Genomic DNA, 922,746 nt, shown 5'->3' with positions numbered 1-922,746 from the left:
GTAACGCCTCGTTCTTTAGGGTGCTTTGCGACAGCTTCTAAATTACTGAGTATGCTTAGTACTGTCGCACCATAGTTTCGCTTGCCATGACGGCTGATTTCCACCAAAGAACGAAGCAACATAGATATCTGTGGCGTCATCAAAACACTGACACGATAAAGCTCTTGCTCTTCCACCAACCAGCCCGTATTGACAAGGCGATGATAAATCCGCAGAGCATAATCATGAATAGTTTTTGGGGACTCAAATGATTCTTTTTGATCATCATGCCACGCAAAAGTGTCTACTTTATGTAGAGTATCTTCTATAGACTCTATAATCGTCGACTTATCTTTTATAGGATCTTCGGCGTGATCATAAAAAACCTCAGCAAGGTCTGTTAGCACTGCTTCTATCAATGCTCTATTTGAACCGCTTAATGCCTGGAATATTTCATCAGGTAGATGTCTAAATAACATTAATTCGGCTCCATGAATCAACTAAATACAACATTTTAAACCTTGCCTAAATGATTAGCGATGACTGCCTGCATGGCTTCTTTTACTAATGAATCATCACCAATAGGTGGTAGCAATTCTATCTGTAAGTCTTCTCGTTGCAGTGCATTTATTTGTGCAGGTACATCATGTCTTAAATGTCGTCCTACAGCTAAAAATAATGGTAGTACAGCTACCATACGCAAGCTCTCTGTAAGTCCAGCAACAATATCTTCTAACGATGGAGATGTTAATTCCATATATGCGAGACTGACATTACCTTCGCCATAAATATGACAAACATCTTGGTACAGTGATTCAAAGGGTTCTTTCCAAAGAGGATCTGGACTTCCATGTGCAAGAAGTATGATGTGATCGTATTCTTTGCGTAGCATTTTGATACCTAATGTTTCTTGAACACCCATTTTAGCCATCCTATGCCAGAAAAAGAAGGTGCATTGTAAAAATACATTACATTCTTCTAACCAAATATTATAAAAAGGTATAACTCATTATTTTACGGAAAGCATTGATCCTATTTCGCTTTTTATGCGTAATAAATATATTAGCCGAAAACATAAGGTACAAAACATGAATATTCTGATATCTGGTGCAACAGGATTTATCGGAACTTCTTTGATAGAAAAATTATTGCAAGCTAATCACGAGATTTACGCTATCACAAGAACAAAGAGCACTAAATTACATTCAAACGTAAAGCAAATAAGTTTAAATGCCATTGCTTCGTTAGATCAAGAGTTTGATGCTTTCATCAATCTTGCGGGTGAAAATATTGCCAGTAAACCTTGGACAAAAAAACGCAAGAAAGAATTGTATGATAGTCGCATAAATTTAACCAACCAAGTTAAGGAAAATCTAAAGTCCCCTCCTAATCTTGTTATATCTATGTCAGCAGTGGGTTTTTATGGGATAGCCCGAGATGAAATTTTCGATGAGTACAGCTTACCTATGCAAGGCTTTGCCCATGAGTTATGTCGAGATTGGGAAACCTCGGCTAATGCATTCTCAACCCCAAATACTCGCGTGATTATATTTAGGTTAGGTGTTGTACTTGGAGTCGGAGGGGCTCTTGATAAAATGCGAATACCTTTTTTGTGTGGACTAGGAGGACCAATTGCGGGTGGACATCAATGGTTTTCATGGATTCACATTAATGATGTTATTCAAGGAATTATGACCGCTATAAATGATGAGTCCCTCATAGGGACTTATAATCTAGTGGCTCCACAACAAATAACACAAAGGCGATTTGCGGAAAACTATGCCTCAATACTAAAGCGACCAGCTTGGATATCTGCACCAAAATTCGTATTTGACATTATTTTTGGTGAGATGGCTTACCTACTCACACATGGAGGGCAAGTCATTCCAGAAAGGTTGAGAAAATATGGGTTTAAATTTGAATTCACTGAGATAAAAGAAGCATTACAAGACATTGAAAGACAATACAAATCTCGCTAACGTTTCTTCTTCAATTCAGGCAAGCCTTTATTATCATTCAGTGTATTGGTGCATTTTGGATAAGTGATACAGCCCCAAAAATAACCGTTTTTACTTTTTTTCGAACCAAGTAGTGACCACAAGCTCTACAAGGATATTTTTTTGTACTCGATGGTACACCACTATCATCCTCTACCGTGACCTTACAATCAGGGTAATTAGAGCACCCCCAAAAGCTATTATCCTTAAACGTCTTTCTCCTTAAGGTACTTTGGCATGCAGGGCACAAATAACGCTTAGCCCTTACTGGTTTTCCAGCCTCATCATTAGCAGTATAATTGCAAACTGGATAAGATTCACACCCCCAAAACGAGCCATTAGAACCCTCTTTGAGTACTAATAAGCTTTCACATTTTGGACAGCGATAGCGTACTTTTGCCGCTGTAATTTGCGCATCACCTTGCTCTAAAAACTCTTGTTCCCAGTTAGAGACAGAATGCGGATTTTTTTTAATGTCTTTTTCTGTCACGAGTCTTACTCTTGGTATGGTCCGTAAGTATTTCTAATCTTTTAAAATGAAATAATTATTATTTAGAATGTTATGACTTATAACAATGATCGCTACCCTCTTCACAGTTTTCGTCTTCAACAAGCTCACGTATTTTTGATGCTCCTTTTCTAGCTTCATCAGCTGTAGCAGCTCCCACCTTTTTCATTCTATCCCATACACCCCCTCCGGTTTCTTGTGCACCATTAGAGACTTTACTGCCTATTTTGGAGGCTTTTACACCAACTTCTGATACCTTTTCAGATACGTTAGAGGTAATTTCTGACGTAACCACTTTAGTTTTTTCCCAAAGTTCAATAGCTCCATTTTTTGCCTTGTCAATAGAGCTTTCATCCGCTTGAACAAATGCAGATGCAAAAATAAGTAAACCTACCATAATCTTAATGTAATTCATGACACAGCCTTAATGTTATTTACTGGAGAGTTTTTTAACCAAACCACCAGCTCTGATATATCATTTAAAGATTCTAATTGCGGATAATTTAATAACACATCCTCAGTTACTTCTTCATGTGTCCAAGTACTATGATATGGAACATGAAGTGCCTGAGCTCCAACATCTAAAACAGGTAAAATATCTGACTTCATAGAATTACCAACCATAAGAAAATTGCTTGCAGATACATTGTGACGTTGAAGAATCTGCTCGTAAGTATTGGCGTTTTTATCACTGACAATTTCAATAACATCAAAATAATCAGCCACACCAGACCGCGCTAATTTACTTTCCTGGTCTAGCAAATCCCCTTTCGTTATAACAAAAAGTTGGAAGTGTCCTTTTAAGCTGGATAGAACGCCTTCAACATTTGGCAGCAACTCAACTGGTGACGACAACATACATTTAGAAAGTTGTATTATTTCGTGTATTTCAGTTCCTGTCACTCGGCCTTCTGTTAGTGTTATGGCGGTTTCTATCATCGAAAGTGTAAAACCTTTAATGCCATATCCGAAGTTTTCTAAGTTCTCAATTTGAACCGTATTTAAATGGGATCGAATATAACTCTCATCATGGTAAGGCATTAACATTCTAATAAACTCATCTTGAGCATGAATGAAGATTTCTTCATTTCGCCAAAGCGTATCGTCTGCATCAAAAGCGATTGCTTTAATATTTGTGCTATTCAGTATCATTCTATGTCCATTGTTTTGTATTTTTTTCAATCAAGTCAAGATAAAGCTCAACTTGATCTGATGAGTCATTCAAAGCAGGAATATAATCAAAAGCAAGACCGCCATTATGCTTAAACTCAGTACCCAGCTCTAAAGTAATTTCTTCCAGTGTCTCAATGCAATCAATTGAAAACGCAGGGCTGATGACATTAACTTTTTTAATCCCCATTGTAGGAAAAGATTTTAATGTCGCATCAGCGTACGGCTTTAACCATTCTTCACGTCCAAATCTAGACTGATAAACATGAGTCCAATCCTGATCTTCTAATTCTAATTCTTCTGCAACTAATCGACTGGTCGCTTCACAACGTCGAGCATAAGGGTCACCATTGGTCACATAACGCTTTGGGATTCCATGATAGGAGAGAACAAGGTGACGACGCTCACCTTGTAACTCCCATTGAGCCCTTACTGAATTAGCTAAAGCCTTTATATACAAAGGATGATCCGCATAATCATGCAGTAAATGTAAAGAAGGCCAATGTGGACACTTTTTCAGTGATTTCATTAATCCATCATAAGCCGCAGCTGTAGTTGTAGCTGAAAACTGCGGGTACATAGGCATAACTATGATGTTTTTAACTCCTTGCTTTCTTAACTTGTTAGCCGCGACTTCGATACTGGGATTTCCGTAGGTCATTGCCAATTCGACAGGAACACTACTCCCAATTTTTTCAGCAAGCTGTGTTTTTACTTTTTCTTTTAACCTTTCACTCAACACTAATAATGGAGAGCCTTCATCCATCCAAACTTGTTGATACACCTTAGCAACCTTTGGAGGCCGTATTGTTAATATAATGAGATTTAAAATGGGTTTCCAAAGTAAAGGGTTCAAATCAACAACACGAGAGTCAGATAAAAACTCTCTTAGAAAACGACGAACTTCGGGTGTTTTCGGTGCGTCAGGCGTGCCTAGGTTAATCATCAAAACACCATAATTACTCGTACTTTTCATGTAATACCTTTTGAATTAATTTTCATATCTATTACTATCTAACAATTTTTTATAGCCTTACCTAATACGTATGCAAATCAAAATTAGATCCACAATCTAACAAGTGCACATGCTAAAAAAAACATAAAACTTACAGATAAAACCTTTTTATCTAGCTCACTCCCTCGGTTTTCAAAAAGCAAAAAAAGAAGAAATGGCTGATAGCTAAGACCAATACAGACGGTAAATGAATTGCCCCAGCAAACCCTATTAATTCTAAATGATCAAATGCTTGAGCTGGATAAATAAAACCAACCATGGCGGCAATAGACGCGAATACAGCGACACCGTCAATTGTTCCCTGCCGTTGAGTTAGGCTCGTTTTATTAATGGCAAACAAATATCCTGCCAACACTCGCCCACAGTTTCCCGAGATTAACGATATGGCACCGATAAGCAAACCAATAGGTAATTGAGCAAACGTGCTTATATTGACGTTAGTGACACCATTAAATTTATTACCATAAATAACATGTAAAATGGCAAAAATAGAAATAATTGAAAATGCAATTTTAAAAATAATAGGACTGGTTAGCGACAGTAGTTGTGCGCCAATAATCGCCCCCATCACAACACCAGGTGTAAAGTTAATTAGACGTTGGAAATCCACAGTACCTTTCTTCATCGACTTTATCCATGTATACAAATGTGTAGGAATAAATGCAGTTAGACAGGTTGCAATGACGGGGAAAACCAATACTTCAAGCGACACACCAAAAATAGGTAGAAAAAAGTACGCGGTAGGAATAGCAATAAGCGCCGGAGCCATCTTTATGATAGCACTTACGGACCCCGTTCCAGCGCCAATAAGTAGTAAAAGTAGAGTTAACTCAATGGGCATAAGAAAAAACTCCTGCGCTTAGCATTTAACAAATTTAGATTAAAAAAGCAGACATACAGTCTGCTTCTATTTATGCCATTAGTTATCTAAGTTTTTAATCACGATAAACAACACTTCGGATTCTTTCCTGAATCAGAGAGGCTAACTTATCTGGCTGAAATTTTGATAGGAAGTCATCACAACCTACTTTTTGTACCATCGCCTTATTAAAACTACCACTTAGAGATGTATGTAAGACAATATAAAGATCTTTTAGCCTTGGGTCTTCACGAACTTCTCGAGTCAAACGATAACCATCCATTTCAGGCATTTCAGCATCAGTTATCATCATAAGAAGCTTCTCAGGAACAATTTCTCCTGCATCAGCCCATTTTTTAAGTTGCTCTAACCCCTTCTTACCATCAGTAGCGGTATGAACAGTGATCCCCATAAAATCTAATGTGGAGCGACATTGAGCCAAACCAACAGACGAATCATCAACAACCAACACTTCTAACCCTTTGGCAAGTGACAATAAATCTTTATCGATAACTTCATCGCTAACAGTACTGTCGTAAGGGGATATTTCTGCTAATACTTTTTCAACATCAATAATTTCAACAATACGCTCATTTAGGCGAGTAATAGCTGTTAAATAATGTAAGCGCCCTGTGCCGTTTGGTGGTGGTAATATCTCGTTCCAATTCATATTTATAATGCGATCTACTTCTCCCACCATAAATCCTTGTACCGTATTGTTATATTCAGTAACGATAAGGTTACATGATTCATTACGGTCAATCGGTCTCAAGCCAATCGATTCGGATAAATCGATAACAGGAATGGTTCTCCCCCTGAAATGCGTGACACCAGCAACAGATGGATGTCTATGTGGCATTAAATTTAAATTAGGAAGCTGAACAACTTCTTGAACTTTAAACACATTTATTGCAAAGGTCTGCATTCCGTTAAGGTGGAACATAAGCAGTTCCAAACGGTTTTCACCAACTAATTTGGTTCTTTGGTCTACAGCTTCCAACATGCTTGCCATATATCACTCCAAATGTTTCGTATTAAGGCGTAAATTGATTATAACCATGATATTGCATTCAGCTAAGTGTTACAGTATTTTTTATGTGAAATTTTTCTATAGGGATAATAAATGAAAAATAAAGATATACTTTTTTGTAGAAAAGATATTGTAAATAGCTCATCGGAAACAATAGCTTATCATTTATTACACCCAAACAGCACGGCAAAGAAACAAGAAGAGTCTTTTCTCAGTTCTTTATTTGTAGATATTGACCTCACTGAATTAATGCAACAAAAAACCATTTTTTTTCAAATCGACATCGGCAAATTATCTACACTTCCCACACGAAGTGAAATCCCTATGGTTATCCTTCTTGATGGGGACACATTATCGGAAACTCACTTCGAAGCATTATCTGAAATGCGTTTACAAGGTTATCAATTAGGCATCATTAACCCATCACCAACTTCTTTCTCTGATTTTTTCTGAGCCTCTTCGAGTACGTTCTTTTTAGCTTAGACTCCTTACCTATAAATGATGTCATTAAACTATGCGCAAATCCTTTGCTTGCCCAAAAAAAATTGTGGGTAAATAAAATAGAACAAGCTGAACAGTTCGAATTACTTAAAGAAACCATTCCTGGTGGATTATTCAGTGGTAACTTCATCAAAAAAATGACTGAAGTAAAGGGTCAGCGCATCATTGCATACAAGTCTATTTTAATTGACTTAATGACGGCTCTTAATAGTCATGAATCATCTCCTCGTGTATTGGCCGATATTATTGAGCGCGATCCAACATTAACCTATCGAATTATAAAGCTAACTCATGTATCTCAATACCATAGTCAATTTAACGTCTCCAACGCCCAACGTGCTGTAGAAATCATAGGAATACGAGACTTGATTAAATGGGTCGGATTAGTAATGTTAAGTAGTGTCTCTGGAAAACCAGCGTGCTTATTTACCATGGCTATTTCACGAGCCTGTTTTTGTGAAAATTTATCAAAAGCTTTATTTCCAAAATCAGAAGGTGGATTTCTGGTTGGACTCTTTTCTTACCTTCCTAGCTTTTTTGATGATGAATTACCTGAATTATTAAAAGATTTACCGCTCGGAAACAACATCACAGGAGCATTGCTTGAATACAGTGGTAGCTTAGGCAGCATTTTAAAAATAGTTGAAAACTATGAAAGTGGCCGCTGGGAAAAAATTCCCTTCGAACAACTTGCGAGTAAAGACATTTCAGAACAATCAATTAAAGACTTCTATGTAGCGAGCTTAAAATCAGCAAAAGAAATGAGCAAATCATGATAGACATAGGCGTTAATATCAATCATAGCTTTCTTCTTGAAGATTTGACAAAAACCTTAGAGGAAATGCGAGAAGCTAGAGTCAATGGTATGGTCTGCATTGCTTCTGATTTAGAAGAAAGCAAACTTGTTCAAAAGCTGGGGCAAAAGCATTCACAGATATGGAACACGCTAGGTTGTCACCCACATCAAGCGAAAACTTGGAGCACAAACAGTAAAGTGGAATTTGCTGAACTTATAAAGGCTGCTAAACCTATTGCTATCGGAGAAACAGGGCTTGATTTCAATCGTAATTACTCAACGCCATCTGAACAACTTTATGCATTTGATGAGCAAATTGAATTAGCCATAGAGTATAACCTTCCCCTTTATTTGCACGAAAGAGACGCTCATCAAGAAATGCTCAATCGACTAAGGCAGCATCCTGACTTGGCAAAAAAATCCGTCATCCATTGCTTTACTGGTAACCAACAAGAGTTAGACAATTATTTAGAACTAGGTTTGTATATAGGGGTTACAGGATGGATCTGCGATGAACGTCGCGGTGCTGATTTACAAGCTTCTGTGCCTCACATTCCATTAGACAAATTGCTTATAGAAACTGATGCACCTTATTTACTACCAAGAAACATCAGACCACGCCCAAAGAAGAACCATCCGAAATACCTACCTTGGGTTGCGATGGAAGTCGCCCGTCTTAAAGGCGTAACACTTGAAGAGCTGATCTTAAATACGAATAAAAATACCGAGTCTCTATTTGGTATCAAAATCACTGAGCAGTAAACGCTTTTTTATTGACTACAACTGCACAACTACAAGAGTGATATTTGCTGTGAAAGAAGGTTTTCCATATTGGTATGAAAGAAAGGAAGGATACTCTCTGCGATAGGTTCAATTTGTTTTTCTATGTAATGTTCATAATCCAAACTCACCAAGTCATCCGTGGTTTCATAAGGAATTACCCCCGCTATTTGATACACATAATAAACTCGCTTACGGCCTTTATCATATTCAAGAGGTTGACCGAGCTCAGCTCGTTTCTGATCGATTATCGCGGCCGCTCTAACATGAGGGGGCTTATTCTTTGTATAAGAAGACAAAGGTCGGCTTAGCTGCTTACTGTAGACTAAAAGTTCGTCGTAATGCCCTGCTCTTAATTTTTCGATGGTATCTTGAATATATGGAATTGGATTTTCGTCATTAAAGATTTTTTCAAATAAAGTTCGTTGAAACTGTCTCGCTAAAGGCGTCCAATCGCTTCTTGCCGCCTCTAATCCCTTAAAAATTAGCGTCCCTTTTGAACGACCTGCATAACGCTTTTTACTGCCTTCTTCTTGTCCACGAATGGTTGGCATAAAGAAACGATCGTATACTTGCTCAAACTCTAATTCCAAACGGGACTCTAACTGAGCATAGTCACCACACCACTTCTGCAAACATTGATTAATTTCAGAACAAAGTTGCTCACCAAATAATTGTGGATCCGCTTGAGAATTATTAAGTGTGACAAACAAAGAATCTGTGTCGCCATAAATAACCTTAGCGCCACGCTCTTCAATCCAAGCTTTGCTTCTTGCTAACAGTTCATGACCACGCATAGTAATGGAACTGGCTAATTCTGCATGATAAAAACGACAAACATTCGAACCTAAAACACCATAAAATGAGTTCATAATGATTTTTATTGCATAGCTCAAGATATTATTATTGGTTCTTTTGGCCTCTTCTCTGGCATGAGCAAGCTCAGAGATGAGATCTGGCAGAATAGCTTTTTCTCTGTCAAAGCTCGCCCCTAAAAAGCCGGGGATAAATCGGTTAGCGCTAGCATTTAATCCTTTTTTTCCTTCGTGTTGAGCAGACACTCGCGCTAATGGATCAATATGAAAGGTGCGAATAATACTCGGATACAGACTTTTAAAATCAAACACCAAGACATTTTTATATAGGCCTGGAATCGATGACATAACAAAGCCGCCAGGACTTGGTACAAAATCTTCATCACGCCAAGCTGGAGCGACAAAACCGGCTTTATGCAGCCGAGGTAAGTAGAGGTTCTCAAAAGAAGCGACGGAGCCTCCGGGTTGTTCCAAAGGAATTCCTGTCAGATCAACACGGGTTTGTTGTAACTCAATTAATTTGAGTTTTTCAAAGATTCTTAGAACCAAATCACAATCTTGCAAGTTATAGGCAACAAAAGCATCTAAATCTTCTTTGTGTAATCGCTCTATTTCTTGCCAACGATCACCGCCATGTAATAGCTTGCCGTCGTCTAAAATTTCTTTGCTGACATTATTTAAGCTATAAGATTCGAAATGATAGCCGCCGACTTTTAATAAAGTGATGCCGTCAAGTGCAACTCGCCCTGGAATACTGGCGAAATATCGCCCCTGATTATCGGATGATCGAATGTTCCAGTTTTCACCATTCACACCAAACGCCGGGCGAATACCCAAAACCTGACAACGTTGATCAATAAACTGCAAATCAAAACCAATCAAATTCCAGCCAATAAAAATATCTGGAGAATGGGTTCTAACGTAGCGCATAAAGGCCAATAACAGACTTTTCTCATCCGAAAACGTTTGAACAATTTCAGTGTTGATGATTTTGTTGGTAACAACAAAAGCAATGCGCTGATCTTTTGCGGTAATACCAATAGACAATAAAGTGTTGGTTGAGACCGAAGTTTCGATATCCAAGGACCACACTTTCCACTCTGGTTGCCAATCACCCGCAATGATTTTTGCTTGCCGATATATTTGATTAGCAGAATCAGGCACACCAATAAATCGAACAGAGCCACGAATGTTGCGCTCCATTAAATAGCGATTATGAGCTTTAATATCTTCTTCAAAAACGGAAAAACCATTGTGCTTAACCAGATTCACCATTTGCTGGTGGATGGTTAAGCTGTGACTTTGAACAATAGTAACGGGGGTATCATCGAAAGATCGAAACTGGGATTCAGTACATTGAACCCCAGCAACGTCATTAGGAAGGCTATCAAGTGGCGCATCAGTAAAAAACACACTTTGCTGTTTGTCGGGTAAAACCTTAACAGTTCCTTCCGGTGTTTTAATAAAGAGGCTCATTTCAATCTGGCCGCCTACTTCACGAGTATGGCGGCTGATAATGTAGCCATGCTTTTCTACAAACATTCAAACAACCCAGTTTAGTGAAAAAGTACCAATTATAACCCACGCAACAAAAGCATAGGCGGCACTTTTAACACAGTCCTGCTGGCAAATATACCAATGGTTGAAATAACACAAACTCCAATTAAGGGACCAAATAACCATAACGACAGATGAAAGCTAGGTTCAGTCTTAAATACAAAGACCTGCAAACCATACAAACAGGCTTCTGCACCTATGGCGGCAATGAGCCCAGAGAAGAACCCAAGTGCGCCAAACTCAACAAACAAAGCCTGTCTAACTAGTGCGCTTTTGGCCCCTAAAACTCTTAGTAACGCACCTTCTTCCAATCTTTCTTCTAGCGTTGATCTCACACTTGCCAACAGCACCAAGGCACCGGCACTAAGGATACAGAGTAACACCAGCTGAATTGCTTCAGACAACTGTCCAATTATCGTTTGTATCTGTTTTAAGATATCTCCCACATTCAAGATAGACACAGTTGGGAATTGCGACATCGCACGATAGAAAGGCTGAGCTGACTCATCGCTAATAAACAAACTACTCACGAAGTTCGCTGGGTAATCTTCTAAAGCGCTTTTAGGTAAAATGAGATAGAAGTTAGGCTGCATAGAACCCCAATCAACCGTACGAACTGACGTAATCGGTAAAGTAACGATATTGCCGCCAATATTGATGGTCAATTCATCACCAAGTGAAAGATTCGCCTCTTTAGCAGCTTCCTGTTCAACGGAAAGACCTTCAGCACTGAAATCACCAGAAATCAATTCATTGCCTTGACCAAGCGTATCAGACCAAGTGAGATTCAGCTCACGCTCAAACAGTTCTGGTTCACCTCTCTCTTCTGGGTAAAGGTCCTGAACAGAATCTTCATTAACTGCTGTGACGCGGCCACGAACCATTGGATACCAGTCTGATTTCTGAATATTCAACTTGGTTGTTTCATCATTGATTTGTTCAATTTGATTTGCTTGTACATTGAACAAGTAATGGTTAGGTGCATCTTCAGGTAGTTGTTGTTGCCAATCGGCAATCAAACTTGATTTGATGCCAATTAAAATTAACGTCAACATGATAATCAGCGTGAACACCAAAAGCTGGAACAAATTAGGTACCAATCTTCGATACAAGGACGCCAATCCTATTTGCCAACCACTAGTTGCGCCTGATGTTAACGACCGCCCTAGTTTGAAAGCCAACCAACCAATACCAGCCACCAATAAACTAATGCCAGCAATAACCACGGTCATAATACTTGGAAGTAAAAAACCATTGGTATAAAGGCACATCAAGCCATACATACCGACAAAACCAATCAAATAGACGAACAAGGTGTTTTGCTCAATCTTTGCGTTTGGTTGCAAAACAGACAATGGTGAAATTTTAATCAATCTCATCATCAATGGTAGACAGAACACCAACATAGAAATAAATCCTGTTGCTGCTCCCAACCACAAACGATCGACAGAAGGTGCTGGCAAGCTAGTTGATACCAAACTAGACAATAAAGACGCAATAATCTCTTGTATTCCCCAACCAATTCCAAGACCAACTACAGCGCCAACAATTAACAGCGCAAACAATTGCTGAGCAAAAATTCGTGTCAATAATTTAGGAGTAGCACCAAGCGTTTTTAAAATCGCCACTTGCATTAGGTGACGCTTTACAAATCGCGCAGAAGCAAGCGCCATGGCAACACCAGACATTACAACCGCTAATGTACCGGCTAACAATAAAAAGGATTCCGCACGCCCTATTGTGTCACCAATACGCTCGCCACGTTGAGCTGGTGTTTGCCAGCGTTGACCATCTTCCAATTGAGGCGTCACCCAAGCTTCGTATTCCGCCAAAGTGTCTCTGTCGCCAGCAAGAAGTAAAGAGTAACGAACCCGACTTCCAGGGATAATTACATTGGTTGCAGCAAGATCCTCAATATTCATCACAGCACGAGGTGAAATCGCAAAAGCGGATGTGCTGGATCCTGGGTCTCTTACTAGATAATTAGAGACGGTTAATTTTGCTTCACCAACTTCCACTTCATCGCCAATGTTTATATTTAATAAGCTAGCTAGTCGTGAGGATACCCAAACCTCACCCTGTCTAGGCGAGTCTGTTGTACTTTTTCCTGTACCAAATAAAGTGTCATCAACAAGGTAAGCGCCTCGAAGAGGATAATTATTACTGACGGCATTTAGCTGAGACAGTTGAAGAGAGTCCTTTGCGAACATCATGGTTGTAAAGGATGTTCTCTCAGCTTGTTCTAATGACAAGCTTTGAGCTTCTAACTTCCAATCGTCTGAAATGAGCTCATCTGAACGAATTAAACGATCAGCCGCCAAAAGGTTCGCCGATTCCTGTTCAAAAGAAAGCTGTAAGCGATCAATAAAAAGCCCAATCGATGTGACTGTGCTCACTGAAATAATAAGCGCCATCAAAAGCGTGATTAAATCTCCGCTTCGAATGTCTCTTAGCATTAAACGAAAGGTAAAACTCATAAGGTTTTTTCCGTAAGCTGACCCGCAGACATGACCAGTTGACGATCACACATTTTCGCAAGCTCATTGTCATGGGTTACCATCACAAGAGTCGTGCCTTGGGATTTGTTTAGATCAAACAGCAGCTTAATAATCAGATTGCCATTTTCTTCATCAAGGTTACCGGTTGGTTCGTCGGCAAACAAAATCTTAGGCTGGGAAGCAAACGCTCGTGCAATAGCAACGCGTTGCTGCTCTCCACCAGATAATTGATTTGGATAATGGGTTAGCCTGTGAGACAAACCGACTTTGTCTAATAAAGCTTCCGCTTTTTTACGTGCGTCTTTATCGCCTTTTAATTCTGCTGGTAACATCACGTTTTCGATGGCTTGCAAACTAGGTAAAAGATGGAAGGATTGAAAAACAAAGCCAACATACTCACCACGGACTAGCGCTCTTTCTTCTTCATTTTGAGTGGAGAAATTATGCTCATAAAGAAAGATATCCCCTGATGTATTTACATCAAGACCGGCCAACAAACCAAGTAGCGTTGATTTACCAGAACCAGAAGAACCAACAATAGCAACAGATTCACTTTCATTGATTTCCATATTAATTCCTTTCAATATGGTTAAATTCCCTGTATTTGACGTAACAGTATGAGTTAAATTACGTACTCTAATCGCGGTGTTCGTAGCCATGCATTTTTACCCTAAAAAGGTTTGATATGTTTTTTAAAAGACCATTACTACTATTATGTACAATAACGATTCTTTTCATGAGTTCATTGGCTTCTGCTTCAACCCTGCTCGTTATGGGTGATAGTCTGAGCGCTGCTTACAATTTAAGACAACAGGATGGATGGGTTAGTTTACTAGAAAATCAACTTTCTGAATCTCATCCTGATATTAAGGTTGTAAATGCCAGTATAAGTGGCGAAACAACACAAGGTGGTCTTTCTCGCTTTAGTGCTCTTTTGACCACTCATAAACCTGAATGGGTCATTCTTGAATTAGGCGCTAATGATGCTTTACGTGGTTACCCATTAAATCAGACCACTTTAAATCTTGAAAAAATGGTTGAACAAGCTCATCAAGCAAACTCAACCGTTTTATTAATTGGTAATCATATTCCACAAAATTACGGTAAACGTTATACAGAAATGTTCTTTAATTTATACAAAGACATCGCGAATAAGTACAATCTGGTTTACTTACCCTTCATGCTTCAAGACGTTGCGTTAAATAAAGACTTGATGCAAGACGATGGTTTTCATCCGAATAAAAAAGGACAACCTGCTGTACTACAAAATATACAGCCATATTTACACGCATTATTAGAAAAGAATAAGGAAGATAAATGAAAGCGGTTTTTTTAGACAGAGGTTCATTCCCTAATAGTATTCGTATTTCCTTACCTGAACAGATTACAGAGGTCATTGAATATCAAAACACCCAGCCAGAACAAGTCACTGATCGTATAAAAGACGCAGATATTGTACTAACCAATAAAGTGATGTTAAGTGCAGAATCCATCAACAGCGCACCGCGGCTGAAACTTGTTCAAGTCATGGCGACAGGCACAAATAATGTTGATGTTGTAGCTTGCCAAAGTCGAAATGTTACAGTGCAAAATGTCACCGGTTATTCTACCGTGAGCGTTCCTGAACATACTTTCTCTATGCTTTTAACATTAAGAAGAAATTTAATGTCTTATGTTTCAGATGTGAAGTCAGGAAAATGGGGAAGCTCGGAATATTTTTGTTTTCTTGATTACCCAATTAAAGACCTTTCCGGTGCCACTATGACCATTATAGGTAGTGGCTCACTGGGGCAGAGAGTCGCGGAACTAGCAAAAGCCTTTGGTATGATTGTTGTTTTTGCTGAACGTAAAGGCGCTCAACACATAAGACCAGGTTACGTAGATTTCGAAGAAGCCTTGAAAATAGCTGATGTTGTGAGCTTACATTGTCCTTTAACAGAAAAAACTAGAAATCTAATAGATACCGCTGAACTTACTATGATGAAAAACAGCAGTCTATTACTAAATATCAGTCGTGGCGGTTTAGTTAATGAGCGCGCATTATTAGAAGCCTTTGAAAATCAAACCATTTCAGGTGCGGCTTTCGATGTAGCAACTCAAGAACCAATGCCACTTAATCACCCATTGCAAACTCTTGCACAGTATCCTAACTTCCTACTAACACCACACATTGCTTGGGCCAGTGATGAAGCAATGCAGAAATTAGCGGACATTGCAGTGCAAAAAATCACAGTATTTGTAGATGCAATAACATGACATTAGAGATTTTATTTCAAGATGAACACCTTGTTGCAGTTAACAAACCCGCAGGTCTGCTTGTTCATAGAACACACCTAGCTAAAGATGAAGAAGACGCTGTTGTTCAGCGATTACGAGATCAAACAGGGAAATGGGTATTTCCTGTTCATAGACTCGACAGAGGAACCTCTGGCGTTTTAGTAATGGCGTTTAGCCCTGATATTGCGAGACAGCTTTCCATTCAGTTTGCGGAATCTCAAACACAAAAAATCTATCATTGTTTAGTACGTGGTTTTTGCGACGGAAGTGGCGTCATTAATTATCCATTAGCTAAGCTTAATGAGCAGAAAGGTCGATCTCGCTTTAAAATTGAAGGCACTGAAAAAGAAGCAGAAACGCATTTCACTTTAAAGGCTCACTATCAACTTCCAGTACCAGTTAGTCGTTATGACAGTATGCGTCTAAGCTGGGTTGAAGTTGCGCCAAAGCAAGGAAGAAAACACCAGATTCGTCGACATTTCAAACATTTATTAAATCCACTAGTTGGCGATTCATGTTATGGTTGCCGTCATATTAACAAAGTAGCAAAAGAAATCTGGCCTGAGGATTTTAGGTTGATGCTTCATGCATCCAGCCTACAATTTAAACACCCAATTACAGAGCAGAAGCTGACTTTAAAAGCTCCCATCAGCGAAAAAATAACTAAAATTCTAGATAAACTAACCCCCTACCGTGTTTAATTTACTTAGCATCATAAGGTCCAACGAAAAACCCAGCAGTCATGAACCATAGTCCCTAAATTAATAGCATCTGTTTGAATCTCTTCTACTTCAAAGCCACATGAAGATAATACCTTCATTGATGCGTTGTTGTGATCAGATACTTGTGCATACACTTCTTGAATTCCACAACCAGCCCAAACCAATAAAATACGTTTAAGTACATATTTGGCAATTCCTTGATTAGTGAAATCTTGTGCAATCCGATAAGATACCTCTAGTGTTCGCGCCTTAGGATCTAAGATCTGACCATTAAAACGACCAATTAACTCTTTATTTGAAGAAAAAACCAAATACTGCAATCTCTGTAACTTTCCTCTGAGCAGATATCTAAAATAGGCTTCCGTCTGCATTTCTAATGTTTGAGCCGATAAAAACTGTGAAAACCAATGCCTATTTCGACACTCAAACCGTATTATCTTCTTAAGATCGTCCTCTGTCGCTTGCCTAATTGCAATAATATTATTCATATCTACGCACCCATTATAAGGTAGTGTATATATCAGCTTAGTTCAGTTGTAGATTAAAGTGTTAATGAGACTATTTTTGATCGGAATAACCTTCACAGAATGATAAAATAAAAACTATTCCAAAGAGTAGAGTTTGTGAGATCACTCAATGAAAAATAGAAATTTAGTTTACTCAACAGATCAAGGACGTCTTTGTCCTAATTGTGAACGGCCTACCTCAGAATGCCAGTGTAAAAATGAACAAATTATTGGTGATGGTAAAGTTCTGATAGGTTTAGAAACAAAAGGGCGCAAAGGCAAAGGAGTTACAATCGTCAAAGGCCTTCCGATTACAGAAGATAAGTTAAAAATTCTTGCCAAAAAACTAAAAGCACAATGCGGTACCGGTGGTTCAGTAAAGGACGGACAAATTGAAATCCAAGGAGACAACCGCCAAAAACTAAAGGATCTACTTGAAAAAGAAGGTTACAAAAGCAAATTTTTTGGTGGTTAATAGCTATTCCAGAATATTCGATTTATTATCATGAACAACAATAAATAAACAGTTTCGCCATGACGTCGAAACAATACCCGATGTAAAGAGTTCATTTCTCTAAATAAAACAAAACTCATAAAACGGCGTCTTAACAATAACAGTGGCAACAGAGGCTCTTTAGATGTTCCAACATAGCGTTAATCAAGCCAATTTACTCATGCGTTCTGCGATTCCATTAATGGAAAAACTTAACATCCCACCGACGCCATATAACTATGGCATTTGGTATGAATACACATCAAATAGAACACCTAAGCTTAATCAAGTTGTAGATCGTACTTTACGTCGCTTTGGCGGGTTGCCTGCATTTGTATCTCAAGAACTGTTCAACGAATTTCTATTACCGCAGGAGTTCCAATATGCCTATTTACAGGGTCCAGTTTTAAGGGAATTAACCGAAAACCTAGAAATGGAAACCTCAACAGTTTCTTCTGAATTACACACCTTTCAAGAAGCGGTACGTAATACAAGAGAAGCCTTGAAAAACGTTACTACCTCTAATCAGCTGGAAAAACTAACTACGCTACTAGAACGAAGAACGTTCAAAACAAACCAAATCATCGAGCATTACAGTAAGTCATTATTGAGCGCACAAGCTGAAATAGTAAAACTTAGAGAAGAGCTGTCAGAGGCCAAGAGAAATTCCGAAATAGACCCTATAACATTACTGGCTAATGAGAAAGGTTTTGAACACACTCTTCTCTCTTTGACACCTCATGCTGAGGATGACCTATCATTGATATTAATTGATATCGATAACTTGAGTGGGATCAATGAAGAATATGGTAATAAAGTCGGTACTTCATTGATTCGATACATTGCTAAGCTGTTATTTAAGCTAATACCTGAAAAAGCTTCGATTGCCCGTATCGACGGAGGTCGCTTTGCAATATTAATGAGTGAAACAGAAATAGCTGAAGCGGTACAGTTCGCTGAGGTATTACGTAATGAAGTAGCCACCCAGAAAATACGCTACAAAAACACTAAGGTACTACTTCAACAAGTCACTGTGTCTATTGGGGTGACTACTTTAATTGGAGATGAGAGCCCAAATGAACTTATTGACAAAGCTCAACATTTTTTACTGTACGCAAAACGCTCAGGAAAAAACCAATGTTGTTCTTCATAGACTTCAACATATTTAGTTCTCAGTTTAAGATATTTACTTACAAGTAAAATTATTTCACGTTTAAGGTCATTAGATGGAAAGTAATAAAACACAAGTAAATCGTACGTTTTTTGAAGTGCGAGATTACGAATGTGATATGCAAGGCATAGTGAACAATGCCATATATCAAAATTATTTAGAACATGCCCGTCACCAATTCATAAAATCTAGAGGTCTAGATTTTGCTGAGATCACTAATCAAGGCATACATCTTGTCTTAATTAAAGCAGAATTAGACTATAAACGTTCATTACAAAGTGGCGATGCCTTTTACATTCAAACCAGTACTGAAAAAACATCTAGGTTAAAACTGGCTTTCCATCAAAGAATCTACCGAGTAGATGACAATCAACTTATTTTAACTGCAAAAATGACAGTAACATCAACAACCAAAGAAGGTCGCCCTATTGTTTTTGAGCAAGCCAGCTTATTACTTGATGGCTAATTAAGATAAACTTTAGGCATAAAAAACCGCTTTAAAAGCGGTTTTTTTATGGTTCATTAGCCAATAACTAATAAACAAAATATGGCGGTGAGCAAGAGATTCGAACTCTTGATGCCTTTCGACATACACGCTTTCCAGGCGTGCTCCTTCGGCCACTCGGACAGCTCACCAATATCTTTTACGTAGTACGTAATTTGTGCCGCGTATTTTAGAGATCAAGACCTCAGATTGCAACTTGTTTTATTAAATAAACCTTAAAAATTAATCTCTTACCCATTCCAAACAGTTTTCCAGATTAACCTCAGGAATTAATGGCTGCTTTTCTTTTGAAGTTCCAACATAAATCAGACCAACAATTTGGTCTGATTCTTCTAAAAACAATAGCTCTTTTGTTTTTGAAGTAAAGCAAGCTGGACCACTACGCCAGATTGCACCATAACCAAGGGCATTCAGACCAAGTAGTACTTGTTGAGCCGCTGCCGATACAGCCATTATCTGTTCTATTTCAGGGACTTTAGGATGCTCTTGTATATGCGCATAAACCAATAAAACTGCCGGCGCACGAAATGCCTTTTTGATAAAAGCTTCTTCTTTATGGTCCGGCATGGAATTCACCTCAGATATAGCGTGATGCCAATAAATTTTCCCCAACCGCGCCCTACCTTCACCCTCATAAATTCGAAAACGCCAAGGCTTTAGCCCGCCATGATCTGCTGCGCGGCTTGCTGCACCAAGAACAGATAGCCATTCATCTTCAGACGGTGCTGGTGCCTTTAATGTTGGTTGAGATACACGATTACGCATAAATGTTATAAATTCTTTACTCATAAAATTTCTTATTCCGTTAACATTAGAGGAAATAGCAGCCTGTATTATGATTTGTTGTATATTAATGCCAATGGATATCATACCTATTACTTTGGGGTCTAGGAGGATTTTATGTCAAAGTGGTTAATCTGGACACTACTTGAGCTCACAACATTACTTTTTGTCGCAAGCTTAGTCTTCATATGGCTATCTCATTCACTTAAGAAAAAAGCTAAAGATGCCAGTGTAACGAAAACAGACTCCATCGAATTAACAAAAGAAGAGCAAGACATTAAAAGCTATAAACGCCTTGCTAACTTTTTAGATAAACAAATCAGCTTTGCTGTCAGTGCTATTCGTCCTGAGCTAGAAAATCAACACGAAACAAATACTATAAAGCTATGGGGAACCATTCTTAGAGCAGAAAGAGCCATTATTCTAAATCAAGCGAGCACAGAACCAACCCCTATTCTTACTCGGTTTCTATCAAGCCTTCTCTATGCCCTATCCGCACCAAAATTACAGATGGCTAATGCTGACGAGTTAAATCAAAGTCTAAAAAAAATGGAAACGGAATTATTTCAAACTGCAGAATTACTGATTGTTAAAGAATCATTAACAAAAAATCAGATCTTATTGAACGAAGATCTACGAGATAGCATAGATAAAGCAAATAGACACCTTGCACAATTAAGAATTAAACAAAAAGAGCAGCAGAGACTAGAACTCGAAGTCAATGAACTAAAAAGTAGAATTAATAACTTAGAAAAAAGCCAAACGGAAAACTCAAACAGTTTTGTACCATTTAAAATGACTCTACCAGATAATCAAAAGTTGAGCCTAGAGCTCCGAAATACATCTTTCAAACAAATTTCTTCATTACATCATTTGTCTGATCGACAAGAGATGGTGATAGACCAACTCAAAAATGAAATAGAAAAAAACTCAAATCACAAGAATCCGCACAATTCAATTGAGACTCAAAAAATTGCCATCGCAAAAATGGAACGAATGGCAGAAGAGACTCAAACTTTAATTATCCAACTTGAAACAGAACTTGAAACATCAAATCTATCTATAACCTCGCTGAAACAAGACATTAGTTTAAAAGACAGTAAATTGGCAGAAATGGAAAAACAGCTATCTGAAAGTAATGAAACGGCAATAGGCAATCTTCATACACTTAATGTAAACAAAAAAGAAACATTAAGCTCTCTACGAGACGGGCTTAGCAGCGCACTAGAAAGTCGATCATCTGAAAGCCTTATAGAGCAAGAAAAAGATACGAAGATGCTGGAGCGTTTACTACAAGAGTCAGAAACCTGCGTAGCTTTATTAGCACAAGAACTAGATACAATAGAAAAAGTAAATCAAGAATTAAAGCAAAAAGTCGAAACATCGATAACACATAAAGACGGAAAGAATTCACATTATTCGAAGTCTTTACAGGTGCAGAGAGAAAGAAACAGAGAACTTGTCCAAATAACCACTAAACTAAAAACAAAAATGCTGGATATGGCTTCCGGTAAAGATTATCAGGAGTTACGAGTTGCTTATAATAAGAAAAGCCTTGAATACGATCGCTTACAATTGGCATCTTCAGATTTGGAAATGAAATATTTAGGGATGCTAAAATAAGCTCCCTAAATATTAAAACACTTAAGGACAATTATATTTTGAAATCCAACATACGCTGCAGAGGAACAAGCGCCTTAACTCTAGTCTCTTCGGCGATATGAATTTCTCCAGATTCATCTCTGAGTGAGTTACGAAGCATCTCTAAACTATTCAAAGCCATCCAAGGACAATGCGCACAACTCCGACAACTTGCCCCTGAGCCTGCAGTAGGAGCCTCAACGAAGCGCTTTTCTGGCGATGCCTGCTTCATTTTATAAAAAATCCCTCTATCTGTTGCAACAATGAAAGTATTGTTTTTCATTGCTTTAGAGGCATTCAACAATTGTGATGTCGAACCAACAACATCAGCAACAGCAATAACAGACTCTGGTGATTCTGGATGCACAAGTACAGCTGCATCAGGATAAATGGCTTTTAAGTCTAAAATCCCTTTTGCTTTAAACTCTTCATGAACAATACAAGCACCATCCCAAAGAATCATATCTGCACCTGTTTCACGCTGGATGTATCCACCTAAATGCTGATCAGGCGCCCAAATGATTTTCTCACCCTGCTCAACCAAATGATTCACAACATCCAATGCAATACTAGATGTAACAACCCAATCCGCACGCGCTTTAACTGCTGCAGATGTGTTTGCATATACAACAACTTTTCGATCAGGATACTGGTCACAGAATGCAGAGAACTCATCTATTGGGCAACCAATATCTAATGAACAGGTTGCTTCTAAAGTAGGCATCAAAATTGTTTTTTCTGGACTTAATATCTTTGCCGTTTCGCCCATAAACTTCACACCAGCGACAACCAAAGTTTTTGCTTCATGGTTTGCTCCAAAGCTCGCCATTTCCAAAGAGTCAGCGATAATTCCGCCCGTTTCTTCAGCAAGCTCTTGAATAGCATCTTCTGTATAGTAGTGAGCCACTAAAACAGCGTTTCTTTGCTTTAGTAATAGCTTGATTTCATCACGAAGTTGTAAATTGTCTACAGGATCTTTATCGAGATTTTTTTCTGCTTCTGAAAGATACATTTGAACAGTATCACGAAGAGCTGCTTTATTAAGAAGTTCGGACATTTCATTACCCCTTAAAAAACTGGGAGTTAAATGAGTGTTTTTGGTGGGTCGTACTGGATTCGAACCAGTGACCAATTGATTAAAAGTCAACTGCTCTACCAACTGAGCTAACGACCCAAAAATCACAAAAGGAATAAAAAAGATGTTGGTGGGTCGTACTGGATTCGAACCAGTGACCAATTGATTAAAAGTCAACTGCTCTACCAACTGAGCTAACGACCCAACGGGTTGCGTATAATACAGAGCCCGTTGAGGAATGCAAGTTATTTAACTTTACTTAAATAACCCGTCGCTAGTTTCGCTGCCTTACTATTAGGAAAACGTCGAATCACATCCTGTAAGTAAGATTTGGCTTTTGCCGTCTCACCTAGTTGGTCACTAACTGTCCCCAACTTATATAGCGCATCTTGTTCTTTGCTATGACCAGGGAATTTCTTAATCACAGTTGAAAAAGCATCCACTGCTTCTCTAGACTTCCCTTGGACCAGCTTAACTTCACCGAGCCAATAATAACCATTACCTGTCAATGTGTTATTTGGATAATCTTGCACAAACTGACTAAATGCCACTTCAGATTCATCAAATTTTCTCTCACGAATCAAGTTATATGCATTGCTATAAGCTTGCTGAGACTGAGCCGATGGCGGTTGTAAAGTCACAGGAGACAAAGGTGGAGCCAATGCATTCGGCACACTATCTTCTTCTTTTATAACAACTGGTGGTTCTTGATTTATCGGCTGTTGTACTTGAGAACTAGTGGGAATAGAAGGCACCGGTTGAGAAAGGGATGAAGACATAAGCAAAGATATACGCTTATCAAGATCGATATAGCGATCTCTTTGGTTCTGCTTCATTATTTTTAATTCGTGTCCCTGCTCTTCTAATTGACCACGGAGGCTTTGAACCTCTTGCTGCAACGTTTCCAATTGAAAAAGCAAGTCCGCAGCAGCACTTGAAGAAAGGCCACCGTTTACTTGTTGAATTTCGGCTGATGCAAGTGGTGCTGTAAAAAACAGCACCACTGCAAAAGAGCGAATCTTCACGTCTTTAAAGATCATTTTTCGTAACGAACTTCAACACGACGGTTTAACTGCCAAGCATTTTCGTCATGACCAAATGCAACTGGAACTTCTTCGCCAAAGCTTACGCTTTCAACTTGAGATGCAGCAACACCTTGAATAGTCAAATAACGGCTAACCGCTTTAGCGCGACGCTCACCTAGTGCAATGTTATATTCGCGAGTACCGCGTTCATCACCATGGCCTTCCAATACAATGCGAGCATCTGGATTAGATACAAGGTATGCAGCATGCTTAGCTAATGCTTCGCGAGACTCTGGACGCACGATTGATTTATCAAAGTCGAAGTAGAAAACAGTTTGTACACCAGCCAAAGAGTCAGTGTCTGCAGTTTCTTCTACTACAGCTGTTTCATCAACAATAACGCTAGTTAAAGCACCATCTTCACCAGCACCGAATGCTTGATCAGAAGAAGCATCTGTAGTTTCGTCAGTAGCTTGTTCTACAGATGTCGCATCTTCAGCAACAGTTGAAGTATCAGTATCTGTTGCTGTTGTACTACAACCTGCAATCCAAGCTGCAGATAAACCGATTACAGCAAATTTACCTAGTTTGTTTACGCTCATTATTCACTCCTAAATGTCTTTATTTGAAATACGGGGACCAAGATGGCTCTCGCACATCACCTTCAGCTGATGGTAACCTATATTTAACAAGTCCATCAACGGATACTACAGCTAAGATGCCCTTTCCTTTATAGGTTGTGGCATACATCACCATGCTTCCATTTGGTGCAATGCTTGGTGACTCGTCTAAGTAAGTTTCTGTGAGAATTTGAACTCGTCCAGTTTTCATATCCTGTAAGGCAACATGATAACTACCATCATTCTTCTGAACCGTCACAAGGTATCGTCCATCTGGAGTCATTCTTGCTCTGGTATTTAGATCACCTTCAAAGGTAACCCTCTCAACACGCTTACTATTTACATCCAATCGATAAATTTGCGGATTACCGCCTCGATCAGACGTGAATACTATTCCTTTACCATCTGGTTCCCAGCTTGGTTCTGTATCAATAGAGTAATGATTTGTCATTCTCTGTAGTTTTTGAGTCGTAATATCTAAAGTATAGATTTCTGGATTATTATCTTTAGACAACACTAATGCTAGTTTTTTACCATCTGGTGACCAAGCAGGCGCTCCATTCAAGCCTCTAAACTGGGCAATTTGCTGACGCTTACCACTTGCCAATTCCTGAATAAAAATACTAGGACGGCGATTCCTAAACATAACGTAAGCAATATTTTTCCCATCACTACTCCACGAAGGCGATAAGATAGGCTCTTTCGATTCTACAACGACTTGAGGTCTATGCCCATCAGCATCAGCAACTTGCAACTTAAATAAAGGCGCTCTTCTATCTCCTTCCGCTGTTACGTATAGAATCCTAGTACTAAAGGCCCCTTTTGTACCTGTTAAAATTTCATATACTTTATCACTAATGTAATGAGCTGCGTCTCTAAAATTACGGGAAGAAACATCAATTGAACTGTGTTTTTGCACTGGTCTTTGACTTAAAACATTTAACAATTCAAAACCAATTCTATATTGATCATTAGCGACTTTTTTAACTGTACCAATAACAACATAATCACTCTTTAAAAGACGCCAATCACGATAAAAAACATCTGATTCTTGCGATGGCATACTTAACATACTAGAGCGAGGTACAGCCTGAAACAAACCACTTCGAGCCAGGTCATCCTCTACTATTTGAGCAATATCTTCTGGTAGAGCTTCAACACCATCATAACCAAAAGGTACCACAGCGATAGGAAGAAGTTGATCAGCACCACTGGTTATTTCAATAACTAATTGAGCACTGGCTGACCCCATAAATAACAAATTGGCAACAAAAATACCCAACCATTTTTTTAACATCATTAATTTCTCAAATCTTGCGGGTTAAAAATCAAATCTACCTGACGAAAATTACGTTCAAAAGTATAAGAATCCACATCAGCCAACTCTTCAATACGCCTTACTTTTTTAACAGCATCAAGCGTTCTTTGATCAAACAAGGCATCACCACTACTTTCGGTGACCTGTACATTCATAACTTCACCATTTGGTAAAAAGTAAATACGCAACTTGGCTTTCATACCGTTTCGAGCACTTGGGGGACGAATCCAAGCCTGAGTAACTCTACTATTAATTAATCCGCTAATAGACTGAACCATCTTCGCTTCTTCCACTGCACGCTGCTCTGCAGCCTCTGCTGCTGCCTTAGCTGCTACTTCAGCTGCTTTTTTCTGTTCAGCTTGTCTAGCCGCTTCTTCTTGCCGCTTTCGTTCTTCTTCCGCTAAACGTTCCGCTTCAGCTTTGCGGGCCTGTTCTTTCTGTTTTTTCTCTTCAGCTGCTTTTTGAGCTTGAAGTTTCTTTTCAGCTTCTTGAGCTAAACGTTTCTTCTCAGCTTCTTGCGCTAAACGCTTTTGCTCAGCTTCTTGTTTCTTTGCTTGCTCTTTTTTTAGAGACTCTTCTGCTGCTTTCTCTTCAGCCTTTTTAGCTTGAGCAAGTTTTCTTCTTTTATCCTCTAATGCTTTTCGCTGAGCCTCTTTTTTCTACTTTGCTCAGCATCTCTTTTCTTTTTCTCCGCTAAAGCGGCCTGTTGCTGCTTTGCCGCTCGCTCTTCGGACTCGCGCTTACCTATTATTGTTTGTGAAATATCAATAACTGTCGCATTTACAATAACAGGTCGTTTAGGTTCTTGTATTTCATTATCACTAAAATCAACAGCAACCAAACCCACCACTATGATTACACCATGCAATCCAAGAGCTAATAATGTCGGTATACTATAATTCTCACTACTTAGCCATTTCATTACTTATTATCCGGCTCAGTAACCAACCCAACATTAGGAACACCAGCCCCTTGTAAAGCGACCATCAAACCAATCACATCACCATAGGAGACATTTTTATCCCCTCTTACTAATACTGACATTTTAGGATTTTGGCTCAATACTTTTCTAACTCGATCCTGCAATTGCCCCAAGGTAATTGACTCTTGCTTGCCGCCGACATCTAAATAAAACTTACCAGACGAATCAACAGATGCAATCATGACGTCACTTTCTGTTTCTTGTATTGGTGCTGCATTTGCATTTGGCAGCTCTACATCAACCCCTTGAGTTAACATGGGTGCGGTTATCATAAAAATAACCAACAACACCAACATTACATCAATGTATGGAACAACGTTAATTTCCGCCATTGGGCGACGTTTATTTCGTCTTCTAGAGCGAGCCACTATTCAGCGCCTCCCTCTCTAACATGCACTTTACGATGTAAAATACTTGTAAATTCATCCGCAAAATTTTCATAGCTAGATCCAAGAGACTCAGCTGTAGAAGAAAAGCGGTTATAAGCAATAACTGCAGGGATCGCCGCAGCCAAGCCTATTGCCGTGGCAATAAGCGCCTCAGCGATACCCGGTGCAACGGTAGCCAATGTGGCTTGCTGCACTTCTGCTAAACCAATAAAAGAATGCATTATTCCCCACACCGTACCAAATAAACCGATATAAGGACTTGTAGACCCCACTGTCGCCAAAAAAGGTAAATGTTGATCCAGTTTTTCTTCTTCTCGATAAAGTGCAACACGCATTGCTCGCTGCACCCCATCCATCACGGCATCGGGCTCAATATTATGATTCTGCCTTAGTCGAGTAAATTCTTTAATCCCTGATGTAAAAATAGTTTCCATACCTTCAGCGATGCGACCATCTTGAGTAAGCTTTCGATAAAGCTGACTTAAATCGATACCAGACCAAAATTGATCTTCAAACGTAGAACTCACTTTCTTGGCTTGCTTTAATATTCTAATTTTTTGGAATATTACAATCCATGAAAATATGGAAGCAGCTAGCAGTGTCAACATAACAAGCTGAACAACAATACTGGCACTGGCGATAAGTCCCCAAATTGACATTATTAACCTCTATTTAAAATCCGAAGGTAACTGGTAATTAAAATGCTCATATGCACGCTTTGTAACCTGACGACCTCTTGGTGTCCTGATTACAAAGCCCTGCTGAATCAAAAATGGCTCAATGACATCTTCGATTGTATCTTTGTCTTCACCTAGTGCAGCAGAAACACTATCCAGACCAACTGGTCTTCCGTCAAACTTTTCTATCATGGTCAATAACATACGTCGATCTAAGTGATCAAAACCCTGACTATCTACACTTAACATATCTAGTGCTCTTTGAGCAACTTTTTGTCCCACAAGTTCCTCACCACTCACCTGAGCAACATCTCTTACTCGACGCAATAATCTGTTTGCGATTCGCGGTGTACCTCGTGAACGTCTGGCCACCTCAAAACAACCAGAGTCATCTAACTTCATCCCCATCTTTCCAGCAGATCGGGCAACAATGGTCGTCAATGAAGCGACATCATAGAATTCTAATCTTTGTACAATACCAAAGCGATCTCGAAGTGGTGACGTCAACAATCCTGCTCTCGTTGTTGCTCCGACAAGAGTAAAGGGTGGGAGTTCAATTTTTATTGACCTCGCAGCAGGCCCTTCGCCAATCATAATATCCAACTGGTAGTCTTCCATTGCTGGGTACAAGACCTCTTCAATGGCTGGACTCAATCTATGTATTTCATCAATAAAGAGGATATCCCCTTCATTCAAATTCGTTAACAATGCAGCCAAATCTCCTGCTCTTTCTAAAACAGGACCTGATGTCGTTTTAACATCAGCCTCCATCTCATTGCCAATAATATTGGCAAGAGTGGTTTTACCTAATCCAGGCGGACCAAATATTAACGTGTGATCCAATGGCTCATTGCGCTGCCTAGCCGCCTGAATAAATATTTCCATTTGCTCTCGAACAACAGGCTGACCTATATACTCAGAAAGCATTTGTGGACGTATTGCCCGATCCACTTGCCTATCATTAACCTTAGGTTCTGCTGAGATAATGCGATCTTGTTCAATCATAGTTTATTACCTCAACATTCCTTTTAACGCAGCCTTGATTACATCCTCACTGCTGGCTCCATCTGTAGGAACACCAGCGATGGCTTTAGCTGCTTCTTGAGGCTTATATCCAAGAGAAATCAATGCCGCTTCAGCTTCTTGCCTAGGATCTGCTTGAACTTGCCTTAATACCGCTGGAGCAGAAAACAAGTCTGTCTTGGCTGCTTGCCCTAGCTTGTCACGCAATTCAATAATAAGTCGTTCTGCAGTTTTCTTCCCTACGCCGGGAATACGAGTCAAGGCAGTCACATCAGAATCTTGTACATTTGAAATAAGCTCCTCAGCGGACATACTCGACAACACAGCCAAGGCCATTTTAGGTCCAATACCATTCACTTTAATCAATACTCGAAACAAAGCACGTTCACTTTTGTCGATAAACCCATAAAGTGTTTGAGAATCTTCTTTTACTAAAAAATGAGTATACAGCGTCACTTTTTCGCCGACTTGAGGCAAATCATAAATCGTCGTCATAGATGCGCTAATTTCATAACCAATACCACTGATATCAACAAGTAATTCAGGTGGTGTTTTTTCAATCAAAGTGCCGACAATTCGCCCGATCACAAAGTCTTCCTTACATCTTGTTCAGTCCAACGCTTCGAAGAACGCCCTGCTCGCTTACCAACACCATACTCCAGGCCACCAGAGGTTCGTGTATTAGCATGACACAAAGCGATAGCCAAAGCATCTGCCGCATCTGCCTGAGGCTTAGACGACAATGCTAACAACAACTGAACCATTGACTGAACTTGCTCTTTATCTGCATTGCCATTACCAACAACCGACTGTTTTACGCGTCGGGCGGCATATTCATGCACGATTAAATCCTGCAAGGATGCCGCAACAATCGCTGCACCTCTTGCTTGACCCAGCTTTAGTGCTGAATTTGCATTTTTAGCTAAAAAAACTTCTTCAATCGCAAATTCATCCGGCTTGTATTCATCCAGCAAAGCGGAAACATTTTGAAATATATGTTTTAACCTGACAGAAAGCGCCTCATCAGGTAATCGAATACAGCCACTATTTACATAAGCGGATTTTCCATTTGAAACATCAATAATACCAAACCCAGTTATTCTTGAGCCTGGATCAATCCCTATCACTCTAGTAGTGGCCATTCTTTTTTGCCTTTTGAAATTATTGTATATTTCAGCAGTCCTTACATAAGTATGCAATGCTAAAGTATAAAAAAGGCCGCTTATTAGCGGCCTTTTACGTTTTTCTTTCGATCTCTTAACATAACATACTGTTTTAAAATAAGTTTAAGAGAAAAACATTATCATTCAACAACAGGTTTTCTAACGCGAATACTTAATTCTTTCAATTGCTTCTCGCTCACTTCACCCGGAGCTTGCGTCAACAAGCACGTCGCACTTTGGGTTTTAGGAAAAGCAATAACATCACGAATAGATTGCGAGCCTGTCATTAACATAACCAAACGATCTAAGCCGAAAGCCAAACCACCGTGTGGTGGCGCACCAAACTTTAGTGCATCCAGTAAGAAGCCAAATTTCTCTTCCTGCTCTTCTTTACTGATATTAAGAAGTTCAAACACTGTTTCTTGCATAGAAGACTGGTGAATACGAATAGATCCACCACCAAGCTCTGTACCATTAAGAACCATGTCGTATGCTTGGGATAATGCAGTCAAAGGGTTCGCTTTGAGATCTTCCGGAGAACATGAAGGAGCAGTAAATGGATGATGAATTGCAGTAATCCCGCCATCACTTGTTTCTTCAAACATTGGGAAATCAACAACCCAAAGAGGCGCCCATTTAGAAGTATAAAGATCTAAATCTTCACCAAGTTTGCAACGTAATGCACCAAGAGCTTCATTTACTACTTTTTCAGAATCAGCACCAAAGAAGATCAAGTCGCCATCTTGCGCTTCAAGACGAGTTAATAACGCTTCACGCACTTCAATTGGCAAGAACTTAACGATTGGAGACTGCAAACCTTCTTCAAGATTAGATTTGTCGTTAACTTTGATATAAGCCAAACCCTTAGCACCATAAATGCCAACAAATTTAGTATATTCGTCAATTTGCTTACGTGTCAAAGCGTTGCCACCAGGCACTTTTAATGCAGCAACACGACCTTTTGGATCCGTTGCTGGACCAGAAAAGACTTTGAAGTCAACATCTGCCATTAAGTCAGAAACAGTAACGATTGTTAATGGAATACGAAGATCTGGTTTATCACTACCATATGTTTCCATCGCCTCAGAATAAGGCATGCGTGGGAATGTACCCAAGTCAACATCCATCAATTCTTTAAACAAACCAACAATCATGTTTTCTGTCATTGCCATGATTTCTTGTTCGCTCATAAAAGACGTTTCAATGTCCACCTGAGTAAACTCTGGCTGACGATCAGCACGCAAATCTTCATCGCGAAAACATTTAGCAATTTGGTAGTAACGATCAAAACCAGACACCATCAACAATTGTTTAAACAATTGCGGTGATTGAGGCAGAGCAAAAAAACTACCTTGCTGTGTACGGCTTGGTACCAAGTAATCACGCGCACCTTCAGGCGTTGCACGAGTCAAAATAGGTGTTTCAATATCTAGGAAGCCATTATCGTCTAAGTAACGACGCAATACAGAGGTCACCTTAGAACGAAAACGCATTTTTGCCTGAACTTCAGGACGACGTAAATCGATAAAACGGTTCTTTAATCGAACATCTTCACCAACATTTTGATGATCGTCCAATTGGAATGGAGGTGTTTGTGCTGCATTCAGAATTTCAAGCTCTGTGCCAAGTACTTCAATTTCACCCGTGTTCATATTCGGATTTACTGTACCTTCTGGACGAGCTCGAACCAAGCCTTTTAGCTTAACAACAAATTCGTTACGAACGCTGTCTGCAAGCGCAAAACTATCTGCACGATCTGGATCAAAAACAACTTGAGTAATACCTTCACGGTCACGGATATCTAAGAAAATAACACCGCCGTGGTCACGACGACGATGAACCCAACCGCATAAGGTAATTTCTTGTGAAATGTTAGAAGCATTTAACTCGCCGCAATAATGGCTGCGCATAATTTCTTTCCTATTACTGTCTCAGTAAGAGAGTGATGTGTTCTTAGAGTGCTTTCTGTTTAACTACATACTTAATATGTATTTTCGCACCAAACAGAGAAGCTGAATATTTTAAGGCAAAGCATTATATGCGAACAGAGACTGACTCTCTAGAGTCTGAGCCAAATTTGTCCCTAACAAGGTTACTACTTTATCCAATAGTGACTATTTTATAGGTCATTTTTTGACCATTTTGACGTAGATCGACTTCATCATCGATCACTTTCCCCATCAATATCTGACCAACAGGACTTGAAGGCGTAATCAAGTAAATCATCTGATCATTAAATTCAACGGTAAGCCCGCCGGCACAAGGAGAGACAAAAAAATATTTTGAAATATAATTTGAGTTCAATAAAGCTAACTCAACCAAACACCACAACCCTATTGAATCATTCTCATCGAATTGGACAAATGGTTTTTTATTAAAAAATAACCAGTCTTTTTCGCACTCTAATACTCGTTGGGACTGCCCGTGTGCTAAATAAGACGCCTCTAAACCAAATGTATCGTATTTGTTTTCAGCAACACTTTCTTCATTCGTCGCTGCATCATGCGCTTGCTTCGCAGCCCATTTAGCCGTTTCGAAACGACGCAATAATGCAGATGTGATTGCATCATGTACTTCTTTCTTATCCATATGCTCATCTATCTTATTTTATATTTAGACATTGTAGAGGTTCAGTTTGATAAAGGAAGCGTCTGGAATAGACATAGGCCGAATAAGGACAAAATGTGTCTTTTCTGACACCAACAAAAACCTTAGTTGACTTAATCAACTGACAACTCTATATTGATAACCATTCTCAAATAAGAGCGAATTAACAGTGAAAGATTCAATAGCGGATTCATTGCACAAACTAATGCACCTTCACCGTAGCCAAATAAAAGGAATTATCGAGACATCTGAAATCACGCTTTCAGTAAGTCACATCCGAGCACTTAAGTGCATAAAGCATATCAATGACTGCAACGCTAGCGACATTGCACATCGACTCTCTCTTGATAAATCACAAATCACTAGAATGTTAAAAGAATTAGTAAACGAAAAACATGTAGAAAAAATTCGAGACCCAAAGAATCACCGCAGTCAATTACTTAGCCTAACCAGTACAGGTGATCAGTTATTAGTAAAAATAACCAAACTAAATACACAGGTTATTGAAAAAATGACAACTGGATTAACAGATAAGCAAATCGAAGATTTCATTCATACTACAGACATAATGGCAAACAACCTTCAACAAGCATCGAAAAAATATGGAGCTTAAAATGAGCAGACCTCAACCTAGAGAATTAACTGTCATCCGAAAAGAGCAAATATCTCCAAATATGCTACGTATTACTTTTGGCGGTGAAAACATAACAACTATTCCTGACAATCAAGAGAGCGGTTATGTAAAGCTAATTTTCCCTAATGGAGACGCTAAACCTTTACTTAGAACCTACACCATTCGCCATCAAAGGTCAGATGAAATAGACATTGATTTCATGCTACATGAAGACAGTGGTATTGCTTGTACATGGGCAAAACAAGCACAACCAAATGATTCTCTTCTTGTCGGTGGTCCTGGACCTAAGAAAATGATCGAAACATCATCGGATTGGAAATTATTAGTTGGTGACATGACAGCACTGCCGGCAATCAGTGTCAACCTAGCTGAATTACCAAATAACACCCAAGGTTATGCGGTCATAGAAGTTATTAGCAAAGCAGATATCCAAAACCTAAAATACCCCAGCGGTATGACATTAAAATGGGTCATCAACCCTCACCCCGGACAAAACTCAAGAGCACTACTCGATCAGATAAAATCTTTAGATTGGCTAGATGGACAAGCTTCAGTTTGGGCCGCTTGTGAATTTAGCAGCATGAAAATTTTACGTAATTTCTTCAAAAAAGAAAAAGCCATACCCAAAGAGTACTTATACATTTCAAGCTATTGGAAATTAGGTAGCAATGAAGACCAGCACAAAGTTGAAAAACGCAACGATGCAGAGCTAGACGTTATTTAAAGTCATCGTAATAAATAATAAAAAAGCACCAAGAGAGTCACTTCATAAGTAACTCTCTTGGAGCTTTTTTAATGGTATAGTTTTATTGGCGGGCTAAACGATCATTCCCTAAGACTAAAGGAGCTGAAGAACGATAAGGATTAATATCCAAACCTCCTCGCCTCACATAACGAGCATAGACAGTTAAACTTTCGGGCTGGCATTGGCGCATAATATCAATGAAAATTCGCTCAACACATTGCTCATGGAAGTCCGTATGCTCTCTAAAAGAAATAATGTACTTAAGTAAATTTTCATGGCTGATTTGCGCCCCCTTGTAGTCAATAAAAACGGATCCCCAATCAGGCTGATTTGTTACAGGACAGTTAGACTTGAGAAGATGACTTACAAGGCGCTCTTCAACAACAAATTCTTCATCAACCTTTAGCAGTTCGGCATTAGGCTGATATTCAGTAATTTCCACATCCAATTCATCAACACAATAATCAGGAGTTAAAACCACTAGAGATGACATTGAGTCCACATCACGAATAATAACTGTGACATTTGCACCTGCCACGTTAGATAAATCCTTTTCAAGAAGAGCTTGCACCTGAATCTCGGACTCATAACGCATTTGATTCAAGGAATTCAAGTAAAGCTTAAGCGACTTAGACTCAATAATATTAGGAGAATCGCAAGGTAGACGAAACTCAGCCAAAGCAACAACCGGCTTTCCTTTCAAATTTAACCATGACAATTCATAAGCATTCCAAACATCCTCCCCATAAAAAGGAAGTCGTTCAGACTCAATATTCATTTCAATCCATTTATCGACTCTTGCTATGGGGTAAAGCAACCCTGAATCGTACTCAGAAACATATTCTGTTTGCTGACCTAAGGGTAAAAAGCCCATCTATACAACCTCAACTTCTAATGCCTCTGCCTTGATTAAGCAAACGTAGGCCGAATGAAAATAACACTACAATAAATACACAGATAATCACCAACGCCCAATAAATATTAATATCAGACACGCCTAAAATACCATAGCGAAAGGCATTAACCATATAAAGAACAGGGTTTAACAAAGAAACGGATTGCCATAAATCAGGCAATAAATCGATGGAGTAAAAAACACCACCTAAATAAGTGAGTGGCGTTAAGATAAACGTAGGTACAATGGATACATCATCAAAACTTCTTGCATAAATCGCATTAACAAAACCACCTAGTGAAAACATCACAGCCGTTAGGAATACAACCAACACAGTTAAAAGTAAGCTAGTTAATGCTAGGTGAGTAAAGAATAGCGATAAAACAGTTACAATAAGGCCAACTAATAATCCTCGCACAACACCACCAAGAACATACCCAATTAAAATAATCCAATTAGGCGTTGGTGATACCAACAATTCCTGAACACTATGCTGAAACTTCGCAGAAAAGAATGATGAAGCTACATTGGAGTATGAATTGGTAATTACTGACATCATAATCAGTCCTGGCACTATGTATTGCATATAACTAAAACCACCCATTTCTCCAATTCGTTCACCTATTAGGTTACCAAATATAGCGAAATACAATGTCATCATGATAGCTGGCGGCAATAACGTTTGTGGCCATATACGAGTAAAACGGCGAATTTCTTTAGTTAAAATGGTATAGAATGCGATCCAAATTTCTGAATTTTTCATCAATTTAACCTTTAATTAATTTAACGAAGAGTTCTTCGAGTCGGTTGGATTTATTACGCATACTGACAACATTGATGGATATTGTGTCTAACGCACGAAAAATAGCATTAACAGACTGCCCCTTAATAACTTCCACTTCGATAGAGCTGCCATCATTAATTTTCATAACCTTATAGCCAGGTAAAGACCAATCATCTGGAAGATTTGAGTCTAAATCTAAAATAAAGGTTTCTTGATTTAGTGTTTTCAACAGAGCTTTCACGCTAGTATTTTCGACAATTTCACCAGCATTTATAATGGCAATATTTCGACACAATTGTTCCGCCTCTTCTAAATAATGGGTTGTGAGTATAATTGTTGTGCCCTGTTCATTTAATGTTTTAATGAACTCCCACATTGAACGACGTAACTCAATATCTACTCCTGCTGTTGGCTCATCCAATATAAGCACTTCAGGCTCATGAATAAGAGCCCTAGCAATCATAAGGCGACGCTTCATTCCTCCAGAAAGCATTCTAGATTGAACATCTCTCTTATCCCAGAGATCTAACTGCTTTAGATATTTTTCTGCGCGCTCCATCGCAACAGTTTTACTAATACCGTAAAATCCAGCCTGCGTAACAACCACATTAAAAACAGTTTCGAATACATTAAAATTAAATTCTTGCGGAACAACACCTAAGTATTTTTTAGCTTTAGCAAAATTTTTATCAATATCCGTACCAAAGATAGAAACAGTCCCTGATGTTTTGTTTACTAAAGAGCACAAAATACCAATAGTTGTAGACTTACCAGCTCCATTTGGCCCAAGCAATGCAAAGAAATCGCCTTTTTTAACTTTTAAGTCGATTCCTTTTAACGCTTCGAAGCCACCTTCGTAACGCTTTTTAAGGTCACTAATTTCGATTGCATATGTCATAATTGAAGTTCTCGTACGGCAGCAGCCGACTTATATTAGTTACTTTTTTTAAATAGGTTTTTTTGTGGAATCACGCACACAGTACATACTTGACGCCTTTGCAGATCTACGCCAACGCATCGCAGAGCATACCCCTTTTAATGAGCCAGATTTGGCTGAAGAAGAACTAGACTTCCTGGAAAAATGGGATGACCTGATAACACGCATACAAAACAATACGCACGATTATTCGTTTGAAGCTCAAGAAATATTGTCACGCTTCATTCGCTGTTATGCCAATTTAGTTCCGCTCATCAAACGTGAATTGTTATGGTTTATTGGTGGAGAATGTTTACATTTTCTGGGTGATGAAGAAATCACTCTCTACCAACAACTTGAAGATCATTTATATGAACTAGACAGCAAAAATCAAAGCTACGAAATATCTAAAGAAATTAATATGTTACGTGGTGTACCGGTTCAAGTACATTAATGGAACAAAAGCGGGCGATACTTCGCCCGCTTTCGCATTTAAGACATTTTCTTAAATACTAGAGTGCCATTAGTTCCACCAAAGCCAAATGAGTTGTTTAGAACAACTTCTATTTTGCGCTTTTGAGGAGTTCCAGGAACATAATTTAAGTCACAACCTTCACTAGGCTCTTCTAAATTGATCGTTGGAGGAGCGACTTGATCTCGAATAGCCAAAATAGAAAAAATAGATTCTACTGCACCAGAAGCCCCCAACAAATGCCCTATCATTGATTTTGTTGAACTCATGGCTACATCCGCTGCATCTTCAGCCATCAAGGATTTTACTGCTTGTGTCTCCGCCAAATCTCCTGCAGGTGTTGATGTTCCATGAGCATTAATATAATCAATATCTCTCGGCTCAAGCTTGGCATCTTTCAACGCTGCACTCATAGCTGAAGCGGCACCTTCGCCCGTTTCTGGTGGAGCAGTCATATGATACGCATCATCGCTCATACCAAAACCTGCAAGCTCAGCGTATATTTTTGCGCCACGTGCAACAGCGTGTTCATATTCTTCCAATACGAGGATACCAGCACCTTCCCCCATGACAAAACCATCTCGGCCTTTATCCCATGGTCGACTAGCTGTTTTAGGGTCATCGTTACGGGTAGACAAAGCCCTAGCAGCACCAAATCCACCAATACCCAAAGGAGTAACGGCCATTTCAGCACCACCGGCAATCATAACATCCGCATCGCCATAAGAAATCATACGGCCAGCCATACCTATATTATGAGTGCCTGTAGTACAAGCAGTAACAATAGAAATATTAGGGCCCTTGAAGCCAAAACGTATAGCAACATGACCGGAAATCATATTAATAATCGCGCCCGGAACAAAAAACGGAGAGATACGCTTCGGACCTGATTCTTTCAATAGCTCTAGATTCTTTTCAATCATTGGTAATCCACCAATCCCAGAACCTATTGCACAACCTACACGCGTCAAATCCGCTGTGTCAGCATTTAAGTCGGCATCTTCAAGCGCTTGTACTGCTGCACCTATACCGTATTGAATAAACAGATCCATTTTACGAGCTTCTTTCACACTCATATATTGAGTTGCATCAAAGTCATTAACTTGAGCCGCAAAACGAGTAGAAAACTGACTGGCATCAAAGTAAGTGATATCAGATACACCACTTTTGCCTTCCAATATATTATCCCACGTATCTTTCACATTATTGCCAAGGGGTGTCACCATTCCCATCCCTGTGACCACAACCCGACGACGAGACATAAGATTCCTCCCACAATTCGCCCAAAACTCTCAAGGCCTATCAATAAGAAAAGCCGCTGTAAAAAAATACAAGCGGCTTTTCGGGAAACTCAGTTAACCAATATCTTACAAGTTAGCGTTGATATAGTCGTTCGCTGCTTGTACGGTAGTGATTTTTTCAGCTTCTTCATCAGGAATTTCAGTATCAAATTCCTCTTCAAGAGCCATTACTAACTCTACTGTGTCTAGGGAATCTGCACCTAGGTCATCGACGAAAGATGCTGAAGCAACAACATCTTCTTCTTTAACACCTAGTTGTTCACAAACGATTTTTTTAACGCGTTCTTCAATGCTACTCATTAGAAGTTCCTACTCTACTCATTAACAGCTCAGTGTGAGCATATTATAATATTCGTTCACCTATAAAAGGCGTGATTCTCAACATGAACCGGAGACGTATTTTCGTCGAATTAAATATAAAATTCAACTCAAATTACGACATATACATGCCACCATTGACATGTAATGTTTCACCGGTGATGTAAGCAGCGCCTTGCGACGCCAAAAATGCGACTGCCGCCGCAATTTCTTCTGGTTGACCAAGACGTGATGAAGGCACTTTTTCGACCAATTTAGCCTTATGCTCTTCAGGAAGTACTTTAGTCATATCCGTTTCAATGAATCCCGGAGCAACACAGTTTACAGTGATACCACGCGATGCAATTTCTGCCGCTAAAGAACGGCTAAAACCTTCCAAGCCAGCTTTTGCTGCAGAGTAATTTGTTTGTCCGCCATTGCCCATAGAACCAACAACAGAACTAATGCTAATCACACGACCGAATTTTGCTTTAGTCATGCCACGTAAGCAAGCCTTCGTCACACGAAAAACGGAAGTTAAGTTAGTATTGATAACTTGATCCCACTCATCTTCTTTCATGCGCATCATAAGATTGTCGCGAGTTATACCTGCATTGTTAACTAAAACTGTTGGCGCACCAACTTCAGCAGTAATTTCTTTTATAACAGCATCTACTGATTCACTAGATGATACATCTAAGACCCAGCCTTTACCATTTGAACCTAAATACTCACTAATACTTTGTGCACCAGATTCACTTGTAGCCGTACCAATAACTGTAGCACCCTGTTCAACCAAAGCAATAGCAATTGCTTTACCAATACCACGAGTAGCTCCAGTTACTAGAGCAATTTTTCCTTCAAGACTCATATTTGTCTCCAACGATCTATTCGAACAATTGTATAAATACTACTTACGCAGATAAAGCTGCCTCAAAACCAGACAAATCACCTAGAGACGATGCTGCTAATCCTTTAACAATTCGTTTATTCAAACCACTTAATACTTTACCTGGACCACACTCTAAAGTGGTCGTTACACCAAGGTCTGCAAGCAACATAATTGATTGAGTCCACAATACTGGCTCACTCAGCTGAGAGACTAAATTGGCTTTAATTACAGAAGGGTCAGAAACCGCCTCAGCTGTAACATTCTGCACAAGTGTACAAGTTGGCATATTAAATACGATAGACTCAAGCTTTTCTGCTAATTTTTTGCCCGCTGGAATCATTAACTCACAATGAGATGGTACGCTAACAGGCAACGGTAAAACGCGCTTAGCTCCAGCTTCTTTTGCATTTGCCATAGCGACCTCTACAGCAGCCACATGACCAGCGATTACAACTTGACCAGGCGAATTGAAATTAACCGCACTAACAATGCCAGGCGCAGCCAAACAAGCAGCAACAACCTTATCATCATCCAATCCAATAACAGCAGCCATCGCACCCTCACCAGCAGGAACTGCTTGCTGCATGTATTCACCTCGCAACTTTACCAAAGCAACAGCGTCTGCAAAAGCAATTACACCAGCACAAACCAATGCAGAATACTCCCCAAGACTATGCCCAGCAACATAAGCTGGCTTTTCACCGCCTTGCTGCTCCCAAAGACGCCACAATGCAACACTAGCTGTTAACAATGCAGGCTGTGTTTTATCTGTTTGGCTTAATTTCTCTGCGTCATTCTGAACAAGGTCCCACAAATCATAACCTAGAACGTCAGATGCTTCTGCGAAAGTTTGCCCGATTATATCGTGCTTCTCTGCTAAATCAGTCAACATACCCAACTGCTGAGAACCTTGACCTGGAAAAACAAAAGCTAATTCAGTGCTCATTTTATCTCCTAACTATGAAGCATCATTACAAAGTCGCGCTTCAATCGCAGCATATAAGTCTGCTCGCGCAATATCAATTCCATATTCAATCGCACCTATCATGGCCGATAAATCAGAACAACCGTGACCTTTTACCAAATTGCCACGCACACCGACTAAACAAGCCCCATGTCTACGTTCAGTTTGGTAAAAAGTCTCAAACAAAGATGATGCACCCTCAAGCCCTTTAAACTGGCTCATCAAGAAAGACAGCAACCCCTCAGAGGCCTTCAAAACCGCATTACCTACCATACCATCACACACAATGACATTTTTCTCACCACTAAATAACTCAGTCCCTTCAGCATAGCCTAGGTATTTAGGCCACTCTTTACTCGATAAAAGGCGATCTGTTTCCTTGATAACCATACTACCTTTTGAGCTTTCCACCCCAACATTTAACAAACCTACTTTTGGCGTCTCCTTGCTTAATGCTTCCACATAAGCAGCACCCAACTCTGCAAACCCAACTAACATAGAAGGCGGACAATGGACATTTGCCCCTAAATCCACCAAACAACGCAAAGGATTAGAATACAGCTCTCGAATTAACGCAGGATATAATTTCGGTCGTATTACTCCCAGTATATGGCGAGCAAGTGCAACCATAGCACCAGTATTACCCAAAGTAACAACCACATCCGACGTCTTTTTGGCCAATGAATTTAGTGATTCATAAAGCGTACTATTACGACGACGAAATAAAGACAACACTATTTCTTCATCTCCATCAATGACATCAGAGCAAGAAACCAGAGACAAACGTTCGTGAGGTACTGGAAGATCCAGACCAGAACTTGGGGAGTAATAAATAGTGATGGCGACATCTGGTAGCCGAGAGAGAACATCGTGTGCACCCTCAAATGCAATGCGGGGACCTAAGTCCCCGCCCATAGCGTCTAAAGCTACCCTGATCATGGGTACCTTAGTTACTCACCTTTAGGGGTGATAACTTGACGACCACGATAAAAGCCATCAGCAGAAATGTGGTGACGACGGTGAAGTTCACCAGTAGTCTTTTCTACAGATAGAGTTGCGCTAGTCAAAGCATCGTGTGAACGACGCTGGCCGCGACGTGAACGAGTAACTTTACTTTTTTGTACTGCCATTTTTGGAGCTCCTAACTTTACTTGACCTTTAATTGGGCCAATATACTAAATGGATTCGGTTTTTCGTCATCCGGTGCGTCATCGGTAGACGATGCATACTTTACAGCTGTTGGGTTGCAACCACTTTCTTCGTGATAGGCTACAATAGGTAAGGCAAGTATAATTTCTTGCTCAACCATATCTGCCAGAATTACTTCACCATCGGTCATGACAACAGGATCGTAACTCGCTGGTAGATTTTTCGCATGGTCTTCGTCATAAACGAACCCCAACGATAAATCTAACGCCAAATCATAGGGAACAGGTCCAAGACAACGTTGACAAACAACTTGTACTTGAGCTGTTAATGATCCAGTAGCAATATATCGCCTATCCTCATCAACTCTAAAGTCTAGATGAATAAAAGCATTACCCTCATCAGAGGCTAATATAGCACTAAGCTCCTCAAATCGATTAAGGGGCACGTACCCTTCAAAAGCCTGCTCATTAAAAGCATATTTTCGAGGGTCAAAATATTTAGGTAATGTGTCATTCAACATGGCGGCAAATAATATTGCCAAGGGCGTTGATTGTCAAAGTCTAAGTGCGGTTAAAGCGTTTTTTTTCACTCTTTTAAGGCATTCAAGGCAAAAAAAAGTAAAATCCTCACCTATTCTCATAAAATGGCTTAAAAAGCATGCAAACAAAACTCATTTTAGGATCTTCATCACCATACCGAAAAGCACTTCTGGAGCGCTTAAACTTATCATTTGAATGTCACTCACCAAATATTGATGAGAGCCCTTTTAAGCAAGAATTAGCAACAGACTTAGTCGAACGCCTAACTATCGCAAAAGCCTTTGCTGTTCATAATGAGCGTCTACAAAACAACAATACACCGAATGCCATCATCATAGCGTCAGATCAGGTTGCCATTCTAGATGATCAAATTTTAGGAAAACCTATAACAGAAGAAAACGCCATACAACAGTTGACTCAATTTAGCGGTAAAAAAGTCTCATTTTTAACCGGACTTTGTGTATTCAATCAACAAAACAACACTTATAAATACAAACTAAACAAATACCATGTGTATTTTCGAAAACTAGAGCATGATGAAATTCAACGCTACGTGACAATTGAGCAACCCCTCGACTGTGCAGGAAGCTTTAAATGTGAAGGGCTTGGTGTATGTCTTTTTGAAAAAATGGAAGGTGATGACCCTAACAGCCTAATAGGCTTACCCTTAATATCTCTTTGCCAGTTATTAAAAGAACAAGGAATAAACCCAATCGGCTAAAGGTATTTACGAAATAAACTTTCTCACTTCCCTTAAAGCCTTCTTTAATAACTTTTGGGAAAAGAGTGATAAATCTTAGTAGGCGATTCCAAATCATCAATCGCCTTCTGAGTAACATCATAGCCGAAATCAATTAACTCCTTAGAACGCCAAAACTCATAGAATCCGGAAATATCTTTTGGAATCGAAATTAATAAATCAGGCGGATAACCAGCAAGCTTGTACTGGGTCAAAGATTCCTGCATTGTTTCAAACATCATATTGATTGTTTGTAATCGCCCCCAACTTTCTGCTGAATATTTAGGCTTTTCCCCATCATCATCTTTGCTAAAAAGGTCTTTCGCAGTTTGCCACCAAGCAGGACCATCATCAGACTCCTTTTCTTTAGGCTCCTTCCCTTTACGCTCTTCCGCTTCTTTCTTCAATAAACCATCAGCAGGACCGTTAAGATCCACAGCAATAATATAATCCGCACCAGCCGATACCGAAGGAATAATAGGTAAAGGATTTAAAATACCACCATCAACATACAACTGTCCGTTCAAGCTTACAGGAGAAATAATAGAAGGTATGGCAGATGAGGCACGCATAGAGTCTATCAAGCTACCACGCTGAAACCAAAACTCCTTTTGATTCAACAAATCCACAGCAACAGAAGTATAATCGATCGGTAAGGACTCAATATCAGGCGTACCAACGATACTTTGGATTTTTTCAAAGAAGCGATCCCCTTTGATATATCCACCATTAAATAAGGACATATCCAACAAGCGAATCACACTCACTTTATCTAAAGACAATGCCCATTCACGATACTCTGACAGCTTACCAGCTGCATACACACCGCCAATAATAGCCCCTATAGAGCACCCTGAAATACTAATAATGTCATAACCACGATCCTCAATTGCCTGGATAACACCAATATGAGAATGACCACGAGCCGCCCCACTACCTAATACAAGAGCAACAGTTTTTTTGGGATTCACGAATACCACCTAAGGACGGACATAAATAAAAGAAATTCGATTCACACCTAAAGATTCACGCCCAAGGTCTGCCAAATTAATAAAACGGACCTTTTCGTTAAGCTGATCACCCAATCCAGCGGATAAACTAGAAATTAATTGATCTCCAGACTCAATAGCATCTAGTGGCCCTGATCTTTGACTAGTAACAAACCCTACAACATGTTGACCTAGTGGTAAGTCTCTTAAAAAGCGTCGAATTCTAGGAAGATCTTGAGCATCCATTTGAGCAACAATTTTAAATTCTGTATCTCGTCCATCGACTGACTTCACTTCATCCAGGCGAACAATAACGTCACCCGCTCCACGACGATTAAGGTAAAGCGTTTGATAGATATCTTGTGCATTTTTCACAACAAGTAAATATTGATTTTGATCTGCGCCATACAACAAATAATCGCTGAAAAAATTATTGGCCCAAGCATTACTACTGCCACAACTACGGCTTTCACACTCAAATAAAACCGTTTGCCCTTGTTTCAGCATTTGCGCACGATAATGCGCATACACATCTGACAACACAGCATTTCTATCAATTTTATAGAGCGATGTAAAATAATCCCCTTTCAATCGAATCACAGATTCAGGTTCCCAACCGCTTCCTGCCTTACGAATTTTACTTAGGGGAATTTCAACCAACTGCTCAGCTTGCGAATTACTTTTTATTAACTGTGCATCTCGATAAGGGGTAATATCCAAAACGCCAGCAAAAGAAACCCCACTAAAAAATGCAAACAGATAGAACACTTTACGAAACTGAACCATAAAACCTCTCGGTCATTCCCTTAAGAATGAATTAACGCATTAGTTTTGATCAATGAATTTCTGTATTTCAGTAGCCACTGAAAAACAAGTATCTGGCTCAAGATGAAAATGATGATTTCCTTCTAGCCACTTCAACTTGATCCAAGGAAACTCTGCAGCACGCTTTTCAACAAGCAAAGTATCGTCCTTATAAATACCATCTTTTGCCATTAGCGCCAGTGTTGGACACTTAATTTCTTTTATAAAAGACTCAATACTCTCTTCATCCATACGAAATGGTGATGGAAAAGTAAGCTTCCCATCATGGCACCAACGCCAAACACCGTCACTACCTTCCTTTGCTCCTCTTTTTACTAGAGGCTCTGAAGCGGCTTTTGAGAGTTTTGTAAAACCGCTCATCCTAGCAAGTACCATGGCTTCTTTTGTTGGATAACTGGTTTCTCTATTTAAACGATGCTTAATCATTTTATTGATTGCTCGTTGTAAGGTAGCCACCCTATTATGCGGGGAACCACTTAATGGCCCCATGTTATCCAAAATAATTAAACCTCTTACCTTATCTGGTGCGATAGCTGCCACTAACATAGCGACAGCTCCTCCCATGCTATGACCAATCAACCAAACACTTTGTTTTGACTGATTTAAAATAGATACCACATCTAGAACATAATCCCATAAATGATAAAAACTACCTGCGGGACGATGCTTAGAATAACCATGACCTGCCAAATCTAAAGCAACGTGAGAAAAATCAAAAAGATGTGAAGATAGATTAGAAAAGCTAGCGGCATTATCAAGCCAACCATGTAAAGACATTACCTTTAATGCAGATGAATCTCTCGATAGCCACTGTAAACCGGCAACTTCCGTATGAGGAAGCTGATAAACAATTTCATTTCCCATATTCGTTCTTTATCTTGTATTTTTTAGTTTAATAACATCTATTGAGATGGAGAAATATGCCAACGGAATTGGCAACAAGCCCCAGCAAAGACCTCACCTTCAATCGAAGCCAGTGTTGCAGTTGTCATTGCAAAGCTTATTGGTAAAGGCTCATCAATCATATAATTAATAAACTGATGTGCAAAAGGCTGATGCGTTACCAATAAAATAGAATCATAAGGTTGCTTACTTAACCAAAGCGCCACATCCGAATTCCGGCCATCTGGCGTAATTAAAGGGCAGTCTTTCACTTCAACAGAAGCATCAAGATTAGTTAAAAAGATGTTAACTGTTTGTTGAGCCCGAACATATGGACTCACAAAAACCACATCAAAGCCTTCATTCTTCAATCGAAATTTCTCTGCAATAGAGACAACTTCTTTCCTACCTAAATCGGTCAATTTACGTAATTCGTCCTGCCCAGAACCATAAGGCTCTGCATTCCCATGACGTAAGATATAAAGGCGCTTAAGCTTCTTCATCCGATTTCACCTGAGGCCACGGTTGAAAGGGAAATGGTTTTTCCTCTTCTTCAAAAGATAAAAAGGCAAAAATTTGTCGAAGAAATAAAGTTACGCTTCCTAGCCAAACCACCAAGGTAACAGGCTCATGCTTTGATCCTAGCTTCATTAAACTAACTAAGATAACGAGAATCCCAAATACAGTAATGGCAACATTCAATACCAACCAATACAACACCATAAAAATCAGACGAAACCAAAAACCTTGATCTGTGTAACCTGGTTTAAACATTATCATTCTCCTCATTTGTCGCGAATTCGACATCCCATTTTTGCTCGCCTGTCATCATTGAACCAATTAATGACTCCAACTTTGCATCATCAAATAATAGCTTAGACAAACCGTCAGCAAGTGGCATATACAAACCATGTTTGTGAGCCTCTTCCACTACCATCTTTAACGTATTCACACCTTCCGCCACTTCACCTATAGCGGTAATTGTTTCCTCTAAATTCTGCCCAGAACCGATAGCAAAACCAACGCGATAATTACGACTTAACGGTGAAGTACAAGTTGCAATTAAATCTCCCATTCCAGCTAAGCCCAAAAAAGTCATTGGATTTGCACCAAAATGCACTGCAAAACGGCTCATCTCTGCCAAACTACGAGTCATAATCATCGACATTGTATTTTCACCCACATTTAGAGCTTTTGCGAGACCACAGACAATCGCATATATATTTTTTAGAGCCCCGGCCAACTCAACACCTGCAGTGTCTTTATTTTCATAAACTCGAAATGTTGGGGATTTAAGGAGTTCAATCACCCTCTGTCGCACTTCATCATCTGAACTTGCAATGACGGATCCTGTCATTTGACCCGCAGCAATTTCTTTTGCCAAATTTGGACCACTCAACACACCAATTTTTTGCGTTGTAGGGTTTCGACGCAAAATATCACTCATAAGTTCAAATCTGTTTGGATTAAACCCTTTAGTTGTACTAATTAAAAATTTATCAGCCGTTAATAATGGTTCAATTCTTTTTACAACCTGCTCAAAAGACTTAGAAGGAATAGATACAAAAATCGTATCACTTTCACGAATCGCTTGTTCTAAATTACTAGTTGCCAATAATTCACGATGCAATGGCGCATTGGGCAAATAACGACTATTCAACCCTGTTAGGTTAATTTCTTCAACTTGCTCTTCGTTTCGCATCCATTGGCTTACTTGATGACCATTATTTGCCATAATATTTGCCAACGCAGTACCGAAACTACCACCACCTAATACACATACAGAATGCTTCATAACAATAAATTCTCTTTTTCCATCAATGTCACCTTAAACCTAATTAAGACGAACAACTAACCTCTAATGACTTACCCCATTCTGGCGCACGTTGAGCAAGTAGACTGGATTCAGGATGCTCATCAAACGGATGACTAAGAACATTCAATAAATGTCTGAAAGGTAAGTAATCTCCCTGTTCTGCTGCAAGTATTGCATCATGGGCCAAATAGTTTCTTAGTATAAATTTCGGATTAACCTGAAGCATAGAGTGACTGGTTTCTTGCCAATCCAGATCATTCGTGACACGCGCCATTTGATACCTTTCAAGCCAATTCAGAAGTAACTCACGATCTATTGCCTCATCAAGTAAAAGGTCAAAGCTGTTTTTTTCAAAATGGCTAAGCAATCTAAAAAACACAGAATAATCCATTTTCTCATTGGCTAGAATTGTGAACAATAAAGGTAATAATGCGTGCATATCTTGAGATGAGTTTAAGCCTAACTTACTCATCATTAGAGTATCATAATGCGCCTGAAGTTCAGTTTCATAACCTTGCAAAATAGCAATCAATTGATCCCTTTCCAAATGTTTGGAAAAACACCGCATCAAACAATTTAAATTCCATAATCCAACCCCAGGCTGCCTAGAAAAAGCATAACGCCCTTCATGATCCGAATGGTTACATACCCAATCTGGCTCATAGTCTTCCATGAAACCATAAGGGCCATAATCGATAGTTTCGCCGGTAAATGAAAAATTATCCGTATTCATAACGCCATGTTGAAAGCCGACTGACTGCCATTTCGCTATCATTCGAGCTGTTCTCTTCACAACTTCCTTGAGCATATTCTCTAATGGGGTATCTGTCGCCAAACAGTCTGGGTAATAATGCTCAAGGCAATAATCAATCAACTCATCAAGCTGCTCTTGTTTACCCTGATAAAAAAAGTATTCGAAATGGCCAAAGCGGATATGCCCTTGAGCAACTCTTAACAACATAGCACCAGCTTCTGGTTGTTCGCGATAAACAGCTTCGCGACTATCGTAAAGTCCTAACGCACGGGATGTAGGAATTGATAACGCAGACATAGCTTCGCTTGCTAGATACTCACGAATACAAGAGCGTAGGACAGCACGACCATCGCCACGACGGGAATAAGGTGTAGGGCCCGCTCCTTTCATATGTAAATCATATAAAAGACCATCTCGACCTCGCACTTCGCCCAACAGCACACCTCGACCATCACCAAGCTGAGGTGAAAACCCGCCAAATTGATGACCTGCATAAACCATGCTTAAAGTATTCGGTAACTTTTCTTCACCACTTAATAAGCGCTTAGTCTGAGGGGATTTAATATTAATAGATAAAAATGTAGCAAGCGATTGATTAAACTCAACCAATCGCTGCTCAAGAAGTGGCTGGACAACTGTTTTTGAAGAAAACATATCGCCCAGCTTTGAAAAGTGATGTTCTAAATTCATCTTATCTCACTTAAAAAGTAAGCGATGTTTATTGAGATATATCAACCATATATTCACAGCGAATACTCTCACCTACGACTCTCTCAATCTCTGGAATCATGAAAGCATCATCTTCACTTGCGAAGCTTACAGATTTGCCCATTTCACCACCACGACCAGTACGACCAATACGGTGTACATAATCTTCAGGGTCTTCAGGTAAGGCGTAATTAACAACCAACTCAACATTATCCACATGAATACCTCGACCAGCAACATCCGTTGCAACGAGAACTTGGATAATACCTTCCTTAAAGTTTTTCAGTGTTTTAACCCGCTTATCCTGGGCAACTTCACCAGACAGAATCGCACAGTTGATATTAGCCTTACGCAAACGCTCATACAGATCACGAGTTTCATCACGTCGATTAGCAAATATAATAGTGCGTTGACCACCATTTTTTTCAATAAGCTGCTTCAATACCGGCCATTTTTGATCCGCCTCAACGGTATAAATCACCTGATCGATATTTTGGTTCGTTGCCTCTTTAGGAACCACTGATACTTCTTTTGGAAAATAAGTCCATTGCTGGGCAAGCGCCTGTACATCTTTTGGGAAAGTTGCACTAAACAACATAGTTTGTCTAACTTCTTTCTGCGGTGTCATACGTATAATGCTTTTTACATCAGGAATAAAGCCCATAGACAACATACGGTCAGCTTCATCTAGAACAAGGCACTCAACCTTGCCCAATTGGACTTTACGGTTTCGCGCAAAGTCCAACAAGCGACCTGGCGTAGCAACCAAAATATCCACGTTCTCGGTTTCTAATGCGATTTTTTGCTTTTCGTAGCTCAAACCACCTACCAAAGAAACAACATTCAAATGGCAATTAGAAGTCAGTTTTTCAGCTTCATCTGCAATCTGTAACGCCAACTCTCGTGTTGGAGCGATAATTAGGCCACGAGCCAAATTGTTAGCGCAGCTTTTCTTCTAATGGATAATCTAAGAAATCACTGATCATAGCGATCAAGAAAGCAGCGGTTTTGCCTGTACCTGTTTGAGCCTGACCAATAATATCGTAACCTTGCAATGTCATTGGCAGAGTTTCTGCTTGAATTTCACTGCAGTATTCAAAGCCCATTTCAGCAATAGATTTGATAACTCGATCTGGAATATTTAAATCATGAAAACGCACTTTTCCTTCAACTTCTGCAACCGGAAAATCTTCTATAGACCAAACACCGGCTTTCGCGTCGCTTTTTACTTTATCTACCTCAACAGCCGTAGACTCTAGATTAGTTTGCGTACTGACTAATTTCTCATCATTATTTCGAGGACGCTTACTTGGGCGACGGGCACGTTTTGGTTTTGTAGTCGTTTCTGATGGCACTTCTTGAATTTGGTTTTCCATATTGGAATCTATACGCTTCTATTATGTTTTTAAGGTTTTATGTGTTTGAAATTAATCAACTGTGCAAAGAGTGTACCTAATTGATAAGGCTTTATCACCCTTTGCTTACGCTTTGTTAAAGCAACTTATTGATATCTATATGGTGGCAAGCTGTTTATTAACTGCGTGCCGTAACGTTTCGTTTTCAATCTCTTATCTAAAATATGTATTTCGCCTGAATCTTTTTCATTTCTCAATAAACGACCAGTCGCCTGAACTAAACGTAAAGAAGCATCTGGTATGGTAATTTCCATGAAAGGATTACCACCACGTTTCTGAATCCACTCAGCCAAGGTTGCCTCAACCGGATCATCAGGCACCGCAAAAGGTATTTTGGCAATATACACACAAGACAAATAATCACCGGGCAAATCAACCCCTTCCGCAAAGCTTGCCAGACCAAATAATAAACTCCCCTTACCGTCATCAATTCTTGACTTGTGAGAATCTAAAATAACTCGTTTAGATTGCTCGCCCTGCATAAGTAAAATTTCTTTTAACTTATCTGAAAGTGACAAAGACACTTCTTCCATTTGTCGACGAGAAGAAAATAAAACTAGGCTACCTTTTTCAATATTCACCAACTTATTCAAGTAGGCAATAATTTCTGCTGTGTGCTGTTCAACTCGATTAGGCTCATACTCCATATCAGGAACAATTAATAAACCATTAGCTTGAAAATCAAAAGGACTCAATACTCGCAAATACTCACTTTCACGAGGCACACCTGAGCGCATATTGAAGCGATGAAATTGGTTTAATGCGGTTAAAGTTGCAGAGGTAACAACAGCACCAAAACATTTATCCCACAACTGTTGCCTTAAGGTGTTTGCAGCAAGAATTGGTGACCCACCAAGCTCTATATCTTGCTCCATCCCTTGCCCAGACAACACCAACCAACGCGCATTCGGCGGATAATTCTGATCATCCACTGTAGAATACAAGCGCCACAAACCAACACACTGCTCCAATCGACCAAGAATCACACCCAAAATAGGTTGCCATGTTTCCGCTGTTTCTGGCGTTACCCCCATACCTTCATTTTGTTTGGTTTTTTTACATTCATCTTGAATACTTTCGATGTTGTTAAATAGTTTCTGATAAGAAGTTTGCAAACTGTAAGCCAGCTGGCGCAGTTCATCAGGGATCAAACCAAATTCAAAACGATGCTGATTATTCTCCTGATCTAAACCCAACCCTTGTATATAAGGTGCTAAGCCTTGCTGCGCGTATTGGATGAAATTCACAATACTCTGTATTTGCTGAGGAATTTTTAACAGTAACTGCCCAGTCAAACTGACGTCGTCTGTTAGTTCTTGTTTTAAATTAACTAGATTTTTTTCGAGCTGACGAAGCCAAGCAATACTTTGTTGCAACCGTACTTCATGTCGAAAATGACCAATAGCCTTATCTGGGAGATGATGGCCCTCATCAAATACATAAATAGTTTCTTTGGGCGCAGATAAAATTGCCCCACCACCAAGTGAAAGATCAGCTAAAACCAAGTCATGGTTTGCAACAATTACATCGGCCACCTCAATCTCTGCTCTTGCTTTAAAGAAAGGACAAGCGGAATAGTTAGCGCAATTACGATTAGTACATTGTTGATGATCAGTCGTTAAACGGCGCCAATCTTGATCACGAATAATTCCAGCCCAATTATCTTTATCGCCATCCCAATCGCCTTTTTCTAATGCCGCATCCATTTCTTGGTACAAGACTGTATTAACATCATCTGATTGCAGATGCTGCTCAAAAAGCCCGGCAAACATATCGTCTATCGCCTGCTCTTCTGCCCCTAAAAAGCCCTCCAGATTATTCAAACACAAATAACGCCCTCTACCTTTAGCGAGAGTGTATTTGAAATTTAATTCTGTATGCTCAAGCAAATCAGGCAACTCTTTATGAAGAATCTGTTCTTGCAATGCAACAGTAGCTGTTGAGATAACCAATTTTAAGCCGCGAGCCTTAGCAATGGGTATTGTCGCTAAGCAATAAGAGAGGGTTTTACCTGTCCCTGTTCCTGCCTCAATGACAGCAACATGCTTTTCATCCAGCCTTTCACCTTCAGAACCTTGTTTAATATTTCCCAATGTACGAGCAATAGCGCCTATCATCTGGCGCTGTCCAGCTCTCGGTTTATGGGACTTCGCATCCAAAGAAGCTCGGTACGCAAGTTGAATTTGTTTTTTTAGTTCGTCTGAAAGCATTTATATTATTGAGATTAGTTAAGAAAGCTGTATATAATAACAGTTACTGTATAAACAACCAGACTCCTTATGATTAAATTAACCAAAAGACAATCTGACGTACTAGAAACCATTCGCGAATTTATTAGTGAAACCGGGTTTCCACCTACTAGAGCAGAAATCGCACGCCGCCTTGGATTCAAATCCCCCAACGCTGCCGAAGAACATTTAAAAGCCCTATGTAAAAAAGGGGCAATAGAAATGCTATCTGGCGCCTCACGAGGCATACGTGTAGTCGATCAAGCATCTAACGATGAGCAAGCAGAAGATCTAGGCTTGCCTATCATTGGAAAGGTAGCTGCAGGCTTTCCTATTTTAGCTCAGGAAAACATCGCCTCTCATGTCAACATACCGCCAAGTATGTTTTCCCCTCAAGCAGATTATTTTCTGTCTGTTTCAGGAACCAGCATGAAAAACATCGGTATTATGGAAGGCGACTTATTGGCCGTTCATAAAACCAGCACTGTCCATAATGGACAAATTGTTGTCGCTCGTATTGGTGACGAAGTCACTGTAAAACGTTTTGAGCAAAAAGGCAGCATTGTTCGACTCATTCCTGAGAACGAAGAGTTCAACGATATTATTGTCGATTTAGAAAGTGAAGATTTTGCAATTGAAGGCCTTTCTGTTGGTGTAATACGACAAGGCCTTTAACGCTAAAAATTGATCTTAAAATCATTAAAAAGGCGAAGCAGATGCTTCGCCTTTTTAATATTTCGACTTTTATTTATTCTGTAAAAAAACAAAGGACTAATGCAAAATTTTAGGTCTAAGCTCTTCTATTTCTTCTGGGTGTTCAAAATCTTCATCAAAGAGAGTTTCTTCTGAATACACAAAATCAATGCCAGCATGAAACATGCATTTTGCCAACTCAAAATAACGATCTTTCAAATAAGATTTAGTATCATCCGAAATATTCAATGTTGCTAATGGCAACGTTTCCTCACCACTCTCACTGACTGGACGTAAAACAATATCGCCGTTATCCAGCTCAACAATTTCTAGGTAGGACTCTTTCATACTCAATACTCTGATGACTCTTCTCTAAAACGCAACACTAACTCAACTAACTTGGCCAAATAGAAACTTACTGAAGCTCCAGCGTCACTCCCTCTGCCAATTAGATTATCACCCTTTTCAATCGCAACCATAGAAGCACGACACTCCAGCTGCACCAAATAAGCTTGATTCAATTGACTACACCAAGAGTTAGGCTGAGATAATAAGTTCGACAATTCACTTAATACTGGAACCACCATTTGCTTATTCTCAGCTTCAATTAAAAGCTTATCCACATCCAACGACCCAGACAAAGAATAAGAAAGGCAAACTTCTTTCAATAAACCATTAAGAGCACTTCTCAGTTGAAAAATAGCCGAGCTCTCTAATCCCACATTCAGCCATTTCTCTTCATCTTCTTGACTCTGTTGAATTAGACGTCTTGCGGTATCTATTTTTTGATTTGTCAGGCTCGCTAAACTAGCGCCACTCATTTTTTTTGCCTTCCTCAATCACCCACTTTGTACCTACATAGTAAGCCTTCCAACCTGTTGGTTTACCTTCTTCTTCCGTCATAACATATTGCTCTTTCGTTTTGCGGCTATAACGAATAACTGTAGGGCGACCCTCAGAATCGGCAACAGGTGCTTTAGCAAAAAAATGATACTTAGGATCAATTTGGTCCATGTAAGGCAGTAGTTCTTTCACCAATGGTGCTCTGGTTTCTCGTTTTCTAGGAAACTGACTGGCAGCCAAAAAGAGCCCTGTCGCACCATCACGCAAAACATAATGATCTTCTACTTTTTGACAAGCAAGATCAGGCATAGGCACAGGGTCCATTTTAGGCGGCGCAGCTTCACCACTCTTCAATAACTTACGAGTATTTTTACATTCCTCGTTTGTACATCCGAAATATTTACCAAATCGACCTGTTTTTAACTGCATCTCTGACGTACATTTGTCACATTCAATAACAGGGCCATCGTAACCTTTGATTTTGAACACCCCCTGTTCGACTTCATAACCTGAACAAGCAGGGTTATTACCACAAACATGAAGTTTACGATGTTCATCCATCAAATAACTATCCATGGCTGAACCACAAATAGTACAACGATGTTTATTGATTAGCGCCTTAGACTCACCTTCTTCATCATCGACAGCGACAGCTTCATCACCGCGAACAAGATTTATTGTCGCCTTACAACGCTCTTTCGGTGGCAAAGCATAACCAGAACAAGACATAAATACGCCAGTGCTGGCCGTACGGATCTGCATAGGACGAGAACACGTTGGACACTCAATATCTGTCGGCGTTGGCTCATTTAGCATCATACCACCTTCAGGCGACTCTGCTTTTGCTAGCACACCACTAAAGTCTTTATAAAACGCATTTAGCGTTTTAATCCAGTCTTTATGACCTTCAGCTATATCGTCTAATTGCTCTTCCATTTGGGCTGTAAAACTAAAATCCATTAAAGAGCTAAAACTATCAACTAGCCGCTCTGTGACAATATCGCCCATTTTTTCAGCATAAAAACGACGATTTTCAACACGAACATATCCACGATCTTGAATCGTTGAAATAATTGACGCGTATGTAGAAGGTCGCCCAATTCCTCGTTTTTCCAACTCTTTCACTAAACTCGCTTCACTAAAACGCGCTATTGGTTTAGTAAAATGTTGTTCAGGCAAGAGTTCTTTTAAATCAAGATATTCACCCTTACCCACATCAGGCAAAATATTGTCTTCGCCTTTTTTAACAACGGTCTGCATTGCTCGAGTGTAACCATCAAAACGCAAGATACGCCCTTTGGCTTTAAACTCATATTCACCACTTGTAACAGTAATCGTTGTTGAAGTGTATTCTGCAGGCGTCATCTGACAAGCCATAAATTGACTACGAATTAAATCGTATAAACGATGCGCATCTTTTTCCATGTTAAGTAAATCATCAACTCGAACCGTAACGTCAGATGGACGAATCGCCTCATGGGCCTCTTGCGCACCTTCCTTACTGCTATACCGAATAGGTTCATCTGGTAAGTAAGCATCACCGTATGTTGAAGAAATATAAGCTCGCAACGCTTCTACCGCATCCACACTCAAATTTGTTGAGTCTGTACGCATGTAAGTAATATAACCACCTTCATACAAACGCTGAGCAAGCATCATAGTTTTCTTAACGCCGTAACCTAAGCGTGTACTTGCTGCCTGCTGAAGTGTTGATGTAATAAAAGGTGCAGAGGGTTTACTACTGGTTGGCTTATCTTCACGACTACTAACTAAATATTTAGCGCCTTTAAGACGACCAACATGCTCATCAGATTGGGCCTGATTAATTGGCCGATATTCTTTATTCTGATATTTAGCGGTTTCGAATTTTATAATTTCTTTAGAAGGCGTTGCCAACATGGCATCCAATTCCCAAAACTCATCAGGAACAAATGCACGAATCTCTTTTTCACGCTCAACAATCAAACGAACTGCGACAGATTGGACTCGACCCGCAGACAAACCGCGAGCTACCTTAGCCCATAGTAAAGGAGACACCATAAAACCAACAACACGATCTAAAAAGCGACGCGCTTGTTGTGCGTTGACTCTATTTAAATCCAATTCGGAAGGTGTTTCGAATGCCGCAGTAATAGCTTTTTTCGTTATTTCGTTAAAAACAACACGCTTATAACGACTATCGTCACCACCAATCGCTTCACGAAGGTGCCATGCAATAGCCTCTCCCTCTCTATCCAAATCGGTTGCGAGATAGATTGTGTCAGCATTTTTTGCTAAACGCTTTAGTTCGTCGACGACTTTTTCTTTACCAGGTAAAATTTCATAATGAGCTTTCCAATTACTTTCTGGATCAACACCCATTCTAGAAATTAGCTGCTTACGAGACTTCTTACTTTTGTATTCAGCCTTCTCTTCCGGGCTCATCTTACGCGTCAATGCTGCTTGCTTAGCGCGCTCCTGAGGCGTAGAGGTGGAAGTTGCACCTGTCGGCAAGTCTCGAATGTGTCCCACACTCGATTTAACAATAAAGTCATTGCCTAGGTATTTATTGATGGTTTTCGCCTTAGCTGGCGATTCCACGATAACCAGTGATTTTCCCATTGAACTGTGTAAGCCTTATATAAAGTAGGTCTGCAAAAATCCACATTGCACGAAGTTTAGTCTGTATGGGCGCTGATATTAAGCAAACACCTTTTATATGACAAGCGATCCCTGTATTGTTTCACATATTAAATCTTGCTGAACTTAGTATTTCTTATTTAACATACTGAATTCATTGCTTAAGGACAATCATGGCTACGCTTCAAATACTAACAATCACATTTTTAATCATCATCGTGATTTTATCTGTTGTTATTGGGTCACGTGCACACCAAAAAGAAAAAGAAATAACAGCACGCCGTGTAAAACAATTACAACTTTCAAATCGAGCAGATCGTGTAGAACAACATATACGCGGTTTAAAAGATATCAATACAGATACAATAGCCACCGACGTCCTATATGACTTCTATCTAGACACACTTCGAGAACTTCTGCAATATTCTGATGATCCTGAAAAAGTTGAAATCCGTATAGCCAAAGCAGAAGAAGGTAGGGATCATGATCCTATACCATTTAATCCAGAGCCTGACACACTTAGCTTTCAAGAGAAAACCAATTATAAAGAACGTCTAACCAAGCTTGCGAAAATGCTATTATATTTACGTCGAAAAGGTCGAATCAGTAGCACTCACTATAAAGAATGTTACGAATATTTGCGCTGGCTAAACTTATGGATTCAATTAAACAGACAAATTGTTCAAGCAAATAAAAATTTCGAAAGTGGTGATTCACGGGTGGCACAAACACTTTATAGCGTCGTATTGTCACATCTAAAGTCGGACAGCATAGAACGCCCAGAAAAAAACACATTAAAAACGTTTATTACCGATAGAATGAAAGAAATATTGTCCCCTACTATTGCCGCCATGAAAGAAAGTGACAATCCAGAAAAGGTATTAAGTGACCTGATTAAAAATATCGAAATACCCGAAGAACACTAATCCAAAAAACCAACACCATCGATAGTGCTAGCCTTCTTTATGGCGCACACTATCGATTTTTATTAATTCAAAAATCAGCTTACTTAACTCTTCCAACATCGCCACATCGCCAGCTTCACTCCAATAAAGAGAAACACTATCCTGTGTAATTTTGACCCCAACCAATAATTCTCTGTACTTTTTTAGTGTTGTTTTGGACTCCTTGGTAAGGTCAAAAAATTCACTCGCCCACCAATCTCCAGCTAAATTATGGTATTTCCATACTTCATAAGGTAATAACAAGACCTTATCAGGCAATGAAGTAAGGGGTTTCAAGCGATAATAGGAATAAGCTGCCACTTTATGACTATTCATTGACTTATCCCACTTGTCAGGAAGGTCAATTGATGTAAGCTGAACAGTAAGACCAAGTTTACGAGCATGCATACGTAAAGCCATACGTTGACGCTCTTTTTTCGGAGGCAAGATCCACAAAGCCGATCCCATTAAAGACAATGTAATAAAAATAACGATTAGAGCAGTCATATTTAATGTTTCTCTCTAGTTTCTAATTTTGAGCTAAAATTAACGAATAAAGTTAAATTCGGAGGTATTCCACCATGTATAACAGAATTCTACTCGCTGTCGATCTAACTGATGAAAGTATAAAGGTGGCTAATAAGGCCGTAACGCTATGCAAATCATCCGGCGCTGAACTTACCATAGTTCACGTCATTGAATCACTTAATTATGCTTATGGCGGAGATGTTCCAATAGACATCACAGATATTCAGACTCAATTGCAAGAAACAGCAAAAGAGCGTATTGCCATTTTAGAAGCTCAACTTGACGTCCCACTTCAAGAAAGCTGCATAACACAAGGCGGAATAGAAAGTGAAATCCACCGAATTGCAGAAGAAAAGAAAGCAGATCTAATCGTTGTAGGAAGCCATTGTCGCCATGGTTTAGCCTTATTACTTGGCTCAACAGCAAATGGCGTACTTCATGGCGCTCCGTGTGATGTCCTTGCTGTAAAAGTAACAAAAGACTAATCGCTTAAGCACACAAGATTTAGATAAAAAAACGCCAGTGCGAACATTTCCGCACTGGCGTTTTTATTAAACGTCTAACCACATGTACCGCTTACATAAAAGCGTTATCTGTAACCGTGTGATCAGTTGAATCTTTTACAGCCGTCAAGCCCGGAACTTTCTCCAGAAGTGTTTTCTCAACACCCTCTTTTAAAGTTAAATCTACAGCACTACAACCCTGACAACCACCACCGAATTTCAACACCGCAACTTGACCATCTATCACTTCCAACAAACTCACTTCACCACCATGGGCAGCTAAGCCTGGGTTGATATCAGAATAAAGAACATAATTAATTTGATCTTCGATCGGACTATCCGCTGTTACTTTGGGCATTTTTGCATTAGGCGCTTTAATAGTTAATTGGCCACCCATTTTTTCAGTAGCATAATCAACAAATGCCTCATCTAAAAAGTTCACTGAGTTCTTTTCAATATACACTTTCAGCTTAGGTAAGTTTAAAATTTCATCAGTCTCATTTACTTCGTCTGGACGGCAATAAGCGAGACAGGTTTCAGCATAAGGAGTACCTGGCTGTTGAATAAAAATCCGCACAGCAATACCTTCCACATCCTGCTTTTCCAATAACGACGAAAGATACTCTTGGGCACCATCAGTAATTGTAATATTCATAATAAGCCTTTCTAAATCTACATGACGATTAATGGCGCTTATATTACAGCAGATAATCAACAATGCCAAAGACCAAGTAAAAAAGTAGGGTATTTTTCCTTTTTCTATCTATCATTCCTACCTCCAACGTTTGAACAATTAATGGAAGCAAATAAGCCTTATTAGAAAAACCGCTAAAGATATAGGTAAATATTCATTTTTAGAATAAAGGATGTTTGCTATTATAAATTTAACTAAATTTATCAACTACGGTTCATTTCTCTATGTATCAATATGACGCCATTGACCAACAGCTTGTTGAAGAGCGTGTCGCACAATTCCGCGACCAAACAAGCCGCTATTTAAACAAAGAATTAAGTGAAGAAGCATTCTTACCTTTACGCCTTCAAAACGGACTATATGTACAACGCTATGCACCAATGTTGCGTATTGCCATTCCATACGGAATGCTCTCTAGCACTCAACTACGAAAACTAGCTGAAATAAGCTGTAGATATGATCGCTCTTATGGTCACTTCAGCACTCGTCAGAACCTACAATTAAACTGGCCAAAACTTGAAGATGTACCAGATATTTTGGCAGAGCTAGCTGAAGTGCAAATGCACGCAGTACAAACAAGCGGTAATTGCATCCGTAATACAACAACAGATCAGTACGCTGGCGTTATTGCTGATGAAGTTGTTGATCCTCGCCCTTATTGTGAACTTATTCGTCAGTGGTCAACCTTCCATCCTGAATTTGCATTTCTACCACGTAAATTCAAAATTGCCGTTAATGCAACTGAATCCGCAGATCGTGCAGCCACACAAGTTCACGATATAGGTCTTCACATTAAAAAGAATAATGATGGCGAAATTGGCTTTAAGGTCATTGTCGGTGGAGGACTTGGCCGTACGCCAATGGTTGGAGTGACAATCAGTGAGTTTATTCCACGTGCGGACATATTGACCTATTTAGACGCCATTATACGCGTTTATAATCAGCACGGTCGTCGTGACAACAAATATAAAGCCCGTATTAAGATACTCGTTAAAGCCCTAGGCATTGAAGAGTTTCGTAGCCGAGTAGATGCTGAATGGATTCACCTTAGAGGCAAAGAAAGCACAGTTCCAATGAGTGAATTCGATCGCCTTGCAGGCTTTTTCTCTGAACCTGCCTATGAAGAATTAACAAACCAACCAGAAAGCTTAATGAACAAACTAGCCAGCAGCGCAGGCTTTGCCCGTTGGTTTGAACGCAACACATTTGAGCATAAAAAACCTGGCTACCGAATTGTCACTCTTACCTTAAAGAAAGCTGGCCAAGCACCTGGTGATGCAACAGCAGAACAGATGCAAAAAGCCGCCGATTTAGCAGACAAATTCAGTTTTGGCGAACTTCGTGTGAGTCATGAACAAAACCTTGTTTTATCTGACGTGCGCCAAGACAAGCTAGAAGAATTATGGGAAGCAGCGAAAGAAGCGGGCTTTGCAACTCCGACTCTTGGCTTACTAACAGACATGATTTGCTGTCCTGGCGGTGACTTTTGCGCACTTGCAAATGCAAAGTCCATCCCTATTGCAGCACAAATACAAGACACTTTTAGTGATCTTGACTACCTTTATGACCTTGGCAACATAGACCTAAACATCTCTGGCTGTATGAACGCTTGTGGTCACCACCATGTTGGCAATATAGGTATTTTAGGGGTCGACAAAAAAGGGGAAGAGTTTTACCAGATATCTATTGGTGGCGCATCGGGCCATGACGCTAGCATAGGTAAAATCCTCGGCCCTTCTTTTGCTCAAGAAGAAATCAGTAACGTTATCCAAAAACTAATGAATGTATACGTCGAAAACCGCTCTGAAGAAGAACGTTTCATTGACACTTATCGCCGCGTTGGCATCACACCATTTAAAGAGGCTGCTTATGCCAAAGCTAATTAAGAACGGCGAAATCACCGAAAACAAATATGTTTGGGTGCAAGATGCTGAGCAAGCAATCACAGAAAACAGCATTATTGCGGCTCAAAAGTGGCTATCTGAAAAAGACTCAATTGGTAAAGTTGCTGGCATTTGGTTAGATGCAGGAGACGGTACAGAATGCCTCCAAGAGATTGACTTAACGCAATTTAAAGTCATTGGCATTCACTTTCCTATATTTGTAGATGGTCGAGGCTTTAGCTACGCCCGTTTATTAAAAGAAAGATTGAATTATCAAGGCGAAATAAGAGCTCTTGGCAACTTCATTCCTGATCAACTGGGGTATTTATTACGTGTTGGATTTAATAGTTTTCAATTCAATGAAGACATTGATTTAAATAAAGCATTAGCCCTACACGCTCCATTTTCTATTGCTTACCAAGGTGATGTTTCGGACCCTAGACCCCTTTTCCTTCGCCGCTAGACAAAACATTTACAATAAAACACCAATAAAAGGCCATTACGATGGCCTTTTTCTATTGCGTATTACCCTCCTCATGACTATCGTAAGAAACAGACTAAAGTGATTGATTGCTAAAGGAACTTAACGTGTCCAAAAAAAGAATTATCGGCCTAATTGCAGGCACATTACTCTCTGTAACCGCACACTCTGCGACAGTTTATGTTTCTGACATTCAGTTTGTTGCCATTCGAGAAGGTTTGGATAACAGTACCAGAGCAGTAGAAAGAGGTATTAAGAGCGGAACCCCACTGGAAGTTATTGAGCAAGGTGATGGCTATACAAAGGTTCGTACCCCAAATGGAAATGAAGGCTGGGTTGCAGACTACTTTCTAAGTGAAGACGCAGTAACTAGAGACCAACTCGATAAACTTCAGACAAATATAGAAAGGCTCACAAAAAGTCGGGCAGATATATCAGAATCATTAACGGCAAGCCAACAAAAGATAAAAGAGCTTAATGAGCTCAATTCATCACTTCAAAATGAAAATAGCACACTGAAACAAAAAATCGTAAGCAACACCGAACTGTCAGAAAAAGCACAAGAAATTGTCGCTCAAAATGAAGACGTAAGTTACCAAATTGAAAGTTTAAAACAACAAGCGAATACAGCAATTACACAAGCAGAGAAACTAAGAGATACGACTGAGCAAAAATGGTTCATGATTGGAGCTGCAACATTATTTGGTGGACTCTTATTAGGCATTTTAATTCCTATGATACGCCGCAAGAAAAATGGCTCAGGATCTTGGTCTTAAACAATCAAATAAAATGACATATTAAAGAGCCTATCTTTGCAATAATATTTCAGAGATAGGCTATTGTAGCTTCTAGTTTAGAAACACCAAGCATCTGTGTTTATTCAATTATTTCGTACCCTTCTCGAAACCACTCACAACTACCCCCTTTCAAACACCTTTTATTTACTCAAAAACAGTACAACAATCCCCATATACATGATTCTTTTCGTTTATTTAAAAGAACTTATTGGGTATTTATAAAATGCTTTCAGTTATGCTCTTCCTTTAATCACATAAAATATAATAGAATAGCGCGAAATACTTGGCTATAAATGAAAAAAGTCTTGTATACTAACGCGCAAATTTCGTCCTCACTTATTTAGAGTAATGTAATGGCTGACTTATCAAAATACAGAAACATCGGTATTTTTGCTCACGTTGACGCGGGTAAAACTACTACTACAGAACGTATCCTTAAACTTACGGGTAGAATACACAAAATTGGTGAAACCCATGAAGGTGAATCCACTACAGACTTCATGGAACAAGAGGCCGAGCGCGGTATTACCATTCAATCTGCTGCGGTTAGTTGTTTTTGGAAAGATCACCGCTTTAACGTTATCGACACACCTGGTCACGTTGACTTCACAGTAGAAGTTTATCGTTCTCTTAAAGTTCTTGATGGTGGTGTTGGTGTATTCTGTGGTTCTGGTGGTGTTGAACCACAATCAGAAACTAACTGGCGCTATGCCAATGAGTCAGAAGTTGCACGTTTGATCTTCGTAAACAAACTAGATCGTCTAGGCGCTAGTTTTTACCGTGTTACTGAGCAAGTAGAAAAAGTATTAGGTGCAGTACCATTAATCATGGTTCTTCCTATCGGTACTGAAGATGAATTCAGCGGTGTTGTAGATCTACTAACTCGTAAAGCTTATGTTTGGGATGATTCTGGCTTACCAGAAAACTACAGCGTTGAAGATATTCCTGCTGACATGGCTGATCAGGTAGAAGAATACCGTGAAAAACTAATTGAAACTGCTGTTGAACAAGACGACGACATCATGATGGCATACATGGATGGTGAAGAGCCTTCTATTGATAACATTAAGATGTGCATCCGCAAAGGTACACGCGATCTTGCTTTCTTCCCAACATATTGTGGTTCTGCCTTTAAAAACAAAGGCATGCAGCTTCTTCTTGATGCTATTGTTGATTATCTACCAAGCCCAACAGATGTTATCCCACAAGATCTGACTGATGAAGAAGGTAATCCAAACGGCGAGAAAGCAATTGTCTCTGCTGACGAACCTTTTAAAGCACTTGCGTTCAAAATCATGGATGACCGTTTCGGCGCTTTGACTTTCGTACGCGTTTACTCTGGTGTTCTTAACAAAGGCGACACAATCCTAAACAGCTTCACAGGCAAAACAGAACGTGTGGGCCGTATGGTTGAAATGCATGCAGATGACCGTAAAGAAATCAGCACAGCACAAGCTGGTGATATCATTGCAATTGTTGGCATGAAAAACGTGCAAACAGGTCATACTCTTTGTGATCCTAAGCACCCTTGCACCCTTGAAGCAATGGTCTTCCCTGAGCCAGTAATTTCTATCTCTGTTACACCAAAAGATAAAGGCGGTAACGAGAAAATGGGGGTTGCGATTGGTAAAATGGTTGCAGAAGACCCTACTTTCCGTGTTGAAACAGACCAAGATTCTGGTGAAACAATCCTTCGCGGCATGGGTGAACTTCACCTAGACATCAAAGTAGATATCTTGAAACGTACTTACGGTGTTGATCTTATCGTTGGCCAACCTCAGGTTGCTTACCGTGAGACAATCACAAAAGAAGTTGAAGATACTTATACGCACAAGAAACAATCTGGTGGTTCTGGTCAATTCGGTAAAATCGATTACCGCATCAAACCAGGTGAGCCAGGTACTGGTTTCGTATTCTCTTCTACAGTTGTTGGTGGTAACGTACCAAAAGAATTCTTCCCAGCTGTAGAGAAAGGCTTTAAGTCTATGATGGACGAAGGTGTTCTAGCTGGCTTCCCAGTATTAGACGTTGAAGTTCAGTTGTTCGACGGTGGTTTCCACGCAGTTGACTCCTCTGCTATTGCCTTTGAAATCGCTGCAAAAGGCGCTTTCCGTCAATCTATCCCGAAAGCCGGTCCTCAATTGATCGAGCCTATCATGAAGGTAGATGTATTTACTCCTGATGACCACGTCGGTGATGTAATCGGTGACCTTAACCGTCGTCGTGGCATGATCAAAGACCAAGAGAAAGGCGTAACTGGTGTTCGTATTAAAGCGGACGTACCTCTTTCTGAAATGTTTGGTTACATCAGTACACTACGTACTATGACATCTGGTCGTGGTCAGTTCTCTATGGAGTTCTCTCACTACCTACCATGTCCTTCTAACGTAGCTGAAACTGTAATTGCAGCAGTGAAAGATAAGAAAGAACAAGAGAAAAAAGATAAATAATATCTAGCTTCTTTTTAAAAGCCCGATACATGAAAGTGTATCGGGCTTTTTTATACTCAAAAATAAGAGCAAAAAAAGAGCGCTAAAAGCGCCCTTTCTATTCATTCGGCATTCTAAAATGGTGCCGAGTACTCTCTAAAGACAGACATTACATCCGACAATACTTCATCAGACAAAGCTAGATCAAAAGCACTCATATCCTCTTTAAGCTGCTCTAAAGAAGTTGCACCAATAATAGTTGAACTAACACCATCAACCTGATCGCACCAAGCTAAGGCCAACTGAGCAGCACTTAAACCATGCTTAGCTGCCACTTCAACATAACCAGAAACAGCCTTATCAACCAAGTCCGTATCACGGAAAAGCCCATTACGTTGCGCAAAACTCCAACGACTACCTTCTGGGCGAGCACCACCAAGATATTTTCCTGTTAATGCACCCGCAGCCAAAGGCGACCAAGGTAAATAAGCGACATCTTCATGGACACAGTTTTCAATCAAATAAGGCCAATCTTTCGCGTGCAACAAACTGAACTCATTCTGTATTGAAGCCACCCTCGGCAAATCATATTTATCACTTAGACGAATATATTCGTTAATACCCCAAGTCGTATCATCAGATAAGCCAAAATGACGGATTTTTCCTGCTTTTAGACATCTCGCAATCCCCTGCAAAATATCAAGCATTTGAGCAGAGTGGGCTTTACTATCTACATCTGAAAAAGAAATATGCCCTGGAAAATGTTTCGCAAAATGAGGAGACGTTCGATTAGGCCAATGAAGTTGATACAAATCAATATAATCAGTCTGTAAACGTTTCAATGAAGCATCTACGGCGGCAACAACCGCATCACCAGTAATAGGTCCGCCATCACGAATGTAATGCAACCCTGGGCCAGCTATTTTTGTTGCCAAAATGATTTCGTCACGTCGAGATGGATTACGAGATAACCAGTCACCAATAATGGCTTCTGTTTTACCATAGGATTCTGGCGTAGGTGGAACCGAATACATTTCAGCAGTATCAAAGAAGTTAATACCGTTCGCTAAAGCATATTCAATTTGAATGTCAGCATCAGCTTGATTATTTTGAGTACCCCATGTCATGGTACCCAAGCAGACTCGAGATACCTCTAAACCTGTTCGGCCAAGTGGCGCATATTTCATCATTCATATCCTTTATATTCGAGTAGCACGGAAAAATGCGCCACAAAATAAACTAAAGGGTCAATGTAATAAAATTTGCGCCATCAAGCTAGTTTTATCAATGAAAACAATAAGGAGCTTGTGATTTTTATCTAATACTCCCTCTCATATATTATTTATTTACCATCAATCAGAGGCTCATAACGCTTATCTGTTAATGTCTTAAGAAATGCCACAATTGCATCCACCCGTTGATCAGGCAAAGCTGGACCAATTTCTAAATTCTCGAAATCAATATTTTCAGCCACTTCGGGTTCAGCCCATGGCTTACCCGTTTCAGGGTTAATAGTACGGGTTGGGTTATTGTATTTATCATAGAACAACACAACCGTCCGTAGGTCTTGAAATACACCGTTGTGCATATAAGGGCCTGTTACTGCGACATTCCTTAAGGAAGGCACTTTAAATTTACCAGCCTGTGATGCATCAGTTATTTCAGGATTATCCAACAAGCCCTTATCAACAAGCCCACCATTATGAGCAGTTAGTGCCGCATTAGCAGGCACCCCAATATTACGATACTCATAATTAGTAAAGGTTTCTTGCTTATAAAATGGAGACGTATTTAACTGATGACAAGCATTACAATTAGTAAACTGTTGAGAGAAAAATAACGTCTTACCCAATTCTTCTTCTGGCGTGAATTTATCTTCACCTCTCAGAACACGATCGTATTTTGAATCAAAAGGCATGAACAAGGCCGTCTTTTCAAAAGTAGCAATTGCATCAGCGATAGCCACATAACCTTTTTCAGGATCATCTAAAATCCCTTCACCATATAAATTATTGAACAATGACTGATATCGCTCATTTTCTTTTACACGGTCAACAACCCCAGCACCGTCTTTAATTGCCATTTCAAGTGGGTTTAAAAAAGGCCCTTGCGCTTGCTCAACCAAACCAGATGAACGTCCATCTAAGAATTGACCACCACGATATTCACCATCAGACATACGATGAAAAGGAGGTGAAAACGCTGCATAACCAGCAGTTGGCGTATTACGCGTGCCAACAGAATGACCGTCACTGCCCAAAGAAACAGCGCCAGAGAAAACATCATCTCTTTTATCAACAAATGCATTCGCAATATCATGGCAAGTTGCGCAAGATTGATTTCGCTCTTTTGATAAGTTTGTATCAAAAAATAACTGGGATCCCAATAACGCCTTAGAGTCAGACATCGGGACAGGAAGTTCTTGTGAAGTCTTACCTACTTTAGGTTGATCTAGAACTTGTTTAGGTTCACTGCATGCAGAAACAAGCAAGGAGACAGCAATTAAACCAAGAGAATAGCGTACCATTGTATTTTAGCCATCAAAAAAATAAGTGAGCGAATAATACACCTATGCCGAATTTGAGTAAAACACCGAAAATCATTCTCACTTACTTAGACACAAAAAAGCGTTGAACAAGACTTATATCAAAAGTCTCGTTTAACGCTTTTATATAACAAATCAATAAAATTTTAAAAAACTGCTCTACTCTTTAACTCTGTTCAGGCAAGGTTACATTTAGCTCTAACACTGAACAATCATCGGTATTATCTAGCTGTATCTGCACATCTTCATTACCGATTTGCACATATTTTCGAATCACATCGATAATTTCTTGCTGCATTTGAGGCAAATAATCTGGCTGATGTCGCTTACTACGTTCATGAGCAACAATAATTTGTAAGCGATCTTTTGCAACAGAAGCAGAGCTTGGCGTATTCTTACTTTTAAAGTAATCAAAAATTCCCACTCTAACCTCCCAACAAACGTTTCATAAAGCCTTTCTTTTGAACTTCTAAGAAACGCAAAGGACACTCTTTACCAAGTAAACGATTAACCGCATCCGTATAAGCCAAACCCGCTTCTGACTCAGTATCAAGAATAACTGGTGTTCCTTGATTTGATGCTTTAAGAACAGCAACAGACTCAGGAATAACACCAATTAAAGGAATAGCCAAAATGTCTTCAACATCAGAAACGCTCAACATTTCACCCAAAGCAACACGTTCTGGATGATAACGGGTCAAAAGCAAGTATTCTTCAATCGGCTCTTTACCTTCTTCTGCACGTTTAGACTTACTCTGTAAAATGCCAAGAATACGATCAGAGTCACGAACAGAAGACACTTCAGGATTTGTTACAACAATCGCAGCATCGGCAAAATACAAGGCCATTTGAGCGCCCTTCTCAATACCAGCTGGCGAATCACAGATAATGTAGTCAAACTCTTTAGATAGCTCTTCCAAGACCTCTTGAACACCCTCCGTCGTTAATGCGTCTTTATCACGAGTCTGGGATGCAGGAAGAATAAACAAATCTTTCGTACGTTTATCTTTAATAAGAGCTTGAGACAAAGTTGCCTCTTTGTTTATCACATTAACAAAGTCATAAACTACACGACGTTCACACCCCATGATTAGGTCGAGATTACGCAAACCTACATCAAAATCGATAATAACGGTTTTATGACCTTTTAACGCAATACCAGTCCCAATAGCAGCACTGGACGTTGTCTTACCGACACCGCCCTTGCCTGAGGTGACTACTATAATTTTTGCCAATGTTATATCCCCCGATAAACTCATACAGAGCGCATCTAAATAATCAAATGAATAATAAATATTAAAGCGGTACGATTTCTAAACTATCGTCAACTAATAGCACTTGCGCGCCGTCTTTCCAAACAATATCTTGAAGTGCGTCGCTCAACATGAAGTTACCAGCAATGGAAACCAATTCCGCTTCCATGCTTTTACAAAAAATTCGTGCTTCCACATCCCCTTTGACACCGGCCAAAGCTCGGCCTCTCAATGTGCCATAAACATGGATATTACCATCGGCTAATACTTCAGCTCCGGCACTAACCTGAGCCAAGATAATCAAATCACCTTCAGCATAAACTTGTTGCCCAGAACGAATCGGCTTAGTAATGACTTTCGTTGCTTGGGGAACCAGACGCTCCTCCACCACTGTTTTGACTACAACATCTGGGCTTGCATCTTCTTTTACCTCAGGAACGACTTGAATCGCTCTCGCTTTACTAGCAGGTAAAAGCGGAATAGTCACCGAAGCTTTCCAGACAGGTAAATTTTCAGGATCACAGCGCCAACCAATCACACCAAGACCTAGCGATCCTACGGACTGAATAAGCGCTTCAAATTCATCTACCGTGATACCACGTTTCATTTTCGAAATATCAATAATAATAGGAGCCTGATTAAAAAAGTGTGGCACCTGGTCAATCTTTTTCTTTAAATGAAAAATAATGTCATCTAACGAAAAAGTCTGAATTTCCAACAAAATCGTCGTAACAACACTTCCTTTTAGTCGGAAGCCTGAGTCTGTCATGTAAACAGTCCTTTTTTAAATACTTTAGTAGTGCTAATCATATAAAAGACAATATATGCCTCGAATTAGCATACAGAAATCTATTCTATCAAGCTGAATGATTAAAGGAAGACATCAAAACACTGTCTTTACACTCCACCGGATACTTGCTCTGCTCTCTTATAGTGCTAAGAATAACGTAAAATGCTCAATAATAAACGAAAGATTAACCTTTTGATTTAATTAATATTTTACAACTTACTTACATACTTGTTCCCACTTTTCTGGGGAAAACTATTGCACCATTAAAACTCGTTCAATAAATCAAGTTTAATCAGATGAATGTACAGCAAATTCAGGCGCTAAACGACTCACCCCTAAACCACTTTGCTTTGTTAGTTTAATTTGAACAGGAATGCGCTCTTTTAATGCACTTATATGACTAATAATCCCAATGGTTTTACCTGACGAATGTAAGTTATCCAAAGCATCAAGGGCAGACTCTAGTGTTTCACTGTCTAATGTACCAAAACCTTCATCCAAAAACAGAGAATCGATGCTTGTTTTATGGGACACCAAATCAGAAAGCGCCAACGCTAACGCCAAACTCACAAGGAAAGATTCTCCACCTGATAAGGTTTTCGTATCACGAGACGCGTTGGCTTGCCAAGTATCCACAACCGCCAATGATAAAGCCTCTTCTTGTCTCATTAATTGATAACGACGATGCAATACATTCAAATGCTGATTCGCTAAATACACCAAATGGTCCAAGGTCAAACTCTGCGCAAAACGACGAAATTTCGCGCCATCCGCCGAGCCAATCAAATGATTCAAACGATCAAGATGAATCAAACCCTCACGCAATGCGTGCAATTCCTCTACAGAGGCTTTTGCCTGTTCTCGACGTTGCTTTTCTTCACGAATTTTCTGCGCAACTTCACCCCAATGTCGATTGAGCAATTGTCGCTGGTTTTCTAATTGCTCAACCAATACCAACAACTCATCAAGAGACACTGTTGTCACGGCTTCATTCACAGGTTTATTATCCATGTGCGATGCTAAAGACTCTTCTGCTTGTTTTAATAAGGCAGTGTGTCGCGTATTCATATCTTTTAATTCATTATACGTCTGCTGCAAAGCCATCAGCTCGTCATGGGACAAACACGCTATTTGCCAAGACGAAACATCTTCAAAACCTTTTTCTTTAAGCAAAAGATGCCAAGCAGATTCTGCCGTTTCTAATTCACCCTTCACTGTTTTCAATGATTTATCGATCGCTTTTAACGTCGCCTCTGACGCCGCTAATTCTTTTTGAACCTGCTCACGCTCTTTTAAAATCGAATCTAATGCTAATCGACTGGTTTCCAGTTTTACCTGAGCTTCAGAGCGATATTGAACTAAAGTTTTTTCACCTAACACTTCAAACAGACTTGAATCAATGCTCGCTAATTCTGTTTTCAGATCAGTTAACTGACGAAGTACTTGCTCTAGTTCGGTGGCACCGTCGTTCACGCGCAATTCTAATGACGCAATTTCATAGCCAAGCTGTTCAACTTGCTGACGCTGCGTATCTAGATTATTTTTTGCCGTTCTCCATGATTGCAAAGAAGCCTGTAAAGCTGAGAGAGACTCACCCAAAGGCGATTCTAGATATTGTTCAGGGACGCCAGTTGTTTTCATTGACGCCATCAAAGATTGAGCGACTCGCTCCCTTTCTTGGGTGATTTTTTGCTGTTCAGCTACTTTGCTATCATAAGTCTGGCGAAGCAAACGACCTTGAGACTCTTGCTGCTGCAATTGCTGCTCTATATTTTGCAGTTGAAGCGTCGCCTTATTAAACTCGTCTTCTAAAACCAAACGCTGTTGGTGTTTTTCCAACACAGCTTTATTGATCTCACAAACGTTACTCCAAGCGTTTTGCACAGCAGTCACAGAAGACATTATTTGTTCTTCATCTAGCGTATTTATCGCACCATCTTTCAAACCCTTTATCAAACTAGGGTCCAAACGATTTAATAAGGCAAGTAACGTGACGTCTAAATCCGCCAACACCGTCATCAATGACTGACGTTGTTCAAGACGCATTTCTTTCTTACTGGCAAGCACTTGTTGGTCCGACTTTAACGCCTGCCCTGATTGCTTCAGAGCCTCAAGATCTGCTTGCAATAATTCAAGTCGCTGTTGATTCTCTAAATTCGTTTCCTGATGCAAAGCATGATTAAAATCGTGTTCATTTGAACCACACAAAGGACAATAATCATCTTCACTCAAATCGTTTCTTAGAGTATTCAACGCCACAATATGGCGTTCTGCGTCCACCAGCTTAGCAAGGTCTGAGCAATGATGGCTTTTCTCTTTGTAGGCTTGTCGTTGTTGTGCAAGCTGCTCTTCTTGCTGAATGACTTTATTTTCCAACTCTTGAATCGTGTCATTCACATTGCCAAGTTCAATTTGCTTCGTTTGATACTGTTGATATTGCTGAACCAGTTCTTGAGCTTTCTGCTGTTGCGAATCCAGCTCACGAACATACTCTTGCCATTCATTCAGTTCACGGCCGGAGGAAAGGCGAAAATAGTCTTCAAGGATACTTTTTACCTGTTGATCCAAACGACCAACAAGATGACTTTGTTGTTCTTTTTGATCTTTACTAGCGGCAAAGGTTTTAAGTGCGGCGTCTAGGTCGTTTTTAGATGTAGCAATATCAGTCGCTAAATTCATTAGAGCTTGATCTTGCGTCTGAATAGAGTCTTGTTGGTATTGCCAGTTCGATAACTGTGCTTCGATTTGCTCAGGGGATTGCCATTCAGATAAACTGGCTTCGCTCTGCTGACAAAGCAATTGACCTTGTTTAAGCCGTGTTTTCAGGGCTTTCAGTTCCTTAAAACTAGATTGGTATTTTTGATCGAGCTCTAGATGTCGCTTATTAACGCCAATCAACTGTTCACTGACACTTTCTCGGCGGGAAACCAAAGGCTGAATGGTATTGGTGATCTCATCATTCAATTTATTCCAAGATTCAGTCTGCTGATCAAATGCAGACTTTGCCACTTGCGTGCGTTTTTCAAGCTCTTCAAAAATGACCGTTTGTTCTGCTTGTTGCTGAAGCGCATCGCTTTTTTCTTGTTCCAGCTCACTTGCACGATGAACCATCTTAGTAAGGGAATCATATTGAGCCTGCAAGCCATTCGCGACTTCAGCCTTACTCAACAAAGCCAATTTAGGCTTGAAACTCTCTAACGATGCAATAGCATCGGCACTTTGTTGTTTCGCCATAACCAATTGTTGCGTCAGCTTAGATTCCGTTTGGTGCCACTCTAAACTTTGTTGATGTTGTTTTAGATTTTTAACCAGTGTCTTATCTTGTTGTTCATACTCTTTTTCTTGCTCAACCAAGGATTGCAATTCATCGTCGCTCAAGAGTTGACGCTGTGTATTAATCGCTTCTAATTGAATGATCTTCGCTCGTTCTGCTTTGTGCTTTTCGAAAACCCATTTAGAAACTTGGCCGTAAACTTCCGTACCAGTGAGTTCTTCCAATAACTCGGCACGGTCATTAGCCGTGGCATTAAGAAAAGCAGAAAAACCACCTTGGGCCAATAACATGGATTTTGTAAAACGAGAAAAATCTAAGCCAGTGATCTCTGCGATCTTATCTATTTTTTCATTGATTTTGCTTGTGATGATGGTGCCGTCTCGCTCACATAACTCACAGGTCATTGGTTGTAATTTACCTTCACTGCTGCCTCGCGCACGACGTTGCCCCCAAAACGCACGATAACCTTTACCTTTTATTTCAAATTCTACTTCCGCAAGACATTCTGCCGTATGGCGTGTCATCAATTCATTTTGACTAGGTGAGATCTTCATCCGTGGCGTTTCATGGTACAAAGCCAAACAGATAGCATCGAGCAAGGTAGATTTACCCGCCCCTGTTGGTCCTACAATGGCAAACACCCCAGCGTCATCAAAAGGCGCCTTGGTAAAATCAATTTCCCATTCACCTTTTAAAGAGTTCAAGTTCTTCAAGCGAAGTTTACAAATTTTCATGCTTGTTCTCCTTCGCTAATGTCTTTATTCTTTTCTTCGCTTTTTTCTTCAATCGTTTTTTCGGTCTTTTTTACGCTGTCTGTTTGATTCATGTCGACATCAACAGAAAGCATTTGCTGAGACGCTTCCATTTCAACCAGGCAAGTATTAAACAGTTGCGTCAATGCGGCCGCTTCTTCTTGCTCTATGTCTAAATTTGTTTGCAAGCTTTTCTCAAACACATCCGTAACGGTTAACTCTGACAAGGTTTGGCGTGATTCAAAAGCGTCGGTCTTTTTCTCTAGAGCGCTTCTTCTCATCACTCTAAGCAATTCAATCGGTTTATCGTCGATCACTTCCATGATGCGCTTATGCACATCGCTCAAATAATCATCCGCAATCACCGTCACTTCCAGCCAAAGCGTTTTACCGTCTTTTAAGCCTTTCACCAAATCCAGCTCAGTAATTTGTTTGATCACCTCTTTCAAATTGCCTTTGAGACTCGCCATAGGCTGAAACATAGGAATTTTCACCAAACGAATCGGCTCGACTTTTTCTTTAAGCAGGTCGCCTTCAAATGGTTTGTTTTCAAACAGGTCGTCTGCAAAAAGGTCATCCATCAAAGGAGATTTTTCTGCCAAAGTGGCTTTTTCTGCCACGGCCTCTTCTTCAAATAAATCCGTGTCAACAATAACTAAGGTTTTCTCTCGTCCTAATTCGTCAAAGCTCAATGGAATCGGCGAGCCGCTGTAGCGAAAGCGACCGTCTTTGGTAATCGCCTGCGCTCGGTGAATATGCCCAAGCGCGAGATAATCAAAGGCAGGAAATACAGACGTTGGTAACGCTTCTAACGTACCAACATAAAGATCACGAACCGATTCACTGACTTGTCCACCCATCGCGGTGAGATGACCAGTGCCAATAATCGGCACAGGTGTTTTTAAGGCTTTGTTCTTTTCACCGGCAACACGATAAACCTGCTGATAAAAATCGCCTATGTGTTGCAATAAACCCATTTTTTTATCTTGTTCAGATTGCCCCGATAAACTCTTCATCACATCTTTCGGTCGAAGATAAGGCACAGCACAAACCCAAGCAGCTATTTCGCCTTGCTTGTTCATCAATGGAATAACATGGGATTCAATATCATCGAGGTTGGCTTGGCTCGACACTTGAGTATCCAGATAGGAAAGTAAACTTTTGGATTCATTAAGCATGCTGACAGAGTCATGATTTCCCGCCACAATTACCAACTGACAGTGACGCGATTTCATGTCCAAGACTAACTGATGGTACATTTCACGGGCATAACTTGGTGGTGAGCCAGTATCGAAAATATCACCAGCAATAATCACCGCATCAATATCTTCTTTGTCCACCAGCGCCAATAACCAATCGATAAACGCCTTATGCTCATCACGGCGGGATTTTCCCATAAAATGCTGACCGAGATGCCAATCAGAAGTATGTAGGATTTTCATCAATGCTCTCCAAAGCGGTATTTGTTATGCAAGCGAACGATCAAACCGTTGAGCCATTCAGGCAATAAAACTAACGAACAAAATGCAATTGTGTGGTTCGGATTCTCAAAGGACGAAGCGCTTGCTCCCAGCCTTTTTCTGACAAGTTTTGACCGTGATAAATAATATGTAATGCCGTTCCCGATTCAGCAACGGCATCTTTAAGAAAAGCAGTAAAGGTATCGTCTTGTAATGGATTACTAATGCTATTTATGGAAGAAAAGCTAAAACATTCAATTTTGTGATTGGAGAAGTCTTGTAACGCATCACGCCAATAAGGTTCAAAAACTCCATTATCAAATGAAGAAACCACCACAATGACACTGTCACTCAAATCCATTTCATAGAGCAAACGACCTTTCCTAACACCAGATAAGGTCTGAACATGCAATGAGTCGTTAATAGCAAGCGCTGTTACTTTTTGCCACTCAGCCTTAGAAAACGCGCCTTGCTGCAGAATCACCTTAAGCGGTGCGCCCGCCTGATTCAAAGCCATGCACTCAACAAAGTGGCTTTTCTGCTCTAATAAGTCGTCAACAAAAACATCTTCTAAGAACACAGACAGAAAAACTCTATCACCAAAGGAATCATCACTTGGACCTAACAGCGTTATTTCGACATTAGACTCATCAATCGAATTCAACGCCATGACAGAAAATACAGCCGAAGCGGCAGGCGTTTGTGTACTTAACGCCATATTAGACGATATCGATGTTTGACAGGACAAAAGGGATTCACAGTTATTCAAATCATAAAGACGACACGCACCACACGCGCCAGCACGGCAACCGTAACGAACATCCGCCCCTTGAGACAATAAAGACGACAGTAAATTGTCTCCGCCATCTACATCGAAGACATTGTCATCCAATTTAACCGTCAATCCTTGATACCCCATCACCCAAACCTAACCATATTATGATCTTGCTATTATGCCACACTCTGATCATCGAGCTGCTTTTAAAACTGCATTAGGATGTTTAAATTCAGGCTATAGATGATTACCATAGAGCAAACTATTCAACACATCTCTATTTAGATTCTATTCACTTTCATCAAGGATTGTACGATGTCTAGCTATAACGAATCCCCAGAAGCAATATCTCAAGCCACTGAAGGCTATGTCATGCAACAAACTATGTTGCGTATTAAAGACCCTGCGGTGTCATTAGAGTTTTATCAAAAAGTATTAGGTATGAAGCTATTAGGCAAATACGACTTCCCAGCGATGCAATTTACGCTTTACTTTTTAGGTTATGAAAAGGAAATACCAGAAGGCGATGATAAAACTAAAACCGAATGGGTTTTCCGTCGTCCAGCCTTGATCGAGTTGACTCATAACTGGGGCAGCGAGAAAGATGAAAACTTTCCAGGCTATCACAGTGGCAATGAAGACCCACGTGGATTTGGACACATAGGCATCAGTGTACCAGACGTGTATGCGGCCAGTGAACGTTTTGCCAAATACGATGTGGAATTTGTCAAAAAGCCAGACGATGGTTCAATGAAAGGATTGGCTTTCATCAAAGACCCAGACGGTTATTGGATTGAGATCCTATCAGCAGAAGGCATTACTGAGATTATACTCTCTCAATAGCACTTACCTAGATAACGAAGAAAATATTTAGAAAAGGGAGCTGTATTATCAGCTCCCTTTTTCATTGGGTGTCGCAGGCCAACTTACGATCAATAAACTCTAATCCGTCTTCGGTGTTGACGCCAATAAAGCCTCTAGCAATCGCCAGAAATCCCCTACGGAATCAATTTCCATACGTTCCGTCGGTGAATGCGCACCTCGAATGTTCGGACCAAAAGACACCATTTCCATACCCGCGTATTTCGCGCCAATGATGCCGCACTCTAATCCTGCGTGAATCACTTTCACATTAGCTTCTTGTCCCATAACCTCTTGATGAACATCAAGGAAATGCTTGAGCAAACCAGCATTTGGATCTGGTCTCCAACCTGGATAACCATTTTCTAAATTCACATCAGCATGAATCAACGAAAAAGCCGATTTCGCCACATAAGCAAGATGTTCAACCGCAGAATCCACCAAAGAACGTACCAGCAAACAAGCGTCAAACACCTTTTCGCCGTCTTTGGAATTCTTAAGGTTAATTACACCAAGGTTACAAGATGTCTCTGTCACACCTTCCAAATCAGCACTCATTCTATGTACACCATGAGGCGCGCAGTAAATAGCATTCAACAAAGCGTCTTTGGCATCGGCTTCTAATTCAGAATCAACTTCTGAGGGAATAAGAGAAACCAGCAACTTAGGTTCAGTACTAACAAATTCAGCCTGAGTACGTCTTTCAAATTCAGTAACAAAGGCAAATAGCTTAGTTTCGTCAGTGGAATCTAGATTAATGGTTGCGCAGGCATCACGAGAAATAGCATTACGCAAAGTGCCGCCAGTAAAACCACTCAGTCCAAAATCACATTCTTCTTTAAGCAGATTCAACAAACGAATCAACAAAACATTCGCGCTCGCACGACCCTTATGGATATCTAAACCAGAATGACCACCACGCAAACCAGAAACAACAATGTCGAAGGCTTTTTTATCACCTGTCACAGGCAACGCCTTGTAGCGTTTTTCTATGTTGATATCCACGCCACCAGCACAACCTATGTACACATCGCCACGATCTTCGGAATCTAAATTCAGTAAGATTTTGCCTTTTAAAATACCTTCTTCTAACTGCAAAGCACCACGTAAGCTGGTTTCTTCTTCTATGGTAAAAAGCGCTTCAATTGGCCCGTGAGCCAAGTCGGTCGATTCCAATACCGCCATCGCCGCCGCGACACCAATGCCATTGTCTGCGCCCAGCGTTGTGCCTGTCGCATGAACCCAACCATCGATAACCTGAGTCACGATTGGGTCTTTGGTGAAATCATGATCCACATCGGCGTCTTTTTGCGCCACCATATCCAAATGGCCTTGCAGGACAACGGTTTCCCTGTCTTCCATGCCTTTCGATGCGGCTTTACGAATCAACAGGTTTCCAGCAGGGTCAACGTAGGTTTCCAACCCTAAAGACGTCGCCCATTGAATAAGATGATCTCTTAGCTGTGCTTCATAATAAGACGGTCTTGGAGTGTTACATAAGGTTTGAAAATGTCGCCAAATTGCACTGGGTTGTAAGGTATTCAATACTTCGTTCATGGAACGCCCTTCAGATCGTTAAAACAATATGAAAACAACAGTAAAGAAGAGCAAGGATTGAGGCAATCGAAATAAAGACAAGGCTGATAGAGAAAACGTATGTGGGAGGTTTAATTCATAACCCTTCCTCTCGTTAGTCAGTTGTAATATACCGGATATTAAACTCTACACTTCAATTCGGTTGCCTATGATTATGAAATTTAATTTTACTTTGAGTCGAATTGCTCTAATCCTTTTTGTAGCTAACATTTGAATTAAGCCGTGCGCCAGTTAAGCCGCCCACCTTTAATGATTTGTTAAGCATTGAAGCAACCCTAGAGCCTAAATTTTCAAAAAACTTACTATCTTCGGAAATTAGCAAAGTAATCACTCCATGACTGATGCTCTCGCCCCGCGGCTTCGGAAAATTGACTTGGATTATCATTTGCACCCATGCTAATTCCTTCGTAAATACCTGCAATGACCCCTCCAATGAAATCACCAAGTTCAGCAATTCGCTCTTTTCGGTACTCATCTACTGTCATCGGTACGTAAGTGAGCGTGGTGCCGAATACATCGTTGAAGTGGCTGGCCAGTTCACTTTGCGTAAGAAGGTTGCCGTGTAGGTTGTATGTTTGTCCGTTGTGTTTATCTTCAGTAAGCATACGGGCGTACGCGTATCCAAGCTCGGGGCGCGTCGTGTACCCGCAGCGGCCACTGCCAGCACAGTTGGCTATGGTTCCAGCTTTCTTGTATGCGTCGATGTACTCTACGTCCGGTTCGATATAGATACCATTGCGCCCGATGGCCCAGTCTAATCCGCTTTCACGAACATCTTGTTCAGTCTGGCGATTGCTTGCGATGATAGGTGAAAACGCGGTTCCCGATTCTGCTCCTTGGACACTGGTATATACGATCTTACGCACACCAGCTGCCTTTGCGGCACGAATGACGTTCCTGTGTTGTTCAATACGTTTATTGGGGGCATCCATGCCGGAAACCAGAAGCACGGAATCAACACCTTGCAATGAGGCAGTGAGGTCATCCGGGGAGTTATAGTCTCCCTTACGTATCTCCACGTTCAAATACTTGGCCTTCGCAGGTGTTCGCGCTAGCCCCACCACTGAATCCATACCGAGTTCTCGCAGAGCCTTGATAATCGCAGCCCCAAGGTGGCCGCTAGCAGCTGTAACAGCAATAGTCATATTAACTCCTCATAGATGATACTCATGTGAAAACGGTCTCCGTTTTTAGCTTTGGACCACACTAAATCGATGTCTAATGCTTTTAGCAAAGGCGCGCGGCATTTTACGCGTCCTGCTGGCTAAACTTGTTAAATTTAATGAAATTAATATAGATATTAACAAAATCTGAAACTGGAAAAACGAGCATGCGCGTTATTCTTTATTTTCATTAAAAAAAATCACGTTCATTCCTAATTAAAGAGTAACAGCGCTTTCTCTTATTCATTGATCTTAGTAGGCTTTTTTATTTCCTGCCAGTACAAACACGCAAAATAAAATCATCTCAAATGTCTAAACGCGCAAGAAATGGTTTGAATGAAGAATAAATTGTTTATGCATACATGTTTAGGTCGGCGAATTCCGAATCAGGGTCAAAGCCCTTTTTAATAAGCTCTTCTGTAATCAGAAGGTTTTGAAGCTAAAAGGGGTTCGACTCTTTGCGTCGAAATAACGTTTTACATGCACAAAAGAATAACCCCATCTGTATAAACGGTACATCATTTACATTTTAAACTGGGCTCTATGTTTCTGGTGACATCAAAGAAGCAAGGCAAACACCAAGAACGAGGTTAAACGATAATATCTTGCGAGAGTATCGAACGGGGGAATTTACTTTGCTCTAATTACTCAAAAACCCAATAACCCAATAACCCAATAACCCATCTGAACTCCCCTAAAATTAAAACAAAAAAAAGCCCAGACAGAATCTGGGCTATTTCGTAAATCGAGTAAATTAATTACTCAAGCATTTACTTACGTTCTTTTAGCGCACCAGCAGAGAAGGTAACGAACTCTTCTGCGCTGGTTGGGTGAACACCCACTGTGGCATCAAAATCGGCTTTCGTTGCCCCTGCTTTTAACGCGATGCCTAAGCCTTGGATGATCTCGCCAGAGTAGTCGCCTACCATGTGAGCACCAATGACTTTTTCATCCGCATTGTTAACCAGCATCTTCATCAATGTTCTTGATGTTGCGCCACTTAACGTATGTTTCATCGCACGGAAGTCTGTTTGATACACACGGAAGTCGATACCGCGAGCTTCTGCTTCTTGTTCAGACAAACCGACTGTACCAATAGCTGGTTGGCTGAATACAGCCGTCGGGATGTTGTCGTAGTCAAAGTCGACTTCTTTTCCATCAAACCAATAATCGATCAACGCCATGGCTTCTTTAATCGCAACAGGCGTTAGCTGAATGTTATCAGTCACATCGCCTAAGGCGAACACGCTGTCGGCTGTGGTTTTGAAATTCTTATCAATTTTCACTGCGCCGTTTTTGCCGAATTCAACGCCAGCTTTATCCAGCTCTAACGAACCAACGTTTGGTACGCGACCTGTAGCATACAAGATCAAACCAAAGCGTTCAGAAGTGCCGTCTTTAAAGTGAACCATGCGTTCGCTTACTTGATCTTCTGGATCAACCAATTCGATGCGATCCACATCGGTATTCAAACGAACATCGATGCCTGATTTTTTGTATTCTTCACTGGCAAAAGCACGGACATCTTCATCAAAGCCACGTAGTAATTGATCACCACGATAAGCAAGCGATGTATCCACACCTAAACCATTTAAAATGCCAGCAAACTCAACGGCAATGTAACCACCGCCGACTACCAAGGCTTTGCCAGGTAACGAGTCTAGGTAGAACATTTCATTAGAGCTAACCACTAAATCACTGCCCTGAAATTCAGGAATGAAAGGTTTTGCTCCCACGGCAATTAAGATACGTTCTGCTGTGTAGGTTTTGCCATTTACCATAACGGTATGAGCATCCACAAAGCTCGCGAAACCAGAAATAACTTCGACGCCTGCATTACCCAGCATGTTGCCGTAAATGCCGTTTAGACGTTCGATTTCTTTGGTTTTGTTGTCTCTTAATACTGACCAATCAAACTTTGTTCCTTCGTTTGTCCAACCAAATCCTGCTGCTTCGCCAAAGCCATGACCATATTCAGAGGCATAGACAAACAATTTTTTGGGTACACAACCAATGTTGACACAGGTGCCACCTAACGCGCTGCCTTCAGCAACCGCCACTTTATACCCTTTAGATGCCGCAACACGGCTAGCACGCACGCCGCCAGAACCTGCACCAATAACAAATAAATCGTACTGATAAGCCATTAAGCTCTCCAATGTATGTTCATTAAAAATTATCCCTTGAGTGTAACAGGGCTTTTTAAAAATGCTAAAAATTATGAATATATTAGCTTGATAAAAAAAACTAACTAATTCTAACGGGTTAAGCGCTTTATGAGTTTGTAACATCTAGGTATGATTAAGGAAATTAAACGTGGAATGATTCTCATGAAGTTTGTATCTTTTAACATTAATGGTTTACGTGCTCGACCACACCAAATAGAAGCATTAGTAGAAAAACACTCACCAGATGTCATTGGCTTACAAGAAATCAAAGTACATGATGACGCATTCCCCCATGAAATTCCTGAATCTGTTGGTTATCATGCTTATTACTACGGTCAGAAATCTCACTATGGTGTGGCTATCTTTAGTAAGCAAGAAGCAACAAAAGTAGAATACGGTTTCCCAGGTGATGATGAAGACACCCAACGTCGTATGATCATTGCCACGTTTGATACGCCACAGGGTCCAGTCAAAGTACTGAATGGCTACTTTCCACAAGGTGAAAGCCGTGACCATGAAACTAAGTTTCCTGCTAAACGTAAGTTTTATGCAGACTTGATGGAATACCTTGCTTCTCATTCTCCTGATGAAAAAATCATTGTCATGGGTGACATTAATATTTCCCCGACGGATCTAGATATCGGTATTGGTGAACCAAATGCAAAACGCTGGTTGAAAACGGGAAAATGCAGCTTTTTACCAGAAGAAAGAGAATGGTTCAAAACCCTTGTAAATTGGGGACTGACAGACACTTATCGCCAGCTTAATCCAGAAAAAAACGATCGCTTCAGTTGGTTTGATTATCGCTCAAAAGGCTTTGACGATACGCCTAAACGTGGACTAAGAATCGATGTTATTATGTCTTCCAACGGTTTGACCCCCTACTTGCAAGATTCGGATGTTGATTACGACTTACGTGCACTAGAGAAGCCGTCAGATCACGCACCAATTTGGACGAGCTTCGGACTGGATTAGCCAAAAATCAAAAAGACGACTAATGGTTAAAAAACGTACAGAGACATGTAGCGACCGCCTTACTTGATGAGGAACACCATTAGTCATGACTACCCCCAGATTTATCCACAGACAATGTGGATGAATTTATTTTGTGCCATAAATACAAGCATAAGCTAGTATTTGACTTGTGAAATAAAGATGAGAAATATCAATGAATGATAAAGCGCTCACTATGGAAGACATGCTAAAACAGTCCTCTCAGGCTGCGACGTTTTTAAAAGCCTTGAGCAATGAAAACCGTCTGATGATTTTATGTTATTTATTAGACAAGGAACTTTCTGTAACCTCATTGAATGAAAAGCTACCGCTAAGTCAGTCTGCTCTCTCTCAACATCTTGCTCTATTGAGAAAAGATGGTTTGGTAACGACAAGACGTGAATCTCAAACCATTTTTTACAGTCTAGGTGATGAACGAGTAAAAACCTTGATTCAAACACTGCATGTATTATTTTGTCCAACGTTATAAGAAATTGTGCCAAATACAGACAAAAAGGCCGCTATTTTCACTTCCAATAGGATTTAAAAACAGCGGCTACTTTGACCTAAATAATGATTAATACCCTTGATCTCTAAGCCTTACAAAACTCGCAAACCTTGGAATTCCACGCTCAGTCAATCCATGATATTTATATATCACAGTTTCACCCACTGAAGGCGGAGTGCGGCGTTCTTCATCAGTAAAACCGCTTCCTATTTTGAAGCGTAAACCAGATGGTGTCTCCACTAACATAGACCCCATCATGCCGTCGTATTTCCCTGCCCCATTTAATATTGCAATAATCTTGGCGTCAGCTTCCAGATAGGGTTTCAGCTTAAGTAAGTTATCTGTTCGACCACTTTCAAATAAAGCTGATTTACGATGCAAAATTAAACCTTCTGCGCCTTTTTTAACGTACTCATCTAACAATTGATGCAGTGCCTGATTATTAGCAACCGTAAATTGTTTAATGGGAATAACATGTGGAAGGTTCATTCCGTTGGCGATCCGAGTGTAACGTCTAAAGCGTTCTTCAAATGGCATGGCTTTTTCTTTGTCTGGTGCATCAAATATCATGTAATGAATTTTCTGCCATTCCCTATCAATCGGTTTGTTTTTTCTTACCGTCGACATGATAAATTCAAAATCATTTCGCTTAGACCAAAGCTCACCATCTAACCAGACATTAGGCCATTTATCTGTAAACCAAGCTGGCGCATGAATCGGGTTGCCTTGACGGGTTATGAGACGCTCTCCCGTCCAAATAGCACGAACACCATCATACTTCTCACTTATTAAATAATCTTCAGCATGGGTATCGTCAGAAAAACTGGTCGCTAGTTGCACATCCACTTGTGCGAAAAGGAATATAGGGAATTGTAATAAGCCGATAAACAGCCATTTTTTAAGATAGGTCATGATTCACTCCTTTGATCATAAAAGTGCTATCCGTAGCACTTAATTACGCTAAACGATTTCAATTAAGGAATCAAATTTAAGAAGTAAATAATAAAATGAATAAGAACTGAAAACCTATAACATTCAGCTTTCTAGTTATTATCTAATCACCTAGGTTCTTTATTTTAAAACCATTAAGGACGATAAACTACTTTATTACGACCAGTCTCTTTGGCCTCATATAGAGCTTCATCAGCCCGCTTCAATAGCGTTTCTTTCTTTTCTCTGCCACCCGTGAAAAAAGTCACACCAATACTCGTAGTTACTGAAATTTCTCGACCTTCATGTATAACTGGCACTTTCTGAATTATATTTCGGAAGCGCTCAAAAGCAGATGAAGCGCTTTCTTCACATATATTAGGAAGAATAATACCAAACTCTTCTCCTCCTAAACGCCCAATAATGTCACCGTCTCCCAGAACCGATACAATTCGCTCAACCACATCAATCAAAACAGCATCACCTGCATCATGACCAAAGGTATCATTCACCACTTTGAACATATCTAGATCAAGGATTGCGCAAGCTAAAGACTTTCCATATTGGCGCGTAGAGGTCATTTCTCGCTCTAACATCGCTTCAAAAGCACGGCGATTCGCTACGCCCGTTAAGTGATCCGTAGTCGCTAATTCTTCAAGAAGAATATTTGATTCAACTAAACGACGTCTCATATTAGCAATACGTTGCATCGCTAGCATCTTGGCAGACAATACCTTCTGGCTAATAGGTTTAATTAGGTAATCATCTCCCCCAACTAAAATACCTTCTTCAACATCCGTTTCTTCAGCACTGGCGCTTAAAAAAATAATAGGCAGCCATTCTTGCTTCTGAACCTCTTGCGCTTTTCGGATCGCCTTAACAGCATCAAAACCATTCATTTTTGGCATCTGAACATCCATCAAGATCAAATCCAGATCTTGAGAGTGCGCCATAAACTGATCTATCGCTTCTTGCCCATTACTGGCTTCAATGACTTGATAATCCAGCTTTTTTAAATATAGCTTTAATAACAAGCGATCAGTGTTGGTATCATCTACGATTAATACTTTCATAGAGTGGCCACTATTCGTTGAAGCTCAACTTTTACATCATGGTACATAGTAATTAATTCACGTAGTTTCGTATTAAGGTCCGGCACCTTCTCTTGCCTGCTTTCTTTTTCAATCTGAGCTGCCATTGCAGATAAAATCACAGCACCAACATTCAAGCTAATTGATTTCATACTATGGGACAGTTGGGATATCGCCTCATAATTAGGCATTTCACTTGTTTCTAACATACCGTTAAGAGAGCCAGTGATTTGATCTGCATCGCCAAAAAATGCATCAACGAGCAATAGAAAATCATCACCCAGCAATGTTCTTAATTCATGAAGAACAGATTCATCAACGATAATGTCAGAATTAGTTTCAAAAGCCGAGCCTTGAGGAGTGGCTATTCTATTTTCCAACTCATCCCCCCATTCGATTCATCGTTTGGTAACCATTTTTCCAACATACTGATGAACTCCCTTTGTGTAAATGGTTTTGGAACAAGACCATCACCACCCGCACGGAAAACTTTTGATAGAGTTTCTTGCTGAATATCAGCAGTCAAAGCCAATATTGGAACCCGTTTGTTATAGCTATTTTTTTCCGCTTGCCTAATACGCCGCATTGCAGAAAGACCATCCATTACTGGCATGTGCAAATCCATAAAAATAAGATCTGGCTGATGCGCTTTCCACATATCAACACCTATAGCACCATTTTCTGCAGCAATAATATCAAACCCCATTTTTGTTAAGATCCCACAAGCCACAGCCATATTGGCTTTCATGTCTTCAACAACTAATACAAGGCCGCGCTTTGATTGTCCCTTAATGTATTCGTATCGAGCATCTTCACTGTCATTAAGTTCAGAATAAGAAATCTGATGTCCCAATAAATTTGAAGAGGTTGCATCAATCAACCCTTTTTTTAAGGCAGAGCCACTCATAGGCTTAGAGATACAGACATTAACACCCGCTGAAGACAATGACTCTTTAGGTAAAAAATCCGCTGACGAGGCCATTAATATGGTTGGCTGATTAATGGAACCACTAATTTCTCGTATTAACTTAGATAACATTAAGCCATCCATCTCTGGCATCATATAATCCAGCAAGACTATATGGTATGGCACGCCATCATTAATCGCCTTCTCTATTCGAGCTAAGCCTTGTAAAGGGTCTGATTCTATATCCGCATAGATATCACAAGATTTTAGCTGATTTCTTAGTATCGTTAGGTTTGTTTCATTGTCATCAATAACGAGGGTTTTCTTACCAATTAATAAAACTTCATCCGTCATTTTTTCAATACTAGAAATAGCGTGACTTTCGGGTAAAGACAATGTTACTGAAAAAGTAGAACCGACGTTGAGCTCACTGGATAACGAAATTTCACCATTCATTAAACCGGTAAGCTGTTTTGTGATTGCAAGACCTAGACCCGTTCCACCAAATCTTCGAGTTGTTGAACTATCAGCCTGTACAAATGCATTAAATAAATAAGGTTGAACGTCATTGGCAATGCCCACACCAGTATCAATAACGCTTATTGTGATAGAGACAAGACCTTGTTGATCAACCACCCCTTTTGTGGATATCAGAACATGCCCAGTAGTAGTAAATTTGATCGCGTTACTAACTAAGTTTGTCAGAATTTGTTTAATGCGGAACACATCGCCAACTAAAAAACGAGGGCAGTCATCTTCGTACTCAATTAATAAATCAATGCCTTTCTCTTCAGCTTTAAGCATCAACAAACGAGCTACATCATAAATGGCTTTTTCTAAATTAAAATCCTCTAATTCAATAGAAAGATGCCCTGCTTCTATTTTAGAAAAATCTAGTATTCCATTAATTAGCTCTAAAAGCCCTTCTCCGGACTCTCTAAGAACACTCAAACTCTGTTGCTGCTCTAAATCTAATCTAGTGCCAGAAAGTAACTCGGCCATTCCAAGTACGCCATTAAGAGGCGTTCTGATTTCATGACTCATAGTGGCAAGGAAATTACTCTTTGCCTTACTCGCTGCAACAGCTTGATCACTGGCTTCTTGCAACACGACTTCGGTCTCTTTACGAGATGTAATGTCCATGTTGACACCAACAACACGAGAAGCACAGCCATCGCTATCAAATATAACGGTGGCATTTGATTTCAAATAACGAATTTGACCATCTTTACGAGTGATCCGAAAGTCGGTGTCTAAATTTTTAGACTGGTTTAACTCATCATTTTCATTTTTGAAATACGCTCCGCCATCATCTAAACGCACAAGTGTATTTTTTAGTCTTTCTCTGTCTTCAAAATGAACGCACTCTTCCCACATTTCATTTGGTAGATGACGCTCATTTTTGGAAAAACCATACAACCGATACATCCACTCATCCCAGTGGAGTGTTTCTGTTTCTATGTCTAACTCCCAAACACCAATGCCCGCAGCCTCCGTTGCAATAGATAAACGAATGTTAGTATCGATCATTTTTTGTTCGGCTTTTAACCGTTCAGTCACATCTCGTATATGACCAATATAACCGCCAAAACTTCCATCAGAATTATGAATCATGCTACCAATAGTTTCGGAATGAAAAATCTTACCTTGGCTATTTTTATAACTGACTCTATAACGATTTAAAATATCTTGGGAGATGCCGCTATAAGCGCTCCCCTTCTCGATATAATCATTTTCTTCTGCATAAAGCATCTGAGTGCTTTTACCTATAACATCACTCAGTTGGTAACCAAACAATTCTGTAAAGGCTGGGTTAATCATTTTGATTTCGCGATTAATTCCAACTAAAACAATCGCTTCAGGTGCATTAATAAACAATGATTCAAACAAGGTTTTTTGTTCGATAAGCTCGATCTCGCCTTGAACTTGCTCTGTTTTGTCTTGAAATGAAATAACAACACCTTCAACATCCCCCATTTCGGAGTGCATAGCAACACAGGTGTATTCACACACAAAAACAGCGCCATCTTTTCTACTAAAATACTCTCCTCGCGCTCGACAATCTTCACCACTAGAGAGGCTTTCTTGAATTGGGTTAGTTTCTAATGAAAATATCCGTCCATCTTTATCTCGATGGGAAAGCAACTCGATCAAATTACGACCAAGTAATTCCTCTGCTGAATACTCTAAAATATGGCAAGCGGCCGAATTAGCAAAAGTAATATTACCTTTTATATCAACACCGAAAATACCTTCATGTACTGCTTCTAAAATTAAACGCTGTTGTTTTGCCGCAACTTTTAGATTCGTTTCGTCTTGGTGCTGAGTCATTTCATTACCAACCCATTGGGATAGTAATTTCATTACCTCATAATCATCATCACCAAAAGATTGAGCTTTAGGATTCGGACTTGAAAAATTCAGCGTCCCCCAACGCTTGCCTCCAACATAAATAACAATGCCAATATAAGCCTCTAGACCAAAGGCTTTATAACAAGGATGTTCTTTAATATCACTGATGGCCGTATGAAAATAAGAAGTTGGTAAGTCGCTCTTAAGCGTATGAGTACAATAGGTACTGCCTAAATCAAATCTTGCACCTGGTAATACTTCACCACCCGGTGTGTGACTGTATTCAACATAATAGTCATCATCTTCAATACGACTAATTAGACCGATAGGTAAAGAGAATTGCTCCACACCAACCTGTAAAATGCTTTGCAATTTCTCATCTAACGACAAGTCAAAATTTGCCGTTACTTCATGAAGCCTTTTTAATGTATTAAGCGTTCGCTTCTGGGACGTAATATCCTGCATATATAAATACAGCCCCGTCACTTCCCCATCTGCTATTCGAGGAACATAAGACGCATCGATAAATCTCAGTTCACCTTCAATACCTTGTCGTAAGGTATATTGAAAATTAACGGCAACACCCGATAAAGCCTTTGCGACATATATTTTAGTCGCGTCACAAATTTCAGTAGGTATGGAATCTTTTACATATTTTCCTGCAATGTCTTTTTTAGATAATGAAAAGCGCTGAGCATAAGCATCATTGATGAATTCGTAACGTAGATCCTGACTAACTAGTGCAATATAAGTCGGAATTTTATTGCTTAGTCTTAAGAGGTCTGTATGACTAACTTTATTTGAACCACTAAAAACAGAGGACGAGTTGCTAGTTGTAGAGGAAACTAGTGCGGAAAACATATCGACAAAAGAAGAAAGGTACTCCTCAACCTCCGCAAGGTCTAGTAGACAGTAGCTGTCACTCAGAAAAATCAAACTTGCTTCAGTCTTAGGTAAAGGCTCAACAATATAACTTGATATGTGTTTTTTTTCTAAAAGCGTAACCAGCTCTGTCGGAGGCGTTTGATCATCAAGACATCGTGTCTCTGGTAATAAAGACAACCGTAAAAATACATCAGACAAGGCTTCTGATGAAATGCCATCAAGTCCACCAGAAAGTAATATGGATCCATCACTGGAAACCAAACCAACACAGGGCATTCCTAAAAGAGATCTTGCCACCTTTAAAGAAGCAACTAAACCTTCCATTTGTTTACCCTTTTTATTAATTTCTTGAAAATGTTGTATACAGAATCCTCTATCAACTCTGATCCAATGTATTAATGCATATAAAACATAACAGAAAACAGAAAATTTACCTTATAAAACACGGATATTTATGGAAGTAATTTATCAACCAAGATGCAATCGTTTGTTTCATTACGACTTGCTTTTACCTTATCAATAATCTTTTGAGCAACCTCTTTTTGACGGGAGCTAATATATTTGGAATCAACTGTTTTTTCTGCCTTCTCAAGATACGAGTTCAGCTTAGGAGTACAGTAATCATCAATCGCCAAAGCGTTTGTAGATGTCATTGCAATAAGACTTGAAAGCAGAGCAGTAGACAGGGAAAGCTTAGAGAACATAAGGTGTACCTAGGTAAAAGTCTAAATGGAAATATATTTTAAAAATTAGACCATAGGCCAACAGAAAGATAAACCTAAAGAGACCTTACTTACTTACTATTCTTCTGGAAGTTTAGAAAAAGGCATATCCCCCTTCTAAAAAACACATAGTGAAGTGACCACTTAAAGTTAAACATAAAAAAGCCAGTATGAACTTCATACTGGCTTTAAGCTTATACCTAGCAATCTAAGCTAGAACTGTAAATATTATTTAAAAACGCGTTTTCGAACATTTTCTAAACGTTTTAGAATAGCATCCAGACGTTCAGGTTTTACCATAAACTCTTGGAAACCTTTCATACCTTCTTGAGCCATACTTGGTTCGGTATCACGATCATAGAACTGAGCTGTACCAGAAGAATTATTTAGCATATCGACACCTTTATTCAAAAAGAAATTATCCGGTGCTTGCGCTTTTTTGTGCGGTGGTATCTGCAATAATGCGGCGTTTACCAAAGTTTGATTATCTGCACGAGCCATAAATTCTAAGAATTTACGTGCATCTTTTTTATTAACTGCCTTTGATGGGATATGAATAGTATCCATAGGTGCATCTTCAGCCATACCCACAGCAGGATCAATTTGTGGGAACTGGAAGAAGCCCATTTTGCCATCTAGCTCTTCAGGGAAGTTAGGCGTAATGAAGTTACCAATCAAATACATCGCCGCTTTGCCGTTGTACATGAATGGTTGCGCTTCCTGCCAAGAATACGAGGCATGATTATCTAGAAAATAATCTTTATCTACCAACTCTTTCCAGTGCTCAAATGTCTTACGTACACGAGCATCAGTATAAGGGATTTTGCCATCCATTAAGTCAATATGAAAATCCAAACCATTTGTACGCATATTCAAGTAATCAAACCAACCTGCTGCAGTCCACAAATACTTAGTACCAATTGCAATTGGAGCAATATCATTCGCTTTTAATTTAGCATTAACAGCTAAAAATTCATCCCATGTTTTAGGTTCAGAAAGACCTAGCTTATCAAAAATGTCTTTTCGATAATAAATCCCCCATTGATAATAGGTATAAGGTAACCCCCATTGTTTATCATCAATAGTCATTGCAGGTGTAGCGGACGGCATGTTTGCCTTAAGACCTTCTTTTTCCCAAATATCACTTACATCTTCAAATAAGCCACGGTCTACAAAGGTTTTCATGCGATTACCAGCATACCAAAATACAACATCTGGTGGGCTTGTAGATAACCAATTACGAATCGCCGTTTTATAACCTTCTTTATCATATAGGTTATATTTAACAGTAATATCGGGGTTCTCACTTTCGAATTTTTGAACAATTTCAGTAAATGCTTTCTTTGGCGCTGGATCAGCTTGATCCGAGTTGATCACCAAGGTTCCAGCATTAGCCATCGATATGGTCGCACTAGCAATAGCGCCAACCAATAATGATTGTAGTTTTTTCATTTAGACAAGTCCTCTTATTATTATTAAATGGAACAGAGTTTCAGTATTAAACAAATAACTCATATAATCAAGAACCGAAACTTAGTTTCAGTTTATTTTTTTATATGATTTCTTTGACCTTTCAATTTTTTCCAAATCGCCACTCCTGCTGTGGATATATTTTTACTACCGACAATCAATTCAGCGTCTTCTGGTTCAAAAGATATTGAGCGTGTACCGTAATTAAAAACAAAAATTACATCACCTCTCTCTCGAACCCGTATTCCATCAGGTAGATAGAGAGTAGATAAACCAGCCTTCTCAGCTAACTTTGCTAAACTGGCTTTTAACAAACTAGTATCTAAACAAGATCCAAGATAAAAATGACGTTCCGAGCCCATCAATACAGGATTGCCAGAATCGTCTTTTAATAAACAAGGCAAATCTGTACTAATTTGTTCATGCCAATATTTTAAATTCCCTTTGCCCCAACGACCAGATACTGCTGGTTGAGTGTGTTCAGGTAAGGCATCTACTCGCTCGACTTTTAAAGGCAATAAAGTGGATAACGGTCCCGGTGCAAGATTTTCAGGGATTTGATAGCTGTCTGTCTTACTTCCTGTTCTTGGGCCGGCTAATAAAATGCCTTTATAAGCATGAAGCCTATTCCCCAAGTCCGGTGAAATATGTGCTTGCGCAGGCAATACGAGCAATTCATACATATCCAATGGTGCATGGCTGGAAATGATGTCTACAGATAAACCTAACTCGCGCATAGCTTCATACATTCGGTAGCACCAGAAAAGATAACGATAGGCACGAGACTGAGGCTGAATATCCAGTGACCAACAGACATCGTAATCAAACATCAAGGCAACCTTTCCTGAACAAGGAAGAGACATCAGTTCATCTTTATCCATCCCCATTGCTGCTGATAACGTGTTAATTTCTTTGGCAACTTGTACGGCTTCTTGTGTGGCTTCAGCCTCCTTGGCATCGGGTCTCAACAAGCCAGCATGCATCTGCTCTTGCCCAAACGGAGCTTGGCGCCAACGAAAATAAGACACCATCTCAGCCCCATGAGAAAAAGCCTCCCAAGTCCACAAACGTACCGCGCCATCAGCTGGCGTCGGATTATGTGGCGCCCAATTCACAGGCCCTGGTTGTTGCTCCATAATCCATAAACGCCCTTTACCACAACCTCGATACAAATCATGGTGAAAAGCACCAAAGTCAGGATGACCGACACGTAAATAGGTCTGTTTTTCTTCGTTTGTATAAATGGATTCTTGATCTAGAAAACCTAATGGATAAGTGTCCCAACTCGCTACGTCTAAATCCTGACCGACTTTGTGGTGGTCAAATGCGGTGAAGAATCCCATATAGTTATGAACCAGATCACGGTCAGCGGAATATTTACGCAAAATATCGACCTGCAGTTTATTGAACGCAACCACTTGATCTGAACAACAGCGTTGGAAATCCAATCGATGAGAAGGGTTCGCTTCTGTCACGGTTAAATTAGGCAGTTCAATTTCGTCAAAGGATCGATAGTCCATGCTCCAAAAAACGTTCCCCCACGCTTTATTTAATGCAGCAACTGTTCCGTATTTATCTGATAGCCAAAGACGAAATGCCGTTAAATCCGTTTCTCCATAGCTTAAAATAGTATCGTGGCAGCCATATTCATTATCCGTTTGCCAAGACACTACCGCAGGATGCTGCCCATAACGTTCTGCCATGATGGTTACAATACGACGACACTCTTCACGATATTCAAGACTGGAGAAAGTGTAATGTCGACGAGATCCAAAACCACGTACACGACCTTGCTCATCTGTTGCCAACATAGAAGGATGACGATCCACCAGCCATTTTGGTGGTGTTGCCGTTGGCGTGCCTAAAATCACTTTCAAACCATGAGCATGAAGAATCTCTAACGACTCATCTAACCACTCCCAATCTAATTGATCTGGCTGCGGTTCTATTGTGCTCCAACTAAACTCACCAATCCGAACGTATTCAATACCAATGCGTTGCATATGTTGTGCATCTTCAACCCACCGATCTTTTGACCAATGCTCAGGGTAATAACAAACACCTAATTTCATCTTTTATGCTCCTGCAAACGATTGACTTGGTGCACCTGACACATCAACGTCAATAGCAACAACATGACCAGCGAGAGGTTGATTCACCAGATCATCTGCATTCGTAGCAACCGACGCAGAAGTGATAAACAAGGTTTTACCGTCTTTCCCACCCAACACACAACTCGTCGGTTTTGAGAAAGGCAATTCAATCGTTTGCAATACCTCACCTTCAGGGCTGTAACGTACAACGCGGGAGCCATTCCAGTGAGCATTCCAAAGGCACCCCTCTAAATCGATACAAGAGCCATCCGGCCCAACGCCTTCTTCAACTTCTAAAAAAGGCGTTTGACTGCGTACATCATAGAATTCAGGATAAGGAAAAGTGTGGATTCTTCGAGCCATAGAATCACCAAAATAAAATCGGCCTCGGATCTCATCCCAAGCCAAGGTATTAGCGATACCAACACCTTCTAGCATAAGCGTTTTCTGCCCATCAGAAGTAATTTTCCAAAGACGACCGGAAGCTGATTTTTCAGCATCGTCCATAGTGCCAACCCAAAGTGTTCCATTTGGGTCACACTTAGCATCGTTACTACGATTACCGACGACATCTGTGTCTAATTCACACAGGTTCTCTAATTCTCCAGTTGTTTTATCTAGATAAGCAACAGAGTCCGCTAACGCCACCAACAAACGGTCACCTTGTGTCGTAAACACGGCAGACACTTTTTGTGGCAAATTCCAATGCTGAGTTATATTTGTATCTTGATGCCAACACCAGACTTGGCAAGCAGGAATATCGACCCAATATAAAGCCTGTTCAGATTGGCTCCAGAACGGCCCTTCTGCTAATTGATGTCGCTGAACGCTTATTTTCTTCATATTTTTTCTCCTAAAGTATTAGAAGAGTTATTTTTATAAGCTTTCCACGCCATCATGAATGCCTGTGCATTCGCTTTGGTTGCTGCTACAGATTGGCCTTTTTTATACAAGGCAGAACCCAAACCAAAGCCACGAGCGCCCACATTTAAATAATCGGCAACATTTTCTGGTGTCACGCCACCCACAGGACACAACCAAGTATCAGCAGGAATAACCGCACCCAATGCTTTCACAACATTAATCGTTGGCAAGGCTTCCGCTGGAAACAACTTCACCGCATCAGCACCAGCATGCAAGGCTGCAAACGCTTCACTGGCGGTAAAAAAACCGGGCATAGCATACAAACCAGCTACTTTAGCGGCTTTTATCAATTCAGGGTCTGTATGAGGACTAACCATCAGGCCAGCTCCTGTCGCAACCAGCTCAGTGAGTTGCGCCATGGTCAAAACAGTTCCAGCGCCAATCAAAGCGTCATCACCAAAGGTTTCTTGTAATAATCGTATGCTGTCAAAAGGTTCTGGCGAGTTCAGTGGCACTTCAATCAAACGAAAACCTGCGTCAATCAAAACGCGAGCATGCTCAACTACTTCATCCTTTTCGACACCACGTAAAATGGCAACCATAGGAAATTCTTGCATTAACAAATCAAAAGAATGCTTCATATTATTTGGCTCCACTAGAAACAGCATCAGAGATAATTTGGCTATTTGCCAAGCGTTTTAAACCACGAATACTGGCGTCATTTGCGGATAGAAACTCAGACTTTAGATCACGAGATGACAGTGCCAATGCATAGCGTTCACTTAACTCTTGGCTGCCTATAATAATGACAGGGCTTTTCGGTATACTTAATGAAGACAAGACATCGTTTACATCGTGACCAATAACCACACCAGAGAGATAATCACGCACTTCATTTGAGGCTAATTCGCCACACACAAAACGACTACGCGCACTGAATAAATGGTGTAATATTCCACCCGCTTGCTTGCTGGCTAATACGCCCTTATTAAAAGCGTCTTCATTAAAAGCATCAGATTTTGGTAACCCTTTCACCAAGCTGGACTCATTGTTTAACTGAGCGAACAACTCTCCAGTAATAGAGGTCGAAAACTGTGACACTGTACCGTCTTTCACTTGAACCCATTTACAATGGGTACCAGGCAAACAGAAAACCGGATTATCGTCACTAGGATGTCGAGCTTCAAGCCAATCAATCGCCCCTAGCAACTGAGTTTCTTCACCACGCATGACATCTTGTAGCCCTGCAACACCCACGCCCTGCAACCCAGGAACAATGGCAATAGGATTAGGCAAAGAAGTTTTTAGCCAATAAAGATGTCTTGATAAATCACCTAACTGAATAGGACATTGCTGATAAGGAACTTCCTCCCAACCACCACGGCTACCCACCATGCCAGCCATATAAATGGGCAAATCAGGTGTTAACCAGTCGCCTAATAAATCGGACAATACCGCTTCAAATTCGCAGGTATCCAGTTCCAACATACCGCGATCATTGTCACGTTGAGCCTGTACTTGACCATTTTTATTAATCAAGAAGGCGCGCAAGTTGGTCGTTCCCCAATCAACAGCAATAAAATTAGCTTGATCCGCCGTAGCGCATAAAACAGAATTCGACGAGTTCATTATAATCGTCCTCCGTCAATAACTAGGCTTTGACCTGAAATCATGCGACTGTCATCAGAACCTAAAAACAAAACCAAATCTGCCACATCTTCTGGTTCAATTTTTTCTTTTAACGCCTGCTGAATCATCAACTCGGCTTCAGCCTCTGGCGTTAACCACAAACGTTTTTGTTTTTCCGTCATAACCCAACCGGGCAATACCGTATTAACACGAATTTTTTGTGGGCCAAGTTCTCGTGCCAAGCCTTTCGTTAAACCTGAAATACCAGCTTTTGCCGTCACATAACCAGGGTAACCTGCCAGCCCTAACATCCATGAGTTAGAACTCATATTGATGATGCTCCCGCCGCCAGCTTCCGCCATGGTGGGGGCAATCGCTTGCGCAGCAAAAAAGTGATGTTTCAAATTTACGGACATACATAAATCAAACTGCTCAGAGGTCATTTCTTGTAAGGTATGACGCTGATCATTTGCCGCATTATTCACCAGAATACGAATTGCACCCCATTCGGATATACGGCTATGGATGGTGTCTTTAAGCGTCTCGATTTGAGTCAAATCAATGAGATCAAAATGCACCTGACAACCTTGCTTATTTAGCGTTTCCATCAAGGTATTACCTGCCACTTGATCAATATCAAAGAAGCTGACTAAACAACCTTGCTGTGCTAATGCTCTGACTAACGCCTCACCAATTCCGGAAGCACCACCACTTACTAATGCATGTCGCCCGACCAAACTGGGATAAACCGTATTATTTTTATTATTTGTCATTTAATGAGACTCCCTACTCACTTTCGAACCACTGCTACCTACAAGGAAGTCCAAATCGGCACCTTGATCGGCCTGCATAACATGATCGATATAGAGTTTTGCGTAACCTCGATGGTATTCACTTTCTTCTGGTTGCCATGCTGCTTTACGACGTGTCATTTCTTCATCTGAAATATGCAAGTGCAAACCACGACCTTCAACATCCAGTGTAATTTCGTCGCCATTCTCTACTAAAGCCAAGGGTCCACCCATTGTCGATTCAGGCGCGACATGTAACACAACCGTACCAAATGCAGTGCCACTCATGCGCGCATCACTAATACGCACCATATCCGTGACACCGTGCTCTAGTAACTTGCTCGGTAGCGCCATATTGCCGACTTCTGGCATGCCGGGATAACCTTTCGGACCACAACCTTTCAACACCAGAATGGAGTCTTTATCAACATCCAGTTCAGCCGTATCAATACGTGCTTTATAATCTTCGATGTTTTCAAAGACGACTGCTTTGCCAGTATGCTGTAGCAATTCAGGGGTTGCTGCACTTGGCTTAATAATCGCGCCCTGTGGTGACAAATTACCGCGTAATACCGCAATACCAGCATTATCGCGTAGTGGTTTATCAAGAGGACGAATGACTTCTTCATTAAAACATTCCGCTCCTTGGGTTATTTCACCAAGACTGGCACCACAGACTGTGTTTGTTGTCATATCAAAAAGATGGCTCAAACGTTGAATCAGAGCAGGGAAACCACCAGCGTAATGGAAGTCCTCCATTAAGAATCGACCTGAAGGCATCAAATCGACTAAACAAGGGATTTTAGCTCCGATACGATCCCAATCGTCTAGGGTTAAATCGACGCCAACACGACCTGCAATCGCCAATAGATGCACCACAGCATTCGTCGAGCCACCAATGGCCGCATTCGCTCGAATGGCATTTTCAAACGCAGATTTGGTTAAAATATCCGAAGGTTTAAGGTCTTCTTTAACCATCTCAACGATACGTCCACCGGTAAGATGTGCCAACGCCTGACGACGTGCATCTACCGCAGGCAAAGTGCCGTTTTCTGGTAATGACATACCCAAGGCTTCAACCAAACAAGACATGGTCGATGCGGTACCCATTGTCATGCAAGTACCACGAGAACGAGACATACCAGATTCCGCACGCATGAACTCGTCTAAACTCATTTTACCGCCACGTACGGCCTCGCTGAACTTCCAAACATCAGTACCGGAACCAATGTCTTTACCACGATATTTACCATTTAACATAGGACCAGATGACACAACAATGGTCGGTAGATCAACCGAACAAGCGCCCATTAATTGAGCGGGTGTAGTTTTGTCGCAACCACCTAACAGCACCACACCATCCATGCCATAAGCACGCATGGATTCTTCCACATCCATGCTCATCAAATTGCGAAAAAGCATCGCTGTCGGTTTCATTTGAGTTTCCCCAAGTGACATAACAGGGAACTCTAATGGCACACCGCCCGCTTCCCACACACCACGTTTTACATACTCCGCCAACTCGCGAAGGTGTGAATTACAAGGGGTCAATTCACTCCAAGAATTACAAATACCAATGATTGGGCGACCATCAAAACTGTGGTCTGGCAGGCCTTGATTTTTCATCCAACTGCGGTGAATAAAACCATCTTTATCTAATTTTCCGTACCATTGTTGACTGCGTAATGGTTTTTTATTTTTATCTTCACTATTACTCATTTAGGTATTCTCCGCCGCGGCTACAGTTTGCTAACTACAGCTTGAACTGTTAATAAAATAAGGGATTCAGGATCTAAGATTGGCAATTGCAAGCCAAACTTACTCAAACTAGCACCATTTAAAATAAGAGGTTTCCCCCACCATTTAGGTAGAGCTTTCATAAGATGGTTAGGAAGCGGACTATGCTCTAACACTTCAATGCGATAGAGCTGGTTTGGTAATAAATCAGGTAAACGTATTGGCAAGGTCTGCGCCTGTTTTGGCATAGTAAGCTGGGTATAAACAGCGACACCTTTTAACTTGTCTTGGCTCAGGGCCCATTGTGTTTGAGCTCGACCATCAGCACTGGGTAAACGCCAATTGTTTCCTTCATGTAACACTTCACGACATGTCTTGTAATGAGACAGCCAACGAGCAATAATTACTTTTTGCTCTGCATTTGCAGTCAATAGATTCCACTCAATACCCAGATGACCTAGCATCGCCGTACCAGATCGAAAAGCCACATCGTGAATTCGGCTGGTAGTGTGACTTTGGTCAGGCCCAATATGCGACCCCATCACTTCTGGTGGAAAAAAATAACTAAAGCCTCTCTGAATACTCTGACGCTCCAATGCGTCATTGCAATCTGAAGCCCAAAAACGTTTGGTGAACTGTAAAATACCAAAATCGACTCGAGCACCGCCCGATGAGCAGCTTTCAATTTCCATATTAGGGAATGCTTGATTTAACTCCCCAAGTAATCGATACAATGCCTCTATTTGAGCATGAGCTTGTGGCGCAATATCGCTACTAGGTTGAGTGTAATCACGGTTCATATCCCACTTCACATAATCAATAGGATAATCATTAAAGAGAGAAAACAAACGCTCACGAATATATTGATAGGCTTCTGGTTTTGCTAAATTCAGCACCAGCTGATTGCGTCCTAAAACAGCTTTGTATTGTGGTAATTGCAACGCCCAATCTGGGTGGGCTCGGAAGAGGTCAGAATCAGGATTCACCATCTCAGGCTCAAACCAAAGACCAAATTCCATTCCTAACCCTTTCACATAATCAATCAAAGGCATCAGACCGTCAGGGTATTTGGCCTGATCGACAAACCAATCCCCTAATGCTGAAGTGTCATCATTACGACCACGAAACCAACCATCATCCAAAATATAACGTTCAACCCCTACGTCAGCCGCTTCTTTGGCCAATGCTTTTAACTGAACAACATCATGATCAAAATAAAATGCTTCCCATGTGTTCAAATGCACAGGACGAGGTTTCATTACCTGTAAACGCTGACGCGCTTCTTGATGAAAATACTGGCTCATCAAATTTAAGCCTGAACTGCTGTGGCTTGCCAAGAATGCAGGCGTTGATACACTCTCACCTTTTGATAAGACAACTTCACCGGGTAAATATAAAGCCTCGGCCTGTAAATAACGATGACCTTCTATGGTGTAATCTGCTTTCAGCCTATGATTACCACTCCAAGCCAGATGTACTCCGATAACCTCACCCAGCTGTTCACCAAAGTCTTTTTCACCCACAATAACGGACGGAAAATTTCCATGAGAGTTTCGTCCACTGCGGTTTTCTTGCAACCAAGTTGATTGCCAATCACTGTGCTCTTGCTGAAACTCCTGACACCATCGTCCATAAAAGCTCAGACGTTCTGTAAAATGGCTCATGACAGGCAAAGTGCAAGCTAAACGCTGAACCATCACATCGCCTTCACCTTGGTTCGTTAGTATTAGCTTTTGCTGCAACACACCAGAAGAGAGCAAACCGATTTCTAAAACTAATGACAAAGCGGCGACCTTATCATCTAAGTAAATAGAAAAGCCTAACGCCTGTTCTTCAACAGCCACCAATGACCAACAAGCAGACCAAACTGGACGATCTGTTGAACTGGCCTCCACTCCAGGCGATTGCAGCCAACCTCTGCCAGCTTCAGGAACCAAACTCATCGTCGCTGGCTGATCTAGCATCGCTTGTGGAATAGCCATTTGTTTAGCTAAATACAAATTTCCAAGTGATGTATTATCAGGTAACGCATCTCCCCAATACACAAGCTCTGGCGCCCCTTCTTGTGGGCATACCACCACCAAGGTTTTACCTTGCTGATCTTGTCGATAAAAGCTCACATGTGATTCATTTTTCATCATCGTTAACCTTTCGTCGCGCCCAGTGTTAGACCTGCAATGAAATGACGTTGCATAGCAAAAAATAGAATAACCGGAGGCAAAGCCGCTACAATCGAACCCGCTGCAATAAGTTGCCAAGACGCCAACCATTGACCTTTCAAAGCACTAATGCCTGCTGTAATTGGACGGACTTCATCACTTTGGACTAATACCAATGCCCAAAAATAGTCATTCCAAATAAAGGTAAAAATCAACACAGACAGAGCAGCTAAAGCAGGACGAACAAGAGGTAATACGATGTACCAGAAAATTTTCAATTCACTCACACCTTCGACTCTTGCTGCTTCAATCAATTCATCAGGTAAACCGATGATAAAATTCCGCATAAACAAGGTACAAAAGCCTGTTTGAAAAGCGATATGGAACAGAATGAGTCCCGAAGCCGTGTCATACAAGCCCATACCAATCGTTAGGTCTCGTACTGGAATCATCAGAATCTGGAAAGGAACGAAATTACCTGCAATAAAGGCAGCGAATAATGCCAAACTTCCGCGAAATTTGAATTTTGCCAATGCATAGCCAGCCAAGGTAGATAAAGCCACAGCACCAAATACAGCAGGTAGCGTAATTAAAATGGAGTTCAATAAGTACCGTAGCATGGGGGTTTCAGTAAACACCAAGGTGTAATTTTCAAACAACATCCATTCAGATGGAATACCCCAATAGTTACCAGCATTAATATCTGCAACGGAGCGAGCCGATGTCATTAAAACTGCAATTAGTGGCAATAACCAAAGGAACAAGGCAACCCAAATGGCAACCCGATAGGTCATATTAAATGGCAAAGATTTTTTTTCTATAGGTGTAGGAAACATTAGGCTTTCTCACTTTTCAGCATGCGCCACAAAAAGTAGGCAATATAAATATCCATAATCACGAACAAAACGGTTGCTATCGCAGCACCATAACCAGCTCGGTAGTTAAAGATAGATTGTTCGTACATGAAATAAGCCAACACACTTGAACTACCAAATGGTCCACCGCTGGTCATGGTTGCTACTAAGTCAAAACTACGTAACGCACCGATAACAGTAACCACAACGGCAATGAAGGTAGCTGGTCGCAACTGCGGGAGAATGACAAATCGGAGCATTTTCCAACCATGCGCACCGTCTAAACGCGCCGCTTCAATTTGGTCGGGACTGAGATTATTTAAACCCGTGAGGTACAAAATCATACAGTAGGCTATTTGTGGCCATAGACCTGCCACTATGATGCCAAATGTCACCCAATTTTCATCAGACAATACGGCGACAGGCTCCATTCCAAACAAGCCAATCGCCTTGTTAAAAAGACCAAAAGAAGGATCATAAAACCAAGAGAAAACTAGACCGACAACCACTTGAGAAAGGACAAAAGGAAAGAAAAACATTGATTTAACTAAACGTATACCCATAACCTTTTGGTTTAGAAAGAGCGCAATGGCCAAACCAATTGGTGGCGCTAGCATAAAGAAAACCATCCAATATAGGTTGTTTTTTAATGCAACCCAGAATTGATAATCATCAAAAAGTTCACGGTAGTTACTAAAACCTATAAAAGTTTTTTCACCGAGACCGTCCCACTCATAAAAGCTCAACCAGATACTTTGAAGAATAGGAAACATCACATAAACAGTAAATAAGACAACTGCAGGGGCGAGAAAAACCACTGGCATCCATTTTTGCTGCTTGCTATGCAAATTTTGCATGGCTCACGTACCTCTTTATTTTTATTATATTAATTAGTTTGGATCGTTAAATTCAGACAACGAATAAAATAATGGAATAAAGTTCCATTTTTTGCAATACTCAATTTAAATTATTATTTTGGCTCGCCACTCCTAACCAAAATAAAGAACCAAACATTAGATAGGAAAAGGATAAAGTCATGACCGACCCAGAAAACAAAAGTGGAGGATCATCATTAGATAAAGCTCTAAGTCTTTTACAACAAGTGTGCATGGCTTCCGTACCTTTGCGATTTGCTGACTTAGTAGAAAAAACGGATTTACCGAAAGCAACCGCCCACCGAACTTTAATGTCATTAATCGAGAAAGGGTTAATACGTTTTGATGAAACAACTCAACTTTATCATCCTGGTTACGGACTCTTAGAATTAGCCCATCAAGCCTGGTCTAAAATAGATGTCAGGGATATAGCTGCAGATCAAATGAAATACCTTTGGAGTGAAACAGGTGAAACCATTCACCTTGCAGTACTGGATCGAGGTGAAGTTATCTATATAGATAAATTAGAAAGTCAAAAGAGCTTACGCCTCTTCTCCGCTGTTGGTAAAAAAGGTCCAGCCTATTGTACTGGTGTCGGTAAAGCCATGATGGCTTTTTTAGATGATGAAGCCCTAGCAAAAGCATTAAAAGAACAATCTTTCTTCAAACACACAAGTACAACTATCACCAATAAAGAAGACATGATTCATGAACTTAATAAAATTCGCGAAAGCCGGATTTCATTAGACTTAGAGGAACATGAAGAAGGAATTCAATGTGCGGCTTCCGTCATTCTAAATCATAGAAACGAACCTATTGCTGCACTAAGCATCACAGCTCCAAAATTTAGAGTAGACGATTCACGCTTTCAACACTTTCAAGCATTAGTCAAAGAGGCTTGTGTGAAAGTATCCACCAGAATGGGGGCCATGGCCTCCGCTTGAGACTAGGAAAAATTATGGCAACAATAAAATTAACAAATGTCATCAAAAAATTTAATGAAATAGAAACAATCCATGGCGTCAATCTAGACCTAGAAGACGGAGAATTTGTTGTTTTTGTTGGCCCATCAGGATGTGGTAAATCAACGCTTCTTAGACTTATTGCAGGATTAGAAGACATCACCGATGGCACGTTAGAGATAAACGGTATCAATATGAATAATGTTGCCCCCGCTGATCGTGGTGTGGCGATGGTATTTCAATCCTATGCTCTTTACCCTCATATGACGGTAGAAGAAAACATGAGCTTTGGTTTACGTATGAATGGTGTTGCTCCTGAACAAATTAAAGAGCAAGTATCTAATGCTGCAAACATATTACAACTCAATGAGCTGCTTGATCGTAAACCTAAGCAACTATCTGGTGGTCAAAGACAAAGGGTGGCAATTGGCCGTGCAATTGTTCGTCAACCTGAAGTGTTTTTATTTGATGAACCACTTTCAAACTTAGATGCTGAATTACGTGTTGATATGCGCATTCAAATCGCAAAATTGCACAATAGATTAAAAGCATCCATGGTGTATGTTACCCATGACCAGGTAGAAGCGATGACATTAGCGGATAAAATCGTTGTTTTACGGGATGGAAGAATAGAACAAGTTGGTTCGCCATTAGAGCTTTATCACAACCCTGCCAATGAATTTGTTGCTGGTTTTATTGGCTCACCAAAAATGAACTTTATCGAAGGTAAAATCATCGATATCGACCATCAAAACTTAGCCGTTATTGAGGTTCATGGAGAACGTATCGAACTTCAACTAAATGGAGAAAGCGTCTCTCAAAATGAGATCGTAAAACTTGGCATTCGCCCTGAACATGTAAAAGAAAACCTTAAAGAAGCGGATATTACACTACCAATAATGATCGATGTTGCAGAGCATTTAGGTGGGCTAACGTATCTTTATGGTCAATTCGAAAACCATACATTAACCATTGAAGTAAGTGGCTCAAACCTAACCCGTCACGGTGAAAATGTTAAAGTCGGTATCAAAAAAGAAGATGTTTACTTATTCAACAAAAATGGCGCAGGCCTAGTGAATCGACCAGTACCTACTCGATAACCCCCAGATTAGGTTAATCATTATAGTTATCAAAAAGCCAGTGCTGGCTCAGCGCTGGCTTTCTCTTTGTTTCAACTACTTCAAAGATTTTATAACAACTGCAAAACCTCCACCTTTCTTACACATATCTCTGATACATTTTGAATAGTTTGCAATTACTATGTAAGTTTAAGATCTATAAAAATAACCAAAATAGGAGTTAGCTATGTTATCAGGAAGCTGTTTGTGCGGCGGTGTACAGTACGAGATACAAAGTGAACTAGGTGATATTATGCAATGTCATTGTCAGAATTGTCGTAAAGCAAACGGCGCGGCTTTTGCTGCGAATGCAGGCGTTCCGACAAAGGCATTCTCTTTGTTAAAAGGCGAAGAACTTATAACAGAATACGAATCAACACCCGGCGTCTTTCGTGTGTTTTGCCAACGATGCGCTTCGCCGCTTTACAGTCGCCGACCTAGCATGCCAGATATCCTTCGTCTAAGAATAGGCACGCTTGATACCAAGCTAGACAAAACACCTGCATTCCATATCTTTGTTGGTTCGAAGGCTGAATGGCACAACATCTGTGACGACATTCCTCAACATGAAGAATTCCCTGTCGCTTAATAGAATAAAGTAAAGATAAATCAGCTCGTAATGTATTCAATAGGTTATGAGCTGTCTTTTTAATGGTTCGATGGACCAACAAAAGTGGTAAATATAGCGGTAACTATAAGAATCGAAACACCAACACACTTCTCAATTAAAATAGACCCTTGAAGCTTTTCCGTATTATTTTTCTCTAATACTAACGGCACAAGATACCATTTATGATAGGTCGCAATAGCTAAAATTACGGCAACTAAAATAAGCTTAATTAATAACCAAAAACCATAATCTGATGAGAACCAACCTTTCCAGCCAGTTAAGGTATAACTCAACCACGCACCACAAAGAATTAATACCAATACCGCATAAGCAGCCAACTGACTAAAATAACTTAATACCTTATTTGAATCCTTTGCCGTCATAGTCTTAGAAGCCAACCATAAAGGGAATAATAATCCCAACCACCAAACAGAGATAAAAATATGGGTGAAGAAGATAATTTGATAGTACCAAGTCTGCCCTACTGAATGCCCTGCAAGGGAAAATGAATACAGCAAACTAGCGATGCTCGCTACGGATATACATAACGAAAAAACAGAGAATGGCCAAGATTTTTCTGTTCGTTCTTTACCTAAGACAGACAAGGCAAAAAGAACAAACGCATAAGCGATCAAATTAACCAACAAAACACTTCCTGCTGGAGACTCCCAATAAATAGCAGCCATATCAGGATCAAACATAGCCAACACACCTTCTTCCATTGTTGCGCCAACAAGAACGAAGAAATACCCAACCGACGCAAAAGCACCAACGATTACACCAGTCAAAACATACAATTTTACCTGACCTAGTAAAGCTGATTGGTGTCGCAACAAATGGAAGGAAAATAAGCCACCAACAACACTTAAAACGCCAAAGTACATCAACCATCGTGCCAGCAGTTGCGCAACTTCCCAATGTGTTAACGCCATAATGCTTCCTTATAATTCAAATAGACAGTCTATTTTGACTGCCTATTCTCTAGCACATCAAATCAATCAATTAGTGCTGCATAAAGCCGTACTTACCTTTAACAGTATGACCATCTTTACCTATAGCTCGCCATTCAACAAAGTAATTATCTGGTCTTAACTTGGGTAGCATAGCTTTAAAAACTTTTGTCTCTGGAGCGTTGCGGTCAAACTTAACTTCCATCTCTTTTCCAGCATAGTTTTCTACTTTTAAGCTTATAACCTTCATAGGTTTTTCGAAATGAAGTTCCACACGTTCAGCTTGTGACATCAACATATCCCCATCCCTTGGATAGGTTTCTGTTATCTTTCCATGAGCAAAAGCATTAACGGAAAAAATCAGAGATGAAGCTAAAAGAGCGCATTTAAACAGTGTCATAAGAACATCCTTTATCTAATATGAAATACGATTTTTTGTTATAACTTCCTATCTCACCTAAAAAAGAAAAAATCTTTTCTGCAAAGAAGCTTAATAAACGAGACGTATTCTATCTTTTTGCTAAAGAAGAGTGCAAGAAAGGGATCATTGCCCAATAAATCATGCGCTTTATTTATGCAAAATACTTTATTACCCCCATCCCTCAAAGAATCTTGTTTTCAAGGGTTTAATAAAAAACGAGAGAACCTTTTGTTCATTTTATTGCCTTAGTATCCACAGGTAAGACATGTCATAATTTATTTTAATAAAAAACATAAGCAACAAGAGAGATAAATTCCTATGAGCAAGCCATACAACGAACTAACCCCGATTGAAGCTGATGTCATTCTACATAAAGGCACAGAACGTCCATTTACAGGTGAATTCACAGACACTATGGAAGGTGGTTTATATGTTTGCCGCCAGTGCGATGCTCCACTTTATACGTCTGAGCATAAATTCGTCTCACATTGTGGTTGGCCAAGCTTTGATGATGAAATAAAAGGTGCAATAAAGCGTGTCCCTGATGCCGACGGTCATCGTATAGAGATTGTTTGTGCCAATTGCGAAGGCCATCTTGGGCATGTTTTTGAAGGGGAAAGACTAACGGAAAATAACATTCGTCACTGTGTTAACTCAATTTCAATGAAGTTTAAAAGCAATGAAATTTAAATGAGCATCTAACGTACTTATTTTATTAATAAGTACGTTAATACTCTTCAAAAAAATGAGCTTAATATTCTGAGTATTAGGAAGTAGGTTTTAAGATATTATTCAGATAAAGATTAAGGTGGCATCTCTACCAGCCGCACCTCGGCACACAAGTCCACCGCTGTGGCTGCTTCCTTCCGGATCTGACCAGATTAACGGTTTATCGTTGCGAGGGGACCAGCAGAGACACCATAAAGGAGGCCTGTGACCTTAGGGCGCAATTATACGCAGAGAAATTGAAATATCAACAAGCTTTTCTTACGTTTTTCAAATACTTAGTTTTTTCCTTATCCACGCCCTTCTCTACAACTCCTTTTTAACGATTCTCTTATTCGCAACGTCAAGCTGAATTTAGAAATAAGCACTTTGCGTTAGCAAGACATACATCATTTGCAGTAACATAGTCTTTATTCAGTGTCCTATTCTTTAGAATTAAGGATGTAAGTAATCATTAAGGTGTGACCAAAGTCGCGATACAAAAAGAAGGCATCAACATGAGTTTAAAAGAGTACGAAAATCTTTCTAAGGGCGACCGTTTAGCTTTGGACACAGTATTGGCTAATTTAAAAACAGACGATTCAGGTTTAATTGCCGCAATTGCTCAACAACATGATACTGGCGAAGTTTTAATGCTTGCTTACATGAATGAGAAATCCATTCGTGAATCTTTAGAAACAGGACAAGTTTGCTATTGGTCTCGTTCCCGCCAGACCTATTGGCGTAAAGGTGAAAGCTCTGGGCACAGACAATCATTAGTTTCTATGTCGTTTGATTGTGATGGTGATTGCATTCTTTTAAAAGTTGACCAGAAAGGCCCTGCTTGCCATACCAATCGTCGTGACTGTTTCTTCTTCACAGTTGATGGAAAAGAGGTCGTGATTAGCTCAGAGCCTTCTATTGAAAAATAAAAAAATAGCGCGCACAAAAACAGTGCAAACTAATTAAATTCATCTATATCTTGACACGATTCCTAGGCTATCTTTAAAGTTATAAATAATAATTATATACATATAATACATAATTATTACTAAGTGATATTTTTCTTTGAGTACTCTACAAAAAGAATGTTTCTTGTCAAAAAACAACAAGCATGAAAGTGTGGCTACAAGCCACCATTCATGAAAAGAACCTACATGTTTTTGGTACAAAAGTTGCTGTAGTTTAAAAGACGAATCAACTCCATTTCACTATACTGGATTTAAGTATGTTTAATTTTTCTGTACGCACAAAAATTCTCTCTCTTATTGCACTTTTTTCAATCGTTATTATTGGCATCAGTGTCAGCTCTGCATTCACTAGTAAATCTGTCTCTTCAGAGTTACAAAACCTCTCTTCTCAAAGCCTTCAACTAATGAAAAACCTAGAAAAAAGCCGTCAACTATTACTTCAACAATCCGTTGAATTTGAGCGAGGTTTCTTTCAGGTATCTATTGCAAAATCTATTGGTGGGTACGGTATAGAGCAAGTTGCTGAATCCGAAGAAAAATTCAAAACCTACACTGGAGAGCTGTTAACCAGTATAGAAAATGTCAAAGACATTTTAGCTACAATGCCAGCAAACAAAGGTTTAGACGGATTACTAGAACAAATTAATGCACTTGAAGAACAACAGGCAATTTTTCTAGAAGCCAGCACAGTAACTTACAGCTGGTGGGTAAAACTTAAAACGATGCAAGCGAACAGATCTCGACGTGCGGCGGATGAGAGTTTAATTGCAGTAAATCAACAGATGGAAGAAATCATCACTTCTATTGATGAATATAATAATAGTGTTGCAGCAAATCAAAACAGTAAATTAGACCAAACAATTTATACTAGCGGCTTTATTGCAACGGCACTTATTTTAGCTGGAATAGTGATCAGTATTCTCATCGTCAATGGCATCTGTGTCCCCTTGATTAAAGCAGTACGCAGAGCTGAAGAAATTGCGTCAGGCCAATTAGTGCAGTCTAAAGTAAGCAGCACTCGTAAAGATGAAATTGGCATGCTTGAAATAGCCATGGACAAACTTGTTATTCAATTAAGCAGCATTTTACATGACGTAGCAAAATCCAGCTCCATGCTCACTAACGCTGCTAATGACTTAAACCGAATAACAGATGAATCATCTAATATGGTAGATCGTCAACAAGAAGAGACGAGTCTAATCTCACATGCTATTCAAGAAATCCAAGGCACAGCGGTGCATGTATCTGAATCGACTGCTGATGCAAGTCAAGCCGCATACAATGCAGAAACAGCAGCGAATGAAGGCTCTGCCATTGTTGTCAAAACAATTAATAGTATTGAAGCGTTAGCTGCTGATATTGCCACATCAGCAGAAACCATTAATGAACTACAATCTAATACAGGTGAAATAAGTAACTTCTTAAATGTCATTCTCAGTATCGCAGACCAAACTAACCTTCTGGCTCTAAATGCTGCGATAGAAGCTGCCCGTGCAGGTGAGCATGGACGAGGATTCTCGGTAGTTGCAGACGAAGTGCGCCATTTAGCTAAAAACACCCAAGATGCGACACAAGAAATTGAAAAAATGATCACCCTATTACAAAACGGCACGAGCTCGGCAGTGAAGGCCATGACATCTAGCCATGAAAGATCAACTGATGCTGTAAACCAAGTTAAACACGAAGAGGAAGCGCTACGAAATATCAATGAATCCGTTTCTAAAATCCGAGATATGAACGACAGAATTTCAGCAACTGCAGAAGAGCAAGCGTCTGTTACTGCAGAAGTAAGTCGAAACATTTCTAACATTACTGATATTACGTCAAAGACAACAAATTCAATTCATAAGATCAGTAACTCTGCTGAACAGTTAGCGGCCCTGGCGACACAACTGTCTGCAAAAATCAGCTACTTCAATGTCTAAAACTGTTAGATAGACCTACAGAAAAAACATTCTTTAAAGTAGAATAAAAAGGGAAGCTGATCAGCTTCCCTTTTTTGTCACTAGGAGAAATACATGTGTCGTTGGATGGCCTATCAAGGTGATTCTGTTTATCTTGAGTCTTTATTGTTCGAGCAAGAACATTCATTAGTTCATCAAAGTTTAAGTGCCAAAAAATCAGAAGTAACAGTAAACGCAGACGGCTTTGGTCTTGGCTGGTATGACGAAAGGGAAGAACCAGGTTTGTATCATGAAATCTTACCTGCTTGGAGCGACTGTAACCTTAAAAGTTTAGCAAGACATATTAAAAGCGGCCTCTTCTTTGCTCATGTAAGAGCATCAACAGGTACAGCAACTAACCGCTCAAACTGCCATCCATTTAGCTATAAAAACTGGCTATTTATGCATAACGGTCAAATCGGCGGCTATGAATCTTTACGCTGGCAATTGGATCGATTAATCCCAGAAGACTTGTATAGTGAACGTCACGGTGCAACGGATTCTGAAGTGATTTTCTTATTGATGATTGCGAACGGGTTAGAAGAGAACCCCGAACTTGCAATATCTACGACTCTGACACAAATTTTGGATCTGATGAAAGAGAAAGACATCACTGAGCCATTACGCTTTACCTCGGTTGTATCTGATGGAAAAGAAATGATCGCGATTCGTTTTTCAAGTGATGATCGTGCGCCAAGCCTTTATTACAAAGAGTTTGATGATCATATTGTGGTTGGCTCTGAACCTTTAGATTTTTCCCATAAAGAATGGAATTTAATTCCAGCTGGTCATATCGCTAAAATTAAAAACCAGACGTATGAAATTGTCCCCTTACCTGAGACATTGAGAATGAGCGCCTAAGTCTTACCAAGAAACCATTAAATAATACTAGGTTCTCTCTCTGAAAGAATAAAGAAGGAAATGGCGCTGACAAGAATAAATTGCCTTTCATCTTAGAATTAACTGTTACATTAAAAAATCAGCATAACCAAGTATTACTATCCTGACCGCTTTAGTTTTTGAGAAAAACCGATTTCGTTTTACTCATCAGCATCTATCACCGATAATTACGCCAAATCATGTGTTTGCAATAATCTAACTTGATAGATTATTGCAAACAACCTGCCCAATCAGTGGACCCCAAATTCAATGGAAATCAAAGTTAATTTTCTCGACAACCTCAGACTTGAAGCCAAGTTTGACGATTTCACCGTCACCGCGGATCAACCGATTCGCTACAAAGGCGACGGTTCGGCGCCAAGTCCATTTGATTATTTTTTAGCGTCATCGGCCTTGTGTGCGGCGTATTTTGTGAAGGTTTATTGCAAAGCCCGTGATATCCCGACAGACAACATCCGTCTTTCGCAAAATAACATTGTCGATCCAGAAGACCGTTACAATCAAATTTTTCAGATTCAAGTGGAGCTTCCAGACGATATTTCAGACAAAGATCGCCAAGGTATTTTACGCTCTATTGATCGTTGTACAGTAAAAAAAATCGTGCAAACAGGCCCAGAATTTAAAATTGAAACCGTTGAAAATCTAGACTCAGACGCCAATGCCATGCTGATGGGGCAATCCGATACATCAAACACTTTTATACTGGGTAAAGATCTACCAGTAGAGCAAACCATTGCCAATATGACTGGCATGTTGGCCGATCTTGGAATGAAAATTGAAATATCATCATGGCGTAACATAGTACCGAACGTCTGGTCTCTGCATATTCGTGACGCAGCCTCGCCAATGTGTTTTACCAATGGTAAAGGCGCATCAAAAGAAAGCGCGTTATGTTCAGCTCTTGGGGAATTTATTGAGCGCTTGAACAATAACTTTTTCTACAATGATCAATTCTTTGGCACCGACATCGCCAACAGTGAGTTTGTCCATTATCCCAATGAAAAATGGTTTGCGTTGACAGAAGATGATGCTTTACCAATCGGTATTTTAGATGACTATTGCTTAGGTATTTATAACCCAGACGATGAATTGTTCGGTTCACATTTAATCGACACCAATTCAGGCAATAAAGAACGTGGTATTTGTACAATCCCTTATACTCGCCAATCCGATGGCGAAACCGTTTATATTCCATCAAATCTGATCGAAAACCTCTTTTTAAGCAATGGCATGAGCGCGGGGAATAACCTACAAGAAGCCCATGTACAGTGTTTGTCAGAAATATTCGAACGCGCTGTGAAACGCGAAATCATCGAAGAAGAAATTGTCTTACCCGATGTGCCAATGCACGTACTGGAAAAATACCCTAGCATTCTTGCTGGCATTAAGGGTTTAGAAGAGCAAGGTTTTCCTATCGTCGTGAAAGATGCGTCCCTCGGTGGCCAATTCCCTGTCATGTGCGTCACCTTAATGAACCCAAAAACCGGCGGCGTATTCGCCTCTTTTGGTGCGCACCCAAGTCTTGAAGTTGCACTAGAACGCAGCCTAACGGAATTACTACAAGGTCGTAGTTTCGAGGGCTTAAACGATGTACCAAAACCAACCTTTAACAGCATGGCGGTTAGCGAACCTGAAAACTTCGTAGAGCATTTCATTGATTCAACAGGTGTTATTTCATGGCGATTCTTTAGTGATAAGCACGACTATGAATTCTGTGAATGGGATTTTTCTGGCACCAGTGAAGAAGAAGCAAACAGCTTATTTGGTATCTTAAAAGACTTAGAAAAAGAAGTGTACGTTGCTGAATTTACGGATTTAGGCGCCTCAGCCTGCCGTATTCTAGTGCCGGACTATTCCGAAATTTACCCAGTTGAAGACCTAGTGTGGGACAACACTAATAAAGCCTTAGATTATCGCGAAGACATCTTGAATCTACACGCTTTAAACGACAAACAACTGGCCATGTTAGTTAGTCGTTTAGAAGAAAGCCAACTCGATAATTACACAGACATCCCGACGCTAATCGGCATTGTGTTTGATGACAATACTGTGTGGGGACAACTCACTATTATGGAACTCAAAATCCTAATTTATTTAGCTCTCGGTGCACACGAAGACGCTTTGGAATTAGTCGCAGAGTTTCTACAGTTCAACGACAACACGGTTCAACGCGGCCTTTTCTATCAAGCCATAAATGCCGTACTAGAAGTCACTTTAGATGAAGAACTAGAACTGGGTGACTTCATTAACAACTTCAACCGTATGTTTGGTAAAGACCTCATGGAAAATGTCGTAGGCTCCGTCACGGGCGATGTACGTTTTTACGGCTTAACCAAAACCAGCATGCAACTTGAAGGCATCGAACCGCACTTACGATTGATAGAAAGCTACAAAAAACTGCATCAAGCTCGTAAAGAAAACGCGGAGAAATAAGAAAAGGGAATTGAAGAAGAAAAATCACGCACCTTTAAACCCAGTAATCACTGAATCTTAAAGGTGCGTGTTTTTTCAATTTCTACCTCTAATAAAAACTCACTAGTTCAGTCATTGCAAACTCTAGTTAAAACCCCTATTGATGGGACAAATGGAAATCAACGATGCGCCCTTTTTTCAAAATATTCTTCGCTGTGGCTGCGTCAAAGCAACTAACTTCTTCCGCCCCTGAATAACTGCAGATAAAACTGTCCCAGTTTGGGCTACTTGCCGTACCTGAGTACGACACTCCACCAGCTTTAGGAACTACTGGACTGGTGCCAATATAACCATAGCTGCTGCTATTCTGCATTTTCAACCACAGAGTTAAACCTGAAGGCAGGCAATCTGTTTCACCGTCATTAGGCGCTGTCCATTTATAATCACCTCGAACCACAGGCTCCCCCATAAAAGCACTAATATCATAGGCCAGCGTCATTGATTCAATTTTACAACTACCCACCTGAAGGTTTTGCTTAGTAATCGTACCTTCACAGTCACATTCAACCTCCTTGCTTTCGCTAATGTTTAAATTAGCTAAAACTTTGCTGCCATTAGTTTCTTTCGGCTGAATTTTAGGTAGGTTAGGTGGTACAGAAACAAGGCTAGCAGAGTCTACCTCCTCTTCAGACGACGTACTTTGTGTTAACAACACTTGTTGTCGTTCAACCAAACGAGTTCGTCGCTCTTGCTCAGTGAATAAGCGCGCATCCGAAATTTTCTGGGCACGTTGCTGCTGCTCCTTCATCATTTCTTGACGTTGCTGAAGATATACTAATCGCTGCTGTTCTTGTTGAACCTGACGCTCAGCTACCAACCGCTGCTGCAACTCTTGTTCAAGCTTTTGCTGGGCCTGAATATGAGCAATCTGTTGCTGTAATTGTTCATTCTGATTATTCATCTGAACACGAGTTTGTGCTAACTCTCGCAAAGCTGGGTCTTTAATTTCATAAGTTCCTTCCATAAGACTTTGGTTCATCTGTGCTAATTGCGAACCGTGACCATCTTCAACCCAGATATCATTGACTGCAGCCCCCATTACATCAATTGTATTTTCGATAGGTATATCTGCTCCAACCGCTATACCGGCAATCGCAACGGTGGAGAATATTTGCCCAAACAAATTACCACCACTGGAGCTGGACTGTGCTCTATAACTATAGGTTCGCCCCCCATATTGCTGTATATACGCTGTGGTTTTGGAGAACTCTTGACGCTTAGCAATATCCAGTGCCGTTTCATCATCCTTATCAACAATATTAGGATCAGCTCCTCCTTGTAAAAGAAGTTTAACCGTGTCGTAATAACCAAGATAAGCAGCGTAATGTAAAGGGTAATCACCTTTATATGTTGGAATGTTTGGATCTGCTCCTGCCGCCAACAACATTTTAATAACATCATCATTTGATTTATTAGCTTTGGCCGTAAGGTAAAGCGCTGTCGAACCGTCATGACTACGAACATTAACATCAGCGCCAGCGGCTAACAGTTGCTTAACAACATCAGAGTGATTTTTCTCTGCAGCAGTAGCTAAAGCGGTCCATCCAGAGTTATCATTTTTCGTATCCAGATCTACACCCGCAGCTATCATGCTTTTGATGACATCAACATGACCTCCGTAACTGGCTAGATAAAATGGCGTGTAACCTATTCCCCCCTCTGATTTGCATCAGCACCTGCAGCCAATAAAATATCCACAACTTTCGTATACCCGTTTTGAGCCGCTATATGAAGTGCCGTTCTAAGTTCGTCTCGGTTTTTTACATTCACTTCAGCACCAAAGGCTAACAACAAAGCCACTTGTTCTGCATTACCCTTGCTAGCCGCCCAATATAAAGCAGTTTGATCATTACTACCTTTCTCATTCGGGTCCGCCCCAAGCAGCAATAGTTTTTCAGAGACTTTCAAATTCTCATTATCAGTAACGGTCATATGAAGAGGAGGAAACATCCCCCCCGTGCCACTTACTTCAGCACCTGCAAGCGCTAACCATTCAATCATTTTAAGTTTTTTATCAGAAAATTCTTCCGCTGTAATTTGTGACATGCTGGAAGGGAACCCATCCAGATCTTCTGGAAAAGACAGAGGAACATCATTAACCCGCACCAACCCATCAACAGCAAAGAAAAGCGCATTGAGATTTTTCAAACGATCACCTTCGCTTAACAAGGTCGCATCAGCCCCCTCGGCTAACAGAAGCTTAACCATATCCGTATTCTTAGCCCTAGCTGCCATCATTAAAGGTGTGTAGCTTTCAGCACGAAGGTTGACATCAGCACCATTAGCCAAAAGCATTTCAGCCAGTTTTAACTTAAAACCTTCAACAGATATATGAAACGGTGTTTTTCCATTTTTGTCAGGGATATTAGGGTCAGCACCTTCACGCAAGAGTAAAGCAACCGCATCAACGCTATCTCCATCCACTGCGGCTCGTAACGCAGTCTTCTTATATTTCAGGTTTAATGCGTCTGGATCAGCACCGGCCTCCAACAAACGCTGTAATACAGCTATATGACCAGAGAGGGCTGCATAATAAAGACTTGTAGCACCGTCCCAGTCTTTAGCATCAACCTCTCGACCTTCGGCTAAATATTGCTCAACAGCTAGATCATCACCATTAGATGCCGCTTTAGTCAATTGCGAAGCCGTTCCAATACAACCCGACAACATGAACAATGGAACAACCATAGCAAGAAACCACAGCGCTGCTTTCTTGGACATAGACACACCTCAACCTTTGATTTTTACTGTGTAGTGAAAAATGATATTTAGGCGCGTTTCCCTACTACTTAAGATGTCTATTGAGGTTACTCTAAATAATCAGTTCAACTATTTATAAGACACATTCAAAAAATCAAAAGTGGAATAAACGAGCGTAGGTTATCTCTTCTTTTTATAAAAAAGTACGACTTGTATTTTTAAAAATCTCAGCATGGAGAATTCTTAACCATAAATATTAGGACTGTTTTTCATTTTTCGCCAATATATACAGAAAAAATATGAAAGAAATTCAAGTAAAACATGCACTTCCCAGCAAGATTAGAAATAAATTGTTTGCGTCTATAGTTTTAGAAGGAAATACAAAATGGATTCATTCTGAGTTTAATTCCTTTAAAAATATTAAATTTGGTGAATATGATGTTTTAAGATAAATGGGCTTCTAATTTACATGAATGAAAACATCAAGCATTTTGCTCTAATAAAACTTGCCGTTCTAAAGGCACAACCTATGAGGAACAATGATGTGAAATCAAAGGATAGCGTTGAGTAAATGGCTTTGGACTTATCTATTATTGAGCATCAAATAAAAAAGGACGCATAAGCGCCCTTCAATAACTATTAACTACAACGATCTACTCGCTAGCGCGATAGGCGTAGGTGGCGTTCAGTCGATATTGAATCCACTCTCCGCCGAGTATTGGTTCATACTTGGCTGGATTTTCTGGCGTAGCACAGGTCGGTACGCATTCCACTTTGGTTTCATAGTCTGGCTCAACAAAAAATGGGAAAGAATAACGATGTACGTCTGTCGTTGATGCACGTACCCGATGAGCCGTAGACACGTATTCGTCGTTCGTCCAATGTTGCATTAAGTCACCAATGTTGACGACAATAGCATTTTCAATTGGTGTCGCATCCACCCATTCGTTGTTACGGTTTTTCACTTGTAAGCCACCAATCTGATCTTGCAGTAATAAAGTGACACAACCATAGTCTGTGTGTGCGCCTGCACCGTTATCATGCTCTACATTTGGACGTGGCGGATAATGGATCATACGCAATACTGTTACATGATTAGTAAAGCCGCTGGTAAAAAAATCATCTTCTAATGATAAGGCTTGAGCCATAGCCGTTAATAGTTTCTGTGCAACAGAAAACGCCTCCACATAATACTCTTGTAAAACTTCAACGGTTTTAGGATCACTTGGATTTTGGTTCGGACCGTACATCTTTGGATATTTAACGGCCAGAGGATGATTCGATGGAAACTCAAGTGCCATATCGAAGGTTTCTTTCCAGTCAGCATGCCCATTTTCATCAAGCTGCTCTTCACCTATGTTGCCATAACCACGGTGATTGACACTGTTTCTAATATCAATGGCATTTTTCACATCTTGAGGCTGTGCAAAGAAACGTTTTGCTTCACGCATTAAAGCGTTCATCAAAGACACTGGAATACTGGTATTCACAAGATAAAAGAAACCAATTTCGCGACACGCTTTATCTAGCATGTGAATTTCTTGTTGGCGAATAGAATCAGTTTCGTGGGTTAACTTTGTAAAATCTATTAAAGGAATAGACACTTTTCTCTCCTAATTGAGTTTATGTTCGTGAAGAAATTTTCACTAATCGCGTGTGTTTTGGATTAAAACGCTTTAACCCGATTTCACAAAAATCAACAAAGATCATTTGTTTGCTACCTTGCTCTTGTCGTACGACAACACCTTGACCAAATTGATCATGACGTACTTTATCACCTGGTTTTAGTTGGTTGGTATTTTCTACTTTCTGTTTAAAAGCCAACTTAGGTGAAGGTGTTGTCGCTGCTAAATAACGCTGAAAAACAGCACCTCTAGCTGTATCAATAGACGTCACTTCGACGCCTGTACTACTTTGCAAATCAAGACGCCAAGCCTCACAAATTCGACGTACCGCATAAGGCTGAGCCTCAAACACAAATCGAGAGAGTGACAAACTTTTAAACCCTTGACTAGGAATGTCACCTTGCTTCAAATAGTTATATTCGTCTGGTGTTGGCGTTTCTAGTAAAACAAGCTTCTTTTTCGCTCGCGTAATTGCCACATAAAACAAGCGTCGCTCTGACGCTAAATCACTGGCAGCTTGTTTATCAATCGCACTTAAGTCTTCATCATAATAAGGGAAACGCCCTTCTTGTAAGCCTGTTAATAAGACCTGATCAAACTCCAACCCTTTTGACTTATGTATCGTCATTAGATGAACCCCGTGACTCACATCCGCCTGACGTTCATTCAGTTTGGCAAGTTGCTCTAGAATCGATTGAGCATCACCGCCAACACCTCGAACATAGGCCATAAAGGCATCACATGTAGCGATTTTTTCTTGTGTCTGAATATCTTTATTACTTGTACTTTCGAAGTAACGGTAAATCCCTAATTTTTCTAAAGTATGAGCTAAACCCTGCGCAGGATCAGTACGGTACATCCCCAAACTACGTAACCAATCAGCACGCTCATATAATTTTTTTGCTCGCCAACCATCCGATGAATCTGCCAATGTTTCAATGATCTGTGGCAACAAGTGTGGTGATTGCTTAGCCTGTTGAATTAATGTCTTACGTTGCGTCATTGATCCACCAAGGCTGGGAATCATCAACAAATATTCAATGTCATCTGGGTGAAAAAAGGATTTAGCGTTTTCCAGTCCACCAGCCATAACCGCCAAATACGCCATCAACATACGAATCTGTCGATTTTCTAATAAAGGCGAATCACCGTGTAATTGATAAGGCACACCTTTGTGCATCAACGCCAATTGTACTGGTACCATATCACTATATAAACGAACTAAAACGGCCGTATCGTTTAGTGCTCGACCTTCATCAACCCAAGCCTTCAACTCTCCTAATAAAGCCTTCCCTGTTTTAGGTGCTCAGCGCAAAAGACACTTTCGTCTGCTCGCCAGCGCCAATTACTAAGGCATCTGCATCGTTTTCACTGATCACGCTTGATGCCATCAAACCAACAGAGTGACCGAAGCGAAAACTCGTACTCAATGGATAAGTTGCAACTTGAGAAAAATCTTCATCAAATTGTGTCGCCATGATGTCAGGGCTTGCGCCTCGCCATTCATAAATACACTGCTGTACATCGCCAACAATCATCCATTGGCACGGCATAGGATAAAGCGACTTCAAAAGCTCATACTGACAAGGATTAATGTCTTGAAACTCATCAATCAGCAGATAACGAAAATCCGGTACCAAGCCTCGAATTTGCATTCTTTCTGGTTCTGCAAGCTCATTAATCAAATCATGAGGGTCGCTTAATAAATCGGCAAAAAAACGACAGTTATTACGCTTTCGAAGTGTTTCTAACTCATCAAATAACGCAGGGAAAAATTGTCGTTCTTTAGACCAACCTAACGCATCGAAAACCACTTTAGCTGGTTTGTCAGACGCTTTTACCTGATCAATAAATAATAAAACGTCTTCCAACCAATCTTTTTCATCTTGCAGCGCGACTTTCTCACCTTTTCGCACTAAGCGCTGTAAAGCTTCACGGAGCATTTTTACTAAACTGAAATCATCCGTTATCAATTTCGCAGGCACTAACCAACCTTGCTGTTCTAATCGCCTACAAAACTTCATACCAAACGCATGAAACGTCATCACGCTAGGCGAACGAAAATGTCCTTTTGCCTTTAACTGCTGACTTAAACGCTCGGTGAATTCCTCCTGAGCGCTTTTGTTAAACATGAAAACACCAATGTGAGAAGGGTCAACACCTTGCGCCAACAGATACTCAATCCGAGAAATCAGTGTAGTGGTTTTACCCGCCCCCGCCACGGCGATGACTTTGGCTGGCGTAACAAGGTCATGATTAACAACCAGTGCTTGCTCATTGGTTAACAAAGCATGGTTTCCTTTTCCATGTGGCTCTGTTTGAGTCTGTGTTTCATCGTGCGTTCGCATCAAAATAATAGAGCCTAGTCTTCAAATAAGTGGCCGCTTTCACGAAAAGCAAGATGCTCTTTGCCTGCGATTTTAGCAATAGATTCACCACACACGACTAAACGTCGCTGTACCCTAGCAAAAAACACGCCATTGGTACGGGCTATTAAAGGGTAACGAGAGGTGTCTACATCATCGTCCATTAAATTAACCACTTCGCCAATTAATTCACCGACTTCAACATCTTCACCTATCGCTTTGTGATAACAAACAATGCCGGCACAAGGTGCTTTTACTAAGTCCATGGCGTCTAATGGAAAATATTCTACTTGGCTGTCATCAATAATAGGTAAATCACCACCTACTACACCACGCAGCACCAAATAAGAAAATAGAGCTTGTGCATCTTGTTGAGCAAACTCATTAGAAATGTCATTCTCGCCGCGCAGCTCAACCGTCAAAGAACGACTTCCCCAGGGAATGAGATCTGTGTATTGGGCTTTTAAATCTCGCCAGACACTGACATTGGTTTCATCAAAAGAAAACGCACCCGTCTCCTCTTCAGACAAACCAACTCTTGCACCAAGCAATGCTAGTAGAGGTTTAAAGTGGGATTCAAACTCTTGTGCCACATAGGCGTGCATACCCGCCTCACCAGAACAGTGCAGATCAATAATTTCGTCCGCGTCCATAGACAAGGCTAACAAGGTTTTTTTCATGCCTTGTAGTTCCGTCGTTTCCGGTAACAAAGTTAATTCATTCTGAATCGCTTTACGAATAAGCAGTAAATTCTCGACGCTATCATCTGTGATATCGTCTTTAATCCGTTTCTCAACTTTCGCCCCTAGTTGAGGCCAATTACGGTTGAAATTTCCTCCACCATCAGAAAAAGCAAAACGCCCTGGTATATAACCATGAAAATTTTGCGCTAAACCTATAGGGTTCGCAACAGGAACGATGACAACTTCGCCTTGAATCAGGTTTGCGTCATCAGCTTCCTTTAGTAATTTAATAAGCGTGTTTAACACTAAAAAACCAGGCCATTCATCCGCATGAAGTCCGGCTTGAAAATAAACTTTAGGACGAGCACCGGCTTCACCAAAGTGATGAGCTTTTAAGATACGTTGAGTACCAGGCGTGGCGCTAGGCAATACGTGAGAATAAATTTGGTAAGACATAACACCTCATGTTTTGGGTTAAACTACTCGCCTTATTTGAGTGTGCGACATGGTACGCTAAATTCGAAAGTTAATAAAAAACTTCTCAGTAATAAAAACTTTGTAATAAATTGAACCTTATCAACGTCTAAGGTTCATAACTTAATATTTTTAGGAGAAACGAATGAGAAAGTCGTTCGCAGCCGTATCTATCACAGCAGCATTAGTGTTAGGCAGCCTACCCGCTCAAGCCTCTTGGCAAGACACATTACAAGAAGCTAAAGGTCAAACTGTTTACTTCAATGCATGGGGCGGTGCTGACAATATCAACGACTACATTCAATGGGCTGCAAATCGTATTAAAGATGAATATGATGTCACTCTTAAACAGGTTAAATTAACAGACACATCTGACGCTGTTAATCGCGTACTTGCTGAAAAAGCCGCAGGCAAAAACAATAATGGTTCAATTGATTTGATTTGGCTTAATGGCGAAAACTTTCGAGCAATGAAAGACAATCAATTATTGTCTAGACCTTTTAGCCAATCTTTACCTAACTACAAAAAATACATTGATGAAAACGCTCGTCAAAGCTTAACACTCGATTTTGGTACACCAGTAGAAGGCATGGAATCCCCTTGGGGCATGGCTCAAGTTATCTTCATGTATGATACTGTCACCTTAGACACACCACCAAAGTCCATGAATGAATTGCTAGCTTACGCAAAAGCCAACCCTGGTCGAATCACTTACCCTGAGCCACCACAATTTCTCAGTTCTACTTTTTTGAAACAGGCTTTGTACGAATTAACACCACATCGCAAAGCACTTTCTCAACCTGTAGACAGTGTCGATTTTGATAAAATAACTGCGCCTTTATGGGCTTATCTTGATCAACTTCATACTGTTGCATGGCGTAACGGTCAAAACTTCCCTTCTAGTGCAGAAGAAATGATGCGCCTATTAGACGACCAAGAAATTGATATCGCTCTTAGCTTCGATATTTCTGCGGCGTCAGTTCAGATTGACAAAGGCAACCTACCAGACACGGTTCGCTCTTATGTGTTTGATCAAGGTACAATTGGTAACACTCACTTCCTCGCCATTCCTTATAACAGTGGCGCCAAAGCTGGTGCGCAAGTTGTAGCAAACTTCATGCTGTCTCCTGAAGCTCAGGTTCGTAAGCAAGAACCGACTGTTTGGGGCGATTTAAGTGTGTTGTCTTATGACAAATTATCCACTGACGAACAAGCTCAGTTTGATAACTTACCTCGTGGCATTGCAACATTAAGTATTGAAGAACTGGGAAAAACACTGCCTGAACCACATAGCAGTTGGGTTGATGCATTGGAAACAGAGTGGCGTCAGCGCTACGCTCAATAGCGATTAAACACCTGTCAAAGCCGTGATTGGCCAGCGCAATTAACTAGGTAGACAATCACGGCATAAGTATTTTTTATCAGAACCGTTTCTGTATACCTGTTGATTCGCTAAAAAATTAAGAAGTAAAATGCCACTAAAACACACACAATGGATTACAGCCTTAATCGCTGCTCTGCTCACATTACCGGTTATCATTGGTTTGATTGGCACCTTGCTTCCTGCGTTTCAATTTTTCCCACCACTTGGCGAATACCAATTTTCTATCACGCCTTGGCAAAATATTTTTGCTCAAGGGGAGTTTTACTCCAGCTTAAAACTTACTCTGATTACAGGTATTGGCGGCCCATTACTGTCACTCTGGTTGGCATTATCTTTATTAGCTTGGGGTTATGAGCGACCTTTCTTTCGTAAAATAGAAGCCTTGCTGTCACCCATCCTTGCGGTTCCTCATGCAGCGATTGCGATTGGCTTGTTATTTTTATTAAGTCCATCAGGTTGGTTAGTTCGTATATTTAGCCCTTGGTTAACCGGTTTTGATCGACCGCCAAATTGGATCACAGTACAAGACCCTTATGGCTTTTCTCTTATTTTTGCTTTGATTATCAAAGAAATGCCCTACTTACTGTTTGTGATGCTGGCAGCAATGAAAAGCATCAAGGCAAGAGAAAACATTCAAGCCTGCCAAGCACTTGGTTACAGCCGATTCACTTTATGGCGAAAAGTCTTAATACCTCAGCTTTACCCAATTATCCGTTTACCGATTTTTATCGTGGTTGCTTTTAGCCTTACGGTTGTAGACTTGGCTTTGGTGATCGGACCAAACACCCCTTCAACCTTAGCGGTAACCTTATACCGCTGGTTCAATGATCCAGATTTATCCATGCGTTTTATGGCAAGCGCAGGAGCCACGTTTTTAATGGTGACCATTGTTCTTGTATTAGGTGGATGGGAAATCGCTCATAGAGCATTCAGCTCCTTCACACGCTGCGAACGAAGTGATGGTAAACGCAAAGGAATCACCGATATTTTATTGGGTGCTGGTGTTGTATTTGGTTTAATTACACTAATCAGTGCTTTTGCGGCCTTGGTTTTATTGCCTATTTGGTCCCTAGCGAAACGTTGGCGCTTCCCTGACGCTTTGCCATCAACATGGACATGGGACAACATTGAACGTGCTACACCATTATTGATAGAACTAACATCCAATACCTTATTGATTGCTTTCTCGGCTACCTTGATCGCCTGTGCGGCTAGTTTATTTATGCTAGAAACTAAGCGCCAAAGTATGGTCAAATCAAATAAAGTATCCCAACAACATACTTTTGATTGGCTGATTTATGTTCCTATCTTACTTCCACAAATTGGCTTTTTATTTGGGTTGCATGTTTTACTCATTTATCTAAATCTAAACGGCAGTATTTGCGCCATCATCGCACTCCATCTTATGTATGTACTGCCTTATGTTTATCTAACATTGAAAGGCCCTTACTTGGCGTACAATGAAAACTATTTATTGCAAGCCAATCGATTAAACAACCGTCCTTGGCGTCATTATTTTGTTATTAAAATAGCCATGCTAAAACCCGCGCTGTTTACTGCTTTCGCTATGGGATTTTCGGTTAGTATCGCCCAGTATTTGCCCACACTTATCGCCGGTGAAGGTCGACACAGCACACTAACAACAGAAGCCATTGCACAAGCCGCATCGGGCGATAGAAAACAAGTTGGCAGTATGGCTTTATTACAGGCTTTCTTTCCTGTCATTGTATTTTGGTTAGCTCAAATCATTCCAACTCGTTGGACAAAATGGCGACTTGCCATGAAGAACTTTTTCAAAAAGGATAAATTGTGCTCAGCGTAAAAAGTTTTACTCTGTCATCTACCGACAAAACACTCATTAAAGACCTAAGCTTTGATATTGCTGACGGCCAAGTTTTATCCATTATGGGCCCGAGCGGTATTGGTAAGTCGAGCTTATTGCATTTTCTAAGTGGCACTCTGTCTCATTCCCTAACGGCGACAGGTGAAGCCTTCCTTAATAATGAGCCACTTCATACCAAGCCGACAGAAGCGCGTAAAGTGGGATTGCTACAACAAATGCCCCTGCTGTTTCCTCACATGAGTATCATTGAAAATCTACTCTTCGCCATTCCCGCTGATGTGACAAAAGAAACACGCCGTAAGCTGATTCGAAACGCCTTAGAGAAACTAGGCATGTCAGACAAAGCCAACGCCCTACCTAAAGAGCTGTCTGGTGGTCAGCAAGCCCGTGTTGCCCTGCTTCGCACCTTACTGGCTAAACCCGATTACCTTTTACTGGATGAGCCTTTTAGTAAACTTGATCCAGCCCTTAGACGTGATGTACGAGCTTTTGTGCTTGAAGAAATCCGTCAGGCTAACATTCCAGCTCTGCTCGTAACACACGATTCAGAAGACGCAAAAGCCATGGCAGGAAAATGTTTAGAAATTGATGGGACAGAATAAAGCAAACTTACCATTGATCATAAGTGGAAAAACGTTTTAGCATTAAAAATAGGGTTAATACTAAAACAAGCAAGGAGCCATGTTCATGCCTGAATTAACCACTGAGTTTGCAATCGCAGAGACCTACCTAAAACAAATGCTAGAGGCCGATGATTCTGGAGATTATGATTTGTATATTAAACATTTTGAATCAAAAGATCTGATTGGTTTCACCAAAGAACGATTCGACCGTGATGTTAAGCAGATGCATGAAAGAAATGGCCTAAATGTCGGCTATGAATATTTTGGCTCGTTAAAGGCGCCACGAGAAGACAGCACAAGTGCGAACGGTCACTACGAGGGCTTCAGATTTATCTGGAAAGGTATTTACGAAAAACGTGAAGCCCTAATCGTAATTGGCATTCATAAAAAAGATGGCATTTGGTATTTAAACAATGCATCGGTTCATTAAGATAAACCACCCCTTAAACATGGATTCAGAGACAATACTTAAAGCGACACTTTAGTTCTCTGATCTATTTTATAAATGGCTTTTTTTACATCATCTACATGCGTCAGGTTAATAATATGACTGGCTCCTTCCAACATAATAACTTCTACCTTCGATGATTTAAAAATTTCAGGCGCTTTGGTCGCACTACCAGGGCGAACCAAGGTGTCATCTGTTCCTTGCAGAATCGTGATAGGCATAGTAATAGCAGCAAACTGGGCTTGTAGATTCTCTAAGCTTGGACGAATAGCCAACACTTCATTATTAGAGTTCATCCACATATTGGGGAGTAAAAAATCCGGCACCCAATCTAGCACATAATTAAACCATCGGGCTTCAGACAGTACAGGATCTAGATCTCCAGCTAAGACAACCACAGCTTTTACATAATTTGGATAATCTACCGCTAACTTAGGGACTAACGAACCACCAAGGGAATGCCCAATCAGGATTATTTTTTGTTGATTATTTGCCTGCCAGATTTCTTCTAAGATAGGCTCAATCAAACGGGACTGATCGTTAAGCGAAACAGGAAATTCACCGTCAGAATAGCTAGATTCACCCCAACCTGGTCGGTCAATTGAATGCATGTGAAAGTCTTTTCTAAGAGCCGAATCCTCAAAGTATCGAGCAAAGGTTCCCCAGCTTCCCGGTGTACCATGCACAAACATAAGACTGGTTTTTTGTTCATCTAGATTTATGTTTGTATTTTTATTGTCTAAATCTGTTTGCTCAAAAGATAAAGGCTGACTGGCAACATAATGAAGCTGGTAATTGTCTTTTTTGATAATGTGAGTCGTAACCAAGCTAGGCGCATTCATCACACGCTCAGTAATAATTTGATTGTTGTCAATTTCATTATTTTTATCCAATTCGCTATCGACAGAACAAGCACTTATAACAAAGACAGCAAAGGCAAGAACGCCTATACGGTAACAGCTAGGTTTAAACGTCATGGAAGTGTTTACTCATTAGATTAAGATCACAAAACAGCGATATGTTTATTAGACGTTAAAGAACTTCAAAAATTACAGTTCACCCTAAAAACGATTCATCTTAAAAACAGCGAACCATTGGCTAATGGCCCACTACTCTTTGAACCAAAAGTTCATATTCAGAAAGCAACACGTCAGATTGATATTGATTCACTGGTGGAGCAGGCGTTTTATTTTCAATCAGTTTTTGAATGAGATCTACGGCGTATTTGGCTTCTTGCTTTGGATTACTCATGTCACTTTGATATAAATATTCATCACCAAATAATTCTGGATAAACTTGGCGATTCGGTAAAACAGGAACACAACCCAGAGCCACAGCTTCTAATACAGCAAGACCTTGAAATTCGTGTAATGCAGTAGATAACACAAGATCTGATGAGCCAAGAAACGCTAAATAATCCGCCCTACTTTCAGCAAAACCAAATTGCCGAATACGGTGAAAAAACTGCATTTTTATCTGCTCAAATTCTCTTGGAATCGAACGAAATTGTTCACCAAGAATGGCAATTTCGTACTCTATCGAACGAGCTTCTAATTCTTCTAAAATAGCTAATAATCGATCCGGCCCTTTGTCGAATTCCCAACGTGCCGACCACACCAGTCTAACCTTGTCATTAGCGGGTTCTTCATTATTGGTTTTTGGCTCAATTACTTCCAATGGAACTGACAATATTTGGGATTTTTCCTCTGTACTGATGAGCCAATCTGGCGATACGTAATCAGGCAGTTTCTTTAATAGCGCCCGAGCACCATCAAAAAAAGAATCTTTATTAAATTGACTGTTGAAGACACATAAATCTGCTGCCAAAGCACTGTATAAGGTGACCATTTGCATTTCAATCAAGCCTTGTTGCTTATCACTGGCTGGATAAGCAAACTGGTTTTCATGGAAATACAGCAACCAAGGAATATTTTGTAAATCAGGACAAAACGCTTTTAAGCCAACACAGTCAGTCATGGATGTCGCAATCACAAGATCATACGGTTTTTCTAAGGCCGCTTTGAATTTAGGATCAAAAGCAAAACTCATCGCATTGCCACGTATTCGCCAGGCAAAATGACGCGCGGGCAAAGACAAATATTCCCAACGGTGCTGACTCAAACCATTCATTAAGGTGTTCGCCCATGCTCTGTGACTGCTTGCTTCATAGGCACTAATTAATAAAATTCGCACAGTTTGCTCTCTTAATTTTTTTATTCATTATTTGTCACTGCCGCATGGGTCGAATATCATGATTGAAAATTACGAATTATTAAGGTATTTCATGATTATTCAACAACACGACGAAGATATTAACACGCCAACAGGCACCATGCGCTGCACTGTTTATCGCCCTCAAGCTGAAGGTCGTTTTCCTTGCCTCTTCTTTTATTCTGAAATATTCCAACAAACGGCCCCTATTGCTCGTTCTGCCGCGATGATGGCGGGCCATGGTTTTGTGGTTATCGTCCCTGAAGTCTTTCATGAGTTGAACCCAATCGGCACCGTATTAGGTTATGACGATGAAGGAAAAGACAAAGGCAACGCGGATAAATTCACCAAGAAACTTGAAGCCCATGACACTGATACCATAGCGATGATTCAGCATTTCGAAAAAGCAGACTATTGCACAGGCCAATTTGGCTCTATGGGGGTTTGTTTAGGCGGACATTTGGCTTATCGTGCAGCGTTGAACCCTCGTATTCAAGGTGCCTTTTGCTTGTACGCAACAGACATTCATTCAAACACGATTCCTTGTAACGAAGGTAATGACTCTTTCACTCGTACAAAAGAGATTCAAGGGGAAGTTGTGATGGTGTGGGGGAAACAAGATCCGCACGTTTCAACCCAAGGTCGTCAGAAAATCTACCAACAATTGATCGACACTGACCGTTCATTCACTTGGCATGAATTCAACGGTCAACATGCTTTTATGCGTGATGAAGGTGATCGTTATGATCCAGCACTGGCTCTAGAATGCTACAGTAAAGCCGTTGCCTTCTTTCTGCGCACACTTCATAAAGCATAGTCTCAGTTTTAACTTAATAGGGTGACGCGAGCTTATTGCTCGCCTCGCCACATTGGTGTCATTGCGCATTCGCCAAGCTCACCTGAAATCCACATTTCACTGTCTTGAATGGTGACGTTAAGTTGCATAGAACGGGTACAAATTTTAGCCAATGCTTGTACTTGCGACTCTGGAAACTGCAGCACACGAAGATTATTAAAACGGCTGGTTTTGCCTTTATTCTGATCCCACCAAATATCGGACTTGTCATTGTAGTTAACCACCACCACATTATGAGCTCGACCACAGGCTTTACGTAAACGTTTTTCATCAGGCTGCCCAAGTTCAACCCAAAGTAACACTTCATCAGAATAGTTCTTTTGCCATAGATCTGGCTCATCTTCTGTACTGATTCCTTTTGTGAAACTAAGTTGCTCGCCACCTTCTTTTTCATCGGCTAACAAAGCAAACGCGGCCAAACGCACCATCATGCGCTCTTCTGTTTCGGAAGGATGTAATGCCAAGGTTAATTCATAGCTTTGGTAATGGTTTCGATCCATATCGGATACTTGTACCGATGCTTTGTAAACAGTTGCTTTAGTCACCATGGGAGTCACTTACTACACTTATTAAATTTAAGAAAAGGACAATAAAATTCGCGATAAATTGTACAGTAAAAAACACCAACTATGTGTCTATGGGCAAACTGTTTTTTTAAGACCTTAACAATTTACCGCTACTTAATAATTCAAACGGATATTTTCATATAACTAATTGACATGACGAAGCAATAGAGGAGGAATCAAGGAGCTTAAAAAGCAAACCTTACACAGTAAAAGGCCAAATCGAACCATTCGATCTGACGTAAACAAATAAAGGAGAAGTACCATGACCACATATACGCTGGATCATTACGCTTCTTCGATGACAACTCGATACACCCGAGCATGCTCATCTATTTGTCTGCGCTCAATGCCTGTGTAAACACACTATTGACCGCGGAATTTACGCGGTCTCCTCCCTTAGAAATCTCGTAAGTTCCGCCTTAATGATTATTTTGGAGAAAACTTATGAGTATCATCGCCCTATTTAATGCCGCTAAAGACTATTTTGAAACACGTCGCACTAACCAAGTATTTCGTCATCTTGACGATCACTATTTGAGAGACCTAGGCTTTCACCGCGACAACGGACGCATTCGTCCATTGGCTGGCAGCCAAGAGATGGAAAAGGAGATAAAAGAGAATATTCAGATGCCGCCCAAAGAACAACCGAGCGACGGATAATATCATCGTCATTTTGTAAGGATATAAAGTGACGGTAAATAATCAGGCCTGTAAAGCCGTAGCGCCTTTCTTTGGTAGACAAAGAAAGGCGCTTTTTTATGCTAGTTGCATTTTAAAACAATTGTTTTTTACCGATAAATTTATGAGTAATTAACCTCGGTCAATTTGGCGAACAACACTAGTTACAACTCCGAATACTTCTAGACTAGACGCCTCTTTTGTCATAACTGGTGTGGTAGTAGCAGAATATGCTTTATTCTTAGGACGTAATAAAACATCAGGATTTAATTTCAGTGTTACAACCGACATTCGTCCCTGCTCACGGGCTATGACAGTATCTCCATGGCGGGCGGTTAAAGATCGATCAACCACCAAAACATCGCCAGAAAAAATATCGCCTTTTTCCATTACATCACTTTTAGCACGAACAAAATCACCTTGTGCTCGAACAAAAAAGGTTGCTGATGGATTGTTAATAAACAAGGTATTCAAGTCCAAAGAAGACTGCTCTGAACCTTCGCTAAGGGAAGCAGAATCTGTGACTTGGGAATAAAAAGGCACTCGAACACTATTCGCCGCAATAAATGCAGCAGATTCGGAGGTACCAAGATAAGAAACGCGCATATAAAATCCTTTACTGTATATCTATACAGTATGCTATAAAACGCATTTTTTGACTAGTAACTTTTCGTAAAGAATTTATCAAATACGACAAAAAATAAGCACAAAAATACACATCACGTATTATTGTCTAATATTCAATCACTAAATATCACCCACAAAGAACATCTTTACAGACATGCAAGCACACTAGCGATACTTACTACTGGAAAATCTTTATACAAGGTAAAACAAACCGATCTATTAACAATTTTTATTGTGACTTAATAACAATTTTTATTGTATTTATAACAGTTTTTATTGTTTGTCAGATACATATAAAGTTGTAATTATCGAACTATGACTATTGCTTATCGAGTTAAAGAAAGAAGGATTAAATTAGGCCTAACTCAAGCTGAGCTAGCAAGACGTGTTGGCATCTCGCAACAGTCCTTACAAAAAATTGAAGACGGAAAGACTCAAAACCCAAGGAAGCTTCTAAATCTTTCCAGGACACTTAATTGCGATCCTGAATGGCTACAATTCGGAACAATTTGTACCATCAGAGAAAACGCCTCAGAGTACCTCAATCACACCATACATCAGAATATTATCAACCAGCGCCCCGTCATCAGAGATACTCGAAATATTGACTTAACTGAAGTTTATAAATTACATAAGCAAAAAGAATATCTGGAAGTTTCATCAGGAACATCAAAGGATGCATTTTGGCTCACTGTATCAGGAGACAGTATGATATCTACTTCAGGTATAAGTATTTCTGAAGGCCATTTAATACTTGTTGAACCTCAACAAACCGTAAAAAATGGTGATATGGTTGTCGTACAACTTAAAACAAACAATGAAATCGCCTTCAAAAAGTTAGTCATAGATGTAAATCTCACTTACCTTACTTCTTTAAACCCTAATTACCGCCCCATCGAGATGACATCTGATTTTTCTATTATAGGAAGAGTTAAAGAAGCAAGAGTTCTATTATAGGGTATTTACAAAAGCTCACTTGCGTACTACCTTTAGCCTTTACATAAAAAAATAATACACATAACTAAAATGTTGACAAAATTAACAATTTAAGTTGTATTTATTGTCTACTAATAACCAAAGGACGGAATTATGCTAGTCATTACTCGACGTACAGGAGAGAAAATTAATATTGGGGATGATACGGAAATCACAATATTGGACATTAAAAGTAACCAAGTACGTATAGGTATACAAGCTCCTGAAGGTGTTAGCGTACATCGTGAAGAAATTTACAATCGCATTAAAGCCGAAGCGGCAGAATTAACGTCAAGTTAGTACACCTCTCGGCGAGACTTGCTAATCAAGAGTAGAACCTTTCCCGCCACACTTATGAATAACAATATTTTGATTAATCAAATGAATGCCAATAAGCCGAATTCGCTTTAATTTAGCAAGCTCGGCTTAATCCCTACTTATATATTTACAGAAGCCATATTAGTTATTACTTCTAAGTAAAATATGCCCTCTAGGATATCTCTTATCCAGCTTTTAAAAAGCCTAACCTCTACCAATATCACTCGTTAAAATTTGCAAAAAAAAAACGGATTAACTTTTATGTAGCAAAATCCGGCTTTAATATATAATTTTATTATTCAATATTTACAGGAGTTTCCAAGTAACCTCTTTTCCTGCAAAAAATGGCACAATAGGCTCACCACTTGGTAACCTAATACTTGTTGGCACTTCCCAAGTTTCTCGCACCAAAGTCACCGTTTCTGTATTACGAGGTAAACCGTAGAAATCAGCACCGTAAAGGCTAGCAAACCCCTCTAGCTTGTCTAACGCGCCTAGTTCATCAAAGACTTGCGTGTACAACTCCAAAGCAGACCAAGCACTGTAACAACCAGCACAACCACAGTCGGACTCCTTACGATGCTTAACATGCGGTGCAGAGTCGGTTCCGAGAAAGAACCTCGATGAACCCGACTTAACCACTGCACGTAATGCCTCTTGGTGAGTACTACGCTTCAAAACTGGTAAACAATAATTATGTGGGCGAATACCGCCATCTAACATGTCATTACGGTTTAATAATAAATGTTGTGGTGTGATCGTTGCAGCAACCCCTTCACGAGCAGCTAATACAAAGTCAGCGGCATCCTTTGTTGTAATATGCTCAAACACGATTTTTAAATTTGGAACACGCTCGACAATTTTCACCATATGCTGATCAATAAATTCTTTTTCACGATCAAAAATATCAACATGTTTCTGTGTTACTTCGCCATGGATCAAAAGAAGCATATCGTTATCAGCTAAAGCTTCAAACACAGGATAAAGAGACTCAAGTGAGTTCACGCCTGAATCAGAATTTGTTGTCGCACCAGCTGGATACATTTTGGCAGCAAGCACACCTGCAGCCTTCGCATCGATAATGTTTTGAACACTGGTTTTATCAGTCAGATAAATCGTCATAATAGGGGTAAAAGTACTACCTGTAGGACGTGCTGCTAAAATTCGTTCTTTATAGCTCAATGCTAACTCGGCAGTTGTCACTGGCGGAACCAAGTTAGGCATCACAACAGCGCGCTCAAAACAACGAGCTGTTGCAGGAACCGTCTCAAGCAACATGTCTTGATCACGAAAATGTAAGTGCCAATCATCTGGCTTGATTATAGTAATTTCGTTCATCATTGGCCTTTTTGGTTTAGAGGGGAAAAAGCAAAATCATATTAACAGAATCTAATAAAAAGTAGCAGAGTAAAACAAGCTCCTAGCCTTCCGAAGCCTAAAACACATAGACATAAAAAAACCGAATTTCTGTTAGAAATCCGGCTCTTTTTAGATCAAAAACTAGCAAAGCAGATTAACTGTCTTTACGTGGTGCTCTTGGGCGACGATCGCCGCGATTATTATCTCCACGACCACCAGCAGAACGCTTACGCTCTCCGCCATTTGATGGACGACGATCACCACCAGAAGGACGCTTACGAGTCGAAGGTGCTGCTGCACGCTTATTCAATTCGTCTGCATTTTCTAGTTTAGCGATATCAGTACGCTGCCCACAAATACGTGTTTTACTTAATTTACCCAACACACCTGCTTCCAAGTTAGTTGGTAAATCAACTGTTGCAAAATCTTCATAAATTTCGATATGACCGATGTAACGGCTTTCGATTTCCGCTTCATTTGCAATCGCGCCAACAATATTTCCAGGTTTAACACCTGCACTGTAACCTACTTGGACAACATAACGCGTCATAGACGTGCTTGGATCATCTTTCAAAGGCATAGCTTCAGCAGTTACTGGACGAACTTTACGTTCGCGTGGAGCACGATCTCCACGATCGCCACGAGAGTTTTCACGCTCATCACGACGCTCTCTGCGTTCTTGGCGAACTTCCATCTCAGATAATAATAATGGTGTTTTACCTTGAGCCATATGAGCCAAAGCCGCTGCCATTTTTAATGGATCAACGTCATTATCTTTCTGATAGCTTTGAACAAGCTCTAGGAAGAAATCAAGATCTTCATTATCCATTGCATCTGTAATACTTTGCTTAAAGCGATTAATACGATGAGCATTAATATCTGAAGCAGTTGGAAGCGTCATACTTTCAATTGGCTGACGTGTTGCACGCTCAATCGCTTGCAACATACGACGCTCACGATGAGCAACAAAAAGAATTGCTGTACCTGAACGACCAGCACGACCAGTACGACCAATACGGTGAACATAAGATTCTGTATCATATGGAATATCGTAGTTAACAACGTGACTTACACGCTCTACATCCAAACCACGCGCCACAACGTCAGTCGCTACGAGAATGTCAATTTGACCCTTCTTAATACGATCAACAGTACGTTCACGTAAATTTTGGCTGATGTCACCATTTAAGGCCTCACAAGCATGACCACGAGCAGTTAACTTTTCAGCTAATTCGACTGTTGCCGCTTTAGTACGAACAAAGATAATCATGCCATCATGTTCGTTCATTTCAAGAATACGAGTCAAAGCGTCTAGTTTATGTAGACCACTTACTGGCCAGTACTTCTGAGTAATGGTCATTGCAGTAGAAGTTTTTGTAACGATTTTAACTTCTTTTGGATTATTCAAATGACGGTTAGCCACTTGACGAATCACATTAGGCATTGTCGCAGAGAACAAAGCAATCTGACGAGTTGGAGGAGTTTGCTCTAGGACCCACTCGACGTCGTCGATGAATCCCATACGTAGCATTTCATCAGCTTCATCAAGAACTAATGCCTTAAGGCCGTCTAGCTTTAATGTTTTACGACGAATATGGTCCATAACACGACCAGGTGTACCAACAACAACTTGAACGCCACGCTTTAGCTGACGAAGTTGAGTGTCATATGACATACCGCCGTAAATTGGTAAAACATGGAAGTCTGGAAGATGGCGAGCATAAGATTGAAATGCTTCAGCGACCTGAATAGCAAGTTCACGAGTTGGAGCCAGAACAAGTAATTGTGTCGTTTTATCTGTAATATCAATGCGAGACAACAAAGGAAGCGCGAACGCTCCCGTCTTACCAGTACCCGTTTGCGCTTGTCCCAAAAGGTCACGACCTTCTAATAAATATGGAATACTTTGCGCTTGGATAGCAGATGGTTGCTCGTAACCTAAGTCAGCAACCGCTTTAAGAACAGGGGCGATTAGACCCAACGAATCAAATGTAGGCTGAGTTTCAGCATCGGACATGTAAATTAGTACCTTTTTTTAAATGAGTATAAGGCCTGTAATCATTTACATGCCTTAATAAAATTCCTTAGAATTCTTCGGACGAAAATCCGATGGCGAAGTATAGGCGAAAAAAGAAAAAAAGCCAGACAGATTAAAAATAAGATTGACTATTAAGTTTCAATTCAGAAAGAAATTAGCGTTTTGAATCATCGCTTTCAGAATCAATCATAACGGCTAACCAGTGCATTTTAGGATTCGCCTCAAAAGCCAACTTCATGATGATAGTAAGAGGTATCGAAAGTAACATTCCCACTGGACCAAAGACCCACCCCCATAACAATAAGGAAAGAAATACCACCAAAGTTGAAAGCCCTAGCCCTTTCCCCATATAACGAGGTTCAATCACATTTCCCACAATAAGGTTAACAACTAAAAAACCCAATGCTGTCAAACCTGCAGAAAGCCCACCTAACTGGACAAATGCCAACAATACAGCAGGAACCGCAGCAATTATCGACCCTATGTTCGGTACAAAATTCAATAGAAAAGCACAAACACCCCATAGTATTGGAAAATCAACACCCAACACCCACATCCAACAGGTAATCAAGACTCCAGTTAAAATACTCACCAAGGTTTTTATTACTAGATAACGATTTACTGATTTAATAAAAGATTCAAATCGTCCCAGTGATTGTGAAGCGTCACTGAATGCTAGAGAGAGTTTCTTAGGTAGCTCAACGGCCTCAAACAAAATAAAAATTACTATCATGACAACCAAAATAAGATTCGTTAACGCACTACCAATTCCTCGCAATGCATTAGCCACCATTTGCATTAATGCTGAGGGATCGACATAGCCTTTTATCTGATCGTAAGATATGTGCAAACCAAAGCTATTAATGATTTCTACAAAACCAGACATTTCATCAGCAAAACGCAATTTATAATTTGGTAATTGACTGGAAAAGCTATCTAAAGAAGCTCCCACCAACAAAGCAACAGAGCTCACCCCTATCAATATTAAAAATACCACTAATATAATAGCCAACCAAGTTGGCACTTTACGTCTACGTAAGCTCGACATAGCGGGCGCGCAAATGATGGCAATAAACACAGATAACATAAAAGGAACGACAATTTGAGACGCAGCTTTTAAGCCGGCAATAATAACTATGAACGCTGCAAAGCCAACGAGCCAATGGGTTCCTTTATGCTGTTCATTCATGTCTTTTCCTTATAATGCTATTGGATAAATACTTTGTGCATAATCAGCTAAATCCTGCAACATGACCTGTTTTGCAGCAGGTAAATCTGGGGTTTGAGCAATCTCATTTAATCGGTCAAAATATTGTTCCATATTGATGGAACCACCACCATCCTTTTCAAGTAAACGAACTTGTCGATATTCTTCCCATTCAATGCGCTGCTGCTCGCTTAATTGATCTGGATAATTACGGCCAATATAACGCATCAACATTTCAGGTAAACGACGATCATCAAATGACATGGCCAATTCAGAGAGCGCTTCAATAGGTGTAGAGCGGATCGTTTCCATCCTCATCTTGTCCTCGCGAGAGAAGAAACCACCAAAGTACAACATAAGATCAGGATCTTTTAATATCGGGCGATCTTCTTGCATAAATACGCTACTAAGTTTTTCAGCCAACCCAGTTTGCGCTTTAATAATGGCAAGATTATGACGGCATTTGGCACCATCCAACTCTAGGCGTTTCACTACATCCGCATCTTTAAGAAAAGTTGCGGGCGCTACCGCTGGTGACTTATTGTAATGGATAACTTTCAATGGTAATCGGTCTAAGCCCCCCAATTCGTCTTGCCGAGTAAAAACTCGATGGCGAATCTCCTCCACGCTCAAATCAACTAACGGTTGCGCATCCGCCATTAAGTCGTAAACGATGACACCATTTTTATTTGTCGGATGTGGTGCAATGGGCACAACAAATGCCGAATAATGCTTAGCTTGTCCAAACATCCCTGAAATATGCAAAAAAGGCTTCAAACGAGCCACATCAATAAATTGTTGCAACTCATGTTTTTGACGCATCTTCAAATAATAGCTAAACAATTTTGGTTGTTTACTGCGTATTAATTTGGCAATTTCAATTGTTCCATACACATCAGATAAAGCGTCATGCGCTTGTTCATGAGCGATATTGTTAGCCTTAGTTAAGGCTTCGAGCTTCATTGAAACCTGACCATCTTCACCTTTTGGCCAAACAATACCCTCTGGACGCATAGCGTACGTCATTCGCACAAGATCAATCATATCCCAACGAGAACAGTTGTTTTGCCATTCACGTGCGTACGGATCAATAAAGTTACGATAAAAACCGTGACGCACAACTTCATCATCGAAACGAATGGTGTTGTAACCCAATGCACAGGTGCCAGGTAAAGATAACTCAGCCTCTACGGCTTGCATAAACTCGGCTTCGCACAGCCCTTCTCTATTGGCATCTTGCGGACTAATACCTGTTAATAAACACGCATCAGGCTGAGGTAAAACGTCTTCAGCCAAACGACAATAGAACATAGTAGGTTCGCCGATAGGATTAAAGTCCAAGTCCGTTCTAATACCTGCAAATTGCATAGGACGATCACGCGCGGGGTCCGTTCCGGTTGTTTCAAAGTCAAACCAAAAAAATGAAGTAGGGCCCGATGAAGTCACAAATAATTCCTGTTAGCCATTAAATAAAAAACGTATTATACGCATCTTGGTGTGTATTTGGCGATGAGAGGAGTTTATCTATGCCAATCCCGGTAAATTGTCCCTGCGGAACAGGAACCCCTTATGAGATGTGTTGCGGCATGTATCATAACAACCCTGGCACTGCACCTACTGCTGAAGTATTAATGCGTTCCCGTTATACCGCTTTTGCCATTGGTGACTTTGATTACATTGCAGCGACTCAGAAAATAAAAGACGAGCCAAAGCAGACCGCTGCGGATATTAAAGACAGCAATGAACATACGAAGTGGATCAAACTAGAAATCGACACAGTTGAAGAAGGCCTAGAAAAAGACAAGCAAGGGGTTGTTGCATTTTCAGCCCACTTTAAAGAAGGCAAGCACATTGGCCGCTTAAGTGAGCGCTCTATATTCAAGAAGACCAAAGGACAGTGGTTTTATATTTCAGGTGAGCATGAAGTACAAAAAAACACACCACTGGTTAACTCTGAAGAGATGAAAATAGGACGTAACGATCCATGCTCATGCGGATCTGGCAAAAAATTTAAAAAATGTTGTGCAGTTAATTAACTGCACAACATTTCTTTCCAATGAAAGAAACCACACATCCCCCCCATTTACCACCCTCATTTTTCAACCCTATTAAACCGACTGATAACTGACATAGCACTTTATCGAATGTATACTAGTCTACATTCAAGACCGACCTCTCACAGAGTGACGCGACCACTTACAAACGGACATATTTTTCAGACGAATCTATTTTTGAGTAATATCTAACCGCAGCACAACGCCTACAACAAACAAAAACTACTGTGATGGACTAAACAATGAATTCAATTACATTAGGACCACTTTCAAAAGCAGAAGGTGAAATCCAAATCCCAGGTTCAAAAAGCCTTTCAAACCGTATCCTTTTACTTGCCACTTTAGCAAAGGGTACTACAAGAATTACTAACCTGCTCGACAGTGATGACATTCGTTACATGTTAGAGAGCCTTACAAAGCTAGGCGTTTCTTACACATTAGAAGATCAAGGAACGACCTGTATTTTAGAAGGTTTAAGCGGCCCAATTCAGGCTAAATTTGGCGATTTATTCCTGGGCAACGCTGGGACAGCAATGCGCCCTCTCACTGCTGCACTTTGTCTAGGCAAAGGTGAGTTTCATCTACACGGTGAACCACGCATGCACGAACGCCCAATTGGCGATCTTGTTGATGCACTACAAAACTTAGGTGTAGACATTACTTACGAAGGTGAAAAAAACTACCCTCCTCTTTGCATTAAGGCAAACGGTCTATCTGGTGGTGAAGTATCCATCAAAGGCAACATCTCAAGCCAATTCTTAACCGCTATTCTAATGAGCGCACCATTAGCCAAAGCAGATCTAACAATCAAAGTGGATGGCGAGTTAGTTTCTAAGCCATACATAGATATCACGCTTCATGCTATGAAACAGTTTGGTGTTGAGGTAGAAAATCAAAATTACCAAGCCTTCGTTGTAAAAGGTCAACAGACCTACCAAAGCCCAGGCGAAATCATGGTGGAAGGCGACGCGTCTTCTGCGTCTTATTTCCTTGCCGCTGCTGCCATTGCTGGTGGAAAAATCAAGGTTCATGGCGTGGGAACAGACAGTGTACAAGGAGACGTTAAGTTTGCCGATGTATTGGCTAAAATGGGTGCGAAGATCACCTACGGCCCGACGTGGATTCAAGCCGAGCACAACGAACTAAATGGCGTAGACTTAGACATGAATCACATCCCAGATGCCGCTATGACGATAGCAACTACCGCCCTTTTCGCCAAAGGCCCAACCACAATTCGTAATATCTATAATTGGCGCGTAAAAGAAACGGATCGTTTATACGCCATGGCTACAGAGCTGAAAAAACTCGGCGCGGATGTCATTGAAGGTGAAGACTTCATCAAGGTAACGCCAGTCGAAAAACTTCAACATGCAGCAATCGATACTTACAATGATCATCGAATTGCCATGTGCTTTTCCTTAGTCGCATTTTCTGACACACCAGTGACGATCAACGATCCAGGTTGTACTTCGAAAACCTTCCCGACCTATTTTGAACTATTCAAAACAGTCTCAAGCTGATTTTTTTTCAAATATTAAAACTAATCGCCTTGCCTCTAGTACCACTAGAGCAAGGCATTTTGACCAAAAAAAGCCCCAACATTTAACGACTGGAGGCAAGACTCTCATTTATAGGCTTACTAAAGTTGATATTACTGCTGTGGCTTATCTACGACTTCTAACTGAGAAATTTGTGCTGGCGTTAACAGTCCATACAATTCTGCACGGTTTTCAGCGTACGCTATGGTTAGATCTGTTGTAAGATCACCGCTTTTTCTGGCCAATACATTTACTTTTTTCAAGTAGTCTTTTGAGCTTGGTGACAGGCTGCTTAATTTCATTTGTGTATTATATAGCTGCTCTTGAATATCACGAATTTCTTCACCGTCTTTTTCAAATAAATCAGACACTTTATCGCGCGTTTTATCATTCAAATTAAGCTCTTGTGTCAGACGATCGACAAGCTGAGCATGGCTTGGCGTTTTCATAGCAGGAACATCAGAAGATGTTTGCGATGTTTTTTCTGCCTGTTTACTGCCAGTTAATACCGCCCCATCATCTGCAAAAGCATTTACTGTAATCCCCGTTATAATAGCCGTACTAAGAGCAAGAACACTAAACATTCCTGCTTTTTTACGATCCAACATAAACACTCCTCTTTTGATTCATTTGCTTTGAATTTGTTTGCTTTCAATGACAATCATTATGTCTTTTTCTATGTCAAACAGTTCTAAAGAGAAAGGAATCAAGGTTAAAGGGTGTCATAAGCCTGTCAGAAAACAGCACTTATTTATGTTGAACTCATAACTTATCAGTATTGATAATTAGCCATGATTCGTTGAAGCCGCTTCTCAGTCAAAACAAATAACATTGCAGATTTATGATCGAATCATTACGGAAACTTTTCAGCAGATATTCATGACTCATTTCAAATTGTTATTAGCTCTGCATTTCCAGTGCCATTTTATAAAGATAGTTTTTCTTCTCACCAGTTAATTTAGCCGCCATTGCAGCAGCCTGCTTAACCGGTAAGTCTTCTAACAATATCGACAAAATACGTCTTACCTCTAGCTCGGTTTCATTACCACTCACTTGAGTAAAACTTAACATCACAACAAACTCACCGCGTAACTGGTTAGCATCTGCATCGAACATAGCCAAAATCTCTGTCGCAGTGCCTGTCAAAAAGGTTTCAAAAGTTTTAGTTACTTCTCGTGCCAGTACAAGCTGAGCATCATCACCATAAACTTTTTGAACATCTGCTATGGAATCATAAACGCGATGAGTAGATTCATAGAAGACAACCGTCCCAGTTTGCTTTTTCCACGATTCAAATAAATCACAACGGCCTTTGGATTTTGCAGGAACAAAACCCGCAAAGAAAAACTGATCGGTGGGCAAACCCGAGGCGCACAAAGCAGAAATTAAGGCACAAGCCCCCGGAATCGGTAGCACTTTATGACCTTTATCTCGTAACGCATGCACCACATGATAACCTGGATCTGAGATTAAAGGAGTACCTGCATCTGATACTAAAGCAACACTTTTGCCTTCATCTAATAAGGTTGCAACATAGTCTACTTTGTCTTTTTCATTATGATCATGAATAGAGAAAAGCCTAGCTTCAATGCCAAAATGATTCAATAAACGGCGGGTATGTCGAGTGTCTTCTGCGGCTATATAATCAACTTCACGTAAAGTTTGCTCAGCCCTTCTACTAAAATCGTCTAAATTACCTATTGGTGTCGCAACTATGTACAGCGACCCTCTCACATCCTCAGAACTATGTGGTACCATGTGACCTCTTTTATTTGTCATTTATATAAGCTTATGAGCCTAATCAATTACCGCATCATATCATTAACTCTTTGTACATTTCTGCTGAGTGCTTGTAATTCCATGAATTTAAATGTGGATCAACCCCAAACCACGGCACAAAACTCAAACAAAGAGGATTCACAAGGAAAAACAGCCCTCGAAAGTATATACCACCCGTATAAAAAACCGACTTTATCTGAGGAAGCTGGAATAGTTTATAAACTTGCTCTTGCTCTTTACGAGCAAGGTGACTATCAACAAGCTATTGATAGGCTAGAAAGTAACGTATTATATTCGTCATCCCCCATTCAATTAGAAGCATATTTACTTGCTGCTCTCGCTGCTTCAAATTTAGATAAAACCAATGAGTCTTTTCTTTATTTAAAAGAAGCAGAACTGCTTTCAGTTGCTCGTCATCCTGACAATCAGAACGCAATTAAAGAAACCAGAGCAACAGTACTTGAGCACTTTGGCAATTGGCCAGAAGTTGTTGATATCCGAATGGATTTGACATACAGCTTGCCACTTGACCAAGGTGAAGAAAATCAGTCAAAACTATGGTTAGCCGTTCAGAACCTAACGCAAAATGAAGAAGATGAGTTTTATCAGCAAAACAGACCACTACTAAATGGCTGGTTAATTATAAGTGATATTTTAAGAGATCAATCTCTCTCTATTGAACAACAATTGATTTCGTTTAAGCGCTGGCAGCAAGAAAACCCAGATCACCCTGCGGCACTTTCACCACCGCAAGATTTCCAAATCATGGCATCTCTTGGGGAAATGGCGCCACAAAAAATTGCGTTAATGTTACCAATGAACGGTAATTTAGGTCGTGCCTCTCAAGCAATCATCGATGGCTTCTTTGCAAATTTTTACAATCAAAAAGAAGCTAGACCACACGTGTACGTTATCAATATTGACGACTATACTGATATCGAAGGCGCCCTCAATGCTGCCAACGAAAAGCAACCAGATATTATTATTGGCCCTCTACAAAAAAATAACGTTGCTCAAATTAGTCACTTAGACCTACCTTACCCTGTTATCGCTTTAAATCAGCTTGATATTAACCAGCATCCTAAAAATCTTTATCACTTCTCACTGAATGCAGAAGATGAAATTCATGAACTAATTAATTTCGCAAAACAAAGAGGTGCCATTAATGCTGCTATCTTAAGCACTCAAGATACATGGGCGTTAAAACAAAGCGACGAATTCCGCGCGGCAGCCGAAAAAGAAAATGTAAACATCACATCAAACCAAGCCTATGCCAACACCCCAAGAGGCAGACAAGATGCGATACAGAAACTACTCTTAGTAAATGAAAGCTATGCTCGTAAAAAGCTAGTTGAACAATGGACTGGGACAAAGGTAGAAAGCATTGCACGATCACGTGAGGATCTTGACTATGTTTATTACATTGGCAAACTAACTGATGCGAAACAAATTCGGCCATTATTAGACTTTTACTTTGCTGAAAAAATCCCAATGCTTGCAAGTAGTACACTTAATGACAGTGCCCCAGAAAAATCAACAAACCCAAGTGATATTGAGCGTATAATTTTTACTGAAATTTCTGCCTTAACACCAAAAAGCAGAACTCTTGATGTCCTATCTAAAAAGCAAAGTTCAAATATTTTACGCCGATTACAAGCACTTGGAGCGGACGCCTATTTACTAGCAAATAAATATCCACTCTTCACCTTACTACCAAATTCACGGATTTCAGCAAACACTGGCATTATCACAATAGATGAAAACGGAATTTTTCATAAAAGACCTGAAATCATGACTTACCGAAAAGGGAATTTGGTATATGCAACAAGTAATCAATTTTTTCAACAAAAGGAAAACACCGAAGAATAGTGGCGAAAAAGCAGAACAAGAGGCAGAAGACTTTCTAGTCAGTCAAGGCCTACACCTAATTGAAAGAAATTTTTTCTGCCGCTTAGGGGAAATTGATTTAATTTTTCTCGATAAAGAAACCTATGTTTTTGTAGAAGTTCGTTTTCGTAAAAATGCTGCACATGGTAGTGCGGCTGAAAGCCTAGGACACTCCAAACTCAAAAAAGTACGAAATAGTGCCGCATTATGGTTACAAAAGAACAACAAACTAAGCAATGCCAGTCGCTTCGATGCGGTACTATTTGATAAAGAAATAGATAAACAACATTTAACTTGGCTTAAAGCAGTATTTTAATCACTATGGATTTTCAAGAAGCAATTTACACACAATTTGCCCAGAGTTTTGAAGCTCAACAACAAGCACTGGAAAGCTTACCTCCTTACATAGAGCATGCAGCTAAAGTCATTTTTTCAAGCATCGCCTCAGGCGGAAAGATAATTTGCATAGGGAACAGCACAGGCTCTCACCTATCTCAATATTTTAGCACTTTAATGCTAGATAAAATGGACAGAGAACGACCAGGCCTTCCAGCAATCAATTTAAGTGGGGATGGCGCTGCGTTATTGGCAATAACCAACAATGACAGCTATCACGATGTATTTTCAAAACAAATTACAGCACTAGGAAATCAAGGTGATATTCTGTTTGTCATTGCCAATCGAGGAAATACATCCTCGATCATTCAAGCTATTCAAGCAGCCCACGAACGCAAAATGAATATTGTTGCTCTAACTAGCCCTGAAGCAAAAAACGTCTCATCTCTAACCTCTCAAGATGATACAGAAATTAAAGTAAACCTTCTTGGTACAGCAAGAGTCCATGAATGCCAAATGACGGTCATTCACACCTTAGTAGATTTACTTGAGCGCCAACTGTTTGGTTACGAGGACTAAAGAAACTTATTTATAAAAAAGAACCCCCAATAATTAGACAACCAATATTTGGGGGGTCTTTTTATATCTAAGTACAGCTTCCCTATTTTACAACTTTAAGTTGAAAGCCTTTTTTAGGTTCTGGCGGCGTTGGTGTCGGTTCGTCAAAAAACTCCTCTTCAGGAAATACAAAACCATCACCATTTTCTTTGGCATATAAAGCGAGCGCCGCTCTCATTGGTACGTAAACCTGCATAGGTTTACCACCAAAGCGCGCCTCAAAAGACACAGCCTCTTGATCCATAATCAAATGACGTACAGCAGACATACTGACGTTTAACACTATTTGCCCATCTTTAACAAATTCAGTAGGAATAACCACATCAGCCTGTTCAGCATCCACTAAAAGATAAGGCGTCATATCATTATCAGCAACCCATGCATATGCTGCATTCAATAAATAAGATCGTTTTGGTAACATTTCATCTCCCACTTAATATTTTGTAAAAAAAAGGAGCCATAAGCTCCTCTTTTGATACTGATAAAAAATAAAGTATTTTCTTCAGTTTAATCTAAACGCATTTCTTGTTCAGCTTCCGAAAGACTTTCTTGGAAAGATTCACGAGAAAACACTAGATCCATATATTTATGTAGAGCCGCTGCTTGCTCTTTAGGAACATCCACACCTAATGCAGGCAAACGCCATAAAATTGGAGCTAAACAGCAATCAACAATAGTGAAGTCATCACTCATAAAGTAAGGTTTTTCCTCAAAAATAGGAGAAACATTAATCAAACCTTCACGAAGTTCTTTTTGCGCTTGAGCAACCGCCTCTTTATCCTTACTCGTTAGAATAAGATCAACTAGTTTTGCCCAGTCACGCTGTATGCGATACATGAACAAACGACTCTCTGCTCGAGCAACTGGATATACTGGCAAAAGTGGTGGATGCGGAAAGCGCTCATCCAAGTACTCCATCATAACATTTGGCTCATAAAGAACTAAGTCACGATCAACCAATGCTGGCAATTCGTTGTATGGATTAACATCTGCCAATTCAGCTGGCTTGTTAAACGGGTCTACATCTATGATGTCCACTGTGACGGCCTTCTCAGCCAATACAATACGAACTCGGTGACTGTAATGATCCTCTCCATCAGAGAAGAACGTCATTGAGGAGCGCTTTGCAATAACACCCATGTCTAACCCCTATATTGAAAACATCAACGCCCTCTATTTATGAGGACAAACTATAATATAACCTTGAAACGATAGAATACTAAACCAGCATTTCAACGCCAAAAATTCTTTCATGGCATAAATATGAATCACCGCACACCTTTTACATAAAAGGCTTCAACTTTGTCCATGGATATATACAACCTATCTATTCAGATCAGACAGGTCACCCAATAAAGCGAGGTAAATCAAAAACAACACCAAAGAAGCCATGAACTTCTAAGAGACCGTTATTCTAACATCATTTTTAAATAATTTTTCTTAGAAAAATCATTTTGTTGCAATGAAAGTAGCAATAAGCTTTATTTCAAGCAAAAAAAACGCTTGGCAAACAAACCAAGCGTTTAATAGTAACTCCAAAACGAATATTAACGTTTAGAGAACTGAGGACGACGACGTGCTTTGCGTAGACCAACTTTCTTACGTTCAACTTCACGAGAATCTCGAGTAACGAAACCTGCAGAACGTAGAGTACGACGTAGAGTCTCATCATATTGCATCAATGCACGTGTGATACCATGACGGATCGCACCAGCTTGACCAGAGATACCACCACCTTTAACAGTGATGTAAACGTCAAATTTTTCAGTAGCATCAACAAGCTCAAGAGGCTGACGAACAACCATCTGAGCTGTTTCACGACCAAAGTACTGAGAAAGTGTACGGTTATTGATAACTAGGTTACCAGAACCTGCTTTAAGGAACACACGAGCGGTAGACGTTTTACGACGACCTGTACCGTAGTATTGAGTAGCTGACATAATGATCTTCCGTATTAAATGTTAAGTTCTTGAGGCTGTTGAGCAGCATGTGGATGCTCGGTACCAGCGTACACTTTCATTTTCTTGTGCATTGCACGGCCCAAAGGACCTTTTGGCAACATACCTTTAACGGCAAGTTCAAGAACACGCTCAGGAGCATGATCAATCAGCTTCTCGAAATTCATAGAGCGCAAGCCGCCTGGATAACCAGTGTGGCGGTAGTATTGTTTCGCAGCTGCTTTGTTACCAGTAACATGAACTTTCTCTGCATTAACAACAACGATGTAATCGCCAGTATCAACGTGAGGAGTATATTCAGCTTTATGCTTACCACGTAAACGGCGAGCAATTTCAGTAGCCAAGCGGCCTAGAGTTTTGCCTTCAGCATCAACCACGAACCAGTCGCGGCGTACTTCAGCAGGTTTAGCTGTAAAAGTTTTCATCAAAAAACCCTTTCAATACGCGTGTTCAATGACACGCTATACCTATTATTATTGGTTTATTAAATATCAGATACTTAATAAACGTGCACTTACCTTTAAAAAGGCGAGCGAAGTATACAACAACACCTAATAAGAAGAAAGCTGAAATACTCTTATGGTCGGTGTTCTAAAGATAAATACTCCTCAGATTGCATTTCAAGTAAACGACTGACAGTTCGATCATATTCAAAGCTGAGTCGCGTTCCTGTATAGATGTCAGGGATAGCCACTTCAGCCGAGAAAATAACTTTCACATGGCGGTCATAAAACTCATCCACCAAGTTGATAAAACGTCGAGCAAGATCATCTCTTGATGAATCCATTTGCGGTAGATTTGAAATAATAACAGTTGAATAGAAACGTGCTATTTCAATGTAATCCACCTGACTCCTTGGACCATCACACAAGGCTTTAATATCAAACCATGCTAAATCCTCACAACTACGAATTAGCGGTATTCCTCGTCCCTCTATCTCGACTACCCCACCTTCAACAATATGAGAAGCATCAGAGATCAAGCTCATAAAGCGCTCATGAAGTTGACTATCTGCAGCCTCACCTAAAGGATAATGATATAGCTTAGCCTGCTTCAATGTTCGCAGCCGATAATCCACACCACCGTCGACATTCATAACCCTAGTATGCTTATTTACAAGAGCAATCGCTGGTAAGAAACGAGCACGCTGCAAACCATTTTTATACAAGCCATCAGGCTCTATATTTGATGTCGCAACTAAGGTTGTTCCATTTTCAAACAAGACTTCCAATAAACCAGCCAATATCATTGCATCTGTAATGTCAGTAACAAAAAATTCATCAAAACACAAAACCTGCGCTTTAGATGAAATTTCTTTACCTACGATTTCCAAAGGATTTTTTACATCATTCAACTTACGCAACTCTTGATGAACCATCTGCATAAATCGATGAAAGTGCAAACGCATTTTTTTATCTGTTGGTAAGCAGTCAAAAAAAGTATCCATCAAATAAGTCTTGCCTCGACCCACTCCCCCCAGAAATACAGTCCTTTTTCCACAGTTGGCGCTTTCTTTTTTCGGAATTTGCTTAAGAACCCACCAGGAGATGAATCCCCTTGATTTGCCACTAAACGGTCAAATAAATCCTGAAGAGCCTCTACCGCTTCCTCTTGAGCTGGATCATAATTAAAATCATCTCTTGTTAAATCTTGCTTATAACGTGTAATCGGTGTCATCGTCGCTCTTTTGCTTGAATAAATGAATTATTCATATTCTAGCAAATTGCACATTAAACAACACCTATCAAGCTATTATCGAAGGCAATGTTTCGGCTATAATGTAATGACTGTTTTTTGGAGAAAGTCATGAACTTAGAAGAATTTAATATCATTATATTTATTACTGGCATCATTGCTGGCTGCATTGTCTCTTATGCTTTTAAACGCTTTAATGCTAAAAAAACAAGCAAACAGACTCACTCCAACTCAAGCTTGGTGACAATGAAGTCACTACAACAAGAGTTAGATAACAAACAGGTTATTATTGACAACCTCTTTTCTGACAGCAACGAGCAACTAGTAATCATTGAAAAACGTATAGAAAATCTAAGAAATCACCTTGCAGATAACTCGAAACTATTAAGTAATGTAGTCATAGAGAAAAGCGCAAATAACGCAGACACAACAGAAACACCTGACACTGTTGCGCCACCAAGGGATTATGCACTTAAAACGAGTGAAGAACCTGGAATGCTAAGCGAAAGCTTTGGTTTAGATAATAAAGATGACACTCTCGAACCAAAGCGCTCAATTTAATCGCTTTAAAATAGAAACAAGTCATCAAATAAAAAATGGACCTGAAGGTCCATTTTTTCTATCTAGCATACTTTATTAGGCAGGATTATCTATATCAATAAACACAGCATCTAAACCATGCCTCTCTGCTAAAAACTTAGCAATCGACTGTGCTCCAAATCGTTCCGTAGCATGATGGCCTGCAGCAATAAAATGAATCCCCAATTCTCGTGCAATATGTATGGTTTGTTCCGACACCTCACCAGTTATAAAAACATCCGCATCCACAGCAACAGCTTGCTCTATATAACCTTGCGCCCCACCAGTACAAAGAGCTACTCGATGAATAACCTTATCATCTACATTTTCAAACAGAATTTCACGTCCAACAACCCGCTCAACCAATCTCTGGAAAGCACTCACTGTCATAGGCTTATTCAATTCACCCACCAAGCCTATCGCTTCTTCAAGTAAAACACCTGACTGCAAACCGCGCCGATTCACTAAGCCAATCCCATTCGCCAAACCAGCATTATTACCAAGAACGGGATGCGCATCCAATGGCAAATGATAGCCATATAAATTAATGTCATTTTTAATAAGTGCTGCAATGCGCCTATATTTCATACCAATAATTTGCGGCGTTTCGTTTTTCCAGAAATAACCATGATGGACAAAAATAGCGTCAGCTTTATATTCTATAGCAGCGTCAATTAACGCCTGACTTGCTGTGACACCTGTCACGACTCGGTTAATTTCTTTTTTTCCTTCCACCTGCAAACCATTGGGCGCATAATCTTTAAAACGATGTGGGCTTAATGTTTGATTAAGCAACAACTCAAATTCACTGCGTAGCAAAACAACTCCTTAACCTTATGAAGCAAAAGACTTACGGAACAACAGTCATTATCTCTATTCTAGCTGGCACTTGTATAGGTTTAGCCACCTTACTTATACAAGAAAAGCAAAAAACGGTAGATTCTGGATACTCAATTCCAGTTAAAATCGCCACCCCCTCAGTTGTTAACATTTACACTCAAGTCAAACAGAAAAAAACCATTAATGGTTCAAATAGCCCAGCACATACCATCAACCTTGGCTCTGGTGTTATCGCAACTAAGGATGGCTTCATTCTAACTAACCATCATGTAATCCAAAACGCCCAAAGTATCGTTATTGCCTTGAATGATGATAGACGCATTGAAGCTGAACTCATAGGATCAGACCCAGCAACAGATCTTGCTGTTTTAAAAATCAACCTTCCCAACTTACCTAATATCAAGCTAGGTGAAAGCAACGGCATTTCCATCGGCGATCGAATTCTTGCTATAGGAAACCCTTTTGGCATAGGACAAACCGTTACAGCCGGTATTATCAGTGCAAAAGGTAGAAATAGCATTGGCCTCAATACTTATGAAAACTTCCTACAAACAGATGCCGCTATTAATCCAGGCAATTCTGGTGGCGCCTTAGTGAATTTAAAAGGTGAATTAATAGGGATTAGCTCGGCGATTTACTCAAGCACCGGTGGCTCACAAGGGATAGGATTTGCAACACCAGTAAATGATGCTATTGCAGTCATGACAGACATCATAAAATATGGAGAAGTAGTACGAGGCTATTTAGGAATGGAGGCACAAAAAATAACGCCATCCTTAGCTGATAATTTATCTTTACCAACAAATCACGGAGTATTAGTGAATGAGGTTACGAAAGAAAGTCCAGCTGAAAAAGCTGGCATAGAAGTTGGTGACATAATACTTACAATCAACAACAACCCTAGTGAAGACCCCTTTCAGATCAAACGTTTAATCACATCACTCAAACCAGGGACCAATATCTCATTGTTAGGAATTCGCGGGCAACAGTCCTATCAAGCGGACATCATTTTAGAAAAACAGCCTGCAATGCAAAGAATTAATTACTAAGGCTGAAGCTCTATTAATTCTTTTAATTGCAATAAACTTTTTCAAAATTATCTCCTGCAATATCATTTGCAAGTAAAGCTAAATAAGGCCCCAATAACCCAGCACTTAGGTTACCCTCAATAATCCAAGTAACTTCTGTCCCACCATCTTTAGATTGTAATGAAATCTCATTATGAACTTGATTCACCCTTGGCTTAGGACGAACATTAAAAAGCACAGATTGATGAGTCAATTCAACTAAAGATAACATGCCCTTTTCTACAGTTTTATCATAAGATAAAACAACTGCATCACCCTCACCCAAAGCTCCGTCAAACGAATCAACCTGACCATTCTGAATAAACATCCAGACAGGTAAATAATCACCTCGAAACATTTTTTGTTGAATCTCGCTTTTAGGAGCATCTATTACAATGCTCCTTTCAACTCGGTAATCTGTAGGTAAGAAAAAACCAACAAGGATCACTGTCAAAATAACAACAGCTAAAATCCGCGTTACTTTTCTTAACTGATAAAGAGCTGCTGGATGAGCGGCATTACTCACAATCAATCACCCTTTAAAAGGCGATATTCTGCTGACATAGCATGAGCCTCAAGGGACTCACCTCGTGCTAAAGGAGATGCTATTTTAGCCAATTCACTCGCCCCTTCAGGAGAACAATAAATTAACGAACTACGCTTTTGAAAGTCATAAACACCAAGAGGTGATGAAAATCGAGCCGTACCAGATGTAGGAAGAACATGATTTGGGCCAGCACAATAATCACCTAATGCTTCAGGTGTGTGTCTCCCCATAAAAATAGCGCCAGCATGGCGTATTTTTTCTGCCCATTTTTCAGGCTCATCAATCGACAATTCAAGATGTTCAGCAGCGACTACATTAGCAATATCCATTGCCTCATCCATATCCTTGACATGAATAAAAGCACCACGCCCTTCTAAAGAAGCCTTAATAATATTTTTACGACTTTGCGTCTCAATTAAGCGCTCCATTGATGATCTAACCTCTTTAATAAAAGCTAAATCAGGAGAGATCAAAATAGATTGAGCATCTTCATCATGCTCTGCCTGGGAAAACAAATCCATTGCGATCCAATCAGGATTCGTTTTGCCATCACAAACAACTAAAATTTCTGAAGGCCCAGCTATCATATCAATACCAACGACACCAAATACCATTTTTTTAGCCGTTGCTACATAAATATTGCCTGGCCCAACTATTTTATCAACTTTAGGAATAGTTTCTGTACCATAAGCTAAAGCGGCGACAGCCTGCGCACCACCTACAGTAAATACACGATCCACACCAGCAATATAAGCAGCAGCAAGGACAATATCATTCACAAAACCATCAGGAGTAGGCACGACCATAATGATTTCGCCAACACCTGCAACCTTAGCTGGCATGGCATTCATTAAAACAGAAGATGGGTAAGCGGCCTTACCACCAGGCACATAAACACCAACGCGATCTAGAGGTGTCACTTTCTGCCCCAGCAAAGTGCCGTTATCTTCTTGATAACTCCAAGAAGGTTGTTTTTGGCGCTCATGATAGTCATAAACTCGTTTGGCAGCAGCCTCTAGACTTGATACCAATTCAGGACTTACTCGCTCTTTGGCAAGCGCAAGCTCCTCTCTAGATATTTCCAACTCGGAAGAGGAAACAACCTGTCGTCGATCAAAATGATTTGTAAACTCAATAACAGCACTATCACCATTTAACCTTACTTGCTCAACAATCTCTGCTACCGATTTTTGCACCGTTGTATCAGATACAGAATCCCATGCTAACAAGGCATTTAACTCAGTACGAAAATCATTAGCACTAGAAGAAAATTCTCGAATATTAAGATTCAACTATTTACCCTCACTTTCTTCAACTGCATGCCGTATCATTTCTAAAATTGGTTCAATTTCGGAGTACTTGGTTTTATATGCGGCTTTATTTACAACCAAACGAGTGCTGATAGGAGCAATCAAGTCTCGAGCTTCAAGCCCGTTTGCTTTTAAAGTATTTCCTGTATCAACAATATCAACAATCAAATCAGCCAACCCCATAATAGGAGCCAACTCCATTGCACCGTACAGTTTAATAACATCAGCTTGAATACCTTGTTCGGCAAAATAAGCCTTCGCAGTTTTAGTAAACTTAGAAGCCACTTTTAAACGTCTAGACGGAAGGCTTTGACCTACAACTCCGGCAGTCATTAAACGACATTTCGCAATTTTAAGATCAAGCAATTCATAAAGATTCTTAGTAGATGCCTCCATCAGAACATCTTTACCTGCAACACCAAAATCAGCAACACCATGCTCAACGTACGTAGGGACATCAGTAGCACGTAAGATAACCAATTTAATATGCTCATGATTCGTATCAAAAATCAGCTTACGACTTTTACTAATATCTTCTACAGGAACAATATTTGCTTTCTCTAAAAGAGGTAAAGTCTCACCAAGAATACGACCTTTTGATAGCGCAATCGTTAACGTCTTACTCATATTAATTTAAAACCCGTGAAATTTTCGCACCTAATGAGCCAAATTTTTCTTCAATACACTCATAACCACGATCAATGTGATAGATACGATCAATTTTCGTATCACCGTCTGCCACTAAAGCAGATAGCACTAAACTTGCTGATGCACGTAAATCTGTCGCCATAACTGGCGCGCCTTTTAGTGTTTTACAACCACGCACAATAGCGGTATTCCCGTTCACTTCAATATCTGCCCCCATACGGAGCATTTCATCGACATGCATAAATCGGTTTTCAAAAATATTCTCTATTACTCGACCAACACCATTTGCAACAGAATTCAGCGCAACAAATTGCGCTTGCATGTCGGTAGGGAAGGCAGGATAAGGTGCTGTACTAATATTCACAGCATTAGGACGTCGACCTTCCATATCTACTTCAATCCAATCTTCACCACAAGTTACTTTAGCACCCGCTTCTTCTAACTTAGCAAGAACAGCTTCAAGTGACTTAACATCAGTATCAATAACTTTTACTTTGCCGCCGGTAATTGCCGCAGCGACCAAAAAAGTACCCGTTTCAATACGGTCAGGCATAACAGGATAAGTAGCGCCATGTAGAGCTTCAACACCCTCAATAACAATAGTATCTGTACCATGACCTGTAATCTTGGCACCCATTGCAATTAAGCACTCAGCAAGATCTACAACTTCAGGTTCCCGAGCTGCATTCTCTAAAATTGTCTCGCCATCAGCTAATGTTGCAGCCATTAGTAGATTCTCAGTACCGGTTACCGTTACCTTATCAAAAAAGATACGAGCACCTTTCAAACGACCATCGACACTAGCAACAATATCACCACCATCTACAGAAATCGTTGCACCCATGGCTTCTAAACCTCGTAAATGCAAATCAACTGGACGACTACCTATTGCACAGCCGCCTGGCAAAGAAACAACAGCTTTACCAAAATGACTCACTAATGGTCCAAGAACCAAAATGGAAGCACGCATTGTTTTAACTAATTCATAAGGCGCTTCACAATTATTAAGTGTTGAGACATCTAACTGCACACTCATTTTTTCGTCAACAACCACACCACACCCCATAGAACCTAAGAGTTCAAGCATGGTTGTAATATCATGCAAATGAGGTAAATTTTTGATTGTAATTAATTCTTTCGTTAACAAAGTGGCTGCCAAAATAGGCAATGCGGCATTTTTCGCACCAGAAGCGCGAACAGTTCCATTTAGCCGAATACCACCAGTAATTAGAAGCTTATCCATATTTTCAATCTCTTAATAATCGCTTTACAGCTTATTTTTTTGTTCTGGTGTATAGGTTTTCATTGTCACGGCATGAATGGCACCGCTTGCAATCGCATCTTGAAGATGTGAATACACTAGTTGCTGCCTCTTAACAGTAGACAGGCCTTCAAACTCACTAGTCACAACAACCACTTGAAAATTACAACCTTCACCCTCTGCAATCACTTCACAATGAGGAATAGAGGATTCTAAAAGTGTTTTAACTTCACCTGCGTTCACAGTCGCTCCAATAGGTAAAAAATTCTTAGTTATCTATATTCTACATTAGTAAAGCCAACTACTTAACACCCTTAAGCCAACTCTTAATAAAAAACTATATGTTTTCCAACATTTTATCGAAGACTGACAGTTCCATAAGGTAAAAAAAACAACAAAACCTGCCTGTAAAAACAAAAAATCCGATTTCATATCATGAAACCGGATTTTTAACATTCTATAAAACAACTTTTAGCAGAGCTAAGACTTTTTAGCTAAAGACTTTTGCCAAGCACCGATAGCAGATTCTATATCGTTTTTATTCTGTTCCATCATAACTGCAAACTGCTTCCGGAACGTCAAGCCAAAATTAATATTATTGATAATAATATTGCTCAACATCCAGATATTTTCTTTCGTATTTTGCATATAAAAAGTGATATTCAATAAACCACCAGACTCCATCTGAAAGTCCACATCAACTTTTGTTTCTTTTCCACGCCCTTGAGGCCCTAAGGGCAACACATTGATGCGATCCGCATCCAGTTCAAGTAAAGAAGTACCATATGTCTTAAGCAAGGTATCTTTCGTCACACTAGCAAAATGCACACGTTGTTCTGGTGATGCACGTCTATAGTATTTACCCATAACTTTTTTAGAAAAATCATCAAAATTAATAATTTTATCTAAAATATTATTAACTCGTTCTTCTAATAACTTAGGATCTTGAGACAACAGCTCTTTATCTTCAACAATTTCAGTACGAAACGCATCAACCATTGAAATAACAGCATCCCTTGCTCCTTCCACCCCCTCTTGGGACCATACAGAACCAGAGCTAAAAATAGCAAAAATCAACAGTAAACTTGATAAAACTTTGAACATTTATTTATTCCTCGGAGTCATCAGACTTAAACAGGAACTGGCTAATAAGATTCTCTAAAACTAGTGCCGATTGCGTATCATAAATTTCATCACCCTCTGTCAGAACGTCATCTTCAGCACCAATTGAAATCCCGAGATACTTCTCCCCCAACAACCCACTCGTCAGAATCGCAACAGAACTATCAACCGGAATATTATCGACATCAGATACAATATTCATTTTTACCAAGCCCATATAAAGCTCTTTATCAAATGAAATTGATTCGACATTACCAACCGCAACACCAGCAATTGTGACTTTAGCACGATTACTTAAACCACCAATATCATCAAACCTAGCAACTATTTGATATGTATCTTTTTTACCTGCAAAGGCAAGACCACTCACCTGAACTGCCAAATACACGAAAGCTAAAACACCCAACACAATAAAACATCCGACAAACAATTCAGTACGTTTATTTCTCATCCTAAAAATCTCCAAACATGGCGGCAGTTAACACGAAGTCTAACGCCAAAATAGCTAACGATCCCAAAACAACAGTACGTGTTGTAGCCTTGCCTATCCCTTCAGAAGTAGGAACACACTCATAACCCTGATACACAGCAATCCAAGTGACAACAACAGCGAAGCACACAGCTTTAATAAAGCCATTAACAATATCCGTATCGAAATAAACCGACTGCTGCATTAAAGACCAAAAAGCGCCATCATGAACACCCAGCCAACCAACAGATACTACAAGACCACCAATAATTCCCGTTGCTGAAAAGATAATACTAAGCAAAGGCAAACAGATGACACCTGCAATAAATCGAGGCGCTATCACTCTACGAAGAGGATCAACACCCATCATTTCAAAACTTGATAACTGTTCAGTTGCTTTCATCAAACCAATTTCTGCAGTCAATGAAGAGCCCGCTCGACCAGCAAACAACAAAGCCGTCACAACTGGAGCCAACTCTCGCAACAAAGAAAGCGCCAACAACTGCCCTACCGCCTCTTCAGATCCAAACTTAGATAAAATACTGTACCCCTGAAGCGCTAACACCATGCCAATAAAAGCACCCGACACTATGATAATAACTAATGAAAGAACGCCAACAGAGTAAAGTTGTTTTATTAATAAATTAATCGATTCATTAAGACGTACAGGAAACCTAAAAACACTTTGCGCCAAAAAAATCCCTGCTCGACCAACAGCCTCTAACCAATCAAGAAGCCATCCCCCCAAAAAACTAATCGCCCTCATATCGCCACCTTATTGGAAAATTCTGCCTCAGGATAATGAAAAGGAACCGGACCATCAGGCTCACCATTTAAGAACTGTTTGACTTGAGGATCATTAGATGCTCGTATTTCTTCCGCTGAACCTTCTGCTATTACCCCCCACCAGCCAAAATACAAACATGATCAGCAATAGACAAGGACTCATCAACATCATGGGACACTAAAACTGACGTAATTTTGGCAGAATCATTAAGTTGGCGAATAAGCTTAACTAAAACCCCTTTAGAAATAGGATCTTGACCAGTAAAAGGTTCATCATACATAACTAAATCAGGATCTAAAGCGATCGCCCGAGCCAAAGCTACACGACGAGCCATGCCTCCAGACAATTCTGCAGGCATTAATTTAGCAGCACCACGCAAACCAACACTCTGTAATTTTTCAGACACGATCCGATGGATTTCATCTCGGCTTAATTTAGTATGCTCCTCCATAGGAAAAGCCACATTTTCCTCTACCGACATATCACTAAACAAGGCCCCGCTCTGAAAGAGCATACCCATCTTCTTTCTAACCTTATAAAGGTCAGAGCGAGATAATTCATGAACATTTTGCCCATCAACTAAAATAGTACCTTGATCCGGCATGAGCTGCGCGGCAATCAATCGTAATAACGTTGTTTTACCTGTACCACTCGGTCCCATAACGGCTGTAATTTTACCACGAGGAATAGTAAGAGAAATGTTTTCATAAATAACATGATCCCCTCTAGAAAAACTCAGATCCTGGACATTTATATAAGCATCTACCACTGATACACCTTTTAATCCTTGTCTAATATCAACAGATACTATCACCGCCCTCTCACAAATAAAATCTCACGCTGGCTAAATTCAACTTGTTTCTTCGATCAAGTCTTGAATTTCAACCTCAAACCTCATTAAATGGTAGCCTCTGTTTTTATGAGTAATTTCAATACCATGTTGCTATTTTCAATCGCCCTAATTTCAGGGTTAATCCTTTTAGTCGTTAGCTCCGATAAATTTATAGAAAACTCAGCTCTAGTAGCCGAAAAGCTCAACGTCAATCCAATGGTTATTGGCATAACACTAGTGGCTCTAGGAACCTCTGCACCAGAAATGGTTGTTTCCGCTATAGCTGCATTTGATAATGCACCAGAAATCGCAGTTGGAAACGTGCTTGGTTCAAATATTGCGAACATCGCCCTCGTTTTGGGCGTCACTTTATTATTCTCAGCTATCCCAATTGCACCTGGATTATCAACAAAGGAAGTTCCTCTTGTTTTAGCTGTCACATTTCTCACCGGCTTTCTACTTTACGACCAGCATCTCACTGTATGGGATGGTGCCATATTAATTATCGCCTTCGTCATTGTGCTAAGTATCTTATTACGAGGCAGTAAAGATTTAAAAAGCCAACTAGAAGAAGAGTTACCTGAAGATGATGGAACATCTATCATAAAGTCTTTAATCATGGCCCTTATTGGCCTTGTAGTACTAATAGGCAGTTCTAAATTATTAGTTTGGGGGGCAATTGGCATTGCAACCAACCTTGGCGTTAGTGAGCTGGTTATTGGCCTAACAATTGTCGCTATTGGCACCAGCCTTCCTGAGTTGGCAGCATCAGTAAGCAGCGTGAGAAAAGGTCACCACGATATTGCAATTGGTAATATTTTAGGCTCTAACATCTTCAACCTCGCTACGGTATTGCCTTTGCCAGCTTTAATTGCTCCAGGTCTAGTTGACGCAAATATCCTTAGCAGGGATTATCCATGGGTACTAGGACTAACTGTAGCGTTGGCTTTAGCTATCTATTTATTTAAGAAAAGTAAAAACAATAGCATACCCAAATGGATAGGTTTACCACTACTAGCCTCTTATGCCATGTATTTATTCATCATTAGTACAAGTAGTTCAATGTAATGTTCAACATTAACAAATTATTTTCATTAAAATCATTTTCGCTTTTTGTCATTGTATTTGCATTGGCTGCCTTTTTGTTTTGGTATGGTTCGAAACCAACACAAAATTTGGTAAAAACAGAATCACTAAAAAGCTCACCGGATTACTTCATTACAAAGGTAACAGTAAAAAGGTTTGATAATGATGGCTTTTTAATAGAAGAAACCAATGCGGATCAGACTCTTCACTACATCAACGAATCGAAGACTTTATTAGAAAAACCTGACACAAAACGCAATTCAAAGTCCGGCAGTTGGAGTGCAAGAGCAGATAAAGGGGTTATTGAAGACGGAAGTAATGATATCCTATTAACAGAAAATGCTAACGCGACAAAAAAGTACCTGACATCTGAAGATATCTCTCTCAGTGCAGATAGCGTTCACTACCTAGATAAAAAACAATCACTAACAAGCAGTGGAAATGCCAAGCTTTTCTCTACTCAAGGAGAAACCTCTGCTGATACAATTACCACTTTTATAAATTCAGAAGAAGTCATCATGACAGGATCTGTACGAGGAAAATATGAAACAGCTTATTAACTTTAGCGCTTTGCTTACCTCAGCTTTAATCGGCCAATATGCTTACGCACTTCCTGATGACACGAATAAACCATTAGAAATTCAAGCTGATGAAGCTTCATTCGACCAAAATACAGGCGAAGCGATTTATAAAGGCAATGTATTCATTAAACAAGGCTCTATTGAGATCGAAGCTCAATATCTAAGAGTCTCAACAGATCAAAGCTCTCGCAAATTCACCAGCCTAGAAGCAAGCGGTTCACCTGCAAAATTCAGCCAACAGGTAGACTGGAGCGGCAACATAGTTATCAGTAAAGGTGATGAAATCCATTATTCAACTAGCGAATCCAAACTTGAAATCATGGGTAACGGCTATTTAAGTCGCATGCAAAACTCTATTGCAGCCGACTACATTCTTTATATGATAGATGATGGTACGTTTAATGCTGAGAAAAAAGACACAGGACGTGTATCTATGACACTACAACCTCAAGCACCTAAGGCAACAAAATAGATGGCCTTACTAGAAGCAAGAAACCTAGCAAAGAGCTATAAAAAGAGACAGGTCGTAAAAGACGTTTCCATATCTGTTGAATCAGGACAAGCTGTTGGCTTACTTGGCCCTAATGGCGCAGGCAAAACGACCTGTTTTTATATGATAGTTGGCATGGTCGCCAACGATGCTGGCGGCATATTTATTGATGGTAATGATATTACTAATAACGCCATGCACACTCGAGCCCAAAAAGGTATTGGCTACTTACCTCAAGAAGCCTCTATCTTTCGCAAAATGTCTGTCGAAGATAACATTTTAGCCATATTAGAAACTCGTAAAAAATTAACAACAGCTGAACAACATTCTAGGCTGGAAGACCTTTTAGAAGAATTTCACATTACTCACATTCGGAAAAACCTAGGTATGGCACTGTCTGGTGGTGAGCGTCGAAGAGTTGAAATTGCAAGAGCTGTTGCAATGAACCCCAAATTTATATTACTGGATGAGCCTTTCGCCGGTGTAGACCCAATTTCTGTAGGTGATATCAAACTGATAATCAAACACCTTCAAGAAAGTGGCATCGGTGTCTTAATTACCGATCATAACGTCCGGGAGACACTCGATATCTGTGATAAGGCCTACATTGTTGGTAACGGCTATATCATTGCGTCAGGAGATGCGGATACGGTCATCAATAATGAACAAGTCAAAAAGGTCTATTTAGGTGACGACTTCCGCTTGTAACCCCTTATCATTACTATAGAAAGGGAGTAGTATGCATAACTTGTTCCAATTCACTCAAACAAGAAGAGTTGCTCTATGAAGCAGTCTTTACAATTAAAACTCGGTCAACAGCTGACCATGACACCACAACTGCAACAAGCCATCCGCTTGCTGCAGCTTTCTACGTTAGATTTAAAACAAGAAATACATGAATTCCTTGAATCAAACCCTCTTCTTGAACTAGATGATGACGAACAACTTCATAATGAAATACCAGCCAGCATTGAATCTAAAAGCACTGACACTGTCCTTGATGCAAGTACCAGTGAAGAAGCTCGCGTAGAGTCTGAATGGACGGAAAACATTCCGGAAGAATTATCCATCGATAGTAACTGGGATGACACGTATCAAAGTTCAGCTGCAGTAAGTGATAACAATAGTTATGAGGGTGATAGTGATTTTGAAAGCCGTAATGCTCCAGCAGAAAGCATCCAAGATCATTTAATCTGGCAATTAAACCTAACTCATATGTCTGATAGAGACATTGAAATCGCCTATGCCATTATTGAATGTGTTCAACCCGATGGCTATCTCAGTATATCAACAGATGAAATTTGGGAATCACTTGGCGTTGAGCTAGAAGACTTAGATATAGAAGAAGTGGTTGCCGTGCAGCATCGATTACAACGTTTTGACCCTGTTGGTGTTTGCTCGATTGATTTACGTGACTCCCTATTAGTGCAACTAGAAGCATTTCAAAATCATCCGCTTTATAAAAGCACTCACAACCTTATTGACCATTATTTACCTTTACTGGGTAACCGCGACTTTGTCCAACTAAGCCGCAAAACAAAACTCAAAGATGAAGCACTAAAAGAAGTTGTTGATTTAATCCAGCAACTTAATCCGCGTCCGGGTTCAGTCATTGATGTAGACGATACAGATTATGTTATCCCAGACGTATCGGTGAAAAAACGCAATGGGACTTGGCAGGTGGAACTAAATAATGACGCACTCCCACCGATTAAAATTAACGAAACCTATTCTGCAATGGCCACAACATCAGCCGCAACAACTGAAGATGTAAGCTATATTAAAACGTCTCTTCAAGAAGCCAAATGGTTTATGAAGAGTTTACAAAGCAGAAATGAGACATTATTAAAAGTAGCCAGTTGCATTGTTAGCAGACAAATTGATTTCTTCGAATTAGGTGAAGAAGCAATGAAACCTATGGTCCTTCATGATGTTGCCGAAGAAGTTGGCATGCATGAATCGACAATATCCAGGGTGACAACACAGAAATATATGCACACCCCTAAAGGTATTTTTGAACTTAAATATTTCTTCTCAAGCCATGTTAATACAGCATCTGGAGGAGAATGTTCTTCTACCGCAATACGAGCTATGATTAAAAAGCTTGTTGCTGATGAGCCTGCGAAAAAACCATTAAGTGATAATAAGCTAGCCACTATATTGGCTGACCAAGGCATACAGGTTGCACGACGAACTGTTGCCAAATATCGTGAGGCGATGAACATCCCTCCTTCCAATGAACGTAAGCGATTGATCTAAACGGATACCATTTTAATATGTCATTAAAATCATTATTAAAAGCTGAGCTAGTTTTAGCAAAGCAAGATATTGTTAGTAAAAAACGCGTTCTAGAAAGCTTGTCTGAAGTAGCATCAAATCGCCTCCATTGCGATAATGAAGCCGTATATGATGCACTATTAGGACGAGAAAAACTTGGCAGCACAGGCATTGGTAATGGTATAGCCATTCCACACTGCCGCCTAGAATCAGCAAACCATACTGCAATTGTGGTTATGTCACTACAAAATCCTATTGATTTTGATTCAATTGACAAAAGAGCTGTTGATCTCATTTTTGCATTAATTGTTCCCCCCCATGAATGTGATGAACATTTAGCAACGCTTGCCCAGATTGCTGAACTTGCCCAATCCCCTCAGGCACTAGATAAATTACGAACTGCTCAAACTAATGAAGATCTATTTAATATATTTGAGTCATTAATATAGGACAAATACATGCAAGAAGTGTCTGTTACAATCATCAATAAATTAGGCTTGCATGCCCGTGCCGCCGGGAAACTTGTAGAAACGACCACTCGCTTCTCTTGCGATATCACCATTGAAAAAGAAGGCCGTAATGTAGATGGAAAAAGCATCATGGCAATGATGATGCTGGCTGCTGGTAAAGGCACGGAAATATTAGTAAAAACAAATGGAGAAGATGAAGAGGAAGCTATTAAAGCTATTATTGAGCTAATTAATAATCGTTTTGGTGAAGACGAGTAAAACCTACATGTCAGAAAAAAACGACTTTAGCCCACCTTCAAACGGTCACCGAATCACTCGAATCCGGTACCACAATGCAGATCCGTTATTTACTTAACGGAGCCTTACCCGCACAAGATGTTGCTAGACTATTAGAGTCCTCCCCACCAAAAGAGCGAAAACTTCTCTGGGAGCTAATAGACACAAAAAACGAAGGCGAAGTCCTACAGTATCTAAGTGAAGATATTGGCGCTCATTTCATGAAAAGCATGGATACTGAGCGACTTATTGCTGTCTCTGAAAATTTTGAGAGTGATGACCTCGCCGATTTACTTCAACACCTTCCAGAAACGATTGTAAAAGAAGTACTTGCGTCAATGACCACGCAGGACAGGATGCGAGTAGAAGCACTATTAAGCTACTCAGAAGATTCTGCCGGCGGCTTGATGAACACGGACACCATCACTATCCGTCCCAACATTACCATAGACATTGTTTTTCGCTACTTACGTAGGCATAACACATTACCAGATATGACAGACAATCTATTGGTTGTCAGTCGTTCCGACCGATTATTAGGAACGCTACCCCTTACAAAATTATTAGTGTCAGATGCTAACGCGACCGTTCGCGACATCATGGAAACAGAGTTTACCGTTATAGAAGCAGAAACCACAGCCAGTGAAGTAGCACAACTATTTGAAAAAATGGATCTTGTCTCAGCTCCTGTAATTGATGGTAAAAGCAAGAAACTATTAGGTCGTATTACTATTGATGATGTGGTGGATGTCATTCGTGATGAAGCTGAACACTCCATGTTAAGTATGGCTGGACTTGATGATGATGAGGATACTTTCTCCCCCATCATGAAAACAACCAAAAGGCGCGCCGTATGGCTTGGTGTTAATCTAATTACAGCCTTCATCGCTTCTTATGTGATTGGCTTATTTCAAAACACCCTTGACCAAGTTGTTGCCCTAGCTATTTTGATGCCTATTGTGGCAAGTATGGGAGGGATTGCCGGATCACAGGTATTAACTCTCGTTATTCGCGGTATTGCCCTAGATCAAATTGGTGCTACCAATACTCGCTGGCTATTAAACAGAGAGCTTATTGTTGGCCTTCTTAATGGTCTATTATGGGCAACAGTTATCGCCGCACTTACTGCACTTTGGTTTGACAACATAAAGATTGCCTATATCATTGCTGCTGCTACGATAATAAATCTGCTATTTGCGGCGACCACTGGTACACTTCTGCCGATTTTCTTAAAAAAAATTGGCGTAGATCCCGCATTGGCTGGCAGCGTAATTTTGACAACAGTGACCGACGTGGTAGGTTTTCTATCTTTTCTCGGCCTCGCTACTATCTTTTTAATATAGGTTCCCATGACAGACTTCGATCAACTTGAAAATGAAGACGAAATCCCTAAAAGCAAAACCCAGATAAAACGTGAAGTAGAAGCGTTACAAGATCTTGGTAAAAAAATGCTTGAACTTAGTAAAAACCAACTCAAAAAAGTCGAAATGTCAGAAACACTTCGCGATGCATTCATTGAAGCTGGCCGCATTAAGAAACATGAAGCTATGAGAAGACATTTGCAATACATTGGCAAAGTCATGAGAACGGAAGATCACGAAGCCATTGCTCAGCGTGTAGCACTATTTGACTCCACATCAGCGGCATACAATAAGTTATTCCATCAATTAGAAGTTAAGCGAGATGCTTTGATTGGTGAAAATAGTAAAGAGGTTTTGTCCCAGTATTTAGATGAAAACCCTGAAATTGAAGAAATTCAACTTCTTAGACAATTAATTCGACTATCTCAAAAAGAAGCATCACAAGAAGGCAGTACAACAACAAATCGCAAGAAACTATTTCGCTTTTTACGTGAAGCAGAAGAAAAACGCTTAGGGCTATAGAGCTTTTAAAGCGACATTAATCTTAATAAAAAGGCTCAGCTTGCTAATTATACAAGCTGAGCCTTTTTATTAAGATCCAAGAGTAAAAGATAAAGCGCCATTCAACACAACAATGATCATTACAGAAAATAACCGTTAACACACTTCCAAACCAAAAAAACTCTCACTATTTGGATTTATCTAACGGCTTGTATTTTATTGGCGTCATCGTTGGACTATCAAAAGAGCCTTCCACTTTATACTGTACACTGGTTACTTTTGACAGCTGGTCACCAATCAGTTTATCAGTTATATAAAGCAAACCCGCAAGCTGTGGAGTTCCCCACAAAAGACCAGCAATCGGCAAAGCTCCCGTGAGAGGAAAGGTTGCAGTTAATGTTTCATCTAGGGTTTCGTCCACTATATTAGCCTTACCAGTTAAAGAAAGTATAGCCGAAGGCGAGTCTATGGTGATAGGTGAAGTTGTTTTTAAAATACCAGCACTTATAGAAAGCTCTCCACTAAAATCATCATAAGTAAGTCCCGGTTGATACATATCAGAAAAATCAAGTGATAGCCTCCTAGTTAAAGCCCCAGCATTAAAAACACCCAAGAACTTCAAAAAAGCAGGTAATTCATCCACTTTACTAAAATTACCGTCTTCAGCAGAAAAACTAATACGTCCATCAATAGATGGCCTATCAAGGAAAAAAGGATGTCCTTTCCAATCAAGAGCCACATCAATTTGATATTTTTTCGAAGATACAAAGGCCTCACTAGAAAACTTACCAGTCAGCTCAGATAAATCAGCCCCCATAGCAGCAATGCGTAAAGTCACATGGGAGTCCTCACCTTGGTCTAACCAAATAAGGCTGCCTTTCAAGTCACCTTTCTTTAATTCAGTAGAAATCGGATCTATACGAACATAATTACCATCTCGAGTAACCTTTAACTGCCAATCACCATAAGGCTGCTCATTAATATATAGCTGATCCGCAGCTAATGTCATATCTGGAATTTGATTAGCTGCAACTGGAGCCGTTGGGACGAGATCTGACAGGGTAATATCCGAATCAGCCTCTGATGAGGCAGTATTCCAACTTAGAAAATTAAAATGAAGATCAGGAATACCACCCTTATCAACAAAAGAGAAATTAACTTCATCCGAACTTACATACAAAGATTTATCTGATGTAGCGTTGTAAGTAATTTTAAAATTATTGAATATATTTTGAGGGTTAACCACAACTTCATCGACAATTAAATCGATTCGATTAAGCCATTCTGGCAACTTAGGCATTTCGACATTCTTTGTAGCATTTAAATCATTAGCGGATAAGTCAGAAAAGACCGCCCACCACTCCTGCACATCAAACCTCTCAAAGCTTCCTGTCAGTAGCAACCCCTTAGATATATTTGAATTTAAGGCTTGATTTCGACCACCATTCAAGGTCATTTCCCCACCTATAAACTCGCCATTTTGAAGAAGAAATCGAGCCATTGATAACTGGTTATAATCCGTATCAATAACAATATCACTTTCATGCTGCATTACTTTAAGGCGTAGCTCTTTCACTTCCTGTGCAGTTTTACCTACAGGCTCAGGTAGATCAACACTGACTCCAAGTAAGTCACTATCAATCGTCAAATCTACCTGACCATCCTGAGTTTGATTAATTAGTAACTTACCATTATAAGCAAGATTCCCAGATATTTTATCTATGATAGACGCAGGTAATTTATGCCAAGCAGCAACTTGAGCAATGTCTGCAGTACCAACAATATCCCCAATAACTGCCAAACCACCATTTGCTTTGTCTACCGAAGATAATTGCAACTGAGAAGTTCCACCTAATGTTTGTATTTCAAAGACTGAATTCGTAATTCCCTTACTTGAACTGTAATTAAAGCGTCCTTTCTTTATGTATGAAGCCAGAGCAATATTATTTATCAATAAATGATTTTCTTGAAAATCCAACCCCAAACGCACTATGGGGTCCTCGCCGTTAGAAAGAGGAATTTCTATGTCAAATTCGCCTGTAATTTTACCTTTAGCCTCCCAGTTTTCAAAAGGTGCAAGAACAGTATCATTTAATGGTGTTTGCCTAAGCACCGAAACAATAGTAGATACTTCACCATTAAGTTGTCCCTGTAAATTTAGCCAATCTGCTGAACCACTATTAACCGGCACTGTAATTAATATGTCATTAACAGGCAAATTCAATAACGAAGCCGAATCAACCGATACCAAAACACCAGAATCATTAAACTCAAACATGCCAGTTACTTTTTGGGCTATGGGCCAATCCTCATGAAAAGCAACATCTAAGTCTTTTGCCATTACACGAACCCGTACATGGGGATCAGCATTTTCAATCAAATCACTTTGAATCAATATATCCGCCACATCAACTTGACCAGATTCTAAAAAAGCATCCTGTATCCAAGATCGTAAATTTTTACCTAGTGCATTATCGGGAATATAAGTTAGTCGATCTGTTATTGGTATATTATTTCCATGTAAGTCTAAAGATATCCAACTAGGCAAATCTTTTCGAATCTCTAACCGAAACCCACCACTCACATCCGCGCCATTGCGTTTAATATGTAAATCTCGCCCTGTTAATAAAAAAACATCCTGCTGTTTACGCCAATCAACATAGCCAGATAAAGACTCTGTAACCCAAGAATCTTTATAAACAGTATCAAATCCAATCTCACTTCCCTTTCCCTTGAAATCAATATAGCCACTGCTATTGGATAAACTGAAGATGGCATTTATGTTATTAGCCTTTGGAATGCCATTGTAAGCATTCACTGAAGCTGCCTCTAAATTACTCAGTAATTGAAACGCCAACTCATTATTTTCGTGCCAAAATTGAAAAGAGCCATTTTTTGCAACGCCACTAGGAGATAGGCCATCTAACAAGATTTTGCCATCAGACTCTTCAGGCAAAAAATAAGACAATATTTGGTGTGTTAATCCAAGATCCACTTCATTAAAATTAACACTTGAACGCTTCGTAACAGATGACCAATCAAACGCTAAATTCGTCTTTGGATAGACATTTCCTGCCTGATCTTTAATCTCTACATCATGTATATCAACATGCAAGTTAGGCTTTTTCTGTGCATAACGCAGCTTTATAGAAGACGAGGTTTCGTATGCTCGACCATCATTAAAAGCAATTTTCATATGAGCAGACTCTGCTCGCACCTCAATTTCTTTGTCTATTAAAGCGTCTAACCATATATCGCCACCCAATTCGATCGTTGATAATGAGTAAGGTAATGATGGGAGCATCTCATGCAAAGGAAGAGAAATAATCGGAGCCTGCACTGACGCTTTAACGCGATAATTACCTAGCAAACGGGCCTCTTCAATGCGAGCGTCCACTTGGAATGGCGCTTCATAGCCATCTAAATAAAGAGCAGACTTTATTAGAGAGCCAAATTCTTTTTGAAATATATAGATATGAGGAATCTGTATTTTATGCTCACCAAATTGAGCACTGTGGATGTCAATATTAGCATCTAAAATAGAAAAATTTCGCTGCGCAGACAAATAATCTAAAACTCGCTCAACCCCTACTTCATTACGAACGGTACGAAGTGGTTTGGCGCCATTAAGACGCCATTGACCATCACTTTCTTCTAAAGCAACATTAGAACCAACGAATCTTATATAGGAAAATTGAGGACTTAAATTAAGAAGGGATTGTATTAGATCAACTCGAACTCGCATCTCATCAATCGAAATGGCTGACTTACCGTTTACTTGTAATTGAAAGCCACCAACAGACACAGTTGGATCAATACCTTCCAAACGGCCATCAATCTGCTCTAACGTAACAGGATATCCCGTTATTTGCTGTAAATTATGTTCTATTTGCGGACGATAATAATCCAAATAAGGAAGTAGCTGCCCAACGCTCACTGCAAAAATTGCAATTAAGCTAGAAAAAACAACACTCCCCCAAAACAAAACGAGGATCATTTTACGCAATAACCAATTCATTTTGAGGCCTAATTGTTGTTAACGAAGAACAACATCATATTGGTCCTGTGTATAAACAGAATCCACTTGAAATCGAATTGTTTTACGAATAAACGCTTCAAGTTCAGCTACACTTGCACTTTCTTCATCAAGAAAACGCTCAACCACAGAGCTCGCAGCCAACACAGTATAGGTTTGAGAGTCATAAGCTCGGTCTGCTCGTAAAATTTCACGGAACACCTCATAACAAACAGTTTCAGGTGTTTTGACTAAACCACTACCACGACATGAACGACATGGTTCACACAAGGTTTGACCAAGGCTTTCACGGGTTCTCTTTCTTGTCATCTCAACCAAACCAAGTTCAGAAACCCCTGTAATCTTTGTCTTAGCGTGATCAACATCTAAGATTTTTTCAAGCATTCTCAAAACTTGACGTTTATGCTCTTCATCCTCCATATCAATGAAGTCGATAATGATAATACCACCAAGATTACGCAACCTAAGTTGACGGCCTATTGCGGTCGCCGCTTCTAAGTTCGTTTTATAAATCGTTTCCTCAAGGTTACGACTACCAACAAATGCCCCCGTATTAACATCAATAGTCGTCATTGATTCCGTTTGCTCAACGACTAAATAACCTCCAGATTTTAACTGCACCTTTCGATCTAGCGCCTTGTGAATTTCGTCTTCCACACTATACAAGTCGAATATAGGTCGCTCACCAGGGTAATACTCAATCCTATTCGTTAACTCCGGAATGAAATCTTCAGCAAAAGAGCGTAACTTTGCATAATTCTCTTTAGAATCTATACGGATTTTTTCTGTCGTCAGCCCAACTAAATCCCTCATTGTGCGCAAGTGCAAAGGCAAATCTTCATAAATAACGGAAGGGGTTTTCGCACTTTTCATACGACGCTTAACAGATTGCCATAGACGAGTTAGAAACTTGATATCAGCAAGAATTTCATCTTCTCCAGCCCTTTCAGCAGCGGTACGTAATATATAACCGCTGTTTTCTTCAGCATCAGTAAGAGCACCAGAGACAAGGGCCTTTAAACGCTCTCTTTCAGTTTCATCTTCAATTCTTTGACTCACACCAACATGCGCCTGATCAGGCATATAAACCAAATAACGAGATGGGATCGATAAGTGTGTCGTTAACCTCGCACCTTTGGTACTGATCGGGTCTTTCGTTACTTGGACGACAAGTGATTGACCTTCACGTAAATAATCTCCTATTTGATCACTTGGGTTAACCGCATCGCGATCAGCAACCTCAGAGACATGAATGAAAGCCGCCCTTTCTAGTCCAATATCAACAAATGCAGCTTGCATACCAGGTAACACTCTAACGACTTTACCTTGATAGATATTACCAACAATCCCTTTTCTACTTGAACGCTCAATGTATACTTCCTGCAACACTCCGTTTTCAACAAGAGCAACACGAATCTCCATAGGAGTGACATTAATGAGTACATCTTCACTCATGGGACATATCCTCTAGTGAATGAATTCCAAATTGCGCTAATAATTGCGCAGTTTCAAACAATGGCAACCCAACTACCGCCGAATATGAACCTGAAATAGATTTTACGAAAACAGAACCAAGCCCTTGAATACCATAAGAACCAGCCTTATCTTGTGGCTCTCCAGTTCCCCAGTATTGCGCAATTTCTACATCTGAAATACTACGAAACAACACGTCACTCACAACGCATTTGGTAGCAACATGCTCATAATTTAAATCACATAAACAAAGAGAAGTAATCACCTGGTGAGAACGGCCAGAAAGAAGCCTCAACATACCTTTAGAGTCTTCAAGTGAGGCAGGTTTTCCTAGAATCTGACCATCAATAACAACACTGGTATCAGAAGCAATAAAAATAGAATCGACACTTACATTTGGTTGCTTTTTGTACTTATCAGCAACCGCTGTCGCTTTTTCAAACGCCATTCGAATGACATAATCTTCAGCCTTTTCCTGATTATAAGGAGTTTCATCAATATCAGCAGGAAAAACATCAAATTTCTTTACCAAAGTACTAAGTAGCTCTTTTCTTCTCGGCGAAGCAGAAGCCAAAACAAGCATAAATTATTCCTAAAGCAGGACTTAACGAATTGCGTACATACGACGAACACTACGTAAAATAATAAAAGACCAAGGCCATAACAGTCCTGTAATAACAGCCGGCATAAAGATCATCAAAGTAGGCTCTGCATAACCAAGATAGTGGTCAACCCAGAAATCTACAAGCTGATTTACACTCACTAGCACACCGACAAAAAAAGCTTGTTGCCAAGGATGATACATTCTTAGTCGTTGATAAAAAACAGCACAAGTATAGGCAATAATTACATAAGTAAGAGAGTGCTGACCAACAATCCCACCTTGTAGCAAATCAACCATCAAACCTAAAAACCAAGCAAAGCCAACACCAACTCTATATGGCAAAGCAATAACCCAATATAGAATAACTAACAAAGCCCATTCAGGACGGAACCAGACAAGCTCTTCAGGAAAAGGAACGGCTTCTAGCATTAAAGCAGTAAGTAAAGTAATAGAAAATACAACTATAGGTTTCATTATCGGTCTGCTTTTGACTTGTCAATTAACATAACGTGTCGACTACGACCTAGCTGAGCTAATGGCACAACATCAACATCAGCATAAGATTTGCCTTGCGTATGCCTAACACTTCGCACTACACCAACCGGATAGCCACTTGGAAAACGGTTATCAAGTCCTGAAGTCGTCAATACATCCCCTTTCTTAATATCAACAGATCGAGGTACACTCATCAACTCCATTACTTTTAGACTTCCTGTTCCTCGCAAAATGCCTCGAAAACCAGTACGAGACAACTGAACAGGAACAAAGTGACTGGCATCTGCGATTAACAACACTCGGCTACTATAAGCGGCAGTTTCAACAACTTGACCTAAAACGCCAGTCGCATCCAAAACTGGTTGACCAACATAAGCCCCAGAAGAAAAACCTTTATCTATCATCAATTTATGGCTGTAAGCATTTTGATCAAAGCCAATCACCTCAGCCATAACAATTTTCTCATCAACACGCTGAGAAGCGTCAAGCAGCTCCCGTAAGCGAACATTCTCAGCTTGTAGAGAGTCGAGTAATTGCTGCCGACTGCGTAGTAACAAAATCTCAGATTGCAAGGCTTGGTTCTCAGCAACCAAGCCTTCTCTGCTAGCAAGGTGTTCACCAGCCCAATACAAGACTTTTTGAGGTGTATTCACCACAATTTGTATAGGCGCTACAAGCAAGGTCAAATATGGCCTTACTTGTGAAAAGGTTGAATACCGAACATCTGCAAAAATCATTGCAACAGAAACAATAACCAGTACAACAAACCGAGTACTGGAAACCTTGCCGCCGAATTGAAGCGATTTATTAATGGTATACCCCTAACCTTTACTCATTATCTGCAGTAAAAAGTTCAGAAGCATGTCTATCCATTAATTCTAATGCCATACCGCCACCACGAGCCACACAAGTAAGAGGGTCATCAGCAATAATTACAGGTAAACCTGTTTCTTCGCTAATTAAACGATCAATCTCACGTAATAAAGCACCGCCACCGGTTAAGACTAAACCAGTTTCACCAATATCTGCTGCGAGTTCTGGTGGAGACTGCTCAAGAACACCTTTGATAGCTTGAACTATTTGAGCCAATGGCTCCTGCAAAGCTTCTAATATTTCCGTGCTACTCAAAACAAATGAACGAGGAATACCTTCAGCTAAATTACGACCGCGAACATCGATTTGTAACTCTTCGCCTGTATGGTAAGCCATACCGATCTCAGTCTTAATACGTTCTGCCGTTGCATCACCAATCAAACTCCCATATTGGCGACGAACATAAGTTGTAATGGCTTCATCAAAGCGGTCACCACCGACACGAATAGATTCAGAAGTCACAATACCATTTAAAGAAATAATCGCGATTTCAGTAGTACCACCACCGATATCGATAACCATTGAACCTGAAGCTTCAGCGACAGGAAGTCCTGCACCAATAGCCGCCGCCATAGGTTCTTCAATGATATACACTTCACGCGCACCAGCACCTAAAGCAGACTCTTTAATTGCACGTCGTTCAACTTGAGTGGATTTGCAAGGTACACAAACCAATACTCGAGGACTTGGCTTTAAAAAACTATTTTCATGTACTTTAGAAATAAAGTACTGCAACATTTTTTCTGTTACGTGAAAATCGGCAATAACACCGTCTTTCATTGGTCTAATCGCCGTAATATTACCCGGAGTACGACCAAGCATACGCTTTGCATCCGAGCCAACCGACGCTACTGTTTTTTGATTTCCATTATGACGAATGGCTACCACAGAAGGCTCATCAAGCACAATTCCGCGGTCGCGAACGTAAATAAGGGTATTTGCCGTCCCTAAGTCAATGGACAAATCACTTGAAAACATTCCCCTGATTTTCTTAAACATGAATTCTTACACCCTGATAATACGATACGAACAGTAACAAAATGTATCAATCACTTGCCCATTGGGCAAGTTGATTCAACGTAAATCTAAAAAAACTTCCTATGTTTTTCATTCTTTGCTGCTTTTTTAGAATATTCTCAAAATAAGTTAGGTTTTTCACGCTGTTAGCTTTATAGGCCGTGAATGAACATATACAATACTAACCATTTCATGACAATCAAAAAATCAGGTGGAACATGTCCATAGACAAACAAGACGTGCAAAAGATTGCACACTTGGCTCGCCTCGCCCTCACAGAGGAAGATGCCGATCAATACCAACACTCTTTATCCAGTGTTTTATCATTAGTCGAGCAAATGCAATCAGTGAACACAGATGGTGTAGAACCACTATCCAATCCACTTGAAATGACGCAGAGACTAAGAGACGACGTAGTAACCGAAGAAAACCGTCGTGACGCCTTCCTAGCGAACGCCCCTCAGACCGAAGCTGGTCTTTTCCTAGTACCGAAAGTGATCGATTAAGAGAGACAGGCATGTTTGAACAAAGTATCTCGACATTAGCGCAACAACTGCGCGACAAAGACATTTCTAGCGTTGAATTAACACGCCATTTTTTAGACCGTATTACAAAACTTGACCCTCAACTAAACAGCTATATTACAGTTACTGAACAATTGGCGCTAAAACAAGCCGCCGCTGCTGACATTTTACTACAAAGCGGAAAAGGCACCAGTTTAACGGGAATCCCAATTGCTCATAAAGATCTTTTCTGCACTGAAGGTACTTTGACAACTTGCGGATCAAAAATGCTCAATAATTTCGTTCCTCCTTATGAATCCACGGTTACGAGTCGTATTCAGCAGGCTGGCGCGGTCATGCTGGGTAAAACCAACATGGACGAATTTGCCATGGGCTCCTCTAATGAGAATAGCTTTTACGGTGCAGTTAAAAACCCTTGGAACCTAAACACAGTTCCAGGTGGATCATCGGGCGGCTCTGCGGCGGCAATTGCCGCTGGGCTTGCTGTTGCAGCAACTGGCACAGATACAGGCGGTTCTATTCGCCAACCCGCCTCTTTCTGCGGAATCACAGGACTAAAGCCGACTTATGGCCGAGTCTCTCGTTTTGGTATGATTGCTTATGCTTCTAGCTTAGATCAGGGCGGCCCAATGGCAAAGAGCGCCGAAGATTGCGCACATTTAATGCAAGCCATGGCTGGCTTTGACGAAAAAGACTCAACGTCATCAGAAACCCAGAATGACGATTATCTTGCGAACATAAACGCTCCTCTTACAGGCTTAAAAATCGGCCTACCAAAAGAATATTTTGGTGATGGCCTAGACTCGAAAGTAGCGGATGTCATTATGGCCGCCGTTAAAGAGTTCGAAAAACTTGGAGCGACAGTAAAAGAGATCTCATTGCCAAACTTGCAACTTAGCATTCCTTCTTATTATGTCATTGCGCCATCTGAAGCATCATCAAATCTATCTCGCTTTGATGGTGTACGATTTGGTCATCGCTGTGACGACCCAAAAGACTTGCTAGATATGTACACGCGCTCTCGTGCCGAAGGCTTTGGTTCTGAAGTACAAAAGCGAATCATGGTCGGAACTTACGCGCTTTCTGAAGGCTACTACGACGCTTATTACCTGAAAGCTCAAAAAATCCGTCGACTAATAAAAGAAGATTTTGTTAAAGCGCTTAGCGAAGTTGACGTGATTATGGGCCCAGTCGCCCCAACAACAGCATTTGACCTTGGCAGCAAGACAAGCGACCCAGTCGCTATGTATTTAGAAGACATCTACACACTATCTGTGAATCTTGCTGGCATTCCAGCCATGTCCGTTCCAGCTGGTTTTGTTGATGGCATGCCTGTTGGTCTTCAAGTAATGGGCGACTATTTTGCCGAAGCCAAGCTACTTAACGTAGCGCATCAGTATCAACAACACACTGACTGGCACCTACAATCACCAACAATGGCAAAAGGAGCATAAACATGAACTGGGAAGTCGTTATTGGTCTTGAGATTCACACTCAACTCACCACAAAATCAAAGTTATTCTCTGGTGCAGCCGTTGGTTTTGGCGCAGAACCAAATACTCAAACTACTTTAGTCGATTTAGGCATGCCAGGCTCTTTACCCGTATTCAATAAAGAAGCATTGAGAATGGCGGTTATGTTTGGTCACGCGATTAATGCAGAAATAGGCATGACATCGGTTTTTGCGCGTAAAAATTATTTTTACCCCGATCTACCAAAAGGCTACCAAACCAGCCAGATGGACCACCCTATCGTTGGCATCGGCCACCTTGATGTCACACTGGAAGACGGAACCACATCTCGAATAGGCATCACTCGCGCTCACCTTGAAGAAGATGCAGGCAAATCTCTACATGAAGACTTTCAAGGCATGACAGGGATAGATCTAAACCGCTCTAGCACACCACTACTTGAAATTGTATCAGAGCCAGACATTCGTTCTGCAAAAGAAGCTGTGGCTTACGTTAAAATGATTCACTCTATCGTGACATATCTTGGCATCTGCGATGGAAACATGGCCGAAGGCTCAATGCGCTGTGATATCAACCTATCATTGCGACCAAAAGGACAAAAAGAATACGGAACTCGTACAGAGATTAAAAACGTCAACTCATTCCGTTTTATTGAAAAAGCAATTTACACCGAGATTGAGCGTCAAGCTGATATTCTAGAAGATGGTGGAAGAATCATTCAGGAAACGCGCCTGTATGATCCAGAGAAAAACGAAACTCGTAGCATGCGCTCTAAAGAAGACGCCAATGACTACCGCTACTTCCCTTGCCCGGATCTACTGCCAATCGTTCTGACGCAAGACTATGTAGACGAGATCAAAGCAAGTCTTCCCGAGCTTCCTAGCCAAAAAGCTGAACGCTTTGAAAGCGAATACAAGTTAAGTGAATATGATGCACATGTCCTTTCCTCTACTCGCCCACTAGCAGACTACTTTGAAAATGCAAATGCTATAGTCAATGACGCAAAATTAACAGCCAATTGGGTAATGGGTGAATTAAGCAAGTTACTCAATCAAGAACAACTAGAAATAGAAAATGCTCCCGTTAACGCCAAAGAATTTGGTCAACTACTTATTCGCATTAAAGACAACACAATTAACGGAAAAACAGCCAAAGATGTTTTTCAAGCAATGTGGGAAGGCGAAGGCTCGGCAGACGATATTATTGAATCTAAAGGTTTAAAACAAGTAACCGATACCGGTGCCATTGAAGCCATGATCCAAACAATATTGGATGCAAACGCAGCACAAGTTGAGCAATACCGCGCAGCAGATGAAGATAAACAGAAAAAAATGATTGGCTTCTTTGTTGGGCAAGTAATGAAAGCGTCTCAGGGTAAAGCAAACCCAGGATTAGTTAATCCAATACTCGCTAAAATGTTAAAGGGTTAGAATTTTTCATTCTAGATATAAGAAACAAAAAATCCGCTAAGCTACTCACAGCTCAGCGGATTTTTTTAAACTAAAACCACCATATTATTAAGAATCTGAAACTATCTGATCTCGTCCTAAACGTTTTGCCTCATAAAGATTGACATCTGCCACTCGAATAGCATCCTCAATAGAGCCTATCGACCGAGAACAGATACCAACACTACAAGTGATAAGTATCTTAGCTTCTGTTAATTCTTTTGCGCGTATTTTGACAAGAAAAGCATTTAACATGTCTTTAAATTCGCGCTCCCCCATATTAGTGACAATACAGAACTCCTCCCCACCGAAGCGACAAGCCAAAACACCTGGAAACGAAGATCTTATTTCTGCACCAATAGCCTCTAGTAGCTGATCACCAACGATATGACCATAAGTATCATTGATACGTTTAAAGCCATCTAGATCTAACATTGCTAACGCTACATTAGGGGAGTGTTTACGAAAAAAACGTTCGCCCTCATCAAATAAATAACGTCTATTTTTTAGCTGAGTCAAAGAGTCGATATTAGCCAAATCTTTTATTGTTTCAAGCATCTCTTGAGCTTCTAAATTATGAATAACTCGACAATGAAACTCTTCATGGTAAAAAGGCTTTTTTAAAAAATCATTTGCTCCAGCCTTAATAAACTTAGCAGATAAGGTGTTATCACCTTCAGCAGAAAGACCAATAATAACTAAATTTTGAAAACGAGAGTTATAACGAAGCATGCGAACCAAATCATAACCATTCACTAAAGGCATATTATGATCAGTAATAAGCATTCGAATTTCAGGGTCCGACTCCAACTTTGCTAATGCCTCTTGACCATCAACAGCCTCAACTACATTAAAACGGTACTGCTCAAGTAATATTTTAATAAAAAGCCGGCTCGTCGAAGAATCCTCTGCAACCAATACTTTTATATCTTGGTTTTTACTAAGGCGCTCAACAACCTTGATAACGTGATTAAAAGAGTAGCGACTATCCTTAGTGATGTAATCCAAAACACCTTTATTTAAAAGGCTAAGCCGCAAGGTATCATCTATACTGCTGGTCAATACGACACAAGGAACCTTATAAGACAGCACAAGATCAACAATTTCACCATTTTCGGCATCAGGCAAGTTTAAATCGACAATAGCTGCAAAATACTTTTCTTTCGCAATTTTTAACTTATCTTCTGCTTCCTGATAACACGCGCACAACACGGGAACAAAAGTCGAATTTTGAGACAGTAAATGCTTGAGAACCTTTAAAACCACTGGGCTGTCTTCAACCACTAATATCTTTCGCTCTATATTCATTAGCAAAACCTTATATTGAAAACAGTATCTTTAACTTTTTATGTGCATTTTTTGATTATCCCCTATGACCCATGATTACGATACTCTAAAATAGTCAGTTGGGATGTTATTTTATAAATAAGTCATACATTAAGCGTAATATTTTATTTATACTCACTGACACTATACAAGGTTGTCAACTATGCAATGCAGACCAAATTGTGGCGCATGCTGCACAGCACCTTCTATTTCATCTCCAATACCTGGGATGCCAAATGGAAAACCAGCTGGAGACCCCTGCATACAACTGCTCAGTGATTTTAGCTGCGCCATATTTGGAGATCCATCTCGACCTAAAGTATGCAAAAACTTTATGCCTGAAGAATATATTTGCGGAAAAAATAAAGAAGAAGCTATAACCATTTTGGCTTTTCTAGAAGATTACACATGCACAACCAATGCAAAAAGCTCATAAACAAGGAACATCCATGATATCGGCGAAGCGATTACTTTTACTACTCTGTGTCAGCTTAACACTTAGCGCCTGCTCCACATCCAACTCGAGCAAACAATTTATTGTTGAACCACCAAGCGAGTCTCAAATAGAAAGCAGCGTAAAAGAGCAAGTTTCACTCACATTAAGCGCTTTCACACCTGTCGCAGGTCAAGCTCTTCCAAATAACAGTGTACTTAGCGCCTATGAAGCACGCGGTTACGACCCGATTTGGATAAAAAATAAAAAACTTAACATGTCGATCTATAAATTAGTCGACATTCTTGAACAATCTTATACCCATGGCTTAAGTCCAATCCATTATCATGCAGAGATTATCAAGGAATATTTAGAGCTTAAAAATCCAACCCCACAACAATTAGCTGAAATGGATGTTATTGCTACTATTGCACTAGCTAGTTATGCCCACGACTTAAGCAATGGTCGCTACGAGCCACAGCTTATCGACCCTAATTGGCAGTTAGATGCACCAAATAACAACTGGCGAGATTTACTCCACCTTGATTCAGCAACAGATATGGTGAACTACCTCCAACTACTAGCACCTCGTAGTCCGCAATATCAAATCCTTCAAAAGTGGTTAGTCTATTACCAAGATTTAGCTAAAAAAGAGAACGACATATTTGTTACTCCTGGCGAACTTTTAAAAGCCGGTGACGAAGGTCCACGAGTTGCACAATTAAGAGCACGTCTTGTTCAACTTGGAGATATTCGCTTCTCTACTCGAAAAATTAACGAAGAGCAATTTGATATTCGTTTAAAAGATGCCCTCAAGCGCTTTCAACGCCGCCACCATTTATCTGCAGATGGTTCAGCTGGCTCACAAACAATAGAAATGCTTAATGTCTCACTCGAGACTAGAGCCAAACAAATAGCCTACAATCTTGAAAGATGGCGCTGGTTACCTAGCGAGCTAGAAGCAAACCGCGTCTGGGTTGATTTAACAAACTACACTGTAGATATGCATTTGAATGGCGAAGTTACTTCAATGAAAGCTATCATAGGCACACCAGAGCGCAAAACACCTGTGTTTAAAGGCCTGATGACCTACATGGTCACCAACCCAACCTGGCGTGTACCTCATCGTATAGCCAGAGAAAATTTATTGCCAAAATTACAAGCCGATCCAAATTACTTGGTCAAACATGGTTACAAAGTTTTTTCTAGCTGGAGCATTGGTGCAAAAGAGCTAGACTCAACGCAAATTAACTGGAAAGCCGTAGACGAAAGCAAAATGCGCTATCGTTTTGAGCAAACACCAGATGAAGGTAATGCACTGGGCCAATATAAATTTATGTTCCCTAACAAGAATGAAATTTATTTGCACGACACACCTGCGAAACACCTATTCAGGCAATCTGATAGAGCCTTCAGTTCGGGCTGCGTACGATTAGAGAACCCTGCGGAATTTGCACAGAAGATAACCAAGGGAAGTAAGCAATTCAATGAAATGAAAAAAACGCTAAAAGAAGATAGTAATTCAGTTATTTCGCTACCAACTTACATACCTGTTTATCTAATCTATTTCACAGCTGTTGCTAATTCAAACGGAATGCCTGAATTCCGTAATGATATTTATGAAAGAGACTCCTTGATGGAAGAAGCTATGGGATACCAACCTTTCAAGGCAAGAGACTCCATTTAGCTAATAACGCCTTTCTATATAAAGTAAAAAGCCCCATAAATCTCAATTTATAGGGCTTTCCATTCTATTTATTCAACTATTTTATGCAAAAATAGAACAAAAAAGCATTCAATAATTGCATTACTTAACCATAATACAAACCGTAATTTCTTCACGATCATGATAAAGGTGCTTAACTTGATAACTATATCCCACACCTGCTTTCTTCAATAAATCATCCATTGTTTGCAAACATAGAGTTACTTCTTGGTAACGTTTCTTCATGGGCAATTTTAAATTAAAGATCGCGCGTCGTGTCCAGCCACTCGCCAACCACTTAGCCATCAACTCAGAAACTTTAATTGGCCGCTCGACCATGTCACACACCAACCAATCTACGGTATAAGGTGGCTCGTATTTAAAGCCATCAGCTTTCTCATGCTCCACCAACCCTGTAGACATCAATTCTTTTTGCATTGGACCATTATCAATAGCAATAACATGGATGCCTTTTTTAACAAACTGATAAGTCCAACCACCTGGAGCCGCCCCCAAATCAACAGCCGTCATACCTTCGATCAAATCTGCTTCAAGCGTTTGCTCCGGAACAAATTGCAAGAAAGCCTCTTCAAGTTTTAAAGTTGATCGACTCGGGCCAGCAGCTGGGAAACGTAAACGGCGAATCCCCATAGGAAACTCACTACGACAAGCCGCATAAGATACTCCTAAATAAGCAGCCTCCCCACTTAACATGAAAACATGATGCCTTACACCAATAGCTTTATTGCGCAATACACCTGATTTCTTCCATCCTTCTTTTAACGGTTTATCAAGCTTTTTAATCAACCCAGACAAAGACTTTGCTTCATTAGTATCTGCCGTTTCAATCCAAATCTCTTCCGCTAAAGGCAAAGCCCTAGCGGCTTCAAGCAAAGACTCTACACGCTCACCTGGCTCTAACTCAATAACATCATTTACGGCAATAATCTGCCGAGCAAAAATAAGGCGATTAAATGTCAATTGCTGAATTAGCAATTCACCCGCATCCGCCTGATCAAAGTTATAAACAATATAACCCGCATCAGGCACTACTGACGCATAACCATAAAAACCTTTATTGCTAGCAACTTCTGATAGCTCTGCCGCACAATCTTTTTCAAAACCTTGACGACAGTATACCAATACATTCTTCATTAAATTTCCTTCCCAGTCCGAGCTAACGGATGCTGAGTTACATTAATTACCTTTTTAAAAGGCCATTTCAATAGCAACTCATCAAAATGAGTAACCACAAAATCAGACAATTCGGATGAAAAACATTCACCTAAAGCCGGAGGACAAAGATATTTTTGCGTCTCTCCACCCCATTCAAACTCTATAGAATAAGCATGCAGATAACCTCTATCAGATATTTCACCACCGTATCTAGCATCACCTAAAATAGGCGCACCTATACTTTTCAGTGCAACTCGTATCTGATGGGTTTTACCAGTTAAAGGCCTAATGATAAAAACCCTATTTTCACCAAAAGAAGCAGAAAAGAACTGGGTCATCGCAAAATTTTCTTTTTCTTGAGTCAGTTTCCACTGACCTCTCCTACTCGGTATCATTCCACCAGATACAGTTCCTTGCTTTTTCTTCGGTTTACGGTTGGATAAAGCCAAATAACGCTTTTCCATAGCATGCGCCTCAAACATTTTTCCAAATAAAGAGGCTGCATGAGCATGACAGGCAACAATCAACAAGCCAGAAGTCATTTTATCCAAACGATGTACAGGAAAAAAAGTATGGTTGGGGTAGGAAATTAATAGAGTCTGCATCACACCAAGCTCTACAGCCTCTGCATGAAAACTCATACCTGCAGGTTTATCAAGAATCCAATAATCATCACAACGAAATAATATCTTGAGCAAACCTACCTCGTTACGAATAAATAAAGGGAAAATGGATTAGCCAACAAGCTTATCCACAGAGAAAGTGGACAACTCATATGTCAATATAAAGAAACAAATATATTTTAATTTTCTAGGTCAGATTGCACAGCGATTCGATTACGCCCACTTCTTTTGGCCAAATATAAACATTTATCCGCTTGAGCCAATATTTCCTCATAACGAGAAATACTTGGTGTAATAGCGGCTAAACCAGCACTAACTGTAACGGGAATCACAATCCCTTGCTCTGTCTCTATAAACATATCTTCAACAGAACTTCTGATCTTCTCCATCACCACTTTTGCCTGCTTTAAATTAGTATCAGGCATAATGACAATAAATTCTTCACCACCATAACGGCCAATTTCATCTTTTGGCCTTATGGCTGAATCCATCATAGTAGAAACTTGTCTCAAGACTAAATCTCCAGCCTCATGACCAAATGTATCATTGATTTTTTTGAAGTGATCTAGATCTACAATACCAAAAACACAAGACTCTCCATTCATTATAGAGTCAGCAAACGTATTAACGGCATCCGCCAAAACCTTACGACGATTAGGCAACCCTGTAAGCTCATCTTTTTCGGCCAAAGTTCGTAAATGTCGATTTACTGCCTTTAAACGACTCATAACTAAGTTAATCATAATGGCAAAATCAAAAGCTACAGATAGAAATACCAAGCTCACCACAATTCTTTGATGTCGATCGGATAGATAAAAGCCTTTTAAGTCTACAAATTCGCAAACTAAAAACAAAACAACCGAACTCACAACAATCAAATATTTAATAGGACGTTGATCAACCCTAAACACAATAACACCATAGGCAATTACACTAACAAGAAGCCAGTGGTAACCACTATCAGCACCAAAGTAGAATAGACTTAAAATAGAAACTGATATAATTTTGATAATTGGCATTAATAATTGAGCACGAGTAAATAGCCCAATATAGTTATAACGCAGCCCTATGAGCCCCAAAATAAATCCCAAGAATAAAATAAGGGTAATAACAGAAAAAAATTGACGAAAAGAAAATATAGAAAGCATCAACAGCGAGCTGGCACAAAACAATAAATAAGAAAAATTCACTACATGCTTTTGATTCAAGTCATTATCGAACTCATCGACAAAACCAAGGTTAAGTGATTTTTCTATTAGATTTTTTATTGAAGAAAACACGACATTCCTAATTAAAATCAAATACATAGCGATGCATTTAATGCAATATGAATTTTTATGAAATATATTTCTTCAGGATTCTACCGAATTCTACTCAATTTTTCTATCAATTCAGACACAGAGAGATCTTTCTTGAAGTAGTAACTAAATAATCCTCAATAGAAGCACACAACCAATTCAACGACAGGCGTACGTTTACATTTAGCGCTCGCTTCAAATAATAGATTTACGCCACTCACTGTAAGCAAACAAATTTGTTCTCACCGTCCCTAGAGACAAGAGCACTCAGTTCTCGTATCCTACGCCCCCTAATAAAGTAAGCAAAGTAATCAAAACTGAAAAATCTATCATGCATTGGCATGGATATTGATTATAACAATTGTATCTTAAATAAAAGATAAAAAAACATTAACTAATCGGTCAATAAAGCATCTTTCGCACCAAAACAGAACAGAACAGATTGGTGAGGAATTAAAATGGTGCAATCCATATTTTATGGAGTATATCCATCATTAAATAGGCGATTATTTCAGTTTAGAACAATAAAAATTAAACTATTTCTACATGACACTTAATTCTAAAAAACAAGGTGCCAAGACATTGAAAAAACACAATCCGATATCGCGCCTTGAGCTTGCGAATATCACCAAGCAATATCCTGGCTGTCTCGCGAATGACAATATCAGCCTCACATTAATGCCTGGAGAAATACACGCACTATTAGGTGAGAATGGCGCCGGTAAAAGTACATTAGTTAAAACAATCTATGGCGTTGTTGCCCCAGACAAAGGCGATATCATTTGGGATGGAAAAGAAGTTAGCATTAAATCTCCATCTATTGCCCGAGATCTTGGTATTGGTATGGTTTTCCAACATTTTTCTTTGTTCGAAACCATGACTGTCAGTCAAAACATTGAGCTTTGCCTCAGTAAAGTGCAGTTAAAAAATATTGGGGATTTAGCGATAAAAATCACTCAATTATCCGAAGAATACGGTTTAAACGTTGATCCAAGTCGATATGTACACTCCCTATCTATTGGCGAGAGACAACGTGTTGAAATCATGCGTTGCCTTGTTCAGTCTGTGAAGCTGCTTATTTTAGATGAGCCAACTTCCGTTTTAACACCGCAAGAAGTCGCAGGACTGTTCAACGTTTTGCGTACACTCTCAAAAGAAGGCTGTAGCATTTTATTTATCAGCCACAAACTCCATGAAGTTACCGAAGTTTGCCATAAAGCAACCATTCTTCGTGGCGGCAAAGTGGTTGACACTTGTGTTCCGAGTGACGAAACCCCCGCCACTATTGCAAAAATGATGGTCGGTGATCTAGCAGATCAAGACGCTGGTTATTCCAAAAAAGAAGGAACCGTTGAAGTTTTTAATGTCAGCGACTTATCTTTACCTTCTAAACAACCTTTTGGTACAGCACTGAAAAATATCAACTTCGACCTAAAGGCTGGCGAAATATTAGGCATTGCAGGTGTTGCAGGTAATGGCCAAGACGAATTAATGGCGATAATAAGCGGTGAAGACGAACGAAATGTTAAAAACTCTCTAACGCTAGGCAAGCTTAAGATTGGACATTTACACGCTGGAGAAAGGCGACAGCTAGGTATGGCCTATGTACCTGAAGAACGACTAGGTCGTGGCGCAGTACCAGATATGAGCTTGACAGAAAACACACTGTTAACTCATAGCACTGGATTCGTTAAAAACGGTTTAGTGCAATGGCAAAGCATCAAGGAATATACCACTGAACTTATCAGTAAATACAAAGTTAAATGCCACGGCGAATTTTCAGAAGCTCAAAGCTTAAGTGGTGGTAATTTACAAAAATTCATCATGGGTCGAGAGATTGGCCAGCACCCAAAAGTATTAATTTGTGCTCACCCAACATGGGGGGTTGATGTAGGGGCTGCGCTTGCTATTCACCAAGCATTACTAGAGCTTCGTGATCAAGGTGCGGCTATTTTACTTATTTCAGAAGACATTGATGAGCTTTTTCTATTAGCCGATCGAATGGCTGCCGTTTGTGATGGGTATTTATCACCATTAGTAAAAACGGAAGAAACTAACATAGATCAAATAGGCCAATGGATGGCTGGCACCTTTATTAACACAGCAGTTCAAGAGGCTCAGGCATGATCCGCATTCAAGCTCGTACAGAGCCAAGTTCTTTAATGAAAGTAGCTTCACCACTACTAGCCATAGTACTGACTTTAATTTTTGGTGCCATTTTATTTTCTGCTATCGGAAAATCTCCCGTACAGGCTCTGCATGTTTTGCTTATTGCTCCATTAGCAGACAGCTACAATATTGGCGAGATGTTCGTAAAAATGGGGCCCCTTCTACTTTGTGCAGTAGGCTTATCGTTATGCTATCGCGCTAACATGTGGAATATAGGTGCTGAAGGTCAGCTTCTAGCCGGCGCATTAGGCGGTTCGGCTATGGCACTTTACTTTATTGATTCAGAATCTGCATTCGCATTGCCAATCACCTTATTGGCCGGTATTGCTTCCGGTATGGTTTGGGCCGCGATTCCAACTTTCTTAAAGTTACGCTACAACTCAAATCTGATCTTAACCACGATTATGTTTAATTATATCGCACTGTATCTTCTTATCTGGTCTGTTCATGGCCCATTAAGAGATCCTGATGGTTATGGTTTCCCAGAGTCCGCACTGTTTTCAGATATAACTCTACTACCAACGCTGTTTGAAGGCAGCCGAATTCATCTTGGCATTCTTTTCGCTATTCTATCCGGTGTCATTGGTTGGTTTATTTTGAGCAAAACACACCTTGGTTTCCAAATACGTGTTTTCGGCGCAGATGAACCTGCCGCAAAGTACGCTGGCTTTAGTAGCAAAAAATTAAGTTGGGTTGTCATGCTGTTCGCTGGCGCTTTAGCTGGTTTAGCAGGGATAAGTGAAACCACAGGCCCAATAGGTCAACTAACTCCCAATATCTCCCCTGGTTATGGTTATTCCGCCATCATTGTTGCCTATCTAGGTAGATTACACCCTATTGGCGCCATTATTGCCGCCGTGTTCATGGCGGTACTTTATATGGGAGGCGATTTAGCTCAAATCGAAATGGGTATTCCGGTTGCTGTTATTAGCATGTTCCAAGGCGTTTTATTGTTCTTCTTACTAGCATGTGATTTTTTTATTAATAATCGCCTCACCTTCACTAACCAAGCAACAAATTAGGAGTTTATTTTGGACGCCGATCTAATAGTACAAATATTGTTTGCCGCCATTAAAACTGGCACCCCCTTACTCTTTATTGCTCTAGGTGAAGTAATCTGTGAGAAATCTGGTGTATTAAACCTTGGTCAAGAAGGCATGATGTTGATGGGTGCGGTAGTTGGCTTCCTTGCTGCATATGGATCAGGGAATATGGGCTTTGGTATTCTTGCGGCCATGGCCATGGGTTCTATTATGAGCCTAATCTTTGCCGCATTAGTTCTTCACATTGGTGCAAACCAAGTGGCAACAGGTCTTGCCTTAACCATCTTTGGTACAGGTTTAAGTGCATTTATTGGTGCTGATTTTGTTGGTCAAACCATTCAAGGCTTCCAACCAATTGCTATTCCACTACTTTCTGATATCCCTTATATCGGTCGTATCATTTTTAGTCATGATATTTTAGTTTACTTCTCCTTTTTCATGACCGCCTTGTTGGTCTATGTGGTCAATAAAACACGAATGGGTTTAACACTAAAAGCAGTTGGTGAAAATCCACATGCCGCTAACGCGATCGGCATAAAGGTATTAAGAGTCCGTTATTTAGCCGTTATGTTTGGTGGAGCAATGGCTGGAACAGCTGGGGCTTATATGTCTTTGGTTTATACACCTATGTGGGTTGAAGGCATGACGGCTGGACGTGGTTGGATTGCACTCGCTCTTGTTGTATTTGCATCATGGCGCGTAGGTCGCATCATGTTGGGCGCTTATCTATTCGGGTTGGCAAGTATTATGCATTTGGTTTTACAAGGTTTAGGTTGGTCTATTTCACCAAACTTATTAGCTATGCTGCCATATGTCGCTACCGTTGTTGTAATGGTTATTATCGGTGCTGATCACTTTAAAGAAAAGCTGCTTGCCCCTCGATCTCTAGGCAAGCCTTTTAATCCAAGAAACATGGCATAACGCCTGCTTTTTTAAAATCACTTCATTATTGAAGAAAAAAGCCTTCGGGCACAAATAGGAGCTAAAAATGAAATTTAAAAGTTTACTAGTTGGTCTAGGACTTTTAGCGGGAGCAAGTGCTGCTCTAGCTGAAGATCCATTAAAAGTTGGATTTGTTTACGTTGGTCCTGTTGGCGATTTAGGCTGGAGCTATGAGCATGATTTAGGGCGTAAAGGCCTAGAAGAATATTTTGGTGATAAAGTAGAAACCACTTTCGTTGAGAATGTTCCTGAAGGTGCTGATGCTGAACGTGTTATTACTCAACTAGCAAAAGCTGGTAACGACTTAATCTTCACTACATCTTTTGGATTCATGAACCCAACCATTAAAGTTGCAAAGCGCTTCCCTAACGTGACTTTTGAACATGCTACAGGCTACAAACGCACTAAGAATGTAGGTACTTATGTACTACGTACTTATGAAGGCCGTTACGTTTCAGGCACAACTGCCGGCATGATGACTAAAACTGATACCATCGGTTACATCGGCTCTTTCCCTATTCCAGAAGTAATTCGTGACATTAACGCGACTTATATGGGCGCAAAAAGCGTTAATCCTAATGTGAAAATGAAAATTGTATGGGTTAACTCTTGGTATGATCCAGGTAAAGAAACTGATGCCGCCAATGCTCTAATGGACCAAGGCGTTGATGTTTTAATCCAACATACAGATAGTCCTGCACCACTTATTGCTGCTGAAAAACGTGGTTTACGTGCAATTGGCCAAGCATCTGACATGAGTAAATTTGCTCCAGAGGCACACATTTTCTCTGTTCGCGATAACTGGGCTCCGTATTACATAAATATCGCTAAAACTGTAATGGAAAAGACGTGGAAGCCAAAAGATTATTGGGGTGGATTTGCTGATGAGATTTTAACCATCGAATCAATTAATCCTAATTTACCACAAGCTGTTAAAACGAAAATTAACGCTACTTTTGCAGCAATTAAATCAGGTGAATTTAAACCATTCACTGGTCCAATCAAAGACAACAAAGGCAATATCGTAGTTCCAGCTAACCATTCGTTGACTGACGTAGAACTTGCTCAAGTCAACTGGTATGTTGAAGGTATTACTGACGAAATTCCTCGTTAATTGTTTGTATACAGCCAGCTCAGCTGGCTGTATATTCCTTTCTGTTTTTCTAAGCTAAACATGTACGTTTTTATATAATCGATTCACATCAAGCGATTTCTAAAAACTAATATAGAGTAAAACACATTTCTTAATTCAAGCTTTTGCAGTTTCCATCACTGCATTAAAGTACTTCATGTAAAATCTACTAAAAAAGGGAAAGTAATGGCTACAACAAAGACCCTGGTCACATTATCAAAGCAAATGCCGAAAACAGAACTTCACTTACATATTGAAGGCACCTTTGAACCAGAGCAAATGTTTGCCATCGCACAGCGTAATAATGTTGAGTTAAAATACAAAACAGTTAATGAACTAAAAGCAGCCTATCAGTTCACACAGCTCCAAGATTTTTTAGACCTCTACTATCAAGGCATGTCAGTACTGTTACATGAAACCGATTTTTATGACCTTACCATGGCCTACCTATCCAAAGTACACAATGAAAACGTGGTTCATGTAGAAATATTCTTTGATCCTCAAGGACATTTATCTCGTGGTGTCCCATTTGAAACCCAAATCACAGGTATTTACAACGCATTACAAGACGCAGAAAAAAAATGGGGAATGACATCTAAACTCATCATGTCTTTCTTACGCCATTTAAGTGAGGAAAGTGCCTTTAAAACATTAGAACAGGCAAAACCTTTTATGAAATGGATTGATGGTGTTGGCCTTGATAGCTCAGAACTTGGTCATCCACCAGAAAAATTCACTAACGTATTTCAGGCCTGCCGTGATTTAGGTTTAAAAATAACGGCTCACGCAGGCGAAGAAGGACCACCAGAATACGTCTGGCAAGCGATTAACATCATAAAGGTAGATCGTATTGATCATGGCAACCGAGCCTTAGAAGACGAAGCCTTAATAGCGGAAATAAAAAAACGTAACCTCACCTTGACTGTCTGCCCTCTTTCAAATTTAAAGCTGTGCGTCGTCACAGATATGAAACAACACCCAATCAGAACCATGCTAGAGCTTGATCTAAACGCCACGGTAAATTCAGATGATCCTGCCTATTTTGGTGGCTATATGAACGACAACTACACCGCTCTAATAGAAAAAACAGGCATCAACAAAGAAGAACTTTTTCAACTGGCTAAAAACGGCATTACTTGCAGCTGGATGAATCAAGCAACGAAAGAAATCCACTTGAAACACTTAGACAATTTATTTCATTAATGACGTCCGTTTTACCCCCTATTTAATAAAAAATATCAAAGAATGGCCCTATCGCCATTCTTTTTTAAATCTATTTTTTTCAATATGCTAAGATCCTTCTTTTTTCTAACTTGAGCTGAACCAATGACCGCAATGACAACTTTTAATGATACTTTCTACCGCCTACCAAGTAATGAACGTTACGACCAAGTTGTTGCAGCTATCAAAAAAGGCCAATCTATATGGGCTCTGGCCGATGCAGAAGGTTGCTTAATCATCAACCTAGGCAGTGACAAAGTATTGCCTGTTTGGCCATCAGAAGACCTTGCCACTGACTGGGGGAAAAAAGACTACGAAGGATTCAATGCATTAGAAATTAGCGCTATTGACTGGCTAGAAAAATGGCTTCCAGGAATGCAAAAAGATGACTTCATGGTGGGTATCGCACCCAATTTAGCAGGAGAATGCATTGTTTCTTCAGCGCAAGAACATGCTGCAGATCTTCTGGCAAAATAAAAACACCAAAACACTCTATTTACTTGCTGCTAGAATACGAATTTTATGGATACAAACGCAATATCAACCCTCACAGAACACGTTATCCTTAAACTAGATCTGCAGCCACAAGGTGCTCTACGTCTGTTTCATGGTCGTGGTAAATGCTTCCCTGGTTTAGAGCACATCACAGTTGATTGGCTAGAAGGACAAGTACTGGTCTCTCTGTTTAAAGAACCTTCTTCAGATGAATTAGATACTTTAAATAAAGAAATCATCAGTTGGACAACGAAAAGTGAATGGACGACCAGCGCGGCTCAGTCTTTATTATTACAACACAGAAGCCGTGACAGAAGCCCAACTGAATGTTTATGGGGAAATTACCAAGAACATCAGATCGTTTCTGAAGAAGGACTACTGTTTCAACTGGATTTAGGAAAAAACCAAAATTCAGGTCTTTTTCTAGACATGCGATATGGACGTCGTTGGATAAAAGAGAATAGCCAAGACAAACGTGTACTGAATCTATTCGCTTACACTTGTGGATTTTCAGTTGCTGCCATTTCAGGTGGAGCCGATTTCGTTGTCAATTTAGACATGGCAAAAGCGGTACTTAGCCGTGGTCGAGAAAACCACAGACTAAACAAACACGACCTCACTAATGTAAAATTTTTTGCCCATGATATTTTTAAATCTTGGGGGAAAATCAAAAAATACGGGGAATATGATCTTATCATCATAGATCCACCCACTTTCCAGCGCGGCAGTTTTGCACTAACAAAAGACTATCAAAAAATATTACGCCGCCTGCCTGAATTGCTTAGTGAGAATGGTCAGGTACTCGCTTGCGTTAATGATCCAACACTACCCGCGCAATTTCTTATTGACGGAATGACGGAAGAAGCTCCTACTTTGGCTTATCAATATCGCCTTGATAACCCACCAGAATTTGAAGATATCGATGTTGAAAGTGGTTTAAAAGCACTCATTTTCAAGAAAATACCGTTAACCGAAAATCCCTAGTTCAAAGACTAAAAACGACCACTGATTTAATTAATAAGGAAAGCATCATGTCTAAAACGACAGTCACCTTTGAATATGAAAAAGAAACAAAAAATAGCGTACGCTACCAAGAAGTACCAGAAGAAGGCAAAGCGCCGATTATGGGAACACTGTATGTTCAAAAGTGGTTTGCAGGGAATTCAAAATCACTTGAAATCACCATAGAAAAAAAGATTAACTAAAGAATCAAAAGCAGCAAAAGATAAATATTCTCTTGCTGCTTTTTGGCTACTTCACTTTCAACATAGCTCGCTTGATAGGAAAAGTAGTACCAACAATCGTGCCTAGAACAATACACACCAAAGCGACAATCAAACCGGTTGTGATCTGTTCTCTAAATAAAGGGACAGCTAAAACACTGGCAGATAAAGGAACCAGTGCCATTAAAGCCCCCATTTTAGTTGCGCCTAAAATATGAACCGCTTTACCATAACAAACAAACTGTACTGCGATGGCCATGACGGCTTGATAGAAAGCCTGTAAGCCAATCATGCCGTAAGAAACATCTTCAAATACCGTTGGAAGTAGCGTTAAGTAGTAAGGTGTAAACACCAAAGTTGTAATGGTGATAACGCCTAATGTTGCGTGCCAAGGTGCGAATTTCCAACGTCTTAGTAGAACTGTAAAAATCCCCCAAAAGAAACAAGCGACCACAAAACTGATATCTCCTAATAAATATGATACATCAGAAAAAATTGTTTCAAGCAGCAAAACAAGAATACCCAAACTGCTAATTCCAATCCCCATCCAAGCAAATCGAGAATGTCTTTCTCCTGCTAGAAAATACGCTAAAACCGCAATCATGATTGGCATCAAACCGGGTAATAACAAAGCACCATGCGTCGCAGGAGCATATTGGAATCCATGAAAGACAGACAATGAGTATGCTAATCCTCCTACACTTCCTAAAACCATCATTCGCCATTTAAAAACAACTTTTCGGTTTATCCAAATAGAGGGCGAAAAAAGTAAAAATGCAGTACCAAACCTTACCATCATCATGTCTGATAAAGACAAAGAAGCCAGTGCGCCAGCACGTGAAATCAAAATAAACCCAGTCCAAATAAGAACTGCAACTAACGCATAAGCATAGCCATACGTCATTTTATTACTATCTTGCTGTATCTGATCATTCATGTTTACTGAGCCTTAATACCAAAGCATTAACAAGTGATATATATCTAATAGATCGACAATATCAGCATATAAAACTATAAATAAATATTATAAATCAAAAATCTACTGAAAAATTAAAAACATACAGAATATTAGTCTTCTCAAAATTTAGAAATAGATCCCGTTTATTTTTCATGCTAGATTCGCACCGTCACAGTGCATTTCAGTATTTAGTTTTTCCGAAATTGAGGTAAAACATACTTAAACTAAAGGCGCTCGTGACGTATAGAAAAACTTAGCTATTAATATAAAAACTAATAAAGCTCATCGAGCTAATTTATTCGAGGACTATCTATGCAAGCATTCATTGATTTCTTAAACGGGATCATTTGGAGCCCTGCTCTAATTTATCTATGCCTAGGAGCAGGCCTATTCTATTCCATCTTGACTCGTTTTGCTCAAGTACGCCATTTCAAAGAAATGTGTTCTTTGCTGTTTAACTCAAATGAGTCTGAAAAAGGAATTTCATCTTTTCAAGCACTCGCTGTTTCTCTGTCTGGTCGTGTGGGCGTTGGTAATATCGCAGGTGTTGCTGCAGCTATTGGTTTTGGTGGTCCTGGTGCCATTTTCTGGATGTGGGTTGTCGCTTTCCTTGGTGCAAGTACTGCTTATGCAGAATCAACTTTAGGACAACTTTACAAAGTAAACGATAACGGACAGTATCGTGGTGGTCCAGCCTATTACTTTGAACGCTGTCTCGGTTCCCGCTGGTTAGGTGTCGTATTTGCTCTAGCATCTATTTTGGCCTGTGGTGTTTTCCTTCCAGGGATACAGGCAAATGCAGTTGGTAATGCGGTTGTACAAATTTTCGGTGAAGGTACTGTTGTTTCTAGTTCATTTGGCGAAGTCAGCTCAACTAAGCTTGTTGCATTAGCTATCATCTTGGTCGTTCTTGCCTTCATCATTTTTGGTGGTATCAAACGCATCGCCAACTTTACCCAAATTGTTGTGCCTTTCATGGCACTCAGCTATATTGTTATGGCTTTGATCGTTGTTTTCCTAAATATGGACAAAGTCCCAGGAATCTTTGGTTTAATCTTTTCTGACGCTTTCACAGCACAAGCAGGCTTCGGCGCAGCCATCGGCTGGGGTGTTAAAAGAGGTGTTTATTCCAATGAAGCAGGACAAGGTACTGGACCCCATGCAGCAGCTGCGGCAGAAGTGCAACACCCTGCACAGCAAGGTTTAGTACAAGCATTTTCTGTTTATGTTGATACCTTGTTCATTTGTACTGCAACAGCTCTGATGATCTTAATTACTCAACAATATAACGTACAAGGTTCATTGGCTGACGGTCAATTCATTGTTCAAAATGTTGATCCGTCAACTATCATTTCTTCACCAGCATTTACGCAAATGGCATTGGCAAGTGTCTTCGGAAGTTCAGGCCCAATCTTTGTTGGTGTTGCGCTTTTCTTCTTTGCCTTCACAACTATTTTAGCTTATTACTACATTGCTGAAACCAACGTGGCCTACTTGCGTAAAGCATTGAAGGTAAATATTTCATTGACCATCGTAAAACTGCTTATCATGTTTATGGTCGCTTATGGCACAGTAAATACTGCTGGCTATATCTGGAATCTAGGTGATGTCGGAGTCGGTCTTATGGCATGGTTGAACATCCTTGGCATTCTCGCTATCTTCTTTATGGCGAAACCAACGATGAAAGCTTTAAAAGATTACGAAGATCAAAAAGCATCAGGTGTAACAGATTACACCTTTAATCCCAAGGCCCTAGGTATTAAAGGCGCAGAGTTCTGGGAAAAACGCTATGAGGAACAACAAGCTAATAAATCAGAAGCTAAATAGTTTTTTGTTCTACCGACTTTTAAGTCTTTTAAAGAAAACCTACATCAAATAAAAAGGAGGGGCAGTTCATGAGAACGGGTTGCCCCTTTTTATTTAACCAGTTTTCCTATTATGTCTCTCAGCAACACCTCTATTTAGCAGTCCCCAAATATCCATCTTATTCATGACGACGATCAGAAGATAACATCGTTCGAATTTGTCCTATTCTCACTAACACAAACTTTTAGACACAATCAGACTTGAACATTAGTCTTACAAAAAACCTAAAGCACTATCAAATAAGTTCAGTTTATAACTTTAAAAAGTCTTAAGTTTTTCAATATAAGCACGTCATACCTCATAGAATCTCTCTTCTTATAAAAAGATTACCTTAAGCCATCTAAACATAAAAAAAGTGGTCAAAAAAGATCTAAAAACAGACGATTTATTTGTATTACTTAAATACAAATTAGGCATTTATTCTTAACAATCTTAATTTTTAATATTAAAAAACAAGAAAATAAAACATAAAACACTGAAAAATAACAATAAAATATACCTTAAGATAATTTAGAACAACAATATGGAATCTTGCATTACTATTATTGTATGATATATTAAATTTACTCTTTATTTGAGTGAAAACGCACCATAAAAGAGCAAAAAAGAAATTTTATCGTTACTGTATAACAAAAATAAATAACAGAGGAATTCTGAATGAAAGCTATCAAACTTGCTTCAATCTTCGCGCTAACAACTGTTGCCGCAGCGGTATCCCCAACCTCTTTCGCCTTCGATATAGTGAAATCTGATGATCTTACTATTAATATGAATGGTGACATTGATCTTTTAATCAAAAACTCTTCAAAGAAAGACGGCTCAGATTCTGACCTTGAAATCGAAACTAATTTTGACGACATAGATTTCGATTTTAAATGGAAGATTGATGATTCGTTAACCTTTATCGCTGCGACTGATTGGACCACGGAGTCTGATGACGATAACGTTGTTTACAATGATCAATCTTGGGCTGGTTTTACATATAATAACTTTATGATGCGTGCGGGCTTTCAAGAAGATGCCATTGACCCATTAGGCATTGATACTTTTGAAATAGAAAGTATTGGTCGTGCTTCTGGTGAACAAGATGGTAGTGGTACTAAGTTCGCCGAATCCATCGTAGTAGGTTATGACCATGATGATTTTAAACTTCTTGCTTCTTATGCCATGGCTTCTGAAGGAAGCTCTTATACTGATGATGATAATGACGCCGTCTATAAAGCCGACAGTGAAGTCGTTGATCGTTTGGCTTTATATGCCAAAACGAAAGTTGGTGATTTCCAGATCGAAGCAGGTATTGGCCAAGAATCAGACATTGATGACACAGCAACGGTTAACTTCTGGCAAGCACAAGTTGAATACTTCACTGGACCTTTCACTCTTGCTGCCCTATATAGCTCAATGAGTGTCGACCAAACAGATTCTTCCGCTACAGACTATGATTCAACAGGTCTTGAGTTTAACGTAAACTATGAAGTTAACGACAAACTTGACGTATATGTAGGTTATGAAACCATTGATAATGGTGTATCAGGTACTGACAACTACGTAGGTATGGGTATTGGTGCTTCATATGCCTTTAGTAAATTGGTCAAGCTATACGTAGAAGCGGGAACAGAAGAAGGCTCTTATGTGTCAGGAAAAAGCACTGGAGCTAAACTTTCTGAGAAAGATTCTCAAGCAGTATCCATGCTTCTAAGTGTTGATTTCTAATCAGACATAATAAATAGAAAGGTATGGCTTATTTAGAAACAGATTCTTTCTAAGTTAACCCCTTTTCTTAAAATGAATATAAGCTAAATAAACTGCCTTTTTATTAAAACCAAAGACCAGCTCAATCGAGTTGGTCTTTTCTTATCAAATACTTGCCATTAAAGTATTTTCTGAAGTCCATCTTAGGGGAAGTGTAAATCTAGTCGATACTTATCTTATACATAATAACTAGTTTTCTTACTCTGTTATTTCAGGACGGGACAATCCCATAAAAAAGGCCAGCTATTGAAACAACTGGCCCTCTCTATTGATATTGTAACTAAACTAGATTTAACGAGATGCCATACCACTCGTTTTAAACGACTCTCGCAGGAAAGCACCAGTATCCGTATAATGTCTCAACAATATTTCTACAGCCAAATCAGCCTTGCGGTTTATCGTAGCATTAAAAATCTCATCATGTTCATGTCGAACATCACGAGAGTTATAATTCGAATTTTTCTCAGCCAAAAAGCGATAACGAATATTTTGATCGTATAAATTATTACAATAGCTTAATAAAATTGGCGACTGACAAGCCTCTAACAAGCACATATGAAACGATTTGTGCATAGGTTCCCAAACATCAAAGTCAACCATACTGGTTCTTGATAAACGATGGTGAAGCAAAACAAGTTTTTCTTCCCAAGCATCATCACCTAGCTCAATACTTTTACGTAAAGCTAGATCTTCTAAGTTACAACGTAGCATAAAGATTTCGTTAAAGTTCTCTGCACTCACTGCAGAAACACGAAATCCTTTCTGATCGATTCTGTCTACCAATTTATTGGATGTCAAAAGACTCAAAGCTTCACGAATAGGAGAAGCACCAGTATCGAAAAGTGGCTTTAATGTTTCTACTTTAAGCCTTTCACCAGGAGAGAACTCTCCTTTGATGATTTTTTGTCTTAACTCCTGATACACCCTATCAATGGCAGTTTTTGTCATTGATTTTGCGCCGTTTTGAATGATGTCTACATCCATAATTATCTCTAATTCTCAAAGTGATTCGGCCTTAGTGAAATCCATAAGATCCCACTCAGGCCGAAAGATTTTATTTACTGTCAGCTGGCCAAATACCCATCTCTTTATATGCTTTAATAGCGCCAGGATGGTATGGAACTACGTTCTTTTGGACCATATTTTCTGGGACATAACGGTTAAATGCACCGAAGGATTTAGCTAAAGCAGCTTTGTTCGATGCCATTGTTTTAACTAATTTATACACTACATCATCTGATACATCCGCACCAGTAATCAAGAAAAAGTCGACTTCTATCATATTGGTTGGATTTTCAACTACACCAGTTAAAGAAGGCGATGGTTTCATACTTACAATACGTGCAGACGGAAGGTTTTTCTCAACTTCTGCTCTTGCTAGCTCATTATCATTTAAACTAATGTAGCGCCACCCATCACTCATTGTCGCCATAGCTTTTTTACCTGCACCTACGTTCATTGGAACCAATGCTGCATCCACACGGTTCTCTTCCAAAGCAGATAAAGCCGTCACAAAGTTTGGCGTAGGTACCTTTCTTGTATCATCAATACTCACAAAACCTGAAGCCAAAGCCGCATTGGAATAAAAATGAAATGTTCGGCCCGAATTATACCCTGATGGAACACGTTTACCTTTTAAATCTTCAATAGTCTTAATATCAGAATTCGTTGGCACTGCAAAAGATGTCTGTGTTGGAATCACCGCACCGACTAAACGTAGGTTTTTGTTAGCTCGCCCTTCAAAGTTCTCCATACCTAAATAAGCAAATGTCGTTTCACCACCATTCGACAAACCAAACGCCAAACGACCTGCATTCAACATAGGAATATAAGTTGAAGAACCTGCATAAGGCGACACTCGATACTGGTCACCTGTTATTTCAACCATGGTTTTAGATAATGCAGCACCCATTGAATAAAACAACGATCCCTGCTGATTTGTACCTATTCCATAGGTTTCCGCCATAGATAAGCCAGAGCATGTCATAGCCAAAGTAGTAGCGCAAATTGCTAATGTTTTTTTCATATCAATCACCTCATTTTATTTATTTTTATGAATTTAGTGTTTATGGGGTTTGCTTTTTCTCATATGCTAACCAGGATAGAAACATCACCCCTAATACGATCGCCATCAACGAAGGTAGATAACCAAGATCAATCAAGGATTGAGGAGCGATTGCCACTATTCCGATCAACACTAATAAGACTCGTGCAGATGTTTTCAACCGCTTGGCAAAATAACCAACCATAGCGACGGAGATAAAATGTACAGCGACGACTATAATTGCAAAGGTCAAAATAATGTCGATAACATCAGCATTCATCAACAAAGCAGGTGTGAAGATAAATAGCAAAGGCACGACATAAGCCAACCAACCTAGCTTCATGGCTTCCATACCAGTTTGCATCGGTTTGTCTTCTGTAATGGTCGCCGCAGCAAAAGCGGCAAGAGCAATTGGAGGCGTTATCATAGACATCATACCAAAGTATAAAATAAACATATGTGCAGCTAACGCAGGGATGCCAGCTTCAACCAATGCAGGGGCAACCAATGCCGCCAATAACACATACACACCTGTTGTTGGCATTCCCATACCCAATACCATGCATACGCACGCCGATATTAATAACAGGATAGTTAAACTATTTTCACCCAACTGCACCAAGGATAAGGTCAGAGCAAAGCCACCAGATGAAATGTTAAGTAAACCAATAACCAGGCCCGCACCCGCCACAATCATGATGAGTTCCATCACGGTATAACCTGTTTCAGGAAAAGACGACACAAGCGATTTAACTGATAATCTATGTCCCTGATAACTGCGCAAAGACCCCAAAACAATCACAGTAATAGAACCATACAAAGCGGCTAATTCTGCAGACGAGTTATGAGCAAACATAGCGTATAAAAGTACTACAAAAGGCAGTATAAAATGCCAACCTTCTACTAATACTTGCTTTACTGATTTCACTTCCACATCACTGGTCGTAATGTTGTCGCGCGCAGCAATTAAATCAACTTGAATAAATACAGAAATGTAGTACAACAAAGCAGGCAACAAAGAAGCGACAACCACTTCGCTGTAAGGAATTTCCAATGTTTGTGCCATTAAAAAGGCAGAAGCCCCCATAATAGGTGGCATCAATTGCCCACCAGTAGAAGCTATCGCTTCAACCGCACCAGCTTGAACCCCGGTGTATCCTGAACGCTTCATTAACGGAATCGTCATAACTCCCGTTGTAACCACATTAGACACAGCACTACCAGAAATAGAACCAAACATAGCGGAGCCAACAATGGAGGTTTTCGCGGCACTACCTCGTCGCTTGCCCATTGAAGCCATTGCTAAGTCAATGAAAAACTCGCCGCAACCTGTTTTTACTAGAAGTTTTCCGAAGAAAATAAAGACAATAACAATCGTTGCGACTACACTAATAGGTGTACCTAATAATGCATTAGGATCGAATGTCAGATACACAGCAATCTCAGTTAATGTATTTTCACTGCCAGTTAAAGGCGATGGAATGTATTGTCCAAACATGCCATATAGAAAAAAGACACCAACTACACTAAGTAAAATCCAGCCAGTTGTACGTCTAATGGTATCTGCAATAATTAAAAGAGAAAGATATGATAAAACTTGCATCTCAGTAGTGAGATAAGGAAAATCCATCTGAAACCGTTGATATTCCAGTCCAATCCAAGCAAAGGTGACAAAAGAAACCAATGCGAAAAAATATTGTAGAGGCTTATTGCCTTTTTTCTGTGTTAAGTATACCAAGGTACATCCAGTACCTAATAAAAGAGATAAGAACTGTGTTCTAGCTACTTCTATTTCGAGCAGCAAGGGCAGCTGTATCGCCCATATAATACTTAATATCGGAATGCAGGCAGCGATTATTTTGGTACATTTCTGCATATTACTGTCTCTCATATTATTGTTGTTTTTTTAACTCTAATGTTTTCTATTTTAAACAAGTTAATTGTGATGCAATGGCACTATTATCACAGTTAGTTACACCTAAACACGTGCCACTGCTCACATTAACCTACTTATGACACTGTAACCTTATTCATCTGCAACGGTATTAACCAAAATACCTAAGCCTTCAACTTCCACTTCACATACATCGCCCGGTTTCATAAATACAGGTGGTGTTCTAGCGTAACCAACACCAGCAGGCGTACCTGTAACAATCACATCGCCTGGCATTAATGTCATGCACTCACTCAAGGTTGCAATTAAGTAGTCGACTGGAAAAACAAGATCTCTTGTATTTGCATCCTGCATCACTCGACCATTTAGGCGAGTTTGTATCTGTACCGCTTTCATACCAAGAGGTAATTCATCACTAGTCACTAATTCTGGACCGAAAGCACCGGTACCATCAAATGTTTTACCAATTGTCCACTGAGAACTCTTACGCTGATAATCACGAATCGTTGCATCGTTAAAAATGGTATATCCTGCAATATAATCGAATGCATCTTCTTTCGTGATATGACGACCTTTTTTACTGATAACGACGGCAACTTCACCTTCATAATCTAATCGATCAGAACAGGTTGGTCTAATGATGTCTTGTTTGTGAGCAATTAATGATTCAGCACCACGGAAGAAAATTTCTGGATAAGTTGGCGTCTCTGCACCACCCTCTGCAGCATGAGCTGCGTAATTTCGACCAATACAAATGATTTTAGGTGGTCGAGCAATAAGAGGAGCAAACTCTATATCTTTATAGGCTTTTCGAGCAGATTGTGGTGCATCTTTGATTTGAGCTTCAATTTTGCTCATTAATTCAGGACCAGCTTGTAATACTTCCAATAGGTCCTGTGGGAGATCAGGTAAAGCAATACTCAAATCAATCACTTCGTCTTGGTTACGCAAGCCAATTTTGCTAACACCGTCTTGAACAAATGAAAGTATTCTCATATCTATTCCTCTATTATCGATTTTTTATATTATTATTTATAAATATAGAGTATTACAAACAAAATGCAAATAAAAACGTTTTTTTAATGCAATTGAATTAATATCGATTTTGCCGTATAAAATTCTTCATCATTTAAAAAGAACCGAGTTCGGAGAAAGACATGTCAGATTACTACGTAAAAAAATTATCAGTGGCCTTAAAGCTAGACGATGCATCTAAAATTCTTGACACGACACTAAAGGTGGGACAGGAAGCGGGAATGCTACCTTTAACCGTGGTTGTACTGGATGCCGGTGGTCACCTATTAGCCATGAAGCGTGAAGATGGCAGTGGTATAATGCGTGTTGATATCGCAACAGGTAAAGCATGGGGCGCACTCGGCATGGGAATTTCTAGTCGTACTATTCGAGACCGCCTAGCAGACCGCCCTTCTTTTCAAGCATCATTAGGCAGCGCTTCACAAGGCCGCTTTGTTCCTGTTCCTGGTGGCGTACTTATTTGTAATGCCAACCAAGAAGTCATTGGTGCTGTTGGAGTAAGTGGCGACGCATCAGACAAAGACGAATACTGTGCGATTACCGCTATCAATCTTTGCCAATTTACGTCTCATCCAGAAACGCCTTCTGAAAGCTGGTCCCAAGCAGGTCTTTAAACAGTTAGACGCTAACAACTAGGTTAGAATAACCAATCACCACCATAGCTTATAAAGCTGTGGTGGTAGCCTTTTTTAAATTATTCAGTCCCCATACTTTCCTACTATTAGCTTTATAGAAAGTGATTTATCCAACCATTCTTTAACTTAAAATAATCCAAATAAAACCAAATCTCCCCCTTTAAAATAATCGATATTTTGTTTTATTTTATAATTTTAGCGATATTATTTGATTTAAACATCTTAAACCGCTACTTTTAGTCTATTGCACTGATTCAAAAACCTTTGATCTCGATGCATTCTAGATAACAAAAATAAAAAGAGAGTATTGCCCTAGCTTCATTTATAAATTGAGTTTCCTATAAAATGGTGAGCCTCAATACAGTACCCAAAGCCTGAAAGGCAATTTGGCTATTGCTATGGTCAATACCTCTATCCAAAAATGTGGAGGGTAAAAATGTCACGCTGGACGAATATTATTGAAGATTTGCTGTCTCGGGTTACTGATATAGGCAACACAATACTCGTTAACTCTAATACCGATTCTGAAACACTGTCCTTGTCAGAAAAATGCAAGGCACTGCTTTCGAATGTGGGTGAAGCAACTGGACTAGCACGCTCCCGAGATATTTTAGAAGACTACAAAAAATTGGATAAAGTAGAGCAACTTGCCTTCTTCCAACAAATCTACGCAGACTGCGGAGTAAATGAAGATTTACTACGCAAAACCGTCAATGAATGGCTGAAACACCCAAACAAAGTTGAAGCAAGATACATTCATTCGATTTCAGAGCCACGCTCCCAAGAACTTATTCGACGACTAAACCTAGCTTATGGTGGTACGCCTGCATTAGTTAAAATGCGCGAAGATCTACTTGAGCACACTAAAACAGACCCAAGTCTTATTGCATTAGATAAGGATTTCCAGCATTTATTCACTTCTTGGTTCAATAACGGTTTCTTACGCTTAGAACGAATCAGCTGGTCAACACCCGCTTCAATTTTAGAAAAAATCATTGCTTATGAGGCGGTCCATGAAATCCAAGGTTGGAACGAATTAAGACTCAGAGTTGCGGCTCATGATCGTCGTTTATATGCATTCTTCCACCCATCACTATCTGATGAGCCACTGATCTTCGTAGAAGTTGCCTTAACCGATGACATGCCAAATAATATTTCTAGCATTTTATCTGGTGAGCGAGAAACCCTCGATCCTCACTTAGCCAGTACGGCTGTTTTTTATTCTATCTCAAATTGTCAAACTGGTTTACGAGGGATTTCTTTTGGTAATTTCCTTATAAAACAAGTGGTTGAAGAACTAAAACGAGAACTCCCTAACTTAAAACGTTTTGTTACCATGTCACCGGTTCCGGGATTACGTCGTTGGATAGACTCAAAACCAAACCTAGAACCAAATATGCAGAAACTCGTAAACGAGTTAATACCAATGAATAGCAAGCCTAATGATGCCTTCATTGAAGAGAGTCAGGGTGTTCTGTACAAACTCGCAGCTCATTATCTACTTGAAGCAAAGCATAAAAAAGGCGGTCCATTCGATCCAGTTTCTAAATTTCATTTAGGTAATGGTGCAAGGCTTGAGCAAATCAATTTATGGGCAGATGAATCGAAACGAGGATTCTCTGGATCTTGGGGCATCATGGTGAATTATGAATATGACCTCAACAGCATCGAAATAAACCATGAACATTTCTTACGTGAAGGCACCATCAGCACTTCACCAACCGTTAAGCGTTTATACACAAACTCATAGTGGAGAAGAACATTGTATCAATCTAATTATTTAGCTAACCAACTTAGCAATGCCTCTGAAAACAATAAACAAAGTTTATTTGCTATTTTACCTGATCATTCAGAAATCACTTATGCGCGCTTATTTGAAAACGCAGAAAAAGTCGCAGCAGCTTTAGTAGAAGCAGGGTTAAAACCAGGTGATCGTGTTGCAGCTCAAGTCGAAAAATCCATTACAACCATTCAGCTTTATTTAGGTTGCGTGATTGCAGGTGGTGTATTTCTACCGCTCAATACAGATTACACACCATCAGAAGTTAAATATTTTCTAGTGGATGCTAGCCCAGCCATTTTCATCTGCGATACAACAAAAGAAACGTCATTAAGAGAAGTTGCAAATAAAGCCAACGTAGGCTGCGTTCTCACCTTATCAACAGATGGCAAGCAAGGTTCCTTTGTAGAATCAATTTCTCGTCAACAAGCAGGCTTCAAAGCCATTGCACGAGCTGCGGATGACCTAGCTGCCATTTTATATACTTCTGGCACAACCGGCCGCTCTAAAGGTGCGATGTTAACTCACAAAGCCTTGGCGTCAAACGCGCAAACCTTGGCGAAAGTCTGGCATTTCACATCCAACGATCGACTGATTCATGCTTTACCGATTTTCCACACTCATGGGCTTTTCGTTGCCATAAACGTCACCTTGAGCGCGGGCTCCTCCATGTACCTTCTACCAAAGTTTGATGCTGAGAAAATTCTAGACCTGTTCTCTGATTCTACTGTTTTGATGGGCGTACCAACTTTTTATGTACGTCTTCTCAAAAACGAGCAATTGAATCAGGACAAGGTTAGCAATATGCGCCTATTTATTTCTGGTTCTGCACCACTACTGAGCGAGACTCACGCCCAATGGCAAGATAAAACGGGACATGCGATTTTAGAACGTTACGGCATGACAGAAACCAACATGAACACATCAAACCCTTATGTAGGTGAACGTCGTCCAGGAACCGTTGGCAGACCACTTCCTGATGTTGAAGTGAAAATCACTGATCCAGATACTGGTGAAACCTTACCGGTTGATGGCATTGGTCACATCCAAGTTCGTGGTCCAAATGTGTTTTCTGGTTACTGGAAAATGCCAGAAAAAACCGCGGAAGAATTAAGCGCTGATGGTTGGTTTTTAACAGGAGACATTGGCGTATTAGATGCTAGCGGTTATTTATCTATTGTAGGCCGATCCAAAGACTTAATTATTTCTGGTGGTTACAACGTTTATCCGAAGGAGGTTGAGTTAGTCATTGATGAAGTATCTAATGTCGTTGAATCCGCTGTAATTGGTGTACCTCATCCAGACTTTGGTGAAGCGGTTGTTGCTGTCGTAATAACTAAAGGCGAAGTAGCGGAAGACGCTATTAAAAACGCAACTAAACAGCAGTTAGCAGGTTACAAACAACCTAAAAAAATCATCTTCTTAGATGAACTGCCAAGAAACACTATGGGGAAAGTACAAAAGCTGGCTCTAAGGGAGCGCTTCAATGATCTTTACCCTAAAAAATAATTGAGCTACGCAAGTAATTGAACCCAAAAACACACATCCTAAGGATGTAAAAACAAATTAGAATGTGTGTTTTTCTCCTCATTTGTCTCTTTTAAGCCATATACAAAGCCTATAAGTAAATTAGCTTAAAGTTCTTTGAGTATGGTTCCCCTCCTACCTACACTTCCGAGAAGGATTAGCGTTGGTCCGTTGATTCTATAAAAATATAATTTACTTTGTATAAAGAGGGTTAATAATGTCATCTGAGCGCTTACTAACGACATGCTTATTCAAGCAAGTAATATCTAATTTACATCACCGTTCCTTACTCCTTTTCACAATAGCTCTCTTAACTGCCTGTAGCTCGACGAATAATCAAAATGACGCGCACACTCATGACGGCACATCTCATAGTCACAGCCATCAAGCCCCAACTCAGACCACATCAACTAACACACAAATCAATCTATCTCTATTCAACCGAAGTGCTATGGTAGAAGACCCTGAAGTAGTTTCTTGTACATTAGAAAATGGAGACAAAGCAAAATGTGCCAAACTCGTTGTAAAATACTTACCTGATAACATATCGATGGGCCCTTTTTGCCCAGATACACTAAGTGACGAAGGTGGTATTTGGAAATGGGACGGGGATGAAGAAGGCCTTTACCGTGTTGATGAAGCCTTTTTACATATGCTAGATGCGCAGGGTTATAGTTTTTATGATGAAGATGGAAAAGTCCACATCACTGACAACGCTACGACGCCACCTGAATATGATCACTCTTGTATTAATGTCGTTGCCGACAAAGAAGTCACTATGACCCTACTTATTCCAACAGAACCGGTTATGGCCGATGAAGTCAGTAATCTAGGCGTCGTTAGTAAAGTAGGTGTTTCTGTTTCTGGCGTGCCGATTTTTTCCGATGCGCCCAGCGTATTACAAACAGGACACATGCCAGTACTTGATACCTGTGCAGGTCATGTTGATCCAGGTGGTTGGTACCACTACCATGGAACAGCAAGTGATATAGACACGGTTTATGATCATGAAGATGTAACAGCCGACTGTGATTTACCTCAAAATTCATCCGCCCTATTTGGCTATGCTTTTGATGGTTTTGGTATTTACGGTAGTACAGATGAGAATGGAAAAACACCAACCGACCTCGATGCTTGTCATGGTCATGTAGGCTATGTTCCAGGAAAGTCAAAAGAGCTTTATCATTACCATGCCTCAAAAAACTTTCCAAATTTGCCAGAATGTTTAGTCGGTGTTGTAGCTAAAAATAATTTTTCTACTACATCAGAAGCAGGTATTGGTGCAGCACAATCGGGTCGAAATGGACCACCAGCTGGCGGTCCTCAAGGTCAATCTAAAGTCGGTCAACAGCAAGATATGCAGGGTCAAAACGGTACACCGCCTGGATTTGATCAAGCAGCAGAAAAACTAGGTATATCAACAGAAGCCCTTCTAAATGCGATGCAAGATGCCGGTGGACCAAGAGCCGATCTTGCAAGTGTAGCTCAAACGTTAGGAATTACTGAAGCTGAATTAAAAGCTGCATTACCTGAGCCACCAAATAGATAATTTTCGAATCTCAACCCAAAACACCCACTTTCAACTTCATGAAAGCGGGTGTTTTTTAAAATAACAAAAATAGCAGCTTCATTGACGACATAGTTCAAACTCTCATAAACGCCTTATTGAAGACATAGGCTCTATCCTCCAAACTGTCTTAAATATTTTATACATTCCCAACAAGAATACGACGGGTATCAACATGGTTTTAAAAATAAACAAGGCCATAAGATTCAAAAAGTTATCCATCGCCAAATTTAGAGAATCAACAAAACCAACAATCTTATTTTTCGCGACATAAGCTAAGTTATTGAAACCATTTTTTATATTTTGAAAAGTACTGATGTTATCATTGTCATACTCTTCTTTAAGGGATTCGTAATCACCTCGATAATTATCTAGTTCATTTCGAAGATCTTCTATATCACCCTCTATCATATATAATTCGTGGCGAAGCCCATTACGTTGTTGCTGCAATCGTTTCAGTTCATCGGAAGGGTTAATCAGATTATTGATCATAGAAGTATTTGCAGATTGCTTTTCAAGACGCTGCTCAACCTCATCTAAATTGGACTCAGTATTCAGTTTATCTTTCTTCAAAGTGTCTAAGTCGATAGAAAGACGCTCTATTTGCTCTTCCTTATGATCCATATCGAGCTTAATTTGCTGTCTAATTTCACTGGTCAAATCTAGGTTTTGATTTAACTGAGAAGAAGAAATAGGAAAGGTATTCAGTGTGTTGTTTTCTTTTTCAATGGATTCATTCAAAAACGCACTGTCGACAAAGCTCGTCGCAATCGCCACCAGCGCAATGGAAAACTTGCATGCCAAGGCAAACACAAACACCTTGTAAGTCAGCACTCGACGTTCTTTGAAAATGTATTTTGTGGCAATAAAGGCCAGCCCAGCAAGCGTGAGGAAAATCTTGAAATGAATCGTTTGCAGTATTTCGACAATAAGCTTTTGAATCAACAAAGAGGAAATGGAATATTTCATAATAGTAGAAAAATCTTCTACCAAATCATTCAAAGGATCAAGCAACTCACCGATCTGAATAGAACCGACAAACGGTGCTTGCAGTGTAATAGTCGACAACACGGAAACCGTCGCATTAAATGCCTTTGCAATCCCAAATGACACCAAAGACGTCGCGATAGAGGAATTAATATATTCCTCTGCATATTGATCAATAAAACCAAACCAACAAATCAGAATCAAAAACATGACCGCTAACATATCTCGATTGCACTTCACGAAATTCATCATCTTCATTGCCTTTAAGAATGGGGACTGCCATTAAACACAGTACCACTGATCAGTGTTTATTTTAAACTTTCGTAATCTATAGCAAAGATTTATTCCATGTTCCTGTACAGCCAACATAAAAAATAACTTATTGTATCGCTTGCTAATGCACAACAACCTCCCATTAATGTTAAAAAATTGTTTTAAAAAGGGAATAGTTACGTTCTCCACGACTATGAAGTCTTCCAATGGCTGCTCTTTTCAGCCTTTTCAGTTCACACCCAAAAATGCTTCGGGATCATTCAATATGATTTTTTGATGATGCGGAATAACTTCTCTCAAAGTTAACCGTTAAAGAATCAGAATCCAGTACCAAACCATCCATACTTTTTCTTAATACGGCTTCCGATACATTATCTGACTGCATAATTTCTAAAGGTGCTGAAAGTGCATATAGGTGAAAAGTATAACTCTTTTCTCCAGGGCCTTTTGAGCAAGGTGGCGTATATTCATTTCTGTTATTGACGACATTATTGCCAAGAGTACCAACGGATTCACCTGCCCCTACTCCAGAAATTTGTGCTGGAATATTATACATCCCCCAATACCAGCGCAGCCCTTCGGGTGCTCTTGGTTTAGGCGTTGCTGTGGTTTGTGGTGGCGAGGATGGATTTTCTGTATGACGAGCCACGTCTGGTTTTGGTTTATGGCTCGGTATATGATCCATAATCACAACCAAAGATTCAGTTCCTTCTGGAATACCACGCCAGCTTAATGGTGGAGAGATTCTTTCTCCGTCACCGGTAAACCGAACCGGTAATGAATCACCGTCAACAAATGCAGAGCTCATGAGTGTAAGAGGTTCGTGATCGTCATGAGCGTTTGCAACGGCGGACACCAGCAATGTTGAAGTTATGGCAATAGCAGCAATAGAGGAGGTTAGTTTCATATTAACGTCCTCCCTGCTTAGCTTCGTATTTTTCGACGGTGTGATTACCCTCTTCGTCAACAAAGTCAAATTGGTATTGTCCGTCTTCATTCCAGCTGTAATTAACCTGATACTGCTTGCCATTCTGTGTATAGGTCAATGAATAGCTGTTTTCCTCTATGTTCTTTAGCTCAGTAATTTCAGCCCCTTTCAATGGACCATAATCACCATGTCGTACAGGATGAGATCTTGGTTGCGGCATGATCTGATCTTCAGGTGCATTGGCAAATGAATCCACTTGAACGACACCTCTTAACCCAGCAATCAAGTACGGCGGATAATCAACCGCATGATATTCGTAAGAACCATCTTCATTAAATCGCCCTAAATACTCGTCGAGTGGCTCTTCTGTTTGTCCATACAAAGGAAAACCATCCAGTGCGTAAGCGATAGGATTACCTTCACCAACGATTTTTTCTAAATGCTCAGGCGCTAAGTGATAATGGTAGTCATCAGCCTTACCGCTATGACCGCCCCATTCATCTAATTCACCAACATCTGCCGCGTATTCTCCACGATTGTTGTACGCATTAAAAATAGGTACGCCATTTATCGCAATGGCAATAGCGCCTCGGTGAAAGTGTTCTTTGGTTAACAATGGAGTCTCAGCCAAAACGGGCTTTAGCGGGATTTGCCAACTGTTGCTGCCAGTATAATCTTGAGGCAATGGAACTTGTTGCTGCCAACTGGTGATGCCTTCCATCATGTTATGTTCTGGCATACCGTTAGATTCAATATTCAGATAAGTAGAATCTTCGCTGGTTTTAACATTCGAGAAATGAGAAAAATGCGAATGCATCTCCTCGTGCGAATGCTGACTTTCATCCAACACATCAGTGCCATGAGCTTGTAGCTCAGCGGAGATAAAACTGGTCATAAAGAGTAAAAAAACAGCGCCGTTTTTTAGAATTGAAGGTTTCATATAGTCTCTCTCAAGATACAGATTTCGAATAATGGATCGGTATGAATTCACCTTACCAATTCGTCGTCTTAGATGAATGACAATCTTGTCATTTAACGAGAGAGTTTGATTTTATGAGGCAGAAGAGAGTCTAGTAGGAAGCCATAGTCGTACAGAAAACACTGTTTCCTCACTCTGCTCAAGAATAAGATCACCACCATGAGCTCTAGCGATTTCTCTCGCTAATCCTAGACCTAAACCACTACCAGAAATGCCCTGCGTATGCTCTGGCTCACCACGGTAAAAACGCTCGAATAGTTGCTGTCGGACTGAATTTGAAATGGGCTGACAATCATTTCGAATCAACACATCAATAGAAGAGTCATTTTGGCTGCCTTGAACTGTGACACCTTTTTCATGAAGGCTATAACGCATCACGTTCACAAGTAAATTATTCAACAACTGCTTTAACAAGGTGAGATCACCGTTGACTATCAAACCTTGTTCGATTGAACAATTTGGCACTAGATCCTCTGACAATAACGCCATATCAGCGGTCAATTCGTCCAATAGCTCGGTCATATCAATGGGTTCAAGATGAAGCGCCATGGAACCCGCATCGGCTTGTGATAGAAGCAATAATTTACGGGTAATTGCCGACAAGTGTCCGACCTCATCAAGAATCGCATTAAGATCCAGTGACGAGGAATTTTCAGCAACAACGGCTTGCTCAAGCTTTCCTGTTAATACGGTAAGCGGTGTTTTCAATTCATGGGCAGCATCCGCGGTGAATCGAGACGTTTGTTGAAAACTGCTTTCGAGTCGATTCAACATGGTGTTGTAGGCATCAATCAGCACTTTGAATTCTTTGTCTTCTTTATCCTCAGATAAACGGTGGCGAAGATCTTTTTGAGTCACCGTGTTCATGGATTTATGTAAGCGATTGATTGGTTTAATCGTGTTAGTCGCGATAAACCAAGCACCAAGTGCACTCAATAATAAAGAAAACGGAATAATGAAAACCAGCGCTGACCATAAGGTGCTTTTTAATTCCGTGGTTGTGGCTGCAACATCCACGGCAATAAAGCTTTCATAGTTAGGAGCTTGAAAAGAACTAATGCGCCATTGTTTTTGTTCATAGTCAAAAGAAGAAAACTGACAAATAGGATGAGATCGGTTTTTACCCGTTATTTCTGATGGGTCTTCTCTCGTCCAATTTAAGGTGGATATGATCGATTGTAAGTCTGTTTTTTCTGACTTAATCGGATCACTTTTTCCATTCGATTTTACAAATAGCATTAATTGGCTGGGAGAATTAATGCGCAACTTATCAACCAAATCATCAATAAGCTTGCCATCTAAAAACTTGCTATCTAAAAACTGACTATCTAAAAGACCGGAGTCCTTTCTAGCAGCTATTTGTTCTAACGGTCTTGGCGTTGGGACGATACGCTTGGCTTCCATACATAATCGCGAATCAAGGTGATCTAATTCTAAGGTCATAATACGTGACCAGCTCAAACTAATGACAACAGCAAGAACAGTGCTCACCGTTAGAATCGATATAGCAAAAATACGAGTACGAAAATACATTCTATAATCTCAGCGTAGGTTCAGCCGATAACCCGTACCGCGAACAGATTCGATAGCCCCAATCATTTCCCCTGCCTTTTCCAATGATGCAATTTTATGGCGAATACGTTTAATGCAAACATCAACAACATTGGTGCAAGGGTCGAAATCATACCCCCAAACATGTTCTAACAATTGTCCACGGGTGAGGGTTTGGTTTGGAGAACGCATCAAATACTCTAACAAGCTGAACTCCCGACTGGTTAATTCGACCGTTTGTCCATGACACTGAAGGCTTCGGTTGATGCAATCGAGTTGCAGAGATCCTGCCTCGATCTTATGTTGTGGTGTGCCGCCATGTCGTCTTAGCAATGCGTAAATGCGAGCCGTCAATTCTTCTACATAAAAAGGTTTGGCTAGGTAATCATCCGCACCCATTTCTAAGCCCTGAACACGATCACCAAGCTCATTACGAGCCGTAAGAAGAATAATAGGTGTTTCAATATCGGCTTGACGAAGTGAACGAAGCACATCCAAACCATCTCGGCCCGGAAGCATGATATCGAGAATAATAACGTCGAAGGTGTTTTTAATTGCTGCGTCGTAGCCTTGATGGCCATTAGTGCAGTGAATGACGCGAATGCTTTTTGCTTGTAGACCTTCACAGATAAAATCTGCGATTTTTTGTTCATCTTCAACAAGCAATATATTCATTCGATTTTATCCTCTAGCAACAAATGAAAGTATGTCACCTGAGTCATTGGATCTGCAACTAATATGACAAATTTGTCATATTAGAAAGGCTCATAAATTTGAGCCTTTCTCGTTGAGATTTTCGAATTAAAAAGACAAAACTTGAAATGGAAAAATATTAAATGATGAACATCATTATTTTTACTGACTTAAACGTAAAATCAGAATCCCGACAAGCGCGGCTACTAACCCTATAATTTCTTGGCGGCTGAACGTTTCTTTTAAAAAAATGCGTGAATACAACAAAATAATTACAATATTCATCGCCGCAATAGCAGAAACCAAGCCTGTAGCTCCAATAGCAAAAGCAGACAATATTGCCATCATGCCAGCCACATTGGTTAAACCCACAAGCATGCCGCAACCGAATGTTTTGAGATTAGACCAATGAGGAACAACATCATTATCATCATGATCCGTGACTCGACGATTCTTCAGCCAACTCATCGCGAACAAGAAACTCCCGAAGCCAAACATTAGCGTTAAGGTCGCGAACATATCGGCATCAAGGCGAGTTGATTGCTTACCAAACAAATCATTCAGTGCAAAACAGATTGCTGCAAGTAACCCCCATTGCAGCGCCTTGCAAATTACTAAACGAAATATCATTTGAATAACGAATAGTATAAAGCCCAACAAAAATAACAATAAAACCAATTAACTGTTGAGTTGTTAGCGTTTCATCCCAGAATAAGAAAGCCAGCAGTACCACAAAAAGAGGTGGCAGCCCTGACAAAACACTAATAAGAGAAGCTTTACCTACAGAAAAGCCCTTGTGTAACGCTGCATTCGCAGCGAAAGAACCAAAGCCCATTGCTAAACCAACGGAAACATCTGTCCATGCATACCACTGTTGATCCAATACCAGCATCGCAATAGAACTAATAACAAAACCAACAAAAAATACCCCGAATAACATTAAGTTTCGATTGATATTTTTTTGCGATGTCCACTGATACATCACCCCCCTCATGCCAAAAAATAGAGTCGCTAATAGCGCATAGATAATCCACATAATTTACTCCTTAAATTATTCTGAAATACTAGTTTCAGCATAAGAAGCTCTCACTAACACCGAGAGCATATTCGTTGGTCAAAAAACAAAACGCTATTGTACATAGTTATTTATAAAATTCTGCCTATTCGACATTTTTTGATACTAAACCAACAACAATAGAAAATTACCAAATAAAAAAAAGTAGTAAAAGACCCGTAATTAGAGGTGTACTAAGAATAAAAACATCCCAGTACAATTGCTTATAAGGAGAGGATTAAATCACGCCATTGCTGACGATAAAGGTTCAATAATGGTTTGATTTGAGCATCGCATATAGTCAAACTGAAACAACTTTTAGACTCTAGATTGTCACAGAAACATCTTAGACAACATAAAACCTGTAGATTAAAGTTCCTTTTTTGCTGTAGTGAAAATCATCTGGGTATGCTAGTTTAAAGGCCGTATGTAATTATATACCCCATGCTAAAAACTATGACAAACCAAGTTCAAATAACTTCCAAATTGCCTTGTGATAAGCTATCACCTTTTATCGAGAGCTTTTGGATGATGAAAAATCCAAGCGATATAGATGAAAAAATTATAACCTTTCCTGATGGCGGAATTGATTTATACTTTTTTCATGATAGTCATATTCCTATTCACATTTCTCTCGTGGGCTTAGAAACACACTCACAAATTAACTTCATGCCAAATAATTCAATACTATGTGGTGTTCGTTTAAAGTTGCTTGCAGCTGAATACTTACTACACGCACCTATCGCTGAATTGATTAACTCCCGAACAGTCCTGAATGATTACGCGGAGCTAAACCAAACTGACATTGTGTGCTTTGAAACATTTTGCGAAAAACTAGAGCAATATTTTTTATCACAACTTTCCGAGAAAATTGATCCTAGAAAACTCAAAATGTCGGAACTTGTCTATAAATCTAAAGGTGTTACGACTGTTACTGAAGTGTCTGAACAAGCTAACTGGAGCAGCAGACAAATCAATCGCTATTTTAATAAATGGTTAGGTTTACCCTTAAAAACCTATTGCGACATTTTACGTTTTTGTAACAGTTTTGAGTCACTCAAAATGGGACTACTCTTTCCTGAAGAAGGGTTCACGGATCAATCTCATTATATAAAATTAATAAAAAAGTACTCGAATCTAACACCAAAGCAATTAGCTCAAGGTAAAAACGACCGATTTATACAATTATCTTCTGACTCTTAGCCTTACCATCTATTTCCTCAGAAAAGTAGCAACATAAAAACTTAGTCGCTTCCAAGAATCGGCTCTATTTCGAATACTTAATCACTAATATACCCAACCCCTATGAATTTAATTGGCATGGTGAAAAAATGAATAAGATAATGATTATCATCATTACTATATTTAGCATTAACAACTGTTTTTCTTTTACTGGAAGCGAACCGTCATTCCCCATCATGATAAAGCATGCTTTTGGTTCAACAGTAATAACAGAAAAACCAAACCGTATTGCTACTGTCGCTTGGGCAAACCATGAAGTCCCATTAGCACTTGGTGTCATTCCTGTTGGTTTTGCTGCCGCTAACTTTGGTGATGACGATGGTGACGGTGTGCTGCCTTGGGTAGCAGCGAGATTAGAAGAACTTGACGCCAAAACTCCGGTTCTGTTCGATGAAGGTGACGGAATAGATTTTGAATCTGTCGCGGCAACTCAACCAGATATTATTTTGGCGGCTTATTCAGATTTAAGCCAATCCGATTACGACACACTTAGCTTAATCGCCCCAGTCATTGCCTATCCAAGTACTCCTTGGTCAACAAGCTGGCGTGAAATGATCCGCATAAATAGCGCAGGTTTGGGCATGATGAAGGAAGGCGATGCGCTTATTGCAGAGATTGAAGCCGATATTAAAAAACGAGTTTCCCAATACCCGGAGCTCGCTAATAAATCAGCTATGTTTATCACTCATTTAGATCCAACCGATTTGAGTGTCATACGCTTTTACAGTGCTAACGATACCCGGGTAAGTTTTTTTGATGACCTAGGCCTTCACTCCCCTGACAGCGTTAAAAAAATTAGCGCGCACGGTAAATATTCTGGTGAAAGCAGTATTGAAAAAATCGACGACTTCAACGACGTTGATATTTTTGTCACCTATGGTGGCAAGCAACTACTCACTCCATTAACGGGCAACCCTTTATTATCGAAAATGCGCGCAATTAAAAATGGTGCTGTTGTGCTGTTAGGCAACAGTCAAATTGCCACCGCAGCTAACCCTACTCCTTTGTCTATCAGCTGGATGCTAGACGATTACCTTGAGGCGCTTGCTGAAGCTGCGCGTAAAACTAAATGATAAAAGTACGTACAATCAAAGGCCCTTTTGCGCTATCTGTACTTTTGTTAATAACAGTGGTCGCTCTGCTCTTCTTATGCTTTTTATCGATAGCGGTAGGAGCTCGAGATGTGGGCTGGCAAGACATTTTTGGTGCGCTACAAAATCAGATAGAAACCATGGGGCAAGCTGCGGTTACCATGCGACTTCCACGTACGGTTTTAGCTGTGCTCGCCGGTAGTGCGCTTGGTTTAGCTGGTGCTATTATGCAAAGTGTAACTCGTAATCCGTTAGCCGACCCAGGTATTTTAGGCATTAATACTGGCGCTGCATTTTCTATCGTGATCGGTTTAGCTTGGTTTGGTATCAATCAATTACAAGACTATATTTGGCTCGCTATTTTGGGTGGCGGCATCACCGCCGTGTTCGTTTATATTCTCAGTTCGCTTGGTCGAGGTGGACCAACGCCTCTTAAATTCGCATTGGCAGGTACTGCAACGTCTATAGCTTTATCTTCCTTTACAGTAGCTGTGTTACTACCAAGAAATGACATAGCAGGCAGCGCACAATCTTGGCAAGTTGGTGGTGTCGGTGGAGCTACCTTTGATAGCATTCAATTCATACTCCCCTTTCTTATTATCGGATTGTTAATCAGTGCGATCCTTGCCAGAAAGCTAAACTCTCTCGTATTAGGAGACGATATTGCTGCAGGTTTAGGTGAAAGTGTTATCTGGACACGAAGCGCATCTTGGCTTTCAGCTGTTTTATTATCTGGCGCAATAACCGCAATTTGTGGCCCTATTGGCTTTATTGGTCTAGTTATTCCTCATTTATGCCGCTTACTTATTGGTGTCGATAATCGCTGGCTTTTCTTATTTTCTGCCTTGGGCGGCGCTTGTTTATTGTTAATGGCCGATATCACTGGCCGCATCATTTCTCGACCAAGTGAATTGCCTGTTGGCGTTATAACCGCGTTCATCGGTGCCCCCTTCTTCATTTGGATTGTACGTTCTCAGCGAGTGAAGGAGCTGTAATGAACCATAAACAAAGCATCTTTAGCCAAATTCAACATGGTCGTAAAAAACGCGCTAAACAATGGACTCGCCTCGTTACATTGCTGTCTATGTTTGTCATTGCTATGTTTTTTCTTACTCTTATGCTTGGCCAATCCTTTACTCCACCGCAAGATGTATTGAATGTGCTACTGGGTGAAAATGTACAAGGTGCGTCTTTTGTCGTCGGTCATTTACGCTTACCGCGTGCGATGATTTCGGTTCTTGTTGGCATCAGCTTTGGAATGGCCGGTGTCGCCTTTCAAGTTATGTTAAGAAATCCATTAGCCAGTCCCGACATTATTGGTGTTAGTTCTGGTGCAACAGCGGCGGCCGTTTTTGCTATTACCGTACTTCATATGGATGGACTCAATGTGATGCTGTTCGCCATTCTCGTCGGTTTATTGGTCGCTCTTTTGGTATATGGCTTATCCTATCGCCAAGGCGTTTCAGGTACGCGATTGATCTTAGTCGGTATCGGTGTTTCCGCCATGATCCAAAGCTTTATCGCCTACCTACTTTCGCAAGCTCAAGCCTGGGACCTGCAAGAAGCCATGCGCTGGTTAACTGGCAGCATCAATTCCGCTCAATCAAAACAAGCACTTCCTTTACTCGCATCTCTATTGATATTTGGTGGCACTTTACTCAGCCGTGCTCGAGACCTCGACACCATGCGTTTAGGAGACGATACAGCTCAAGCTCTAGGAGCGAAAGTCACTACAACACGTATGACAGTCATTATTTGTTCTGTCGGCTTAATTTCTGTGGGTGTCGCTATTACTGGCCCGATTGCCTTTATCGCTTTTTTATCTGGGCCTATCGCCATGCGACTTGTGCAACACAACGGTTCTCTACTGATTCCTGCAGGGCTTATTGGTGCTTGCCTTGTTCTAGGAGGTGACTATATTGGCCAATTTTTGCTTCCTAACCGCTATCCAGTTGGCATTATTACGGGGGCATTAGGCGCGCCTTACCTTATTTATTTAATTATCCGTGTAAATCAAAAAGGAGGCGCTTTATGACGTTGAAACAGCAAATAAATGTCGCTGAACTTTGTTCAGGTTATGGTAATAAAACAATTTTAACAGACATAAATCTAAACATTGCTGCAGGAAAAATCACCACCATTATTGGTGCAAACGCCTGTGGTAAATCTACATTATTACGAACAATGTCACGGCTAATCTCTCCACAACAGGGTCAAGTATTGCTTGATGGAAAATCAATACATCAATATCCAAGTCGTCAACTAGCGCAATCTCTTGGTTTGCTGCCTCAATCACCTATAGCACCAGACGGCATTACTGTTGGTGATTTAGTTAGCCGTGGCCGTCACCCTCACCATAGCTTTTTCTCTCGATGGAGCAGCATAGATGATGACGCCATAGCACAAGCTTTAGAAGTGACTAAAACCTCTGCATTAATTGACCGTGATTTAGATGAATTGTCAGGAGGTCAACGCCAACGAGTTTGGATTGCGATGGCTCTGGCCCAGCAAACTGACATTTTATTATTGGATGAACCCACTACGTTTTTGGACATTGCTCATCAAGTCGAAGTCTTAGATCTGCTGATTGACTTAAACAATACTCGCGGCACGACCATAGTATTGGTATTACATGACCTTAACTTAGCAGCTCGCTATTCTGACAAACTTATTATCATGCAACAGGGTCGAGTTTTTGCCCATGGCCCCCCAAAACAAGTAATAACCGAAGACACCGTACACAGCGTTTTCGGCTTGAATAATCAGATCGTGACGGACCCTGTTTCTGGTTCACCATTAATACTACCTATCGGTCGCCATAAAAGGTTCGAAGCACCTTAATACGACCATAATTTTCCATTTGTATTTTTTTGATAATCATTAGTACTAGCGTTATTAAAAACTAAATTATTTAAAATATATAACCCTTTACTTTCAATACCGTAAACCATTAAGGAAAATAGCATGAAAGAAAAAAGTATTATGACTTTCAAACTAAAGCGTAATCACTGTACTGCCGTGACTTTTTTATGCGGCTCCATCATCACTCCAACTCTGGCTTATGCAGAAACAAACAATAATGAGGAAGTCTTCCGACTCTCTCCTATCATAGTGAACTCACAAACGATAACTGATGACGACTCTGAATCTGTTGTCGCAAAAGAACTATCGGTTGGAGGCAAAGTTGCCACCAACATTCAAGATACACCCGCATTGGTTTCTGTTATTACCGAAAAAGAAATAACTCAACGCCAAGCCAGCACCACAGAAGAAGTTTTAGAATATTCTCCAGGATTGGTAACCGACTACTATGGTACAGATGACCGTAATGATTATTTTCTAATCCGCGGTTTCCAAGCCACCACTTATCGGGATGGCTTAACACTTGGTTCTATGCGCGGCATACGAGAAGATGCCTATGCTTTTGAGCGAGTAGAAGTAATTCGCGGTGCAAACTCTACTCTATTTGGCCCTGCCGACCCCGGTGGCTCCGTGAACTTTGTTAGTAGACAACCTAAATTTGATAAATTTGGTAATGCTTTCATCACTTATGGATCGAATGATCACAAAGAAGTCGGCATTGATGTCGGCGGTATTCTAAACGAAGATGAAACCCTTGCTTATCGAGTTACAGGAAAAGTAAAAGACAGCGACCGAGAATACGATTACTCACAAGATGATTCCGAATTCTTCATAGGTGGACTGACTTGGGAACCAACGGATTACACCAAAGCTACTTTATTAATTGATTATCTGAAAACAGACTCCACTCCAAACGGCGGTGGTTATCCTTCGAATAAGGAATACAGCCGTAATAATTTCTATGGTGAACCAGATTACAATGACTATGATGTAGACCGAACGAATATCACAGCCCAGATGCTCCATGACTTCGACAATGGCTTCAAAGTACAAGGAGGACTTAGATACAGTGATGCAACGGATGAATTTGGGTACATTTATCTTAATGGCGCAATCAGCGATGGTAGTACAGTTCAAAAGCGCAGTTATTATGGTGCTGACACCGAGGCAGAGCAATTTATTGGCAACCTAATCGGTCAATATGATAAGCACTTTGGACGTTTTGATAGCAGCACGTTATTTGGTGTTGAATACCTTAACTCTTCATCTACAGCCGAAACCGTGTATGGAGCAGCAACCACCATTGATGTTGCCAACCCTATCTATAGTGGTGCGCCCAGTAGCCTAACTACTTATAGTCATAAAAAAACTGACTATATAGACAAAGCACTTTTCTTACAGCAAAACATCTCTTTAGACGATCGCTACATTGCCACTTTTGGCATTCGACAAGATGATGTAACGCTGGAAGAAGAGAACTACTTAACAAATACCACAAGCAGCAGTGATTTTTCGGAAATATCTATGCGCGCAGCTCTAACTTATAAGGTCAATAAAGAGTTGTCGACTTACATAAGCCAAGTAGAATCTGTTTCCCCACCTTCTAGTGGCACAAAACTGATACGAGGCGAACAAAATGAAATAGGCGTAAAATACGCACCATCCAATATAAATGCTTTATTCTCTATAGCAATCTATGACTTAGTGAAAAGTAACATGCAAATAGCTGCCAATAATGGTACTGAAATTAGCCGTGAGACGATTGGAGAAACACAAACTCAAGGTATCGACTTTGAAGTAAAAGCAGAATTGACTGACAGCCTGAGCATTACCGGAGGCTATTCCTTTATGAATTCGAAAGTTATCGAGGATGATAATTATGAAGGCAATGAATTTGTAACCGCTCCGAACCATACTGCATCTTTATGGAGTCATTATGTTTTACCTAGACAAGATATGTCTGTTGGCCTTGGCGCGAGATATATAGGTTCTTACTATTTCGATTCAGCCAATACATCAAAAAGTGAAGCCGCCGTGATCTTTGATGCGTCATTCTCCTATGAGCTATCTGAAGCGACAAATGTCTCATTGAATATAAGCAATATTCTTGATGAACAGTATGTAGTAGGAAGCTTTACTACGGACTTCTACAACCCAAGTAGAGATATAACACTTACACTGAACCACAGTTGGTAAAATCAAACAATTGTTTTCAATAAGATGATTTCCCTTTTTGAGTCGGCATGAAAATCATGCTGGCTCTTTTTTATATGCGAGAAAATAATATGGCGACCATCTCCACATTAGAAGAGTTACAGAGCTATTATAAATCCCCCCATCCAGTGATCGAGAATAAAGCCATTCACCAACTAGAAAAGCACACTAAAACATTTATTAGCCATTGCCCTTTTATTATCTTATCTAGCACAGGCCAAAAAGGTTACATTGATGCATCACCACGAGGTGGATCGACTGGGTTTGTTAAAATATTAGATGATCAAAATATTGCTATAGGCGATATACCAGGGAATAACAGAATCGATACATTGCGCAATATCCTACACTCACCAAATGTCGGAGTTTTATTTTTAATTCCTGGTATCAATGAAGTGGTTCGCCTCAGGGGGACAGCTAGTATTCATGATGATGAAGAGTTATTAAATATTTGTTCTGAGTATGGAAAAAAACCAAAACTTGTAATAAAAATAGCTCTTGAAGAAATATTCTTTCATTGTCCAAAATCCATGTTAGTTTCAAAACTTTGGCAACCAGAAAACTTTCAATCACGTGACATACTGCCATCACTCGGAGATATAGTGAAAGATCAACTAGGTTTGTAGAGCGAAACCCTATAATGCCTTCAACTTCGGGATAACAAGACTATTCAAACCTGTTGAGATGACAAACATTTTTAACATATTCAGCCATGGTGATAAAACGCCACCATGGCTGCTTAATGCCTAATTTACATACAGCTAAGAAGATAAATACCCTATGATAAAAAGTAGGTATTTAAGACTGCAAATAAACAACATGCGTTCTGGTATATTCGTATAAACCATGTTTACCGTCTGCTCCGCCTATGCCTGACTTTTTAACGCCTGCATGAAAACCCTGCATTGCTTCGAAGTTATCACGATTGATATAAGTCTCACCAAACTCCAGCTCACGCATCGCCTGCATTGCTTTAGATAAGTCTCGAGTATAAATGGAAGAAGTAAGGCCATATTCACAGTCATTGGCATGGGTGATAGCCTCATCCAAGCTTTCAACAATTTGAATCGGTAAAACAGGGCCAAACGTTTCCTTACGCATGATGTCCATCGTCATATCACACTGACTCAATACCGTCGGTTGAAAGAAATAACCTTTTCCAAGATCAACGACACTTCCACCGCATTCTAATTTAGCACCTTGTTTAAGTGCCGTTTCAACACTCTCCGCTACTTTTTTCAACCCCAGTTCATTAATGATAGGGCCCATAGCTATATCTTTTCCCTTTGATGGATCACCAAAAGAGACTTGTTCCATTTGCTTGGTCATGCGTTTAATAAATTCATCAGCAATACCACTCTGAACGTATACTCGTTCAGCACAATTACAAACCTGACCTGAATTTATAACCCTTGAATCACAAATGGCTTTTACAGCCAAATCTAAATCTGCATCGTCTAACACGATTGCAGGAGCTTTCCCGCCAAGCTCCAGATTCACCTTAGTGATATTTTTAGCTGCGGCTGCCATAATTTTTTCACCAGTAGCGACACTTCCGGTAAAGCTAATCATATCAACATTAGGAGACTCACTAAGTTGAGCGCCAACTTGACCTGTTCCACAAACAAGGTTAAATACGCCTTTAGGCAAGGATGTTTCCGCTAAAAGCTTAGTAAATTCATAACAGTTATTCGGCGTTTCTTCACTCGGCTTAATAACAATAGTATTACCTGTCACCAAAGCGGGGGCCATTTTTCGAGCAATCAAAAAAAATGGGAAGTTCCAAGGCAAAATTCCAGCGACGACTCCAAGAGGCTTACGGAATAGAAATATGCTCTCATTTTCTCTATCACTGGTGATAACTTCGCCTTCAATACGTCGCGCCCATTCAGCCATATAATCCAAATAATCCGCAGTGAAATTGACCTCTACTTCAGCGAGAGGCATAACCTTCCCCTGCTCTTCACAAATAACCTTTGCCAAACGAGGTACATGTTCACGAATTTTAGACGCTATTTCTTTTAAATAGCCTGCTCGTTCAATGGCTGTTTTACGCGACCATAACGACTGCGCAGCCCGAGCGGCATTGATCGCTTTATCAACATCATTTTGTGACGACGCTGGCGAATAAGAAATTAACACTTCCGTAGCAGGATTTCTCACTTCAATATGGTCATCAGTATCGCAAAACTCACCATCGATAAAGTTTTGATAAGTAGGAATATTATTATTTTTCATATCTTCACCTTTTTTGACTTTCAATATTAAAGAGAGTAGTCCTTTCTATTCATGAGCATACTGACCTATATCAAACTGAGAAGAGGCAAACATGGCGTATGGCAGAAACTAATATGCTTGAGCCCAAATTCAAATTCGAAATGCGCCCCTTATCATTTCAAGTGATCAAACACATATGTAAAAACATAACAACTGTCTACCTGAGCTCTAAACCAATACCACATAAAAAGATCCGTAATGATGTGTACTAGGAATAAAAACATCCCAGTACAATTGCTTATAAGGAGAGGATTAAATCACGCCATTGCTGACGATAAAGGTTCAATAATGGTTTGATTTGAGCATCGCATATGGCCAGACTCAGACGACCTTTTAACTTTAAACTTTTATTAGAAAGTAAAGCTGCGCCACCAGATGTTCCTGTCACATCACGAGACGCATAGATTTCATTTTGGCTACGCATACAAGCAAGTAAAGTAAGGAAATTTATGTTGTTACTAAAGGCCCCTTCAACAATCACCGTTTCACTAGTGTCCATTAAGTCGAGACAATAATCTGTCATCAAAGCCACATACACATCAGCCAAAGCTGATTGTTGGGCAGGCGTTAGTTTTATGCCACGATCAATAATACGACCGTCACTATGGGCAAATGGCCCACCCTTAGCAAATGCAGGAATAGCCTGTATGCCATGCTCCAAAATAAAACTGATATCACACAAATTTGCCTTAGTATCGCTACGAAGTTGCTCCCACTCACGTCCACCCATAAAGCGGATTGTTGGTGTAGCACGACCAAGTGCATCCACATTGGCAAGCATATCCTTGTCTTCCCGTAATAAATCTAACTTGCCATTAATGGTAGCTATTACAGTCCAGGTGCCACTTGAGACAACCGTAAGTTTTTCCATAGGTTGTCCAATATACGGTACAAGAGAGGCGTTGGAATCATGTATACCATTAAAAATAGTACAGCTCGCTGGCAAGCCAATTTCTTCAGCTAATTCAGGTAATATCACCCCAAGTTTTGCGCCCGTTTCCATGACCTCAGGAAAAAGATCCGCCCATTTTTGCTGCTCACAAAAGTCAGAAAAGTAACAACTGGTAGGGTTCCAAAGGTCCGTATGACACCCTAGCGAAGTGACTTCCGATGCTTTATTTCCACTGAGTTTAAAGCCCCAATACTGAGGATATAGAAGCAACGAATCAATCTTTGAAAATTCATCTGCAAAACGTTTCTGCTGCCAAAATAATTGCACGCCCAAATTCAATCCTTGAGGTAATTTTGGACTAAAGGATTCCTCAAAATTAGGACGTGTCATATCGTATAGATCATTAAACTCGGATACGCCATCGTACTCATAATCTAAAATAGGCAAAGCCAGTTCATCACCACTCATGCAAGCAATGGTTGCTCCGTGCGTAGTGATGGCAATACTAGTAATAAAATACCCTTGCGCTAAATCAGCTAGGGTATCTTTGATCCAACGCCAAATAGACTTCTCATCTACATGGGGATAAGGCGGAGCATCAATAACAACATTTTTACGTTTAGCAATATGTAATAACGCCCCAGTTTGGCCATCCATCAAACATATTTTAATGTTAGTTTTACCAATATCTAATACTGCTACCACTCGATACTTATCAGGTTGTTGAATATTAAACTGAAATACTTCTTCTAAAGCATCAGCCACAGGCTCAAAGGATGGCGTTTTGGTTTCCATGATGTCCGCCATAAATGCCCACCAGCGCAGCATCACCGGATGATTAGCCAAGGCTTCCGTGTCTAAATCATCTGCATCAAAAGTGGCATAAAGTCGACATTCGGTTTTATTTTTCTCGTTATGGCCGCTCTCGTTTCGATCCAAGTGAATGTAATAATTACGAATCCCTTGCTGTTTAAGATGCTCTGCCAATTCCGGCCATAAATCATTATGGCGTTGTTTATATTCTTCTTCACAACCGTTATGTAAATACATTACCGAGGCGTATCTCATAACACTTTCGCCTTCTTACTTTTATACATGGTAATCAACACAGGTAGACTCACTACAATAATCAGCATAAGTCCGACAATAATAGTCATCACAATGCCTGGAATATTCAACAGCCCCATGCCGAAAGTCACTAACCCCATTAATATTACGGCCAAAACAACACCGCCAATAGTACCGCTCCCACCAAGAATACTGACACCGCCTAATACCACCATGGTGATAATACTTAACTCCCATCCCATGGCGATGCTCGGGCGTGTACTTCCTAAGCGAGAAGTTAACAAGACAGCTGCAACACCAGACATAACGCCAACCAAGGTAAACAGAATCAAACGGTGTTTATCCACCTTGATACCAGAAAAATAAGACGCATCTGGATTATTCCCAATGGCATAGGTGTAACGACCAAACTTGGTACGATGCAATAGCCAGTAAAACATCAAAGCAAAGAAGGTAAAAACTACTAATTCAAAAGAAAATACCCAATACACATAACCTTGGCCAAAAAAGTCAAAGCCGTCTGGATAGTCTCGAACTACTTGATCGCCCAATAGAATATAACTAATGCCACGAAATAGGCTCATCGTGCCTATGGTTACAACTATCGAAGGGATCTTAAAACGCGTCACTAAGAGACCATTCACCAAGCCACAAACAGCACCAACAAAAACACCAACCAAAACCACTATATAAACAGGTGCCCCCATTTGCGCAACCAATCCCATCAAGGTACTAGAAAGCGAGATGATCGCAGCCACGGATATATCAATTTCCTTGGCAATTATCAGCATAGCCATAGGCAAAGCGATTAATGCTTTTTCGGTGAAATTAAAGGTCGCATCTGACAAATTCCAAGGATCTAAAAAGTAAGGCGATAAATAGGAATTCATCACACACACTAATACTACAATCAAAATTAAAAAGGTTTCCCAACGGAAAAATTTCTGTAATTTACTGGTTAACAGCGCATCCGGTGTGGCTGTTTTTTTTATTATTGTATCCATGAAAGCCTCTTAATATGCTTATGCCTGTGCAGAGTCGACAGACTCATCCGGTTTACGAAGAATAATACGAGCTTTGTCTTTATTTGAACTCGCGTTAGCAATGACAGCTACAATAATTACCAACCCTGAAATTGCCATTTGCCAAAAAGGAGAAACGCCGATAATGGGTAAGGCATTATTCACCACACCAATAAATAAAGCTCCAATGACACAACCAACAACAGTCCCTACACCACCGACAATACTGATGCCGCCGATAACACAAGCTGCAACCACTTGAAGCTCAAAACCATTTGCTACATCCACATAAGCCACAGCAAACCGCGAAACCCATAAATAACCACATAAGCCAGCTAATGTACCGGACACTAAAAAAGCGTAGAACTGTACTTTGCCGACGTTGACACCAGAATAAAATGCCGCCATAGGATTACCACCAGCGGAATAAAAATTGCGCCCCCAGACACTAAACTTCATAGCCCAAAAGACAATAATGATTGCGACTATCGCCAGCCAACCAAGCACAGGCATAGATAGTATTTCAAACCGAGGAAGAGCGATAAAAGAGGCACTCATTTGATGGGAGTTAACCCAAGCCCCATCTGAAAGTAAAAAGGTCGCCCCCCGATAAATACTCATAGTGCCAAGAGTGATAACAATAGAAGGCACTTTTAATAACCAAACAAATAACCCATTAATTGCACCTAAAAATGCACCAATCAATAACGACAGTAGAATCAAAAACACCATACTCATCTCAGGAAAATATTGATTCACCATAGCCACCACCATGCCAGTGAAAGCCACGTTAGCTGCAACTGAAAGATCAATGCAACGAGTTAAAATAACCATCATTTGACCCAATGCCAGCATGATCAAGATAGAAGTATCATTGAAAATACTGATACTGTTAGACAAGCTAATAAAGTCAGGATTAATCGTCCCCACACCGAAAAACATTACTAATACAATGAAACTCAACACACCTTCACGGGAGTAAATAAAACGTTTTAACATGAAACCATTCCTCCAGTAGCCAGAGAAACAACTTTTTCTGGCGTCGCTTCAGCACGTGACAACTCTCCTACAATCAAACCTTCATTCATTACTAAAATACGATCAGACATACCAAGAATCTCTGGCAATTCAGACGAAATCATAATCACAGACAAACCGGAATCCACTAACTCAGACATAAATGCATGTACCGCAGATTTAGAACCGATATCAATGCCTTTTGTTGGTTCATCCAAAATGATGACTTTAGGATTGGTCGCCAACCATTTGGCGATAACCACTTTTTGTTGATTACCACCAGATAGGTTCATTACTTTTTCATTCCAACTAGACGCTTTCACTTGTAAACGTTCGCAATATTGACGTGCAAGTACCATTTCACCCTCTTGATCAACTTGCCCATTTTTCGTCAAACGTTCTATTTGTGGCAAACTGACATTTTGGTAAATAGGTAACTCCAATACGATGCCTTGTTTTTGTCGCTCTTCGGGCACATACACAATACCGTTATCAATCGCCTCTTTAGGAGAGCGAATAATGACTTCTTTACCCTCCATCTTTACTGTTCCCGTTACCTGTCTTGAAGTACCGAATAAGGCTTGCATTACTTCGGTTCTACCCGAACCGACCAGACCATAGACGCCTAAAATTTCGCCTTTTTTCAAACTAAAGCAGATATTGGCAAATTCAGTGGTATGACATAAGTCAGTCACTTCCAATAACGTCTCGCCGATTTCAACGTCTTTTTTCGGATAGGTTTCATCAATGCTACGCGCCACCATCATTTCCACTAGCTGCGCTTCGTTCACATCGTTAATAAAACCTTCACCGACATAACGACCATCACGGAACACCGTATAACGATCTGCCAAAGCAAAAATTTCATCGAATTTGTGAGTAATAAATAGAATGGCTTTGTCTTGTTTTTTTAATGTATTAACCAATTCATATAATTCATGAATTTCATGGTGGGATAAAGCTGCCGTTGGTTCATCCAAAATAACCACTTTAGCGTCAACCGACAAAGCACGAGCAATACCAACCATGTGTTTTTGGCCAATACTTAATTCGCGCAATATTTGATTTGGATCCATAGATGCATTAATTGACGATAATATTTCTTGTGAACGTGTCACCATGGTCGGCCAATCAATCGAAAAATATTTAGTCATTGGGTAATTACCCAAAAAAATATTCTCAGCGACTGTCAGGTCATCAAATAAAACCGTTTCCTGATGGATTGCAGTAATCCCTAAAGCATGAGAATCATGTGGAGAATGAAACTGCACAGATTTACCATTAAAAATAATATCGCCACCATCCGGCTGATAAATGCCAGTCATGGTTTTTACCAAGGTGGATTTTCCTGCACCATTTTCACCAATTAGGGCAGTCACTTGGCCGGGATACAGTTGTAGGTCTACACCATCAAGCGCCTTTACACCGGGAAAGACCTTGCTCACCTTTTTTAGGCTGAAAATTGCATTGTTCATAACGGCTGCTCTTATTGTTATTCATTATGAAATTATTGAGTGACAATCTAACCCCACCCTAGCCCTCCCCTTCAAAGACACAAGGGGAGGGAACAAACCAGCTGTTCCCCCCTGTTAAGGGGTAGGCTGGGAGAGAGTTAAATGTCATAACCACCCTAGCCCTGCCCTTCAAAGATCCAAGGGCAGGGAACAAACCAGCTGTTCCTCCCCCTGTTAAGGGGTAGGCTGGGAGAGAGTTATAAATGTTAACTAAAAGATTGAAGAGAATTCATCTACATTAGATGCGTCGTAGATAAAAGGTTTAGCCATCGCGCCGTCACCGTCTTTATCTAACTGCAATGTACCCATGCGCCCCATTGGCACTTCTGTTTTAGTACCTTGTCCTTTAACAAGGTTATACGCCAACATAGTTGCTGAATAACCTAAATCGATAGGATTCCATATTGCAAAGCTATGGATAGCACCACTGTGCACATGACCAGCTAATTCAGAAGGTAAACCCAAACCCGTAACATAAACTTTTCCTGTCAAGCCAAGATCGCTAACCGCTTGAGCCGCAGCCAAAATACCTACTGTAGTTGGCGCTACGATAACATCGAGATCAGGATTATTTTTAATCAATGCAGTTGCTTCTCGAAAGCTTTTATCTGCTAAGTCATCGCCATAAACAGTATCAACTAGCTTCAAGTTTGGAAATTTATTAAGAGATTTTTTCATTTCGCCAATCCAAATATTTTGGTTGGTCGAAGTTGGGGTAGCACTTAAAATCGCAAAAGTACCAGATTTTTTACCTTTGGCTTTAATCGCATCAGCAGCAAGCTGAACATTCATTTCACCAATTAAGCTATTACTAGAAGGGTTTAAATGGATTTGACGTCCTGCTTTACCAACGCCGGAGTCCCAAGAAATGACTTTAATGCCACGTTGTTGTGCTTTTTTCAAAGAAGGCACAAGCGCATCCGCATCATTAGCTGATACAGCAATCGCATCAACACGCTGAGCGATTAAAGAATTAATGATTTCAATCTGCCCTTCTGCTGTGGTTGATGTTGGCCCTGTATAAATGATTTTAACATCACCTAATTCTTTACTGGCTTCCTCTGCACCACGATATGCAGCTTCAAAAAAACCAATACCTAATGCTTTAACTAACAAGGCGACACGAACTTGATCTTCTGCATATGAACTAGAAGCAAACAAAGTTGCAGAAGCTAATACACAGGCTGTGATGAATTTATTCTTCATAATTATCTCCAAGAGCGCGCTCATCATCACACAACAAAGAGTTTGTCGTATCAGAGACGCGGTTTATTGTTTTTGTTTTTCTACAATGATTAAACGACACCCTGCCGATTCAATCACTTCTTTACTCTTGTTATCTATTCCGTCATCAGTGATGACAATATCTATCTGTGATAAAGGGCAGATGATCATACTTGATCGGTTTTGAAACTTTGTACTATCAACCAAAAGCACCCGCTGATCGGCTCGATTTATTAATTTCATTACCGCTTGTACAATCTGTGGATCTGTCTCCATCACACCATGAGAACTCACACCATAAGCACCTATAAAAAGAATATCAGCGTAAGTATGATTGGATATATCATTCGGAAACGGACTCAAAATAATGTTCTGCTCCCGATGAATTTTTCCGCTCGGCACTGTAACGCTGCATTTACTCTTCTTAATCAATTGATCCGCAATAGAGAAGGAGTTAGTTAATACTTGCAGCTTTAAGCCACGCATATATTCCGACATAGCCGATGTTGTCGTGCCGCCGCTGATCATAATTGACATATTGTCCAACAATAGATCTACCGCCGCCTTCGCAATATTCCGCTTCACATCCGTATTAATCGTTTGATTAACCGAATAGGGTCGTCCCAACAAACTCACGTCTGACGGAGGATTGATCGCTTCTGCGCCACCTCTTACTCGACGAAGTTTCTCCTGCTTATCTAAAAAGCTAATATCTCGTCGTACAGTTGCTTCTGAAGCACCTAACACATCAGCTAGATGCGCTACAGTAGCAATAGGACGAGCTTCCACTTCCGATAAGATCACTCTATGCCGTTCAATTTCGTGCATATGATTCATCCTCGATAATCAATATAAGTATTTTTCAATCATTATCAAGCACTATCAGTCAAAATATATCAAAAAAGATAAATAATGCTTGAAAATGATTGATTTTGTTTTAACATGAAATCTATCGATCATTCTAACCCGCTGATTGCGCATAACAAAAATAAAATTGAAGTCTTTAACTCTCTGCTTATGCTTTGTTAAAGACAGACTTTGAGGTTAAACAATGTCTAAGAACAACTCACTACCCAATCTTTGGAACGACATAGAAGCGTCGCGTCTAACTGCTCCAGAATTATTACAATACAGATCGAACCTACTTGGTTCTGATATGCGTGTAACCAATTACGGTGGTGGGAACACCTCTGCAAAACTCGAAATGGATGACCCTCTTACAGGTAAAAAAACATCCGTTTTATGGGTAAAAGGTTCCGGCGGTGATATTGGTTCAATGGGATTAGATGGTTTTTCGACTCTTTATATGGACAAGCTTAATCAGCTCCCCGATTTATACCGTGGCTTAGAACACGAAGATGAAATGGTTGCCTACCTTCCTCACTGTACGTTTAATTTGAACTCACGCGCTGCCAGTATCGATACACCATTACATGCTTATCTTCCTTATAAACATGTTGATCATTTACACCCTGATGCTGTCATTGCGATCGCTGCCAGTAAAAATAGTCAGCAGTTGACTCAAGATATTTTCGGTAACGACATTGGTTGGTTAGCTTGGCGTCGACCTGGTTTTCAGCTTGGTATGGACTTACATAAAATCGCCACTGAGAACCCACACTTAAAAGGTGTGGTATTAGAAAGCCATGGTTTGTTTACCTGGGCCAATGACAACAAAGAATGTTATTTGAATTCAATAAGCATCATCAACAAAGCTCAAACATGGTTAGAAGAAAAAAGTAAAGGCAAGGCTATTTTTGGTGGCGAACGTTTTAATTCATTGCCTGAAGGCAAACGCCAATCGGTGGCTGCTCGCCTTATGCCTTTAGTACGTGGTAAATCCAGTGAAAAACAACGCCAAATTGGCCACTTCAATCAATCGAACGAAGTTCTTCAATTCGTCAATTCAAATGATTTGGACCGGCTTGCCAAACTTGGCACTTCTTGCCCAGACCATTTTTTGCGTACTAAAATTCGTCCGTTTGTGGTTACCTATAATCCAGAAAAAGACAATTTAGATGAAGTTATTGCCTCTTTAGATAAAGATATCGCAGATTATCGTGAAGATTACGCAGGTTATTACAACCGCTGTAAACGCGATAACAGCCCCCCGTTGCGGGATCCTAATCCTGTTATTTACTTGATTCCAGGTGTTGGTATGTTGTCATTTGCCAAAGACAAAGCTACAGCACGTATCGCAGGCGAATTTTATGTTAATGCCATCAATGTAATGCGTGGCGCAGATAGCGTCAGTGAATATGTTGGCTTACCAGAACAAGAAGCCTTCGACATTGAATATTGGTTATTAGAAGAAGCCAAGTTACAACGTATGCCAAAACCTAAGTCCTTAGCTGGTCGTATCGCTTTGGTTACTGGTGCAGCTGGCGGCATTGGTCTTGCCACTGCAAAACGCCTAGCAAAAGAAGGTGCAAACATTGTACTGATGGATATAGATGAAGAAGCTTTGGCTACAGCTCAAACAAATCTAACGAATGAGTTTGGCAAAGATACTGTGTCCAGCATTAAAATGGATGTCACTAATGAAGAGGATGTAATTCGCGCCATTAATCATTGTGCAATGGCTTTTGGTGGCTTGGATATTGTTGTCTCTAACGCCGGAATTGCTTCTTCCGCTCCACTTGAAGAAACCTCTCTTGCTTTGTGGAATAAGAACCAAAGCATTTTATCAACTGGCTATTTCCTTGTTGCACGCGAAGCGTTCGCCTTACTCAAACAGCAAAACATGGGTGGCAACATGGTATTTATCGCCAGTAAAAATGGTCTTGTCGCATCAGCCAATGCTAGCGCGTATTGTGTTGCCAAAGCTGCAGAAATTCAGCTTGCTCGTTGTGTGGCATTAGAAGGTGCACCGCTTGGAATTCGCTCTAACGTAGTCAACCCAGACGCGGTTCTTCGCGGTTCCAAAATCTGGACAGGTAAATGGAAAGAAGAAAGAGCCAGTGCTTACAAACTTTCTACCGATGATTTAGAAGAACACTATCGTCAACGTAGCATGTTGAAATTAAATGTTTTTCCTGAAGATATCGCTGAAGCAATTTATTTCTTTGCGTCAGATGCTTCATCCAAATCGACTGGCAACATTTTAAATGTTGATGCTGGACATGCTCCATCATTTACCCGTTAATGAAATGATAAAGATCATATACAAAAATAATAAAGGATTCGGTCATGACACAATTAATTGATCAAAATTTTCTACAAGAACACAACTCAAAACAAGAATCTGCATTGACGAGTGATTATAATGCCCTAGCCGAGAAGCTTGATCGTTCCGGTTTTGACATTGACTCCATTTTAGCGCAGGCGAAACAATTTGCTGTAGCCGTCCCTTCTTGGGGTGTCGGTACTGGCGGAACTCGCTTTGCTCGTTTTCCGGGGAAAGGCGAACCTCGCAACATTTTCGAGAAACTTGATGATTGTTCTGTGATTCAACAATTATCCCAAGCCACACCTACCGTCTCGCTGCACATTCCTTGGGACAAACCAAAAGATCCAAGCGAGTTACGCCAGTACGCTGAACAGTACGGCCTTCGTTTTGATGCGATGAACTCCAATACCTTTCAAGATCAAATAGGCCAGGAAGAATCGTATAAATTTGGCAGCCTTGCCCACAGCTCAAAAGCGGCACGTGATCAAGCTATTGCTCACAATATTGAAGTGATAGAACTAGGCGAAAAACTAGGCTCTAAAGCACTTACGGTTTGGGTTGGTGATGGTTCGAACTTTCCTGGTCAACAGCATTTTAAAAACAGCTTTACCCATTACTTAGAAAGCATCAAAGAGATATACAACAACCTGCCAGACGATTGGAATATGCTGCTAGAACACAAAATCTTTGAACCAGCCTTTTACTCTACTGTCATTCAAGATTGGGGCAGCAGCTATCTTGCAGCAAAAGAAACGGGCGAGCGTTGTTTATCCCTTGTGGATTTAGGACACCATGCACCGAACGTCAACATTGAGATGATAGTCAGTCGTCTTGCGCAATTTGGCAAACTGGGTGGATTCCATTTCAACGACAGTAAATACGGTGATGACGACCTCGACAGCGGCTCTATTAACCCTTATCAGCTGTTCTTGATCTTCAATGAATTAACGGATATTCGTAGCCAAGATACGACGTACAGTCCATTCTACATGCTGGATCAGTCGCATAATGTTACCGACCCAATTGAGAGTTTGATGTACAGCGCGGCAGAAGTGCAAAGAGCCTTCGTAAAAAGTCTATTAGTGGATCGTGAGGCCTTAACGCACCATCAAAACACAAACGACGCAATGATGGCTCAAGCAACATTAAAACAAGCCTATAACTTGGATATAGAGCCTATTTTACAAATGGCTCGTTTACAAGAAGGTGGAGCAATTTCACCGGTAACCTGTTATCGCGCCAGCCAATATCGTCAAACATGTGACAAAAACAGACCTGCAGATCCAAACAAGACTGGTTCAGGAATTGTTTAGCAATATCATTTCCAACCACTTTTGAGATCTATAACTAGTTAAAATGCTTGACGCTTTCGTAAAGGAATTAGCCTTATAATAGGCTAATTCCTTCTTTTTGATAAAAAGCTCATTGCACTAAAAGTATAAGACCAACGCAAATCTCACACTTTGAAGAGCCTTTTTAAAATCGATTATCTAAATCGTATCAAACCACAACATTGCTGTTGCAAGATCTTCAATAGATGAGCCAACCGCTTTAAATACTGAAATATCATTTTCAGGGTCGTTAAACTGCTTGCGCCCTGCGTGATGACCACGACTCAAACTAAAAAAGTCTCCGATGATATGGTCTGGTGTTATTGCACCACTTTTGATTGGCGAAATAAAATCCCCCGTTTCCGTTAACGCCGCTTCTTTAAAGTCAGCAAATACTTGAGCTTTTTGCATCAATGCATCATCGGCTTCACGCATATTAGGAGTGAAACTGCCAATCAAATCCACATGAGTACCCGGTGTCACCCATTCGCCAAACACCAAAGGCTCTTCGCTCAACGTCGCACAACTGACAATATCAGCCCAAGTCACGGTATTAGGCAAATCGCCCTTACTCACAACGCTGGCTTTAATGTTCATTTCTGTTTGAATTTGTTCAACTAAACGTGCCGCCGAAGTTTCATAAATATCAAAGACTTTAATTTCTTCTATATCACGTACTTCACACATAGCTTGTACAACTTGGCTTGCTACTTTACCAGCGCCAATCATTAATAAGGTTTTAGAATCTGGTCGAGATAAGTACCTTGCGCCTAACGCTGCGGCTGAAGCTGTTCGTCTTGCAGTAATGATGTTTCCATCAAATTGCGCAAGAGGCTGGCCAGTTTTGGCGCAACTAAGAATGTAAATGCTATTCAAACCAGGCAAACCTACCTCACTGTTACTAGGGAAAACACTCACTTGCTTTACCCCTAAATACTCACCTTCTAACCAAGCTGGCATTAAAAGCAATGTAGCATCTTTTTTACCCGGTACGCTCAAGTGATGGTGATGCCTAATTGGGCAATGAATATCTAATTTAAAAGCATCATCAAGTGCTGATATTACTTTTCCGTAAGGCAGACAACCTTCTTTATATTGTACGAAAATATTTTTCACTTTAATTTCCTAAAATTGTTTTTTACTCGTCAATTTTTCTTAAAGACATTCTTAAATCTCAACAATAACCGACACTCTTGGTATAGATAAGAGAATCTGTTGCCGATAGCTTTAAAGCTAGCGTACAACCTTTCAACCTCTCTTCAGCACCTACAAAGTAAACAAAAACAAAAGAATTTCTTACACCTTTCTTGCAAAAACCGTGTTTATCACAAAAAGATCAGGCTTTTCGACAATTTGATTCCCTAGAACTCCCCTACAATCGATATGGTTCGAGTTGAGAAGAAGATTCATTTATGAGGATAGCAACACTATTCATATAACCCAGAGTCCACATAATGGCACTTCATTAAGTAATTAAAGATGCCTTTATCACTCAACAAAAAAGAACCTTATGCCACTGCAGAATTTAACAGAACAGCAATATTGAGTTTCGAATACAAAAACGGCCAGACACTATTTATCGTGCTATGTGGACTTGAGCGCAACTCACCATAGAAGAACTAAAGAATTTGCACATTAACCAATGAATTAAAACAACAATACATTCAAGGACGATATCAATTATCAGCACGGACTTTGCTCTAACTTCAGTGATCCACTGAAATAACAAGAAACAAAGGAACGAACATGAACTCACTTAAAAAAATATTATCAACAACCCTAATCGCTACGGCTGTTATGTCAGCCAGTGTAAACATTAGCGCGGCTGAAAAAGAATGGCGCATGGCAACACCATGGTCAGGTGGCCCTTGGCTAGAACGTGATGCTCAAAACTTTGCTGATCACGTTAAAACAATGAGCAATGGTGATTTTGATATCAAAGTATTTCCAGGTGGAACCTTGGGTAGTGCATTAAAAGTCACTGAAACGGTCAAATCTGGCGTAGCGCAAATAAGCCACAACTATATCAACTACGACTATGGCGTAGACCCTACTGCAGCATTGCTTGCTGGACATTCAAGTGGATTAACTCCAGAAGAGTTTATGTTGTGGATATACCAAGGCGGTGGTCTTGAGCTATACGAACAATTTCGTTTAGAAAAATCCAAAGTTGTTGCCCTACCGTGTTCTGTTTTAGGCACTGAAATTTTCCTTCACTCAAGCAAAAAAGTACAAACCTTTGAAGACTTCCAAGGCTTACGCCTTAGAACATCAGGTGCATGGGCCGAAATCGCTTCTCGTCTAGGTGCATCAACGGTTGTTATGGCCGGCAGTGAAATCTACAGCGCACTTGAACGTGGCGTGATTGATGCTGCGGAATGGGGTAGTCCTGAAATGAACAAACCAACCGGTTTTCATGAAGTTGCCAAGTACGTAATGGTTCCCGGTGTACACCAATCAGGTGGTGTTCTTGAGTGTCAAGTGAACAAACGTCAATGGGATAAATTAACAGATCAAGAGCAAAATATGTTACGTACTGCTGCTAAACTGTCTGTATTTGACTCATGGCTTGCGTCTTCATACGCAGATTTAGCCGCTTATGAAGAGTTAAAAAATGGTAAAAATGAAATCGTTAATTTAGATCCGAGCTTTATCACTAAAGTTCTTGAAGAAACAACAGCATGGGAAGACGAAAATGCTACGAAAAACCCTTGGTTTTCCAAAGTGCTGACTTCTCAACGTCAATTCAAAGCAGAAATGACAAACTGGTCAGAATACCGCCTTACTATTGGTGAATCTGAACTTTAATGAATGAGAGAAGAGGCGATAAACTCGCCTCTTCTCTTCTGTTTTCCTTCTATTCAGATCTGTCTTATCAGGAACACAATGACTCTTATTAAACTATTAGAAATGCCAACACGTTTCTTCGGTAGCATTGCCGCCTTATTAATACTACCGCTGATCGGTGCATTAATTGTCGAAGTATTCAGCCGTCATATTCTGGGCACTCCAACCGTGTGGGCATTTGAAATCAGCTACATGGTTATGGGGACGCTTTTCGTACTTGGAATGGCCAATGCTTTACGCCTTAAACAACATGTAAGCGTCGATCTACTCACCATGAAAATGTCAAACAGAGTAGCGGCAACCATCCGAGCCATCTTTTACATCATGTTATTGCCAATCATTATCTGGCTAACATGGGAACTAGCTTATTATTTTCATGAAGCTTATGAAAGTGGCGAACGTTCCGGACGTTCTGCATGGAACCCTATCGTTTGGCCTATTTACTTTACTTGGTTCTTAGGTTTCTTATTGCTCGTTATGCAACTTGTTGCCGAGCTTCTTAAAGCCATCATTACCATGATCAGTGGAAAAGAGGATGACTTTGCATGAGTGATTTCCTGTCTATTTTTATGTTTCCTGTACTCATCTTATTTATTTTCCTAGGAGTACAAATTGCCTTTGCCATGATACTGACCGCCACTATTTTCGGCTTAATGATGTTTGGTGATGTAACGGCGTATCAACTATTAACAAAAATCGAAGAGACAGCCTCCAATTCCATATTAGCGGCAGTGCCATTATTTATCTTCATGGGCGCCATGTTAGAGAAATCAGGTATAGCAGAACGACTCTTTCATGCTATACATTTATGGACAAAACGCCTTCCTGGTGGAATCGGTGTAGGTACCATTTTACTTGGCGCTATATTCGCAGCATCAAGTGGCGTTGTTGGCGCAACCGAAGCCGTCATTGGTTTGCTTACCATTCCTATCATGCTCAAACACCAATATGACAAACGCTTACTATCCGGTGTGATCTGCGCAAGTGGTTCATTAGGTACAGCGATACCACCGTCTATCACCGTTATTGTATTAGGGCCGGTTGCAGGAATCTCAGTTGGTCAACTATTTAATGGTTTGCTTATTCCCGGTTTATTAATGGCAGCCTTGTTTATTATTTATGTCATTGCTCTGGCGTATTTTAAACCTAACATGGCACCACGCGAACAAGGTGAAGTTGGCGTACCGCTTGCTGAAAGATTAAAAATTACAGCGACGGCTATTTTGCCAGCAGCAGCTCTGATATTTACCGTATTAGGTACCATTTTATTGGGTCTGGCGACACCAACAGAAGCCTCTGCTTGCGGCGCCTTAGGCGCGGTTATTTTGTCTATTTGCTACAAAAGCTGCAAACTTAAAGTATTGTGGGAATCCATGCTACGAACGGTCAACATTACCGCAATGATTCTGCTGATCGTAATGGCTGGTAATATGTTTGCGGGAATATTCTTTGCGACTGGCGGCATGCAAACAGTTCAATCATTACTTACTGGGTCTGGTTTCAGCCCACATACCGTACTTGGTTTGATCTTGTTTATCGCTTTCATCGCAGGCTTCTTACTAGATATGATGTCGGTTGTTTTAATCATTATTCCAGTTGCCATTCCTATTGTGCGCTTACTGGGTTTTGATGACATTTGGTTCTGTGTGGCGTTCTTGGTTGTCTTGCAAACCAGTTACCTAACACCACCATTGGCGCCTTCAATCTTCTATTTAAGAGCGATTTCACCACCAAGCATCACGTTAAAACATATGTACGCCGGTGTTATACCTTTCATCGCCATACAATTACTTGTTTTGTTTGTCATACTCATTTATCCAGAAACAGCGACCTGGCTACCAGAAGTACTTGGCGCTCCAAACTGGTAATTTATCAAGGCATAACCCAGTAACATCATTAATCTGGGTTATGCCATAAATAGACCCAAATACTCCCAAAAACCTTTATCTCAATCTAATAGGAGATAAATTTTATTGACTTAATTAAAGGAAATGTAACACTGTTATCATTTTATGAAATATTAGGTATGAAATGCAGATTAGAAACCTTATCTTGCCGAATGAATGCGACCAGCATAACCACAATCACCATCAGTTAATTATTGCTGTAAAAGGCCATGCACTGTTTGAAATTGATGGCAAAGGTGGTGTCGTGAACAGCCAAACTGGCTGCATAGCTCCTGCTAGTGAGACTCACTACTTTGAAGGTATAGGTGACAACAACCACATCATCATCGATATTCCTAATATGCAACTGAACAGCCGGTTAGAAAATCTGTTCGAGCAACCTCACTACTTCACTATCGATGACAATCTGAAGCTACTTATTTCTTATTTACACAAAGAATCGAATAATTTTAATTTTTTTCCTGAAGCCTTAGATGGCTGTACCCTTGGTTTAATGGCCTCCCTTCATCATAGAATCCTAGGAGACCAACCAAACAATAAAATCCGTTCGAAACTCAATATTAACTCGATTTCCCATTTTATTAACGAGAACCTAGATCAAAAAATATCAGTCACACAACTAGCAGAAATGCACCACGTAAGCTCAGGTCATTTCAGTGAACTCTTCACCAATGAAACGTCTATTACACCTTATCAATTTATCTTAAAAAGGCGTCTAGAAAAGGCTTATGACTTAATTATCACAACCAACAAACCCCTTTCGATCATTGCAGAAGAAACAGGCTTTAGTAACCAAAGTGCCATGACACACTCATTCCAACGTAATTATGGCCACTCACCTAAACACCTACGCAAATAATAGATTCTTCATTGCTGATACGTAAAAAATATCCCTTCTTTGGTTTATCACACAGATAGTTGACCCTTACGGTTTTGAAATTATATACCTCAACGGCTTTAAGACTAACCCAACAGCCTGAGCATTGAATCTAGCGTGGAATTTCTCAAAAAGCAGACAGCTCTCGGGAAAGAGTTACAACTTCCTATAAAAAATCCTACCTAGAGCTTCATCTGAGCAATTTCTGCTTCACCTTAGACACACACCAGCAGAAAAAGTCTCAAAGAGTTTTACAACGACAAGCAAAGAGAAAGTAAAACCTCTTACCTAGGACTCTATTATCATCTCATAAATACAAAAAACTTAAGTTCATTATTTGATGATCAAAGGATCATATTTTTCAGAAGGACTGTAATACACAAATGGTTGCGAGAGCACTTATGAGAACTTATGAGAACTTAAAAGTGAATCGACGACTTGTGGAATTGGTTTTCTTAATCAATGGTGCGGGAGCACTTATCAGAACTTAAAAGTGAACCTACGACTTGTGGAATTGATTTTCTTAATCAATGGTGTGGGAGCACTTATCAGAACTTAAAAGTGAACCTACGAATTGTGGAATTAGTTTTCTTAATCAATGGTGCGGGAGCACTTATCAGAACTTAAAAGTGAACCTACGAATTGTGGAATTGGTTTTCTTAATCAATGGTGTGGGAGCACTTATCAGAACTTAAAAGTGAACCTACGAATTGTGGAATTGGTTTTCTTAATCAATGGTGTGGGAGCACTTATCAGAACTTAAAAGTGAACCTACGAATTGTGGAATTGGTTTTCTTAATCAATGGTGTGGGAACACTTATCAGAACTTAAAAGTGAACCTACGAATTGTGGAATTGGTTTTCTTAATCAATGGTGTGGGAGCACTTATCAGAACTTAAAAGTGAACCTACGAATTGTGGAATTGGTTTTCTTAATCAATGGTGTGGGAGCACTTATCAGAACTTAAAAGTGAACCTACGAATTGTGGAATTGGTTTTCTTAATCAATGGTGTGGGAGCACTTATCAGAACTTAAAAGTGAACCTACGATTCTTTGGATTGTTCTTTTGAAATGGTTGCGGGAGCAGGATTCGAACCTACGACCTTCGGGTTATGAGCCCGACGAGCTACCAGACTGCTCCATCCCGCGACAAGTTAAACTATTGATATAGCTTACTTTTTGATAATGTATTTCTGAATATTCGTATGACCAAATCTAAGATTTGGTTGCGGGAGCCGGATTCGAACCAACGACCTTCGGGTTATGAGCCCGACGAGCTACCAGACTGCTCCATCCCGCGACAAATAAGTTATTGATATAATTAGAAAATTTTAAGTAAGCAACTTATATGAGACTAAGTTGGTTGCGGGAGCAGGATTCGAACCTACGACCTTCGGGTTATGAGCCCGACGAGCTACCAGACTGCTCCATCCCGCGACAAATTTATTTTCTAGGTAATCACTAACAATTTCATTCGATTAGTTGGTTGCGGGAGCACTTTTCTAAACTAAAGTGAACCTATGACCTACCATTTAGAAATTTCTTTAAATGGTAGCGGGAGCACTTATCTTGATTAAAAAGTGAACCTACGACCTTTTTCTTAAATGGTTGCGGGAGCAGGATTCGAACCTACGACCTTCGGGTTATGAGCCCGACGAGCTACCAGACTGCTCCATCCCGCGACTAATCTTCGCTAACTTTCACTATTTAAGTAATAGCAATTGACCCAAAAAAATAACTGAGCCCGTGTTAACGAGGTGCGTATTATAGGCAGATTAAATAAGGAGTCAATACCAGTTAACAAATAACATTAGATAAGTTTTAAGAATCATCTTTTTTACTTATTGTGCATCTATCTATATTAAATTTTCAAAGTACTTGTATCGACCTTTATCAGACTGTAAAAAGATAGCCATCAAATCATTTTAATTAAACTTTATAGGAACCAAGTATGTCAGACAGTATTATCGACATTTTGAAGAAATCTATGATCCCAGAAAAAGAGCAAGCTCTTCCAGGTAGAAACACTCCATTAACCATCTCAGGCATTAGTGTAATTAATAACGAACCTTTTATTCGTACTCGAAATGAGAATGAAGCAGAGGTGATTTTAGGTATGGGATGTTTTTGGGGAGCCGAACGAAAACTATGGAATACGCCAGGTGTAATAGTCACTTCAGTCGGTTATGCTGGCGGCTACACTCCAAATCCTACGTACGAAGAAGTATGCTCTGGCCAAACAGGACATAGCGAAGTGGTTCAAGTTGTTTTTGATACCTCTCTTATTTCATTAGAAGGTGTTTTAAAGGTATTTTGGGAAAATCATGATCCAACACAAGGTATGAAACAAGGTAACGACGTAGGTAGTCAATATCGCTCCGTTATCTATACAAAAAATGATCAAGACCTTACTACAGCAGAAGCCAGTAAAGCCACGTTCCAAAAAGAATTGATTACTGCTGGCCATGGCATGATTACCACAGAAATCGAACCGCTTAATGTATATTACTTCGCAGAAGAATATCACCAACAATACCTACACAAAAATCCAAATGGTTACTGTGGATTAAATGGTACAGGCGTTAGCTGCCCTATTGGCCTTGCTCGTTAACTATTTTATTTTTCAAGAATTTCAGACATAAAAAAGCCGAGCTAGAAATTCCAGCTCGGCTTTTTAATCGGTGCTATTTACTAGCCATCAATATTGATACTGTACTCTTGATCATTGTAGATAACTTTAATGCTATCAAGTGAACTCACAGTACCATCTCCATTTGAATCAAATGATGATGTTTCATCAATGAAATTAGCAACATCGTCTCCTTCATCACCGGCATTTTCTTTGACTTTGACACTACCGTCTTTGACTTCAACATGTTCATTTAAGAACGCCATAATGTCATCTGCATCAGCATCTTTGCTTGGGCTTCCTTCAATTCCAACCAACAAGTCGGTTAGATCGAGAATGTCTTCAGCTGCATTAAAGTCAGTTATAGTATCAATATTAATTTGATCTGTGACTTCATTTAGAATGAAGATATCACTACCGTCCGCTCCAATTAAAATGTCAGATACGTCATCATCTCCACCAAACAGAACATCATCACCCAGATCACCAACAAGAGTATCTAAGCCATCAGTTCCTTCTAAATAACTGTCAGTGACGATAATATCATCTACCCCTGAGTCATCGACTTTATTTGTAACAGTACTTGTTATTTCTAAGTCAGGTAATTCAATTTCACTTAAAATCTTCAAATCATCAATAGATGTCTGACCTGCTGCAATATCAATACTATAATTACCATCGTCATTAGCAGTAAGTAACTCTCCGCCTAAGGTAAGAGAAGCTGTTAATGGTATTCCTGTTAAAGTTAAAATAGAAGATTCGGTACTGTTATCTATACTAACCGAAACATTGTAAGCAAAAGCTTCAGAGTTATAGTTATAACTACTAAAAGCACTTGCATCTCCTTTAACAACACCATCATTCAGCATAATATTTTCGAAATTAGTAATGTTATCTTTGATCCCATCTTTATTATTAGAATAATCATCCATCGTGTAGAAGGCTAAGTAGATAGAATCATTTCCATCTCCTCCATTAACCGTCCCATACAATCTATGATCTACAATCAAAATATCATCATCACTACCAAGATCAATTGCTGCCTCAGCCCAAACTTGACTCTTAACATGAACCAAATCACTACCAGTACCAGTATCAATACTTCCTGATAATTTGCCTTCTATTATGATGGCATCATCACCACTTCCGCCCTCGATATTTCCCGAGACGTTTCCATGTACTAACACAGTATCATCACCAGATTCTAAATATAAATCGCCTCCAGAATTAATATCTACAGCAATCTCAATAGTGTCATCACCACTACCACCATAAACCTCATCATTTAAATCATTAGCAACATATAGAGAATCATCCCCTTCACCTAACTCGACACTTACTCCTGAATTAATGCTGCCGCCAACTGCTAAACGATCATCACCAGAAGATAAATTAATATCTTCATTTACATTACCACTAACCTCTACTGAGTCATCTCCTGCACCGGCATAGACAATTCCTCCGCTATTAGTATTTCCTTTAACAAGAAGGTTATCATCGCCATTACTCGAGCTATCATCGAGATATAACTTAGCGTTTACATTACCAGTGATAACCACATCGTCATTACCATCGCCAGCTGTTCCACTATTATTCAAGTCTCCGTTGACATAATAAGAACGATTACTCCCTTGAGAGTTAGTTGAATCAGTTAACACTTGAGATTCAAAAGTGCTCTCATGGCCTTTCCATACATTAGTATCTATAACATCAATTGCAGATGTTGAAATAGTAACCGTTGGTAAGATTGCTGATGCAGTCACTTCAATGGAAGCCGTAGCGGTATCATAACCACCTTTGCCATCAGTAATGGTGTAATCAAAAGTTGCTGTACCACTAAAGCCTGCTGTCGCAATAAATACCACACTACCTGCACTATTTAAGTAAGCATAACCATTCTGAGCATTACCAACGCTACTGATTGATAGAGTATCTCCATCTGTATCAATATCATTTGCCAATAAAGTATCAGCACTAATAACGATAGATTGCTCATCCGTCGTCGACAAAGGTGAGCCTTTACTGCTACTTAACATACTTGAATCGAGCGTTACATAAGTATCACCGCCATCAGAACTAATGGTTGGCTGGAAGACATAATCACCACCCTGATCCCACCAAACCATATCAATTGAATAATAACCATCTTCAGCAATCGTAAACTCATCATGAGTCGTTGATTTTGGCGACTGATTATAACTAATGGAAGCCACATCCTGACCGTCAACTAAAATCTGATAGCCGTCATCAGCATTCACTTGGAAGTTATAAGTACCTGCTGCCAAGTAGATGTAACCCTGCAGATGAATACCACCATCTGTATTATTACCTGGGTCAGAACTTAATGAATTCGCATCTTCACCAAGGAACGACTGAAGATTTGTTCCATTCGCAACATCATAATTAGAATCAACAGATGAATAATCAATGCTTGTTGCATTAAAGGTCGCTGTAGGATCGTTATTCTCTACAATTTCAAGGAAGTCAGCCAAACTACCAATTTGACTGTCTGTACCATAGTAACTTCCCACAAGCCCAGCAAACGCAGAGTCCAAAGTACTTGAACTATCATCAACGGCAACTGGAGCAGAGTTAGTTCCCACATTAATAGTTAAGTTAGCGCTAGAAGTACTACCATCGTCGTCCTGGATAACATAAGTAAATGTATCAGTAGCACCATCTGGGATCTTGGAAATGCTGGCAGTTGCCTCATACTTGTAACTACCATCGTTGTTTAAAACTAAATTACCGTATTCTCCAACTACAGTGTAAGAATCAGCATCAGAAATTGAAACAACGCCTCCCTCAACACTTGCTCCAACTACGGTTATTTCACCGTCAAGACTTAACTCATCCGCACCCAAACCGTTATCGTCAAGAACATTGCCTGTTGTTGAAGGTAAGCTATAGCCAGAACCCTCAACTACACGGACAACAAGCTCATAACTGGTTGCTGCATTCTCATAGGTATGAATAGAAGTAATAACTTCACCATCAGAATTACCAACTTCTCTAAAGCCTACAACTTGAAGCGTATAAATTTCACCATCTCGCTCAAACGTAACAGATGTATTCTGAACCGTAACAATATCGCGAGACTCTTCAGCGTCATTAGTATTAGTGGTTTCATTATGGTCAAAATTAACCGTTAAGGTAACTGGAGTACTCACACCTGTATGATCCAATACTGCAAAATCAATATTCATTTCAGCAGCAGTAATAGCACCGCCAGCATAGACAGGGTAATTATAGTGAGTAAAGGTACCTATACTAATATCTTCATTTAGGTCAAAACGACCATCAAGATTACTATCATTATCGATAAAGCCGTAACCAGATTGTAGGTCATTATCAACAGCACGCCCCCAACGTAACTGGTCATTAGCTGAATCATTATCAACTCCACCTAAATCAGATGTACCATCAAAAGCAGTAACATTTTCACCGTTTGAATAATTCTTCCAACTCGCTTCAATACCTGAAACTTGAAACTCTTCGTGCTGAACAATGACACTACCCGTATCATTTTTAGCAACAGGCGCAGAGTCTTCCAAATCAACACTAATATCAAAAGATCGGCCATCCTCAAGAGTAATAGTGACAGTATCTGCAACAGTGTCATTACCTTCATGATCAACCACTGGCGAATCATAAATGTATTGCCCATCAACCAAGCTAATTGTTCCGCCTAACTCAGTCTCAATATGAGTAACACCATCTGGGAATGCAAAATCTTCAGGTAAACCAGTCAGAATTTGCGTCTCTCCTTCAGAAGCACTTAATGTAATATTCTGAGACAAGTCAACAGAGTAAGTAGCCGTCGTTGAAGATGTCACCTTATTACCAGCCTCATCTGAAGAAGTCACATTGACATCGAACTCAGTGCCCGCAGCTAAATCACTACCTGCAACTTCAACTGTCCATTTACCATCTGCATCAACAGTTGTTGAATAATCTTTACCATTGATTGTCATAGTAACAACATCATCAACCGAAACATCACCACCACTCGCGGCTCCCGTGACGCTTACTGTGGAATCCGATTCAGATGCATTAATCACGTTATCAGAAGTGATATCATCAACAGTCACTATGCCTTCATCAGCTACTGCATCTATAAAATAGGCTTCAGTAGTGTCTTCATTAAAAGAGTTTCCAGCATCATCTTCACCCGTTACAGTAGCGGTCAATTTATTAAAATAATTACCGCCACTTACTTCAACCAGCTTAGAACCGAGAACATCAATAGAGTATGTGTATTGACCATTTTCATTCAGCATTTCAGAAACAGTACCTGTACCTACAACAACACCATCAACACTCAAAGTAATAGCATCTCCAGGCTTGGCATCATTTGCAACATATCCTGTAATTGAAATGTAATTGCCCTCTGCAGCTTCTTGAGCATTAATAACACTATCAGAAGAAACCTTATCAATATCAATAAAAGCCCCAGCCTTAACATCAACCGTGTGAGTTGAAGATCCTGTGCTATCGACTTTGTTTCCTGCCGCATCGCTTGACTCAACAACCGCGTCGAACGCGGTGTCTTCTGCTAAGTCTGAGCCCGCCACGTCAACAGACCATTCGCCGTTTTCATCAACGGTTGTTGTGTAAGTCTCGCCGTTGATAACCAGTGTCACGACGTCATTTTCCGCGATGTCGCCACCTGTTGCCGAACCAGATACCGCGATTGTCTCGCCGCTTTCTGTTGCGTTGATCACGTCATCTTCTGTGATCGCATTAACCGTGACCGTGCCTGCTGTTGCTGCTGTATCAACCGTGTGAGTTGAAGATCCTGTGCTATCGACTTTGTTTCCTGCCGCATCGCTTGACTCAACAACCGCGTCGAACGCGGTGTCTTCTGCTAAGTCTGAGCCCGCCACGTCAACAGACCATTCGCCGTTTTCATCAACGGTTGTTGTGTAAGTCTCGCCGTTGATAACCAGTGTCACGACGTCATTTTCCGCGATGTCGCCACCTGTTGCCGAACCAGATACCGCGATTGTCTCGCCGCTTTCTGTTGCGTTGATCACGTCATCTTCTGTGATCGCATTAACCGTGACCGTGCCTGCTGTTGCTGCTGTATCAACCGTGTGAGTTGAAGATCCTGTGCTATCGACTTTGTTTCCTGCCGCATCGCTTGACTCAACAACCGCGTCGAACGCGGTGTCTTCTGCTAAGTCTGAGCCCGCCACGTCAACAGACCATTCGCCGTTTTCATCAACGGTTGTTGTGTAAGTCTCGCCGTTGATAACCAGTGTCACGACGTCATTTTCCGCGATGTCGCCACCTGTTGCCGAACCAGATACCGCGATTGTCTCGCCGCTTTCTGTTGCGTTGATCACGTCATCTTCTGTGATCGCATTAACCGTGACCGTGCCTGCTGTTGCTGCTGTATCAACCGTGTGAGTTGAAGATCCTGTGCTATCGACTTTGTTTCCTGCCGCATCGCTTGACTCAACAACCGCGTCGAACGCGGTGTCTTCTGCTAAGTCTGAGCCCGCCACGTCAACAGACCATTCGCCGTTTTCATCAACGGTTGTTGTGTAAGTCTCGCCGTTGATAACCAGTGTCACGACGTCATTTTCCGCGATGTCGCCACCTGTTGCCGAACCAGATACCGCGATTGTCTCGCCGCTTTCTGTTGCGTTGATCACGTCATCTTCTGTGATCGCATTAACCGTGACCGTGCCTGCTGTTGCTGCTGTATCAACCGTGTGAGTTGAAGATCCTGTGCTATCGACTTTGTTTCCTGCCGCATCGCTTGACTCAACAACCGCGTCGAACGCGGTGTCTTCTGCTAAGTCTGAGCCCGCCACGTCAACAGACCATTCGCCGTTTTCATCAACGGTTGTTGTGTAAGTCTCGCCGTTGATAACCAGTGTCACGACGTCATTTTCCGCGATGTCGCCACCTGTTGCCGAACCAGATACCGCGATTGTCTCGCCGCTTTCTGTTGCGTTGATCACGTCATCTTCTGTGATCGCATTAACCGTGACCGTGCCTGCTGTTGCTGCTGTATCAACCGTGTGAGTTGAAGATCCTGTGCTATCGACTTTGTTTCCTGCCGCATCGCTTGACTCAACAACCGCGTCGAACGCGGTGTCTTCTGCTAAGTCTGAGCCCGCCACGTCAACAGACCATTCGCCGTTTTCATCAACGGTTGTTGTGTAAGTCTCGCCGTTGATAACCAGTGTCACGACGTCATTTTCCGCGATGTCGCCACCTGTTGCCGAACCAGATACCGCGATTGTCTCGCCGCTTTCTGTTGCGTTGATCACGTCATCTTCTGTGATCGCATTAACCGTGACCGTGCCTGCTGTTGCTGCTGTATCAACCGTGTGAGTTGAAGATCCTGTGCTATCGACTTTGTTTCCTGCCGCATCGCTTGACTCAACAACCGCGTCGAACGCGGTGTCTTCTGCTAAGTCTGAGCCCGCCACGTCAACAGACCATTCGCCGTTTTCATCAACGGTTGTTGTGTAAGTCTCGCCGTTGATAACCAGTGTCACGACGTCATTTTCCGCGATGTCGCCACCTGTTGCCGAACCAGATACCGCGATTGTCTCGCCGCTTTCTGTTGCGTTGATCACGTCATCTTCTGTGATCGCATTAACCGTGACCGTGCCTGCTGTTGCTGCTGTATCAACCGTGTGAGTTGAAGATCCTGTGCTATCGACTTTGTTTCCTGCCGCATCGCTTGACTCAACAACCGCGTCGAACGCGGTGTCTTCTGCTAAGTCTGAGCCCGCCACGTCAACAGACCATTCGCCGTTTTCATCAACGGTTGTTGTGTAAGTCTCGCCGTTGATAACCAGTGTCACGACGTCATTTTCCGCGATGTCGCCACCTGTTGCCGAACCAGATACCGCGATTGTCTCGCCGCTTTCTGTTGCGTTGATCACGTCATCTTCTGTGATCGCATTAACCGTGACCGTGCCTGCTGTTGCTGCTGTATCAACCGTGTGAGTTGAAGATCCTGTGCTATCGACTTTGTTTCCTGCCGCATCGCTTGACTCAACAACCGCGTCGAACGCGGTGTCTTCTGCTAAGTCTGAGCCCGCCACGTCAACAGACCATTCGCCGTTTTCATCAACGGTTGTTGTGTAAGTCTCGCCGTTGATAACCAGTGTCACGACGTCATTTTCCGCGATGTCGCCACCTGTTGCCGAACCAGATACCGCGATTGTCTCGCCGCTTTCTGTTGCGTTGATCACGTCATCTTCTGTGATCGCATTAACCGTGACCGTGCCTGCTGTTGCTGCTGTATCAACCGTGTGAGTTGAAGATCCTGTGCTATCGACTTTGTTTCCTGCCGCATCGCTTGACTCAACAACCGCGTCGAACGCGGTGTCTTCTGCTAAGTCTGAGCCCGCCACGTCAACAGACCATTCGCCGTTTTCATCAACGGTTGTTGTGTAAGTCTCGCCGTTGATAACCAGTGTCACGACGTCATTTTCCGCGATGTCGCCACCTGTTGCCGAACCAGATACCGCGATTGTCTCGCCGCTTTCTGTTGCGTTGATCACGTCATCTTCTGTGATCGCATTAACCGTGACCGTGCCTGCTGTTGCTGCTGTATCAACCGTGTGAGTTGAAGATCCTGTGCTATCGACTTTGTTTCCTGCCGCATCGCTTGACTCAACAACCGCGTCGAACGCGGTGTCTTCTGCTAAGTCTGAGCCCGCCACGTCAACAGACCATTCGCCGTTTTCATCAACGGTTGTTGTGTAAGTCTCGCCGTTGATAACCAGTGTCACGACGTCATTTTCCGCGATGTCGCCACCTGTTGCCGAACCAGATACCGCGATTGTCTCGCCGCTTTCTGTTGCGTTGATCACGTCATCTTCTGTGATCGCATTAACCGTGACCGTGCCTGCTGTTGCTGCTGTATCAACCGTGTGAGTTGAAGATCCTGTGCTATCGACTTTGTTTCCTGCCGCATCGCTTGACTCAACAACCGCGTCGAACGCGGTGTCTTCTGCTAAGTCTGAGCCCGCCACGTCAACAGACCATTCGCCGTTTTCATCAACGGTTGTTGTGTAAGTCTCGCCGTTGATAACCAGTGTCACGACGTCATTTTCCGCGATGTCGCCACCTGTTGCCGAACCAGATACCGCGATTGTCTCGCCGCTTTCTGTTGCGTTGATCACGTCATCTTCTGTGATCGCATTAACCGTGACCGTGCCTGCTGTTGCTGCTGTATCAACCGTGTGAGTTGAAGATCCTGTGCTATCGACTTTGTTTCCTGCCGCATCGCTTGACTCAACAACCGCGTCGAACGCGGTGTCTTCTGCTAAGTCTGAGCCCGCCACGTCAACAGACCATTCGCCGTTTTCATCAACGGTTGTTGTGTAAGTCTCGCCGTTGATAACCAGTGTCACGACGTCATTTTCCGCGATGTCGCCACCTGTTGCCGAACCAGATACCGCGATTGTCTCGCCGCTTTCTGTTGCGTTGATCACGTCATCTTCTGTGATCGCATTAACCGTGACCGTGCCTGCTGTTGCTGCTGTATCAACCGTGTGAGTTGAAGATCCTGTGCTATCGACTTTGTTTCCTGCCGCATCGCTTGACTCAACAACCGCGTCGAACGCGGTGTCTTCTGCTAAGTCTGAGCCCGCCACGTCAACAGACCATTCGCCGTTTTCATCAACGGTTGTTGTGTAAGTCTCGCCGTTGATAACCAGTGTCACGACGTCATTTTCCGCGATGTCGCCACCTGTTGCCGAACCAGATACCGCGATTGTCTCGCCGCTTTCTGTTGCGTTGATCACGTCATCTTCTGTGATCGCATTAACCGTGACCGTGCCTGCTGTTGCTGCTGTATCAACCGTGTGAGTTGAAGATCCTGTGCTATCGACTTTGTTTCCTGCCGCATCGCTTGACTCAACAACCGCGTCGAACGCGGTGTCTTCTGCTAAGTCTGAGCCCGCCACGTCAACAGACCATTCGCCGTTTTCATCAACGGTTGTTGTGTAAGTCTCGCCGTTGATAACCAGTGTCACGACGTCATTTTCCGCGATGTCGCCACCTGTTGCCGAACCAGATACCGCGATTGTCTCGCCGCTTTCTGTTGCGTTGATCACGTCATCTTCTGTGATCGCATTAACCGTGACCGTGCCTGCTGTTGCTGCTGTATCAACCGTGTGAGTTGAAGATCCTGTGCTATCGACTTTGTTTCCTGCCGCATCGCTTGACTCAACAACCGCGTCGAACGCGGTGTCTTCTGCTAAGTCTGAGCCCGCCACGTCAACAGACCATTCGCCGTTTTCATCAACGGTTGTTGTGTAAGTCTCGCCGTTGATAACCAGTGTCACGACGTCATTTTCCGCGATGTCGCCACCTGTTGCCGAACCAGATACCGCGATTGTCTCGCCGCTTTCTGTTGCGTTGATCACGTCATCTTCTGTGATCGCATTAACCGTGACCGTGCCTGCTGTTGCTGCTGTATCAACCGTGTGAGTTGAAGATCCTGTGCTATCGACTTTGTTTCCTGCCGCATCGCTTGACTCAACAACCGCGTCGAACGCGGTGTCTTCTGCTAAGTCTGAGCCCGCCACGTCAACAGACCATTCGCCGTTTTCATCAACGGTTGTTGTGTAAGTCTCGCCGTTGATAACCAGTGTCACGACGTCATTTTCCGCGATGTCGCCACCTGTTGCCGAACCAGATACCGCGATTGTCTCGCCGCTTTCTGTTGCGTTGATCACGTCATCTTCTGTGATCGCATTAACCGTGACCGTGCCTGCTGTTGCTGCTGTATCAACCGTGTGAGTTGAAGATCCTGTGCTATCGACTTTGTTTCCTGCCGCATCGCTTGACTCAACAACCGCGTCGAACGCGGTGTCTTCTGCTAAGTCTGAGCCCGCCACGTCAACAGACCATTCGCCGTTTTCATCAACGGTTGTTGTGTAAGTCTCGCCGTTGATAACCAGTGTCACGACGTCATTTTCCGCGATGTCGCCACCTGTTGCCGAACCAGATACCGCGATTGTCTCGCCGCTTTCTGTTGCGTTGATCACGTCATCTTCTGTGATCGCATTAACCGTGACCGTGCCTGCTGTTGCTGCTGTATCAACCGTGTGAGTTGAAGATCCTGTGCTATCGACTTTGTTTCCTGCCGCATCGCTTGACTCAACAACCGCGTCGAACGCGGTGTCTTCTGCTAAGTCTGAGCCCGCCACGTCAACAGACCATTCGCCGTTTTCATCAACGGTTGTTGTGTAAGTCTCGCCGTTGATAACCAGTGTCACGACGTCATTTTCCGCGATGTCGCCACCTGTTGCCGAACCAGATACCGCGATTGTCTCGCCGCTTTCTGTTGCGTTGATCACGTCATCTTCTGTGATCGCATTAACCGTGACCGTGCCTGCTGTTGCTGCTGTATCAACCGTGTGAGTTGAAGATCCTGTGCTATCGACTTTGTTTCCTGCCGCATCGCTTGACTCAACAACCGCGTCGAACGCGGTGTCTTCTGCTAAGTCTGAGCCCGCCACGTCAACAGACCATTCGCCGTTTTCATCAACGGTTGTTGTGTAAGTCTCGCCGTTGATAACCAGTGTCACGACGTCATTTTCCGCGATGTCGCCACCTGTTGCCGAACCAGATACCGCGATTGTCTCGCCGCTTTCTGTTGCGTTGATCACGTCATCTTCTGTGATCGCATTAACCGTGACCGTGCCTGCTGTTGCTGCTGTATCAACCGTGTGAGTTGAAGATCCTGTGCTATCGACTTTGTTTCCTGCCGCATCGCTTGACTCAACAACCGCGTCGAACGCGGTGTCTTCTGCTAAGTCTGAGCCCGCCACGTCAACAGACCATTCGCCGTTTTCATCAACGGTTGTTGTGTAAGTCTCGCCGTTGATAACCAGTGTCACGACGTCATTTTCCGCGATGTCGCCACCTGTTGCCGAACCAGATACCGCGATTGTCTCGCCGCTTTCTGTTGCGTTGATCACGTCATCTTCTGTGATCGCATTAACCGTGACCGTGCCTGCTGTTGCTGCTGTATCAACCGTGTGAGTTGAAGATCCTGTGCTATCGACTTTGTTTCCTGCCGCATCGCTTGACTCAACAACCGCGTCGAACGCGGTGTCTTCTGCTAAGTCTGAGCCCGCCACGTCAACAGACCATTCGCCGTTTTCATCAACGGTTGTTGTGTAAGTCTCGCCGTTGATAACCAGTGTCACGACGTCATTTTCCGCGATGTCGCCACCTGTTGCCGAACCAGATACCGCGATTGTCTCGCCGCTTTCTGTTGCGTTGATCACGTCATCTTCTGTGATCGCATTAACCGTGACCGTGCCTGCTGTTGCTGCTGTATCAACCGTGTGAGTTGAAGATCCTGTGCTATCGACTTTGTTTCCTGCCGCATCGCTTGACTCAACAACCGCGTCGAACGCGGTGTCTTCTGCTAAGTCTGAGCCCGCCACGTCAACAGACCATTCGCCGTTTTCATCAACGGTTGTTGTGTAAGTCTCGCCGTTGATAACCAGTGTCACGACGTCATTTTCCGCGATGTCGCCACCTGTTGCCGAACCAGATACCGCGATTGTCTCGCCGCTTTCTGTTGCGTTGATCACGTCATCTTCTGTGATCGCATTAACCGTGACCGTGCCTGCTGTTGCTGCTGTATCAACCGTGTGAGTTGAAGATCCTGTGCTATCGACTTTGTTTCCTGCCGCATCGCTTGACTCAACAACCGCGTCGAACGCGGTGTCTTCTGCTAAGTCTGAGCCCGCCACGTCAACAGACCATTCGCCGTTTTCATCAACGGTTGTTGTGTAAGTCTCGCCGTTGATAACCAGTGTCACGACGTCATTTTCCGCGATGTCGCCACCTGTTGCCGAACCAGATACCGCGATTGTCTCGCCGCTTTCTGTTGCGTTGATCACGTCATCTTCTGTGATCGCATTAACCGTGACCGTGCCTGCTGTTGCTGCTGTATCAACCGTGTGAGTTGAAGATCCTGTGCTATCGACTTTGTTTCCTGCCGCATCGCTTGACTCAACAACCGCGTCGAACGCGGTGTCTTCTGCTAAGTCTGAGCCCGCCACGTCAACAGACCATTCGCCGTTTTCATCAACGGTTGTTGTGTAAGTCTCGCCGTTGATAACCAGTGTCACGACGTCATTTTCCGCGATGTCGCCACCTGTTGCCGAACCAGATACCGCGATTGTCTCGCCGCTTTCTGTTGCGTTGATCACGTCATCTTCTGTGATCGCATTAACCGTGACCGTGCCTGCTGTTGCTGCTGTATCAACCGTGTGAGTTGAAGATCCTGTGCTATCGACTTTGTTTCCTGCCGCATCGCTTGACTCAACAACCGCGTCGAACGCGGTGTCTTCTGCTAAGTCTGAGCCCGCCACGTCAACAGACCATTCGCCGTTTTCATCAACGGTTGTTGTGTAAGTCTCGCCGTTGATAACCAGTGTCACGACGTCATTTTCCGCGATGTCGCCACCTGTTGCCGAACCAGATACCGCGATTGTCTCGCCGCTTTCTGTTGCGTTGATCACGTCATCTTCTGTGATCGCATTAACCGTGACCGTGCCTGCTGTTGCTGCTGTATCAACCGTGTGAGTTGAAGATCCTGTGCTATCGACTTTGTTTCCTGCCGCATCGCTTGACTCAACAACCGCGTCGAACGCGGTGTCTTCTGCTAAGTCTGAGCCCGCCACGTCAACAGACCATTCGCCGTTTTCATCAACGGTTGTTGTGTAAGTCTCGCCGTTGATAACCAGTGTCACGACGTCATTTTCCGCGATGTCGCCACCTGTTGCCGAACCAGATACCGCGATTGTCTCGCCGCTTTCTGTTGCGTTGATCACGTCATCTTCTGTGATCGCATTAACCGTGACCGTGCCTGCTGTTGCTGCTGTATCAACCGTGTGAGTTGAAGATCCTGTGCTATCGACTTTGTTTCCTGCCGCATCGCTTGACTCAACAACCGCGTCGAACGCGGTGTCTTCTGCTAAGTCTGAGCCCGCCACGTCAACAGACCATTCGCCGTTTTCATCAACGGTTGTTGTGTAAGTCTCGCCGTTGATAACCAGTGTCACGACGTCATTTTCCGCGATGTCGCCACCTGTTGCCGAACCAGATACCGCGATTGTCTCGCCGCTTTCTGTTGCGTTGATCACGTCATCTTCTGTGATCGCATTAACCGTGACCGTGCCTGCTGTTGCTGCTGTATCAACCGTGTGAGTTGAAGATCCTGTGCTATCGACTTTGTTTCCTGCCGCATCGCTTGACTCAACAACCGCGTCGAACGCGGTGTCTTCTGCTAAGTCTGAGCCCGCCACGTCAACAGACCATTCGCCGTTTTCATCAACGGTTGTTGTGTAAGTCTCGCCGTTGATAACCAGTGTCACGACGTCATTTTCCGCGATGTCGCCACCTGTTGCCGAACCAGATACCGCGATTGTCTCGCCGCTTTCTGTTGCGTTGATCACGTCATCTTCTGTGATCGCATTAACCGTGACCGTGCCTGCTGTTGCTGCTGTATCAACCGTGTGAGTTGAAGATCCTGTGCTATCGACTTTGTTTCCTGCCGCATCGCTTGACTCAACAACCGCGTCGAACGCGGTGTCTTCTGCTAAGTCTGAGCCCGCCACGTCAACAGACCATTCGCCGTTTTCATCAACGGTTGTTGTGTAAGTCTCGCCGTTGATAACCAGTGTCACGACGTCATTTTCCGCGATGTCGCCACCTGTTGCCGAACCAGATACCGCGATTGTCTCGCCGCTTTCTGTTGCGTTGATCACGTCATCTTCTGTGATCGCATTAACCGTGACCGTGCCTGCTGTTGCTGCTGTATCAACCGTGTGAGTTGAAGATCCTGTGCTATCGACTTTGTTTCCTGCCGCATCGCTTGACTCAACAACCGCGTCGAACGCGGTGTCTTCTGCTAAGTCTGAGCCCGCCACGTCAACAGACCATTCGCCGTTTTCATCAACGGTTGTTGTGTAAGTCTCGCCGTTGATAACCAGTGTCACGACGTCATTTTCCGCGATGTCGCCACCTGTTGCCGAACCAGATACCGCGATTGTCTCGCCGCTTTCTGTTGCGTTGATCACGTCATCTTCTGTGATCGCATTAACCGTGACCGTGCCTGCTGTTGCTGCTGTATCAACCGTGTGAGTTGAAGATCCTGTGCTATCGACTTTGTTTCCTGCCGCATCGCTTGACTCAACAACCGCGTCGAACGCGGTGTCTTCTGCTAAGTCTGAGCCCGCCACGTCAACAGACCATTCGCCGTTTTCATCAACGGTTGTTGTGTAAGTCTCGCCGTTGATAACCAGTGTCACGACGTCATTTTCCGCGATGTCGCCACCTGTTGCCGAACCAGATACCGCGATTGTCTCGCCGCTTTCTGTTGCGTTGATCACGTCATCTTCTGTGATCGCATTAACCGTGACCGTGCCTGCTGTTGCTGCTGTATCAACCGTGTGAGTTGAAGATCCTGTGCTATCGACTTTGTTTCCTGCCGCATCGCTTGACTCAACAACCGCGTCGAACGCGGTGTCTTCTGCTAAGTCTGAGCCCGCCACGTCAACAGACCATTCGCCGTTTTCATCAACGGTTGTTGTGTAAGTCTCGCCGTTGATAACCAGTGTCACGACGTCATTTTCCGCGATGTCGCCACCTGTTGCCGAACCAGATACCGCGATTGTCTCGCCGCTTTCTGTTGCGTTGATCACGTCATCTTCTGTGATCGCATTAACCGTGACCGTGCCTGCTGTTGCTGCTGTATCAACCGTGTGAGTTGAAGATCCTGTGCTATCGACTTTGTTTCCTGCCGCATCGCTTGACTCAACAACCGCGTCGAACGCGGTGTCTTCTGCTAAGTCTGAGCCCGCCACGTCAACAGACCATTCGCCGTTTTCATCAACGGTTGTTGTGTAAGTCTCGCCGTTGATAACCAGTGTCACGACGTCATTTTCCGCGATGTCGCCACCTGTTGCCGAACCAGATACCGCGATTGTCTCGCCGCTTTCTGTTGCGTTGATCACGTCATCTTCTGTGATCGCATTAACCGTGACCGTGCCTGCTGTTGCTGCTGTATCAACCGTGTGAGTTGAAACAGTTGAGGCTGAAAAAGAATTACCTACAACATCTTCACCTATAACACTTACTGTAAAGGATTGATCGGCAGCTAGATCACTACCGGCCACCTCTGAACTCCATGTACCATCTGACAATACTAATGTTGTATACACAGTACCATTGATTGTCATTGTCACTTTATCACCTGTAGACGCGTCGATGCCTACTCTTCCTGACACAGTGACTGTGCCTTCACTTTCCTCAGCATTAATCACATCATCATTAGTAATTGAATTAACTTGAATTGTCGCTCTCGCAACAGTATCGACACGATACCCCTCTGTCGTTTCTGCCGTCCCTTCTTGACCAATGCTATTTACAACAACAACATTTCCTTCAACTTCTTTATTCTCATCAGCCTCTAAATCAGAACCCGCCACGTCAACAGACCAAGTACCGTCTTCGTTCACTTCCGTTGTATAAGTCACGTTATTTATAACTAGGGTAACCACTCCACTATCAAAATCATCACCAGTAACAGAACCAGTTAACGTAACCACCCCTCCTGCTTCATTGCTATTTACTGTTGCATCAGCAGTCACAAAATCAATATCAAGGTTTACAAGCAATGGACTTTGATCAATTGAATGAGTAGATTCAGTTGTTGTCTCGACAGTATTACCAGCACTATCACTAGATAAAACTGTCACATCAAATGATGTATCAGCAGCTAAATCAGTACCGGCGACATCAACACTCCATAAACCATCATCATTCACGACCGTTTCATATAAAACACCATTGATGGTCATAGTCACTTGGTCACCAGGCTTAACATCACCACCTGTTGCCGTGCCATTTACAGTAATATCACCACTAGCCTCTTCTGCATCGATAATGTCATCACCAGAAATATCATCTACAGTGACAACACCTGCTTCAGCTGCTAAATCAACGTCATAAGTTACAGTCGAAGTACTTTCAACAGTATTTCCATCATTATTACTTGAAGTGATAACCACATCGAATGATGTGTCGGCAGCTAAATCAGAACCCTCAACATCAACGGACCAAGTACCATCTGAAGATACTGTTGTACTGTATGTAACATTATTGATAACTAATACGACAGAGTCGCCTGTAGAAATATCACCACCACTTGCACGACCAGACACAGCAACTGTGCCAGAAGCTTCTTCCGCGTTAATAATGCCATCTGCAGTAATAGAATTAACTGTAACAACGCCAGCAACTGCATCGACATTGGAACCCGATTCACTTGTGGTTCTTGTTAATATTGAGGAACTACTAGAACTCTTACCAGTGTCATAGCCATAGGCAGGCAAAGAACTTGTTGTGTTAATCCCAAAGGTTGCACTAACACTTGAATCAGTTCGTTCAATAGAAACATCGACACGATCTTGGGCTGGTGTCTCATCACCTGCGGCTGGAGCTTCTTGAACAAGAGTCGGGTCATTACCCGCTAAAATTGCAGCCTGTAATGCTTCCACTTCACTAGACGAGTCGGCTACTAGATCTTCTGCATCGCCTGTATTGTAAATTTCGTCTGTCATTTCAACGACGGAGTCAGCACCAATAACTACTTCGGTACCATCAATGAAAGTGATCGTTACACTTCCTAATGAACCAGTAATAACGGTTTCGCCAAAAAAGATTGAATCGCCTAAGTTGACCAATCGCTCTTGACCATCAATAGATTGTACTGTCACTGAACCACTAATTTTAGTGATAACGCCAATGGCTGTACCTGATGTTTCAAATGATGTTTGGCTGTCGCTCATGGTGGATCTCCTAGACGTCTTTAAACAAGACGGAATAATTTATTAGTTGTGTATAAAGTAGAGCAATGCAAGCAACATCTCTATTGTACCTTGGTACAGTCATTGTATTTATTTGTTGCTTAAAAACAGTTCCCTTATCTATCAAGGCTTTCCGTGCCTTAATATTGCTATACACAACTCAAATCTTTATAATTTCCGCCACTTCGACTTTGACTTCAGTCATTCACAGATTTCTGCTTCCAATAATCTGTTTCAACAACCTTTGTCAAAGTCTACTCCTGACTCTCTCATCAAGCCTGTATGGGAACGTCATGCATTTGCCATACTCTGGCGCAATAACCACAAGCTTCTTGTAATAAAAAGCGATGGCTTATTTTTCTTATGAATTCAGAAGGTAATAAATGATCGATTCGATAAAACGAGATTGGTTCTCAAACATAAAGGGCGATTCACTCGCTGGCACCGTTGTTGCGCTTGCTTTAATACCTGAAGCAATTGCCTTTTCTATTATTGCGGGCGTAGATCCGAAAGTGGGTTTATACGCATCTTTCTGTATCGCTGTTATCATCTCGTTTGTTGGTGGTCGCCCTGGGATGATTTCTGCAGCAACCGGCGCAATGGCTTTATTGATGGTGACATTGGTAAAGGATCACGGTTTAGAATACTTATTGGCAGCCAGCTTATTAACTGGTGTTATTCAGATTTTTGCTGGCTATTTAAAACTCGGCTCTTTGATGCGATTTGTCTCGAGGTCCGTCGTAACAGGATTCGTCAACGCCTTAGCCATCCTCATATTTATGGCTCAATTACCAGAGTTAACCGATGTCACTTGGCACGTTTACGCAATGACAGCAGCAGGTCTGGGCATAATTTACCTTTTCCCTTTGATTCCTGTTATTGGTAAAGCGCTCCCTTCTCCATTGGTTTGCATTGTTGTGCTCACTATTTTTGCCATGACTTACGGATTAGATATCCGTACCGTTTCAGATATGGGTGAACTTCCAGACACCTTACCAATATTCTTATGGCCTGATGTTCCATTGACACTAGAAACGCTAATAATTATCTTGCCTTATTCTATTGGTCTTGCACTTGTTGGTTTACTAGAGTCAATGATGACAGCAACTATCGTCGACGAGTTTACTGATACAACCAGTGACAAGAATCGTGAGTGCAAAGGTCAAGGCATTGCAAATATAGGATCAAGCTTATTTGGTGGTATGGCAGGTTGTGCCATGATTGGACAGTCTGTTATTAATGTAAAGTCAGGTGGACGCGGTCGTTTATCCACCTTCATTGCAGGCTTACTACTATTAATCATGGTTGTTTTCCTTGACGACCTTATTGGCCAAATTCCAATGGCAGCACTCGTCGCTGTCATGATCATGGTCTCTATCGGTACTTTCTCTTGGGAATCCATTACTAACCTGAAGAAACATCCTCTATCAACTAATATTGTTATGTTAGCGACCGTTTCTATTGTTGTGGCAACTCACAACCTTGCACTTGGTGTATTTGTTGGTGTGCTATTGGCTGCATTATTCTTCGCCAACAAAATCGGCCGCTTCATGGTAGTCACAAATGATAAAGACAAAAATACCGGACACCGCACTTACAAAGTAATCGGACAAGTCTTTTTTGCGTCATCAGATCAATTTAATGCTTCTTTTGATTTTAAAGAAGCGGTTGAAAAGGTTACGATCGATTTATCTGATGCACACTTCTGGGATATTACATCCGTATCTGCTTTAGATAAGGTTGTGATCAAATTCCGTCGTGAAGGTGCTAAAGTTGAAGTAGTAGGATTGAATGAAGCCAGTGCGACAGTTGTTGACAAGTTTGGTGTTCATAATAATCCAGAAGAAGTTGAAAAAGTGATGGGCGGCCATTAACAACTAAGCCGCGATTCACGTTCTCCCTCTTCTTTTTTAATAATGAGATAAGGAGTACAACAATGACAAATATAATCGCCTGTATCGATGGTTCTGCATTATCAGAAAACGTCACCACAGCATCTGTATGGGCGGCCAAACAAATGGCCTGCCCTCTGACATTGCTGCATTCCTTAGAGAAAGAAGCTACTAGAACCGATGAGGACCTATCTGGTTCCATCGGTTTTGGTAGTCGAGAGCATTTATTAGATGAGCTTGTTGCGCTTGACGCCCAACGAGCTAAGTTAGCACTGGAACATGGCAAGTTGGTACTTGAAAACGCCAAAGCATTTGCACTAAAAGCCGGAGCCAAACAAATAGAATTGCTACAACGTCATGGCGACCTTATTGAAACACTTGCTGATCTTGAGGATGAAACTCGTCTTATTGTGATTGGTCGACTTGGTGATAACCATGCGATGAACGCCCATACAATTGGATCACACATAGAGCGAGTTGCACGCACTTCACATAAACCCATTTTAATTAGTGTAGATAAATTCAAAGCGCCTAAAAATTTCATGATCGCCTACGATGGCCGTGAAGCCGCAGACAATGCCATTGCTCGCATTGCCCAAAGTCCACTTCTATTAGGTTTACCTTGCCACTTAGTCATGGCAGGAGACGACTCAAAAGAAAGACGCGCCAAACTAGAAGAAGCTCAAAACATACTTGAAGAAGAAGGGTTTGAAGTCACCTCGGTTATTCAGCCAGGTAAAATCTACCCTGTGCTCACCCAGTATCGCAAAGACCATAATATCGAATTGATGGCAATGGGAGCATATGCCCACTCAAAAGTCCGTCAGTTCTTTGTTGGTAGCAATACAACCAAGATGATTATTGAAAGTGATATCCCTCTTTTGATCCTTCGCTAATTAATCTCTAATTTAAAATGCTACACCAATCATCTCAAAAGACGAGCCCTTAGGATCTCGTCTTTTTTATTGTCTCTCAATCAACAACACCATAACATATGAAAAAACAAATATATGACTTTCCATATATAAATTCCTACTATAAAATCCAATAGACATCAAAATGTATTAAATGGCGACTAACATGGATCCAACTTTCTTTTTTAAAGCACTGGCAGACGATACACGCTTACGTTGTCTTTTATTAATTACACAAACAGAAGAGTTATGCGTTTGCGAACTCATGGCGGCACTTAATGAATCGCAACCTAAAATCTCGCGACATCTTGCTCAATTACGTAAAAACGGCTTGCTTAGCGACAGGCGACAAGGTCAATGGGTGTTTTACAAGCTTAATACAGAGCTTCCAGAGTGGGCACAACAGGTATTAAACACCACTTTACATAGCCAAAAACAATGGCTGCAACAAAATGTTAATCAACTCGAAAATATGGGTAGTCGACCAGAACGACTCACAACTTGCTGCTAATTTTTTGAGAGTAAACACATTCATAACACGGAGACGAATAATGACAATTAAAGTAGGAATCAACGGATTCGGCCGCATGGGTCGACTATCTTTTCGCGCCGCTTTTGATTGGGACGACGTAGAATTTGTCAAAATCAATGATGCTGCTGGCGATGCAGCAACACTTGCTCACTTAGTTAATTTTGACTCTGTTCATGGTCGCTGGCACCACAACGCCACCAGCGACGGTGAAACTATCTTAATTAACGGTCACGAAATCAAATGTACGAAAAATAGAGACATAGCTTCAACCGACTGGTCCCAATGTGACGTGGTCATTGAAGCCACTGGCGTAATGAAAACCAAAGCATTGCTACAAGCGTATCTTGACCAAGGTGTTAAACGTGTTGTCGTGACCGCACCAGTAAAAGAAGACGGTGTGCTGAATGTCGTCATGGGCGTAAACGATAAAGACTACGACCCAAGCCAACACCCAATCGTCACGGCAGCTTCTTGTACCACTAACTGTCTCGCCCCCGTAGTAAAAGTCCTGCACGAATCCATCGGTATAAAACACGGTTCCATGACCACCATTCATGACATAACCAATACACAAACCATTATCGATGCGCCCCACAAAGATTTACGTCGCGCCCGTGCTTGCGGCAGTAGCTTAATCCCAACAACGACTGGTTCTGCGACCGCCATTACACACATTTTCCCAGAGCTAAAAGGCAAACTAAACGGTCACGCGGTTCGCATCCCATTAACCAATGCGTCACTGACCGATTGCGTTTTTGAGATGAACCGCGCCACCACAGAAACAGAAATCAACCAATTACTTAAAACCGCCAGCGAAGGCGAATTAAAAGACATCCTTGGCTACGAAGAACGCCCATTAGTTTCTATCGATTACAAAACCGATCCTCGCTCTAGCATCATCGATGCGCCAAGCACCATGGTCATCAATGGAACACAAGTGAAGCTGTATGTTTGGTATGACAACGAATGGGGTTACGCCAACCGCACCGCAGAACTAATGCGTAAAGTGGGTCGTTTGGATAAATAAGCTCAGATAAAAAACAATTTAAAAACGGTCGCAAGACCGTTTCTTTCCTTCGCCACAACATCAAAGCAGAAGACGAGACTATGCTTTCACAACTATCCCAGAGCGTTCGCCAATATTTGATCGTCACAGGCAACTATTGGTGTTTTACCCTTACCGATGGCGCATTGCGCATGTTGGTTGTTTTGTATTTTTACGAATTAGGTTACGGCGCATTAGACATCGCCCTACTCTTCGTTTTCTATGAAGCCTTTGGCGTGGTAACAAATCTATTTGGCGGTTGGCTGGGCGCACGATGGGGGTTGAACCGAACCATGAACATCGGCCTAGGCATGCAAATTCTCGCCCTCGCTATGTTGTTAGTGCCTTCAACCTGGTTAACCGTGATTTGGGTGATGATCGCACAAGCCTTGTCCGGCATTGCTAAAGACCTCAATAAAATGAGCGCCAAAAGCTCCATCAAAGTTTTAGTACCAAAAGGCGAAAGTGGACAACTGTACCAATGGATCGCCTTACTGACAGGTTCGAAGAACGCTTTAAAAGGCATCGGATTCTTTCTTGGCGGTTTACTGTTAACCACCGTTGGTTTTCATCAAGCGATTCTGATTATGACGCTGGCTCTTGGCTTGGTGTGGGCGTTTAGTCTTTGGCAATTAAAAGAAGATCTTGGTAAATCAAAGAGCAAACCAAAATTCGCTGAAATCTTCTCGAAAAGCAGAGAAATCAATATTCTCTCTGCCGCTCGCATGTTTCTTTTCGGCGCGCGTGATGTGTGGTTTGTGGTCGCACTGCCCGTTTATTTAAGCAGTCAATTTGGTTGGGATCATTGGACGGTTGGCGGTTTTCTCGCACTCTGGGTGATTGGCTATGGCATAGTCCAAAGTCTTGCACCGCATATTACAGGCAAACGCAGTAAACAGATTCCCAGCGCCAATGTCGTCACCTTGTGGGCACTCGCATTAACCGTCTTGCCAGCAGGCATCGCAATCGGTTTGCAGTTATCTTTTTATCCGCAAATTATCCTGTTAGGTGGACTTATTGTGTTTGGCGCTGTTTTCGCAGTTAATTCATCATTACACAGTTACCTTATCGTTCAATTCGCCAGTAAAGAAGGCGTGTCTATGGATGTAGGGTTTTACTATATGGCCAACGCTATGGGACGGTTGATAGGAACTTTATTGTCAGGATGGATTTACCAAGAATATGGATTGATCAGTTGTTTGTGGGTGTCATTTGGGTTCTTATTTCTCACCAGCGCCATTTCACTTTGGCTGCCTAAGCAAATCAAAGAACAACCCTCTTTCTAGTCTAGAATTTATGAGTGGTATGAGAGACAAAAAGACTATAAAAAACCGAACTAGATAACTCATCCTTTGTTTGGTTTTTTATAGTACCGGTAAACACTTTAAGAAATTCCTAAAACAGAGGACCTAAAATAGCACTTCTAAAAAATAAACTATCCATTAATGCTGATACTGTATTCTTGATCATTAAAAACTACCTTAATCATATCTGCAACCGACACTTCGCCACTATTGTCAGAATCAAAATTGGAATCCATACCAAAAGCAACAACAGCAAAACCATTAACTTCTACACTTTGATCCATTACTTTAACATTCGTAGATAAAAACTCAGCGACAGCATCTGTATTTGCACCACTTCCAGGATTATCAGATAAACCGGTCAATGACGCTGTTAAATCTAATCGATCATCTTTTGCATTAAAATCAGTAATTAGATCAAGGGTGCTAGTTTCATTTAGCACAAAAGTGTCTTCACCGGCACCACCTGTCAACGTATCAACACTGTCATCATCAATTCCAATAGTTCCGCCGACTAATATATCGTTGCCAGTGCCACCAATAAGTATGTCAGCACCATCACCACCAATGAGCACATCATTACCTTCTTTCCCATCAAGAGTGTCTTGAGAATTGCCTGTCGCACCTCTCAAATCATCATCCGACGCAGTACCCTCTATGGAACCATCTGTAGTAGAGACACTTTGAATGTTGCTAATGTCAGATATTCTAAAGTCGACAGAAACCGTATCACTTAAATAGGTTACGCCTGTATCTTCGTCTGTGTCTTTAGTAATTAGTTTCTCTTCTGAAGAGGTAACAATGCCATTGGAATCTGCAACATTGATAACAATACTTAACTCACCATTCGCCAACCCAGATACATCTACCGAGTCTTCAAAATAAATCCAATTTCCATCATCATCAATGAAAATACCTGTCGCAATATTTAATACAAGCCCTTTACTATCTGTAATCGTAATAGAAGAAATGGTATTCCCAGATGCCATCCAACCACCAACTAACAAGTTTTCCGCCTCACCTTCAGTAATAATGCCATCGTAGTTTGTGTCAACAAGAAAGACATCTACATCAGCAAGCGCTGTAGTGGAGTCAATAAAGTATGCTTCTGTACTATGAGTTGTAAAGGCGTTTCCTGCCTCATCCAAACCTGAGACGGTAACTGTGATATAAGATGTCGTTTGATTCGAACCAATAAGATCCGCTCCCAGAACAGTAACAGTATATAAATACTTACCATCAAAATTCTGAGTACTTGATACGATACCTTGACCGATATCGATACCATCTAAAGTGACGGTAATTACATCATCAGGACGGGCGTCATTACCTACATATCCTGTAATATCAATATTCTCACCAGCCACGGATTCACTTGCACTTATCGTTGAATCACCAGTAATCTTGTAAACATCAATTTGGCCAAATGCTTTGGTATCTACCGTATGTGTCGAGCTCCCAACAGTCGTGATTGTGTTGCCAGCATCATCACTCGAATTGACCACTGCATTAAATTTTGTGTCTTTCGCTAAATCTGAACCAGCAACATCAACGGCCCAATTACCAAAGGTATCAACAATGCTTGTATAGGTGACGTTATTAATCACCAATGTAACAATATCGTCTTTACTAATATCTCCACCAGTCGCTGTACCAGTTACCCTGATCGTATCCGTGCTTTCTACTAAATTGATAATATCGTCTGGAGTGATGTCATCAATAATAACGATTCCTGCATCGGCAGTTATATCTGCTTCAAAGGCTGTCGCTCTTGTCTCTGTGGAAACATCTCCCGCGGCATCAATAATTTGAGCAGTAATGGTCTCTCCTGGATAAATTTCAAGACTGACTTTAGCAGCAATAATTTGCGTTGTTGACAAAGTATAAGCAGTACCATTAATCATCAAACTATCCGTTGCCGCATCGAAGTCACTTGGTAAACTAATGGTTGCGGTGACTGTATCCTTTGTATCAAGTTCTACAGCGTTATATACACCATCATCATTAACATCACCAGAAATCAAAATAGTCGGAGCCTGAACAGGTAAATCAACAACATAAGGAGACGGTTGAGTTGGCTCAACAATACTGAAGCCCGTCGTGCCAGTACTAGAATCAGCCACAACATGAATATCTGTATCAGCAGCTAAAACCCGACTTGCGTTAGAATTTTTATCAAATACTAAAGTATCTTCTACAGTGGAGTTTAAAGAACTATTACTGGTATTAAAGCCATAAGTTGGCAAAGCCGTATCATTATTACGATCAATCCTCACATCCACCCTATGTTGCTCATCTGAAAACTCATCTCCCGCCGCTGGTGCGTTTTGCAGAGTTGACGGGTCTACTCCATCTAAAATAGCTTGTTGTAACGCTTCGATTGAGATCGTGGATTGAGAAAGTAAAGTATCATCAAAAGAAACAGCCCCTTGAAACAATGTATCCATATTACTTAGGCTATTAATTTCATCGGATAGTTCAACGAAAGAATGAGGCCCAATGATAATCTCTGTTTGATTAATAAAAGTAATAATAAGGCTGTCACCACCCTGCGTAACAACCGTTTCACCAAAAAAAACAGGTGCGTTTAGGTTACTCAAGCGATCTTGACCATCAATAGACTGAAGGATAGCTGAGCCGTTGAGCTTAGTAATATAACCAACTGGAGCGCCTAAAGTGGCAAAATGTGTTTGGCTGTCGCTCATAGTGGTGCTTCCTAAGTAGAGAAAATGTTTTCGATAATGACAAGAGTAAGAGAATGCAGGTAGGAGCTCTATTGTACCTTGGTACAGCTAGTCGTATTGTTTTGTAATGAATGTTAAGTAAGGTTAATAGAATCGAAAAAAACCGGAAAACAAACAGTTATCCGGTTTCATTATTAAAGAGTATAAGACTATAGTGAAGTCTATTTTCTTTGTGTCAGAACCTATATTAAAGCTCTTTTATAAAGCGATTATTAAGACTTTTCAGCAAAGGCTTTTGCTGAAGCAATAAAAGCCTCGACACCTTCTTTCGGCGTCCTAAACGAAGTTACTAAACGCACCACACCTTCCCCCCAACGACCACCGTAAAAAGTGAAACCTTGCGCAGTTAGATGTTCTGCCATGCCTTTTGGAAAAGTACAAAACAACATATTCGCTTGAGCCGGCGTATTGATTTTTACACCCGAAACTTTAGCCAAGCCATCTTGCAACAACATCATCATACTATTGGCTTGCTCGGCATTTTTGCGCCATAAATCATTCGTCAGGTACGCCTTCATTTGAGATGACAACAAACGCATTTTTGAGTGTAAATGCCCACCACGCTTACGACGAAAAGCCAAGTCTTTTGACAAGCCCTTGTTGAATACAACAATTGCCTCTGATGCCATTGTGCCGTTTTTAGTCGCTCCAAAAGATAATATATCAACCCCCACTTTCCAGGTCATTTCAGCTGGTGTACAACCTAAGGAAACCAAAGCATTCGCAAAACGAGCACCATCCATATGAACGGGTAAACCTGCTTCTTTAGCGATATCGGTAATAGTTCGTATTTCTTTTAAACTATAAACACTACCCACTTCCGTAACTTGAGAGATACTAACCGCAGAAGGCTGGCAAGAATGGACATCACCTATTTTTTGATGGGCAAGTTCTTGCAATTTAATTGGATCGATTTTCGCATCTTGCCCATCGACTCCAACCAAACGCGCTCCACCTGTATAAAATTCTGGTGCAGAGCATTCATCATTTAAAATATGACTTTCTGAATGGCACAATACGCTGCCCCAGCTAGGCGTCATTGCGCCAAGACTCAACACATTTGCAGCAGTTCCTGTCGACACCATAAAGACATCAAGGTCACATTCAAACAAAGCAGACAACATTTCTGTGACTTCCGCAGTTACTTCATCATTTCCATAAGGCATTGCGTCACCTTGCGCCGCCTCCATCATTGCTTGAAAAACAGACTCCGATGCGCCTGCTGTATTGTCACTGGTAAAGGTAACCTTCATCCATTCGTCTCCGTCTCTTTGTCATTCATCATTATCTAAAACTATTTAGTAGTAACAAAAAAACGCCAAGTAGGACAGCTCCATCTTGACGTTTTTTATGATCAAATCATTGTTCTCAATATGAAAAACTAAGACTCAACGATTTTAATATGAAAAGCACCGACCTCGGCATCTATCACTTCAACACGGGAACTGGCTTCAATGGGCGCCGTACAAATCAGCTTCCAATTCACACCAGAATAATGATAAGTCACAGCTTTCGTAGGCGAAACAGACTCTTGTAAGATAAATTGATGGCCGACCAAATCGCCTTGTGCTTTTTTAGGGCTAACATCCGCTTGCATGCGTTTCAATGGTTGCCAAAGCAACCCAGCAGCAACAAGTGTAATCACACCTGTACACAAAGACGCGCTCAGTACACTGTCTGGAAGAAGTCCGATATACAACAAAATACTTGTTGTGATAGCAGCGACACCGACAAAAAACAGCACAAAGGTCGAGAAGCCCAACACAACGACTTCAACAACCAGCAAGATCAAACCAATAATAAACAAGCTTTCCGCTAGGTTATTGGTTAACAAATCCATGGCTAGCTCCTTTATTTAGAAGACATTTTCTGAATAATTGTCATCGCTTGAGCAACAACAGACGCCGCGTCTGTACCACCATCAGGTAACAAGACAACGGAAGATTCTTTCGCAATTGCGTGTTTCGCTTCAATCGCTTTCGTCGCAAGATCCAACTGAATGGCTTTTTGCCCTTCATCTGTCGCTGCGGCTTCACCAACTTGACGCAATGATTCTGCTTGAGCGGTAGCCACGGCAACAATCGCCTTTGCTTCACCTTCGGCTCTCAACACTTGTTCTTCTTTATCTGCTTCTGCGGCTAAGACAACAGAGGCTTTTTGACCTTCAGCACGGTTAATCGCTGCTTGACGATCACCTTCTGATTCCAAAATCTGCGCACGTTTCACACGTTCCGCTTTCATTTGAGCTTCCATCGCTTCCATTACAGATTGTGGTGGAATGATGTCTTTGATTTCGTAACGTAGAACCTGAATCCCCCAAGGACCAGCGGCATCATTAATTGACGAAACGATATTAGTATTTAAAAGATCACGCTCTTCGAACGTTTTATCCAACTCCATTTTACCCAACTCAGAACGCATGGTTGTTTGGGCTAGCTGAGTAACAGCAAAAACATAATTGTCTACACCATACGTGGCTTTATATGGGTCAAGTACGCGGAAATACAACACACCATCGACATGCAAAGAAATATTATCTTTCGTGATAGCACTTTGCTCAGGCACATCTACAGCTTGTTCTTTAAGAGAACGATCCGCAGAAATACGGTCGATAAACGGGAAAATAAAGTTCAACCCTGCTTCTTTCGTTGATTGGTACTTACCAAAACGCTCAACCACATATGCCTGATTCTGAGGCACAAACTTAATTGAATTTTTTAGTGCTAGCACAACCAACACTAAAACCAATGTTTGTATGCTTAATAAATAGTGAAGTATTTCTTCCATAAATCTAACCTTTATTCATTTAAAACAATATCAAACTTGTATCTTGCGAAAAAATCGCCAAAAAACACAAGGAAAAGCGATCAACAAATCGCCCTACTAGTAGGCACTTTTTACCATCAAAAGTCACCAAAAAAGCGAAAAGTTAGCAATTCTCAATAGCATTTAATACAACCGTCGCTTGCAAACGGCTTTGACCAAAACGAGACATCTTCTCGAACTCATCCCGAGCAATTGGAACATACTGGCAATCCAATGGGTTTTGCGTGTCATCTTTGACTTCATAGTCTGGATCATGGACCAAAATACAGTGTTCATCGTAGCCCGACATAACCACCCAATGTGGCGCTTTTTTACCGTCCATTCGAAAGGTACTGATCAAAATAATCGCCAACGCACCAGAATCAAAGGCGCTAATCAATTGCTCTAATGGCATAACAGAATAATGCACTGCTATCTTTAATACTTCACACTGTTCAGTAAAACTTTTATGTACCCTAGTAATCACCTCTTTCTTCAATTCATCACGTACACTACCCACAAACAACGGCCCGTCTTCACTTAACCAGACTTGGGCTGACAAGCCGCGTTTCTGAGCCGCCAACGCCAATCCCATCGGATGACAACCACCATGGCCCGATGTCATAAAAATCGTTGTGGCTTCGCGCCAAATTTCCAACTCATCATTGGGTGTGGCTTGATACTCAGGATGCAGCGCCGACAACACCATTTGCAGTGAAGCAGGCCCACAGGTAAAAGGTGTCCCTTGTGCCAACCAAGGCAAAGGTCGAGCCGTTTGTTCGCTGCTCACATGACGCAACGGTTTTTGCATACGAATCGCGTCGGTTTGGTCTTCGTAATACGCATCGTAATGACCAAACTCGCGATAGCCCATTGTGCGATACAAGGCAATGGCGTTTTTATTTACGTCACTGACTTCTAAACGCAGTAAGTTTTTACCTTTTTTAATGGCCTTTTGTTCACACGCTTGGATCAAGGTTTTACCAATGCCCAAGCCTCGGGCTTGTGACGATACAGCAAGGGAATACAAACGCGCCAACCTTGTTCCTTGACGGAGATGTAATAAAGCATAACCTAATAAATCCAGCTCTTCTCCAACGGCAACTAATAATGATGAGCCTGCGCTGCTAATCGCTCGACGAAAACTACGACGACTCAAACGGTCGCCAGAGAATGCGTTTTCTTCCAACGCCAACAGAGCGTTTAAATCCTCTATTGTTGCAGAGCGAATATTCACCAGAGTGGAAGCCATTACTGTGTTATTGGTCGTGCTGTTTGCTGCGTTATTGGTCGTTCTGTTTGTTGTCATTAGATCGCCTCAGAAAAGGGCTAAGAGTCGCTAGAATCGTTCCGTTAAAACATGGAATAAGTCGGAAAAGAACGATGGAAATTTCCGCGCATTCTAGGATCAAAGTTAATAAAAAGATAGCTTAATATTTAATCAAAAATATATTTATTTTTTACGATAAAAACGATTGTTAAAAGAGAAAAACAAGCGCAATATCCGCTTAAATTCAAAGCGCATAAAAACCGCTGAAACGCCCTTCAACAAGGCAATACAGGCAAATCAAATAGATCCTATTGAGAAGGAAAAGCAAAGCCAATGTCACAGACGTACATTGTTGTTGATCAGGCCAAAGATTGGTCCGCGTTTTTACCCAGTGATCGAGTGATCACATTTACACAATATCTAAACTTGGCGACCAAAAGCCAAGGACGAACACGCATTATCAACCTATGTAAAAGCAGCAAATATCTATCTGATGGATATTACTGTTCTCTGTTGGCAGAAAGTCGTGGTCATCACGTTATGCCTTCTGTTCGTGTCTTAAACGACATCAGCAAAAAAGCACTGTACGAAATGCAAGTCGCGCAATTACTGCCAGCTCTTGCGCAAAAACTGGGCACGCCAGAAACACCAACTGAACTGAGCTTCCACTGTGTGTTTGGCAAAAGTACGCAACCAGAGATGAAAGAATTCGCACGTAAAATGTTCGAAGCCTTCGCTTGCCCAGTATTGGAAGTAAAATTGAAATTCCGTAAAACCTGGCAAGTGAGCGATTTGCAAATCACGTCCCATAAAAATTTAAACGACGAAGAAGAAACCTTATTCGCAGAATCGTTAGAAGCCTTCAGTACCAAGGTATGGAACAAAAGCCGTGCCTTGCGTACCGCGAAGTTTGACTTGGCTATGCTGGTAAACCCAGACGAAGACATGCCGCCAAGTGACGCACAAGCGTTGAAAAAATTCGTGCAAGCTGGCAAACAGCTAGGTATCCAAGTCGACATGATTGGGCCAAAAGACATCATGCGTTTGCCAGAATACGATGGTCTTTTCATTCGTGAAACCACCAACATCGACCACCATACTTACCGCTTCGCGAAAAAAGCCGAAGCCGCAGGTTTGGTCGTCATGGACGATCCGCAATCCATCATGCGTTGTACCAACAAGGTGTACTTGGCCGATTTGTTTAACACTCATAAAGTGCCATGCCCAAAAACGCGCATCGTACACAAGGGTGAAAAAGACGTAGAAGAAGCATTAGAAGCCGTCATCAACTACCCAATGGTAGTGAAAATTCCTGACGGCGCGTTTTCAAAAGGCGTGATCAAAGCGGAAAATCGCGCGGCGCTGACAGAAAGTCTAAATACACTATTTAAAAAATCGTCTTTGTTATTGGTGCAAGAATATTTGTACACAGAGTTTGACTGGCGTATTGGCGTGTTAAACAACAAACCTATCTTTGCTTGTCGTTATTACATGGTGAAAAACCACTGGCAGATTTACCAACACAGCGAAACCAAAAGCCAAAGTGGTGGTTTTGATACCTTGCCAACGTTTGAAGTGCCAAGGCGTGTTTTACAGGCCTCGATTGCTGCAACCAAACCGATTGGCGATGGTTTGTATGGGGTTGATGTAAAAGAAATTAATGGCCGTGGTTACGTTATCGAAGTAAACGACAACCCAAGCATCGACCGAGGCGTAGAAGACAAATACCTAGGCGACGAACTCTATATGCACATCATGTCGGAATTCTTGCGTCGCATGCAGATGAAACGCAGCAACACACCAAGCTGATTCGAGTTTTACTAGAAAGAATCAAAACGCAAAAAAGGCGGCTCATTTCAGAGCCGCCTTTTTTATCAATTGCTTTTTCAGTAATGCAAACCTGTTATTTTTTCAGGGACTTAATCGTATTCGCTACCGATTCAGACAAGGCATTAATAAATGTTAGCTCATCTGTTTTATCTCTTAACAAACCGCCAGCGACTTTAAGGTTCATTGCAAACCCACCGCTATAAGTCAGGTTCTTTTTCGAAATCGTTGTTATCTGCTTATCGCCACCTTTGATTTTTATTACATAATCAAAAAACGGATAAGCTAAAGAGTCAGATGGAATTGGCGTTTTATCACCCACAAACCGTCTTTGGTAAGTAATAACAATATCCAATATATCCATAGAAGCGTCTGTTGATAACAAATCAGCCGCCATCAAATTACTCTTAATACTATCAGAAACCAGTGTCTGAATTTCTTTATCGGTATGATACTGAATGTCAGGCGTCACAAATTGCTCGATACTTAATGACACATTATTAATTCTAAACTGCTCTGTCGTCTCAATTGCAGGAATAGCCGTATCAGAAGACGGCGAGCTACTGCAGGCCACAATTCCGGCAAGGAAAAGGCAAGATAGACTCAATTTCAATAGTAATTTTTTCATAGGATTCTCTAGCGATGTTTAAAGTAAATGTATGAAATAGAAGCAAAGAAGAAGCAGTGCACAGTTGGAAAATGCAGCCACACACGCCATCCTTGACTAAGAATCACGATACTACAAACCGTATTTGAAAACAAAAAGTTGAAAACAAAAAGTTTGAAAACAAAAAAGGCGACTCAATGAGTCGCCTTTCTTACTGTAAACAAGATTCAACCTATGAACCGATCAAACCTTGAATTACAAGTTCGAATTACTTCGCAAGTTTAGTAAAGTAATCAAAAACAACTGGTACATCATGTTGACCTAAACCTGCATCAACTGCAGCTTGTAGCCCTTTAGAAGTACCCTCAGCGATTAAAGATTCAGTACCTAAATCTTTAACCATCTCTAAGAAGTAACCTAAATCTTTGTTTGCATTCGCAATAGAGAAACCTAGTTTCTCTTCGCCATCAACAGCATAAGCTTTAGTGAACTGCATGAATGGTGAGTTAGATGGACCAGCTGACATGATGTCGAACAACTGTTGGCCATCAACACCAGCAGCTTTTGCAACAGCAAATGCTTGTGACATTGCAGTAACAGTAGTCATACCCATGAAGTTGTTGATCAACTTAGTTGTGTGACCTGCACCCAATGCACCAAGGTAAAATACGTTCTCGCCTTGCTCATCTAGTACTGGTTTAACTTTATTAAAAGTTTCAAGATCACCAGCCGCCATGATGTTTAATAAACCATCTTTAGCGTGAGCTGGAGTACGACCTAAAGGAGCATCAATCATACCAACACCTTTAGCAGCAAGGTCAGCACCGATTTTGCGAGTAGAAGCCGGGATAGAAGTACCGAAGTCGATTAAAACAGAACCTTCTTTCATACCAGCCATAACGCCGTTGTCACCGTAAACAACAGCTTCAACAACATTTGAAGTCGTAAGAGCAAGCATAACGATGTCGCTTTTTTCAGCTAGTTCTTTACCTGTAGCAGCTTCACTAGCATTACCACGAGCAAGAACTGCTGCAACAGCATCTTTATTAAGATCCATTACATTTACTTGAAAACCACGCGTCTGTAGGTTTTCAACCATGTTGCCGCCCATAAGGCCTAGACCGATAAAACCGATAACTGGCTTTGTCATAACTAACTCCTAGCTAAATTTATTGTGTGTGTAAGTTAATGGTGCGATAAATTAACCTAAATCTTATTGTATTACAATTTAAAAATGTAAAGCCCACATAACCACTTACTAAAAGATAAGTTTTAAAAAAGTACTAAAAAATGCAAGAAATAAGGACATAAAAACAATAAATTGTCAGTACAAAGCAATATGATAGGTGTATCTAGGAAATGATGCTTTATTTAGAGCAATGGAATGGAGTTAAAACAAGAAATATAAAAAGATTTTGTATGATAAAAAAGCAATGAATCTACAAGGAGTTAGAGAATTTAAACGGATACTTTATTAAGTAAAATAAAAGATAAAAATAATGAATAGTAAAAAACTATAGGATTGTTATTTTTAATCAATTTAATGTTTTTTATTTGTTGTACTAATGTAAACACATCACACAATAAACGGGTATAACACCATGAAGAAAATAATTCAAAAACTACAAAAAAAGTATGCACCAAAAGAAGTCCATAGAGGAAAAATTACTGCAGAGGCAATCTGTAATTACAGTAATAACTACTATGGAGATAGAACTTGCAACAAGTAAAACTTGAGCATTAAAAGGATCAGATTCCTTTAGTATTTACTCTATAAGGGCTCTGATCTCTTTGATTCAAGTATCATTATAACTATGTACTTAGTAGTGACTGATCTAATAAGAACCTTCAAGCCATTGTTAAGCCATGGGAAGGTAATAATTTTCTTAGCACATACCAGCGATGGTAAGAAGCAGCTTGATTGAATTCATAAATCGGGTGTTCCGTAATTACGTCACTACTGCTTAGAGTTTGACCTTGAAAACCATCATTCCAATTTTGATAGTCTGGAATACTTTCTTGTATATTCAGTAAGTTTCCATATTGAGCGTTTTTTTCCAGGCATCGATTCTATCTTGAAGCTTACCATGTACTCGTAAAATAGATTTCACTTTAGGTGCAAGTTCAGACCAAGCTATGTAAGCACTAGGGTCAGAAAAATTTAGATGTTGGTCTGCGATGCGTTTAAAGAGGTTATGGATTTTTTCAGAGAATTCTAAAAAAACTTCTGGGCTTTTATGCCATTCCGAATTTTTATTATCTTCATAATCAAAGTGTCGCTCAAAATAAGACTGATCAGGTAAAGTGGTTGCCACATCGGGTAGATTTTCGGCAAATTTGGATTTGATGCTGTCTAATATGTGCTCAAATCCAAAAAGAGCTTTTTTGTTCAAAATATAATCTTTAATTTCTCTGTCTAAATCTTCTTGAAGTTCAAGCGGGCCATTAACTTGTTTATTCTTTTGTGAGCTCACACCAAAGAAGCCATAATGTGCAAAAGTATCACCATAGACATGAGCCATGATACCGATTAAAGGTAAGAAATAAGATTTATCAAATTGTTGGAGATGATTTTCACACATTTCACGAGCAATAGCGCTGTCTTTACGACACACAAGTCTAGCAGCCAACTCCTCCCCTTCATTACCTGGTAAAAAATGAAATGGTACCCACACTTGACGCTGATTGTCTTTATCTATGCCACTTAAATCAGGAGCATGATGAGTAGTTGCAGCGACATCACAGAAAGAAGCGTCGCTAGATTGTTCTGCGTTATCATCAACAAATTGAGTAGCATTAGCAATAACTCTAGCCGCTTCGCGCGTTAGTCCTGCAGAGCGAGCCAAACAATAGGTGCCGTAATAATGCATGTCGATTTGCATAGTGGAACTCCCTCTCAGTTCTATTCAAACAGTAGTTTCTTCCCTTACAACAAATCGACACTACTATGAAGAGGAATAGAAAACCACTAAATTCATATGTACTGCCAAGAAAAAGTTTAACCAATATTAAGTACTTTCTTGTAGCCAATCCTGTATTTTTTTGCTCTGGAATAGAGCCTTTATGCACTAAAACATCATCAATCACCACTGCAGGTGTGCTCATAACACCATAATACATCATGACTTCTGGACTAGTTTCTTTAATAATATTGACTTCAACAGCGAGCATATCGGCGACTAGCTGAATAACTTCAGCGGTTTTCACACATTTAGCACAACCACTGCCCAACACTTTAATTTCTTTCATTTGATCTTCCTTTGCTTTGTGTTTCCGATTATTTCTCAATTTAGTTGATGATGTTTAGAATCCATCCAACGAGCGTAAAAGACGTAAGAAGTAACGCAAAAATAATAACTAATAACTTCCACGTCATGACTTGTTTCAGCAAAATAAACTCAGGAAAACTGGCTGCCACAGTACTCATACAAAAAGCCAATGCTGTTCCTATTGGTAGGCCTTTTGTTATCAAGCTTTCCATAATAGGAATCACACCTGTTGCATTAGAATAAAGCGGAATACCCATCAGAACAGCAAGAGGTACCGACCACCATTGACCACTTCCAAGATTGTTTTCCAACCAAGACACAGGCACATAACCATGAAGAGCCGCCCCTAAACCAACACCAATAAATACCCATTTCCATACTCGACCAAAAATTTCACCAAGTTCTTGTTTTGCAAATTCATGTCGCTCTTTAAAAGAAAGGTGTGGTTGATCATCATCTATCGATACAGAAGGCTTAGCCGATTCATATGCCTTCAGCGCAAAAGGTTTAAGCAACCTCTCGGCATGGATCAAATCTAAAAGTATTCCGCCCACAACCCCAACAGCTATCCCAACTAAAACGTACATCAAAGTAATTTCCCAACCGACTAGGCTGAGCAAAAGTAATATGGCCACTTCATTGATCAATGGTGACGTAAGAAGAAACGACATGGTAATGCCAACAGGAATACCTGCAGAGGTAAAACCAAGAAAAACAGGAATACTTGAACAAGAACAAAACGGCGTAATCGCACCAAACATTGAACCACTTAAATAACCGATAAATTTATTCTTACCAGCTAAGTAGTCACGTACTTTTTCAATATTTAACGACGCTCGAATCAGCGCAATAAAATAAATCATCACGATCAGCAGGAAAAATATTTTAGTGGTGTCTTCGATAAAGAAATGCATCGCATCACCAAGTTTTGAATTTGGTGACAATCCAAACACAACAAACGTCAGCCAACTGGCCAGTTCTGTGAACATCGCAAGCATCTTGTTTCTCTTCTCATTTTAATTTCAAGGATCATGGCGACGCTTCAAAAAGATCTTTTAAAAACCTCTTATAAGAGTAGCCGTTTAAATACGCCTTGAGTCACTTTTACATTACGCCTGTAGACGCGATAAAACCATGAAGATATGGCTAGATATTGATCAAGATCAAGGTGTTGAGGGGGGCAAAAAACACATAATTTCTGAAGTTTTGAATAATTGGGGTCAGAGTAAAATCAAATCGACACTAAGCTCTACACCATCCTTTTTCCTTTCTCGCTTTACTTGTATTTTTCTCTGTCCAGCCAAAATATTTTAAAATTCCTGCCCTGTTAAATGGAAGAGTTTATTTAATTTTACTCTGACCCTAATTATTCTATTTGATCTGGTCAAGAAAACGCTAGAGCCCTTGAAAACACTAGGTTCTTAGGGTGCCTGATGGGATGGACGCTCCAAAGTTGGTATCGGCGTCATAATGCGCCAAACTGAATATGACAAAACAGTTAAAACTAAGGAGCGTCCTATGAATCAGTTTAATACTATCGCTATTGATTTAGCAAAAAATGTTTTTCAGGTATGTGTGGTTTCTCCAGACCGAAAAGTACTTTTGAATAAACAGCTATCTCGCCATAAACTTCCTGAGTTCATCGCTAATCAACCCATTGCTGTGGTGGCGATGGAGGCCTGTTACTCTAGTCATTATTGGGCTAGGCTGTTTTCTCAAATGGGTCATGATGTTCACATCATTCCAGCACAACATGTAAAACCGTTTGTCCGTGGTAATAAAAATGATCGCAACGATGCTTTAGCAATAGCAGAAGCCTCTTGGCGACCCAATTTAAAATGCGTTCCTTTAAAAAGTATTGAGCAGCAAGACATCCAAGCTCTGCATCGTATTAGAGATAAGTTGATTTCTCGGCGTACTAGTATTGTGAATCAAGTTCGTGGGCTATTAAGTGAATATGGCGTCATTATCCCAATGGGATTGGCTCATTTCCAAAAGCATATTGTTATTCTAATAGACCCTGATGAATCACGCTTAACCTCTCGTATGAAGCAACAAATCGCGGAGGCGAAAGAGGAGTATGACAACTTAAGTAGGCGGTGTCTTTCTATTGAAAAAGAACTCAAGCTCTACGTACAAAGTAACCCTTTATGCCAGCGTTTAATGACCTTACCCGGTGTGGGTTTGTTAAATGCCACGGCTCTCTTTGCTTCTATTGGTAATGGCAGTCAATTTAACAACCCAAGAGAACTTTCTGTCTGGTTAGGTGTTACACCTAAGCAATACGCCAGTGGCGAAAGATCAATGCATGTCGGCATCACGAAACGAGGTAATCCGTACTTACGAAAGCAATTAATTCACGGTGCTCGTTCTTTGCTTCATAGAACAAAAGGAAAAACAGACAAGTTATCTGTGTGGATTCAACAGATAGTCGAAAGACGCGGAAAAAACAAAGCGGTTGTTGCCATCGCTAATCGATTAGCAAGGCTCGCATGGATTTTACTACATCGTAATGAAGATTACCGAGTGATTGCAGCGTAAGAAAAGCAATAAATACAACAAGTAATACAGAGAAGTAATACCCAAAGAAATACTCTTCCTTGGTCGATGAAAACATGATGATTAAAGCGGGTTTTCCGCACTTAGCAACAGTCTGTACCGGACAAGGCTCTAGTAAGCCGAGTGCCTGTTTGAGACAGTTAAGTGCGGATCTCATCAGGGCCAGAAAACAAACAATGTTTTCATAATAGGCCGGATATATGTCAGTACGACCTCTTACTTCATGTAGATCTAAAACGGTAAGAAAAGGTTAATAGATAAAGAAAAATCACTTAAATAGAGTGATTCGGTTAACTACGCCTTGACGGCACGGGAGCGTCCATATATGTCCCAGTTAAGCCGTTGACGAAGTGCAGCGTAATTTAGGGAGTGGTGCACTTCGGAGTTGAATTCGCGTGTTATTCCCTTGAATAGCTTTCTTTATACTCTTTCATTGTTAATGAGTAATGTTTTCTGGCTGTAAAACCAAAATGCTTTAGTTTATTTTTAAGAGGTGAAAGGTCTCCATCTTCAAAGGTGGATTTACCTGTAACCGCCAATAAGTCAAGGTTAGGTAGTTGAGTTATTAATTTAGCGGATGGTACTGAAAAAGAGTCTATAATCTTAAGTTCTTTCAGGCTAGAAGCTGTGTAGATTGCATTGCTGTTTAACACATCTTTGCATTTATTAATTTCAAGTCTAGTTAATTTCAACTGCTCAATATAAGTCAAGTCCAATCCCTTTAGCATATATAAATCAAGCTCTTCGATTTGAATATTGCATAAAAATTTAAAATCAATGGATAATGAAGATCGGGCAATCCTTAGTTTTTTTAATTTTTTAAGCGAGTTCCATATATCAATATTAAACAATGCTTTATTTGGTTTAGTGAGTTTTAAGTATTCTAACTCTACTAAATTTTCTAATCCTGTTAATTTACTGGCATTAAATATAAAACACTCTTTAAGTTTTACATTGTTAGATACATCTATTTTGTCTGCTTTTTCGTTATTAATAATAAGTTCTTCTAACTCTGTGAAATATTTCAAGCCGTCATAATTAAATTTAATACTAGAATGTGGATTTATATTTAGTTTTTTAATAGTAAGGTTCTTAAGCATTGCTAGGTCTTGATATAAGTAATCACCATAGTTATAACTTAGTGCTATATTAGAAATACTATATTTTTTAATATATTCAATATCATTTTCAATATCTTTTGAATTCAACCAAAAGTAACCTTCATTGGTAACGGGCATCAATTTATATCGTTCATGGTCTATCATTCTATTCTTTTCCTTTTTCTTTTTCTTCAGCATTTAATTTCTTACCCGGTGAATTTTTTATATTATAATTATTGTCACTAGCAACACCACCACTGCTATCAATACCTATATCTTCAGCTTTATATGCTTCTGCTTTAGTAGGTTTTATATTTTGTTCAATTATAGTGAATGTCCTGTCAGTGTTTGCTTGTTCTAAATTTTTAAGTGACTGATTGCTTCTGACACCATCAACGTCACCAACTCCGTAATATACTTTGCCTTGGTCATCGACAATCGTATATTGCATAGCTGGATTTGGACTATCAACTGAGTTCCCATGTATTTTGTTTGGGTCTGTAATCGTAACGGGACTAACAAGATTTCCTTCATCCGTTACGTGGATTTTCTTATAATCCTCTATATCTGTATCAGTATTAATAGGACAGACATCATAAAAACACAATACTTGAAATCAGTAAAACGGATCAAAGCGCTTACTCAAAAGTCTCTTTTATTGTGTTTGAAGGGAAAATATTACAGATAGGGAGTAAAAGTCTGAGTTAGAAGCACACTGAGCCAAACCACCATTATAGTGACTGCTTTTTGATTGAGTTTTTATAACTGATTAAGCGGTTCGTTGAAGATTTTGTCTTTTGGGTTTTCTTTGCCGATGGTTTCTCTCACAATAATGATCGATTGAATATTCTTGACCAACGACGCTCCCTGTTCTTTTCTCAAACTCAGTGGCGATACAAAGCCAGTTTTCAGAGGAAATATTTAGGCGCTTTAAGATCGGAAGTAATGAAGCATCAATGGAGCCACGTTTGTCTTCTCGTATTATTCGGCCTGTCATATCAACCAGTTCAAGGTAGTCTATCAGTTTGAAAGGCAAACCATTTGGAATGTCTTTTCTTGGGTTACCAACAAAGGGGTATAAGGTTTTCGGTTGATGTTTTCTTTTTGCAGAGGTAACGCGTTTTTTCACGCTGGTAAAATCAGAGTCTTCAGGTGTTTTACTAATGTTCGCTCGCAGTGGGTTTAAATCCACATAGGCCATGCAAGCCATTAACGCCGCTTCATCTAATAATGCTTGAGATTTAAAACGGCCTTCCCAGAAATGACCTGTGCAGTTGTCTTCATTGTTCGCTCTTCGGGCAATGGGCTCGTTTAATTCTTTCATAAACCAACTGATGTCCATCAAGCGATCTCGGTAGGTTTCAGCTGCTGTTTCGGCCAATACCACAGCGTAGCTCGGTAAGTTCTCCCCTCTTGCATATCGTTGAGTGAACATAGTGCCTTTATGGAGTTGATGCCAACGCTGTAGAACTTCTAATGTTGACCACGATTTCGCTTTTTCTGAATCCACGTGTAAAACAACGTGAAGATGATTACTCATTACAGCATAAGCACAAATATCAATAGAAAATAAAGAAGAAAGGAATAACAAGCGCTCTTCTACCCATCCGCGCCGGTGTTCATAACTGTTGCCAGTAATCGCATCCTCACCACACAAAAAAGCCCGCCGAACACAGCGAGCCACACAATGGTAATAAGGAGTATCTTCTAAACTGATTTGCTGTTTTCTTGACCTTGGCATATCCAACCTCTCTTCCTTGAGAAAATATACTGTAATTATATACAGTATATTTAAATATGGTCAAGAAAATGCTAGAGCCATTGAGAACACTAGGTTCTTAGGATGCCTGTCCCAGTTAAGCCAACGTTTTATATTAGAAAAACCAAGAAAAAAACCAAACCTCCCCCTACAATATATGGTAACAAAAACCAAAGATTCATAAGTAACCAACCAATTGAAAACGACGGAAAGTCAAAATTAAATTCGGTATAACCTATATAGTAAAGAGATACTACACATAAAACATATAAACATAAGAATAAGGGTGTTGGTTTAATCTTTTTTTATATTGCATCAGATTTGATTCTTAGGGTGCCTGTCTCAGTAGAGTACAGTGATTTTATAAACAAGAAACGTCTAATGGACGTGTGGACGGGACAAATTTTCATCTTTTGGCAATACAAAATACGCCACAATCAGTGAAGTTATACTACCTAGAAAAGTATATAACAACGACTCGATTACGACTTTATCACTTACAAATCCTTTAGTAAAAATAGCCATCATACAACTCCATAAGAATGCATTTCCGCCGCCTATCGCTGTGACAAGTAAATAACCGTATACTGTTTTGTACAGTTTCATGGATGAGTAGATTAAAGCAGAAATAAGCGCAGGAATACAAAAAAAATAAAACCAAATATAGTTGTAAGTAAAATCAAACCAAATAAAGAAGGTATATCTTTTAAGCTCAATTTAACTAAAATGTTTTTTTCGTAAAAAAACAAAAAAAGCAAATATAAGCCTACAAAAAAACCTCCCAGCCCAGAGCAAGAAGTAAAGCCAACTATAACTTTTTTAAAAGGATAATTATTATTCATGGAGCACAACCTTGCTCAGCGGTATACCCCATTAACTGACAACCAAACTGAACTCTAGATTCATAACTAAGAATATCGATACCACCTGATTGACCTTGTCGTTCACTTCCAAAATAATTCCCAACACCTAATGTGTTATCTGTATTAGTAATATACCCAGAAAGCCATGTAAACAACGGTGCATCGCTTAAATATTGTTCATGTATTGGTTGCAATATTGCCTGCTCGGTTTTCAATTGATTAATATCCCAAGCAACTGGGTCAGATATTGTTTGATTATATAAATTACTAAAATTTTCAAAACCTGAATTCATTAATGCGTCACCCGCTACATCACGCCATTCATTTAAATCTGCCCCTAAAGCTGCAGTATAATTACCAATTTGAAATGTAACATATGACAATGAATCATCAGATATCTTAGGGTGCCTGATGGGATGGACGCTCCAAAGTTGGTATCGGCGTCATAATGCGCCAAACTGAATATGACAAAACAGTTAAAACTAAGGAGCGTCCTATGAATCAGTTTAATACTATCGCTATTGATTTAGCAAAAAATGTTTTTCAGGTATGTGTGGTTTCTCCAGACCGAAAAGTACTTTTGAATAAACAGCTATCTCGCCATAAACTTCCTGAGTTCATCGCTAATCAACCCATTGCTGTGGTGGCGATGGAGGCCTGTTACTCTAGTCATTATTTGGCTAGGCTGTTTTCTCAAATGGGTCATGATGTTCACATCATTCCAGCACAACATGTAAAACCGTTTGTCCGTGGTAATAAAAATGATCGCAACGATGCTTTAGCAATAGCAGAAGCCTCTTGGCGACCCAATTTAAAATGCGTTCCTTTAAAAAGTATTGAGCTGCAAGACATCCAAGCTCTGCATCGTATTAGAGATAAGTTGATTTCTCGGCGTACTAGTATTGTGAATCAAGTTCGTGGGCTATTAAGTGAATATGGCGTCATTATCCCAATGGGATTGGCTCATTTCCAAAAGCATATTGTTATTCTAATAGACCCTGATGAATCACGCTTAACCTCTCGTATGAAGCAACAAATCGCGGAGGCGAAAGAGGAGTATGACAACTTAAGTAGGCGGTGTCTTTCTATTGAAAAAGAACTCAAGCTCTACGTACAAAGTAACCCTTTATGCCAGCGTTTAATGACCTTACCCGGTGTGGGTTTGTTAAATGCCACGGCTCTCTTTGCTTCTATTGGTAATGGCAGTCAATTTAACAACCCAAGAGAACTTTCTGTCTGGTTAGGTGTTACACCTAAGCAATACGCCAGTGGCGAAAGATCAATGCATGTCGGCATCACGAAACGAGGTAACCCGTACTTACGAAAGCAATTAATTCACGGTGCTCGTTCTTTGCTTCATAGAACAAAAGGGAAAACAGACAAGTTATCTGTGTGGATTCAACAGATAGTCGAAAGACGCGGAAAAAACAAAGCGGTTGTTGCCATCGCTAATCGATTAGCAAGGCTCGCATGGATTTTACTACATCGTAATGAAGATTACCGAGTGATTGCAGCGTAAGAAAAGCAATAAATACAACAAGTAATACAGAGAAGTAATACCCAAAGAAATACTCTTTCCTTGGTCGATGAAAACATGATGATTAAAGCGGGTTTTCCGCACTTAGCAACAGTCTGTACCGGACAAGGCTCTAGTAAGCCGAGTGCCTGTTTGAGACAGTTAAGTGCGGATCTCATCAGGGCCAGAAAACAAACAATGTTTTCATAATAGGCCGGATATATGTCAGTACGACCTCTTACTTCATGTAGATCTAAAACGGTAAGAAAAGGTTAATAGATAAAGAAAAATCACTTAAATAGAGTGATTCGGTTAACTACGCCTTGACGGCACGGGAGCGTCCATATATGTCCCAGTTAAATTACGCCTTGACGGCACGGGAGCGTCCATATATGTCCTATTAAATTCAGGGCCAGAGAACACAGAGTGCTCTCATATAGGCCGGATATATGTCAGTACGACCTCTTACTTCATGTAGATCGAAAACGGTAAGAAAGGGTTAATAGAAAAAGAAAAAATCACTTAAATAGAGTGATTCAGTTAACTACGCCTTGACGGCACGGGAGCGTCCATATATGTCCTGTTAAAATTCTATCTAAAACATATTCAGGTGGAATGCGTTGATACAATTTCATATCTACTTTAGGTAAATTTATAATAAATTTTCTTATTGGAAATGGCAATCGTTTGTAAAATAAATAATATGCATCACCTTGCATCATCAGTTTACTGTTTTCTAAAATAGGCTGAACGTCATTCCAATGTGCTACCGTTATATCATTTACTTTAGGTACTACATCTTTTCTTACAATAACAACAATATCAACGGGAGGTATTACAATAGGAATTCCATCTTCCCAAACACACCCCGTAAGCACTTCACCGTCTTTTCGGAAATACATAATAGTAGGAACAAACACATCATCAGTTACATTTTCTTGAAGCGTATCTTTTTGTTTATTCCATAACCAAACCCTTTCTATTTTTTCTGATGGTAAAGTCGGTATTTCTTTATTACTCACAATAGCGGACTGACAAACCAAATCATTAGCACGTAGCCAAGCGCTAATAAATTTATCTGATTGGTAATCACCAAACCCCATTCCATTCATTTGTGGATCATCGACCATTAAATCATAAGTATCTACAAATGCTTTTAATTCAACATCCGCTTCACTGGCAAAGTATGAGGGCTTGAAATAACTAATATTAAACGTGATCGGGTAATATTCAGCTTCTTCATGTTCAGATTGGTGTTGATATATAAAATAAAAAATCACGCCGGTTGTTTTATTTTGATATATTGCCTGCAATTTTTCCCCATCTAGACTCAAGTCATAATGAGGTTTAGTCGCAAAGTATATTTTGAATTGCTCAACGGTTAAATCACCATTTTTAGGTTTCAACAATAAATCGTAACTCATTTTTTTCCTTATAATAAAATCTAAAAATTGGCATTATCCATGCTGAGACCATAATGGCTCACCAACTACCGCTTCGTATTCTTCATCAGGTAATTTGTCCCATTTTAGACTTTCAAGTATATCAGCAACAATAACTTTAACTGACCTATAATTACCTGAACTCGCATAAGATATTTTTGCACTTTCGACTACATCTTTAAAACCTATAAAGTAACTAGAAAATATATCAGATAATGTTATTGCTCCGTCTAGTTTTAATTTAGTGGTTGCTGGTAATTCACTTATAAAATAGACATCAGCTATATTTATACGTTTAAAAATATCATTCACCTCTTCCATTAATAATAAAGCAGTATCAAGCTCTTCTAGCTTAAGATATTTACGATAGAAGCGATTTGTTAATAACATCCATTTTTCATCATTACCTTTCACCGCATATTGCTCTATACAGTCAAAAAACAATTGCATTTCAGCCTTATTACCAATTTGAAACGTTGTAAACGCGCCAGAAAAACCAATCTTTTTCATTTTATACAATACCTTCTAATCATTATCTTTAATGAACTTTATAGAATCGCCATCTATTATTCCATCTGATTTATCTACTATTTTATCAATTATATTTTGTTGTTGAGCCGCCGAAACATTTTGCCCACGTATATCAATAACGACTGTTTGAGTCATATCATCAGGTAAATGAGTATCACGTACTATCGCTTGGTCTGATATATTTTTCACCAAACTACTTTCACCACCAGTACGGCTTAAATCGTAATTTTTAACTTCCACAGAGCAACTGCCATCTAATGAACAGAAGTCTGGAACAACACTACCAGCAGGTCGTCCATCTACTTTTTCTCCATTAATATAAGCTTGCTGAGAATCAAAATCATCACCTAATTGCTCAGCAACATAATCTTCTGAAGCTTTTCCTTTGGCTTGGTTAGTCGCACCTGTAGAGCTTGATTGTGTTTCAATCGGACTAACAAGATTTCCTTCATCCGTAACTTGGATTTGCTCACTTACGCCCGTATCTTTTCTGACAGTAGTAAACGAACCATCCGATAATTCCCGCACCGTGTAATTATCACCTTGCCCGTCTGATAGATTATCCAATTGCTGTTGAACTGATTCACGAGTGACTTTATTTGGAACATCGAAGCCTTCTTCATTTAATACAGGAGTATTGATATCATTATTTGATGTCGGCACATCCGTTCCAGATTTATCTGGCGTTACTTTATCTATGTATTTACCAACTGCGGCTATTGCCCCAAGATAATTAAGTTTTTTAACTGGGTTAATAAAGCCTGCGCCTTCATGCGCTACCGTTTCACTGGTTTTTTCAGCGGCCTCATAATCTTGCCCTTGCATACTAAGCAAGGCAATTTGGTTTTTATAAGTAAGTAGACTTTTTGATGCATTTTCAAATCCATCAATACCTGCAGCTTTCATCACTTCAGCAAATTTTTCTGGATCATCATTCAGTAAAGCGTAGGCTTTTTCAGTACCTTCTTTTATTGCCTCATATGTTTCTTTATCTGTAAAAGTATCTACCGTGTCAAGAGTGTCAGTAACAATGCCACCATAAACACCTGATCCTGTACCAGAAACTGTGCCAGCAGCTAACTCAATTCCTTTTTGAGTTAGCTGCCATACACTTTTTTCAGAGTCGTCAATAGCAACATTATCTGTATAATCGCTATTACTAAATGCTTCATTTAAATATAAATCATGGTCTTCTCGTTGTTCCTCTGTCGAAGTAAAGGCCGCTTGCACTTCTCCGTCTTCGTTTTCAAAAGTTAAGCCCTCTTCACTCGCTGCATTGACTAAATATTCATTCGCCGCTTTATATGCTTCGACTTCTTCTTCAGTATAGGTGTTATAAGCCTCTTCCCAATCCGTATCCGCTTCAAGGGCGGCACCACGCATAAGCTCTTTTTTCGCTTCTTCAGCGGTAATCCCTCTCACTTCTGCGTAAGATTCTGCGGCCGTAAAGTTGATAAAATCAAGCTCAGCATTGTTAACCTGCCTTGCTTTAAGATCACTGTTGTCGATGCTCGCTATGTAAGTTGTACCAGATTGCACTGCACTGCTTGAGCTGTTCGCTGCATTCCAGCTGGTTTGTGTGGTATTTGCTGTGGTGTTTGTAGTACTCACTCCAGCTATACCACTGTAAATATTCATGAGAGATTCAGCCTGATTACCATGACTGCTGGCGATGTCCGTTTGTTCATCTCGTGTTAATGATTCGGTTGCACCCGTTTCCGCTAATCGATGACGAGTTTGCTCATGCACAACGGTCGCAGTAACCTCCGCACTGTCTGTCATGTTGGTTTTGTCTATGTTTACGAGGATGGCTTTACCATCTTCGTAATAAGTACCCGCGACTTCTTTCTTGTTTACTGCTGTTTTATCTTCTGGGACAGTGTCATCATCAATCTTACTGCCATTGTAAGCAGCAACGGTTGTACCGTTTTCCAGTCCTTGTGCTTTGGTAAGCGCATCACTCATAGATTGCATGCCATCAATGCTACCTTCTACACCGCTTTCACCACGAAGTAACGCTTGCGCAGCTTCGTCCGCTGCCCGTTGTTTGACTGCTTCATTTTCAATGGCGTAGTTCTGCACGCCTGTGAAGAAGTTTTCTCCATCTGTTGCCGCTTTAGCGACACTCACCACGAGTGTGCCAGTCTCAACCGCATCGCGCGCAATGTCTTTTAATCCGGCAACACTGGTCAATCGTTGATCCACGGTCACGCTGGCATCCAGCCCACCACGTTCTACGTCTTTGGTGACTTCTTGGCTGGTTGCTACGTCTCGGGTTAGGTCGTCGTATTCTCCTTGGTCGTCGATGGAAGCCCCTCCCACGGTGACGTTACCAAGGCCAATTGTGGCTAGGGTATTTTGTTCCTTCTCGTGCCCATTGAATCCCATATTGTAAGTACGGCTGCTGGTATCCGCTTTCTCTGGCTGAGGCTTACTGTTCGCGGACGTCGGTTCCTCTTCTGTTGATAGCCCACTCGCAGACCAACCAAGGCTAGCGTTATAGCTGGTGTCGATGTCTTGAATATCGGCAACCGTTAAAGTGTCTGTAGTCAATGTGAGATTATCTGTGGTATTACCGTTTTCATCTACTGCGGCAATAGCAGCCCCTGTCAGCGAGGTATTTTTCGCGGTAATGTTAACCGTGCCACCTGTGATGCCACTTTGTTGGTCAACCCAAGCTCGCTCTGATTCTCCTTTACTGAAATCTGCACCAAAACCAGAAACGCCTGATTCTGATGGTTTATCGTTATCACCACTTATGCCAACATTCAATCCAACACTGTTACTGTTGCCGCTTGACGTGTTTTGTAGACTTTCTACTAGAAGCGTGCCTGTGGTGATGTCAACTTCATTGGCGTAAACATTACCGCCACTGATGGTCAGGCTGTCACTGTTGCTGACGATACTGCCTGCACTTAAACCACTGTTGGTGTAAGACATACTTTCGTTTTCGCTGGAACTCTGAGAGGCGTTAACACTGCCTCCAAAGCTACCACTTGTGCTGATATTTGCGCTCGCACCTTCACTGTGGCTTTCTGTGCTCTCTGTATAGGTGTTGGTGCCAGCAATCACATTGATGCTGTCTGCATCCAATGCGAGTTCCCCTGCAGTCGCAATATTTGAACCTTCCACCGTGATTTCATTGTCACTGGTTAGTCGTGTATTCCCGCCCACACTGATGGTGGAACCTTGCCACTCGTTCGCCGTATTGGTTGTTTCGGTCGTATCGACTTGATGGCTCACACTGCCTGAAAGGGTGAACCCAGTTCCTCCTGCTGCGGCCGCGGCCATAGCGGCTTTGCCTGCACTGGTCACCGCCAAGGTAGCATTCACGACGCCAACACCTGCAGCAACTTTATTCACTTCATAAAATTCTAAATCACTTTCCGGAAGCGTGCCGGCTTCTACCTTTTTCTTCGCTTTATCATACGCCTTATTCGCTTCATCTACGGCTTTCTTCGCATCGTCTAAGGCCGCAACCGCCAAGGCCGCATCGGCGTAAGCGTTTCTCACACCAATGCTTAATGTCGTGACATCTGTGGTGTTTACTTGTGTCTTCGTAGTGGTGTTTTGAGCCCCTCCTACTAAAATACTATCAGCCTCTATGCTGGCATCGCCTACTACACTAATGTCACTGGCGATGATCGATACATTTTCGTCTGCATTGATAGAGAGGCTACCCACATCAAAGTTAGCACCTAGTAGCGTAGTCGTATCCACTGTCGTCTTTTGGGTTTGTTCGACGATGGAGACTTCAGCAATGGTGACTTCTCCACCACTGACTCTATCGTCTTCGAAATCACCATGTGCTCCCTTTTTGGTATCTTTCGCGTCTTGATTGTCAGCCAGTTTACCTTCCATTGTAACGTCTGAGTGATTAGAGCCATCGCCTGATGCAACAGTGGTTGTACTGTGTGTTTCCGTCACTGTGGTTCGTTCTTCGGCTGCTTCAATCGTGACATTTTGCGCATTGATCACTGCGCTGTTTTCAACATACACATCCGTACCCACAAAACTCACTGAATCGGCTGCATCAATAACGAGATCATTCGCAACAATTGTCGATGTTTGTTGCGTCATAGCTTCGGTTTCAACAGAATGTGATTCGCCTATTTTGAATTCAGCATTCACACTAAAAACGGAAGCCACAGCAGCAATGCCTTTCACCACGTCTTTTAAGATGCCATTAAAACCGGAAGACGATTCGTTCCATGATTTACTGACCAGCTCTTGCGTGGCGATGACGATGTTGCCAACGACTTCGCCATCGGCGTTCACGTAGTCACCGTTTTCGTTCAGTGTCACATCAGTGCTTTCGCCATTCGTGCCTAATGATAAGAGTTCGGCCGCGGACAGTGTCGCCCCTTCTAAGGTGATGTTTTCACCAGCGTTAACCCCGATGCTGCCACCTGTGCTGACTAAGGCACTTTCAACCGCAGTTTGTGTTACAGATCCTGAGCTTTTGGCCTTAACGGTAAACGTGCCTTCTCTTTCATATTGGTAACTTTCAGACGCTTGGTCTACCGCAGAAAGAAGCTGCACTTCACCGCCCGCGTCCACGGCAATATTGCCCGCTGCGGTGGCTGTTGAACCATAGAAAATGGTGTCATCACCTGAAGAAATGTTAATACCGCCGGCACTGGAAACCAGTTCTGTGCCTACATTGGTAATGTCTTCTGTTGACGTGGTGGTGACTTTTGTCGTGCTGCCGAAGAAACCAGATTTTTTAGACTTTGTTTCTGAATCTGTGGTATTGATCGACGTAGCGGTCGTGAGGAAAATGTCATTTCCCGCCGCTAAATTAATGCCGTTATCACCCGATAATAAAGACCCTTCTGAGAAAATGTCATTGGACGCATTCAACGATAAAGTACCACCTGCGGTTAAGCTGGTTGTCGTCAACGTTTCTGAGTGACTTTGTGTTTTTGTGTAGTTACTTCCGCTGCCGATTTTACTGTAAGAATCAGTGGTGTCGGTGACAGCAAAGAGGTCAATATTGCTTGCAGATAACCCCAAGTTACCTAATGCGTTTATTTGCGCACCTTCGCTGGTGATGGTATCGCCTGCACTTAGGAAGACGTTATCGCCAGATAGAGAAGACACTTGGAAGCTGATGTCGCTATCGCTTTGGAAGTTACCATTAGTACTGCTGTTTTCTATTTCCAACGCTCCAATTATCAGGTCATTACCTGCCGTCAAAGCAAGGTCGCTACTGGCAAAGATGTCTGTACCTGTTAATGCAATATCATTGCCTGCACTGATGAAGACATCACTGCCCGAGATCGTTGCGATATCACCTACTAGCGTTTGTGTTTCTGCGTAGTTTTCACCATCGTATTCAAATACGGTGGTTTGAGTTTCACTGATGAAGTCACCACCTGCCACAATCGACAAGGTTTCCCCTGCCGCTAAACTGCCACTGTTGAATAGATCGCCTGTTGTGGTTAAGGAGGCACTGCCACCCGCGGCAATACTGCCTGTATTGTTCAACGTGTCGCTGCCTATAAAGAGGTTTTCAGTCGCAACTATGTTTCCTGTGTTGGTAAACCCTTCTGTCGTTTCAATGGAAATACTCGATGCCGCGATCAAAGAGCCGTCTTCTCTTAGCTCAAAGTTAGATGCAGACGATAAGTAGACTTTTGGCACTAGAACGTCTTGTGGACCACTTGCTGTCTCAACGGTTTCTGTCACCATCCAAACAATCGGTTCTTGTAGCTCTGCGATTTGCTCCGCGCTTAATTCAATACCAGCACTTAAACCTAAGTCTTCATAAGTATCCGCAGCGTTATCCATTAAGGCCGCGTACATGGATTCAACATCTACTGAATCGGGTAAGGTTAAACTGCCAGTAAAGGCAAGAATTTGTTCACGAACGAGCTGCTGTTCTAAATAACCATCACCTAATCGCGCAACCGTGTTCCCACTGTCATCATTACTGTCGGCAAACAGTTTATCTAATAGGTAATCCGAGGAAATAAAAGAAGCATAATTGGTAAGCAAAGGGTTGGTTTCAATGAGATAACCTTGCTCTGGTGAATCAGATTCATTAAAGAGCGCACCAGATACAAAGTCTTCTAGGATATTTTTGTCAAAAATATCATCTCGACGTGCTGCGACGACATTAAGATCAATGGTATTTACAACGGGTTCAACAGCCAGCATCTCACCGTCATTTTTGCCTGTGGATTCAGTATCGGCTTCACCTGTGGTTTCTGTGTCTGCTTCGCCTGTGGTTTGAGTATCTATCGTACCTGTGGCATTCAAATATTCCGTTGTTACGTTGCTAGCAATAATATCTTCAACATTACCTACATTATTAATTGTACCCGCTCTACCAGTAATATTGCCGTTGGCAGTGAATGTAGAGTCTGCAAGAATAACTTCAGAATTATCGGTATAAGTATAATTCCTAAAGTCTGTCGTATATACCGTTTTCTTACCTCCAGTACAATGTCCAGCTATCTTTCTGACACATTTTCTATAATGGCCATTTAAAGTATCTCTACCTGTATGAATTGTCGTAATATCTGCACCATAAGACACATCATTTTTTTGGGCTGCAACAAATTCTATATTGCCCGCAGCACTGACTGTTGAGTAAATGTTATCAATCATACCAACAAGTGAAACATTTCCACCTGACAATATATAACCTTGCTCACTATTCGTAACTATTGTAGGAACCGTAACTGTTTTTGTATACGTTCTTGTCGCGCTATCATAACCACTTGGGGTGTTGATTTTGACATTTGTATAACTATTCTTTGTAACTACATTTTTAACTTCAAATTCAGTTTTTTGATTCGTTATCTGATCTGCATTAATACTTAGATCACCCACCGTTTCAATGGTCGCTGAACTATTTAAAAGCTCATTTTGGGCTTCTAGGTAACCATTACCCAAACTGTATAAAACACCACCGTCTAAGTTTTCAATACCTCCAGTTGAGTTAATGTCTAGGTAATTTCTTGCGAGGGTTAACGCACTGCTGCCTGTGTTTAGATAATTTCCTGTATCTACATCAAGTTTATAACCTGCTATGCCGCCTTCATTGCTGACAGAGTCCGATTTAATCGTTAAGGTTCCATCTTGAGCCGAAATAACACCATCAGTATTGTTACTAACATTCTGACCGTTAAGAGTGATGCTGTTAACCGATCTAATACGACTGTCTGTATTGATGATGTCTCCAGCTGAGTCAATCGACAAGGTGTCATTCGCTTGGATATTCGCACCGTTGGTATTCGACACATCACCCTGAGTAGTGGTCAGTGTTAAGCCCCCTGAAGACAAGAGTTCACTGTTTACACTACCATTGATAATTTCTTGTGCGGTAATGTTTAAGCCATTACCTAATAGAATACCTTGGTTATCCAGCACACTATTAGTAAGGTGGAGCGTTAGTGAACCTTGCCCTGCATTTACAGTGGAATCCGCTGAATTAACAAAAATGGATGCTGTAATATCTGTATCGGCAGCCGATTCTATGTCACTGACATTGGTTAAAATACCGCCTACGTCTAACATGAGGTTATTACCTGCATGTATCAGAGCTTCATTTGTGTTTTTCAAATTTCCGGTCAGTGCAATATCTAAGTCACCAATGGAATAGAGACTGCTTGTGGCTGTGCTGTTATTTAATTCATTGGCGTCAATCGTGATGCCGTTACCGGCTAACGTACCGCTGTTATCGACGGTACTTGCATCAATAGTGAGCTCTTCTGATTGCGCCAGAACCGTTCCTGAACTGAAGATATTAGTCACAGATAACCAAACACTTTTCAGCGCTTCGATGGTTGAATTTTCATTAGATAGATCCCCACCTACATCCAACGTAACATCTGTTCCAGCGTGAACTAGTGCGCCGTCTGTATTGTTCACATCGCCGGCGATGTTTAGATCAACATTATCCGATGAATAAATTTTTCCGTTTACAGTACTGTTGTTTAATTCATCGGTGTTGATCGTGATGCCGTTACCTGCCAATATTCCTTGGTTGTCGATACTTGTAGAATCAAGAGTCAACTCACCAGTTTGCGCTAAGATAGTTCCAGTTGACGTGAGGTTTTGGCTGTCAATATCAACGTAATTGATTGCTTCAATCGTGGAACCTGTATTGACAACATTACCTTGTGCATCAAGCGTGACATCTGTGTCTGCATGAACTAGTGCAGCGTCTGTATTATTAATATCACCGTCAATGTTGAGAACAAGTTCTTCCGTAGAAAAAATCATTCCATTTTCAGTGCTGTTATTCAGCTGTGTAGCTCTAATACTAAGACCCGAACCAACAAGATAACCTTGATTATCTAGTTTATTAGTTGTAATCGACAGACGGTTGTCTTGAGCTAAGACGGTCCCTGAATTAGTTAGCCTCCCAGAGTTTATCGTCGCAGAATCAATAGCTTCTATCGTTGCATCCGTGTTGGTAATATTACCTAAAACATCAATCGCCAAGGTATTGTCTGAATGTATTAACCCGCTATTAATATTGGTTAAGTTACCTGTCAAAGTTAAGTCTAAAGTATCTGTTGCAAAAACTTGACCATCAACTGTACTGTTATCTAGTGAGGCAGAGTTAATATTAATACGATTAGATGCAATTAACCCTTGGTTTGACAATCTACCTGAGTTAATTAGGATTGAACCATTTTGAGACAAAAGTTCCGCGCTAGTTCGATTCTCCAACGCACTTTGCACATTAACAGACAATGTTTCTGTGGCTACAATACTCGAATTTTCATTCGCATTAATTAACTGATCTGCATTAATATCGATTGTATTACCAAGTACACTACCCTTGTTATCAATATTTGCTCCTGATATCGACACACTGTCCGCACTCACGGTAACATTGTTGACAATATTTCCACTGGTATCCAGCACCATTCTATCGGCCGCTTTAATATCTCCGTTAAAATTGACACCTAAACCTTTTTCAGTACCAATTAAGGTAATACGGTTCGCGTACATACCACCAATAGCGGAAACATCTAAAGCAAAATTGGGAATATCAGAGCTGTTTATAGTAAAGTCAGTTCCAGTAATAGATAGATCATCATGAGCAATGGTGTTTTTGCCTGTAATCACATTAAGATTATTGGCCCATAACTCACTGTTAAATTGAACGCTACGAGCTAGAATATCCACTTGCTCTATATTCGTGGCATTCAGCCCCAAGCCTTCAATGTTAATTTGCCCTTGAGAGACGTCATAACCCTCTATTGCACCGTTATCAAATGCCACCAATCCTGTTGTTAGTGTCCCGCGTGTAGTATTAATAAAACCACAGCCATTACAGGTAATACCGTTTTGGTTAGCAATAATCAATTCTGCCGATTGCCCAGCAATTTCCATGTAACCATTTAACGCACTGGCACTATTACCCATCACTTCGTTTAATATGATGTTAGCGCTATTACCGTTTAGGTTACTGTTACCATCGATGTAACCCGACAACTGAGTGCTCACGATGTCAGTAGAGTTATTAAAAATCAATCCGATTGAATCAACATTCAGTTCATTGTATTGATTACGCGAAACACCGTTGTCACTCGGCGCATTAATATTAACAATAGGGACATTGTTGGCAGCGACATCAAAAGTTGGAGCATAGGCACTGCCGACTGCGGCAGATACACCTTGCGCTAGCAATACACCCGGTGCAGAAAGGTAAGACGCCAACATAATTTGAGCGATATATTTTTGATATTTACGACAAGGCTGTAAAAGAGAAATATTAGAATGATGTGATGCCCAGGGACGTTGCTTTACTCTTGATACACTTTGGCAACCTCGTTCTGAAAAAAGTTGCACAAACTTCATAATCAAACGTAAAAAATCCAACATATTCACCTTTTCCCTAAGAATATCTTATATTTTTAAAACTGAACCGACAGAGTTCCGTTCAATATATAAGAATGGGCTTTTGCATAAGGGCCATATTCTAAAAATGGCTCCGAGACAAAAACATCATAATTCACACCAAGAAGCCTACCTTTAAGACCAAGACTAATCCCCATTAAGGTTTCACCAGAATCATCATCACCATAGACTTGACCGACATCTAAACCTAAATAACTGGTGGCTGAAAATCGCTTAACACTAAAAGGCAACGAAATATCATTCTTTAAACGCCACCCACTTTCTGAGCTTAATGACTCGCCACTAGAAAACCCTCTTACCGTATAGCGCCCACCATTTGAAAACCAATCAAGCGAATAAATAGGCGTTTCAGCATATTGCACAGAAAGTTGACCAAGATAGTTCATCTTGCTACCAAATAATGAAAAGGGCTGATTTATCGATCCACTTAATGAATAGAATCGATAATTAGGCTGAGCCATATCACTAGTTGCACCAGGGTCTGCTTTATCAGAATCAAGCCATACCAACCCTTGATGAACGCTGACCGAAAAATCTAATACTGAACGTTGAATATATTTTCGGTACGATCCCCCAAATTCAAATTCGGTTAAATTACGTCGCTGCACTTCGATTTCCGTACCGTCAATAAAACTGCGCCTTTGCCTTGTTTTAATTGAGCTCGACAGAGACACTTTTGAACTATTGTCTCGTAATAGCACATACTTCAAAGCAAGCTTATTGTCATAACTTGTGCCGGTCAGTTCAAAATTCGTCACGCTACCTATGGTTTCTTGCCGATAATCAGATCCACTGTTCGTAAATTCGAATAACCAATAGCCAAGAGGTAAACTCCATGTAAAAGAACTACTGTTTGACGCCCCTGTTTCCTCTTGCCTCGCCCAAGACAGTGAATACTTCAGGGAATCTTGAACACCTATCACGTTATCCAACACGCCACTTAATGAAAGAGGATATTCACCGGTTTGATCACTTCCACTATCATCAACAGAAAATGTCATCTGCCATGGTTTTTTACTTTGAACCGTTGCTACAAGAATACTTGCATTACTATAACTACCCGGCTCGACTTTAAACTCTACGCTCTGAGATTGCAGTCGACTTAACTGATCAACCGCTTGCTCCATATCCCTAAGATTCAATACGTTTCCGACTTTAAGCGGTAATGCATGTTGCCAAAAGAAACGATAGTCATTGGGTAACTCAATCCTTTCGATAACGCCTTCATGTATTTTAATAACTAAAATACCCGATGCTATATTCTGCTCTGGCAATACCGCTCTGGAGGTCATATAACCTTCAGCTAATAACTTTTGATTAATTAGGCGGACATAGGCTTGGATACTGTCAAATCCAACGCATTCACCAATATACGCCCCCCTTCAGTTTTTGCCCAATCAGATAACAAACCTGTTATTTCAATTTTCTTGATAACAAAACACACAGCCTCTTCAGCAATTCCAGGTAAAGGCTGAACTTCTGGTAACTGTATCGAAGGTGCTGCTAGATTCAGCTTTTGGTTTAAATCATCCTGCACAGCTTTATCTCGTAACCGCCATTCATTTTCGTTTGCAATTGATTCATCTTGAGTCGCCATTAACTCTAGAGAAAAGCATAAAACACTGAGACAAATGATTTTTTGTAGAAACACTCTTATTCCTTGAGTTTTTAAAATCGCGCAGAAAACCTAAGCCTCTCCTTAATCAACTCATAAAGCTTACAATTAATTACGTAAAATTACATAGTTTGATTTTTTTTACAATATTAAATCGTAAAATACTTTTTCAACCACTGTAACTCTCCCTCTCCCTTGTTCTAATTCTGAAGAGCTGTTTTCAAATACAACACTCATTAAACGGATCTTTAAAACGATTACACTAAGAGAAAAGACAAGTAAGTTTGTGAAGAATAAATTTCATTGATGGTAATAAATGACTTACATTTCTGTCGATTATTATGAGAGGAGAGGCATTTTATTGAGAGAACTAATATAGGAGCAAAATATTTTGATCCTATATAGTAAATAGTTAGCATTAAAAACAATAACGCGAAGAAAGGTTTCTTAAGGAATAGATTTGATTTTATTCTGTCCCAATAAAGCAATGTCGGACTAAAGTCCGACTTTGCAGCTGCTTCCTTAAAGGAAAGTTAGTAATCCATGTAGTGGTCATGCTCGATAGGCGGCAATAGTTCAAGCTTGATGGTTTGTGCGCTACTGCTAGTAATGTCCAGCTCTTTCACTGTGTTTGTGCCTTCGATCAATCGTTCGCTCCACAGTTTGATCTTGTCACCTGCTTTCGCTGGTAATGTGATTTGCCCCTTGTCATCAGCTTGTACCGCATAGGTATTATCGGCAACCAAAATGTAACCAATCATAGAATCATGAATGTTACAGCCGAGTACGACGATGCCAGATTTATCAAATTCGATAGGTGGGATTTCGTTGCCATTATAAAGTTTTAATTCGAAGCTCTTTGGCTCTGAAAAGCTATAAACATGGTGACGAATATCGTCGCTGTTCGGAAAAGTAACAGATTGGCCTTTTTGAATGACCAATACGCGCGGTACAAACGATTCATCGATTTGGTCCATGATGGCCAGTTTCTCAGGCGTATCGACCATGCTATTTGGTAATAAGATAACCGCGTCTGTGACAGGTTCATTATCTTGGTCGACAATCGTCAATGTCACGTCTGCCCATGCGCTAGGCACAGCCAAAACCAACAATAGAGTAAATAAGTAACGCATGATCTTTCCTTTTAGATGAATGTTCTTTTAAATAAACGTTTATGAGTTCAGTATTAAAAATTAAAATAGACGACAATAAATACAACCAAACCGAGATAAAGTAACCCTATTTTCTGTAACATTATGAACAACTAAGAAGCTGACTTACTCTTCTTTGCTGATTTCTAGCGCGATTTCCCAATTATGAATAAAGCGCTTTTGTTTGGCATGGTCTCGCCCTACCAATAACTGCTGATCCAATTCAATAACACCTGTTGGCCCCGGTGCATTCACTACATAAGGATCATCAGGATGATTCAAATCGGGCCGAATCGGAAACAATAGCCCCTGATCTTGCATCATTTTTTGTGCGGTATCAGATAACAAGAAATCTATAAAAACACCCGCATCTTCTGCGTTTGGCGCATTTTTCGGAATCAAGGCGGCACGCATTAACATCAAGGTATAATCTTTCGGCAAGATCATTTTTAGTCTATCGTCATCACGGGCTCTTTGTGACGCATAAGAGCCGAGTAAATTGTAACCCAATACCAGTTTTCCACTGGCAACGTCATCGATAATTTCATGAGTACAACAATAGGTTTGTACATCGTGACTACCAAAAGCTTCTAATAACCGTCCCCATGTTGCATCAGCTTGACGAGCGTCTTGGCTTGCCAATAAATAACCCACACCACTTTGACGAATATCATAGGTGCCAATGCGCTTAGTTATATCGTCGCCGTTTTGTCGTATGGTCTGCAATAAAGACTGCCTGTCTTCTGGCAAGCTCCCAGGAAAGTCCTTTTTATTCACCAACATGACGATAGGTTCCAGCGAAAACGCAAACAACTGGTTTCGCCACTTAAAATTGTCCGCCAGACGTTCAGTAAAACTAGATTGATAAGTTTTCGCATAACCGTCATTTACCAGTTTTAAGTGCAAATCCATAGCACTGCTGATGGCCAAACTGGCAGTTGGATGCTCTTGTTGCTCTATTGTTAAAAAATACAAATCAAGGGTGTTGACGTCTCGGTATGCAACTCGTACATCTGGATGAAGTGCTGCGAAGGTATTCAAAATAGGTTCAAACGAAGCTAAATCTAAGGCCGAGTTAATATACAAAACCCGTGGAGCATTCTCATTTCCAAACCACACAGGCTCTTTGGCCCAAAGCTTGGTACAAAACATACTGATCATCAGCACCATTAATAGACTAGATACTTTAGGCCTTAACAAGTTTGATTTAATGAGCTTCATACGGAACCTTCTTGATATTTGAATTTGGCAAAATCCACCTGAAACGTAGTGCCTTTTGGTTCTGTGTCTAAAATAACAATTCGAGCTCCATGATGGTCAACAATATCTTTTACCATGGCAAGCCCAACGCCGCTGCCAGCAATATCGTAACGGCCTCGGTAAAAACGCTCGAAGACACGTTCTTTTTCTAAGTCCGGAATGCCACCACCATAATCAATCACCTTAATACGATAGAAATGCTCAAATTCACTTACTTGTACAATCACTTCTGTAGCATGCTCTATGTCTACACAACTATAACGGACGGCGTTTTCAATGAGGTTCTGCATCATTTGTTGAATCGCAAAACTGTCCCCCAAAATCAAGGTTTGTTTTAAATCACACTCTAACGAAAGATGAACCCCTTGATGTAAGGCGGTTAATGCTTGCTCTCGACATGACGCAGTAATAGGTGCCAATAAATCTATATGCTCTAAACGATGAGTTTGTAATCTGTGGGAAACAACGGCTTGATTAAGTAATAAAGTAACGGTTTGGCTCAAGGCATCACATTGTTTCACGATGTTTTCCAGTGCTTGATACTGTTTTTCTGGAGAGCTTTTTGATTCTCTTTTATTTGAGTCATCTAATTTTTTGCTTGAGCCATCCAAAGAACCTTTGTCGGCAAAAATGTCATCACGGGCGTTTTCAGCTAAAGCCGCGCAAGCTAGCCAATGGAGTACGAAGCTGGTGGGCCGCATCGGCTGTATAATTTTCGAGCTGCTCTAGGTTAGTTTGGAGCCGAACCATAAAATGATTAATGGCGACTTTTAAATGGTGTGTTTCTTTTGGAGTATTGATATCAATTGGCGTTAAATCCCCCATAGCACGCTCCTCTAATGCCCACTCAATACGATGCAATGGACGGAGCACTAGATGACTACCAATGATAATAAGCGTGATAGCAACCAAGGCAATAAATAGTACAACTTGAACCGCTTTTTGTGTAACCGCAGAAGCCATTTCTTCCCGAGAAAGGCGAGTTTGCCCTAATATAATACGCACTGTTTGCGCGGTTTCAGGATCTGTAAGATGACGTTCAACCCAAGCAAAACGAACCATTTCCCCTGAATATTCTTGATTATAAAATTGTACTTGATCTAATACTGGTGGATTTGGTGGAATGCTATTTAAATCTTGATAGCCTGTAATAAAGCCCTTTTCTAAGCTTTCTACTTTATAAAAGACACGATCTTGATCCGCTTGCGCTAAGGTTGCAAAAGCAGACCAAGGGATGTCGATACTCACCTCGTTCCGAATCAAACCAATGTTTTCATCCATTTGTAACAAGGCGCTACGCAATAATCGATCATAGGATAAATCGGCCAATTTCTGACTGTAGTCAAAAATCAGATTCACAGCGAGAAAAGCAATCACACCAATCACCAATGAGCCGGTTAAAATAAAACGAAAACGCAATGATGGGGCTTTTTTTAACGCTTTCTTTTCTTCTTCCTCATTGATGTTGAGCGATTTCTGCCACATAGCCAATTCCTCTCAAAGTACTAATAACTAAATCTCCTTTAATCATTTTTTTGCGTAATCGACCAACATAAAGTTCAATCGCATTAGGACCAGGTGTCTCGTTAAAATTAAACAAATGATCAGTGATTTCGTCTTTGCTTAATACTCGACCAAGATGCCCAAGAAAGATTTCTAGCAAGCGGAATTCTCTGTTAGTAATAGCAGTAAGTTCACCATCAATAAAGACTTGTCGACTGTCTCGATTAACCAAAATATTCCCATGTTCTGTGGTGTTGGCCGCATAGCCTTGCTTGCGGCGCAGTAACGCTCGACAGCGGGCTTCAAGCTCACCAAAATCGAACGGTTTAGTAAGGTAATCGTCTGCACCTTCGTCTAAAAGTCGAATACGATCTTCGATATTATCCCGCGCTGTTAGAATCAAGACAGGCGTATCGTCGTCACGCTGACGAAGTTTTTGCAACAACTGTAATCCAGACAAACCAGGTAAATTCAAATCTAATAGAATCAAATCAACGGGTTGGTATTTAAGTAATTCGTCTGCACTTTTACCATCCGCAATCAAATCCGCGCCGTGCCCCAAACTTGTTAATCGATCACAGATCGCTTGCCCTAAAACCTGAGTATCTTCTACTACCAAAATTCGCATATAAGATCAGCCATATTATGGTTAGAAACCTTCAATCAATAGCACCATTAACTAATGGTGCTATTTAAAGATTTCGATTAATTATTATTTTTAAAAATTAGCTTAACTCTACTATAAACGAAAAAAATTCGAACAGCCTAAACTGTTCGAATCTTATAATTAGATTAATTTAGAAAGCGTTAATCTTCTTTCGTAGCGGCTTTTGATTTAGACATTTTAGCACGTACGATTGGGCCAACAATGATAGGTAATACAAGGCCTAATATTGCAACAGTCCAAAGTCCAATACTCAAACCACTGCTAAACAATGCTGTCCAGTCGCCATCGGAAAGTACGAGAGTGTGACGCAGACTTTTTTCCATTTCTGGCCCAAGCAACATACCTAAAATAATCGGTACTAATGGAATATCCACCTTACGGAAGATGTAACCTAACACTCCAAAACCAACCATGAAGTACAAATCCAAGGCACTATGGCTCACTGAATAAATACCAACGGACGCAATCAAGGTGACCACAGGCATCAAGTATTTAGGTGGAATGCTCAGCAATTTAACAAAGATGCCAACCATTGGGATGTTTAGTAGCAACAAAACAAGGTTACCCACAAACATAGCTGCAATAACGCCCCAAACAAGATCTGCATTTTGTTGGAACAACATAGGCCCAGGAGAAATGTTCAAAGAAATCAACATGGCCAACAGTACAGCCGTTGTTCCACTTCCTGGTACACCCAAGGTTAACATAGGTACTAAAGCACCGGATGCCGCGCCATTGTTCCCAGCTTCTGGAGCTGCAACACCGCGAGAATCACCTTTACCAAAGGTGCCGTCTTTGTCGGATACACGTTTTTCTAATGTGTAGCTAATGAAACTACCCAAAGAAGCGCCTGCGCCCGGAAGAACACCCGCAACAAAGCCTAATACCGCACCGCGAAAAGACGCAGGAAGCACTTTGATGATGTCTTTTGGAGACAGTTTTAGTTTGTTGATTGCTACTTGTTTTAGGCCATCACCAGCGTGACGTTCCAAGAAAAACAACAATTCACTGATCGCGAACAAACCAACAATAGCGATAATGAAATCAACCCCTTCAAACAACTCAAGTGTGTTAAAGGTAAAACGTTGTACACCGGTTGAAATATCAATACCGACACTAGCGATCATTAAACCAATCGCTGCGGCCATTAATGTTTTGAACTGGTTTTTACCTGTTATGCCACCAAGGGTCGCAAACGCAAGAGCGAATAAAGCAAAGTATTCTGCAGGGCCAAACTTCAAAGCGAACTTCGCTAAAATAGGCGCTAAGATAACCAAACCAATCGTCGCAATAAAGCTGCCGATGAAAGAGGCGATTGCGGAAATCGCTAAGGCTTCAGCCGCCTTCCCTTTTAACGCCATAGGATAACCGTCTAAACAGGTCATCATGGCAGGCTCATCACCGGGTATATTCAATAGAATAGAAGAAATACGACCACCATACATGGCACCCGCATAAACAGAGGTTAATAAAATCAATGATGATGTTGGCGATAAACCCAAGCTAAATGCAAGAGGAATCAAAATAGCCACACCGTTTGCAGGGCCAAGACCCGGCAATGCGCCAATCAAGGTACCTAAAATGGCACCAATCACTGCAAACATAATGCTTTCAGGCGTTAATGCAACGGCAAAACCGTTCATTAATAAGCTCATAGTATCCATGTTAAAACTCCAATAGACCTAGAGGCAGTGCTAATTCAAGCACATTATTGAATAGGAAAAAGATGATTACAGAGCTACTCACACCAGTGATTAAACTCTTAGTAATACTTGCTCCCATACGCCAACTTAAAAAACTCACAACCAATGCGGCTGCTGGCATAAAACCAACTGGCTCAATCGCCCACGCAAAAGCAAGCATGGCAAGAACAACAACGCTAAGTTCAATTAGCATGGTCATTGGCGCCCATTTCTCATCTGGATCAGGACGAACAATCATGTAAATAGAACTAATGCCTAAAATGACAGATAGCATAATAGGAAAAGTTTCAGGTCCAACACTTTCGTGTCCACCAAAAGGGACGGGGAACTGGGTTGCTTCCCAGCCGTATGCAACGGCAAGAATCAACATCAGCATGCCAAACACACGATCATTTATACGCATGTCTCTGCTCCATGTAAGTATATCGTAGGGGTGAAAAAGAAAGAAAACAGGAGGGGTTACCCCCTCCAAATAGCGGTTTTAAATTACTTAATCAAACCGATGTCTTGAGAAAGAGTGCGGATTTCTAGTGTTTGATTTTTCACGAATTGAGCGAATTCAGCACCAGATTTGTGGAATGGTATTAGACCGTTTTTAGTCATAACATCTTTCCATTCTTGAGTTTCATACAATTCATCAACAGTATTTACCCACCAGTCGTAAGAGTCTGAACTTGCTTCACCCGGTACATAAAATCCACGCCAGTTAGGTGCGATCGAGTCAATACCCTGCTCCATAGCTGTTGGAATAGAATCAAATGGTGCTGGTAAACGCGTTTCAGAAAGCACAGCGATGACACGTAAATCACCAGAATCCATAAAGCCTTTTACTTCAGAAATATCACCAGTGAACGCATCTACGTGACCACCAACAACTTGAACTAAGGCTTCAGAACCACCGCTGAATGCTAGGTAACGAACTTTCGGCAAGTTTGCGACGTTTGCTTTTTGCGCTGTCATCAATACTTTCAAATGATCCCAACCACCAGAAGCACTACCACCAGCGAATTTAACCGCGCCTGGGTCTTTCTTCAATGCTTCCATCATTTGAGTAAGAGACGTGTATTTTGAGTCTTTACCTACTGCGATGATGCCGTAGTCTGCGCCCAACGTACCAACCCATTTAACTTGGTCTGCATTCATTCCTGGGAACTGGCCTTGAGCAAGGCGAGTTGTTGTCGCTGTACTAGCCGCAACAATTAGGTTGTCATCTTTAGCACGTTTACTGATTGTGTGAGCGAAAGCAACACCACCACCAGCACCGGACATATTCACGGTTTGAACGTTGCCTTTAATATATTCTAGATCTACTAATACTTTACCTACACTACGGCAAGTAAAGTCCCATCCACCACCTGGGTTTGCTGGAGCAATACATTCTGCACTGCGAGCTGGTTCGTAGGCGTAAGCCTGTCCAGCAATAGTTAGCGCCGCGGCACTAGAAATAAGAACGGTCTTTAAAGAAAAGGTATTAAGCATGGTTATCTCCTGCTTGTTATTTTTTTTGTAAGATAATCAGATTACGAAAATGAGGATTCCAGTAATACAAGATTGCATAAACCATAACCCTCAAACCTGTCACCACCCTGTCATGGGGCATTTTTTTCTGACTTAATCATGACAAAGCCTTTTTTTGCACCATTTTGAAGCGAAAAAGTTTATTTATAAACAAAGGGGATAACGGAGCTTAATCATCAGACATGCCTTGTTTTGACAATTTAAATCATGTCATATTGACAACGCATAGACTAAAAATACGAGTACACTCTTACCTCTTACGTTTGCATTCAGGAAAAAATAGAACTATGAAAACAAACCACCAACAAGCCACCTTGGTTGGAAGTATTGCGGTTTTACTTTGGAGCATGCTCGCCCTTTTCACCACACAGGCGAATTTAGTCTCCCCAATGTTATTACTCACTTTGACATTCGCTGTGGCCAGTTTGTTATTCTTTTTCGTATCTGCACTAAAAGGCGAACTAAAACACTCTTGGGAACAAACACCAAAAAGTGCCATCCTTATGGGCGGTTTAGGGTTCTACTTTTATCATTTTTGTTATTTCTATGCCTTTCAACACGCGCCACCCGTTGAAGCCGGATTGATAGCCTATCTGTGGCCTTTATTAATTGTATTAATGGCAGGTATGACAAAAGGAAATTCTCTTTCTTGGACTCATTTAACAGGTGCTGTAATAGCTTTTGTTGGGACTGGTGTCATGTTGCAGTCGAAAGGCTACGCTGGTGATTCGCAAATAAATGAGTCATATAACTGGACAGGTTATGGGGCGGCGTTTGCGTGTGCTCTAATTTGGTCTGGCTATTCCGTAGCAAATCGACGTTATCAATCCGTTCCATCTAGCGCTGTACTTTGGTATTGCCTACTCACTACCTTGCTTGCAGGTATTTCGCACCTTGCACTGGAAGAGCAAAATTTATCTTTTCCTATCACTACATGGATCGCTATTTTTGGATTAGGACTTGGTCCTGTTGGTGTTGCTTTTTTCTGTTGGGATTTTGGCGTAAAGAAAGGCAACTTATCATTGCTTGGTGTTTTGGCTTATACCGCGCCAGCACTTTCCACTGTTTGGCTTGGTTTATTTACCGAGGCTCAATTAACCATAGGACAAATTATTGCTTGCTCTCTGATTACTGCTGGCGCTTTATTTGCCAGCTTAATGCCCAACAAAAAGATGCCCAACGAAAAAATGCCTTCTACTTACTAAGTAGAAGGCATTCTGTCTTAGATATACTTTAAGATGATTTTAGGCGACTTGATACAAGGTACGCGGCACCTTTTGTAAGTAGGATTCCATTTCTGCCATACCGTTAGGTTGATCGACTTTTACACCTAAGTCTCGCATTGTGCTACCAAAGGCATGTAAAGTTCGGAACAAGTTATGTTCACGGCACTGCTCACCCATTTGACCAATACGAACAATCGGCTGACCAAATGAACCTGCAATTTCTACTCGATACACATCAGAAATATGACGACAAATTTGCCCTGCGGTTAAACCTTCAGGAATATTAATGCCAACAACAGAATTTAAGCGAGATTCGGTTGGTATAAAAAGTTCCAACCCCATACCCTCAATACCTGATTGAAGCGCTTTCGAGCAACGTAAATGACGAGCAAAGCGATTTTCTAGAGTTTCATCACACACTAGTTTCAACGCTTCATGTAATGCCATAATGCCAGAAACAGGCGCTGTATAATGATAACCATCTTTATGCCAGAAGTTCTCTGCCAACTGTATATCAAAACACCATTGTGCTGGTGGCTTTTCACGATCTTTTGCTGCTGCCCATGCTTCATTTGAGAATGCCAAAAGCGATACACCTGGGATCGAAGACAAGCCTTTTTGACCGCCTGTAATCACAACGTCTACTTGCCACTCATCCATTTTCAACGGCATGGTACTTAATGTACAAACCGCATCAACCACCACTAAGCAACCGTAAGATTTCGCGATTTTAGTAATCTCTTGCAAACTATGATTGAACACAGTATTAGATGTTTCACCTTGCACCATGGTTAATACTTTAGGACGTGTTTCTTCAATGGCTTTTCGGACTCGCTCTGGATCTGCCGCTTCAAGGACACCCACATGCAATTCATGTACGTCAGCACCAACACGTAGTGCCATTTCAGCCATACGATGGCTAAAAAAACCATTGTTAATACATAAAATTCTTTCACCTGGCTGCATCAAATTTGCTACAGCCATTTCCATCGCTGCCGAGGCAGGACCGGCGACACCAATCACCCATTTAGATTCAGTCTGAAAAACATAACGCGCCATGGCTTTTACTTGACCGATTACTTCGGCCATTACGCTACCAAGATGGTTAATAACAACCGAGTTGGCTTTGGCGACACGTTCAGGAATAGGTACAGGACCCGCTCCCATCATCAACAAAGGTTCGTGAGGAAGGATTTCATCTAAAGTTTTCACCTGGGGACGAGGAATTCCCATTGGCGATGAAGCAGTCATTTTATGCAACCTTATTAGCAAGGACTAAAGAAAAATATCTCAACTATAAAAAACAGTTATCAAGCATTTTACAGTAGAAAATATCGTGTTTTAAATTTTAACGAAATAATATTTTGAAATAGTACAATATCCTTATCAAGAATAAGAGACAGTAAAACGAAAACAGTGCAATAAACCAAAAGCTTTCCTTTTCACCTTAGATCTGACTCGTTTGTCTATTAACATGCAGTATTTTTTACTCTGCGCGATCATAGTAAACTGTGCGATAATGCGCGAAACCACCCTATTCAGGATCTTTTTATGATTACTTGCGGTATCGAAATCAAAGGCAGTGAAGTCATTCTTTGCCTTCTATCGAAAGAAGACGGACTTTTTCAAATAACGGAATGTCGTCAAATACGACATACATTAAGCAACCCGAACGACACAGACAGCGTGCGTAAATTCCAATTTATGCTTAAAAAACTGTTTGAAGACTACAAAGTCAAAAAAGCGGTTATCCGTGAACGCCTAACAAAAGGTAAATTTGCGGGCAGTTCTGTCGGCTTTAAAATCGAAGCGGTTATCCAATTGATCGACACGGTTGAAGTCGTGCTTTTCAACAGCACTAAAATCAAAGACATTCTTCAACACAACCCAATGCCGATTCCGTTCAAAGCCACTGGCTTAAAGGCGTTTCAAGAAGGCGCTTTCACGGTGGCTTATGCTGCTTTGTCTGAACACATAGTTGAAGAATAAACTCTAACTCAACACCAAAACACAGAACAAAAAAAGCGGACTTAGCACATTAGTTAAGCCCGCTTTTTTATATCCCCAAAACAGCCTTATTTATTCGCCTGATCAAACTGCAATTCACACAAACGCTGATAAAGCGGCGATGACATCAACAAAGATTGATGCGTGCCTGTGTCGACAATTCGCCCTTTATCCATCACCACGATTTTATCTGCATGAATCACCGTAGCGAGACGGTGGGCAATGACGATGGTGGTTCGATTGGCCATTAATTCGTTAAGCGCTTCTTGCACATGAAACTCACTTTGCGCATCAAGCGCACTCGTCGCTTCATCAAGTAACAAGACATCAGGGTCTTTTAAAATGGCGCGAGCAATGGCAATCCGTTGTTTCTGACCACCAGACAAGCGCACACCTTGTTCCCCCAAGAAACTCTCATAACCTTGTGGTAATTGTTCGATAAATTCATGTGCGTTAGCGCGTTTGGCCGCGTCGATAATCTCAGCTTGTGACGCAAGTGGTTTACCGTAACCAATGTTATGCATAACGTCACTGCTAAACAGCACAGGATGCTGTGGCACCATGCCCATCACGTCTCGTAATTCAGACAATGGTAACTGCTCAATAGAGACGTCATTCAAAGTAATATGACCTTGTTGCGGATCGTAAAAGCGCTGTAACATTTCAAACATGGTCGTTTTGCCTGCGCCAGACGGGCCAACCAAGGCAACGGTTTGTCCATGCTCTATGGTGAGGTTTATATTTTGCAGAGCCGCCACATCAGGGCGAGAAGGATAATAGAAATCAAGGTTATAAAAGCCAATCGCTACCGTGCCTTGTTTCGACTCTTGTTTCGACTCTTGTTTAGAGAAGTGCTGCGGGTTGCTAGGAGACGTAATCATGCTTTCAATGTCTAACAACTCTAACAAACGTGTGGCTGATCCTGCGGCGCGTTGCAACTCACCGTACACTTCTGCGACAGTTGCCACAGACATAGCGACCATGATGGCGTAAAAAACAAAAGCACCGAGTTCACCGCCCGTCATTTTGCCCTCAATCACATCCATACCACCAACCAACAACATGACGCTAATCGCCGCGAAGGTTAATAAAATCACCGCCGCAAACAAGAACGAACGCTGTTTGATGCGTTTTTTAGCAACATCGAAGGCTTTTTCTACTTCATCACCGAAGGCTTTTTGCTCAAGAATTTCATGGTTATAGCTTTGCACGACTTTTATATTTTGAATCATCTCGCCAGCGTAAGTGCCAATATCGGCAATAGCATCTTGGCTACTAGACGCCAGTTTTCTAACCCTACGACCGAAGATCACCATAGGAATCAAAATAAGCGGAACACACACCACAACAATCATAGAGAGCTTGAAGTTAGTGACAAACAACATCACCAAACCACCAAGCAACATGAAAAACGAGCGCAGGGCCATTGAAAAAGACGAACCAATGATAGATTGCAGCAAAGCGGTATCGGTAGTGAGCCGAGACATCAATTCGCCGCTGCGGTTTTCTTCAAAATAACTTGGGTGCAAATGGATAATTTGATTAAACACAGCGGTTCTAATGTCCGCACTGACCCGCTCACCAATCCATGACATTAGGTAAAATCTAAAAAAAGTACCGAAAGCCAACAGAAATATCATGCCAATCAGCATCAAAATGGTACTGGTGAGTTGATCAACCGAGCCTGAAATAAAGCCACTATCAATCACCATTTTCACACCCTGCCCCAAAGACAGACTAATACCCGCCGTGAACATAAGGAAAAACAGCGCCAAGGCAACCGTGCCTTTATAAGGTTTAATAAAACTAAAAATAGGCAACAAGCTTTGATAAGCGTTTGTCGGTGTTTTGGATTCTGAGGAATGTGGCAAGGAAAGGCCTTTTAGTAAACAGTGCTATAGTAAAAATATCATCTTAGTAGACACTGTATTTCAATTTACAGAAAAAAAGAAAGAATACTTGATATGACAACTAGAACTTAAACAGCAAATCACCAAACCCCCAAATAAATGTTCCCGTCATGAGAAAAATACCTTCGTGCTTCATGGTGGTTTTTTCAATGCTGTTTTTAAAATCATCCTCTAACTCTTCAGCATTCTTTTTCCAAATTTTGACTTTCTTTTCATCAAGGTGCTTATGCTCATGTTTAATATCGGCATATAAATTCGGAGCCTGACGTTTAAGGGTTTTATGGTCATATTGATGCTCATAAAACTCTAAAATCGTGTACAAAATACCAACGATCACAATAAGGGACCCACTTCGTGCAAACCAGTCGATATCATCAAGGAATTCAACGTAAGACAACGCTGCTCCCAAACAAGCAATAAGGACAGCGACACAGTAGGTAATATAAGTATTCATTTAGCCATTTTTTCCTTTCAATAACGACGATGAAGTAGTTAATTTTATTATCTTAATAAATAGTTAAGAATAGTCCCATCACAATAACGAACGAAGTGAGGCAAACCAACTGTTTTATTATCTCTTTAAATTACTACTACTTTAAATTGCCACCATTAGGAGTAGTGAAATGGTTTAAAAACTATCTCATTGACCTGTTAGCTTCCCTTAGATTAAATATTTTCCATAGAGAACGCTTCAAGCGAGGCAAATGTTACTATCGTGCTAGACAAAACCCATACAAAATAACCAGCAACTTTCTCGGTATAAATTTGACGTACCATTTTACGGGAATTCGAGCAATCAAAAGGATATGCAGATCTAATGGATAACTATTACAAAGCTACTTGCTGGACCCTTGCCCATGCTCTGATCTTTTCCTTGTCTGGTATATTTATAAAGATACTCTCCCCTGAAATCGGAGTTTTTGAACAAGTATTCTATCGCGCGGCATTCTCTCTAATTGTTGTTATTCTTATCTATCGACCAGCATTTAGTGAATGCTTTAAAACGAAAGCACTTCCAAGTTTAGTCAGTCGTGGGATTTTTGGCTTTCTCGGCACGAGTAGTATTTTCTATGCGATGTCTGAACTCCCTCTCGCCATTGCTATGGTTTTAACCCTCACAACTCCCGTTTTCGTCATGATACTCGGTCATTTTTCAGTGAATGAAAAAATGAAACCTAGCCAATTAATGCCAGTATTTTTAACCTTAATTGGAATTTCACTCATCTTTGATCTCAATTTTTCAGACGGCATTCAAACCAACATTCCTTTATTCCCCGCTGCGATCGGTCTTCTTGGTAGTTTTTTAACTGCTATTGCATTTCTATCAATGAGGTCTGCATTAAAAAAAGTGGGAGCAAGTATTGTTGTCTTCTGGTTTTCCCTGACCAACCTAGTTGGAGCCAGCGCAATCGTAATAACAGATTTAAAAATGCCAACAGAAGACAACGTCTTCTTTCTAATTATTTTATGCGTATTAGGGCTATTGTCTGATGTCACGAAAACAATGGCCTACAAACATGCTGTCGCTTGGTTTGTAAGTCTATTATCTTTGCTCAGTGTAGCCTTCTCTATCTTCTGGGGATGGTTAGTGTTTGATGAATATATTGTTGTGGTTCAAGTGATAGGAATCTGCATCATGCTCACAGGCATTACCATGACGATCTTAAAGTCCAGAGCAAAACCGGCTTAGTAATGGCTCTGTCCTCGGAGTCTCGATGAGTGATTACGTACCTGATTAATCATCATCCAACAAAGCTTTGAGTCAATTACGGGCTTCGGTAACAGAAATGAATTTAATTGGGGTAAATCTTCACAAGGTGAGTAGAAATCGAAGATTAAGCATAAGTTATCCAACCTTTAAATGAGAATCCAGAGTAAAACTGCTCTGTATTTGTAAATCCAGCTTGATGAAAAAGAGCTTCGTCATTACTAGGTGATAACGCTGGCAATTTCTCCTTCATCTTAAGCACTCCAGCTCTAGTTTGAACTGGGTCAGCTCCATTGTTTATTTGAAAGTCAGCATATCTATGTAACCACTTATCTGCTTCTGACGGCTCAAAGCTATGGTGAACTACAACAAGTGGCGCACCAGCATATAAACGCCTATGAATATCCTCAAGGGTTTTTAACCTGCTCTTAGGATCTAAAAAATGCAGAACTAAAATTGCCGTTGCAGCATCAAATGGTCCCTCAGGTGAATCATCTATATAGCCTTCTGTAAAGCTAACGAAATCAAACTTTTCATTTAGCGTTGCTTTAGCCAGGGCAATCATATCGGCAGACGGGTCGATTGCCGCAAACCGCCAATTAGGGTTCATCTGATGCATGGCTTTTAACTCCAGTCCACCGCCTGCTCCTAAAGCAAGTATATTACCCTGTTTAGGGATAGATTCTGCTAAAAGAACCCCAACCATTTGATGTAAGCTCTCTAGTCCAGGAATTTGATTTTTGACCCGATCATGATAATTTTCAGCATCGAATAAGCTTTTTCCTAACGTCATAGTACTATGTCCTTAGCTTGTTTTTTGGGGCCCCTTATGAGGACATAAACAAGTAGAAAGATAAGAGTAACAACTCCCGCCCACATTGCCTGTTGCCAGCCTTGTATGAAGGATTCTTGAGCTATTCGGTAGATAATCTGGGCTTCAGCGGTATTGGTCAAAGCGTGCGTTGCAGCAATTCCGTGCTGTAATGCTTCGGCTTCTGCAATGGATAACCCATCAAGTTCTTTCGCTGCGGCTATAGAATAGCCAGTTGCAAAGACAGCCCCCAGAAGTGCAACGCCTAGTGAACCTCCCAACTCTCGTGTCACATCGTTTAAGGCCGATGCTACTCCTTGCTTCTCTTTTGGCAACGATAAGGTTATTGCCTCTGTAGCAGGCGTCATAGAAGTCCCCATACCTAACCCCATGAAAATCATTCCCGGTAAAATAGAAAGGTAACCATGAGCTAAAGACACAGAGCTTGCCATCAAGGCAAGACCTGATGCACCCAATATTATGCCAATTACCATTGTCAACCGTATGCCAATCAGCTCAACCCACTTAGGAGCAAGGGCAGATGACAACATCATTAAAATAGCCATAGGCATGAGAGCCACTGTAGCGAGCAGTCCTGACCAACCAAGGACAGACTGAAAAAATGGATACAGTACAATAAAGACGCCTGCTTGAACGCCAAACCAAACCAGAATAGTAAGTGAACCACTTGTTAAACTGCGTTTTGCAAAGAATCTAAAATCCAAAAGTGGATACGGATGACGTAACTCTAATATAACGAAACTAATCCCACCTAAAACGCTCAGGGCTAATCCAATAAGGGTTATAAAATCTAACCATCCTCGCGCTGGCCCTTCATGAAGAAACGTCACCATACCGACGACGGTAATAATAGACGCAACAACACCATAGAAGTCAAAGTGGTGCGCTGAGTTATCTTTACTATTGGGCACTGATCTCTGACCAATCACTGCTGCAAAGATTACAAGTACAATGGGTAAAGCAAATAGCCAGCGCCACCCAATCGTATCCACCAACAAAGCAGACAAAAACATTCCAAAAATACCGCCAGCTCCAGCTACTGCCGTCCATACTCCTATCGCCTTAGACCTTTCTTCATCAGGAAAGGCAGTGGTTATCACTGATAAAGTCACAGGCATAATCATTGCAGCGCCAACACCACAAAAAAACCTTGCCACCAACATATGGGTTGTTGATTCAGAAAATGCAGCCATAAAGTTTGCGATTCCGAAAATCATAAGGCCCGTATAAAGAATGGATTTTCGTCCCCACTTATCCCCTGCCGCACCAAGCGGCAGTAACAATGCCGCAAGCGAAATCGCATAGACATTAATCATCCATAATACTTCACTTTGGGTAGCACCTAGTTCATTCGCTAGCATAGGTTGCGCGACATTAAGTCCTGTTACCGAAGCAATCACCGCCATCAGTGCAATGCATACAGCTAACAGTAATCGTTGACGCTGGTTTTTATCAATCACCGGAGTATTTAGCTTGGTGAGGTGGTGAGTATTCATACTATTCTCCCTTCTAAACCTTTAATGTATCTTTAACTGATACATGAAAAGATATATCAACAGAGAAATTAAGTAAAGTTTGTATATAATAAAAAGCAAACACTATAGTTAGGGTTATTCAATGAACAAAGACACTCGATTTTCAGGCGTTTTACATGTATTACTCCACTTAGAACAAGCAGATGGTCCATTAACCTCGGATCAGTTGTCAAAAACAATGGGGACTAACGCCGCTGTATTTAGGCGAACAATGGCCGGCCTGCGCAATGCTGGTTATGTTCAATCAGGTAAGGGGCATGGAGGGGGTGGGCCTTAAAAAAGCCACTTTCTCAGATTACCCTATTGGATGTATTCGAAGCCCTAGGACATACGAATGTATTTTCTTTCGGACTCAGAAACGAAAAAACAAACTGCAAGGTTGAAGGAGCGGTTAATACAGTCTTATCAGAATCTATGAATTCAGCTCAATCATTACTATTGAAGAGCTTTCAACATGTCACTCTCGACCAAATAGCTGATCTCGTAAAAAAACCTAACACCATTATTGATGCAAACCGGTAAAACCCTTCTCTTCTATATGTTTCAATGAGTATGACCTTTCGCTCACCTTGCGGATGCTATACAGCCACATGTAACAGCTTGTTTCCTCTTTGATTACATTAAACGTTATTCAAACAAAATATCATGGAGGCTATCATAAAGTGGCTATAATGCCGTGGAACATTTCTGCATTCAGCCCGATCATTGATTCTAACTACACATGAAAGATTCTCGCAGGAACAGTGCTTTATATAGAGATTTTCTGAACACCAACTTTATGAGCAAAACCGCCAACCCTGACTTTCGTAATACCAGCTTCGCTGGAATCGATAAATGCTGTGAGCTTCGAAGTACTCCCCATTGCTCGACCCTGCTCAAAAATGAAATCTCCTGAATATCTGTCCGCTAGATTTTTCGTTAAATAACAGGCCAACGCACCATTTGAGCTGCCTGTGGCTGACTCTTCAGAGATACCAAATAATGGAGCAAAATTTCGACAACTCGCTGTTACTTCATCGACAACATCACATAACTCAAAAGCGTGAATTCCCACAACATTGTGCTGTTCACAAAATTCGATAGTGAGCTTTTCATTGACCTGAATGTTATCTAGCGAACCCAAAGGAACAGGAACTATGATATCGGCTAACCCTGTCGAGATAATCTCAATAGGTAACTGAGTTGACCCAAGCGTTGTCGAATCCAATCCAATTAGTTCGGACACACATTCAGCATCTAGCACTTTGCCATACTCAGGTAGCTTCTGCTCCATCACCACCCGACCATCTGACTCAACAGACACCGCGAGCAAGCCAGCTCTGGTTCTCTGGAGATACTTGCCTTCACTAATAATTCCCTCTTGATGCATGACTGAGAAAACAGCCAAGGTTGCATGGCCACAAAAATCCACTTCATCTGTCGTAGTAAAAAAAGACACCTCGAAATCAGCGGTATCATCCAGAGAAACAAATGCAGTTTCAGAAAAGCCGACCGCTTGAGCTATCGACAACTTCTCTTTATTCGATAAGCCATCAGTGTTCAACACAACACCTGCAGGATTGCCGCCAGAACCTTCTTTTGTAAAAGAGTGAACCAGCAATGCTTCGACTGTTTTCAAAGATAATGTCTCCGTTCTGATGATGGGTGATTTTGTGGAAAGAACCACGGGGCTGTCGATTTTGATGCACAAGAATAAAAACACACCAACAAGGAGCACTTTTTCTTTTTCTTTCCCATGATGACCGCTAATCCCTCCCAAATAATACACCGCTGGTTGCAATTATAAGAGATTCTTAGAGTTCCTATCCTGTTAAATATTATCAAACCGAAAAACTAGCAACTAGAAATCTGTCGTCGTTAAAATAGTTTGTAAAACAGGAAGCCATTATTTTGAACCTGTACATTTCAAATATGAGGTCTCGGCCTTTATTTTATCTCTACTCTTCTTTTCAGCTAACGCAAGGACAATATAATAAGTTGACTCTATTAGACCTGAAATTAATGCTATATAAAGAAGCCAAGGGGTGATTTCCCATGATAAATACATTGAAAAAATCAATATACTTTGACTGTAAAATGTTATTTTACCTGTAACATGGTTAATTGAATAAATCCAAATATCTACTGCGATTTTACTAATAAGGAAACGAAGTAAATAACTTAAAGAAAATAAAACAATAAGCAACAGCGAAAAAGCCGCGAATTCAACTCCGAAGTGCACCACTCCCTAAATTACGCTGCACTTCGTAGTTCATCGAACACGACCGCAGGTTGTCTATAGCCAAGGCACTTCCTTGGCCTCAGATTTAGTGACCTTTGTACCTTCGCAACTTCTTCATCTGTCACTGTCCTAAGATCGGTTCCCTTAGGGATATATTGCCTCAGCAGACCGTTAAAATTTTCATTTAAGCCGCGCTCCCAGGAAGCGTAAGGGTTAGCAAAATACACATCGGCCTTCAGTTTTTGAGCAATGCTTTCATGGGCACAAAACTCTGTTCCGTTATCTGCGGTAATCGTATGCACGTGACGACGATAGCGCCACAGCATAGCACCAACCGCTCGACACACATCTTCAGTACTTTTCTTGGGCACTTTACGGATTAAGTACATCTTACTCTTCCGCTCAACCAAGCTAACAATCGCTCCAGTACCTTGCTTGCCTAAAACGGTATCGACTTCCCAGTCACCAAAACGCTGCTTGCTATCCACTATATCAGGGCGTTCTTCGATACCAACTCTATTAGGAATAATGACCCGTTTGGTATGCTTTCCTTTTCGATATCGCCTACCGTTGTGTCGTAAATGCTTGTACAGTTTTCCACCTTGACGCTTGTCTCTTTGCACATAGCCATAAATCCATTCATGACTGACAGGTAAGCCTATTAAATGGCTTACACCTGATATCTGTTCAGGGCTCCATTTTAGCGCTAGACCAAACTCAACATAATCGATGGTTTTCTGTGATATCTGGCTTTTCGCAGCACAGTGTCGTCGATGTTGAGCACGGCGCTGTGCGACATTAGGCTCATAAGTGCCATTGATAGTATGCCGCTTTAACTCTCGACTGATACTGGAATGACTGATGTTAAGTCGCCTGCCAATCTCTCTGTAACTTAAATGTTGGCTCAGATAGGCTTGAATCTGATATCGTTGTCCTTCGATCAACTGCTTATAGCTCATGGTAATACTCTAATTGTTTGGCGACGTTAGAATACCACCTATGGGCAGTTGATCTCTCGTCACCTACTCAACCATGAGTGGTGCACTTATTATCTGAATTTGCGGCATTTAAATTGTCCGGTAAAAAAACGAACAAACCCACCACTCCTGTAATGTAGCTACAGCCGTCTCCTAATATATCCAACTTAGAGCCTAATTCAGATTGTGCATTAAGCTTTCTTGCAAGATATCCATCCAGAAAGTCAGTCACCTGCATTAGAATTAAAGTAATAAAAAACAAATCACGCTGGCCGTTTAAAGCGAGATAAATGCCGGTAGGCATCATCAAGAAACGTAAGCTAGAAACCATATTTGGCAAATGGTTTTGTGTCATACTTTAAATCCCATCATATAAAAAGGAGCAGCAACTGCTGAAGCAAAAATCAGGCTATCAAATCGATCTAAAACACCACCGTGAAATGGTATAAGTCCATTAAAATCTTTCACTTTAGCTTTACGTTTTAAATATGAAGCCAGTAAATCACCTGACAATGCCGCCACAACTAACATTGTGATCATAAAAAAACCAACCAAACTAACATCCATCTGTCGAATAAATAAATATCCTATCACTACACAGAAGTACCCTCCTAGAAACCCTTCCCACGTTTTGTTTGGACTTATACTTTTCGCTATTGAGTTTTTCCCAAATATTTTCCCTAATATTTGACCAAAACCATCTAATGCGAGAACTAAACACAATAATAATGTTCCATCATATAAAGCGCTTATATAACTAAAATATATAAAAAACAGAGATAAAATCAGAAATAAAATGATGGAAAGGTACTTTATACGGTTTGGTAAAGCCAACTTATATATTTCAATTAAACCAAGCAGGCAAATCACTAGACAAATCATAAAGTAGATATTTGAATAAATGGAAATTAAAAACATCAACAATGATATAAAAAGGTAGACTAAATACTTCCCTCGCATTATATCTTTACTGCCTTGTGCTCCTCCCTTACTCAAATACCAAACACAAATACCACCTAACGAAAACAAAAATACAAACGTCATCCACAATCGTTCTTCCATTAAATCTATGCCTTTTTTGATTTTAACCACCAAAACTTAACGTTAGGCAGATTTTTATTGGCTATAAGAACAAAAAAATATCGTTTATTGAACACAATACCTAGTTCATTTAGTTATGCTTGAAAAGCTTATTTTCTACGCTTTAATTTATTTTCTGTATTTAATTTTATTTGGACTTCATAAATACATAAGAAGGATATGAACTAATCCTCTTGCCTCAGCATGAGGATTGAAATCGGTTATTCGAGGCGAGTCCCGAGTGTGAATGGTTGACCTGTTTTCGAAATGCTCAATAAAGAGTACGAGGTTTTAGGCTATACCCTATATAAAAACTCGATACTGAAATGAAATAAGGATATAGGTCTTCATTACTTTTTGCACGGTTTAAAAAATATCAAAATGTATGCCGTCGATTAAGATGGATGTTTTTATTTCCATCTAGGTCAATCAGACTATTTCCTTTGGCTGGTAAATAATGCAGACACCATTTACATGAGTCAGCGCCTAGAAAAATATTTGAAGAAACTGTCATAACATTGAAATTAATAAAAAAGAGTAAGCTATCATTCTTTTGTGACTCATTTGTCAATGGCGGAATAAACCTCGTCCATACCGACAACTCAAATTTATGCTCATATCATCGGCCAGTATTTTGCCGGAACAAATAGCCTTCTTGATCAGGTTTTATAACGTCGTTGAATTTGAGTTATTCATAGGGTTGGTGGCCGCTCTGAAAGCACCCTATTTTGATTCACGGGGTTGTCTATTTTGATGCACCAGAATAAAAACGCACCAATAATGAGCAATTTAGCTTATCTTTTTTCTTCCCATGATGACCAATAACACGCCGCCTAATACACCGCTGGTTGCGATTATTAGGTGTAAAGTCACGGCTTCACTGGCGAAGATAACGCCACCTATTGTGGCGATTATGGGTACTAATAATTGCAGTACAGCGGCTAACGATGCGGTTAATGAAGGCAGTACTGCGTACCAAAGTGCGTAGCCTATTCCCGACATGACGGCACCAGATAAAACAGCGAATAAAATGCCGTCAAAGCTCGCGCCATTTAAGCTGTAAGCGCCGCTAAAATGGATACCAATCAAGACAATTACGAGTATAGGTAAAGTACGAATAAAGTTCGATGTGGTGGCGAATAAAGGTTTAGAAGAGATCTTTCCTCGCCATGTATACAAGCCCCACGCGATACCTGCGAAGGTCATTAAGATGAAACCGATTAATGACGGGGAAGATAAGGTAGGAAGCACCAAATACACAAAACTACCAAAGGCCACCAGTAAGCCTAACCATTCAAGCATTCTAAGCTTCTGTCCTGCCCAAACGGCAAACAGAATCAGCGTTAGCTGAACAGCACCAAAAAGTATCAGGGCGCCGATGCCCGTTTCCAATGTGACATACGCATAGGAAAAGCCGATGGCGTAAATAAACAGCGACAGCGCAGATAACCAACTACCTTCTAACCATACGGTTTTAAATGGGCTTTTTTCTAAAGAAGCCACGCTTTGCTTCATGCTTTGAAAAGTACAAAGTAACGCCAATGTGATAGCGCCACTGAGTAGTCGCCACAGGGTAAAGTTAGCAGGGTCAATTAACCCACCAGCTAACGCTAATCGGCATAAAACAGAGTTGGCAGCGAACGCTAACAAGGCAAGTGTGATTAAAAAAGGTAAACGTAGCGAACTTGTCATCAATTTGTTTAAAAGCTCAATTAAACTTGAGCAGATACCTTAGGTAAGAAAAAAGTCAGTCTCACGCACTGGCACCAGATTTGCAAGCTTAACTCTAACGCAGACCAATAACATTTTGATCTGCCTATATATGGAACCTACATGACGAGTCTTTTAGTATTTTCAGATTTAGATGGTACGTTACTCGACCATCACACATACAGTTTTCAACCTGCGTTGGCGGCATTGCAGTCGCTCAAGACCTTTTCTATTCCTTGCGTCATCAATACCAGTAAGACGTTTAATGAACTTCTATTACTAAGAAAAGCGCTCCAGCATCAAGATCCTTTTATCGTTGAAAATGGCTCTGCCGTTTATATTCCTAAAGATTTAAACCTTATTATTGATGAGCCTTTGGAAGACTGCGGCGACTATTGGCTAAAAGCCTTTGGCCCAAAACGAAAAACCCTCATCGAACTCACAAACGATCAAAAAAACCATTACACCTTTAATCGTTTCAGCGATATGACTTGCCAAGAACTGATGGCTATCACTGGGTTAAATGAAGAAAACGCTACGCTCGCTATGCAAAGAGAATTCACTGAACCTATGGTGTGGACGGATTCGAATATCGCACTTACTGAATTCCGAGAGTACCTTGCTCAGTTTGACATACAGATTCAAAAAGGCGGTCGCTTCTCTCACATGATGGGAAAACATTGTGATAAAGCGAACGCCATGCTTTGGTTAACAGACGTTTACGAAAGCCAAGCAGAGGAGAAAATCACCACCATGGCACTAGGCGATGGGGAAAATGACATTGGTATGTTGAGTAAAGCAGACATTCCAGTGGTGATTCGCTCACCAGTTCATGCACCGCCAGAAGTACCAAATCGAAGCGACGCTTGGTTAACGGATGCTTATGGCCCTGAAGGTTGGGCTCAGGCCATTGATTTAGTACTCAGTAAACAAGGGATTAGTTAAAACATACATTTGAATACTTAAGAAACACAAAATATAAAAAATAATGACACCACTACATTAGGAGAATTTTATGGGTGACTTTCATCAAAACGGTATCATCACCACACTTCATAATTTGGCACATCGCCCACTAGAAGAAATGGAAAAAGAGCTGTGCGAATTCGCTAAAACCCGCCCAATGTCTTTGATTCTTCCTTGTCTGTATTCCGAATTAGAAACAGACGCCATGCCAAATATCCTTAAACATTTACAACAAGTTCCTTATCTATCTGAAATCATTATCGGATTAGACAGAGCAACAGAAGAGCAATACAAACACGCGTTAGAGTTCTTCAGTGTTTTACCACAAAACTACAAGGTACTGTGGAATGACGGCCCGCGTTTAAGAGCCATCGACAGTGTTTTGAAAGGTGAGCATTTGTCACCATCTGATCCGGGTAAAGGTCGAAATGTATGGTTCTGTATGGGTTACAACTTAGCCGCGGGTAAAGCGGAATCCATCGCCATGCATGACTGTGACATTGTTACCTATGATCGCGAACTATTAGCGCGTCTTATTTACCCAGTTGCTAATCCAAACTTTAACTATGAATTCTGTAAGGGTTTCTATGCCCGTGCTGCCAATGGCAAAATGAATGGTCGCGTCAGTCGTTTGTTAGTTACCCCATTGCTTTATTCATTGAAAAAGGTATTTGGTCAGCTCGATTATTTGGATTACCTAGACAGCTACCGTTATCCATTGGCTGGTGAGTTTTCTTTCCGCCGCGATGTTATGACGGACTTACGCATTCCAAGTGATTGGGGCTTAGAAATTGGTGTATTGAGTGAAATGTACCGTAACTATTCAACCAACCGCTTATGTCAGGTGGATATTGCTGACATTTATGACCATAAACACCAAGATCTATCGGCTGATAACGACGATGGTGGTTTGTCTAAAATGTCGATCGACATAACCAAAGCAATTTTCCGAAAACTGGCGACAAACGGAACGATTTTTAATCACGAAACATTCCGTACGATTAAAGCGACCTATTACCGTGTGGCTTTGGATTTTATTGAAACCTACCGTAACGATGCCGAAATCAATGGCCTCAAACTAGACGTTCATTCCGAAGAACAAGCGGTAGAATTATTCGCAAGTAACATTATGAAAGCGGGTGAACAGTATTTAGATAACCCAATGGAAACACCTTTCATTCCTAGCTGGAACCGCGTACAAAGCGCATTTCCAGGTGTGATGACACAGCTATCACAAGCCGTTGAATTGGATATGGCAGAGTTTGGCCCTAAATAAAAAGTCAGGGCGAAATGAATAACGCTATAAAAATCGATAAGCAACGGCCTTTTTCTCATTAAGTTAGATTTAGGCTCGTTGTTTTTTACTCATTAAATAAGAAAGGTAGGTGAATATGGAAAATGTACCTTTGTCGCACCTGGAACAGCGACTCATCGCCCATTTGCAATTGCTTTATCCCAACCTAGATAATGTAGAGCTTGCTAAGAAATGCTTAGCTACCTTTCATTTAGACCCAATGACAGAAGCACCCCGCCCCCATAGAAATATATGGGATCAGTCTGACATTATGTTAATCACCTATGCAGACACGTTACGCAGCAAAAATGATGATGAAGCGCCTTTAGAAACGCTGCATAAGTTTGTTAAAAACAAATTATCCGACTCGATTTCTGCTGTGCATTTACTGCCATTTTTCCCCTACAGTTCGGACGATGGTTTCAGCGTCATGGACTACACCACGGTCAATCCATCTTGTGGTAAATGGGACCATGTCTCTAACTTATCGAAAGACTTTAAAGTCATGGGCGACTTGGTTATTAACCATTGTTCAAGCCGAAGCATGTGGTTTGAAAATTTCAAAGCGGGTGTTGATCCGGGTGCGTCTTTCTTTTATGAAGCGGACCCAAATGCAGATTTAAGTGCTGTTGTTCGCCCTAGAACATCCCCTCTATTACGTGAAGTGCAGACCAAAAATGGTGAAAAACACGTTTGGTGTACCTTTAGTCATGACCAGATAGATTTAAATTTCGAGAACCCTGAAGTACTTTTGGAGTTTCTAAGAATCATCCGTTTGTACCTTGAAAAAGGTATTCGTTGGTTTCGCCTAGACGCTGTCGCTTTCCTTTGGAAAATCCCGGGCACTAGCTCTATTAACTTACCGCAAACCCATGAAATGATCCGTTTATTGCGGCTCATGATTGAACATTACGCGCCAGAATCTGTGATCATTACGGAAACCAATATTCCGAACCAAGAGAACTTAACCTATTTTGGTAACGCCAACGAAGCCCATTTGATTTACAACTTCTCTTTACCACCACTATTAATTAACAGCTTGGTAACAGGCAATTGCAGCCATTTAAAACAATGGCTAATGAGTATGCCGCCAGCTCAACAAGGCACGACTTATTTAAACTTTTTGGCTTCTCACGATGGGATCGGCTTGCGACCTACAGAAGGTTTGCTAACTGAATGGGAACTGGAAACGCTGATTAATACCATGAAGCGTTTTGGCGGTAAGCTTAGCGCTCGTACTACGCCACAAGGCGAGTCTAAACCTTATGAGATAAACATCAGTCTTTGGAACGCCTTGTCTGGTTCGGCTCAACAAGGGCCAGATCAATGGCAGTTTGCTCGTTTCCTATGTGCTACTGGCGTGATGATGGCATTAGAAGGCGTTCCTGCCTTATACATTCACAGCTTATTTGGAACTGAAAACGACATGGAACGTGTAGCGAACACTGGACACTTTCGTTCCATCAATCGCCACATTTGGGATATGGAAGACTTAGATCATGCACTGAATACCAATACGCATCATCAAAAAGTCTTTCAAAGTGTCACTAAACTCACTCAGATTCGCCGAGCACAACCAGCTTTCCATCCAAATGCAACACAATACATTTTGCACATGGGCGAAAATTTATTTGCCTTCTGGCGTCAGAGTTTAGACAGGAGACAAAGTTTATTCGCTGTCTATAATATGACGGATCAACCACAGAGCTTTAATCTTTCGGAGCTGAACTTAATTGCAACAGACGATTGGACGGATCTTGTGTCAGAACAAGTCTATGAAGATCACTTAGGCAAGGTCACTTTAATGCCCTATCAGTTCGTTTGGCTTGCGAATAAGAAAGGTAAAAACAAAACCAGTTAACCTCATCTGAAAACAAAAAAAACGCACTTAGACTCTAAATACTAAGGGCGTTTTTTTATGTACTCTAAAAAGTCATGTTTTATAACAAGGTTAAGCTTCGACTCGCTAAAACTTAATTCAGCTATATCAATGACTGACGGTTTTGGAAAACACATTGATCACCACAACCCCTGCGACGATCAAAGAAATACCAATACAAGCCGCCGCATCCAATTTCTCGTTAGCAAATAAATAACCAAAGATAGAAATCAAAACAACACCTAAACCAGACCAAATTGCGTAAGTTACGCCTGTTGGCATTGAGCGCATAACAATGGTTAACAGGTAAAAAGACACCCCATAACCCAGCACAAGAAGTACACTTGGGCCTAACTTGGTAAAAGAGTCCGACGCTTTCAATGCAGTTGTCGCAATCACTTCAGCTAATATGGCTAAAAATAAAAGAAAATATACCATCTACTCTCTCACTCTTTGGTTTATAAAAGCGCTTTATAAAAGCTTTCAGTCTTTTTCGACATCGACGCTTGGGCCGATGTTATCAAGGTCAGCCTCCTCAAGATCAATATCTTCCGCTAAAAAACCACCGGTTTGATGCGCCCAAAGTGATGCGTAAATACCAGATTGTTTGATCAGCTCTTCATGACTACCCTGTTCTACTATGTGACCTTTATCCAAGACTATCAAACGGTCCATCGCAGCAATCGTAGAAAGACGGTGAGCAATGGCAATAACGGTTTTACCTTGCATTAATTTATACAAACTGTCTTGTATTGCGGCTTCTACTTCAGAATCCAGTGCTGATGTTGCTTCATCCAAAATAAGCAAAGGTGCGTCTTTTAGTAGGACACGGGCAATGGCGATACGTTGACGCTGACCACCTGACAGTTTAATACCTCGTTCGCCGACCATAGCATCGTAACCTGAATTACCAAATGGATCAGTTAAGGTTTGAATAAATTCATGAGCTTCAGCTTTTTTCGCAGCGGCAATCATTTCTTCTTCGGTTGCATCTGGGCGCCCATACAACAAATTTTCCCTAACCGTTCTATGCAATAAAGAGGTGTCTTGCGTCACCATACCGATTTGCGCACGCAATGAGTCTTGTTTAACCGCACTAATATCTTGTCCATCAATACGAATTTGCCCAGATTCAATATCATGAAAACGCATTAACAAGTTCACTATGGTTGATTTACCCGCCCCAGAGCGACCAACTAAACCGACTTTTTCACCTGCCTTGATAGACAACACAAGATTTTCAATAACCTTGGCATTGGTCTTTCCATAGTGGAAATTAACGGTATCGTAATCGATAGTACCTTTCGACACTTTCAATGCTGGAGCATTTGGTTTGTCTTCTATTTCAATCGGTTGAGAAAGGGTTTTCATGCCGTCGTTTACCATACCTATGTTTTCAAACAAGGCACTGACTTCCCACATAATCCACTGGGACATACCGTTTAATCTAAGAGCTAAACTAACCGCAATAGCGATGGCTCCAATACTGATGATACTGTCAGTCCATAGCCAAATAGATAAAGCCGCTATCACAAAGGTCAATACATAATTACAGGTCTGGACACCAACACTTAAGCAGGTTACTAAACGCATTTGCTTATGCACTGTTTGCAAAAAACCGTCCATGCCGTCTTTTGCGTATTCCGCTTCCCGACTGTGATGGGAAAAAAGCTTCACCGTGGAAATGTTGCTGTAACTATCAACAACTCGACCTGTCATGGTTGAACGTGCATCAGCTTGCTCGGCTGATACTTTTTTAAGTTTTGGAACAAAATACATTTGCAACAACACATAACAAACAAGCCAACCCAACATTGGCAACATAAGGCGATAATCCGCGTTCGCGATCAAAACCACCATGGAAATAAAATACACTCCAATGTAAACCAAAACATCCAATAACTTCATAACCGTTTCACGAACAGCCAAAGAAGTTTGCATTATTTTGGTCGAAATACGCCCTGCAAATTCATCCTGAAAAAACGACATACTTTGGCGCAAAATATAATGATGAGACAACCAGCGAATTCGCATTGGGTAGTTGCCCAATAGCGTTTGATGAATAATGGCCGAATGCACAAAAGTCACCAAAGGCATGGCGACAAGAATCATCAAAGACATCCATAGAAGGTGAGAACCTTCTTCTGCAAAAAAAGCATCCGGGTCTTTGTTAATTAGCCAATCAACCAATTGCCCCATAAAACTGAACAATGCGACTTCCAGTATGGCAATCGTTGCGGTTAAAAGAGACATCAGAAAGAGTGGAAGCTCAACACCTTTTGAATAATAACGACAAAACGCAAATAACGTTTTTGGCGCTTGGACGGCTTCAATATCAGGATAAGCTGACACCCACTTTTCAAAAAAACGTAACATAATATTCCTTATTAAACCTTAACGCTGAACTGCAAAAATCGGTAAGAAAATATAACAGCCTGTCGGACTCAATATAAACCCACAATAGACTAAAACAAGAGGCGAAATTGAAACACGTTCTATAATTGAAAACCAGAAAAGATAGGGTCCATAAAATGATCCAGCCTCTTTACTTAGTGTTTGCATAATTTATTCTGCTAATGGAGTTCAAAACTATTATAATTTAAGACTGTTTTACTTTTATTCTAATAAAATCCGACTCACTCTTTTTTAATAAGCGACCATAATGAAGCCTACTTTCTCTATTATTTTAGTTCTCGGACTATTGGCCGGACTCACGCCATTAGCTATTGATGCTTATTTACCCAGCCTTCCTACAATATCCGAAGAACTGAATACAAATACTGATCTAATACAAATGACGGTAAGTATGTATTTATTAGTATTTGCCTTTATGCAAATCCTCTTCGGACCTATTTCCGATGCCTTAGGTCGACGCTCAGTAATTGTTGGTGGTTTAGCCGTTTACGCATTAGGTAGTCTAGTATGCGCATTGGCGCAAAATTATGAAATTCTGCTTATTGGCCGAGCAGTACAAGCTCTTGGTGGTGCAGCCGTTGCGGTATGTGTTCCGGCATTAGTAAAAGACGGTATGTCGGTTAACCAGTTTGCAAAAACCATGTCGATGGTAATGTTAGTGATGGCTATCGCTCCGTTAATCGCACCGATTCTTGGTGGCGCCATTTTAACTATTTGGAGCTGGCATTATATTTTCGTTTTATTAAGTGTCATGGCTATTTTGGCTATGGTGTTATTTCTACGAACCATCCCTGAAACATTACCCATTGAAAAACGTACGCCTTTTTCCTTTGGTAATGCTATTCGTAACTACCATATTCTGCTTAAAAATAAATTAGTAGTGGGTTACCTCGCCGCCTCTGCTTTTTATTTTGGCGGCATGATGAGCTTTATTACTGGCGCATCTTTTGTCTATATTGAGTTCTATGGTGTTGATCCTGCGTATTTTGGTTTTCTAGTGGGAGTAAACGTCGTTGCCATGATGATTGCATCAACGATAAACAGTCGTTATGTAGAAAAACTCGGTACAGAAGTTATGTCAAAATACGCTTTTTACATCCCGCTTACCGCATCATTATGTATGTTGATACTTACCTTTTTTGAAAATCCACCATTAATATTAATCATCATAACGAGCACATTATTTATGGGGCCTATGGGAATTCTAGGCAGTGGATTGATGGCCGGCGCACTTAATCATGCAGGTAACCACAATGGCAGCGTAACAGCCTTGGCAGGAACATCTCGGTTTGCCTTTGGTGCATTAGGCGGCGCAATTGTTAGTATTTTCCATGACGATACTTTTGTGCCTATGCTAACCACTATTGCCACCTGTGGAATCATCGCCTTTATCTGTTTTAAAGTGACGACCTTTTACGTGAACAAAAACGCATTAAAAGAAGCTTAAATCTGATACCAAGACATAGAAAGAATCTGTATAAGTATTTTTATCAAAATTTGGAGTTCCAATGTTAAGTACACAAACACTTATAGAAAAAATCAAACAGTCACCAGAACAAGTTCAATTTAAAGAAGTTATCGACGTCATTGAACGTGAATACGACTTTACACCAACAGCTTTTCTTAATGGCCAGCAGAATAATGCGGTAAACGAAAACAATGGTTCTTGTAAGATTTTTTCCTTTGCCACAATTAACCAATTAACAGAAGCAGAAACCCTGCATTTGTTTGGTGATTTCTATCGTATTGATGTTCTTGAAAATCCTGAAGCAAGCGATCACCAAAACATTCGTCAATTTATTTTGAATGGCTGGTCTGGTGTTTCTTTCAGTTCCCCTGCTTTGGTAGGAAAGCACTAATTCCATAATCTGGAATAGTATAAATACAAGTCGTATAGACATAAAATACAGGCTACAGTCATCTATAAATACTGCAGTCTATCTTTTCAAAACAAGTTAATCCTTCATCTTTCCCAATCGCCCCTTTGGTTAAATGATCTCCAGCGGTTGAATTCACTACGCACAAAGTGCGATAGTGCCAAACACCATAAATATGAGGTAGTTATGGAATTAGTCGCATTTGATCTAGACGGTACTCTACTCAACAAACATCAACGCCTTTCTGAATATACAATAGAGACACTCGAACGTTTAAAATCCGCAGGGATATTTTATACGGTTGCCACTGGCCGAACTCATTTTGCGGCTATGCCTTGTATCCAAGGTCATGACTTTCCTAACTGGCAAATTTTCAAAAACGGTGTGGAATGGTGGCATCCCGAAAGCAGCCAATATCGCCATAGAAGCCTACTATCTCAAAGTCACATTACAGACCTTCTTTCTGCTTTTGAAGAAAATCAGGTGACTCCTTTCATTTTTTGCTTAGAAAACGATGGTTCCCACCGTGTTTTCCACGCACCATTAAATGGGCATATGAGCGACCATATCGCGAACGAATTAGGTAATCATAAACACATGAGCCTTCACCCTTTAGCTGAGCTCTCTCACGATGCCAGAATTACTAATATCAGCGCCATGGGAAACCCTAGTTTGATCGATAACATCATTCAAGAAAGTCATAAGCACGAGCACCTAACTGCATACTCTGGAGGTGGAATTTACAATCCTGATGCCTATTGGTTAGACATACATCATAGCAATGTGTGTAAAGGCTCTGCATTGAAGGAACTAAAGGATGAAATTGGTGCCGAAAGGATGCTAGTGTTTGGGGATGGTGATAATGACCTTTCCATGTTCGGTACGGCTGATGAAGCCTTTGCCATGGAAAACGCTTCAACTCATGTAAAAGAAGCGGCAACCAATGTCATTGGTCATCACGATGAAGATGGTGTCGCAAGGTACTTACGAAAACGATATGACCTTTAATCTATAGTGAAGGGTTGTTTTTTGATCAGCCTCCCCCATTATTAAAAAGGTAACTGATTATTTTCAATAAGCTTAAAGAAAACTTTAAGAAACGCGCCGTTACAAAATGTGACTTTACCCAACAATCATAATAAACCATGATTGTTACAATAATAATTAGTTTGGAGAAACGCCATGTTTGAATTTTTACTGTTCGTAGCTGCTTGTGCGGTTATTGCTTTCTTGGTAGCCAATATCCAGAAACAAGTTAATCAGCCTAAAACAAAGCTGCAGCCTATTAAAATTGAGCGTGAACAAAAACGACGCCTTGCGCCTCGCCAGAAACGCCCTTACTAATACCGCTTTCATTTATTTTCGACGTGACTCTTAATCAATAAGGTCGCTTCTTTCTATTTGCCAGATTGAACTTCTGCTTCAATCTGGCATTTTCAGTTCTACCTTACCCTTTTGCTTTTACTTCCAGTGAATTTAGCTGTTAAGTACTAATGCCATATTCCTTAAGTTTATTCGCTATCGCGCTGTGACTCATTCCAACCGCTTTCGCTAAACGCCGTGTACTCGGAAACTGTGGATACAACTGCATGAGCAATTTCGCTTCCCACTGCTTCATGGTTTCATCCAAGGAACCATTAATCAGCTCAAAGTTTGCCGAATGATCACAATCGACCAAGTGTATGTCATTGGCTTGCCACTCTGTTTTTTTCACAGCTAATAAGGTTTGTAGACAACAGTTTTGTAGCTCTTTCAAGTTTCCCGGCCAAGAATACAAGCTCAACTTAACAAGTGCGCCTTTTGAAATCGAAGGTGTTGGCAATCGATACCGCTCAGATTGTGCTAACACGATTTGCTGAACCAATCCTTCAATGTCTTCTTTTCTTTCTCGCAATGAAGGCATGGACAAAACTAACGTCGCCAAAGAAAAGTAAAGCCCTTTATGTAAGCCTCTACCATCAGATAATACATTTCCGCTGGATAAGGTTTTCGCGTCTAATGAAGAAATGCTAACTAAGCGCACAGATGGATTAAAACTAGAAGCGGAACTTGGCTGGCGACTTAGCCAATTAGCCAAATCCATTTGTACCGATTCCTCTAGGCATTCGATGCCCTCTATAACAAACCAGCCAGACGCTTTATCCAATGCCACAATATCTGCTTGAGTTAGCTCTCTGGCATGACGAATCACAAGTTGAGCGTCTCTGTCTGCTTGGTGTTTATACCAATATTGGAACAAGGCTTCGATAAAATCCCGTTTACCAGTACCAACTTCACCTTGAACAAACAAGGGCATGGTTGCTTCAGCAAAGGCTTTAGCAGCAGTTAAAGTGCGCGCCATAGCTGCACTTTGAATTACGCTTGGTTGAAAGTAGGTTTCTAAATGATTTTCGGCATTCGGCGCTTGCTTCAAACTCGCAGTTTGTCTATCAAGACGTAATTCCGATTTTAAGTAAATCACCGTTCCGGCAGGGTTTTCAACACCATCGTCATCACACACAAAAATAGGTTTCATTTCAAGTAACAAGGCTTTATTACGAACCCTAATGCGTTTGCTGATTCCTTCTTGAGGATTGGCCCATGTTTCTTTAGAAAAGCTAATGCCTTTGATAATCGACGACAAAGGCTTGTGGAGTAAATTCGCGGCAGAAGTATTTAAATCCTCTGCAGCAAGTTCTGTCACCATGGTGATATTACCTTTCAGATCAATTGAAATAACGCCGTCTGGTAAAGCCTCTAATAATGTATAAAGCGAGTTATGCTCACGCTCGAATGGTGTAAACATAACAGTTTTAACATCTTCTACACTATCTAATCGACGAATCTCCGCCAATAAACGCTGTAACTGAGAAAAAGGGATATCTGAAAAACCACAATAAATACAACGCCGCTTCGAATCCACTTCTACTAGGCGCATATCGATTTGATGAGGAATAAACAAATCGAGAATTTCCCGTATCATGCCGATTCGATCTTCACACTGTATTTCTAATCTCATGTTTTTCCCAGACGTTTAACATCAATCATTAAAGGGAGGCTATTTTTCTTTTGAGCCTTTCACTTTTGAGCCTTTCACTTTTGAGCTAAGCAACAATAGGTTTTGCTGCGGAGCAAAGGTTTCGTAAAGAGGCAAAACAGCCGCCCCTAAAACCCCTGCAGTATAGCTGGTTTGAGCAATTCGAATCATGGGTACAGGCAACATGCTGTGGGATTTTAAGGTCAATTCGATATGGTGAATAAGCACCTTTAAAACCGCTTCAGGTAAACGCCCACCAATTAGAATTGCTTCGGGATCATATAAGGCAATCACAGAAGCTAACGCATATTTTACTTCTGCCGAGACTTCTTTTGCCCATATATCAATTAATCTTGCGTATTCATCGCCTAACCATGCCTCCTCTGATTCTGGGAAATCAATCTGATTTACAGCAAAGAAACGTCGTAATGAAGAGAGCGATAAAGCTTCTAGAATCCATTTGCCGTGCTTCCCTGAGGCAGAAGGAATCAAGCCAAAGCTACCGGCCTTGCCATGACCACCGGAATAACATTCGCCATTTGCAACAAAACTACCACCACAAGCGGTACTAACAAAAAGATAAAAAAAGTGACGCTGAGGAGAATCCCCCAATAACAATTCACTGGTAGCAGCCGCAACAGCATCGTTTTGATAGAAGCAGTGCATACCAGTAAAGTCAGCTAACCAAATCTCAAAAGCATCTGACTGCCAATACTCCAATGCCGCTTTTAAAGCATTTAGATCAGCTCTCTGGGTTGAATCTGTTACCAGTGTATCAAGCCAAGAATCCATATAGTCCGGCTTAGCAAACCCAATACCTTGAATCTTATTCCAATCATCTCCCAGTGTATTTTTTACTTCTTCAATTAAGTCTTGAGCAATGCTTTTGGCTAACGCCTCGGAAGGAAAAGAAACAGAGCGTTCTAACAACAAAACACAAGCACCACTAAAATCTAACAGAGCCGCACTAATATGATCCCGATCGACATTAATGCCTAGCCCATAAGCTCCTTTTTTATTGATACTTAACTTGATAGAAGGTTGTCCACGACGACCTTTCACTTTACCAGTGACACAAAGAAGTTGTCGCTCCAGTAATGAAGAAGTAATGACTGAAATTGTCTGAGCACTTAAGCCTGTGGATTCAGCAATGCTCACTCGAGAAATTTCAGGATACTGTCTCACCAGATGAAGAATAATTCGTTCATTGTAGATACGGCTTTGCTCAGAGGTACTGCCTGATGACTTCATATAACCCTACTCTATTTTGGAGTCTGTAAACTAACCACTTGTATTTAATAAATCTAATTGATTTAAAACTATAACCTCATTATCATGAAATGACGATCAAAAAAGTATCAATAAAAATAACGAGGCTTTCTGTATTTAACTTTCTATAGCAACAAAGAAAGTAAAGCCAACAATGAAGGACAAAACATGCCAGCGTTTCAATCACCTGAGTTCCTAAAAAAACACATTCAATCAACAATGAATTTTTATCACCCGCATTGCATCGACCCAGAAGGTGGCTACTTTCAATTTTTCAAAGACAATGGCGATATTTACGACAAGGATACTCGACATCTTGTAAGCAGCACTCGTTTTGTTTTCAATTACGCCAAAGCCTATGAAGCCGAAGGGAATCCTGCTTATTTAGATGCAACTCGACATGGTTTGGAATACTTGCGAACACGTCATCGTCGAGAAAATGGCGGCTACGTTTGGCTACTAAATAAAGACCAAAACCTTGATGAAACTAATCACTGCTATGGATTGGCTTTTGTATTACTCGTTTATGCTACGGCCTACAAAGCTGGTGTAGAAGAAGCTAAGCCTTGGATCAAAGAAACATTTGATTTGATGGAGCAACATTTTTGGGATTCAAATGCCGGCCTATACCAGGATGAAATATCTGGAAACTGGCAACAGATATCCGCATATCGAGGTCAAAATGCTAACATGCACACCTGTGAAGCCCTTCTTGCTGCCTACGATGCGACACAAGAAGATCACTACTTAGAACGTGCAACCTTACTAGCTGAACATATTTGTCTTCGCCAAGCAGAGCTTGCTAATGGCGAGATCTGGGAACACTACACCGAGAACTGGCAAGTTGATTGGGATTACAACAAACACGACCCTAAACATTTATTCCGTCCTTGGGGCTTTCAACCGGGCCATCAAACCGAATGGGCTAAATTATTACTGCTAATTCACCAAAGATCACCACTTGATTGGTTGATTCCAACTGCGAAAAAACTCTTTGATCAAGCTTGGGATAAATCTTGGGACAAGGATAATGGTGGGCTTTGTTATGGCTACGACACAAAAGGTGAAATCTGTGACGGCGACAAATACTTCTGGGTTCAAGCAGAATCTTTTGCCGCTGCAGCCTTATTAGCAGTCATGACTCAAGAAGAACATTACTGGGATAAATATGACGCCCTTTGGCAATACAGCTGGTCACACATGATAGATCATCAATATGGCGCTTGGTTCCGGATTCTTACTCAAGACAATAAAGCATTCGATGACAACAAAAGCCCTGCTGGCAAAACAGACTATCACACCATGGGCGCCTGCTATGAAGTGATAAGCTTACTCACTAAATAACCTTAATCCGTTACAGAATTAGGGGCTGTCATTCTATTCACTGTCAAAATACAGTATGATGCAGCCCCTACGCTAGTGGAAACGGGCCCCTTACTTTATGCAGTTAGACAAAATAGACCTCAATTTACTTCGTTATTTAGACTCCTTACTACGGGAGCAAAATGTTACTCACGCCGCAAACCAGCTCGGTATCACGCAGCCAGCAATGAGCAATGGCCTACGACGTTTACGAGATTTATTTCATGATCCGCTATTAGTAAGAACCAGCGATGGTATGATGCCAACGGCACTTGCGATTCAATTACAGCCACGAGTGCAAAGTATTCTTCAGGCTGTTGATGAAGTCTTACACCTGGGCCAAAGCTTCGAAGCAGAATCTAGCTCTCGTGTATTTCGGATTATGGCAAGTGATTACGCTGAGGCTACACTCATTCCTCCTTTGATGGAGAAACTACAAAACGAAGCACCAAATGTCATTTTAGACGTTATGAACCCAAGTGATGTGAGTTTTCATGACGTAGAAAAAGGCAAGGTTGATTTAGTTATCAACCGCTTTGAAACCCTGCCGCAGTCATTCCACCAAAAGTCTGTTTGGGTCGACCATTTTTCTTGCCTTGTTCCAGCCAATTCCGATCTTGCTAAAAACTTCAATTTAGAAACCTACCTTGCTTCCCCCCATGTTTGGGTCAGTAAAACTGGTTTCGGTGTTGGTGTCGGTATTCAACCAGAAGAAGTTCAAAAATTAGGTTGGGTAGATGGTTCTTTGGCTGATTTAGGCTTCAAACGTAACATTCGTCTGTTTACTCGTAACTATAATGTCGCCATGCGAGCAACCGAACAGTTAGGACTAATTGCAACCCTACCTTCTTTAGCTACACGCTTAATGAAAGACAATGAAAATGTTGTCGTGTTACCTCCACCATTCGATATTCCGCCAGTGGAATTAAAAATGCTGTGGAGTCCCTTATTACAACATGATCCAGGCCATATTTGGCTACGCTCTACCATTGCGGGTTGTGCAAGAACTATTGCTGAAAACAACAACCTGTAATTCATTAAGTCACCAACAAACCACAACCAAATAATCCTCACCAAACGGCGGGGATTTTTTATTACCCCTTTCCCTTAAAAACTATTATTTCTCCCAAAAAAAATAACCCCTAGTAAATAATACTAGGGGTTATCAGCAATTTAAGTCTACTTACACTACATCAAGCAAACCTTCTAATTGATTGACGCTACAAATATAAAAGCAGCAGCATGAAAACCACTTAAGGTAAATCGTCTTCAAACTCTTCTTTCGGTGTTGGCACCAAGTCTTCTCTTTTCACATCCAAAGCAAGCAATAAATTTGCCGCGACGAAGATGGAAGAGTATGTACCAATGACAATACCAACCAGCAGGGCCATAGAGAAATTATGAATGGCTTCCCCACCCGCTACAAACAACACAACCAATACAAACAAAGTTGTTAAAGACGTAATCAATGTACGACCTAAAGTTTGGTTGATAGATTCGTTGATCAAGTCGTAAGGTGTCGTGTCTCGCATAATTCGGAAGTTTTCACGAATACGGTCACATACTACGATCGTATCGTTAAGGGAGTAACCCACAACAGCAAGCAAAGCAGCAAGCACAGTAAGGTCAAACTCAACTTCAAATATGGAGAAGAAGCCTAATGTAATGATTACATCATGGGTCAAAGCGATGACAGAAGCTACAGAGAACTTAAACTGAAAACGCACTGCGACATAAAGCATAACGATAATCAACGCGAGAAGCATACCTAAGCCGCCCTGCTCACGTAGTTCTTCACCAACTTGAGCCCCTACAAATTCAGAACGCTGCAGAGAAACCTGAGCAGCACCGCTGTCTTGTAGTGTCGTAAGCACCTCATCACCTAATGTTGCTGTATAAGAGTTTGCCATACGAACAACGATATCAGTAGGCGAACCGAAACTCTGCACAACAACATCGTCGTAACCACTTTGAGCTAGTAATTCACGGACGTCATCCAGTTTAGGTGCATCTTTATAAGCCACCTCAACTAGAGTACCACCTGTAAAATCTAGACCAAACTGTAAACCCTTTGTTGCCAAAGAACCAATAGATATCAGGATCAGCGCAATCGAAAAAATAGCAACGACTTTACGCAAAGCCATAAATGGAATATTTGTCACTTTCATGGCTTTCTCCTAAATGTACAGTTTCTTGTTTTTACGGCCGCCATACACAAGGTTAACTTGTGCACGAGTCACTACAATCGCCGTAAACATCGAAGTAATAATACCCAGTGACAATGTCACGGCGAAGCCTTTAACTGGCCCTGTACCTACAGCAAACAGAATAACAGCGACCAATAAGGTTGTGATATTGGCATCGAAAATTGTCGTAAAGGCACGGTTAAAGCCAGAATGTATTGCTTGCTGACTCGGCACACCGTTTGCTAATTCCTCCTTTATTCTTGAGAAAATCAACACGTTTGCATCCACCGCCATACCCATGGTCAATACGATACCTGCAATACCTGGCAGAGTAAGTGTTGCTGAAAGCAAAGACATACAAGCCATAAGTAAAATGATATTTAAAGCCAGAGACACATTCGCAAAAAGACCAAATACCTTGTAGTAAAGCAACATAAACAGCATTACGACCAATAGACCGATTTGCGCAGAGCTCACACCCAATTTGATGTTTTCAGCACCCAAGCTCGGACCTATAGTTCGCTCTTCCACAAAGTAGATCGGTGCAGCCAAAGCACCAGCACGAAGTAATAAAGCCAATTCAGAAGATTCACGTGGGCTGTCTAAACCCGTAATACGGAATGAATTACCAAGCGTCGTTTGGATTGTCGCCAATGAGATAATACCTTTCTCACTGTAGCTTCGACGCACCTCTTCCATTTTGCCTTCTTCATTTTCGACAAAGCGGCTACGAGATTTATGCTCAATAAACACAACCCCCATATTACGACCGACCGCAGAACGAGTAACCTTACTCATTTGCTTGCCGCCTTTGGCGTCTAGGCTGATATTAACTTGAGGCTGACCGTTTTCATCAAATGATGAACTCGCGTCAGAAACACTGTCACCAGTGATAATAAGATCACGTTCTAAACGAGCTGTACGACCACTGCCGTCACGGAAAGTTAATGTTTCAACATCCGCACCGTTATCGTCTAAGCCAGCTTCCAAATGGAACTCTAAGTTAGCCGTTGCACCGATAATACGTTTCGCTGCTGCTGTATCTTGTACACCTGGCAACTCAACCACAATCCGATTACTGCCTTGGCGCTGCACCAATGGCTCAGCAACACCTAACTCGTTTACACGATTTCGCAGCGTCGTTAAGTTCTGCTGTAATGCATAAGCTTCGATTTCTTTTGTCGCTGCTTCAGTAAAAGCAACATCCAAGTAAAAGTCACTACCCTCTTGACGAGTGTCGTAGCGATATTCAGGGAAATCATCTTCCAACAAGTTTTCAGCCAAAGACAAATCCGCTTCTTGTAGGAAACGAATAGAAAGCACGCCATCTTCAACAGTCACACTACGGTAACGAATACGATCTGAGCGCAATGCTGCTTTCATCTCGCTTGAAGTCACTTCAAGACGCTGCTTCAGTGCTGCTGGCGTATCAACCTCTAACAAAAAGTGAACACCACCACGTAAATCAAGACCTAATTTTGCAGGTCCTGCGCCTAGAGAAGACAACCAGTCTGGCGTAGTAGGAACTAAATTAAGTGCTGTAACAAAATTCTCACCCAATGCGGCAGCAACAACAGGTTTAGCCGCTAATTGGTCCTCACCGCTATTAAAACGTAAGGTACCGCCAGCAGAGGTAAGCTCTGCTTCTTTTAATTCTATATTTGCTTTTGCGAGCGCGTTTTTAGCTTGTTGTAGCGTTTGCTCGTCAACAACAGTGGTTGTTTTTTGGGCAGATAGTTGTAGAGCTGGATCATCCGGATAAAGGTTTGGGAAGGCATAGAGTAGCCCCAAAGCCAAAACAAGAAGAATTAGCAAATACTTCCACAAGGGGTACTTGTTAAGCATGAAAAATCCTTTACACCTAAAAAATTAAATGGATCGATAAAGAAGAAAAGCGCCAGCTGTTTAGGAACAGAGGCGCTTTTCTAAGAAGGTTAAATTGACTTTAACGTTCCTTTAGGAAGTACTGCAGCAACAGACGCTTTTTGAAATTTCATTTCAACGCCTTCAGCCACTTCAAGTACAACATAGTTATCATCTACTTTAGATACTTTACCTAGTACACCGCCACCTGTTACTACTTCAGTGCCTTTAGCTAGGGAAGCGATCAAGTTTTTATGCTCTTTCGTACGCTTCGCCTGTGGACGCCACATAAGGAAGTAAAAAATAACAACGAAACCTGCAAGAAGTACTAAATTAAAAATACCTCCGTCTGCAGCTGCGCCGCCTTCAGCGTAAGCTGGTGAGATCAATGCGATCATGTGCTAACTCTCCAATGGTTTATGAAACTGTTGCGACCCCTAAATAAAGGGATTCGCTTATTTTTGTTTATTATTCACTCAAAGCAGGCGTTTCTAAGCCACGCTTTGCATAAAACTCATCAACAAAGGCGTCAAATTTACCTTCATCGAGCGCCTTACGCAATCCCGCCATGAGTGTTTGGTAATAACGTAAGTTATGAATGGTATTTAATTGCGCACCAACCATTTCCTGACACTTATCCAAATGATGTAGATAAGACCGAGAAAAGTTTTTACAAGTGTAGCAATCACATTCTTTATCTAAAGGGCCAACATCATGACGATATTGAGAGTTACGAATACGCACAACACCGTCCGATGTGAACAAGTGACCATTACGTGCATTTCGTGTTGGCATAACACAGTCGAACATATCAACGCCGCGACGTACACCCTCCACTAAATCTTCAGGTTTGCCCACACCCATTAAATAACGAGGTCTGTCTTCAGGCATTTTCGGTGTTGTATGATCCAACACCTTCATCATTTCTTCTTTTGGTTCGCCAACAGAGAGACCACCGATTGCGTAACCATCAAAGCCAATATCAACCAAACCTTCTAAAGACTCATCTCGCAGGTTTTCGTACATACTACCTTGAATGATACCAAACAAAGCAGAAGGGTTATCTCCATGCTCATCTTTAGAGCGTTTCGCCCAACGTAAACTTCTACGCATCGATGTCGCGGCTACTTCTGTTGTTGCAGGATGAGGCGTACATTCATCAAAAATCATTACAATATCAGAACCAAGATCTCTTTGAACCTGCATTGAAATTTCTGGGCTCAAAAACACTTTAGAACCATTGATGGGAGAACGAAAGCTTACGCCTTCTTCTGTGATCTTACGCATCTCTCCCAAAGAGAACACTTGAAAGCCACCAGAGTCAGTCAAGATAGGCTTTTTCCATTGGGTAAAGTCATGCAAATCGCCATGAGCTTTAATCACCTCAGTACCTGGACGAAGCCACAAATGAAACGTATTACCCAAAATAATATCCGCACCGATTTCTTCGATGTCTTTGGTCAACATACCCTTCACTGTGCCGTAGGTTCCTACAGGCATAAACGCTGGCGTTTCAACTTTACCTCGTGGAAAGGTCAAGGTTGCACGACGCGCCTTTCCTGATGTCGTGTGAAGTTCAAAATCCATAAAACATTCTGGACGCTTATCAGACATTCGTCTTATTCCTCACTTTGCGGGCCTTTAGCCTGCGCATTTCGTGTAATAAACATGGCATCGCCATAACTAAAAAATCGGTACTTCTGTTCAACTGCAGCTTGGTAAGCTGCCATAACATGGTCGTATCCAGCAAACGCACTAATCAACATAATCAGAGTTGATTCAGGCAGATGAAAGTTTGTCACCAAAGCATCTACTGTTTTAAATTCATAACCTGGATAGATAAAAATACTTGTATCATCCTTCATCGGTGCAATTTCACCACTCTGACTTGCTGATTCAAGACTACGAACACTGGTTGTGCCGACAGCAATAACTCGACCGCCGCGAGCTTTCGTTGCTTTCACTTGATCCACGACGCTCTGTTCTACTTCGACATATTCAGCATGCATAATGTGATCTTTCACATTTTCTACCTTCATTGGCTGAAAGGTTCCCGCGCCAACATGCAATGTAACAAAGGCTGTTTCAACACCTTTTGCCTTTAGCTTTTCTAGTAGCTTATCATCAAAATGCAAACCTGCCGTCGGAGCAGCAACAGCACCTGGTTTTTGATTATAAACTGTTTGGTAACGTTCCTGATCACTTTCTTCATCAGGTCTTTCTATGTAAGGCGGTAAAGGCATGTGACCAACACGCGACAAAACATCCAGCACAGGCTCAGCGAAGACAAGATGGAATAAAGCACCAGAGCGACCAATCATAGTCGCTTCAATTTGCTCTCCCTTGTCTTGTCCTAAAAATAGCTTAGTGTTTTCCTTCGGAGATTTACTGGCACGAACATGAGCCAACGCCTCATTAGTACCAATGACACGCTCTACCAAGATCTCAACTTTACCACCTGATTCTTTCTGACCAAATACACGGGCAGGAATAACTCGAGTGTTGTTAAACACCATCAAATCACCGGGCTGAACCAAGTCCAACACATCAGGAAATTGACGATGGGCAAGCTCACCGCTTGGGCCATCAAGATGCAACAGTCGACTAGCCGTTCTATCTGGCGTTGGATAATTCGCGATTAACGAATCAGGTAAATCAAAGTGATAATCGGAAACGAGCATGAAAAGAAAACTACCTAGAAAAAACGACCCGGCATTTTAGCGAAAATCCACGTAAAAAGGTACTTCCAAGAGGCATCATCTTAAAAAGATAAAAAATAACACCTCCACCCGTTGACTTATCTTTAAATTGCCCTAGAATACGCCTCACCTTTTTCAAGGCCAGTGTGGTGGAATTGGTAGACACGACGGATTCAAAATCCGTTGCCTTCGGGTGTGGCGGTTCGAGTCCGCCTACTGGTACCAACATAAAAAAAGCCCTGATCTGAGATCAGGGCTTTTTTTTCGTTCCTTGAATGACCTTCTTGGACATTACAACAGACCATTAAATCATTTAGGAACACATATGAACCGTCGCAAAAAGATTAAAGACATTCTGACTAAACGTAATAAGCAAGCCACATTGAAAGCAAATCCCAAAAAAGCAAAGCCTAAATATATTTCAAAAGCTGAGCGCGCGAAAATGGAAGCTGATGCCGCAACTGAATCAACAATCGATACAGCACCGTCATCAATAGAAAGCACAGAAGAAAACAAGGCTTAGTTAGCTCTCTAATAACCTAATAAAAAAGCTGAATTAACTCAGCTTACTCCAAACAGCCCATTCATTTCCGCATGGGTCTAGAAAATGAAATCGGCGACCACCAGGAAACTCAAATATTTCCTGCTCTATGGTTCCACCAGCTGATTTAACGTCACTCAAAGTTACTTCCAAATTATCACTGAATAAAACAATCAAAGCGGCGCCTGTCTGTGGTCGTGAACAAAAATTCGCTTGAAAAAAACCACCATCTAAACCGGCATTTTCGAATGCTGTATATTCAGGACCGTAATCTTTAAACCCCCAACCAAATACCCGACTAAAAAATGCCTTATTTAAAGCCAAATCACGGGCTGGTAATTCCACATAATTAATTTTATTGGATGTCATACACTTTTCCCTAACCGACTCTATTTAATAGTTGATGTAACAATTAAGATAACACTAAGTACTATCATAGCTCCGCCAACCCACTGCTGTTTACTGATACTTTCAGCAAAGCGTCGTTTCGAATAATACAAGGCGCCCAATACCTCTAGCTGCCCTAGGGTTTTGACCAAAGCTGGATTCACAAGAGCAAATCCAGTGAACCAAGCAATAGAGCCCAAAGAACTCAACACTCCCACCTTCACACTCAAACCTAAGCTATGACGAAACGGTGCCAGTAAGTCTTTGCTTTTAATAATCTGAATACTGCACAGAATCACAGATTGAAATGCAAACACACACCAAAGCGTTACTCCAGCACTGGTAATAATAGAACCATTTAAAGTATGACTTGCCATGGAAGCACTGACTGATGTGATGGCAAAACATAAACCACTACCCAAGCCAAAAATTAACGATGTATCTTTATGAACCAACTTTAAATTCTTCCACTTTATACTCATAACCAAAGCGCCCAACACACCCAATGCAATCCCCAACCAAGAACCTAAGGTCAACGTATAATGCAGTAAAGGTAAGCCAATTAATGCTGCCAATACCGCTTCCGTTTTTGCCAACAAGGTACCCAAAGCAAAACTGCCAGATTGGAAAACTCTTAGCATCAAATACGTCGCCATTATCTGAGCGATGGTACAGACGCCAACAGCGAGCCAAAACGAACCATCATCAGGCAGTGACACCCAACCAAAGATAAAATAACACACTAATAAATATACGCTCACCAAAGGCAGACCATAAAGTGAACGCGACATAGTGGCATGCAAAAATCCCGCATCACGGGCCAAGGTGTTTTGATACGCCGTTCGAATAGACTGGCAAGCTGCAGCAAACAACGTAATGAAAATCCACATAGTGACTAAATCCTAAAAAGAATTAAAACAAGAAACCGCGTAAGCATGAGACTAAGAGATATATTTGTAAAAGGAATAAATAGCATATTTCAGATTCCTAAAAGGAATTCTTTGAAAGCTCCTTTTATTTATAAACGATTTATTTCACTTTTTTTGACACCTATTTTTTTAAAGTACCATCATGAAAAAAACTTTAAAGAATACCTTTTTTAATCATACAGTTTTAAAGTATCGTTTTATTCGTTTCACTATCGTTGGCGGTGTCGGCTTTCTTATCGATTTATCCTGTATGCTGATGTTTTCTTTATGGCTACCTCACACAGTAGCTAGGGGCTTAGCTTTTTGGTTCGCCGCCACTTCAAATTGGTGGTGGAACCGGCATTTCACATTCATCCACCCCACAAATAATAAAGTAAGCAATAAAAAAGCCGCCATTTTGCAGTGGATGCAATTTCTCGGCAGCTCTATCTTGGCATTTATTCCAAACTGGGGGTGCTATGTTTTATTCTTAACCCTACAACCCTTGATATCCAATCCAACTATTTCTTTACTATGGCCTTATCTCGCTATGATTCCCGGTGTATTAATTGGAATGATAGCGAACTATCTATTAGCCCGCTTCTGGATATTCTCTAATCACACACTAATAAAACCATAATACTTCATTTCACTTTTCATCAGCGTATTCCGCAAAACGTTCAGCGGATTTATCATGCACTTGATCATGACGAGGCCAAGGCCAACCACCAAATTTCGTCACTTGATAGTCATTAAAGGCTTGTTGTAGTTCGGCTTTTGTATTCATCACAAAAGGTCCATGCTGCTCAACGTGCTCACCAATAGGACGACCTTGTAGCATAAGAAAACGAGCCTGTTTACCAAGGTTTTTTATTACTACGCAGGCATCACTTTTTAATACAAAAGCTTCATTGATCGAGCCTTCCACATCATCTAACTCAACCTTTTCACCTTCGAAAAAATAAAGGCTTCGATTCAACCCAGAAACCGCGGCAGGCAATGTCCATTCTCCACTTTCAGGCAGATCGATTATCCAGATTGCCACATGGCTGTCATTCTCAGCAGCCCATGAATTAGGCGGGCAAGGTGCTGCTATCACATCATCCAAAGTCCCTGCCACCACCTTAATAGACACCTCATTACCTTTAGTGTCTAACACTTTAACAATTGGTGTATCCTCATTCCACAACATAGCAAAATGTGGTGGAACCATTTTATTTTTACTAGGAAGGTTCAACCAAACTTGAAAAAGTTCAAGGAAATTATTGCCCTCTTCATTTAGCAAAGGAAACATTTCTGAATGTTGAATCCCCTCTCCTGCGGTCATCCATTGAGTATCACCTTCACCATAGCGACCAGAGGCCCCCATAGAATCCGCATGATCAACCCAACCTTTATTAACAATAGTTACCGTTTCGAAACCACGATGGGGATGCGCAGGAAAGCCCGGAATCTTTTTCCCGTGATACATTCGCCAACCATCCATACCAACAAAATCTTGGCCTAACATACGCCCCACCAAAGATGACGCAGGCCCCATATTGCCATCACCTTTAGGGTATTTATCATTATGAAATGCACAAAATAAGAAAGGATCAAAGGTTGGCCAAAACATATCCAACGGCAGACGTTTTAAAATAGAATCACTCATCACTTTCTCCACAAATCCGTCACTATTGAAATCATCATAGCACTCTCTTATACAATTGATTTATGCTGTTATTGGATCAAACCTATCAACTTTTCCAATAAACACTTCTAGTAAAAACGAGTCTTTTTCTCAGAAAGCGAAAAATGCCTACTAACCAACACCATCAATTTACACAGGAAAAATAATTTTCGATGTACAGCCTTCGTCATCATTATCAAATAGACTAAACTCACAATGATATTTCGCACAGATATCACGAACTATCATCAGCCCTAGACCATAACTTTCGCCACCAGGCTTTCCCTTCAAACCACAACCAGTATCAATAATACTAATTACACCATCTGACATTAGCATAGTCACACAACCTTCATCTGTACAAGCCAAGGCATTTTTAAGTAAATTTCCAATCAAGATATTTAAAGTCGGAATAGGCAATTTAGTAGCAACCAGACCTTCATTGATGATTTTTATTTCTACAGATTTACCCGATAAATACCCCCAATGCATTTGGCGGATATTTTCCAGTTCACTTACTTCAACAGAACGCTGGGGAATGGTCGATAAATCATCTTCGCGGGTTAATGACAATAAGGTGGTGATATAGTCTTCCATTTCCTGACAGGCTTGATTCATACGCAATCGCTGCCTCTCTAAAAAACCTTTCGAGTCGGACTTTCCTATCAATGTCACCGCCCCCTTCATCACCATCAGAGGTGTTCGTAATTCATGACTTGCATAACGATTAAATGCCCGCTCACGCTCAATCAAAGAACGAATCTGATCTTGATAATCATTAAGGCGCTCTACCAACTGATGCACCTCCCTTGTTGTCGCGCCATTTGGTAACTTGATCGCAGAAAGGTTGCTAGGGCTTCTCTCTCCAAGGCTCCTTGAAAGTTCAGACAATGGGTGAGTCAAACGATTTGATATACGCATTACAACCCACAAACTTACCACCAGCAACAACAGAGACAACACCAACTGGGTACTCTGAGTTTCGAACATCTGACTCTCGCTGGTTTCATAAATTTCATCGTAATGGAGTAAATACAGTGTTTTTTCCTCACCGTTTAACATCACAGTAGAGCGCATAGAGAACATTTCTAAACTTGTCTCTGATGCCTCATCCAACTCATAAGGCTTGTCATCTGTCATTCTGGAATTTAGAACAACACCTACTGGTAAATTGTCTTTTCCAACATAAGCCTCAGAAAATGGTGGCACAGCCATATAAGTAAGATCTGTGCCCTCTAGTAAATTAACTGCCGTATTTTTATCTTTTAACATACGGTTTTCAGCGTAAATCATTTCTATATCTTCAATCAGAGACTCAAACATAGAAAAGTGGAACGCAATGATGGCAAACGCAACAATAGAAAAATAAGTAAAGGTCAGCTGCTTAGCCGTTTTAATACGCTTCATTCTTCACCTTCCGCTATCAAGCGGTAGCCAACTTTGGAAACCGTTTTCAAATAAGCATGCTCAAAGGGTCGATCAATCAGGCTGCGTAATTGATAAATATGGCTGCGCAGTACTTTACTGTCTGGCTCTTCATCGCCCCACAAGGCATCACAAATTTCATCTTTGGATACGACATCTGGTGCTTTCTGAATCAGACATTTCAAAATAGTGTATTGGGAAGGGTTTAATGAATAGCGACTGCCTTCCCGTTGCAAAACTCGTGTACTCATATCCAAAGACAAATTACCGTAACTTAAGACACGATTTGCCACACTGCCTTTACGTCGTCTAACTAAAGCTTGTAATCGAGAATCTAGAATCTCTAAATCAAATGGTTTAACCAAATAGTCATCAGCCAAATTCGCAAAACCAGCCAGAATATCGTCCTTAGTATCCCGTGCGGTCAGCATCAATATTGGTGTATCAACCCCAACATCACGCAAAGATTTACACACTGTCAAACCATCCATTTTAGGTAACATCACGTCTAATATAATGGCGTCATAATGCTCGGTCTTAGCCAGTTCATAACCTTGTAGGCCATTGCTCGCATAATCTAAAACGTAATCCTTGATTTCAAAGTAATCAAAGATTATACCGGCAATGTCTTTATGGTCTTCCACTAAGAGTAATTTCATAGTTGTCTCTGCTGCCACTACGTAAAAATCGCCAGCCAAATACTGTCGACTAAGAATAAATAATTCACTCTTTTTAATACGCCATATTGTCCCATAAATACATGAAAAAAAAGTGAATCACCTTTTTGCGACAAACCAACTTTTAAGATGCCTCCATAAACCTTTTCCGCGTTAGGAGAACTCTAACCATGAACGCTATTCCATATAGAAAACATATGCACTCAACAGGTATTCATTCACCAGATATACAACAGGTACATTCAGCAGACGTACAACCTTTGGTCACAGTTATTATTCCATTCTTAAATGAAGCCGATGTTTTGGCTATTTGCCACCAAAGAGTCTGTGAAGCACTCACTAAATTACACCAGCATTGTGAGATTCTTTATATCGACGACGGCAGCCAAGATGACAGCTGGAGTTTAGTTAGCCAATTCAAACATCATTTACATCAGGTTCGCAGCTTACGTTTAAGCAGAAACTTCGGCAAAGAAGCTGCAATGAGCGCAGGAATGAAAGCGGCATCTGGACGCTGCGTTATTTTACTTGATGCTGATTTACAAGATCCGCCTGAGTACATCCCAGAAATGGTAAAAGCTTGGGAAAACGGTGCACAAATTGTCGAAATGCAACGCAGTGAGCGTCATGGTGAAAGTTGGTTAAAACGCGCCACTGCCCATTGTTTTTATCGTTTTATGTCTCAAATAAGCGATCACCCGATTACGGAAAACGTTGGTGACTTTCGCTTGATGGATCAAAAGGTCGTGAAGGTTATTAACACCTTGCCAGAACGAACACGTTTCATGAAAGGCTTACTTGCTTGGCCAGGATTTAAACGCATTATTTTAAAGTTCGACCGCGACCCTCGCCTCGCCGGAAACACAAAATGGAATTACCCAAAACTGATCCACCTAGCACTAGAAGGCATCACTTCGTTTAGTACCAAGCCATTACGTTGGGCGACAATGGCAGGCATGATGACATCTGCAATCGCCTTCATTATGGCCATTATCATTTTAACTAAAACCCTTGTTTGGGGGGATCCTGTTGTTGGCTACCCCTCTACTATTTTGATCATCTTATTCTTGGGAGGAATACAGTTACTCTCTATTGGTGTTCTTGGTGAATACGTTGGCCGCTTATTTATTGAGTCCAAACAACGCCCCTTATATGTACTCATGGAAGAAGCCACGACAAAACCCACCTTTCAGACAACCAAGCCTCTTCGGACAGATACTTTTCAAAATGCATCGTTTTCAATACAGGAATAAAGTAATGCCTAAGACACCTTTTAGACCATCGCTTAACTCGCAACCTTCCGTTAAGTTCCTTCTTTTTATACTAGGTAGCAGCTTGGTTATACGCTTTATATCCTTAGGCTTGTACCCACTAATGGATACCACTGAAGCAAGATACGGCGAAATGGCACGAATCATGTTTGAAACAGGTAACTGGATCACACCTATGTTTGACTATGACGTGCCATTTTGGGGAAAACCACCCATTTTCACTTGGTTAAGTGGGTTAGGTTTTAGTCTTTTGGGTATCAACGAATTTGCAGCACGGGTTCCACACCTTATTGTAGGATTAGCCATTCTTGGCCTTGTTTATGTGTTGGCGCGAGATAAATTTCAATCTAAGCCTATGGGGCTTTTCGCAGCGGCATTACTAGCTTCAACAATTTCTTTCATTTTACTAATTGGTGCAGTCATGACAGATACTGCACTGACTTTTTCTATTACTTTAAGCATGGTTAGCTTTTGGCAAGCCCAGAGACACTTTAAAAGCAATCAAGGTAAATATTGGGGGTATTTGTTCTTTATAGGATTAGCGTTAGGAATGTTATCGAAAGGCCCATTAGCCATAGCTCTGATTGGTATTAGCCTAACTATTTGGCTCATTCCAAATGGTCGCTGGAAGAAACTATGGCACGCGTTACCGTGGGGTTATGGAACTCTACTTTTTATTGTTATTTCAGTACCTTGGTACGCCATTGCTGAATACAAAACACCTGGTTTCTTAGACTACTTTATTGTGGGCGAACACATTAAGCGTTTCATTGTCAGTGGTTGGCAAGGGGACTTATATGGCACAGCTCATGAAAGAGCACGCGGCACTATTTGGATTTATGCCTTTATCGCTATGTTACCTTGGAGCCCGTTATTAATCTGGCAATGGATTCGCTCAATCAAAGAAGGAAAAGATACAGAGGAAAGCGTCGATGGCTTTGGCAGTTTCCTTTTGTTGTGGATGCTTTCACCCATGCTTCTATTTAGTTTTTCAGGAAACATATTAGCCAGCTACGTCATGCCTGCTTTACCTGCAATGGCATTGCTTTTGGTTCATCTTCACAAACAAAGACCATTAGCACAGTGGCTATATAAAGTGGGTGTCATTACGCCATTCCTACTTATTACTTTAGTGTGTACACTGAATTTTAATTGGATTCATCCACGCTCTGAAAACATGATTTTAAACGTTTGGAAACAGCAACCTGAAGCTACAGAAAGCGATTTATTCTATCTGCACAAACGGCCTTTCTCAGGCCAATATTATTCATCTGGTAAAGCCAAACAACGCTCAACAAAATTGGACTCTTGGCTACCCTCACAAACCAAGCCATTTTTCATAGTACAGCCCATTAACAAGCATACAAAATATGAAAACTGGTCATGCATAGAAAGGACACATACCGAAAAAAGCACGCTACTGTATTGCCGTCCTGAATTGAATAGATGAACAACTGAACTAGTCCTCTATTGAAATAATTTCACTTAACCAGTTAATAAAAACACGAACCCTAAGCGAGACCTGCCTGTTTTGTGGATACAAGACAGAAACAGGCATAATGGGAGGAGGAATGTTTGGTAAAACAACCTCCAGCCGCCCTTCTTTTAAGTGATTTTCAATTCGATAACGTGGGACTTGAATTAAACCAAGTCCCGCCAATGCGGCATCTGTATACAAATCAGCACCAGTAACTGAGACTTTATGAGACAACTCAATTTCTACAACGTCACCCTCAACAATAAAATCCAAATGGCTATCCATACCGACTAATGTCGACAAATAAGCCACTACATGGTGTTCTTTGAGTGATTCCAGTGTTGTTGGCTTACCGTACTGTTCAAAATACTCAGGACTGCCAACAGTAACTTGCTCCAACCTTGTAAGCGGTTTAGCGATCAGCGAAGAATCCTGTAAATTACCGGCTCTTAATACGCAATCAACCCCCTCCTTTACCAAATCAATCAAACGATCATCTTCACCTATATGCAAAGAAATATCAGGGTAACGTGCAACAAAATTTTGAATATGAGGCATAACAAAGTGCTTTGCTAATGTACCTTGCAAGTTAACCCTGAGTAACCCTTTCGGTGGTTTGTCTTGAAAGGCGTTATCCGCTTCCTCTAAGTCACTGAGAATATTTAAGCATCGACGGTAATAGGCTTTTCCCTCTTCAGTCATCCTCACCTGACGAGTGGTGCGCTCTAATAAACGTACGCCCAAACGTTTTTCTAATCGTTTAATCAAATTCGAAACCGTCGCTCTGGGAATGTGTAAATCCTCTGAAGCTTGAGAAAAACTGCCACACTGAGCAATACGAACAAACACCTGCATTTCTTGAAAACGATCCATTATCGCTCCAATTATTAATGTAAATGGAATTATTAAATCAAATATACGGCGATTATCTTTCCATTGAAACAATCTAGTCTATCTCTCGTGAACCAAGATAAAAAAATCATCACCCATATTTAGTTACTTAACTCCTAACATCAATAAAACGAGAGAAAACCATGACCACAAAAAATCAAAAAATTGCACTGATTACTGGTGCTTCCCGTGGCATTGGTGCGAGCATTGCTCAATACCTTGCCGACGACGGTTTTGCCGTTGTAATCAATTACGCTTCCAATGATGATGCAGCAAACGCCTTAGTCAGCAAACTGCTTGCTGAAGGCAAAACTGCCATCGCCATAAAAGCGGACGTATCAAAGTCAGACCAAGTAAAAGCGCTTTTTGATGAAATTGAAAAGACACTGGGAAAAATCGATGTTTTGGTAAATAACGCAGGCATATTGCAGACTCAATCACTCGCAGAAACATCAGACGAGCTATACACAAAAAGCTTTGCCATCAATACCCAAGGCGTATTCAACACCTTACGCGAAGCAAGCACTCGCATAAACAATGACGGAAAAATCATTAACCTATCCAGCACAACACTGGCCCTTAATTTACCTGGTTACGCGATTTACAACGGTACCAAAGCCGCCGTTGAAGCTTTCACCAAAGTATTTTCTAAAGAGCTCAGAGGCCGCAAAATTACGGTAAACGCTATTGCTCCGGGCCCTGTTGCAACGGATTTATTTTTGTCTGGAAAAAGTAAAGTGACGATTGAGACATTTGCAAAAATGGCACCACTAGAACGTCTAGGTCAACCACATGACATTGCAAAAATTGCTGCTTTTCTTACTCGTCCCGAAAGCAGTTGGATCAACGGACAAATAATAAGAGCTAATGGCGGCATTGCCTAAATGGTAGCTAGAGCAACGAAAATACGATTTATTGCCAAGCTATTGTCGATAAGTTTAGCCTACTTATTAAGCGCTTGCTCCAAGCCTTATACTCTCGATGCAGCAGGAAAGCCAACCATGCAGCCTTCAGTTACCTATTTATATTTATTGCGTCATACACCCTTTTTTAAACAACTAAACAATACCCAGCTACGCTGGGTAATTGGGCACTCTAAAGAATGGGAAATAGACAAAGGCGGTGTTATTGCCACAAACCAAAGCACACCAGACTACTGGTTGCTTCTTGATGGAAGCTGGCAACTTATTTGCCAACAACAGAATGTTTCAAAAGAAAAAAATCATACAAAGACATGGTTCCACCAAAGTGAAATTCAATTACCTTGTGAACTCGTGGCCGCATCGCCTAGCTTCGTAATGCGCATTCAGCATGATGAAATGCAAATCATGCTAGAAAATGGCTTTCCTTTTGAACTTAGCAAGTGAAAAGGCGTTACCTCAATAAAAAGGGAGTTCCCAATGAATTGGAAGCTCCCTTTTACATCTACTTGACCACTATAAGGATAATACAAAAGTCACATGGTGACAGAGCCATAACTTGGTTCAGAATGAGAGTTGCTTAACGCTTCTTGAGCATGGGGAATGTACATAACCGCTTCATTACTCTCTATAGAGCGTGGTTTCTCAGTCTCCCCTTTCCAAGCAATTTTACGTTCATCACGAGGCGAGACGCCAATGTGCTTTCGATAACAACGACTAAAATGCGGTGTAGAAATAAAGCCACAAGCCATAGATATTTCGACAATCGACATATTAGACTGCTTGAGCAGTTTACGTGCTCTTTCCAATCTTAAACGAAGATAATAACGGGAAGGTGAACAATCTAAATGACGATGAAACATGCGCTCTATTTGTCGACGAGAAACATCAACAAAGGAGGCTAACTCATCCAGCTCAATAGGCTCTTCCAAGTTATTTTCCATTAACTCGATCACATCCACTAACTTTGGGGTACACATACCAACACTATTAAATTGACGCATTGGCATACGTTGTTGATCTGACTCATTACGAATACGATCACAAATAAACATATCGGAAATGGCATTAGATAATCGAGGGCCATGCTGCTTTGTCATCATGTTTAAAAACATGTCCATTGGCGCACTGCCACCTGATGCCGTCATTCGATTTCGATCAATGGAAAATAAGCGGTTATTGCAGTTCACTTTGGGATAGGTTTCTTGCAACGCAGTTAAACACTCCCAATGTACACTACATTGATAACCGTCTAACAAGCCAGCGTAAGCAAGCACATAAGCGCCGGTACAAATACCACCAAGCTGAACCCCTTTACGAGACTGTTTTATGAGCCAAGAAACTTGTTTTGCAGAAAACCCACGGGTGATATCAACACCGCCAGCCACAATAATCAGATCAAAATCTGTATTATCTTGGATCGAATAATCCGGTGTTAAGCTCAATCCATCACTGGCAGTAACCGATTGCCCGTTTTCAGAAATTAAACTCCAACTATAAAGTTCTTCAGCAGACAACTGATTAGCCATGCGCAATGGCTCAATAGAAGAAGCCAAGGCGATCATAGTAAAATGATCGAGCAATAAAAAGCCTACTTTTGTTTTGCCTTTGGCACCAAAAGCGAGAGTTGAGTCTGTCGCCATTTCCATATTAATGTCCTCATATGTGTGCTGCTTACGTCTACCGCCTAGCGATAATTTATGCCTGCTGTTTTGCTTACCATTTTCTATCTATCCGTTAGATATACGAATAAGACAAAGCAAAATACAGACCATTTATTAAGCAACTCTTTCTTATTTTTAAGGAAACTCAAAGTCTTTATGGTATTACTGATTTTTATACACTCAATAAAGCGAACACTAGAGAATAAGCCGATTTGAGTTCGTATTCCGACAATTAAAGCTCAATATCTGGCACATAAAAAACAGAACACCATGCACTAATATAGAACAAGAACGCGCTTTTATTGAACGCTTATTTAATAAAAAACGCATATCCTTATTTCAAACAACCGCAAAGTAAGGCTAGGTATAGTTTAATACTCAATAACGACATCTGATTTCGGCACAGTACAACAAGATAAAACATAACCATCTTCAACGTCTTCATCTGTGATGCCACCATTATGATCCATCTGAGTTTCACCACTTTTCACTAAGACTTTACAAGTACCACAAATTCCCATACCGCAGGCTTTCGGAATCATTAAGTCAAGTTTCGCAGCTGCCGTATGTAAGGTTTCACCAGCGGTAACCTGAACACTCTTACCGCTGCCGGAAAATTCTATACGTAATAAATCGGCTTGGTTAACGGCATCAGCTTCGGCTTGTGCTACTTCTGCTTGCTCAATCGCGTCTTCCACAACACTAACTGGTGTTTCGCCAAAGGACTCTTCATGATAATGGGCCATATCGAAACCTCTTTCTTGAAGAAGTTTTTTTACCGCTTTCATATAAGGCGCAGGTCCACAACAGAAGATCTCACGCTCCATAAAGTCAGGTGATATCATATCCAGCTTGGCTTCATCCAAATAACCTCGATAACCTTGCCAAGGTAAACCGTTTTCCATGCGCTCAACAATTAAATACAAACCAAAATTATCCAAACGAGCTGCCATGTGATCCAGCTCACGAGGATATATCACATCTCGTGGAGAACGAGCACTGTGTATAAAGGTAATGTCGACATCCGCATTAGTATCAAACAACCAACGAGCCATAGACATAACAGGAGTAATACCTACACCACCAGATAACAGAAGCACCTTGTCTGATGGGAAATCAATGCAATTAAAATTCCCTACCGGACCATGAACAGCCAACTCCGAGCCCACGGTCAAATTATCATGCAACCAGTTAGACACTTCACCGCCAGCAACCCTTTTTACCGTAATAGAAAAGCTGTAAGGCACGGAAGGCGAACTCGAAATAGTATAAGAGCGCATTACCTGCTTGTTCTCAATCTCCAACTCTAAAGTGACGAACTGTCCCGGTTTAAAGAAGAACATCACAGGCTGATGCGCCATAAAACAAAAAGTGCGCACATCCCAAGTTTCATGAATCACCTTCACACAACGTACGTTGTGGCGGCCATTCATCCAAGTTTGAGTATTGACGGGTGCCAAGTAGTCAGCATTCACCAAAGGCGTCGAAGAGTCGGTCATAATAAGATCTCATAAATTAAATTAGTTATCGCACCGTTTCGAGCCATTTTGGAGGCAGTTGCTCAATCCGAGTTAACCCTAACCGACAATTTGTTGCTCATGGCAGTCAAGCCTAGACGACACAAGCCGTTGCGAGTCGATTTATGTATCAACTCATGTCGCTAACGGTCATTTATCTCCCTTTTAATTAAGCCAATATAGCCTCGTAATCAAACACGCTGAAAAACAGTCCAATCAATCTTTTTGTCATGAAGGCCCAGAAAGATGAATCAACACGACCTACTTAATGTTCGACATGCTTCACTTGATGAAGCCAAAACAGCCATGTCCGATATGCTGGACAAACGTCCTAGCAATTACTCATTAGACGCACCACTGTATAACGATCCACATATGTTCAGAGTCGACATGGAAGAGGTCTTCCAAAAAGAATGGCTTTTTGTCGGCATGACCAGTGAAATTCCTAAAAAAGGCGATTACATCACGGTTGAAGTGGGGCAAAATCCAGTATTAATTGTGCGTGATGCCGAAGGTAACGTGAATGCATTCCACAATACCTGCTCTCACCGTGGCTCGCTTATTTGCACAGAACACAGAGGCAAGGTCGCTAATCTCGTTTGCCCTTATCACCAGTGGACCTACGATTTAAAAGGCAATTTACTGTTTGCTGGCACAGAAATGAACCAAAATTTTGACAAAGGCCAACACGGTCTAAGACCCGCGTTTTGTAAAACGGCAGGCGGTTTTATCTTTGTCTGTCTTGGCAAAGAAGCACCCGAAGACGGTTTTGGCGAATTTCTAGAAACACTCGAAACTTACATGGAACCCTACGACGTTGAAAATACCAAGCTGGCTGTTGAATCAACCATGTTCGAAAGAGCTAACTGGAAACTGGTATTAGAAAATAATCGCGAATGCTATCACTGCTCTGGCAGTCACCCAGAATTGCTTCACACATTACTAGAATGGGATGACACAGAAGACCCACGGGCGACTCAGGACTTCTTAGACCATTATGCTCAACAATCTGGTCAATGGGACGCAGAAGGCATTCCTCACAAGCTGAAAAGCTTTGGGGAAGTACAACGTAACCGAATCGTGCGCATGCCATTAAAAAAAGACACCAAGGTTATGACAATCGATGGCTCCGCCGCCAGCAATAAAATGCTCGGCCGCATCAAAAATCCAGAGCTTGGCTCAATGCGAATATTGCATCTGCCCAACTCTTGGAACCACATGCAATCCGATCATTTTATCGTCTTTCGTGTGTTACCTGTTTCTGCTCAGGAAACCATAGTTACTACCAAATGGTTTGTTCACAAAGACGCCGTTGAAGGTGTCGATTATGAACCAGAAAATCTTCGCAAAGTCTGGGACGCAACCAATGAACAAGACAAGATACTCGGCGAGCGTAATCAGCTAGGTATCAACTCCATAGGTTACCGTCCCGGTCCTTATTCCGAAACCTATGAGTTTGGTGTCATCAACTTCTTAGATTGGTACTCAAACACCATCAAGAAAAACATGAAGATCACATAAATCACTTCAATATGCGACCGCTCCAAACTTCAAAAAAGCGAACCATGAGGTTCGCTTTTTTTTATCTTTTCTAGCATAGCTTTTAGAAGGGTATTATCATGACCGACATTAAAGACAACTCTCTACTGTCATTCAAATGATTTAATGTGGTGATACGCAAATGATAAAGTTAAAAGGTTTTACCAGTAATATTGTCCATCATGACCGCCAGCAAGGTTACAACGATAATCCAATTCATACACCAATTTATAATTCTGTTCCTTACGGCTATAACAGCACACAAGACTTGATGGATGTATTCCAAGGTAAAGCTTCAGGCCAAAGCTACGCAAGACAGTCAACGCCCACAACAGACAGTCTACAAAACATGATCTCAGGAACAGAACAAGGTATTGGCAGTTTAGTTTTTGCCACAGGTATGGGTGCATTAAGCGCAGTTTTCTTGAGTCTATTGAAGCAAGGCGACCATTTGATTGCGAGCCGGTTCTTGTTTGGCAATTCTTATAGCCTGATGACTACTTTAGAAAACTTTGGCATTGAAGTGACATTAGTCGATGCTACTGATGTGAATAATGTGATTGCGGCCAAACAAGATAATACGCTCATGGTATTTGTAGAAACCATTGCAAATCCTGGCACACAAATCGTTGATTTAGCCGCCATTGGTGATTGGTGTGAGCAGCAAGAATTAGTTTATGTTGTTGATAACACTATGACATCCCCTTATTTATTCCAGCCAATCAGAGTAAAAGCCAGCTTAGTCATGAACAGCTTGTCTAAATATTTTTGTGGTCATGGCACTGTATTAGGTGGCGCTATTACAGAAACAGGATTATACGATTGGACTAACTACCCTAATATTTTCGAAGCCTATCGACAGGGTGATAATCGAAAATGGGCGCTTACGCAGATAAAGAAAAAGCATTACGTGATATGGGTGGTACTCTAAGTTCAGACGGAGCTTACCAAATTGCAGTTGGTGCTGAAACAATGGCATTACGTATGGATCGCTCTTGCGCCAATGCGCTCGCTTTAGCAAAAATGCTGGACGCCCACGATAAAGTAGAAGCTGTATATTATCCCGGTCTGCCTTCTCACCCTCAACATGACAAAGCAAGCAATTGGTTCAAACACTATGGTTCGATTCTTAGTTTTGATCTAAAAGCGGATTACGATTGCGCGGCCTTATTAGATTCCATTGATATTATTATTAATGCTACACACCTAGGTGATAATCGTACCTTGGCGCTTCCAATGGCTGGAACTATTTTTTACGAAATGGGATCAGAAAATAGAGCGAAATCGGGTATCAGTGAAAAAATGATACGCTGCTCTATCGGTATTGAAGATACAGAAGATTTACTAGAAGGCTTTAAACTAGGACTAGACCAGTTATAATTTTTCAATAAAGCCTCTTCAAATAAAAAAGCGAGCCATTTCAAAATGGTTCGCTTTTTTAATTCTGAAACTTAAAATGCTCAAACGGGCTTACTTACACTTCATTATTTATCGCTAAATGCTTTAACAGCTTTTACAGAATCCGCTTCAGCAATCGATCTGCTCTTGTGCGAATGACCTTTTTCAACAACCGCTGAATCTTAGATGGATAATCTTGCAGTGTTTCAAGCTGACTGCATGTAGCAATACGTTGAGTATGCAAAAAAATGTTCTCAAATTCTGCGTTAAATTTCGCCTCTAAAAGCTTCTTAGGGTCATTAATCAACAAACCATTTTCTAAGTCTAACGACCAAGCTCTAGGGTTCACATTATTCCCTGTCAGTAGCATGGCACAGCGATCAACCCACAAACCTTTCAAATGATAGCTATTAACATCGTGCTTCCACAGATGGATCGATAATTGACCAGACCTTATGAATTTTTCATTAATCACAGAGAATTTTCGCAGATTAATTTCATACAAGTAAGGCAAGCCGGCAATGGCTTTAAACGGCTGATCAGGTGCGATGTAGAAATCATTGGCAGTTTTATCACCTACGACAATATCAACCTTTACTCCCCGTTTAATTGCGCAGCTTTACTTCTCGTAACACAGATTTCGGAAGGTTAAAGTAAGGTGTACATAAAACGATTTCTTCTTTCGCACTCGCCAATAAAGTAAGAATTTGCTTATTGAGTATATTATTACGTTTCCCAACACCGACTAAAGGCGTGACAGCAACATGACCCTCTTGAATCTGTTCCGTTTTTCCTCGATAAAAGGATCGACTCAATGCAATACGAAATTTGCGGATTGACGGTTTTATATCTTTGGTGCTTGGTAAACCTGTTTGTGAAAGATTTTGAACTGCTGCTTGGTCAATCATATCCTGACGTACAAAATCCGCCATACTGTCCGCCAAGGAAGCATTATGGATTATATGATAACGATCAAACCGATAACGGTCTTGATAATGCAGATAAACGTTATTCAAACTGGCACCGCTATAAATTACGGTGTCATCAACAACAAAGCCTTTTAGATGCAAAACACCAAATACTTCACGATTACGCACAGGCACGCCATAAACGGGAATCGTCACATCGTATTTATCAGCATAAGCCTGATAAAATGCCGCATTGCCTTTCGATTTTTCAGCACCGACAAGCCCTCGTTGAGCACGATGCCAATCAACACACACGGCAATATCTAAGTCTGGGTTACGCAACTTGGCTTCATAAAGTGCCGTTAGCACTTCTCGCCCTGCTTCATCGTCTTCAAGATAAAGGGTAACAAGATAAATTCTAGTGGTGGCCGTATTAATGGCTTCTAATAAATATTCGCGAAAATGACGAGCCGATTGCAAAACATCAAACTGGTGGGGATCAACCGAAAAAGTGGGCAATGTGCCAAGAGAATATCGAATGGGCATGATACGGAAGTGCTACCTTTTTTAAACAACAGCGAACTGTAACAAATTTGTTTGTTTTATGCTGTATGAATTCTCTTTATTGGTTTAATTCTTATTGATTCAAACCCAACTCTTTTTGTTTTTTCTTCGTCAAACCCAACGACACAATACGATAGGATTCTTGAATATAATAGGTTAACTCTTCGTCCAACTCTTTTGACCCTTCAAATTGTTGAATCCACTTCATACCACGGGAAGCAAGATAAGGCGCAGGCCTATAACCTTCTTTATTAGATAAAAAGTCATAGTTCAAATCCGATGTTTTGAATGTAAAAGCAGGCCCTTTGTCTTTATTCCAGCCGCCGATGGCAAATACCTTACCACCGACTTTCCAGACCTGAGAGTTTCCCCACTGAACAACATGGGTTGTAACAGGCAAAGAGCCACAAAATTGATTGAACTCATCATAGGTCATATTTTGATCCCTTTAGTTGAACTTTATGATAAGCGAAAAAGTATGCTATCAGTCAATTGAGTTCTTAATAAATTGATACATTTCCAATGCTTTATCTGAATTTTGGTGGTAACTTCGAAGAAAGCCATGGAAAAAGGAATGTAAGGTGAAACTATCAAATATATTGTCCACAGTTAATCAGGTAGAAAAATCCAAGTTTATTAACTTTCTAGATCGTATTTGCAGTGAAGCAATTTTACACGATAAAGAGTTAGCAAAACGCATCAACAACCTTGACGGTCAGATCAAAAATGCTTCCAGTGGAGAAATTATTCAGCTTTTTGAGCTCGTTCTCCCTTATTTTGAAAAAAGCGTTAAAGAACAGTTAGCGATGTTGGGCGCACAGGCTTCTCTCTTAACTAATATCGTTAGCCGTGATGGGAATTGTATTGCACGCCTTTCTTGGATCGAAACACTTTATACGAAAGAATGGACAGCTATTGATTCTAAAGCGAAAGAAGTAAAAAGCTTAATAGAAGGAACATTAGATGGAGAGACATTTAATGAGGCCAAGCGCCTAAACATTTATCATGCCTGTCTCAAAGAAGCCTATCTAAATGATGAAAAGAATAATCGAGAAGCAAAAATAACAGACGATGAAAGAAGTATTTTAAATGTCTTAGCCCATAAGCTCGATATTACTGCCGATCAAAAGTCAGCAGTTGAACATTTAGTGAATACTATCCCTCAAACGGGTGTTCAAGACTGCCTTAATACTCTACGAGAAGTTGGACTTGTGTTTGTTAGTCGTAAAAACCTTACCGTTTATGTGGCTGATGAAATAGTTACCATGCTAAATCGAATGCAGGGAAAAGAGCTTGCCGATAAACATCAACTACGCATTTTACGAACCTTAAGTGACTCCGAGTTATCAAATATCCTCAAGGCTCATGGTAAACGGATCAGAGGCGTAGAGCGAACAGAAAAAATTGAAGAAATCATCAAGATGGGATTACCTATATCTGAAATGTTACAGCAAGATATCAGCAGCCCTGACGCAAATACAAACGACAGAAAAGAACGGTTAAAAGTGCTTATTTCTGATTTAGATTTAGGTCTAGAAAAAATCGGGACAACATTAGACGAAAGAACCGATCTAATTATTTCATCTCTTAACTCTTCTGCTGAGAATGAATTTAATGCACTTAGTGCAACAGGCTTTAAAGAATTATTTTCAACATTAAAAACTCACTTCCCAACCCTCACGTCCGTTCTACATAAAGATTTCGAAATTGAAGACAATGAAGAGTTAGATGTAGACAAGCTCAGAGCCTTAAGTATTACACCTCACGACATTCTTTATATGCTATCAAACGAAGACATTAAATTAGTTCGTGACAGTATGGGAATGAGTAAGCGAGGAAACCCTCGTCTAGTCATTTTGGAAAGTTTTGCGGATGCAACAGACAAATTAATAGAAAACTATGCCTTACTCGCTAAGAGAGATCTTGCAGGTTTAAAAAATGAAGGGATAGAAATAAGCGAAGCAGATATAGGTGTTAAGTTCGAAGAAGTTACTAAAGCTATATTTGAACAGCTTGGCCTTGAAGTTGATGAAGATTTACGTCGCTCTATCAATACGGCAAAAGATAAAGCCGACATTATTCTTTCGTTGAGTGAAGATGATGTCATTATAGGCGAAGCTAAGACTTGCAAGAATGGAGATTTTGCTAAATATTCGACTACATCTCGACAAGTAAAAGCTTACGTGAGTCGTTGTGAATCATCTGGTAAACGTGTTGCTCAAGTACTAATCATTGCACCATCATTTTCAAATGATTTTGTAGAATCTGCTGAGATGGATACAGAAATAAATATCTCTTTGCTTGAAGCCGCGGGGTTAAAGCAAATACTAGATGCTTTCAAAGCAAGAAGAAATCCAAAATTTTCAGCTAAATTATTCACTAAAGGCGGACTATTAAAAGCGGACTTGATCGCAAAAAATGTTTGAGTCAATTAACCATTAGTAATGAAAAATGACATTCCCCAAAAAACGCATTTAAGAGGAATGTCATTTTTCAAACATGTTAATTAGTTTTCATGACTTTCGTTTTCATGGAACTGCTGCACCCACTCTTTTGGTGACAAGCCTGTTTTCTTACGAAACACTCTCGCTAACACAGAACCGTGTTCATAGCCCACTTTGTTTGCCACTAGGTTGACGGGCTTGTCTTGAATCAAAAGTTGCTGTGCGGTGGAAATACGTAAGTCGGTTAGAAAGTCATTCGGTGTTTGCCCTACTGTATCTCGAAATAGCTCTGAAAACTTGGAGCGAGACATAGCCGCACTTTCTGCCATTAAGTCCAACGTCCAGGCTTCTTCTGGCGCTTCTTGTAATTTCACCAAGGTCGGTGCTAAAGCAGGATGACTCAGCCCCGCCAACATACCTTGTATGACCAAGCCTTCTTCAGACAGTTTGCGCAGCATTTGAATGAGCAAGATGTCACACATTTTGCCTACAATGCTTTTTTGTCCAAGCCCCGTCGCGCCAATTTCACTGAACATCCAATCTACGGTATTCGCCATTGGCCCATCGTCTAGATTGAGATAAACCAATTTCGGTAAGCTAGACACTAATTGCTTTTGCTCTAAGGCCGTAAAGTTGATTGCCGCACAAATCAATTCTGCACCTTCGGTTTCATCGCCAATGACTTGATGATTCGTCGCGAACGGTAGAAGAATAACCGCAGGTTTATCAAACAACATTTTATGACCAGAATCACTCAAGACGGTTAACTTGCCTGAGCGAAGGTAGTGCAAATGGCCGCCCTTTTCCGTTTCTAATGAACCCAGTGTTTTCCCACCACAAAAACTACCACTAAAAATAACCTCAGATTGAATCGAAAAGTTATCAATAATATTTTGTAATTTGTTCACGAATACCTACTTAATTTGCCGATTTGGACGATTGGTTTCATTTTATGGCTATCTCGATGCCTTTCATGATTAAGAAATACATAAACTGATCTCATTCACTTAGGGGAATAAGTTAGTAAACACAACAAGCCATAAGTTCAACGGCTTTTCGCTAACGTCTCTTAATGTGTGGTTTTTAACAACTTATTGAAAGTAACGAAAGGAAAAAAACATGAACATTTCTAACTTGATCAAAAATACAGTGGCAGCAACGGTTCTTTTTGCCAGCGCAGCAAGCTTTGCAGCAGACATAGATGCAAACGCAGATGCCAATGACTTAGCGATTAAAGGTTATGACACGGTTGCTTACTTTACAATGAGTAAGCCAGTACTAGGCAGCCCTGAATTCACGTCTAATTACAAAAATGCGACCTTCCGTTTTGTGTCTGCAAAACACAGAGATTTGTTTAATGCAGACAAATCAAAATACGCACCTCAGTACGGCGGTTACTGCGCAATGGGTGTTGCCATGAACTTGAAGTTTGATACAGACCCAACTGCATGGAAAATTGCTGACGGTAAATTGTATTTGAACCTTAACAAAGACGTTCAAAAAGCGTGGTTGAGAGATGTTCCAGGCAACCTAATTACATCAGAAAACAACTGGCCAGAACTAAAAGGTTTAACACCTGCAGAAGCAAAAGCAAAAAATGGCTAATCCACGTTAATGATTGAGCATTGATAGACGGGGACTGTTCCCCTTCAGTTTTTGTCTATATCTAAAATAGTTTGGTCACTTTGATTAAACCAGTGTTTCTCCCCTTCGAGACACTGGTTTTTTTATAAAAAATTCAAACGTCTATACTTATCAAAGGCATTTCATTACTCTGCTCTTTTAATTAGCAATTAGGCACATCAAAGTCGACAGGCTCATCCGTATAAACACACACATCCCAATCGACGGCTAAACCATCTTCTGGGTCACTAACAGTGCGCTTCGAAACTTGCCATATCGGCCCTACTTGCATTAAAAGCTTTTATCATCTGCAAATGGACTCTCAATATGCCTCATGACAATATATTGCAAACAACCATATTCTTATCACATCACTAAATTTTGATACAAAAAAAGAGCACAATTCGAAATAAGACTAACGCCCAACTTCTATGCTCTTTTTTAGTACTCGCAAATTCAGATAATAAGTGCACCACTCATGGTTGAGTAGGTGACGAGAGATCAACTGCCCATAGGTGGTATTCTAACGTCGCCAAACAATTAGAGTATTACCATGAGCTATAAGCAGTTGATCGAAGGACAACGATATCAGATTCAAGCCTATCTGAGCCAACATTTAAGTTACAGAGAGATTGGCAGGCGACTTAACATCAGTCATTCCAGTATCAGTCGAGAGTTAAAGCGGCATACTATCAATGGCACTTATGAGCCTAATGTCGCACAGCGCCGTGCTCAACATCGACGACACTGTGCTGCGAAAAGCCAGATATCACAGAAAACCATCGATTATGTTGAGTTTGGTCTAGCGCTAAAATGGAGCCCTGAACAGATATCAGGTGTAAGCCATTTAATAGGCTTACCTGTCAGTCATGAATGGATTTATGGCTATGTGCAAAGAGACAAGCGTCAAGGTGGAAAACTGTACAAGCATTTACGACACAACGGTAGGCGATATCGAAAAGGAAAGCATACCAAACGGGTCATTATTCCTAATAGAGTTGGTATCGAAGAACGCCCTGATATAGTGGATAGCAAGCAGCGTTTTGGTGACTGGGAAGTCGATACCGTTTTAGGCAAGCAAGGTACTGGAGCGATTGTTAGCTTGGTTGAGCGGAAGAGTAAGATGTACTTAATCCGTAAAGTGCCCAAGAAAAGTACTGAAGATGTGTGTCGAGCGGTTGGTGCTATGCTGTGGCGCTATCGTCGTCACGTGCATACGATTACCGCAGATAACGGAACAGAGTTTTGTGCCCATGAAAGCATTGCTCAAAAACTGAAGGCCGATGTGTATTTTGCTAACCCTTACGCTTCCTGGGAGCGCGGCTTAAATGAAAATTTTAACGGTCTGCTGAGGCAATATATCCCTAAGGGAACCGATCTTAGGACAGTGACAGATGAAGAAGTTGCGAAGGTACAAAGGTCACTAAATCTGAGGCCAAGGAAGTGCCTTGGCTATAGACAACCTGCGGTCGTGTTCGATGAACTACGAAGTGCAGCGTAATTTAGGGAGTGGTGCACTTCGGAGTTGAATTCGCGCTCTTTTTAATACTTGGTCATTTAATTTTTAATTCGTAATATCAATCCGCTACTCGGCTATATTTTTCTACCGATACATATCCATCAAAATAATAAAGACACGAAAAATTACCGTCTTTATTGTTATTAACCAAATAACAGGTGTAATCCTCTGCCTCTGGTTCAGACAAGGCCACATCACAGGAATCTCTGTCTTGATCCTGACCGTTGATTAATAAGCTATTCCCTTCATGTTTCCAAACATAATTAGAAACATATAATTCACACATATTCTCTTCATCGCGGAAAGAATAGACTCCGGTACCATCTTCTTTGATATTGTCTTGGTTGCCGGGCGTGTCATCCACATCGCATCCTTCATCTTCCCCCATGAATACCAAATTGTATGTTCCAATCAAATCCAGAGGTTGATATGTCGTTTTATCAAAGTAAGCATCCGATGTTGATGTCAAACCAGCTTGATCAATCTTCATAATAAAACTGCTTTTCATGTCCAAACTTTGAAACATATGAGCCATTTCATATTTCATTGTACAAGCATTATCAACATGGGTTTCGGCAAGCAAAGGATCTAGCTCGCCGGACCCCAGCAACTCACCCAATTTATGAAAGTCTGCCGAGATGCTAACCAAACCATTATTATTAATTGGCTCTGTTACTAACTTATTTGCTATCAGAGTTGAATGCTCACCTGAGAAAACAACCAAGTGCTTACCTTTAATCGCAGCCTTCACATCGACATCAGTTTCCGCAGGCAAGTCTAATAACACTTCATTGCCATTTTCAGACAAGGTAATTTGAGGTGTTAATGGGAGTTTTTTAGCCTGCTCAAATAATGCGACAGGGTTTTCTGCAGCAACACTGATTAAGAAATCGATAGATTCAGGAAGTACGCTGCCTTCTTTCATTTTCAGATCAAAAAGCGATATACCAATGCCTTTCATTCCAGCAGCCGCCGACGCTTCATTTAGAAGTGCTACTGGCATAGCACTCATCACGTCTTCTTTCATATATTGTAAGGGGGCACATTTGAACTCAGTGCCTTGGAACTGAACAAGAAGAGATACAAGCTCTTTCCTTAGATCATCAGAGTTCAATCCTAGACCGAATGCAAACAACTTATCATCAACGACCATACTGTGAGCTGATAGATGTCCCTGAGCATTTTGAAGAGACAAACTAACCGCTTGATTTTTTAACTCTAGAACCGAATGCGTTGTATAAAAAGCGGATTCTGAATCCGATTCTAATACCTGATAACCCGTGACAAAACGCGGTACCGAAGCAATCAGTTCAGAGTATTCAACGCGGCACTCTGTCGATAACTCACGTTGTAATCGAGCCATATCTCTTTTCGGTAAAAATTCCGTTAAGTCATGACCTAAGCGACTTTTTTCTGGGAACAAAAAGGCATCAACAATACGGTCAATTTGAATAAAACCAATCATGTCATTCGTATAGCTGTACTGCTCTTTAAGCGTTTCGATGGTTCCATTTGTTGCCAATGACGACTCAGGTTTCGTGATACCTAAACGCTGTTGTTTCTCTTCTAATTCATCATTACTGTTTAAAAAAGTAATCACTACACCGTTTTCATTATTCAATACAGTAAGGTACATCTTTTCGTTTTCGTTGCCTTCACCAAGCATCCATAGGCGTACTTTTTCATCACCTATGTTTTCCCAACTGTATTTCCAGCCACTGTCTTTCACAGCTTCTTCAATTAGATTATCAACGGCTTCAACATTGCCAACATTAATGCGTATTACAGGAAAAAGACCATCACTAAATACAGCATAAGCACCGGTTAAAGGAATACCGGTTAACTTAGCTAAATCCACTAAACCACTTTCATTAGCGCTTTTGTATTGGCCTAAAAAATAGGTGAAAAATTTTGCTTCTGGCGAATCATATTCATTTAATGAAGACAGTGATTCATTTAACCAACCTGAAAATCGCGGGGAAGATTCTAAGACAGAAAAGCTGTCCATAACGTCTGTCAGTTTTTCTGTCGAATCACCACCTATGTAATAAGCCGTATCAGCAGGTACATAGATTAAAATATCTTCTTCATCTGAAGAAAAGAACGAAGGTAATAAAGAAGAAAACCACCCAGATCCAGCCGCTAAAACACTCATTGATAGGCAACTACCAACAAGAAGCGCTAAAATTTTTCGCATACAAAAGCCTCTGCAATCAAAATCTTATTAAATAAATATGGATGGAGAGTAACATAAGGGAGTTTTGATATCTGAAAATAAACGCGATTTTTGTCAGATAAGACAAAGAGATACGCATATATTTTCACGCCTTAGTGAATAACTTATTATCTAAATTTAGGTCTGAATTAAACTATAACCTAAAGCTTATCGTAATAATCGCCCGCTCTGTGTCTAAAAAACACATTGCAGTACTCAAGCTCAACATTTAATGGCGCTTTGCTCAAAACGTTAACATAGGGATTTAACTCTAGCGTCACAGTAACGGCTTTAGACAACAATAATTCATCATAAAGAGCACGCTTACGCTTTTCATTATCTGAATACGGCATACGAATAACAATATTTTCATTACAATTTGGAGCGTCTATAGGGAAATACTGCTTCGGAACAAATACTTCAAATTGCCCCCTTCATTAAAACCGTATTCCGCGTTGATTGAATACTGGTTTGGCGTCAGATCATATTGTATATGGTAATAGTCTGAATACTTTCCTGAACTGACACTTATTTGCTGAGCGAAAAGTGGGAAGGCAGCGCACAAAAATACGATGATTGATAAAGTCTTCATGTGATCCTGTCAGTAACACCTCATTCCAGAGGCAAAAGATTGTTGGCAACAATATTGAGAGACGAAAACAGTAAACGGTTAAGAATCCGATTTTAAAGCCTTATATACAATGTTTAGTTACTTGTACTTAAACATTGAGCCCGCATTGAACTACCTGCTGATTGATATAAACCTGAAAATAAACCGCATGGCCATTTTGTTTTTGTGAGATCGATATACCAGTACGGAGGCTCAATAGAGCAAGAAGAATACTCAACGAACCTCCATTTTCCGTTAGTTTTGTTCAGTACTGCCCATAAGTTCTTATCGAGATTGGAATCGCAGGCTTCTACTTGCTCCCAATCAATCTCTGAACCATCGTTTCGATAGATTTTTCCATAAGCCAGAGCCCACATCCCATCTATATTAAGATTTCTGTATTCAATCGATATCGATTGTTCCGTTACCTGCTCAGATCTGATTTTAATAGTTTGTTTTAACTCTGAGATATCGCCCCCCCAAGCAAGTTGAGTGAAAATCAATAATAATGGGAAATACAATCTCATGATGAACCTATGTACAACGACGCAATAATTTACGATCTGAGGCGACAGAGTAAGGCTGTCAAATTGATCGTCTTGTAAATTGATACTAAAACGCTTTCTCTTTTTCTACTAGTATAAACGCGCAAACACAAAGAACTCAGGGACAAAGTAAAAAGCACCTTATAAAGCGCTTATCACTCTCCCCCAATAATTTTTCTCTAAGTGCTTTACCTAGCTAGCCATAAATTTTTCAAGTTTGGATTTCAATACCAGTGACATCATTAACCCCATAAATAATCCAAACGGTAAAGCCGCAATAAAAGCCTGTTGCCATGCCGTTATAAAGGCTTCCGTATTTGTAAATCCAGTTAAATTTGCTGTAGTACTTACCGCCAATATTGACTCCATAACAAAGGCCATAAAAACCCCAGTCATAATTTGATGGAAGATTTTACGCGCGTTAGGGAAAAGCATCTGAAGAAGTTTACTGATGAGAGTCATAAACAACAAACCAGCAGGTGCCATGACCAAAACCGCAATGGCAAACGATGAAAGCCAATCAATCCAGAAACTCTCTCTAAAACCGACATTCATATAGGTCATAATTCCTGTCAGCGTGCCGCCAACAAAGCTCATCAAACAGGCTAAGATTAGAATTTTTTGATAGAGTGGTTTTTTCATTGAGTCCGTTTTTATGGTGGTATTTGACATGTATTTCCCTCAGAGATTGAATCTGCTTTGCAATTAGTTGATAATAGCAACAATAATGAAACTAGATGATAATGTCAACCATATAGATTAAGGTTTGTATCATGTTTAAAGGCATCAATATCGAGGCGACTTTTCATTTAGCTCACGCAATCAAACAAGAGCTTAGTAGTCAGCTGGAAATCCAAAATCTAGGCATTAGCCCTATGCACGTTCGGGTTTTAAAAGTTATTGGTCAAACACACTCATCAACCGCAATGGACATTGCGGGCTTGTTTAAGCGAGACAAGGCGCAAATCACACGCTTAGTGAATCACCTTATTGATCAAGAGTTGATTACAAAAAAACCTAACCCGAACGATAAACGCAGTCAGTTTCTGGAGTTAACCGCGACAGGAGAAGCCCTACAAAAAAATTAAAAGCCTTATCAGATAAGATGGAAAGTCGGATGATTGAGGGAATCAAAGAAGAAGATCTGGAGATCTTCACCCAAGTTGCTCAACAGATGAAAAGCAACCTAACAGACCACTCCTAGTAATAATTGAGTCAGATAACTCATTAGTGATGGAGTAAATAAATAGCAATAAAGGCCTACCAATTAATGAAAAGCACAAACAGCAACTTATTCAACATTGGCAGAGACTACATAAGGATTTTGGTATTTAAAAACGGACATCAGGAGATAATACTTAGACGAATGCAATGGTAATTTTTGATCCGACTCTAAATCTAAATTCAGAAATATCTAAATACGAATTAGAACAAGGATAGCTCCAAGAGTGAGATAAGTAGATAAAAAATACGCTTTACAGTATATACTCTCAAGAGTATATTTTTACTCTTGTAACAGCAAGGATGCTGATGATGTGGGCAATATTAGTAACTGACGAGTATGAGCGTTGGTTCCTTGAATTGACCGATGCTGAACAGGAAGATGTACTAGCAATGGTTGATGTGTTGGAAATTAAAGGCCCTCTATTGAGCAGGCCTTATGCGGATACTTTAAAGGGAACAAATAAAGTAAAAAACTTAAAAGAATTAAGAATCCAACACTCAGGAAAACCGTACCGTGTTTTTTATGCATTTGACCCTATAAGAAGAGCCATCTTACTTTGCGGCGGCAGGAAGGATGGCAAAAAAGACAAAACCTTTTATGAGCGATACATTCCATTAGCTGAAAAAGAGTTTTTGAAGCATTTAAAAAGTGACTCATAAAACACATAGGAGCGTGATATGTCTAAACCTTTAAACGAATTAAGAAAGAAAATCAAACCAGAGGTTCAAGCTGCGGCGAGAGCCAAAGCGGTTGGAATTGTAACGGAAATGTCTCTTGCTGAGGTGAGAAAAGCCAGAGGTCAAAATCAAGCCGCTTTGGCGAAAAACATGTCCATTGCGCAACCAAACATATCTCAAATTGAAAACCGTCCTGATGCATTGATAAGCACGTTAAATCAATATATTGAAGCCTTGGGTGGAAAATTAGAAATACATGCGACCTTTCCAGATGGGCAGAATATAGAAATCTCCCAGTTTTCCTCTGTTAAATAGATGACAAAATAATCCCGCCTTCTGTTTCTCCTAAATCTATAATATTTTGCATATTGAGCAAAAAGATCAGATATTCCATGGCGAGCCATCAAACCGCATTTAGACGATGCCATGGAACAAGCCAGAAACCTTTGGCCTACTGCATTAAAAGATCTACCAATGAACGAAAAGCACAAACAACAGCTGATTCAACATTGGCAAAGACTGCATAAGGGTTTTGGCATTTGAAAACGAACATCACTTAGACGGATGCAATGGTAGTTTGTAATCGACTTTTAAATATCTTGCTACGACTGTAATAAGAATTTCCGTAAGTCACGCTTTTCACTCATGACATGTAAGATAAAAACCTTATCAGCTTCTACTTTATAAAATATGCGACATGGATTAACGACCACTTCCAGTGGTTAAAGCCACTTAACCCTGTTGGTTGGTTGCTTAACTGATTTAGAGGAATCTTCAAGACGGTCAACTTTTACGAATATGTTAGCGACTAATTTTTTGGCTGATGCCGTATTACTCAAAGCAATATAGTCAGCGATATCATTCAGATCCTCTAGTCCAGGACTTATCCAAATTATTTCAGCCATTTATTCATTTTTTCTTTAGCTTCAACATGAGACACCATATCTCCGCGGCTTATTGCTTGCTCGCCTTTAGCAAGAGATTCGAGTATTTGCATTCGTTTTTGCATAAATTCGAAATCATCAACATCGACAAGATAGGCAGAAGGCTGTCCATGCTCAGTAATAAGTACAGGCTTTATGAAATCGTTAGCTCGATCTGGTAGAAGCTGTTTAATAATTGCTAACGACTCGGAATACCACGAATCATAATCCTTTTTAAAGTCAGGAAGTTTGATCTTCTTATTCTTTAAATCTTCTTTGAAATCATCAGGAAGACCCTGAACATCATCAATCATCGAAAGATAAAGATGATTTCCCTGCAATAAAAGAGCATCTAGCTCTTTCTTCATGCTATCTTTATCTGAAGCCATAACTCTCCCCTACTTTATAACGCCCACTTAAGCGGACAAAAATTGTTGGCTATAATTTTGTGAGGAACGAACAATAGCCAACTGTTTTTGTTCCGTTTAAAGTTCTTGTTATGTGAATTATTGTAATACTCGCTAACTTCAGCAAACATTACTAATATCCCTTATACGGCTTTAGTGTCCAAAGAAAACTCGTCTGGACTAATTGACTTTAAGACGTTTTTCTTTTCTAAATTAGATAATGAAAGATATTTATTAATTCCGCTACCAGCTTTAGATACAAGAACATCTGTATAACCTTCCATAGTCATACTAGTGCTATCGTCTAAGCCAAAAGACAAAAGAAGATAACTAATATTTTTTAATGCATCATAAGTTGTTATTTTTTCTGTTTTTACAGATTTGCTATTTATTTGTTTTTTCGTTAAATAGCTTTTCTCGAAATATATATTTAACTTTTCATCTAGTGGAGACAATGGGTTACACACACTAGTATTTAATACTCCTTTAGATATGCTTTCGTTAAACATACGAACAGCCAAATAAATATTTATCAGGCTTGCATTAAAACTTGGTTGAACATATTTACCGAAAGGTGTGTTAGCCACTCGATTAATTATACTATGCTTCTGTAAATTATCGATAATCAAATTAATCAAAGGCTCAAGGGAGTTATTAACGATCGTTTTAGATAATGAGATCTTCATTGCCATCAACATTACCCCAATATTAACACCATCATGACCTATTTGCCGTTTTCTCAACTCGGGAATAATTAATTTAATCGCACTATCAATTTGCTTTTCATCAACTCGATTTTTATTGATGTCCCACATTAATTGTTCTCTAAAGGCATATGAAAAAAATATTCCATCTTTGAAATTCCAAAGAGCTCTTGTTCCATTACTTTTTAGAAAAGATACTGGATCATTATTATTTACTTTACTTAGAAAACTATTTTTGCAAACTTCAAAGTTAACATTATTTACATATGAATCATCTGTACCAGGAATTCCAACATTGAATGTATATTCATTATTAAACAAAATACTCTTTTGGTTAATAGTGAAATCGACTTCTACTCCCTCTAAATTAAGGCGACAATTGTACTTAGATATACAAAAAGCAACTTTGGCGGAAAGGAAGGTAAAGTATATTTTAGATGAAATACAATGCGCTATTTTTTCATTTTCAATAGTCAATATTTCCTGACTAAGTTGACCGACATATTTATCAATTGTAGCCCTAGATGGGAACGAACGGCTATCAATTTTTGTTAATATACCCTTAAATTCTTTTAAGCACTGTTCATCAACATCTTTTATTTCAGAAGTAACCTTTATTTTTAAAAGTGAAATAATAGCATCTAAGTCATTACACTGATTGTTAGAAAATAAAAACATATCTAAAGCTAAAAAGAAATCGCAGTTTGTTTTAGTAGAAACAAAATAACAAAACTGCTTTATATAAGGCAGTGTAAATTGATTAAAAAAATAACCTTCCCCTTCACTTTTAGATATATCTGTATACAGAGGAATACTTCTCAGTTGAGAAAGAACGTTTTCAATTTTAATGAAAGATTGAGAAATTAGATCAATATCAGAATCAGATAGATCAAGTACAATTTTTAATTTATCGAAGACTTCATCAAAATAAACTTGTTTAGCGGAAAATGTTTTCAATTCAGAGAATAGTTTTTTTCTATTTCTCCCCTCAAATACATCTAGTGAAATAACAATGAACTCGATAAGTGACGTAAATTTTGGTGTCGTATACATAATCCCTACTTACAAGTCTTAAAATTTATCCGAAAGCAAGTGTCTAATCAGATTTCCGGTGGGCTCTACTTCCCATCTTCTATAAAGTTGAAATGTTCAATTTGAACTCCAACATTTCAATAAAAAGGTAAACAAAATGCTAGATAAAATCAAAAAAGATATTAATGACCTAAAAGGCACTGCATCCGAACTTCGTGACAATAGTGATTACGATAAGCTCGTAAATAAAATCGGTGAAACAGGTGCTCAACGTGCTATTCAAAATAAGCTCCAAGATCGAGGCTTAACCATTGAAAAGTGGATTACCTATCGAGAAGTTAAGGCCGCCTTGCACAAAAATCCTTTACAAGTTCGTGAAGAAATTAAAGAAATAGATAACCTTGCAAGTGGTGTACTAGACAATTAGTGCACCTTAATCGTTTCTCAGAATTTCAATTTGAGCTTTTGAGAAACTGACTTTCACATAACGCCCACATAAGCGGACAAAAATTGTGTGCCAAAATTGTTGAGGAACGAAACATGGCACGCTGTTTTTGTTCCGATTTAATGTGCTTGTTAAGCATCAGCCAGCATTAATTTTAAATGCATATACTTCATATCCATCATTTCTTATTGCAACTGTCACAGTTAAAGTACCCGACTGTCCAAATTTACTTTCTTCTGATAATTTGATTGCATAATTAAGTTTGTAGTACTTCGTATCTCCGCGCTGAGATATAAACTCGGAGTTTGAATAAGCTCCATCAATTATTTTAACAAAGTAAGACGCTAGCTTCTCAAACACCTGAATAGATTCACCTTTATCCATTTGCGCTTTTGAAGCTGCGCCAAACACATCATAGAGGGCATCATAATCACGATTGTTAAAATTCTCTTTAATATTGGTATATAAGCTGTTGCGAACATTCTCATTTAGTATTGAAGGCAAGGAACTATTTAGTTCACCTTGGTAACTAGATCTATTTACTTCCACTGACTTGTTTACACCAAACCAAATAGTTGCTGAAAGGTTTGCGATTAGTAGTGATACTATTATTATATGTGAAGATTGCATCTGTTCTCCTTGTGATGCTTAACGCCTCGCTCTGCGGCAAATTTGGAGCGCAGCGGAAAATTTGTCCGGCAGCAGCGCTTTGTTAAATGCTTGATATCAGGAGTTTGAGATCAAACCCATTAAACTTATGATTTGGCCAATGCTCTACAACCAAGGCGATTGTTTTATCATCAACTTTCTCAGAATATGAATTACAACCTGAAATAGCACTTTTCATCTCATTGGATAAAGGTAGGCTTAAGCTAGAAATACTCAAAGCTTCTGCCATAGCTCCTAACTTTTCACATGCCTGATGGGTTCTGGAAGCATCATTCACGTTCACTTTAAGCTTCAGTACTTTTGCAACGTCTTCAGAACCTTCAACATAATAAGCGATATTATCTGGGATAATACCATCGCTAAATTCTTCCATTGGGGATGATGCAAACCATTCTTCTTCGAAAGATCTATTATAGAATCCAGTGCTCAACCCTTCGTTTACGAGAAATTCTTTGGCTTTGTAAGGGCTCCAACCTTGCTCTTTTGGTACTTCCTTTGGATTTTTCTCAGAATATCTCACTTTAAATATATATTTAAAGGTATCAATCAGATCCGAGTGTGACTCTATGTTTGCTTTGGTGACTTCAAATGACCATCGCTCAAGCAGACTGAGCCGAACATTAAACAATATAAATGCATAGAGTTTAGCCGCATATCTATGGAATCGGCTCTTTATTGAAAACCTAAGACGAACAAAGACCTGCTCATATGTTGAATAAACCAACATAAAGAAAACGAATGGTAAGTAACAGAGAGTCAGCAATGGTGGAACAAAGAAGTCGTATGCAGTTTTTTCTTTCCCAAACTCACCAAAATTGGTCATTAACATGTACAAAGTGTAAACGATTAAGACCACCCCGAAAGAAGATAGGCAATATTCTAGAAAAACCTTTACCTGATGATGTTTTCTGTCGGTTTCAGCAATAGCCAGCATCGCTCCCAATAATGCCAAAACAGGAACTAACAGAACCTCGACCCAAAGAGAGAAAGTATATACACCAACGACAAATTGAAGAATCGCTAGTAGTTTCAAGTTATCTAAAACTGACTGCTTGAAAAAATGCTTATCTTGTTTGATATTTTCAAGCTTAAATAGCGACATGAAACCAACAGAAGCGCACCAAAAAACACTATTTTTTAGCTGTTCAAAATTCCATAGTTCCAACTCAGAAAGCCAGTAAATGACAATTGCCATGTAGGCAACCATCAAACAAAGGACGGACATTATTTGTCTAACAAATAAAGCTGCCAGGACTCCTTTGAAGGCATTTCTGACCTCCGCCATTTTTGAGGAAGAAAAAATGTAAACCGAAATTGCCAGAAGCCATAACGCAATTGCAATTTCTCGATTATTTAGAATATCCACGAGCGTCCTTGGGCATTTAACATTTTAATAGTGCGCATGCGCGTTTACACATTTCAAAAACTGCCTAAATATCCCTATAACTAACTGAATTCTTAGTATTTTATAAAGCTATTCACAAAATTCAAAAATGGATAAACGAGCGTGCGCGTTATTGTTTTTATTCACAGCGCGTTATCCCTGCACTGAAAATTCTTATCCATTGATACTAAAAGACTTTTTGTTTACAGGCCAGTACAAACGCGCAAAACAGTGACTATTTTTTAGACAAAACGCGCATAAATTTGGCTACCTTAAAAATAAACTGTATATTTATACAGTTGTTTATTTTTATCCACAAGGAGTGTGTGATGTCTTCAAGCCCTTTTCTTAACTCTATTCGTAATGAACTTCGATTACGAGGCTACAGTCTTAAAACTGAAAAAACATATTTGTATTGGATTAAGTATTTCATACGTTTTCACCAGCTAAAGCATCCTGCCAATATGGGTGCAGAAGAAGTTCGTACTTTTCTTTCTTTCCTTGCTGTAGAAAAAAATGTTGCGATTAACACTCAAAAATCCGCCTTAAATGCATTGGCTTTTCTTTATAACAAGCTGTTGGATCAACCATTAGGAGATTTAGGCTTTCAGCATGCTAAGCAAGGTCGTCGCTTGCCTATTGTTTTAGCGGCTAATGACATTCAAAACATACTCAGCGTTTTAAATGAAAGAGATCATTTAATATTCTCTCTGCTTTATGGCTCAGGGCTGAGAATCAGCGAATGTTTAAGGATTCGTATTCAAGACATCAACTTAGATCAAGGAAGCTTAATTGTTCGATGCAGTAAGGGAAATAAAGATAGGACGACAATCTTAAGTCGTAAATTAACAGAGTCGATCAATAAGCAGAAAAGTCATGTTCAGAAAATCCAACAAGAAGATAATTCACAAGGTTATGGCCCTTCTTTACCTTTCGCTTTAGGTAAAAAATACCCAAACGCTTTTCGTCAACTCAATTGGATGTTTTTATTTCCATCCATATCAATCTGCTCACACCCTGTTACTGGCGAATTATGCCGTCACCATTTGCATGACTCAGTTCCTCGTAAGGCATTAAAAAAAGCCGTAGCAGAAGCGAAGATTTTAGAAAAAGAGTGAACTGCCATACATTTCGTCATTCCTTTGCAACTCATTTATTAATGGCAGGACGAGATATTAGAACGGTGCAAGAATTACTTGGCCATAACGATGTTTCTACCACTCAAATCTATACTCATGTTATTGGGCAGCATTTTGCTGGCACTGACAGTCCAATTGATCAGCTATTATGATGTATAAAAATAAAGCAATTAAATACAAAGAAGGGATTTAGATTTCCAGTGTCGAGCTAAAGCTCGACCTACAAAGTAATATTACGAAAAATGAAAATGGTGTTTTCAAATAACTCCCGCGCTAGTCTGGGTCAAGACACAACCCCATCTTCCGTCTTCCCCTTGAAGAGAAAAGGGGGAAGAAACTGGATAGATGTCAGATTACGGTTTCTTGTTTTAGGGTGTTGTTGATTTCTTTCCACGTTAGGCCGCTGCGTTTTTTCGTTTCCGTTTTATTTTGTTGGGTGATTTGGATGATTTGCGCAGCGATGGAGATGGCGATTTCGAAGGGCTTTTTGCCTTCGATTTCTGGTAAGCCAACTGGGCAATGCACTGATTCAATTTCTTCTGGGCTGAACGATGCGCTGGCGAGGCGTTTTTTAAAGCGCAAGGCTTTGGTTTGTGAACCTATTAAACCGATGAACCGGCAGTCTTTTCGATCCAATAAAGCCTCGACTAATTGTAAATCCAACGCATGATCGTGGGTCATGACTAGGGCAATTTCGTTTGGTGCCATTTTTTCAATATGATCGAGCATGGACGGATACAAATGTGTATTCGTGTTCGATGATAAAGCTTGGTGACTGCGTTCATTCGCTAAGTTTTCACGGCTATCTACCCATGAAATTTTCGCCTGCATTTCACCTAAAACAGTGACCAAGGTTGTCGCTACGTGTCCCATTCCAAATATAGTGATTTTGGTGGCGGGTTCTGGGAAGTATTCCAACAACACGCTCACCGCGCCGCCACAACATTGGTTGGTTTTCGCCGCTAGAGGAAAGTTTTCCAATACGTGGGAAGCACCAGTATGGCCACCATTCAACATATCACGGGCTTTTTGGCAGACAAGGTATTCCAGCTGTCCGCCGCCGATCGTGTCGAATGTGTGATCAGCCGTGATGATCATCTTGCTGGACGATTCCCGTGGCGCAGAACCTTGCGTGCCAATGACAGTCGCAATCACCCACGCCTGCCCTGCTTTCTCGACTTCGGCTAATGCTTGAATCCAACTCATTGAAGACATCATAGTATGACTCCTTAGGCGTTTTCAGCTTTGGCTTTATTAGTGGAAGCGTTAGCGACAAATTCTTGCGCCGCTTGCATGCTGTAAAACACGGCTTCTGGTGTGGCAGGCACTGCCAAAGGTGGCGAAAACTTATGATCACACACAGATGCACATGCGTCTTTTAATGCACACCAAACCGAAATACCCAGCATTAATGGCGGTTCACCAACGGCTTTAGAACGGTAAACCGATTCTTCACTGTTGGCGCGGTCGAACAATTTCACATTGAATTTTTCTGGAACATCCGCCGACGTTGGGATTTTGTAGTTCGCAGGACTGTTTGTGGTAATACGACCTTTTTCATCCCAGCTAAGTTCTTCCGATGTTAACCAACCCATACCTTGAACAAAGGCCCCTTCGATCTGACCAATGTCGATGTCAGAATTTATGGAATCACCCACATCGTGCAAGATGTCCACTTGCGTGACCTTGTATTCGCCTGTGAAAGTATCAACGATGACTTCGGACACTGCCGCGCCATTAGAGAAATACAAGAATGGTCGGCCTTTCGCGGCTTTTCTGTCATAACCAATTTTTGGCGTTTTGTAGAATCCAGTAGACGACAAAGACACGCGGTTCATGTAAGCGAGTTTGACGAATTCAGGAAAGCTCATCGTTTCATTACCAAGCATCACGGAGTCATCTTCAATAGCAAATTCGTCTGCTGCGATACCAAAATGCTCCATGGCGAATTCTTGCAAACGGCCTTTGATGGTTCTCGCTGCATCCAGCGCTGCCATGCCGTTTAAGTCTGTGCCTGCGGATGCAGCGGTTGGCGAAGCATTTGGTACCTTGTCCGTTCGAGTTGAACAAACGTTGACACGCTGGTAATCAATACCAAAGGTTTTCGCGACGATTTGCGCGACTTTAGTATACAAACCTTGGCCCATTTCCGTTCCGCCGTGGCTAATTTGAACACTGCCATCGGTGTAAACGTGAATCAAAGCACCGCCTTGGTTTAAGTGTTTTGAGGTAAAAGAAATACCAAACTTAACCGGCGTTAACGCCAAGCCTTTTTTAAGGAAAGGGCTTTGTTTGTTGAATTCATTAATCGCCTGACGACGCGCTCGATAATCCGAGCTTTCTTCTAACTCTTCGATCAAGGTTAACAAGACATCTTCTTCAACTTCTTGTCCGTAAGGGGTTTTCGTTTTGCCTTCTTGATAGCAATTTAGCTTCCGAATATCGAGTGAGTCTTTACCGACGGTACAGGCAATTTCTTCTACAACGGCTTCGGCCAACAACACGCCTTTGGGTCCACCAAAACCACGGAATGCGGTATTTGAAACGGTATGAGTTTTGCCTCGATATCCACTGATGCGTGCATTCGGTAAGTGATAAGCGTTGTCTGCATGGAACATGGCGCGATCGACTACGCCATCGGACAAATCCGCCGTACAACCACACTTGCCGACCATGTCGTATTCGGCGCTAAGGATTTCCCCTTCCTCGGAAAAGCCAACTTCGTAGCTGTTCCAAAAATCGTGACGTTTACCGGTTTGCACCATGTCATCCTGACGCGGCATACGGTATTTAACCGGACAACGATTACGGATTGCCAGCACCGCCGCCATGCAACCTAACACGGCCGCTTGAGATTCTTTACCGCCAAAACCACCGCCCATACGTCGAACTTCGACCAAGACTTGTGCTACAGATAAACCCAGTACTTTCGCGACCAACTTTTGTACTTCCGCAGGATGCTGGGAGGAAGCGTAGACTAAAACACCACCGTCTTCGTTTGGCACGGCAACACTGATTTGGCCTTCTAAATAAAAGTGCTCTTGGCCTTTGATGTAGAGATCTGATTTGATTTTATGAGGCGCAGACGCCATCGCAGATTTTACGTCACCACATTGAATCGTATGGGTTGGCAAAACGAACTCTTGGCGTTCAAGAGATTCCTTCGGATGCAAGGTGCTTATTCTGGGTTTGTAGACGATTTCCGCCAATTCAACCGCTTGTTTGGCTGCTCGTAAACTGGTTGCCGCTACCGCAAAAATAGACTGACCAATAAAATGGACAAAATCCCCAGCCAACAATAAATCGCCACTCAATACAGGCGATACATCCACTTCACCTGGAATATCAGATTGTACTATCACATCGACTACACCAGGATGCGCACGCACCTTGTCTAGGTTGATACTCACGATGTCCGCGTGCGCTTCGGTGGATTTACCTGTCGCTATGTGTAATTCGTTTGGCCATTCAGGCATGTCATCAATATAAACCGCATCGCCTGTCACGTGCTTAATCGCCGATTCATGAATGGGCAAGCGCGCGCCTTTCGTATCAGTCGATTGGTTATTAAGCGTTAAATTATTTGGAAGTTTACGCATGAGACGCTCCTTTTTCTTGTGTTCCTTGTCCCTTATTAGAGGGCAATTCATAACCAAGGGTTAACAAGGAGTCAGATACAGGGTGCCCAGAGAAAGTCGGAACCTGCGTGCCGTTTAATTCTAACCATGCTTTTTTGATCAAGTTACAGGCCATATCAAGTCGATAACGAGAGCTGGCTCGCATGTCACTTAATGGCGTTAATTCGTTTCTTAGGTTTTCAATAGCCTGCGCTAACGCTGGTTCGTCATTCACACTTTGACCGATCAGGGATTGCTCTGCTTTTACAGCACGAATCGGCGTTGCTGCCATGCCGCCAAAGGCGAATCGAACGTCACTGATTTTGTCATCGTTTAATTCAAAACGAACTGCCAGCATCACACTGGAAATATCGTCTTCCATACGTTTGGAGACTTTATAGAAGCGATGGAACGCATTGAGTTTGCTCAAATCTATCGAGAAGGATTCGATCAACTCATCTTTTGCTAGCAGAGTGGTTTTGTAGCCTTGGTAGAAGTCGTTAATGTTTACGACGCGTTTGCTGCCATCGACTTTGACTAATTGCATGTCTGCATCAAACGCCAACAACAAAGGAGGTAAATCAGCGATTGGCGAGGCATTCGCCACGTTGCCACCAATGGTGCCACGGTTACGAATTTGTCGAGAGGCAATACGGCTAAGCAAGTTGTAAATGTGTGGGTAGCGAGTTTTGCTGAAATTTTCTAATTCGCTGTAAGTGACAGATGCCCCCAAGGTTAACGTGCTGCCATTGCCTTGAATTTGTTTTAACTCAGCGACTTGGGACACATCGATCAAGATAGCAAAGTCATGGAAGCGTTGGGTGTTTTCCAGCATCAAATCCGTACCACCAGCAATCATAGTCCCGTCAGCATGGGAAGCTTTTGCCTGTAGCAATTCTGCTAATGTGGTTGGCTGTAAATAAGTTGCGCTGTTATTTTCAGATAGGTGTTTTTCAGATGAGACCGCTTCTTTCATCGCTGAGAGTTGAGATTTAATCTTCTCGTTTTTACTCATGAGTTCGACAAACTGATTGTCTTCAGCGGTTTTCACCATATCCAAACCAGCATCGATGATAGGACGATAACCCGTACAACGGCACAAGTTACCAGAAATGGCATCACACACAGACTCGCGGTCTATGGTTTTATCAGAAGATTGGCTATTTTCATAAAGCCCAGCGAGAGACAAAACAATCCCGGGTGTACAAAAACCACATTGGGAACCGTGGTGTTCAACCATGGCTTGTTGAGCAGGATGCAATTCACCGCTCGCTTTGCCGCTTAATTCAGACAGATATTCAACTGAAACTAGATGTTTACCAGAAAGAGATTGAATCGGTGTAATACAAGAATTGAAAGTCGAGTATTTCAACTCGCCGTCTTCTAGCGCACCAACAAGGAGCGTACACGCACCACAATCACCGGATGCGCAGCCTTCTTTTGTGCCTGTTAAGCCGCGCTTCTCGCGTAGATAACGCAAGGCTGTAAAGTCGCTAGGCAGCGTATTATCTTCTATCAGCTTATCATTCAATACAAACTTCAAAGCATTCTCCTCAAAACTATTTGACTTGATTATGCAAAAGTCTGACCAATCGTACAAACTTTGTTTTATTTCTTTTTTTGCAAATAAACATTAGTACGAAGTGATAGATGATGAAATCGTGATTTATATGCTTGCCATAGGTAAACGAGACAAAGATGCCATCTATAAGAAACTCGCTTCACAGTCAGACGATTAAATAACACTCTCTTCTAACAATACTATTTTCCGTTTATACCCCAACCAAATAGCACCAAAACAAGCCAAACTGAACATCAGTAGTAACATCAGATTAAAGCTAACAAATTCGGCAATTGCGCCCATGAAAAATGCGCCGATTGCAGGTCCACCAAGGGCAATCATAATCCAGATACTCATTACTCGACCGCGAATTTCATCATGAGTAGAGAGTTGAATAAGTATTTGTGAGCCAGCACCTACCACTGTCATTAATAAGCTAACCAGACAAATTAAAGCACTTAAAATTATAATTGGCGGTGTTAGTAATATAGGGAGAATCGCTAACGCTGTGCCCAACATCGCAAACATAATGAGTAACATCAGACGCTGTTTATCGCCTTTTTGACGTGAGATAAACAAAGCACCAAAAATGGACCCTGCCCCCGAACAAGCAGTTAACAGTGCCAAATCTTCTGGTTGACCTTGAGTAAAAGTTCCTGACAAAGCCGGCAGTAACTCCAGCAAAGCCCGCCCTACTTGGCTGTTAATCAATGTCATTATTAACATTAAAAAAATAAAATCAGATTGATAAGCGAAACGAAAACCTTTGATTAAATCTTCAAATTTACTTTGCTTTTTCTCACGCTTAGCGGGTGGCAAATTACTCAGGCGCGAATTAAAAAGAACAGCTATGGAAAACAACATAGCAGCAATAAGGAAAATATATTCTGGCGCGATAACAGTCAGTAACACCGCTGCAAGAGCAGGTGAAATAACTCGAGACGAGTTGAAAATAATCGCCCCTAAACCAACGGCATTAGGTAAAACATCTTTACTCACCAATCGAGGAATCAAAGACATACGTAAAGGCGAACCTGCTGATGCAACACAACCAAAAATAAAACCCAGTGATAACAAACTCCATAAAGAAGGCGAGAAAAAAACAAACAAGACAAACGCAGCAAGAGATACCAACGACTGGCTAGAAAGCCAAACCAACATGCCTTTTCGCAAATCAATACGATCCGACACAACACCGAAGAAAGGCGTAATAATCAAAGTCGGAACCAATAATGCCGAGCTGATAATTCCCACCCAAAAAAATGACTCGGTTTTTTCCCAAACCAGCCAACCAAACATAAATCGTCCCATCCAGACAGCAAGCGTAGAAAACCAAGAAGCAAAAAAATAGTGCCGAAATTCCGTAGATTTTAATGCCGAAAAGTCGAACAAAAATAACAATTTTTTAAGGTAAAACATGAACAAAACGCCTTGAAAAGAAAAATTATGTTAGCGGCAAATATAATAACACTATTCGTCAATCCCCATACTTCACTCATTCGCGTCTACCAAAGCTTGATTTCATGAAGTTAATAGAAAGCAATTTCAATCAAGCTTATGCTCATTCTTTCTGCCAATATTGATTGGCAATAACATCTGTATCAAATTTAAAAGGTAAACCGTCTAAATGGCTAACTATGACCAAGACATTTCTAGGGTATGTGATTACATCAACCAGAACCTTGATGACGAATTATCCTTAGATATTTTGACTGCAGTATCGGGCTTTTCTAAATTTCATTTTCATCGGATTTTTTCTTCTTACACTGGTTTTAGTGTCATACGCTTCATTCGTATTTCACGTCTTAAGCGTGCGTCTTTTAGGCTGATTTTTAAAACTGATTTGAGAATCATCGACATCAGTTTGGAAGCCGGGTTTGAAAGCTCAGAAGCCTTTTCTCGCGCTTTTAAACGAGAATTCGGACAAACACCTTCGCAATTTAGACAAGCACCTAAATGGCGGGAATGGTATATAAAGGCACAAACACCAATCCCTGTGTCAAAACCAGATAGAGTAATTGATGTGAAAATTGTCGATTTCCCAAGCACCAAAGTTGCCACTCTGGAGCATCATGGCTCCCTTGATCTATATTATGAAACATCGAAAAAATTTATGACCTGGCGAGAAGAAAGTAAACTTTCACCGGTCAAAACAAGCCTTAGCTATGGTATTCCTTATGCAGATCCCAACGTGGTAAAAGAGGAGGATTTCTATTTCGATTTTTGCGGCACGGTTAAGCACGATGTGCCAGAAAACGCTTATAACATTCAAACTAAAACCATTCCAGCAGGTCGCTGTGCTGTTATCCGTCATACAGGAAGCTATGAAAACTTGAGTGAGAGCATTAATTACTTATATAAAGAGTGGCTTCCACAAACCAACACAGAAGTAGAATGCCGCGACTTCCCTGTGTTTTTTCAATTTTTAAATTTTGCTCATGATGTGAATGAACATGAATTGCTCACCGACATTTATTTGCCTATAAAATAACTATATTCAATCAGGGATAGAAATAATGACTGCACCTTCGAACAACCTTTTCCTCACAGGGTCTTTGCCTTCCGTGTTTCTAAAAACCGCTGCGCCCATTATTTTTATGATGTTAGTAAACGGCTCCTTTGCTTTAGTCGATGCTTATTTTTTGGGTAAATATGTAGGAGCTGAAGCTTTAACAGCGGTGACGTCTGTTTTTCCTGCTTTTATGATTTTGGTGGCTTTATCTAGCTTGGTTTCAAATGGCTTTTCTAGCGTAATGGCAAGATTACTAGGTGCCAACAAAATAGAAGAAGCGAAAAATGCTTTTGCACAAGCCATCACGCTCTCTATTCTTGTGTGTATGGTTTTAATCATCTTGTTTATTATTGCTGGAGATCAATTGATCTTATTTGTTAACAATGGCTCAACAAACCTTGCTGTAATGAGTTACGACTACTTATCCTTACTAATCTTTTGCTCCCCTTTACTCTTCATTCTTACCGTAAACAGCGACAGCTTACGCTGCGAAGGCAAAATGGCTTTTATGGCAGTGATTCCTTTATTGTCTGTCTTACTAAATGCCTTATTTAACTACATTTTTATTGCTGAGCTGGAGTTTGGCGTTGCAGGCTCTGTCTATGGGACGCTTTTAGCACAGGCATTATCATTATTTGCTGTATATCTTTTCCGTCGTTATACCACTAATGCATTGAACATCTCTGTTGCTCATTTCACGACTCAACGGACATTGTGGTCGAACTTCTTAGCTTTAGGGACACCTGTCAGCCTAACCTATATTGGTGTCGCATTAGTTTCAGCTTCGATTTTATATAATCTACAAATTTGGGGTTCCAGTAATTACGGTACGACCGTTGCTGCTTATGGAATTATCACTCGTTTAACCACCTTTATCTTTCTTCCATTATTGGGAATGAGCATGGCGTTTCAAACCATTTTGGGGAATAACATAGGTGCGCAAGAGTGGTTACGTTCAAACAGCGCCATTAAAATCGCCATGATCATGGCATTATCTTATTGCCTATTGTGTCAGCTTGTTATCTTTGTTTTTAAGGGACAGTTGGGGTTTGTGTTTGTCGAAAGTCATAGCGTGAATGCTGAGGTAAGCCGGATTTTACCCATCATGACCACCACACTATTTCTTATGGGGCCATTGATGATGATTGGTGTGGTATTTCAAGCAATGGGAGACGCTAAACGAGCAGCAATTTTAAGGTTGTCTAAAATCTATTTATTTACCCTACCGCTCATCTTTATCTTACCGATAGAAATAGATGAACTAGGTATTTGGCTAGCAGGCCCTAGCTCTGAAGTACTTGCATTACTTTTAACAATAGGAGTTTTGTATCAGCGTAAAAAACAAGATGGGAATCCGTTAGGATTGTTTTTTAAATGATAAAAAAAGATAAAACAAGCTCAATGAGTCACTATAATCAAAACATTACAAGAGTATGCGATTACATCAATCAAAACCTTGATAAGGAACTGTCGTTGGACATTTTAAGCCTAGTGTCTGGCTTTTCTAAATATCATTTTCATCGTATTTTTTCCTCTTATACTGGTTTCAGTCTAATTAAATTCATACAAATATCTCGCCTAAAACGTGCTTCTTATAAGCTGGTTTTTAAAGCCAATATGAAAATCATCGATATTGCTTTTGAAGCAGGATTTGAAAGTGCCGAAGCATTTTCTCGCGCCTTTAAACGAGAATTTGGGCAAACACCTTCTCAGTTCAGAACCGCACCCAAATGGGAGGAATGGCATAAGAAAACCCTTATCTCAATTGGTAAAGTAAAAAGAGAGTTTCAAGTAAGAGTAATTGACTTCCAAGACACCAAGGTAGCCGCACTAAGACATCATGGTAGACCTGAATTACATTATGAAACCTCAATGAAATTTATGACATGGCGTAAAGAAAGTAAATTATCGCCTATCAAATCCAGCAACACTTACGGTATTCCCTACTCCGACCCTAAGACGGTAAAACCTGAAGACTTTCGTTTCGATCTCTGTGGTTCTATTGATCAAGACGTTCCTGAAAATAATTATGGCATTACCACTAAAACCATTCCCGCAGGCCGCTGCGCTGTTATCCGTCATACTGGAGATCGAGATAATTTGAGCGAAAGCGTTTATTATTTATATCGAGAATGGTTACCGAAAAACAATGCAGAATGTCGAGAGTTTCCCGTGTTTTTTCATTATGTAAATTTCAGCCATGATGTGAATGAACATGAATTACTCACCGATATTTATTTACCAATAAAATAACCTTATTCAATCAGGAATAGAATGATCTAAGAAAAAAGTCATTTATTCTCCCTCCTATGAAACATTTACATCATCACACCATATATTTCACTTAAATAGCTTCATTTTATTGCACCATTTTAGATCACAAGGTCGCACCACTTCACTAAAAACACGCACCACCCTCTCAAAATATAAACATAACCAATTGTTTTAATTGTATTTTTAAAACATGGAACACTTGTTGCTACATACATTTCATGTGAAACAAAAGATTCTAACCCCTTATCTCTGTTGGAGAATTTTATGAAAACAGCAATGAAAACCACTCTTCGTCTTTCTTTATTAGCAAGCCTCATCGCCAGCACTTCTGCTATGGCTGCGGACAAGGTCACTTTTCAATTAGATTGGTTACCAGGTGGCGACAAGGCTCCTGTTTATGTGGGTATTCAACAAGGTTTCTTTGCTGATGAAGACTTGGAAGTCAAAATTGCCAGCGGTCGTGGTTCTACCGATGCGTTAACGAAAATGGCGACCGGTCAATCTGACATTGGTAGTTCAGACATTGGCGCTTTAATGGCCGCAAGAGCACAAGATGATGTACCAGTGGTTGCAGTGTTGCCGTACTTCACTCAAGCACCTCACGCTTTCTTCGTATTGAAAGACAGTGGTATTACATCCATCACTGATTTGAAAGGCAAAAAAGTAGCTACGTCACCTTTTACCTCTTCTAACGCATTTCTACCTTTAGTCTTGAAGCAAAACGGTTTGCAAGAAAGCGATATCCAACTAGTAAAATCTGATCCAGGCGCACTTTCTCCTATGATGATCACAGGTAACACTGATGCCATCATCGCATGGGTAACAAATACTGCCTTGTTTAAAGCACAAGCAAAAGAGGCCGGTAAAGAAATTATCGAGATGCCTTGGTCTAATTCTGGTTTATCACTTTATAGTTCTTCTCTATTAGCATCAGAAAAATTCTTGGAAGAACGTCCAGATGTTGCAAAGCGCTTCATCAAAGCTTTTGCTAAATCCATTGAGTTCTCTTATCAATACCCAAATAAAGCCGGTGCAGATCTTCATAAAATGGTACCAGAAGTCGATGCCGAGATTGTTTCTGCTCAGCTAAAAAGCATCACCAACTTGGTTTATAACGATGTCACGAAAAAAGATGGTTTTGGTAACTTCACTCCAGCACGTATTCAAAAAACTTGGGAATATGTTGCTGAAGCAAATGGCTTAACACTTGATGCTCTTGATCCATCAACTGTTGTAAACAGCAAGTTTGTACCGGAGTAATAACTGAATGGATAAAGTTTCAAATAACACTTCAGACGGTTTTTCAGGTAGCTCAAGCGACGACAAAAAAGCCGCTTATGTGAGTATGAAAGGTGTGGGTCATAAATATGACCCTAGCCCTGATACGCCAATGGTTGTGCAAGACATTGATCTTGACATTCATCGCCACGAATTCGTGGCGGTGGTTGGCCCTTCTGGTTGTGGTAAGTCCACATTATTACGTATGGTGGCGGGACTTTTAATTCCGTCCCATGGCGATGTCTCTGTTTTTAACCTTCCAGTAACGGAACCTCGTGATGACGTTGGTATTGTTTTTCAAAAAGCCAACTTACTGCCTTGGTTAACCGTACGCAAAAATGTGTTGTTTCCACTGAAACACAAATACGGCAGTTATTCAGCCAGTGACGAGCAGCGTGCCAACGAGCTTCTCGAAATGGCAGGTTTAACACAATTCGCTGACAAGATGCCTGATGAATTATCCGGCGGTATGCAACAACGTGTCGGTATTATTCGTGCTTTGCTACTGAATCCAGACATATTATTAATGGATGAACCTTTCTCTGCGTTGGATGCTTTGACCCGTGAACAGATCGGTTTCGATTTGTTGGATATTTGGAAAGAGCATCCTAAAACCGTATTGTTTATCACTCATTCAATCACTGAAGCCGTGTTGTTGTCAGATCGTATTTTGGTCATGAGTAAACGCCCCGGCACAGTATTGGATATGATCGATGTTGATCTGCCTCGCCCACGCTCACAAAAAACCATTAACTCGCCACGCTTTGCTGAATTAACTGACTTAATCCGAGGATATATTTATGAACCAAACACTCCCGCTTAAGTCTTGGATTCAATATCAAGCCAACCGCTTTGCACCAGCTTTGTTTTTTATTGGCTTAGTTGGTTTATGGGAACTTATTTGTCAGTTTGGTAATGTACCGAATTATATTTTACCTTCGCCTTCTGCGATTATTACCGCTTTTTTTGATGTAGAATTTTCCCGTTGGATAACCCACCTTTGGGCCACCTTACGTGTAGCTTTAATGGGTTTTGTGCTGTCAATTTGTATCGCTTTGCCTTTGTCTATTGGCATGATGCGCTCTGAATTGATGAACCGAATACTCTACCCTGCTTTGATTGTAATCCAATCAACACCAGTGGTTGCCGTTGCGCCTTTGATCATTGTATTGCTTGGCACTGATGACCCATCTCGCGTCTTGATTACTTGTTTGATCACCTTCTTTCCTTTGGTGGTTTCAACCACAACAGGCATGTTGGAAACACCACCAGAAATGATCGAACTGAGCCAATCTTTACGCGCACCTCGTTACCGTGAAACGTGGCAAATTCGTATTCCGTATGCGATCCCCCATATTTTCAGTGGTTTACGCGTATCAATCACCTTGGCGATTATTGGCGCTGTAGTGGCCGAATTCGTGGCAGCAGAAGAAGGTTTGGGCTATTTCATTCAATTCTCCACGTCTTTCTTTAAGATCCCACAGGCGTTTGCTGGTTTGATCTTCCTATCTATTATCAGCCTCCTGTTATTTAAGTCTGTTCAATGGGTACAAATTTGGTTGTTCCCTTGGAGCCTTCCTAAGAAGAAGTAATAAAAGAGAAAAATATGAAACTTAATGCTAAAGACACTGATTTTTTACGCCAAAGCTTTGCCCTTGCTGATGAGGCAAAGCAGCAAGGTATTCATCCTTTCGCAGCGATATTAGTTGATGACCAAGACAATGTAATCATGTCACAAGTGAACGGTTACTTACCGGACTTTGATATGACAGGCCATGCTGAACGCAAATTAATGACTCGTGCCAGTAAAGCCTATCGTCCTGATTTTCTAGCCAAATGCACCATGTATGTCTCTGCTGAACCTTGCGCTATGTGTGCAGGGTCTGCTTATTGGGCAGGATTAGGTCGAGTCATCTATGGACTAAGTGAAGCAAGACTAAAAGAGATCACGGGAAATCACCCTGAAAACCCAACGCTAGATTTACCTTGTCGCGCCGTGTTTGATTCAGGCCAACGTAAAGTGGAAGTAATCGGCCCCTGTCTTGAAGACGAAGCAGCAGAACTACAAGAAGGCGTTTGGTAATTCATACAAAATATTAAACAAACGGAGTAGAAGCAGTCAGGCTTTGCCAGGTCATTGCTCCACCTAACTTCATAAATGGAGGAAGCAATGACAATTGATTCATCAAAAAAAACAATACTCAAAGAACTACAAAGAGAGACCACTTTTGGTGGCACTGGCGAAGAAACCAATGACCGTGAAATCCGTATAATAGATCTAAGCGACTTCAATCATCGTCGTGAAGAAATAGCTGAGCAACTTTGGCTTGCCGCGACAGAAACGGGCTTTTTTCAACTCACTAACCACGGCATTCCTTCTGAAGAGATAGACGCTGCTTTTAATGAGTCAGATCGCTTTTTTAACCTACCTGAGAATATCAAAGGCCAATACCCAAGGCCAAAAGGCGTCAATGCGGGTTGGGAAAGCCGCAGTCAAATTCGCCCGTCTACTGGCACAAAAGATCAGAAAGAATCCTACCAAATCACTCAATACCATATGGATAATTTATGGCCGAGCGAACAAGAATTGGCAAACTTCCAAGCTAACACATTGCGTTTTGAGAAGTTATGTTGGGAAGTCGGTATGAAGGTGCTTTCTTGTTTCGCGGATAAATTAGGTTTTGATCGAGACTTCTTTACCAAGGCTCACGACCCTCAGCAAGACGACTATCAAAGCACCTTACGTTTACTACATTACTTTCCTACAGAAGGCGTCACTGAACAAGGAAACATCTGGCGTGCAGGCGCTCATACGGACTTTGATTGCTTAACTCTGCTCTTTCAACACGAAGGTCATGGCGGCTTGCAAGTTTGCCCTGGCGCCGAAGCAGGCACGAAACGTTGGACGAATATTCCACCGCTACCCAATGTTATCACCTGCAACATAGGTGACATGCTCATGCGCTGGAGCGACGACAAACTCATTTCAAACCTACATCGCGTCCGTCAACCAAGAATCGACGAATACTGCGGCAGCCGACACTCCATCGCCTTCTTTTGCCAAGCCAACAAAAAACAAATCATCCAAGGCCCAGAAAAACGTTACGAACCAATCAGCGCCGCTGACTTCTTAAGCCAACGAATTCAAGCCAATTTTGTTGATAAGGAAACAGGCAGACCATCAGCTTAATCTTTTATAATGAACGACTAAAATCATAAAAAAGACCGCAAATAATTTGCGGTCTTTTTGTTTATTTTGATGTTAACTATTAACCACTACCTTTTAAATCACTACATCTTGCTGATTTGAAAAGGCCATCAAGGCGTTTTTAAATTCTGCTATACCTTCTTCAAATTCATTTCTCGTATTAAATCCACCAAGGGAAATTCGTAAAGCGTTGAGGCTGATAGAAATCGCTTGCGAACTTGAATGACAAAATAAATCTGCTGTTCTGGCTTTCACGTTTCTGGATAGTAAAAAGGCGTTAAACTGGTTTACGTTTATATGGTTCGGCAAACTGAGCCATACATTCAAGCCACCACTACGAGCGGTTAAGCCTTGTTTTTCAGCCATCGTTTTAAAGGCGTTTTGGCGATAGCGCATTTCGCCTTCCAACAAAGATTGGTTATGAATAAAACCTTCGCTAGTTAGAAATCTCGTTGCAAGTTCGAAGTTTAACGTTGACACCATCCAGCATTGGCTATGAATGTTTCCATTAAAGGCTTGCTGCCATAATGTAGGAACTATGGTGTATGCCACTCTTAATCCACCCGCAACGTATTTGGATAAGCTTGATATATAAAACACACGATCTGGTGCTTTTTGTTGCAAAGGCAAACGCCAGCTTTCTGACAAGCAATAGTTCACATCATCTTCAACAATGTAAAAATCGTATTTACGACTAAGCGTCACAATACTTTCTAATTGAGCAGGTGAATATTGTATGTTGGTGGGGTTTTGCATATTGGGCGTGATGTAAAGCAGCTTAGGTTTATATTGCTGACAATATTGCTCTAAGACGTTTAAATCCAAACCTTGCGGTGTAATGGGTACGCTTAAGGGTTTTACTCGACTTGCATCTACAGCCCGAAAAAAACCTGGGTACGCCAATTCTTCATGCAATATGTAATCGTTTTCTTTGGTGAGGATTTGCAGGCAAGTATAAATGCCCTGCTGTGCGCCTTGAGTAAAAACAATATCATTAGTTTCTATTTTGATCTTTTTTCTGGCTAACCAATCTGTGAACACTTGTTTATGTTTGGCAACACCTTGAGGCGAGTAGGTCATCACTTGCGTAACCGCATCCATATCTTGAGCAAGTTCACTTAATGCCTTCTTCATTAACATCTGCTGACCCAGCATTGGCTGCATGCTGGATGCAAAGTCGTATTCCTTGGCGGCCTGAGCACTTTGATCTGATTGACCGCTTACCTTATGTGTCGAACTAGGCAAGTTGACATAGGTGCCAGCGCCGAGCTTTGCACTAACGAGCCCTTTCTTTTCCAACACGTCATAAGCTCTGGTCACTGTACCGTGAGTGATACCCAGCTGATCTGCAAGTAATCGCTGTGCAGGTAACTTTTGTTGATCAGATAAGGATCCCGCCACAATAGCTTGCTCAATTAACAACACCAAGGCTTTGTATTTTGGCAGAGCCAAACAAGCCTCATCGAACTCTATTTTACTAACCGTCAAAATTGTATTCATAACAATAAATAAATTGCCCATAATTGTATTGTGTGAGAATCTTAATTAGTACAATACAACGTAAATCGTATTGATACAATTTTAAATTATCTGCTTACCTATTTGGAATAAAACAATGAATACGGCTTTGTTAGAATTGATTCCCGCGCTTGTGCTTTTTTGTCTAATTGCAACGATAACACCCGGACCAAACAATATTTTATTAGCCCATTCTGGTGCCAACTTCGGCATGAAAAAAACCTTACCTCATGTGATAGGCATTCGTATTGGCATGACCTTGCTTCACATTGCTATCTTGTTAGGACTAGGTCAGATTTTCAAACACTGGCCAATCTTGCACGATGTATTCACCTTTGTCGCAGCAGGTTACATTGTCTATATGTCTGCCAAAATTGCCTTGGCAAAACCTCATGACTCGAAAAACAGTTTACAGCCTATGAGCATTAAGGAAGCGGCACTTTTTCAAACCATCAATCCAAAGTCTTGGTCGATGTTAATCACCGCAAGTTCTGTCTTCACCTTAACAGGAGATCTTTTCTGGCCATCCGCTTTGATGTGTCTTATTGCTTTTAACACTGCGACTTTACCCGGAACTTTTATGTGGATCACCATAGGAAAACTGGTTTCTAACAAGCTACAAAATCCGACTTTTCATCGTAACTTCAACCTACTAATGGGGTTTTTACTGTTAACCACTTTGCCGATGATATTTATCTAACATAAAAAAAGGCGACTCAAGGTCGCCTTTACATTAAACATTAAACATTAAACATTAAACATTGTATTTATTCTGGAATGACAATTTTAACAACCGATGAAATAGTTTCTCCATTGTTTGCCCATTCACTATGGTTATTGGCGTTCAACGTTACTTTCACGAAATTCTCTCCAGATTTTAAAGCACTAGTCGGCAAATGAAACCAAGTAGAATAAACTCGAGCGTACTTCACACCATTAACATACACATGAGCGTGGCCTGAATTAAATTTAGGTTCACGATTAATCGCCGCTGGCGTGAATTCAAAATTTCGCACTAATATTTGAATATTAAAACCACCCATCACATCAGGAAACATCAAGTGCGTTACCGATGGTACTGGTAAGCTTTCCGAAACAGCCAACAAAGGATGATCGTGCATTTCCATCACATCCAACATACTGCTTTCGGAGGCTTTGCTAGTATTCAGTGTTTCAAATGGTTGAGAAGGTAAAAATGTCATTAGAGTCACCGCAAGGGCACCACCAATCAAAAAATAAGCAATTCGTTCAATCATAATAACGCTCAATCATCATCCACTTAGTGCTGCTGCGGTGGAGGTAAAGCGTCACGTAAAGCGTCTTCAGTTACACCCAGCTTTTCTGCTGCTTCTGCAAAATTAGGCGGCATATCAGCACCCAATGCTTGACGAATTTCATCTTGCGATACATTCAGAGCAACTGCAGCTTCAGAAAAATCTGGACCTTGAGGTTGTCCTTGACCCGAAATTTCACCCACTTCCCCATGATAACAATTGATCATATAAGGCGCTTCATCGGCGGTTAGATGATAATGATAAATACCATCTGGGAATTCAGGCGTTACGTCAAAGTGTCCACTGCATTCATCTAAATCACTGTTCGTTACGGTTGAACCATTAACACCGTGATTACCATAAACTGGGAAGCCATCTTCCAATACTCCAATCATGGTGGAGTGCTGCCCTTCTTGATCGAGTTCACCCGTAATACACAATGGAATACCGTGATAATGGTAGTTAGTGCCGTCCACTAGCGTATGCCCATTACACTCATCCACAAAAGGTACGTGATCATGAATCACATTATCATCTAGCGCGGTAATACTACGCTGCATGTCTTCATAGTCATTAAAGATTTGTGCACCCGTAATAGCCACACCAATACGACCCAAAGAAGTATCTGTCACTTTATCCACGTAGTTTGGACGCGTAGTAATGGTAGTATCTACATCCGTTTCAGTAAAATATTCACTTGATTTAACAACGGTAAACTCATCTGCAGCATTGTCTGAAAATGGCATGGAGCCAACATCATTCGGGATTAAGTACTTCTCAGCGAAACCGTGACTAGGAATACCATTTGACTGAAAACGGAAGGTATCTTCCTGATCATCTACGGTAATAGTGACATTGTCCGCCCAATTGGCATTAACTACCGCTGAAGCGGTATCAACACCTCCAGCTCTGACGGTAAACTGAACGGCAGCAGCAGTCACCACACATAAAGCTGCAATACTAAGTAAGACCTTATTTTTCATAACCAACAAACCTAAAGATAAGTAATATTTAAGATACTATAGATCTTTATTATTAATAAACCAGATACTTAGTCACTAAATATAAGCCCAAAAACCTATAGAACGGAGCAATCACATCATTTCCTTTTTGCCTGCTCTCTAACTACCAGTTTTCTCCTACTTTCCCTTTATGATCGCTTATTCACAGTAACCTATTTTGGTTTTATTCATTTAATTTCACTCTCGAATTTCATCTAAGAGAAAACTAAATTCAAATAATAAGTGCTAAAGATTTAAGTGATTAAATAGGACTGGGTTGTCTTCTATCACTGCTAGGGGGCGTTTTGAAAAAGTCTCGATAACTTTTACTGAACAAAGAAGAGCTAGAAAAGCCACAAGAGATGCTTACATCGGTAATCGACATATTGGTTTGGGTGAGTAAACGACGGGCTTTATTCAATCGGATTTTTAAATAATAACGGGATGGTGAATCTTTAAGATGTTTATTAAACAGTCTTTCTAATTGACGACGTGAAAGCCCTGCATATCCTGCCAATGAGTCGAGGTCGATGACCTCTTCTGTGTTGGCTTCCATTATCGTAATCGCATTGATTAATGACTCATGGCTGTTTCCTAAAGCGACTTTTAATGGAATTTTTTGTAGTTCATGTTCACTACGCATACGCTCTGTTTGGAAAACTTCACAAATCTGCGTACTGATATCTCGACCAAAATCTTGATAAATAATATTCAGCATCATATCCAGTGGCGCTGTGCCTCCAGCACAGGTGATGCGTTGTTTATCTATAACAAACAATGACGTCTCTACTTCTAACCCAGGAAATGCTTCACAGAACATTTCCATGTGATCCCAAGAGATGGTGCAACGGGTATTTTCAAGTAAGTCAGCCTGAGCCAATAGGTAGGTTCCCGTACACAGCGAACCCAAGACCAGTTTTTTATGCTTTTTTTCAAACCAGTGAGGAATTGCAGAACTTGGGCATTCACCTGTTGTTTAACGTTAATTCCTGCACAAATAAAAATAGTATCAAAGTCACTAAAGTCTGCGGAGAAATCCAAATCTGCGGTAATACCAAGACCATCACTGGCTTTAACTGGTTTACCATCAAACGTAATGGTTGACCAACGATAAGCCGAAAAACCTAATATCTGATTTGCCATTCGCATGGTTTCAATTGCCGATGTCATCGGCAACAGAGAAAAGTCGCCCACTAAAATAAAGCCATAAGTTTGAGGTTTTAATGTATGACTGATTTCCATGGTAATTTTTCCGCTATTAACTCAATGATACAAAGCTGACAATTTTAAAGATCAGCCAATCTAAAACCTGCAATTTTATGAACTTCGCTAAGTGCTCGGTCAAACTCGGTTTGCCAATCATTTGGTGTTCTTTCTTCAAAACCTGCAAGTATCTGTTCTTTAGTTGCACCTTTTACAGCCATGATAAAAGGAAAACCAAATTTTTCACGATATTGATCATTAATTTGTAGGAAGTGGGCAAGCTCGATATCGGTACACTGATCCAGTCCTGCCCCAGCTTGCTCTGATTTCGAAGCATCAGTCAGTTCACCCACAGCCGCGGCTTTTCCGGCTAAATCTGGGTGTGCACGTAATAGCATCAATTTTTGCTCATCACTGCTTTGATCCACGATATCTCGCATTGCCCGTTGGACTTTTTCAATATCATCGAAGTAGCCAGCAGGATGCTCAGACTTTTGACGCCATAGTTGCTCGGCTACCCATGACGAGTGTTCATAAATACCGCTTAACAATGAAACAAAATCGGCTTCATCTTGTGAGTGAAATACGGCTTGTTGGTTCTGCATAACAGGTCTCCAAAATATTCGCGTTATGAATTAAGAAAAGGCTCACTCATTTTTACTTTTCTAAGTATAAAATTCACAATCCAGAAAATCATTAAAACATATGGCACAGTTATTGATCTATATGAAACAATAGTTTCAACCTTAGATTTACAGTTCAATATTTCATTTTTGCAATATACGGGCAAAATACTCAAATTCGTTTCAACAGTTAAGGAAAAACAATGGGCTATTTAACCACTCATATTCTTGATACAACCAAAGGCGTTGCCGCAGCCAATGTGAAGATACAACTATTCAAACACGATAAAGATGGCCAGCGTCAATTGCTTCACACTACGATAACCAATGACGATGGACGCTGCGACCAGCCATTGTTAGACGCTGAAAACTTCATTGCTGGGGTTTATGAACTTGAATTTGCTATTGATGACTATTTTGCAAAACAAGGCATTGAAGTAACAGAACCCAGTTTTCTCAATACAATTGTTATCCGCTTTGGAATTAGTGATGAAGAAGCACACTACCATATTCCTCTTTTGGTCTCTCCATACTCTTACAGCACTTACCGCGGCAGCTAAAAATAATTAAGTGATAAAGAAAAGAGCCTATTTTTGAAGTAACTCCTTTAAAGTTGAAAACTTCAGGCTCTTTTATTTTCATTAGCAATCCCCCTAAAAAACGCACCAACAAAACCAACCGCGCACCACAATAAAGCAAACATAATTCATCATTCAAACAGGTTTAATTCTTATCTCTATCGTTTTTCTCCTTCTGAAGAAGCCTAAAACAAAGGTTTCACAAAAAAAATTATAGGCACATTTGTTTCATGGTACATTTTTTGCGTTTCAGTCAGTAATTAGACATTTAAGGAACTGATATGAAAGCATTAATCATTGGTGCAGGCATTGGCGGCATGTCCGCTGCCGTGGCTTTAAAACAGCAAGGCATTGAATGCGAAATTTTTGAAGCCGTAAAAGAAATGAAACCTGTTGGCGCTGCTTTATCTATTTGGCAAAACGGTGTGAAATGCATGAGACACCTTGGCATGGGCCACATCATGGACGAACTTGGAGGCCCGATGCACAATCTCGCTTATCAAGACGGTTTCACAGGAAACATAATGACACAGTTCAGTCTTAAACCTTTATTAGAGGCAGTTTCTGAACGCCCTTGCCCAGTTTCCAGAGCTGACTTACAAAGCCAAATGATTGATTTCTGGGGTCGTGATAAAGTCCAATTTGGTAAACGAATTGAAAAAGTAGAACAAACCGACACCAGTGTAACGGCTTACTTTACTGATGGCACCAGCGCTACAGGCGATATGATGATAGCAGCAGATGGCACACGCTCTGTTGTTCGAGCACATGTACTGGGCAAAGAACTAGACCGTCGTTACGCAGGTTATGTCAACTGGAATGGCTTAGTGGATATAAACACAGACATAGCACCAGCTGATCAATGGACTACCTTTGTTGGAGAAGGTAAACGTGTTTCCATCATGCCAATTGCAGGTGGCCGCTTCTACTTCTTCTTTGACGTACCACTACCATTGGGCCTTAAAGAAGACAGAACAACAGTTACTAGTGATTTAAAAGGTTACTTCAAAGGTTGGACAAAACCGGTCCAAACCCTTATTGACGCCATTAATCCAGAAACCACAAACCGTATAGAGATACATGACATCACACCATTTGATACCTTAGTGAAAGGCAACATCGCCCTACTTGGCGACTCTGCTCACAGCACCACACCCGACATAGGCCAAGGCGGTTGCTCTGCACTAGAAGACTCGGTTGTATTAGGCCAATGCTTTGCTGAAACTAAAGACATCCATGCTGCCATTAAAAACTACGAAGAAAAACGTCGTTTCCGTGTTCAAGATCTTGTCTTAAAAGCCCGTAAGCGCTGTGACGTGACTCATGGTAAAGACATGCAAGAAACTCAGGCTTGGTACGATGATCTACGAGTAGAAAAAGGTGAAAACATCATTGAAGGCATTCGAAATACAATTGTGAATGGTCCATTAAATTGATTGCTCATCTCAATATTTAATAACAAATAAGTTATTTAACATTTATCAAGGGTCACATTTAAAGGTGACCTTTTTTATGAACCACAAAGAATGCCAATTGAAACAACAGTTCTTTTTTTCAAGTTAAATTCTGTTCAAGGGTTTAAACCATTTCCCTCCCTCCATTTATCAAGACAGAAAATACCAATTGAACAAGCCAACCCTTAATATCATCTTAATAACCCTTAATATTTACATGAATTTATGAAACGAAATTATATAATTTCATCCACATAAAATAATATAATTTCGCAGTTAATCTCATTAACAGTCTAAAGGATGGACAGGAAATATTATGAGCGCGAAAATAAGATTATTAAGCTATGTCGGAGCATTATTTGCTGCGGCTATATTAATTGTATCTCTTACGGGGTATTTGAATTTTAAATCAGCTTCTGTTACCCACTCTACAGAGAGTCTAAAAACAGAGTCTTTTTTGATTTCTAATGCATTGGAACAACGAGTCCAACGCTATTTTGACAGTTTAAGTATTGTTGCTGGTGATTTACCTATAGATAAAGACGGCCACATTGATGTAGACGTCGTAGTTAATAAACTCAAAGAAACAACAAAAGCACTCGATGTTGTAGCAACGGTTGTTGCCCTTGAAAGTGGAAAGACATTTATCGCGACTGGCGAGATAGCTAATTTTAATGCGAAAGCACTTGGCAGAGAGTGGTATGAAAGAATTTTTGCGGGCGAAAAACAGATCATTACCAAACCATATAAAACCGCCGATACTGGGGAACTAGTAATGGCATTTGCGGTTCCTGTTATGCGCGATAACAAGATCGTAGCCACTTTACTTATCAATACCAAAGTACTTGGCATTACACAGTTTGCCAAAAGCCTCTCTGAAAAAAACCAGCTTATTGTAAGCCGAGCCGATGGCTTTATTCTTGCTGCTCCTGAAGCGGATAAAATTGGTGAAAACTTGTTTAAACTTCAACCTTCATTTGAAGCCTATAAAGACAAAGAAAACAGCCAACATAACTATAATGACTCTGGTGAAGAATATGTTGTAAGCAGCGCAAGAATAGCATCCTTAGGTTGGAATGTTTGGTCGCTAGATACAGCAGGTCACATTAATGCACCTTCCAACTCAAACCTGATTCAAGGCCTTACCCTTTCTATTTTTTTAATTCTAATCGCCTTAGGTATCATCTATTTGTTTGTGATGAAGCTTATGTATAAACCAATTGGAGGTGAACCAAAAGAAATTGAAGAGCTAGTAAAACGTGTAGCCAATGGTGACTTAAGTTTACAAGCTTCGGTAACAGGAAAAGAAACGGGGATTTATGCTGCAACTATTTTGATGATTAACAACCTAACAACCATCATCAACAATATTAGTGAAACCACAGATCAACTTAAATTATCGTCAGATAACGTTACGACCTCTGCAGATAGAACAAACAGCAGTTCTAAGAAGCAAATGGCTCAGTTAGAGAAAACCTCTACTGCGATGAATGAAATGACCATGACAGTTGAGGAAGTGGCGCGAAATGCATTGCAAGCATCAACCGCTGCGAAAGAGGCCAATGAGTTCTCTGATTTAGGTATTAACGTTGTTCAAGAAATGAATGACAGCATTTCCACCTTATTGATTGATCTTGAAAAGGTCATGGCTGTAACCACTAAACTTGAAAAGGAAACTCAAGGTATTGACAGTATTTTAGAAGTCATCAACGCCGTTTCTGAACAAACTAACTTACTTGCATTAAACGCTGCAATTGAAGCCGCGCGAGCAGGTGAACATGGTCGGGGCTTCGCCGTTGTCGCAGATGAAGTTCGTAGTCTAGCTAATCGTACAAAGGAAAATACGGACGAAATTAAAAGTATGATAAGCAAGCTTCAAGATGAAGCTCTGCAATCAGTTCAGTTAATGAGCAACAATATGACAGATGCGAGAACGACTGCAGCCAAGTCAAATGATGCAAGCAAAGCATTACAGTCAATCCAAAATGCCGTCTCTGTGATTCAAGATATGAATGTACAAATTGCCACCTCTGCAGAAGAACAAACTCATGTAGCTTCTGAGATCAACGCTAGTATTCTTGAAATTAATGACCTTGCGAAAGAAACCTATGAGAATTCAAACCGTAACAAGGGTATGGCATCTAACCTCACTAATCTGGCATTAACATTAGATAAATCCGTTGATGTGTTTAAACTATAAAGTCTTAGATTCCATATCTAAATAGTCTAGATAGGTAGAATACGCTTCTACCTGTCTTCATTTTCCAGTGAAGGCATGTTTCGAGCTTTCATTGGAAAATTATTATGATATAAAATAACCCTCCATATAAAATAAAAACCACGGTTCAAAAAGTGCTTCCCCGTCTTATTTATTACCTAAGTTTAGTTGTTTGCATAAGCTACCCTAAGTCTCTAAAACCTTACAAAGCATAGATATATCAATGATATAGGTCCTTTTCATGTAAGGCTATCAGTGATATAAAGCGTCCACTGAAATTCAAATTTAAGGGTTAAACATGAAAGGCTTCTTGCTCATTATTGGTATTTTTTTATCTCATACTGTTGCAGCATTAGATTTAGTAAAATACCCAATTGAACTCAGTTCTTACGAAGGCATCACTGTTGTTATCGCTCCGACATCAGATAAAAAACAAGCCTTACTAAAAATAACAGGAATAAACCATAGTATTGATGATGTGGTTTTTCTGACCACTTACAAACAACATGGCAACAAAAAAGCCTATAAATACACATTCGACGGCAGCGAGCGCGCTTTAGTCAGTGTGGATGATCATTATGGCTGCTGCTCATATGAACTATATTTACCTGATACCCGAAAAAGCATTTACCTAGAAAAAACGGAGAATACAGACCCTGTCATTACTAAGAATTTACTGGCTCAGTATGAACAGCAACTAAATAAGGGAGTTCAAGCAAAACTAGCAACTTTTAACCGTAAAAAGCATGTTGCAAGCCAACAACAAAATATTCTTAGGGCAAATAAAGAGGTTCTGGAAAAATGCGAACTTCCTATTCAATCAAGTATCGATTGGAAAAAAGTCTCTGACGCAGATCTAAAAAAATATTCAGTTGGTTCATTTTGCGCTCAAGTAGGTCACGAAATAGCAAAAATGTGCGGACAAAACAATCAATTCAAAACGCAAGTATCTCAATTCCAAGTGGTTCAATGTGAATTTACAGATACACTAAAGTTACGCCAAAATGACAAAACGCTTAACTTTAAAATAGCACCAACAGAGCCTAACCAACCACAGTTTATCAACTCATATTTACGTAATTTATAATTATTTTCTGAATAAATAAACAATATCTCAGCTAATACCGCCTCACTTATCTAAAGAAAAAGTGAGGCGGTATTTTTTATTCGCTTCTACTTCCTCATTAAATAGATTCATCATCACAAGAATGAAAGTCATCAAAATTATTTAACCTTGCTGTGATAGCATAAGATTATTAATAAAACTCTAACGGCTAATTCTAAACTTTCGTTTTAAGCGCAAAATTAATTCACCAAAGGAATACATATGTTAGGCATAACAGTTTGGGGGTTATCCCTTGGGCAGGCGCTATTAATTACAGGAAATATTTTACTCGTTTCTGTCACCGCATTAATTGGTAACAAAATCAGTCCATCAGCGGATTTAGCAACGGTTCCTGTCGCCCTGCAATTTATAGGTTTAATGAGTGCGACCTTGCCTGCCGCTTTATTGGTTCGTTTACTGGGCAGAAAAGTCGTTTTTTTAATAGGTAACACTATTGGACTGTTTGGTGCAGCATTAGCTTATTACGCCCTATTACACAGTGACTTTTGGCTGTTCTGCACTTCAACTTTTTTATTGGGTGTTGCCATTGGTATTGGTCAACAATATCGTTTTGCGGCAGTCGAAAACTGTCCGGAAGGTAAAGGCCCACAAGCCATTAGTTTGATTATGGGAGGCGGTATTTTAGCGGCTGTACTTGGTCCTAATCTAGCAGTTTGGTCCGAGTACATTATTCCAGATACACAATACATTGGTGCGTTTGCCGCTCTCTTCATCCTATATGCTATAACCACAGTTCTGGTTGCTGTGTTACCGCTTAAAAAAGCTAGCATCGAAGAACAAACAGGAACACCGCGCTCTTACGCTGAATTACTTCGTCAGCCCGTTCTAATTGCCTCGATCACATCAGGCGCAATTGGCTATGCAGTAATGGTATTAATCATGACGGCCACACCGCTCGCTATGCATGGTCATGGGTTTCATTTTGGACATACCGCCAGTGTCATTCAATGGCATGTATTAGGTATGTTTGCACCATCATTTTTCACCGGTCATTTAATTAAGAAGTTCGGTACGAGTCGTATTGTCCAAGCTGGTTGTATATTACTTATCGCCTGCATTTTATTAAACCAATTTGGCACTTCTTATTGGTATTTTTGGACCGCGTTAGTCTTCTTGGGCATAGGTTGGAACTTCACTTTTATTGGCGCAACCAATCTGCTCACACAAACTTACCAGCCTGCTGACAAAGCAAAAATACAAGGTTTAAATGACTTTCTGGTTTTTGGCTCTTCCGCCGTGGCAAGTATTCTGGCGGGTTATTGGCAGAGTTTATTTGGATGGGAGATATTAAATATGCTGATGCTGCCCGCTATCTTTATCGCCATGATCACAGTTTACCTCAGTATGAAGCGATCTATAAAAACGGTTTAATCCAAAAAAATAGCCGCACTTTGTTTGTACGGCTATTTTGGTCTGTTACTTAATATTGGTGTTTAAAACACCTAATCAAACTGAATGACGTAAAAACAATAAATGATGGTGAGAAAGACGGGAAACAAATGCCACCAATAAGACAACTTCGGAGATTTTTTTATTGCTAAATACAAAAGCATTGATGCCACAATGATGCTAGACAAGGGAATTAATATAAAAGAAAGAGTAAATATAAAATTCTGAAAATCACTGATTTCATTGTTATTTACAACACCTGCAGCAGAAAAAATAACAAACATCATAACCATACCTGCAAAAGAAAATTGCGCGAAGGTCATTAAAAAAAGTACAAAGTAACGCATAAAATCAACCTATTCTTTTTATATCCTGTCTTATTTTAAAGCGAATAATTAAAGAAGGCACCTATTAACGTAAGACAGTAGAAAAAGAACTCGTCTAATCAATGGCTTTTATTACTGCCGACACATCAGGTAGAATAGTTGTATTAGGGTCTTGCATCTCATCAAATAAAGCCGCTACAAATGGGTGTTGTTCTGGGTATTCTTTCAACCATGACAGTAAGATTTCTTGAACCTCTGCCATAGATTGATCTACTGTTAGCGGAACACCAATAGCGATCAATTTTTCTTTAAAATCCACTTCGTCGATTAAATCTACGATCATCATAAGATCTTAAACCTTTACTTTAGCGAATGACTTTTTCTTCTAATAAAAGATCAAAAATAGCTTGGGCTTTTTCAGCTGGCGTTTCGTCTTTCATCACTTTACCGCCACTACCAACAGGCTTCGCGGTCGCCGCTTTAAAACGATCAGCAGCTGTTTTGGCTTTAACCACTTTCATGCGTTTCGGTCGAGGTTTAGCTGGATTAACTTGCCAGCTTGCTGCCATCTCGTCTGCAACATAATCATTTCCGATAACATTGATTTGCGCTCTTAATCCTGGACCATAAGCGGTTTGTCGAGCTTCAGTCGCGGCATTATCAACCGTTGCAATGAAAGGCAAGGTAACAGTAATAGCACGGCGTTGACCACGAGGCAAAGCTAATAGGACGTCAGCTTCACCATGTTCAACATTCACGATATCCGCAACCCGAGAAAGTAACGGCCAGCCTAATTTTTCGGCTAATAAATAAGGCAACATACCAGAAGATTCACCACTTTCTGCACGCCCCCCCATAAGAACAATACTCGGCTCACTGTTTGCTAAATATGTCTCTAACAAAGGCAAAGCATCGCTACCAGAATCTTGGGCCAACACGGTCAAGGTATCCAATCCCATTCCTGCATATTGGCGCAACACAGGCTCTTTGGCATCCCCCACATGTACAACCGATAACTCGCCTTCGAGGCTATTTTGCAAATTCAAACCCAGTTCTACAGCTCGTCCATCTTGTTCCGCTCGGCGCGCCCGCCCCGATTGAGGATGACGACCCACAGAGACTAAACTGATGATTTTCGTTTTTTGAGAGTCATTAAGCGACATTGCTTTTTTCTCCTTGCTCTAATGCATGTTGCTGAGCGAGTGTGATCAATTCCGCTAAAATTGCTTCGCTGTCTTCAATAACAGCCAAATCAGCACGCTTCGCCATGTCACAGCCAGCATCGGTATTAATCGCAATAATCTTGTCGCACTGACCTATCCCTTGCATATGCTGAATCGCACCCGAAATACCCACCGCTAAATACACTCGCGCAGTAACCCAGGTACCTGATGCGCCAACTTGTCGCATACGCGGCATAAAACCATCATCTACGGCAACACGACTTGCCCCTTCGGTTGCCCCTAATACGGTCGCGCATTGATGAAATTGCTCCCAGTTATGGATGCCATTACCTGCAGATAAAATAAACTCGGCTTCGGCAAGAGGTACTGCATTTGGATCAACCGCCATCAAGCCTTTATCGGTTAAACGAGTTTCAATCTTTTCTAATACATCCATATTGTCTAAAAATAAGGGCAAAACTTCATGACGAGTTTCATCAATGGCATGACCGCACTCTTCCAACAGCATCAAAATACGAGGTGTTTCTCTGGTGATATCAAGACTTGTGGAAGCACCACGACAAACGGTTCTGGTTTTCGATACTTGCCACGCTTGCGTGGCTGGTCGTTCGCCAAGACGTGCCGCCAAACGTGACGCCAAATCCGTACCGCCATTCACCGTATCTGGAAACAACCAATGTTCGGGATGATATTGCGCTTCGATTTCATTCAATGCTACTAGACGAGCTTCAGGTGCAAAACCATCGTATTTAGCACTGGATAGATGAATAAGACGATCCACACCTGCCACATCAAATTGTGTTTCTTTATTTTCGCCAAAACATACCACAGCAACCGCCATACTGGTTTTAGAACCAACCTCAGCAATCAATTGATGCGCCAAGCCAATCACGTCTTTATCATGAGTCGTTAAACGCCCACCAACCATGTCTGGTACCACCATGATATAACCATCTGGATCGACGACTTGATGCAAAGGTAAAACGATTTCTTGAACAGATGAAGATCGTTTTTGACGACTCTTATCATGTCCGCCAAGCATACCTTTCGTATTAATCGAAAGGCGATCAATGCGTTTAATACCATTTGGCCCAATAAAACCAATCGTATGGGGATTTTTACGAATCAAACCAGAAGGCCCACGCACTTCAACGTTATTATTAGTCGTCATAATGTCGTGAAGAGGATGCAGACGGTTACGAGCGATACGTTCCGCTCTTGGGTCTCGACGAATAATTTGAGAAAAAGCGTCACTCATGCGCGCACCTCCTCAATCAACTGTCCGACTAATATCTCTGCGATGTCTTTGACAACAGGGCGAGGTTCAACAACGCCTTCCAACATAGCTGTGCATTGCTGACAACCTACTGCGACCATTTCCGCGCCAGTGCTCACCACATCTTCCATGCGCATATCGGCAATACGTCTTTCCCCTGGAATATCGGTAATGGGAGCGCCTCCGCCTCCGCCACAACAACGTGACCGATAACCTGAGCGTTCCATTTCGGCGATTTCAATTCCTAATGATTCTAACAATTCTCGCGGTGCTTCGTATTCGCCATTGTAACGACCAAGATAACAAGGATCATGATAAGTCACTTTGCCACCGTTGAAAGCATCCAACTTCAAACGACCTTCTTTAATCAACCCATTAAGAAAAGTCGTGTGATGCATTACAGAAACACCTTCCAATGCATCTGAACCAAAATCGCCATATTCATTTTTTAAACAATGAAACGCGTGAGGATCGGTTGTTACTATGGTTTTAAATTCGTACTGAGATAAAGTCGCTAGATTGCGTCTTGCCAAACTTTGGAAGGTCGCGTCGTCACCCAAACGTCTTGCCACATCGCCACTGTCTCGCTCTTCATCTCCCAAAATTGCCACATCCACATTCGCGGCTTTTAGTAGTTTTACAAAGGCACGTAGAATCCGTTGACTGCGCATATCAAACGCGCCATCCGACACCCAAAAAAGTACATCGACTTTTTTCACGTCCTTCATAAGATTTAAATTTTGATCCGCTGCCCAGTGGGTTCGACTCGCTGGAGAGTGACCATTTGGATTGTCCGTCGCTATGATATTTTCTAGAACTTCTGCGCCTTTGTTCGGTGTTGCGCCTTTTTCTAAAGTTAAGAAACGACGCATATCAACAATCGCATCCACATGCTCGATCATCATCGGGCATTCTTCCACGCAAGCACGACACGTCGTACAAGACCAAAGCGTGTCAGGGTTAATCAAACCGTCAGTAATGATTTGATCTGGACCGCCTTTCGCATTGCCTACTTCGACGTTTGGATAAGGGCTACCAGCGTATTTTTCATCTGTATCACCAGCAAAGCCCACTACCATATCTTGAATCAGTTTTTTTGGATTCAAAGGCTGACCCGCCGCGAATGCAGGACAAACCGCCTCACAGCGACCACACTGAACACAGGCATCGAAACCAAGCAGTTGATTCCATTTGAAGTCTGTTGGTTTGGCAACACCGTGCATTTCACCTTCGCCTAATTCTGCACCTAACTTAGCTGCTTTCAACCCTGTTGATCGACCACCACCGAAACGTTCTGGACGCCGGTGAAAAGCCAAATGCAAAGCTCCCGCAAAAGCGTGTTTCATTGGGCCACCCCATGTCATGCCAAACAGCATTTCACTTAGGCTCATCAATACCAATGCAGACAACACAAGAGTCAAAAACCATTGGCCCATAACACCCAATGTAAAGCTTGCTGGTACCTCTCCAATAACAGGAAGAACCCCAGCAGCAGGCAAGGTTAAAACAAAGAAGGTAACCGAAAAGATCAGTAGGTTTTTAGGCAGCCGCATCCACGGTCCTTTCGACAAACGCGCAGGTGGATTCAGTCGGCGCTTGAAAACAAACAAGGCACCGCAAAACATCATTACTAAAGCGCCTAATAACATCCAAGCAAGAATTTTGCTTTCAATGCCAAATAGATGAACAAACACCACCAATACCATAGCAAGAACAAAACCACCGCCCGTTGCTACGTGAGTTCGAGACATGTATTTGTCTCGTTCCACCACATGATGCAAATCGTGAAGATAACGCTTCGGCATCGCCAACAAACCCGCGAGCATATCCACTTTATCTGCTTGGCCAGCACGCCACAGGTTCATGCGACGTACCGCACCAATCCCCGCAAGAACAAGAAGAACAGCAATCAGAATGGGAAGTAACCAATCAAGAATCATTTTTTACCCCTTCTCGATTAGAGATCCTTGCAGAGGCGCAAAGCATCATACATAGCCGCATGAATATTTCGTTGAGACACACAGTCTCCCAGACGCCACAAAATCATGCCTTTTGATTCTTCCGTTAAAACAGGTTGAGGCTTGATATCGAACAGGGCTTCATTGTCAATTTGGCCTTTGTTGATTGAGCTTTCTTTCAAGGCATAATAGAGCTCTTCATTCGGTCTTGTACCGTTTTCGACAACCACTTGATCGACCACTCGTTCTTCTTTTTGACCTGTGTATTCGTTCTCTAATACCGCTACTAAGCTCTCACCTTCTCGGTATACTTTTTCCAACAACATGTCCGATGTCATGATGACTTCTTTTTCATATAAGGAACGGTAATAAGTTGGGAAAGTTGTACCACCAATGCCAACACCGGGTTTGATATCGTCGGTAACCAATTCCACCAACGAGCCTTTAGAAGCAAGATAATCCGCCGCTGACATACCTGAGAATTCACAAATCGTATCGTAGATTAAAACGTTTTTACCGGGTTCTACCTTGCCACTTAAAATATCCCAAGTAGAGACAACTAGGCCTTCAGCCGCTCCCCATTTTGGTTCTTGTTCCAAGAAAGGACGACCACCAGTGGTTAAGATGCACACTTCAGGATTGAGTTCGTGAACAAGGCTTTCGTCGGCTTCTGTATTCAAGCGAACGTCTACACCTAAACGATCTAATTCCATAATCAACCAACGGGAAATACCGGCGATTTGATCGCGCTGTGGGGCTTTCGCGGCTAAGGTAATTTGCCCACCAAGCTCTGGGGCTTTTTCAACCAAGGTAACCTTGTGACCACGTTCGGCAGCTACTCGTGCTGCTTCCATGCCACCAGGGCCTCCACCCACCACCAATACATTACGAATCGCACCTGTGGTTTTTTCAATAATATGAGGCAAGCCCATGTATTCACGAGACGTGGCCGCATTCTGAACACATAAGACATCTAAACCTTGATACTGACGGTCAATACAATAGTTAGCACCAACACATTGGCGAATTTGATCCACCTGATCCATTTTAATTTTGGCGATAAAATGCGGGTCAGCAATATGTGCACGCGTCATGCCAACAAAGTCCACATAACCCGCTTCTAAAATACGTTTCGCTTGATTCGGGTCTTTAATGTTTTGTGCGTGAATAACCGGCACATTAACTACTTCCTTGATGCCAGCCGCCAAATGCAAGAAAGGCTCTGGTGGATAACTCATGTTAGGAATCACGTTCGCCAAGGTGTTGTGCGTGTCACAACCCGAGCCTACAACACCAAAATAATCCACCATGTTTGTCGCATCGTAGTATTGGGCGATTTGTTTCATGTCGTCATGGTTCAAACCGTCAGGATGAAATTCATCTCCTGTGATACGCATACCAACAACAAAGTCTGGGCCGACTTCAGCTCGAACCGCTTTTAGCACTTCCATACCGAACTTCATGCGACCCTCAAAAGTGCCACCCCATTCATCAGTACGTTTGTTAACACGAGGCGACCAGAATTGATCGATCAAATGCTGATGCACAGCAGACAATTCAACACCGTCTAAACCACCTTCTTTTGCTCGTCGCGCCGCTTGTACGAAATCGCCAATAACGCGCCAAATCTCTTCTACTTCAATGGTTTTACAGGTCGCACGATGAACAGGTTCACGAATGCCTGATGGCGACATGAGGTTTGGCCAGTTTTCACCATCCCAGCGAGAACGACGTCCCATATGGGTAATTTGAATCATGATCTTGCCGCCATGTTTATGAACAGCATCAGCAAGGTTTTGGAAATGAGGAATAATACGGTCAGTGGATAAATTCACTGAGCTCCACCAGCTTTGCGGGCTATCAATCGATACAACACTTGAACCGCCGCAGATACAAAGCCCACAGCCGCCTTTGGCTTTCTCTTCGTAATATTTCACGTAGCGATCTGTCGTCATACCGCCATCGGTTGCATACACTTCAGCGTGAGCCGTACTGACTATTCGATTGCGGATCGTAAGTTTGTTGATATTAAGAGGCTCGAACAACACATCATATTGGGACATAAAAAGAACTCCCGCTCTACTTAGCTAAAACGTAAAAAATAAAGAAAACGCTCTGCCTTGCCCACACAGCGTATATTTGTCATAACTGGCTACAATTTAAATAAAGAAAAATCTAAATAAAGAAAAACCTAAAGAGGAAGAACCTCGAAATACCCCACATCACAACCTTCTTCCGCACCACTTTGAGTTTGAACCGCTTTCGTGCGCATACTTGATTTTTGACTGTCTAAAATCTGATCCAATGCCCCTGCAAACCAACCTGTGAACATATAATCCACTTTGCGATTCACTTTTTTACCGTGAATTTTTTCATAGTGATAAACAAAGGCAGAATTCTCTAAGCGAACTTTCGCAGTGCCTTTTTCAATGTCTAACTCTTCAGTAATAAAAAAGCCCCAACCGCGCTGAGATAGACGTTTTAGATAATGATTCCAGATGTCTTCACCATAAATACCATGACATTCTGATTCTTGTTCACACCAGAAATACGCGGACTTGTAACCGGCTTTATATAAAATCTCGGCGTAACGCTCTGCACCAATCTCGTCTTCAATTCCCATGTGATTGTTCACAAAGAAATGTCGAGGCACATACAACATAGGTAAAGCATCGGTATTCCAAACACCGGTTTCGTCATCGACTTGAATTGGCATCTCTGGCGCATGTGTTGTCATCTTCATTCTCCCCAAACTTCTTTTAATAACGAGACCCAGTTTTCACCCATAATCTTGCACACCTGACGCTCGCTAAACCCATGCTTCAACAAGGCTTCCGTCAAATTAGGAAAATCACCAACCGTACGCATTCCAAGAGGGTTAATAATTTCGCCAAAACGGGTTAATCGACGTGCATAGCCTTTGTCATGAGTAAGATATTCAAAGAAATCTTCACCGTGCCCTTGTGTGAAGTCGGTACCAATACCAATCGCGTCTTCACCCACTATGTTGTAAATGTATTGAATGGCTTCCACGTAATCATCAATGGTGGCGTTGATACCGGCTTTTAAGAAAGGCGCAAACATAGTCACCCCAACAAAACCGCCGTTATCCGCGATAAACTTCAATTCTTCATCAGTACGGTTACGTGGGTGTTCTTTTAGGCCTGCGGGTAAACAATGGGAATAAGCGACTGGTTGCTTAGATTCGATAATGACTTCTTTGGCAGTATTGGGGCCAACGTGCGACAAATCACATAACATGCCGACACGATTCATCTCTGCAACAATTTCGCGACCATAACCAGATAAGCCACCGTCACGTTCATAACAGCCAGTGCCAACCAAATTTTGCGTGTTGTAGCACATTTGTACTATACCAACGCCAAGATCTTTAAAAACTTGAACATAGCCAATTTGGTCTTCAAAAGCATGGGCGTTTTGGAACCCCATCATCACCCCTGTTTTGCCTTCGGCTTTGGCGCGATGGATGTCTTTTGTTGTGTAGACTTTTAAAAGTAAATCGCTGTTCGCTTCGATCAACTGGTTCATTTCAACCACATTACGAACCGTGCCCTCAAAGTTTTCCCAAAACGACACAGTACAATTTGCCGCTGTAAGTTTACCTTTCGCCATATCTTCAAATAGAGATCGGTTCCACTTAGCACAAATCAAACCGTCGATCACAATCGCCTTATCATGTAGCTCTGATGCGTTCATTGTTCTTCCTTACCTATCAAATCAAGGCGTTTAAGTTAGTCATCATCAATGAACTCAGTGTAATTTTTCACGAAGAAAGGAAGCAGGCTGTAAACGACTAGAGAAAGACTAAAAGCGACTATGAAGAAAAAAACAGATAGAAATATGACATAAGAACTCCCCTCCAAATACAGGACCAAATGCAGTTCTGTCTAGTTCACATTTCTAAACGTATTAAAGGCAGTAAGATATGCGCAAAGCGTAATGAATATGGTATGGTAAAAAACATCTACAGCGTTTTTTTTAGCTTTCAAATGAATCGATTGAGAAGAATATGAATAATAAATTGACCGGTAAAAACGTCCTCATCACCGCAGGTGCTCAAGGCATTGGCGAAGCCATCACAAAACACTTTATTGATAGTGGCGCAAATGTTGCTATCCACTACTTTTCTAGTGCAGATACCGCCAACAAATTAATCGAATACGCGTCTAGCAAAGGACAGAAAGCCGTTGCGATAAGTGGTGATTTAACAAATGAAGCGGAAGCCAATGCATTGGTTGAGCAAACCGTTAAAGTACTAGGTAGTTTGGACATACTGATTAACAATGCAGGTTCTTTGGTGGCGAGAAGATTACTTAACGAAATGGATGCGGAGTTTTGGCATAAGGTAATGGACATCAACCTAACGTCCATGATGTTTGTTACCCGTGCTGCATCGCCTTATCTTGCGAAACAGGAAAACAGTAGTATTGTTAACTTAGCCTCCCTTGCTGGTCGCAAAGGTGGTCACCCAGGATCGCTTGCCTACTCGACAAGCAAAGGCGCTATCCTGACGTTAACACGAGCACTGTCTGCTGAATTAGGACCACAAGGCACTCGAGTAAACGCTGTTGCTCCAGGGCTTATCCTAGGTACTTCTTTCCATAACACCCATACAACAAAAGAGTCAGCCGACGCAACCATCACAGGAATTCCAATTCAACGTGCAGGCAATGCAGATGATGTAGCACGAGCTGTTGCCTATTTAGCATCTGAATACGATGGTTTTATCACGGGTGCGACGCTTGATATCAACGGCGGCGTTTACAACATGTAATGTCCTGCTCCTTACTGTCCTGTAAGGCGCGATTTCAAAGCATAAAAAAACCAAATCCATTTCACTTTAAGGTTCACTTGGATTTGGTTTTTTTAGTTTTCAATCATTAGGTTTGCAAAAGCTTATTTCTTAATCAACAGATCTTCTAGTTTTAACCCTGTCGCTTTGTTAATACTGCGCCACAGATAATAAAAAATCGCCATCATCATAATCATAGAAGGAATGGCAATCATCGGGTAACTGTATAACGTCATCTGACCCAACTCTTCATTAAAGGCTTCAGTTCCAGCAGGGCTGGTCACAATCCACTTAGCCAATACGTAATTCATCGTTGCAGAAAAAGCAAAAGAGCCTGCGATAAAATAAGTCGCATTCATCAATTTTTTCTCAAACATTTCTGTACTGTTGTTCTCTTCCAGCTTCTGCTTAATAGTTTCTGTATCCATCACAGAGGAATTAAAAAGCAACGCACGAATCAAAGGATAAGGCGTAAAGGTAGACACCAAAACCGCGATACCAATGATTGCTGGAACGGCCGCTTCCTTGATTGCCAACCATTGATTATCAAGTTCAAACAGACCAATACTGCCTGTCATCAAAACACTCACCAAACCCAGCAAAGCAATAAAGTTAAACTTCTTGTACTTAACTAACTCAAAAATCCCCCAACCAAGAGGAAACGCCAACGCAGCAACCAAACCGCCACTAACGCCTAATGCGTCTTCACCACTTAGCTTCATCAAAATAAGAGACGGCAAAATAACACTGACGAGCAAATCAACCATAGGTCGTGGCTTATGTGTAGGAGAGCTATTCATAATTTAAAGGTTCCAATTTAAGTTCAAATATTAATGCCGACTATCATAAAGGAAAAACGCACAAGGAAGTATATAGACAGTGTTTTTAGTGAGAAGTGCCACAAGATTTTATGAATGTCATCCCAATATCGTCGACTAAGAAAGCAATCGTTTCCTTGTTCCTTTCCTTCCAGTGGTAGCAAAAGGGCCTTGAATCGACACCCCCGTCTATTTTCTCTCATTGACAGTGGCATGTTAATTGTTTAAAAAATTGCGTTATATTATTGCTAAGCTGAATAATTCAATTCCTAAAATAGAATCAGCATTAAAGCAAATACCCTACTCCTTTGCAGGATCAATAAGCACTAATACACAAGGACTAAAGAAGTAATGATTACTACGATTAAAAGATTATTGATTTTGCTCATGCTCCCCACACAACTCTTCGCACATGACCAGAATTTAGTTAAGACAGAAGGTCAGGCTCAGTTTCCTTCACATTGCCACAGTAGTGAAAATGTCTACTTAAATGCAAAAATGCAAAAAGTCATTAACTCTCCTAGTAGTGGTGCACTGTACGAATTAAAACCAACAGGAAAAGTTTTATCTTTGTGCTATAGCAAACTGCACGACACTACCCCAATGATTGTTTACCGTTACGGTAAAATTGGTGACGTGGAATTCGAGAAAGTCGCCACTATAGACGCGCCTTTTTCATCGTATCATCGTATCGATGGCCGACTAGGCAATGAGGTGATTTTCTTTAACAATGGGAATATTAACTATTACATTAGCAGAGCCCTTGGAATGGGGAGTGGTATTTCTATAGATGTCTTTAGAAAAGGAAAGAGACTCACGAAACTGCATTCGGGACTCGACAGAGAACTTGATTACAATGTGGAAGATTATGTAGATATATTACCCAGTAACGTATTGATAGAAAGTACACCTCATGATGAAGCAATGCGCTCACCAAATCGTATTAGTTGGATAAAACGAGAATATAAGGATATTCGAAGTAATCTAAACGACTATAAACGAAAGTCCATTAAGCTTGCAGAATCCACGGAAGGAGGCGAAGCCATCGCGTACCAAACTGGATGGGGTGACATGCGACTCATCAACCTTACTCATCTCGGTGAAACAGGAAAACACAGTTATCAGATTTATTATCAGGGAAATAAAGCCTTTTTTGTTTTTGAACAAGATTATAGCTATAACGCTCCCATCACGATGACGTCCGAGCGAGCAGCACGTTTAAGCAAAGAAGAAGATATAAAGTACGAAGCATTTGATCCTAATAAATCAACAGTAGAAGAGTGGCGATACTATTTTGATGGTGACTACACCCTTAAAGTTTTAGGCCCCAATAAAAAAACAGAATCTAACTTAGAAAAATCCAATGGTATTATTAAAATGAGTCGTAAAAGTTTAGAACTATTCGTAGAAGAGAGCTAAATACAAACATTCGCTTGAATTCGTCTCCATTTGCTTTCAATGAAAGCCCTTCTCTATAATGGCATTCATATTCAACAGTCTATGCAGTTTTCAAGGCCGTTTCACAATGATGTTTATGAAGATTTCTTTTAAAGCCATGCACCACTGTCTGAAACTCGTCGCCACGCTCAATACTGTGTGCGTTAAATGAGTTACCTTCCGTGATCCATGCCTGAATATCCTTTATTCTTTTAAGCAGCGAATCAAACTGATCAGAGGTTAACTTGGTTGAACTGACAATATCGCCACTTATCACAGCAATAGGCTTATCGATAGGTTCCATAGTAGAACTCCTTTTGTACACTGGAACAAATTTAGTCCTTTATGGCTAATTGTGAAAATTTAGCCACTTATGGCTAAAATATAAATGTTAGCTATTTCCCAAAAAATACAACTAAGTCGAAACCAATCTAATTCATGGCAAGTAATGCTCTTCCTAATGCTTTCTAAATAAGCGTTGCGTCTGTGGCCATTTTACCAATTCGCTTCTGGTATATAGCGAAACTTGTGACCAAGTGTTATCGATGAGCCATTGGGAAATTGAGCTTAAATCGCCAGTTTAAAAAGTAGTGTCGGAGTCTACGATTTGTGTCATGGTGACTTTATATTGCGCGGCGAACATCACAGCGAGAGTGTAAAATGGAAAGTAATCTGAAATGTTAAATGGGCCTGACTCCTGTAAAGTACCGAAATCAGGCATTGTTAGCGCTTTCATAAAGCGTCCAAATTTATGGTCACTTCAATTCATAGACTTTTTTTAGAGTTAAACGCTATTATTCAGCTACTGCCAAATATCTAAATCAGCTCTGCAAGCTACATTAATCGAAATGCCTAACATTAAGATGTCACTCCATTATTTAGATGGCATTTTAACTGTGCGCAAATAAGGCAAAATAGTTTTCACTTCACCAAATTTATCTTTTGCTTGTTTGTCATCTAGTGATAAAGCAACAATAACGTCTTGACCTAGTTCCCAGTTTGCAGGCATGGCAATCGGTACACCATAGCTCGCTTGCAATGCATCAAGTGCGCGTAGGACTTCAGCAAAGTTAGGACCTACAGACATTGACTTGCGATCGCAGCAGTAACACTTTGAAATTCAGCTAGCGTTAGAGCGACTGAGGTCTTACACAATCACATTGTCAAATTATATTTGATAATTACTCAACAATTACCTCGTTTAAATTCATAATTTAAAGACTTATTATTCATTCCAGTTAATTATGACTAAGACAACATTCAACTAAATAAAGGAAACAAACATGGCTGCATTAACTATTGTTGCAAACATTCTAGCAAACCCAGACAAAATTGAATTAGTAAAAAAAGAGCTACTAAAGCTAGTTGATATTACTCGTGCAGAGAAAGGTTGTATTAATTATGATCTACACCAAGATAACGAGAATCCAGCGCATTTTACATTTTACGAAAACTGGGAAACACGTGACCTTTGGCAAACACACATGGGCAACACTCATTTAGCTGACTACATGGCAGCGACGGATGGTGCTGTTGCTGAATTCACTTTGAGCGAAATGACTAAGATTGGTTAATGTTTTACATATAAAGCCCAAACTATTTTTTTGATAGATTTTTTTATATATGTAAAAGCCATCTAATGGGTTGATCGTTTTATGGTCAACCCATTTTTCTTATTATTTATGTCTTTATTTTGCAGTATTCAGGATTTTCTAAGAATGCGAGTAAACACAACCACCACACACTTACTCAGGAAATAAGAATGAATATTCGTTTCGATCATCTCTCATTGAGCGCAAAAGAGCCGGAAAAAATAAAAGACTTCCTCATTGAACTTTTGGATTTAGAAGTAAAAACTAGACCTAATTTTTCCTTTTCTGGGTACTTTTTGTTTGCCGGTGATAAAGATGTTATTCATATTTTTCCTCAGCAATCAGGTATTGAAGCGCACAACCTAGAAAAACGTTTTGTGCCTAATATTATCCATCATGTTAGCTTTTTTAGTGATAACTACGATGAAGTAATGCAGAAAATTGCTCAAATGGGTCTGCGTTACAATATAAACAATGTTCCTGATTCACCAGTGAAGCAAATTTTTGTGCGTGCCCCAGAAAATCTTATTATCGAAATACAGGCAATTCCTTACAATGACAATCTCAACAAATAATCCTTTCTACATTGCCACCTACGAATCAGGTAGTACATCAATGAATTTACCATTGTGGGGTAGCCGCGTTGAAAACCCATTACAGCTAGAAGAACACTCGATACAAAAAGTAGAGCATGTTGATGTGACTGACGTACCGGGTGCATTTCAATTATTAAATGTTCTCAGCAAAACTGAATGCACAACCATAATTCGAGCGGCTGAAAATATGGGATATACAGAAGACGCCGCAGTGTCTCTTGGCCGTCATATCCGCCACAACATGAACCTTAATTGGATCACAGACAATACAACGGAACGTTTCATTTGGAATCGTGTTGCGTCATTTTTTAACATAAGCTCCCCTTATTTTTTAGATAAAGTTGGGTTAGGGTTAAACCAACGCTTTCGTTTTTATCGCTATGAGCAAGAAGATTTTTTCGGTATTCATACGGATGGGGCATGGCCTGGTAGCCGTATAATAGATGGCAACCTGGTTACTGATGCCTTTGGCGATCGATATAGCTTATATACCTGTTTGATTTTTTTAAACGATAACTTCGTCGATGGTGAAACACAGTTTTTAGTGGATAAAGATGACCCAACGCAGCCGGCTAGAACACCTAAAAATAGCCAATTAAAGGGTATTCGTACACCTGCTGGCGGCATGTTGTGCTTTCCTCACGGTTCGCATCCATTACACTGCCTACATGCTTCACAAAAAATCTCTAGCGGGGTCAAGTACATTATTCGAACTGACATATTATTCAGTTTATAGCTTGCGAATCTAATCTAGAAAACAACTGAATTACTTAATATTTAAGAAGAAAAAAACGGCACGGTTAGCATAATGATACGAAAAATCCCTGGCGTATTTCAGTCCTATCACAGTCTAGTAAACTCAGGATAACCAAAAGTCTACTATTCTTATTCGCTTTCCCCCATACCCATCTTAGTTTTTCTAAAATGAACGGTGTCACCTATCATTAAAACCCAGTAAAATCTCAACCTTTAGTACATGTGTGCTGTTAAGTGAAATGACATCAATAAAAGAGACTATAGAATGACCGAACAAGTTAAAGTAATCGCAACGCACAATGGCAACTTTCACGCAGACGATGTATTTGCGGTAGCGGCACTTAAAAACATTTTTCCATCTGTAGAATTAATACGCACACGAGACTTAGATGTCATCGCCAAAGCCGACATAGTGTTAGATGTAGGTGGTATATACGACCCAGAAAAAGACCGTTTTGACCATCACCAAAAAGGTGGCGCAGGTGCACGAGAAAACGGCACCCCGTTTTCATCATTTGGGTTGATTTGGCAAAAATACGGCTTAGAAATATGTGCTGGCAATCAAGAAGTCGCTAACTCATTGGATAAAAATTTAGTATCCGCTATCGATGCAATAGATTGCGGACACGTAGAAGGTATACAAACAGGCATTAGCCTAAGTCAAACCATCTCAATGTTTAACCCAACATGGCAAGAAGAAGGCGATTTTGATGCCGGCTTTAATGAAGCCGTCGCCTTTGCATCACGCATATTAACTCGCTTCATTGCCGCGGCAAGCGGTGGTGTAAACGCAAAAACAATCGTCGCTAACGCCATCGAAAAAGCCGCAGACCCAAGAGTGATAGTGTTAGAACAATACACACCTTGGAAAACCACTGTGCTTAGGTTATCCCAAGACGCCTTATTTATGGTTTACCCATCTCAGACCGGACAATGGCGCATACAGACAGTGCCAGTGGAGCTAGGCTCCTTTGAAGACCGTAAAAAACTCCCCGCGCCGTGGGCTGGATTGTCTGATCAAGAACTACAAGACGTAACGGGATTAGATGATGCCATGTTCTGTCATAACGGCTTGTTTATCGCAGGCTGTGCATCATTTGAAAATACAATGAAAATGGCAAAAATGGCATTGGATTATTAAAACTCTCTAATAAAAAAGACCGATGTCATTTTTATAGCATCGGTCTTTTATATTATGAGAGTGATCTTGTGACAAGGAACTTAATATGCTTCCCCTAGTTGTTCTTAGGCTCTCTGCCGTATTCTTTCAACTAAAAAGTCGACTGCCACTTTTACTTTTGGTACTAAGTAGCGCTGCTTTTGATACAACAAATAAACAGCCATATCAGAATGTTGAGTGATCGCTAATTCGTGTTCAAATTTAAGTTCTTGCAACATTCCAGACTCAAGATAGGAAGCTAATGCCCATCGCGTTGACATTAAAATCCCCTCCCCATTACACGCTTTTTTGGCAAGCCACGATCCGTTATTTGAAATAGCGACCGCAGGCCCTGAAACATCATGCCATTGCTCATCTACTTTACATAACCACGGCGTTGACCCAGTGGGCGTTCTAAAATAAAGGCCGCTTCGGTGCTTTAATTCCATCGCATTCGAAGGCATACCGTATTTTTCTAAATAACTGGGTGACGCGACAGGAATAAAACCGTTATCCATCAGCCTTATTGCTAACACCCGTTCATTGGGTGCATAACCACCGCGAATAGCAATATCGACATCGTCACGTCCGAGTGTTGATAACTCATCGCTTAGACTGACATCTAATACAATTTCAGGGTACAAAGCGCTTAATTCATCCAGCAAAGGCAGCAATATTTTCTCACCAAACCCTACCATCGAACTGATCCGTAAACGCCCCATCGGTGTTGTTTGGTAACTACGGACATGCTCATTGCTTTGCGATAGTTGATTCAATATTTGCTGTACATCGTTATAGTAAATTTGACCTACTTCCGTCAGTTTAACGACTCGGGTCGAACGCTTTAATAGGGTCGCCCCCAAACTCTTTTCTAAATCAGCAACCCGTCTCGACAAGGAGGATGGCGGTACATTAAACATCTTCGCGGCTTTGGTAAAACTGCCCGTTTCGACGACTTTACTGAAATATCGCATTGCTCGTAGTTGATCCACTCACTTCTCCATCCAATAAACATCTAATTATTTTCGCTTCATTGTTGTCATAATAGCAATAGTGATTCGCTTTTACCCCTATATATAAGCAAATTAAAACCAGTAATAATATGTCTAACTTAAACACTACACCTTGGTCCTTGTTGTAGTGTGTTAAATACAGAAGGCCAACTTTCACGTTAATGATGGAACACTGACTTATGATTACTTTGCACGGTTTTGCCGCTAGCAACTATTACAACCTAGTGAAACATGTACTTCTCTACAAAGATCTGCCATTCCAAGAAAACCTTCTCTACGGTGGTAGTGATGAATTACTGGCCATCAGCCCAGCGGGTAAAGTGCCAGCCATCACAACGGCTGAAGGTCTTCATCTTTCAGAGTCGAGTGTCATTTGTGACTTTCTTGAAGAAACTTACCCAGCCATTCCGCTATACCCTGAAAATTCGGGGGAACGCGCGGTTGTGCGCCAAATTATGAAAATAGCAGAGCTGTATTTTGAACTGCCCAGCAGACGGTTTATCCCTTATGCCTTCTCAGGCACTGAAGCGCCTGAATCGGTTAAAGCGGAAGTACGCCAAGTATTAACTCGTGGTATTACCGCCTTACGCCGTTTAGGTCAGTTTTCACCTTGGATTGCCGGCGAGCAATTCACCATGGCTGACATCTACGTTTATTACGTTAACAGCATTGTCAGTAAGTTTGGCGCGAGTCAACTTGGTTGGGATGTACTGGCAGAGATACCAGGAATGAAAGCGTGGAATGAGTCCATGAGTCAATCTGTCATTGCCCAAAACGTGGAGGCAGATCGCTTGGTAAACTGGCCCGAATTTATCCAAAAGGTAACCGCTCAGATGCAAGCAGCAAAGACTAAATAGCACTGAGCGATAAAGCACCGAGAATTTAATTATTTACAGGAGAACACCCAAATGACCAATACAAACATCCAACTTACTTCAACCATCAATGAAGACAACACATTAACACTGGCTCTACAACACATCGACATGCCACAACCGGGTGCAGATGAAGTGGTTATTCGCATTGAAGCGGCACCATTAAATCCATCTGACTTAGGTGTTCTATTCAGTGCGGCTGATATGTCTACAGCAACACAATCAGGCACTCCAGAAAACCCAGTCATTACAGCAGATGTGCCCGTTCAAGCGATGCCATCCCTTAAAACTCGTGTTGGTAAAGCAACGCCAGTGGGTAATGAAGGAGCTGGAACCGTAGTAGCAGCTGGCTCGTCGCCTGCCGCACAAGCGTTAATGGGCAAAACCGTCGCCGTTATTGGTGGTGGCACTTATCGTCAATATCACTGTGCCAATGTACAAAGCTGCTTACCATTAAAAGAAGGTACAACCGCTAAACAAGGTGCCTCTTCATTTGTTAACCCGCTTACCGCACTGACAATGGTGGCAACAATGCGCGCAGAAGGCCACAAAGCCATTATTCATGCTGCAGCGGCGTCTAACCTTGGGCAAATGTTAAACCGAGTCTGTATTGCTGATGGTGTAGATTTAATTAACATAGTGCGTAAACCAGAGCAGGAAAAACTATTACGCGACATGGGTGCAAAATATGTTGTTAACTCAAGCAGTGACTCTTTCCTTGCAGACTTAACCGCAGCGATTATTGAAACAGGTGCAACGATAGCCTTTGATCCAATTGGTGGCGGTGAATTAACCAGTGATATTCTTAACTGTATGGAAGTCGCTGCCGCACGAGATATGAAAGAACACACCATTTATGGCTCTGATACGTTCAAACAAGTTTACATTTATGGTGCATTAAACCGTGGCCCTATCACTCTAAATCGTGACTTCGGTTTTGCTTGGGCGGTTAATGGATTCTTATTATTCAATGCGCTAGGTAAATTAGGCACAGAAACCGTCGTAGCGATGCGCAAACGTGTTGCAGAAGAAATCACAACCACATTTGCAAGTCACTACACACACGAAGTGTCATTGGCAGAAGCATTACAACTGCAATCTATCGCGGGCTATTCTAAACAAGCGACCGGTGAGAAATACTTAATCACACCTCAGAAATAGTGACAATTAAATGGTCACGCTTGAGTGATCAAAAAGCAGATACTGATTGTCGGTATCTGCTTTTTTTGTTTGCGAACTCGTCGAGTAGAAACAGAACAGCAATGATAATAAAGGCTGTCTTTATTTAATCAGCAACCCGTTTTCGCGTTAGTGCTATCCCTAAAATGATTAATAACATCGCCGCTAGGCTTTGCCATTCAAAGGCTTCACCCAAAAGCAGCACGCCAGTAAAATACGCCACGATAGGAATCATGTAATTAATGTACGAAAGAAACGTAGGGCCTGCCGTGGCGATAACGGCAAATAACAGAATGGTGCCAAACGCAGTTGGGCCGATACCTAGCCACAACAAGGATAATGTGGCTTTTAAAGAATAACTTTGTTGCCAGGGTAAATCATGCCACAACCACAATGGCACAATAACGATGCTGGAAATAATCATCATACCAGCCGCTTTGACAACGGGATTATAGGAAGGCAATCGCCTCACCAAAATGGCATTTATCGCATAACTAAACGTGGCGAATAAAATCAATAAACCACTCATTAAGTTACTATGAGCGCCTACCAACGACGGCCAAAGCACAACCACCACGCCAGTAATACCCAACACAAAACCCAAGATTTTAAAGCGATTAAGGCTTTCCCCTACCACAAAGTAATGCGCTAAAATCATGGTCGCCAGCGGCATAAATGCCATCAACAATCCCGTAATGCCCGAGCTAATATCCTTCTGACCTGTAGAGATCAGAAAAAATGGCAATAAGTTTCCCATAACACCCAACAGCAAAAATATCGCCCAAGCCAACGGTTCCGAAGGCAAACGCCACCCTTTGGCATACATAAAAAGCGTAAGAATAACCGCTGCAATCAAGACTCTGAGAGAGACTATCGCCACAGGGCTAAAGCTTTCTAGTGAGACAGCAGTAAACATAAATGACGTCCCCCACAGAAGAATGAGTAACAGCAGAGAAAGCCAGTTTTTAAAAGTCGGTGTGTCGTTGTGAGCCATGTGTTTGATCCAATTAGTATTATTACCGCATACATAAAGAGAGAGAGTTTAACCGACAAGCTCCCACTTGTTTGATGTTTTTTTTGAGCACTAGGAATAAACAGTGAAGGAAGACAGACAAAAGGATGCTCAACCCGAGCCATTTCAGCCACTTTAGATAATGCCCTACTCTGCCATAACGGCTTGTTTATCGCAGGCTGTGCCTCATTTGAAAATACAGTAAAAATGACAGAAATGGTGTTGGAGTGTTAACAGTTTGAAGCAAAAAAGACCTATACACTTTCAGAACGTCGGCCTTTTTGTCTTACCATGACACATTGAACTCTTCATTTTTGGCACTGATTATTAATTGAAAATATGGAAATATTTTTTAATAGTTGCTCCATGAATATTTTCTAAAATCTCATTTTGAGCGTTTGCTAATTGACGGGATGATATTGTCATAAATTCATGTTTGCGCCGTTTATCATTGGTTGCTATTCGGCGCATAGTAGAGATTTCTTTTAGTGGAAAAGTTTCGCTCAAATTTGTAATGGACGATACTCTAAGACATGTAACTCTTATTTGATCTAAATAAATGATTATTTGTTGTTCGTGCACAGCGTCATTTATAGCGCTGCTATTTTCTTTCGAATTATATTCAACACTCTCAAAAAAAACAGTATTTATCTTTTCAAACTGGCTTTCTAAAGATGAGATAATAGTGTTTATTCTTGCCTCTCTCTCACGTAGTGATGCATAGCCGTGTGTAAGGAAAGGTATAATAAAAAAACCTAAGTAGGGGGCTGTAATTATTGCATAGCCCCAAATAGATGTTGGTTCAGTTGGCGTCATTCAATGCATCCTGCATATACTCTATAATTTCTTCTACCAAGGTTTTGTCATCATTAGATTTAATGTTATTCATTAAGAAATGAACATCTTGTTTCGACAAATGATGCTCTCTTATTAGACCACCAAATGACTCTTCAAGAAATGATGAGCCGTAGCCTGCGGTTCCATCAAGATTTACAACAAGCTCTTTATCTTTTTGGAAGGCTGGCCATAAAAATTCGTCTCGAAATTCTTCGCCACTGCCTAACCCTAAACTTTTATATCTAGGCCCTGGGAATCGCGTAAAGTTTATTACTTTTAATTCTGTCATCATTTATTTTCTCCAGAAAGCGGTATTGACCAACCAACTACAGTCCCGTCGATGGCAAGTTTTCTTTCGTGCTTCCTATTCTTAGATGGGGATGATACCGAACGATTCTTATATTCGTACATACCCTTCCTTGAAATTATCAACATTCTTGCATCTTTAGAGTCATCTACTACTCTTTTTAGGTCGGCACCGCCTTTGCCTCTGTAATTTAATTGTGTTCTTGTCTCTTTAACAAGTGTAGCCGCATGTATTCGTTTTGCGTGGGAGTTGTTGGATAGCTTTTCACTTCCTTTATTTTTACTTTGCTCTTCTACTTTTAGAAAAATTTTGTCTAAAAGTGTGGTGTCTTTTGTTGTGTCTGTTTTGCCAAGGGTATAAGGAATCCCATGACCGAGATCGCACACATAAATATAAAGCTCATTGTTTTGTATTGATGACAAAAACCAATGTCGTTTGTCGTTTAGGTCTGCATTACTGCCTTCAATAGCTGGATTGTAAGCGTGTTCAGCTGCATTGCCGATAGCTTCATTTAATCCCCGATATACTTTTGAGTTTAGCTTTTTTTCACCCAATGTAGTTTGAATTATAGCTGAAACCTTTTCCATGTTTGATTGTTCACTAGAATCAATATTCCAGCATTTTACATTTTTTGCTTCTGCATTTTTTGGTTTTGTACGCTTAATGTTTAGTAGTTTATATATCCCTATTTGATTTAGAACCGCATCAAGTAAGTTTGGGGCTCCTTTAGGAGTCTTAATCCTTGTGGGAAAAGATACAGAGAATCTAACATTAGGGCATTTTTTTGTTACCCTATCTAATTCGGCGTAGAGATGAACTGCTGCAGGAGCATTAATGTACCATGAGTGTTCAAAACTAATTCTGATTTTTCTAGGATTTTGGCTTTTATCTGCATTATTGATTGCTGACTTCAGGTCATTAATGAAACCTATGGCTTTAGCAGCTGCCTTTGGTCGGTATATGTCAATGACTTCTGGGGCTTCTATGCGTTTGCCTTTTGAGTTTTTAGCTTTATTTTTAGCCCATGGATTTTTTCTCGATTGGCTTCTAGTACATTTACCAGCTTTAGTATTTTCCTGAATTAGTTTAGAGCTTATTTTACGTGCAAATCGATTATGTTCTCTTGTTTTCTGATGGCTATCCAATCTCACTTCCTTATGTTCTTCTATTCATCTAATTTGGAGCAAAATGAAATTAAGTGTTGAAATAAAAAGAAAGGAATTATAAAGATTTAATCATCCGCCAGTCACTTTATTTTCATTCCATCGTGAAGTTAATGTAGCGTGAGTTGATTTGAATTTCTAGTGAGTATTGCCCCATATCAATAAATCAAAGAGCAAGGCGAACACCTAGAGCGAGGTCAAACGGTTATCTAAAAAGTAACGTCTAGCGGTGGTGTTTGGTTTGCTCCCGAATGCCTAGGTGACAGCCAGGGTGAAAGCCCTTTTTGAATAAGCTTTATATGTGTACGACAGGTTTGGGGTATAAAAAGGGGTTCGACCCTTTGGGGTATTCGTTTATGAACAATGCCTGATTACGGTCGTGCCTCCCTCATGCAGGCCTACAAGTTCCACAAAGGAGTCGGGAAACGAGATATAACTAGGTTTTAAGAATAGGTGGTACAGTAAATTGTTAATGCTTTAACTGTCCAATGGCCATAATTGAGCATCGTGCATCACTCTTAGTATCTGTAGTTCGTGTTTCAATGCATCTGTATTTGACTGAGCGACTCGATAAATAACGATGAAAGGTACATTACTTACAACCAATTCTCTTGTACCTTCTAATCGCCCCAAACGTCCTGCTTTCGGATGAATCGGCAGCATTAACTCAATAGAATCTAAAATAGTCAGCACCGTCGCCAATGCAATAGAGCTATGCTCTGTTTTACTAATATATTCTTCCACACGATCTAAATCGTCTTGCGCTAAATCAGTCCATTTGATTTGCACGCTTTGCCTCCCATTTCGCTTTTACATCGTCGTGGTTACTCAAACGTCCAGCATCTGCTGCTTCAATTCCTTTTTGAACATCTCGAATAAAACCATCTTCTCGCTCTACATACTGCTTTATCGCCTGCGCCATTAACCACGCTCTAGGTCTATCAATAGCATCCGCCATTTGACCTATCCTTGATAAAGTCTCTTCATCCAATCTCACTGAAGTTGCTTTCAACGCCATATCAACCCTCCGAGGTTCTCTTGAATTCTATGAGATTTTCATTGTAGTCCTGATACACGACACTGTCACTTTTCTAAAATAAGTAACCAAATAATTGGGGGCAGAGCAAAGCAAACGCCAAGAGCGAGGTCAAACGGCAATCTAGAACAGTAACGTCGAACGGTGGCGTTTGGCTTGCTTCGAGTTCTCAGAGTTAGATAGTCAATCACGAGGATTCCAAGTTTACACCATCCCAAAAATCGGAAAGCCACAGCTCTATTTCATCGGGGTTATGTGGACTTGGAATCTTGAGTAAGCTGTTTATCAATGATTCCATTTGAGACGTTTTGAGCTCTCTCAGCTGGTCTAATGTTTTAGCGCTGGTGTTTGGATGTAACAAGAGCATATTTAGGTCATAACCTAATAAAAACGCGCCTTGACGCTCAATATTATAATTGAGTCTTTCCGCTGGTATGAAGTCTTCATATAACCGATCAAATTCAACATTGGAATATTCAGTAAGAATGATTAAAAAGTCCGCGATATCTTTGATTGTTTCTCGCTTTCGTTCTTGCCATGCCATTAATTTCAGCAGTACCAAACCAGCCAATGAAGAGACCTTCAGCTTTATGCTTTTACCAATATCGATTAATACCGAATTATCAAAAGCTTCTTGAAAGCCTGCAACAGACATAGTGATGACATGCTCTGGTGGCCATTGAATTTCACTCGTGTCATCCGCAATAGAACCAAACGGAATAATGTCTACGGGCAGTCCACTTATGTCGTGCATTAGGCGGTGAGGTAATTTGGTGTCGCTTAATCCTGACTCTAACAGTGCCTTTTTAACGTCAATAAAATCATTCCAGTCAGCGACCAAAATGGCCGTATCTATATCGTGAGTTTTTCGGCCTGGGTTTCTGTCGAATACATGATAAAGCAATAAATCCCGCGCTGTGGCTCCAGCAATAAAATAGGGAATGCCAAGCTGTGACGTCACATTCATAATGGCATCAAGTACAGGTTCAAATGCTGGATTAAGCGGGTGCTTCAGTGTATAGATATTTTTCATAAATCATCCTTGAGGTTTCTATATTGCGGCTATCCTTGCTCGCTTCTAGTTCGGCCATTGCTAATAAAGCTTGGCTTCTATTTGTCCACTTTAATTTATCTCCCCAAAAGGCAGAAACTAACCATAAATCGCCTTCAGGATTTGGTCGGCAATTCAATTGCGCCAACTTCTTTTGAAGAGGTAAACGGGTAAATAGCTGTAAGTCTTGAGGATGAAGGTACTGAGTGAGCATTTCTGCTGCGACTTCTCCCCCCAGTAATCCCCTTCTTCCATTGCAAGATCTTGCCAGTCGCCTTTATATTCAAGACGAATGCCTGACAACTTAGATCGAATAGACAATCGATAAGCTTCTACCCAAATCGCTAACATGCGTTTTGCGTCAAGTATTCGCCTATTTTTCCCTAAGCTAACGAGCGATTCACTTTCTAAAATCCCTAAACCTTTGCTCACCATTCCTAATGAAATATTCGCATATTCTGCCATTTCTCTATAAGAGCAATTAAGAATGTCAGGCTGAGACAATAAAGCAAACAGAAGCTTCGCCGAGCCTTCGCCTAACTTATTGGACTTGGCTTCATTAACAAATGGTTTTGGAGCTTTGCTTTTTTGTGGCTCAATCCAAAGGTGCAATCCATTGTTGTCAATTTTCACATTACCAGCAGTGTCAATGAAGTTAAGGCCATTTTTCGTGCATATCTCTATCAAGTAAGGTGTGAGACGATTACAAATCAATAAAGTATTAGACGCATTTTCGCCCAAAAAAGGCTCTAAACTTTCCTTACGATGTATGTTTTTTACCGCAACATCAAAATAATAATTATCACTATTAACCGTCAGACGTAATTCACCGTTAGTGAAGCTATCATTATTGAATTCATCATTTTCTATGAATTGAGCTTTGATGTGAGCAGGAAGCAATGCCAGCGCATTGACCATTAATGATGATTGCATAGCCATAGTTAATATCGCTCTATCTCAAGTTGTTGTTCACGATAATACAATGTTCATGATTCATGAACAAGAATGCATCGTGAACAGTCACAGATATCGATTTAAAGGGGTCAGATCCCTTAAACATCAAAAGAATGATCGACCAAACTAGAAGAAATCAGAGCTAAAGCAAAACCCCATCCTAGCCTTCCCCTTGAAAGAAAAAGGGGAAGGGATAGTTCGAGGGCTTACTCTGAATGGTGCTGTTACAAATACCGCCCTTCTAGATGTTTTCTAAAGTGCGCGGCATTAAGCGTTTCACCTGTCGCTCTCTTCACTAATTCATCTGTTGTATGAAGTGAGGCTTGTGACCAGATGTTATCGCTTAGCCATTGGAAGATTGGGCTTAGGTCGCCGCTTTGGATGGCGGCTTCTATGTCGACGGTGTTGGTCATGGTGGCTTTGTATTGCGCGGCGTACATGGCGCCAAGTGTGTAGCTTGGGAAGTAACCGAAGGCGCCATCTGTCCAGTGGATGTCTTGCATGCAGCCGTTTTTGTAGTTGTTTTTAGTTGAGATACCAAGAGACGCTTTCATTTTTTCATCCCAAATGTCTGGTACGTCTGTGTGTTCAATCACGCCGTTAATTAAGTCGCGTTCTATTTCATAACGCATGATGACGTGGGCTGGGTAAGTCAGTTCGTCGGCGTCTACTCGGATAAAACCTTTGTCTACGCGTGTGTAGAGTTTGTAGAGATTTTCTTCGGCGAATACTGGGTCTTTGTGTGCGTTAAACGCGTCGGCAGAAAGGCGTGATAAGTGTGTGATGAAGTCTTTGCTGCGGCCAATTTGCATCTCAAAGAATAAGGATTGGGATTCATGGATTCCCATGGAGCGCGCTTCGCCGACGGGCAAACCCGCCAAGGCTTTTGGTAAACCTTGTTCGTAACGAGCGTGGCCAGTTTCGTGAACGATGCCCATAAGTGCTTGTACAAAGTCGCTTTCATCATAGCGGGTCGTGATGCGCACATCGGATGGCACACCACCACAAAATGGGTGAACACTTTGATCTAATCGGCCGTGGTCGAAATCAAACTTTAGTAATTTCATGATCTCTAAACCCAGTGATTTTTGCGCCGCGGTTGGGTAAGTGCCCGATGGCATGATGATGGATTCAGTCGCTTGCTTGGTAAGTGCTTTTTCGATCAGTTCTGGCAACCATGTTTTTACGTCTGAAAAAAGCACATCAAGCGACGCCGTCGTCGTGCCCGGTTCAAACTTGTCTAGCATGGCATCATAAGACGTTAAGCCAAGCGCTTCGCCTCGGATTTTTGCTTCTTCACGAGATAAGGCCACCACTTCTTTCCAGTTTTTCTCGAAGCCTGTCCAATCGTTTTCTTGGCGTTGTGAGCGCCATGCGTGTTCGCATTTGGAGCCCGCTTTAGATTGTGCTTGAACTAAGTCTTCTGGCAAAAGTGTGGCTTGCAACCATTGGCGTTTCATTTCTCGCAAGCTGGCAGTTTGTTCTGTGGTTAGGGTTTCGTTTTCTGCATTGTTAAACCACTCGCCAAGTTGTGGCTGAGTCGATAAACGGTGTACATGAACAGACAGTTCCGCCATGGCGTTTGAACGTGCTTCATTGCCACCAGCAGGCATATTCGCAGCAGCGTCCCAACCAAGCATAGCCTGAGCATGATTAAAGTGATTAATGGTTTGATAATGGGAAATAAGTTGCTCGTAGTTTGACATAATCTGGTTCTCTGCTTGTTCAAGAGTCGACTTTTGAGTGGTCGTTTTTAGTTCCTGACATCTTATTACATAGTGAGAAATGAGAACAGTGACGTATTATCAATGATCAGTTACATTTTCGATAAATCGATTTATACAGCTTAAACGTCAAATATTATTAGGTGCCTATGATGAAGTTAGACAATTTAAATACGAATGAAAAGTAACCTTAGCTCAACAGCTTTGGGATTCTGTGGCAGATGAACAGGACGTTATAGAACTAACAACGGTGCAAAAAAACGAATTGAACACTAGATTGGCTCAATTTGAATTAGATCAAAATATTGATTCAGATTGGAATACTGTGAAAGCTAAAATATTAGGTTAGGCACTGACTTTATCCAGTTATTCACAAAACACTTCATCGAGCATTAGTTAGCAAATTTTCATATGGTATTTTGTATAAAATACATGATGGCATCGTTATTCTTTTGGCTGTTATGCATTGCGCACGCGAGCCTAAAAAATAGGTATTACGAGTTTAAACGGGAAGTTCTAAAAAGCAAAAAGCCGCTTCAAGAGCGACCTTTTATTTTAAATACTAAAACAACTTACCCACCAAAAACCACAGTGCGTTTGTCATTTAAGAAGACACGTTTTTCGACATGATATTTCACCGCATTAAACAAGGTGACACGTTCAACATCCTGCCCTTTTGCCACAAGATCTTCTGGAAAATGTGCGTGGTTTACGGTTTGAATACCTTGAGTAATAATCGGCCCTTCGTCCAAATCATTGTTAACATAATGGGCTGTTGCACCAACCATTTTCACGCCTTTTTCCCAAGCTTGGTGATAAGGGCGAGCACCTTTAAAGCCGGGTAATAATGAATGGTGAATATTGATCGCTCGACCATCCAAATATTCACACATTTCTGGTGACAGCACTTGCATGTAACGGGCAAGCACTACCAATTCAGTGTCGTATTGCTCGATCAAGTCTCGAACTTTCGCTTCTTGCTCTGGTTTGGTTTCCGCACTGATTGGCAAATGGTAATACGGAATATCATGCCATTTTGCTAGTGGTTCTAAATCAGGGTGATTAGAAATAATCACGGTTACATCGATATTCAACTGACCTGTACGGAAGCGGTATAGTAAATCATTCAAACAATGGTCGTATTTCGACACCATGATCGCTACTTTTGTGCGGTGGTTTGGTGCAGTCAATTCCCATGTCATATCGAATTCCGCAGCGCGGCTGGCAAATTGCTCAGAAAACATCACTTCGCTAAAATCGTCATTAGGGGGAAAGAACTCAATGCGAATGAAAAACAGGCCTGATTCTCTGTCGTCAAACGAGTGAATTTCGTCGATGTAATTTTCTGCTTCTGCCATGTATCGAGTAACAACATCCACGGTACCAATAAGGCTCGGGCAACTTGCAGTAAAAATCCAAGGTAAAGTTTTCGATTTCATAAACTGTCTCTTAATATCATTTTTAGCTAATAAAAAGGCTGACCGCTACACGGCCAGCCTTAGCAGTGAGGTAAGTAAAAATTAGGCTTCGATTACAAGGCCATATTCCAAACTGGCATCTTGAATCCAAAGCCAGATGTAATCTGAAAATGAACGTCGAATAACGAGTTCAAAACGCTGTTCTCCAGTACGACGAATCGTCGTGGTACTTTTGGCAAACAAGGTTGATACCACTTTACCTACCGGAAATACCTTGAGGTGAAGGTCAATCGGCATTGATTTTTTTAGTAAATCCACCGCATTCACACCAGACAACTCCAATACCGTCGAGCCGCCACTGCTGTTCACCAGCGAATAGTGACCAGGCATTTCATCGCGGAATTTACTTTCAATTTCAAAGGTTTTTAAACCTGGGACCAGAATCAGCCACTCATCAGGTGACATCCAGCGAATCGAATAATCCTCGTTTTCAATTGAAGTTAATGGCTGTAGCGGTAATGAAATACCTAGCACTCGCTCCACTGCAGCTAATTGATCGGCGTTATTGCTATTACAGCGCAATGTCAGATGCCCCAATAATTTGAGTTCACGTAAATGTACTCCGCCACTCTTAGGGCCGACTTTTGCTAAATTAGAAAGATCCGCATGATGCAATGGCGATTGCCCTTCAATTTCAGGACCCGGCACTTGGTTCATCACGGCCGCTTTCGTGGCTGCGTTTTCTGCTGCCGTCATAGTATTTAAATCAGACATTTTGACGCTCCCCTTTTGGATCAAAGAAAATCGGGCTGCAAATTTCAGCTTCAATCACACTGCCATCAGCCATTGGGTAATATACTGTTTCCCCCATTTTTTCGAGGCCATCTTTAATAAAGCCCATCGCGATTGAATGACCTAGTGTTTCACTCCAATAGCTAGAACTAACATGCCCTTCCATCGGTATTGGCATTGGCGCATTAGGATCAAGAACGGCCTGAGAACCTTCTGGAATCACTACTTTAGGATCTTTTGTTTTCAGCCCCACCAGCTGTTTACGATTTTTACGAGTACAATCTGAACGATTCATCCCGCGCTTTCCGATGTAACTAAACGGTTTCTGGTTCGAGACACACCACCCCATACCAAGGTCATAAGGGTGAACTGATCCATCGGTATCCTGACCTGCAATAATAAAGCCTTTCTCAGCACGCAAAATATGCATGGTCTCTGTGCCATAAGGCGTTAGACCGTATTTAGCGCCCGCCTCAATCAGTTTTTCCCACACAGCCATTCCGTAATTTGCCTGTACGTTGATCTCAAATGACAATTCGCCAGTAAAGGAGATACGGAATACTCGAGCAGGAACACCCGCTACCGTGATTTGTTTCCAATCCATGTAACGGAAGTTCTCGTTAGTGACATCGAAATCCGTCAGTTCTTCCAACAGCTTGCGGCTGTTAGGGCCAGTAATGGTTGCCGTAGACCAATGGTCGGTTACCGTATTGAAATAGACTTCTAGCTCTGGCCATTCAGTTTGATGATAAATTTCTAGCCATTCATAAACATGTGCGGCACCGCCTGTGGTGGTGGTCATGACAAAGTGGTTTTCGCCAAGACAAGCCGTCACACCATCATCAAACACCATGCCGTCTTCACCACACATCAAGCCATAACGACATTTACCAATCGCCAATTTCGCCCAAGCATTAGAATAAACACGACCTAGAAATTCTCGTGCATCTTTGCCTTGAATATCAATTTTACCTAGCGTCGACGCGTCTAAAATACCAACTGCATTACGCACCGCCATACACTCACGATTAAGTGTCTGCTGCATGGTTTCGTTTTCTTGGGGAAAATACCAAGGACGCTTCCACTGGCCAACATCTTCAAATAATGCGCCCTGTTCAACGTGCCATTTATGCATTGCGGTATAACGCTCTGGCTCAAACAAGGCACCACTGTTACGTCCAATAATTACGCCGAATGCAATCGGCGTATAATTAGGGCGGAAAACCGTTGTACCTGTTTCAGGAATGGATTTGTTTAGTGCTTTAGCAGCAACTGCCATACCATTGATGTTGCCTAACTTACCTTGGTCAGTGCCAAATCCCATCGCGGTGTATCGCTTCACATGCTCGATGGCTTCAAAACCTTCACGACAGGCGATTTCGATTCCTGCCGCTGTCACATCTGTTTGATAATCAACAAACTGCTTAGGAGCCTGAGACGTTGGTTTCAAATGAGGAATATGAAACAGGCTCATTGGCGCTGCCATTTTTAAGGTTTTTACTTCTGGTAGAACCATATCAACTTCAGCTAAACCCAATTCAGTCAATGCTTTCTGCCCAGCGCTTACACCTTCTTGTAAGGCAATCTCAGTTTCATACTGACCGTTAATACCACCCGCTGTGAGTTGCTTCTGTAACGTAGGGCCCGGCAAGAAGCCCACCACAGAATCATCCCAAACAGGACGGCTACCAGTATGACAAGAAAGATGAATAACTGGGCTCCATCCACCTGACGTGGCAACCGTGTCTGCTTTAAATTTAGTAACCGAACCAACAATTTGCGTACCAGTTGAATTCAATGCAGCTACAGAAACGCCTGTAACACGTTTAGTTCCTTGTACTTCAATCACAGCAGAGCCTGAAATAATGTTCAATCCACGCTCACGGGCTGCGTCGATGCGATCGCCATTGGCGGCGTCTCGTGTATCAACAATAGCCACCACATTACGGCCCGCATCAGCCCAATCTAATGCAGCTTGATAGCCGTAATCGTTGGTGGTCATAACGACCAAGTCATTACCAGGCACAACGCCATAACGATTGATATAAGCCGATACCGCACCTGTGATCATACAACCCGGTACATCATTATTGGCATACACAAGAGGACGCTCATGAGCACCTGTTGCCAGCACAACCCATTTAGCGCGAACTCGATGCATTCGCTGACGCACATGATTAACAGGAGCAATGTCTGCCAAATGATCTGTACGACGTTCATGAATGGTCAGGAAGTTATGATCGTGATAACCGTTCACCGTTGAGCGTGGTAACAGTAATACATCTTCATAAGTGCTCAATTCTTCAACAACGGCACGAACCCACTCAGCCGCGGGTTTACCGTCAAGTTGTTCCGTACTGTTTAATAAACTTCCGCCCAATTCATTTTGTTCGTCCGCGATGATTACTCGAGCCCCACCACGGGCAGCAACTAAAGCCGAAGCCAAACCCGCTGGCCCAGCACCTACAATCATCACATCACAATGCTGATTAACCGCATCATAAGTGTCTGGATCCACTTCTTTCGGAGCTCGCCCAATGCCTGCGGCTTTACGAATCACAGACTCATAAGTGCTCCATAGTGATTCTGGAAACATGAAGGTTTTGTAATAGAAACCCGGAGGCATCATGTTACCGCCGACTTTACCTATCATCCCCATGACATCATTATCAACACTCGGCCAACCATTGGTTGAAGCGGAGACTAAACCATTAAATAATTCTTGCTGTGTTGCTCGAACATTCGGCACTTGAGTGGCTTCTGTCGCACCCAATTGCAACACGGCATTTGGCTCTTCTGCACCAGCGGCCACAATGCCGCGAGGGCGGCTGTATTTAAAACTACGCGCGACAACATCAATACCATTTGCGAGCATCGCTGATGCCAGCGTATCACCCTTGTAGCCTTTGTATTTTTTACCGTTATAAGTAAATGTTAATGGCGTTGAACGATCAATTCGGCCTCCATTATCGAGGCGATTCTGTTGAGTCATGATTCCGCTCCTGAGATATTTTTTTATTTATATCAATAGCTTGCTGAGCAGGACTGGCGACGACAGATGGCTGTTCGCCAATCTTGTAGACTTCTTTAATTTCGTAGCTCTGAGTATCGCGAGTCATATTGAAGAATTTTCGACAACCGGCAGCATGTACCCATAATTCATGGTGAAGACCACGAGGATTTTTTCTGAAAAAAAGATATTCCCCCCACTCCTCATCAGAACAAGCTTCAGGGTCCAATGGACGTGAAATATGAGCTTGGCCGACGGCATGGAACTCTTCTTCTATACGGTATTCCGCACAATGCGGGCAGTAAATATGTAACATTTCAATCCCCTTTTAGTGCGCTACACCAGCAGCGCCATGCTCATCGATTAGCGCGCCTGTATAGAAGCGTTTAATAGAGAAAGGTTCAGCAATTGGATGTGGTTTACCATTTGCTAATGTATGAGCAAATAAATTGCCTGAACCCGGCGTACCTTTAAATCCACCCGTTCCCCAACCACAATTAAAAAATAGATTTTTTACGGATGTTTCTGAAATAATTGGACTCGCATCTGGACAAGCATCCACAATCCCCCCCACTGACGGTTCATACGAACTCGGCTGGTGCAGGGAAACAACTCAACAATCGCTTGGACAGTTTGCTCAATAATGCCGTAAGAACCACGCTGGCCGTATCCAACCCAACCATCAATACCGGCACCAATAACCAAATCGCCTTTATCTGACTGACTCATGTAGCCATGTACATGGTTAGACATCACGACAGTATCAAGGAAAGGTTTGATTGGCTCGGAAACTAAAGCTTGTAAAGGGTGGGATTCAACCGGTAATTCAAAGCCAGCCATCTTCGCTAACACACCACTGTTACCAGCAACAACACAACCAACACGATCTGCTTTTATTAAGCCATGTTGCTTCGTTTTAACGCCGGTGATTTTTCCGTCATTGATTTCCATGTCAATCACTTCACAGTTTTGTATTAGATCAACGCCCAAGGCGTCCGCTGCTCGCGCATATCCCCAAGCAACTGCATCGTGACGTGCGTTACCTGCTCGACGCTGAACTGATGCTCCCATAATTGGATAACGAGCATTTTTCGAACAATCCATTGTTGGGATTTCTTTTTGCAGCTGCTCGGCATCGACCATTTCATTATCAATACCTTGCAAACGGTTGGCTGCCACTAAACGTTCGTTTGCTCGCATGTCCTGCAATGTATGGCAAGTATGATAAACACCTCGCTGAGAGAACATGACGTTGTAGTTTAATTCTTGCGCCAAACCTTCCCATAGCTGCATGGAATGTTCATACAAAGCCGCGGACTCATCCCAAAGGTAGTTCGAACGTACAATCGTAGTATTACGACACGCATTACCACCACCTAAATGGCCTTTTTCAAGTACCGCTACATTGGTAATGCCATGTTCTTTCGCCAAATAATAGGCGGTTGCCAAACCATGACCACCGCCACCAATGATGATCACATCGTATTTTTTCTTTGGCGTAGGGTTACGCCACACACGCTGCCAGTTTTCATGATGACTCAAACTGTGCTTTAACAACCCAAAGCCGGAATAATGCTGCATTTAATCAGCTCCTTTACATATACAATCGATTCAAATAATCGTCGTGGTGTGGTGAATAAAAATGGTGTCGTTTTAGATAGACTAAAACAGCCATAGGTTATGCGTTTGCACTGATAATAAAGACAATGATTTATGCTCTTATGCTTGAGAGCGTCCAGCGGATGACAATTAGCGACAGAGGAAGGGTTGCGTATTTGGACAAAAAGGAAAATGCTCTATTAAATAATGAATATCTAGAACAAATAAAAGAGGAGTACTTTATGATAAAAAGGTGCACGCTGTTATTTGATAGCTTATGCCTCATTTTTTTGTTGAATAAGCCAATCACAAAACATTTTTATTCTTGGGTCTTGATTTGAGTCGTTTAAAGAAAGAATGACATAGTCATAACCTGTCGGTTGCATGCCGAATGGCGCGATAAGTCGTTGTTTCTCTAAGTCATCAGAAACCAAGGGAGTGGAGCCAATGGCAATCCCTAAATTATCCTGAGCCGCTTGTAGAGCATAAAAAAAGTGATCAAAATATTGTTCATTTTTCGGTGATGCGTTTTCAATAGCAGCGATACTTATCCATTCCTCCCACGCTTCAGGACGAGTTCGACTGTGCAACCAATGCGCTTTATTAAGATCTTGCTGACTGTGTTTATGCCAATATTCTTGTGTGCAGACTGGCCCCGCTAACTCTGAATAAATCGGCGTCACTTGATAATCATCAGGTATTCCGAAATCTTTACGGCGAATTGCTACATCACAATTTTCAGATAATAAATTAATCGCACCACCCGCCATTTTTAGATCAATATTTAACTCTGGATATTGCTCTCTAAAATCACCTAAACGAGGCATGAGCCAACGCATTGCTAAACTAGGTTCGCAGGAGACGGTAAGAAAAGGTGATGTTGTATCATGACGATGAATGTCTTCTACCGTATTACTAAGCGCATCTAATGTTTCTGTTGCTGTTTTTAGGAGGCGTTGTCCTGCGGTTGTTAAATACACTCGTCGATTACGCCGAACAAACAAGCCAACACCAATTCGTTCTTCTATCTGCGCTACCGCTCGACTAATCGCGCCATGCGTTAAATGCAACTCTTCAGCAGCTCGAGAAAAACTCTGATGTCGTGCAGCCGCTTCAAATGCTATTAATGCACTTAAAGGCGGAAGCTTTCTTTTTATGTGATTTTTACTCACAGTATTTACCACTTTTTATCGTTTTTATTGAATTTAAAATCAAACCATACTCTTATTATTCACAAATAAGAGAAGCTTACTATGTTAAACATAGATCATTTTGAACTCTATTCAGTTGCTATCATTACCCTATTAGCCGTCATCAGTCCTGGACCAGATTTTGCCATGGTGTCAAAAGTTGCACTGCTAAAAGGAAGACGGGCAGGTATTTTGTGTTCTATAGGTATCAGTGCAGCAATTAGTGTGCATATTGCTTATACCTTGTTCGGACTAGGCATTGTGTTTGCCAATAACATTTGGGTATTAAATACTTTACGCTATCTTGGCGCGCTCTATCTTATTTGGCTTGGTGTTTCAGCGCTTTGGCCGGACATTAAAAACTTGTTTTCAAATACCATAAACAAGCACCCCAAAGACAGCACTCAACAAAATAACAGAGCTATAAATAATTCATCACCTTTTTGGACAGGCTTTGCCTGTAACGCACTCAACCCAAAAACAATGTTGTTTATTGTCTCTTTGTTTAGTCAGATCATTTCAGACGAAACACCTTTAGCCATAGAGTTAGGTTATGGACTTTATATTTCCTTAGTGCATTTTGTTTGGTTTACTCTGGTTGCCTGTCTACTGACTTCTGAAAGAGTACAAAAGAAGGTATTGATCTTAAAGGTGTGGATTGAAAGGGTCACTGGTGTGTTGTTGACTTCGTTTGGGATTCGCTTATTGGTTGATTAATCAATTTTTCCTGTCGACTCAACTGTCTCGGAACACAGATAAAAAAGGTAGGACAGCAAAAACACCTGTCCTACCAAGACAGAACTGCTTCTCTTAAAAACTAAACAATTAAAAACAAAAAATCAGTCTTCAGATAAAGAAACCGATTGTGCTGATAGTTTGATATTGACCTGCAAACTTCCTTCATTAATTAACCAACGACGTATTTTATATACTCGCGCGCCACGGCTATGCATTGGGTCTTTTTCAGTGATATTTTTGGCTATTTCTAAGCTGGCAGCTTTATAAACAATCATGCCTGAGCCATTCATATTCTCACCCGATTCATCGGATAATGGACCTGCAAACATAAGGGTTCCAGCCTGTTCTTGCTCTGCCTGATATGCCAAATGATCCGCTAATGTTTGCTTCACTAATTCTGGATCACCAGCTGGCGTGCTTTCAATAACAAACACCTCCATTGCCAATGATCCGCGCTTTTTTGATGCTGCTTTATATTCGTTCCAGTCTGCCATTTTATTCTCCAAAGTAAGAAAAACCATCAAATAATATCGATATTATTTGACATAAAACTAAATTATCGCTAAAACTTAATCAAGCTATACTTTCGACATACCGTTAAAGTGATGTGGTTTTTTATAGATTTCTCAATAAATAATCGCTACTCGCTATGACCTTAACTTAAATAATAAAAATATAAGGATGGAGTATGAGTGGTTCTAATATCGATGCGTTAAGCAGTACTGAACTGGCAAAAATGCGTAGTGATGCTCAAGAAAATGTACGAGCATTACGTCAACGAAAACCAGCTCTAGATAAAGATTCAATTGATATGATTTTGCGTGATGCGCGCTCGCATTATGCTTGGCAAGACAAACCTATTCCGAAAGCCTTGCTTGAAGAGCTTTATGACATTGTTGCAAATGGTGCGACAAGCATGAATTGCTGCCCTGCTCGTTTCTTTTTTGTTACCTCAAAAGAGGGTAAAGATCGTCTTGCGACATCATTAAAAGAAAAAAACATAGACAAGATGAGAGCCGCGCCAGTCACCGTTATTATTGCTTATGACTTAGAGTTCTGGCGTAAACTTCCTTTCCTTTTCCCACATGAAGACAGACGTCCATTGTTCGAAGGCAAATCTGAGTACTGTGAAAAAACTGCTTTTTTAAACGGAACTCTTCAAGGTGCTTATTTGATGATTGCCGCTCGCGCATTAGGTCTCGATGTTGGTGCTATGTCTGGCTTCTCAAATGACATTGTTGATAAAGAGTTCTTTGCAGGTACAACATTGCGATCGAATTTTTTATGTAACTTAGGCTATGCCGACGAGAGCGCCTTATTTCAAAAGCTACCTCGTTTTGCATTTGATGATGTGTGTTCATTCCTGTAACAGCACAAATCTCAATCAAAATTTAATGCAAAATGAAAGGTGTTTTGAATGAAAATCACAATGAAAAAAACCGCATTATTACGAGCTGAATCGCATTGCAGCTCTCATGCTCGTAGCGACGTATCCATACGTGATGTGGTGTTAACCATTGATGAACCCGTCGAGCGTGGCGGAACTAATATTGGTCCAACACCAACTGAGTCAGTTGTAGCAACACTTATTGGTTGTACCAATGTCATCGCGCACAAATGCGCAAAAAAACTGAATATCAATATTGGTAATTTACATATTTCAGCAGTCTGTGAGTTTGACCGTCGAGGTGTATTACTGGAAGAAGAAATTGATATTCCGTTTAAGAAAGTCACTTTAACAGTGAAGACAAACCCTACTGTTGATAAATCGGAGCTAGATCGTATTGCTAAAGACGTCACAAAGTACTGCCCTTTGTCGAAATTATTTCAACAAGCAGGCACCGAAATTGAGGCGATTTGGCTATAGATAAACGAATTTAATCTAAAACAATATAGGTAGATAACAATGAAAATAACAATAAAAAAACTACTTCAGAAAAAAGCCATAGTGATTACCATGGCTTCGTTAATATCTCTTCCTGCTGTGGCAACTGAAACTATAAAAGCAGTTGTCATTGATGGGTATCCGGCAAAATCCATGTGGGTAGATGAGTTTTCCAACTTTTTTATTCCACAAGTCAATGAGCGTCTAGCAAAAACCAATAACTACAAAATCGATTGGCAAGAATCCTACGGTGGCACCATTGTAAAACCTAAAGGTGTGTTAGATGGAATTAAGTTAGGGCTTGGTGATATCGGTATCGTAACGACAGTTTTTCACAACTCAAAACTACCAAGCCAGACATTAGCAGCAGTAACCCCATTTGTATCTGTGGACGCTAGAGTTGTTGCCAAAGCGATGGATGAAATTGCCAAAGAATTCCCAACCATGGAAAAAGAATTCGATAAGCAAAAGCAAGTTTACCTCGCAACTGGTGTTGTCTTAGACACCTACCAAATTTTCAGTAAAGAACGCATCGAATCCATCCAAGACCTTGAGGGCGGAAAAGTCGCTGGTGCAGGCATCATTCTGCGTTATCTAGATGGTATTCATAACGCTGCAGGTGTTCGAGGTGGCTTAACTGATTTTTATAATATGGTTTCAACAGGTTTAGTTGACCATGCCATGCTTTGGCCAGAAGCGGCGAAAACATTCAAAATTGCTGAAGTTGCCCCTTACATGCTGAAAGCCGACTTAGGTGCAGTTAACTCAAAAACCGTTACTGCAAACAGTCGTTTCTGGAAAAAACTTCCTAATGAAGTCAAACAGGTAATCCAAGACGTTGCCGTCGAGTACCGTGATCACATCGCTAATATTGCAATGGACCGAGCTCAGGAAAGTTTAGACGCTTATGTTGCTGCTGGCGGTACTGTTGTGACAATGAGCCAAAAAGCAAGAAAAGAGTGGGCTGATTCCATGCCTGACTTAGCGGCTGAATGGGCTGCAGGCTTAGATAAAAAAGGTGAACCAGGCACTGAAATGTTGCGTGCTTATATGGCGAAATTAAAAGCAGCAGGATTTACACCTGCTCGTGACTGGACAGCTAGCCTGAAGTAAAGCCGTATTTTTAAATCGTTACGATTTTCATAATTACGGCTCTCATAATCATGGAGTAAATGCTATGTCCAACCTGATTTTTCAAGGTCTCAACAAGTTGTCAAGAATAGCCAACAGCATAGCTGTCATTGCCAACACTGTTGGCACCTTGATGGTGCTTTGTCTTGTTCTTGTTGTTGACTACGATGTCATTGCACGGGGGGCCTTTAATAAGCCCTTCGGCGGTGCTGTCGAAGTCGTGCAATTCACTATGGTATTGATTGTTTTTTTACAATTACCCGATGTTGTACGAGTGAATAGACTCACTCGCTCAGACGGTTTCTTAGCCATTATGCAACCACGCTTCCCGAATATTGCTATGTGGGTAAGACGCTTTATTGATAGCGTTTCTGCAATATTGATGGCTCTCATTGCCATTGCAATATGGCCAGAGTTTATCGAGATGTTTGAAACTAAAGACTATTTTGGTGTCCCCGGCGTTTTTGTCGCACCTTGGTGGCCAATTAAGCTCGTTATATTTTTGAGTGCAAGCCTGTGTTCATTAATTTTCACACTTAAAGTCATCCTTGCTACAACCAATATTCGACTCATTCGCATGGACGAAATGAAGGATAAAGCCATATCGTCAGGAGAAAAAATATGAGTCCAATTGAGATTGGTGTTATCTCAGTTATTGCCATTATTGTTTTGGTGTATCTGGGTCTTTATATCCCTGTTGCGCTTGGTGTTGTCTCGTTTGTCTCAATTTGGCTAATGCGTGATGACTTCGAGCTTTCTATGAACTTATTAAAAATCGCTGTTGGTGACAGTGTCATGGAATACACCTTTGCCACAGTGCCTCTATTCACCTTTATGGGGCTTATAGTCTCTAAGGCAGGAATGGGGGCCGATATTTATGAAGTGATGAATTCAGGCTTTAAAAAGGTCAAAGGCGGAATTGGCATGGCAACCGTTGGAGCAAATGCTGTCTTCGCGGCCGTGACAGGTTCCTCTATTGCATCTGCATCTGTATTTGCCAAAGTATCTGTTCCTGAAATGCTCAAATATGACTACAACCCTCGCTTTGCGGTTGGTGTTGTTGCAGGTTCTTCTGTATTGGGCATGATTATTCCTCCATCGGCCATGCTGATTATTTATTCCTTCGTGGCGGAGCAATCCGTAGGGGAAATGTTTTTAGCAGGTGTTGTACCAGGAGTTTTATTAGCTGTGGCTTATATCGCAGCTATTTGGTTAATGGGAAAACTTATACCGAAATACGTTGGTGGCAAACCAGCAACTGAATATGAGTGGATGTCATTTAAAGAGGTATTTTCCAAAACTGCACCATTAGTCACTTTAATTACTATTGTATTAGGTGGCATATATACAGGCTGGATGACGCCTGTTGAAGCTGGTGCGGCAGGCGCGGCCGTTGGTCTTATCATTGCGACCATTCGAGGCAAAATGAACATGAAGGCGTTTTGGGAAGCGCTTATTGAAACAGGGCATATTACTGCGTCCATTCTATTCCTTATTACCGCTGCATCTATTTACAGCCGTATGTTAGGGCTAGCAGGATTACCAAACGAATTGGCCGTAATACTAGAGCAGAATCAGATGAGTTTTATGATGATCATGGTGATTTACGTTTGCCTAATGCTGTTCTTAGGAACCTTGTTAGACACAGCGTCGATTATCCTAATCGTTGTACCTCTGTTCTTACCTCTTATCGAACCAATGGGTCTAAGTCTTGTTTGGTTCGGCATCATAACAGTGATCGGCGCAGAAATCGGCTTACTGACGCCACCATTAGGCATCAGTTGCTTCGTTATTAAAGCCAGTTTGGATGATGATCGTATCAGTCTAAAAGATGTGTTTATGGGGTCATTACCTTTCGCATTTGTCATGTTGATCGTTCTTATTCTCTTGATCAATTATCCCGTACTTAGCATTGGAATCTTAAATTAAGGAGATCGCTTATGCGTTCTGTTACCGCTGAAAATATTACTGAAACGTTTCTTGGATATTTCGGAAAAGACACAGACCCAAGAATCAAAGAAATCATGACAAGTCTTGCTCATCATTTGCATGGTTTTATCAAGGACACAAAGTTAACCCATGACGAATGGCGTGAATCTCTAGAATTATTAAAATGGACTGGAGAAATCACCACGCCAGAGCGAAATGAGTTTGTTCTTTTATCGGATGTGTTAGGAGTGTCGTCTTTGGTCGATATGATTAACTCTAATCCTGCCGCCACTAGCTCTAGTGTATTGGGTCCATTCCATGTAACCGATGCCCCCCCTATGGCTTTGGGAGCAGATTTTAAGCGCCATTATGAAGGGGAAGTCATCTTGGTTGAAGGCTATATAAAAGACACTGAAGGCAATGTTATCCCTGGTGCTTCGGTCGATATTTGGCAAACTGCACCGAATGGTTTGTATTCCTCACAAGACGATGAACAAGACATTAATAGTTTTCATGGCGTCTTCACAGCAGATGAAAATGGCTATTACTGCTTCACGACAGTAAGACCTGTTTCTTACACTGTGCCCAGCGATGGCCCTGTTGGTAAGATTCTTGATGCCACAGGTCGCCACCCATGGCGCCCTTCTCACTTACATTATATTGTCTCAGCGGAAGGCTACCGTTCATTAGTTACTGAAGTTTTCCCAGATGATGATCCTTACCTTGACCAAGATACAGTGTTTGGTGTTCGTGAAGATTTGGTCATCAGTTATAAACCACAAGCAGCAGGCACATTCCCGAAAGAAGGGTTTGAGTTGTCTGGCAAGGTAGATGGCTCATTTTCAAAAATTGATTTTGATGCCATTTTGATTAAGAAATAAAACAATTGGGTACGATTTACAAAATCGCTTAAAAAAACGCCTTCTGTTCTAATCAAGAACAGAAGGCGTTTTTCTTTTACACTAAGGTACATCAAGGTTTGATTTTATAAAAACCATTTACTAGCAGATTAAGACGATGCTTTTAGCACGCTTTTTAACCCCATCTCTAAACCTCGTACTTCGGCTAACCCCTTCATTCGCCCTAAGGTTGAATAACCTGGTTTGGCGTCTTTGGCTAAGTCATTCAAAATCTGATGGCCATGATCTGGTCTCATCGGAATCAATTTAAAGGAAGTGTTGTCTTGGCGCTTGTGCTCTTCTTGGATCAAAGCACTGACCACGCCCACCATGTCCACATCGCCACCTAAATGGGATGCTTCATGGAAACTGCCTGCCACCTCTTCTCTTTTAGTTGAACGCAAATGGGTGAAATAAATACGTGAACCAAACTGCTTAATCATATCCACTAGGTCATTGTCTGCTCGCACACCATAAGAGCCTGTGCATAATGTCAGACCATTGACATCACTTGGTACGGAGCTCAACAACCATTCAACATCGTCCTTGACCGAAACCACTCGCGGCAAACCAAGAATTGGGCGCGGTGGATCATCAGGATGGATCGCTAATTTCAGTCCACCTTGTTCTGCGGCTGGAACGATTGCCTCTAGGAAAAGTTTTAAATGGTTACGCAAAGTGTCTTTATCAATATGATCGTATTCCGCCAGCTTGTCACGAAATTGCTCCAACGTGTAGCTTTCTTCTGCGCCCGGTAAACCCGCAATGATATTGGCAACCAATCGGTTTTTGTCTTCTTCTTTTAAGTTAGCAAGAAAGACTTTCGCTGCCGCTTTTTCTTCATCACTGTATTCGGCTTCAGCACCTTTACGCTCTAAAATATACAACTCAAATGCTGCAAACGCAGTTTGATCAAAACGCAGCGCTGCGCGAGCCATCTGGCAATTCGTACGCAAGATCCGTACGAGTCCAATCCAACACGGGCATGAAGTTATAGCACACAGTATCAATGCCACATTCAGACAAATTCAACAGAGTTTGTTTGTAGTTCTCGATGTATTCAAGATACTTGCCTGTGCGTTTTTTTATGTCTTCATGAACAGGAACACTTTCTACCACAGACCAACGTAAGCCATGAGCTTCAATCATCTCTTTACGAGATTGAATGATGTCGACTGGCCAAACATCGCCATTAGGAATTTCATGTAAAGCAGTTACCACGCCTGTTGCGCCACACTGACGAATGTCCGTCAAGGTTGTATCGTCGTTTGGTCCAAACCAACGCCAAGTATGTTCCATTCTATTCTCCGAGATTCATCATTTTGAGGTGGTCAAACTGCAAACAAGCGGCCACACCATTGGATGTCATTGTTAAGTAAGTCGTTAAAACGGTTTTGAAAAAGGCCTCGTCTTCACTGAATGCCTTAGGAAAAATATCGTGAATTGCTAACACACTGCGGATCAGATCTTCTGGTGTTTTATGCAACGCATGTAATTCACTTAATGTCTGTGACATTGGATCATCTACTTTATGAGGGTTTCCTTCTAGGTCTTTCCCTCCGGCATAAAGAATCCATGCAGCAACACCTAAAGCCGTTGCCGATAGATCTTTTTGTTGAACCAATAACTCTGCAGCGCCAGCTAACCAGCGTTGAGGAATTTTTTGTGATCCATCCATGGCGATTTGTGACAACTTATGTTGTAGGCTGTCATTAGCAAAACGGCTAATCAGACTTTCTATGTAGTTTTGAACATCAATGCCGTCAGGCATATCTAATGTTGGTAATGCTTCAAAAGTCATATAATGACGAATCAAGGCAATGAACTTTGGGTCCGCTACTGCGTCAGCAACCGTTTCCAGTTTCGCGGCACAACCGACATAAGCAAGTAATGAATGGCTACCATTAAGTAAACGCAGCTTCATGGTTTCAAATGGATGAACATCGTCTACCATTTGTACACCGTCGAGCTCCCAATCAGGTCGTCCTAATGGAAAGTTATCTTCTACAACCCATTGGCTGAAAGCTTCACACATTACAGCGTTTTGATCATCGCAATTCAGTTCATCATGCAAGCGCTTTTGTGATTCACCCGACATAGCAGGCACAATTCTATCGACCATCGAGCTAGGAAAGGCCACGTTATCTTGAACCCACTGTGCAAATTCTTCTGAACGATAAGAAGCCAACTCACAAACGGCAGCACGGGTTAGAGCTCCGTTATTTGGCATGTTGTCACAAGACAAAACAGTAAACGCAGGAAGACCCTGCTCTTTTCGTCTAAACAAGGCTTCAACTAAAATGCCTGGCGCAGTTTTTGGTTGGGCTGGATATTGAATATCATGCTGAATACTTGGGTCTTCTAGACGTAATTTTTTATCAGAGGGAGTGACGTAGTAGCCTTTCTCTGTCACTGTGAGTGTGACAATTTTTGTATTAGGTGAAAGCAGCCTTTCAAATAAAACCTCTTTGTCTTCCCCCGCAAACAAGGCATCTCTTATGGCGTTCACTTCTCTTAAATGCGCATGATCACTGTCTGTATATTCGGCAATATAGTAGCAACAGTCATTTGCCTTAAGTTGATCAACCAACTTACTGTTCGAGCGAATATTCACCGCACAAATCCCCCAATTACCACCGAGGTTTCGATTCAAGTTTTTTTCTATATAGACTGCTTGATGTGCTCGGTGAAAAGCACCTAAACCAATATGCACTATGCCAACTGCAACGTTTTCTGGACTATACATACTATTAGTTGTTGTTTTTATCATCGTCATTCCTTAAGTGGTTCACCTTTATGGAGATGTTTCTTACATTAGCCACGTAAATTGAAATAGTTTTTAGCGTTATCAGCACAAATATCTGTCACCATCTTACCCAATAAATCCATGTCAGCTGGCGCTTCGCCACGCTCTACCCAACCACCAATCATGTCGCATAATAATCGGCGAAAATATTCATGACGTGTATAAGACAAGAAGCTACGTGAGTCGGTTAACATGCCAACGAATTGGCTTAACAAGCCCATTTGAGCCACAGACGTCAGCTGACGTTGCATGCCATCAAGTTGGTCGTTAAACCACCAGCCAGAACCGAACTGGACTTTGCCGGCAATACCGCCACCTTGGAAGTTTCCGGCCATGGTCGCTAGCATTTCGTTATGAATTGGGTTCAAGCAATACAAGATAGTTTTTGGTAGTTCATCTGTTGAATCGAGCGCATTTAAGAAGCCAGATAAAGGTTCAGCAAAAGCACGGTCATCCATTGAGTCATAACCCGAATCCCCACCTAATAGCTTAAACATTTTTGATGAGTTGTTACGGCGTGCGCCAATGTGCAGCTGCATCACCCAGCCTCTCTTTGTGTATTGCTTGCCTAACCACACTTGAACGGCACTGAAAAATTGCGCGATTTCCAACTCTTCTAATGGCGTGTTATTCAAGCGCTTCGACAAAATGCGATCCAACTCGGCTTCTGTCGGCTCACTGGCGTAGCGCATGATATCAATGCCATGGTCTGCACTTCGGCAACCATGGGCATCAAAAACGTCCAATCGCTGAGATAAGGCGTCTAATAAATCACGAAACCTAAGTATGTTTTTATCAACCACGGCTCCTAACTTATTCAAGTAATCACTAAAACCAGCATGATCAACTTTAAAGGCACGATCAGGACGCCAGCTTGGTGTCACTTCAATATCAAACGTTGGATCATCGGCAATAAATTTATGATGCGCTAGGTCATCCGTTGGGTCATCGGTTGTCCCTGCCATACGAACATTCATTTGTTGCATGATGCCTCGAGCGGAAAATTCGGGTTGCTGCAACATGTCGTTGCATTGCTCCCAAATAGCATCGGCCGTAGCCGGAGAAAAAGTAACATCAGAAATGCCAAAGGGGCGACGTAATTCCAAATGTGTCCAATGATGGATTGGATTGCCAATACATTGAGGAACCGTGTGTGACCAAGCCTGATACTTCTCTTTAAAGGTCGCATCACCTGTAATTAATCGCTCATCAATCCCCATTGTGCGCATTGCTCGCCATTTGTAATGATCTCCTTCAAGCCAAATTTCTCCTAGGTTTGTAAAAGATCGGTTTTCGGCGATTTCACGAGGACTAAGGTGACAGTGATAATCGTATATAGGTTGCGAAGCAGCGTAATCATGATATAGCCGCTTAGCGGTTTCAGATGTCAGCAAAAAATCATCTGTCATAAATTTTTTCATATCAGTACCTCAGTCAAAGAGCTTATTTAATCTCGCAGAGTTATTTAGAGTTGTATTCTGCATAAAGACAAACACTAGCCTGTGGTAAGGAATCACCCTCAGAAGCACCATAAGCACGTAACCTAGTCTAAATTCAAGCAAACATATTGAACCAAAGGTGGTTTTAGGTCAACCAATCTGATAAATTGGTTAACCAATATAATTCTTAAACCTTGTAATAAAAGACTCCCTGTCTGACCAGAATATTTTCTGGAATGCCATAAACAAGCGGAATGAAGTGAATAAAGCATGATCGAAAGAATTACTAAGCCTAAACGCCTTTATCAAGAAATTGGCTTTAAGTTATATGAAGAACTTGGACAAAGTCACTTTAAGATTGGCGACCGACTTCCAGCAGAAAGAGATGTCGCAGAACGCTTAGGTGTGAGTCGAGCCGTCGTTCGCGAAGCTTTAATTATGCTCGAATTAATGGGTATCGTTGAAGTTCGAAAAGGCAGTGGTATTTATTTAATTAAACAGCCAACAGATAACTCACTTAATAACGAGTTTGAGTCTTCAGTAGATAAGGATGACGTTGGACCATTTGAGATGATGCAGGCAAGGCAGCTACTTGAAAGCCATGTAGCTGAGTTTGCGGCAACACAAGCAACCAAGAAAGACATAATAAAAATGCGTGAAGCATTAGAGCTCGAGAAACAAAATATTGAAGTACTCGACCACAATCATGATGCAGACAAGCTTTTCCACTTAGCAATAGCTGAGGCGACTCAAAATAGCGTACTAGTAGATTTAGTCGAGAACCTTTGGCAAAGGCGTGAAAACAGTTCCATGTGGAAACAACTTCACTGCCATATCATTGATCAGACCTATAGAAAAAAATGGCTTGTTGACCACGAAAATATCTTATTAGCCATTCAACAAAAAAAACCTGATGCTGCACGTCTGGCAATGTGGCGACATTTAGAAAATGTAAAAGATACCTTACTTATATTATCTGAACACAAAGCACCAAATTTTGACGGCTATTTGTTTAGTAGTAATCCAGTACAAATCTAAACAAAAAAACATACAAATAGAAACAAGATACTTACATAGAGTAAAAGCTAAAAAATATCGTTTTTTATCGAATTTAGATAACTGACAGTGTTTGTCTAAATTCTTAGATTTACCCGGCAAATCAAGGATTAACGCAGATAAATTGCCTTTAAAGCAGCCCTACAGTGATTTTATCATAGCTGCTATATAACACTGTCATAATGAAAGAGGGTTTTAAAATTAATAAAAAAACAAAAATATTCAGACGTAGACATACTATTAATATTTAAATATAGTGGCCTAACTTGTTGTATGTACTATTGCATGACAAATAGATACTGCAAACTTGGTAATCATAATAATAAGGACAAAAAAGATGATATTTAACAAACACGTAAAAAAATCGTTAAAGCTACATTGGTTGGTGCTGCATTTGTAGCATTATCAACATCTGCAAGCGCTCAGACTCTTCGTGGTGCAAGCATGTTTGATGAGAATCACACTTTCACTAAAACCATGGCTAAGTTTGGCGATTTAGTTGAGCAATATTATAAAGGTGATGTTGAGTTTGATTTACGCTTGAATGGTGAATTCGGCGTAGAGAAAGATTATGTTACTTTCCTTAACCAAGGTGTGGCGATTGACTATACAATTCTAGCACCATCTAACATGGCTCGTTTCGCACCTTCAATTCCTTTAATGGATATGCCTTTCTTATTCCGTGATCTAGATCATTGGAACAGAGTACTATCCAGTAACGTTATGGCACCATTAGAACAAGAACTATCTGAAAAAGCTGACATTGTTATCGTTGGTTATGCAGGTGGTGGTACTCGTAACCTTATCTCTAGTAAAAAAATCAGTAATATGGATGAGCTAGCCGGTCATAAGATGCGTGTAATGGGGGCTCCTATCCAAGCACAAGTATTTAATGCAATTGGTGCTTCACCATCAGCAATTTCTTACAATGAAGTATATAACGCCATTCAAACAGGTGTTGTTAGCGGCCTTGAAAACGAAGCAGCTAGTATCCAAAACTTGAAATTCTATGAAGTTGCTCCACACGTAACAAAAACAGCTCACACAATCACAGTACGTCCAATTGTATTTAGTGGTAAAAGCTTCCGTAAACTTCCAGCAGACCTTCAAGCAGCTATCATGAAAGCAGGTAAAGAAGCGGGTGCATACGGTCGTGAGCTTGAGTCTCGTGAAGATGCGATCAAATTGAAGCAAATGGCTGACGCTGGTCAAATCCAAGTATCTGAGTTTGCTAACCGTGAAAAGCTTTTAGCTATGGTTAAACCAGTTCAAGACAAGTTTGCAGCAAGCATTGGTGCAACTGAGTTACTAGAAGCAATTCGTAACAAGTAATAAGTCTTCTTGCTTTGTCTCTGATATCCCTGTGGTTTTTGAAAAGCCACAGGGCTGTTTTTCTCAGTTAATAGCATTTCTCATTGTAAGGCTTTCTTATGATTAAAAGCATTTTAGAATCACTGTGTAACCTATTAAGAGTCTTGCTGGCAATATTAGTCGGTGCGCTAGTAATTCCAGTTATCATGCAGGTTATAGCTCGTTATACAGGTATCATTCCTGTTTATCTTTGGACGGAAGAGCTCGCCACATTTATTTTTGTGTGGGTTGTTATGGTCGGCTCCGTTATTGCCGTTTGGGACGGCATACATTTCGATGTTCAAGTTATCCCTGAAAGCACGAACCCTCTTATTTTATTTTTCCAAAAAGCAATTGTATTCACTCTTGTCGCTATGTTTGGTGCCATGTTTTTTTGGTATGGCATCCATTACACAGAATTTGGTAATAACCAGCGCTCAGTCATGATGCAAGCAAATTTAGCGGCTATTCATATTACGGTTCCTCTTGCAGGCTTCCTATGGTGCATATTCTCTCTTTACCGCCTGGTTGAAGCATTCCAGCAATACAGATTAACTAAGAAGGTTACTGCATGATTCTTTCTACTGGCCTCGCTTGCTCTTTGTTAGTAGGCGTCTTTATTCTTTTAGTAATATTACGCGTACCCGTTGCCTTCGCTTTAGGTTTAGCTACCATCCCTGTGGTAGCTCTGGACGTTCGCTTAACTCCATTCCTTATCATCGACCGTATGTTTCAGTCGTATAATTCTTTCATTCTATTGGCGGTACCCTTTTTCTTATTAGCAGCCAATTTAATGAACTCAGGTAAAATAACGGACAGACTCATTGAATTAGCCAAGGTATTAACTGGTTGGATGCCTGGTGGTTTAGGTCATGTAAATGTGGCTGTTTCTATGTTATTCGCAGGTATTTCTGGTTCCTCTACTGCAGACGCTGCAGGTTGCGGTAAAATCCTCATCCCTTCCATGATAAACGCAGGTTATGACAGACGCTTTGCCATTGCCATTACCGCTTGTTCATCAGTAATGGGGGTTATCATCCCCCCGAGCATCTTGATGATTGTTTGGGGTGGAGTTATGCAGGTTTCTGTAGGGGCTCTATTCTTAGCAGGTGCTATTCCAGGTTTGATGATTGGTATTGCACTGATGGCAACGGTTTATGGCTTCGCTAAAGTTTACAACTACCCTATCGCAATGAAACCAACATGGTCTACGGCTTTCAAAGCATTCAAAGGTGCAGCACTTGCGATGTTAACGCCTGTGTTCGTGATTTTTGGTATTGTGGCTGGTATCGTAACGCCAACAGAAAGTGCAATTATTGCAGCGGCTTATTCACTCTTTCTTGGAATGGTAGTTTATCGTACAGTAACAATACGTGAAGTCGGTACCATTCTATATGACACAGGCCGATTCGCTTCGATCTCTTTATTTGCGATTGGTACTGCCTCTATTTTTGGCTGGTTATTGGCTTATTACAATGTCCCTCGCCTCATAATCAGTTTAATCACTGATATGGAATTGAGCAGCTTAGCAACCGCATTGGTTATTGCTTTCCTATTCTTATTTTTTGGTTTATTTATTGATGCTATACCAACCATCATTATTTTAGGAACGGTATTATTGCCTGTAGCAATTCAAGCAGATATCTCCCCTATTGTTTTTGCAATGATAGGTATTATCTCTTTAGCATTTGGATTAGTAACCCCCCTATGGCCTCTGTTTATTAATATCAGCATCTATTGGTGGAATGAATGTTGTTAGTGTTCTAAAGCAGGTATTTATAATACTACTACCGATGCTAGCTATTTTATTACTTATCATTATTTTTCCAGAAATATCTTTATGGCTACCAAGTAAAGTAATGCCAAATTCATTTAATTAAGACGAATTTAAAAAATTTAATATAAAGAAATAAAAAAGGGAGTGATATTTAATTACCACTCCCTTTTTTATAAAATATAAACATTCTAAAAAAGCTAGTCCTCATTAAATAGGGCTAGCTTTTTTTGATTATTTCTTAAGGTTTTCAGAGAAAAAATCGACCATTTCCGAAACCATGCTATCACCACGCCCCTGATCTACAGCCTTAGTAAAAGCTTCGTTTGTACAAGTCGACATAATAGATTTTGCGCCTAAGTCTGCTGACATTTGGCGATAATAACCAACATCTTTTGAAGCGTTACGAATGGAGAAACCAAGTTGACTTGCATCTCCATCAACACCATAAGCTTTCACAAAATCCATCATAGCAGAACGCAAAGGACCAGCAGACATTACGTCATACAAGCTTTCACGAGAGACTCCAGCCTGATCTGCCATGGCAAAAGCTTCAGCCATTGCACTCGCTGTTGTCATACCAAAGAAATTATTAATCAGTTTAATCGTGTTACCTGAACCTAACTTGCCTAGATGAAAAACATTTTCACCTAAATCTTCCAGTACTGGACGAACCTTTTCAAAGGCAGCTTCATCACCTGAACACATAATATTAAGTAGTCCATCAACTGCATGTGCTGGAGTTCTGCCTAAAGGACCGTCTAGATAAGCACCACCTGCTGCCGCAACCTCTTCACCTAAGGCGATAGTCGAAGCGGGTAATGATGTACCAAAATCAATCACAACAGTTCCTGGTTTTAGTCCGCTGATCACACCATTTACACCACGCATACGGCCTTCTACTGACGCCGATGTGTCCATACATAACATGACGATATCACTGGCTTCTGCCACAGCGCGTGCTGTTGAAGCTTCCACAGCGCCAGCGGCAACAGCCGCATCAATTCTAGGACGAGATACATTACCCATAACCGTCAATGAATATCCCTTAGACTGTAGACGCTGAACCATAGCTGCGCCCATCAAACCAAGACCGATAAATCCAATTTTAAATTTTTTCATTCTTTCCTCACAATAAATAGATAATGCTGTTCTCGAAACTAAGCCATTATCAGAATTTTTTATTTGACCACAGGCGGGTAACACTCAAGAATCTCTACACCAGATTCAGTACTGATCCTGACAGCATCAATGCCAGCAGGACAAAAAAATCGATCAAGTTTTTTAAGCTGTGTGGTTTCATCACCAATCTTAATGCTGCACTCCCCCGCTACCACAATACCTATGTAGAAGTCTTTCTCCGCTTTTTCTACCGTTCCAGTAATAGTTGATTTCTTCACTCGAAATTTATCTGTAACACTTTCATCAATTAAACTTTCTTGGAATGAATCATCTGAATAATGACGGTCCTTCTTTGGATATTGATAAAATTTCTCAATAGCTTGCTCAACAGATAATTGAGTGAAATCAAATACATCCATACAAAATTCAAGGTCACGTTTCATGAATCGAGCTTCTTCAGGCATAGTGTATCCAGCTTTTGAAAATTCAAAACGGACCGCCCAATCAGAAGGCTCCATAATTTCAACCATCAAAATACCTTCACCAATTGCATGAGGTGAACCTCCAGGAATATATAAACAATCCCCAGGTTTAACAGGCACTTTTTCAAAACAGGCTTCCATTGCATCAATATCTTGAGCTTCAATCATTTTCTTAAAGTCATCACGTGATGGCGGATATTGGAAACCAACGTAAACGTAAGGGTCAATGCCTTCGCGAACATCAAGAATGTAATAACCTTCCGCTTTACCGTGATCACTATTGAGATGCTCGCGGGCAAACTCAGCAGTTGGATGCGCTTGGAAATGTAAACGAACAGAGGAATCTAGAAACTTCACCAACAACATTGGATTCGAATGAAATGCCTTTGTATGTTCTTCACCCAAGAAATAACTAGGATCGGCAGCAATCAATTCATCAAAACGAATTGTGTCATCACCGACTGTTGCATTAGATACACCTTCAAAAATGTGCTCTCTGTCTGGATTAACTGCTTGAGTTGTAGAGCCAATCCAGTCTTCAGGAAAATGAGTATCTTCTGGTATGGTTTTTTGTTCCATTTGATCTAGAATTTTGCCACCAGTATAGGTACGCCATACACGGTTTGGAGTAAAACGAACGAGTTTATTTTTATAATTCATAATCATTCCATCTATTAAATGTGATTAATATTGAAATATATTAGCAGTAAAAATTTATGTAGTTTATTTAGGCTAATCAACAATATTGAGGATTTATTAAATACTCATACTATTATACATAAAGGATTAAAAGGTTACCTAGACAGAATAGAAAAGTCGTACAAAAAAACACATTATAGTGAAATTCATCACGACCTTTTCTAATAAATAGATTCTGATTGAAGCTTCAACTAGAAATGCTAAAACTTTTAATAAAAAATGATATTTAACGTAAAGCGTAAGAAATATTTTCTGTAGATAAATTCATTGCTGTTTGCAATGCTTGTTGAGATAACATTATTTTTGTAGTGAGTCTTTCTGTATAAATATCTTTAGGCAACTGAATATCATCTCTTTGAGCAATAATTTCTTTAAATTTTTCTACATTGATAGCATCTGGCGATATTTTTATCTCATCCAGCTCATCAGCTGTTAAATTGGCAATACCTCCACGGGGTAGATAAATGGTTCCCGTAATAAAGTCCACACCAAAAGCAACAACCCCAGGAACAACGAAAAACAACAGTCCAATTGCATTCAATGCCACAACACCAACATCAATTTGACCATTTGTTTGACCTCGGCGTTCGGGATAGAGTATCGTCCCGCAGGCTGTTAACTGGGTAACTAATAGCGTTGCGACGATAGTTTTACTCATTCGGTTAGCGCTAAACGCTTTAGAAATTATCATAGCTTTACCTTATCAATAATGATGACTAGAACACTCTATAGTGAAACACCTATGGAGTACAAACATAGTCATTGTATTTACGCAAAGCTTTCATCTTAGATAGCTTTCACCTTACATAGAGAGGCGATAGGCTTCTGTTGGCGATACACCAAACTGACGTTTAAACGCGGTTGTGAAATTACTTGAATGGTTATACCCAGCCAATAAAGCGGCATCGATAATAGAAACACCATCTTGATAAAGTGCTTTTTTAGCAAGCTCTAAACGACGTATTCTCAAGAACTGAGTAACACTCATATTCAAGTGCTCATGGGCGTAACGCTGTAAGGTTGCTGAACTCATTCCAAGTTGGTTACTAATACCATTTAAACTCATAGTAAGCACGTCATCACTACTCATTAAATCTCTAAATTGATAAACACGACGGCTTTCAGGCTTGATACTTTCAGCTTCTTTACTCTCTGTTGCATCTAGCCAAGTCGACATTAATGACAAGGCAAAACCTTCTCTTGCCATACGACTAACGTAACTTTGATCATGTTGAGTAAGTAACTTTTGTGCCTGAAACCAAAAAAATCCGGTAATATCCAATCTTTCAAATCAAGATGCTGGCCTAATATCTTCTCAATATTTGGCGATTCTATTTCATTTTTTTCAAACCAATCCGGCTCGACGGAAAGATAAATAGCCGACCTATGCTCCTCTGCTTTTGCATTGAGAGAGCAAGACTCTATTTCATTAAAATTCATTACTTTAGCAGCTTTTCTTTTCTCTTCTATTTGTTCTTTTTTACCGCCAAATTGAAACCGCATATCCCCCGACAGCAACAAAGCAATTTTGAAGTTTGGGGAGGATTCAGCATCAAAACCAAAGTCCTGAACTGCTTTCGCATCAACCATGTGAAAGGTCATTCCAGAAGGCAGCAACTCTGTGATCATCATCCCTTTCATCACAAGAGATGGATGGCAAGATTTTTTAGAGGCACTGCTTAATTCTTCAGCACTGACATTTAATTGGTAGCGCTTTAAAAAGCGAGCATTATGCTCTAATTCTAAATTTTCCATTAATAGAACTGTTCCTGATTATTATGTCGGCACTTAGGTATTTTTATAAAGAATTGAGAGAATCGCATACAAGATTGATTCAAAATCATAAGAAAACCAAACAAAACCTATGAAATAATACGCCTCAAATAATTTAGATGCAATTGATTCTCCTTTGCGTTTATTAATGAGAATTCAATCATCAATCCTTAACTTTAATAGAGGCTTAATAATGCATAATCGTACAGACTCTTTTTTCACTATACGCTCAAAATATTTGTTAACTCGATCGATTAAAGTCGTCTCCATCGCTTTAATTTTAGCTCCTTTTCCAAAAACACTTTTAGCAGAAGAAGTATCCGAAGCGACGTCTTTACCCACATTAACGGTTGAAGGGAACGCCCTTTATGATACAGATTCAAGTGAAGAATTAACTGGATACAATGTGGAAGCCGCAACTGTAGGCACTAAAACACCTGCGGCTTTAAAAGACATACCACAATCTATTACTGTATTGACGAATGATTATCTTGAGGATCGCAACTTTGCTCATTTAGATGATATGGCCAAAGCAACACCGGGGTTACGTACCCTTACCAATGACAGTGGTCGATCTTCTATTTATTCTCGTGGCTATGAATATGACGATGCATTAATTGACGGACTTCCAGCTCCAATCAGCAGTAAATATGGCTCACTTCCTTCTCTAACTCCATTCGATCGTATTGAAATCATGCGCGGCCCTTCTGGTCTATTCAGTAGTACCAGTGAATTAGGTGGCATTATTAACCTAGTACGTAAACGTGCTACTGAAGAAAACCAATCGTCGATCAGTGCTGGTCTAGGTAGCTGGGGACGTAATCATTTAAGCGCTGACGTGTCTGGTTCATTAAACGAAGACGGCAGTGTACGCGGCAGGATGGTCATATCACAAACAAATGCAACAAGCGAAGTTGATAACAGTAATAATATTGATCAAAGTGTTTATGCAACAGTAGAAATTGATCTAGATACCAAAACTGAATTATCTATTGCGGTTCTGCACCAAACTAAAGACATAGCACCTAACAATGGTCTACCAACATACGCCGATGGAACATTACTCGATATTGACCGCTCCACGTTCATCGGTGCCGATTGGAACGATTTCAACTATAGATCTACGGATTTATTTGTAGATCTTACTCGTCAATTCGATAACGGTGGCCGTGGTCGTATTGCGGCACGAGCGTCTGAACGAGATATAGATTATGAATACGCCTATATCTTAAGTTCTGTAGACACCAATGGCGACTTTTCTGGAATATATGCCGATGATGTGGAACGAGAAGAAAGCTCTTTCGCCTTTGACGCAAGTTATAGCCAGCCCTTTGCAGCAATGGGAAATGTCAGCGAGTTTGTTGTCGGCATAGATCATAAAAATGAAGACTCAACCACTTCCGAAGCTAATGCCAGCGATACCACAACTTATAACATAAGCACATTTGATTCTTCTTTTCTGACCCACGACCTACTCAGTTTCGGCAGCGCTACAGAGTCCGAAGCATCAGAAGCAGAAACAGCTATTTACGGTAAACTTACTTTTCGTCCGATTCAAAGTTTGGCTCTAATAACAGGAGCACGTATAAGCAATTATGAAATTGAAAGTGGCTCAGACTCCGCTAACGGTTCACATTTTACACCTTACGCTGGTGCCGTATACGACATAACTGATACACAAGCTTTATACGCAAGTTATTCGGAAGTTTTCAAGCCTCAAACCAGTACCGATGAAAATGGTGACATTATTGATCCTCGCGTTGGTGAGCAATTTGAATTTGGTATTAAAGGCTCCTATAACAATGGCCTACTAAACAGTAGATTATCAGTGTTTCAATTGAGCGATAAAAACCGTGCAACGACAGTAACAGGTGAAAGTTACAGCGAAGCAAGTGGCGAAATTCAAGTCAAAGGTTTTGAAACAGAGTTAAGCGGCCAATTTGATCAATGGGACCTGATTGCTGGTTATACTTATATGAATATGGAAACAATCAGCGGTAGCGATTCAAAAACTGCAAGCCTAATGCCTGAACACACCCTTTCAAGCTGGATAAAATACACTCTACTCTCTGATGGTATGCTGGAAGGCGTTACTCTTGGGGCAGGATTAACCGCAATGAGCGACTTCTCTGCTACAGGTAGAGACAGTGTTAAAGTCACTGGGTCAGGCTATACCGTAGTTGATACAGCTATCACCAAACAAGTAAACGATAACTTAAAACTGTCTTTCAAAATCAATAATCTACTTGATGAAAAGTATTACTCTCGAGTTGGTGGAACCACTATCTTCAACTTCTATGGGGAATCAAGAAACTTCATGGCGAGTGCAGATTATACTTTCTAATACCTAATCCCTTTTAAATACAGAAAGTGTAGATCTTAAAAGGAGCCTTTCCTAGGCTCCTTTTTTCTTTTTTAACAGTCACTTATATTATTTCGATGCTATTTGTTGCTCTAACTTTTGCACAATATGCTCTCCAATGGGAAAAGCGCTGGTCGCTGCCGGCGATGGTGCATTACATACATGTAGAGTGCGGGCACTTTGTGCAAACAAGAAATCATGTACTAAGCTTCCATCGCTTAGAACGGCTTGCGCTCGAATTCCTGCTGGATAATCCTGTAAGTCATCCAAATCAATTTGGTCGCAATATTTTCTGACTTGAGCCAGATAGCCTGGCTTATACCAAGAATTTTTGGTTTCTATTAAGCCTGTTCGCCAGTGGTTTTTAAGTAACTTCCAAAAACCTAAAAAGCACACCATTTCCAATATATCTCGTGGACTAATATTAATTCGACCATAACCTTCACGCTTCCAACCCTGAACCGCATTTGGCCCCACAGTAACAGAACCATCAATCATACGTGTTAAGTGTACACCCAGAAAAGGCAAGTCAGGATCAGGAATGGGATAAATGAGATGATTCACTATTTGATTATGCTTAGCTGGCAACTGGTAATACTCACCTCGAAAAGGAATAATCTGGAAGTCCGTTGGTATATTCAACATCTTGGTTAATCTATCAGCCATCAGACCACTACAACTAACAAGATAAGATGAACTAATTACATCATTATTTAATGTAATAATGACTTGCTCATGGCTTTCTGTAAGCTTTACTACTTGGCTATCAAAGCGGATCTCACCACCATTTTGAACAAAAACCTCCGCCAATTTCTGACAAACTTTGCGATAGTTGACTATGCCAGTGGAAGGCACAAATAAAGCAGCCAAGCCTTTTATATTTGGTTCTCTTTCTTTTAGTTGAATTTGATCCAGTTTATGTACTTCTAAATTATTTTCTTGGCAACGTTCATACAACGCATTCATTCGTTCATATTCAGTATCATTTGTTGCCACCAACAACTTACCACATTCATCAAAATCAATATCGTGTTCTCTACAAAAGGCTTTGGTTGCAACCGCTCCTCTTTGGCAAAAGTCGGCTTTAAGACTGCCCGGTGCATAGTACACACCCGCATGGATAACACCTGAATTATGGCCTGTTTGATGTAAACCAACTTCAGCTTCTTTTTCAACCAGCACTATTCTGTACCCAGGATAACGTTGAAGCAATTGCCAAGCTGTTGATAAACCAACAATACCAGCGCCAATAACAGCAATGTCATATTTCAAGTTATTTGATACGTTATCCACGTTATTTTCCTTTTCTAAATAAAAGTACATCTACTCTAATCGATAGACATCAAAAAATGCTTCAGGGTCTTTGAGGTAAAGTTCAATGCAAGATCGACAAATACATACCTTATCTTTTTTATGGCTAGGTATGAGTTCAAGCATGCCATTCGGAACCATCATTGTAAAACACCAACAAGACTGTTCTTCATTCAAAGCACAGCAATTATCTATCTGGCAAAATGGACAATTCATTTTTGGTCACCATGAACTTAATTATTTTCATGCAAAAAAAATCCCTGCCGAGACAGGGATTTTTATCATCTATCGTGCATTAAATAGCACTAAGAAGTAATCGCTTACCAGCCAGTAATTTCTTTAAGGCCAGCACCGATGTCTGCTAGAGAGCGAACAGTTTTAACACCCGCATCTTCTAGAGCAGCAAATTTCTCATCCGCTGTACCTTTACCACCAGAAATGATCGCGCCAGCATGACCCATACGCTTACCAGCAGGTGCAGTAACACCAGCAATGTAAGATACAACAGGCTTAGTCACGTTTGCTTTGATGTAAGCAGCCGCTTCTTCTTCAGCAGTACCACCGATTTCACCGATCATAACAATCGCTTCAGTCTGTGGATCGTTTTGGAACATTTCCAATACGTCGATAAAGTTAGTACCTGGAATTGGATCACCACCGATACCTACACAAGTAGATTGACCGAAGCCAGCGTCAGTAGTTTGTTTAACTGCTTCATAAGTCAACGTACCAGAACGAGATACGATACCTACTTTACCTGGCATATGGATATGACCAGGCATGATGCCGATTTTACATTCGCCAGGAGTGATAACACCTGGGCAGTTAGGGCCGATTAAACGAACACCTAAAGCATCACAAGCAACTTTACAATCAAGCATATCCAAAGTAGGAATGCCTTCAGTGATACAAACGATTAGTTTGATACCAGAGTTAGCTGCTTCAAGGATAGAATCTTTACAGAAAGGCGCTGGTACATAGATAACAGATGCTTCAGCACCAGTTTGCTCAACCGCTTCTTTTACTGTGTTGAAAACAGGTAGGCCTAGGTGAGTTTGACCACCTTTACCTGGAGTTACACCACCAACCATTTTTGTTCCGTAAGCAATTGCTTGCTCAGAATGGAAAGTACCCTGTCCGCCAGTGAAACCCTGACAGATAACTTTAGTATCTTTATTAATTAATACAGACATTATTTGCCCTCCGCAGCTTTAACAACTTGAATAGCTGCATCTTTAAGACTTGTAGCCGCGATGATATCAAGGTCAGATTTTGCTAATACTTCACGACCAAGGTCAGCATTCGTACCTTCTAAACGAACAACAACAGGCACAGTAACGCCTACTTGTTCAACAGCACCGATAATACCTTCAGCGATCATGTCACAACGTACGATACCACCAAAGATATTAACCAATACTGCTTTAACGTTTGTATCAGAAAGAATGATTTTAAATGCTTCAGCTACACGTTCTTTTGTCGCGCCGCCACCTACGTCTAGGAAGTTAGCAGGTTTGCCGCCATGTAGGTTTACGATGTCCATTGTACCCATTGCTAGGCCGGCACCGTTAACCATGCAGCCAACGTTTCCGTCTAGTGCTACGTAGTTAAGTTCCCATTGTGCAGCATGGGCTTCACGCTCATCTTCTTGAGATGGATCATGGAACTCTTGCATTTTCTTCTGACGATAAACAGCGTTGCTGTCGATGCCAATTTTGCCATCTAGGCAATGAAGGTTACCTTCATCAGTAATAACAAGAGGGTTGATTTCAAGCAATGCGAAATCGTAGTCGTGGAACATTTGAGACAAACCAAGGAATACTTTAGTGAATTGCTTGATTTGAACTGGGTTAAGACCCAATTTAAATGCTAATTCACGAGCTTGGTAAGGTTGAGCGCCAACCAAAGGATCAATGATCGCTTTGTGGATTAGCTCAGGGGTTTCCTCAGCTACTTTCTCAATCTCAACACCACCTTCAGTAGAGGCCATGAATACGACTTTACGAGTAGAACGGTCAACAACAGCACCTAGGTACAATTCGTTCGCGATGTCAGTACAAGATTCAACAAGAATCTTAGCAACTGGCTGGCCGTTTTCATCTGTTTGGTATGTAACTAGATTTTTACCCAACCAGTTTTGTGTAAATGCTGCAACTTCTTCATAAGAATCAACAAGTTTTACACCGCCTGCTTTACCGCGACCACCAGCGTGAACCTGAGCTTTAACAACCCACTTGTCACCACCGATTTTTTTCGCTGCTTCCACTGCCGCTTCCGGCGTGTCGACTGCGTACCCTTTAGATACTGGCAGACCGTATTCAGCAAAAAGCTGTTTAGCCTGATATTCATGTAAGTTCATTTGATTCTTCCGCTCATCTGAATGATTGACATAAGCTCTGTCTACTAAGACAGAAATTACCGGCTCGAAGCCGGCAAATCTAAATTATTAACGCTTTTTACGGTTTGCAATGTGGATAGCATGGCCATCTACTGCTAATGCCGCTTCATGTACTGCTTCACTTACTGTTGGGTGAGCAAATACAGTCAAAGCGATATCTTCTGCTGTAGAACCAAACTCCATTGCAATAACTGCTTGTGCGATCAAATCAGCGGCATGGCCACCAATAATATGGCAACCTAAAATGCGATCTGTTTCTTCACAAGCAATTATTTTAACAAAGCCATCTGTATCGTTGGCTGCCATTGCACGACCAGATGCCGCGAATGGGAATTTACCTACTTTAAACTTAACGCCTTCAGCTTTAAGTTCTTGCTCATTTTTACCAACCCAAGCAAGTTCTGGGTGAGTATAAATAACAGAAGGTATGCAATCGTAATTCATTTGCGCTTTATGACCAGCAATAATATCTGCAACCATAACACCTTCTTCAGACGCTTTATGCGCAAGCATTGGTCCGCGAACAATATCACCAATTGCGAAAACACCTGGTACCGAAGTACGGCACTGCTCATCAACGAATACAAAGCCACGCTCATCTAGTTTCACACCAGAGTCATCAGAGAAACAACCTTCTGTGAATGGCTTGCGACCAACAGCAACAATCAACTTATCAAAAGTTTGTTTTTGCTCTTCGCCTTTAGCATCAAGATAAGTTACTTCAACTTCTTCGCCATTAATTTGGCTACCAGTAACACGTGCGCCTAAACGAACATCAAGATGTTGTTTTTTGAAGATCTTAGCGGCTTCTTTCGCTAGGTCTTGGTCACAAACACTTAGGAAAGAATCTTGTGCCTCAAGCACAACAACTTCTGAACCAAGACGTGACCAAACAGAACCCAACTCTAGACCGATAACGCCAGCACCAATAACGCCCAAGCGCTTAGGAACTGTACGGAAATCAAGAGCACCTTCATTATCAACAATGATGTCACCTGTACGTGGTGCAGGTGGAATATTTACTGGAATAGAGCCAGTCGCCAAAATAACATTTTCAGCATCGATAACCGTTACAGTACCGTCATGTGCTGTAAATTCTACTTTTTTATTTGCTAGAACTTTACCAAAACCTTCAAAGCTTGTTACGCCATTGGCTTTGAAAAGACCAGTAATACCACTTGTAAGCTGGTCAACGATTTTATCTTTACGATCTACCATTGTATCAACGTTCATAGCGACTTCGCCGACACTAATACCGTGTACACCGTAAGCTTCTTTCGCATCATGATACTTGTGAGAAGAATCCAACAATGCTTTAGAAGGAATACAACCAACATTCAAACAAGTACCACCTAGACGAGGCTTGTTGTCTTTGTCTAACCATTTCTCAATACATGCTGTTTTCAGACCTAGCTGAGCAGCACGAATTGCAGCGACATAGCCACCAGGGCCGCCACCGATTACAACAACATCAAATTTATCAGACATAAGAGGTTCCATATTTTTAAGTCAAACTGAGCAGCGTTTTGTCTAAACACTGCTACAGGATCAATTCATACCTAAAAGTTGGTACGAATACTCAAGTGTTAAGTTTCTCAGTCCCTAATTAGAACTAAGAATCTAATGCTTTAGATTTCAAGCAATAGACGAGCTGGATCTTCTAGCAAGTCTTTAATTGTTACCAAGAATTGTACCGCTTCTTTACCATCAATCATGCGATGGTCATAAGATAATGCAAGGTACATCATAGGTTGAATAACAACTTGACCATTAACCGCCATTGGACGATCTTGGATTTTATGCATGCCCAAGATAGCTGTTTGAGGTGGATTAATAATTGGTGTAGACATTAGGGAACCGAAAGTACCACCGTTTGTAATAGTGAAAGTACCACCCTGCATGTCATCCATACCCAGTTTGCCATCACGGCCACGAAGTGCGAAGTCCATGATATTAGATTCAATATCAGCTAGCCCCATCGCTTCTGTGTTACGCAACACTGGAACCATCAAACCGCGGTTTGTTGATACAGCAACACCAATATCTTGGTAACCATGGTAAACCATGTCATTCCCATCAATAGATGCGTTTACCGCTGGGAAGCGTTTTAGAGCTTCTGTTGCAGCTTTAACAAAGAAAGACATGAAACCAAGCTTAGTACCATTGTGAGCCTTAATAAACTCGTCTTTATATTTCTTACGAAGTTCCATTATAGGTCCCATATTGACTTCATTATAAGTCGTCAATAAGGCTGCCGTTTGCTGAGCTTCTACTAGACGTTTCGCGATTGTTGCACGAAGGCGAGTCATAGGAACGCGTTTTTCGATACGACCATCCGCACCTAATGCAGGTACAGCTACTGGAGCTGCTTTAGCAGCAACAGGTGCCGCAGCAGGTTTCGCTTTAACGGCTGCATCAACATCTTCTTTCGTGATACGACCACCTTTTCCAGTTCCTTTAACTTGAGCAACAGTCAACCCAGCTTCAGCTAATGCTTTACGGGCCGCAGGTCCTGCCACGCCGTCTTCATCACTTTCCGCTGCAGCAACTGGAGCAGCAGCTTCAGGTGCCGCTGTCGCGCCAGAAGCACCGACTAAGAAGTTAGCTAATACTTCATCACTTAAAACAGTATCGCCTTCGGCTTTCAAAATATCACCGATCACACCATCTGCTGGAGCAACAACTTCAAGTACAACTTTATCTGTTTCGATGTCTACAATATGCTCGTCACGAGCACAAGCTTCACCTGGTTTTTTGTGCCATGCAGCAACAGAACCTTCTGCCACTGACTCAGGAAAAGTTGGTGCTTTAATCTGTACTGACTCTGTTGCTGAAGCGGCTGGCGCTGCTGCAGCAACAGGAGCCGCTGCAGGTGCTTTTTCAGCTGTTGCTGAGGCGGCTGCCGCGCCAGATTCAAATATAGCCAAGACTTCATCGCTAAGCACGACATCACCCTCAGCTTTCAATACTTCTTTCAGTACACCATCAGCTGGTGCAACAACTTCCAAAACAACTTTATCTGTCTCAATATCTACAATGTGCTCATCACGTGCACAGGCTTCGCCTGGCTGTTTGTACCAAGTAGCAACGGTTCCGTCTGCTACAGATTCTGGAAAAGTAGGTGCTTTAATTTCAATGCTCATTTTATACCCTTATCTCTCTGACAGGCTATGGTACTAACCAACTAGTGCGTCGTTGACCAGTGCTTCTTGTTCTTCAACATGGATAGACATGTAACCAGCTGCTGGTGCAGCAGACGAAATTCGACCCGCAAAGCGGATTTTCAATTCTGGGTACAGTTTTTCCAATACTCGATTCATGCGATGACGATTAGCATGCCAAGCACCTTGGTTTTTCGGCTCTTCTTGACACCAAACCAAGCTCTCAACATTTTTATACTGTTCTAACACGGACTCAAGGTCTGTATATGGGAACGGATATAATTGCTCTAAGCGAATCACAGCGACATCATCTTTTTGCAGCTCCTCACGACGGTTAATCAAGTCGTAATAAACTTTACCGCTACAAAGGACAATGCGTTTTACTTTATCCGCAGTAACAGTTTCAGACGATTCCGGTAATACCGTTTTAAAACTTCCTTCCGCTAAGTCTTCTAATGTCGAAATGGCTTGTTTATGACGCAACAAACTCTTAGGTGACATAATAATAAGCGGACGACGCATTGGACGAATTGCTTGACGTCGAATGATATGGAAGATTTGAGACGGCGTAGTTGGAACACAAACCTGAATATTGTATTCAGCGCAAAGCTGCAAAAAGCGCTCTAGTCTTGCGGATGAGTGCTCTGGCCCCTGACCTTCATAGCCGTGCGGCAACAACATAGTTAGACCACACAAACGGCCCCACTTATGCTCACCACTGGTAATAAATTGGTCAATAACCACTTGCGCACCATTTGCGAAGTCACCAAATTGTGCCTCCCAAATAACTAAACCTTGCGGTGATGTGCTTGCATAACCATATTCAAAAGCCAATACTGCTTCTTCTGAAAGATAAGAGTCATATAGATCCAACGTAGGTTGATCATCAGACAAATGCTTCAGCGGAATGTAAGTACTACCGTCTTTTTGACTATGAATAACTGCATGACGATGCGAGAAAGTACCACGACCAGAGTCCTGACCAGTAATACGAATTGGGTACCCTTGCTCAAGTAAAGTAGCAAAAGCCAATGTCTCTGCATAACCCCAGTTTAGTGGTAACGCACCCGCCGTCATCTTATCACGGTCTTGATATATTTTCTGAACTTGGCGTTGAATCACAACACCATCAGGAACCGTTGTTAGTTTCTTAGCAACTTCCTGTAGCCTCGCTAATGGGTATGTAGTATCCCCCGCATCCGTCCATTCCACACCAAGATAAGGCTTCCAGTCCACAAATGAACCAGTTTGAGACTCAAGAACAAGGCTCTTCGCAACATGACGAGCATTATCCAAATCTTCTCGGTTCTCACTGACCATTTGATCTGCTTTTTCTTGTGTAACTACAGCTTCACTAATCAAACGTTCTGAATATAAGGTGCGAGTAGTTTTTAGCTTACTAATCACACTATACATTAATGGCTGAGTACCAGAAGGTTCATCAGTTTCATTATGACCACGACGACGGTAACAAACCATGTCAATCACAACATCACGGCCGAACTCGTAGCGGTAATCCAAGGCTAGTTGCGTAACAAACAATACGGCTTCTGGATCATCGCCATTAACGTGGAAAATAGGCGCTTGAATAATTTTAGCAACATCCGTTGCATATTCAGTTGAGCGAGAATCCTCTTGACGGTTAGTGGTAAAACCAACTTGGTTGTTAATAACAATATGTACTGTACCACCTGTACGGTATGCACGAGTTTGAGACATCTGGAATGTCTCCATAACCACACCTTGACCAGCAAAGGCTGCATCACCATGAATAGAGATAGGAACAACCGTTTTGCCCGATGCATCTTTACGACGATCTTGACGAGCACGAACAGAGCCTTCTACTACAGGTGAAACGATTTCTAAATGCGATGGATTAAAAGACAAGGCAATATGCACTTCTCCACCAGACGTCATCACATTTGATGAGAAACCTTGGTGGTATTTAACGTCACCCGAAGTATTAACCAGCTTTTTACCTTCAAACTCATCAAACAAGTCTTTCGGGTTCTTACCTAATGTATTTACCAAAACATTAAGACGACCACGGTGAGCCATACCAATAACAACTTCTTTCGCCCCAAGAGAGCCAGAACGTTGTATCAACTCATTGATCATTGGGATTAAACTTTCCCCCCCTCAAGACCAAAACGTTTTGCACCAGGATAACGGCTAGCAAGATATTTCTCTAAGCCTTCTGCTGCAGTTAAACGCTCTAACAAGCTCTCACGGGTTTCTTGAGAATATTCAGGATGAGATCGGACAGATTCAACACGTTGTTGCAGCCACGCTTTTTCCTGCGTATCTACAATGTGCATAAATTCATAACCAATACTATTGCAGTAGGTTTTTTCGAGGTCAGATATTATATCACCTAACTTCATTGACTCTTTATTAAAGAACAAAGAACCAACATTAAACTCTGTGTCTAGATCAGCACCAGTTAACTGATGATAACCAAGATCTAGATCTGCGACTTTCTCACGTTTTTGCAATCCAAGCGGATCAAGTGTTGCATGTTGATGCCCACGTACTCGATAAGCATTGATCAACTGTAAAACATTGATTTGTTTCTGCTCATGGTCAGATGTCGCAGCACTACCTGAAGAAACAGGCATTGAGCGAAATTTATTCTTACCAATTTGTAGAAACTGTTCTTGGATCACGGAGTGAGGAAGATCAGTTGATTGCGCTTCGCTTACACGAGGCAATTGATCAAAACATTTGCGCCATTCTTCCGATACCGAATTCGGATCGACGAGGTAGCTTTCAAACAGCCCTTCCACATATTCCAGGTTTCCACCTGAGAAATGAGAAGTGCTCCACAGCAACTCCATTAAACTTTCGTGCATTCTCGATCACCCTTATGTTCGAGCCAGCCACCGGGGTCCCGGCATCAATCTACATTTAGATCAATTAATTTATCAGGCCCGTAAGGCTACTAAAGCCTCGATTTTTTGTTTATTTCCAGCTACTTCTAATCTTCATGTTCAATACTAAACCACTAAGAGCAATTTATTAAGAATAACAAATCGTTCTGAATCCATAATCACTAAGCTAGTGGGCTTTCTTGATGCATCCATACCTACGAAGATCAAATTTTAAATTCTTTTTACTGCATTCTCTACATTAGAATATGCAAAAATGGCGGCATTGAATAAATATTCAAGCCGCCGGCTTTCAGTGGTCATATTAAAACACGATTTAAGACCACACAGAACATGATTAAGTCGCTCTTTGTAAAAGCATTGTACGAATATTGCCGATTGCCTTAGTAGGATTTAGACCTTTAGGGCAAACATTCACACAGTTCATAATACCGTGACAACGGAAAACACTAAAAGGATCATCTAAATCACTAAGACGCTCTTGTGTTGCTGTATCACGGCTATCAGCTAAAAAGCGATATGCTTGTAATAAACCAGATGGTCCAACAAACTTATCTGGATTCCACCAGAAAGATGGGCAAGCAGTAGAACAACACGCACACAAGATACATTCGTAAAGGCCGTCAAGCTTTTCACGCTCTTCAGGGCTTTGCAAGCGCTCAATTGCTGGCGCAGGCGCATCATTAATCAGGTATGGACGAATTTTTTCATACTGCTTATAAAATTGCCCCATATCAATAACCAGATCTCGTACAACTGGCAGGCCTGGCAAAGGACGTAAAACCAACTTACCGTTTTTAATTGCCTCTGACACAGGTGTAATGCAAGCAAGACCATTTTTACCCGACATATTCATACCATCAGAACCACATACACCTTCACGGCATGAGCGACGGTAAGAAATGCTTGGGTCTTGAGCTTTTAATAAGTTCAAGACATCCAGTACCATTAGGTCTTTGCCTTCTGGTAAATCAACTTCGTAATCCTGCATATAAGGAGCGTCGTCCTTCTCAGGATTGTAGCGATAAATACTAACTAACATTGACACAACTCCTTAGTATGAACGAACTTTAGGTGGGAAAGCTTCCATAGTTTTTGGCGCAAAGTTAACATCGCGCTTAGTCACTTTCTTATCTGCTGGGTGGAACAAAGAATGCTTCAACCAGTTTTCATCGTCACGTTCAGTAAAATCGTTACGAGCATGAGCACCACGACTTTCCTTACGGAATTCAGCAGGGATAGCAGTTGCTTCCGCAACTTCCAATAGATTCTCAAGCTCAAGAGCTTCAATTCGTGCAGTATTAAATGCCTGACTCTTATCTTCAAGGTGCAAGTTTTCAACACGCTTACGAATCTCTTGAAGTTGAGTCAAACCTTTCTGCATGGCATCACCATCGCGGAATACACCAAAGTACAGCTGCATAACGCTCTGTAAATCGTCACGAACTTGCGCAACGCTTTCACCACCAGTGGTATTGTTCAAGCGATTCAAACGAACCATCGCTTTCTCGATATTAGTACTATCAGCATCAAGCAATTCAAAACCTTCATCCAAAGATTTTTTAACCTGAAGACCAACTGCTCGACCAAACACAACCAAATCAAGCAATGAGTTACCACCAAGACGATTAGCACCATGAACAGATACACAAGCCGCTTCACCACAAGCATAAAGGCCGCCAATAATAACATCTTCACCGGCTTCATTTGTCTTAAGCGCCTGCCCACCTATATTAGTTGGAATACCGCCCATCATGTAATGACAAGTTGGAATAACAGGGATTGGCTCTTTAACTGGATCAACATGAGCAAAAGTTCGAGACAATTCAAGAATACCAGGTAGACGCTGATTCAAGGTTTCTTCGCCCAAATGATCAAGCTTAAGCAATACATGATCACCTTTAGGCCCACAACCGCGACCTTCTAAGATTTCAAGAACCATAGAACGAGCAACAACATCACGACCAGCCAAATCTTTTGCGTTTGGCGCATAACGTTCCATGAAACGTTCGCCGTCTTTGTTGATCAGGTAACCACCTTCACCACGACAACCTTCTGTAACAAGTGTACCCGCGCCATATATACCAGTTGGGTGGAACTGCCACATTTCCATATCTTGCATTGGAAAACCAGCACGCAAAGCCATACCAACACCGTCACCAGTATTAATATGTGCATTCGTTGTAGATTGGAAAATACGACCTGCACCGCCCGTTGCGATAACAGTAGCTTTCGCTTTTAGGTAAACTGTTTCACCGGTTTCAATACAAATTGCAATAACACCGACTACATCATCTTTGTCATTCTTCACTAAATCAGTCGCATACCATTCGTTAAGGAATGTAGTGCCACCTTTAAGATTACCTTGATAAAGCGTATGTAAAAGCGCATGACCAGTTCTGTCTGCCGCCGCACAAGTACGAGCAGCCTGCCCACCTTTACCAAAATCTTTAGACTGACCACCAAACGGGCGCTGATAGATACGCCCTTGCTCTGTACGAGAAAATGGCAAGCCCATATGCTCTAATTCGAAAACAGCTTGTGGACCAACTGAACACATATATTCAATAGCGTCTTGGTCACCAATATAATCTGACCCTTTAACTGAGTCATACATGTGCCAGCGCCAATCATCATTAGGATCATCACTCGCGATAGCACAAGTAATACCACCTTGGGCAGAAACTGTGTGTGAACGAGTAGGAAAAACCTTAGTTACACATGCCGTATTTAAACCAGATTCGGTTAACTGAAGTGCTGCACGCATACCTGCGCCGCCGCCGCCAATAACAATGGCATCAAAAGAAAGAGTACGAATATTCGCCATTACTTATAGCCCCCAAATAACCTGAACGCCCCATACGATATAAACAAACATCGCAAGACCACATATAGATTGAAAGAAAAAACGTGCACCGGTGGCTTTAATATAGTCTGTAGAAATTGACCACAGACCAATCCACGAATGGACACCAATCGATAAAAGAACCATTAAACTAAAAACACGCATCCAAGTTGCTTCATACAAAGCACTCCATTGGTCATACGTAAGATCAGGATTCAATAATAGATAACCGATAATAAATACTGTGTACAAAGATAAGACAATTGCAGAAACACGCTGCATCATCCAATCATAAAGACCAGAACGGCCAAAGCTTGTAATTTGAGTTACCATATCCACACTCCTGCTAATACGATTAGGATCGCAGCAATTACTATGTTAGCAATAGCAGCATTACGGCCACTCTCTAACTCTTCAAAATGCCCCAAATCCATAAACAAGTGTTTAACACCTGCAACAAGGTGATACATCAATGCAGAAACAACACCCCAAATAATAAATTTCGCAAGGAAACTTGTTTGAAGTGTATTAACCACCTGATCAAAACCTTCCTGAGATTCCAGAGAAAGATCGAACGCGTAAAACAAGAATGCCAAACCGACAAAAAGAATGATTCCCGTTATACGGTGAAGAATAGACACGACTGCTGTTACTGGCATTGATATTGTAGAAATATCAAGGTTGACTGGTCTTTTTTTATTCACGACATTTACACCATCTTAACGATTGAATGGTCAATCACGACCCAATATCTATATGTGTAATACTCACTATAAGAATAGGAAGCGACAAAACACATCATAGGCCTACTTTGAAAATCTCATCGATTTGCAAACGACTTTCTAAAAGCGACTCTCTTTTATCAGCTTACGTCAGCAAATCAATGAAATCATCGGGACCGCAATTATAGACCAGTGAAAAATACTAAGACAAATAGACTGAACAAGAGGTTTTCAATGATCGCCATTCAGCAAATGAATGTAGCCATAAACCGAAACAATAATGGTATAAAATTACATAAAAATTACATCAAAAAAAACCAAATTAAACCATTAAAATCAAACACTTAAATTAAATATAACTTTACTAAAAAAACACTTAACAATATCGTTTTGTCATAAAATTACAAAATAACCGACCCTAATGTAAACAGACTGTAAGTGGTCAAGATTGACTTTTATAGTCGAGAAACAGTATTTTTTCCGCAGCTTCTGGTCTAGGTGCGTCAATTTACGACCTCTTAGCCCCGAACCAGAATATGAAGGAGACCATAAATGGCTGATAAAAAAGCACAACTTAAAGTGGATGGGATCGATAAAACTATCGAACTTCCTGTTCTTTCAGGCACATTAGGCACAGACGTTATTGACGTTCGAGCTCTAGGTGCTAACGGTGTATTCACCTATGACCCAGGATTTATGTCTACTGGCTCTTGCGAATCCTCTATTACTTATATAGATGGTGACGCTGGAATCCTTTTGCACAGAGGTTATCCAATTGCCCAACTTGCAGAACATTCAGATTATCTAGAAACATGCTATCTTTTGCTTTATGGAGAACTTCCAGATAAAAAGCAAAAAGAACAATTCGATAAAACCGTTGGTAAACACACTATGGTTAACCAATCGATGCATAAATTTATCGAAGGTTTCCGTAATGATGCTCACCCAATGGCAATTATGTGTGGTTTAGTTGGCGCTTTGTCGGCTTTTTACCAAGATCATATGGACATTAATAACCCAGAGCATCGTGAAATCGCAGCATTCCGTTTGATTTCAAAAATGCCAACGCTAGCAGCAATTTGCTACAAGTACTCCAAAGATCAACCAGTTATGTACCCACGTAACGACTTATCTTATGCAGAAAACTTCTTATACATGATGTTTGCAACACCTTGTGAAGAATACAAAGTAAATCCAGTGTTTGCTAAAGCAATGGATCGTATCTTTATATTGCACGCGGACCATGAACAAAACGCGTCAACATCTACTGTACGTCTAGCAGGCTCTTCTGGTGCAAACCCATTTGCTTGTATCGCAGCCGGTATTGCAACTCTTTGGGGGCCTGCTCATGGCGGAGCTAACGAAGCAGTATTAACTATGCTGGAAGAAATTGGTGATGTTGAGAATATTGATGAGTTTATTGCAAAAGCAAAAGACAAAAATGATCCATTCCGCCTGATGGGCTTTGGTCATCGAGTTTACAAAAACTTTGATCCACGAGCCAAAGTCATGCGTGAGACTTGTGACCAAGTTTTAGCAGAGTTAGGCATGTCAAATGACCCTCTTCTAAAAATCGCCAAGCGCCTTGAGCAAATTGCCTTAGAAGACCCTTATTTTGTAGAGCGTAAGCTTTATCCAAACGTAGACTTCTATTCTGGCATCATAATGAAAGCAATTGGTATCCCAACCAGTATGTTTACTGTGATTTTTGCTATGTCTAGAACGATTGGTTGGATTTCTCACTGGAATGAAATGATTTCAGGACCTTACAAAATTGGACGTCCACGCCAATTATATGTAGGCAAACCAGAAAGAGATTACCCTACTGACAAGTAGACACTTAATGAGTTAGATATAAAAAAAATCGCGCTATTAAGCGCGATTTTTTTTATATCTAGAGAACCCAAAACTATTATTCCTCGTCTTCTTCTACGATTTCAGTAATCGTTGACTGACCACATTTCAAGCATTCACCTTCAATCCAAACTCGATCAGAGGTTTCAAACTCTTTAGGGTTCTTCATTCCTAAATCGATTTCACCACAAGAATTACACCAGGTCTGTGATAAAAAATCATTTTGCTCCTCTATTGAACGAGCATAAAAATCTCGTTCAATAGCATTTTCTTTGAGTAACTCTGTCATTTTTCAGCCTCCACTATATTGATAAGATGCCACCCGGTTTGCATCAGGATCCAAAGCATTCAAAGGCGCACTGATCAGCAATCGACTCAATGAAATACTATTGAAAAGCTTCTGTTTGTCTCCGTCGATTTCAACAGAAAACTCAACTTTCTCACCATTCACCTCAACCAAAGAAACGCCACGAACCACACCAATACTCTCTAAATATGACTGCACCTTGTTCATTGCGTTGTAATTCTTTATACCAGCCACTTGAACACTTAACTTACTTGCCGCAGCTCCATTTCGAACTGATGCATAACGAGAAGAAAACACTTTGGCTAAATTAGTACTGGCTTGCTCAATGATTTCAGTTGTCGTGTCACCATTTAAGATAAAACGCTCCCTTTCACCACTTTTTAGCAATACCAACAAACTACCGCCAATATGACCAGCATAACTACTCACTCTTACAGCAGCGACAGCATCAGTCTGATAACGTCGACTTGCATCACTAATACTATCTTCGAAAAACCCCCAAACATCAGAAGCGCTAATTTTTTGCTTATCAACATCATCAAGTAAAGGTGCATAAATTGGCACGCCCACTTTTTTTGCCGACAAAGCAAACTCACTCAAAACTGCGGAAGGCGACCTTGCTCCAGATAATGCTCGCACACCATTATTTTCGTTAACTAACCAAATAAGTACAGAAGGTCGATTCCCCCCAAACAGGCAAGCCATTTTGAGATAAAAAGCCATCAATAGACTCTTGATAAAAAGTCACCTTAATTTGCTTACCAGGAACAAAACCGTTTTCAGAAGCCATTAACTCACTCAAGGAAGAAACAGAATGCTGCGCCACCCAAGTTGATGCTTTTTTCTTAGCTTCTTTAAGTAGATCTCCAGTGATGGCATTTTTATCACCAGATACCTTTATTAAGACCTCTTCTGCAGCTAAACCAAATGCTTCATTCAGCATCTTGGCTTCAGATTGAGTCACAGGTAAATTAATTTCAGCGTTATACAATCCCTTAATTGAGACGGCATTTACGGTTGAAATACAAAAAACACTAATAAGTAGTAAAAATATACGAGAATTCATAGCCCTTCCTTCGTTTATTTGTCTATTCTACTGTCTTAATTACAAAGAACCATAGCCCTAATGCGTCACTATGCTAAAATGCCTTTTTTTCCTCGTACCATGATAAGGCATAGGCAATGACCAAGTCAGATAAACCATCAATTAGTTATAAAGACGCAGGCGTAGATATCAACGCAGGTAATCAACTTGTTGAACGCATTAAAGGCGTAAGCAAAAAAACTCGTCGCCCTGAAGTAATGGGTGGCCTGGGTGGATTTGGTGCTTTGACACGCCTTCCGACAAAATATAAAAATCCCATTCTTGTTTCTGGCACTGATGGTGTTGGAACAAAGCTTCGTCTAGCAATGGATTTAAATCAGCACGACACTATTGGTATAGATTTAGTTGCCATGTGTGTTAATGATCTTGTGGTCGCTGGCGCAGAACCTTTACTCTTCCTTGATTACTACGCGACAGGCAAGCTAGATATCGATGTTGCAGCAAACGTCGTTACCGGCATAGGCGAAGGCTGTCTACAGGCTGGTTGTGCCCTAGTGGGCGGAGAAACGGCTGAAATGCCAGGGATGTACCATGATGGTGACTACGATCTAGCTGGCTTTTGCGTTGGCGTGGTTGAAGAAGAAAACATCATTGATGGTACTAATGTAAAACCTGGCGATGTCTTAATCGCTTTAGGTTCCTCTGGTCCTCATTCAAACGGTTATTCACTTATCCGTAAAATCTTAGAAGTGAGCAAAGCAGACCTGACTCAAAAAATCGATGGCGTAGCATTAAAAGACGCCTTGATGGAACCAACACGTATTTATGTGAAATCTATTCTTAAATTAATGGAAAGCATTTCTGTTAATGCCCTTGCTCACATTACTGGTGGTGGTTTACTAGAAAATATTCCTCGCGTACTTCCCGAAGACGCTGCTGCCAAAATTGATGCAACAAGCTGGAAACGCCCAGCTGTATTCGATTGGTTACAAGAACAAGGTAATGTTGAACAAGAAGAAATGTACCGTGTTTTAAACTGTGGTGTTGGTATGGTACTTTCTATTGATGCTGAAAAAGCAGATGACGCTTTAGCTATATTAAAAGCCGAAGGCGAAAACGCTTGGGTTATTGGTGAAGTTTGTGCTCGTAACGGTGGCAAAGAGGTACTGATTTCTGATTTAGAGAGTCAGGCATGAGCTTCCCCATCGTTGTCTTGATTTCTGGCAGCGGCAGCAACTTGCAAGCTTTGATTGATCAAAGCTTGCAAGGTGAATTAAATATCAATATCTGTGCTGTCATCAGTAATAAAGCAGATGCTTACGGGTTAGAGCGAGCAAAGTCAGCAGGCATTGCTACTCATGCTTTAAATCATAAGCTATTTGATAGCCGCGAAGAGTTTGACGCTGAGTTACAAAAAATTATTGATCAATATAAACCTAAGCTTGTCGTACTTGCTGGCTTTATGCGTATTCTAACTGAAACTTTTACGAAACACTTTGAAGGTAGAATGTTAAATATTCACCCTTCATTATTACCTAAGTATAAAGGGTTAAATACACACCAAAGAGCCATTGATGCGAACGATACTGAACATGGTGTGTCTGTTCATTTTGTTAGTTCAGAACTTGATGCTGGCGCAGTAATACTTCAAGCTAGCACTAAGATAGAAACAGAAGAAACGGCAGAAACCTTAGCGACTAAGGTTCACGCCTTGGAGCATATAATCTACCCTCTGGCTGTTAAATGGTTCAGTGAAGACAGATTAGCACTTCATAAAGGCCACGCCATTTTAGACGGAGAAACGCTTCCAGAAAGCGGCATTCTTTATAGCAAAGCACTAACATAATTCAGGAAAAAGTATGCGCGTTCATAAAATTTTAATATCTTTGACAGTTATTTTAAGCGTAACGCCCATACTTTCTCTTTCTGCAGAATCTAGCACAGCTACAAAACAACCTATTTCTACAGAGTCGTCTTCTCAAGAAACACTGGAAAAAATACCTGATATAGACCCGTTTCTAACGCCTTATTCTGCGGTTTACAGTACAGTCTGGAAAAAAGGAATCAGCTTAAAAGTAGAAGGAAAACAAACCTTATCCAAACAATCAGATAACCTCTGGAAATTTATTTTTTCTGCTGACAGCATGATTGCCTCATTAGATGAAACGTCAATTTTTTATGTTGAAGACCATCAAATAATTCCAACAAAATACCAATACAAAAGCAAAGTATTAGGAAAAAAACGCTCAGCAACACTTACTTTTGATTGGAAGCAAAACCTCGTTCGCAACGATGTTAAAGACAAACCATGGAATCTTGCCATTAACCCAAAAACTTTAGATAAGCTGTCTATTCAATTACAAATTAGACAAGATTTAAAATTGGGTAAGAATGAATTTGACTATCAAATAGCAGATGGTGGATACATTAAAAACTGGCGATTCGAACGTAGACAACGGGAAACAATCAATACTGAGCTAGGGCGAGTGTCAGCAATTAAGATTGTTCGTGTGGATAATTTAAACAAAGGAAAACAAACTGCATTTTGGTTTGTTCCAAAGTTCGATTACTTATTGGTTAAACTTGAGCACAAAGAAGATGGCGAATCTTATCAGTTAGACATAGACTCTTTTAAACAGTATTGAAGCTCATTGATATCTTAGACTAAGGTTATCTGGTGTATTAACATTCAATAACTCTTCTCTCCTATTCCACATCACAGATTCACTACCAAAAAAATCATAAAACGCCATGACGCTGTAGCGATTTTTTTGCTCTAAAAATTCATCCAATTTTAACAAGGATGAACTTGTTGGAAGGATAGCATGCAGTGGATGACTGCCAGATTCATCTTTCAAATAATGGATTTTATGTGGTTTTTCAATACCTGCAGCTTTTAACGCAAGAAATGCAGCACGACTAATCTGAGGTGTATCGCAAGGAGAAATCAATAAATGAGTCGATTCTGCACGCTGTAAACAAGTAAATAAACCGGAAAGAGGCCCTTTGTCATGATGTTTTTCAGCATCAGAAATCACCTTAAAGCCTAACTCTGAATATTGCTGAATATTTCTATTAGCATTGATAAATACAACATCAGCGACACTCTCAAGAGCAAGTACTACTCTTAACGCCATAGACTGACCATCAAAAAGCAAAAGCCCTTTGTCTTGGCTTGCCATTCGTGTGCCTTTGCCACCAGCTAAAACCGCTCCAGTAAGAGATTCAAATACCATAACGCCTCTTTTATACCTTTTTAGCTAACCAGCTTTTATCACGTTTAGACCAAATTTCATCCGCTAAGGCTAAACATTCTTCATGGGAAATAACACTATAAATAAGCCCAGCAACTGATGCGATGGTTTGTCTTACTGCTTGATCACCGAACTGGTCTATGTCTTTACCACACCAATGATCAGTCAAACGAGACAAATCTAAATTGTTTTTGAGACGCTTATGCTCTTTCTCAGCTTTTGCCCAACTAGTCGAACTCGCCAGTCTATTTTGCCACTTCCATAGGGTGACTTCTCGCTCAGGGTTTACTTCTGCTTCACCGTTGCCACCACGAAAAATAAGCACAGAAGGATCATTTAACTTCTCACACGCTGAAACATGCAAAATATCATAACCCGTATGAAACACTCCATGAACACTGTGAGCGGCAAAAAATGGGTTCATCATACGAACCACTGTGTTGACAGGAGAGCGCAATCCAAGTGTGTATTTCAAATTCATCATGTCACTTAACGTGGAATTAATATCTTTCAAAGGCATATAAGCAAAATTGTTCCGATCAATACTCTGCTTCACCTCCATAGGTGAATGACAAATAGACAAACTTAAAGCTCGAATAGCCTCCTCAACAAAAATTCTTTCCTCACCTTTAAACACATGACCATGCATGACAGTTTTCACACCATAATTCGCTAATGCCAATGCGGCTAATAGAAACCAGGGTAATTCATTTCGCTTACCAGCATACGAAGGCCAATCTAGGTCAACTTCTATCTCTAATGCTTCATCATTAAAAAGAAATTCTCGTGTCGCTTTTGTAAAACCAACGGTTTCTTCAACGGTTTCTTCACGAATACGAATCAGCATCCAAAAAGCACCTAATTGTGCCGGCTCTACACTCCCTGACAATATTAGAGACATCGCCTGATGAGCTTCGTCTGTGGTCAAGGTACGGGACCCTTTTTTTCCTCGCCCAAGGATTTTGACATATTGTGTAAAGGTATTACTCATACAGTGAGCTCCGTCATAATCGGTATAAAGTGTTTTAATTCAGGTAAACAAGAGCCACAATTTGTTCCACATTTTAAACTCGCTCCAAGCTCTTCAACAGAACACACACCCTCTTCAATAGATTTCTCAATTTGCTTGCTGCCAATCTGGAAGCATGAGCACACTATGGTGCCTTTATCTTCGACGTTCGCAGGTGCTCCGACAAGAATGGCCATCCGATCTAATTCAGAAAGCTCTTCACCTTCAGCCAATTTGGACACCAGCCAATCGCATGAAATAGATTCAGGCTTAGGATGGATATAGACCACCGCAGTCAAAGTATTGCGATAAAGATGAGCCAATCGAATTTGTTGTGTGCTGGGATTAGTATACTCTAGCCATTGACCATTTGATCGCTCTCTTTGATTGAATAAAGACAGAATCGACGTAACATTTTTGCCAACGGACCAAACCACTTCGTAATGATAACCTTGCTCAGAGGGAACAAGACACCAATAAGTAAAATCCAATGACTCTAAAGGCGTGCTCGAAACAATAACGCCATAACTAACCCCATTGACAGCTTCAAGTTTCACCTGAGCATGCTTGGATTCAGGTTGCCCTGATAACGGGTCAACGACTTGAGGTATAAGGTTTGAGACAACCGCTGCATTTGAGAACTGCCGAGTCCAATGGATTGGTGTAAAAACATTGCCCGGTGAAACGGCGCGGCTGACTTTGGCTTTTAATAAGGCTTCGCCATAAGATGAAGTAATACGAACTAACGTCTTATCTTCAATTCTAAGGTGTTTGGCATCTTTCGGATGAATTTCAACATAAGGCTGGTCAGTGTGTTTTGTTAGTAACGCCGCATCCCCTGTTCTCGTCATAGTATGCCATTGATCTCGAACTCGACCCGTATTCAATGTAAACGGCCATTCTGGTGTTGATGCATGAACCGGTAATACAGGAATAATAGGAACAAATTTAGCGCGGCCGTCCGGCGTAAAAAATCGCCCATCTTCAAACATACGTTCTGTCCCTTGTGGACGACCTTTTGGAACGGGCCATTGTACAGGTATCAAATCGTCATATTCTGTTTTCGTCATTTGGCTAAAATGACCAATATCAAAATCTCGTTTACCGTTATTTTCGAAGGCAGATAAGGCGGCATGCTCAACAAAAATCTCATGCGCACTTTGATATGAAAATGCGGATTGATAACCTAAGCGTTTCGCTACTTCGCAAATCGCCCACCAATCATGCTTGGCTTCACCTGGAGCTGGTAATAAACCTCGCTGACGAGATATCCTGCGTTCCGAGTTAGTCACTGTTCCGTCTTTTTCACTCCAACCTGTAGCAGGAAACAAAACATCCGCCATCGCCGTCGTATCAGTATGGGCTTTGCAGTCACTGACAATCACTAATTCACACTTTTCTAATGCGCGTCTTACTTGAGCCGTGTCAGGCAAACTCACCATAGGATTGGTCGACATAATCCAAACCACTTTGACTTTACCTTCTTCCATTGCTTGAAATAGATCAACGGCCTTCAAGCCGTTTTCAGTGGCCATATTTGGCGCTTGCCAAAACGTTTGCACTAACTGCTGCGCACCTGGTGTTGCAAAATCCATATGCGCGGCAAGTTGATTGGCTAAACCTCCCACTTCCCGACCACCCATGGCATTTGGCTGACCTGTAATGGAAAATGGCCCTGCGCCTTCTTTGCCTATTCGTCCTGTTGCCAAATGACAATTAATAATCGCATTGCATTTATCAACACCAGATGAGGACTGATTAATACCTTGAGAATAAAACGTCACTGCTTTCGGGGTTTCGTTCCACCAGCTGGCTAACAGCATCAGGTCTTGTTCACTGACACCGCAAAAGCTGACCGCAGAAGACAGTGTCGGTGTTGACTCATTTGCTTGTTCCAAAGCTTCTTTAAAGCCATTGGTATGGCGAGAGATAAATCCATGATCAATCACACCAGCCTGAACGGAATGATGTAACAAAAATGAGAATACAGCGGCGTCTGTCCCGGGCTTAATCGCTAAATGCAGATCAGCAATATCACAGGTAGCGGTTTCTCTTGGGTCAATAACAACAATTTTCATGTGAGGGCGTTGTTTCTTTGCCGCCGCAATTCGTTGATACAAAATAGGATGCGTCCACGCCGCATTAGATCCGACCATGATCAACAAATCACACAATTCTAAATCTTCGTAATTACACGGCACCGTATCGGAACCAAACGCTCGTTTGTAGCCAACCACGGCAGATGCCATACACAAACGAGAGTTGGTATCCACATTCGCCGTACCAATAAAACCTTTCGCTAATTTGTTAGCAACATAATAATCTTCCGTCAGAATTTGTCCTGATAGATAAAAAGCAAACGCATCAGGTCCATGATCTTTTACTACTTGAGCAATTTTCTCCCCCACAGTATCAACAGCCGATTCCCAAGAAACGGACTCACCTTTAACAATGGGCGTGAGTAAACGGTCATCAGACTGAATAGTTTGAGCGAGGCTACTGCCTTTTACACAAAGGCGGCCAAAATTAGCTGGATGATCCACATCACCAGAAACCGGAGGTATAGCTTCCATCGAAGAATCTGGAACCGATAAATTTACACCACATCCAACACCACAATATGGGCAGGTTGTTTTTCCGATTGTTGTCATAAAACGTCCTTTCGCCTTTTTCAAAAACAAAAAAAGGCCCAACCACTTTTCTAGAAAAATGGTTGGGCCTCGTTGCCTTTTGTAATATCTGACTACTTTATGTGTAAGCCTTCGTCGGTTTACGTCGCATCAGTTATTTATAATAAAGCAATATATAAGCCAACTAATAACAAACGTTGATATAAAGACAAGACACCTTTATCAGTCAGCTAGCAGCTTTCATTAACATCACAGTTATTAATCCAATCAAAAATGAGCACCAATATGGTGCAAAAAATAATAAAAATGCACCGCCGCTTATTAATAAACCGTCTTGACTGATCAGTTCGTAGCGTTAGGGTTTAATGCAATATAAACCTCATCACCTTCGAGCTTTGCTTCCCAATGAGGGACGTTTATCTCTTCTTCCAAGCATTGACCTGAAGACAAGGCAAAATGCTGCTTATATAAAGGGCTTGCAACGACCCATTGATCTTGAAGGTGTGCAATCAAGCCTCTTGAAAGCACATTCGCTTTACCAATAGGATCCCAATTACCAATCGCGAAAACCTTATTCTCAGACTCTGGCACATAAAATAGTGCAACTTGCTCATTATTAACCATGGCTGCAACACCCGCATCCGCCACAAGGTCATCTTGCTTACATACTAATTTCCATTGCGTCGTCATCTTCTAACCTACCTTAGCGATTAATTGCTGTTTTTCGACATCCGTCGCTGGACGTATTTGATCACGCTCTTCAATAAACATGACGTTACTGTCGACGCCTTCATAGTTCACAAATTGACGGAAAGTTTTCAGCGCTTCAGGGTCTTCCAAGGTTGTTTTCCACTCGCATTGGAATGTATCAACAACATTTTGCATATTGGCTTCTAGTTCTTCACACAAACCTAGTTTGTCATTAATAACCACGTCTTTTAGATAACTTAAACCACCTTCTAACCCATCCATCCAAACAGATGTACGCTGCAGACGATCGGCTGTTTTCGTATAAAACATCAACACACGGTCTATGTATTTAACGAGTGTTTCATCATCAAGATCAGTAGCGAATAAATCACCATGACGTGGTTTCATACCGCCGTTACCACAAACATAAAGATTCCAACCGCCTTCTGTTGCAATGACGCCGATGTCTTTACTCTGAGCTTCTGCACATTCACGAGTACAACCGGAAACGGCAAATTTGATTTTGTGAGGTGAACGTAAACCCTTGTAGCGATTTTCGAGATCTATCGCCATTTTCATACTGTCATTTACTCCATAACGACACCATGTACTGCCCACACAAGACTTCACCGTGCGCAAAGATTTACCGTAGGCTTGGCCTGTTTCAAATCCTGCAGCGATCAATTTTTCCCAAATTTCAGGTAACTGAGCCAAGGTTGCACCAAATAAATCGATACGCTGACCGCCTGTTACCTTGGTATACAGCTTGTATTCTTTTGCAACTTCACCCAAAACGATCAATCGTTCAGGTGTAATTTCACCACCGGGAATACGCGGCACAATGGAATAAGTTCCGTCTTTTTGCATGTTTGCTAAAAAACGATCATTGGTGTCTTGCAAGCTAATGTGTTCTTTTTTAAGTACAAACTCATTCCATACACTGGCTAAGATTGAACCGATGGCAGGTTTACAAATTTCACAACCGTGCCCTTTCCCGTGTTTTTTTAATAGGCTGTCGAAGCTTTTGATCCCTTCGATTTTAACTAAGTTATATAAATCTTGGCGGGTATAAGCGAAGTGCTCACAAATATCTGTACTGACTTCAACACCTAGCGCTAACAATTCGTTATCAACCACTTTTTTCAGAAGAGCTGCACAACCACCACAACCTGTCGCTGCTTTTGTTATACCTTTCACATCACCAACGGACAAAGCACCATTGCAGACGGCATCAGCAATGTCTTGTTTAGATACATTATGACAACTACAAATAGACGCCGTTGAAGGTAAAGCATCTACACCCAATGCAGCTGGTGCACCATCCATGGCTGGTAATATCAAGGATTGTGCTTGCTCAGGTAAATCAATCGCATTCAAATAATATTGCAGCAAGGTATCGTAATAACTATTGTCACCAACAAGCACCGCACCTAATAATTTTTTACCATCTTCCGACACCACCATTTTGCGGTAGCTCTGACTGATTTCATCCTGATAAACGAAGACTTTACAGCCTTGAGTTTGTGCATGAGCATCACCAACAGAACCTACATCGCAACCAAGCAATTTCAGTTTGGTACTCATATCAGCACCAGTGAATGACAAACTTGCGTCACCCATTAAATGGCCTGCTGCGGCTTTCGCCATGGTATAACCTGGTGCAACCAAACCAAAAATTCGATTATTCCAAAGCGCACATTCACCAATAGAATAAATATCTGCATCGCTGGTTTGGCACTGATTGTTAATGGTGATGCCACCACGTTCTCCCATCTCCAAACCAGATTGTTTCGCGAGCGCATCTTGAGGACGAATACCCGCAGAAAACAAAATCAAATCCGTTTCAAGGTGTGTACCATCTGCAAAATTCATACGATGAAAAGCCGTTTCTCCATCAACGATTTCTTGGGTCGCCGTATCTGTGTATACCTTCACGTCTAAACCTTCGATCATTCCTTTGAGAACGCTACCGCCCTTTTCATCTAACTGAACGGGCATAAGGCGAGGAGCAAACTCAACAACACTGGTTTCAAGACCGAGATTTTTTAATGCATTAGCGGCTTCTAAACCTAACAATCCGCCACCAACTACCGTGCCGCGTGTCACTGTTTTGGCGCAGTCTCGAATCGCATCCAAATCTTCTAACGTACGATAAACAAATGTGTTATCACGCTTATGACCCGGAATAGGAGGAACAAAAGGATAGGAACCTGTAGCAAGAACGAGTTTATCGTAAGATAAGGATTTGCCGTTTTGTAGAAGCAGTGTTTTACCAGCTCGATCGATTTCTATTACCAAGCTATTCGTAAAGTAACGCACGCCATTATCATCGTATAAAGAGCCATCTGTCATGGCTAAATCAGCGGCGCCCTTACCCGTAAAATACTCACTTAGATGTACTCGGTCATAAGCTAAATGAGGCTCTTCACCAAATACAGTAATATGAAAAATCTCATGGCCGCCCAGAGCAATAACCTGCTCTACAAAATGATGGCCTACCATGCCATTACCCACCACAACGAGATGCGGCTTGGTAGTCGATAAAGGTATATTAGAAGTCATCGTGTTCCCCTTGCTTTTTAACTAGCAGCGTCTATAACGGATTACCTAAGCTACTTTTGGACGGCAATATGCCTCACCAAAAACCAGTAGTTCAAGCATGTCAGAGACATTGGTCTTATTTTGAATTAGCTGGAAATACCAGCTTCCATCGGCGACGTTGCCATAAAGAATTGCCCCAACCAGTAAGCCGTCGTTGACTACCAGTTTGCGGTAATGATTTGCTTCGATATCCTTAAAAAGGATGCAAGTATCGTCTTGTGTCGGTTGAATTTTTCCAACTGAAAAAAGATTCACTCCAGATACTTTTAATTTGGTTGGTGTTGGCTCAATTGCAAAGCAAGCCCCTTTGCCACTCAACACATCCATTAACACTTTAATCTGTGTCCAGATCGGTGCGACCAATCCAAACGTTTGTTGATCAAATTCACAACACTCGCCCAATGCGAAAACATCAGAGTTTGACGTCTTCATAGATTGATCAACTAAAATAGCTTGGCTTGTCTCTAGACCTGCTGCTTTCGCTAATGCTATTTCTGGTGAAATTCCTGCGGCCATCACCACTAAATGCGTTTCTAATTGCTCACCATTCTTACAAACAACCTGATTCACTCGACCCTCTTCTGATTGCAAAAACGAAGATGGAGACTCTCCTAGTCGAAAGTTAATTCCCATCCCTTGGAGTCTGGTTAGCAAGAGTTCAGCCGATTCCGCGTCTAGCTGTCGATTCAACAACCAATCAGAACGATGAAATACAGTGACATTATGACCACGCTTCGCTAGACCAACTGCAGCCTCAAGCCCCAACAAACCACCACCGATAACACACACTGGCTGTGGCTCTTTCATTTTTGTCATGACATCAACATCTTGCCAAGTTCGAAAACCCATTACATTGGGTGCGGAAGCACCTTTAATGGGCAACATTCTTGCACGAGATCCGGTTGCGAGTATTAACTTGTCATAAACAAGGCTCTTACCGCTTGCCAACAACACTTTTTTTAACTCAAGATCTAGGTTGATTGCAGGGTCACCTGCAATAATTCGAATCCCTTCATTTTGCATTTTATCGATATCAACCAATGACATATCTTTATCTGTAATGTCATTCGCTAGTAAAGAAGACAACATGATGCGGTTATAGCCCACTTGGGCTTCTTCACCAATCAAAGTAATGTCATAACTCATACCCTTCTTTTCTAGCAAATCGTTTGCCAACTTAGAACCAGCCATTCCAGCTCCAATAATAACGATGCGAACGCGAGGAAAAGATTGCATGATGTTAAGCATTAGCAACTTTGTTGGTGTGAGTTACAGATTTCTTTTCTTTGTCTGCAACAATAGGTTCAACTTTACGTTGCTTCTCGTACAAAAAAGTCAGTACTTGTGCTCGATAATCTACATACTTCGGGTCATTCGCCAAGGCCAAACGATCACGAGGACGTTCTAGATCCACTTTTAGAATTTCACCAATGGTCGCTTCTGGCCCATTGGTCATCATCACAATACGATCCGACAGCAACACAGCCTCATCCACATCATGGGTAATCATAATGACTGTGTTATTTAGATCTTTTTGGATTTCCATCAAGGAGTCTTGAAGATGAGCTCGTGTGAGTGCATCCAAGGCGCCAAAGGGTTCATCCATCAGCAACACACTTGGTTCCATAGCCAACGCTCTGGCAATACCCACACGCTGTTTCATACCACCTGATATTTCATCAGGACGCTTATCCGCAGCATGAGTCATATGAACAAGCTCTAAGTTGTGCATGATCCATTCGTGCATTTCTTTTTTCGATTTGGTTTTCTTAAATACCTGCTTAACCGCCAACTCAACATTTTGGTAAGACGTTAACCAAGGTAATAAAGAATGATTCTGAAACACTACAGCACGCTCTGGACCAGGGCCTTTTACTTCTTTTCCGTCTAATAAAATACCGCCTTCAGTGGCATCATAAAGACCTGCAACAATATTCAAGACCGTTGATTTACCACAACCAGAGTGACCAATTAAGGAGACAAACTCCCCTTTTTCAATTTTCAAGCTGACGTTATCAAGCGCTTTAAATGACCCTTTCGCCGTTGGAAATTCGATAGAAACTTTACTAATATCTAAATGTGTCGACATGCTACTCTCCAATTCACGTATCTTTTATTAACGAAGAACTTGTGTTTTATCCCAAGAGACAAAACGCTGAACCGTCAGCATGGCTCTATCTAATAAAAAACCGATAAAACCTATCATCAACACAGCGACCATGATTCGACCTAACGAATTGGAACTGCCATTTTGAAATTCATCCCAAACAAACTTTCCTAAGCCTGGGTTTTGCGCCAACATTTCTGCCGCAATCAATACCATCCAAGCTATACCCAGTGACAAACGAAGTCCGGTAAACATCAAAGGTATCGCTGAGGGAATCACAATCTTGGTAACATGAGTCATCCAGTTAAGGCGCAACACTTTAGACACATTCAGTAAGTCTTTTTCAACGGCGGCGACACCAACTGCGGTATTAATCAAGGTTGGCCACATGCAACACAAGGTCACAGTGAACATAGAAGTTAGAAAAGATTTTGAGAACATAGGATCATCTGACACATAACTCGCACTAACGACCATGGTGACCAAAGGCAACCAAGCGAGAGGAGAAACAGGTTTAAATACTTGAATAACTGGATTCAGTGCACTGTATACAGAACTGTTCAGGCCAATCAAAATACCTAGTGGAATAGCAATCAAGCTTGCCAAGCCAAAACCGGCTAATACGGTATATAAACTGGTAAATATCTGATCAAAAAAGGTAGGTTTACCTGTGTAGGCTCTCAACTTACCTTCATAACTAGGATCTTTTGCCTGTCTAGCTTCAATGCGTTTTTCTTGGCGCTCATAGAACTTATCTTCTTTTACACGTTCGTTATGGTGTTCAGCCACTAAACTATTCCACTGTTCATATACAACAGCCGGCCCTGGAAATTCACCCAAAGACGTATGAACTCGGCTTGCTCCAACTTGCCATAACAAAACGAAAGCTAAGATGCCAAAGAGTGGAAGCAACAAACTTTTCAACGAAAAGCTTTCAACCCTTTCTTTCAGTGACGCGATGGATAAGCTTGGTATATTCATATGTTGTGTCTCGCTTAGTTAACTGAATAAGACGGTCATATGACCGCCTTATCATTCCTTTATTTATATTTGGTCGTTGCCTTTCAAACCAATTTCAAAGCTTTTTAAGTAGTCATTCGGTTTTTTACCGTCATACGTCACACCATCGATGAAGTCACTTTGTGGTGCTTTGAAGCCGTCTTCTTTGTCGAAATTAGGAAACTCAGATGACACCATCAAACCATCTTCAATCAAAGCATTGGCGGCTTGTGCATAAACATCTGGACGATATACGTCTTTCGCCGTTTTCATAAACCATTCATCAGACTTAGGTTCAGCAATTTGTCCCCAACGGCGCATCTGAGTTAAGTACCAGATCGCATCACTGTAATAAGGGTAAGTTGCGTTATGACGGAAGAACACGTTGAAATCAGGCACTTCGCGTTTATCGCCTTTTTCATATTCAAATGTTCCTGTCATGCTGTTAGCAATCACATCGTAATCAGCACCGACATAATCACTACGAGATAGAATCTCTACTGCTTCTGGACGGTTTGCATTGTTATTTTCATCTAACCATTTCGCCGCGCGAATCATAGCTTTAACAACACGAATGTGTGTATTGGGATTTTCTTCTGCCCAATCACTGCTCACACCAAATACTTTCTCTGGATTGTTTTTCCAAATTTCGTAATCAGTGATTACTGGAACACCAATGCCTTTAAACACAGCTTGCTGATTCCAAGGTTCGCCCACACAGTAACCGTGGATCGTTCCGGCTTCCATTGTCGCTGGCATTTGCGGTGGTGGCGTTACAGAAAGCAATGCATCCGCATCAATTTGTCCGCTCGTATCGCCTTTCGCTGGCGCATAGTAGCCAGGGTGAATACCTCCAGCTGCTAACCAATAACGCAATTCATAGTTATGAGTAGAGACCGGGAAAACCATCCCCATTTTGAAAGGCTTACCTTCTGCTTTATAACCATCAACAACAGGTTTTAAAGCACTCGCACTGATTGGATGAATCGGTTTGCCATCCGCGCTATGTGGAATGTTCTTTTTCATTTCAGCCCAAACATCATTAGATACAGTAATACCGTTACCGTTTAAATCCATGCTAAAAGCCGTCACTATGTGTGCTTTTGTTCCGTAACCAATGGTCGCGCCAAGTGGCTGCCCAGCTAACATATGAGCACCATCAAGCTGCCCGTCAATCACTCGATCCAACAATACTTTCCAATTCGCCTGCGCTTCTAGGGTGACGTACAAACCTTCATCTTCGAAATACCCTTTTTCATAGGCAATCGCTAGTGGTGCCATGTCGGTTAATTTTATAAACCCAAATTTAAGCTCTTCTTTCTCTGGGTAACCAAGCTCTGCATGAGCAATCCCGGATAGAAGTACAGAACCAACTAATAAAGAAACACCTACTTTTTTAGTTGAATGTGCCAGCTCCGGCAAAGATAAAACCGTTTTCAAAGATCTCATGTTCATAACTATGCTCCACTTGTGAAACGTAAAAAAACAAAAAAGGCGCATGCGAATCACAATAAATGTGTTCGCAGGCGCCTTTGCCATTCATAAGCAGCTCTACATTGAACTGTTAATAATGTGGGTGACAGTTAAGCGTCATTGCTAACTTCACCAAAATGTATATTTAAATCAAAGCACAGACTATGCCAATGAAGGTAAAACACTGATTTATATAAATTTTAATAAAAACCATATAAAAAAAGAGAGAGATAAGCATATATAGCCCTACGGTTCTTGCGCATTTCTTACGCACTGCGCACCATAAAAAACCACGTTATTTATCAAACCCTTTTAAAATACCTCCAGCATTTAAACGAATCTCACCTCGAGAAACGGCGCCTAACCACTCAGATTCCTCTACAGAAGAAAGGCGCCAAGCTTGATCTTTTTCAACATCAAGGTTTAACGCTTTGTAATAGAGATCCTGTCGATAAACCTGTTCAGCCACATGGTTTAATGAGTCAAGGTTCCCTAATTGTTGCCAACGGTACATTTGTGCCATGATCCACAAAGCATAGCTTGGTAAAGGTTTATTAATTTCACTACCTGAAAAACGCTGATACGCTTCCATCGGCCAATCAAACTGACCTTTTGGCTTAATAACACTAAAACCATAAACCAATTGTTCAACCGTACAATTTAAATAATCTGGATGACTTAATATGCCTAATAACTCAGTCTGATTTTCTTCATTATCGACCCAAGTACAAGCCTTCTCTAACGCCCTAATAATCGCCAAATGAGCAGATTCATTTTGCTCTGCCCACACAGAATTCACACCGAACACTTTCTCTGGTGTACTCCCCCAAATTTCATAACCGGTTACCAACATATGACCAACACCTTGTTCAACCGCAAGGCTGTTCCAAGGTTCACCAACACAATAACCATCTATCTCGCCAGATTTTAATGCATCAAGCATCTTAACCGGAGGCACAACTGTAATTTGCACATCATTGTCTGGATCAATTCCAACACGACTTAGCCAATCTCGTAATTGATAATTATGCGACGAATAAGGGTAAACAATGGCAAAACGCAAAGGCGCAGCTTGTCCATCACGACTATCGATTAATTTTTTAAGTGCTGCACCGGTACGAATATCAGCAGATGAATCTGAATAATCTTGAAGCTGATCATATAAAGCATTACCAATGGTTATGCCGTTTCCGTTATGACTAACCGTAAAGCTGGTTTGCATTGCTTTTTTAATCGTACCTATTCCTAAAGTGGCAGCAATCGGCATTGAAGCCAGCATATGAGCCCCATCTAACACGTTAAACGCGACCTTATCACGAATACTTGCCCAAGAAGCTTCTTTCGAAAGCACCACATCAACACCTTCATGAGCGAAGAAGTTTTTTTCTTTTGCTATCACAAAAGGTGCACAATCAATTAAGGGAATAAAACCAATGCGAACAGGCGCACATAGAATAGAATTTTCTTTCAGTAGATTCACTTTACACCTCCCATTAGATCCATTACTGATATGATATTTCGGGCAACGTCTGTCATACGTTGACTGCGATCCATAGCCAGTTTTCTTAATGCTTTATAGGCAGCGGGTTCATCACATTGTTGATGTTTCATAATTAAACCTTTCGCTTTATCTATAAGCTTTCTATCTTCCAGTTGGCTTTTTACCGATTCTAATTCAGACCTAAGCGCCTGAAATTCACGAAACCGTGCAATAGCAACTTGCAACAGCGCTTTTACACTTCCGCTATTAACGCCATCAACGACGTAGGCACTGACGCCTGCTCTAATTGCGGCCTCAACATGTCGTGAATCATCTTCTTCGGCAAACATAACAATAGGACGAGGGTTATCTTGGGTAAGACGTGACATGTTTTCCAACATATCACGATCAGGAGATTCAATATCAATAATAACCATATCTGGCTGATATTGATTAACAGCTTCCGTTAGATTTTTAGCGTTTTCAAGCCGTCTAATGACACGATAGCCACTGTCAGTCATTGCTTGTTCAACAATGGCTGCTCGGGCAGGTTCATTATCAACAATCATCACTGTTAATTCTTTTTGCGGGGGCTCTGTCATGGTGCATTCTCTTAAAAAAGCGACTAATACACTTAGATAACTGCAAAATATGCGCCATTAAGAAACACTGGTATTAAAAATAAAGACAACTAAAAGCCCTATCAAAAGGCTTTAATTGAAGAAAGGATCGAAGGATTTCTAATCGACTAAAGAATAACGAACAAAATAGGTGCAACCACCTATCTTGAAAGAACCAAATCAGAGCGTTTGATCATTACTTTGCGCCAACAAGCCTAAAGCCAACCTGTCCTTGGTGTTGGTCTTTTTGAAGATGGAGGTTAAATGTGCTTTTACAGTACGTTCTGTAATACTCATCTCAACAGCAATTTGTCTATTTGATAGACCTTTCGCAATAAACTGAGCAACACTCAATTCACGCTCTGACAAATCTTCTAAATCATTATGCTGAACATTCATCGCTGTTGCTGCTGATTGAAGAATCAGCTGCTGAATAAAGGTTTTTCCTCCCCATATCTCACCAGAATCAACAACAGACAAAACCAAATCTAATTGTTCACGCCCAATATAAGGCGCACATTGACCACTTACACCAACAGAAAAAAGTCGTAATGCAGCTTGCTGGCTAGACTGATTAGGAAACACTATAATTTTTTGATTAGGAAAATCTAGACATAAAGAAACCACGTCCTCGACTTTTTTCGAAAAAGCATCATCACTTAAGTAAACAAAGCAGTATTTAAATGATGTTTTCTGAAGAGATTTATGTAAATCGTCAAACTTTTCAACGCGCTCTAGAAAATCATTGGCGTTAATTACTTGGTTCCAATGTTTCCATACAGCTTCGTCAGTGTTCCAACACAGTATTTTCAAAATAAGTCTCGTCTCATCAAATACGACATAAACATTTTATCTAACAAATAAAAGTAAAATGTTAACTTTTGTAACTATTCATAGAACTTACATTATTTTTGTAACTATCTTTCACGAAGCGCATTTTGCTTGGCTTTCAAAATAGGTTTAAGCAAATAGTCTAATAAAGTTTTCTTGCCTGTAATTATATCTACTGTCGATTGCATACCTGGAATAATAGGCAAAGGGGCCTCTTTAGTACCTAAGTAGTTTTTATCAGTTCTGACTCTTACCAGATAAAAACTATTACCCTCTTCATCTAAGATAGTATCCGCACTGATATTTTCAACTACACCATGTAAACCACCAAAAATAGCAAAATCGTAAGCTGAAAGTTTCACCACAGCGCTAAAGTCAGGTTGAATAAAACCAATATTTTCTGGACGAACTTTAGCCTCGATCAACAATGAATCTTCAATAGGAACAATTTCCATCAAGTTCATACCAGGCTTAATAACACCACCTACTGTATTAATTTGAATTTGTTTAACAATCCCCTTCACTGGTGATCGAACTTGCGTTCTCGATACTTTATCTTCTAAAGAAACACTAGTTTCTCTTAATTGATCAAGTTTACTACGCACACCCGTTAAATCTTCTTGGGCATCTACACGGAATTTGGCTTCACCTTCTTCTAATTTGCTTTGCGCTTCTCTAAGTGCTGAACGCGCTCGTGGAATAGCTAATTCTGTTGCCTCTAAATCACCTTGTAATTGATTCACTTGGCGCTCTAATTGCAGAAGTTCAACCCTAGAAATCGCACCTTGCTCAAAAGCTGGTCGTGTTAAATCCAATTCCTCTTTCGAAAACCCATAGCTTTGCTTTAAATTATCTAGCTTTGCTTGCAGCTCGATAATTTCTTGTTTTTTCTGTTCTATTTGTTGCTGAAAGCTCACTTGATTAGTACGTAAGGAATCCAATCGATTGTTGTATAAATCGAGCTCGCGCTTTACAACTAAGGGATATTCAGCTTCTATATCTGCATCAAACTCAGGAACCAGACCGTAAGATTCTGCTTGTAAACGCGTTGCACGCACGTGTAAGTTAACATATTCTGCTTGTTGCTCTCGCAGAGAAGATAAGGCCTCGGTGTTCTCAATGGTCATCAAAATTTGACCACCATCAACTACTTGTCCAACCTGAACATTAATTTCTTTTAGAATACCACCTTCCAAGTTCTGGATTTGTTGTACTTGACTCGATGGAATAACCTTACCTTCACCGACAGTAACTTCATCAAGGGAAGTGTAATTCGCCCAGACTAAAGCTGATGCAATAAAGGTAAAAATCACCCATAAAATGATTCGCCCGCCACGCGGTGTTTTTAACATTAAAGCCGCATTACGGTCTGTCAGGTATTCTAAATCATGCTGAGAAATCGTATTTTTATCACTCATAATTAACTGACCTTCAACTTACCTTGACGAAGTGCTTCATGAACTTGTGCTTTTGGACCATCTGCAATTAAGCGACCATTGTCCATAACTATAATTCGGTCAACCATATCTAGCATAGAAGCCTTATGAGTAATTAATATCAGTGTTTTATCTTTTAAACCGTCTATTAAACGACGCTTCATTCTAGACTCTGTTGTGTTATCCATCGACGCGGTTGGTTCATCCAAAATTAAAATCGGCGGGTCAAACAATAACGCCCTAGCAATCGCAATACTTTGTCTTTGCCCACCAGACAACAACACCCCACGCTCACCAACAATGCTATCTAAACCACTCGGTTTACGGTTTGCAAATTCAGATACCCCTGATAAGTCTGCAGCACGGATAATGGCATCATCCTCCATATAAGGAACACCCATTACTATGTTGTCTTTAATTGAGCCATAAAATAAATTCACATCCTGTGATACAGACCCAACGTTTCTACGTAGGTCCGTTGGATTTACTTGTCGAATATCGACACCATCAATCCTTATTGCACCACTGCTTGGCGTATAAAGCCCAGTCATCAGCTTTCCAAGAGTAGATTTACCAGAGCCGATTCGCCCAATAATGGCAACTTTCTCACCTTGTTTAATATTAATATTGATGGCGGTTACCGCTGCCTGCTCTTGTTCTGGGTAAGAAAAATTTACTCCTTCAAACTGAAAATCACCTTTAAATGAAGGACGATGAACAAATTTTACGCCTTCAGGATTTTCTACGGGAGAAGCCATAATTTCATTTAGAGAAGTAAAAGCTGACTTTGCTTGATTGTAACGGGTAGCCAAACTTGCGACTTGAGCCATGGGACCAAGAGCCCGCCCCGTGAGCATTACAGCAGCAACTAAGGCCCCCATACTCATTAAGCCTTCGGAAATTTGATACACACCAACAATAACAATAATGACTGTTGTTAATTGCTGAGCAACCATTGCAAAAGAAGAACAGGATTGAGAAAGCTGGCGAGTTTTAACACCCCAATCTGCGATATTACCTACTGCATTTTCCCATTTCGTCTGTAATACACCTTCTGCATTATTGAGCTTAACACCTTCTGCGTTATAGAGGCTTTCAATCAAAACTGCATTTTTTTGTGAGGCTGTTTTTTGGCTTTCTTCTATTGAGCGTCTTAATGGAATTTGAATAATAATACTATAAAGAATAATTAACGCGATTGTGATAATAGGAATGTAGCCAACAGGCCCTCCAATTAGCCATATAACACCTATGATTAAAAACATAAACGGAATATCAACCAAGGTCGTGATCGAAGCAGAAGTAATAAAATCACGTATGCTTTCAAACTCTTGAAGGTTTTTAGCAAAGGCCCCAACCGATTTAGGTCGAGATGCCATAGTGATATTATTCACTTTTGAAAAAATAGCCGCCGATATTAAGATATCGGATTTTTTACCTGCTATATCAATAAAATATGCTCGTAGTGTCCGCAATAAGAAATCAAATAGATAAACGACAGCAGCACCGATAGCCAATACCCATAGTGTGTCAAAGGCATTATTTGGAACCACACGATCATAAACGTTCATCACGAACAAAGGACTTGCAACCGCAAAGAGATTGATCAATAACGAGGCGATAAACACATCGCGATAAATACGCCATGAACTTGCAATGGTTCCCCAGAACCAATGACCTTTTTTACTAGCTTTATCATCACTGGCTTCAGAGCGTTTATCAAATTGATACAGAGGACGTACAAAAAAACAATACCCAGTAAATGACTCAACTAAAATATCTAACGATACAATGACTTCGCCTTCGCCAGATTCAGGACGAAATATTTTTGCTGTACCTTTCGCTCTGTCTATTTCAAGCAATACACAAGCTTGCTTGTCTTTCAATAAAAGAACCGAGGGCAGTACCATGTCTGGTATTTTGTGTAAAGGTCGTTTAACAAAACGAGCACTGATTCCAATACGCTTGGCAGCTCGTTTAAAAAGTTCTGGGGTCATGGCATTGTCGGTAATAGGTAAACCGGCTGCAATACCATCGGCGGTGTAAGGGTTGTGGAAGTATTTACTTAATAAAACTAGACAGTCTAAAAGAGGGTTAGGATAGTCTAACGCTGCGCTTTGCGTGTCCCACTGTTTATTGAATTCACTGGTATTTTCTTCACTTGGTGTTTCTGAAGATTCTTCTGTTGATCCATTAATAATTTCAATATCGTCCTGGGAATCATTTGCTACAGGTGACGAAGAGTTCTGTTCTGGGCGATCAGAGTCAGACATACTCTATATTCTCCTAAACTACCTAAAATCTAATTTACAAATCACAATACGATGATTCTGGTCTAGAATAGTGTTTATTAAGTAAGATGGGAAGCGAACTACACTGTTCAATACAAATTGAAACATAGAAGGAAAACAATATGTTATATGCAAAGGTCAATGAAAGCGGTGAAATCCTTGATGTTGCCACATCGCAATCAGAGGAATATACGTTATTAGTTGCCCCCAACGAACCGACAGTTGCTAGCATATTAGAACGTAAATTTTCGGAATCAAGCACCAGCACACAAGAAATGCTGACAAGCTCTGATATAGACATGATGCGTATTCTAGAAGATTTAATAGATCTCCTATCAGAGAAACGTTTGATTCAATTTACAGAATTACCTTTACCGGCACAGAAAAAATTACTAAGCAGGAAATGGGTTCGTGGTGTCCATAATGGTCATGATGACAGTTTAATGGTTGATATAAACCATGACAAAGACACCGAAGACGACGCCTTAATTTAAAAACATCTTAAGATTAAGAAGGCTTAGTCAACTAATGCCATTTCACCGCAAGATATGTGACAAAGATTACATATCTTGCGCACGCCCAATGAGGAATCCTTGGCCACCAGCCACATCAAATCGCTCTAATGAGGTAAATTGCTTTTGATTCTCTATACCTGTTGCAATCACTTCTATGTTTAAACTATTAAACATTCTACATAAGGTATGCATAAAGAAGGATTCAGACTCCTTACCAGCAGCCATACGAGTATAAGAAGAGTCTACCTTCACATAGTCTGGCATAAGTGTTTGTAAGTACTGGAAGGCTGAGAATTGCTTACCAACACCATCTATACCAAATAGCACTCCTTGGCTTCTCAGCATTTCAACTAACTTATTGGTCTGCTCTTCTTCTGCTAACACTCCCGATTCAGAAACCTCAAACATCAGTTTACTTTTTTCGTCAGGTTGAAGATGGCTTAATATTTTATTTAGCCACGCAATAAAATTAGGCTCGGCATAAGACGAAGCTAATAAGTTCACGGTAAGTGGCGACTCAAGTTTTTTCGATTTAATGTATTCAATAACCTTTCCAATGATCACACGATCAATTTCACTTCCTAAGCCAAACTGCTCAGCTAACCCGATGAAATAACCAGCATGATATTTTTTTCCATCATATTCCAAGTTCATAAAAACTTCTTCATGTAGCGTTACAGGTGTATCCCCTAACGTCACTACTTTTTGTTTTTTAAGACCAAATAACTGCTTCTTTACTGCTGACTCTAAAATACCTTTCCACATAGTTCGGCTAATCGCAGCAGTTTGCCCCATTTTCAGATCAAAAACTTTACAGGTATTAATACCTTCACGTTTTGCTTCTCGTAAAGCGGCATCCGCTTGTGACATAGCACTAGAACGGTCAACATCCCCATCAATCATAACTGCGCCTATGTTCGCCACAGAAATTGAATAACTAATACTCGCCGTATTTAAATCAACCAATTCAGACATAATCTCATCAACAACCAGCTTAAGCTGGTGAGAATCAATATTTGGAACCAACAACACAAAGTCCGCGCCAGACAATCGAGCCACAGTAGCCAGAGAAGATACCGATGTGACCTTTCTCGCTAATATATCTGCAGCAGATTGGATAAACATATCCGCTGAGTCATAGCCTCTTTCATTATTGAGTTTTGCCAAATCCGCCAGACTCACTAGAGCCAAACCATCAATACCACGCTCTCTCTCTGCAAAATGAGACTTCATACGACTTTCAAAGTAACTTCGGTTACCCAAACCACTCACTGTATCTTTAAAGGCTTTTGCCTGCAGCCATTGAGCTGTTTCAACTTCTGACGCAAACTCTTTTTCAAGCTTCTCAGCCATACGATTCATAGAAAGCACTACCGATCTAAGCTCTCGCGTTTTTGGCACACTAATTGTTTTAATAAAACGACGTTGTTGTATTGCTTCCGCTTGCTTCTCAAGTTCAACTAGAGGCTTAAATAAGTAACGTAATGCAATGCTGCCTAAAATAAGCGTAACAGCACCAATAATGAAAAAAGAGATTAATAAATCTCGAGTGGCAAGCCAGAGTTGATGACAAGCATAACCGGCATTACCAGTAATATAGACTTGTCCAAGTTCATTCCATCCATTGGATATCACAGCCCTGGCAACAGGGACATCAAAATCGATTAGCTTAATAAACCAATTTGGCACACCCTCTATTTTAACTTCAGTTGAGCGAACAATCTCTCGATCTTCGCTATAAGCATGGATCTTTACTTCCGAGAAATAACCGCTGTCAAAAACAGCATTGATACTACTTTCTACCGCAGCATAATCTTCCAGCGCCATAAAATCTGAGACGGACATACTTAATGAAGTCGCCGAATCGTTAGCCGTGGACTCTAATTGCCCGATTAAATAACCTTTTGTTGAGTTGAAATTAATCCCCATAACAACGACCAGCATCAATGAGAATATAGCAATAATTGTCAGCATTAATTGGCGGAACAGCGTCATTCAATGTCTCCTAATTTGTAATCGTATCAAGTCGATTATTTAAGTCTGTCCACAAGCTCAAACGTGATGAGCCACCTACCAACAAGCCACGCCCTTTTTCTTTAGAAAGCCACAAGTTTTCGGCATTAAAAGAATAGATAGGCAATAAATCGGGGCGTTTTGACGCTGGTTTTAATTCTTTATCAATATTATCAAGCAAGACTGGAACCGAGGTTGGTTTATGGTAATAAGCCAACACCATATGATGCTGATCCAAAGTTAAGGCCTTAACATAAACTAAACGTAATTTTTCATCCGGTACACCAAGCTCTCGAAGGGTAAAATACTTTGCGATGGTAAAATCTTCACAGTCTCCGGCTTGCATACCTAAAAACTCAATAGGTGTTGCCCAATAATCTTCTTTTGCCCATAAGATGTCATCATCAACGAACTCCATCTGATTAAAGAAGTTATTTACTTGAACTAGTTGCTCAACAACGGACAGAGATCGGCTATTTTCAATAAGACGACGCCAGGCTAAGATACGCTTTTCAGCATTAGCGCCATATACCAGCCCAGCTTGTTTGGCTAATCTTTGATATTTACTAGAGACGTCAGCGTATAACCACCATTGCGGTATAAACAACACAATAAGAAGCACGCACACAAAACGCTTCGAACCTCTAAAAAAGCAAAAAAACGAACTTGATCGTTTCTTCACTTCAAAATTACTTTTTAGATTGGAACTTTGCATCAAATGCTGCAAGCTGTTCAGTCGTTGCTTTTGCTTGATATTTTACTTTCCAATCTTCATAAGGTTCACCGTAAACATATTCACGAGCCTCATCATAATCAACTTTAGTACCTTGCTTCTCTGCTTCTGCCATATACCACTTACTTAGGCAATTACGACAAAAACCTGCTAAGTTCATCAAATCTATGTTCTGCACTGACTTATTATCATCTAAATGCTTTAAAAGACGACGTAATACTGCCGCTTCAATTTCTGTTTGGTTCTTCATTAAGGTCAGTCTCTTTATTTAATTAGAATGCCGATGCTTAAGTGGTTGTTTTCGCCACTGCCACTCTTGGGCTGCAACCATAAAATCACGTAAAGGCTGCATATTATCTGCAGTAATTTGCTCAACAACGTAAGCACATGCCTCCAACGTAGACACGGATAAATCATCAGGTGATTTACGAATAATGTACTGCCCTACAGGTGCTTGAGAAAAAGTAATAGCTCTAAAATCATGTAACAAAGGCTCTGTTAAATACATTTTTTTGGTTTTTCTCCAAGTTGCATCCAACAAGATAACACCTTCTATTTGTGAAACCGATGCCCTATTCATAGATTCAACAGGTATCGCATCATCACATGGAAAAACCAATCGCCATTTACTCGTATCTAATTGAGACAGAGCACCTTCCAATAGGTTCCTATCATCAATAGAAATACACCGAATAGATGGCAAACCTAAACATAAAAGAGAGACTGTATTCTTAGCATGCTTAGCCTCTTTAGGATCCTGAAGGATCAACACCTTTAACCTTGTCTTTAACCTAGGAATCCATTGGCAAACACACTGCACAGCTAAAAAACAACAATCGTCGCAATGCGCTCTTTTTTCTATTTTCATCGATTATGACCAAGTTGATCGCTATAGATTAAACTAACTTAGCAAGGTACGCCTTAACTACATTATCCCAACCTAAATCTAACGCTTCGATAGTCAATGCATGGCCAATAGACACTTCCATAATTCTACCTGGCGAACATAAAGCCTGCACATTATTCAAGTCTAAATCATGTCCAGCATTCACAGCCAAACCAACGTCTAAAGCAGCTTGTGCTGCATTTTGATAATTTTCAAGAACCTCTTCAAACCCAACTTTTCCAAACGCATTAGCATATTCTTCTGTATATAACTCAACGCGATCGGCACCTATTTCTTTTGCCAACGCCATGTTTTCAGGATCCGGATCCATAAATAAAACGACTCGAATACCTTTGGCTTTGAGTTTAGCGATCACTGGACGCAAGGCATCTTGGTCACGAGCAATATTCCAGCCATGATCAGAAGTTAGCTGATTTGGATCATCAGGAACAAGTGTGCATTGATCGGGCTCGACTTCCAAAACAACATCTAAAAACTGAGCATCAGGAAAGCCCTCAATGTTTAACTCAGCTTCTGGGAAACGTTTCAGCAGTTCCTTCACATCATGTGCATCTTGATATGTTGCATGTCGCTGGTCAGGTCTTGGATGAATAGTAATACCAAACGCACCTAAATTGAGAGTACGCTCTGCCATATCTACTAAATTTGGGTAATCTCTTCCTCGAGAATTACGGAGCAAGCCAATTTTATTCAGGTTTACGCTTAAATGTGTCATTCCACTTCTCTCGATTAAGTCATTTGCAAGCATTATAAGACAAACTGACGGTTTCAATCACTAAAATACCGAACAAGATACACGCTTGATCCATTATATAAAGCAAGGCTTATGATAAACTGCGCTCAACAAAACAGGAGTCCAAGATGCAATACGAACTCTTCCAATCCATTTATGATCGTGCAGCACTGCGACATGGTGGACCAAAACACCTTGAACAAAGGCTTTCTCACCCATTAAGCTCAAATGAATTAAGCCAACACACAGACGACAGATGGCTAGCAGCGTTTTCACAAAAAGTTTTTCAATCTGGAATCAGCTGGCAAGTTGTCCGCAATAAATGGCCTGGATTTGAAGAAGTTTTCTTTAAATTCGACATAGAGAAAATGCTTCTTATTCATAATGAAATGTGGGAAGAAAAAGCCAAAGACACACGAATTATTAGACATTTTGGCAAAGTCATGACGATAAGAGAAAATGCTCTTATGATCAGTGATTGTCAGATAAAGCACGGTTCTTTTGCACGCTTTATTGCGGATTGGCCTAGCGACAATATTATTGGGTTATGGGCTTATTTGAAAAAGAACGGTGCTCGACTTGGTGGAAACACAGGGCCTTATACATTAAGAGCCATGGGTAAAGACACCTTTATGCTGACCAAAGATGTTGAAGGCTATCTGCGCTTACATGAAATAATCAGTACAGGTCGAGATACTCAGTCAGCGTGGAAAGCTGCTCAGGCAGCCTTTAATCATTGGCACAAAGAAAGCGGCCGATCTTATACAGAGATTAGCCAGTGCATCGCTTTAAGCGTTAACTAAATATCTATTATTCAATATAAATTGTTCAGGAGAAAACATGGCCGATCTACGTATCGACATTATTTCAGATGTAATATGCCCTTGGTGTTACTTAGGCTATTCACGCCTCAAACAAGCTATCGAGCAATTAGGTGATGATTACCGCATTGATATACGCTGGCAACCTTTTGAATTACACCCAGATATGCCAATAGAAGGAGCTGATCGTGACACTTATCTAGGTGCAAAATTTGGCAGCCCAGAAAAGCTAAACGAAGCAACTCATGCTTTACAACAAGTTGGTATTGAAGCAGGAATACAGTTCAATTTCTCTGAAAAAGATCGTGTACCAAATACTAAACTGGCGCATCAGTTTGTGCTCGCTGCGACAAAGGCCAATTTAGCAACACCTTTTGTTCTCGCCTTGTTTCACGCTTATTTTACCAACGGCAAAGACATTGGCTTAAAAAGCATTCTTGAGGAAATCGCCCTAAGTATCGGTATGCAGCAAACGGATATTGAATACGCCTTAAGTGACAAAGCCCAATCTATTACAGAAAAGAAATTGGTCCATCTACGTAGCCTAGATATCAATTCCGCTCCAACCTATGTGATTAACGATAAGTTCATGGTTCATGGTGCCCATGACCCTGAATCTTTCTTAAAAGTTCTTACTGACATAGCTCAAAAAGATATCTAATCTCTTTCCTAACTATTTAGAAGAGAGTTAAATTCTGATCATTTAACTCTCTTCTAAAACCTTTACAAGAAAAACTATTAAAGTATAAAAATAGATAAATTTTTATCTATTGATAATCATTCACATTAAAAATAGAATCGGAGAAATAGAATATTAGTGCGAGTGATTTTCATTTATGTACGTTTGTATATGTAACAAGGTATCAGACAAAGACATTAAAGCGTCTATACAAGAAGGGGCGACCACCATGCGTGCCTTATATAAAGAACACAGCATTGGCAGTCAGTGCGGTAAGTGTTGCCAGTGCGCAAAAAAAGTACTCAATAATGAACTTATCAAAATAGCTGAAACTCAATATCAAGTTGCTTAAATAAGCATATCTATAGAGTTACATTTGAGACTGAAGATAGTTTTCGATACCAGAAACACTAATCAAATGCTGTTGAGTTTCAAGCCAATCAATCTGTTCTTCTTGCTCTTCCAATATTTTTTCTAACGCATCACGGCTCATAAAGTCATGTTTCTGTTCACATAAATCAATGGCTGCTTTCAAAACCGGAAGCGTGTCCAATTCAAACTCCATGTTTGCCGAAATCATTTCTTCACTGTTTTCACCAATGCGTAAACGACCTAAGTCTTGGAGGTTTGGCAAACCTTCCAAAAACAAAACGCGCTCAATCAAACGATCCGCATTTTTCATTTTTTGAATTGATGTTTTATAATCCGCCTTATCTAATGCATTAAAACCAAAGTCTTTAAACATACGTGCATGAAGAAAATACTGGTTAATACCAACCAACTCATTTGCCAATACTTTATTTAGACTGGCAATAACCTCACGATCTCCTTTCATAAAGTATCCCCTTAATTGCCCATCTGTGATTGATAATAATTCTGCATACCTATTTTTTCCATTAGCCCAAGCTGCTGCTCTAACCAATAAACATGATCTTCTTCTGTATCAAACAATAATTTTTCTAATGTTTCTCGTGTTTGATAATCGCCTTCGGATTCACAAACCGCAATAGCGCTACGAACACTCGTAACCACTTCAAGCTCAAGAGTTAAGTCATTACTCATCATAGAGCGCACATCAGAGCCAATTAGCAAATCACGACGCTTAGTCATACAAGGAACACCCTCCAAGAATAAGATACGTTTAATAAGCCAATCTGAATGTTGAGTTTCTTCTTCCATTTCATGATTAAGGCGCTCATATAATTTATTTAAGCCCCAATCATCATACATACGTGAATGGATGAAATATTGATCGATTGCAGCTAACTCATTAGCCAACAATGCATTCAAACTATCAATTACTTTTTGACTGCCTTTCATTTTCGTTTCCTCTTATTGGTCGCGAATCCACTTCACATTATGAGTATTCTATACTCAAGGTATATTCAGACGATCATTGTGGCCTAACTCACAAGTCTATGACCACAATGATCATTTAGCTATTTTTAAAATAAATCTTGTTTAGGCGTATCATCAATTTTGACTAGCTTGCCTTCACCAACTTTAACTTCAAGGTAGTCTATTCGTTGGAAGCCTCTAGGAAGCTTTAAGCCTCTTCGACCACGCTCACCAAGATATTCCTCTAAATCTTTCTCAACAAAAGACATAAAGCGTTTACCTGCATAAGCAGTTAAAAGATCATCAGGTTGAATACATGCCATAGCAACCATTAATTCTTCACGATCAGCCGCACGCGCAGTTGGAATACTGATCATTTTATTACCTTTACCTTTTGCCATTTTTGGTAAAGAAGCTACGTCAAATGCCAACATACGTCCTTCATTTGATATGGCAATAACTCGACCTTTTTCTGGGCTTTGCACAAACATAGGCGTCATGACTTGTGCACCTTTTGGTAAACTCAAGGTTGCTTTACCCGCTTTATTTTTTGCATACAGGTCTTTAAGTTGAGCAACAAAACCATAACCCGCATCACTTGCGATCAAGTAATGGGCTTCTTCATTATCCAGAACTGCAGACACAATGGTTGCGTCTTTTTCTAATGAAATCCGTCCGGTAATAGGCTCACCTTGTCCACGAGCGGAAGGTAAAGAATGGGCTTTGATTGAGTAGGTCCGACCATTAGAAGCCAATAAAACCAAAGTTTGATTTGAGCGTCCTTTGGTACTGATTAAGAATTCATCACCTGATTTATAACTTAAACCATGAACATCAATGTCATGGCCTTTCGCTGCACGAATCCAACCTTGTTTGGAAATAACTACGGTAATTGGGTCATTAGACAATAAGTCTTCTTCACTAAATGCTTGAGATTCTTTACGAGCCACAATCGGAGTGCGTCTATCATCACCAAACAAATCAATCGCTTCTTGAATTTCATCTGTAATAAGTTTTTTCAACTTACGATCAGAAGACAACAAACCTTCTAAATGTTTACGCTCTTTTTCAAGTTCATCTTGCTCACCCTTGATGCGCATTTCCTCAAGTTTCGCAAGGTGGCGTAATTTCAACTCAAGGATTGATTCTGCTTGAGCATCGCTCAGACCGAATCGAGCCATCAATTCAACTTTAGGTTTCTCTTCCGTACGGATAATCTCAATAACCTCATCAATATTTAGATAGGCAATCAATAAACCTTCTAAAATATGCAGACGGCTAACGACTTTATCAAGACGAAATTGCAAACGACGACGAACAACATTTATACGGAAACGCAACCATTCAGATAAGAAATTCTTTAATGGTTTAACCTGAGGCAATCCATCCAAACCGATAACATTCATGTTAACTCGGTAGGATTTTTCTAGATCCGTTGTCGCAAAAAGATGTGTCATAACAGAGTCAATATCGACACGGTTTGATTTTGGAACAATAACCAATCGAGTGGGGTTTTCATGATCAGATTCATCACGAAGGTCAACAACCATCGGCAATTTTTTCGCCTGCATTTGAGCTGCTATTTGCTCTAATATTTTACTGCCCGACACTTGATGAGGTAATTCGTTAACAACGATCTCGCCTTCTTCTACCGTAAATCGTGCTCTCGCCTTGATTTGACCTTTACCGGTCTCATACAACTTAACAATATCGCTTTTAGGCGTGATAATTTCACCGCCTGTTGGAAAGTCAGGCCCCTGAACGAAATTAAGTAAATCTTCTAATTCTGCTTTTGGGTTGTTAAGTAAGTGAATACAAGCGCCACCAATCTCACGCAAATTATGAGGTGGAATATCGGTTGCCATACCAACAGCAATCCCTGTCGTACCGTTCAACAACAGATTAGGAAGACGAGAAGGTAAAACCGTTGGCTCTTGCAAGGTACCGTCAAAGTTAGGAATCCAATCAACCGTACCTTGACTAACTTCTCTTAATAAAATGTCTGCGTATTTTGAAAGACGAGATTCGGTGTAACGCATAGCTGCAAATGATTTTGGATCATCTGGTGCGCCCCAGTTACCTTGACCGTCAACCAATGGATAACGATACGAAAAAGGTTGAGCCATCAACACCATAGCTTCATAACAAGCACTGTCGCCATGTGGATGGAACTTACCCAGTACATCACCAACAGTACGAGCAGATTTTTTATACTTAGCGCTGGCTTTTAACCCCAACTCACTCATCGCATAAACAATACGTCGTTGAACCGGTTTTAAACCATCGCCAATATGCGGCAAAGCTCGGTCCAAAATCACGTACATGGAATAATTCAAATACGCTTTTTCTGTGTAGTCTTTTAATGAAAGGGTTTCATTAGACTCAAAATTCGACAACTCGCTCAAGAAAGCTTCCTTCTACAATCATTTACATGTACAAATTATTGATACATGCGAATTTCACAAAGTATTATGGGATCAACTATAAAGAAAGATCGCAACATACTGCAACACTCTCTATAAGATTATCATGGAAAGGACACCAATCTCGTGCTTCAATATATTGGATAATCAAAAAGGACAACTATAGTGAACTTATCTGATCAAAATACACACTACCCAATACACTATAGCCTTGGGGAATCCAGTGAACGTATTATTGTCCATCAGCAGGATGATTTATTTATTGCACATGAACACCTATTTCAAGATGCCACACCGACTCGTTTTTACCATCACCCAAATCATACTTTCCTTTTTATCATGAAGGGCGAATTATACCTTCAACAAAACTCAGAACAAAACGAACAAGAAATAGCATTAAAAAAGCATCAAGGCATTTGGTTAGAAGCTCTTACAACAAGTACATTAACTCTACTCTCTCCTTCTGTAGAATTATGTTTAATCCGTTTAAAGGAAACAACAAACCGATTAACATCAGGATTATTACAGAAGGTTTCATCAGGTACGGTTGAATCAATACTAGGCAGAAGCCACATTAAAACCTGGCCCTTATGGCAAAGTCAGTCTGAGAGTATTTCTCTTGAACTCTACCCTCCCAAATATTCTGAAACCCTTTATTATCAAAAAACTGCTACCCAATATATCCTCCCATTGAGTGGCACTATTTATATTGCTGATGAAAGAAAACAACCAGAAAAATGCTCCGATTTAGGCAAGGTAATTCAGCAAAAAGTACCAAGAGCCATTTTTAATCCAAGCCAAGAAAGTATAACTGTACTTTCAATCACCACTTCACAACAAACTAAAGGACGCGTCCTTTTGCTAAAGAAACCAAAAACCTCTACTTAACAGGTAACAACCGACCGTGAAGCATTAATCGCCCTCTCGTACCGTCAGTGCTGTTAATATATGATCTTCCCAAACACCATTAATTTTTAAATATCCTTTTGCTATACCTTCTTTCTCGAAACCCATTTTTTCCAATACCCCAGCACTTCTTGCATTTCTCGGCATATAACTCGCTTGTATACGGCTGATATTAAGTTCTTTTTGAACATACTCGACACCTGCACTCAAAGTTTCATGCATCATTCCTTTACCCTGCTGACTTTCTCGTAAACTGTAACCCAAATTACAGACTTGGCAGATACCTCGAATAAAATTAGAGTAATTACTATAGGCGAGCATCTTATCTTCATTGGGTGAAAGAAGGCAAAGCACCACACCTTTATCTTCCAAAAAGTCTCGACGCATTTCACGTACTCGCAACAAACAGGTTTCGAGAGAATAATAACCTTCGCTTCTAGTTGGTTCCCACGGTGTTAAGAATGTTTTTTCTTGATTAACATAGTCATGCAAAAGACCAGCCTGTGACTCATCCAAAACTTTTAAAACCCCTCGTTTTGTCACAATTCGAGGGAAGCGTGAAGCATATAAACTTGGCGCATCTGCTTTAAACGGCATCTCACTTAACACTTCAAATAACTTTACCGAATATTCCTCGTACCAAAAATTTTCACCTAGGGATAAAAATCGACGTTGCATATCATGATTCAGCCATTTCTCTGCCGCTTGCTTCGTTTTCCAGTAAATCACTAGAAAACCAACTTCACCAGAGCTGCTTTCTGAACCAAGGTAATCAGGCTGATTACTTGCCAACTCACGCACCTTGGCTGCCATCATGTAATGAATAGGATCATCTAACATCAGTTTACTTGACAACATAGTGGCAAAATAAGATTGCTCTTGAGGGGAACTAAATACGCTCATTGGATCTCTAAAATGGATAGATTGGATTTTGATAATAAAAAATCTAGTTGATTATATTCACACTTATCAAGATCTCAGACTATAGTTAATGTTCAAAGTTTATTTGGATAGATCTATGCTGGCAAATGTATTTAACAAACTCTAAGGACTGAGTATTTGGTTCGCTGTAGATAACCGTCAGAGCAAACAGTGCACTATTTAAAAATAGTCAGGCTATTTAAAAATAGCCAAGTGCAATAAGATCTCCCTTATTGAGAGTATCCCCTGATCAATAAGGATATGGAAAGCTTATGCCCGCCTATTTCGGCGGGCATTTTTTTAAGCTAGCCATTTAATCCAATCCACTAGCCATCTATTTTTCCCAAGTAGAACCAGCCCCTGAGATGATGGCTTGATATTGATCAGGGCGACGATCTCGAAACAATCCGAAAGATTGGCGAGCTTTACGAATAAAGGCTAAATCATACTCAGCATACAAAATTGTACTTTCATCTCTACCTGCAACGCATTTAATTGCGCCCATTTCGTCGGTCATAAAAGAAGAGCCGTAGAACTGAATAAAACTATTCTCACCATTTTCACGTCCAACTCGATTTGCAGCTATAACAGGAACCATATTCGCAGCCGCATGACCTTGCATAGTTCTTTGCCAATGGTCTTTAGAGTCCAATTCCGGATAAGGTGGCTCAGAACCTATTGCAGTAGGGTAAAAAATAAGCTCAGCTCCCTTCAACGCAAGTTCTCGAGCCAACTCTGGAAACCATTGATCCCAGCATATACCACACCCAATTCGGCCAAACCTTGTGTCCCAAACTTTTACACCTGTATTACCTGGCGTAAAATAATACTTTTCTTGATAACCTGGTCCATCAGGAATATGAGTTTTACGGTAGAGATCAAGCACCTCCCCATCTGCATCAATCATAACAAGAGAGTTATAAAACACATTCCCATCACGCTCAAAGAAGCTAACTGGTAAAACCACACCCAATTCTTTAGCGAGTGCACTCATAGTTTGAATAGCTAAGCTGTCATTAATCGGTTGTGCCCAATCAAAATATTCAGGCTTTTGATCAATACAAAAATACGGCCCCATAAAGAGCTCTTGTAAAAGTACAATATTTGCCTGGTTAGCTGCCGCCTCTCTTACTTGAGCCACGGCATTATCTAAGTTGGCCTGAAAATCAGTACCAACTGACATCTGAACACAGGCTACTTTTACTTTATTCATCAATCAATCCTTTCAAAAAAATAGTCATTAAATCAACTTTTGGACGTTAAAACCTTCTTACCAATACTCATGCTAAATACGTTGTGCCACACAAAACCTTCTTATAAAGAATAAGCAAATCGGTTTTCTCACTCTCGCTTAACGGACTCAAGGCAATTTTTTCTTGGTAACGTTTAAGTAGAACCTGCTCATCATAACTAACGTATTTCAGTACATCTTGGACACTATCACCTTTTAAAACATGATCAATTTTAAAACCTGTATCAGTTAAATATACATCTACGGAGCAGGTATCACCGAATAAATTATGTAAATCACCTAAAGTCTCTTGGTATGCACCAACCAAGAAAAACCCCATCAGATAGTCTTCTCCTTTTGCTGGCGGTGGAGGTAAAGGTAAAGAAGATTCGATACCCTGACCATCTACATAACTGTATAAACAACCATCCGAGTCACAGGTAACATCCTGAATTTTACCTCTAAAAGAAGGCGCCTGTTCCAGCCCTTGTAATGGCAAAACTGGGAAAAGCTGATTGATTCCCCATGCGTCTGGCATAGACTGAAAAACCGACAAATTAACAAAAACCTTCTCAGCTAATCGCTCATTCAGCTCATCAATTACAGCTCGATGTCCACGGTTACGATTATCAAGTTTAGGTAATAAATTACGGCAAGCAGACAAGAATAGATTTTCAGCTTGCGCTCTTTGAGATAGGTTTAGCTGACCATGGTTATATAAGGTTAAGCTGTCATTAAAATCATCGAGTAGATCATGGTAGATCTCCACCAATGAACGGCTCTCTCCATCATTATCACTTTTCAGACTTTGATAAGACGACCACAGCCGCTGTAATTCAAGCTCACTGCCTTCAACAGGTTCTTCTATTGGTAAAAGCTCTGCACCATGTGAAAATACATCCGCAATCATCATGGCATGATGAGCTGTCACTGCACGACCTGATTCTGAAATTATATGTGGATGAGGAAGATCGTATTGCTCACACACATTATGGAAAGCGAAAACGACATTATTCGCATATTCACCAATACTGTAGTTAGCTGAAAAATCATTCTGACAACGAGTACCTTCATAATCGACCCCCAAGCCACCGCCAACATCAACCCATTTCACTTTCACATCCATTTGATGCAATTCAGCATAATAGCGTGCACACTCTTTCAAGCTGTTCTGAATGTCTCGAATACGTGTTATTTGTGAACCTAAATGAAAATGAATCAGCTCTAAACAGTGCAGCAAACCCAATTCGCGTAAACGATCAACTGCGCGTAATAGTTGAGATGTGGTCAATCCGAATTTAGATTTTTCACCACCACTGTTTCCCCAGTGTGTTGTGCATGTTGAAGCCAGTCGAATACGAATACCAATACGAGGCTGAACGCCAATTTTTTCCGCTTCTTCTAAAATCCAATCAAGTTCATGCATTTTTTCAACAACGAGAAAAACTTGATGTCCCATTTTCTCTGCCATCAAAGCAAGGTGGATAAATTCTCGGTCTTTATAACCATTGCACACAATAATACCGTCAGCATTTTTATGCATGGCTAACACAGCCATCAGTTCAGGTTTACTGCCGGCTTCTAAGCCAACAGTAGACAAATTATCAGGCTGACAAGCTGCTATCTCTTCAACAACTCGTCTCTGCTGATTTACTTTGATCGGATAGACAATGGCGTACTTAGCCTGATAGTTATAATGCTCAATTGCTTGTTGAAAAGAGTTGGTGATTTTTTCAATACGTGAATGCAAAATATTAGGAAAACGGACAAGGCATGGATAAGGAATACCTTGCTCTTTAAGAGCACTAGACAACTCAGTAAGGTCAATGTCGTTTTCTCTGTCAGGTAGAGCGACCACACGACCTTTATCATTAATAGAAAAAAAACCACTACTCCAGTGACTCACATTATAAAGTTCCATTGAATCTTTAATGGACCAAGGCTTCATATCATCTCCAAAACTAAATTGCTGTGAGTAACACAGTCATTAAATAACGTATGCCATAGGGAAGTATAATGGCATCGCTTATTTATTTTTAAGAATAAAAAAAGCGGGGCCAAGAAAAATCTCAACTCCGCTTTACTTCAATACACAAAGAAATTAAGAAACGTGTTCACCATGAGCTTGCTTATCTGCATGGTAAGACGAGCGAACCAAAGGTCCACATGCTGCATGCTTAAAGCCAAGGTCTTTTGCTACTTGTTCATAACGTGCAAATTCTTCAGGATGAACAAAGCGATCCATTGGAAAATGATGTTTAGAAGGCTGTAAATATTGGCCTATGGTCAACATATCAACGTTATGTGCTCTTAAGTCCTTTAAGACTTCAACGATCTCTTCGAACGTTTCACCCATACCAACCATTAAACCAGACTTAGTGGCTACATCAGGACAACGGTCTTTAAAATTTTTCAACAAGTCTAATGACCATTGGTAATCAGACCCTGGTCTTACCTGACGGTACAAACGTGGAATAGACTCCAAATTATGATTAAACACATCAGGTGGCGCGATAGAAAGCGTATCAACAGCGACTTCCATACGACCACGGAAATCAGGTACCAAGGTTTCAATTTCGATATTTGGACTTGCTGCCCGTGTCTCTGTAATACATTCAACAAAATGCTGTGCGCCACCATCACGAAGATCATCACGATCCACAGAGGTAATCACTACATATTTCAATTTCATATCACGAATAGCTGCGGCCAATTCTTTTGGTTCATCTTCTTTCAAAGGATTCGGACGACCGTGAGCAACATCACAGAAAGGACAGCGACGGGTACAAATTTCACCCATAATCATAAAGGTCGCCGTACCGTTACTAAAACATTCACCTAAGTTCGGGCAATTTGCTTCTTCGCATACTGACGCTAACTTATGCTCTCGTAAAGTGCTCTTGATGCGAGCAATTTCAGGTGATGCTGGCATACGAACACGAAGCCAATCAGGCTTTCTAGGAATTTCTTCTGTTGGAACAATCTTGATAGGAATACGTGCCATTTTGTCGGCGCCACGTAATTTTTCCCCTTGGACAACGCGTTTGCGTTCTGTTGTCATTTTATTTCCACCCTTGTTGGATAGCCGGATACGTATATCCGAGTAGTTCAGCAAGCTGATTCGCCAACTGAACTTTAATATTTGATAAAGCTACATCGTTATTCAAGCGTTTCATATCAACCATTTTTAAGCCTTGGTAGCCACATGGATTAATACGATCGAAAGGTGTGAGATCCATATCAACATTCAAAGCAAGCCCATGAAATGAACAGCCTCGGCGAACTCTCAACCCTAATGAAGCAATCTTGTCCCCATCGACATAGACGCCTGGCGCATCTGGTTTAGGGTAAGCATTTATTGCACTCCTAGCCAAAATCTGAACAACGGCATTTTCCAATACGTTAACCAGATCTCGAACTCCTATTCCTAAGCGTTTCAGATCAATTAATACGTAAGCAACCAATTGTCCGGGGCCATGATACGTGACCTGACCACCACGGTCGACCTGAATTACAGGAATATCACCCGGTGCTAATAGATGCTCTTGCTTACCAGCCTGCCCTTGAGTAAATAAAGGTGGATGTTCTAAAAGCCAAATTTCATCGGCATCGTCTTTTGTACGAGTTTGAGTAAAGTTTTTCATCCGATTCCATGTTTCGGAATATTCGACCATTCCCAAATCTCGGCAAATCAAGTCAAGCTCCATTTACATGACCATTTTAACGGCTTCTATTGCCATTAAATCACCATGTAAAGCAGATAATTGCGCCTCACTTTTTGCCACTATTCGAAAACTATAACTTACAAAACGACCTTTACTCGAACGATTCACTTTTGCAGTATCTGGGTTCATTTCAGGTGCATGAGTTTTAAGGCATTCACCAAGTGTTGCATGAATACCCTCCACTTCAAGAGAAACCACTTTAATAACGTAGTCATCACATGGAAACTCAATTTTTGGCGCATCTATAGCTTTCTCAGCTTGATCACCATCTTTTGTAATTAATGCCATTAAATTACCATTCGCCTATTTTAAGGCTTAAAACAAATTCATGAAGAAAAGTTTAATATTATCAAACATTCGCTTGAAGAAACCACCTTCGTCGACGGCTTCGAGTGCAACAACTGAGCGTTCCAGCAAGACATTATCTTTTGTGCCAACAACAATGGTACCTAACACATCACCAATGGCGATAGGAGCAACAATTTGCTTCTGCATATCAAGAACGGCCGGAATAGATTCACCTTGTTGACGAGGAATTGTAACAAGCACATCTTCGGCAAAACCAACTTTAACACTTGACTGACTTCCCCCCAAACACGTGCATTGTTTACGACTTGCCCACGACTATAAAGTTTACGCGTCTCATAATATCTGAAACCATAATCCAGTAATTTTTGAGACTCTGTTGCTCGTGCGTTATCAGATTTAGTTCCCATAACAACAGTAATTAAGCGTGTACCGTTACGTAAGGCTGAAGCAGCTAAACAGTAACCAGCCGCATCTGTATGACCCGTTTTTAACCCATCAACTGTTTTATCACGCCACAACAATTTATTTCGATTAGGCTGACGAATATTATTGTAGGTAAAATATTTCTCTGAATACATTCCATAGTTTTCAGGAAATTGTAGAATTTTAGCTCGAGATAGTTTAGCAATGTCATGAGCAGTAGAGTAATGCCCTTCTGCTGGGTAGCCCGTTGAGTTCACAAAGTTACTGTGTGTCATTCCCAACAATTGAGCATGTTGATTCATAAGATCAGCAAATGCAGATTCACTACCAGCGATATGCTCAGCAGCGGCAACACTGGCGTCATTACCAGACTGAATAATAATACCGCGCATTAAGTCTTCTAGTGAAACCTTGGTTCCTTCTCGAATAAACATTCGAGATCCTTCCATACGCCAAGCTTTCTCACTGACACTGATTTGATCTCCGAATGATAGGTTCCCGCGGGCCATCTCATATTCAATGATATAAGAGGTCATTAATTTAGTCAGACTAGCCGGTGGTAATTCTTCATCCGCATTATGCTCAACTAATATATCGCCTGTGTAAGCATCCATAAGAATGTAACTGCTCGCAGACAATTGAGGGGGGCTGGAATCAATGGGACAGCAGCTAATACAGAATTGCTAACGAAACTAAAAATAAGGGATAAAGTAACTAGGAGTTTTTTCATACTCAAAATGTCGTCTTCTAAAAAAAATGTGAATAAATAATACTAGAGCAATACATGAATCTCTAGCCCAAACAAAGAGTACCTAAGGCAGCACAACAACCCTAACAGGGGTTCCAAAACCTTCTTCTTGCAATTTATCTTGCCAACCAGTTAATTCATTAGCATCATAATAAGGTCCCACTAATACTTTAAACAGACCATCATTTTGCTTCACAACTAAAATCTTAATTTCCGTATCAAACGATTCAAACAGCCGTTGTTTTAGCCTATCTGCGGACTGCTCAGCACTGAAAGCCCCAAGCTGCAAATGAGTGAAATTTTGCTCTGTAGAAATCACAGGTTCATCCTGTGAAGTTACCGTCAACGCCTTATCTGACGAGCTCTCCGAAGAATTGGCAACGTTTTTAGAGACATGATTCACAGGGTTATAAGCCTCTCCTGGTTCTGGTGTAATAGCCTCAATTCGAACACGAGCCAAACCTTTTTTATGATAGTCTAATCTCGCCGCTGCCGCATACGAAAGATCAATTAATCGGTCACCGTGAAAAGGCCCTCTATCATTTACCCTGACAATCACAGTACGTTGATTATCTAAATTAGTTACCTTTAAGTAAGTCGGTATTGGCAAGGATTTATGGGCCGCTGAAAAGGTATACATGTCATATATTTCCCCATTTGAGGTTTTATGACCATGAAATTTCTTGCCATACCAGGAAGCAGTCCCTTCTGCTGAATAACCTTTAGCAGAATCCATAACTCGATAGGTCTTACCCCAAACTTCATAGGTACTTTTATTTCCTCCTCGACTCTTTGGCTCCCACTTAGGAACTAAATCAGGAAGGTGATCTACCTTGATATCGCCTGTTGGCGCATGATCTTGTAAAATTGAATAACGACCACCGCCAGAAGCCTTTTCATAATCTGCATCATCAAGCCCTAGAACATGACGGGTACTTAGACAACCATTTAATGTAAGCAAACAAATACCAGCAACAAATAGTGTATTAATTACTTTCATAGTTCCCTATGCTCACAGCAAGTTCCAATACTGACATGGCATAACGTCTACTAGGGTTATAGTCCATAATCGTAAAAAAGTTTTCATAAGCAAGCCAGTAGGATACATCCTCTGAGCTTGTCCTTAGCCCAATCAAGCCTGTTTTAGCTGGAAAAAATGATTGCGTGGGTAACACCCCAAGAGAGGACCACGTATCTATATCTGTATCAGGGACTCTGCCACGGTTAATTTCATCAGCAACACTCTCAGGGTCTGCTACTTGAGCAAGAACAAACCAAGGCTGACCTTTTTCCCACCCATGGTGTTTAAGATAGTTAGCCACACTGCCAATTGCATCAGCTTCAGAGTTCCATAAATCAACATGGCCATCTTTATCGTAATCTATAGCAAGCTTGCTATAGTTACTGGGCATAAACTGAACCATCCCCATCGCACCACTATAAGACCCCTTAGTCTCACCAATATCCCAACCTTCATCGCGAGCGAGCAATAAATAAGCTTCAAGTTCGCTTTGAAAATATTCTTTTCGTCTTGGATAATCAAATGCAAGTGTTGTTAAAGAAGTAAAGACATCTTTCGAACCGGTTATACGTCCGTAATAAGTTTCGACACCTATCAATGCAACAATTACATTAGATTCAACACCAAACTCCTGCTCTGCTTTTTCAAGCCACTTTTCATTACGTTTGGCAAAGTGATAGCCAGTTCTAGCTCGTTCTCTGGTAACAAAGCGTGTCTTATACTCATAATAAGGTGTAATAGATTCAGGCTGATTATCTGATTTATTAATAACCGTGGGACGTACTTTAATATGAGAAAAAGCAAGCTCTAAGCGTTTTCTATCATAACTATGCTCTTGCACCATTTGGTTTATAAAAAGCTGCACTTCCGGATTGATAGCATAAGAGTCAGCCAAACTTTTAGGCATATCTTCTAAAAGGGAGTTACTAACCCCCGAATTTATAGGCAGTGAATTATGATCTGCACCACTACACCCAGTGAGACCAAGCATAAAAAATGCTAATGCTGCTTGTTTAATCATCATCTCGCTCTTTTATGTGTTTGTATCGACATCAAAATACCGAATGTCGCCATGATAGTAATAATAGAAGTACCACCGTAACTTACGAGTGGTAAGGGTACCCCAACAACCGGCAAAATGCCTGATACCATACCAATATTTACAAACATGTAGACGAAGAAGGTTAATGTCAAACTACCAGCCAGTAAACGAGCATAGTTATCTTCTGCATTGGCAGCGATATACAAACCTCGAGCAATAACAAGTAAATAGGCTAAAATTAATAAACCACAGCCTAACATTCCAAATTCTTCAGCAAGCACAGCAATAATAAAATCCGTATGACTTTCTGGGAGGAAATCCAACTGAGCCTGTGTCCCTTCCATCCAACCTTTACCATAAAGGCCACCCGAACCAATGGCTGTTTTGGACTGAATAATATTCCAACCAGAGCCTAATGGGTCACTTTCAGGATTTAAAAAAGTCAGTACACGCTGGCGCTGGTAATCATGCATAACTTGCCAAAGGGTATAGCCTGCAATTGGCGCAAATGCAGCAGCACCAAGAATATAGCGCCAACCAAGGCCAGCCAGAAACAAAACAAAAATACCAGATACGGCTACCAACAAAGAGGTTCCTAAGTCTGGCTGCTTAGCAATAAGTAAGACAGGTAAAACAATCAAACCCAATACGGAAGCGATTTGCTTAAACGACGGCGGCAACTGCCTATCTGAAAAATACCAGGCGATCATCATTGGCATGACAATTTTCATAATTTCTGATGGTTGAAACCTTAACCCTCCTGGTAAGGACAACCAACGCTGAGCACCTTTTGCACCGACACCAAACAGCAATACACCCACCAAAAGAACAGAGATAAAAACAAACAAAGCAGGAGAAGAGCGGCGCATATATTTAGGAGGTAATTGCGCCAAGGTCAGACAAACAATCATCCCTATAATTAAACGAAAAATCTGTCGCTCAACCATGGCTTCATTTTGCCCAGAGGCGGAATATAGAACAAATAAACCACCGCCAATTAAAAGTAATAAAGAGCCAATAAGCAAAATATCAATATGAACCAACTTCCATAAACGCGCATTGGTAAAAGCCAGCGCTCTACGATAAAAGCTATCAGTCATTATTGTTTACCTTTTAAATAATCATACTGTGCTGGGTAATCGTCATAAAGGTAAGCATCAAACAGCTGCTTACTTAAGTCTGCAGGTTTAGAACTACTTCCACCATTCTCGAAAATGGCAAACACTGAAATCTTAGGGTTCTTAGCTGGAGCAAAACCAATAAACAAGGCGTGGTCATGCAACCTTTTCTCTAATTTATCAGAGTCGTACTCCTCATCTTCTTGTAGACTAAAAACCTGCCCTGTACCGGTTTTACCTGCGATATCATATTTTGTTCCTCGCAAACGTCTGGCGGTACCTTTTGAATCGGTAATTACCTTTCTCATCGCATTCGTCATACGATCCCAGTTTCGTTGATCTTTTAAAATAATATTTTGGGCTTCGCCTCGATCACCCTCAAAAGTTGCAGGTTCACCCCCAATGGTATTTGCCATACGAGGATTATAATAGTGGCCTTTGCTTGCTAACGCTGATGTTGCAGTAGCAATCTGCACTGGAGTCGCAACCATGAACCCCTGCCCAATACCTACGTTAACTGAGTCTCCTGGATACCAGGGTTCTTTATATTTAGCTTGCTTCCATTCATTCGATGGCAACAAACCAATACTGTCGCCATTTAAATCCAATAAACTACTTTTGCCAAAACCAAAGCGGGATAAGAAATTATGTATAGGGGTAATCCCCATCTTATTGGATAACTGATAATAATAAGTATCAACGGATTCAATAATAGAACGTTCTAAATCAATCCAACCATGGCCCGTTCGCTTCCAATCTCGATATCGACGCCCATCTGGATTAATCTGATAATAACCTTTTGCAAAATAACGCTCAGTCCATGAAGCAAAGCCGTATTCAAGCCCCGCAAGAGCCATAAAAGGTTTGATAGTTGAAGCTGGGGGATAACCACCACGCAAGGCGCGGTTAAAAAGAGGAAGTCTTTTAGACTGGCGCAGTATTGAGTAATCTTTAACTGAAATACCACGAACAAATAAGTTGGGGTCAAAGGCAGGTTTAGAAACTAAAGCTAGAATCCCCCCTGTAGAAGGGTCAATTGCAACAACAGATCCAGTATAATCACCAAGTAAATCATAAGCATATTGTTGTAATCTAGCATCTAAATATAAGTGTAAATCTTTACCTGGCATTGGACTTTGATTTTCCAATTCAGACATAATGCGTCCGCGAGCATTTACTTCAACTTTACTAAGGCCCGCCTCACCAAACAGCTCCTTTTCATAAAAGCCCTCAATACCAGTCTTACCAATAAACAAAGCGCCTTGATAAGCCAACTTATCAACTCGCTCTAGATCATTTGATGTAATTCGCCCCACATAACCAATAGCATGGGCAAAAGCCTCTCCATATGGATAATAACGCGTTAGCTGAGCTTCAACCTGAACACCATCCAGCTTATACAAATCAACCGCAACTTTTGCCCACTCTTCATCACTTAATTGAGATTTCAACGTAAGAGACTGATAAGGCCGACGATATTCTTTTAATCGACTGTCAAAATCCTCCCACTCACTGTCTGTAATTTCGATAATATCAGAAAGCATTTCTTTAAGGTGAGAGAGACTTTCGACACGCTCTGGAATAACTGTCAAACTGTGTATTGGTCGATTATCGGCAAGTACCAAACCATTACGATCATAAATTAAACCACGGGGTGGAGGATTGGTAACCAACATAACTCGGTTATCATTCGCCTTAGTTTGATAAAGTTCGTGCTCTATAATTTGAAGATAAAATAGCCTTGCCATTAATATGGCAACTAATGACAAAACAAAAATAGCAGCAGCTATTATACGACGCTGAGTAAGTCGTTTCTCTTGATGATAATTACGAAAATGTTGGTTTTGACGGCTCATCAATTCACCTTATCTGTGATACGGATGATTATTCATGAGAGTCCAAGCACGGTAAATTTGCTCTGATAAAAGAATCCTCACCATAGGATGAGGTAGTGTCAAACGAGACAATGACCAAACCTGATCAGCACGAGAGGTACATCGTGGATCAAGCCCATCGGGACCGCCTACTAATAAACTAACGTTGTAACCATCCATTCGCCATTGCTCTGTTTGATCTGCGAGCTGCTCGGTAGACCATTCTTTGCCCAATACTTCCATAGCTATCACCTTATCTCCAGAAGGGATAGCCTCAAGCATGGCATCTCCTTCCTTACGAATAGCTTTCGGTATATCTGTGTTTTTACCCCGTGGTGACATAGGTATCTCAATAAGTTCGAGCGCAAAGTCTTTTGGTAGACGTTTTGCATAATCATCATAACCTTGAGTTACCCATTTGGGCATTTTATTACCAACAGCAATCAAACGAACTCGCATCAAAAAAACCTTATAAAGTTTCTGGTTTAATGTCCCATAACTTCTCAAGATCATAAAAGGCTCGAGCTTCTTCAGTCATCACATGAACAACAACGTCATGCAAATCAACCAACACCCAATCACTTCCTGCTCCTCGACCTTCAAACCCTAATGGTTGAAGACCTTTAGATTTAAGATGCTCAATTACATTCTGTCCCAAACCATTAACATGACGCTTAGAAGTACCGGTGCAAATCACCATATAATCCATCATGTCGGTATGGTTTCCTACATTCAACACAGTGATCCTATCACCCTTGACATCTTCTAATGCTTCAACGGCAAGAGCTAAAATTTGATCCGCTGTGAGATTAAGTTGACTCATATAATTACGTTATCCTATCGATATAATTGATGTTGTTCTATGTATTTTTGAACGGGCTCTGGAAGTAAATACGCAATAGATTCATGCTTATTTGCCAACGACCTAATCATGCTAGAAGATATCCCTAAAGGAGTTAGTGTCTCAAACCAGATACGACCCGAAGGCGCGCATTGTAACTCATGGGATGAAAAGGCACGATAGTTTTCGCAAAAAGCACTCAACTCCGAAATCAGATCTGGCTCCCACCCTGGACGAGATACCACTAAAATGTGTGCAAACTCAATCAATGCATACCAATCATACCAAGTAGGAAGAGATAAAAAACTATCCATACCTAACACCATAATTAATGGTTCATCCGGACCTATTTCAGTCCTAATCTCTCGTAATGTATCAATACTATAACTAGGCCCCTCTCGCTCTATTTCACGAGAATCCACACTCAAGTTTTCATGGCATGAAATAGCAAGCCGAGCCATATCCAAACGCTGTTGAGGAGTAACCCTTGGCCTATCTTTATGGACAGGCTGAAAACAAGGAATCAGTCTTAATTCAGAATACTGATAGCGATCCAATACTTCGACGGCCGTTCGTAGATGACCATTATGGATAGGATCAAATGTCCCTCCCATAATAGCAACGCCAGATTTACTAGAAATCTTATCAGCTTTAATTGTCACGGGTATGGCCGTCACCAAGCACTATGTACTTTTGACTTGTTAATCCTAACAAACCAACTGGACCACGGGCATGAATTTTATCTGTCGAAATTCCAATTTCAGCACCAAACCCATACTCAAAACCATCAGCAAATGACGTTGAGGCATTTATCATGACTGATGATGAGTCAACTTCCGTCATAAAAGCACGTGTTTTCGAATAATTTTGCGATACGATTGCGTCAGTATGATGAGAACCATATTGATTGATATGAGCTATAGCTTCATCCATGTCGGAAACAATTTTAATAGACAGTTTAGGTGCATGGTATTCTGTATACCAATCCTCCTCTGTCGCAATTCCAATAGAAGCAGAAATAGATCTAGATTGCTCGCAACCGACCAGCTCCACCCCCTTACCTTCAAACGCACTCACTAATGGAGGTAATACTTCTTTCGCTATCTCAACATGGATTAATAACGACTCCATTGCATTACACACACCATAGCGACGTGTTTTTGCATTTAGGGCAATTTTAAACGCCTTATCAAAATCAGCTTCATTATCGATATAAACGTGACAATTACCATCAAGATGTTTAATCACAGGAACACGAGCGTTTTTACTAATACGCTCAATCAAGCCTTTACCGCCACGAGGTACAATGACGTCGACATATTCAGGCATAGTAATTAATTTACCTACCGCTTCTCTATCTGTTGTGTTTAAAACTTGAACAGCAGTAGAAGGCAGTCCAGAGAGTTCCAAGCCTTTCACAACGGCTTCGGCAATAGCTTGATTCGAATAAAAAGCTTCCGATCCACCACGTAAAATAGTTGCATTACCTGACTTCAAACACAAACTCGCAGCATCAATGGTTACATTAGGGCGGGACTCATAAATGATACCAACAACACCAAGAGGTACTCTCATTTGACCACGCTGAATACCTGATGGGAGATATACCATACCTGATATCTCACCAATTGGATCGGGTAAAGAAGCAACCTGTTTCAAGCCTTCAATCATGCTATCAATACGCTTATCATTAAGTAATAAACGATCCAGCAGAGCATCATCAAGCCCCTTAGTCCGACCATTTTCCATGTCTTTTAAGTTTTCTTCTATTAATCGAGGTCGCGCATCTTCTAAAGCTTCTGCCATAGCAAACAGAGCCATGTTTTTTTGCTGAGTGGATGCTTTAGCAAGTAGGCGGGAAGCCGCCCTAGCTTGCTGACCAATTTGATTCATATAAGATTCTAAAGACATTTTTAATCTCTAACAAAAGTAAAAATAACAAATAATAGGCCACAAAATAGATCGTGATCCAACTAAACAAGTCAGTATACTATCACAATATTTTTATTCATTTAGTGCAGATTTTCACGAAAAGGAAACTCCAGTGCCAGCCTCTACTTCTTTTACACTCTCAACAATCGGCATTGTCCACTCATGTTATAAGGAAAAGTTTGGAATTCCTCGTCAACCAGGGTTAGTCACTGAATCAACAGCACGCATCGAACTTATCCCTCCTTATAACCGAGTTGACATGTTAGAAGGCCTAAGTGATTTTTCTCATATCTGGGTTCAATTTATTTTTCACGCCTGCTTAACAGAAAAATGGAAAGCAAAAGTCCGCCCTCCACGCTTAGGTGGAAAAGAAAAACTAGGTGTATTCGCAACACGAGCAACACACAGACCTAATCCGATTGGCTTATCCGTTATAAAAATAGGCCGCATATATCAAAAAGACAAAAAAGTTTTTATCGATTTACATGGCGCTGATTTATTAGACGGGACGCCTATTTTAGATATAAAACCTTATCTACCTTATGCCGACAGCATTCCCGACTCCAAAGGTGGTTTTGCCCCCACATCGGCACCAACAAAAACAGTAGTCTTTTCTAGAGAAGCAAAACTACAATGCGAACATTATGAAAGTTTGCACAATAGAGAAATAACGACTTTAATAAAACAAATTATTGAACAAGATCCTCGACCATCATACTTATCTGAGCAAGTTGATAGGGAACATGGCATCACTCTTTGGGATATTAATATCAAATGGTGTGCAAGAAACGATCATCTCGAAATTCTTCGAATAGAACATGAATAAGAGAGTAGAACATGAATAAAAAACAGTTCTTAAATACTTACAAAAAAATTGACTCCATGGATAAAAATAAATCAGAAAATATCGAAAAAAAGCCGCTTTATCGCTCAGAACAAGACGAACGCCTGATAAAAGACTTCCATTATGCAAAATTCAGAAAAAATCTTCATAACACTCAACAAAGCGAAGAACTAAAAGACTTATCGGAGAAAGAAGATTGGGACGAAAAAGACACAGAAAAATTACTCAACTCACTACGCTAAAAAAACATACACCGACTCTATACCCATAGTTATCCACATGTTTTGTGTATAGTTTTCTTGTCAATAAATTCACTAAAATTAGATACAAAAAAAGCGGGCCTAAGCCCGCTTTTTTATAACTGCTAAAAATCAAAACTTAGTTTTGGTTTTCTAGTTGTGCTTTGATCAAATCACCGATAGTGGTAGGACCATTCGCTTCAACTTGCTGTTTCTCAGAATGCGCTTTCAACGCAGTCTTCTCTTCAGTTGCATCTTTCTGCTTGATAGAAAGAGTAATAGTACGAGCTTTACGATCAACATTGATGATCGCCGCTTCCACTTTATCGCCTTCTTTCAATACAGATGTTGCATCTTCAACACGTTCACGGCTAATTTCAGATACTTTCAAAGTAGCTTCAACGCCTTCAGCAAGAACAATTACAGCACCTTTCGCATCAACTTCAGAGACAGTACCGTTAACGATAGTGCCTTTGTCATTTTCTGCTACGAAAGCAAGGAACGGATCTTCTTCTAGTTGTTTAACACCTAGAGAAATACGCTCGCGCTCAGCGTCGATAGACAATACAACTGTTTCTAGCATATCGCCTTTCTTGTATTTACGAACTGCATCTTCACCAGTTTCTTCCCAAGATAGGTCAGATAGGTGAACAAGGCCGTCAATACCGCCGTCAAGACCAATGAACACACCAAAGTCAGTGATAGACTTGATTGCGCCAGAGATTTTGTCGCCTTTGTTGAAAGAAGTAGCAAACTCTTCCCATGGATTCATGGTGCACTGTTTGATACCTAGAGAGATACGACGACGTTCTTCGTCAATATCAAGAACCATAACTTCAACTTCATCACCGATCTGAACAACTTTAGATGGGTGGATGTTTTTGTTAGTCCAATCCATTTCAGATACGTGAACTAGACCTTCAACGCCTTCTTCAAGTTCAGCGAAGCAACCGTAGTCAGTCAAGTTAGTAACTTTAGCAGTTACTTTAGTGTTCTCTGGGTAACGAGCTTTGATAGCCACCCATGGATCTTCACCCAACTGTTTAAGACCTAGAGACACACGGTTACGCTCGCGGTCAAATTTAAGGACTTTAACGTCGATTTCGTCACCAACTGCAATAATTTCACTTGGATGTTTAATGCGTTTCCAAGCCATATCAGTGATATGTAGAAGACCATCAACACCACCAAGATCAACGAAAGCACCGTAATCAGTAAGGTTTTTAACAATACCTTTAACTTCTTGGCCTTCTTCAAGAGAAGCAAGCAATGTTTCGCGTTCAGCGCTGTTTGTCGCTTCCATAACGGCACGACGAGATACAACAACGTTGTTGCGTTTTTGATCAAGCTTAATAAGTTTGAACTCTAGATCCACACCTTCTAGGTGAGAAGTATCGCGGATTGGGCGAACATCTACCAAAGAACCAGGTAAGAAAGCACGGATGTTAGCGATATCAACAGTGAAGCCACCTTTGACCTTACCGTTAATTACACCGTGAACAATGGCATTTTCTTCGTAAGCTTTTTCAAGCACAGACCAAGTCTCTGCACGTTTCGCTTTTTCGCGAGACAATTTAGTCTCACCGAAACCATCTTCCACAGCTTCAAGTGCAACTTTAACTTCGTCACCGATGTTTAAGCTGAACTCACCACTTTCCGTTAGGAACTGAGAACGAGGAATTACGCCTTCAGATTTAAGACCTGCATGAACAGTTACCCATTCGCTGTCAATATCAACAACAATACCAGTAACAATTGAGCCTGGCGCCATTTCGACGGTTAACAGGCTTTCTTCAAACAGTTCTGCGAAGCTTTGAGTCATTGTATTTCCTATATAATCGGTCTAGCTAGGCTAAACCTTTATCCATATTGCCAGCAAATACGGGTCAGTTTTTTTGGGTTGTTGCGATAAAGGCTTGCTGGCCCTTTATCGACTTGAATAACATTTGATCTATTCTAGCACATTTCAGGCGCAGAAAAGAACAGATTATACGAGACCTGCTTTTTCCGTTTCAGAAAAAATAATCTCGACAACCTGTTCTACTGTCAAATCTGTACTATCGATTACTAAGGCACCTGCAGCAGGCACAAGAGGAGCAATTTCTCGATTTGCATCTCGCTCATCTCGCTCTTTAATCGTTTTTATAAGTTCCGCTAGATTAACAGCTTCCCCTTTTTGCTGCAATTGCTGCAAACGTCTCTGAGCACGCTCTTCAGCAGATGCAGTTAAGAATATTTTGATTTGCGCTGATGGAAAAACCACCGTCCCCATATCGCGCCCATCCGCCACCAACCCTGGCTGTTGCGAAAAAGCACGCTGACGAAGTAACAAACCTTCACGAACAGCAGGAATAGCAGCGAGTTTAGACGCATTATTACCAACCTCTTCGGTACGAATGGCTTGTGTAACCTTCTCACCTTCTAGAATAATTTCAACTTTACCTTCGTCTGATTGCTCAAATTGGATATCCAGATGTTCAGCCAATACTTTGAGCGTATCAACATCATCTACAGACATACCATGATGAGAAACTGCAAGGGAGAGAAGACGATATAACGCACCGCTATCCAGCATGTGCCATCCCAGCTTTTCTGCGATTAATTGACTTACAGTGCCTTTACCTGCACCACTTGGACCATCAATCGTAATAACTGGGCCTTGGTTGATCATAACTATTCCTCTTTAAAAACTATTGCGCCACTAAACAATGAAAACCTAATTGCAAAGCGACACTCTCTAACTCACTAAATTCTTCTAGCAATTTTTGACAGTCATTAATTTTAGTTACTGCCTTACTTCTAGCGCCTAACGCAATCATGGCAAGCGCAAGCCGATCATCACCGGCGCAATCTAGCTCTCCACCTTGCGGCAAACCGCCCTTAATAATTAACTCGCCATTCTGATAGACACTAACAATCTTCATATGCTCAAGTGCATCCACTAAAGCCAATATTCTATCTTCATAATAATAAGGTAATTCATTAATACCTTTTATATGACTGTCTCCGTTTGCATAAGCCGCAGCCACACACAAAAGAGGCAATTCATCTCTAAACCGATAGCTTTGTTCAGAACCCAAATCAAAAGCACTCAACTCAGAAAAACCAACACGAAGAGCACCTTCATAAAGCCCGACTGAACCAGCTTCAGGTATTGAAATATCCGCACCAATTGATTGCAAAAAAGACAAATAATCGAATGACACAGAATCTAAACCGGCATTATCTATTATCAATTCAGAACCAGGTAATAAACTTGCTAATAAAACCAACCAGGCGGTTTCATGCTCATCACCAGATAAAACAATATGCGTTCCGACAGGAGCTGATGGCTCAATATTAAAGCCATTATTCGCTTCCGATATTGCTATACCAAAACGACGCAATAAAACCTCACAATGAGATAAGCCAAGCGATAACGGCCTAACATAACTACTACTAGTTGTGTACAGTGTGGCTAAAAATGCCGCCATTCGAAGACGTTCCGAACCACTTTTTAAAGAAATAGAAACTTTGGAGCATTCACCTGGAGATAATACCGCAGGCAAACAATTACTCACTTCCGAAGTAACCTCACACCCCATATCTTTTACTAAAGAGAATAAGTCACTCAGTGACTGATTCAACAACACCCCTTCAGCAACAACAGACGTCACAAAAGACTGTCCAGCCAAAACTGGCAACAATAAATACAGACTCTCTCTAGACTCATGAACATTAATAGGCGCAATAGGTGCTTTTAAACCCTTGAGACCAACACCATGGATTCGAAGCTGATCAGTCGCCATTTCTTCGATAACCACGCCCATATCTCTAAATGCCTGCATAGTAATGCGCACATCACCATTTAAATCTATGTTATCTAATTCACTAACACCTATAGATAGCGCCGCTATAGTAATCGCTTTATGTGACAAAGATTTGTCACCCAACAAAGAAATACGGCCTTTCAATGCTGAAGCAGGTAAAACAGATAGCGAAACAGGACGCACTTCTTTTGTAGTTCCAATTGTACGCTGCTCTAAAACTCGAAGAAAATGATCTCGCGCAGACTTTGCGCGAGTAAAAACACCAAACATACTCGCACCATCACCTTGCTCTATTGCGGTACGCATATCAGCAAGACGATCAGTAAAATGATCTAATGTCGCTAAAGTTGCGTCTTTATTTGCCATAAAGACATCTCGCCACATAACTGGGTCACTGGACGCAATTCGGGTAAAATCACGAAAACCACCAGCAGCAAACTTAAAAACATCCTGACTACGTTCACCATTAGCGAGAGCATCAACCAAGGTATAAGCAAGCAAATGCGGCAAATGACTGGAAGAGGCCAAAACATGATCATGATGTTCAACATCCATGCTCACCACATCTGCCCCAACGGATCGCCAGATACGATGCAAACGATCAAGCAAAACAGGATTGCTGTCTGGCAAAGGCGTCACTATCGCCATATGTTTTTCAAATAGCAAAGGATTAGAAGCTAATACACCACTTTTCTCAGCACCAGCGATTGGGTGACTAGGAATAAAATTAGAAGGCACTTCCTTAAAAACTCGACGAGCCGCCTCAACAACACTACCTTTCGTTGAACCCACATCCGTAATTAACGTACGCTCAGATAAAAAAGGCTTTATTTCATGTAGAACCGACTCCATCGCTCGAACTGGTGTCGCCAAGATAATAACATCCATTTTACCAATATATTCTGCAGACAATTCAGCGGGGTAATCAATAACCCCCGTCGACACTCCTAACGCTAACTCACCTTCTCGACGATCAGCCCCATAAAGTGTCGCCAGACCTCGATCTCTAAGTGCTTTTGCGAAAGAACCACCAATCATGCCAAGACCAATGATCATAACATTACCAAATTTCTTACTTTCTTGGGGCATAGTATCCAGAGGCATCTAAAAATTACTCGTATCTATCAAAGTACAACACACCTAGCAATATTCAAAAGTGATTAATGACTAAAGTACAGCCACAGGATAAGAACCTAACACCTTCACTTCAGATGCTTTTTCGCGGAGTTCATCAATAACAGCGCAACATGCCTCATCTAGATAGTGACCAACGAAATCAATGTAAAAAATATAACCCCAACGACTCATCAATGAAGGACGAGTCTCTAATCGAGTCATATCAACACCATGACGCTCAAATGCCTCAAGCAAATGATACAAAGCACCTGGTTCATTTTTAGCACTAATTAACAAAGAGGTTTTGTCCTTGCCACTAGGTGGCACATCTTGATTACCTACTATTAAAAAGCGCGTTGTGTTATCAGGACGATCTTCAATATTAGCGGATACTTTTGACAGGCCATATAACTCACAAGCCACCTCACCAGCAATCGCAGCAACAGCACGACCACTTCTGCCCGCATCAGCCGCGAGACGAGCCGCTTCTGCATTCGAACTTACAGCAACACGCTCAGCGTGAGGCCAGTAGCGATCCAACCAAGCTCGACACTGTGCTAATGATTGTTGATGTGAATAAATATGCGTAACATCTTCGGAATTAATATTAGGACTCACCAACAAATGATGGTGAATACGCTCTTCCACTTCTCCGCAAATTTTCAAGCGAGAATCTCGAAAACTATCTAAAGTGTGATTAACAACACCTTCCGTGGAGTTTTCAACTGGTACAACACCATAATTTGCAGCGCCCGATTCCACCTCACGAAAAACCTCATCAATTGCAGCCATAGGAGCACTAATAATAGATTTACCAAAATGCTTTAATGCTGCTTGCTGAGTAAAAGTACCTTCCGGTCCTAAAAAAGCGATGCGCATTGGTTTTTCCAGTGCAAGACAAGAAGACATAACTTGACGAAAAATCTTCGCCATTTCTTCATTACCAAGAGGCCCTTCATTACGCTCCATCACACGACGTAACACCTGAGCCTCTCGCTCTGGACGGTAGAAAACAACGTCATCACTCTGCTCTGCCAGTTTAACTTCAGCAACTTTTTGAGCGCAGCGTGCACGTTCATTAATCAAAATTTGAATTTGCGAATCAATTGAATCAATACGATCACGCAATAACGGCAGTGTATTTGGCACCGCATTTTTAGAGTTAGACATGCTATTTATTACCCGTGACGTTCTTCAAAAGCTGCGCATAAAGTCGATTAATGCAATTACACCTTCCATTGGCATAGCGTTGTAGATACTGGCTCGCATTCCACCAACAGAACGATGACCAGCCAATGTTCGCAAACCAGCCTCTTCAGATTCTTTAATAAACAAAGCATCTAATGAGTTATCCGCTAAAATAAAAGGTACATTCATACGAGATCTAAACGCTGGCTCGACTGGGTTTGAATAAAATGCACTAGAATCAATAAAATCATACAAAGCTTGTGCTTTACGAATATTGATCGCCTCTATTGCATCAACACCACCCTGCTCTTCCAACCACTCAAACACAAGATCTGCCAAATAAATGGCAAAAGTAGGCGGTGTATTTATCATGGAGTCATTTGCAGCTAAATTAGCAAAACTCCAAATAGAAGGCAGATCATCACTAGAGCGAACCAATAAATCTTTACGTACAATACAAATAACCACACCTGCAGGGCCAACGTTTTTCTGAGCACCTGCGTAAATCATACCGTATTTACTTACATCAATCTTTCGAGACAAAATAGTTGAAGACAAATCTGCCACAATCGGCAAATTCGTTTCAGGTAAATTAGAAAACTCGACACCACCAATTGTTTCATTTGGGCAAAGGTGCAGATAAGCCGCACTTTCATCTAATTCAAGACTAGAGAAGTCAGGGACACTCGTGTAGTTGTGTTCTTTAGAAGAACCAACAACATTCACTTTCGTAAAGAGTTTTGCTTCTTTTATTGCTTTAGAAGACCAAGCCCCGGTATCTAAATAGCAAGCTGAATCAAACCCATTAACTAGATTTGCAGGGATTTGAGAAAATAAAGTAGACGCACCACCTTGTACAAACAAAATTTCGTAATCATCACTAACATTAAGCAAGCGAGACAAACGCGCCTTAGCCGAAGCCAATATGGACATAAACTCAGCACTACGATGGCTCATTTCCATAACGGAAACACCAGCACCATGCCAATCTAACATTTCAGCTTGTGCTTTCTTCAAAACGGCTTCTGGAAGCGCTGCTGGACCAGAACAAAAATTATATACTCGGCTCATCCTGCTTATTACCTCTAGTATTCTCAGGACCTATCTACAACAAAAGCGACGCACCTAGGTGCGTCGCTTATTTACTATTCCGTATCAGCTTCTGTGATATCTGGAGATTCATCGCCATCATTTGGCACTTGATCGATTGTGACGTCATCCGCCTCATCAATCTCAACGTCTCCTTCATCATCTTCCACAACACGTTCAATACCAACCAGATGCTCATCATTCGTTAAACGAATCAAAGTCACACCTTGAGTATTTCGCCCTTGGCAAGATACTTCCGTTACTCGAGTACGAACAAGTGTCCCTTGATCTGTAATCAAGATAATTTCATCCGTTTCATCAACCTGAGCAGCACCAATCACAGGACCGTTACGATCAGACACTTGAATACCGATAACACCTTGACCACCACGCCCATAAACAGGGAAATCTTCAACCGCAGTACGTTTACCATAGCCATTTTCACAAGCCATCAACACTGCAGAGCCTTCTTGAGGAACAATAAGAGAAACCACTTTCGCGTCTTCACCTAAACGAATACCTCGAACGCCTGCTGCAGTACGCCCCATCGGACGAACATCAGACTCTTTAAAGCGAATTGTTTTACCAGAAGAAGAAACCAACATAATGTCGTTTTCACCCGTAGTAACCGACACTCCAACAAGCTCATCCGTTTCATCAAGACTCAATGCAATCAGACCGGTGGAACGAGGACGAGCAAAGTTCTGCATCGCAGTTTTCTTAACCGTACCTTTTGCAGTAGCCATAAAAATATAACTACTTGCTTCTACATTTGCGTCATCAGCAACATCTTCATCGCCCTCTTCTTTCCCTGCGTCCTCAACAACTGGCAAAGGCAATAAGGCAGAAATGGATTCACCATCTCGTAGAGGCAATAAATTGACGATAGGACGACCTTTTGCCCCACGACTTGCCACTGGAATCTCAAAAACTCGCAACCAATATACTTTACCGAAGTTACTGAAAAGCATGATGGTATCGTGACTACTGGTCACAAGAAGATGTTCAATGTGATCCTCATCTTTCATGCTAGCTGAGGATTTACCACGACCACCACGACGTTGAGCTTGATACTCTTCTAGCGGCTGAGATTTTGCATAACCGGTATTCGAAATCGTCACAACCATAGGCGCTTCATCAATCAAATCAGCAATGGTTAAATCTTGACGGGAAGTTAAAATTTCTGTTCGACGTGCATCACCAAAAGAATCACGCACCTCTTCAAGCTCTTCACGGATAACTTCCATCAAACGATCTGGATTAGAGAGGATATTCAAAAGCTCAGCAATAAGCTCAATCAGAGACTTATATTCACCAAGTAATTTTTCATGCTCCAGTCCTGTCAAACGGTGTAAACGCAAGTCTAGAATTGCTTGGGCTTGATCTGGCGACAAATGATAAGCGCCATCAACAAAACCATAACCAGCTTCTAAATCATCAGGGCGACACGCATCTGCACCGGCACGCTCCAACATAGCAACCACATTACCTGGCTGCCAAGATTCACTAACAATTTTTTCTTTTGCTTCAGCTGAAGTTGGAGATGTACGAATCAATTCAATAACACGATCTATATTTGCCAACGAAACAGCCAAACCTTCAAGGATATGACCACGTTCACGGGCTTTACGAAGCTCAAAAATAGTTCGACGAGTAACCACTTCACGACGATGCTTAACAAAACATTCAAGAATTTGCTTAAGGTTTAGTAACTGTGGACGACCGTCAACCAAGGCCACCATATTGATACCAAACACAGACTGCAATTGAGTTTGAGTAAAAATATTATTAACAACAACGTCTGGATTTTCGCCACGACGCAGCTCAATAACAATACGCATACCATCTTTATCAGACTCATCACGAAGCTCACTAATACCTTCAAGCTTCTTGTCTTTCACTAGTTCTGCAATTTTTTCAATTACTTTCGCTTTGTTAAGCTGATAAGGAATCTCGGTGAAAACGATGGATTGACGGTTGCCTTTCTCCATGTCTTCAAAGTGATGACGGGCACGCATATAGATACGACCGCGCCCTGTTTTATAAGCTTCAATAATACCAGCACGACCATTGATAAACGCCCCTGTTGGGAAGTCAGGTCCTGGGATATGCTCAACAAGATCTTCAATGCTAATGTCTGCATTATCAATAACAGCAAGACAACCATCGATAATCTCACCAAGATTATGAGGAGGAATATTAGTCGCCATACCTACTGCGATACCAGCGGAGCCATTAACAAGCAATCCCGGTACACGTGCAGGCAATACTTCTGGCATAAACTCTGTGCCATCATAGTTAGGCACAAAATCAACGGTCTCTTTCTCAAGATCCATCAAAAGATGGTGAGAAATTTTCGCCATACGAATCTCGGTATAACGCATCGCGGCAGCACTATCACCATCGACAGAACCGAAATTACCTTGACCATCAACCAAGGTATAACGCATTGAGAAAGGCTGCGCCATACGAACAATAGTGTCGTATACAGCAGAATCACCATGTGGGTGATACTTACCGATTACATCACCGACGATACGCGCCGATTTTTTGTACGGTTTATTCCAATCGTTTTTAAGTTCATTCATCGCAAATAGAACACGACGGTGAACAGGTTTTAATCCGTCTCGTACATCAGGTAATGCTCGACCTACAATTACGCTCATTGCGTAATCTAGGTAAGACCCCTTAAGTTCATTTTCGATACTGACGGGAATAATTTCTTTGGCTAATTCACCCATAGGTACAACCGATCCTTTATGCCGCGAAAGTCAAAAAGACTTTCTAATATCTTTTTATAAGCGCCGCATTATAACATAAGGAAATAAATAACACCCCTTCAAGAATGTGTTTTGTTACCCAATATTGTATTTAGACGAAGCTACTTATTCGATTCCACTTCATTATGCCTCCCTAGCTTCTTAATCAAGCATCCTTTAGATGTAAATCAAGTTAGCTATTGGTCAGCTCATTAGGTTGGCGCTATACTAGAAAAAAGCAAGCTTCTCTGTAATATTCTTAAAACAGATCTAAAGAGAAAGTCACAACGTAGTCCTTTAGATAATAACACCAATAAATAGACCCAAAGAAGCCTACAACCAACACCTAAAGCAGCTAAAAAACCAAGCGGGCACTTTAGTTTTAGCCGTATATAAATGGAAAACATATAAAATGACAAACCCACAACAAAACAATGTAGATTTAAATGAAGTTGCAAAGTTTGAAGCTTTGGCGAGCAAATGGTGGGATACAGAAAATGAATTCAAACCACTTCATGATATCAACCCTTTGCGCACCAATTACATCAACGAACGCACATCAGGATTAAAGGGCAAGAAAGTTATTGATATAGGATGTGGTGGTGGCATTTTATCAGAAGCAATGGCAAAACTTGGCGCCAATGTAAAAGGTATCGACATGGGCGAAGCACCTCTTGCGGTGGCTAAACTACATCTCGAAGAATCAAAGCTTGATATTGATTATGAAAAAATCACCGCCGAAGAAATAGCGCAGCGAGAAGCTGGCCAATATGATGTAGTCACCTGCCTTGAAATGTTAGAGCACGTACCAGATCCAGCATCAGTAATCAAAGCCTGCATGACACTTGTTAAACCCGGCGGACACGTATTTTTGTCAACCATTAACAGAAACCCAAAAGCGTATCTTTTTGCCATTATCGGAGCAGAATACATCCTCAACATGCTTCCTAAAGGCACACATGACTATGCAAAATTCATCCAACCTGCTGAACTTAACAATTACGCACGGTCCGCAGGACTAGAAGTCATCCACATGACAGGTATGACTTACAACCCTCTAACAAAGATATACAAACTGAACGATAAAGATGTGTCTGTAAATTACCTAATGCACACTCAAAAATCCAACACCTAAGCAAGGTGCAAGGAGGAGATATGTTTCATTATCAAGCCCCAAGCCAACTACTAAAAGACAAAGTTATCCTCGTTACAGGTGCAGGTGATGGCATCGGTAAAACCGCAGCTATCACCTACGCAAAACATGGCGCAACCGTCATACTACTTGGCCGTACTACAAAAAAACTCGAGACTGTTTACGATTTCATAGACAAAAACCAATACCCTCAAGCCGCTATTGTGCCACTAAACCTTGACGGCGCCTCAGAGCATGATTACCTAGAGCTTTCTAATACAATAAAAAGTGAATTTGGACATCTTGATGGCATTCTTCACAATGCAAGCCTATTAGGGCAACGCACATCTTTAGTGAACTACGACCCCGCCTTATTTGAACAAGTAATGCGCGTTAATGTCACTAGCCAACTACTGCTAAACCAAGCCCTGCTCCCTCTAATGGAAAAAGCCGAAAATGCTTCCATTATCTTTACATCTTCCGGAGTCGGTAGAACAGCAAGGGCAAACTGGGGGGCGTACGCAATTTCAAAATTTGCAACTGAAGCCATGATGCAATTATTCGCCAGCGAACTTGCCGAGCTATCACCAAACATCCGTGCAAATGCCATTAACCCTGGCGCAACCAGAACTAACATGCGCGCAGGAGCATTTCCAGAAGAAGACCCAAACACCCTTTCGACCCCAGAAGATATTATGCCGATTTATCTTTATCTAATGGGTAAAGACAGCCTTACAATTAACGGTCAATCCTTAAACGCTCAATAAAATAATGTGGTAGATGCAACGGATAGCTCAGAAGTCCATTGCATCTTCTCATATGCTTCAGTTAATCTGAGGAGATGAATCACACCCTTAAAAAAGCAATTTCCTATTTCACTCTACTTTCAGCGCTGGCATCACTTCCAGGCCATGCTGACGACACAACCTCAAACCACAATACAACAGAGAAAAACACACAATTGAATACAGATGAAGTGGAGAGCAGAGCAGCAAAAATCGATGATACAAAAAAAAACATGAAAAACACCGAAACCACACAAAATAACATCAAAGAAATAGCCAATAAAAGCCTAACAGACACAAACAGCTATTACACAATAACGCTACCAAACAAACTTAAAGTACTATTAATCAGCGACCCTCAGGCAGAACGTTTTTCAGCTTCATTATCCGTTGGTGTAGGAAGCTTCCAAGATCCAGATGAGCAACAAGGTCTTGCCCACTTTTTAGAACATATGCTTTTCTTAGGCACAGAAAAATACCCAGAATCCGGAGACTATCAATCTTTCATTAATACAAATGGCGGTTCACATAATGCTTACACAAGCACAGACACCACTAATTTTTATTTCGATATAAAACCTAATGCATATGAAGGCGGACTTGATAGATTTGCTCAGTTCTTCACCACACCACTATTTAGTGAATCACTAACTCAACGAGAAAAAAATGCAGTAGATGCAGAGTACAAAGCGAAATTTAAAAATGAGAGCCGACGTAACAATCAAGCATTCAAAACACTAATTAACTCAGAACACCCATACAACCGTTTCACTGTAGGTAATTTAGACACCCTAAAAGACCTTCCAAACAATCCATTAAGAGAACAGCTACTCTCACTTTATAAGCAAAATTATTTTGCCGAAAATATGGCATTAGTCTTAGTTGCAAACCTATCACCAGACCAACTAGCAACGCTTGCTCGCCAATACTTTTCAGACATTCCGAGCAACACATTAAAGGATGAGGAACACTACTCAACACTCATCCCTGTCGGAAAGCCTCACCTACAATTTGTTCGCTCACTCATCGACAACAACACCTTGTCTTTTTATTATCAAATTGATGCTCAAAGTGACAATTACAAAACACAACCTACACGCTATTTATCCTATATATTAGGTAACGAAAACAAGGGTTCTTTATTTGCATCCTTAAAGTCAGAAGGGCTTATCAATAGCATTTCTGCCAGCACCAGCCCCGACTATGGCGACAATGCTTTTTTCTCAGTAAAAATGCATCTCACTAACGAGGGTATGGAAAAAATAGATACAGTAGCCAAACAATTATTTGCCACTATCAGCCTATTAAGATCTTCTTCAATAAACCCTCTCTATCTTGAAGAAGGCCTCAAACTTAGCCAGTTAATGTATAACAATCAAAACTATGTTGATCCACAAAGACTCGCTAGATCCCTGTCATCGAGAATGCTTAAAATTCCAGTCGAAGACATATTAAGCAGCTTTCGTGTTGACACAACAGCCAGCAAAGAACAAGTAGCTCGCCTCTTACAGCAACTCAACACAGAGAACCTATTAGTTCAGATAGCAACTAACAAAGATTTCCCCGAGAGCTGGGCCAAAGAGCCAATAACATGGAAAACAGAACCTTGGTATCAAACCCAATACAGCAACAATGACTTTAGTCAGACATTTTTAAATTTTGTCAATCTAGCTGTCACAAGCACTTATGTAAGCTTGCCTGAAAAAAACAACTTCATTCCAGAGTCACTAAATTTAATTGATGGAAAAGACGACGAACCTTCTATTATTTTCCAAAAAGAAGGCTTCACCTATTGGAACAAGTCTGACTCAAGCTTCAAAAAGCCAGTTGCCATGAATTTCGTCACCATACGCTTCGATCATGCAACAGACACTCCAGAAAATACGTTACTAAACAGGTTATGGAGCCGTCTCTTTAATGACAGCGTAAGCGAATCTACATATGCCCCTTATGTCGCAGGTCTAGGCTTTACCTTTTATCCTCATGCAAATGGCGCCACACTTAGAACAAATGGCTACTCAGATAAACAAGGTACTTATATCACTTGGCTGATCGACCAACTTTTTCTATTCCGACCAAGCATAGAGCGATTTGAATTAGCCAAAAAGCAGCTTATAAAAGACCTGAGCAATCAAAAAAGTCGACAAGCGTACCGCAATGCCAATTCAGCATTTAGTACGTTAATAACAAAAAACAGTTTCACTACTGAAGAGTTAGAAAGCGCCCTAACATCACTATCATTAGAAGATCTATTGGCTTTCACAAAACAAGCCAGAGAACACTTTGACATTGTTGGCTACAGCACTGGCAACGTAACCAAAGAGCAAACTGAGAAATTAGCAACTTCTCTTTACCAGCGCTTCGACGGCCGTTTATTCCCAAGAACACCAATAGAAATTGAAACAAAGCACCTAACCGCTCAACAAAAGTTACATTATAAATTTGACTCCACTAGTGACGATAGTGTCGTGCTTTACACAATAATCAGCACCAGTACACAACCCCCAGAAACAACAAAAGTAGAAGCCATTACAGAAAAGGCCCATATATCCATACTCAAAAAGCTCATCAACAGTCCGTTCTACCAAGAACTCAGAACCAACAAACAACTCGGCTATATTGTTGGTACACAAAATTTAAGCACACGAGATACCCCTATCTTAGGCTTATTAGTTCAATCTCCAAATAAAGACACATTAACCATCATCACAGCCATACAAGATTTTCTAACAGAACAAAAAAACAGATTAGAAACACTTTCACAAGAGGAATTCAATACAGCAAAGAGTGCACTGCTAAGCGAGCTCAGAACAAAACCTAAGAACCTAAGCGACAATGCACTAAATGAATGGCGTCAAATTGCAAAAGGTGAAGAGTATCAAACAAGGGAAGAATGGATTAACACGGTAGAAAAACTCAATATAGAAAATTTCATTCAGTTTACGAAAGATAAATTACAAGCCATTGAATCTACAAACATTATCGTTCATAACAAAGCATTTCCAGCGGAATTAGTTGAAGAAAACTGGATGACATCATCCCCTTCTTCACTACTACCCATTAACGAAAGTAGTCTAAATAGAATCGGAGCTTTAGAAGCAATAGAAGAGGTTAAACAAGATTAAAACAATCTATCCTCCAATCAATTGCTCTAACCTTTCTTCATCACTTTTCCCTCTTTCGTCATTATTCATGGAAGAGCCAGACCTAACTGGTGAAATGCCTTTTCCTGCTGGAGAAAAATCCCCTACATCAGGCACAATAGCATGATTAGAGATATCGTCAGGTGGATCAACTTGATCACCAAAAACACCGATTTCAGGCATCATACGAAGACGTTTTTCTTGAATCTCATCAGGTATATTTCCAGTAAACAAAACAGTAAAAGGTGCCTCTTCTGTTCGGCGATTTACTTCATCATAAATTTCCTGTTCACGCTCAGCGATATCATTCTCTTCCAGATACGAAGACACTTTTCCATCTGCCGCAATAACAACATTAGGACCCAAGGTTGAAACAGAGCGATCAACGGGAATCACCGAAACCTCTTCAGGGGAGCTAACGACTACTTGATGTTCAGTACGTATTATTTGGTTCCCATAAATAATATCGATAGGCTGACGCTCAACAGTCTGAGCACCGGCAACTAATGGTACAAAGCAAAGCATCCAAAAAGATTGTTTCATAATCACCCCAAAGCATGAATCCATATACTATAAGAGATAAAAAGACATTAAAAAAGGAGTTCAGTTAACACTGAACTCCTTTTCTTGATTATCTTCAATCGAAATTAAAGTGTAATCACATCAAAATCAGCAACAGGCTCTGCTTCAGCGTCATAATCAACACCATCGAGACCAAAACCAAACAACCTCAAGAACTCGTCTTTATAAAGCTGGTAATCTGTTTCCGCGAATAAGTTAGCATCAGTAATTTTCGGCCAAAGATCGCGACATGCTTGCTGAACATCTTCACGCAATTCCCAATCATCCAAACGTAAACGATTTTTATCATCGGTAAGCTCAGATGGATTGTTATTATTGTATAAACGCTCAGAGAACATGCGATAGATTTGATCCATACAACCTTCATGAAGGTTCTTTTCACGCATTATTTTGAAGACCATTGCTAAATACAAAGGCATAACAGGAATAGCAGAAGAAGCCTGTGTAACAACAGATTTCAACACAGCAACATTCGCACCACCATTCAATGAAGCAAGCTTGCTATCAATAGCCGCAGAGGCACGGTCTAAATCTTCCTTCGCCTTACCTAATGCTCCATGCCAATAAATTGGCCAAGTAATATCAGAACCAATATAAGAGTAAGCAACAGTACGAACACCATCAGCTAACACACCAGCTTCTTGTAGAGCAGACATCCAAAGCTCCCAATCTTGACCGCCCATAACCGTCGTCGTTGCTGCAACTTCTTCTTCTGTCGCTGGCTCGATTTCAGCTTCGATAATAACGTCTTTGTTCGTATCGATGGCAGTAGATTTGTATGTTTCACCAATAGGCTTAAGCACAGAGCGAATCACTTCACCTGTTTCTGGCATTTTACGTACTGGAGAAGCCAGTGAGTAAACTACCATATCCACTTGACCAAGATCCTCTTTGATCAAATCAATTACTTTTGCACGGGCTTCATTTGAGAAAGCATCGCCATTAATACTTTTAGAGTACAAACCCTCTTCTTTCGCTGCTTTATCAAAAGCCGCCGAATTATACCAACCTGCGGTACCTGTTTTCTTCTCAGTACCAGGCTTTTCAAAGAAAACACCAATTGTTGCTGCACCAGAACCAAATGCTGCAGCGATTCGAGAAGACAAGCCATAGCCACTAGATGCACCGATCACAAGCACTTTCTTAGGACCGTTTTCAACTTTCCCTTTACTCTTAGTAAAAGCGATTTGATTTCTTACATTCTGCTCACAACCTACTGGGTGTGTTGTTGTACAAATAAATCCGCGAATCTTTGGTTTTATGATCATAATTATCTTCTCAACGTCATGTTTTGCTTACGTCTTGCCTGACAATCCCGACAAACGAGGCAGGCAACACAAATCTGTTCGCCATGATACAATAGCCAAACGAATATGTCCTGATTCTCGTTTAAATCCTGAATCTAAAAAGTTTTTTCTTTCAATAAATAGCTTCTATAGAGAGCACTGTGCACCTACTTATTATTGGCTACGTCTGGCCAGAACCCAATTCTTCGGCTGCTGGCAGCCGTATGATGCAATTACTCAACTGTTTTTATAACAAACAATGGCAAATATCTTTTGCCAGTCCAGCTCAACAAACAGAGCACATGGCGGACTTGTCTTTATTAGGCATTACTCCAGATCATATTGACTTAAACGACACCTCATTCGATCACTACATTGCCGAAAAAAAGCCTGACATAGTTATCTTTGATCGCTTCATGATGGAAGAGCAATTTGGTTGGCGTGTTGAAAAGTTTAGCCCTAATTCTTTGAGGGTACTAAACACAGAAGACCTTCACTCATTGCGACAAGCTAGACACTTGGCATTAAAGCAAAACAGAGAATTTCAAATAGAAGACCTTTACAACGATCATGGCATTCGAGAAATTGCAGCTATCCATCGTTGTGACCTCACTTTGATGATTTCTGAGACAGAGACTCAACTTTTAATGGATGAGTTTCAAGTGCCAGAAACACATTTACTGCATTTACCTTTTATGCTCCCCCTCCAAAAAACATGGATACACTTCCTTCTTTTGAAGAGCGTGATCACTTTATTAGTATTGGAAATTTTCGTCACGCACCGAATTGGGATGCTGTACTGCAATTGAAAACAGAACTTTGGCCAAAAATACGTAAACGCCTACCTAAAGCAGAACTTCATGTTTATGGCGCTTATCCGCCCCCCAAAGCAACTCAACTACATAATGTAAAAGAGGGGTTCTTAGTGAAAGGCTGGGCAGAAGACGCGCAACAAGTGATGCAAAACGCAAGAATATGTTTGGCGCCTTTGCGTTTTGGCGCAGGAATAAAAGGCAAACTAGTTGAAGCCATGCAGATGGGCACGCCAAGCATAACAACCCACATAGGTTCAGAGTCCATGCACGGCAACCTACCTTGGAATGGCGTGGTAGCAGACAACAATGATACTTTTATCGATGCCGCTGTGTCACTTTATAAAGACAAAAGAAGCTGGAAGCTGATGCAACAAAATGGTAATCGAATCCTAGAATACCGCTACCAAGCAACACAATGGGAGCTGGCGTTAACCCAGAGGTTAACCGTGCAGAATAAACTCAAGAATAAATTACGACAGAAGCACTTTTTAGGATTAATGCTCAGGCATCATAGTCTAAAAAGCACACAATACATGTCCCAATGGATTGAGTTAAAAAACGAACTAGCAGAATAATAGTATCAAGACAGCCAAGGACTGGCTTGTCAAAAAATCGATTAATTACTAACGTATGGGCTTTTCGCTTCGCGCTCTCGCACTTTCTTCATAACAGCAAGCTGAGAAGCCTTATTCATACTTCCCCATAAACTAATCTCTTTACCCGTTCGATAACAGCCTGTACAAACATCCTCTTCATTGAGGGAACATATATTGACGCAAGGCGATTTTAATTGAGGTTTAGGTTTTGCCATTAGTTATTTTTTCTCACTTGAATAGCAATCAAAAAGGCTCTGAAGACATACTCACCAGAGCCTTTCTCAAACATTAATATTCAGCGTTATGATAAACTCGTTGAACATCGTCCAGATCATTCAAAAGATCAAGAAAACGCTCAAATTGCTCAACCTCTTCACCATTAATTTCAGTCATGTTTTGCGGCACAAATTGAATTTCATCGACTTCAAACTCAACTTCACCAAGTGCTTCAACCAATGCTGATTTCGCTTTACCATAATCCGTGTTTGGTGCGAAAACAGTTACTTTACCGTCTTCTAATTCAATGTCAGTGACATCAACATCTGCCATCATCAAAGCTTCTAAAACAACTTCTTCATCATCACCAGCAAAAACAAAAATTGCACTGTGATCAAACATGTGACTTACACTGCCCTGACCACCAATTTTACATTTAACCTTATTAAAGCAAGTACGCACATCACCGAAAGTACGGTTAGGGTTATCTGACAAACAGTCCACAATAACCATTGTATTACCAGGACCAAAACCCTCATAACGGGCTGTGTCAAAATCCTCTCCTCCACCACCTTTCGCTTTATCAATTGCTTTATCGATAACGTGAGTTGGCACCTGATCTTTTTTCGCGCGCTCGATCAGAGAACGTAGGGCCAAATTACCATTAGGGTCGATACCACCGGATTTCGCACAAACATAAATTTCACGGCCGTATTTACTATAAACCTTGGCTTTTTGATCAGACGTTTTTGCCATGGACTCTTTGCGGTTTTGAAAGGCTCTGCCCATTACATTTTCCTATTCTATGAAATCTTAAAAACAAGATTCTAACGTGTCACTCAAAAAGAAGGAACTGCTAGCCCCTTATAAATCACATAAAACCTTTACTTATACGCATAAAAACGCACACGACACATCGAATAGACAAATCATTTCAGACTATCGCGAATCACTTTCGACAAGATAGAAACGGCACCATGTATATCTTCAATTGAAAGTCTCGCAAAACTTAATCGTAAAAAAGCGTCGTCAAGTGGATTCTTAGTTGGGAAAAAAGGCGTGCCTGGCAAAACCAACACTTTCTTTTCGAGCGTTTCTTTCATAATTTGTTTGGAAGAAATTCCCTCTGGTAACTTGACCCAGAAAAACATGCCGCCCGCAGGAACAGTAAACTCGATAATATCACCAAGATTTTCTGTTAGTGCTGTCGCCATAGCATCACGTTTTTCTTTGTAGCTTTTTTGAAGTCTCTTAATATGAATTGGATAAGCCTCAGAGGTCATAAAAGCGATAATCATACTTTGACCAAGACGGTTTGTATGAAGGTCAACGGCTTGCTTAACCTTTACTAAATAAGACGAAAAAGCATGACAGGAAACCACATATCCAGTTCGTAAACCTGGCCAAAGTATTTTCGAGAAGCTCCCCATATACAACCATGGCGCACTCGTAATTAAACTTGTTATCGGTGTCAGATCTACATCTTCATAACAAAGATCCCGATAAGGGTCATCTTCAATAAGTAAGATGTTTTTCTCATCTAGTAGCGTCGCTATTTCTTGGCGGCGTTTTAAGCTATAGCAATGACCTGCTGGGTTTTGGAAATTAGGAATTAAATAAACTGCTTTAGGGTTCATACCCTCTATTGCATCACGCAATGCAGAAATAGACATACCCTCTTCATCAGAAGCCACACCCTGTACATTCGCACCCTGAAGATTAAAGACCTGGCAAGCAGCAAGATAGGTCGGCTGTTCCGTTAGAATTGTCGAGTTCTCATCTAAAATAAGTCGACTAATAATGTCTAAACCTTGCTGAGAGCCATTGGTTACCAACACGTCATCGACTTTGGCGCTTAAACCAATACCATTAACAATCGACACAATAAGCTCTCGTAACGACGCTTCGCCTTCACTCGCACCATATTGTCGGCTGTCGGTTAATCCATTCAAATCAGGGTAATTTGGCATTAGCTTTTCATCGGGCAAACCACCAGCCAACGACAACATATCTGGCTGCTGACTGTAATGCAGTAATTCACGAACCAAAGACACTTCCATGTCACTGGAACGAGATGTGAGTAAATGAGAGATATCCATGTTCAAAGCTCCAGATACATTAACGTTAAAATCAGATTAAATAGAATCTAGGATTTTAAACACAGAAAGAAGATACAGTTTTAAAAAAACAGAAGGATACAGCTATGAAGTTGATGTTTTTTCAGATTGCAACAAAAGCTCAATTTGCTGATCTTTTTGTCGCCAAAGATCATTCACCCATTTTTGAAAATAAGCGCGATACTCCGCATCATTTTGATAGTCACCAAGTAATGAATCTTCTATTGGTAACATACGAGTATGCACTCTCACTTCAGAGACCTTGCCACATAGATAATCAAAGAAGCTCGGAATACCTTCAGGGTAAACAATGGTCACATCAATTAAATAATGTAGCTTGCCATCCATTGCATTTAATGCAAAAGACAAGCCACCAGCTTTAGGCAATAATAAATGATTAAAAGCACTAGACTGCTGGTTATGCTTTTTCTTAGTAAACCGAGTTCCTTCCAAAAAATTCATAATAGATACAGGAAAATATTGAAATCTATCACAAGCTCTTTTTGTTGACTCTATATCTTTGCCTTTAAGCTCAGGTCGTTTTTGCAATAACGCTTGGCTATAACGCTTCATAAAAGGAAACTCTAGTGCCCACCAGGCCAAACCAATAAAGGGCACCCAAATAAGTTCACGCTTTAAAAAATTTAATGAAAGGAATTTTTCGATTGAAAATTCGCTGCAATATTAAAATATCAACCCAAGACTGATGATTTGATGTGATCATATACCAATCTTTAAGCGACAAATCCTGATTTCCAGATACATTAATAACAGACTTACCTAAGTATTTTTGGTTGAGGTTATTAATACCGATCCACATAGTCGCTATGTAGTCCAAAACAACATTTAATACAGCGCGTACAGAAGGAAATGGCAAAACCACTTTACATAGAGCAAGACACATCACAGGAATAAAACAAAATAAAGTATTCAAAACAATTAAGAGGAAAGACAACATACCTTTCAGCAGATAAAAAACAGACATAACTAAACTCGATAGATATAAATTAAATAGATATTACTAAAGGTGACTCTACATTGGAAATCCTCATTATTTACACTCAGCTCAAGTAGCCAGCTTTAGTATAAAAACTGTATAGTAAACATACGATTAGAACGACTATAGAACTCGCTTCAATATTGGGTAATATCTTACCCAAATATTGATGATTACCCATTCACCTGTCAGCTATATTTCTGCAGGACTTAACATAGGATTTCAAGCCCAGTGATGACCATCCCAAAAGGGTTAAAAATTCGGCATAAAATTTTCTTGGTTTTTATTTTAAGTAACATTTTACTTATCGTTTCCATGTGGCAAGTATTTCAGTGGAGTTTTGATAAAGGCTTTGTTTCTTACGCGACCGAACGTGACCGTGATTTTTTAGAGCAAATGGCTAGTAGAACAGCTAACCTTTATGTCTATTACGATGATTGGTACTTTTTAGTCCAAGAAAGCCGAATGGAAAGAGAATGGCATCAAGCTAAACTTGAAAACTTACGTGATTTGGTACCACCACCAAGCACACCCAACTTGGATCTTATCTATCCATCACAATATTACCGTCAACGTTTCCTACTATTTGATGGTGAGAAAAAACCTATAATAGGTAAAACAAATTTCAACAGTGCTGAGACCCATTCAGTTATCGTAAATAAAAAAGTCGTGGGGTATGTGGGTCTACGCTCAATAAGAGATTTAGTACAGGATCAAACGCTCCGCTTTGTTCGCCAACAGGGTGAAGCTTTTTTACTTATTTCTGCTTTTATGCTGGCTATTGCAGCACTGTTAACTTGGCCTCTAGCACAATGGTTAAGCCGCCCACTTTGCTCGATGCAAAGAGCAACTAAAAAACTGGCAGAAGGTAAGTTTGAAACTAGAATTGAAGCAAAAGGCTCTGATGAGCTCGCCGACCTCAGTCGTAATTTTAATAATCTAGCCAGTACACTAGAACGAACAAGAGAAGCACGTAAACGCTGGGTTGCAGATACGGCACATGAACTGAGAACGCCAGTGGCTATTTTAAGAGGTGAAATTGAAGCTATGCAAGATGGCATTATTAAAGTGTCTCCAGATAGCCTAGCCTCTTTACAACAAGAAACACTTCATATCGCACGTTTAATTGATGACTTAAACCAATTATCAATGCACGATACAGGTAGTTTGAATTATGAAATGGAAGATGTCTCACTTGATGACATAATTGAACAAACAGTTCAGTCCATGACGCTTCCTTTTAAAGAAGCTGGTTTAGAATTAGAGTTTGAATGCACTCAGAAACACCCTATTGTAATGACTGGTGACACAGATAGACTTCACCAACTTTTTGCAAACTTAATGAATAACTCATTAAAGTACACAAATGCACCAGGGAAATTAAAAGTCATGCTTTCAAAACATAATGAGAAAGCCATTATTCTTTTAGAAGACAGTGCTCCAGGTGTAAGTGAAGAAGACAAAGATAAGATTTTTGAGCAGTTTTACCGAGTCGAAAATTCAAGAAATAGAGCAACTGGTGGTCGAGGCTTAGGCTTAACCATTTGCTCTAGTATTGTAGATGGACACCAAGGCACTATTGGCGCTTATCACTCTGCTGATGGTGGCTTAGGAATAAGAATAGAATTCCCTTTAAATTAAATACGGAAAGAATAATATTATGAGCAAAGTACTGATTATTGAAGACGAACCAAAATTAGCTGAGTTAATGGCCGCTTATCTAGATCAAGCAGGCTATGAGCATCATCATCTTGATCGCGGCGACATCGCCGTTAATTACATCAAAAACAACCAGGTGGATATTGTTCTTTTAGACCTAATGCTGCCAGGTTTAGATGGTGTAGAAATTTGTAAACAAGTTCGTCAATTCAGTGGCGTACCTATTATCATGGTAACAGCCAAAGCAGAAGAGATTGATCGTCTTATTGGTTTAGAAATGGGTGCTGACGATTATGTTTGTAAACCTTTCAGTCCTCGTGAAATTGTAGCGGCGTAAAAGCAAATCTACGACGCGTAGAATTAGATCAAGCTGAGTCGCCAAGAACGGATGGTTTTGATCTAGATGTAGATCGTCTACGCGCAACCTACAAAGGTGAATTAATCGACCTAACAACAGTAGAATTCCAGCTTTTACAATTGCTAATCAAAGAACCTGGTCGTGTATTCGGTCGTGATTTGATTATGAAAAGCATTTACGCTGATAGCCGAGTTGTTAGCGACCGTACAATTGATAGCCACATTAAAAAATTACGTAAGAAAATTTCAGCCGTTGCTCCTGAATTGAATGTTATACATTCTGTTTATGGCGCCGGATATCGTTTCGAAAACAACGATCAATAGCCCCTATCTTTAAGGAATGGCGTGAATAACTTTTTAGACGTACTGACGTTTTCTTTCTCTATAACAATGCCAATATTCTTAATATTGGCATTAGGGATCGTTCTTTATCGCATTCAAATTATCAATGATAATTTCATCGATACCGCGTCTAAATTGGTGTTTAACGTTACACTTCCAGCTCTACTTTTTATTAGCATATCCAAAACAGATCTAACTAGCGATACAGATTTCTCTCTGGTAATTTACGCCATGATAGCTGTCATCGTCACTTATATTATTTTAGAACTATTGATGCCAATTTGGATATCCGATAAAGCAGAACGGGCAGTATTAATACAGGCCGCTTTTCGCTCTAATATGGGTATTATTGGCTTGGCCTACTGCGTTAACGCTTATGGTAATGATGTTTATGCAGTGGCTTCTATTTACCTAGGCGGTGTTACGGTTCTATTCAATATATTGTCGGTAATTGGTCTAAGTCGTGGTTTAGGTGGAGATGCCAATATCAAAGGTATTTTGAAAGGTATCGCAAAAAACCCTCTTATTATTGCGATTGTGGCTGCTTTTTCGACCTCAATTACAGGCATTACATTACCTACAACACTTTATAAAGCAGGTGATTACTTCGCTCAAATGACGCTACCACTGGCATTGTTATGCGCAGGCGCCTCACTCAGCTTTAGCTCTTTAAAGACAGGCATGTTGGGCTCTATTATTGCTTCAGTAGGAAAACTTATTTTTATCCCTGTTATCCTCACTGTTGGTGGCTATTTATTTGGTTATAGAGGAATGGAGCTCGGCGTTCTATTTCTTATGTCTTCCGCTCCAACCGCATCGGCAAGTTACATAATGGTTCGTGCGATGAATGGCAACTCAGCATTAGCGGCAAATATTATAGTTATCACCACTATCACCTCTTTGATTACGACTAGTATTGGCGTTACCTTGCTGAGAAGTTTAGACTTAATCTGATACCTCTTTAAACATCAGATTAATACAAACCAGAACAGCGAGACTTTATTTGATTTCACAATTTCGTAAACATCGTCTTTCGTTCCTTTCCTTAGGGTGCGCAATTCTTACTCTTTTATACTTTGGTATAAATACCATTGCCTATCAAACCTTAATCATTGACAAGCATTCACAAGGGCAGAACCAATTACTGGATTATGTTATTGAGTTAAGAAATGAATTAAAAAACTATCACATTCTTCCCTACGCCCTAACTGACAATCCAACTCTATTAGCCTTCATGAATAACCCTCAAGATGAAGCATTAACCAATCGTTTACACAGGCAACTAGAAGATTTAACTCACGTCTCCAAAACACAGGATTGGTTTATCCTTTCCACTCAGGGTGACCTCATGGTGTCCAGTGAGCAATCACCGAACTTTGAACTCGATGATTATTTTAATAAAGCGGATTTGAGTAATGTATTAAAAGATCAGCAAGGAGAATACATACTCGTGTCTGGCTATAATCCTGAACATTATAAGTCCGCCCATTTAGTCCTTGCGCCTGTTTATACATCAAAAGGGCTTGCAGGGGCTATCGCTGTCAGAATTGATGTAAGCAGTTTAATTGAGCGATGGAACTTACTCGATGACCTTGTTGTTATGACAGATCAAAACAGTCTTATTTTCTTAGCCAGTAAATTAAATCGTATTCTCGAAAGTAATTGGCTAGATGACTATACCGATGTTCAATTTGTGAATAAAACACGTTCAAAAATATACAGTTTAAATAACGAACGCTATCTTCTACAAAACGTCACCCTAGACGATTTAAAATGGCAAATACATTACTTATCCAACTTAAAGGGCATTCAGGCAAAAGCTCGTAGTATTGCTTTTGTTAGTTTAGGAGCATTTGCACTCATCTTTCTATTCTGGCTTTACCGGCGTGAACGTTCATTAAAAATCGCATCAAAACTTGAAAATGAAATACTGATTGCAGATAGTGCACAGCGACAAAGAGTATTAATAGAAAACACTCATGTCGGTCTACTCCAGCTTACTAAGCACGGTGAAATTTCCTTCGTGAATCCGATGGGGTTACGTTACTTTGGACAAGGCTCAAAGTTGAATGCCCACTATCTATCTGAGTTTTTACCCAATCACCCAGAAAACAAAAGCGCATTGTTTTTTATCAACGCCCTTCAAAACCAAAATACAGAAAATGATAAAAGCACTTCAAACTTGCTAGAACAAGAAGTTGTTCTACAGAAAGACAATGGCCAAACCTTTCCTGCATTACTGTCTATTTCCTCTCTAGAATGGAGCCACTCTCAGGGCTATCTGGTTACCTTAATTGATATCAGTAAACGTAAAAAAGCAGAACTTAATCTATTGGAAGCCAATACCCGCTTAGAAGAACGAGTATTAGAGAGAACCCAAGCTTTAGAAGCTGCGCAAAAAGAGCTCCTCAGTACAGAAAAACTGGCAGCAATCGGTCAAATGTCTACGGCAATAGCTCACGAGCTGAACCAACCTTTAACGGGCATAAGAACACTCGCTTATACTGCTGAATTATTATTAAAGCGCCAAGATTCAGAACAAGCCTTAAAAGTATTATCCGATTTACAATCCTTAGTAGTAAGAATGCAAAGCCTTACCAGTGAATTAAAAGTATTGGCCTATAGAAGGCCTGAACAACTGGCACCCACTTCCATTAAAGAATCAATCAGACATGCCATTGAAAGTCTTGGAGAGGAAGTGCAAGGCGTATCTTGGGAGATTCAACTTAATGATTTAGATTTGGTAACAGCCGAACCAACACGACTTGAGCGTATATTTTCAAATCTAATCAGTAATTCAGTACAAGCCTGCTCTGAATCAAAAATAACACCTAATATAAAAATATCATTGCAAGAACAGGGCGAGAAAATAACTATATGCTATAAGGACAATGGCCCAGGTATCGAGCAAAATAAACTCGCTCATATATTCGAACCTTTCTTCACCACAAAACCCATTGGTAAAGGTTTAGGGCTTGGGCTTGCCATTAGTGCAAACTTAGCAAAAGATATGAATGGCACATTAATAGCAAGTTATAATGATTCGTCACAACTGGTGTTCCGACTTACACTGTCAAAGGCTTAACATGGAAAACAACAACGCCAACATTGGCGCTAAAACTCATCTGCCCCCAACTAATCCAAACATAAACAATCATATTGAAATCTGGTTGCTAGACGACGATGACATTGTTCGCTCAACAACAGCTCAATGGCTACGCTTGTCAGATTATGTAGTGAAAGAATTCCAAGAAGCACAAGAATTGCTCGACCATTATAAAGTAGGAGAATCTTGCATTATCGTCAGTGACATTCGTATGACACCTATTGACGGCCTCACCTTGATGAATCATTGCTTAGAAAAAGAGCCTGAACTGCCTTTTATCTTGATAACAGGTCACGGTGATGTAGACACTGCAGTCAACTCATTACGTGATGGCGCATTTGATTTTCTAGAAAAACCTTTCGACCCAAATAGATTAATTGAAACCGTTGAAAAAGCCATTCAACTTCGTAAAGTCCAACTCCAACATGCTAACCAAGCACAATACCTTGGTGATCTACACGGTCTAGAAGAAACTATTATAGGTCAGCATGAACAAATCATTCGAGTGAGGCAACAAATTCACACCTTTGCCGACATGGACACTCACGTCATTGTTTACGGAAAAACCGGTTGTGGTAAAGAATTGGTCGCAAGAGCACTACACGATTGTAGCCCGAGAAACACCAAGCCTTTTGTCGCTATCAACTGTGCAGCTATTCCAGCTGAACTCTTCGAGAGTGAATTATTTGGACATGAAGCTGGCGCATTCACCAGCGCGAATAAAAAAAGAGTCGGTAAACTAGAATATGCCAGTGGTGGAACTCTCTTTCTAGATGAAATAGAAAGTATGCCACTTGCTATGCAAATAAAATTATTACGAGTCTTGCAAGAAAACCAACTAGAACGCATTGGCAGCAATACCACTATAAAGATAGATCTTAGAGTCGTGGCTGCCGCCAAGAATGACTTACAAACGTTAGAGGACTTCCGACAAGATTTGTTCTTTCGTTTAAATGTCTCGCAAATACATCTACCTGATTTACGCAATAGAGGATCAGACATCCCTCTACTTTTCGAACATTTTTGTCGTATAGCAGTAAAAGAGCGTGGCGGTAATTTTAGACCCTTGAGCCCAATAGATCATGAGACACTAACTTTATATGGGTGGCCTGGGAATGTTCGTGAATTAAGAAACGTAGCTCTACGATACGCATTAGAACCCAACACGAGTGTGGCTAAAATATTAGCCGGCTATCAAGCCCAAGATAATATAGACACAATTACACCGCTTCCATTGAGCGTGAAAGTTCAAGAGTTTGAGCGTAGCTTAATTGAAGCGAGTATTCGCCAACAAAAAGGCAATATTCAGTCTGTTCTTGAACAACTACAACTCCCACGCCGAACATTGAATCAGAAAATGCAAAAATATGGACTCAATCGAGTCGATTACCTAGATTAGATTCTCCCCTGCCTCCATATAACCTCATCATGATATAAAAATATCAATAAAGTGATTCTCATATAATTTTTTTAATGAGAATCACTTGCATTAATAACGAAAAGCATCTTTAATGATAACCATTATCAGATTAGAGGCAACATTCAATGCAAATATGTATGCATGATATGTATGACAACACAGGTAAAGTAAAAGACGAAATGACCGCACACATCGCAGGTCACAAGTGTTTTCTTGCTCTGCTTCCAAATCTACAATTATTGAATCAACACCTGCATAGTAAAACGAATGTTTCTATTCGTGAAGAAGCTAAGCAAGGTTTATATTTTTCTTTTTTGGGTACAAGAGCAATTAATACAGTTCATGATATTGAGTCTGTTGAGATTACTTATCAACCAAAGAATATACATGGTTACTTTTCCATGAAGGCTGGTGAAGAGCGTAGTCTACTACAAGTGCGTATTAGCCCAGAACATCTTGCTAATGTACTGGGCGAAACAGAAGATCAGATTATCCAGCATTTTCGTTTGATGGGTGACAAGTTAAATAACGATAACGGCGTCATACAACTCCCCTTCACGGAAAAAGCAGCTAGCATTAGCAAGTCCGTTTTATCCCACAAAGGTCACTCTATTAGTTTAGCAGGACACATTTACGCCCTTATATTTACTGTGATAGAACAATTACAAATGCTCAGTCATTTATCACAATGTAAGGATTGTCAAAGTAAAGTATTCAACGCACAGAACCTAATAGAAGCTATGGAGCATGAAGCACTAAATATATCAAGTATTGCTCAAGATGTTGGTCTTAATACAGAAGCCCTTGCAATTGGTTTTTACCTAATTGTTGGACAATCTATAGAAAGCTATTGGACTCGTAGTCGCATTAAATTTGCAGCAGCCAAACTCAGACAAGACCCAACAGCAAAAACACACATTATTGCTCAAAGTGGTTTCTCTGATGATCAGTTTGAAGCGGCTTTTATTCAACATTTTGGTGTCAGCAGTCACCAATACGGACAAATTCACTAAGTTATAGGATTAAATTTACAACATGGCTCATTCATCTATAGCCCTTATATATGGCACAGATACCAACAACACAGAAGAAGTTGGTCATAAGATAGCAAAACAATGGGAAGAATTAGGAGAGACAGTCGAACTCTTCAATATCGCAGACATAGAAGCAAACTTATTAGAACAATACTCTATGGTCATTCTCGGCATTCCTACATGGGACTTCGGTGGTATCCAATCCGACTGGGAAGACATTGGCGATAGCTTAAGTGAACTATCTTTAGAAAACACTACTGTTGCACTGTACGGACTAGGTGACCAATTCGGATACGGAGATTATTTTGTTGATGCTGTTGGATGGCTGTATGAGAAGCTACTACCTACAAATGCGACCTTTATTGGACAATGGTCAACAGAAGGTTACGACTTCGAGGCATCAAGAGCCTGTGTTATAGATAAAAGCCATTTCATTGGTTTAGCTATAGATGAAGACCAACAATTTGAACTCACTGATCAACGTATTGAACAGTGGGTTATCCAACTTTACGCAGAAAGAGCGGTAGAAGCCGCGTAATCATCACCTGACTGGCCATTGGATTAAAGCAAACGACTCAAATTTGGATCCCCATACATTCACTGCCCTGAATGCCCAAATTTAGCTTTCTTTCGATGAGATGATTATTCGACTCGCTCTACATGCGTGAAGCGCGTGGCTACCTCCCCCTTTCTCTCCTGCTTGGGGGTAGCCACGAATTTCTTTTCCTTACTCCCATCAGTTATTATGCTACAACATATTTTTTATATAGTAGGCATACATGCAAATACAACTTTCTGACATTGTTATTATTTTATTACTCGCTGTTTTTGTTTACTCCTGGTGGCGAAACACTTCCATTCGAGAGCAAGCATTAATTAATGTCAAAAAACATTGTGAGTCATTAAACCTACAATTATTAGACCAAAGCGTAGCTGGGGCAGGATGGAAACCAGTTTGGAGTCATGGGCAAATAAAAATAAAAAGAAGCTATAAGTTTGAATTCAGTTCAAGTGGGGTTGCTCGCTATCCAGGAACAATAACCTACTTAGGGTATCAGCAAATAGAATTGTGGATGAGCCCACATGATTTTTAAAACAGACTTATTTTCGATAAAAGTATATGCATGAGCTAAAATAGTGCTTAATGCCACTTTTTTGTGCTAACTGCTATTTTTTCATTTGCAAATAAGACTATAGTAGAAATAGAATGATTAAGTAAATTTTTGTAATGCCTTTGAAATTTTTCGGTAAGCAAAAAATAAGGGGTAATAATAACTAGCCCTTAAATCTATCTGTTCAATCTATAATAAAAAAGAGTACAGGATAAAATATGTTGGCAAATCTTAGTTTTCGCACAAAATTACTCTCGTTACTTATCGCAGCCATCATTGGCTTTATTGTGGTAACAGCCGTTGCTCTTCAAGGCTTGAACGTTCAAGAGACTTCCTCATCTAAATTCGAACGATTAACAAAAGTAGATAAAGACCTAGCATCTCTTGTTATCACCTTAATGGAAGAGTACGAAACACTATCAAGTGTTGATGATGGTTCCTATGATACTTTTATAAATTCATTTAATACCAACCATGATAACTTCATGGTTATGCTGCAAGAAGACATGGACCTTCTTCAAGATCCAGAAGCGAAAGATAATATTAACAATGTAACCACATCACTTGTTAATTACAGTGACGCTTTAGAAGCACTCGTTAACCAAAGAAAAAAGGTTGGTTTTAATGGTTCTTCTGGCCTTAAAAAAGGAGTCGCTACTTTAGGTGAAACTGTCACTGAAGAAATTTCTTTTTTGAGCCTAGTTAAACAAGAGTTCTTACCTGTACGTGAAGCTGAACAAGCACTGATCTTCGAGCCAACCGAAGCTAATAAAGAAGTCTTCGCAGAACGTTTTGCGAAATTTGATAAACGAGTAGAAGATTTCGGCTTGAAAGAACGTTTTGGTGCGAACATCATTTCTTATTACGACGCTGTTCAAAACTTTAATAAAGAAAATCAACAATTAAGCAATTTACAAACTTTATTCTCTACTCAACGAGAGAATTTCAACAACACTCGATTGATTGCTGTTGAATATATGCAAAAAGCTGTACTAGACGCTCGCGAACAAGCATCATCAAGCTCACAACAGGCAAGTATCAGTTTAATCATTGTTAGTATCGTTGTTGCTGTTCTTGCATCTATCATGATGGCAAGTATCGGCAAAAGTGTTAGCAATACGCTTAATCAAATCATCAAAGATCTTGGTAAAGTAAAAGGTGGTGATTTAACTGCACGTTTATATGTAAACGATAAACGTAATGATGAATTTGATTCCTTATGTGGTTCTGTCAACGAAATGACGAACGGACTTGGCTCTGTTATTGGCGATGTTGTGAACACTACACAAGGTGTCAACAATATGGTTACTGAGCTAAACACTTCAGTAACGAATATTGCGGAAAGTAACCGTTCAGTAAGCCAACAAACCAGTTCATTAGCTGCAGCAACAGAAGAAATATCAACCACTATCTCTAGTATTTCTATTACTACTGCCGATTTAAGTAGCCAATCTCAAAATACCTATGAATCAGCAAAAGTGGGTGCAGAAACAATCAAAGGAGCACTTTCTAACCTAACCAGCACTATCAGCGTGGTGAACAAAACAAGTACTCAGTTAAATGAGCTAGGTCAGCTATCGAAAGACATAGATAACGTTATCGGTATGATCAATGACTTGGCAAACCAAACCAACCTTCTTGCTCTTAACGCTGCAATTGAGGCGGCACGAGCTGGCGAAGCAGGCCGAGGTTTCTCCGTAGTTGCCGATGAAGTACGCTCTCTTGCTGAGAAAACAGTTGATGCTACAGCAAAAATCACTGACATAGTTGGCACTATTCAGTCATCAACACAAAATGCCATTGAGACAATGCACAGTGGTCAAGAAAGCCTACATGCAATTGAAGAGTTCAGCGAAAAAGCAGAAGTAGCGATTCTAGAAATAGAACAAAACGCACAAACAAGCTCTGCATCCTCTATTGATATGGCAAGGTCGATTAAAGAAGTTGAGAAAACAGCGATTCATATGAGTGAAGAAATGGATAAAATTGCTCAGCAATTACAACGAGACAATAGCAATATCAATAGCATTGAAGGCAATACTCGTGATATTCATGATCAAGTAAGCAGTTTGAATAAGAAAACCAGTGTTTTCACTACTCAGTCTTAAGTTCATTAATTAAAGGTTTGTATTGAAAATATATACCATCTTTATATGAAAAAAATAATGGACTTATACTGAAAAATGACAATAAAAAACCGGCCTTCTAAAGCCGGTTTTTTATTGTCTAATAACTCGCTAAAGGATTTACTTACATACAGTTATTGAGAGAGAAAGACATACCTATAATGTTGCAAATTCTTTTTCCCAACGCTTCGCTTCTTTCTTAGATGGCCCACCCAACACATTCACCGCTGTACGCATACGAGCGCGGGAAATATCAGAGCCTAAAATAGCCATAGAGTCGAATACAGAAACCGATGCTGTTGTGCCTGAAATGGCAACAAACAAAGGAGCAAAAAAGTCTTTCGGCTTAATTTCTAGTGTTTGCGCTAGGGCTTTCATTTCATTGAATATTTCGTCTTTTTCCCATTTATTCAATGCTTCTAAACGCCATAAGGCAAACTGCATAGCTTTACGAAGGGTTTCCTCTTCCATTTTAACAGAAGCGAAATCTTCTTTCGTAATAGGTAACATGCCTTTTAAGAAAAATCCTGCAACGTCTGCAACGTCTGAGAAAGTTTCAACACGAGGAATAATCAACGGCAGAATCTTCATTAAATATTCAGGGTTCAATGCCCATTCAACATATTTTTGCGCAAAAGTTTCTGGTGTCAAATTCTCACGAATCCACATACCGTTTAACCAGCTCAATTTTTCTACATCAAAAACAGGCCCCCCCAATGACACCCGTTGAATATCAAAATGCTCAATCATTTCATCTAGCGAGAATTTTTCACGCTCATCCGGCATAGACCAGCCCATGCGGCCTAAATAGTTAATGACGGATTCAGCCATGTAACCCATGCGCTGGTAGTACAAAATACTGGTCGGATTTTTACGTTTTGATAACTTAGATTTATCAGGATTACGCAACAGAGGCATATGACACAAGGTTGGCATATCCCAACCAAAATATTGATACAACAAAATATGTTTAGGCGCTGAGTTGATCCATTCCTCGCCACGAATAACATGGGTGATTTTCATCAAGTGATCATCTACCACATTCGCTAGGTGGTAAGTTGGCATGCCGTCAGCTTTCAACAAGACTTGCATATCGACTTGAGTCCAATCAATCTCGATTGTGCCACGTAACATGTCCTGAACAACACAGGTACCTTCTTCAGGAATTTTCATGCGAATGACATAAGGAATCCCAGCATCTAACTTTGCCTGAACTTCATCTGCAGTCAAAGTTAATGCACGACCATCGTATTTTTGTGGTAAGCCTTGTTCTTTTTGCTCAATACGCATTTGGTCCAACTCTTCTGTTGTTTCAAATGCATAAAACGCGTGACCTTTATTAACCAATTCCAACGCATATTGACCGTAAATATCACCTCGCTCGCTTTGGCGATAAGGACCATATTCACCACCAACATCTGGGCCTTCTGCCCAATCAAGCCCCAACCAGCGTAAAGCATCTAGAATCATTTTTTCAGATTCTGGCGTACTACGGGTTTGATCAGTATCTTCAATACGTAAAATAAATTTACCACCCATTTTACGTGCAAACGCCATATTAAATAATGCGATGTAAGCCGTGCCAACATGTGGATCACCTGTTGGTGATGGAGCAATACGTGTTCTTACCTCTGACATAAATATCTCATTTATCCGTTGTCTTAAAATACCGACATTATAAGCCTCTCGTGGCTTGTGAGTAAGAGGCTCAATAAATATTTTCTTTATAAACCAATATTTTCATATGCCATATAGACAAAACAGTTGCACCAAAAAAGGTCAGGAATAATAAAAAAGATCGCTTTAAATCAAAAAAATATTAACAAACTCAAGATTGGACATTGAAAATAATGCTAAAACGGAAAATAAACAGTCATGGAACCGATAAATAATATTTTTCATAGCATTTGTTTTTTGGCGTTTTTCTTGCAAGAAAGATAAAAGCCTTAATACTCATTTTGTATTAACAGCGCTGTTAGCCAATGTCGGCTAATCTCATTAATGGCAACGTCGCCCACTACTGTATTGTGCAGTGGTATCTGATTAGGTTTCTTGTAATTGGAAAACCTCAGAAGGCGCTTGTCTGTCTGTATTTTACTTCTAATTCAATGATTTGATTCAGTTCTAACCAGCAAGTAGTGGCGACAAATATAAAGCGAAAAAGTGTTATGTTTTTCCATTAAAACCTTTTGCACTAGCGCAGAAAATGGATTCAAAATACTGATCAATCATTAGAAGGAATCGTTATGCTACTAACTCCAGGCGCTATTTTAATAGCCGCACTGCCTTATTATGCACGCTTGTTGATTGTTTTATTACTGGGCTCAATCACGATTTTAGCTATTTTCATCCCATACATTTTTATAGAAGCAAATATTGTGATTCTATTAACAACATGCTTGTTAGTTTATTTCGCAATGTCTTCTAGTGAACTGACACGATTACGTATCAAAGAGCTCACCCAACACCTAAGTAATTTCAAACATAGTGATGTCGTCAACCTATCTTACAACGACACTGAGTTCAATAAACTGGCTCAACATATCAATACCCTATTACGCACCCTTAATCGAAAAGAACACCTACTACAGAGCTGTTCACAAGAAACTCGATACACAGCCACAGAACTTCAAAACTCCTCTAATGTCGTTGCCAATGGCGCTCAAGAAGAACATCTTGCATTAAATGCTCTCGTTATAAGCAGTCAAGAAATGGCAATCACAATTGAAAGTATTCTCACCAGAATCAATTCGACATCAACAATGGCCAACCAAACTCGACAACAATCAGAACAAGGTCAAATTGCACTGGAAGAGTTAAAACAACAAGTCCATCTAATACAATCCACGGTTGCCCATAATCAGATACAAATGACACAACTAATAAAGACAGCACAAGACATTAGCGAATTTGTCACCACGATCGAACAAATTACTTCACAGATTAATTTGCTTTCATTAAATGCCTCCATCGAAGCTGCAAGAGCTGGTGATGCAGGTAGAGGTTTTGCCGTTGTTGCAAACGAGGTCAGACTATTGGCCGAGAACACAGAAAATGCGGCCCAGGATATTGGTCGTTTAGTCACCTCAATTGCCTCTGAAGTAAACACATCGGAACAAACCAGTTTGAAATTAATTGAGCTTGCCACCAGCGCAGCAACAGGTTCGGATACTGCAGCAGCATCTTTGATATCTATTCATGATGCGGCACAATCAACACAAAAAGAAATAACGCATTCAACCCAACTCATCACTGAATTTGGTGTTGCTAATACAAAAATGGGGGAACGATTACAGAACATTGCTGTGGTAAGTGAACAGCACAGCCAAGCCAGTAAAGACACAAAAGACATGGTCAAATACATGGAATGGCTTTCTTCTCGATTAGAGCAAAAGGAGACAGAAGTATGATATTAACAAGCCTTTTTTCCTTACCTGCCTAACTATTATCTTAATGGCTGTAGGTCGACAAATATGGTCCAAGAAAGCTTCTAAAGAACGCACATTAATGGGCGTTTCTGGAATTACGGTGTTTATTGAGTTAATTAAGCTGACTCAACAACATAGAGGCATGCATTCAGGTTTTCTTAACGGGAAATTAGAATTTGAAAGTAAGTTGCCAGCATTAGAATCAAGTATAAATTCGCTTTATTCTAATCTGCTATCCTTTGAGAAAAACCATGCCTACCCACCATCCCTCAGTGCATATTATCCATTTAAACAATGGCAACGCTTAACCGCAAATAATGAGATAACTAGTGCAGAAAGCTTTCAATTACACTCAGGCCTTATTGCCCGTCAACTTGATGCAGTATGGGACATGTCCGATGAATTCTCGTTAACATCCAATCATCATGAATACATACGAAACTCGGCACAACAACTAGTCAAAACCTTACCTGAACTGGCTGAAGCATTAGGTCAAATTCGAGCACTTTCTGTACAAGTCGCAGCAAAGCAGGAAATGAGTGCCGACAAGAAATTACAACTTTTATTTACTCTCGGAAAAATAAAAGATCATCATAAAAATCTCACATCACCGCTACCTAGAGCAGCAGACAGACGACTAACAATGTTTATTAAAGAAATAAAACAAAGTGTTAAGGATTCGACATTATGCCAACAAGATCCAGACTCGATTTTTCGAGAAGCCACACATGTCATAGACGAGGTATTCCTATTTATCTTATCTGGATTTGATGATTTAAAAACCACCATAAAAAAGGTTAAGGTTCTGCTTTAGCTATACTTGGGTTCACATACGACAGCTGTGAAAGGCGGATACCAATATCAACATCTGTTTTCAGTGCAACTAACGATCGAGACTTTACGCATTGCTCATAACCATCAGCTAAAAGCTTCTGAGTACGCTCAGGGAAAGAAGACAAATTATTATAAATGTCTTCTATGGTTGAAAAGGTATTAATAATACTGAGTGCGGTTTTAGGTCCAATGCCTTTAACACCGGGAATACGGTTAGTGGTATCACCTACCAAAGCCCAATAATCCGTTAGCTGATGCGGTTCAACACCATACTTACCGGGCACCCAGATTTTATCGTAGCCTAACCGAGCAAAATAATCGTATTGAAGAATATGGTCATCACTTAGTAACTGAGTGAACCCTTTGTCAGTAGAAATAATGTAAGAGGTAATATTATGTTGAGCAGCCTTCACCGCAAGCGTAGCAATAAGGTCATCAGCTTCCCAACCGTCCAAACGTAAACAAGGTAAGTTGTTGAAACGAAAAATTTTAGCGAATTCAGGTAAAGACTCTAGAAGTTTATCATCCATAGGTACGCGACCTAATTTATATTCAGGGTAAACTTCATGTCGCCATGTCTTTCCATTGGAATCAAATACAACTACGGCATAAGTAGGATCAAACTGATGTGTCAGCTTTGCCAATGCATCAATTGAAATACTTTGTGTCCGCTCAACTCGACGATCTAAGTCTTTTTCTGATTCAAGCGCAGCATAAAGACGTCGAATCAAATTTAAACCGTCAATAATGAGTAATTTTTTATCCACTCCAAACCCTTATTTTTACTAGATTAATCTGCTACTGCATTAAATTATTAGGGTACCATGTGTAATCCCCTATCACGACTACTTGTGTGATTGAATATAAATAAAAAGGACTCTACTTATGAAAACAATGAATTCATTTTTTTGCGTTAGTATTCTTTTAGGCGCAACCTCTTCATCTATCTTTGCGGCACCGATAAATGCGGTAATTGGATTAAGTAATAGCCAAATAGTTGAAAGTGGAAAACAAATTAGTCTTGTACCTAATTCTGGAACATTACTCCCTCTTCAAGACAACTTCCTGCCTATTAGTAACTTACAGAGTGCAACTAATAAAAATTGGTTTGATGAAATTGGTCAAAAAGTTAGAGTCGAGCACAAACAGCGAGATTTAAGTTACACAGGTGTTTTAAAAAGCATAGAAAATGATGAGCACACCTTCTTAATTTCAATCAATAAGAGATTAGCCTCTTTACCTTTGAATGATTTCTACCTTATTCCCCTAGAAAAAGACTCCAACGCAGAAACAACTACGATTCCTTACCAAATTAGTTATCAAACGAGTCAACTGTCATGGACCCCACAACTCAGTTTAATATTCGATAACAACCAAGTATCACTTTCACAACACGCTATATTGCATAACAGCTCAAGCTCCGTCATAGAGATTCAAAACAGCTTACTGCATTATTCACGAACAGCAGCACCACAAACATTCAAAGCAGAACGCAGCTTAATGGCGATGGATGCAGCAAAACAAGCTGTTGAATATCAGGATAATGAAATAAGCTACCCCCTTGATGGCCCAATACTATCGATCGCCCCTTACTCGAATACCCTTTATGCACTACCAAGCAGTCGAAGTATGATAGACAGTAAGGTCCAAGCAGGCTCACTTTACACCCACAACAACAGCACAGGAAAAATAGATGTTATCTTTTATAACAAACTAGGATTTACTCTGGAACAAGACGGGCTCCCAGGGGAATACAAAACATTTTGGAAAAGAGATAATCTACTCATTCCAGGGAATTCAGTGTCCCTGAATATGATGAGAGCAAATAATTCAGTAGAAGTTATCACAAATAAAAGCCAAGACATCACAGGCTATATCACGTTAATTGAATCGTCATCTAAAAAACTCCCTAGCATTCAAACTTGGGAAGCCACCATTCAAAATCATTCAAATCAAGAGCAGAATTATTCGATTGAGCAAAATACAAATGCCATTGTAAAAGTCTTAGAAAAAAATAATGTCACTCAATTGAATGCAAATAACATAGAAATTTCAGGAAAAATAAAAGCCAACTCGAAAAAAACTATCACTTATAAAATTGAATTGAAAAACTGACACAAAACATTGATACAAAAAAAGAATGGAAAAATAGTCTTACAAAACAAAAAGGATAAAATGTAGATAAATTACTGTTGCATTAATTTTCCACATTGTAAGGCTATTTAAAGTATTTCATTATGATATTGTCAACAGTCATAATAGATATAGCAAGAATGGCACTGCCGTAAGAGAAATACTTGAGGTACTATTATAACTATATTTCATACTACGAGCCCACAGAGATCTATGAAAAAGCATATTATATCATCATTAATGGCCACCGTTGTCCTAAGCAATGCGCCCCTTCATGCAGAAAGCATTTACGAAGTTTACAAACTTGCCAAGCAAAATGACCCAGGTTTAAGAGCGGCTGCAGCAACTTACAAAGCACAAAAAGAAAGTGTAAATGTCACCAAAGGCAGCTTATACCCTAGCATCAGTTTTAGTGGTGAGCTGGGTTATGATGATGTAGGTAGTCCTTCTGCCGACTATGACAATGTATCAAATACTTTGGCTCTTTCTTTGAACTATCCAATTTATTCTCCAGCATTGGGTTACGCGGTTGATGCGGTAGAACTAAATTTTGATAGTGCCGGGATTGCTTTTGAGAACTCAGAAGAAGATTTAGTTCTCACTACATTAAATGAATATTTCAATTTATTGATTGCCCAATCTACATTACAAACAACCGAGGCATTGGTAAAAAGTACAGCAAGTCAGCTTGATCGTGCTAAAAAACAATATGAAGTGGGTCTAGCATCTATTACTGACCTACAAGATGCACAAGCGGAATATGACTCTGTTCGAGTAACAGAGCTAAGTGCTCGATCTGCCGTATCGGTTGCTCAAAACGCACTTCATCAAAGAACAGGTAAAAATTTAAGCCGCATTCCTGAATTAGCAAAAGATTATCCAATCCGTCTAGATCCAGGAATGACAGTTGATTCCTTGATAACTAAAGCACGTCGCGATAACAAAGAACTACGTATATTAAACCTTTCCGTTGCCAGCGCAGAAAATAATATCGACATTCAAAAAGCCAATGGTCGTACGCCAACTGTTGCTATTACAGGATCATTGTCCCGTGTTGATAATGACTATACGACAACTTCAACATCTTATTATGACGGTGTGACAAATTCCGCCTCTGTTGCGTTAGGCGTTAGCATTCCACTTTACAGTGGTGGTTCAATTAATGCATCTGTACGTCAGGCTTCTGCTCAAGCTGAATCAGCAATTGAACAAAGATCAAGTTCTCTACAAGCTATTGAGTTGAACATTCGCAGCCTTTACTTAGATCTACAAACATCCGTTGCACAAATAGAAGCACAGCAACAGCTTATTCGCTCTAGAACTAGCGCACTAGAAGCAACAAAAGCAGGATACGATGTGGGCACTCGTAACCTTGTAGAATTACTAGATGCACAATCCAATCTTTACAATGCTCAAAATACTTATGAGCAGTATCGATACAATTTTGTATTGAAGAAACTTAGTTTGTTAGAAGTAACAGGTGATCTAACAGAAGATAAGATCAAAGAGTTAGATAAATGGTTGGTGGCTAAAAAATAACCAACATTTCTTTATTGACATAAAAAATCAATACCTAAAAAAACCGTAAAACAAAATTATTTGTTTTACGGTTTTTTTGTGCTTATTAACAGATCAATAACCAGCCTACTTAACGAGTGATTAATATTTCACGCTGAGTAAATCTCACCAACACTTTATACAAACCATAAGCGTCACGACTGCCGGCTAACTCTCGAATCGAGTGCATTCCAAACGTTGGTAAACCTATATCGATAGTCGGAACACCAATTTCACCAGACGTAATAGGTCCAATTGTACTACCACATGCCATATCACTGCGTACAACAAAGCATTGCACCTCATAACCTTCTTCTGCAGCAAGATCACGATAAATGCTAGCCGTCTCACTATTTGTCGCATAACGCTGATTCGCATTCACTTTGATAACAGCACCTTTGTTGATCGCAGGTGCATGATTCTTATCATGTTTTGCCGCGTAATTCGGATGCAGGGCATGAGCATTGTCGGCTGACACCAACATAGAGCGCTGCATGGCTTGTACATATTGCTCTGGATTCGGTGTTATACGGCGCAATACATCTTCTAAAAATGGGCCATTTGCACCACATGTCGACAAGCTGCCAATTTCTTCATGATCGGTACAGACTAATAAACTAGGGCGAGCATCAACTTGATCATCCTTTGAGTTCATAATTGCTTGTAAGCCAACAAAACAACTTAGTAAATTATCTAAACGAGCCGAACAAATATACTCTTTATGCAAACCAACCAATGCAGCCGGCTGAGTATCATACAAGCTCAATTCGAAATCTAAAATCGTTTCAATTGATAAATCAGCATACTGTGTTTGAAGCTGAGTTTTTAATAACTCATGTAAATCAAATTCGTTTTCTGCACCGCATAAAATAGGTAGAATTTCTTCTTGAGGATTTACAGAAAAACCTTCATTTGCAGTTCGGTTCAAATGAATTGCCAAATTTGGCACAACAGCAATAGGATCTTTGAAATCTACTAAACGGCTGACAATGTTTCCGTCTGTTGTTTTTAATGTAATGCGCCCCGCAATCGATAAATCTCGGTCTAACCAAGTATGCAGTAAAACACCACCATACACTTCCACACCTAACTGGTGATAACCAAAGCGATCCACTTGAGCATTCGGTTTCAATTTTAAACATGGGCTGTCAGTATGGGCGCCAACCATGCGCCAACCCATTTGACTAATATTAAGCTGAGGTGTAGTGAAAGCGATTAAAGATGACTCATTTCGCGTCACAAAATACTTACCACCTTTGTCAAGAACCCAATTATCTTCTTCTAATAACTCAATGAAACCCTTTGCTACCAAAGCGCTGCGCATACTGGCTGTCGCATGGAAAGGTGTAGGAGATGATTGAAGAAATGACAAAAGTGAGTCATTAAAATTTGAATATTCCATAATTTCCTATAAGCACAATGCTGTAAAAAAGTGACTTTTTAACACTTTGGCTAGCCTTCCAGCCCAGTGTCTAATATGATTTTACTAATGACGTATTAAATAGACTGAGAGAACCCCTACTGGATGAACTATAAACGCCTTTTACTTTGCCTCTTAACCGGCTACACATTCTCTGTAACTCCTGCGTTTGCTTATCAGGAATTACAGCCTCCTCATGAATACGACAAAGTATCAAAAGAATTGGTCGAGATGCTTGAAGGCATTCATTATAACAGACCACAGATTGGGGACACCATTTCTGCACAAGCCTTTGATCATTATATTGACGCCCTAGACCCCACAAAGAGTTTCTTCTTAAAAAATGACATTGAAAATCTGTCTAAATACAGAAACAGTTTCGATGACGCTCTAAGAAACGGTGACACACAAGTTGCCTATACTATCTATAACCTTTATCTAGAGCGTTTTGAAAAGCGCTTATCCAACATCCAAGAGCATCTACCAGAGATGATCAAAGGATTTGATTACGAAATTGACGAAACGCTTAATGCTGACCCTGATGAGCAGAAATGGGCAACCTCTGAGGCTCAACTAGATGACTACTGGCGTAAGCGTATTAAAAATCACGCATTGGTGCTTAAATTAAATGGTGAAGACGAAGAAAAAATCATCTCAACCATTGAACGCCGTTATAAAAATCAACTAAAGCAAGTTGATCAAACGAACGCCATTGATGTGTTCCAAACGTTTGCCAATGCTATTACCGCTGCATTAGACCCACATACAAGCTACTTTGCTCCTCGTGCGTCCGAAACCTTCAATATAAATATGAGCCTATCATTAGAAGGTATTGGCGCTGTATTGCAAATGGATGACGACTACACAAAAGTAGTTCGCCTAGTCCCTGGTGGTCCAGCGGCAACTCAAAGTGAACTATCCCCTAATGATAGAATTATTGCGGTTGGTCAAGAAGGCGAACCCATGGTTGATGTCGTTGGTATGCGTCTTGATGATGTCGTTGACATGATTCGTGGCGAACGAGATACCACGGTTGTTCTAGAAATCACACCAAGTAAAGGTGATACACAAACGAGCAAAAAAATTAGCATTGTTCGTAAAAAAGTGAAATTAGAAGATCAATCGGCCAAAAAAGAAATTGTCGAAGTAGAACGTGATGGTGAAACTTACAAAGTAGGTGTTATTACACTACCAACCTTCTATTCTGATTTCGAAGCAATCCAAGCTGGTGATAAAAACTATAAGAGTTCAACACGAGACACGAGAAAACTGATTGAAGAACTTGGTAAAGAAGACATCGTAGCCTTGATTCTTGATCTAAGAAACAACGGTGGAGGCTCACTTCAAGAAGCCAATGCGCTTGCAGGGTTATTCATTCCATCAGGACCAACTGTTCAAATACGTGATCAAAGTGGTCGTGTAACACCATTAGGCGATTCGGATCCAAGTATCACTTACAGCGGCCCAATGGCAGTATTAATTAACCGTATGAGTGCATCAGCATCTGAAATCGTCGCTGGCGCCCTACAGGATTACGGTCGAGCTCTTATCCTTGGTGATCAGTCATTCGGTAAAGGCACTGTTCAAGTACTACAAGAACTAGATAAAGGCCAACTGAAAGCTACCCAAGCTAAGTTTTATCGAATTTCAGGTGAAAGCACACAACATAAAGGTGTTATGCCTGATATCGCCTTCCCTTCTATTATAGATAAAGAAACGGTTGGTGAAAGTGCATTAGATAACCCTCTACCTTGGGATAAAATTCATGAAACACGCTACCCAGTTTACTGGAACATTCCAGCTTACCTACCTATTCTAGAACCCCGTCATGAAGCGAGAATGGCAGCAAACCCGAATTTCGTTGCTATCAATGACCAAATTGAAGAGTTTAAAGAACAGGTAGAAACCTATAAAACACTGTCACTCAAAGAAAGTACTCGAATAAAACAAAGAGAAGACGCTAAAATAAGGGAACTGGAACGGGAAAATACTCGTCGTGAAGCACTTGGTTTAGAGTTACTTACTTCTGTTGATGATATAGAAGCTGTAGAAGAAGATACGTACGCGAAAGAAGCCTCAGAAATACTGTTAGACTTTATCGCAACGAATCAAATGGCGGAAAAACAAGCACAGCAACAAGCAAAGATTACAGCAAAAAAATAACCACATATAAGCCTTAGTGAAAAATCACTACAGTAACGAAAAGCCGTCTTATACGGCTTTTCGTTTTATTAAACTTTTATTTTCACCTACACGAATAAATAACCCTATGGCAAAAGCGTCATCCGATCGGAATACAATCGACTTATTTGGTAAATCTCCGGGCCGACCTCGCTCTAAAATATTGACGAGAAAAGATCAGCTAAAAATCAATAAGCGCCTTCAACGAGAAAAAGAAAAAGCATTAGGATTAAAACGCTTAGAGCTGGTCATCGACCAAGAAACTATAGCTAAGCTAGATCAACTTTGCGAAGCTCAAGGCATAAAACGCTCGGAGTGGCTAACACTTACTATTAATAACAGTTTAGAAAAAAACAAGGTAAACAAATCTAAAAAATAGAGTGGCCTATCAATGTAAAACATTAGTCATGCTTACTCCCCCTAACCTATTAAAAAAAACCACTTCTAATACTGATTTGATATACTACCCAGCTCATTTATCAAGCAACGTACATAAACAGACTTTATATGGCCAAACTGTATTTTTATTACTCTGCAATGAACGCGGGAAAATCAACGGTTCTATTGCAATCAGCCCATAACTACAAAGAACGTGGAATGCGGGTTTTACTGCTGACAGCGTTAATAGATGATCGTTTTGAATCAGGTAAAATTGCTTCTAGAATTGGCATTTCCGCTGAGGCAAGCCTATTTGATAAAAATACAAACCTTATGCAGTTAATAAAAGAAGAAACAGACGCTCAGAAATTAAACTGTATATTAATTGATGAAGCTCAATTTTTAACTAAAGAGCAAGTATACGATTTATCCGAAGTAGTGGATAAATTGCACATCCCTGTTTTAGCGTTTGGTATACGTACTGACTTTAAAGGTGAGTTATTTGAAGGGAGCAAATCATTATTAGCTTGGTCTGATAAATTAATAGAATTAAAAACCGTCTGTCATTGTGGTAGCAAAGCCACTATGGTCATTCGACTTAATGAGCAAGGAATTCCCGTTAAGGAAGGTGCACAGGTAGAAATAGGCGGTAACGATCGCTATCTATCCGTTTGCCGTAAACACTTTAAAGAAGCTGTGAGAGACTAATTATGTGGTTCAAGAATGCCCAAATATTTCAACTAAAAGACACAGAATCACTCGATACGAATGAATTAATCAATAAAATACCTGAATTTCCACTAAAGGAATGTGGCTCACAGGAAGAGTTTTCTTTCGGTTGGTTACCTCTTATTCGTAACAGCGAACAATGGAGTCTAGCAAGTGATCACTGTTTGCTTTTTCGTGCCGGTAAAGAAGAAAAGGTTTTACCCTCCGCGGTTGTTCGTGAAGAACTAGAAAATAAAGTGGCTGAAATCGAACTCATCGAAGGACGTAAAGTTGGCCGTAAAGAACAAGCCGACATGAAAGATGAATTAGTTTTCACACTTAGACCTAAGGCATTTTCAAAGCGCACAGATATTTGGGCGTACATTGATCTAAAAGCAAAAATATTAGTTCTTAACAGCACTAATGCCGCCATGACAGAGTTATTATTCAAGCACCTACAAACCACATTAGGTAGCTTCCCAATGACACCGTTACAAGCACAAGTTGCTCCATCCTCCTTAATGACTGATTGGTTGGTGAAAAACGAAGTGCCTGCCAGTCTAGAAACAGGTGATGAATGTGAAATTCAAGACTCTTCAGAAGACAAGGCCACTATTCGATTTAAAGCGTTAGAACCTTTATCAGAAGACGTAACACGCCATCTAGAACAAGGCATGGCGGTGAAAAACCTTGCACTTCGCTGGACGGACAAATTGAGCTTCGTACTCCATGATGATTTAACACTACGTAAAATCAAATTCGATGATGCCTTAAAAGAAGCGGCCTTCAATGAATCTCAAGGCGGTGGTTTGTCAGATATGGACGCCAACTTCTCATTAATGTCATTAACTATGAGAGAGTTCTTTTCTTCTTACTGCTTATGGTTCGAAATCAACTAAGCAATTTCTTGCCCAAGCTTTTCCACAGATATCGTGGATAAGCTTGGGGAGAACATCCCTAAGCCAATAAAGATGGCAATGCACTAAAAAGCAACCTATTATTTTCTAAAATACTTAACTTTAAGCACCACAACTCAAACAATCTAATAGAACAAAGCATCATTTCTGAGTGAATAAATGTCAAAACTTAAGCAAGAACAAGACGTAGCAAAGCGAGTAACCCTTGTCGGTGCTATTTGGGATGCCATTTTAGGATTTGCTAAAATTTTTGCAGGTTACTTTTCACAATCTCAAGCACTAATGGCTGATGGTATTCACTCATTATCCGATTTAGTAACCGATGTATTTGTGTATTTCGCCTCAGCGAACTCTCGCCAAGGTCCTGACGAAAACCACCCTTATGGTCATCTCCGTTTTGAAACCCTCACTACCGTCTTTCTAGGCATGGTATTGATCATTGTTGCCCTTGGTATTGCTTATGAGTCCATTGACGCGCAAGCGGAAGGCATACAAGCCCAATTTACCTGGTACGGTTTAGTCGCTCTTTTACTCACAATTATCGTTAAAGAAGCCATATTTCACTATACAAAAAAAGCAGGTGATCAAATTGGCAGTAAAATGCTGATCGCCAATGCATGGCACAGTCGCAGCGACGCCCTGTCTTCCATTGCTGTTCTTATTGGATTGATCGGTGTTTATTTTGGTTATGCTTGGGCTGATATGATTGCATCCATAGTGGTTGCTTTATTAATCGGTAAAATGGCCATAAGTATGGTTTGGGAAAATCTTGCCGAATTAGTAGATACCGCCCCTGACCCAAAATTGATTGCACAAATCAAAGAAACAGCAAATAGTTTAAAGCACGTCATGGCACCTCATGATGTGAGAGCCAGATCCATGGCTGGAAAAATCTATCTCGATATGCACATCCATGTACCCAGTCACGCTAGTGTCAGCGAGGGTCATTATCTTGGGGATTTAGTCGCTTATACAATTAAGCAAGCACACCCTCAAGTTGAAGATGTGATGGTGCATATAGACACAGATGAAAAAATTCAAACGGACAGCTTTATTCATGAGCCAACATCAGAGAAACCACCACAACTCAAACTGCCAGCGCGCCACCAAATACTGGCAGACTTAGGCTTCTTACTACGCCAACACACCGCCTATGTAGATATTCCAAACACCAGATTGCATTATCTGAATAACCACTTAAACCTAGAAATCATCGCACAGTCTGAAAAAACACCAGAAGGCGTAGATTTAAAACGACTAACTGCTGGTATTCTATTGGATTTACAAAACGCTAATTATATCCACAAAGCCACAGTGCTCTGGAATTTTGATCCCAGCTAAGAAATACTTTGCGGTTCTAATAAGAAAGAAGCAACTGCAACCAAATCTGGAGAAAACACTTAATGACAATTAATCTCTAGATTCATCAGTGAGTGCATCATCGTTCAAGTATTCCACAGGTAAAGCCTTACTGGTTTTAGCCCCCATAAGCTTTAGTTTCTCAGCCCGTGACACAAGGTTTCCACGCCCTACGGTAAGCTTTTTCAAAGCAGAATCATGACTGCGTCCTACGGCTTCCAATTTACTACCAATGTCATCCATGTCTTGCACAAAACCAGAAAACTTATCGTACATGGCGCCCGCTTGACGAGCTATTTCAATGGCATTTTGACTCTGTTTTTCATTGCGCCAGATATTTTGAATCGTTCTCAAGGTTGCCAATAAATTAGACGGTCCAACAATAATAATGTTGTGTTCAAATGCTTCGCTAAATAAACCGTTGTCACCCTGTAAAGCAAGACCAAACGCAGCTTCAATTGGAATAAATAAAAGCACAAAATCCAATGACGTCACGCCGGGTAAATCATGATAAGACTTCGAACTTAAATCTTTCATATGACGGCGGATTGCATCTAAATGCGACTTCAACGCTCGACTTCTATCTTCATCCGTTTCAGCTTCCATATAAGAAAGATAGCTAATCAGGACCATTTTCGAATCGACAATAATTTGCTTACCTTCAGGAAGATGAATCACCACATCAGGTTGTAAGCGACGACCCTCTTCAGTTTGATAAGAAGTTTGAACTTGGTACTCTCGGCCTTTTTCTAATCCAGAGCGCTCTAGAATTCGCTCTAAAATCACCTCGCCCCAACCGCCTTGTAACTTATTTTGACCTTTCAAAGCATGAGTCAAACTGGCAGCATCATCACTGATTTTCTGATTAAGCTGTTGTAAACCTTTAATCTCTTTGACCAGAGAAAAACGCTCACGTGCTTCTTCTTGATAGCTCTTCTCGACACTCTCTTGGAACTTCTGAATCTGTGATCCTAAAGGAGTTAGCAAGGTTCCAAGCTGGCGCTCATTTTCTTTCGCTAACTGTTGACCTTGTTGGCTCATGATTTCATGGGCTAATTGCTTAAACTCTGTCTCATTTTGTTTTTTTTGTTCACGGTAAAAAGCTTCTTTTTCCTGCCAAACACTTTGCGCCGCAGCGAATTGTTGCTCTAAAGTCAGAGACTCTTTTTCCAAATAATGAATCTGATCTTTCGATTGTTCCAAAAGACGCTGTAATTCCTCATTTTGTTGCTGCATTTTTTCCTCTGTACGCTGCCACTGGCGACGCATAGCCTGTACAATAGCGGCAGCAATGCTAGAAATAAGAATCGTGCCGATACAAAAGCCCGATAACACCAAAACTGATTGTGAAAGCCAATCTGCCATATAAATTAAAACTCGCTATTTTTATAGAGAAAACAACCGTTAAGCAAGTTTACATGGATTACTACCTAAGCCCAACACACACACAACGCTTTGATCTAGAAATCAAAAACAGCCAGTTCCTTACAACGGTAAGCCGAACCAAAGGCCGTGTTGCGGCAAAAGCATTCATTGATGAGATAAAACAACGTTATCCCGATGCAAATCACCATTGCTGGGCTTTCGTTGCTGGCGCTCCAAACAACGCTCATTTGTGGGATCAAAGCGATGATGGAGAACCAAAAGGCACCGCTGGAAAACCCATGTTAAATGTATTACAACATTCGGATTTTGGAGAGACGACAGTTGTCGTAACCCGTTTCTTCGGTGGTATAAAACTTGGCGCTGGCGGCTTAGTAAGGGCTTATAGCCAAGCAGTACAAGAAGCCCTTTCACAAACTATTTATGAAAGTGTTTACCCGCGCAGCCCAGTTCAGCTAAAAATCACCTATCCTTTATTAGGTAAAGTTGAATATTGGCTAGAACAAAGTGACATAGAAATAACCAACAAAACATACAGCGACAGCATCGTTATTGATCTTGCTGTCATTGAACGTACTTGGCCTAAACAAAAAGTCATATTGACTGACTTGTGCCAAGGTAGCTTAACTTTAATTGAATCGGACAAAGCATAATCATGTATCAAACTGGACAAAGATGGAGTAGCCGCAACGAGCCTGATCTCGGCGTAGGCATGATAGTAGACAAACAAAACAAATCTTTTACCTTACACTTCCCCGATGCAGAAACCGATCGTTTATATTCACACGACCAAACCAGTCTTGTTCGTCGGACACTGACCGTCGGCGATCAACTTCATTTTCAAGGTGAAACCTTTACTGTTTTAGAAGTTGAAGATGTGGATGACCTTATTGAATATCGTATTAGCGATGAAGATGATTGGTTAGAAGAATCTTTGATTCAATTCCCTCGTAATGACAAAAACGAGCTAGATTCCTTATTGGCTTTGTCTCCTGCTCGACGCATGTGGTTCGATCTCCGCCGCCACACACTTGAGCATCAAGCCGAAAATGCGGCATCGCAGGTTCGTGGTTTAATGGGGTTAAAAGCCGAGCTTTTACCTCACCAAATATATCTCGCACATGAAATCGCCAATCGCCCAAAAGCACGCGCACTGTTATGTGACGAAGTAGGTATGGGGAAAACGTTAGAAGCCGGTTTAATTTTGCATCAACGCCTGTTAAATGGCTTGTGTAAGCGTGTTTTGATTTTGACACCAACCAACTTACAACATCAATGGCTTGTTGAAATGCTACGCCGTTTCCATCAGCCTTTTTCATTGATTAATGAATCAGTATACGAAGACTTTATCGATGGTGATGATAACCCATTCGAACAACAGCCTTTCGTAATTGCACCAATCGATTGGGCAAGCCAACACCCAAAAGCGACTCAGCATATGCTGGATTCAGAATGGGATATGGTTATTGTTGATGAAGCACATCATCTCGCTTGGCACCCTGAAACACCAAGTATTGGCTATCAAGTTGTAGCTCGTTTAGCAGCACAAACAGAATCGCTTTTATTATTGAGTGCCACACCAGAACAAACCGGCGAACGAGAACACTTCTCTCGCTTGCAGCTTCTAGATGCGGATCATTACCACGACTTTGATCGCTACTTGGCTCAACAACAAGAATTTAAACAAGCAGCTGAGTTAGCTGAAGCCTTGTTGCCTTTTTCACAAGAAGGCGATACTTCTGCCCCCTTAATTGGCCAGAAGTATTTGCTCGCTATTTAGATGAAGTAAAAGCTAAAGATTGGTTTGTTGCCTTGACTAATGACAGTAGCACAAAAGACAGTAACAAAGACCGCATACAAGCAGCTCAAGAGGCCATTAGTTGGTTGATTGACCGTCATGGTACAGGACGTGAAATGTTCCGTAATACACGTGCTGCAGTTGGTGGTTTTCCCGATCGTTATTTACATTCTTACCCATTGGAAAATAATGAGTTTTTTGCTTCTGCAAGCCATCATGTGCAACCAGAAACAGAAGTTGCTGATGGCTTATGGGAAAAAGATCCTCGCTGGTTATGGCTAAAAGAATTCTTAGAATGTCAGGCAGACAAAGTTCTGGTTATTTGTCACACCGCCGACATGGCACAATGGCTAAATGACCAGTTAACCTTTGCAGGTTTCCAAAGTGCTGACTTCCATGAACAAATGCCATTGATTCACCGTGACAGAGCCGCTGCCTATTTTGCTGATGATGACGGTGCACAGATCTTGGTCTGTTCAGAAATAGGTAGTGAAGGTCGAAATTTTCAGTTTAGCCATCATATCGTCATGTACGATTTACCTGAACATCCAGACTTATTAGAGCAACGAATTGGTCGACTGGATCGCCTTGGACAACTGAACGATGTCCAAATCCATGTACCTTTTATCAAAAAAAGTGTTCAAGAACGTTTGTTCCATTGGTATCACCACGCACTAAATGCCTTCTGTCGCACCACAGGTTCAGGAGATAAAGTGGAAGAAGCATTCGGCGACAGTTTACATGCTTACCTTCACGGTCAAGACGACGATACAGATTTACTCAACGAAGCTCGTATCTACCACGAAGCCCTATTGAAGAAGATGGAACAAGGCCGCAACCGCTTACTTGAAATGAGTTCATGCCGTCCAGAAAAAGCGCAAGACTTAATCGAACAGATCAATCATCAAGCAACAAAAGGTCTGCACCATTACATAGAGCAAGTAACTCACGCTTTCAATATTTACGCAGAATGCATGGATGACACACCAGAAAAAGCCGCATGGTTCTTACGCCCTTCTACTGACATGATGCTAGAGGCGTTGCCTGGGATTGAAGAAGAAGGCAAAATGTTAATGCTGGACCGCCGCCAAGCCAGCCAACGGGAGAATGTCGCCTTCGCTACATGGGAGCATCCGCTTATCACCATGCTAATGGATGAGGTGCAAGGTTTTGACTCTGGCAAGCTGACCTCAGCTATTCTACCAATTGCTGCGCTTCCAGAAGGTACGGTATTGGTCGAAAGTATGTTTGTTATCGAAGCGACAGCACATCCACGCTTAAAATTAGCCCAATCATTACCTATGACACCAATGTGGCAGTTGTCAGATTCCAACGGCAAATTTCTTCATCAGCAATTTACCGCAGATAAATGGGCAGAAAAACTTAAAGGTGTACCAAACCGAGTAGCAGAACAATGGGTCGCAGCATTGCGCAAGAACCTGATTGAAGTCCTGCAAACTCATCAGCTAAATGCCCAGGATCAAGCTCGTCCGATTGTTCATGAAGCAAAAACCTCTTATCAACATCGCTGTCAAAATGAAATCGATCGCTTGGTTGAATTGAAATCATTCAACAATGCTATTCGTGACGAGGATATTCAATTATTGGAAAACAACATGCAGGAAGGCTTGGTTCGAATTGATGAACATCAAATTCGTCTCGATGCGATTCGCATCATTTTAACAACCAAGCCGGAATAGTCTCCGTGCTAGATGAGCAAGCTCTCCTGAATAAGGCAAAACAGGCTAGCGTGAGCGGACTGACTAATTTAGTCGGGCAAGCCACGCTAGAGATTCTCTATGAAGACGACTGGTTTGCCGTAATCAACAAACCAGCCAATTGCTTATCTGTGCCCGGACGTGGCCCAGAGAAGATTGATTCGATCCTACATAGAGCTGAATGCTTATTTGGGGAAGCGTTTGCCATACATCGTCTTGATGAAGCAACATCTGGTTTAATTCTTGTCGCGAAAACCCATGAATGCCAAAAACGCATGTATGCGCATTTTCGTGAACGGGAAGTCAAAAAGGAATACCGCGCCCTATTGCGCGGTCACCTTTTAGGGGAAAAAGGCGAAGTAAGAAAGCCATTACGATGCGATTGGCCTAACCGTCCAAGACAGATAGTTTGTACCGACGAATGGAGCAAAGACTCCATCACCTTATGGGAAAAAATTAACTACGAGGGCAACACAACTCGAATTCGACTCATACCTTTCACAGGGCGCTCCCACCAACTTCGTGTTCACATGCAAAGCCTTGGTCACGGTATCATCGGTGACGAGTTCTACGATGATCAATACACCGGCGAACCACGACTTTTACTCCACGCCTACCGACTGGAGTTTCGTCATCCTTTCACTAAAGCTTGGCTCGCCTTCGTTGCACCTTGCCCTTTTTAATTCTTTTCCATTCATAAAAAACGGCCTATATTTTCACACAAGCCGTTTATTATTGGGTATTTAAAAAGTATTCAAATACTTTTTATACTTTAAAGAACCCCATGTCATCTTTCTGAGTTTGAGCCAAACCTGCTAATTCTGCCGCCGCTTGTAAGGTTTGATTAACTGCTGATACATTTTGTTGTACTAAATCAAAAGCTAGAGTCGTATTCTTAGAAATATCTTCAGTAACTCCTGTTTGCTGCACTGATGCAGTAGCAACCATGGCATTGATTTCGGATATCGCTTTTATAGCATGAGAAATGTCTTCAAACGAAGATTTTACTTGTCCTGCTAATTCAACTGAACCTTCGATCAATTCAACATTTTGTGCCATATTATTACTGGCTTTCTCAGACTGTTCTTGCAGTTTCGAAATAATTTCTTGAATACTCACTGTAGACTCTTGAGTTTTTGAAGCTAAAGTACGAACTTCATCAGCAACAACCGCAAACCCTCGACCAGTTTCTCCAGCTCGCGCCGCTTCAATTGCAGCATTTAATGCAAGTAAGTTCGTTTGCTCGGAAATACTATTAATAACTTCAATAACAGTTCCAATTTCAATAGTGAATTTTCTTAGTTCATCAACAATTACCGCCGTTTCAGCGACAGACTTATTAATATCTCGAGTCAAAGCAATATTTTTTTCTAATGTAGCTTTGCCACTTCCAATCGTATTTAAACTAATTTTTGTCTCTTCTTCAGCGCTCAAGGCTTTATTACTGACTTCTTGAGATGTGGCTGACAATTCATAAATTGCCGTTGAGATTTGCTCAACCTGCATTTTTTCACTTTCCATATTTATCAAAGTGTCATTCATTACAACATTTAACTCTTCAGAAGAGGCAGAAACACTTTCAGAAATTTTTATGGAGTTACTTACAATGCCAGATAGTTGATTTGAAAGAATGACCAATGAACGATAAATGCCGCTATCACTAGCTGATGTAGCAAGGTTCAGTCTCAAGTTACCTTCAGACATTCTTTCCATTAACTTAGCAATATCTTCCGGAGCACCACCAACTGGTTTCAGAACCAATCTATTTATCACAACAAGTAAAATAATACCTGCGAAGATAAAACAAACAAGCCCTATTAATAATGAATATTTCAACTGCTTATTTGCACCACTAGTAATTACACTATCTCTAGTAAAAGAAACATAATCCCAACCATTGATATCCATTCTCCCCCAAAAAGTTGTAAAGGCAACATCACTACCATTCACATTTACCGTATAAGCTAACTCAGGAGACTGAAGACTAAATTGCTTATAGTTAGGTCGAACATCTAATATTTTCTTACCTAACATTTCTTCATAAGGCGAAACTATAATGGTGCCATCGTCTGTATAGACAAATAAATCAGTCCTACTTTTTGTATTTTCAATAAAACTATCTAAATGAACCATTGTCATTATAGCAATATCTGAATTCACCTTATAAGCAATCAATATAGATACTTGACCTGTTGATCTATTTTTGTGAATAGTAGGTGACACATAGAATTTTTGATTTTTCTCAAATAGTGCTTTGTAATAACCCTGCCCTTTATTATCGAGAGACATTTTCAAACCATCGGTTTGATAGGAAGCTCCCGCTCTATCAAATAGGTACACTCCATCACTGCTACTTTTTAAAATATTGTAAATAGTTCTTAAACTATCGCTGTTCTTTTCAGATAAACTATTTGCACCTAATTCATGCACATCTAAATCTATAGAGGAGAGCACATAGCGATAACGTTCAAATTTTTCTGTAATTTCAGCTTCGAATGTTAAGTTTTTTTCAACCAATATTTGCTTGTTCAATGCCATACTTTCAGATCTAAATGCCACAAAGTCTAACATTGCGATAATAACAATAATCGCAGCAACAATAGCGCCAAGAGAACCAATAACTTGTAGTTTAAATTTATTCATAGCCTGCTCCGCGCGTCATTTTTTTATGAAATGCATTACCGAAAACACCATATCTTCAATATGACATTCTCTATGCATCACTAAATACTTTTCAAATTTTCCCTACTGTAAAAATAGAAAATTTTATACAATAAACAAATCCAAAAACCAATTTGTAATACTGTAATACTATCACCTCTTAATATTACTTAAAATCACTTAAAATCACTTAAAATCACTTAAAATCACTTAATGATACAAAAAAATTACAAAATCATGTTTTTTTATTAAAAAGACAAAAAAAACAGCGACTGTTTCCAGCCGCTGCTTCTATTAACTCAGCGTTCTAAAAAAGCGTATTACGCTCTTTTCTAGTGGTGATGACCACCTTCGCCATGTACATGACCATGTTCTAGCTCTTCTGCAGATGCTTCTCGAACATCCATGATTTCAACATTAAAGTTCAATGTTTTACCAGCTAGAGGATGATTACCATCCAACATAATACCGTCTTCTTCTACACCAATTACGGTAACAGGCTGTTGACCACCTGGCGTTTGTGCCATGAACTGCATACCGATTTGGATATCATCTACACCTTGGAAGTTTTCAGTCGGCACCTTTTGAATCAGTTCTTCATGAATCGCACCGTAACCGTCTTCTGGAGCAACAGATACTTCAAGTTTATCGCCAGCCACTTTGCCCTGAAGAGACTTATCCAATCCATCTATAATGTTTTGTGCGCCACTTAGAAATACTAAAGGCTCTTGACCGATGGAAGAGTCTAATTCTTGACCTTGCTCATCCTTCAAAGTGTAGTGCATGCTCACGACAGCATTTTCTGTAATTTGCATTGTATTCTCCTGAATAAAAAAATAATAAATAATGAGGGAACGAGCGCCTGATACAAGCAAACCTTACATTTAAACAATAAGCGATACACCACCACAACACGAACCCAAACGATAACTCGTAAGACTATGATAACGTCCCATAAACTCAATAACTACCGTATAACGAAGAAGTTTGGTACGTTCGACGATTTTTAAAGGGATGTTTGATAATTAAATATTTAAAAAATAGATTTTTTAACCGTAATTAAGGAATCATTGCGTTCCATTGTTTAGGCTGAAGGTGTAAATATTGAAGTATCCAATATATAAGACTTCCCTAGCCAGCTTACTGCTTGAGTATGATCAAGGTAATCATTACCCGTTATAGGGTGAACAAACACATCGAGAGTCTCTCTATTCAGCATCAACCAAGGAAGAATAGCGCCGTAAGTTTCAGCCGAAAATGACAGCTGACAACTCCAAACAGGATGTGGCCCAACAGGCTTACGATGAAACCGTCCAATGCGAATATCAAATAATTCGGATGCTGCTTGCGCTACTCTCTTCGCCAATTCAACACCAGCTTCATCCGTATAATAAAGATGGGCATGAAAGGCTTTAATATCATAATGTGATGGAAATGGAGTCATTGTTCATCCTAATTTTAGAAGCCCTAAATTTCTGAGCTCTCAATTTTTAATACTTTTAATTTACGACACTCTCAATTGAAAGTCACATTCCTAGGGGAATTTATTAATGCCACTTTTTAAGTAACAAAGCAGCACATCTTGCTCCACTGTCAAGACCTAAGTCGTAGAGGAGTTATTACCTCGACTATGCTACATTGAACATCAAATAATAAGGGCCATATTGAAGTGATTTACCACATGACTGTTTTCTGGATTCTATTAGCCATTCTTTATGTTTTTGGTTTGTTCTGGATTGCCATTTGGGGCGATAAAGAAAGTCCCACCGCTAAAAAACTAACCCGCCACCCATTAGTCTATAGTTTGTCTCTTGCTATCTATTGTACCGCTTGGACATTTTACGGCTCGATCGGCGAAGCTTCCCGTTCAGGCTGGAGCTATTTACCCATTCTTTTGGGCCCTATTCTGCTTTATTTGTTTGCCTTTCCCATCTTACGGAAAATGATCACTGTAAGTCGCAAACAAAATATCACTTCAATTGCCGATTTCATCTCCTCTCGATATGGAAAACGCCCAATGACAGCGCCCTTGGTTATTTTAATCAGTATGCTCGCAGTCATTCCTTATATTGCCTTACAACTCAAAGCCATTGGTTCCAATTTTGCACTTTTTGTCAATCAAGACGAATCGTCTACTAGCCTAGTAGTATTAGTGGCAACCATTCTAATTGGCATATTTGCCATGTTATTTGGCACAAGAAAAGTAGAAGTCACTGAATATCGTTCAGGCATGATGTTGGCGATTGGTACAGAGTCTTTATTCAAACTCATTGCCATTGTCGCAGTTGGATTAGTGGCAATCATTATGACCCAAGACCTCAATATTGATGAATTCAGTAGCAATGTTGATATGTCTGTTTGGTCACCAGAACAAATGTTATCTTTTCCTTTTTTAATGCAAACCTTTATGTCTGCCGCGGCTGTAATCTGCTTGCCACGTCAATTCCACGTCACCGTGGTTGATCATCAAAATAATAAACAATCCAACATGGCCCGTTGGTTATTCCCTCTTTATTTACTTATCTTCGCGGTCATCATTCCACCAATCGCTATTGCCGGTCAAAATCTATTTTCTGCTGATATAAACCCAGATACTTATGTCATTCAATTCGCACTGGCTTCAGACAACCTTCCATTGCAAATGTTGATTTTCCTAGGTGGCATGTCAGCAACAACCGCTATGATCATCATTGCGACATTTGCCTTAAGCATCATGATTAGCAACGATGTTATTTTGCCAATTATGTTGGCACGCGCCAGTGCGCAACAACAAGCTCTCCCCTTATACCGACGACGAATACTAACCATTCGACGATTGGCTATGGCTGGCATTCTTATGTTGTCTTTTCTGTATTATCAAAAAATGGCAAATAACGAATCTTTAGCAGGAACCGGCGTCCTTGCCTTCTCTCTTGTCTTACAGCTCATGCCTGCGGTATTAGGCGGTTTATATTGGAAACGCGCCCATGCTTATGGTGTTTATACTGGGTTGACCTTCGGTTTTTTATGCTGGGTTTTGCTCATGATGCTTCCCTTAACTGGTGGTATAGATTGGGGGCTAGACAATGCTCAGTCGCGTTCTGAACTCATTAGTTATGGTGCTTTTATTAGCTTAATGGCAAACATTTTTGGCTATGTAATAGGCTCTTTATTATCCAGTGAAAGATTAATCGATCGTATTCAAGCCACTGCTTTTGTTAGCCCAACGACCGAACTCGAAAAAGGCTTCTTTAAACCCAAAAGCAAAGCCACCAATGGTGATTTTTTTGTCTTATTAGAAACCTTCTTGGGTAAACAAAAAAGCCAACAAGTTCTAGCAAATTACGAGCAAGATTACAGTCAAAGCATCCCATCAAATGCTGCGCCCAATCGTTTATTTGTGGATTACTGCGAACGTATTTTAGGGGGCGTATTAGGGGGTTCATCAGCTCGCACCATCATTAACTCCATCTTGGTTGATAAACAAATCAAGGTAGAAGAAATGGTGACCTACTTGGATGAAACCACTCAAGCAATCCAATTCAGTCAGAACCTTTTATTCGTTTCTATGGATAATCTTGACCAAGGTATTAGTGTCGTAAACAAAGATTTGCAAATCGTTGCATGGAATAAAACTTACCTTTCGCTTTACCCTTATCCTGAAGGTATGTTGACAGTTGGCTTGCCCGTTGAAGAGCTTATTCGGTTTAATGCTAAACGAGGTGAATGTGGTGTTGGCGATATAGAAGAATTAGTCAGCAAACGTTTAGAACACCTTAGAAAAGGTACAGCACATCGTTTCTTACGTCGTAGAGCCAGTGGACGGGTCATTGAAATGGTTGGCAATCCACTACCAGATGGTGGCTTCGTCACAAGTTTTACCGATGTCACCGAACATATTGAAAGCCAGCAAGCATTGAAAGAAGCTAATATAGATTTGGAAAAACGTGTGGAAGCTCGCACCGAAGAAGTCCAAGGCGTCAACAATGAGCTTATGCAAGAAATTGATCGCCGTAATCAAGCAGAGAAAGCCCTCATTAGCGCCAAAGCAGAAGCTGAGCAAGCCAACGCCTCTAAGACTGAATTCCTTGCCTTGGCTAGTCATGACATCCTTCAGCCTCTTAATGCTGCCAAGCTTTATATGGGGATTCTACAATCAACCCAGCTTCCTCACGACACGAATCAAGTCATTACAAAACTATTCGATTCTTTGGAGTCCACCGAAGCACTCATTTCAACCTTGCTTGAAATTGCTCGTTTAGACCAAGGCGCAATTCAACCAAAATTAGTCGACTGCAACCTCCAAGACATACTCACACCTATCGTTTCGGAGTTCGGCGTCATCGCAGAAAGTAAAAACATACGTTTAACTACGCACCTTAGGCCATTACGTGTACATACAGATCCTATTTACTTACGACGTATCATTCAGAATTTTGTTTCAAATGCGGTGAAATACACACAAAAGGGACGAGTACTATTAAGCGTGCGACCAAGAAAAGGATTAGTGTATTTACAAGTTTGGGACACAGGGGTTGGTATTCCTGAAGCCGAACAAAATAAAGTTTTCGATGACTTCTATCGCTGGGAAAACACCCAAGAACCTGGCATGGGATTGGGCCTTGGCTTAGTTCGTCGTATGCAAAAACAATTGGGACTAGCTACTGAAGTTCGCTCCACTCCAGGAAAAGGTAGCTGTTTTAGCATAGGTATTCCATTGGCCCAGAGCAATATCATTGCAAGCGTACCTGAGCCTCAACCCGTCACAGAACCACAAGATAAGTTGGCTCACTGTTACGTCTGGTGTATTGATGACGAACAAAATAACTTAACTGCAATGAATACACTATTAAGTCATTGGAAGTGTGATTGTCGTACCTTCAATCGTTTTGAAGAAGCTTTACAAGCGGAAGGCGAAGCAGAATTACTCTTGGTGGATTACCACCTTGACGACAACCAAGATGGTGTTTCTTTGATTAAGGCCCTCAGAACGAGAGCAGGGAAAGAAATTCCAGCAGTATTAATAACCGCACTACGGGACCCACAACTGGTTGAAGAGTGTAAACAGCAAAACATTACCTATATGGCAAAACCAGCAAAGCCCGCAAAATTACGGGCTTTGGTTCAACACATTCATCAGTTAAGGGAAGACGCTGAGTAAAAGATCAAGGTTAGGGTTGAGTTGGAAGACTCAATCCACAGCCTCCCAAAATGATAGCGCTTATAGTATCTCCTGTACGCTGTAAATCTTCCTCGCTTAATGATTCGGAGCCATTTAACGCTAGAATTTGTGCTTCAAAATCAGCGTAATGTTGAGTGGTTGACCAAATCATATAAATCAAACTAGCGGGATCACGTTGCTGCATCTTTCCAGCGTCCATCCAGCCTTGAAGCAATGCCACTCGTGACATAAACCAAGGCCTTAACTCTTCTTTTAAATAATCACCAATATGATTTGCACCACCAATCACTTCCATAGCAAATAAGCGTGATGCAACACTTTTCTCAAAACTCTGTTTAAGCTTAACTCGGATAAAACCATCCAATACCTGAGCTGGATCATCATCTAGCGTAGCTTGATCAAAAAGATCATTCCAACCGATTAAAGTTTGATCAAGCACCTGCTTGTATAGATTTGCTTTAGATTGAAAATAATAAATGATATTCGGTTTAGGTAAACCTGCACGCTCTGCAATCTGCTGTAAACTAGCACCATTGTAGCCTTTCAGACCAAATTCAATTTCAGCAGCATCAAGAATTTTAACAAACACTTCTTCACGGTTATTTTGGCGTTTACTACTCATAGGGAGTTAAGTCCTTATCTAGTCAGTCCCGTTACTAAATCTTAAAATGTGTTATGCAAACAACTCAGTCAGATCCGCTGCACTTGACAATTTACCTTCATCTTCAATATTCGGAAAAACAGCAACTGTAATGTTATCCAAAGCTAAACTGGGTAACCATTCGCCTTTAAAGGTATCAAGTGAGATAGAAACTGGCTCACAATCATCCCAATCATCAATTGCCCATTGGCTAGCAAACTCAGCATCAGGCCAAACCATGACACAATCGCCATCGTCTGTTTCTACCATAACAAAGCCTTCGTCATTACTCAGGCTCCAAACAAGCTCAGTGGCTTTTACCTGCTCAACAAAATACGCCAATCGTTCACTATCAGGAGCAACCAACAACTGAACACGCTCGTCCATTGATAACTCTTTTACAGCTAATTCATTTGTAGATGGTTCTTTCATGGTTTCAATCTCTTTTTAAAAGTAGGCAACTTCTTCTTCTGTTAATTCGCGAAACTCACCAACAGCCAAATCCGCATCTAATGTTAGCTTGCCTATTTTATCACGATGTAACACTTCAACCTTATTTCCAACGGCTGCCAACATACGTTTTACTTGGTGATATTTACCTTCTTGGATCGTCAAGAAGATCTCATTTTCACTAATCCGTTCCGTTACTGCTGGCAAAGTAAGATCAGATTCACCATTCAATAAAACACCCTCTTCAAGATGTTTTAGATCAGCGTCACTAACAGGGTCAGCTAATGTAATACGGTAACGTTTATCACACGCATTTCGCGGTGACGTAATACGGTGTAGCCATTGACCATCTGTGGTCAAAAGTAACAAACCGGTTGTGTCTTTGTCCAAACGTCCAACAATATTAAGAGTTTGCCCTAAATGGGAAGGCAACAAATCCAACACAATAGAATGTTCCGGATCTTGGTTTGCACACACATAATCTGCTGGTTTATTTAGTAAATAATAACCTTCCGATGGCCAAGCCAAAGGCTCACCATCCAAACAAATTACATCACCTTCTTTAACCGTATAATTCGCTTTTTTAACAATTTCACCATTCACAGTGACACGTTTTTTTGCAACGGCAATTTTCGCGGCTTTACGAGCCAACTCTGTTACATGGGATAAATAAAAATCAAGTCTCAAGGGTATCGCCTATAGCTTTGTTCTGGTTAAGAGAATACTTCGTGGGTGGTTTCAATTTCTTTGTAGAAGAAAGTCGAATTATGCAGCATACCATTCGCACTGCGCGTATATCCGGGCACCTCACCAAACGGAATATAGCCCATATTGACGTACATGTCGTGAGCGATATCATCACTTCGAACTTCAAGGATAAGTAACTGTCTTTGCATGGCTGCAGCAACTCGTTCCACGCCCTGCATCAAAACACCTCCCAAACCATTTTCACGGGCCTGAGTGTGAACCATCAGCTTCTCAACATCACAACGATGTAATGCATTAGCCTTTGGCGACATCGCAATTTGCACACTGCCCACCACTTTATCGTCTTCACGAACTAATAATACTTGGCGGGCATTTTCTTGTAAGTCATCATTCACGGACAACCAATACGCCTTCGCTTCTGGTTCACTCATTGGTGGTAAAAAACCAATCGGAGCGCCTGAATCTACAGCATCACATAACAACTCGATAAGATCATCTAGGTAGGGATTAAGATTGTCTACTTTAAGTAACTCCAAACTCGTTTCCTCAGTCTTTTGATTGGCGTAATCATACAGGAGAGGCGAAAACTTAGGAAACGGATCTTTGATCGCAAATGCTTTTTTGTAGGTCGGCATTTATGCCGACAAACCTAATCTGCTTCCATGCAATTGCTTTGAATTTAGTAATCTTTGCCCTGCAGGTCGTACACCACACAGAACAGGTTCAACATGAAAGAAAGAATATTAAAAACGGATTTTGATTTGATGGAGCAATTATCAATGATTAACACCAATAAACCATTTAGGCTGCATGTCATCAAAATCGGTTCGCACATTCGATGGTAAATAGCTGGCTGAATCCAAAACAAAACCTTGTCCATCGACACGCTTGAAAACAACCCAATGCCAAAAAGCTTTCCCGTTTTCGTAATGATGTTTAATGGATAAGAGCGCAAGATCAGGCAGCTTTTCCCATGCTTCAAATGGAACCTCTACAGAAGAAGTCGACACCTCAAATTTAGCCAGCATGTTTCGTACATATTGTGTATCAGACCAGAGCGATTCGTCTTCTGCAAAAATACCCATGTCATTAGCAATCCCCTTCATATCTGAGTAAGTCTTACCAAGTATATTGGCAACTGAGGCAATACCACAGCCTGTTGTTTCTTCTTGAATGACCGCTTTCAACTTAATTCTCTTTAAATATATGACGCCACGCCAACTGAATAATTGATCAGCTTGCTGGCGCTTGTTAAGGGTGTAAAGTCGTTGTGAATTTTACTAATGAGTTGCACGCATTAGATCAAGAAGTTGTTTATCAAGTAAAGCGACATCAGGTTATCTCGTTCAAAGAGGACTTAATTTTTTGCTATATTCCATGTTTTCAATGCGCATATGTATGCGTATAATTAAGGTTAAAATTAATTGGAGTGATGATATGCAAGATTTATATGACATCCATGCCCCCAAAAAAGCAACAAACTTAAGCGTGAACAGCGATTTATTGCAAAAATCTAGAAGCTTAAAAATCAACCTGTCAGCAACATTAGAGCAAGCGCTAAAAGACAAATTAAAGAGTGTTGAAGCAGAAAGTTGGAAAAAAGAAAACAAGGTTGCAATAGCGGCATATAACGAGTTCATAACTGAAAACGGTTGTATTGGCGACGAATACAGGAGTTTTTAATGGCGCAGTTTGATGTATACAGAAACCCAAGCAAGAAAACGAATAAAGCCTACCCTTTTCTGGTTGATGTTCAAAATTCTGTCATTGATCAATTAGCAACAAGACTGACGGTACCTTTAACAACCAACAATGCCAAAAATAGCCTTTATATGGAAAAATTAACCCCTAAGATAGAATTCGAAGGGGAAACTTACTTATTCCTTGCTCAGCAACTCAGCTCTATACCGGAAGAGGTATTACATGATTGCATTGGTTCGCTGAGTCAATCCAGAGATCTGTTAATCGATGCCATCGATTTCGCGATTACAGGGATATAGCGTCCTCATAAATTGCGGAACATATTGGACGCTTTTTTGCGTCATTTTCTTTTAAGCAAAAAAACGGACAATGTGAGCCGTCAGATTTGATCCATTTGTTATGTATGTGCCAACTGTTTCCAAAATTTTTCAGCACTATGTCTAGCACTTTTTTCGGACTCAGATATTGGATAGCTAACGCGTTGAAGTAACTTGCTCAGGCTAACCAAAATTGCTTTCATATGTGATAACAGATTAAAAATGTCTTGAATTGTATTTCCACTACCAGTCATATCATAGTTTCCATCTTTATGCGCAAGCATGCCATCCCTTAATAACTTAACCCTATCGACTAAGCCTGAGGAAAGTAATTCATTAATACATGTAACACAGTCGCTAAAGCTTTGATTAAATTCAATCTTTCGGCTTTCAATGAATCTATCCTGCCAGCTCCCACCTTGCCCACTAAGAACAATAGTTTTTGGTGGTTTAACATATCCCTCTAGCAAATGCTTTGGGTTGAAATTTCCATCAACCAGCAGACTCAACAGTTGATTTAGGCTCAAATTAGATGAGTTATTTGATTTATCAAATAACCAAGCATGAGTTTCAACAATCAAGGAAGCATACATTGTATCTCGTATAACAAGGATGCTTCTTTGAACCACTGGTTCCAAGCGTACAAATGATTCATGGAAATCAATTGATGCAGATAATAACTCTTTTCGTTCCAGTAGATTTAGATAGCCAATCATCGCTGCATTGACTTGCTTTTTAAACTTCGGAATCTGTTCCTTTCGCATTTGCCCCTCGAAGTACATAACATCTTTAATAGTGCGTATGCGCGTTTACATATTACCAAGGCCTTCCCAATATAACTGTAAACTACTGATTTTAAAGTGATAAATAAAATCACCAACAAAGCCAAAAACTGGAAAAATGCGCATGCGTGTTATTCCTTTCATTCACAGTCTACTATTTATGCTGTGAATATTATTACTTATTGATACTAAGATGATTTTTTCTTTTCTTCCACTGTAAACGAACGAAAGTAAGTTATTTAAAATGCGGATAGATACAAAGCATTTGAAGGAGTTAATCGTCTTTGTCGGGCTAAAGCCAAGACCTACAAATAAAAAAGCGACTCAATTGAGTCGCTTTTAAAGAGCCATAGGTATGTTTACACATTCCCCATGTAACGTCCCGGTTTGTGATTCACTGCGATAATCATATTTAATGCAATGGCGCCTACAATTGAGATAACAATCAAGGTGAAATCCACCACAAAAACAGATAATAAGACGATACAGCAATCCGCCACCATCTGAAATTTCCCCATGGAGATGCCATATTTCTCAGCGACATAGCGTGCCAAAATATTCAAACCACCTAAGCTTGCGTTATGGCGAAACAACATCAAAAAGCCAACACCAATTAATGAGCCGCCAACAATACTAGCGTAAATAGGGTTAACACTTTCAAATGAGATCATCATCGCTGTTAAATCGGAAAATGCCGATAAGCAAAATACAGCAAAAAATGTTTTTAAGGTGAATTCCCAACCAAAGTGGATAATCGCTAATACATAAAAAGGTAGGTTGATAACAAAAAACGCTTGTCCAAAAGTAAAGGATGTTGAATATTGGATAAGAAATGCCAACCCCGCAGAACCGCCAGATAGCAAACCGGTTTGGATAAAAAGGTTTACGCCTAACGAAATAATCAAGGTCCCAAGAATCATAGCTTGGGCATCTTCAAGACGAGTGTGTTTTTGTGATGTTTTTGTGTCTGTTGTCGACATAGGTATCTCTTTGGCTTCAATAAAGGAATAGAATAAAGGGTCGTTCAATGGCGTGGATTCTAGAGAAAAACCCGCATAAGACCAATATCAAACCAAAAAGCATTTTTGAATCGTTTTAATAAAGTGTCTTAATTTCTGTACACTTTAGAAGAGCAAATGCAGAAAATCACCTTGCCAATAACCCTTCGTGCCGATACCCAACCAATACGTTCTGATTGCATGCTTTTATTATTCTCACCACCCAGCCAAAGTTGTCCGTCCGGCGCTATATCTAAGACTTTTTTAACAATAAAGCCATATAAAGCATGGTCGACCACCACAAGATGGCCAACCTCAAGCTGTTTATACCATCGGCTAGTAAAAACAAAATCACCATCTTGTAATCTAGGAGACATACTTTCTCCCTGTACTTTTATTAGATTCAGCATTTTGCCTCCTTTTTTACTATCAAGTGTTGTCTATCTAATTTTTCAAGTCAGGGTAAGTGACAATCAGCAATGGTGGATAAGGACAAGTCGCACGGTACGTTGGCACGCCTTTCGTTAGCCAAAACGCATCAGCAAATTGATTTACAAGCTCAACCAGTTTTTCACCTTCTGCCCGATCAATACTTTGCTTACATTTTGATGCTTGAAGCATGATGGAATGGGTTAAATCATGAATGGTTGGCACTTGTTCAAATTGTGGTGCTTTAAAATAGTCTCCCCAAATGATTCGTACCGCTTCTTTCACTTCTGTACAAGCGGCTTCTTTTTCTATCACTAAACGAGAAATCTGTGCAAAACCCGCAACATCAAGGTCGCCTTTATCTTCCACTTCTTTGATTAAGTCCAATAATCGAACACAGCTCAATGCAGCAAGTTGTGCCGTTGATGGATCGTACATTTTACAAGGAATATCACAATGAGCTTGCGCGGTTTTAAAACCAATTACCTTATCTAGAGTTTTTATAACACTATGCATCATGGTTCGTACCCTTCTTTTCATTAGAATTACGGCGACGGAAAAGCTGCTTATAAAGCAAGCCGCTAATAATCACTGCAGCGACGGCAAAAATAGTTAACATATGAATGGGTTCACTCATCCAATGGGAGTGATCATGGCCAGGATGCGCATGTGCGAATTGGCTCATCACAAAAGATAAGCTTAATAACAGGGTGGTAAAAATAGACTTCATATAATCATCCTTATAAATAGGTCATTAAATTGCATTTCAAATCAGGCTGACCAGAACAAAAGCACTAGTGGTGCACGATAGTTTTCGAGCTAGAAACTGCATTCGATAACGCCTGCATTAATATTTTGCTCTGAGCTGTGATATTTTTGCTGTGGCTTTGGGTAAACAACTCCCATTCGAAACGAATATGCGTTGCAGTTCGCATGATCAAACTGTGCTGTTCATCATCAACATCAGTGCGGGTAATGATGGTTTGCAAGAAGTTCACTGCATTTTCATATTGCGTGTTGGCAGATACGAAATCACCCAATGCCGTATAAGATTCTGCAATGTTCAAGAAACTGACCGCCGCGGCAGCAACAGCAGACTCTGCGTCTCGATGAAAGTCATCATCAAACGACATTTCAGCTTGCATTAACGCCTGACGATTCAAATCCACAGCATCAGTAAAAGCATGATTTGAATAGGCTCTATTGGCTTGTCTTGTTAAGCGTTCCCAGTTTTGCATTCTTGCCTCCGTAATCTTTTACTATGGATTAAAAACTTAATGAGAATCATTATCGTAAAAGACTTGCAATAAATCCAGTAAATTTGAGAATTAATCTCATTTAGTTCTGATTTTATATTTAAAGAGGTTTTGTGAAGTCTAGATCTAAATAGACAAGACGGTGATCTGAAGTATTTTTTAGAAGAGAAAATTGATGGTCACAAGAGTCAGGCCAAAACACAGCTTGCTCAATAACCTTTAATGATTTGCTCGGTCTCACATAGTCAGCCTGCATACGCCAAACCGCTGTATGACTGACACTATGAGCTTTATTAACTTTAGGAGAATGAGCAATTCCTCCCTTACTTTTAGGAAATTCTAGTTCAGCCATTAATGGATGCATTAATAAATCATGAGTGATGGCTCGTGACGAATCACCTTCAAAAGGAGATGCATTTAAGTCCCCCAACAGTACAAAACCATTACCAGAAAATCCACCACTGCGCCCTTGATCATCTACAAAGTAAGAAGCTTGCGATAGATAATCCGTCCAAAAACGCAGCTCATCTTGATTACGACAGACATTACGCCCTTCAGGACCATCGAACGCTGGAGGTGTCGGATGAGAGCATAAACAGTGCAAAGACTCGCCCTCCACGTCTACGATAACATCCCAATGAGACTTAGAAGATAAAGGTAGTACAGCTAAATCTTCGTCATCAAACCAAGGTTCGCCAGATGGATGCTTTGGTAAATTAGCATTCGGCATATCACGCCAAAGTAGATGTTGAAAAGTACGAGAAGAAAAATGCTCGATTGGAAAACGAGATAACAAAAGCATACCGTATTGACCTGGAAAATCTCCAAAACCAAGTGCATCAGCTCCTTTGTCTGAGGCAATACCATTTTTATCAAAATCTCGACCAGATGGTATTCCTGTATTCACTGGCTGACAAAATAAGAAAGGATAATCTAACTCAGCACGACCATCCTTTGGTTGTCTCAGTAAATTAATTAGTGTTTCTGCACTTTCACCCGAGGCATCAAAATCCACCTCATTGAGCAAAATAATATCCGCTCTAATTTCTTGTAGTAAAGCCACAGTCGCCAACACTTGCTTGTCTTTATCGGATTCGTCTTTCGCTGCAAGCGTTGATTTCAGTGCAGCTAAAAGCTCACCTGACGAGGCACGGCTTAATGCAGTGTTATAACTCGCAATGCGTACCTTCATCCATCGCTTACCATGTTTATTTGCTTAGGTAGCCTTTAAAAAGACTTACCATTCGATACCAACTTGTGCTTTCACACCATTAGCAAAAGCATGACGTTCATCGGCAATTTTACTGTGTGTATCTACACTATCTAGCAAGGCTCGTGGCGCTGTTCGGCCTGTCATTATGACATTTTGGTGCTTTGGACGGGCCGCTAAGGCAGCAACCAAATCGACTTCATTTAAATAACCGTATTTGTACATATAGGTTATTTCATCCAGTAAGATAAAATGAACGCTAGGATCTGATAACATCTTTTTCGCCAGATCCCACGCCTGTTCTGCGGCTTCTTTTTCCAATTCTGGATTTCTTGTTTCCCAAGTAAAGCCATGCCCCATCACATGAAAATCAACTGAAGGATGCTCACCAAAAAACAATTGTTCACCTGTTGCTTTACGACCTTTTATAAATTGAATGACAGCACATTTTTGACCATGACCCAATGCTCGTGCCATGGTGCCAAAACCACTCGAACTTTTACCTTTACCGTTACCAGTTAGTAAGATAGTTACACCGCGCTCTTCTGTTGCCGAAGCAATACGCTTATCGACAACTGCTTTCTTCTTCAACAAACGGGCTTCATTTTTGTCTAGAGCTTCTTGGTCAGTGTTTGGTGTTGTTGGTGTTTTCGTCGTCGTTTCTTTGGTCATAATGTATCTCTTTTTTATAGAGTAGCCAGCTTGGGTAATACAAATCTTTATGGATAGCGAATACCCTTAGTATAAAGATTAACGACACCGCGTAAATGGAGTTAAATTCATGTGAAGGTATATTTTTTTGAAGCAGTACAAATAACAAAGCACCTAAAAAAGCAGGTGTTGCGTAAAATTCTCGACCCAAAACCAAAGGAGGACGGTGGCTTAATACGTCACGAATAATGCCACCAGCCACTCCAGTAATAATACCCATAGTGATGGCTATTGGTGCTGCAAAACCTAGGTTTAACACCTTCTCTGTTGCCACTACAGTAAACAAAGCCAGGCCAAAAGAGTCAGCATAATGAAACACTTTTTGTCGGTCATTCATAAAGCGCACACCGAAAAAAGCAAAGACAGAAGAAGCAAATGCCACCCACAAATAGGAGGTGTCGGAAACCCAATAAACTGTTTCGACAGACAAAACCGTATCTCGAATCGTACCTCCACCAAGTGACGTAACCATGCCAAGAAATACGACACTAAAAAGATCCATGTCTTTTTTGCCAGAGGAAATAACGCCCGTGATTGCAAAAGCAGCAATGCCAAACATACCCAAAAGATATAGCAACATGATGTATTTTTTCTCAATGATCTTTAAAATGATCTGACGAACGTCAAACCTTACGCTGTCACCCAATCGCCAGCACCAAGGCGTTTTAAGGTGACATAATCCCCTTCAACCATAAACTCAGTCAGGCTAGTAAAGCCCACATCAATACGATGCGCCTGAGTAAGCGGCCACTGACAAAGCAAACTAACTAACACCTTAATCACGCCGGCATGAGCCACCAGAACACAAGTATCAACAGGATCGTCTTTCACCGATAACCACCAACTCCAGACACGATCAGCAACCACTTGCAATGACTCGCCATTATAAGGTGCGCCGTTAACAATATCTTCCATCCAGTCATCGATTTCTTGTTTTGGTATATCTTGCCAGCACAGCCCTTCCCAATCACCAAAATCCAGTTCTTTAAGTGCTGATACAGCTTGAGATCGTCCTTTACTAATATAATCGGCTAACTCTGCTGCTCGGATTAATGGACTGTGATAACAAACATTTGAGGCCTCAGAGAAATCCAAGGGAAGTGACTTAATCAAAGCATTCGCGCTCTCTTCCCAACCAGTGACAAGAGGCACATCCATATCGCCATAACATAAGCCTTTTTTCACATCAGGCCTTGGGTGACGCACTAAAAACAATCTCACGAATAAGACGCCAATAAACAAATAATGACAAGAATTTCACCGATTTGCTCGCTAGCTCCTAACGTATCACCGTTAAAACCTTCTATTTTTTTACGTAAATACATACGCAGTAACACCACCATACCAACGGCAATAAGCAGTGTCAGAATAAGAGCGATAATATTGAAAGCCAACAAACCAATAGCCAAACAAGGTGCAAGCGCAATAGCCCAATGAATGGAACTTAACTTAGCAATCATGCCAGATGCTTTGCTTTTTCCTAATGTCACGTAATCTAACGTACTCATCAGCAACAAAGGCATAATTCTCGCCATCACATGAACAATACACCAAGCACTCAAAGTATAAATCAGCCCCAAAAATGACTGGGGAATCACTTCTAAAAGCTCGCTCAGTAACAGCCATTTAATAGAGAGGGAAAACCAAATTGACAAAGCCGCGTAACTGCCAATGCGCGAGTCTTTCATAATAGATAGGCGTTGATCCTTATCCCAACCGCCAATCAAGCCATCACAAGTGTCCATAAGTCCGTCTTCATGGAACCCACCTGTTAGTAATACAGCTGACAATAACATTAAGATAGCTTGCAAAGATGAAGACCAATCAAACCAAAGTGGCCAAGCACTAATCAAAGCAACGACGATACCTATCCATGGCAAAAAGCACACCGGTGAGATGTGCTTTATATCATCACTCCAATCTACTTTTAGAGGAATTCGAGTATAGGTAACAAGGCTGCGTTTAAAGCCTTGCCAATATGGACCAAGTGCCATGCCTTTCATGTTTATTTACTTCTTACTCTTATGTTTTTAACGTCACTACTCAAAATAACTACTGAGAGTCACTGACACCAGCACTTTCAAAACTGGCCATTTTATTCAAAAATACGCATGCACTCTGAATCAAAGGGTAAGCGAGAATAGCACCAGAACCTTCACCCAAACGCAAATCCAAAGACAAAATTGGCTCTGCATTAAGATGTTCTAATAGGGTTTTATGAGCTTTTTCATTGGATTGATGTGCAAAAATAGCAAACTCACGAACATTCGGCTCTATTTTCTGAGCAAACAACAAAGCAACAGAACAAATGAAACCGTCAACAACAAACGCCGTTTGACGCTTTGCTGATTGCAACATAGCACCAGCCATTGCCAAAATTTCAAAACCACCAACTTGCTCAGCCAATGTTTGAGCACTCCAATCAACCATGGCTTGGCCTGTTGCTTGTTCTGCCCGTTGCAATGATTGCTCAATAACAGACGCTTTATGAGAAACGCCCGCTGAATCTAAACCTGTTCCGCGCCCTGCGCTGTCTGTAGCACTAATACCGACCAAGGCCGTCATCATACAAGAAGACACACAAGTATTGCCGATGCCCATCTCACCAAACATCAATAAATTCACGCCATCATCAATGGCTAGATTCGCTTCATCAACACCAGCTTGAATGGCTTGCGCCGCTTGATCAGATGTCATGGCCGCTTCTTGACTAAAATCTTTAGAAGCAAAGGCCACCTTGCGCACGCCCAATAAAGGATGCTCGTCCAACTTAGCGTTAACACCCACATCGACAACACGTAAAGGAACATTATGCTGATCACAAAATACGCTAACTGCAGCCCCCCCATCAAGAAATTCATCACCATTTGAGGCGTAACTTCTTGAGGAAACAAACTGATACCTTGTGCGACAACACCATGATCAGCAGCAAATACAATCATTTTTGCTTTTGATACATCAGGCGTAATGCTGTTTTGAATTTTTCCTAATTGAAAAGCAATACTTTCCAATTCTCCCAGCGCCCCTAAGGGCTTGGTCTTATTATCAATTTTTTGCTGCAATTCAACTTCAATTAAAGACGAAGGCGCTTGAATCGTAAATATTGGAAACAAAACATTCTCCTTAATCTTAACCTTTTGCTTTTACAGCACGCTGGCGAACGACTTCGTAAAGACAAACACCCGTTGCAACAGAAACATTTAGGCTAGAAACCACGCCAGCCATTGGCAGTTTCACAAGGTAATCACATTGCTCTCTAGTCAAACGGCGCATACCTTCACCCTCTGCGCCCATCACAATAGCGGTTCCGATAGTAAAGTCTTGTTCATAAACGGTTTGCGTTGCTTCACCAGCGGTACCAAAAATCCAAACACCTTGGTCCTGAAGTTTTTTCATAGTGCGAGCTAAGTTCGTTACTGCGAAAACAGGCATACTTTCTGCCGCGCCACAGGCTACTTTACTAACTGTCGCATTCAATGGTGCTGAGTTGTCTTTTGGCATCACAACCGCATGGGCACCCGCCGCATCAGCACTGCGTAAACACGCGCCTAAGTTATGAGGATCAGTTACACCATCTAAAATAATGATTAGTGGATTTTCTTCCAAACCTGCAACCAATGTATGCAAATCTGCTTCGTTACCTGCTTTGGTCATAGTGGTAAAAGCCACAACACCTTGGTGTACAACGCGATCTTTGCTCTTAGTAAACAACTGATCAATGTCACGACGAGGCACAATACTATGACGTACTTTATTGGTTTTACAAAGTTGTACTAAACGCTGATTTTTCTTATCTTCTCGACCTTCTTGAAAGCGTACTTCTTTTATACGTTCAGGTTGTTGAATTAACGCATTTTCCACGGCATGAATACCGTATATCCATTCTAAATCTGACATTATTTACTCTATTCTTTTATGTGTCGTGCGTCGTATTTCTAATCAATCTTTCGCTTTCGGCTTAGCATTACTCTTCTTTGGCTTTTTCGGTTTCTTCGGTTTTTTAACCGCAGAAGCCGGTTTTCCATTCGCAGCAGTGCCGCCGGTTTTTTTCTGTCTAATGCGTTTGCCCTTAGAAACCGGAGGACGACGCTTTTTCTTTGCCTTGCCATTTGATTCTTTAGAATCTTTACTCGCTTCCGCTTTCTCGCCTTTCGGTGCTGCTTTCGCATCCGTGTTTTTTGCAGCCGCTTTCACAGAGCCTTTAGGCTTAGAACGACCACCTAATTCAATCGGCGGTAATTGCGCCAATTGCATTTCCAATTCAGTTTTGTCATCACGTGCGATCTTCTTACGTGGTGCTGGCGTTGTTTCATCTAGGCTCAAATCGATTTTACGTTGTTCCAAATTCACATTGGCAACACGAACTTTCAATGTTGCACCAAGACGGAAAACTCGACCTGAACGCTCACCAATAATCGCTTGATGCTCAATGTCATGAACAAAGTAGTCTTGTCCAAGTCCTGAAATATGAATCAAACCATCAACAAACAAACCTTGCAGCTCAACAAATAAACCGAACGATGTCACTGCAGTCACAACACCATCAAAGGTTTCACCAAGATGCTGTTCAACGTACTGACACTTCAACCAAGCTTCAACATCGCGGGTTGCTTCGTCAGCACGGCGCTCAGTAACGGAACAAGAATCGCCAAAGCCATCCATATCCGCATGCTCATAGCCGTAAATTTTACGTTTTTTAAGCTCTGGACTCCCTGGTACTCGATATGCTTGACGCACATCAGGACGGCCTTCACCACGAATCAAATAACGAATAGCACGATGCACAAGCAAATCTGGGTAACGACGAATTGGCGATGTAAAATGGGTATAAGCTTCATAATTCAAGCCAAAGTGACCCATATTATCCGCTTGATAAACCGCTTGAGACATAGAACGCAACATCATAGTTTGAATACTACGAGCATCCGCACGGTCTTTAATGTTTTCAGACAACAAAGCGTAATCTGCCGGTGTTGGCTTAGCACCACCTGTTAGTTCCAACCCAAGCAGACCAAGATAAGTACGTAAGGTTAACAAGCGATCGTCTTTTGGTCCTTCATGAACTCGGAATAAAGCGGGTAAATCTGACTTGATCAAAAGTTCAGCTGTTGCCACGTTGGCACACAACATACATTCTTCAATCAGCTTATGCGCATCATTACGTTCAACCGGAATAATATGTTCGATCTTCGAATTTTCATCAAACACCATACGAGTTTCGACTGTATCGAACTCCATCGCGCCACGTTCGTCACGGGCACCTTTTAATGTGTGATATAGACCATTCAAATCATCGATATGGGAAATAATCGATTTGTAGCGTTCACGTAATTCTAAGCCTTGTTCTTCAGGCTCAGCAGCGATCATTTTTGCTACTTTAGAATAAGTTAAACGAGCATGGGAGCGAATCAAACCTTCATAGAATTTGAAACCACGCATCTTACCTTTAGAAGTTAAGGAAATTTCTGCCACCATCGCCAAACGATCAACGTCTGGATTCAATGAACACAAACCGTTCGACAACACTTCTGGCAACATTGGAATCACGCGCCCTGGGAAATACACAGAGTTACCACGAACAATCGCTTCTTCATCCAATGCAGTGTCTTTTTTTACATAATGAGAAACATCGGCGATGGCAACAAACAGTTTCCAGCCACCCGGTGTTTTTTCACAATACACAGCGTCATCAAAATCTCGTGCATCTTCCCCATCGATAGTAACAAAAGGCGTTTCGCGTAAATCAACACGATTCGCTTTGTCTTCTTCTGACACTTCAGAAACGAAGTTTTTGATTTGCTTTTCAACAGCCGCCGGCCATTCGTTCGGAATTTCATAGCGGTGCATAGCGACTTCAATTTCGACGCCCGGCGCCATAAAGTCACCTAAGATCTTTTTCACTAGACCTTGAGCGGGTTTGCCACGTTCTGCATAAGAAACAATTTCAGCCAATACATACTGGCCGTGCTTTGGTGTTAAACCTGAATCGGTTGTAATTTGAATATCTTGGGCAATGCGTGGATTCTCTGGCGTCACGAAAGCGGCACCACTTTCTTGACCGTTTTTTTCTAGGTAATAACGACCAACCATTTGAGTATGCTTACGTTCTAGCACCTCAACCACAACGCCATCTAAACGACCTTTAACACTTCGACCAGACAAACGTACTTTTACTTTGTCGCCATCCATCACGTTTTGCATTTGACGTGCAGACAGGAAAATATCGTCCTCACTTTGACGTAAGAGGAAGCCGTGGCCTTCTTTGTTACCTTGTACATAACCTTCTATAAGGTCACTTTCTAAAATTGGTTGGTACTCATCATTTCTATTACTAGTTAACTGATTATCACGACACATAGCGATCAATCGTCGGCGAAGCGCTTCGATTTCGTCTTCACCCGTTAGATTGAATTCTTCGCAAAGATCAAAGTGACCAAAGCTTTTATTTTGGGAAGCTAAAAATTCTAAAATGAATTCACGGCTTGGCACCGGATTATCATACTTAGATGCTTCACGCTGCATGTGTGGATCGTTAATTTTTTTATTACTCAATGTATTTTTATCCTTGGTTTTTCGATAAGACGTCTCTCTTTATACAATTAAAATATGAACATCTTACTATTAAGAACATCTGTCTTGCTTGGTTGTCACTTAAGCCAAGCCTCTGACATGTTCAATTACCCACTATTATAGAGCATTCTGATTAAATACTCTTCAAGTAAGCGTCAGGGTTATCATTATCTGCACTCTCTAATCCATTTATTTGGTAATTACACAACAAAATGATCAAATTTCTCGTTATTTCGTACTTTCCAATCTCCGTTTGTTAGGCCATTTTGGATTGAATAATTATTTTTTATAACTTTTTTGTACATTTTTTAGACAAAACCAACTAACCTATCGAATTATTCGATCATTTATCGATATAAAATTACTGTCTGTGACGTACTAAATTCATCTCTGCCATCACTTTGGTGGAAATTTCCTCCACAGAAAGCTTAGTGGAATTCAAAAATGGAATACGTTCTTGTCGATATATGGATTCAACTTCGTCCACTTCATAACGGCACTGACGGGATGACGCATATTTGCTTTCCGCCATTCTCCCTGTTCGAATTTCATGTAAACGCTGCGCATCAATGGTAAGGCCAAACAACTTCTTCTTATGAACTTTCAACACACTAGGCAAACCAGAAGAGGCAAAGTCGTCTTCGGTAATCGGATAGTTCGCTGCTTTAATCCCATACTGCATTGCTAAATACAAACTAGTTGGAGTTTTACCTGAACGTGAAACACCTAACAAAATGATATCAGCCTCTTGGAAATTCTTTACGGACACACCGTCATCATTAGCTAACGCATAGTTAATGGCATCAATACGTCCATCATATACACCCTCTTTCATACCATGGGCTTTTTGTGCTGTTGGCTGAGCTTTTACACCTAATGCCTTCTCTATGGGCGACAATAAATCACCAAATAAGTTGTAACAATGGCAATCACAAGACTGAATAATCTCACGAATACCCACGTCAGAAATAGTATAAAAAACCAGCAATTTAATGCCTTGTTCCATTTCCAAATTAACTTGACGCTTCAACCCTTCAGCCTGATCTTTAGTCACCAAAAATGGCACACTTTTGGTCTCAACAGCCACATCAAAAAACGACAACATCGCCGACCCAAACACTTCTGCAGTAATCGCTGTTCCGTCTGAAACAAAATACACTTTCATCCGTTTCTACCCATTTTGTTGTTATCTAACGACATTTATTTTTTCGATTGAAATAAAACTACATCGAATAATCGATTTTATTCAAAGCAACACCTCTACATACAATGAACTCAGACACAAGGCTTTGACAAGTACCAATATTGCCTAGAGAAATGCTATCCAACATCTAGGAACAAACACTTGATGTCTAGTTGGCAAACCAGCCAAAAACAAACTTATAACAACAACCGGAGTCCTTCGTGAGCAAATTTGTTAAGTGGTTTAAAGATCTTCGTTTAGAAGATGTCGGTGAAGTTGGCGGAAAAAATGCCTCTTTGGGAGAAATGATTTCTAACCTGACAGACCTTGGTATTCAAGTACCAAACGGTTTCGCTACCACTTCCTATGCCTATCAAAGCTTCCTAGCAGAAAGCGGCCTAAACGATAAAATCCATGATGCACTTAATGCACTTGATGTGGACGACGTACAGGCACTTGCCAAAACAGGTGAGCAAATCCGAACCTGGATTGAAGAAGCGCATTTTTCTGCTGAATTCGACCGAGAAATTGAAGACGCCCTTGCCGTTTTGTGTGATGACAACGCCAGCGACACATCATTTGCTGTACGTTCATCTGCTACTGCGGAAGATTTACCAGACGCTTCCTTTGCAGGCCAACAAGAGACCTACTTAAATGTCGTCGGCTTAGCTGATATCAAGGCATCTATCAAACGCGTATTTGCGTCTTTGTTTAATGATCGTGCAATTTCATACCGCGTTCACCAAGGTTTTGAGCACCAAGGCGTGTCATTGTCTGCTGGCATTCAAAAAATGGTACGCAGCGACATTGGCGCATCCGGCGTTTTATTTACCCTAGATACAGAATCAGGTTTTGATGAAGTTGTCTTTATTACCGCAGCTTACGGCCTTGGAGAAATGGTCGTGCAAGGCACGGTAAATCCAGACGAATACTATGTTCACAAGCCAACCCTTGCAGCGAACCGTCCATCGGTTGTACGTAAAAGCCTTGGCAGTAAAGCACAAAAAATGGAATATGCAGAAGTCGGCAGCGATGATGAATTTGTCAAAATCGTTCCAGTGGCGCTAGATGATCAAAACCGCTTCGCCCTTACCAACGACGAGATCCAAGATCTTGCTCGACAAGCTTGTATCATCGAAGACCATTACCAACGTCCGATGGACATTGAGTGGGCGAAAGACGGCATCGACGGAAAAATCTACATAGTTCAGGCTCGTCCAGAAACCGTCCGTAGCCAAGGTAACGCTCAAAGCATGGAACGTTACAACCTAAAACAAACCTCACAAGTGATGATTACAGGCCGTGCTATTGGTCACAAAATCGGCACAGGTGAAGTTAAGGTTCTGTCTTCTATTGCTGAAATGGATCGCATCAAACCGGGCGATATATTAGTTACTGATATTACCGACCCAGATTGGGAACCAATCATGAAACGGGCGTCTGCGATTGTCACCAATCGTGGTGGTCGAACTTGTCATGCAGCAATCATTGCACGTGAACTTGGTATTCCTGCAGTGGTTGGTTGTGGCGATGCTACTGAAGTTTTAAAGGACGGACAAAAAGTTACCGTATCTTGTGCGCAAGGTGACATGGGCTTTGTTTACCAAGGCGAATTGCCATTCGATGTCATCACCTCGGAAGTGGGCAACATGCCAGAACTACCCGTCAAAATTATGATGAACGTGGGCAACCCGAACCGCGCCTTCGATTTCGCCATGCTACCAAACGCTGGCATTGGTTTGGCGCGCTTGGAATTCATCATCAACCGCATGATCGGCATTCACCCAAAAGCACTGCTTAACTACGCAGACATGACGCCAGCACTCAAAGAAGAAATTGATCACAGAATCGCTGGCTACACAGGCCCAGTCGAATTCTATGTCGACAAACTGGTTGAAGGCGTTGCGACATTGGCTTGTTCATTCTCAAACAAACCCGTCATTGTGCGTTTATCTGACTTTAAATCGAACGAATACCACAACCTTGTTGGTGGCCCTTTGTTCGAACCAGACGAAGAAAACCCAATGCTAGGTTTCCGTGGGGCAGCTCGCTACATCGATGACTCATTCCGTGATTGCTTCGCCCTAGAATGTGAAGCCATTCGCCGAGTTCGAAATGAAATGGGATTAACCAACGTACAAATCATGATTCCATTTGTACGTACGTTAGAAGAAGCACAACAAGTGACGGAACTGCTTGCAGAACAAGGCTTGGCCCGTGGCGAGAATGGCTTGAAAGTCATCATGATGTGCGAACTACCATCGAACGCATTGTTGGCGGATGAATTCCTTCAATACTTCGACGGTTTCTCAATTGGTTCAAACGACTTAACCCAATTAACCCTCGGACTTGACCGCGATTCAGGATTGATCGCAGACAAATTCGACGAACGAAATCCAGCAGTGAAAAAACTGCTAACGATGGCGATTCAAGCCTGCCGCGAACAAGGTAAATACGTGGGAATCTGTGGGCAAGGCCCATCGGATCACGCTGACTTCGCAGATTGGCTTGTGGCTCAGGGCATTGAGAGCATGTCTCTTAACCCTGATACAGTTGTCGAAACCTGGCTGCATCTTGATGAAGTGTTGAAAGGCACTTCATTAGATCAGAATGCTGTATAACCACAGCATGTGACCTTATTGTTATGTCACTCTCTAGTTTGATAGCCCCGCATTTGCGGGGCTTTTTTTGCCTTTAGAGTGGAAAAAACCGTAGATACAAGGGCTGATAAAGGAAATACGACTGTCAGTGTCAGGTTGTCGTCGTTCCCCCTTATCTTGACCTACATTTTTTTGTTTGGTGAATATTCGAACTTTAGCAGAAGCAGCTATGAGCATCACAAAGGCGCAGAAAAAGCTTCATTAAAATACTTTGGTTTAAACTAGAAAAAGCCCCCTCCTTTCACTAGAATACAGCGCTTTGACTAGCGGGCAGGTTGCCATGATTAAGACTCCTTATTATCTCATCGACAAAGCAGCTCTTTTAAAGAACTTAGAAAAGATCGCTTATGTACGCGAACAGTCTGGCGCTAAGTCTTTGCTCGCTTTGAAATGTTTTGCAACTTGGTCTGTTTTTGACCTTATGCAGGAATACATGGACGGCACGACATCTTCTTCTTTGTATGAAGTGAAGCTGGGTAAAACTAAGTTCCAAGGGGAAACTCATGCGTACAGCGTGGCGTATGCAGATGATGAAATCGCAGAAGTGTTAGAGCATTCCGATAAAATCATCTTTAATTCCATTGGTCAGTTAACCCGTTTCAAAGACGCCAGTGAAGGTAAAACACGCGGTTTACGTGTAAACCCTCAAGTCAGTACGTCTGAGTTTTTAATCGCCGATCCAGCCCGTCCATTTAGCCGTCTTGGCGAATGGGATCCTGAAAAAATCGAAACCGTCATTAATGACATTTCTGGTTTTATGTTCCACAACAATTGTGAAAACGATAACTTCGACCGTTTCGATGAAATGCTCACTCTGATAGAAGAGCACTTTGGCCACCTTATCCAACAAGTGAAATGGGTCAGCTTAGGCGGCGGTATTCACTTCACAGGTGAAGGTTACCCGATTGATCAATTCTGCCAACGCTTAAAAGCCTTTTCAGAAAAGTACGATATTCAAGTCTATTTGGAACCAGGCGAAGCCTCGATCACTAAGAGTACAACGCTGGAAGTAACTGTTTTAGACACTTTGTTTAACGGTAAAAACTTGGCTGTTGTAGACAGTTCAATTGAAGCACACATGCTAGATTTATTGATCTACCGTGAAAATGCTAAAATGGCCCCCTGCGATGGTAAACACGAATACATGATCTGCGGAAAATCCTGTTTAGCAGGGGATATTTTCGGCGAATTTAAATTCAAGCAAGAATTAAAAGTGGGTGATCGCCTGTCTTTTGAAGACGCGGCAGGTTACACCATGGTGAAAAAGAATTGGTTTAACGGCGTAAAAATGCCTTCTATTGCCATACGTCAATTGGACGGTAGCATTGAACTCGTTAGAGAATTTGATTACAGCGACTTTGAACAGAATTTATCTTAATTCTGTCCGATTCAAACTTTGGAGAATAGTTTAATGAAAAAGAATGTCCTAATAATTGGCGGCGGAGGCGTGGCTCGTGTTGTAGCCCACAAATGCGCCCAACACAATGACACACTGGGCAATATCGCAATTGCTTCGCGCAGCGTTACGAAATGCGACGATATTGTATCCAGTGTCCTCGACAAAGGCAGCATGAAGGTAGAGGGCCGCATTCAAGCATTCGCCCTAGACGCTCTTGATGTCACCGCTACGGTTGAATTGATCAAAGAAACTGAATCTGAAATCGTGATCAATGTGGGTTCTGCTTTTATTAATATGTCTGTATTGGAAGCATGTCTTGAAACAGGCGCCGCTTATCTAGACACAGCGATCCACGAAGACCCAGCAAAAATTTGTGAAACACCACCTTGGTACGCAAACTACGAATGGAAACGCCGCGATTTATGTAAAGACAAAGGCGTAACCGCTATTCTTGGCGTAGGTTTTGATCCAGGTGTTGTAAATGCGTACGCGGCACTTGCTTACAATGATTATTTCGACACAGTTAGCGATATCGATATTATCGACATCAACGCAGGTAGCCACGGCAAATACTTCGCAACTAACTTTGACCCAGAGATTAACTTTCGTGAATTTACCGGTCGCGTTTACTCTTGGCAGAATCGCGCATGGCAAGAAAATAAGATGTTCGAAATCAGCCGAACAGATGACTTGCCTGTAGTTGGTAAGCAAACGGCTTACATGACAGGCCATGATGAAGTCCACTCTATTTCTCAAAATCTAGACGTACCAAATGTACGCTTCTGGATGGGTTTTGGTGAACATTACATCAATGTCTTCACTGTTTTGAAAAGCCTAGGTTTGCTTTCTGAACAACCAGTAAAAACAGCTGAAGGTTTGGAAGTTGTACCACTTAAAGTGGTTAAAGCGGTTCTTCCTGATCCGTCTTCTTTGGCTCCAGATTACACAGGTAAAACTTGCATCGGTGATGTTGTAAAAGGCATCAAAGATGGTAAAGAGAAAGAAGTTTTCATCTACAACGTAGCGGATCACAAAGACGCGTACAACGAAGTTGGCAGCCAAGGTATTTCTTACACGGCAGGTGTTCCACCAGTTGCGGCCGCTATCCTTGTTGCTAACGGCACTTGGGACGCAAAAGAAATGCGTAATGTAGAACAGCTTGATCCAAAACCTTTCTTAGGTTTGTTGAACGAGATGGGTCTACCGACTCGCATTAAAGATGAAGACGGCGACCGCCCTTTCACTCTTTAGAAACGTACTTTTAAAGTTACATTGAAACAAAAAATAACCCCGTCATTCTGTGAATGACGGGGTTATTTTTTACTATATATTTTGTGTTTTAAACATCTTGAATCTAAGTTTTTTCATTAAAGACTTTTTCATTTAATAAGAAAATCTCGGCCAAACTGACGGGCTTAGAAATATAATACCCTTGAATTAAATCACAGCCTTTATCAACTAATAGTTGATAAGTATCTTGGTCTTCGACCCCTTCAGCAACCACTTTATATTCGTAGGCTGTAGCAATAGAAATAAGGGAGTCTACGATGACACTGTAGCCTTTTTCATTTCTAATTCCTGAGATAAATGTTCTATCTATCTTAATCTCATCAACAGGAAAATTAATTAGCTGCTGAAAAGATGTGTAGCCAGTCCCAAAATCATCCAGTGATACCTTGCAACCTGTTTCACGAATGTCTTTTATTGCTTTAATACAAGCAAGGTCAATATCCAATAAAAAGGTCTCGGTCACTTCTAAACATAAACGCTCGAAAGAAATGCTGCTTCTAGCAACCATATTTTTGAAATTAGTGACAAAGGATCTATCAAGAAGCTCTTTAGCTGAAATATTAATAGATAATTTAAAGTCGTCGTCAAAACTGTATTTATCAATGTCTCTTAATGCGGTTTCAATCACCATAAGATCGATATCCCGAATCAAACCGGTTTCTTCAGCAACAGAAATATAGACTTCAGGAGACACCTGTTTTAAGGATTCAAGACCACAACGCAACAAAGCTTCAACGCCAATTATTTTTCCAGCTGAGACGCTGTATATTGGCATATACAAAAGATAAAACGCATTTTTTTGCAGTGCAATTTTGATCTGCTGCTCTAAGTAGGTTTTCTCTTCTGCTTTTCGGCTTACGTCATTACTATAAACTTGAAGCCTTTCTTTATCATGCAAAATGGCTTGAATCGATATTTCAGATCGCTCTAAAGCAAATTGATTATCTTCATAAAGAGGATTTTCTATACTCACGCCAATTTTTACATCTAAACAAAGTTCACCCAATCCAACTACATTGACAGGGGAGAAAAACGAAGCGATGAATTTTTCTTCCATTTCTGGGGAAAGCGGATCACCTTTTTTTATAAATATCAGTTCGTCATTATTCAATCGAGCACTGATATAAAAATGATTTTTGTATAATCGAATATTTCTATTCATCACTTCTTTGAGTAAATAGTTGGTCATCGACAAACCGAAGTGACGGGTTAAACTATTCCAGTTAATGATTCTTACACGGTAAAAAACTGCTCGCCTTCCAACAATTTTTTTATATTTCTCATCAAATCCAGCAAGATTGGATAATCCAGAATAGGTATCGTAATAAGCCTGCTTTTTAATTTTCCTAAAATCTCTGACTCTAAAAATGACATAACAAAAGATGGAAAAAAATAACCATGTGTAGAGTAAGAATTTATAAACCAGGTTAGCATCAATCATGGCGCCAACCAGCCCAACATGAGCCAGTGAAATCGAATAATCACCAGGGGTTTGAATTGGCATATCTTCAATAAAGAATTCGATACTAAAAACCGAACTCATATCAACATAGGAAAGATCGAAGAAAACATTATTCATCTCCTCCCACCACGTTTCCACTTTAAATCGGGATAAAGGCACAACAATATCACCATTGATGCCTAATCGAACCGCTTGATACTTAAAGTTATTGTCTTGTTCTGGTTGTTCTAGTGTAGGGTCTAAAAAGCTCTTAATAAAAACTCGAATACGTCCATTATATGTTTCATTAGTTGAGTCACTTTTTATCTTAAAGCGTAATGAATCAAACTCCTTCAGAGAAAAGTTGGTTTCATTCATTTCAGGAAGAATAAACACCAAACCACAGATCTCGTTTTGACTGCCTTCTTTTACCCTACAGGTTATCGAGGTTTCATCAGGAGCCTGTTTGAAGTCATAATCATTTCCTGACGGGTAAGCACCTCTAATTGCTTTAGAATCCACATCAAGTAAATCAAGTCTGTTCGAGTTGTATTTAGAGTTGGTAAATAGAAGAGTTGAAACACTGATAGTCACCAAGATAAGCAATAGAAACTTAAAAGTCCTATTTAATCTTGAAAACTCCCTAAAGCGATCCATTTTGAAAATCCTTTTTATAAATGGCTGCAATTCTTAGATGCAATAAAAAGCCTACTATAATGGATAAGGGTGGAATAAAGCCAGCAGTTAGGCTGGCTTATTTTAAAATTACTAAGTAGTTAACCTTATAAGGAAAACCGAGCTTTATTTGCGATGTGCAAATGCAGTCTTAGTACAATCGCCATTAATACGATGTTTTTCTTCTTCTAGGATTTCTTCCGTAAATTGCCCCATGAAACAACAACAAATCCCCTCGCCTATCATGGTTCTTGGCCCCATTGGATGGCCGATGTGTTTGTATACCCCATGGGAATGTCCATGTGAATGGTCGTGCCCATGAGAGTGCCCGTGGGAATGGTCATGACTATGGGAGCCGTGAGTATGTGGCTTTATTAATACTGAAGAATGAGACGTTTCATTTGAAGGAGCATTAGCTGAAATCACAGTGGCATGCTTGATATCAAAATCAGACAAACCTTGAGTGTCGTCTTGTGGATCAACGAATTCAGCGTGATGATGGTGAACGTCTACTTCGCCCGCAGCAAGGCGGCGTTTGAATGAGCTCATCAAGGTTTCTTCACCTGCTGGTAATTCGTTTTGCATGATTTCTTCAACGCGATGTTGGAAGGCGTCAATAACACGAGGGTGATCGCTCAGGTAAAGCGTTTGGATAAATTCGATCGTTGGGTTCGCTTGAGCGACTTTATCAACATAACCTTGAATACGTTTGATCAATCGACCTGTGAATAAAAAGTAAGGCGCAACCACGATACGCTTATAACCCAGCTTCATTAGCTTCTCTAACCCAACGCCAACCGATGGATAAGTCACGCCGGAATAGACAGTATCCGCCCAACCAAACCCCATATTTTCATTGACGATGCGCGTCAATTTCGCGGCTTCCGCATTCGCCGATGTGTCTGACGTTCCGCGACCAACAACGACTAGCATGGTGTCGTATAAGTTTTCAGGTGGGTTTTCTGGGTCCAATCCTAACGACTCATAAATACGCGCTTGGAAGGCGTCGATCATGTCGTCCTGCAAGCCCAGCTCACGTCCATAAGTGACTTGCAGACCTGAGTTCTTTTCTTCGTAGGTAGTGAGCACCGATGGAATGTCATTTTTCGCATGTGTCGCAGCGAAGAGCATGCCCGGAACGGCGTAGATTTCTTCCACACCTTGCTCAAGCAAGCTATTCAACCCCATGTGAATATTGGGTGCAGAAAATTCGAGAAAACCGTATTCAACAGGCAAATCAGGAAAGCGTTCTTTTAAGCCTTTTGCCACTAGGCCAAACTCGCGCTCCGCATCTTTATCACGGCTTCCGTGACCACAAATCATAATGCCTTTTTTGACTGTCTTTGTATTACTCATTATCTCTCTCTTTATTGTTTGGCTTCTGCCCAAGCCAGTGTTCTTAATAAACGTTTTGTTGTAATGGGAACTTAAATAAAGCGCCCATAGTAAATTAGTTTGCTTGTTCCTGCTGCTGATCCAAATCAAGCAACAAGGACTGTATCTTGTCTTCGTATGTGTCGGCATTTTGCCACATGCCGCGCTGAATTGCCTCTAACAGGCGCTCGCCCATTTCTTCCAATGCGTGAGAATTATTATCGCGCATAAAGGCTTGGTTGTCTGGGTCAAGTAACAAACGATCTGTGACTTGTTCGTATTGATAGTCGGCAACCAAATCCGTTGTTGCATCATAGGCAAACAGATAATCCACTGTTGCAGTCATCTCAAACGCGCCTTTGTAACCATGGGTTTGCATGGCTTCTATCCATTTAGGGTTCAATACTCTGGATCGTACAACGCGATTCAATTCTTCTTTTAAGGTACGAATTTTCGGCGAACTCGGATTTGAATGATCACTATGATAGACACTTGGCGCTTGACCGCTGAATGTTGTCACCGCGTTCGTCATGCCGCCTTGAAATTGATAATAATCGTCTGAATCAAGAATATCATGTTCGCGGTTGTCTTGGTTTTGCACCACCGCATCCAATTGGGACAAGCGCTCAACAAACGCTGATTTAGCTTCTACACCATCTTGTTCGCCGTTATAAGTATTCCCATCGTAGGCGTAACCGCCCCAGTTCACATAAGCCTCGGCTAGGTCGGCTTTGGTGTCCCAACAACGTTCATCGATCAAGCCTTGTAAGCCCGCACCATAAGCACCCGGTTTGCTGCCAAATACACGATAAGACGCTTGGCGGCTGGCTTGCTCTTCATCCATGCCTTGGTCTATTAGCGTTTGCTTTCTCGCTTCTACATTGGCTCGAATCACGTTGCCATTGCCCGGTTCTTCATTCTCTGCGATGGCTTGTACCGCGGCATCATACAATCGCATGACGTTAGCAAACGCATCTCGAAAAAAACCTGAAACTCGTAAGGTGACATCAACTCTTGGACGACCCAATTGCATAAAGGACAGAATTTCAAAATCCGTCACACGATTCGATCCCGGCGCCCAAATTGGACGAACACCCATTAACGCAAAGGCTTGGGCGATGTCGTCGCCACCGGTTCGCATAGTAGCCGTCCCCCAAACAGACAAGCCAAGGTCTCTGGGATAATCCCCATGTTCTTGAAGGTGTCGTTGAATCAAAGCCTCTGCGGATTTTTGACCAATCGCCCATGCCGCTGGCGATGGGATTGCTCGATTATCCACCGAGAAAAAATTCCGTCCCGTTGGCAAGGTATCTAGTCGTCCTCGGGTTGGCGCCCCACTCGGCCCAGGTGGAATAAAACCACCCGCCAAGCCTTTTATCAAAGCGCCAATTTCGTCTTCCGCGCTTTTTGCTAAGGCTTTCATCAAGGCCTTTTTACTGTGTGATAGGAGTGCCGCAGTTTGAGGTAAAAGCGTTTCGATTTTGTTCACAGGTTGGCTTTGAATAAGGTGATTCATCACCAAAACTTTTGCAAACAGCTCAAGCCGCTCTTTGGTGTCCGCATGGGTTCGCCAATCTGCATCACTAACAGACAGAAGGACTTCTGGTTTTTTGCCTAGCCAAGGTAAACGTACACTCTGCATAGGATCAAAACGCCCTTCATCAAGATTGTCTTGGCTCAGATCCAGATCCTTCACCAAAGCATGGAGAATACCTTGGCTGGTGATGTCACTGCCACGAGGTAAGCGCAATAACGCCACCAGTGTATCGGCGAGTTTATCCTCTTCGGGTAACTCCCCAAGACGATGCAATCCGTGGCGTATTTGCGCTTCTTTTATCTCACATAAATAGGTATCAAGCCCTTCTAAAACAGACTCTTCGTCTTCCACGTCTGTTTCGGCCAGCTCTTCTAATAAATGTGTGTCTTGGACTTTTTTGAGAATCTGTTCTCGCAACCAAGTTTCCCGTCGAACATCCATGCCCATGGCTTGATAATATTCGTCTACTAAGTTCTCTAACTCTGCCATGTCACCGTAGGTTTCAGCCCGTGTCATCGGTGGCATGAGATGGTCAATAATTGTAGCTTGTGTACGACGCTTCGCTTGCGCACCTTCCCCCGGGTCATTAACGATAAAAGGATAAAAATTCGGCATTGGCCCAAGGGCGATATCAGGCCAGCACATATCAGACAAAGCAGTGCCTTTTCCCGGTAACCACTCAAGGTTGCCATGCTTACCCACATGAACAAATGCATCCACTTTATAGACGTGTCGTAACCAAAAATAGAAAGCTAAATAACTGTGCGGAGGAATCAAATCTGGGTCGTGATAGTTCGCAGCAAGATCAAGATTAAAACCTCGCGCAGGTTGAATACCAATAAAGGTTTCACCTAATCGAATACCAGCCAACATGATGCGTCGCTGGCCGTTTTGCTCTCGACATTTGTGGTCATCTTCTGGCGGGCCCCATCGATCCCAAATCGCGTTTTGACACTCCAAAGGCAATTGATAGAAATGATGAAGATACTCTTCCAAAGATAAACTTTGCCAGCAACCACGTTCGTGTAGTGTATTTGGGTTGTTGGTCACAGCGCCGAGTAACTCCTCAATCAAGGCGTTACCATGTTCAGGAATATCTTGGATTGGATAACCCGCTTGTTCTAATGCCTTGAGTAAATTGACCGTTGACGCTGGTGTATCCAACCCCACACCATTGCCAATTCGTCCATCTTTGGTTGGGTAGTTCGCCAAGACAAAAGCAATGCGCTTATCTTTATTCGGTTTGCTTGCCAAGGTTACGTAGCGTTTTGCTAGTTGCGCAACAAAACGAGCACGCTCTGAATGGAGTTCATAGCGCACTAAATCCACTTGAGCCGTTTCGTTGTAGTGGCTTAACGCTTTAAAACTGACAGCGCGAGTAATGATACGACCATCCATTTCTGGCAAGACGATTTGCATGGCCACATCGCGGCTGCGTAAGCCTTGTGTTTGTGCTTGCCAATCTTCTTGAGTGCTACCAGACAAAATAAGCTGCAAAACAGGAATAGGTGAATCAAACGCGGATTGGAAGTCTGTAGGTTCAGAAGCGAGATCAGGACTGCCCACTCGATTAGCGGCAAAACCTGTGGTATTTAGAATGACTTTGGCATTCGTTTGTTCAGCAAGGGTTTCAATCAAGCCGACTGAAACGTCATCTTTTAGAGAGCTAACGGCAATCGCCAAAGGCACAAGACCTTCTTGTTCCATAATCTCTAGCAGACCATCAAACATCGCCGTATTGCCGCTTTGTAGATGAGAGCGATAAAACACTACCAGCGCCACAGGTTGGCTTAATAAAGCTTTTTGATAATGACTTTGCCATTCGGTCAAACTGGACGCTCGACCATGACGATAAAGCAAGGCAGACGGTAAAGGGGCTGGTTCTTGCCATGTTATATCACGATCAAAAAACTGCGCTGCTATAAAACGAAATACTTGTTCGCTATTACGCTGACCGCTTTCACGCAAGTATCGCCATATTCGATGGGCATCTTCCATTGAGCAAGTAGAAGCCTTCATCAATTCAGGATCAGGCGTATCATCACCGGGAACCAAGATTAATGTGCGATCGCGTTTTGCTTTGGCCCAAGCTTCTAACTGCTGAAAACCGTAAGACCAATAATGTTCGCCACCCAACAAAGAAACGACAACCACCTTGGTTTTTTCCAATACTTTGTCTTCATAAAGATCATAAGCGGCAGGTTTAACCAATTGCATCCAGTTAGCAAGACGAACACTAGGAAATGATTCAATTGAAATTTGGTTAAGAGTGAGCTGATCAAGGGCGCTTCCTAACGCACCCAACACAGAATCTGCCGCAGCCAATACAACAATATCCGCTGGAGTTTGTCCTAAATCAACAATGCCTTCATCGTCTACAAATCCACCCGGTTTGGCTGCCAGCAAATGCACTTACGTGTCTCCTTCACCCATGACCTAATGGTCGCTTAAGCACTCAAGGCATCATGCAAGATACCTTCGATTTGTTCTTTTGAAATGCCTTTACCAATAAAGACCAGTTGCGTTTTACGGACTTCTTCTGGCTGCCATAGACGATCAAAATACCGATCCAAACGCGTCCCAACCACCTGAAAAACCTGACGCATTGGCTTGCCATGAACAGCAGCAAATCCTTTCACTCGAAAAATATTATGCTCTTCAACTAACTGAGAAAGGGTTTCTTGTAACAGATCAGATTGCACTTCACCTAAAGACACAACAAAGGAGTCAAAGTGATCGTGGGCATGATCATGATGTTCGCCGTGTGCATGGTGATGATCATGATGATTGTGCACTTCGTCGATTCGGCTTTCTGTTGCGGCGTCGATACCAAGCAACACATCTAACGCGGCTTCGCCGTTTTCGATATAAACAGTTTTTACCGTGCTTGGTACTTCATGTGTGATGATTGCTTGGACTCGCGCTCTCGCATCTTCGTCCAACAAATCATTCTTCGTTACAACAACCAAATCTGCGGCACTCAATTGATCATCCAGTAACTCTTGCAAACTTGGGTCATGGTCAAGGCTTTCATCTGCTTCACGTTGAGCTTGTACTTTATTCTCATCATGGGCGAAACGACCGGCAGCGACAGCGGCACCATCAACAACAGTGATTACTGCATCTACCGTGCAATGCTCTTTAATCCCCGGCCAGTTGAAAGCTTGAACCAAAGGCTTAGGCAATGCCAAACCACTGGTTTCGATTAAGATATGGTCAATATCGCCACGGCGGGCAACAAGCTGCTCCATCACTGGTAAGAATTCTTCTTCCACTGTGCAACAAATACAACCATTCGCCAGTTCGTAAAAACCGTCGTCACTACGTTGGCTGCTTTCTTCACCTTCTGTGCAATCCAGCGGGCAAGAACGAAGTAAGTCTGAGTCTATGTCTAATTCACCAAATTCATTCACAATCACTGCAATGCGTTTGCCTGCGGCTTGCTTTAATACATTAGAAAGCAAGGTGGTTTTACCGCTTCCTAAAAAGCCAGTAACGATCGTTGTTGGGATCTTATTAAGCTGCATAATTAATCCTGCTCTTTGGACTTTTTGTTTTTAGGTTTATGTTCTTTTTTCAATTTGTGAACGGGTCGAAAAATATGCGCTTGCCCTTTGTCATATAAATAGGAGTCTGCAAAATCTTCAGTATCTAGTACTTTCCCGACCAATATTAGACTAGTACGAGTGAATTTTTTCTCTCTGACTTTGGCAACAATATCGGCTAACGTTCCCACGACATAGTCTTGATCTGGCCAACTGGTGCGATAACACACTGCAACAGGGCAATCTTCGCCATAATGAGGCAGTAATTCTTCAACAATTTTATGAATACGAGTCACACCTAAGTGAATCGCCAAGGTTGCACCACTTTGTGCCAAAGCAGGCAAACGTTCACGTTCAGGAAACGGTGTTTTACCTTCATAACGGGTCATAATGACGGTTTGCGAAACACCCGAAAGTGTTAGTTCTTTTTTCAACATGGCCGCCGAAGCGGCAACCGCACTCACACCGGGAATGACTTCGTAATCGATGTCGAACGCTTCCAATCGGCGAATTTGTTCGCCGATTGCACCATATAAAGCAGGATCACCACACTGTAGACGGGCAACATCTTTGCCTTCTTTAGCCGCTTTTTCAATCACTGCCGTGGTTTCATCAAGGTTCATTTCGGCAGTATCGTAAATTGCTTCAGCAGTACTACGAACACTGTCGATTACTTCAGTCGGAATCAAAGAACCTGCGTACAAAATGATGGGGCAACGCTCCATTATCTTAACGGCTTTGACCGTCATTAGGTCTGGATCGCCTGGTCCTGCTCCAATAAAATAAACTGTCATTTATCTCCACTCTTAAAGTATTAAAAAAGATATTAGAGTTTTTTCGAATAACCACGAGGTGTGTAAATCCAGTGTTTTTCACCATTTACAATGTGCTTAGAATCCGAGTTACCCACACTTACCATAGTAAACATATCAACATCTTTGGCATCTAATTGGCCTAACGTGGTAAAGGTAATGTCTTCTTCTGGTCTGGTTAGTTGACGACCAATCATCACAGGCGTGCTAGCTGGACGATACTGTAGCAAGACATCACGTGCGTGATTCAGCTGCCAATCGCGTTTTTTGGAAACTGGATTATAAAAAGACACGACAAAATCACCCGCCCCACAAGCATGCAAACGCTTATCTATGGTTTCCCATGGGGTTAATAGATCAGATAATGAGATAGTACAGAAATCGTGGCCTAACATAGCGCCAACTCGGCTGGCTCCAGCCTGCATTGCAGAAATACCGGGGATCACTTCAATATCAACATCCAGCCATTCAGGGTGGTTCTCTTTGCCTTGTAACTGTAAATCGAGCAATTCAAAGACCAAGGTCGCCATGGCGTAAATACCAATATCACCACTGGAAATAAGCGCGGTTGTTTTACCTTCTGCCGCAAGTGACAAGGCCAAACGTGCTCGACCTATTTCTTCCCCTAACGGTAAATCGTGGAAGGTTTTATCTTCGCTCAATTCACCTAGTAATTCTAAATAATAACCATAGGCTACCCAATCACTGCAGACAGCTAATGCTTTAGTTGCATTGGGTGCAACCAAACCTAAATCACCGGGCCCCATACCCATTACAAATAACTTACTCATTCTATCTCTACATTCAGTCTGGCGTTATGCAACGCGAATGGCTGCATTGTACACGGATTGCCAGTTCGACGTGATGAAAACGCCAAGTTTTAACGTGAGATATGTTCAGGTAAAAATAGATTAAGAATCGACACGCACCAAACGACAAGTAGTTTTTTCCATACTATTTAGCTCTAACTCAGCCTCGTTATCGTGAATCCAGAAAGAGATGCCTTCCCCAAGGTAAAAAGCCCCTGATGCACTTACTGCATGGTTCAGTTTATAGGTTTTATCTTTCCAACTTATATGCGCTTGTTCTGCATGAAAAAAGATACCAAGAGGATTGGTATCACATGAATAAACAGCTGAGTTTGTTTGTACAACATCATCTATTTCATATATTTTTTCTTCAAAAAAATCATCTTTATTGGCCGAAGTACAAGCCGTAATTCCAACAATCGAAGAAATGATAAGTAGTTTTTTAAAAGGTAATATTTTGACCTTCATTGTATGAGACTCCATCCTAATTATATCCAACGCTATTGAGCTTCAAGATGACATTGAACATCTAAATAATATGTATACTTGAATCAAGCACATAGACTACATACATACTATATCGGTCATGTTTCCATCCTCTACACAAAAAACCACTGAATTAGTTACTTTTTGTTACGTAAAAGGCCACTGTGTTTGCTATTTGTAAAGTTTCCTTAAAAAGGCCACATTTCAACACTCATAACGCTTTGACAGTCAATTATAAAAGCAAGTATATTTGCCTCATCGGATAATTCCGATTTCGTTCTCGGGGCGGGGTGAAATTCCCCACCGGCGGTAAAGACTGAACCTAATGTAAAGTCTAAGCCCGCGAGCGCCTTTAAGCGTTTCTAATATCTAGAAACTTAATATTAAAGGGTCAGCAGATCTGGTGTGACTCCAGAGCCGACGGTTACAGTCCGGATGATAGAGAGCGTGTCAGACAAGACCTATAACGGAGTCGCATTCTTACGACATCGTATAAAGGTATACCATATAAATATGGTGTATTTGCCTGCCCGTTCGCCCTGATTCACCTTATATTTATAGGATTTTAAAATGAATCAGAGCTCAACGAATCACATTGATTTCACACCTGCAACAAAACGCATAGCAATCCTTCATGCTACTTGGCACGAAGAGATTGTATTAAATTGCGTTAACAGCTTTAAAAGTGAATTGGTTTCTCGCGGTTACGATGCATCGTTAATTGATGTCATTCCTGTACCCGGTGCTTATGAAATACCTTTGCAAGCAAAGCTATTAGCAAAAAGTGGTAAATACGCTGCGATTGCTGGCAGCGCATTGGTTGTGGATGGCGGTATTTATCGTCACGACTTTGTTGCTCAAACTGTCTGCAATGCACTTATGCAAGTTCAATTGGAAACGGAAGTACCGGTTTTAACCGCTGTACTGACTCCGCATAACTTCCATGAACATGACGAGCACAAAGACTATTTTAGCCGCCACTTCGTTAAAAAAGGCGCCGAGCTTGCAAACGCATGCGACCAAGCGATTCGCTTGACTGAAAGCGCGAAAGCTTTATAAACCTTATCTTTTGATAATGCGTTTTGAAATGGAAATGCCCGCTCCTCTTTCGAAGAACGGGCATTTTTTTTGACCAACTTTTAACCGTTTTCCAACTAACTTTTAACGTAGACGACGAGACTCTAAGACTTTAAAAATAGAGTTCTCCTTATCCTTTTCTTCGCACAAACTCAGCATGTCATCAATAAAGAAACCAAGTGCTCTCTGCTCTATCTTCTCAATACCTTGTTGCTGCTCTACTGATAGATTTCCGTATTTCGATGCTGCACCAAAGTCACCGAACAAAACATGACCTTCTTCACTAATCAATACATTGTGTGCATACAAATCACCGTGACTGACTTTTCGCAGACAAAAGTGCGCAACTAAATTATCAACTTGCTTAATAATATGAGCAATTTTTTCGATTGAAAAAGACAAACCATCCGTAAAGGTATCTCGTGTGCAAGACACCAAACTCGGCGGCATTCCTAGGTTAGTATAATGAGCTGGAATTAACCCCATCACCAAAGCAGAACAATCTGTCTCCTCTACTTTTGCTAATGGCATCACTAAGTTGTCATGACGACCAACCGCTAGACAAGCATCCAATTCATCTTCTGGATAACCGTCACTGGTGACTTCGCCTTTAAAAACCTTTACAGCAACTTCTGTTGGAAAATTAAATTCATTATGTTTCCAAGTTGCTAAAGAAATAACACCGGAGGCGCCCTGTCCTAATACTTGATGTAAAGCGAGATCACGAAAGACTACCGTTTTAAATTCATTATGTGGATCTCGGCTGGCGCAAAATGGATTCCCTGAAAACGCGAGCCAAGCCAAACGAGGCAGCCCTAACAGTTGATTAGGGAAAGCGGTCAATCTATTGGCTGAAAGTCGAATCAGTTCGAGCTTCTGACAATTAACTATAGACATAGGGAGAGACGTTAAACGATTTCCAGCTAAGGCCAGTTTTTGCAAACGAGTTAATCGACCAAAGTCATCTGGTAATGCTTCAATCTGATTATCGGTCAAAATCAACCAACGAGTTTGGTCTGGTAATGATTCTGAAGAAACATGCGTAATTTGATTGGTTTTAAAGCCAATCATTTCTAGGTTTTCACATTTACCCAAAACACTCGGCAATTCTGTAAAACGATTATTTGAACAAAATATAATCCGAAGCTTTTTCAGTCTATGAAGGTCATCCGGCAACTGGCTCAAATGATTATTCGACAAGTCTAAGATCTCTAAACTATCAGCAAGGTCAAAAATAGCATCAGGAAAGGTGGTTAGATTTTCGGACAATTGTAGGCGAATAATGCCATGTAATTTGCCATTATTAAGTTGTTCTAAAGTCTGCAAAATTAAACTCATTATATAAAAGATGAGCCATTATACCCTGCTCATCCCCATTAAAAGTAACTCTGCTTATTTTTTCGCACCAACATAGAACAAAAAGATAAAAAAACGCCCAAAATAAGCTTGGTTAATATTCGATCAAAATATATAATGTTTTTTTGTTAATTTTTGTTAAAGCGTTTATTTTTAAAGAGTTTTATTCTAAGCATCAAATATAAACCTAACAAGCCCCCACTTCTCAAATGGAATGATCATGACACAGCTAAAACAGCGCACTTTAAAAAACGACTTATTTGTATACAGAGCCTTATTAGCCCAAGCTCCAGTATTACTACTCAGCGGACTTATAGGAGAACAACTTTTTTCTTTTACTCTAATTGCTTCTGTATTTTTGATTATCGCTACTCAAGCAATTTATAGTTTATTTAAAGGAAAGCTGACTTTTTCTATTTTGGCCGGCATCTTGATGATGTTTGTTTCTTCATTCCTAATTCAGAGTCAATTAGGGTTAGTTGAAATGCATTTTCACATCTTTGCTTCAATGGCTGTATTTCTTATTTATCAAAAATGGCAACCAATTATTGCAGCCCTTGTCACCACAGCGCTTTATCACATTGGTTTTATGTATGTTCAAATGGCAGGCGTTCATATAGGTGAGATGCCTATTATGGTATTTTCTGGACACCACAATATGGGCATTATGATCGTCCATTGTGTGTTTGCCATTGCAGAAGCCGGTGTACTTATTTACATGGCCCACCTAATGACAAAAGAGTCTTCAGCGAACGTTAAGATCGCTGAAGCAATTGAGCAAATTTCGAATAAAAATGATTTATCTATTCGTATTGAAAAGCCATCTTCAAATGCCGAAGTTGCTTTAAATAGACTACTAGAGAAATTATCTTCTTTATTTGGTGATTACCAAAAAATTGCAAAAGTTCTGGTTAATTCAAGTACTCAAATAAACCGTATTACTGATAAAGCCAGCACCAGTGTAGAAGAAAGTAAACACCGATCTTTAGATACAGCATCAGCCACTGAAGAAGTGTCCCAGTCAATGAAGTCTGTATCAGAAAGCAGTCTACAATCTGCTGAAATTGTTCGCGAATTAGAAAAAGACACCATCAATGATAGACAACAGGCGCTCACTATCATGCAAGATATGGAGTTACTGGCAGAAGATACTACATCAATATCCGATTCTCTTCAGGCGTTAACCTCCGAAGTCGAAGCCATTACTCAACTACTACAATCTATTCGCAGTATTTCAGAACAAACTAATTTGTTAGCTCTAAACGCAGCAATTGAAGCAGCAAGAGCAGGAGAGACAGGACGAGGGTTTGCGGTTGTTGCTGATGAAGTTCGAACCCTTGCACAACGTTCCAGCGAATCCACAGATGACATAGAAAAAGTTCTTGAACGTTTAAACATCAGCGTTGATAAAACGGTTAGTTCCATGGAATCTGGTCAAAAACGTACCAATATCAATGTTGAACACGCTTTAAATATCTCTAACGGTTTACGTAAAAGGTCTGAGGATGTGAGCAATATTGCTTTAAACAGCCAGACTGTTGCAGAAAGTACGTTAGAACAAGATAAAGTTGTCGCTCTAATCAGTGAAAAAATCAGCGATAATGCACAAGCAATTCAGCTTTTATCTGAACTAATGGAAGAGCTAATGCAGAGCAGTAATGATATTTATAAAGTAACTCAAGAGTACGAGGAAAAAGCAGCTTCGTTCAAAATATAACTGAACTTTAAACAACGCATCACTGCATAGCTGACCATATTAAATCACCTCACTTGGAATATGGTCAGCTCACACCTTAGTACCATTCACCACACTAATTTAATCTTTTTCCACTATTTTTTTAAAATTTTTCGACGTTTTTTTAAACCCTTATTCCTCTTTCTTTGCTAAACGAGGAATCAACTGATATAAAACAAACAAAAAAACAAAAATTTGAATTTTTTTCCTACAAAAACCAATAAATAGAGAACAAAATGCACTTAGACAACATAGATTTGCAACTACTTGCCTTAATTCAAGGCAATGATAGTATCTCAACAGAAGCAATGGCTCACCAAGTTGGTTTATCTAAAACACCTTGTTGGAGACGTGTTCAGAAACTCGAAAAAGCCGGATTCATCAAGCGTCGAGTCGCTTTGCTAGACGCGGATAAATTAGGGCTTGGCGTATCGGTTTTTGTACAGGTAAAAACTAATCAACATGACGCAAACTGGGCCATTGAATTTGCGCGGCATTGTGGCTGAATTCCCAGAAGTAGTGGAATTTTATCGCATGGCGGGTGAATACGATTATTTGCTGCGAGTATTAGTAAAAGACATTCCCTCTTATGACAAATTTTATAAACGCTTAATCAGCGCAACTGCTTTAACAGACGTAACGTCTAACTTCGCTATGGAACAGATTAAATGGACCACGGAGTTACCTTTACCTGCAAGGTAAATACTAGACATTTTGTTTGCTATGGCAGGTGCTAAAAAGGACATCACATGCCAACGGCAACGCTTACAAAAATTGGAACAGGCACAAACCATACTAATCAAGACAATCTAATCACTCGTATTCGTCAAGGTATTATTGGTAAAGACAGTCAAATAACCACGCCATTTGGACCAAGACTATTAACTTATGCAGACTACACAGCGTCTGGTCGTAGCGTAGATTTTATTGAAGACGCTATTCGTCAATATGTTCTTCCGCTTTACGCCAATACTCATACAGAAGCCAATGCGACAGGTCAACAAACCACGACGTTTCGAGAACAAGCACGAGAGCAAATCCGCTCAGCGGTGAATGCCTGTAGTGAAGACTTAGTCATGTTCTGTGGCAGTGGCGCCACCAGCGCAATCAATACACTTATTACACAATTAGGTTTACCCCAACTCTCACCTACAGAGCAATCTAATGTTTGCGTTTTAATTGGCCCCTACGAGCATCACTCTAACGAATTACCTTGGCGAGAATTGAATGTTAAAGTCATTCGAATTACGGAATCAAAAGAGGGTGACGTTTGCCTTAATGATTTAGAGCTGCAACTTAAAGCCAATCAAGGAAAACGCCTCATTGGTAGCTTTAGTGCGGCTTCAAACGTTACTGGTATTCTATGTAACCAAGATGCTATCACAGAACTTTTACATCGTTATAATGCTCTCTCGTTTTGGGATTTTGCCGCTGCGGCACCTTATGTTGAATTAGACATGAACCCTGAAACTGATCCGAAATTTGCCAAAGACGCGATATTCTTTTCAACGCATAAACTCATCGGCGGCCCAGGTACACCGGGGGTCTTAGTCGTCAAAAAAGCTATTATCGAAAACCCAAAACCAAGTCTTGTTGGTGGTGGAACGGTGTCTTTTGTCACGCCCAATGATCATACATTTTTGCCAATAGGCGAACGTCGGGAAGAAGGCGGTACACCGGGAATCGTTGAATCCATTCGTGCGGGATTGGTGTTCCAACTTAAACAAGCAGTGGGAACCGATGCTATTGAAAAACGTGAACATGAACTGACTGAGATGATAGACAACAGATGGCGTAAGAATCCGCTAATTGAGCGTTTAGGCCATCAAGAAGCGAGTCGTTTATCTATTACGGCATTTCGAATTAAAACGGAACGCAACTCTTTACAGCAAAGCTATTTGCATCATGGTTTTGTTACCGCCCTACTCAATGATTTGTTTGGTATTCAGGTTCGCGGTGGTTGCTCTTGCGCTGGTCCATACGGACATCAATTGCTAAACATCAATGAGCAAGAGTCGAAACGCATTCAAGAGGCCATTAAGCAAGGCGAAAAATTGGTGAAGCCAGGCTGGGTTCGATTCAATTTGAATTACTTTCTAGAAGACTCAGAAGCCAATTTTATTTTGGATGCCATCGACTTTGTTGCTCAACATGGTTTAGCCCTATTACCTTTTTATGCTTACGATCAAAGTACCGATTTATGGCGCTTCCAAGGAAACAGCTCAACGCCAATGTCATTGACTGAATTGCTCTGGAAGTCGTTAGACAAAAAAGAAGAAGATCGTAATCTAGAAAATGGTTCTCTAGACAGTAAAAACACAGACAGCAAAAGTGCTTATTTAGCGGAAGCGTTGAAAGTTGTTCAGCGTTGCCAAGAAGGCCAATACGCAACTCAAAAGCAACCTTTTAACGATGAGTTTAATGACCTTAAACGCTTTGTATTGGTTCAGGATCTTCTTTAAAGGGAAAGACTCTAAAGAATGACAATAAAAGGAAGGTTTAGAAAGCGCTAACAAATAGTTTGGCGCTTTCTTTTTTCTTTCTAAAAAAACAAAGCATAAAGATTAGTTTGTTAATAAATTAAACTGCATGCCGACACGTAATATTCCTGTACTTAAGACATTGGCTCTTAACCCACCTGTCCGCATCCAAGCCTTCACAACTTGGGTCGATGTTAACGAATCATTCGACAGAGCTCGCCCCAGTGCACCACAAGGCTCACATAACTCAACACCATAAAAGCGAACATCACCAATCGAAAATTCTTGTCCGACCAACTGATTCAGTCGCACGCTTTGGGTGACGATATTACGTCGAGTAGATGATTGGCTAATGCTTTGTCCAAAATTCGCATTAAACGCAGCAATAGCTTCACTTTCAACAAAAGTAATATTCTGACCAGCCTCACTACGTTTTCCATAGTTTCTGTCGCCTACAATACCTTTGCCGGCGTCTACTTTAACGGCTTCTATACCAACCTGAGGTTGCTTAGATTTTTTTGCCACATAAATCGCTTGAATCAACTATGGCCTCCTAAGGCACTGTTCTTTCTTATCTCGAGTCTATCTATTAGGGACTTTCTATATCAGGTACTATGCTTATCATAGCGTCTTTAAAAAGCTAGACAGGTAACTTGACGGCCATTTTTTGATAAGGAATATCACCTTTAAAAAATCGCTCACCTTCTGCTCTCATGCCAAAACGTTGATAAAGTGTCATAGCATTTTCCCGAGCATCACACCAAAGCATACCAACACTCTGTTGCTGCAATACATCTATTATATGCTTTAAAACAAAACTCCCAATACCTTTACCTTGATATTCCTCTATCGTTGCAAATTTACGCAATCGTGCAATTCGTTGTTTATTACTTAAAAGCCTGGCATTAGAAAGCTCTTGAATAAAAATCGACGCCACGCAAATTAACTTACCCTCGATAAACATACCAAAGTGCTCACCACTTTCATCTCCTTCTACACGGCATTCATCCATGGTCTTATTTGGCCACAGGACACAATGGCGAATAGGTAGAGTCTCTTCAGCTGTGATTTGTCGAATTACCCAAAAATCATTTGAAACTGAGCTCATTATGATAACCATATCAATTCGTCATAAGGTGCTGTTCTTAAGGATTCAAGACGAGTTTGTAATGAGCCTGAATGCAACTCTAATTTGTGCCCGTCAGGGTCCTCTATATAAAATGAGTCACCTTCACTGGTATTTTCTTGCCAGTTCTTTATTTTCAAAAAGCGAGCTTTTTGAGTGATAGCCAAAATCGTCGGGGCATCAAAAGTAAAGGCAAAATGAGTATAATCCTGACTCGGCTTTGTCTCACCAAGAGATAGACAAAGCCAGCAATTACCATAAGACAAATAAGCACCAGTACGCCAACGGACTTCACCTTTAAAGCCAAGAAAATCACAATAAAACACATATGACACATCAAGGTTGCTGACACTTAAGGTCAAATGGTTAAAACCATTTACACTGGTCATTTGAGGCATCAATTGTTCGCCTAATGCCGTTATCATAGAATGAATTTTTGTGGCTTTCTCAAAGTGATTTAGCTCATGTTCTTCAATCCACCAACGAGCAATTTCCATAAGAGCCGCCGGGTCATCATTTTTATTCGCAAAAAAAGCATAAAAAGAAACCTGAACCCCATCACCTTTTTGTTTTATTTTTTCTGTGCATACCGACAGAATCTTTTCCCTAATTCTTAAATTCATACATTTTTTCTCTTTTTTTGTCTTAATTTACGCTTGAACCCTGTGCGGCATCATTATGATAAATAAAACCTTTATGCGACTAAAGTCTGACTTCTTATTCAACAAACCCCTGATAGATTAGATAGTGCAAATAAAAATAATTATAAGGAGATCTACAATGTCAGATCATAACAATAATGCAGAAAAATACTGGCAAGCAAACTTAAGGCTGATTCTAGGCAGCCTAGTAGTTTGGGCGCTAGCCTCTTATGGCTGTGCCATCATACTTCGTCCTATGCTCTCGGGCATTATGATTGGAGGTGCTGATCTAGGCTTCTGGTTTGCTCAGCAAGGTTCTATCCTCGTATTCATCATTTTGACTTTCTTCTACGCTTGGAGAATGAACAAACTTGATGAAGAATTTGGCCTTCAGGAGTAAGACGTATGGATCAGTTTACTATTAATTTACTTTTCGTCGGTGGCTCATTCGCGCTTTATTTCGGTATTGCATTTTGGGCTCGAGCTGGCTCAACAAAAGAATTCTATGTTGCCGGTGGCGGTGTTCATCCTGTATTAAACGGTATGGCGACAGCGGCAGATTGGATGTCTGCGGCATCTTTCATCTCCATGGCAGGCTTAATCGCAGCGGGCGGTTACGCTAACTCAACCTATTTAATGGGTTGGACTGGTGGTTATGTACTACTTGCTATGTTACTTGCACCTTACCTTCGCAAATTTGGTAAATTCACTGTCCCAGATTTCATTGGTGATCGTTTCTACAGCAGTACTGCTCGTCTTGTTGCTGTCGCTTGTTTGATCATTGCTTCGGTAACGTATGTTATCGGTCAAATGACTGGTGCTGGTGTAGCTTTCTCTCGCTTCTTAGAAGTAGATAACAATACTGGCTTAATCATCGCCGCTATTGTAGTTTTCTTCTACGCAGTATTAGGCGGCATGAAAGGTATTACTTACACTCAGGTTGCTCAATATGTTGTATTGATCATCGCTTACACTATTCCAGCGGTTTTCATCTCTCTACAACTAACTGATACCTTCATTCCTGCAATAGGTCTTTTCTCGACTCATGCTGAATCTGGTATACCTTTGTTACAAAAACTTGATGAAGTTGTACGTGAACTTGGTTTCCAAGATTACACTGCAGATGTTGATAACAAATTAAACATGATTCTGTTTACTCTATCCTTGATGATAGGTACTGCAGGTCTACCACACGTTATCATTCGTTTCTTCACAGTACCTAAAGTTGCCGATGCTCGCTGGTCTGCTGGTTGGGCATTAGTCTTTATCGCTTTGTTGTACCTAACAGCTCCAGCTGTTGCGTCTATGGCTCGTTTAAACCTATTAACGACTATTTACCCATCTGGTCCAACAGAACAACCTATTGAATATGCGGAACGCCCTGATTGGGTTCAAACTTGGGAAACAACAGGCTTAATCAAGTTTGAAGATAAAAATGGTGACGGCCGTGTGCAATTCTACAATGATGTTCCTGCATTCCAAGACGAAGCTACTGCTCGTGGTTGGGAAGGTAACGAGTTAGTCGTTAACCGTGACATTCTCGTATTGGCAAACCCAGAAATCGCAAATCTTCCAAGTTGGGTTATTGGTCTTATTGCAGCAGGTGGTCTTGCGGCCGCACTATCAACCGCAGCTGGCTTATTGTTAGCCATTTCCTCAGCAATCAGTCATGACTTAATAAAAGGCTCAATAAATCCTAATATCAGTGATAAAGGTGAATTGAAAGCCGCTAGGATATCCATGTTTGTTGCCATTGTTGTAGCCACCTATTTAGGTATGAATCCACCAGGATTTGCCGCTCAGGTAGTTGCTCTGGCCTTCGGTATTGCAGCAGCATCCATCTTCCCTGCGTTGATGATGGGTATCTTCTCAAAACGTGTAAACAGCAAGGGCGCCGTTTCAGGTATGCTTGCAGGTTTAATTTCTACCTTGGTTTATATTTTCTTATTCCTTGGTTGGTTCTTTATTCCAGGCACAGCATCTTTCGCAAACACCCCTGATAACTGGTTATTTGGTATTTCACCTCTGTCCTTCGGTGCAGTTGGTGCGGTAGTTAACTTTGCCGTTGCCTTCACTGTATCTTCAATGACAGAAGAGCCACCAAAAGAAATCCAAGACCTTGTAGAGAGCGTTCGTTATCCTCAAGGTGCTGGCGGTGCAGTTGATCATTAATACACATTGATCAAGTTAGTGTAAAAAGCACTAGTACAGAAAAGCACTATCTGTAATGATCGAGCCTTCTATTTTCTAATTAGAAGATAGAAGGCTCGATTCCTTAATACCTTACCTAGTAAAAACCTTAATAAAAAAGAGAAGATTTATGATTTGGGAACTCATTGCGACGATTTTCGCCGGTATCGGTGGCGCGGGTATTGCCCTACTAATCAGAAAGCTATCTAGACAAATGGCACCAAAATGGTTGGTTCCTGTGTTTGCAGGTATGGCCATGTTAGGATTTCAAATCCAAGGTGAATATGACTGGTATGACCATCAGACAAGCTTATTGCCCAATGGTGTTATCGTTGTAAAAGCCGTTGAAGAAGAAGCACCATGGCGCCCTTGGAGTTATATTTTTCCTCAAACTATGCGCTTTATTGCAGCAGATGTTGCCAACTCTGCGACAAACAAAATTGACCCTAGTCTTGTTTTAGTCGACTTGTATTTTTTCGAACGACGTAGTCTAGCGAAACGTGTCCCACAAATTATTGATTGCATAAACAAAGCAAGAACAGACTTCACTCAATCTTTTAGTGCATCAAATGACCCTGCTAATTCAAGTTTACCTGTTGACTCTTCAACGACTTGGTACCCTCTTGAAAGCGATGATCCATTAATAACGGCTCTTTGCGGCAATCCTTCATAATTGATTTTCATCCATGACGTCCTAGAAACATATATTCTAGGACGATAAGCACATTAGGAATGTTAAAAACACAAAATAATATGAAGCAAAACTAGAAATATATTCTTCTTGGCTTGATCCTTTCTCATTGGCATAACATCTCGTATCTCACCATACTGTTTATTTCCCCCCTATAAAAGCCAATACATTATGAAGATCTCATCCACAGAACGTGACGCTGTCTATAAAACCATTTTTGCTCGTCGCGATGTACGCCGTGAATTCAAATCAGACCCAATTCCAAAGGAAGTGTTAGAAAGAGTTATTTTGGCTGCTCATCACGCACCAAGCGTTGGATTTATGCAGCCTTGGGACTTCATTGTCACCAAAAGTCCAACAACTAAATCAGCCATCAAAAAAGGTTTTCAGGAGGCTCATGCTGAAGCTGCAGAACTCTTTGATGGCGAACGAAAAGAGCAATATAAGAAGCTAAAACTAGAAGGCATTGAAGAAGCCCCCCTAGGAATTTGTATAACTTGTGATCGAACCCGAACCGACTCTGTTGTATTAGGCAGAACAGCTAAACCCGAGATGGATTTATTCAGCTCAGTTTGTGCCGTGCAAAACCTTTGGCTGGCGGCAAGAGCTGAAAATTTAGGTGTCGGATGGGTTAGCATTATTCATGATGACACCGTACGAAAGGCGCTTCACATTCCAGAACACATAGAAATTATTGCTTATTTATGCATTGGCTATGTGGAAAAATTCCAAACAGCACCAGATCTAGAAAGAGTCGGGTGGCTACCAAGACGAACCATTGATTCGGTTGTCCATGAAGAACGCTGGCCGAAATAAAAATAATCATACACTAACCTATAGATTAGTTTTTCTCACCTTTTGGCGTATTTTTTATCGTTTGTCATCCTTTAGTGTGAGCTCTATCATTTGTTTATCGAAATAAAGAAATTAACTGATAAAAATCAAATTGGAGAATATTATGCAAACTGAAAAATGGGTTAGTGAACTTGTCAACTCTGTAAATACAACTTACATGTCTGAATCTGAAAAATTGGCTATGATAGCAAATGCAGAACGTGCAGATTTCATCGCTAAGTTAGTTGTAGCTGGCTTTAAGAAGGTTACAAAAGTGTTTACTGCGATTAAGAAAAACCTTAATCCTCATACGATCAAACACGCTTAATTAGAGTTTAGAAAACCTATAAAGACATATCGAGTAAGCGTCTATTTATGCAATGAATCCATTAAAAATAGATACCATGGCTTGCTCAACTGAATTGGTCGCGAAAACAAGAATATAAGCGCACCAACATCTAACCTTCCTTTTTTATCGTAATTCATATCAATTACCCTTTCCCAAATCTAATTATTTCGGCCAGAATAAGCAATCTCATATTGACCATGGTTCGAAAGGAAATAACGATGATAACCTGGCATTGCTTACTTTTTAATGATTTAACTATTCGTACCCTTTACGATTTAATGAAAGCTCGAGTTGATGTTTTCGTAGTCGAACAAAATTGCCCTTATCCGGAATTAGACGGCATTGATACATTACCTGATACTAAGCACCTATTTGCTATGGACAACAATCAACCAGCGGCATATGCCAGAGTGATTGCACCACATGCTAGCTACCCAGATCACAGCAGCATTGGCCGTGTTTTAGTTGTTGCTGAGTATAGAAAAGATAAACTAGGCCATACACTTATCAAGCAAGCAATTCAAACAGCCTTAGCATCATGGCCAAATACGCCGATCAAAATTGGTGCCCAGTCTCGCCTTGAAAACTTCTATCAAGCCCATGGTTTTAAAACGGTATCTGAACTATACATAGAAGATGGAATCGAACATATTTCTATGGTTTTAATGCCAGAATAAAGAATGAGAAATTAAATGTCATTGCTGCCAGAATCCGATTACATCCAGCTATCAGAACTCATGTTATCACTAACTATGGCGCTTGATATGACCGAAGGTCAGCCGCCAGAGCACTGTATTCGTTGTTGTTGGATTGGTATGCACATTGGCGAAAAAATAGGACTAACGGAAGATCAGCTTTACGATCTGTACTTCACACTACTTTTAAAAGATACCGGCTGTAGCAGTAATGCAGCAAGAATTTGTGAACTCTATTTAACGGATGATTTAGCATTTAAACGTAATTTTAAAACTGTCGGAACCAGCTTATCCAGTGTTATCAATTTCGTTATTAAACACTCTGGAGCAGGACAAAGCTGGAGTAAACGAATTAGCACAACCATTGATGTATTAAAAAACGGTACTAACTATGCTCAAGAGCTTATTGAGACTCGCTGCAGCCGAGGAGCGGATATTGCTCGTGAACTCAGGTTTAATGAGAATGTAGCATTAGGTGTACATTCACTTGATGAACACTGGGATGGAAATGGTAGACCGGAAAAGCTCATAAATACCAACATTCCAATTAACTCAAGAATCGCCCTTTTATCACAAGTCATTGACGTTTTTCAATATGAACATAATCTAGACAAAGCTTTAGAAGAGGCCAATGAAAGAAGCGGCAGCTGGTTTGATCCTGAACTAGTCACTATCTTTAATGATATTGCTAAGGATGAATCATTTCGCACAACTCTCATTTCCCCCAATATTCTCAATGAAGTCATGGCGTTAGCACCGGCTCAAGCCAATATACTTTTAAAAGACGATTATCTTGATTGTATCGTCTCTGCCTTTGGTAAAATCATCGACTCAAAAAGTCCATATACGGCAGGACACAGTGAACGAGTTGCATTATTTACCGATATGATCGCACAAGAAATGGGGATTGATACAGAAACAAGGAAATGGCTAAAACGCGCAGCATTGCTGCATGATGTAGGAAAGCTTGGTGTCAGTAACGCGATTTTAGACAAGCCAGACAAACTAGATTCAGACGAGTGGCAAGCGGTACAAATGCACGCTCAATATACAAAAGACATCTTGTCACAAATTTCATCGTTCAAGAACCTAGCAGACATGGCTGGATCTCATCATGAAAAACTTGATGGTACAGGCTACCCACTCAAGCTTATTGCTGAACAAATCTCCATTTCGACACGAATTATCACCACAGCCGATATATTTGACGCAATTACCGCAGAGCGACCTTACCGTGGTGCCATTCCTGTTCCTAAGGCATTAGAAATTATGGAAGAAAACCTACACAGTGCGATTGATATAGAATGCTTTGAGGCTTTAAAACGCAGCTTAAAAAAACTGCCTGATGAACTCACCCTATTGAATGAGGTTAATTAGCGAAGTCCCTATGTAGCCAAAAGCAATACATTAGCTTAAACCTGTCATCTATTTTTTCTTTTTTGGTTGCTTAAAAACTTTGGAGCTTTTGGGGGGTAAGGAATCAGCAAAGCCGACGCAAAGATTTAGCCAATAAATGAGGTCGATATCAGACTCAAAACCAGCAGGTAAAACATACACCAAACCTTTTATTGGCTTACCAGTAAAATCCATCTCTGTGACATGAGGTTTACTTAGGCAATCTATATAGTTTTCTAGTCCAACACGCGCCATAAGCTTATCGCCAATAACCGCACAACACATATGCTCTGAAAGCATAAAACACAGTCCACCAAACATTTTTTAGCGACTAAATCATGACGGTCTTGGAAATAATCATAAAGTCGCTCCTCCAACCCTTTATCAAAAGCCATTATTAAACCTAAATCCAGACATTATTTCTCAATATTATTTATGTCGACAAACAGTTTCACGCTTACTACACGCCTTATATTTTACTTAACCTAGCCACTTACAATCATCAAAAATTGTGGTTTTACTTTTTAAGTATGCGAGCAAAGTTACTATCTTACCAAGTTAATGACACGAGCATATTCCCTATCAATAGATCACTCATTATTGTATTTAAATAATACAAATGGTATAAAATATTCAAATTTAGGGCGCTGTATTGGACTTGATTAATAGCTTATTCAATCACCTTTATTCCATCCTATGCTAAATTTCATATAAGCGGTGACAACACTATTCACAAGCTTATTCACAACAAAATAAGAGCGATTAAATGCCTACTAAATCTTTTGATGCCATCAAAGCTATCAAATTAGAAAACGACAAGTCTGCCGGTAATCTTGTTGATGTGATGCCGATTAAAGTCGAAGAGACTAATATTGATCTTTCTTTTCTTGATAACTTAAGCACTGAGCACCCTCGTCTCTTGGTTCAAAGCAAAGACCTTGCTACTTTTCGAGCTAATCTTAAAAAAGATGCTAGCTACTGCAAGTTCGATGCTTTCATGAGCAATTCTACCAATAAGTTTTTGGATACAGAACCTTACTCAGAACCACAAGCTTACCCGGAAGAAACCGTTGGCAAAGCATCATTATGGCGTCCTTACTGGCGTCAAATGTACGTAAGTTGCCAAGAAGCCTTCAACGCAACGCGTAACCTTTCAATCGCAGGTGTTGTTTTAGAAGATAAAGCTATCATCACCAAAGCGAAAGCATGGACATTGCAATTAGCGTCTTACGATCCAGAAGGTGTTACCTCCCGTGGTTACAACGATGAAGCAGCTTTCCGTGTTATCGCAGCAATGGCTTGGGGTTATGACTGGCTACACACTTACTTCTCTGATACAGAACGCGAAACAATTAAACAAGCCTTAATTGTTCGTTTAGAAGAGATCATGCATCACCTACAAGTCACTGTAGACTTGTTAGCAAACCCGCTAAACAGCCATGGCGTTCGTAGTATCAGTTCAGCGGTGATTCCTACCTGTATCGCGCTATACAACGAATACCCTAAAGCGCGAGAATACATCGAATACGGCATTGAATATTATGCGGTCCATTATCCACCTTGGGGAGGTAAAGATGGCGCATGGGCAGAAGGTCCAGATTATTGGAATACGCAAATGGCGTTCCTTGGTGAATCTTTCGATCTATTGAAAAGCTATACCTCCATCAATATGTTCAACAAAGAATTCTACAAGAACACGGGCGACTTCCCTCTCTACTGTATGCCAGTTCACTCTAAACGTGCCAGCTTCTGTGATCAGTCTAGTATCGGTGATTTCCCAGGTTTAAAACTGGCTTATAACATCAAGCACTTTGCTGGTGTAAATAACAAACCAGAATACATCTGGTACTACAACCAATTGAAAGCCCGTGATACCGAAGCGCACACAAAATTCTACAACTTCGGTTGGTGGGATTTTGGTTACGACGATCTTCGTTTCGATTACCTATGGAACGACATGCCTGAAGTGGCACCGTCTAACGAGCCATTGCTAAAAGTCTTTCCAATCACTGGTTGGGCCGCATTCCACAGCAACATGACAAACCGTGAAGAACACATTCACATGATTTATAAATGTAGTCCGTTTGGTTCTATCAGCCACTCACATGGCGATCAGAACGCTTACACCTTGCATGCTTTTGGTGACACATTAGCCGCAATTACTGGTTACTACGGTGGTTTCGGTGTCGACATGCACATCAAATGGCGTCGTCGTACTTTCTCTAAAAACTTACCTTTATTTGATGGTAAAGGTCAGTATGCAGAGAACACAACGACCAAGTTTGAAGGTGAACACCAAGACCGTTACTGTATTGAAGCTGGCGGTAAAATCAGTGATTACGATACAGAATCTGAGGTCTTGTTTGTGGAAGGTGATGCATCAACGTCTTACCAATTCCACAACCCAGATTTAGAAAGCTACAAACGTAAAATCTGGTTTGCCAAAGGTAAAGTCTTCGTGATGCGTGATACCGCAACACTAAAATCAGAACAAGATCTAACTTGGTTGCTACACACCACCTTCGGCACAGAAACTGGCGGTGATAGATTCAAAATTATCGGTGAAAAAGCCGTACTTGACGTTTCCTTCATCAACGACTGCAAAGACGACATATTGTCGATTGAAAACGTAGAAGGCTTCGGCGAAGTGGACCCAGCGGAATACAAAAACATGGACATCCACCGCCATGTTGAAACCAAGTTTAAGGCAAAAAAACAACACAACATCCTAACCCTGTTAGTCCCAAGCAAAGCAGGACAGACGAAAGTAGACGTAACCCACAAACTGGTTGGCAACACACTTGAACTTGTCATCGACGGCGAAAGCGTCACAATCGAGTTGTAAGATTGATTTAGCTTTTTAGCTTTTTAGCTTTTTAGCTAAGACAGAAATACGAAAGGCCACTTCAAGCGATTGAAGTGGCCTTTTCAATATCGACAATTAAATAATGACTCTATCCAATCGGCAAGCTCCCCAATACCTTACGCCTGAATTCAAGTCCGAAGTGCGACTCTTGTGGTGAAGCTATCCCATTTGAAAACAATCAGGCGTTAAAAATCTTAAAGAACTAATACCCACACAGATCAATCTTTCAGTCATTTTATAATTCGTCGTCTTTTATATTAGATTTTTATAATATAGTATTTTTTGATATTAAAACAGCAGGCCTAATTAGAGGCTATATCAATCTTCTCTAGAGAATCCTGCAGAATCTTGATCAACCAAAAGAAGGAAAATAATATGAAAAAATTAGTTGTTCCGTGGTACGTCGGTGGTTTTTTGCTGGCAGCCGCATTCTTATTAGCCATTATATTAGTGAAGCCAATCGGCGTTTCTACGCAGTTCGTTATTTTTGATGCCGCCGTTTGGGACATGGTGAACCCTGATGTCATCGTCGAAAGTGAAACGGGTTACACATCATCCAATGCTTACTTAAATAAAAGCGACGCTAAATACGCTAAAAATGCCGCCAACCCTTTAAATTATAGTTTTGTCTTTGTTTTGGCGATGATGTTTGGTGCCTTCCTTTCCTCAAGAACAAAAGGTGATAAACCAACCTCGCAACAAAAGGCTATGCCGGATGTGTGGCGTAATACATTTGGAAACTCGAATAGCCAACGTTACATGATGAGTTTTATCGCGGGTTTTATTGTACTTTTTGGCGCGCGTTTAGCTGGAGGTTGTACTAGTGGCCATATGATGAGCGGAATAATGCAAACGGCATTAAGTGGTTATTTGTTTTCGCTTGGGGTGTTTATTACCGCCATTCCACTTGCCCTTATTATGTTTAAAAAACGAAAATAGGAGAAACAACCATGTCATTATTTTTAGCCATTGTTATCGGTACTTTTTTCGGATTTGCTCTTAACCGTGCAGGGGCAACAAACCCAGATAATATTATCAATATGCTGCGTCTTACTGATTTAAGACTAATGAAAAGTATATTACTTGCCATTGGTATCTCTTCTACCCTGTTGTTTGCCGGCATGTCATTAGGACTTATTGATTCAGGGCATATATCCATTAAATCGGCATACATAGGCGTCATAGTTGGTGGCGCATTGTTGGGTATAGGTTTTGCGATGACAGGCTACTGCCCGGGAACAGGACTATCCGCTGCAGCAACAGGGCGTAAAGATGCCTTGTTTTTTATTGTTGGCGGATTATTAGGTGCTTTTTTTCACTCTAAGCTACGCCTTCCTTAAAGAGAACACCTTCTTATTTGATAAAATAGCCGGTGGTGCCGTATCCATTGCACAAACTGGTAATGACAAATACCCATCTCTACTATCAGCAAATGGCAGTCTCATCGCCATTCCTCTAGGGCTGGCTATTATCGCAATTGCTTTCTTCTTACCAAATAAAATAGGCCAAGATAGAGAGTAGTCTTATTAATGCCAAGCAAAAGCGCCACAATCGAGTTGTAAGATTCATTTAGCTAAGACAGAAAAGCAAAAAGCCACTTCATTGAATAATGAAGTGGCTTTTTTGTCCTTTTTTAAAACGTATTAACTAAGGTATTAGCTCGCTAGGTGCATGTATACACCAGGCCCTACAGGAAGACCTAACCATGTCCATAGCAGTAGGAATAACGTCCAGAAAACGATAAAACCAACAGATAATGGCAGCATAGTCGCCATCAAAGTACCTATGCGTAATTTAGGTTGATACAGCTGCATATAAACCAAAGCAACACTAAAGTATGGACTCATTGGCGAAATAATATTCGTTGCACTATCACCGATTCGAAACATAGCTAACGTAAAAGCTGGGTCTATTCCGATATTCATTAACATAGGAATAAATATTGGAGCAAACAATGCAAACTGAGCAGAACCGGACGTCATGAAAACGTTCATCACAGCGGTCACAATGATAAAGGCCACAATTAACGAGTAACCGGTGAAGCCTGTGCTTTGTAAAATTTCAGCACCTTCAAAGGCGATTAAATTTCCGATTCCTGTCCATTTAAAATACGCAATAAACTGAGAGATAGAAAAGAATAAAACCAACGTACTAGCAAGCCCTTTTACAGAGGTTGCCATTAAATCAGGAATATCTTCTATTTTACTGATTGCCCCAGTTTTCTTCCCGTAAATTATTCCGATGCTAATAAAGTAAAAGAACAGAAAGGGAACAAAAGATTTCATGAAAGGAGATGGAATCAGTCCACCATTTTCGTTACGAAATGGTGAGGCGTCTGGGTATACGATAGCAAACACTAAGCCTGCGAATAGTAACGTGAAAAGACCTACCGCTTTTAAACCTGATTTTTCTGCATCAGTAATGGCTACATCCATTTTAGGTGCAGTGATAATCATGCTAGACAAAGGGTGCAAACGGTTTAATCGTGGCTCAACGATTTTATCGATAACGAATGTACCAACAACCGCCAAGACAAACACAGAGGATGCGACAAAATAGTAATTATCAAGCGGAGAAACGTAGGCTTCTGGATCAATAATCCTAGCGGCATCTGTTGCAATACCGGCAAAGATAGCGTCACCTGCCGTAACGAATAAGCTGGCATCGTAACCCGCTCCTGCTGCGGCATAGGCTGCTGCTGCACCCGCGATAGGGTTACGTCCCATACTATGAAAAATCATAGCAACTAATGGAATCAAGATAAGGTAATTGGCATCAGACGCGATAGAGCCACAAATACCAGCAACAAATACAGAGAATGTCAGTAGATGTTTGGGCGCTTTTGCCACGGTTTGACGCATTAAAGTAGAAAGTAAACCTACTTTATCGGCTAAACCAATACCCAGCATTACCACAACGATTGTGCCTAATGGAGGGAAATTAACAAAGTTCTTTACCATGCTGGTGAAAATATAAACAACACCCTCGCCGGATAATAGACTACGAATAGGGCTTTGATCGCCCGTTTTAGGGTTTATAGTTTGAAATCCATAATAATTTAGCACCATTGACGCTACGATAACAAAGCCAGCCAAATAAACAAATAACAAGAAAGGATGAGGCAGTTTATTACCTACGCGCTCGATGGTTGCTAGAATTCTATTGTCTTTAATAGTTTCATGTTTAGGAGAGATTTCACTCATAACGTATTTTCCTTAGATAAATATTGTTCCGCTATAGATAGGTAAACTTTTGCTGCAACTTTAATATTCTTATCGTTAAAGTCGTAATGAGCGTTATGTAGATACGCTGACTTTTCACCGTTACCAATAAAGAAATAACACCCAGGTCGCTCAGCAAGATAAAATGAAAAATCTTCTGCTCCCATCGTAGGCATATAATCAATTTTCTCTATAGCATCAGACACTTCATACTTTTTACACGCATCGATAACATTATTTGTGGAAACCTCATCATTAATAAGTGCCATGACTTCGATTTCTATTTTAAAATCACTTGTACAACCAAATTGATTACAAGCAGAATCAAGTGCCAAACGCACACCATCAAGCAAAGCATGTTTTGTAGGCTCGCCGTCATATCGAATACTGAGTTTTACTTCGGCAGTATCTGCAATGACATTACTTGCTTCTCCACCATGTATTGAAGCAACAGTAATCACGCCAGAGCTTAATGGCGATAGTCTACGAGAGACAACTGATTGTAATAACGTCACAAATGTTGATGCGGCAACTACCGGATCATTAGCTAGATGAGGCATAGCAGCATGTCCGCCTTTGCCCATGATCTTAATATTAACCGAGGTATTACCTCCCATTGCAGCGCCAGCTTTGGCAAAAACATAACCTTGCTTAAAACCTGGGCGATTATGGTAGCCAAAAATAGCATCAACATAAGGGGACTCAAGAACACCGTCTTCAATCATCGCCTTTGCACCAGCGCCACCTTCTTCCGCAGGCTGGAAAATAAGTTTAATTTTACCTTTATATCTATCCTTATTTTTCATCAAGGCTTCGGCGGCACAAAGTAAAGAGGCGGTATGTCCATCATGGCCACACGCATGCATCAACCCATGCTTGGTTGATTTATGGTCGAAGGTATTCTCTTCTTTAATAGGCAGTGCATCCATATCAGCCCTAAAAGCAATAGTATCTCCAGGCAACCCCGTATCTAATAACCCGACTACCCCTGTTCCACCAACGCCAGTTGTCACTGCATAGCCCAATTTGGTTAAGATATCGGTAACAATAGAAGCGGTACGATGCTCTTCAAATCGAAGTTCGGGGAACTTATGAATGTCTTTGCGTAACAATATATATTCATTGTCATGTACTGCAGAAAACATTGAACGACTCCTTTTATGGTTATTATTTGAAACTTATTATTTTAGATAGACAGCTTATTAATCCCGCAGGTCTCAAATATTTCGTCATGTGAATAACAATAAAACGCTTGCTCTTCATCACTTACACATGGCTTAAAATGCTTAAACTAACCTAAATTTACGGATACCAAACTTTATTCACCTTCATAGAAAAGCATTTGCTATCAGAGACAGTGCGTTGATTGCGGTATGCTAATACTCGATGGTTAAAAATGAATTACTTTATATAGGAGACCTATCTACATCTCCCCTAACGCTTTAGAATTCATTGTTTACGAATAAAGCCAATGTAAATTTCTTCCAGATTAAATAAAAAACAACATTACTACCATTTTAAAAAATGCACATAAGCGTTGCCAAAAAAGCATGGATCAGTAAAAAAACACAATTAACAATATTTTATAAAAAACACTAAACTGCTCTGAAGAAAGGAAAATAGAATATGAAATCTGGATTGCGCCTACAGGATACCGCTCTGAGATATTTTTTAGAGGTTGTAAAATATGGATCTATCAGTAAAGCATCTGAACACCTCAATGTGGCATCTAGCGCAATAAGTAGACAAATAAATAACTTAGAAGACATAGTAGGAACCACTCTTTTTGAACGTCGACCAAGAGGAATGGTGTTAAGTGTTGCGGGGGAAATGTTAGCGACTTACGCACGTAAAAACGCATTAGAATCGAATCGCGTCATATCTAATATTGCTGCATTAGATGGTCTAAATAGGGGCCATATTAAAATTTCTTGTTATGAAGGGTTTGCTATGGATTTTTTGCCACGATGCATATCAAATTTTCGTAAAGAGCACGATGGAATAAATTTTAACGTTAACGTTAACACGCCCGATAATATCACTAGACGTGTAATACACGATAACGCCGATATAGGCATTACGTTAAGTTATTCCCCTGCCAAAAACATTAATGTTGCTTACCAGCAACCTTCACCTATTTTCGCGTTCATGCATCCGACTCACCCTTTGGCCTCAAAAGAAGCAATCTCTTTAACGCAGTTACTGCCTTACGCAATTGCCCTACCAGAAGAAAATACGACAATAAGACAACTTTTTGACATTAGCTGTAGCCGTTTAAACCTTTTATTTGAACCCGCTCTTGTATCTAACAATATAGCAACCTTATGCCATTTCAGTATGTTTGAGGGTGGCATACATCTGGCTGGAGAGGTGACCATGCGTCATATACTTACAACAAAAAAATTAGTCTCTGTCCCTATTAGAGACAAAGGGATGGGAATCCGAAACATTGAAATACAAACGCTATCAGGTAAAACGCTTTCTGTAGTCGTAAAATTATTTTTGGAATACCTAATTGAAGAAATGCAATTTGAAGAATCGCATAAATAAACAATACATTTTAGAGAAAGAATAATTTAGTTTGAAAACAGAACATACGAAACATCACGGACAAAAGACAAGGTCGCGCTTTTATGAGAAATAGTTCAATAAAAGATTCTAAGTGGGATCACGGCCGAAAGATCCATTCGAGACGGAGAATGTCTTTACATGTTATAAATGCATATTAAATTCGTTGTCGCAAAACCAAGTTGATACATGGACTTGTAGTACACTGTAAATCATTTTTCTGAAACGGTTATTTTAAGTTGGGTTATTGTTTACGTTTAAAGATCATTCTAACTTGTGACCAACGGCTTACTATCATAGCAACGAATATCAAGAAACAGCCAAAAACTTGACCTAACCCCATCACTTCATTAAACCAAAGCACAGCAAAAATCGCTGCCCATACAGGTTCCAAATTCATAATCACCGCGCCATGACTGACTGGCGCTAAGCTCATAGCGTACATTTGCAATAAATAACGCAAACTTGTTGATATTAAAGCGCTGGCTAGTATCCAACCTAAAATATCCAAACTAATAAGCTGTGGGACACCTTCTACCGCCAAAGACACAGTCAACAACAAAACGCCTGCCGTTGTTAACTGGACACTGGTTAATACCAAGGCATGCATGCTGACTAAAAAACGTGACAATAAGTTAAGCTGTAACGCGACACAAAGCGCTGTACCTAAGAAATACAAGTGAGCAATTTCAAAATCTAAACCATTACCTAAAGCCAAAAAACCTAAACCAAGAACAGCAAAAGGTAACGCTACCCAAATACTCATCGGAGGTCGATCACCAAACATAAGTCGTCCAATGAAAGGGACAAACACCACGCCTAAACAGGTGATAAATGCGCCGACACCAAGGTTCGAACTTTGATGCAACCCCATAACCCAAAGCAACATGGCGAATGCCATAACCGCACCAATTGAGATAACAGGTTTTACGTCACTCCATTTCACTCCGCGAAAATACTTTCTCCCAATCAGTAACAAGGCAACCCCACCGATAGAAAATCGCATTGCAATAAAGAATAAAGGTGGCATACCGGCTAAGGATTCTTTTGAAAAAATCCAACCTAGGCCCGCCAAAACAGTCACCAAAACTAAAATGAGTTCAGCTTTAAAAGCAAATTCCTGCTTCAAAGTATTTCCTTAATAATGAGGTGTAAGAAATATCAGTTTGGTATTCATATTATGATCTGAATGTAGATGTTTTTTATTAAAACACCACACCGACTGTCAGCAATATATTGGCAAAACGGCGCTGTTCACCTGTCGCGATTACGAGCAATGTATCATCACTTTTTGCTGCAGCATAAAAGTCTGCGCGATCTAAATAATCAATCGGTGTCGCATCTGGCAACATAGATTGATACTCACTGATAATAGTATTTTCAAAGTCTGCAGGGTAAGACATCATTGAGGCACTTTCCACGTTAATCATCTCACATACACCAGCCAACACATCAGTACTGGCCAACATGCCGGGCATGAAATTTAAATAGACAATATTTGCTTGAGGGGAAGAGTTTGTCACAAATGAGTAATTTCCATCTGCGATTAATATTTTGGTTTTATGACCACATTTTGCCAAACAGCCCAGTAATTCTGGGTGAATGATTTTACTTTTTATCATAATGGCACTCGTTAAAATGACGCTAATATTAATAATATTTAGAAGATATTAAGCAGTATACGCTTAGCCGAGGAGTGACAATACCCCAATTGCTCACAATAGCCCCATCATTCACATTTACTACCTACTTAAGACATTTATTCAATAAATCATCCACCTAATTAGAGAACCATTTACTAGATTAAAAAGTCGACTGCCAAACCTGATTTGCAGCTTGATGAAGTAAGCTGTGTCGCCAAGCCACCTTCTCTTCTTGCCTGTCATAACCACCACCGATTACACAAGCAATGGGTAAACCAAGTGCAGCACAGGTTTCTATAATGTATTTATCCCGTGCGAAAATACCCTCATCTGTGACGTTTAGATAACCAAGTCGATCGTCTTTATGAATATCAACCCCAGCATCGTAAAAAATAAAATCTGGTTGCTGGTCTTTCAAAATATCAGGTAAAGTACTCTCTAGAATATCAAGATAAACTTGGTTATCTGCGCCCTTAGGAATCGCAATATTAATACCTGAGGTTTGCTTTATTGGCGGGTAATTTTCTTCGCAATGCCAAGACACAGGTATAATGTCTTCTCTCCCTTCACAAAAGGCAATGGTGCCATCACCTTGATGAACGTCACAGTCTAATATTAAGACCTTCTTCGCCTTATCTGTGTTTATCAAATGAAAAGCGGCAACAGCAAGATCGTTAAAAATACAAAAACCAGCACCATGATTTGGCTGCGCATGATGTGTACCACCAGCTAGATGACAGGCTAAGCCATGTTTTAAAGCCAGTTCACTAGTCAGTAAAGTTCCTGACACCGCTCGCAAAGTTCGCTCTACTAACCACTCAGACCAAGGTAAACCGATGTCCCTTTCTTCTTGCGCCGTAAGTTCACCTCGAATAAAGCGCTGGACATAACCTTTATCGTGAGCGGCCATAAGCCTAGTAAGAGATAAAGGCTCAGGTTGATAGGTATTTTTGTCGGTTAAAATCCCTTGCTCTTTTAATGTTTCGGCAAGTAAATGAAATTTACGCATGGGGAAACGGTGTCCCTCCGGAAAAGGAATGCTGTAGTTAGGATGGAATACCAATGGGAGTAAAGCGACGCTCATACAACAGACTATTAGACCTTTAGAAGAGTTTAAAAAAATACTATGCTAGCAAGAATTATTAATTTTTTCCGACCCACACTCTATGTATCCTTTGACTTCACAATCTTTACTAAACATATAAATAAAACAGATTCGTTTTACTTGGAGTAAAATTCAATAGAACTCACTAATATGCTAACTAGTCTCGTATACTTCCAATTTAAACATACCATTCTAAAAAAGAGATTATGATGCCTAATTATTGGTTAATGAAATCAGAGCCAAATGCATTTTCAATTGATGATTTAAAACAGAAAACACAATCACCTTGGGATGGAGTAAGGAATTATCAGGCTCGAAACTTCATGAAATCCATGGAAGAAGGCGATCTAGTATTTTTTTATCATTCCAGCTGCTCACCTGCTGGTATTGTCGGCATAGCAAAAGTCTGTAAAAAAGCCTACCCTGATTATACAAGTTGGGATAAAGACAGCCCTTATTTTGACCCTAAATCGACTACTGAAAATCCACGATGGTTTATGGTTGATATTGAATTTATTGAGAAGTGGTCAAAAACACTCACTCTGGCCGAACTAAAAAGCACACCTGAATTAGAGAATATGCTCTTAACTAAAAAAGGCTCAAGACTTTCTGTAATGCCGATTACAAAAAATGAATGGGAATTTATTACACTAATATTGAAAAAATAGACCTAAAGAAAGTAAGCTTAATCGATTAACTAAATTCATAAGGTAGTTAAAGAGGGTTTAAATGAAGATAAAGCTAGCAAGGATAGCTATGATTATTTTTAGCTTATGCAGCAGTATTGCTATAAGCCAATCGCTTTATCCTGAAAGTTTAGCTCAGTCTTTAAAAGACTCAGACTCTGACGGAGTTATAAACGCCAGAGATGTATGCATAAATACGCCAAAAGGAAGCGATGTAGATAATAACGGTTGTCAACTAACAAAGCTTAAATTTTTTGACTTCAACTTTGATGTTCAATTTGGTGTAGGACAATATGAATTAAAACCTGAATTCCACTCTAAACTAGAAAATCTTGCTTTGTATTTACAAGATTATCCAAACGTTATTCTATTGATCGAAGGTCATACTGACGATATCGGCTCAAGTAACTACAATTTAAACCTTTCCCAGAAACGTGCAAATTCTATTGCTAACGCGTTAACCACTGTTTTCAGTATTACACCTAATCGTATTAAATCTTTTGGTTTTGGTGAACAACGCCCTTTAGCGTCCAACGAAACTGAAGCTGGTCGACAAGCCAATCGCCGAGTTACAGGAGAAATAGTAAAGCCACTTGAGCCTTTAAACCAAGGTATATACAAGAACAAAGATCGTCCTTATATTAACAATAATAAAATCATCATTCCTTTTGATAGCAACCAATATACCCCATCAAAACATAACCGTTTGGTCATACAAAAACTAGGTGAGTTTCTCCAAAAAGAACCAGGGACATTACTTGTTATCGAAGGTCATACTGATATCACAGGAAGCGAAACTCTAAACATAAAACTATCCATAGAACGTGCGCAAACCATTGCCAACATGCTTAATACTCAATACTCCGTTCCATACAAAAGGTTAAAAGTTCTAGGCTACGGTTCAAACTTTCCCATTACTTCGAATACGACTGCAGAAGGAAGAAAGCAAAATCGCCGAGTAAGTATTGAAGTTGTAACAAGGTTCCAGCTCCAAAAACCAATCACAATATCAAAATGGACCATTTGGAATCTAGATGAAGTAGACGGGAAAACTGAAGAATACTAGTTATATTCCCTTTCTCTTTGCTTTAATGACACGGCATAGTCAAAATAGTATTGCACAATTACACCAAGATAATCGTAATCATCACTGCTTCTCGCTATCACACCAACACTCCCCATTTGATCGTATTTCTTAGGCTGAAAATAGGTTTCTAAACGCCAGCCAACTTCTTGATTATTATATTTTTCTTGATATAGGGAAATACGTTGATCATCATCAAGATAGTAACTTACGCCAACTCGTGAGCTGGTGATATTACTTAGGGTCGATTCATTAGAAATATAATTTGTAGTCAAAGTAAAAGAATCTAAAAACAATTCCCCCATCAACTGTGCAATCACTTCACGCTCGGAATCTAAACTCTCGTCCATCGGCTCTATTTCACTTACACCGAGACCAATGCCAAGGCGGCCGTAATCATTACGAGCAAACCAATTCGAAGAAAATTCCGATTGTGCAAAACTGCTGCTTGCAGAACCTGTGATCAAATAATTACTGTTTAATAATATTTGAGTAGAAAGGTATTGGTTGACAGGAATATTGATCTTAAAATCAATATTCATCAAAGACTTGTCGTTAAAAAGGCCATATCCCAATCCGACCGCAAAATTAGGATCTTCCTCTACAGCATAAAGGCTACTACTTACCGCCATTACAGCTGTCGTCAATATGCTTGTTAAAACGCGAGAAAAAAAGATCAAAACACACTCACACTAAATGAATTATATGGCTATTGTGACCGCTATTAACCAAAAGCTCCAGTAGGAAAATGACGACTACACCCTTACTTTTTAAATTTAAAATGCAGGGAATTCATAACACCTCTGGGATTCGAGAGCAAAGCCCAATATAATAGACCCAAAGTCGATTAGACGAACACTTTTTTAGGTTTATAAGTTACATGGCAAAAAAACTCTTTATCCAAACTCATGGCTGCCAAATGAATGAATACGATTCTTCTCGTATGGCAGATTTACTTGGCGACAGCCATGAAATGGAATTAACAGACAACGCAGAAGAAGCAGATGTATTGCTGCTAAACACCTGTTCAATTCGTGAAAAAGCACAAGATAAGGTATATCACCAGCTTGGTCGCTGGAGAAAACTTAAAGAAAAAAATCCTGACTTAGTCATTGGTGTTGGTGGTTGTGTGGCAAGCCAAGAAGGTGATGCGATACGTAAGCGAGCTAAACACGTGGACATGATTTTTGGACCGCAAACTCTGCATAAATTACCTGAAATGGTTAATGCAGCAGCTAAACACATTCCAATTACGGATGTAACATTTCCAGAAATTGAAAAATTCGACCACCTTCCTGCTCCTCGTGTTGAAGGAGCTGAAGCATTTGTTTCCATTATGGAAGGTTGCAGCAAATACTGTACTTTTTGTGTTGTTCCCTACACTCGCGGTGAAGAAGTTAGCCGTCCATTCGACAGTATTCTTGTTGAGGTGGCACAACTAGCAGAACAAGGCGTTCGTGAAATCCATTTATTAGGACAAAATGTAAACGCATATCGTGGTGAAAGCACAGAAGGCGACGAAACAGATCTTGCAGATATTATTCACGCCGTAGCGCTAATTGATGGTATTGAACGTATTCGCTTTACTACCTCACATCCGGTTGAATTTACTGATAGCTTAATAGAAGCATTCCGTACTGAACCAAAATTGGTGAGTCACCTTCACTTACCTGTACAAAGCGGTGCAGACAGTATTTTAAGTGCAATGAAACGAGGCCACGACCGCCAATATTACATTGATAAAATAAACCGTATTAAAGCCGCTCGTCCCGGTATCAGCCTATCTTCCGATTTCATTATTGGTTTCCCGGGTGAAAGTGACGAAGACTTTATGGATACGATGAACTTGATTCAAGAAATTGGCTTCGATCACTCTTTCAGTTTTGTTTATAGTCAACGTCCGGGGACTCCAGCATCTGACTTAGAAGATGACACACCTGATGATGTTAAAAAAGAACGTTTATCTATTTTACAACGCCGTATCAGCCAACAAGCTTATGACATTAGCTTAGCTATGGTTGGCGAAGTTAAACGTATCTTAATCAGCGGCTACTCGCCTCGTGATCCTGGACAACTTCAAGGTCGAACTGAGAACAATCGAATCGTGAACTTCCGAGCATTCGATCCTCAATTGATTGGTAAATTTGCAGATGTTGTTATTACGGACGCTTACCCAAACTCTCTACTGGGTGAATTGGTTAGCTCTGAACTCGACACTGATTTTGCACTTCAGTAAGCTTTGCAGTTAAATAGATTTTTTACCTAAACAGACAAAGGTAACTCTTGGAAATCACACAGACAACTCAACAAATCCGTTTAGTACCTGCTGAAGCTGATGCTTTAGTTGGTCTATGCGGTCAATTAGATGAGAACATCAAGCTAATCGAAAAAAGACTGGATGTTACCATTCGATATCGTGCGGATTTATTCAACATATCAGGCGATGATTCTGAGCACGTTGCAGCTACAAAAATCTTACTAGAAAATCTCTATCGTGAATCTTTGGCAAGCACTCAAATCACACCTGAGATGATTCATCTATATCTTCAGGAGTCAGCTGTTGAATCTTTGGCAAGCAGTAAAAAAGCCAAGCATGATCAGCTTACTATTAAGACTCGTAAAGCTTTCATCAAACCAAAAGGTGAAAACCAGCAAGGTTATGTAAAGCAAATCCGTAAGCACGATATTAACTTTGGTATTGGACCTGCTGGTACAGGTAAAACTTACTTAGCAGTTGCCTGTGCAGTAGAAGCATTAGAAGCGGATCGTGTAGAACGCATCATGTTAGTTAGACCTGCTGTTGAAGCGGGCGAAAAACTTGGTTTTTTACCTGGTGATTTGTCTCAAAAAATAGACCCTTATCTACGTCCTCTTTATGACGCCTTGTATGAAATGCTTGGTTTTGAATTAGTCGATAAGTTAATTGAGAAAAACGTCATCGAAATCGCTCCGCTTGCCTTTATGCGTGGCCGAACCTTAAATAATGCGTTTATCATTCTTGATGAGAGTCAAAACACGACTAGAGAACAGATGAAAATGTTCTTAACGCGTATTGGTTTTGGCTCCACAGCCGTCATTACAGGTGATACCACTCAGGTAGATTTGCCTCGTGGCACGTCTTCTGGTTTAGCTCATGCAATGCATGTATTGAAAGGCGTGAGCGGTATTAGCATGACAATGTTCAGCTCTTCTGATGTGGTTCGCCATCCGATTGTTCAACGTATCGTTGAAGCTTATGACCGTTTTGACGTTGAAGAAGAAGCTGAGAAAAAAGCCCGCACTGAAGCTCGCCGCGCTGCACAAGCCGAGCAAAACTCACCAACAATAAAAACGACACTAGACAATACGGCAGGAGAACAATAATGCCGCATCTGGAGCTGGACCTACAAATTGCAACAGACGCCGTTAATCATTTACCTAGTGAAGCGGATTTCAGACTTTGGGTTGAGAAAGCCTTGCCCACTGTTGGAGAAGAGTTTGAAGTAACCATTCGTATCGTTGATGAAGAAGAAAGTCACGCTCTCAATCATGAGTACAGGGGCAAAGACAAATCAACCAATGTACTTTCTTTTCCTTTTGAAGCACCACCGGGTTTAGACTTACCATTATTAGGCGACCTAGTAATCTGTACTCAAGTTGTAGAGAAAGAGGCAGAAGAACAGAAAAAAGAATTACTTCATCATTGGGCGCATATGACGATTCATGGCATCTTGCATTTACGCGGATATGACCATATAAATGATGATGAAGCAGACGAAATGGAAGCGATTGAAACAGAATTACTCGCTTCCTTAGCTATTTCCGATCCCTATTTGATAAAAGAGTGAGTTAACACCCTAATGAGTGACGACCGATCGAGTGTATCCAACGATCAACAAAAATCTTGGTTTGAGCGTTTAACACACGCCTTTAATGATGAACCACAAAACCGTGGTGATATTGTTAAATTCCTAGAAGCTGCCGTAAAATCCGACATTATAGATCGTGATGCCTTTACTATTGTAGAAGGTGCGCTAGAAGTATCTGAAGTACAAGCTCGTGACATCATGATCCCACCATCCCAGATGGTAATTATCAAATCTGAGGATGATCCTAAAACCTCACTCCGAAAAGTTATAGATTCTTCCCACTCACGCTTTCCTGTTGTTGGCGAAGACTCGGACGAAATCCTTGGCGTTTTATTAGCTAAAGACCTTCTTCCTCTTTTGTTTAAAGACGATGACATCACAATCGATGATATTTTAGCTCGTCTACGCCCGGCTAATTTTATACCAGAAAGCAAACGCTTAAATGTGTTACTTAATGATTTTAGAACTAAGCGCTACCACATGGCTCTCGTCTTAGACGAATATGGCAGTGTCTCTGGCTTGGTAACCATTGAAGATGTACTTGAACAAATCGTTGGTGAAATTGAAGACGAAACTGACAAGCTCGATAATGAAGGCATTCAAGTTACTCAAGAGCCAGGCGTTTATCTTGTGCCTGCCCTATGTACCATTGAAGACTTTAATGAATACTTTAAAGCTGAATTGAATGAAGAAGAATTTGATACCATTGGCGGGATTCTCGTCCAACAATTTGGCCATGTCCCGTTACGTGATGAAGAGCTGTTCTTTAGTGACTTTCATTTCCGTATTGTTAAATCCGATGGAAGACGCATCAAAACAATTCAAGTATCGAAATCTGCACAAGATTTAACGGATTAATATGTCATCATCTCACTCCGACCTAACCAGTGCTAACACGGGGTGGGAGCCTCGTTTTTTCTCACTATTCGCCACACTTCCACCTAAGTTGCTAATTCTTATTGGTATCATTTCAGGTGCATTAGGTGTTACGAGCTTTTCTCCTTTCCATTTCTGGCCTGGCTATTTCGGTAGTCTAATCGTTTTCAGTTTACTCATTATCACCAGTCCCAACGCAAAAGCAGCTTGCTGGAGAGGCTCATCTGTTGCACTAGGTTTTTTTGGCGCAGGCGTTTCTTGGGTTTATGTCAGTATTGCAGAATATGGCCAAGTAGGTATTTTTATTGCAGCCATTATTACCCTTGCTTTTGTATCTGTACTTTGTCTATTTTGGGCATTTTCAGCATGGTTGTCCTGGCGTTTAATACATAATTTCACCCAATTACCAAGCAGCTTATGGATAACACTTGCACTGACATTAGGCGAATTTTTTAGAAGTACCTTGTTCACAGGTTTCCCTTGGTTACTTCCTGGTTACGCAATTGAAAACACCTGGCTGTTTGAATTACTTCCCATTGGTGGCATTTGGCTATCTAGTGTTTGTGTAATTTTGACATCCAGCACCATTGCTAGCCTATTCTTAAAAAGAGCCAATCAAGCCATTCCAGCTTTAACTGTCATTGTTATTTGGATTGGTTCAGCTTTCTTAAGCTATTTTCCTATTTCATGGGTAGAACAAACCGGTACGTTAAAAACTACCTTAGTTCAAGGTAATGTAAAACAAGATGAGAAGTGGCTTGCACGCACGGCTAAAAAATCTCTTGCTGACTACCAACAAGCAACGATAGAACATTTAGACAGCGAGCTTGTTGTTTGGCCAGAAACGGCAATCACCTATGCCTATTCACAGATAAGACCTCATCTGGCCTCTTTCAGAAAAGAGTTGGCAGACAGCAATACAACCCTAATTACCGGCGTTCCTGATGTCAGTGACGATGGAAAAGACTATTATAATGCTATCTGGGCGACAGGTAATGGCTTTGGCCTTTATTACAAGCAAAGATTAGTTCCATTTGGTGAATACATCCCTCTTGCTAAATATATCGGTCCTATTCTTGATGTGTTTGACATGCCAATTTCCAACTTCAAATCTGGTGATGACAACCAGCCTGTGTTACAAGTCGGTGAATGGGGTATTGCGCCTTTTATCTGCTATGAAATCGTCTACGCTGAACAGGTTCGACGCATAGTGCGAGACAGTGATTTTTTAATTACCATCAGTAATGACGGTTGGTTCGGTACGTCTTTTGGTCCTTGGCAGCATTTACAAATCGCCCAATTTAGAGCAAAGGAAGCCGGCCGTTATTTGATTCGAGCAACCAATACAGGAATTACCGCATTTATTGATGAGAAAGGAAAGATTGTTGCTCAAGCCCCACAATTCGAAAAAACAACCTTAACCGCTAATGCGAAAGCTTTTACAGGCATCACCCCCTACGTTTATTGGGGGTATTGGCCGGCTCTCGCCCTACTTACACTCTGCGTAGTGCTTTCCTTTTTAGGAAGTTTATTTACAAGACGTAAAAATAAGCCATAGACCGTGACAAAAACGAACGGCTCAATTGAGAGCCGCTCGTTTTTCTATCGTGATGGTTATTTATTGGTTATGTGTCGACATCAAACCATAATGACAGATTTCACAAGGCGCTAAAAGCTGCTTGGCTTCTAACACATTGTCATGCCCACAAGACATACAATGATAAGTTCCTGCCTCAACTTGATCGCCAACTACATGGCATTGCTCTAATGGCACAGGGTTATTATTTGCATGATTAATTAACCATAAGAGAGCGGTATCTTCTTTTTCATCTAACTCTTCAATTAGCTCATGACCTTCATCCAAAACAAGGTGCCAATTTGCATCAACCCACGCTTCGGTATACCCCATTTTGTCATGCCAGTAGGCAGTCATAAGAGCAACATCTTCTAGCAACCAATCCTTCGCCCCTACCAATGTTTTACGCGCCTCTTCAACTAAATTAGAACTCTTTTCACTTTTTGGTGAATCTTTTTTCATAGATTTCATAACTCCTCCACTATGCACCTTCTAATTAAGGCTTCATCTCTATAAAATAGCGTATATTTTTAAACTCTGTTGGCAATTTCAGCATTATCTTGCGCTATGTCGCTATAATGCTTCAGCTATATCAAAAGAGAATACAGTTCTGCCAACCTCACGTCGATCATGGGATACGATTACATCATGCAAGAACAATATAATCCGCAGCAAATTGAACAAACTGCACAATCTTTTTGGGACAAAAACAAAGTCTTCAAAGCCGTCGCTGACTCTGGTAAAGAGAAGTTCTACTGCCTTTCTATGTTCCCTTATCCAAGTGGCCGACTACACATGGGGCATGTCCGTAACTATACTATTGGCGATGTAATCTCACGCTATCAGCGTATGCAAGGTAAAAATGTTCTACAACCTATGGGTTGGGATGCTTTTGGTCTACCAGCTGAAAACGCTGCAATTAAACACAAAACGGCTCCAGCAAAATGGACAACTGAAAACATCGCCTATATGAAAGGCCAGCTAAAAGAGCTTGGCTTTGGTTACGATTGGGATCGTGAAATTGCAACTTGCACACCTGAATACTACAAATGGGAGCAATGGTTCTTTACTCAGTTAGTTGAAAAAGGCCTAGCGTACAAAAAAACTGCAGCTGTTAACTGGTGTCCTGAAGATCAAACCGTATTGGCAAATGAGCAAGTTGAAGATGGTGCCTGTTGGCGCTGTGGTACGACAGTTGAGAAGAAAGAAATCTCTCAGTGGTTCATTCGTATTACAGATTATGCAGAAGAGTTATTAAATGATCTTGATCAACTAGATGGCTGGCCAGAGAAAGTAAAAGCTATGCAACGTAACTGGATTGGCCGTTCCGAAGGTCTAGAATTCAGTTTTGAAGTAGAAGGCAAAACAGATCGTTTGTCTGTCTACACGACTCGTCCAGATACTGTTATGGGTGTAACTTACGTAGCTGTCGCAACTCAACACCCATTATCCTTGGAAGCCGCGGAAAAAAATTCAAAACTGGCTGACTTTATCGCTGAAAGCAAGCTTATGTCGACAACTGAAGCTGATATGGCAACCGTTGATAAAAAAGGCATAGATACTGGTTTTAAAGCAATTCACCCAATTACTGGCGAATCGGTTCCTGTCTTCGCCGCAAACTTTGTTTTAATGGATTACGGTTCTGGTGCGGTAATGTCTGTTCCAGCACACGATCAACGTGATTTTGAGTTTGCTAAAAAATACAACTTACCTATCAAGCAAGTAATCAAACCAGCTGATGAAGAAGCCTTTGATATTGAAGCTGCTGCTTATACTGAAAAAGGTATCTTGTGTAATTCTGGTGAATTTAATGGTTTGACCTTCAAAGAAGCTTTCGATGCGATCGCTACTTGGATGACTGAGCATAAACTTGGTGAGGTCAAAGTAAACTATCGCCTTCGTGATTGGGGCGTTAGCCGCCAGCGTTACTGGGGTACACCAATTCCTACGATCAATTTAAAAGATGGTTCAGTGGCTCCTGTACCACAAGACCAACTACCTGTCGTATTACCAACAGACGTTGTCATGGATGGTGTTAACTCCCCCATCAAAAACAACCCTGATTTTTCTAAAGTAATGTTTAATGGCGAAGAAGCAGAACGAGAAACGGATACTTTTGATACCTTCATGGAATCATCTTGGTACTTTGCCCGTTACTGCTGTCCAGATTCAAAAGACGCTATGTTAACGGAAGAAGCAAACTACTGGCTTCCTGTTGACCAGTATGTGGGGGGTGTAGAACACGCGATCTTGCATTTGTTGTATTCACGCTTCTTCCACAAACTTCTTCGTGACGCAGGACTTGTAAACTCTGACGAACCGTTCAAACGTTTGTTAACGCAGGGCATGGTTAACAAAGACGGCACAAAAATGTCTAAGTCGAAAGGCAACACTGTTGACCCTCAAGAAATGATTGAGAAATACGGTGCCGATACCGTACGCTTATTCATCATGTTCAGTGCGCCACCAGAGCAATCACTTGAATGGAACGATTCAGGTGTTGATGGTGCATCACGTTTCCTTCGTCGCTTATGGGCGCTTTCTTACCGACATACTAATGCAGGTAAAGTCGGTGAATTAGACATAGCAGCACTTAATGGTGCACAAAAGTCACTGCGTCGTAAAACACATGAAACCATCCAAAAAGTGACGGATGATATTGAACGTCGTCAAACCTTTAACACAGCAATAGCCGCGGTAATGGAGCTGTGTAATGAAGTCAGTAAGTTTGAAGACCAATCCGAGCTTGGCCTTGCTGTTGAGCGTGAAGCACTAGAAGCGGCGACTTTATTATTGTCACCTATTGTTCCGCATATTGCGCATCAGCTTTGGATAGATCTCGGCCATACAGACAATGTGGTTGATACACCTTGGCCAGCATTAGACGAAGCAGCGTTGATCAAAGATGAGCTGACAATCGTTGTTCAGGTACTTGGTAAAAAACGCGCTGAGTTAACCGTGTCTGCCAGTGCAGATGCAAAAACCATTGAAGCGGAAGCATTAGCCCACCCAAGTGTGACTAAATTCCTTGAAGGTAAAACAGTACGTAAAGTTATCGTCGTCCCAGGTCGCTTGGTTAATATTGTTGCCAATTAAGTTAGGTTTGTAAGGGATGACTCAGTCGTCCCTTATTTTTCCCAACAAGTTACCTTCTCGACAACTCACTTTTCTCGACAACATAGAGACTACGAATATGGTAATCCGATTTAAACAGACCTCTCGTCTACTTTTATTCACATTATTAACCATGAGTCTTGTTGCTTGTGGCTTTCATTTACGCGGCCTTGTCGAGCTTCCAACACAACTCAAACTGATTACACTCAACTCTGAAAGTGGGTCAGATAATTTTGATCGTGCATTGCGTATAGCATTAAGTAAAGCTGGCGCAACGATTGTTGATAAAGCGAATGCAACCGAAGACACGTTAGAACTAAAAATCAATCCGATTGAGCTCTCTGATACAGAGCTAGCAACAAATACTTCAAATGATACATCACAGGTATACAGAACATTAAAAGGTCATTATTTTGTTCGCCAAGTTGATGGGAAGTCTATTTACGGACCTAGATCGATCAGCACCAGTAAGACCTTAACCAATCAAGACGATGAAGAAAGTTCAAAGCTTTCCTATAACGCCGCACAGACAGAAATAATGTACGAGGAATTAGCTACTCAGCTTGTTAGTGACCTAAGCTATGCTCCGCTTTAACCCGCATTCATTTAAGCGCACCATTCAGGCTATTTTTTAGGCTTTTTTTTAGGTAAGCAGACATGAAAGTTAGAGTTGATCAGCTAGAACAGCAGCTCAAGAAAAACCTCGCTCCCCTTTATATTATTTCAGGGGATGAGGTTCTATTGTGTCAAGAAGCCGCCGACAGTATACGTAAAGCCGCTCAATCCTATCAAATCGAAGAGCGTCAGCGTTTTGTTGCTGATGCTCAGTTTGATTGGCAAGACGTCATTAATGAAAATCAAAGTTTGTCTCTCTTTTCTAATCGCCGCCTTTTTGATATTCAAATTGATAAAATGGGTGAAAAGCACAGTAAAGCTTTGGCACAACTTGGTCAGTCTCTTAGCGAAGACAATACGATTTTACTGACGATTCCTAAGATTGACGCACGCACACAAAAGGCAAAATGGTTCACACAGTTAGAGTCTCAAGGTGTTTTCGTCCAAATTTGGCCTATCGATGCCAACCGCTTACCGGCATGGATACAACAAAAAGCACAGACACTTGATCTATCTTTAACTCGCGATGCTGCCAGCATGATCGCTGAACGTGGTGAAGGTAATTTATTAGCCCTTTCCCAAGAACTGGAAAAACTTGCGCTTTCACATGGCCCCGGCGCTAAAATCACCGAAGAAAATGTAATTGCCGCCGTGTCAGACAGCAGCCGTTATTCTATTTATGATCTCAGTGACCGCCTTCTAATGGGCAAAGCAAAAGACGCCATGCATTGCTTGAATCAATTACTGGGTGAAGGTGTTGAGCCTAATATTATTCTTTGGTTATTCAATCGCGAAATACAAACCTTGTCCAGCCTTCTACAAGCCATGCAGTCCTCCAGCTTACGTCAAGCTTGCCAAGCAGAAAGAATTTGGGACAAACGCGTTGCCTTTTATGAAAGCGCTATGTCACGTCACAACAAAGTAACGCTGCCTTATATGCAAAACTACCTTGCTCTAATGGACAAAAGCATCAAAGGACTAGAAGGTCCAGATATTAACACCGGCTTTCGTAATCTTGTCATGATGTTCTGCGGCTACAAACCCGTTGTAACAGAACTAGACTTACCCATTTGATTCAAAAACAACTCCCAATATAATTTTAAATAGGCTTAGAGGATATGATCGATACTCCCATCATCGAAGAAATCAACGTATGGTCAACACCACTTTACGTGACTCAAATGCCAGATCACGACTTTTTAAAAGACGCCCTGTTAGCCGCCGTGTACCAACAAAAAGCAATACAAACCACAAAGATCGAAAGCCAAATTGCACCTACAGCTAAACATGCATTACATGAAAGTACGTTAGATTTTTTAGAGTTAGCAGATGCAAATATCATGGAAGCGAAACGAATTTTTGAAGAGCTTATTCTTGAAATTGCAGCATCAGTTAATCAAGCATTTTGGCCTGAAGAGATGGAAGTTGACGCACATATTATCGAGTCTTGGTATCACGTAACCCAAAATGGCGGTTACCACGACGTACACTCTCACCCAAATTGTTCCTGGTGTGGTATTTACTATCTTGAACCTGGTGATGCAAAAAACAAAAGTAATGGTGGTCTTAATCGATTTTATGACCCTAGAGCCAATGCAGAACATTATGCAGATCCGGGTACTGCCTATTTAGGTGGACAAGGTGTCTGGGACTTTACGCCCACCGAAGGTCAAATCGTAATTTTTCCTTCTTATTTAAAGCATTCAGCTTTACCGTACTTTGGACAAAAGGACCGCGTCGTAATTGCGTTTAATAGTATTATTGAAGCTTATTAAACGATTTTATGGCTTTATTTTTATATTAAATTTCATAAGTTTACATTCAAACGTTCACAATGGATGAGTATTTGTAGTAATTTAACAAGTCATGTTTCATAACTATGGGGTAGTCTATGCGTTTCCAGTTTGATCAATTAAGTGGCAATCAGCGATACCACCTGATAACTCAAACTATTACCCCACGCCCAATCGCGTGGATCATGACGAAAAATAAAAACGACAGTTTTAATCTTGCCCCTTTTTCTTATTTTTCCGCCCTGTCTTCTGACCCTGCATTATTGGTAGTTTCCATTGGTAATAAAACAGATGATCTTGCCAAAGATACCAAACAAAATTTAATACGCGAAAAGGAATGTGTTTTGCATATTCCAAGTGGCGACCTAATAAGCGCAGTAAACGAAAGTGCGGCTAATTTGGCCTATGGTGAATCTGAATTATCCCGAGCAGGAATATCGCTTATCGATTTCACTCAAACACTCCCTCGTATTGCAGAAGCTAGAGTCGCTCTTCACTGTCGATTATTCGACATACACACATTAGGTAACGCATCCTTTAATGCGATCTACCTAGAAATACTGGATTTATACGTTGATGATGAGTTGGTCTCTGAAGAAAACAATCGCACTATCATTGACAGCAAAAAACTAAACCCTCTCGCACGACTCGGTGGTAACGATTATGCGCTGATAGGTGAAACGATCACGATTACACGCCCTAACTAGAGCGACACAAATTTCGAGGTATCAAAGATGGACGTTAAATCACAAGTACAAGCTTTTCCTTTTATGGCTAACATCGATGCAGAATTAGCATCTTCACTAACAAGTCTCGCGAGTATCAAAACACTCAAAGCGGGTGATGTATTAGCAAAGCAATTCGAAATAGGTCAGCATATTTACTTTCTTTTAGAAGGTGAAGTAGCGATATCAGTTCCTCTTCAAGAGTCAGGAAAATCCTATAACGTCGGCTCAATTAACCATGCTATGTCCCCTATTGGTTGGTCAGCTTTTCGACACCCATCTCGTTACGCAACCACATTCACTGCGACTAAGTCATCTAAGCTACTAGTTTGGCCAATTGTTGAATTACAAAAAATTCTGGATACTCATTTCGCCTTTGCAAACCAGTTTTTACAGTTTGTTTATCAGGAATCTTTACCTGTTTTAACCAACATTCAAAACCAAACTCGTCCTTTCTTTTCCAATGAGTCTTTAGCGTTTGAAGAAACCCGCCCACTAATTGATTCTGAAACACAAGTTCATGCGTTAAAAGATGCCATCAGCCTACTTAATTACGCCCCATTTTGTGAGTCCTTTACACAGGCTGAAATTCACGCACTGGCTAAAAAATCATCTATACTATTGGCCCATCAAGGCGATATTTTATCTCAACAAGACCAACCAGCAGACGGCTTGTATTTACTAATCAAAGGTAAGGTTGTCGTTAGTTACCAAACAGATTCGGGCGATATTATTACCACTCGCTCTATTTCTCGTGCTGGCACTGTCTTATCTTGGACTACAGAAAATGTCTCATTAAAAAATCGTACGTCAATCATTTCTTCAAGGGACAGCAGTGTCTTATTTATTAAACGAGATGACCTTCTCGACATCTTCAAAGATAACCCTAAATTCTCTGTAAAATATCTATATCGACTAATTTGGTTGGTTGGCACACATTTATTGGCAGCTCGAATGCGTTACCTTTCACAAATTGCGAATGACGAAACCTTGGCTGTTTGTAATGTGATTGAACAGAATGCTGCTCTTTTACCTGTTAGTTCCCCTTTATACAAAGTCAGTGAATTACTTAAAAGCGCAATCACAACAGATGAAGCTTTTGGTGTACTCTATAAATGCCTACATTTTGGTAGCGTACTAGAAAGAACCATTTCAGGTATGTGCCTAGACATATTGAAAGATTTACAACGTGAGAATGCCTTTTATCGGCATCTACAAAATGTCTACGACAGCATTAACAGCCTACCTAAAGAAACATCTGCCCTAGACGCAAGACGCCTGGGAACAGAACTTTTTAAACAGGCCTTCCAACAAGTTCCTTATGTTATTAAGGGATTAGAGAACCTCCCTAAAAAAGCCGGCTCTTTGTTTATTTACAACCATTTATTAGGCTCGCCAACCAACCGCTTACCTAATGGTTTTCGTTTCTCTATGGACGCTCAATTCATTGGTTCTATGATTATTGACAATGAATACGGTATTTCCGGGCAGCGTGTTGTGCGCCGTAGTAAAGAGAGTGAGTTCTGGCGTGATGATTTTTATGAACGTTTTGGCAACCTATTTATCAACAGTTGGGAAGACCTCACCAGAGAGACACCAGAATACGAGCAGTTCATTAAGCAGTCTCAAGAAACATTGAGCCAAAATTTTCCCCTAATGATTTCTCCAGAAGGTAAGAGTTTCGGCACTCATCAATCTCCTGGCAGCTTCTTACCCCACGCGTTTGAAGTAGCAGGCTCTATGGGCAGTGATGAACCATGGATAGTTCCTATTGTCGTAGCAAACTTTGATAAACGCGCAGACCATAATATTTATACAGTGATTATAAAACCTGCTTTCAAGTTGTCGAGCAAAGTCGATTACAAAGATAAGAAGGCCTTAAACGACTTCTTAGTGACTTATCAGGAAGAATACAAAGGCTATGTTAATGAAGCCGTTGAATTATCTAGAGAAATCCGACAGTACCCTATTTTTAGTGGAAAAAATGGCTACCGCTCTAATGTCATGAGCCTCAATCAAATCGATGTGGAGTTTGAGTCAGACGTCCGTGAACTTGAGTTCCATTTATCTCATCAAGAATACAAAGAACAACCTGTTGCATTTTATGGTTCATCAACCATGCGCTTATGGACTGATTTCCATCGTCACTTCCGTGATAAAGATGGTATCAATTTAGGATTTGGTGGTGCGACGTTAGAAGCTTGTGTTTACTACTTTGAGCGCATTATTTTGCCCCATAAACCTCGTTCTTTAGTGATTTATGCGGGAGATAATGACATAGGCAATCATTATGATTGCAATAAAGTTGTTGAGCTTTATATTGAGCTTTTACAAAAGGTAGATCGCTATCTTCCAGGTATTCCTGTGACGCTACTCAGCATCAAATGCAGTCCTGCACGTTTAAAAATGCGTCAAACAATAGAGAAAACTAATTTACAACTGGAACGTTTAGCAAAAACCCGTCCGAATACTAAATACATTGATTTATTCTCTACACTATTAGATCAGCAAGATGAAATTAAAGAGAGTTTGTTTGAGGGTGATAAGCTTCATTTAAACAACAAAGCCTATGAATTATGGACGAAGCATTTATTAAAAATCGAAGACTTCATTTTTAATAAATAATAGAAACGGTGAAATAAAAATCACTATTCACTTGATATAAAAATCCCCGCACTTATCGGGGATTTTTATATCTCTTTAAATAATACTTTTAAACACACAAACTTAGATATATGGGCATTAAAAGCACTTAACCAATGACAACTTTTAAACCTATTAGAATCAGTAAGCACCCCATCACTCGATCAACCCAAATCATATTGCGGCGTAACCAAGGTAAAACAGGACCACTAGCAAGTAACAGAGCAACCAGAATGTACCAACCGCTATCGATCGCAACGACCGTTGTCCAAAATTGGATTTTCATCATTACAGTCATTTCAGCATCAACAAGCTGACTAAACAGAGCTAGAAAGAAAAGAGCAATTTTAGGGTTCATTAACGAAATCATTAATCCATCGCGAATTGATTCCCAATAAGAGGATTTAACCACTTTCACTTCGTCTACTTTGCCTTTACCAGCATAACGTAATGCCTTTATACCAAGCCATGCTAAATAAAGGCCACCTAATACTGTCAATATTGAAAATGCTTGTTGATGTTGTTCAATGAGTACAGCCATCCCCTGTAGCGTGAGAAACACCCAAAAACCAACACCAACGCCATGTGCTAAAGAAGCAAGCACACCATGAAGCGCAGATTGAGAAACAGAAACACGAAGAATAACAGCTAAACTCGGACCTGGAGAAATGGCCCCCATAACACAAACAGCAGCTAAAGACAGCCAAGTTGCTAACTCCATACTTTTCTCACCTTATTATGTTGAAATATGTACTTAATTTTGAAATAAGCACATCTAGAATACGGCGTCATTTTATCTATTATCGATAATAAAATCTAATATCGATAATAGATAAAAGTCCCCATTTTAAAAATGGCTATAAAAAACCGCCACAAACAAAAATACGCCAACATATTGACCTTTATTAAAAAAAGGATCAGCATAAGGAGACTTACTATTAAGAAATACAAATTAAATTATGCTCAAAGTCATCTTATCTAAACACAACGGCGATAAACGTAAGGCAAAAAAGCTTTGCGGTGCTGACGTGTGGAATTAAGATTAAAACAACTCCCCCGGCAGCATTCTCGCTGACGGTTTATCTTCCCTTTCAGCAGAATGCATACCGGCCAAAATGAGGCTACAGTATGTTCCATGGCGCAATAACAGCATTAATCACTCCTTTTCGTAACGGTCAATTAGACGAAGATGCTCTACGTAAAATTGTGCGTTGGCAAATTGATCAAGGTATCAATGGTTTAGTTCCTGTGGGCACAACAGGAGAATCTCCAACGTTAAGTGAACATGAACACAAACGTGTTATTGAAATCACAGTTCAAGAAACGAATAAAGCTGTTCCTGTGCTTGCCGGTGCTGGTTCAAACAATCCAGTTGAAGCCGTCAATTACTCTGAGTTTGCCTACCAAGCAGGTGCGGATGCCACTTTACATGTAGCAGGTTATTACAACCGTCCAAGTCAAAAAGGCTTATATGAACATTTTAAATATGTCCATGACAACAGCAAGCTACCAATCGTTCTTTACAATATCCCACCTCGTGCAGTTGTAGGATTAAATGTTGATACCTTAGTTAGTCTTGCTGAATTACCTCGCATCATAGGTGTAAAAGACGCTACAGGTGATCTCACACGTCCAATTCGTGAATGTGCACTTATCAATACTCCATTTAATTTTTTAAGTGGGGATGACATCACAACAGTTGCATATAATGTTGGCGGTGGTCAGGGCTGTATTTCGGTGACATCAAATGTCGCCCCAAAACTTGTTGTTGAGCTTCAACGTCTATGTCGTGAAGGTAAATACAATGAGGCATCTCAGCTGCAAGATAAACTTTTCGAACTGCACAATGCATTGTTTATTGAACCAAACCCTGCTGGCCCCAAATACGCAGTATCATTACTTGGTCTTTGTACTGATGAATGTCGCCTACCAATGGTGCCATTACAAGACAGTACAAAAGCAACAATTCGTCGTATCATGGAAGAGCTAGAACTGATCTAAAATAGCCTCTAAACACAAAAAAATCCCGCATATAAAAACTCTATGCAGGATTTTTTGTGTTTATCGCTTTCTGAAAGCTTACTTACTCTTGCACATCCATATATTTGTTTGCCCACACTCGGTTTTCTTCAAGTGTTGAGTAACGAGTCGACAATTCAGAAGCATTCAATGTACCTTCAGCAATGCCGCGCTGTTCACGCAAGCAGTCGTAAGTCGCTTTGATAGCCGCAAAGTAAGCTGCATGACCATTAACAACGATACGTACACCATTAGCGGCAAGACGTTCACGATCTCGTAACTCAGGGTTGTCATAGGCAACCAGCATAATTGGAATCGAGATATGTTGAGCAATTTCTTCTAAATGTGCGAAATCACGAATACCAACCATACAAATACCATCAACACCAACAGCTTGATAAGCCTTAACTCGTTGAATGGTTTCTTCCGTGGTTAATTGACCTGCATTAGTACGAGCGATGATGCTCATAACAGGATCAATACGCGCTTCTAATGACGCTTTAAGTTTTCCAACAGCTTCTTCAACGGGGATTAGATCTGTTGATTTATGACCATACTTGGCAGGCAATAAAGTATCTTCTATCGTTAACGCCGCAACACCAGCACGCTCTAGCTCTACAATGGTTCGCATGACGTTTAAGGCATTACCATAACCATGGTCGGCATCTGCAATAATAGGCAATCGTGCAACACGTCCGATACGAGTGGCTTGCTCAGTAAATTCACTTAGCGTAATCAAGGCAAAATCAGGCGCTGCTAATACCTGAAGAGAAGCAACGGAACCACCCAGAATTCCCACTTCGAAACCAAGATCTGACGCAATACGTGCAGACATAGGATCAAATGTAGAAGCAGTGTAATAGCACTTACCACTTGCTAGTAAAGCACGAAAATCATTACGTAAATCGTGCTGGGAAGGTGTTGCCATAATATGTACCTCGAATGCTGTTATAAAATATAGCAGCATTATACAAGGCTTCGAGCCATGCTTCATCAACCTTTGACTAAATGGTCACATTTTCTAATTGAATAATTATTTTCATTAAAAATGACTATTTTTTCCTTTTTCTATTTTTTAAACACAGGCAGATAAATCGGTTTCAAATTGACCTTTTATGCTCAAAACAAACAGTTTTTTATTGTCTATCTAAGCTTCTATTTAAATGATTTATGAAATTGTACGGATCAGTTTTATCTCGGTACTTTTATGAACAAAAGTTAGTATTATTATACGACTAACTGTTTGTTTTTTAGACAGAACAAACAGTGACAGCCAAACGATCTGGGTATAAAATGCCTCGCTAACGCACATCTGTCTTTCTGCGTATTATTTTCTTACCTGATTTTGACTGTTTAAAATAAAGGCTCACAAATGAATGCTTGGTATCTCATCTGTTTCTTATCTGCATTAGCTGTTTTTATTGCTTTTACAAACCAATATATATTGAAGATGCAAACTACAATCGCCATCACCACAGGTTCGGTTGTGATTTCTTTGCTCTTGATTCTTGCGGTTAAAATGCTTGGAGACGAAACGGCTTTGTTTATCACTCAAGTTGTTTCAGGTATTGATTTTAACCAATTGTTATTAAAAGGCATGCTAGGCTTTTTATTATTTGCTGGCGCATTAGAAATCGACCTTGCTGCACTTAAAAGACAACGTTGGGAAATCACCATATTAGTGCTTTTCTCTACCCTTGTTTCGACCTTTATTGTGGGCTATTTGAGTTACTATTTATTTGCCCTTCTAGGCTTCCCTGTTCCTTTCATTTATTGCCTACTTTTCGGTGCACTTATCAGCCCAACTGACCCTATTGCTGTGTTAGCAATTATCAAACAAATGAGCGCACCACAAGGTATCTCTATTCAAGTAGAAGGAGAGTCACTCTTCAATGATGGTGTCGGCCTTGTTATTTTTACCACCATATTTTCAGTAGCCTTCTATGGTACAGAAGCCAGCGCCCAAGACATTGCTGAATTATTTTTTACTGACGCCATTGGTGGCATTATCTTTGGATTGGTAATTGCCTTAGTTGGCCACTTCACCATCATAAATTGTAAAGATGTGAACACTCGATTGTTGGTCACATTAACTATTCCTTCTGCTGGGTTTGCTCTGGCAAATATTTGGGAAATTTCAGGTGCTCTGGCAATGGTAACCAGCGGAATATTACTTGGAAACATCACACGCGCTACAGCATCTAAAAGACGTGGTCCAGATGGTACTCGTTATGTAAAAGATTTCTGGCACGCAACAGACAGCTTCTTAAACGCATTATTATTCCTTATCATCGGCATGCTCATTGTTACTATGCCATTAACATGGGAAATCATCGGGCTAGGGTTACTCATGGTTCCAGTGGTCTTACTGGCTCGATTCATTAGTGTTGGTAGCCCTTATATTATTTTCAAACGCTACCGAAAATACGATAAACACTCAGTGAAAATATTAACATGGGGTGGTTTACGAGGTGGTCTTGCATTAGCAATGGCCGCAGCTATTCCATCGGATCAAATACAGATTAGCGGCATGGATTTACATGACATGATGGTTATTATTACCTATGTGGTAGTTATTTTTTCTATCATAGTGCAAGGGTTAACTATCTCCCCTTTGATTCAAAAAAGCATTCAAGCGGCAGCAACTAAGAAAAAGTAATCAATTGAAGGCATTTAAATTCAAAACTAAAAACTCAGCACTAAGCTGATTTTTTAGTTTGAATTCAGGATCGAGTAGTTTAAAAGCAGAGCTAATCTCGCTTCACTGAAAAGATGGCATCTTCATTATAAAATTTTAATAATTCACGTACATTGAATGGCGTAACGTCATCTGTATAATAAAACGCCTCATTAGCTTTACCATTGTATATGTCTTTTCTTACACCGCTTTTTCCATCATAAGCATGAGTACTACTTTGTACTTCAATCAAGTTCATATTAACAGATACCACGACCATGGTCCCATACTTGTAAACTGGATCTTCATTTTTAAATATCTTAGAAAAATCAACAGAGTAAATATCATTTACCTTAGGTGATTGAAGATATTCTAGGGTTTTGTTTTCTTGCTCTACATTAAAATAATCAATTCCTAGAACAATACAAGGAACAACAAGTGCCCATATTTCTATAGGTAAGAACAACAAGGTATGTGAAAAAGACTTATCCTTCTCATTCGATTCTGAACGGCTTGCTACACGCCCTTTATGATTCAATAGGCAGCCAATCACAAAAACAAAAACCGCAACTATCATCACCGCAATGATTTTTACCCATCTGTTATCCCTGTAAAAACCATCTCCCATAAAATAATCGACGGCAAATTGCACGTCCACAAAAGCAGCAATAAAAATAGCTGGTACAATCCAGCCTTGTCCTTTCCAGATATTAAGCATCTTCACATCCTATAAAATACTTCGTCCATATCTCATTAAATTTTAATTACCATGAAAACACAATAAATCGTTCGAAAAACAGTCATCAATATCAGATAAATTTAATCTTTTATTGATCTTGATTCGAAGAGCAATAAATAAAAAAGCGCCTTATAAAATAAGACGCTTTTTAAAAATGGTGAAAGTATTTTGAAAATCCATCCTATCTTCTTTATCTATTTAACACTTCCGCAATATCTTCTGTCATAGGGTCAATCACTCGATTAAACCAACTATCAGAAAGTGTCCTCACCATGGTTGAATAACCATCAGCTTCCAATTTATCAGTAACATAAAACGTGTCTGAAGCAGATAATTGACCTGTTTCAGAAATAACCTGCCAACGGCCAGAAATATGTACTGCACCATTTAAGTCTGCGTAAAACCCATCTACTTCGATGTTAAGCAACCCAATAGGATTTGTAGGCAACCGCTGACCACCGAACCAAGTAACACTAGGGAAAGTTCTTTCTAAACGCTGCTGAGTCAAACGAGTAAGTTGTGAAGATAAAGACTCAGCCCATAGATTACTTTGCGACCGATGAACTTCACCCTGCTGTGTCACCAACACAATTTCATTGCCAGCCAGATAACTTGCAACAACAATAGGCAGCAACTGTATCGATACTCTTTTCGTCGGTTGAGTAGATACAGTTTGTAAAGTGTCATCCATTAACAAATATTCATTGGTCGGGGTAATATTCGTCGCACACCCTGTCATTCCCCCACTAATAACAAGGATCAAGAATAAACGAAGCTTCATCATATAATTTTATCTCTTTATCCTATTTAGCGGCTTTAGGCTGTATGTCTAACCTAGGTGCGCTATCGAAAATTAAAGTATTTGGATTTTCTCTCAATTGACGAAGCAAAGGCTGCAATTCATTCAATGCTCGCCCTAATGACACCATATTTTCCCGCAACGGTCGGCCAATTTGCCCGTTTGCCTGATAAGTTTCCAGCGTCAAATTCAATTCATTGATCGTTGCAGATAAATCACCAGGTAATTGCTGGGTTTCTGACTTATCTAATAGCTGTTTCACACTTTTACTGACGGCTTGCAATTGTCGTAAGGTCTCATTGGCTTCTTCCATTGTTCGGCCAAGCTGTTCAAATGTGTTACTTAAAGGCAACTGAGACAAATTATCTAAAATCGTTCCAACTTTCGACTCAATATTATCAAGACCATCTGCAGCCGTTGGGAACAGCCTATAACTTTCAAGTTTAGTTAGTGTAAATGGCGGTGGATTATCCATAAAATCTATATTAATAATTTTAGCAGCATTCACATAATTGCCTATTTTTAACGTTGCCCGTAAACCTTTATCAATTCGGTCTCCTAACAATTGATGCCAGCGTTCTAAAGAAATAGCATCTGAAGTACCTAACTCATTCAACCTCTGTGGTTCAATACGAGCTCGCACCGGGATATAAGGAGCATCGAGAGATGATAATGCTTCCGCAGAAATACCATTAAATGGCACATCCAAGACGGTTCCTATTCTTACACCTCGAAACTCAACAGCCGCTCCAGCAATCAAACCACTAACATTGGTATCAAACAAAAAGACGTAGTTAATGAAATCTTTATAGACGTTATTGTCTGCATTTTCTTTAGAAGGATAAAGCCGAAACGTCGACATATCATCAACAGACTGACCTGTAGACTGACCTTCTGGAGAACCAAATGTAATCCCACCAGAAAAGAAGGTTTCCAAAGAATCCAGTCGTACTTCAAAACCACTTGCAGAACTTTTAAAGGCCAATCCAGGCGTCATCCAGAATTGGGTATTACTGTTTACCAAAGCATTATAGGGAGAACGAACAACTACCTGATAGGTGATCTCTTTTTTCTTCCCATCAAAACCAACCTTTTCGATGTACCCTACTTCATAGCCACGAAAATGCACTAAGGCACCAACCTCCAGCTTAGAGCCTTCTTTACTTGATAAAATCAGACGAACACCATCACTTTCTGTAGAAAGTGGGGGTTGATTTAAAATCGCAAAATCTGTTTTTAACTCCCCTTTTTCACCCGGTGTCATATTAATATAAGCACCAGATAAAAGGGTTCCTAAACCGCTCACACCGGCTTTACCTACGCGAGGTTTAACCACCCAAAACTGCGCATCATTACGTAGCATTTGCTGGGTTCCTTGATTCATTCGAACTTGAATAATAGCATTCTCGTAATCTTCACTCAGCCGAATGCCAATCACTCGTCCAACATCAACATTTCGAGATTTTAGTTTCGTCTTACCTGCTTCTAGACCATCAGCATTTGATGCAATCAAGGTAATAATAGGACCTTGGCTCGACCAATTCTGATACAGCATCCAACCAGCCACTAACATAGCGATAAGAGGCACAAGCCAGATAGAATTAAATCGAACCTTACGCATACTCTCAATTTGTTTGTTCGAATTACTCAACCTTTTCTCCTTCTAAAGAAGCAGCCCTAGGGCTGTCATCTTTATCCCACAATAATCTTGGATCAAACGACATAGCAGCCAACATGGTCAATACAATAACTGCCGTAAATGACAAAACGGCAGTACCAGGTAAAATAGAGATAAAGTTTCCCATTTGTACCAAACTGGTTAAAATCGCCACAACAAAAACATCAATCATTGACCAGCGACCAACAAATTCTGTCATCCGATATAGTTTTATTTTTTGCTTCGTTAAGCGCTGACTGGGGTAGCAGCATTGCCAGCACAACCAAGCTAATGCCAACATTTTTGCAAGTGGTATAACCACACTTGCGAACAAAATAATGAGAGCTACAGGATACGACTCCAGAGACCAAAGAAGTAAAACGCCCCCCATAATAGTTGAAGGCTCTGTACTGCCTAAAAACGTCGTATGCATAATAGGGAAAACATTCGCTGGAATATACATCACTAAAGAAGCAATTAATAAAGCACTGGTAGTGATTAAACTATTTGGTCGACGACTATAAACCGAATGCCCGCAACGATCACAATGATGAGCGTCACCCGTTAAAGTTGCTCCACAGAAATGACAGCCAATTAAGTTTTGTTCTTTCGCATTTTTTTCTCTACCTCATGCTCAGTAATTCGAGCTTGCCCCGCCACTTTATTCCACAGCCAACGCTTATCAATCAGAGTCACTGTTTTTAAAAGTAATAAGACATATCCACAAAAGGCCCAAAACGACAATTCTAACGAAATATCAGCAAAGCTATTTACTTTCACTAGAGCAACGAGAATTCCCACTAAAAAAACATCAACCATTAACCAAGGCTGTAAAACAACAATCCAACGAACACAGTAGCGTTGTGCGAATGTTAATACGTATTTATTTTGGAAGGACCACACAAGGAATAATGCAGAAGACAAATACACGATAGGAAAAACAAACAAAGCCAAACTAATAATGGCCCCAAGAACTAAATGCCCAAGGCCAAGTAAAACGCTTAATGTTTGAAACAAGGTAACAGTGCGATCAATACCGTTACTTGAAAAGCCAAGAAAGGAAAAGCTCATCGCCAATGCGAGCATCAGCAAAGAAGATAGACCAACGCCTAAAATCCTCGCCGACGCGTGCTTATGAACACTGATCAGAATATGCCCGCAATGCTGGCATCGAAAACGATCGCCACCTTTTAACGGTGGAATGCTATTTACATGATCGCATTCTTCACATGTCGTCACATTTTCGTGAAACAGTGAATGACTCATACTAAAACCAAAACACGATAAGAAAACAGCACGAATAACTCTCTTTATCTAGTGATCATCTGCTGAGTTTCGAGACTCAAGGGTGTGGACTTCCAGCCTTTGATACCAGTATCTACTTCTGCTCCCACACTTACATCAACAGCAACAGGGTCTGAACTTGATAAAATACGATACAAACTCATCCCCATGTCACTCATACCTATAGATAAAGGTATGGAGACACTTTGCGTCTTACCCTGAGGCAGTTTAATCGCTCTGATCTCACCTTCTCCCAATGACTTACCTTGTGCTTTCAACTGATAACTCACGTTATTCAAATCAATATCAAAAACATTTGGATTCTTGATTTCTAAATCTACACTTAGCTTAGCACCGCTTAAATTAATCGCATCTACATTAAAGTTTTTAAATGTAATTTCTGGTTGCTTCGGAATAGGTAAAACACCAGAGAAACTGACCGGCATATTGAAATTACCTAGCACAGGTAAATTAATCGCAACCTTACCTTCCACACCATAACTGACTTCCATTTTGTCGTCTAAATCACTAACACTTTTCATGATTTGATCAAAGGTCAAGGTGACAGGTAATTGGATACTATTGCTTCCTTTCGCAGGTAGCGACAAACTAGCATTTGGTTGTTCCACTGAAGCAATGCGCTGATCATTAATCAATAAATCCAGATCAAAACCTGCTGTTTTAAGCGTAAACTCATTAGGGTTTGTGACCTTTAAATCGACCAACAAGGTAACCGATTGAGTCGATAATTTATCGATAGCAACATGACTTATAGAAGCCTTAGGTTTACGGACTTCTAATGTCTCCTGCAATACAGAACAACCAGATAAAAACAAAACCAACAAGACTGAAAAAACATGAAGTGGCAATCCAGTACAGAGAGCACTTTTTTTCATTTGAAAAAACATATTTATCCTTTCTTTTTTATAGCGGGAACATAACCCTGAATACGTTCAGGCAACTGAGTTACAAACAAAGCCCTAACTCGTTGCCAGTAAATTGACAGCAACAATAAAGATGCCCCCATCACCATACCAGTTAATGGGAAGCTATAACCTATGCCACCGTAATTATCGATTAAACTAGACAATGCATAAATTACGTACATCAACGAAGACACCATAAAAGCACGACGGTCAATCAAAATAGACAACACAGCCATAAACAAATACAAAAGAACCACCAGTGCCATATTGCTAAAACTTTCATTGCCATCTAACACGCCAAGATTCCAAAAAATCGGATGGATAATCAAAGGCGCAGATAAAAGATGTAACCAAAAAGCCACATCAGATTTTCTCGTTGTTCGGCTAGTGTCTGCAGAATCCCAATACATTGCACCCGTAAAAGCAATGCAACCACAAAAGAATAAGGTAGCCATCAACATACCAGTACTTTCTGGGACAATACTCATTACAATCGACGCTAAAAGAGCTAAAGCAGCGCCAGTTCCAACGGCAATCGTGATCGGAACTTGAAATCGTCGCCAATGGAAATACGCAGCCAGTGTCGATAATGCCGTTGAAATAATTGGAGAAAATTCCAGTAAACTACTAAACAGTGCTTGGGAAAAAGCAAACACGCCTCCCACAAAAGCCAGCAACAGGATAATCGCAGGTAACGCCATTTTGCGTTTTAAAACAAAAATTTCCGCTAGTCCCCAAGATAAACCGGCAAAAACAAGATAACCCATCACCTCACTGATTGAGCTCATCACCCAAAGAGAAGAAAACAGTAACAAGGCACAAGCAATAACAATGAAAATATCGTTAAAACCTCCTACTAAACGAAAATTCTCTTCATCAACAGCAGGCGAACCATGTGTTGAAGACATCATGCTGCGAAATGCCTCTACTGAACCAGCAGAAAAAATCTTTTTTTCAATCGCCAGATTTAAGTCTTCATCTGTGTACATAACAACCCTTAATCCCTAAACGTGATATTTTTATTCAATAAAAAAGGAATACCGAAGTATTCCTTTTTAAATTACTTGTGCCCTGCCGCTGCACCACCGCCACCATGAGCATGTGGACCACCTGGTAAAAATACACATGCAGTCACACTAAAAGCCAAAACGACTAAGAATACTGGTCGAGCCAAAAACTTGATCATCTTCATAATAAACCTCTTATGGACGCTAAAGAAATAATAATAAAAGCCTAAGAACAGCGAAACAAACAGTTCTATTTAACTATCTTTGAATATCCTTAGTGCCAGTCAATCTCCACATGAAACTTACACTTTAAGTAATCTAAACTTGAACACACTTCTTTCGAATGTGATCTAGTTTAACAATATAAAACAGACTATTCAGAGAAAAAAGCAAACATCAACGCAACACAAAGTATCTCTTCCACTTATGTTGTAATAAGAACATACTCAGCAGGTTGCGCACCAAGATGACATCGTTAAAAAACACACGCAATACAAGGCTTTCGCTGATAACAAACAGCTTGGGTTAATGTAGTGATAACAAATGGTGAATATCATGAGCAAGGGTCAAAACAGTAAAAAAGATTCTAAAAAGAAACCGCTCCTAACAGCAAAAGAAAAGAAAGCGGCAAAGGCAACCAAAAAATCGACTACTAACGTTTTAGGTAATTAAGCCTCAATTGGCCACCATTAACTCATGGTGGCCGTTGTTTTCTTAACTCAACAGACTTCTAGATATAAGCATAAGGGTGATTCAATTCACGGTTCTGAAAAGATAGAATTGAAGCATTTTTAATCTTTCCAGCATCAATATTAATCGCTCGGCGAATTGTCTCATTTTTCTGCCAATCATTACGTCCCGCCAATACATTTGGCAGATACACAATAAGAGCAGCTGAAATAGAACGTGTGGCACTTTCCCAAAAGTAGCTTGGCGTATGATCAACTGCGTAATAATCCGTTGTTTCATATTTAAACATGGGATGTTTGAACGTCGTAGGTTTGGCAAAAAAGAACCCCATTCCTTCATCACAGCTGACATCAATGATTAAACCATTCGGCTTCAATGCCCCCTTTTCTGCCTCTGTAACAAAATTGATAGGATGCGCGGTATCTTGAAAAGTACCATTTACAATAATGTCTGCTTCACTAATTAAGTCCGTCAATGGACGAGCAGTACCGTCGTGCTCAATCACCATCATACGAGCTTCATTGTCTGTACCTTCTTGAACCCGAACATAATTACAATCTAAGACTTCTTCGCGCACTTCATGATCTGGACGCTGAATACAGATAGTGATGTCTCTAAAACCATGGGCTTTCAATGCATAAATGGCACCTCGGCTTACAGCACCAAAACCAAAGATAATCGTTTTACGTTGGTTACCATAATGCCCATCGATACCTTTCAACTGCAACGCATGAATAACGGCGCAATAACCTGCCATCTCATTATTTTTATAGAAGGTATGTCGACCAACTTGACCATTGGGAGACCACACAAACATATCTTCGAAAGCGATTAATGTTTGTTTACGGTCTAATGCAGCTTGGGTAATTTCTTTCTGTTGCACACAATGAACATATCCCCATAAGGTGCCACCTTCGCGGAGCTCTTGTAAATCAGCCAATACAGGTTTGTTAATTATCACCATACCAATATCAGCCAATATTTCATGTCGTGTTGCTATACCGCCAGTTAGTGCAGCGATTTCTGCGTCACTAACGCCAAAAGGAATGCCATAGCCTTCTTCAAAGATTAGCTGATGACGCAACGCTTTAGGTATACGAGACAAATGTGAAGGGTGGATTGGAAACCGTCTCTCATCTTCTTTTTTGGAAGTACCGATTACGCCTACCATTAGAGAGTTCATATTGCCGTTCCTTAATATAGTGAAAAGTTCAGAAAGCATGGTCGAGTCAACAAAGTATCCGTTTTATGAACGAACCAGCTTGGGAGGTAAACGCTATGTTTCAAACGTTTCGAAAGATAACGATTAGAAAAGGTGAGAGGAGAACACTAGACTTACCCCAGGATGACCAACAGCGAAACCGTCGATCCATAATAACCTGTCGCTAGATCATACGCTCAATAACTCAAAGCGTCTGATCTTTCTTAATTTGTTAATCTTTGGAAAAAAATAAGAAGGAACGACATACTCTACCAATTTGTAAAGCATGCTTTTTTTACAAAATATTAAGGTCGAGATGGCCTTTTTGGACTTTTCCCTTTGGGAGGTCGTTTACTATTACTTACTGGCTTACCACTACCTTTACCTGAAGGCTTACCGCCGCTACTTGGCTTACTATTAGGGAACTTACTGTTTCCGGATAACTTATTTGCATCACCAAAAGGCCGTTTATCCTTCTTCCCTTTTGAAGAACCAGACGGTTTACGATCATCATTTTTCGGATGTTTCGTATTTCCTTTCGATACTTTAGGCCTTTTAGAGTCTCCTGAAGCTTTAAAGCCACCTGCTGCATTCCCTGTTTTTTGTGATGCATTAGATCGGTTACTTTTGCGTGGCCCGTTACGAGATTTTTTCGCTGGAGCTGTACTTTCTGAAGATGAATCCTCAACGGCTTTTAATAAAACCGCCAATTCCTTTTCTGTTAGATCGCGCCACTCACCTACAGGTACACCTTTAAGGTTAACATTCATAATACGCGTACGTTCTAATTTCATGACTTCGTAGCCAAAGTGCTCACACATACGACGAATTTGACGGTTTAATCCTTGCACCAAGGTAATATTAAATACGTTTGCAGTCACTTTGGTAACTGGACACTTTTTCGTCATTGTCCCTAAAATAGGCACGCCACCCGCCAAGCCTTTAATGAAGTCATCTGTGATAGGTTTGTTTACCGTAACCAGATACTCTTTCTCATGATTGTTACCTGCACGTAACACCTTATTCACAAGGTCGCCGTTATTGGTTAAAAATATCAAACCTTGAGAATCTTTATCCAAACGGCCAATAGGAAAAATTCGTACACCATGACCAACAAAATCAACAATGTTATTTTTTTCTGAACTTTCCGTAGTACTTACAATACCAACAGGTTTATTCAATACAATGAAAACAAAATCATCGGCATCTTGCGGCTCAATTAGTTGCCCATTCACTCGCACTGTGTCACCAGCCGAAACTTGATCTCCAACCTTAGCCCGTTTGCCATTAATGAACACATTACCCTGTTCGATAAAACGATCGGCATCTCTTCGAGAGCAGATACCACTTTCACTGATATATTTATTTAAACGAGTAGATGAAGCGTTAAACATAAGGTGCCGTCTGATCTTAATTATTAAAAGTTTCGAGTCTTTATAACAGAAATAACTCAAACTAAATGGTTCGTAAAAACGAGATGTCGCACATTATATAGGAAACAGTACACAGGAAACCATGCGTAGGAAATTAGGACTAGAAAATCATTAAAGCAATTTAAGTGGATAAAATTAAAATGCCAAACAATAGAAGACTATCAGTCCAGAAATGAACAGTTAGAAAAATCTAAGACGACTATTGATGCGTTTCTAAATAATATTTTTCTTGCTCGAGAATACGGTCAGTGTTTAGTGAAGCTATGCTAATTTCATGGGAGTGAGGTAGCATACCTATGGTTTGCAAATGTAAATATCGCATAGCACAAACTCGTAAAAAAGACGTGAAGTTATCGAGATTATGACCCGCATCTAACGCTTCATGGTTCAGCTTGGCAATCATCTGTGACAAGGATATTTTATCCCGTTGAGCAATCTCTTCTAGCGTAAACCAAAAGAAACTCTCTAGTCGAATACTGGTAACCATACCGTCAATTCGCAAAGAACGAGTGACATTTTCCCATAGGCTCGGATCTGAATTCACAAAAAGCTTACACATCTTATTTTTCCTGTTTTTATTATTTGAAACTAAATTGGAATATGAAGTGGTACAAGCTAAACAGTTTAGCCTAAAACAAACAGCTAAGTTAGACAGGTTTAACGCTCCATTGTCTCAGAACAATAATTAAACCTGTCTTGCTTTCTGAACTCTTAATTCTAACTTTTAACTAAGTAGATTACTTTTCTAGTAACGCATAAAACTGCGCTAACCATGCAGGATGTGCTGGCCATGCTGGCGCTGTAACTAGATTACCGTCGGTTACGGCCTGATCCACAGGCAATTCTACAAACTGTCCTTTAGCAAGTTCAACTTCAGGTTGGCACGCAGGATAAGCAGAACATTTTCGGTTTTCTAATACGCCAGCCGCTGCTAATAATTGTGCGCCATGGCAAACAGCTGCGACAGGCTTATTCGTTGTAAAAAAGTGCTTAACCATAGTAATAACTTCTTTATTCAGACGAAGGTATTCTGGTGCTCGACCACCAGGGATCACTAAAGCGTCATAATCTTCCACTTTAATATCAGCAAATGTTGCCGTCAAAGCAAAGCGATGGCCGACTTTTTCAGTATAAGTTTGATCGCCTTCAAAATCATGAATGGCCGTCGCTACAGTATCACCCGCGGATTTCCCCGGACAAACTGCATCAACGGTATGGCCAACGCTCAGTAAAGCCTGAAAAGGAACCATAGTTTCATAATCTTCCGTGAAGTCGCCTGTGATCATTAAGATTTTTTTATTTTTCATCGTATTTCTCCATCATGTGTTTAAACGCCTTGATGTTTTAACAGCTTGGAAAAGCAAAAAGGTATTAATGGGTTATTACATTAAAATAAGGCGATCTAATACCTTTCCCTTAAGGTGCATTTCGTTGTGAGGGATCGCGATTAAAAGTTGTAATCATTTCTTGAGGATCAAGCACCTCACGATGGTTATTTGCTGCTTGAGCCCACCATACTAATTGATTAAAAGTACGGCCAAAGTAACCAAACCACTCGTCCTGTTTTTGGCCTTCTTGCAAATTACCATCTTCACCAAAAACATTTTGAGCTTTGGGAACATGGATCATAGACGATACAGGTAAACAGCCTAATTCAGACAAAAAAGTTCGCATACCAATAGCCGCTCGCATACCTCCCCACTGTCCTGCGGAGTAAGTCATGATCGCACTCGGTTTATAAGAAAATAACGAACTACCAAAGTGATTCAGTAAATTCGACAATGCAGGACTCATCGAATGATTGTACTCAGGACTTACCATAATATAGCCATCGGCAAGCGCTATCTTTTGGGCGAGTTCATCCAGCTTTGGCGGTACTTTGGCCTGAGAGTAGGAAAAGTGAGGCTTAAAAACAGGCTCTAATGGGTAATCTAGCGCATCAACTAACTCGATTTCATGTCCTGAGTGTTGAGAAAGAAAACTCTCCAAACAAGCTTTTGCTACACGCTCGCCCAAACGAGCAGGTTTTGGTGGCGTACTGTTTCTTACGGTACCGAGAAAGAGTAAAAACTTCATAGACAAACCTCATCCAATAGTAGGAATGTAAAAAGTATCACACAAAGATACGCCTCCCCCCTACAAAGAAAAATGATCTAAATCAACGCTCCATGAGTGTAGATTGAGATTGAATTATAGTTCAAAAAAAGATCAGAAAAATTCCAGCCACTTATCATTTGAAATCATTCACTGTTTATACTTAAACCATGCTCACTTTACCGTTAGTATAGACACCACTCGATGTTCATCTTTTTAACACAAAACTCTCAAGTGGGTCGCTTCAATGAAATTACTAATTAATCTTATCCGTAACCTAGTGGGCTGCATCATTGTACTTATTGATTTAGTGACACGCGGATCAAAATTAAAACGCACGCCAGAACAGCAGAAACAGGTTAACGAGGAAGTAAAAGACTTAACGCTTTATCAATTTTTTGCCTGCCCTTTTTGCATCAAAACTCGCAGAGCCATCTACAAATTGAACCTTCCTATCGAAAAACGTAGCGCCTCAGAAGGTTCTATTCATCGCGACGAATTATTAGAAGGCGGCGGTCGAGTAAAAGTCCCATGCTTGCGAATTGAAAAAGAGGGAAAAGTTGAATGGATGTATGAATCTTCAGATATCATTCGTTACCTTGAAACACGCTTTTCCTAATAGATAGCAAAAAACGGCTTCAGGAAACAGAAGCCGCTTTTTTTGTGAGCCAGATCGGGAGTGAATAAAGCTATCCTAGTATTTATTTCATACTTAAGATAAAGCCCCCATTTCATCTTCTAGCTCTTTTAACTCTTCGATAATCGTAATGAATTTTTTACCGAAAGGGGTCGCAACATACTCGACTTTAGGTGGTACTTCGTTGTATTCAATTCGCTCAATAATGCCAAAATCTACATTTTTACGCAGACAATCATTAAGAACTTTAGTCGTTAAACCATCCACACTTCGTACCATTTCTCCCGGACGATTAACTCCTTCAGCCAAAAGCTGATACACAGTAAGCGACCATTTACAGCGGAAAACAGCTTCGACTATACGAGTACTGCGTTCCGGTACAGAATTAATTTGAACTATTTTTTTCTTATTAATCATAAAGATATACTTTTTAGTACCTACCTTACCAAATTGTGCTTACTATTTTGAAGCGCTTCCTACTTGTAACCTTTGCTTCACTTTACATATGAAGACAAGGATTACCAAATGAAAAATACAAAACAACCCATCGCACTTATCGTCGGTGGATCGAGTGGAATGGGCTTCGAAAGCGCGAAACTATTATTGCAACGCGATATTAAGACAGTTATTGTCGGACGCAACCTAGACAAACTAAACAAAGCCAGCAAAGCGCTTTCCGAATTCGGCGACGTTAGCACAATACAAGCAGATCTATACAATCAAGATGATGTTCAAAGCATTATTGAATTTGCTAACAACAATGACCTGCACATCAAATATTTGCTTAACTCTGCGGGTTACTTTAAGCCTAAGCCATTCGTTGATCATGATAATAATGATTTTGATATTTATCATGAACTAAATCGTGCCATCTTTTTCATCTCGCAAGCCGTGGCTAAAAATATGATTGTGAATGATGGCGGCGCTATCGTGAACATTGGTTCTATGTGGGCAAAACAAGCAATCAAAGCAACACCTTCTTCTGCTTACTCGATGGCAAAAGCTGGGCTGCATTCGTTGACACAACACATGGCGATGGAATTAGCAGACAGTAACATTCGTGTAAATGCGATTTCTCCAGCCTTGGTTAAATCAACGATTTTCGAATCCTTCATTGATCCAACTGTGATGGATGAAACATTGGCGACCTTTAATGGCTTCCACCCAATTGGAAGAATTGGTCAGCCAGAAGACGTAGCAAAAGTGGCAAGCCTGCTACTAAGCGATGATACAAGCTGGGTAACTGGCGCAGTATGGGATGTTGACGGTGGTGTAATCGCAGGTCGCAACTAAATAGACTAATACGAGCAAAGGCATAAACATGTCAAAAATAGATAATCAGCATCCTTAGTTGGTTATCTATTTTTTTGTCTATCCCAACGCTTTATTCGCTAAAAGACAAGACTTCATCTTTCGTTAAATAACGCCACTGTCCCACATCAACATCAAGACAAACTGCTCCGATTTGCTCTCGATGAAGCGACACAACACGATTTCCAACCGCTGAAAACATGCGCTTCACTTGATGAAACCGACCTTCTGTAATGGTTAACAAGACTTCTTTTGGACTGATAATCTCCAATTTTGCCGGTAAGGTTAATGTCTCCTCACCTTGTAATTGCAGACCTTTTGCAAATTTTTCGGCTATTTCATTCGCCTTATCTGCTGTCATCGCTCTAGATAACCCAACTCGATACACCTTACGACATGCTTTTTTGGGTGAGGTGATATTAAACGACCAGCGCCCATCATCCGTGATCAACACCAAACCGGTTGTATCTGCATCCAGACGTCCTGCTATGTGCAATTCGGAAACCTTCTCAACTTCTAAATAATGAAAAAGCGATGGATAAACTTCGTCGATATTTGAGCACACTGTCTCGGCAGGTTTATTTAAGAGGATATAACGAAAATCACGCGTTTTAAGCGTTGCGCCATTGAGTGAAATCACATTATTTTCATGAACTTGCATCACTTCATTCTGAGCAACCTCGCCATTAACAAGCACTTCTCCAGCATGAATACACTGAATCGCTTCTTCTTTTGTGAGTTCAGTACTTTTACAGAGGAATTTATCAAGACGCATGCTTAGCAACATTAAAACGATGAGAATGCTGGACATTATCCTTTCTCGACAATAATTATCAACGGCTCATTAATATTTACAAAGTTAAAACAACGACCGATGGCTTTTGCGCTATACTGCGCCACATTCGTCTTATTAATCACTGTACGTTACTTACATTAAGAATTTTAAGATTCTCTTTATAAAGCCATCCTGACGACAACCTGTCCGAGCCTCTTTTATGTCATTTTCAAAATTTGGGTTATGTAGCCCGATTGCACAAGCTATCAAAGAATTGGGGTACACCACGCCAACCCCAATTCAAAAACAAGCCATTCCTGTCATTATGTCAGGCAAAGATCTTATTGCCACGGCACAGACTGGAACAGGCAAAACAGCCGCTTTCGTACTGCCGATCTTAGAAAAATTCAGTAAAGTACAAACCTTACGTGGCAAACGTGTCCGCGCACTGATTCTAACACCCACACGAGAGCTGTCAGTCCAGGTTGAGGCAAATGTTGCTCTATACAGCAAACACATGAACCTCACCTCTATGGCGATTTATGGTGGTGTTGATACTGAAGCCCAAAAACAACGTTTGATCGAAGGCGTTGATATTCTAGTCGCAACACCAGGGCGATTACTGGACTTAATTCACCAGCGCGCTCTGCATTTCGATAAGCTTGAAGTCTTAGTTCTAGATGAAGCAGACAGAATGGTAGACATGGGCTTTGTTGGTGATATCAATAAGATTATCGATCGTTTACCAGAAGCTCGTCAAAATCTACTCTTCTCAGCAACCATGACAGATGACGTTCGTGCCCTCTCCTATGGTTTCTCTGACGACAAAGCAAGTGATCAAGCGGTTGAGATTTCTATCTCACCAAAAACCAAAGCCGCTCCGAACATCAACCAATGGTTAATCACGGTTGATAAAGACACAAAATCCGCCTTACTGAGCCATTTGATTAAAGAACAAAAATGGGATCAAGCACTGATCTTTATCGAGAAAAAACATGGTGCAGCCAAACTTGTCGACCAATTAGCAAAACGCGGCATTGAAGCCGATTCGATTCATGGCGATAGAAGCCAAGCCATGCGTGAAAAAATTCTAGGCGACTTCAAATCAGGCAAACTAAAATATCTGGTTGCGACAGGCGTCGCTGCCCGTGGTATCGACATCGGTGACTTGAGTCGTGTTGTCAATTATGACTTACCTTTCAAACCAGAAGAATACATTCACCGTATTGGTCGAACCGGCCGTGCTGGCGCTACAGGCGAAGCCATTTCTTTTGTTGCCATGGGTGATTTCAAAAACCTATGTGCCATTGAAAGTCGTTTGAAACACATCATCAAACGCAAAGAAATCGACGGTTTTCCGGTACGAAAAGTCGTACCTGTGTCTATCTTAAATTATGTCCGTAAAGCAAACCGTTAAACGCTAGATCGAGCACTCAGACACCTAGTCTTATTAGGCTATAATCAATAAGGTTAGGTGTCTGTTTCTTTATTCTGTTTACATTAAAGTCAGAGTGAAATAGGTCTCATCTTTACTGAAATATAGCAATTCACTCATTTCATATAATCAAATCACACAATGGCAAAACAATTTCTTGTTTTCTTATTGAACAGTAAAAATTCCTAAACGCCTTTGATAGTAAGGGGTGAAGAGAAAATATAGGATAAAAAAGCATCTCTACACTAAAGCCATCCGCAGTAAGCCCCTCGCTTATCAAGCAAATTTAAGTTATAAAAAAGAACAAATAAGCATACAAAAATATACAAAAATAGATAATATGAGATCTATTCAAACAGTAAATTATAATGTTGGTAAGAAAGTAACTTAATGAAAGACAATATAACCATCTCCATTTCTTCGATTCACGGAACCAAACATTTTAGTTTTGGTAAGAGAAGCCGTCATACATTTAAGTTCATCAGCTATGTGATTTTTATTGGAGTATTACTAACAGCTGGAATAATCTATTACCTAGTACATGAAGCTGAATTTTCCAAATTAAAACTCCAGGAATTAGAAAGTAAATCGACTTCCTTAACTAGAGAAATCGATTCGTTAACCGAATTAAAAATCAGCTTAGAACGAGATCTATCAGAGCGTGAAGAAAAAATGCTTTTGGTCTCAGATCGATTAGATGATCTAGAAAAACTTCTAGATATGGATAATCAGTCAAATAGTGAACTTGTATCGCGTTTAGATACTGCTGCAATTAACTCATCGATACGAATCGCGATGTTGACCCAAATTCCAAGCGGCCCTCCAGTCAAAAATGCAAGAACCTCTTCAGGTTATGGTGAACGTATACACCCAGTTACTGGTATCAAGAAATATCACCGCGGCCAAGATTTTGCGGTTAATACTGGCACACCAGTCTATGCTCCAGCTGATGGTGCAGTAGAAGTAATACGACCAAGTAACGAAGGTTCTGGTAATTACCTCAGGTTACTTCATACACACGGCTTTTCGAGCTCATATTCACATTTAAGTAAGTTCGCTGTTAATAGAGGGGACTTCGTTAAAAAAGGCGATTTAATCGCTTATTCAGGAAATACTGGGTTATCATCAGGACCACATCTTCATTATGAAATAAGATTTGTTGGCAAATCATTAAATCCAAAACCGTTTTTGGAATGGAATGTTGATAACTTTGATGAAATTTTTAAGAACATAAGAGGTATACGATGGGAATCTTTAGTAGGAACAACAGAGTTAAGAGTCAGTCATCAGCTACAACTCTCATCGCAGAAGGCTGCACAATTAACGGCCAAATTAAAGTAGAAAATCAGCTGCAAATTGATGGCCATGTTGAAGGACAAATAGAAGCATCCAACCAAATCAAAATCAGTGAATCTGGTTATGTGACAGGTGAGATCACCACTGATCGCTTAATTATTAACGGTGAATTTGAAGGCACATGCCATGCTGAGCGAATTGAAATACTTAGCCAAGGGTGCGTAAGCGGTACAGTATATAGCGACAACTTAAGTATTGAGCCAGGCGGTAAATTTACAGGTATTACGAACCCATCTGAAAAGATGTTATCGAAATATCAATCTCCCGATTTAGATGGCTCAAACTTAGATAGCTCCGATTCCACCCCATCAGGGATAGATCATTCTAATTTCGATGATTCAGATATACATGACTCGGATATAGACAATAAAGTCACTTTAATTAGCAATGAAACACGCTAAATTGAAATATTAAAAAGCCATATCCTTCATACTCATAGGATTTGGCTTTTTAGATTGCCTAAAAAGTCTTTAAAAGGTCTTTAATAGCTCAGCATTAGTTGGGTATTCTTCTAATAACTCAACCAACTTTTGAGCACCATCCACAGGCTTAAGTCCTGTTAGGTATCGTCTTAATGCCCTAACCTTTTCAAGATCCTTTTTATCAATCAAAAGCTCTTCACGGCGTGTACTGCTTTTCGCAATATCAATTGCTGGAAAAATGCGATGGCTCGCAGCTTCTCGTGACAATACGATCTCCATATTCCCCGTGCCTTTGAACTCTTCAAAAATCACCTGATCCATTCGACTGCCAGTTTCCACTAGAATCGTTGCAAGAATAGTTAATGAGCCGCCATTCTCAATATTTCTGGCTGCACCAAAAAGCTTTCGAGGTATTTCCAGCGCTCGCGTATCAATCCCACCTGTCATGGTTCGTCCGCTGCCTTTGGTTTCGGCATTGTGAACGCGTGAGAGCCTTGTCAGTGAGTCGATCACTATCATCACATCATGACCTTCACCTGCATCCTTACGTGCAGTATCAAGCAAGCTATCAGCCACACGAACATGTTCTGCGTAACTCGCATCCGAAGAGGAAGCATGAACTTCTGCTGGTACACTGCGCTTGAAATCGGTCACTTCTTCTGGGCGCTCATCAATCAACAAGGCATAGAGTTTTATATCTGGGTAAGCTTTACCGACTGACTGACAGATATGTTTTAGCATTGTCGTTTTACCTGAACCCGGTGGCGCAACAATCAGACCCCGTTGCCCCATACCAATTGGCGTAATCAAGTCCATCGCCCGCACAGTCCGTTCACTAGAGCCAGCCTCTAAACAAATACAAGGTGCAGGATGAATTGCGACACCATTTAAAAAACGTTTTTGTGGGTCATTAGGGTATTGATCTTCAATCGCTTCAGCCCGATTGGTGTCACTGGTTCTTTTGCCTTTCAAACTTAATATTTTTCTTGTCATGATATGAATTTATAACCTTAGATAATTAAGTATTTTGATCAGTTGATCACCGTCTGACGCCAAGTTTCTTGATAAGAACTTCTCACTGGAAAAGGTACAAGTCTAGTCAACAGAGTAAAAGCTCTGAGCCAATTTAAGGTAAGTATTGAAGTGACTGTAGAGTAAATGCAGACTACGGAACTAATGCTCCAAAGACCAATGTAAAGAAAGTACTTCACATAGAGGCCATTGTACATACGTTGCACGGTTTATTATAAAAAACAGTAAGGTTTAAGCCTCTAACCTGAAATGGTCAACTGAGTTCGTCTATAAGTAAAATAAGCCAATCCCCCCAGCTCACTACTTGCGCCCATAATAACGACCATTGTGGAAGAATTTGTGAAAACTCAGCCCCCATTTGATTCATTGCCAAAAAGCTTTGTATTGCCGGCGTACTAGGGAATAGATTACTCAGCCAAATCATCGGCAGAGGAATACTATCAAGCGGCCAAATAAAGCCTGCACAAAAGATCAATGGCATAGAACTAATTAACACCACCACAGTAACTAATTCACGCCTTGGCACTAAGGCACCTAAACAAATACCGATAAAGCTACTTGTCAGTAAAAATGGTGCTAACAAAGCGAGTAAGATAAGAGGCGATGCTAGTCGGCTAATATCATAGAAATCAAAACTGAAACCAAAATAGTAAAGTGCCATGACATAATACACAGCAACAAAAATCGCCGTTCTAACAGACAATATCTTTAAGGTGGATTCTTTTCGCCAATAACCGCCCGTACTCGACTTTTCACTCGCCCCCGTTAACCCTAGACCAATAATCAAAGTTTGCTGCAGAATCAACACGAACACCGCAGGTACAACATAATTCACATAACCAAGGGTCGGATTAAAGGTTGGTTTCATATTAAGCTTCACTTGCATGTATTGCTCTTGGGCTAAATCCAAAGGCACACCATTTGCGAGTAACTGAGCAATTTTCGTTTGAGCGGCTAAGGTTCCACCTGCTTGCGCTAAACCTTCCGCTATCGTGCCATACACCAAGAAATAAGACGCATCACCGGCATAACCTAATGTTGGGCTTTTACCTAGCAATAAGTCCCTGTGAAAGTTCTCTGGAATTAATAAAATCCCACGTACATCACCTGTAAAAAACTGTTCTTTGGCTTCTTCAATAGAATGCGCCCTATTCACTATTTTAATCTGAGGCGTCGCATCCACCATTCGCTCTAATTGGCGACTGGTTAAACTATTGTCGAGATTAATTACTGTAATTGCCTGCTCGACTGGTGTTTGATTCGCATAAGGCAATGGGTATAGAAATGAATAAAAAATCACACCGCCAAATACCGTTAACGTTATCGCCGGATTACTGAATATGGCTTTGCATTCTTGTTTCACTAATTCGAATAGGTTACTGAGATCAAATAGTGTCATGACTGACCTCGCCCTTTTTAAGATGCTTTTTTATTAAGAAGAAAACAAAAAATAAAGGCACTAAATAGCCCAACATAGATAAAGTAAAACCACTCAATGTTTGCCACGCGCTCAGGCCATAACTGGCTTGGCTAATTTGCGCTTCAATGTAATGACTAATGGGCAACAGACTTCGCCATATTTTTGCCAATATATTCATGTCAGAAGCTGGGAAAGTAACACCCATAAAGGCAAAGCTAGGTGCCGTAAAAGCGGCGGCAAAACTCATCGCTCTGGCTGAATCAAAATTCAATAAAAAGAACACATTCCCCATAACCATACAAGCCGCCACAGTAATCAGTTGTGCACAAAACAGCACCCATAAACTGCCCGACATCGGCCAACCAAGAGAGACATAAAACCAAAGTAGAAAAGCCAAACCTTGGACCAAGAAAAAAGGCAGGTAAAACATATTCATTCTTATTACATTGCGATATGGCTGCTGGGCGAATATTTTATTAGAACCATAAATTCGATAGTTTGCTGCAAAAAATAAGATAGTCGAAATCACAATAGAAATTTGCCATAAAGCAGGCACAATCGCAGACACGAGAAACTGTGCGTAATTAGAATTCTGGTTGAATAAAGGTGTGATCTGAGTGCTAATTGTCACGGTTTTTGCCAACGCACTAATCGTCGTTGTATTGCCTTTAGCCAATTGCTGAAGCGCGCCAATTTGCGCATTAAAGGTTCCCTGAGCTTGCAATGCGGCACTATTAATTAACTTTCCCACCAAAATATATTGGCTGTTATAAAATACAGTTACTTGTGGTGCAGTGCCTAAAGTCACATCACGATCAAAATTTTTCGGAATCACCATATAGGCGTATACGTCATTGCCTATAAAAGCCTCTTTAGCGGCCAATATATCACTGTATTTTTGCGCTACTCGCAATGCTGGCGTCGCATCAAATTCTCGAATCAACTGTCTTGATAAACTGCTATTTTCTAGATCGACCACACCGATAGGAAGATCACGGGCGATGCTCTGTGAAAAGATCCACCAAATAGACAGAGCCAACAGCACTGGCAAGAGAGTAAGACTCATTAATAGCCATTTATCTTTGCTTAAAATATACCATTGAGACAATCTCTTGTTTTCCATAGACTATAACTCGACCACTACACTCATTCCGACACGCAATGCATCAGTCGGCATAACAGGTTTTGCTTCCACTTCGAAAGTTCTTAGATCAAAGCCTTGAGAAGCATCGGTTGAACGCCATGTTGCAAAATCCCCCATAACCGCAATATGAGTCACTTTTAATTCAATGCTTTTGTCCAAAGCAGGTAAATAAGCATTGAAAACCATTCCGTCTGAAAAATCACTGAGATAATCTTCACGCACATTAAATACTGCCCAAGCATCTTGCATATCAATAACAGTTACTACAGGAAAGCCTTGAGGTGCGAGTTCACCACTGTGTAATAGAACTTGAGACACTTCACCATCAAACCAACTTTTGATTTTAGTATCTTGGGCATAGGCTTCCACTTCCGCAACCGCACCTTCAGCCATACGGACGTTTTCTGCAGCGGCTCGTTTAGTTTCAACTCGTGCGCCTTCTTGTGCCATTTCGTACATTTGGAAAGCGGCACTTTTTGTGTACTTAGATGCTTGCCATTGAGTTAAAGCTTCATCACGTTTTTGCTCTGCTACTACGCCATCTTTATATAAGCTATCGATACGTTTGTAGGTTTTCTCCATTAAAGCTTCGGCGGCTTTCGCTTTTTGCCATTGATCTTTTGCAGCGTTAATCTCTTGCGACCTTGCTCCGTTTTCAGCTTGTTGTGCCATAGCTCCAGCCGCTTCTTTACCTGCAACGGCCTGCTCAAGTTTGGCTTCAATTTCAGGGCTGTAGATAGTAAAGACTGAATCTCCAACTTTTAACTGATCGCCTTTTTTCACCATCACTTCTTGAATTCTGCCAGCTACTTTAGAAGAAATACTGTATTGCTGGGCTTCAATTTGACCTTGAAGACGAACTGGCTTGGGTTGATAAGCAAGATAGAAGCTATAACCAACCCAAGTAATCAATAAAAGGGAAGTCAAAATAAGAAGAAGAACGGCTTTTAGGTTTTTCATGATAACTCTCTGATGAATTTATTTAATACGGTTTGGATGAAAAGCCGCAGCTTCATATTGTGCAAACCTTGATATTTGGTCACTTAAGGAAAGCAATTTGTTTAACGCTATAACATAGTTGTAACGTGCGATTTGTTGCTGCGTTTTAATATTCGCCAAATAAAGCTGTGCATCGATTACATCCAGCGATGTAGCCAATCCTTGAGTAAAAGACTTTTGTCGTAATCTAGAATTCTCTTCTGCTAACGCCAAGCTTGACTCTAAACCTTCCACTTCTTCTATTGCTTGTTCTGCGCTGTAATAGGTTTTCTCCACCAGCACACTTAAATCTTGATAGGCCTGTTGACGTAAATATTGGATTTGGGACACAGCACTATGAGCGGCTTGAAGCTTCTCAGATCGACCAGAATTATCCATTAGAGGGACAGTCACACCTATGCCAACATACCAATCAGGTGTTAAATCACTGGCTGTTGAATCATCTTCATATACCATGTAGTCCCCAAAGAGAAAGACACTAGGATAGTACTTCCCTTGTTCTGCTTTTATTGAACTAGATGCTTGTTTTTCTTTTGCATTTAACATGCTTAATCCAGGATAAGTAGCCAAAGCTTTATCGGTGAACTCAGATAAAGGTGGAAGAGTGTGGTTAACAAATAGCGTGCTGACTGGCGTGATTTTTTCTTTTTGATTCAAGATACTAGTCAATGCTGACAGGGTAATATCCAGATCACGTTGAGCTTTTTTTCTATCAACAATCGCTGTTGCAAGAGACGCATCAGCTTGCAAACGTTCAACGTGAGCAATTTGCCCTTGCTGCTCTAGCTTAATGGCAAAGTCACGATGTTGAGCCAGTGTTTTTTCAACAGACTTACGTGTATTTAAAACATCTTCCGCCAATACAGCGCTGAAGTAATATTGTGCTAGATCGTTATAACGCGCCTGAGTTTCAATATTAAGTTGTGCAACCGCTTCATCGGCACGGCCTGTAGAATAAGATTGAGCTGCTGTAATTTTGCCACCAGTGTAAATTGGCCACAAAACTTGAACCGAAGATGTAAAGCTTTCTTTCTCCGCAACCGTTAAGGACAAAGAACCAAATAATGCCGCGGCCGTAGCATTAGTTATACCTAGATCATCACCAGTAAAGGTTATCTCATCATTTAATCGAGTGTAACTCGCCCCTAAGGTAACGCTAGGATAGTTTAAAGCATCATTCGCTTTTTCTAATTGCTGATAACGTTCAACATTGGCCCGTTGAGCAGCAATTGAACTGTTCTTCTCTTGTAACAATAGCCATGATTGAGTGAAGTTTATTTCTTGGGCGCTAACAGAACATGCAGCCAAAAGAAGCAAAAACGAAAATAAAGACTTATATTTGATTTGATATTTAGTAGACATTACAGGCAACTCACTAAGTGGTTGTTCTCTCAATCTAAGTAAGAGATTCTAACCATATGGTACGCCTATAAGTTTTAATAATAGATGATTTAAATCAATTAATGCGGGGCTTATATCTTCTATATAAATCAAGAAAAAAGGACTTATCGTAAGTAAAAGTAAATACCTTTCTCAAAGGTCAGATTCTGAAAAAAATAACATGAGTCTCCTCTGACTGTTGGACATGATGAGTATGTTATATTATTTGCTGACCATCCTATTTACCACATTAACTTAAATTGACCAGAGATAAGAATATGCTCTCAGGCGTTTGTATCGGTACTAATGATCTTACAGCAGCAGGTGTTTTTTATGATGCTGTCCTAGCCACTATTGGAATGAGTTGTGTCTACTCAGACTCTCATGAAAAAGGCTATGCAGGCGCAGACGGTAAAATAACCCTATTTATTCTGACGCCATTTAATGGTGAAAAAGCCTCCTTTGGTAATGGCACTCAAGTGATGTTTTATGCAAAAGATGCTGACACCGTAAAAGCCTTTTATACCGCAGCTCTACTTAATGGAGGGGCAGACGAGGGCTCACCTGGACCTAGGGATTATCATCCAAATTATTACGGTGCTTATGTACGAGATCTTGATGGAAATAAACTCAACGTCTCAGTGGATATATCAAACCTCTGATACAAATTTAGAATAATTCATCAAGACGAAACACGACCATTGATGAATCAGATTGCCGGCTCTCCAAAATCATCTTGGTGGCCACCTGCCCCCCAGTTATTGGACGAAAACGTCGCAACCAAGGAAGAGTACATAAAATCAACATTAACCAACTGCCAATTTTTTCCGCCATACGAAATTCAGGTCGCTGCCCAATCAACAAAGAAGGTTGAAAAAGACTAATCCGTTTAAAAGGTAGAACCTTCACTTTCTCTTCTAGTTCCCCTTTCATCTTCAGATATGGGCTTTTACTGTGCTCATTTGCACCGCTAGAAGACACTAATAAATAATGATCAACACCCCTTTCTGACGCTATTTTTGCTGCTTTATATTGGTAATCAAGGTCAACGACACGTTGGGCAGCAATGGAACCCGCTTGCTTACGTGTCGTACCAAGACATGAAAACAAAATATCCCCATCGAATAGTTCAGAGTATTTTTCTAAATAATCAAAATCCACAACATGATTAAACACCTTAGAAGAAAAATGTTCCGCAGGTCTACGGGTAAGGGTAACCACCTTGCCAATATGTACAGCATCAGCCAGTTGATCTACCAAGGCACGACCAACTAAACCCGTTGCACCAATCACTATCGCGGTTTTGTTCATACAACTCTCTTTCTTCATGGTTTTATGATGTTCTTTTAAAGAACGACCTCTTGGTTCGTCACCTTCATGCAATACAACATCAGAATGTAAAAACTCAGCAGCCTCAGCAGAACCTTCCACTTTCACTGCACTGCGCTCTAACATCTCAGCTTCAAATTCGGTTAAAACGCTGCACCTTAAACCTGCTTCACGCCACTGAGACAAAGACCAACAACCTTTAGTTATATTTCTCGCCAAAGCTAACGCATCCAATAAAGCTTGGTTTGCACCTTGACCTTTAAATGGACTCATTGGGTGAGCAGCATCGCCAATCAAGGTGATATTATTACCCTTCTCCAATAATTCCGACGTCAATAATTCTCGATCATAAACCGGATATCCAGACACATACATTGCATTTGTTGCTGACAAAATCTGAGGAATAGGATCGTGCCATTGCGTTCTGCGGCAAGCTTCTTCTTTGAGTGCTTGAGCACCCTTCGCACTCAATGCTTTGGCGTCGTCTTCTGTCATCGGAAAGCTAAGTTGCCACATTATAGAATCAGACGAATAAGGCATAATGTAGATTCGTTCATTACCATTGGCCGTCTGAAAAACAGTCGCGGAATCCAACAAATCACTTTCTATACCTTCAATTTCATTCAAAGGACAAATCCCCAAAATCACAATACAACCAAGGTAACGCAAAGGCGTAGTTTCTTCGCCAATCAGCTGTTGACGCACCACGCTACGAATACCATCCGCTCCGACAATAAGATCCGCTTTCGCGTTTTTTAATTCTCCATCAACTGAAAATCTCAACGCAACACCATCTTTATCGTCAGAGAAACCAAGCAATAGATGATTCCATTTTACTTTTTTATATCCGCCTAATTGCTCTAACAAAGCCAAACGCAAAGATTGCCGAGCAATATGCACATTGGTTCGCTTTGGTACCGCATGTTTTATCTCTGCTTGATTCGATGCATCAGAAGCCGAATTATTGTCAGATTGCATCCACTTTCGCATACCCCATTCACCAACAACCTTACCTTCCGTTGTGTGAACCAAATGCCTTGTGGAAACTACACCTTCTGTTAATGAAGTAATACCCAAACCTTCAATGGCTTTCGTCGCTTGCTGCAGGGTCAAACCATAACCTTGAGAACGAGCATTAAAACTGCTATCACGCTCATAAAGCGTAAAAGGAATACCACGATGCAAACAGGCTACAGCTAAAGCAACGCCACCAATACCACCACCGATAATGGCAACATGGGGATAATTATCTATATTTACAGGAAGAGGTTTTTCAGCAGAAACTAATCCTGTGCCCATACAGTTTGAGCAGGATTCAAGATGACCTTTAGGACGTACAGGCTCTATACCTTCGCCTGACGTTTTAAATTCAGCCAACTGTTTTAAATACAACAAACGTACTTTTTTACGGAGTCGCCGGCTTCTCTTGCCTTGGCCCTGACATTCAGGACAAGATCTCCAATTACCGGTTTCTTTTTTATTCAACTTGGTCTTAACTCTCATTAATAAGGAAGGCTAACGACAACAATCATAATGAACTGCAGTCGTAAACAGCTTAACTATACAACATAGATCAAAGGCGGCTGTAATGGTTTTTGTTTGATAAAACCTAACGCTGGAAATAACAGCTGGAGTTTTACTGACGAGTTTTCCTAGTCCTAAATGTACATAACTGTAATTATCTTGGTAGAATTTGGAAATAACAAAATAAATAACAAAGAGACTAGCTTAAATGAAACTTTATAAAGCGTTAATCAGTACTGCGATTGGTTTAGCCGTTACACAATTTGGCTTCGCTCAAACTCAAATCACCTATAAGTCAGCCAAGACAAGTTCATCTTATTACCAAATGGCAGTAGAAATTTCACAAGCGGTAAAAAAAGACACCAATGGTGATGTAATCGTTACTGTTGAAGAAAGCCAAGGATCTGTTCAAAACGTCATGGAATCGGCTTTTCGCGGTGCTAACTATGTTTTTACAACCCCTCCTGCTTTGGTAAGTTTGGCCCAAAACGGTCAGGCGATGTTTAAAAATAAAAGTAATCCTAAATTCGATGACATCAGAGCGCTTTTCCCTATTCCATCTTTGACCATGCATTTTGTTGTATCAGAAAAAAGCGGCATTAATAGCTTTGCACAAATGGAAGGTAAAAGAATCTTGCTAGGCAAAGGGTCTTTCGGTGCAAATGAAGGCGCGAAATACATCAAAATGTTTGGCCTAGAAGGCAAAATAGACCTTGCTGAAGTAGAGCTTTCTAACGCGGTTTCAGCATTAAAAAATGGTCAAATTGACGGATTTGTTACATCAGGTTCTTTTCCTGCACCAAATGTCATTGAAGCCGCAGCAGGAACGCCAGTAAAAATATTGTCCTTGAGCGATGAACAAATTGCACAATCAAAGCGTACTAAACTAACAATTCCAGCAGGAACCTATGCCGGACAAGATACAGAAGCCACTACGACATCCTTACCTGTTGTGGCTTATACGAGCACAGCAATGGACGACGCTACAGCCTATACACTAACAAAAGCTTTTTGGAGCCAGAAGAAATTAATGTCTGATACGTCTCCATGGTGGGGCGGTGTATCTACCGATATGCTGAGCAATATCCAAGGTAAAATTCACCCAGGTGCAGCGAAGTATTATCGTGAAATGGGCGTCACATTAAGCCCTGAACATCAATAAACGTCGCGCTAATTAGCTACAAATAACTGAACAAGTAACTGAATACAAAGTAGAACTCACTTGATGAAATGTGGGTTCTACTTTTAAAACATTAACTCTATGTTTCTATTCCTCAAATCACATTTCTTAAACAGGCCATATCTATGCCTAGTAAATATTTTTGGGCCGGTTTTGGCTTCGTTAGTATTGTCTTTCATTTAACTCTGATTTTTTCAGGTCTAGTACCTAATTTAGTCAGCCGTCCATTGCATATGGCACTTGCCCTACCTTGGGCTTTTATCTTCTTAAGCAATACGCCTCTGCAACGTTATACGGGCTACTTATTCACCCTACTTGGCTTAATCGCTACCTTCTGGGTTGCCTACAATGCCAATGTATTATCAGACCAATATGGCTATATTAGCCAAAGCTATCAGCTCTGGATTGCCGCAGCGTTACTCCTCTGTGTTTTAGAAATGGCACGACGTTGTATCGGTTGGCCATTACCTATGGTCGCAGCGATTGCCCTTTGTTATGGCTTATTTGGGCAATATATACCGGGAGAATTTGGTCACCCAGGTACACCAATAGGCAGTTTTCTAGGAACCTTAACTATTGCCGAAGGCGGAATTTGGGGCAAACTAACTGGCGTTTCCGTTAGTATTGTCGCCATCTTTGTTATTTTTGGCGCAGTCCTTAATGCTGGAGAAGCAGGTCAAGGTTTTATGAACTTAGCGCTGACCGCAGCAGGAAGATTAAAAGGCGGTGCAGCAAAAGTCTCTGTCATTTCCTCTGCCTTGTTTGGGTCTATTTCCGGTTCAGCATCCGCCAATGTCGCCTCTACCGGCGCGATTACTCTGCCGGCCATGACCAAACTTGGTTATCCAAAATCATTAGCTGGCGCCACCGAAGCGGTCGCCTCGTCTGGTGGGCAAATTATGCCACCTTTAATGGGTGCAGGAGCTTTTGTCATGGTGGAACTTACGGGCATTCCTTACCAAAGCATCATGTTAGCCGCAATTTTACCTGCCATTTTGTATTTCTGGGCCGTGTGGGTTGGAATCGACGCCTTCGCTTTGCGTCATGATTTAAAAGCTGTCAGCAAAGATCAGCAACCAAGTCGCCGAAACCTATTGATTACCTGTAGCTTTTTTATGGTGCCATTTTCACTCCTACTTTGGGGAATGTTTGGGCCTGCTTATACGCCACAATTTGCAGCCAGTATTGCCATTTTTGGTGCCGCTCTTTTACTCTTCTTTAATTCAAAAGGTCTGTCCGATAAACAGCAAATTTTAAATCGTATTGAAGATGTTGGCACCAACGCGGGCAAACAAATCGCCATGATAGCCTCAATAATATTATGTGCATCCATTGTCGTTGGTGTGCTTTCTATTACGGGCTTAGGCGTAAAAATCACCTCGCTTATTATCTCAGGGTCATCTGGAATGCTTTGGCCTGCGATTTTATTAACCGCCATTGCCTGCTTAATTCTTGGAATGGAAGTACCGACTACCGCCGCTTATGTGATTTGTATTTCTGTCGCAGGGCCCGCACTGTCGCAATTAGGTTTATCACCGCTACAAGCTCACTTATTTGTGTTTTGGTTCGCTCTACTATCAACCATCACACCACCTGTTTGTGGCAGCGTCTTTATTGCCGCAGGAATGGTAAAAGAGAACTGGCTCAAAGTAGCGGGTACCGCCATGATGCTAGGCGTGGGCTTGTATTTAATTCCCTTGGCGATGATCGCCAACCCTTCTCTTATTCAACTGGGAGAGAGTCCATTTTTAGCCACCTTAAGCGCCTTAAAAATCGCACTCGCACTCTACTTTATTTCAATGGCGCTTATCGCACCGTTTAAAAAAATAAAGCGTGCCTTGTATTTAGCAATCGGCATAGTATTAATTTTCGGTTTTTCTATTTAGCCAACTATAAGTAATTCTTCATTAATTCTTTATGAAATAAAAGCCATCAACTCATTGACGAGTTGATGGCTTTTTATTACTTCATTCAATGTATAATCACAGTCCACATACCCTTTTAGGACAAACCCAGCATGTCTCTACTGTTCGAAGAACTTGATAGTCAAAATTCACCTTTAGGTGAAATATCCCTGCGTAGACGCCGTATTCCTGCCTTTGGCGATAGAGACATTTATGAAGTAAAGCTAGGCGAAGAGTTTCTTATGTCGAGCATGTTTGTTGATGCAGAAGAAGCCTTATCGTCGCTTGGTTTGGCGAAAGTTCAAGGCGATAACTTGAGCGTTGTTGTGGGTGGATTAGGCTTAGGTTACACCGCTGTCGAAGCGTTAAAAGACGAACGTATTGCAGAACAACTTGTGGTGGATGCATTAGAAACTGTCATTGGCTGGCACCAAGATGAACGTGTTCCATTAGGGAAAATACTCAATGCCGATACACGCAATCGATATGTGCTTGGTAGCTTCTTCGACCTAGCGACCGACCCAAGCACAGGCTTTGACCCAACTCATGCGGGCAAAAAGTTTGATGCTATTTTATTAGACATCGACCATTCCCCTACAGAATTTTTGAACCCTTCCAACGCAGGTTTCTATACGACAGAAAACCTATCTCTCATGGCAGAACAGCTTAAACCGAACGGTGTATTCGCCATGTGGTCGCAAAACCCACCAGAAGACAACTTTATTGCTTTATTAAACACAGTATTTGAAAGTGTCGATTCCCACCTAGTATCATTTTATAACCCGTTCCAAGGCGGAGAATCCACAAACTCTGTTTATGTTTGCGTGAAAAAATAAAGCGATAGAGTAAAACGCCTTTGTCACTCTCTGTCTTCTAGCGCGTTACGTAAGCCTTGAGTGAGGTGTTTTGGATGAGCCTGAGTTAACGACACTGTGTCACATTTTTGAAAACAACAAAAATCTCTAATAGCCTCAGCAAAAGCGTCTAGAACATCGCCTTCATCAAAATCATGCTGTTCAAAATGTAAGTATTTGATCTCCAAATGCTTCGTTTTCCGATGTGCTTTGCAATCCATTCGACCAATAAACTCAGCTCGATATAACAAGGGTAAAGAGAAATAACCATACTGACGCTTGGCTTCAGGAACATAACATTCAATTTGATAATCGAATAGAAACAGCGACCTAAGTCGTTCACGTTGAATAACGCTGTTATCAAATGGCGAAAGAATCAACAGTCGATTATTCAACCGAGGCAAAGGGCGTTCCAAAGCCCCGGTTTCTATTAAGAAGGTTTCACCTTCATTAACTTGTATCTGTTCTAACAAACCTTGCGCCAACCTATCATTAACGAGATTTTTAACGGCTTTGCGTAACTCCGCATTGCGACGTAAATAGGTAAAGCCTTTCAACGACACAAACCCATGACAACGCAACTGCTGGTTTACGATGTGTTTGGCAAATTCTTCAACACTCGGCATACTTGTATTAACGTGTGATGGCAAAACTCGCTCAGCAAGATCGTAGGTTTTCTGAAAACCTTCTCGATCACTGACCATTAAATCACCTTCCATATAAAGCTGGTCAAGCGCTCGTTTGGCCGGTTTCCAGTTCCACCAACCCTCATTCTTTGTCGCAGTATCTTTGTCTTTGGTATTGTTTTTTGTACTGTCTTTTGCGTTAGCCGCTTCTAAATCTCTGGATCGTAATGGACCATCAGTACGAATTCGCGCAAGCAACTCGTTCATCAGCGTCTTATCGGTATTTTTATACCAAGCATGCTGTCCGCTTTTAACAGCCTCTTTAAAAGGCAAAGAAAAACGAAAGTCTTCCATTGGTAAAAATGCTGCCGCGTGAGACCAATACTCAAACACATCGCCAGACAGCAATAATTGATTGGTCATTTCAGGTTTAAAATTAGGTACTCGGGAATGAAGTACATGATGATGCGCGCGTTCCACCACAGAAATGGTGTCGATTTGAACATAACCAAGGTGATGAATGGCTTTACATGCACCAGCCAAGCCACGACCATAAGGCTGTGCTTGCAGCAAACCTTGCGCGGCTAAAGCAATACGACGTAAACGCGCGAGGTCTTGTGGTCGTTTTATGTTCTGCATTTATTCACTAACTTCATGCAAAGAAATGATCGTCACACTTTTCACAGACTTCTCAAAATATTTTGCTTTCACCGCCAAATAATCGGAATTTGAAAAGAAATCTTTCATGTGTTTTTTACTCGGAAAGCGAATCGTAAAAAGACGATTAATATTCGCGTCCGACTTAGATAGTAAGACTTCAGACACTTTAAAATCAAACGTAAAAGCACCACCGAAAGTTGCCAAAATAGGCATCATGGCTTCACGGTATTCTTGATAAATATCCTGATCGATAACCTCAAGACCCATTATTCTTTCGTATGACATTGTGTTTTTCCTCGGAAGTATTTGTTGAAGTGGATTTCCCTAACTATCTTAGGGGGTACAGTGTCCATAATATCAAACTAAAAATTGTTGATTATAATTTTTAGTAAAATGACATGAACCTAGCTACCCCAAAGCTTCATCGATCCATGATAAAAGCTCGTTACTCATCAATAAGTTCTCGTTGGGACGTTTTTTCAGCTTTAAACTGTTCAATAGAACGGTTTAAATGTTCCCCATTGGCGGGTGAGCGAAGTAAATGGACGGTTTCCATAAGGCTATGATAGTAACCCAATGACATGACCACAGCGTCTTCAGAGTCACGGCGATTAATCACGGTAATATCAGCGTCGTTTATAACGCCATCTAAAACCGCTTTAAGATTATTTCTAGCTTCTGTAAAAGAGACAATTTTCATATGCAGTCTCGCCGTACATTGTATGGGAACAAGTGTTGGTGGAAAATCAAGTATTATCAAGAGTAATTTTGCAGCCATCTATTCGAATTTTTGTAAGATATTAATTATCTTTATTCCTGATGATTTTCCTGAAAATAAAAGTACTGACTTGGTTTTAATCATTTTGGCATTTTCAACGAAATGATGTTAGTCCCAGATGTTCCAAGTCACGGTCTTACCTGTCTTGTCATTACTCTTTTTTACTAAGCAAAACTTGATGTATCACTATTTATGGTGGAATAAAAAGATGACATTCCACTGAGGTAGTTGGGAGTTTCGAGGAGGAATGTCATCTTTTAAATGTCTGCACAGTACAACCACATCTTCCCCTTGAGGAAAAAGGGGAAGAAACTGTGATAAAGAGGTTACTCGCCGATGTGCCAGCCGTTGGTGATGGGATAACGGCGATCGCGGCCAAAACCTCGGGCGGTGATGCGTACGCCGGTTGGTGCTTGGCGACGTTTGTATTCGTTTAAGTCTACGAGTCGAAGGACTCGATAAACGGTTTCTCGGTCGAACTTTTTAGTAGCAAGAATCGCCTCTGCACTTTGATCTTCTTCTATGTACATACGTAAGATTTCATCGAGAATTTCATAGCTTGGTAACGAGTCTTCGTCTTTCTGATCAGGAGCCAGCTCGGCGGATGGTGGACGCGTAATAACTCTCTCAGGAATCACATAGCCGAGGGTATTACGGTATCGGCACAGTCTGAATACAAGCATTTTAAACACGTCTTTTAGGACTGAATAACCGCCAACCATGTCGCCATAAAGTGTCGCGTAACCCACGGCCATTTCACTCTTGTTGCCTGTAGTAAGAACCATATAGCCTTTTTTGTTCGAGATCGCCATTAAGGTCACGCCACGGGTTCGTGCTTGTAGATTCTCTTCTGTGGTGTCTTTTCCATAGCCTTCAAACTCTGGCGCGAGCACATCTGAAAACGCTGACACCATGGATTCAATAGGCAATACGCTGTATTTCACGCCGAGCAATTTTGCTTCTTCCTCCGCGTCGTGCAAGCTGATGGAAGAAGTATAAGTGTAGGGCATCATCACAGCTTGAACACGGTCTGCGCCAATGGCGTCTACCGCCACAGCAAGAGACAAAGCAGAATCGATGCCACCACTTAAACCCAATACGATGCCTTTGAAACGGTTCTTTTCAATGTAGTCACGCAATCCCAAAACCATGGCTTGATAAACGCTGGCTTCTTCGCTGAGTGCAGGTGCAATGCAGCCAGAAACAGGTTCAACTTTATTGGGTTGGTCGTCGTTGATGATCATATCAACGCAATACAAGCCAGCTTCAAACCAAGGCGCTTGCATGACTTTGTCACCTTTGACGTTCACCACAAAGGAGCCGCCTTCGTAGACTAATTCGTCCTGTGCGCCCATGTAGTTCACATAGACAATCGGCAAGCTGACTTCCGTTGCACGTTGGTGCAACAAAGCTTCGCGCTCGCCCATTTTTTCAATGTGGTAAGGCGATGCGTTTAGGTTCAAAATCAATTCAGCGCCAGCGGCTTTGGCTTGCGCTATTGGCTCTGGATGCCAAATGTCTTCACAAATGCTTAAACCAACATTTACGCCTTTAATTTTAACAACAACCGCTTCTTGGCCTTCGCTAAAGTAACGTTTATCATCAAAAACTAGGAAGTTTGGCAACTTCTGTTTCGCATATTCACCCAGCATTTTGCCTTGGTAAATCACGCTAGCGCAGTTGAATAATTCGCCATCAATACGGCGTGGATAACCAACAACCACATGGATGTCGCGTACTTCATCCAAGATTCTCGCTAAAGCAGATTCAATTCGTGGGTCCAGGCTAGGACGTAACAATAAATCTTCTGGAGGATAGCCTGTTAAAGTCAATTCAGGAAAAACCACTACATCAGCTTTTTCTTCATCGCGGGCTTTATTCGCCGCATCAATAACCGATTGGGTATTTTTCGTAATGTCACCGACCAGCATATCCAGCTGGGCCATTGCAATTCGTAATGTCATACAGTTGCTATCTCATGAACTCTGTTAGAATATGATGCTTATTGTCTGGAATTACCCAACTTAGGTAAAGTATATGATCGTACGTTTAATCGTTTTTATTGCGATTTTTTTCATCGCTTGGTGGTTATACCGTAAATTTATCACGTTTAAAGGTGATCAATCCCCTGCCAAGTCAGAAAAAGCGAAATCTTCAAAAAAGAAGAATCCCAAGAAAGAATGGTTCGATGTGAGGAATGTCAAACTTTTACACCTCGTTCCCATGCTATTCATGACCAAGAAGCCCGCCCATTTTGTAGTCCGGAACACTTAAAAGCCTTCAATAAAAAGAGCTAAAAGCACTTTAGGGTAATGTTTAAAAGAATAGCGAGGTCAGGATTATGAACCAATAATGCTGACCCAGCCATTTGATATCAGTTTTCCTTCTCTCCACCACCAACAAAGATAATCCTGTTGATTCTGTGTGGCACAAAGTCGATATGAAACGGATAACGCTGTGCTTTCATCTATCAACCCTTCTCCTACCGATTCATAACGAAACCATTGATAATACACATCTTGGTTATCAAATTGCCATTCACTTTCATGGCCATTAATTTGATCCATAAACAAATCACAAAAACCAACGCATTCGCTATCTAGTGCAGATGAAAAATCAGGCGTAATGATAAACTCAGACTTAAATGCCGCCCAAATTTGTTGCTCTTCTTCCACATCGCTCAATTGCCCTCGCCATTGATAGCTTGCTAATAATTCATCTTGATAACGTACCGACAAGGTCGACACAGCAAGTAGAAGTCCAATAATCGGCAAAGAAACCCACCCACCCAGAGAAGTTAGTAAAGGAAAAGCCATTTACGTTAGCCTCCTTTCAGCAGGATAATTTGATTGCCAACACCCTGACAAGGCGCGACATAATGCCAAGTATCACCGCGCATAGAAACATAGTCTTGATGCAACTGAGCGCCAGTCGACAATTTACAATTACTCAATCTATATTGATATTCAACCCACAAACCACGCACGCTTTTTAAAGCATAATCACCATAGCGCGTCTCTAACGTATCAACCAAACCATTATCGTCTTCATCCAGCAAGGGGAAAACCGCCAAGCGTTCGACGCCATTCCATAATTCCAAGGAGTTACCACTTTCTTCTGGGGTTCTCCAAAACGCAGTCCAACCATCCTTTCCTGGTGACAAATACCAATAAAATCCATCTTGGCTTTCTATTACACCAGGTTGACCAAGGGTGAAATTATCGTCTAGTTGTATTGTGGTCTTATTACTTGTGACAGACAAAACTTGACCTGAATAACTCGCGACGCAATTGGAAAAAATCATCCTATCACCCGCTTTCCAATGGCAGTCCAATGGTGTTTCAAAGGGATTTTCCGATACTGTCATAGATGCTCGACACAAACCATAATCGACACCTCGTAACCAATCCGAATCCTCCATTACAGTACGAGAGGAAAGACGATCGGGTTTAGAGGATCCTGCTTGTATGGTCAAAAATAAATCCTCATCATCCCTACAATTCGAAGGTACTAAACGTGTCCATTGAGCTTCAAAATGTGCGTCGATAGCGGCTTTAATTTTGTGTTGATCCTGATAGGTTTGTGCCAATAAATGACGTTCCTGTAGCCGAGAAAACGCCATAACCAAGAAAGGCAAAAATAAAGACACCAGAAGAACCACCAACAATAACTCAACCAAAAGACTGCCGCGCTGTGCTTTAAATGAGAGTGTTTTAAATTGATACGCTTTAAAGAGCCTCATTCATCACTCTCCTCAACAGACATTTCATGAAGAGAAGCGTGAAACCAGTCTTGCAACTGACTGCCACGGCAAGATTCACAATCCGGATAAGTAATACCCAATTCTACATTGTCATCTTTGACCCACGACACATCACCGACAAGTTGCGTCATAGAAGTTTGCTTTTGCTGATTCTCGACGTGTTTTCGTTGCTCTTCCGCCAATTGAACAGACTGCCATTGGGCTTCGCTTTGCCGCTGAGCAAGGTGAATAACCACAGAAAACAAAGCTAAACATAAGATAATTTCAATCATCATCCAGCCCTGTTGCCGTGACTTAGATGATCGTTTTTTGGACTGCTGTTTTGTAAAAAACAAAGTAAAAGAAGGTTGAGGCTTCATAAGCACATGCCCTCTTCTTTTTCTTGTAGATCTGTTAAATAAAAACGACCACTTTGATTTAAAACCAAACCCGCCTGCCAAGTGTCTAGGCAAAATTCAAAAGTACCGTTTTGATAACCAGACAGGCCATTACTTTGAAATTCAATCTGTTGCTTATTAACAGGGAAACCTTGCCAATAAACGTTTAAGTCCTCATCAAAGGAAACTCGCTGATAAGTTTTATCATGATCATGAGAAAGATCATCTTGATACAAAACAAAACCTGATGACCAATTTCCATCACACTCGGTACCACCACATAAGTAACTTACTTGACCACTAATAACAGCCAACTGGCGAGCTTGAGTAATCGCATCAGACAATTGTTTTATACTAGTTTGAATGGTGTTTTTATTTTGAGATGCTTGGTCAAGCACTAAAAATTGAGCTGAACCTACGTAGGCAAAAATACTTAAAATAGCTAGAACACAGAGTAATTCTAGTAATGAAAAACCACCTTGATGGTTCATTGGAAACCTCCTTGTTTTTTGATTTCTTAAAAGACATGAGCATCCTTACTCATGTCTATCATTCTGATTTTAGATTACTCTTTTATTAGAACTAATTTTCTGCAAACCATTTATTAATATGATTCGCAATCTGTCTTGGTTTTTGAAAAGGCAACGAATGGTCACAAGCACTTATGGTTTTGTGTTCCCACGCTTCATTACGCTGATTCAATAATTCATAGTGCTGTTTTAACGACTCATGACTTAACTCACCAGAAAACAAAAATACCTGACCCGAAGCCGCTATCATCTCGTCTCGCAAACTCGGCTGTGTTGACATAATTTCAACATGATCTGTTACCGCATCCAAGGCATAGGCAAATCCAAAAGGACGATGTGCAAGGCGAGATTGCGTTGTTGCTTCCGCTACTGGATGTTTACGACGATTTGGTGAAACACCATCCATAAAAGACGCTACTCCCAGTTCCACATCACCCGTTTCTCGAATCAATTTAGACGCATGACGATACTTTAACCGAACTTCCATTAGCGTTGATAAATCTTCTCTATCAAAAGATGCTGGCTCTAATAGGGCCATTTTTACATGTAATTTCCCTTGCAGACTACGTCGATAATTCAAATTTAACGCTACCAAACCACCAAGTGAATAGGCAACCAGATCAAATTCGTCCCATTTAACGTGCGCTAATAAGGCTTCTACTTCGTCAGTGAGTTCATCAATTGTTACTGGATCTTCTTCTCCATGATGATGAAAAGAATCGCCCATGCCTTTTAAGTCAGGGACTAGCATCCAACGCCACTGGGTAAAATACGGCAACATTGGAGAATAGGTAATCTCTCCTGCAACGCCCGCACCATGCAAAAGCAGACAAACACGGTCCGTTTGGGCATTCGGATTTTCATAAAGACGATACGCAATGCGTGCTTTTGGTAAAGAAAGAAAAAAACGTCAGACACTTACAATTACCCTGTGAGGAACTTTGTTAAAAGAATACAATGAGATAGATAATTGAATTTTACTAGGTATTAAAATAAATGTCAGAAATTAAACGGGTGAATCTCCCTTACCAGGCATCGTTACTGTCTTTCTTTTCTGCCGTGCGAGACTTACCTTTTCCTGCTCTGCTTGACAGTAACCATGAACATTTTACCGATACAAAGTACGATATATTAGTAGCAAACCCCTTGGCGCGTATATTCCCTCGCAGTAACTATCCGTCCACCAACCAACAACCTATTACATGGTATACAGATCCGCTTTACACATTAAGCAATGCAGATAACCCAATGTCTTTGTTGAGTGAATTAATGTCCTTAATTTGCCAAGAACCTTGGGCAATATCTGCACCAAAAAACTTGCCATTTACTGGCGGCTTGTTGGGTTATTACAGTTACGAAAGTGGCCATTTTGTCGAGCGTTTACCAGACACTGTCAAACATGATATTCAATTAGATAGACTAAGTATGGGACTTTACGCTTGGGCGGTGATAACGTCTCATGATAAAAAAACAACTGAGCTGATTATCACTCCTTGGTGCAGTGACCAAGAAAGCACTGATATTCTTAGCCGGTTAGGTTCTGCTTGTGACAGCTCACTTTCTAATATTCAGACAGATCAAAATACGTCATTTGCTTTGCAAACACCTTTTGTCTCTAACATGACAGAAGATGATTACGCGCAAAAATTTGCCAAGGTGCAAGAGTACATTCAGTCCGGCGACTGTTATCAGGTGAACTTAGCACAACGCTTTTCCAGCACTTATCAAGGCGATACCTTTACTGCTTACCAGACCTTACGAGACGTATGCCCAACACCATTTTCGGCTTACATGGAGATATCGCCTGAACAAAGCATATTGAGTCATTCACCAGAACGTTTTTTATTGTGTGATAACGGTCGCGTAGAATCAAAACCCATCAAGGGAACCATTGCTCGCGGCAGGACTCCAGAAGAAGACAAGACCAATGCTGACTGGTTAATGGCATCGGAGAAAAATCGTTCTGAAAACTTAATGATTGTCGACTTATTACGCAATGATCTTGGTCGTACTTGCCTAACTGGCAGTATCAAGGTGCCTAAGCTATTTGCATTAGAAAGCTACGCCAATGTACATCACCTAGTATCAACGGTAGAAGGTCGGATTGACCGAGCGGATCAAGCCATTTGTGTATTTCATCAAAGCTTTCCTGGTGGCTCTATTACTGGTGCCCCAAAAATTCGCTCAATGGAAATTATTGATGAGCTAGAACCCCATGAACGTTCTGTTTATTGCGGTTCCATTGCCTATTTCAGTGCCAACGGTCAAATGGACTCTAGCATTGCCATTCGAACACTTGTCGCTGACCATGGAAATCTACATTGTTGGGCTGGCGGTGGATTAGTTTCGGACTCAAAAAACCAAGAAGAATATCAAGAAACCTTTACCAAAGTAGGTAAATTAACTCATACTCTAGAACATGTCTTTTTGAAATAGGCCGTATCATGTCTGACATAGAGCAGTTTTTAAATGCTCCTCCGATTGACCTGAGCTTGGATGAAATTCGCGCTGCCTTAGACAAGGAACCTTATGCGCAACAAATTCATAACCCTGACGAGGAAATGTTCCCCAATGGTTATGGGTTGGATTACCGCTCAGCTGCTGTACTCATTCCAATCTGGCGCAAGCCAGAAGATGGCGAACTGTATGTGCTCTTAACGCAACGCGCCCTACACATGCGCAATCACCCAGGACAAATCGCCTTTCCTGGTGGCAAGCATGATCCTGACGATGCCAGCATTCAATACACTGCACTACGTGAAACACTAGAAGAAGTTGGACTCGCCCCAGATTGCTTCGATCTGCTAGGCGAGTTAGGCGATTACTGTACGTTATCAGGTTATTGCATCAAACCTGTTATTGCTGAAATGACGCGGAGAAGTGAATTAAGCCTGTGTGAAGAAGAAGTAAAATCCGTTCATTGGGTGCCTTTGCGTCATTTACTTACTCCGCAAAACTATCGCTTCAAAAAGAAAAAACTCGACTCTATTTCCCGTGGCTACTTTGAAGTAGAGTACCAAGAAATTCGTATCTGGGGCGTCACAGCGGGCATCCTCTATGGCTTTTATCAAACCCTAGCCAAACATATCCGCTAGTACCTCATGAAGCATTATAAGGTTAGTGTTCTTTCGTCTTTTATTTCGGCGTCGCAACTTGATATGGTACAGCTAACGTAACTTATTAATTGGATACTAATCTAATGCCTGCATTTGATTTAGCGTCTTTTGTTGCTAACAACAAAGAAGACGAAGCTCAAAAAATCATCCATAACGCGATGAAATCATTCGACAATATTGCCATATCTTTTAGTGGCGCCGAAGATGTTGTTCTGATTGATATGGCGGTCAAAGCCAAAAAAGACATTCATGTATTCTCTTTAGATACAGGTCGTTTGCACGCTGAAACCTATCGTTTTATCGAACAAGTTCGTAAGCATTACAACATCAAGATAGACGTTCTTTCTCCTGATCGTGCTGCACTTGAAGCTTTTACTAAAGAAAAAGGCTTATTTAGCTTTTTTGAGGATGGGCATAAGGAATGCTGTGGCATCCGTAAAGTTCAGCCCCTTAAGCGCAAGCTCAGTACACTGGATGCTTGGATTACAGGTCAACGAAAAGACCAAAGCCCAGGCACTCGCAACGTTTTAGAATTTGCCGAAAAAGACAGCGCTTTCAGTACAGACAAAAAAGACTTATTCAAATTCAATCCGTTGGCTAATTGGTCTTCTGAAGACGTTTGGAATTACATAAAAATGTTTGATGTGCCATTCAATGAATTACATTCAAAGGGCTTCACTAGTATTGGTTGTGAACCTTGTACTCGTGCGGTATTGCCAAATCAGCATGAACGTGAAGGTCGTTGGTGGTGGGAAGAATCCGAGCACAAAGAGTGTGGCCTACATATTGGTAACTTGATTCCAACTGCACAGCAATAGTTTTAACCGAAGCAATAAAATTTAAAAAGGCCGATCCTTGAAAGAGTATCGGTCTTTTGTGCTAACGCCATCTACTAATGCACTTTCTCTACATCACTTTGATTGGAAGCATACGGTTCGGAATCTTTATTTTTTGTCATTAGATACACTTGCCATGAGGCCGTAAAGTTGTCATAACACTTCTCTAACGCTTTGATATGATCAAGTAGAATCTTGCCCGCATTGGTTATTTCGGTTGTGCGACCATGTCGAATTAATAAAGGCTCGCCCAAACCACACTCCAGCTTTTGAATATGCTGGCTCACTGCAGGTTGGGTCAACCCTAACTGCTTGGCTGTTCGGGTAAAACTCCCTGTTTCCACCAAGACTTTAAATGTCATGAGATGCTGTGTATTGAACATAAAGATTCCTTATAATAAATTCCATTATGCCCAAAGCTTTTTTTACGAACATTGACCTATATCGTGTTTTGATGAAAGATTGCTAATCTCGATAGGTGAAACTCCTTAGTCTTAGAAAGATTACTATAAGTTGGATGACAAGCATGGCAAACGCGCAAGATGACGATCTACTACCTTGGCACGAAAGACAATCTGGCCATAAAGCATCCCGTGACAATGACTATCGAACGCCTTATCAACGAGATCGAGCGCGTATTATTCACAGCGCAGCTTTTCGTCGTTTGCAATCTAAGACACAAATCCTCGCCATCCGCCAAAACGACTACAGTCGCACACGCCTAACCCATTCTCTCGAAGTTGCACAAATTGGAAGCGGCATAGTACACCAACTAAAACACAGCTCACCTACCGATGCAGACTTCCAAAAATGGCTAGCCGATGACGCCTTAATTGAAACTATCTGCTTAAGTCATGACATCGGTCACCCACCATTTGGACATGGTGGCGAAGTCGCTTTGAACTACATAATGCAATCCAATGGTGGTTTTGAGGGTAATGCTCAATCGTTACGCATCTTAGGTAAACGTGGCTCTTATTCTCCAATCTATGGTATGGACGTTACCCGTCGCGCATTGCTTGGCATTTTAAAGTACCCAGTTTTACACAAAGACGTCGTCGGTTCTTATCCAGAAAAGCCAACGAATTTTCGTCAATTCAAAGCATCCGACTGGGCGCCACCAAAATGTGTTTATGAAGATGAAGCCGAACTATTAAATTGGATCATTGAACCTTTTAGCCAAGCGGACAAAATCGCATTACAAGAAGTAAAAGAAACTGAGTTTGGTGGGCATGCTAAAGCCAAACACGCCAGCTTCGATACAAGTATAATGGATCTAGCCGACGACATTGCTTATGGTGTTCATGATCTAGAAGACGCTATTGTGCTTGGTATGGTCACCAAAGATATGTGGCTCGAACACCTCGAGCCGAAGTTATCTTCCCTCGCCTCGCCATATTTAGCGAAAAACCTTAACAACATTCGCACACAGCTTTTTAGTCGTCAAAGCCACCTACGCAAAGAAGCTATTGGAGATCTAGTTAGTTGGTTTATCACCTCGTGCCAAGTTGTTGAGAATACAACTTTTGAACATCCTTTGCTGCGCTTTCAAGTTGGCCTACCAGAAGGTCAGCGCCAAGCTCTTTCCTTACTGAAACAATTCGAAATGCAACACATTATCCAACGACCAGAAGTGCAAATGCTCGTTTATAAAGGCCAGCAAATGCTGTTAGAAATGTTCGAAGCTTACACAGCTGATCCGAATAGATTATTACCAAGAGAGATCGCGACAGAATGGCGTAAAAGCCAAGAACGAGGTGAGAACGGACTAAGAATCATCTGTGACTACATGGCATCCATGACCGACGACTACGCCAGCCGCATGTACAACAGATTGTTTGTTCCAAGTTTAGGATCAGTTTTTGAACCAATGTGATTAAAATATCAGTTTCTTCCCTTTTCTTTAAAGGGAAGAATAGGAGGTAACTTGGTCAAAATTCAAGTAGGCTTTTTTCCCTGCAAAAGTGCCTCCATGTATTTAGTAAAGCGCCTTTGCCTCGTTTCCGACTTTTTCGCGCTTAACAATCCATAAGCAATTGCATAACGGTTGGATTTATTCAGCGTTTCGAAAAATTGCTTCGCATTCGGCTCTCCTTCCAATGCTGCTAAGAAATCATCAGGCACTTCCATTTCACTAACAGCATAGGCATTCTCCCAGCGGCCATCCGCTTTCGCAGCACGAACATGCACAAGGCCTGATTTTTCCATTCGACCTTCGCTGATCAAACACTCAACATGATCTCGGTTTCTCTTCGACCAAATACTCCGTGCTTTTCTCGGCGTGATTCTTTGAAGGTACGCTTGATCATCAATCGACTTTTTAACACCGTCTATCCAACCCCAGCACAAGCATTCCACCACCACATCATCCCAGGTCACACTGAGCACACCAGACTGCTTTTTAAAAATCTTTATCCACAGTTCACTTTCAACCGCATGATTCGCCTTAAGCCAATCAGCAAGATCGTTTGTTGTCGAAAAGGTTAACGTTTTTTGAGGGTTCGCTTCAGGCATGATGGGAGACTCTAATAAGTGGGAGTTAAACCTAAATTCATATAATAAGTATTAATCAATAAAAGTTGATGTCTGGATCAAAAAATCAGGAAATACTAAAACTCTCGCCCAAGAAGGTAGACGTCTTCTTTCATGTGTTCGCCTTGGGCAATATTCGGTAATAACCCCCATTCATCGAAACCTTGTCGTCTGAAAAAGCCTTGACTGCTGAAGTTACTACTGTAGATATAAGCGACGAGATGGGTAAAGCCAATCTGGTTTCGATGATTTTCTAAATACTGGAAGATTTGAGTTCCGATGCCATTGGATTGATATTCAGGTAAAACATAGAGGCTTATTTCTGATGCACAGTCAAAGGAAGGTAAGCCATAGAAAGGTTCGATTGAACACCAAGCCATCACTTGGTTATTTTCTTCAAACACAAGCATTGGATGTTTGTCTGTGGCAATTTCCAACCAATCCATAACATCGAGAAGACCAATGTTATTGTTTCGTTGAATACTGTCAATGAAGGGATCACATTGCTGGAAAATGGCAAGTATTTGGGGAGCATCATCTAGCTCTGCTGTCCGAATATTCCCCATATTAATACCTTTATTCACAACTCGTTTACTTTATTAAAACCTTGATCAGAGTTTAACCTTGCTCAAGTAGAGTGCGTAAATCAATGATGGCCGTGTTAGCACGAGAAATATAAGACGCCATGACGAGAGAGTGGTTCGCCAATACGCCAAAACCGCTGCCGTTTAAGATCATTGGTGACCAGATGCTGGCTTGTGTTGCTTCCAGTTCACGAATGATTTGACGTAAGCTAACAAGAGCATTCTTGTCTTGTAGAGTAAAAAAGAAATCCACTTCGACTGCACGGAGCATATGAACCAAAGCCCAGCTGGTGCCTCGCGCTTCGTAGAACACATCATCCACTTTTGACCAAGGGGTTTTCACGTATTGATACGTACCTGTATCGCTGGTTTGACGAGCGTTTTTCTCACCTGCTAAATCGGTATTTTCACGAACATTGGCAACACTGGCAGAAAGGCGCTGAGACAAGCTTCCTAACCGAGTACTGACATCTGATAACCAATCCGATAAATTATCAGCACGGGCATAAAATTGCGCATCATTTTTTGATGTATCTGCTAAGCGATCGAGGTATTCCATGAGCTCCTTGTTACCACGACGATATTCGCTTTCACTAGATGGTAACGCCCAACTTTTAGTATCAAAGTTAAACTGCGGCTCAGCAATTTTTAAATTCACGTCTTCGGTAGATTGAGATTGAGAACGGCTGAACTCTTTTCGAAAGGCTCTGGCTAGGTCACGGGATTGAACCAATACACCGAATTCCCATGCTGGCATGTTATCCATAAATATTCCCGGCGGCATAAGGTCATTAGTAATAAAGCCGCCCGGCTTGTCTAATAGGGTTTCAATAATGGTGTGTAGTGTACTAGCAGTTGTATAGCCAACAACTAGTTTTTTACTGTTATCAAGATAACCACCTTCTGCTGCTTTTTCTTTTGCTGTGGCAACAACATCAAATTGCTCTGGTTCACTGCTCCAATACATGCCCAAGAAGCTAAGGAGTATGGCAATTACCAATATAGCGTACATGGCTGTTTTACCCAGCCCTGAAAAATTAATATTTTGTTTCAAATGCTGCAATTTATCGGTTAACCACGACATTGTTGACCTACCTTAATTCTGTTGTAACTCGACCATGTAATTGGCACGACGAAATGTCATCGCACGTACACGGAACTCTGGAATACGACTATTAATGATCTGATAAATCAGACGAGCTTCTTTATCGTTTGGCCAGTATATTTCTAAGGACTGACCCGTTCTTGATACGATGTCTATAATAGGCTGAATTTCTGAAATTATCTCATCTTCGCTCAAACTAAAAAGCGTTTTCGGCAATAAATATTGCCCTTCTTTCAATTCTAATGGCTCAACCTTTTTCTTCTCTTGCTTTACTATACTCTTACGCTGTGTTTTTAAGTCCGTTATGCGAGAGGTCATTTCAACAATCAAAGGGTCTTCTGGATTAACAGAGCGGGCATAATCTAAATATCGTTCTGCTTTTTGATAGCTTCGCGCTTTTGCTGCTGTCCACGCCCAATCAGTATATACATCCACTATATTGGCAATACCTTGTGTGGCTCTAAAGTTACCGGGATCTCGCCCTAACGCTGCTTGAAAGTACAAATTGGCATTATCATCTTCTGGCGTTAGTAGTCTTTCAGTGGCCAATGCACGTTCACCTTGTTCAAGTAGGTCAAGGGTAATAAGCTCGTACGGTGTAAGTGGCTCTTCAGTTATGTCAGAAATAACATTTTTAGATTCACTATCTGTAGATATATCATTTTCTATGAAGTTTTCGCTTGCTACAGGGTTTTCATTTTCTATAGAGCTATCATCATCTAAATGTGCATCATCTATTGCACTGACCTCAGACTCAAGCTCTGATTCAGACAAATTTTCACCTGATGGTGCAACATTTTGCTGACATCCAGTGATGAAAAGCACAAAAAATAAAAAAGAAACGAGGTTTTTATTCAATTTATCCCCTTGTGATTGGCAACTTTAAAGTGGATTGGTAGTCTACATGCCACAACGAATGTGATGAAATATAAGTTCTCTATTAGAACAACACCTTCCACCTGATTGAAGATATATATGCGCTTATTTACCTTACTGCTTTTATTGCTTGTTAACAGCTCCGTCCAAGCATTTACGTTTGGGCCAACGTCTAAAATTTCAGAGCCCGACTTTCTTCCCGTTGAGCAAGCTTTTCAGTTCGCTATTTCCTCCCCTGAAGACGGTAAATTTATCGCTGAATGGCAAATTCACGATGGTTACTATTTATACCAAGAACAATTCACTTTGTCTGGTAAAGATGCAGACAAATTGCATTTCGCACCATTTCCTTCAGGCAAAACAAAACAAGACCCTTATTTTGGTTTAGTCACGACTTATCGCAACCAAGTAACGTTACCTATCTACTATGACATTAATCTTCCTGCAGGAACTAAGGTAAATGCAACACTAGGGTATCAAGGGTGTGCAGATGCTGGGTTATGTTATGCCCCTCAAAAAATTTCAATTAATTTTACTGTCCCCCTATCATCTCAAGCAACATCAACACCTGAAGTCACAGCCAAGCAAACAGCAACAAGTGTTGGTGCCACTTCAGTCAACAATTCGGTTAATAAAGTCCCTCTATCTGAGGCTCAATCTGTTAGTCAACTGATTGATTCAAGTAATTTTTGGACAACGATCAGTGTATTATTTGGCTTAGGTCTACTATTATCCTTTACACCTTGCGTCTTACCTATGGTTCCCATTGTCAGTGCTATCGTTGTTGGCACACGTCGCTCCAAATTAGGTGCCTTTTATTACAGTCTGATTTATGTCTTAGCAATGGCCCTAACGTACGCCGCAATTGGTGGTCTAGTTGGTGTGTTTGGCACTCAACTCAACTTACAAGCACAATTACAGAATCCTATTTTACTGGCAATCAGCGCCTTTCTATTTGTACTTCTCGCACTTTCCATGTTTGGTGTTTATGAACTCAAACTGCCTTCGTCTTGGCAACAAAAACTGCAATCGTCCACCAGCAGTACGGGTTCTACATGGCAATCAACTGGTAGCGTTTTCTTAGCCGGTGTTTTAGCAACTTTAATTGTTTCTCCTTGTGTTTCTGCTCCATTAGCTGGAACGTTACTTTATATCAGTAGCCAAGGTGATGCTTGGTATGGCGCAATTATGCTATTTATCATGGCGATTGGGATGGGAGTGCCATTGCTATTAGTCGGACTATTCGGCCCTAGAATATTACCTAAAAACGGCGAATGGCTAGAAGATATTAAAGTACTTATGGGGTTCGGTTTATTAGCCGTTTCTATTTGGCTAGTAACCCGTTGGCTACCTTTGGAAAGTCATTTGTATTTATGGGGGACTCTAGCAATTGCCATTAGTAGTTACTTTATTCATCGTAATAACAGTGGCATATCTCACCCCGTTCGTTGGTTTTTTGCTTTAGCTTTTTTCATTATTGGCAGCATTGAGTTATTAGGTGGTGCAATGGGAAATACGACACCAACGGAACCATTAAAGAAACTCGGCTCAACATCATCAATCAGTACTGTACAAAAATCACCAACATTTGATGGAACCATCACTAGTTTGGAAGAATTGGACGCTATTGTCGGCAATAATGACAGTCGCCCTATTCTTTTAGACTTGTACGCAGATTGGTGTATCAGTTGCAAAGTTGTAGAAGAGATGTTTGTGTCGCCAGAGATTCAACCTTTGCTCAATAGCATTCAACTTATTAGAGTTGATGTAACGGAAAATTCAGCAAGCAACCAAGCACTTATGAAAAAGTTTAATTTGTTCGGACCACCTTCTTTGGTTTTTTTAGATTCCCAAGGAAATGAACGTAAAGAGCTCTCATTAATTGGCGAACCAACTAAAGCCGATATAGTGGGACGTTTAGATTATGTTATACATAATTAGTACGACAATATAGAAAGTTTACTAGAGATCAAAAATAAATCAACACAAACATTTTTAGGTTTTTTTGCAGCATAACTGGACAATATCCTGCTTTTTATCGATAATTTCGGTTTACAAGCTTTTACATTTCTATTTTCAAAAATAGTTCTGTTTGACACAATAATGTATTTAAGCGAAGAAATTTATAATAGTCAGTGATCAATGAAGTCACTGAATCATTAATATTGACAGAAGAGAGTAATCATGGACATTCGTAAAATTAAGAAACTGATCGAGCTTTTAGAAGAATCTAACGTCTACGAGATCGAAATCAAAGAAGGCGAAGAAGCTGTTCGAATCAGTCGTGGTGGTGCCCCTGTTATGGCACAAATGCCAGCTCCTGTAATGGCAGCACCAGCTGCTGCACCTGTCGCTTCTGCAGCCGCCCCTGAAGCACCAGCTGCTGTTTCTGGTCATACGGTTAACTCTCCAATGGTTGGCACTTATTACAAATCTTCTGCACCAGGTGCTAAAGCTTTCATTGAAGTTGGCCAAAAAGTAAATGCCGGCGACACTATCTGTATCGTAGAAGCAATGAAAATGATGAACCAAATTGAAGCCGATAAATCTGGTACAATTGGCGCTATTCTTGTTGAAGACGGCGAGCCAGTGGAATTTGATCAACCACTTGTTACTATCATTTAATTCAAAGCAATAGGTTTCATCATGCTCGATAAGGTATTGATTGCTAACCGAGGCGAAATCGCGCTACGTATTTTACGTGCGTGTAAAGAACTCGGTATTAAAACGGTTGCGGTTCACTCTAAAATTGACCGTGACTTATTACATGTTCGCCTTGCAGATGAGTCTATCTGTATCGGCCCAAATCCTTCAGCACAAAGCTATCTGAATATTCCAGCGATTATTAGTGCGGCAGAATTAACAGATACTTCAGCAATACACCCAGGTTATGGCTTTCTTGCTGAAAACGCTGACTTTGCGGAACAAGTTGAAAATTCTGGTTTTGCTTTCATTGGTCCAAAAGCTGAAACAATTCGCCTTATGGGTGACAAAGTTTCTGCAATCAAGGCAATGAAAGAAGCTGGCGTACCTACCGTTCCTGGATCTAACGGTCCTGTACCATCTGATCCAGCAGAATGTATACGCATTGCTCATGAAATTGGCTTTCCAGTTATCATCAAAGCTGCGGCTGGTGGTGGTGGTCGCGGTATGCGCGTTGTTCACAACGAAGGCAGCCTACTAAAATCAATCAGTATCACTCAATCTGAAGCCGGCTCCTACTTCGGTGACAGTACGGTTTATATGGAAAAATTCCTACAAAACCCACGTCACGTAGAAGTTCAGGTACTTGCTGATGGTCAAGGAAATGCGGTTCATTTATACGATCGTGATTGCTCGCTACAACGTCGTCATCAAAAAGTATTAGAAGAAGCTCCAGCTCCAATGCTAGATGAAACATCACGCCAAGCTTGTTTAAAAGCTTGTGTAGATGCTTGTATCAAAATCAACTATCGCGGCGCGGGTACATTCGAATTCTTGTACGAAGACGGCGGCTTCTACTTCATCGAAATGAACACTCGTGTTCAAGTAGAGCACCCTGTTACTGAAATGGTAACAGGTGTTGATATCGTTAAAGAACAACTTCGCATCGCTAGTGGCTTGCCATTGTCGTTGAAACAAGAAGATATCAAGCTAAATGGCCACGCTGTTGAAGCTCGCATTAATGCTGAAGACTCTAAAACTTTCATGCCTTGTCCAGGTAAAGTGGATTACTTCCACGCACCCGGCGGTATGGGTGTTCGCGTTGACTCTCATTTGTACAGCGGCTACACAGTTCCACCAACGTATGACTCCATGATCGCTAAAATCATTTGTCATGCACCGGACAGAACAGCTGCACTAAAACGTCTTTCAGGCGCTCTAGATGAAACGTTCATCGATGGTATCAAAACCAACATTGAGCTACAGAAAGATCTAGTAAATGACGCAAACTTCATTATTGGTGGCGTTAACATCCATTACTTGGAGAAAAAACTCGGTCTTTAAAGGTCGTAGTTTCGTCCCTAGTGATTGCATAAATCACTAGGGACTATCATTTTCCTCTCGCCTCTCGCACAAAGCTTCGTTATTCTATCCCTGTTTATTTATTGTTGGACTCCACTTTATGCCTTGGCTTCAAATTTGTATCCACACTACACCTGATCACGTTCCTGCTTTCGAAGACACTTTATTAGAGTGTGGCGCTATGGTCGTCACCTTCGAAGACGTTCATGATGACCCTGTATATGAACCAGATTTAAACACCACTCCTTTGTGGAAAAACACTAAGGTCACTGGGTTATTTGAAGCAGACACAGATATCGAGACTATTCGTCCTGTGATTGAGCACAAAGCAGAATCCATAGGTGAATCTGATGTGGATTTGAAAATAGAAATACTTGAAGACAAAGATTGGGAAAGAGAATGGATGGACAGCTACCACCCTATCCAATTCGGTGAACGTCTTTGGGTTTGCCCAAGTTGGCGTGAAGTACCTGATCCTAAAGCAGTCACCTTGATGCTTGATCCTGGTTTAGCCTTTGGTACAGGCACACACCCGACAACCGCTCTTTGTTTACAATGGCTAGACAGCATTGACTGCCAAAACAAAACCATCATAGATTATGGTTGTGGTTCCGGTATTTTAGGTATCGCAGGTTTATTACTTGGCGCAAATAACATGGTTGGTATTGATATCGACCCTCAAGCAGTTCAGGCGACAGAAGCCAATGCTGAGCGCAACAAAATAGACCCAAGCCGCATTGAAGTGAAATTACCACCCTATGAATCGGACCTACAAGCAGACATTGTTGTCGCAAATATTCTTGCTGGTCCACTAGCCCATCTAGCGCCAACCATTTCAGCACTAGTTAAACCCAATGGTCAACTAGCATTGTCTGGCATTCTTGCAAACCAAGCCCAAGAAGTTATTCAAGCCTATGAAGAATGGTTCACCATAGACTCAATTACAGAAAAAGAAGAATGGGTTCGTATTGTCGGCACGAAAAACGCATAATATTTAGATCTATTTATATTAACAATTTGTATTGATTTAAACAGGAAGATACTGTCACATGGCCAATAGCTTAATAACACGTTGCCCAAAATGTTCAACTGCATTTCGTGTTAGCGATGAAGTATTAAGCATGGCCAAAGGCAAAGTAAGATGCGGTCAGTGTTTTCATATATTTGATGCAAGTAAACAACCCCAACAAACGATTCAAACAGAAAAAAGTCGCCCCTCTCAACAAAATACGCCAAAACAAAACACACAGAAACAAGCTTCACCTGCATCTAAAAAACCACCAGAAAAAGTCAGCGCCACTGAAAATTCTGATCCTACGTCAGAAGACAACACTATTAATCCTGATTCAATGCAAAACCTATTTGACGATGGAGATTTAAACCCATTTGATGAACTCGATACAGCTGAAACGCCACAAAACGATCCAAATGATTATCAGGCACGTGTTAGGTCTTATCAAGAACGAGCAAAATCAGCTAAAATCGAAATAAATGCGAATGATGGTAAACAAGATGACCTAGCACCTTGGGAAGTCGAACTAGCGGAAGTAGAAGCCGCTCTAAACGCTAGACCTCAATCAGAAAATACCGGAAAGCCTGTCAAAAAGGCATCAGAAAGAAAAGTCACTGAGCCAAAAAACACAGGTATTCAGCTCGATAAAACCGACACTGATCCAATACCAGAAAAAGATCCAGACTATATGGTTGCTTTGCAATCTTTAGCACAAACAGCTTCAGAACAAACACGACCGTCTGACATAAAAAACCAACATAGCTTTCTGGAACAGTTATCCGCTCAAGAAAGCCTTGCCCCTCTATTGGAAGAAACCGAATCATCCGAGAAAAAGAATTCACATCCTTGGCTATGGTTTTTGGCTATATTATTAGGTCTGGCTTTGCTAGGCACTCAAGTCGCTGTCCATTTTTTCGATGAAGGTAGCCGTTCAGCAAAATTCAGATCCATTTATCAAAGCATTTGCTCTTATTATAATTGCGTCTTGCCAAAGTTTGAGGATGTAAGCACCATCACCATTCAGCATGTACGCATTCAAAGCCACCCATCAATAGCAAATACATTATTGGTAAATGCTATCATTACAAACGTTAGTAACTTCTCTCAGGCTATGCCAAAAATTGCACTGGAATTTTTCGACTTAAATGGCTCACCTGTTGCCGCAAGACTTTTTTCGCCAACCGATTATTTACATAAAGACTTTCTAGATATTACCTATATGCCACCAAATACCCCTATCCACTTGGTAATTCCTATCCAAGATCCAGGTGCACGTGCGGTTACTCACCAACTAAAAGCCTTCCCTTCGGATACTCGCTCTTACTAGTTTTGGTGTTTTTTAGGGTTGAACTAAAAAAAGAACAAAAAATAGTCAATTTTTAGTCTGTCAAGACTTCAAAAATACCAATTGCCTAGGTATTATTCACGCCCGCTCGACGCTGTCGACGATCTTTAACATTCAATCCAGTATTCAGGAATATCATGGCATTTGCTATTGGCCCGTATTGCGTTGACAAACCGGTTATTCTTGCCCCAATGGCAGGCGTAACGGATTTGCCTTTTCGCCGCCTTTGTCATGATCAGGGAGCAGGCTTAGTCGTATCAGAAATGGTCACTTCTGATGTTCGTCTGTGGAACTCGACCAAAAGCCGCCATCGTTTAATTCACGATGCTGAGGTTTCTCCAAGGTCAGTTCAAATTGCTGGTGGCGACCCACAAATGATGGCTGAAGCAGCTCAACAAAATGTTGAACTGGGCGCACAAATCATTGATATCAATATGGGTTGTCCTGCTAAAAAAGTATGCAATAAGGCCGCTGGCTCAGCATTACTTAAAGACGAAGCTCTTGTCCGAGAAATACTGGAATCTGTTGTAAGTAGTGTTTCTGTTCCTGTCACTCTAAAAATCCGTACAGGATGGAGTCAAGATCAAAAGAATGGTCTTGCCATTGCTAAAATGGCTGAAGACATTGGTATTCAAGCATTAGCTATTCATGGACGAACACGAGAATGCAAGTTTCAAGGAACTGCTGAATACGACACAATTGCAGAGATTAAGCGTCATTTAAGTATTCCCATTTTTGCTAATGGTGATATCAAAGACCCTGAATCAGCAAAATTCGTGAAAGATTACACAAACGCGGACGGCATTATGATCGGACGCGCCGCCCAAGGTAGGCCGTGGATATTTCGTGAAATAAATCACTATTTAGAAACAAATGAATTGTTAGCGCCTCCATCTTTACTTGAGGTGAAACAGCTTGTCATCAACCACGTAAACGCCCTACACCAATTTTATGGTGACTATTTGGGTGTACGTATTGCTCGCAAGCACGTTGGTTGGTATTTGCAGACGTTAGCGGATAAATCACAATTTCGCAGCTTGTTTAACCGTATTGATAATACGCAAGAGCAACTTGATAAATTAGAAGAGTTCTTTGTTTACCAATAGGTAAACAAACCTTGTACTTAATGCATTGAATAATAAGAAAACCCTTAAGACGGTATTATTATCATTCAATTCACATTAATAAATGGTTAGCTTTAAAAATAGAAGGTCATTCTGTGGTAGAACAAACTCATACTCATACGTTTCAAGCCGCTTCTTCAGAGCAGTCACAAACTTTACGTGACAATGTTGAAAAAGCACTACAAAACTATTTCGCTCATCTTGATGGGCAGCCAATAACAGACTTATACCAGTTAGTCTTAGCAGAGGTTGAGGCGCCTTTGTTAGAGTCTGTAATGAGCTACACAAAGGATAACCAAACAAAAGCATCCACCATCCTTGGCTTAAACCGAGGAACTCTTCGCAAGAAGTTAAAGCAATACGGCATGCTATAGAGTACAAGAAAAAAGGGCGAATTCGCCCTTTTTTCGTTTAACCTTCCCCTTGTTTATTTAGTGTTAAATTATTGCGAGAACCATGATGGCAAATCAAAAAACAGTTACTCCAATCAAACGAGCTTTAATCAGCGTTTCTGACAAAACAGGCATTGTCGAATTCGCACGTGAACTGACAGCTCAAGGCGTTGAAATCCTCTCAACTGGCGGCACTTACGCTTTGTTGTTAAAGAATAATGTTACTGCGACCGAAGTATCCGATTACACAGGTTTCCCTGAAATGATGGATGGTCGTGTCAAAACTCTTCATCCTAAAGTACATGGTGGCATTCTTGGTCGTCGTGACATCGACGGCGCCATCATGAAAGAACATGGCATCGATGAAATCGATATGGTTGTGGTCAACCTTTACCCATTCGAAGCGACTATTGAGCGCCCAGATTGTGACCTACCAATGGCTATCGAAAACATTGATATCGGTGGACCTACAATGGTTCGCTCAGCAGCTAAGAACCACAAAGACGTTGCTATCGTTGTTTCCCCATCAAGCTACGACAGCCTACTGGCCTCATTAAAAGCTGATGGCGGTTTAACTTACGATCAACGTTTTGACCTTGCAGTACAAGCATTCGAACATACGTCACATTACGATGGTGCAATTGCCAACTTCTTAGGTAAAAAAGTAGCTGGTGGTAGCGAAGACTTCGCTCGCACCTTTAATCTACAATTCAACAAACAAGAAGAAATGCGCTACGGTGAGAACCCTCATCAGAAAGCGGCATTCTATGTCGAAGCTAATCCAAAAGAAGCATCCATCAGCACCGCAAAACAAATTCAAGGTAAGGCTCTGTCTTATAACAACATAGCAGATACTGACGCAGCACTTGAATGCGTAAAAAGCTTTGACAAACCTGCTTGCGTGATCGTTAAACATGCAAACCCTTGCGGTGTTGCAACAGCTACAACACAGTTTGAAGCTTACGATCTAGCTTTCCAAACAGACCCAACATCGGCCTTTGGCGGCATTATTGCTTTCAACCAAGAATTAGACGCAAAAACAGCACAAGCCATTGTTGACCGTCAATTCGTTGAAGTGATTATCGCGCCTAGTGTCAGCAAAGCAGCCGTTGAAATTGTTTCGGCAAAACAAAACGTTCGCTTACTTGAATGCGGTCAATGGTCACAAGATAAACCTGCCGCCTTGGATTACAAGCGTGTTAACGGTGGATTGTTAGTTCAAGACCGTGACGACGGCGCTATTACATTAGATGACCTTAAAGTCGTTTCAAAACGCCAACCGACTGACGCAGAATTAAAAGATCTATTGTTTGCATGGAAAGTGGCTAAATTTGTTAAATCTAATGCCATTGTTTATGCAAAAGCAGAACAAACAATCGGTGTGGGCGCCGGTCAAATGAGCCGCGTTTACAGTGCAAAAATTGCAGGAATTAAAGCTGCGGATGAAAATCTAGAAGTTGTCGGTTCGGTTATGGCCTCAGATGCTTTCTTCCCATTCCGTGATGGTATTGATGCAGCAGCTCAAGCAGGCATTACTGCTGTAATTCAACCTGGTGGTTCTATGCGTGATGACGAAGTCATTGCAGCGGCTGACGAGGCTGGTATGGCAATGGTCTTTACTGGTATGCGTCACTTCCGCCATTAAAAAGCAGTCACTACAAAGCTGTCATTAAAATTGACAATATAGGATGAACAAATCATGAAAGTTCTTATTATTGGTAACGGCGGTCGCGAACATGCTCTTGCTTGGAAAACCGCAGAATCAAGCGATGTAGAAAAAGTTTTTGTTGCGCCAGGTAATGCTGGTTCAGCAATGGAAAACAAAGTTGAGAACATTAACATTGGCGTGACCGATATCGCAGCTCTTGTTGCTTTCGCAAAAAGCGAAAACATTGGTTTAACCATTGTTGGCCCAGAGGCCCCGCTGGTAATTGGTGTTGTTGATGCGTTTGAAAAAGAAGGTCTAGCTATCTTCGGCCCAACCGCTGCAGCCGCTCAACTAGAAGGCTCTAAAGCGTTCACTAAAGACTTCTTAGCACGTCATAAGATTCCTACTGCAAGTTATGGCAACTTCACTGAAATTGCCCCAGCTGTGGCTTATATCAAACAACAAGGTGCACCTATCGTTGTTAAAGCTGATGGTCTTGCTGCAGGCAAAGGCGTTATTTTGGCACACACTGAAGCAGAAGCCATTGAAGCGGTTGAAGACATGCTACAGGGCAATGCCTTTGGTGATGCTGGTAGCCGTGTTGTCATCGAAGAATTCTTAACGGGTGAAGAAGCCAGCTTCATTTGTATGGTGGATGGTGAAACGGTTCTACCAATGGCCACCAGCCAGGATCATAAAGCACGCGATAATGGCGACCTTGGTCCAAATACTGGTGGTATGGGTGCTTACTCCCCTGCTCCAGTGGTAACACCAGAGATCCATGATCGAATTATGAATGAAGTCATTATGCCAACAGTAAAAGGCATGAATGCTGAAGGCAATCGTTACCGCGGCTTCTTATATGCTGGTGTCATGATCGACGCAGACGGCACACCGAAAACACTGGAATATAACTGTCGTTTTGGTGATCCTGAAACACAGCCTATTATGATGCGTTTGCGTTCTGATTTAGCTCAAATGTGTTTAGCTGCAATCAATGGCAAACTAGATACAGTGGAAGCTGATTGGGACCCGAGAGCAAGCTTAGGCGTTGTTTTAGCGGCTGGCGGTTACCCTGCCGATTATCCTAAAGGTGATGTTATATCTGGTTTAGATAGCGTACTTCCTGCACATCAAAAAGTATTCCAAGCAGGCACCGCATTGAAAGGCAGCAAAGTGGTTACTAATGGTGGCCGTGTGCTTTGCGCTGTCTCTCTTGGCGATACCGTGGCTGACGCACAAGCTGGTGCTTACGATGTAGTCAAAAAACTATCTTGGGATAAAGTGTATTTCCGTACCGACATTGGCCACCGTGCTATAGCTCGTGAACAGAAATAAAATCAATCTAGTTTATTTCAATTAATAAAAAGGCCTCTGATGAGGCCTTTTTATGTTTTACTCCGAACCATGTACACAAATAAACTTAATTTTTATCTTTAGTACTACTCTTTAATTGCGCTTCTTTCTTATTCAACCAAGCTCTAAGTAAACGACCAAGCTCAAGTACAATTAAACCAAAGATCACACCAGCTACCCAATCAAAGGCCAATACAAAGCCCAGTGCCGCGATCATTCCATAACCATATATGAGATTTGTTCGGTTTTTTGGTTTTGATTGTCGAGCAAACCAAGTAACGGCTAACAGTAACAAACTAAACCAAACGTAATATTCCACTAAAATTGGATATAGCATTCGATCCCTTATCTAGTTAATAATGATAGCCTTTACTAAATAGGCTCGGGCTAACATTGTGTTGTATCGATTCATCTTACTATTTTTACTCATTATCTCCAACATTGCATGGAGTGCAAATACGATAGCCATTATTGATGACTCAAACAGCTCATTCAACATTGGAGAAAGTGGCTCTTATTTTATCGATAAGGAACAAAACCTCTCTTTTAACACCATTATTTCAGATGAATACTCAAAGCGCTTTCGCCCTATAAATCGTGATTACCTACAATTTGGTCTAGTCAAAGGTAATGTTTGGATTCGCACTGACATTGCTATACGAACGACCACCAACACACCTATTTTATTAGAAATAGATTCGCCTAGACTTCAATATCTAGATATTTATTTACCAAACATTTATGAAAGCCAAGTACAAGCAGAGCTTGGCGGCGCACGCCCGTACAATAATAGGCTGATAAAAACACCAAATTATGTTTTTCCGATTCCGACCAACACTCCTCCTATTTTCACCGTGTATATAAAGCTATCTTCATACCTCCCTATCAACGCAAAAATTGAGCTCAAAACCTTGTCAAAAATGGGGACAGACACACAAAAGGATTTTACCCTGACAGGTGTCTTAATGGGGATTCTATTAACCATCTTTGTAACCAATATCTTTTTTTACTTTAAAACATCTCATGCGATGTATTTAATCTATGCAAGCTTATTGGCTGGCATTGCTGTTTTACACCTAAGTATTCATGATCAAATGTCGCAATTTTTTCCAAATGTGATTGGCATACAAGAACGTATTTATAATTTAGCTTCTTTGTTCTGCCTATGCGCCATTATCTTTTTTTCTCGGCTTTATTTAGACACAAAAAACCATCTCCCCAGGATGGATAAAATATTAATTTCAACTGGAATAATAAGTGCACTATTTTCCATTGTTTTTACGCTTTTCCCTGAAAGTATCAACATCATGATGCTATCCGTACTTGTATCTAGTTCTCTAATATTATTAACCATACACGCTATTATCGCTTTTATTAAAAGCGTACCTTTTTCAAGCTATTTTTTAGCGGCCAGACTAATGATAGTCACTGGATATTTCGCTTGGTTAATCGCGGTTTACGGTATACTACCTAGCCAATTTTGGATTGAATGGGGGGTAACTCTAACAGTTATCACAGAAGCCTTAATTCACTTTACTGGAATGTTTGCACAAACCATTCCTTTACTACAGAAACGTTCCCACAACGCCAATTACACTAAAGCTGATATTTTTGATTTACTGTCGGATCTTTCAAGCCGAGTACGCCGCCAAATAAACATTATCGGTGGAGGACTAACTCACCTTGAGCAAGCCGCAACATCGCCAGATACCAAGCTTTTACTCACCAGCAGTCAAACTGCAAACAATAATTTAAAAAGCTTGGTAGAACGAATCGATTGCCTTAACGATATAAAAGACAGTACATCTCCAGAGCAACCGTCACCTGTTGCACTGAATCAGTTAATAGAAAATGCTCATAATAATTTTCAAAAACTAGATCAAGACAATACCGTTATCGAACTCAATAGGTTTAATACGGACCATATCGAAGTGTTACAACATGCAAAAACCCTGCAACACCTTATTGAAGTTTTAACACAAGAATTCAAACATTTTACGGATCAAGTTCTTACATTTAACATCACTTATCATGAGTTAAGTCGAGAAGGCGCTCCAATTTTAGAACTTAATTGCTACCCTCTACCCGCAAGAGTCCATGAAAGCTCAACCAATGTAGACTTCGGCATGAGTTATATCAGCCTTTTAATTCAATATTTAAAAGGTCAAACTCAATTATCAGAAAGCAATCAAACACGAAGCATAACGATTAAAATACCTATTAACTCTCATGTTCGCCATCGAGCCAATAAAACAGCTCAACAAAGTCATTTTGACCTTATATTCTTTGGTCAAGAAGATGATGACCTTCAAAAAGCACTCACGATTCTGCAGGGCCACTCCAACAAAATAGAACACTTTTCAACATTAGAAAGCGTTCTAGAATATTTAGAGCATCCAGAGAAAAGAGAATCAGGCTCAATTATTTTAGTATTTGATAATGGTGGGCATATTCCACATATCACTCAACAAAGAATATTGCCGCTAATGCGACCAGAAGATCAGTGTTTACTAATAAGTAACAATGTTAAAATGTCCCTTGATTACGCGAAAAAACTGGGCTTTGACGAAATATTGGCTTGTTCTGATCTAGAAAGCCAGCTCACACAACAACTTTCACGCCTAATTCAAAAAGGCGATAGATTAAAGAACACAACATTGTCACGCATCAAACCTTTGCGCATAACGCCTTGAAGCCCAATAACGAACCCTGAATAATACAAATAAAAGGAGATGATATGGATTGTTTATTTTGTAAGATAGTGAGTGGTGACATTCCGGCAACCATTTTGTATGAAGACGATGATGTGATTGCCTTCGAAGACATCATGCCACAAGCTCCAACCCACTTCCTTGTCATCCCAAAACGTCATATTAGTACGTTAAATGACCTAACTGATGAAGATGCCCCCGTTGTTGGCAAACTGCAAATTACAGCTGCCAAAATAGCCAAGCAAAAAGGCATTAGCGATGCAGGTTATCGTGTCGCTATGAATTGTAACCAAATGGGTGGGCAAACGGTTTACCATATCCACATGCATGTACTGGGCGGCCGACAAATGACATGGCCTCCAGGCTAACAGGAGAAATAGAAATGATCTCTTTTCTAGACAAAGCCGTATTACAATTTGATCGCGCTTTACAGACTTTGGTTCCACATGTTGCAAAGGCGTCACGTATTTCTCCTGCTGATCACATTGACGAAGCAGAATTGAATAAGGATGAACGTAGACATGCCTCTGGATTAATGCGTATCAATCATACTGGTGAAGTCTGCGCTCAGGCACTCTACGCCGGGCAAGCAACTACCGCCAAGTTAGATGCAGTACGTAAAGAAATGGAGCATGCAGCAGACGAAGAAATTGATCATCTGGTGTGGTGTGAACAACGACTTTATGATTTAAACAGTAAGCCGAGTTTACTGAATCCATTTTTTTATGGTGCCTCCTTTATGATTGGCGCTGGCGCTGGGCTCATCAGTGATAAATTAAGCTTAGGTTTTGTGGCAGCAACCGAAGATCAAGTCTGCGTCCACCTACAGAAACACATGCAGGCTTTACCGTCGCAAGATAAGAAAAGCAAAGCGGTTTTGACACAAATGCACCTAGATGAAGCCAGACACAAAGAAATGGCGTTAGACGCTGGCGGCTACGAATTCCCCCGACCTATTATGGCAATCATGACGCAAGTTTCTAAAGTCATGACAACAACCACTTATCGGATTTAATTATGAACAGAGATCTCCATTCTATTCGCCGAGACTATCAATTCGAAGACCTTTTAGAAGATCAAGCTGGTAATGACCCTCTGGCACTTTTTGACATCTGGCTTGAAAAAGCCATCGAAGCTTGTCCTGATGATCCAACTGCCATGACATTGAGCACAGTAGACAAAGATGGTGGCCCTCATTCTCGCATTGTGCTCTTAAAACAACGTAATGCATTTGGCTTCTCGTTTTTCACCAATTACGACAGTGAAAAGGCTCAGCAGCTTGCGCAGAACAATAAAGCCAGCATGACTTTCTTTTGGCCAGCCCTTTCTCGTCAAATTCGCATTGAAGGCACAATTGAAAAAGTGGCTCGTGATATATCTAAAACTTATTTCGCAAGTCGCCCACGAGGCAGTCAGCTCGCAGCACGAACTTCGAAACAAAGTTCTGTCATTGCCAACCGTGGAGTATTAGAAAAAGCCTTTGACGAGGAAGAGCAAGCTTTCAATGGGCAAGATATACCCTGTCCAGAGAACTGGGGGGTATACTTTAAAGCCAACCTTTATTGAGTTTTGGCAAGGCCGCCCAAGTCGTTTACACGACAGAATTTGCTATACCTTAGTAGATGAAACTTGGGAGAGAACACGAAAAGCCCCTTAACTAAGGGCTACACTTAATTAAAAGCCATTCAAGCATCAAAGCAAGAGCCGGAAAGTTAAACTAATCCGCTCTTCTTTGATTCGCTTTCTAACAGGCAATGAATGATGCCATAGCACCTGAGTAGATGGACTCATAATTATCCAGCTTGAATCTTCTAATTCCACACTATGCTTAACCCTATGATTCGCTTTTAAACGAAATAAAAAGCTTCTCGTCACACCAAGACTCAACATAGCAACAATAGGAGCTGGACCTAACACTTTTTCATTGTCGGAGTGCCAGCCCATATATTCTTCACCGTCTTTATACCAGTTTAACAACACCGAATTAAAAGGCTGTTGTGCCAAAAGTTCCGCTTCAGCTTTAATCGGCAATAAATATTCAGGCCAACCGACGCCATAGTGATCTTTTCCGGAATAGCGATAGCAAACCCTCTCATCGGCGACAAAAGCAACCCGCCTAGGAACCTCAACCTCTCGTCCGAACATTGGCAAACGCTCCCTTTGCCAAGTCAAACTCGACTGAAGCTCCGTCATGAGACCTAGCAAACTTGAGCTAGAAAATGAGTATCGGTATGATGGCTTAGCTTCCATTCAACTACTTACCTTGGATTTCAATGCAACCTTCCTCGATTAATTCGCCAGCAAAGCGCAGTGATTTTTTAGACGCTTACCGTGGTTTAGCCGTTCTATTAATGATGATATTCCATTTTTGTTGGGATTTACGCAACTTTAGCTTTATGGAATATTCTATACATGATCCATTCTGGGTATATTTTCGAAGCCTAATCCTAACCCTATTTTTAACAGCAATTGGCTGGTCTAGTTATTTGACACTTAAAAAAGGTGCTTACCGATCTTTCTGGAAGCGAGACATTAAGCTTTTCCTTGCTGCATCGACCATTTCATTAGCCACTTATATTGCAGTACCAGACCAATGGATTTACTTTGGCATACTTCACTTTATCTTTATTGCATCATTACTAACTCGGCCATTTGCAAAGTGGCCTATCATATCGGCCATTATTGGGGGGAGCATTCTGCTTACCTATCACACAACAAACTATCTAACCTTCCCAAACGCTTTTGCAACGATAACTGATTTTCTAGGCCTTCCACAGAGAACTCTCGATATCGTCTTTCCCTTTCCATGGATCGGTGTGATCTTAATCGGCCCATTATTGGGCTATTTAAATTGCCATAAATACCCAACACCTAAATCTTTACTCGTCAATATTTTGGCATTCATGGGGCGTTTCGCCTTACCAATTTACCTTGTTCATCAAGTAATTTTATTTGCTTTGGTTGCTGGATTCAAAATGGTGCTTACATTTATTTTTTGATCGTTTTTTGTGCGCACCCGCCTTTCTTTGACTCCAACAAAAAATACACAAAAAAATAGCTAAAAACTCTTTTATGACCTTGCCAATCGTCAACTTTATACTTTTTGTGGCAGGGCAAGTGAGTAAGCACTTAGCCTTTATTTAATTCTTGTTTTTGATAGTTTTTCAAGCCTTGATTTTAAGTTAAATGAGCACTATTGTTCACCACAGATTTTAAACGACACACTACATGTAGTGTGTCATGACCGAAAAGCACACTACATAGAGTAAGTCACCTCTTTTTACACAGTAACTTATTCTCTTTTTCTATAATGCACTAATGGGAAGTTAAGGCATGAGCACTCTCACAGTTACTAAGCGTAACGGAAAGACCGAAAGTATCAATCTGGAAAAGATTCACAAAGTCATCACGTGGGCTGCGGAAGGTTTAGATAATGTCTCTGTTTCTCAAGTAGAGCTGAAAGCACAGATTCAATTCTTTGAAGGCATTCGTACCACTGACATCCACGAAACGTTAATCAAATCTGCTGCTGATTTGATTTCTGAAAACACACCAGATTATCAGTATCTAGCCGCTCGCTTAGCCATCTTCCATTTACGTAAAAAAGCCTTCGGTGATTTTGAACCACCACATCTTTACGACCATGTGAAAAATCTTGTTCAGCAAAATCGCTATGACGATCACCTGCTTGAAGATTACACACAAGAAGATTTCAATCAGCTCAATGATGTGATTGATCATTCTCGAGACATGAATTTCTCTTATGCAGCCGTTAAGCAATTAGAAGGCAAATATCTTGTTCAAAACCGTGTAACAGGTGAGATTTACGAGAGCCCTCAGTTTATTTACATCCTTGTTGCTGCTTGTCTATTTGCAAAATATGACAAGGCAGAACGTTTGAATTTGATTCGCCGTTTTTATGACGCTGTTTCTCAATTCAAGATTTCATTACCAACACCTATCATGTCAGGCATTCGTACTCCGACTCGCCAATTTAGTAGCTGTGTACTAATTGAATGTGGTGATTCTTTAGATTCTATTAACGCTACTTCCAGCGCTATCGTGAAATATGTCAGCCAACGTGCTGGTATTGGCGTGAACGCAGGCGCAATTCGTGCTCTTGGTAGTACAATTCGCGGTGGTGAGGCTTTCCATACGGGCTGTATCCCATTCTACAAACACTTCCAAACAGCGGTTAAAAGCTGTTCTCAAGGTGGTGTCCGTGGTGGTGCTGCGACTGTTTTCTATCCTATCTGGCATTTGGAAGTTGAAAGCTTATTAGTGCTTAAAAACAACCGCGGTGTTGAAGAAAACCGTGTTCGCCATCTAGATTATGGTGTGCAGTTTAACCGTTTGATGTATCAGCGTTTAATCAAAGGCGGCAATATCACACTATTCAGTCCATCTGACGTTCCTGGTTTATATGATGCGTTCTTTGCTGACCAAGAAGAATTTGATCGTCTATACACTATGTATGAACAAGATGAATCAATCCGTAAACAAACGGTAAAAGCCACCGAGTTATTTACCCTATTTGCTTCTGAGCGCGCAAGTACTGGTCGTATTTACCTTCAAAACGTCGATCACTGTAATACGCACAGTCCATTTGACCCTAAAGTAGCGCCAGTTAAACAAAGTAACTTATGTTTAGAAATTGCGCTTCCAACTAAGCCTTTGAATAGCATTAATGATCCTGAAGGTGAAATTGCCCTCTGTACCCTATCTGCTTTCAACTTAGGTGCTCTAGAAAACTTAGATGAATTAGAAGAATTGGCAGAATTAATCGTTCGCGCGCTAGACAGCCTATTGGATTACCAAAACTATCCAATACCAGCTGCTCAACGTGCTACCGAGTTACGCCGTACCTTGGGTGTTGGTGTTATTAATTACGCGTATTACCTAGCAAAAAATGGTGTTAAATATTCAGATGGCAGCGCTAATGAATTAACTCACAAAACATTCGAAGCCATCCAATACTTCTTACTAAAAGCTTCAAACAAATTATCGAAAGAATTTGGTCCTTGTTTGGCATTTAATGAGACAACTTACGCGAAAGGCGTTTTACCAATCGATAGTTACAAAAAAGAGATCGATAATATTTGCCCTTCGACTCTTTATTACGACTGGGAAAGTTTACGTTCTGAAATTGTTGAACATGGCTTACGTAACTCTACGCTGACGGCGCTTATGCCATCAGAGACGTCTTCTCAGATCAGTAACGCGACAAACGGTATCGAGCCACCTCGTGGCTTTGTTTCTGTTAAAGCCAGCAAAGACGGCATTCTAAAACAAGTTGTGCCCGAGTTTGAGCGTCTAAAAGATAACTATGAACTATTGTGGACGATTCCATCAAACGATGGTTATTTGCAACTGGTTGGCATAATGCAAAAATTTGTCGACCAAGCAATTTCTGCAAACACAAACTACGATCCACAGAAGTTTGAATCACAAAAAGTACCAATGAAAGTGATCTTAAAAGACCTACTAACAGCTTATAAACTGGGCGTTAAAACGCTTTATTACCATAATACTCGTGATGGTGCAGACGATAAGCAAGAAGATATGGATGATTGTGCAGGCGGAGCTTGTAAAATTTAATCCAAGCTAAAAACAAACAAGCCTCATATAATGAGGCTTGTTAAGTTTTTAAGACAATCACAAGCCACTTTTATTTCATTAATTACATAGTATTAATAACTAAGGCCGATTCAATTTAATGAGTCACCTTACGTATCAGAGGATATATCCAAGCAATGAGTTACTCGACTTTTAACCGTAAGCACTTCGATAGTATGAAAGAACCTATGTTCTTTGGTGAAAATGTCAACGTGGCTCGTTACGACCAACAAAAACACCCTATTTTCGAAAAGCTAATCGAAAAGCAATTGTCTTTCTTTTGGCGTCCAGAAGAAGTTGACCTTTCTACTGACCGTAAAGATTTTCAAAAATTGGAAGAGCATGAAAAGCACATTTTCTTAAGTAACCTAAAATACCAAACCTTACTAGACAGTGTACAAGGTCGATCTCCAAACGTGGCTTTACTGCCTATCGTATCTTTACCAGAACTAGAAACTTGGATAGAGACTTGGTCATTCAGTGAAACTATCCACAGTCGTTCTTACACGCATATCATTCGTAACATCGTTAATGACCCAACGCTCATTTTTGATGATATCGTAACAAACCAAGAAATTACCAAGCGTGCAGACAGTGTTTCAAAATACTATGACAACCTAATTGAAATGGTGAATCTATATAACACCATGGGTTTTGGTACCTTTAGTATCCCAGGTAAAGGGGATATTGAAATCACCATGCCTAAGCTAAAAAAAGCACTTTACCTAACCATTGCTTCTGTTAACGTTTTAGAAGCGGTTCGCTTTTATGTCAGTTTTGCTTGTAGTTTTGGTTTTGCTGAGCGTACTTTGATGGAAGGCAACGCTAAAATCATCAAGCTTATCGCCCGCGATGAGGCTCTACACTTAACTGGCACACAACACATGCTTAACCTAATGGCATCCGGTAAGGATGATCCAGAAATGGCCATCATTGCAGAAGAATGTAAAGATGAAATGCGCAATATCTTTATCGAAGCCGCTGAACAAGAAAAAGAATGGGCAACCTACTTATTCAAAGATGGCTCTATGATCGGCCTAAACGCACAAATCTTAGGTCAGTATGTGGAATATATTACCAACGTTCGTATGCAGGCTGTTGGCCTAGATACTCACTTCGAGACCAAGCACAACCCAATTCCTTGGATTAACGCCTGGCTAGTCAGTGACAACGTTCAAGTCGCACCACAAGAAGCTGAAATAAGCTCTTATTTGGTTGGGCAAACAGACAACAGTTTAGACGACTCAGACTTCGATGACTTCGATCTCTAAATCAGAGAAAAAAGAGCAAGTACATCGCGTACTAATCGGTAAGAAACAGATTCTAGTAACAGAAGAAGAGCCTTTATTGGTTCAACTTGAACGGGCTGGAATTCATGTGGAATATCAATGTCGCGAGGGTTACTGCTCTTCTTGCTCGATTAAACTCTTATGGGGTAACGTCAGTTACCCGTTTGAGCCTCTAGCTTGGGTACAAAGCGGTTATTTACTGGCGTGCTGTGCCATTGTGAAAAGCGATATAGAAATACAGTTTTTGTAGGGCTGAACAAGGGTTTTTTCCAATATTAAATAGGTGGAGTGATGAACGTTGCCAAATAATCAACAATTGATTACACGCTCTCCTGAGGAAGAAAAACGATCTACTGAAATTTTCGATTCTTACAGAGACGAATTATACAAAAGACAACTATCCAATACTGAAGCTTATGATAAGGCTATTTTATCTTTATCAAGTGCTGGTTTAGCTATGTCTTTAGCCTTTATTAGGTTCGTCATACCTTTAGAAGAAGCCAAGCACCTCTTAGTTTTGAAATTATCTTGGGGATTCTTTTTACTATCTATAGTTGTAATACTTATTTCCTTTTTAATTAGTAACAAAGGTATATCGATACAACTAAAACATGCCGAACAGTACTATATTGAAAATGAACAAGAAGCATTCAATAAATTTAATATTTATGAGTATATTAACTCACTACTGAACTACCTTTCTGGTGCACTATTTATAATAGCATTAGCTTTTATCGTTGGGTTTGTAATTTTTAATCTGGAGAAATAAATATGTCTAAAGATACAAGAGTTTTTGCTATTAATAGTGCTTGTATTCCAGCAATGCAAAGAGTGGCAACTACAGCCGACACTGAAAGTGCCAATATCCCACCAATGAGCCAAGCACCTGGAACAAGTACAACCTCCCAAGGCAGTACTTCAGACTCTAGCTCAAAAAAATAATTTTAAGCGATTATCTTTTAGGTTATATATCAGATTTTTCAAACATTAAAATAAACTAGCCTAACGTTCGATAACCGGCGTAAATACGTGTGACGGTTGTGACCCAACAGAGAGTTCCGAATACGTAAGCCAGTACGACGAAATGTGCTGGTACCAAACAGATCAACACAAGAAACGCGATGGTCTCTGCACCCTCTGCTAAGCCTCCAATAAAGTGTAACGACTTACCACCGTAGTCCAAGTTTTTAATATGACGCTTTTCCGCCATGATGGCAAAAGCTAAAAAACTGCTCCCCGTCCCCATGAAGGAGAAAATAACAAAGCTTGCTGCTAACGCATTGTCAGCAGGATTTGCCAATGCAAAGCCAAAAATAACCGCCGAGTAAAAGATAAAATCTAAGGTAATATCAAGATAGCCACCTAAATCCGTTGGTCCTTGCACTCTCGCCACAGCGCCGTCTAAACCATCCATCAATCTGTTGATAATAATAAAAATCACAGCCAACCCATAATATTCTTGGCTTAAAGAAGGCACAGCTAACATGCCCATGACGAAACCAAATACAGTAATATGATTCGCCTTAATTCCGGTCATATCTAGCTTTAGTGCCACATTTCGCAAAGGTGTCTTTAGTTGTTTAATAAAAAATGGATCTAACATAGATAGGAAAACTCTCACTGATCAAAAATGACGAAGTCGCTATAGACTTGCTACAATGACTCAAAACTTATCGATATAAGGCTAATATGATACACGTAAAGCAATATAGTTCCTCTGGCCCTAACCTTATTATTATTCACGGTTTATTCGGCAATGCAGATAATTGGCATTCTATCGCTCAAAATTTAGCCGAATACTTTTCCGTATACTGCGTTGACTTACCGAATCACGGAAAATCAGACAGCATGCCAGATGTGACTTATCCAAAAATGGCTCGAGCTGTACTCGACTGGGTAACCTCCAATAACATAGGCACTTTTAATTTATTGGGGCATTCCATGGGTGGTAAAGTAGCTATGCAAATGGCCTCTCTTGCACCAACTCAACTTGAAAAACTGATTGTTGTTGATATTGCACCAGTTGATTACCAACCAAGCCATACTCAAATACTAGAAGGTTTGAAAGCCATCACAAAGACAAGTATTTCATCAAGAAAAGACGCTGATGTTTTACTGTCAGCCTATGAGTCAAATGTATCCATTAGACAATTTTTATTAAAAAATCTTGTGAAAAACGAAAATGGTTACGGCCTAGCCTTATCAGTAGAAAATATAGCAAACAGTTACGACGTCATTTTGAAAAAACCATTAATAGAAGAGCCAGTTAATTTACCAGTGCTTTTCATTAAAGGAGAGAACTCAGACTATATTGTGGCGGACTACCAAAGAAACATACAAGCAGCCTTTCCACAAGCCAGCTTTAAGATCATTTCAGGTGCTGGTCATTGGTTGCACGCCGAAAAACCAATCCCTTTTACAAGTCTTGTGAAGCGTTTTTTAGAATAAAGATAAAATCTTTTCCTATTTGGAGTTTAACACTGTTTATCAGAACACAGATCATATTGATCTTTTAAATAGGAAGCTGACGGCAGGACAATACCATGGGATTTAATTAGATAAGGATTAAAACGTACACTTAAGCTATCCGGATAAGCAGCCTCTTTAAGGAGGCCACTCCTTTGCCACTCTTCAACATATTCAGCCAGTGTGCTTAATTTTTCTTCACTGGTTGAATAGATTGCCAACAAAGATCCAGCACGAACAAATGCCGCTGACGGCCCTATCATAACTTGCTGCTTATGGAAAAGTAAGCGAAGTACATCTTGAACCACGCCATGCCTGTACATTTCAGAATCAACCAATGAAAAAATTATTTCAGAATTTTCTAATGCAAAGTTTACAGATTTTAAAACGGATACACGATCTGTCTTAGTTTCTAGAAATTGCAGTTCAAAACCATATTGAGCCGCATCTTCCATCATGGCCACTTTATCCATTTGAAGATGATCACTATAAATTACGGAAAGCGGCTTAGTATCAAACCAAATATGTTTCAACAAATTCAAACGTTTATCTAGAGGCCCACCAGAGAAGATAGCAGTAGTTGGAACAACACATTGTGACTGAAGATGTAAATATTCTTCTTTGCCAATAAACATCCCAATAATTACGCCTCCTGAAGCTGACAAACACGCTTCACGAAAGCTATCTAGACCTATGGTGACCATAACATCATTTTTTGTCAGATATGAAAAAAGAGCTTCAAAAAAAGTATAACGGACAGGCAATATATCGGTATTAACTGGTAACTTTTTAGACAGTTGAAATGTAAAAGATCGTACCGAACTCTCTTCAGTATCATGTATGACATACACAGAAGCTGGTACACACACTGAAGCCAGCATCAAGAATATAGCGAGACAAATTCTTTTCACGTTTCTATACCATCCAAGTTAGAAAGTGATGTTAGTGAAGACATAAGTAAACATATCCTCACTAAAATTATTATTCGATGTGACAAGAGCGTTATCATCCAAACGCTTTTCAACCCCCACACCAATGGTTGCCTTCCTATAACCTCCTAAAGATAGCTGATAAGAAAGCCAAGTATTAAATAATTCGTAATCTTTTCCCGCTAACTCTTTTCCATACCAATAATAACTTTGAGATGACCATTGCTCTGTTAATGGAACACTGTAAAAAAATGACATCATAACCGGAACAGTAACTCTCAAAAGAGTCGAGTCTTCAGTTTGAGTGTCTTGATAAGCGTAGGTAAATCGAGTCATAGCCCCAGATCGAAAGCGCCAATCCAGTTCAACCTCAAGACCATTGATAGTTACATCTTCCGTGATGCCTTCCTCAATGGGCTTATCCCCTCCAAGTGAAGTGAAGTTTTTCTTGCTAATCACCATATCACTGACTTCATCATGGTAAAGCCTAACATCAAAGGACAAACCATTTTTTGGCCAGTAATGGTAATAACCTATCTCATAAGAGGTAACGGTTTCTTCTTCCTCCCCTTCATCAGCATAGGTTGAAGGAGAACTTTCACCGGAGGATAAAACATAATGCCAATTGAAGTATTTATCTGATATGTCAGGCGTACGGACAGCCTGTGAGGTATTGAAACGTATGGATTCTTGTTCAGATAACTTATAGGTCACGCCTAATTTTGGAGACAAGAACGTACCTGAGTTTTTACTGTGCTCTAGCATTACTCCCGTATTAATGACCCACTTATCGTCTATCCTGTACTCCATATTAGAAGACATTCGGGATATCTCATCATCACCAGCACCCGATAAGTAATGTTCCGACTCAGCCTCGTCATAGCGATAACCAATCGCGGAAATTAAACGCAGTTTTTCTGTGGCCTCCCATGTACTTTGCAGTTCAATATCCTGACGCTTTTCTAGCAAATCAATATCATAGGACCGATTAACACTCTTCGTGCTAGAACCACCAAAAACACCAGTATAAAAAGCAGAGCTTAGTATGACGTCATGCTGCTCATTGGATTCGAATTGGTCATAATAATATTGTAGTTTCAATTCATGGCTTGCAGAAATTTGTTTAGTATAACCAAATTTAATATGCTCTCGTTCCGTAGTTTTAACTGGCTTATTCGTATCATAGGTTCCAGCGTCTCCGTACGAATTTTCAGGTTCAATATTGGCTTCTAACCTACTTGCACCTATATCCAAGTCGAAAAAACTGGTCGCGGTTTCTTTTTGAAGAAACACATTCCCCATGGTTGCACCATGACCATCATGACGTTCGCTACCATCGGAAGATTCATCAAAACCACTGATAGAATTTGTAGATGCCGATGCACGATAGCTCCAATCATTATTGATACCGCTATGCTGGCCATATAGCCGATAATCTCCTCGACTACTTGAATAAGCAGTTATGCTATCCCCTAACGTTTCTAATGGAGATCGAGTAATAATATTTACTACAGCGAAAAAAGAGTTAATGCCATAACTAGAAGCATTAGGGCCTCGATTCACCTCAACCCGTGCAATATCTTCAATACTTAAAGGTAAACTTGTCCATTCAACACGAGCTAAACCAGCACTATAAACAGAGCGGCCATTAACCAAAACTTGGATTCGGCGATATTTATCTAGCTCCGTACCATGATAAGACGCTTCTTTTTGACTGGAAGAATAATAAGGAACAACAGAAAAACCGGGGACAAATTGCAGTAAGTCTTCTACGTATTGCATATTAATACGTCGAATAAAATCACCATCCAAGACAGACAAGGACGAAGACACATCCACTCTTGGTTGAGCTATTTTAGACGGGGTAACAACCACGGGTATGTCGTCAAAAACATCGCCGTACTCATTTAGCGTTGAAAACGAATCATCTGAAAAGCCATCATCCACAAGAGATAAATCAGATAATATAGCATCGGTGTCAGCTAAAACATTTAGACTAAAACACAACAAAGAAGCGGTACTCAACCAACGAATCATAACGGTTATTTCAGCCTATAATCATCCGCAAGGTAAGTCCCTAATATACGCACCTCTTCTGAAAAAAAACGTAACTCTTCAAGCGCAGCCTGCATAGCCGAGGATTGAAAGTGAGCTTCTACATCCACATAAAACTGTGTCGCCGTAAAGTTGCCATTAACCATGTAACTTTCCAGCTTAAGCATATTAATACCTTGGGTCGCAAAGCCTCCCATAGCCTTATATAGTGCAGCAGGAATATTGCGAACACGAAACATGAAAGACGTAATGTAGATTTGCTCCTCTTCAAACATAGGCATTTTTTGCTGCTTAGAAAAAACTAAGAATCGCGTGGTATTGCCTAGGGTATCGTTAAAAAAGGTTTTAAGAACGTTAAGACCATAAAGTTCAGCAGCAAGCTCAGAAGAAATAACAGCTAAACCAGGCTCTTCAAATTCAGCAATGTGTTTTGCAGCCCCAGCAGTATCATACATAGCTTGGCTTTTCGCACCCAATACTTTGATATTACCATCACATTGAGCCAGCGCCTGAGGGTGACTACCGATCCGAGTAATTTGATCTAGAGTCATAGTATGACGCGCAATAAGACAATGATTAACTGGCTCAAAATGCTCTTTAACCACATAAAGCTGAGTACGCTTTAACTCTCGATAAATCTCTTCCACTCGGCCCGCTGTAGAGTTTTCAACCGGAATCATAGCGTAATAAGCATCACCTCTTTCCACCATTTGCAAGGCATCGAAAAAGGTTGCGCAATTAACGCTAGTCCAATCAGGAAAGGTATGTTTACAGGCCAGGTGCGAATAAGCACTGGGCTCTCCTTGATAAGCAACGACCTGCGTCCCATCAAGTGTTAGATATTGCTCTGGCATATTAAAATCGGTTCTATGATATATTCCGTTTACAGTAACAAATAGACGTGATGATATACACCGAAATGCTTACTTGATAAGCAAAAAACAGCCAATTAGACACAGAACTCTTATGATGAAATCGTTATTTATATTAATTGTAAAAGGCTACCAGTTTCTTGTTAGCCCATTATTAGGTCAGAACTGTCGTTTTTATCCAAGCTGCTCGCACTATATGATTCAAGCTATTGAGCAAAAAGGTATAATTAAGGGTGTATATTTGGGCATGAAAAGGTTATTGAAATGCCACCCATGGCATGAAGGTGGTTTAGATCCCGTTCCACCATGTGATTGCAAAACAAAAAATGAAGAAAAATCCTAATTAGGTTGTCATATGTAACTTCAAATCACTGGCGACTAATACCGCCTGCGTTCTGTTATTAATACCTAACTTTCGAAATATTGCAGTGATATGCGCTTTTACCGTAGCTTCAGAAATAGAAAGCTCATAAGCAATTTGCTTATTCAATAGCCCTTCATGAAGATAACAAAGCACTTTATATTGCTGAGGGGTTAGCTCTGCCACCTTATTCTGCATAGATAAATCAGGTTTAGGTTGGTTAGCTACTTCTTTTTTAAGATCTTCCGGAAGCCAAATATCTCCTGCTAAGATCGAATGAATGGCCTGTACATACACAGTTGGTTCGCTGGTTTTAGGAATAAAACCCAATGCCCCTGCGTCAATAACTTTTGCAACCATAGCAATGTCTTCACTTCCAGAAATAACCGCAACGGGCACATCAGGGAAGTCTTTTCGGATTCTAATTAATCCGTATAACTCACCACTACCAGGCATATTTAAGTCCAGTAATAGCAAATCAAGATCATTTATATTCTGCAAACATTGTAAAGTCGAGTCCAAATCATGGGACTCGACGATAACAATATCTTTAATTTCTGCCTGTAATGCGCCGTTTAGCGCACTACGGAACAGAGGATGATCATCTGCGATAACAAGTGAAATCACTGTCTATCCTTTTAAATGTGTAAACCTTCACACATTTAAACGGTTTTCGATCAAATCATCAACCACACTTGGATCAGCTAAGGTACTTGTGTCACCTAATTGATCATGTTCGTTAGACGCAATCTTCCGCAATATACGACGCATGATCTTGCCTGAGCGTGTTTTTGGTAATCCTTTACTTGCCCACTGAATTAAATCAGGTGTAGCAATTGGACCAATTTCCTGACGAACAAACTGTTTCAATGACTTAGTAAGCTCTTCATCTGGCGTCACTCCCGCTATGGCACTGACATAAACATAAATGCCTTGCCCTTTAATATCGTGAGGATAACCAACAATCGCAGCTTCTGCGACAGAAGGGTGGGCTACTAATGCGCTTTCAATTTCTGCCGTACCAAGACGGTGACCCGAAACGTTTAGTACATCATCCATACGACCTGTAATCCAATAATGACCATCAGCATCTCTTGATGCGCCGTCACCCGTGAAATACATGCCATCGAAAGTACTAAAATAGGTTTGCTCAAAACGTTCATGATCACCATACACAGTACGAGCTTGACCAGGCCAAGAATCCGTAATGACCAATCCACCATCAACTTGTACACCCTGAGCATCAAGTAAAACACCTTGAGCATCCACCAGCGCAGGCTGCACACCAAATAGAGGGCCAGTACAAGAACCAGGTTTAATATCACCTTGAACAATACGTGGTGTCATCATCATGCCACCCGTTTCGGTTTGCCACCAAGTATCTACTACAGGGCAAGAGGATTTACCGATTTCACTGTAATACCAAGACCATGCTTCTGGGTTAATTGGCTCACCAACACTACCTAAAATACGCAATGAATCGCGATTACTAGAGCGAGTAGCTTCATCACCCTTAGACATCAAAGCGCGAATCGCTGTTGGCGCCGTATATAAAATTGTCACACCGAATTTATCAACAACACGACCTATTCGACCTGAATCCGGATACGTCGGTACACCTTCAAATAAAATGCTCGTCGCAGCATTAGCCAAAGGTCCGTACACCATGTAACTATGGCCAGTGATCCAGCCAACATCAGCTGCACACCAATATACATCGTCAGGTTTAAGATCAAATACTAGCTCATGCGTCACTGATGCATAAACCAAATAACCACCGGTAGTATGCACAACACCTTTTGGCTTACCTGTAGAGCCAGAGGTGTACAAAATAAACAATGGATCTTCTGCATTCATTGGCTCGGCAGGACAATCTGTACTTTCATTTTCAACAGCAGAAACCCAATCTAAATCACGGCCATCAAACCAAGGGGTGTCTTTCTGGGTATAACGATAAACCAATACAGTCTCAACAGATGGACAAGCATTGTTTTCTAAGGCTAGATCAACATTATGTTTAAGAGGAATTGTATTACCTGCACGGCGACCTTCATCGGCGGTAATAACCAACTTCACCTTGCAATCATTTAAACGGTCGGCAATAGCGTGAGCAGAGAAGCCACCAAATATAACGGAATGGATAGCACCGATTCGAGCACAAGCCAACATACTGTAAACGGCTTGAGGTATCATTGGCATGTAGATGGCAACACGATCACCTTTTTTAACGCCTTGACGTTTCAAAAGGTTCGCCAAACGGCCAACTTCATCATGTAGGTTTTGGTAAGTAATGGCAGTTTTCTCACTGCTTTCGGCGTCGCCTTCACAGTAATACGCCACTTTATTGGCATGATCCGCTAAATGTCGATCAATACAGTTATAAGCCACATTCAGCTCACCGTCTTCGAACCATTTAATATCAACATTGCCTCGTTGGAATGAGGTATTTTTTACCTTTGTATAAGGCTTAAACCAATCTAAACGCTTCCCTTCTTTACCCCAAAATTCATCTGGGCTCTCAATCGATTCCTGATAGCGTTTTTCAAATTCTGCTTGACTTACATTGGCGTTTTTTGCCGCCTCATTTGAGGTTGCGCTATATAATGACTTCATAACCCGCTCCATTGTTAAATTTGTTATTCGGATGCAATAACTACTATAACCCGCTAAGCAGACCAATCTATTCCACTTTAGTCTTATGAAAAAAAGCCGCTCATGACATTCGCCCTGCTTTTACAAAAAAGGGCAAACGTACTTCTTGTTTCTTTGTCGGTTCAGACCAAGCCGTCTGTAAAATAGGTAATGCTTTAGTTAAAAAGTCATCACCCTTCTCCTGTATTCGCAATTGAGAAGCAGACCAACTTCGAATAAAATCAAGTGTTTGAGTCACAGACCAATAACAGGACAGCTCAAACTCTGGTACTTTTATTGGTTCAAAAGGCAATTCAATATCTCGATACTGGTTACGAAGTAATAAGCTCTGAATAGGCCAATAAGTATCAAGCTCTGACAAGACATATTCCGTGATCACTTTATTCTCTGCTTCCCCAATTTCTAGCCAGTTATATCCCCAACAGACAAAAATACCGCCAGGTTTTAATACTCGACGAACTTCTTTCCAAAAAGCCTCTAAATCAAACCAATGAAGTGCATGGGCAACACAAACCATATCAAAATGATTATCGGGGTAATTGGTTTCTTCAGCAGGAAATACTTGATAGTGTACTTTGCGATGGGGCGTCGCCGCCGTTACTTGTGACGCACTAATGTCTGAAGCCTCTACACGATCAAAGTAAGTCGCAAGATCAACAGAAGCTTGCCCCGTTCCACAAGCACAATCCCAGACGGTGCTTGATGAAGGAACTTGTTGAGACAACCAGTAATAAAGCTCGGCTGGATACATAGGTCTCGTACGAGAATAAATTGTCGAAGAGTGCCCATCAAAAGTACGCATTAAAACCTCTGAATTAAGTGACATAAACACCTTAGTAGTACAAAAACTAGTAGCCCAATAACTAATAGTTTAATCATGATTAAGAGCCGTTTTATCTACACTACTTCAGTATTTAAAGTGCTTCAGACAATACGCCATATTGATGTAAAACATCACGCGCTTCATCGACACCTTTTACTCTATGGGCCTGCATACCTAAAGAAATAGCGGTATCAATATTTACCTGATTATCATCAATAAACAAGATACTTTCGGGTGATACCTGCAGTTGTTTGATAATATGCTGATAAATTCCTTTTTCTGGTTTTACCAACCCAACTAGATGCGATGCATAATAGCTGTGAAACTTACCAGCAAGCCCCATTTCGCCCATTAATCTGGGCCAATGGGCAGAATTGGTATTCGATAAGATAGCTCGGTGATATTCAGGCCTTACAGAATCAACCAATTCTAATGCACCGGCGAACAAACCTCTTGGCCATGCTTTAAAGGTTTCTTTAAATACCTCTTTATCAGTATCACTACCAACTTCTTTTAATAAGCCAACCGCAAAATCATCGAAAGAGATTTTACCGGAATCAAATGCAGCCACTGTAGGGGATTGTAACCACTTGAGCCAAACCTCAGACTCTTCCCCTTGAGTATTCAACATGGCATGCATTTCGGATACATCACCCAAATCAACTAAAACATTCCCTAAATCAAATAATACAACGCAAATAGGATGATTCTGTTCCATAATTCATTCACCTTAGCCATCGGCAATATTTCGCTCATATAAAAAGCCGTATTCCATAAAATAGCATGTTAATCGTCGTTTTTACTCACTTTTATCATAAGCTACTTTTTGCCTATACAAGCACAGTAACCATAAGCAATAAATGGCGCATATATGTAAAAAAAAGGAAAAAATGTATAGATCTAAATAAAATCCATATAAATCAATGGGATAATTAATTGGCATGATAATCGCTATAAGTTATTAGACCAACACCCTAATTAGGAGAAAAATAATATGAAATTGGGATTTTTAACTAAAACCATTCTATCCACAGCTACAGCCGCAGCTATCGCCCTATCTGCAACAAATGCATCGGCTGCTGATGACCGTAATTACATCTTAGCAACAGCATCAACCGGTGGTACTTACTACCCTGTTGGTGTTGCTATCGCGACATTGAGTAAAGTAAAACTTGCACCTAAGTTTGGCTTCTCAGTATCCGCCATCAGTTCTGCAGGATCTGGCGAAAACATTAAACTACTACGTGAAAACCAAGCACAATTTGCGATCCTGCAAGGCCTTTATGGAGCTTGGGCATGGAACGGCGAAGGTCCAGTTGCAAGCTCTGGTAAACAAACTGAATTACGCTCAATCTCCATGCTATGGCAAAACGTAGAGCACTTTGTATTAAAGTCTGATCTTGTTAAAACAGGTACTATTGCAGATTTGAAAAACCTAGAAGGTACTAACAACAAGTTCTCTATTGGGCCTAAAAACTCGGGAACAGAAGGTTCAGGCCGTCAACAGCTTAAAGGCTTAAACATCGACCCTGATAAATTTAGCCTAGCTTACATGGGTTATGGTGCCAGTGCTGACGCTATGCAAAATGGCAACATTGAAGGCATGAACACACCTGCTGGCGTACCTGTAAGTGCCGTTACTAGACTGTATGCTTCTATGGGCGACAAGGTGCAGGTTCTAGACTTCACTGACGAACAAATGAAAGCAGCAAACGGTAACTACCAGTTATGGACACGTTACACCATTCCTGCAAACACTTATCCAGGCCAAACAAAAGAAATCAATACCGTTGCTCAACCTAACTTCCTAGCATCTCGTGCTGATATGTCAGATGACGATGTTTATGAGTTAACTAAATCATTATATGAAAACCTAACTTACTTAAGTGCGATTCATAAAGCGACGTCTGTAATGTCTATTGAAAAAGCTATTGCAGGACTTCCAGTTCCTCTGCACCCAGGCGCAGAACGTTATTACCGCGAAAGAGGTATTAACATTCCGGCACACCTGATAGCAAAATAACACCTCTACTCCAACGATAGCGTCGTACTAATGTACGGCGCTTTGTTGCGCAATTCGTTTGTACATATAAAGGTAGCTTGTCTATGACTGCTTCATCACAACCAACCGACTCCCAACCAACAGATTTTCAAGAAATCAACCTTGAAGATTTCGAAACAAAACACCGTTCGGGAACATGGTTAAATCGTGTGGTATTTTCCTTATCGGTTTTCTTGGCTATTGCTCATATTTACATCAACACCATAGCAACCTTGCCAGAGCTGTGGGTTTCAGCATTTCATTTTGCAGGTTTTGGTGCTTTATGTGCACTCCTCGTTCCAGCCAACCCAAAATGGCGCGAAAGCAAAGTTGCGATGTTTTTTGACAGCGCACTTGTACTCAGCCTTATCAGCATGGTGCTTTACATTATCTTTTTTGAAGATGCACTTTATGCTAGAGGCGTGACATTTAATAATGCCGACTGGGTTGTCTCCAGTGTAGCCGTTTTATTGTCTTTAGAACTTATCCGTCGAACCAGTGGTTGGTTTATCCCATTATTAATCCTCATTGCACTGTCTTATGTTGTGGTATGGGGAAAATGGCTTGGTGGTATTTTTAACTTCCCAGGTTTAAGCCTTGAAACTTTACTCTACCGTAGCTTTTTCAGTACCGATGGTATGTTCGGCTCAATCTCTCGCATATCATGGAGCTTTGTCTTCATGTTTATTTTATTTGGTGCCTTTCTCGTTAAATCTGGCGCTGGTGATTTTATTATTAACCTATCTCGCTCTCTTGCTAGCAAGATGATTGGCGGGCCAGGTTTTGTTGCTGTATTAGGATCAGGCTTAATGGGTTCTGTATCAGGCTCTTCTGTTGCTAATACGGTTTCTACTGGCGTGATTACCATTCCATTGATGCGTAAAGCAGGCTTCCCTGCCCGTTTTTCAGCAGGCATTGAAGCCGCGGCATCTACCGGTGGTCAATTAATGCCTCCAGTGATGGGTGCTGGTGCTTTTATTATGGCGTCCTATACGCAAGTATCCTATGTGACAATCATTAGTGTCGCAGCCATTCCAGCACTTTTATACTTCCTTTCTGTAGGCTTTTTCGTTCGAGTTGAAGCAAAACGAAGCAAAGTTATTGCAACAGAAAGTGACGATGCCGTCGTAGTTTCAGATGTACTTAAAGAAGGTTGGCATCATGTTATCCCCTTAGGTATTTTGGTCACCCTATTAATTCAAGGTTTTACACCAACTTACGCTGCTGGACTGGGCATCATTTCTGTTGTAGCGGCTTCTTTTCTGTCTAAAAAACACAGAATGGGACCTGCCGCTATCGTTGATGCTATGGCTCAAGGCGCGAAAAATATGTCCACCACTGCGGTTTTATTGGTGGGTATTGGCTTAGTCGTCAATGTGATCAGTACAACAGGTGTTGGTAATACTTTCTCATTGCTTATCACTGATTGGGCTGGCGGAAGCTTATTCTTCACGATCGTATTAGTCGCTATTGCTTCTTTGGTTTTAGGAATGGGATTACCTGTAACGGCGTCCTACATTGTTCTTGGAACTTTATCTGCTCCAGCACTATTCAACTTAATTGCCGAAAGCCAATTATTAGAAATGATGGTATCTGGCAGCTTACCTGAAGCAGCTAGCGCTGTTTTCATGTTGGTTGATCCTTCTGCGCTTGCAACGCTGGCACAAGGCATGCCGATGGAACAGGCTGAGGCGTTATTAGCGCAGGTACCTAGCGACTTTAAAGGTATGTTGATGGATCAAGCATTAGGCGCACAAAGTGTTGCCATGATCTTGGTAACGGCTCACATGATCATATTCTGGTTATCACAAGACAGTAACGTAACACCACCTGTCTGTTTAACCGCCTTTGCTGCGGCCGCAATTGCAAAAACACCACCAATGTTAACGGGTATGACAGCATGGAAATTAGCGAAAGGTCTTTATATTGTCCCTCTGCTAATGGCTTACACCCCATTAATAGGTGGAGACCCTGAAACCTTATTACGTCTTACCTTCTTTGCTATCTTTGGTATGTATGCACTGGTTGCTGCTATGGAAGGGTATTTAGAAGATAAACTTTCTATTGCACCAAGAGCTCTTATGCTTGTTGCGTCGATTATGATGCTATGGCCAAATTTAGATCTTTGGATTCAATGCATCGGTTTAGTTCTTTTTATTGCTTTGTTCATCATAGGTAATAAAACTTATAAAAAGAGTATGTAAGACAAAACCTTTAGATTTTTAATTAAACAAAAAAGGCGTCTCTTTACTTAAGAGACGCCTTTTTATTATCAATATCAAACATCGCAAGAATACATCAAGATGAATCCATTCATCCTCTAACCCTCTAAACGTTCTCACTATCACTCGGCAAATCTTTTTTTGCCATCAAGTTCACCCAGTCAATAACATTTTTATCAAACTCAGCCTTATCACCTTCTGAAATCGATTGGGTGGTTGGTATATCTGTTGTCATGGGGTTAACTGGACGACCTCTAATATGCAGCTCATAATGTAAATGCGCACCTGTCGTACGACCTGTATTGCCAGATAACGCAATAACCTGACCACGTTTAACTTGCTGACCTTTTTTTACCAGTATCTTACTCAAATGTAAAAAGCGTGCGCCATAAGGCCCCGTATAATCCATAACAATATAGCGACCTGCATACTTATGAGATTCCACACGAGTCACAACACCATCCCCAGTTGCTAGCACTTCTGTTCCAATAGGAGTTGCCAAATCAACACCATTATGAGGGGCTGGGCGACCAGTAATAGGGTGCAAACGATTAGCATTAAAAGAAGAGCTAATTCTGTAGTGTTTGCGTGTCGGCCAGCGCCGTAGTGCTGGCGTTAAGCTATTACCGTCTTGATCATAAAAGCGCCCATCAGAATGGAGGAAAGCACGGTAAGTTTCACCTTGCACTGTCATTTGCAATGCTTCTAATTGTGTTTCACCAATTCTCACCCCATCAATGCTGCCATTTTTTACAACCACATCAAAAGCATCATTAGCTCGAAGATCTTTGCGGAAATCCACTCGCCCTTTTAAAACATCGTGAATAAGTAAAATATTATTATCTGATAAACCCGCTTTCTTAGCTGAAACATAAAAATTTCCCACCACCTTGCTATGAATAGCACTTTGCTCATAGGTAATCGGCTTAATATCTTCTTCGTAGCTATAACCACCATTATCATGTAGTACATAAGACACACTTTTACTGATATCAATACGGCGAGTTAACTTTATCAATTCACCACTTTCATTAAGCTTAAAAGTATATTTGTCATCAGGTAATAAAGGATCAAGAACTAAATACTCTTGGTCCGCCTCCAGTACCGAATACATGGACTCTCTCGACAATCCAAAACGAGCAAATATTCTCGCTAAACTATCACCCGATTTAACAACATAATCGATAGAAGGAAGTGCTATGGAAACCTGCTCAACACTGTGAAGTGGGTTCGTTGTTACTAAAGAAGCATAGTCATTATCTTCATCTGAATTGGAGTTTGCTCTTGGCTTAACAACTAGATCACTATCATTTGGAAGAACATAGTCTTTAATTTCATGTGTTGGTGAAACAAGTGACTGATAAACAAACAGCAAAAGAAAAAAACGACAACGATTAAGGACAACCAAGCCCTCGGTCCTGTTGGCACAAAACGCGAGAGAAATTGTATAAACTGCATAAATAAAAAACTCGTTAAACAAAAAAATGGTTCAAGGTGAACCTAAGAAATGTGCACGACACCTCTGCACTCAACTTCCGACAAACACAAAACCATACTTTGTAATATATGCATTTCTTTTACCAGTATTGGTATGCAAGTATCTGTACTTCATACTTTTTTATGTACATTTTTATACAAAATCCATACAAAAAAATGATGGAAAATGAATTTTGACGGTAGAATACGGTATTTTCATGCTTAAAGAAATAGTTCACTTATTGAAAATAATCACCAAAAAACTCATCTTACTTCGCGACTAAGTACACACAAATGAATCAACGCTATTTTACGCGCCTCTCTAATTAGAGAACATCAAAACAAAACTATTGGACGCTCACGTTTACTCTAAGTAGTATAATGCATGTCTTGTTAATGGATTATATTCAAGCTCATGTCGAACTCGCCAATTTCGTCTTCTGGTTATCAGAACAGTACATTCCATTCTAGCGTTTCTAACCAAGAAAACGTTCAGGTTGATAATACCCAGAACAACTTACATAAAGAATTAGAATCATCCACTCCCCTTGTAGAAGAAACACCTTTGGCCATCAGTATTAATGGCATTGCTTATGCTGTGATGATGGTGACTCCCATTAATTTAGAAACCTTTGTCATCGGCTTTGTTTTAAGTGAAGGCATTATTGATCACCTTAACGAAATCCGAGACATAAATATTCAACATACAAATACACCTCCAAGTATAGATAGTATTAGTATTAACCTAGATATCAGCCCTCGTAGATTCGCTTTATTTAAACAAAAAAAACAAACTCATCTTGGTGCAACTGGGTGTGGTTTGTGTGGTGTAGAATCCTTAGCTCAAGCCATTCCAACACTTTCTAAATTAACGCCAAGCTCAGCCATCACTGAAAGTGCCTTAATCCCTTTACGTCATCGTCTTTCAGAACATCAGGTACTGGGAAACAAAACAGGTGCCATTCATGCAGCCTTGTTATTGTCACCACAAAATGAAGCAATTTGTTGCATGGAAGATATAGGTCGACATAACACACTCGATAAAATCATTGGCTATGCTCTGCAACACAATATTAATCTGCATAATCACACAGTATTGATGTCTAGTCGGTGTAGTACGGAATTAGTACAGAAAGCTGTCAGAGTCGGTTTATCTCGCCTTGTACATTTGGCATCACCAAGCACATTGGCGGTAAAACTAGCACGCTATTACGGGCTCACATTGATTCATTTACCTAAGAAAGATGCCCCAAGGGTATTCGCACCTTTCATCACATCAGAATAAAGAGGACAACGTTCATGAGCAAAAAAACAATAAATAAAGCAAATCGTTTTTATACTCCGTACAAAGGGCCTGCTGGTGGATGGGGCGCCCTAAAAAGTACAACAGAACACTGGCTAAAAAGTGAAAATGCTGTCCGTAATATTAATACATTGTTAAAAACCAATCAGCCTCATGGATTCGATTGCCCAGGGTGCGCTTGGGGTGAAAAACATGATCCAGCAAAGATACGCTTCTGCGAAAATGGTGCGAAAGCAGTCAACTGGGAAGCCACATCCAAGAAAGTTGATGCTGCCTTTATGAAAGAACACAGCGTTTCTTGGTTAGCATCACAAAGTGACTACTTTCTTGAATTCCAAGGACGTTTAACAGAGCCGCTTCGTTACAATCCAGAAACAGATCATTATGAAAGCATCTCTTGGGAAAACGCCTTTAAACAAATAGCAAACACACTTAAGGCTCAGAATAATCCAGACAATGTCGCTTTTTATACATCTGGACGAGCCAGTAACGAAGCCGCCTTTCTTTATCAACTATTTGCCCGCGCCTATGGCACGAATAACTTTCCAGATTGCTCAAATATGTGCCATGAAGCCAGTGGTTATGCCTTAACTAGCAGTATAGGAATCGGTAAAGGGACAGTCGAGATAGAAGACTTTGAACGTGCAGATGCTGTTTTTGTGTTTGGCCAAAACCCTGGAACCAATCACCCTCGTATGTTAGAAACCTTAAAAGAGGTAGTACATCGTGGCGGACAATTATTAAGTTTCAATACTTTACGGGAGCGTGGATTAGAACGTTTTCAAAACCCTCAAAATCCAATTGAAATGCTTACCAATGGTTCTCAACCAACTAACACAGGATATTTTTGCCCTAAAATTGGTGGCGATATGGCCGTCGTTCGTGGTGTCGTCAAAGTACTGATCGATATGGAAGAAAAAGCTCAGCAAGAAGGCAAAGCCATTTTCGATCACGAGTTTATTGCACAACATACACAAGGTTTAGAAGCTTATCTACAACAGGTAAAAGAAACGCCTTGGTCACATATTCTTGAACAATCCGGCCTTACTAAAGAAGAAATTACTCACACTGCCAAGGTCTATGCCAAGGCTGAAAGTGTCATCATTACATGGGCAATGGGGATTACCCAGCATCACCATTCTGTACCAACCATTCATGAAATAGTAAACCTATTGGCATTACGTGGAAACTTAGGCAAACCTGGCGCTGGTGCTTGCCCAGTTCGAGGTCATAGTAACGTACAAGGTGATCGAACCATGGGCATTAATGAACGCCCTTCTCAAGCCTTCTTGGATGCCATAGAAAAACGTTTCAACTTCACACCACCACAAAGTCATGGTTTAGCTGTGGTTGATACTATACGAGCTATGCGAGATGGAAACGTCGGTGTTTTTATTGCTCTAGGTGGTAATTTTGCCGCAGCAACACCAGACACACAAACCACAGAAGAAGCACTTAAGCGCTGTGAACTCACAGTACAAATCAGTACAAAGCTCAATCGCTCTCACCTTATTATGGGCAAAGAAGCAATTATATTACCTTGCCTTGGTCGTACCGATGTTGACCACCAAGCTACAGGCCAGCAAAAAGTCACTGTAGAAGACTCCTTTAGTATGATTCATGCTTCGGGGGGTGTATTGGAGCCATTAAGCTCCGAGCAAAAATCTGAGCCAGCTATTATTGCTGAAATGGCAGCGGCCACTTTAGGTAAATTTCCAATTGATTGGATGGAAGCGGTAAGCGATTACGACATCATTCGAGGTTATATCGCTGATGTTGTACCAGGCTTCCAAGGCTTTAATCAACGAATTTTACAAGATGGTGGTTTTTACCTTGGCAACAGTGCAAGAGAACGAAACTGGAAAACGCCAGCAGGCAAAGCGATTTTACATAATCATGTATTACCAAAATCAATTTTGCCAGAACGTACACAAGATTTGTTATCTGATAAAACACTAATACTTCAAACCTTACGATCACATGATCAATACAACACCACAATCTATGGTATGAATGATAGATACCGAGGCATCAAAGGCGAACGAAAAGTAGTTTTCATAAACCCTGCAGATATACAACGCCTAGGTTTTGAAGAAGGGCAAAGTATTAGTTTACGATCTATTTGGGATGATGGCGTAGAACGGAAAATAAATGGTTTCAAATTAGTACCTTATAGCATTCCAGCTGGCAACATTGCAGCCTACTACCCTGAGACCAACCTCTTAGTACCATTAGACAGTCTAGGTGAGTTCAGTAATACACCAACATCAAAAAGTATTGCAATTGAATTAGAAGCTTACGAAGAAACTAACGACAACATTAGCTTTTCAGCAGTTTGATTTAAAGAGGATGATAACGAAGAAAATTGCTCAATTTTCAAGAAATATGGACGAATTGAGCAATTTATGCTTTTATAAAGAATAGAATAATAATTAAAAACATCTTAATAAAAGGAATATTTATGGAAGATTTTATATTAATAGACTTTCTTCTTTTGACTGCTTTAGCTATTACTGTTGGCAGCTTTTTAGTCATTAGTAGTAAACGGGTTATTGAAATTTGCTCTGAGTCAAAACAAGACAAGCTATAAATACAAAGCTTTGATCTTATTTATTTAAGTAAACTAGCAGACACACCTGAATACAAATAATGACTGCTAGTTTTAATTATTTAGTTCACAATTTTATTGGAAAATTGTCCTACCGCATCAACTACTCGCTGTGCACCATCTTGAATTTCTACAATCACATCACCCGCTTCATTCGATAAACTCAAGCCCTGCTCTGCTTGTTCTTTACCTTTATTAATCAAAGCGACAGCCTTTTCTGCAAGTTCTTGATTCTGTAATACAACACCAACAATTTCTTCCGTTGCTTCACTTGTACGCGATGCCAGCTGCCTCACTTCATCTGCCACAACAGCAAAGCCTCGCCCTTGCTCACCCGCTCGTGCAGCTTCAATGGCAGCATTTAAAGCCAATAAGTTTGTTTGATCCGCAATACCTTGAATACTTTGAATAATAGAACCAACCAATTGTGACTGCTTATCAAGCTTAGAAATACCTTCTGCAGCTTGTGCCATTTGATCTGATAATTGATGCATCACAGACACGGTTTCTTTAACGACTTCACTGCCCTTTTTAGCACTGCTATCCGTTTGTTGTGAAGTTTTAAATGCGATGTCTGCAGCTTCAGATACCGCCGATTCTCGACTCACTTGCTCTGTAACAATAGTGGCAAACTTCACTACTTTATAAAGACGACCATGTATATCAGATATGGGATTGTAAGAAGCTTCAAGCCACACAATATTGCCTCGACTATCGAATCTCTTAAACCGCTCAGCAACAAATTGGCCTTGATTCAAATTCTCCCAAAATAGGGAATATTCCGGTGATTTGTATTCTTCTTCTGCACAAAAAATTCGATGGTGCTTGCCTTTAATTTGATCCAGCTGATAACCCATACCACTCAAAAAAAGCGCATTTGCCGTTAAAACATGACCAGACATATCAAACTCAATCACCGCAGTAGATCGCTGTAATGCCGCTATGATGTTTTGATCTTCTCTAGAGCTTGTTATGGTTCGAGTTAAATCATTGCAATGAAGGGAAAACTCTTTAATTTGATTAGTAGAGCCAGACAATATTGGTTGAAAAATAGTCCTTAACCAAACTTCCTGACCATTTTCTTTTTCAATTTCAATAGCACCAGCCCAATGTTTCTCCTCTTTCAGTGCATTCAATAAAGCTTTGTAATGGTTAGTTTGACGTGAATAAGAAGGAGTGAGATCGGCCAGCTTTTTACCAATAAGATAATCTTCTTTTACGCCAAGTTCATCCATAAACTTTGTATTAATCGATTTTATTACACCGTCAGGGCTCAACTTCATTACCAGCATTTCTTGCTCTAAACTTTCTCTAACCTGATTGAGCGAATACAAATTTTCTTTTAAAAGACTACACTCTTTTTTAAAAGCACTATTGAACATACCGATCTCCTGAAATCCTTGGTCTAAAGTTTATTCCATAAGAAAAAATACGCTTAAACTGCTTTTACGATCCATTCATTATTAAAAATGATTTTCAACGTATACAAAGCCGTACAAAGTTTTATGAAAGTAATTGATCAAGTCTAGACTAAATCAACATTTAGTCAGTTCAGATTATCGAGTTCTGTGAATATTTTTGTTAACTCATTGTGTAAAAGTGTATCTAATTTTGAGATATCAATAGAAGAAAGACAGCGTTCAATTTCTTGCTCATCTTTAGAGCTTTTTAGTAATTGTTCTACCAAGTCTAATTGGCCTGAAAAGTGTAATAACCCCATCGTTAAAGAAGCACCTTTTAAAGTATGAATGCTCTCACGTGTTTTAATTTTGTCCTGTGTATTTGCAGCCTTTTCAATTGTTTTCAATAACTCTTGTGATTCGATTAAGAAACCATCTACAACATTTTTAAATAAATCGATACTCCCACCAAATCGATTAACAATTGATTGAATGTCTTCATGTTTTTCAAGAGTGCTATTTGCCAAATCTTGCGCTATTAATTTCATTTCACTATCAAGACCATTAGTATCATTCGCTTTTGCAACTGGATTCACATATTTTAAAATACAGGAAATCATTTGATCGATATCCAAAGGTTTACCAATGTGGTCATTCATACCAGCCTGAAAGCATAATTGTCGATCTGCTTCAGAAACATTCGCAGTCATTGCGACAATAGGCAAGGAGTCAAATCGAGTATCTTGTCTAATCTGTCTTGTTGCTTCTAAACCATCAACATCTGGCATCTGCATATCCATTAGAACCAAATCAAATGTATCTACTTCATTATCAACAACCGCTGCCACACCATCTAAACCACCACCAGCAACCGTAACAATAGCGCCTTCAGCGGCTAATAATTCTGTTGCTACCTGTTGATTAAAAGCATTATCTTCAACCAATAATAGTTTTATCCCTGTTAAACTGGCCTCATCCTTCCATGCTCCACTTTTCTTATCTAGTAAATTTTCATCGTTTGATAATGCTTTATATACTGTTTCTGAGAGACGACTTAATGTCAGAGGTTTCAATAAATAATCTGAAATAAAATCTAAAGCATCATTTATTTTTCCATTCGAGGCATTCGCTAATAAAATTATTTTAGGAGGAATGACAGAAGGATCAAAACTTGTCTGCATTTTTTCCAAACTATTACGACCATCAAAATCTGTTATTTTTATATCCAATAAAAGAATATCAAACGAACGTCCTTCTTTATTCTCTTCATTTATTATATTGATAATCTGCTGGAAGTTACCCGCCTTTTGACAAAACCAACCAAGGTTCAAAGCCATACGGGCTATAATAACCTGAGAAGCTGAGTTACTTTCCACAACCAACACTCTTACAGGTTTTCTTAACTGTCTTACTTGGGTGTTTTCATTGGCTGGTGTTTCTGCAATTGGTAAATCGATAGTAAAGAAAAAACGACTACCTTCATCAAGGGTACTTTCAATAGATAATTCGCCGCCCATTAACTCTACAAAACGTCGACAAATCACTAGCCCCAAACCAGACCCTCCAAAACGTCGAGCCGTTGAAGATTCCGCCTGAGAAAACACTTCAAAAATAGACTCTAATTGATCTTTTGAGATACCAATACCTGTATCATTTACTGAAACACTAAGACGAGAAATATCAGCAGAAGGAGAAGGAAGCTGTTTAATTTCTAAAACCACATTACCTTCTAATGTGAATTTCACCGCATTGCTTACCAAATTAATCAGAACTTGAAGCAGACGTAATTTGTCACCGATCAAATAAGCAGGAATATCTTTATCTACATCAAAAATCAACTCCACGTTATTGCTTAAAGAGCTCCCTGATAACACAGTGGAAAGTTCATACAATAAAGATTCAACTTCAAAGGGAACGCTTTCTAATTTTAGTTTACCTGCATCTACTTTTGAGAAATCTAAAATATCATTAATTAGACCAAGCAAGGATTTCGCCGAGATTTGTGCCTTAGAAATATAGTCATCCTGTTGATGAGTTAGCTCTGTTCTTTTAGCCAAATGCAACATACCCAAGATGGCATTCATTGGTGTACGAATTTCATGACTCATATTAGCCAAAAAGCTAGATTTAGACGCACTCGCGGCATCCGCCTGATTTTTTGCCTCACGTAACCAAGTCTCAAGCTCTCGCTCAGAAGTAACATCTTGATTAACCCCGGTAACTCTAATGGCATTCCCATTTCCATCTTGCTCAATATAAGCATCAGCTTTAATGTAGCGAATACTCTCATCAGGTAAAACTATACGGAAAACATCGCTATATGATTCGCCATTTTCCATGTTTTTACTTAATTGTGATATTGCGTCTTCTTTTTCTTCAGGGTGTAATCGATCACTCCAATGTTCAAAAAACACACCTTGACCCTTTAATGAAAATGGATACTGATAGATGTCAAACATAATATCGTTCCACTCCAAAGCTCCTGATTCGAGATGCCAACTCCACACCCCCAGTCTCGCGGCTTTTGTAGCAATGAGTAACTGATCCCGTGCAGACTCTAAAGCTTTCTGATTATTTTTTTGCTCGGTAATATCCATGGCCATACCTAAAAAACCAATGATTTGGCCATCATTACTTTTCATCGGTGTAATCACCAAAGAGACTGGGCACGTTTTCCCGTACTTATCTCTATACGTCCACTCCTTACTCTCATAATCATCAGTATTAGCAGTGAAAAGCAACACCTCCATATCACCTGAAATATAAGAGCCAGTTGTCTCCAATATTGACTCCCGTCGATGGTTTATTTCATCAGTATCATGAAAAGCAGCAGGTGTTAATCGACCAATCACCTCTTCCGCCGAGTAACCAAGCATTCGCTGTGCACCACTATTAAAGAGCTTAATAATGCCATCTGTATCAGTCGCTATAATGGATATTTCAGAAGAGGCTTTGAGAACATCATTCAAAAGAAGGTTAAGCTCTTGGAGCTCCAATGTTCTGGTCTTAACTTGGCTTTCCAAATTGGTATTAAGGTCGCGAATTTTAGCTTCCGACTTTTTACGCTCAGAAATATCACGTACACTTTTTGATATTCCAATCACAGTATGATGATTGTCAAAAATCGGAGACAAGGTGAGTGCAACAGGTACATCGGACCCAGATTTGGTTTTTCGTCGGGTCTCAATTAAAAGCGATTCTTTTTTATCACGAACAGAAGCTAATGCAGATTGATCTTCCTCGATAAGATCTGCAGGTACCAATAAATCCGATGCTGTTTTGCCGATCGCCTCTTCTCTTGTATAGCCAAAAATATGTTCTGCACCTTTATTCCAACTAACAATAATACCCTTTAAATTTTTACTAATTATGCCATCTGCTGAACTCTCAACCACGGCCGTAATTCGAGATTGATACGTGATCACTTCTTGCTTTCTGGCCATATTCACACGAACCATAGCAACAAGCACTGTACCTAAAAAGGTGATAAGAATTCCCGTTAACAGAACAATAAAAGGATTAGATAGTTGTAAGTCTTCAATAAATGCAGCCGTTACACTGAATCGACTTTCCCAGTGTCTACCATATAAAAATGTGGATTGAATATGCTCGTAGTGGCGATCATTTAAATCACCACTATCATAGAAACGGACTTTATCATCCAGGTTGGTAATATCAAAAAGTTCATAATGAACCTTGGCTGCATCCAGGTCCAATTCACTCAACATGTCTTCCATCAATAGCGCAGCATAACTCCAACCAAAGCCGGCCTTTTCCCGTTCAAGCAATGAGCTTGGTGTTTTACCGCCTCGATAAATAGGCATCAAAATCAAAACCGACTGCTGCGCCTGACCGGAAGCTTGTACCAAAGTAATAGGCCCGGTAATTTGAACTTCACCAGTGCGCAAAGCTGCGCTTGCGGCTTCACGACGGTTTTTTTCTGATGCTATATCCAAACCGATCGCCTGAGCATTAGTCTCAAATGGTTCAATAAATTGAATAAGATATCGCTCTGAAAAATTGGAAGAAAGCTCTTTGATTTGAAAGTCAGGCCAACCACTTTGTCGAATGGTTTGCAGTAAAGGTTCAACTTGATCGATCGGCACCCGACGAATAAAGCCAAAACCTCTTGCCCCTGGAAACTCAATTTCTAGATCGCGGGTTAAACTGTATTGACGAAATACCTCTCTAGAAACATCACTTTCCCCAGCAGTTAAAACAACGCCTCTTGCTCCTCTTAAACCGTATTGGTAAGTTTGAACCCGAGCAACAACCTCTTTAAATATTTTTTGTGAAGCTTGGTTAACCGCTTGAACAATGCGCTCTTCATTATTGAGTTTAATTTGATAAGAAAAGAGACACGTCACCAGCACGCCTAAAAACAGAGTTAATATCACCCATCGGGTGTAGATATTCTTAGACTGTACTTTATTCACTTTTGCCTCCGAGCAAACTTTCTCTTCAATTTTACCTTGAAGACAGGGGGAGTATGTTTTCGCCCTATTAAATTAATTATAAGTGTAGACGAATGAACAATTTATAACGTCATATTGAATGATAAATAATAAAAAGCTAACAATAATTTCAATTTTTTACTCAAGGCATTACCATGGAAACAGTCGCTTCCCATAGCCCATACACAAGACCAACAAAACACATTTAAACCTGAAATTAGGTTTCCTTGCCTCACATCAAAGCCTATTATGGAATTTAAGCAAAAAAATATTTTTTGGGTTATAACTAGGGATCACTTCTAACCAAACGACAGGAACGCGTTTATGAAAGTTGCCGTTTTTTCTTGTAAGCCTTATGACAAAAGAACTCTTTCCGCCCATGCTGAAAAAAATTCAATAGAAGGTAATGCCATAGACAGTGCCACTCTATCAATGTCCTACTTTGAAAGTCGATTAAGCATGGAAACGATCAGTCTAGTGAAAGGCTTTGATGCGGTTTCTTGTTTTGTAAACGATGATGTTAACGCTCAGGTAATTCATTGTTTGAAACAACAAGGCGTCAATACCATTGCATTACGTTGTGCAGGATTTAATAATGTTGATTTAGACGCTGCAAAAAAAGAAGGTGTAAAAGTCTTTCACGTACCTGACTACAGCCCTACGTCAGTAGCAGAACACGCTGTTGCACTAATTATGACGCTCAATAGAAAGACTCATAGGGCCTACCACAGAGTCAAAGAAGGCAACTTTGCCCTAGAAGGATTGCTTGGCTTTAACTTAGAAGGCAGAACCGTTGGTTGTATTGGCACAGGACGCATTGGTGCTGCATTTTGCCGAATCATGAAAGGTTTCGGATGCAAGGTACTCTGTTATGACTTATACCCATCACAAGAATTAATTGACCAAGGTTGCCAATACCTTTCATTAGATGAACTCTACCAACAAAGTGATATCATCAGCCTACATTGTCCATTGAATGAATCTACTCATCATTTAATCAACAAAGACAGTTTGCAAAAAATGAAAGACGGCGTGATGATAATCAACACCAGCCGTGGAGCATTAGTTCATGCACAAGAAGCTATTGATGCACTCTATAGCAAAAAGATTGGTTATTTAGGTCTAGACGTATATGAACAAGAAAATAAGATTTTCTTTGAAGACATGTCTTCTCATATTATTCAGGACAGTGTTTTTCAGCTCATGCTCACCTTCCCAAATGTCGTGGTAACAGGGCACCAAGGTTACTTCACAGACGAAGCGCTGAATCACATAGCAGAAACAACTATAGACAATCTACTTCACCACCAAAATGAAGAAAGCTACAAGCGACAACTCGCATAATTTTTGTCTTGTAACCTAAAACTCAGGCAGTAATTTAAAAGACATCTAATACTTCATTAGATGTCTTTTTTATTTCAACGATACAAGACAAGATCAACAAATTGTCATCTTCATCACGTATAATTTAATCAAGTTTGAATAAATAAAAAGGAATGGCAGCACAATGAATCTCGACAACGCTTCTCAAAACCGACTCATCGATATCGTTCGACGTGCAGGGCAAGAAATCGTCATGCCAAACTTTCGACAACTTAATAACGAAGATGTAAAAACCAAAAGTAGTTTAAGCGACCTTGTCACCATTGCCGACAACGCTTGTGAAATCTTTATCACAAAAGAAATTCAACACTTTTTTCCTGACTGGTCCATTGTGGGAGAAGAAGCCACCGCCGATGATGCCTCCACCACAGACAAAATAGACAACACTGATACATGCGTTATTATCGATCCAATTGACGGCACATGGAACTACGCCCATGGTTTATCCGATTTTGGCATTATTCTCGCTGTCGTTGTAAAAGGCGAAACACGTTTTGGTCTACTTTATGATCCAGTCAATGACGACTGGATCTATGCAAACAAAGGCGAAGGTGCTTTCTTCCAACGCACATCGCTATCAGAAAGAGGTACTCAGCAAATTCCCGCACAGGCGCCACTCGCCTTACATATCAAGCCCGAAGTAAAAATGGAAAGACTGGCAGGCATCATGTCTATACACTCTTACTCTGGCGACAAACAAAAAGACTTCGCCATCAAAGCCACTCATTTTGCACGCATCAATAATCTGCCGTCTTGTCCTGCTTACCGCCAATTATCTCTTGGGCACTTTCACTTCAGCCTGACCTACAAAATGCTCCCATGGGACCACGCAGCAGGTGTTCTAATCTACACAGAAACTGGTGGTGTTTGCAGACTACTAGACGGCACAGAATACCGACCAGCTATGTTAGATGGAGAAATGCTCACCGCACAATCAGAAGAGCAATGGCAAACCATCGCTGAGCATTTTAGAAAATAATTAGCCTTATCTAATAACAAAAAACCGTTACTCTGGATCAACCAAAGTAACGGTTTTTTAGCTTTAAACCTATTTCTAGAAGATTATTTATTCATCGCTTTAATGTAAGAATCCAGCGTTTTTTGGCTTGCTGCTTTTAATGTCATGCCGTTTGGACCCGCACCAATATTGCTAAATTGTTTCGCTGGCTCACCGTGTTTTTCAAAGAATGCTAAGTTCTCAGAACCTGCTTCAAAAACCCATAAACGGCCATCTTCGATCTTTGTTGTAAAGCCATCTAAATCAAACCCTGATGCGAAAGCTCCCATGCTCAAAGACGCGCCCAACAATGCAGACATAATCACTTTAGATTTATTCATAACACACCTCATTTACTTGGATTGATAAAATTGATGAGGCTATATTGCGATACTTTTATGTCAGAAAGATTACAGAAAACAGTATGACATATATTTTTTCGTATATATTTTATTTCACATATTAAAGCCACTGAAAAGTTTCATATTTTCCTTTAAAACAGATCAGCACCCTTTCGAAACTATCTGTTAAACTAGCCAATATTGATCAATAAACTACACAGAATAAACACGGTTGGTTTCCCCAAACAAACCTAAGGAAAACAATGGACCCGATTCAGTTTTACAAATGCCTAGCAGACGAAACCCGTTTACGCAGTATGCTCCTGATTTATTTAGAAGACGAATTATGTGTATGCGAGTTAATGGTGGCATTAGATGAAAGTCAGCCAAAAGTATCGCGCCATCTTGCTTTATTAAGAAACTGCGGGCTCCTGACGGATCGTCGTCAAGGGCAATGGGTGTACTACAAACTCAATGCAGCACTACCAAAATGGGCGCTCACAGCGCTTGCAGAAACAGCAACGAACAACACCAAATTTATTAGTATTAATCAGCAACGACTTAACAATATGGGCGATCGCCCAGAGCGAACGGTTGCTTGCTGCTAATCAAAAACCAGCGTAAACACCTGCTAAAAAAAGAGCCGCCAACGAATACACTGAGTATGCATTGGCGGCTCTTTTTATCTTATCTAACAAGCATTCACTGATGCTAAATCAACAAGCTTCTCACCCTGGCTGAAATGTATTCAGACACCACAACCGTCGCCAAAATCACCAGAATAATCAAGGTCACTTGAGGCCACGCCAAGACATTCAACGAGGATGACAGGAACAAGCCAATGCCGCCCGCGCCAACCAAGCCCAATATGGTGGATTCTCGAATGTTAATGTCCCATCGGAAAATCGTGATGCCAAGAAAAGCAGGCAAAATTTGCGGGATAATCGCATAAACAATGATTTGAAAACGCGACGCGCCCGTCGACTCAATCGCTTCTACGCTGGTGCTGTTGATCTCTTCAATGCTTTCATACAGCAACTTCGCGACAAACCCGATCGACCTTAAACCGATCGCAATAATACCGGCCAAAATCCCCGGCCCTAAAATCGTTACCAATAACAAAGCCCAAATCAACGAATTGATAGAACGCGATGAGGCAATGATAAACAACGCAATCGGACGCACAAACTTTGTGGACGGCGTGGTATTTCGTGCGGCCAAGAAAGCAACAGGAAACGCCAGAATCACACCAAGCAGCGTGCCTAAAGTCGCGATATTCAAGGTGTCCCAAAGGGCTTTATACAGCTTATTGATGTACAACCATTCTGGTGGAAACATGCGATCGATTAAATCCGCCGCTTGCACAGGTGCGTCATAAACAAAAAACCAAATCGTGTCTTCCGTCATTTCCAACCAGCAAAAAACGGTCAGTAACACAATGGCAAACCAAAATCCCCAAACGATCCATGCTTTGCGCCTAGTATGACTTTCCCATACTAATTTTTGTTCTAACTCACCCATTTTCTTATCCATCCAGAAAGGTATTCACACGCCAACACAATAAGAATAATTAAAATGAGAATGGCACCCGCAGAATCGTATTCGTAACGATCAATCGAGGTATTCAAGGTCGCACCAATACCGCCTGCGCCAACAATGCCAATGACCGCCGATTCACGGAAGTTGATATCGAAGCGATAAAACGACAAACCAATCATGCGCGGCATCACCTGTGGCCAAATCGCGATGTGCATGCGTTGCAACCAAGACGCACCTGTTGAGGCGATGGCTTCCAATTGTTTTTTATCGATCTCTTCGATTTCTTCTGCGAGCAGTTTTCCTAGGAAACCAATCGTCGCATAGGTCAGCGTTAAGAAACCCGCAAAGGCTCCAAAACCAAAAAGCGCCACCAAAAAAATGGCCACAATCACTTCTTGCATAGAGCGAGAAATCGCAATAAAAGATCGACAAAACAGATAGATAGGTTTTGGAGAAATATTACGCGCCGCGCCCATTCCAAAAGGAACAGACAACAAAATCCCAACCACAGTTGAGGTCACCGTCATGGTTAAGCTTTCATAAATTCCCGAATAAATATCCGCCGCTCGACGAGTAAAATTAGGGTTCAAAAAGCCTTCGATAAAACGACCACCGCGCTCCAAACCTTCGTAAACCCGTTGCCAATTCACTTCAATGCTGCCAATACCGACAATCAAATACAGAAAAAAGGCGATCCAAAGCGCGATGCGCCAGCGTTTATCTGGCACAAGATAATGAGGCCTTTGCCAAGTTCGCATTAAGCGGCCTCCTCACTTTCCTGTTCATCGTCTTCATCGTCTGGCTTAACATCCGTCCAATCTTCGTCGCCATAAATGCGCGTCAGCACGTCTTCTGTTAATTCATCAGGCTTGCCGTCAAACACCACTTCGCCACCTTGCAGACCAATAATGCGATCCACAAACTGCATCGCCAACGGCACATCGTGAATGTTGATAATCGCCGATAAGGCTTTTTCACGGCAAATAGACTGAATCAAACGCATGATTTGACGAGACGTTTTTGGATCCAAACTTGCTGTTGGCTCATCCACCAGCAACAAACGAGGGTCTTGCGCCAAGGCTCTGGCAATCCCCACACGTTGGCGCTGACCACCAGACAATTCATCAGCACGCTTATTAGCGTGATCAATCAAGCCAACACGATCCAAATACTCAAAAGCATTATCAACGTCTTCTTGTGGATAACGACGTAAAAAAGAACGCCAAAAAGACAAATATCCCAATCGACCAGATAAGACGTTTTCCATCACACTCAGTCTTTCAACCAAAGCGTACTCTTGGAAAATCATCCCAATGTGACGACGTTGCTCGCGAATTTTGCTGGAAGACAAACTGCTCAAGCTCACACCATCAAGCTGGATATTGCCTTCACTTGGGTCGATTAGGCGGTTTACGCAACGAATCATGGTGGATTTACCGGCCCCACTCGGGCCGATAAGTCCAACAATTTCACCGTCAGGAACCTCAAAACTAATATCTTTTAAAACCCAAGGACCAGACTTATAACGCTTTTTTAAGTGTTCAATTTTAAGCACTGAAAGATCCTATCGGCAGTTGTATGAAACGCCGTTTGCGTCATCAATTTTACGAATCACATTCCAGTGTTGCTTAAAGGTAATTGGCAAGAACTGACCTTCTTTCGAGAACTCTTCTTTCAGCTTGCTACCTTCCCATTTGTAAGAGAAAAACGCTTCTTTGATTTTTTCTTGAAGCTCAGGCTTAAGGTTGTAAGCCACGCCGTAGCTTGTTGTTGGGAAAGTTTCAGATTTATAAATGGATTTTATTTGGCTGGCTTTCACAACGTCACGATCAATCATTCGATTCAATACAGAGTTTGCAACGGCCGCTGCTGGGTAATCTTTGTTTGCCACACCCAAAATAGAGTTGTCATGCTTACCAGAGAACTGAGGCTCGAAATCACGCTCAGGAATCAAATTAAAATCCGCTTTTAGAATCGCTGAAGGTGCTTTAAAGCCAGAGTTAGAGGTTTGAGACGTAAAGGCCAACTTGCTGCCTTTAATGTCTTTAGGAGAATTGATACCAGAATTTGGGTAAGTGATGATTTCCATCTCATAACCAAAAGAACCGTCTTCTGCCGCCATCATAGTGAATGGACGATAACCCGCACAGGCTACCGCTAATGGGTTAGAACCTGTGTTGAAACCGGCAATGTGAAGACGACCGGCGCGCATTGCTTCAATTTGCGCTGCGTTAGATTGTACTGGGAAGAAACGCACTTTCTTGCCTGTTACGTCTTCCATGTGCTCTAGGAATTCAGACCAAACATCCGCATAAACCGCTGGATCTTCTACTGGTGTATAGGCAAAAATCAAAGTACTAGGGTCGATTAACTTAGACTTATCTGTTGGAATATCAGCGATTAAATCTTTGTCTTTATCCGTGTAACGGCTGTCCAAAGAAAATTCTGCATTGGCTGCGCTTGCTGTAAACATTGACGCCAAAAGTACTGGGTATAACAGTTTCATAGTGTCGCTCCTGATTAAGTAATCACGAAACTCTACCTCTGCTTTATGACAGTTCAGTTAAAACATGCAAATAAACATATATAAGAAATCACCTTCTTTTCCATACAAAAAAGCGAATAACGCACGACGACAGCTAAACGGTATAAATTCAACAAAAAAAGAGCTTAGAGAAATCTCAACTCTTTTTTTAATCAGACATTTTTTCGATAATTTATAAACGCGCCTTACCTAAAACATTTATCAAAGATCCCATGTGACATACATTCATAAGGTTCACTGTATATCTTATCGATAGCCACAAAACTTATTTTTTATTAAATTATACCGAGGGTAAAATAACGCGGAAGGGTAATTCACTACCACAATTCTTGCAGCTGCTTGCTGTCGAGGTGTTCAACCAAATATAAGAATATCTCAAGCATAACCACACTTAAAAAATATATATTATTGAATTACTTCATTTGTACTCAATAAACTAAATTACCAAGGATGCTGAGCAAAGTATTGTTCCAAATGATCAATCAAGCCTCGCACTGTAGGCGGCAAATATTTTCTAGAAGAGTACAAGGCGTAGATGGTTAGGTCTTTTGGTTTCCATTCTGGCAATACATGGCACAAGCGGCCTTCTTTTATATAGCGGTTCACCAAATAAGTGGGTTGCAAGCTGATACCACCACCGTTCAAAGCCGCGTGTAACAAGACTGTTGCTTCGTTTGCAGTTAAGCGGCAGTCAACGTTAATGGACTCAAATAGATCTTTCTGAGATAAATGCCAAATGTGACGTTCGAAATTTTTATAGCCCAAGCAGTCATGTTTTTTTAAATCTTGTGGGTGATAAATCCCACCACTATCTTTTCCATATTTTTCAACCATTTTATTTAAATACACTGGCGATGCCACCAATACAGATTCGCATACAGCAATCGGTTTTCCTATTAAAGACGGGGCTGGATTGGAAGCGATGCGTATCGCAAGGTCGATGCTTTTTTCGGTCAGATCCGCAGCACCGTCTTCTAGATCGATGTCGATACGAACTTTAGGATACAGCTGCATAAAATTCTGAATTGCTGGCATCAACTGTGAAAAACCAAACGACATGCTAGTGGTTATCTTAATACCACCCGCAAATTTATTATCCGAATTCGCTAATGCCGTAATATTATCCGCTTGTTCGAGCCAAAGCTCGATGTCTTTAAGACAACTTTCACCTGCGCTAGTTAATGATATTTTACGTGTTGTACGGTGTAATAAACGTATTTCTAACCAATCCTCCATCGCCTCTATATAGCGTGTCACCATAGGACGAGACATATTCAGGCGATCCGCGGTACGAGAAAAACTGCGCGATTGCGCAACATCGATAAACACCTTGGCAGCTGTCACTCTGTCCATATTTCACCTTCAACTTGAACGATTTAAGAAACAATAATGCTCATTTTTGTGTATTTTTCCGAGCACGTCAATTCTCTATTATGACCACATGAATTAAACATTAGCTCTTTGGAGAGACAAAATGAAAAAACTGATTACATTCGCCGCTTCTGCTCTTATCGCTCATTCTGCTTTTGCTGCAGACAAAAAACCTTTAACACTAGATGTTTATAATGCTGTTCCTAGCAGCTTTAGTGTTAACTCAACAGTAGTGTATGGTGAAACAGAAGCTATGGTGATTGATGCGGGATTCACCAAAGCGGATGCATTGCGCATTGCGGCTAAAGTGTTGGATTCTAAAAAAGAACTAAAAACCATTTTTATTAGCCAAGCAGACCCTGATTATTACTTTGGTGCGGAAACATTGCACAACATTTTTCCAAAAGCAGACATCATCACTACTCCTGCTGTACAAAAGGTTATTGAAGAAAAAATGGCTGGAAAATTAGCTTTTTGGGGCCCTCAAATGGGCGCTAATGCACCATTAAATCCCATAGTCCCAGCGGCTTATACTAAGTCTACTTTGATGCTTGATGGCCAGACTATTGAGATTCGTGGCACTGAAGGTATTTTAGCTCATCGTCCTTACCTTTGGATTCCATCAAACAAAGCGATTTTGGGTAACGTCGCTATATTCGGTAACATGCATTTGTGGATGGCGGATGCGCAATCGGATGAGTCTCAAGCAGCTTGGCAAGCACAATTGAAAGAAATGCTTGCGCTTAAACCAACCACAGTAGTTCCTGGTCATATGACGCAAGGTACGGAGTTAACAGCAAACAACATTAACTTTTCTCTTAACTACATCACGGCGTTCCAAAAAGCGAAGAAAGACAGCAAAGACAGCGCGGAATTTATTAAAACAATGACAGCGAAATACCCAAATGCACAAGGTGCTTTGAACCTAAACATCGCAGCGAAAGTCCATAAAGGTGAAATGAAATGGTAAAAGTACATTATTTTTTCGACCCAATGTGTGGTTGGTGTTATGGAGCAACATCGTTAATTGGAATACTAGCAGAGATGACTGAGTTCGAAATTCATTACCACCCAGGTGGCATGATTCCGAAATGTGCGATTGATCCGTCTTTTAGACAGCACATTCTGCAGGCCGATAGTCAAATTGCCACTATGACCAAAGCCCACTTTGGTGATGCTTACAAAGCGAGAGTAGCAAACAATAGCGAGTTTGATCTTGACTCATACTTACCAACCCAAGCCTTTTTGGTTGGCATTGAGATGGGCATTGAACCGCATTTGATGCTGAAAACGATTCAAGAAGCGCATTACCAAGATGGTAAAGAACTGGATAAACCAGAAGCCTTACAAGCTTTAGCGGTTACGATAGGTCTGGATGAAGCCACTTGGAAAGTAAAAATGGCTGAAGCGACATCTACCATGATGGAAGAGATACAAGAAAGCCAAAAACTGATGGGGCAGTTACAGGTAAGCGGTTTTCCGACCTTGATCATGGAAAAAGATGGCCAGCTCGTTCGCTTACCTCACAGTTCTTACTACGGTAAGCCAACTGAATGGAAAACGTATTTAACATCTTTAATTTAACATTTTACATGAGCCAAAAAATCCCACTACCCTAGTAATCGGGCGTGGGATTTTTTATGAAAAATCTTCTATATTCCTTTATAACTAAAAAAATGCATTCTCTAATGCTGACAATGCATTAAAGTTACCAAAAAAACATTGCCGTTGAATAACTATATCGCCCATGCAAATGTGAGTGTCCCATAGCTATTAAACTCATCTAAATTACGATCAGTATTTTTATTTTCATTAAATGAAAAAGGTGTATTAATTGCGAACGCAAGAGAACCCTCACCCCAAGAATAAGTAACACCTAATGCGAATATATTGGTGTTGTGATCATAATCAACCGATCGACTATCGCTGAATGTATTACCATCTGTATAGATTTGGTTAAAGTTGTATTTCAACGCTAAGCCCGAGTAGATAAACCACCCCCATTTACCGCAATGGGGTTGGATGTTCTTGAGTCGGCAAATAGTACCGTAGCATAAGAGTCTCTAAGATTTTCACCATAACGAATAATAGCTGCCGTGCTAACACCGCTTTTGATTGTGCCAAGACTACCGTTTACGCCTAACAATATATCGGCATTACCCCTGTCAGAAACCCACTGCCGCCATGTTCGACCACGAGAAAACTCAAACACCAATTCATTATTTAATTGAGTGCTCCAACCTTGCGGGTCTTGTGCAGAAATAACCGAGTGAATGGCTTTTTGGCTCTCTTCGCCTAATGCAAGCGGACCGACAATACCTAAAGTTGTGCTTGCTCTGTCGGCATAATCTGCTCCAACCGTAATATAGGTGTTGGTAAAGCTGATGACTGCGGAATAAGGTAAATCTGATTTAGAAGGAACTGTTTGAGAAATATCATAAGGCGTTGTTAATGTTTGACCAAAACTATATACATTGACGGCTTGATCAATAGAGCGATTAGGCATACTCCACATTAATGGTTTAACCCAAACATCTGATTTTTGCTGTGATGCCACATGCTCATAAACATCGTATGTGGAAACATAAATACCATTAGTGTAACCGTTATCTTCATTAACAAAAAAATCGTTATCCAATGTAGCTGACATCCAACTTACATTAGCATGAGATTGCATACCATATAGTAAAAGCAAACTTAAAAAATATTTCTTAAATCCTATTTTAAGTTCTTTATGATGGCCTTCTTTACCTCCTACCTTCTCGCCAATTTCAACCATGATATACCTACCTAATTCCACTAAAACAACAAAACGGCGGAGATTATAAGGTTTATAACTCGAGACATAGCCCAAGAAATATTGAATAACAATGAACTTATCAAGGACCAAAAATTCTTTTTTGAATAAAAAAAACACCACCCAGAATAATCTGAGTAGTGTTTTTATAAACTCATCCTAATTTGAATTAGGAATTGAGATTTAGAAGATTAAGAAACCTAATGAAATGATCACGCCAGAGCCGATCAACGCCATCAAGCAGTAACCCATTACATCTTTCGCACCAAGACCTGCAATCGCTAATGCTGGCAATGCCCAGAATGGCTGAATCATATTTGTCCAAGCATCGCCCCATGCAATGGCCATGGCTGTTTTAGCAGCATCCACACCAAGTGCGGCACCCGCTGGCATCATGATAGGTGCTTGCACAGCCCATTGACCACCACCAGAAGGCACGAAGAAGTTCACAATACCCGCACTTAAGAAGGTAAATAATGGGAAGGTTGTTTCGTTAGAAATAGACACAAAACCTTGTGAAATCACACCAGCAAGAGACGCACCAGAATCACCTGTGGCTGTCATCATACCCATAATACCTGCGTAGAATGGGAACTGAAGTAAAATACCAGAACAGTTACGAGCACCTTGTGAAATCGAATTCAGCAAGCTTTTTGGTGTGCCATGAAGCAAGATAGCCGAGAATAAAAAGGTGAAGTTAACAATGTTCAAGTTCAGCGCAAAGCCATTCGTTACAAAGTAATAAATGATGTAAGCAAAACCCATTGCACCTAGTAATAAAGACAACGTACGGCTATTTTCAAGACGTTCTGCAGGACTCATGTCCGCATGGTCTTTAACTTCTTCTACCTTAGTTTCTTCCAAAAGCTCCGCATCAATTGTGATCGTATCTTGTGGTGCTGGATGCATTAAACGATTCAATAATGGAATAGTGACAAACATGACAGCTAGAATCGTCAAGTTCATTGGCGAGAAAATAGTTTCTGACGTTGGAATAGGTCCTGTTACTGCACCATTTGTCACAGTCGAAATATTCGCACCACCAGCAATCGATAATGGAATAGAACCAGACAAACCCGCATGCCAGAATAAGAAACCACTGTAGGCAGAGGCAATCAGTAAGCGGTAATCCACACCTTTCACTCGTGCTGCGATTTCACGGGCAAAAATAGCCCCAACAACCAAACCAAACCCCCAGTTTACCCAACACGCCATGGCGCTGATTGCGGTCACTAGAACAATCGCTTGTCCCGGTGTTTTAGCCACACCGGCCAACATAGCTAATTTGCTTTTAAAAGCAGGCGCACTTGCCATAGCATGGCCTGTTACCACAACCATTGCCATTTGCATTGAGAAGCTTAATAGATTCCAAAAACCACCTGCCCAAGCGTTGACGACTTGCATTGGACCTTGGCCCGTACTCGGCATCACCAATAAAAACACCGCAAAGGTAAGAATAATGGCAAAGATGAAAGGATCAGGAAGGTAACGCTGTAACAGCAGTACAAAGAACTGACTTACTTTTTGCAGACCCGTTTGTTTTTGTTCAATTGTATTCATGAGACATTCCTATTTTTATATTTTTTATTAGAAAAATAGAAAGAAAGATATTCAGAATCAGCACTTGTGGCACCAACTGAATTCCCTCTTCTATAACATGCGATTTTTAATTAACGCACTTAACGTACACTTTTTAACACCGGTTTTTTAACTAGTTCTTAACGAGAAACGAGCATTGCAACGCCCATACCACCGCCGATACACAAGGTAGCAAGCCCTTTTTTAAGGTTCTGACGTTGCATTTCATGAAGCAATGTCACCAAAATTCGACAACCTGATGCTCCGATTGGATGGCCTAACGCAACAGCGCCACCGTTAACGTTGACTTTATTGACGTCTAAACCAAGCTCTTTATTCACACATAAAGCTTGTACGGCAAAGGCTTCGTTGGCTTCAACAAGGTCTAAATCGGCAACTTGCCAATTGGCTTTTTTAAGTACTTTGTTTGTTGCTGCAATTGGCCCAGTTCCCATGACTTCAGGATCAACACCTGCAGAACTTGCCGCTTCGATAACCGCTAAAATAGGCAAACCTAAACGATTTGCTTCTTCATCTGTGGTGACAACAACCATAGCGGCGCCATCGTTTAATGTGGATGAGTTACCAGCCGTCACACTACCCTCTTTAGTAAAAGCGGGACGTAATTTAGCAAGTGATTCAGCGTTGGTATTAGGGCGAATTTGTTCATCGGCCGACACAATGACAGGATCACCTTTACGCTGAGGAATCGAGATTGGGAAAATCTCTTCAATAAAACGCCCTTCTGATTGAGCTTGTGCTGCTTTGTGTTGCGATTGCTCTGCAAACACATCTTGAGCAAGACGATCAATATCCCAACGGGAAGCAATATTTTCTGCTGTTTGTCCCATGTGATAATTATTAAAGGCATCCCATAAACCGTCGCTGACCATGGTGTCGACCATAGTCCAATCACCCATTTTTTTACCAGAACGGCTATTTGGTAAAACATGCGCTGCTTGGCTCATACTTTCCTGTCCGCCAGCAACTACCATATTTGCGTCGCCATTTAGAACGGCTTGCGCAGCTAGTTGAACGGCTTTCAAACCAGAGCCACAAACCTTATTAATCGTCATAGCCGAAACATGGTTGGCTAACCCTGCATGAATGGCTGTTTGACGTGCAGGATTTTGACCACAACCAGCCGTTAAGACTTGACCTAGAATAACATCGTCAATGTGGTCTTTTAGAATAGGTTGTTTGGCTAAAATACCAGTTAACAGCTGAGTACCTAATTGCACTCCACTTAACGAAGATAAGGCGCCATTAAAGGCACCTATGGGGGTTCTTGCAGCAGCAACGATGACAGCTTTCATTTGATCCGCTCCTTAATTCAATTCTGTTTATTCTTCTAATTTTGAATAATAAGTCCCTGCTCTTAAGCAAAAACCATCTCAGGCACATGATCTGGAACGATGAGCTTACCTTGAGTTTTTTCAATAATTTCTTCTGTGGAAACACCTGGCGCTCTTTCCTTAAGAACAAAGGCACCATTTTCAATTTCTAACCAAGCTAAATCTGTCAACACTTTTTTAATGCAACCTTTACCAGTCAGGGGTAAAGAGCAATCTACCAATAACTTAGATTCACCGGATTTAGAAGCGTGGGTCATAGTGACAATAATGTTGTCTGCACCAGCAACTAAATCCATTGCGCCACCCATGCCTTTCACCAATTTATTAGGAATCATCCAAGAGGCGATATTACCGTTCACATCCACTTCGAATGCGCCTAAAACAGTTAAATCAACGTGACCACCACGGATCATCGCAAAAGACTCAGCCGAAGAAAAAATAGAAGCGCCTTTCACGGCGGTGACAGTTTGTTTACCCGCGTTGATCATGTCTGCGTCTATAGTTTCTTCAGTAGGAAACTCCCCCATACCAAGCAAACCATTTTCTGACTGCAACATAACGTCCATATTATCTGGAACATAATTCGCGACTAAGGTAGGAATGCCGATGCCCAAGTTGACGTAAAAACCATCTTGTAGTTCTTGGGCGACTCGTTGCGCCATTTGTTCTCTAGTAAGTGCCATTTTAAAAAACCTCTTTATTATTCTGTTGGTTTAATGGTTTTTTGTTCAATGCGTTTTTCAAACGTGCCCAATATCACTCGGTCAACATAAATGCCAGGCGTTTGAATATGGGTTGGTTCAAGTTCACCCACTTCAACAATTTCTTCCACTTCCACTACAGTGATCTTTCCTGCCGTGGCAGCAAGTGGATTGAAGTTTTGTGCAGTATGACGATAAACAACATTGCCGTAACGGTCTGCTTTCCAACCCTTAACAATGGCAAAATCACCCGTAATGGATTCTTCGAGTAAGTATTCTCGATCGTTAAACACTTTTACTTCTTTGCCTTCGGCAACCGGTGTTCCAACACCCGTAGCGGTATAAAAGGCAGGGATACCAGCACCACCAGCTGCGCATTTTTTCAGCTAAGGTACCTTGAGGGGTTAGTTCTACCTCTAACTCACCATCCAGCAATTGTTTTTCGAATAAGGCATTTTCGCCTACATAAGACGAGACCATTTTTCGGATTTGCTTATCTTCTAGCAATATCCCTAAGCCAAAACCGTCAACGCCACAGTTATTAGAAACCACGGTGAGTCCTTTAGTACCCTTCCGCTTAATCTCGGCAATCAGGTTCTCTGGAATACCACATAATCCAAATCCACCAGCAAGAACCGTCATACCGTCTTCTAGTCCAGCCATGGCTTCATCGTATGAGGCGACCACTTTATCAAAACCTGCCATTACCCTTCTCCTAATTATTATTGTGATGGTGGTTCAGTTTGACTCAAGAAGATAAATTAATTAAATTTGTTTTTTATATTTATTAATAAGTTTTATAAATAAATAAAACATCACACAGACAAAAGTGAACTCCCAATGAATATCAAACAAGTTAAAGCTTTTCTTGCTGTTGCCCAGTCAATGAGCTTCGCTAATGCTGCCAATCAATTACATCTATCTCAGCCAGCATTAAGCTTGTCGATAAAAAGCTTAGAAGAAAACTTAGGGGGCAAATTACTCACCCGAACGACTCGAAGTATTGCACTCACACCAGAAGGCGAAGCATTAGTGCCTATTGCAAGACGATTGCTTGCTCAGTGGGAAAATGCAGAAGATGAGATGAAGCAACGCTTTGCTTTGCAGCTTGGTAAAATCACTATCGCGTCTATGCCCTCTTTTGCCGCATCATTATTACCAAAAGCCATCCGTAATTATCATGCCTCATACCCAGGTATTCAGGTGGCTATCAATGATGTTTTATCCGATGTTGTGGTTGAGATGGTACGTAACAATCAAGTGGAATTAGGGATCTCATTTGAACCGACCGGTTTATTAGAATTGGCATTTTATCCACTATATGACGATCGATTTATTGCCATTCTGCCGAAGAACCACCCTTTAGAAATACACGAAAATATTACATGGGAGGCATTACTAGAGTATGACTTTATCACCCTACAGCGTCCTTCTAGCGTTCGAACCATGATAGAAAAGACACTTAGTGATGCTAATATAGAATTGAATGTCGCCTTTGATGCTCATCAACTTGCGACAGTTGGACGCATGGTCAGTGAAGGTATGGGCGTAGCGGTTGTTCCTGCCCTTTGCCGTCAGCAAACCATAGAACAAGGTGCCATTTGTCGCCCTGTGGTGGAGCCAGAAATACACCGCCGAGTCGGTGTTATTTGTCAACCTAGATCAAACTTATCCATCGCCGCAGCGGCCATGCTTGATGTGCTCATCGAAGCCTACGCACAAGAAAAAATATTATAGTTTTTTATGAACGCTGAAAACTATATCAAACAGCCCTATTACTAAAAATAGTTTTAAAGATAAATTTAACTCGCTTAAAAAACAAATATCTTATGTCTTTAAAAGGAATAAACCACTGACCAAAAACTCCCGTATGATCAATTGATTGACCAGTACCATAATGAATAATCTGATCATCATCACCTATATGCCAAGTTCCAAACACTCTATCCCAAATCGCTAACATGACGCCAAAATTACGATCATAGTGATGGCGAGCAGTAGAATGATGTACTTGATGTTGGGCAGGAGAAATCAACCACTTTTCAATTCTTTTTCCATAACTCAGCGCTACACCAGAATGGCGTAGGTTAGCTCCCAATGCGTTAAATAAAAAGGTCGTGACAAGTACACCAAACAATTGAACTAAGCTGACTTGATAAGGAAACAAGATTAGAAATACACTAATGACAACACTTTGAACCAGCAACGAGCGAAAGAAAAACAATAAACCTTCTACTGGATGAGTACGAAAAACGGTAAAGGGAGTAAGAACAGTAGCACTGTGATGTACCTGATGAAATGCCCATAAAAAGGGACTTTTATGCATGCACCAATGAACAAAAAAACGAGAGAAGTCATCTGTAAGAAAGTAGCAAAATGAGAAAAGAGCTACAACAAACATATCCGGCCAATCTAAGCCTAAGCTCGACATTCCTTGCTCTTGCCAAAAGAAGAACAACCAACTTATCCATACCGTTTGAGTCAGGGTTCTAGGAATAATAACAGCAAGCAGTAAACGATTAGCGAGCCATAAGATATAGTCAGTTCTAGATGATGCATGCCACCAAACACGCCATGAAAAATAAGCTCGAACGCGATGTAAGCCAGCTTTCCCATAACGTAAAAAAAATAAAACAGAAGCAACAATAAAAGCAGACAAAAGATAAAAAAGCGATACTCGCTTACTTAAATCAAACAAGGAAGAGCCGGCATTAGCCAGCTCTTCCAATAACCAAAATACAAAGGCGTCTAACATTGCCTAAGAATTCCTAGCTAGTCATTTTCAGCACTATTACCTGCTTGATTGATTTGATCGAGTACTGCACTCATACCAGCTGTACGATCATTCAACTTTGCTTTTAAACCAAACGATTTATCAAGTAAATTTTGTGTTTTGATCATATTCAATTTATATTCTTGCATAGCAATTGAACCGCTTTGAATAAAGCCACCTTTACTATCTAAAGCCAATACTTGTGTATTGCCAAACAAAATTGGACTAAAACCAATAAGACGATCCAAACCAGCTTGAGCATTTCCTAAATCACGACCCGCTGCCTCAAGTGCCAAAGCGAACCCCTTTAACTCGCCCCAATGTTTCACATAATTACGGTAAGCTTTAGAGACATCTCCATGTGCTTCTTCAATGATGGCAATTTTTTCCAAATCAGCATAAACACTGCCAGCATACTTATAAGCAGCTTCTGCAATGACTTGCTGCCATGCTGTAGCAATCGTTTTAGCATAGGCTTTAAGTGCGGCATGTTGCTCACTTGTTAGTGTTTTACCTTTCGCATTCGCAATTAGCTGACGGCCATCGACAAAAGCTTGCATAATAGTATGGAAGTAATTTGTACCAGCGCTAGCATCAATACTTGCTGCATAATAAGCATGAGCAAACGCCATTTCAGATGTCAGATCAATGACACCATCACCATTTGCGTCAGCCTTAGCAAATACAGCAGGATCTTGTTTTGTTATCTGAACAACTTCTTTCGCAGTTAAAGATAAACCGTTTGCAGGTGCTCCAAAGTAACCAAAAGCTTCATCCCAAACATGTTCTTTACCAGTGTATACCGTGCCTTTTTTATATGGCTTATTGTTTGGATACTGACCAACTTCTAATTTTTCATCAAGATAATGGTTCACTGCACGATTATAAAATACCGCACCCATCGCAAATTTAGAGATAAGTTGAACATAATCATAGCCATTAACTGGGTCATAACCCTGTTTGGTCTTTCCAGCAAGGTTAACTAATTGTTGGAGCAATTCCTGCCCTGTTGGATTACCAGGCCAACCGGTGATGACGCCATCATAAGCGCTCGATAACAGATCTTTACCTTTAGAAAGCTCGTCGATATTAGCTTGTTTAATAGGGAAACCATCTTTTGATACTGGATCAAGAATGCTCAGACCTGACTCTTTACTTGAGAAGTAAGCAGACATCAAATCAACATCGCCTTTACCTGCTGCTTTTTTCAAAGAATTATGCAAGGCATGGCGGGCAATCTGACCACCATAAGAAACAGAAGAGGAAGCGTCGCCTTTATAACCTTTTAACGTGACGTCAAAGGCGTAGTCTTGTGCTGCTACAGCATTAACAGAAAACGCAACACATAAACTAAGAATGGTCTTTTTCACTATTGTTTTTCCTATTTTTAATCAAAAAACGATTATTAAGCGTTCATGAGAGACTTAAAGAATGGATGAAAAATACCATCAATATTAATGATTATCAACAACGATATAAATCTTATTTACTTAGCTTTACAGGAAAGCGCTCTTTGCTATGGAATTTTCGCCCCCCTCCACAGGCTCTATATGTACACCTAATTGTTAAATAGAAACCAGCTTAATTTTTTCAACTTAAGGAAAGCAGAAATATTTTATTAAATAAAATCAATATCCTTTAAAAAAATAAGTTTTAGGCTCATCAATAAAGAAACCATTTCTGTATCAATCAAAAATAACGTCATAATACGGCTAATAAATTTGAACGAATTCTTCCCGTAAGTTACATTACGTTACATATCTACTAACCACTTTTAAGAACTTTAAAAAACTGCTCTGTTCTTGAATTTAATCAACCAAAGGGAAATCATGATGATAAAACTGAAGAAAACTCTGCTTATTTCTACTTGTCTTCTTGTTGGAATATCTACCTCTGCCATCGCAATGGAAAATAGAACCACTATATGTGTACATGACAATCAGACACGCATAATTGAAATTGTGTATGCTGGTGAAAATAATGTCCCTTGTGAGGTTCAATATACGAAAGCAGAAGGTACAAAGACTTTATGGCGTGCTCAAAATAAAGCAGGTTTCTGTGAAAACAAAGCTGCTGCTTTTGTTGAAAAACAAATAGGTTGGGGCTGGTCTTGTGATTTAGTTGATACAGATATGAAAGAAGAAACAGTACAGTAAGCTTTCAAAATAAATAAAAATGGCTCACAAGAGCCGTTTTTTTATTCCTCTTCCCATTCCCATATCAACACGCTCCTTCGAAAATTTGCATTAGATAGGTGTTTTTTAAAAGACGAGCTTCCTTTTAGAATTCTAGTTTTTTGCTCAGTTCCCTGCCTTCATTGGCATTTTTAATGCCATACTGAAAATAATTAAGGACAGAAAGATGTTCTCATAAAAATCAGTTTGTTTAAGGAATACTTTATGCGTCAAAAAGTCGAATTTACCAATGGTAATCACACACTCAGTGGTTTATTAGAAACACCTGAATCTGACATTAAATTTTACGCCCTATTCGCTCACTGTTTTACTTGCGGTAAAGACGTCGCCGCTGCTTCTCGCATTAGCCGAGCATTAATGGAGAAAGGCATTGCTGTTTTACGTTTTGATTTTACTGGCTTAGGTAACAGCGATGGTGATTTCGCCAATACAAACTTTTCTTCAAATATTCAAGATTTGGTTGCCGCTGCTGATTTTCTACGTAATGAATATCAAGCGCCAAAGCTGTTGATTGGTCATAGTTTAGGCGGCGCAGCGGTATTAGGAGTTGCCCAAAAAGTACCTGAGTCTGTTGCTGTTGTCACCATCGGTTCTCCGTCTGATGCGGCCCATGTTGCACATAACTTTGCGGCCCACATTGACGATATCGAAAAAAATGGTGAAGCAGAAGTGAGTCTTGCAGGTCGTCACTTTAAAATACAAAAGCAATTTTTGGATGACATTAATAACTATGGCAACAACCACATTAGCAAGCTTAAAAAGGCTCTATTGGTCATGCATTCACCAATAGACAATATCGTTAACATCACTGAAGCAGAAAAAATCTATCAAACCGCACTACACCCTAAAAGCTTCGTTAGTTTGGACAATGCTGATCACCTACTTAGCAATAAAAACGATTCGGAGTACGCTGCCAATGTGATTGCCGCATGGGCAAGTCGATATGTACCGAGTGACGAAAGCAGCTATCAAAGCGTTGTGGCGAAAGGTCATGTTTTAGTCGAAGAAAAAGACCATAAATTTGCTCAGCACGTTAGTACGTCAAGCCATTATTGGTTAGCAGACGAACCTGTAAAAGTAGGTGGTAAAAACTCTGGACCAGACCCTTACGAACACGTTCTTGCTGGTTTAGGCGCCTGTACCGCCATGACATTAAGAATGTACGCTGAGCGAAAAAAACTACCAGTAGAACATATCAAGGTAGAACTCACCCATACACGAAATTACAAAGAAGATTGTAATAATTGCGAACAACAAAACGGTATGGAAGCTATTATTCGAAATATTAGCTTCACCGGAGATTTAGATGAACAACAAAAAGAACGCTTTTTAGAAATCGCCGATAAATGCCCTGTTCACAAAACACTGCACAGCAATGTTGTCGTGGTAAGTAAACTGGTTGAATAATTTCTTATATCGTGCCGTGATGAATAGAACATCTGGCACGACTTACTGACCTTATAATGTTAAATAACTAAAAAAGTAGCTAACCTAAATCAAAAACTAGTTTTAAATATGCTGGTTTTTCTGTTTCTGGAAAAAAAAACAATTAACCCCAAATAAAGGACCTGAAACATAAGATTACAAAATACACATTTTATATGCACAAAATTAATATAAATTAGCCATCTTAAATGTAATTTGACATAAAGGGACATTTTTTTTGACAAACGGAATCGTAAAACGAGTGTTGATTTGGTTACTGGGTAGCCAGAATAAACCTTTTGAATACACTCATCACGCCGTTTTATTAATTGGCTCCCTTGTTTACCTTTATTGCGCTGTAGCTAACTATATTTTTGAGCTGGCGAATATGACAAATATTCTGACTCAGCTCGCTCTGGTTCCTGTTATTCTTTTCATTTGGTATCTCTCTCGTTGGCGTAATTACTTCAAGAGTATGGCCGTCATTTTCATGCTTTTAGTCACTCTAGTATCTTTACCCTTTAACTGGGTTGGTAATGGTGGCTACAGTGGGCCAACCTATTTTATGAACTTAGGCGTACTTATTTATATTTCGGTTGCTTTTAGAGATCTAGGGCTATATCGACGTTTAGGCCAAGCTTTAGCTATACTAATGCCTGTACCTTTGCTTTTACTTGAACGTGCGTACCCCGAATTAGTATTCAAACACGGCACACAAGAACTTTTACAACTTGATTTAACCATTAGTTTTATTGCAACAGGTGGTTTTTTGATGTTAATGATGGAAAACTATTCTCGACGCTACAAATTGGAGCGCGATAAAGCGAATAACCTTTCAGAAAAACTCCAACAATTATCCGAACAAGATCCATTAACAGGACTTCATAATCGCCGTGTTTTAGCTCCTTACTTAGATCAATGGCGCATAGAAAGAAAAGCTTTTAGCCTAGCCTTAATCGATCTAGATCATTTCAAATCCATTAATGACCAATGGGGGCATAATTACGGAGACTGCCTGTTATGCGAGTTTGCTAATGCCCTTAAAGAAATTGCGAAAACTCATGGTGGCCACGCAATTCGCTTAGGCGGTGAAGAGTTTGTTCTACTTCTGCCTTTAGGTTTAGAGAAAAGCTATCGGTGCGTTCAGCTTTTAGCAAATACTTTCGCTTCAATAGAGCTTGAAAATGGAACCACCACATTCAGCGCAGGTATAGCTCAATCGGCAGAAAACGAAGACTATCAAGCCTTACTAAAACGTGCAGATGATTTGATGTATGAAGCAAAAAATGCAGGCAGAAACTACATTAAGGTTTAGTTTTTAAAAGTAGCTTTTGCATTGCTGAAAGCATCTTCCATTACTTCATCTCCCTATCCTCCCAATGTATCACCTTACTTATACAAACCTAACATGCTAGGACATCAAATTTAAAATAAAGTACCTCATATGATAGACATGTTCGCATGCCCTTTAAATTAAAGTATCATTCTGGTCGTGAGTAAAAATGAACCTGTGGAGTGGATAACACCCTCCTTAGCTTCCCTTCCTCAATTAAGGTAATTGAGATTAAAAAGTGTGACCTCTACTCAATAATGCTACTAACAATAAAAATCTCTCTTTTATCTAGAGCAACCCTATTGAAAGGGTAAACCGGAGAATATAATGAAAAAAATAACATTTGCTTTACTGGCAACTCTCTCTCTTACTACCACGGCAAGTTTTGCCGACTACCCGAATAAAGACCTTCAAGGTGTTATCATGTGGGGAGCTGGTGGTTCAACGGATGCCGTGATGCGCTCTATTACTCCCCATGTTGAAAAAGAGCTTGGCACAGATATTATTCTTACAAATAAAAGTGGTGGTGTTGGCGCTATTTCTATGAAATACGTTAATAAGAAAAAGGCTGATGGTTATACCCTATTAATGGGTGCTGAAAACCCACAAATGCACAAGGTATTGGGACTTTCTAATATTGATTACAGCGACATGATCCCCATTTCATTATTAGCCCGTGGCACGCCAATGATTATGGCTAGAAGTGATGCTCCTTATAACACCATGCAAGAATTCATCGATTACGCCAAAGCGAACCCGAATAAAGTCAAACTTGGTTCAACAGGTAAAGGTGGCCTAACATCTATCGTATTAGCCATGTTAGCTTCTCAAGTGAAGCTCGACTATATCAGTATTCCTTACAAGGGTGATGGTCCTGCCTTAACCGCTTTGCAAGGTGGTGCAATTGATGTAATGCCGGCGGTTTTAGGTGCCGCAATAGAACATATAAAAGCAGGCCGTATGAAAGCTCTTAGCATGGTCGATGTAAAAAGAAATGACTTACTGCCTAACGTAGCTCCTATTACGGACACCCTACCAGGCATGAAATCTTACTTACCTTGGGGGCCATTTTTTGGCGTATTTGTGAAAAAGGGTACTCCTGATGATGTAGTTGAAACATTGCAAACGGCCTTTGAAAAAGCTGCAGTGAATCCAGAGTTTGTTAACCTAATGCAAAAGAATGGTTACACAATAATGAATACTTCAGGCACTGAAGCAAGCTCATTCCTTGAAGCTTACCGCTCGACTTCATCTTGGTTAGTTTATGACGCTGGTTTTAGTAAATTTTCGCCAGAAAAATTTGATATTAGCAAACCGTAATTATCTAACTATTCACGGATCTCATAGAAGGGTAAAAACTGTTAACTTGGTTTTTTCCTTCTATTTTTCGTTTTATCTGGGGTAATAATGTCCAGTCAATCTCCTTCACAAAAAACACGTAAGCCAGGCGAACGTACTTTTTGTCTATTATTAGTTTTAGGCAGCGTATATTTATTTTTTCAAGCCTATAATATTGCCGGATTTAGCCAATTAAGCTCTGCTGGCGCCTTCCCTATGGCCACCTCAGCTGCGATGATTTTAGCATCGAGTATTATCTTCGTTAATACTTTGAAGCTCCCTGCCACTAAGGGTCTACATTTTATTTATCACTGCCTCCCTCCTGTGGTGGCCATAATCATGACACTTATTTTAATATACGCAGTGATACTCGAAAGCCTTGGTTTTATCCTTTCAAGTTTTTTATTTTTATTTACCGCGATTCAATTTTTATACCGTCATAGTGTGTTGACCACACTGTCTATTACGTTACTTTCCCTGATAGTGGTCTACATCGTTTTTCGCCTTGCGTTTCAAGTCATATTACCTGAAGGCATCATCCCTGAGCGCGAAATCATAGCCTTAATAAAAGCCTTATGGAGATAATCATTTCATGGACTCTTTAAACTTTTTCGCTATATCCTGGTTATCGCCAGAGTTGCTGGCATTAACCGCACTAGGAACTTTTTTAGGTATTTATATTGGCGCCATTCCGGGGCTTTCGGTCACTATGGCCGTTTCTATTTTGATTTCCTTTACCTTTTCGTGGGATGTAAACAACGCTCTCAGCCTTATGATTGGTGTTTATATGGGTGGCGTATATGGCGGCTCTCGAACAGCGATTCTATTAAACATCCCAGGAGCGCCTTCCGCGATTGCGACGGCACTAGACGGCTTCCCACTGGCAAAAAAAGGCCTAGCGGGAGAAGCCATTGGTTTATCCACTGTAATGTCCGTCATCGGTGGTTTTGTCGGTATTATTGTACTCGCCCTGGCGGCTCCAACTATTAGTGAGTTTGCCATTACCTTTCAGCCACGTGATTATATGATGTTGGGCATATTAGGTATTCTTTTAGTCGGTTCTCTGTCTGGAAATAGTCTAGCAAAAGGGGTTTTCGCAGGCGCTTTGGGCTTACTTATTGGTACTGTTGGATTGGACCCAATGACAGCTGAAGAACGTTTTACCTTTGGTGTGATAGAACTTTGGGATGGTATTAGCCCTATTGCCGTGATGATAGGCATGTTTGGAATTTCAGAGGCCTTACATCAACTTCACCATATGGATAAGGCCGTAATAAAACAGAAAATTACTCGTATCATTCCAAAATGGTCCGATATCAAAAAATACCTGCCCCTTAGCCTACAAACCTCCTTTATTGGCGTTATTATTGGCGCTTTACCGGGTACAGGCGGGGACATTGCCGCACTCATGGCCTACGATCATGCTAAGCGCGTCACAAAAAAGCCAGAGGTGCCTTTTGGAGAAGGTGCAAAAGAAGGTTTAATCGCGCCAGAATCTGCTAACAACGCCGCCGTAGGTGGCGCTTACATTCCAATGCTTACTTTAGGTATTCCGGGAGATGCTGTGACCGCCGTATTTATCGGCGCATTATTCATTCATGGTCTGAACCCTGGACCGCTACTCATGATAGAGCAGCCACACATGTTCTGGTTTACCGTAGGCAACCTAACCCTGGCGAATATTTTCGTATTAATTTTCGGCTTAACGGGCATTCGAATGTTCTCAAAAATTGTCGAATGCCCAAAAGGCATATTGATACCACTGATTTTTCTGCTTTCGATTGTTGGGGCTTATGCGATTAACAATGCGATTACGGATATTTGGTGGATGCTAGCCTTTGGCGTATTCGGTTACTTTATGCGACTTTATGGGTTCCCTGTTGGCCCCGTCATCTTAGGTGTTATTTTAAGCTCTTTAACTGATGAAAACTGGCGACGCGCCATCCTTACCGAACGCGGCAGTGTAACTGACTTGTTTATTCACTTATTCAGCAGTCCATTATCGACTGTGTTATTTATAAGCATCGCCCTTATTCTTTTTACCCAAACACCTGTTTGGAACAAGTGGCTAAAGCCTAAATTGACTTGTTAAATTAAAAAAACCTTACCAGTTAAAAACTAGTAAGGTTTAGATTAAGATAAGTGCGACACTGAAAAGTAAGTGTAAAAAAGCCAACTACTCGATTAAATTTAACATTTTTTATTTTAACTCTTCATACGGTAAACCAACGTACTGCATAGCAATTACTTGCTGCCCTACTTTATGATTAATGTAGAAATCTAATTCTGAAGACATGAATTTTTCAAATGTTTTGGATTCTGTACCATTTACTTCTGAACCAGAGAAATTGTGCATCATGTTGGTCATCCACCAAGAGAAACGCTCTCCATTCCAGACTCGTCGAAGGCAAATTTCTGAATACTGATTGATACAGCCTTTATCCCCCTCTTTAAAAACACGAGTCAACACCTTGTAGAGTGTTGCAACATCTGAAGCCGCTAAATTCAACCCTTTTGCACCTGTAGGTGGAACAATGTGTGCAGCGTCCCCAACTAAAAACATATTGCCATATTGCATAGGTTCACAAACAAACGAACGCAAAGGAGCAATGCTTTTCTCAATGCTTGGACCAGTAACTAAGTTTTTGGCTACACTTTCAGGTAAACGTTTTTTTAACTCTTCCCAAAATGCTTCGTCGCTCCAATTTTCAACCTTATCAGTAAGAGGCACTTGTAAGTAATAACGAGAACGTGTCTTTGAGCGCATGCTTGCCAAGGCAAAGCCTCGATCTGTTTTACAATAAATAAGCTCTTCATTGACAGGAGGTGTATCCGACAACAATCCCAACCAACCAAATGGATACACTCGTTCATATTCTGTTTTTACATTATCAGGTATAGTTTTTCGAGAAACACCATGGAAGCCATCACAACCTGCAATATAAAGGCAATCTATTCGATATACTTCACCTTCCTTTTCATAAGTTATATAAGGTGAATCTGTCTGAACATCATGCAGTTGTACATTATCCGCACTGTAGACAGTAGGCAACTGAGCCGATTTTCTTGCGTCCATTAAGTCACGTGTCATTTCCGTTTGACCATAAACCATAACAGTGTCACCACCAGTTAATTCTTTAAGGTCGATCCGAACTCGCTTGTTATTAAATGATAGCTCAACACCATCGTGTATTTCACCTTCTGTATCCATTCTTTCCGAAACGCCAGCTTCTCGTAACAAATCGGCAAGACCTTGCTCCAAAACCCCAGCACGTATGCGACCTAAAACATAATCCGCAGATGCTCGCTCAATAATAATGTTTTCGATTCCCTGCTTTGATAATAATTGACCTAGTAATAAACCGGAGGGACCTGCACCTATAATAGCCACTTGAGTATTCATATATATTTTCCTATTTTTATTGTTGTTCAATACATACACGATGATTAATACCGTGCTATAAGTTCATAATGAGCCAACTACCAAGATATTATTAGGTGTTTTTTTAACGGAAAATTGTACTTTTTGAACAAAAATCAAAAGAAGTATATCTAGCAGACAATTGAAATATTCTTAAATGCAATTTGGAGACTTTATGCTGAATTCAGTAATCCCACATTTTGGCTTGTACGGAGAGGTGATAAACAATAACGACACCGAATTTTTTCATATTGAGAACATAGAACATAGAAGCCGTCGCTTAGGTTGGAAAATTGATGCCCATAGGCATGCACGCTTTTTTCAACTATTAATAATAAATACACAGATGACAACTATTCAGCTGGATGAACAACACATAACGTTAGCTGGTAATTGGGTAATTAGCATTCCCGCTGGAACTGTGCATAGTTTTGAATTTAGTCCTGACACTGATGGTCGTGTTATTACGCTCGAAGAACAATTACTGGAAGATTCCTCACAAGGAAAAGCTTCGCGTTTTATGAACTCTATTTTAGAGCCATCATATATTGGGTTTAATAACGACCCATTAGAATTCCAAAATTTATGGCAACTAGTAACGCAATTAGAATATGAATTTTTAAATATCCAACAAGGAAGTGATGTAGTTAGTGAATATCTTATTAAAGCTATTTTAATTCGTCTGCAAAGACAAAAACTGGAAAAGAAAGAAGATGACGAAAACGCAGAAAATCAAGCATTGATGCTAAAAAAATTAAGCTATTAATTGAGCAAAACTACAAGTCCCATTGGAATGCAGAACAATATGCTGAAATGCTCAATATATCCTGTAGTCGTTTATCTAGGCTGACAAAGGCTACATTGAACCAAAGCTTACAAAGCCTAATCCACCAGCGATTATTGTTGGAAGCAAAACGTCATTTGATTTACACCTCTAGTACTATTGAGGCGATTAGTTATGAACTTGGCTTTAAAGACCCGGGTTATTTTTCTCGTTTTTTTAAGCGAGCAATGAGCATCCCTCCAGGGCGATATAGACAGAAGCACATAGACTAAAACCCTCTTGAACCGCATTATCTCCTCCCCCCGTCGACTCATACTGCGAGTCATTTTGTAATCATGCTTTAATTCCTATATTTCAGTGAATTATAGGCTATGAAACCTTACTGAATATTTAAGCTATTAATGACACTTAATATTAGAAATATGAAGTTAAATCATGATGGGAAAATTTTTAACGTTTCTGACTTTAAAAATTTCAACAATTGTTCGACTGCTGGAGGTTTCGCTTTATTGGAAGGCACTGTTGCTGTAAGCCATAACTGAGGTAGTGGAAAATTTGTAAGTAGTGGTACTAGCTGCTCAGAGGCTAGCATGGGAGCCAAAATATAATTAGAAAGGATTGTTACTCCCATACCAGCTACCGCAGCATCACTTATAAGCTGACCGTCATTTGAACTTAACTGTGGCAGTATCTCTATATGTATCGGAGCCTTTTCTGTATTGAAAGTCCACACAGTTCCTGTTGGTAAATAACAAAGGCATTCATGCTTAGCAAGATCCCTCGGATGCCCAGGGCTCCCATGAAGATCAAGATATCTCGGCGAAGCACAAAGAGTTCTTTTTAGAGGGCTCAACGGAAAATCAGATACGTCACCGACTGTAATAGGCTTAGCACCTAGCGAAATATCAAAGCTCGAATCCTCTGGAATTAACTGACGTTCCGTTATCACAAGTTCCAAACGTACCTTTGGGTGTGCAACCATAAATTTTTGAAGTAATGGTCCTATAACCAATCGAGCCAAAGTAATTGGTGCACGTACTCGAATGAAATCTATCAATTCGTCTTTTGACTGAGGTGATGCAATCATTTCTTCAACCTGAGAAACGATTGAACGGCATTTGAGAACTTGAACCCTGCCTTCTTCTGTAAGAGTTAAGCTTCTCGTTGACCGGTGAAATAAAGGTGTCCGGAGTTGGTGCTCCAACTGGTTAACTCGCTTGGTAAGTACAGAGATAGAAATTCCTTGTTCACGGGCTGCTCCAGAAAAGCTGCCAGTGTCAGCTGTCGCAATAAAAGCCCTCATATTCAAATATGTATCCATTAATATCCACATCCTATTATGTTCTATATCGCGTTAAATGATCTTCTGAATAAGTCTATTATAAACACTAATAAGATATGTCAGAATAAAATTCAACAAAAAAAATAAATGTAAGGAGTCCAAAATGAGTATTCGAACTTCATTGTTTGCGCTATTTCTGTCCGCGCTAATGATATGTCCAGCATTTGCGAAAACACGGGTTGTAATAGGAACTGCAGGAACTGTCGGTGCACTTTACCCTATGGGTGTTGCCATGTCAGAAACGATTAATAGGCACTCTGAATCGATTCAAGTATCTGCAGAGTCCACTGCAGGGTCAATTGAGAATATTCGTCTACTTGATATTGGCGAATTAAACTGGGGAATCGCTGCAAATGAAATAGCTTACCAAGCCTATAATGGATTGGGTCTATATACAGGTCACCCTGTTAAAAACTTACGGGCATTATTTAGTACGGTAGGAAGCTACGTGCAAGTCTTTGCCGCTGCAAATAGTGATATGAATAGTATCGAAGATTTCCGTGGGAAGCGAATCGGGGTAGGCGCTCCTGGAAGTGGTGGTGAAAGGACAGCCAATGCTTTACTAAAACATTATGGGCTAAGTTCAGATGATTACCAACCCACGTACATGGAGAATGCAGATATGACTGCAGCTCTAAAAAATAATCAAATCGATGCATTTATTATTACACATCCACTTCGATCAGCTCCCCTAATGGAACTCACAACAACTTTTAAAACTAAGTTAATCCCAATTGACGACAGCTCTTTTTACAAAGAATACCCTTATTTCACAAAAACTCAGATACCTGCAGGCACTTATAACGACATAAACTCAACCGTAAATCTAGCTGCAAGTCGCATTGTGATGTATACGACAGACGAATCTGGATTAACCGATCAACAAGTCTATGAGATGCTGAGTGATATTTGGAACAATACAAGTGAATGGCAAAATGTCCACGCAGCCGTCAAGAATAATGTAACCCTAGAAAGAGCCATGATTGGTTTAGACGGTATCCCTCTTCACCCTGCCGCAAAACGTTTCTTTACTGAAAAAGGGCTAGCATTACCAACATCAGAACAATAAGAATAACTGTAATAGCCAGGTAGTATTTCTATCTGGCTAGCTAACACTTCTTATCTACGAAATTCTGAGTGATATATAGAACAAAAATAAATAGTGAAATCTTCACGCAGCAATCAAAAAATGAGATTCCAGAAAGAGCAATAACTAGCTTAAACGGTATTCCTTCTCAGACTTCTGTGAAGCATTTTTTTGCTTAAAAATGTATCTAGACAATAACTGTAATAGCCAGATAACACTCCTGGCTAACTAACGCTTCTTAACTTCATATATAGAACTCTTGGAGTAATCTAAAATGTCACAAAACAAATCAAGTTTTAGAATAACGGGGCTGCCGATATTACCCATTGTAGTAATTATTTGGGTGATTGGGATATCACTCGCTGCTTTTCACCTATATACAGCAGCTACTGGCCCACAATCTGCGTACATTCAGCGCGGTGTACATCTTATAGGACTATTACTGATTGGATTTGCTATCTCATATAAGAAGTTTGAAAACCATGTTTTCAAACAAGGGATAAATCTTTCATTTTTCTTTTTAGCTTTATGTGTAGCCGTTTACCTATATTTTGCATTTTCTCCTAATAATATTTTGTTTCGAGGCATCAATGGACCAAATGACATAGACTTTTATGTTGGTGCACTCCTTATATTTTTGATTTTAGAAGGTACGCGCCGAAGTATTGGACTTCCAATAGTGCTGGTAGCTCTATTTTTCCTCCTATATGGCCTCGCTGGTCCGTACATGCCAGAGTTCATATCACACCGTGGTTATAGCCTAGAGAGAATTACTACTTATCTTGTTTGGAGTACAAATGGAGTCTTCGGTACCCCAGTCGCAGTATCTTCAACATTTGTTATTGTTTTTATAATATTTGGCTCACTTATGGAAAAGCTAGGAGCAGGTCAGGTATTTATAGATCTAGCTATCGCATTAGCTGGGCGGGTAAGAGGCGGTCCAGCCCTAACTGCTGTAGCAGGAAGCGCAATGATGGGTAGTATAAATGGCTCATCAGTATCAAACGTTGTAACAACAGGGGCGTTTACCATTCCGCTTATGAAGAGAAGCGGTTATAGACCTGAGTTTGCAGCAGGTGTTGAAGCAGTCGCTTCTACTGGCGGACAAATCATGCCACCTATTATGGGGGCTGGAGCATTTGTAATGGCTGAAATGCTTGGTATCTCATACTCAAGCGTTGCATTAATGGCGTTAATTCCAGCAATCCTCTACTTCGTATCAGTTGGTTTAATTGTCTATTTAGAAGCTCGCCGCCTTGATATACCACCTATTCCTCAAGAAGAACTTCCCAAGATAAGATATGTCCTATCAAAAGGATTTCATTTACTGCTCCCATTAGTGATCCTAGTTTATATTCTAGTATTTCTACAGATGTCACCTATTATTTCAGGTGTTATAGCTATTGCTAGCCTTGTTAGTATTGCAGGACTCTTCACACTATTTCGTGAAAAGCGGTTACCTTGGCGCGAAGTTATCGAGGGCTTACGAGACGGTGTTGTTGTTGCCGTTCCAGTAGCCCTAGCTTGCGCTACGGCTGGCATTGTCATTGGTATTATATCAATGACCGGACTAGGCGTTAGATTCACGCAATTTATTGTTGATTTGTCATCAGGTATGTTGTGGTTGGGTGCAGGTTTAACCATGATAGCGTGTCTCATACTTGGCATGGGGCTACCGACAACAGCCGCCTATATTATTACAGCTACTCTTGGTGCACCCGCATTGGCTAACTTCGGTGTACCGATTGAAGCTGCGCATATGTTTATCTTCTACTTTGCAATCATGTCCTTCATAACCCCACCAGTGGGATTAAGCGCATTCGCTGCTGCGGGTGTTGCAGGAACTAACCCCATTTCAACTAGCCTTCAAGCATTTCGTCTAGGTCTCGCTGGATTTATAGTGCCCTATGTCATTATTTACAGCCCTGCATTGATTCTTATAGGTGATACAGCGGACATAGTTATCGTTTCTATAACTGCAATCCTAGGTATCAGTTCGCTAGCGGGTGCGTTAGTTGGATGGTTTTTCAAAGAATTAAATTGGACATGGCGGGTTACTTTTTTCATTGGTGCTATCGCACTTATTCACCCCAATCCATTATTCGCAATAGTGGGTATTTTACCAATGCTTTCATTTTATGGGCTCTTCATCTCGAGCCAATATAAAAATAAAAATAGTGCCGTGCACTAACTTGTTCTTACCTCAGCTAATTTGTTCGAGGTTCTTATTAATTAATACCTTTAACTACGTATTGGAGATATTTGTATGTCAATTGTTAGTTCAGAATTTATTACCGAGCCCACACGTCAAACCCCTGTAATTGGTGATTATGATATTGTTGTTTTGGGAGGTGGACCATCAGGTATCGCCGCGGCTGCAGCCGCAGCAAAAGCTGGTCAGAGCACTATTTTAATTGAAAGTTATGGTTTTCTAGGTGGCATGGGGACGGCCGCTGGGGTAACCAATTTCTGCGGACTTCACGCGAATGTATACGGTGATATACAACAAGTTGTTCATGGGGTTGTTGATGACCTATTCGATCATATGCGTACGTTGGGCGGACTTAGTGAACCTCATGTGATGTTTGGTGGCAAGATCGCTGCTCAATGCTATGATAATGCGGCATTCAAGGTTGCAGCTGATAATCTAGTTACCTCTAGCGGTGCTAAAATATTATTTCACGCCTATGCTGTTGGGGTGATAATGGAGTCACCAAGTAAAATAAGCGGACTAATAATTGAAACTAAATCGGGCCGCCAAGTAATACGAGCACATAACTTCATTGATTGTTCGGGAGACGCCGACCTTTCGCATTTCGCAGGTGTACCCTATGAGAAAGGTACGAGCGGGCATGACATGATGTATCCATCGACAATGTTCCGTATCAACGGTGTTGACCCTGTTCGTGCTGGTGACGCATACAATCAGATTGAACGTCTAATGGAAGAAGCTGAAGCGAAGGGACGTAAGTTTCCACGCAAAACTCCTATCATCCGCCCACAGAAAAACCCTATGGAATGGCGTGCAAATGTTACTCAAATAGCTAATGCGGATGGAGGCCCAGTAGACGGTACCAACTCTCAACAATTCAGTGATGCTGAAATAGAAGGAAGGCGTCAAATTGTTGATTTTTTTAATTTTTTACGCGAATCCACTCCTGGTTTTGAATCTTCGTACATTTTAGATATAGCACCACAAATAGGAATACGGGAAACACGGAGAATAATAGGAGAATATCAGCTAACTGAGTCCGACGTGCTTGAGTGTGCAAGTTTTGAAGACAGTATCGGCGTAAATGGATGGATGATAGAAGAACACGTGGCGGGAAACATTGTGTTCCAATGGCAAGATATTCCAAATGTGCGAGGATACAATCATCTTCCATATCGCATGCTACTGCCCAAAAAGGTAGACAATCTTTTGGTTGCTGGTCGCTGTGGTTCTATGACGCATCTTGGTCAATCAGCAGCCAGAGTATCGGGCGGTTGTTTCGTCATGGGACAGGCTGCAGGAACAGCTGCAGCGCTGTCTGTACAATTGCAGACAATCCCACGTGATTTAGATATTAAAAAACTGCAATCACAACTGGAAACAGATGGGGTGTTCCTAGGAATGAACGCAGAATAGTAGCTTGGTTGTATGTTTTTTGTATTATTGAATAGCATATTTAATATCGCAGCAAGCAACAACCTTGATCTCTACTCATTCAGAATAATATCTTCCGAAAATATATTCTGTTTTTGACATACTCCTTCCACCAAATCAAAGATTATGGTGGAGGGTTTTCCTATCGCTAGAGGCTCATGCCCGAGCCAAGAGTTTTGTGTACCGCGTTTATATAACGGTCATAAATGACACTGCACTCACATGTCCGTCCGCTAATTCCAAGTCCCGCTGACCTTTCGGATTATTGGGATCTGAGCCACAATACAAACAAGTTTATGAACTTCCCAGTCTTTACAAGTTAACCCCATCACCACTATTTTTTAGCAAAGTGATGTTGGTTAATAAAAATCCCTCTTACACTATTCATTTTTGAGATAGAATATCTTAAACAGAAAATCAGATAGAGAGGCTTTATGGAGTTTTCGATTCCAAATTTACGACATTTACGAGTTTTTTTAGCTGTTTCTGAACTAAAAAGCATAACTAAAGCCTCTGATTTTATTTTCCTATCTCAACCAGCTATCACGCAAGCCATAGCCAAATTAGAAGCCAGTTTAAAAACCAGTTTATTTGAACGTAACTCTAATGGAATGTATCTAACCCTTTCTGGCGAGGCGTGGAAAAAACGTGTCCATCGCGCTGTAGACTACTTACAGAATGCAACTACTGATATTGCCAAAGAAAACCATCAATTAAACTCCACATCAAAAAACCTAATATCTATGATCAGCACCACACAGCTGAAAGCTTTAATCGCAGTATGTGAGGCACAAAACTTTAGTATTGCTAGTCGTAATTTATCGATATCTCAATCTTCTGTGCACAGAGCAGCACGTGACTTAGAGCGATTACTAGGCATCACCCTTTTTGAAAAGAATAGTTTAGGTATTACGGCAACCAAAGCGGCTAAAATGTTAGCTAAAGCAACTAAACTAGCATTTAATGAATTGCGTCAAGGTATGTATGAGATAAATGCTTTGCAATTTCGTGATATCAGTACTATTGCCGTTGGCAGCATGCCTTTAGCGCGCACAACAATTTTGCCAAAATCTATTTTACGCTTTAATGATGGTCATCCAGATGTAAATATAAAAGTAATTGAAGGGCCATATAACGACCTTTTACACCATTTACGCCAAGGTGATATTGACATTATTCTCGGTGCATTACGTTGTCCATCCCCTGCTGACGATGTAATTCAGGAGCCTCTTTGGTCACCGCCTTTGTCTATTATTGGTCGAAGTAACCACCCACTTGCTGGTAAAAAACACATAAGTGCAAGTGAGCTTAGTCAATACGCGTGGGTTGTTCCTGCCAAACACACACCTACTCGTACTGCATTCGAAGCAATTTTTCATGATGCTAACGTTCCTATGCCTAGTCGTTTGGTTGAGTCTAGCTCTCACATTCTTATTCGTGAGTTACTACTTGAAAGTGATCGTCTTACTTTGCTATCTGCAGATCAAATTGAACGAGAAATTAATATTAATTTATTAGAAATAATACCTTTCCCTCTTGAACATACTCGACGAGAAGTTGGTTTGTGTGTACGCAAAAATTGGCTTCCAACTTTAACCCAGTCTCATTTCTTAAGTATGCTAAGAAAAACCGCTGATTACTTTCATTGATCTTATTCAGTATTAATTCAATGCAAAAAATGAATAGATGTGGCGGTTTATTAATTATCCTTCATACATACTGAATGCTAGATTCATCCTAATATATTTTTTATTCATTCGACTATTTCATCAATCGGAGCAAGATAATGAAGATTTGTATCGCAGGAGCATCAGGCGCCTTTGGAATGAAACACATGGATGCCATTGCCGCCATTGAAGGTGTAGAAGTGGTTTCTGTCGTTGGGACAAACATCGATGCGATTAAAGCTTTCGCAGAAGATCGTGGTGTTTCACACTACACAACCGATTTAGCTGAAAGTCTTGCTCGTGATGACGTAGATGCCGTCATTTTAGCAACCCCGACACAAATACATGCAGCTCAAACCATTCAATGTTTAGAAGCTGGTAAGCATGTTATGTGTGAAATACCAATGGCAGATAGCATTGAAGATGCACGTCATGTAGTAGAAGTCCAAAAGAAAACAGGATTAGTCACTATGGCGGGTCACACTCGTCGCTTTAACCCTTCTCACCAATGGATTCATGACAAAATCAAAGCGGGTGAATTAACCGTTCAACAAATGGACGTGCAAACTTACTTTTTCCGCCGCTCCAATAAAAATGCTTTAGGCCAAACTCGCTCTTGGACAGACCATCTTTTATGGCACCATGCATGCCATACCGTTGATTTATTTCAATACCAAACTGGCGAAACCGCTAGCAAGGTACAAGCACTTCAGGGCCCAATCCATCCAGACCTTGGTATTGCTATGGACATGAGTATTGGCATGAAAGTACCAAATGGCGCCATTTGCACTCTCTCTTTGTCTTTTAATAACGAGGGTCCATTTGGCACTTTTTTCCGTTACATCTGTGATAATGGAACTTACCTTGCTCGTTATGATGATCTATACGACGGCAACGAAAACAAGATAGATCTCAGCGATGTCGCGATTTCTAATAACGGTATTGAATTACAAGATCGCGAATTTATTGCAGCTATCCAAGAAGGTCGAGCACCAAATTCGTGTGTGACTCAAGCAATTGAAGCTATGGAAACTTTACATCGCCTAGAGCAATGTCTAGAAGCATAAACATCAGTCAATAATAAACAAACAGGGAGCCGAAGCTCCCTGTTTTCGTTACACTCTCTTAATATGAAACTCACCTAGTTAGACAGATAACAAGGACCTTTTTATGTCGAAACATCCGCATTTATCAAATCCAAATATTGGTCTAGGCTGCATGAACCTTTCGCACGCTTATGGTACTCCTGTCGAAGAAGAACAAGCCATCAAGGCCCTGCATGAAGCTTTTGAAATGGGCTACCGTCACTTTGATACAGCAACTTTATATGGCGCAGGTAAAAATGAATTATTGGTTGGTAAAGCATTAAAAGACCGTCGTAACGAAATTTTTCTTGCCAGTAAATGTGGCATGGCAATGGTTGATGGAAAAAAAGTGATCAATGGTCGCCCAGAAAACATTCGCAAACAATGTGAAGACAGTTTAAAGCGCCTACAAACTGATCACATCGATTTGTATTACTTACATCGTCTAGACTTTAATGTAGCCATCGAAGAAAGTGCGGGGGCCTTAGGCGATCTCGTTAAAGAGGGTAAAATCGGTGCCGTCGGTTTATCTGAAGTCTCCGCTGACACACTAACTCGCGCGCACAATGAGTTCCCGATTACGGCGATTCAATCCGAGTATTCTTTGTGGACTCGTAACCCTGAGATTGCCATATTAAAAGCTTGCGAACAGCTCGATATATCTTTTGTCGCTTTTAGCCCATTGGCACGTGGTTTTCTCACAGGCACATTAAAAGACATTACTAAACTTGAAAACGGAGACATTCGCAATAACATGCCACGCTTTCAAAGCGAGAACTACTCTAATAACCTAAAGTTAATGCATGATTACTTGGCGCTTGCAAAAGACATAGGTTGCACACCAGCTCAGTTAGCTTTGGCATGGCTAACATCCAAAAGTGAAAACATTATCCCTATTCCAGGCACTCGTTCAATTGATCATATGAGAGATAACTTCACAGCAGGACAACTCACCTTGGATGCCAAGCAAATGGCTTTGCTAAATGAAATAATTAATCAAAACAATGTTCATGGCACTCGTTACACTACCGCTCAACAAGCTGAAATAGATACCGAAGAGTTCTAACCTCTTCCATTGCCAACTTCGTCTAATACAAAAAATCCGACGCCTATTATCAGGCATCGGATTTTTTGTGATTACTTTTCCACATCAGCGTCTATGACATACTCACTTTATAGCTGGCATTTCATGCTCTAACAACATTAACCCAGAGCCAGTATTTGAAATCGGCGCATGATAATTACGGTGCCGCTCAGTCACTTTTCCCAATAAAGTGCCTCGCATAGCAATTAACATATTTAGCTCAACGGCTTGCGCGCCACCTTGCTCAACTAAATCCATATTAGAATACTTTGTCAAAGCTTCAGGGTCCGACACCAGTTTATCAAGACAATCGATATCAAATGCACGGTTAATAAAACCAGCACGCTCGCCATCTAGTTGATGAGACATACCGCCAGTACCAAAGACAACCACATTAATGTCTTCTTCATAAGACGCCACAGCACGACCAATTGCTCTGCCCAGCTCAAACGTACGCTTAGGCTGAGCCATTGGGTACTGTTCGCAATTAATACAAACCGGAATCACTTTAACATGACCATATTGATGACCTGGCCACATTAAATTAAGCGGAACCGTCAACCCATGATCGACCTTCATTTCTTGGCAGATCGTCATGTCAAAACCTTCGTCGACAATACTGTTCGCAATATGCCAAGAAAGATCTGATTCACCGGTAACAGGTGGAATAGTTGGAATACCCCAACCTTCATCTGCATTGTAATATTCGTCTGCTACGCCCATGGCGAAGGTGGGTTTTTTGTCAATAAAAAATTCTAAGCCGTGATCATTGTAAAAAAGAATGATGACATCAGGTTTTTTCTCGTTTAGCCAATCTCGTACTGGTGGGTAACCATCAAAAAAAGGTTTCCAGTAAGGTGTTTCTTCCAACCCATTAGCCATTGCATTCGCAATCGCTGGAATATGGGAAGTCGTTACTGCTCCAATAATTTTAGCCATTAGACTTCTCCTCGACCGTTTCTTTCTAGCATGGCTTTGAATTCATCCGTACTCATACCCGTTTGTAATCCACCAATATCTTGCATATTTAGCTTTAGTAAACCGGTAAATTTTGCCAAATAATAGATACTGCCACCTTCACGTAAAAGCCCAATCACATCTTTATTACGAATCGCTTCTTTTTGGGCTTCTGTAAGTTTGAACTTCTCACAATAGGCTTCTGGGTCCGCATTAAATTCATCGCGCGCCACTTGATCATTAAACGAGTAACACATTTTGTTTAAGCCATAGCCTTTTTTGGCCATCTGACCATCAAAAAGGTACGTGCCTTGAAATTTTCGATCTGTATAGTTACTAGCCATGTCGGTAACCTCTATTTTATACGTTTGTCGCGTTATTAGGATTACTTCCAATAAAGACCCATTGGATTATCAACCAATAACGCTTGCTGGAGCGCTTGTGTTGGAGCGATATGAGGAATGACATCCACAAGGTGCCCGTCATTTGGCGCTTCTACTTTCATATTTGGGTGTGGCCAATCCGTTCCCCACAAAACTCGATCAGAGAACTTCTCAACTAACGTACGCGCAAAAGGATACACATCAGAATAATCCGGCGCATGCTGCGTTAAACGCTCTGGACAACTCACCTTACACCAAACATTGTCGTTGTCTGCCATGAAGTTAACAAAGCGCTGGAAGTCAGGATGATCAACGCCATTTTTCACATTAGGTGTTCCCATATGATCAACAACAATCGTCGTATTTAGTTCTTTTAAGAAAGGAATCAACTCTTCTAGATCTGCCGCTTCGAAATACACAACGATGTGCCATCCAAAAGGACGAATCTTTTCAGCAATCGAAAAAAACACTTCTCGAGGAGTACTATCAACAAGACGTTTTACAAAGTTAAAACGCACACCGCGAACACCCGCAGCGTGCATTTTTTCAATTTCTTCATGCGTGATGCTGTCATCGACAAACGCTACACCACGAGCTAAATCCCCTGCAGTTTCTAACGCATCGATCAACGCAGCGTTATCAGTGCTATGACAGGACGCTTGAACAATCACATTACGAGAAAAACCCAAATGATCGCGCAGTGCAAACAATTGCTCTTTTGACGCATCACAAGGTGTGTATTTACGTTTTGGATGATAAGGAAATTTATCCGCAGGACCAAAAACGTGACAATGCGCATCCACTGCACCAGCTGGTACCTTAAAAGTCGGCTTACTTGGGTTTGGATGAAATGGAATATAATTTTTGTCCATCATGTTCAAATACCTATTTTTAAACTCATTAAATTGTCAGTACTTATAGACCGTTATCATGTGCAAAGACTTGCCCATCAAATAATTTTCTCGCGGTGCGTAGAATCGCCGCCGAGCCGATATCGCCATTTTCTTCTTGATCTAAAATCACAGTCATGGCGCCAATTGGATGCTCAACATTCAAAGTCATGCAAGAAGCAGACTGATAACTTGCCACGTCATTAGCAGGTGAACCTTTTAATACTGCTGCTGTTGCAACACTCACTGCCCCCAAAACACCGATAGAAGCATGACAACGATGAGGAATAAACGTACGCGTTGAAATCGCTCCGCCATTAGTCGCCGCGCTCACCATGGTCATTTTAGGCACGGATTTGTCTTTCACATCGCCCAAATTCATCATCGGACCGACTTGCAAACGAATCGATTCTAATTTTGCACCTAGTTCATCATTGGCTTCGAGCTCTTCACGAGACTCTTGTCCTGTGATACCCATGTCGACTGCACGCATGATGACCACAGGCATGCCGTTATCAATGCAGGTGACTTCAATACCATCAATCACATCAACAATATTGCCCGTTGGCAATAACGCACCGCAGCTTGATCCAGCTGTGTCTTGAAATACAATCGGAACTGCAGCCGAAAATCCAGGTACACCATCAATACGGGCGTCACCTTCATATTGCACTTCGCCATCTTTAACCAACACTCGAGCAACCGCAATTTGTCCGGTGTTTTCCATGAAGATTCGAACCGAGGCTTCACCATCTTGAGCGGTTACTAAACCACGTTCAATAGCAAACGGAGCAATGCCCGCTAAAATATTGCCGCAGTTTTGTGCGTCGGTAACAATCGCTTGATCAACGAACACCTGCAGAAACAAATAATCGACATCGGCGTCATCGCGTTCTGACTTTTTCACCACAGCCACTTTAGAAGCAAGAGGATCCGCGCCGCCAATACCGTCAATTTGACGTTCATCAGGCGAGCCCATTACACGCAATAAAAATTGCGCTCGTGCATCGATATCAGCAGGTAAATCGGTTGCCAAAAAATAAGCGCCTTTAGACGTGCCGCCGCGCATCCACATACAAGGCGCACTTTTTAAGAGGCCAGATGCGTTAGACATACTTAAGGCCTTTTTCTTTTAAGCGTGGGCGCATTTCATAAATGTCCAAGCCTAATTCACCATTCGCCATGCGAACACGTTTTGCTTCTTCATTGGCCATACGCTTACGAGCCAGTTCTAGCACTTCCGCTGCACTTTCACGACACACAACCACAACACCGTCGTCATCTGCGACAATCACATCACCAGGGTTCACCAAAGCATCGGCACACACCATAGGAACGTTGACAGAACCCACAGTTTCTTTAATCGTGCCTTCGGAAAAAATGGCTTTTGACCAAACAGGGAAATTCATTTGACGAAGGTCGCGAGTATCACGCACGCCACCTTCGATGATCAAACCAACCACACCACGGGACTGGGCTGATGTCGCCAGCAAGTCACCGAAAAAACCATGATTAGAAGGTGATGTTGGTGCAAACACCATCACGTCGCCCGCTTTACATTGCTCAATCGCCACATGCATCATCCAGTTGTCGCCCGCCGCGCCTGAAATGGTGATCGCGGAACCGGCAATGGTCTTGTCCATTTGGATCGGACGCATGTAATGCGCAAGCAAACCAACACGGCCTTGAGACTCATGAATCGTCGCTACGCCGCATTCTGCCAAACCATCGATCACAGCTTGGTCTGCGCGCTCGATATTTTGTACAACAATATTATTTCGCATGATACTTTCCTTTCTCTTTAATCAAGAGCGTTATGCTTTTAACCGTGAAAAAACACGACGCGCATTACCTTCAAAGATTGCTTGTTTCTGTTCGGCAGATAACACAGTGTTATTGTCGATATAACGTTTCGTATCATCAAAATAATGACCTGTTTCTGGGTCAATACCACGTACGGCACCAATCATTTCTGAAGCGAACAAGATATTTTTCGTTGGAATAATATCCAATAACAAATCAATGCCGCGCTGATGATAAACACAGGTATCAAAATAGATGTTATTCAAAACACGCTCTGCAAGGTCGAATCCTTGGTCTTGTGCCATGCCTCGGAAACGTCCCCAGTGATAAGGCACGGCACCGCCGCCATGAGGAATGATAATTTTTAATTCAGGGAAATCTTTAAACACGTCTGACATCATTAATTGCTGAAAGCCAGTTGTATCAGCACCAAGATAATGCGAACCCGTTGTATGGAAACAATCATTACACGCTGCGCTCACGTGGATCATCGCAGGAATATCGTATTCACACATTTTTTCGTAGATAGGGTAAAAAGAACGATCACCCAACGACTTATCTTGCCAGTAACCGCCACTTGGATCTGGGTTCAAGTTGATGCCAATAAAACCCATTTCTTCAATTGTACGAACGATTTCACCAACAGACTTAGCAGGGTCCACACCAGGAGATTGAGGCAATTGAGCAACAGGCGCAAAGTTTTCAGGAAATAAATCACATACACGACGAATTAAATCGTTTTGATGTTCAGTCCAGTATTGGCTCGTGTATTCATTACCAATGTGGTGTCCCATCCAGCTTGCACGAGGAGAAAAAATAGTGAGATCCGTACCACGTTCTTGCTGTAAACGAAGCTGGTTATTCATAATACTGTCACGTATCTCGTCATCCGATACAATGACCTTACCTTTTTCACCAACAAAAGAAGGATCTTTTGCTACTTGCTCTTTTTGTTTATCTCGATACTCACCAACACCAGGAGGTGTTGTCGTGTAGTGTCCATGGCAATCTATAATCATGACGTAGTCCTCTACTTATCCAATTAATTGGTTCTTATCCAATCACTGCATTAAGTATTAACTCCCGACCTTTTTTAAACCACTTCAATTTCCCCCCACTCTTATTGGATTTTGATATAACCTTTTATTATTGACTGGAATAAAAAAACGACCCGAAGGTCGTTTTCAAAATATATTTTTATGTTAATAAGCTAATCACAACAAACCGATAGCCAAAAAGGGGAAGGCAACAATTAGACATAATCGTACTAAGTCTGCGATAACAAAAGGCATAACACCTTTGTACATATCTTTAATTGATATATGAGGCGCTACAGACTTAATAACAAAAACATTCATCCCTACTGGTGGAGTAATTAATCCTAGTTCAACAGTAATTACAGCGACAATCCCAAACCAGATAGGATCAAAGCCTGCGGCTTCAATTAACGGATAAACAACAGGAACCGTCAAGAGCAACATGGCAATGCTATCCATGACACAACCAAGTAACATGAATATAGCCAACACACACAATAGAATAATAAAAGGGCTTAACTGAAGACTATCCACTAACTCAACGAGTGAAAAAGATATACGTGATACAGATAAAAAATATCCAAATATTTCTGCTCCAATCAACATAAAAAAGATCATGGCTGTCATTAATAATGATTCAGCAATAGCCTCTTTAAATTGCACCCAACGCATACCATTAAAAACAGCGATAACAAAAGTAGCTGCGGCACCAACCGCTGCGGCTTCTGTTGGAGTGAACCAACCAGAATAAATACCACCGATAATAAAAAGAAAGACGAAGGTGAACGGTAGCAATCCTTTTAACCCATAGATTTTTTCTTTCAGTGAAGTTGCTTTACCTGGCTGGGCAGAATTAGGCCAGATAGTAACGATAACAGCAACCGTTACTCCATATAGCACCAATCCCAATAAACCTGGAATGACTCCCGCAATAAACATGTCTCCAATCGACTGCTGGGTAATTAAGCCGTATAAAAGTAATGCCGTCGAAGGAGGAATCATTATCCCTAATGTGCCACCCGCAGCCAAAACGCCAGAAGCAAGGGATGGTGAGTAACCGTTTTTCTCCATTTCAGGTAAAGCCACACGAGACATACTGGCAGCGGTTGCCATGGATGACCCTGAAATCGCCGAAAAAATTCCACAGGAAGTAAGCGCAGCTAACCCCATCCCACCACGCCAACTACCAAACATCGCTTTCGCGCCTTGGAATAATTGTTTCGACATACCGGATTTCGAAGCAAAAACTCCCATTAAAATAAACATTGGTATTGGACTGAAACTATAATTTGATAACGTTTCAAAAGGTCCAGTTGGTAAAACTGATAACGCAGGTTCAAATGCTACAATCCAGCCAAAACCAATAAAACCAGCAATAGACATAGCTAAGGAAATAGGTGCTCGAAATGCAATCAACGCTAACATTCCAGCAATACAAATCATACCAATCATTGGTGTGCTCATAAGACACTCTTTTTATGTGTGATCAATTCAAAGGTAGAAACTATTGCCGAGATAGCCAACATGAAAGTAGCAAAACTCGCAATTGCGTAAAAGTAAGTCATCGGAATCAATAGGTCTTGGGTCGTCTCATAGCTCATGGCCGCCTCACCAACCAAATGATAAAAACCATAACTCATAGCAAGGCCTAATAAAGCGAAGCCTATAAAATAGGTTGCTTCTAAAAATGCTTTTTTACGTTCTGATAGGTGATTAGTAAAAAGATCTACAACGACCTGAGAGCGATTAACCGAATAAGGTAAAATGAAAAGTATAGAGAACAACAAGCTGTATTTGACCAGCTCAATCCCCCCTGTCACAGTTATATCTAGCTTACCTTCCGTTAGCCCAAAAAGGCCTCTCGTCACTACATCCAACAATGTTATTAACATCATAGCAACTAGAAAGAAGCCTCCTAATAAGTGCATAAGCAAAGATATTTTTTTTACCATTAGAATTAACAGCTTCATTCACATTACTCCAGCAGTACCTTAAAAACTCATCCAAATAACATTCGCCCCATTGATAATTACATATCAACAGGGCAAATAATTACTTAATAACTAGCATCCGTAGAGCATGTCATAGCTAATTCTTGAGCTCGTTTATAAATCTTACGTGCTGGTAAGCGTTTTTTCTCTAGCTCATTTAAATACTCTTCTGTGGCCTTATCTAGTATCGGTTTCCATTCTGGATTATTTACACCATTCGCTACAGTCGTAATAGGATGTCCAAGCTCTTCTGCTTGTTTACGACCTTTTATATCAAGGTCTTTATAAACAGCAGCGGATTTCATCGCCCATTTCATGCCTGAGTTATTATCAATGACTTTCTTTAGATCTGCAGGTAGTGCACTGTAGACCCTTTTATTCATAGTTGTTACAAAAGCTAATGTGTATAAGCCACCAACTTCTGTATGGTGATTCGTTAATTCATTTAAACGAAAAACCAACTGCCCTTCCCAAGGTAAGGCAACACCATCAATAACACCTCGTTGAACCGATTGGTAGGCTGAAGGTGCTGGCATACCTATAGGCTCAGATCCTAGCCCTTCAAGCAACTTAGCAACTACAGCTGTTGGTCGACGGATACGTAGCCCAGCTAAATCTTCTGGCTTTTCAATAGCTTTATCAACTGTATGAATGATTCCTGCACCATGAGTAAAAAAGAACAAAGGTTTAGTTTCAGAATACTCTTTTGATATAAGCCCTTCATCGTATAACGTCTGCACAATACAAGAACCATTTGTGGCATCTTTTGATACACCTGGTAACTCAACAATCTGAGTCAAAGGAAAACGATTCGCTGTATAGCCTTGAACCGTGTTAGTAACATCAGCTATTCGATTTTTAACAGCATCATATTGTGCTGGAGGTTTTGCTAATGTAGAGGATGGGTAAAGTTCAACCGCGATTCGTCCAGCAGATTCACTTTCAACCGCTTCTTTCCATTTTAAAAAAATGTCTTTATGTTGACCAGATACGCTAGGAAAAAAATGACTAAAGCGTAATGTGACTTCAGGTGTAGCAGCAAGAGCATTAGATGCTGTAAATAGAGATATAGATAGAGCTGTTGCAGTAAATACCGTTTTTTTATTATACTTTTCATAGCTAACTCCAAGTTTCATCGATTATTTTTATATTTTTCAATCTAGCAAAACTAACAGTCAACGCCTAAAAATGATAATTGATTATAAATTCCTGCTATTGATTAATTCTATAGTGAAGTAATGAATTTGCTTTGCTAGTCACCGATATAAAATATTCCTCAGACATATCTCCAGTACACACATTCGACCTCTCAGAATTTATTCATTAGAAACATGTCTTGTTGATATATGCCGTATTCATAGAAATCTGTCAGCATAAGACAGCCTTTCATATCGCGAAAACCAGCGCACCAAATACGACGAAGAAACAACAAATCAGCCCAAAAAACTGCTAAACAAGTTATATTGTAATCATATTAAAGACTAGCAACTAATATAGCTTATGAAGATTAGAGTTACTTCTTAAAAAACAATAATGTAGGAAATATTAACTAAGGATAAAAAGACAGAAAAATCCATTTTCACTCCCAATTAAGATACAAAAAAGCCGAACACTGGGTTCGGCTTTCGTAACTTACACTTTGTAATTCAAGAAATTAGTAAGCATAAATTTTGGTAGGACTAGGTGAATTCGAATCGCTAACCTCTTCAGTTATTATGTCACCATTAAAAGTGACAAATGTTATATTTCCGACTGATTCTGATAAGAATATTAATCCCACTCCACATTAAACTTAGTAACAATGTTTCGTATTTGTGATTCATCGAGCATTTTTGGTGATAGTCCTCTCATCATCATCGCCAACTTGGCAGTTTCTTCCAACTCTTCAATAGCTGAAACTGCGGCTTCAAGATCCTTCCCTGCCACTACAGGACCATGGTTAGCTAGCATCACTGCCGACCGTTTTCCTGCAAGTCCACGAATTGCATCACCCGTTTTAGAGTCTCCTGGCATAAAATAAGGTAAGAGCTTCACTTTGCCTAGCTTCATGATGGAGTATGGCGTTAATGGTGGTAAGAAGTTATCTTCATCGGCATCTGGCATCATTGACATTGCAACGGAACAAGTTCCATGTAGATGTACTATGGCATTAGCACTTGATCTTGTCGTATAAAAAGCTTCATGCAAAGACATTTCTTTTGTTGGCTGATGACCACCGATAAGCACACCGTTTTTATCAAGCCGGCTCAAAATAGCCGGATCAAGACGGCCAAAACAGCTTCCGGTAGGCGTCACTAATAAACCGCCATCTTCTGTTCTTACCGAAATATTACCTGAAGAACCACATGTTAAGCCTCTATCAAATAAAGACTTTGCCATAATACAAATCTGTTCACGAAGTTTACTTTCAGAAGTACTCACTCCATCATCTCCAGCGCATTTTCAAAGAAAAACTCATCACCGAAATTGCCTGATTTAAGAGCCATCAATTTAGATGATTTCCCAACCATTTCAGTAATCGGAACACCAGGAGCAATACTACCTCCGATTTTCAGCATACTTGGATTAAGCGCTTTCACGACAGCCCCAGATGTTTCGCCTCCAGCTACAATAAATTTAGTCACGCCTTTTTTATCTAATGCAGAAACTAAATCCGCCATGAAGTTTTCAATTAATTCACTAGCTTCTTCAACTCCGAGTTGTTCCTGAGCACACCGGATATTTTCAGGTGTATCTGTAGCATAAAACATTAATGCACCAACATTACGATTTTTATCAAACCAAGCAAGAGCATCTGCTAAAGAACTTTTTCCTGACTTTAAATCAAGCGGAGAGATTTTCATGGATAAAAAACTTTCTTTAAATCGAGCTACTTGTTTTTGTGTCATAACAGAGCAGCTACCAGATAAAACAACAGCTTCACCTTTTACTTTACTAAGTTCTGAAGAGTTATTACGAATCTTAAACAAACCTTTATCAACAAAGTTTTTAGCAAGACCAACCGAAAGACCTGAGCCTCCAGTTAATAGTTTGAGATCGGCGCACGCCTCACCAATAACATGTAAATCATTATTAGATAAAGTATCAATAACAGCATATCGATGCTCATGAGCCAGTTTCGAAAGAGCCTCTTTAACCCTATCAGCACCTTGAGACACAATATCAAAAGGGACCAAACCAACTTTACCAGACGATTGAGCCGCCATGACTCGCATCAGGTTTGCATCTTTCATAGGCGTTAATGGGTGATTGCGCATACCACTTTCGCTAAGCAATTCATCGTTCACAAACAAATTACCTTTATATACAGTACGACCATTAACAGGTAACGAAGGACAGAGAATGGTAAAGGTCTCTTTAAGGTTATCCAGTAAAGCATCTGTGACTGGGCCTATATTGCCTTTTTCGGTGGAATCAAATGTAGAACAATATTTAAAGTAATATTGTTCACAATTGAGACTTTTTAGCCACTCAAGAGCTTCGATAGATTGCGAAACAGCAACCTCAGATGGGAGCGTCCGAGATTTTAAAGCAATAACAACTGCATCTGTGTCAGATAGATCCACAGGTTCTGTTGGTACACCAATTAATTGAACCGTTCTCATACCAGATTGCACTAAAAAGCTTGCTAAATCTGTCGCGCCAGTAAAATCATCTGCAATACAGCCTAATAAAACGCTCACTATAAACTCCTTATTTACAAGTATTCCTAACGATATTAGGACTACCTAACTTAATCTTTATTTTAGCCATACTTTATTAGTTTCTCATTTAATGGATCGTAATTGAGAAAATGGATTAACTTGTTATTCGATGTTAAAAATCTAATATTTTATAGCTGTTTTTTAACTTATTTTATTCCATGAGTTGACTTCTTTTTTTGCAACCATGCTAGCTGTTTTTTGACTAAATTCGCTAAAGTAATCTGAAGCGAGATGTACTTCAAAACTGGCTTTAGAACTATAAATTTCGTACAAAAAGAAAGGTACAATTCCACCTTCTTCTTCTCCTATTGCCACATCAAAAGTATGACAATCGTTTTCTTTCGTTAAAGAATCTAATGCTTGTTTATTTACTAATAAGGAAAACTCTTCCAAATTTTTTTATATACAGAAAATATAACGGTAATTATATACATTAAAAAATCTCGGCTATTAAATAGTAAAAAATGCCCCTTCAATAAGAAGGGGCTAATATGAGGTCAAAGAACACCTCTTTCTCAACAATAAATTTTGATCAAATATTTAACGCCTCACTATTTCTTAAATAGTGAAAAAAATGACTTTTTACACTGTTGGTAAAAAGGGACTTTTGTCATAATAATTAAAACGATAATCGAAATTAATGCGATGCAAATAGGACGTTCAATAAATGGCATTAAATCACCTTCTGATACCATTAATGCTCGACGTAAGTTTTCATCTGCCATTGGCCCAAGAATCACACCGATAACAAGCGGAGAAATAGGATATTTCATTTCATCAAGAAAATAGGCAAATACACCTACAATCACCATTAGGTATAAGTTAAAGATATTTAAGCCTAATGCGTAAGATCCTAAAATACACATTAAGGTAACAACAGGAAGAAAAATAGATGCTGGAATCTGTAGAACTTTAACAACTTGCTTTGCCAAGAACATGCCGTTTAACCACATGGCAATGGAACATAAAACAAGAATGGCTGTAACTTCTATTAGGAAATTCGGACTTTCAACCACAATCATTGGCCCAGGTGTAATACCATGAAGCATTAATGCGCCTAACAGCATCGCTGCAGGAGGACTTCCTGGAATACCTAGTGTTAGCAGTGGTATTAGGGCTCCACCTATACAAGCGTTATTCGCTGTTTCAGAAGCGATAATACCTTGGGGCTCACCTTTACCAAATGTTTCAGGATGCTTAGAAGTGTTCTTCGCAGCACCATATGAAACCCAGCCAGCAATATCCTCACCAATACCTGGTACAGCACCAATCCCGATACCTATCATGGAAGAGCGAGCGATATTCATACGATTTTTAAAGAGAGTTTTCCATTCAGGTAAAATACGCCCAAATTGTTTCATTACGCCCAAGCTTTCCCTATTACGTAGTGCTTTAATTACCTGAGGAATACCAAACGCACCAATTAACACAGGCACGACTTCTAGGCCTTGATCAAGGTCCGGCATATCAAAAGTAAATCTAGGAAAAAACTGTAATGGATCTCGGCCAATTGTGGATAATCCTAATCCAATAAAGCCAGCAATCCATCCTTTAATAACCAAATCAGGACTTGTTAACGTCCCACTGATTAATATGCCAAACAAAGCCAGTAAGAAAAATTCAAAAGACGTAAATTGTAACGCCATTTGAGCGACCAATGGAGCTGCAATTACTAGAACCAAAATACCCAACAAAGTTCCAATCAAAGAGGCTGTTGTTGTCAAGCCCAATGCTCGTCCACCTTCCCCTTTTTGAGCTAGAGGAAAGCCATCTAATGCAGTTGCTGCAGCAGCTGCAGTGCCTGGGATATTAATGAGAATTGATGGATAAGAACCACCGTAAATAGCACCAACATACAAACCTAATAATGCAATTAATGCTGTATTAACATCCATCCCGTAAGTCAACGTTGTTAACAAAGCTACACCTAATGTCGCCGTAAGACCTGGCAATGCACCAAAAATGATCCCAAAAAACGATGCCCCCATAAGAATCATTAAATTTGTTGGTGATGACAAAAGAGACAGTAATGTACTACCAAATACACTAAAAGAAGCCAAAATATCCATTACATTTCTCTCCAAATATCACGGACAACATATTTGATGTCGACCATAGGATTAATGACGATACCTTCCGTTGGTAGAGGAACAAGCATTCCTAGTCGGAACATGGGACAAATGACTAAGGTAACCATGAGCGCTGTTTTCCAGCTAACTCTCCATACTTTTAATTGCTCTGATTTTTTAGCCCATTTGTACAAAACAACAACCATGCAGACAATAAAAATCAGTGCACCCCAATCAAATAAAGATCGAGTTTCATCCGTTAAAGTTGTGCTAAATGTCACGGAAGCTAGAAAAACACAGACCACGGACCAGATCGTAAAAATGCGTTTTTGAAATATCGCGTTATCAGAATAAAATGCAAATATAAAAACAAAGAGAAAAATAAACGAAGACAAAGCAAAATCAATTAAAGGGACGAAGCCATATACTTGCCCAGCAATTAAAGATATCAGAACAAAAAAACGCCACCAACTTGCAGGGCTTTCTTTTGCAGTTCCAATTGAAGGATTTTTCTTAATAAAGACAATACTTTTTATAAGTAGCGCGGCGCCACATAAAAAGACTAAGCAAGAAATAATAATAGGAAACAGTGCTGGAGAAACGTACCAAACGTTTTGCACTCCAGCATAATTCCCTGTCAAAGGAAAGCTAAGGCTTTCTATTATCGCGAAAGTAGAAACAATCATTAACACTAATGCCGTTTTCATATCCGCACGACGTAAGGTCATTAGCTGTTCAGGCTGCATATAACTACCTCTAGACGTCCAAAGCAGGACTATTTAACACTAAGAAAAGAGGAATGCAGATACATTCCTCTGTTTATTAAGACTAAAATTATTTTAGTTCTGAGAGTTTAGGAATACCTAACGTAGAAGGTGCAACCTTAGCAGCTCCAAGGTCATTTAGTGTCCAAGAAAATAGTGATTCTAGGAATGCAAACTCTTTACTTGCTTCTGCACCAGATAAGCCAGACAACACATAAAAGTTATCTTTTGCCCATTTATGAATTACTGGACTTGCCATGGCACTCTGAAACGCCTTAGTTAATTTAGCCTTTACATTATCTGGAGCATCTTGGCTAACTGCTAAACCAATTGCTTGCATGATTGGTAGGTATTTTTGAAGCTCTGGGAAAGCAGTAAAAGCTGATGGAACAGTTCCATAACCTTCTAGCGCTTGATCATTTTCAACTAACATAGCTAGTGGCTTTAATTTACCACCTTTTATTAATTGCTGCTGCTCAGCAAGAGAAGTAATAACCAACTCAACTTCTCCAGTCATTGCTGCTGTTTGAGCAGGAGCGGATCCTGGGTATGGAATGTAGTTAAATTCAGCACCTGTACCGTTCATCAATGCCAATAAGTTCAAATGATGAATTGAACCTGCACCGCCTGCACTGGCCTTAATAGAGCGAGGATTTTTTTAACATCAGCGATCAATTCCTGTAGGCTCGAATATTTGGAATCAGCTGATACTGAAATTAAATCTGGAGACCCACCAACAATAAAAGGATACCAAACACTCATTTTTTGATCCCATCCGCCCTGTACTGCAGAACCAACTACAGACTCAGACAAACCAACAAGTGTATATCCATCTGCTTTTTGTCTTTTTACATAACTCATACCTAAAGAGCCAGCAACCCCACCAGGTCGATTTGTTACGTTAATATTCACACCTAAAGATTTGGCCATTTCGGCAGAAACCATACGGTTAACAACATCCGTCCCGCCACCAGCAGACCAAACAACCACATTTGTTATATCACGTTCTGGATAGCGATCAGCAGCTATCGAGCTTGTTGCTATCGTTGTAGCTAAGACACTTGCTGCTAATGTTGTAATGATGTTTTTCATATTCATCTCCAATTGATTTTTATTGTTATCGTCAGACTGAAACATCCTTTCTTAGCACTTTAAGTTAGGATTGAAATTAATTTATACATTAATAAATTTATTTTGCAATATTTTTTCAAACTCGCTATTGTGATTAAATCTTCGACATAGAATCAAAATAACAAGCGAGGTTTGGTAATGCACACTTTAGATCAAATCGTTTTTTTTGGGGAGAAACTTGAACGTCCCGAATGTGTACTTACGAATTCAGATAACAGGATATTTACTTCTAACTGGAGTGGTGGCGTTAGTATTATAGAGCCTAATGGTGACCAGTGGTCTCTATTAGCAAAAACTCAAAATTTTGAATTAAAACCTAACGGAATTTGTCTATTAGAGAACGGTGACTTTTTAATTGCTCATCTAGGCAATGAAGATGGCGGTGTATACCGTTTAAAGCAAAACGGAGAACTCACACCTTTTTTATTAGATATTGATGGGCAACCACTACCTCCAACCAATTATGTCCATCTTGACTTCCAAGGTAGAATTTGGATCACAGTAAGCACTCGTACTAAACCAAGAGCAAAAGCTTATCGCTCCGACATTAGTGATGGTTTTGTCATACTTTGTGATGGTGATAAAGCTCGTATCGTCGCAGATGGTTTAGGCTATACGAACGAATGTATAGCCTCTCCAGATGGAAAGTTCTTATTTGTTAACGAAACATTTTCTCGCCGTCTCACACGATTTAGCATCGCAGAAAATGGAGATCTCTTTGACAAGACAGTTATTACGGAATTCGGAGCGGGCATTTTTCCGGATGGATTAGCACTCGATGCTGAAGAGAACTTTTGGATCACTAGTATTATTAGCAACCAAGTTATAAAAGTATCTAAAGATGGTAGCGAGCAAGAAACCATACTAATTGATGTAGACACTCAACACTTATCTTGGGTCGAAGATGCCTTTCAAAATCATAGTATGGGTAGACCCCACCTAGATAATGTAAAAAGTAATCTTTTACAAAATATATCCAGCTTAGCCTTTGGAGGTCAAAATTTAAATATTCTTTATTTTGGCTGTTTATTAGGACATCAAGTAGCATCTTTAAAACAACCTATAAGAGGCTTAGCACCTAGTCATTGGGACTTTAAAGGACCAATAAGACATACAACAGAATCAAAAAAATATAATAGATATAGATCACTGTATTTTCCGGTGACTATATTTGACCTAAAACTATATCACTCTATTTTGAATTGTTTGACCATACCTACACAGAACAGATGATATTAGTTTTATTTATACAACCCTAACTTCTGAAGAGGTACTGGGTTATATAATACAGAGGAACCTTTATAAACCTAAAGCCTTCTGCCGACATTAGCGACTATTAGGCAGTATTCAATCTATCCGTGGCTGACAAGTTTTAGATGTAAATAAAGCCTACTCATTGGAACGCTCAATTACTGTGCACTATATATGTGAAGCAGTTAAACATGCAGAGATCTGGCTCCTTATAAAAAAGAGCTATGGAAAAAATAATTATCAATTAACTGAAATAAGTCGCCGAGGAGACTCAAGTGCAAAAAAAGAAACTTCGTGTGGTAACAGTAGGAACAGGCTATTTTAGCCAATTCCATTATGACGCTTGGGATCGGATGCATGATGTGGAAATTGTAGCCCTTTACAACCGTAGTAGTGCTGGAGCAACTGAAACAGCAAAAAAATATTCCGTTCCAGTTATCTATACTGACTTTATTGAAATGTTAGATTCTGAAAAACCAGATCTTATAGACATTATTACACCACCAGAAACACATGTAGACTTTGTTACAGCTGCAATTGAGCGAGGCATACCTTGTATTTGTCAAAAGCCTTTTACACCGTCTTTCAGTCAAGCTGAAAAACTGACTCAAAAAATTGAAGAAAAAAAGCCTTGGTTGTCATACATGAAAATTTTCGGTTTCAGCCTTGGTACCAAGAAATTAAAAAAGTTTTATTAACTGAACAGTTTGGCCAACTATACCAAGCGACATTCATGATGCGACCAGGCGATGGGCAAGGTAAAGACGCTTATTTAGAAAGACAACCCTACTTCCAGCAAATGGAGCGCTTTTTAGTTCATGAAACAGCTATTCATTGGGTGGATGTTTTTCGCTACCTCTTAGGCGAAGTAAAAAGTGTTTATGCCGACTTAATGAAGCGTAACCCAGTGATTAAAGGTGAAGATGCCGGCATCATTCTATTTGAATTTGACAATCAGGTTAGAGCTACATTTGACGGTAATCGTTTAGCAGATCATGCGGCAGAGAACACTCGTGTAACTATGGGTGAAATGCTTATTGAAGGGAGCGAGGCTTGCTTAAAACTAGAAGGCAATGGCAAAATAAGTATACGTCAAAAGGGTGAAAGTTATTGGACTCCCCACACCTACAATTACACAACAAATAACTTTGGCGGTGATTGTGTTTATACTCTTCAAAGGCATGTTGCAGATCATTTGTTATATAATTCAGAGCTTCACAATTGCGCTCAACAATATATCCAGAACTTAATCATTGAAGAAAGTATATATCGATCAGCACAGTCAAAACAAAAATTAGACTTATTTTAGAGAATAAACCTAAAAACCGAGCAATATAAATATGGCCATAAAAATTCCAAAAAGCAAAGAGTCATTGTCAGACAAAGCTTATCGCCAGTTAAAAGCTAAGATTTTAGATAATGAGCTTCATGCTGGTCAGCAAATGATTGAAGCTGAAGTCTCCGAATTATTAAACATGAGCAGAACGCCAACACGTGAAGCGATGTTAAGAATAGCGAATGAAGGGCTGATAGAATTAAAACCAAGACATGGTATGAGAATCAAGCCTATATCAGTTATTGATATGCAGGAGATATATGAAATTCTTACTGGAATTGAAGCAACTGCAGCAGCACTTTGTGCAAAAAAAGGACTGACAGAAGACCAATTATCCTTGATGAGAGATGCGGTAGAAGAGATGGATCAGGCTTTGCTACAAGATGACTTAAAGCAATGGGCTCGCTCTGATGAACGCTTCCATCGTTACCTAGTTGAATTTAGTAATAATAAACGCCTGAATGTTTTGGTGGGTAATTTTATAGAACAGTCTCACCGTGCAAGAATGATGACATTAAAGTTTCGCCCAAAACCAACAGACTCAAATAAGGACCATTTGAATCTAATATTAGCAATAGAAGCCCGTGACACTGAGAAAGCACGATTGATACACCACAACCATCGTGACGCTAGTGGAAATATGCTCATAGAGTTACTAAAAAAATATGGATTAAATAATATTTAATCCATATTTACATAGAAATATTTTCTAAAAAACCTAGATCAAAATTAACGATAAGCCTTATTCTTCATTTATTGAATAAGGCTTATCTATATTTTTATAGCTACCTTCTTTTCATTTCTTATTCAACACCCCATAAAAAATTTCTATTTTTAAAAATATATTTTAACTAAAAAAACGAATCAATAGTGGTATTGTTATTACAGAAAAAATAGTCGTAAATAAAACTGCTGTAGATGATTGCTGAGGGAGTATTTTATGCTCTTCTGCTATGACACCTAATACTGCAGCACAAGGCATCGCAGCTCCTAATGTTGCAGCAACAATCCATTCTGGATTAACAGAAAACAAACTCATAAAGAAGTAAACTGCAAGAGGCATAAAAATCAACTTAATAGTCGAAATATAGAGAGCAGACGTTGGTCTATGGGTAATTTTTCTACCATAAAGAGCTGTTCCAACTATAAACATTGCGCAAGGACCAGCAGCTTTACCTAACCAATCAAGACCATAAATAATATTATTTGGCAATGTTATTTGAAAAATTGATAAAATAAGTCCTAATATAATAGATAAAATAAGTGGATTAAATAAAGAACGCTTTAAGGCTTCCATTGGGCTAGTATTCGATTTCTCATCAACGCTATTAAGTTGGAGCAAAAATGTGGCCACAGGTAATAAAATAAGTAAATCAAGGGTAAGCATTAACGCAAGTGGAACAGATACCCATTCACCTATAGTTGTTGAAAGTACAGGAATCGCAAGAAAACCAATATTTCCATAAACACCACCAAGTCCTAACATGATATTATATTTGATATTTTTAGAAAAAATTATGTAGCCGATTACCCCAGATATTAGCATTACACCTATAAGAGAAGATAAATATGCAAATAAAAAATAAAAATCTATTAAGGTTTTAAAATCTGTTGTAGCAAGCTTCCCTAATAGAACTGCAGGTAGGGATAAATACATAACAAAACGGGTTAAATATCTAAGAGCCCTCTCATTAAAAAAACTTTCTTTCTTACAAAAAAAACCAACAGCCACCAAAAAAAATAAAGGTGATATTTTTAAAACAATATCAAACATAAAAAAACCTATTTATAGTAAATTATGATATGGAAATACATTTAACTTTAGAAACATATACATTAAATTAAAAAATAAGAATAGAATAGAAAATAAATATTTTATATTAATACCAAACAAGGTTTTTAACCTCGTTTAGTATTAAAAAAATAAAAACCTTTTATTTTTAGAACTTTGAAGATATCAAGAATGATGACTGAAATTGATCTAAGCTCACTAGGAGCTATTACAATTCGTCGGCTATAAAGATAATTTCTTCGCAACCAACTCGCTAATATCATGTAAACCAGATGTTCCACCCAATTCATATGGAAGTAAACTGCCAGTTGCATAAGCCGCCTCTACAGAAGACTCTAGTTTTTTAGCTGCACTCAACAGTTCAGATGAATTATTTTTATCTGCCAAATATTCCAGCATCATCACCCCTGATAAAATCATTGCGGTAGGATTCGCTTTACCTTGTCCCATAATATCTGGAGCCGATCCATGACATGGTTGAAACACAGCATGAGTATCACCAATTTCACCAGAAGGAGCCATTCCCATCCCCCCCATCAAGCCAGCGGCAATATCGGACAATATATCTCCGTATTGATTTTCGGTAGGCATAACATCAAAGACCCAAGGACGACGAACCATGTCTAATGCCGCAAAATCAACGTATTGATGGTTCGCAGTCACGTCTGAATGGCGTTCAGCAGCTTCATAAAACCACTGTCTTGCAACATGCTGCGAAGATAAAACATTTGCTTTATCAATATGAGTAACTAGATTGTGTCCTCGGCCTTGTTCAGCACGACGCCTTGCTAAATTAAAACTAAAATCATAAAGTTTTTTACTCGTCGTTTTCGATATGCGCATCAGATTATGAGCATATTCGTCATCGTCCAATTCATGTCCACGGGAAAAGGCAAATAACCCTTCAGTCGATTCTCGGACAATAACAAAATCTAACGATTTACTACGCTCATCCACAAGCGGTAAAGGTAAACCAGGAAGAGTACGACATGGACGAACACCAGCATATAAGTTTAATCGTTTACGTAAATCATGCTGTGGTCCTATCTCTGTCCCATCTGGATAACGAATATCTGGATGACCCATTGCCGATAAGAAAATAGCATCCGCTTTTACTGCTTCTTTATAATGGTCTTCAGGAAATGATTCACCTGTATCTGCATAATATTGGGCACCAGCGTCTATATGCTGAAAGCGAAGTTCTACGCCCTGCTGCCTAGCGGCTTCCTTAACTAATTCAACTGCCGGAGGAGTTACTTCCGTTCCAATTCCATCTCCAGGCATTACAGCTACTGTAAATACTTTCATTACAATCTCCTTTTATTTTTATAAGAAATGTTTATTACATAAATCATCAATAACTCAATAATAAATAAATTAGGCATCAATGTATACATTAAAAAATTCTCTTATTAATTCTTTGGTTTGACACACCAATAAGTTCAAATCATAAAAAAACGCCTTAAGCAGCCTCTGTGGCTCTACAAAATTTCTAAAGTACATCAGTAGCGAGTATCAAAGATTCGGAGATGGTTTACAGTGGGAGTTATCAATGCATTGCTTTACGGGAAGACCTTAGAAAAAGAGTGGTAGAACTAAGCGAATTCGAATCGCCGACCTCTACTATGTCAAGTATTGGGTAAGATGACCTGTCAATCCATGACAAAAACCAAAGCATGCTTAATACACTTTTAGCTAATAAAAGTGAGCTCAAGCGTAATTGAAGATGAAAAAATTAATGTCTTTCCTATGGTTTCCTAAACTTAACAAGAATGAAGAATGGTTTTGGAGTTCAAGAAATTAAGTCAGTAACATCATGCCTGCGTTAGAGTATGTGGTGACTAAATCACAAGTAACACTCAAAAAAGAAAAACCCAGCCAAAGCTGGGTTGTATCAGTCACCATAAAACGATCTAAAAAATTGTTTTGGTTAGACTAATATCTGTTAGAAAGCTAACGCTATAGATCCCATTTCGGAGAGAAGTCAGGATTAGCCTGTCGGTCATTACAATCCAATGCGGCAATTCGATCCATGTCTGTATCGCTTAAAGTAATACTTACTTTCTCAAAGTTTGAAGCAAGGTTTTTGCGTTTAGTAGACGATGGAATCGTGACAATATCGCGCTGAGCTAACCACTGAATAACCAACTGTGTAGTGCTGACCTGATGTTTTTCAGCAATGGCTTTTAGTGTCTCGTTCGCTAATACTTTGCCATATGCAAACGGCATATAGCCTGTCACTTGAATACCATTAGCTTGGCAAAAGCCCACTAGCTTATTGTTTTGCAAATATGGATGCACCTCGATCTGATTCGTAAATAGTTCGCCTTCACCAAGAATGTCTAACGCTTGTTGAGTTTGCGCTATGGTGAAGTTGGAAATACCAATTTCACGAGCAAAGCCCATCTCTTTCGACTTTTTCAATTCGTTTAGATACAACGCCATATCAACGTCATCTTGCGGTGACGGCCAATGAATTAAAAGTAAATCCACATAATCGGTTTTCAATTTAGTGAGGCTTTCTTTCACACTGTCGATGAACTTGTCCTCACTAAAGGCTTCGAACCATACTTTTGTCGTGATGAACAATTCATCTCTTGGGAGGCCGCTGTCTGCAATGGCTTGCCCTACTTCAGCCTCATTACCGTAGATTTGTGCCGTATCAATATGGCGATAGCCTTCTTCTAACGCCATTTTCACAGAATCGTAAGCGACTTGCTCTTGCAGACGAAAAGTGCCCATTCCCAGCGTAAAATTGATATTTTTCATAATACTCTTCCTGTTACACGTTATTTAATTGAGCTACAAAACGGTCTTTTTTATCTAAGTAGCCGCTAAAGCGTGTCAAAGCCAGCGCCACCAACACAATAACAGCGCCAACCCAAGCCGTATCGATTAAGCGATATTGATCAACAATGTGTCCGCCAATAAGCGCTCCTAAAGCAATCCCTACGTTGAACGCAGCGATATTTAAACCCGAGGCAACGTCTACTGCGTGGGGCGTTTCTCGCTCAGCAATTTGCACTACATAGACTTGCAAACCAGGCACATTACCAAAAGCGAAGGCTCCCCAAACTAATACGGTTGCCAAGGCCAACCATGGATAAGGCGCGGTGAAGTAAAAGAGAACCAGTACGGCAGCCAGAGCCAAGAAAATATAAGACAAGGCACTAATCGGACCAATGCGGTCGGCCATTTTTCCGCCCCAGATATTGCCAATCGCTACCGATACACCGTACACCAACATGATCAAACCAATGGCGGAAGATGGGAAACCACTCACTGATTCAAGAATGGATGCGAGAAAAGTAAAGGCCACAAACGTTCCTCCGTAACCTACTGCAGTCATGGCATACACCAAAAGCAAACGTGGCTTAACCAATACAGACATTTGTTTTACCAAACTGGCACTCGGGGATTGTTTGAGATTATTTGGCACCAAGATAGCACTGCCGATCATGGCAATTAAGCCCAATGCTGAGACAACTAAAAAAGTCGCACGCCAGCCAAAATGCTGCCCAATCCAAGTTCCTAATGGAACACCGGTAACAAGGGCGACAGTCAAACCTGTAAACATCAAGGCAATCGCGCTGGCTTCTTTTTCTTTCGGCACCAAACGAGTCGCTATCGTCGAACCGATCGAGAAAAATACACCGTGAGCCAATCCGGTTAAAATACGCGCCACAATAAGTGAGTTGTACCCCGGCGCTGCCCAAGCCAGCATGTTGCCAAGAATAAACAGACTCATTAAACCAATGAGCAACCATTTACGATTAAGCGTTCCCGTTAAAGCGGTTAGCACAGGCGCGCCAACCGCAACACCCAACGCATACAAACTGACAAGCAAGCCTGCGCTGGGCAAGTTGACAGACAAATCATTTGCTATCGTCGGTATCAAGCCAACAATAACAAACTCTGTGGTTCCTATTGCAAAGGCACTGAGTGTTAGCGCCCAAAGAGCAAGTGGCATAATCATGAACTCCTATGTTGAAGAAACATTTCCTTAAAGAAAGCAACTCTTAAAAGAAACATTTCAAGTTTTGTTGGAGTGAAGTATGAAGCTTGCTAATATTTACAAAAACAGCATAAATGACAAATTACTTTATCGATAAATGCAAAAATAATGTAATGGAATAATCAATGAATAACATCCGCTCTAAAACGGAAGACTTAGAAATATTACTTGCGGTTGCCGATCATGGGGGCTTCTCAGCGGCGGCCAATGCATTAGACATTCAAGTCGCAAAAGTATCTCGTGCGGTGGCACGCTTAGAGCAAGAACACACTTGCAGTTTATTTACACGTACAACCCGGAAAGTCAGCCTAACGCAGGAAGGCGAACGCTTTATCGTGGCGATTCGCAGCGCCATGGAACAGATTGCTGGTGCGGAGTTTGCGCTTACTGCTCAGAAAACGAGACCTTCTGGACGATTACGTATCGATGCGGCTAGCCCTTTTGTGCTCCATCAACTCATTCCTCTCATTAAACCTTTTCGAGCGGCTTACCCAGATATTGAACTTGAGTTAGTATCCAATGACAGCATTATTGATTTGATTGAAAAGCGAACAGATCTTGCCATTCGTATTGGCGGATTAAGCGATTCAGGGTTACATGCCACCTTGCTCGGTCGCAGTCGTCTGCATCTTGTTGCCTCGCCAGATTACCTAACAATACGAGGAAAACCAAAAACAGTCGGTGAATTAACTCTGCACGACATTATCGGCTTTTCCGATATCGCCAATTTAAACAAACTACCAACGACGCCACCTATCCAACTGTCGGTTAACATCAAAGCCAGCAGCGGCGAAACCATTCGTCAATTGTGTTTAGCAGGTAATGGTATTGCCCTGCTTTCTAACTTTATGGTGAGTGAAGATATTAAAAAAGGACGCTTGGTCAGCCTACTGAACGAATCCATACAAACACCCAATCCCAGAGAGCAAGTCAATGCGGTGTACTACAAACATACAGCTTTAGCATCTCGCATCGAGGCATTTTTAACCTTCATTAAAGCTCACCTTGCTTTCTAAATAGCATCGCTGAACCATTATCTAGTCTCAACTAACCTTACGTTAGCTATTATAAATAATGACCAGCGACCTTACACTATAGTTGGTTTTATAAATTGCCAAACTTACCGTTGGTATTTTTCCATTGATTTTTAGGGAGGATCGTTTCTATGACGTCCCAATGCTCGGCGATTTTACCGTTTTCTACACGGAACAAATCGTAATAAGACGTCTCTTCTCCACCAAATTCTCCTTCACTAATGGTCAATACGAAGTTCCCTTCACCCAGTACTTTATGTACTTTGCTAAATGTCATGGTAATACCATGTTTTGTCATTTCATTAATCGCTTGACCTAAACCAGACAGGCCATCTGCAATCATAGTGTTGTGCTGAATGTAATGATCACCACTAAAAAATTGTGACATTTTCTGGTATTCGCCTTTGACTAGTACAGTGTTCACAAAATCGCTTACAAGCGCTTTGTTAGCAGCGGTTTTATCCAGGTCCTTAATTTCCAACGCCCCATCTAATTGAGTACGTCCACTCGGATTTGGTTTACCTGCTTTCACTGTCAAATTGTCCCAATGTTCAACAATTAAACCATTGTCGAAACGAAACACGTCAAAGCCAACCTTAGGGCCAAAGAAATTATAATCTGTATGTGTAAACACATAATCACCATCTTCAAACGCTCGAACGATGTTTACTTTTGCGCTACCTTTTGGCAAGGCTTGCAACACTTCGCCAAAACCGGCCAAACCATCGCCAACGGCCAAGTTATGCTGAGTGTAGTGCTGACCATCAATATAGCGAAGTGCTTTTGTGTCTCCCGTCTCAATAGAGTTCAACACGGCAACCGCTTTGTCTTTACTGGAAACAGTGGCTGAAGTTGAAACGCTCGGACTAGTGCATGCGCTCAATAATGCGCTACTGGCGACAATTGTGGTTAAAAGTGCTGTTTTCATATTTTTTTCCTCTCCGTTGAATAGGCGCTCATTGTAAGGAAAAATAAAAAAATCGAAGAGGTCAAAAAAAGCTAGAAAATGGTGAATATTGAACCAATTAATTACATAAAAACATCTAAGGCTCGAGATAACCGATCAAGCTAAACCTTTTGCTTAAATTGACTTGGTGTCATTAAGGTATGTTTTTTAAAATATTTGACAAAGTTTGTTACTTCATCAAAACCAAGATCACTGGCAACCTGCTGTACTTGGATATTATCTATCGACAACCTCCGCTTTGCTTCTAATACAACATGAGCGTCAATAAGCTGCTTTACGGTAAAATTGGTTGCAATTTTGCAGACTTTATTGAGGGTTTTATAGCTTGTTGCGATTAACTGTGCGTATTCATTGGCGTCTCGGATGGTTGCATAATTGCGCTCTAGGCAAGTCACAAATCGCTCGAAGTTCTTAATCTGCGATGCACTCATTTGGTAATGATAAATGTCTGGCCTTAATTCACTCACCTTGCACAATATTGCGGCAAAAAGCACTTTGACATACTGTACATTTGCCGATGACTGATCAAATTCAGCCGTAATTAACGCAAAAATACCGTGTAACGACAACGCCTGACTTTCTGACATCAAAAAGCTAGGACGATACGACGACAAAAACTGCGTTGGTGCGAAAATTCTAGCGTCAATGGCCGCCATCACTTCATCTAAATAATGATCCGTAAAGATCACCACGGTTGCCGATGGCTTATTCACTAAATCGAAGGCGTGTATTTGCCCTTTATTCACCAATACTAAAGCATTTTTTTCCACTGGAAAGGCATGAAAATCAACAAAATGCTCGCCAGCGTTTCCTGTATAGAGAATCAGATTATGAAAATTCACTCGATGTGGCTGATCAAGATACGCCAGCTCCCCTGTCTCAGCCCTATCATAAAGCTGACGTATATCAAAAACCTCAAAACCAACTTTTAATAAACTTGTTTTTTTAAACTCAATGTTTAGCATCTCGTTACTCATAGAAAATCACCATCACTCTGAAGATTGACCTCTTTTAAAAAAAGACTAAAAAATGACGAAACTGCAATCTTTAACGTAACTTGAACCTTTTCTGTATCCCCTTTAAAAACATTACGTGGTTCTTCTATATCATTCAAAATGCGCTTTTCCTGCTCAATAAACACGTGTCCATCCTAGGTCAAACTCACGACACGTGCCGTTCGATGGAACAGCTTCCTCCCGTTCGGCTTCCAATACCTGAATACATTGACTCGCATTGGTTGGTGACAAATCAAGCTTCGATATCCCGAAAGCTCAGTTTGAAACCACAAAACTCTAAGTTATTATACTTTAAGACTCCTTAGACAAGCACCCTACTGTCTAGCTAGGACATTCCATAGACTCAAAAATGCCTCCTCATATTTATGCACTTGTAAACGTCAAAAAAGAAACTCTTAAATTGCTTTATATTATAATAGCAACTAATATGTTTCTATAAATTAAAAAGCAACTTATTAGTTTCCTTATGATGAATCTACTACAACAAATCAAACACCGTCGTTTAGCGCTTAAACTAAAGCAAAATGAAATGCCTATGCGTATTGGCATTTCTAGACAGCAGTACCAACGGCTTGAATCAAAAGGCAACCCAAGACTCGATACTCTTGAATTGATTGCCAAAGGACTAAATAGCGACGTCATGCTTATTCCAAAAGAAAAGCTGAATGCTGTTTTAGCTGTTCTTGAAAGTGATGGTAACAACACATCTTTACCGCACCAACAGCCTAACCAATCTGATGAGCAAAAAGCTTTTTATGATGATCCATGGAAAGGATTACTAGAAGACAAAGATGGAGACGAAGATGACAACGGAAATTAATGTTCTTAAGTTAACTTTGCATGGCCATCTAGTGGGATATTTGGCAGGGGCAAAAAATGGACGCAATGTTCTACATTTTGCAGAAAGCTATCAATCTAATATAGCACGCCCTACTTTCAGCTTAACCACCCATCCAAATTTCCCACGTGCCAATAAAATGCTATCTGAGCCATGGACGACAAACCAACGCCTGCATTCTATTTTGTCTAATCTATTGCCTGAAGGTTCATTGCGAGAACTGATCACTCAAGGGCTCAAAACCCATGTTGATAATGAGTTCCATATTTTGTCTTATCTGGGTATGGATTTACCGGGTGCATTAGTCGCTGAACCGATGGAGCCTGAAGATGTTCCTCTACACTTATTCTCATCTCATGGCCAAGTAAAAGCGGTTAGATTCAACAAACTCAGCCAAGAAAATAAGTTCTCCTTGGCAGGCGTTCAGATGAAGTTTTCCATGAAGGAAAAAGACGGTCGATACAATCTATCGAAAGATAATGTGCTTGGCGATTGGATTGTGAAAACACCGTCCACCAAACACAAAGAAGTCCCCGCCAACGAGTTCACAGCCATGACTCTCGCCTCTCTTATAGGCGTAGATATTCCTGAAATAAAATTGGTCGAGATAGACCAGTTAGACAACCTTCCTCAAATCAACCTTCCTGATGAAAAATTGGCCTTCGCTATAAAGCGATTTGATCGACGTGACGACCAACGTATTCATATGGAAGACTTTGCTCAAGTGCTAGTGAAGTACCCACATGAAAAATACAATTCAGGCAACTACGAGCAAATAGCAAAAATCCTGTATCAGTTTTCTGGTGATAGTCTAAGTGATGTCCAGCAACTTGCTCGTCGTTTACTCGCCAACATCCTATTAGCAAACGGCGACGCACACTTAAAAAACTGGAGCTTACTCTATTCAGATCAAGTAACCCCCAGACTCTCTCCTGCTTACGACATAGTCACCACCAGTGTTTATATTGAAAACGAACAGCACTTTGCCCTTAATCTTGCAAAGACGAAGGCTTGGTATAATGTCTCAAATAAACACTTTGAACATTGGGCAACTAAATCAGATATTCCATGGCGAGCTATCAAGCCACATCTAGACGATGCCATGGAAAAAGCGAGAAGCCTTTGGCCTGAGTCTTTGAACAATCTACCAATGAATGAAGAGCACAAACAGCAGCTAAGATCTCATTGGCAGAGACTTCATGAAGATTTTCGAATTTAACACTCGTAAAGCAAAGTCTGGGAAGTCCACTGGTAAATTCGGTATCGACGAAGGAAGCTAGTTCATAGTGAGTAGCAATCACAGTAGATTTAAGTCGGCAAAATTGTCTCATTTTACCGACTTAATCACATACTCCCTAACAAAACCGAAAGATATAAAAATCAATCAAAATGAAAATTATTATATTTTAATTTAATATATAATAAAGAAATCGTAGGTAAAACTATAATTCATAATGATCTCTGATAAATAGGTAGTAGAATGAAAAAATGGTACGAAGAAGGACAAGAACCAGACTATAGGTTTACTTTAGCCAATGAAAGAACCTTTCTTGCCTGGGTAAGAACAGGTCTTGGTTTTTTTGTTGGAGCGATCGCAACAGACCAACTTAATCAACATTTAAAAAAAGATTTAAACTTAGAGTTAGTTTTTTATTTTTTTATTTTTATCAGTTCATTCTGTATAATGAATGGATACTTAAGGTGGAAAAGAAATGAAATAAGTATGAGAAACAACAAACCAATTAAATATGGTAATATCCATATAACCTTATCTATTTTAACCACCTCATTACTTGTTATATTAATATTGATGACAAAATGAAAAAAACAATAGAAACACAATATGAAAGAACTATATTATCTTGGATTAGAACGATTTCATTATGCATAATATTAATAGCATATATATTAAAATCCAGTGAATATAACTCAATCATAGAATATGTATTTTTAACAATCTTTTCCCTAATTATTAGCCTTTCATTTTTCAAAAAAAGCAAAATATTACTATGTCTAAGTATAATAATTTCGATGATTACGTACACTTTATATAGATAATATTGATACCCTCTATAAAGACTTACCACTATTATAATTCATTTTTTAAATTTTTTATAAAATAAGAAAATGGCAATGAGAAATAAAATTAGAATTAATGAAATTGGTTGCATCAAAAAACATAGAAACGACCATAAAACATAGTAGTACATCTTCTCAATTTCATCTCAGTTAAAGGCCTTAACACGAGTCAAAATAAAACTAGAATTGGAAAAACTAAGTTTGCAAGTAAAATAAGAACCAACTCCAAAGAAAAACGCCGCAAATTCAGATAATAAGTGCACCACTCATGGTTGAGTAGGTGACGAGAGATCAACTGCCCATAGGTGGTATTCTAACGTCGCCAAACAATTAGAGTATTACCATGAGCTATAAGCAGTTGATCGAAGGACAACGATATCAGATTCAAGCCTATCTGAGCCAACATTTAAGTTACAGAGAGATTGGCAGGCGACTTAACATCAGTCATTCCAGTATCAGTCGAGAGTTAAAGCGGCATACTATCAATGGCACTTATGAGCCTAATGTCGCACAGCGCCGTGCTCAACATCGACGACACTGTGCTGCGAAAAGCCAGATATCACAGAAAACCATCGATTATGTTGAGTTTGGTCTAGCGCTAAAATGGAGCCCTGAACAGATATCAGGTGTAAGCCATTTAATAGGCTTACCTGTCAGTCATGAATGGATTTATGGCTATGTGCAAAGAGACAAGCGTCAAGGTGGAAAACTGTACAAGCATTTACGACACAACGGTAGGCGATATCGAAAAGGAAAGCATACCAAACGGGTCATTATTCCTAATAGAGTTGGTATCGAAGAACGCCCTGATATAGTGGATAGCAAGCAGCGTTTTGGTGACTGGGAAGTCGATACCGTTTTAGGCAAGCAAGGTACTGGAGCGATTGTTAGCTTGGTTGAGCGGAAGAGTAAGATGTACTTAATCCGTAAAGTGCCCAAGAAAAGTACTGAAGATGTGTGTCGAGCGGTTGGTGCTATGCTGTGGCGCTATCGTCGTCACGTGCATACGATTACCGCAGATAACGGAACAGAGTTTTGTGCCCATGAAAGCATTGCTCAAAAACTGAAGGCCGATGTGTATTTTGCTAACCCTTACGCTTCCTGGGAGCGCGGCTTAAATGAAAATTTTAACGGTCTGCTGAGGCAATATATCCCTAAGGGAACCGATCTTAGGACAGTGACAGATGAAGAAGTTGCGAAGGTACAAAGGTCACTAAATCTGAGGCCAAGGAAGTGCCTTGGCTATAGACAACCTGCGGTCGTGTTCGATGAACTACGAAGTGCAGCGTAATTTAGGGAGTGGTGCACTTCGGAGTTGAATTCGCGGCTAAATACACATCAAACATTGAATTATTAGTTGAATAAGCACCTGAAAAAAATTAACAATAGTAGGTGTTAATTAATGCTATTTTAGCAAAAATAGCAATCCAATCGTAATTGCATAAACAGTTGAACCATCCTCCTAAAATAAATTAGGATCGGGTGTTAAGGAATCTGCGATTAAAAAGCCACACAGTGATTAGAGTGTCTAGTTCGCTAAAAAAGTACAAAATACCACCCATTTCGGTACTTTTCACACCTAAACAAGTTTATTAGCTTTGTTTAAGTGCTTTTTAACCGATTCAACGGATCCCCCCCTTGCAGTTCTTATCATCTGCTCAATTCTAAACACATTAGCTAAGACAAGCAGCATCGCCAGTTTGGCGTCGTTTTTCGTAAAACCTCGATGACCACTTTCCTAAAACAAAACTGACGCTTTATGATACGAAACAGATGCCCTACTTTTGCTCGAATATTGGCTTTGAGTTATTCCGTCCGGATTAGTTGCTTATTTATTCTCGGGGGTTTCTTGAGAAGGTGTAACTTGCTTGGCATCACAGCAATTAACCAATCCGCGTTGATATCTTTAAACTTTTCTCGTTTTGTGCGCCTCGATATTCTGAATCCGCCGAGATAAAGCTTTCCTCACCATGAAGCAGATTTTCTGTTTCTGTGATGTCATGTACGTTGGCCGTCGTTGTGCTTAGACTGTTCGTTAGCCCTCTTCTGGCATTAACGCCAATGTGAGCTTCTAACCCAAAAAACCATTACTTTCCTTTTTGGATCTGGTGCATCTCGGGATCGCAAGCTTTCGCTTTATTCTGGTTGAGATGGCGACTTCAATGATGGTGGCGTCGACAATCGAGCCTTCTTTTAAGTAAATTCCTGCTCTGAACAACCATTTATTGACCTCTTTAAACAGCTGACGGGAGAGCTTATATTTTTCCAGCAAGCGCCTAAAATTCATAATAGTCGTGTGGTCAGGAATAGCGATGTCCAGCGGCAACCCAGAAAAAATGCGCATTGACGTGGTTTCATAAAGCGCACTCTCCATGGCAGAATAGCCCATGTTATACTAATGTTGCATGCAGTGAATGCGAAACATGGTGAACAACGGATACGATCTTCTTCCTTTTCCGGCTTTTGGGTAAAAAAATCAATCACCACTTCAAGCTGATCCCACGGCATCAGTTCGTCCATTCGAGTCAAGAAAATCTCTTTACGTGTTTTACGACGCTTGTTGTTGAATTCGCTATCGGCAAAGGTGAGTTGATTTGACATAGTTTAGGTTCAAAGACTTAAAACGCGACTATCTAATGACAGACACTTATTCACATGGCCCCTAGTATTCTAGCTTTCATCTGTACAAAGTTTCATGTTGCACCACAATAAAATCATATGTTATAAACATATCATGTTTTAGAACTCTGTGCTTTTTAGATTGTAATGATACAAAATAATTCAATTTCTATCTGAGGATTAAAAACACCTAGAACTAACACTCTAGTCAAAATTAAGTTAAAAATAAAACTCATCATTAAAAAAATAAAAATTGGTATCAAATTCGATACTACGGAGTTTTCTTGATTAAAATTTTTTTAAAATTTAAAAACAGTCTCGTTGGAAAAGCTATTATATTGTTTTTCTCATTAGTTGCCATACCTACATTATTAACGGGATTAATAGGAAAAAAATATATACTAGATATCGTTCAAGAAAATGCATCTAAATCCTATGAATATTCTCTAGATAACCTACAAGCTCAGCTATCACACGAACTTTTCGAAACTAAAATGAATGCATATTATGTTTACTTAGATCTTGACCTAAAAAAAGCAATTAAAAATCATATAGAAAAGCCTTTAGAAAGTATAAAATTTCAAAAAAAATTTAATTTAAAGCTTGAAAACTATCGAATATCATCTCAATTCAGTAATGTAAATTCCATTAAAATTTATGGTTTTAATGGATTAAAAATGACATTTGGAGACCCTATATTTAGTGATTCAATAAGTGATGAATGGATATTAAATAATCCACTATATAACTATGCTCTTAAAAATCCAGATAAATTCGTATGGTCTAGCATTTATCGAAGCTCAAGTAAAGAAAATATAGAAAATATAGAAAATTCAATTTCTTTATTTAGAGTAATAAAAGATAGAAGTTATCATGATGACATTGGAATGCTTTATATAAATTTGGATTTGAAGTTATTCTCAACTGTATTAAATAGTTACAATAATAGAGAAAATGGACATATATATGTATTAGATTCAGATTCAAATACTCTTTCAGGAAAAGAAATCCCACCATATATACTTAATAAAGCAATGGAGCATTATAATAAAAAAAATGAAGTAACCTCGGTAACATTAAAAGAAAAAAACATAAGCCTTTATATTAAAAGTATACCAAATTATAATTGGTTGGTTGTAGGTGTACTCGATTTAGAAACAGTAACAGATAAAAGTTACAAGCTATTTGATTATTTTTTTGGGGCTTCATCGTTTTTCTAGTAATGGCATCTTTTATCTGGTTATCTGCAGTGACAAATCTTTTAGCTCCCATTAAGGAATTGCAGAGAGCAACACGAAAAGTACGAAATGGTGATCTTACAGCTCAAGCATCCCATAATGGAAAAGATGAATTGGCTGAACTGACTCGAAATTTTAACTTCATGGTCTGTAAAATAGATAGCCTTGTTAAATCACAAGTGGCCCAGAAAGAGAGAGAAAAAGATGCTGAGTATAGGGCACTGCAGGCTCAGATTAACCCCCATTTTCTATACAACACTCTTAACTCCATTCGCTGGATGGCGATAATTCAAAAAGCAAATAATATTAAATCTGTCATTGAAGCACTTGCACGATTATTAAGAAATAGTACATATAAAATGGACAGTATAATTACTGTAGCTGAGGAGTTTTTAGTTTTAAAAGACTACGTTGCCATTGAACTTGTTGCTTACAATAATAAGTTCAATGTTAAATATAATATTGATAATGATGCAAAAAAATGTAGGTGTCTAAAATTTATACTTCAACCGCTAGTTGAAAATGCAATATTTCATGGCGTACTTCCAAAAAATCAATTTGGTGAAATAGTTGTGGAAGCCAAAAAAGTCAATCAATCTGTCTGGTTAAGCGTTTTTGATAATGGTGTTGGTTATCATACTAATGCAAAATCATTTAAAAAAGAAAAAAATCATTTCAATAGCATAGGACTAGACACTCTAAGAGAAAGGTTGAAAGCCTATAATCCTACAGGATCAGGTATCGTTATAGAAAGCATTCCAAACCAATATACCTTAGTAACAGTAGAATTACCGCTAATGGAGGAGATATGAAAAAAATTCTGTTAGTCGATGACGAATTTCTCGCCCGACTAGGATTACACTCCATAATTGATTGGAATGCTCACGGCTACGAAATCATCGGAGAAGCCGAGAATGGACGCGAAGCACTCGCTTTAGCCTTAACTCATCAACCTGATATTATTATTAGTGATATCCAAATGCCATTGATGAATGGAATAGAGCTGATTAAATTGGCAAAACAAGAAAAATTAATGAGTAAGTTCATTATGCTCAGCTCATATGATGATTTTTCACTTGTAAAAGGAGCGCTTCAAGCAGGAGCAGAAGACTACTTATTAAAACTGGATATGGAACCAGACGAATTACTTTCTATCTTAAATAAAATATCGATAAAGATAGAAAACTTGCGAATAGAAAAACAGACAGAACAAGAAAGTTCAATATTACTTCAAAAAAAACGACTTAAGCTTGGTAAGGTAATGCTTAAGGGTGCATTAGATGGAAAGGTCTACATAAAAAAACAGTTAACAGAGCTGTTTAACGACTTCAATCTATGCATTCACTCCCATTGCATTGTTGTTATTGTATTTCGCGTGTTCAACTTTTCTAAACTCTCTAATGAAACAATTAAAGTTTGGAAACAACACCTTGAAAATGAGGCGCAGTCTACTTCAGCAATAACGGTTATAGAAGGTGATAAATCCGATTTTATTTGTGTCTGCTCATTCAACGATCAATTATCAGCCGACTCCATTGAATCTAAATTAGCACATTTCTACAAATCTATAATTTTAACAGCCAAACAATCTTTTAATATAGAAGTCTCTGCCGGTATTTCAAAAAAACATATTGGCGTCGACTCCTTGAGAAAATCATTTTTGGAAGCATCTCAAGCAGTCACAACGACAGAAACACTTCAGTTCCGTAAATTTGAAGAACTGCAAACGCTAGGACTAAATGATTGCGCCTCTAATTTAGACAGTTACTTATCAAATATTGCAAACCATATAAAAGACAATGACTGTGAAAAAATTCTTAGTGATTTTGACGAACTTATTACATACCTCAAACACAATAATTCTTTATCTCCTTTAGCTCTACAAGGAGGAAGTCATACTCTACATTACCTAGTAAATGATTTTGTTAAAGAGTCCAGTATTGAAAATACGCCCGAGTGGAAGGAAATTCAATCCAACTGGTTAATAGGAAATCCAATTGAAAAAACTGATGACTATATTGACTGGATTATGCGACTGAGGAGCATTTTTAGTGATGTATTTCAAAGCCATTGCGAAAAAAACTATATGATTTTAAAAGCAAAACGTTATGTCACAAGCCACATATCTCAAGTAATTACGTTAAAGGATGTCAGTGGGCACTTGGGACTATCATCAAGTTATTTTAGTCGACTATTTCGCCAAAAGACCCAACAGTGTTTTGTAGACTATGTGCGAGAGCAAAAAATACATACAGCTCAGAACTTAATTAGAACAACAAATAAAAAAATGTACCAAATAGCAAATTTAGTAGGCTACGAAAACGTCCAATATTTTAGTCGAGTCTTTAAACAAACGACTGGTAAAACTCCAATCACATTTAGAGGGGGAGAATAAATAGGTATATGAATCTACTAAAATTTGATTTTTTATGAGACCGATTAATTACTATCTTATAATCGAAATACAGAATTTTGATATCATTTCTTCATTATTAAAGACATTTTCATCTACATAACTCTAGTCTAAAATAACTAGAGTTATGCAGTAGCCTCTTTTAAATTCAATTATTTTATAAGTAATTATAAAGTTACTAATTTCGTTTCATTGCCACTGTCATCGCAAAAATTATGATTATCCCTTTACTAACTAGCTGATAAAAATAAGGAACCCCAAGCATATTCTGTCCATTAAGGACAAGTGCTACGATTAGCGTACCTAGAAGTGTACCAGCCAATCTTCCTTGCCCTCCTTTTAGGCATGTTCCGCCTAAAATAACCGCAGTTAGTGCATCCAATTCATAACCCATTCCAGCTGCCGGTATCCCTGCATAAGTTTGTGCTGCCAGCAAAATTCCTGCGATCCCTGCCAACAAGCCCATAATGCAATAAACTAAAATACGAGTCTTAACAACATTTATACCTGATAGTCTCGCAGTTTCTTGATTATTACCTATTGCATATACATTACGTCCAAACTGCGTGTATTTCATTATATAGGCAAGTACAACAAGAACTAACAGCAAAGCATAAATCGGAATTGGAACGCCTAAAAAAGAACCAGAACCAATAAATCTAATAATATCTGAATCAAAAGGTTTAGGCTGTCCACCTATAATAATATACGCTATCCCTCGAACTAAGCTCATGCTCCCTAGTGTTATAATAAATGGATTAATATTGAGAACTGAAACAAAAAAACCATTAAACAAACCTACGGTAATAGCTCCTGCAACAGTTAAAAACAATGCAACTGGTAACCCTAGACCGGCATTGAGGCTAACGCAAAGAATAACGCTGCTGTAAGCAACAACAGAACCCACTGATAAATCAATACCATCACTGATAAGCACCATTGTCATTCCAAATGAAATAATCCCGATGACAGCTGTACCTAACAAAATATCCTTAAAATTTGTTAATGTGAAAAAATAAGGGCTGGCAAAAGACAACAATGCGACAAGTACCAAACAAGCAATTGACAGTTTAACTAAGTAGCTAGAAGAAACTATATCGAGTAATTTTTGCACCCAATGTCTCTCTGCAGTTTCATTTTTTTGAGTTAGAGACTTATCACTAATGTTCATTATTAGCTCCTAGTTGTTCATTGATACCGTTCATAGCAAGATAAATTTTATTGTGGTCGTATTCTGCTCTTGAGAACACCTTAAAGATTCGTCCTTGATAAATTACGATAATTCGATCTGACACATGCATCAGCTCAGTAATGTAAGAGGAGGTATAGAGTATTCCTTTACTTTCTAATGCTATTTGTTGAATAAGTTTATTCACATCACTCTTTGCGGCAACATCAATTCCAGCTGTTGGCTCACACATCAGTATGATTTTCGACTGCAAATTAAGCCATTTAGCAATTATGGCTTTTTGTTGATTTCCTCCACTCAGATTTTTAATTAACTTCTCTTCTGAGTCCGTTTTTATATTCAACTTCTCAATAAAGCCTTTTGAAGCAAGTGTTTCTTCTTTACGGTTGATAATAGAGTACAATCTCTTTTTTTGACCGTTTGGAATACAAATATTGTCTTTAACACTTAACTCCAGAAATTCACCGTTAAGTTGCCTGTCTTCTGATACAAAACCTAAACCATGAGATATAGCGTCGATTGGAGAGTTAATTTTCACTCTTTCATTATCGATTTCTATCTCCCCCTTTGCATCTGTTTTTAACCCATAGAGAGCTTCAAAAATATCTTCTACACCCGCCCCTCCTAAGCCAGCAAAACCTAAAATTTCCCCTTTATGTAATGCGAACTCTATGTCTTGGCAATTCGCTACAGACAATGAACTGACTGAAAGCAATACCTCTTGACTAGCTTTACTCAAAGAAGTATCCGTCACATCTCGTTGATGCTCAAAGTCTGCTGCAGTAATTCCACTCATTTCTTCAACAATTCTATCAGGCGTATAATCCTTTTTTTCACCTTCACTTACATTTTCACCATCTCGGATGATCGATATTCGATCACAAATTTCCATTACTTCTTTCAATCGATGAGAAATAAACACTACGCTACTTCCTCTGGACTTTAGCGTATTCATGAGATCAAAAAGACGCTCTACATCACCCTGCCTCAATGCTGTAGTTGGTTCATCCATCAGTAGAACTTTTGGATTCTTAGAATATGCTTTTACAATTTCTACCAATTGCTTTTCTTCTGCACTTAACTCTTCTATATTACAATCACAATCAATATCTAAATTAAGAATATCTAATAATTTTTTTGCATCAGAACGCATTTTTTTGTAATCAATTAACCCTCTTTTTTTAGGCATATTATCAATAAATATATTTTCCGCTACAGTCATATAAGGCATAAGCCTTCTGTGTTGAAATATAATACCAATCCCTAATTCTTTAGCTTTAGTTGGGGTTATTTTTTCAACACACTCTCCGTCAATATACAATTCACCAGAGTCAGGAGCATAGGCTCCCCATATAATATTTAACAATGTTGATTTTCCAGCACCATTTGACCCAACTAAGCCAATTATCTCCCCTTTATTAAAATTTAGAGTAAGCCCTTTTAATGCTTTTATTCCATCAAAGCTTTTAACAATATTGCTAATTCGCAATGCTGATTGATTCATAATTTTTCCTTCTTGGCCAAAAAAAACTGTACAGTTTTTAGCTGTACAGCTGAACAAGAGTTAGTCGAAATTTAAATATTCTAAATTTTTGTTGACATTTTCCCTTGTAACCAAAACACCTGTTGTTTTGACAATAAAAGGAACGGGGCGGTTATGATTTAATCTGTCTAACAAAGTGACAGCTAGGGCACCATAATTATAGGAATGCATGGCGAAAACACCTGATAACACTTGACCTTTTTGTAACTCTTTATAAATACTAGTGCTTTCAACTACGGTTACTGAATGGATTTTCCCTTCCATCTTGGCGTTCTCAATCCCCCTAACGATGCCTAGAGCACTTGTGTCTTCTATAGAAAGAAAACCTTTGATATCTGGGTTTGCCTGTATTATTGCAGCAGTCCAATTCATCGCTTTTATTGTGTCATAGCCAGGACCAGCCTCAGCGACGACTTCTATTTCTGGGTATTCACTAAGCGCCTTATAAAAACCTTTAACTCGATCTTCAGATGGTGGAATAGGATCAGGGAATTTATTTATTGCTACTTTACCTTTGCCACCGATGCTTTCTGCTAAATGTTTAGCGGCATAGTAACCAGCAGCAACATCATCACCTCCAACCTGCCCTTCTGCATTCGAATCCCCCTGAATTGAGTCCATTGTAATAACTTTCATGCCAAGTGAATGAGCCAATTCAACGCCAGCCACTCCAGCAGCCTGAGTTGTTGAGCCTAATACAAGCAAGTCGACCCCTCGCTTAGCAAAATTGCGAATGATTTCTAATTCTTTGACTGGATCATCATTAGATGATGCATCTATAAATTTATAGCCTAATGTACCTGCCATCTCTTCAGCACCTTTGAGCATAGCTTGCTGAAATGAATCACTTTGATTATGTTGCATCATTCCGATTTTGCTTTCCGCCATAACAGCTGAAGAAAACCAACCAGCGACTGCAACTGTGAACATAGTTTTTATTATTTTATTCATCATTACTTTCCTTATGGTATAAAGTATTACACTGTAAGTGCGTTAATAGTATCAACCAAGGAACAGCAATTCGAAATATAATATATTGTGATATTTTGCATTATCTTTACCTTTCTAGGGTAAATTCAATCATAATTTACCATTAAACATTTCATCCAATTAAAATAAAATCAACACATTAATGACTTTCTCACTATAAGTAAGATACAAAAAAATGACTCGTAAATAAGCTAATTTATATCAGCAATTAATTTATGAAAAGTGCAATATTTTTCTTAAAAGTTAGCCTTATAAGAAAATAATATTAAATGAAGATAGGAGGAAGGTTTAACTTAAAAATAAATTCAATAAAGTGCATATTATTATAAAAATTGAACATTAGGCTAAAAACAGTCTAATATTCAATTTTAAATTATTAATAATCTATTTCTCTTAAAAAAATATAAAAAAAATTATACTATTTCATAATTAACAAAGCCCAAATATAAAACAACCAAAAGCTTAGAAAAAATAAAACCACTCTCCTCATAATTTACGAAACAATTAAATAACGTATAGTAAAAAACATTATGTAATATATATTTTAATCATTACTTATTCCATATAGCTATCTTATAGACTGAGATATTCTTTTAGGAGATAGATAATCATCTAAAGCCAGTTCCGAACAATCACAGCCAATACCGGATTGCTTTAATCCTCCGTGCATTAAATCAATACCATATTTAATCCCGTTAATCTGCACTTCTCCAAACTGAAGCAACTGAGCAAATTTATGAGATTTTTTTTCATCATCTGTAAAAATGAAAGAGGATAAACCAGCTTCTGTAGCATTAGCTCTTTTGATTACATCTTCTTCTGAAGTAAAGGACAATACACTAATTACAGGACCAAACATCTCTTCTTGCGCTATAGCCATATGATCGTCAATATGACTTAAAATCGTTGGGGCATAAAAGCTGCTGTTTTCCATGTTTTTAGGGTAACCACCACCAGTTAGTAGAGAACCTCCTTCATCAAGCGCCTTTTTTACATTTGCATCTACTCGTTGCCATGCAGCTTTATCGATCAAAGGCCCCATGTCAATTTGAGCATTTCTATCAAAGCCAACTTTAACTCGCTCTGCTCTTTCCACTAACTTCTGACAAAATAATTCATGTACAGATTGCTCAACAAAAACCCGATTAGGTGTAACACAAATCTGCCCGGCATTGGCGAATTTAACGCCACATATGATATCGGCAGCTAAATCAAGATTAGCGTCTTTACAAACAATCGCCGGAGCATTACCACCTAACTCCATTGAATAGCGTTTGATCGATGTCGCGCCAGCTTTCATAACATGAAGACCTGTTTGAGTAGATCCGATTAACGTAATAAGACTTGGAATTACAGAGCTAGAAAGTGTATCGCCAATTACTGCGTCATCTCCACAGATAATATTAATTACGCCCTTAGGCAAACCTATTTCTGCACAGATTTCACCAAAGGCATAAGTAGATAACGGAGCTTTGAAAGAGGGTTTAATTACAATAGGGCAACCAGCAGCCATTGCAGGGCCGATCTTATAAGCTAGATTTAGCAAGGGAAAGTTCCATGCCAAATAAGCAACAACTACACCTACTGGTTCGTAGGTCATTGTATGGCGAAAGGTACCATCTTTATCGTCAAAATGTTTTGGCTGATACTGATAAATGGCCTCTGAATAAAAATTCAGACTGTCAATCAGCATACTAAAATCTTCTTTTGCTGAGTGCCAAGCTTTACCCATTTCTAAATGAATACATTCACTTAAGTACTCTTCCTTTTTGATCAAAGCATCTCTAAGTTTATGCATCCAAGAGATCCGCTCCTCGATGGGCATAGTTGACCAATGTGGGAACGCATCGTTGGCAGCTCGCAATGCACTATGTGCATCACTTGCGTCAGCCCAGGCTATTTGACCCACCACCTCATTATTTGCAGGATTAATTACTGAAAATGAGCTTTTACTTGATCTAAGTTCGCCACCGATATACAGCTTTTTCATCCAACACCTCAAACATATTAATCTAATTAAACATCATATGTTTAATTTATAGATGAGACAAAACCCTGTCAATATCAATCAGTTCCTGACTTCGTTTTGTAAGCTTGCGAGCCTGCTTTCTGATCGTGGAAGCATGATCGTGAGCCGTTTGAGCACAATATTCACTATTAAGGCATCGTCTGAGTTCACGAGCAATCGTTTTATTGCTTCGTTTCATCTTGGACGCGATGGCTCTTGCCGAAAACCCTAGTTCATTTAGACCTTCAATCTGGTATCATTCTTTTAGCGTCAGTTGCTTATATTGGTTGTTCATTTTTGGACGACCTTGGTGGATTGTGTGAGAACTCGAAGCTTATAGGCAACTGACTATCTTATCTATACCAAGTGTGTCGGTTATTGTTGAGATCTAAGTTTTACTTGACAGGGTTTTGTCTCATCTATAAGTTAAACATATGATGTTTAATTAGATTAATATGTTTGAGGTTTTGGATGAAGAAGCTGTATATCGGTGGCGAACTTAGGTCAAGTAAAAGCTCATTTTCAGTAATTAATCCTGCAAATAATGAGGTGGTGGGTCAAATAGCCTGGGCTGACGCAAGTGATGCACATAGTGCATTGCGAGCTGCCAACGATGCGTTCCCACATTGGTCAACTATGCCCATCGAGGAGCGGATTTCTTGGATGCATAAACTTAGAGATGCTTTGATCAAAAAGGAAGAGTACTTAAGTGAATGTATTCATTTAGAAATGGGTAAAGCTTGGCACTCAGCAAAAGAAGATTTTAGTATGCTGATTGACAGTCTGAATTTTTACTCAGAGGCCATTTATCAGTATCAGCCAAAACATTTTGACGATAAAGATGGTACCTTTCGCCATACAATGACCTACGAACCAGTAGGTGTAGTTGTTGCTTATTTGGCATGGAACTTTCCCTTGCTAAATCTAGCTTATAAGATCGGCCCTGCAATGGCTGCTGGTTGCCCTATTGTAATTAAACCCTCTTTCAAAGCTCCGTTATCTACTTATGCCTTTGGTGAAATCTGTGCAGAAATAGGTTTACCTAAGGGCGTAATTAATATTATCTGTGGAGATGACGCAGTAATTGGCGATACACTTTCTAGCTCTGTAATTCCAAGTCTTATTACGTTAATCGGATCTACTCAAACAGGTCTTCATGTTATGAAAGCTGGCGCGACATCGATCAAACGCTATTCAATGGAGTTAGGTGGTAATGCTCCGGCGATTGTTTGTAAAGACGCTAATCTTGATTTAGCTGCCGATATCATATGTGGCGTTAAATTCGCCAATGCCGGGCAGATTTGTGTTACACCTAATCGGGTTTTTGTTGAGCAATCTGTACATGAATTATTTTGTCAGAAGTTAGTGGAAAGAGCAGAGCGAGTTAAAGTTGGCTTTGATAGAAATTCTCAAATTGACATGGGGCCTTTGATCGATAAAGCTGCATGGCAACGAGTAGATGCAAATGTAAAAAAGGCGCTTGATGAAGGAGGCTCTCTACTAACTGGTGGTGGTTACCCTAAAAACATGGAAAACAGCAGCTTTTATGCTCCAACGATCTTAAGTCATATTGACGATCATATGGCTATAGCGCAAGAAGAGATGTTTGGTCCTGTAATTAGTGTATTGTCCTTTACTTCAGAACAAGATGTAATCAAAAGAGCTAATGCTACAGAAGCTGGTTTATCCTCTTTCATTTTTACAGATGATGAAGAAAAATTTCATAAATTTGCTAAGTTGCTACAGTTTGGAGAAGTGCAGATTAACGGCATTAAATATGGTATTGATTTAATGCACGGAGGATTAAAGCAATCCGGTATTGGCTGTGATTGTTCGGAGCTGGCTTTAGATGATTATCTATCTCCTAAAAGAATATCTCAATCTATAAGATAGCTATATGGAATAAGTTGACTAAGTACTCAACATAGTCTGTTGTGTAGATATTTACTTTATCTTAGGTTTGTAGAAAGTTTTCATTTTCAAGTTCTGCATAAAATGAATTGGTTTCTTCTACTATTTTAATTACTTTACTGGCGATTAATTCAGCCTTTGGTGTAGGTGTTAAACCACGATTTGTCCTTACAAACAGTGGATATGAAAACTCATGACGTAGTTTATTTAATTTGTGGCTTAAAGCAGGCAGACTGAGATGCATTTTTTTGCCGCTTTAGTTAGGTTCCGCTCTTGAAATGACACTTTAAATAAAATAAGAAGATTTATATCTTTGCTACTAATATTCATTATTTCAATTGCTCCGATAAGCTTAATTGATTTTTCTAAAGCTTTTTCTATTTATACTCGGTACTTATTGTTCTGTCACTACTGGCAGTTATTTTATTAAGGGTGTAATAACATGTTTTTTTTAAGTAATTCTAAAGTTGTTACTGTTGGTTTAACGGCTTTTTTTCTAAGTGCATGTTCTGCAGTAGAGCCTGTACAACAGGCAAGTGTTAATGTAAATTTGGAAATAGCTAAACTATTTACTCAATTGCCTGAAAACTGTCCTACACCAGATGCATTTGCGATTGCACCTGATGGTAGTTTGACTCTCTCTTGTCCTAATTATGCAGACTCTGCTCAACCGGGCGTGTTATTGAAGCTGAAACCAGACGGTTCTCATAGTCTGTTGGGTAAAGTAGCAGGTATAAACAATACTGGTAGAGCTCAACCTATGGGGCTTGCATATGCGCCAGATGGTTCATTATTTGTGGTTGATAATCAGGGTAAAAATCAGGGTCGTATCTTAAGACTGACGTTTGAAAATGATGCTATTGCTAGTACGGAAGTCGTTGCGCAAGGCATGAGTAGCCCGAATGGAATTCGCTACCATAAAGGCAAGTTGTATGTGACCCAGTTACGTTTACCGAAGTTTAATACGCAGTTTATAAGTAGTGGTATTTATTATTTTAATGAAACAGATAGGCAGGTTTCTGTTGCAAATGATGGTAGTTCTCCTAATCTTATTTTTACTGCTCAAACAAAAAACCTTGATCGTCAGTTTGGTTTAGATGGACTTATATTCGATAAAGAAGGGCATCTGTATGTTACCAATTTAGGGGACGATGAAATTTACAAACTAACATTAATGCCTGATGGTGAAAGTGTTCACAAAAAAGAAATATATGCTACTGTGCCAAAGGGTACAGGCCCAGATGGCATTGCTATCGACGAACAAGGCAACTTATACCTTGCCGGTTTTACCAGTAATCAGATTGTTAAAGTGCAAACGAATGGCGATGTGTCTGTGCTAGCGAAATATGGTGATAATGATGGGAGTAATGGACAAATTGATCAGCCAGCCGACCTCATTGTCTATGGTAATCAATTAATTATTTCTAATTTTGATTTAATGGCGGGAAAAGGGATTGTTAATAAAGAACATGGTAAACCCTATACTATCTCTTCTATTGATTTGAAAGCGAGTGAATAACTGTTAGCTCTAATATTATCAATGAGCTAGCATATAAAAAGCCCAACAGTTTATTGGTTTAATAAGCTATTGGGCTTTTTTAATTTGTGTGTCCCGTCCTTTATATTGAAAAGACAGTTTCGTTAATCCTGAATTCAAGTCCGAAGTGCGACACTTTTCATTTCAAACAGCCAAGCACATCTGTTTTAAAATAACGGCTGGCTGCTTGAACCCTAAACACTTACTTGGACGATTGTTTATTCGTCTCATCGCGAAGCCTATTCTCTCTTCTGTAACACTTCTTAAATCTGTGCCTTTGGGCACATATTGCCTTAAAAGGCCGTTGCTATTTTCATTTGCTCCACGCTCCCAAGAGCTATATGGATGAGCAAAATACACTTTCGTACCCAATGTTTCAGCTATCTCAGCGTAGTACGCAAACTCTAGACTATTATTCGCTGTGATTGTGTGTACATAATCTTTAAAAGGCATCAATAACTCTATGGTCGCTTCAGTCACATCTTTGGCTGACTTTGAGTTCACTTTCTTTATTAGATAAAAACGCGTCTTTCTTTCCAATAAAGTAACGATAGAACCCGTTCCATGTTTGCCTCAAACAGTGCCTATTTCCCAATCACCAAAACGCTTTTTTGTCTCTACAATGACTGGGCGCTCATCAATAGAGACCTTATTTTTAATCACTTCCGCTTTCGTTCGCTGGCCTTTCCTGTAACGCTTTCTTCCTTGTCTCAAATGGCGATAAAGTGTCCCTTTGTTTCTTTTGTCATCATGGATATATTGATAAATCCATTCATGACTAACAGGAATGCCACAGTTTTTAAGTACATTAGAGACTTGCTCAGGGCTCCAGTCGATTTCAATTAGAATACGAATAAAATCAATCGTTTTTGATGATATACGATATTTAGCGGATGTCTTTCGCCTTATCAAACAAGCTCTTTGAGCTTTGTCAGGGCAATACTCTGTTGCTTTTTTATTCCGCTTTAACTCACGATAAATCGTCGCTCTATGACAATTCAGTGTTCGTGCAATATTTGCCACTGATATTTCTTGCCCTAAAAGAGCCGAAATCTGGTATCTTTTGCCTTCGGTCAACTGCTGATAATTCATGTTGGTGCTGCTTAGTTTTGTGGTGAAAAGAAGTGTACCAACTTCAGCAGTTGGCTTCTTCTACACCTCTTTTGCAGTGTCGCACTTATTATCTGAATTTAGGATTCTGTATCTAGAGACCATTATTAAAGGAAACTGGCCTTTTTAGCAGGTTTTTTTGTTCCTAAATAGGAACATTTTCTTGTTAATTCGATATTTCTTAAGCCTTATCAAAGGCTTTTACTGGGCTGCTTAAGTGAAAATAACTTCGCGTGTAATCTGCCAGCGATTGTCTTCATAAATGAAATCGATACTAAGGGTAACAACTTGTTCAATACCTGTTAAATTTACTTTTCGGCTAATAATTACATGGCCATTTTTTTCGTCTGCTTCCACTAAATGATAATTTGCCCATACACTCGGCGCATTAGTCGATTTAATCGATTCTGCTATGTGATTTTTAAAGGCCACTTTGTTCATCTGATGCAATACATCATTACCGGCCATCATATAAATACGCATATTTTCGTGATACGTCGATTCCAATATATCGAAAACTTGATCAGTGACAGAATGAATAAGTTTGTCTAACGTGGTTTTTACTTCCACAGCGTGTAAAGAATTAGGTGTCATAAAAATTTTCCTTGAGTATAAAATTAAGCGAATACTGGCATCCAAAAGTAGTTATGATTGGCTGCCAATAATGGTTATTACAGTCTTTTACTTTTTAGTGTGTTGGTGCCACATATCAGTGAATATTTTCCACTCACTCTGTTCTTTTTTCATAACAAAAAGATAGGTTCCATCAACATCAAGACCTAATTCTTTTACTTTAACGAAGGCAGTACCAATCATAACTGCTTGAGTGCCATCATCAGATACCATTAACTTGTCTATGGTATGAACTAATTCCCCTTGTTTACTGATAATAAACTGGAATGTATTGCGTGGTTCACCATGGCCAACAACTGGCGCTGTAGCTGGAGCAATCCAAAGGACTTCTTTTGAGTAAAGAGAGAGAAAAGCATCCATATCTTTTTCTACAACGATTTCATTAAAACTGTCATTAAAAGCCTGTAATTCTTTCATTAGAACAGCATTAGTCTCTTTGGCAAATGCTGTTACGGAGAGCGCAGTCGTGGATACAAACACTATAACTAATATTAAAAAACGCATATTTTTTCCTGTTAAATATCAATAAGTAAATTAAGAGGTATAAGTGCCATTGATTGGCAATTTTTCAGTAAGGCCGCGAAGGTAATTAATCCCCATCAACATAGAACTGATACTAGGTCGGGCAAAAGGAACATTTGAAATATCTAAAATTCTCACGTTACCTTCTTCATTAATAATAAATAGACCGGGTTCCGCGAACGGTCTCTGGGCACCCATACCCAAACGTGGTTCAGAAATAAACAAACCCAGCTGCTGCATCTGTTCAATACTTAAATCGTATCCAACAGGAAAATTAGGATTTACTTCAGTCATGTGTAATCGAGCTAATTCTTCCGAATCTGCAGAAACGGCTACTACGTCTACACCCAATTTATTGAATTCTGGCACGGCTTGATTTAATTCATTTAAATACCTTGTACAAAGTGGACAATGCTTACCACGATAAACAATAACCATCTTCCAATCATACTCACCCGTTGGCTTGGCGAGATTGAAAGAACTACCTTCTAATGTATTGACTGTAATATTGGGAAAGCTCTGGCCTGGCTGTAAAACTAATGTACTCATAATTATCCACCTTGTGTTTATGTATCGATCGATATATATTTAACTACAAGATCACGCAAGTCAAGGGGTTTTATATTGAACGATACAAAAAAAATAGGAAGGCCACGCAAATTCAACGAGAGTGAAGCATTGCTGTCTGCCATGAATGTATTCTGGGCGAAAGGATATGATGGCGCATCCCTTAAAGATTTAACGAAAGCGATGGGGATTAGTGGTCCAAGCATGTATGCAACATTCGGAGATAAACGATCTTTGTATCTAAAAACGATTGATCATTACGCTAACGTAGATGCGTGTGAGCCTATCATTGCGTTTGAAAGCGAACCTGATATTGAAAAAGCAGTGAGAGGCTTTTTAAAAGCAGTTATTCATTATGCGGCCGCCCATGAAAATGGTTCTCGGGGGTGTTATCTAGCATCGTGTGCTATTGCAAATATTGATGAGGTAGATGGTGTCGCAGAACGGGTAGAAAAAGCTATTGACGAGACTGATGTTCGCTTAGCGTCACGTTTTGATATTGAAAAAGAAAAAGGGAATTTACCGACTAACTTCCCATCCATTGCGAGAGCTCGCTTAATGTACGACATGCGTCAAAGCTATATGTTTCGTGGTAGGGCTAAATGGTCAGAAATATCATTGCAAGAAGATTTAGAACACAGAGTGATGATGATCATCACTCCAACTGTTATTTTTTAAAAATTATATAGTAAAATTAATATTAACTTTTCTTCACCTGAAGGAGGCTTTTTAGCTCGTTTAAACCGTTCGAGTTAAATATAGGGGAATGGAAGAAAATCTTATGGTTTTTTTAACTCTTATAGCTATCGATAGTTGGAATGCACCAATAAAAATTTTATTGGTGCATATAAGTAATCAATTTCCTCAGAATTGTTAAGCAAGGTTTAGAAGTAAGAAGGTGATAAGTAAGTCGTTATCGTTGCCTTAGTAATGCATAGGTAAAAAAATGTACTAAATCATTGATATATATAGATATTAAATTTAAATTCTAGGCACGATAAAAACATTTACTTATTGATTTTATGGTTTAAATGCAGGATTGAAAATCCTCGTATCGGCGGTTCGCTTCCGTCTCCGGGCACCATGATTAAAGAAAACCTGCTTTTATAGCAGGTTTTTTTTGTGCCTAAATAGGAACAAAATCCTCTCTTCAACTGCTTAATCCTGAATTCAAGTCCGAAGTGCGACACTTTTCATTTCAAGCAGCCAAGCACATCTGTTTAAAAATAACGGCTGGCTGCTTGAACCCTAAACACTTCCTTGGACGATTGTTTATTCGTCTCATCGCGAAGTCTATTCTCTCTTCTGTAACACTTCTTAAATCAGTGCCTTTGGGCACATATTGCCTTAAAAGGCCGTTGCTATTTTCATTTGCTCCACGCTCCCAAGAGCTATATGGATGAGCAAAATACACTTTCGTACCCAATGTTTCAGCTATCTCAGCGTGGTAGGCAAACTCTAGACTATTATTCGCTGTGATTGTGTGTACATAATCTTTAAAAGGCATCAATAACTCTATGGTCGCTTCAGTCACATCATTGGCTGACTTTGAGTTCACTCTCTTTATTAGATAAAAACGCGTCTTTCTTTCCAATAAAGTAACGATAGAACCCGTTCCATGTTTGCCTCAAACAGTGTCTATTTCCCAATCACCAAAACGCTTTTTTGTCTCTACAATGACTGGGCGCTCATCAATAGAGACCTTATTTTTAATCACTTCCGCTTTCGTTCGCTGGCCTTTCCGGTAGCGTTTTCTTCCTTGTCTCAAATGGCGATAAAGTGTCCCTTTGTTTCTTTTGTCATCATGGATATATTGATAAATCCATTCATGACTAACAGGAATACCACAGTTTTTGAGTACATTAGAGACTTGCTCAGGGCTCCAGTCGATTTCAATTAAAATACGAATAAAATCAATCGTTTTTGATGATATACGATATTTAGCGGATGTCTTTCGCCTTATCGAACAAGCTCTTTGAGCTTTGTCAGGGCAATATTCTGATACTTTTTTATTCCGCTTTAACTCACGATAAATCGTAGCTCTATGACAATTCAGTGTTCGTGCAATATTTGTCACTGATATTTCTTGCCCTAAAAGAGCGGAAATCTGGTATCTTTTGCCTTCGGTCAACTGCTGATAATTCATGTTGGTACTGCTTAGTTTTGTGGTGAAAAGAAGTGTACCAACTTCAGCAGTTGGCTTTTTCTACACCTGATTAGCAGTGTCGCACTTATTATCTGAATTTAGGATTACGTTGTTTTAAACTCAGACACATAGCTATTCAGCACATCTGCTTTTTTGTCTAATTGCAGACTTATTTCTGAGGTTTTTTCAGAGAAAGCCGTCATTTCATCAGACGCTATTTTGATTTCATGTATCTGTTTGTTAATGTCATTTGCTACGTAACTTTGTTCTTCAGAGGCTGTTGCTATATGTGTCGACATTTGAGCTACATTATCCAGCTCTGAATGCAATTCTTTTACAGTTTCAAGGCTTCCTTCAACGATCTTGACAGCATGAATACCTTTATTTTTAAGCTCACTCATACTCTTTGAAACATTTTCAGCGCCAAGCTGAAGAGCCTGGATTTGTGTCTGTATACTATTTGTCGACTCTTGTGTACGTGTGGCAAGTGAACGCACTTCATCGGCCACTACAGCGAAGCCTCTACCTTGCTCGCCTGCGCGTGCGGCTTCAATTGCGGCGTTTAATGCTAATAAATTGGTTTGATCTGCAATATCGTTAATGACATTAACAACCACACTGATTGCTGAACTTTCTGTGTTTACTTTGTCTACTAGGATGGATACGTCACCAAGCTCTATAGTTAAGCTCTCGATAATTTCTTTACTTGCTATGGCATTATTTGAACTTTGCTGTGAAGATGAAAATAAGCGCTGTACAGCTTCAGAGGTACGGTGTGCGTTTCGCGATACTTCTTGAATAGACGCTGCCATCTCATTCATTGCGACAGATACACTGTCGGTATTTTGATTTTGAGATAAAGCTTTATTTTGAGATTCCGTCATTGATTTCAGTACAACGGATGTCATTTTTTTAACATCGCCTTCAACCTGGCTAACACCACCTAATGTACTATTAAAACTGGTTAGTAGAGACTTAAAGGTGGCAGCGACTTCTGATAATTCATCATTACCAGACACCTTAACCTCATAAGATAAGTCTTTTTCGGTTGCGACATAATTCATTTCAGCGACTAGGTTTTTTAAAGGGCGAGTAATTGAAAAAATAATAATTAAACAGATAGGACCTAGCACAAAGAGCATAGCGAGCAAAATTCCAACACTTTGCCAGACAGTGGTGCTGGCATCATCGCTTAACTTATTTGCTTGTTTTACGATAGATGATGCTAGTTTTTCACGATAATTTTCAAGTTTCTCCATATTCCTTGATGATTTTTCATACCAATCGGCCGGGTTAAGATCTAATTTTTTCCCCGCTGATATAGTGAAAGCACGTCGTATTTCGAGTATATCTTGATTCTGTTTTGAATCGATGTATTCGTTTTCAAATTCTTCACTAACTGTAGGAGAAACATATGTATTAAAGCGAGCAATTGCATTTTTTACTTCTTTAGTATTTGTTCTCTCTCGTGCGAATACATTATAGTCAATAGATGCCATATAAGTGCCCCTTAACACAATGCCTCGTTCAGTTGAGTAAACATTACTTAACGTGATTAAAGAGGAGTGAGCGTTACTCATTAAAGATAACTCACTATTAAGAGCAGAGAGCTTCATGATTTCGTTAAATATGAGTACAAAATTCTCGGTCGCACGGTCGTAAACGGTTAAGGTCCATATAAAATCTTGGTCTGTCGCTGTGTCATCTTTTATAATATATTGATCGATTTTACTGCGAATATTACGTATATCAGTTAGGCCGTTTTCCAACTGAGATAAGCTTTCGATAACAGAAGGTAGTTTTGTGAGTATCTCTTTATTATTATTGAGATATTGATTAAAAATATTAATTTGTTTGTCAACTGCTTTTCGTTCACTAATTAATCTGTCGGCAAATACGTTACCTTCGCTGCCAAAAGACTCTCCTACTGGTCCAATAAAATTATTTTCTCTAGCAAGAAAGCCATTGGACAAATCACGTTCTTCTTGTACATGTTTTAAGAGTTTACCGGCTTCTTCAGATAGTTCCATCAAAAATGATAAATCGTTTAGAACCGCTTTATCATTTAAAGAATTGCTTAGCTTATTAATTGAAAAAACACTTAACATAAGAATAGGGATAAGAATTAAAAAAATAATACGAGAACTGACCTTTAATTTACGAATTATGCTCATTAGCTGAAAAACCTTCTTACTTTAAAATAGTTATGAAATACTGTGTTTTCATGCTTCTAGGTTTAAGTACAAATTCGGCACTTTTAATTTCAAAACCTTAAGCATTTTTCTTGAAAACTACTGCTGAGTGTGAGTTTTAAAAACTTGATTGGTATCATTGCTCAATGAATAATGTCAAACATTTATCTTCATATGAAAAACGTTTTTACTATTTTTTTGAGACAAAAAAGTCCACTAAGATTTCCTAGATTGCAGCAATAAGTGACACACCCTTATTTAATAATACTTCAATTGGAGTGAGATAGTTTAGCGTCTTTCTAGGCCTAAAGTTAATTAACATTTGTGTGTCTGCAATTTCCTGCTCAGTAAGCTGACCTATAGCGAATCCCTTAGGATAAAAACGCCTCAATAGACCATTGGTATTCTCATTAAGGCCACGCTGCCACGAGTGATAAGGTTTGGCAAAGTAGGTTTTACATTTCAGCGCTTTGGCAATGTTTTGATGGTCTGCAAACTCACCTCCATTGTCAAACGTGATGCTATGGCAAACATGCTTAAAAGGTTTTAACAATTTTTTAATGGCTTTAGAGACCAATTTTTTCGTCTTATTCTTAACACGACAGGTCAATAAAAGCTTGGTGACTCGCTCCGTCAACGTGACGAGGTAGCCATCTTGACCATAAACCGTATCTCCTTCCCAATGGCCTATTTCTTGTTTGTCATCAACCTCTTTTGGACGTTGGTCGATATCGACTCGGTTAGGAATCAAGTGAGCGCCTGCCACTGTGTCTTTACGTGGTTTATAGCGCTTTCCTTGTCTTGCCAGTTTATGCCGCCACCCTTGCTCAAACACAATGCGGTAGATGGTATTACAACAGACTTTTAGTGCTGGCATCTCTCTGGCTAATCGTCCTGCTATTTGCTCTGGGGTGAAGCTCAATTTGAGAGAGCCTTCCACTTTATCAATCAGTTCCTGACTTCGTTTTGTAAGCTTGCGAGCCTGTTTTCTGATCGTGGAAGCATGATCGTGAGCCGTTTGAGCACAATATTCACTATTGAGGCATCGTCTGAGTTCACGAGCAATCGTTTTATTGCTTCGTTTCATCTTGGTCGCGATGGCTCTTGCCGAAAACCCTAGTTCATTTAGACCTTCAATCTGGTATCGTTCTTTTAGCGTCAGTTGCTTATATTGGTTGTTCATTTTTGGACGACCTTGGTGGATTGTGTGAGAACTCGAAGCCTATAGGCAACTGACTCTCTTATCTATACCAAGTGTATCGGTTATTGTTGAGATCTAAGTTTAACTATCTATTTCTTTTAAAAATATATTTTTTAAATATTGGAAAAATCAACGTCAGCAATATAAGAGAAAAGAAAAACAAACTAATCCCTGTTGAAAAAAAAGTATCATAATCACCTCTGGACATTAACAATGCCCGTCTAAAATTACTTTCTGCCATTGGGCCTAATATTAATCCTAAAATAATTGGAGATGGTGATACATTGATTTTCTTAAGAAAATAGCCAAAAACTCCAAAAACAAACATTACAATAACATCAACAAAATTATTTGCTAAAGCATAAGATCCAACAAAACAGAGTAAGAAAATAATTGGAACTAATATTGATTTTGGAACAGTCAAAACTTTTGTAAATAAACGAACACTGCTCAGACCAATAAAAAGCATAAATATATTCGCAATTAAAAGTCCAAGAAAAATAGAGTAAACAATAGTACTATTATTTTGAAATAATAATGGTCCAGGCTGAAGCCCTTGAACAGTAAGAGCCCCAATAAGAATAGCTGCAACAGCATCACCGGGAATCCCAAGAGTTAACATTGGAATCAATGCACCTCCAGTGACTCCATTATTAGCAGATTCTGGAGCAACAATTGCCTCAGGAACTCCTGTTCCATATTTTTCAGGTGCTTTTGAAATACTCTTGGATTGGCCATATGCAATAAAAGATGCAATATCAGCCCCAACACCAGGAATACTACCTATGAATGTTCCTAAAGAACCAAAAACTGCACTATTTTTGATAATAGGTTTCCAATCTGATTTATTGGGTAAAACTTGTGTGACTTTATTAGTAGAAACTGGTTGTTGATATATTTCCTCTACTGCATAAAATGCCTGACTCATTGCGAAGAGACCGATCATTACTGGAATAAAGTTAATACCACTAAATAAGTTTACATTTCCAAATGTAAACCTCGCTACACCAGATATATCATCAATTCCAATTGTGGCAATAAGCATACCTAAAGCACCTGTTAGAAGCCCTAAAATCATCGAACGGCCTGAAATACTGGAAATAATACATAACCCAAAAATAGCCAACATAAAGAACTCTGGCGCACTAAATTTTAGTGCAAAATTAGCTAAATACGGTGAAACCAAAATAAGAAAAACGCAGCTAATGACACCACCTAAAAACGAACTAACTGTTGATATCCCCAAAGCTCGGCCAGCCTCTCCTTTTGAGGCCATTGCGTATCCATCTATTGCTGTTGCCGCTGACGCAGGCGTTCCAGGAGTATTTAACAAAATGGCTGATATTGAACCACCATAAACGGCTCCAACATAAACACCAATAAGCAATAAAATACTATGAATGGCATCCATACCAAAAGTTAATGGCAGCATCAATGCAACACCCATCGTTGTTGTCAATCCAGGTAAACACCCTATAAATATTCCTGCAGCTACACCTAAAAATACATAAATTAATACTGAGGGCTGTAAAACTAAGCTTAATACGTCAACAATCATCACTATTCCTAAAAAACATGCCAAATTTAAATGAAACATTTAGCACGCTACTAAATAAAAAATAAACCACACTAGTTATTAGTAAAGAGCTTCCTAAGTTTTTGTACCATTTATACTGGCCAAAATAAGAAATAAAACAAAACAACAAAAATAAAGTTGAAACAAAAAAACCTAACTTTATCATAGAAAAAAATAGATAATTAAAGCTAAAATACTAAAATAAACTCTTATTTTTTCTTTCGAAAAAATTAAATCCTTCATCTTTTTTTCATTACGATTTCGAAAAGAAATCAGTAGAAATAAAATCGTAAATAGGACAATAAATATACAAATAAGAAGAGGCCAACCACCAGGACCTAAATTACCACTATAACTACTTTTCAAATCAAATGATAAAAAACCAAACAAAATAGAAAAAAATATAAATATAGTTGATAAAAAAATATCACCTTTATTCATGATAACTCCTTAGTAAGCGCCCATGTATATAAAAACATAGGCGCGCTTAGCCTATTGACCTGAAATTAACTCTGCATAAAACGCATCTTCTTTTTGAAGTTTTTTTGCAAAATCATCAGAACCAATAATATCAATATCATTATTAGATACTTTCATGAAAGTACGGAATTCATCAGACTTCGCAGCTTTAAGTATGGCATTAGTTAAATACTTAACAGTACTATCAGGAGTCCCTACCGGTACGCTATAGCCACGCCAAGTACCAATAACAACATCGTAACCAAGTTCTTTTGCCGTTGGAACATTAGGAGCATCAGCTAATCTATCTGGCGCAAGAACAGCCAAAGTCTTCAATAAACCAGCTTCAACTTGCGAAGCAACTTCGGCATATGACACAGACACAGCATCAAGATGTCCACCAAGTAAAGATGTAATCGCTGCAGATGATCCTTTAAATGGAATATGTGAAAACTCAACTTCAGATGCTTTTTCCATTCCAACACCAGCCAAATGCCATATAGATCCAGTTCCAGAGTTACCAAATAATAAATTCTTGTCTTGAGCATCTTTCACTAAACTCTCTAGTGTCGTATAAGGTGAATCAGCAGAAACCGTAATAGCAGCATATCCTGAATTCACTATAGCTAAAGGAATGAATTTTTTATAATCAATATCCCCACCATTACCTGAGTGAGGCAGCATAACTAATTCAGGTGCAACCATTGTAATAGTTTCACCATTTGGTTTTGCATGCATACCATATGACATACCTACAGCACCAGCCCCTCCAGTCCTATTCTCCACAACAATACCTTCTGGAAAACTTGGCTTCAAAGCTTCAGCCAATGCTCTACTAACACTATCAGAGCCACCTCCTGCGGAATAAGGAACAATAATACGTACAGGACTGTCAGGATAACTACTTGCCGCATATGATACAGTCGCACTAGTAATAACTAATGAAGAGATCAACAACGATTTAATTTTATTTTTCATACTCACTTCCTTTCTTTATTTTTATTAAAAAATATTTACAAATCTAGTAAAGGTTCAATATATTATTTATAAAACAGCAACTTAAACTGTGAAATAACTTGTTAAAAAATTAAAACTCATGAATTAAAATTTAACGTAAGGATTTTATTTCCAAAAAATTTAATTTATTTTATATTCATTAATAATCGATCGATCAACTTCAACACCTATACCTGGTTTTGTAGAAATCTGAACCTTTCCTTTATTCATTGAAATACCATCAAAAATTAAATCCTTACGAAATGGGTGTGAAGATTGATCAAACTCCAGTAATGGATGAGTTGGATTCAATGAAATTGGAGAAGGAGGTATAGAGGCCATAAATTGCAAAGAGGCTGCAATGCCAATTCCTGACCCCCACACATGAGGAATCATCATCATTTGATTAGCTTGTGCAAGCGCTGCAATTTTTTTACACTCTGTGATACCTCCAGATGAACATAAATCAGGTTGAACAATATCCAAGGCTCGTTGCTCCAACCAAGGCTGGTAGCCCATTTTCCCAAAAACCTGTTCGCCTGCCGCAATATAAGAACCGGTAAGGTTTTTTATTTCCTGATAACCCTTGATATCTTCTGGCGCCAACAGCTCTTCAAAAAAATATAGATTTAGATCTTCTGTTGCTTTGATTATACGACGCGCTTGTGCAGCGTTATATGCACCATTCGCGTCAGCCATGATTTTTATTTTATTACCTACTGCATCTCGAATAGCCTTAAGAAATGCAATATCTTCTTCAACGCCAAAACCAATTTTAAGTTTAAACGCTTCGAAGCCTGCATCTATATAACGATGAGCTTCTTTAATGGAGTCCTCTGGATAGACACCATTAGCTATCCGATAAAACCCTGTAGCATAAGGAGTAACCTCTGTACGAAAAGCGCCACCAATGAGTGAATGTATAGGTTTCTTAAGAGTTCTTCCTATTGCATCCCAAATAGCGATATCAACACCACTGATCGCATTTACTGCCGCTCCACCTTGCCCATAAGGACGAGTAGTGTTATACATCTCCTCCCACAAAACCTCGACATCAAAAATACTCCGACCAACTATAATTGGCTTAAAAACCTGCTCTATAAAAGCAGCGGCAATATGCGGTGGCTGTAAGCCATGACAAAGCGATTCCCCCCACCCTATAACTCCTTCATCTGTTATCAGCTCCACTATTAATGAACTACGTTGGTATACCCAACCCTGTGAAAAATAAAAAGGCTCATCCAAAGGAACCGATATAGCATGAGGGATAACATCAATAATTTTCATAAAGCTAAACCTTCGCCGAAATAGACTAAATAGGTGATAAAAATATTAAAGGTACCAAACAACACCATTAATCAAGATTAATACAATGTGTCAGAATGAGCATTAAGATATTATGTTTATAACATATGATGTTTTAGAATGGCAATTATAACGATTAAAATATTTAGCACCTCAGATGAGTAACCTTCTCCAAAGATAAAAATTACAACTTATGTACTTGAACACATAACTGATCTTAAAGACTTAACATCAAACCAATATAACCTCCTAAGCATGGGCGGTTTACACTGCATACAGCCATTTACCGCATTACATCAGCCACTCCCCTATTAAACACACTTTATCTATGACTTCTTATCTAGCCATGCCTATTAAATATTTTCTAACTATAGAATTGCATCATATAAACATAATATGTTATAAACATCATATGTTTTAGTTAATCTTTTATGTAAAAAATACGCCTAATAAAATTAGTTAAAACTAGCCATCCCATCATCAATAAATGCAAGGTGAACTAAATGAAGAATGTTGATTGGTTAATTATCGATTGGGGGACAACCAATTTTCGCGCATTTGCCATGAATAAAGATGGAATTCTTGTTAGTAAAACTGAACGCCCTCTTGGGTTACTTCAAATTAAGAATAATCAATTTCCCTCCTCTTTAAAGGTTGTACTAGAAGATTGGCTGGGTGAATACCAACATCTACCTATTTTGATGGCCGGAATGGTCGGTTCTGCACAAGGGTGGATCGATACCCCTTATGTAGAAACACCCGTATCAATTAATCAACTAGCCAGAAAAAGTCATCATTTCAAACTTCCATGGGGAGCGCAAGCAACGATTATTCCTGGAGTAAGCTACCAATCGCCATTGGGTAACGTTGACGTAATGCGTGGTGAAGAAGTGCAATTATTTGGCTTACAAACATTGGAAAATCAAACTGATTTTGTTGCTTTATTTCCAGGCACTCATTGTAAACATATGCATGTCAATGCAAATACATTATTAAGTTTTACAACGTTTATGACTGGAGAGTTATTTTCAATACTATCAACTCATTCTATTTTAGGAATTGGGCTTCCCGAACAGAAAGTTTCACTAAATGCTTTTAAAAAAGGAATTTCAGAGAGCAATCAGCACCCTCTAACCAGCCAACTATTCTCCACACGAACCCATCGACTATTCGGAAATATACAAGAAGGTGAGGTTTTAGAGTATCTCTCAGGGCTACTAATAGGCGAAGAATTAAAAACATTAATGAGTAAATATGTCTATTTGGTCGGAGATCATAAACTTTGCTGTCGATATCAAAAAGCGTGCGGAATTCTTGGAATACAAGCAGTTATCATCAATGGTGACGATGTATTTTTGAACGGTATGTTACAAATTAAAAAGGCATTAAATAATGAAGAACAAAGAGTTTAAACTAAACCAACACTTGCCTCTCATCGCTATAATACGAGGCGTTGAGCCACAAGACGCAATAAGAGTTACTCAAATCTTAATTGATGAAGGGTTCTCTATGATCGAAGTGCCGCTAAATAGCCCTGATGCACTTTTGAGCATCAAACGTTTAGTAGATGCATTTGGCGACAACTATCTAATTGGTGCAGGAACTGTTACAACCGCAGCCTTAGCAAAATCTGTTATTGCAACTGGCGCCAATCTAATAGTCACTCCGAACTATAATGCTGAAGTTATGAAATTAGCTATTAATGCTGGTTGTGTAACTTTTCCTGGTGTTGTTACACCAACAGAAGCATTTGACGCTTTAGCTGCCGGCGCAACAGGATTGAAACTATTCCCAGTTTCAACTCTTGGCTTAGATGGCTTCAAAGCCTTAAAGTCAGTTCTTCCTGCAACAATCGACTGCTTACCTGTCGGTGGCATCAATCCTACAGTAGAGAGCATGAAGCCATATATAGATCTTGGTGCAACAGGCTTCGGTCTAGGAAGTTCACTTTATAAACCAAGTTTGACTGATGCTGAAATTCGATCAAATGCGAGAGAATTTGTTACCGCTTACACAAGCTTAAAAGCATAATAATTTGATTACTAAAGAGATCAAGACTAGAAGAGAAATAACTACCAACAATTATAATTTGTTAGTAGTTATTTTATATTAACGAGAACAACCTAAGGTAAATTTTTTGATAATCGATGTTTCGTATCACTCAACAAGTCTTGAGTAAGTTTTTCCGCTAAATCACCATCTCGTGACGCAATAGCATCATAAACAGCACGATGAAATGGAACTGAATCTGCATTATCTCTTGGGTCTGTATTAGTAATCCGAATACTAACCAGCAGAGCAGAATAAATAACACCCTCCATAGCTTTCAAGAATTCGTTGCGCTGCAGCAAGTAAGATTGCACGATGAAAAAGTGCATCAGCAACAATAAAGTCTTCGACAGAACTATGCTCACCTTCCATACGGGTACACGCTTTATCAATTTCAATCACATCATCCTCAGTAGCTCGTTCAGCCGCCCAACGGGCTGCTTTAGGCTCAAAAGCTAAGCGAATGTCCATTAATTGACGTAAAAAATCTTTATTTGGCGGTGCTGACAAGTGCCATGCAAGAACATCATCATCCCAAATTACCCAATGGTTTCGAGGACGAACTTTTGTTCCAATACCACGACGAACATCTAACAACCCTTTACTGACCAATATCTTAACAGCATCCCGTATAACAACTTTACTGACTTGGTAACGCTTCGTTAATGCAGTTTCATCATCTATCAAACTACCTGATTCATAGGTTCCTGCCACTATACGACGACCTAGTTCACGGGCTACCTGAGTCGATAAGCTCGGGGCCATTCCTACTGCTTGCTTTAAATCATAATATAGTAATTCACTCATAGCATACACTTAAACATATGATGTTTAATTCGTCAATCGATTTTTTTTATAAAGACAACTGATAATCGAAAAAACATTCAAAGTTCAAAGTTCAAAGTTCACTATAAAAAACAATTAGAAATTATGCCCCCTCCTCAACTTTACTAAACTCCATATTTTAAAAAACCAACATATAGTATTTATATCTAAGGAACATACGATCAAGTTGAGCTGTGCGCCTTAATTTTCTGAAAAGCCCAATAGCAGCCAGTAATGTGGCTGATTTGTTCCTTTTTGATCACTCGATTTGGTAATTTAGCCTCATTGAATGACCTTTAAATGGATTAACCTCTTGCGGCTCGCATCATTTGATCAACTCAAAACACATTTGCAAGAGCAAACATCATGGCGAACTTACTGTCATTTTTAGCTAACCCACGATAAATTGCTTTTCTAAAACCAAACTGATACTTCACGATTATAAAGAGGGGTTCAATTTTTGCTAGAATACTGGCTTTTATGTATTCCGTTTTGATGGGCTGTTTATTTTTTCTAGGATGTTTTTTTAACATTCTCATTTTGCTTGGCCAATTCCCTAAAAACCAGCTTAAACCAACCAGTCTACTTTGACACCTTTTAGCTCTTCTCGCTTTTAAGCGCCACGATATCCAGAATCCGCCGAGACAAAACCTTCTTATCCAGAAAGAAGGTTTGCTGTTTCTGTGATGTCATGAATATTGGCTGCTGTTGTGCTGAGGCTATGTGTCAGCCCTGTTCTGGCATCAGCACAAATATGGGCTTTTAGGACGAAAAACCACTACTTACCTTTCTGAGTTTGATACATCTCAGGATATCTTTCTTTGGCTTATTTTTGGTTGAGCTCCCTGCTTCAATAATCGTCGCGTCGACAATCGCACCTTCTTTAAGGTAAATACCCGCACCAGCAGATAGCCACTCGCTAACCTCTTTAAAAAGCTGACAGAGAGTTTATGTTTTTCCAGTAAATATAGTGTGGTGTGGTGTGGTCAGGTATCGGACTGTCTAACGATAACCCAGCAAACAAACGCATCGATGTAATTTAATACAGAGCATCTTCCATGGCTGGATCACTCATGTTGTACCAATGTTGCATGCAGTGAATGCGGAACATGATTGAGAATGGATAAGGCCTTCTGCCATTGCCTGCTTTGGGATAAAAAGGATCAATAACCGCTTTTAGTTGATCCCAAGACATCAACTCATTCATGCGAGAAAGGAAAATTTTTTTACGAGTTTTACGCCGTTTGTTGTTGGACTCGCTGTCGGCAAAGGTAAGTTGGTGCGACATGATTGAAACTCGAAGACTTAAAGTGCAATTATCTCATAGCCGGGACTTATTCGCATGCTCCCTTATATTTTACTGTAAGGCAAAGACGTATAATCTACTTTTGAACCCGTAATACCTTGAACATTAGCCGCTATAATACGTTTATTCGTGAAAACCAATTGATCTCTTATTGTTTTAAACGTCGCAAAAATCTCTTCACCATCAATTAGAAACTTGTGAAAATCTTCTCTAATTTTTGAAAACTCAATGGGCTTTAATTTAAAAACCCCTGAGTTTTAAAAATCGATCATCGTATTTCCTTAGATTATTGTTTGTTAGTGATTAGTCACATCTTGATGACATATCGCGTTTTTTCACACTTACTCGGCCTTAATAAGCTTCTCCTTCTGTCAGCCCCATCATGTGACTTCGAGTATTTTTAAAGTTCACAGGAAGGGGTTCGCAGTCTTCACATAGAGTTAACGAACTTATCAATGTCAAACCACCAGCCATTGATAGAAATTGACAATGAACTCTATAGATCTATGCACGTACCCATATTGAATAATACTTATGGGATAACATTACTAAAAAACCGTGCAGACCAAATGACAGAAGATACAGATTAATACACGGCCATAAACGCTCAAAAAAGCCCGCATCAGCGGGCTTTTAAAAATATCTACTTAGTGCCATCCAACCCGCGGGGACACAGGTACCATGTCGTCCGGACGGGAACGAATCATATCCATATGCGCAGAACGGATTCCCTTTCGCTCAGGGTCATCAAACAAATTAACCATTTCATCTGGGTCTTCCTGTAGGTCATACAGTTCGCCCGTATTGGTTCGCAAGTCTACTGACATCCGATAGCGCTTACTTCTGACTGTCATGAGGTCCATATCAACCGCCGAACGAATCGAATCAACTTCATACTCAGCCAGTGCGAAGTCGCGAGTTTCAGAACCATCCCACAGGCCACGCCACGACCGTCCGTGTGTCTCTGACAACGGAATATCCGCTAGATCAGCCGCCGTTGCCAATACGTCGATCGTGCTAATTGGATCTTGGATAACTTGTCCTGAAGGAATGCCCGGCCCTTGAATCAAGCACGGTACTCTTAACAAACCGTCATAGAGCATTGGTCCTTTTAAAAGAAGTCCGTGATCACCTAACCATTCACCGTGATCACTAGTAAAAATGATATAAGTGTTGTCTAGCTCACCCTTCGCCTCAAGCGCATCGAGAATACGGCCAACTTGATGATCAACCGCTGAAATCATTCCAAAATAGATTGCAGTGATATCACGCAAAGCGGCCTCATTTAGGTCACCTTTCTGACCCCAATCAATTCCGCCAGCGTTATGTTCCGCACCCTGCTTAATTGGCTTGGCACGGTCTTCAACGAAAGCCTTATGCCACCAAGGGCGTTGATCAAGATCTAACGCTGAGTGTTTCGCGATGATAACATCGTCTCGCCCATAAATATCACACCATGGTTTTGGCGCAAGGAAAGGAGGATGTGGGTCAGGAAACGACACCCATGCCATCAAAGGCTCATCACCCTTATTTTCAATCATCTCAACGGCTCGATCACCAACCCACGGTGAAGAGTGCCACTCTTCATCAAGTGCCGAGCGCCATGTTTGGAAGTGTGCTGTATCAGGTTTTAAGCGCTCTTTCGCCAGATCCCAACGCTCACGACCTTGGCCATTTTGGTCAAGCCAGTATTCGTAGTGTAAACCTTCTGGTGCCTCACTCCATTGTGTGTGGTGATGAGGACGGAGCATCAACTGCACATCATCAAACCCCATATAATCACCACGCCATTCTGGTGGATAGTCCTTTGCACTTTTATAACACTCTGGTCGCCCTGACGGCTCAAAGGTCTGCTGACTCGACAGATGAGCTTTTCCAATAAAGAAGGTTTCGTAGCCTGCTTTAGCAAACAAACCTCCCAAACCCTCTTCACCCAAAGCCTCTTCTAGGTCACGACCATTATCACGAACACCATGACTATAAGGCAACTTCCCCGTCAATATCGAAGCGCGCGCTGGTTGGCACATTGGGTGCGGTGTTATGCATGTGGAAAACCGAACACCATTGCTTCCGATTCGGTCAATATTGGGCGTGCGCACACCTCGCCCCTCCGGTCCAATACAGTCACCACGATGTTGATCTGTGGTGATCAGGATGACATTCGGTTTCTTTTCCATGTTCATCTTATACCTTTTTCACCTTAGGTTTTAAGTATCGTAAATCAGGATTTAAGTATGCATTATAATTTAATTATGTACAACTTTGAATGTATAATGTACGATTTGATCTAATTTAATAAGGAGTGACCAATAATAAAATAATAATGAGTGACCAATAATAAAATAATAATGAGGAGTGACCAATCATGATACGCACTATATTCACAGTAATCTTTCTTACGCTCTGCTTAGCTGCAGCAGCGCAAGCCCAGGTTGTTTTAGAGGTCGTCGCTTGGAAAGGTAACGACGCTGAACCTGCGGGGCTTCCCGAACTAATTAAAAAATTCGAAACAGAAAACCCTGACATCGATGTCGAACTAACCTATGTTGCACGAAAAGATGTAGATAAAGTTATTCCGCCACGCCTACAAGGCGGCAACCCTCCTGATGTAACCATGGTCGATAGCTCCTTAGTTGATCTTTGGGGAGGCGCAGGTCTTTTATCTGACTTCGGTACCGAGAGCAGCTGGTATAAGGAAATGGTTCCGGCGGTTCGTGACATTATGACGAAAGATGGAAAGATCATGGTGATGCCACTAGAAATTATCGGCATGGGTAATTTCGTCAATATGGACCTTCTCGCCAAAGCTGGCATTGACAAGGCACCTGTTACACTTGACGAACTAAAAGCAACCTGTAAAGCACTTGCAAACAAAGACATCTCTCCAATGATCTTCGCTGGCGGCTTCCCTGCCATGTTGTACGTAGCTGCAAACGGTCTCGATCCAAAAGGTATCGCTGCCGGAGAATATGGCTCTGGTAAGCGTAAATTTGTTAATGATAAGAACTTCAATGCCTCTCTTGATGGTGTTCGCGACTTAGTAGAAGCAGGATGCTTCGACCCTAAACTACAAGCAGGCCTTGACCCTTGGGCAACTGCACCACAAGAATTCCGTGCAGGTAACGTAGCAATTTTGCCACAAGGCGCATGGAACATTGGCGGCTTTTCAGCAGTCGAAGGTCTTAATTATCAGTTCACTCCTATGCCTTCAGCTTTCACTGAGCACGGCTTAGCACTTGACCTTATCGGTCCTGGTTGGTCAATTCCGAAAGATGCCAGAAACACCGATGCAGCTGTTAAATGGGTCAATTTCTTTGCCGACAGAGAAAACCTAAATGTGTTCCTTAAGGCTGAAGGTGCTTATAGCCCTTACACTGATGGAAAAAGTAATATGCCTGAGCTTGCAACACCTTACACTCAAGCACGTGACAAGGGTAGCCTGATCCTATGGCCATTCTCTAGTTTGGAGTTTCCAAAGCCTCTGGAATCTGAGTGGGAAAATAGCATCACAGGATTCCTTCTTAACTTAGACGCTCCAAACAAGAAAACTCTACAACGTTGGGACGAAACGATCGAAGACAACTTCTGACCCCAATCCCCAGCGCATTAGCGCTGGGCTTTCAACCCTCAGTACTTGGAGAAAACAATAATAATGTCCACAAGATTTTCTTTATATATATTTACAATACCAGCTCTTTTAGTCCTTGGTGTTTTTTTCATTCATCCAATTTTTCTGACCTTGGATATGAGTTTCACCAACTTCCAAGGTATAGGTGAGGCCAAAGAAGTCGGCTGGAGGAACTATGAACGTATCTTTTCAAGAGATCGTTACCTAAGAGAGTTATGGGTAACCCTTTGGTACACAGTAGTAGTAGTGACGTCACTAACCATTACAGGACTATTTTTCGCAGCAGTCCTACACAGAATGCCTTCGATTAGAAACTTCAGTCGTGCCGCGTTATATACACCAGCTATGATGTCCTTTGTCGTGGTTGGCTATGTATGGCAGTTCCTCTACTCACCAATTAACGGCGGTATCAACACCGCCCTACGTGATATGGGCCTTGGTGCTTGGGAACAGAACTGGTTGGGTGATCCATCTCTTGCCTTGTACTCAGTCGCCTTCACACAAATTTGGATGTTTACCGGTTTTACTTGCGCCATTTTTCTCGCTGGCTTTGCTGGAATTCCCGAAGAAATTGGCGAAGCAGCAAAACTAGAAGGTGCATCATCGTGGCAAGTTTTCCGCGACATCGAGTTACCACTACTTGCACCCTCAATCACAGTTTCCGTTGTATTGACAACTATCGGCACACTCCAAACATTCGAGCTACCCTTCATCCTCACAAACGGTGGGCCTGATGGTGCGACACGTATGCTGTCACTCGAAATCATTGACAACCTCTTCGGTCAGTACAAATTTGGTTTTGCTTCAGCGCTATCGATCGTTATGTTGATCCTTGTCCTTTCATTTGCTTTCGTGCAAAACAAAATACTACGTAACAGGGAGAACGTCACATGAACAAATCCATTGTCAAAATCCCCAAACGTAGCGCGACGTCGCCGAATTGGGACCTTATCCAATTGCGAGGGAAGTCATTTATTGCGCACGGCTTGGTGTTGCTAATTGTATTCATCATGCTGCTTCCATTAATTTACATGGTAATGATGTCTTTCAAGACTGCAACTGAGATCGCACAAGACCCACTAGGTCTACCCTCTAGCCTTTATTGGGGTAACTACATGGCAACACTTTCATCCATGGGTTATGTACGATCAGTATTAAATTCCCTAGGCATTACAGTCTCGGTAATTATCATTGTGGTATTCGCAGGGGCAATGGCAGCCTATCCACTGGCACGAATTCAGAACAGGCTTAGTCGAACGATCGTTATGATCATGGCATTAGGACTTGCCACGCCAGGTTTTGTAACGATCACCCCTATCTACGTCATCTTCCGTGACATTGGCCTTTTGGATAGTTACTTAGGGGTAATACTCGCCTTTGCTGCGTTGAAATTACCTTTGGCCGTGTTCTTTTACACCAGCTTTATCGCCGCAATACCGGTCGAGTTGGAAGAAGCAGCCCGACTTGATGGTTGTACCAATTGGCAAGTATTCTGGCATGTTATCCGGCCACTTCTTGCCCCAGTGACAGCAACCCTATCATTGTTCATCATGATTATGGTATGGAATGACTTCATCTACCCGTTATTACTTCTAACAGATAAGGACAAGCTAACCGTAATGATCGCAGTATATAAATTCGTAGGCAACACAGGTATCGATCCGACAAAACTATTCCCAGCTGCAGTACTAGGATCGTTGCCACTATTACTCATGTTTGCTGTTTTCCAACGCAAAATCATGGCAGGAGCAACAGCAGGAGCAGTCAAATGACGTTATCAGGGAAGCATATTTTTGTGACTGGAGCTGGTGCAGGCATCGGACTTGGAATCGCTCGGCAATGTCGAGAAGCTGGAGCCAATGTCACTGGTATTGACCTCCACACTACAGGCGAGTCAAAACTCCAAGAAATCGGTGCCCGATTTGTACAGGTAGATGTTGCAGATCTGGATGCTTTTGAAGCAGCGATTATTGAGTCATATAAGCACTTTGGTCGACTTGATGGTCTTGTTAACAATGCTGGTGTGACAATCAACGTCCCGTTTTTTGACATGACTAGAGAGCAAATGGAAACACTGTGGACAGTTAACCAGCGATCAGTACTGTTTGGCGCTCAGGTTGCTGGACGAATCATGGCTGATGCAGGAAGCGGATCGATCGTTAACATTGCATCAAACCATGCATTTGCAACCAATCCTGGACATGAAGGCTACTCGGGAACCAAAGGCGCTATCGTTTCCATGACGCGTGCGATGGCGTGGTCTCTTGGACAATATAGGGTTCGTGTTAATTCACTATGCCCCGGCATGACGCAAACAGAAATTGTTATCGAGGCGATGAAAGACCCTAAGAACGCTGAAAACTTCCGTTCGTGGGCCGCAGATAACGAGGTCAGTACCGTCAAAGAAATCGGCGATGCAGCAGTATTTCTGCTGTCTGAATCTTCGAGCGCACTGAATGGTGCCGACATCCTAGCAGATAGAGCGATGTCAACTTTACTGGGCGTGAGCGATAAGAGAGGAAAACGAAATGGCTAAGCTAGAAATCAACAATATTATTAAACGCTTCGGCAAAAGTGAAGTAATCAAAGGTGTTGATCTAACCGTAGCTGATGGAGAGTTCTGTGTATTTGTCGGACCTTCGGGGTGCGGTAAGTCTACACTGTTACGTATGATCGCGGGCCTTGAAGCCATAAGCGACGGCAATATGACTATCGGTGATCGTGACATTACCCACACCGACTCATCCAAGCGCGGCGTATCAATGGTCTTTCAGACATATGCGTTGTACCCACATATGACCGTCCGTGAAAATATGAGTTTCGGATTAAAGATTAGTGGCGCGGAAAAATCCGTCATCGAAGAAAAAGTAAATATCGCAGCACGCATATTAAAACTCGATGCCTTAATGGATCGAAAACCCAAGGCTCTCTCTGGCGGACAACGTCAGCGTGTTGCCATTGGCCGTGCCATCGTAAGACAACCGGATGTGTTTCTCTTTGATGAGCCGCTATCGAACCTAGATGCTGAGCTTCGTGTTGAAATGCGTGTCGAAATTGCTCGTCTACACAAAAAGTTAGACGCCACCATGATCTATGTGACACACGATCAGGTCGAAGCAATGACTATGGCTGATAAGATCGTTGTTCTTAAGGATGGAATGATTGAACAAGTCGGCTCACCTATGAAGCTTTATAAGGACCCCGACAATCTATTTGTTGCTGGCTTTATCGGCAGTCCGCGAATGAATTTCTTCAGCGGGGTTGTTAGCGACGCAGTTGATGGCAAAACCATCGTAAGATTGCCTAGCCTTAATGATATAGAGGTTTCACTTTCAGTAGGCGCCTCAACTTCACCAGGTGATGCCGTTACCGTTGGCATACGTCCTGAACACTTTGACCCTGAAGGTGAAATTCAGACTGAACTAGTAGTCGATGTTGTCGAGAACCTAGGAGGTGTATCTTATATCTATGCGGACTCTCATGAAGACGAACTGCCAGTTATCGTCGAATGGCGTGGTAAAGAAAACCCTAAGGGAAGAGGATCAATATCCGTTGGCATCGATGCGACTTCATTGCTGTTGTTTGATTCTCATTCCGGCAACCGTATTCGTTAAAAAGCAACTGTCAGGGCGGTCAGCCGTACCGCCCTGTACATTTTCAGAATACATTAGTTTGCAGGCCAATCTAACAAATACGGTACTTTCCCCTCTTTATCCATTGCCACTGCAAATAAACCTCCCGCCAATGGGTTAGCCACTTTCTCTGCATCATTCATACTGAATGTTCCAGTCGTCACAAACAACGTTTTCAAGTCGACTCCGCCAAAAGCACAATTAGTGACGATCCTACAAGGAAATTCAATTCTTTCTATAATTTTACCATCAGGCGTCATCCCAATAACCTGACCGCGATCACAAAGGGCAATCCAGATCGTTCCAGCAGCATCAACACACAAGCCATCAGGCTTTCCAATAGTGTCATCAAAGCGATATAAAACTTGCCATACCTCATTTTGAAACACGTAAAGGATACCCGGCACGCTATCAACGAAATAGAGTTTCGTCCCATCCTGACTCCAATCAAGACCATTTGAGATTGTAGTATCACTCATCATAGTATCAATCCCCTCATGACTGATACGATACAAAGCTCCGTTTGCCCCTTTTGCACCTTCAGACATAGTACCAGCCAAGAGCGCGCCATCAGGTGCAGCAACGATGTCATTGAGACGATTACCAAACTTTTCCTCGGGATTAATCACAATATCAATATCCCCGTTCACCTCGTCAACAACCCCAAGACCTTGAGCTGTTGCAATGACCAACCGACCATCTTGGTGCAAAGCCAGTGCGCTAATGAGAAATGGTAGTTGCACTCTTGTTGTTCGCTTCGTTTCTGGTTCAAAGCGATGCAAAGCTTCTCCTGCAATATCAACCCACCAAATACAAGCTCTTGCGGCATCCCAAAGCAGCCCTTCACCACAGCCCGCTTTTGCCTCATCAACACAAATTGCTTTTTTCATTACTTATAACCCTTTATAATAATGTATTATCTTAACAAAATCAGGTACTAAAGCGATTAAAATAGCTTGATACCAGTACAGAAAAAAACGGATAATTCTTATATGAAGAATAGTAGTTCACTCACTCTACCTATTGAAAAAGAAGAAACTGGTACTCCATCAAATTCGATCTATGAGCGTATCAGGCACGATATCCTATCTGATGTTCTTGAAGCTAACTCACGCCTAAAAGTTTCTGAATTGGCTAGGCAGTATGAAACCTCAACAAACCCTGTTCGTGAAGCGTTGCAACAGCTTCGAGGTGAAGGTTTAGTTCTTTTCACACCTAACCAAGGCGCTCGCGTTCGCTCTATTGATATGGACTATGTTCGCAATGTAGCGGAAGTTGGTTATCTGTTAGAACCTTATCTGATGCGCTTCTTCATCGAGACCGCGAGCACTGATGATATCAATCAACTTGAAGCTATTCAGGAGCAAATTGAAGCGTTGAACTTCACTGATCCACACTTGCATACCAAGCTCAACCATCAGTTTCATGAATTCATGTACGAGCATCATTACAACCAAGTCGCATTCAAACTCTGGAAACAACATAGAGAAATCATTGGCTCTATCAGTGCCCGTATCCCCATTGCACTTAGCAGACAAGAAGCCATTTTAAATGAACATCGTACTTTGATAGCTGCAATACATTCACAAGATGTCGAAGGCGCACTCGCCATTCTTAAACTCCATATTGGCGATGCTGGACAATACCTTATTGATCAACTACGGATCAAGCAGGCACGAGATTCCCGCAATCGATCCAACTAAACCCTATTGAAAATAACCTGTTGCTACGAAAATAATCAGCCGCTATAGGCCTTAATACATCACACCTCTGGGTGTATGTGCTGCTCTGTACGATCACGACCATCAATATAACTACCAATAGGCTGGTGATGACCGGGCCCTGCCAACCAATCCCCTTCGTCTTCCATCCATTGGAAAAGTAGCACTTTTAAATTTTCCTGGATCTGACTAAGCGCTGGATCACCAGCACGATTCACACGCTCACCGGGATCTATTTCAAGATCATAAAGTTCTTCAACATCATGTGGACTCCATGCATATTTGTAGCGCTCGCCCCGTATTCCTCTAAAACGGAATTGTCGTCCTTGATAGGCATCATAGACATAGAATGTGTGGTCAGCGTCGGACTTCCAATAGCTACGTGCAAGTTCATCCTCATTAAGCAAGTCAGCAGCTCCCGCACGCTCTATCATTGTCGAAAAGTGATCGCGGATATTAACATAAGTCTCGTTCGTCTCCCCGATGTTCGCTCCCGGATCACGCACCAACATAGGGATACGCATCACTTCTTCATAGAAGAATGGCCCCTTGTCAAACCAACCGTGAGCACCCAGCATTTCGCCGTGGTCAGCGGTGAAAGACAACACCGTGTTATCATCTAATCCGCAGCTAGTCATAGCTTTTCTCAAGCGACCAAACATACTGTCAATATGAGAACAAAAGCCAAAATAATGTTGTGCTGTACGCCGCCAATCCTGCTGACTCATGTGGGAAGTATTCTGACATGGCCAATAAAAAGCATCTTGCGCAGCTGGTTTGCCGGCTTCCGAAAATTGCTCACACCAATTATCTGGCACATAGTCTTCAGGCAGGTCGTCATAGAGGTCAACATATTCTTTAGGGACATGATGTGGGAAATGCGGCCCATGAAGGCAAACAACCAAACAGAATGGTTGCTCCGCACCACCGAGATCAGTCAACATCTCAATCGCCTTATCTACTCGCTGTTCATCTAGTGTTTTACCTTCAATAATCGTTCCGTAATACGGTGATTTTCTGGGTCCGACAAACACCACATCGGCGGTATTCATCAAAGGAACTTCGCCGCCGTCACTTAACGTGACATCGTTAATCCCTCTTTCGATCAGCGTTCCGTCACCAAGGTGCCACTTGCCAATAAAGGCGACTTTATAACCATCTGACGCTAAACGCTCGAGATAGGTTATTTGAGATGGATGCAATTTACCATGCGGATAGAAGGACTTGCCTTGCACATTGTCAGTAGAGCCATGCTGATGAGGAAGTTTACCTGTGAATAAACTACCACGTGCTGGTGTACATAATGGCACTGTAGTAAATGCATTAGTAAATGTTGTCGCTTCGCTGGCAAATGCTCGCAGATTAGGCAGCTTTGCTGGATGAGCCGCAAGGTTGAGGGTATCCCAGCGCCATTGATCAGTAACAAAAAGCAGCATATTTTTTCGGGTTTTCATTTTTAATCTCCTAACCAAATTTTAAGTGCGAAACTCAGATAGCTCCTTTGAATAAAGATAAAATTGTACATTATATTTAATATATAGTGTACAATCTTAATATCAATTCTACAACTCAAGCGACAAAACACTTAATAGGGGAGCCCTTCAGTGCCAGAAAGTCACACAGAAACCAACCAAACCCCAGCAAAGGGATTACATAAATTAAAGTCGGCTGAAATAGCGTCGATTGAAGCTATCCCAGCCAAAGTTGGCTTAAGAAATCAGTTAGTCATACGTGTTGAAACAAGAGACGGCCTTGTTGGCTGGGGAGAGTCTGGCCTATCGACTCGAGAAAACGCAGTTGTGGCTACAGTAGAGCATTACGCAAAATTCCTTATTGGTAAGGATTCACGTCAAATTGGTCGTATCTGGCAAGAGTGTTACCGAAGTCAGTACTTCGAAGGTGGCCGAGTCTTGACCGCAGCAATATCGGCAATCGACATCGCTTTATACGACCTGCTTGGTAAACGTTTAGGAGTGCCTGTTTATCAGCTGCTTGGTGGCAAACAAAGAGATACTATCCCTACCTTTGCAAGCTTTATGGCTGACTCAATCGATCAGTCTCTTGCCAACACACAAACTCTGGTCGATGCTGGTTGGGATTGCATCCGTATTTACCCTAGCGGCTTTGATGGAAGTACAACGTTCAACCCTCGTGCTTCATTAGGCAATACAGCAAAGCAACTAATAGCCATGCGTGAAGAGTTCGGACCTAACCTCTGCATTGGTATCGACCTTCATCATCGCTACACACCCGCTGAAATTGCAAGTTTTTGCAATATGATGCCTGAAGGAACTCTGGATTTTCTGGAAGAGCCTATTCGCTCTGAAAACCCAAAAGCCTATGCCACGCTTAGAGAGTTAACGAATATTCCTTTTGCAGTTGGCGAGGAGTTCTCTTCAAAATGGCAAGCAGCACCATTTTTGGAACAAGGCTTAACGCAGTTTATGCGCTTCGATGTATCTAATGTTGGAGGTTTCACCGAGGCAATGAAAATAGCTGGTTGGAGCGAGCAGCACTATATTGACTTAATGCCCCACAATCCACTAGGACCAATCTGCACTGCCGCCAGCGTTCATATGTGTGCTGCGGTACCAAACTTATCTTGGTTAGAAACACGACAATCTCCTGTCGAGAACCTTGGTTTTCACGATACCAGCATATTCCCTGTCCAAGCTGAGCTGAAAGGCCCAATGTATATTGTACCTGATGCTCCAGGCTTAGGAATAGAAGTCGATGAGGAAGCCTTACGAGCTTCTGTACCTAATCAGTCTGAGTGCCCGCACCTGGTTAGACCAGATGGTTCAGTAACAAACTGGTAAAGCCAACTGATAAGAGATTATTTTTTGCATAACAAATAACCTCTTATCAGACATTCGTCTTATACGATCGGTAGCTTTTTAAGGCTAACTGACACAATAACTTTATGTACCGGTGTCACAAAAAGCATATATATCTTGCACACTGCATTATTTACATGAATCACTGTACTGGCATGAACTTTAAGGAACATGCGATCAAGTCGTCCTGCACACCTTCATCTTCTGAAAAGCCCAATAGAAATCAGTAATCAGTAATCAGTAATCAGTAATCAGTAATCAGTAATCAGTAATCAGTAATCAGTAATCAGTAATCAGTAATCAGTAATCAGTAATCAGTAATCAGTAATCAGTAATCAGTAATCAGTAATCAGTAATCAGTAATCAGTAATCAGTAATCAGTAATCAGTAATCAGTAATCAGTAATCAGTAATCAGTAATCAGTAATCAGTAATCAGTAATCAGTAATCAGTAATCAGTAATCAGTAATCAGTAATCAGTAATCAGTAATCAGTAATCAGTAATCAGTAATCAGTAATCAGTAATCAGTAATCAGTAATCAGTAATCAGTAATCAGTAATCAGTAATCAGTAATCAGTAATCAGTAATCAGTAATCAGTAATCAGTAATCAGTAATCAGTAATCAGTAATCAGTAATCAGTAATCAGTAATCAGGCTGATTTATTACTTTCTTACCACTAAACAAGATAATTAAATCTTGTTTAGTGGTTTTTAAACAGATTACCCCCCTTGCCGCTCGAATCATCTGCTCAACTCGAAACATGTCGGCAACAGCTAAACAACATGGACAGTTTGTCGTCATTTTTAACCAAACCACGATGAATCGCTTTTCTAAAACCAAACTGACATTTAATGATTCTGAAGGGACGTTCAACTTTTGCTAGAATACTGGCTTTTATGTATTCCGTTTTGATGGGCTGTTTATTTTTTCTAGGGTATTTTTTCTAGGGTATTTTTTCTAGGGTACTTTTTTAAACGTCTTATTTTGCTTGGAATATCTGCAATCAACCAGTCTACTTTGACACCTTTTAACTCTTCTCGCTTTTGAGCACCACGATAGCCAGAATCCGCCGAGACAAAATCTTCTTATCCAGAAAGAAGGTTTGCTGTTTCTGTGATGTCATGAATATTGGCTACTGTTGTGCTGAGGCAATGTGTCAGCCCTGTTCTGGCATCAACACCAATATGGGCTTTTAGGACGAAAAAACACTGCTTACCTTTCTGAGTTTGATGCATCTCAGGATATCTTTCTTTGGCTTATTTTTCGTTGAGCTGGCCACTTTAATAATAGTCTCATCCACAATGGTGCCCTCTTTGAGATAAATGCCTGCATCAGACATTCCTAAATTCAGATAAACCTCAAATCGTTGATTATTTTTTACAAAAAATGGGGCCTTCTTTATGAGTAGCAGTAACTTTACTCAAGCACTAGGACTGACTATAAACTATTGGGAAGTCCAAAATAATAGGATACTTCGGAGTTAGGAGTAGCTCATCAGAACTACGGAATATGCTGATTTTGGCCCTTTAAATAACTTGAATTAGCATTTGTTAAACTAAGCTCTACTGATAGGTTTACGAAATAGCTTTTGTAATGGAAACTGTTACAGTCGACAGTCCAGATACTCATTAAGCGAAAGAGCCGAAACAGAAATGAATGAACACAAGAAACTCATGAAAGCCCTTCATATAGCCCAAAATTTCGGTATTACTAGCATAAATCAGATGATTTTCTTTCTAGAAATAGCCAAAACAAAAGAAGCGGCCCTTTCCGTTCTCGACCTAGCCTCTACAGATGATGCAACCTCTGCTGAATATAAATTTGCTTTAGGGCAATTTCGAAAGCTTTCTTCTGGAAGTAAATATCGCTCTAGTGATGGCTTAAGATTAGCAGAGTATGCAGACACAGGCCGAAACCGACGAGTAAAACTGACAGCAAAAGGCAAACAACTACTAAAACAGCTGGAAGATATAATTCCATATTGATAACTAAACAATTTTAGACGATACAATATCGATATGATCTCAATCATAAGGGTAAACGCACACAGTATTTAGCATCCTATAAGATCAAGCTAAAATCTCTTGGACATGTGTCCAGCCCCCATTAAAAATATTAGAGGTTATACTCTTGGACATGTGTCCAACCCCATTAAACATATTAGAGGTTATAATACCCTTGGACATGTGTCCCTCCTGTGGCACTTTTCACGCGTTCGATGGTTTTGGTCGACACATAACAGGTTGGTTTAGAGTTGGGTAATTTGGGTTTAGTAGCTGCGGAAGGTGTGAACTATGTTCATGATATCGCTGACGGGTACTACGACAATACTTTTAGTTATTCCCTGGGATTTGGCGATGTCGTTCTCTTCTTATGAAGCGACATTTTGCATATAGAGCCTTGTTTTTATTGAGATACAGCAAAGTGCTTGATCAACTCAATGGCGACCTGTTAGTGACAAATTACAGATACTTTTAATCAAAACGTTTTGTTCAGACGAAAAAACCACCAGAGCATGCTTTTTAGGAATCAAGGTAGACATCCCTGATATTAGATACCGTCCATCAAAGCTGCTGATTATCTTTAGTATCAGCCCTTCAAATAAATAGAATTAAATTTTTTAAACTGAGCTCTAATTTGTGGCGATACAACGATAGGCTTTTATAAAACTCAATTTCGGCAAAGATCAGAGCTTTACCTCAGCAGAAGAAATAGCAATTTTATCATTCCCGTGACATTTTCCACACCTGAACAAACAGAAAATTGTTCAAGAAAACAATAATTGTTGCGATGCGTCTTGATCAGAATGATTTTATGAAACATTGCTACCCTTACTGATTTTAATGAATTTTATTACTTTTTTCTTTGAACATATTCTTAGCTGAATACGATGAACCTATAAAATCTTAACCAGATCTCAATACAGTAGCATTTAACTTAGTCTGTATTAATTAACTCAGTACAGCGCTATTAACTCTGTATCATATTAATTAACTCTGTATCATATTAATCAACTCTGTATCATATCAATCAACTCTGTATCATATTAATCAACTCTGTATCATATCAATCAACTCTGTATCATATTAATCAACTCTGTATCATATTAATCAACTCTGTATCATATTAATCAACTCTGTATCATATTAATCAACTCTGTATCATATTAATCAACTCTGTATCATATCAATTAACTCTGTATCATATCCAGTTAATAAAAAACCTTTTATTGTAAATAAATCGTAAAGAATATTGACCAACAAGCCATATTAAATAAATACTATTTTAAAAAGTTTGGGCTTATTTTTTATGATTTTTGTTAATCCAATATTCACTGTACTATTCAGTGAAACAGAATTTGATATAGAACATATTTACATAGGAAATTTCTACAAAGATTTTTCTCATCTCAACACTAGCAAACAAGACGTTATACTTGAACGCACTCCATTTCTATTCAACGATAGATCAAATTATATTTTGCTTAACGATAACGATGAAACCTTAATGAATTCTATAAAATCATTAAAATTTAATTATAAAGTTTTATCGATAATAGTGACCAAAACAAATTTGTCTAAAAATGATTTGAAAGACACCTTTAAATTAATTGATGTAAAAAATAGATTTTACAAAGATCTAGAGAACAATATTAAAAACTTAATAGTTCATGGAAATTATGCATTAAACCATCTATGTAAATCAAAACAAAAACAATTGGGATACATAAATAAAAATCTTCTAAACCAAAAACTCTCATCTCAAACACTATCAAGAATCAATAAAGATATAGATTTAGATTTGTGCAAGAAAATAATCAATGAAAGAGATCTATTTGAAATAGAAGAAGGCAATTTAAAAGCAACATTAAAAAGAATAAAAGAAAAAAACCGCACAATTTTTCTATATGAAATAATATCGAATTCAATAGATTTAAAAATCAATAGCATTTACGATATCGATTTGATATCCGAATATATAATAAAAAATAATTTGACGAAACCATTTCACTACTCACTAATGAAAGATTTATTTTTTAAATTATCAGAAAAATTAAAATCACCTCCCCCTGCAAAATTTTTATTTCAATTAATTATAGACGTTGAAAATAAAAAAAATGAGGATATAGAAAACTATAATTTTTTCATCGATTCATGGGGTAAAAAAGAAGAAGAAAAAAACACCATTCTTAGTTATTTTTCAAATAAGATAGAGACTATTAATGAGCACTAGTAACTTCACTCAAGCATTAGGCCTAACCATTAATTACTGGGACGAGATCGGAATATGGAGTAAAAACAAGCCTATATTAAAAAAATTCTTAACATTTTGTTCTCCTCCGCCATGCATATTTATTCAAAAAGGACTGATAAATAAACTCATAAAATATCACCAAACAGATCTAATTTTATCTTTAGATGATCTAAACTTTTTACTTTCTATTATTGAAAAAACTTCTTACGTAAAAACCACTTCAGTCAATTTTGATGAAGGAGTAGACTACCCAATTTCTTTTGGCATCAACAAAATAATCAATACAAAACGCCATCTTGGGCATGAATTTTTAACCCGTTTTATTTCAAGGTTTATAGCAAACACCTACTCAAAACTAAAATTAATTAGCTATGAAGAAAATGACAGAAAGATCTATAATGCGATTTTAGCAACCCGTGAGCTTACTTTCACAAGCATAGTTAATGCAATGAAGTCTGAAAGTAAATTACCAGATACTACAAAAACCACTTTAAATAAAGATATTCAAAGATATCATGAATATATTAATACTACAATTTACTCTGTTGAAAATAGTTTTTGGAGAGAATTCGATTACCTTCCAATAAGTCCAAGTAAAAAGATATCTAAAAACGATAATGAAGAAACAAATAATAAAGCAAAGGTAATAACCAAAGACCCTTCTTCAACGTCAAAGACGAAAAGAAATAAAAAGCTTACAACTTCAGAAAATCATGTTCCTCGTCTTATATCAACAAAGAAAAAATCATGGAGCACGGCTAAAAAGGAGATCGAATCACATTTTGATTACTCTTCTCTATCGCTTCAGTCAGTACTTGGCTTTATAGCATTCGTTGATGAGAAAAAACCTGAACTAAATAATTTACTAATTTTGTGTTTTTTAACAGGTTTGACTCTTAAGAAAGCGCTTTCTGCTATACGTTCAAGCACTGATACAAAGACATTAAACATATTTATCTCTAATACCCCAACCGACTCAGATCTATGTTCAGAAATAAAATTAAAAATCGCTCCAAACAGCTTTTTACACCTTGATGAAAAGCAACTTACTATAGATCAAATAGTCGATAAAACTGCTGGTAAATTCGCTTATCTAACCAGACAATTTGCAGAATTCAACGGTGGAAACACGCTGCATTTTGATCGTATTGCATCCAACTCTAATCGCCTTCTGTCCCCCCACAGGGATGACATAAGAGTTCACTATTTACGAGGAAGAATAGGCTTTTCGATGAGTGCACCTTTTTCCTATATTTCTGTGACAAATGAAGAAATAGGTATACTTTATCAAGAACGCTTTGATTACTTATCAACGTGTTTAGAGGTACAAAACCATCATTCACTAGAACAACTCAAATGGGATTCAACGCTCGATCAGCAATTTTTAGGTACTAAACGTTTGCCTACAGTTCCTGCATCCAATTTTTTCAAAACCATACGTAATAAGTTTCATAAGACTCACACGAAATTTAACCAGTTTAAAACGGACCAACTTCGTATAGACCTAATTAATCTACAAGAAATATATACTTATTATTTAGAGCAAGTTTTATTTGCAAATCGACCGGATGGCGAGAAGTCGATAACAATTCTGTCCGATGTTCTTGTTCGAAAAGACAAGAATTCACTTAACTATATAGAGTACAAAGCCCTTCCCATTCCTGATACTTACACACAGCAAAGAAATGCTCTTAGCCGCCTTCGCACGGCTACATACAATCACTTTGATTATGTTGATATATCAGATGAACGAACGACCTGTATTTTACATTTTCTAGACAACGGAAACGATGTACCAACCCACTCTGCGCCAAATAGGCAGATTTTAGAAGTGTTGAAGTCATTCGATATAGAGGTCTTATCAGATTCAAACAATACATTGAGACATTCTTCCGGAAACGCTTTAAGACATGACCCAATCACATCAAGAGCCCTACTTGGACACAATGAAGATGGCTTTTACTATTCATCACCGGCTTCATCATCAAACATCACCGATATTCATAAAGATATATTGGCTTATCAAAACAATATTATTAAAGAGTTTGGTTTAAAGGTATTAAATTATGATTTCGATTGATGCATTGAACCGTTGGCCAAACTTAGAAAATGTTCGATTTGACGATGAAAAAAGCGCCACACTAGCTGAGATAGTCTTGGATGCTGTTGATAACAAAAAAAGTATTACCAATTCAACTCTAATGTTAATCAAGAAAAGTCTAACTAAACATCATGAGCTATCTGATGAGAGAAAGCTTACCCGAACTCATTTAAAAGCAGTCAACGATGTCATCTCAAAATTAGAAGCTGTAATTTCCTCCGTTGTTTTTTTTGATTTGATAGGTAAGACAGTCAGGCCAACTGTTATATCACCCGAGCCTGATCAATCTATCTTTCGAAAAATCATTGAAGAAATTGCTTCAAAATCTCCTGAAATCCTGAAATCAAGTGATCACATTGAAAGTGAAGCTCTTTATATTCTGTTATTAATAGATATTGCTATAACCACTGGGCTTCCACTTCAAAAAGCTGAGTTGTTTATTAAAGCACTTCTGAGAAGTCCCTTTGAAAAAACAATATTAATTCCATCAGGTGAACAAGGAAGGCCTGATAAATGTTTGTCTATCATTCCCTCCAATACAGCTCGCTTCCTGTGTGCTTGTTTGCGAAATAGACACTACACACCTATGAAAACTCATAAGTACGAGAGGCATATAATCTCTGTCATTAGTGAAAATACTGATACTGCAAGGGCAATCCCAAAAATTAAGATGAAGCATTTTTATTCTGCTGCCACTAATTTTTTTACTATGAATGGGACAGAAGCAATTCTGTACAGCAGACTATCTGGAAGAACGTTACCTGTATCTCCCCCTTGGGCTGATAAGCACGGCTCTATCATCGGAGAGCCATCTACACATATTAGCAATAGAAAGCGTAATAAAAAAACTCTTGCTCCAAGCGATAGGTTAACTACTGTTCACATAGAAAATCATTCGAGAGCTGATTCAGATGAAGCGTTAGATGACGATGAAATGCACAGACGATTCCTTGCTTGGCAAGAGGTTGCTTATTTCTACCTAGGATATTTAAGATATTGGATTAAGAGCCAAACACTAAGAGGAAAAAGTCATCAGATTGAAATAGCAGGACTGCTGTCAAGATTGACCTGCTCCCAAGCAGAAATTTTGTCTGAAAAAATTGCTAAAAGCACAAAGTGCAATCGCAGCTATGTTGTCGATTTAATTTACGGTATTCATGACAAAGCTCAGGAATCTCTCTATGCTGTTCGACCTAAAGAGCTTCCTTTGGCTAGAGGGTACCCTCTTAGTGATGAAGATAGAGCCTCTTGTGCTATAACCTTCATGTTTGCTTTTGCTTACAATGAACTCGTTGTAGTAAAGAACAAGTCGACCACAGTGTTAGCTAAACTCACCAGTCTATTCTCAAGAAGTCTTTTCGACTATGAACCCGCAATAGATATAGAAGATTGGGATGAAGAGGACTCAAGCCTATTTATACATGAAATATTAATCAATCCAGACTTATCAGCGAACACCAACCAAACAAGGCTTTCCCAATTTTCAACTTTGCTGAACTTTAATCGTTCTAAGCTAGATCTATGGAATGATACTTACTTTCCTATATCTCAAAGTGGTGAGCTCACTACTACGAACAGGCATCAAGTCCTTGGTCAGCAGGAGTTCAATCTTTTTATAGATGCGTTTAAATGTCACTCTAGTATTCAGTCTGATATCACTGTATCGACAGTAATTTTTAAAATCCTCTTTTATGCGGGGCTTCGCCCTGGGGAACTGTCACGACTAACACTGGGCGACATATCTGCTCACAGCGAGGAGGAAATTCTAATCAGAGTACGCAGATTTAAAACACCTGCCTCGAGACGTGCCATTCCGTTGCATCTATTAGCGCCACCAGAGGTTTGTTCAGAGGTCTTTGAATATATTTCTCAGCGCTTAAATCTATTCAGCAAACTAAAAATGACCAGAGCATTTGGCAAAGACAGGAAACCAAGTGAAGCAAGAAAAAGGCTATTGGAAATTGCTGAAGTTAACGATGAGCAGGCACAGTTTTTAAGGACATTTCCACTTTTTAGTAACGCTGAAAAGGTAACAAGAATCGCTCGTGAAGAAATGAAGTTGATTCTTGGTGAAGGAGCGGATTTATACTTGTTAAGACACAGCTATGCCACACATATGTTCTTACGTTGGTATGCGATGAGATACCCAGATGTCATTCATGAGTTACGAGACAGAAATGAATGGTTCTACTCAGATGAAGCCATGACATTACAGCGTCATATTTATCGTCATGGGAATTCAGTCAACCACTCAAAAGAAACTGACATGGTTCATCTTATGAAATCTATGGGGCATCGCTTTGTGGATACGTTTTTCGCAGTCTATTGCCATTCTTATTTTGTGGCCTATAACCACGCACAGAAGAAACTGGTGGCGCAACGTGGATGGGAGGATTTACCAGTGAGTACAGGTTTCATTCAAGCCAATTTTCCTAAAATGAAGTCACGAACGAGCGTTGCACAAATAAAAGATAAAACTTTAACTGGTGTGATTGATTTTTATAGAACACAACAGTAGTAAAATAGCTGATTACCTTATGTTTCGTATAACACAAAGAAACGCCACTTCAGCCTATCCTTGAAGTGGCGTTTTACTACTGCTCAAATGAATTTTCTACGATAGTTCAATTATATAACGCCGTTCTTTTTTTACTCCCTTGAAGCAATAAACTGCGCCATTACGTAATGACAAATAAGGTAGTTTTAGCTCTACGCTCAAGCATCCGCTCGCATCACAAATTTTAATGGGAGTTGTCTCACCATGAGTATCATTAGCTAACCCCTCAAGGCGATAACTTCCAATAAAAGCATTGTAAGACGGGATACTTTTCACAGATGGGTACAAACCAATTACATTATTAAGGTATGGCGGTTTGAAAAAAACCTGATTACCGTGTATCTCTAAATTCAGTCTCCCGAGAAGAAAACTGAGCCCTACCATCTCCTCTTGTTCATTTAAGCGGTTTATTTGTTCAGAGACCCAAGAACTAAAAGCCAATTCATCAACAACGCCCAAACCTGTGCCAAACTTTTCAACAACTTTTTTTAATTCATCGTCACTCAATGAGTGCAACAGATCAAACATAACATCCTGAACTGAACGGTGAATCAAAGGTAATTCACTCACAATATTGCTCATAATTCACCTCCATTCACTTCAAAACCGCTAGACATAAGAAGCGTTTCAAAAGCAGAACCGTCACGACGAGTCAGATTAGGCACATAACGTGAATAGACGGTAAATAGCATTTGAGTGGTGGTATGGCCCATTTGTCTTGCGATCCACTCAGGATTCTCCCCTGCTGCTAACCATAAAGTCGCAGCTGTATGTCGCGTTTGATAAGGTTTTCTCTTTTTGATACCGATTTTTTCAAGTGTTGGGTACCAAATACGCTGAGTTACATTACGATGTTCATAGCTGCCACCAGCACGATTACAAAACACGAATTTAGAATGCCCAAAGGAGACTTTCTTTTGTTCTAACAATGCCTCATACACAGGTGGAGACATTTCTACTTCACGACGTGATTCAAGTGTCTTAGTCGTATCAATACGCCCCTGCACGACGGTTTCTCTCACAAAAATTTGTCGGTTTTCAAAATCAACGTACTGCCATTGCAATCCATCTATTTCCCCAGTACGTAAACCAGTAAAAAAGCGCACTATGTAGTAATTACGAAAATCTGGACGTACATAGCGAATAATCTTCTTCACTTCATCCAGCGTAAAAGGCTCAATATCAATTCGAGGTACTTTTAGGGGTTTTAATCCGATAGCAGGCGACGTAAACTCATATCGGTCGGCGGCATCATCTAAAATCATTCTTAGTGGCGTCATAATGTGGTTAATCCTATCGTTAGAAAGCTCACTGTCCCCTGTTTCGTGGTTCACTTTGGCGAGAGATGCACGAAATTTCAGGATCATGGCTTTGGTTATGTTGCCGACTCTTTCTTCCCCAAAATACGGGACGAGACGGGTATCTAAAGTTCCTTTTATAGAAGTCCGGTAAGACCGTTTCCATCGTAAAACATTCTCTTCAAGCCACTCTTGTGAGAACTCAGAAAACAACGGCGTATCGGGTCGTTTTTGAACCTCAGTGACAACGTTATTAACCATCTCCTTTTTTACTTTCGGTACTTTTTTACTTCCCGGAAAGAACTTCTCATAATCGAACTCTCCGGTTTTAAGCGCTAATTCAATCTTCTTAACCGCCGCCTCCATACGCTTCATATTGGCAGGCGTATTTTCTAACTTGGTGTATTCCTTACAACGCTTACCTTGATACCGAAAATCAAAATAGAGCTTATCGTTTCTTGTTCCAACGCTAGCCACGGTAAACACCTCCTGAGGCCATTGGGATCAAATCATCCACTTCATTACTTTTAGCCGTTGTAAACATCTCAGCTTCAATCGGCTCCCAAACGTAAAGCACTTTGCGACCATTAAAAGGTCGTATGTAGTGCGTTCCCTCAATAAAGCTATTGTCTCTAAGAACGTCATTGATATATTTAGGGTGATACTTGATACGAACAGATAACTCTTTAGCCGTTAAATAAGTACTCATAAAAGTGACCTCCAATCACATTTGAAGAATATAAATGACACTATACATCATCTTTTGTGACTGGCAAGCACATTTATAGATTATTTTTCACTTTCTTGAATAACTCGGGCATAATCCATATACCGTAAAAGCGAGATAGAAATGATTAGATTCAAACTAAAAGAGCTCATAGCTCTAAAAGAGAGAGAAGAAGGGAGACGCATCGGTTTGCAAGAAATTGCAGATGCGACAGACATTCACAGAACCACCCTTTCAAAGCTTCAAAACCCTAATGGTTACAACACCAATACGGAGAATTTGGATAAACTTTGTACCTATTTTGGGTGTGAATTAAGTGATCTTGCAGAACATGTTGCTCTTGAAACAAAGTAATAAATACTTAGACGATTAGGTAGACCCCCAAGTGAACGCAGTTGAAATAGAAGAAGCCATCAGTGAGTTAGCCGAAAAACCATTTGAGGCTGGAAGCTTTCCCTATGAATTTTTAGCCGCTTTTGGCAATAAGGAAACCACCATTAAACGCCTAAAAAGTGGTGTTACAAATGCTTCAGACTTCGAAGATGGTGTGTTGCAGCGTAATCATATTCATATTCTTGTATGTGATGAAAATACCGTAACAGAGTCACTAGAAAAGCTAAAAAACAGTAAAGCCACCACTAAAGCAAAAGCGAAATTCATACTCTCCACTGATGGTATAAATCTAGAAGCAGAAGAAATTACCTCCGGCGAAACCATTGCCTGCTCTTATGCCAAATTTTCAGATCACTTTGGTTTTTTTCTACCTCTGGCAGGTATTTCGACTGTTAAGCAAATTCGCGAAAGCGCCTTTGATATAAAAGCTACTGGTCGTCTAAATAAGCTCTATATTGAGCTGCTGAAAAACAACCCAGAATGGGGAACCGAAAAACGCCGCCACGATATGAATCATTTTATGGCACGTTTGATCTTCTGCTTTTTCTCGGAAGACACGCAAATCTTCAATGGCGATGATTTATTTACTGCCACCATTTCCCAAATGAGTGCGTCAGACTCGTCCAATACCCATGAGGTGATTAGCGAAATCTTTCGCGCTATGAACACCAAAATAGACCTCAGAGAGAAAGAAGGTATTCGTTCTTGGGCAAATGGTTTTCCTTATGTAAATGGGGGGCTATTCTCTGGCAGTGTCGATGTCCCTAAATTTACCAAGATTGCTCGATCATACCTTTTACATGTTGGTAACCTTGACTGGAAGCAAATCAACCCCGATATATTTGGCTCAATGATACAAGCGGTTGCTGATGACGATGAACGTGGTTCTTTAGGAATGCACTACACCAGTGTACCAAACATCTTAAAGGTACTTAATCCTCTGTTTTTAGATGACCTAAGAGCACAATTGGACGAAGCTGACGACAATCCAAGAAAACTCTTAAACCTACGTAAACGAATTTCTACTATTCGTGTGTTTGACCCAGCATGTGGCTCGGGCAACTTCCTTGTGATTGCCTACAAACAAATGCGAGAGATTGAAGCTGAAATCAATAAACGACGTGGTGAAGCGGACAGCCCAACAAGTATTCACATCACTAATTTTCGTGGCATTGAAATCAATGACTTTCCTGCTGAAATTGCTCGTCTTGCTTTAATCATCGCCGAATACCAATGTGATGTTCTCTACCGTGGTCAAAAACTCGCTTTGATGACGTTTCTACCACTTGATTCAGAAAACTGGATAGTCTGTGGTAACGCGCTTGAAATGGATTGGTTATCTGTTTGCCCTGCAACTGGTACTAAAGTTTATATTAATGGAGATGATTTATTTTCCATAAGCGAAGAGCAATCTCATGTTGATTTTAAAAACGAAGGTGGTGAAACTTATATTTGCGGTAATCCTCCTTATTTAGGTAGCAAGCGACAATCAAATAAACAAAAACATGATTTAGCAAACGTGACGAGTCATCTATCTAAAAACTGGAAGTCATTAGACTATGTCTCGGGATGGTTCATAAAAGCTATGCAATATGGCCTTAAAACAAAGACGTCATCAGCTTTCGTTGCAACTAACTCAATTTGTCAGGGGCAGCAAGTACCTATTTTATGGCCCTTAATTCTTGAAAATGGATTTGATATTAGCTTTGCTCATTTATCATTTAAATGGACAAATCTTGCTAAACAAAATGCGGGTGTGACGGTAATAATTGTTGGCATTAGTAATATTCCAAGAAAAGAAAAGAAAATATTTTCCATAGATCGCAATAACGACACAAAAGAAAAAACAGTTGAAAATATTAGCCCATATTTGATTAATAGTAGTAATACTATCGTAACACCACTCACTAAAAACATTTCAGGATTACCAGATATGTTTAGAGGCAATTCCCCAACTGATGGGGGCAACTTAATTTTTGAGAAGCATGAGCTAGCTGATTTAAATTTATCAAGCCTTAACGCTAAAAAATTTATCAAAGTTTTTATAGGCTCAAGAGAAATTATTTCAGGTCAAAAAAGATACTGTATATGGATTGAAGATCATAAAGTAAAAGAAGCTTTAGCAATTAGCTCGATTAAAGATAGAGTAGAGAAAGTAAAAGAGTTTAGGTTATCAAGTAATAAAAAAGCTACTGTGAATGCCGCTTCATGGTCTTATAGGTTTGATGAGCGTAAGCCCATTCCTCAAAAAAATATAATTGTAATTCCAGTTATTAGTTCTGAAAATAGACATTATTTGCCAGTAGATATTATGCCTTCAGGTACTATTATTTCCAATAAAGCATTTTCTATAGAGTTAGATGATGTATGGGTTTTCTCTCTAATCTGCTCTCGGCTAAATATCTGTTGGGTAGGTGCTGTTTGTGCCAGAATGAGAACTGATTATTCTTATACTAATACTGTTGGCTGGAATACTTTTCCAGTACCTACACTTACCGAAAAAAACAAAAAAGATTTAACTCGCTGTGCCGAAGACATTCTGCTCGCCCGTGAAGCCCATTTCCCCGCAACGATTGCAGATTTATACGATCCAGAGAAGATGCCTGAAAACTTACGACGTGCCCATGATCGTAACGACGAGATATTAGAACGCATTTATATTGGTCGACGATTCAAAAACGACACTGAACGCCTTGAAAGGCTATTTGAGCTCTATACCAAAATGACCGGCAAACTGTACAAAAGCAAAGCCATGAAAAAGGACGCTTAACTATGACGGACAAGAAAGACATTCCTTCTGTAACAGTAAATTACGCACAAAATGGCAATTCTAAGAAGTCTAATGAGTTAGGCATGCGCTCCATGCAAGAGCGTGCTTATGAAAAGCGTGGTGAACAATATTTATTAATTAAATCGCCACCTGCTTCAGGAAAAAGCCGGGCTTTGATGTTTGTCGCTTTAGATAAGCTAAATAATCAAGGTATTAAAAAAGTTATTGTAGCAGTCCCTGAAAAATCCATTGGTGCTAGCTTTAATGATGAAGCTTTATCTGAATATGGTTTTTATTGGGATTGGCAAGTCATCCCTAAATGGAATTTGTGCAATGCGCCGGGAGAAGATGGCAAAAAGGCTAACTCTGTAAAGACATTTATAGATAGCCAAGATCAAATATTGATTTGCACTCATGCGACTTTTCGCTCTGCAATCAAGCATTTTGGCGTAGAGGCTTTTGACGATTGCTTAATCGCTATTGATGAATTCCACCATGTGAGCGCCGACCCAGATAACAAACTTGGCAATCAGCTCGGTCAGCTCATCGCTCGTGACAAAGCGCATATTCTTGCGATGACAGGTTCTTACTTTCGAGGGGATGCTGTTGCCGTACTTTCACCAGACGATGAAGCCAATTTTGACACCGTCACTTACACCTACTACGAACAGTTAAATGGTTATGAATATCTTAAAACGCTGAACATTGGTTACTATTTTTACTCCGAATCGTATGTGAACGATTTACTCAGCGTATTAGATTTGAACGAAAAAACCATAATCCATATTCCAAATGTTAACTCTCGGGAAAGTACTCGACGTGGCAAAGTAGCTGAAGTAGAAGACATCATTAGCCAAATTGGCGAATGGCAAGGCATTGATCCTGATACGGGATTTCAATTAGTTAAAGCATTATCAGGTAAAATAATTAAAATTGCTGACCTTGTTGATGACTCCTCAAAACGTGATCTTGTTTCAGCCGCATTGAAGCGGCCAGAAGCGAAACATGACAGAGACTTTGTGGATATTATTATTGCATTAGGTATGGCAAAAGAAGGGTTTGACTGGATTTGGTGTGAACACGCTTTAACCGTTGGTTATCGAGCAAGCTTGACAGAAATTATTCAGATTATCGGACGAACCACTCGTGATGCTCTAGGTAAAACACACGCGCGTTTCACTAACTTAATTGCAGAACCTGATGCCTCTCAGGAAGCAGTGACCGATGCAGTAAACGATACACTAAAAGCCATTGCCGCCAGTTTATTAATGGAACAAGTGTTAGCGCCTCGTTTTAATTTCACGGCTAAGAACCCTCAAAATGAAGCAAAGTCTGGCTACGACTACGGTGAAGCGGGTTATGATCCAGCAGGGAATAATGTGGGGTTTAATCAAGAAACAGGCCAGTTCAATATTGAGATTAATGGGTTGGTCGAACCAAAAAGTGACAATGCTAAGCGTATCTGTGAAGAAGACATTAACGAGGTAATTACGAGTTTTATTCAAGATAAGACCGTTCTAGAAAGAGGCGTCTTTGATGATGAAGTCGTCCCAGAAGAGTTAACTCAGGCTCGAATGGGCAAAATTGTTAAAGAAAAATACCCAGAGCTTGATGAGGATGACCAAGAAGCGATTCGTCAACACGCCATCGCTGCACTCAATATAACTCAACAAGCGAAAGAAGTGCTCAATACTTACCAAGAAAATGAAAAGGTAGGCAGTACGGCGTTTATCGATGGTGTTAGGCGCTTTGCCGATGTACGCGATTTAGACATGGACTTAATTGACAGTATTAACCCATTTAAAGAAGCTTATAATATTTTAGCGAAAGCCATGAATGAAGAAAGCTTGTTAGCAGTAAAAGCGATCATCACAGGTAAACGAGTTAACTTAACTCCTGAAGAAGCTAGAGATTTAGCCCTTAGAGCATTAAAATTCAAGAAAGAGCGAGGTCGTTTGCCCTCACTTAACGCCGCTGATCCTTGGGAACAAAGAATGGCCGAAGGCATTGCTTATTTGGCACGAATGAAAGCAGAGGCTAACAATGGCTAAATCAAAATTTACCGATGAAGATGACCTACTCTTAGCTGAACTTGGTGTTGAAATTGAAGTTAAAAAAGCACCTAAGAGAACCGCAAAAGAAGAACGAGTTATTGCTGGCTTTGAAGAAATTCAACGTTTTTTTGAAGAAAATAGCCGCCCTCCTTTACACGGTGAAGATAGAGATATTTTCGAAAGAATCTATGCAACAAGGCTGGATAGTATTAGAGCTAACAAAGAAGCGGTTACGCTTATTCAAGATATGGATCATCAAGGGCTACTTGTTGCAGATAATCAAGTAACCGAAACTCAAGCAACCTACGACACGGATGATGAATTACTAGAGGCTCTTGGGGTAATGCCACCTAAAGAAGGTGATGTCACTTTACTAAAGCATGTTAAAACGAGAGCAGAAGTAAGAGCTGCTGAAGAAATCGCTACACGAACGCTTTGTGAAGACTTTGAAACCTTTGAGCCTATGTTCGAGCTTATACAAAAAGAGCTTAAGGCCGGCTTACGTGACTCTTTACTGATACCTAAAAATGTTCAAAAGCTGCCTGAAGTAAAGCAAGGTGATTGGTTCATTTTATTTGGACAAAAAGCGTATATCGCAAGCTTCAGTAAAGAAAAAAAGTTTGGCTATGATAATAATGATTATAGATTGAGAGTTATCTACGACAATAAAACAGAAAGTGATCTATTACTACGATCTTTGCAAAAAGCATTAGAACGTGACGAAGGAAGTCGAAGAATTATTGATCATGGCGCTGGACCACTCTTTTCTAATGCTCAGGAAGACGGTGATTTGGAAAGTGGCACTATTTATGTTCTTCAGAGCCTCTCTGAATTCCCTTACATCAAAGATAATCGCCAAGTGATCCACAAGATAGGGGTTACTAGCGGGAAAGTAGAGCGACGCATATCCAGTGCTAAAGAGGACCCTACCTTTTTAATGGCCGAGGTTGAGATTGTTGCAGAATATCAGCTTTTTAACATTAATAGGACCAAACTAGAGGCATTACTTCATCGTTTTTTCGAAGATGCGAAGCTAAGCGTTACTATCACTGACCGTTTTGGCAAACCCATTATTCCAAGAGAGTGGTTTTTGGTTCCTTTATCAGTGATTGATGAGGTTGTGGAGAAGCTAAAAGATGGGTCACTAACGGATTATCGCTATGATACAAAAAGCGCAAAGGTGGTAGAAATCTAAAGAAGTGGTCTCATCATAAGGAACGTACCGCCAATATGCTCTTTATGATGCCACCAATTGCATTCTCTAAAGGAAGAAGTAGATGTTTCTAAGGAAAGATAAAAAACAAAATCCGCGTTTTGAAAATGTTATCCGACGTGCTAATGAACTACTCGAAAACAAAAATCTCGATGGCTTAAAAGATCTAATCAAACTTTGTCTACGCCCTATTCAGTCTAATCACCTTTTGTCTGCTTACATCGAAGATGACCATGAAGGTGTCGAGTCACTTCTTTGGAGGGACTCTCTAGGTTTTTTAGCGCCGATTAGAATTACACTGAATGATGGCACAATGATAACGAAAACCTTTAGTGAGTGGTGCTGGTCAGAGTATTGTCTTATAAACAACAAGCAAGCTATTCCATCATTGTCTTTAACAACCGATATCGTATTACCTACTCCTTGGGAGCCGAGCCGAATTATTAGAAATTTAGGTTCAATTGGTGAAAACCGAAAGCAGGGTAAGTTTATTCAAGAACCAAATCATAGCGTGATTTATCAATATCCTTTAATGATTGGCTGGGTTACTGGCGGTAATCACTCAATAATGCAAGGTATATTAACCGGCGGATATATTAAGCCTGATGAATTACATGATATTTCAATTCTACTTGATGCAGTTAGTTACAATGGAAAAAACTGGATTGAGAATAATAAAGGAAAAGCCATTGGCCAACCTCTATACGAAGAATTCGGTTATTGCTGGGAGATAGCTAAAAAAATCGCCCTTTTAGAAACATCACCATATAAAAAATATCTATCACAGAGAAAGGAGTAGCTGTATGGCACTTTATCACATAGGAGACAACACACTTACTCCAATCAGAAAAACAGCTTTCGAACAGGAAGCATTAAGAGAGCGTCAAGATATACAGCGACTTCTTAAAGAAAATATTGAAGTATTAGAAGATGACTTACTAGTCATTTCAGAAGAGTATGGAGAATTCGAAGAATCGCGCCGACGCATAGATCTTCTAGCAGTTGATAGCGATGCCAACCTAGTTGTAATAGAAATCAAACGCACTTCTGATGGCGGTCATATGGAGCTTCAAGCTATTCGTTACGCTGCAATGATTGCAAATATGACGTGGGAGAATGCCATTGATGCGTACGACCAATATTTGGACTCTATAGAAGATGCAGAAACGAAGTTACTCGACTTTCTAAAGTGGGATGAGCCTAAAAGGGATGAATTCGCGAACCGTATTCGCATTATTTTAACCTCTGCGGATTTTTCAAAAGAGATTACAACATCAGTTCTATGGCTGAATCAAATGGACCTTGATATTACCTGCATACGACTTGAACTTTTTAAGCTAAATAATGAGCTCATCATAAACTCTCAACAGATCATTCCGTTACCAGAAACTGAAAGCTATCAAATAGCAGTTAGAGAGAAACGTAGAGAAATACAAGCTGCCAAAGAATCAAATAAAGACAGATCCACTTATACACTGCTGATGAATAATGAAGTGTATGAAGAAGGGTTTAAAAAATCTGATCTAGGTTACATAGCTGTTACGGCATTAAACGAATACGGCTTGCTTGATCAAGCTGCATTCGAATTTTTAAGAGCTGATAAGTCCTGTAGTTTTCAGTTGCTTAAAACTTTAGATGAAATAACAGACAATGAAAAAAAATATTCTAAGTACCGCTATAAAAAACAGCCCGAAATTATCTTCAACAACGAAGGCTACTTTGTAGCACGAAATTGGGGAGTTCTTCACGTAGATGGATTTATTGAAAAACTTGCGAATCAATTCAAAATATTAAAAATATTACAGGATTAAGAACGCTAAAAATTAAACTAGCTTAAAGGGTAAAGGTCACTAAAAAGCAGCAAAAAAACAAAGATGGGATCAAAGTGGTATCAATCTGGTCCCTTTTTGGTCCCAATTCAGATACAAAAAAGCCGAACACTGGGTTCGGCTTTCGTAACTTACTGAGTAGTAAGTATAAATTTTGGTAGGACTAGGCGAATTCGAATCGCCGACCTCTACCATGTCAAGGTAGCGCTCTAACCAACTGAGCTATAGTCCTAAAAGTGTTGGCTATTATACGCAGGGGGTTGGTTTTGACAAGCCCTCGCCTGTACTTTTTGAAGCCTTTATTTCAAATAAATTACTCATTGGTTGGGATGAGTAATTCGTGCCCTATTACTTCGTCAATCAGGTCATAAGGCACTTTGTATTTTTTCCCTTTGAATTTTACGAGAGCATGGTCGTAGCACATTTCTATCACGGTGCAATTAACAATGACGCCGTTGTCGATGACTCTGACTATGTTGTAATTTCTTAAGGTAATCGCCATTTTTTTATAGTTCCCAGTCTATTTAAGATTCACCAACATCTTTTAATTTTCTCTGAAGCTGGCGTATTTGGTCTCGATAGCCGGCTGCCAGTTCAAATTTCAACTCTTCAGATGCAAGGGTCATTTCTTTCTGTAGTTGAACCATGGCTTTACGAACTTGAGCCACGTCTTCCATACTTTCTACTTGATAATCTTTTGCGGTTTCAGCCACTTTCTTGGTTTTGTTACCGCGCTTGCCCGCTCCAGGGTTATAAGCCCCTTCCATGATGTCTTCAACTGACTTAGTAATACCAACAGGCGTAATACCATGCTCTTTATTATGTGCGACTTGTTTTTCTCGTCGACGGTCTGTTTCACTGATCGCGCGCTCCATTGACCCAGTAATTCGATCTGCATAAAGAATGGCTTTACCATTCACATTACGAGCAGCACGGCCAATAGTTTGTATTAAAGATTTTTCTGAACGCAAGAAGCCTTCTTTGTCTGCATCCAAAATAGCTACTAAACTCACTTCTGGAATATCCAAGCCTTCTCGTAATAAGTTGATACCGACCAGTACATCAAACTCACCCAGACGAAGATCTCGAATTATCTCAACCCGTTCAACCGTATCAATATCTGAATGCAAATAACGAACTCGAATGCCATGCTCATTCAGGTAGTCACTTAAATCTTCCGCCATGCGTTTGGTTAAGGTTGTCACCAGAACTCGCTCACCAATTGGCACTCTGAGGTTAATCTCAGATAACAGATCATCGACTTGAGTGGCAACAGGACGAACTTCTAAAACAGGGTCAATAAGCCCTGTCGGTCTAACAATTTGCTCTACAACCCAATCTTGATGTTCCTCTTCGTACTTTCCTGGAGTTGCGGACACAAAAATGGTTTGTGGTTTAATTTGTTCCCACTCTTCAAATCGCATTGGTCGATTATCCAGAGCTGAAGGCAAGCGGAAACCGTATTCAACAAGGTTCTCTTTACGAGATCTGTCACCTTTATACATGGCACCAATCTGTGAAACGGTCACATGGGATTCATCGATAACTAAAAGCGCATTGGCTGGTAAATAATCAAATAAAGTCGGCGGTGGCGAACCTTCTTCTCGGCCTGATAAATAACGTGAATAGTTTTCTATTCCCGAGCAATATCCTAACTCTTGCATCATTTCTAAATCGTAACGAGTACGTTGTTCAAGACGCTGTAGCTCGACCAATTTATTCAGAGATTTCAATTGCTCTAAACGCTCATCCAGTTCGACTTTAATACGAGCAATGGCAGCATCCACAGTTTCTTTTGGCGTTACATAGTGCGTTTTAGGGTAAATCGTCACTCGTGGTACTTTGCGAATCGTTTTGTTAGTAAGAGGATCAATCATCGACAAGTTTTCGACTTCATCATCGAAGAGCTCAATACGCACTGCAATGTCTTCTGAATCGGCAGGAAACACTTCAATCACATCACCACGCACTCGAAAATTACCGCGCTCTAATACAAGGTCATTTCGGGTATATTGCAGCTCAGCCAAACGACGTAATATGGCACGCTGATCAATTCGATCACCTCGATCAAGGTGCAACATCATTTTTAGATAGGACTCAGGATCACCTAAACCGTAAATAGCAGAAACCGTTGCCACAATGATAACGTCTTCACGTTCTAATAAAGCTTTGGTCGCAGACAGTCGCATTCGCTCTATATGCTCGTTAACAGAAGCATCTTTTTCAATAAAAGTATCAGAGGCAGCAACGTAAGCTTCAGGTTGATAATAATCATAATAGGAAACAAAATATTCCACGGCGTTGTTCGGAAAGAATTCTTTGAATTCACCATAAAGCTGAGCCGCTAATGTTTTGTTGTGTGCCATCACAATTGTTGGGCGTTTAACCTGAGAAATAACATTGGCGATGGTGTAGGTTTTACCGGAGCCAGTTACACCAAGTAACGTTTGATGGGCTAAACCCGCTTCGACACCTCGAACAAGTTTCTCGATGGCCTTTGGCTGATCGCCTGCAGGTGAGTAAGGTGAAACGACTTGAAACTCTTGCGACACGGATTTTTTCCTAAGCTTTACAATCGACTTTACAGGATAACAAATCTTAGAAGACACGTCTGATTTTTAAATGACATTCGCAGAGAATTAAGATTCAACTTTACTCACTCACCCTCCGCATATACCATAAAGAGATAAGCATATAACGAATAATAAAATTACAACCACAAGAATTGGCAATTATCAATTCGCTCGTCTCACACTTCATAAATAGCGTAAACATACAATGAAACTGAACAAGCTCCTTCCAGCCCTTACTTGGCTAAGAACCTATACTCGACTAGATCTACAGCACGACACTATTTCCAGTATTGTTTTCACCATCATGGTTATACCGCAAAGTTTAGCCTACGCTATGTTGGCTGGGTTACCTGCAATTACAGGCTTATACGCGAGTATTTTGCCTTCAATTTTGTACTCCTTATTTGGAACAAGTCGTACATTGGCCGTTGGACCCGTAGCATTAACCTCTGTGATGACAGCCTCTGTGGTAATGCCTTTTGCGGTTTCGGGTACAGAGCAATACGCTACCGTTGCTATTTTACTTGCCTTCTTGTCTGGTGTGTTTTTACTTGTACTGAGCTTGCTACGCTTAGGGTTTTTAACTAACTTGCTGAGCCATCCAGTCATTTCTGGTTTTATTAGCGCTTCCGCACTACTTATTGTCATTGGCCAATTAAAGTACTTATTAGGTATCCAATCTGAGGGCGACACACTTATTCCCTTAATCACCAGCTTATATGAACATCTAAACGATATAAATTTACCAACATTCATTCTGAGTGCTATATCGATTATTTCGCTTCTTCTAGTCCGCCGTCATTTCTCAGCATTTTTAAAATACATAGGTTGTTCAGCAAAAACCGTACAATTATTTGGAAAGTCAGGACCTGTTTTGATTGTTGTGCTTGCCACAGTAGCCGTCGCTGCTTTATCCCTAGACAAGCTTGGTGTCAGTATTATTGGCGCTGTTCCCAATGCGATTCCTAGCATCAATGCAAAATTAATTGATTTAGATATGGTCTTGAAGTTATTACCTGGCGCTTTTCTAATTAGCATTGTTGGCTTTGTTGGATCAGTTTCTGTTGCACAATCATTTGCCGCCAAACGTCGTCAAGATATCGACCCAAATCAAGAATTGGTCGGACTTGGTTTAGCTAATATAGGTTCTGCATTATCTGGCGCTTTTCCTGTTACAGGTGGCTTTTCACGTACCGTTCTGAATGCAGACTGTGGTGCTAAAAACCCGATGACGGGGATTATTTCCGCCCTTTTAATTTTGTTAATTTTGCTCTTTCTAACACCTTTATTTTTCTATCTACCTAAAGCTATTTTGGCGGCAATTATTTCGATATCTATGATGCAACTTGTCAGCATAGAAGATCTACGTCACTTGTGGCGTTTTTCTAAAAAAGAAGCAGTTCTTCTATTAGTGACTTTTTTCGTTGTATTGGTAGAAGGTATGCAAACAGGTTTAATTTCTGGTGTCGTGCTGTCTTTATTGTTTTTCCTATGGCACACAAGTCATCCGCATATAGCGATTGTTGGACGAGTGCCAGGTACTGAACACTTTCGAAATGTTCAACGTTTTACCGTAGAAACGCATCCAAGTATTCTTACTATACGTATTGATGAAAATCTTTTTTTGCAAATGCGCGCTCTCTTGAAGAAAGACTACAAAGCCTAGTTTCACAAAATTCAGCCATTAAACATCTCGTACTAATGTGTACCGCCGTTAACATGATTGATGCCAGCGCGCTGCAAAGCTTAGAGAAGATTCTTGACCGTTTAAACGACGCTGGCGTAAAACTTCATTTATCCGAAGTAAAAGGTCCAGTGATGGATAAGCTAAAAGATTCCGACTTAATAAAGCATTTAAGTGGCAAGGTTTTTCTGACTCAACATCAAGCCATAGAAGAGTTGGAAGAGAAACAAGCCAAGACTTAATTGGCTTGTTTCGAACACGACAAATTAGCTATACAGTTAAGCTAGTTTGTCGCTTCTTCCGTATGTATTACTTGGATAAGGTCTTTATTTCGCTCCAAAAGCCCAGCACCAATACCTTTCACTTCTAACAATTGCTCAATAGAGTCAAAACGACCATTTTCCTCTCGATAAGCAATAATAGCTTCCGCTTTCTTAAGACCAATACCTGACATAACCGCAGCAAATTGAGGTGCTGTAGCTGTGTTTATATCAAGAGGCATCGCAGCAAAAAGAGAAACAGGCATAAAAGCCAAAGAAAACACAAGAAGTAAACGAGAAACGCAAACACGGAATATACGAGTTAAAGTCATCATAATAAAATCCTTTTTAACAATTCTTTCTTAAAGAAACCATGGCATCCTGCCAATAAAAAAACCACTTAGCGTTTCAACATTCAAAGCCGAAACAGTAAGTGGTTTTAGAGTAAAAGCTTTTTAAAAAGACTTCAACTGTCATTATTTAACAATTTACGCAACGACACCCAAATCACTATTTACTTGAGTCAACACAGCAATAGGGTCAGTTGCCTGCGTAATAGGGCGCCCCATTACAAGATAATGACTTCCAGCAGCCATGGCTTCCGCAGGTGTCATAATACGCTTCTGATCACCTTGATCAGAGCCTACAGGACGAATACCAGGGGTTACCAAGACAAAATCCTTTCCGAGCTCAGAAGACAGCATATTGGATTCCTGCGCAGAACAAACCACACCATCCATTCCAGACGATTTAGCTAACGCAGCTAGACGTTTTACATGTTGTTCTGGAGTAGCATCAATACCTATTTCAACTAAATCAGACCGATCCATACTGGTTAATACTGTTACGGCAATTAAGAGTGTATTTTGATCTGATAGCTGCTGTAGAGCATTGGCAGAAGCTTCCATCATTCGACGACCACCAGTTGCATGCACGTTCACCATCCATACACCAGCTTTCGCAGCGACACTCACTGCATTAGCAACTGTATTTGGGATATCATGAAACTTTAAATCAAGAAATATCTCGAAACCAAGTCTATGTAATTCATCTAAAATTGCAGGGCCAGCAGTCGTAAATAACTCTTTTCCCACTTTGACTCGACACTGACTAGGATCAAGTCGTTTTGCCATTTCAATGGATTGCGTCATGGTTGGGAAATCTAGGGCAACGACTACAGGTGATTGACAGCTCATTCAGTGTCCTCTTTTGTTCAGTGTTTATAATTCGTTTTTGTATACTTTATTGGCGTGTAATTTATTCATCACTTATATCTTATTCGCCTTCTAAACCATGAATTGGCTTCACCATACCCCAACTTTTACAGCTTGGACACTGCCAATGTAATTGATGGCCAGGAAAGCCACATTGGCGACATTGGTATTTATGCTTGGCTTGGATGAGTTGATCTATCAATTCAAAAAGTACCACCAGGTGTTGTTGGTTATAACCATCTGAATCAGCCAACTGTAAATTAATCAGCTCTTTGAACCCCTTAATGGTGGGGTGCAGTCTTAATTGTTCAATTAAGAACATCTCAGCATAGTCTTTGTCTGTTTCCATATAATGCTGGACCAACGCCATAATTAAAGCGGTCGATGGTTTTTGCTGATTCTGTTCTTGTAAAAATTTAATGTAACCACTACTCCCCCAAACTTTTTGATAACACTCTTTTAACTTAGGAATGATGATGGAGATAAACTCAGGATCTTGCTCTGCAGCGTGCTTTAACTCTTTAATGGCATCACGGTAACGACGCTGACTATTCAACACATCAGCTGCACCTATACTCGCCCTGACGCAACTGGGGTCGACTCCCAAAGCTGACTTGTAATGATCAAAAGCAGGTTTTAATTGATCCTTCTTTTGAAACTCCTCAGCCATTTCACAGTGGAAATGTGCCAAGCGTTTAATTTCTTTTTTAGCCGAAGTTTCTTTAACTAACTCAGTACCAATTTGGATTGCTTTATCCCAGCTTTGCTCAAACTCGTAAAGATCAACAAGCAAACCAAGAATTTTTGGCTGAAACTCACTTTTCTGTGATGTAGACGCCATGTTTAACAATAAGCGCCCGGCCCTGTCTAACAAACCTGCAGACATAAAATCACTGGCGAGTTCAAGCTGAACCATACGCATTTCACGTTGCGATATTTCAGGACGAGCAAGAAGGCTTTGGTGAATATTAATGGCTTTTTGTATCTCACCTTTTTTACGGAATAAATTCCCTAAAGTAAGGTGGATATCAAACGTATCGGAATTAACTTCGAGAGAATCAACAAAGGCATCAATTGCCTCTGAATGTTGATCATTAAGCAGATGATTTAAACCACGGAAATAATCATTAGGAATGCTTTTTTTAGGTTGTTTGTTTTTTTTGTCGAGTTTTTACGGCCCATTGCCCAGCCAACAAAGAGCGCGACAAATAGAACTAAAAACAACCCAATTTCCGTCAACTCAATTACTCCTTGCCTGCAGAAAGCTCTTTGGTAATAGAGGCTTTACGCAAGGCATCCACTTCATCGTGGGCTTTTTCATATTTTCGGTTTAAAACTCTAATTTGGCGCTCACTTCGTAGATAAGTAACAGAACTCACCAAGAGTGCCACGCAAGCGCCCAGAGTAAAAGATAAAATAAGGTAGAGGGCGACACTCAATTCTGGGCCTTGCCAAAAAACGAGGTCAAGATCGATAAGCTTCGGATTGCGAATAGCAAAAAGCACTCCAACAGCAAGAAAGAAAATAATCAGAACACTGTATATAACTCTTTTCAGCCATTTAAGCATAAAACAACCTACCAAAAATATAATGGCGTTATTATGCCGTGATAGCTCAAAGATTTCGAGGCATAAGACGTAAATTAGTTAAGTTCATTAATCTCATCATCAGGCAAATTGACTAATTCTCTTAGTTCTTTACCTGGTTTGAAATGAGGAACGTATTTCGCAGCCAATGCTACCGACTCACCTGTTTTAGGATTTCGTCCTATTCTAGGTGCTCGATAATGCAGAGAAAAACTACCAAAGCCTCTTATCTCTATGCGCTCACCATTTGCCAAAGAATCAGACATATGCTCAAGCATAGCCTTTATAGATTGCTCTACATCTTTTACTGGTAAATGAGATTGCTGATCGATTAGCAGCTCTATCAGCTCAGATTTTGTCATTACTGTCCTCGCGACTATATTTTGATCACTGTGTAAGACTAGCTAAATTCAGAAAGAAAGCAATAAGTTAACGCACTTTAGAGACACTTTTACTCAATTTATTCATTCGAAATAGCGAATATTACGAATCGATGCCTTCCAAAACTAGCATAGAAGCAACCTAGCTTTTATAATATCGCCCATATTCAACACATTGGAAGAACGATAATGAGCTATAATAAAATTCCTGCGGGTAAAGATGCCCCAAATGATATCAACGTAATCATTGAAATTCCTGCACAAGCAAATCCAGTAAAATACGAAGTCGACCACGACATGGATGCTCTTGTTGTTGATCGTTTCATGACAGCTCCTATGTTTTACCCTGCTAACTACGGCTACGTAAATAACACTTTGGCAGACGATGGCGACCCAGTTGATGTTTTAGTTATTACACCTTACCCAGTGGTTCCAGGTTCTGTGATTCGTTGTCGTCCAGTTGGTGTATTAAACATGTCTGATGAAGCTGGTATGGATGCTAAATTGGTTGCTGTCCCTCATGAGAAACTAAGTAAAGAATACGGTCACATTCAAGATGTGAACGATATTCCACAATTGCTACGTGATCAAATCGAGCATTTCTTCGAAAACTACAAAACCCTTGAAAAAGGCAAATGGGTAAAAGTTGACGGTTGGGCGAATGCTGATGAAGCACGCAAAGCCATCGTTGAAGGTATCGAAGCTTACAACGCAAAATAAGAATATAAGCTAACTCAATACGTTAGCTTATTAATTATTTTGTAATAGTTTATTGCGTAATAATTTATAGACATAAAAAAAACCGATCTGATGATCGGTTTTTTTATGTCTTTTTTCAGATCCCTATTTGAATCAAAAAATTACTCTAAAGAATCTAGAAAGCGCTCTGCATCCAAAGCAGCCATACAGCCAGTACCAGCAGAGGTGATGGCTTGACGATAAATATGATCACTTACATCGCCAGCAGCAAAAACACCCTTCACACTCGTTTGAGTCGCGTTACCTTCTGATCCGGTCTGAACTTTCAAGTAACCGTCTTTCATTTCCAATTGACCTTGGAAAATATCCGTATTTGGTTTATGGCCAATAGCAATAAAAACACCAGCAAGAGGAATTTCTTTACTCTCGCCTGTTTCATTATTTTTGATGCGAATACCAGTAACACCTGATGCATCACCTAGCACTTCATCTAGCTCTGAATGCCATTCGATTTTAACATTGCCATTTTTGGCTTTTTCCATCAACTTATCTGCTAGAATTTTCTCAGAACGGAATTTTTCGCGACGGTGAATAACCGTCACTGTTTTAGCAATGTTGGACAAATAAAGTGCTTCTTCAACGGCCGTGTTACCACCACCAATAACAGCAACATCTTGGTTACGATAGAAGAAACCATCACAAGTGGCGCAGGCTGAAACACCCTGTCCCATGAATTTAGTTTCACTTTCCAAACCTAAATATTGAGCGCTTGCGCCAGTCGAAATAATCAAAGAATCGCAGGTGTAAACACCACCATCCCCTTCCAAACGAAAAGGTCTATTTTCTAAATCAACTTTATTCACATGATCAAAAATAATTTCTGTTTCGAAACGTTCTGCATGCTTACGCATGCGTTCCATCAATTCAGGGCCTTGTACACCTTGATCATCACCAGGCCAGTTATCAACGTCAGTCGTTGTCGTTAGCTGACCGCCCTGTTGCATACCTGTAATCATCACAGGATTAAGGTTGGCACGTGCTGCATAAACGGCAGCGGTATAACCCGCTGGGCCAGAACCTAAAATCATCAATTTAGCGTGTTTAACATCGCTCATGTTATTGCTCCTGAAAATGAATGCTCGGCATCTATTGTATGCCGATGAAAAACTTGTGGTAAATTCTAACGAAAATCTGATGGAATTCTTAGCTAAAAATATTAATTACTAACATAGGGGCTTTCTATGAGTTTTCAAGCGAACAGGCCAAGCATTTTGGATCTTGCGTTAAATGCATTTCACGCCAACGTCCTTCAAAGCCATCAAATAGCTTTAATGATCCATGTTTTACTTCGCCACATCCACTAACGATTTTCAATGCTTCTAATGCTTGAAAAACACCTAACATGCCAACCACAGGCGCTACTATACCACTTTCATTACAGCTTAATTGTTGATCTGATAAGAAAGGATAAAGACATTCATAACAAGGATTTAATTGTTGATGGTATAAAAAACTGACTAATTGCCCTTCCCAACGAATCGCTGCGGCACTGACCAGTGGTTTTTTATGAGTCAAACAAGCACGGTTAATACTTTGTCTGGCGGAGAAATTATCAGTGCAGTCCAATACAACATCAGCTTTTTCGACTTCACTTGATAAAATATCTCCAAATAGCTTTTGAGAAAGAGTACGCACGCTAACCGCTAAACTCTTCTTCGCTATCTGTTCCGCTGCCGCGACCACTTTATCTTGTCCTAGCTGGTTTTCATCATAGAGTACTTGACGTGGCAGATTGCTATTTTCTAATTGATCGCCATCCGCTAACACTAATTCACCGACACCTGATGTAGCTAAATAAGTTGCAGCAATATTTCCAAGTCCGCCCAAACCAATTACTAGCACCTTTGCTTGAGAAAGCATTATCTGCCCTTGTACATCAAAATTAGGTAGCAATAACTGGCGACTGTAGCGATCTAACTGTGATTCGTTCATTTTCACCTTACTTTATTTAGGTTCGTTCTGCCCGATCAGACAATTGTTTGATAAACTCATCTTATTATCCTTTCAACGAGCACCAACATGAAATTTCCTGGCCAACGAAAAATCAAACATTATTTTCCAGCATCTCAACCAAAACCTGTTTTACCAACATCCGAAGTTCAGCCAGACAAAGACACATATATTGTTGGATTAGATGAAACTATAGTAGATGTGGTCGCTAATGTTTCAGACGAGTTTTTAAATACTTTCAATATTAAAAAAGGGCTTTCTAATCTTGTTGATGCCGACACCGCATCCGCAATTTACAGCGAACTCACAGCTCAAGGCTGCATTTCAGATCATTTTGCTGGTGGCACCATTGGCAATACGATTCATAACTACTCCGTATTAGCTGACGATAAATCTGTCTTACTAGGCGTCATGTCAGCCAATATCACTTTAGGCTCTCCAGCTTATCATTATATTTGCCATACGAGCAGTAAAGTCGATATGAATCACCTGCAGGGAGTGCCTGGGGATATCGGTCGTGGCATTACTTTGATAACACCCGATGGAGAAAGAACCTTTGCGATAGCTCCGGGAGATATGGACGAACTCAACACAAATCATATTCCAGAAAATATCATTGCGGGTGCCGCAGCATTGGTAACTTGCGCTTATCCATTACGACATCAAGACAAACCAATTAAACCTGCCATGATAGAAGCGCTTAAATATGCTCATAAACATCATGTTCCAGCAGTACTTACTTTAGGCACAAAGCATTTAGTCGAAGAACACAAAGAAGAACTACTTGAGCTCATCAAGAATTACGTTAGTGTGCTGGCAATGAATGAACTCGAAGCAGAAGCACTGACAGGCCTATCTGATCCACTTCAAGCCGCTAACGCGATTCTCGATCATGTTGATATTGTTTTATTAACCGTTGGTCCAGATGGCATGTATTTATGCGGACACACAGATGATAATCAAAAGCGCGAAACAACTAATCCAATTAAATCCGGCGGCTTAGCGGATTTCAATCGTTGGGAATTCAGCCGTCCTATGATACGTGAAGCCTGTAGCAAACCGATTAAAGTCTTTTCACATATTAATCCATACATGGGTGGGCCAGAGAAAATCCGTAATACAAACGGTGCTGGCGATGGTGCTTTATCTGCTTTACTACATGATATCTCAGCTAATCATTTTCACAGAGAAACCATCCCGAACTCTAGCAAACATTCAGCTCCCTTTTTGGCTTACTCTTCCTTTGCGCAAATCTGTAAATACTCAAATCGTGTTAGCTATGAGATTCTTGCTCAAAACGCATCCCGTTTATCACGAGGCTTACCAGAACGAGAAGACAGCTTAGAAGAAGCTTACTGGGAAAGATAAAACTCGTCATCATCGCTAAAAAACACCAGACATAAAAAAACCATGCTATGCATGGTTTTTTTAGAACAGTGTGATTATAAAAAATAACCGTCTACTACTCTCTTAATTCATATCTTCGATACCAAGGGCATCATTACGCTCAAACATTCTGTCAAGTTGAAGTAAGATAACCAACTCTTCTTCTTTTTGGTAAACACCTTGAATGAATTTCAACGCTGCGTCATTACCCACGCTAGGGCTTTGTTCAATTTCATTTTGATACAAGTAGAAAACTTCTTGCACAGCATCAACCAAAAGACCAACTTGCTCATCATCATGCTCGATAATAATAATTCGCGTATCGTCAGAAATAACACACTCAGGTAAACCAAAACGGATGCGAGTATCAACAACAGTAACAACGTTACCACGTAAGTTCACAATGCCATATACATAAGATGGCGCACCTGGGACAGGAGCAATTTCGCTATACCGTAGCACTTCCTTAATCTGCATGACGTTAATACCATAGGTTTCGTCAATCAGTTTAAAGGTAAGATACTGTAATAATTCACCTTTATTGCTTTCAGCTAAGGCTTGTCCATTTTCTTTAACAGGCGCTAATTCAGACATGGCTCACATCCATATTTCAAATTTAATTAGATTTAATGTAAAACTCATCACAAAGTTTGTCTAGTTTAAATAGACCTGTGATGAGTTTACGAGCGCAATTAAGTAACAATTAGTTGTCTTGTTGTATCCCAACGATTGTCCAATTTCCATTTGCACTAGAGAGATTTTTTTCCAAATGCCAAATTTCATTGGTATCTGATGTCTCATCGCCTTCTTTAATCCAACCAGAAAATTGTAATGAAATAGACGCTGTAGAAGCAGTCAATTCACCACGTACAATCTCAGCCATCAAAGAAACCACTTCTGTACGAGGTTTGTTATCACCGTAAGAAGCACGTTCAGCTACAAGGAGATTGTAAAGCTCAGGAGTAACATAATCTAAGATTTCATCAAAGTTATTATCATCCCATGCTTTTTGAAGTGTGATGTAATGATCTTTCGCTTCAGTAACAAAGTTTTGTTCATTAAAGCCTGGTGGTAATTGAATTTCTGGTTGCCCACCGAAACCGCTTATTCCACCCATTGGAGAAGGCTGAGAGTTACTACCCATTTGACCTGGCATATCACGGAACATACCGTTTCCAGCCGCCTGTTCAGCTGCACGACGTTTAGGCGCAATGAAAAATTTATAAACCAAGAAACCAATCAAAGCGAACAACAAAATATCGCCGAAAGAAATACCTTCAAAAGCGCCACTGCCTAACAAGGTCGCAAACAAACCGCCAACCAATAATCCACCTAATAAACCGCCACCTAGGCCGCCCATGAATCCAGATTTCTTAGTTGTAGATGCTGCTCCAGTGGTTGCGGCAGATGAGGTTTTAGATTTAGAGATAGAAAAACTTTTCCCAAAGCTTTTACCGCCACCAAATTTTTTCGCCTGAACATCGGCACTATAACCACCAGCACCAATTGCTAAAACAAATGCCATTAACATGGCAAATACTGTTGTTCTCACAAAAACTCTCCTTTTATTATTTGAAATTTACTAGACCTACGGCGTTGCGTAGGTCTGAAATCATTTTACGGGCACGAGCTCTCGCTTTTTCTGCACCAGCTTGTAATACTTCTTCCACATGAGAAGGGTTTGCTATTAATTCCAAATACTTCTCCCTTGGCTTGCTAAGTTGACCATTAACAAGAGCAAAAAGTTCCTTCTTGGCTTCACCCCATGCAATCCCATCAGCAAACTTTTGACGCATTTCTGCAGTTTGTTCAGGTGTTGCAAAAGACTTATATATATCAAATACAACAGAATCATCTGGATCTTTCGCTTCACCAGGTTCCAAAAGGTTTGTTTTGATTTTATTAATACCTTTTTGTAATTTCTTTTCTGTATCAAACAATGGAATCGTGTTGTTATAGCTTTTACTCATCTTACGGCCGTCTAAGCCTTTAAGAATAGAGCCTTCTTCGCCAACAACCGCTTCCGGCAAGACAAAATGCTCACCAAACAAGTGATTGAAACGGCCGGCAATATCACGGGCCATTTCAATATGTTGTATTTGATCTCGTCCAACAGGAACTTTATGAGCGTTAAACGCCAAAATATCCGCCGCCATCAAAACAGGGTAACAAAACAATCCCATCGTAATGCCAAAATCAGGGTCTTGATCATTGGCTAGATTTTCGTCCACTGCGCCTTTATAAGCGTGAGCACGGTTCATCAAACCTTTTGCTGTTACACAAGTTAGTAGCCAATTCAGTTCAGCAATTTCAGGAATGTCAGACTGACGGTAAAATGTTGCTTTATCAGTGTCTAATCCACAGGCCAGCCAAGTAGCTGCAATTTCTAGTCGAGACTGCTTAACACGCTCCGGATCTTGGCATTTGATCAAAGCATGGTAGTCAGCAAGAAAAAAATACGACTCGGTATTTTCTTGATTACTTGCTTCTATCGCAGGACGAATGGCACCAACATAGTTTCCTAAGTGCGGTGTACCTGTTGTGGTGACGCCAGTTAAAACAATTTCTTTTGCCATTACTGCTGTTCTCTCTTTATTTTCTCTCTTTAAAAGACAATATCAATACTGGTGCTTACCCTACCACAAAAGTATTAAGGCAAGAACGACTCTAAATGATTATTTAATCTAATGTTTTTTACTACTGATTCAAAGACTTAATGCCTTTTTATTTATGGGGGTAAATAAGCTGATATCAAGCATGATTATCTGACCAAAGCGCATCGACAAGCCCTGAATAACGCTGAATCTGTGTATTCGCCGCTGTGCGAATCAAACTATTAGAACCCCACAAGGTGACGTCTTTTTTCGCCCTTGTAATGCCAGTATAAAGCAGCTCTCGCGTTAACACTGGTGATGGCGTTATAGGCAATAACAAATCCACTCGTTCAAACTCCGAACCTTGAGACTTATGCACCGTCATGGCAAACACCATTTCAAACTCACTCAATCGGCTTGGTAATAACCCAGTAAAACTGCCATCAGGTTGAATAAACCACACTCTTAATCGCTGAGACTCATCTGGCATACACAAACCAATATCACCATTAAACAAACCCAATGCGGCGTCGTTTCGGGTTAACATGACGGCTTTTCCTGGATACCAAACGTGAGGATCTTTTACTCGACCTCTTTGGTAGAAATATTGCTCAAGTTGAGCATTGATTTTCTCCACACCAAATTCACCTTGGCGCACGGCGGTTAGAATTTGATAACGAGAAAACACTCGATACAATTCCGCAATAGCCTGACTGTCATGAGCTCTGCCATGATTAAAGTCTCGCACCGCGTCCCAGTATTCATCATAACCTTTGGCTAGAGTCGCAATGTCTGCTTTTGTTTGTCCTTCTTCTGGAATATGCCAATGCACATCCTCTTTATCCGATTCGAGGCACCGTAAAACGCCTTGCGCATCGCCCCCATTCATCGCGGTGGCTAGCTGCCCAATGCCACTGTCTGCGGCAAAACGATAACTGGTTCTTAATAAAGTTAATGCTCGGCTGATTGGTGGAGCCGATGCATTGGCAAAAGTCTGGAGATTTTCACCTGTTAACTTAGCCAATCGCTCCGCCCAATCTGGCTGAAAATAGGCCTGTTCTATACCAAAGGATAAATCGCCTAACACGCTGCCCGCTTCCACAGACGCCAACTGATCTTTATCACCCAACAAAATTAATCGCGCATGAGGCGGCATGGCATCGATGAGTTTCGCCATCATAGGCAAATCAACCATAGACACTTCATCCACCAGCAAGACATCAAGATGCAGTGGGTTTTCTTTGTTATGTTTAAAGCGGCTACGACCAAAATCACTACCTAATAAGCGATGTAAGGTACTGGCTTGTTCTGGAATGGCTTGTTTAATGTCATCACTTAAAGGCAACGCAGACTTTGCTTTAGAAATAGATTCAGTGAGTCGTGCTGCGGCTTTCCCTGTAGGCGCAGCCAATTCAATGCGCAACACCTGACTTTGCTTCGCTGCTTGAGCGACTAACAAAGCTAAAAGCTTAGTGACAGTGGTGGTTTTACCTGTCCCTGGGCCACCGCTGATCACGGAAAAAGGCAAGCTCGCCGAATTCACCACGGCGACTTTTTGCCAATCAACAGAGTCGTTCATGTCAGGAAAAAGCTGTGCAATTAAATTAGCATCCACATCAAAAGGGGTCACATCAAACTGCCCTTTTAAGTAATTCAAAACCTGCTGTTCATACTGGTAATAACGATACAAATACAAACGCGTTCCAGACAACACCATTGGCCGTTCAGTCAGGCTTTCCGCCAAAGCAACCAACGCACTGTTAGCCAAGGCATTACACCAGTCATTCACACTCGCCACTCCGCTAGAACTCAACCGATTACGAAGTTCTTCTAATTCCATGCCTTCTGGTGGCGTTTGCCAAACGGTCGCTAAATCAATGCAAATATGGCCAGCCCCAAGATAAGCGCTGCACAAGGCGCCTGCCATTAATACAGAGTCAGCGTCTTCGTTAATATGTTTAGCAAGCTGTTCAATCCACTGGCAATCAATCGCGCGGAATACACCTTTACCTTGCCAAGTTGATAGATCCATCGGGGCATGTTTCGAATTGGCATTGTCTGTGGTTAATGACGTCTCGCTCAATAGGTCTAACTGTTTAGAAAAGTCCATATTGTACTGCCTCTTCATTTTCCCTATTTTTGCTCTCTTCTTTCTGTCCACTGAAGAGAGCATCCAAGGCATTCAAATGCTCAAGTATAAGACGAGTCTGAAACACGCCAGTTTGATGTTCAGGGCGCATACCGCGAAGGAATAAATACACCACGCCACCAACGTGTTTATCATAGTCATAATCCGGCAATCTTTGTTTCAATAACCGATGCAGCGCCAGCGTGTACAGTTGATATTGCAGATCGTACCTGTGCTCAGCCATGGCATGAACGAGCGTGTCTTGCTCGTAATCTGCAAAATCATCACCCAAATAATTCGATTTATAATCCAAGACGTAATAGCGCCCTTGCCATTCAAACAACAAATCGATAAAGCCTTTTAGCATGCCTTTTAATGGTCGATCTTGAATCATAGGAGCCATACGCGACACAGCATCATGTTCACGGGAAATACGATCAAGCTGCAAAGCGTTCATGCCATCAACGGGAATAAAAAACTCCATTTCCTTACGACAAGCCGACTGAGTTAATGCCCCAAGGCTCATACCGTCCACCAGCTCAGTATTGACAATATCCGGCAACCACTCGCTCAACACAGATTGCCATTCGACAAAACCTTGGCGTTCATAATAGTCGGCCATCAATTTATGATGACTGGTTTTAAGTAAGTCTTTAAAACTCGGCGTCGACGTCACATCATGCAATGCTTTACCTTCCAATGTATCGTGTAAAAATGTTCCCGGCTTTGCGCCTTTAGGAAAGGTAAAACGATTACTTTGAGGTTCTAATGAGACTTCCGGTTCATCAATAAGCTCAGACAAGGGATCAAGGATACGTGTCATTTCATCCAAACCAGGCACACTCTCGTCATGGTATTCTTTGTCTTCTACAACCAAAGACGAATAACTCCCAACCCACCAATCACGTTCTATTCGACCTCTGAATTCACGGGCATTAGGGTTAATCAATTCCGCTTGTACCATTTTAAATCTAGGCAAATTCAATGGCGTTTCTGGTAAATCCTGTATCAACATTTGATGGGACTGATAACGCCCACATAAGCGCTCAAGGCTAGGATACAAGGCTCCCGCTTCTAATGGCTCACCTTCAGCAATCAAAGCGCCCACACCACTCAAATGAACATCCGAAATAGCTTCGCGTGTTTTATTGGATTTTTTACCCACATCCATACAACCAATAAAACAGGCTTCTTTTGAACGGGTTAACGCCACGTACGCTAAACGAATCTCAGCCGCGTACAATTCTTCTTTATGCCATTCGGTTTCTTCTTCATCTGGGTCAATCGCAATCCATAACTGCTGTTGATCATCATGATAAAGCGCAGAACCGCTTTGATCTCGATACGGCGTTAGAGCAAAAGGTAGATAAACAATCGGGTATTCCAATCCCTTACTTTTGTGAATGGTAACAATACGCACCAATTCAGCGTCGGTTTCAAGGCGAATTTTCTGTTCGTCACTGTTGCCGTTCGGGTTTTGAATCGCCAGTTTGAGATAACGTAAAACCCCTTCCTTGGAATCTAACTCAAGGGATTTTTGTTGCAATTTTTCTGTTAGGTGCAAGAAGTCCGTTAAGCGTCGTTCGCCGCCAATATGACTCAACATATTCGCCGCCAACGACACGTCTTGCATAAACTCACGCAACATAGGTAAAAGACCTTGTTGGTCCCAGAGCTCAAGATAATGACGAAACGCTTGTACCCATTTTTCGTACACAACATCGTCATGGTTCAAAGTGTCTAAGTCTTCTAACGACCATTCAACCAAGCTAGTTGCCAAGGCAGATCGCAGTTTACTTTCCTGACCATTGGATAAGATGGCCGTCAACACAATCAATAATTCACGCGCCTCTACGGTTTCAAATACCGAACCTTTATCGCTCAAATACACACTAGCAATACCACGCTGACGCAGTGCCGCTTTTAGTGCATTAGCTTGGCTGAAATTAGTTACGAGCAAAGCAATATCTTTAGGACGCACACCTTTTTCATCAACCAGCGCTTGGCCTTGTTGACCTTCCAGCAAAATCTCATGCAAATGGGCCGCACAAGATTCTGCCATGATGTTCCGATAATCTTTCGAGGTAACTGGCTCATCACTTTGTTGATACAAGAACTGCAAGGCGGCTTGCGTTTCCCCTTGTCGAGAAAAACGACCTGAGATGCCGCGATCTTGAACTTCAACGAAAGGAATACCTTCCACGCGGAACGGTTTTTCTTGAGTAGAAAAAAGCCCATTGACCGCCTGAATCATGGCCGCCGAAGAACGGTAATTGGTCGCTAAAGAATAAATACTATCAACTTGTTTTTTTGCTGCTAAATAGGTGTAAATATCCGCGCCACGAAAAGCATAAATCGCCTGTTTCGGATCACCAATCATGATCAAACCTAAGGTGTTTTGATCGGGCTTAGCGGGCTCATACACATTAGAGAAAATACGATATTGCACCGCATCGGTATCTTGAAACTCATCAATCAAAGCAATGGGGTAAAGATGACGAATTCGCTCTGCCAGTTTCCCAGCTTCATCTTGCCCTAATGCCATATCTAATGAGGTCAACAAATCTGTAAAGGTTAGTGATTGCGTACTACGTTTCCAGCGCTTCATTCGTTCTTGGGTTTGTTGCCAAAGCTGGATTAACAATACCGCTTTTAATCGCCCAGCTTCGGGGAAACTTTCCCGTAAGGTTTGCACCAAATTAAAGAATTCATGAGCAGGTAATTCGCCGCCTTTACTTAATCGACTCGCGTGTTCGTTGGTATCAAATTTCTCAAGACTCTTATCCAATTCAAAACGGGAGGATTGCGCCCATTGTGTCATAGCCTGAATGTCTTTCGAGGGATCTTTGCGCCAAAAAGTCCGTTTAATACCACTGCGCTCCAGCGCATCAATAATATCTTGGGATTGCGTCAACCACATGCCTCTGACTGCCGTCATGGTTTGTTGTGACTGAACCAACGCGCTTTCCCAATCGTAATCTGGTGCAACAATTTTGGCATCTGGCTGATTATTCAATAAGTACAAATCTTTCAGCAAAGCATCAGGGGATGACCAAATGGGCTGAATCAAGGCGGCTTTGGTGTCATCCATTGGATAAAAAACACTACGCCATACGTCCTTTACCGCCATAGACAAAGGTGCTTGCTCGTCAGTTTCTATGGTTTGTTGAAACAACATGCGGCTTTCAAAAGCGTTCTGACTGAGCATACGCTGACAAAAACCATGAATGGTAAATACCGCCGCTTCGTCCATTTGTTTTTCAGCGTAAAGCAATTTTTCAATCGCGCCAGCACGCTGATCATCCGACATTTGAGCTAGCCAATCACCCAGAAATACGTCATGGCTTTCGCCTTGTAACAAGGCTTTTCGCGCCACACGAATTCGCTCTCGAATCCTCGCCTTCAATTCTGCAGTGGCCGCTTCGGTGAAAGTCACTACCAGAATTTGATCAACGGTCAATGGTTTGTCGAGATCGCCTTCGCGTCCTGTCGGCACCAAAAGTCGCAAATACAAATTGGCAATTGTATAGGTTTTTCCTGTTCCCGCGCTGGCTTCAATTAGGCGTTTACCAAACAACGGAAACGTTAACGCATCTAGGCGTTCTGGTGTCTGCATGTTCGCCGAAGTAGAAAGTAAGCTCATTCAAACACCTCCAAGTGACGATGCATTGGTAACCAAATCAATTCACACATGGAGACAAAGTTGTCTTTTTGCTCACTTAAATCTGGATAATAGCGCTGCCAATAGGCATCATCCACTTCGCTATTGGTAAAGGCGCTGCTGTTTTCTTGGTAGATTTTCAACGCTTGCTCCCATGCTATCTCGGCATCATTTTCCGCTTTGCTAGAGCAATAACTCTTACACCAAGCATCAGCACTTTTCGCAGGTAACGCCAATGGCTGGCACAACCCCTGTTGCAACAAGGCAAGCATATTGGTTAAGTGTTCTTTGGCCTCGTCAGGTGAAATCAAGATAAAACCATGTTGCAGTAACTTACCTGTTTTCGAGAGGTTAATAAGATGATGTTGCTTAGGTGTGCCTTGTGCGCATAGTGCCAAATGCTCAATCCAAACCTGCATTTTTTGATGAGCAGACAAATCACCAATTCGATAAGACAAACGTGTCGTCGCTGTTGGTCGATCTAACCAAGCTTGCAGTACAATGCTTCCCAATGACAAATTTACTTCAATCGGTTCACACTCTTCCAATGAATAGCCCTGTAAAGCCGTAAACAATTGCTGACATTGACCTCGACTTTTCTGTAGTGACAAACGCCCTAATGCGCCATAGGGTAAATCCCCAGTCAGAGACAAGCGTTCAACAAAGCTCGCTTCATCGCCTTTTAACATGGCTTGAAGCAAGGCTTCACGCAATTGATAACCAGCTAAACCGTCTAGAGCAAAAGGTTCGTCTTCTTTTTCTTCCTCTTCCCGCAAACTCAAATAGGCTTTTAAACGACGCTGAGTAAAATAGCGCGTTGGATGGCCCACAAAACGAGACAACTCGTCTAGCGCCATTTCCAGCCTAGGTTGCTCTAATCCTTCTAGAGGTATGAATTCGGACTTTTCGTCATCGACCTGAACGCTCAACAAAGCGGGCAACCATTGCTCGTCATAGCTGTAGAATCGTTTATCAGAAGGCTTTTCAACACTTTTTTCAGAACGTTTTCCAGAAAGGTAATACGCAGGGTTAAATGGCTGTAAAGGATGCTTCACAATCAGCCGTTCTAATAAGGTCGATTGCGCCTCATCAGGCGCTAAATGCTGATCACCATCAAACACACAACTTTGGCCAATGTATTCCAATAGTTCACTTACCAAGATAGACGGATTTTTTTCGCTGTTATCCTGAATACTGCGACCAACATAACTGATGTAAAAACAATCCCGCGCCGACATAAGCGCTTCAAGAAACAGGTATTTGTCGTCTTCCCGCCGGCTTCGATCCCCGCTGCGGTATTGCCCAACCATCAAATCAAAACCCATTGGCGCAACACTGCGTGGATAATCCCCTTCGTTTAAACCCAACACACAAATCACTTTAAACGGCACAGAACGCATTGGCATCAAGGTACAGAAATTCACTCGTCCTGCGAGAAAACGCTGACTGCCTTGAGATTCCTGTAACAAGGGAGATAACAATTGACGTACTACTTGCTGATCCAAAGGTTCATCAAAATACGCCTGTTGCCATTGCAACGTGAGCGTATCCAAATGCTTGCTCAATAACACGGAAAAGGCATCGTCTTCTTCAACCAGAAAAAATCGTTCTGATAAATAATATAAGGTTGAAACCCATTCTTTAGGTGATAACACTTGCATAAGACGAGATTGCGCATCGTCAATCGCCACTAGAAACTCAGCCCACTTCCCTGCAACAGCGGCTTCGAGACCTTCTACATCCCCGTAACTTAATGTGCCTTCCCAAATATGGTCGTGACCCATTGCATAACCCAACAACATGCGGCGCATGCCATTCAGCCAAGTATGAGATTCCTGTATAGGAAGATCATGCTGTTGTGCAGTTTTGCCATCCATTCCCCAACGAATTCCGACTTCTGTCGACCAAAGACGAATGCGCTCTAACTCGTCTGTTGTCAGTTCAAAACGCGCTAACACCGCAGGCACTTCTAACACACTGATTAGCTCAGATAAGGTAAAACGACTTTCACCCAAACCAAGCAAATACAAATAAGCATCCACAATAGGGTTTTCCATGCCACCAGATTGGTCTATCAAGGCGAAAGGAATGTGTTTTTTGCTGTATGCGCTGCCTCTCGCACCAAAGACCGCCTTCACGAAAGGACTGTAGGTATTCACGTCTGGCAGCATCACAATGACGTCTTTTGGTGTCAGGCTTGGATTTTTCTCGAACATTTGCAATAACTGATCGTGCAACACTTCCACTTCACGTAATGGACTGTGGCAAAGTTGCACTCTAATACTTTGATCATCACAAGCAACAAGATGACGATATTCAGCATTAGAAATATGAACATCACGCTCTTCTTGTGAACCGTGATTTTCTAAGGTTAATACGTCTTGTTGAACCCATTGCAGTAAACCGTTTGTTTGTTGCGATTGTGCTGTTAAGTTCATTGTGTCTGATAAATAGTCTTCAAACACTTCTAGCTGGTTGTCTGCCATGTCTTGCAGCTGAGCAATGTAATCTCGTCCTAAACGTCCCCAACTGGCCAGCAAAGGATTAGCGTCAAGGTGTAAAGTATCGGCACTCAAACCCGGCTTAAGGGTTTGTCGTTTAATTTCTCGGCCAAAGTAATGTTTGTCCACCACATCACCCCAATAAAAACGACATGGGTTCTGTAGAAACAGATGGATTTCAATCCAATCGGAAGCGGCGAGTACACGCAGAGATTCCAATGTATTTGGTGGTAGTGAGGACACACCAAAGATGAAAATACGTTCTGGCACACCAACCGGTCGAGACGATGATTGGGAAGCGTCTTGCAGTGCTTCAATCAAATTACCACGGTGATACAGGGAAGTGCCTTGTTGGCTGATGTCTGCCACTAAATCTCGCCACAGAATCGCTTGCCAAGGTTGCTGTTCAAACAAGGCTTTTAAAGAATCATCTTGGCATTCACCAGATTCCCAAATTTTGATCCAATCAGGACGATAAACGAGATATTGATCATAAATATCCGCAATGCTGCTACACAGCTGAAAGCGTCGAATCTGGGTATCATCTTCTTCTAAATACCAACTCAACGCCTGGAACTCAGGATCACCTAAACGAGAATCCAGCATGCGCATTAGACGCCAGACTAAGAAGGGTTTATTAAATTCACTTTGAGATGGAATATCGCTCAGTGTCTGAGCAAAAGTCTGCCAAACAAAGGTCGATGGCAAAGGAAAAGAGAAGCCTGCCGAAATAGAATGAGACTGAGCCAAAAACATTTTCAACCATTGAGCCATTCCAGGGTTTTGCACCAGAATATGCTCATCATCAAACGGATTTTCTGGTGGAGACACAGCCAGAATTTTCGCAAGCAATACGGCTAAATCCTCTAGACGATTACCTGTATAAAGTTGAAACATGCACGAGTCCTATTACTTACTTCCAAAAGAACCGTTTCTAAAAACAGCGTCGAAAAATAGTTCCTAAAAAACAGTCAAACTAGACAATCTAAACGATAACAAGCCTAACCTTGGACGAGTAAAAAAAGAAGAAGGGATTATGACTTATTAACAGCACTTAAATTAAAAACATTAGATTCAAGTTGCATATTGATGAATTGAGTAAAAAATCAATGCATTGAGAAGATATTTTTCTGGAGATGAAGTGTTTAATGGTGGAGCTATGCGGGATCGAACCGCAGACCTCTTGCATGCCATGCAAGCGCTCTCCCAGCTGAGCTATAGCCCCCAAAAAAACTGCCAAGAATTCTATGAGGGCAGCCTTTTTGTGTCAACACTTTTGAGCCCAAAAAAAGATAATATTCCATTCAGGGCAGAGAATCCGAGACTTCATTAAAGATGTACAAAAAACAACACATAACTTTTAATGAATTGTTATAGTGGTGGGCTATGTGTTTATATAAAGATCTACTTATATATGGCTCTTTAAATATTTTAGATCCCTATAAAGCAAAGCATTTACTCACAATAATTAGGCATTCATTCAAAACAGCTAGGTATTATAGGGAAGCATATGATCGAGTTTCCAACAACTTTAGATGATCTAATGATGGCTCAACAGCCCATACTCAAAAAAACAAAGGAAATTTTTGGATATGAACTCCTATTCCGTGGAAAAGACGCTTTAAATGCCAATGTATCTGATGGCGAAGCGGCCACAAGCCAAGTCCTAGTCAATTTATGTATTGGCATTACAAAAATGGAATCTCAATTAAGAAAACCATTCTTTGTAAATATGACAACTGAACTAATGTTGTCCGATGCTTTCTTCCCCATTAATCCTGGCACTGTATATATTGAAATACTTGAAAAACAAAAAATCACACCAGAATTTCTTACAGCCTTAAAAAAATGGCGCACTGCAGGCTATCGCTTTGCTTTGGATGATTATCAGTTTAGTTCCGACTACCAGTCCCTACTTCCTTGGATCTCTATTATAAAAATTGATGTTTTAGCGACACCGCCAAATGAATACATAAAGCAAATTGCAGAATTAAAAAGCAGAGGTTTAATTTTGTTGGCGGAAAAAATTGAAGACGCCGCTATGTTTGAGTTTTGCAAAACACTTGGTTTCGATTTATTTCAAGGTTATTTTTTACATAGACCGGAAGTTATCAAAGGCAAAAAAATTAGTTCTGCCGCACATAGCGCAATTGAACTCGTTAACGCACTTCAAAATAAAGACATCAGTGTTGAAGTCATTGCTAAACTGGTCGCTAAAAACCCAAAATTGTCTTACCAACTATTGCGTATTTTAAACAGCCCCGTTTGCGGCATTTCTAAAAAAGTAACCTCAATTAAAGAAGCCGTTGTTTATTTAGGCTTGGTACAATTAAAAAAATGGGCTCTATTAATTACAATTACCTCTTCAACCAATCAACCTGATTCATTATTGAAAATATTGCTAACACGCGGACGCTGCTGCCAGCTACTTGCTCAAAATAAAAGCTCAAAACTGTCTGAATCTGCTTTCATGGTGGGGTTACTATCGGGAATAGATGCCATGCTCAACCTAGATAAAAAAACAGCATTAGAACAAATAGCCTTAGAACAGAGTATATTAGAAGCTATCCTCAACCAGTCTGGAGAGTTAGGACTTTATCTTACTCATACATTAAATTGTGAAGAGCAAAATTGGGACAACATGCAATCTATGAATGCAGATGATTTAGCGGGTCTAAATCGAGCTTTCCTTGATGCCATGTTATGGTCTGAAGATGTAATGAAGTCTATTAACTAAAAAAGTATTGAATTAAATATACTTATTTTCTGTTAAACGATTGACACCTATAGAAAAAAACATAGAATACATTTCACCTTTTTCAAGGCCAGTGTGGTGGAATTGGTAGACACGACGGATTCAAAATCCGTTGCCTTCGGGTGTGGCGGTTCGAGTCCGCCTACTGGTACCAACATTAAAAAAGCGATTACATTTGTAATCGCTTTTTTTTCATCTAATGCTTTTTCACTTAGCAACTCAACCTAGGCTATTTAACCTAAACTAATCATCAAACCCCTGATTAACGTAATCTGGCAAGTCTTCTTCTTTTGGAATTGGCGTCGATTTCCCAGACTCATCAATCGCAACAAACTTGAACATACCTTCTGTCACTTTCTCGCGATGTCCAATACGACCGCGTCGTACCCAAGCTTCAACAAGAATATTCATTGACGTACAGCCGACAGATTCAACTCTCGTATAAACACCTAGAATATCGCCAACCTTAACAGGACGAATAAAACTCATCCCATCCAGTGCTACAGTTACAACACGAGACTGAGCTCTCTGTCCTGCGCATATTCCGGCTGCAATATCCATTTGGGATACAACCCACCCCCCAAAAATATCGCCAGAAGGGTTTGTGTCTCCCGGCATAGCAACTGTCCTAGTCGTAAGACGACCTTTTGCCTTTTCTTGCAACGCTGACATAAATCGCCTCAACTAATCTCTTAACAAAATAGAATCTAAAAATACTATCACAGCCAAGACAAAACACAGATACAAAAGCGAATAAAAGCCCAACCTATTTTACGGCCTCAACCTCATAATAAATCGCTGTGCCTTTCGCCTCAGTTGTCGGAAAAGAAAAACTTGAACCAATAGAAGCCCCCAACCCACTACTACTGCCACCACTAATACCAACACCTGTTCCTAAACGTCTAAATGACAGCTGCGCCACCTCGTCTAAAATAACGCCATTCGCACCTATCTTAGCCGCCTGCTTCTTCAATTCTTCAGTGGCCTTTTCTTGTCTAGAGCCTTCCGTAAAACCCCCATCACTCGATGCTCGTACCGTTCCAATGACTTCATAATCAAATAATGGAGCCTCTTTAAACACCTCCACTTGATCCACATCTAACTCAGGCATCTGCCGACCAGTGATCACATGAGCTCCAGAAGAACAGCCAAATAAAAACATAGCCAATATTAAAACCGCTAGAGACTTAAACTGAAATTCAAAAATACGCTTCGCCATGCCATCAACCTCATCCTACGGACTTATATTACTAATAAAGAAAAGCATAGCAGCTTCTTTCCAAGATAACGAAAGAGGCTTACAAATGGTGCACAGGGGAAGACGAAAAAATGAAGACAAAAAAAACCGCCAATTAAGCGGTTTATTTATGATTATCTATTAATAAAATATGCTTAATACACTATTTCACAGATATCGTTAATTCTATTTTCTAAAGCTTTAATTCTGCAGACCAATAGGACCAATAGCGCACCCAAAAAGCTCAATCTCAATCAGTTAATGATAATTTATCATTACTCAAAATGATTTTGCAGGATTCTAAGATAGGTATGCTCTGATATCTTCACTAGGTTAAGTACTTTCTTTGACTTCATGCTCTAATTCAGACGCCCATGCTTGTGCATCACGTTTTGTAGAGAAGCCACGCTTCGTCTTACGCTTACCTTTCACGCTAACTTGAGCGCGCCATGTTCCATCATTGGTTTTAAAAATAGACGCCGCTGAATATTCTCCGGTTCAATGTGCGGTGCAGAATTTCAGAAAAGATAGTATATAAGCGGAAAAGCTGACAATTTGAAGTAACACTAAGAAAATGCTGGAGATTAGATATTTAAAGGGATTGAGCTAGATAAGAGCTTTTTAGAAAGGTATGGGCATAAAAAAAGGCACCATAAATGGTGCCCGGGACCGGAATCGAACCGGTACGCCTATTAAGCGCAAGATTTTAAGTCTTGTGTGTCTACCAATTTCACCACCCGGGCATATCTGATTTTGGAGGCCGGAGTCGGAATCGAACCGGCGTTAACGGAGTTGCAGTCCGCTGCATGACCACTCTGCCATCCGGCCTCTATCAGAAATCTTTTCATCTTTGGAGCGGGAAACGAGGCTCGAACTCGCGACCCCAACCTTGGCAAGGTTGTGCTCTACCACTGAGCTATTCCCGCGTCTCAAAAGACGGTGCCTATTCTATGTATTTGAGCTTTCACGTCAAGGGAAAATTCCAAATAAATAACTAACTTAGGCATTTTTTTCCAATCTGTTTAGTTTTCGTTCGACTCTTTGGACATTAGCTCAGGCCAAGCCGCTTTTAAATAGATGTACATAGACCAAAGCGTTAACAAGGCCGCAGCGATTAAAACTGCTTCACCAATATGAGCAAGGAAGGTCTCTGGTCGGCTTCCTAACAGAATAAAAATGGCCAACATCTGCATGGTTGTTTTTAACTTGCCAATATAAGAAACCGCCACGCTAGCGCGCTTACCCATTTCGGCCATCCATTCCCTTAGTGCAGAAATCACAATTTCTCGACCAACGATGACCGCACTAGCGATAGTTAACAAAGGGTTCGCATAGCTCGCCACCAACATAACCAAGGCAATCGACACCATGAGCTTATCAGCTACTGGGTCAAAGAAAGCACCAAAGGGTGTTGTCTGATCAAGTTTTCTCGCTAAAAAGCCATCTAACCAGTCTGTAATCGCTGCCAGAGCAAAAATAACGGCACAGGCGTAATAACGCCCTTCCCACGGAAGATAATAAACCGCCACCAGGATAGGAATCATAAAAATACGTACGGACGTTAATATGTTTGGTATGTTCATTTTATTCCTAATTATTACGCTAAATACTTCAAATACGTCAAAACTTTATCAAGCTTAACTTTTATGGAGATATAAATAAATTTCTTCTGCTTTTTTAGCACTAATTCCTTTCACTTTGGAGATATCTTCCTGACTCGCTGATGAAAGTTCTTGGTAACCACCAAAAGCTGTGAGTAATTCTTTGCGTCGATTGGGCCCTATTCCCGGAATCTCTTCCAATACAGAGTGTCGACGCTTCTTATCTCGTCTACGTCGGTGTGTCTTTATTGCAAATCGGTGAGCTTCATCTCGTATATGTTGGATCAGGTGTAACGCCGATGAATCAGGCGGCAAAACAACTTCATCTTCTTTTGAACCAATATACAAGGTTTCTAGGCCAGGTTTACGAGTATCCCCCTTAGCAACGCCCAATAAGAAAATGTTGACTAACCCTAACTCTTTTAAAACCTCTTCCGCTTGTGTCAATTGACCTTTACCACCATCAATCAACAAAACGTCTGGCGCTTCTAACTCACCACTTTTGACACGCTTATAACGTCGAGTCAGAGCTTGTTTCATAGCGCCATAATCGTCACCTGGTTCAACACCTTCGATATTGAATGAGCGATAACGTTTTTTATCTGGACCATCTGGACCAAACACAACACAAGATGCAACAGTTGCCTCACCACTGGAGTGACTGATATCAAAACATTCCATGTGGCTTGGAGGATCAGTAAAGCCTAACAATTTTTGCAATGCAGTCACACGGCTAAAGTGATTTCGTTTATCAGATAAACGAGCCTGTAAACCTTGTTCAGCATTGAGTTTAGCAAGATCTAACCAGCGCGCACGCTGCCCTCTGACACTGTTCAACACTTCAATTTTTTTCTGTGTCGTTTCGAAAATACCTTCAATTAAGGCGTCACCGTCTTCTAATTCATGACTAACAATGAGCGTTTTTGGCAGCTCTTGAATACCACCAAGATAAAATTGCGCAATAAAAGACGATAATAATTCGCCTTCTGTAATTTCTATTGGCATTTTTGGGTAATGGCTTTTACTGCCAATAACTTTGCCTTTGCGAACCATCATGACATGGACACACAAGGCGCCCGGCTGAATTATCGAAGCGATAACATCCGCATCACCAGTTTGACCGTAAACGTGCTGCTGCTCTTGAATATGCTTAAGTTGAATGACTTGATCTCGCAATTCTGCAGCTCGTTCAAATTCCATATCTGCTGCTGCAGCACTCATTTGAGCCGTAATTTCAGCCGTGAGTTCTTGATCTTTACCTTGAAGAAACATGCGAGCATGACGTACATCCAAATCATATTCTTCATCACTTATCAAACCCACACAGGGCCCCGAGCAACGTTTAATTTGGTACTGCAAGCAAGGCCGCGATCGATTGGAGTAAGTAGAATCTTCGCATTGGCGGACTTTAAATACCTTTTGCATGGTATTCAGGCTTTCTTTTACCGCTCCACCACTTGGAAAAGGCCCATATAAGGTACCTTTGTCCGTTTTATCACCCCGTCGGAACAATAAAGCAGGGTGATGGTGGTTAGATAAAAGAATGTACGGATAGGATTTATCATCCCTAAGCAGAATATTATAAGGCGGACGATGTTGCTTAATGAGGGTTTGCTCAAGCAAAAGTGCTTCCGTTTCACTTTTGGTTACCGCAATTTCAATCGTATGAATACGACTAACCAGAGCCATGGTTTTAGTCGTTAAACCTGTCACTCTAAAATAACTGGCAACACGATTTTTTAGATTTTTAGCTTTTCCTACATATAGCAACACACCTTTGTCATCATACATGCGATAAACGCCGGGACGAGTCGTTAGGTTGCTAACAAAATGTTTAGGATCAAATTCAGAATGACTCAAACAAACCTCGTTTTTCGTCTAGCCCATACCAAGTACGTTGTAACGCACAGCTAGGTGGATAAGCTCTACATCACTCTCGATATTAAGCTTTGTAAAAATACGAGTGCGATATGTACTCACGGTTTTAGGACTTACGTTCAATTGATCGGCAATTTCATTGGATTTTTTACAATCTACAATCATTTGTGCCACTTGCAGCTCTCTGTCAGACAATTGACCTAGGGGAGAACCTTGCCCATCAATAGAAAACTTAGACAAAGCCATTTTTTGAGCAATGCTTTTAGAGATGTAATGCTCACCTTTTGATACAACATCAATAGCTTCTAATAGCTCAGATGTATTGGCTCCCTTAGTAAGATAACCAGAAGCTCCTGCTTCTAATAATTTCACAGGATAGAGGTTATCGTCTAACGCAGACAAGGCAATGATTTTGGTTTTTGGTAAGATGCGTTTAATTTCTTTTGTTGCGCCCAAACCACCGATGCCAGGCATATGAACATCCATTAAGATGATGTTGGGAAGCAGAACTCGAGATTGAATAATGGCCTCTTCGCCACTATGGACGACACCGACAACTTCAACACCTTGAACATCCTGCAATACGCGACTAATCCCTTGGCTAACTACATCATGGTCGTCAACGATCAATACTTTTAACATCACCACTCCACCAAAATCCCCACATGCTACATAATCTTTAGTAGACATCGTCTCTTATAATTTTCCTCTACACAAAACAATCTGATGAAGCTTGACCATATCGAAAGCCCATCAATTACTTTATTCTGGCAGTTTCCCTTTATACCCCATGCTTTCCAGTTTTTTCTGGCTGATCTCTCGGTAACGAAGACGCACACCAGAGCCATGTGTTTTTTGGGTATAATAGAGCAAGGGCGCTATTTGTTCTTCTTCCACAGATAAGTCTTTCGCTATTTGGCTTGTTAGGTCCTGAATACTTAACGTGTGCTTATCTTCTATCATGATCACTTTTGGTATTACCAAGCGTTCGCCAGCAATTACCCTATCAACAATTTTCAAATAACTTTGTTCAAACAAGGGCCAAGAGACACGCTCTTCTTCTGATTTAATCTTGTACCAGCCGGCCTGAGATCCAGCAAAAAATACCGCAGGATGACTCCATTTATAACTCAATGGATCAGAACGGCAAGAACACGCCTCAAGATACGCTGAACGAGGATCTGCTAATCCGTAGGCTTTGTAAGCTGTACTAATCAGTTTTAAAAACTCAGAAATCGTCGGCGGCCAAGCATACACTTCTTTGGTTCGCTCTACGGCATAGGCCAATAAAGGTTCTTGGAATCCTTTTAAGGCAATCGCCCATTCACGTTTCGCTAACTTTACCTCATCAGGATTACTGTAAGCTGAAGCAAATTTATGAGTATAAATTGCTTTAAAACGAGCAAACAGCATATTCACTAGAACTCGCGTTTGTTGCTCAGCTTCAGTAGGACCCGATTCGCGGCTCGTCTGCCCTGACTCACCAGTCTGTGTCGTGTATGTTTGTGAGGGCGTCGCTAACTTGTTCTCTAGAGGTTTTAGTAAATTTTGAACTGCCTGAGGTTCCTTCATATGAAGATCGATCCGATTGTTTGTACTGCCACTGACGTTTTACGTATTTAAAAAATTCGCTGTTCCAAGTTCTAACATTCTTGCGCTGCTCTTTGATCCTTAACAAAAACTCCGTTTGCAAAGATAAGGCAAACTCTCGAGTCACTCCAGATTGCGCGATTTGTTCAAGCGTCGCTTCTTCTGGCTGCCACTGATCGGGCTGTCGAGCTCGTTCTTTCTGCTCTAAATATAAATCAAAATCTGTCACACCACGACGGTCATTTGCAACTGGATGAATATTCCCCGAGTGACCGTTTCCAACTGATCGTTGGTTCGTCGCTGGACGTTGATTTGCAACAGAGTAAGAAGGCGCATCATATTGACGAGCAGGCTGTTTCACTGAATAAGCTTTTGGTTGAGGGGTAAACTCCTCCGACTTTTCTCGGGACGCTTTATGCAAACGATCCATCTTGCTCATCAAAGCATCGTCTTTTGATTCAAGCTCTGCTGTTGGCTGAACCGATTGCGCTGTTTTTTGTGCTGATGCCAAGTGAATTTCTAGAATTTTTTCTTGGCGCTGAAAACTGAGCAACTGACTCATTTGTAAGTTAGTCAACAAACGCATGAGAATAGGAACAGTCCAAAATGATAACTGTGTACTTAATTGGCTCATCTCGACTCGTAGAACGTTCGAGCTCACAAGATAAGCCTGCTGCTTTAGAAACGTTAGTAATACCGTTTCTTCTAAGCCAATTTGGGCTGCCATTGAAAATGATATCGGCAATGTATAGTCGTTATCCAACATAAATCTCGCTTCGCATGATTAGCTCAATAGTCTATCAAAAGCCATCTCCATAAGCACGATAACCTTCAACAAGAACTTAGTAAGAAAAGATATAACCAAGTCGATTTTGATAAACAAAGTCTCAGTAAGCACTGTGTTTTCTTTGACAGGGTACTGAGACGCTCCTATGCTGGAATAGCAACAAATATTTATCTTGGCACTAGCGCCAGCGTAAATTGCGCT

Annotated in this window: 826 protein-coding genes, 14 tRNA genes, 1 other RNA gene, 25 pseudogenes and 1 riboswitch (1 of these 867 cut by a window edge); of the genes and pseudogenes, 340 read left to right on the top strand and 526 right to left on the bottom strand. The window is 40.4% G+C overall.

Features of this window, described 5'->3' with window-relative positions:
- Together AC0L3Y_RS14215 and AC0L3Y_RS14210 are read right to left on the bottom strand one after the other, a co-directional pair.
- Positions 1-458 carry the 5' portion of a Wadjet anti-phage system protein JetA family protein gene (locus AC0L3Y_RS14215; RefSeq protein WP_473465085.1) on the bottom strand. The gene continues 934 nt to the left of window position 1, outside the view, so only the first 458 of its 1,392 coding nucleotides appear in the window; its start codon is at positions 456-458; its stop codon lies beyond the left edge, outside the window.
- Between the two features lie 35 nt (positions 459-493).
- The gene (locus AC0L3Y_RS14210) at positions 494-901 is read right to left on the bottom strand and encodes a sirohydrochlorin chelatase (protein WP_473465082.1); all 408 of its coding nucleotides are present in this window, start codon (positions 899-901) and stop codon (positions 494-496) included.
- A 166-nt stretch (positions 902-1,067) separates the two neighbouring features.
- On the opposite strand from AC0L3Y_RS14210, the gene AC0L3Y_RS14205 reads away from it, so the two are divergent.
- The gene (locus AC0L3Y_RS14205) at positions 1,068-1,958 is read left to right on the top strand and encodes a TIGR01777 family oxidoreductase (RefSeq protein WP_473465079.1); all 891 of its coding nucleotides are present in this window, start codon (positions 1,068-1,070) and stop codon (positions 1,956-1,958) included.
- Here AC0L3Y_RS14205 and AC0L3Y_RS14200 read toward each other — a convergent pair.
- The 7 genes and pseudogenes from AC0L3Y_RS14200 to AC0L3Y_RS14170 all read right to left on the bottom strand — a co-directional run bounded on the left by AC0L3Y_RS14200 (position 1,955) and on the right by AC0L3Y_RS14170 (position 6,540).
- Positions 1,955-2,080 (bottom strand): topoisomerase DNA-binding C4 zinc finger domain-containing protein, encoded by a 126-nt coding sequence (locus AC0L3Y_RS14200; RefSeq protein ID WP_473465076.1) that lies wholly within the window; start codon positions 2,078-2,080, stop codon positions 1,955-1,957. The two genes, AC0L3Y_RS14205 and AC0L3Y_RS14200, sit on opposite strands and share 4 nt — an antisense overlap.
- A gap of 89 nt (positions 2,081-2,169) precedes the next feature.
- A pseudogene (locus tag AC0L3Y_RS14195) lies at positions 2,170-2,466 on the bottom strand (topoisomerase DNA-binding C4 zinc finger domain-containing protein); the annotation flags it as partial.
- Between the two features lie 70 nt (positions 2,467-2,536).
- Complete coding sequence (locus AC0L3Y_RS14190) at positions 2,537-2,899, bottom strand: hypothetical protein (protein WP_473465073.1); 363 nt, start codon at positions 2,897-2,899, stop codon at positions 2,537-2,539.
- Positions 2,896-3,636: an HAD family hydrolase gene (locus tag AC0L3Y_RS14185; RefSeq protein WP_473465069.1), complete on the bottom strand. Its 741-nt coding sequence runs from the start codon at positions 3,634-3,636 to the stop codon at positions 2,896-2,898. The genes AC0L3Y_RS14190 and AC0L3Y_RS14185 overlap by 4 nt, the downstream gene beginning before the upstream one ends.
- Before the next feature lies 1 nt (position 3,637).
- Positions 3,638-4,630, bottom strand: coding sequence for a ferrochelatase (gene hemH / locus AC0L3Y_RS14180; RefSeq protein ID WP_473465065.1), 993 nt, complete (start codon positions 4,628-4,630; stop codon positions 3,638-3,640).
- A gap of 151 nt (positions 4,631-4,781) precedes the next feature.
- Positions 4,782-5,510 (bottom strand): TSUP family transporter, encoded by a 729-nt coding sequence (locus AC0L3Y_RS14175; RefSeq protein ID WP_473465062.1) that lies wholly within the window; start codon positions 5,508-5,510, stop codon positions 4,782-4,784.
- Positions 5,511-5,604: 94 nt separating this feature from the next.
- Complete coding sequence (locus AC0L3Y_RS14170; RefSeq protein ID WP_473465059.1) at positions 5,605-6,540, bottom strand: chemotaxis protein CheV; 936 nt, start codon at positions 6,538-6,540, stop codon at positions 5,605-5,607.
- Positions 6,541-6,651: 111 nt separating this feature from the next.
- Here AC0L3Y_RS14170 and AC0L3Y_RS14165 point away from each other — a divergent pair, with 111 nt between their 5' ends.
- From AC0L3Y_RS14165 to AC0L3Y_RS14155, 3 genes are all read left to right on the top strand, one after another.
- Positions 6,652-7,011 carry a hypothetical protein gene (locus AC0L3Y_RS14165; protein WP_473465056.1) on the top strand — a complete coding sequence of 120 codons (360 nt, stop codon included), beginning with the start codon at positions 6,652-6,654 and terminating at the stop codon, positions 7,009-7,011.
- A 74-nt stretch (positions 7,012-7,085) separates the two neighbouring features.
- Positions 7,086-7,835, top strand: coding sequence for an EAL and HDOD domain-containing protein (locus AC0L3Y_RS14160; RefSeq protein ID WP_473465054.1), 750 nt, complete (start codon positions 7,086-7,088; stop codon positions 7,833-7,835).
- Positions 7,832-8,617 (top strand): TatD family hydrolase, encoded by a 786-nt coding sequence (locus AC0L3Y_RS14155; protein ID WP_473465051.1) that lies wholly within the window; start codon positions 7,832-7,834, stop codon positions 8,615-8,617. Before AC0L3Y_RS14160 ends, AC0L3Y_RS14155 begins: the two co-directional genes overlap by 4 nt.
- Positions 8,618-8,646: 29 nt before the next feature.
- On the opposite strand, the gene AC0L3Y_RS14150 is transcribed toward AC0L3Y_RS14155, so the two are convergent.
- The 3 genes from AC0L3Y_RS14150 to AC0L3Y_RS14140 are packed head-to-tail and all read right to left on the bottom strand — an operon-like array spanning position 8,647 to position 14,164.
- Positions 8,647-10,992: a DNA polymerase II gene (locus AC0L3Y_RS14150; RefSeq protein WP_473465048.1), complete on the bottom strand. Its 2,346-nt coding sequence runs from the start codon at positions 10,990-10,992 to the stop codon at positions 8,647-8,649.
- 32 nt (positions 10,993-11,024) lie between these two features.
- The gene (locus AC0L3Y_RS14145; protein ID WP_473465045.1) at positions 11,025-13,484 is read right to left on the bottom strand and encodes an ABC transporter permease; all 2,460 of its coding nucleotides are present in this window, start codon (positions 13,482-13,484) and stop codon (positions 11,025-11,027) included.
- Positions 13,481-14,164, bottom strand: coding sequence for an ABC transporter ATP-binding protein (locus tag AC0L3Y_RS14140; RefSeq protein ID WP_473465042.1), 684 nt, complete (start codon positions 14,162-14,164; stop codon positions 13,481-13,483). The genes AC0L3Y_RS14145 and AC0L3Y_RS14140 overlap by 4 nt, the downstream gene beginning before the upstream one ends.
- A gap of 77 nt (positions 14,165-14,241) precedes the next feature.
- On the opposite strand from AC0L3Y_RS14140, the gene AC0L3Y_RS14135 reads away from it, so the two are divergent.
- The 3 genes from AC0L3Y_RS14135 to AC0L3Y_RS14125 are packed head-to-tail and all read left to right on the top strand — an operon-like array spanning position 14,242 to position 16,483.
- Entirely contained in the window at positions 14,242-14,826 is a 585-nt protein-coding gene (locus AC0L3Y_RS14135) for an arylesterase (RefSeq protein ID WP_473465039.1), read from the top strand.
- On the top strand, positions 14,823-15,761 hold the full coding sequence (locus tag AC0L3Y_RS14130) for a D-2-hydroxyacid dehydrogenase (protein ID WP_473465035.1): 939 nt from the start codon (positions 14,823-14,825) through the stop codon (positions 15,759-15,761). Before AC0L3Y_RS14135 ends, AC0L3Y_RS14130 begins: the two co-directional genes overlap by 4 nt.
- Positions 15,758-16,483 (top strand): pseudouridine synthase, encoded by a 726-nt coding sequence (locus tag AC0L3Y_RS14125; protein ID WP_473465032.1) that lies wholly within the window; start codon positions 15,758-15,760, stop codon positions 16,481-16,483. Before AC0L3Y_RS14130 ends, AC0L3Y_RS14125 begins: the two co-directional genes overlap by 4 nt.
- 11 nt (positions 16,484-16,494) lie before the next feature.
- Here the strand turns inward: AC0L3Y_RS14125 and AC0L3Y_RS14120 are convergent, their stop codons facing one another.
- Positions 16,495-16,992 carry a GNAT family N-acetyltransferase gene (locus AC0L3Y_RS14120; RefSeq protein WP_473465026.1) on the bottom strand — a complete coding sequence of 166 codons (498 nt, stop codon included), beginning with the start codon at positions 16,990-16,992 and terminating at the stop codon, positions 16,495-16,497.
- A gap of 148 nt (positions 16,993-17,140) precedes the next feature.
- Between AC0L3Y_RS14120 and yciH the strand changes: the two genes are divergently transcribed.
- The 3 genes from yciH to AC0L3Y_RS14105 all read left to right on the top strand — a co-directional run bounded on the left by yciH (position 17,141) and on the right by AC0L3Y_RS14105 (position 19,140).
- Entirely contained in the window at positions 17,141-17,485 is a 345-nt protein-coding gene (gene yciH, locus AC0L3Y_RS14115) for a stress response translation initiation inhibitor YciH (protein ID WP_473465022.1), read from the top strand.
- Between the two features lie 163 nt (positions 17,486-17,648).
- Positions 17,649-18,656 (top strand): GGDEF domain-containing protein, encoded by a 1,008-nt coding sequence (locus tag AC0L3Y_RS14110; protein WP_473465015.1) that lies wholly within the window; start codon positions 17,649-17,651, stop codon positions 18,654-18,656.
- Positions 18,657-18,729: 73 nt separating this feature from the next.
- Positions 18,730-19,140: an acyl-CoA thioesterase gene (locus tag AC0L3Y_RS14105; protein WP_473465010.1), complete on the top strand. Its 411-nt coding sequence runs from the start codon at positions 18,730-18,732 to the stop codon at positions 19,138-19,140.
- Positions 19,141-19,222: 82 nt separating this feature from the next.
- Here AC0L3Y_RS14105 and AC0L3Y_RS14100 read toward each other — a convergent pair.
- Positions 19,223-19,310, bottom strand: a tRNA-Ser gene (locus tag AC0L3Y_RS14100).
- 91 nt (positions 19,311-19,401) lie between these two features.
- A complete protein-coding gene (locus AC0L3Y_RS14095) occupies positions 19,402-19,968 on the bottom strand; it encodes a nitroreductase family protein (RefSeq protein WP_473465004.1) in 567 nt (188 codons plus the stop codon).
- A 111-nt stretch (positions 19,969-20,079) separates the two neighbouring features.
- On the opposite strand from AC0L3Y_RS14095, the gene AC0L3Y_RS14090 reads away from it, so the two are divergent.
- Positions 20,080-21,585 (top strand): hypothetical protein, encoded by a 1,506-nt coding sequence (locus tag AC0L3Y_RS14090; protein WP_473464997.1) that lies wholly within the window; start codon positions 20,080-20,082, stop codon positions 21,583-21,585.
- A 31-nt stretch (positions 21,586-21,616) separates the two neighbouring features.
- Here the strand turns inward: AC0L3Y_RS14090 and nadA are convergent, their stop codons facing one another.
- From nadA to AC0L3Y_RS14015, 15 genes are all read right to left on the bottom strand, one after another.
- Positions 21,617-22,660: a quinolinate synthase NadA gene (gene nadA, locus AC0L3Y_RS14085; protein ID WP_473464993.1), complete on the bottom strand. Its 1,044-nt coding sequence runs from the start codon at positions 22,658-22,660 to the stop codon at positions 21,617-21,619.
- Positions 22,661-22,701: 41 nt separating this feature from the next.
- A tRNA-Lys gene (locus AC0L3Y_RS14080) sits at positions 22,702-22,777 on the bottom strand.
- 29 nt (positions 22,778-22,806) lie between these two features.
- Positions 22,807-22,882 (bottom strand) — tRNA-Lys (locus AC0L3Y_RS14075).
- Positions 22,883-22,923: 41 nt separating this feature from the next.
- Positions 22,924-23,718, bottom strand: a complete 795-nt coding sequence (gene ybgF, locus AC0L3Y_RS14070; protein WP_473464990.1) for a tol-pal system protein YbgF — start codon at positions 23,716-23,718, stop codon at positions 22,924-22,926.
- Positions 23,715-24,305: a peptidoglycan-associated lipoprotein Pal gene (pal, locus tag AC0L3Y_RS14065; protein WP_473464987.1), complete on the bottom strand. Its 591-nt coding sequence runs from the start codon at positions 24,303-24,305 to the stop codon at positions 23,715-23,717. Before pal ends, ybgF begins: the two co-directional genes overlap by 4 nt.
- Positions 24,306-24,324: 19 nt before the next feature.
- The gene (gene tolB / locus AC0L3Y_RS14060) at positions 24,325-25,623 is read right to left on the bottom strand and encodes a Tol-Pal system beta propeller repeat protein TolB (RefSeq protein WP_473464984.1); all 1,299 of its coding nucleotides are present in this window, start codon (positions 25,621-25,623) and stop codon (positions 24,325-24,327) included.
- On the bottom strand, positions 25,623-25,919 hold the full coding sequence (locus tag AC0L3Y_RS14055; RefSeq protein WP_473464981.1) for a cell envelope integrity TolA family protein: 297 nt from the start codon (positions 25,917-25,919) through the stop codon (positions 25,623-25,625). The genes tolB and AC0L3Y_RS14055 overlap by 1 nt, the downstream gene beginning before the upstream one ends.
- Before the next feature lie 353 nt (positions 25,920-26,272).
- Positions 26,273-26,563 (bottom strand): cell envelope integrity TolA family protein, encoded by a 291-nt coding sequence (locus tag AC0L3Y_RS14050; RefSeq protein ID WP_473464977.1) that lies wholly within the window; start codon positions 26,561-26,563, stop codon positions 26,273-26,275.
- The gene (tolR, locus tag AC0L3Y_RS14045) at positions 26,563-26,991 is read right to left on the bottom strand and encodes a protein TolR (protein WP_473464973.1); all 429 of its coding nucleotides are present in this window, start codon (positions 26,989-26,991) and stop codon (positions 26,563-26,565) included. Before tolR ends, AC0L3Y_RS14050 begins: the two co-directional genes overlap by 1 nt.
- Positions 26,991-27,671 (bottom strand): protein TolQ, encoded by a 681-nt coding sequence (gene tolQ, locus AC0L3Y_RS14040; protein ID WP_473464971.1) that lies wholly within the window; start codon positions 27,669-27,671, stop codon positions 26,991-26,993. The genes tolR and tolQ overlap by 1 nt, the downstream gene beginning before the upstream one ends.
- Positions 27,672-27,680: 9 nt before the next feature.
- Positions 27,681-28,694: a Holliday junction branch migration DNA helicase RuvB gene (gene ruvB, locus AC0L3Y_RS14035; protein WP_473464968.1), complete on the bottom strand. Its 1,014-nt coding sequence runs from the start codon at positions 28,692-28,694 to the stop codon at positions 27,681-27,683.
- 6 nt (positions 28,695-28,700) lie between these two features.
- On the bottom strand, positions 28,701-29,300 hold the full coding sequence (gene ruvA / locus AC0L3Y_RS14030) for a Holliday junction branch migration protein RuvA (RefSeq protein ID WP_473464964.1): 600 nt from the start codon (positions 29,298-29,300) through the stop codon (positions 28,701-28,703).
- On the bottom strand, positions 29,297-29,854 hold the full coding sequence (gene ruvC / locus AC0L3Y_RS14025; RefSeq protein ID WP_473464961.1) for a crossover junction endodeoxyribonuclease RuvC: 558 nt from the start codon (positions 29,852-29,854) through the stop codon (positions 29,297-29,299). Before ruvC ends, ruvA begins: the two co-directional genes overlap by 4 nt.
- Positions 29,855-30,015: 161 nt before the next feature.
- The gene (gene aspS / locus AC0L3Y_RS14020; RefSeq protein ID WP_473464958.1) at positions 30,016-31,785 is read right to left on the bottom strand and encodes an aspartate--tRNA ligase; all 1,770 of its coding nucleotides are present in this window, start codon (positions 31,783-31,785) and stop codon (positions 30,016-30,018) included.
- Between the two features lie 190 nt (positions 31,786-31,975).
- On the bottom strand, positions 31,976-32,464 hold the full coding sequence (locus AC0L3Y_RS14015) for a GreA/GreB family elongation factor (RefSeq protein ID WP_473464954.1): 489 nt from the start codon (positions 32,462-32,464) through the stop codon (positions 31,976-31,978).
- A 187-nt stretch (positions 32,465-32,651) separates the two neighbouring features.
- Between AC0L3Y_RS14015 and AC0L3Y_RS14010 the strand changes: the two genes are divergently transcribed.
- Positions 32,652-33,095 carry a MarR family winged helix-turn-helix transcriptional regulator gene (locus AC0L3Y_RS14010; protein ID WP_473464951.1) on the top strand — a complete coding sequence of 148 codons (444 nt, stop codon included), beginning with the start codon at positions 32,652-32,654 and terminating at the stop codon, positions 33,093-33,095.
- Between the two features lies 1 nt (position 33,096).
- Positions 33,097-33,840, top strand: coding sequence for a siderophore-interacting protein (locus AC0L3Y_RS14005; RefSeq protein WP_473464948.1), 744 nt, complete (start codon positions 33,097-33,099; stop codon positions 33,838-33,840).
- 82 nt (positions 33,841-33,922) lie between these two features.
- Here the strand turns inward: AC0L3Y_RS14005 and queF are convergent, their stop codons facing one another.
- From queF to AC0L3Y_RS13990, 3 genes are read right to left on the bottom strand one after another with little or no spacing between them, the layout of a single operon-like run.
- A complete protein-coding gene (gene queF / locus AC0L3Y_RS14000) occupies positions 33,923-34,735 on the bottom strand; it encodes an NADPH-dependent 7-cyano-7-deazaguanine reductase QueF (RefSeq protein ID WP_473464945.1) in 813 nt (270 codons plus the stop codon).
- 10 nt (positions 34,736-34,745) lie between these two features.
- Entirely contained in the window at positions 34,746-35,519 is a 774-nt protein-coding gene (locus AC0L3Y_RS13995) for an ABC transporter permease (RefSeq protein WP_473464942.1), read from the bottom strand.
- Between the two features lie 4 nt (positions 35,520-35,523).
- Positions 35,524-36,438 carry an ABC transporter ATP-binding protein gene (locus AC0L3Y_RS13990; RefSeq protein ID WP_473464939.1) on the bottom strand — a complete coding sequence of 305 codons (915 nt, stop codon included), beginning with the start codon at positions 36,436-36,438 and terminating at the stop codon, positions 35,524-35,526.
- A gap of 64 nt (positions 36,439-36,502) precedes the next feature.
- Between AC0L3Y_RS13990 and AC0L3Y_RS13985 the strand changes: the two genes are divergently transcribed.
- Positions 36,503-36,910: a PA2817 family protein gene (locus AC0L3Y_RS13985; protein WP_473464936.1), complete on the top strand. Its 408-nt coding sequence runs from the start codon at positions 36,503-36,505 to the stop codon at positions 36,908-36,910.
- Between the two features lie 38 nt (positions 36,911-36,948).
- Here AC0L3Y_RS13985 and fabF read toward each other — a convergent pair whose 3' ends face one another.
- From fabF to AC0L3Y_RS13950, 7 genes are all read right to left on the bottom strand, one after another.
- Complete coding sequence (gene fabF, locus AC0L3Y_RS13980; RefSeq protein ID WP_473464933.1) at positions 36,949-38,190, bottom strand: beta-ketoacyl-ACP synthase II; 1,242 nt, start codon at positions 38,188-38,190, stop codon at positions 36,949-36,951.
- Between the two features lie 105 nt (positions 38,191-38,295).
- Positions 38,296-38,529 carry an acyl carrier protein gene (acpP, locus tag AC0L3Y_RS13975; RefSeq protein ID WP_012069834.1) on the bottom strand — a complete coding sequence of 78 codons (234 nt, stop codon included), beginning with the start codon at positions 38,527-38,529 and terminating at the stop codon, positions 38,296-38,298.
- Positions 38,530-38,662: 133 nt separating this feature from the next.
- Positions 38,663-39,397 carry a 3-oxoacyl-ACP reductase FabG gene (gene fabG, locus AC0L3Y_RS13970; RefSeq protein WP_473464926.1) on the bottom strand — a complete coding sequence of 245 codons (735 nt, stop codon included), beginning with the start codon at positions 39,395-39,397 and terminating at the stop codon, positions 38,663-38,665.
- Positions 39,398-39,440: 43 nt separating this feature from the next.
- Positions 39,441-40,364: an ACP S-malonyltransferase gene (gene fabD, locus AC0L3Y_RS13965; protein ID WP_473464920.1), complete on the bottom strand. Its 924-nt coding sequence runs from the start codon at positions 40,362-40,364 to the stop codon at positions 39,441-39,443.
- Positions 40,365-40,376: 12 nt separating this feature from the next.
- Positions 40,377-41,321 carry a fatty acid synthesis protein gene (locus tag AC0L3Y_RS13960; protein ID WP_473464915.1) on the bottom strand — a complete coding sequence of 315 codons (945 nt, stop codon included), beginning with the start codon at positions 41,319-41,321 and terminating at the stop codon, positions 40,377-40,379.
- An 11-nt stretch (positions 41,322-41,332) separates the two neighbouring features.
- Entirely contained in the window at positions 41,333-41,512 is a 180-nt protein-coding gene (gene rpmF / locus AC0L3Y_RS13955) for a 50S ribosomal protein L32 (RefSeq protein ID WP_024025546.1), read from the bottom strand.
- Positions 41,513-41,529: 17 nt separating this feature from the next.
- Entirely contained in the window at positions 41,530-42,072 is a 543-nt protein-coding gene (locus tag AC0L3Y_RS13950; RefSeq protein WP_473464909.1) for a YceD family protein, read from the bottom strand.
- Positions 42,073-42,188: 116 nt separating this feature from the next.
- On the opposite strand from AC0L3Y_RS13950, the gene AC0L3Y_RS13945 reads away from it, so the two are divergent.
- A complete protein-coding gene (locus tag AC0L3Y_RS13945) occupies positions 42,189-42,791 on the top strand; it encodes a Maf family protein (protein ID WP_473464906.1) in 603 nt (200 codons plus the stop codon).
- Positions 42,792-42,835: 44 nt separating this feature from the next.
- Here the strand turns inward: AC0L3Y_RS13945 and AC0L3Y_RS13940 are convergent, their stop codons facing one another.
- The 9 genes and pseudogenes from AC0L3Y_RS13940 to dinG form a co-directional block, all read right to left on the bottom strand.
- Complete coding sequence (locus tag AC0L3Y_RS13940; protein WP_473464901.1) at positions 42,836-43,780, bottom strand: patatin-like phospholipase family protein; 945 nt, start codon at positions 43,778-43,780, stop codon at positions 42,836-42,838.
- Between the two features lie 9 nt (positions 43,781-43,789).
- Complete coding sequence (locus tag AC0L3Y_RS13935; protein ID WP_473464897.1) at positions 43,790-44,584, bottom strand: DUF4892 domain-containing protein; 795 nt, start codon at positions 44,582-44,584, stop codon at positions 43,790-43,792.
- Between the two features lie 39 nt (positions 44,585-44,623).
- The gene (locus AC0L3Y_RS13930; protein WP_473464891.1) at positions 44,624-45,487 is read right to left on the bottom strand and encodes an alpha/beta hydrolase; all 864 of its coding nucleotides are present in this window, start codon (positions 45,485-45,487) and stop codon (positions 44,624-44,626) included.
- A gap of 38 nt (positions 45,488-45,525) precedes the next feature.
- Positions 45,526-46,008, bottom strand: coding sequence for a phosphohistidine phosphatase SixA (gene sixA, locus AC0L3Y_RS13925; protein WP_473464888.1), 483 nt, complete (start codon positions 46,006-46,008; stop codon positions 45,526-45,528).
- Positions 45,995-46,279, bottom strand: coding sequence for a DUF4389 domain-containing protein (locus AC0L3Y_RS13920; RefSeq protein ID WP_473464882.1), 285 nt, complete (start codon positions 46,277-46,279; stop codon positions 45,995-45,997). Before AC0L3Y_RS13920 ends, sixA begins: the two co-directional genes overlap by 14 nt.
- Complete coding sequence (locus AC0L3Y_RS13915) at positions 46,272-47,300, bottom strand: NAD(P)H-dependent glycerol-3-phosphate dehydrogenase (RefSeq protein ID WP_473464876.1); 1,029 nt, start codon at positions 47,298-47,300, stop codon at positions 46,272-46,274. The genes AC0L3Y_RS13920 and AC0L3Y_RS13915 overlap by 8 nt, the downstream gene beginning before the upstream one ends.
- A gap of 43 nt (positions 47,301-47,343) precedes the next feature.
- Positions 47,344-48,765: a protein adenylyltransferase SelO gene (locus AC0L3Y_RS13910; protein ID WP_473464872.1), complete on the bottom strand. Its 1,422-nt coding sequence runs from the start codon at positions 48,763-48,765 to the stop codon at positions 47,344-47,346.
- A 28-nt stretch (positions 48,766-48,793) separates the two neighbouring features.
- A pseudogene (locus tag AC0L3Y_RS13905) lies at positions 48,794-50,159 on the bottom strand (DEAD/DEAH box helicase).
- Between the two features lie 125 nt (positions 50,160-50,284).
- Positions 50,285-52,408, bottom strand: coding sequence for an ATP-dependent DNA helicase DinG (gene dinG / locus AC0L3Y_RS13900; protein ID WP_473464869.1), 2,124 nt, complete (start codon positions 52,406-52,408; stop codon positions 50,285-50,287).
- 69 nt (positions 52,409-52,477) lie between these two features.
- Between dinG and lexA the strand changes: the two genes are divergently transcribed.
- Positions 52,478-53,101 carry a transcriptional repressor LexA gene (gene lexA, locus AC0L3Y_RS13895; RefSeq protein WP_473464863.1) on the top strand — a complete coding sequence of 208 codons (624 nt, stop codon included), beginning with the start codon at positions 52,478-52,480 and terminating at the stop codon, positions 53,099-53,101.
- Between the two features lie 96 nt (positions 53,102-53,197).
- Here lexA and AC0L3Y_RS13890 read toward each other — a convergent pair whose 3' ends face one another.
- From AC0L3Y_RS13890 to topA, 3 genes are read right to left on the bottom strand one after another with little or no spacing between them, the layout of a single operon-like run.
- On the bottom strand, positions 53,198-53,467 hold the full coding sequence (locus AC0L3Y_RS13890; RefSeq protein WP_473464860.1) for a hypothetical protein: 270 nt from the start codon (positions 53,465-53,467) through the stop codon (positions 53,198-53,200).
- Between the two features lie 2 nt (positions 53,468-53,469).
- On the bottom strand, positions 53,470-53,940 hold the full coding sequence (locus AC0L3Y_RS13885) for a DUF6586 family protein (RefSeq protein ID WP_473464857.1): 471 nt from the start codon (positions 53,938-53,940) through the stop codon (positions 53,470-53,472).
- A complete protein-coding gene (gene topA / locus AC0L3Y_RS13880) occupies positions 53,927-56,563 on the bottom strand; it encodes a type I DNA topoisomerase (RefSeq protein WP_473464853.1) in 2,637 nt (878 codons plus the stop codon). Before topA ends, AC0L3Y_RS13885 begins: the two co-directional genes overlap by 14 nt.
- Before the next feature lie 191 nt (positions 56,564-56,754).
- On the opposite strand from topA, the gene AC0L3Y_RS13875 reads away from it, so the two are divergent.
- Complete coding sequence (locus tag AC0L3Y_RS13875; protein ID WP_473464848.1) at positions 56,755-57,507, top strand: DNA topoisomerase I; 753 nt, start codon at positions 56,755-56,757, stop codon at positions 57,505-57,507.
- Between the two features lie 27 nt (positions 57,508-57,534).
- Here the strand turns inward: AC0L3Y_RS13875 and AC0L3Y_RS13870 are convergent, their stop codons facing one another.
- On the bottom strand, positions 57,535-58,032 hold the full coding sequence (locus AC0L3Y_RS13870) for a hypothetical protein (protein ID WP_473464843.1): 498 nt from the start codon (positions 58,030-58,032) through the stop codon (positions 57,535-57,537).
- 74 nt (positions 58,033-58,106) lie between these two features.
- Between AC0L3Y_RS13870 and AC0L3Y_RS13865 the strand changes: the two genes are divergently transcribed.
- Complete coding sequence (locus AC0L3Y_RS13865) at positions 58,107-58,538, top strand: universal stress protein (protein WP_473464839.1); 432 nt, start codon at positions 58,107-58,109, stop codon at positions 58,536-58,538.
- Between the two features lie 91 nt (positions 58,539-58,629).
- Here AC0L3Y_RS13865 and nfuA read toward each other — a convergent pair whose 3' ends face one another.
- Complete coding sequence (nfuA, locus tag AC0L3Y_RS13860) at positions 58,630-59,211, bottom strand: Fe-S biogenesis protein NfuA (protein ID WP_473464835.1); 582 nt, start codon at positions 59,209-59,211, stop codon at positions 58,630-58,632.
- Positions 59,212-59,474: 263 nt separating this feature from the next.
- Between nfuA and AC0L3Y_RS13855 the strand changes: the two genes are divergently transcribed.
- The 4 genes from AC0L3Y_RS13855 to fusA all read left to right on the top strand — a co-directional run bounded on the left by AC0L3Y_RS13855 (position 59,475) and on the right by fusA (position 64,861).
- The gene (locus tag AC0L3Y_RS13855; protein ID WP_473464829.1) at positions 59,475-61,136 is read left to right on the top strand and encodes a nitrite/sulfite reductase; all 1,662 of its coding nucleotides are present in this window, start codon (positions 59,475-59,477) and stop codon (positions 61,134-61,136) included.
- A complete protein-coding gene (locus AC0L3Y_RS13850; protein ID WP_473464825.1) occupies positions 61,120-61,596 on the top strand; it encodes a DUF934 domain-containing protein in 477 nt (158 codons plus the stop codon). Before AC0L3Y_RS13855 ends, AC0L3Y_RS13850 begins: the two co-directional genes overlap by 17 nt.
- Before the next feature lie 125 nt (positions 61,597-61,721).
- Entirely contained in the window at positions 61,722-62,390 is a 669-nt protein-coding gene (locus AC0L3Y_RS13845) for a TIGR04211 family SH3 domain-containing protein (RefSeq protein WP_473464820.1), read from the top strand.
- Between the two features lie 374 nt (positions 62,391-62,764).
- Positions 62,765-64,861, top strand: a complete 2,097-nt coding sequence (gene fusA / locus AC0L3Y_RS13840) for an elongation factor G (protein ID WP_473464815.1) — start codon at positions 62,765-62,767, stop codon at positions 64,859-64,861.
- 113 nt (positions 64,862-64,974) lie between these two features.
- Here fusA and AC0L3Y_RS13835 read toward each other — a convergent pair whose 3' ends face one another.
- The 8 genes from AC0L3Y_RS13835 to AC0L3Y_RS13800 all read right to left on the bottom strand — a co-directional run bounded on the left by AC0L3Y_RS13835 (position 64,975) and on the right by AC0L3Y_RS13800 (position 75,818).
- Positions 64,975-66,030: an aldo/keto reductase gene (locus AC0L3Y_RS13835; protein WP_473464811.1), complete on the bottom strand. Its 1,056-nt coding sequence runs from the start codon at positions 66,028-66,030 to the stop codon at positions 64,975-64,977.
- A 152-nt stretch (positions 66,031-66,182) separates the two neighbouring features.
- Positions 66,183-67,367: a cytochrome-c peroxidase gene (locus AC0L3Y_RS13830; protein WP_473464805.1), complete on the bottom strand. Its 1,185-nt coding sequence runs from the start codon at positions 67,365-67,367 to the stop codon at positions 66,183-66,185.
- 184 nt (positions 67,368-67,551) lie between these two features.
- The gene (gene minE, locus AC0L3Y_RS13825; RefSeq protein WP_473464801.1) at positions 67,552-67,809 is read right to left on the bottom strand and encodes a cell division topological specificity factor MinE; all 258 of its coding nucleotides are present in this window, start codon (positions 67,807-67,809) and stop codon (positions 67,552-67,554) included.
- 1 nt (position 67,810) lies between these two features.
- Positions 67,811-68,620, bottom strand: a complete 810-nt coding sequence (minD, locus tag AC0L3Y_RS13820; protein ID WP_473464797.1) for a septum site-determining protein MinD — start codon at positions 68,618-68,620, stop codon at positions 67,811-67,813.
- Positions 68,621-68,681: 61 nt separating this feature from the next.
- On the bottom strand, positions 68,682-69,407 hold the full coding sequence (minC, locus tag AC0L3Y_RS13815) for a septum site-determining protein MinC (protein WP_473464794.1): 726 nt from the start codon (positions 69,405-69,407) through the stop codon (positions 68,682-68,684).
- 309 nt (positions 69,408-69,716) lie between these two features.
- Positions 69,717-73,436: an SbcC/MukB-like Walker B domain-containing protein gene (locus tag AC0L3Y_RS13810; protein ID WP_473464791.1), complete on the bottom strand. Its 3,720-nt coding sequence runs from the start codon at positions 73,434-73,436 to the stop codon at positions 69,717-69,719.
- Positions 73,433-74,896 (bottom strand): exonuclease SbcCD subunit D C-terminal domain-containing protein, encoded by a 1,464-nt coding sequence (locus tag AC0L3Y_RS13805; RefSeq protein ID WP_473464786.1) that lies wholly within the window; start codon positions 74,894-74,896, stop codon positions 73,433-73,435. Before AC0L3Y_RS13805 ends, AC0L3Y_RS13810 begins: the two co-directional genes overlap by 4 nt.
- A 70-nt stretch (positions 74,897-74,966) precedes the next feature.
- Positions 74,967-75,818 (bottom strand): 2Fe-2S iron-sulfur cluster binding domain-containing protein, encoded by an 852-nt coding sequence (locus AC0L3Y_RS13800; protein ID WP_473464781.1) that lies wholly within the window; start codon positions 75,816-75,818, stop codon positions 74,967-74,969.
- 186 nt (positions 75,819-76,004) lie between these two features.
- On the opposite strand from AC0L3Y_RS13800, the gene gloA reads away from it, so the two are divergent.
- Positions 76,005-76,532 carry a lactoylglutathione lyase gene (gene gloA / locus AC0L3Y_RS13795; RefSeq protein WP_473464778.1) on the top strand — a complete coding sequence of 176 codons (528 nt, stop codon included), beginning with the start codon at positions 76,005-76,007 and terminating at the stop codon, positions 76,530-76,532.
- Positions 76,533-76,631: 99 nt separating this feature from the next.
- On the opposite strand, the gene AC0L3Y_RS13790 is transcribed toward gloA, so the two are convergent.
- The 3 genes from AC0L3Y_RS13790 to gorA all read right to left on the bottom strand — a co-directional run bounded on the left by AC0L3Y_RS13790 (position 76,632) and on the right by gorA (position 81,456).
- The gene (locus AC0L3Y_RS13790) at positions 76,632-78,107 is read right to left on the bottom strand and encodes an aminoacyl-histidine dipeptidase (RefSeq protein ID WP_473464774.1); all 1,476 of its coding nucleotides are present in this window, start codon (positions 78,105-78,107) and stop codon (positions 76,632-76,634) included.
- Between the two features lie 341 nt (positions 78,108-78,448).
- A complete protein-coding gene (locus AC0L3Y_RS13785) occupies positions 78,449-79,291 on the bottom strand; it encodes an SDR family oxidoreductase (RefSeq protein ID WP_473464770.1) in 843 nt (280 codons plus the stop codon).
- A gap of 788 nt (positions 79,292-80,079) precedes the next feature.
- Positions 80,080-81,456, bottom strand: a complete 1,377-nt coding sequence (gorA, locus tag AC0L3Y_RS13780; protein ID WP_473464765.1) for a glutathione-disulfide reductase — start codon at positions 81,454-81,456, stop codon at positions 80,080-80,082.
- A gap of 183 nt (positions 81,457-81,639) precedes the next feature.
- Between gorA and xthA the strand changes: the two genes are divergently transcribed.
- Together xthA and AC0L3Y_RS13770 are read left to right on the top strand one after the other, a co-directional pair.
- The gene (gene xthA / locus AC0L3Y_RS13775) at positions 81,640-82,452 is read left to right on the top strand and encodes an exodeoxyribonuclease III (protein ID WP_473464760.1); all 813 of its coding nucleotides are present in this window, start codon (positions 81,640-81,642) and stop codon (positions 82,450-82,452) included.
- A 193-nt stretch (positions 82,453-82,645) separates the two neighbouring features.
- The gene (locus tag AC0L3Y_RS13770; protein WP_473464758.1) at positions 82,646-82,960 is read left to right on the top strand and encodes an ArsR/SmtB family transcription factor; all 315 of its coding nucleotides are present in this window, start codon (positions 82,646-82,648) and stop codon (positions 82,958-82,960) included.
- Between the two features lie 87 nt (positions 82,961-83,047).
- Here AC0L3Y_RS13770 and AC0L3Y_RS13765 read toward each other — a convergent pair whose 3' ends face one another.
- The 15 genes from AC0L3Y_RS13765 to AC0L3Y_RS13695 form a co-directional block, all read right to left on the bottom strand.
- Positions 83,048-83,890, bottom strand: a complete 843-nt coding sequence (locus AC0L3Y_RS13765) for a DNA ligase (RefSeq protein WP_473464754.1) — start codon at positions 83,888-83,890, stop codon at positions 83,048-83,050.
- A 173-nt stretch (positions 83,891-84,063) separates the two neighbouring features.
- The gene (locus tag AC0L3Y_RS13760; protein WP_473464749.1) at positions 84,064-84,981 is read right to left on the bottom strand and encodes a GGDEF domain-containing response regulator; all 918 of its coding nucleotides are present in this window, start codon (positions 84,979-84,981) and stop codon (positions 84,064-84,066) included.
- Positions 84,978-85,379: an Hpt domain-containing protein gene (locus AC0L3Y_RS13755; RefSeq protein WP_473464745.1), complete on the bottom strand. Its 402-nt coding sequence runs from the start codon at positions 85,377-85,379 to the stop codon at positions 84,978-84,980. Before AC0L3Y_RS13755 ends, AC0L3Y_RS13760 begins: the two co-directional genes overlap by 4 nt.
- On the bottom strand, positions 85,364-89,467 hold the full coding sequence (locus AC0L3Y_RS13750) for a PAS domain S-box protein (RefSeq protein WP_473464741.1): 4,104 nt from the start codon (positions 89,465-89,467) through the stop codon (positions 85,364-85,366). The genes AC0L3Y_RS13755 and AC0L3Y_RS13750 overlap by 16 nt, the downstream gene beginning before the upstream one ends.
- A gap of 128 nt (positions 89,468-89,595) precedes the next feature.
- Positions 89,596-89,847 carry a hypothetical protein gene (locus tag AC0L3Y_RS13745; RefSeq protein ID WP_473464736.1) on the bottom strand — a complete coding sequence of 84 codons (252 nt, stop codon included), beginning with the start codon at positions 89,845-89,847 and terminating at the stop codon, positions 89,596-89,598.
- Positions 89,848-90,093: 246 nt separating this feature from the next.
- Positions 90,094-91,317: an ABC transporter substrate-binding protein gene (locus tag AC0L3Y_RS13740; RefSeq protein WP_473464731.1), complete on the bottom strand. Its 1,224-nt coding sequence runs from the start codon at positions 91,315-91,317 to the stop codon at positions 90,094-90,096.
- A gap of 92 nt (positions 91,318-91,409) precedes the next feature.
- Positions 91,410-93,407, bottom strand: coding sequence for a beta-galactosidase (locus AC0L3Y_RS13735; RefSeq protein WP_473464727.1), 1,998 nt, complete (start codon positions 93,405-93,407; stop codon positions 91,410-91,412).
- 3 nt (positions 93,408-93,410) lie between these two features.
- The gene (locus tag AC0L3Y_RS13730; RefSeq protein WP_473464721.1) at positions 93,411-94,271 is read right to left on the bottom strand and encodes an SMP-30/gluconolactonase/LRE family protein; all 861 of its coding nucleotides are present in this window, start codon (positions 94,269-94,271) and stop codon (positions 93,411-93,413) included.
- A complete protein-coding gene (locus tag AC0L3Y_RS13725; RefSeq protein ID WP_473464716.1) occupies positions 94,268-94,933 on the bottom strand; it encodes a 2-dehydro-3-deoxy-6-phosphogalactonate aldolase in 666 nt (221 codons plus the stop codon). Before AC0L3Y_RS13725 ends, AC0L3Y_RS13730 begins: the two co-directional genes overlap by 4 nt.
- A 1-nt stretch (position 94,934) precedes the next feature.
- Positions 94,935-95,921 (bottom strand): 2-dehydro-3-deoxygalactonokinase, encoded by a 987-nt coding sequence (locus tag AC0L3Y_RS13720; protein ID WP_473464713.1) that lies wholly within the window; start codon positions 95,919-95,921, stop codon positions 94,935-94,937.
- Positions 95,921-96,694, bottom strand: a complete 774-nt coding sequence (locus tag AC0L3Y_RS13715) for an SDR family NAD(P)-dependent oxidoreductase (protein WP_473464706.1) — start codon at positions 96,692-96,694, stop codon at positions 95,921-95,923. The genes AC0L3Y_RS13720 and AC0L3Y_RS13715 overlap by 1 nt, the downstream gene beginning before the upstream one ends.
- Positions 96,695-98,431 carry an IlvD/Edd family dehydratase gene (locus AC0L3Y_RS13710; protein ID WP_473464702.1) on the bottom strand — a complete coding sequence of 579 codons (1,737 nt, stop codon included), beginning with the start codon at positions 98,429-98,431 and terminating at the stop codon, positions 96,695-96,697.
- A 20-nt stretch (positions 98,432-98,451) separates the two neighbouring features.
- Entirely contained in the window at positions 98,452-100,590 is a 2,139-nt protein-coding gene (locus tag AC0L3Y_RS13705) for an alpha-galactosidase (RefSeq protein WP_473464696.1), read from the bottom strand.
- Between the two features lie 2 nt (positions 100,591-100,592).
- Entirely contained in the window at positions 100,593-101,444 is an 852-nt protein-coding gene (locus AC0L3Y_RS13700; RefSeq protein ID WP_191595373.1) for a carbohydrate ABC transporter permease, read from the bottom strand.
- Positions 101,444-102,319: a carbohydrate ABC transporter permease gene (locus AC0L3Y_RS13695; protein WP_191595372.1), complete on the bottom strand. Its 876-nt coding sequence runs from the start codon at positions 102,317-102,319 to the stop codon at positions 101,444-101,446. Before AC0L3Y_RS13695 ends, AC0L3Y_RS13700 begins: the two co-directional genes overlap by 1 nt.
- 179 nt (positions 102,320-102,498) lie before the next feature.
- On the opposite strand from AC0L3Y_RS13695, the gene AC0L3Y_RS13690 reads away from it, so the two are divergent.
- The 3 genes from AC0L3Y_RS13690 (at position 102,499) to AC0L3Y_RS13680 (ending at position 105,006) form a co-directional block, all read left to right on the top strand.
- Positions 102,499-103,281: an IclR family transcriptional regulator gene (locus AC0L3Y_RS13690; protein ID WP_473464685.1), complete on the top strand. Its 783-nt coding sequence runs from the start codon at positions 102,499-102,501 to the stop codon at positions 103,279-103,281.
- Positions 103,282-103,295: 14 nt separating this feature from the next.
- A complete protein-coding gene (locus AC0L3Y_RS13685) occupies positions 103,296-104,399 on the top strand; it encodes an ABC transporter ATP-binding protein (RefSeq protein WP_473464680.1) in 1,104 nt (367 codons plus the stop codon).
- Positions 104,400-104,604: 205 nt separating this feature from the next.
- Positions 104,605-105,006 (top strand): GFA family protein, encoded by a 402-nt coding sequence (locus tag AC0L3Y_RS13680; protein ID WP_473464677.1) that lies wholly within the window; start codon positions 104,605-104,607, stop codon positions 105,004-105,006.
- Positions 105,007-105,065: 59 nt separating this feature from the next.
- Here AC0L3Y_RS13680 and AC0L3Y_RS13675 read toward each other — a convergent pair whose 3' ends face one another.
- Complete coding sequence (locus tag AC0L3Y_RS13675; RefSeq protein ID WP_473464675.1) at positions 105,066-105,959, bottom strand: copper resistance D family protein; 894 nt, start codon at positions 105,957-105,959, stop codon at positions 105,066-105,068.
- Positions 105,960-106,029: 70 nt separating this feature from the next.
- Positions 106,030-106,377 carry a copper resistance CopC family protein gene (locus AC0L3Y_RS13670; protein ID WP_473464672.1) on the bottom strand — a complete coding sequence of 116 codons (348 nt, stop codon included), beginning with the start codon at positions 106,375-106,377 and terminating at the stop codon, positions 106,030-106,032.
- A gap of 339 nt (positions 106,378-106,716) precedes the next feature.
- Between AC0L3Y_RS13670 and AC0L3Y_RS13665 the strand changes: the two genes are divergently transcribed.
- The gene (locus AC0L3Y_RS13665) at positions 106,717-107,088 is read left to right on the top strand and encodes a methionine-R-sulfoxide reductase (RefSeq protein ID WP_473464667.1); all 372 of its coding nucleotides are present in this window, start codon (positions 106,717-106,719) and stop codon (positions 107,086-107,088) included.
- A 125-nt stretch (positions 107,089-107,213) separates the two neighbouring features.
- On the opposite strand, the gene ffs is transcribed toward AC0L3Y_RS13665, so the two are convergent.
- Positions 107,214-107,310, bottom strand: an RNA gene (ffs, locus tag AC0L3Y_RS13660) — signal recognition particle sRNA small type.
- A 311-nt stretch (positions 107,311-107,621) separates the two neighbouring features.
- Between ffs and hisI the strand changes: the two genes are divergently transcribed.
- The 4 genes from hisI (at position 107,622) to AC0L3Y_RS13640 (ending at position 113,350) form a co-directional block, all read left to right on the top strand.
- Complete coding sequence (hisI, locus tag AC0L3Y_RS13655) at positions 107,622-108,035, top strand: phosphoribosyl-AMP cyclohydrolase (protein ID WP_473464662.1); 414 nt, start codon at positions 107,622-107,624, stop codon at positions 108,033-108,035.
- Positions 108,036-108,331: 296 nt separating this feature from the next.
- Positions 108,332-109,999 (top strand): methyl-accepting chemotaxis protein, encoded by a 1,668-nt coding sequence (locus AC0L3Y_RS13650; protein ID WP_473464656.1) that lies wholly within the window; start codon positions 108,332-108,334, stop codon positions 109,997-109,999.
- Between the two features lie 93 nt (positions 110,000-110,092).
- A complete protein-coding gene (locus AC0L3Y_RS13645) occupies positions 110,093-110,878 on the top strand; it encodes a class II glutamine amidotransferase (protein WP_473464652.1) in 786 nt (261 codons plus the stop codon).
- A gap of 288 nt (positions 110,879-111,166) precedes the next feature.
- Positions 111,167-113,350 (top strand): OsmC domain/YcaO domain-containing protein, encoded by a 2,184-nt coding sequence (locus AC0L3Y_RS13640; protein WP_473464648.1) that lies wholly within the window; start codon positions 111,167-111,169, stop codon positions 113,348-113,350.
- Between the two features lie 136 nt (positions 113,351-113,486).
- Here the strand turns inward: AC0L3Y_RS13640 and AC0L3Y_RS13635 are convergent, their stop codons facing one another.
- Both AC0L3Y_RS13635 and AC0L3Y_RS13630 read right to left on the bottom strand, forming a co-directional pair.
- Positions 113,487-115,040, bottom strand: coding sequence for an ankyrin repeat domain-containing protein (locus tag AC0L3Y_RS13635; RefSeq protein WP_473470632.1), 1,554 nt, complete (start codon positions 115,038-115,040; stop codon positions 113,487-113,489).
- Positions 115,037-116,110 carry an ankyrin repeat domain-containing protein gene (locus AC0L3Y_RS13630; protein WP_473464641.1) on the bottom strand — a complete coding sequence of 358 codons (1,074 nt, stop codon included), beginning with the start codon at positions 116,108-116,110 and terminating at the stop codon, positions 115,037-115,039. Before AC0L3Y_RS13630 ends, AC0L3Y_RS13635 begins: the two co-directional genes overlap by 4 nt.
- 278 nt (positions 116,111-116,388) lie before the next feature.
- On the opposite strand from AC0L3Y_RS13630, the gene AC0L3Y_RS13625 reads away from it, so the two are divergent.
- Positions 116,389-116,541 (top strand): hypothetical protein, encoded by a 153-nt coding sequence (locus AC0L3Y_RS13625; protein WP_473464636.1) that lies wholly within the window; start codon positions 116,389-116,391, stop codon positions 116,539-116,541.
- A 201-nt stretch (positions 116,542-116,742) separates the two neighbouring features.
- Here AC0L3Y_RS13625 and AC0L3Y_RS13620 read toward each other — a convergent pair whose 3' ends face one another.
- From AC0L3Y_RS13620 to AC0L3Y_RS13605, 4 genes are read right to left on the bottom strand one after another with little or no spacing between them, the layout of a single operon-like run.
- The gene (locus tag AC0L3Y_RS13620; protein WP_473464633.1) at positions 116,743-117,693 is read right to left on the bottom strand and encodes an isopenicillin N synthase family dioxygenase; all 951 of its coding nucleotides are present in this window, start codon (positions 117,691-117,693) and stop codon (positions 116,743-116,745) included.
- 19 nt (positions 117,694-117,712) lie between these two features.
- Complete coding sequence (locus AC0L3Y_RS13615; protein WP_473464630.1) at positions 117,713-118,987, bottom strand: 3'-5' exonuclease; 1,275 nt, start codon at positions 118,985-118,987, stop codon at positions 117,713-117,715.
- 25 nt (positions 118,988-119,012) lie between these two features.
- Complete coding sequence (locus AC0L3Y_RS13610) at positions 119,013-120,062, bottom strand: UvrD-helicase domain-containing protein (protein ID WP_473470631.1); 1,050 nt, start codon at positions 120,060-120,062, stop codon at positions 119,013-119,015.
- Between the two features lie 14 nt (positions 120,063-120,076).
- Positions 120,077-121,219: a succinylglutamate desuccinylase/aspartoacylase family protein gene (locus AC0L3Y_RS13605; RefSeq protein ID WP_473464625.1), complete on the bottom strand. Its 1,143-nt coding sequence runs from the start codon at positions 121,217-121,219 to the stop codon at positions 120,077-120,079.
- Between the two features lie 163 nt (positions 121,220-121,382).
- Between AC0L3Y_RS13605 and AC0L3Y_RS13600 the strand changes: the two genes are divergently transcribed.
- The 4 genes from AC0L3Y_RS13600 to AC0L3Y_RS13585 all read left to right on the top strand — a co-directional run bounded on the left by AC0L3Y_RS13600 (position 121,383) and on the right by AC0L3Y_RS13585 (position 125,517).
- The gene (locus AC0L3Y_RS13600; protein WP_473464622.1) at positions 121,383-122,582 is read left to right on the top strand and encodes an ABC transporter substrate-binding protein; all 1,200 of its coding nucleotides are present in this window, start codon (positions 121,383-121,385) and stop codon (positions 122,580-122,582) included.
- Positions 122,583-122,709: 127 nt separating this feature from the next.
- Complete coding sequence (locus AC0L3Y_RS13595; RefSeq protein WP_473464619.1) at positions 122,710-124,443, top strand: ABC transporter permease; 1,734 nt, start codon at positions 122,710-122,712, stop codon at positions 124,441-124,443.
- Positions 124,431-125,066, top strand: a complete 636-nt coding sequence (locus AC0L3Y_RS13590; protein ID WP_473464614.1) for an ATP-binding cassette domain-containing protein — start codon at positions 124,431-124,433, stop codon at positions 125,064-125,066. The genes AC0L3Y_RS13595 and AC0L3Y_RS13590 overlap by 13 nt, the downstream gene beginning before the upstream one ends.
- A gap of 85 nt (positions 125,067-125,151) precedes the next feature.
- Positions 125,152-125,517 carry a hypothetical protein gene (locus AC0L3Y_RS13585; protein ID WP_473464611.1) on the top strand — a complete coding sequence of 122 codons (366 nt, stop codon included), beginning with the start codon at positions 125,152-125,154 and terminating at the stop codon, positions 125,515-125,517.
- A gap of 38 nt (positions 125,518-125,555) precedes the next feature.
- On the opposite strand, the gene AC0L3Y_RS13580 is transcribed toward AC0L3Y_RS13585, so the two are convergent.
- Both AC0L3Y_RS13580 and AC0L3Y_RS13575 read right to left on the bottom strand, forming a co-directional pair.
- Positions 125,556-126,512 carry an alpha/beta fold hydrolase gene (locus tag AC0L3Y_RS13580; RefSeq protein WP_473464608.1) on the bottom strand — a complete coding sequence of 319 codons (957 nt, stop codon included), beginning with the start codon at positions 126,510-126,512 and terminating at the stop codon, positions 125,556-125,558.
- Positions 126,513-126,633: 121 nt separating this feature from the next.
- Entirely contained in the window at positions 126,634-127,728 is a 1,095-nt protein-coding gene (locus AC0L3Y_RS13575) for a tRNA-queuosine alpha-mannosyltransferase domain-containing protein (protein ID WP_473464605.1), read from the bottom strand.
- 58 nt (positions 127,729-127,786) lie between these two features.
- Between AC0L3Y_RS13575 and AC0L3Y_RS13570 the strand changes: the two genes are divergently transcribed.
- On the top strand, positions 127,787-128,563 hold the full coding sequence (locus tag AC0L3Y_RS13570; protein ID WP_473464602.1) for a dienelactone hydrolase family protein: 777 nt from the start codon (positions 127,787-127,789) through the stop codon (positions 128,561-128,563).
- A 32-nt stretch (positions 128,564-128,595) separates the two neighbouring features.
- Here AC0L3Y_RS13570 and AC0L3Y_RS13565 read toward each other — a convergent pair whose 3' ends face one another.
- The 3 genes from AC0L3Y_RS13565 to AC0L3Y_RS13555 form a co-directional block, all read right to left on the bottom strand.
- Positions 128,596-129,150, bottom strand: coding sequence for a YaeQ family protein (locus AC0L3Y_RS13565; RefSeq protein WP_473464597.1), 555 nt, complete (start codon positions 129,148-129,150; stop codon positions 128,596-128,598).
- Between the two features lie 517 nt (positions 129,151-129,667).
- Positions 129,668-129,910 (bottom strand): hypothetical protein, encoded by a 243-nt coding sequence (locus AC0L3Y_RS13560; RefSeq protein ID WP_473464593.1) that lies wholly within the window; start codon positions 129,908-129,910, stop codon positions 129,668-129,670.
- 68 nt (positions 129,911-129,978) lie between these two features.
- Complete coding sequence (locus AC0L3Y_RS13555) at positions 129,979-130,452, bottom strand: S24 family peptidase (RefSeq protein WP_473464587.1); 474 nt, start codon at positions 130,450-130,452, stop codon at positions 129,979-129,981.
- A gap of 336 nt (positions 130,453-130,788) precedes the next feature.
- Here AC0L3Y_RS13555 and AC0L3Y_RS13550 point away from each other — a divergent pair, with 336 nt between their 5' ends.
- Both AC0L3Y_RS13550 and csrA read left to right on the top strand, forming a co-directional pair.
- The gene (locus AC0L3Y_RS13550; protein ID WP_473464582.1) at positions 130,789-131,430 is read left to right on the top strand and encodes a helix-turn-helix domain-containing protein; all 642 of its coding nucleotides are present in this window, start codon (positions 130,789-130,791) and stop codon (positions 131,428-131,430) included.
- Between the two features lie 132 nt (positions 131,431-131,562).
- The gene (gene csrA / locus AC0L3Y_RS13545; protein WP_473464578.1) at positions 131,563-131,748 is read left to right on the top strand and encodes a carbon storage regulator CsrA; all 186 of its coding nucleotides are present in this window, start codon (positions 131,563-131,565) and stop codon (positions 131,746-131,748) included.
- A gap of 324 nt (positions 131,749-132,072) precedes the next feature.
- Here the strand turns inward: csrA and pyrC are convergent, their stop codons facing one another.
- The 4 genes from pyrC to sbcB form a co-directional block, all read right to left on the bottom strand.
- Positions 132,073-133,104 carry a dihydroorotase gene (gene pyrC / locus AC0L3Y_RS13540; RefSeq protein ID WP_473470630.1) on the bottom strand — a complete coding sequence of 344 codons (1,032 nt, stop codon included), beginning with the start codon at positions 133,102-133,104 and terminating at the stop codon, positions 132,073-132,075.
- Positions 133,105-133,279: 175 nt separating this feature from the next.
- Positions 133,280-135,142: a DEAD/DEAH box helicase gene (locus tag AC0L3Y_RS13535; RefSeq protein ID WP_473464575.1), complete on the bottom strand. Its 1,863-nt coding sequence runs from the start codon at positions 135,140-135,142 to the stop codon at positions 133,280-133,282.
- Between the two features lie 175 nt (positions 135,143-135,317).
- Positions 135,318-136,352 (bottom strand): AI-2E family transporter, encoded by a 1,035-nt coding sequence (locus AC0L3Y_RS13530; RefSeq protein ID WP_473464571.1) that lies wholly within the window; start codon positions 136,350-136,352, stop codon positions 135,318-135,320.
- A 9-nt stretch (positions 136,353-136,361) separates the two neighbouring features.
- Entirely contained in the window at positions 136,362-137,816 is a 1,455-nt protein-coding gene (gene sbcB / locus AC0L3Y_RS13525) for an exodeoxyribonuclease I (protein WP_473464568.1), read from the bottom strand.
- Positions 137,817-137,896: 80 nt separating this feature from the next.
- Here sbcB and AC0L3Y_RS13520 point away from each other — a divergent pair, with 80 nt between their 5' ends.
- The gene (locus AC0L3Y_RS13520; RefSeq protein WP_473464565.1) at positions 137,897-138,406 is read left to right on the top strand and encodes a YchJ family protein; all 510 of its coding nucleotides are present in this window, start codon (positions 137,897-137,899) and stop codon (positions 138,404-138,406) included.
- A 260-nt stretch (positions 138,407-138,666) separates the two neighbouring features.
- Entirely contained in the window at positions 138,667-139,944 is a 1,278-nt protein-coding gene (gene aroA / locus AC0L3Y_RS13515) for a 3-phosphoshikimate 1-carboxyvinyltransferase (protein WP_473464561.1), read from the top strand.
- 131 nt (positions 139,945-140,075) lie between these two features.
- Here aroA and AC0L3Y_RS13510 read toward each other — a convergent pair whose 3' ends face one another.
- Complete coding sequence (locus AC0L3Y_RS13510; RefSeq protein WP_473464557.1) at positions 140,076-140,570, bottom strand: Spy/CpxP family protein refolding chaperone; 495 nt, start codon at positions 140,568-140,570, stop codon at positions 140,076-140,078.
- Positions 140,571-140,862: 292 nt separating this feature from the next.
- Entirely contained in the window at positions 140,863-141,720 is an 858-nt protein-coding gene (gene rsmI, locus AC0L3Y_RS13505; protein ID WP_473464552.1) for a 16S rRNA (cytidine(1402)-2'-O)-methyltransferase, read from the bottom strand.
- Here rsmI and AC0L3Y_RS13500 point away from each other — a divergent pair, their 5' ends adjacent.
- The 3 genes from AC0L3Y_RS13500 to AC0L3Y_RS13490 are packed head-to-tail and all read left to right on the top strand — an operon-like array spanning position 141,721 to position 144,543.
- Positions 141,721-143,610 carry a penicillin-binding protein activator gene (locus tag AC0L3Y_RS13500; protein WP_473464547.1) on the top strand — a complete coding sequence of 630 codons (1,890 nt, stop codon included), beginning with the start codon at positions 141,721-141,723 and terminating at the stop codon, positions 143,608-143,610. It abuts the gene before it with no gap.
- Complete coding sequence (locus tag AC0L3Y_RS13495) at positions 143,561-143,944, top strand: YraN family protein (protein WP_473464544.1); 384 nt, start codon at positions 143,561-143,563, stop codon at positions 143,942-143,944. Before AC0L3Y_RS13500 ends, AC0L3Y_RS13495 begins: the two co-directional genes overlap by 50 nt.
- A gap of 5 nt (positions 143,945-143,949) precedes the next feature.
- Positions 143,950-144,543 carry an SIS domain-containing protein gene (locus tag AC0L3Y_RS13490; RefSeq protein WP_473464539.1) on the top strand — a complete coding sequence of 198 codons (594 nt, stop codon included), beginning with the start codon at positions 143,950-143,952 and terminating at the stop codon, positions 144,541-144,543.
- An 82-nt stretch (positions 144,544-144,625) separates the two neighbouring features.
- Here the strand turns inward: AC0L3Y_RS13490 and AC0L3Y_RS13485 are convergent, their stop codons facing one another.
- The 5 genes and pseudogenes from AC0L3Y_RS13485 to zapE form a co-directional block, all read right to left on the bottom strand.
- The gene (locus AC0L3Y_RS13485) at positions 144,626-145,003 is read right to left on the bottom strand and encodes a ClpXP protease specificity-enhancing factor (protein WP_473464535.1); all 378 of its coding nucleotides are present in this window, start codon (positions 145,001-145,003) and stop codon (positions 144,626-144,628) included.
- Between the two features lie 86 nt (positions 145,004-145,089).
- Positions 145,090-145,722 carry a glutathione S-transferase N-terminal domain-containing protein gene (locus AC0L3Y_RS13480; protein WP_473464532.1) on the bottom strand — a complete coding sequence of 211 codons (633 nt, stop codon included), beginning with the start codon at positions 145,720-145,722 and terminating at the stop codon, positions 145,090-145,092.
- 407 nt (positions 145,723-146,129) lie between these two features.
- On the bottom strand, positions 146,130-146,522 hold the full coding sequence (gene rpsI, locus AC0L3Y_RS13475) for a 30S ribosomal protein S9 (RefSeq protein ID WP_036159384.1): 393 nt from the start codon (positions 146,520-146,522) through the stop codon (positions 146,130-146,132).
- A 14-nt stretch (positions 146,523-146,536) separates the two neighbouring features.
- Entirely contained in the window at positions 146,537-146,965 is a 429-nt protein-coding gene (rplM, locus tag AC0L3Y_RS13470; RefSeq protein WP_036159386.1) for a 50S ribosomal protein L13, read from the bottom strand.
- Between the two features lie 152 nt (positions 146,966-147,117).
- Positions 147,118-148,217 (bottom strand): annotated as a pseudogene (gene zapE, locus AC0L3Y_RS13465) (cell division protein ZapE).
- A gap of 129 nt (positions 148,218-148,346) precedes the next feature.
- Between zapE and AC0L3Y_RS13460 the strand changes: the two are divergent.
- Positions 148,347-148,796, top strand: coding sequence for a ZapG family protein (locus AC0L3Y_RS13460; protein WP_473464521.1), 450 nt, complete (start codon positions 148,347-148,349; stop codon positions 148,794-148,796).
- A 75-nt stretch (positions 148,797-148,871) separates the two neighbouring features.
- Here AC0L3Y_RS13460 and AC0L3Y_RS13455 read toward each other — a convergent pair whose 3' ends face one another.
- A complete protein-coding gene (locus AC0L3Y_RS13455) occupies positions 148,872-149,633 on the bottom strand; it encodes a Nif3-like dinuclear metal center hexameric protein (protein ID WP_473464516.1) in 762 nt (253 codons plus the stop codon).
- Positions 149,634-149,650: 17 nt separating this feature from the next.
- On the opposite strand from AC0L3Y_RS13455, the gene AC0L3Y_RS13450 reads away from it, so the two are divergent.
- On the top strand, positions 149,651-150,703 hold the full coding sequence (locus tag AC0L3Y_RS13450; protein WP_473464511.1) for a S1C family serine protease: 1,053 nt from the start codon (positions 149,651-149,653) through the stop codon (positions 150,701-150,703).
- A 22-nt stretch (positions 150,704-150,725) separates the two neighbouring features.
- Here the strand turns inward: AC0L3Y_RS13450 and AC0L3Y_RS13445 are convergent, their stop codons facing one another.
- The 9 genes and pseudogenes from AC0L3Y_RS13445 to AC0L3Y_RS13405 form a co-directional block, all read right to left on the bottom strand.
- The gene (locus AC0L3Y_RS13445) at positions 150,726-151,247 is read right to left on the bottom strand and encodes an SRPBCC family protein (protein ID WP_473464507.1); all 522 of its coding nucleotides are present in this window, start codon (positions 151,245-151,247) and stop codon (positions 150,726-150,728) included.
- 2 nt (positions 151,248-151,249) lie between these two features.
- Positions 151,250-152,560, bottom strand: coding sequence for a histidinol dehydrogenase (hisD, locus tag AC0L3Y_RS13440; RefSeq protein WP_473464502.1), 1,311 nt, complete (start codon positions 152,558-152,560; stop codon positions 151,250-151,252).
- Positions 152,561-153,205, bottom strand: coding sequence for an ATP phosphoribosyltransferase (hisG, locus tag AC0L3Y_RS13435; RefSeq protein WP_473464497.1), 645 nt, complete (start codon positions 153,203-153,205; stop codon positions 152,561-152,563).
- A gap of 1 nt (position 153,206) precedes the next feature.
- A complete protein-coding gene (gene murA / locus AC0L3Y_RS13430) occupies positions 153,207-154,469 on the bottom strand; it encodes a UDP-N-acetylglucosamine 1-carboxyvinyltransferase (protein WP_473464495.1) in 1,263 nt (420 codons plus the stop codon).
- A 24-nt stretch (positions 154,470-154,493) separates the two neighbouring features.
- Complete coding sequence (locus AC0L3Y_RS13425; protein ID WP_473464490.1) at positions 154,494-154,730, bottom strand: BolA family protein; 237 nt, start codon at positions 154,728-154,730, stop codon at positions 154,494-154,496.
- A 237-nt stretch (positions 154,731-154,967) separates the two neighbouring features.
- Positions 154,968-155,591 carry an MlaC/ttg2D family ABC transporter substrate-binding protein gene (locus AC0L3Y_RS13420; protein WP_473464484.1) on the bottom strand — a complete coding sequence of 208 codons (624 nt, stop codon included), beginning with the start codon at positions 155,589-155,591 and terminating at the stop codon, positions 154,968-154,970.
- Between the two features lie 4 nt (positions 155,592-155,595).
- A complete protein-coding gene (gene mlaD / locus AC0L3Y_RS13415) occupies positions 155,596-156,060 on the bottom strand; it encodes an outer membrane lipid asymmetry maintenance protein MlaD (RefSeq protein ID WP_473464481.1) in 465 nt (154 codons plus the stop codon).
- Position 156,061: 1 nt separating this feature from the next.
- Positions 156,062-156,844, bottom strand: coding sequence for a lipid asymmetry maintenance ABC transporter permease subunit MlaE (mlaE, locus tag AC0L3Y_RS13410; protein WP_473464476.1), 783 nt, complete (start codon positions 156,842-156,844; stop codon positions 156,062-156,064).
- Positions 156,841-157,634 (bottom strand): annotated as a pseudogene (locus AC0L3Y_RS13405) (ABC transporter ATP-binding protein). Before AC0L3Y_RS13405 ends, mlaE begins: the two are co-directional and overlap by 4 nt.
- Before the next feature lie 150 nt (positions 157,635-157,784).
- Here AC0L3Y_RS13405 and AC0L3Y_RS13400 point away from each other — a divergent pair.
- The 9 genes from AC0L3Y_RS13400 to yjgA all read left to right on the top strand — a co-directional run bounded on the left by AC0L3Y_RS13400 (position 157,785) and on the right by yjgA (position 164,760).
- Entirely contained in the window at positions 157,785-158,765 is a 981-nt protein-coding gene (locus AC0L3Y_RS13400) for a calcium/sodium antiporter (protein WP_473464471.1), read from the top strand.
- Positions 158,765-159,343: an LPS export ABC transporter periplasmic protein LptC gene (gene lptC, locus AC0L3Y_RS13395; protein ID WP_473464468.1), complete on the top strand. Its 579-nt coding sequence runs from the start codon at positions 158,765-158,767 to the stop codon at positions 159,341-159,343. Before AC0L3Y_RS13400 ends, lptC begins: the two co-directional genes overlap by 1 nt.
- Positions 159,327-159,836, top strand: coding sequence for a lipopolysaccharide transport periplasmic protein LptA (gene lptA / locus AC0L3Y_RS13390; protein WP_473464465.1), 510 nt, complete (start codon positions 159,327-159,329; stop codon positions 159,834-159,836). Before lptC ends, lptA begins: the two co-directional genes overlap by 17 nt.
- Positions 159,837-160,562: an LPS export ABC transporter ATP-binding protein gene (gene lptB / locus AC0L3Y_RS13385; protein ID WP_473464462.1), complete on the top strand. Its 726-nt coding sequence runs from the start codon at positions 159,837-159,839 to the stop codon at positions 160,560-160,562.
- A 75-nt stretch (positions 160,563-160,637) separates the two neighbouring features.
- Positions 160,638-162,113, top strand: coding sequence for an RNA polymerase factor sigma-54 (locus AC0L3Y_RS13380; RefSeq protein WP_473464459.1), 1,476 nt, complete (start codon positions 160,638-160,640; stop codon positions 162,111-162,113).
- A gap of 17 nt (positions 162,114-162,130) precedes the next feature.
- On the top strand, positions 162,131-162,580 hold the full coding sequence (gene ptsN, locus AC0L3Y_RS13375; protein ID WP_473464453.1) for a PTS IIA-like nitrogen regulatory protein PtsN: 450 nt from the start codon (positions 162,131-162,133) through the stop codon (positions 162,578-162,580).
- A 9-nt stretch (positions 162,581-162,589) separates the two neighbouring features.
- Positions 162,590-162,859 carry an HPr family phosphocarrier protein gene (locus AC0L3Y_RS13370; protein ID WP_473464448.1) on the top strand — a complete coding sequence of 90 codons (270 nt, stop codon included), beginning with the start codon at positions 162,590-162,592 and terminating at the stop codon, positions 162,857-162,859.
- Positions 162,860-162,933: 74 nt separating this feature from the next.
- Positions 162,934-164,220: a magnesium transporter gene (mgtE, locus tag AC0L3Y_RS13365; RefSeq protein ID WP_473464446.1), complete on the top strand. Its 1,287-nt coding sequence runs from the start codon at positions 162,934-162,936 to the stop codon at positions 164,218-164,220.
- A gap of 6 nt (positions 164,221-164,226) precedes the next feature.
- Entirely contained in the window at positions 164,227-164,760 is a 534-nt protein-coding gene (gene yjgA, locus AC0L3Y_RS13360; RefSeq protein WP_473464443.1) for a ribosome biogenesis factor YjgA, read from the top strand.
- Positions 164,761-164,926: 166 nt separating this feature from the next.
- Here the strand turns inward: yjgA and AC0L3Y_RS13355 are convergent, their stop codons facing one another.
- From AC0L3Y_RS13355 to AC0L3Y_RS13330, 6 genes are all read right to left on the bottom strand, one after another.
- On the bottom strand, positions 164,927-168,757 hold the full coding sequence (locus AC0L3Y_RS13355) for a YhdP family protein (RefSeq protein WP_473464441.1): 3,831 nt from the start codon (positions 168,755-168,757) through the stop codon (positions 164,927-164,929).
- A gap of 18 nt (positions 168,758-168,775) precedes the next feature.
- Positions 168,776-170,230 (bottom strand): ribonuclease G, encoded by a 1,455-nt coding sequence (rng, locus tag AC0L3Y_RS13350; RefSeq protein ID WP_473464438.1) that lies wholly within the window; start codon positions 170,228-170,230, stop codon positions 168,776-168,778.
- Entirely contained in the window at positions 170,223-170,831 is a 609-nt protein-coding gene (locus AC0L3Y_RS13345) for a Maf family protein (protein WP_473464435.1), read from the bottom strand. Before AC0L3Y_RS13345 ends, rng begins: the two co-directional genes overlap by 8 nt.
- Positions 170,832-170,852: 21 nt before the next feature.
- Positions 170,853-171,326, bottom strand: a complete 474-nt coding sequence (mreD, locus tag AC0L3Y_RS13340) for a rod shape-determining protein MreD (protein WP_473464431.1) — start codon at positions 171,324-171,326, stop codon at positions 170,853-170,855.
- Positions 171,326-172,105: a rod shape-determining protein MreC gene (mreC, locus tag AC0L3Y_RS13335; RefSeq protein WP_473470628.1), complete on the bottom strand. Its 780-nt coding sequence runs from the start codon at positions 172,103-172,105 to the stop codon at positions 171,326-171,328. The genes mreD and mreC overlap by 1 nt, the downstream gene beginning before the upstream one ends.
- Positions 172,106-172,175: 70 nt before the next feature.
- Positions 172,176-173,219, bottom strand: a complete 1,044-nt coding sequence (locus AC0L3Y_RS13330) for a rod shape-determining protein (RefSeq protein ID WP_473464427.1) — start codon at positions 173,217-173,219, stop codon at positions 172,176-172,178.
- 236 nt (positions 173,220-173,455) lie between these two features.
- Here AC0L3Y_RS13330 and gatC point away from each other — a divergent pair, with 236 nt between their 5' ends.
- From gatC to gatB, 3 genes are read left to right on the top strand one after another with little or no spacing between them, the layout of a single operon-like run.
- Positions 173,456-173,743, top strand: coding sequence for an Asp-tRNA(Asn)/Glu-tRNA(Gln) amidotransferase subunit GatC (gene gatC, locus AC0L3Y_RS13325; RefSeq protein WP_473464422.1), 288 nt, complete (start codon positions 173,456-173,458; stop codon positions 173,741-173,743).
- Between the two features lie 11 nt (positions 173,744-173,754).
- A complete protein-coding gene (gatA, locus tag AC0L3Y_RS13320; protein WP_473464417.1) occupies positions 173,755-175,215 on the top strand; it encodes an Asp-tRNA(Asn)/Glu-tRNA(Gln) amidotransferase subunit GatA in 1,461 nt (486 codons plus the stop codon).
- 2 nt (positions 175,216-175,217) lie between these two features.
- Positions 175,218-176,663, top strand: a complete 1,446-nt coding sequence (gatB, locus tag AC0L3Y_RS13315; protein WP_473464413.1) for an Asp-tRNA(Asn)/Glu-tRNA(Gln) amidotransferase subunit GatB — start codon at positions 175,218-175,220, stop codon at positions 176,661-176,663.
- A gap of 87 nt (positions 176,664-176,750) precedes the next feature.
- On the opposite strand, the gene AC0L3Y_RS13310 is transcribed toward gatB, so the two are convergent.
- Positions 176,751-177,989 carry a response regulator gene (locus tag AC0L3Y_RS13310; protein ID WP_473464409.1) on the bottom strand — a complete coding sequence of 413 codons (1,239 nt, stop codon included), beginning with the start codon at positions 177,987-177,989 and terminating at the stop codon, positions 176,751-176,753.
- A gap of 181 nt (positions 177,990-178,170) precedes the next feature.
- On the opposite strand from AC0L3Y_RS13310, the gene AC0L3Y_RS13305 reads away from it, so the two are divergent.
- Both AC0L3Y_RS13305 and AC0L3Y_RS13300 read left to right on the top strand, forming a co-directional pair.
- Positions 178,171-178,443, top strand: a complete 273-nt coding sequence (locus tag AC0L3Y_RS13305; protein WP_473464404.1) for a YkgJ family cysteine cluster protein — start codon at positions 178,171-178,173, stop codon at positions 178,441-178,443.
- Between the two features lie 13 nt (positions 178,444-178,456).
- The gene (locus AC0L3Y_RS13300; protein WP_473464400.1) at positions 178,457-180,127 is read left to right on the top strand and encodes a L,D-transpeptidase family protein; all 1,671 of its coding nucleotides are present in this window, start codon (positions 178,457-178,459) and stop codon (positions 180,125-180,127) included.
- Positions 180,128-180,247: 120 nt separating this feature from the next.
- Here the strand turns inward: AC0L3Y_RS13300 and rlmM are convergent, their stop codons facing one another.
- The 3 genes from rlmM to AC0L3Y_RS13285 all read right to left on the bottom strand — a co-directional run bounded on the left by rlmM (position 180,248) and on the right by AC0L3Y_RS13285 (position 183,224).
- On the bottom strand, positions 180,248-181,300 hold the full coding sequence (rlmM, locus tag AC0L3Y_RS13295; protein ID WP_473464397.1) for a 23S rRNA (cytidine(2498)-2'-O)-methyltransferase RlmM: 1,053 nt from the start codon (positions 181,298-181,300) through the stop codon (positions 180,248-180,250).
- Positions 181,300-182,019: a TIGR01621 family pseudouridine synthase gene (locus AC0L3Y_RS13290; protein WP_473464394.1), complete on the bottom strand. Its 720-nt coding sequence runs from the start codon at positions 182,017-182,019 to the stop codon at positions 181,300-181,302. Before AC0L3Y_RS13290 ends, rlmM begins: the two co-directional genes overlap by 1 nt.
- Before the next feature lie 104 nt (positions 182,020-182,123).
- Positions 182,124-183,224, bottom strand: a complete 1,101-nt coding sequence (locus tag AC0L3Y_RS13285) for a GGDEF domain-containing protein (RefSeq protein WP_473464390.1) — start codon at positions 183,222-183,224, stop codon at positions 182,124-182,126.
- A 564-nt stretch (positions 183,225-183,788) separates the two neighbouring features.
- Here AC0L3Y_RS13285 and AC0L3Y_RS13280 point away from each other — a divergent pair.
- The 8 genes from AC0L3Y_RS13280 to AC0L3Y_RS13245 all read left to right on the top strand — a co-directional run bounded on the left by AC0L3Y_RS13280 (position 183,789) and on the right by AC0L3Y_RS13245 (position 191,449).
- Complete coding sequence (locus AC0L3Y_RS13280; RefSeq protein ID WP_473464387.1) at positions 183,789-185,369, top strand: ABC transporter ATP-binding protein; 1,581 nt, start codon at positions 183,789-183,791, stop codon at positions 185,367-185,369.
- Entirely contained in the window at positions 185,366-186,433 is a 1,068-nt protein-coding gene (locus tag AC0L3Y_RS13275; RefSeq protein WP_473464384.1) for an ABC transporter permease, read from the top strand. The genes AC0L3Y_RS13280 and AC0L3Y_RS13275 overlap by 4 nt, the downstream gene beginning before the upstream one ends.
- Before the next feature lie 9 nt (positions 186,434-186,442).
- Positions 186,443-187,375 carry an ABC transporter permease gene (locus AC0L3Y_RS13270; RefSeq protein WP_473464381.1) on the top strand — a complete coding sequence of 311 codons (933 nt, stop codon included), beginning with the start codon at positions 186,443-186,445 and terminating at the stop codon, positions 187,373-187,375.
- A gap of 67 nt (positions 187,376-187,442) precedes the next feature.
- Positions 187,443-188,510 (top strand): BMP family ABC transporter substrate-binding protein, encoded by a 1,068-nt coding sequence (locus AC0L3Y_RS13265; RefSeq protein ID WP_473464378.1) that lies wholly within the window; start codon positions 187,443-187,445, stop codon positions 188,508-188,510.
- A 204-nt stretch (positions 188,511-188,714) separates the two neighbouring features.
- The gene (locus AC0L3Y_RS13260) at positions 188,715-189,731 is read left to right on the top strand and encodes an adenosine deaminase (protein WP_473464373.1); all 1,017 of its coding nucleotides are present in this window, start codon (positions 188,715-188,717) and stop codon (positions 189,729-189,731) included.
- 123 nt (positions 189,732-189,854) lie between these two features.
- Positions 189,855-190,226: a DUF2750 domain-containing protein gene (locus AC0L3Y_RS13255; protein WP_473464370.1), complete on the top strand. Its 372-nt coding sequence runs from the start codon at positions 189,855-189,857 to the stop codon at positions 190,224-190,226.
- 45 nt (positions 190,227-190,271) lie between these two features.
- Positions 190,272-191,228 (top strand): class I SAM-dependent methyltransferase, encoded by a 957-nt coding sequence (locus AC0L3Y_RS13250; RefSeq protein WP_473464367.1) that lies wholly within the window; start codon positions 190,272-190,274, stop codon positions 191,226-191,228.
- 47 nt (positions 191,229-191,275) lie between these two features.
- A complete protein-coding gene (locus tag AC0L3Y_RS13245) occupies positions 191,276-191,449 on the top strand; it encodes a hypothetical protein (RefSeq protein WP_473464364.1) in 174 nt (57 codons plus the stop codon).
- Positions 191,450-191,495: 46 nt separating this feature from the next.
- On the opposite strand, the gene AC0L3Y_RS13240 is transcribed toward AC0L3Y_RS13245, so the two are convergent.
- Positions 191,496-192,404, bottom strand: a complete 909-nt coding sequence (locus AC0L3Y_RS13240; RefSeq protein WP_473464361.1) for a DMT family transporter — start codon at positions 192,402-192,404, stop codon at positions 191,496-191,498.
- Positions 192,405-192,737: 333 nt separating this feature from the next.
- Between AC0L3Y_RS13240 and AC0L3Y_RS13235 the strand changes: the two genes are divergently transcribed.
- On the top strand, positions 192,738-194,252 hold the full coding sequence (locus AC0L3Y_RS13235) for an alanine/glycine:cation symporter family protein (RefSeq protein WP_473464358.1): 1,515 nt from the start codon (positions 192,738-192,740) through the stop codon (positions 194,250-194,252).
- A gap of 696 nt (positions 194,253-194,948) precedes the next feature.
- Positions 194,949-196,004 carry a porin gene (locus AC0L3Y_RS13230; RefSeq protein WP_473464355.1) on the top strand — a complete coding sequence of 352 codons (1,056 nt, stop codon included), beginning with the start codon at positions 194,949-194,951 and terminating at the stop codon, positions 196,002-196,004.
- Between the two features lie 330 nt (positions 196,005-196,334).
- Here the strand turns inward: AC0L3Y_RS13230 and AC0L3Y_RS13225 are convergent, their stop codons facing one another.
- From AC0L3Y_RS13225 to AC0L3Y_RS13210, 4 genes are all read right to left on the bottom strand, one after another.
- The gene (locus tag AC0L3Y_RS13225) at positions 196,335-197,027 is read right to left on the bottom strand and encodes a GntR family transcriptional regulator (RefSeq protein WP_473464351.1); all 693 of its coding nucleotides are present in this window, start codon (positions 197,025-197,027) and stop codon (positions 196,335-196,337) included.
- Positions 197,028-197,097: 70 nt separating this feature from the next.
- Positions 197,098-198,069 (bottom strand): TAXI family TRAP transporter solute-binding subunit, encoded by a 972-nt coding sequence (locus tag AC0L3Y_RS13220; protein WP_473464348.1) that lies wholly within the window; start codon positions 198,067-198,069, stop codon positions 197,098-197,100.
- A 40-nt stretch (positions 198,070-198,109) separates the two neighbouring features.
- A complete protein-coding gene (locus tag AC0L3Y_RS13215) occupies positions 198,110-199,963 on the bottom strand; it encodes a TRAP transporter permease (protein ID WP_473464345.1) in 1,854 nt (617 codons plus the stop codon).
- A 150-nt stretch (positions 199,964-200,113) separates the two neighbouring features.
- The gene (locus AC0L3Y_RS13210; RefSeq protein ID WP_473464339.1) at positions 200,114-200,977 is read right to left on the bottom strand and encodes a fumarylacetoacetate hydrolase family protein; all 864 of its coding nucleotides are present in this window, start codon (positions 200,975-200,977) and stop codon (positions 200,114-200,116) included.
- Between the two features lie 161 nt (positions 200,978-201,138).
- Between AC0L3Y_RS13210 and AC0L3Y_RS13205 the strand changes: the two genes are divergently transcribed.
- From AC0L3Y_RS13205 to AC0L3Y_RS13190, 4 genes are all read left to right on the top strand, one after another.
- Positions 201,139-201,630, top strand: coding sequence for a GlcG/HbpS family heme-binding protein (locus AC0L3Y_RS13205; RefSeq protein WP_473464335.1), 492 nt, complete (start codon positions 201,139-201,141; stop codon positions 201,628-201,630).
- A gap of 457 nt (positions 201,631-202,087) precedes the next feature.
- On the top strand, positions 202,088-203,401 hold the full coding sequence (locus AC0L3Y_RS13200) for a malonyl-CoA decarboxylase (protein WP_473464331.1): 1,314 nt from the start codon (positions 202,088-202,090) through the stop codon (positions 203,399-203,401).
- Between the two features lie 12 nt (positions 203,402-203,413).
- On the top strand, positions 203,414-204,940 hold the full coding sequence (locus AC0L3Y_RS13195) for a malonate--CoA ligase (protein WP_473464327.1): 1,527 nt from the start codon (positions 203,414-203,416) through the stop codon (positions 204,938-204,940).
- Positions 204,941-205,175: 235 nt separating this feature from the next.
- Positions 205,176-206,507 carry a YHYH protein gene (locus tag AC0L3Y_RS13190; protein WP_473464324.1) on the top strand — a complete coding sequence of 444 codons (1,332 nt, stop codon included), beginning with the start codon at positions 205,176-205,178 and terminating at the stop codon, positions 206,505-206,507.
- 102 nt (positions 206,508-206,609) lie between these two features.
- Here AC0L3Y_RS13190 and AC0L3Y_RS13185 read toward each other — a convergent pair whose 3' ends face one another.
- The 7 genes from AC0L3Y_RS13185 to AC0L3Y_RS13155 form a co-directional block, all read right to left on the bottom strand.
- Positions 206,610-207,764 (bottom strand): hypothetical protein, encoded by a 1,155-nt coding sequence (locus AC0L3Y_RS13185; protein ID WP_473464321.1) that lies wholly within the window; start codon positions 207,762-207,764, stop codon positions 206,610-206,612.
- A gap of 277 nt (positions 207,765-208,041) precedes the next feature.
- Positions 208,042-208,692, bottom strand: coding sequence for a YbhB/YbcL family Raf kinase inhibitor-like protein (locus tag AC0L3Y_RS13180; protein WP_473464317.1), 651 nt, complete (start codon positions 208,690-208,692; stop codon positions 208,042-208,044).
- A 1-nt stretch (position 208,693) separates the two neighbouring features.
- The gene (locus AC0L3Y_RS13175) at positions 208,694-209,653 is read right to left on the bottom strand and encodes a YHYH protein (RefSeq protein ID WP_473464313.1); all 960 of its coding nucleotides are present in this window, start codon (positions 209,651-209,653) and stop codon (positions 208,694-208,696) included.
- Positions 209,654-209,764: 111 nt separating this feature from the next.
- A complete protein-coding gene (locus AC0L3Y_RS13170) occupies positions 209,765-211,225 on the bottom strand; it encodes an ATP-binding protein (protein WP_473464309.1) in 1,461 nt (486 codons plus the stop codon).
- A 9-nt stretch (positions 211,226-211,234) separates the two neighbouring features.
- Positions 211,235-211,918, bottom strand: coding sequence for a response regulator transcription factor (locus AC0L3Y_RS13165; protein ID WP_473464306.1), 684 nt, complete (start codon positions 211,916-211,918; stop codon positions 211,235-211,237).
- A gap of 180 nt (positions 211,919-212,098) precedes the next feature.
- Positions 212,099-212,566: an EamA family transporter gene (locus AC0L3Y_RS13160; RefSeq protein ID WP_473464303.1), complete on the bottom strand. Its 468-nt coding sequence runs from the start codon at positions 212,564-212,566 to the stop codon at positions 212,099-212,101.
- On the bottom strand, positions 212,493-212,972 hold the full coding sequence (locus AC0L3Y_RS13155; protein ID WP_473464299.1) for an EamA family transporter: 480 nt from the start codon (positions 212,970-212,972) through the stop codon (positions 212,493-212,495). Before AC0L3Y_RS13155 ends, AC0L3Y_RS13160 begins: the two co-directional genes overlap by 74 nt.
- 546 nt (positions 212,973-213,518) lie before the next feature.
- On the opposite strand from AC0L3Y_RS13155, the gene AC0L3Y_RS13150 reads away from it, so the two are divergent.
- From AC0L3Y_RS13150 to AC0L3Y_RS13120, 7 genes are all read left to right on the top strand, one after another.
- Positions 213,519-214,193 (top strand): helix-turn-helix domain-containing protein, encoded by a 675-nt coding sequence (locus tag AC0L3Y_RS13150; RefSeq protein ID WP_473464295.1) that lies wholly within the window; start codon positions 213,519-213,521, stop codon positions 214,191-214,193.
- 128 nt (positions 214,194-214,321) lie between these two features.
- Positions 214,322-215,305 carry an iron-siderophore ABC transporter substrate-binding protein gene (locus AC0L3Y_RS13145; RefSeq protein ID WP_473464292.1) on the top strand — a complete coding sequence of 328 codons (984 nt, stop codon included), beginning with the start codon at positions 214,322-214,324 and terminating at the stop codon, positions 215,303-215,305.
- Positions 215,302-216,318 carry a FecCD family ABC transporter permease gene (locus AC0L3Y_RS13140; protein WP_473464289.1) on the top strand — a complete coding sequence of 339 codons (1,017 nt, stop codon included), beginning with the start codon at positions 215,302-215,304 and terminating at the stop codon, positions 216,316-216,318. The genes AC0L3Y_RS13145 and AC0L3Y_RS13140 overlap by 4 nt, the downstream gene beginning before the upstream one ends.
- Positions 216,318-217,358 carry a FecCD family ABC transporter permease gene (locus AC0L3Y_RS13135; RefSeq protein WP_473464286.1) on the top strand — a complete coding sequence of 347 codons (1,041 nt, stop codon included), beginning with the start codon at positions 216,318-216,320 and terminating at the stop codon, positions 217,356-217,358. Before AC0L3Y_RS13140 ends, AC0L3Y_RS13135 begins: the two co-directional genes overlap by 1 nt.
- Positions 217,355-218,164 (top strand): ABC transporter ATP-binding protein, encoded by an 810-nt coding sequence (locus tag AC0L3Y_RS13130; protein ID WP_473464282.1) that lies wholly within the window; start codon positions 217,355-217,357, stop codon positions 218,162-218,164. Before AC0L3Y_RS13135 ends, AC0L3Y_RS13130 begins: the two co-directional genes overlap by 4 nt.
- Before the next feature lie 123 nt (positions 218,165-218,287).
- Complete coding sequence (locus AC0L3Y_RS13125) at positions 218,288-220,381, top strand: TonB-dependent siderophore receptor (RefSeq protein WP_473464277.1); 2,094 nt, start codon at positions 218,288-218,290, stop codon at positions 220,379-220,381.
- 47 nt (positions 220,382-220,428) lie between these two features.
- Positions 220,429-221,025: an MSMEG_1061 family FMN-dependent PPOX-type flavoprotein gene (locus tag AC0L3Y_RS13120; protein ID WP_473464275.1), complete on the top strand. Its 597-nt coding sequence runs from the start codon at positions 220,429-220,431 to the stop codon at positions 221,023-221,025.
- A 172-nt stretch (positions 221,026-221,197) separates the two neighbouring features.
- Here AC0L3Y_RS13120 and aldA read toward each other — a convergent pair whose 3' ends face one another.
- The 7 genes from aldA to AC0L3Y_RS13085 form a co-directional block, all read right to left on the bottom strand.
- Positions 221,198-222,637: an aldehyde dehydrogenase gene (gene aldA / locus AC0L3Y_RS13115; RefSeq protein ID WP_473464271.1), complete on the bottom strand. Its 1,440-nt coding sequence runs from the start codon at positions 222,635-222,637 to the stop codon at positions 221,198-221,200.
- 277 nt (positions 222,638-222,914) lie between these two features.
- Positions 222,915-224,636 (bottom strand): L-rhamnose mutarotase, encoded by a 1,722-nt coding sequence (locus tag AC0L3Y_RS13110; RefSeq protein ID WP_473464267.1) that lies wholly within the window; start codon positions 224,634-224,636, stop codon positions 222,915-222,917.
- Positions 224,633-225,640, bottom strand: a complete 1,008-nt coding sequence (locus tag AC0L3Y_RS13105) for an ABC transporter permease (RefSeq protein WP_473464264.1) — start codon at positions 225,638-225,640, stop codon at positions 224,633-224,635. Before AC0L3Y_RS13105 ends, AC0L3Y_RS13110 begins: the two co-directional genes overlap by 4 nt.
- 18 nt (positions 225,641-225,658) lie before the next feature.
- Positions 225,659-226,657 carry an ABC transporter permease gene (locus AC0L3Y_RS13100; RefSeq protein WP_473464259.1) on the bottom strand — a complete coding sequence of 333 codons (999 nt, stop codon included), beginning with the start codon at positions 226,655-226,657 and terminating at the stop codon, positions 225,659-225,661.
- Positions 226,651-228,150, bottom strand: a complete 1,500-nt coding sequence (locus AC0L3Y_RS13095; protein WP_473464257.1) for a sugar ABC transporter ATP-binding protein — start codon at positions 228,148-228,150, stop codon at positions 226,651-226,653. Before AC0L3Y_RS13095 ends, AC0L3Y_RS13100 begins: the two co-directional genes overlap by 7 nt.
- Before the next feature lie 249 nt (positions 228,151-228,399).
- Positions 228,400-229,395, bottom strand: coding sequence for a rhamnose ABC transporter substrate-binding protein (gene rhaS, locus AC0L3Y_RS13090; RefSeq protein ID WP_473464252.1), 996 nt, complete (start codon positions 229,393-229,395; stop codon positions 228,400-228,402).
- A 63-nt stretch (positions 229,396-229,458) separates the two neighbouring features.
- The gene (locus tag AC0L3Y_RS13085; protein ID WP_473464247.1) at positions 229,459-230,241 is read right to left on the bottom strand and encodes a DeoR/GlpR family DNA-binding transcription regulator; all 783 of its coding nucleotides are present in this window, start codon (positions 230,239-230,241) and stop codon (positions 229,459-229,461) included.
- A gap of 223 nt (positions 230,242-230,464) precedes the next feature.
- On the opposite strand from AC0L3Y_RS13085, the gene AC0L3Y_RS13080 reads away from it, so the two are divergent.
- Both AC0L3Y_RS13080 and rhaI read left to right on the top strand, forming a co-directional pair.
- Positions 230,465-232,558 (top strand): bifunctional rhamnulose-1-phosphate aldolase/short-chain dehydrogenase, encoded by a 2,094-nt coding sequence (locus AC0L3Y_RS13080; protein WP_473464243.1) that lies wholly within the window; start codon positions 230,465-230,467, stop codon positions 232,556-232,558.
- A 44-nt stretch (positions 232,559-232,602) separates the two neighbouring features.
- Positions 232,603-233,895: an L-rhamnose catabolism isomerase gene (gene rhaI, locus AC0L3Y_RS13075; RefSeq protein WP_473464238.1), complete on the top strand. Its 1,293-nt coding sequence runs from the start codon at positions 232,603-232,605 to the stop codon at positions 233,893-233,895.
- Positions 233,896-234,072: 177 nt separating this feature from the next.
- Here the strand turns inward: rhaI and lhpI are convergent, their stop codons facing one another.
- Complete coding sequence (gene lhpI / locus AC0L3Y_RS13070) at positions 234,073-235,029, bottom strand: bifunctional Delta(1)-pyrroline-2-carboxylate/Delta(1)-piperideine-2-carboxylate reductase (protein WP_473464234.1); 957 nt, start codon at positions 235,027-235,029, stop codon at positions 234,073-234,075.
- Positions 235,030-235,659: 630 nt separating this feature from the next.
- On the opposite strand from lhpI, the gene dctP reads away from it, so the two are divergent.
- The 4 genes from dctP to AC0L3Y_RS13050 all read left to right on the top strand — a co-directional run bounded on the left by dctP (position 235,660) and on the right by AC0L3Y_RS13050 (position 239,526).
- Positions 235,660-236,721, top strand: a complete 1,062-nt coding sequence (dctP, locus tag AC0L3Y_RS13065) for a TRAP transporter substrate-binding protein DctP (protein ID WP_473464229.1) — start codon at positions 235,660-235,662, stop codon at positions 236,719-236,721.
- Positions 236,722-236,799: 78 nt separating this feature from the next.
- On the top strand, positions 236,800-237,309 hold the full coding sequence (locus AC0L3Y_RS13060; RefSeq protein ID WP_473464224.1) for a TRAP transporter small permease subunit: 510 nt from the start codon (positions 236,800-236,802) through the stop codon (positions 237,307-237,309).
- A complete protein-coding gene (locus tag AC0L3Y_RS13055; protein ID WP_473464220.1) occupies positions 237,306-238,628 on the top strand; it encodes a TRAP transporter large permease in 1,323 nt (440 codons plus the stop codon). Before AC0L3Y_RS13060 ends, AC0L3Y_RS13055 begins: the two co-directional genes overlap by 4 nt.
- Before the next feature lie 163 nt (positions 238,629-238,791).
- On the top strand, positions 238,792-239,526 hold the full coding sequence (locus tag AC0L3Y_RS13050) for a helix-turn-helix domain-containing protein (protein ID WP_473464216.1): 735 nt from the start codon (positions 238,792-238,794) through the stop codon (positions 239,524-239,526).
- Positions 239,527-240,616: 1,090 nt separating this feature from the next.
- On the opposite strand, the gene AC0L3Y_RS13045 is transcribed toward AC0L3Y_RS13050, so the two are convergent.
- From AC0L3Y_RS13045 to AC0L3Y_RS13030, 4 genes are all read right to left on the bottom strand, one after another.
- Positions 240,617-240,693: transfer RNA gene (locus AC0L3Y_RS13045), tRNA-Met, on the bottom strand.
- 74 nt (positions 240,694-240,767) lie between these two features.
- Positions 240,768-240,844: transfer RNA gene (locus AC0L3Y_RS13040), tRNA-Met, on the bottom strand.
- Between the two features lie 60 nt (positions 240,845-240,904).
- Positions 240,905-240,981: transfer RNA gene (locus AC0L3Y_RS13035), tRNA-Met, on the bottom strand.
- A gap of 168 nt (positions 240,982-241,149) precedes the next feature.
- A tRNA-Met gene (locus AC0L3Y_RS13030) sits at positions 241,150-241,226 on the bottom strand.
- 269 nt (positions 241,227-241,495) lie between these two features.
- On the opposite strand from AC0L3Y_RS13030, the gene msrA reads away from it, so the two are divergent.
- Complete coding sequence (gene msrA / locus AC0L3Y_RS13025) at positions 241,496-242,155, top strand: peptide-methionine (S)-S-oxide reductase MsrA (RefSeq protein WP_473464212.1); 660 nt, start codon at positions 241,496-241,498, stop codon at positions 242,153-242,155.
- 80 nt (positions 242,156-242,235) lie between these two features.
- Here msrA and AC0L3Y_RS13020 read toward each other — a convergent pair whose 3' ends face one another.
- Positions 242,236-259,029: an Ig-like domain-containing protein gene (locus AC0L3Y_RS13020; protein WP_473464207.1), complete on the bottom strand. Its 16,794-nt coding sequence runs from the start codon at positions 259,027-259,029 to the stop codon at positions 242,236-242,238.
- A 401-nt stretch (positions 259,030-259,430) separates the two neighbouring features.
- Here AC0L3Y_RS13020 and AC0L3Y_RS13015 point away from each other — a divergent pair, with 401 nt between their 5' ends.
- From AC0L3Y_RS13015 to arsJ, 5 genes are all read left to right on the top strand, one after another.
- Entirely contained in the window at positions 259,431-260,921 is a 1,491-nt protein-coding gene (locus tag AC0L3Y_RS13015; RefSeq protein ID WP_473464203.1) for a SulP family inorganic anion transporter, read from the top strand.
- A gap of 62 nt (positions 260,922-260,983) precedes the next feature.
- On the top strand, positions 260,984-261,835 hold the full coding sequence (locus AC0L3Y_RS13010) for a universal stress protein (protein ID WP_473464198.1): 852 nt from the start codon (positions 260,984-260,986) through the stop codon (positions 261,833-261,835).
- Positions 261,836-262,019: 184 nt separating this feature from the next.
- Complete coding sequence (locus AC0L3Y_RS13005) at positions 262,020-262,364, top strand: metalloregulator ArsR/SmtB family transcription factor (RefSeq protein WP_473464192.1); 345 nt, start codon at positions 262,020-262,022, stop codon at positions 262,362-262,364.
- Between the two features lie 40 nt (positions 262,365-262,404).
- Positions 262,405-263,412, top strand: coding sequence for an ArsJ-associated glyceraldehyde-3-phosphate dehydrogenase (locus tag AC0L3Y_RS13000; protein WP_473464189.1), 1,008 nt, complete (start codon positions 262,405-262,407; stop codon positions 263,410-263,412).
- A gap of 80 nt (positions 263,413-263,492) precedes the next feature.
- Complete coding sequence (gene arsJ, locus AC0L3Y_RS12995) at positions 263,493-264,716, top strand: organoarsenical effux MFS transporter ArsJ (protein ID WP_473464185.1); 1,224 nt, start codon at positions 263,493-263,495, stop codon at positions 264,714-264,716.
- Between the two features lie 149 nt (positions 264,717-264,865).
- On the opposite strand, the gene AC0L3Y_RS12990 is transcribed toward arsJ, so the two are convergent.
- The 5 genes from AC0L3Y_RS12990 to AC0L3Y_RS12970 all read right to left on the bottom strand — a co-directional run bounded on the left by AC0L3Y_RS12990 (position 264,866) and on the right by AC0L3Y_RS12970 (position 271,592).
- A complete protein-coding gene (locus tag AC0L3Y_RS12990) occupies positions 264,866-267,439 on the bottom strand; it encodes a retention module-containing protein (protein WP_473464181.1) in 2,574 nt (857 codons plus the stop codon).
- A gap of 251 nt (positions 267,440-267,690) precedes the next feature.
- Positions 267,691-268,731, bottom strand: a complete 1,041-nt coding sequence (locus AC0L3Y_RS12985) for a threonine aldolase family protein (RefSeq protein WP_473464176.1) — start codon at positions 268,729-268,731, stop codon at positions 267,691-267,693.
- A 128-nt stretch (positions 268,732-268,859) separates the two neighbouring features.
- Positions 268,860-269,318: an NfeD family protein gene (locus AC0L3Y_RS12980; RefSeq protein WP_473464172.1), complete on the bottom strand. Its 459-nt coding sequence runs from the start codon at positions 269,316-269,318 to the stop codon at positions 268,860-268,862.
- An 11-nt stretch (positions 269,319-269,329) separates the two neighbouring features.
- The gene (locus AC0L3Y_RS12975; RefSeq protein WP_473464167.1) at positions 269,330-270,265 is read right to left on the bottom strand and encodes an SPFH domain-containing protein; all 936 of its coding nucleotides are present in this window, start codon (positions 270,263-270,265) and stop codon (positions 269,330-269,332) included.
- Positions 270,266-270,407: 142 nt separating this feature from the next.
- Positions 270,408-271,592 carry a GNAT family N-acetyltransferase/peptidase C39 family protein gene (locus tag AC0L3Y_RS12970; protein WP_473464163.1) on the bottom strand — a complete coding sequence of 395 codons (1,185 nt, stop codon included), beginning with the start codon at positions 271,590-271,592 and terminating at the stop codon, positions 270,408-270,410.
- A gap of 294 nt (positions 271,593-271,886) precedes the next feature.
- Here AC0L3Y_RS12970 and AC0L3Y_RS12965 point away from each other — a divergent pair, with 294 nt between their 5' ends.
- On the top strand, positions 271,887-273,362 hold the full coding sequence (locus AC0L3Y_RS12965) for a RimK family protein (protein WP_473464160.1): 1,476 nt from the start codon (positions 271,887-271,889) through the stop codon (positions 273,360-273,362).
- 94 nt (positions 273,363-273,456) lie between these two features.
- On the opposite strand, the gene AC0L3Y_RS12960 is transcribed toward AC0L3Y_RS12965, so the two are convergent.
- From AC0L3Y_RS12960 to AC0L3Y_RS12940, 5 genes are all read right to left on the bottom strand, one after another.
- Positions 273,457-274,008: a hypothetical protein gene (locus tag AC0L3Y_RS12960; protein ID WP_473464157.1), complete on the bottom strand. Its 552-nt coding sequence runs from the start codon at positions 274,006-274,008 to the stop codon at positions 273,457-273,459.
- Between the two features lie 247 nt (positions 274,009-274,255).
- The gene (locus AC0L3Y_RS12955; RefSeq protein WP_473464154.1) at positions 274,256-275,137 is read right to left on the bottom strand and encodes an NAD(P)-dependent oxidoreductase; all 882 of its coding nucleotides are present in this window, start codon (positions 275,135-275,137) and stop codon (positions 274,256-274,258) included.
- Positions 275,138-276,014: 877 nt separating this feature from the next.
- Positions 276,015-276,869, bottom strand: coding sequence for a DUF6765 family protein (locus AC0L3Y_RS12950; protein WP_473464150.1), 855 nt, complete (start codon positions 276,867-276,869; stop codon positions 276,015-276,017).
- Positions 276,796-277,236 carry a thioredoxin family protein gene (locus tag AC0L3Y_RS12945; protein ID WP_473464147.1) on the bottom strand — a complete coding sequence of 147 codons (441 nt, stop codon included), beginning with the start codon at positions 277,234-277,236 and terminating at the stop codon, positions 276,796-276,798. Before AC0L3Y_RS12945 ends, AC0L3Y_RS12950 begins: the two co-directional genes overlap by 74 nt.
- A 40-nt stretch (positions 277,237-277,276) precedes the next feature.
- The gene (locus AC0L3Y_RS12940) at positions 277,277-278,254 is read right to left on the bottom strand and encodes a permease (RefSeq protein ID WP_473464142.1); all 978 of its coding nucleotides are present in this window, start codon (positions 278,252-278,254) and stop codon (positions 277,277-277,279) included.
- Positions 278,255-278,774: 520 nt separating this feature from the next.
- Here AC0L3Y_RS12940 and AC0L3Y_RS12935 point away from each other — a divergent pair.
- Complete coding sequence (locus tag AC0L3Y_RS12935) at positions 278,775-279,797, top strand: IS110 family RNA-guided transposase (RefSeq protein WP_473464136.1); 1,023 nt, start codon at positions 278,775-278,777, stop codon at positions 279,795-279,797.
- 416 nt (positions 279,798-280,213) lie between these two features.
- Here AC0L3Y_RS12935 and AC0L3Y_RS12930 read toward each other — a convergent pair whose 3' ends face one another.
- The 5 genes from AC0L3Y_RS12930 to AC0L3Y_RS12910 all read right to left on the bottom strand — a co-directional run bounded on the left by AC0L3Y_RS12930 (position 280,214) and on the right by AC0L3Y_RS12910 (position 283,920).
- Positions 280,214-281,080, bottom strand: a complete 867-nt coding sequence (locus AC0L3Y_RS12930) for a hypothetical protein (protein WP_473464132.1) — start codon at positions 281,078-281,080, stop codon at positions 280,214-280,216.
- 1 nt (position 281,081) lies between these two features.
- The gene (locus AC0L3Y_RS12925) at positions 281,082-281,522 is read right to left on the bottom strand and encodes a hypothetical protein (protein WP_473464130.1); all 441 of its coding nucleotides are present in this window, start codon (positions 281,520-281,522) and stop codon (positions 281,082-281,084) included.
- 162 nt (positions 281,523-281,684) lie between these two features.
- On the bottom strand, positions 281,685-282,656 hold the full coding sequence (locus tag AC0L3Y_RS12920) for a transposase (RefSeq protein ID WP_473464126.1): 972 nt from the start codon (positions 282,654-282,656) through the stop codon (positions 281,685-281,687).
- A gap of 635 nt (positions 282,657-283,291) precedes the next feature.
- Positions 283,292-283,516 carry a hypothetical protein gene (locus tag AC0L3Y_RS12915; protein ID WP_473464122.1) on the bottom strand — a complete coding sequence of 75 codons (225 nt, stop codon included), beginning with the start codon at positions 283,514-283,516 and terminating at the stop codon, positions 283,292-283,294.
- The gene (locus AC0L3Y_RS12910; RefSeq protein WP_473464118.1) at positions 283,513-283,920 is read right to left on the bottom strand and encodes a hypothetical protein; all 408 of its coding nucleotides are present in this window, start codon (positions 283,918-283,920) and stop codon (positions 283,513-283,515) included. The genes AC0L3Y_RS12915 and AC0L3Y_RS12910 overlap by 4 nt, the downstream gene beginning before the upstream one ends.
- Positions 283,921-284,033: 113 nt before the next feature.
- Between AC0L3Y_RS12910 and AC0L3Y_RS12905 the strand changes: the two genes are divergently transcribed.
- Positions 284,034-285,056, top strand: coding sequence for an IS110 family RNA-guided transposase (locus AC0L3Y_RS12905; RefSeq protein ID WP_473464114.1), 1,023 nt, complete (start codon positions 284,034-284,036; stop codon positions 285,054-285,056).
- 533 nt (positions 285,057-285,589) lie between these two features.
- On the opposite strand, the gene AC0L3Y_RS12900 is transcribed toward AC0L3Y_RS12905, so the two are convergent.
- From AC0L3Y_RS12900 to AC0L3Y_RS12840, 13 genes are all read right to left on the bottom strand, one after another.
- Positions 285,590-286,477, bottom strand: coding sequence for a hypothetical protein (locus AC0L3Y_RS12900; protein WP_473464110.1), 888 nt, complete (start codon positions 286,475-286,477; stop codon positions 285,590-285,592).
- Between the two features lie 33 nt (positions 286,478-286,510).
- Entirely contained in the window at positions 286,511-287,005 is a 495-nt protein-coding gene (locus AC0L3Y_RS12895; RefSeq protein WP_473464105.1) for a hypothetical protein, read from the bottom strand.
- A 15-nt stretch (positions 287,006-287,020) separates the two neighbouring features.
- Positions 287,021-296,875 carry a two-partner secretion domain-containing protein gene (locus tag AC0L3Y_RS12890; protein ID WP_473464100.1) on the bottom strand — a complete coding sequence of 3,285 codons (9,855 nt, stop codon included), beginning with the start codon at positions 296,873-296,875 and terminating at the stop codon, positions 287,021-287,023.
- A gap of 32 nt (positions 296,876-296,907) precedes the next feature.
- Positions 296,908-298,233 carry a ShlB/FhaC/HecB family hemolysin secretion/activation protein gene (locus AC0L3Y_RS12885; RefSeq protein ID WP_473470627.1) on the bottom strand — a complete coding sequence of 442 codons (1,326 nt, stop codon included), beginning with the start codon at positions 298,231-298,233 and terminating at the stop codon, positions 296,908-296,910.
- Positions 298,233-298,562 carry a hypothetical protein gene (locus AC0L3Y_RS12880; protein WP_473464097.1) on the bottom strand — a complete coding sequence of 110 codons (330 nt, stop codon included), beginning with the start codon at positions 298,560-298,562 and terminating at the stop codon, positions 298,233-298,235. The genes AC0L3Y_RS12885 and AC0L3Y_RS12880 overlap by 1 nt, the downstream gene beginning before the upstream one ends.
- 497 nt (positions 298,563-299,059) lie before the next feature.
- A complete protein-coding gene (locus AC0L3Y_RS12875; RefSeq protein ID WP_473464094.1) occupies positions 299,060-299,659 on the bottom strand; it encodes a methylamine utilization protein in 600 nt (199 codons plus the stop codon).
- 144 nt (positions 299,660-299,803) lie between these two features.
- Positions 299,804-300,898 carry an ABC transporter substrate-binding protein gene (locus AC0L3Y_RS12870; RefSeq protein ID WP_473464090.1) on the bottom strand — a complete coding sequence of 365 codons (1,095 nt, stop codon included), beginning with the start codon at positions 300,896-300,898 and terminating at the stop codon, positions 299,804-299,806.
- The gene (locus tag AC0L3Y_RS12865) at positions 300,895-301,638 is read right to left on the bottom strand and encodes a sensor histidine kinase (RefSeq protein WP_473464085.1); all 744 of its coding nucleotides are present in this window, start codon (positions 301,636-301,638) and stop codon (positions 300,895-300,897) included. Before AC0L3Y_RS12865 ends, AC0L3Y_RS12870 begins: the two co-directional genes overlap by 4 nt.
- Positions 301,586-302,422 (bottom strand): sensor histidine kinase N-terminal domain-containing protein, encoded by an 837-nt coding sequence (locus tag AC0L3Y_RS12860; protein WP_473464080.1) that lies wholly within the window; start codon positions 302,420-302,422, stop codon positions 301,586-301,588. The genes AC0L3Y_RS12865 and AC0L3Y_RS12860 overlap by 53 nt, the downstream gene beginning before the upstream one ends.
- The gene (locus AC0L3Y_RS12855; RefSeq protein WP_473464075.1) at positions 302,394-303,068 is read right to left on the bottom strand and encodes a response regulator transcription factor; all 675 of its coding nucleotides are present in this window, start codon (positions 303,066-303,068) and stop codon (positions 302,394-302,396) included. The genes AC0L3Y_RS12860 and AC0L3Y_RS12855 overlap by 29 nt, the downstream gene beginning before the upstream one ends.
- A gap of 179 nt (positions 303,069-303,247) precedes the next feature.
- Positions 303,248-304,771, bottom strand: a complete 1,524-nt coding sequence (locus AC0L3Y_RS12850; protein WP_473464069.1) for a tripartite tricarboxylate transporter permease — start codon at positions 304,769-304,771, stop codon at positions 303,248-303,250.
- A gap of 1 nt (position 304,772) precedes the next feature.
- Positions 304,773-305,213, bottom strand: a complete 441-nt coding sequence (locus AC0L3Y_RS12845) for a tripartite tricarboxylate transporter TctB family protein (RefSeq protein WP_473464066.1) — start codon at positions 305,211-305,213, stop codon at positions 304,773-304,775.
- Positions 305,214-305,296: 83 nt separating this feature from the next.
- Entirely contained in the window at positions 305,297-306,289 is a 993-nt protein-coding gene (locus tag AC0L3Y_RS12840) for a Bug family tripartite tricarboxylate transporter substrate binding protein (RefSeq protein ID WP_473464062.1), read from the bottom strand.
- A gap of 326 nt (positions 306,290-306,615) precedes the next feature.
- On the opposite strand from AC0L3Y_RS12840, the gene yddG reads away from it, so the two are divergent.
- Positions 306,616-307,533, top strand: coding sequence for an aromatic amino acid exporter YddG (gene yddG, locus AC0L3Y_RS12835; protein ID WP_473464058.1), 918 nt, complete (start codon positions 306,616-306,618; stop codon positions 307,531-307,533).
- A gap of 39 nt (positions 307,534-307,572) precedes the next feature.
- Here the strand turns inward: yddG and AC0L3Y_RS12830 are convergent, their stop codons facing one another.
- Positions 307,573-308,805, bottom strand: a complete 1,233-nt coding sequence (locus AC0L3Y_RS12830; RefSeq protein WP_473464053.1) for a pyridoxal-phosphate-dependent aminotransferase family protein — start codon at positions 308,803-308,805, stop codon at positions 307,573-307,575.
- Positions 308,806-309,105: 300 nt separating this feature from the next.
- Between AC0L3Y_RS12830 and AC0L3Y_RS12825 the strand changes: the two genes are divergently transcribed.
- Positions 309,106-309,543, top strand: coding sequence for a DUF3010 family protein (locus tag AC0L3Y_RS12825; RefSeq protein WP_473464048.1), 438 nt, complete (start codon positions 309,106-309,108; stop codon positions 309,541-309,543).
- Between the two features lie 86 nt (positions 309,544-309,629).
- Here AC0L3Y_RS12825 and AC0L3Y_RS12820 read toward each other — a convergent pair whose 3' ends face one another.
- Together AC0L3Y_RS12820 and AC0L3Y_RS12815 are read right to left on the bottom strand one after the other, a co-directional pair.
- The gene (locus AC0L3Y_RS12820; RefSeq protein WP_473464044.1) at positions 309,630-311,432 is read right to left on the bottom strand and encodes an ABC transporter transmembrane domain-containing protein; all 1,803 of its coding nucleotides are present in this window, start codon (positions 311,430-311,432) and stop codon (positions 309,630-309,632) included.
- 100 nt (positions 311,433-311,532) lie between these two features.
- Positions 311,533-311,925, bottom strand: a complete 393-nt coding sequence (locus tag AC0L3Y_RS12815; RefSeq protein WP_473464040.1) for a hypothetical protein — start codon at positions 311,923-311,925, stop codon at positions 311,533-311,535.
- Between the two features lie 363 nt (positions 311,926-312,288).
- On the opposite strand from AC0L3Y_RS12815, the gene AC0L3Y_RS12810 reads away from it, so the two are divergent.
- Positions 312,289-313,161, top strand: a complete 873-nt coding sequence (locus AC0L3Y_RS12810; RefSeq protein WP_473464037.1) for a DMT family transporter — start codon at positions 312,289-312,291, stop codon at positions 313,159-313,161.
- A gap of 145 nt (positions 313,162-313,306) precedes the next feature.
- Here the strand turns inward: AC0L3Y_RS12810 and AC0L3Y_RS12805 are convergent, their stop codons facing one another.
- On the bottom strand, positions 313,307-313,972 hold the full coding sequence (locus AC0L3Y_RS12805) for a class I SAM-dependent methyltransferase (protein ID WP_473464034.1): 666 nt from the start codon (positions 313,970-313,972) through the stop codon (positions 313,307-313,309).
- Positions 313,969-315,507, bottom strand: coding sequence for an MFS transporter (locus AC0L3Y_RS12800; RefSeq protein WP_473464030.1), 1,539 nt, complete (start codon positions 315,505-315,507; stop codon positions 313,969-313,971). Before AC0L3Y_RS12800 ends, AC0L3Y_RS12805 begins: the two co-directional genes overlap by 4 nt.
- 121 nt (positions 315,508-315,628) lie before the next feature.
- Between AC0L3Y_RS12800 and AC0L3Y_RS12795 the strand changes: the two are divergent.
- Positions 315,629-316,068 (top strand): annotated as a pseudogene (locus AC0L3Y_RS12795) (Rrf2 family transcriptional regulator).
- Between the two features lie 226 nt (positions 316,069-316,294).
- Here the strand turns inward: AC0L3Y_RS12795 and AC0L3Y_RS12790 are convergent.
- The 5 genes from AC0L3Y_RS12790 to AC0L3Y_RS12770 form a co-directional block, all read right to left on the bottom strand.
- Entirely contained in the window at positions 316,295-317,164 is an 870-nt protein-coding gene (locus AC0L3Y_RS12790) for a PhzF family phenazine biosynthesis protein (protein ID WP_473464026.1), read from the bottom strand.
- A 614-nt stretch (positions 317,165-317,778) separates the two neighbouring features.
- Positions 317,779-318,726, bottom strand: a complete 948-nt coding sequence (locus AC0L3Y_RS12785; RefSeq protein WP_473462002.1) for an IS30 family transposase — start codon at positions 318,724-318,726, stop codon at positions 317,779-317,781.
- 67 nt (positions 318,727-318,793) lie between these two features.
- On the bottom strand, positions 318,794-319,099 hold the full coding sequence (locus tag AC0L3Y_RS12780) for a CDP-alcohol phosphatidyltransferase family protein (RefSeq protein ID WP_473464021.1): 306 nt from the start codon (positions 319,097-319,099) through the stop codon (positions 318,794-318,796).
- A complete protein-coding gene (locus AC0L3Y_RS12775) occupies positions 319,096-319,806 on the bottom strand; it encodes a phosphatidate cytidylyltransferase (RefSeq protein ID WP_473464017.1) in 711 nt (236 codons plus the stop codon). Before AC0L3Y_RS12775 ends, AC0L3Y_RS12780 begins: the two co-directional genes overlap by 4 nt.
- Before the next feature lie 807 nt (positions 319,807-320,613).
- Entirely contained in the window at positions 320,614-321,516 is a 903-nt protein-coding gene (locus AC0L3Y_RS12770) for a DMT family transporter (RefSeq protein WP_473464012.1), read from the bottom strand.
- Between the two features lie 141 nt (positions 321,517-321,657).
- Between AC0L3Y_RS12770 and AC0L3Y_RS12765 the strand changes: the two genes are divergently transcribed.
- From AC0L3Y_RS12765 to AC0L3Y_RS12755, 3 genes are all read left to right on the top strand, one after another.
- Positions 321,658-322,479, top strand: coding sequence for an HAD-IIB family hydrolase (locus AC0L3Y_RS12765; protein WP_473464007.1), 822 nt, complete (start codon positions 321,658-321,660; stop codon positions 322,477-322,479).
- A gap of 70 nt (positions 322,480-322,549) precedes the next feature.
- The gene (locus AC0L3Y_RS12760; protein WP_473464003.1) at positions 322,550-323,776 is read left to right on the top strand and encodes a glycosyltransferase family protein; all 1,227 of its coding nucleotides are present in this window, start codon (positions 322,550-322,552) and stop codon (positions 323,774-323,776) included.
- 115 nt (positions 323,777-323,891) lie between these two features.
- The gene (locus AC0L3Y_RS12755) at positions 323,892-325,655 is read left to right on the top strand and encodes an alpha-amylase family glycosyl hydrolase (RefSeq protein ID WP_473463996.1); all 1,764 of its coding nucleotides are present in this window, start codon (positions 323,892-323,894) and stop codon (positions 325,653-325,655) included.
- A 126-nt stretch (positions 325,656-325,781) separates the two neighbouring features.
- On the opposite strand, the gene AC0L3Y_RS12750 is transcribed toward AC0L3Y_RS12755, so the two are convergent.
- Both AC0L3Y_RS12750 and AC0L3Y_RS12745 read right to left on the bottom strand, forming a co-directional pair.
- Positions 325,782-326,111, bottom strand: coding sequence for a DMT family transporter (locus tag AC0L3Y_RS12750; RefSeq protein WP_473463993.1), 330 nt, complete (start codon positions 326,109-326,111; stop codon positions 325,782-325,784).
- A gap of 45 nt (positions 326,112-326,156) precedes the next feature.
- A complete protein-coding gene (locus AC0L3Y_RS12745; RefSeq protein WP_473463987.1) occupies positions 326,157-328,049 on the bottom strand; it encodes an ABC transporter ATP-binding protein in 1,893 nt (630 codons plus the stop codon).
- Positions 328,050-328,335: 286 nt separating this feature from the next.
- On the opposite strand from AC0L3Y_RS12745, the gene AC0L3Y_RS12740 reads away from it, so the two are divergent.
- The 4 genes from AC0L3Y_RS12740 to AC0L3Y_RS12725 all read left to right on the top strand — a co-directional run bounded on the left by AC0L3Y_RS12740 (position 328,336) and on the right by AC0L3Y_RS12725 (position 331,309).
- Positions 328,336-329,535: a Bcr/CflA family multidrug efflux MFS transporter gene (locus AC0L3Y_RS12740; RefSeq protein WP_473463982.1), complete on the top strand. Its 1,200-nt coding sequence runs from the start codon at positions 328,336-328,338 to the stop codon at positions 329,533-329,535.
- A 61-nt stretch (positions 329,536-329,596) separates the two neighbouring features.
- Positions 329,597-329,947: a HopJ type III effector protein gene (locus AC0L3Y_RS12735; RefSeq protein WP_473463978.1), complete on the top strand. Its 351-nt coding sequence runs from the start codon at positions 329,597-329,599 to the stop codon at positions 329,945-329,947.
- Between the two features lie 204 nt (positions 329,948-330,151).
- Positions 330,152-330,973, top strand: a complete 822-nt coding sequence (locus AC0L3Y_RS12730; RefSeq protein ID WP_473463973.1) for an HAD-IIB family hydrolase — start codon at positions 330,152-330,154, stop codon at positions 330,971-330,973.
- Between the two features lie 174 nt (positions 330,974-331,147).
- Positions 331,148-331,309: a hypothetical protein gene (locus AC0L3Y_RS12725; RefSeq protein ID WP_473463969.1), complete on the top strand. Its 162-nt coding sequence runs from the start codon at positions 331,148-331,150 to the stop codon at positions 331,307-331,309.
- A 139-nt stretch (positions 331,310-331,448) separates the two neighbouring features.
- Here AC0L3Y_RS12725 and AC0L3Y_RS12720 read toward each other — a convergent pair whose 3' ends face one another.
- Positions 331,449-332,963, bottom strand: a complete 1,515-nt coding sequence (locus tag AC0L3Y_RS12720; RefSeq protein WP_473463967.1) for a TyrR/PhhR family helix-turn-helix DNA-binding protein — start codon at positions 332,961-332,963, stop codon at positions 331,449-331,451.
- A gap of 39 nt (positions 332,964-333,002) precedes the next feature.
- Entirely contained in the window at positions 333,003-334,232 is a 1,230-nt protein-coding gene (locus tag AC0L3Y_RS12715) for an ROK family protein (protein ID WP_473463963.1), read from the bottom strand.
- Positions 334,233-334,418: 186 nt separating this feature from the next.
- Between AC0L3Y_RS12715 and AC0L3Y_RS12710 the strand changes: the two genes are divergently transcribed.
- A complete protein-coding gene (locus tag AC0L3Y_RS12710) occupies positions 334,419-335,594 on the top strand; it encodes an AGE family epimerase/isomerase (protein ID WP_473463959.1) in 1,176 nt (391 codons plus the stop codon).
- 97 nt (positions 335,595-335,691) lie between these two features.
- Entirely contained in the window at positions 335,692-336,645 is a 954-nt protein-coding gene (locus AC0L3Y_RS12705) for a LysR family transcriptional regulator (protein WP_473463954.1), read from the top strand.
- Between the two features lie 220 nt (positions 336,646-336,865).
- Here AC0L3Y_RS12705 and secF read toward each other — a convergent pair whose 3' ends face one another.
- From secF to queA, 5 genes are all read right to left on the bottom strand, one after another.
- Positions 336,866-337,780: a protein translocase subunit SecF gene (gene secF / locus AC0L3Y_RS12700; RefSeq protein WP_473463951.1), complete on the bottom strand. Its 915-nt coding sequence runs from the start codon at positions 337,778-337,780 to the stop codon at positions 336,866-336,868.
- A 9-nt stretch (positions 337,781-337,789) separates the two neighbouring features.
- Complete coding sequence (gene secD / locus AC0L3Y_RS12695) at positions 337,790-339,643, bottom strand: protein translocase subunit SecD (RefSeq protein ID WP_473463947.1); 1,854 nt, start codon at positions 339,641-339,643, stop codon at positions 337,790-337,792.
- Positions 339,644-339,732: 89 nt separating this feature from the next.
- The gene (yajC, locus tag AC0L3Y_RS12690; RefSeq protein ID WP_036163476.1) at positions 339,733-340,059 is read right to left on the bottom strand and encodes a preprotein translocase subunit YajC; all 327 of its coding nucleotides are present in this window, start codon (positions 340,057-340,059) and stop codon (positions 339,733-339,735) included.
- Between the two features lie 70 nt (positions 340,060-340,129).
- Positions 340,130-341,248 (bottom strand): tRNA guanosine(34) transglycosylase Tgt, encoded by a 1,119-nt coding sequence (tgt, locus tag AC0L3Y_RS12685; protein ID WP_473470626.1) that lies wholly within the window; start codon positions 341,246-341,248, stop codon positions 340,130-340,132.
- A 32-nt stretch (positions 341,249-341,280) separates the two neighbouring features.
- Entirely contained in the window at positions 341,281-342,342 is a 1,062-nt protein-coding gene (gene queA, locus AC0L3Y_RS12680) for a tRNA preQ1(34) S-adenosylmethionine ribosyltransferase-isomerase QueA (protein WP_473463940.1), read from the bottom strand.
- A 158-nt stretch (positions 342,343-342,500) separates the two neighbouring features.
- On the opposite strand from queA, the gene AC0L3Y_RS12675 reads away from it, so the two are divergent.
- Together AC0L3Y_RS12675 and AC0L3Y_RS12670 are read left to right on the top strand one after the other, a co-directional pair.
- Positions 342,501-342,585: transfer RNA gene (locus AC0L3Y_RS12675), tRNA-Leu, on the top strand.
- A 100-nt stretch (positions 342,586-342,685) separates the two neighbouring features.
- The gene (locus AC0L3Y_RS12670) at positions 342,686-342,883 is read left to right on the top strand and encodes a DUF2986 domain-containing protein (protein WP_473463936.1); all 198 of its coding nucleotides are present in this window, start codon (positions 342,686-342,688) and stop codon (positions 342,881-342,883) included.
- Positions 342,884-342,916: 33 nt separating this feature from the next.
- Here the strand turns inward: AC0L3Y_RS12670 and AC0L3Y_RS12665 are convergent, their stop codons facing one another.
- Together AC0L3Y_RS12665 and AC0L3Y_RS12660 are read right to left on the bottom strand one after the other, a co-directional pair.
- Positions 342,917-343,270 (bottom strand): VOC family protein, encoded by a 354-nt coding sequence (locus AC0L3Y_RS12665; protein WP_473463932.1) that lies wholly within the window; start codon positions 343,268-343,270, stop codon positions 342,917-342,919.
- Between the two features lie 20 nt (positions 343,271-343,290).
- Positions 343,291-344,178 carry an EamA family transporter gene (locus tag AC0L3Y_RS12660; protein WP_473463928.1) on the bottom strand — a complete coding sequence of 296 codons (888 nt, stop codon included), beginning with the start codon at positions 344,176-344,178 and terminating at the stop codon, positions 343,291-343,293.
- A gap of 181 nt (positions 344,179-344,359) precedes the next feature.
- Between AC0L3Y_RS12660 and AC0L3Y_RS12655 the strand changes: the two genes are divergently transcribed.
- Complete coding sequence (locus AC0L3Y_RS12655) at positions 344,360-344,836, top strand: GtrA family protein (RefSeq protein ID WP_473463923.1); 477 nt, start codon at positions 344,360-344,362, stop codon at positions 344,834-344,836.
- Positions 344,837-344,845: 9 nt separating this feature from the next.
- Here AC0L3Y_RS12655 and AC0L3Y_RS12650 read toward each other — a convergent pair whose 3' ends face one another.
- The 3 genes from AC0L3Y_RS12650 to AC0L3Y_RS12640 all read right to left on the bottom strand — a co-directional run bounded on the left by AC0L3Y_RS12650 (position 344,846) and on the right by AC0L3Y_RS12640 (position 347,949).
- A complete protein-coding gene (locus AC0L3Y_RS12650) occupies positions 344,846-345,847 on the bottom strand; it encodes a pirin family protein (protein WP_473463919.1) in 1,002 nt (333 codons plus the stop codon).
- Positions 345,848-346,015: 168 nt separating this feature from the next.
- Positions 346,016-347,272 (bottom strand): sensor histidine kinase, encoded by a 1,257-nt coding sequence (locus AC0L3Y_RS12645; protein WP_473463914.1) that lies wholly within the window; start codon positions 347,270-347,272, stop codon positions 346,016-346,018.
- Positions 347,269-347,949: a response regulator transcription factor gene (locus AC0L3Y_RS12640; RefSeq protein ID WP_473463909.1), complete on the bottom strand. Its 681-nt coding sequence runs from the start codon at positions 347,947-347,949 to the stop codon at positions 347,269-347,271. Before AC0L3Y_RS12640 ends, AC0L3Y_RS12645 begins: the two co-directional genes overlap by 4 nt.
- A gap of 188 nt (positions 347,950-348,137) precedes the next feature.
- On the opposite strand from AC0L3Y_RS12640, the gene AC0L3Y_RS12635 reads away from it, so the two are divergent.
- Together AC0L3Y_RS12635 and AC0L3Y_RS12630 are read left to right on the top strand one after the other, a co-directional pair.
- Entirely contained in the window at positions 348,138-349,220 is a 1,083-nt protein-coding gene (locus tag AC0L3Y_RS12635; RefSeq protein ID WP_473463905.1) for a glycosyltransferase family 2 protein, read from the top strand.
- Positions 349,221-349,341: 121 nt separating this feature from the next.
- The gene (locus tag AC0L3Y_RS12630) at positions 349,342-350,688 is read left to right on the top strand and encodes an ArnT family glycosyltransferase (RefSeq protein ID WP_473463901.1); all 1,347 of its coding nucleotides are present in this window, start codon (positions 349,342-349,344) and stop codon (positions 350,686-350,688) included.
- A 9-nt stretch (positions 350,689-350,697) separates the two neighbouring features.
- Here AC0L3Y_RS12630 and AC0L3Y_RS12625 read toward each other — a convergent pair whose 3' ends face one another.
- Complete coding sequence (locus AC0L3Y_RS12625) at positions 350,698-351,588, bottom strand: LysR family transcriptional regulator (RefSeq protein WP_473463897.1); 891 nt, start codon at positions 351,586-351,588, stop codon at positions 350,698-350,700.
- A 161-nt stretch (positions 351,589-351,749) separates the two neighbouring features.
- Here AC0L3Y_RS12625 and AC0L3Y_RS12620 point away from each other — a divergent pair, with 161 nt between their 5' ends.
- Complete coding sequence (locus tag AC0L3Y_RS12620; protein ID WP_473463892.1) at positions 351,750-352,490, top strand: SDR family oxidoreductase; 741 nt, start codon at positions 351,750-351,752, stop codon at positions 352,488-352,490.
- Positions 352,491-352,973: a hypothetical protein gene (locus tag AC0L3Y_RS12615; protein ID WP_473463888.1), complete on the top strand. Its 483-nt coding sequence runs from the start codon at positions 352,491-352,493 to the stop codon at positions 352,971-352,973.
- Positions 352,974-353,062: 89 nt separating this feature from the next.
- Here the strand turns inward: AC0L3Y_RS12615 and gbdR are convergent, their stop codons facing one another.
- Both gbdR and AC0L3Y_RS12605 read right to left on the bottom strand, forming a co-directional pair.
- Positions 353,063-354,175, bottom strand: a complete 1,113-nt coding sequence (gene gbdR, locus AC0L3Y_RS12610; protein ID WP_473463884.1) for a choline metabolism transcriptional regulator GbdR — start codon at positions 354,173-354,175, stop codon at positions 353,063-353,065.
- Positions 354,176-354,561: 386 nt separating this feature from the next.
- On the bottom strand, positions 354,562-355,689 hold the full coding sequence (locus AC0L3Y_RS12605) for an FAD-binding oxidoreductase (RefSeq protein WP_473463879.1): 1,128 nt from the start codon (positions 355,687-355,689) through the stop codon (positions 354,562-354,564).
- Positions 355,690-355,953: 264 nt separating this feature from the next.
- On the opposite strand from AC0L3Y_RS12605, the gene AC0L3Y_RS12600 reads away from it, so the two are divergent.
- The 3 genes from AC0L3Y_RS12600 (at position 355,954) to AC0L3Y_RS12590 (ending at position 358,626) form a co-directional block, all read left to right on the top strand.
- Positions 355,954-357,228, top strand: a complete 1,275-nt coding sequence (locus AC0L3Y_RS12600; RefSeq protein ID WP_473463876.1) for an aromatic ring-hydroxylating oxygenase subunit alpha — start codon at positions 355,954-355,956, stop codon at positions 357,226-357,228.
- Positions 357,229-357,388: 160 nt separating this feature from the next.
- The gene (locus AC0L3Y_RS12595) at positions 357,389-358,177 is read left to right on the top strand and encodes a PLP-dependent transferase (protein WP_473463871.1); all 789 of its coding nucleotides are present in this window, start codon (positions 357,389-357,391) and stop codon (positions 358,175-358,177) included.
- Positions 358,123-358,626, top strand: a complete 504-nt coding sequence (locus tag AC0L3Y_RS12590) for a PLP-dependent transferase (protein WP_473463867.1) — start codon at positions 358,123-358,125, stop codon at positions 358,624-358,626. The genes AC0L3Y_RS12595 and AC0L3Y_RS12590 overlap by 55 nt, the downstream gene beginning before the upstream one ends.
- A 133-nt stretch (positions 358,627-358,759) precedes the next feature.
- Here the strand turns inward: AC0L3Y_RS12590 and AC0L3Y_RS12585 are convergent, their stop codons facing one another.
- From AC0L3Y_RS12585 to AC0L3Y_RS12575, 3 genes are all read right to left on the bottom strand, one after another.
- Positions 358,760-359,230, bottom strand: coding sequence for a hypothetical protein (locus AC0L3Y_RS12585; protein WP_473470625.1), 471 nt, complete (start codon positions 359,228-359,230; stop codon positions 358,760-358,762).
- A 19-nt stretch (positions 359,231-359,249) separates the two neighbouring features.
- A complete protein-coding gene (gene pssA, locus AC0L3Y_RS12580; protein WP_473463864.1) occupies positions 359,250-360,098 on the bottom strand; it encodes a CDP-diacylglycerol--serine O-phosphatidyltransferase in 849 nt (282 codons plus the stop codon).
- A gap of 91 nt (positions 360,099-360,189) precedes the next feature.
- Positions 360,190-360,552 (bottom strand): MmcQ/YjbR family DNA-binding protein, encoded by a 363-nt coding sequence (locus tag AC0L3Y_RS12575; RefSeq protein WP_473463860.1) that lies wholly within the window; start codon positions 360,550-360,552, stop codon positions 360,190-360,192.
- A 145-nt stretch (positions 360,553-360,697) separates the two neighbouring features.
- Between AC0L3Y_RS12575 and AC0L3Y_RS12570 the strand changes: the two genes are divergently transcribed.
- The gene (locus AC0L3Y_RS12570) at positions 360,698-362,542 is read left to right on the top strand and encodes a hypothetical protein (protein WP_473463855.1); all 1,845 of its coding nucleotides are present in this window, start codon (positions 360,698-360,700) and stop codon (positions 362,540-362,542) included.
- Positions 362,543-362,622: 80 nt separating this feature from the next.
- Here AC0L3Y_RS12570 and AC0L3Y_RS12565 read toward each other — a convergent pair whose 3' ends face one another.
- Complete coding sequence (locus tag AC0L3Y_RS12565) at positions 362,623-363,468, bottom strand: helix-turn-helix domain-containing protein (RefSeq protein WP_473463851.1); 846 nt, start codon at positions 363,466-363,468, stop codon at positions 362,623-362,625.
- A 211-nt stretch (positions 363,469-363,679) separates the two neighbouring features.
- Between AC0L3Y_RS12565 and AC0L3Y_RS12560 the strand changes: the two genes are divergently transcribed.
- Positions 363,680-364,165, top strand: coding sequence for a YHS domain-containing (seleno)protein (locus tag AC0L3Y_RS12560; protein ID WP_473463847.1), 486 nt, complete (start codon positions 363,680-363,682; stop codon positions 364,163-364,165).
- A gap of 181 nt (positions 364,166-364,346) precedes the next feature.
- On the opposite strand, the gene AC0L3Y_RS12555 is transcribed toward AC0L3Y_RS12560, so the two are convergent.
- On the bottom strand, positions 364,347-364,475 hold the full coding sequence (locus AC0L3Y_RS12555; RefSeq protein WP_473463844.1) for a hypothetical protein: 129 nt from the start codon (positions 364,473-364,475) through the stop codon (positions 364,347-364,349).
- 261 nt (positions 364,476-364,736) lie between these two features.
- Between AC0L3Y_RS12555 and AC0L3Y_RS12550 the strand changes: the two genes are divergently transcribed.
- The gene (locus AC0L3Y_RS12550) at positions 364,737-365,684 is read left to right on the top strand and encodes an IS30 family transposase (RefSeq protein WP_473462002.1); all 948 of its coding nucleotides are present in this window, start codon (positions 364,737-364,739) and stop codon (positions 365,682-365,684) included.
- A 76-nt stretch (positions 365,685-365,760) separates the two neighbouring features.
- On the opposite strand, the gene AC0L3Y_RS12545 is transcribed toward AC0L3Y_RS12550, so the two are convergent.
- The 4 genes from AC0L3Y_RS12545 to AC0L3Y_RS12530 all read right to left on the bottom strand — a co-directional run bounded on the left by AC0L3Y_RS12545 (position 365,761) and on the right by AC0L3Y_RS12530 (position 369,744).
- On the bottom strand, positions 365,761-367,899 hold the full coding sequence (locus tag AC0L3Y_RS12545) for a hypothetical protein (protein WP_473463840.1): 2,139 nt from the start codon (positions 367,897-367,899) through the stop codon (positions 365,761-365,763).
- Positions 367,900-368,078: 179 nt separating this feature from the next.
- Positions 368,079-368,270 (bottom strand): hypothetical protein, encoded by a 192-nt coding sequence (locus AC0L3Y_RS12540; RefSeq protein WP_473463836.1) that lies wholly within the window; start codon positions 368,268-368,270, stop codon positions 368,079-368,081.
- Positions 368,271-368,622: 352 nt separating this feature from the next.
- Entirely contained in the window at positions 368,623-369,054 is a 432-nt protein-coding gene (locus tag AC0L3Y_RS12535) for a hypothetical protein (RefSeq protein ID WP_473463832.1), read from the bottom strand.
- A 210-nt stretch (positions 369,055-369,264) separates the two neighbouring features.
- Complete coding sequence (locus AC0L3Y_RS12530; RefSeq protein ID WP_473463828.1) at positions 369,265-369,744, bottom strand: DUF2798 domain-containing protein; 480 nt, start codon at positions 369,742-369,744, stop codon at positions 369,265-369,267.
- Positions 369,745-369,845: 101 nt separating this feature from the next.
- Here AC0L3Y_RS12530 and AC0L3Y_RS12525 point away from each other — a divergent pair, with 101 nt between their 5' ends.
- The 3 genes from AC0L3Y_RS12525 to AC0L3Y_RS12515 all read left to right on the top strand — a co-directional run bounded on the left by AC0L3Y_RS12525 (position 369,846) and on the right by AC0L3Y_RS12515 (position 371,289).
- The gene (locus AC0L3Y_RS12525) at positions 369,846-370,160 is read left to right on the top strand and encodes a MarR family winged helix-turn-helix transcriptional regulator (RefSeq protein ID WP_473463824.1); all 315 of its coding nucleotides are present in this window, start codon (positions 369,846-369,848) and stop codon (positions 370,158-370,160) included.
- A gap of 442 nt (positions 370,161-370,602) precedes the next feature.
- Positions 370,603-370,956, top strand: coding sequence for a type II toxin-antitoxin system RelE/ParE family toxin (locus tag AC0L3Y_RS12520; protein WP_473463820.1), 354 nt, complete (start codon positions 370,603-370,605; stop codon positions 370,954-370,956).
- 18 nt (positions 370,957-370,974) lie between these two features.
- On the top strand, positions 370,975-371,289 hold the full coding sequence (locus AC0L3Y_RS12515; RefSeq protein WP_473463817.1) for an XRE family transcriptional regulator: 315 nt from the start codon (positions 370,975-370,977) through the stop codon (positions 371,287-371,289).
- A 407-nt stretch (positions 371,290-371,696) separates the two neighbouring features.
- Here the strand turns inward: AC0L3Y_RS12515 and AC0L3Y_RS12510 are convergent, their stop codons facing one another.
- The 3 genes from AC0L3Y_RS12510 to AC0L3Y_RS12500 all read right to left on the bottom strand — a co-directional run bounded on the left by AC0L3Y_RS12510 (position 371,697) and on the right by AC0L3Y_RS12500 (position 374,061).
- Complete coding sequence (locus AC0L3Y_RS12510) at positions 371,697-371,879, bottom strand: hypothetical protein (protein WP_473463812.1); 183 nt, start codon at positions 371,877-371,879, stop codon at positions 371,697-371,699.
- Complete coding sequence (locus AC0L3Y_RS12505) at positions 371,867-372,094, bottom strand: type II toxin-antitoxin system prevent-host-death family antitoxin (protein WP_473470624.1); 228 nt, start codon at positions 372,092-372,094, stop codon at positions 371,867-371,869. Before AC0L3Y_RS12505 ends, AC0L3Y_RS12510 begins: the two co-directional genes overlap by 13 nt.
- 353 nt (positions 372,095-372,447) lie before the next feature.
- On the bottom strand, positions 372,448-374,061 hold the full coding sequence (locus tag AC0L3Y_RS12500; RefSeq protein ID WP_473463808.1) for a hypothetical protein: 1,614 nt from the start codon (positions 374,059-374,061) through the stop codon (positions 372,448-372,450).
- Positions 374,062-374,197: 136 nt separating this feature from the next.
- On the opposite strand from AC0L3Y_RS12500, the gene AC0L3Y_RS12495 reads away from it, so the two are divergent.
- The gene (locus AC0L3Y_RS12495) at positions 374,198-374,467 is read left to right on the top strand and encodes a hypothetical protein (RefSeq protein WP_473463803.1); all 270 of its coding nucleotides are present in this window, start codon (positions 374,198-374,200) and stop codon (positions 374,465-374,467) included.
- Positions 374,468-374,623: 156 nt separating this feature from the next.
- Here the strand turns inward: AC0L3Y_RS12495 and AC0L3Y_RS12490 are convergent, their stop codons facing one another.
- Entirely contained in the window at positions 374,624-375,115 is a 492-nt protein-coding gene (locus AC0L3Y_RS12490) for a hypothetical protein (RefSeq protein ID WP_473463800.1), read from the bottom strand.
- An 82-nt stretch (positions 375,116-375,197) separates the two neighbouring features.
- The gene (locus AC0L3Y_RS12485; protein ID WP_473463796.1) at positions 375,198-376,520 is read right to left on the bottom strand and encodes a hypothetical protein; all 1,323 of its coding nucleotides are present in this window, start codon (positions 376,518-376,520) and stop codon (positions 375,198-375,200) included.
- A gap of 347 nt (positions 376,521-376,867) precedes the next feature.
- On the opposite strand from AC0L3Y_RS12485, the pseudogene AC0L3Y_RS12480 reads away from it, so the two are divergent.
- Positions 376,868-377,829 (top strand): annotated as a pseudogene (locus tag AC0L3Y_RS12480) (integron integrase).
- A gap of 196 nt (positions 377,830-378,025) precedes the next feature.
- Here the strand turns inward: AC0L3Y_RS12480 and xdhC are convergent.
- From xdhC to AC0L3Y_RS12460, 4 genes are all read right to left on the bottom strand, one after another.
- Positions 378,026-378,895, bottom strand: coding sequence for a xanthine dehydrogenase accessory protein XdhC (gene xdhC, locus AC0L3Y_RS12475; RefSeq protein ID WP_473463792.1), 870 nt, complete (start codon positions 378,893-378,895; stop codon positions 378,026-378,028).
- Positions 378,896-378,906: 11 nt separating this feature from the next.
- On the bottom strand, positions 378,907-381,276 hold the full coding sequence (gene xdhB, locus AC0L3Y_RS12470; protein WP_473463788.1) for a xanthine dehydrogenase molybdopterin binding subunit: 2,370 nt from the start codon (positions 381,274-381,276) through the stop codon (positions 378,907-378,909).
- Positions 381,269-382,837: a xanthine dehydrogenase small subunit gene (gene xdhA / locus AC0L3Y_RS12465; protein ID WP_473463783.1), complete on the bottom strand. Its 1,569-nt coding sequence runs from the start codon at positions 382,835-382,837 to the stop codon at positions 381,269-381,271. The genes xdhB and xdhA overlap by 8 nt, the downstream gene beginning before the upstream one ends.
- Positions 382,838-383,029: 192 nt before the next feature.
- Positions 383,030-384,274, bottom strand: coding sequence for an MFS transporter (locus AC0L3Y_RS12460; RefSeq protein WP_473463778.1), 1,245 nt, complete (start codon positions 384,272-384,274; stop codon positions 383,030-383,032).
- Between the two features lie 208 nt (positions 384,275-384,482).
- Between AC0L3Y_RS12460 and AC0L3Y_RS12455 the strand changes: the two genes are divergently transcribed.
- From AC0L3Y_RS12455 to AC0L3Y_RS12420, 8 genes are all read left to right on the top strand, one after another.
- Entirely contained in the window at positions 384,483-385,346 is an 864-nt protein-coding gene (locus AC0L3Y_RS12455) for an AraC family transcriptional regulator (RefSeq protein WP_473463772.1), read from the top strand.
- A gap of 25 nt (positions 385,347-385,371) precedes the next feature.
- Positions 385,372-386,745, top strand: coding sequence for an MATE family efflux transporter (locus AC0L3Y_RS12450; RefSeq protein WP_473463767.1), 1,374 nt, complete (start codon positions 385,372-385,374; stop codon positions 386,743-386,745).
- A complete protein-coding gene (locus AC0L3Y_RS12445) occupies positions 386,742-387,620 on the top strand; it encodes an AraC family transcriptional regulator (RefSeq protein WP_473463762.1) in 879 nt (292 codons plus the stop codon). Before AC0L3Y_RS12450 ends, AC0L3Y_RS12445 begins: the two co-directional genes overlap by 4 nt.
- Before the next feature lie 285 nt (positions 387,621-387,905).
- The gene (locus AC0L3Y_RS12440) at positions 387,906-388,901 is read left to right on the top strand and encodes an ABC transporter substrate-binding protein (protein ID WP_473463757.1); all 996 of its coding nucleotides are present in this window, start codon (positions 387,906-387,908) and stop codon (positions 388,899-388,901) included.
- 7 nt (positions 388,902-388,908) lie between these two features.
- Positions 388,909-389,742 (top strand): ABC transporter ATP-binding protein, encoded by an 834-nt coding sequence (locus AC0L3Y_RS12435; RefSeq protein ID WP_473463752.1) that lies wholly within the window; start codon positions 388,909-388,911, stop codon positions 389,740-389,742.
- Complete coding sequence (locus AC0L3Y_RS12430) at positions 389,720-390,511, top strand: ABC transporter permease (RefSeq protein WP_473463747.1); 792 nt, start codon at positions 389,720-389,722, stop codon at positions 390,509-390,511. Before AC0L3Y_RS12435 ends, AC0L3Y_RS12430 begins: the two co-directional genes overlap by 23 nt.
- Positions 390,512-390,525: 14 nt before the next feature.
- Positions 390,526-391,002 (top strand): nucleoside deaminase, encoded by a 477-nt coding sequence (locus tag AC0L3Y_RS12425; protein ID WP_473463741.1) that lies wholly within the window; start codon positions 390,526-390,528, stop codon positions 391,000-391,002.
- An 87-nt stretch (positions 391,003-391,089) separates the two neighbouring features.
- Positions 391,090-392,109 (top strand): isopenicillin N synthase family dioxygenase, encoded by a 1,020-nt coding sequence (locus tag AC0L3Y_RS12420; protein ID WP_473463736.1) that lies wholly within the window; start codon positions 391,090-391,092, stop codon positions 392,107-392,109.
- Positions 392,110-392,202: 93 nt separating this feature from the next.
- Here the strand turns inward: AC0L3Y_RS12420 and AC0L3Y_RS12415 are convergent, their stop codons facing one another.
- On the bottom strand, positions 392,203-393,627 hold the full coding sequence (locus tag AC0L3Y_RS12415) for an aminotransferase-like domain-containing protein (protein ID WP_473463732.1): 1,425 nt from the start codon (positions 393,625-393,627) through the stop codon (positions 392,203-392,205).
- A 115-nt stretch (positions 393,628-393,742) separates the two neighbouring features.
- On the opposite strand from AC0L3Y_RS12415, the gene AC0L3Y_RS12410 reads away from it, so the two are divergent.
- On the top strand, positions 393,743-394,345 hold the full coding sequence (locus tag AC0L3Y_RS12410) for a LysE family translocator (RefSeq protein WP_473463728.1): 603 nt from the start codon (positions 393,743-393,745) through the stop codon (positions 394,343-394,345).
- A 67-nt stretch (positions 394,346-394,412) separates the two neighbouring features.
- Here the strand turns inward: AC0L3Y_RS12410 and AC0L3Y_RS12405 are convergent, their stop codons facing one another.
- From AC0L3Y_RS12405 to uraD, 5 genes are all read right to left on the bottom strand, one after another.
- The gene (locus tag AC0L3Y_RS12405; protein ID WP_473463725.1) at positions 394,413-394,913 is read right to left on the bottom strand and encodes a hypothetical protein; all 501 of its coding nucleotides are present in this window, start codon (positions 394,911-394,913) and stop codon (positions 394,413-394,415) included.
- A gap of 11 nt (positions 394,914-394,924) precedes the next feature.
- Positions 394,925-395,902, bottom strand: coding sequence for a YHYH protein (locus AC0L3Y_RS12400; RefSeq protein ID WP_473463719.1), 978 nt, complete (start codon positions 395,900-395,902; stop codon positions 394,925-394,927).
- 280 nt (positions 395,903-396,182) lie between these two features.
- The gene (locus AC0L3Y_RS12395) at positions 396,183-396,746 is read right to left on the bottom strand and encodes a GlxA family transcriptional regulator (protein ID WP_473463717.1); all 564 of its coding nucleotides are present in this window, start codon (positions 396,744-396,746) and stop codon (positions 396,183-396,185) included.
- Entirely contained in the window at positions 396,713-397,162 is a 450-nt protein-coding gene (locus AC0L3Y_RS12390; protein ID WP_473463712.1) for a type 1 glutamine amidotransferase family protein, read from the bottom strand. Before AC0L3Y_RS12390 ends, AC0L3Y_RS12395 begins: the two co-directional genes overlap by 34 nt.
- A gap of 44 nt (positions 397,163-397,206) precedes the next feature.
- On the bottom strand, positions 397,207-397,728 hold the full coding sequence (gene uraD, locus AC0L3Y_RS12385; protein WP_473463709.1) for a 2-oxo-4-hydroxy-4-carboxy-5-ureidoimidazoline decarboxylase: 522 nt from the start codon (positions 397,726-397,728) through the stop codon (positions 397,207-397,209).
- Positions 397,729-397,949: 221 nt separating this feature from the next.
- Between uraD and uraH the strand changes: the two genes are divergently transcribed.
- The 5 genes from uraH to AC0L3Y_RS12360 all read left to right on the top strand — a co-directional run bounded on the left by uraH (position 397,950) and on the right by AC0L3Y_RS12360 (position 404,493).
- Complete coding sequence (gene uraH / locus AC0L3Y_RS12380) at positions 397,950-398,306, top strand: hydroxyisourate hydrolase (protein ID WP_473463705.1); 357 nt, start codon at positions 397,950-397,952, stop codon at positions 398,304-398,306.
- Positions 398,307-398,605: 299 nt separating this feature from the next.
- Entirely contained in the window at positions 398,606-399,760 is a 1,155-nt protein-coding gene (gene hpxO, locus AC0L3Y_RS12375) for an FAD-dependent urate hydroxylase HpxO (RefSeq protein ID WP_473463700.1), read from the top strand.
- A 334-nt stretch (positions 399,761-400,094) separates the two neighbouring features.
- Positions 400,095-401,978, top strand: a complete 1,884-nt coding sequence (locus AC0L3Y_RS12370; RefSeq protein ID WP_473463697.1) for a methyl-accepting chemotaxis protein — start codon at positions 400,095-400,097, stop codon at positions 401,976-401,978.
- Between the two features lie 316 nt (positions 401,979-402,294).
- Positions 402,295-403,083: a hypothetical protein gene (locus tag AC0L3Y_RS12365; RefSeq protein ID WP_473463692.1), complete on the top strand. Its 789-nt coding sequence runs from the start codon at positions 402,295-402,297 to the stop codon at positions 403,081-403,083.
- Positions 403,084-403,323: 240 nt separating this feature from the next.
- The gene (locus AC0L3Y_RS12360) at positions 403,324-404,493 is read left to right on the top strand and encodes an MFS transporter (RefSeq protein ID WP_473463689.1); all 1,170 of its coding nucleotides are present in this window, start codon (positions 403,324-403,326) and stop codon (positions 404,491-404,493) included.
- 71 nt (positions 404,494-404,564) lie between these two features.
- Here AC0L3Y_RS12360 and AC0L3Y_RS12355 read toward each other — a convergent pair whose 3' ends face one another.
- From AC0L3Y_RS12355 to AC0L3Y_RS12320, 8 genes are all read right to left on the bottom strand, one after another.
- A complete protein-coding gene (locus tag AC0L3Y_RS12355) occupies positions 404,565-404,858 on the bottom strand; it encodes a hypothetical protein (protein WP_473463684.1) in 294 nt (97 codons plus the stop codon).
- 94 nt (positions 404,859-404,952) lie between these two features.
- Entirely contained in the window at positions 404,953-405,183 is a 231-nt protein-coding gene (locus tag AC0L3Y_RS12350; RefSeq protein ID WP_473463679.1) for a hypothetical protein, read from the bottom strand.
- 19 nt (positions 405,184-405,202) lie between these two features.
- Positions 405,203-406,000, bottom strand: coding sequence for an electron transfer flavoprotein subunit beta (gene etfB / locus AC0L3Y_RS12345; RefSeq protein ID WP_473463676.1), 798 nt, complete (start codon positions 405,998-406,000; stop codon positions 405,203-405,205).
- On the bottom strand, positions 405,990-407,279 hold the full coding sequence (etfA, locus tag AC0L3Y_RS12340) for an electron transfer flavoprotein subunit alpha (protein ID WP_473463672.1): 1,290 nt from the start codon (positions 407,277-407,279) through the stop codon (positions 405,990-405,992). Before etfA ends, etfB begins: the two co-directional genes overlap by 11 nt.
- Complete coding sequence (locus AC0L3Y_RS12335) at positions 407,276-409,237, bottom strand: (Fe-S)-binding protein (RefSeq protein WP_473463667.1); 1,962 nt, start codon at positions 409,235-409,237, stop codon at positions 407,276-407,278. The genes etfA and AC0L3Y_RS12335 overlap by 4 nt, the downstream gene beginning before the upstream one ends.
- 17 nt (positions 409,238-409,254) lie before the next feature.
- Positions 409,255-411,318, bottom strand: a complete 2,064-nt coding sequence (gene dgcA / locus AC0L3Y_RS12330) for a dimethylglycine demethylation protein DgcA (protein WP_473463663.1) — start codon at positions 411,316-411,318, stop codon at positions 409,255-409,257.
- Between the two features lie 128 nt (positions 411,319-411,446).
- The gene (locus AC0L3Y_RS12325) at positions 411,447-411,992 is read right to left on the bottom strand and encodes a DUF5943 domain-containing protein (protein WP_473463660.1); all 546 of its coding nucleotides are present in this window, start codon (positions 411,990-411,992) and stop codon (positions 411,447-411,449) included.
- Between the two features lie 2 nt (positions 411,993-411,994).
- Positions 411,995-412,972, bottom strand: a complete 978-nt coding sequence (locus AC0L3Y_RS12320; protein WP_473463656.1) for a dipeptidase — start codon at positions 412,970-412,972, stop codon at positions 411,995-411,997.
- Between the two features lie 313 nt (positions 412,973-413,285).
- Between AC0L3Y_RS12320 and AC0L3Y_RS12315 the strand changes: the two genes are divergently transcribed.
- Positions 413,286-414,050, top strand: coding sequence for an SDR family NAD(P)-dependent oxidoreductase (locus AC0L3Y_RS12315; protein ID WP_473463654.1), 765 nt, complete (start codon positions 413,286-413,288; stop codon positions 414,048-414,050).
- Positions 414,051-414,172: 122 nt separating this feature from the next.
- Here AC0L3Y_RS12315 and AC0L3Y_RS12310 read toward each other — a convergent pair whose 3' ends face one another.
- Entirely contained in the window at positions 414,173-414,868 is a 696-nt protein-coding gene (locus AC0L3Y_RS12310) for a VC0807 family protein (RefSeq protein ID WP_473463652.1), read from the bottom strand.
- A gap of 369 nt (positions 414,869-415,237) precedes the next feature.
- Between AC0L3Y_RS12310 and AC0L3Y_RS12305 the strand changes: the two genes are divergently transcribed.
- Positions 415,238-416,305, top strand: a complete 1,068-nt coding sequence (locus AC0L3Y_RS12305; protein WP_473463648.1) for a hypothetical protein — start codon at positions 415,238-415,240, stop codon at positions 416,303-416,305.
- 79 nt (positions 416,306-416,384) lie between these two features.
- Here the strand turns inward: AC0L3Y_RS12305 and AC0L3Y_RS12300 are convergent, their stop codons facing one another.
- From AC0L3Y_RS12300 to AC0L3Y_RS12290, 3 genes are all read right to left on the bottom strand, one after another.
- Positions 416,385-416,627: a hypothetical protein gene (locus AC0L3Y_RS12300; protein WP_473463645.1), complete on the bottom strand. Its 243-nt coding sequence runs from the start codon at positions 416,625-416,627 to the stop codon at positions 416,385-416,387.
- Positions 416,628-416,903: 276 nt separating this feature from the next.
- Entirely contained in the window at positions 416,904-417,059 is a 156-nt protein-coding gene (locus AC0L3Y_RS12295; protein ID WP_473463641.1) for a hypothetical protein, read from the bottom strand.
- Between the two features lie 138 nt (positions 417,060-417,197).
- On the bottom strand, positions 417,198-417,410 hold the full coding sequence (locus AC0L3Y_RS12290) for a hypothetical protein (protein WP_473463637.1): 213 nt from the start codon (positions 417,408-417,410) through the stop codon (positions 417,198-417,200).
- A 196-nt stretch (positions 417,411-417,606) separates the two neighbouring features.
- Here AC0L3Y_RS12290 and AC0L3Y_RS12285 point away from each other — a divergent pair, with 196 nt between their 5' ends.
- The 4 genes from AC0L3Y_RS12285 to AC0L3Y_RS12270 all read left to right on the top strand — a co-directional run bounded on the left by AC0L3Y_RS12285 (position 417,607) and on the right by AC0L3Y_RS12270 (position 420,408).
- Complete coding sequence (locus AC0L3Y_RS12285; RefSeq protein ID WP_473463633.1) at positions 417,607-417,897, top strand: putative quinol monooxygenase; 291 nt, start codon at positions 417,607-417,609, stop codon at positions 417,895-417,897.
- Positions 417,898-418,085: 188 nt separating this feature from the next.
- Complete coding sequence (locus AC0L3Y_RS12280) at positions 418,086-418,490, top strand: VOC family protein (RefSeq protein ID WP_473463630.1); 405 nt, start codon at positions 418,086-418,088, stop codon at positions 418,488-418,490.
- Positions 418,471-419,247 carry a 2OG-Fe(II) oxygenase family protein gene (locus AC0L3Y_RS12275; RefSeq protein WP_473463626.1) on the top strand — a complete coding sequence of 259 codons (777 nt, stop codon included), beginning with the start codon at positions 418,471-418,473 and terminating at the stop codon, positions 419,245-419,247. The genes AC0L3Y_RS12280 and AC0L3Y_RS12275 overlap by 20 nt, the downstream gene beginning before the upstream one ends.
- Before the next feature lie 285 nt (positions 419,248-419,532).
- Positions 419,533-420,408 (top strand): MYG1 family protein, encoded by an 876-nt coding sequence (locus AC0L3Y_RS12270; RefSeq protein ID WP_473463622.1) that lies wholly within the window; start codon positions 419,533-419,535, stop codon positions 420,406-420,408.
- A 104-nt stretch (positions 420,409-420,512) separates the two neighbouring features.
- Here AC0L3Y_RS12270 and AC0L3Y_RS12265 read toward each other — a convergent pair whose 3' ends face one another.
- Positions 420,513-421,418 (bottom strand): LysR family transcriptional regulator, encoded by a 906-nt coding sequence (locus AC0L3Y_RS12265; RefSeq protein WP_473463617.1) that lies wholly within the window; start codon positions 421,416-421,418, stop codon positions 420,513-420,515.
- 200 nt (positions 421,419-421,618) lie between these two features.
- On the opposite strand from AC0L3Y_RS12265, the gene AC0L3Y_RS12260 reads away from it, so the two are divergent.
- Both AC0L3Y_RS12260 and AC0L3Y_RS12255 read left to right on the top strand, forming a co-directional pair.
- Positions 421,619-422,296: a glutathione S-transferase family protein gene (locus AC0L3Y_RS12260; RefSeq protein WP_473463613.1), complete on the top strand. Its 678-nt coding sequence runs from the start codon at positions 421,619-421,621 to the stop codon at positions 422,294-422,296.
- Positions 422,297-422,347: 51 nt separating this feature from the next.
- On the top strand, positions 422,348-423,475 hold the full coding sequence (locus AC0L3Y_RS12255) for a zinc-binding dehydrogenase (protein ID WP_473463608.1): 1,128 nt from the start codon (positions 422,348-422,350) through the stop codon (positions 423,473-423,475).
- Positions 423,476-423,599: 124 nt separating this feature from the next.
- On the opposite strand, the gene AC0L3Y_RS12250 is transcribed toward AC0L3Y_RS12255, so the two are convergent.
- The 10 genes from AC0L3Y_RS12250 to AC0L3Y_RS12205 all read right to left on the bottom strand — a co-directional run bounded on the left by AC0L3Y_RS12250 (position 423,600) and on the right by AC0L3Y_RS12205 (position 431,559).
- Positions 423,600-424,487 (bottom strand): DMT family transporter, encoded by an 888-nt coding sequence (locus AC0L3Y_RS12250; protein ID WP_473463603.1) that lies wholly within the window; start codon positions 424,485-424,487, stop codon positions 423,600-423,602.
- 345 nt (positions 424,488-424,832) lie between these two features.
- A complete protein-coding gene (locus AC0L3Y_RS12245) occupies positions 424,833-425,321 on the bottom strand; it encodes a hypothetical protein (RefSeq protein WP_473463599.1) in 489 nt (162 codons plus the stop codon).
- Complete coding sequence (locus AC0L3Y_RS12240; RefSeq protein ID WP_473463595.1) at positions 425,308-425,634, bottom strand: STAS-like domain-containing protein; 327 nt, start codon at positions 425,632-425,634, stop codon at positions 425,308-425,310. Before AC0L3Y_RS12240 ends, AC0L3Y_RS12245 begins: the two co-directional genes overlap by 14 nt.
- Positions 425,631-426,794 carry a hypothetical protein gene (locus AC0L3Y_RS12235; RefSeq protein WP_473463591.1) on the bottom strand — a complete coding sequence of 388 codons (1,164 nt, stop codon included), beginning with the start codon at positions 426,792-426,794 and terminating at the stop codon, positions 425,631-425,633. Before AC0L3Y_RS12235 ends, AC0L3Y_RS12240 begins: the two co-directional genes overlap by 4 nt.
- A 495-nt stretch (positions 426,795-427,289) precedes the next feature.
- The gene (locus AC0L3Y_RS12230; protein WP_473463586.1) at positions 427,290-427,601 is read right to left on the bottom strand and encodes a type II toxin-antitoxin system RelE/ParE family toxin; all 312 of its coding nucleotides are present in this window, start codon (positions 427,599-427,601) and stop codon (positions 427,290-427,292) included.
- On the bottom strand, positions 427,582-427,830 hold the full coding sequence (locus AC0L3Y_RS12225; RefSeq protein WP_473463582.1) for a CopG family ribbon-helix-helix protein: 249 nt from the start codon (positions 427,828-427,830) through the stop codon (positions 427,582-427,584). The genes AC0L3Y_RS12230 and AC0L3Y_RS12225 overlap by 20 nt, the downstream gene beginning before the upstream one ends.
- A 205-nt stretch (positions 427,831-428,035) precedes the next feature.
- Entirely contained in the window at positions 428,036-428,881 is an 846-nt protein-coding gene (locus AC0L3Y_RS12220) for a nucleotidyl transferase AbiEii/AbiGii toxin family protein (protein ID WP_473463579.1), read from the bottom strand.
- Positions 428,847-429,113: a type IV toxin-antitoxin system AbiEi family antitoxin gene (locus AC0L3Y_RS12215; protein WP_473463576.1), complete on the bottom strand. Its 267-nt coding sequence runs from the start codon at positions 429,111-429,113 to the stop codon at positions 428,847-428,849. The genes AC0L3Y_RS12220 and AC0L3Y_RS12215 overlap by 35 nt, the downstream gene beginning before the upstream one ends.
- Positions 429,035-429,838, bottom strand: a complete 804-nt coding sequence (locus AC0L3Y_RS12210) for a hypothetical protein (RefSeq protein WP_473463571.1) — start codon at positions 429,836-429,838, stop codon at positions 429,035-429,037. Before AC0L3Y_RS12210 ends, AC0L3Y_RS12215 begins: the two co-directional genes overlap by 79 nt.
- A 239-nt stretch (positions 429,839-430,077) precedes the next feature.
- Positions 430,078-431,559 carry a carboxypeptidase M32 gene (locus tag AC0L3Y_RS12205; protein ID WP_473463565.1) on the bottom strand — a complete coding sequence of 494 codons (1,482 nt, stop codon included), beginning with the start codon at positions 431,557-431,559 and terminating at the stop codon, positions 430,078-430,080.
- A gap of 211 nt (positions 431,560-431,770) precedes the next feature.
- On the opposite strand from AC0L3Y_RS12205, the pseudogene AC0L3Y_RS12200 reads away from it, so the two are divergent.
- Positions 431,771-431,926: pseudogene (locus tag AC0L3Y_RS12200) on the top strand (addiction module protein); the annotation flags it as partial.
- A gap of 223 nt (positions 431,927-432,149) precedes the next feature.
- On the opposite strand, the gene purU reads toward AC0L3Y_RS12200, so the two are convergent.
- The 6 genes and pseudogenes from purU to AC0L3Y_RS12170 form a co-directional block, all read right to left on the bottom strand.
- Positions 432,150-433,016, bottom strand: coding sequence for a formyltetrahydrofolate deformylase (purU, locus tag AC0L3Y_RS12195; RefSeq protein WP_473463560.1), 867 nt, complete (start codon positions 433,014-433,016; stop codon positions 432,150-432,152).
- An 81-nt stretch (positions 433,017-433,097) separates the two neighbouring features.
- Positions 433,098-433,769 (bottom strand): sarcosine oxidase subunit gamma, encoded by a 672-nt coding sequence (locus AC0L3Y_RS12190; RefSeq protein WP_473463556.1) that lies wholly within the window; start codon positions 433,767-433,769, stop codon positions 433,098-433,100.
- Entirely contained in the window at positions 433,762-436,779 is a 3,018-nt protein-coding gene (locus tag AC0L3Y_RS12185; RefSeq protein WP_473463551.1) for a sarcosine oxidase subunit alpha family protein, read from the bottom strand. Before AC0L3Y_RS12185 ends, AC0L3Y_RS12190 begins: the two co-directional genes overlap by 8 nt.
- A complete protein-coding gene (locus tag AC0L3Y_RS12180) occupies positions 436,754-437,113 on the bottom strand; it encodes a sarcosine oxidase subunit delta (protein ID WP_473463546.1) in 360 nt (119 codons plus the stop codon). The genes AC0L3Y_RS12185 and AC0L3Y_RS12180 overlap by 26 nt, the downstream gene beginning before the upstream one ends.
- 12 nt (positions 437,114-437,125) lie before the next feature.
- Positions 437,126-438,378, bottom strand: a pseudogene (locus tag AC0L3Y_RS12175) (sarcosine oxidase subunit beta family protein).
- A 293-nt stretch (positions 438,379-438,671) separates the two neighbouring features.
- On the bottom strand, positions 438,672-439,568 hold the full coding sequence (locus AC0L3Y_RS12170) for a LysR substrate-binding domain-containing protein (protein ID WP_473463542.1): 897 nt from the start codon (positions 439,566-439,568) through the stop codon (positions 438,672-438,674).
- Between the two features lie 81 nt (positions 439,569-439,649).
- On the opposite strand from AC0L3Y_RS12170, the gene AC0L3Y_RS12165 reads away from it, so the two are divergent.
- Positions 439,650-440,303, top strand: coding sequence for a LysE family translocator (locus AC0L3Y_RS12165; RefSeq protein WP_473463539.1), 654 nt, complete (start codon positions 439,650-439,652; stop codon positions 440,301-440,303).
- Positions 440,304-440,425: 122 nt separating this feature from the next.
- Here the strand turns inward: AC0L3Y_RS12165 and AC0L3Y_RS12160 are convergent, their stop codons facing one another.
- Complete coding sequence (locus tag AC0L3Y_RS12160; RefSeq protein WP_473463534.1) at positions 440,426-440,818, bottom strand: YciI family protein; 393 nt, start codon at positions 440,816-440,818, stop codon at positions 440,426-440,428.
- Positions 440,819-441,012: 194 nt separating this feature from the next.
- Here AC0L3Y_RS12160 and AC0L3Y_RS12155 point away from each other — a divergent pair, with 194 nt between their 5' ends.
- The 6 genes from AC0L3Y_RS12155 to AC0L3Y_RS12130 all read left to right on the top strand — a co-directional run bounded on the left by AC0L3Y_RS12155 (position 441,013) and on the right by AC0L3Y_RS12130 (position 446,150).
- A complete protein-coding gene (locus tag AC0L3Y_RS12155; protein WP_473463530.1) occupies positions 441,013-441,693 on the top strand; it encodes a malonic semialdehyde reductase in 681 nt (226 codons plus the stop codon).
- A gap of 48 nt (positions 441,694-441,741) precedes the next feature.
- Positions 441,742-442,191 carry an OsmC family protein gene (locus tag AC0L3Y_RS12150; protein WP_473463526.1) on the top strand — a complete coding sequence of 150 codons (450 nt, stop codon included), beginning with the start codon at positions 441,742-441,744 and terminating at the stop codon, positions 442,189-442,191.
- A 39-nt stretch (positions 442,192-442,230) separates the two neighbouring features.
- Entirely contained in the window at positions 442,231-443,322 is a 1,092-nt protein-coding gene (locus AC0L3Y_RS12145) for a C4-dicarboxylate TRAP transporter substrate-binding protein (RefSeq protein ID WP_473463520.1), read from the top strand.
- A gap of 64 nt (positions 443,323-443,386) precedes the next feature.
- On the top strand, positions 443,387-443,965 hold the full coding sequence (locus AC0L3Y_RS12140; protein ID WP_473463515.1) for a TRAP transporter small permease subunit: 579 nt from the start codon (positions 443,387-443,389) through the stop codon (positions 443,963-443,965).
- Positions 443,962-445,269, top strand: coding sequence for a TRAP transporter large permease (locus tag AC0L3Y_RS12135; RefSeq protein ID WP_473463510.1), 1,308 nt, complete (start codon positions 443,962-443,964; stop codon positions 445,267-445,269). The genes AC0L3Y_RS12140 and AC0L3Y_RS12135 overlap by 4 nt, the downstream gene beginning before the upstream one ends.
- An 11-nt stretch (positions 445,270-445,280) precedes the next feature.
- Complete coding sequence (locus AC0L3Y_RS12130; RefSeq protein ID WP_473463507.1) at positions 445,281-446,150, top strand: dioxygenase family protein; 870 nt, start codon at positions 445,281-445,283, stop codon at positions 446,148-446,150.
- Positions 446,151-446,278: 128 nt separating this feature from the next.
- Here AC0L3Y_RS12130 and uxuA read toward each other — a convergent pair.
- From uxuA to uxaC, 3 genes and pseudogenes are all read right to left on the bottom strand, one after another.
- Positions 446,279-447,467, bottom strand: a pseudogene (gene uxuA / locus AC0L3Y_RS12125) (mannonate dehydratase).
- A 1-nt stretch (position 447,468) separates the two neighbouring features.
- Positions 447,469-448,938, bottom strand: a complete 1,470-nt coding sequence (locus tag AC0L3Y_RS12120) for a mannitol dehydrogenase family protein (protein WP_473463502.1) — start codon at positions 448,936-448,938, stop codon at positions 447,469-447,471.
- Between the two features lie 44 nt (positions 448,939-448,982).
- Positions 448,983-450,395 carry a glucuronate isomerase gene (uxaC, locus tag AC0L3Y_RS12115; protein ID WP_473463499.1) on the bottom strand — a complete coding sequence of 471 codons (1,413 nt, stop codon included), beginning with the start codon at positions 450,393-450,395 and terminating at the stop codon, positions 448,983-448,985.
- Positions 450,396-450,683: 288 nt separating this feature from the next.
- Between uxaC and AC0L3Y_RS12110 the strand changes: the two genes are divergently transcribed.
- From AC0L3Y_RS12110 to AC0L3Y_RS12095, 4 genes are all read left to right on the top strand, one after another.
- Entirely contained in the window at positions 450,684-451,451 is a 768-nt protein-coding gene (locus AC0L3Y_RS12110; protein WP_473463495.1) for an FCD domain-containing protein, read from the top strand.
- A 462-nt stretch (positions 451,452-451,913) separates the two neighbouring features.
- The gene (locus AC0L3Y_RS12105; RefSeq protein ID WP_473463491.1) at positions 451,914-452,801 is read left to right on the top strand and encodes a TRAP transporter substrate-binding protein; all 888 of its coding nucleotides are present in this window, start codon (positions 451,914-451,916) and stop codon (positions 452,799-452,801) included.
- Between the two features lie 98 nt (positions 452,802-452,899).
- A complete protein-coding gene (locus AC0L3Y_RS12100; RefSeq protein ID WP_473463486.1) occupies positions 452,900-453,394 on the top strand; it encodes a TRAP transporter small permease in 495 nt (164 codons plus the stop codon).
- The gene (locus tag AC0L3Y_RS12095) at positions 453,391-454,578 is read left to right on the top strand and encodes a TRAP transporter large permease (RefSeq protein ID WP_473463482.1); all 1,188 of its coding nucleotides are present in this window, start codon (positions 453,391-453,393) and stop codon (positions 454,576-454,578) included. The genes AC0L3Y_RS12100 and AC0L3Y_RS12095 overlap by 4 nt, the downstream gene beginning before the upstream one ends.
- A gap of 249 nt (positions 454,579-454,827) precedes the next feature.
- Here the strand turns inward: AC0L3Y_RS12095 and AC0L3Y_RS12090 are convergent, their stop codons facing one another.
- From AC0L3Y_RS12090 to AC0L3Y_RS12070, 5 genes are all read right to left on the bottom strand, one after another.
- A complete protein-coding gene (locus AC0L3Y_RS12090) occupies positions 454,828-455,715 on the bottom strand; it encodes an NAD(P)-dependent oxidoreductase (RefSeq protein WP_473463479.1) in 888 nt (295 codons plus the stop codon).
- A 59-nt stretch (positions 455,716-455,774) separates the two neighbouring features.
- Complete coding sequence (locus tag AC0L3Y_RS12085) at positions 455,775-456,857, bottom strand: class I mannose-6-phosphate isomerase (RefSeq protein WP_473463477.1); 1,083 nt, start codon at positions 456,855-456,857, stop codon at positions 455,775-455,777.
- A 265-nt stretch (positions 456,858-457,122) separates the two neighbouring features.
- Positions 457,123-457,587 (bottom strand): hypothetical protein, encoded by a 465-nt coding sequence (locus AC0L3Y_RS12080; protein WP_473463473.1) that lies wholly within the window; start codon positions 457,585-457,587, stop codon positions 457,123-457,125.
- Positions 457,588-457,698: 111 nt separating this feature from the next.
- Entirely contained in the window at positions 457,699-458,103 is a 405-nt protein-coding gene (locus AC0L3Y_RS12075) for a helix-turn-helix transcriptional regulator (protein ID WP_473463469.1), read from the bottom strand.
- Positions 458,073-458,651, bottom strand: coding sequence for a hypothetical protein (locus tag AC0L3Y_RS12070; RefSeq protein ID WP_473463466.1), 579 nt, complete (start codon positions 458,649-458,651; stop codon positions 458,073-458,075). Before AC0L3Y_RS12070 ends, AC0L3Y_RS12075 begins: the two co-directional genes overlap by 31 nt.
- A gap of 211 nt (positions 458,652-458,862) precedes the next feature.
- Here AC0L3Y_RS12070 and AC0L3Y_RS12065 point away from each other — a divergent pair, with 211 nt between their 5' ends.
- Positions 458,863-461,013, top strand: a complete 2,151-nt coding sequence (locus AC0L3Y_RS12065; protein WP_473463461.1) for a TonB-dependent siderophore receptor — start codon at positions 458,863-458,865, stop codon at positions 461,011-461,013.
- 87 nt (positions 461,014-461,100) lie between these two features.
- Here the strand turns inward: AC0L3Y_RS12065 and lhgO are convergent, their stop codons facing one another.
- The 11 genes and pseudogenes from lhgO to sdhC form a co-directional block, all read right to left on the bottom strand.
- A complete protein-coding gene (gene lhgO / locus AC0L3Y_RS12060; protein WP_473463457.1) occupies positions 461,101-462,324 on the bottom strand; it encodes an L-2-hydroxyglutarate oxidase in 1,224 nt (407 codons plus the stop codon).
- Between the two features lie 30 nt (positions 462,325-462,354).
- Positions 462,355-462,558 carry a cysteine-rich CWC family protein gene (locus AC0L3Y_RS12055; protein ID WP_473463453.1) on the bottom strand — a complete coding sequence of 68 codons (204 nt, stop codon included), beginning with the start codon at positions 462,556-462,558 and terminating at the stop codon, positions 462,355-462,357.
- Positions 462,559-462,662: 104 nt separating this feature from the next.
- Positions 462,663-463,535: a succinate--CoA ligase subunit alpha gene (gene sucD / locus AC0L3Y_RS12050; RefSeq protein ID WP_036162314.1), complete on the bottom strand. Its 873-nt coding sequence runs from the start codon at positions 463,533-463,535 to the stop codon at positions 462,663-462,665.
- Entirely contained in the window at positions 463,535-464,701 is a 1,167-nt protein-coding gene (gene sucC, locus AC0L3Y_RS12045) for an ADP-forming succinate--CoA ligase subunit beta (RefSeq protein WP_473463447.1), read from the bottom strand. The genes sucD and sucC overlap by 1 nt, the downstream gene beginning before the upstream one ends.
- A gap of 87 nt (positions 464,702-464,788) precedes the next feature.
- Positions 464,789-466,228, bottom strand: a complete 1,440-nt coding sequence (lpdA, locus tag AC0L3Y_RS12040) for a dihydrolipoyl dehydrogenase (protein WP_473463443.1) — start codon at positions 466,226-466,228, stop codon at positions 464,789-464,791.
- A 140-nt stretch (positions 466,229-466,368) separates the two neighbouring features.
- Positions 466,369-467,883: a 2-oxoglutarate dehydrogenase complex dihydrolipoyllysine-residue succinyltransferase gene (odhB, locus tag AC0L3Y_RS12035; protein ID WP_473463440.1), complete on the bottom strand. Its 1,515-nt coding sequence runs from the start codon at positions 467,881-467,883 to the stop codon at positions 466,369-466,371.
- Positions 467,884-467,916: 33 nt separating this feature from the next.
- A pseudogene (locus AC0L3Y_RS12030) lies at positions 467,917-470,753 on the bottom strand (2-oxoglutarate dehydrogenase E1 component).
- A gap of 373 nt (positions 470,754-471,126) precedes the next feature.
- Complete coding sequence (locus AC0L3Y_RS12025) at positions 471,127-471,831, bottom strand: succinate dehydrogenase iron-sulfur subunit (RefSeq protein ID WP_473463437.1); 705 nt, start codon at positions 471,829-471,831, stop codon at positions 471,127-471,129.
- A 12-nt stretch (positions 471,832-471,843) separates the two neighbouring features.
- Complete coding sequence (gene sdhA, locus AC0L3Y_RS12020; protein ID WP_473463433.1) at positions 471,844-473,616, bottom strand: succinate dehydrogenase flavoprotein subunit; 1,773 nt, start codon at positions 473,614-473,616, stop codon at positions 471,844-471,846.
- 3 nt (positions 473,617-473,619) lie between these two features.
- The gene (gene sdhD / locus AC0L3Y_RS12015) at positions 473,620-473,967 is read right to left on the bottom strand and encodes a succinate dehydrogenase, hydrophobic membrane anchor protein (protein ID WP_473463428.1); all 348 of its coding nucleotides are present in this window, start codon (positions 473,965-473,967) and stop codon (positions 473,620-473,622) included.
- Complete coding sequence (gene sdhC / locus AC0L3Y_RS12010; protein WP_473463422.1) at positions 473,961-474,338, bottom strand: succinate dehydrogenase, cytochrome b556 subunit; 378 nt, start codon at positions 474,336-474,338, stop codon at positions 473,961-473,963. Before sdhC ends, sdhD begins: the two co-directional genes overlap by 7 nt.
- A 570-nt stretch (positions 474,339-474,908) precedes the next feature.
- Between sdhC and gltA the strand changes: the two genes are divergently transcribed.
- Positions 474,909-476,192, top strand: coding sequence for a citrate synthase (gltA, locus tag AC0L3Y_RS12005; protein ID WP_473463419.1), 1,284 nt, complete (start codon positions 474,909-474,911; stop codon positions 476,190-476,192).
- A 76-nt stretch (positions 476,193-476,268) separates the two neighbouring features.
- Here gltA and AC0L3Y_RS12000 read toward each other — a convergent pair whose 3' ends face one another.
- Positions 476,269-476,499, bottom strand: coding sequence for a hypothetical protein (locus tag AC0L3Y_RS12000; RefSeq protein ID WP_473463413.1), 231 nt, complete (start codon positions 476,497-476,499; stop codon positions 476,269-476,271).
- A gap of 3 nt (positions 476,500-476,502) precedes the next feature.
- A pseudogene (locus AC0L3Y_RS11995) lies at positions 476,503-477,583 on the bottom strand (DUF2066 domain-containing protein).
- Positions 477,584-477,699: 116 nt separating this feature from the next.
- Here AC0L3Y_RS11995 and purM point away from each other — a divergent pair.
- Genes purM through AC0L3Y_RS11980 form a run of 3 tightly spaced genes read left to right on the top strand, consistent with a single transcriptional unit; the run spans position 477,700 to position 480,207 of the window.
- Positions 477,700-478,758 carry a phosphoribosylformylglycinamidine cyclo-ligase gene (gene purM, locus AC0L3Y_RS11990; RefSeq protein WP_473463409.1) on the top strand — a complete coding sequence of 353 codons (1,059 nt, stop codon included), beginning with the start codon at positions 477,700-477,702 and terminating at the stop codon, positions 478,756-478,758.
- On the top strand, positions 478,755-479,408 hold the full coding sequence (gene purN, locus AC0L3Y_RS11985) for a phosphoribosylglycinamide formyltransferase (protein ID WP_473463403.1): 654 nt from the start codon (positions 478,755-478,757) through the stop codon (positions 479,406-479,408). The genes purM and purN overlap by 4 nt, the downstream gene beginning before the upstream one ends.
- Positions 479,409-479,421: 13 nt before the next feature.
- Positions 479,422-480,207, top strand: a complete 786-nt coding sequence (locus AC0L3Y_RS11980) for a DUF3108 domain-containing protein (RefSeq protein ID WP_473463398.1) — start codon at positions 479,422-479,424, stop codon at positions 480,205-480,207.
- 3 nt (positions 480,208-480,210) lie between these two features.
- Here AC0L3Y_RS11980 and AC0L3Y_RS11975 read toward each other — a convergent pair whose 3' ends face one another.
- The 14 genes from AC0L3Y_RS11975 to AC0L3Y_RS11910 all read right to left on the bottom strand — a co-directional run bounded on the left by AC0L3Y_RS11975 (position 480,211) and on the right by AC0L3Y_RS11910 (position 498,965).
- On the bottom strand, positions 480,211-480,798 hold the full coding sequence (locus tag AC0L3Y_RS11975) for a molybdenum cofactor guanylyltransferase (RefSeq protein WP_473463393.1): 588 nt from the start codon (positions 480,796-480,798) through the stop codon (positions 480,211-480,213).
- 10 nt (positions 480,799-480,808) lie between these two features.
- Positions 480,809-481,807 (bottom strand): glycosyl transferase family protein, encoded by a 999-nt coding sequence (locus AC0L3Y_RS11970; protein ID WP_473463389.1) that lies wholly within the window; start codon positions 481,805-481,807, stop codon positions 480,809-480,811.
- Positions 481,804-484,476 (bottom strand): nitrate reductase, encoded by a 2,673-nt coding sequence (locus AC0L3Y_RS11965; RefSeq protein WP_473463384.1) that lies wholly within the window; start codon positions 484,474-484,476, stop codon positions 481,804-481,806. The genes AC0L3Y_RS11970 and AC0L3Y_RS11965 overlap by 4 nt, the downstream gene beginning before the upstream one ends.
- A 321-nt stretch (positions 484,477-484,797) precedes the next feature.
- Positions 484,798-485,145 (bottom strand): nitrite reductase small subunit NirD, encoded by a 348-nt coding sequence (nirD, locus tag AC0L3Y_RS11960; protein WP_473463381.1) that lies wholly within the window; start codon positions 485,143-485,145, stop codon positions 484,798-484,800.
- 3 nt (positions 485,146-485,148) lie between these two features.
- Positions 485,149-487,707, bottom strand: coding sequence for a nitrite reductase large subunit NirB (gene nirB, locus AC0L3Y_RS11955; protein ID WP_473463376.1), 2,559 nt, complete (start codon positions 487,705-487,707; stop codon positions 485,149-485,151).
- Between the two features lie 45 nt (positions 487,708-487,752).
- Positions 487,753-488,982 carry an NAD(P)/FAD-dependent oxidoreductase gene (locus AC0L3Y_RS11950; RefSeq protein WP_473463372.1) on the bottom strand — a complete coding sequence of 410 codons (1,230 nt, stop codon included), beginning with the start codon at positions 488,980-488,982 and terminating at the stop codon, positions 487,753-487,755.
- Positions 488,983-488,986: 4 nt separating this feature from the next.
- Complete coding sequence (locus AC0L3Y_RS11945; protein ID WP_473463367.1) at positions 488,987-489,835, bottom strand: ABC transporter ATP-binding protein; 849 nt, start codon at positions 489,833-489,835, stop codon at positions 488,987-488,989.
- Positions 489,836-489,862: 27 nt separating this feature from the next.
- Positions 489,863-490,834 (bottom strand): ABC transporter permease, encoded by a 972-nt coding sequence (locus AC0L3Y_RS11940; RefSeq protein ID WP_473463362.1) that lies wholly within the window; start codon positions 490,832-490,834, stop codon positions 489,863-489,865.
- A 63-nt stretch (positions 490,835-490,897) separates the two neighbouring features.
- On the bottom strand, positions 490,898-492,307 hold the full coding sequence (locus AC0L3Y_RS11935) for a CmpA/NrtA family ABC transporter substrate-binding protein (protein ID WP_473463356.1): 1,410 nt from the start codon (positions 492,305-492,307) through the stop codon (positions 490,898-490,900).
- 313 nt (positions 492,308-492,620) lie between these two features.
- Complete coding sequence (locus AC0L3Y_RS11930) at positions 492,621-493,805, bottom strand: CmpA/NrtA family ABC transporter substrate-binding protein (RefSeq protein ID WP_473463351.1); 1,185 nt, start codon at positions 493,803-493,805, stop codon at positions 492,621-492,623.
- Positions 493,802-494,407 (bottom strand): ANTAR domain-containing response regulator, encoded by a 606-nt coding sequence (locus AC0L3Y_RS11925; protein WP_473463346.1) that lies wholly within the window; start codon positions 494,405-494,407, stop codon positions 493,802-493,804. The genes AC0L3Y_RS11930 and AC0L3Y_RS11925 overlap by 4 nt, the downstream gene beginning before the upstream one ends.
- A gap of 198 nt (positions 494,408-494,605) precedes the next feature.
- Entirely contained in the window at positions 494,606-495,238 is a 633-nt protein-coding gene (locus AC0L3Y_RS11920) for a response regulator transcription factor (RefSeq protein ID WP_473463341.1), read from the bottom strand.
- A gap of 104 nt (positions 495,239-495,342) precedes the next feature.
- Positions 495,343-496,674, bottom strand: a complete 1,332-nt coding sequence (locus tag AC0L3Y_RS11915; RefSeq protein WP_473463335.1) for an HlyD family type I secretion periplasmic adaptor subunit — start codon at positions 496,672-496,674, stop codon at positions 495,343-495,345.
- Positions 496,675-496,676: 2 nt separating this feature from the next.
- Complete coding sequence (locus tag AC0L3Y_RS11910; RefSeq protein WP_473463330.1) at positions 496,677-498,965, bottom strand: type I secretion system permease/ATPase; 2,289 nt, start codon at positions 498,963-498,965, stop codon at positions 496,677-496,679.
- A gap of 140 nt (positions 498,966-499,105) precedes the next feature.
- On the opposite strand from AC0L3Y_RS11910, the gene AC0L3Y_RS11905 reads away from it, so the two are divergent.
- Positions 499,106-499,477 (top strand): hypothetical protein, encoded by a 372-nt coding sequence (locus AC0L3Y_RS11905; RefSeq protein ID WP_473463326.1) that lies wholly within the window; start codon positions 499,106-499,108, stop codon positions 499,475-499,477.
- A gap of 66 nt (positions 499,478-499,543) precedes the next feature.
- On the opposite strand, the gene AC0L3Y_RS11900 is transcribed toward AC0L3Y_RS11905, so the two are convergent.
- The 5 genes from AC0L3Y_RS11900 to AC0L3Y_RS11880 all read right to left on the bottom strand — a co-directional run bounded on the left by AC0L3Y_RS11900 (position 499,544) and on the right by AC0L3Y_RS11880 (position 503,866).
- Complete coding sequence (locus AC0L3Y_RS11900; protein ID WP_473463320.1) at positions 499,544-501,493, bottom strand: EAL domain-containing protein; 1,950 nt, start codon at positions 501,491-501,493, stop codon at positions 499,544-499,546.
- Between the two features lie 10 nt (positions 501,494-501,503).
- The gene (locus tag AC0L3Y_RS11895) at positions 501,504-502,133 is read right to left on the bottom strand and encodes a transglutaminase-like cysteine peptidase (RefSeq protein WP_473463315.1); all 630 of its coding nucleotides are present in this window, start codon (positions 502,131-502,133) and stop codon (positions 501,504-501,506) included.
- A 67-nt stretch (positions 502,134-502,200) separates the two neighbouring features.
- Positions 502,201-502,494 (bottom strand): DUF1244 domain-containing protein, encoded by a 294-nt coding sequence (locus AC0L3Y_RS11890; RefSeq protein ID WP_473463310.1) that lies wholly within the window; start codon positions 502,492-502,494, stop codon positions 502,201-502,203.
- Between the two features lie 18 nt (positions 502,495-502,512).
- Positions 502,513-503,112, bottom strand: a complete 600-nt coding sequence (locus tag AC0L3Y_RS11885; protein WP_473463305.1) for a tRNA-uridine aminocarboxypropyltransferase — start codon at positions 503,110-503,112, stop codon at positions 502,513-502,515.
- Between the two features lie 28 nt (positions 503,113-503,140).
- A complete protein-coding gene (locus AC0L3Y_RS11880) occupies positions 503,141-503,866 on the bottom strand; it encodes a pyridoxine 5'-phosphate synthase (protein WP_473463300.1) in 726 nt (241 codons plus the stop codon).
- Positions 503,867-504,012: 146 nt separating this feature from the next.
- On the opposite strand from AC0L3Y_RS11880, the gene AC0L3Y_RS11875 reads away from it, so the two are divergent.
- The 3 genes from AC0L3Y_RS11875 to AC0L3Y_RS11865 all read left to right on the top strand — a co-directional run bounded on the left by AC0L3Y_RS11875 (position 504,013) and on the right by AC0L3Y_RS11865 (position 505,736).
- On the top strand, positions 504,013-504,687 hold the full coding sequence (locus AC0L3Y_RS11875; RefSeq protein ID WP_473463295.1) for a DNA-3-methyladenine glycosylase I: 675 nt from the start codon (positions 504,013-504,015) through the stop codon (positions 504,685-504,687).
- A 37-nt stretch (positions 504,688-504,724) separates the two neighbouring features.
- A complete protein-coding gene (locus AC0L3Y_RS11870; RefSeq protein WP_473463291.1) occupies positions 504,725-505,366 on the top strand; it encodes a DsbA family oxidoreductase in 642 nt (213 codons plus the stop codon).
- Between the two features lie 175 nt (positions 505,367-505,541).
- Positions 505,542-505,736 (top strand): (2Fe-2S)-binding protein, encoded by a 195-nt coding sequence (locus AC0L3Y_RS11865; protein ID WP_473463286.1) that lies wholly within the window; start codon positions 505,542-505,544, stop codon positions 505,734-505,736.
- 18 nt (positions 505,737-505,754) lie between these two features.
- On the opposite strand, the gene bfr (AC0L3Y_RS11860) is transcribed toward AC0L3Y_RS11865, so the two are convergent.
- From bfr (AC0L3Y_RS11860) to parC, 3 genes are all read right to left on the bottom strand, one after another.
- Positions 505,755-506,219 (bottom strand): bacterioferritin, encoded by a 465-nt coding sequence (gene bfr, locus AC0L3Y_RS11860; protein WP_473463282.1) that lies wholly within the window; start codon positions 506,217-506,219, stop codon positions 505,755-505,757.
- A gap of 11 nt (positions 506,220-506,230) precedes the next feature.
- The gene (gene bfr, locus AC0L3Y_RS11855) at positions 506,231-506,704 is read right to left on the bottom strand and encodes a bacterioferritin (protein ID WP_473463278.1); all 474 of its coding nucleotides are present in this window, start codon (positions 506,702-506,704) and stop codon (positions 506,231-506,233) included.
- Positions 506,705-506,829: 125 nt separating this feature from the next.
- Positions 506,830-509,127: a DNA topoisomerase IV subunit A gene (gene parC / locus AC0L3Y_RS11850; protein WP_473463273.1), complete on the bottom strand. Its 2,298-nt coding sequence runs from the start codon at positions 509,125-509,127 to the stop codon at positions 506,830-506,832.
- 183 nt (positions 509,128-509,310) lie between these two features.
- On the opposite strand from parC, the gene AC0L3Y_RS11845 reads away from it, so the two are divergent.
- A complete protein-coding gene (locus AC0L3Y_RS11845; protein WP_473463270.1) occupies positions 509,311-510,033 on the top strand; it encodes a hypothetical protein in 723 nt (240 codons plus the stop codon).
- Between the two features lie 24 nt (positions 510,034-510,057).
- Here the strand turns inward: AC0L3Y_RS11845 and AC0L3Y_RS11840 are convergent, their stop codons facing one another.
- The 16 genes from AC0L3Y_RS11840 to AC0L3Y_RS11765 all read right to left on the bottom strand — a co-directional run bounded on the left by AC0L3Y_RS11840 (position 510,058) and on the right by AC0L3Y_RS11765 (position 525,215).
- Positions 510,058-510,954, bottom strand: coding sequence for a GNAT family N-acetyltransferase (locus AC0L3Y_RS11840; protein ID WP_473463266.1), 897 nt, complete (start codon positions 510,952-510,954; stop codon positions 510,058-510,060).
- A gap of 352 nt (positions 510,955-511,306) precedes the next feature.
- The gene (gene aguB, locus AC0L3Y_RS11835; protein ID WP_473463262.1) at positions 511,307-512,185 is read right to left on the bottom strand and encodes an N-carbamoylputrescine amidase; all 879 of its coding nucleotides are present in this window, start codon (positions 512,183-512,185) and stop codon (positions 511,307-511,309) included.
- 67 nt (positions 512,186-512,252) lie between these two features.
- Positions 512,253-514,151 carry a biosynthetic arginine decarboxylase gene (speA, locus tag AC0L3Y_RS11830; RefSeq protein WP_473463258.1) on the bottom strand — a complete coding sequence of 633 codons (1,899 nt, stop codon included), beginning with the start codon at positions 514,149-514,151 and terminating at the stop codon, positions 512,253-512,255.
- A 153-nt stretch (positions 514,152-514,304) separates the two neighbouring features.
- A complete protein-coding gene (lipA, locus tag AC0L3Y_RS11825) occupies positions 514,305-515,264 on the bottom strand; it encodes a lipoyl synthase (protein WP_473463253.1) in 960 nt (319 codons plus the stop codon).
- Between the two features lies 1 nt (position 515,265).
- Positions 515,266-515,910 (bottom strand): lipoyl(octanoyl) transferase LipB, encoded by a 645-nt coding sequence (lipB, locus tag AC0L3Y_RS11820; RefSeq protein ID WP_473463249.1) that lies wholly within the window; start codon positions 515,908-515,910, stop codon positions 515,266-515,268.
- Positions 515,911-516,216 carry a YbeD family protein gene (locus AC0L3Y_RS11815; RefSeq protein ID WP_473463245.1) on the bottom strand — a complete coding sequence of 102 codons (306 nt, stop codon included), beginning with the start codon at positions 516,214-516,216 and terminating at the stop codon, positions 515,911-515,913.
- A 27-nt stretch (positions 516,217-516,243) separates the two neighbouring features.
- A complete protein-coding gene (locus AC0L3Y_RS11810) occupies positions 516,244-516,477 on the bottom strand; it encodes a hypothetical protein (protein ID WP_473463241.1) in 234 nt (77 codons plus the stop codon).
- The gene (locus AC0L3Y_RS11805; RefSeq protein WP_473463236.1) at positions 516,378-517,274 is read right to left on the bottom strand and encodes a D-alanyl-D-alanine carboxypeptidase family protein; all 897 of its coding nucleotides are present in this window, start codon (positions 517,272-517,274) and stop codon (positions 516,378-516,380) included. The genes AC0L3Y_RS11810 and AC0L3Y_RS11805 overlap by 100 nt, the downstream gene beginning before the upstream one ends.
- 198 nt (positions 517,275-517,472) lie before the next feature.
- Entirely contained in the window at positions 517,473-518,408 is a 936-nt protein-coding gene (locus AC0L3Y_RS11800; protein ID WP_473463233.1) for a septal ring lytic transglycosylase RlpA family protein, read from the bottom strand.
- A complete protein-coding gene (gene mltB / locus AC0L3Y_RS11795; protein WP_473463228.1) occupies positions 518,395-519,453 on the bottom strand; it encodes a lytic murein transglycosylase B in 1,059 nt (352 codons plus the stop codon). The genes AC0L3Y_RS11800 and mltB overlap by 14 nt, the downstream gene beginning before the upstream one ends.
- Positions 519,450-520,571, bottom strand: a complete 1,122-nt coding sequence (rodA, locus tag AC0L3Y_RS11790; protein ID WP_473463224.1) for a rod shape-determining protein RodA — start codon at positions 520,569-520,571, stop codon at positions 519,450-519,452. The genes mltB and rodA overlap by 4 nt, the downstream gene beginning before the upstream one ends.
- The gene (gene mrdA, locus AC0L3Y_RS11785) at positions 520,571-522,445 is read right to left on the bottom strand and encodes a penicillin-binding protein 2 (protein WP_473463220.1); all 1,875 of its coding nucleotides are present in this window, start codon (positions 522,443-522,445) and stop codon (positions 520,571-520,573) included. Before mrdA ends, rodA begins: the two co-directional genes overlap by 1 nt.
- A 9-nt stretch (positions 522,446-522,454) precedes the next feature.
- A complete protein-coding gene (gene rlmH / locus AC0L3Y_RS11780) occupies positions 522,455-522,922 on the bottom strand; it encodes a 23S rRNA (pseudouridine(1915)-N(3))-methyltransferase RlmH (protein ID WP_473463216.1) in 468 nt (155 codons plus the stop codon).
- Between the two features lie 10 nt (positions 522,923-522,932).
- Complete coding sequence (gene rsfS / locus AC0L3Y_RS11775; RefSeq protein ID WP_473463211.1) at positions 522,933-523,286, bottom strand: ribosome silencing factor; 354 nt, start codon at positions 523,284-523,286, stop codon at positions 522,933-522,935.
- Positions 523,287-523,300: 14 nt separating this feature from the next.
- The gene (gene nadD / locus AC0L3Y_RS11770; RefSeq protein ID WP_473463207.1) at positions 523,301-523,966 is read right to left on the bottom strand and encodes a nicotinate-nucleotide adenylyltransferase; all 666 of its coding nucleotides are present in this window, start codon (positions 523,964-523,966) and stop codon (positions 523,301-523,303) included.
- Positions 523,956-525,215 carry a glutamate-5-semialdehyde dehydrogenase gene (locus AC0L3Y_RS11765; RefSeq protein ID WP_473463203.1) on the bottom strand — a complete coding sequence of 420 codons (1,260 nt, stop codon included), beginning with the start codon at positions 525,213-525,215 and terminating at the stop codon, positions 523,956-523,958. The genes nadD and AC0L3Y_RS11765 overlap by 11 nt, the downstream gene beginning before the upstream one ends.
- Before the next feature lie 133 nt (positions 525,216-525,348).
- Here AC0L3Y_RS11765 and tsaA point away from each other — a divergent pair, with 133 nt between their 5' ends.
- Positions 525,349-526,062, top strand: a complete 714-nt coding sequence (gene tsaA / locus AC0L3Y_RS11760; RefSeq protein WP_473463198.1) for a tRNA (N6-threonylcarbamoyladenosine(37)-N6)-methyltransferase TrmO — start codon at positions 525,349-525,351, stop codon at positions 526,060-526,062.
- 11 nt (positions 526,063-526,073) lie between these two features.
- Entirely contained in the window at positions 526,074-526,322 is a 249-nt protein-coding gene (locus AC0L3Y_RS11755; protein ID WP_473463194.1) for a hypothetical protein, read from the top strand.
- A gap of 136 nt (positions 526,323-526,458) precedes the next feature.
- Here the strand turns inward: AC0L3Y_RS11755 and rpsA are convergent, their stop codons facing one another.
- The 6 genes from rpsA to gyrA form a co-directional block, all read right to left on the bottom strand.
- A complete protein-coding gene (gene rpsA / locus AC0L3Y_RS11750; RefSeq protein ID WP_473463191.1) occupies positions 526,459-528,141 on the bottom strand; it encodes a 30S ribosomal protein S1 in 1,683 nt (560 codons plus the stop codon).
- A 165-nt stretch (positions 528,142-528,306) separates the two neighbouring features.
- Positions 528,307-528,990: a (d)CMP kinase gene (cmk, locus tag AC0L3Y_RS11745; RefSeq protein ID WP_473463188.1), complete on the bottom strand. Its 684-nt coding sequence runs from the start codon at positions 528,988-528,990 to the stop codon at positions 528,307-528,309.
- A gap of 19 nt (positions 528,991-529,009) precedes the next feature.
- On the bottom strand, positions 529,010-531,232 hold the full coding sequence (locus tag AC0L3Y_RS11740) for a prephenate dehydrogenase/arogenate dehydrogenase family protein (protein ID WP_473463185.1): 2,223 nt from the start codon (positions 531,230-531,232) through the stop codon (positions 529,010-529,012).
- A gap of 63 nt (positions 531,233-531,295) precedes the next feature.
- Positions 531,296-532,414 (bottom strand): prephenate dehydratase, encoded by a 1,119-nt coding sequence (gene pheA / locus AC0L3Y_RS11735; protein ID WP_473463182.1) that lies wholly within the window; start codon positions 532,412-532,414, stop codon positions 531,296-531,298.
- Between the two features lie 24 nt (positions 532,415-532,438).
- Complete coding sequence (gene serC / locus AC0L3Y_RS11730; RefSeq protein ID WP_473463177.1) at positions 532,439-533,503, bottom strand: 3-phosphoserine/phosphohydroxythreonine transaminase; 1,065 nt, start codon at positions 533,501-533,503, stop codon at positions 532,439-532,441.
- Between the two features lie 74 nt (positions 533,504-533,577).
- Positions 533,578-536,262, bottom strand: a complete 2,685-nt coding sequence (gene gyrA / locus AC0L3Y_RS11725; RefSeq protein ID WP_473463173.1) for a DNA gyrase subunit A — start codon at positions 536,260-536,262, stop codon at positions 533,578-533,580.
- A 430-nt stretch (positions 536,263-536,692) separates the two neighbouring features.
- Between gyrA and ubiG the strand changes: the two genes are divergently transcribed.
- From ubiG to AC0L3Y_RS11710, 3 genes are all read left to right on the top strand, one after another.
- Complete coding sequence (gene ubiG, locus AC0L3Y_RS11720) at positions 536,693-537,415, top strand: bifunctional 2-polyprenyl-6-hydroxyphenol methylase/3-demethylubiquinol 3-O-methyltransferase UbiG (protein ID WP_473463169.1); 723 nt, start codon at positions 536,693-536,695, stop codon at positions 537,413-537,415.
- A gap of 20 nt (positions 537,416-537,435) precedes the next feature.
- Positions 537,436-538,179 (top strand): YciK family oxidoreductase, encoded by a 744-nt coding sequence (locus tag AC0L3Y_RS11715; protein ID WP_473463165.1) that lies wholly within the window; start codon positions 537,436-537,438, stop codon positions 538,177-538,179.
- Between the two features lie 74 nt (positions 538,180-538,253).
- Positions 538,254-541,322 carry an insulinase family protein gene (locus tag AC0L3Y_RS11710; RefSeq protein WP_473463159.1) on the top strand — a complete coding sequence of 1,023 codons (3,069 nt, stop codon included), beginning with the start codon at positions 538,254-538,256 and terminating at the stop codon, positions 541,320-541,322.
- Between the two features lie 6 nt (positions 541,323-541,328).
- Here AC0L3Y_RS11710 and AC0L3Y_RS11705 read toward each other — a convergent pair whose 3' ends face one another.
- Together AC0L3Y_RS11705 and fabV are read right to left on the bottom strand one after the other, a co-directional pair.
- Positions 541,329-541,883 carry a hypothetical protein gene (locus tag AC0L3Y_RS11705; RefSeq protein ID WP_473463155.1) on the bottom strand — a complete coding sequence of 185 codons (555 nt, stop codon included), beginning with the start codon at positions 541,881-541,883 and terminating at the stop codon, positions 541,329-541,331.
- 104 nt (positions 541,884-541,987) lie between these two features.
- On the bottom strand, positions 541,988-543,190 hold the full coding sequence (fabV, locus tag AC0L3Y_RS11700; RefSeq protein WP_473463150.1) for an enoyl-ACP reductase FabV: 1,203 nt from the start codon (positions 543,188-543,190) through the stop codon (positions 541,988-541,990).
- 179 nt (positions 543,191-543,369) lie between these two features.
- Here fabV and AC0L3Y_RS11695 point away from each other — a divergent pair, with 179 nt between their 5' ends.
- Entirely contained in the window at positions 543,370-544,017 is a 648-nt protein-coding gene (locus tag AC0L3Y_RS11695; RefSeq protein WP_473463148.1) for a hypothetical protein, read from the top strand.
- Complete coding sequence (locus AC0L3Y_RS11690; protein ID WP_473463143.1) at positions 543,924-544,598, top strand: glycosyltransferase family 4 protein; 675 nt, start codon at positions 543,924-543,926, stop codon at positions 544,596-544,598. Before AC0L3Y_RS11695 ends, AC0L3Y_RS11690 begins: the two co-directional genes overlap by 94 nt.
- A 41-nt stretch (positions 544,599-544,639) precedes the next feature.
- Here AC0L3Y_RS11690 and AC0L3Y_RS11685 read toward each other — a convergent pair whose 3' ends face one another.
- From AC0L3Y_RS11685 to AC0L3Y_RS11665, 5 genes are all read right to left on the bottom strand, one after another.
- Positions 544,640-544,834: a DUF1289 domain-containing protein gene (locus AC0L3Y_RS11685; RefSeq protein WP_473463139.1), complete on the bottom strand. Its 195-nt coding sequence runs from the start codon at positions 544,832-544,834 to the stop codon at positions 544,640-544,642.
- 73 nt (positions 544,835-544,907) lie between these two features.
- On the bottom strand, positions 544,908-545,624 hold the full coding sequence (locus AC0L3Y_RS11680) for a YebC/PmpR family DNA-binding transcriptional regulator (protein WP_473463136.1): 717 nt from the start codon (positions 545,622-545,624) through the stop codon (positions 544,908-544,910).
- A gap of 140 nt (positions 545,625-545,764) precedes the next feature.
- Positions 545,765-546,934 carry an aminotransferase-like domain-containing protein gene (locus AC0L3Y_RS11675; protein ID WP_473463132.1) on the bottom strand — a complete coding sequence of 390 codons (1,170 nt, stop codon included), beginning with the start codon at positions 546,932-546,934 and terminating at the stop codon, positions 545,765-545,767.
- A 102-nt stretch (positions 546,935-547,036) separates the two neighbouring features.
- Complete coding sequence (locus tag AC0L3Y_RS11670) at positions 547,037-547,570, bottom strand: acetyltransferase (protein ID WP_473463129.1); 534 nt, start codon at positions 547,568-547,570, stop codon at positions 547,037-547,039.
- A 10-nt stretch (positions 547,571-547,580) separates the two neighbouring features.
- Positions 547,581-547,937, bottom strand: coding sequence for an acyltransferase (locus tag AC0L3Y_RS11665; RefSeq protein ID WP_473463124.1), 357 nt, complete (start codon positions 547,935-547,937; stop codon positions 547,581-547,583).
- Between the two features lie 246 nt (positions 547,938-548,183).
- Here AC0L3Y_RS11665 and AC0L3Y_RS11660 point away from each other — a divergent pair, with 246 nt between their 5' ends.
- The 9 genes and pseudogenes from AC0L3Y_RS11660 to AC0L3Y_RS11620 all read left to right on the top strand — a co-directional run bounded on the left by AC0L3Y_RS11660 (position 548,184) and on the right by AC0L3Y_RS11620 (position 559,087).
- Positions 548,184-549,590, top strand: a complete 1,407-nt coding sequence (locus AC0L3Y_RS11660; protein ID WP_473470623.1) for an ATP-binding protein — start codon at positions 548,184-548,186, stop codon at positions 549,588-549,590.
- A 19-nt stretch (positions 549,591-549,609) separates the two neighbouring features.
- Positions 549,610-550,289, top strand: a pseudogene (locus AC0L3Y_RS11655) (response regulator).
- 21 nt (positions 550,290-550,310) lie between these two features.
- Positions 550,311-551,261 carry an AEC family transporter gene (locus AC0L3Y_RS11650; RefSeq protein ID WP_473463122.1) on the top strand — a complete coding sequence of 317 codons (951 nt, stop codon included), beginning with the start codon at positions 550,311-550,313 and terminating at the stop codon, positions 551,259-551,261.
- Positions 551,262-551,310: 49 nt separating this feature from the next.
- The gene (locus AC0L3Y_RS11645) at positions 551,311-553,392 is read left to right on the top strand and encodes a PAS domain-containing sensor histidine kinase (RefSeq protein ID WP_473463120.1); all 2,082 of its coding nucleotides are present in this window, start codon (positions 551,311-551,313) and stop codon (positions 553,390-553,392) included.
- Between the two features lies 1 nt (position 553,393).
- Positions 553,394-554,812 (top strand): sigma-54-dependent transcriptional regulator, encoded by a 1,419-nt coding sequence (locus AC0L3Y_RS11640; RefSeq protein WP_473463117.1) that lies wholly within the window; start codon positions 553,394-553,396, stop codon positions 554,810-554,812.
- Positions 554,813-554,958: 146 nt separating this feature from the next.
- Complete coding sequence (locus AC0L3Y_RS11635; RefSeq protein ID WP_473463114.1) at positions 554,959-555,846, top strand: helix-turn-helix transcriptional regulator; 888 nt, start codon at positions 554,959-554,961, stop codon at positions 555,844-555,846.
- 22 nt (positions 555,847-555,868) lie between these two features.
- On the top strand, positions 555,869-556,405 hold the full coding sequence (locus AC0L3Y_RS11630) for a flavodoxin (RefSeq protein WP_473463108.1): 537 nt from the start codon (positions 555,869-555,871) through the stop codon (positions 556,403-556,405).
- Between the two features lie 241 nt (positions 556,406-556,646).
- Complete coding sequence (locus tag AC0L3Y_RS11625; protein WP_473463104.1) at positions 556,647-556,961, top strand: DUF3301 domain-containing protein; 315 nt, start codon at positions 556,647-556,649, stop codon at positions 556,959-556,961.
- Between the two features lie 236 nt (positions 556,962-557,197).
- On the top strand, positions 557,198-559,087 hold the full coding sequence (locus AC0L3Y_RS11620) for a methyl-accepting chemotaxis protein (RefSeq protein WP_473463099.1): 1,890 nt from the start codon (positions 557,198-557,200) through the stop codon (positions 559,085-559,087).
- Positions 559,088-559,261: 174 nt separating this feature from the next.
- Here the strand turns inward: AC0L3Y_RS11620 and gltX are convergent, their stop codons facing one another.
- On the bottom strand, positions 559,262-560,743 hold the full coding sequence (gene gltX / locus AC0L3Y_RS11615) for a glutamate--tRNA ligase (RefSeq protein ID WP_473463096.1): 1,482 nt from the start codon (positions 560,741-560,743) through the stop codon (positions 559,262-559,264).
- Between the two features lie 608 nt (positions 560,744-561,351).
- Between gltX and AC0L3Y_RS11610 the strand changes: the two genes are divergently transcribed.
- Both AC0L3Y_RS11610 and AC0L3Y_RS11605 read left to right on the top strand, forming a co-directional pair.
- Complete coding sequence (locus AC0L3Y_RS11610; protein WP_473463090.1) at positions 561,352-562,515, top strand: methyl-accepting chemotaxis protein; 1,164 nt, start codon at positions 561,352-561,354, stop codon at positions 562,513-562,515.
- A gap of 97 nt (positions 562,516-562,612) precedes the next feature.
- Positions 562,613-563,347, top strand: a complete 735-nt coding sequence (locus AC0L3Y_RS11605; protein ID WP_473463084.1) for a hypothetical protein — start codon at positions 562,613-562,615, stop codon at positions 563,345-563,347.
- Here the strand turns inward: AC0L3Y_RS11605 and xni are convergent.
- Complete coding sequence (gene xni, locus AC0L3Y_RS11600; RefSeq protein WP_473463080.1) at positions 563,331-564,134, bottom strand: flap endonuclease Xni; 804 nt, start codon at positions 564,132-564,134, stop codon at positions 563,331-563,333. The genes AC0L3Y_RS11605 and xni overlap by 17 nt on opposite strands.
- A 118-nt stretch (positions 564,135-564,252) precedes the next feature.
- Here xni and AC0L3Y_RS11595 point away from each other — a divergent pair, with 118 nt between their 5' ends.
- Positions 564,253-565,482 carry a hypothetical protein gene (locus AC0L3Y_RS11595; RefSeq protein WP_473463076.1) on the top strand — a complete coding sequence of 410 codons (1,230 nt, stop codon included), beginning with the start codon at positions 564,253-564,255 and terminating at the stop codon, positions 565,480-565,482.
- A 231-nt stretch (positions 565,483-565,713) separates the two neighbouring features.
- The gene (locus AC0L3Y_RS11590; RefSeq protein WP_473463073.1) at positions 565,714-567,039 is read left to right on the top strand and encodes a TolC family outer membrane protein; all 1,326 of its coding nucleotides are present in this window, start codon (positions 565,714-565,716) and stop codon (positions 567,037-567,039) included.
- 109 nt (positions 567,040-567,148) lie between these two features.
- On the opposite strand, the gene AC0L3Y_RS11585 is transcribed toward AC0L3Y_RS11590, so the two are convergent.
- Entirely contained in the window at positions 567,149-568,459 is a 1,311-nt protein-coding gene (locus AC0L3Y_RS11585; protein ID WP_473463069.1) for a M18 family aminopeptidase, read from the bottom strand.
- 123 nt (positions 568,460-568,582) lie between these two features.
- On the opposite strand from AC0L3Y_RS11585, the gene AC0L3Y_RS11580 reads away from it, so the two are divergent.
- The 5 genes from AC0L3Y_RS11580 to AC0L3Y_RS11560 all read left to right on the top strand — a co-directional run bounded on the left by AC0L3Y_RS11580 (position 568,583) and on the right by AC0L3Y_RS11560 (position 574,002).
- Positions 568,583-570,640 carry a carboxy terminal-processing peptidase gene (locus AC0L3Y_RS11580; RefSeq protein WP_473463063.1) on the top strand — a complete coding sequence of 686 codons (2,058 nt, stop codon included), beginning with the start codon at positions 568,583-568,585 and terminating at the stop codon, positions 570,638-570,640.
- A gap of 106 nt (positions 570,641-570,746) precedes the next feature.
- Positions 570,747-571,037, top strand: coding sequence for a LexA regulated protein (ybfE, locus tag AC0L3Y_RS11575; protein WP_473463058.1), 291 nt, complete (start codon positions 570,747-570,749; stop codon positions 571,035-571,037).
- A gap of 128 nt (positions 571,038-571,165) precedes the next feature.
- Complete coding sequence (locus AC0L3Y_RS11570; protein WP_473463055.1) at positions 571,166-571,744, top strand: thymidine kinase; 579 nt, start codon at positions 571,166-571,168, stop codon at positions 571,742-571,744.
- Between the two features lie 2 nt (positions 571,745-571,746).
- Positions 571,747-572,643, top strand: coding sequence for a recombination-associated protein RdgC (locus tag AC0L3Y_RS11565; protein WP_473463051.1), 897 nt, complete (start codon positions 571,747-571,749; stop codon positions 572,641-572,643).
- A 177-nt stretch (positions 572,644-572,820) separates the two neighbouring features.
- A complete protein-coding gene (locus tag AC0L3Y_RS11560) occupies positions 572,821-574,002 on the top strand; it encodes a cation diffusion facilitator family transporter (protein ID WP_473463047.1) in 1,182 nt (393 codons plus the stop codon).
- A 69-nt stretch (positions 574,003-574,071) separates the two neighbouring features.
- Here the strand turns inward: AC0L3Y_RS11560 and AC0L3Y_RS11555 are convergent, their stop codons facing one another.
- Positions 574,072-575,385, bottom strand: coding sequence for a DNA recombination protein RmuC (locus AC0L3Y_RS11555; RefSeq protein WP_473463042.1), 1,314 nt, complete (start codon positions 575,383-575,385; stop codon positions 574,072-574,074).
- A gap of 53 nt (positions 575,386-575,438) precedes the next feature.
- Here AC0L3Y_RS11555 and AC0L3Y_RS11550 point away from each other — a divergent pair, with 53 nt between their 5' ends.
- The 4 genes from AC0L3Y_RS11550 to AC0L3Y_RS11535 are packed head-to-tail and all read left to right on the top strand — an operon-like array spanning position 575,439 to position 579,602.
- Positions 575,439-576,056, top strand: a complete 618-nt coding sequence (locus tag AC0L3Y_RS11550) for a YigZ family protein (protein WP_473463037.1) — start codon at positions 575,439-575,441, stop codon at positions 576,054-576,056.
- Between the two features lie 59 nt (positions 576,057-576,115).
- Positions 576,116-577,183, top strand: coding sequence for an SNF2-related protein (locus AC0L3Y_RS11545; RefSeq protein WP_473463032.1), 1,068 nt, complete (start codon positions 576,116-576,118; stop codon positions 577,181-577,183).
- A 32-nt stretch (positions 577,184-577,215) separates the two neighbouring features.
- Complete coding sequence (gene rapA / locus AC0L3Y_RS11540; RefSeq protein WP_473463028.1) at positions 577,216-578,901, top strand: RNA polymerase-associated protein RapA; 1,686 nt, start codon at positions 577,216-577,218, stop codon at positions 578,899-578,901.
- 5 nt (positions 578,902-578,906) lie between these two features.
- The gene (locus AC0L3Y_RS11535) at positions 578,907-579,602 is read left to right on the top strand and encodes an RluA family pseudouridine synthase (RefSeq protein ID WP_473463023.1); all 696 of its coding nucleotides are present in this window, start codon (positions 578,907-578,909) and stop codon (positions 579,600-579,602) included.
- Between the two features lie 82 nt (positions 579,603-579,684).
- On the opposite strand, the gene AC0L3Y_RS11530 is transcribed toward AC0L3Y_RS11535, so the two are convergent.
- The 3 genes from AC0L3Y_RS11530 to AC0L3Y_RS11520 all read right to left on the bottom strand — a co-directional run bounded on the left by AC0L3Y_RS11530 (position 579,685) and on the right by AC0L3Y_RS11520 (position 583,024).
- Positions 579,685-581,562, bottom strand: coding sequence for a methyl-accepting chemotaxis protein (locus AC0L3Y_RS11530; protein ID WP_473463018.1), 1,878 nt, complete (start codon positions 581,560-581,562; stop codon positions 579,685-579,687).
- 350 nt (positions 581,563-581,912) lie between these two features.
- Positions 581,913-582,395: an FKBP-type peptidyl-prolyl cis-trans isomerase gene (locus AC0L3Y_RS11525; protein ID WP_473463014.1), complete on the bottom strand. Its 483-nt coding sequence runs from the start codon at positions 582,393-582,395 to the stop codon at positions 581,913-581,915.
- A 269-nt stretch (positions 582,396-582,664) separates the two neighbouring features.
- The gene (locus AC0L3Y_RS11520; protein ID WP_473463009.1) at positions 582,665-583,024 is read right to left on the bottom strand and encodes a DOPA 4,5-dioxygenase family protein; all 360 of its coding nucleotides are present in this window, start codon (positions 583,022-583,024) and stop codon (positions 582,665-582,667) included.
- 237 nt (positions 583,025-583,261) lie between these two features.
- On the opposite strand from AC0L3Y_RS11520, the gene AC0L3Y_RS11515 reads away from it, so the two are divergent.
- Complete coding sequence (locus tag AC0L3Y_RS11515; RefSeq protein ID WP_473463004.1) at positions 583,262-586,720, top strand: PAS domain-containing hybrid sensor histidine kinase/response regulator; 3,459 nt, start codon at positions 583,262-583,264, stop codon at positions 586,718-586,720.
- A 10-nt stretch (positions 586,721-586,730) separates the two neighbouring features.
- Here the strand turns inward: AC0L3Y_RS11515 and AC0L3Y_RS11510 are convergent, their stop codons facing one another.
- The 5 genes from AC0L3Y_RS11510 to AC0L3Y_RS11490 all read right to left on the bottom strand — a co-directional run bounded on the left by AC0L3Y_RS11510 (position 586,731) and on the right by AC0L3Y_RS11490 (position 589,726).
- Positions 586,731-587,363, bottom strand: coding sequence for a TetR family transcriptional regulator C-terminal domain-containing protein (locus AC0L3Y_RS11510; protein ID WP_473462999.1), 633 nt, complete (start codon positions 587,361-587,363; stop codon positions 586,731-586,733).
- A gap of 51 nt (positions 587,364-587,414) precedes the next feature.
- Complete coding sequence (locus tag AC0L3Y_RS11505) at positions 587,415-587,813, bottom strand: DUF2750 domain-containing protein (RefSeq protein WP_473462995.1); 399 nt, start codon at positions 587,811-587,813, stop codon at positions 587,415-587,417.
- A gap of 15 nt (positions 587,814-587,828) precedes the next feature.
- On the bottom strand, positions 587,829-588,518 hold the full coding sequence (locus AC0L3Y_RS11500) for a 16S rRNA pseudouridine(516) synthase (RefSeq protein WP_473462988.1): 690 nt from the start codon (positions 588,516-588,518) through the stop codon (positions 587,829-587,831).
- Positions 588,519-588,544: 26 nt separating this feature from the next.
- Positions 588,545-589,174 (bottom strand): GNAT family N-acetyltransferase, encoded by a 630-nt coding sequence (locus AC0L3Y_RS11495; RefSeq protein WP_473462982.1) that lies wholly within the window; start codon positions 589,172-589,174, stop codon positions 588,545-588,547.
- Between the two features lie 141 nt (positions 589,175-589,315).
- Positions 589,316-589,726, bottom strand: a complete 411-nt coding sequence (locus AC0L3Y_RS11490) for a hypothetical protein (RefSeq protein ID WP_473462976.1) — start codon at positions 589,724-589,726, stop codon at positions 589,316-589,318.
- A 250-nt stretch (positions 589,727-589,976) separates the two neighbouring features.
- Between AC0L3Y_RS11490 and AC0L3Y_RS11485 the strand changes: the two genes are divergently transcribed.
- Both AC0L3Y_RS11485 and AC0L3Y_RS11480 read left to right on the top strand, forming a co-directional pair.
- Positions 589,977-590,222 (top strand): type II toxin-antitoxin system CcdA family antitoxin, encoded by a 246-nt coding sequence (locus AC0L3Y_RS11485; RefSeq protein ID WP_473462972.1) that lies wholly within the window; start codon positions 589,977-589,979, stop codon positions 590,220-590,222.
- Positions 590,222-590,539, top strand: coding sequence for a CcdB family protein (locus AC0L3Y_RS11480; protein ID WP_473462967.1), 318 nt, complete (start codon positions 590,222-590,224; stop codon positions 590,537-590,539). The genes AC0L3Y_RS11485 and AC0L3Y_RS11480 overlap by 1 nt, the downstream gene beginning before the upstream one ends.
- A 98-nt stretch (positions 590,540-590,637) precedes the next feature.
- Here AC0L3Y_RS11480 and AC0L3Y_RS11475 read toward each other — a convergent pair whose 3' ends face one another.
- The 15 genes and pseudogenes from AC0L3Y_RS11475 to AC0L3Y_RS11405 all read right to left on the bottom strand — a co-directional run bounded on the left by AC0L3Y_RS11475 (position 590,638) and on the right by AC0L3Y_RS11405 (position 603,678).
- On the bottom strand, positions 590,638-591,321 hold the full coding sequence (locus tag AC0L3Y_RS11475; protein WP_473462964.1) for an AbiU2 domain-containing protein: 684 nt from the start codon (positions 591,319-591,321) through the stop codon (positions 590,638-590,640).
- Positions 591,322-591,698: 377 nt separating this feature from the next.
- A complete protein-coding gene (locus AC0L3Y_RS11470) occupies positions 591,699-592,319 on the bottom strand; it encodes a YitT family protein (protein ID WP_473462960.1) in 621 nt (206 codons plus the stop codon).
- Positions 592,320-592,447: 128 nt separating this feature from the next.
- Entirely contained in the window at positions 592,448-592,747 is a 300-nt protein-coding gene (locus AC0L3Y_RS11465) for a S24/S26 family peptidase (RefSeq protein ID WP_473462954.1), read from the bottom strand.
- Between the two features lie 34 nt (positions 592,748-592,781).
- Positions 592,782-593,285, bottom strand: a complete 504-nt coding sequence (gene sodN, locus AC0L3Y_RS11460) for a superoxide dismutase, Ni (RefSeq protein WP_473462951.1) — start codon at positions 593,283-593,285, stop codon at positions 592,782-592,784.
- Positions 593,275-593,496: a hypothetical protein gene (locus AC0L3Y_RS11455; RefSeq protein WP_473462948.1), complete on the bottom strand. Its 222-nt coding sequence runs from the start codon at positions 593,494-593,496 to the stop codon at positions 593,275-593,277. The genes sodN and AC0L3Y_RS11455 overlap by 11 nt, the downstream gene beginning before the upstream one ends.
- A 64-nt stretch (positions 593,497-593,560) precedes the next feature.
- Positions 593,561-594,004 carry a tetratricopeptide repeat protein gene (locus AC0L3Y_RS11450; protein ID WP_473462945.1) on the bottom strand — a complete coding sequence of 148 codons (444 nt, stop codon included), beginning with the start codon at positions 594,002-594,004 and terminating at the stop codon, positions 593,561-593,563.
- A gap of 118 nt (positions 594,005-594,122) precedes the next feature.
- Positions 594,123-595,214 carry an endonuclease/exonuclease/phosphatase family protein gene (locus tag AC0L3Y_RS11445; protein WP_473462940.1) on the bottom strand — a complete coding sequence of 364 codons (1,092 nt, stop codon included), beginning with the start codon at positions 595,212-595,214 and terminating at the stop codon, positions 594,123-594,125.
- A gap of 45 nt (positions 595,215-595,259) precedes the next feature.
- Positions 595,260-595,904 carry a cob(I)yrinic acid a,c-diamide adenosyltransferase gene (cobO, locus tag AC0L3Y_RS11440; protein WP_473462936.1) on the bottom strand — a complete coding sequence of 215 codons (645 nt, stop codon included), beginning with the start codon at positions 595,902-595,904 and terminating at the stop codon, positions 595,260-595,262.
- A complete protein-coding gene (locus tag AC0L3Y_RS11435; RefSeq protein WP_473462929.1) occupies positions 595,858-596,589 on the bottom strand; it encodes a trimeric intracellular cation channel family protein in 732 nt (243 codons plus the stop codon). Before AC0L3Y_RS11435 ends, cobO begins: the two co-directional genes overlap by 47 nt.
- On the bottom strand, positions 596,574-597,164 hold the full coding sequence (locus tag AC0L3Y_RS11430; protein ID WP_473462924.1) for a histidine phosphatase family protein: 591 nt from the start codon (positions 597,162-597,164) through the stop codon (positions 596,574-596,576). Before AC0L3Y_RS11430 ends, AC0L3Y_RS11435 begins: the two co-directional genes overlap by 16 nt.
- Entirely contained in the window at positions 597,161-597,946 is a 786-nt protein-coding gene (gene cobS / locus AC0L3Y_RS11425) for an adenosylcobinamide-GDP ribazoletransferase (protein ID WP_473462920.1), read from the bottom strand. The genes AC0L3Y_RS11430 and cobS overlap by 4 nt, the downstream gene beginning before the upstream one ends.
- Positions 597,947-597,995: 49 nt before the next feature.
- A pseudogene (gene cobT / locus AC0L3Y_RS11420) lies at positions 597,996-599,005 on the bottom strand (nicotinate-nucleotide--dimethylbenzimidazole phosphoribosyltransferase).
- A gap of 67 nt (positions 599,006-599,072) precedes the next feature.
- Positions 599,073-599,840, bottom strand: a complete 768-nt coding sequence (rlmB, locus tag AC0L3Y_RS11415) for a 23S rRNA (guanosine(2251)-2'-O)-methyltransferase RlmB (RefSeq protein WP_473462915.1) — start codon at positions 599,838-599,840, stop codon at positions 599,073-599,075.
- Between the two features lie 42 nt (positions 599,841-599,882).
- The gene (gene rnr, locus AC0L3Y_RS11410) at positions 599,883-602,465 is read right to left on the bottom strand and encodes a ribonuclease R (RefSeq protein WP_473470621.1); all 2,583 of its coding nucleotides are present in this window, start codon (positions 602,463-602,465) and stop codon (positions 599,883-599,885) included.
- Between the two features lie 409 nt (positions 602,466-602,874).
- Complete coding sequence (locus AC0L3Y_RS11405; RefSeq protein ID WP_473462910.1) at positions 602,875-603,678, bottom strand: pyruvate, water dikinase regulatory protein; 804 nt, start codon at positions 603,676-603,678, stop codon at positions 602,875-602,877.
- Positions 603,679-603,917: 239 nt separating this feature from the next.
- On the opposite strand from AC0L3Y_RS11405, the gene ppsA reads away from it, so the two are divergent.
- The 3 genes from ppsA (at position 603,918) to AC0L3Y_RS11390 (ending at position 609,006) form a co-directional block, all read left to right on the top strand.
- The gene (gene ppsA, locus AC0L3Y_RS11400; protein ID WP_473462904.1) at positions 603,918-606,317 is read left to right on the top strand and encodes a phosphoenolpyruvate synthase; all 2,400 of its coding nucleotides are present in this window, start codon (positions 603,918-603,920) and stop codon (positions 606,315-606,317) included.
- Positions 606,318-606,636: 319 nt separating this feature from the next.
- Positions 606,637-607,734, top strand: a complete 1,098-nt coding sequence (nspC, locus tag AC0L3Y_RS11395) for a carboxynorspermidine decarboxylase (protein WP_473462899.1) — start codon at positions 606,637-606,639, stop codon at positions 607,732-607,734.
- Positions 607,735-607,767: 33 nt separating this feature from the next.
- The gene (locus tag AC0L3Y_RS11390) at positions 607,768-609,006 is read left to right on the top strand and encodes a saccharopine dehydrogenase family protein (protein ID WP_473462895.1); all 1,239 of its coding nucleotides are present in this window, start codon (positions 607,768-607,770) and stop codon (positions 609,004-609,006) included.
- 103 nt (positions 609,007-609,109) lie between these two features.
- Here AC0L3Y_RS11390 and AC0L3Y_RS11385 read toward each other — a convergent pair whose 3' ends face one another.
- The 7 genes from AC0L3Y_RS11385 to AC0L3Y_RS11355 all read right to left on the bottom strand — a co-directional run bounded on the left by AC0L3Y_RS11385 (position 609,110) and on the right by AC0L3Y_RS11355 (position 619,706).
- The gene (locus AC0L3Y_RS11385; protein ID WP_473462890.1) at positions 609,110-611,173 is read right to left on the bottom strand and encodes an EAL domain-containing protein; all 2,064 of its coding nucleotides are present in this window, start codon (positions 611,171-611,173) and stop codon (positions 609,110-609,112) included.
- A gap of 114 nt (positions 611,174-611,287) precedes the next feature.
- On the bottom strand, positions 611,288-612,517 hold the full coding sequence (locus AC0L3Y_RS11380; protein WP_473462884.1) for a sirohydrochlorin chelatase: 1,230 nt from the start codon (positions 612,515-612,517) through the stop codon (positions 611,288-611,290).
- Positions 612,518-612,611: 94 nt separating this feature from the next.
- On the bottom strand, positions 612,612-616,484 hold the full coding sequence (cobN, locus tag AC0L3Y_RS11375) for a cobaltochelatase subunit CobN (protein WP_473462880.1): 3,873 nt from the start codon (positions 616,482-616,484) through the stop codon (positions 612,612-612,614).
- 35 nt (positions 616,485-616,519) lie between these two features.
- The gene (cobW, locus tag AC0L3Y_RS11370; protein ID WP_473462875.1) at positions 616,520-617,599 is read right to left on the bottom strand and encodes a cobalamin biosynthesis protein CobW; all 1,080 of its coding nucleotides are present in this window, start codon (positions 617,597-617,599) and stop codon (positions 616,520-616,522) included.
- 2 nt (positions 617,600-617,601) lie between these two features.
- A complete protein-coding gene (gene cobM, locus AC0L3Y_RS11365) occupies positions 617,602-618,411 on the bottom strand; it encodes a precorrin-4 C(11)-methyltransferase (RefSeq protein WP_473462872.1) in 810 nt (269 codons plus the stop codon).
- Positions 618,412-618,443: 32 nt separating this feature from the next.
- Entirely contained in the window at positions 618,444-619,220 is a 777-nt protein-coding gene (gene cobJ / locus AC0L3Y_RS11360; protein ID WP_473462868.1) for a precorrin-3B C(17)-methyltransferase, read from the bottom strand.
- A gap of 120 nt (positions 619,221-619,340) precedes the next feature.
- The gene (locus tag AC0L3Y_RS11355; RefSeq protein WP_473462865.1) at positions 619,341-619,706 is read right to left on the bottom strand and encodes an MliC family protein; all 366 of its coding nucleotides are present in this window, start codon (positions 619,704-619,706) and stop codon (positions 619,341-619,343) included.
- 290 nt (positions 619,707-619,996) lie between these two features.
- Positions 619,997-620,175, top strand: a riboswitch (FMN riboswitch).
- A 119-nt stretch (positions 620,176-620,294) separates the two neighbouring features.
- Between AC0L3Y_RS11355 and AC0L3Y_RS11350 the strand changes: the two genes are divergently transcribed.
- Positions 620,295-620,783, top strand: a complete 489-nt coding sequence (locus AC0L3Y_RS11350; protein WP_473462862.1) for a 6,7-dimethyl-8-ribityllumazine synthase — start codon at positions 620,295-620,297, stop codon at positions 620,781-620,783.
- Between the two features lie 102 nt (positions 620,784-620,885).
- Here AC0L3Y_RS11350 and AC0L3Y_RS11345 read toward each other — a convergent pair whose 3' ends face one another.
- Positions 620,886-622,127 (bottom strand): protein kinase, encoded by a 1,242-nt coding sequence (locus tag AC0L3Y_RS11345; RefSeq protein ID WP_473462858.1) that lies wholly within the window; start codon positions 622,125-622,127, stop codon positions 620,886-620,888.
- 250 nt (positions 622,128-622,377) lie between these two features.
- Between AC0L3Y_RS11345 and AC0L3Y_RS11340 the strand changes: the two genes are divergently transcribed.
- The 4 genes from AC0L3Y_RS11340 (at position 622,378) to AC0L3Y_RS11325 (ending at position 626,354) form a co-directional block, all read left to right on the top strand.
- Entirely contained in the window at positions 622,378-623,874 is a 1,497-nt protein-coding gene (locus AC0L3Y_RS11340) for a methyl-accepting chemotaxis protein (protein ID WP_473462853.1), read from the top strand.
- Between the two features lie 254 nt (positions 623,875-624,128).
- A complete protein-coding gene (locus AC0L3Y_RS11335) occupies positions 624,129-624,398 on the top strand; it encodes an Lrp/AsnC family transcriptional regulator (RefSeq protein ID WP_473462849.1) in 270 nt (89 codons plus the stop codon).
- The gene (locus tag AC0L3Y_RS11330) at positions 624,391-624,594 is read left to right on the top strand and encodes an Lrp/AsnC ligand binding domain-containing protein (protein ID WP_473462842.1); all 204 of its coding nucleotides are present in this window, start codon (positions 624,391-624,393) and stop codon (positions 624,592-624,594) included. Before AC0L3Y_RS11335 ends, AC0L3Y_RS11330 begins: the two co-directional genes overlap by 8 nt.
- A gap of 47 nt (positions 624,595-624,641) precedes the next feature.
- On the top strand, positions 624,642-626,354 hold the full coding sequence (locus AC0L3Y_RS11325; RefSeq protein WP_473462838.1) for an aminotransferase class V-fold PLP-dependent enzyme: 1,713 nt from the start codon (positions 624,642-624,644) through the stop codon (positions 626,352-626,354).
- Between the two features lie 102 nt (positions 626,355-626,456).
- Here the strand turns inward: AC0L3Y_RS11325 and AC0L3Y_RS11320 are convergent, their stop codons facing one another.
- The 4 genes and pseudogenes from AC0L3Y_RS11320 to AC0L3Y_RS11305 all read right to left on the bottom strand — a co-directional run.
- Entirely contained in the window at positions 626,457-626,915 is a 459-nt protein-coding gene (locus AC0L3Y_RS11320; protein WP_473462832.1) for an MOSC domain-containing protein, read from the bottom strand.
- Between the two features lie 97 nt (positions 626,916-627,012).
- Complete coding sequence (locus tag AC0L3Y_RS11315) at positions 627,013-627,480, bottom strand: GNAT family N-acetyltransferase (protein ID WP_473462827.1); 468 nt, start codon at positions 627,478-627,480, stop codon at positions 627,013-627,015.
- The gene (locus AC0L3Y_RS11310; protein ID WP_473470620.1) at positions 627,480-627,887 is read right to left on the bottom strand and encodes a VOC family protein; all 408 of its coding nucleotides are present in this window, start codon (positions 627,885-627,887) and stop codon (positions 627,480-627,482) included. The genes AC0L3Y_RS11315 and AC0L3Y_RS11310 overlap by 1 nt, the downstream gene beginning before the upstream one ends.
- Before the next feature lie 42 nt (positions 627,888-627,929).
- Positions 627,930-628,121 (bottom strand): annotated as a pseudogene (locus AC0L3Y_RS11305) (DUF6500 family protein); the annotation flags it as partial.
- A gap of 157 nt (positions 628,122-628,278) precedes the next feature.
- Between AC0L3Y_RS11305 and AC0L3Y_RS11300 the strand changes: the two are divergent.
- The 7 genes from AC0L3Y_RS11300 to AC0L3Y_RS11270 all read left to right on the top strand — a co-directional run bounded on the left by AC0L3Y_RS11300 (position 628,279) and on the right by AC0L3Y_RS11270 (position 634,275).
- On the top strand, positions 628,279-628,539 hold the full coding sequence (locus tag AC0L3Y_RS11300) for a DUF4212 domain-containing protein (RefSeq protein WP_036160285.1): 261 nt from the start codon (positions 628,279-628,281) through the stop codon (positions 628,537-628,539).
- 5 nt (positions 628,540-628,544) lie between these two features.
- The gene (locus AC0L3Y_RS11295) at positions 628,545-630,311 is read left to right on the top strand and encodes a sodium:solute symporter family protein (protein ID WP_473462819.1); all 1,767 of its coding nucleotides are present in this window, start codon (positions 628,545-628,547) and stop codon (positions 630,309-630,311) included.
- A gap of 148 nt (positions 630,312-630,459) precedes the next feature.
- Entirely contained in the window at positions 630,460-631,002 is a 543-nt protein-coding gene (locus tag AC0L3Y_RS11290; protein ID WP_473462815.1) for a hypothetical protein, read from the top strand.
- Positions 631,003-631,191: 189 nt separating this feature from the next.
- A complete protein-coding gene (gene bluB, locus AC0L3Y_RS11285; RefSeq protein WP_473462812.1) occupies positions 631,192-631,836 on the top strand; it encodes a 5,6-dimethylbenzimidazole synthase in 645 nt (214 codons plus the stop codon).
- A 142-nt stretch (positions 631,837-631,978) separates the two neighbouring features.
- The gene (locus AC0L3Y_RS11280) at positions 631,979-632,182 is read left to right on the top strand and encodes a hypothetical protein (RefSeq protein WP_473462809.1); all 204 of its coding nucleotides are present in this window, start codon (positions 631,979-631,981) and stop codon (positions 632,180-632,182) included.
- A gap of 239 nt (positions 632,183-632,421) precedes the next feature.
- Positions 632,422-632,880 carry a GNAT family N-acetyltransferase gene (locus AC0L3Y_RS11275; RefSeq protein ID WP_473462804.1) on the top strand — a complete coding sequence of 153 codons (459 nt, stop codon included), beginning with the start codon at positions 632,422-632,424 and terminating at the stop codon, positions 632,878-632,880.
- 15 nt (positions 632,881-632,895) lie between these two features.
- Complete coding sequence (locus AC0L3Y_RS11270; protein WP_473462801.1) at positions 632,896-634,275, top strand: HD-GYP domain-containing protein; 1,380 nt, start codon at positions 632,896-632,898, stop codon at positions 634,273-634,275.
- 48 nt (positions 634,276-634,323) lie between these two features.
- Here the strand turns inward: AC0L3Y_RS11270 and AC0L3Y_RS11265 are convergent, their stop codons facing one another.
- Positions 634,324-634,614 (bottom strand): TfoX/Sxy family protein, encoded by a 291-nt coding sequence (locus AC0L3Y_RS11265; protein WP_473462794.1) that lies wholly within the window; start codon positions 634,612-634,614, stop codon positions 634,324-634,326.
- Positions 634,615-635,059: 445 nt separating this feature from the next.
- On the opposite strand from AC0L3Y_RS11265, the gene AC0L3Y_RS11260 reads away from it, so the two are divergent.
- The 4 genes from AC0L3Y_RS11260 to AC0L3Y_RS11245 all read left to right on the top strand — a co-directional run bounded on the left by AC0L3Y_RS11260 (position 635,060) and on the right by AC0L3Y_RS11245 (position 638,680).
- A complete protein-coding gene (locus tag AC0L3Y_RS11260; protein ID WP_473462788.1) occupies positions 635,060-637,138 on the top strand; it encodes a DUF4962 domain-containing protein in 2,079 nt (692 codons plus the stop codon).
- A 396-nt stretch (positions 637,139-637,534) separates the two neighbouring features.
- Positions 637,535-638,098 carry a YeeE/YedE thiosulfate transporter family protein gene (locus AC0L3Y_RS11255; RefSeq protein ID WP_473462783.1) on the top strand — a complete coding sequence of 188 codons (564 nt, stop codon included), beginning with the start codon at positions 637,535-637,537 and terminating at the stop codon, positions 638,096-638,098.
- A gap of 11 nt (positions 638,099-638,109) precedes the next feature.
- Complete coding sequence (locus AC0L3Y_RS11250) at positions 638,110-638,499, top strand: DUF6691 family protein (RefSeq protein WP_473462780.1); 390 nt, start codon at positions 638,110-638,112, stop codon at positions 638,497-638,499.
- Positions 638,465-638,680, top strand: a complete 216-nt coding sequence (locus tag AC0L3Y_RS11245) for a hypothetical protein (protein WP_473462777.1) — start codon at positions 638,465-638,467, stop codon at positions 638,678-638,680. Before AC0L3Y_RS11250 ends, AC0L3Y_RS11245 begins: the two co-directional genes overlap by 35 nt.
- A 134-nt stretch (positions 638,681-638,814) precedes the next feature.
- On the opposite strand, the gene AC0L3Y_RS11240 is transcribed toward AC0L3Y_RS11245, so the two are convergent.
- Positions 638,815-640,362: an AbgT family transporter gene (locus AC0L3Y_RS11240; RefSeq protein WP_473462773.1), complete on the bottom strand. Its 1,548-nt coding sequence runs from the start codon at positions 640,360-640,362 to the stop codon at positions 638,815-638,817.
- Positions 640,359-641,525: a M20 metallopeptidase family protein gene (locus AC0L3Y_RS11235; RefSeq protein WP_473462769.1), complete on the bottom strand. Its 1,167-nt coding sequence runs from the start codon at positions 641,523-641,525 to the stop codon at positions 640,359-640,361. The genes AC0L3Y_RS11240 and AC0L3Y_RS11235 overlap by 4 nt, the downstream gene beginning before the upstream one ends.
- Positions 641,526-642,006: 481 nt before the next feature.
- Between AC0L3Y_RS11235 and AC0L3Y_RS11230 the strand changes: the two genes are divergently transcribed.
- Positions 642,007-642,930: a LysR family transcriptional regulator gene (locus AC0L3Y_RS11230; protein WP_473462764.1), complete on the top strand. Its 924-nt coding sequence runs from the start codon at positions 642,007-642,009 to the stop codon at positions 642,928-642,930.
- Positions 642,931-643,192: 262 nt separating this feature from the next.
- Here the strand turns inward: AC0L3Y_RS11230 and AC0L3Y_RS11225 are convergent, their stop codons facing one another.
- From AC0L3Y_RS11225 to AC0L3Y_RS11215, 3 genes are all read right to left on the bottom strand, one after another.
- Positions 643,193-644,077 carry a DMT family transporter gene (locus AC0L3Y_RS11225; protein WP_473462759.1) on the bottom strand — a complete coding sequence of 295 codons (885 nt, stop codon included), beginning with the start codon at positions 644,075-644,077 and terminating at the stop codon, positions 643,193-643,195.
- A 76-nt stretch (positions 644,078-644,153) separates the two neighbouring features.
- A complete protein-coding gene (locus tag AC0L3Y_RS11220; protein WP_473462757.1) occupies positions 644,154-644,570 on the bottom strand; it encodes an RbsD/FucU family protein in 417 nt (138 codons plus the stop codon).
- Positions 644,571-644,751: 181 nt separating this feature from the next.
- Positions 644,752-645,600 (bottom strand): histone deacetylase family protein, encoded by an 849-nt coding sequence (locus AC0L3Y_RS11215; RefSeq protein ID WP_473462753.1) that lies wholly within the window; start codon positions 645,598-645,600, stop codon positions 644,752-644,754.
- Between the two features lie 302 nt (positions 645,601-645,902).
- On the opposite strand from AC0L3Y_RS11215, the gene AC0L3Y_RS11210 reads away from it, so the two are divergent.
- Both AC0L3Y_RS11210 and AC0L3Y_RS11205 read left to right on the top strand, forming a co-directional pair.
- A complete protein-coding gene (locus tag AC0L3Y_RS11210) occupies positions 645,903-646,364 on the top strand; it encodes an EVE domain-containing protein (RefSeq protein ID WP_473462746.1) in 462 nt (153 codons plus the stop codon).
- Between the two features lie 61 nt (positions 646,365-646,425).
- The gene (locus AC0L3Y_RS11205) at positions 646,426-647,448 is read left to right on the top strand and encodes an OmpA family protein (protein WP_473462740.1); all 1,023 of its coding nucleotides are present in this window, start codon (positions 646,426-646,428) and stop codon (positions 647,446-647,448) included.
- Here the strand turns inward: AC0L3Y_RS11205 and AC0L3Y_RS11200 are convergent.
- Entirely contained in the window at positions 647,445-648,098 is a 654-nt protein-coding gene (locus AC0L3Y_RS11200; protein WP_473462734.1) for a hypothetical protein, read from the bottom strand. The two genes, AC0L3Y_RS11205 and AC0L3Y_RS11200, sit on opposite strands and share 4 nt — an antisense overlap.
- Before the next feature lie 248 nt (positions 648,099-648,346).
- Here AC0L3Y_RS11200 and miaB point away from each other — a divergent pair, with 248 nt between their 5' ends.
- Genes miaB through lnt form a run of 5 tightly spaced genes read left to right on the top strand, consistent with a single transcriptional unit; the run spans position 648,347 to position 653,748 of the window.
- Positions 648,347-649,702, top strand: coding sequence for a tRNA (N6-isopentenyl adenosine(37)-C2)-methylthiotransferase MiaB (miaB, locus tag AC0L3Y_RS11195; RefSeq protein WP_473462730.1), 1,356 nt, complete (start codon positions 648,347-648,349; stop codon positions 649,700-649,702).
- Positions 649,703-649,749: 47 nt separating this feature from the next.
- Positions 649,750-650,829, top strand: a complete 1,080-nt coding sequence (locus tag AC0L3Y_RS11190; RefSeq protein ID WP_473462724.1) for a PhoH family protein — start codon at positions 649,750-649,752, stop codon at positions 650,827-650,829.
- On the top strand, positions 650,829-651,293 hold the full coding sequence (ybeY, locus tag AC0L3Y_RS11185) for an rRNA maturation RNase YbeY (protein ID WP_473462718.1): 465 nt from the start codon (positions 650,829-650,831) through the stop codon (positions 651,291-651,293). Before AC0L3Y_RS11190 ends, ybeY begins: the two co-directional genes overlap by 1 nt.
- Before the next feature lie 12 nt (positions 651,294-651,305).
- Complete coding sequence (locus AC0L3Y_RS11180) at positions 651,306-652,172, top strand: HlyC/CorC family transporter (RefSeq protein ID WP_473462712.1); 867 nt, start codon at positions 651,306-651,308, stop codon at positions 652,170-652,172.
- A gap of 1 nt (position 652,173) precedes the next feature.
- Positions 652,174-653,748, top strand: coding sequence for an apolipoprotein N-acyltransferase (gene lnt / locus AC0L3Y_RS11175; RefSeq protein ID WP_473462705.1), 1,575 nt, complete (start codon positions 652,174-652,176; stop codon positions 653,746-653,748).
- Positions 653,749-653,808: 60 nt separating this feature from the next.
- Here the strand turns inward: lnt and AC0L3Y_RS11170 are convergent, their stop codons facing one another.
- On the bottom strand, positions 653,809-654,237 hold the full coding sequence (locus AC0L3Y_RS11170; protein WP_473462702.1) for a hypothetical protein: 429 nt from the start codon (positions 654,235-654,237) through the stop codon (positions 653,809-653,811).
- A gap of 177 nt (positions 654,238-654,414) precedes the next feature.
- On the opposite strand from AC0L3Y_RS11170, the gene leuS reads away from it, so the two are divergent.
- The 6 genes from leuS (at position 654,415) to AC0L3Y_RS11140 (ending at position 662,638) form a co-directional block, all read left to right on the top strand.
- Positions 654,415-656,862 (top strand): leucine--tRNA ligase, encoded by a 2,448-nt coding sequence (gene leuS / locus AC0L3Y_RS11165; RefSeq protein ID WP_473462697.1) that lies wholly within the window; start codon positions 654,415-654,417, stop codon positions 656,860-656,862.
- 97 nt (positions 656,863-656,959) lie between these two features.
- A complete protein-coding gene (locus AC0L3Y_RS11160; RefSeq protein ID WP_473462694.1) occupies positions 656,960-657,475 on the top strand; it encodes an LPS-assembly lipoprotein LptE in 516 nt (171 codons plus the stop codon).
- Positions 657,476-657,537: 62 nt separating this feature from the next.
- The gene (gene holA, locus AC0L3Y_RS11155; RefSeq protein WP_473462691.1) at positions 657,538-658,569 is read left to right on the top strand and encodes a DNA polymerase III subunit delta; all 1,032 of its coding nucleotides are present in this window, start codon (positions 657,538-657,540) and stop codon (positions 658,567-658,569) included.
- A 44-nt stretch (positions 658,570-658,613) separates the two neighbouring features.
- A complete protein-coding gene (locus AC0L3Y_RS11150; protein WP_473462685.1) occupies positions 658,614-659,270 on the top strand; it encodes a putative 2OG-Fe(II) oxygenase in 657 nt (218 codons plus the stop codon).
- 116 nt (positions 659,271-659,386) lie between these two features.
- Positions 659,387-659,995 (top strand): flavin reductase family protein, encoded by a 609-nt coding sequence (locus tag AC0L3Y_RS11145; RefSeq protein WP_473462679.1) that lies wholly within the window; start codon positions 659,387-659,389, stop codon positions 659,993-659,995.
- 27 nt (positions 659,996-660,022) lie between these two features.
- On the top strand, positions 660,023-662,638 hold the full coding sequence (locus AC0L3Y_RS11140) for a cyclic nucleotide-binding domain-containing protein (RefSeq protein WP_473462675.1): 2,616 nt from the start codon (positions 660,023-660,025) through the stop codon (positions 662,636-662,638).
- Positions 662,639-662,765: 127 nt separating this feature from the next.
- Here AC0L3Y_RS11140 and AC0L3Y_RS11135 read toward each other — a convergent pair whose 3' ends face one another.
- Positions 662,766-663,377 (bottom strand): LysE family translocator, encoded by a 612-nt coding sequence (locus tag AC0L3Y_RS11135; RefSeq protein ID WP_473462672.1) that lies wholly within the window; start codon positions 663,375-663,377, stop codon positions 662,766-662,768.
- Positions 663,378-663,784: 407 nt separating this feature from the next.
- On the opposite strand from AC0L3Y_RS11135, the gene dapA reads away from it, so the two are divergent.
- Positions 663,785-664,657, top strand: a complete 873-nt coding sequence (gene dapA / locus AC0L3Y_RS11130) for a 4-hydroxy-tetrahydrodipicolinate synthase (RefSeq protein ID WP_473462668.1) — start codon at positions 663,785-663,787, stop codon at positions 664,655-664,657.
- 82 nt (positions 664,658-664,739) lie between these two features.
- Here the strand turns inward: dapA and AC0L3Y_RS11125 are convergent, their stop codons facing one another.
- Positions 664,740-665,603 (bottom strand): isocitrate lyase/PEP mutase family protein, encoded by an 864-nt coding sequence (locus AC0L3Y_RS11125; RefSeq protein ID WP_473462663.1) that lies wholly within the window; start codon positions 665,601-665,603, stop codon positions 664,740-664,742.
- A gap of 444 nt (positions 665,604-666,047) precedes the next feature.
- Here AC0L3Y_RS11125 and AC0L3Y_RS11120 point away from each other — a divergent pair, with 444 nt between their 5' ends.
- The gene (locus AC0L3Y_RS11120; RefSeq protein WP_473462658.1) at positions 666,048-667,334 is read left to right on the top strand and encodes a cation:proton antiporter; all 1,287 of its coding nucleotides are present in this window, start codon (positions 666,048-666,050) and stop codon (positions 667,332-667,334) included.
- A 91-nt stretch (positions 667,335-667,425) separates the two neighbouring features.
- On the opposite strand, the gene AC0L3Y_RS11115 is transcribed toward AC0L3Y_RS11120, so the two are convergent.
- From AC0L3Y_RS11115 to AC0L3Y_RS11055, 13 genes are all read right to left on the bottom strand, one after another.
- A complete protein-coding gene (locus AC0L3Y_RS11115; RefSeq protein WP_473462654.1) occupies positions 667,426-668,070 on the bottom strand; it encodes a hypothetical protein in 645 nt (214 codons plus the stop codon).
- 211 nt (positions 668,071-668,281) lie between these two features.
- The gene (locus tag AC0L3Y_RS11110) at positions 668,282-668,875 is read right to left on the bottom strand and encodes a PqiC family protein (RefSeq protein ID WP_473462649.1); all 594 of its coding nucleotides are present in this window, start codon (positions 668,873-668,875) and stop codon (positions 668,282-668,284) included.
- A gap of 19 nt (positions 668,876-668,894) precedes the next feature.
- Positions 668,895-670,541: an intermembrane transport protein PqiB gene (gene pqiB / locus AC0L3Y_RS11105; RefSeq protein WP_473462646.1), complete on the bottom strand. Its 1,647-nt coding sequence runs from the start codon at positions 670,539-670,541 to the stop codon at positions 668,895-668,897.
- Positions 670,534-670,980 (bottom strand): paraquat-inducible protein A, encoded by a 447-nt coding sequence (locus tag AC0L3Y_RS11100; RefSeq protein ID WP_473462642.1) that lies wholly within the window; start codon positions 670,978-670,980, stop codon positions 670,534-670,536. Before AC0L3Y_RS11100 ends, pqiB begins: the two co-directional genes overlap by 8 nt.
- Before the next feature lie 161 nt (positions 670,981-671,141).
- A complete protein-coding gene (locus tag AC0L3Y_RS11095; protein ID WP_473462636.1) occupies positions 671,142-671,813 on the bottom strand; it encodes a paraquat-inducible protein A in 672 nt (223 codons plus the stop codon).
- A gap of 44 nt (positions 671,814-671,857) precedes the next feature.
- A complete protein-coding gene (locus tag AC0L3Y_RS11090) occupies positions 671,858-672,739 on the bottom strand; it encodes an LEA/WHy family protein (RefSeq protein ID WP_473462632.1) in 882 nt (293 codons plus the stop codon).
- Between the two features lie 2 nt (positions 672,740-672,741).
- On the bottom strand, positions 672,742-673,746 hold the full coding sequence (locus tag AC0L3Y_RS11085) for a hypothetical protein (protein ID WP_473462629.1): 1,005 nt from the start codon (positions 673,744-673,746) through the stop codon (positions 672,742-672,744).
- Between the two features lie 71 nt (positions 673,747-673,817).
- Positions 673,818-673,949, bottom strand: coding sequence for a hypothetical protein (locus AC0L3Y_RS11080; RefSeq protein ID WP_473462624.1), 132 nt, complete (start codon positions 673,947-673,949; stop codon positions 673,818-673,820).
- Between the two features lie 545 nt (positions 673,950-674,494).
- Positions 674,495-675,637 carry a N(5)-(carboxyethyl)ornithine synthase gene (locus tag AC0L3Y_RS11075; protein ID WP_473462619.1) on the bottom strand — a complete coding sequence of 381 codons (1,143 nt, stop codon included), beginning with the start codon at positions 675,635-675,637 and terminating at the stop codon, positions 674,495-674,497.
- A 323-nt stretch (positions 675,638-675,960) separates the two neighbouring features.
- A complete protein-coding gene (gene rluF / locus AC0L3Y_RS11070; RefSeq protein ID WP_473462615.1) occupies positions 675,961-677,049 on the bottom strand; it encodes a 23S rRNA pseudouridine(2604) synthase RluF in 1,089 nt (362 codons plus the stop codon).
- Positions 677,050-677,287: 238 nt separating this feature from the next.
- Complete coding sequence (locus tag AC0L3Y_RS11065) at positions 677,288-677,647, bottom strand: ribbon-helix-helix domain-containing protein (protein ID WP_191593452.1); 360 nt, start codon at positions 677,645-677,647, stop codon at positions 677,288-677,290.
- Between the two features lie 178 nt (positions 677,648-677,825).
- Positions 677,826-678,395, bottom strand: coding sequence for a DJ-1/PfpI family protein (locus tag AC0L3Y_RS11060; RefSeq protein WP_473462606.1), 570 nt, complete (start codon positions 678,393-678,395; stop codon positions 677,826-677,828).
- Positions 678,396-678,504: 109 nt separating this feature from the next.
- Positions 678,505-679,164: an NADPH-dependent FMN reductase gene (locus AC0L3Y_RS11055; RefSeq protein WP_473462601.1), complete on the bottom strand. Its 660-nt coding sequence runs from the start codon at positions 679,162-679,164 to the stop codon at positions 678,505-678,507.
- Positions 679,165-679,429: 265 nt separating this feature from the next.
- On the opposite strand from AC0L3Y_RS11055, the gene AC0L3Y_RS11050 reads away from it, so the two are divergent.
- Positions 679,430-679,801: a glutathione S-transferase N-terminal domain-containing protein gene (locus AC0L3Y_RS11050; RefSeq protein WP_473462595.1), complete on the top strand. Its 372-nt coding sequence runs from the start codon at positions 679,430-679,432 to the stop codon at positions 679,799-679,801.
- 93 nt (positions 679,802-679,894) lie between these two features.
- Here the strand turns inward: AC0L3Y_RS11050 and AC0L3Y_RS11045 are convergent, their stop codons facing one another.
- Complete coding sequence (locus tag AC0L3Y_RS11045; protein WP_473462590.1) at positions 679,895-680,236, bottom strand: winged helix-turn-helix transcriptional regulator; 342 nt, start codon at positions 680,234-680,236, stop codon at positions 679,895-679,897.
- Positions 680,237-680,344: 108 nt separating this feature from the next.
- Here AC0L3Y_RS11045 and AC0L3Y_RS11040 point away from each other — a divergent pair, with 108 nt between their 5' ends.
- Positions 680,345-681,112: an SDR family NAD(P)-dependent oxidoreductase gene (locus AC0L3Y_RS11040; RefSeq protein ID WP_473462585.1), complete on the top strand. Its 768-nt coding sequence runs from the start codon at positions 680,345-680,347 to the stop codon at positions 681,110-681,112.
- Between the two features lie 91 nt (positions 681,113-681,203).
- Here AC0L3Y_RS11040 and AC0L3Y_RS11035 read toward each other — a convergent pair whose 3' ends face one another.
- Positions 681,204-681,941, bottom strand: a complete 738-nt coding sequence (locus AC0L3Y_RS11035) for a pseudouridine synthase (RefSeq protein ID WP_473462581.1) — start codon at positions 681,939-681,941, stop codon at positions 681,204-681,206.
- A gap of 184 nt (positions 681,942-682,125) precedes the next feature.
- Here AC0L3Y_RS11035 and AC0L3Y_RS11030 point away from each other — a divergent pair, with 184 nt between their 5' ends.
- The 3 genes from AC0L3Y_RS11030 to AC0L3Y_RS11020 all read left to right on the top strand — a co-directional run bounded on the left by AC0L3Y_RS11030 (position 682,126) and on the right by AC0L3Y_RS11020 (position 685,097).
- Entirely contained in the window at positions 682,126-683,322 is a 1,197-nt protein-coding gene (locus tag AC0L3Y_RS11030; protein WP_473462578.1) for a DEAD/DEAH box helicase, read from the top strand.
- Positions 683,323-683,730: 408 nt separating this feature from the next.
- Entirely contained in the window at positions 683,731-684,681 is a 951-nt protein-coding gene (locus AC0L3Y_RS11025; RefSeq protein ID WP_473462573.1) for a peptidoglycan DD-metalloendopeptidase family protein, read from the top strand.
- Entirely contained in the window at positions 684,585-685,097 is a 513-nt protein-coding gene (locus AC0L3Y_RS11020; RefSeq protein ID WP_473462568.1) for a bactofilin family protein, read from the top strand. The genes AC0L3Y_RS11025 and AC0L3Y_RS11020 overlap by 97 nt, the downstream gene beginning before the upstream one ends.
- Positions 685,098-685,166: 69 nt before the next feature.
- On the opposite strand, the gene rho is transcribed toward AC0L3Y_RS11020, so the two are convergent.
- The 5 genes from rho to AC0L3Y_RS10995 all read right to left on the bottom strand — a co-directional run bounded on the left by rho (position 685,167) and on the right by AC0L3Y_RS10995 (position 691,075).
- Positions 685,167-686,111, bottom strand: a complete 945-nt coding sequence (gene rho / locus AC0L3Y_RS11015) for a transcription termination factor Rho (RefSeq protein ID WP_473462563.1) — start codon at positions 686,109-686,111, stop codon at positions 685,167-685,169.
- Between the two features lie 292 nt (positions 686,112-686,403).
- Positions 686,404-687,549: an ABC transporter permease gene (locus AC0L3Y_RS11010; RefSeq protein WP_473462558.1), complete on the bottom strand. Its 1,146-nt coding sequence runs from the start codon at positions 687,547-687,549 to the stop codon at positions 686,404-686,406.
- On the bottom strand, positions 687,536-688,678 hold the full coding sequence (locus tag AC0L3Y_RS11005) for an ABC transporter permease (RefSeq protein WP_473462555.1): 1,143 nt from the start codon (positions 688,676-688,678) through the stop codon (positions 687,536-687,538). Before AC0L3Y_RS11005 ends, AC0L3Y_RS11010 begins: the two co-directional genes overlap by 14 nt.
- An 18-nt stretch (positions 688,679-688,696) precedes the next feature.
- Positions 688,697-689,674, bottom strand: a complete 978-nt coding sequence (locus AC0L3Y_RS11000) for an HlyD family secretion protein (RefSeq protein ID WP_473462552.1) — start codon at positions 689,672-689,674, stop codon at positions 688,697-688,699.
- An 18-nt stretch (positions 689,675-689,692) separates the two neighbouring features.
- Entirely contained in the window at positions 689,693-691,075 is a 1,383-nt protein-coding gene (locus AC0L3Y_RS10995; RefSeq protein WP_473462547.1) for a TolC family protein, read from the bottom strand.
- 296 nt (positions 691,076-691,371) lie between these two features.
- Between AC0L3Y_RS10995 and AC0L3Y_RS10990 the strand changes: the two genes are divergently transcribed.
- On the top strand, positions 691,372-691,755 hold the full coding sequence (locus AC0L3Y_RS10990) for a VOC family protein (RefSeq protein WP_473462541.1): 384 nt from the start codon (positions 691,372-691,374) through the stop codon (positions 691,753-691,755).
- A 7-nt stretch (positions 691,756-691,762) separates the two neighbouring features.
- Here the strand turns inward: AC0L3Y_RS10990 and AC0L3Y_RS10985 are convergent, their stop codons facing one another.
- Entirely contained in the window at positions 691,763-693,907 is a 2,145-nt protein-coding gene (locus tag AC0L3Y_RS10985; RefSeq protein WP_473462535.1) for an FAD-dependent monooxygenase, read from the bottom strand.
- A gap of 247 nt (positions 693,908-694,154) precedes the next feature.
- Between AC0L3Y_RS10985 and AC0L3Y_RS10980 the strand changes: the two genes are divergently transcribed.
- The 3 genes from AC0L3Y_RS10980 to AC0L3Y_RS10970 all read left to right on the top strand — a co-directional run bounded on the left by AC0L3Y_RS10980 (position 694,155) and on the right by AC0L3Y_RS10970 (position 697,866).
- A complete protein-coding gene (locus AC0L3Y_RS10980; RefSeq protein WP_473462532.1) occupies positions 694,155-695,108 on the top strand; it encodes a TAXI family TRAP transporter solute-binding subunit in 954 nt (317 codons plus the stop codon).
- A 143-nt stretch (positions 695,109-695,251) separates the two neighbouring features.
- Positions 695,252-697,012: a TRAP transporter permease gene (locus AC0L3Y_RS10975; RefSeq protein WP_473462526.1), complete on the top strand. Its 1,761-nt coding sequence runs from the start codon at positions 695,252-695,254 to the stop codon at positions 697,010-697,012.
- A 131-nt stretch (positions 697,013-697,143) separates the two neighbouring features.
- Positions 697,144-697,866 (top strand): polyamine aminopropyltransferase, encoded by a 723-nt coding sequence (locus AC0L3Y_RS10970; RefSeq protein ID WP_473462520.1) that lies wholly within the window; start codon positions 697,144-697,146, stop codon positions 697,864-697,866.
- Between the two features lie 23 nt (positions 697,867-697,889).
- On the opposite strand, the gene AC0L3Y_RS10965 is transcribed toward AC0L3Y_RS10970, so the two are convergent.
- The 9 genes from AC0L3Y_RS10965 to AC0L3Y_RS10925 all read right to left on the bottom strand — a co-directional run bounded on the left by AC0L3Y_RS10965 (position 697,890) and on the right by AC0L3Y_RS10925 (position 705,498).
- Entirely contained in the window at positions 697,890-699,149 is a 1,260-nt protein-coding gene (locus AC0L3Y_RS10965; protein ID WP_473462517.1) for a winged helix-turn-helix domain-containing protein, read from the bottom strand.
- Positions 699,150-699,455, bottom strand: coding sequence for a DUF1330 domain-containing protein (locus AC0L3Y_RS10960; protein WP_473462511.1), 306 nt, complete (start codon positions 699,453-699,455; stop codon positions 699,150-699,152).
- Between the two features lie 160 nt (positions 699,456-699,615).
- Complete coding sequence (locus tag AC0L3Y_RS10955) at positions 699,616-699,870, bottom strand: type II toxin-antitoxin system Phd/YefM family antitoxin (protein WP_473462506.1); 255 nt, start codon at positions 699,868-699,870, stop codon at positions 699,616-699,618.
- 404 nt (positions 699,871-700,274) lie between these two features.
- Positions 700,275-701,912, bottom strand: a complete 1,638-nt coding sequence (locus AC0L3Y_RS10950) for an NAD+ synthase (protein ID WP_473462501.1) — start codon at positions 701,910-701,912, stop codon at positions 700,275-700,277.
- 375 nt (positions 701,913-702,287) lie between these two features.
- On the bottom strand, positions 702,288-702,764 hold the full coding sequence (locus tag AC0L3Y_RS10945) for a hypothetical protein (protein ID WP_473462498.1): 477 nt from the start codon (positions 702,762-702,764) through the stop codon (positions 702,288-702,290).
- A 5-nt stretch (positions 702,765-702,769) separates the two neighbouring features.
- Positions 702,770-703,690 (bottom strand): hypothetical protein, encoded by a 921-nt coding sequence (locus tag AC0L3Y_RS10940; RefSeq protein WP_473462493.1) that lies wholly within the window; start codon positions 703,688-703,690, stop codon positions 702,770-702,772.
- A complete protein-coding gene (locus AC0L3Y_RS10935; protein WP_473462489.1) occupies positions 703,687-704,070 on the bottom strand; it encodes a type IV pilus modification PilV family protein in 384 nt (127 codons plus the stop codon). Before AC0L3Y_RS10935 ends, AC0L3Y_RS10940 begins: the two co-directional genes overlap by 4 nt.
- Positions 704,067-704,579, bottom strand: coding sequence for a GspH/FimT family pseudopilin (locus AC0L3Y_RS10930; protein WP_473462486.1), 513 nt, complete (start codon positions 704,577-704,579; stop codon positions 704,067-704,069). Before AC0L3Y_RS10930 ends, AC0L3Y_RS10935 begins: the two co-directional genes overlap by 4 nt.
- Positions 704,580-704,670: 91 nt before the next feature.
- Positions 704,671-705,498 carry an alpha/beta fold hydrolase gene (locus tag AC0L3Y_RS10925; protein WP_473470619.1) on the bottom strand — a complete coding sequence of 276 codons (828 nt, stop codon included), beginning with the start codon at positions 705,496-705,498 and terminating at the stop codon, positions 704,671-704,673.
- Between the two features lie 116 nt (positions 705,499-705,614).
- On the opposite strand from AC0L3Y_RS10925, the gene pabB reads away from it, so the two are divergent.
- The 3 genes from pabB (at position 705,615) to AC0L3Y_RS10910 (ending at position 708,552) form a co-directional block, all read left to right on the top strand.
- Positions 705,615-707,054 carry an aminodeoxychorismate synthase component I gene (gene pabB, locus AC0L3Y_RS10920; RefSeq protein WP_473462481.1) on the top strand — a complete coding sequence of 480 codons (1,440 nt, stop codon included), beginning with the start codon at positions 705,615-705,617 and terminating at the stop codon, positions 707,052-707,054.
- A gap of 8 nt (positions 707,055-707,062) precedes the next feature.
- A complete protein-coding gene (locus AC0L3Y_RS10915; RefSeq protein ID WP_473462476.1) occupies positions 707,063-707,713 on the top strand; it encodes an NUDIX hydrolase in 651 nt (216 codons plus the stop codon).
- Positions 707,714-707,817: 104 nt separating this feature from the next.
- A complete protein-coding gene (locus AC0L3Y_RS10910; RefSeq protein ID WP_473462472.1) occupies positions 707,818-708,552 on the top strand; it encodes a phosphoadenylyl-sulfate reductase in 735 nt (244 codons plus the stop codon).
- A 74-nt stretch (positions 708,553-708,626) separates the two neighbouring features.
- On the opposite strand, the gene AC0L3Y_RS10905 is transcribed toward AC0L3Y_RS10910, so the two are convergent.
- Positions 708,627-708,953 (bottom strand): LysR family transcriptional regulator, encoded by a 327-nt coding sequence (locus tag AC0L3Y_RS10905; protein ID WP_473462467.1) that lies wholly within the window; start codon positions 708,951-708,953, stop codon positions 708,627-708,629.
- Positions 708,954-709,096: 143 nt separating this feature from the next.
- On the opposite strand from AC0L3Y_RS10905, the gene AC0L3Y_RS10900 reads away from it, so the two are divergent.
- Complete coding sequence (locus AC0L3Y_RS10900; RefSeq protein WP_473462462.1) at positions 709,097-710,446, top strand: anti-phage deoxyguanosine triphosphatase; 1,350 nt, start codon at positions 709,097-709,099, stop codon at positions 710,444-710,446.
- Positions 710,447-710,508: 62 nt separating this feature from the next.
- On the opposite strand, the gene AC0L3Y_RS10895 is transcribed toward AC0L3Y_RS10900, so the two are convergent.
- The 4 genes from AC0L3Y_RS10895 to AC0L3Y_RS10880 form a co-directional block, all read right to left on the bottom strand.
- Complete coding sequence (locus AC0L3Y_RS10895) at positions 710,509-711,084, bottom strand: YdeI/OmpD-associated family protein (RefSeq protein WP_473462457.1); 576 nt, start codon at positions 711,082-711,084, stop codon at positions 710,509-710,511.
- A 95-nt stretch (positions 711,085-711,179) separates the two neighbouring features.
- Positions 711,180-711,686 carry a GNAT family N-acetyltransferase gene (locus AC0L3Y_RS10890; RefSeq protein ID WP_473462454.1) on the bottom strand — a complete coding sequence of 169 codons (507 nt, stop codon included), beginning with the start codon at positions 711,684-711,686 and terminating at the stop codon, positions 711,180-711,182.
- Between the two features lie 34 nt (positions 711,687-711,720).
- Positions 711,721-712,770 (bottom strand): DUF2333 family protein, encoded by a 1,050-nt coding sequence (locus AC0L3Y_RS10885; RefSeq protein WP_473462450.1) that lies wholly within the window; start codon positions 712,768-712,770, stop codon positions 711,721-711,723.
- Positions 712,771-712,782: 12 nt separating this feature from the next.
- Positions 712,783-713,649, bottom strand: coding sequence for a hypothetical protein (locus tag AC0L3Y_RS10880; protein WP_473462447.1), 867 nt, complete (start codon positions 713,647-713,649; stop codon positions 712,783-712,785).
- Between the two features lie 117 nt (positions 713,650-713,766).
- On the opposite strand from AC0L3Y_RS10880, the gene dsbD reads away from it, so the two are divergent.
- From dsbD to purD, 9 genes are all read left to right on the top strand, one after another.
- Positions 713,767-715,608, top strand: a complete 1,842-nt coding sequence (dsbD, locus tag AC0L3Y_RS10875) for a protein-disulfide reductase DsbD (RefSeq protein WP_473462444.1) — start codon at positions 713,767-713,769, stop codon at positions 715,606-715,608.
- A 243-nt stretch (positions 715,609-715,851) separates the two neighbouring features.
- A complete protein-coding gene (accB, locus tag AC0L3Y_RS10870) occupies positions 715,852-716,292 on the top strand; it encodes an acetyl-CoA carboxylase biotin carboxyl carrier protein (protein WP_473462440.1) in 441 nt (146 codons plus the stop codon).
- Between the two features lie 21 nt (positions 716,293-716,313).
- On the top strand, positions 716,314-717,654 hold the full coding sequence (gene accC / locus AC0L3Y_RS10865) for an acetyl-CoA carboxylase biotin carboxylase subunit (protein WP_473462437.1): 1,341 nt from the start codon (positions 716,314-716,316) through the stop codon (positions 717,652-717,654).
- Between the two features lie 118 nt (positions 717,655-717,772).
- Positions 717,773-718,663: a 50S ribosomal protein L11 methyltransferase gene (prmA, locus tag AC0L3Y_RS10860; protein WP_473462434.1), complete on the top strand. Its 891-nt coding sequence runs from the start codon at positions 717,773-717,775 to the stop codon at positions 718,661-718,663.
- A gap of 58 nt (positions 718,664-718,721) precedes the next feature.
- Positions 718,722-720,011 carry a zinc-ribbon and DUF3426 domain-containing protein gene (locus AC0L3Y_RS10855; RefSeq protein WP_473462431.1) on the top strand — a complete coding sequence of 430 codons (1,290 nt, stop codon included), beginning with the start codon at positions 718,722-718,724 and terminating at the stop codon, positions 720,009-720,011.
- A gap of 155 nt (positions 720,012-720,166) precedes the next feature.
- Positions 720,167-721,135: a tRNA dihydrouridine synthase DusB gene (dusB, locus tag AC0L3Y_RS10850; RefSeq protein WP_473462427.1), complete on the top strand. Its 969-nt coding sequence runs from the start codon at positions 720,167-720,169 to the stop codon at positions 721,133-721,135.
- Positions 721,136-721,248: 113 nt separating this feature from the next.
- Positions 721,249-721,527: a DNA-binding transcriptional regulator Fis gene (gene fis / locus AC0L3Y_RS10845; RefSeq protein ID WP_012070668.1), complete on the top strand. Its 279-nt coding sequence runs from the start codon at positions 721,249-721,251 to the stop codon at positions 721,525-721,527.
- An 85-nt stretch (positions 721,528-721,612) separates the two neighbouring features.
- Positions 721,613-723,190 (top strand): bifunctional phosphoribosylaminoimidazolecarboxamide formyltransferase/IMP cyclohydrolase, encoded by a 1,578-nt coding sequence (gene purH / locus AC0L3Y_RS10840; RefSeq protein WP_473470618.1) that lies wholly within the window; start codon positions 721,613-721,615, stop codon positions 723,188-723,190.
- 54 nt (positions 723,191-723,244) lie between these two features.
- Entirely contained in the window at positions 723,245-724,531 is a 1,287-nt protein-coding gene (gene purD, locus AC0L3Y_RS10835) for a phosphoribosylamine--glycine ligase (RefSeq protein ID WP_473462422.1), read from the top strand.
- A gap of 85 nt (positions 724,532-724,616) precedes the next feature.
- Here purD and AC0L3Y_RS10830 read toward each other — a convergent pair whose 3' ends face one another.
- Positions 724,617-724,886: a hypothetical protein gene (locus AC0L3Y_RS10830; protein ID WP_473462419.1), complete on the bottom strand. Its 270-nt coding sequence runs from the start codon at positions 724,884-724,886 to the stop codon at positions 724,617-724,619.
- A gap of 58 nt (positions 724,887-724,944) precedes the next feature.
- Between AC0L3Y_RS10830 and AC0L3Y_RS10825 the strand changes: the two genes are divergently transcribed.
- From AC0L3Y_RS10825 to AC0L3Y_RS10805, 5 genes are read left to right on the top strand one after another with little or no spacing between them, the layout of a single operon-like run.
- A complete protein-coding gene (locus AC0L3Y_RS10825) occupies positions 724,945-727,242 on the top strand; it encodes a 7TMR-DISM family protein (RefSeq protein WP_473462415.1) in 2,298 nt (765 codons plus the stop codon).
- Positions 727,243-727,286: 44 nt separating this feature from the next.
- Positions 727,287-727,628 (top strand): histidine triad nucleotide-binding protein, encoded by a 342-nt coding sequence (locus AC0L3Y_RS10820; RefSeq protein ID WP_473462411.1) that lies wholly within the window; start codon positions 727,287-727,289, stop codon positions 727,626-727,628.
- Positions 727,629-727,642: 14 nt separating this feature from the next.
- Entirely contained in the window at positions 727,643-728,275 is a 633-nt protein-coding gene (coq7, locus tag AC0L3Y_RS10815; protein ID WP_473462408.1) for a 2-polyprenyl-3-methyl-6-methoxy-1,4-benzoquinone monooxygenase, read from the top strand.
- Between the two features lie 2 nt (positions 728,276-728,277).
- Positions 728,278-728,826, top strand: a complete 549-nt coding sequence (gene pdxH / locus AC0L3Y_RS10810) for a pyridoxamine 5'-phosphate oxidase (protein WP_473462404.1) — start codon at positions 728,278-728,280, stop codon at positions 728,824-728,826.
- Entirely contained in the window at positions 728,765-728,917 is a 153-nt protein-coding gene (locus tag AC0L3Y_RS10805; protein WP_473462401.1) for a pyridoxine 5'-phosphate oxidase C-terminal domain-containing protein, read from the top strand. The genes pdxH and AC0L3Y_RS10805 overlap by 62 nt, the downstream gene beginning before the upstream one ends.
- A 35-nt stretch (positions 728,918-728,952) precedes the next feature.
- Here the strand turns inward: AC0L3Y_RS10805 and AC0L3Y_RS10800 are convergent, their stop codons facing one another.
- Positions 728,953-729,510 carry an alpha-ketoglutarate-dependent dioxygenase AlkB family protein gene (locus AC0L3Y_RS10800; protein ID WP_473462398.1) on the bottom strand — a complete coding sequence of 186 codons (558 nt, stop codon included), beginning with the start codon at positions 729,508-729,510 and terminating at the stop codon, positions 728,953-728,955.
- A 23-nt stretch (positions 729,511-729,533) separates the two neighbouring features.
- Between AC0L3Y_RS10800 and AC0L3Y_RS10795 the strand changes: the two genes are divergently transcribed.
- The 6 genes from AC0L3Y_RS10795 to AC0L3Y_RS10770 all read left to right on the top strand — a co-directional run bounded on the left by AC0L3Y_RS10795 (position 729,534) and on the right by AC0L3Y_RS10770 (position 735,107).
- The gene (locus AC0L3Y_RS10795) at positions 729,534-730,259 is read left to right on the top strand and encodes a heparan-alpha-glucosaminide N-acetyltransferase (protein ID WP_473462395.1); all 726 of its coding nucleotides are present in this window, start codon (positions 729,534-729,536) and stop codon (positions 730,257-730,259) included.
- 334 nt (positions 730,260-730,593) lie between these two features.
- Positions 730,594-732,858: a class 1a ribonucleoside-diphosphate reductase subunit alpha gene (gene nrdA, locus AC0L3Y_RS10790; protein WP_473462391.1), complete on the top strand. Its 2,265-nt coding sequence runs from the start codon at positions 730,594-730,596 to the stop codon at positions 732,856-732,858.
- Between the two features lie 155 nt (positions 732,859-733,013).
- Positions 733,014-734,147, top strand: coding sequence for a class Ia ribonucleoside-diphosphate reductase subunit beta (gene nrdB, locus AC0L3Y_RS10785; RefSeq protein WP_473462387.1), 1,134 nt, complete (start codon positions 733,014-733,016; stop codon positions 734,145-734,147).
- Positions 734,131-734,415, top strand: coding sequence for a class I ribonucleotide reductase maintenance protein YfaE (gene yfaE, locus AC0L3Y_RS10780; protein ID WP_473462383.1), 285 nt, complete (start codon positions 734,131-734,133; stop codon positions 734,413-734,415). Before nrdB ends, yfaE begins: the two co-directional genes overlap by 17 nt.
- 48 nt (positions 734,416-734,463) lie before the next feature.
- A complete protein-coding gene (locus AC0L3Y_RS10775; RefSeq protein ID WP_473462380.1) occupies positions 734,464-734,934 on the top strand; it encodes a hypothetical protein in 471 nt (156 codons plus the stop codon).
- Positions 734,935-734,936: 2 nt separating this feature from the next.
- Positions 734,937-735,107 carry a hypothetical protein gene (locus tag AC0L3Y_RS10770; RefSeq protein WP_473462377.1) on the top strand — a complete coding sequence of 57 codons (171 nt, stop codon included), beginning with the start codon at positions 734,937-734,939 and terminating at the stop codon, positions 735,105-735,107.
- A 55-nt stretch (positions 735,108-735,162) separates the two neighbouring features.
- Here AC0L3Y_RS10770 and AC0L3Y_RS10765 read toward each other — a convergent pair whose 3' ends face one another.
- A complete protein-coding gene (locus AC0L3Y_RS10765) occupies positions 735,163-735,768 on the bottom strand; it encodes a CDP-alcohol phosphatidyltransferase family protein (RefSeq protein WP_473462374.1) in 606 nt (201 codons plus the stop codon).
- An 86-nt stretch (positions 735,769-735,854) separates the two neighbouring features.
- On the opposite strand from AC0L3Y_RS10765, the gene AC0L3Y_RS10760 reads away from it, so the two are divergent.
- Positions 735,855-736,613, top strand: a complete 759-nt coding sequence (locus tag AC0L3Y_RS10760) for an alpha/beta fold hydrolase (RefSeq protein WP_473462371.1) — start codon at positions 735,855-735,857, stop codon at positions 736,611-736,613.
- Positions 736,614-736,639: 26 nt separating this feature from the next.
- On the opposite strand, the gene AC0L3Y_RS10755 is transcribed toward AC0L3Y_RS10760, so the two are convergent.
- From AC0L3Y_RS10755 to AC0L3Y_RS10745, 3 genes are read right to left on the bottom strand one after another with little or no spacing between them, the layout of a single operon-like run.
- Positions 736,640-737,542: a hypothetical protein gene (locus AC0L3Y_RS10755; protein WP_473462366.1), complete on the bottom strand. Its 903-nt coding sequence runs from the start codon at positions 737,540-737,542 to the stop codon at positions 736,640-736,642.
- A gap of 18 nt (positions 737,543-737,560) precedes the next feature.
- Complete coding sequence (locus tag AC0L3Y_RS10750) at positions 737,561-739,597, bottom strand: TonB-dependent receptor plug domain-containing protein (RefSeq protein WP_473462360.1); 2,037 nt, start codon at positions 739,595-739,597, stop codon at positions 737,561-737,563.
- 5 nt (positions 739,598-739,602) lie between these two features.
- Positions 739,603-740,469 (bottom strand): prephenate dehydratase, encoded by an 867-nt coding sequence (locus tag AC0L3Y_RS10745; protein ID WP_473462357.1) that lies wholly within the window; start codon positions 740,467-740,469, stop codon positions 739,603-739,605.
- A 112-nt stretch (positions 740,470-740,581) separates the two neighbouring features.
- On the opposite strand from AC0L3Y_RS10745, the gene yidD reads away from it, so the two are divergent.
- A complete protein-coding gene (gene yidD / locus AC0L3Y_RS10740; RefSeq protein ID WP_473462352.1) occupies positions 740,582-740,830 on the top strand; it encodes a membrane protein insertion efficiency factor YidD in 249 nt (82 codons plus the stop codon).
- Here yidD and AC0L3Y_RS10735 read toward each other — a convergent pair whose 3' ends face one another.
- The 4 genes from AC0L3Y_RS10735 to AC0L3Y_RS10720 form a co-directional block, all read right to left on the bottom strand.
- Positions 740,831-741,475, bottom strand: coding sequence for a LuxR C-terminal-related transcriptional regulator (locus AC0L3Y_RS10735; RefSeq protein WP_473462347.1), 645 nt, complete (start codon positions 741,473-741,475; stop codon positions 740,831-740,833).
- Between the two features lie 27 nt (positions 741,476-741,502).
- A complete protein-coding gene (gene acs / locus AC0L3Y_RS10730) occupies positions 741,503-743,461 on the bottom strand; it encodes an acetate--CoA ligase (protein WP_473462343.1) in 1,959 nt (652 codons plus the stop codon).
- Between the two features lie 100 nt (positions 743,462-743,561).
- Positions 743,562-744,302, bottom strand: coding sequence for a class I SAM-dependent methyltransferase (locus tag AC0L3Y_RS10725; protein ID WP_473462340.1), 741 nt, complete (start codon positions 744,300-744,302; stop codon positions 743,562-743,564).
- Positions 744,303-744,414: 112 nt separating this feature from the next.
- Positions 744,415-745,041 (bottom strand): HAD family hydrolase, encoded by a 627-nt coding sequence (locus AC0L3Y_RS10720; RefSeq protein ID WP_473462336.1) that lies wholly within the window; start codon positions 745,039-745,041, stop codon positions 744,415-744,417.
- Between the two features lie 276 nt (positions 745,042-745,317).
- On the opposite strand from AC0L3Y_RS10720, the gene AC0L3Y_RS10715 reads away from it, so the two are divergent.
- Positions 745,318-746,346, top strand: coding sequence for a TAXI family TRAP transporter solute-binding subunit (locus AC0L3Y_RS10715; RefSeq protein WP_473462332.1), 1,029 nt, complete (start codon positions 745,318-745,320; stop codon positions 746,344-746,346).
- Between the two features lie 83 nt (positions 746,347-746,429).
- Complete coding sequence (locus AC0L3Y_RS10710) at positions 746,430-748,568, top strand: TRAP transporter permease (RefSeq protein ID WP_473462328.1); 2,139 nt, start codon at positions 746,430-746,432, stop codon at positions 748,566-748,568.
- A 124-nt stretch (positions 748,569-748,692) separates the two neighbouring features.
- Here AC0L3Y_RS10710 and AC0L3Y_RS10705 read toward each other — a convergent pair whose 3' ends face one another.
- A complete protein-coding gene (locus tag AC0L3Y_RS10705) occupies positions 748,693-749,994 on the bottom strand; it encodes a peptidoglycan DD-metalloendopeptidase family protein (protein WP_473462324.1) in 1,302 nt (433 codons plus the stop codon).
- Between the two features lie 483 nt (positions 749,995-750,477).
- Here AC0L3Y_RS10705 and fdhD point away from each other — a divergent pair, with 483 nt between their 5' ends.
- The 3 genes from fdhD to AC0L3Y_RS10690 all read left to right on the top strand — a co-directional run bounded on the left by fdhD (position 750,478) and on the right by AC0L3Y_RS10690 (position 753,955).
- Positions 750,478-751,347, top strand: a complete 870-nt coding sequence (gene fdhD, locus AC0L3Y_RS10700) for a formate dehydrogenase accessory sulfurtransferase FdhD (protein WP_473462319.1) — start codon at positions 750,478-750,480, stop codon at positions 751,345-751,347.
- 14 nt (positions 751,348-751,361) lie between these two features.
- A complete protein-coding gene (locus AC0L3Y_RS10695) occupies positions 751,362-753,704 on the top strand; it encodes an FdhF/YdeP family oxidoreductase (protein ID WP_473462314.1) in 2,343 nt (780 codons plus the stop codon).
- A gap of 122 nt (positions 753,705-753,826) precedes the next feature.
- Entirely contained in the window at positions 753,827-753,955 is a 129-nt protein-coding gene (locus AC0L3Y_RS10690; protein WP_473462311.1) for a hypothetical protein, read from the top strand.
- Between the two features lie 80 nt (positions 753,956-754,035).
- On the opposite strand, the pseudogene AC0L3Y_RS10685 reads toward AC0L3Y_RS10690, so the two are convergent.
- From AC0L3Y_RS10685 to AC0L3Y_RS10675, 3 genes and pseudogenes are all read right to left on the bottom strand, one after another.
- A pseudogene (locus AC0L3Y_RS10685) lies at positions 754,036-754,473 on the bottom strand (methyl-accepting chemotaxis protein); the annotation flags it as partial.
- A 108-nt stretch (positions 754,474-754,581) separates the two neighbouring features.
- A pseudogene (locus tag AC0L3Y_RS10680) lies at positions 754,582-755,256 on the bottom strand (PAS domain S-box protein); the annotation flags it as partial.
- A gap of 263 nt (positions 755,257-755,519) precedes the next feature.
- On the bottom strand, positions 755,520-759,809 hold the full coding sequence (locus AC0L3Y_RS10675) for a PAS domain-containing hybrid sensor histidine kinase/response regulator (protein ID WP_473462307.1): 4,290 nt from the start codon (positions 759,807-759,809) through the stop codon (positions 755,520-755,522).
- Between the two features lie 342 nt (positions 759,810-760,151).
- On the opposite strand from AC0L3Y_RS10675, the gene AC0L3Y_RS10670 reads away from it, so the two are divergent.
- Both AC0L3Y_RS10670 and AC0L3Y_RS10665 read left to right on the top strand, forming a co-directional pair.
- Complete coding sequence (locus AC0L3Y_RS10670) at positions 760,152-761,171, top strand: 2-hydroxyacid dehydrogenase (protein WP_473462304.1); 1,020 nt, start codon at positions 760,152-760,154, stop codon at positions 761,169-761,171.
- Positions 761,172-761,334: 163 nt separating this feature from the next.
- Complete coding sequence (locus tag AC0L3Y_RS10665) at positions 761,335-762,189, top strand: inositol monophosphatase family protein (RefSeq protein ID WP_473462301.1); 855 nt, start codon at positions 761,335-761,337, stop codon at positions 762,187-762,189.
- A gap of 83 nt (positions 762,190-762,272) precedes the next feature.
- Here the strand turns inward: AC0L3Y_RS10665 and AC0L3Y_RS10660 are convergent, their stop codons facing one another.
- Complete coding sequence (locus AC0L3Y_RS10660) at positions 762,273-762,548, bottom strand: hypothetical protein (RefSeq protein ID WP_473462297.1); 276 nt, start codon at positions 762,546-762,548, stop codon at positions 762,273-762,275.
- 263 nt (positions 762,549-762,811) lie between these two features.
- On the opposite strand from AC0L3Y_RS10660, the gene AC0L3Y_RS10655 reads away from it, so the two are divergent.
- A complete protein-coding gene (locus AC0L3Y_RS10655) occupies positions 762,812-763,156 on the top strand; it encodes a metalloregulator ArsR/SmtB family transcription factor (protein WP_473462293.1) in 345 nt (114 codons plus the stop codon).
- A 103-nt stretch (positions 763,157-763,259) separates the two neighbouring features.
- Here AC0L3Y_RS10655 and phnE (AC0L3Y_RS10650) read toward each other — a convergent pair whose 3' ends face one another.
- The 5 genes from phnE (AC0L3Y_RS10650) to AC0L3Y_RS10630 all read right to left on the bottom strand — a co-directional run bounded on the left by phnE (AC0L3Y_RS10650) (position 763,260) and on the right by AC0L3Y_RS10630 (position 767,985).
- Entirely contained in the window at positions 763,260-764,069 is an 810-nt protein-coding gene (phnE, locus tag AC0L3Y_RS10650; protein WP_473462289.1) for a phosphonate ABC transporter, permease protein PhnE, read from the bottom strand.
- Positions 764,057-764,845, bottom strand: a complete 789-nt coding sequence (gene phnE / locus AC0L3Y_RS10645) for a phosphonate ABC transporter, permease protein PhnE (protein WP_473462285.1) — start codon at positions 764,843-764,845, stop codon at positions 764,057-764,059. Before phnE (AC0L3Y_RS10645) ends, phnE (AC0L3Y_RS10650) begins: the two co-directional genes overlap by 13 nt.
- A complete protein-coding gene (phnC, locus tag AC0L3Y_RS10640; RefSeq protein ID WP_473462280.1) occupies positions 764,845-765,642 on the bottom strand; it encodes a phosphonate ABC transporter ATP-binding protein in 798 nt (265 codons plus the stop codon). Before phnC ends, phnE (AC0L3Y_RS10645) begins: the two co-directional genes overlap by 1 nt.
- Before the next feature lie 9 nt (positions 765,643-765,651).
- Positions 765,652-766,593, bottom strand: a complete 942-nt coding sequence (gene phnD / locus AC0L3Y_RS10635; RefSeq protein ID WP_473462277.1) for a phosphate/phosphite/phosphonate ABC transporter substrate-binding protein — start codon at positions 766,591-766,593, stop codon at positions 765,652-765,654.
- A 480-nt stretch (positions 766,594-767,073) separates the two neighbouring features.
- Entirely contained in the window at positions 767,074-767,985 is a 912-nt protein-coding gene (locus AC0L3Y_RS10630) for a LysR family transcriptional regulator (protein WP_473462273.1), read from the bottom strand.
- A 121-nt stretch (positions 767,986-768,106) separates the two neighbouring features.
- Between AC0L3Y_RS10630 and AC0L3Y_RS10625 the strand changes: the two genes are divergently transcribed.
- Together AC0L3Y_RS10625 and AC0L3Y_RS10620 are read left to right on the top strand one after the other, a co-directional pair.
- Positions 768,107-768,973 carry an MBL fold metallo-hydrolase gene (locus tag AC0L3Y_RS10625; RefSeq protein WP_473462268.1) on the top strand — a complete coding sequence of 289 codons (867 nt, stop codon included), beginning with the start codon at positions 768,107-768,109 and terminating at the stop codon, positions 768,971-768,973.
- Positions 768,967-769,587, top strand: a complete 621-nt coding sequence (locus AC0L3Y_RS10620) for a DsbA family protein (protein ID WP_473462265.1) — start codon at positions 768,967-768,969, stop codon at positions 769,585-769,587. The genes AC0L3Y_RS10625 and AC0L3Y_RS10620 overlap by 7 nt, the downstream gene beginning before the upstream one ends.
- A 152-nt stretch (positions 769,588-769,739) precedes the next feature.
- On the opposite strand, the gene AC0L3Y_RS10615 is transcribed toward AC0L3Y_RS10620, so the two are convergent.
- The 6 genes and pseudogenes from AC0L3Y_RS10615 to AC0L3Y_RS10590 form a co-directional block, all read right to left on the bottom strand.
- A complete protein-coding gene (locus AC0L3Y_RS10615; RefSeq protein WP_473462260.1) occupies positions 769,740-769,976 on the bottom strand; it encodes a lipid A-modifier LpxR family protein in 237 nt (78 codons plus the stop codon).
- A 2-nt stretch (positions 769,977-769,978) separates the two neighbouring features.
- Complete coding sequence (locus AC0L3Y_RS10610) at positions 769,979-770,782, bottom strand: lipid A-modifier LpxR family protein (RefSeq protein ID WP_473462255.1); 804 nt, start codon at positions 770,780-770,782, stop codon at positions 769,979-769,981.
- Between the two features lie 201 nt (positions 770,783-770,983).
- Positions 770,984-772,360, bottom strand: a complete 1,377-nt coding sequence (locus AC0L3Y_RS10605) for a short-chain fatty acid transporter (RefSeq protein WP_473462251.1) — start codon at positions 772,358-772,360, stop codon at positions 770,984-770,986.
- 158 nt (positions 772,361-772,518) lie between these two features.
- Positions 772,519-773,694 (bottom strand): acetyl-CoA C-acetyltransferase, encoded by a 1,176-nt coding sequence (locus tag AC0L3Y_RS10600; RefSeq protein WP_473462247.1) that lies wholly within the window; start codon positions 773,692-773,694, stop codon positions 772,519-772,521.
- Between the two features lie 62 nt (positions 773,695-773,756).
- On the bottom strand, positions 773,757-774,416 hold the full coding sequence (locus AC0L3Y_RS10595) for a CoA transferase subunit B (RefSeq protein ID WP_473462243.1): 660 nt from the start codon (positions 774,414-774,416) through the stop codon (positions 773,757-773,759).
- Positions 774,417-774,433: 17 nt separating this feature from the next.
- Positions 774,434-775,139, bottom strand: a pseudogene (locus AC0L3Y_RS10590) (CoA transferase subunit A).
- Between the two features lie 135 nt (positions 775,140-775,274).
- On the opposite strand from AC0L3Y_RS10590, the gene AC0L3Y_RS10585 reads away from it, so the two are divergent.
- Positions 775,275-776,171 carry a LysR substrate-binding domain-containing protein gene (locus tag AC0L3Y_RS10585; RefSeq protein ID WP_473462239.1) on the top strand — a complete coding sequence of 299 codons (897 nt, stop codon included), beginning with the start codon at positions 775,275-775,277 and terminating at the stop codon, positions 776,169-776,171.
- A 25-nt stretch (positions 776,172-776,196) separates the two neighbouring features.
- Here the strand turns inward: AC0L3Y_RS10585 and AC0L3Y_RS10580 are convergent, their stop codons facing one another.
- Positions 776,197-777,189: a sterol desaturase family protein gene (locus tag AC0L3Y_RS10580; protein WP_473462235.1), complete on the bottom strand. Its 993-nt coding sequence runs from the start codon at positions 777,187-777,189 to the stop codon at positions 776,197-776,199.
- 17 nt (positions 777,190-777,206) lie between these two features.
- A complete protein-coding gene (locus AC0L3Y_RS10575) occupies positions 777,207-778,577 on the bottom strand; it encodes a DUF4856 domain-containing protein (RefSeq protein ID WP_473462231.1) in 1,371 nt (456 codons plus the stop codon).
- A gap of 459 nt (positions 778,578-779,036) precedes the next feature.
- Between AC0L3Y_RS10575 and AC0L3Y_RS10570 the strand changes: the two genes are divergently transcribed.
- The 6 genes from AC0L3Y_RS10570 to AC0L3Y_RS10545 all read left to right on the top strand — a co-directional run bounded on the left by AC0L3Y_RS10570 (position 779,037) and on the right by AC0L3Y_RS10545 (position 785,590).
- Entirely contained in the window at positions 779,037-779,363 is a 327-nt protein-coding gene (locus AC0L3Y_RS10570; RefSeq protein ID WP_473462226.1) for a hypothetical protein, read from the top strand.
- A 243-nt stretch (positions 779,364-779,606) separates the two neighbouring features.
- A complete protein-coding gene (locus tag AC0L3Y_RS10565; RefSeq protein WP_473462220.1) occupies positions 779,607-780,809 on the top strand; it encodes a bifunctional alpha/beta hydrolase/OsmC family protein in 1,203 nt (400 codons plus the stop codon).
- A gap of 256 nt (positions 780,810-781,065) precedes the next feature.
- Positions 781,066-782,142, top strand: coding sequence for a GGDEF domain-containing protein (locus tag AC0L3Y_RS10560; protein WP_473462213.1), 1,077 nt, complete (start codon positions 781,066-781,068; stop codon positions 782,140-782,142).
- Positions 782,143-782,487: 345 nt separating this feature from the next.
- Positions 782,488-783,480, top strand: a complete 993-nt coding sequence (locus tag AC0L3Y_RS10555) for a tripartite tricarboxylate transporter substrate binding protein (protein ID WP_473462210.1) — start codon at positions 782,488-782,490, stop codon at positions 783,478-783,480.
- 87 nt (positions 783,481-783,567) lie between these two features.
- On the top strand, positions 783,568-784,083 hold the full coding sequence (locus tag AC0L3Y_RS10550; protein WP_473462207.1) for a tripartite tricarboxylate transporter TctB family protein: 516 nt from the start codon (positions 783,568-783,570) through the stop codon (positions 784,081-784,083).
- A 7-nt stretch (positions 784,084-784,090) separates the two neighbouring features.
- Complete coding sequence (locus AC0L3Y_RS10545) at positions 784,091-785,590, top strand: tripartite tricarboxylate transporter permease (protein ID WP_473462201.1); 1,500 nt, start codon at positions 784,091-784,093, stop codon at positions 785,588-785,590.
- Positions 785,591-785,698: 108 nt separating this feature from the next.
- On the opposite strand, the gene pobA is transcribed toward AC0L3Y_RS10545, so the two are convergent.
- On the bottom strand, positions 785,699-786,901 hold the full coding sequence (pobA, locus tag AC0L3Y_RS10540; protein ID WP_473462196.1) for a 4-hydroxybenzoate 3-monooxygenase: 1,203 nt from the start codon (positions 786,899-786,901) through the stop codon (positions 785,699-785,701).
- Positions 786,902-787,094: 193 nt separating this feature from the next.
- Here pobA and AC0L3Y_RS10535 point away from each other — a divergent pair, with 193 nt between their 5' ends.
- Together AC0L3Y_RS10535 and AC0L3Y_RS10530 are read left to right on the top strand one after the other, a co-directional pair.
- Complete coding sequence (locus tag AC0L3Y_RS10535; protein WP_473462190.1) at positions 787,095-787,685, top strand: hypothetical protein; 591 nt, start codon at positions 787,095-787,097, stop codon at positions 787,683-787,685.
- Between the two features lie 47 nt (positions 787,686-787,732).
- The gene (locus AC0L3Y_RS10530) at positions 787,733-787,975 is read left to right on the top strand and encodes a helix-turn-helix domain-containing protein (RefSeq protein WP_473462187.1); all 243 of its coding nucleotides are present in this window, start codon (positions 787,733-787,735) and stop codon (positions 787,973-787,975) included.
- Between the two features lie 161 nt (positions 787,976-788,136).
- Here AC0L3Y_RS10530 and AC0L3Y_RS10525 read toward each other — a convergent pair whose 3' ends face one another.
- Positions 788,137-789,006, bottom strand: a complete 870-nt coding sequence (locus AC0L3Y_RS10525) for a LysR family transcriptional regulator (RefSeq protein ID WP_473470616.1) — start codon at positions 789,004-789,006, stop codon at positions 788,137-788,139.
- 142 nt (positions 789,007-789,148) lie between these two features.
- Here AC0L3Y_RS10525 and AC0L3Y_RS10520 point away from each other — a divergent pair, with 142 nt between their 5' ends.
- The 6 genes from AC0L3Y_RS10520 (at position 789,149) to AC0L3Y_RS10495 (ending at position 797,596) form a co-directional block, all read left to right on the top strand.
- Positions 789,149-790,114 (top strand): TAXI family TRAP transporter solute-binding subunit, encoded by a 966-nt coding sequence (locus tag AC0L3Y_RS10520; RefSeq protein ID WP_473462184.1) that lies wholly within the window; start codon positions 789,149-789,151, stop codon positions 790,112-790,114.
- Between the two features lie 292 nt (positions 790,115-790,406).
- Entirely contained in the window at positions 790,407-792,323 is a 1,917-nt protein-coding gene (locus AC0L3Y_RS10515) for a TRAP transporter permease (RefSeq protein WP_473462179.1), read from the top strand.
- Between the two features lie 75 nt (positions 792,324-792,398).
- Complete coding sequence (locus AC0L3Y_RS10510; RefSeq protein WP_473462174.1) at positions 792,399-793,760, top strand: FAD-dependent oxidoreductase; 1,362 nt, start codon at positions 792,399-792,401, stop codon at positions 793,758-793,760.
- Positions 793,761-794,212: 452 nt separating this feature from the next.
- A complete protein-coding gene (locus AC0L3Y_RS10505) occupies positions 794,213-795,427 on the top strand; it encodes a LysR family transcriptional regulator (protein WP_473462169.1) in 1,215 nt (404 codons plus the stop codon).
- A 137-nt stretch (positions 795,428-795,564) separates the two neighbouring features.
- Entirely contained in the window at positions 795,565-796,512 is a 948-nt protein-coding gene (locus tag AC0L3Y_RS10500) for a Gfo/Idh/MocA family oxidoreductase (protein ID WP_473462164.1), read from the top strand.
- Positions 796,513-796,615: 103 nt separating this feature from the next.
- Complete coding sequence (locus AC0L3Y_RS10495) at positions 796,616-797,596, top strand: aldo/keto reductase (RefSeq protein ID WP_473462159.1); 981 nt, start codon at positions 796,616-796,618, stop codon at positions 797,594-797,596.
- Between the two features lie 102 nt (positions 797,597-797,698).
- On the opposite strand, the gene AC0L3Y_RS10490 is transcribed toward AC0L3Y_RS10495, so the two are convergent.
- The 16 genes from AC0L3Y_RS10490 to AC0L3Y_RS10415 all read right to left on the bottom strand — a co-directional run bounded on the left by AC0L3Y_RS10490 (position 797,699) and on the right by AC0L3Y_RS10415 (position 812,304).
- The gene (locus tag AC0L3Y_RS10490; protein WP_473462154.1) at positions 797,699-798,553 is read right to left on the bottom strand and encodes a class III extradiol dioxygenase family protein; all 855 of its coding nucleotides are present in this window, start codon (positions 798,551-798,553) and stop codon (positions 797,699-797,701) included.
- Positions 798,553-798,915, bottom strand: a complete 363-nt coding sequence (locus AC0L3Y_RS10485) for a protocatechuate 4,5-dioxygenase subunit alpha (protein WP_473462150.1) — start codon at positions 798,913-798,915, stop codon at positions 798,553-798,555. Before AC0L3Y_RS10485 ends, AC0L3Y_RS10490 begins: the two co-directional genes overlap by 1 nt.
- A gap of 41 nt (positions 798,916-798,956) precedes the next feature.
- Complete coding sequence (locus AC0L3Y_RS10480) at positions 798,957-799,829, bottom strand: amidohydrolase family protein (protein WP_473462145.1); 873 nt, start codon at positions 799,827-799,829, stop codon at positions 798,957-798,959.
- Between the two features lie 40 nt (positions 799,830-799,869).
- On the bottom strand, positions 799,870-800,958 hold the full coding sequence (locus AC0L3Y_RS10475; protein WP_473462140.1) for a 4-oxalomesaconate tautomerase: 1,089 nt from the start codon (positions 800,956-800,958) through the stop codon (positions 799,870-799,872).
- Entirely contained in the window at positions 800,951-801,628 is a 678-nt protein-coding gene (locus AC0L3Y_RS10470) for a 4-carboxy-4-hydroxy-2-oxoadipate aldolase/oxaloacetate decarboxylase (RefSeq protein WP_473462133.1), read from the bottom strand. The genes AC0L3Y_RS10475 and AC0L3Y_RS10470 overlap by 8 nt, the downstream gene beginning before the upstream one ends.
- A 30-nt stretch (positions 801,629-801,658) precedes the next feature.
- Positions 801,659-802,666: an amidohydrolase family protein gene (locus tag AC0L3Y_RS10465; protein ID WP_473462127.1), complete on the bottom strand. Its 1,008-nt coding sequence runs from the start codon at positions 802,664-802,666 to the stop codon at positions 801,659-801,661.
- 195 nt (positions 802,667-802,861) lie between these two features.
- Entirely contained in the window at positions 802,862-804,148 is a 1,287-nt protein-coding gene (locus tag AC0L3Y_RS10460) for a TRAP transporter large permease (protein WP_473462123.1), read from the bottom strand.
- On the bottom strand, positions 804,145-804,654 hold the full coding sequence (locus AC0L3Y_RS10455) for a TRAP transporter small permease (protein WP_473462118.1): 510 nt from the start codon (positions 804,652-804,654) through the stop codon (positions 804,145-804,147). Before AC0L3Y_RS10455 ends, AC0L3Y_RS10460 begins: the two co-directional genes overlap by 4 nt.
- A gap of 86 nt (positions 804,655-804,740) precedes the next feature.
- The gene (locus AC0L3Y_RS10450; protein ID WP_473462115.1) at positions 804,741-805,811 is read right to left on the bottom strand and encodes a TRAP transporter substrate-binding protein; all 1,071 of its coding nucleotides are present in this window, start codon (positions 805,809-805,811) and stop codon (positions 804,741-804,743) included.
- Between the two features lie 634 nt (positions 805,812-806,445).
- Positions 806,446-807,096, bottom strand: a complete 651-nt coding sequence (otnC, locus tag AC0L3Y_RS10445; RefSeq protein ID WP_473462111.1) for a 3-oxo-tetronate 4-phosphate decarboxylase — start codon at positions 807,094-807,096, stop codon at positions 806,446-806,448.
- Positions 807,093-808,358 carry a 3-oxo-tetronate kinase gene (otnK, locus tag AC0L3Y_RS10440; protein ID WP_473462106.1) on the bottom strand — a complete coding sequence of 422 codons (1,266 nt, stop codon included), beginning with the start codon at positions 808,356-808,358 and terminating at the stop codon, positions 807,093-807,095. Before otnK ends, otnC begins: the two co-directional genes overlap by 4 nt.
- A 162-nt stretch (positions 808,359-808,520) precedes the next feature.
- Entirely contained in the window at positions 808,521-808,772 is a 252-nt protein-coding gene (locus AC0L3Y_RS10435) for a putative quinol monooxygenase (protein ID WP_473462101.1), read from the bottom strand.
- Positions 808,773-808,930: 158 nt separating this feature from the next.
- Complete coding sequence (locus AC0L3Y_RS10430; RefSeq protein ID WP_473462096.1) at positions 808,931-810,448, bottom strand: tripartite tricarboxylate transporter permease; 1,518 nt, start codon at positions 810,446-810,448, stop codon at positions 808,931-808,933.
- Positions 810,448-811,194, bottom strand: a complete 747-nt coding sequence (locus AC0L3Y_RS10425) for a tripartite tricarboxylate transporter TctB family protein (RefSeq protein WP_473462092.1) — start codon at positions 811,192-811,194, stop codon at positions 810,448-810,450. The genes AC0L3Y_RS10430 and AC0L3Y_RS10425 overlap by 1 nt, the downstream gene beginning before the upstream one ends.
- Before the next feature lie 88 nt (positions 811,195-811,282).
- On the bottom strand, positions 811,283-811,816 hold the full coding sequence (locus AC0L3Y_RS10420) for a tripartite tricarboxylate transporter substrate-binding protein (protein WP_473462088.1): 534 nt from the start codon (positions 811,814-811,816) through the stop codon (positions 811,283-811,285).
- Entirely contained in the window at positions 811,813-812,304 is a 492-nt protein-coding gene (locus AC0L3Y_RS10415; protein ID WP_473462082.1) for a type 2 periplasmic-binding domain-containing protein, read from the bottom strand. The genes AC0L3Y_RS10420 and AC0L3Y_RS10415 overlap by 4 nt, the downstream gene beginning before the upstream one ends.
- A gap of 177 nt (positions 812,305-812,481) precedes the next feature.
- Between AC0L3Y_RS10415 and AC0L3Y_RS10410 the strand changes: the two genes are divergently transcribed.
- The 4 genes from AC0L3Y_RS10410 to AC0L3Y_RS10395 all read left to right on the top strand — a co-directional run bounded on the left by AC0L3Y_RS10410 (position 812,482) and on the right by AC0L3Y_RS10395 (position 815,615).
- Positions 812,482-813,576: an SMP-30/gluconolactonase/LRE family protein gene (locus tag AC0L3Y_RS10410; RefSeq protein WP_473462075.1), complete on the top strand. Its 1,095-nt coding sequence runs from the start codon at positions 812,482-812,484 to the stop codon at positions 813,574-813,576.
- A 293-nt stretch (positions 813,577-813,869) separates the two neighbouring features.
- The gene (locus AC0L3Y_RS10405) at positions 813,870-814,292 is read left to right on the top strand and encodes a Gfo/Idh/MocA family protein (RefSeq protein WP_473462072.1); all 423 of its coding nucleotides are present in this window, start codon (positions 813,870-813,872) and stop codon (positions 814,290-814,292) included.
- Entirely contained in the window at positions 814,226-814,903 is a 678-nt protein-coding gene (locus tag AC0L3Y_RS10400) for a Gfo/Idh/MocA family protein (RefSeq protein WP_473462067.1), read from the top strand. Before AC0L3Y_RS10405 ends, AC0L3Y_RS10400 begins: the two co-directional genes overlap by 67 nt.
- A 31-nt stretch (positions 814,904-814,934) precedes the next feature.
- Complete coding sequence (locus tag AC0L3Y_RS10395; protein ID WP_473462063.1) at positions 814,935-815,615, top strand: GntR family transcriptional regulator; 681 nt, start codon at positions 814,935-814,937, stop codon at positions 815,613-815,615.
- A 162-nt stretch (positions 815,616-815,777) separates the two neighbouring features.
- Here AC0L3Y_RS10395 and AC0L3Y_RS10390 read toward each other — a convergent pair whose 3' ends face one another.
- The 4 genes from AC0L3Y_RS10390 to AC0L3Y_RS10375 form a co-directional block, all read right to left on the bottom strand.
- The gene (locus AC0L3Y_RS10390; protein ID WP_473462056.1) at positions 815,778-816,704 is read right to left on the bottom strand and encodes an AEC family transporter; all 927 of its coding nucleotides are present in this window, start codon (positions 816,702-816,704) and stop codon (positions 815,778-815,780) included.
- Between the two features lie 240 nt (positions 816,705-816,944).
- The gene (locus AC0L3Y_RS10385) at positions 816,945-818,030 is read right to left on the bottom strand and encodes an isocitrate/isopropylmalate dehydrogenase family protein (RefSeq protein ID WP_473462050.1); all 1,086 of its coding nucleotides are present in this window, start codon (positions 818,028-818,030) and stop codon (positions 816,945-816,947) included.
- Positions 818,031-818,681: 651 nt separating this feature from the next.
- Complete coding sequence (gene dkgB, locus AC0L3Y_RS10380) at positions 818,682-819,491, bottom strand: 2,5-didehydrogluconate reductase DkgB (RefSeq protein ID WP_473462043.1); 810 nt, start codon at positions 819,489-819,491, stop codon at positions 818,682-818,684.
- A 13-nt stretch (positions 819,492-819,504) separates the two neighbouring features.
- Positions 819,505-820,692, bottom strand: coding sequence for an MFS transporter (locus AC0L3Y_RS10375; protein WP_473462038.1), 1,188 nt, complete (start codon positions 820,690-820,692; stop codon positions 819,505-819,507).
- A 170-nt stretch (positions 820,693-820,862) separates the two neighbouring features.
- Here AC0L3Y_RS10375 and AC0L3Y_RS10370 point away from each other — a divergent pair, with 170 nt between their 5' ends.
- Entirely contained in the window at positions 820,863-821,753 is an 891-nt protein-coding gene (locus tag AC0L3Y_RS10370; protein ID WP_473462033.1) for a LysR family transcriptional regulator, read from the top strand.
- A gap of 88 nt (positions 821,754-821,841) precedes the next feature.
- On the opposite strand, the gene AC0L3Y_RS10365 is transcribed toward AC0L3Y_RS10370, so the two are convergent.
- The 3 genes from AC0L3Y_RS10365 to AC0L3Y_RS10355 form a co-directional block, all read right to left on the bottom strand.
- Positions 821,842-822,699 (bottom strand): nuclear transport factor 2 family protein, encoded by an 858-nt coding sequence (locus AC0L3Y_RS10365; protein WP_473462027.1) that lies wholly within the window; start codon positions 822,697-822,699, stop codon positions 821,842-821,844.
- A 140-nt stretch (positions 822,700-822,839) separates the two neighbouring features.
- On the bottom strand, positions 822,840-823,715 hold the full coding sequence (locus tag AC0L3Y_RS10360) for a helix-turn-helix domain-containing protein (protein ID WP_473462022.1): 876 nt from the start codon (positions 823,713-823,715) through the stop codon (positions 822,840-822,842).
- Positions 823,712-823,879, bottom strand: coding sequence for a hypothetical protein (locus AC0L3Y_RS10355; protein ID WP_473462018.1), 168 nt, complete (start codon positions 823,877-823,879; stop codon positions 823,712-823,714). The genes AC0L3Y_RS10360 and AC0L3Y_RS10355 overlap by 4 nt, the downstream gene beginning before the upstream one ends.
- A 341-nt stretch (positions 823,880-824,220) precedes the next feature.
- On the opposite strand from AC0L3Y_RS10355, the gene AC0L3Y_RS10350 reads away from it, so the two are divergent.
- The 4 genes from AC0L3Y_RS10350 (at position 824,221) to AC0L3Y_RS10335 (ending at position 827,962) form a co-directional block, all read left to right on the top strand.
- A complete protein-coding gene (locus tag AC0L3Y_RS10350) occupies positions 824,221-824,574 on the top strand; it encodes a helix-turn-helix transcriptional regulator (protein WP_473462014.1) in 354 nt (117 codons plus the stop codon).
- Positions 824,558-825,811, top strand: coding sequence for a type II toxin-antitoxin system HipA family toxin (locus AC0L3Y_RS10345; RefSeq protein ID WP_473462012.1), 1,254 nt, complete (start codon positions 824,558-824,560; stop codon positions 825,809-825,811). Before AC0L3Y_RS10350 ends, AC0L3Y_RS10345 begins: the two co-directional genes overlap by 17 nt.
- A 261-nt stretch (positions 825,812-826,072) precedes the next feature.
- Positions 826,073-826,414, top strand: coding sequence for a YidH family protein (locus tag AC0L3Y_RS10340; protein ID WP_473462008.1), 342 nt, complete (start codon positions 826,073-826,075; stop codon positions 826,412-826,414).
- A gap of 600 nt (positions 826,415-827,014) precedes the next feature.
- Positions 827,015-827,962, top strand: coding sequence for an IS30 family transposase (locus AC0L3Y_RS10335; protein ID WP_473462002.1), 948 nt, complete (start codon positions 827,015-827,017; stop codon positions 827,960-827,962).
- A gap of 288 nt (positions 827,963-828,250) precedes the next feature.
- Here AC0L3Y_RS10335 and AC0L3Y_RS10330 read toward each other — a convergent pair.
- A pseudogene (locus AC0L3Y_RS10330) lies at positions 828,251-829,272 on the bottom strand (IS5 family transposase).
- A 302-nt stretch (positions 829,273-829,574) separates the two neighbouring features.
- Here AC0L3Y_RS10330 and AC0L3Y_RS10325 point away from each other — a divergent pair.
- The 3 genes from AC0L3Y_RS10325 to AC0L3Y_RS10315 are packed head-to-tail and all read left to right on the top strand — an operon-like array spanning position 829,575 to position 832,923.
- Positions 829,575-830,510 carry a cache domain-containing protein gene (locus tag AC0L3Y_RS10325; RefSeq protein ID WP_473461997.1) on the top strand — a complete coding sequence of 312 codons (936 nt, stop codon included), beginning with the start codon at positions 829,575-829,577 and terminating at the stop codon, positions 830,508-830,510.
- A gap of 29 nt (positions 830,511-830,539) precedes the next feature.
- A complete protein-coding gene (locus AC0L3Y_RS10320) occupies positions 830,540-831,340 on the top strand; it encodes a sensor histidine kinase (RefSeq protein WP_473461992.1) in 801 nt (266 codons plus the stop codon).
- Positions 831,337-832,923, top strand: a complete 1,587-nt coding sequence (locus AC0L3Y_RS10315) for a response regulator (protein ID WP_473461989.1) — start codon at positions 831,337-831,339, stop codon at positions 832,921-832,923. Before AC0L3Y_RS10320 ends, AC0L3Y_RS10315 begins: the two co-directional genes overlap by 4 nt.
- Positions 832,924-833,119: 196 nt before the next feature.
- Here the strand turns inward: AC0L3Y_RS10315 and AC0L3Y_RS10310 are convergent, their stop codons facing one another.
- The 5 genes and pseudogenes from AC0L3Y_RS10310 to AC0L3Y_RS10290 form a co-directional block, all read right to left on the bottom strand.
- Positions 833,120-834,112 carry an ABC transporter permease gene (locus tag AC0L3Y_RS10310; protein ID WP_473461984.1) on the bottom strand — a complete coding sequence of 331 codons (993 nt, stop codon included), beginning with the start codon at positions 834,110-834,112 and terminating at the stop codon, positions 833,120-833,122.
- Entirely contained in the window at positions 834,102-835,634 is a 1,533-nt protein-coding gene (locus AC0L3Y_RS10305; RefSeq protein ID WP_473461980.1) for a sugar ABC transporter ATP-binding protein, read from the bottom strand. The genes AC0L3Y_RS10310 and AC0L3Y_RS10305 overlap by 11 nt, the downstream gene beginning before the upstream one ends.
- 60 nt (positions 835,635-835,694) lie before the next feature.
- Positions 835,695-836,627 (bottom strand): sugar ABC transporter substrate-binding protein, encoded by a 933-nt coding sequence (locus tag AC0L3Y_RS10300; protein WP_473461975.1) that lies wholly within the window; start codon positions 836,625-836,627, stop codon positions 835,695-835,697.
- A gap of 604 nt (positions 836,628-837,231) precedes the next feature.
- Positions 837,232-838,653, bottom strand: a complete 1,422-nt coding sequence (locus AC0L3Y_RS10295) for an aldehyde dehydrogenase family protein (RefSeq protein WP_473461970.1) — start codon at positions 838,651-838,653, stop codon at positions 837,232-837,234.
- A gap of 73 nt (positions 838,654-838,726) precedes the next feature.
- Positions 838,727-838,921 (bottom strand): annotated as a pseudogene (locus AC0L3Y_RS10290) (helix-turn-helix domain-containing protein); the annotation flags it as partial.
- Between the two features lie 221 nt (positions 838,922-839,142).
- Between AC0L3Y_RS10290 and AC0L3Y_RS10285 the strand changes: the two are divergent.
- Positions 839,143-840,564, top strand: a complete 1,422-nt coding sequence (locus AC0L3Y_RS10285) for an aldehyde dehydrogenase family protein (protein WP_473461965.1) — start codon at positions 839,143-839,145, stop codon at positions 840,562-840,564.
- Between the two features lie 61 nt (positions 840,565-840,625).
- On the opposite strand, the gene AC0L3Y_RS10280 is transcribed toward AC0L3Y_RS10285, so the two are convergent.
- The gene (locus AC0L3Y_RS10280; RefSeq protein WP_473461960.1) at positions 840,626-840,826 is read right to left on the bottom strand and encodes a LysR family transcriptional regulator; all 201 of its coding nucleotides are present in this window, start codon (positions 840,824-840,826) and stop codon (positions 840,626-840,628) included.
- A gap of 198 nt (positions 840,827-841,024) precedes the next feature.
- Between AC0L3Y_RS10280 and AC0L3Y_RS10275 the strand changes: the two genes are divergently transcribed.
- Positions 841,025-842,101, top strand: a complete 1,077-nt coding sequence (locus tag AC0L3Y_RS10275; RefSeq protein ID WP_473461955.1) for a Vgb family protein — start codon at positions 841,025-841,027, stop codon at positions 842,099-842,101.
- A gap of 162 nt (positions 842,102-842,263) precedes the next feature.
- Here AC0L3Y_RS10275 and AC0L3Y_RS10270 read toward each other — a convergent pair.
- The 4 genes and pseudogenes from AC0L3Y_RS10270 to AC0L3Y_RS10255 form a co-directional block, all read right to left on the bottom strand.
- Positions 842,264-843,211, bottom strand: a pseudogene (locus tag AC0L3Y_RS10270) (IS30 family transposase).
- Between the two features lie 231 nt (positions 843,212-843,442).
- Positions 843,443-843,823 (bottom strand): hypothetical protein, encoded by a 381-nt coding sequence (locus AC0L3Y_RS10265; RefSeq protein WP_473461953.1) that lies wholly within the window; start codon positions 843,821-843,823, stop codon positions 843,443-843,445.
- Positions 843,824-843,910: 87 nt separating this feature from the next.
- Positions 843,911-844,366 (bottom strand): YybH family protein, encoded by a 456-nt coding sequence (locus AC0L3Y_RS10260; protein ID WP_473461949.1) that lies wholly within the window; start codon positions 844,364-844,366, stop codon positions 843,911-843,913.
- 30 nt (positions 844,367-844,396) lie between these two features.
- Positions 844,397-844,933 carry a peroxiredoxin-like family protein gene (locus AC0L3Y_RS10255; protein ID WP_473461944.1) on the bottom strand — a complete coding sequence of 179 codons (537 nt, stop codon included), beginning with the start codon at positions 844,931-844,933 and terminating at the stop codon, positions 844,397-844,399.
- A 75-nt stretch (positions 844,934-845,008) separates the two neighbouring features.
- Between AC0L3Y_RS10255 and AC0L3Y_RS10250 the strand changes: the two genes are divergently transcribed.
- The gene (locus tag AC0L3Y_RS10250; RefSeq protein ID WP_473461938.1) at positions 845,009-845,629 is read left to right on the top strand and encodes a TetR/AcrR family transcriptional regulator; all 621 of its coding nucleotides are present in this window, start codon (positions 845,009-845,011) and stop codon (positions 845,627-845,629) included.
- Between the two features lie 520 nt (positions 845,630-846,149).
- Here the strand turns inward: AC0L3Y_RS10250 and AC0L3Y_RS10245 are convergent.
- The 8 genes and pseudogenes from AC0L3Y_RS10245 to AC0L3Y_RS10210 all read right to left on the bottom strand — a co-directional run bounded on the left by AC0L3Y_RS10245 (position 846,150) and on the right by AC0L3Y_RS10210 (position 854,808).
- Positions 846,150-847,097: pseudogene (locus AC0L3Y_RS10245) on the bottom strand (IS30 family transposase).
- 104 nt (positions 847,098-847,201) lie between these two features.
- Complete coding sequence (locus AC0L3Y_RS10240; protein WP_473461932.1) at positions 847,202-849,271, bottom strand: methyl-accepting chemotaxis protein; 2,070 nt, start codon at positions 849,269-849,271, stop codon at positions 847,202-847,204.
- A gap of 244 nt (positions 849,272-849,515) precedes the next feature.
- The gene (locus AC0L3Y_RS10235; protein WP_473461928.1) at positions 849,516-850,472 is read right to left on the bottom strand and encodes an IS30 family transposase; all 957 of its coding nucleotides are present in this window, start codon (positions 850,470-850,472) and stop codon (positions 849,516-849,518) included.
- A gap of 103 nt (positions 850,473-850,575) precedes the next feature.
- Entirely contained in the window at positions 850,576-852,048 is a 1,473-nt protein-coding gene (locus AC0L3Y_RS10230; RefSeq protein ID WP_473461923.1) for a tripartite tricarboxylate transporter permease, read from the bottom strand.
- Entirely contained in the window at positions 852,038-852,232 is a 195-nt protein-coding gene (locus AC0L3Y_RS10225; RefSeq protein WP_473461917.1) for a tripartite tricarboxylate transporter TctB family protein, read from the bottom strand. The genes AC0L3Y_RS10230 and AC0L3Y_RS10225 overlap by 11 nt, the downstream gene beginning before the upstream one ends.
- Complete coding sequence (locus AC0L3Y_RS10220) at positions 852,229-852,507, bottom strand: hypothetical protein (RefSeq protein ID WP_473461911.1); 279 nt, start codon at positions 852,505-852,507, stop codon at positions 852,229-852,231. Before AC0L3Y_RS10220 ends, AC0L3Y_RS10225 begins: the two co-directional genes overlap by 4 nt.
- Before the next feature lie 51 nt (positions 852,508-852,558).
- Positions 852,559-853,503 (bottom strand): Bug family tripartite tricarboxylate transporter substrate binding protein, encoded by a 945-nt coding sequence (locus AC0L3Y_RS10215; protein WP_473461906.1) that lies wholly within the window; start codon positions 853,501-853,503, stop codon positions 852,559-852,561.
- Positions 853,504-853,662: 159 nt separating this feature from the next.
- Positions 853,663-854,808, bottom strand: a complete 1,146-nt coding sequence (locus AC0L3Y_RS10210) for a mandelate racemase/muconate lactonizing enzyme family protein (protein ID WP_473461902.1) — start codon at positions 854,806-854,808, stop codon at positions 853,663-853,665.
- 521 nt (positions 854,809-855,329) lie between these two features.
- Here AC0L3Y_RS10210 and AC0L3Y_RS10205 point away from each other — a divergent pair.
- A complete protein-coding gene (locus tag AC0L3Y_RS10205) occupies positions 855,330-856,238 on the top strand; it encodes a 2-dehydro-3-deoxygalactonokinase (RefSeq protein ID WP_473461898.1) in 909 nt (302 codons plus the stop codon).
- Complete coding sequence (locus AC0L3Y_RS10200; protein WP_473461893.1) at positions 856,219-856,857, top strand: 2-dehydro-3-deoxy-6-phosphogalactonate aldolase; 639 nt, start codon at positions 856,219-856,221, stop codon at positions 856,855-856,857. The genes AC0L3Y_RS10205 and AC0L3Y_RS10200 overlap by 20 nt, the downstream gene beginning before the upstream one ends.
- A gap of 92 nt (positions 856,858-856,949) precedes the next feature.
- On the opposite strand, the gene AC0L3Y_RS10195 is transcribed toward AC0L3Y_RS10200, so the two are convergent.
- The 5 genes and pseudogenes from AC0L3Y_RS10195 to AC0L3Y_RS10175 form a co-directional block, all read right to left on the bottom strand.
- A complete protein-coding gene (locus tag AC0L3Y_RS10195; RefSeq protein WP_473461888.1) occupies positions 856,950-857,147 on the bottom strand; it encodes an FCD domain-containing protein in 198 nt (65 codons plus the stop codon).
- Positions 857,113-857,682 carry a FadR/GntR family transcriptional regulator gene (locus tag AC0L3Y_RS10190; RefSeq protein ID WP_473461884.1) on the bottom strand — a complete coding sequence of 190 codons (570 nt, stop codon included), beginning with the start codon at positions 857,680-857,682 and terminating at the stop codon, positions 857,113-857,115. Before AC0L3Y_RS10190 ends, AC0L3Y_RS10195 begins: the two co-directional genes overlap by 35 nt.
- 356 nt (positions 857,683-858,038) lie before the next feature.
- Positions 858,039-858,988, bottom strand: a pseudogene (locus AC0L3Y_RS10185) (IS5 family transposase).
- A 62-nt stretch (positions 858,989-859,050) separates the two neighbouring features.
- Positions 859,051-859,245: pseudogene (locus AC0L3Y_RS10180) on the bottom strand (PH domain-containing protein); the annotation flags it as partial.
- A gap of 408 nt (positions 859,246-859,653) precedes the next feature.
- Complete coding sequence (locus AC0L3Y_RS10175) at positions 859,654-861,183, bottom strand: sulfatase family protein (RefSeq protein WP_473461880.1); 1,530 nt, start codon at positions 861,181-861,183, stop codon at positions 859,654-859,656.
- A gap of 188 nt (positions 861,184-861,371) precedes the next feature.
- Between AC0L3Y_RS10175 and AC0L3Y_RS10170 the strand changes: the two genes are divergently transcribed.
- The 5 genes from AC0L3Y_RS10170 to AC0L3Y_RS10150 all read left to right on the top strand — a co-directional run bounded on the left by AC0L3Y_RS10170 (position 861,372) and on the right by AC0L3Y_RS10150 (position 866,248).
- The gene (locus AC0L3Y_RS10170) at positions 861,372-862,595 is read left to right on the top strand and encodes an ABC transporter substrate-binding protein (RefSeq protein WP_473461875.1); all 1,224 of its coding nucleotides are present in this window, start codon (positions 861,372-861,374) and stop codon (positions 862,593-862,595) included.
- 63 nt (positions 862,596-862,658) lie between these two features.
- Positions 862,659-863,528: a carbohydrate ABC transporter permease gene (locus AC0L3Y_RS10165; protein ID WP_473461870.1), complete on the top strand. Its 870-nt coding sequence runs from the start codon at positions 862,659-862,661 to the stop codon at positions 863,526-863,528.
- A gap of 62 nt (positions 863,529-863,590) precedes the next feature.
- Positions 863,591-864,406 (top strand): carbohydrate ABC transporter permease, encoded by an 816-nt coding sequence (locus tag AC0L3Y_RS10160; RefSeq protein ID WP_473461865.1) that lies wholly within the window; start codon positions 863,591-863,593, stop codon positions 864,404-864,406.
- The gene (locus tag AC0L3Y_RS10155) at positions 864,403-865,170 is read left to right on the top strand and encodes an SDR family NAD(P)-dependent oxidoreductase (protein ID WP_473461860.1); all 768 of its coding nucleotides are present in this window, start codon (positions 864,403-864,405) and stop codon (positions 865,168-865,170) included. The genes AC0L3Y_RS10160 and AC0L3Y_RS10155 overlap by 4 nt, the downstream gene beginning before the upstream one ends.
- The gene (locus AC0L3Y_RS10150) at positions 865,163-866,248 is read left to right on the top strand and encodes an ABC transporter ATP-binding protein (protein ID WP_473461854.1); all 1,086 of its coding nucleotides are present in this window, start codon (positions 865,163-865,165) and stop codon (positions 866,246-866,248) included. Before AC0L3Y_RS10155 ends, AC0L3Y_RS10150 begins: the two co-directional genes overlap by 8 nt.
- A gap of 53 nt (positions 866,249-866,301) precedes the next feature.
- Here the strand turns inward: AC0L3Y_RS10150 and AC0L3Y_RS10145 are convergent, their stop codons facing one another.
- Positions 866,302-867,156 (bottom strand): SMP-30/gluconolactonase/LRE family protein, encoded by an 855-nt coding sequence (locus tag AC0L3Y_RS10145; protein ID WP_473461851.1) that lies wholly within the window; start codon positions 867,154-867,156, stop codon positions 866,302-866,304.
- A gap of 102 nt (positions 867,157-867,258) precedes the next feature.
- On the opposite strand from AC0L3Y_RS10145, the gene AC0L3Y_RS10140 reads away from it, so the two are divergent.
- A complete protein-coding gene (locus AC0L3Y_RS10140; RefSeq protein WP_473461845.1) occupies positions 867,259-867,969 on the top strand; it encodes a GntR family transcriptional regulator in 711 nt (236 codons plus the stop codon).
- A 59-nt stretch (positions 867,970-868,028) separates the two neighbouring features.
- On the opposite strand, the gene AC0L3Y_RS10135 is transcribed toward AC0L3Y_RS10140, so the two are convergent.
- A complete protein-coding gene (locus AC0L3Y_RS10135; protein WP_473461838.1) occupies positions 868,029-869,441 on the bottom strand; it encodes a sulfatase-like hydrolase/transferase in 1,413 nt (470 codons plus the stop codon).
- Positions 869,442-869,591: 150 nt separating this feature from the next.
- Between AC0L3Y_RS10135 and AC0L3Y_RS10130 the strand changes: the two genes are divergently transcribed.
- Positions 869,592-870,806: a mandelate racemase/muconate lactonizing enzyme family protein gene (locus AC0L3Y_RS10130; protein ID WP_473461834.1), complete on the top strand. Its 1,215-nt coding sequence runs from the start codon at positions 869,592-869,594 to the stop codon at positions 870,804-870,806.
- A 754-nt stretch (positions 870,807-871,560) separates the two neighbouring features.
- Here AC0L3Y_RS10130 and AC0L3Y_RS10125 read toward each other — a convergent pair.
- A pseudogene (locus tag AC0L3Y_RS10125) lies at positions 871,561-872,176 on the bottom strand (IS5 family transposase); the annotation flags it as partial.
- Positions 872,177-872,477: 301 nt separating this feature from the next.
- Here AC0L3Y_RS10125 and AC0L3Y_RS10120 point away from each other — a divergent pair.
- From AC0L3Y_RS10120 to AC0L3Y_RS10105, 4 genes are all read left to right on the top strand, one after another.
- Positions 872,478-872,810: a hypothetical protein gene (locus AC0L3Y_RS10120; RefSeq protein WP_473461831.1), complete on the top strand. Its 333-nt coding sequence runs from the start codon at positions 872,478-872,480 to the stop codon at positions 872,808-872,810.
- Positions 872,811-874,134: 1,324 nt separating this feature from the next.
- Positions 874,135-875,058 (top strand): hypothetical protein, encoded by a 924-nt coding sequence (locus tag AC0L3Y_RS10115; protein WP_473461826.1) that lies wholly within the window; start codon positions 874,135-874,137, stop codon positions 875,056-875,058.
- Positions 875,048-877,159, top strand: a complete 2,112-nt coding sequence (locus AC0L3Y_RS10110) for a hypothetical protein (RefSeq protein WP_473461824.1) — start codon at positions 875,048-875,050, stop codon at positions 877,157-877,159. The genes AC0L3Y_RS10115 and AC0L3Y_RS10110 overlap by 11 nt, the downstream gene beginning before the upstream one ends.
- The gene (locus AC0L3Y_RS10105; RefSeq protein WP_473461821.1) at positions 877,146-879,698 is read left to right on the top strand and encodes a site-specific integrase; all 2,553 of its coding nucleotides are present in this window, start codon (positions 877,146-877,148) and stop codon (positions 879,696-879,698) included. The genes AC0L3Y_RS10110 and AC0L3Y_RS10105 overlap by 14 nt, the downstream gene beginning before the upstream one ends.
- A gap of 96 nt (positions 879,699-879,794) precedes the next feature.
- Here the strand turns inward: AC0L3Y_RS10105 and AC0L3Y_RS10100 are convergent, their stop codons facing one another.
- The 3 genes from AC0L3Y_RS10100 to AC0L3Y_RS10090 are packed head-to-tail and all read right to left on the bottom strand — an operon-like array spanning position 879,795 to position 881,744.
- Positions 879,795-880,319, bottom strand: a complete 525-nt coding sequence (locus AC0L3Y_RS10100) for a hypothetical protein (RefSeq protein ID WP_473461815.1) — start codon at positions 880,317-880,319, stop codon at positions 879,795-879,797.
- On the bottom strand, positions 880,316-881,512 hold the full coding sequence (locus AC0L3Y_RS10095; RefSeq protein ID WP_473461812.1) for an Arm DNA-binding domain-containing protein: 1,197 nt from the start codon (positions 881,510-881,512) through the stop codon (positions 880,316-880,318). Before AC0L3Y_RS10095 ends, AC0L3Y_RS10100 begins: the two co-directional genes overlap by 4 nt.
- Positions 881,505-881,744, bottom strand: a complete 240-nt coding sequence (locus AC0L3Y_RS10090; RefSeq protein WP_024025214.1) for a hypothetical protein — start codon at positions 881,742-881,744, stop codon at positions 881,505-881,507. The genes AC0L3Y_RS10095 and AC0L3Y_RS10090 overlap by 8 nt, the downstream gene beginning before the upstream one ends.
- Before the next feature lie 141 nt (positions 881,745-881,885).
- Here AC0L3Y_RS10090 and AC0L3Y_RS10085 point away from each other — a divergent pair, with 141 nt between their 5' ends.
- The 6 genes from AC0L3Y_RS10085 to AC0L3Y_RS10060 all read left to right on the top strand — a co-directional run bounded on the left by AC0L3Y_RS10085 (position 881,886) and on the right by AC0L3Y_RS10060 (position 890,003).
- Positions 881,886-882,116 carry a helix-turn-helix domain-containing protein gene (locus AC0L3Y_RS10085; protein WP_473461808.1) on the top strand — a complete coding sequence of 77 codons (231 nt, stop codon included), beginning with the start codon at positions 881,886-881,888 and terminating at the stop codon, positions 882,114-882,116.
- 31 nt (positions 882,117-882,147) lie between these two features.
- A complete protein-coding gene (locus AC0L3Y_RS10080; protein ID WP_473461805.1) occupies positions 882,148-884,925 on the top strand; it encodes a class I SAM-dependent DNA methyltransferase in 2,778 nt (925 codons plus the stop codon).
- A gap of 2 nt (positions 884,926-884,927) precedes the next feature.
- The gene (locus tag AC0L3Y_RS10075) at positions 884,928-886,976 is read left to right on the top strand and encodes a DEAD/DEAH box helicase (protein WP_473461800.1); all 2,049 of its coding nucleotides are present in this window, start codon (positions 884,928-884,930) and stop codon (positions 886,974-886,976) included.
- On the top strand, positions 886,969-888,174 hold the full coding sequence (locus AC0L3Y_RS10070; protein ID WP_473461797.1) for a GIY-YIG nuclease family protein: 1,206 nt from the start codon (positions 886,969-886,971) through the stop codon (positions 888,172-888,174). Before AC0L3Y_RS10075 ends, AC0L3Y_RS10070 begins: the two co-directional genes overlap by 8 nt.
- An 82-nt stretch (positions 888,175-888,256) precedes the next feature.
- Positions 888,257-888,991 (top strand): DUF6710 family protein, encoded by a 735-nt coding sequence (locus tag AC0L3Y_RS10065; protein WP_473461794.1) that lies wholly within the window; start codon positions 888,257-888,259, stop codon positions 888,989-888,991.
- A 4-nt stretch (positions 888,992-888,995) separates the two neighbouring features.
- Positions 888,996-890,003, top strand: coding sequence for a hypothetical protein (locus AC0L3Y_RS10060; protein WP_473461790.1), 1,008 nt, complete (start codon positions 888,996-888,998; stop codon positions 890,001-890,003).
- 173 nt (positions 890,004-890,176) lie between these two features.
- Here the strand turns inward: AC0L3Y_RS10060 and AC0L3Y_RS10055 are convergent.
- The 3 genes from AC0L3Y_RS10055 to uvrB all read right to left on the bottom strand — a co-directional run bounded on the left by AC0L3Y_RS10055 (position 890,177) and on the right by uvrB (position 892,573).
- Positions 890,177-890,253, bottom strand: a tRNA-Val gene (locus AC0L3Y_RS10055).
- A gap of 81 nt (positions 890,254-890,334) precedes the next feature.
- Complete coding sequence (locus tag AC0L3Y_RS10050; protein WP_414682616.1) at positions 890,335-890,523, bottom strand: hypothetical protein; 189 nt, start codon at positions 890,521-890,523, stop codon at positions 890,335-890,337.
- A 22-nt stretch (positions 890,524-890,545) separates the two neighbouring features.
- Positions 890,546-892,573, bottom strand: a complete 2,028-nt coding sequence (gene uvrB / locus AC0L3Y_RS10045; protein WP_473461786.1) for an excinuclease ABC subunit UvrB — start codon at positions 892,571-892,573, stop codon at positions 890,546-890,548.
- Between the two features lie 226 nt (positions 892,574-892,799).
- Here uvrB and AC0L3Y_RS10040 point away from each other — a divergent pair, with 226 nt between their 5' ends.
- Together AC0L3Y_RS10040 and AC0L3Y_RS10035 are read left to right on the top strand one after the other, a co-directional pair.
- Positions 892,800-894,260 (top strand): SulP family inorganic anion transporter, encoded by a 1,461-nt coding sequence (locus AC0L3Y_RS10040; protein ID WP_473461783.1) that lies wholly within the window; start codon positions 892,800-892,802, stop codon positions 894,258-894,260.
- Positions 894,261-894,274: 14 nt separating this feature from the next.
- Positions 894,275-894,520: pseudogene (locus AC0L3Y_RS10035) on the top strand (STAS domain-containing protein); the annotation flags it as partial.
- Positions 894,521-894,561: 41 nt separating this feature from the next.
- Here AC0L3Y_RS10035 and AC0L3Y_RS10030 read toward each other — a convergent pair.
- The 5 genes from AC0L3Y_RS10030 to ihfB all read right to left on the bottom strand — a co-directional run bounded on the left by AC0L3Y_RS10030 (position 894,562) and on the right by ihfB (position 897,700).
- Positions 894,562-894,873, bottom strand: a complete 312-nt coding sequence (locus tag AC0L3Y_RS10030; RefSeq protein WP_473461780.1) for a ComEA family DNA-binding protein — start codon at positions 894,871-894,873, stop codon at positions 894,562-894,564.
- A 153-nt stretch (positions 894,874-895,026) separates the two neighbouring features.
- Positions 895,027-895,734 (bottom strand): orotidine-5'-phosphate decarboxylase, encoded by a 708-nt coding sequence (gene pyrF / locus AC0L3Y_RS10025; protein ID WP_473461777.1) that lies wholly within the window; start codon positions 895,732-895,734, stop codon positions 895,027-895,029.
- A gap of 79 nt (positions 895,735-895,813) precedes the next feature.
- On the bottom strand, positions 895,814-896,854 hold the full coding sequence (gene lapB / locus AC0L3Y_RS10020; protein ID WP_473470615.1) for a lipopolysaccharide assembly protein LapB: 1,041 nt from the start codon (positions 896,852-896,854) through the stop codon (positions 895,814-895,816).
- Between the two features lie 142 nt (positions 896,855-896,996).
- Positions 896,997-897,320, bottom strand: coding sequence for a LapA family protein (locus AC0L3Y_RS10015; protein ID WP_473461774.1), 324 nt, complete (start codon positions 897,318-897,320; stop codon positions 896,997-896,999).
- Positions 897,321-897,394: 74 nt separating this feature from the next.
- Positions 897,395-897,700 carry an integration host factor subunit beta gene (gene ihfB / locus AC0L3Y_RS10010; protein ID WP_473461771.1) on the bottom strand — a complete coding sequence of 102 codons (306 nt, stop codon included), beginning with the start codon at positions 897,698-897,700 and terminating at the stop codon, positions 897,395-897,397.
- Positions 897,701-897,907: 207 nt separating this feature from the next.
- Between ihfB and ppa the strand changes: the two genes are divergently transcribed.
- Positions 897,908-898,438: an inorganic diphosphatase gene (gene ppa / locus AC0L3Y_RS10005; protein ID WP_473461766.1), complete on the top strand. Its 531-nt coding sequence runs from the start codon at positions 897,908-897,910 to the stop codon at positions 898,436-898,438.
- 140 nt (positions 898,439-898,578) lie between these two features.
- Here the strand turns inward: ppa and trxB are convergent, their stop codons facing one another.
- Both trxB and AC0L3Y_RS09995 read right to left on the bottom strand, forming a co-directional pair.
- Positions 898,579-899,532: a thioredoxin-disulfide reductase gene (trxB, locus tag AC0L3Y_RS10000; protein WP_473461763.1), complete on the bottom strand. Its 954-nt coding sequence runs from the start codon at positions 899,530-899,532 to the stop codon at positions 898,579-898,581.
- 124 nt (positions 899,533-899,656) lie between these two features.
- Positions 899,657-900,409, bottom strand: a complete 753-nt coding sequence (locus tag AC0L3Y_RS09995) for a HesA/MoeB/ThiF family protein (protein WP_473461760.1) — start codon at positions 900,407-900,409, stop codon at positions 899,657-899,659.
- An 87-nt stretch (positions 900,410-900,496) separates the two neighbouring features.
- On the opposite strand from AC0L3Y_RS09995, the gene AC0L3Y_RS09990 reads away from it, so the two are divergent.
- Positions 900,497-901,795: an inosine/guanosine kinase gene (locus AC0L3Y_RS09990; protein WP_473461756.1), complete on the top strand. Its 1,299-nt coding sequence runs from the start codon at positions 900,497-900,499 to the stop codon at positions 901,793-901,795.
- A gap of 102 nt (positions 901,796-901,897) precedes the next feature.
- Here the strand turns inward: AC0L3Y_RS09990 and AC0L3Y_RS09985 are convergent, their stop codons facing one another.
- The 7 genes from AC0L3Y_RS09985 to AC0L3Y_RS09955 all read right to left on the bottom strand — a co-directional run bounded on the left by AC0L3Y_RS09985 (position 901,898) and on the right by AC0L3Y_RS09955 (position 913,922).
- The gene (locus AC0L3Y_RS09985; RefSeq protein WP_473461753.1) at positions 901,898-902,407 is read right to left on the bottom strand and encodes a chemotaxis protein CheW; all 510 of its coding nucleotides are present in this window, start codon (positions 902,405-902,407) and stop codon (positions 901,898-901,900) included.
- Positions 902,408-902,516: 109 nt separating this feature from the next.
- Positions 902,517-903,365, bottom strand: coding sequence for a Tim44 domain-containing protein (locus AC0L3Y_RS09980; protein WP_473461750.1), 849 nt, complete (start codon positions 903,363-903,365; stop codon positions 902,517-902,519).
- Between the two features lie 16 nt (positions 903,366-903,381).
- Positions 903,382-904,389: a tryptophan--tRNA ligase gene (locus AC0L3Y_RS09975; protein ID WP_473461747.1), complete on the bottom strand. Its 1,008-nt coding sequence runs from the start codon at positions 904,387-904,389 to the stop codon at positions 903,382-903,384.
- A gap of 175 nt (positions 904,390-904,564) precedes the next feature.
- On the bottom strand, positions 904,565-906,517 hold the full coding sequence (gene recD / locus AC0L3Y_RS09970; protein ID WP_473461744.1) for an exodeoxyribonuclease V subunit alpha: 1,953 nt from the start codon (positions 906,515-906,517) through the stop codon (positions 904,565-904,567).
- Complete coding sequence (gene recB / locus AC0L3Y_RS09965) at positions 906,504-910,178, bottom strand: exodeoxyribonuclease V subunit beta (RefSeq protein ID WP_473461741.1); 3,675 nt, start codon at positions 910,176-910,178, stop codon at positions 906,504-906,506. The genes recD and recB overlap by 14 nt, the downstream gene beginning before the upstream one ends.
- A complete protein-coding gene (gene recC, locus AC0L3Y_RS09960; RefSeq protein ID WP_473461737.1) occupies positions 910,175-913,594 on the bottom strand; it encodes an exodeoxyribonuclease V subunit gamma in 3,420 nt (1,139 codons plus the stop codon). The genes recB and recC overlap by 4 nt, the downstream gene beginning before the upstream one ends.
- A gap of 252 nt (positions 913,595-913,846) precedes the next feature.
- Positions 913,847-913,922 (bottom strand) — tRNA-Ala (locus tag AC0L3Y_RS09955).
- A 285-nt stretch (positions 913,923-914,207) separates the two neighbouring features.
- On the opposite strand from AC0L3Y_RS09955, the gene AC0L3Y_RS09950 reads away from it, so the two are divergent.
- Both AC0L3Y_RS09950 and AC0L3Y_RS09945 read left to right on the top strand, forming a co-directional pair.
- Positions 914,208-915,434: an EAL and HDOD domain-containing protein gene (locus tag AC0L3Y_RS09950; protein ID WP_473461734.1), complete on the top strand. Its 1,227-nt coding sequence runs from the start codon at positions 914,208-914,210 to the stop codon at positions 915,432-915,434.
- 87 nt (positions 915,435-915,521) lie between these two features.
- A tRNA-Leu gene (locus AC0L3Y_RS09945) sits at positions 915,522-915,606 on the top strand.
- Between the two features lie 89 nt (positions 915,607-915,695).
- On the opposite strand, the gene AC0L3Y_RS09940 is transcribed toward AC0L3Y_RS09945, so the two are convergent.
- The 11 genes from AC0L3Y_RS09940 to AC0L3Y_RS09890 form a co-directional block, all read right to left on the bottom strand.
- Positions 915,696-916,124, bottom strand: coding sequence for an acyl-CoA thioesterase (locus AC0L3Y_RS09940; protein WP_473461728.1), 429 nt, complete (start codon positions 916,122-916,124; stop codon positions 915,696-915,698).
- Positions 916,125-916,218: 94 nt separating this feature from the next.
- The gene (locus AC0L3Y_RS09935; protein WP_473461723.1) at positions 916,219-916,671 is read right to left on the bottom strand and encodes a hypothetical protein; all 453 of its coding nucleotides are present in this window, start codon (positions 916,669-916,671) and stop codon (positions 916,219-916,221) included.
- 351 nt (positions 916,672-917,022) lie between these two features.
- Positions 917,023-917,163: an Arm DNA-binding domain-containing protein gene (locus AC0L3Y_RS09930; protein ID WP_473470614.1), complete on the bottom strand. Its 141-nt coding sequence runs from the start codon at positions 917,161-917,163 to the stop codon at positions 917,023-917,025.
- Between the two features lie 183 nt (positions 917,164-917,346).
- Positions 917,347-917,432, bottom strand: a tRNA-Leu gene (locus AC0L3Y_RS09925).
- Between the two features lie 11 nt (positions 917,433-917,443).
- A tRNA-Cys gene (locus AC0L3Y_RS09920) sits at positions 917,444-917,517 on the bottom strand.
- Between the two features lie 23 nt (positions 917,518-917,540).
- A tRNA-Gly gene (locus AC0L3Y_RS09915) sits at positions 917,541-917,615 on the bottom strand.
- 96 nt (positions 917,616-917,711) lie between these two features.
- Positions 917,712-918,272, bottom strand: coding sequence for a CDP-diacylglycerol--glycerol-3-phosphate 3-phosphatidyltransferase (pgsA, locus tag AC0L3Y_RS09910; RefSeq protein ID WP_473461718.1), 561 nt, complete (start codon positions 918,270-918,272; stop codon positions 917,712-917,714).
- A 54-nt stretch (positions 918,273-918,326) separates the two neighbouring features.
- The gene (uvrC, locus tag AC0L3Y_RS09905) at positions 918,327-920,150 is read right to left on the bottom strand and encodes an excinuclease ABC subunit UvrC (RefSeq protein WP_473461711.1); all 1,824 of its coding nucleotides are present in this window, start codon (positions 920,148-920,150) and stop codon (positions 918,327-918,329) included.
- An 18-nt stretch (positions 920,151-920,168) separates the two neighbouring features.
- Entirely contained in the window at positions 920,169-920,810 is a 642-nt protein-coding gene (locus tag AC0L3Y_RS09900) for a response regulator (protein WP_473470613.1), read from the bottom strand.
- 120 nt (positions 920,811-920,930) lie between these two features.
- On the bottom strand, positions 920,931-921,581 hold the full coding sequence (locus tag AC0L3Y_RS09895) for a replication protein P (RefSeq protein WP_473470612.1): 651 nt from the start codon (positions 921,579-921,581) through the stop codon (positions 920,931-920,933).
- A gap of 67 nt (positions 921,582-921,648) precedes the next feature.
- The gene (locus AC0L3Y_RS09890) at positions 921,649-922,524 is read right to left on the bottom strand and encodes a DnaT-like ssDNA-binding domain-containing protein (protein ID WP_473461706.1); all 876 of its coding nucleotides are present in this window, start codon (positions 922,522-922,524) and stop codon (positions 921,649-921,651) included.
- Positions 922,525-922,746 lie beyond the last annotated feature (222 nt).

This window comes from Marinomonas sp. GJ51-14, assembly GCF_055808695.1.
The sequence above is the reverse complement of the archived record's forward strand: the minus strand, read 5'-3'. Positions and strand labels throughout refer to the sequence as shown.

Coding starts and splice junctions, on each gene's coding strand:
- AC0L3Y_RS14210 (WP_473465082.1), bottom strand. CDS start 901: ATGGGTGTTCAAGAAACATTAGGTATCAAAATGCTACGCAAAGAATAC.
- AC0L3Y_RS14205 (WP_473465079.1), top strand. CDS start 1,068: ATGAATATTCTGATATCTGGTGCAACAGGATTTATCGGAACTTCTTTG.
- AC0L3Y_RS14190 (WP_473465073.1), bottom strand. CDS start 2,899: ATGAATTACATTAAGATTATGGTAGGTTTACTTATTTTTGCATCTGCA.
- AC0L3Y_RS14185 (WP_473465069.1), bottom strand. CDS start 3,636: ATGATACTGAATAGCACAAATATTAAAGCAATCGCTTTTGATGCAGAC.
- hemH (WP_473465065.1), bottom strand. CDS start 4,630: ATGAAAAGTACGAGTAATTATGGTGTTTTGATGATTAACCTAGGCACG.
- AC0L3Y_RS14175 (WP_473465062.1), bottom strand. CDS start 5,510: ATGCCCATTGAGTTAACTCTACTTTTACTACTTATTGGCGCTGGAACG.
- AC0L3Y_RS14170 (WP_473465059.1), bottom strand. CDS start 6,540: ATGGCAAGCATGTTGGAAGCTGTAGACCAAAGAACCAAATTAGTTGGT.
- AC0L3Y_RS14165 (WP_473465056.1), top strand. CDS start 6,652: ATGAAAAATAAAGATATACTTTTTTGTAGAAAAGATATTGTAAATAGC.
- AC0L3Y_RS14155 (WP_473465051.1), top strand. CDS start 7,832: ATGATAGACATAGGCGTTAATATCAATCATAGCTTTCTTCTTGAAGAT.
- AC0L3Y_RS14150 (WP_473465048.1), bottom strand. CDS start 10,992: ATGTTTGTAGAAAAGCATGGCTACATTATCAGCCGCCATACTCGTGAA.
- AC0L3Y_RS14145 (WP_473465045.1), bottom strand. CDS start 13,484: ATGAGTTTTACCTTTCGTTTAATGCTAAGAGACATTCGAAGCGGAGAT.
- AC0L3Y_RS14140 (WP_473465042.1), bottom strand. CDS start 14,164: ATGGCTACGAACACCGCGATTAGAGTACGTAATTTAACTCATACTGTT.
- AC0L3Y_RS14135 (WP_473465039.1), top strand. CDS start 14,242: ATGAGTTCATTGGCTTCTGCTTCAACCCTGCTCGTTATGGGTGATAGT.
- AC0L3Y_RS14130 (WP_473465035.1), top strand. CDS start 14,823: ATGAAAGCGGTTTTTTTAGACAGAGGTTCATTCCCTAATAGTATTCGT.
- AC0L3Y_RS14125 (WP_473465032.1), top strand. CDS start 15,758: ATGACATTAGAGATTTTATTTCAAGATGAACACCTTGTTGCAGTTAAC.
- AC0L3Y_RS14120 (WP_473465026.1), bottom strand. CDS start 16,992: ATGAATAATATTATTGCAATTAGGCAAGCGACAGAGGACGATCTTAAG.
- yciH (WP_473465022.1), top strand. CDS start 17,141: ATGAAAAATAGAAATTTAGTTTACTCAACAGATCAAGGACGTCTTTGT.
- AC0L3Y_RS14110 (WP_473465015.1), top strand. CDS start 17,649: ATGTTCCAACATAGCGTTAATCAAGCCAATTTACTCATGCGTTCTGCG.
- AC0L3Y_RS14105 (WP_473465010.1), top strand. CDS start 18,730: ATGGAAAGTAATAAAACACAAGTAAATCGTACGTTTTTTGAAGTGCGA.
- AC0L3Y_RS14095 (WP_473465004.1), bottom strand. CDS start 19,968: ATGAGTAAAGAATTTATAACATTTATGCGTAATCGTGTATCTCAACCA.
- AC0L3Y_RS14090 (WP_473464997.1), top strand. CDS start 20,080: ATGTCAAAGTGGTTAATCTGGACACTACTTGAGCTCACAACATTACTT.
- nadA (WP_473464993.1), bottom strand. CDS start 22,660: ATGTCCGAACTTCTTAATAAAGCAGCTCTTCGTGATACTGTTCAAATG.
- ybgF (WP_473464990.1), bottom strand. CDS start 23,718: ATGATCTTTAAAGACGTGAAGATTCGCTCTTTTGCAGTGGTGCTGTTT.
- pal (WP_473464987.1), bottom strand. CDS start 24,305: ATGAGCGTAAACAAACTAGGTAAATTTGCTGTAATCGGTTTATCTGCA.
- tolB (WP_473464984.1), bottom strand. CDS start 25,623: ATGATGTTAAAAAAATGGTTGGGTATTTTTGTTGCCAATTTGTTATTT.
- AC0L3Y_RS14055 (WP_473464981.1), bottom strand. CDS start 25,919: ATGGTTCAGTCTATTAGCGGATTAATTAATAGTAGAGTTACTCAGGCT.
- AC0L3Y_RS14050 (WP_473464977.1), bottom strand. CDS start 26,563: ATGAAATGGCTAAGTAGTGAGAATTATAGTATACCGACATTATTAGCT.
- tolQ (WP_473464971.1), bottom strand. CDS start 27,671: ATGTCAATTTGGGGACTTATCGCCAGTGCCAGTATTGTTGTTCAGCTT.
- ruvB (WP_473464968.1), bottom strand. CDS start 28,694: ATGATTGAACAAGATCGCATTATCTCAGCAGAACCTAAGGTTAATGAT.
- ruvC (WP_473464961.1), bottom strand. CDS start 29,854: ATGGCCACTACTAGAGTGATAGGGATTGATCCAGGCTCAAGAATAACT.
- aspS (WP_473464958.1), bottom strand. CDS start 31,785: ATGCGCAGCCATTATTGCGGCGAGTTAAATGCTTCTAACATTTCACAA.
- AC0L3Y_RS14015 (WP_473464954.1), bottom strand. CDS start 32,464: ATGGATAAGAAAGAAGTACATGATGCAATCACATCTGCATTATTGCGT.
- AC0L3Y_RS14005 (WP_473464948.1), top strand. CDS start 33,097: ATGAGCAGACCTCAACCTAGAGAATTAACTGTCATCCGAAAAGAGCAA.
- queF (WP_473464945.1), bottom strand. CDS start 34,735: ATGGGCTTTTTACCCTTAGGTCAGCAAACAGAATATGTTTCTGAGTAC.
- AC0L3Y_RS13995 (WP_473464942.1), bottom strand. CDS start 35,519: ATGAAAAATTCAGAAATTTGGATCGCATTCTATACCATTTTAACTAAA.
- AC0L3Y_RS13990 (WP_473464939.1), bottom strand. CDS start 36,438: ATGACATATGCAATCGAAATTAGTGACCTTAAAAAGCGTTACGAAGGT.
- fabF (WP_473464933.1), bottom strand. CDS start 38,190: ATGTCTCGTCGTCGGGTTGTGGTCACAGGGATGGGAATGGTGACACCC.
- acpP (WP_012069834.1), bottom strand. CDS start 38,529: ATGAGTAGCATTGAAGAACGCGTTAAAAAAATCGTTTGTGAACAACTA.
- fabG (WP_473464926.1), bottom strand. CDS start 39,397: ATGAGTCTTGAAGGAAAAATTGCTCTAGTAACTGGAGCTACTCGTGGT.
- fabD (WP_473464920.1), bottom strand. CDS start 40,364: ATGAGCACTGAATTAGCTTTTGTTTTTCCAGGTCAAGGTTCTCAGCAG.
- AC0L3Y_RS13960 (WP_473464915.1), bottom strand. CDS start 41,321: ATGATCAGGGTAGCTTTAGACGCTATGGGCGGGGACTTAGGTCCCCGC.
- rpmF (WP_024025546.1), bottom strand. CDS start 41,512: ATGGCAGTACAAAAAAGTAAAGTTACTCGTTCACGTCGCGGCCAGCGT.
- AC0L3Y_RS13945 (WP_473464906.1), top strand. CDS start 42,189: ATGCAAACAAAACTCATTTTAGGATCTTCATCACCATACCGAAAAGCA.
- AC0L3Y_RS13935 (WP_473464897.1), bottom strand. CDS start 44,584: ATGGTTCAGTTTCGTAAAGTGTTCTATCTGTTTGCATTTTTTAGTGGG.
- AC0L3Y_RS13930 (WP_473464891.1), bottom strand. CDS start 45,487: ATGGGAAATGAAATTGTTTATCAGCTTCCTCATACGGAAGTTGCCGGT.
- sixA (WP_473464888.1), bottom strand. CDS start 46,008: ATGAAGAAGCTTAAGCGCCTTTATATCTTACGTCATGGGAATGCAGAG.
- AC0L3Y_RS13920 (WP_473464882.1), bottom strand. CDS start 46,279: ATGTTTAAACCAGGTTACACAGATCAAGGTTTTTGGTTTCGTCTGATT.
- AC0L3Y_RS13915 (WP_473464876.1), bottom strand. CDS start 47,300: ATGAAGCATTCTGTATGTGTATTAGGTGGTGGTAGTTTCGGTACTGCG.
- AC0L3Y_RS13910 (WP_473464872.1), bottom strand. CDS start 48,765: ATGAATTTAGAACATCACTTTTCAAAGCTGGGCGATATGTTTTCTTCA.
- dinG (WP_473464869.1), bottom strand. CDS start 52,408: ATGCTTTCAGACGAACTAAAAAAACAAATTCAACTTGCGTACCGAGCT.
- lexA (WP_473464863.1), top strand. CDS start 52,478: ATGATTAAATTAACCAAAAGACAATCTGACGTACTAGAAACCATTCGC.
- AC0L3Y_RS13890 (WP_473464860.1), bottom strand. CDS start 53,467: ATGAAAGAGTCCTACCTAGAAATTGTTGAGCTGGATAACGGCGATATT.
- AC0L3Y_RS13885 (WP_473464857.1), bottom strand. CDS start 53,940: ATGAGTGGCGCTAGTTTAGCGAGCCTGACAAATCAAAAAATAGATACC.
- topA (WP_473464853.1), bottom strand. CDS start 56,563: ATGGGAAAATCACTGGTTATCGTGGAATCGCCAGCTAAGGCGAAAACC.
- AC0L3Y_RS13875 (WP_473464848.1), top strand. CDS start 56,755: ATGGCTACGCTTCAAATACTAACAATCACATTTTTAATCATCATCGTG.
- AC0L3Y_RS13870 (WP_473464843.1), bottom strand. CDS start 58,032: ATGACTGCTCTAATCGTTATTTTTATTACATTGTCTTTAATGGGATCG.
- AC0L3Y_RS13865 (WP_473464839.1), top strand. CDS start 58,107: ATGTATAACAGAATTCTACTCGCTGTCGATCTAACTGATGAAAGTATA.
- nfuA (WP_473464835.1), bottom strand. CDS start 59,211: ATGAATATTACAATTACTGATGGTGCCCAAGAGTATCTTTCGTCGTTA.
- AC0L3Y_RS13855 (WP_473464829.1), top strand. CDS start 59,475: ATGTATCAATATGACGCCATTGACCAACAGCTTGTTGAAGAGCGTGTC.
- AC0L3Y_RS13850 (WP_473464825.1), top strand. CDS start 61,120: ATGCCAAAGCTAATTAAGAACGGCGAAATCACCGAAAACAAATATGTT.
- fusA (WP_473464815.1), top strand. CDS start 62,765: ATGGCTGACTTATCAAAATACAGAAACATCGGTATTTTTGCTCACGTT.
- AC0L3Y_RS13835 (WP_473464811.1), bottom strand. CDS start 66,030: ATGATGAAATATGCGCCACTTGGCCGAACAGGTTTAGAGGTATCTCGA.
- AC0L3Y_RS13830 (WP_473464805.1), bottom strand. CDS start 67,367: ATGGTACGCTATTCTCTTGGTTTAATTGCTGTCTCCTTGCTTGTTTCT.
- minC (WP_473464794.1), bottom strand. CDS start 69,407: ATGACAGACTCAGGCTTCCGACTAAAAGGAAGTGTTGTTACGACGATT.
- AC0L3Y_RS13810 (WP_473464791.1), bottom strand. CDS start 73,436: ATGAAAATTTGTAAACTTCGCTTGAAGAACTTGAACTCTTTAAAAGGT.
- AC0L3Y_RS13805 (WP_473464786.1), bottom strand. CDS start 74,896: ATGAAAATCCTACATACTTCTGATTGGCATCTCGGTCAGCATTTTATG.
- gloA (WP_473464778.1), top strand. CDS start 76,005: ATGTCTAGCTATAACGAATCCCCAGAAGCAATATCTCAAGCCACTGAA.
- AC0L3Y_RS13790 (WP_473464774.1), bottom strand. CDS start 78,107: ATGAACGAAGTATTGAATACCTTACAACCCAGTGCAATTTGGCGACAT.
- AC0L3Y_RS13785 (WP_473464770.1), bottom strand. CDS start 79,291: ATGACTATTGCTGTTACAGCTGCTAGCGGCCACCTTGGGGCTGCGATT.
- gorA (WP_473464765.1), bottom strand. CDS start 81,456: ATGGCTTATCAGTACGATTTATTTGTTATTGGTGCAGGTTCTGGCGGC.
- xthA (WP_473464760.1), top strand. CDS start 81,640: ATGAAGTTTGTATCTTTTAACATTAATGGTTTACGTGCTCGACCACAC.
- AC0L3Y_RS13770 (WP_473464758.1), top strand. CDS start 82,646: ATGAATGATAAAGCGCTCACTATGGAAGACATGCTAAAACAGTCCTCT.
- AC0L3Y_RS13765 (WP_473464754.1), bottom strand. CDS start 83,890: ATGACCTATCTTAAAAAATGGCTGTTTATCGGCTTATTACAATTCCCT.
- AC0L3Y_RS13760 (WP_473464749.1), bottom strand. CDS start 84,981: ATGAAAGTATTAATCGTAGATGATACCAACACTGATCGCTTGTTATTA.
- AC0L3Y_RS13750 (WP_473464741.1), bottom strand. CDS start 89,467: ATGGAAGGTTTAGTTGCTTCTTTAAAGGTGGCAAGATCTCTTTTAGGA.
- AC0L3Y_RS13745 (WP_473464736.1), bottom strand. CDS start 89,847: ATGTTCTCTAAGCTTTCCCTGTCTACTGCTCTGCTTTCAAGTCTTATT.
- AC0L3Y_RS13740 (WP_473464731.1), bottom strand. CDS start 91,317: ATGAAAAAACTACAATCATTATTGGTTGGCGCTATTGCTAGTGCGACC.
- AC0L3Y_RS13735 (WP_473464727.1), bottom strand. CDS start 93,407: ATGAAATTAGGTGTTTGTTATTACCCTGAGCATTGGTCAAAAGATCGG.
- AC0L3Y_RS13730 (WP_473464721.1), bottom strand. CDS start 94,271: ATGAAGAAAATAAGCGTTCAGCGACATCAATTAGCAGAAGGGCCGTTC.
- AC0L3Y_RS13725 (WP_473464716.1), bottom strand. CDS start 94,933: ATGAAGCATTCTTTTGATTTGTTAATGCAAGAATTTCCTATGGTTGCC.
- AC0L3Y_RS13720 (WP_473464713.1), bottom strand. CDS start 95,921: ATGAACTCGTCGAATTCTGTTTTATGCGCTACGGCGGATCAAGCTAAT.
- AC0L3Y_RS13715 (WP_473464706.1), bottom strand. CDS start 96,694: ATGACAAATAATAAAAATAATACGGTTTATCCCAGTTTGGTCGGGCGA.
- AC0L3Y_RS13710 (WP_473464702.1), bottom strand. CDS start 98,431: ATGAGTAATAGTGAAGATAAAAATAAAAAACCATTACGCAGTCAACAA.
- AC0L3Y_RS13705 (WP_473464696.1), bottom strand. CDS start 100,590: ATGATGAAAAATGAATCACATGTGAGCTTTTATCGACAAGATCAGCAA.
- AC0L3Y_RS13700 (WP_191595373.1), bottom strand. CDS start 101,444: ATGTTTCCTACACCTATAGAAAAAAAATCTTTGCCATTTAATATGACC.
- AC0L3Y_RS13695 (WP_191595372.1), bottom strand. CDS start 102,319: ATGCAAAATTTGCATAGCAAGCAGCAAAAATGGATGCCAGTGGTTTTT.
- AC0L3Y_RS13690 (WP_473464685.1), top strand. CDS start 102,499: ATGACCGACCCAGAAAACAAAAGTGGAGGATCATCATTAGATAAAGCT.
- AC0L3Y_RS13685 (WP_473464680.1), top strand. CDS start 103,296: ATGGCAACAATAAAATTAACAAATGTCATCAAAAAATTTAATGAAATA.
- AC0L3Y_RS13680 (WP_473464677.1), top strand. CDS start 104,605: ATGTTATCAGGAAGCTGTTTGTGCGGCGGTGTACAGTACGAGATACAA.
- AC0L3Y_RS13675 (WP_473464675.1), bottom strand. CDS start 105,959: ATGGCGTTAACACATTGGGAAGTTGCGCAACTGCTGGCACGATGGTTG.
- AC0L3Y_RS13670 (WP_473464672.1), bottom strand. CDS start 106,377: ATGACACTGTTTAAATGCGCTCTTTTAGCTTCATCTCTGATTTTTTCC.
- AC0L3Y_RS13665 (WP_473464667.1), top strand. CDS start 106,717: ATGAGCAAGCCATACAACGAACTAACCCCGATTGAAGCTGATGTCATT.
- hisI (WP_473464662.1), top strand. CDS start 107,622: ATGAGTTTAAAAGAGTACGAAAATCTTTCTAAGGGCGACCGTTTAGCT.
- AC0L3Y_RS13650 (WP_473464656.1), top strand. CDS start 108,332: ATGTTTAATTTTTCTGTACGCACAAAAATTCTCTCTCTTATTGCACTT.
- AC0L3Y_RS13645 (WP_473464652.1), top strand. CDS start 110,093: ATGTGTCGTTGGATGGCCTATCAAGGTGATTCTGTTTATCTTGAGTCT.
- AC0L3Y_RS13640 (WP_473464648.1), top strand. CDS start 111,167: ATGGAAATCAAAGTTAATTTTCTCGACAACCTCAGACTTGAAGCCAAG.
- AC0L3Y_RS13630 (WP_473464641.1), bottom strand. CDS start 116,110: ATGTCCAAGAAAGCAGCGCTGTGGTTTCTTGCTATGGTTGTTCCATTG.
- AC0L3Y_RS13625 (WP_473464636.1), top strand. CDS start 116,389: ATGAAAGAAATTCAAGTAAAACATGCACTTCCCAGCAAGATTAGAAAT.
- AC0L3Y_RS13610 (WP_473470631.1), bottom strand. CDS start 120,062: ATGCGAACGCACGATGAAACACAGACTCAAACAGAGCCACATGGAAAA.
- AC0L3Y_RS13605 (WP_473464625.1), bottom strand. CDS start 121,219: ATGTCTTACCAAATTTATTCTCACGTATTGCCTAGCGCCACGCCTGGT.
- AC0L3Y_RS13600 (WP_473464622.1), top strand. CDS start 121,383: ATGAGAAAGTCGTTCGCAGCCGTATCTATCACAGCAGCATTAGTGTTA.
- AC0L3Y_RS13595 (WP_473464619.1), top strand. CDS start 122,710: ATGCCACTAAAACACACACAATGGATTACAGCCTTAATCGCTGCTCTG.
- AC0L3Y_RS13585 (WP_473464611.1), top strand. CDS start 125,152: ATGCCTGAATTAACCACTGAGTTTGCAATCGCAGAGACCTACCTAAAA.
- AC0L3Y_RS13580 (WP_473464608.1), bottom strand. CDS start 126,512: ATGACGTTTAAACCTAGCTGTTACCGTATAGGCGTTCTTGCCTTTGCT.
- AC0L3Y_RS13570 (WP_473464602.1), top strand. CDS start 127,787: ATGATTGAAAATTACGAATTATTAAGGTATTTCATGATTATTCAACAA.
- AC0L3Y_RS13565 (WP_473464597.1), bottom strand. CDS start 129,150: ATGGTGACTAAAGCAACTGTTTACAAAGCATCGGTACAAGTATCCGAT.
- AC0L3Y_RS13555 (WP_473464587.1), bottom strand. CDS start 130,452: ATGCGCGTTTCTTATCTTGGTACCTCCGAATCTGCTGCATTTATTGCG.
- AC0L3Y_RS13550 (WP_473464582.1), top strand. CDS start 130,789: ATGACTATTGCTTATCGAGTTAAAGAAAGAAGGATTAAATTAGGCCTA.
- csrA (WP_473464578.1), top strand. CDS start 131,563: ATGCTAGTCATTACTCGACGTACAGGAGAGAAAATTAATATTGGGGAT.
- pyrC (WP_473470630.1), bottom strand. CDS start 133,104: ATGAACGAAATTACTATAATCAAGCCAGATGATTGGCACTTACATTTT.
- AC0L3Y_RS13535 (WP_473464575.1), bottom strand. CDS start 135,142: ATGTCCGATGCTGAAACTCAGCCTACATTTGATTCGTTGGGTCTAATC.
- AC0L3Y_RS13530 (WP_473464571.1), bottom strand. CDS start 136,352: ATGAATGAACAGCATAAAGGAACCCATTGGCTCGTTGGCTTTGCAGCG.
- AC0L3Y_RS13520 (WP_473464565.1), top strand. CDS start 137,897: ATGCCAATCCCGGTAAATTGTCCCTGCGGAACAGGAACCCCTTATGAG.
- aroA (WP_473464561.1), top strand. CDS start 138,667: ATGAATTCAATTACATTAGGACCACTTTCAAAAGCAGAAGGTGAAATC.
- AC0L3Y_RS13510 (WP_473464557.1), bottom strand. CDS start 140,570: ATGTTGGATCGTAAAAAAGCAGGAATGTTTAGTGTTCTTGCTCTTAGT.
- rsmI (WP_473464552.1), bottom strand. CDS start 141,720: ATGGTACCACATAGTTCTGAGGATGTGAGAGGGTCGCTGTACATAGTT.
- AC0L3Y_RS13495 (WP_473464544.1), top strand. CDS start 143,561: ATGCAACAAGTAATCAATTTTTTCAACAAAAGGAAAACACCGAAGAAT.
- AC0L3Y_RS13490 (WP_473464539.1), top strand. CDS start 143,950: ATGGATTTTCAAGAAGCAATTTACACACAATTTGCCCAGAGTTTTGAA.
- AC0L3Y_RS13485 (WP_473464535.1), bottom strand. CDS start 145,003: ATGTTACCAAAACGATCTTATTTATTGAATGCAGCATATGCATGGGTT.
- AC0L3Y_RS13480 (WP_473464532.1), bottom strand. CDS start 145,722: ATGGGTGTTATTGCAAAGCGCTCCTCAATGACGTTCTTCTCTGATGGA.
- rpsI (WP_036159384.1), bottom strand. CDS start 146,522: ATGTCAGCTACTCAATACTACGGTACAGGTCGTCGTAAAACGTCTACC.
- rplM (WP_036159386.1), bottom strand. CDS start 146,965: ATGAAAACTTTTACAGCTAAACCTGCTGAAGTACGCCGCGACTGGTTC.
- AC0L3Y_RS13460 (WP_473464521.1), top strand. CDS start 148,347: ATGAACTTAGAAGAATTTAATATCATTATATTTATTACTGGCATCATT.
- AC0L3Y_RS13450 (WP_473464511.1), top strand. CDS start 149,651: ATGAAGCAAAAGACTTACGGAACAACAGTCATTATCTCTATTCTAGCT.
- hisG (WP_473464497.1), bottom strand. CDS start 153,205: ATGAGTAAGACGTTAACGATTGCGCTATCAAAAGGTCGTATTCTTGGT.
- murA (WP_473464495.1), bottom strand. CDS start 154,469: ATGGATAAGCTTCTAATTACTGGTGGTATTCGGCTAAATGGAACTGTT.
- AC0L3Y_RS13420 (WP_473464484.1), bottom strand. CDS start 155,591: ATGTTCAAAGTTTTATCAAGTTTACTGTTGATTTTTGCTATTTTTAGC.
- mlaD (WP_473464481.1), bottom strand. CDS start 156,060: ATGAGAAATAAACGTACTGAATTGTTTGTCGGATGTTTTATTGTGTTG.
- mlaE (WP_473464476.1), bottom strand. CDS start 156,844: ATGAGGGCGATTAGTTTTTTGGGGGGATGGCTTCTTGATTGGTTAGAG.
- AC0L3Y_RS13400 (WP_473464471.1), top strand. CDS start 157,785: ATGAGTAATTTCAATACCATGTTGCTATTTTCAATCGCCCTAATTTCA.
- lptC (WP_473464468.1), top strand. CDS start 158,765: ATGTTCAACATTAACAAATTATTTTCATTAAAATCATTTTCGCTTTTT.
- lptA (WP_473464465.1), top strand. CDS start 159,327: ATGAAACAGCTTATTAACTTTAGCGCTTTGCTTACCTCAGCTTTAATC.
- lptB (WP_473464462.1), top strand. CDS start 159,837: ATGGCCTTACTAGAAGCAAGAAACCTAGCAAAGAGCTATAAAAAGAGA.
- AC0L3Y_RS13380 (WP_473464459.1), top strand. CDS start 160,638: ATGAAGCAGTCTTTACAATTAAAACTCGGTCAACAGCTGACCATGACA.
- ptsN (WP_473464453.1), top strand. CDS start 162,131: ATGTCATTAAAATCATTATTAAAAGCTGAGCTAGTTTTAGCAAAGCAA.
- AC0L3Y_RS13370 (WP_473464448.1), top strand. CDS start 162,590: ATGCAAGAAGTGTCTGTTACAATCATCAATAAATTAGGCTTGCATGCC.
- mgtE (WP_473464446.1), top strand. CDS start 162,934: ATGCAGATCCGTTATTTACTTAACGGAGCCTTACCCGCACAAGATGTT.
- yjgA (WP_473464443.1), top strand. CDS start 164,227: ATGACAGACTTCGATCAACTTGAAAATGAAGACGAAATCCCTAAAAGC.
- AC0L3Y_RS13355 (WP_473464441.1), bottom strand. CDS start 168,757: ATGAATTGGTTATTGCGTAAAATGATCCTCGTTTTGTTTTGGGGGAGT.
- rng (WP_473464438.1), bottom strand. CDS start 170,230: ATGAGTGAAGATGTACTCATTAATGTCACTCCTATGGAGATTCGTGTT.
- AC0L3Y_RS13345 (WP_473464435.1), bottom strand. CDS start 170,831: ATGCTTGTTTTGGCTTCTGCTTCGCCGAGAAGAAAAGAGCTACTTAGT.
- mreD (WP_473464431.1), bottom strand. CDS start 171,326: ATGAAACCTATAGTTGTATTTTCTATTACTTTACTTACTGCTTTAATG.
- AC0L3Y_RS13330 (WP_473464427.1), bottom strand. CDS start 173,219: ATGTTTAAGAAAATCAGGGGAATGTTTTCAAGTGATTTGTCCATTGAC.
- gatC (WP_473464422.1), top strand. CDS start 173,456: ATGTCCATAGACAAACAAGACGTGCAAAAGATTGCACACTTGGCTCGC.
- gatA (WP_473464417.1), top strand. CDS start 173,755: ATGTTTGAACAAAGTATCTCGACATTAGCGCAACAACTGCGCGACAAA.
- gatB (WP_473464413.1), top strand. CDS start 175,218: ATGAACTGGGAAGTCGTTATTGGTCTTGAGATTCACACTCAACTCACC.
- AC0L3Y_RS13310 (WP_473464409.1), bottom strand. CDS start 177,989: ATGAATATAGAGCGAAAGATATTAGTGGTTGAAGACAGCCCAGTGGTT.
- AC0L3Y_RS13305 (WP_473464404.1), top strand. CDS start 178,171: ATGCAATGCAGACCAAATTGTGGCGCATGCTGCACAGCACCTTCTATT.
- AC0L3Y_RS13300 (WP_473464400.1), top strand. CDS start 178,457: ATGATATCGGCGAAGCGATTACTTTTACTACTCTGTGTCAGCTTAACA.
- rlmM (WP_473464397.1), bottom strand. CDS start 181,300: ATGAAGAATGTATTGGTATACTGTCGTCAAGGTTTTGAAAAAGATTGT.
- AC0L3Y_RS13280 (WP_473464387.1), top strand. CDS start 183,789: ATGACACTTAATTCTAAAAAACAAGGTGCCAAGACATTGAAAAAACAC.
- AC0L3Y_RS13275 (WP_473464384.1), top strand. CDS start 185,366: ATGATCCGCATTCAAGCTCGTACAGAGCCAAGTTCTTTAATGAAAGTA.
- AC0L3Y_RS13265 (WP_473464378.1), top strand. CDS start 187,443: ATGAAATTTAAAAGTTTACTAGTTGGTCTAGGACTTTTAGCGGGAGCA.
- AC0L3Y_RS13260 (WP_473464373.1), top strand. CDS start 188,715: ATGGCTACAACAAAGACCCTGGTCACATTATCAAAGCAAATGCCGAAA.
- AC0L3Y_RS13255 (WP_473464370.1), top strand. CDS start 189,855: ATGACCGCAATGACAACTTTTAATGATACTTTCTACCGCCTACCAAGT.
- AC0L3Y_RS13250 (WP_473464367.1), top strand. CDS start 190,272: ATGGATACAAACGCAATATCAACCCTCACAGAACACGTTATCCTTAAA.
- AC0L3Y_RS13245 (WP_473464364.1), top strand. CDS start 191,276: ATGTCTAAAACGACAGTCACCTTTGAATATGAAAAAGAAACAAAAAAT.
- AC0L3Y_RS13240 (WP_473464361.1), bottom strand. CDS start 192,404: ATGAATGATCAGATACAGCAAGATAGTAATAAAATGACGTATGGCTAT.
- AC0L3Y_RS13235 (WP_473464358.1), top strand. CDS start 192,738: ATGCAAGCATTCATTGATTTCTTAAACGGGATCATTTGGAGCCCTGCT.
- AC0L3Y_RS13230 (WP_473464355.1), top strand. CDS start 194,949: ATGAAAGCTATCAAACTTGCTTCAATCTTCGCGCTAACAACTGTTGCC.
- AC0L3Y_RS13225 (WP_473464351.1), bottom strand. CDS start 197,027: ATGGATGTAGACATCATTCAAAACGGCGCAAAATCAATGACAAAAACT.
- AC0L3Y_RS13220 (WP_473464348.1), bottom strand. CDS start 198,069: ATGAAAAAAACATTAGCAATTTGCGCTACTACTTTGGCTATGACATGC.
- AC0L3Y_RS13215 (WP_473464345.1), bottom strand. CDS start 199,963: ATGCAGAAATGTACCAAAATAATCGCTGCCTGCATTCCGATATTAAGT.
- AC0L3Y_RS13210 (WP_473464339.1), bottom strand. CDS start 200,977: ATGAGAATACTTTCATTTGTTCAAGACGGTGTTAGCAAAATTGGCTTG.
- AC0L3Y_RS13205 (WP_473464335.1), top strand. CDS start 201,139: ATGTCAGATTACTACGTAAAAAAATTATCAGTGGCCTTAAAGCTAGAC.
- AC0L3Y_RS13200 (WP_473464331.1), top strand. CDS start 202,088: ATGTCACGCTGGACGAATATTATTGAAGATTTGCTGTCTCGGGTTACT.
- AC0L3Y_RS13190 (WP_473464324.1), top strand. CDS start 205,176: ATGTCATCTGAGCGCTTACTAACGACATGCTTATTCAAGCAAGTAATA.
- AC0L3Y_RS13185 (WP_473464321.1), bottom strand. CDS start 207,764: ATGATGAATTTCGTGAAGTGCAATCGAGATATGTTAGCGGTCATGTTT.
- AC0L3Y_RS13180 (WP_473464317.1), bottom strand. CDS start 208,692: ATGAAACTAACCTCCTCTATTGCTGCTATTGCCATAACTTCAACATTG.
- AC0L3Y_RS13175 (WP_473464313.1), bottom strand. CDS start 209,653: ATGAAACCTTCAATTCTAAAAAACGGCGCTGTTTTTTTACTCTTTATG.
- AC0L3Y_RS13170 (WP_473464309.1), bottom strand. CDS start 211,225: ATGTATTTTCGTACTCGTATTTTTGCTATATCGATTCTAACGGTGAGC.
- AC0L3Y_RS13165 (WP_473464306.1), bottom strand. CDS start 211,918: ATGAATATATTGCTTGTTGAAGATGAACAAAAAATCGCAGATTTTATC.
- AC0L3Y_RS13160 (WP_473464303.1), bottom strand. CDS start 212,566: ATGATATTTCGTTTAGTAATTTGCAAGGCGCTGCAATGGGGGTTACTT.
- AC0L3Y_RS13155 (WP_473464299.1), bottom strand. CDS start 212,972: ATGTGGATTATCTATGCGCTATTAGCGACTCTATTTTTTGGCATGAGG.
- AC0L3Y_RS13150 (WP_473464295.1), top strand. CDS start 213,519: ATGATGAAAAATCCAAGCGATATAGATGAAAAAATTATAACCTTTCCT.
- AC0L3Y_RS13145 (WP_473464292.1), top strand. CDS start 214,322: ATGAATAAGATAATGATTATCATCATTACTATATTTAGCATTAACAAC.
- AC0L3Y_RS13140 (WP_473464289.1), top strand. CDS start 215,302: ATGATAAAAGTACGTACAATCAAAGGCCCTTTTGCGCTATCTGTACTT.
- AC0L3Y_RS13135 (WP_473464286.1), top strand. CDS start 216,318: ATGAACCATAAACAAAGCATCTTTAGCCAAATTCAACATGGTCGTAAA.
- AC0L3Y_RS13130 (WP_473464282.1), top strand. CDS start 217,355: ATGACGTTGAAACAGCAAATAAATGTCGCTGAACTTTGTTCAGGTTAT.
- AC0L3Y_RS13125 (WP_473464277.1), top strand. CDS start 218,288: ATGAAAGAAAAAAGTATTATGACTTTCAAACTAAAGCGTAATCACTGT.
- AC0L3Y_RS13120 (WP_473464275.1), top strand. CDS start 220,429: ATGAAAATCATGCTGGCTCTTTTTTATATGCGAGAAAATAATATGGCG.
- aldA (WP_473464271.1), bottom strand. CDS start 222,637: ATGAAAAATAATAATATTCCTACTTATCAAAACTTTATCGATGGTGAG.
- AC0L3Y_RS13110 (WP_473464267.1), bottom strand. CDS start 224,636: ATGAGATACGCCTCGGTAATGTATTTACATAACGGTTGTGAAGAAGAA.
- AC0L3Y_RS13105 (WP_473464264.1), bottom strand. CDS start 225,640: ATGGATACAATAATAAAAAAAACAGCCACACCGGATGCGCTGTTAACC.
- AC0L3Y_RS13100 (WP_473464259.1), bottom strand. CDS start 226,657: ATGTTAAAACGTTTTATTTACTCCCGTGAAGGTGTGTTGAGTTTCATT.
- AC0L3Y_RS13095 (WP_473464257.1), bottom strand. CDS start 228,150: ATGAACAATGCAATTTTCAGCCTAAAAAAGGTGAGCAAGGTCTTTCCC.
- rhaS (WP_473464252.1), bottom strand. CDS start 229,395: ATGAAGAATAAATTCATCACAGCCTGTGTATTAGCTTCTGCAACTTTG.
- AC0L3Y_RS13085 (WP_473464247.1), bottom strand. CDS start 230,241: ATGCACGAAATTGAACGGCATAGAGTGATCTTATCGGAAGTGGAAGCT.
- AC0L3Y_RS13080 (WP_473464243.1), top strand. CDS start 230,465: ATGTCTAAGAACAACTCACTACCCAATCTTTGGAACGACATAGAAGCG.
- rhaI (WP_473464238.1), top strand. CDS start 232,603: ATGACACAATTAATTGATCAAAATTTTCTACAAGAACACAACTCAAAA.
- dctP (WP_473464229.1), top strand. CDS start 235,660: ATGAACTCACTTAAAAAAATATTATCAACAACCCTAATCGCTACGGCT.
- AC0L3Y_RS13060 (WP_473464224.1), top strand. CDS start 236,800: ATGACTCTTATTAAACTATTAGAAATGCCAACACGTTTCTTCGGTAGC.
- AC0L3Y_RS13055 (WP_473464220.1), top strand. CDS start 237,306: ATGAGTGATTTCCTGTCTATTTTTATGTTTCCTGTACTCATCTTATTT.
- AC0L3Y_RS13050 (WP_473464216.1), top strand. CDS start 238,792: ATGCAGATTAGAAACCTTATCTTGCCGAATGAATGCGACCAGCATAAC.
- msrA (WP_473464212.1), top strand. CDS start 241,496: ATGTCAGACAGTATTATCGACATTTTGAAGAAATCTATGATCCCAGAA.
- AC0L3Y_RS13020 (WP_473464207.1), bottom strand. CDS start 259,029: ATGAGCGACAGCCAAACATCATTTGAAACATCAGGTACAGCCATTGGC.
- AC0L3Y_RS13015 (WP_473464203.1), top strand. CDS start 259,431: ATGATCGATTCGATAAAACGAGATTGGTTCTCAAACATAAAGGGCGAT.
- AC0L3Y_RS13010 (WP_473464198.1), top strand. CDS start 260,984: ATGACAAATATAATCGCCTGTATCGATGGTTCTGCATTATCAGAAAAC.
- AC0L3Y_RS13005 (WP_473464192.1), top strand. CDS start 262,020: ATGGATCCAACTTTCTTTTTTAAAGCACTGGCAGACGATACACGCTTA.
- AC0L3Y_RS13000 (WP_473464189.1), top strand. CDS start 262,405: ATGACAATTAAAGTAGGAATCAACGGATTCGGCCGCATGGGTCGACTA.
- arsJ (WP_473464185.1), top strand. CDS start 263,493: ATGCTTTCACAACTATCCCAGAGCGTTCGCCAATATTTGATCGTCACA.
- AC0L3Y_RS12990 (WP_473464181.1), bottom strand. CDS start 267,439: ATGAGCGACAGCCAAACACATTTTGCCACTTTAGGCGCTCCAGTTGGT.
- AC0L3Y_RS12985 (WP_473464176.1), bottom strand. CDS start 268,731: ATGAAGGTTACCTTTACCAGTGACAATACAGCAGGCGCATCGGAGTCT.
- AC0L3Y_RS12980 (WP_473464172.1), bottom strand. CDS start 269,318: ATGGATTTGTTAACCAATAACCTAGCGGAAAGCTTGTTTATTATTGGT.
- AC0L3Y_RS12975 (WP_473464167.1), bottom strand. CDS start 270,265: ATGGAAGAAATACTTCACTATTTATTAAGCATACAAACATTGGTTTTA.
- AC0L3Y_RS12970 (WP_473464163.1), bottom strand. CDS start 271,592: ATGACAACAAACAGAACGACCAATAACGCAGCAAACAGCACGACCAAT.
- AC0L3Y_RS12965 (WP_473464160.1), top strand. CDS start 271,887: ATGTCACAGACGTACATTGTTGTTGATCAGGCCAAAGATTGGTCCGCG.
- AC0L3Y_RS12960 (WP_473464157.1), bottom strand. CDS start 274,008: ATGAAAAAATTACTATTGAAATTGAGTCTATCTTGCCTTTTCCTTGCC.
- AC0L3Y_RS12955 (WP_473464154.1), bottom strand. CDS start 275,137: ATGACAAAGCCAGTTATCGGTTTTATCGGTCTAGGCCTTATGGGCGGC.
- AC0L3Y_RS12950 (WP_473464150.1), bottom strand. CDS start 276,869: ATGCAAATCGACATGCATTATTACGGCACCTATTGTTTGGCTCGCTCT.
- AC0L3Y_RS12945 (WP_473464147.1), bottom strand. CDS start 277,236: ATGAAAGAAATTAAAGTGTTGGGCAGTGGTTGTGCTAAATGTGTGAAA.
- AC0L3Y_RS12940 (WP_473464142.1), bottom strand. CDS start 278,254: ATGCTTGCGATGTTCACAGAACTGGCCAGTTGGCTGACGTTTGTTGTG.
- AC0L3Y_RS12935 (WP_473464136.1), top strand. CDS start 278,775: ATGAATCAGTTTAATACTATCGCTATTGATTTAGCAAAAAATGTTTTT.
- AC0L3Y_RS12930 (WP_473464132.1), bottom strand. CDS start 281,080: ATGATAGACCATGAACGATATAAATTGATGCCCGTTACCAATGAAGGT.
- AC0L3Y_RS12920 (WP_473464126.1), bottom strand. CDS start 282,656: ATGCCAAGGTCAAGAAAACAGCAAATCAGTTTAGAAGATACTCCTTAT.
- AC0L3Y_RS12915 (WP_473464122.1), bottom strand. CDS start 283,516: ATGAATAATAATTATCCTTTTAAAAAAGTTATAGTTGGCTTTACTTCT.
- AC0L3Y_RS12905 (WP_473464114.1), top strand. CDS start 284,034: ATGAATCAGTTTAATACTATCGCTATTGATTTAGCAAAAAATGTTTTT.
- AC0L3Y_RS12900 (WP_473464110.1), bottom strand. CDS start 286,477: ATGAGTTACGATTTATTGTTGAAACCTAAAAATGGTGATTTAACCGTT.
- AC0L3Y_RS12895 (WP_473464105.1), bottom strand. CDS start 287,005: ATGAAAAAGATTGGTTTTTCTGGCGCGTTTACAACGTTTCAAATTGGT.
- AC0L3Y_RS12890 (WP_473464100.1), bottom strand. CDS start 296,875: ATGTTGGATTTTTTACGTTTGATTATGAAGTTTGTGCAACTTTTTTCA.
- AC0L3Y_RS12875 (WP_473464094.1), bottom strand. CDS start 299,659: ATGCGTTACTTATTTACTCTATTGTTGGTTTTGGCTGTGCCTAGCGCA.
- AC0L3Y_RS12870 (WP_473464090.1), bottom strand. CDS start 300,898: ATGAAGCTCATTAAATCAAACTTGTTAAGGCCTAAAGTATCTAGTCTA.
- AC0L3Y_RS12865 (WP_473464085.1), bottom strand. CDS start 301,638: ATGCGGCCCACCAGCTTCGTACTCCATTGGCTAGCTTGCGCGGCTTTA.
- AC0L3Y_RS12860 (WP_473464080.1), bottom strand. CDS start 302,422: ATGTGGCAGAAATCGCTCAACATCAATGAGGAAGAAGAAAAGAAAGCG.
- AC0L3Y_RS12855 (WP_473464075.1), bottom strand. CDS start 303,068: ATGCGAATTTTGGTAGTAGAAGATACTCAGGTTTTAGGGCAAGCGATC.
- AC0L3Y_RS12850 (WP_473464069.1), bottom strand. CDS start 304,771: ATGGATACTATGAGCTTATTAATGAACGGTTTTGCCGTTGCATTAACG.
- AC0L3Y_RS12845 (WP_473464066.1), bottom strand. CDS start 305,213: ATGCGTATAAATGATCGTGTGTTTGGCATGCTGATGTTGATTCTTGCC.
- AC0L3Y_RS12840 (WP_473464062.1), bottom strand. CDS start 306,289: ATGCTTAATACCTTTTCTTTAAAGACCGTTCTTATTTCTAGTGCCGCG.
- yddG (WP_473464058.1), top strand. CDS start 306,616: ATGAAAACAAACCACCAACAAGCCACCTTGGTTGGAAGTATTGCGGTT.
- AC0L3Y_RS12830 (WP_473464053.1), bottom strand. CDS start 308,805: ATGACTGCTTCATCGCCAATGGGAATTCCTCGTCCCCAGGTGAAAACT.
- AC0L3Y_RS12825 (WP_473464048.1), top strand. CDS start 309,106: ATGATTACTTGCGGTATCGAAATCAAAGGCAGTGAAGTCATTCTTTGC.
- AC0L3Y_RS12815 (WP_473464040.1), bottom strand. CDS start 311,925: ATGAATACTTATATTACCTACTGTGTCGCTGTCCTTATTGCTTGTTTG.
- AC0L3Y_RS12810 (WP_473464037.1), top strand. CDS start 312,289: ATGGATAACTATTACAAAGCTACTTGCTGGACCCTTGCCCATGCTCTG.
- AC0L3Y_RS12805 (WP_473464034.1), bottom strand. CDS start 313,972: ATGACGTTAGGAAAAAGCTTATTCGATGCTGAAAATTATCATGATCGG.
- AC0L3Y_RS12800 (WP_473464030.1), bottom strand. CDS start 315,507: ATGAATACTCACCACCTCACCAAGCTAAATACTCCGGTGATTGATAAA.
- AC0L3Y_RS12785 (WP_473462002.1), bottom strand. CDS start 318,726: ATGAGCTATAAGCAGTTGATCGAAGGACAACGATATCAGATTCAAGCC.
- AC0L3Y_RS12780 (WP_473464021.1), bottom strand. CDS start 319,099: ATGACACAAAACCATTTGCCAAATATGGTTTCTAGCTTACGTTTCTTG.
- AC0L3Y_RS12775 (WP_473464017.1), bottom strand. CDS start 319,806: ATGGAAGAACGATTGTGGATGACGTTTGTATTTTTGTTTTCGTTAGGT.
- AC0L3Y_RS12770 (WP_473464012.1), bottom strand. CDS start 321,516: ATGACAAGTTCGCTACGTTTACCTTTTTTAATCACACTTGCCTTGTTA.
- AC0L3Y_RS12765 (WP_473464007.1), top strand. CDS start 321,658: ATGACGAGTCTTTTAGTATTTTCAGATTTAGATGGTACGTTACTCGAC.
- AC0L3Y_RS12760 (WP_473464003.1), top strand. CDS start 322,550: ATGGGTGACTTTCATCAAAACGGTATCATCACCACACTTCATAATTTG.
- AC0L3Y_RS12755 (WP_473463996.1), top strand. CDS start 323,892: ATGGAAAATGTACCTTTGTCGCACCTGGAACAGCGACTCATCGCCCAT.
- AC0L3Y_RS12750 (WP_473463993.1), bottom strand. CDS start 326,111: ATGGTATATTTTCTTTTATTTTTAGCCATATTAGCTGAAGTGATTGCG.
- AC0L3Y_RS12745 (WP_473463987.1), bottom strand. CDS start 328,049: ATGTTACGTTTTTTTGAAAAGTGGGTGTCAGCTTATCCTGATATTGAA.
- AC0L3Y_RS12740 (WP_473463982.1), top strand. CDS start 328,336: ATGAAGCCTACTTTCTCTATTATTTTAGTTCTCGGACTATTGGCCGGA.
- AC0L3Y_RS12735 (WP_473463978.1), top strand. CDS start 329,597: ATGTTAAGTACACAAACACTTATAGAAAAAATCAAACAGTCACCAGAA.
- AC0L3Y_RS12730 (WP_473463973.1), top strand. CDS start 330,152: ATGGAATTAGTCGCATTTGATCTAGACGGTACTCTACTCAACAAACAT.
- AC0L3Y_RS12725 (WP_473463969.1), top strand. CDS start 331,148: ATGTTTGAATTTTTACTGTTCGTAGCTGCTTGTGCGGTTATTGCTTTC.
- AC0L3Y_RS12720 (WP_473463967.1), bottom strand. CDS start 332,963: ATGAGATTAGAAATACAGTGTGAAGATCGAATCGGCATGATACGGGAA.
- AC0L3Y_RS12715 (WP_473463963.1), bottom strand. CDS start 334,232: ATGAAGTCATCAGGCAGTACCTCTGAGCAAAGCCGTATCTACAATGAA.
- AC0L3Y_RS12710 (WP_473463959.1), top strand. CDS start 334,419: ATGCCAGCGTTTCAATCACCTGAGTTCCTAAAAAAACACATTCAATCA.
- AC0L3Y_RS12705 (WP_473463954.1), top strand. CDS start 335,692: ATGCAGTTAGACAAAATAGACCTCAATTTACTTCGTTATTTAGACTCC.
- secF (WP_473463951.1), bottom strand. CDS start 337,780: ATGAAAGTGACAAATATTCCATTTATGGCTTTGCGTAAAGTCGTTGCT.
- secD (WP_473463947.1), bottom strand. CDS start 339,643: ATGCTTAACAAGTACCCCTTGTGGAAGTATTTGCTAATTCTTCTTGTT.
- yajC (WP_036163476.1), bottom strand. CDS start 340,059: ATGATCGCATTGATCTCACCAGCTTACGCTGAAGGCGGCGCAGCTGCA.
- tgt (WP_473470626.1), bottom strand. CDS start 341,248: ATGGATTTTGAACTTCACACGACATCAGGAAAGGCGCGTCGTGCAACC.
- queA (WP_473463940.1), bottom strand. CDS start 342,342: ATGCTCGTTTCCGATTATCACTTTGATTTACCTGATTCGTTAATCGCG.
- AC0L3Y_RS12670 (WP_473463936.1), top strand. CDS start 342,686: ATGAACCGTCGCAAAAAGATTAAAGACATTCTGACTAAACGTAATAAG.
- AC0L3Y_RS12665 (WP_473463932.1), bottom strand. CDS start 343,270: ATGACATCCAATAAAATTAATTATGTGGAATTACCAGCCCGTGATTTG.
- AC0L3Y_RS12660 (WP_473463928.1), bottom strand. CDS start 344,178: ATGTGGATTTTCATTACGTTGTTTGCTGCAGCTTGCCAGTCTATTCGA.
- AC0L3Y_RS12655 (WP_473463923.1), top strand. CDS start 344,360: ATGAAAAAAACTTTAAAGAATACCTTTTTTAATCATACAGTTTTAAAG.
- AC0L3Y_RS12650 (WP_473463919.1), bottom strand. CDS start 345,847: ATGAGTGATTCTATTTTAAAACGTCTGCCGTTGGATATGTTTTGGCCA.
- AC0L3Y_RS12645 (WP_473463914.1), bottom strand. CDS start 347,272: ATGAAGCGTATTAAAACGGCTAAGCAGCTGACCTTTACTTATTTTTCT.
- AC0L3Y_RS12640 (WP_473463909.1), bottom strand. CDS start 347,949: ATGAAATTACTCTTAGTGGAAGACCATAAAGACATTGCCGGTATAATC.
- AC0L3Y_RS12635 (WP_473463905.1), top strand. CDS start 348,138: ATGAACGCTATTCCATATAGAAAACATATGCACTCAACAGGTATTCAT.
- AC0L3Y_RS12630 (WP_473463901.1), top strand. CDS start 349,342: ATGGATACCACTGAAGCAAGATACGGCGAAATGGCACGAATCATGTTT.
- AC0L3Y_RS12625 (WP_473463897.1), bottom strand. CDS start 351,588: ATGGATCGTTTTCAAGAAATGCAGGTGTTTGTTCGTATTGCTCAGTGT.
- AC0L3Y_RS12620 (WP_473463892.1), top strand. CDS start 351,750: ATGACCACAAAAAATCAAAAAATTGCACTGATTACTGGTGCTTCCCGT.
- AC0L3Y_RS12615 (WP_473463888.1), top strand. CDS start 352,491: ATGGTAGCTAGAGCAACGAAAATACGATTTATTGCCAAGCTATTGTCG.
- gbdR (WP_473463884.1), bottom strand. CDS start 354,175: ATGGAAATGGCGACAGACTCAACTCTCGCTTTTGGTGCCAAAGGCAAA.
- AC0L3Y_RS12605 (WP_473463879.1), bottom strand. CDS start 355,689: ATGACCGACTCTTCGACGCCTTTGGTGAATGCTGACTACTTGGCACCC.
- AC0L3Y_RS12600 (WP_473463876.1), top strand. CDS start 355,954: ATGAATCAACACGACCTACTTAATGTTCGACATGCTTCACTTGATGAA.
- AC0L3Y_RS12595 (WP_473463871.1), top strand. CDS start 357,389: ATGATAAAGTTAAAAGGTTTTACCAGTAATATTGTCCATCATGACCGC.
- AC0L3Y_RS12590 (WP_473463867.1), top strand. CDS start 358,123: ATGGGCGCTTACGCAGATAAAGAAAAAGCATTACGTGATATGGGTGGT.
- pssA (WP_473463864.1), bottom strand. CDS start 360,098: ATGCCCATTCGATATTCTCTTGGCACATTGCCCACTTTTTCGGTTGAT.
- AC0L3Y_RS12575 (WP_473463860.1), bottom strand. CDS start 360,552: ATGACCTATGATGAGTTCAATCAATTTTGTGGCTCTTTGCCTGTTACA.
- AC0L3Y_RS12560 (WP_473463847.1), top strand. CDS start 363,680: ATGAACATTTCTAACTTGATCAAAAATACAGTGGCAGCAACGGTTCTT.
- AC0L3Y_RS12555 (WP_473463844.1), bottom strand. CDS start 364,475: ATGCAAGTAGGGCCGATATGGCAAGTTTCGAAGCGCACTGTTAGTGAC.
- AC0L3Y_RS12550 (WP_473462002.1), top strand. CDS start 364,737: ATGAGCTATAAGCAGTTGATCGAAGGACAACGATATCAGATTCAAGCC.
- AC0L3Y_RS12545 (WP_473463840.1), bottom strand. CDS start 367,899: ATGCGAAAAATTTTAGCGCTTCTTGTTGGTAGTTGCCTATCAATGAGT.
- AC0L3Y_RS12540 (WP_473463836.1), bottom strand. CDS start 368,270: ATGCCGTATTCAGATAATGAAAAGCGTAAGCGTGCTCTTTATGATGAA.
- AC0L3Y_RS12535 (WP_473463832.1), bottom strand. CDS start 369,054: ATGAGATTGTATTTCCCATTATTATTGATTTTCACTCAACTTGCTTGG.
- AC0L3Y_RS12530 (WP_473463828.1), bottom strand. CDS start 369,744: ATGTCAAATACCACCATAAAAACGGACTCAATGAAAAAACCACTCTAT.
- AC0L3Y_RS12525 (WP_473463824.1), top strand. CDS start 369,846: ATGTTTAAAGGCATCAATATCGAGGCGACTTTTCATTTAGCTCACGCA.
- AC0L3Y_RS12520 (WP_473463820.1), top strand. CDS start 370,603: ATGATGTGGGCAATATTAGTAACTGACGAGTATGAGCGTTGGTTCCTT.
- AC0L3Y_RS12515 (WP_473463817.1), top strand. CDS start 370,975: ATGTCTAAACCTTTAAACGAATTAAGAAAGAAAATCAAACCAGAGGTT.
- AC0L3Y_RS12510 (WP_473463812.1), bottom strand. CDS start 371,879: ATGGCTGAAATAATTTGGATAAGTCCTGGACTAGAGGATCTGAATGAT.
- AC0L3Y_RS12500 (WP_473463808.1), bottom strand. CDS start 374,061: ATGTATACGACACCAAAATTTACGTCACTTATCGAGTTCATTGTTATT.
- AC0L3Y_RS12495 (WP_473463803.1), top strand. CDS start 374,198: ATGCTAGATAAAATCAAAAAAGATATTAATGACCTAAAAGGCACTGCA.
- AC0L3Y_RS12490 (WP_473463800.1), bottom strand. CDS start 375,115: ATGCAATCTTCACATATAATAATAGTATCACTACTAATCGCAAACCTT.
- xdhC (WP_473463792.1), bottom strand. CDS start 378,895: ATGATGTCTTCAATGAGTTGGATTCAAGCATTAGCCGAAGTCGAGAAA.
- xdhB (WP_473463788.1), bottom strand. CDS start 381,276: ATGCGTAAACTTCCAAATAATTTAACGCTTAATAACCAATCGACTGAT.
- AC0L3Y_RS12460 (WP_473463778.1), bottom strand. CDS start 384,274: ATGTTTTACCTTAAAAAATTGTTATTTTTGTTCGACTTTTCGGCATTA.
- AC0L3Y_RS12455 (WP_473463772.1), top strand. CDS start 384,483: ATGGCTAACTATGACCAAGACATTTCTAGGGTATGTGATTACATCAAC.
- AC0L3Y_RS12450 (WP_473463767.1), top strand. CDS start 385,372: ATGACTGCACCTTCGAACAACCTTTTCCTCACAGGGTCTTTGCCTTCC.
- AC0L3Y_RS12445 (WP_473463762.1), top strand. CDS start 386,742: ATGATAAAAAAAGATAAAACAAGCTCAATGAGTCACTATAATCAAAAC.
- AC0L3Y_RS12440 (WP_473463757.1), top strand. CDS start 387,906: ATGAAAACAGCAATGAAAACCACTCTTCGTCTTTCTTTATTAGCAAGC.
- AC0L3Y_RS12435 (WP_473463752.1), top strand. CDS start 388,909: ATGGATAAAGTTTCAAATAACACTTCAGACGGTTTTTCAGGTAGCTCA.
- AC0L3Y_RS12430 (WP_473463747.1), top strand. CDS start 389,720: ATGAACCAAACACTCCCGCTTAAGTCTTGGATTCAATATCAAGCCAAC.
- AC0L3Y_RS12425 (WP_473463741.1), top strand. CDS start 390,526: ATGAAACTTAATGCTAAAGACACTGATTTTTTACGCCAAAGCTTTGCC.
- AC0L3Y_RS12420 (WP_473463736.1), top strand. CDS start 391,090: ATGACAATTGATTCATCAAAAAAAACAATACTCAAAGAACTACAAAGA.
- AC0L3Y_RS12415 (WP_473463732.1), bottom strand. CDS start 393,627: ATGAATACAATTTTGACGGTTAGTAAAATAGAGTTCGATGAGGCTTGT.
- AC0L3Y_RS12410 (WP_473463728.1), top strand. CDS start 393,743: ATGAATACGGCTTTGTTAGAATTGATTCCCGCGCTTGTGCTTTTTTGT.
- AC0L3Y_RS12400 (WP_473463719.1), bottom strand. CDS start 395,902: ATGAAAAATAAGGTCTTACTTAGTATTGCAGCTTTATGTGTGGTGACT.
- AC0L3Y_RS12395 (WP_473463717.1), bottom strand. CDS start 396,746: ATGGAAATGTTCTGTGAAGCATTTCCTGGGTTAGAAGTAGAGACGTCA.
- AC0L3Y_RS12390 (WP_473463712.1), bottom strand. CDS start 397,162: ATGGAAATCAGTCATACATTAAAACCTCAAACTTATGGCTTTATTTTA.
- uraD (WP_473463709.1), bottom strand. CDS start 397,728: ATGCAGAACCAACAAGCCGTATTTCACTCACAAGATGAAGCCGATTTT.
- uraH (WP_473463705.1), top strand. CDS start 397,950: ATGGGCTATTTAACCACTCATATTCTTGATACAACCAAAGGCGTTGCC.
- hpxO (WP_473463700.1), top strand. CDS start 398,606: ATGAAAGCATTAATCATTGGTGCAGGCATTGGCGGCATGTCCGCTGCC.
- AC0L3Y_RS12370 (WP_473463697.1), top strand. CDS start 400,095: ATGAGCGCGAAAATAAGATTATTAAGCTATGTCGGAGCATTATTTGCT.
- AC0L3Y_RS12365 (WP_473463692.1), top strand. CDS start 402,295: ATGAAAGGCTTCTTGCTCATTATTGGTATTTTTTTATCTCATACTGTT.
- AC0L3Y_RS12360 (WP_473463689.1), top strand. CDS start 403,324: ATGTTAGGCATAACAGTTTGGGGGTTATCCCTTGGGCAGGCGCTATTA.
- AC0L3Y_RS12355 (WP_473463684.1), bottom strand. CDS start 404,858: ATGCGTTACTTTGTACTTTTTTTAATGACCTTCGCGCAATTTTCTTTT.
- AC0L3Y_RS12350 (WP_473463679.1), bottom strand. CDS start 405,183: ATGATGATCGTAGATTTAATCGACGAAGTGGATTTTAAAGAAAAATTG.
- etfB (WP_473463676.1), bottom strand. CDS start 406,000: ATGTCGCTTAATGACTCTCAAAAAACGAAAATCATCAGTTTAGTCTCT.
- etfA (WP_473463672.1), bottom strand. CDS start 407,279: ATGAGTGACGCTTTTTCTCAAATTATTCGTCGAGACCCAAGAGCGGAA.
- AC0L3Y_RS12335 (WP_473463667.1), bottom strand. CDS start 409,237: ATGATTCTTGATTGGTTACTTCCCATTCTGATTGCTGTTCTTCTTGTT.
- dgcA (WP_473463663.1), bottom strand. CDS start 411,318: ATGTCCCAATATGATGTGTTGTTCGAGCCTCTTAATATCAACAAACTT.
- AC0L3Y_RS12325 (WP_473463660.1), bottom strand. CDS start 411,992: ATGACAACACATGCGCCAGAGATGCCAATTCAAGTCGATGACGAAACC.
- AC0L3Y_RS12320 (WP_473463656.1), bottom strand. CDS start 412,972: ATGAACGCATCAGAGCTACATGATAAGGCGATTGTGATCGACGGTTTG.
- AC0L3Y_RS12315 (WP_473463654.1), top strand. CDS start 413,286: ATGAATAATAAATTGACCGGTAAAAACGTCCTCATCACCGCAGGTGCT.
- AC0L3Y_RS12310 (WP_473463652.1), bottom strand. CDS start 414,868: ATGAATAGCTCTCCTACACATAAGCCACGACCTATGGTTGATTTGCTC.
- AC0L3Y_RS12305 (WP_473463648.1), top strand. CDS start 415,238: ATGATTACTACGATTAAAAGATTATTGATTTTGCTCATGCTCCCCACA.
- AC0L3Y_RS12300 (WP_473463645.1), bottom strand. CDS start 416,627: ATGGAACCTATCGATAAGCCTATTGCTGTGATAAGTGGCGATATTGTC.
- AC0L3Y_RS12295 (WP_473463641.1), bottom strand. CDS start 417,059: ATGAAAGCGCTAACAATGCCTGATTTCGGTACTTTACAGGAGTCAGGC.
- AC0L3Y_RS12290 (WP_473463637.1), bottom strand. CDS start 417,410: ATGTCTGTAGGTCCTAACTTTGCTGAAGTCCTACGCGCACTTGATGCA.
- AC0L3Y_RS12285 (WP_473463633.1), top strand. CDS start 417,607: ATGGCTGCATTAACTATTGTTGCAAACATTCTAGCAAACCCAGACAAA.
- AC0L3Y_RS12280 (WP_473463630.1), top strand. CDS start 418,086: ATGAATATTCGTTTCGATCATCTCTCATTGAGCGCAAAAGAGCCGGAA.
- AC0L3Y_RS12275 (WP_473463626.1), top strand. CDS start 418,471: ATGACAATCTCAACAAATAATCCTTTCTACATTGCCACCTACGAATCA.
- AC0L3Y_RS12270 (WP_473463622.1), top strand. CDS start 419,533: ATGACCGAACAAGTTAAAGTAATCGCAACGCACAATGGCAACTTTCAC.
- AC0L3Y_RS12260 (WP_473463613.1), top strand. CDS start 421,619: ATGATTACTTTGCACGGTTTTGCCGCTAGCAACTATTACAACCTAGTG.
- AC0L3Y_RS12255 (WP_473463608.1), top strand. CDS start 422,348: ATGACCAATACAAACATCCAACTTACTTCAACCATCAATGAAGACAAC.
- AC0L3Y_RS12250 (WP_473463603.1), bottom strand. CDS start 424,487: ATGGCTCACAACGACACACCGACTTTTAAAAACTGGCTTTCTCTGCTG.
- AC0L3Y_RS12245 (WP_473463599.1), bottom strand. CDS start 425,321: ATGACGCCAACTGAACCAACATCTATTTGGGGCTATGCAATAATTACA.
- AC0L3Y_RS12240 (WP_473463595.1), bottom strand. CDS start 425,634: ATGATGACAGAATTAAAAGTAATAAACTTTACGCGATTCCCAGGGCCT.
- AC0L3Y_RS12225 (WP_473463582.1), bottom strand. CDS start 427,830: ATGGCGTTGAAAGCAACTTCAGTGAGATTGGATGAAGAGACTTTATCA.
- AC0L3Y_RS12220 (WP_473463579.1), bottom strand. CDS start 428,881: ATGAAAAATATCTATACACTGAAGCACCCGCTTAATCCAGCATTTGAA.
- AC0L3Y_RS12215 (WP_473463576.1), bottom strand. CDS start 429,113: ATGCTCACTCAGTACCTTCATCCTCAAGACTTACAGCTATTTACCCGT.
- AC0L3Y_RS12210 (WP_473463571.1), bottom strand. CDS start 429,838: ATGGCTATGCAATCATCATTAATGGTCAATGCGCTGGCATTGCTTCCT.
- AC0L3Y_RS12205 (WP_473463565.1), bottom strand. CDS start 431,559: ATGTCAAACTACGAGCAACTTATTTCCCATTATCAAACCATTAATCAC.
- purU (WP_473463560.1), bottom strand. CDS start 433,016: ATGAAATCGAAAACTTTACCTTGGATTTTTACTGCAAGTTGCCCGAGC.
- AC0L3Y_RS12190 (WP_473463556.1), bottom strand. CDS start 433,769: ATGTCTGATTTAAATACTATGACGGCAGCAGAAAACGCAGCCACGAAA.
- AC0L3Y_RS12185 (WP_473463551.1), bottom strand. CDS start 436,779: ATGACTCAACAGAATCGCCTCGATAATGGAGGCCGAATTGATCGTTCA.
- AC0L3Y_RS12180 (WP_473463546.1), bottom strand. CDS start 437,113: ATGTTACATATTTACTGCCCGCATTGTGCGGAATACCGTATAGAAGAA.
- AC0L3Y_RS12165 (WP_473463539.1), top strand. CDS start 439,650: ATGTTAAACATAGATCATTTTGAACTCTATTCAGTTGCTATCATTACC.
- AC0L3Y_RS12160 (WP_473463534.1), bottom strand. CDS start 440,818: ATGGCAGACTGGAACGAATATAAAGCAGCATCAAAAAAGCGCGGATCA.
- AC0L3Y_RS12155 (WP_473463530.1), top strand. CDS start 441,013: ATGAGTGGTTCTAATATCGATGCGTTAAGCAGTACTGAACTGGCAAAA.
- AC0L3Y_RS12150 (WP_473463526.1), top strand. CDS start 441,742: ATGAAAATCACAATGAAAAAAACCGCATTATTACGAGCTGAATCGCAT.
- AC0L3Y_RS12145 (WP_473463520.1), top strand. CDS start 442,231: ATGAAAATAACAATAAAAAAACTACTTCAGAAAAAAGCCATAGTGATT.
- AC0L3Y_RS12140 (WP_473463515.1), top strand. CDS start 443,387: ATGTCCAACCTGATTTTTCAAGGTCTCAACAAGTTGTCAAGAATAGCC.
- AC0L3Y_RS12135 (WP_473463510.1), top strand. CDS start 443,962: ATGAGTCCAATTGAGATTGGTGTTATCTCAGTTATTGCCATTATTGTT.
- AC0L3Y_RS12130 (WP_473463507.1), top strand. CDS start 445,281: ATGCGTTCTGTTACCGCTGAAAATATTACTGAAACGTTTCTTGGATAT.
- AC0L3Y_RS12120 (WP_473463502.1), bottom strand. CDS start 448,938: ATGATAAAAACAACAACTAATAGTATGTATAGTCCAGAAAACGTTGCA.
- uxaC (WP_473463499.1), bottom strand. CDS start 450,395: ATGAAAAAATTTATGACAGATGATTTTTTGCTGACATCTGAAACCGCT.
- AC0L3Y_RS12110 (WP_473463495.1), top strand. CDS start 450,684: ATGATCGAAAGAATTACTAAGCCTAAACGCCTTTATCAAGAAATTGGC.
- AC0L3Y_RS12105 (WP_473463491.1), top strand. CDS start 451,914: ATGTTTGATGAGAATCACACTTTCACTAAAACCATGGCTAAGTTTGGC.
- AC0L3Y_RS12100 (WP_473463486.1), top strand. CDS start 452,900: ATGATTAAAAGCATTTTAGAATCACTGTGTAACCTATTAAGAGTCTTG.
- AC0L3Y_RS12095 (WP_473463482.1), top strand. CDS start 453,391: ATGATTCTTTCTACTGGCCTCGCTTGCTCTTTGTTAGTAGGCGTCTTT.
- AC0L3Y_RS12090 (WP_473463479.1), bottom strand. CDS start 455,715: ATGAAAAAATTTAAAATTGGATTTATCGGTCTTGGTTTGATGGGCGCA.
- AC0L3Y_RS12085 (WP_473463477.1), bottom strand. CDS start 456,857: ATGAATTATAAAAATAAACTCGTTCGTTTTACTCCAAACCGTGTATGG.
- AC0L3Y_RS12080 (WP_473463473.1), bottom strand. CDS start 457,587: ATGATAATTTCTAAAGCGTTTAGCGCTAACCGAATGAGTAAAACTATC.
- AC0L3Y_RS12075 (WP_473463469.1), bottom strand. CDS start 458,103: ATGGCAAGAGAAGGTTTTGCCTTGTCATTAATGTCGACTTGGCTAGAT.
- AC0L3Y_RS12070 (WP_473463466.1), bottom strand. CDS start 458,651: ATGGAAAATTTAGAATTAGAGCATAATGCTCGCTTTTTAAAGCGCTAC.
- AC0L3Y_RS12065 (WP_473463461.1), top strand. CDS start 458,863: ATGCATAATCGTACAGACTCTTTTTTCACTATACGCTCAAAATATTTG.
- AC0L3Y_RS12055 (WP_473463453.1), bottom strand. CDS start 462,558: ATGAATTGTCCATTTTGCCAGATAGATAATTGCTGTGCTTTGAATGAA.
- sucD (WP_036162314.1), bottom strand. CDS start 463,535: ATGTCTGTATTAATTAATAAAGATACTAAAGTTATCTGTCAGGGTTTC.
- sucC (WP_473463447.1), bottom strand. CDS start 464,701: ATGAACTTACATGAATATCAGGCTAAACAGCTTTTTGCTGAATACGGT.
- lpdA (WP_473463443.1), bottom strand. CDS start 466,228: ATGTCTGATAAATTTGATGTTGTTGTAATCGGTGGCGGCCCTGGTGGC.
- odhB (WP_473463440.1), bottom strand. CDS start 467,883: ATGAGCATTGAAATTAAAGCACCTACTTTTCCAGAATCTGTAGCAGAC.
- AC0L3Y_RS12025 (WP_473463437.1), bottom strand. CDS start 471,831: ATGTTAGTTAGTATTTATCGCTACAATCCTGAGAAGGACGACGCTCCT.
- sdhA (WP_473463433.1), bottom strand. CDS start 473,616: ATGGCGAATATTCGTACTCTTTCTTTTGATGCCATTGTTATTGGCGGC.
- sdhD (WP_473463428.1), bottom strand. CDS start 473,967: ATGGTAACTCAAATTACAAGCTTTGGCCGTTCTGGTCTTTATGATTGG.
- gltA (WP_473463419.1), top strand. CDS start 474,909: ATGGCTGATAAAAAAGCACAACTTAAAGTGGATGGGATCGATAAAACT.
- AC0L3Y_RS12000 (WP_473463413.1), bottom strand. CDS start 476,499: ATGACAGAGTTACTCAAAGAAAATGCTATTGAACGAGATTTTTATGCT.
- purM (WP_473463409.1), top strand. CDS start 477,700: ATGACCAAGTCAGATAAACCATCAATTAGTTATAAAGACGCAGGCGTA.
- purN (WP_473463403.1), top strand. CDS start 478,755: ATGAGCTTCCCCATCGTTGTCTTGATTTCTGGCAGCGGCAGCAACTTG.
- AC0L3Y_RS11980 (WP_473463398.1), top strand. CDS start 479,422: ATGCGCGTTCATAAAATTTTAATATCTTTGACAGTTATTTTAAGCGTA.
- AC0L3Y_RS11975 (WP_473463393.1), bottom strand. CDS start 480,798: ATGGTATTTGAATCTCTTACTGGAGCGGTTTTAGCTGGTGGCAAAGGC.
- AC0L3Y_RS11970 (WP_473463389.1), bottom strand. CDS start 481,807: ATGAGTAATACCTTTACACAATATGTCAAAATCCTTGGGCGAGGAAAA.
- AC0L3Y_RS11965 (WP_473463384.1), bottom strand. CDS start 484,476: ATGACAACAATCGGAAAAACAACCTGCCCATATTGTGGTGTTGGATGT.
- nirD (WP_473463381.1), bottom strand. CDS start 485,145: ATGACGACGCAATGGAAATTAGTATGTAAGCAAGATGACCTTGTGGCG.
- nirB (WP_473463376.1), bottom strand. CDS start 487,707: ATGACTTCTAATATACCTTTATCGACTACCAAGCCGCATCTCGTTGTG.
- AC0L3Y_RS11950 (WP_473463372.1), bottom strand. CDS start 488,982: ATGCAATCTTTTCCTCGCGTTCGCATCGTTATTATTGGAGCTGGAATG.
- AC0L3Y_RS11945 (WP_473463367.1), bottom strand. CDS start 489,835: ATGTCGACACATTTAGATATTAGTAAAGTTTCTATCGAATTTCCAACG.
- AC0L3Y_RS11940 (WP_473463362.1), bottom strand. CDS start 490,834: ATGAATATACCAAGCTTATCCATCGCGTCACTGAAAGAAAGGGTTGAA.
- AC0L3Y_RS11935 (WP_473463356.1), bottom strand. CDS start 492,307: ATGAACATGAGATCTTTGAAAACGGTTTTATCTTTGCCGGAGCTGGCA.
- AC0L3Y_RS11925 (WP_473463346.1), bottom strand. CDS start 494,407: ATGACAGAGCCCCCGCAAAAAGAATTAACAGTGATGATTGTTGATAAT.
- AC0L3Y_RS11915 (WP_473463335.1), bottom strand. CDS start 496,674: ATGAGTGATAAAAATACGATTTCTCAGCATGATTTAGAATACCTGACA.
- AC0L3Y_RS11910 (WP_473463330.1), bottom strand. CDS start 498,965: ATGTCTGACTCTGATCGCCCAGAACAGAACTCTTCGTCACCTGTAGCA.
- AC0L3Y_RS11905 (WP_473463326.1), top strand. CDS start 499,106: ATGTTATATGCAAAGGTCAATGAAAGCGGTGAAATCCTTGATGTTGCC.
- AC0L3Y_RS11900 (WP_473463320.1), bottom strand. CDS start 501,493: ATGACGCTGTTCCGCCAATTAATGCTGACAATTATTGCTATATTCTCA.
- AC0L3Y_RS11890 (WP_473463310.1), bottom strand. CDS start 502,494: ATGAAGAACCAAACAGAAATTGAAGCGGCAGTATTACGTCGTCTTTTA.
- AC0L3Y_RS11885 (WP_473463305.1), bottom strand. CDS start 503,112: ATGAAAATAGAAAAAAGAGCGCATTGCGACGATTGTTGTTTTTTAGCT.
- AC0L3Y_RS11880 (WP_473463300.1), bottom strand. CDS start 503,866: ATGACACATTTAAGCGTAAACCTGAATAAAATTGGCTTGCTCCGTAAT.
- AC0L3Y_RS11875 (WP_473463295.1), top strand. CDS start 504,013: ATGCAATACGAACTCTTCCAATCCATTTATGATCGTGCAGCACTGCGA.
- AC0L3Y_RS11870 (WP_473463291.1), top strand. CDS start 504,725: ATGGCCGATCTACGTATCGACATTATTTCAGATGTAATATGCCCTTGG.
- AC0L3Y_RS11865 (WP_473463286.1), top strand. CDS start 505,542: ATGTACGTTTGTATATGTAACAAGGTATCAGACAAAGACATTAAAGCG.
- bfr (WP_473463282.1), bottom strand. CDS start 506,219: ATGAAAGGAGATCGTGAGGTTATTGCCAGTCTAAATAAAGTATTGGCA.
- bfr (WP_473463278.1), bottom strand. CDS start 506,704: ATGAAAGGCAGTCAAAAAGTAATTGATAGTTTGAATGCATTGTTGGCT.
- AC0L3Y_RS11840 (WP_473463266.1), bottom strand. CDS start 510,954: ATGAGCGTATTTAGTTCCCCTCAAGAGCAATCTTATTTTGCCACTATG.
- aguB (WP_473463262.1), bottom strand. CDS start 512,185: ATGAATAAAGTAAAAGTAGCCTGTGTTCAGATGTCAGTTGGTACTGAT.
- speA (WP_473463258.1), bottom strand. CDS start 514,151: ATGAAGCCTTGGTCCATTAAAGATTCAATGGAACTTTATAATGTGAGT.
- lipA (WP_473463253.1), bottom strand. CDS start 515,264: ATGACAACAGAACGCAAACGCGTTGTCCAAGGGGAAAAATTACGTGGC.
- lipB (WP_473463249.1), bottom strand. CDS start 515,910: ATGGAGCTTGACTTGATTTGCCGAGATTTGGGAATGGTCGAATATTCC.
- AC0L3Y_RS11815 (WP_473463245.1), bottom strand. CDS start 516,216: ATGGCATTAATTACAAAAGATGGTGATCAAGCTGAGAAAGCTATAGAT.
- AC0L3Y_RS11805 (WP_473463236.1), bottom strand. CDS start 517,274: ATGGATGCTTACACAGGCGATATATTAGTTGAGCATAATGCGGATGAA.
- AC0L3Y_RS11800 (WP_473463233.1), bottom strand. CDS start 518,408: ATGAAAGTAATTAATACACTATTTGTTGCTGGTATTTGTTTGCTTACA.
- mltB (WP_473463228.1), bottom strand. CDS start 519,453: ATGATGATTAAACAAGCAGCATTAGCATTTTTTATGCTTGGTCTCACT.
- rodA (WP_473463224.1), bottom strand. CDS start 520,571: ATGACTGATAGCTTTTATCGTAGAGCGCTGGCTTTTACCAATGCGCGT.
- mrdA (WP_473463220.1), bottom strand. CDS start 522,445: ATGAGCCGTCAAAACCAACATTTTCGTAATTATCATCAAGAGAAACGA.
- rlmH (WP_473463216.1), bottom strand. CDS start 522,922: ATGCGAGTTCGTTTGATTGCTGTTGGTAATAAAATGCCCAAATGGGTA.
- rsfS (WP_473463211.1), bottom strand. CDS start 523,286: ATGAGTCAACTTAATCTCACAGCGGATCAAATTTTAGCTCTTGCCGTT.
- AC0L3Y_RS11765 (WP_473463203.1), bottom strand. CDS start 525,215: ATGTCTTTAGAATCTTATATGAATCAAATTGGTCAGCAAGCTAGGGCG.
- AC0L3Y_RS11755 (WP_473463194.1), top strand. CDS start 526,074: ATGAATAAAAAACAGTTCTTAAATACTTACAAAAAAATTGACTCCATG.
- rpsA (WP_473463191.1), bottom strand. CDS start 528,141: ATGACTCAAAGCTTCGCAGAACTGTTTGAAGAAAGCCTGTTAACCGTC.
- cmk (WP_473463188.1), bottom strand. CDS start 528,990: ATGATCAACCAAGGCCCAGTTATTACGATTGATGGTCCAAGTGGTGCA.
- AC0L3Y_RS11740 (WP_473463185.1), bottom strand. CDS start 531,232: ATGCCTCTGGATACTATGCCCCAAGAAAGTAAGAAATTTGGTAATGTT.
- pheA (WP_473463182.1), bottom strand. CDS start 532,414: ATGTCTAACTCTAAAAATGCGGTGCCAAATACACTGCCGTTATTGCGT.
- serC (WP_473463177.1), bottom strand. CDS start 533,503: ATGAGCCGAGTATATAATTTTTGTTCTGGTCCAGCAGCGCTTCCAGAA.
- gyrA (WP_473463173.1), bottom strand. CDS start 536,262: ATGGGTGAATTAGCCAAAGAAATTATTCCCGTCAGTATCGAAAATGAA.
- ubiG (WP_473463169.1), top strand. CDS start 536,693: ATGACAAACCCACAACAAAACAATGTAGATTTAAATGAAGTTGCAAAG.
- AC0L3Y_RS11715 (WP_473463165.1), top strand. CDS start 537,436: ATGTTTCATTATCAAGCCCCAAGCCAACTACTAAAAGACAAAGTTATC.
- AC0L3Y_RS11710 (WP_473463159.1), top strand. CDS start 538,254: ATGAATCACACCCTTAAAAAAGCAATTTCCTATTTCACTCTACTTTCA.
- AC0L3Y_RS11705 (WP_473463155.1), bottom strand. CDS start 541,883: ATGAAACAATCTTTTTGGATGCTTTGCTTTGTACCATTAGTTGCCGGT.
- fabV (WP_473463150.1), bottom strand. CDS start 543,190: ATGATCATAAAACCAAAGATTCGCGGATTTATTTGTACAACAACACAC.
- AC0L3Y_RS11690 (WP_473463143.1), top strand. CDS start 543,924: ATGGATACACTTCCTTCTTTTGAAGAGCGTGATCACTTTATTAGTATT.
- AC0L3Y_RS11685 (WP_473463139.1), bottom strand. CDS start 544,834: ATGGCAAAACCTAAACCTCAATTAAAATCGCCTTGCGTCAATATATGT.
- AC0L3Y_RS11680 (WP_473463136.1), bottom strand. CDS start 545,624: ATGGGCAGAGCCTTTCAAAACCGCAAAGAGTCCATGGCAAAAACGTCT.
- AC0L3Y_RS11675 (WP_473463132.1), bottom strand. CDS start 546,934: ATGGATATCTCTCATTTACTCACATCTCGTTCCAGTGACATGGAAGTG.
- AC0L3Y_RS11665 (WP_473463124.1), bottom strand. CDS start 547,937: ATGTCTGTTTTTTATCTGCTGAAAGGTATGTTGTCTTTCCTCTTAATT.
- AC0L3Y_RS11660 (WP_473470623.1), top strand. CDS start 548,184: ATGACCATCCCAAAAGGGTTAAAAATTCGGCATAAAATTTTCTTGGTT.
- AC0L3Y_RS11640 (WP_473463117.1), top strand. CDS start 553,394: ATGGAAAACAACAACGCCAACATTGGCGCTAAAACTCATCTGCCCCCA.
- AC0L3Y_RS11635 (WP_473463114.1), top strand. CDS start 554,959: ATGCAAATATGTATGCATGATATGTATGACAACACAGGTAAAGTAAAA.
- AC0L3Y_RS11630 (WP_473463108.1), top strand. CDS start 555,869: ATGGCTCATTCATCTATAGCCCTTATATATGGCACAGATACCAACAAC.
- AC0L3Y_RS11625 (WP_473463104.1), top strand. CDS start 556,647: ATGCAAATACAACTTTCTGACATTGTTATTATTTTATTACTCGCTGTT.
- AC0L3Y_RS11620 (WP_473463099.1), top strand. CDS start 557,198: ATGTTGGCAAATCTTAGTTTTCGCACAAAATTACTCTCGTTACTTATC.
- gltX (WP_473463096.1), bottom strand. CDS start 560,743: ATGTCAGAGGTAAGAACACGTATTGCTCCATCACCAACAGGTGATCCA.
- AC0L3Y_RS11610 (WP_473463090.1), top strand. CDS start 561,352: ATGCTACTAACTCCAGGCGCTATTTTAATAGCCGCACTGCCTTATTAT.
- AC0L3Y_RS11605 (WP_473463084.1), top strand. CDS start 562,613: ATGGGCGTTTCTGGAATTACGGTGTTTATTGAGTTAATTAAGCTGACT.
- AC0L3Y_RS11595 (WP_473463076.1), top strand. CDS start 564,253: ATGAAAACAATGAATTCATTTTTTTGCGTTAGTATTCTTTTAGGCGCA.
- AC0L3Y_RS11590 (WP_473463073.1), top strand. CDS start 565,714: ATGAAAAAGCATATTATATCATCATTAATGGCCACCGTTGTCCTAAGC.
- AC0L3Y_RS11585 (WP_473463069.1), bottom strand. CDS start 568,459: ATGGAATATTCAAATTTTAATGACTCACTTTTGTCATTTCTTCAATCA.
- AC0L3Y_RS11580 (WP_473463063.1), top strand. CDS start 568,583: ATGAACTATAAACGCCTTTTACTTTGCCTCTTAACCGGCTACACATTC.
- ybfE (WP_473463058.1), top strand. CDS start 570,747: ATGGCAAAAGCGTCATCCGATCGGAATACAATCGACTTATTTGGTAAA.
- AC0L3Y_RS11570 (WP_473463055.1), top strand. CDS start 571,166: ATGGCCAAACTGTATTTTTATTACTCTGCAATGAACGCGGGAAAATCA.
- AC0L3Y_RS11565 (WP_473463051.1), top strand. CDS start 571,747: ATGTGGTTCAAGAATGCCCAAATATTTCAACTAAAAGACACAGAATCA.
- AC0L3Y_RS11560 (WP_473463047.1), top strand. CDS start 572,821: ATGTCAAAACTTAAGCAAGAACAAGACGTAGCAAAGCGAGTAACCCTT.
- AC0L3Y_RS11555 (WP_473463042.1), bottom strand. CDS start 575,385: ATGGCAGATTGGCTTTCACAATCAGTTTTGGTGTTATCGGGCTTTTGT.
- AC0L3Y_RS11550 (WP_473463037.1), top strand. CDS start 575,439: ATGGATTACTACCTAAGCCCAACACACACACAACGCTTTGATCTAGAA.
- AC0L3Y_RS11545 (WP_473463032.1), top strand. CDS start 576,116: ATGATAGTAGACAAACAAAACAAATCTTTTACCTTACACTTCCCCGAT.
- AC0L3Y_RS11530 (WP_473463018.1), bottom strand. CDS start 581,562: ATGAATAAATTTAAACTACAAGTTATTGGTTCTCTTGGCGCTATTGTT.
- AC0L3Y_RS11525 (WP_473463014.1), bottom strand. CDS start 582,395: ATGCAAATTACAGAAAATGCTGTCGTGAGCATGCACTACACTTTGAAG.
- AC0L3Y_RS11520 (WP_473463009.1), bottom strand. CDS start 583,024: ATGACTCCATTTCCATCACATTATGATATTAAAGCCTTTCATGCCCAT.
- AC0L3Y_RS11515 (WP_473463004.1), top strand. CDS start 583,262: ATGACTGTTTTCTGGATTCTATTAGCCATTCTTTATGTTTTTGGTTTG.
- AC0L3Y_RS11510 (WP_473462999.1), bottom strand. CDS start 587,363: ATGAGTAGTAAACGCCAAAATAACCGTGAAGAAGTGTTTGTTAAAATT.
- AC0L3Y_RS11505 (WP_473462995.1), bottom strand. CDS start 587,813: ATGAAAGAACCATCTACAAATGAATTAGCTGTAAAAGAGTTATCAATG.
- AC0L3Y_RS11495 (WP_473462982.1), bottom strand. CDS start 589,174: ATGCCGACCTACAAAAAAGCATTTGCGATCAAAGATCCGTTTCCTAAG.
- AC0L3Y_RS11485 (WP_473462972.1), top strand. CDS start 589,977: ATGCAAGATTTATATGACATCCATGCCCCCAAAAAAGCAACAAACTTA.
- AC0L3Y_RS11480 (WP_473462967.1), top strand. CDS start 590,222: ATGGCGCAGTTTGATGTATACAGAAACCCAAGCAAGAAAACGAATAAA.
- AC0L3Y_RS11475 (WP_473462964.1), bottom strand. CDS start 591,321: ATGCGAAAGGAACAGATTCCGAAGTTTAAAAAGCAAGTCAATGCAGCG.
- AC0L3Y_RS11470 (WP_473462960.1), bottom strand. CDS start 592,319: ATGTCGACAACAGACACAAAAACATCACAAAAACACACTCGTCTTGAA.
- AC0L3Y_RS11465 (WP_473462954.1), bottom strand. CDS start 592,747: ATGCTGAATCTAATAAAAGTACAGGGAGAAAGTATGTCTCCTAGATTA.
- sodN (WP_473462951.1), bottom strand. CDS start 593,285: ATGATGCATAGTGTTATAAAAACTCTAGATAAGGTAATTGGTTTTAAA.
- AC0L3Y_RS11455 (WP_473462948.1), bottom strand. CDS start 593,496: ATGAAGTCTATTTTTACCACCCTGTTATTAAGCTTATCTTTTGTGATG.
- AC0L3Y_RS11450 (WP_473462945.1), bottom strand. CDS start 594,004: ATGCAAAACTGGGAACGCTTAACAAGACAAGCCAATAGAGCCTATTCA.
- AC0L3Y_RS11445 (WP_473462940.1), bottom strand. CDS start 595,214: ATGAAGGTACGCATTGCGAGTTATAACACTGCATTAAGCCGTGCCTCG.
- cobO (WP_473462936.1), bottom strand. CDS start 595,904: ATGACCAAAGAAACGACGACGAAAACACCAACAACACCAAACACTGAC.
- cobS (WP_473462920.1), bottom strand. CDS start 597,946: ATGAAAGGCATGGCACTTGGTCCATATTGGCAAGGCTTTAAACGCAGC.
- rlmB (WP_473462915.1), bottom strand. CDS start 599,840: ATGTCAGATTTAGAATGGATATACGGTATTCATGCCGTGGAAAATGCG.
- rnr (WP_473470621.1), bottom strand. CDS start 602,465: ATGCAGCGTGAAGCATCTAAGTATGATAATCCGGTGCCAAGCCGTGAA.
- AC0L3Y_RS11405 (WP_473462910.1), bottom strand. CDS start 603,678: ATGAAAGTGTATTTTGTTTCAGACGGAACAGCGATTACTGCAGAAGTG.
- nspC (WP_473462899.1), top strand. CDS start 606,637: ATGATTAAGACTCCTTATTATCTCATCGACAAAGCAGCTCTTTTAAAG.
- AC0L3Y_RS11390 (WP_473462895.1), top strand. CDS start 607,768: ATGAAAAAGAATGTCCTAATAATTGGCGGCGGAGGCGTGGCTCGTGTT.
- AC0L3Y_RS11380 (WP_473462884.1), bottom strand. CDS start 612,517: ATGAGTAATACAAAGACAGTCAAAAAAGGCATTATGATTTGTGGTCAC.
- cobW (WP_473462875.1), bottom strand. CDS start 617,599: ATGCAGCTTAATAAGATCCCAACAACGATCGTTACTGGCTTTTTAGGA.
- cobM (WP_473462872.1), bottom strand. CDS start 618,411: ATGACAGTTTATTTTATTGGAGCAGGACCAGGCGATCCAGACCTAATG.
- cobJ (WP_473462868.1), bottom strand. CDS start 619,220: ATGAGTAAGTTATTTGTAATGGGTATGGGGCCCGGTGATTTAGGTTTG.
- AC0L3Y_RS11355 (WP_473462865.1), bottom strand. CDS start 619,706: ATGAAGGTCAAAATATTACCTTTTAAAAAACTACTTATCATTTCTTCG.
- AC0L3Y_RS11350 (WP_473462862.1), top strand. CDS start 620,295: ATGAATCAGAGCTCAACGAATCACATTGATTTCACACCTGCAACAAAA.
- AC0L3Y_RS11340 (WP_473462853.1), top strand. CDS start 622,378: ATGACACAGCTAAAACAGCGCACTTTAAAAAACGACTTATTTGTATAC.
- AC0L3Y_RS11335 (WP_473462849.1), top strand. CDS start 624,129: ATGCACTTAGACAACATAGATTTGCAACTACTTGCCTTAATTCAAGGC.
- AC0L3Y_RS11325 (WP_473462838.1), top strand. CDS start 624,642: ATGCCAACGGCAACGCTTACAAAAATTGGAACAGGCACAAACCATACT.
- AC0L3Y_RS11315 (WP_473462827.1), bottom strand. CDS start 627,480: ATGAGCTCAGTTTCAAATGATTTTTGGGTAATTCGACAAATCACAGCT.
- AC0L3Y_RS11310 (WP_473470620.1), bottom strand. CDS start 627,887: ATGACCAGTGTAAATGGTTTTAACCATTTGACCTTAAGTGTCAGCAAC.
- AC0L3Y_RS11300 (WP_036160285.1), top strand. CDS start 628,279: ATGTCAGATCATAACAATAATGCAGAAAAATACTGGCAAGCAAACTTA.
- AC0L3Y_RS11295 (WP_473462819.1), top strand. CDS start 628,545: ATGGATCAGTTTACTATTAATTTACTTTTCGTCGGTGGCTCATTCGCG.
- AC0L3Y_RS11290 (WP_473462815.1), top strand. CDS start 630,460: ATGATTTGGGAACTCATTGCGACGATTTTCGCCGGTATCGGTGGCGCG.
- bluB (WP_473462812.1), top strand. CDS start 631,192: ATGAAGATCTCATCCACAGAACGTGACGCTGTCTATAAAACCATTTTT.
- AC0L3Y_RS11280 (WP_473462809.1), top strand. CDS start 631,979: ATGCAAACTGAAAAATGGGTTAGTGAACTTGTCAACTCTGTAAATACA.
- AC0L3Y_RS11275 (WP_473462804.1), top strand. CDS start 632,422: ATGATAACCTGGCATTGCTTACTTTTTAATGATTTAACTATTCGTACC.
- AC0L3Y_RS11270 (WP_473462801.1), top strand. CDS start 632,896: ATGTCATTGCTGCCAGAATCCGATTACATCCAGCTATCAGAACTCATG.
- AC0L3Y_RS11265 (WP_473462794.1), bottom strand. CDS start 634,614: ATGTTTGGTGGACTGTGTTTTATGCTTTCAGAGCATATGTGTTGTGCG.
- AC0L3Y_RS11260 (WP_473462788.1), top strand. CDS start 635,060: ATGCCTACTAAATCTTTTGATGCCATCAAAGCTATCAAATTAGAAAAC.
- AC0L3Y_RS11255 (WP_473462783.1), top strand. CDS start 637,535: ATGAAAAAATTAGTTGTTCCGTGGTACGTCGGTGGTTTTTTGCTGGCA.
- AC0L3Y_RS11250 (WP_473462780.1), top strand. CDS start 638,110: ATGTCATTATTTTTAGCCATTGTTATCGGTACTTTTTTCGGATTTGCT.
- AC0L3Y_RS11240 (WP_473462773.1), bottom strand. CDS start 640,362: ATGAGTGAAATCTCTCCTAAACATGAAACTATTAAAGACAATAGAATT.
- AC0L3Y_RS11235 (WP_473462769.1), bottom strand. CDS start 641,525: ATGTTTTCTGCAGTACATGACAATGAATATATATTGTTACGCAAAGAC.
- AC0L3Y_RS11230 (WP_473462764.1), top strand. CDS start 642,007: ATGAAATCTGGATTGCGCCTACAGGATACCGCTCTGAGATATTTTTTA.
- AC0L3Y_RS11220 (WP_473462757.1), bottom strand. CDS start 644,570: ATGATAAAAAGTAAAATCATTCACCCAGAATTACTGGGCTGTTTGGCA.
- AC0L3Y_RS11215 (WP_473462753.1), bottom strand. CDS start 645,600: ATGCGTAAATTTCATTTACTTGCCGAAACATTAAAAGAGCAAGGGATT.
- AC0L3Y_RS11210 (WP_473462746.1), top strand. CDS start 645,903: ATGATGCCTAATTATTGGTTAATGAAATCAGAGCCAAATGCATTTTCA.
- AC0L3Y_RS11205 (WP_473462740.1), top strand. CDS start 646,426: ATGAAGATAAAGCTAGCAAGGATAGCTATGATTATTTTTAGCTTATGC.
- AC0L3Y_RS11200 (WP_473462734.1), bottom strand. CDS start 648,098: ATGGCGGTAAGTAGTAGCCTTTATGCTGTAGAGGAAGATCCTAATTTT.
- miaB (WP_473462730.1), top strand. CDS start 648,347: ATGGCAAAAAAACTCTTTATCCAAACTCATGGCTGCCAAATGAATGAA.
- ybeY (WP_473462718.1), top strand. CDS start 650,829: ATGCCGCATCTGGAGCTGGACCTACAAATTGCAACAGACGCCGTTAAT.
- AC0L3Y_RS11180 (WP_473462712.1), top strand. CDS start 651,306: ATGAGTGACGACCGATCGAGTGTATCCAACGATCAACAAAAATCTTGG.
- lnt (WP_473462705.1), top strand. CDS start 652,174: ATGTCATCATCTCACTCCGACCTAACCAGTGCTAACACGGGGTGGGAG.
- AC0L3Y_RS11170 (WP_473462702.1), bottom strand. CDS start 654,237: ATGAAATCTATGAAAAAAGATTCACCAAAAAGTGAAAAGAGTTCTAAT.
- leuS (WP_473462697.1), top strand. CDS start 654,415: ATGCAAGAACAATATAATCCGCAGCAAATTGAACAAACTGCACAATCT.
- AC0L3Y_RS11160 (WP_473462694.1), top strand. CDS start 656,960: ATGGTAATCCGATTTAAACAGACCTCTCGTCTACTTTTATTCACATTA.
- holA (WP_473462691.1), top strand. CDS start 657,538: ATGAAAGTTAGAGTTGATCAGCTAGAACAGCAGCTCAAGAAAAACCTC.
- AC0L3Y_RS11150 (WP_473462685.1), top strand. CDS start 658,614: ATGATCGATACTCCCATCATCGAAGAAATCAACGTATGGTCAACACCA.
- AC0L3Y_RS11145 (WP_473462679.1), top strand. CDS start 659,387: ATGCGTTTCCAGTTTGATCAATTAAGTGGCAATCAGCGATACCACCTG.
- AC0L3Y_RS11140 (WP_473462675.1), top strand. CDS start 660,023: ATGGACGTTAAATCACAAGTACAAGCTTTTCCTTTTATGGCTAACATC.
- AC0L3Y_RS11135 (WP_473462672.1), bottom strand. CDS start 663,377: ATGGAGTTAGCAACTTGGCTGTCTTTAGCTGCTGTTTGTGTTATGGGG.
- dapA (WP_473462668.1), top strand. CDS start 663,785: ATGTTCCATGGCGCAATAACAGCATTAATCACTCCTTTTCGTAACGGT.
- AC0L3Y_RS11125 (WP_473462663.1), bottom strand. CDS start 665,603: ATGGCAACACCTTCCCAGCACGATTTACGTAATGATTTTCGTGCTTTA.
- AC0L3Y_RS11120 (WP_473462658.1), top strand. CDS start 666,048: ATGAATGCTTGGTATCTCATCTGTTTCTTATCTGCATTAGCTGTTTTT.
- AC0L3Y_RS11115 (WP_473462654.1), bottom strand. CDS start 668,070: ATGCTTAATATCTGGAAAGGACAAGGCTGGATTGTACCAGCTATTTTT.
- AC0L3Y_RS11110 (WP_473462649.1), bottom strand. CDS start 668,875: ATGATGAAGCTTCGTTTATTCTTGATCCTTGTTATTAGTGGGGGAATG.
- AC0L3Y_RS11100 (WP_473462642.1), bottom strand. CDS start 670,980: ATGCATACGACGTTTTTAGGCAGTACAGAGCCTTCAACTATTATGGGG.
- AC0L3Y_RS11095 (WP_473462636.1), bottom strand. CDS start 671,813: ATGAGTCATTCACTGTTTCACGAAAATGTGACGACATGTGAAGAATGC.
- AC0L3Y_RS11090 (WP_473462632.1), bottom strand. CDS start 672,739: ATGTTTTTTCAAATGAAAAAAAGTGCTCTCTGTACTGGATTGCCACTT.
- AC0L3Y_RS11085 (WP_473462629.1), bottom strand. CDS start 673,746: ATGTACACAGATGAAGACTTAAATCTGGCGATTGAAAAAAAGATTTTT.
- AC0L3Y_RS11080 (WP_473462624.1), bottom strand. CDS start 673,949: ATGAAGATGATCAAGTTTTTGGCTCGACCAGTATTCTTAGTCGTTTTG.
- AC0L3Y_RS11075 (WP_473462619.1), bottom strand. CDS start 675,637: ATGAACTCTCTAATGGTAGGCGTAATCGGTACTTCCAAAAAAGAAGAT.
- rluF (WP_473462615.1), bottom strand. CDS start 677,049: ATGTTTAACGCTTCATCTACTCGTTTAAATAAATATATCAGTGAAAGT.
- AC0L3Y_RS11065 (WP_191593452.1), bottom strand. CDS start 677,647: ATGTGTAAGCTTTTTGTGAATTCAGATCCGAGCCTATGGGAAAATGTC.
- AC0L3Y_RS11060 (WP_473462606.1), bottom strand. CDS start 678,395: ATGAAAAATAAAAAAATCTTAATGATCACAGGCGACTTCACGGAAGAT.
- AC0L3Y_RS11055 (WP_473462601.1), bottom strand. CDS start 679,164: ATGAAGTTTTTACTCTTTCTCGGTACCGTAAGAAACAGTACGCCACCA.
- AC0L3Y_RS11050 (WP_473462595.1), top strand. CDS start 679,430: ATGAAATTACTAATTAATCTTATCCGTAACCTAGTGGGCTGCATCATT.
- AC0L3Y_RS11045 (WP_473462590.1), bottom strand. CDS start 680,236: ATGATTAATAAGAAAAAAATAGTTCAAATTAATTCTGTACCGGAACGC.
- AC0L3Y_RS11040 (WP_473462585.1), top strand. CDS start 680,345: ATGAAAAATACAAAACAACCCATCGCACTTATCGTCGGTGGATCGAGT.
- AC0L3Y_RS11035 (WP_473462581.1), bottom strand. CDS start 681,941: ATGTCCAGCATTCTCATCGTTTTAATGTTGCTAAGCATGCGTCTTGAT.
- AC0L3Y_RS11030 (WP_473462578.1), top strand. CDS start 682,126: ATGTCATTTTCAAAATTTGGGTTATGTAGCCCGATTGCACAAGCTATC.
- AC0L3Y_RS11025 (WP_473462573.1), top strand. CDS start 683,731: ATGAAAGACAATATAACCATCTCCATTTCTTCGATTCACGGAACCAAA.
- AC0L3Y_RS11020 (WP_473462568.1), top strand. CDS start 684,585: ATGGGAATCTTTAGTAGGAACAACAGAGTTAAGAGTCAGTCATCAGCT.
- rho (WP_473462563.1), bottom strand. CDS start 686,111: ATGACAAGAAAAATATTAAGTTTGAAAGGCAAAAGAACCAGTGACACC.
- AC0L3Y_RS11010 (WP_473462558.1), bottom strand. CDS start 687,549: ATGACACTATTTGATCTCAGTAACCTATTCGAATTAGTGAAACAAGAA.
- AC0L3Y_RS11000 (WP_473462552.1), bottom strand. CDS start 689,674: ATGAAAAACCTAAAAGCCGTTCTTCTTCTTATTTTGACTTCCCTTTTA.
- AC0L3Y_RS10995 (WP_473462547.1), bottom strand. CDS start 691,075: ATGTCTACTAAATATCAAATCAAATATAAGTCTTTATTTTCGTTTTTG.
- AC0L3Y_RS10990 (WP_473462541.1), top strand. CDS start 691,372: ATGCTCTCAGGCGTTTGTATCGGTACTAATGATCTTACAGCAGCAGGT.
- AC0L3Y_RS10980 (WP_473462532.1), top strand. CDS start 694,155: ATGAAACTTTATAAAGCGTTAATCAGTACTGCGATTGGTTTAGCCGTT.
- AC0L3Y_RS10975 (WP_473462526.1), top strand. CDS start 695,252: ATGCCTAGTAAATATTTTTGGGCCGGTTTTGGCTTCGTTAGTATTGTC.
- AC0L3Y_RS10970 (WP_473462520.1), top strand. CDS start 697,144: ATGTCTCTACTGTTCGAAGAACTTGATAGTCAAAATTCACCTTTAGGT.
- AC0L3Y_RS10965 (WP_473462517.1), bottom strand. CDS start 699,149: ATGCAGAACATAAAACGACCACAAGACCTCGCGCGTTTACGTCGTATT.
- AC0L3Y_RS10960 (WP_473462511.1), bottom strand. CDS start 699,455: ATGTCATACGAAAGAATAATGGGTCTTGAGGTTATCGATCAGGATATT.
- AC0L3Y_RS10955 (WP_473462506.1), bottom strand. CDS start 699,870: ATGAAAATTGTCTCTTTTACAGAAGCTAGAAATAATCTTAAAGCGGTT.
- AC0L3Y_RS10950 (WP_473462501.1), bottom strand. CDS start 701,912: ATGACATTACGAATTGCAATGGCCCAGCTGGATATGCTGGTCGGTGAC.
- AC0L3Y_RS10945 (WP_473462498.1), bottom strand. CDS start 702,764: ATGGCTTTTCCTTTACTAACTTCTCTGGGTGGGTGGGTTTCTTTGCCG.
- AC0L3Y_RS10940 (WP_473462493.1), bottom strand. CDS start 703,690: ATGAGGCTCTTTAAAGCGTATCAATTTAAAACACTCTCATTTAAAGCA.
- AC0L3Y_RS10935 (WP_473462489.1), bottom strand. CDS start 704,070: ATGAAGCCTCAACCTTCTTTTACTTTGTTTTTTACAAAACAGCAGTCC.
- AC0L3Y_RS10930 (WP_473462486.1), bottom strand. CDS start 704,579: ATGAACCATCAAGGTGGTTTTTCATTACTAGAATTACTCTGTGTTCTA.
- pabB (WP_473462481.1), top strand. CDS start 705,615: ATGTCAGAAATTAAACGGGTGAATCTCCCTTACCAGGCATCGTTACTG.
- AC0L3Y_RS10915 (WP_473462476.1), top strand. CDS start 707,063: ATGTCTGACATAGAGCAGTTTTTAAATGCTCCTCCGATTGACCTGAGC.
- AC0L3Y_RS10910 (WP_473462472.1), top strand. CDS start 707,818: ATGCCTGCATTTGATTTAGCGTCTTTTGTTGCTAACAACAAAGAAGAC.
- AC0L3Y_RS10905 (WP_473462467.1), bottom strand. CDS start 708,953: ATGTTCAATACACAGCATCTCATGACATTTAAAGTCTTGGTGGAAACA.
- AC0L3Y_RS10900 (WP_473462462.1), top strand. CDS start 709,097: ATGGCAAACGCGCAAGATGACGATCTACTACCTTGGCACGAAAGACAA.
- AC0L3Y_RS10895 (WP_473462457.1), bottom strand. CDS start 711,084: ATGCCTGAAGCGAACCCTCAAAAAACGTTAACCTTTTCGACAACAAAC.
- AC0L3Y_RS10885 (WP_473462450.1), bottom strand. CDS start 712,770: ATGTCGTGGTTAACCGATAAATTGCAGCATTTGAAACAAAATATTAAT.
- dsbD (WP_473462444.1), top strand. CDS start 713,767: ATGCGCTTATTTACCTTACTGCTTTTATTGCTTGTTAACAGCTCCGTC.
- accB (WP_473462440.1), top strand. CDS start 715,852: ATGGACATTCGTAAAATTAAGAAACTGATCGAGCTTTTAGAAGAATCT.
- accC (WP_473462437.1), top strand. CDS start 716,314: ATGCTCGATAAGGTATTGATTGCTAACCGAGGCGAAATCGCGCTACGT.
- prmA (WP_473462434.1), top strand. CDS start 717,773: ATGCCTTGGCTTCAAATTTGTATCCACACTACACCTGATCACGTTCCT.
- AC0L3Y_RS10855 (WP_473462431.1), top strand. CDS start 718,722: ATGGCCAATAGCTTAATAACACGTTGCCCAAAATGTTCAACTGCATTT.
- dusB (WP_473462427.1), top strand. CDS start 720,167: ATGGCATTTGCTATTGGCCCGTATTGCGTTGACAAACCGGTTATTCTT.
- purH (WP_473470618.1), top strand. CDS start 721,613: ATGGCAAATCAAAAAACAGTTACTCCAATCAAACGAGCTTTAATCAGC.
- purD (WP_473462422.1), top strand. CDS start 723,245: ATGAAAGTTCTTATTATTGGTAACGGCGGTCGCGAACATGCTCTTGCT.
- AC0L3Y_RS10830 (WP_473462419.1), bottom strand. CDS start 724,886: ATGCTATATCCAATTTTAGTGGAATATTACGTTTGGTTTAGTTTGTTA.
- AC0L3Y_RS10820 (WP_473462411.1), top strand. CDS start 727,287: ATGGATTGTTTATTTTGTAAGATAGTGAGTGGTGACATTCCGGCAACC.
- coq7 (WP_473462408.1), top strand. CDS start 727,643: ATGATCTCTTTTCTAGACAAAGCCGTATTACAATTTGATCGCGCTTTA.
- pdxH (WP_473462404.1), top strand. CDS start 728,278: ATGAACAGAGATCTCCATTCTATTCGCCGAGACTATCAATTCGAAGAC.
- AC0L3Y_RS10805 (WP_473462401.1), top strand. CDS start 728,765: ATGGGCAAGATATACCCTGTCCAGAGAACTGGGGGGTATACTTTAAAG.
- AC0L3Y_RS10800 (WP_473462398.1), bottom strand. CDS start 729,510: ATGGAAGCTAAGCCATCATACCGATACTCATTTTCTAGCTCAAGTTTG.
- AC0L3Y_RS10795 (WP_473462395.1), top strand. CDS start 729,534: ATGCAACCTTCCTCGATTAATTCGCCAGCAAAGCGCAGTGATTTTTTA.
- nrdA (WP_473462391.1), top strand. CDS start 730,594: ATGAGCACTCTCACAGTTACTAAGCGTAACGGAAAGACCGAAAGTATC.
- nrdB (WP_473462387.1), top strand. CDS start 733,014: ATGAGTTACTCGACTTTTAACCGTAAGCACTTCGATAGTATGAAAGAA.
- yfaE (WP_473462383.1), top strand. CDS start 734,131: ATGACTTCGATCTCTAAATCAGAGAAAAAAGAGCAAGTACATCGCGTA.
- AC0L3Y_RS10770 (WP_473462377.1), top strand. CDS start 734,937: ATGTCTAAAGATACAAGAGTTTTTGCTATTAATAGTGCTTGTATTCCA.
- AC0L3Y_RS10765 (WP_473462374.1), bottom strand. CDS start 735,768: ATGTTAGATCCATTTTTTATTAAACAACTAAAGACACCTTTGCGAAAT.
- AC0L3Y_RS10760 (WP_473462371.1), top strand. CDS start 735,855: ATGATACACGTAAAGCAATATAGTTCCTCTGGCCCTAACCTTATTATT.
- AC0L3Y_RS10750 (WP_473462360.1), bottom strand. CDS start 739,597: ATGATTCGTTGGTTGAGTACCGCTTCTTTGTTGTGTTTTAGTCTAAAT.
- AC0L3Y_RS10745 (WP_473462357.1), bottom strand. CDS start 740,469: ATGCCAGAGCAATATCTAACACTTGATGGGACGCAGGTCGTTGCTTAT.
- yidD (WP_473462352.1), top strand. CDS start 740,582: ATGATGAAATCGTTATTTATATTAATTGTAAAAGGCTACCAGTTTCTT.
- acs (WP_473462343.1), bottom strand. CDS start 743,461: ATGAAGTCATTATATAGCGCAACCTCAAATGAGGCGGCAAAAAACGCC.
- AC0L3Y_RS10725 (WP_473462340.1), bottom strand. CDS start 744,302: ATGCGTACTTTTGATGGGCACTCTTCGACAATTTATTCTCGTACGAGA.
- AC0L3Y_RS10720 (WP_473462336.1), bottom strand. CDS start 745,041: ATGGAACAGAATCATCCTATTTGCGTTGTATTATTTGATTTAGGGAAT.
- AC0L3Y_RS10715 (WP_473462332.1), top strand. CDS start 745,318: ATGAAATTGGGATTTTTAACTAAAACCATTCTATCCACAGCTACAGCC.
- AC0L3Y_RS10710 (WP_473462328.1), top strand. CDS start 746,430: ATGACTGCTTCATCACAACCAACCGACTCCCAACCAACAGATTTTCAA.
- fdhD (WP_473462319.1), top strand. CDS start 750,478: ATGTCGAACTCGCCAATTTCGTCTTCTGGTTATCAGAACAGTACATTC.
- AC0L3Y_RS10695 (WP_473462314.1), top strand. CDS start 751,362: ATGAGCAAAAAAACAATAAATAAAGCAAATCGTTTTTATACTCCGTAC.
- AC0L3Y_RS10690 (WP_473462311.1), top strand. CDS start 753,827: ATGGAAGATTTTATATTAATAGACTTTCTTCTTTTGACTGCTTTAGCT.
- AC0L3Y_RS10670 (WP_473462304.1), top strand. CDS start 760,152: ATGAAAGTTGCCGTTTTTTCTTGTAAGCCTTATGACAAAAGAACTCTT.
- AC0L3Y_RS10665 (WP_473462301.1), top strand. CDS start 761,335: ATGAATCTCGACAACGCTTCTCAAAACCGACTCATCGATATCGTTCGA.
- AC0L3Y_RS10660 (WP_473462297.1), bottom strand. CDS start 762,548: ATGAATAAATCTAAAGTGATTATGTCTGCATTGTTGGGCGCGTCTTTG.
- AC0L3Y_RS10655 (WP_473462293.1), top strand. CDS start 762,812: ATGGACCCGATTCAGTTTTACAAATGCCTAGCAGACGAAACCCGTTTA.
- phnE (WP_473462289.1), bottom strand. CDS start 764,069: ATGGGTGAGTTAGAACAAAAATTAGTATGGGAAAGTCATACTAGGCGC.
- phnE (WP_473462285.1), bottom strand. CDS start 764,845: ATGCGAACTTGGCAAAGGCCTCATTATCTTGTGCCAGATAAACGCTGG.
- phnD (WP_473462277.1), bottom strand. CDS start 766,593: ATGAAACTGTTATACCCAGTACTTTTGGCGTCAATGTTTACAGCAAGC.
- AC0L3Y_RS10630 (WP_473462273.1), bottom strand. CDS start 767,985: ATGGACAGAGTGACAGCTGCCAAGGTGTTTATCGATGTTGCGCAATCG.
- AC0L3Y_RS10625 (WP_473462268.1), top strand. CDS start 768,107: ATGAAAAAACTGATTACATTCGCCGCTTCTGCTCTTATCGCTCATTCT.
- AC0L3Y_RS10620 (WP_473462265.1), top strand. CDS start 768,967: ATGGTAAAAGTACATTATTTTTTCGACCCAATGTGTGGTTGGTGTTAT.
- AC0L3Y_RS10610 (WP_473462255.1), bottom strand. CDS start 770,782: ATGGTTGAAATTGGCGAGAAGGTAGGAGGTAAAGAAGGCCATCATAAA.
- AC0L3Y_RS10605 (WP_473462251.1), bottom strand. CDS start 772,360: ATGAATACAATTGAACAAAAACAAACGGGTCTGCAAAAAGTAAGTCAG.
- AC0L3Y_RS10600 (WP_473462247.1), bottom strand. CDS start 773,694: ATGAAAGCTGTCATCGTTGCTGCTGCAAGAACCCCCATAGGTGCCTTT.
- AC0L3Y_RS10595 (WP_473462243.1), bottom strand. CDS start 774,416: ATGGCACTTACTAGAGAACAAATGGCGCAACGAGTCGCCCAAGAACTA.
- AC0L3Y_RS10585 (WP_473462239.1), top strand. CDS start 775,275: ATGAATATCAAACAAGTTAAAGCTTTTCTTGCTGTTGCCCAGTCAATG.
- AC0L3Y_RS10580 (WP_473462235.1), bottom strand. CDS start 777,189: ATGTTAGACGCCTTTGTATTTTGGTTATTGGAAGAGCTGGCTAATGCC.
- AC0L3Y_RS10570 (WP_473462226.1), top strand. CDS start 779,037: ATGATGATAAAACTGAAGAAAACTCTGCTTATTTCTACTTGTCTTCTT.
- AC0L3Y_RS10565 (WP_473462220.1), top strand. CDS start 779,607: ATGCGTCAAAAAGTCGAATTTACCAATGGTAATCACACACTCAGTGGT.
- AC0L3Y_RS10555 (WP_473462210.1), top strand. CDS start 782,488: ATGAAAAAAATAACATTTGCTTTACTGGCAACTCTCTCTCTTACTACC.
- AC0L3Y_RS10550 (WP_473462207.1), top strand. CDS start 783,568: ATGTCCAGTCAATCTCCTTCACAAAAAACACGTAAGCCAGGCGAACGT.
- AC0L3Y_RS10545 (WP_473462201.1), top strand. CDS start 784,091: ATGGACTCTTTAAACTTTTTCGCTATATCCTGGTTATCGCCAGAGTTG.
- pobA (WP_473462196.1), bottom strand. CDS start 786,901: ATGAATACTCAAGTGGCTATTATAGGTGCAGGTCCCTCCGGTTTATTA.
- AC0L3Y_RS10535 (WP_473462190.1), top strand. CDS start 787,095: ATGCTGAATTCAGTAATCCCACATTTTGGCTTGTACGGAGAGGTGATA.
- AC0L3Y_RS10530 (WP_473462187.1), top strand. CDS start 787,733: ATGCTCAATATATCCTGTAGTCGTTTATCTAGGCTGACAAAGGCTACA.
- AC0L3Y_RS10525 (WP_473470616.1), bottom strand. CDS start 789,006: ATGAGGGCTTTTATTGCGACAGCTGACACTGGCAGCTTTTCTGGAGCA.
- AC0L3Y_RS10520 (WP_473462184.1), top strand. CDS start 789,149: ATGAGTATTCGAACTTCATTGTTTGCGCTATTTCTGTCCGCGCTAATG.
- AC0L3Y_RS10515 (WP_473462179.1), top strand. CDS start 790,407: ATGTCACAAAACAAATCAAGTTTTAGAATAACGGGGCTGCCGATATTA.
- AC0L3Y_RS10510 (WP_473462174.1), top strand. CDS start 792,399: ATGTCAATTGTTAGTTCAGAATTTATTACCGAGCCCACACGTCAAACC.
- AC0L3Y_RS10505 (WP_473462169.1), top strand. CDS start 794,213: ATGGAGTTTTCGATTCCAAATTTACGACATTTACGAGTTTTTTTAGCT.
- AC0L3Y_RS10500 (WP_473462164.1), top strand. CDS start 795,565: ATGAAGATTTGTATCGCAGGAGCATCAGGCGCCTTTGGAATGAAACAC.
- AC0L3Y_RS10495 (WP_473462159.1), top strand. CDS start 796,616: ATGTCGAAACATCCGCATTTATCAAATCCAAATATTGGTCTAGGCTGC.
- AC0L3Y_RS10490 (WP_473462154.1), bottom strand. CDS start 798,553: ATGGCTAAAATTATTGGAGCAGTAACGACTTCCCATATTCCAGCGATT.
- AC0L3Y_RS10485 (WP_473462150.1), bottom strand. CDS start 798,915: ATGGCTAGTAACTATACAGATCGAAAATTTCAAGGCACGTACCTTTTT.
- AC0L3Y_RS10480 (WP_473462145.1), bottom strand. CDS start 799,829: ATGATGGACAAAAATTATATTCCATTTCATCCAAACCCAAGTAAGCCG.
- AC0L3Y_RS10475 (WP_473462140.1), bottom strand. CDS start 800,958: ATGTCTAACGCATCTGGCCTCTTAAAAAGTGCGCCTTGTATGTGGATG.
- AC0L3Y_RS10470 (WP_473462133.1), bottom strand. CDS start 801,628: ATGCGAAATAATATTGTTGTACAAAATATCGAGCGCGCAGACCAAGCT.
- AC0L3Y_RS10465 (WP_473462127.1), bottom strand. CDS start 802,666: ATGATTATAGATTGCCATGGACACTACACGACAACACCTCCTGGTGTT.
- AC0L3Y_RS10460 (WP_473462123.1), bottom strand. CDS start 804,148: ATGAGCACACCAATGATTGGTATGATTTGTATTGCTGGAATGTTAGCG.
- AC0L3Y_RS10455 (WP_473462118.1), bottom strand. CDS start 804,654: ATGAAGCTGTTAATTCTAATGGTAAAAAAAATATCTTTGCTTATGCAC.
- AC0L3Y_RS10450 (WP_473462115.1), bottom strand. CDS start 805,811: ATGAAACTTGGAGTTAGCTATGAAAAGTATAATAAAAAAACGGTATTT.
- AC0L3Y_RS10430 (WP_473462096.1), bottom strand. CDS start 810,448: ATGGATATTTTGGCTTCTTTTAGTGTATTTGGTAGTACATTACTGTCT.
- AC0L3Y_RS10425 (WP_473462092.1), bottom strand. CDS start 811,194: ATGCAGCCTGAACAGCTAATGACCTTACGTCGTGCGGATATGAAAACG.
- AC0L3Y_RS10415 (WP_473462082.1), bottom strand. CDS start 812,304: ATGAAAAACATCATTACAACATTAGCAGCAAGTGTCTTAGCTACAACG.
- AC0L3Y_RS10410 (WP_473462075.1), top strand. CDS start 812,482: ATGCACACTTTAGATCAAATCGTTTTTTTTGGGGAGAAACTTGAACGT.
- AC0L3Y_RS10395 (WP_473462063.1), top strand. CDS start 814,935: ATGGCCATAAAAATTCCAAAAAGCAAAGAGTCATTGTCAGACAAAGCT.
- AC0L3Y_RS10390 (WP_473462056.1), bottom strand. CDS start 816,704: ATGTTTGATATTGTTTTAAAAATATCACCTTTATTTTTTTTGGTGGCT.
- AC0L3Y_RS10385 (WP_473462050.1), bottom strand. CDS start 818,030: ATGAAAGTATTTACAGTAGCTGTAATGCCTGGAGATGGAATTGGAACG.
- dkgB (WP_473462043.1), bottom strand. CDS start 819,491: ATGAAAAATATCAATTTTACGCTGGGAATGGGCACTTTTCGTCTGCAA.
- AC0L3Y_RS10375 (WP_473462038.1), bottom strand. CDS start 820,692: ATGCCACTTGCTCTTTGGGCGCTAACACTCAGTGCCTTTGCAATAGGA.
- AC0L3Y_RS10370 (WP_473462033.1), top strand. CDS start 820,863: ATGAATAACATCCGCTCTAAAACGGAAGACTTAGAAATATTACTTGCG.
- AC0L3Y_RS10365 (WP_473462027.1), bottom strand. CDS start 822,699: ATGAAAACAGCACTTTTAACCACAATTGTCGCCAGTAGCGCATTATTG.
- AC0L3Y_RS10360 (WP_473462022.1), bottom strand. CDS start 823,715: ATGAGTAACGAGATGCTAAACATTGAGTTTAAAAAAACAAGTTTATTA.
- AC0L3Y_RS10350 (WP_473462014.1), top strand. CDS start 824,221: ATGATGAATCTACTACAACAAATCAAACACCGTCGTTTAGCGCTTAAA.
- AC0L3Y_RS10345 (WP_473462012.1), top strand. CDS start 824,558: ATGACAACGGAAATTAATGTTCTTAAGTTAACTTTGCATGGCCATCTA.
- AC0L3Y_RS10340 (WP_473462008.1), top strand. CDS start 826,073: ATGAAAAAATGGTACGAAGAAGGACAAGAACCAGACTATAGGTTTACT.
- AC0L3Y_RS10335 (WP_473462002.1), top strand. CDS start 827,015: ATGAGCTATAAGCAGTTGATCGAAGGACAACGATATCAGATTCAAGCC.
- AC0L3Y_RS10315 (WP_473461989.1), top strand. CDS start 831,337: ATGAAAAAAATTCTGTTAGTCGATGACGAATTTCTCGCCCGACTAGGA.
- AC0L3Y_RS10310 (WP_473461984.1), bottom strand. CDS start 834,112: ATGAACATTAGTGATAAGTCTCTAACTCAAAAAAATGAAACTGCAGAG.
- AC0L3Y_RS10305 (WP_473461980.1), bottom strand. CDS start 835,634: ATGAATCAATCAGCATTGCGAATTAGCAATATTGTTAAAAGCTTTGAT.
- AC0L3Y_RS10300 (WP_473461975.1), bottom strand. CDS start 836,627: ATGATGAATAAAATAATAAAAACTATGTTCACAGTTGCAGTCGCTGGT.
- AC0L3Y_RS10295 (WP_473461970.1), bottom strand. CDS start 838,653: ATGAAAAAGCTGTATATCGGTGGCGAACTTAGATCAAGTAAAAGCTCA.
- AC0L3Y_RS10285 (WP_473461965.1), top strand. CDS start 839,143: ATGAAGAAGCTGTATATCGGTGGCGAACTTAGGTCAAGTAAAAGCTCA.
- AC0L3Y_RS10280 (WP_473461960.1), bottom strand. CDS start 840,826: ATGCATCTCAGTCTGCCTGCTTTAAGCCACAAATTAAATAAACTACGT.
- AC0L3Y_RS10275 (WP_473461955.1), top strand. CDS start 841,025: ATGTTTTTTTTAAGTAATTCTAAAGTTGTTACTGTTGGTTTAACGGCT.
- AC0L3Y_RS10265 (WP_473461953.1), bottom strand. CDS start 843,823: ATGACACCTAATTCTTTACACGCTGTGGAAGTAAAAACCACGTTAGAC.
- AC0L3Y_RS10260 (WP_473461949.1), bottom strand. CDS start 844,366: ATGCGTTTTTTAATATTAGTTATAGTGTTTGTATCCACGACTGCGCTC.
- AC0L3Y_RS10255 (WP_473461944.1), bottom strand. CDS start 844,933: ATGAGTACATTAGTTTTACAGCCAGGCCAGAGCTTTCCCAATATTACA.
- AC0L3Y_RS10240 (WP_473461932.1), bottom strand. CDS start 849,271: ATGAGCATAATTCGTAAATTAAAGGTCAGTTCTCGTATTATTTTTTTA.
- AC0L3Y_RS10235 (WP_473461928.1), bottom strand. CDS start 850,472: ATGAACAACCAATATAAGCAACTGACGCTAAAAGAACGATACCAGATT.
- AC0L3Y_RS10230 (WP_473461923.1), bottom strand. CDS start 852,048: ATGATTGTTGACGTATTAAGCTTAGTTTTACAGCCCTCAGTATTAATT.
- AC0L3Y_RS10225 (WP_473461917.1), bottom strand. CDS start 852,232: ATGATAAAGTTAGGTTTTTTTGTTTCAACTTTATTTTTGTTGTTTTGT.
- AC0L3Y_RS10220 (WP_473461911.1), bottom strand. CDS start 852,507: ATGAATAAAGGTGATATTTTTTTATCAACTATATTTATATTTTTTTCT.
- AC0L3Y_RS10215 (WP_473461906.1), bottom strand. CDS start 853,503: ATGAAAAATAAAATTAAATCGTTGTTGATCTCTTCATTAGTTATTACT.
- AC0L3Y_RS10210 (WP_473461902.1), bottom strand. CDS start 854,808: ATGAAAATTATTGATGTTATCCCTCATGCTATATCGGTTCCTTTGGAT.
- AC0L3Y_RS10205 (WP_473461898.1), top strand. CDS start 855,330: ATGAAGAATGTTGATTGGTTAATTATCGATTGGGGGACAACCAATTTT.
- AC0L3Y_RS10200 (WP_473461893.1), top strand. CDS start 856,219: ATGAAGAACAAAGAGTTTAAACTAAACCAACACTTGCCTCTCATCGCT.
- AC0L3Y_RS10195 (WP_473461888.1), bottom strand. CDS start 857,147: ATGGAGGGTGTTATTTATTCTGCTCTGCTGGTTAGTATTCGGATTACT.
- AC0L3Y_RS10190 (WP_473461884.1), bottom strand. CDS start 857,682: ATGAGTGAATTACTATATTATGATTTAAAGCAAGCAGTAGGAATGGCC.
- AC0L3Y_RS10175 (WP_473461880.1), bottom strand. CDS start 861,183: ATGGAAAAGAAACCGAATGTCATCCTGATCACCACAGATCAACATCGT.
- AC0L3Y_RS10170 (WP_473461875.1), top strand. CDS start 861,372: ATGATACGCACTATATTCACAGTAATCTTTCTTACGCTCTGCTTAGCT.
- AC0L3Y_RS10165 (WP_473461870.1), top strand. CDS start 862,659: ATGTCCACAAGATTTTCTTTATATATATTTACAATACCAGCTCTTTTA.
- AC0L3Y_RS10155 (WP_473461860.1), top strand. CDS start 864,403: ATGACGTTATCAGGGAAGCATATTTTTGTGACTGGAGCTGGTGCAGGC.
- AC0L3Y_RS10150 (WP_473461854.1), top strand. CDS start 865,163: ATGGCTAAGCTAGAAATCAACAATATTATTAAACGCTTCGGCAAAAGT.
- AC0L3Y_RS10145 (WP_473461851.1), bottom strand. CDS start 867,156: ATGAAAAAAGCAATTTGTGTTGATGAGGCAAAAGCGGGCTGTGGTGAA.
- AC0L3Y_RS10140 (WP_473461845.1), top strand. CDS start 867,259: ATGAAGAATAGTAGTTCACTCACTCTACCTATTGAAAAAGAAGAAACT.
- AC0L3Y_RS10135 (WP_473461838.1), bottom strand. CDS start 869,441: ATGAAAACCCGAAAAAATATGCTGCTTTTTGTTACTGATCAATGGCGC.
- AC0L3Y_RS10120 (WP_473461831.1), top strand. CDS start 872,478: ATGAATGAACACAAGAAACTCATGAAAGCCCTTCATATAGCCCAAAAT.
- AC0L3Y_RS10115 (WP_473461826.1), top strand. CDS start 874,135: ATGATTTTTGTTAATCCAATATTCACTGTACTATTCAGTGAAACAGAA.
- AC0L3Y_RS10110 (WP_473461824.1), top strand. CDS start 875,048: ATGAGCACTAGTAACTTCACTCAAGCATTAGGCCTAACCATTAATTAC.
- AC0L3Y_RS10105 (WP_473461821.1), top strand. CDS start 877,146: ATGATTTCGATTGATGCATTGAACCGTTGGCCAAACTTAGAAAATGTT.
- AC0L3Y_RS10100 (WP_473461815.1), bottom strand. CDS start 880,319: ATGAGCAATATTGTGAGTGAATTACCTTTGATTCACCGTTCAGTTCAG.
- AC0L3Y_RS10090 (WP_024025214.1), bottom strand. CDS start 881,744: ATGAGTACTTATTTAACGGCTAAAGAGTTATCTGTTCGTATCAAGTAT.
- AC0L3Y_RS10085 (WP_473461808.1), top strand. CDS start 881,886: ATGATTAGATTCAAACTAAAAGAGCTCATAGCTCTAAAAGAGAGAGAA.
- AC0L3Y_RS10075 (WP_473461800.1), top strand. CDS start 884,928: ATGACGGACAAGAAAGACATTCCTTCTGTAACAGTAAATTACGCACAA.
- AC0L3Y_RS10070 (WP_473461797.1), top strand. CDS start 886,969: ATGGCTAAATCAAAATTTACCGATGAAGATGACCTACTCTTAGCTGAA.
- AC0L3Y_RS10065 (WP_473461794.1), top strand. CDS start 888,257: ATGTTTCTAAGGAAAGATAAAAAACAAAATCCGCGTTTTGAAAATGTT.
- AC0L3Y_RS10060 (WP_473461790.1), top strand. CDS start 888,996: ATGGCACTTTATCACATAGGAGACAACACACTTACTCCAATCAGAAAA.
- AC0L3Y_RS10050 (WP_414682616.1), bottom strand. CDS start 890,523: ATGGCGATTACCTTAAGAAATTACAACATAGTCAGAGTCATCGACAAC.
- AC0L3Y_RS10040 (WP_473461783.1), top strand. CDS start 892,800: ATGAAACTGAACAAGCTCCTTCCAGCCCTTACTTGGCTAAGAACCTAT.
- AC0L3Y_RS10030 (WP_473461780.1), bottom strand. CDS start 894,873: ATGATGACTTTAACTCGTATATTCCGTGTTTGCGTTTCTCGTTTACTT.
- pyrF (WP_473461777.1), bottom strand. CDS start 895,734: ATGAGCTGTCAATCACCTGTAGTCGTTGCCCTAGATTTCCCAACCATG.
- AC0L3Y_RS10015 (WP_473461774.1), bottom strand. CDS start 897,320: ATGCTTAAATGGCTGAAAAGAGTTATATACAGTGTTCTGATTATTTTC.
- ihfB (WP_473461771.1), bottom strand. CDS start 897,700: ATGACAAAATCTGAGCTGATAGAGCTGCTAATCGATCAGCAATCTCAT.
- ppa (WP_473461766.1), top strand. CDS start 897,908: ATGAGCTATAATAAAATTCCTGCGGGTAAAGATGCCCCAAATGATATC.
- trxB (WP_473461763.1), bottom strand. CDS start 899,532: ATGAGCGATGTTAAACACGCTAAATTGATGATTTTAGGTTCTGGCCCA.
- AC0L3Y_RS09995 (WP_473461760.1), bottom strand. CDS start 900,409: ATGAACGAATCACAGTTAGATCGCTACAGTCGCCAGTTATTGCTACCT.
- AC0L3Y_RS09990 (WP_473461756.1), top strand. CDS start 900,497: ATGAAATTTCCTGGCCAACGAAAAATCAAACATTATTTTCCAGCATCT.
- AC0L3Y_RS09985 (WP_473461753.1), bottom strand. CDS start 902,407: ATGTCTGAATTAGCGCCTGTTAAAGAAAATGGACAAGCCTTAGCTGAA.
- AC0L3Y_RS09975 (WP_473461747.1), bottom strand. CDS start 904,389: ATGGCAAAAGAAATTGTTTTAACTGGCGTCACCACAACAGGTACACCG.
- recD (WP_473461744.1), bottom strand. CDS start 906,517: ATGGACTTTTCTAAACAGTTAGACCTATTGAGCGAGACGTCATTAACC.
- recB (WP_473461741.1), bottom strand. CDS start 910,178: ATGAGCTTACTTTCTACTTCGGCGAACATGCAGACACCAGAACGCCTA.
- recC (WP_473461737.1), bottom strand. CDS start 913,594: ATGTTTCAACTTTATACAGGTAATCGTCTAGAGGATTTAGCCGTATTG.
- AC0L3Y_RS09950 (WP_473461734.1), top strand. CDS start 914,208: ATGATCGAGTTTCCAACAACTTTAGATGATCTAATGATGGCTCAACAG.
- AC0L3Y_RS09940 (WP_473461728.1), bottom strand. CDS start 916,124: ATGTCAGCGTTGCAAGAAAAGGCAAAAGGTCGTCTTACGACTAGGACA.
- AC0L3Y_RS09935 (WP_473461723.1), bottom strand. CDS start 916,671: ATGGCGAAGCGTATTTTTGAATTTCAGTTTAAGTCTCTAGCGGTTTTA.
- pgsA (WP_473461718.1), bottom strand. CDS start 918,272: ATGAACATACCAAACATATTAACGTCCGTACGTATTTTTATGATTCCT.
- AC0L3Y_RS09900 (WP_473470613.1), bottom strand. CDS start 920,810: ATGTTAAAAGTATTGATCGTTGACGACCATGATGTAGTTAGCCAAGGG.
- AC0L3Y_RS09895 (WP_473470612.1), bottom strand. CDS start 921,581: ATGCTGTTTGCTCGTTTTAAAGCAATTTATACTCATAAATTTGCTTCA.
- AC0L3Y_RS09890 (WP_473461706.1), bottom strand. CDS start 922,524: ATGTTGGATAACGACTATACATTGCCGATATCATTTTCAATGGCAGCC.